Genomic DNA, 914,614 nt, shown 5'->3' on the forward strand with positions numbered 1-914,614 from the left:
GCGGGCGAATTGGTGGAGGAGGCGCCGGCCGGGGAGGATACGCGGCCGGTGACGCTGCGGCGGCGCGCGGTGCAGGCGATCGGCGCCTTCGTCGGCGCACGCTGAAGCGCCGCGGGTGGACCGCACGGCGAACCCGCGAATCGACCGGCGTCGACCGCGTGTCAAGTGATCGGCAACAATCCCGGATAGATTGTCCAGGGTGACCGTCGATCCCACCGAGGTGCCGGCGGAGGCGCAGCCCCGCGTCCGGCGTCGTCCCGCGTCCCTCGATCCGCGCGAGCTGGGCTTCACCCCGCAGGGGCCGGTGCCCTGGCTGGCGCCGCTGCTGCTGATCAACGCGGGCCTGCGTACCGTGCTGGCGCATCTGTTCGGGGCCTACCTGGACAAGCGCGAGATGCAGGGCGCGCTCGGCCCGGCCCCGGACCACGACCACAGCGACACCGACGAGCTGTGGATCGACTACGTGGCCGACCTGGGCGACGGGTTCGACGCGACGTACTCGATCGCCTATCTGCTGGCGCAGCCGCAGCTGCGGCCGGACGGTGTGGACCGGCCGCTGCCGCGCGGCCGGCTGCTGGTGATGGGCGGCGACCAGGTCTATCCGACCGCGAGCGGCGAGGCGTACGAGAACCGGTCGAAGGGGCCCTACGAGGCCGCGCTGCCGGTCGCGCCGCCGGACGGCGTCCAGCCGACGCTGTTCGCGGTGCCGGGCAACCATGACTGGTACGACGGGCTCACCGCGTTCCTCCGGCTGTTCGCACGGCGGCGGGACGCGCAGTTCGGCGGCTGGCGCACCGAGCAGCGACGCTCGTACTTCGCGATCAAGCTGCCGCACGGCTGGTGGCTGCTGGGCCTGGACGAGCAGGCCGGGTCGTACATCGACGATCCGCAGTTGGATTACTTTCAGGACGTGGCGGACCGGATCCGGCCGGAGGACCGGATCATCCTCGCGGTCCCGGCACCGACCTGGGTAAAGGCCGCGGACCGGCCGGGCGCGTACGACTCCGTCGACTATTTCGTGCGCAAGGTGCTGGCGCCGACCGGCGCACCGGTGCGCCTGATGGTCAGCGGCGACCTGCACCATTACGCGCGTTACTCCGGCCCGGGCCGGGAGCTGATCACCTGCGGTGGCGGCGGTGCGTACCTGGTCGCGACACACTCGCTGCCCGAGACGATCACGGTGCCGCCGCGCGACACCCTGGTCCGGAACGCCAGCACGCCCCGCGACTACCAGATCAAGGGCCGGTTCCCCACGGTACGGGAATCCCGCAGCTATCTACCGGGGATCTTCTGGCGCCTGCCGCGCAACAATCCGGGGTTCGCCACGTTCATCGGCATCGTGCACACGATGCTGATGCTCACCATGAGCGGCGCCGTGCGCGGCGAGGAGTCGTCGCCGCAGCTGCTGACGCTGCCGCTGGGCCTGATGCTCTTCTTCGTGCTCGGCGCCACGATCGCGTTCGCCAAACCACCGAGGATCGGCCAGAAGGGGTACGCCAAACACTGGCTGATCGGCATAGCCCACGGCCTGGCACACCTGTCGGCGGGCGCGCTCGGCACCTGGGCCTGGCTGAGCAGCCCGCTGTCCACCTGGGAGTGGCAGGTCGTCACGGCCGCGATCATCTACGGACCGATCGCCGGTTTCCTCGGCACCGAACTGCTCGCGCTCTACCTGGTGATCGCGAACTTCTTCACGGTCAACGTCAACGAGGTCTTCGCCGGCCAGGGCATCGACGACGCGAAGTCGTTCCTCCGCATGCACCTCGCCGCGGACGGCACGCTCACCGTCTATCCGATCGCGCTGCGCAAGGTCAACCGCCGCTGGGCCGCCGCACCGGACGCCCCCGAGCACTCCCCGTGGATCGTCCCGGTCACCCCGCTGCGCCCGCACCTCGCCGAGGACGAGCCGATCAGGATCTGAGACCGGCCGCGCGCCGGTCAGCCCTGCGGGTACGCCGCGTCGTGCGCCTGGCGCGGGCCGCAGACCGAGGCGCGCGAGCAGGAACAGCGGGAGCCGTCCGCGTCGAGGCGCACGATGACCTCGTCACGGGGCACGCTGTGCCCGACGACCTTGCCGTCGCCGTGCTCGGTGGTGACGCGGGAGCCGACGGCCGGCGCGGTGGCCTGAAATTTCTGGTACAGGGGATGTTCGTATTTCAGGCAACACATGAGGCGGCCACAGGCACCGGAGATGCGCAGCGGGTTGAGCGGGAGTTCCTGGTCCTTGGCCATCCGGATGGTGACCGGCTCGAAGTCGGTGAGGAACGTGGCGCAGCACAGGTCCCGGCCGCAGGAACCGATGCCGCCCTGCACGCGGGCGGAGTCGCGGGCGGAGAGCTGACGCAGCTCGACGCGGCAGCGCAGGGTGGCGCCCAGGTCGCGGACCAGCGAGCGGAAGTCGACACGGTGCGGCGCGGTGAAGTAGATGGTGGTGCGGGCACCGCCGTTGCCGCCGGTGGACTCCAGCACATGGTCGATCGCGACCACCTTCATCGGCAGGTCGTGCTCGCGGATCAGGCGCTTCGCGGCCACCTTCGCCTCGGCCTTGCGGCGGCGCTGGGCCTCGTCACGCTTGAGGTCCTGCTCCGTCGCCAGGCCGGCCAGCCGGGGGAAGCCGTCGGTGTCCTCGCTGACCCACTGGGCGGCCCAGACGCACTCGGCGACCTCGGGCCCGTCATCGGTGGGCACCAGCACCTTGTCACCCACGGCGGGGCGCAAATCGCCTGGATCCAGGTAATACAGGCGCCCATAACGGTTGAAACTCACCGCACACAGCATCCCCATCCCTTCACCCTACGTCGTGGGGCGACTATCGGGGAGTGGTGCATGGCACGCTCATTTGTCCTCATACAAGCGATTCAAGCCCGTCGGTCAATGCCCTCCGTCCGTCCAGTCAGGACAGTTGGGGAGACCGTGTCGAAACCGGGCCGGCGCAGTTGCGCAGGTATCCACAGAACCTGCGGGGGGTACAGGAAACGGCGGCGGCACCGCGGCCGGAGTGGCTCTGGCACCGGCCACCCCGCCCCGCGGCGCCGCCGCCACCCCCGTGGGGAGTTCATGCCCCGGACGTCAGGGTCCGCCCGTTGACGTAGGTGAACGCGCCCGCGACAAGTTCGCGCAGCGCCTCGCCGTCCACGTCCGCGAGCCGTTTGACGTAGAGGCAGGACTTGCCGAGCGAGTGCGGGCCAAGCCGCGCCAGAATCTCGTCATAATCGGCGAAACCGGGCATCAGGTAGAACGTCAGCGCCGCGCGCCGGGGTGCGAAGCCGACCGCCGGCCAGTCGCCGCTGCGGCCGGACGCGTACTCGTAGCGGTACGCACCGAAGCCGACGATGCTGGTCCCCCACAGGACCGGCTCGGCGCCGGTGACGTCGGCCATCAGCGCGCACGCGTTCTCCGCGTCCTCCCGCCGGCGGGCGTCGGTGACGGTCGCGAGGAAGCCAGGCACGCTCGCCGCGGTCCGCTGGGTCTTCGGCTCAGCCATGCCGCCCACCGTAGGCCGGGCACCCCACCGCTGTCGCACAGACTCGCACAGCGATCAGTAACGGGTCCGCAGCACACCGCTGTCCGGCCGGGGCAGCGGTTCGTCGGCCGGTTCCCGGTAGCCGATGTCGGCCAGCCGTTCCGTCCACTCCGCGTGCAGCGTCTCACCGGTCTCGACGATCTCCGCGACCACGCCCAGCACGCGCGCCGCGATCTCCGCGGCGGCGGTCGCGGTGGTCATCTCGTCGTCCGGGGCGCCGGCTACCAGCGTGACCGCCTCCGCGGAGGCCAGCGACGCGGCCAGCACCGAGGCGAGCGCGGTCCGGGACGACGAGATCCACGCGTCCAGCGCGGCCGTGTAGTCCGCGGTGGCCGCCAGGTGGCCGGCCAAACTGGCGCTGTCACCGGCCAGATGGCCGGCAAGCCCGGCCCGGTACCGCTCGAACGCCTCCGCGCCCGCGCCCGCCCAGTCCTGCGGCGTGCCGATGGTGTCGCGCGCCTCCGCGTACTCCCGGCCGACCTGGCGCAGTGACGCACCGGCGGCGAGCAACGGGGCGGGCCGCAGCGCGGTGATCGCCTCGACGGACGGGAGCGTGAGCGCGCCGAGGCGGCGCAGCAGCGGCCAGAGGTGGTGCTCGGTGGGGGCGCCATGGGCGTGCAGCGCGCCGTCGACCCGGTGCAGCAGGTCGGCGGCGGGCTCAGCGAGCGCGTCCAGCTGGTCCATCTCAGGAGATGCCTCGATGAATCGGTTAGCGGTCGCGGAATCGGGCGGCGGCGGCGTGGTCGGTCTCGGCGTACGCGGCCGCCGCGATGCGCAACGACTCGGCCGCACCGGCGAGCCGGGCCGCGGTGGACGCGGCCTCCCGTGCGTGTCCCTCGACCGCGCGGGTCCACTGGGTGCGCAGCGCGCGATGCAGTTCGCCGAGGCGGCCCGGCGCGTCCGCGCCGATCCAGGCGGGAGTCTCCAGATCGACGAGCTTCCGGTACGCCGAGTCCAGGGTCGACGCGGCGCCGTCGAGTCGATCGGCGGCCTCACGCATGCTCTCCATCCGTGGCTCCCTGAAGTGAGTCAGTCCGCGAGGGACGGGTAGTCCGCGAGGGCCTCGGCGCGCAGCTTCTCCCGGGCCCAGCGCGCGGCCTCGGTCGCGGCGGTCACGGCGGCGGTCACCGCCGCGGACAGCTCCCGGCCGGTGCGGCCGTGCAGCGAGCCGAGAATCCGCACATCCGTGATCACGCCGGTCGCGGTGACGTCGACCTCCACGGTGCCGTCCGAGGAGCGGACGGTGACCGCCATGATCGCCGCGGCCCGGTCGAATTCGGCCTGCGCGCTCTCGATCCGGCGATAGCGCGCGATGGCCTCGTCGACCCACGCCTCGTCGATTTCGCGGGGCATTCCCGGCTCCCTCACCGATGAGCCTTTCCCACCCGGCCAGGCCGGAAATGGCTCAGTGTGCGCCCTCCGTTACGGCTGAGCACACTACCGGTCAACGGCCGCCGATGTAATCCCCGCGCGCACGAACCTATCGAAGAATGAAAATCCCGTGGGCGGGAATCAGCCCTTCCAGAGCGACAGCATCATCGCCTCGACCGCGATGCGCGGCTTGACGTTCAGCGTGATCGCCTCGCGGCAGCCGAGCACCGCCTCCAGCCGGCGCAGCGTGCTCTCCGCCGACCACTTCCCGGCCGCGGCCCGCGCGCCCGCCGCGGTGTCGCCGTGCACCGGCCGGACCGGCGCACCGAACTGCGCGGTGAGCACGTCGCGGTAGAAGCCGGCCAGGTCGACCAGCGCGCGGTCCAGCGCGTCCCGCTGTGCGCGGGTGGCCCGCGACTTCTGCCGCTTCTCCAGCTCCTTGAGCTGGCCCGCGGCGCCCCGGATCGCGCCGGACGCACCGCGGCCGGTGCCGCCCGCGCCCAGTGCCCGCTCCAGGTCCGAGCGCTCGGTCGCGTCCAGCTCCGCGACCAGCGCGGCCGCCTCCGCCTCCGCGGCCTCGATCAGCGCGGACGCCGCGTCGAACGCCGCGCCCACGCTGGTCAGCTTGCGCGGCACCGCGAGCACCGCCTCGCGCCGCTTGCGCACCTCCGGGTCCGCGGCCAGCCGCCGCGCCAGTTCCACGTCGCCCTGCGCGGCCGAGGCGGCCCACTCCGCCACGTCCGCCGGCACGCCCTGTTGCGCGGCCAGCGCCGCCGCCAGCGCCTCCGGGCGTGCCTGCACCAGCGGTACCACGCGGCAACGGGAGCGGATCGTCACCGAGATGTCGTCCGGGTGGGTGGACGGCGTACAGAGCAGAAAGACGGTACGCGGCGAGGGCTCCTCGATCGCCTTCAGCAGCGCGTTTCCGGCGCCCTCGGTGAGCCGGTCCGCGTCCGACACCACCACGACCTGCCAGCGCCCGCCGGACGGCGCGGTGGCGGCGCGCATCACCAGCGCGCGCATGTCCTTGACCGCGATCGAGAGCCCGTCCGGGACCACCATCCGCACGTCCGCATGGGTGCCGGTCAGCGTGGTGTGGCAGCCGTCGCACTCACCGCAGCCGGTGCCGGTGCGGCACTGCAGCGCCGCCGCGAACGCGCGCGCGGCCTCCAGCCGGCCGGAGCCGGGCGGGCCGGTGACGATCCAGGCGTGCGTCATCGCGCCGGTACGGGTGCCACCGCTCTCGGCCTTCTCCTCGTTACCGAGGCCGCGGCCGGCCGTGACCAGCGCGTGCGCCTCGGCGGCCGCGCGCCGGAACGTGGTGGTGGCCGCGTCCTGGCCGATCAGGGCCGCGAAGACGTCCATCAGGCCGCACTCCTCTCCGTGACCGCGGGATCGTCGTGCTCCTGGGTCATGCCCAGCACCCGCTCCATGATCGCGCCGGACAGCTCCTCCGGCGAACGGGACGCGTCCAGCACCAGGTAGCGGCGCGGGTCGGCGGCGGCGAGATCGAGGAACGCGTACCGCACCCGCTCGTGGAACGCGGTGGCCTCGCTCTCCAGCCGGTCGGTGCCCTCGCCGCGGCCGGAGACCCGGCTCAGTCCCACGCTCGGGTCCACGTCCAGCAGCACCACCAGGTCCGGCTTGAGCCCGCCGGTCGCCCAGGAGGACAGCCAGGAGATCTCCTCGACCGGCAGCGTCCGGCCGGCGCCCTGATAGGCCAGCGACGAGTCGATGTACCGGTCGCTGATCACCACCTCGCCCCGGCCCAGCGCCGGCCGAACCACGGTGGCGACGTGGTGGGCGCGGTCGGCCGCGTAGAGCAGCGCCTCCGCGCGCGGTGACGGCGGCGAGCCGTGCAGCACCAGGTTACGGATCTCCGCGCCGATCTCGGTGGCGCCCGGCTCGCGCGTGACCACCACGGTCCGGCCGTGCTCGCGCAGCGCGTCGGCGAGCGCCTTGACCTGCGTGGACTTCCCCGCGCCCTCGCCGCCCTCGAACACCACGAACAGACCGGCCGCGTGCCGTGGCTCGGCCGCGGAGAGCGGGCGCCCGCGCATCGAGCCCCACAGGTCGGCCAGCACCGGCACGCCGCGCTTGTCGTCCATCTGGCGGAACGCGCTTATCCCGGCAACGATCCCGACCGCGCCCGCGACCAGCAGCAGCGCGCGGGTGGACGAGAACGAGATGCTCAACCCGGCGATCTCCACGCGCCGGGAGCCACCGGCGCCGACGATCACACCGGAGAGCGCGATCGCGATCATCAGGATCATCCGGGTGCCGGTGTTGACCACCGCGAAGACCCGGCCGCGCACGTCGTCGCCGATCTCGCCGCCGAGCAGCGTGGTGCCGGCCAGGAACGCCATACCCGCGCCCGCGCCGACCATCAGCGCACCCAGGATTGCCATGGCCAGGTGGATCGCGAACGCCAGGAACATCACCGAACCGGCGGCCAGCACGATGCTCATGCCGAACCAGCGGCGCCGGGACAGATCGCGGATGATCACCGGGCCGAGCCCGATGCCGGCGCCGAGACCGATGAAGAGCGTGCCGAAGAGCAGGTAGAACGCGGCGTCGCCGGCGCCGAGCGAGGCGGTGAAGAACCTCGCGGTGCCGATCACGATGCCGCCGCCGCCGAACGCACCGAGGATGCCGAGCACCAGCCCGCGGACCATCGGGGTCTTGCCGACGTACTTCCAGCCCTCGGCGAACTGCCGGAGCATGCCCTGGTCCTGCTGCTCACGCCGGTCGCCGCGGCCGCTGATCTCCTTGATCCCGAAGAACACCACGGCCGCGAGCGCGAGCCGGGAGAACGCGTTGAAGTACAGCGCCAGCTGCGCGGGCTCGCCCCACTCCGGTGGCTGTGGCACCACGCCGGAGCGGACGATCGCGTCCAGCGCGGAGAGGCTGAGCGCCGCGATCACCGGCGTGATCCCGTACGTGGTGATCAGCGACAGCTGGTTGGAGATCTCCAGCCGGGCGCGCGGGATCAGGTTCGGGACCGCGGCCTCCTTGGCCGGGATCCAGATCAGCGTGATCGCCTCGATCAGGAACGTGGCGATCGCGGCCCAGGTGACGATGAGGCCCGGGTTGTCCACCGCCAGCGCGGTCAGCGGGATGGACAGGAACAGCAGGAAGCGGAGGATGTCGCAGACGACCATGGTGAGCCGGCGGTCGAACCGGTCGGCCAGCACACCGGCCACCGGGCCGAGCACCAGCGCCGGGAGCAGCCGCACCGCGATCGTCGAGCCGAACACCAGGCCCTTCGCGGCCGAGCCGGTGACCTGGGCGGACGCGAAGATGGCGGTGGCCAGCAGGCCGAGCCAGTCGCCGAGCGACGCGACACCGAGCACGATCCAGAGACGCCGGAACGGCCTGATCCGCATGACCGACCGCAGCGCCTTCATGCCGGACAGGTCGACCTGTCCGCTCGCCTGAGTCTCGATGGCCGTACCTCCGCGTGCCGGCCCCTCGCTGGGCGCCCCCGGCAGAACACTCTAGCGGCGGCATCCACCCACGGTTTCCCCTGATCGCGCCCGGACGGGGGTCAGCCGTACGTGAAGGAGGCTCGCGTTGCCCGGCCTGCCCCGATACGGTACGCACGTGCCCCCCACGGACCGCGAGGCGTTGCGCGCGCGACTGGACCGCGCCACCGCCCACCTCGACCCGCCGATCGGCGTAGTCGACCTGGCCGCGTTCGACGCGAACGCGGACGCGCTGACCACCCGTGCGGCCGGCAAACCGATCCGGGTCGCCGCGAAGTCCGTGCGCTGCCGGGCACTGCTGGAACGGGTGCTGGCCCGCCCCGGCTGGGCCGGCGTGATGGCGTACACGCTGCCCGAGGCGATCTGGCTGGTCCGCTCCGGCGTCAGCGACGACGTGCTGGTCGCCTACCCGACGGTCAGCCGCGCCGCACTCGCCGAGCTGAGCACCGACCCGCGACTCGCCGCCGCGATCTCGCTCATGGCGGACAGCCCCGCACAGCTGGACCTGGTCGACGCGGTCACCGCACCCGGCCGGCGCGAACGGATCCGCGTCTGCCTCGACCTGGACGCATCCTGGCGGCCGCTCGGCGGGCGGCTGCACCTGGGCGTCCGCCGCTCGCCGGTGCACTCCGCCGCGCAGGCCGGCCGCCTCGCCGAGCACGTGCTGCGTCGCACGGGCTTCCGGCTGGTCGGACTGATGGCCTACGAGGCACAGATCGCCGGCCTCGGCGACGCACCACCCCGGCAGGCCGCCCGCGGCCTGATCATCCGCGCCGTCCAGAAGCGCTCCGGCGCCGAGTTGCTCCCCCGGCGGATGGCCGCGGTCGCGGCCGTGCGCGAACTGGCTGACCTGGAGTTCGTCAACGGCGGCGGCACCGGCAGCGTGGCCGCCACCGCACAGGACCCGTCCGTCACCGAGGTGACCGCCGGCTCCGGGCTCTACGGCCCCGCACTCTTCGACAGCTACCGGGCATGGCGCCCCGTACCGGCCGCGTTCTTCGGCCTCTCGGTCGTCCGCCGCCCCGCCGACGGCTTCGCCACCGTGCTCGGCGGCGGATGGATCGCGTCCGGCCCCGCGGAGAAGAGCCGCCTCCCACTGCCCTGGCTGCCCGAAGGCCTGGACTACGTCGGCGGCGAGGGACCCGGCGAGGTCCAGACCCCGCTCTCCGGCCCGGCCGCCGACTCGCTGCGCCCCGGCGACCGCGTCTGGTTCCGCCATGCCAAGGCCGGCGAGCTCTGCGAACACGTCAACGAACTTCACCTGATCGAGAATGACCACATCACCGACACCGTCCCGACCTACCGCGGCGAGGGCCACGCGTTCCTGGGCTGATGCGGGCAGGGGCGACGACCTCGATCTTCCCGCTTCCGGCGTGAAGATCGGTTGGGGGATCTCGGGTGCGAGAGGGCTCGGTGGCGGGGGCGCGGGGCGGCGTGGTCGAACCCCCGCCGGGGTTCGGATGTCAGACGCCGACGTGGGACTGGAGTGTCAGACGCCGACGTGGGACTGGAGGTAGTCGCGGATCAGCGTCTTGGACTCCTGGATGATCCGGGCGTCGCCGTCCGAGTCGCGGCGGAACGCGAGCTTGATCAAGGAGTCCGCCGTGGTCACCGCGATCTCCAGGGCGAACCGCAGCGTGGGTGTGTCCGCGACCGCGAACTGCTCGTGCAGCACCTCGGCGATCCGGTTGGCGATGACCACGTTGTTGTCGCGTTCCTCGTCCAGCAGGTGCACGTCGACGACGTCGCCGAAGTGCAGCGTGCGGAAGCCGGCGACGGTGCGGTGCATGCCGATGAACTCGTCTATCGCGGCGTCGACCCCGTCCCACCAGTGGGCGAGGTTGCCGGCGGCGAACCGGGCGGACAGTCGCTCGAGGTAGGCCTCCATGTTGCGCAGGGCGAGTGCCTGCACGATGGCCCGCTTGTCCGGGAAGAACTGATAGACCGAGCCGATCGCCACTTCGGCGCGTTCGGCGAGCAGGGTCGTGGTCAGTCCCTCGTATCCGACCTCGTCGACAAGCTCAGCGCAGGCGTCGAGCATGCGCTGGACCCGCGCTACGCTGCGCCCCTGAACGGGGACACGACGTAGGGGTCCGGCGGTGACAGCTGTTGTCGACACGCGTCGCAACTCCCTTTCGGCAGAGAGAAAACAAAGGTTACTCGGCTTAACGAGCGAGACGCCGCAAAGTGTTTACTCTCCGTCTCCGTGCTGATATGAATTCAATTCACGTCAGGTGTGACCTTGGGGGACTGGGATGGCCCGCACAGCACCGGCACCGATCTCCACCTGGTCCAACTGGTCCGGGAACCAGCAGGTCAGACCCGCGCGTGTGGCGATGCCGGCCAGCACCGACGAGCTGTCCGCCCTCCTTCAGGATGCCGCCGCGACTGGGCGTGGCGTCAAGCCCGTGGGTAGCGGTCACTCGTTCACGTCGGCCGCCGTCGCGGACGACATCCAGGTCGACATGAGCGGAATGTCCCGGATCGTGGCCGTGGATCGGGCGGCCCGGCTCGTCACCACGCAGGCCGGTGCGCGGCTGTCCGCGCTCAACGAAACCCTTTCCGGGTATGGTCTAGCGCTCCCCAACCTCGGCGACGTCGACGTGCAGACCATCTCCGGAGCGATCTCCACCGGTACGCACGGGACCGGCGCCACGTTGGGGTGTCTTTCCACGTTCGTGGAACGGCTGACGCTGGTCACCGCCACCGGGGAGGTGCTGCACTGCTCCGCCGGCCGGCACCCGGACGTGTTCGCCGCCGCCCGCGTCGGCCTCGGCGCACTCGGCGTCATCACCGAGGTCACGCTGCGCTGCGTGGACGCGTTCGTGCTCCGCGCGCACGAGACGCCCGCGCGGCTCGCCGACCTGCTGGCCGGGGTGGAGGACCGGATCGCGGAGAACGACCACTTCGAGTTCTTCTGGTACCCGTACACCGACCGGGGCCAGGCGAAGACCAACAACCGGGTGCCGCTGGACGACGCGCCACTGCCCCGGTTCCGGGCCTGGCTCGACGACGAGTTCCTGTCCAACACGGTCTACGGCGGGCTCTGCCGCCTCGGCCGGGCCGTTCCCGCGCTGGTGCCGAGCGTGCACGAGGTCGCCGCCCGCGCGCTCACCGAGCGCACCTACACGGCCCGCTCCGACCGCGTCTTCTGCACGCCCCGCCGGGTCAAGTTCACCGAGATGGAGTACGCGGTGCCGCGTGCCGCGCTGCCGGAGGCGCTGGCCGCCCTGGAGCGCATCCTCGCCGCGCTGCCGTTCCGGGTGCAGTTCCCGGTCGAGGTCCGGTTCACCGCGGCGGACGACATCTGGCTCTCCCACGGCTACGGTCGCGACTCCGCGTATCTCGCGCTGCACCAGTTCCTGGGCACGCCGCACGAGCCGTACTTCCGCGCGTTCGAGCAGGTGGCGGCGTCGCTGGGCGGCCGGCCGCACTGGGGCAAGCTGCACTACCGCGACGCGGAGTCACTCCGCCCCGCCTACCCGCGCTTCGACGACTTCCTCGCGGTCCGCGACCGCCTCGACCCGCACCGCCTCTTCCGGAACGCCTACACCACCCAGGTCCTCGGCAGCTGACCCACCGGCGTCCCTCAGGAGGCGTCGGTGGTGGCCTTGGCGGGGGCTGCCTTCTTCGCGGGAGCCTTCTTCGCGGCGGTGGCAGTGGTGGTCTTGGCGGCGGTGGCCTTCTTGGCCGGGGCGGCCTTCTTCGTGGCGGTCTTCTTGGCGGTGGTCTTCTTGGCGGTGGTCTTCTTCGTGGTCGCCTTCTTCGCCGGGGTGGCGTCGCCGGTGGCCGCCTTCTTCGCCGGGGCCTTCTTCGCGGCACGCTTCTTGGCCGGGGCCGGGCCCTTGGCGCGCTTCTCGGCGAGCATCTCGGAGGCCTCCTCCAGCGTCAGGGCCTCCACCGTCTGGCTGCGGCGCAGCGACGCGTTGAACTCGCCGTCCGTCACGTACGGCCCAAACCGGCCGTCCTTGATGACCAGCGGCTTCTCGGTGGCCGGGTCGACGCCCATCTCGCGCAGCGGTGGGGCGGCGGCGCGGCGGGCACCGCGGGTCTTGGGCGCGGCGAGGCGGGCCAGCGCGTCGTCCAGCGTGACCGTGAAGATCTGGTCCTCGCTGTCCAGCGAGCGGGACTCGTCGCCCTTCTTCACGTACGGCCCGTAGCGGCCGGAGAGCGCGAAGACCTCGGCGCCGTCCGGGGCCACGCCGACCAGGCGCGGCAGCGAGAGCAGGCGGAGCGCGTCGGCCAGCGTCAGCTCATCCGGCTTCTGGCTGTTCAGCAGCGAGGAGTTCTTGTCGCCGCTGGACACGTACGGCCCGAACCGGCCGGACTTGAGCAGCACCGGCTCGCCGGTCTCCGGGTGCTCGCCGAGCTTGCGCTCGCCGCTGCCACCGCCGAGGAACAGCTCGTCGACCTTCTCCGGCGTCAGCTCGTCCGGCGCCAGCGACTCGGGGATGGAGACGCGGCCGTCCTCGGACGCCTCCGTGGCCGGGTCGTCGGTGTGGTGAGTGCGCTGAATGTACGGCCCGTAGCGGCCGACCCGAACCACGACGTCGCGGTCCTCGTCGTCGCGGAACAGCGGGATCGAGTTGACGCTGCGCGCGTCGATCTCCGCCAGATTCTCCGTGACCAGCTTCTTCAGGCCGCCGGCGCGGGCGATCGACGCCTCGGCACCGGCGCCGCTGCCGAAGTAGAACGCGGTGAGGAAGTCGGCGGACCGGGCGTCGCCGCCGGCGATCTCGTCGAGCTGGTTCTCCATCGCGGCGGTGAAGTTGTAGTCGACCAGGCCGGGGTAGTGCCGCTCGAGCAGGCCGACCACCGCGAACGCCAGGAACGACGGGATCATCGTCTGGCCGCGCTTCGTCACGTACCCACGGTCCTGGATGGTCTGCATGATCGACGCGTACGTGGAGGGGCGGCCGATGCCCAGCTCCTCCAGCGCCTTGACCAGCGACGCCTCGGTGTACCGCGCGGGCGGCTGGGTGGTGTGACCGACCGCGTCCAGCTGCTCCGCGGTCAGCGGCTGGTCCTTGACCAGGTTCGGCAAGCGGCGCTCCGCGTCCTCCGCCTCCGCGTTCTCGTCGTCGGAGGACTCGACGTAGGCGCGCAGGAAGCCGGGGTCGGTGATGGTCTTGCCGGTGGCGCCGAAGTCGGCCTCCTCACCGGCGGTGGAGACCGCGCGGATGCGCACCGAGACGGACGAGCCGACCGCGTCGGTCATCTGGGACGCGATGGTGCGCCGCCAGATCAGCTCGTAGAGCTTGAACTCGTCGCCGGACAGCTCGTTCGCCACCTCGCCGGGCGTGCGGAACACGTCGCCGGCCGGGCGGATCGCCTCGTGCGCCTCCTGCGCGTTCTTCACCTTGCCGGTGTAGCGGCGCGGCTGCGGCGGCACGTTGGCCGGGCCGTAGAGCTCCGCGATCTGGGTACGCGCGGCGGACAGCGCGGACTCGGAGAGGTTCACCGAGTCGGTACGCATGTAGGTGATGTAGCCGTTCTCGTACAGCCGCTGGGCCGTGCGCATCGTCTGCTGGGAACTGGAGCGCAGCTTGCGGGCCGCCTCCTGCTGGAGCGTGGACGTGATGAACGGCGCGTACGGCCGGCGCCGGTACGGCTTCTCCTCGACGCGGGTGACCTGGAACGGCCGCCCGTCGAGGCGGGCGGCCAGGCCACGGGCACCGTCACCGTCGAGGTGGATCACCCCGGCGCCGGGCCGCACCTGCCCGGTGGTCGGCTCGAAGTCCTTGCCGGTGGCGACCCGGTCCCCGTTCAGCGCGATCAGCGTGGCGTTGAACGTGCGCGGGCCCTCGACCTGGCCGGACACGGCGAGGCGGGCCAGGATGTCCCAGTAGTCGGCGGTGCGGAACGCCATCCGCTGCCGCTCGCGCTCGACCACGATGCGGGTGGCGACGGACTGCACGCGGCCCGCGGAGAGGCCGGTGCGCACCTTCTTCCACAGCACCGGGGAGACCTCGTAGCCGTACAGACGGTCGAGGATGCGACGCGCCTCCTGCGCGTCGACCAGGTCGCGGTCGAGTTCGCGTGGGTTGGCGACGGCGGCCTGGATGGCCGGCTTGGTGATCTCGTGGAAGACCATCCGCCGGACCGGGACCTTGGGCTTCAGCGTCTCGATCAGGTGCCAGGCGATCGCCTCGCCCTCGCGGTCCTCATCCGTCGCGAGCAGGACCTCGTCGACGTCCTTGACCAGCGACCGGAGCTTGGTGACCTGCTTCTTCCGGTCGGGTGAGACGACGTAGAGCGCGGTGAAGCCGTTGTCCACGTCGACGCCGAGCCGGGCCCACGGCTTGTCCTCGTAGCCGGACGGGACCTCGGCGGCGTTGCGGGGCAGGTCGCGCACGTGCCCGAAGCTGGCCTCGACGACGTAGCCCGGGCCAAGGTAGCCCGAGATCGTCTTAGCCTTCGCCGGTGACTCGACGATGACCAGACGGGTGCTCTTGGCGTTGCTCGGCACGTTACTCCTGACCTCGGTGGATCCCTTACGACGTGGATCGCCTGATCTATTGGCGGCTGGCAGCGCGTGACTGGGATCGGCCACGGCTGATCATGCGCGCCGCTGCGCCAACCGATCCACGGTAACGCGGTCTGTGGCCGGCGGGTCGCGCGGGACCGTCGGCGACCCCACGCTACCGGGCCGCCGGCGCCACGGATCGGCAACGCCGTCCGAGCGACCGCTGTTCCCCCCAACGGTGTCCGCTGCCGGAAAACATCGGCACGGACCAGCACCATCGTGCCGGTCTATGTCTCGGTCATCCAGTCGCCGTAACTGTCGGAGATTAGACAGTACACCGGCGGTCAGGATGGCCACGCGGACTCCGGCGCCGCGTCCGGGCGTGGCCCGACCAGGCCTGCGAGGCGGGCGATCCGGCGGCGTCCGGAGATGCGCAGCCCGGGGTCGCCGTCACGCGGCGTGGTGAGGCGGCTCGGCAGGCCGGCGGCGTGCAGCGCGGCCCGGACCGTGTCCCAGATCGGCTCGTCGTCCCGGCCCAGCCGGAGGACATATCCGGACGGGTCGGGCGCACCGGCGGCCGCGACCCAGAGCCGGAGGCGAAAGCCGTTGAGGAAGAACGCGCGGGGTGGGCGCTTCGGATCGCCGGGTTCGCGCAGCCAGGCACGGCCGAGCGGCATCAGCGTGGTGGCGTAGGCGGTGCGCACCTCAAGGCGCTCGTCCTCGGTGCGTGACCAGGTCGCCTGCAGGCCACGACGGGTGATCTCCGGGACCAGCACGTGCACCCGCCACGATTCGGCGACGGTCACCGAGACGCGCGCGGTGCCACCCATCCGGACGATCTCCCCGGGGCCGGCGAGCAGCCCGGCCAGGTCCGCGACGCCGGGATCGTGGGCTTCCACACCGAAGAGCGACGGCTCCTCGGCGGCCTGCTCCTGGTTCTTGGGAACGCGCCGCCGCCCCTTTTCAAGATCAAGATCTTGCGGGGGTACGTCCGGGAGGCCCGGGATCGGCGGGTTGACCGACACGTCAACGGCACTCCGGCACCTGGTCGAACGCCTCGCGGAGCTCCTCCGACTGAAGCGACGACGTGTCCAGCGCGGTCCTGTCGTACTCCGTGTCGAGCGTGCTGACCACCTGCTCGACGCCGGTGTAGAACGCGTCCGCCTGGGTGGTGTCCAGCGCGATGATCGCCCGGTGCGCGTTGTCGTAGGCGGCGCGCACGCCGTCGAGCGAGGTCAGGAAGCCCTGCGCCACGCTCTCGCCGTTCTCCACGTCCGGCACGCCGGCCCGCTCCACGCCCTGGCGTGCGGCCTCGCTGGCGTCCCGCGCGCCCTGGAACAGACGGGCCAGGTTCTCCTGCGCGGCGCTCGGTGTGGTCTCCGCGCTCATCTGCTGATTCGTGCGGTCGGCCAACGTGCTGATCTCGGTGCGCCACGGGCCCAGCGCCTGGCAGACCGCGGACGCCCACGCGCTCGGCGAGGCGCCACCGCCACAGCCGGCGGCGAGCAGCAGAAGGGAGGTGAGGACCGCGGTGATGGACACCATGCGGGGGGTGCGCATGGAGAGCAGCGTACGACTGCGGGTCATCGTCGCGCGATGCCGCCGGGGAGCGTACCGATCTCCCCGGCGGCATCTCCCGCTACGCGCTCACGGCCTCCTGCTTGGGCGGGACCGGCGTGCCGGACGCACCGGCCGGCGGCTCGTCGCCCATGGAGATCGGCTTCCGCTTGCTCCAGACCACGGCCGCGACGATGACCAGCGTGGCCACCGCGGCGAGCGCGATCCGGACCGGCGTGTTCGCGTCCTCGCCGACGCTGAGCATCACGACGCCGGGCGCGATCAGGAGGCTGACCAGGTTCATCACCTTGATCAGCGGGTTGATGGCCGGGCCCGCGGTGTCCTTGAACGGGTCACCGACCGTGTCGCCGATGACCGTGGCCGCGTGCGCCTCCGAGCCCTTGCCGCCGTGCGCGCCGTCCTCGACCAGCTTCTTCGAGTTGTCCCACGCGCCGCCGGAGTTGGACAGGAACACCGCCATCAGCGTGCCGGTGCCGATCGCACCGGCCAGGTACGACGCGAGCGCGCCCGCGCCCAGGCCGAAGCCGACCGCGATCGGCGCCAGGACCGCCAGCAGTCCGGGGGTGAGCAGCTCACGCTGCGCGTCCCGGGTGCAGATGTCGACCACGCGGCCGTACTCGGGACGGGTGGTGCCGGCCATGATGCCCGGGTTCTCCCGGAACTGGCGGCGGACCTCGACCACGACCGCACCGGCCGACCGGGAGACCGCGTTGATCGCCAGGCCGGAGAAGAGGAAGACCACCGCGGCGCCGATCAGCAGGCCGACCAGGTTACGCGGGTCCGACACGTTGAGCAGCGCGTCGATCGACAGGTCCTCGCCCGCGTCGGTGATCGCGGTCGCGATCGTGTCCCGGTACGAGCCGAACAGTGCGGTCGCGGCGAGCACCGCGGTCGCGATCGCGATGCCCTTGGTGATCGCCTTGGTGGTGTTGCCGACCGCGTCCAGTTCGGTGAGCGTGCGCGCACCGGCCTCGCCCACGTCGCCGGACATCTCCGCGATGCCCTGCGCGTTGTCCGAGATGGGGCCGAACGTGTCCATCGCGACGATCACGCCGACCGTGGTCAGCAGGCCGATACCGGCCATCGCGACCGCGAACAGGGACAGGATGATCGAGCCACCGCCGAGCAGGTACGCACCGAACACACCGGCGCCGATCACCAGCGCGGAGTAGACCGCGGACTCCAGGCCGACGCTGATACCGGCCAGGATGACGGTCGCCGGACCGGTCAGCGAGGACTTGCCGATGTCCTGCACCGGCTTCTTGTTCGTCTCGGTGAAGTAGCCGGTCAGCGCCTGGATCGCGGCCGCCAGCACGATGCCGATCACGACCGCGCCGATCGCCAGGATCTGCGGGTTACCGGTGAAGTCGGCGCTCACGTTCGGGTCCTCGAAGCCGGCGAACGTGTTCGGCAGGTAGAGGAACGTGACCACGGCGACCAGCACCGCGGAGAGCGCCGCGGAGATGTAGAACGCCCGGTTGATCGCGGTCAGGCCGCTGCGGTCCGACGCGCGCAGCCGGGTGATGAACACGCCGACGATCGCGATCAGCACGCCGACCGCGGACACGATCAGCGGGTAGACCAGGCCGTCCTCGCCGAACGCGGCCCGGCCGAGGATCAGCGCGGCGACCAGCGTCACCGCGTACGACTCGAACAGGTCGGCGGCCATGCCGGCGCAGTCGCCGACGTTGTCGCCCACGTTGTCCGCGATGGTGGCGGCGTTGCGCGGGTCGTCCTCCGGGATGCCCTGCTCGACCTTGCCGACCAGGTCCGCGCCGACGTCCGCGGCCTTGGTGAAGATGCCGCCGCCGACCCGCATGAACATGGCCAGCAGCGCCGCGCCGAAGCCGAAGCCCTCGAGCACGGTGGGCGCGTCACCCTTGTAGAGCAGCACCACCAGCGAGGCGCCGACCAGGCCGAGACCGACGGTGAGGAAGCCGACCACGCCGCCGGTGCGGAACGCGATCTGCATCGCCTTCTCCCGGCCGCCGGTCGCCTCGTTCGCCGCGGCGGCGACGCGCAGGTTAGCGCGGGTGGCCAGCGCCATGCCGGCGCCGCCGATGAACGCGGAGAAGACGGCGCCGACCACGAAGAACGCGGACCGGCCGATCTTGACCAGCGTCTCGTTGCCGTCGGTGTCGTGCACCGGCAGCAGGAAGAGCAGGACGAGGGCGATCACCACGAAGATGCCGAGCGTCTTGAACTGGCGGAAGAGATAGGCCGACGCGCCCTCCTGCACGGCGCCGGCAATCTCCTGCATGTTGGTCGTTCCCTTACCGGCTGCCAGCACACCGCGCACGAGCGCGAGTGCGAAGCCCAGCGCCACCAGCGCGATGACCGCGGCGACGACGACGTACGTGAGATTCGTACCGGTAAGGGACAGGCCGTCGCCGGCGGCGACAGGGCTGAACCCGGACATCGATGTCCTCCTCAATTCCTAACCGTGCGCGCACCAGCCGGCGGACGAACCGGTGGTTGCGGCCACGCGGCCGTGGCAGCGTCCGGCCCGCACCCGAACGGGCGAAGCCGGAAACAGTACGTAATGACCCGCGTACTGTAGCGGTCACTCGTGTCGAGGGTCACAGCCGGAGCCGTCGTGTCGTGATGATGTTGGCAACTGTGTTAGCCCCAGGCCTTCATCGGGGCTTGTCTGTAGGCACAGTCAAGGTCATCAGGTCGTCGCGCGCAACCGGGCGCTGCAAGATCAAACCCTGACCAGGGAGTACGTGGCCGGGCGTGCACCGGGCGCATCAACCGGCGTTTATCGACTCAAGACGGCCTTTGCGGTGATGGCCGGAGGGGTGCGGCGATCGACGCCGCGCGTCGACCACGAGGTGTGATCTGCGTCTCGCCCGGACGGGGCGAGACACCCGGCGTGCACCTCACTACGCCGGGCGCGGTGGAGCGTGCCGGCCGGCGGCACTACGGGCACGGCACCGGAGGGGGCGCACGTACCGTGGGATCTTCTGTTTTTGATCTTGATGGTGGTTTGTGGCGTGCTCGGGCGCGCGCCCGTGACGTCAGGCGGCGTGAGTGGGCCAGGCCATGCGGACCTCGGTGCCCACGCCCTCCTCGACCGGGCGCACCTGGAGATCATCCACAAATCCGGCCAACAGGGCAAATCCGACACCCGTGGTCAGCTCGTCGTCGGAGAGCGACTCATTGGCCAGCTCGTCCGGCGGGATCGACGGGATGCCGAGACCGGCCTCGATCGGCGCACGGTCGATCACCCGCACGGTGTACGAATCCTCGTCGGACATCACGACCTGGACCGGCTGGAACACGCCGTACTGCCGGTGCAGCGCGACCGCGCGGGCACACGCCTCGCCGATCGCCAGCCGCACCTCGTCGAGAAGTTCCTCGGCCACCCCGGCACGACGGGCAACGGCCACGCCGACCAGGCGGGCGGTGCGCACGTGCACGGGCGCCGGAGAGAACGCCAGCCGGACAGTCGCCATCACGCGGTCGGACCGGAGTCCGCACCCGTCCCGCCCGCGGCCTGCACGGCGGCGTCGACCGACGGGTAGATCGGGAAGACCTGATCCAGCGCGGTGATCCGGAAGATCTTGAGCAATGGCTCCTTCGCGCAGACCAGGCCGAACGTGCCGCCGACCGGACGCAGCCGCTTCAACGCGCCGACCAGCACCCCGAGCCCGGTGGAGTCGAGGAACTCGACGCCGCCCAGGTCCACGATCACGCCGCGCACGCCGCCGTCGATCAGCTCGACCAGCCGCTCCCGCAGCCGGGGGGCCGTGTAGACGTCGACCTCGCCACCGACCTCCAGGACCGTGTGCCCGGCGACGGTGCGGGTCGCCAGCTGCAGCTCCATCAGTCCTCCTCGGTAGCTTCGGCGGTTACGCCCAATCGAATCTAACCATCGGGCGGCTGGGGTCGCATCGCGCGGCCCCGTGCTTCCGCGTTCTTGTTTGGGTTTTCCGCACACCAGTGCGAGAGTCAGGACGTGAGCAACACCGCGGTCGCCTCCGCCGAACTGCTGCGGCGCCTGCACACCTCCCCCTCCGTGACACACGTGGAGATCGTGCCGCCCGCCGCCGGTGACCCCGTCGAATGGCCTTCCTGGGTACCGTCCGCCCTGCGCACCGCACTGGCCACCCGCGGCGTCACACGCCCATGGCGGCATCAGGCCACGGCCGCGACGCTCGCCCGGAACGGCCGGCATGTGGTGGTCGCCACGGGAACCGCGTCGGGCAAGTCACTGGCCTATCTACTGCCCGCGCTGTCCGCGCTCGCCGAGGACCCGAAGGCCACCGTGCTCTACCTGGCCCCGACGAAGGCGCTGGCCGCCGACCAGCTGCGCGCGGTGACCGCGCTGGCTCCGGAGGTGCGGCCGGCGTGCTACGACGGGGACACGCCGTCGGAGGAACGGGAGTGGATCCGCGCGAACTCGCGGTTCATCCTGACGAACCCGGACATGCTGCACCACAGCATCCTGCCGAACCATCATCTGTGGTCCACGTTCCTGCGCCGGCTGCGGTACGTGGTCGTCGACGAATGCCACGTTTACCGCGGGTTGTTCGGGTCACATGTGGCCCACGTGCTGCGCCGGCTACGCCGGATGGCCGACCGGTATGCACCGGTGCCGTTCGGGCCGGACGGCGTGGACACAATTCCGCCGGAAACAGCCATCCCGGCGCAAGGCACCGGTGGTAGCAAGAACCGTGCGTCGAACGCGGCCGGCGTTCGGATAACGGGCACCACGGGGTCAGCCGGCGATGCCGGATCGCTGGACTACGCCGGCACAGCGGGCGACGGCGGCACGGTGCCGGGAGCCGAAGGCGCCGGGCCGGGGGCGGCGCTGTCGGCGTGGGTGGATGTGCGCGTCGGGACGCGGCGAGGCGGCGGCACGCCGAGGGGCGGGCGGGTGGCGCGGCGCAGCCAGGCCGTGTTCGTGCTGGCGTCGGCGACGTCCGGGGACCCGGCCGCGGCAGCGGAACGGCTGACCGGGCTGCCGGTGACCGCGGTGACCGCAGACGGGTCGCCTCGCGGCGGTGTCACATTCGCGCTGTGGGAACCGCCGCTGCTGCCGCCCGGCCTGTCCGGCGACCCCGCGGAACTGGACCCGGACGACGACTCGCTCGCCGCGCCGTCCGTCCGGCGGTCCGCGCTGCGCGAGACCGCGGACCTGCTCACCGACGCAATCGTGCACGGCGTGCGGACGCTGGCGTTCGTCCGTTCCCGGCGCGGCGCCGAGGTGGTCGCGTCCATCGCGCGCCGATCGCTCGACGAGGCCGTGCCCGGCCTCGGCGCGCGGGTCGCCGCCTACCGCGCCGGGTACCTGCGCGAGGAACGGCGCACGCTGGAACGAGCGCTGCTCACCGGCGAACTGCTCGGCATGGCCTCTACTAACGCGCTGGAGCTCGGCGTCGACCTGGTCGGCCTGGACGCCGTGCTGATCTGCGGCTACCCCGGCACGCGTGCGTCGCTGTGGCAGCAGGCCGGCCGCGCGGGCCGCTCCGGCCGGGAGGCGCTGGCCGTGCTGGTCGCCCGGGACGACCCGCTGGACACCTATCTCGTGCATCACCCGGACGCGCTGTTCGGTCGCCCGGTGGAGGCGACGGTGCTGGACCCGGCCAACCCGTACGTGCTCGGCCCGCAACTCTGCTGCGCCGCGAACGAGGCCCCGCTCACCGCCGACGACCTGGCGCTCTTCGGCGGCGCACCGGCCGAGGCGACCGTGGCCGCGCTGGTCCGGTCCGGCTCGCTGCGGCGGCGTCCGACCGGCTACTTCTGGACCCACCGCACCCGTCCCGATGTGGACCTGCGCGGCGAGGGCGGCTCGCCGGTCGACGTCGTCGAGTCCGCCACCGGCCGCCTGCTCGGCACCGTGGACCCCGCGTCGTCGCACTTCATCGTGCATCCCGGCGCCGTCTACCTGCACCAGGGCAGTTCGTTCGTGGTCGAGGAACTGCACCTCGACGACGCGGTCGCGCTGGTCCGCGCGGAAGAGCCGGACTGGACCACTCACCCCCGCGACGTCACGTCGCTGGCCGTGACGTCCGTCCGCGAACGGTTCGACGCCGGCCCGATCGGCCTCTTCCTCGGCGAGGTCGACGTCCACGGTCAGGTCGTTTCCTACCAGCGTCGCCGGATCGGCTCCGGCGAGGTCATCGACACCCGGCCGCTCGACCTGCCCGTTCGCGAGCTGCACACGGTCGCGGTCTGGTTCACCATCACCCCCGAGGCGCTGGACGCCGCGGGGGTCGAGCCCGCCGACGTCCCCGGCGCCCTGCACGCCGCCGAACATGCCGCCATCGGCCTCCTTCCGCTCGTGGCCACCTGCGACCGTTGGGACATCGGCGGCATCTCCACCGCCGTGCATCCGGACACCGGTCTGCCGACCGTGTTCGTCTACGACGGCCATCCCGGCGGTGCCGGCTTCGCCGAACGCGCGCACGCGGTGGCCGCCGACTGGCTCCGCGCCACCCGCGAGGCCATCCACTCCTGCGCCTGCGAGATCGGTTGCCCCGCCTGTGTCCAGTCGCCGAAGTGCGGAAACGGCAACAACCCACTGGCCAAGGACGCCGCCGTACGGGTCCTGGACGCCGTCTTGGCCGCGCTGCCCACCACTGCCGATTGACCCACACTCGTCCCAAATCGCGGGATGCGCCGAGCAACACCGTTCAACATGGGCATCTATCTATGGGAGCGCTACCATGCGTCTCCCGACACTGCGCGTCCCGCCCGAGCCCCGAGGGAGCCCTTCCGTGGCGAACACCATGTCCGACACCGTCGAGCTCGTCTACAGCATCGATCCCGACACGCTCACGGTCGACCAGCAGATCGCCCTGGCCCAGGCCTACGCCGCCCTTGCCCAGGCCGAACGCCTCGACTGGATCTTCCAGCGCCTCGACAAGATCCATCAGCTCCTGATCGCCATCAACGTCCGCACTCCCGCTCCATCCCCCACGTCCCACGCCGCTTGACACCGGCTCGGCCGGGCCGAAGACGCGGGCGTGCCGGTAACCGATGGCGCCGGATCCGCAAGGTCGCCGGGTTCGGCGGGAGCCGTAGCCGGGCCGGCCCGGGCCTCGGCGTGGATAGTCGCCCGGAGACCGGGCCAGGGCTCGGCGTCGAGTTCCACACGGACGATCAGCGTCAGGCCTTCCGCATCGCATGACGCGGTGCGTGCGCCGTTCGCCGTGATGACGCGGGCGGCGCGTTCGCAGGCCATCGACTCGCCACGAGGTATGAGCGGTGCACCCGCGAGCACGCCGAGATCCGCCGCGATCCGGACCCTCCGGGCTGCGGCCTCAGCGCCGATGATGGCAGCGCCAGCCATCCCGGCACACACCAGAAACAGCCCCACCACCGCGACCAGCAGCGACGCGCCCCCTCGATCCGGCGCCGCCGCTCTCCGCACCACAGGTCTCCGCGAAACCACCCACCGCACGCCTCGCCGGCGCGTCACACGCAGTGCCGGCGCCGCTTGCCGAGGCATCAGAGTTGCAGGCGGCGCCGTGGCCTGAGACCCCGTGTCCCGAGCCGGCCAGACCGGAGGCCGCACGCCGCGGAGCGGCGCGTTCGGAGATGGAGCGGTGCACGGCGTTATGCCCCGGCCTGTGGGGCCGCGGACGGCCAGCAGCGGCCACGGTGACGCGTCCTGGGTGTGCCACGTGCTCTTCGGTGGCGTCGTTCGGGATCGGCTCATTCGGTGGTCACCGTGACGCCCGGTTCGATGGCGGCGATGGCCTCGCCGGTCGCGGTGATCTCGGGGATCTTCAGGCCCAGCGCACGGACCGGGACGGTCACCACGGCCCGGACGTGCTCGCCCTCCGGGACCAGCGTGACGGTCGCGCCCGGTGGTGCCGCGGCCGTGCCGGCGTCCATACCGGACTCGCCCCGGGCGGCGGCGAGCGCCGCGTCCCGGGCGGCGTCGTAGCACCTGCCTCGATCTGTCACGGCCGTCACGGCGGTGAGGCCCGCCCCTAGAAGCAGCACCAGCGCCGGGAGCGCCGCCGCGAATTCCGCGGTGAACGCGCCGCGATCCATCGGCTGCTCGTTGGTGCGCGCGGATGCGGCGTTTTCGGTGCCGAGCACGCCGGGGGCGGCCGTAGCGATGGTCGAGCTCGCGACCCGTGCGCCTACCGCGGACTCGGTCGACGGCGGGCTTGCACCGGTCGGAGTGACGGGCGTGCCTGATCTGTTGAGGCGCACCGCCGACGTGACGGCATCAAGCAGGTGAGCGATGCGGCTGCGGCGATGGTGGCGCCCTCGGTAGCGAAGGGCGGCAACGTCACGCGTGATCATTTCAAAGCTCTTTCGATGATCTCCGCGAGCGATTTCTGGATGTTAGGGCTGGTCAGGACCTTCAGTAGGACCGCGGCAAAGGCGACCGCAGCGAGTGTGCCGACGGCGTACTCGGCGGTGTTCATCCCGGCGTCGCCTCGCAGGCGGCGGAGGAGCGTGCGGATGCGGGCACCGATCGGGCCAAGCGGTGAATTGATCATGGATGTTCCCCTCTTCTGGCTGGTTACAGCAGGTCGTCGAGGACGGCGATGATCACCGGCGCGAGGCCGGCGAGGACGAAGGCGGGCAGGAAGCAAAGGCCCAGTGGCAGCACCACGAGCACGCCGGCACGGTGGGCGGCCATCTGCGCGGCAATGGCACGATCGGCCCGCACATCGTCGGCGAGCCGGGTGAGCGCGCCCGCCAGCGCGGCACCACTCGTGCTCGACCTGATCGCGGCCGAGACCAGACGCTCCGCGCCCGGCACCGGTGACAGGTAGGCCCAGGCTTCCTCGGCCGGTGCGCCGAGTCGCAGCGATCGCGCCACCCGCCCGAGGTGAAGGGCGAGCGGCCCACCGAGCGCCTCGGCGACCGCATCGGCGGCCCGGTCGACCGGCGCTCCCGCGCGGAGCGTGGCCGACAGCAGATCCGCGGCGAGCGGCAGGTCGGCGATCGCCTGAAGTCGCAGCGCGCGGGCGGAGGCCGATTCCAGGCGACGCAGGACCAGAAACGTCCCGACGGCAGCAACCACGCCGAACCCGATCCCGGCCGGCCCGCCCACCAGCACCGCCGCCGCAGATCCACCGCCGAGCGCACCAGCGATCAGCAACATCGGCCGCGGCCGGTCTTGCCCGCCGGATTCCGAAGCGGGCTGCCCGCCACCACCGAACGGCACGGATCGCCGGCCACCGATCGGAACCGCACGACGGACACCAAGGCTGGGAACGGTCTGCCCACCCCAACCGGCCGGCACCGCCCGCCCGCCACCACGGCTCGGAACGGGCTGCCCGCTACGGCTGGCCGGCGTCGGCCGTCGGCTAACTCGCTCTCGCAAGCCGGACTGTGTGTCAGCCACGCCCGGAACGGGGATCCGGCTGACCGGATCCTCATCGCTGTGCGCGGCAAAGGACCGATCGCGGGCTGCGGTCCCCGTCGCCGAGGCGGAGGTATCCGGCGGATCGTCGGCCTCGGCCGGCATCGGGAGACTCGCCGCCACAGAGACTTCCGCCGGTGCCGGAATTTCGGCCGGCGCCAGAATTTCAGCCGACGCCGGGATTTCAGCGGCAGCAGAAAACTCGGCCGTCCCGGGAACCCCGGCCGAGGCCGGAACCACAGCCGCAGCAGAAAGCCGTGCTGTCGCAGGAACTCCGGCTGCCGCAGGCAGTCGGGCCGCCGCACTGTCGCGAAGTGTGTCGGGCCGACGCTCGAAGCCCGCGCAGAACGCCGCCCGCAAAGTGCCAGGAGCAGTATCAAGGCGCCAGGAATGTCGAGTCAGCCCGGTGAAGAACTGACTCGGGGGCGACACGTGGGTGCTGACCGCCGTCCCTCCCACGGCCGCCGCCTGATGCGGCGATGCATCGTCGCCTGCGGCGGCGTGTGGTGCCGCGGGGCGGCTGATGTTCGGATCCCGGCCCGTCCGCAGGAAGGCAATCGGCAGGTCATGGGTTTCAGCGGCCGCGCGCCTCCGAATCGCTGCCCCGCGCGGGGCCACATCGGGCGGGCGCGGGCCGCCGGCGTACTCGGCGGAGATCGGCTCGGCCCGTGCGACGCCGCGCGGGGCGCGGAAAAGTCCTCTGTGCTGGAGCAACTCCGGTGCCCAGACACCGGCCAGCAATGCCGCTCCCACCACGGCTGACAGCGTGACCACCCAGCTCACGACGCCGGTCTCGCAATCGCCACCATGCGGGCGACCACCGCCGTGCGCAAGGCCGCAGCTCGCCGGGCCGGACCGAAGCGCCGGAAGGCACCGGGCGGTGAAGCCTGTCCGCCGCGTCGTCCCAGCAGCGCGGCGACGAGCGACAGCAACACGTCGCAACGGGGCCGGCCGGCACCGGGAACCGGCAGGCCGCCGATGCAGTCGACGACCGCGCGGCCTGGCAAAGGCATCGGCGTGCCACACACCACGGGTCGCTTCGAGGTCAGCGACCCCGACGCCACCGGCGTCAGGCGCGGCCGGGCCTGAGCAAGCGACGTCAGGCGCGGCCAGGCCGGCGCAAGCGACGTCAGTTCCGGCCACATTCGCGCAAGCGGCGCCCAGTCCCGCCAGGCCGGCGCAAGCGGCGTCAAATCCAGCTGAGCAGGCCTGAGCGGCGCGAGGTCGTGCCAGTCCAGCGTGAGGGGTGCCAGATCCGGCAAGGCCGGCGCGAGCGGTGTCGGGGACAAAGTCATCATGGTGTGCTCCCTGAAGTAGCGAGCCGGTTCGCCCACGCGAGCCCGGCCGACTGGAGGATCACGGCGCCGATGGCGCAGGCGGCGCCGATGGGGGTGTGGAGCAGGACGTGCAGTGGGTCGACGCCCATGAAGGCGCCCAGGACCAGGCCGCCGGCCGGCAGCGCCGCGAGCAGCCAGGCGGTGGCACGTGCGCCGGCGGCCTCGGCGTCCGCGGCGGCCTGGCCGCGCGCCATCGCGCGGGTGTCGGACTCGATGCGTTCGACGAGGTCGGCCACGGGTGCGCCGGTGCGTTCCGCGAGTCGCCAGGCTGCCGTGGTGAGGCGCCCGATGCGCGGGTCCGGCAGGGTGGGCGGGTCGGTGTGCGGCAGACCGGCCCGTAGGTCCGCGGCGAGTGTGCAGAGCATGTCCAGCGTCCGGGTGCGTGCTCGTGCGGCGGACCGTGCCGCCTGCCTGCGCAGTGCACCGCGCACGCCGAGGCGGCAGTAGACGGCCACCAGCATGCCCACCGGTCCGGCCACCACAAGTCCGGCCAGCGCGGACGATCCGGCGACGACCGCGACCAGCAAACGTTGACCGCCGGTCGTGCGCGGCAGCCGTACCGGCATACGACGAGCCGCCCGGCGCCGGCCGTTCTCCTCGCCGGGCGCACCCGGCGCCGATACCGGCTCTCGGTCGTCATCCGGCGACGTGCTGCCGGTATCGACCACCGGCCCGGCGGCGCTCGACCGGAGCGGCTGGTCGCCGAGGCCGGACGGCTTCGGCACCAGCGGGGCGGGACCCGGTTCCTCGATCGGCGTGAACCGCCCGCTGGCCCCGTCGAAACGGAAAACAGCCGGCCGCCCACCCGCAGCGGCCGTTTCCGCCAGCAATCCGACCTCGGCGGCTTTCCTTTGCGTCGCCGCCTGCGCGAAGAGGCCCGCCCGCGCCGGCACCGCGTACCGTTCGGGACCTGTGTGGGAGCGGAACCGGAACGCCGCCATCCCGGCCAGCACCGCCACCGTCGCGGCCAGCACCGAGACCGCAGCCCAGAACGTGCTCACGACGCACCACCGCGCTCCGGGCGGGGCCGGGGCCGCAGTGGAGTCACCCCGCCCGCACCGGACGTGACCGGCGCGGACACCGGCACCCGCAGCAGGTGCGGCACCGGCACCTGCCGGTCGTCGAGCAGCCGGGCCAGGTCCGCGGCCGCCGGGCCTGGGCCGCGCTCGCGTTGCCACACCGTGCGGGTGGTCAGCAGCCGATCCGGCCCGTCCGCGGCGAGCAGGGAGATCGAGTCGAGCATCCGGCCGCGGGTGATGCGACGGAGGTGGATCACCACCTGGAGCGCGGCTGCCACCTGTGCGTGCAGCGCCGCCCGTGGCAGGCCACCGACGATGCCGAGTGCCTCCAGGCGGGCGGGTACGTCGGCCGGCGCGTTCGCGTGAAGTGTCCCGGCGCCGCCGTCGTGGCCGGTGTTGAGCGCGGCGAGCAGGTCGACGACCTCGGCGCCCCGGCACTCGCCGACGATCAGCCGATCCGGACGCATCCGCAGGGCCTGACGAACCAGTGTCCGGAGGTCGACCGCGCCGGCGCCCTCCACGTTGGACGTGCGAGCCTGGAGCGCGACGACGTGCGGGTGCCGGGGCCGCAGCTCGGCGGCGTCCTCGACGATCACGATGCGCTCGGTGGGCGGCACCAGGCCGAGCAGTGTGTTCAGCATGGTGGTCTTGCCGGAGCCGGTGCCGCCGACCACCAGGTAGGCGAGCCGGGCGGAGACCACGGCGCGGAGGACCTCCCCGACCGGCCCGGGCACGGTGCCCGCGTTCACGAGATCCGCGAGCCGATAGGGGCGTTGCCGGAACGTGCGCAACGACAGGTACGGCCCAGTGGTGGCGACCGGGGGCAGCACGGCGTGGACGCGGGTGCCGTCGGGCAGCCGGGCGTCGACGAACGGCTGCCCGTCGTCGAGCCGGCGACCGCAGCCGGCGGCCAGGCGCTGCGCGAGGCGGCGCACGTCGTCGGCACCGCCCATCCGCACCGGTGCGCGGACCAGGCCGTGACCGCGGTCGACCCACACGTCGGTCGCGTTGACCAGGATGTCGGTGATCGTCTCGTCGGCCAGCAGCGGAGTGAGCGGCCCGGCGCCCACCAGGTCGCCCCGGACCCGCTCGGCGAGGCGCAGCACCGCGCCGGCGCCGAGCCGGGCCGCGCCCGGGTCGGTGCGCACGGCCGCGACCACGGCGTCCTCGGTCGCATCCGCCCCGACCACGGTGAACCGCGATCGGACCCGGGCGGAGAGCCCGGCCGTGCCGCTCATGCCGCCGCCCCCTCGGTGCCGCGGCCCGGGGGAACCGCGAGGAGGCGGCGGCAGAGGTCCGCCAGCGGGCCGTGCCCGTCGGCGGACGGCACTTCGCCGCGGGCCAGTAACGCGCGGAGCGCGGGATCACTCCGGTAGGCCCCGGCGACCGAGAGGTGCGTGGTGCGTGCCACGTCGTCCTCGGTGAGCGTGTCGGCGGAGGCGTCGCGGACGACGGCGGAGAGACGCCGGCTGTGCGGCCGGGCGAGCGCCGCGACCCGGGTCGCGGCGAGGCAGGCGCCCAGCTCCGCGGGGACGACCACGAACGTCCGGTCGGCGCCGCGCAGCGCGGCCGCACCGGCCGTGCCGAGGTGCCGGGGCAAGTCCACGATCACCAGGTCGCGCTCGCGCCGGCCGGTGTCGAGGCCGGTGCCGACCGCACCGGCGGGCGGTCCGCCGCACGGGTCGGTGCGGTCGAACTCGAGCAGCACCAGCTCACCCGGGCCGGGATGGTCGAACTGATGCCGGCCGAGCATGAGGCCGAGCCGGCCGCCGAGTGGGTCGGCGTCGAGCAGCAGCACGCGTTGACCGGCGCGGGCCGCGGTGACCGCGAGGGTGACCGCCAGCGTGCTGGCGCCGGCACCGCCGCGTGCGCCGACGAATGCGAGGACGCGGCCGGCTGGCGGGGACGGCGGTGCGCCGAGCCGGTCGACGAGCCAGCGCTCCGCGGCCGGCAGCACCGCGATGTGTTCGACGCCGAGCCGCTCGATCAGGTCGGACGGTGGATCCGCGACGGCGGTGCGGCCGACCAGCACGACGGCGCGCCGGCGCAGGCGCGCGCGGTCGATCGGGACGGTCTGGTCGGGGCCGATCAAGACGACCGGCGCGTGCGCGTAGTGCGGACGGGCGGCGACCGGGTCGGTGGCGACCTGGAGCTCCGTGCCGGCCACCGCGGCGAGCCGCAGCAGATCGTCGAGCAGTGCCTCGTCGGCCGTGACGAGGAGCGGCCGGAAGCCGGTGCGAGCCATCGAGAACCCCCATGGACCGGGAAGGACGTCCAGGGAAGGTTCGCCGCTCGCGTACCCGGTCAGGGCCTGCCTGTGGATGGGCAACCGGCCTGTGGACAACGCCCGGAACCGCGCTTCGATCTGCTACGGACCAGCCAGACCCACTGAGCGAACGTGAATGATGTTGGGTATGTTGATCGCCAGTTCGGCGTTGGAGTGGTGCCCATGGAGATTGCAAGCGAGCTTTCCCCGGAGCCGGTCCCGGGCGGGCCTCTCGTCGTGGTCACCATCGAGGGCGACATCGACTACACCAACTCCGACGAGATGGCCGGCGAGATCTGGAACGTGCTGGCGCGGCACGCCCCGGCCGCGATCCGGGTCGATCTCGCGGAGGCCACGTTCATCGACTCGACCGGCCTGGGCGCACTGATCGCCGCCTACCGCGCGGCGGCGGACGCGGGCTGCGTGTTCACGGTCGCGGCGCCGAGCCCCGCGTTTCGCCGGGTCCTGTCGATCACCGGCCTGAGCGATCTCTTCGGGGTCGAGGACCCGCGGGAGCCGGCGGCGCCACAAAGGACGGTGGAAAGGTGACGACCCCCGTCGGGGGGTGACGGGGGCCGTCCGGGGGTCCGACTCCGGGGGGGCGAGCCGAACCCGCTCGGCAGTCACGGGGGGTGCAACCGCCGAGGGTCTTCGGGCGACACCTGGATTGGACATGAATCGGCGTCGCAAACTAAGGATGCCTGAAGTCGACCGCACACGTCGAGTGGCGATCGCCTTATGACGCGCGACACGCCGGTTTGCGTACAAGATCACAGGCAATCCACAGCGCCGTGCCGGACCGGTCGCACGGTCACGTTAAACTCTGCTGCCGTGGGCCGAAGCGCCGCGTTTTTCGATCTCGACAAGACGGTCATCGCCAAGTCAAGCGCCTTGGCGTTCGGCCGTCCGTTCTACCGTGATGGGCTGATCACCCGGCGGGACGTCGTGAAGTCGGCGTACGCCCAGCTCATGTTCCGCCTCGGCGGCACCGACGAGCAGACCATGGCGCGCACCCGGGACTACCTGGCGCAGCTCTGCAAGGGCTGGTCCGTGGAGCAGGTCGGCCAGATCGTCACGGAGACGCTGCACGAGCTCATCCATCCGTACGTGTATGCCGAGGCCACCGCGCTGATCGCGGAACACCAGTCGGCCGGGCGGGACGTCGTGCTGGTCTCCGCGTCCGGCGACGAGATGGTCCGCCCGATCGGCGAGCTGCTCGGCATCACCGACGTGATCGCCACCCGGATGGAGATCGTCGACGGGCGGTACAGCGGGCGGGTCGAGTTCTACGCGGCCGGGCCGGCCAAGGTCGAGGGCGTGAACCGGCTGGTCGAGGAGCGTGGCTACGACCTGTCCGAGTGCTACGCGTACTCGGACTCCAGCAGCGACCTGCCGCTGCTGGAGTGCGTCGGCCACCCGAGCGCGGTCAACCCGTCCCGCACGCTGCGCCGCGTCGCGATCGAGCGCGGCTGGCCGGTGCTCGAGTTCCGGCACCCGATCGCGATCGGCCGCCGGCTGCGCACCCAACCGGCCGTCCCGATCACGGCCGCCGCGCTCAGCGTGGGGGTCGGCGTCGCCATCGGCATCGCCTGGTACGGGCGGATGCGCAAGTCCCGCGCCGCCACCGCGTGATCTCCTACAGCCTGTCTGAGCTGGGCAAACCAATCCCGTCCCACCGGTAACACGATCCGCGAAGGCCCTGGCGATCAAGCCGGGGGCGGCGTAGAAAAAGGGAGCGGGCACGGGAGACCAGCCCCGCTCACGGCCACCGGGCACCCACGCGCGGCCCGCCGCGATAGGCACGTGGCATCGGCTCCTCCGGGACCGGTGCAGACGATATACGGACACGCTTGATAACCCGGACCGGACGTGTGGTGACGGCGCCTCGTGATCGAGGCGCCGTCCACGTGCAGCCACCCGAGCGTCCGATCAGTGCTGTGACATAAAGGCATACTTGCGCAAATGAAGACACACTGGACTCGGCCCTACCCGCCGGGCAGTGGCCGGTGGCTCGTGATCGCCTGGGAGGCCGCGAGCATCACCGCCCTCGGCTGGACCAGCGACCGGCTCTTCGGGTTCGGCACCACCGCAACGGTCATCTTCTCGCTGATCCTGGCCGCGGCCTGGACGATCGGCGCGGTGCGGATCGCGCGGATGGGCGTCTACGTCGGCGATCCCGGCGTCCGGATCCGCGGCCTGTTCTGGACCCGCACGGTCCCCTGGTCCGACATCCATCGGTTCCGCATGCAGGACGTGACGTACCGGGTGGGCGCGTTCCGGATCCCGAGCGGCCTGACCGTGCTGATCGACCGGCACGACGGCACCGAGATCAAGACCGAGCTGTGGGCGCAGGGCGTCGACTTCCACTCCCGACCCGGTCTGTTCCGCCAGGTCTTCCACGAGCTGCGCGAACGCCACGTGCTGCACCTCGCGATGCACAACGCCTGAAAGCCACGAAGACGGATATACCCGCTTCCGGCGGGTCGAGTTCCGCACGCTCCCGCGGGCACCGGCCGGCCGCGGGCGGCCGTCCTTCCGGATCCGAGGGTGGCCGAGAAAAAGATCAGGTCGCCGCCAGCACCGCGTCGCCGATCGCGGCGATCTCGTCCGCGCCCGCCTCGACCGCGGCCGTGTAGTGGCGCAGCCAGGAGCGCAGTCCGTCCGGCGTGCCGGTGGCGAACGCGCCGGCCGCACCGACGTACTCGGGCTGACGCCGCTGATGCCCGACCTCGACCGCGACCAGGCCGCGCGGATCGAAGCCGGTGGACAGCAGCGTCAGCCGGGCGGCCGCGCGCGCGACCACGCCGGACGGTCCCTCGAACGGCCGCAGGTTCAGCAGCTCACCGTGCACGATCGCGGCCAGGACCAGCGGCGGCGCCTTCGTGCCGCCCGCGACCAGGCCCATCAGCGTGTCCAGGCGGGCCGCGACCACCGGGTCCGCGACCGGCCGGCCCAGCCCGGCGTCCGGGACCACGCCGCGGGCCGCCAGCACGTGCAGCCGGGCCAGCACCTGGCGGGGCGCGGTCTGCCAGCGTGGCGCGAGCCCGTCCAGCGCGCCGGTCACCCGCAGCGCGCCCTGCACGACCGGGTCGGTGACGGCGCCCCGCCGTACCGTCTCCAGGTCTTGATCTGCGCCCTCCAGGGCGGCGCTGGCGACCGCGGCGCGCAGACCGACCTCCGCGGCGACCTGACCGCCCTTGCGGCGCAGCGCGCGGTGCCGCATCGCGGCGTCCACGTGGTCACGCGCGGCGGTCACCGCCGATGCGACATCGGCCAGGTCGAGCAGGGGGGCGAGAGGGTCCACGGGAGGAGACGCTACCGCCCTGGTGGGAGGCGATTAGGAAAGACTTAGGGGAAATCGACTTGTAACAGTCCCTTCACGGCGGCCGGGGGCGGTGCAAAGATCAACCGGTGGGCGCTCACCGTGCGCCATTCGGCGCGTACGGTGACCGCTTCTGGCTGCTCACCAGGACCGACGCTAGTCTCGGCGGAGACCTGGATCACACGGACGTCTGACGAGGAGTTCATCGATGAGTGAGACCTTGGCGAACCTTCTCAAGGAGGAGCGGACGTTCCCGCCGCCGGCCGCGCTCGCCGCGGAGGCCAACGTCACCGACGCCGCGTATCAGGAGGCCGCGGACGACCGGCTGGCGTTCTGGGAGACGCAGGCCCGCCGCCTGGAGTGGTCGAAGCCGTGGGACCAGGTGCTCGACTGGTCCAACCCGCCGTTCGCGAAGTGGTTCGTCGGCGGCGAGCTGAACGTGGCCTACAACTGCCTGGACCGGCACGTGGCGGCCGGTAACGGCGGCAAGGTCGCGATCCACTGGGAGGGCGAGCCCGGCGACACCCGCACGATCACGTACGACGACCTGCTGACGTCGGTCTGCCAGGCGGCGAACTACCTGACCGAGCTGGGCATCACCGCCGGCGACCGGGTGGCGATCTACCTGCCGATGATCCCGGAGGCCGCGGTCGCGATGCTGGCCTGCGCGCGGCTCGGCGCCACGCACAGCGTGGTCTTCGGCGGCTTCTCGGCCGACTCGCTGAGCAACCGGATCAACGACGCCACCGCGAAGCTGGTGATCACCGCGGACGGCGGCTACCGGCGCGGCAAGCCGTCCGGGCTCAAGTCGATCGTGGACGAGGCGCTGCAGAGCACGCCGAGCGTGGAGCACGTGCTGGTCGTCCGCCGCACCGGGCAGGAGGTCGCCTGGGGCGAGAAGGACCTGTGGTGGCACGAGACCGTGGAACAGGCCTCGACCGAGCACACCGCGCAGGCCTTCGACGCGGAGCACCCGCTGTTCATCCTCTACACGTCCGGCACCACGGCGAAGCCGAAGGGCATCCTGCACACCAGCGGCGGCTACCTCACCCAGGCCGCGTTCACGCACCACGCGGTGTTCGACCTGAAGCCGGAGACCGACGTCTACTGGTGCACCGCGGACATCGGCTGGGTGACCGGCCACTCCTACATCGTGTACGGCCCGCTGGCCAACGGCGCGACCCAGGTGATGTACGAGGGGACGCCGGACACGCCGAGCAAGGCCCGGTTCTGGGAGATCGTCGACCGGTACAGGGTGACGATCCTCTACACCGCGCCCACGCTGATCCGCACCATGATGAAGTGGGGCGCGGACATCCCGGCCGGGCACGACCTGTCCTCGCTGCGCATCCTCGGCAGCGTCGGCGAGCCGATCAACCCGGAGGCCTGGATCTGGTACCGGGAGACGATCGGGCACGGCAACACCCCGGTCGTGGACACCTGGTGGCAGACCGAGACCGGCGCCATCATGATCTCCCCGCTGCCCGGCGTGACCGCGACCAAGCCCGGCTCGGCCATGACGCCGCTGCCCGGTATCTCCGCGGACGTCGTCGACGACCAGGGCAAGTCCGTGCCGAACGGCGGCGGTGGCTACCTGGTGCTGCGCGAGCCGTGGCCGTCGATGCTGCGCACGATCTGGGGCGACGACAACCGGTTCGTGGAGACGTACTGGTCCCGGTTCGACGGCATGTACTTCGCCGGTGACGGCGCGAAGAAGGACGACGACGGGCACATCTGGCTGCTCGGCCGGGTGGACGACGTGATGCTGGTGTCCGGGCACAACATCTCCACCACCGAGGTCGAGTCCGCGCTGGTCTCGCACCCGTCGGTCGCGGAGGCCGCGGTGGTCGGCGCCACCGACCCGACCACCGGGCAGGCGATCGTCGCGTTCACCATCCCGCGCGGCAACGTCGACACGTCCGGCGAGGCCGGCGAGGCGCTGATCCAGGAGCTGCGCAACCACGTGGCGAAGACGCTCGGCCCGATCGCCAAGCCGCGTCAGATCATGCTGGTCGCGGAGCTGCCGAAGACCCGCTCCGGCAAGATCATGCGCCGCCTGCTGCGCGACGTGGCCGAGCACCGCTCGCTCGGCGACGTCACCACGCTCCAGGACTCCACGGTCATGGACCTGATCGCCAGCGGCATGAAGGACAGCAAGTCGGACGATTAAGTGCAGACCATTCGGGGGTACGGCGGACAATCCGTACCCCCGGAATGTCTTTCAGGGTTCTTCTGCAGAACACCCCGGATGCGCTTTTGGGTTCCGGCCCTACTCTTAGCCCATGACTGACGACGCTAGCGTGCTGATCGAAGGGCCGTGGACACACCGGTTCGTCGGCGCCAACGGCAGCAGGTTCCACGTCGTCGAGGCCGGCACCGGTCCGCTCGTGCTGTTCCTGCACGGTTTCCCGGAGTTCTGGTGGGCCTGGCACCGGATCCTGCCGATGGTCGCGGACGCCGGGTTCCGCGCGGTCGCGATGGACCTGCGCGGTTACGGCGCCAGCGACAAACCACCGCGCGGGTACGACGGATACACGCTCGCGGCGGACGTCGCCGGTACCATCCGCGCGCTCGGTGAGCGGTCCGCGGTCGTGGTCGGTGCCGGAGCCGGCGGCATGATCGGCTGGACCACTGCGTCATTCCACCCGCAGATGGTCAGCCGGCTGATCGTGATGGGCGCCGCGCACCCGCTGCGCCTGCGCGCCGCTCTCTTCTCCGACCCGCGCGGCCAGGTCGCCGCCGCCACCCACACGCTCAAATACCAGCTGCCGCGGTACGAGCACGTGCTGGCCCGGGACAACGGCGCCGAGGTGGGCAACCTGCTGCGCCGCTGGGGTGGCCGCGAGTGGGTGAACGGCCCGGACTTCGCCGACTACGAGGCACGCTGCCGCGAGGCGATCACCATCCCGCAGGCCGCGTTCTGCGCGATGGAGGGCTACCGGTGGGCGTTCCGGGCCGGGCTGCGCCTGCACGGCTACCGGTTCGTCAAGCTGATGCAGAAGCCGCTGGTCACGCCGACGCTGCAGCTGCACGGCACGCAGGACCAGGCGATCCTGCCCCGGACCGCGCAGGGCTCCAGCCGGTATGTGAAGTCCTCCTACGAGTGGCTTCCGCTGCGCGGCGTCGGCCACTTCCCGCACCAGGAGGTCCCGGAGCTGGTCACCTCGGAGATCCTGCGCTGGGCTAAGTGACTGACGGTCAGATCCGGTTCTCGCGCAGGTCGGTGACCGCGGACAGCGGTGCCCAGCCCTGGTAGACGCCGAAGTCGAACTCCTCCAGGCCGAGCGCCCGCGCGGTCGGGGCCTTACCGCCGGTGTACTCCACGCGCAGCCAGCCGTCCGCCTCGCCGAGCACGATGAACGGCTCGCCCTGCCAGGTGCAGGTGGTGCGCACGTACATCAGGTCGTCGACCTCGGACGCGTTCAGCACCCGCACGTACCGGCCCGGGCGCACCTCGGAGAAACCGTCGCCGGCCTGCGGCTGGTAGATGCGCACGTTGTCGCCGTCCGGGCTGGCCTCGTACTCGCGGCCCTGGTAGCGGGCCACGTAGCCGTCGCGCATCAGTTCTCGCCGACCTTTCGCCAGGTCATCGCGTCCGTGTCGAGCAGGGCGAGCAGCGTCTGCCGGCCGGACCGGTCCATGATCCACAGCTCGGAGCCGTGCGGCAGGCGCACGCTGTCGACCTTGAACTCGGCGATCACGTCGGAGCTGTCGCCGGGCGCGAACCCGTTGCCCCGGAACGGCGGGCGCTCGATCACCCAGCCCTCCATCGCGCGCATCGCGTTCTCGTTCTGGCCGCCGTACGGAATCCGGTACAGCGTCGGCCGGTACGCCGGCCAGCGCAGCACGTGCACCGAGTCCGCGTCCGACCGGAATGGCGAACCCGGGTAGAGCAGGCCCAGCGCGGCCAGCAGCTGACCGGGCGTGGTCAGGTGCTCGACCTCGTTCGCCCGGTGCAGGAAGCCGGACACCCGGTCGTACCCCCGGTTGAGGAAGTAGTCGACCTGCTCCGGTGAGACCGCCTTCTGCATCACGGTCGGCGCGTTCGGGTCCGGCGGGCGGGACACCGGCGCGGGCGTCTCCGCCACGCGCACCGGCTCCGGCGTCGGCTCGGCGAACTCCTCCGCCTCGCCCTCCTCGCCCAGACCGACCTCCTTGGCCCAGCTGGCCAGCGCCACGATCTGGCTGCCCGGCAGCGTCGCGCCGACCGGGCTGCCCGGGTTGACCGCGAACGACAGGCCCGGGTCCGGCCAGTGCCGGATCAGGTGGGCGAACTTCACCGAGACGGTCTCTATCGCCTCGCCGCCGAACAGGTGCTCGGCCAGGCGGTCCGCGGAGGTGTAGACCACCACGTACCGCTCGCCGTCGAGCATGTCGGTGCGCCACGCGAAGTCCGGGTCGCCGGGGCGCCCGCCGGACGCGGACGTGCCCGGCTTGAGCGGCAGCAGGACGCGGGCCAGCAGCAGCGTGGACAGGAACGAGTCGGTGCTGCCGTCACCGGCGGCCGCGAGCAGCTCCTCCTCGACCTCGTTCGCGGGCACGAAACCGGCCAGGTCCGGCGGCGGCGCGCTCTGCGACTCCGGCCGGTAGGTGGGCGTCGGCGCCGGCGAGAACGGTCGGTCCGGATCCGGGGTGTAACCGGCGTCCGGCTGCGCCGAGGCGTAGGACGGCACGCCGGCACCGTACGCGGGCGCCTCACCGGGCGCGGCCCAGACGTGCGGCGCGCGCTGTTCCGTCGCGGGCGGGCTCGCGTGGGTGGAACCCCGCAGGTAGTCGGTGGCCTCCTCGACCGGGACCGCACCGCCGTAGACGGTCGGCGTGCTACTCGCCTGCCGACGCGGCAGACCACCGGGACCGACCGCGGGCGCCTCCTCGGCGGCCGGCGCGGCGGCGGCATCGGCCGCCGGAGCAGCGGGCGACATCGGCCGGGACGGCAACGGCTCCGCACCGGGCCGGGCGTCCGCACCCGGGAGGGCATCCGCACCCGGACGCGACGGAAGCGCATCCGCGCCGGGGCGCAACGGGAAAGCGGGCCCGGTGGCCGGCGCGTCGTCACCCGAGCGGCCGGGCAGCGCGCCGCGTCCGGGCCGGGTGGGCAGCGAATCGGTGCCCGGGCGGGACAGCGGCGAGTCGAAACCGGGGCGGGACGACGCATCCGGCCCCGGGCCGGCCGGCGACGTGGGGGCGGGACGCGACGGCAGCCCGCCGGAGGCGGCCGCACCGGTCGTCGGCGGCTCGGCGGCCGGACGGGCTTGCAGCGAATCTGCGGACGGGCCGGGCCCGAAGGACGGGCGTGCCCCGAGCGCATCCGCAGCCGCCGAACGGGAACCGAGCGCATCGGCAGCCCCCGAGCGGGAACCGAGCGCATCCGCGGCCGCCGAACGCGACCCCAGCGCATCCGCAGCCGCCGAACGAGAGCCGAGCGCATCGGCTGCGGACGGACGCTTCGGCAGCGACTCACCGTTCGGCGGCCGCTTGGGCAGCGGCTCCGGGCCACTGTCCGCACCGGGTCGCGCCGGAAGTCCACTGTTGTCCGGCAGCGCCCGAAGTCCACTGTTGTCCGGCAGCGCCGGGAGTCCGTTGGCATCCGGTCGTGCCGAGATGTCGCCAGCGTCCGGCCGCGCCGAGACCCCATTGGTGTCCGGCAGCGCCGGCAGACCGCCCGCGCCGGGACGCTGCGGCAGTCCGCCGAACTCCGGGCGCTGCGAAAGACCGCCGGTCTCGCGGCCGCCGAATCCTCCGGATTCGGCACGCTGCGAAAAGCCACCGCCCTCCGAAGCCCCCGCAAATCCACCGGACTCCGGCCGCTGCGGCAGGCCACCGGGTTCCGGCCGGGACGAGAACCCACCCGCGTCCGGGCGCGGCGAGAAGCCGCCCGGCGCCGGACGCTGCGGAAGACCGTTGCTGTCCGGGCGCTGCGGCGCATCCGCCCGGTTCGCCGGCGGCTCATACCCCGCCGGGCGGAACGGCGCCGGAGCACCGCCTTCCGGACGCTGCGGCGACTCGCGACCACCGGGCCGTACCGAGAATCCGCCGCTCGACGCCGGATCCGGCGACGACGGACCGGACGGCAGCGCACCCGCGGGCGGCAGCGGTGCGAATCCCGGCGGGCGCGTGTCCGCGCCCGGCAGGGGCCGCCGCGGCAGCCCGTCCCCTTCGGTCCGGGGCGGGAACGCGTCCGTCGCGCCGGAGCGTGCGCCGTACCGTGGTGGGGCGCCGTCCCCAGCCGGCTCGAACGTGTCCGTCGGACGCGTCGGCAGCGGCTCGGCACCGCCGGGCCGGGACGCGAACGTGCCCTCCTCCGCGGTCGGCGGGATACCGCCGGGCAGCACCGGGAACCCGCCGCTGGAGGCGGGGGAACCGGGCGGAGCGAGTGGCGCCAGCGGCGCCGGACGGGCGGGCGTGCCCTCGCCGGGCTTGGTGTCGCCGCCGGCCGGCCGGCGCGGCAAGCCGTCCGGCCCGACCGCCGGTGCGAGCAGCCCGGCCGGCGTCTCCGGTTCCGGCGCCGCGGCCCAGCGGGACGGCCCGGAGTAGTCGGCCGCCCGATTCGCCGGCTCCGGTTCGCTGCTGGTGATCAGCCCGTTGCCGCTGAGCGTGCCGGGCGAGTGGCTCGCGCCGGGCGCGGCCAGCGCGGCCGCCACCTCGTCCTCGCTCGGCCGGGTCATGCCGGGCACCGATGCGGTGGCGCGGGCGCGGTTCGCGCTGTCCGCCTTCATCAGGCGGGCGCGGGCGCCCATGGTCCGGCCGGGCAGGCGCACGTCACCGCTGGCGAGCTGCGCCACGAACCAGGCCGGTAGGTAGCCCTCGATGGACAGGCCGGGGTTGACCGCCAGCCACCAGTCCTCATTGGGCCAGCCGGCGGCGAGGTCGCGATAGGCCACGTGACGCGTGGACCCGGCGTGCTGCGCGAGACAGGCGGCGAGCGCCGCGGCCGAGGTGAAGGCGAGCACGTGCGTGCGGCCGCCGGTGGTCCACGTGCCCCAGCTGAGCGGCCCGCCGGCCGGCGCGTCGCCGGAGACCGGCAGCAGCAGCTCCGTGCGCGCGAGCACCTGGAAATAGGCTTCCTGGTCCTCCTTCCGGAGGGCCTCCCGCATGGCCGCTTCGGCCTCGGTGGCCGGCTCCCACTCGGTCACGGCCACCTCCCTTCACCCATCAGGCCAGACGCATTCGCGTACAACCTACAAGGTTGATCCAAGATCACAACGCGCGGCCGCACAGGGTCACAGAGTCAGCGTCCCCGCGGATACCATCGCCCAGGCGAAGGAGGCGGGATGCGTGGCCGAGCTGGCATCGCCGCAGTCACCGTGCTGTGGGCTTTGACCGGATTTATCCCCTCAGAACCCACCATGCCACAGAAAACCGTGACGCACCTGGCGGGCATCAGAACACAACTCTCCGCTTCCGCGCCAGTACCCCTTAGGCCAGTCTCAACGACCGGTTTGTCCTGCGGAAGCACCGCTGCGCCATCCGGCACCGTCCGAGAAGAGCCATGGGCACAGCAACGGTACGGCCTGGACCGTCTCGCCCCGATCGCGGACGGCACCGGCACGGTGGTCGCCGTGATCGATTCCGGTGTCGACCCCACCCATCCGCAGCTGGCCGGCCGCGTGCTGCACGGCACCGACTTCCTCGGCGACGGCGGTGAGGGCGCGGTCGACTGCGTCGGTCACGGCACCGCGGTCGCCAGCCTGATCGCGGCCGGTCCCACGCCCGGCGTCGCGTTCCGGGGCGTCGCGCCGGAAACCCAGATCCTGCCGGTACGGGTGAGCGAGCAGCAGATCGTGGACGGCGCGCAGACCGGCCGCACCGTCCCGCCCGACCGGCTCGCCGCCGCGGTCCGGTGGGCCGTGGACAACGACGCCGACGTGCTCAACATGTCCGTCGTCCTCTACCTCGACGACCCGGCGGTCCGGTCCGCGATCGGCTACGCGGTCGCGAACGACGTGATCGTGGTCGCCGCGGTCGGCAACCAGCACCGAACGCCCGGGCCGGCCGCGGACCCCACGCCGTACCCGGCCGCCTACGCCGGTGTGCTCGGCATCGGCGCGATCACCGAGGACGGCCGGGCCGCCGGTTTCTCGCAGACCGGCGGCTACGTGGACCTGGTCGCGCCGGGCGGTCACGTGCTGACCGCGGTGCCCGGCGGCGGCCACGCCTATGCGGACGGCACCAGTTATGCCGCGCCGTTCGGCGCCGCGACCGCCGCGCTGGTCCGGCAGCGCTGGCCGGACCTGACCGCCACCGAGGTGACCGCGCGCCTGGTCGCCACCGCCGACCCGGCGCCGGGCGGACCGGCCAGCGACGCGTACGGCTACGGCGTCCTCAACCCGTACCGCGCGGTCACCGACACCCGGCCCGCGGCGCCGCCCGCGCGGTCCGGCCCGTCCGCGACCCCGGCCATCCCGGCCGCCGAGGCGATCGCCGCCGGCCACCCGAACACGCCACGCGCGCTCACGCTCGCCGCGACCGGCCTGGCCGCCGCCGTGGTGACGCTCGTGCTCGCGACGGTCCTCCCCCGCGCCCGCCGCCGCGGCTGGCGCCCACCCACCGGCAGCGACCAGCAATAGTCCCGCCACCCTGCTGACCGCGCCTCAGCGCGAATCGGCCACGGCCGGGCCGGCGGCCGGTCGCGTCCGGTCGGCGCGACCCGCTGACCCGCACCTCAGCGCCGCCCCGTGCGGTTGCCGGGCTACGGGCCGAAAAGCGCCCGGTTTCCGGTCTCGGCCGCCTGGTAGTCGGCTGCGGCGTCGTCGACCGCGCGGCCGGTCTCGCGCAGCAGCGCGGTCAGGTCATCGGCCGCGCGACGCCAGTTCTCCCGGCGCTCGGTGAAGGCATGGCGTGCCTCGCCGCTCCACGCCTCCTCCGCCAGGCGGGACCGCGTGTCCAGCTCGTCGAGCGTGGATCGCAGAGCGGCAGCGGTCGTGGCGATGTCCGCGCCCGTCCGGCGAAGCGCCGCGAGATCGACGATCATGAACGGCCCCACGCGCCGAACAGGCCCGCCAGTGCGACCGCCGCGTCGTCGTCGGCCGCGACATAGGCCGCCGCGGTGGACCGCAGCATGACCGCCGCATCGGTCAGCGCGGCCAGCAGCGTCTCCTGATCCTCCGCCCAGGTCGCGCGCAGCTCCTCGAACGCGGTGCCGCCGTCGCCCTGCCAGGCCGCTCGACCGGCGTCCAGCCGGTCGAGCAGGCCGCCCAGCAACGTCCGCAGCTCGGCCGCCGCGTCGTCGCACCTCGCCGCCGCGCCGGCCAGCGCCGCCGGGTCCACCGTGGTCGTCTCCGTCATCTGCCACCCCTTCCCGTGCCGTTCAGGGGTCGCACGCTATCCAGCGCCGCCGATCTTCGCGGGTTCCGCGGATCAATAGCGGCATGCCGGGAGCGCCCCGGCGTTTCCCGACATTGACCGCATCCGTCGCACGGCCACGACCAGCACAAAGGCAATAATCAAGGACACCATGGGTACGCCGGACCGCACGATCCGACACGGCAACAGGTCACCTTGACTACCGCGGCAGACAGGGAACTACCGCGGTGGACAGAAGGCCGCCGCGCCGCACGGCAACGGAGACGACACGTGCCGCCTACAGCAGGGCGGGGCGGGTGGCCGCCGCCGGGTCGAGGGCCGCGCCCTCCGGGATCAGGTCGACCACAGCGGCCGGCAGGCGCAGCGGCGTCACGTCCCGGTAGCCGAGCACGGGCAGCAGGTCGGGCGACGCCAGCGCGTGCCGCCGCCCCGCGGCCGTGATCAGGCTGATCGTGCCGCCTCGGGCGCCCGGCGCGGCCGCCGCCTCGACCAGCGCCCCGCTCCCGGGCGCGACCCGCACCGCGGCCGACGCGTAGCCGTCCGCCGCCGGTAACCGCACGCCGGCCCGCAGCCCGCTCAGCCCGGTGTCCGATTCCGCGACGCCGCAGAGCGCGCCGTCGTCGGCCGGCATCAGCGCGGGCGTCGTCGCCGGCCCGTCCGGCGGGCGGAGGTCACCGGCGCGGGATGCGGCCGCGTACGCCGCCTGGGACAGCTCGACCGGCCCCGACTGTCCGATCCGTGGGTCGCCGAGCAGCAGATCGGCCTGCACCTGGCTGATCGTGGCCAGGCCGCCGGCCAGCGCGACCGCGTACTCCCGGGCGCCGCCCTGCGTCGCCACCACGAAGACGCTCCCGGCGAGCGCGCCGGGGACGGCCGACGGTCCGCCGAGGCCCGGCACCTGCGGCGCGGCCAGCGCGGAGCCGAGCGGCACCGTGTCCAGCATCGTCGAGCTGACCATGGTGGGCCGCACCGCGCCCCAGCCGAGCGCGGACAGCACCGCCTCGGACGTGACCGGATGCCGCCGGTCGTGCCAGAGCAGATGCGTCTCACCGGCCGCGGTGACCAGCGCGCCGGACTCGTCCAGCCGGGTTCCGCCGGGCGCGGCCGGCCCGGCCAGCAGCACCGGCGAGCCGGCGTCGGAGCACAGCGACCACGGCGTCCCGGCCAGCCGGCCGGCCGGCGGCAGCGAGTCCGGCGCGTCCACGATGCCCAGCGGTACGCCGCGCGGCACCCCGTCGATCGACCGCCGCGACACCAGAACCGTGGCCGGTTCCGGCGCGGCCGCGATGAGCAGCGCGGACGCGTAGTTGACCACCGGGTGCAGCCGGGCATCCCGGTAGACGTACCGCGCGCCGGTCTCCTTCTCCACCACGACCGCGCGCTCGTTCCGCCAGTTCGTGGCGCCGCCGCCGGTGAACAGGTCGTGGATCAGCACCGCACCGGCGGCGAGCGCGGCGACGAGCAGGCCGGCCAGCACCGCGCCGCCGGTCCGGGAGAAGGGCATGCGCGCCGGGTCGGCCTCCCGCATGATCAGCGCCGCGACCGTCCGGTGCACCGCGAACCGGTACGCCTGAAGCTGGTCCTGCCGCGACGGCACCACACCTCCATCGATCATCATGGGTACGCATTCGGTTACCGCAGCAGGTTAGCGCGACCGCGGCCGCCGCGCGGACAGCGAGCACCCGATCGCGCAGCGACGTAGCCGCTGGTGGCGCTGTGCAAAGATCGGATCGTGGGCATCCTCATTCGGCTCGGCATCAGCGCGCTGGCGCTCTGGATCGCCACGCTGATCGTCCCGGGCATCTCGCTGGAGACCGCGTCGCTCGGCGGCGCGATCGGCACGCTGGTAGCGGTGGCAGTGATCTTCGGCGTGGTGAACGCGGTGCTGCGGCCGCTGATCAAGGTGGTCGGCTGCGGCTTCTACCTGCTGACGCTGGGCCTGATCGCGCTGGTGGTGAACGGCTTGCTGTTCATGCTGACCGGCTGGATCGCGGGCGAGCTGAACCTGCCGTTCGTGGTGGACGGCTTCTGGCCGGCCGTGTTCGGCGCGCTGCTGGTCTCGATCGTGAGCTGGGCGCTGAACCTGTTCGTGCCGGACGGCGACGACTAGCTCACACGCAAGGACCGGCAGCGGTAACGGGCCTTACGGTGAGGCCATGGACGAGACACGCCGCGGACTCGCGTACGGACTGACCGCGTACGCCATCTGGGGTTTCTTCCCGCTCTACATCCGGCTGCTGGAGCCGGCCGGACCGGTGGAGATCCTGGCGCACCGGGTGGTCTGGTCCGTCGTGTTCGTCGCCGCGCTGCTGACGCTGCTCCGCGGCTGGTCGTTCCTGCGGTCGCTGCGCGGGCAGCCGAAACGGCTCGGCGGCATCGCGCTGGCCGCCGTGCTGATCGGCATCAACTGGGGCGGCTACATCTACGGCGTGCACACCGAGCGAGTGGTCGAGACCGCGCTCGGCTACTTCATCACGCCGCTGGTCGTGGTGCTGCTCGGCGTGCTGGTGCTGCGCGAGCGGCTGCGCCCGGCGCAGTGGGCCGCGCTCGGCGTGAGTGCGCTGGCGGTACTGGTGCTGACCGTCGACTACGGCCGGCTGCCGTACATCGCGCTCACGCTGGCCGCGAGCTTCGGCACGTACGGCCTGGTCAAGAAGAATCTGGCGCTGCCGCCGTCCGGCGGCCTGTTCGTCGAGTCGGCCGTGCTGGCGCTGCCCGCGCTGGCCTATCTGGCCTGGCTGACCGCGACGGGTGGCTCCACGTTCGGCACCGAGGGCGCGGGCCACCTGGCGCTGATGGTGTTGTCCGGTGCCGCGACCGCGATCCCGCTGATCATGTTCGCCGGCGCGGCGAACCGGCTCACGCTGACCGCGGTCGGCATCCTGCAGTACGTCGCCCCGGTCCTGCAGCTCGTGGTCGCGGTGTTCATCTTCCACGAGCCGATGCCGCCGGCCCGGCTGGCCGGTTTCGCGCTGGTCTGGGTCGCACTGATCATCTTCACCGTGGACGGTATCCGGTCCAGCCGCGCCGCCCGGAAGGCCGCCGTCGCGACGGCGGCCTAGGCCCAGTATCGAAGTGGGGGTCGGAGCGAGGCGTGGTCCAGGCGCCGTCTGGGTGTGCGGCGCGGAAGCCCTCGTACCGGTGTTGTATGTGGGCTTTTGCGACGTGCGGCCAGGCGGCGCCTGGGCGTCGCCGCAGCCCGGCCATCCGCTTCGATACAGGACCTAGGGAACGACGTACGTCAGCAGCGTCGTGTCGTCGGACCGGACCAGCTCGAACCGGTCCAGCTCATCCCCCGTGTAGTGCGTCAAGCCGGTCAGCTCGACCTTGTCCCCCGGTGCCGCCCACCACGAACCGATCTGGTCCTCGGTCCCGTCCGCGCCCTTGGCGATCAGCCGGAACAGGATCGCCTTGCCCTCCTTGCCGGTCGGCTCGTAGGCGCACTCCATCGCGACCGCGGTGCCGTACTCCTTGCTCGTCATCCCCACCGCGGCGGAGACCGGCACGGTGTCGGCGACCGGCTTCATCTCCTTCAGCTCCGGTGGTGGCTCGGACGAGGAGCTCGGCGAGCCGATCGCGACCGGTGGTGCCGAGGAACCGCCGCCGCGCAGCGCGTCCGCGCCGAAGCCGACCACGAGTGCGAGCGCGGCCGCGGCGGCGAGCGTTCCGGCGTACCGCCATCGGCTCGTGCGCCGGCTGCGGCGGCGTTCCGTGGTGGCGGCCGTGATGACGCGGGGCAGCCGGGACCGCTCCGCCGGGACGGCGAGCTCGGCGAAGTCCGCCGGGTCGAGCCGTCCGAGCAGGCCGGGCAGGACCGCGATCTCCGCGACCGCCTCCCGGCAGAACGAACAGGTGGACAGGTGCCGCTCGTAGGCGGCGCGTTCTCCGGGGGACAGTGCGCCGAGGACGTAAGCGCCGTCGTCGTACGCGTAATCGCACCTCATCGCATCACCCCCATTTCTTCCAGCGCCATGCGCAGAGCTCGCAACGCGTAGTGGGTCCGGGACTTGATCGTGCCGGGCGGTACGCCCAGCCGTTGTGCCGCCTCCGACACCGAACGCCCCTGGTAGAAGCACTCCACCAGGACCTCACGGTGTGCGGGGGAGAGCCGGGACAGAGCCTCGGCGACGGTCCACGCCTCCACTGCGCGGTCAGCCTCGTCTTCCGTCGGTGGTGGTTCCGGCAGCACGTCGGTGATCACTTCACCGGGTCGTGCGGACCGCCGTCGCCACGCGTCGATCGCCAGGTTCCGTGCGGTCGTGAACAGCCACGCCCGTACCGAACCCCGCTGTGGGTCCAGCGCCTCCGGATGCCGCCACGCACGAAGCAACGTCTCCTGACAGAGATCCTCGGCGCGCTGACGGTCTCCTCCGGCCAGCCGGAGCGCGTGTGCGAACAGCGCGTCCCCGTGCTCGTCGTGCAAAACCCGCAGCAGTGCGGTGCCCTCGTCCGTCAACGCCACCCCCCTTTCCTGGCTCTAGGTACGCGGCCCGGCCCGGAAACGGTTCAAAGGCCAGTTCACGCGCTGCAATTCACCTTGGGTTCATCCATCGGCCACCGTCGGTGCTCAGAAGAGATCACGACTTCTGGCAGCGTGCGGCACGCACGGCCGGTAACAGGGAGGCCGCGCTCGTCCACGCCCCCTGCCTTCGGACGTGGAGAACCGATATGTCTGATCCGACGAGGAGGCTTCACCACATGTCCGAACGCCCCCGCCTGCTGCCGCTGCTCGGCCAGTCCGGCCACAGCGGCCGTAGCGCGATGACGTGCCTCTACCGCTGTGGCAACGCGTGCGACCACCCGGTTCCGAACGAGTCCGAGAACGAGTATTTCGGCGACCTGGTCTCCGGTGAGGTCTCTCGTCGCGGTGTGATGCGCGCCGGCGCGATCGGTGCCATGGTGCTCGGGTTCAGCGGTGCCGCCGCGGCCGCCGCCACGCCGGCGATGGCCGCCCCGGTCGCCGAGGGCTTCGTGCCCGGGGCCACCCGCAAGCCGGGCAACGGCGGTACGAAGGGCAAGCTGGACTTCAAGCCGATCCCGCCGAACACGCTGGACAGCTTCGTGGTCCCGAACGGCTACGACCACTCCGTGGTGATCAAGTGGGGCGACGAGGTCGTCCCCGGCGCGCCCGGCTTCGACCTGAACAAGCAGACCGCCAAGGCGCAGTCGAAGCAGTTCGGCTACAACAACGACTTCGTCGGCGTGATCCCGCTGGGCCGCGGCGGCGACAAGGCGCTGCTCGTGGTCAACCACGAGTACACCAACGAGAACCTGATGTTCCCGGGCTTCACCACGCTGGACGCGCTGAGCACGGAGCAGATCAAGGTCGCCATGGCCGCACACGGCCTGTCGGTGGTCGAGATCGAGCGTGTCGAGAAGACCGGCGAGTGGGTCGTGGTCGACCGCGGCCGCCGGGCGTACAACCGCCGGATCACCGCGTCCGAGACCGCGTTCCAGTTCACCGGCCCGGCCGCCGGTTCGGCCTGGCTGAAGACCGCGGCGGACCCGCGCGGCACCACGCCGATCGGCACGCTGAACAACTGCGCCGGTGGCGTCACGCCGTGGGGCACCGTGCTCTCCGGCGAGGAGAACTTCAACCAGTACTTCGTGGGCGGCGACGCGGTCGCGGCCGAGCTGAAGCCGCGCTACGCCCGCTACGGCATCTCCACCAGCGCGCGCTACCCCAGCGACAGCCGCAAGTGGGACCGGGTGCAGGAGCGCTTCGACCTGGCCAAGCACCCGAACGAGGCGAACCGGTTCGGCTGGATCGTCGAGGTGGACCCGTTCGACCCGGAGTCCAAGCCCCGCAAGCACACCGCGCTGGGCCGCTTCAAGCACGAGGGCGCGAACGTCATCGTGGCGAAGAACGGCAAGGTCGTGGCGTACATGGGCGACGACGAGCGGTTCGACTACCTCTACAAGTTCGTCTCGGACAAGAAGTACATCGCCGGGGACTCGTCCTACGCGCGGAAGAACAACCTGTCGCTGCTCGAGTCCGGCACGCTCTACGTGGCGAAGCTCAGCTACACCAGCGCCGCCGAGATCGACGGCACCGGCAAGCTGCCGAGCGACGGCGCGTTCAACGGCACCGGTACGTGGGTCAAGCTGGTCAGTGGCAACAAGTCGTTCGTCGACGGCATGACCGCGGCGGACGTGCTGGTCTTCACGCGCCTGGCCGGCGACAAGGTCGGCGCGACCAAGATGGACCGTCCCGAGGACGTCCAGCCCAGCCTCATCAGCGGCAAGATCTACGCGGCGATGACCAACAACAGCAACCGCGGCGTGGGTACGAACGCGGCCGCGGACGAGGCGAACCCGCGCAACGCCAACAAGCACGGCCACATCTTCGAGATCACCGAGGACAAGGGCGACCACACCGGCGAGTCGTTCTCCTGGGCGCTCCCGATCGTCTGCGGTGACCCGGCGGACTCGTCGACGTACTTCTCCGGCTACGACAAGACCAAGGTCTCGCCGATCTCCTGCCCGGACAACGTCGCGTTCGACTCGACCGGCAACCTCTGGATCTCCACCGACGGCAACGCGCTGGGCGGCAACGACGGCCTGTTCGCCACGCCGATCGAGGGCCCGGAGAAGGGGCACCTCAAGCAGTTCCTCACCGTGCCGCGCGGTGCGGAGACCTGCGGCCCGTTCATCACGGAGGACGACCGGTCGGTCTTCGTGGCGGTGCAGCACCCGGGTGAGATCAACGGCGCCTCGGTGGAGAACCCGGCCTCGAACTGGCCGGACGGCGACATCGCCAAGCCGGGCGTCGTGGTGACCTGGCGCCGCGACGGCGGCTACATCGGCGCCTGACGCGTCAAGAGACAAAAGGCCGGCGGGGGTACGCGTACCCCCGCCGGCCTTCAGGTCGTGCCGTTGGGCTCGCCCGTGGCGAGCGCCTCCGCCACCACGCGAGCGGTGGCCTGGAGCCGGGTGCGCAGCACGCGTGCCGACGTCATCAGCTCCGCGGCCGGCAGCGCGCAGGCGATCACCACGCGCCGTTCCAGGTCTCGGTCCGGCGTGACGATCAGGCCGGCGCACGCGACGCCCTGCCGGAACTGACCCATCTCGATCTGCATGCCGCGCCGCTCACCGGCGGCCAGGTCGTTCTCCAGCTGCTCGACCGAGATCAGCGTCTGCGCGGTGAACTGCCGCATGCCGAAGTCCCGCAGGTATCGCACGCGCTGGTCGGGCGTGAGCGTGGCCAGCAGCGCCTTGCCGAGCGCGGTCGCGTGGGCCCCCTCGTCGAAGCCGGGGACCAGATCCTCCACATAGGGCGAACGGGGGCCCTCCGCCACCGCCGTGATCGCCACCTTGTTGCCGACGAAGCGGCCCAGGTAGTGGCTGTAGCCACTGTCCGCCGCGGCCCGGCGTAACGCGTCGCCCACCGCGGGCGGCCCGCGGAACGCGGCGACCAGCTCACGGTAGCGGTCGGCGATCTCGAGCCCGACGATGTAGGTGCCGTCCTCCCGCCTGATCACGTAGCCCTCGTAGGCGAGGGTCCGGACCAGGTGGTACGTCGTCGCCACCGTCAGCTCGCACCGCCGTGCGATCTGCTTCACCGTCAGTCCACGCGGTGCCCGCCCGACCGATTCCAAGACACGTAGCGCACGCGAGACGCTACGAATCAGGTCGGACGGCTCCGCTAAGGGGTCGCGCACACCCACCTCCGTAGCCATGGACTTACACCATATGAAAAAGGCTTCGATGAGGGAATGCCCGAATGGATTGAGAGACCCAGATATCTCGTGACCTTGGGTGGCCGAGATAACACTTTGGGTGGTACGCCCGTTTCCAGTAGCATTTGCCGAGATGGCCAAGATCCGCTTCACCCCCGGTCCGGTGGGCGGCGTGCTCGCCACCACGATCGCGGTCGTCCTACCCGGATTCCTGGTCGGCGGGCTCGCGGTCCAGATCGGTGAGTCCTTCCCGCTGTCACCGGCCCAGCTCGGCATCGCCATCTCCGTCTACTTCGGCGTCAGCGCGGTCGCCTCCGTCCCGGCCGGACACCTGGTCGAGCGGTACGGCTCCGGCCCCACCGCCCGCGCCGCGATCCTGCTCTCCGCCGGGTCGCTGCTCGCGATCGCGCTGCTGGCGAGCTCCGCGCTCACACTCACGCTGCTGCTAGCGGCCGGCGCCGGCGCCAACGCGCTCGGTCAGATCGCCGGCAACGCCGCCCTGGCCCGGCACGCGCGCCCGGGACGGCAGGGCCTGTCGTTCGGCACCAAGCAGGCCGCGATCCCGCTCTCCACGCTGCTGGCCGGCGCGGCCGTACCGACCGTAGCGCTGACGCTCGGCTGGCGGTGGGCGTTCGTGCTGGCGGCGCTGCTGGCGCTGAGCGCGCTGCCGGCCGCACCGGCCGCGCCCGCCGTGCACCGGGACCGGGCCGGCGCGTCCGGCCGGGCCACGGCCGGGCTCGTCGTCGTGGCGGTCGCGGCCACGCTCGCGTCCGGGTCCGCGAACTCGCTCGGCACGTTCCTGGTCGACGCGACCGTGGCGCGCGGCGTCGACCCCGGCCCGGCCGGGCTCGCGCTCACGCTGGGCGGCGCGGTCTGCGTGGTCGCCCGGGTGCTCGGCGGCTACCTCGCGGACCGGCTGCCGGACCGGCAGCTCACCGTGATCTCCGCCCAGCTGATCATCGGTGCGGGCGGGCTGGCGCTGCTCACGCGCGGCGGCGGCCCGGTGCTGATCACCGGCGTGGTACTCGGCTTCGGCCTCGGCTGGGCCTGGCCCGGCCTGATGAACTTCGCGGTGGTGCGCCTGCACCCACAGGCACCGGCCGCCGCCACCTCGGTCACCCAGACCGGGGTCTACGCGGGCGGCTGCCTGGGCCCGCTGACGCTCGGATTCGTCGCCACCCACTTCGGATACACCACCATGTGGCTCACGGCCGCCAGCGCCATGCTGGGGGCCGCGCTCTGCATGGCGCTCGGCGCCGCCCTCCTCCGCCGCGCCCACACCGCGACGTGAACGAGGCGCCGCCCGCAAACGGGGCGGCGCCTCGGACGAACGGCGCCGGATCAGGCGGACAGCAGGCGGCGGACCCGGTCGGCACCGGCCGCGAGCAGCAGCGTGGGCAGGCGCGGGCCGGTGTCCCGGCCGACCAGCAGGTGGTAGAGCAGCGCGAAGAACGTCCGCTGCGCCACCTTCAGCTCCGGTGTCGGCTTGGTGTCCGGCGGCAGCCCGGCCAGCACCTTCGGCACGCCGTAGACCAGCGTGGTCAGGCCCTCCAGCGACCAGTGCTCGTCCAGCCCGGCCACCAGCAGCCGCAGCGACTCCCGCTGCGTGTCGTCCAGGCTCTTGATCAGATCCAGGTCCGGCTCGTCCCGCAGCCGGGTCCGCTGCTCGGCCGGCACCTGGGTGGCCACCCAGGTGGCCGCGCGGTCGAGCCGCGGCCGCACCTCGGCCAGGCTCCGCACCGGCGACTCCGGGTCCAGGTCGTGCAGGATCCGCAGCATCTGCGTCTCGTCGCCGGTGGTGATGTCCGCGACGCTGGCCAGCATGCGGTACGCCACCGGCCGCGGCGTGACCGGCAGCGGCCCGGCAGCGGTGGTCGCCGAGCGCGCGTGCACGGCCGCGTCCACCTCGTTCGCGGTGCCGGCCGCGATCCGCTTCTCCAGCGCGTCCCACTCGTCGTAGAGGCGCTGGATCTCCTGGTCGAACGCGACCTTGAACGACTGGTTCGGCCGGCGACGCGCGTACAGCCAGCGCAGCAGCGCCGGCTCCATGATCCCCAGCGCGTCGCCCGGCGTCGGCACACCCCCCTTGGAGCTGGACATCTTCGCCTGCCCGGAGATGCCGACGAACGCGTACATCGGGCCGATCGGCCGCTCGCCGCCGAAGATCTCGGCCACGATCTGCCCGCCGACCACGAACGAACTGCCCGGCGACTGGTGGTCCACGCCGGAGGGCTCGAAGACGACACCCTCGTAGGCCCAGCGCATCGGCCAGTCGACCTTCCAGACCAGCTTGCCGTCCGTGAACTCGTTCAGCAGCACGGTCGCGGTGTGCCCGCAGACGCAGGTGTAGGTCAGTTCGGTGCTCTCGTCGTCGTACGCGACGACGGTGGTGAAGTCCTTGCCGCAGTCCGCGCAGAACGGCTTGAACGGGTAGTAGCCGCCCGCGGTCGCGCCGTCGTCCTCGTCGGCCGCGCCGGAGCCCTCGGCGGCCTCCGCGGCGGCGGCCTCGTCGGCCTCGTCCAGCTTCGGCCCCTGCTGCTTCGGGCCCTTCTTCGGCGCGGCGGCGTCGCGGTCCTTGGTCCGATAGCGGTCCAGGATCGCGTCGATCCGGCCGCGCTCCCGCATCGCCAGCAGGACCTGATCACGGTACGCGCCGGAGGTGTACATCTCGGTCTGGCTGATGCCGCGGTACTCCACGCCCAGCTCCGCCAGCGACTCGATCATCGCGGCCTTGAAGTGGGCGGCCCAGCTGGAGTGCTCGCTGCCGGGCGGCGCCGGGACACGGGTCAGCGGCTTGCCGATGTGCGCCTGCCAGGCCGGGTCCTCGGGGTCGATGCCGGCGATCCCCTTCGGCACCTTCCGGTACCGGTCGAAGTCGTCCCAGGAGATGATGTGCACGACGTCGTGGCCGCGCCGGCGGATCTCGTCCGCGACCAGGTGCGGCGTCATCACCTCGCGCAGGTTGCCGAGGTGGATCGGGCCGGACGGGCTGAGCCCGCTCGCACAGACGATCGGCTTGCCCGGCGCACGGCGCTCCGCTTCCGCGATCACCTCGTCCGCGAACCGATTGACCCAGTCAACATCGCTGCCAGCAGCCACGACCTGTTACACCCTCCCGGAGAACCGACACCGCCATTGTCCCCGATCACATCGCCCGGCCCGCAGCTGGGCGACGCCGGGCGGGGTTTCGGTGACCAACGACGACACCGCCGGCCCGCGGGAGCATGCGGGCCGGGCCACGCCGGAAGCGGGAATATCCGCTTTGAAGGCTTTTAAGAGGTTCTGTCGGAGATGAAGTCGCAGAGGCCCTCGAGCGTGCGGCGCGTCGGGCCGTCCGGCAGCACCGCTATCCGGCTGCGGGCCTCCTCCGCGTACGAGCGGACCGTCTCCCGGGCGCGTTTCATCGCCGGTGACTCGCGCAGCAGGCCGAGCGCCTCCGCGTGCAGCGCGTCGTCGACCAGCGGGCCCATGGACAGCAGCTCGCGCAGCCGGACCGAGGCGGCGTCCGCGTCGTCCGAGGCGAGCGCGTAGAGCACCGGCAGCGTCGGTACGCCCTCACGGAGGTCGGTGCCGGGCGTCTTGCCGGACTGGATCGACTCGGACGCGATGTCCAGCAGGTCGTCGGAGAGCTGGAACGCGATGCCCATCGATATCCCGTACCCGGCGAGCGCGTCGACCTGGTCGGCCGGTGCACCGGCGAAGAGACCCCCGAACCGGGCGGACGTGGCGATCAGCGAGGCGGTCTTGTCCTCGATGACCTTCAGGTGGTGCGCGATCGGGTCGCCGTCGCGCGGACCCACGGTCTCGGCCAGCTGGCCCTGCACCAGCTGCGAGAACGTGCGCGCCTGCAGCCGAACCGCCTCGGTGCCGAGATCGGCCGATATGTCCGCGGCGCGGGCGAACAGGTAGTCGCCGACCAGGATCGCGACCGAGTTCGTCCAGCGGCTGTTGGCGCTGGGCGCACCCCGCCGGACGGCGGCCTCGTCCATGACGTCGTCGTGGTAGAGCGTGGCGAGGTGGGTCATCTCCATGACCACCGCGGCCTGGGTCACGCGCGACTCGGTCGGGTCGCCGAGGTGGGCGCCGACCGCGACCAGCAGCGGCCGGAAGCGCTTGCCGCCGGCCGAGACGAGGTGCATCGACGCCTCGCGGACCAGCGGATCCGCACTGTCGACGCTGTCCCGGAGACTGGCCTCGACCTCCTCGAGGATCGCCGACACCGACGCCTCGATGGCGGGGTCGACGAAGTCGATCCCGCTCGCATGCTCTGCACCTGGGGTAAGGCCTGCCACGACTCTACGATGCCATATGCGTGGCAGGCCAGCCCTGTGGGGGAACACGGCGCTACTGGACGAACTCGGCGGCGCCGCTGGTCAGGTCCAGGAGCAGGGACGGGGCCACGCCGAGGAGCAGCGTCATCGCCACGCCGATGGTCAGCGCGGCCGTGGTGAACACGCCGGGGACGGAGACGGTCGGCGTGGCCTCGCTCGGGTCGGAGAGCCACATCATGACCACGACCCGCAGGTACGGGAACGCGAGCACGATGCTGCTGATCACGCCGGCGATCACCAGCCAGGTCTGCCCACCCTCGATCGCGGCTCCGAAGACCGCGAACTTGCTGATGAACCCGCTGGTCATCGGGATTCCGGCGAACGCCAGCAGGATGAACGTGAACAGCCCGGCGATCAGCGGCGACCGGCGGCCGAGCCCGGCCCAGCGGGACAGGTGACCGGCCTCGCCGTCCGCGTCCCGGACCAGCATCACCACGGCGAACGCGCCGATCACCGTGAACCCGTACGCGACCAGGTAGAACATGGTGCTGGCGAGCCCGGCCTCACCGCTGGCCAGCACGCCGACCAGCAGATATCCGGCGTTCGCGATGGACGAGTAGGCCAGCAGCCGCTTGATGTCGGTCTGGGTCACGGCCAGCACCGCACCAATGATCATGGTGAGCACCGCGACGACGCCCAGGATCGGCGTGAAGTCCCAGCTCAGGCCGTTGAAGCCGACGTAGAGCACGCGCAGCAGCGCGCCGAACGCGGCAACCTTGGTGCACGCGGCCATGAACGCGGTGACCGGTGTCGGCGCGCCCTGGTAGACGTCCGGCGTCCAGACGTGGAACGGCACCGCCGCGGTCTTGAACAGCAGGCCGATGGAGAGCATCGCCAGGCCCGCATAGAGCAGCAGCGGGTCGCGGTCGGACTCGGCGGCCGCGGCACGGACGCTGCCGAGGTCGACCGCGCCGGCGAAGCCATAGATGAGCGCCACGCCGAACAGGAAGAACGCGGACGCGTACGACCCGAGCAGGAAGTACTTCAGCGCGGCCTCCTGGCTGAGCAGCCGCCGGCGACGGGCGAGCGCGCAGAGCAGGTAGAGCGGCAGCGAGAAGACCTCGAGCGCGATGAACATGGTGAGCAGGTCGTTCGCGGCGACGAAGAGCAGCATGCCGGCGATCGCGAAGAGCGAGATCGGGTAGACCTCGGTCAGGCCGGGCGTGCGGGCCGCCTGCCGGACGTCCGCGTCGGAGCCGACCGTGATCGCGGCCTGCGGCACGAACGCGCCACCGGCCTCCAGCTTCCGCTCGCCCATCAGCAGCAGCGACACCAGCGCGAGCGCCAGGATCGCGCCCTGGAGGAATACCGCTGGGCCGTCGATGGCAACCGCACCGGCGGCCGTGGTGACCCGGGTGGACGCCTGGGTGATCACCATGGCGAGGCCGGCGACCGTGGCCAGCAGCGCCAGGCTCAGCTGCACCGCGTGCCGGGCCCGCCGGGGCACGAACGCCTCGGTGACCACGCCGAGGCAGGCCGCGCCGAACAGGATGAGGATCGGCGCGACGGCCGCGTAGTCGATGGAGGGTGCCTTGAGTTCGTCCATGGTCACTTCGCCGCCTCGGTGATCGCCGTGGGTGCGGGGTCCGTCGCGCCGACGTCCTGCATGGTGGCCTGCACGGCCGGGTTGATGACGTCGGTGATCGGCTTCGGGTAGAAGCCGAACACGATGATCATCGCGATCAGCGGCGCGACCACGACCTTCTCGCGCAGCGTGATGTCCCGCCGCATGCCCTCGACCTCGGCCAGCGCCGGGTTCGGGGTGCCCTGCACGGTGCGCTGGACCATCCAGAGCACGTACGCGGCCGCGAGCACGATGCCGAGCGTCGCGATGATCGCGATCGGCTTGTTCACCGTGAACGTGCCGATCAGCACCAGGAACTCGGAGACGAACGGCGCGGTGCCGGGCATGGCCAGCGACGCCAGACCGGCGAAGAACAGCACGCCGGCCAGCAGCGGCACGTACTTCCCGGCGCCGCCGAAGTCGCTGATCAGCGCGGAGCCGCGCCGGGCCACGAGCATGCCGACGACCAGGAACAGCAGGCCGGTGGCGAGGCCGTGGTTGACCATGTAGAGCACCGCGCCGGTGCCGGCCTGAGTGGTGAACGCGAAGATGCCGACGCCGATGAAGCCGAAGTGCGCGATCGACGTGTACGACACCAGCCGCTTGAGGTCGTTCTGCCCGACCGCGAGCAGCGCCGCGTAGATGATGCCGATCACGCCGAGCACCAGTGCGAGCGGCGCGAAGTAGCGGGACGCGTCCGGGAAGAGCGGCAGGCAGTAACGCAGGATGCCGAACGTGCCGACCTTGTCGAGTATCCCGACCAGCAGCGCGCCCGCACCGGCCGGTGCCACGCCACCGGCGTCCGGCAGCCAGGTGTGGAACGGGAAGAACGGCGCCTTGATCGCGAACGCGAGGAAGAAGCCGAGGAACAGCCAGCGCTCGGTCCCGGCCGACATGTCGATCTGGGTCAGTGCCGCCCAGTCGAACGTCTTGCCGCCGGCCACCCACAGCCCGATCACGGCGGCGAGCATGAACAAGCCGCCGACCAGCGAGTAAAGGAAGAACTTGACCGCCGCGTACTGCCGCTTGGCGCCGCCGTAGGAGCCGATGAGGAAGTACATCGGCACCAGCATGACCTCGAAGAAGACGTAGAAGAGGAAGACGTCGGCGGCCGCGAAGACGCCGATCATCGTCGACTCCAGCGCCAGCAGCAGCGCGAAGTAGACCGGCACCGACCGTCCGCTGGCGTCCGCCTCGTGCCAGGCCGCCAGGATGACGATCGGCACCAGCACCGCGATCAGCATCAGCATGACGAGCGCGATGCCGTCCACCGCGAACGTGAAGTTCACGCCCCAGCCGGGGATCCACGGGTACGACTCGCGCAGCTGGAGCCGCTCGCCACCGGCGTCGAACGCCAGCCAGAGCGCCACGGTCAGCGCCAGGATGCCGAGCGACCAGGCGAGCGTGAGCCACTTGGCCAGTTCGGGCCGGCTGCGTGGCAGGAACGCCACGACCAGCGCGCCGACCAGCGGCGCCACGGTCAGCACCGACAGGTAGGGAAAGGAGCTCACACCAACCACCCCAACTGCAGCGCGACGAACGCCGCCGTGACCACCAGCGCGCCGGTGAGGATCGACATGGCATAGGAGCGGACGAAGCCGGTCTGCATCCGCCGCAACCGGCTGGATCCGCCGCCGACCGCGGCCGCGAGCCCGTTGACCACGCCGTCGACGCCTCGGTTGTCGAGGAACACCAGCGCACGGGTCAGGTACAGGCCGGGACGCTCGAACACCCACTCGTTGAACGTGTCCGCGTAGAGGTTCCGGCGGGCCGCGGTGACGAGCACGCCCGCGGGCTCCTCCCGCTCGGCCGTGCCGTTACGGAACAGCATCCAGGCGAGGCCGGCGCCGAGCACGGTGACGCCGAGCGACAGGATCGTGATGACCGTGTGCGACAGGACCGCGTGGTGCTCGCCCTCGTGCGTGCCGAGCGTCGGGGTGAGCCAGTCCGGCACGCTCGTGGAGAGCAGGAAACCGGACGCGACCGAGCCGACCGCCAGCAGGATCAGCGGGACCGTCATCAGCGCGGGCGACTCGTGCGGGTGCACGTCATCCGTCCAGCGCTTCGGGCCGTGGAAGGTCAGCACGAACAGCCGCGTCATGTAGAACGCGGTCAGCCCGGCACCGAGCAGCGCGGCGCCGCCGAAGAGCCAGGCGGTCCAGTCCTCCCGTTCGAACGCGGCCGCGATGATCGGCTCCTTGGAGAAGAAGCCGGAGAACGGGAACATGCCGATGATCGCGAGCCAGCCCAGGCCGAACGTGGCCCAGGTGATCCGCATGTGCTTGGCCAGCCCGCCGAACCGCCGGATGTCGGTCTGGTCGTTCATCCCGTGCATCACCGAGCCGGCGCCGAGGAACAGGCCCGCCTTGAAGAAGCCGTGCGCCAGCAGATGCACGATGGCCAGCGCGTACGCCCCGCCGCCGAGCCCGACGCCAAGGAACATGTAGCCGATCTGCGAGACCGTCGACCAGGCCAGCACGCGCTTGATGTCGTCCTTGGCGCAGCCGATGATGCAGCCGATCACCAACGTCAGCGCGCCGATCGCGACCACCGTGGTCTGCAGCGTGGTGTTCGCGGAGAAGACCGGGTTGGAGCGGGCGATCAGGTAGACGCCCGCGGTGACCATGGTGGCCGCGTGGATGAGCGCGGAGACCGGGGTCGGGCCCTCCATCGCGTCCGGCAACCACGCCTGCAGCGGGAACTGGCCGGACTTGCCGGTCGCGCCGAGCAGCAGCAGGAGGCCGATGGCCAGCACCAGGCCGGCGCTCAACGCGCCGACGTTGCTGAAGACCTCGTCGTACTGCGTGGTGCCGAGCGTGGCGAACATCAGGAAGATGGCGATCGCGAAGCCGGCGTCGCCGACCCGGTTCATCAGGAATGCCTTCTTGCCCGCGGTCGCGGCGGCCGGCCTGGTGTACCAGAACGAGATCAGCAGGTACGACGCGAGACCGACGCCCTCCCAGCCGACGTAGAGCATCACGTAGTTGTTGCCGAGCACCAGCAGCAGCATGGCCGCGACGAAGAGGTTGAAGTAGCCGAAGAACCGGCGACGCCCCTCGTCGTGACGCATGTACTCCACCGCGTACAGGTGGATCAGCGAGCCGACGCCGGTGATCAGCAGCACGAACACCGCGGAGAGCGGGTCGTACAGCAGGCCGAAGTCGACCTGGAACGCGAAGACGTCGATGAACTGCCACAGCGACAGCTCGACGGATTTGTTCTCCAGCCCGCTGAGCTGGGCGAAGAGGGTCAGCCCGAGGACGAACGACGCCGCCGGGGCCAGCACGCCGAGCCAGTGACCCCAGCGGTCGGCGCGGCGGCCGAGCAGCAGGAGCAGCGCGGCGCTGGCCAGCGGGATCGCCACCAGTAGCCACATCTGCCCCAGCAGTCCCGTGGCCTGGGCGTACTCCACCGTGTGTTGTTCCACAGTCGGCCCCTTAGTACTTCAGGAGGTTGGCGTCGTCGACGCTCGCGGAACGCCGGGTCCGGAAGATCGACATGATGATCGCCAGGCCGACCACCACCTCGGCGGCCGCGACGACCATGACGAAGAACGCCATGATCTGGCCGTCGAGGTTTCCGTTGATCCGGCTGAAGGTGACCAGCGCGAGATTCGCGGCGTTGAGCATCAGCTCGATGCACATGAACAGCACGATCGCGTTGCGGCGGATCAGCACGCCGGACGCGCCGATCGTGAACAGGATCGCGGACAGCACGATGTAGGCGGAGGGTGACATCTACTTCTCCGTCCCCTTGGGCGCCGACTCCTGGGAGGTCAGCTCGCGAACCGGGAGGATCTTCGAGATGCTGCGCTCGGCGAACGTCCCGTCCGGCAGCCGGGCCGGTGTGGCGACCGAGTCGGACGTGGCGAAGACGCCGGGACCGGCCTTCGGCCCGGGGTAGCTGCCCGGCGCGAACCGGGCCTTCATCCGCTCCACCTGCGTCGGCTTCTCGCCCTTGGCCCGCTCGACGTGGGCCAGGATCATCGCACCGACCGCGGCGCTGATCAGCAGCCCGGAGGTGACCTCGAACGCGAGGACGTACCTGGTGAACAGCAGACTCGCGATGCCCTCCAGGTTGCCGCCCTCGTTCGCCGCGGCCAGCCCGATCGCGCCGGTGCCGGCCAGCGCGCGGGACAGGCCCGCACCGACCAGGCCGGCGAAGCCGAGGCCGAGCACGATCGCGGCGACCCGCTGGCCGCGCAACGTCTCGATCAGCGAGTCGGACGCGTCCCGGCCGACCAGCATCAGTACGAACAGGAACAGCATCATGATCGCGCCGGTGTAGACGATGATCTGGGCCATGCCGATGAACGGGCCGGCCTGGGCGACGTAGAAGACGCCGAGGCAGAGCATGGTGACGACGAGCCAGAGCGCGGAGTGCACCGCGTTGCGGGCCAGCACCATGCCGAGCGCCCCGATCACCGCGAGCGGCGCCAGGATCCAGAACAGCGCGGTCTCACCGCCGGATAGTTCAGTGATCATGCCGGCCTCACCGCCGCGTCGGTGGTCGAAGCGTCGCTCCAGGGCGCCTTCTCCGCGCCGGCGGACGTACCCGGGTTCTCCAGCGCGCCGACGTAGTAGTCCTTCTCGCTGTCACCCAGGAACATCGCGTGCGGCGGCTTGCTCATCCCCTCCAGCAGCGGCGCGAGCAGCTGTTCCTTGGTGAAGATGAGGTCCTGCCGGGAGTCGCGGGCCAGCTCGTACTCGTTCGACATGGTCAGCGAACGGGTCGGGCAGGCCTCGATGCAGAGCCCGCAGAAGATGCAGCGCGCGTAGTTGATCTGGTAATTCTTCGCGTACCGCTCGCCGGGCGAGTAGCGCTCGTCCTCGGTGTTGTCCCCGCCCTCGACGAAGATCGCGTCGGCCGGGCAGGCCCAGGCGCACAGCTCGCAGCCGATGCACTTCTCCAGACCGTCCGGGTGCCGGTTGAGGATGTGCCGGCCGTGGTAGCGCGGCGCGGACACCGGCGGCTTGAACGGGTAGTCGGTGGTGATGACCTTCCGGAACATGTGGGAGAAGGTCACGCCGAAGCCCTTGAAGGGATCCATCACGCCCATGTCACACCTCACTCTTCTCTGAAGCAGAGCTGGCATCCGCCGGCTGACGCTGGGCGACCTGGCGGACCGCGCGCGGGCTCGGCGGCACCTGCAGGTCGAGCGGCGGCAGCGGGAAGCTGCCCTGCGGCCGGGCCGCGACCTGGTCGGCCAGGCTCGGTCCGGCCGCGGCCTTCTTGCCGGACGGCCAGAGCACCGCGACCAGCACCACCACGAGGACGGCGGCGCCGATCAGCGTCCAGCGGGTCTGCGAGCCCAGGTCCGAGGTCTGCAGCACGCGCACGGTGGCGAGCAGCAGGATCCACACCAGGTTGACCGGGATCAGGACCTTCCACCCGAACCGCATGAACTGGTCGTAGCGCATCCGCGGCAGCGTGGCCCGCAGCCAGATGAAGACGAACAGGCAGAGCAGCACCTTCGACAGGAACCAGATCATCGGCCACCACCCGGTGTTCGCACCGGACCAGAGCGTGATCGGCCAGGTCGCCCGCCAGCCGCCCAGGAAGAGCGTGGTGCAGAGCGCCGAGACGGTGATCATGTTGATGTACTCGGCCAGGAAGAACAGCGCGAACTTGAACGACGAGTACTCCGTGTGGAAGCCGCCGACCAGCTCGGACTCGGCCTCGGGCAGGTCGAACGGCGCCCGGTTCGTCTCACCGACCGCGGAGATTGCGTAGATGACGAAGCTCGGCGCGAGCAGGATCGCGTACCAGCCGGGCGCGGTGAACTCGAGCCCGAACAGCGAGACCTCGCGGCCGTTAGCCTGCGCGGCCACGATCTGCGAGGTCGACATCGAGCCGGCCATCATGAAGACCGCCACGATCGACAGACCCATCGCGACCTCGTACGAGATCATCTGGGCGCTCGACCGGAGGCCGCCGAGCAGCGGGTACGTCGACCCGGACGCCCAGCCGGCCAGCACCACGCCGTAGATGCCGATCGACGCGCAGGCCAGCACGACCAGCACCGAGACCGGCACGTCGGTGACCTGCAACGCGGTCTGCTGCCCGAAGATCGAGACCACCGGGCCGAACGGGATGACCGAGAACGCGGTGAACGCACAGGTCGCGGAGATGACCGGGGCGATGAAGTAGATCACCTTGTCCGCCGTACGCGGGATGATCTCCTCCTTGAACGGCAGCTTCAGGCCATCCGTGAGGCTCTGCAGCCAGCCCTTCGGCCCGACCTGGTTCGGCCCGGGCCGGACCGCCATCCGGGCCACGACCTTGCGCTCGTAGTTGATGGTGAACAGCGTCAGCAGCAGGAGCAGGACGAAGACGCCGAGCACCTTGATCAGCGCGATCCACCAGACGTCGTTCTCGAAGGTCTGGAGCGTGGGATCCATTACGAGTCACCTCCCGCGGTGCGTTGGGCCAGGAGCGGGCCGGCCCCGTTCGGTGATGCCGCCGCGGACAGCCGGACGATCGACCCGGCCGCGCCGAGCGAGCGCCGCACGGTCGAGCCGGGCGAGTTGGTCGGCAGCCAGACGACGCCGTCGGCCATCTCGGTGATCAGCGCGGGCAGCGTGACCGCGCCACGCTCCGCACCGACCGTGACCGGTGCGCCGTCGCGCACGCCGAGCGCGGCGGCCGTGGTGCGGGACAGCCGGACCACCGGCGGCCGGGCCGTACCGTTGAGGTGTTCGTCGCCGTCGGTCAGCGAGCCCAGGTCGATCAGCTGGTGCCAGGTGGCCAGAACCGCCTCGTGCGTGCCCGGCTGTGCCGGAGCCACCGGGTCCACCGCCGGGGCCATCGGGCGCCGGGCCCGGGTGGCCGGCAGGCTGCCCAGCTCGCGGCGGACCTCGTTGACGTCGCCGGTGTTCAGCGCGGTGCCGAGCTGCGCGGCGAGCGCGTCGAGCACCCGCGCGTCGGTCATCGCGGTGGTGCGCAGGACGGCCTCGAACGTGCGCAGCCGCCCCTCCCAGTCCACGAACGACCCGGCCTTCTCCACCACCGGCGCGATCGGGAAGATCACGTCCGCGCGGCGGGTGACCGCGGTCGCCCGCAGTTCCAGGCTGACCAGGAACGGCACCGCGTCCAGCGCGGCCTCGGCCTGCCGGGGGTCGGCGAGGTCGGCCGGGTCGACACCGGCTACCACCAGCGCGCCGATCCGGCCGGTGGCGGCCGCCGCGATGATGTCGTCGGTGCTCCGGCCCGGGCTCGACGGGATCACGCCGGGCTCGACGTCCCACGCCGCGGAGAGTTCCGCGCGCGCGGCCGCCTCGGTGACCAGCCGGCCGCCGGGCAGCAGGTGCGGCAGGCACCCGGCGTCGATCGCGCCCCGGTCGCCGGCCCGCCTGGGAACCCAGGCCAGCTTCGCACCGGTACGGGAGGCGAGCGCGGCCGCCGCGGAGAGCGCACCCGGCACGGTGGCCAGCCGCTCGCCGACGAACAGGATCGCGCCCGGCTGGGACAGCGCGGAGGCGATCGACGCATCCTCGCCGAGCAGCCGCGCCTCGTCGCCCGGCACCGCGCCGACCAGCACCGCGCCCAGCTTCTCGAAGCCGCGGGACAGGAACGGCGCGAGCGCCAGCACCGGCAGCCGGCGCTTGGTGAACGCCTTGCGGACCCGCAGGAAGAGGATCGGGCACTCCTCCTCCGGCTCCAGCCCGGCGAACACCACGGCGGGCGCGGTGTCCACGTCGCTGTACTGCACGTCGGTCCGGCCGACCACGGACGAGGCCAGGAAGTCCGTCTCCTCCGCGGAGACCGGCCGGGCCCGGAAATCGATGTCATTGGTCCGCAGCGCGACCCGGGCGAACTTCGCGTACGCGTACGCGTCCTCGACCGTGAGCCGGCCGCCGGTCAGCACGCCGACGCCCGATCCGCCGTCCCGGGCCGCGCGCAGCCCGTCGGCCGCGACCGCGAACGCCTCGCTCCACGACGCCTCGCGCAGCTCGCCGTTCTCCCGGATCAGCGGGTTGGTGAGCCGGTCGGACGCGGTCGCGTACCGGAAGCCCCACCGGCCCTTGTCGCAGTTCCACTCCTCGTTGACCGCCGGATCGTCGCCGGCCAGCCGCCGCATCACCTTGCCGCGCCGCCAGTCCGTGCGCATCGCGCAGCCGGCCGAGCAGTGCTCGCACACGCTCGGCGTGCTGACCAGGTCGAACGGCCGGGCCCGGAAGCGATATTGCGCCCCGGTGAGCGCGCCGACCGGGCAGATCTGCACGGTGTTGCCGGAGAAGTACGAGTTGAACAGCACGTCACCCTCGGACGCGACGTCACCGGTCTTGGTGCCGCCGAAGAAGTCGTCCCGGTACGTGTTGATCTGCTCCCCGGACGACCGGTCCATCAGGTCGATGAACTTGTCACCGGCGATCTCCTCGGAGAACCGGGTGCACCGCTGGCAGAGCACGCACCGCTCGCGGTCCAGCAGCACCTGACTGGAGATGTTGATCGGCTTCTGATATTCGCGCTTCTGTTCGACGAAGCGCGAGTCGGCCCGGCCGGTCGACATCGCCTGATTCTGCAGCGGGCACTCGCCGCCCTTGTCGCACATCGGGCAGTCGAGCGGGTGGTTGATCAGCAGCAGCTCCATCACGCCGCCCTGCGCCTTCGCGGCGACCGGCGAGGTGAGCTGTGTCTTGACGACCATGCCGTCCGCGACCGTCTGCGTGCACGAGGCGACCGGCTTGCGCTGCCCCTCCACCTCGACCAGGCACTGGCGGCAGGCGCCGGCCGGGGCGAGCAGCGGGTGGTCGCAGAAGCGCGGGATGGCGATCCCGAGCTGCTCCGCGACCCGGATCAGCAGCGCACCCTTCGGCGCGGTCACCTCGATGCCGTCGATCGTCAGTGTGACGGTGTCGGCCTTCTTCGCTACGTCCGTCATCAGTGGGCCCCCACCAGCTGCTTGGCGGAGAGCCGGGGTGCCTTCCGGCCCTCGATGTAGTCCAGGTAGTCCTGCTTGAAGTACTTCAGCGAGGACGTCACCGAGCTGGTCGCACCGTCACCGAGGCCGCAGAATGAGCGGCCGAGCACGTTGTCGCAGGTGTCCAGCAGCGTGTCCAGGTCGGCGTGGGTGCCCTCGCCGGCCAGGATCCGGCGGAACACCCGGACCATCCAGTAGTTGCCCTCGCGGCACGGGGTGCACTTGCCGCACGACTCGTGGTGGTAGAACTCCAGCCACCGGTACGTCGCGTAGACCGGGCAGTCCTGGTCGCTGAAGATCTGGGTGGCCGTGGTGCCCAGGATCGACCCGGCCGCGGCCACGCCCTCGAAGTCCATCGGGGTGTCGATGTGCTCCGCGGCCAGCAGCGGCGTGGACGAGCCGCCCGGCGTCCAGAACTTCAGCTCGTGGCCCGGCTGCATGCCGCCGGCCAGCTCGATCAGCTCGCGCAGCGTGATGCCGAGCCCGCACTCGTACTGGCCGGGGTTGTTGATCCGGCCGGAGAGCGAGTAGATCATCGGGCCGGCCGACTTCTCCGTGCCCATGCTCTTCCACCAGGCCGCGCCGCCCAGCACGATGTACGGCACGCTGGCGATCGTCCCGACGTTGTTGACCACGGTCGGGCTGGCGTAGAGCCCGTGCGTGGCCGGGAACGGCGGCCGCAGCCGGGGCTGGCCGCGGAAGCCCTCGAGCGAGTCGAGCAGCGCGGTCTCCTCGCCGCAGATGTAGGCACCGGCACCGCTGTGCACGACCAGGTCGAGGTTCAGACCGCTACCCAGGATGTTTTGTCCCAGATATCCCTTCGCGTAGGCCTGGTCGACCGCGTTCCGCAGACGCCGCGCGGCGTGAACTGCCTCACCTCTGATGTAGATGTAGGCGCGCTCGGCTCGAATCGCATAGGAGGCGATGATTGCGCCCTCGACCAGCGCGTGCGGGTCGTGCGTCATCAGCGGCAGGTCCTTGCAGGTCCCCGGCTCGCCTTCATCGGCGTTGATCACCAGGTAGTGCGGCTTGCCGTCGCCCTGCGGGATGAAGCCCCATTTGAGCCCGGTCGGAAAGCCCGCACCACCTCGTCCGCGCAGTCCCGAATCCTTGATCAATTGGATAAGATCATCTGGGTGGACGCCGAGCGCCTTGCGCAGGGCCGCGTAGCCGTCCAGCCGCTCATAGACGTCGATGTCCCATGCGTCCGGCGAGAGCCAGCGCTTGGTCAGCACCGGAGTCAGCTTCTCCAGCACTTCACGCCGAGGAGAGGTCACCGTTCCTCCCGAGAGTCCGAAAAGCTCATTGGGCGTCCTTGAGGTTCTGCTGCTGCGGGCCCGGGTCGTCACCGGCCGGTTTGGCGTCGCCGGCCGCGTCGCCGGTGCCTCCCGGTGCGGTACGGCCGGACGCGTCCGGCTCGGGCGTCTTCGCGTCGGGATTGCGGGCCTCGGCCGCGCGGATCTCCGGATCCTTGACGTCGCCACCGGAGCTGTCGCTGGGTTTGCGGTGCGTGACCGCGTCCTTGGCGGTCGAGACGGCCGACTTGACCGCCGCCGCCACCTTCGCCGGTGCCGACTTCGCCGGAGCGGAGGAACCGTCCGCCTCCTTGCGCGGGATCGGCGTGTCCAGGTTGAACCCGGCCACCGAGATGCCGTGCTGCTGGGCGAGCGTGACACCGCGCAGCGTCGGCGCACCGGCGACACCCTCGCCCACCGCGCCCTCGCGCGGGTCGGAGAAGCCGGCCAGCTGCACCGCCATCTCCTTGAGCGTGCAGAGCCGCGGCGCCCGGCTGGGCTTCGGCAGGTCGCCACTGCGCAGGCCCTCGACGACCGCTACCGCCGAATCCGGCGTGACGTTGTCGAAGAAGTCGTAGTTGACGGTCATCACCGGCCCGTAGTCGCAGGCCGCGAGGCACTCCGCGTGCTCCAGCGTGATCGTGCCGTCCGCCGTGGTCTCGTCGTGCCTGACGCCGAGTGTCTCGGAGAGCGTGTCGTAGACCTCCTGACCGCCGAGCACGTTGCACATGGTGTTCGTGCAGACGCTGACCAGCCAGTCGCCGGTGGGCCGGCGCTTGTACATCGTGTAGAACGTGGCGACCGCGCCGACCTGAGCCTTGTTGATGCCCAGCACCTCGGCGCAGAACGCCACACCGGCCGGGCTGACGTACCCCTCCTCGCTCTGCACCAGGTGCAGCAGCGGGAGCAGCGCCGACCGTTCGCGCCCCTCGGGGTAGCGGGCCAGGATCGCCCGTGCCCGCTCGTAGACCGTTTCCGTGAAGACCGTCGTCGTCATCTAGCGATCACATCCACCCATGACCGGATCCAGCGATGCGCCGCCGGCGATGACGTCCGCCAGCAGTGCGCCCTCGGCCATCGCGGGAATGGCCTGCAGGTTGACGAAGCTCGGCTCGCGGTAGTGCACCCGGTACGGGCGCGTGCCACCGTCGGAGACCGCGTGCACGCCGAGCTCGCCGCGCGGCGCCTCGATCTGCACGTAGACCTGGCCGGCCGGGACCCGGAAGCCCTCGGTGACCAGCTTGAAGTGGTGGATCAGCGACTCCATCGACTGACCCATGATCTTGGCGACGTGCTCCAGCGAGTTGCCCATGCCGTCCACGCCGATGGCCAGCTGCGCGGGCCAGCCGATCTTCTTGTCCTGGATCATCACCGGGCCGGGCCGGAGCCGGTCCAGCGCCTGTTCGACGATCTTCATGGACTCGCGGATCTCGGCGAGCCGGACCTGGTAGCGGCCCCACACGTCGGCCGTGGTCGCGGTCGGGACGTCGAACTCGTACGTCTCGTACCCGCAGTAGGGCATGGTCTTCCGCAGGTCCCAGGCCAGGCCGGCGGAGCGCAGCACCGGGCCGGTGATGCCGAGCGCCACGCACCCGGTCACGTCCAGCACCGCGACGCCCTTGGTCCGCTCGTGCCAGATCGGCTGGCCGCTGAGCATGTCCTCGTACTCTTTGAGCTTCTTCGGCAGGTACTTCAGGAACTCGCGCGTCTTCTTCACCGCGGACTCCGGGAAGTCCTGCGCGACGCCGCCCGGCCGGATGTACGCGTGGTTCATCCGCAGGCCGGACGCCTCCTCGAAGATGTCCAGGATGTACTCCCGCTCGCGGAAGCCGTAGAGCATCATCGAGATCGCGCCGAGCTCCATGCCGGTGGTGGCCAGCCAGACCAGGTGCGAACTGATCCGGTTCAGCTCCATCATCAGCACCCGGATCGTGGTGGCGCGCTCGGTGATCTGCTCCTCGACGCCGAGCAGCTTCTCCACGGCCAGCGCGTACCCGGTCTCGTTGTGCAGCGGCGCCAGGTAGTCCATCCGCGTCACGAACGTCGAGCCCTGCACCCAGTTGCGGTATTCGAGGTTCTTCTCGATGCCGGTGTGCAGGTAGCCGACGACCGGCCGCGCCTCGGTGACCGTCTCGCCCTCCAGCTCCAGCACCAGGCGGAGCACGCCGTGCGTGGACGGGTGCTGCGGCCCCATGTTGACCACGATCCGCTCGTCGGTGAGCGGGTCGATGCCGGAGACGACCTGGTCCCAGTCCCCGCCGGTGACGGTGAAGACCTTGCCCTCGGTGGTGTCACGCTCGGTGGCGTATCCAGACTGCGTCACTGGTAGGTCCTCCGCGAGTCCGGCGGCGGGATCTCGGCGCCCTTGTACTCCACCGGGACCCCGCCGAGCGGGTAGTCCTTGCGTTGCGGGTGGCCCTCCCAGTCGTCCGGCATCATGATCCGGGTCAGGTTGGGATGGCCGACGAAGATCACGCCGAACATGTCGTACGTCTCCCGCTCCTGCCAGTCGGCCGTCGGGTAGACGCCGGTCACGCTCGGCACCTGCGGCGCGGCCGGGCTGACCGCCACCTCCAGCCGCACCCGGCGGCGGAAGGTCATCGACGTCAGCTGGTACGCCACGTGCAGCCGCCGCTCGTCCTGACCGAGGTAGTCGACCCCGTTCACCGACGAGCACAGCTCGAAGCGCAGCGCCGGGTCGTCGCGCATCACCCGGCACACCTCGGCGATCCGCTCCGGCGCGATGTGCAGCGTCAGCTCGCCGCGGTGCACGACGACCTTCTCGACCGCGTCGCCGAACTGCGGGTACGCCTCCTGCAGCGCGTCGTGCACCTCGTCCAGGTAGCCGCCGAACGGGCGCGGCGGCGTGTCCGTGACCGGCCGCTGCCGGACCAGCCCGCCGAAGCCGGACGTGTCACCGGTGCCGGCCACGCCGAACAGGCCCTTGCCGGCCCGGGTGGACGGCGGATAGTCCGCCGGTGCGGTGGTGGTGGCCCCGGCCGGCGTGGCCGCGGTCGAGCTCGGGTTCTGCGGCGCCGTCATCGCGCCCCCTCCCGCAGGTGGTTCTGCGCCTTCATCCAGTTCTCGATGCGCAGCTGCTCCTCGCGGCCCTCGCGCACGGCCTGCTCCCACTCGGCGCGGCGCTTCGGGTCGGCCCGGTAGGACGACGGCATCGCGCCCGGCGCGACCAGCGGCAGCTTGCCCTCGGCGGTGCGCTGCTCAAGCATCTTGCGCCCGTTCGGCCCGAGCGGCGCGGCCATCACCTTCTCGCGCATCTTCAGGATCGCGTCGATCAGCATCTCCGGCCGTGGAGGACACCCGGGCAGGTAGATGTCGACCGGCACGATGTGGTCGACGCCCTGGACGATCGCGTAGTTGTTGAACATGCCGCCGGACGAGGCGCACACGCCCATCGAGATGACCGAGCGCGGCTCCGGCATCTGGTCGTAGATCTGCCGGACGACCGGCGCCATCTTCTGGCTCACCCGGCCCGCGACGATCATCAGGTCGGCCTGCCGGGGCGAGGCGCGGAACACCTCCATCCCCCACCGGCCCAGGTCGTAGTGGGGTCCGCCGGCCGCCATCATCTCGATGGCGCAGCATGCCAGGCCAAAGGTGGCGCCCCAGAACGACGACTTGCGCGCCCAGTTGGACAGCTTCTCCACACTGGTCAGCAGAATCCCGCTCGGCAGCTTCTCCTCGATACCCATTGCCCGGCCCTCCTTCCCAATCCGTTCATGTGCGGGTTGTGCAGGGGTTGTGCGGGGTGAGGCTCAGTCCCAGTTGAGACCGCCGCGACGCCAGACGTAGGCGTACGCGATGAAGACGGTGCCGATGAAGAGAACCATCTCGACCAGGCCGAACAGGCCGAGCGCGTCGAACCTGACGGCCCACGGGTAGAGGAAGATGATCTCGATGTCGAAGATGATGAAGAGCATCGCGGTCAGATAGAACTTGACCGGGAAACGCCCACCCCCGACCGGCTGCGGTGTCGGCTCGATGCCGCACTCGTAGGCGTCGAGCTTGGCCCGGTTGTACCGGTGCGGGCCCACGATCGGCGCGATCGACACGGAGAACAGCGCGAACAGCGCGCCGAGGACGAACAGCAGAACGATGGGCACGTACGGCGAGAACGACATGTCGTCTCCTGGGTCCGGACGGGGGTGGGGGATGGTTCGTGTTGTTACCTATGTGATCTCTGTGACAGTGACACTATTAGCGCTCTGAAATCGGCTTGCTACCGGGGGTGGTCAAACGGCCGGGGCGACCCGCGTCATCGCATTGATGACCCTGTCCATGGCGTCGCCGCCGCGCGGATCGGTCAGGTTGGCCAGCAGCTTCAGCACGAACCGCATGAGCAGCGGCTGGGGCATGCCGTACCGGGTCGCCATCTTCATGATCTCGGGCCGGCCGATCAGCTTCACGAAGACGCCGCCGAGCCGGTAGTAGCCGCCGTAGCGCAGCTTCAGCTCCGCCGGGTAGGCGTGCAGCGCGCGCTCCCGCTCGGCGCCCTCCGCGCGCGCCAGCGCCTGCGTGATGATCTCCGCGGCCAGCTCGCCGGACTCCATCGCGTACGCGATGCCCTCGCCGTTGAACGGGTTCACCATGCCGCCCGAATCACCGACCAGCAGCATGCCGCGGGAGTAGTGCGGCGTGCGGTTGAAGCCCATCGGCAGCGCTGCGCCGAGGATCGGGCCGTCCGCGTTCTCCTCGTCCGCGGTGCCCCACTCGGCCGGCGTGGTGGCCAGCCAGTCCAGCAGCATGTGCCGGTAGTTGGTCTTGCCGTAGCCGGTGGAGGAGTTGAGCACGCCGAGGCCCACGTTGACCCGGCCGTCACCCATGCCGAAGATCCATCCGTACCCGGGCAGCAGCTTGTCCGGATTTTCCCGGGAACGAAGCTCCAGCCAGGACTCCAGGTAGTCGTCGTCGTGCTTGACCGGCGAGTTGTAGTAGCGCCGGACCGCGACACCCATCGGCCGGTCGTCGCGCTTGCGGATGTTCAGCGCGAGCGGGAATCGGCCGGAGACACCGTCCGCCGCGACCACCAGCGGCGCGCGGAACTCGACCGGCTCCTTGCCAGGCCCGGACTCGGCCGTCACGCCGATGATCCGGCCGTCCTCGGCGAACACCGGCCCGGTCACGTTCGTGCTGGTCCGCACGATGGCACCGGCCTCGGCCGCGCGCTTGGCGAGCATCTGGTCGAAGTCGAGCCGGGTGCGGGTCAGACCGTAGTTCGGAAAGCTGGCCAGCTCCGGCCAGTCCAGCTCCAGGCGGACGCCGCCGCCGATCACCCGCAGGCCCTTGTTGCGCAGCCAGCCGGCCTCTTCGGAGGTGTCGACGCCCATCTTGATCAGCTGCTTGGTCGCGCGCGGCGTGAGCCCGTCGCCGCAGACCTTCTCCCGAGGGAACTCGGTCTTCTCGAGCAGTAGAACCCGAACACCGTGCTGGGCAAGGTGATATGAGGTCGCGGAGCCACCCGGGCCCGCGCCCACGACGATCACGTCGGCCTGTTCGGCCACAACCTGGGTCACGGCCATACCTCCTCGCATGTGCTAGTGAAAGACTTCACAAGCATGTGCGAGGGCAGTGTATGCCTACGGCTGATCTTTGTGTGGCTTAGGCCACCCTTATTGTTTCCAACCCGTTAAAGAGATTTAGATAGATCACCCTTACGGGTGACAAAATCGGCCAATCCGGCCGCAGTGCGTCCGGTTTAGACCAATTAGCGAGGCCTCGGCCACTCTCCGGCTCTTCCCGCGAATATTCCGCCATCCATCCGACAGACCAACTTCAAGATCGTCGAGCGGTACGGCCGACAACCGACCCGCCGCGCCCGGCGTCCCGCCCTCGTGCCGCCCCGACCGGGGCGAGTCACCACCGACCGGGCTCGGCAGGGCCGATGTCCGAACGCGGCAACCACCGCCCGCGAAGACGAGCGCGCCAGGCCGCTGATCGCCACGCCGGGCGTCCGATCCGCGGCCACCCGCCGCCTGCCAGGCTCGGCCATGGCGACATCCCGTCCCCGCCGCACCGCCGCCGAATTCGGCCACACCGGCGCCGAGCCCGCAGGATCCGGCCACACCGGCATCCGAGCCCGCAGGACCCGGCCACACCGGCATCCGAGCCCGCAGGACCCGGCCACACCGGCATTCGACCCCGCGGCACATCGCCGCTGGGATCCGGGCTTGCCCGCGGCGATACCAGCGCGACCAGAGGCGTGCTCGGAAGCCGGCCCGCGACGCATCCACATTTCGCTGACGCCATGGAATCCCGCCTTCGACCGCGTTGAGCACGCGAACGCACACAGGCCAGCGATTCGGCCGACCGCGGAGGAGACTATGTCCGGAAATATCCAGTCCCGACGTCCTCCCTGTGTCGTGGGGCCGCTTCGGGAGCGAGGCGGATGGGATCAGATCGGCGGGTACGGCAGCGGGAACAGCGACGCGGGCGTCATGTTCTCCCGCTCGCCGAGGCCACGCGGGATGCGGGGGCGGAACCGGCGCCGGGCGGGCGGTACCGCGCCGGGAGCGGCAGCATCCGCCCGCTCAGGGCTTGACGGCACGGTGCAGCGCGACGACGCCGCCGGTGAGGTTGCGCCAGGCCACCCTCGACCAGCCGGCCCGGCCGATCCGGTCGGCGAGCGCGGCCTGGTCCGGCCAGGCGCGGATCGACTCGGCGAGGTAGACGTACGCCTCCGGGTTGCTGGAGACAGCGCGGGCCACCGTCGGCAGGGAGCGCATCAGGTACTGCATGTAGACGCTCCGGAACGGGCCGTTGACCGGGTGGCTGAACTCGCAGACCACCAGGCGGCCGCCGGGGCGCACCACGCGGGCCAGCTCGGCCAGCGCGCGGTCCACGTCGACCACGTTGCGCAGCGCGAACGAGATGGTGGCCGCGTCGAACGTCTCGTCCGCGAACGGCAGCGCCAGTGCGTCGCCGGCCAGCAGCGGCACGTCCGGGCGTACCCGGCGGCCGGCACGCAGCATGCCGAGCGAGAGATCCAGGCCGACCGCGAACGCGCCGGACCGGCCCAGCTCCAGCGTGGAGACGCCGGTGCCGGCGCCCACGTCGAGCACTCGCTGACCCAGCTTGAGTTGCAGCGCGTCCCGCGTGGCGCGGCGCCAGCCACGGTCCTGCCCGAACGAGAGCACCGTGTTGGTCACGTCGTAGTTACGCGCCACGCCGTCGAACATCGAGGCGACCTCGTGGGGCTGCTTGTCCAAGTCTGCGCGGCTCACGGGTCCCACTCTGCCAGAGGGCACGAAAAAGCCGCAGACCAGGCTCGCGCGTGGTCTGCGGCGTTCAATCTCTATATCAACGCCTCATTGGCGGGTCAGAGCATTATCTTCGGGGCCTCCGGTAACGATGCGGACTCGGCGGGACCCCGAAATCATGACGCTCATGCGACATTTCCCGGCGGTGATACCGCAGGTAGCGGTGCAATCCGCCCACTTGCGACACTACGTCGTCGGCCGATGACCGGAAAGCGACAAACGCCGCGAACCCGAGGGCCCGCGGCGTTGTCTTTCTGTTGCCTCAGCGGTGACTCAAAGCCACCTTGTCACGACCTCAGAGCGCGGAGTTGCCGTCGCCCGGAGTAATCGTCACGACCTTACGACGGCGCGCCATCATGAAGACCACGGCGCCACCGACGAGCACGGCGGCACCCACGCCACCGATGATGGCGGTCTGCGGGCCGGTGACCGGCAGGCCGGGCTCGCCGCCACCGTTGCCGCCCGGCACGCTGACCAGCGCCACGAACGCGTCCTCGTGCTGGATCGTCGTCGGCAGCTGCGGCGACGGGGAGGCCGGAGGCGTGGTTGCCGGCGGGGTGGTGGCCGGCGGGGTCGTCGCCGGCGGCGTGGTGGCCGGAGGCGTGGTCGCGGGCGGGGTCGTCGCCGGCGGCGTCGTGGCCGGAGGCGTCGTGGCCGGAGGCGTCGTGGCCGGAGGCGTGGTCACCGGCGGAGTCGTCGCCGGCGGCGTGGTGGCCGGCGGGGTCGGCTTCGGGGGCTTCGGCGGGTGACCACAGTTGTGGCCGCCGGCCCACTTGTCGTTCTGCTTGAAGCGGTCCTTGCCCTTGTCGCCGTGGCGACCGGGCGTCTTGGCGTTCGCGGCCGTCTTGTAGGAGACCGTGGTGAAGGTGCCGGCACCGGACGCGGAGAACGCGGCCGGCTGGAACTGGGTGCCGGTGACCGCGCCCGTGTCGGCGTCCTTCTCGACACCGGTCTCGAGGTCCGCGTAGTAGGAGATCTCACCGGAGGACTTACCGCCGTCGAGCACCGGGCCCTTGGCGTCGGCCGCGATGGTGACCTCGAAGGGCACCTCCCACGCCGAGTAGATGTCGTTCTCCGGGTCCTCCTCGCCCGCCGGGACGAGCGCCCAGCCGTCGTCGAAGGTGCAGGTGACCGTCTGACCCTCGTAGGAGCAGAACTCGGCCGCGACCTGGTTCTTGAAGGACACGCTCTCCGGCAGCGTCACCGAGAGCTTGAAGCCCGTGATGACCTCGTCACCGACGTTGGTGATCGTGGTGATCACCTCGGAGGACGCGCCCGGGGCGAGCGGAGCGCCGTCCGGCCCGGTGATGTCCTCGGTGACGATGCTGAAATCGGTGCCGCTCGGGGCGGCAAGGGCCGGGGCCGCGAAGAACCCGGTAGCGCCCGCAGCCAGCGCAGTGGCGGCACAGAGACGGGCGAAGTTCCGCGTGCGGAACGCCATTGTTTGACTCCTCGGGTACGAGGACGGTCGGGACGGAGGGACGTTAACGAAGACATATCAATTCGTCTACTGCACAAATCGGACACCGCGCCGTGCGCTATACCACGCAGTTCCGTAAATGTCCAGATTTGGGTGATCTTAAAACGGGCTTAAGTGGACCTTTGGATCACCTGTATTTCCCTAAGATTCTCCGAACGGCAGCAGAAAAATCGGCCGAACGGGGGAACGAAAGAGCCTCTCCACCGATGAAGACGAACGCTCTCAGCAGTCGGATGATTACTCAAAGCATTCACGAACGAGAAAGTCCGCACCGCAACTACATTCGGCGAGCAAAAGAAAACAGCGCGGTCCCCGAATGGGGGAACCGCGCTGCGGATTGAATACGCTCAGTGCGCCTCGACGAGTGGCAGCGACCGGCCGGCGCCGCCGCCGGGCAGCGCGATCGACGAGAAGTGCGAGACGACCCGGTCGTCCGTCGGGTCGTCCGCCGGCGTCCGGTGCACGGCCAGGTGGCGGTAGAGCGTGTCGCGCTGCGCCGGGATGCGGCCGGCGGACCGGATCATCCAGATCAGGTCGTGCAGGTTCGACCGGTGCCGGGCACCGGCGGAGGAGATGACGTTCTCCTCCAGCATGATCGAACCGAGATCGTCCACGCCCATGTGCAGCGACAGCTGACCGACCTCCTTGCCGGTGGTCAGCCAGGACGCCTGCAGATGGTCCACGTTGTGGAAGAAGATCCGGGACATCGCGATGAACCGGAGGTACTCCAGCGTGGTGGCCTGTGTGCGGCCCTTGAGGTGGTTGTTCTCCGGCTGGTAGGTCCACGGGATGAACGCCCGGAAACCGCCGGTGCGGTCCTGCACGTCCCGGATCATGGCGATGTGCTCCACCCGCTCCGCGTGCGTCTCGCCGGTGCCCATCATCATGGTCGCGGTCGACTCGATGCCGTGCCGGTGCGCGGTCTCCATGACCTCAAGCCAGCGCGCGCCGGACTCCTTGAGCGGCGCGATCGCCTTGCGCGGCCGCTCCGGCAGCATCTCCGCACCGGCACCGGCGATCGAGTCCAGCCCGGCCGCCTTGATCCGGAGGATCGCGTCCTCGATCGAGATGCCGTCGACCTTCGCCATGTGCAGGATCTCGGACGGGCCGATCGAGTGGATCACCAGCTGCGGGTACGCCGCCTTGACCGAGGAGAACAGGTTCTCGTAGTAGTCGGTGCCGTAGTCCGGGTGGTGACCGCCCTGCAGCATCACCTGGGTGGCGCCCAGGTCGACGGCCTCGCCGCACCGGCGGAGGATCTCCTCCATCGGGTGCGACCAGCCCTCCTTGTGCTTCGGCGCGCGGAAGAACGCGCAGAACTTGCACGCGGTCACGCACACGTTGGTGTAGTTGATGTTGCGGTCGATCAGGTACGTGACGATCCCGTCCGGATAGCGCCGCCGGCGCACCGCGTCCGCGGCCTCGCCCAGCGCGTGCAGCGGAGCGTCGGTGTAGATGAGCAGCGCCTCCTCGGGCGTGATCCGCCCGCCGTCCGCGCCACGCTGCAGGATGTCGTCGATCTCCCTGTTCACCGTCACCCCACGAGCGTACGTCCATCGGGTCACGGCCTGCCGCGTCGCAGGTCACGATGCCGGTATCGTCGGACGGTCCACGCGAGGGAGATAAAGCGCATGCTGGTGGTGCACGGTGGCTGGCACGACGGCCGCCTCGCGCTCTGGGCCGAGGACACCGAACGGGCCCCGGCCGGCACGTCCCGCGCACGGGCCCGTCCGCACCCGTTCGCCGCGACCGCGGACGGCCTGGCCGGTGCGCTCCCGGTCGACGGCGAACCCGGCACGGCCCGCATCCACCTGCCCGGCTCGGCCCGGTGGCCGGTGCCGTCGCCGGAGAGCGGCATCGACGCCGTGGTGCGCACGCCCGCGCTCACCGTCTGGACCGTGCCGATCCTGCTGGTCCGGGCCGCACCGGCACTGGCGTTCCTGGGCACGGAGACGGACGGCACCTGGGCACCGGCGGAGACGCTGCACTACCTCGGCGCGGTGGCGGAACTGGCCCGTGACCTGGTCCGGCGCGGGCGGATGCTGCCGCAGCTGGTGCACGGCGAGGCGCGCTGGCGGGCGGTGCTCACCGGTTCGGACGCGGCGGCGTTCCGCTCCTACGCGCAGGCCATGCCGCCGGTGTGCCGCGCGTTCGGTGACGGCGAGGCGCGGGCCGACGTCGTACTGCGGCAGGCCCTTGATCTGTTGGTCGACGCGGCCGCGCGGGAGGCTTTCCCGGAGCGGCTGCTGCTCGGGCATCGGCCGGGAAGCCGCGCGCCGCTGGCCGACCGCTGGATGGTGGCGCTGACCGGCGACGACGCCGCACTGCCGGGCGCGAAGCAGGCCGACGCCGACGCGCTCGGCACGGCGTTGACCGCGTGGTACGACGCGGCGCAGGCGGCGAACGGCCCGGCCCGGGTGAGTTTCCGGCTGGACGAGCCGGTGCAGGGCACGGACGAGTGGTGGCTGGAGTTCGCGCTGCAGTCGACGGACGATCCGGCGCACTACGTGGCCGCGGCGGACATCTTCGACGGCGGTGCGGAGTGGCCGCGCGCGGACGAGACGCTGCTGGCCGGCCTGGGCCGTGCGGTCCGGCTGTTCCCGGCGCTCTACGAGTCGTTGCGCAAGGCCCGTCCGGACGGCATGGAGCTGGACACGGCCGGTGCGTTCGACTTCCTCAGCACGGCCGCGCCGCTGTTGCAGGCCGCCGGCTACGGCGTGCAGCTGCCGTCGTGGGCCGGCAAGCGCGGGCTCGGCCTGAAGCTGACCGCCAGGAGCAAGTCGAAGTCCGGCCCGAAGGCGGTCGCGGCACAGGGTTTCGGCATGTCCGAGCTGGTCGACTACCGGCTGGACCTGATGGTCGGCGACGAGACGATCGACCCGGCGGAGCTGGAACAGCTGGCGCTGGCCAAGGTGCCGCTGATCCGGGTGCGCGGCCGATGGGTGGAACTGGACGACCGGCAGCTCAAGGCGGCGCTCAAGGCGGTCGGCCGGCGGCGTGCGGGCGAGCTGACCGCGGCGGACGTGCTGGCGCGGGTGGTCGACGGCGGCGAGCCGGAGCTGCCGCTGGTGGACGTGGACGCGGACGGCCCGCTCGGCGACCTGCTCTCCGGCGAGGCCGCGGAGCGGCTGACCCCGATCGCCACGCCGGAGGGCTTCGTGGGCACACTCCGGCCGTACCAGGAGCGGGGTCTGTCCTGGTTGTCGTTCCTGTCGAAACTGGGGCTGGGCGGGATCCTGGCCGACGACATGGGGCTCGGCAAGACCGCGCAGACGCTGTCGCTGCTGGTCGCGGAGCAGTCGGACCGGCCGACGCTGCTGATCTGCCCGATGTCGTTGGTGTCGAACTGGCGCAAGGAGGCGGAGCGCTTCGCGCCCGGCCTGTCCGTCTACGTCCACCACGGCACCGGCCGCGACCCGTCCGCGCTGGACAAGCACGACCTGGTGATCACGACGTACGGCACCGCGCTGCGTGATCTGGCGGTGTTGCAACAGACCGAATGGGAACGTGTGGTCTGTGACGAGGCGCAGGCGCTGAAGAACAGCGGCACCCGGCAGGCGCAGGCCGCGCGCGCGATCCCGGCCCGTACCCGGCTCGCGCTCTCCGGCACGCCGGTGGAGAACCACCTGGCCGAGCTGTGGGCGCTGCTTGAGTTCTGCAACCCGGGCCTGCTCGGCACGGTCAAGCACTTCCGGTCCCGCTACCAGGAGCCGATCGAGGCGCGACAGGACGAGTACGCGTCCGCCGCGCTCAAGCGCGCGACCGGCCCGTTCATCCTCCGGCGTCTCAAGACCGACAAGTCCATCATCTCCGACCTGCCGGAGAAGCTGGAGGTCAAGGTGTGGTGCACGCTCACGCCGGAGCAGGCCACGCTGTACGCCGCGGTGGTCGAGGAGATGATGGCGACGATCTCGGCCACCACCGGCATCGAGCGGCGCGGCAACGTGCTGGCCGCGATGACCCGGCTCAAGCAGGTCTGCAATCACCCGGCGCACCTGCTCAAGGACGGCTCCGCGCTGCCCGGCCGGTCCGGCAAGCTGGACCGGCTGGAGTCGCTGTGCGCGGAGATCGTCGCGGACGGCGAGAAGGGTCTGGTCTTCACGCAGTACGCGGAGTTCGGCGCGCTGCTCCAGCCCTATCTTCAGGCGCGGCTGGACCGGCCGGTGCTCTGGCTGCACGGCGGGCTGGCCAAAGCGCGGCGGGACGAACTGGTCGAGCGGTTCCAGACCGGGGACGAGCCGACGATCTTCCTGCTGTCGCTGAAGGCGGCCGGTACCGGGCTCAACCTGACCGCGGCGAACCACGTGATCCACGTCGACCGGTGGTGGAACCCGGCGGTCGAGGACCAGGCCACGGACCGGGCGTACCGGATCGGGCAACGCAAGAACGTGCAGGTCCGCAAATTCATCTGCACCGGCACGCTGGAGGAGCGGATCGACGAGATGATCGAGCGGAAGAAGGCGCTGGCCGAGGCCGTGGTCGGCACCGGCGAGGACTGGATCACCGACCTGTCCACGGACGCGCTGCGCGACCTGTTCGCGCTCGACCCGTCGGCGGTGGCCTGATGCCGGTCGGCCGGGACGGGTTCTTCGAGGCCGGCAAGCCGATCGCGGTGGACGGCGGGATAAGGGCGCGGTCGCAGCGCGGGAAGATCGGCGAGCAGTGGTGGTCGCGGCACTTCATCGAGATCCTGGAGGGCATCTGCGACGCCGGGCGGCTCGCGCGCGGTCGCGCCTACGCCCGCAAGGGCCAGGTGATCAGCCTGTCCGTGGCGCCGGGCACGGTCACCGCGCTCGTCCAGGGCTCGCGGCCGGACCCCTATCAGGTCACCATCGACATCGAACGGTACGGCGCGGAGCGGTGGGACGCGATCGAGGAGTCGCTGGCGTCGCAGGCGCTCTATCGCGCGAAGCTGCTGGCCGGTGAGATGCCCACGGAGATCGTCGGGGTGTTCGACGCGCTCGGCGCGCCGCTGTTCCCGGCCGAGCTGGACATGGAGTGCAGCTGCCCGGACTGGGGTTTCCCGTGCAAGCACCTGTCCGCCGCGCTCTACCTGCTGGCCGAGGCGTTCGACGACGACCCGTTCCTGGTCCTGGCGTGGCGTGGCCGTACCCGGGAGGAGCTTCTGGGTTCGCTGGGCACGGTCCCGGCCGTCGTGGATCCGCTGGCCGTCGAGCACGTGCCACTGGCCGACGCGCTGGCCGGCTTCTACGCGCCCGGCGCGTCCCCGGCCAAGCTCCGCGAGCACGGCGTGAACCGCGTCACGGCCCCGCCTGACCTGCTGCTTCGTGCGCTGGACCCGCCTGACGTGCGGGTCCGTCATATTCCGTTGGTGGATCTGCTGCGCGCGGCCTACCGTTCGCTTGACGGCCACGAAGGGCTATCCGAATCGGGGACTTAAGCTGCGCGAATGGGGCGGGACGAGATGAGTTATCGGCGGCTTGGCGATTCAGGGCTGACCGTCTCCGCGATCGGCCTCGGGTGCAGCAGTTTCGGGCGGCGGCTGGACGCGGACGGCAGCCGCGCCGTGGTCGACGCCGCGCTCGACGCCGGCATCAACTTCTTCGACACCGCGGACGTGTACGGCGAGCCCCGCGGCATGTCCGAGCAGCTGCTCGGCGCCGCGCTCAAGGGCCGCCGGGACGACGTCGTGATCGCCACCAAGTTCGGCATGGACATGGCCGGCAGCAACGGGCAGGATTTCGGCGCCCGCGCGTCCCGCAGATACGTCACGCGCGCGGTCGAGGCGTCGCTGCGCCGGCTGGACACCGACTACATCGACCTCTACCAGCTGCACCGTCCCGACCCGGCGACGCCGATAGAGGAGACGCTGGCCGCGCTGGACGACCTGGTCCGAGCCGGCAAGGTGCGCTACCTCGGCTGCTCGAACTTCTCGGCGTGGGAGATCGCGGACGCGGCCTGGACCGCGCGCACCGCGCACCGGACGCCGTTCATCAGCGCGCAGAACCGCTACAGCCTGCTGCACCGCGACCCGGAGGCGGAGCTGCTGCCGGCCTGCCAGCACTTCGGGCTGGGCTTGCTGCCGTTCTTCCCCCTGGACAGCGGCCTGCTCAGCGGCAAGTACCGGCGGGACACACCGCCACCGTCCGGCGGCCGGCTCTCCGACGAACGGTACGCGGCGCTGCTCGAATCCGCGCCGTGGGACGTCATCGAGACGATCGAGAGTTTCGCCCAGGTGCGCGGCCGGACGCTGCTGGACGTGGCGATCGCCGGGCTGACGTCCCGGCGCGGCGTCTCCAGCGTGATCGCGGGCGCGACCAGCCCGGAACAGGTCCGCGCGAACGCGGCCGCCGGTGCCTGGCGCCTGACCGCGGACGACCTGGTGAAGCTGGACGCCATCCGTTAGGCGTCGTAGTCCACCGCCACCTCGGCCGTGAGCGGGACGGCCTGGCAGGTGAGGACGTAGCCGGCCGCGACGTCGTCCGGCTCCAGCGCGTAGTTGCGGGCCATCGCCACCTCGCCGGCGGTCACCCGGGCCCGGCAGGTCGCGCAGACACCGCCCTTGCAGGCGTAGGGCAGCTCGGCGCGGACGGCCAGCGCCGCGTCCAGCACCCGGCCGTCGCGCGGCATGGTGGTGCGCGACTCGCGGCCGTCCAGCCGCACGGTCAGCGTGACGTCGTCCGCGTTGCCGGCCGGCGGCGCCGGGACCGCGACCGGGCCGGCGTAGAACAACTCGGTGTGCACGGCCGGCACGCCGCGGGAGCGCAGCAGCTCCTCGGCCGTCTCCACCAGCGCGGCCGGGCCGCAGAGGAACCATTCGCCGACACCGGCCGGAACCGCGGTGTCCAGCAACAGCGTCAGGCGGTCCCGGTCGAGGCGGCCGGAGAGCGCGGGTGACAGGCCCGGCTCGCGGGACAGCACGTGCAGGACCTGCAGGCGGGACGGGTAGCGGTCCTTCAGCGCGCCCAGCTCGTCGGCGAACATCACGCTCGCGGCCGCGCGGTTGCCGTAGAGCAGCGTGAACGTGCTGTGCGGCTCGGTGGCGAGCGCGGTGGCGATCAGGCTCAGCACCGGGGTGATGCCGGAGCCGGCCACGATCGCGCCGTACCGGCGGGTGCGCAGCGGGTCCAGGTTCGTGGTGAACGTGCCGAGCGGGGGCAGCACCTCCAGCGTGGTGCCGGCGCGCAGACCGCGGACGCCGGTGCTGCTGAACGCGCCGCCCGGCACCTCCTTGACGCCGATCCGGATCGTCCCGGCCCGGTCCAGCTCCGGTGGTGTGGAGCAGATCGAGTAGGAACGGCGGACGTCCGGCGCGTACCGCACGGTCAGGTGCTGGCCGGGCCGGAACGCGAACGCCGCGCGCAGCTCCGGCGGGACCGCGAACGTGATCGTCACGGCCTCCGGGGTCAGCCGGTCGACGCGGGTCACCGGCAGCGGGTGCCAGACCGGGCGGCGGCGTGCCACCCGTACCACCGAGGTCATGGTCATCGCTCCTTGACCCGGGGAAACGGCTCGGCGCAGGCGCGGCAGCGCCACAGCGAGGTGCACGCGGTCGAGCCGAACCGGCTCAGCTCCTCGGTCTCCGGCGAGCCGCACCGCGGGCAGCGCACCGAGATGGTCAGCAGCGGCCGCCTTCCCGGCGGCGCGACACCCGCCTCGGCCAGCTTGCGGCGCCCGGCCTCGGTGATCCACTCGGTGCTCCACGGCGGGTTCAGCCGGGTCTCGACCACCGCGTCCGGGAAGCCCACGCCGGCCAGTGCGCTCCGGACGTCCTCCCGGATCACGGACACCGCCGGGCAGCCGGTGTAGGTCGGCGTGATCGTCACGGTGACCCGGCCGTCCCGCTCCGTCACCGCGCGCAGGATGCCCAGCTCCGCGATGGTCACGAACGGCAGCTCCGGGTCGACGACCCCGGCGGCCGCGGTCTCGGCCGCGCTCACCAGCGCGCGCCCGGGTGTGCGCGGTGCAGCGCCTGCATCTCGTCCAGCAGCGCGGTGAGGTGCGCGGTGTGCCGGCCGGCCCGGCCGTCCAGCGCCGGTGGGGCCTCGACGCCGGCCGGGATCCGCAGCGTGGCCGTGGCCAGCGTGCTCTCCACGATCGCGGTCCACTCCGCGGCGGCCGGGTCGCCCGCGACGCCGGGCAGGCGCCGCGCGACCGGGTCAGGGACGAAGAGTTCCCGGGTGTACGGCCAGAGCGCGTCGACCGCGTCCTGCATGCGGCGATGCGACTCCTCGGTGCCGTCGCCGAGGCGGATCGTCCACTGTGCCGCGTGATCCAGGTGGTACGCGGACTCCAACCCAGCCGTGGCCGCGATCCCGGCCAGCCGCTCGTCGCGCGACCGCGCCAGGCCGGCGTAGAGCGGGCGCTGCCAGGCCGCGAGGAACAGCAGCTTGGCGACCGTGACCGCGAAGTCGCCGTTGGGCAGCTCGACCAGCACGTGGTTGCGGAACTCGTCGGGGCCGCGCAGGAACGCCAGCGCGTCCTCGTCGCCCTCGCCGGTCAGCTCCGCCGCGTAGGACAGCAGCAGCCGGGCCGCGCCGAGCTGGTCGAGCGCGATGTTGGCCAGCGCCACGTCCTCCTCCATCTCGGGGCTGCCGGCGTAGAGCTCCCCGAGCCGCTGGGCCGCGATCAGCGCGTCGTCGCCCAGGCCCAATGCGTAACGGGCCACGTCGTTCACAGGTGCGGCGCTCCGTCCGGGACCGAGTAGTACGTGGGGTGGCGGTAGGGCTTGTCCGGCGCCGGGTCCAGCGCGTCCCCGGACGCGACGATCGCGGTGCTCGGCACGACCCAGACGGAGACCCCCTCCTGCCGGCGCGTGTAGAGGTCACGCGCGTTGCGCAGCGCCATCGCGGCGTCCGGCGCGTGCAGGCTACCGGCGTGCGTGTGCGACAGGCCGCGCCGCGGGCGCACGAACACCTCCCACAGCGGCCAGTCCGCGCTCATCCCGCCTGCTTCCGTGCGTAGGCCACGGCCGCCTCGCGGACCCAGGCGCCGTCGTCGTGCGCGGCGCGGCGGTGGGCCATCCGCTCCTCGTTGCACGGGCCGTTGCCGCTGATCACCCGGCTCAGTTCGTCGAAGTCGGGCGGCGTGAAGTCGTGGGCGTCGCGGTCCGGGTTCCAGCGCAGGCCGTCGTCCGGGATGCGCAGGCCGAGCACGGCCGCCTGGGGTACGCACATGTCCACGAACCGCTGGCGCAGCTCGTCGTTGGAGAAGCGCTTGATCTTCCACTGGATCGAGCGGGCGGAATGGGTGGAGTCCGCGTCCGGCGGGCCGAACATCGCCAGCGACGGGTACCACCACCGGTCCAGCGCGTCCTGCGCCATCGCGTGCTGCTCCGCCGTGCCGTGCGCCAGCGTGTGCAGCAGCTCGTAGCCCTGGCGCTGGTGGAACGACTCCTCCTTGCAGATGCGCACCATGGCCCGCGCGTACGGCCCGTAGGAGCAGCGGCAGAGCGGCACCTGGTTGACGATCGCGGCGCCGTCCACGAGCCAGCCGATCGCGCCGATGTCGGCCCAGCTCAGCGTGGGGTAGTTGAAGATCGAGCTGTACTTCTGCCGCTTGGTCAGCAGCGCGTCGACCAGCTCGTCGCGGGTGATGCCGAGCGTCTCGGCGGCGGCGTAGAGATAGAGCCCGTGGCCGGCCTCGTCCTGCACCTTGGCCAGCAGGATGGCCTTGCGCTTCAGGCTCGGCGCCCGGGTGATCCAGGAGCCCTCCGGCTGCATGCCGATGATCTCGGAGTGGGCGTGCTGGGCGATCTGGCGGATCAGCCCCTTGCGGTACGCCTCCGGCATCCAGTCGGTCGGCTCGATCTTTTCCTCGGCCGCGACCAGGGCGTCGAAGCGTTCCTCGTGGGTCAGCTCATCGATGCCGTCCATCATCTGAGTGTTACACCGGCTGCGGCACCACGCAATAGACTGTCACATGCGGCGCTTAGGGGGTTTTAACCGTTTTATGGGATAAGATCCCCCGCTGTGGGGAAGCGACGGGCCGCATCGCGGCGGGCCAGCCGGATGATCGTGCCCGCGACCGTGCTGGCGGTGCTCGCGGCCGGGGCCGGCATCGCGCGGGTGGTGACGCTCTCCGACGGCGCCCAGGCGGCGGTCCCGATCTGGCACGCGCCCGCGACCGCACCGCCGCGCATCCTGGAGAAGGGCGGCGTCCCGCCGCTGTCGCCGCGCGTGCTGGAGACCGGGCCGGTGTTCCCGGTGCGCCCGGCCGCGGTGCGCGTCGCCGGTGACGCGTGGTGGTCCTGGGCGCTGCTCGACCACCGCACCGGCACGCTCTCCGGCTCGCCCAACCTCGGCGAGACCAGCGGCACCGCGTCGCTGATCAAGGCCTGGATCGGCGCGGACTTCCTGCGGCGCGCGGACGAGGCCGGCCGGCGCCCCGGCGACCGTCGCATGCGTCAACTGCGGATCATGCTGCGGGACAGCGACAACGAGGCAGCGGAGGTGCTCTGGGCCGCGGTCGGGCAGTCCGAGTCCATTCGGCGGCTGCGGCAGGTCTGCCAGCTGATCGACGGCGGACCGTACCGGCAGATGTGGAGCAACACCCGGCTCTCGGCCCGCGACGTGGTGCTGCTCGGCCGGTGCATCGCGGACGGCCGCGCGGCCGGGCCCACCTGGACGCCGTGGCTGCTGCGCGAGATGCGGGCGGTACGCGGCGTCGGCGACTTCGGGATCCGCAAGGCGTTCCCCGAGGCGGTGCGGTCCGGCATCGCGATCAAGAACGGCTGGGTGGTGCGGGAGGCGCTCGGCGAGTGGCACGTGAACTGCCTCGCGATCGGCGACGGCTGGAGCATCGGCGTGCTGACCCGCTACCCGGCCGCCCGGGGCTACGCCTACGGCGCCGCGATCTGCCGCAAGATCGGCCGCCAGCTGCGCGCCTGAGGGGATGCGTTCTCGAACACCTTCCCGGGCGGTGTGTGCCGAGAGGCGGATAACGTGGCCGGCATGAGCGAGCTAATCATCGGCTCAGCGCCGACCACGCCGGAACCGCAGCCTGCAGGACAGTCCGGCGTGAGCGTCGCACAGCGGCCCCGGGTCGGCCACATCCAGTTCCTGAACTGCCTCCCGATCTACTGGGGGCTGATGCGTTCCGGCGCGCTCCTCGACGTCGACCTGCACAAGGACAGCCCGGACAAGCTCAATGACGCGCTTGTCGCGGGCGATCTGGACATCGGGCCGATCTCGCTGCTGGAGTACCTGCGGCACGCGGACCAGCTGCTGCTCCTGCCGGACATCGCGGTCGGCAGCGACGGGCCGGTGCTCTCCGTCAACATCGTGTCGAAGGTGCCGCTGGAGGAGCTGGACGGCGCCCGGGTCGCGCTCGGCTCGGCGTCCCGGACCAGCGTGCTGCTCGCCCGCATGCTGCTCGCCGAGCGCTGGGGCGTACAGCCGGATTACTTCACCTGCCCGCCTGACCTGACCGCGATGCTGCTGGAGGCGGACGCCGCGGTGGTGATCGGTGACGTGGCGCTGCGCGGCATGTACGAGGCACCGCGCCGCGGCCTGTTCGTCACCGACCTGGGCCAGGCCTGGCGGGAGTGGACCGGCCTGCCGATGGTCTTCGCGGTCTGGGCCGCCCGCCGCGACTTCGCCGCGCAGCACCCGGGCCGGGTCAAGGACGTGCACGAGGCGTTCCTGCGCTCGCGCGACCTCTGCCTCGCCGAGCTGGACGACGTGGCGGAGGCGGCGGCGCGCTGGGAACCGTTCGACGCGGCCACGCTGGCAACGTACTTCCGGGCGCTGGACTTCTCACTCGGCGAGCGCCAGGTGGCAGGGCTGCGCGAGTTCGCCCGCCGCGCCACCGCCCGCGGTGAGGCGCCGGCCCTGCCCACGGACGGGCCGGCGTTCTTCCCCGCCTGACGCGCCAGGTTCGCTACCGCTTGAGGCGGGCGACGACCTCGGTGTCCTCGGTCTCGCCCGTCTCGGCGAAGCCCACGCTGGCGTACGCACGGCGGGCCGCCTCGTTGGCCGGCTCGTAGGAGAGCGCGAAGCCGGTCACCTGCGGCTCGCCGGCCAGTACCTTTTCCATCAGCGCGGCGATCGCGGCGCGGCCCAGGCCGGTGCCCTGCCGCTCCGCGTCGATGATCACGCCGCCGATCCAGGCCGCGTCGTCCGCCGGGTCGATCGTCCACATCAGGAAGCCGACGATCTCGCCGTCCGCGCTGATCGCGAGCGGTCGCCAGCCGGCGTCGCCGTACTGGCAGAGCGCGAGGTAGTAGGTGGGCGGTGCAACCCATTCCCGCTGGTGCGGGGCCACGGTCAGGCCGGCGACGGCTCGCCAGTTGCCGGAGTCGACCGGTACGAGGGAGATCTTCGACATGCGGGGCATGGTGCCAGTCCGCCTGCTGTTGATCTCCGCGGGGTTCGCCCACGGCGACCACGACGGCACCGGAAGCCCGCGGGAGCACCGGAACGCGACCCCGCCGGAAGCGGGCAGGGCAAAGACCGTCAGCTCTTGACCTTGGTCTTTTCCGGCTCCGCCGTGATCAGGTGTGGCTGCGACGCCCGGTGTGACGCCGGGGGTGCGGCGAGGCCGCCGAGCAGCGCGCCGAGCGCCGCGGTGATCACCACGATGCCGGTGATCATTTCGAGCGGCCAGCGCAAGCCCGCGTCGAGGTGCAGGCCGAGCAGCATGCCGGTCCAGACCAGACCGATGTAGACCGCGCCTGCGATCGGCAGCCGCAGCGGCGCGCGAGGACCGCGTACCGCGTCCAGCCAGACGACGATCACGTCGGCGAGCAGCGCGGCGAGCACCGCGACGAGCGAGCCGAACGCCATCGGCGCCGGGAACTCGAACATCAGCATCCCGAACAGGACCATGGCCGCGACGATCGCGGCGCCGGCGCCGTGCGTGGGGCGGCGGCGGTGCGCCAGCAGGAACGGGATCGCGATGATCGGCGTGGTGAAGACGTACGCGTCCACTCCGAGCAGCGCGACCGCGCCGCCGGCCGCGTCCAGGCCACCGTTCGACGCGGCGTTGCCCGGCACGAACTCCCTGGTCGGCGCGTCGGACAGGAACGCGTTGGAGTGACTGAGCAGGATCGTGGTGAGCGCGGTGGCAAGCGCGAGCGCGGCGACACCGGTGACCGTGCGCAGGCCGTGCTCCGCGGTGGCCCACCAGGCGCGCACCGGGCTGCCGGCCAGCAGGATCGCGCCGATCACGAGCAGCAGGTGGCTCGGGCTGAACTGGGCGTTGAGGCCGACCTCGATGCCGATCGTCTCGTGCCAGATCATGTCGCCCAGGCCACCGGCGCCGAAGACCAGCACGCCCAGCGCGCCCGCGCGGTAGCCCGCGGGCCAGCCGTCCCGCCACCAGCGCGGCGCCTCCGCCCGGACGCGGTAGGCCAGCCAGAACGTCCAGGCGGCGAGCCCGGCGAAACCGGCGTAGATCAGGCCGTGCCACGGCGTGAAGAACGTCTCCAGCGTGGACGGCAGGTTGGAGTGCGCCCAGCCGTCCGTGATGCCACCGGCCACCAGGACCGTCGTCAGCACGACGGTGACCAGATCTTCCCGGGCCGTGGTCCCTCGTATGCCGGTCATCACGTCACCCGCCCCGATCGTCCGCTACGGCACCTGATCGTCCCCCGGCGGCCACGTCATCGACGACCACCGTTTCAGGAACCGGGAACCACGACATTTGGGTACGGGTGTCAGGTCGCGGCCAGGACGGGCGCGACCGGCCGGCGCTCCCGGTGGATCGCGCGCACGATCGGCGCCGCGACCAGCGCGCAGACCAGGGCCCCGGCCGTGCCGAGCGCGAAGACCAGCGTGCGCGGGGCCAGCGCCTCGAGCATGAAGCCGGCCAGCGCGTACCCGGTCAGGCTCGCGCCCTGCACCCAGCCGACCAGGATCGCGAACGCGCGCCCGTGCGATGCGGCCGGCACCCGGCGCGCGACCAGCACGTTCTGCTGCACGTTCAGTCCGCCGTTGAAGAAGCCGCCGACCAGGTAGAGCGGCGCCACCCAGACGACGGCCGGGAAGACCGCCATCGCCGCGATGGCCAGGCAGGTGCCGGCGAGCGTGCACAGCGTGCCGTAGACCAGCGCGCCGTCGTCCCGCATCCGGCGCACCACCCGCGCGGTCACCCACGTGCCGGCCAGCAGGCCGGCGGCCCACAGCGCTTCGATCAGCCCGTATGCGGTGGTGGACGCGTGCAGCGTCTCGCGCAGGTAGAAGATGGCGACCACGTTGATCGCGCCGACGCCGAGCACGACGCCCGAGATCGCCACCGTGATCGCGCCGAGCAGCGGGTCACGCCAGTAGCGGAACGGCGGCGTCGAAGGCGCTTCCCGCGCCGGGCTGCCGTCCGCGCGGCCCCGGCGCGTGCGGATCAGCAGCCCGGCCGCGGCCAGCCCGAGGAACATCACGGCGACCAGCAGCAGCGGCACCCGCGCGCCGAACTGCCCGACCAGCACACCGGCCAGCACCGGCGCGGCCAGCGCACCGATCGACGTCGCGGTCTGGCTGAGCGCCATGGCCCGCGGCAGATCCTCGCGGCCCACCATGGCCGGCAGCAGCGCCGCCAGGGCCGGCTGGGTCAGCGCCAGACCGCAGGCGATCACCGTCACCAACGCGATGATCAGCAGCGGCGTGCCGACGAACGACAGCAGCGTGCAGACCGCCGCCTGCGCCAGCCCCACCCCGGCAAGCAGCCAACGGCTGTCCACCCGGTCGACGACCCGACCGGTCAGCGGCGCCAGCAGCACCAGCGGCAGCACGCCCGCCAGCATCAGCCCGGACACCGCGAAGCCGCCTGCCCCCGCCGACTGCAACGTCAACGCGAGTGTCGTCGCCGCCATCAGGTCCCCCGCCACCGACAGCCCGCGCGCCCCGGCCGCCAGATGAACATCCCGCGCAGACGTGAAAGACATACTTCGAAAGTAACGCTTCACAAATGGCGCGCGCAAGGTACCGCGGAAGGCCGGGTGCCGATCGGAAGCCCGGGGGCAGGCGATGTGGCCGCGCTCGGTGGGCGGCCGGGCGGACGGTCAGTCCGTGACGTCCTGCGGGGTGGCGGCGTAGTGAATGACGACGGTGCGGGCGTCGGACGGGGGGTCGGTGCGGCTACGGCGGCGGTAGGGGTCTATCAGGTCCATGATGGCCTGGTTCACCTTGAGAGCCTCGTCCGGCGTCATCGTGCAGACGATGCTGCTGAGCTGGCCGACGTTGTACCACTCGGGCGGCGCCAGGTGCGCGGTCCGGGCGTAGGCGCGAATCCGCTCGAAGTCCCGCTGCAGATAGGCGTCGATCAACGCAATCTCCGCGGCCCGGGTGTCGTCGGACGCGTCCTGGCCGGGGTCGATGCTGAACGACGGCAGCACCGCCCGCCACAGCCGCTCGCGCCCGTCGCCCCGGCTCGGCGCCGCCTCGACCATGCCCGCCTTCGCCAGCGCGCGCAGGTGGTAGCTGGTCGCGCTCGGCGACAGCCCGGCCACCTCCGCGCACGACGTCGCGGTCACCGACTCCCCGGTCGAGCCGAGGTGCTCCATGATGGCCAGCCGCGCGGGGTGCGCCAGCGCCCGCATGACCCGCGGGTCCGAGATCGTCACCCGCTGCGACCCGCGCCGCTCCGCGTCGGTCATCAGCACCCCTCCCTCAGCCACCCCGATCATCCCAGCCGCATGCCGGCGTCCGACCCTGCGGGTCTCGTCATGCCGTAATTCGGTGGAGTAGGGGAGTGTGGGGGCGTAAGGTGGATGGCCGCTTGACGGCCGGGGTGGATGGCACCGGAGCGGACGTCCCACGCGCCGGGCCCGGAGGTGACGGGCTACGGATACGCGAGCGAGCAGCGGCGAAGATGCGTGAGGATGCAGCGTGTCCGCAGATCTTGAAGTTGAGTTGACGGCCGAACGGCAGCACCTGAGCGCGTCCCGGTCCGCGTTGCGGCGCATGCGGGAGCATGCGGAGGCATTGTTCGCCACCGGTGACAAGGTGGCCGGGGATTCGTACACGGCGGAGCAGCTGGGCCGGCACATGGCGCGGCGGGTGCTGGAGCTGGCCGACGACCCGTCCACGCCGTTGTTCTTCGGGCGGCTGGACTTCGGCGCCGGGGAGCACGCGGGGCACGACTACCACGTGGGGCGCCGGCACGTCACGGACGAGGCCGGCGAGCCGATGGTGCTGGACTGGCGGGCGCCGATCTCGCGCTCGTTCTACCGGGCCAGCGTGAAGGATCCGCAGGGTGTGGCGGTGCGGCGGCGGTTCGGATTCGTCGAGGGCGCGATCACGTCGTTCGAGGACGAGCACCTGGATCGCGGCGAGGAGCTGGGCACCGCGTCGAAGATCCTGACGCAGGAGATCGAGCGGCCGCGCGTCGGGCCGATGCGGGACATCGTGGCGACGATCCAGCCGGAGCAGGACGAGCTGGTCCGCGCGGACCTGGCCGACTCGCTCTGCGTGCAGGGCGCCCCGGGCACCGGTAAGACCGCGGTGGGGCTGCACCGGGCCGCGTACCTGCTGTATCTGCACCGGGAGCGGTTGCGCCGCTCCGGCGTGCTGATCGTGGGGCCGAACCGGGCGTTCCTCGGCTACATCGCGGCGGTGCTGCCCGCGCTGGGCGAGGTGGAGGTCGCGCAGAGCACGGTCGAGGACCTGATCGCGCGCCTGCCGGTCCGCGGGGAGGACACGGTCGAGGCCGCGGTCGTCAAGCACGACGTGCGGATGGCACAGGTGCTGCACCGCGCGGTCTGGTCGCACGTCGGCAAGCCGAGCGCGCCGATGACCGTGCCGGACGGCTCGTACCGCTGGCGGATCGGCGAGGAGCCGTTGCGCCGGGTGGTGGACGAGGCGCGGCGTGAGGGCCTGCCGTACGCAGTGGGCCGCGAGCGGGTCCGGGCCCGGGTGGTGTCGCTGCTGCTGCGCCAGTCGGAGGCACGCCGGGGCGACTCGCCGCCGGAGTCGTGGCAGCGCCGGATGGCGAAGGCGAGGCCGGTGACCGAGTTCCTGGACGAGGTGTGGCCGGCGCTGACCCCGGAGGGCCTGCTGCACCGGCTGCTGACCGACCGCGAGGCGCTGCGCGAGCACGCGGACGGCCTGCTCACCGACGACGAGCAGGAAGCGATCATCCAGCCGAAGCCGGCCAAGACGGCCAAGAGCACGAAGTGGACCGGCGCCGACACGGTCCTGATGGACGAGATCGCCGGGCTGCTGGACCGGATGCCGAGCTTCGGGCACGTGGTGCTGGACGAGGCGCAGGATCTCTCCCCGATGCAGTGCCGGGCGATCGCGCGCCGCAGCGAGCACGGGTCGATCACGCTGCTCGGCGACCTGGCGCAGGGCACCGCGCCGTGGGCGTCCGCGGACTGGGCGGTGTCGCTTGCGCACCTGGGCAAGCCGGGCGCACCGGTGGTGCCGCTGACCGTCGGCTTCCGGGTGCCGGCCGTGGTGGTCGAGCTGGCCAATCGCCTGCTGCCGGCACTGCGGGTGAACGTCCCACCGGCCGAGTCGCTGCGGCGGGACGGCTCCCTGGTCGTACGCGCGACGTCCGATCTTGAATTTGATCTTGATCGTGAGGTGCGGGCCGCGCTGGAGCACGAGGGGTCGGTGGCGGTGATCGCGGCGGACGCGGCGGTGGACGGCCTGCGGGCGAAACTCAAACTTAACGACCGGGTCGAGATCGTCCCCGCCTCGATCGTCAAGGGACTCGAGTACGACCACGTGATCGTCATCGAGCCTGCTGAGATCGTCGACGCGGAACCACGGGGATTGAACAGGCTCTATGTAGTGCTGACCCGCGCGGTCTCTCGCCTCACTGTCATTCACGCTGTTCCGCTGCCGGAGCCGCTGACCTGAGCGATGGTTTAGGGAGCGAGCCCCAGCGAGAGGACGAACCATGACACTCCCCCGCAACGGCTACCTCCCGATCGAGGAGCACGGCGTCGTCGGCGACCTGCGGACCATCGCGCTGGTCGGCACGGACGGCACCATCGACTGGTACTGCCCGGCCCGCTTCGACGCGCCGTCCCTCTTCGCCTCCCTGCTCGACTCCCGGAAGGGCGGCTACTTCTCGATACACAGCCGGGCGTCGGCCCGTCCGAAACAGCTCTACCTGCCCGAGACGAACATCCTGGTCACCCGCTTCGTCGGTGCGGAGGCGGTCGGCGAGGTGATCGATTTCATGGTCCCGGAGACGTCGGAGACCGCGGCCGCGCGCGACCTGCTGGTCCGCCGGGCGCGCGCGGTCCGCGGCCGGGCCACGTTCGAGCTGGCATGCCATCCCGCGTTCGACTACGGCCGGGTGTCGCACCAGGTCGAGCTGGTGACCGGCGTGGGCGCGGTCTTCACCTCCGGGGCCGGCCGGTTCGTGCTGCGCACCAGCGTGCCACTGAAGATCGAGGAGAACGGCGTCGGCGCCACGTTCACGCTGGACGAGGGCGAGACCGTGGAGATCCAGCTGGAGTGGAAGGGCGAGGTGCGCCCGCTGATCGAGGGCGAGAACGAGGACCTGTTCGTGCGCACCTCGGACTTCTGGCAGCGGTGGCTGAGCCAGTGCAAGTACCGCGGGCGCTGGCGGGAGACCGTGCAGCGTTCCGCGCTCGCGCTGAAGCTGCTGGTCTACCACCCGACCGGCGCGCTGGTGGCGGCGCCGACCACGTCGCTGCCGGAGGAACTGGGCGGCATCCGGAACTGGGACTACCGGTACGCATGGCTGCGCGACGCCGCGTTCACCATCTACGCGCTGATGCGGCTGGGCTTCCTGGAGGAGGCGGCCGCGTTCATGGACTGGGTGCAGAAACGCTGCGAGGAAGCGGACCGGGACCGGGAACGTGACCTCATGATCATGTACGCGGTGGACGGCAGCCCGGAGATCCCCGAGTTCACGCTCGACCATCTGGAGGGCTACCGCGGTTCCGCGCCGGTCCGGATCGGCAACAACGCGGTCAACCAGCGGCAGATCGACGTGTACGGCGAGCTGATGGACTCGGTCTACCTCTACAACCGCGAGGTGCCGATCTCGTACGACCTGTGGATTCACCTCTCCAAGCGGCTCGACTGGCTGGCCAGCCACTGGCAGGAGCCGGACGAGGGCATCTGGGAGATCCGCGGCCCGCGGCAGCGGTTCACCTACTCCGCGCTGATGACCTGGGTGGCGTACGACCGGGCCTGCCGGGTGGCCCGGGACCGCGGCCTGCCGGCACCGATCGAGCGGTGGCGCAAGCTCGGCAACCAGGCGTACCGGTTCGTGCAGAACTCCTGCTGGGACCGGGACATCGGCGCCTACGTGATGCACCCGGGCAGCAAGCTGCTGGACGCGTCCGTGCTGGTCATGCCGCTGGTCAAGTTCTCCGGCCCGACCGATCCGCGGTTCCTGTCCACGCTGGACCGGATCTCGTCCGAGCTGGCCTCGGACAGCCTGGTCCACCGGTACGCGCACACCGGCCACGACGGGCTGGCCGGCCAGGAGGGCACGTTCAACCTCTGCTCGTTCTGGTACGTCGAGGCGCTCACCCGAGCCGGCCGGGTCCGCGAGGCCCGGATGATCTTCGAGAAGATGCTGACGTACGCAAACCACGTCGGCCTGTTCGCGGAGGAGATCGGCCCGTCCGGCGAGCAGCTGGGCAACTTCCCGCAGGCGTTCACGCACCTCGCGCTGATCTCCGCGGCCGTCAACCTGGACGCCGCGCTGGACCGGTAGCCGACGCCGAAGACGCCGGCCCGGCGGCCGGCGTCTTCCACGGGTCAGGCGCTCATGATCCGGCCGACGTTCTCCGGCGAGAGGTACTCGCCGATCGGTGTGCTGCCCTGGAGCGCGCCGAAGAAGCGCGTGCTCTCCGCCGGGTCGGACGCGATCTTCGCGAACAGCGCGGCCTGCTCCGGCGGTGGCGGTTCCATCGAGGCCAGGCCCACGGTCATCTGCAGGTACGGCAGGAAGCGCTCGTCGCGGACGGTCTGGTACTCCGCGAGCGCGTCCGCCATCGGCCGCTCCCCGGTCAGGCCCGCGTGCACGGCCGCGGCCAGCCACTCCGCCGACAGGAACGCGTCCATGATGCCGGCCGCCATGCACGGGTCCTTGTGGTAGCCGGCGTCGCCGACCAGGGCCCAGCCGTCGCCGTATGCCTCGCGCAGGAAGTTGGGCACGTCCGCGGTGCCGCGGATCCGCTCGGTGCGCGCGCCGTTCGCCACCCGCTCGGCCAGGCCGGGCACGCGTGCGATCGCGGCCGCGTAGTTGCCCTCGACGTCCGCGCGGAAGTCCGGGAAGTCCGCGATCGGGCAGGCCACGAACACCACCGCGGTACCGTCGTTGGTCGGGAACACCACCACCGTACGGTCGCCGAGGTTGTAGATCTCCGCGCCGTCCCGCGAGACGCCGGTGTAGTACGCGTAGTAGCCCGCGGTGAGCGCCGGCGTGTCCGCGTAGGCCTTCGCCCCGACCGCCTTCGCGACCGTGGAGTGCAGGCCGTCCGCGCCGATCACGATGCGGGCCCGCGCGACCGCGCCGTCCCGGGTGCGCACACCGGTGACCGTGCCGTCCTCGATCAGGACCTCCGCCACGCCGGTGCCGGTGCGCACCTCCGCACCGGCGTCCCGGGCCGCGCCGACCAGGATCTCGTCCAGCGCGGTGCGGCGCACGCAGTACGGGGACGTGGCGCCCTCGAACGGCGGCGGCTGGCCGACGATCGCGAACGGCCCGAAGTCCATGGTGAACGTCGTGTGCGGGGGCGCACCGGTCGCGACCACCGCGTCGTGCAGGCCCCACCGCTTGAGCGCGGCCATCGCGGGAACGTGCATCAGGTGCGTCGACAGGGTGTCGCTCGGGAACGTGGCCTTGTCCAGGAGAAGAACGCTGTGCCCCTGACGGGCCAGCAACATGGCGGTCGGCGAGCCCGCGGTGCGCGCGCCGACGACGATCGCGTCATACATGATCCCACCGTGGTGGACCGCGACCGGTGCGTCAACGAGGTGACCGGCTGTCCGTTCGGCCGATGTTTCGTGGCACCTTTATACACATGGAGATCACCACTGTTGACCTCGACGCGCCCCCGCAGCTGTGGGCGCGGTGGGTCGCGCAGGCGGCCGCGCTCGCGACGATCGGATACCGGGACGTGTACTGGATCGACGCTGCCGGCGCGCATCACGACGATCACGGTGGCAACTGGTCCCGCCTCGTCCTGATCGACGGCGACCGGGCGGTGCTCTTCGGCTACGACCACGAGTACAGCCGGACCGTCGACCACAGCCCGCCGATCGACGTGCTGGCCGACGCGCCGGAGTGGCTGCCCTGGCCGGATCTGACCACGGCCGCGAACGTCAACCAGCTCGGGTACGCCTACTGGTACGACAAGGCCTGGCACCGTGTCGCCTACCCGCACGACCTGGGCGACGACGGCCTGCTGGCCACGGTCCGCGAGGTGATCGACGACGAGCAGGCGCTGCTGGCGCTGCGCGAGATCGTCTTCGAGTGGGGCCGGCACGGTCCCGCCGACTCGGCGCGGGAGCGCGCGTCCGTGGACGCGGCCGCGGACCGGCTGCTGGCCGCCGCATACGCGCGCACCGTGGACGAGACCGTGCTGTGGAACCTGCTCGGCCGGATCAGCGCCGTGCGGCCGGACCCGCGCGCCGGGGTCGCCGCGGCCGCACGGGGCGGCGGCGTCCCGGGCAGCACCGCGCCGTTCGCGCCGGCGGTGGCCGCGCGGCCGGTTCGCCGCCGGGTCCGCGCGCTCAGCGACGAACAGCACCAGCAGCTGGTCTGGACCGCGATGCGGCAGGCCCAGGAGCTGGACCGGCCGGACGAGACCACCTACCCGGCGCCGCCGGAGCTGACCGCGCTGGTCACCTGGGCGCGCGACCGGGCGCCGCGCGGGGACGGGCGCTGCTCGGTGCTGTTCCAGCTGGAGATCGACGGTTCCAGCGAGCAGCCCGGCGAGTTCCCGCCCGCGACCCGCGAGGGCGAGAACTCGTGGACGGCGTACCGGGAGGCGAACGACCTGGCCCGCGCACTGTGGACGGCCGAGGACTCCGGCGGCCGCGGGCGGTGGCTGTTCGTGCGGGTGGAGACGAGCGCGACCGAGTTCCGCGTCGAACGGCGCTGGGACTCCTGGCCGGAGTGGTGGGAGTACGACGGCATCACCGGACCGTGGCTGGACCAGCTGAACGCGGAGATGACGCACCGGTCGCCGCACTGGCGCCCGGACTGGGCCGTGCTGCTCGACACCGAGGTCGCCTGGAGCGGCCCGCCGGACCGCTACGCCCACCTGCTCAACTGACCGCTCAGCGCACCGGAACCACCAGGGGTCCGTGCTCCCCGGGCAGGACACGGACCCGGGCCCGGTAATGCGTGGCCAGCAGCGGCTCGGTCAGCACCTCGGCCGGGGTGCCCACCGCCGCCACCCGGCCGGCCGCGAGCAGCACCATCCGGTCCGCGTACTCGCCCGCGATCGACAGGTCGTGCATGGTGGCGACCACGGTCAGCCCGCGGTCCCGGCGCAGCCGGTCGACCAGGTCCAGGACGTCCTGCTGGTGGCCGATGTCGAGCGCGCTGGTCGGCTCGTCGAGCAGCAGCAGCGGTGCGCGCTGGGCGAGCGCGCGGGCCAGGAACGCACGCTGCCGCTCGCCGCCGGAGAGCGTGGTCAACGACCGGTCCGCGAATTCGGTCAGGTCCAGGCTGTGGATCTCCTCGTCGGCCACGGCCAGGTCGGCGGCCGACTCCCGGCCGAGCGCCGGCACGTACGGGGTGCGGCCGAGCAGCACGTACTCCCGGACGGTCATGCCGGGCGGGACCGCCGGGCTCTGCGCGACCGTGGCGACCTGCCGGGCCCGCTCCCGCCGCCGCAACGCGGTGACCTCGGCACCGGCCAGCGAGATCGCGCCGGTGAACGGCACCAGGCCGGTCAGCGCGCGCAGCAGCGTCGACTTGCCCGCGCCGTTCGGCCCGATGATCGTCACCCACTCGCCGGGCGCCACGTCGAGGTCGACGCCGTCCAGCACGGTCGCGCCGCCGAGCGCCACCCGCAGGCCCCGCACCGTGATCACAGTGCCACCCGCCGGTGGGTGCGCAGCACCAGCACGAAGAACGGCGCCCCGAACAACGCGGTGATCACACCGATCGGCACCTCGGCCGGTGCCACCGCGGTGCGCGCGATCAGGTCGGCCAGCATCAGGAACGCGGCGCCGAACAGCATCGACAGCGGCAGGATCGCCCGGTACGACGCACCGGCCAGCAGCCGGACCGTGTGCGGCACGATCACGCCGACGAAGCCGATCAGCCCGGAGACCGAGACCGCCGCGGCGGTGCCCAGCGACGCGGCCGCGACCAGGATCAGCCGGGAGCGCCGTGGGTGCAGGCCCAGCCCGGCCGCCTCCTCGTCACCGACCGTGAGCACGTCCAGCTCGCGCCGGTGCAGCAGCACCACGACCGAGGTGACCAGCACGTACGGCAGCAGCATGCGCACGTCCGACCAGCCGCCGGTGGCGAGCCGGCCGAGCAGCCAGGAGTAGATCTCCCGCAGGTCGTCCGCGTGCCGCTGCATCAGCCAGGTCTGCCCGGCCTCCAGGAACGCGGCCACCGCGACGCCCGCGAGGATCAGCGCGGCCGGCGATCGCTCCCGGCCACCGGCCGCGCCGAGCAGATAGGTCAGCCCGATCGCGGCCAGCGCGCCGGTGAACGCGGCGGCCGGGAGCAGCGCGCGCGGGCCGTCCAGCGCGATCACCGCGGTGGCGGCCAGCCCGGCACCGGCCGCCACGCCCAGCAGGTACGGGTCGGCCAGCGGGTTGCGGAACACGCCCTGGTAGGCGGCGCCGGCCAGGGCCAGCATCGCGCCGACCAGCAGGCCCAGCACCACGCGCGGCAAGCGCAAGCGCAGCAGCACCGCGACCTCGCGCTCGTCCAGGCCGCTCTCGAGCCGTATCCCTGGAATGAGGTTGAGCATCTCCGCCGCGACCGCGACGGGCGGCAGCGGGACCGGACCGAACGCGAGACCCGCCACCCCGGCCAGGACCACGGCGAGCGGGCCGGTCAGCCACCACAGCGGCCGCAGCCGAGTCACGCCGGGACCTTGGCCACCGCGTCCGTGACCGCGCGGACCAGGTCGACGACGCGCGGGCCCCAGCGGGACGCGACGTCGTCGTCGAGCGCCACGATCTGCTTCGTCCGCACCGCGGTCATCGTGTCCCAGCCGGGCCGGGCCGCGACGGTCGCGGCGCTCTGCGCGCAGCAGGTGACGTCGGCCAGGAAGATCAGGTCTGGGTTCGCCTTCACCAGGAACTCCTGGTTGAGCTGTGGGTATCCGCCGGCGGCCGCGTTCGCGTCGGCCGGGTCGGCCACGTTGGTCAGCCCGGCTCGGCCGAGCAGCGCGCCGACGAACGTGGTGGAGGTCGCCGAGTACAGCTCCGGGCCGAGCTCGTAGTAGTAGGTCAGCGGCTCGGCGCGCTGCGGCAGGTCCGCGACCAGCTTGTCGATCTCCGTGCCGACCTGGGTGACCAGCGCGTCCGCCGGGTGCCCGGTCAGCGTGCCCAGCTCGCGCCACTGGCGGAACGCGTCGTCCAGCGAGGTCGCGGCCGGGGCGAGGTAGACCGGGATCCTCAGCGTGGTGAGCGCCTTGACGATGCCGTTGATGTCGTTCGCGATGACCACCAGGTCCGGTGACTGCGCGGAGATCGCCTCCGCGTTCGGCTGGAAGCCGGACAGGTCCGTCACCGGCACACCGGACGGGTAGTCGGACTGGTCGTCGACCGCGACCACCTGCGGCCCGGCGCCGATCGCGAACAGCACCTCGGTGGCGGTCGGCGACAGCGAGACGATCCGGTCCGGCCGCTCGCCGAGCGTGACGCCACCGACCGTGACCGGGAAGGCGCCGCTCGGTGCCGATGCGGCCGGCGGTGTCGGCTCGTCCGGGCTCGCACATCCGCTCGCCAGGGTTACAACGGCAAAAATCGCTGCGAGGGTACGACGTCCGCGCGCCACGGCCACCTCCGGTTCGACGGCGAACCGGCACGCGTCGTCGCGACGCGCCCCGGTCCGCGGGGGCGATGATCGCAACCGTGCACCGCAGGCGACCTGGCTTTCACAGTTGCGGGACAGCGCCGGATTCACACCGGACTTCGCTGCGGGAACGGTTCCTACCCCAGACGCTAGTGCAGGCCCCGGCCGATCGACCGGGGCCTGCGTCAACTGTGACCGGGAACTAGCAGTACGTGGCCTGCTTGCCGATGATCCGGTACGGGCAGTCGGAGTACTCCGCGAGCAGCAGCACCGCGGTCCGGTTGACCGAGGTCTGTGCCGGGATCACCTCGTCGGGCGGGTAGAAGCCGCCGCCGCTGCCGCTGGACCCCGGGTACATCTCGAACGTGTAGGCGAAGATCTTGTGCGTCGCCCACATCCAGTCGAGGCTGTCCCCGTCCGTGATGTAGAGGTCGCTGGACTGCTCCGGCGTGTACCCGTTCAGGTTCGCCATCTGCGTGCCGAGCGTCGCGAACGTGTTGTACTGGTCCGCGTTCATGCCGGCCGCCGTGTTCGCCGTGGTGTAGCCGTACGGCCAGAGCACCAGCTTCGAGTACGTGTGCCAGTCGATGTTCGTCTTGATCTGCTGGACGCCGCCGACCACCCTGCTGTTGACGAAGTCGCGCAGCGCCCGGGTCTCCGGCGCGGAGAACGCGGACGGCCCGCGGTAGGTCGCCGACGACGTGGAGCCGGACGAGCCGCCGCAGCAGCCCCAGTTGTAGCCCCAGTTGCGGTTCAGGTCGGTGCCCACGTTGGACGAGCCGCTGTTCGGCTGACGGTTCTTGCGCCAGGAACGGTACGACCCGGTGGCGATGTCGTACTCGCTGCCATCCGGGTTGACGGTCGGCACGATCCAGATTTCGCGCGAGTTGACGATGTTCGTGATCCGGGAGTCCGTGCCGTAATTGTCGGTGAACAGGTTGAGCAGGTAGATCGCCATCTCGACGGTCAGGTGCTCGCGCGCGTGCTGCTGGTGGTTGAACAGGATCTCCGGCTCGTTCTCGTCCGTCGCCACGTTGTCCGAGATCTTGATGACCGGCAGGTCGCGGCCCTCGTACGACCGGCCGATGCTGCTCTTCCGGGCGATCGCCGGGTGGTCCGAGACCACCTGGTTGATCACCGCGGTCATCTCCGCGTAGTTGTGGTAGTTCGAGTCGGCCGACGGGAAGTCCAGCGTGCCGAAGTCGCTCGCGGACGGCGCGGCCACGGCCTGCACCTGGAAGCCGAGCGCGCGGATCGACTTCAGCTCGCCCGCGGTGGCCGAGACGGTCACGACACCGTGCTCCTGCACCGCGTCGATGGCCGCGCCGGTGCGGGCGATCGCGTTGCGCGCGTCGGCCGTGCGCACGCCGGAGACGGTGTACTGGGTGATCTGGCCGGTGTCGTGCGGTTCCGCCGGGCGCGCGGTCGCGGGTCCGGTCGAGGTGACCAGCAACGCCAGGGCGGCGGCGGCCGCCACGGCGAGGCGGATGCGGGAGGTGGACACGATTGAGCCTCCTGGGGGTGGGGAGGTGCGTCGGCACACTCCACCACCCGCGGCGTGATCAGCTCAATATGCTTCGATATCCCAAAGCGATCATCCCGCCGGTGACATGGTCAGCTCTTCGCGACCGGTTCTTCCTCTTCACCGGCGAGCGCGGCCCGGAGGCGGGCACGCTCGGCCTTCCGCTTGTCCGCACGTGCGGCCAGCGCGTTCGCCATCTCGTCCCGCCACTGGCCGAGCAGGAAGAACGAGGCGATCGCGGAGAGCAGCACCGCCGCGATCAACTTGAGGAAGATGTCCAGGTCGACGAACCACAGTGCCGCCAGGAACGCCAGGAAGAGACCGATCCGGCCGGCCGTGTACTTGATCGCGGCCACAGCGCCTCACCTCTCCAGCCGGGAAACCACAACCATCAGAGGGTACGACAGATCAGGCCCACACCCGCTGCGGTACGGCCCGGCGGTCGGCGAGCGGGACCGGGGCGTCGTGCTCGCGGACCACGCCGAAGGACGCGTCCCGCTCGACCGGCCGCAGCCCGGCGTCCCAGATCAGCTCCAGCAGCTCCTCGCCCGCGTCCAGTTCGACCGCGCGCTTGTCCGCGTTGCGCCACCGCTGCTCCGGGGCGTTCTCGTCGTCCTTCGCGCCGGACGGGATGCCGGCCAGGTCGTCCGCGCCGTAGTTGAGCAGCAGCTGGACCAGTGCCGGGCCGTGCGAGGCGTAGTCGGCGGTGAGGTGCACGGCCGGGTCGAGCAGCAGGCGGACCACCGCGAACGTGCGCAGCGCCTCGGCCGGCGCACCGTCCTCTTTGACGAGCGTGACGGACGACGGTCGGAGATCTTCACGGAGATTTAGCACCGCGTCCACCAGGTGCGCGGCGGGGTCCTCCGCCCGGCCGTACCGGATCTCGTGGGCGTCGATGGAACGATCGGCCGCGAACGTCACCCGGTCGGCGTACGACTCGGCCCGGCGGTGGTGGGCCAACCTGCCCAGCCAGGCGAGTTCATCCGTGCCGAAGAGGGCAATTCCGTCATCTCGGGTGAGCCGTTCCCCGGCGTGGACCTTCTGCTCCAGCGTGCGCTTCAACCCGGAATCCATGCTCAGAGCGTACGTGGCCGGAATCTGAACGACCGCCCGGCTGCAACCGATCTCACGTCGTGGCCCCGCGGCGTTGTTTCCGATTTATCCGTTCAAATCGCTCGAATCTCAGGGAGTTCACAGCGTCGGATAGTCATTGACCGATCGACACCTCGTGGGAGTGTGAGGTAGACCCTTAGGGGGAACGGGTCGAGCCGGTGCCGTCCATAATGATCGTCCGGCGAGCACGTGGGGATTGGTATGGGTCAGTACACGCATGTGGGACGTCACCGCGCGGCACCGTCTCCGTTGGTGCGCCCGGTGATCTTCACCGCCGTGGTGAGCGCCACGCTGGCCGCGGTGATCAGCTCTCCGGCGTACGCGGCACCCCCCATCCCCGGCGTGCCGAACAGCGGCTCACGCCCGGCCGCGACCGGCTCGCTGACCCTGCCCCGCGCACCCGGCGTCACCACACCCGGCGGCAGCACCACCCAGCCCCCCTCGCTCACCGGCAACCCGGTGGCCACCCAGCTCGAGGCCAAGCAGACCGAGCTGAACCAGGCCGGTCAGCGCACGCTGGCGCTGGAGGAGCAGCTCACCACGGCCACCGCCGCGGTCGCCGTGGCCGAGCAGAAGGTGGTGTCCGCGAGCGCGGTGCTGGCCGCGGCCGAGACCGCGCGGGACACCGCGGCCGCCGAGACGCTCAAGGAGGAGGCGGCCCTCCCGCCCGAGGTCTTCAACTCCGACCTGTACAAGATCGGTTCGCTCTGGCGGGTGCCGCGCGAGACCGACGACACCGCGGGCAGCCTCGCCGCCGACCTGACCCGCGCCCAGGACGCCGCGATCGCCGCGGTCACCGAGCGGGACGCCGCGCTCGCCGCCGAGGCCGAGCTGCGCACCCAGCTGACCGCCGGGCAGGCCGCGCTCAAGGCGCTCGAGGCCGAGCTGCTCAAGATCCGCGAGCAGAACGAGGACCAGCTCACCGCGATAGCGGCCCAGCAGGACGCGGCCGAGGCCGCTCTCGGCGCCGACTATCTCGACAACTCCACCACCGAGGGCATGGTCGCCCACCCGAAGGCGCTGAAGGCGCTCGAGTTCGCGATGGCCCAGCGCGGCAAGTGGTACGAGTGGGCGGCCGAGGGCCCGGACACGTACGACTGCTCCGGCCTGATGTGGGACGCGTACCGCAGCGTCGGCTACCAGCTCCCCCGCGTCGCCAACGACCAGTACTACGCGACCCGCGGCAAGACCGTGTCGAAGTCCGCGCTGCTGCCCGGCGACCTGATCTTCTTCAGCACCAGCAACCGGTGGAGCGACGTCTACCACGTCGGCATGTACGTCGGCGAGGGCAAGATGGTCAACGCGCCGACCATCGGCGAAGTGGTCAAGGTGCAGTCGATCCAGTGGTCGCGGTTCTTCGCCGCGACCCGGGTCTTCGGCGCGGTGGAGGGCCCGGCCAAGGCCGGCGGTACGCCGAAGCCCGCACCCACGCCGAAGCCGCAGCCGTCCCCGACGCCGCCGAAGACGGTTTCACCGACGCCCACGCCGACGAACAGCGGTTCACCGTCGCCGTCGCCGACCGGCTCCGGATCGCCCTCTCCGTCGCCGACCGGATCGCCCACGCCCTCGCCGACCACGCCCAGCCCGAGCCCGACCACGCCGCCGACGCCGCCGGACCCGCCGTCCCCGACGCCGACCGCGGCGTCGTCCGGCGCGCCCGCCAACCCGCCGTCCGGCAGCACATCTGCCAGCGCATCCTCCGCCAGCAGCGCCTCCGGAAGTGCCTCCGCGGGGGCTTCCGCGTCCGCCAACGGCTGACCCCCGGGTCGGCTTTCCCGTGACTCGCGGGTATGGCACGTTTTATGCGAGGGTGGAACGTGGGAGGCGATGTCATGAGCGAGGATCGGGTGGAGGGTGCGGACGCACCCGGGGACACCCCGGCGGTGGCACGCGCCCAGGTGGGACGCGCCTCCGTGACCGGCGGGACCGCGGGTGACCTCGGCGGTCTCGGCGTCCTGCCGTCCCGGCAGCCGGCCGAGGGCCGCACCTACCGGGCCGGTGACTACGGCACACCCGCGGATGGCCCGGCTCCCACGCTGAAACCGGCGGAGGGCTCGATCACGCCCGCGCCGGTGCTGTCCTTCACCACGCCACCGCCGGAGAACCCGGATCCCGCGGAGGCCGCCGGTGACCGGCCCGCCGGTGCGGAGCCGTCGGCCGGCGGGGCTTCCGCCTGGTCGAACTTCGCGATGCCGAAGCGGGAGACGGCCGACGCCTCACTCAACGCGGCGGTCGCCACCGCGCAGAGCGAGCCGGCACCGATCGCGGAGCCGTCACCGGCCGTCGCGTCGTCACCGGCCGCGCTTGCGCCGGAGACCGCGGCGGCGGCGCCCGTCGTGCCCGCGCCGATCTCGGCGGGTGCGGGGTCGGCCGCGTACGGCGGGCCGGCGATGAGCACGAGCACGCCGGCGGCGCCGGCGGCGCCGCCGCTGGGAGTGCAGTCGGCGGCGTGGCCGAGTTCGCTCGCGTTCGGCGGTGCCGAACCCGAGCCGGCGTCCTCCGCCCCTATCTCGTCGCCGCCAACGTCGTCGTCTCCGGTCTCGTCCGCTGCGGTCTCGTCTGCTCCGGTCTCGTCCGCTTCGGCGTCGCCGGTCTTCGGCAGCGCCTCGGTTTCGGCGCCACCGTTCGGTGGGGCGCCGGTGTCGTCCCTGGCGCCCTCCGCGTTCGGTGACGCTCCGGTCTCGGCGCCGCCGGTCTCCAGCGCGCCGCCGGCCTTCGGGTCGTCCTCGGATCCCGGCAGCGGAGCACCGGCCTCGGCGCCGCCCGTCTCGTCCGCGCCACCGGCCTTCGGCGACTCGTCGTCGGCGTTCGGAGTGCCCGTCTCGGCGCCGCCGGTCTCCAGCGCGCCGCCCGCGTCCGTGACGCCGGTCTCCAGTGGCGCGTCCGTGTCCGCGCCGCCGGTGACGAGTGGGCCGCCCGCGTTCCGGGCCGCGTCGCCCACGTCCTACGGCCGGCCGGCCGCCACGCCCGCGGCGGTGCAGCCGGACTACACGCTGCCGGACTCCACGCCCGCGGCGGTGCAGCCGGACTACTCGCTGCCCGCGCAGCGCTCCGGTGCCACCGCTCCGGCCGAGCCGACCCGGGCGCGTGCGTCCGTGCCCGGGCTTAACCGGATCACGCCGGGTGCCGGCGGTGTCGTGGGCTCGGCGAGCTCGGGCACCGGTTATCCGCGCGTCTACCGGGCCGGTGCGCCGGGTGCGACCGAGCCGGATCCGATCGAGCCGCCGGAGCCGGCCGAGCCGCCCGCACCGCCGGAGCCGCCGCAGCCGGCCGAGCCGCCCGCGCCGGGTCCCGGTCCGGCGCCCACGCCGTTCCCGGACCCGAACCGTCCCGGTCCGGCGCCCGGACCACAGCCGGGTCCGCCCGTACCGACGCCGCCCGCTCCTCCGGCGCCGCCGCCCGGCCCGCCGTTCCCGTCGCCGTCCCCGGTGCCGCCGTTCCCGCCTCCCCCCGCGGGCGGGACCACCTGGTCGTCCGCGTCCGCCGCGGGCACGCCGGGCCGGGCCGGCGTGCCCGCGGCAGCGCTGCCGCCGTGGCCGGCCTCCGAGGTCGCTCAGCCCGGCCGTCAGTGGCCGCCGCGGGACGAGTCCCCGGTGACGCCGGTGGTGCGTGGCCTCTCGCCGGACAGCGCGGACGACCCGCACGGCGTGGCCGCGTCCGCGGAGTACCACCAGTGGGCGCGCGGTCAGCGCCGCGAATCCGGCACGGTCTACTCGCCACCGGCCCGGAGCGGGGAGCCGGTGTCCCGTGGCGTTCCGGTCAATCCGGCGATCGAGAACACAGGGTCGCTGACTGGGCACATCCTGTCGCCGCAGCGGTGGAACGACAATTCCGACTCCGGCAATTCCACCCGAGTGATGGTCATCCTGGCGAGCGTCGCGATCGCGATCATCGTCGTCGGCATCATCGCGTCGATCGTGGTCGGTGACCAGCTCAGAGACCTGTTCGGCCAGTAACCCACGGAACAAAACGGACGTTACGCCAATCGGGTAACACAGTGAGCCCCGCCACTACGGGCCGGGAATGCCCCCGGCGCATCGCTGGTTGACGGGTAGGCTGTCATTCATCATTCGTTTCCGGTGGGCGTTTTCAGCGCCTGCCGGAGGGCGTTCTTGCAGGGCATTCGCGGCGACTCCCCTCGCCGCGGCGGGGCCACTTAGCGAGCATGCGCCCCGTTGAGAGGTTTCTTTGACGACTTTCGTTGACCCCAGCACGTTCCCGTCCCTCTTCGACTCGTCCGCGGACCCTTCCGCCGAGTCCGCTCCCGCCGCCGAGGCGGAGAGCACCCCCGAGGTCACCTTCGAGGACCTCGGCCTCCCCAACCGCCTGGTGCGCGCGCTCGCGCGTGAGGGCATCACCGCTCCGTTCGAGATCCAGGCCGCGACCGTCCCCGACGCGCTGGCCGGCCGGGACGTGCTCGGCCGTGGCCAGACCGGCTCCGGCAAGACGCTGGCGTTCGGCCTTCCGGTGCTGGCCCGCGTCGCCATGGGCGGCCGCGCCGAGCCGCACCACCCGAAGGCGCTGATCCTGGTGCCGACGCGCGAGCTCGCCATGCAGGTGGCAGACGCGCTGATGCCGCTCGGCAAGCCGCTGGGCGTATTCATCAAGACCGCGGTCGGCGGCGTGCCGTACGATCGGCAGATCGACTCGCTCCGCCGGGGCGTCGAGATCATCGTGGCCACGCCGGGCCGGCTCGGCGACCTGATCAACCGCGGCGTCTGCAACCTGGACAAGGTGGAGATCACGGTCCTGGACGAGGCGGACCAGATGGCCGACATGGGCTTCCTGCCCGAGGTCACCGAGCTGCTGTCGAAGACCCCGGCGGACAGCCAGCGGCTGCTCTTCTCGGCCACGCTCGACAAGGACGTGGACACGCTGGTCAAGCGGTTCATGACCGACCCGGTCACGCACTCGACCGCACCGCCGGTCGCGACCGTCTCGACCATGGATCACCACATGCTGCTGATCCCGCCGCAGGACAAGTTCCCGGTGACCGCGTCGATCGCCGCCCGCAAGGGCCGGACCATCATCTTCGCGCGTACGCAGATGGGCGTGGACCGGCTCGTCGAGCAGCTCGCGGTCGTCGGCGTCCGGGCCGGTGCGCTGCACGGCGGCAAGACGCAGCGGGCGCGTACCCGCACGCTGGCGGAGTTCAAGGAGGGCCGGACGAACGTGCTGGTCGCCACGGACGTCGCCGCCCGCGGCATCCACGTCGACGGCATCTCACTGGTGCTGCACGTCGATCCGCCGAAGGACCCGAAGGACTACCTGCACCGGGCCGGTCGCACCGCCCGGGCCGGCGAGTCCGGTGCGGTCGCCACGCTGGTCCTGCCGAAGCAGCGCCGCACCACGCTCGGCATGCTGGAGAAGGCCGGCGTCAGCCCCGCGCAGACCCGCGTCCGCGCCGGTGACGCCGCGCTGACCGAGCTGGTCGGCGCGCAGGAGCCGTCCGGCGTCCCGGTCGTGGAGGAGCCCGAGCCGCCGCGCCGTTCCGAGGGCGGCCGCGGCCGTCGCTTCGGCGGCGGCGGCGACCGCGGCCCGCGCCGCTTCGACGGCGAGCGTCCGCGCCGCTTCGACGGCCCTCGCGAGGACCGTCCGCGCCGCTTCGACGGCCCCCGCGAGGACCGTCCGCGCCGCTTCGACGGCCCCCGCGAGGGTGGCCAGGCCACCGGCAGCGGCGACCACCGCTTCACCGGCGACCGCCGCCCGAACTGGCGTGCCCGCGACGAGCGTCCCCGCGACGACCGCCCGCGCGACGACCGCCCCAGCGGCGGCGAGCGCCCGCACCGCCGCCCGGCGCGCACGCACTGACACAGCACCACAGCGAAGGCCGTCACCCGAGGGGGTGACGGCCTTCGCCGCATTCCGGGCCCCGCAATCCTCCACCGCGCGTTCTCGCCTGCGGCGGGCTCGGCTGCGGGAGCGCGTCGGCCGCACCGGGGCGGAAGCGTCATATTGCCGGTCTCCGCGCGACGTCCGGTGCCACCTCGTCCGCGGCACGAGCCCCAGCCGCGGCAAGGTGCACAGCGTTGTTCTTGGTCTGGAAACTACGGCGAGCCTATTCGGCGAGTTCGCGCAGGCCTCAGCGGTTCGATAGCGACTCCAGCGACGCGGCTGACCGGCGCGAGATCTCATACTCGCAGGACGCGGGCCGGGACCGGCTCCGCCGCGGCATCCGGAGCGGCGCGCGCCCGCGGTGGGCGCGCGCCGGAGCGAGCGGACGGTGTCAGGGGTTGGTCCAGGTGCCGGAGGCCAGGAAGTCGCGGATAGTGGTCAGGTGCGGGGTCAGGTCGAGGTTCTGTTCGGTGACCCAGCTGTCGGAGAAGTAGGTGTCGGCGTAGCGTTCGCCGCCGTCGCAGAGGAGGGTGACGACGGAGCCGGCCTGGCCGGTGGCGCGCATCTCGGCGATGAGTGTGAACGCGCCCCACAGGTTGGTGCCGGTGGAGCCGCCGACGCGGCGGCCGAGGACGGCGCTGGCGGCGCGCATGGCGGCCAGGGAGGCGGCGTCGGGGACGGCGAGCATGCGGTCGACGACGGCGGGCTGGAAGCTCGGCTCGACACGGGGGCGGCCGATGCCCTCGATGCGGGAGCCGCGGCCGGTTTCGACGGTCCAGTCGGCGTCGCGGTAGGCCGGGAAGAACGCGGAGTTCTCCACGTCGACCACGCAGACGCGGGTGTCGTGGCGGCGGTAACGGACGTACCGCCCGAGTGTGGCGCTGGTGCCGCCGGTGCCGGCGCCGGTGACGAACCAGGCCGGGATCGGGTGGCGTTCCAGGGCCATCTGGGCGTAGATCGACTCGGCGATGTTGTTGTTGCCGCGCCAGTCGGTGGCGCGCTCGGCGTACGTGAACTGGTCCATGAAGTGGCCGCCGAGGTCGTCGGCGAGACGGCGGGCCTCGATGGACGCGGCGGCCGGGTTCTCCACCAGGTGACATTTGCCGCCCTGGAACTCGATCAGGCTGATCTTCTCGGCGGACGTGGTGGCCGGCATGACCGCGATGAACGGCAGGCCGAGCATGCGCGCGAAGTACGCCTCGGAGACCGCGGTGGAGCCGGAGGACGCCTCGACGATCGTGGTCTGCGGGCCGATCCAGCCGTTGCAGAGGCCGTAGAGGAAGAGGGAGCGGGCCAGGCGGTGCTTGAGCGAGCCGGTGGGGTGCACCGACTCGTCCTTGAGGTAGAGGTCGATGCCCCACTCGGGCGGCAGCGGGAACGGCAGCAGGTGGGTGTCGGCGGAGCGGTTCGCGTCCGCCTCGACCTTGCCGATCGCCTCGGTGACCCAGAGCCGCGCCGGTTCGTCAGAGCGCGCGTAGGACGTCATCGGACCACCGGCTGTGGACGGTGCTCCCACTTGGTGGAGAGCGCGATCGCGGTGCGCGTGCTGGCCACGCCGGGGACCCGGCCGATGCGCACGACGATCTGCTCCAGCTCGGCTATCGTGCCGACCCGCACCTTGATCTGGAACGACTCAAGACCGGCCATGAAGTAGCAGTCCTCGATCTCCGGCATCTCGCGCAGCGCGGCGCCGACGTCGTCGGTGTCACCGCCGGAGTCCTGCACGATGCCGATGAAGGCGGTGACGCCGAGCCCGACGGCCTCCGGGTCCACCTCGGCCTGGTAGCCGCGCAGGACGCCGTTCGACTCCAGCTTGCCGACGCGCTCGTGCACGGCGGGGGCGGAGAGGCCGACCTGGCGGGCCAGCTCCGCGTACGAGATGCGCGCGTTGCCGCGCAACAGCTCCACGATTTTCAGGTCAGTTGTATCCACGGTGCGTTAACAATATCGCCCTCGACCGCGCACGGCGATCCGTCGTAAATCAGAACTAAGCTCGCAGATAGTACCGCCGAACGGCTCAACCAGTGCGTTTTCCACGTTCTCCGGACACGCTACGCGGGCGGTGCTTCAATGGCCGTACGTCCCTAGAGTGCTTCGGTGTGGACACGGAACGTAATCAATAATCCCCGAAGCATCGATCGACGCTAGGAGGGGTCGTGGACACTGGAGATCGTCTGCTGACGCCGGGCGAGGTGGCTGCGCTGTTCCGCGTCGACCCGAAGACGGTCACTCGCTGGGCGGCCGCCGGCCGGATCGGCAGCATCAGGACCCCGGGCGGGCATCGCCGCTTCCGGGAGTCCGAGGTGCGTCAGTTACTCGAGGGTGAGGGCGCCCTGGAGGAGCTGAACAAGGACCTGCCGCCGGAACCGAACGGCGGCAACGGTGGCCCCGGCGGCTACCACCCGCCGTCGCTCAACTGAGCCGGCTCTGTGCGTTGAGCTCGCCGGTCCACCGGCGGAAGAGCGTGTGCGGTACGCCGAGCGCGTCCAGCACCTTGCCCGCCACGAAGTCGACGAGCTGCTGTGCCGAGGCTTCCGCGCCGGCCCCGTAGAACCCGGGGCTGGCCGGGAGCACCACCGCGCCCGCGTCGTGCAGTGCGATCAGGTGTTCCAGGTGTGACCTGGTCACCGGCGTCTCGCGCGGCACCACGACGACGCGGCGGCGCTCCTTGAGGGAGACCTCGGCCGCGCGCTGCAGCAGGTCCTTGGAGAGGCCGATGGCGATGCCGGCGCAGGCCGCGGTCGACGCGGGGACAACGACCAGACCACGCACCGGGTACGAGCCGCTGCTCGGGCCGGCCGCGAGGTCGCCGGCCGGCCAGTGCACGACGTCACCCGGCGCGGTGCCGAGCCACGCGGCCAGGTCGTCCTTCCAGTGCGCGTCCCGGAACGGGCGGCCGGTCTCGTCCAGGATGGTCAGCCGGGCGGCCCGGGAGACGATCAGATCGACCGGCTCGCCGGCCTCGAACAGCGCGCGGAGCACGGCGGCGGCGTACGGCGTCCCGGACGCCCCCGAGACGCCGACCACCCACGGACTACGCACGGAGTCCCTGCAGGATCACGAGGTCCAGCAGCGCGAACGCGAAGAGCGCGACCGCGATCAGGCCGTTCGCGGTGAAGAACGCGCGGTTGACCCGGGACAGGTCGTCCGGGCGCACGATCCGGTGCTCGTAGACCAGCACACCGGCGATCCCGGCCAGGCCGAGCCACCAGAGCCAGCCGTACCCGGTGAGGTAGCCGAACGCGGCGTAGAGCGCGACCGTCAGCACGTGCGTGGCCGCGGCGATCCGCAGCGCACCGGCGACGCCGTGCTTGACCGGGACCGAGCCGACGCCGATCTGCCGGTCGATGTCCACGTCCTGGCAGGCGTAGATGCAGTCGAACCCGCCGATCCAGGTGCCGACCGCGAGGCCGAGCACCATCGCCTCCCAGGACCATTCACCGGTCACGCCGATCCACGCCCCGACCGGGGCCACGGCCTGCGCCGCGCCGAGGAAGACCTGCGGGTAGTTGGTGAAGCGTTTGGCGTACGAGTAGATGACCAGCGCGAAGAGCGCCAGCGGGGCGAGGAGCAGGCAGAGCAGGTTCAGCGCCGCGGCCGAGGCGAAGAAGATCACCAACGAGATGATCAGGCCGGCCCAGGCCACGCGCATCGAGATCGCGCCGGTGACCAGCTCGCGGTTGGCGGTGCGCGGGTTCTGCGCGTCGATCCGCACGTCGATGATCCGGTTGGCGGCCATCGCCACGGTGCGGGCGGAAACCATCGCGACCGTGATCAGCCCGAGCGTGCCCCACTGAACGTTCGGCGACAGCGTGCGCATGGCGGTCAGCGCCGCCAGGTAGGCGAACGGCAACGCGAAGATCGAGTGCTCGATCATCACCAGCCGCAGGAAGCCCTTGACCGGGTTCGGCCGGGCTACGGTGTCGGTCACAGGCCGTACTCCTTCCAGCGCTTGGTGACCTTCTGCACGATCTCCGGGGACATGACCATGCTCTCCGGCCAGCCGCGGGTGTAGCCCTCGGACGGCAGCTTGCGGGTCGCGTCGACGCCGGCCTTGCCGCCCCAGAACTGCTGGTAGGACGAGTGGTCGAGGTGGTCCACTGGGCCCTCGGTGAGCAGCAGGTCGCGCGAGTAGTCGACGTTGCCGAACGCGCGGAACGCGACCTCGGAGTAGTCGTGCACGTCGCAGTCCTCGTCCACCACGATGATCAGCTTGGTCAGCGACATCATGTGCGCGCCCCAGATCGCGTTCATCACCTTCTGCGCGTGCTTGGGGTAGCGCTTCCGGATCGAGACGATCGCGGCGTTGTGGAACACGCCCTCGGCCGGCAGGTCGTAGTCGACGATGTCCGGGATCATGAAGCGCAGCAGCGGCGCGAAGATCCGCTCGGTGGCCTTGCCCAGCCCGTGGTCCTCCTGCGGCGGCTGGGACGTGACGATCGAGTGGTAGACCGGGTCGCGCTGCATGGTCATGCACTCGATGTGCAGCACCGGGAACGGCTCGACCGGCGTGTAGAAGCCGGTGTGGTCGCCGAACGGGCCCTCCGGCATCCGCTCGCCGGGCTCGAGGTAGCCCTCCAGCACGATCTGCGCGTTCGCCGGGACCTGCAGCGGCACGGTCACGCAGTCGACCATCTCGACCCGCTCGTTGCGCAGGAAGCCGGCGAACAGGTACTCGTCGATGTCGGCCGGCAGCGGCGCGGAGGCGGAGTAGCAGACCGCCGGGTCCGCGCCGATCGCGATCGCCACCGGCAGCCGCTGGCCGAGTTGCTCCGCGACCGCGTGGTGTGCGGTGGAGTTCTTGTGAATCTGCCAGTGCATGCCGAGCGTGTTGTGCGAGTGCTGCTGCAACCGGTAGAGGCCGAGATTGCGCTTGCCGTTCTCCGGGTGCTTGGTGTGGGTCAGCCCGAAGTTGTGGAAGATCCCGCCGTCGCCGGGCCAGATCTGCAGGCCGGGCAGCCGGTTCAGGTCGACCTGGTCGCCCTTGTAGACGACCTCCTGGCAGGGGGCGGACTTCAGCTTCTTCGGCGGCATGGACTTCAGCTGCAAGACCTTGCCGATGCCGTCGCGGATGCCGGACCAGCCGACCGGCAGTTCCGGCTTGAGCATGTTGCCGATCCGCTCGCCGATCTCGTCGAGCGAGCCGACACCCAGCGCCCGTGCGGTGCGCTCCTCCGTGCCGAAGAGGTTGATCGCCACCGGCATGTCGCCGCGGGTGGGCCGCTCGAAGAGCAGAGCAGGGCCATGAGCCTTGACCGTACGGTTGACGATCTCGCTCATCTCGAGGGTGGGGTCGACCGGCGCGCTGACCCGGCGGAGATCACCGGTCTTCTCCAGCGCGGCGAGGAAGTCCTTCAGGTCCGTGAACGCCGCCATGATGACCAGTCTTGCGCACTCGCCGGAATCGGTTGCGCGGGCGGTCCGATAACTGGTCGATCGCCACACAATCACGGTGCGTATCCGAATGATTACAACGTAGTTTGTTCTGATATGCGGGGACTGGCGGCTTTGATGGTTCTGGCGACGGTCACACCGCCGCTTCCGGCGCAGGACCGGATGTCCGGCTACCACCACCTCGGCGCCACCACGATCGGCGAGTTCCACGGCGCGTCCGCGCGGCTCACCGTGGTCGACCCGGAGGTACGGGCCGGCACGCACGACTTCGTCGCGGCCCGGCTGCTGGCCAAGCGGGAGACCGCGGACGGCGGCGTGGAGTGGCTGGAGGCGGGCTGGGCGGAGACCGGGTGGGGCGGCGACGGGCGGCAGCGGCTCTACACGTACGACAGCGTGTCCACGGCCTGGCGCTTCCACGACGCGATCCGGCTGGAGCCCGGCGACGAGGTCTGGATCGACCTGCGCACCGGTCCGGAGGGCATGTGGCAGGCGTGGGCGTGGTGGAACGGCGACTGGCACCTGCTGGCCGAGAAGCACGTGCCGATCGGCGCCACCGGACGGATGGAGCAGTACGTCGAGATCTACCACGACGACAGCGAAGGCCCGATGCACGTGCCGCACGCGGAGATCGACTACGCGCGGGTGCGGCTCGGCCCGGACGGTCCGGACGTGCCGTGGACGCCGGAGACCGCGCCCAGCACGACCGGCGAGGGCGACGACGGCTACTGCGTGGAGTGGCAGTCCCGCTTCACGTTCTGGTCCGCGGGGACGTGCTGACTCAGACTCCGGCGTACGAGTGCAGGCCGCCGAAGAACAGATTCACGCCGAACAGGTTCATCAGCATGGTGAGGAAGCCGACGATCGCGATCCAGGTCGCCACGTTCCGGCGCACGCTGGGCGTGGCGCGGGCGTGCAGGTAACCGGCGTAGACGATCCAGGAGATGAACGCCCAGACCTCCTTCGGGTCCCAGCCCCAGTAGCGGCCCCAGGACGCCTCCGCCCAGATCGGGCCCGCGATCAGCGCGCCGAACGTCCAGATCGGGAACGCGAACGCGTGCAGCCGGAACGTCAGCCGCTCCAGCGCGGCCGCGTTCGGCACGTTCTTCGCCAGCGAGTACGGGAAGCTGCGCTTGCCCTTCTCGTACCCGTTGCGCATCAGGTAGAGCGCGGCCGGGACGACGCCGAGCAGGAAGATGCCGGACGAGGTGGACACGGCCGCGATGTGGATGATGAACCAGGCCGAGTCCAGCGCCGGGACCAGCGGGCCGACCGGCGTGTACGCCACCATGCCGGCCACGCCGAGCAGCAGCACCTGGAACAGCGCCACGAACAGGCCGAGGTGCCGCAGGCCGGGCCACCGGACCAGCACCACGAACCAGGCCGCGATGCCGATGAACGTGGCCGAGAGGATGAACTCGTACATGTTGCCCCACGGCACCCGGTCGGCCGCGATGCCGCGGGTGACCAGCGTGCCGATGTGTGCGAGCGCGGCGAGCACGGTGACGCCCACGGCCGCCCAGCCGATCAGGCCGTTACTCCTCGCCGGGACCGGCTCGGACACGGACTCGATCGGGGCCGCTTCCTTGACGACCGGGCCGCCGGCCATGACCAGCTCGCGCTCCGGACGCATCGCGGCGCGGCCGATGTGGCTCCGGGTGCCGAACGCGTACTCCGCCGCGTGGCAGATCATCGCCACCAGGTAGGCCAGGACGGTCACCACCAGCAGCTGATCGGATAGCTCAGCCATCACACGGTCCCTTCAGCGGTGTCCCCCGCCGTGCCACCGCCCGGCCTGGTCGCGGCGACCAGCTGGGCGAACTCATCGGCGAAGCCGGGATAGTCGGTGCGCGGCAGCCCACCGGCCTCCATCAAACTACTACGTCCCGTCGTGGACGATTCTCCCAGGTCGCCGGGCGTGATACGGAAGAACACGCGGCGTCGCTTGCCGTAGAGCGACAGCGTCAGTCCGATCAGGCCGAGCACGCTGCTGACCAGCACGAAGAGCTGGCCGGGGTCGCTGCGGACGGAGATCGTGGCGTACTCGCGGGTGCCGACGAAGGTGACCGTGCTGCCGTCGTCCAGCGTCCACGACTCGCCCGGCTTGAGCAGCTTGGCCTCGCCGATCTGGGTCAGCTTGCCGCGGTCGATCTGCCCCTGGTTGATCGAGTAGACCGAGTTCGGGATGCCGGCGTCCTCGCCCAGGTTGCCGCGGTAGGCCAGCAGCGTCAGGCCCGGGTTGTTCTCGGCCGGGTGGACCGAGATCGTGACCAGCCCCTCGGCCGGCATGGTCGGTGCGTAGATGCCCTGGAAGCCGACCTGCAGATCGTCCTGGCGCTGCCCGGTGGCCGGGTCCACGTTGGCGTCCGGGAACTTGGCGACGCCCTCGCTGGTCTGGTTCAGGTCGGTGGAGAGGAACGGGCTGACCCGCTCCTGGGTGACGCCGTACCGGTCGGTGTACCGGATGACCGGCGCGTAGCCGTGGCCGAGCAGGTAGACGCTCGCGCCGTCGAGCCGCAGCGGCGAGTTGACCGCGAACCGCTCGCTCCGCGAACCGCCGTTCTCCTCCACCGTGGCCGTGGCCTGGAAGGACTCCGGCATGCCGGTGTCCAGGAAGCGTGCCTGGAAGTCGGTCAGCTCCAGGCAGAACGGCGGCAGGTCGGCGTCGTCGACGCGCGGGCCGAGGCCGCTCTCGTCGAACTGCGGCACGCTGTTGCAGAACGCGGTGTCCGGGCCGGCGACCAGGATGCGGTTGCCGTGCCAGCCGTACCAGCTGCCGAACGCCACACCGGCCAGCACGCACAGCAGCGCGGTGTGAAAGACCAGGTTGCCCGTCTCCTTCAGGTGGCCCTTCTCCGCGCTGACCGTCCACCCGCCGCCGGCCTGCTCCCGGGCGACCGCGCGCCACCGGGCCGTCCGCAGCATCGCGCGGATCCGTTCGGCCGCCTCCGCGGGCGTACCGTCGACCTCCTCGGCCGGGACGGACGCGGCCAGCCGGTCCAGCCGGCGCGGCGCCTCCGGCGGCGTCATCCGGACCGCGCGCCAGTGCTCGCGGATCCGCGGGATGATGCAGCCGATCAGCGACGTGAACAGCAACACGTAGATCGCCGAGAACCAGACCGACGCGTACGCGTCGAAGGCACCCAGTTTGTCGAGCGTGGGCGCCAGGTCCGGGTGGTCCCGGAAGTAGTCGGACACGCCCTGCGCGCTCACCGCGCGCTGCGGCAGCACCGAGCCGGGGATGGACGCGATCGCCAGCAGGAACAGCAGCGTCAGCGCGGTCCGCATGCTGGTCAGCTGCCGCCACGAGTTGCGCAGCAGCGCCAGCACCGGGTTCGGGCGTGGCGGCGTCTCGACAGCACTCACAGCAACACGTCTCCGACACCCACGGTGGTCAGCAGCCAGATGAGGAACTGGTTCCAGGCGCCGGTGACCAGCGCGACGCCGACCAGGACCAGCATGCCGCCGCCGATCCGGGTCACCCACTGGCCGTGCCGCCGCAGCGTCGTGAAGACGCCGAGCAGGTGCCGGAACCCCAAACCGAAGATCAAGAACGGAATGCCCAGGCCCAGGCTGTACGCGATGCCGAGCACCGCGGCGCGGTCGGCCTGGCCGGTCGCGGCGGAGAGCGCCATCACCGAGCCGAGTGTCGGGCCGATGCACGGCGTCCAGGAGAGCGCGAAGATCGCCCCGAAGATCGGTGCGCCGATCAGGCCGGCGTCCGGCAGCCGGTTGATCCGGAACTCGCGCTGCAGGCCGGGGATCAGGCCCATGAAGGACAGCCCGAGCACGATGATCAGCGCACCGGCACCGATCTCCAGCGGCCGCTGGTGCTCCAGCATCAGCCGGCCGACGTTCGCCACCAGCACGGTGCTGAGCGTGAAGACCGTGGTGAACCCGGCGATGAACAGAACGGTGCCGGCGAGCACGCGGCCGCGTACCCACGTCGTGGTTCTGGTTCTGGTGTCGCCCGGCGTGCTGCCCGGCGTCTCCAGATCGGCGCCGGTCAGGCCGGTGATGAACGACAGATAGCCGGGGACCAGCGGCAGCACGCACGGGGAGAGGAAGCTGACCAGGCCGGCCAGCGTCGCGGCCAGGATCGCCAGGACGAGCGGGCCGCTCGCCGCCGTGTCCGCGAACGTGTCAGCCATTCTCCGCGGCCACCCTCTGCACCAGCGGTGTCAGCTCGCTGGCCAGCACCGACCGCCGGATCACCAGCGCGATCCGGCCCTCGCGGTCCAGGATCACGGTGGACGGCGTGGCGCCCGGCGGGATGTCGAAGTCCAGGCCCAGCCGGTTCGCCGGGTCGAACAGGCTCGGGTACGTGACCCGCCCGCGCTCGAACGCGATCGCGGCGTCCCGGTCGTCGCGGTTGTTGATGCCGAGGAACTCGACGCCGCTCGCCTTGGTGGTCTGGTACGTCTGCTCCAGCTCCTTGGCCTCGGCGCGGCACGGCGAGCACCAGGAACCCCAGAAGTTGACCACCACGACCTTGCCCCGGGCCGAGGCGAGGTCGTAGCGCGAGCCGTCCAGCAGCTCACCGGCGGCCTCGGGCGCGTCCGGCCGCTCACCGGCGGCGCACTCGATCACGCCGTTCGCCCCGGTGGCGCAGGCCTCGGTCCAGTCGCCGCGACCGGCGAGCAGACCGCCGGCCACCGCGCCGGCGACCAGCAGCGCGACGCCCACGACGATCGCCTTCGGCCTGGTGAGCGCTGCCATGGTCAGGCCCCCTTGGCCGTCCGGGCGGTGGGTGACATCGCGATCAGGTGTGCGGCCGGCTCGGAGTACATGACGCCGACGATCTTGGCGCCCTCGAAGTGGAACGAGGTGAGGCTGGCCAGGCCGCACTGGCGTTTGCGCGGGTCGTGCCAGAGGCGCTTGCGCTCCACGTGGTTGCGCAGCGTCCAGATCGGCAGCTGGTGCGAGACGCAGAGCGCCTCGTGCCCCTCGGCCTCGACGCGCGCGGCCTCCAGCGCCGCGTACATCCGCTTCGCGATCAGCGTGTACGCCTCGCCCCAGGACGGCGTCACCGGGTCCCGCATCACCCACCAGTTCCGCGGGTCGCGGAGCGAGCCGTCGCCGACCGAGACGCGCTTGCCCTCGAACCAGTTCGCGCTCTCGATCAGCCGGTCGTCCACCGCGATCGGCAGCCCGAACTGCGCCGCGATCGGCTCGGCCGTCTGCTGCGCGCGCTCGAGCGGGCTGGCCACCACGTGCGTGATGTCCCGCTCCGCGACGGCCTGCGCCGCCGCCTTCGCCATCTGGACGCCGAGCTCGGAGAGGTGGTAACCGGGGAGCCGGCCGTAGAGGATCTTCTCCGGGTTGTGCACCTCACCGTGCCGCAGCACGTGCACGACGGTCTTGCTCGTCACGCCTTACCCCCTTTGGCTCGCCGCGGCCGCACGAGCGGCCCGCGGGAGCGCCGCAGCGATGATCTCCAGTGCCTCGTCGTCGATCGCGGTCGACACGAACCAGGACTCGAACGCGCTGGGCGGCAGGTACACGCCGAGCGCGAGCATCTCGTGGAAGAACGCCTTGAACGCCCCGGCGTCCTGCTGCTTCGCGGACGCGTAGTCGGTGACCTCGGCGTCCGTGAAGAAGATCGAGAACATGCTGCCGGCCGTGGACAGCCGGTGCGGCACCCCGGCCTCGGCCAGCGCCTTCGTGGCCAGCTCACCGATCGTGGCCGCGGTCGCGTTCAGCGTCGCGTAGACCGCGTCGTCCGCGAGCCGCAGCGTGGTCAGACCGGCCGCGCAGGCCAGCGGGTTCCCGGAGAGCGTGCCGGCCTGGTAGACCGGGCCGGCCGGGGCCAGCCGATCCATCACCTCGCGGCGACCGCCGAACGCGGCCGCGGGCAGGCCACCGCCCATCACCTTGCCGTAGGTGAACAGGTCGGCCGCGACCGGGTCGAGGCCGGTCCAGCCGTTGCGGGAGAGCCGGAAGCCGGTCATCACCTCGTCGACGATGAGCAGTGCTTGATTTCGGTGAGCGATGTCCGCGAGTGCGCGGTTGAAGCCGTCGTGCGGCCGGACCACGCCCATGTTGCCCGGCGCGGCCTCCGTGATGATCGCGGCGATGTCCGGGTTCTGCGCGAAGGCCTCTTCCACGGCGGCGAGGTCGTTGTAGGGCACCACGATCGTCTCGGCCGCGCTCGCGCCGGTCACGCCGGGTGAGTCCGGGAGCGCCAGCGTGGCGACGCCGGAACCGGCCGCGGCCAGCAGCGCGTCCACGTGGCCGTGGTAGCAGCCGGCGAACTTGACGATCTTCGACCGGCCGGTGAAGCCGCGAGCCAGCCGGATCGCCGACATGGTGGCCTCGGTGCCGGAGTTGACCAGGCGGATCGCGTCCACGCCGGTGCGCGCGACCATCTCCTCGGCCAGCTCGACCTCGCCGGGGGTGGGTGTGCCGAAGCTGGTGCCCTTCGCGGCCGCGGCCTGCACCGCCGCGATCACCTCGGGGTGCGCGTGACCGAGGATCAGCGGGCCCCAGGAGCAGACCAGGTCGACGTAGCGCCGGCCGTCCGCGTCGAACATCCACGGGCCCTCACCGCGGACCATGAACCGCGGCGTGCCACCGACCGCGCGGAATGCACGCACGGGCGAGTTGACCCCGCCCGGCACGATGGCCTTGGCACGGTCGAACAGGGCCTCGGAGGCGGGTGCCTCGGCAATATGTGAGTCGCTCACGGTTCGCCCATTCTGTCAGCGCCCGGCGCAACCCGGGCAACCACCCCTGACCAGGAGTTGTCCGCGTCACCGGGCGCCGTGGCAGGACCTGCCGACACCCCCGGACGGGTTTCTCAACAGGCTAGCGAGACCAGATCGCGATAGGCTGATCGCGTGGAGCGTCCGGAGTTGTCCATCGCACTACAGCGGACCCCCGGCGAAGTCGTGCTCAAGCTCGCCGGGGAAATCGACATGCTCACGGTGAACAAGCTATCGAGCATTGTGAATGAAATGGTGTCCGACCCCCCGCCGCGGATCATCCTCGACATGGGCGGCATCACATTTTGCGACTCCCAGGGCCTCGGCACGCTGGTCGTGCTGTCGCGAAAGGCGTCGTTCGCCCAGAGCGTTCTCATCCTCACCAACGTCGGCGACTTCCTCCTCCGCGTCCTCGACATCACCGGGCTGCGGTCCGCGCTGATGATCCAGGCCTCATAGGCGAACGAAAACCGGCCGGCCGCGCGGCCGGCCGGTTTTCGTTCTGGTACCCACGGACGTGCAGGGAGGCCGCCCGCGGCCGACCGGTGCCCGCGGGAGCATGCGGAACCCGGCCCGCCGGAAGCGGGAATATCTGCATTTGTGGCCTTCAGCTGCCCCAGCGGGCCTTTTCCAGGACACGGACGGCGCGGGCGACGGCCTCGGGGTCGGCGGAGCCGTCGCGAAGCAGGTTGAGCGACTCGTCGACGGCCTCGGTGAGCGAGGCCCACTGGGACTCGCGCTCGCGGACGGTCTCGGCCTGGAGCTGGAGCTGGCGGTTCTTGGACCAGAGGTCGACGAAGACGGAGACCTTGGCGCGCAGCACCCAGGGGTCGAGCGGCTTGGTCAGGTAGTCGACGGCGCCGACGGAGTAACCACGGACCGCGAGGTGGGAGTCGCGGTCGGCGGCGGTGAGGAAGATGATCGGGACGTGCCGGGTGCGCTCGCGGCGCTTGATGTGGCCGGCCGTCTCGAAACCGTCCATGTCGGGCATCTGCGCGTCGAGCAGGATGACCGCGAAGTCCTCCCGCATCAGCTGCTTCAGCGCGGCCTCGCCGCTCTCCACGGCCACCGGGTGCACCGCGATGCCCTGCAGGATCGCCTCCAGGGCCAGCAGGTTCTCCCGGCGGTCGTCGACCAGCAGGGCCTTCGCCACGTCCGTCATCAGTTGATCTCCCGACCGCTGCCGTTGACCCAGGCTGCCATGAGCGAGATCAGCTCGTCCAGGTCGACCGGCTTGGTGATGTAGTCGCTGGCCCCGGCTGCGAGCGCGGACTCGCGGTCACCGGGCATGGCCTTCGCCGTGAGGAAGACGACGGGCAGCTCCGCGAAGCGATGGTTGCGGCGGATGCTGCGGGTCGTCTCGTACCCGTCCTGGTCCGGCATCATCGCGTCCATCAGGACGATGTCGACCTCCGGGTGCTCGGCCAGCAGACGGACGCCGTCGGCGCCGTTGTCCGAGTAGAGCACGGTCATGCCGTGCAGCTCCAGCGCGCTGGTCAGCGCGAAGACGTTCCGCACGTCGTCGTCGATGATCAGCACGGTCGCGCCGTCCAGCTGACGGCTGCCGGGGACGCTGCGCTCCTCCTCGATCGGCGTGGTCAGCATCGGCATCGCCATCGACGGTGCCGGGCCGGACGGTACCGTCTGGATCGGCGCCGGCTGCGCCGCGGGCACCGGCACCACCGCGTCCGGAACCAGCACGTCCGGCACGTAGAGCGTGAACGTGGATCCGTGGCCGGGCGCGGACGAGACCGTGATCAAACCGCCGAGCAGGTTCGCGAAGCCGCGGCTGATCGACAGGCCGAGGCCGGTGCCGCCGTACTTGCGGCTGGTCGTGCCGTCCGCCTGCTGGAACGCCTCGAAGATCAGCGACAGCTTGTCGTCGGAGATGCCGATGCCGGTGTCGGTGACCGAGAACGCGATCACCCGGTCCGCGGACATCAGCGACGGCACCTCGAAGCGCAGCTCGGACGGCGCGTAGCCGATGCTCAGGCTGACCGCGCCGGCGTCGGTGAACTTCACCGCGTTCGAGATCAGGTTGCGGAGGATCTGCTGGAGCCGCTGCGCGTCCGTGACGATCGACTCCGGCAGATCGTCCGCGAGCGTGACCGAGAAGTCCAGGCCCTTCTCCTCGGCCTGTGGCTTGAACGCCTGCTCGACGTAGCCGCACACCTCGTCCAGCGCCAGCTCGCTCGGCTCCACGTCCATCCGGCCCGCCTCGATCTTCGAGACGTCCAGGATGTCGTCGATCAGGCTGAGCAGGTCCGAGCCCGCGCTGTGGATCGTCCGGGCGAACTCGATCTGCTTCGCGGTCAGGTTCTCCTCGGAGTTGTCCGCCAGCAGCCGGGCCAGGAGCAACAGCGAGTTCAGCGGGGTACGCAGTTCGTGGCTCATGTTCGCCAGGAACTCCGACTTGTACGCGGACGCCCGGGACAGCTGCTGCGCCTTCTCCTCCAGGCCGATCCGGGCCATCTCGATCTCGCGGTTCTTCGTCTCGATGTTGCCCTTCTGCTCGGACAGCAGTTTCGCCTTGTCCTCCAGCTCCGCGTTCGTCCGCTGCAACTCGGCCGACTGCTCCTGCATCTCGTGCGCGAGCCGCTGCGACTGGGCCAGCAGTTGCTCGGTGCGCCGGTTCGCCTGGATCGTGTTCAGCGCGATGCCGATCGTGCCGACCAGGCGGCGCAGGAACGAAAGGTGCAGGTCGGAGAACGGGCTGACCGCGGCGAACTCGATCACGCCGAGCAGCTCACCCTCGAAGATCACCGGGACGATCACCAGGTCGGCCGGCGGCGTCTGGGCGATGCCGGAGCGGATCACCAGTCGCTGGTCCGCCGCGGCGCCGACCCGGATCATGTCGCGGGAGATCGCGGCCTGGCCGACCAGTCCCTCGCCGGGCGCGAACGTGACCTCGTTGTCCCGGGCCACGTAGCCGTACGAGGCGATCAGCCGCAGCCGGGTGGCCGCGTCGCTGTGGTTCGCGTCCCCGTGGTCGATCATGAAGAACGCGCCGACGTGGCCCTCCACCAGCGGCGTCACCTCGTGCATGATCATGCGGCAGACCTCGCTGATGTCCCGCTGCCCCTGCAGCAGGCCACCGATGCGGGCCAGGTTCGAGTCGAGCCAGCCCTGCTCCGCGTTCTTCTTCGTGGTGTCGCGGAGCGTCATCACCATCTGGTTGATGTTGTCCTTCAGCTCCGCGATCTCGCCCATCGCCTCGACCGCGATCCGTTGCGACAGGTCGCCGCGGGTCACGGCCGTGGAAACCTGGGCGATCGCGCGAAGCTGGGTGGTGAGCGCGGAGGCGAGCTGGTTGACGTTCTCGGTGAGGTCGCGCCAGGTGCCGGCCACGCCGCGCACCCGGGCCTGACCGCCGAGCTTGCCCTCGATGCCCACCTCCCGGCCGACCCGGGTGATCTCCTCGGCGAACGACGACAGCTGGTCGACCATCGTGTTGACGGTGGACTTCAGCTCCAGGATCTCGCCCTGCGCGTCAACGGTGATCTTCTGGGACAGGTCACCGCGGGCCACGGCGGTGGTGACGGACGCGATGTTCCGCACCTGGGAGGTGAGGTTGGAGGCCATCGAGTTCACGTTGTCGGTGAGGTCGCGCCAGGTGCCGGACACGCCCTTCACCTGGGCCTGACCGCCGAGCTTGCCCTCCGTGCCGACCTCGCGGGCCACCCGGGTGACCTCGTCGGCGAAACTGCTCAGCTGGTCGACCATCGTGTTGACGGTGGACTTCAGCTCCAGGATCTCGCCCTGCGCGTCGACGGTGATCTTCTGGCTCAGGTCGCCGCGAGCGACTGCGGTGGAGACCTGGGAGATGTTGCGGACCTGGGAGGTCAGGTTGGAGGCCATGAAGTTCACGTTGTCGGTGAGGTCGCGCCAGGTGCCGGCGACGCCGCGGACCTGGGCCTGACCGCCGAGCTTGCCCTCGGTGCCGACCTCGCGGGCCACCCGGGTCACCTCGTCGGCGAAACTGCTCAGCTGGTCGACCATCGTGTTGACGGTGGACTTGAGTTCGAGGATCTCGCCGCGGGCGTCGACGGTGATCTTCTGCGACAGGTCGCCCTTCGCCACGGCGGTGGTGACGGAGGCGATGTTCCGGACCTGGGCGGTGAGGTTGGAGGCCATCGAGTTCACGTTGTCGGTGAGGTCGCGCCAGGTGCCGGACACGCCCTTCACCTGGGCCTGACCGCCGAGCTTGCCCTCCGTGCCCACCTCGCGGGCCACCCGGGTCACCTCGTCGGCGAAACTGCTCAGCTGATCGACCATCGTGTTGACGGTGTTCTTCAGTTCCAGGATCTCGCCGCGGGCGTCGACGGTGATCTTCTGCGACAGGTCACCCTTCGCCACCGCGGTGGAGACCTGAGAGATGTTCCGGACCTGGGACGTGAGGTTGCCCGCGAGCTGGTTCACGTTCTCCGTGAGGTCGCGCCACGTGCCGGCCAGGCCACGGACCTGCGCCTGGCCGCCGAGCTTGCCCTCGATGCCGACCTCGCGGGCCACCCGGGTCACCTCATCGGCGAAACTACTGAGCTGGTCGACCATCGTGTTGACCGTGTCCTTCAGCTCCAGGATCTCGCCCTGGGCCTGCACGGTGATCTTCTGCGACAGGTCGCCGTTCGCCACCGCGGTCGAGACCTGGGCGATGTTGCGCACCTGGGCGGTGAGGTTCGAGGCCATCGAGTTCACCGAGTCGGTGAGGTTCTTCCAGGTGCCGGCCACGTTCGGCACCTCGGCCTGACCGCCGAGCTTGCCCTCGGTGCCCACCTCCCGCGCCACCCGGGTGACCTGCTCGGCGAACAGCCGGAGCGTGTCGGTCACGCCGTTCATCGTGGACGCCAGCTCCGCGACCTCGCCCTTGGCGGAAACGGTGATCTTCTGGGACAGGTCGCCGCGCGCGATCGCACCGGCCACGTCGGAGATCGACCGCACCTGGTGCGTCAGGTTCGACGCCATCGTGTTCACCGAGTCGGTGAGGTCCTTCCAGGTGCCGGAGACGCCGCGCACGTCCGCCTGGCCACCCAGCTTGCCCTCGGTGCCGACCTCCCGGGCCACCCGGGTGACCTCGTCGGCGAACGAACTCAGCTGGTCCACCATGGTGTTCACGGTGCGGCCGATGCGGAGGAACTCACCGCGCAGCGGGCGGCCGTCCATCTCCAGCGCCATGTGCTGCGACAGGTCGCCCTCGGCCACGGCCACGATCACGCGGGCGATCTCGGTGGTCGGCCGGCCCAGGTCGTCGATCAGCGAGTTGATCGCGCGGGCCCACTTGGCCCAGTCACCCTCGTACGCCTCGTCGTCCAGCCTTTCCGCGAGCTGGCCGTCCCGGCCGACGATCCGGCTGATCCGGCGTACGTCCAGGTTCTGCCGCTCCTGGAGCGAGACGACCTCGTTGAACGCGTCCGCCACCTCGGCCGCCGGGCCGCTGCGCCGGGGCAGGCGCACCCTCAGGTCGCCCCGCCGCACGTCCCGCAGCGCATCCGCCAGCTCGGCGAGGAACGCCGCCTCCTCGGACGGGTAGGTGACGGTGCTCACAGGTTCGGCCGCGACTGCGGCAGCGCGGGTCTGTTTCGCCGTAGTCATGGAAAGGTCCTCGCAAGCTCGCGGTTCGGGGCTTATCCGGGCGTCTTACCACGCGGATCGCGGGGTCGACCATGTCATCATTGCGCCTTTCACCCATCAGGTGCGAGCGTCCAGCTTGGTGAGGGCCCACCTTTCAGTGGAGGATGCAAGCTGTGTCAGCCGAGGCCAGTGTCGGGCCGGACAGTGTCCGGCAGGAGCACGTACGCCGGGTGAGACTGCCCGCAGACCGCCGTACCCCGGCCGCGGCGCGGGCGGTCGTGCGCGCGGTCCTCAGCGAGGGCGGCCTGGACGAGCTGCTCAACGAGGCGTTGCTGCTGACCACCGAGCTGTCCACGAACGCGGTCGTGCACGCGCGGACCGAGCTGGAGATAGAGGTCGTCGCGGACGGGCACGGGCTCACGGTCACGGTGACCGACTTCGCGGCCGGGCAACTGGAGACGCTGACCGCGCGTCCACGTACCGAAGAAACTGATATTTCGGAAGTGTCCGAGCGGGGCCGCGGGCTGCTGCTCGTCGATCACTTCTCCAGCCGCTGGGGCACCACCCACCTTCGCCACGGCAAGGGCGTCTGGTTCCGCCTCGACCGCAAGATCCCCACGGCCGCCGGGCCGACCGGTGACCGGCTGCCGGAGATCGGGCCGCCGCCGGAGAGCACCGGCGCGGCGCCCAGCGCGAAGGCACTGGCCACGCTGTTGCAGTCGGCGCCGGACCCGTACGGCGACGACGCGCTCGGCGACTTCGCCACCGACCTGCTCGCCCGGGTCTGCGAGCTGGTCGGCGCGGCCGGCGGCGTGGTCCGGCTGAACCGCGGCGACGGCGGGGGTCAGCAGCAGCTCGCCCGGTACGGCCGCGCACCCCGCGCCGACGTGCCCACCGTGCGCGTGCCGTTGACCGTGCACCGGCCGTACAGCGGCGAACTCGAACTCGACGCCGCGCCGTCCGGATATGCCGCGCCGCTGGCCACGCTGGTCGCGGAACGCCTGTCACTGCACCTGGAGAACGACCGGCTGCGCCGCGCCGACCTGCGCCGGCAGACCTGGCTGACGTTCCTGGCCGAGGCCAGCGAACTGCTCGCGCAGTCGCTCGACGTCGAGCTGACGATGGCGCTCATCCCGCAGCTGGTCGTGCCGCGGCTGGGCCAGTGGTGCGCGGTGCACACCACGGACGAGTGGGGCCGGCTGGAGCTGGCCACCGCGATCCATGCGGACGAGTCCGCACTCCCCCAGCTGCACGCCGCGCTCAAGGAGAGCGGGCCGGACTCCGCGCTGGCCCGGCTGCGCGAGGTCTCCCGCACCGGCGGCCAGGCGCCGCTCGGCGCGCCCACGGACGGCATCGCGCTGCCGTTGATCGCGCGCGGCCAGGCACTCGGCACGCTCGCGGTCGGCCGGCACAATCGCCAGCGGCACGACCCGGACGAGATCGCGGTGCTCGAGGACGTGGCCCGCCGCGCCGGTCTCGCCATCGACAACGCGCGCATCCACGACGAACGCCGTCGGGTCGCACGCACGCTCCAGCAGTCGCTGCTGCCACCGGTGCTGCCGGTCGTGCCCGGCATCGGCTTCGCGGCCGAGTACGTACCGACCGGCTCGGACATCGAGGTCGGCGGCGACTTCTACGACGTGATGCCGCTGCCGGACGGCCGCTGGCTGGTCGTGGTCGGCGACGTCTCCGGCAAGGGAGTCCAGGCCGCGGCCGTGACCGGCCTGGTCCGCGACGTGATCCGGGTGCTGGCCCGGGACGGCAAGCCGCTGCCCGAGGTGCTCGCCCGCCTCAACGACACGCTGGTCGAACGGGGCGGCGGCCGCTACTGCACGCTCGCGCTGGCTGCGGTCGGCCGGTCCACCGACGGGCTGCTGGACACCACGCTCTACCTGGCCGGCCACGACCGGCCGGTGCTGATCCGCGCGGACGGGCGGGCCACGTTCGTCGGCACCGGCGGTACCGCGCTCGGCCTGATCGACGCGATCGCGTCACCGGCCACCGAGGTGCAGATCCGCCGGGGCGACGCGCTGGTCTTCTACACGGACGGCGTCACCGAACGCCGGCGCGGCCGTGAGCTCTTCGGACCGGAACGGCTGCGGACCGCGTCCGGACCGCTGGCCGGGTACTCGGCGGACGTGATCGCGGCCCGCCTGCGTTCCACCGCGATCGGGTTCTCGATAGACCCACCACGCGACGACATCGCCATCCTGGTGCTGCGCAACGATCCATAGAGGACCGTTGCGTGTGGACGGTACAAACGTCGTCATGCGCTTAACAGCACGGAGAGCATCGATTCCTCTGCTCGCGGTAATGGCGGTACTGGTGGGCGCCACGCCCGCCTCGGCGGCCTCGAGCACGCTGTCGCTGACGTCGATCTCGTTCGGCAGCACACAGGTAGACGCGTCGAACGGCGACGTCACGCCACTGACCTGGACCGTCACGGACAGCAACACGGATTCCTACGGGCCGTCCGGCACGGTAACGCTGCGACAGCGCGGCGACGGGCCGGGAGAGTTCGTCGGCCTGAGCCACCGGATCACGTTCCAGTTCGGTGACCAGGGGCACTACGCGGTGGCCCGGCACGTGTCCGGACCGGCGACCGCGTCGACGTACGTGTACGACTTCGCCCCACCCCGCCATTCCGCGACCGGCACGGCCGAGTGGGTGGTGACCTCGGTCGAGGTGACGACGATCGGCGCGACGCTGACCGTCACCGACGGCCTGCCGTCATTGACCGCGACCACGCTGGTGGACGACGTCGCGCCGACGCTGCAGCACATTTCGCTGACCGGCATACCGGACGGGCGCGAGCCGTACGTCTTCGCCGGCACGGGTGCGCTGCGCGTCAGCCTCAGCCCGGTCGACTATCCGTCCGGCATCTCACACGCGGTCGTGACGTTCACCGGCCCGGGCGGGCAGACCATCAACGGTGAGGCACGGGTCGAGACGATCCCGGGATCCGGCACGTGGTGCGGCGAGACCAGCACCAGCGGCCTGTTCCAGCCGCACTGCACCGCACTGGTGCACGTACCGGCGGGCGCACCCTCGGGTGTGTGGCACCTCACGTCCGTGGCCCTGACCGACAATTCCGGCAACACAGGCGTGATCACGGATGGGCTGGACGTCCCGTCGGTCACCGTCACGTCGAACGAATCGCTCAGCGTCCGCGCGTTCACCGCTACGCCGAACCCGGTCAACAACTGGCACGGTGACACCTGGACCACGCTGACGCTCGCGGTCGACGGCGCTCAGGGCGGCGTCAGCCTGGTGCAGAGCGACTTTCAGGTGGGGTCGTGCCAAGACGTCTCGGCGACGCCGACGGTCAACTCCGACGACACCGTCAGCGTCCCGGTCCGGATGCGGCAGGGCGCGGAGGAGTGCATCTTCGTCTCGCTGGCCGTGGTGGACGGCGCAGGCAACGTCGCGCTCTACGGCCCCGGCTACCAGGCGCCCGCCATCGGTCTGACCATCGAGCGCCTGCCGAACACGACCCCACCGGTCGCGAGCGACCTGTCCTGGGAGCGACAGACGTTCGCCGCGTCCGAGACCGGCGCGTCGCTGGTGCTCACCATGGCGATCACCGCACCGGTCGCGCCGGTCAATACCTCCGGCCTCTACCTGGTGCTGCCGAACGGCCACGAGCTCCCGCTGAACGGTAGTCACGAGCCTGGTGACGGAACACTGACCATCCGTGCCGGCCTGCCGAGCGGGCTCGCGCCGGGCACCTACCCGGTCCGGCTCTACATCCAAGACGCGGGCTGGCTCCGCAGCGACTACGCAGCGCCCGACATCACGGTCATCGCCGGCTGACCCGCGGCCCGGTCACGGTCCGCAGGGGTTGACGGCAGCGCGGACCGTGGCCGGGGCGGAGAGGACGGTGCAGGTGCCGTCGCGGGCCAGGAGGATGCCGCGGAGTGCGTCGAGGATGGCGGAGACGCGGGCGGGGGTGAGTGTGGCGGGGAGGGCGGCGTGGATGACGCCGACGCCGGCGCGGCCGCGGACCGGGACCGCGGCGCCGACGGCGTCGCGGAGCGCGTAGACCGCGGCGTGCAGGTCGGCCGGGGGCAGGTCGATGCGCAGGCCGACCTCGCCGGCGTCGAACGGGGCCCGGCCCCACCAGACCGGCGGTGTGCTCTCCGGGCGGGCGTCGCCGCCGAGCAGGTCGACCAGGACCGCGGCGCGGACGCCGACCGGTGCGGGGTCGCCCTCCAGCAGCATGGAGAGCGTGCCGGCCGTCTCGCGGACGGCGCGCTGCCGCGGGATGCCGGCGGGACGGCCGGCAGGCAGGTCGATCTCGATCGCGTCCGGGTGCACGGCCGAGCTACGGATGCCGAGGATCAGGTCGCGGGCCTCGGACGGGTTGGCCAGCGTGCGGGAGACCCAGAGCCGTGCGCCGGGCCGGGGCAGCACGCGGAGCGTGGCGGACGTGATGATGCCGGGCAGCGGGTCGGCGCAGCCGGCCAAGCGGGCGGGCCGGCGCGGGAAGCCGCCGAGCAGCCCGGCCGGGATGCCCTCGACCTGGCCGGGGAACCCACCGGCGTCGCCGAACTCGCGCACCGCGTCGCCGGTGAGCTGCAGCAGCTCGCCCTCGATGGTGAGGCAGCGCAGGTGCAGGATCTGTTCGCGCGGTGAGCCCCAGCGGTGGCGGAGCGGGCCGGTCTCGTCCGCCGCGAGCACGCCGCCGATGGTCGGGCCGGCGGATGGCGGGTCGATGGCGAGCCGGCGGTTGACGCCGGCCAGCACGGTCTGCACCGAGCGCAGTGGCGTACCGGCGCCGACCTCGACCAGCAGGTCCGGCTCGGCGTGGCGGCGCAGACCAGCCAGGCGGCCGGTGTCCAGCACCAGGTCGAGGCCGTGCGGCGGCACGCTCCAGTCGAGCTTCGAACCGGCGCCGCGCGCGGTGAGAGTGAGGCCGGCGCGCGCCGCGACGCGCAGCACCTCGGCGGCGCCCTGGGTGTGCGGTGGCGCGGCGACCCAGTGGGGCTGGGTGCCGGCGACGGCGTCGGCGGGGCCGCCGGGCCGGGCGAACTGCGGGCCGCAGATCTCCATCAGGCGACGCAGGATCGCGTCGTCGGCGCTCGATCCCATGATTGTTTTCCCCTGTCCGCAACGACCCCCAGTCGACAACGGCGGCTTATCGTACACATGTTCGAACACGGTTGTGCAAGTCCTCAGGCGACAGCCGGTACGGCGCCGGTAACGTGGGGAGGCGTGACCACCGAGACGCCTGCCCACGCCCGACCGCCGATCGCAAAGCGGGTGCCGACCGAGCGCACCCACCACGGCGACACGGTCGTGGACCCATACGCCTGGCTGACCGCGAAGGACGATCCGGAGACGATCGCCTACCTCACCGCGGAGAACGAGTACACGGACGCGGTCACCGCGCACCTGGCCGGCCTGCGGGACAAGATCTTCAACGAGATCAAGGAGCGGACACAGGAGACGGACCTCTCCGTACCCTCCCGCAAGGGTGACTACTGGTACTACTCCCGCACGGTCGAGGGCAGCCAGTACGGCATCCACTGCCGGCGTGCGGTCGCGCCCGGCGAGACGGACCCGCCGATCCCGGCCGACGGTGCGCCACTGGCCGGCGAGGAGGTGCTGCTGGACGGCAACGTGCTGGCCGAGGGGCACGACTTCTTCGCGCTCGGCACGTTCGACGTGAGCCCGGACGGGCGGCGCCTGGCGTACTCGGTGGACTTCGCCGGTGACGAGCGGTTCACGCTGCACGTCAAGGACCTGACCACCGGCGAGGTGCTGCCGGACGCGGTGCCCGAGGTGTCCTACGGCAGCGCCTGGTCCGCGGACGGCTCGGTGCTGTTCTACCTGACCGTGGACGACGCCTGGCGGCCGTACCGGGTGTGGCGGCACGTGATCGGCACGCCGACGGCCGACGACGCGATCGTGTTCGAGGAGCCGGACGAGCGGTTCTGGGTCGGCGTGGGCCTGACCCGGTCGGAGAAGTTCGTCCTGGTCGAGGCGAGCAGCAAGATCACCAGTGAGGTACGGGCAATCCCGGCGCACGCGCCGCTCAGCGAACCGGTCCTGATCGCGCCGCGCCGGCAGGGCGTGGAGTACTCCGTCGAGCACCACGGGCACCGGTTCCTGATCCTGCACAACGACGGCGCGGAGGACTTCGCGCTGGCGTACACGTCGGCGGACAACCCGGGCGACTGGGTGCCGCTGATCCCGCACGAGCCGGGCACCCGGCTGGAGTCGGTCGACGCGTTCACCCACCACCTGGTGGTGTCGCTGCGCAAGAACGGGCTGACCGGCGTGCGCGTGCTGCCGATCGGCGGCACGGACAGCTACGACCTGGAGTTCCCGGAGCCGCTCTACGACGTCGGCCTGTCCGGCAACCCGGAGTACGACACGAACTCGATCCGGCTGCACTACACCTCGTTCGTCACGCCGAACTCGGTCTACGACTACGACCTGGTGACCCGCGCGCTGACGTTGCGCAAGCGGCAGCCGGTGCTGGGCGACTTCGACCCGGACGGGTACGAGCAGCACCGGGACTGGGCGCTCGCGGAAGACGGCACCCGGGTGCCGATCTCGCTGGTGTTCCGCAAGGGCGTGGCCCGGGACGGCCGGGCCCCGCTGGTCCTCTACGGCTACGGATCGTACGAGTCCAGCATGGACCCGTACTTCTCGATCGCCCGGCTGTCGCTGCTGGACCGCGGCGTCATCTTCGCGGTCGCGCACGTGCGCGGCGGCGGTGAGATGGGCCGCCGGTGGTACGAGGACGGCAAGCTGCTGGCGAAGAAGAACACGTTCACCGACTTCGTCGCGGCCGCGCGGCACGTGACCAAGGCCGGGTGGACGTCCGCCGACCGGATCGTGGCGCGCGGCGGCTCGGCCGGTGGCCTGCTGATGGGCGCGATCGCGAACCTGGCGCCGGACGCGTTCACCGGCGTGGTGGCCGAGGTGCCGTTCGTGGACGCACTGAACTCGATCCTCGACCCGTCGCTGCCGCTCACCGTGATCGAGTGGGAGGAGTGGGGCAACCCGCTCGAATCGGCCGAGGTGTACCAGTACATGAAGTCGTACACACCGTACGAGAACGTGACCGCGCAGGCGTACCCGCAGATCCTCGCGATGACCGGGATCAACGACACGCGCGTGCTCTACCACGAGCCGGCCAAGTGGATCGCCCGGCTGCGGCACGTGGTACCGGACGGGACATTCCTGCTCAAGACGGAGATGGGCGCGGGTCACGGCGGCCCTAGCGGCCGCTACGACGCGTGGAAGGAAGAGGCATTCGTGCTCTCCTGGATCCTCGACCGGCTGGGCCGCGCCACGGTCTGACGTCCGCGGACCGGCCAGGTCCCCTGACCCGGCCGGTCCGCGTCGTCAGGCGGCCCGCAGCTCCTCGACCGCGGTGCTGCCGCGCAGGAAGAGCAGGCTGATCCCGATCGTGGCCAGCACCGCCAGCAGCGCGCCGCCGATCAGGAGCAGAAGACCCGGCACGGGTACGGGCACCGCCTGCACGATCGGCCCGACGTCGACCGTACGCAGGAACGGCGCGCTCGCGACCGGGTCGCTGCAGATCGGGCCGTCGGCCGTGCAGATCGTGCCCTGGATGCCGCCCGACCGGATCTCCGTCCCGAGGCTGCGCGTGACCAGCCAGCCGGACAGCCCCGCGATCAGCACCGCCGGTACGGCCGGGACGAACACCTGCCACACCACCGAACGGGCGATCACGCCGCGCGGCACCCCGGTCGCGACCAGCGATGCGTAGGTGCGGCGGCGGGACACCAGACCGTCCGCGGCCGCGATCAGCAGCGCCAGCGCCGTGATGGCGACGGCGACGGCGACGGCGAGATCCACCAGGTCCATCGCGTTGAGGTAGAAGCCGTCCTGGTGCGGTCCGGACAGCGCCGGCTCGCCGGTCACCGCGGTCCAGCGCAGGTCCACGGCCGACTTCGCGTCGGCCAGAGCCTGGAAGCGGGCCCGGAAGCCGGCCGACACGCCGCCGACCAGCACGCAGGCCAGCAGCGCGGCGAGCACCCGGCTGCCGCTCCACGGGTCGGCCATCAGCCGCGCACCGGCCAGCAGCGTGGACGGCGCCCGGCCCCACCGGCGCATCGCCACGCCCACCAGGTACGCGATCGCCCCGGTCCCGGCGATCACGGACACCGCCATGACCAGTGGGACCACGACGAAGACCAGGTAGACGAACCAGTCCTCGACGGTCTTCGCACGCTCCCCGAACCACGCGGTGAGCGGCGCGAAGCCGAGGAACAGCGCGAGCCCGACCGCCAGGACCGGCCCGGGCCACGTGTGCGGTGTCCGGTGCCGGGTCGCCTGACGGGCCACGCCGAACGGGGTCACCCGCACCCGGCGCAACAACAGCGCGGCCACCAGCATCGCGGCCACCGGCAGCGCCACGCAGATCGCCACGATCGCCCAGGCGGGCGGCAGCACGTCCGTGGGCAGCCACAGCTCGCCGCGCGCGTTCCGCCGGTCCAGCAGCCGGTGCCCGCCGAGGAAGACGGCCAGGCCGGTAAGCGTGCCGATCAGCGTGGCCAGGCCGGTCTCCACGGCGATCACCGCGAGCGTCTGCCCGGGCGTGGCACCGGCGAGCCGGAACACGGCCAGCCGCCGGTCCCGGGCCGGTGCGCCGAGCCGTGAGCACTGCGCGGCCAGTGCCAGCACCGGGATGCAGAGCAGCAGCAGCGCGATCGCCACGCCCGGGCGCAGGCCCGGCTGCTGCATCAGATCCGACCGGTACTGGACGGACAGGCCGTCGCCGGTGTCCGGTGTGCGGATGGCCAGCACGGTCACGGCGCAGAGCACGGCCACCGAGGCGAGCGCCGCGCTGACCGCGGTCAGCGTCACCCGCAGCGTGTCGGTGCGGGTGCCGGCCAAGGCCAGGCGCAGCGCGGTGCCGGGGCTCACCGGGCGGCCGCCATCGCCGCGGTGACGATCTCACCGTCGCGCATGACGAGCTCCCGGTCCGCGTAGCCGGCGATCCGCGGCTCGTGCGTGACCAGCACGACCGTGGTGTCCTGCGCGCGGGCCAGCCGGACCAGGTGGCCCATCACCTGCTCACCGGCGAGCGTGTCCAGCGCGCCGGTCGGCTCGTCCGCGAACAGCACGCGCGGCTCGGTGACCAGCGCCCGGCCCAGCGCGACGCGCTGCTGCTGACCGCCGGACATCTCGCCCGGGCGTTTGCCGGCGAGGTCGGCCACGCCCAACCGGTCCAGCCAGGTCAGCGCCGCGGTCCGGGCCGCCGGCCGCCGGGTGCCGGCGAGCAGCAGCGGAAGCGCGACGTTCTCCGCCGCGGTGAGCTCCGCGACGAGCTGGCCGAACTGGAACAGCACGCCGAACTCGGAGCGGCGCAGCCGGGACCGCGCCGCCTCTGCCAACAGGTCGACGCGCTGGTCGCGGTAGGTGACCTCGCCGGCGTCCGGCCGGAGGATGCCGGCCAGGCAGTGCAGCAGTGTGGACTTGCCGCAGCCGGACGGGCCGGTCACCGCCACGATCTCACCGGCCGCGACGTCGAGCGTCACGCCGCGCAGCGCCGGTGACGCACCGTACGACTTCACCAGCCCGCGTGCGGCCAGAATCGGATCGCTCATGCCGGAACCCCCTGCTGCAACTCGTTGACGCGCGCGATGGTGGTCTCCATCCAGCGCAGGTCGGCGTCGAGATGTGAGATGGCGAAGTCGGCGGCGATCACGTCGCCGAGCGCCGACTCCGGGTCGAGCTTGGCCGCGGTCAGCTCGCGCAGCCGCGCCGCGTGCGCCGCGCGCTGCGCCGCCAGGTAGGCACCGGCCCGTCGCGAGTCCGCCGCGAGCAGGGCCACCACCACCTTGGCCAGCAGCTCGCTGGACACGAACGGGGCCGGTGCCTCGACCTCAGCCAGCCACTCGTCGAGGCGGGCCCGCCCGGCGTCGGTCAGCGTGAAGCTGGTGCGCTCCGGGCCGGCATCGCGGTCACGGTCGCCCTCGGCGACCAGACCGTCCCGCTGGAGCCGCCCGAGCGTCGCGTAGACCTGCCCGAACGCCAGCGGCTTGGCCCGCGGCATGTGCGCGTCGTGGGCCCGTTTCAACTCATATCCGTGCTTCGGGCCGGTGGCTAACAGCCCCAGGAGCACATGGCCGGTCGACATGGCGCTACTATTCACTCAGTGAATAGCCGCTGTCAACCGGGTACCCTATGGCGGCCGTGTCGTGGCCGCTTCGAGATCGGGCGGGGTGGCGCTGGACCGGTGGCCGCTTTTTCAGCGACGGCGGAGGGCGACGACCGCGATGTCGTCGCTCATCTCCTGGCCGGTGAGTTCGGAGAGAAGGCGGTCGCAGAAGTCGTCGAGGTGGTCGTCAACGCCGGACGAGGCGGCCGCGGCGAGTGCGCGGAGGCCGTCGTCGATGGTGGCGTCGCGGCGTTCGATCAGGCCGTCGGTGTAGAGCACGAGCGTGGCGCCGGGCGGCACGACGAACTCGGTGTCGTCCGGTCGCTGGGCGCGCAGGCCGAGCAGCGGGCCGCGGTCCTCGATGAACTCGGTGTGGCCGTCCGTGATCAGTAGCGGTGGCAGGTGGCCCGCGTTGGCCATCCGCACGTGGCCGGTGGCCGGATCGATCAGCATCACGCAGACCGTAGCGACCTCGCCGGCCAGCAGCGTCAGCATCAGGTCGTTGATCCGGGTCAGCAGCGTGCCGGGCGGGTGGCCCTCGACCGCGTAGGCGCGCAGCGCGTGGCGCAGCTCCGCCATCACGGTGGCCGCGTGCAGCGAGTGCCCGGCCACGTCGCCGATCGCGACCAGCAGCCGCCCGTCGATCATCGTCAGCTCGTAGAAGTCGCCGCCGATCTCGGTGTGCGCGCTGGCTGGCTCGTAGCGGCGGGCCAGGTCCAGCCCGGTCACGTCGGGCAGGCGGCGGGGCAGCAGGCTGCGCTGGAGCGTGATCGCGACGCGGTGCTCCTCGTCGTAGGAGCGCTGCGCCTCGACCGCGGCCGCGGTCGCCTGCGCGAGCTGGCGCAACACGGGTGCACCGGGAATGTTGGCGGCGGCGGGCACCGCGACCTGGACCGCGGGCCGGTCGGGACGGATCCGGGTGACGGCGATGCCGACCGGGTCGTCGTCCGGCCAGGCCAGCAGCGACCAGTCGGCGGCCGGGTCGATCCGGAACGAGGTGCCGACCGCGATGTCGTGGCTCGCCCGCCACGGCCGCAGCACCGGCTCCTGCTCCGAGTTCTCGCAGGTGGCGGCCCAGAAGTCGCCGTCGCCGGTGGCGGTGACCACGGCCGCGGGCCCCTGGAAGATCTTGGCGGCGCCCTGGGCCGCGGCCGCGAGCAGGTGCGGGAAGTCGGCCGCCGAGTTGATCGCGAGCGTGGTCTCGGCCAGCAGCGCCATCCGCTTCGCGAGCGTCTCCGCCTGCTTGCGGGCCCGGTAGTAGCGCAGCACCGCCTGCGTGGTGGCGACCAGTTCCTCCGGCTCGATCGGCTCCACCAGGTACGCGTCCGCGCCCCGGTTCAGGCCGTGCGCGCGATCCTGCACGTCGACCGCGTGCGCGGAGACGTGCACCACCGGCAGCGCGGCGTGCCGCGGGTTTCCCTTGATCTTCTCGCACACCTCGAAGCCGGACATGTCGGGCAGGCGTACGTCCAGCACCACCAGGTCGACCGGTTTGACGTCGACCAGCTCCAGCGCCTCCCGGCCGGTCTCCGCCTCCACGACCGCGTAGCCGGCCCGGCTCAGCCAGCTGACCAGCAGATAGCGCTTGGTGGGATTGTCATCGACGACCAGGACGGTCGCCGGGTCGACGTGCACCCGTCTCACCCCTCGTCACGCTGAGCCGGTGCCGGGGGCATCGGCCGGCGCGGCAGCACGACGGTGAACACGCTGCCCTTACCGGGCTCGCTGGTCAGGTGCAGTGAGCCGCCGAGCAGCGTGACCAGCCGCTGCGCGTACGGCAGGCCGAGGCCGGTGCCGGTGCGCCCGGTCGAGCTGCCGGGCACCTGGTAGAACTCCTCGAAGATACGCTCGTGCAGCTCCGGCGGAATGCCGATGCCGGTGTCGGCGACCTCGATCTCCCAGCCGTCCTGACCGGTGGCGGCGCGCAGCGACATCGAGACCGTGCCGCGCTCGGTGAACTTGATCGCGTTGGTCAGCAGGTTGCGCAGCACCTGGGCGAGCAGCGCCTCGTCCGCGGTCACGGTCGAGCCGGCCGGCGGGTCCGCCACCACCAGCTCCACGTCGGGCCGGGTGATGATCGCCCGGGCGGTGCCGCGCAGCTGGCCGAACAACGCGCGCAGATCCACCTCGGCCCAGACCGGCTCCAACCGGCCGGCCTCCGCCTTGGCCAGGTCGAGCAGGTCGTTGACCAGCGTGAGCAGGTCGGTCGCGGAACCACGGATCAGGTCGACGTGCCGCGCCTGCTCGCCGGTGAGCGGGTCGGAGCCGGAGTCGGCGAGCAGCCGGGTGAGGCCGATGACCGCGGTGACCGGCGCGCGCAGCTCGTGGCTGACGTTGGCCAGGAACCGGCTCTTCGCCTCGCTGGCCGCCTTGAGCTGGGCGGACTTCTCGTCCAGCTCGTTGTAGAGCGCGACCACGCCGCGGTTGGTCTCCTCCAGCTCCTGGGACAGCTCGTTGTAGAGCGCCATCACGCCCTGGTTCGTCTCGGCCAGTTCGTCGCGCTGAGCCCGCACCTCCTCGAGCGCGGACATCAGCTCGCGGTTCTGCACGGCGAGCTCGTCCAGCGGCGTGCCCGGCTCGTTCGCGGCGACCTCCCGGCGCAGGTGAGCGATTCGTTCCTCGGTCAACGGCACGGCGCCGATCGGAAGTCGGCTGACCAGCCGGACGCGCGTAGCGTGCTCGTCACCGTCGACCTCCATCGTGTGCACCAGGCGGCCCGCGGGCCCGCCGTCCAGCAACGCCGCCGCCCCCGGACCGGCGACAATCTCCACCACCAGCCTAGGAGGTGTTCCCATCTGCGCAACAAATGCCACGTCCGCGTCGCCGGGAACCGGCAGCAGCAGGCGGGCGACGTCGCTGAGCGCGGTCGCGAGCCGGATCTGGTCCTGGTGCTCGAGCCCGACCGCGGCCGCCACCTCGCGACCGCGCTGCCGGATCACGAAGATGTCGTGCTCACGACGCAGCGCCATCCGCAGCAGCACGAATTCGCTCATGAGGGCAGTCTCGCAGCCAGCACGCAGGCGTCGTCGCGACGCACGCCGGCGTCGCGCAGCACGGTGGCCGCGATCAGCACCGGCGCGGCCGTGTTCAGTCCCGGATAGTCGGCGGGCTGCCAGCGGTCCACCACGCCGTCCGAATGCATCACCACGGCCGCGGACCGGGAGATCGGGTATTCGTACTCCCGGATCTGGCGGCGCTGGTGACCGGCGATGCCGGGCAGCGAGATCATGCCGCGCCGGCTGGTCCCCTCCACGATCGTGCCCGCGATGTTGCCCAGCCCGGCGTAGCGCACCAGGCCGGCGGCCGCGTCCAGCTCCGCGATCGCGATCGCGGCGCCGCGCGTGTGCGCGATCGCCCGGTGCACGGTCTCGACCAGCGCCGCCGGGGGCACGGCCGGTGCCGCCCGGAACGCGTTCACCGCGGCCTGGCTCGCGGTGGCGGCCAGCGGGCCGTGCCCGAGACCGTCGCTGACCAGCACCTGGTGCCGGCCGCCGGCCACCCGGATGGCGTAGCCGTCGCCGCTGACCGCCTCGCCGGTGATCGGCCGGCTGGCCCCGGCCGCCCAGGCCGGCTCCGGCACGTCACCCGGCCACACCTGCACGGCCAGCGTCGTACCGCGGCCCGGCACCGAGTGCATGTCGCACCAGCCGGCCTGCCGGACGATCGCGCCGAGCCCGATGCCGAGCGTGCCGGACGTGGAGTGCCCGTCCCGCATGGACTCGGGCAGGTCCGCCATGCCGGGCCCGGAGTCGACCGCGACCAGTTCCACACCGGCGGTGTCCGCGTTGCGCACCGGGCGCAGCAGCAGCGTGCCCTCGACCGCATGCTTGAGCAGGTTGCTGGTCATCTCCGCGGTCACGATCGACAGGTCGGACGCGGCCTTCTCGGGCAACCCGAGCGTCTCGGCCAGCCGGTCGGCGGCGCGGCGCACCGTCGACGCCACGCTGGCGTTGTCGATGCGGAACCAGGTGCCCTCGTCGGACATGTGCGCCCCTCTGTCGTTCAGTGCCCGAGGGTTCGCCTCAGCGCGACCACTTGGTCACTGTGATGCGGGTGCCTTCGCCGACCGCGGTGTGGATGTCGAACTCGTCCACCAGCCGCCGCGACCCGCTCAGCCCGAGCCCGAGGCCGCCGCCGGTGGTGTAGCCGTCGGTGAGCGCGAGGTTCAGGTCGGCGATGCCGGGACCCTGGTCACTGAAGACTATTCGTACACCGCGCCGTCGCCCGTTGTCGACGACGGTCACCTCGACCGTACCGCCGCCACCGTAGACCAGCGTGTTGCGGGCCAGCTCGCTGGCGGCCGTCACCAGTTTCGTCTGGTCCACCAGGGAGAGCTTGACCTTGACCGCCACGGTACGGGTGAGCTGCCGGACGCGGACCACGTCCTCGTCGCTGGAGATCACGAGCGTGCCGCCGGCATCCGCGGCGCCGGCGAAGCCCATGGTCACGACGACACCGCCGTCCCGTCTTCCGCGGGCTGCTCGTCGTCCTCGCCGTCGAGGAATTCCTCCTCGCGCGCACGGGCGAGCAGCTCCATACCGCGCTCCACGTTCAGGGCGGTACGAATCCCGTTCAGCGACAGGCCCAGCTCGACCAGCGTGATCGCCACGGCCGGACGCATGCCGACCACGACGGTCTCCGCGTCCAGCACCTTCGAGATCGCGGCGATCGTGGAGAGCATCCGGCCGACGAACGAATCGACGATGTCCAGCGCGGTGATGTCGATGATCACACCGTGCACGCCGGTCTGAACGATCCGCTCGGAGAGGTCCTCCTGCAGTTGCAGCGCGATCTGGTCCTCCATGTCGACCTGGATCGACACCAGGAGGAAATCCCCGATCTTGAGGACCGGTACGCGTTCCATCAGTTCTCCCGCCGGGCCGCACCGCGGCGGGCCACGTCGGCGCCGGTGCGGCGCAGCGCGTGCCGGAGCGCGTCGGCCAGCGTGGCCTTCGTGGCGATGTCACCGAACTCGATGCCGAGCGCCACGATGGTCTGCGCGATCTGCGGCCGGATGCCGGAGATGATGCACTCCGCGCCCATCAGCCGCGCCGCGACCACGGTCTTCAGCACGTGCTGGGCGACCTGGGTGTCCACCGCCGGGACACCGGTGATGTCGATGATCGCGTACGGCGAGCCGGTGTCGACCAGCGTCTGCAACAGGCGCTCCATCACCACCTGGGCGCGGGCCGAGTCGAGCGTGCCGACCAGCGGGACCGCGACCACGCCGTCCCACAGCTTGACCACCGGCGTGGCCAGCTCCAGCAGCTGCTCCGCCTGGTCCGCGATGACCTCCTCGCGGGCCTGCGCGTACGTCGCGAACGTGAACAGGCCGAGCTGGTCGATCAGCGCGCCGAACCCGATGTAGTCGCTCATCGCCTGCGCGTCGTCGTAGACGTTCGTGGCGGTGGCGAACGCGTCCTTGACCGCGAAGACGCTGACCGCGGTCTCGGTGGAGGTGAAGCCCTGCAGCGCCCGGGAGCGGGACATCTCCGACAGCAGCGCGCGGAGCTCGCCGCCGTCGTTGTCCTCCAGCTGTGTGCCGCCGGCCGCCAGTAGGTCACGCAGGGACCGGAACAGCTCGCGGACCTGCCGGTCGAGCTCGCCCTGGCTGAGCCGCCCGCGCAGCGTCGCGGCGACCTGGCGGACCCACAGCTCCGAGATCTGATCCTCGTGCTCGTCGAGCCGTGCGGTGAGCCGGCTCGCCGCCTCCGTGCTGAGCGCCACGTTCGCCTCCTGTCAGCTCCGTGGGCAAGCCGTCCGGAGTCTCGGTACCTGGGGATCACTCAGTTGACCGACCGGTGGGACACTATCACCGGAGCGACGACGGTTAGTTGCTCGACGCCAAGTATCTGGCATCCGCCTCACACTGCAAGCATGCCGCCGGTGGAGTAGCGTTTCGTCCATAACAGGAGGTCGGCTAAATGTCCTTGACGGTCAAGACCGAACAGCGCGATGACGTCGTCGTCGTGTCGGTCGCAGGTGAGCTCGACATGGCCACCGCCCCACAGCTTCAGGATCAGATCACCGACCTGTTGGAGAAGGGCCGCACCCGGCTCGTCTTCGATCTGGCGGAGGTCTCGTTCTGCGACTCGACCGGTCTGTCCGTCTTCGTCCGCGCCAAGAACAGCACGGACGACAGCGGCGGCCTGGTCCGGCTCGCAGCGCCGCAGCGTGGCGTGCTGCGCATCCTCGAGGTGAGCGGCCTGGTCGAGGTGCTGCAGACGTACCCGACCGTGGACGAGGCCGTGGACGGCGCACCGGCCTCGGCCTGACGCGCCGCCCCTGACGCTCCGCTAACGCTCGGTGATCGTGGTCGCGGTCACCGAGTTGTCGTCGCCCGCGGTGCCCTCGACCGTGACGGTGTCACCCTCGGCCAGGTCGCTGAGGGTGCCGTCGGCCGGTTTCCGCACCGCGGTGGCGTCCGACGTCCGCACCGTGACGGTCCGGCCGTCCGCTGTGACGATGTACACGGTAGTGCCGTTCACCAGCTTCACGGTGCCCTCGGTGGTACCGCCGGTGGTCGCCGCCGGTGCGGCGCTCGGCTGGGTGGCCTGCTCACCGGCGCCCTGACGGCCCTGGAAACCGGCCGCGCCGCCGGGGAACGTCATCCCGCCGCCCGGTGCCGAGGTGGTGCCCCAGCGCTGCTGGATCTCGGCGCCCGCCATGATGCCGCCGCCCAGCAGCAGCACGGCCGCCGGGACCGGCGTCCAGCGGTTCCACCACTGTCTCGGCGCGACCGCGGCCAGTTCCGCGGCCAGCCCGTCGTCGTCCGGCTTCGGCGTCTCCAGTACGACCGTGTCCGTACCCCGGTGCTTTGATCTTCTGAAAGCCATCGTGACCTGCGTTCCTATTCGTAGCGGAGTGCGTCGATCGGGCGGAGTGCCGCGGCGCGGCTCGCCGGGTAGCCGCCGAAGAACAGGCCGATCGCCACGGAGACGCCGAGCGCCAGGAAGACCGAGCTCGGCACGATGACCGGCTGGACACCGGCGATCTCGAACCGGCTGCCGAGCACCGCGATCAGCACGCCCAGGCCGCCGCCGGTCAGGCTCAGGATCGTGGCCTCGGCGAGGAACTGGGTCAGGATCACCCGGCGGGGTGCGCCGAGCGCCTTCCGGATGCCGATCTCCCGGGTCCGCTCGGTGACCGTGACCAGCATGATGTTCGTGATCCCGATGCCGCCGACCAGCAGCGAGAGGCCGGCCACCGCACCGAGTAGCACGGTGAACGTGTCCGCGGTCTCGGTCTGCGTCTCCAGCAGCTGCGACGCGTTCTGGATCCGGTACGGCGCGGTGTCCCCGTCCGCGACCTTGAGCCGCTGGTCGAGGATCGTGGCGATCTCGTTCTGCGCCGCGGTGACCCGGTCGGCGGAGACCGCCTCCACCACGATCGAGCTGAGCGACCCGTACCCGGCGAGCGTCTGCTGCACCGCGGTGATCGGTGCGATCGCGAGGTCGTTCGCGTCCTGCACGCCGGACGACGACTTCTCGGCCAGCACGCCGACCACGGTGAACAACGCGCCGCCGACCGTGACCTGCTCGCCCACCGGGTCGGCGCCCTCGAACAGCTCCTCCGCCACGGTCTGCCCGATCACGGTCACCCGCCGGCCCTGGCTCACGTCCGCGTCGGTGAACGCGGCGCCCCGGTCGATCTCGTAGGACTGCGCGGCCAGGTAGCTGCCGCCGGTGCCGATGAACTGGCTGATCTCGTGGTCGGTGCCGTCGTAGGTGAGCGTGCCGGACGCGCTGACCACCGGCGAGACCGATCGCACGTCCGGCGCCAGCGTCTCGTCCCGCAGCGCGTCCGCGATCTCCGTGGTCAGCGCCGTGTTCGTGGTGCCGCCGCGGTTCGTGCTCATCACCGTGATGGTGTTCGTGCCCAGCGCGGAGATCTGGCTGGTGATCGCGGCCGCGGAGCCGTTGCCGACCGCGACCAGCAGGATCACGGCCGCGACGCCGATCAGGATGCCGAGCATGGTGAGCGCGGAGCGGAGCTTGTTCGCGGTCACGCCCTTGCCGGCGAACCTCAGGATCTCCCAGGTGCTCACCGGCGGTTCCTCTCGTCGGAGCGGACCTGGCCGTCGAAGAGCCGGATCAGCCGGCCGGCCCGCGCGCCCACCTCGGCCTCGTGCGTGATCAGCACGATCGTCCGGCCCTGCCCGTGCAGGTCGTCGAAGATCGTCAGAACGTCCTCGGTGGACCGGCTGTCCAGGTTTCCGGTCGGCTCGTCCGCGAGCAGCAGCGCCGGCTCGGTGACCAGCGCGCGGGCCACCGCCACGCGCTGCTGCTGGCCGCCGGAGAGCTGGTTCGGCTCGTGACCGGCGCGGGCGGCGAGGCCGACCAGGTCCAGCGCGGCCAGCGCGCGTTTGCGGCGCGCGGCCGGCTTAACGCCCGCGTACGCCAGCGGCAGCTCCACGTTCGCCAGCGCGGTGGTGCGCGGGATCAGGTTGAACGACTGGAAGATGAAGCCGATCCGCCGGTTCCGGACCACCGCGAGCTGCCGGTCGGAGAGCTTGCTGACGTCCACGCCGTCCAGCAGGTAACGGCCGGTGGAGGGCACGTCGAGGCAGCCGAGAATGTTCATCAGCGTGGACTTGCCGGAGCCGGACGAGCCCATGATCGCCACGTAGTCACCGCGCTGCACGGTGAGGCTGACACCGGCGAGCGCGTGCACGGTGGCCTCGCCCTCGCCGTAGACCTTGCGCAGCTGCCGGACGTCGAGGACCGGGGTGGTGGGCTTCTCCGGCGCGTCCGCCCACCGGTAGGTCGGCGCGGTCGTCACCGGCCGCCACCCGCCGGTGCGCCGCCGCCACGGGTACCGCCGCCGGTGAAGCCGCCCTGCTGGCCGCCGCCGGGAAAGCCGGAGCCGCCGCCGGGGAAGCCGCCGCCCTGCTCGGCCGAGCCGCCGCTGCTCTCCTCGATCGTGTAGACCACCTGGTCACCGACGGCCAGACCGGACGTGACCTCGGTCATCGTGTCCCCCTCCAGGCCGACCTCCACGGTCGTCACGACCTGTTGGCCGTCCACCACCTTCGTAACCGTGCGGCCGCGGCCGCTGGACGTGACCGCGGCGGAGTTGACCATTACGACGTTCTCCGCGGTGCCGGTGGTGACCGAGACCGACACGGTCTGGCCGGACTTCGCACCCTCCGGGACCTCGTCCAGCGTGAACGTGGCGCCGTAGGTGACGGACTCGCTCTGGCCGGACGAAGCGGACGAACTCGGATCGATCGCGGCGACCGTCGCGGTCGCGGTGACGCCGGTAAGCGCGTTCCAGGTGACGGTCGCGACCTGGCCCTCCTCCAGCTTCGTGGCGTCCGCCTCCGCGAACGACGCCGTGATCTCCAGCGTGCCCAAGTCGGCGATCTCGATGAACGCGGTGCTGGTGCCGCTCTGGCCGGTCTGCCCACCGCCGCTGTCGCCGCTCTGGCTCGATGACGATCCGCTCGCCGTACCGCCGACGTTGCCGTTGATCGTGATGACGGTGCCGTCCATGGTCGCGGTCAGCGTGGCGCCCTCCACCGCGTCCGCCGCCTCCTCGACCGCCAGCTCGGCCTGCGTCACCTGCGCCGCCGCGGACGTGGTGTCGCTGCCCGCCTCCTCGGCCCGGGCCAGCGCGTCCTGCGCGGCCGTGAGATCGGCCTGTGCCGCCGCCAGGTCCCGGTTCGCCGCGGTCGGGTCGACCTTCGCGAGCACCTGTCCCTTCTTCACCACGTCGCCGACCCGGACGTTGATCTCGGTGACCGTGCCGGACGTGCCGAAACTCGCGCTGGCCGTGTTCGCGCTGGTCACCGTGCCGTCCGCGGTGACCGTGGCGGTCACCGTGCCCTGCTGCACGGTCAGCGTGCGCGTCGTGCTCGTGGTCGCGCTCGCCTCACCCCGCGCGGGCTGGGCGAAGGAGAGGTAGGCCCACACGCCGACACCGACGATTGCCAGCCCGAGGCCGGTGTTGACAATCCAGGAGGGGCGGCGAGCGAAGAGGGGTCGTCGCACAGACATGCGCGTAGCGTCGCCGCCCCCTCTCGACGCCACCCCAGGACAGCCTCGGAACGCACTGAGAAGCTGTCGATAGCGAGATCTCAATACTTGCCGGTGGGGTGTGGCAAACTCGATCGGTGAGCGCCGGGACGGCCGAGGGCGTGCGCCGGGACGATCGTCCGGCGCGCGGTGGCCGGCGCGTGCCGGTGCTGACCGGGCGGCCGGAGCCGCGTGGGCACCGGCGGCCGTCGGACAGTCCGGATCGGCGGGCCGCAGCCGGGTGGGCGATCTTCTTCGGGCTGCTCGGGCTGGGCTATCGGGTGCTGCTGGTGCGCGCCGAGGTGCCGCCCGGCGACGCGGCCGAGGCGGGTGCGGGGCTGGCCGCGCTGCGCATCGCGCAGGGGCAGGAACTGCCGCTCTTCCTGGACAGCGAACGGTTCATGGGGTCGCTGCAGGCGTTCCTGGCGGCGCCGTTCGTGCGCGTGCTCGGCACCGGGTGGTGGTCGGTGCGGCTGCCCGCGCTGATCTGCTTCGCCGGGTTCCTGATCATGGCGTTCATGCTGCTCCGCCGCCTCTACACGCCGTGGTTCGCGGCGCTGTCGATCGGCCTGTTCGCGCTCGGCTCGGACCGGGTGATCCGCGACGAGCTGACCGGCGCCGGGGCGTACCCGGAAATGCTCTTCGCGGTCGCGCTGCTGATGCTGCTCACCGTGCGGCTGGCCGGCGGCGAGCTGCGACGGCCCGGGACAGGCCTGTTCGGCTGGGGCGTGCTGGCCGGTGTGATGGTGTGGACGCACTGGTGGGTGCTGCCGTTCGTCGCGGCCGCGGGCGTGATGCTGCTGCTCAGCGTCCGGCGCGCGCTGGTCTGGCCGATCGTCGCGGCCGGTGCCGCGCTCGGTGCGGTGCCGCTGATCGTCTACGCCGTGCTCGGGGCGCCGCGCAGCCCGTTCGACCTGCTCGTGCTGGCGAGCGGCAACCTGGTCGAGGCGCCGCCGGCGGACCGGCTGACCGGCACGCTCGGCACCGCGATCCCGATCAGCACCGGCCTGTGCGCGCCCGGCGAGTGCGTGACCTGGCAGGCGTGGTGGGGTCCGGCGTACCTGGCGCTGCTGCTCGTCGCGCTGATCGCCGCGATCCGCGGGCTCGGCGACGCGGCGCCCGCCCGGGTACCGCGGCACGCCGGCCGGCTCGCGCTGATCCTGGCCACCGCGACCACGCTCGCGGTCTTCTTCCTGACCGCCAACTCCGCGCTGGCCCCGGCGTCCGCCGCGAAGAACCTGCACTACACGCTGATCGCGCTGCCCGCGGTGCTGTGGCCGCTCTGGCACGCCGCCGCCCGGCTGTGGGGCCGCGAGGCGCGCACGCTGCCGGCGGCGCTGGCCGGGCTGATCAGTTCCGCGGTGCTCGCCGCCGTGCTCGCGCTCGCGGTCGCGGCCACCGCGGCGCTGATCCTCAGCGGTCCCGCGCTGTCCGCCGCCGCCGACGACGATCGCGCGCTGGTCGCCGCGCTCGACCAGGCCGGCGCGAACCGCATCTACTCCGACCGCGACACCTGCACCCGGATCACGTTCCTCACCGGCGAACGGGTCATCTGCGCGGTCATCGACGCCCGCCTCGACCAACGCGGCGACCGCTTCCCGGTCTACGGCACCGTGGTCCGCAACGCACCGGACCCGGCGTGGGTCCTGCTGTCCGGCTCCGACCTGGACGACGCCTTCACCGCATTCCGCGACCGCACCCTGCGCGTCTTCGACGTCACCCCGGCCGGCGGCTACCTCATCTACCAGGAAGACCGGTAGTACCGGTCAGATCTGCGTGGCACTCAGCGGCTGGTAATCACGGCGCAGCGTCGTCCTCGCCAGAACGGTGTCGACGGCGGCTGCGACGGACGAGGCCGGCGAGACCGCACCAAGCCGCTCGATGACCGCGCGCGGCGACATGAACCGCTCGCCACCGAGACACCCGGATTCGTCGATCACGTCACCGGCGGCGAGTTCGGCGAACGCGCTTGCTGCCGCAATCGCCAACACCTGCGACTCGTTGGACCGCGCACTGCTCACGGTCACGAACATGCCCGACTCTGGATCCTCGTCCCGAGGGACATGCTCCGCCATCGATATGTAGGCGAGGGCGGGGAGGGCCGGCACCCGGAACACGACGTCGGCGTGCCGGGAATCCGAGTCGCCGAACGGATCGCGGCTCGTCGTCAGCACGTCAGGCGCCACCGGCCCGCTGCTGCCCCCGCGAAGGCGCTCACAGGTGGCTTCGACCACCTCCACCCGGAACGCCTCCACCCCCTCACCCAGTAGGTCACCGACGAATCGACCGGCGAGATGGGCGGCGTCATCAATCGTGATCGCCTGGTTCACACGAACTGACCACTCGATAGCCACGCCGCCTCCTAGGAGCAGGTGCCAGCGTGGCAGTGGATCCACCGATCGCCGCTCACCTTGAGGTACAAAGTGTTCCACGTAACTCGCGTAGTGATCTTGTCGCTCAGTTCGTGGCCGGAGCAATCACCCCGGGACGAATCCACGTCAGAACTGATTCTGCGGCGACAGCCTTCGGCGATCGATGCCGCATGGCCGTCGCCTCAGTCCGTCGGTGGATCAGTCCGTCGGTGGATCAGTCCGTGGGGAGGAGGACGCGGAAGGTGGCGCCCTGGCCGGGGGCGGTGACGAGTTCGACGTGGCCGCCGTGGGTCTGGACGATGGCGGCGACGATGGACAGCCCGAGGCCGGAGCCGCCGGCGCCGGATCTGCCGCGGGCCCGGCTGCTCTCCACGCGGTAGAGGCGTTCGAAGACGCGGTCGGCGTGTTCGGCGGGAATGCCGGGGCCGGTGTCGCTGACCTCCAGTACCGCGAAACCGGCCGCCGCGATCGGCACCGTGTCCGGCGCCACGGCCGGCATCGGGGCCTGCTGCGGCCGGCCGTTGCGGGGGTGCGCGGCCTCGGTGATCGGGGGCGGTGCCGCGGGGGTCCAGCGGCCGACGCGGATGGTGATGCGGGCGTCCGGGGGTGTGTGGACCAGCGCGTTGTTGACCAGGTTCGTGGCGACCTGGCGGAGGCGGTGTTCGTCGCCGAGCACGGTGACCGGCTCGAAGTCACCGTCGTCCGGACCGAGTGCGGCCAGCCGGATCGGGCGGCCGGGGGCGCGGGCGTGCGCGTCCCGGATCGTGTCGGCCGCGATCTGCAGTATGTCGACCGGCCGGCGTTGCAGCGGGCGCTGCTCGTCCAGCTTCGCCAGCAGCAGCAGGTCCTCGACGAGCAGGCCCATCCGGGCCGCCTCGGACTCGATCCGGCTCATCGTCTCGTCCAGCACCGGGCCGGGCGGGGAGCCGCCGCGCCGGTACAGCTCCGCGAAACCGCGGATCGAGGTCAGCGGCGTGCGCAGCTCATGACCGGCGTCCGCGACGAACCGGCGGAGCCGGGCCTCGGACGCGGTACGCGCGCTCACCTCCGCCTCGATCCGGGCCAGCATGGAGTTGAGCGCGACGCCGAGACGGCCGGGTTCGGTGTGCGGGTCCGCGTCGTCGGCGCGGTGCGACAGGTCGCCGGTGCTGATCCGGGCGGCCATCGCCTCCATCCGGGTGAGCGGGTGCAGGCCGAGCCGGACGACGACCGCGGCGACCAGGCCGAGCAGCAGCAGCACGACCAGCTCGACGGCCAGGTTGATCAGCAGCAGGCCGTCCGCGGTCCGGTCGATGTCCTCCAGCGAGGCGCCCTTCAGCGTCAGCAGCGTGACCGGTGTGTCGTTGACGAGCAGTGAGTTCTCCTGCACGGTGATCCGCCAGTTGGTGCCGTCGGTCATCCGTACCGTGGCCGGGTCGGTCTTTCCGGCCTGCGCGAGCACGTCGGACTGCGCGACCTGCGCGTCGTCGCTCTGCCGGTCGGTGCAGAGCAGCGTGCCGTCCGACCGGTAGAGGCTGAGCAGCTGCTCCGGACCGGCCAGCGGGCCGGGCCAGCCGTGACCGCGCTGCGGCGGACCGCCGGGCAGGAAGTCGGTGGCGGAGTCGGAGTCGGACGACGTGTCGCAGATCCGGTTGATCATCATGACCGGGTCCTCGATCCGGTTCACCAGCCGGTCGTCCAGTTGGTCGGTCATGTAGCTGCGCAGCAGCCAGACACCGGCCAGGTTCGCGAGCAGCAGCGCCACCGCGGTCAGCGACGCGATCACCAGCACCAGCCGGGACCGCAGCGTCCAGTGCCGCCACCGCCGGAGCCGCCAGAGACTCACTCGTCGGCGCCCCGGGGCAGCCGGAGGGCGTAGCCGACGCCGCGGACCGTGTGGATCAGCGGGGGTTCCCAGCGGTCGATCTTCTTGCGCAGGTAGTAGACGTAGGACTCGACGATCCGGCCGTCGCCGCCGAAGTCGTAGCTCCACACCCGGTCCAGGATCTGCGCCTTGCTGACCACCCGGCCCGCGTTGACCAGCAGGTAGCGAAGCAGGTTGAACTCGGTCGGGGACAGCTCGACCAGCTTGCCGCCGCGGCGGACCTCGTGCGCGTCCTCGTCCAGCTCCAGGTCCGCGTACCGGAGCAGGCCGTTGTCCTCGGACTCGTCCGCGTCGCCGCGGCTGCGGCGCAGGATCGCCCGGATCCGCAGCACGACCTCCTCCAGGCTGAACGGCTTCGTCACGTAGTCGTCCGCGCCGACGGTGAGCCCGGAGATGCGGTCCTCGACCGCGTCGCGTGCGGTCAGGAACAGCACCGGCACCGGCCGGGCGCCGGACCGCAGCCGCTGAGCGACCTGGAAGCCGTCCAGGTCGGGCAGCATCACGTCGAGCACGACCAGGTCCGGCTCGAACTCGGTGGCGACGGTCAGCGCCTCGTGCCCGCCGTTCGCCACCCGCACGTCGAAGTGGATCAGGCGGAGCGTGGCCGACAGCAACGCGCAGATGTTCGGCTCGTCGTCGACGACGAGCACCCTCGTCGGCCGTGCTTCGGTCTGCTGCCGCACCGTGTTGCCTCCTGCCGTACCCCACCGGATCGTGGACACCGGCTCCAACATCTATCGAAAGTGCCTCGGAGCCAGGTCGGAGAAAACTGAACAAAATCTTAGAACCGCAGCCCGACGGGGGTACGGAGATCAGCTCGCCACCAGCACGGACTCACCGGCGGACAGGCCCGAGACGATCTCCGCGTACGCGTCGCCGACCAGCCCCACGGTCACGGTCCGCGTGCTGTCCACGCCGTCGGCCCGGACCGTCACCACGCCGGCTGTGCCGGACACGTCCCGGAGCGCCGAGGACGGCACCCGCAGCACGCCGACGACCTCGGAGATCGTGACCGTGGCCTGCGCGTTCTGCCCGATCAGCACGTCCTCCGGCACGGTGTCGAAGGTGATCAGCGTGCCGTAGGTGACCATGCCGTCCGTGACCGTGCCGGCCGGGTCGACCTGGGTGACCGTGGCCGTGAACGTCTCACCGGGCCGGTCCGCGAGCGTGACCGCGGCGACCTGGCCGACCTTCAGCCGGCCCGCGTCCGCCTCCGGGAAGTCGGCCTGCACCTCCATGCCGCCGATGTCACCGAGCGAGACGAACGTGCTGCCGGCGGCGGCGGTGCTGCCCACGCCACCGGCCACGGAGAGGATCTTGCCGCCGACCGGCGCCTTGAGCACGGCACCGGCGAGCGCTTGCTCGGCCTCCGCCAGCGCCACCTCCGCGCTGTTCACCCTGGTCTGCGCGGAGTAGAGAGCGTCGCCGCCGGTGCCGCCACTCCGGCCGCCGCCGTTCGCGGTGCCGCCGCTGCCGGTCTGATCGCCGGTCGCACCGCTGCCGGTCTCGCCGGTACCGCCGGTTTCACCGGTGCCGCCGGTTTCACTGCCGGTCGAGCCGCCGCACGCGTCACCGGTGGAGCCGGTGCCGCCGGTCGAGCCGCCGCCGGTCGATCCGTTTCCGCTGGAGCCGCCATTGGAACCCGGGCCGTTGGAGCCGGGGCCGGCCGACGGGCTGCCGCCGGTCGCCGGGCGGGACGGTGTGCCGGACGGCGATGGGCTGGTGGACGGCGACGCGGACGGCGACGGTGAGGACGAGGCGGACGGCGACGCGGGCACGGTCACGTACATCGTGACCGTCTCGGTCACCGTCACCGTGACGGCCGGTGCCGGGCTCACGCTGCCCGTGGGTGGCGGCGTGGGCGTGGTGCCGGCGGTGGCGAAGGAGTAGATCGCGCCGCCGCCGGTATCCGATACGCAACTGGTGCCGGACGAGGCCGACGCGGTGGACAGTGCCTCCCGCGCCGCGGTCAGTTCCTCCTCGGCCTTGTCCACCGCCTCCCGTGCGTCCGTGTCGTCCACCTCGGCCAGCACGTCGCCGGCCTTGACCACGTCACCGATACGTACGTTGACCGCGGTGACCTCGCCGGACGTACCGAAGCTGAGGCTCCGGGTGGACGCGGGCGCGAGCGTGCCGGTGGCCGCGACCGCGAGCGTCACGTCGCCGGTGTCCGCCGCGACCAGCGACGGCCCGTCCGCGGCCGACTCGGCGCCCGAGGTCAGCGCGTAGGCGGTGGACGCGCCCGCCACCACGACCGCCGCGGCGGCCACGCCGGCCGCGATCCGCATCCGTCGACCCCGCAGCACCACGCCCACACCCCATCCGGTCGTCACTCGACCGGCGAAGTCTCGCCACCGCGCCTCGCCACCGGCTCGACCCCCGCTGGGCGCCGGCTCAGAGCCACGATCGGGCGTGCTCGTCCTCGACGCTGAGCCAGCCCTGTTCGTCTCCGACGCTGAGCTAGCCCTGTTCGTCTTCGACGCTGAGCTAGCCCTGTTCGTCTTCGACGAAACGAGGGCGGGCGATGGCCAGGCCCGCGGTGGCCTGGAGCACGGCGACGGCGGCCAGGAAGAGCATCGGGACGGTCCAGGTGCCGGTCAGGCCGTAGAAGTAGCCGACCAGCAGCGGGCCGAGCGCGGCAAAGAGGTAGCCGATGCTCTGCGCGAACGCGGACAGCGCGACCGTGCCCTCCGGTGTCCGGGCGCGCAGCCCGAGCACGGTCAGCGCCAGCGGGAACGCGCTCTGGCCGACGGACAGCACGACCACCCAGAGGTACGCGCCGGCGCGCGGCGCGAGCATCATGCCGAGGTACGCGACGATCATGAGGCTGGCCAGCACGAGGATCAGGCCGTGCAGGCGGCGCAGCCGGGCCGCGAGCGACGGCATGATCAGGCCCATCGGCACGCCGACCACGGACAGGACGCCGAGCAGCACGCCCGCGTTCTCCGGCGAGAAGCCGGCGTCCCGGAACAGCGTGGGCAGCCAGCCCATGGTGGCGTATCCGCTGAGCGACTGCGCGCCGAAGAAGATCGCCATGGCCCAGCCCAGGCGGGTGGCTCCCGGCCGTACCCGCGCGGTGATCTTTGCGCCGGGAACCGCCGGCACCGGGGCGGCCGAACGACGGCGCAGCGCGGCCGGCAGCCAGAGCGGGATCGCGGCGAGCGCGAGGATCGCCCAGACGCCGAGACCGGCCCGCCAGGAACCGAACGCGTGCGCGATCGGCACGGTCGCGGCCGCGCCGATCGTGGCGCCGATCGACATGGAGACCGAGTACATGCCGGTGATCAGACCGGTCCGCTCCGGGAAGTGCTGCTTGACCAGCATCGGCATCAGCACGTTGCCGATCGCGATGCCGGAGAGCGCGAGCGCGCCGGTGATCACGAAGACCATGGCCGAGCCGGTAGCGACGCGCAGCGCCTGGCCGATCACCAGCGCGGCCATCGCGCCGATCAGCACGCGCGGCGCGGCGAAGCGGCGGACCAGCACCGGCGTGAACGCGCCGAAGACCGCGAACGCGATGGTCGGCATGGTGGTGACCACGCCCGCCATCAGGCCGGAGAGCTGCAGGCCGTCGCGGACCTCGGTGAGCAGCGAGCCGACGCTGGTGATCGAGGTACGCAGGTTGAGCGCGACCAGAAGCATGGCGGCGAGCACGAGAAACGTGCCGCGGGCGCGTCCGCGCACCGCGGGGGCGACGGCGACGGCGGGTTCCAGCACCATGGGGGAGGTCGACACGAACCCATCGTAAATTCATGGGATGAATTAGGGCCACTTTTCCGGAGGATGGTGGGGAATGACATACCGGCTGGTGGAGCGGGTCATCGAGGAGCTGCGCGCCAAGGTCGCGTCCGGCGAGTGGCCGGTGGGTGGCCGCATCCCGACCGAACCGCAGCTGGTGGAGGCGCTCGGCGTCGGCCGGAACACGATCCGCGAGGCGGTGAAAGCGCTGGTGCACGCGGGCGTGCTGGAGACCCGGCAGGGCTCCGGGACCTACGTGATGTCCAGCGACGAGCTGGCCGGCATGGTCGGCCGGCGAATGGCGGACGCGGAGTTCGCCGAGGTGGTCGAGGTGCGGCGGGCGTTCGAGGTGGAGGCGGCCCGGCTGGCCGCGGTGCGCCGCACGCCCGCGGACGTGGCCGACCTGGAGCGCGCGCTGGACCGGCGGGAGGCGGCCTGGGCGGCCGGGCGGCTGCACGAGTTCGTCGAGGCGGACGTGGCGCTGCACGCCGCGATCCTGGCCGCCGCGCACAACGAGATGCTGGCCGGGCTGTACGCGTCGTTCCGCAGCGCGATGCGGGCCACGGTGGCGCAGTCGTTCCAGGACGAGGGGATGACCGCGGAGAGCTACGTCGACCACGGGCGGCTGGTCGCGGCCATCCGTGCGGGGGATCCGGAACTGGCCGCGAAGGAGGCCGGGGCGTACCTCGAATAGCCCTGCGGCGATCTGGGCAATACGGTGATGCTTCCCACCCCCTCACTTGCTTCGGAGCTCGAAGTGCGATCGATCATCCAGGGTTTCAAAGACTTCATCATGCGCGGCAACGTGATCGAGCTGGCCGTCGGTGTCGTCATCGGCACGGCGTTCACCGCGGTGGTCACGTCGTTCACCAAGTCGTTCCTCGAGCCGCTGATCAAGCTGGTCACCGGCGGCACCGGCGATTTCAAGGGCTCCTGGGTGCCGACCGCCGGCGTGGAGTTCGCCTACGCCGCGTTCATCAACCAGCTGATCACGTTCGTCCTGACCGCCGCGGTCGTCTACTTTTTGATCGTCTTCCCGATGAACAAGCTGGCCGAGCGCCGCCGGCGCGGCGAGGAGCCGGAGCCGAAGGCGCCGAGCGACGAGGTCCGCCTGCTCACCGAGATCCGCGACGCGCTGATCGCCGGTAACTCGGACCCGGATCGCCGCGCCGCCATCGACGAGGCGATCCGCCGGGAGCACTTCCCGCCCCGGGGCTGACGAACCTCCTGGCAAGATCACACACCCCGTCGAACATGTGTTCGATAGGGTGTGTGGCTATGGAGCAGCGAAAGCACTGGTGGAACGGCAAATGGGGGCGGATCGCCCGCAAGGACGTCTTCCTCCGGGTGAACGGGGACACGTGGCACGTCGAGGCGCGCGCGGGCGGCGCCGAGGGGGTGTCGCGGTTCTTCGAGTTCGGCGGCGAGGACGAGGCGCTGGAGGCGGTCCGGGCCATGCTGAACGGCCCCGGCACCTGGCGTGAGCTCTCCACCCGCGACTGAGCCACCCGGGCTTGAGCCACAATTGTCGACTGATGCGCACGCTGATCGTCGACAACCACGACTCGTACACGTACAACCTCTTTCAGCTCATCGCCGGCGTGACCGGCGATGAGCCGGACGTGGTCCGCAACGACGAACCCCTGCCCGACCTGCACGGGTACGACTGCGCGATCATCTCGCCCGGCCCCGGGCACCCGGGCCGCGACGCGGACTTCGGCACGTCCGCGCGGCTGCTGGCCCGCCACGACCTGCCGGTGCTCGGCGTCTGCCTCGGCCACCAGGGCATCGCGCTCGCCGCGGGCGGCACGGTGACGCGGGCGCCGGAACCGCGCCACGGGCACCTCACGCGCGTCCGGCACACCGGCACCGGCCTCTTCGCCGGGCTGCCGCAGGACTTCACCGCGGTCCGCTACCACTCGCTCGCGGTGCCGGAACCGCTGCCGCCGCGCCTGGTCGCGACCGCCTGGGCCGAGGACGGCGTAGTCATGGGCCTGCGGCACACCACCCGGCCGTGGTGGGGCGTGCAGTTCCACCCCGAGTCGATCGCGTCCGCGCACGGCGAGGAGATCATCCAGAACTTCCTGCGGCTCAACGGCCTGCTCCGGCCGCGTCGTCGTCCCGTTCCACCGGCCGCTCCGGCTCCGCCGGCGCACGACCAGCAACCCCTGGCCACGGTACGGGTGGAGCACCTCCCCGACCCGGAGGAGTTGTTCGCGCGGCTCTGCGGCGACTCGGTGCCGGCGTTCTGGCTGGACAGCAGCCTGGTCGCGGACGGACTGTCGCGCTTCTCGTTCCTCGGCACGTCCCGCGAGACGCTCTCCTACCGCGCCGGCTCCGGCACGGTGCAGATCACCACGACCCGGCCGGCGCTACTCGCCGCCGCGCCGCCGGCGGCCGCGTCACCGGGCGCCGCATCACCGGCCGCCGCGCCGCCAGCCGCCAGCCCAGCATCCGGCGCTGCGGGGCCGGCCGGTGGCGCAGGGCCGGCCGGTGGCGCGGGTGCCGCCGGGGGCGTAAGGGCCACCGGTAGCCCGCAGGCGGCAGGCGGCGTGGAGGCCGCCGATGGCCTGGAGGCGGTCGGTGGCGCGGAGGTGCGTACCGAGGTGGGATCGATCTTCGATGTGCTGCGGGCGGGGCTGGCGGCGCGGCGGGTTGCCGGGACGGGCGACCTCCCGTTCGACTTCGCCGGTGGTTATGTCGGTTATTTCGGATACGAACTAAAGAATGACGGCGTGCCGGGCGCACATACGGCACGTACCCCCGATGCGTTGTGGGTTCTTGTGGACCGGTTCGTGGTCCTGGACCATGTCGAACGGTGCGCGTGGGCGGTCGCGCTGCCGTCGGACGACGCCGGTGCGTGGGTCTCGGAGACCGCCGAGTTGATCTCCGCGATCCCGGCCGCGGTGAAACGGGAGGCCGGGCCGCGACCGCTGGTGGACCCGGCGCCGCTTCTGGGCAAGAGCCGGGAGCGATACGTCGCGGACGTCGCCGAGGCGCAGGAGCGGCTGCGAGCCGGCGAGAGCTACGAGATCTGCCTGACCGACCGGCTGACCATGGCCGATCCGGACGCGACCGACCTCGCGCTCTACCGGCGGCTGCGGCGGAACAACCCGGCACCGTACGCGGCACTGCTGCGCCTCGGCGAGGTCAGCGTGCTGAGCTCGTCGCCGGAGCGGTTCCTGCGCGTGCTGCCGGACGGCACCGCGGAGAGCAAGCCGATCAAGGGCACCGCGCCGCGCTCCGCCGATCCGGTCCGCGACGAGGAGCTGCGCGTCTCGTTGCCCGGGGACGCGAAGACCCGGGCCGAGAACCTGATGATCGTCGACCTGGTCCGCAACGACCTCGGGCAGGTGTGCGAGGTCGGCTCCGTGCGCGTGCCCGCGTTCATGGCCACCGAGTCGTACGCGACCGTGCATCAGCTGGTCTCCACGATCCGCGGACGACTGCGGCCCGGTGTGACCGCGGTCGACGCGGTGCGCGCCTGCTTCCCGGGCGGCTCGATGACCGGCGCGCCCAAGGAGCGCACCATGCGCATCATCGACGAGCTGGAGGACGGGCCGCGCGGCGTCTACTCCGGCGCGCTCGGGTACCTCAGCCTGACCGGCACGGCCGACCTGAGCATCGTGATCCGCACCGCGGTCCGGCACGACGGCATGCTGACCATCGGCGCGGGCGGCGCGATCGTGCTCGACTCCGACCCGGCCGGCGAGTACACGGAGATGCTGCTCAAGGCCGCGACGCCGCTGACCGCGCTCAACCCAGGCTCGTCACCCGGTACACGCTGAGGGCACCCTTGTCGTCGATCAGCGCGCCCACGTCACCGGCGAACGCGGCCTCCCTCGGCAGCCCGGTGCTGAACTCGGCGGTGCCGGTCGCCTTGCCGGTCGAGATGTCCCAGACCCGGGCCACCCAGGCGGTCTGCGAGGTGATGCCGACCTTGATGCTCACGCTCAGCGCGCGACCGTCGCGGATCGCGTAGACGTCGTTGTCGCCGAGGTTCGCCACCTCCTTGCCGTCCAGGCCGAGCAGCTTCACGTCCTGCATGGTGTCGAAGAACTGGTTGCCCCACAGCACGCCCTTCGGCGTGGCGAACCAGCCCTCGTCCACGCTGAACTCGACCGGCTGGCTCCACACCTGGCGGCCGTTCGTGGTGTCGATCGCGACCGTGCGGTACTGGTCGTTCGCGCTGTCCACGGCCACACACACCACGTGCTCGCCGCACGGCTTGACCCGGTCGACGCTCTCGCCGGCCTCCAGCCGCAGCTGCCACTTCTGCGCGAAGTCGTTCAGCCCGTAACCCGCGACGGTCGGCTGTGCCTCGACGTCGGTGCTGATCAGCCCGACCACCAGGCCGTCGAACGCGGTCCAGAAATCGTCCTCGATCGGCACCGCGCCCGCGCCGGACGTGCTCTTCGCCGTACCGGTGGCCATGTCGATCACCCGGATCCGCCGGTCATCGGTGAGCTGCACCATCGAGACCGACGACGCGGAGAGCGAGTCGAAGTGCCGGTACTCGGTCGGCGGCAGCATGCCGGCGCCCTGCTTCGGACCCTGCTCGCCGACCCACTCGCGCAGTGGCTCGGCCCGGTGGTCATCGATCGACAGGTGGTCGTCGACGCCGGCGGTGCTCCAGACGGTCTTGCCGGTCTTCAGATTCATCCGGTAGAGCTGGTAGCCGTCGAAGACGCTGGTCCGTTCCAGCACCGCCTCCGCGCCGAGGAACGCGACGTCGAGCGTGTCCGCGATCGGGAAGGTCCGCACCGTGGCGCCGTCGGAGCGTTGCAGCACCGCGCGGGTGTCGTCCCCGTCGTGCGTGGTCGCGCCGTCCGCGTCCAGCAGCAGCAACTCGTCCAGCACGGTCAGGTGCACCTCACGGCCGGCGATCTCGGCGGTCTTCTTCCACAGCTGCGCGCCGTCTGCCGCGTTCACCGCGACCACCTCGGTGGTGATGCCGATGACCCGCGCGTAGTACACGGTCGTACCGGCCGCCGCGACCGTGACGGCCCCGCCGCCGAGCTCGATCGGCTGGCCCACGCGCACCAGCTCACCGTCCGCCGGGACGGCACCGGCGCCGCTCAGCACGTCGGTGAGGGGGGAGCCGTTCGCTAGCGCGCCGTCCCGGACACCCGACAGCCAGCCCTGGACCGTCCGGGTGACCACGGTGCCGCAGGTCGCGACGGCCGCGACCACGGCACCGACGGTGATCAGTGCGATCACCCGCCGCCGGGTCCGCCTCCTGATCTTTTTCGGATCAGGCAGATCCACCGGTACGTCACCGGTGTCGCCCTTCCCGGCCCCGCCGCCGAGGCCGCTCACGCCGGATGACGGTCCGCCCGCGGCCGGCTGCTGCCAGCCGGGTGGTGCAGCGCTCCAGCCAGAGGCCTGCCCGGAATACTGACCCACGGCCTGACCAGGGAATTGACCAACCGCCTGGCCGGGGTATCGGCCCGGCGGATAACCCGGGGCTGCACCGGTGGTTCCGCTCTGGCCGGGTGTCTGACCCGGTGCCGGCGGCGAGACGGGCATGCCGGAAACCGGCGCTCCCGAACCCTGCATACCGGTCTGGGCGCCACCGGGTGCCGGCATCCCCGGGAGCGGGGGTGTGCCGGTTGACGGGTAGCCGGACGGGGACGTCGGAACCGCGGAGACCTGGGCGGACGCGATCGGGCCGAGGTGGTCGTTGGCCAGCGCGCCGTAGGCCACCGGCAGCTCGGGCTGTTCCGGCACGGACGGCACCACGCCGAAGCGCGCGTGCAGCCGGCTCGCCACCAGCGGGATCCGGCTTGAGCCGCCGACCAGCAGGATCGTGTCGAGCTGGGCGGACGCGATACCGGAACGCTCCAGCACCCGCCGCGTCTCGTCCACCGCGCGGGCCACCAGTGGGCCGGCGACCCGCTCCACCTCGTCGCGCGTCAGGTGCAGCGGCTCCTCCTGGCCGGGCACCCGCACCGGCGCGCTGGTCAGGCGGGACAGCATCTCCTTGGCCGCGCGCACCTCGCCCCAGAACGCCTGGCGGTCGCGTCGCTCCGCCGCGGTCGAGGGCGCGGAGAGCCGGCGCCACGCCTCCGGGTGCCGGGCCGCGACCACGTGGCCGAGGTGCCCGACCAGCGCGTCGTCGACATCCAGGCCGCCGAGGTCGTCGAGGCCGCCGGTGGCCGCGACCCGCCAGCCGCCCGGCTCGCGGCGCACCACCGTCACGTCCAGCGTGCCGCCACCGAAGTCGAAGACCGCGACCGCGCCGCCGACCGGCACCTGCTGGCCGACCACCTGCGTGCAGTAGGTAGCGGCCGCGACCGGCTCGTCCAGCAGCCGCACGTCGCCCAGGCCCGCGCGCCGGGCCGCGTCGGCCAGCACCGCGCGGCGGGGGCCGCCCCAGTCCGCCGGGCAGGTCAGCACCGCGCCGGCCGGGTCGACACCGGCGGTGCGAGCCTCCTCCGCCACCCGGACCAGGATCGCGCGCAGCAGGTCCGCCACGCTGGCCTCGGCGGTGCCGAGCAGCACCGAGCCCTCGTCCACCCGGCGCTTCGGGTGTGGCTCGAACCGCTCCGGCTCGCTCGCGCCGAGGCGGGCCGCGTCGCGACCGGTGTGCACCACGCCGTCGGCCGCGAGGAACACGCCGGACGGCAGGATCGGCGAGCCGTCGAACAGCAGCGCCCGCACCGGCTGCCCGGCCCGCTCCACCACCGCCACCGTGTGCGTGGTGCCCAGGTCCACAGCCAGCCGCGCCGGTCCGCTCACTGCTATCTCTCCCCCGCCTGCCGATCACCACACCCCGGAGCGGGAGCCTACCGATGACCTCCGACAGGTTTCGACACACGGACGCCCGACCCCCTACGACCCGAACGGCCGACCGGATTACTTCGCACGCTCCGATACAACTCAATAACGTGAAATTTCGGACGCGGAGTGCCCGCCTCACCCCTCCGTATGACGAATCCGGCAGGAAGGAGCGCCAGCGACAACCGGGTGCCCGCGGGAACGGCTCTGTTACTCGTTCGCCGATACTCGCCGCACTCGGCCGCGTTGCAGCAGGCCGGCCGTGTTGCGGCAACCCGGCCCCGTTGCAATCGGGCGCTCCGCGCCCGAAATATCGCGATATCCAACCTCGCATTGCGGCTCTCCCGCCGGCGAACGACGCCGCTCACCCCTGAGTGATCAATCAGTGGAGCGATAGGGATATCAACTTCGCCAAATGATCTCCTTTTCGCTCCACTGATTGATCACACAGGCTTCTAACCCGACGGCGGATGCGATAACCAGGCTCAGCGGTCGAAGACCTTATCCGGAAATTACGGGCGGCCAGCGCACCTAGCCGTTACGTAGGCCGGTCCGGCACCACGGTGGCGTGCGGGCCGCCGAGCCGACGGGCCGCCCGGCAGCGCAGGCCGACGGACCGTCCAGGCCGCGAGTCACCCAGGCCGCGGGCCGCACGGCTGGCACACGCGGTAGGCGCCACTGCGGCAATCGGCAACAGAGCCGGCATCTGCGGGGCCCGGCCACGCTGAACGCGGGAGGAAACGAAGCGACCGGACGCGAAACGGTAGAAGCGCCGGAAAGCGGCCTCGCCGGGAACCGGCATCGAACCGGCGAAACCGGCACCACCGCAGCCGGGCAACCGGCGCCGAGAGCGGCCACGAGCCGACCCGCTCAGAGCGCGGCGACGCGGAAGCGGGAGACGACGTCGTCGGCGGGGAGGGGGCGGTCGAAGTAGTAGCCCTGGGCGAAGCGGTAGCCGAGTGCGTGCAGGCGGGATGCCTGGTCGGCCGTTTCGACGCCCTCCGCGACCGCGTGCAGGTTGAGTCCAGCGGTGATCTGGATGAGCGCGGTGACGATCACCGCCTGCTGGCCGTGGCCGCCGATTCCGGCCACGAACGACTTGTCGACCTTGATGACGTCGACCGGGCACGTGGTGAGCAGGCTCAGCGACGAGTGACCGGTGCCGAAGTCGTCGAGCGCGACGCGGAAGCCGAGCCCGCGCAGCGTCCGCAGGCTCTCCACCGCGGGACCGCCGTCGAAGACCGCGGTCTCGGTGATCTCCAGCGTGATGCTGGACGGCGCGACGCCGTACTCCGCGAGGATCGACGTGACCAGGTCCGGGAAGCCGGGTGAGCGCAGTTGCCGGGCCGAGACGTTCACGTTGACCTCGACGTCGACCCGGTCGACGGTACGCCAGGAGATGATCTGCCGGCAGACCTCGCGCAGCGCCCACTCGCCCAGCGTGTCGATCGTGCCGCTGCGTTCCGCGATCGCGATGAACCGGTCCGGCGGGACCATCCCCTCGGTCGGGTGCCGCCAGCGCATCAGCGCCTCCACCCGCACGGTACGGCCGGTCGGCAGCTCCACCACGGGCTGGTAGAGCAGGTGCAGCTGCTGGCGTTCGATGGCCTGGCGCAGGTCGGCCGCGAGCCGCGCCTCCTCGGCCGCGATCTGGTCCATGTCCGGGTGGTAGCCGACGAACACCGCGCCCTTCGCCTTCGCCACGTACATCGCGACGTCCGCGCGCCGGAGCACGTCGGCACCGGTGGCCGCGTTGCCGTTGTCGGCGAGCCCGATGCCGGCGCTGACCTCCAGCTGATGCCCCTCGATCACCACCGGGCGCTGCACCCGTGCCGCGATCTCCGCGCACCGTTCGCCGGCCGAGGCCGCGTCCAGGCCCGGCATGAGCACCGCGAACTCGTCGCCGCCGAGCCGTGCCACGGTGTCCTCGGTGCGGACCGCGTGCAGCAGCCGCTCCGCGACGATCTCCAGCAGCCGGTCACCGGCCGCGTGACCGAGCCAGTCGTTGACCGCCTTGAAGTCGTTCAGGTCGATCAGCAGTACGGCGAACCGCTCGCCGTCCGCGGTCGCGGCGTCCACCCGCGCGGCGAGCAGTGCCCGGTTGGCGAGGTTCGTGAGCGCGTCGTGCGAGGCCTGGTGCGCGAGCTGGGTCTGCACGGTGTCCAGGTCGTTCCACGCGCTGCGCAGCGCGGCCAGGTTCGCGTCGACGGTGGCGAGCAGCCGCGCGTTCTCCCGGAGCACGGTCAGCTGGCGCACCATGACCAGCGCGGTGAGCGAACCGAACGTCACCGCGATGATGATCGGTTCGGACGGTCCGCCGAGCCGGTCGTGGACGAGCAGGCCACCGGCGGCCAGCACCGCGATGTACGGCACCAGGCTGACCTTGATCCGGCCGAGCACCGGCTCCGCGCGGGTCCCGGGCGCGCGGCGCTGCCGGTCGGCCGCGAGGATGACGGACAGGTAGGCGATCGGTACGGCCAGCATGCAGCCGTTGAGGTAGGGCCGGGTGGCGAGCGCGGGACTGAGCGCCGCCGTGGCCGCGCTGCCGAACGTGCCGATCGCGAGCAGGTGCAGCGCGTGCGGGTCGACGCCGCCGGTGCCGGTGAGCGCGACCTTGACGAACGCGACGAGCGCGACGGCCGCGACCGCGACGATGGCGATGAGCGCGAAGTCGGAGCCGGTCGAGGAGCGCCAGGTCTCGATGTGCCGGAGCGAGAAGTGCCAGCCGAAGAGCGCGACCGTGACCACGATGACGCCGGCGTCGAGCGCGAACCGGAGCCGCTCACCGCCGGTGCGGTTGCGGCTGGGCAGCCGGAGGAGTCCCCAGTACACGGCGATCAGCCCGGCCGCGAAGATCAGCGCGCTGCGCGGGCTCGTACGGGTGGGTTCGGCACCGGCCAGGGTCGAGTCGTAGCCCATGCTGACCGACCCGGCGAACACGAACGCGCTGGCCACGGCGATGGCGGCCCAGAAGCGACGCACCGCGGGGCCGGCTCCGGGGGCACGGGCGGCGGCGCGGCACTCGTACGCGGCGAGCACTCCGAGGACCGGCAGCGGCAGCCAACCGAGCACCGGGACGGACCACACGTGCCACATCCCGGCCACGCACCAGGTGGTGGCGGCCACGGTGAGCACGATCGCGGCGACGATCTGCGGCGTCGGCCGGAACGGGCGCACGACGGCACCTGTTCCCACGCTCACGTACCACCTCCGCTGCGGCCGGTTCGCCCGCGGGCCGCCGCGCGACCCACAGGCGTCCCATCGGCACCCGTGCGGCTACCTGAGTGATTCCTTGAGGCGATAGACCATGGCCTGCTTGCGTCGCGTCTCCTCGAGCGCTTTCGGCACCGGTACGTCGTAGGCCGCGATCCGCTCGAACAACTCCTCCGGCAGGTAGCCCCGCCGGGCGTCGCCGACCAGCACGAGCGCGCCGGCCCGCGCGGCCCGGCGCAGGAACGCCCGTGCCCGGCCGGCCAGCGCCTCGGTGTAGAAGAGGTCACCGGCCAGCACCACGTCGTACTCGTCGGCCGCGGTGTGCGCGGCCGGATCGAGCAGGTCCAGCCGCCCGGTGCCGACCGGCACGCCGTTCGCCTCCGCGTTGAGCCGGATCGCGTCCAGCGCGTCCGGGTCGACGTCGGTGGCGGTGACGGCCCCGGCCCCGGCGCGCGCGGCCGCGACCGCGATCAGCCCGGACCCGGCCGCCAGGTCCAGCACGCGCCGGCCGGCGACCAGGTCCGGGTGGTCCAGCACATAGCGGGCGAGGCCCTGTCCGCCGGCCCAGGCGAACGCCCAGAACGGTGGCGGACGGTCACTGGAGTACGCGCCGTTCTGGTGCGTCCACAGCCCGACCCCCGGTCCGGCCTGGTAGAGCCGGAGTTCGGGCAGGAAGGGCAGGTCGGCGAGGCGGGCGTGCTCAGTGACGTTGCGGGACATCGCCGCATTGTGCCGGACCGCGACTACAGCAGCCGCCGTGCGGTGGAGAAGCCGTACACCTTCGACACCACCACACCCTTCCGTGGCGTGGCCGCGTGCACCATCTTCCCGTCGCCGAGGTAGATGCCGACGTGCCCGGACTGCGGCAGCACCACGTCACCGGGGCGCAGGTCGGCACGGCGCACCTTCTTGCCCTTCCGCGCGATGCCGTGGCTGGAGTGCGGCAGCTTGACACCGGCCTTCTTGTACGCGACCGACACCAGGCCGGAGCAGTCGTACGAGCCGGGTCCGGCCGCGTTCCGCCGGTACGGCTTGCCGACCTGGTCCAGCGCGTACTCGACGACTCGGCCGAGTTCGCCGGTGGGCCGCACGCCCGGGCGGTGCTTGCCCTTGCGGTACTTGACCTTCGACGCGCTGCCCGCCTTCCGGTCCCGGGCCTCGTGCCACCGTCCGGCGCGCTTGCGGGCGTCGCCGGTGTATCGCCGGGCCTCGGCACGCATGCGCTGCTTCTGGTAGGTGCCGGTGCGCCGGGTCAGGCTCGGCCGCGCGGTGACCTTCTCGGCGCGCTGCGCCGTGCGGGCCTGCTGCGCCACCGTGGCCTTCCGGGCGCGCTGCGCCGCCTTCCGAACCCGCTGCGCCGCCGCTTCTCGGGCCCGCTGCGCCGCCGTGGCGCTCCCGGCCGAGCGTGGCGCGGCCCGGCGGGCCGTGCGTTCGAGACCGCGGGCGGCGCCGGCCGGCCCGGCGTGGACCTCGCCGCCCTCTGCCGCCGGGCGTGGATGGATGCCGGTCCGCAGGCCGATCAGCCGCAACGGCCGGTCGGCCGGCACGGCGGCCCGGGTCACGGAGTCGCGCTCCGCGCTGGATGAGGCCGCCGCCGCGGTATGCCGTTCGTCCGCGGCGTGCGAGTCGTGCGCGGGGCCGGCAGCGGCGATCCCGGCGACGGTGAGCGCCAGGACGCCGGTCAGTGCCCGGCGCGTCGTGGGGACGTGCGTGATGCCTCCCAGGTCGGTCCGGGGCACTCTCGCGCATCCCCGGCAACCGGCGGCCTGAACCACCGGTGGTCGCGTCCGCAACGCTGCGGCACGGCCTGGGAACCCGGACGTCTGACTGTTTCGGCGTTCATTCTGCGCACGCCAATTGACAAAGCGCATGAATTCCGGCAAATACGGAATAAGGCGAGAAAATGTCGCGGTACGTCGGCCGCGTCGCGATTGGCGGCCGACTAGCGCGCCCGTACCGCCTTATTGATCTTGGAATTCAGCGCGCGGCGGGAGATCGGGCCGAGGTCGTCGACCACCTCGACCAGCACCGCGAGCTGCTCCAGCGCGGCCATGGCGTGCTCCGAGCCGGTAGCGTCCACGCCCGCGTACAGCTCGATGCCGACGAACGCGGCGGAAACCGCCTTCGCCAGCCCGGCCAGGTCCGCGACCTCCGCGAACGGCGAACCGGTGAGCAGCCGCCGGAGCACCGACTCGATCTCGTCGACCCACAACTGCAACGACGCGGAGACCGGCTCGGCCAGCTTCGGATCGCCCTGCGCGGCCGCGAGCAGCTGGGCCAGGATCGAGACGTTGCCCAGCTCCCGCTCGCGGACCTGCAGCTTCCGGCCCACGTCCAGCAGCTGGCGCAGCGACGTGACATCGGCGAACTCGGCCGCGTAGACCGCCACCCGGGCCGCGGTGTGCATCCTGCAGGACGCCGCGAGCAGGTCGTCCACGCTGCCGAAGTGGTAGAACACGAGCGCCTGGTTGACGCCGGCCGCGGCCGCGATCGTGCGGGCCGAGACGCCCTTGATGCCGTGCTCGGCGACGGCGGCGAGCGCGCCGTCCAGCAGCCGCTGCTTGGTGTCCGACATCGGGCCCCCATTCGTGATTGCCATCGACCGTACCGGCCGGGTGCGGCGGCGCCGCGGACACGTCCCTGAGCAGTTGCGCGACAGGGGCCACGCCGGGCGGCCGGAGACACCAGCCGGTGGGCACGCCTTGTCCCGTATGGCCGTCCAGCGCGAGTCCGTCCACACAGGCGCCCAGCGCGGATTGCACCACGCGAACGGCGGCCTCGCTCAGGAAGCGGGTGCCCAAAGCCTGGCGCCGCGTTGAGTAACCGGGTAGAAACATCACGTCCCTCTTCTTCATCAGGCCGGTCGATGCCGTCACGTGATAGAGAGCGCTCTCACACGGACCGCTGCAGCTGGTCTTTGATCTTGATTGGCAGGCAGATGGGCACCATTTCCATGCGGCGACGGGCGATCTCGCTCGGCGTCGTGACAGCGGCCGTCACCGCGGCGGGGGTGATCCCTCAGCCCGGGGTGGCACTGGCGAACTGGGGCGGCGCCCCGGACTTCGGGCCGAACGTCTTCGTCTACGACAGCACCACCCCTGCGGCCGAGATCCAGGCGCGCTTCGACACGCTCTTCGCGGAGCAGGAGCGCAACGAGATGGGCACCAGCCGGTACGCGGTGCTGCTCAAGCCCGGTTCCTACGACCTCGACGCGCGGCTCGGCTACTACACCACGATCGCCGGCCTCGGCACCTCACCGGACGATGTGGACATCACCGGCGCGGTCCGCGTGGTCGGACAGCCGGACCCGGGCTCGGTCGCGGGCATCTCCGCGCTCACCAACTTCTGGCGCGGCGCGGAGAACCTCGCGGTGACGCCGACCGACTGGTCGAACCAGTGGGCCGTCTCCCAGGCGTCGCCGATGCGGCGCGTGCACGTCAAGGGCACGCTCTGGCTGGAGCCGGGCAACGGCGGCTTCTCCAGCGGCGGCTACATCGCGGACTCCAAGGTGGACGGCGTCACCATCAACGGGTCGCAGCAGCAGTGGCTGACCCGTGACTCCGAACTCGGCGGCGAGTGGACCAACGGCGTCTGGAACCAGGTCTTCTCCGGCGTGACCGGCGCACCCGCGCAGGGCTTCCCGGACCCGCCGTACACCACACTGCCGACCAGCCCGGTCACCCGGGAGAAGCCCTACCTGCACGTGGATTCCCGCGGCAAGTACCGGGTGTTCGTGCCGGGGCTGCGGCGCAACTCCGCCGGCACGACCTGGGCCGCCGGTGCCACCGCGCCGGGCCGCTCGCTGTCGATCGACGACTTCTACATCGCGAAGCCCGGCGACTCGGCCACTCGGATCAACCTCGCGCTCGGGCTCGGCAAGCACCTGCTGCTCACGCCGGGCGTCTACCACCTGCGCGACTCGATCAAGGTGACCCGGCCGGACACGGTCGTGCTCGGCATCGGCATGCCCAGCCTGGCACCGGACACCGGCCGCGCCGCGCTCGAGATCGCGGACGTCGACGGCGTGCGGATCGCCGGTGTACTGGTCGACGCCGGCCCGCGCGAGTCGGAGACGCTGGTCACGATCGGCTCGCCGCGGTCGTCCCGGGACCACTCGCGGAACCCGATCTCGCTGCAGGACGTGTTCTTCCGGATCGGCGGCCCGTGGGAGGGCAAGGCGCGCACCAGCCTCGCCGTGCACAGCGACGACACGCTCATCGACAACATCTGGGTGTGGCGCGGCGACCACGGCAACGGCATCGGCTGGACCCGCAACACCGGCGACGTCGGCGTGGTCATCAACGGCGACGACGTGATCGCGTACGGCCTGTTCGTCGAGCACTACCAGAAGTGGCAGACGATCTGGAACGGCGAGCGCGGCCGGACCATCTTCTACCAGAGCGAGCTGCCGTACGACCCGCCGTCGCAGGCGGCCTGGACCAGCCCGACCGGTCCCGGCTGGGCGTCTTACAAGGTGGCACCGCACGTACGCACCCACGAGGCGTGGGGTCTGGGTGTCTACTCCTACTTCAACCAGGGCGTGGACATCCGCGCGGCCCGCGGCATCGAGGCCCCGGTCCGCCCCGGGGTCCGTTTCCACAGCGCCGTCACGGTCTTCCTCGACGGCAGCGGCGGCATCGAACGCACCATCAACGACGCCGGCGCCCCGGTCATCGGCACCTACGGCACCAGCCCGATCGTGAACTACCCGGCTTAGCCGTTGGCCCGGGCCAGGCGCATCAGCAGCTCGATGTTGCTGCCGGTCTTGCGGAGCTGACCGAGCAGCTGCTCGATCGCCTGGCCCTGGTCGGCCGCGGCCAGGGCGCGGCGGAGGCGCTGGACGACGACGAGTTCGTCCGGCGCCAGCAGGATCTCCTCGCGGCGGGTGCCGGTGGCGTGCAGGTCGACCGCGGGGAAGACGCGGCGCTCGGCGATCTTGCGGTCGAGCTTGAGCTCGGCGTTGCCGGTGCCCTTGAACTCCTCGAAGATCACGGTGTCCATCTGTGAGCCGGTCTCGACCAGCGCGGTCGCGATGATGGTGAGCGAGCCGCCGTTCTCGATGTTGCGGCCGGCGCCGAGCAGCTGCTTCGGCGGGTAGAGCGCGGTGGTGTCCAGGCCGCCGCTCAGCGTCCGGCCGCCGGACCGGGCCTGGAGGTTGTAGGCGCGGGCCAGGCGGGTGATCGAGTCGAGCAGCACCACCACGTCCCGGCCCTGCTCGACCAGGCGCTTCGCCCGCTCGATGGCCAGCTCCGCGACCGCGGTGTGCTCGTGCGGCGGGCGGTCGAACGTGGCCGCGGCCACCTCGCCGTCGACCGAGCGCCGCATGTCGGTGACCTCCTCGGGGCGCTCGTCGACCAGCACCACCATCAGGTGCACCTCGGGGTGGTTCGTGCTGATCGACCGCGCCAGCGACTGCAGCACCATGGTCTTTCCGGCCTTCGGCGGCGAGATGATCAGTGCGCGCTGGCCCTTGCCGATCGGCATCGCAAGGTCGATCACCCGGCTGGTCAGCGCGTCCGCGTCAGTCTCCAGGCGGAGCCGCTGCTGCGGGTAGAGCGGGGTGAGCTTGTAGAAGTCGGGGCGGCGGCGGGCATCGTCCGGGTCGCCGCCGTCGACCGTGAAGACCTTGGTCAGCTGGTTGCCGGCGGCACCGCCGGTCAGCCGGTCACCGCGGCGCAGGCCGTGCCGGTGGACCAGGGACATCGGCACGGTCACGTCCTCCGGCGACGGCAGATAGCCGTCGACCCGCAGGTACGCATGCCGGTCCTGGATGTCCAGCAGGCCGTCGACCATGGCGAGGTCACCGGCCGGCACCTGCTCCTGCTGGGGTTTCTTCGACCGGCGCCGGGTCGTGGTGTGCCGATCAAGTGTGCGGGTAGGGCTCATCGACGAGTCTCCTTGAGGGTAGGAATCGCTCAATCCGAACAACGCCTCGGAGAGCGATCGGAAAAGTGTGCGGGCCGCCCATGTGGTCGAGCGGCGGAGATCTCCTGCGGGCGGCGCAGACTTCTGTGCCTGTGCCAGACATCCGAGGGACTGCGGCAACCGTAACCCGTTACGTCAAGACCTGCAAGCCCAGTGACGGGTTCCCGCTACGCCGGGTAAGCATGCGTCTCGGTCGCCTTGACTGCCGCCCACACCGTTCGGCCGGGTATCAGGTCGAGCTGAGCGGCTGCGGCCGGTGTCACATCCGCGGCCGCCGGGAGTGGTCCGGCCAGCTCGATACGCAGGTTGTCGCCGTGCCGCTGAATGCCGGCGATGGTGGCGGCCCAGATGTTGCGCGGGCTGCCCGCCGGTTCCTCCGCGTGCAGCGCGACCGAGGACGGCCGGAACGCGACGAACGCCTCGCCGTCCAGCCGGTCGTCCACACGCAGCGTGAGGCCGTCCAGCGTGACCTCGTGCCCGCTCGCCCGCCCCCGGTAGAGGTTCAGGCCGACCAGCCGGGCCACGTAGTCGGTGCGCGGCCGCGCGGTCACGGTCGCCGCGTCCCCCTCCTGCACCACACGACCACCCTCCACGATCACCAGCCGGTCCGCCAGCACCAACGCGTCCAGCGGGTCGTGCGTGACCAGCAGCGTCGCGCCGGGGTGCGCGGCCAGGTGCCGCTGCAGTTCCGCGCGGGTGTCCAGCCGCGTCCGGGCGTCCAGGGCCGCAAGCGGTTCGTCGAGCAGAAGCAGACGCGGGTGTACGGCGAGCGCGCGCGCCAGCGCGACCCGCTGCGCCTGCCCGCCGGAGAGCTGACGCGGGCGCTTCGACGCATGCTCGGCCAGCCCGACCCGAGTAAGCCAGTCCAGCGCGGCCCGGCGGGCGTCACCGCGCCGGACGCCCCGCCGGCGCGGGCCGAACGCCACGTTGTCCAGCGCGGACAGATGCGGGAACAGCAGGTAGTCCTGGAACACCACGCCGATCGGGCGGCGTTCCGGCGGCAGCGCGCCCAGGTCCTCGCCGCCGAGCCGGACGTGACCGCCGCCGGTGAGCGGCTGCAGGCCGGCGAGCGCGCGCAACGCCGTGGACTTGCCCGCGCCGTTCGGCCCGAGCAGCGCCACCACCTCGCCGGGCGCGATCCGCAGCGCGACGTCCAGCCGGAACGTGCCGCGGTCGACGGTCAGGTGCGCGTCGAGGTCTCCATCGGTCACGTCGCGGATCCCACCCATCGGTCGCGCAGCGCGGCCAGGATCGTCACGGAGACGACCAGCAGGATCAGGCTCAGCACGATCGCGGCCTCCACGTCCCGTTCCAGAGCGAGATAGACCGCCAGCGGCATGGTCTGCGTCCGGCCCGGGAAGTTCCCGGCGAACGTGATCGTGGCACCGAACTCGCCGAGTGCCCGCGCCCAGCAAAGCACACCGCCGGCCGCGATGCCGGGCGCCACCAGCGGCAGCGTGACGTGCGTGAACGTGGTCCAGCGACCGGCACCGAGCGTGGCCGCGGCCTCCTCGTACCGCGCATCCGCGCCGCGCAGCGCGCCCTCGACCGCGATCACCAGGAACGGCAGCGCCACGAACGCCTCGGCCAGCACCACGCCCGCGGTGCTGAACGGCAGCGTGATCCCGAATGCCTGATCCAGCCACTGCCCGACGATGCCGCGCCGGCCGAAGACCAGCAGCAGCGCCACGCCACCGACCACCGGCGGCAGCACCAGCGGCACGGTGACCAGCGCGCGGACCAGCCGCCGGCCGCGGAACTCGACCCTGGCCAGAAGCCACGCCAACGGTACGCCGAGCAACAGGCACAGCACGGTCGCCAGCGTGGCCGTCAGCAGTGACAGCCGCAGCGCGGCCAGCACCTGCGGCTCGGCCAGCCGCGCCGGCAGCGTGCCCCACGGCGCGCGGATCAGCAGCCCGGCCAGCGGCAGCACCAGGAACGCGAGCCCGAGCAGCGCCGGGACGAGCAGCGCCGCCGGGACCCGTTGCCGTGTGGTCACGGCGCCTGGAAGCCGGCTTCGGTCAGCGCCGCAAGGCCCTCGGACCGGACGTACTTGATGAAGCCCTCGGCCGCGGCCGTGTTCGGCGCGTCCTTCAGCACCACGATCGGATAGTCGTTGATCGCGCCCGCCGACTCCGGGAACTCGACGCCGTCCACATCGGAGGCGGCTGCCTTCACGTCCGTACGGTAGACCAGCGCCGCGTCCACCTCGCCCAGCTTCACCTTGGCGAGCGCGGCCTTCACGTCCTGCTCCAGCGTCACCGGCGTCACGGTCACCCCGGCCTTCTTCGCGGCCGCGCCGCACGGCACCTCCTCGGCGCAGAGCGCGACCTTCAGACCGGGCTCCGACAGGTTCGCGAGCCCGGCGATGCCCTTCGGGTTGCCCTTCGCCACCGCGATGACCAGCTGGTTCCGAACGAACACGACCGGCTCGCCCGCGTTGCTCCCACTGTCGGTGACGGACTTCATGGTGGCCGGGGACGCGGCCGCGAACACGTCGGCCGGCGCGCCCTCGTTGATCTGGGTGGCCAGCCCGGAGCTGCCGCCGTAGTTGAACGTGATGAACAACTGCGGATTCCGCGCCTGCAGCTCCTGCCCGATCCGGTCGAACGACTCGGTCAGCGATGCCGCCGCGAACACGGTGAGCTGCCCGCTGAGCGCGTCGCCGCCCGGCGCCGCAGACCCGCCGCTCGCCGCCGGGCTCTCGTCGCTGCCGCTTCCGCCGCAACCGGCGAGCAGCAGCAGTGCCGTCACCACGAGCGCCATGGTTCGTCTCATCCCGTCTTCCTCCCCAGGGACGCCGTCTCCACCACGACGGTGGTCGACTTGATCACGGCGACCGCGACCGAACCGACTCGCAGGTCCAGCTCGTCGACGGCCTCCCGGCTCATCAGCGACACGATCCGGAACGGCCCGGCCTGCAGATCCACCTGCGCCATCACCGCATCCTTGGTGACCGCGGTGACGATGCCACGCAGCCGGTTCCGCGCCGACGACGTCTCCGACGCCGGATCCGCCGCCTCGTGCTGCTCACGCACGAACGCCGCCAGCGCTTCCCCCTCGACCAGCCGGTGCCCCGCCTCGTCGCGCACCGCCACCAGCCGCCCGGCGTCGATCCACCGCCGCACGGTGTCCCCACTCACGCCGAGCAGCTCGGCCGCCTCCCCGATCCGAAATCGCGTCACATACGTCATCTTAGGGCTCGCATCCGCAAGCCTGAACCGGCTTCATCGTCCGCAACCGCGGCGTTATGGGATCAACCGGTTGCGGACTGTCCTCCCGGCCACGATCATGGGCGCCATGACTCACGGGAAGGGCGCTCACCGCCCCGTCGCATGATCGGCTCGGTACCGGCGTCCTCGCCGGATCACGCCGCATGGCTGATCTCCGGCGTGACGGGTGAGCGGAAGCCGCGCCGGCGAGAGCAGCGCGAGGTGCTGGGGCTACCGGTGGTCGCGCTGCGGAGGGCCGGCCCGCTGAGAGATCTGGACGCGGGACGGTGCACGGGAACGCATCGGCGATCTCGGCGACGCGATCGGGCACGTGCTGACCACGGCGGGCGGCGCGGTGTGGGCGGCCTACTTCGACGAGGCGACGGGCGACGACGGACTGGGCTCGCGCGGCCTGGTCAGATTCGACGACACACTGGCCGTGAGCTGGACGTATCCGTACGACGCGGAGCCGGAGATCCTCGACTGCCACGCGCTGACCGTGGCCGGTGAGACGCCGTGGCACTACGCCTACACCACGTTCCACATCGGATCTGTGCGGAACCGCGCGCCGGAGGACCACGGACCCGCGCCGCATCACGGCGCGTACGCGCTGCTGGTGTCCGGCCGGGACGGCGCGCTGATCGGCGGCTACGGCCCCGAGCACGATCTCGTCACCCCGCTCCGCCTCGGCCCCGGCGGGATCGAGGGCGGGCAGGCCCGGCGGCTGATCTTCCCGGACGGCGGCGGACTACATGACGTCAACCGGGCCCAGCTCTTCACCCGCGGCGCCGACCTGCACGTCTTCCACGACAACGGATGGTGGCGGGCGTCCCTGGACGAGCTGACCGCCGGATCTGGACTCGCTGGTTCCTGACGCGACCACCCACGGACCGGTGCCCGCGGGAGCATGCCCCTGCTGCCGCCCCTGAACCGGAGTGAACACTGAGTCCTCGCCGGAAGCGGGAATATCTAAAGCTTCTGGGTCAGGTCGAAGACCGTGGTGAGGCGGCGGTCGGCTGGGATGGGGGCGTGACCGCGCGGGTCGATGAGGTAGGCGCGGAGGCCGGCTGCCTCGGGGCCGAGGAAATCGGGTTCGAACGTGTCGCCGACGAAGACGGTCTCGTCCGGGGTGGCCTGGAGGGCGGCGAGCGCGGTGGCGTAGATCTGCGGGTGGGGTTTGCGGCGGCCGAGGTCGACGGACGTGATGACCTGAGCGAACGCGTCGGCGAGGCCCATCGTGATCAGGTGCTGCGGCACCAGTGCGGGCCAGTGGGTGTTGGTGACCACGGCGAGCTGGTAGCGCTCGGCGAGCGTGCGGACGAAGGCCTGGATGCCCGGCGGGTACCTGACGCCGGCGTTCCATTCGTCGAGGTAGGCGTGGACGAACTCCTCGCCCTGGGCGGCGGTGGAGCGGCGGCCGAGGATCTTCGGGAGGAAGTGGGCGGCGGCCTCGGTCATCGAGTATTCGCGGTGGCCGGCCTCGCAGATACGGTCGAGTTCGAGGCAGGTGGCGGACCACTCGGCGAGCATGCGTTCGTAGCTGACCTCGACACCCCAGTTCCGCACCGTCGCCCAGGTCTTGGGGTAGCCCTGCGTGGTACGGCTGGACGAGTAGTCGACCAGCGTGCCGAAGAAGTCGAAGAGGATGCGGGTGGGCTGCACGGGAAGCATCATCGCAGCCCGACCGCGGGAACGGGAGCGTCAGGCGGGGGACGGCCGGGTCCGGGAGCCGACGAGCGAGGCGAGACGGAGCGCGGTACGCGGTGCGGTGTCGCCGCAGCACGTGTTGATCAGCGCGTGCAACGAGTCCCCCTCGGCGGCCAGTTCGCGCAGCCGGCCGGCCCACTCGGCCAGCTCGTCGTCGCCGTACTCGTAGCGGAACTTCTCCTTCTTGTCACCGGACTCCCACGCGCCGCTGCGGCCGTGGAAGCGCACCACGGCCGGGTCCGCGGTGCTGACCGTGACCGGTGGAACGGACGACGGCAGGCCCTGGGTCATGTCGACGATCACGTGCGAGAGGTCGTGCGACTGGAGGAAGAGCAGCGTGTCGAGCGCGTTCACCTCGGTGAACCAGGTCGGGTTGCGCAGCTCGACCGCGACCCGGTGCGGGCGGCAGCGGTCCGCGGTCGCGATGATCCGCTCCTTGGCCTTCTCGCCGTGCGTCAGCCACGGCGGGAACTGAAGCAGCACCACGCCGAGTTTGCCCTGGCCGGCAAGGGGTGTAAGGACGTCGTGGAAGCCGTCCCAGAGCCGTTCGTACGCGTCCGGGTCGAGGTCGCGGCGGCGTAGCCGTTGCAGGCCGGAGCCGGGGCGCAGCGCGGCCGGGATCGCGCTGGCCGGCGTGGGATGGCCGGTGAACAGCGAGAACGCCTTCACGTTGAACAGGAAGCCAGCGGGGGTACGGTCGGCCCAGGCGCGGGCGGTGGACGGTGCCGGGATGCCGTAGTAGGTGGTGTCCACCTCGACCAGGTCGAAGTGCTCCGCGTAGTACGCCAGCCGCCCGGCCGGGTCGTTGAACTCCCGTGGGTACCAGCCGGACGAGACCAGCTCCCGGTCCGCCCAGCCCGACGTGCCGACTCGAATGCCACCCATGTAGTTCAGTGGACCCCGTGCCGGCCCGCAGGGCAATTCGGGGAACTCCAAAGGGTTACCCCGGCCCCGGTCCCTCGACCGGACCGAAGGCCTATCTCGCTGCGGCCAGCACCTCGTCCGCGACCGCGACCGCCGCGTCCGGGCGGCCGTGTGCGCGGGCTGCCTCGGAGATCCGGTGACGGTACGCCGGATCGTCCAGCAACGCGATCAGCTCCTGGCGGAGCCGGTCCGGCGTGGCGTCCTCGGCGGCCAGCATGCGGGCGGCGCCCAGGTCGGCCAGGTGCCGCGCGGTGCGGCGCTGCTCGTCGCCCTGGGTCGGGATCAGTGGAATGTAGACACTCGCCTTGCCCAGCGCGTTGAGCTCGGCGACCGTGCCGGCGCCGCTGCGGGCCACCACCACGTCCGCGGCGGCCAGCACGTCCGGCAGTTCGTCGTGGATGTAGGGGAACACGGTGTAGCGCTGCTGGAGGTGCGGCGGCAGGGACGCGTGCCGCTCGCGCATCATCTCGTAGGAGTAGTCACCGCACTGGTGCAGCACCTGCGCGCGGGTCAGCAGGTCCGGCAGCACCTCGGCGACCAGCTTGTTGACCTGCAGCGCGCCCTGCGCACCGCCGGTGACGTAGACCAGCGGCAGCCGCGGGTCGAGCCCGTAGCCGGCGATCGCGCGGTCGCGCTGGCCCATGAACACCTCGGGCCGGATCGGGTTGCCGGTGACGACGGCCTTGGACCGGGCCTTCTCCGGCAGGTGGTCGATCGACGACTCGTGGCTGAGCAGGATGCGGCTGGCGAAGCGGGACAGGATCCGGTTGGCCAGGCCGACCGCGAGCGTCTGCTCGTGCATGACCAGCGGGCGGCGCAGCAGCCAGGCCGCGACGCCGACCGGCACGCACACGTAGCCGCCGGTGGAGATCACCACGTCCGGCTTCGCCTTCGCCACGGTGGCGATCGCCTGGAGCACGCCGAACGGGATGCGGAACGCGTCGGCCACGTTGCGCAGCTGGTCCTTGACGTTGATGTGGCGGCGCAGCTTGCCCGTGGTGATCGCCTTGAACGGCACGTTGTTCTGCACCGAGATCTTGGCCTCGAGCCCGTGCGAGACGCCGACCCAGAGAATGTCCGGCTCGGTCCCGGCCCGGGAGAGCCGTTCGCGGATGGTGCGGATCGTGGTCAGCGCCGGATAGGTGTGACCACCCGTCCCCCCGCCGGTGACGATGATCTTGATTTCGCCCACCCGGGCGGCACTGCTGTAGATGGTCATGCGTCCTTCGCCCGCGGTGTCGCGCCAGAGGTCCCGAGTGTAGCCAGAGGACCCCACCGGTCAATGCGGCCACCACATATCCGCAGCTCAGCAACGGTCTGTGCGACGATCGATCACGCAGGGTCGCCGAGTGAGAAAGGCCACTGGCGTGAGCATGACATGAGCTTTCAAATGGATAGCCGCACGGGGGATCGTGCTCGGCTGAAGGGAATCCGGAAGGACTGTGGCGACATTGGCTGAGGCAACGGTCGACCTGGGTGCGATCGCGCACAACACCCGGGTGCTCAAGCGCGCCATGGGGCAGGCCGGCCTGATGGCGGTGGTGAAGGCTGACGGGTTCGGGCACGGCGCCGTGCCGGCCGCGCGCGCCGCCGTCGCGGCCGGCGCGGACTGGCTGGGCGTCACCTCCGCGATGGAGGCGATGCAGCTGCGCGAGGCCGGGCTGGACGCTCCGGTTCTGGCCTGGATGTGCGGGCCGCAGGACGACCTGGCCGCGCTCGCCGAGGCGGGCGTCACACTCTCCGTTGCCACCCTCTCCCACCTGGATGCGATCGCGGCCGAGGCGTCGCGGCGCGGCGTCGCGCTGGACGTGCACATCAAGGCCGACACCGGGCTCAGCCGCGGCGGCGCCACCCGGAACACCTGGCCGGAGCTGTTCGGCTGGGCCCGCAAGTACGAGACGGGCGGCCAGATCCGGGTCCGTGGCCTCTGGTCGCACCTGGCCAACGCGGAGGATCCGGGCGCCGAGAGCCTGGCCGCGCAGCAGAGCGCGTTCGCGGAGGCGGTCGAGCTGGCCCGTGCGGCCGGACTGGCCCCGGACGTGCTGCACCTGGCGAACTCGGCCGGCATCCTGCAGGTGCCGTCCGCGCGCTTCGACCTGGGGCGGGCCGGAATCGCGCTGTACGGCGTACCCCCGGTGCCGGGTGTTGATTTTGATCTTCGGCCGGCGATGACCGTGCGCGCACGCGTGGTACAGGCCGGGGACGGTCGCGCGGTACTCCCGCTCGGTTTCGGTTACGGTGTCCCGCGCGGGCTCGGCGGCGTTGCCGAGGTGCTCATTCACGGCGTGCGCCGGCCGATCTCCGGTCCGGTGTCGATGGATCACCTGGTCATCGACACGGGCGAGCTGCCGGTCACCGAGGGTGATGAGGCGGTGCTGTTCGGCTCCGGCGCGCGTGGTGAGCCCACCGTCGTCGAGCAGGCCGAGCACGCCGGGACGAACGCTCACGAACTTCTCACCGGCATCGGCGTGCGGCTACCCCGACGCCATCTTCTACACACGGAGGCCTGAACCTTGACCGAGCGTGGGAAGACCCGCATCGCCGTGATCTTCGGCGGCCGCAGTGGCGAGCACGACGTGTCCTGCAAGTCCGCGCTGAGCGTGATGCAGCACCTGGACCGCGAGCGCTACCAGGTGGTGCCGGTCCGGATCACGATCGACGGCGTCTGGATCGTCGGCCGGGACGAGCCGGACACGGCCGCGACGCTCGACCTCGACGGGCTGCTCGCGCAGACCCGCGCGGAGGACGGCACGGTCCACCCGCTGCCGATCAGCAGCATCTCCCAGGCACTCGCCGCGCTGCGCGACGTGGACGTGGCGTTCCCGTGCCTGCACGGCCCGTACGGCGAGGACGGCACCATCCAGGCGCTGCTGGAGCTGGCCGGCCTGCCCTACCTGGGCAACGGCGTGCTGGCCAGCGCGGTCTCGATGGACAAGGAGTTCACCAAGAAGATCCTGGTGTCCGAGGGCATCGAGGTCGCGCCCGGCGTGGTGCTGCGCCACGCCGGCGAGACCGTGAGCGAGGCCGACCGCGAGCGTCTCGGCCTGCCGGTCTTCGTGAAGCCGTCGCGCGCCGGGTCGAGCATCGGCGTGTCCCGGGTGGACGACTGGGCGGACCTTCCCGCCGCGGTCGAGCTGGCCCGCCGCAGCGACCCGAAGGTGCTGGTCGAGGCCGCGGTGCCGGGCCGCGAGGTGGACATCGGCGTGCTGGAGTTCCCGGACGGGCGGGTCGAGGCCGGCCCGTCGCTGGAGATCCGCGTGCCGGACGGCTTCGGGTTCTTCGACTTCGAGGCGAAGTACACCGACGTCGGCACCGTGTTCGAGATCCCGGCCAAGCTCTCCCCCGAGGTCAAGGCCGCGGTCGAGGAGTGCGCGGTGACCGCGTTCCGGGCGCTCGACTGCAGCGGGCTGCTGCGCGTCGACTTCTTCTTGCGTGAGACGCCGGACGGCGTGGTCCCGGTGATCAACGAGGTGAACACGTTCCCCGGCTTCACCTCGATGTCGCAGTTCCCGCAGATGTGGGCCGCAGCCGGTGTCGGCTACGCCGAGCTGCTGGACGTGATGGTGGAGACCGCGCTGCTCCGCCAGCACCCGACGCCGCCGGTGGTGCTGCCCGAATAAGCACGACCGCGTCGAACCGGCGTATATCACCGGTCGTGATAATCGACGCATGGTTCACACGGTCGCGCGGCTCGCGGAACGCCTCCGGGCCGCCCGGCAGCAGTCGTTCGTCGGCCGGCGTGCCGAGCTGACCGGCTTCCGTGACGCGCTCGCCGCCGCCCCCGGCGCGTACGCCGTGCTCTATCTGCACGGCGCCGGGGGCGTCGGCAAATCCACGCTGCTACGCCGCTTCGCGGACGAGGCACGCGACACCGGCCATACCGTGGTGGAGATCGACGGCGGCACGATCGAACGGATCGAGGCGGCGGCCGTCACCGCGGGCTCGGTGCTGCTGATCGACTCGTTCGAGCGGTCCCGGCACCTGGAGAGCTGGCTACGCGAGACGTACCTGCCGAAGCTGCCGGCCGGCGCGGTCGCGGTGCTCGCCGGGCAGGAACCGCCGGACCCGCTCTGGGCGTCCGACGTCTCCTGGTCCGGCCTGCTGCGCGTGACGCGGCTCGGCGACCTCGCACCGGACGAGGCGGCCGAGCTGCTGCGGCTGCGCGGCGTGCCGGAGTCGCGGCACGAGGCGGTGCTGGCGTTCGCCGGTGGGCACCCGCTCGCGCTCAGCCTGGCCGCGTCGTCGGCCGCGTCGGCCGTCCCGGAGTCCGCCGGTCGCTGGGTGCCGACCCGGGACGTGCTGACCACGCTGATCGATCAGCTGGTCGGCGAGGTGCCGTCGCCCGCGCACCGGCTCGCGCTGGAGGTCTGCGCGCACGTCGAGAGCACCACGGAGGAGCTGCTCCGCGCCGTGATCGGCGATCAGGCCGCCGGCATCTTCGACTGGCTGCGCCGGCTGCCGTTCGTCGACGCCGACCGGTACGGGCTCTACCCGCACGGCGTGGTCCGCGGCGCGATCGAGGCGGACCTGCGCTGGCGCGACCCGCAGGGCTACGAGCGGCTGCACCACCAGGTCGCAACGCACATCCTGGACCGGGCCCGGACCGCGTCCGGCGAGGTCGTGCAGCCGGCCATGCGCGCGCTCTGGCATCTGCTGCGCGCGAACGAGGTGCTCGGCCCGTTCGTCTCCGCACGCGACGACGACGCGGTGCGGGCGGAGCCCCTGACAATCCAGGACCATCCGGCGGTACGGCAGATGAGCGCGTCCGGCGTGCTCGACTTCTGGCTCGCGCGGCGGCCGGAGGCGTTCACCGCGTACCGTCGCGCCTCGGACGGCACGCTCATCGCGTACGCCGCCCACCTCCGCCTGACCGAGCCGGACCCGGTGGAGCTGGCTGCCGACCCGGCCGTGGCGCTCGTCTGGGCCGCGACCGAGAGCGCGCCGCCCCGGCCGGGCGAGCACCTGCTGATCACCCGCTTCCTGTACCCGCCGATCGACCGGCGCCCGCGCGAGGCCGGGATGCTGATGCAGATGCGGGTGCTGGAGGCCTGGATCCGGTCCACCCGGCTGGCATGGTCGTTCGTGGTGGCCCCGGACCCGGACCGGCTGCTGCCGCTGATGGCGTTCACCGACCATCATCCGGTACCGGGCGGCGGCCGGATCGAAATCGAGGGCCGGCCGTACGGCGTGTTCGGCCACGACTGGCGCGCGCTCCCGGTCGACGCGTGGATCACCGCGCTGAACGCGCGGCTGCTGTTCGGGCCGGACGCACGGCCGGGCCGGCCCGCGTTCACCGTGCTGTCCCGCGCCGACTTCGACGCCGCGGTCCGGGACGCGCTGCGCAACTGGCATCTGCCGGACGCACTGGAGAGCAACCCGCTGCTGCGCACGCACCTGATCGGTGACCGCGGCGGCAACCCGGTGCAGACGCTGCGCGATCTGATCGTCGAGGCGGTCGACTCGCTGCGTGACGACGCCCGCGAGGGCAAACTGCACCGCGCGCTGGCCACCACGTACTTCCACCGGGCGCCGACCCAGGAGGCGGCGGCGGAGAAGCTGGGGGTGCCGTTCAGCACGTACCGGCGGCATCTCACCCGGGGCGTCGAACGGGTGGCCGAACGGCTGTGGCAGCTGGAAGTCTGAGGGGCGTGAACAACGACGGATCATGGCTTTCCGAACGGGTCGTCGCGGCGGAACGGGCGGCGGGTGCCCCGTTCGACCTCTCCGCGTGCGTGCGGGAGCCGATCCACCGGCTCGGCGGCATCCAGTCCTACGGCGCGCTGATCGCGCTGCGCGACGACACCATCGAGGTGGTCAGCGACAACGCGCCGGCGCTGCTCGGGCCGGGTGCGGCGGTCGGCGCACCGTACTGGGACCTCGCCGAACTCTCCGCGCTGCGCGCGCTGGCCGACGCGGACACCGGGCAGACCGCGATGATGCCGGTCGCGCTGGACGGCCGCTGGTTCGACGTCACCGTGCACCGCGCCGAAGGCCTGCTGGTGCTGGAGTTCGAGCCGGCCACGTCGGTCACCACGCCGTTCACCACGTTCTACGCGCCGATCCGGTCCGCGCTGGTGCGGCTGCAGGCGGCCACGACCGTGGTGGAGGCCGCACAGGCCGCGGTCCGCGAGGTACGGTCGATCACCGGGTTCGACCGGGTGGTGGCGTACCGGTTCGAATCGGTGGACGGCCCCGGCGAGGTGATCGCGGAGGAGACCGCCGCCGGGCAGGAGCCGTGGCTCGGCCTGTGGTTCCCGGCCACGGACATCCCGCCGCAGGCCCGCCGGCTCTACGAGCGGAACTGGATCCGGGTGATCACGGACGTGGACGACGCGACCGCTCAGCTGCTCCCGGCGACCTCCGCGCCGCTCGACCTGTCGCTGTCCGTGCTGCGCACGGTCTCCCCGTACCACCTGGAATACCTGCGCAACATCGGCGTCGCGTCGTCGATGTCGGTGTCGCTGCTGTCCGGCGGCCGGCTCTGGGGCCTGATCGCCTGCCACGGGCACACACCCACCACGCTCGGCCCGCAGCTGCGCGCTGCCTGCGAGTTCTTCGGCGTCGCGCTGTCCCTGCAACTCGCCGCGCTGCGCGAACGCGACGACACGGTGGCCCGGGAACGATCCCGCACCGTGATCGCCCGGCTGATCGAACCGATCACGGACAGCATGGCCACCGGTTGGTCCGACCCGGCCGGCCTGGACCAGGTCGTCGAGTCCGACGCGGTCGCGGTCTGCCTCAACGGCCGCACCACCGTGCACGGCGCCGACCCCGGCCCGGAGGTACTGAACGCGCTCTGGGCCGCCCTGCCACCGTCCACCGCCGGCGAACCGTGGCACAGCGACCGGCTCGGCGAGGACCTGCCCGCGCTGGCACCGTTCACCGGCGCGCTCGGCGGCGCGCTGGTGCTGCCGCTCAGCGACACCGGCGACCGCGTCGTCTGGCTGCGCCACGAACGCACCGCGCCGCGCCGCTGGGCCGCGGACCCGGCCCGCCCGGTGGTGCTCGGCCCGCACGGCGAACGGCTGACGCCGCGCGGCTCCACCGCGGTCTTCCTGGCCACGGTACGGGGCCGGAGCGCCCCCTGGTCCGCCACCGACCTGGCGATGGCCGTCGAGCTGGGCCGCGCGATCCTGCAGGTCGCGCTCGCACACACCCGCCACCTGTCGACCCTGAACACCGAACTCAGCCGCAGCAACGTCGACCTGGACTCGTTCGCGCACGCGGCCGGGCACGACCTCAAGGAACCGCTGCGCGGCATCGCGAACCAGGCCGCGTTCCTCGTCGAGGACAACACCGACCGGATGGACGAGACGACCGCACGCCGGCTCGCCTCCATCCAGCGCCTCGCCACCCGGATGGACGAGCTGCTCAACGCGCTCCTCTACTACTCCCGCCTGGGCCGCACCGACCTGCACCGCGAACCGATCGACCTGACCGCCGCCGTGACCCGGGCCACCGAGATCGCCGGCCCGCGCCTGGAGGAGGAGTCGGTCCAGGTCACCGTCACGCCGTCGCCCGGGACACCGCTGCTCGCCGACCCGGTCCTCTTCGACGAGCTGCTGGTCAACCTGCTCGTCAACGCCGCCAAGTACGCCCGCCCCGACGGCCCACGACACGTCGAGATCGCCACCGCCCCGGTCGACGGCGCCCCGGCCCTGATGGTCCGCGACAACGGCATCGGCATGCCCGCCCACCTGCGCGAACAGGCCTTCGAACTCTTCCGCCGCCTCCACCCTCGCACCGCCGGCGGCGACGGCTCCGGCGCCGGCCTGGCCATCGTCCGCCGCATCGTCGAACGCCACGGCGGCCACGCCTGGGCCGACGAATCCCCCACCGGCGGCACCACCATCTGGGCCACTTTCCCCTGACCGGTCCCCGCACCGCTCGTGGTGACCACGGCGGGACCGGTGCCCGCGGGAGCATGCGGAGCGTGGCCACGCCGGAAGCGGGCAGATCAAGGTCTTGATCTTTGGTGGTAGGCCGCCGGGGACTCGAACCCCGAACCTATGGATTAAAAGTCCACAGCTCTGCCATTGAGCTAGCGGCCCGCGGCTGTCAGGGTACCTGCGACACCCGGACCGCGCCTAAACCATATCGCCATGAGCGGAACCCCTCGGTCGGCGCGGTGTTTCGACACGTCGGTGAGCGGTCACATCGTTACTTGGTGGCGGACAACGATCGACGGGATACTGCGTCGGTCTTCCGGCCAGTACATTACTGACCGTGCTGGGCGGAGGTGATGAGCGTGGGTGATGGGGACCGGGCCTGGGCTGGTGCGCTGCACCGGTTGTGGCGGGCCGCCGGGGCCATCACCGATCGCGAGGAGCTCGCTGATCTGGTGCTTCCGCCGTTGCAGGCGTTACCGGGCGTGGTCGCGGTGTGGGGGTTGCGGCACCGGGTGAGCGACGGCGCGGTCGCCGAGTACCGGTGGACCGGCGTGCCGCTGGAGAGCGACGACGATCGTGCGCTGGCGCGGCGGATGGCGCGGTGGCGGGACGGCGACGCCGTGCTGGTCCGGGAGGCGGTGCACGGCGCGAAGCTGGTGATCGTGGCCGGCTTCGAGGTGGCGGGTGAGGCCGCGGGCACGTTCGAGCTGCTGGTCGACGGCACGGCGGACGAGGAACGACTGACCACCTGCCTGTGGCAGGTGATCGACGTCACCCGGGAGGCGATCTCGCGGCTGCGGCGCCGCCGGTTCGACGACGAGCAGCAGATCCGGGACGCGCTGCTGGCCGAGGCGTCACTGCAGATGGACGCGGTGCTCGAACCGGGCCAGACGATGCACCGGGTGGCCCGGATGACCGTGCCGGCGATCGCCGAGGGCTGCCTGGTCTACGCGTGCGAGAACCGCGATCTGGTGCTGCGCAGTGCGGTGCACGTGGACGTGCGGCGGATCACCGACCTGCTGGCGGACCGCGCCACGGCGGACGGTCTGCGCGCGCTGGCCGAGCGGGCGGTGTCCGGTCAGGCGGAACGCACCGAACCGGCCGACGCGGAGAAGGTCGGCGCCCGGCTGCTGCACGCGCAGGTGATGCGGGCGCGCGACCGCGTGCTGGGCGTCCTGTTGTTCTTCTTCGACCGGGACCAGGTTCGGGTGCCGCAGGCGTCGTTCCTGCGTGATCTGGCGCAGCGGGCCGCGCTCGCGATGGACAACAGCGAACTCTACGAGTCGCGCCGGCGCGAGGTGGTCACGCTGCAGGAACACCTGCTGCCGGGCCGCCTGCCGGAGATTCCCGGCATGCGGGTGGCGGCGGCGTACGCGGTCGGCGACCGGGCGCTGGACGTCGGCGGTGACTTCTACGACCTGGTGGTCCGCTCGAACGGCGTGGTGGCCGCGCTGATCGGCGACGTCTGCGGGCGCGGTGCGGCCGCGGCCGCACTGACCGGAATGTCGCGGCACACGCTCGGCACGCTGCTGCAGGAGCGCGTGTCTCCGGCCCGCGCGCTGAGCCGGCTCAACTCGGGCCTGCGCCGCGACGGCTCCTGGCGGTTCGTCACCGCGGGCGTGGCGCTGCTGCGCGAGACCCGCGCGGGCCTGAGCGTGCAGTGGATGTCGGCCGGGCATCCGGCACCGCTGGTGCTGCACCGGGACGGCCGGGTGACGCCGGGCCGCGGTGGCGGGCTGGCGCTCGGCATCGCCGACGAGGCCCGGATCGGCCGGTCCCGGCTGATGCTCGCGCCCGGCGACACGCTCCTGATGTTCACCGACGGCCTGACCGAGAGCCGCGATCGGGACGGCCGGCTGTTCGAGGACGTGGCGCTGCACGACACCGCGCGCCGCCTCCGCGACCGGCCGGTGGACGACCTGGTGCGCGAGCTGAGCCAGGCCGCCAAGGATTTCGGCACGACGGGGGCCGACGACATCGCCGTCCTGGCGATCAGAGCGGAGCAACGGTGAACGAAAAGCTGATCATGGTGGTGGAGGACTCCGACGAGGACGTCGAGGCGATCGGCCGCGCCATCGGCCGCTCCCACCCCGACATCCGACTCGAGTTCGTCCGCGCCGGCACCGACGTCCTCCCCCGCCTCACCGCCGACGGCGCCCGGCGCCCCGACATGATCCTTCTCGACCTCAACATGCCCGGCGAAAGCGGCCTCGACGTCCTCCGTCGCCTCCGCGCCCACCCGGAGCTGGCCTCGCTCACCGTGGTCGTCTTCACGTCCTCCGAGGACCCGGCGGAAGCGGGCGCCTGCTATGCGGCGGGCGCGGACAGCTACATCTACAAGCCGATCAACTTTGCGCTGTTCCAGACCGTCCTGCGCCAGACGCTGGACTACTGGAGATCAAAACCAAGGGACTGAGTGGGTGGTCGGCCCGCGGCTTCGCCGCATGGACAAAAACGGACCGGCCCTGTCGGACCGGTCCGTTTCCGCTGCTCAAGCGGAGGATACGAGATTCGAACTCGTGAGGGTGTTAACCCAACACGCTTTCCAAGTCTGCTCTCCGACGTTCCGACGGATGCAAAGGCGTCTGTATCCAGTACCGCAGCAGTGTCCAGACCGCCGATGAATGTTCCCGCATCACGACAAATGAGACGAGGTTTGAGACTAAGGACGCCCTTGCGGTCCTACCGCTTGGCAAGTGTTCCGATACGGCAGGCGGCCATCCCGAACCACGCCTGGCCTCATCCTGTGAGCTGCTGAGTGCGAAGATTAAGGTACGAACCCTGACATGCCACGCGCCTCGGCCGCCGCATGACAAACGAAATCGCCCAAAAGATCCACACGCACACCAAGACCAGAGCTAGAGCGAGGGGGCATCAAGGCGGTATAAATGTGACATGGCGCTTCTCGAGATCATGACTGTCACTGTCGGTAACGCCGTCGCTAAATGGATCTTCAGTGCGTGGTTGGGCGAAGGACTCGGGAAGGAACTTGCGGGGAGCACTACCGACCTCATTACAGCCAGGGTTCCTGACTTCTTGCAACGACGTCGCCTGGACCGACAGGCAGCTCTAATTGCAGAAACATCGGCTGCCAAGCTGAGCCGCGTTATCGCAGTCGAGTACGGGCAGCTTCCGCCCAACGAGCAAGAGTCTGCTGCGGCCGCGGTTCAGGATTCACTTAATGCCGCGCTACAGTCAATCAACCTGATTGCGCTAGACCTGGACGCCGTGAGGCTGAAAGACGCGATCACCTCCACAGATCCGAGACGCCCGGAACACGCCGGGCTCTCCGAGAGTGCTACACATCTTTACATGCTGCTTCTGTCAGAGGCATCTAATCACATCGTGGAGGTGATCACCACACTGCCTCAATTCTCCAGCATTGCAGCAACCGAGCTACTCCGCCGCGAAACGGCCGTAATTGACCTTGTGAACACAGTACTGCAAAGACTTCCAGACCCTCAGGTGATCGCCAATAATCTAGAAGCGTCACTTAGAGAGTTCGAGACGAACTACAGACGCTACATCGCACGCCGATACGATCGACTTGAGCTCTTTGGACTATCGGTTTCCGAAATGAGCAGCCGATACGCGCTCAGCGTAGCGTATATCACTCTGAGCGCTAAGGGGAAGATCAAAGCAAGGGCTTCAGATAACTTGGAAGCCGAGGAATTAGAGATTGACGGTAAGATTGGAATCGGCAAGGACGTTGATAGCCTACGAATTGACGAAGCGATTCAAGCCAGCCTTAGGACGTTTGTGCGAGGTGCCGCCGGCTCCGGCAAGACCACCCTCCTTCAATGGATTGCAGTTCGTAGTGCCCGGAACGAGTTTCACGGCGACCTTCAGGAGTGGAACGACAGAATTCCATTCTTCATCCAACTGAGACGCTTCTCTGATGGAGCACTTCCGTCGCCTAATGAGTTTTTGAAATTTGCGGGATCAACGATCGCCGAACGCGCACCCAATGGATGGGTTGCGGAACAGATGACGAATGGACGAGCGATCATTCTGATCGACGGCGTAGACGAGGTTGCCGACGGCGATCGTCCCAAAGTAAAGCATTGGCTGGACGATCTCACAGCCGCCTATCCGGATAGCAGATATGTAGTCACGAGTCGCCCTTCTGCAGTGTCAGAAGGTTGGCTCCAAACGGAGGGCTTCTCCTCGGTCGAACTTCAGCCGATGACCCTTTCCGACATAAAGTCTTTCATTTCTCACTGGCACGAGGCCGCGTCTTCATCTATCACGGAAAATGAAGAACTAGCCTCCCTGTCGAGATTTCACTCTAAACTGATCGACGCAATCTCCACGAGCCACCAACTCCGAAACCTGGCAACCAGCCCACTCCTATGCGCCATGCTCTGCGCTCTCAATAGGGAACGCAGAACGAAGCTCCCACGAGACCGGGTAGAACTCTACCGAATTGCGCTCGAGATGCTCCTCGAAAGGCGAGACCTCGAACGAGAAATTGGATCGGAACAGCGCCTATCACTACCCGAGAAGCTTATTCTTCTACAAGAGTTCGCGTATTGGCTCGTCCTCAATGAGCAATCCGACGCCACCTATCAAATAGCGCTTGATCGGTTCGCTCACCGACTCCAGTTTATGCCGGACGTCAAATTGTCAGCAGAAGAGGTCGTCCGCTTCATGCTGGTGCGTAGCGGCCTGCTCCGGGAGCCCATTCCAGGGCGCATCGATTTCATCCATCGAACTTTTCAGGAGTATCTGGCTGCAGTTGAGGTGGTCGAACTCGGAAATATTCCTATGCTTGTATCACGAGCAGCAGAGGACAACTGGCGGGAAGTGGTCGTATTGGCAGCCGGGGCATGCCACCGGAGTCAAAGGGAGGTCCTTTTCAGAGGCTTAATCGACCGAGGTCATAAAGACGTTACAAATCGGCACACACTTTGGTTGGTTGCTGTCGCCTGCGTAGAAACCGCCCGCGAGGTCTCCCCTGCGATCCGCCGCGAAATTTTCGACTGCCTCGGTGAATTGTTACCGCCTCAGAATATGAGTGAAGCAAAAGCGCTATCGTCCGCTGGCGAACTCGCGCTCGATGCTCTGGAAAAATTCAAGAGCGCTCGAGCAACTGAGGTCGCAGCGTGCATCCGAACAGCCACACTTGTAGGCGGCGAAGCCTCCCTTCATTTACTTTCCAACTATTCAAACGACAACCGAATCACCGTCCAAAGGGCACTCCTTCGAGCCTGGCAGTTGCATGACATGCCCGAGCAGTATGCAGAGACCGTATTAGCCGACGCGCATCTAGTTCGAGGAGATGTCACGCTATCAGATGCCTCGCTACTGCCTCACGTAAAATATCTCAAAAATCTAAAACGCCTATCCTTCATCATGCGCAACAAACCATTCAATACCGAGTACTTCCGCAACCTCCCACAGCTCACGAGTTTTGACGCACGGCTCAATGGCCACATCTCGACCATTGACTTCCTTGAAAACAATACCGAACTCACCTTCCTCGACCTTGAGGATTGCGAACACGTCAATGACATCAGAGTTGTAAAGGCAATGAAGAATCTGTCTCTTCTAGACATTTCCGGCACTGCCGTTAGAGACCTATCGCCTGTAGGCAACTCTCTTAAATTGGACTGGTTCTCGGGACGCCAACTTGACATTGACGACTGGTCAGCATTGGAAGGCCTGACCAATCTCAACTATGTCGACGTCCGATTCAACACGAACATCACTACTCTAGACTTTGCTCGACATTGGACAAAACTTGCTGTGCTGCGGTGCGACCGCACCTCTGTGCGCTCCTTGGATGCGATCGCAGGTATCGAAAGCTTGCATCAATTAACCGCAGGCAGGTGCGATAACCTTGTCGACATTGCTGCTATTGGGAGCTTAAGTGGACTTAGCGCCCTAATTCTAAGTAACGTAAGGTCTGTTTCGACCCTTGCTCCGATCGGCAGTGCTCCCAATCTTACCGATATCAGCGTAACGGGAAACAGCCAGCTGACAGGATTTGACGTGCTAGCCTCCTCCAAGTTCCTGACTCGATTCCAAGCAGCAGGATGCACCAAGCTGATGGATATCGAGTTTCTGAAAGGTAAGGAATATTTGCACCACGTGACCTTGCAAGACACTTCCGTGCGAGACATCTCACCCCTAGCGGGCGCACGCATGCTGTCAAGCCTGTCATTGTCGGGCCTGGCGAATCTAGCGAGCCTAGAACCACTAGCCGAACTGCCAAATTTGCGCACACTTACTCTTCGAGGAATTCCAAAAGTTGATCTATCGCAGCTTACTCAAAGCGAGGATCGCAAACTGCGTGTTCTAGTCGACAGAAATACGGAACTAATCGGTATCGAATCTTTCAAGAAAGCTGGCGGAAGTATTATGAGAGCGCAAAACCGTTCCACACTACGAAATCCGTCGAATGTGGAACAAATTTGACCTAGGCTGCCATCCCGTCCCGGATTTTATACCGGGAGTTTTTTGATAAATTCGCTCCAAGCACCCTCCGAGAACTCCAACCGCACGATAGCGGATCCTTTACTATCGCGAACATAAATAACGTGGTTAGCGACAGCCACTTCGACGCATTGGCCGCCGTTGGGGCTGGAGCGAGTGGACTTGCGCCAGATCAGGTCTTCCATGACTGGGCGGCCTCCTGGATGAGTCTGAGGGACTGGCGTTTGGGGAGGGCTTCTCCTAGGAGACCCTCCCAGATGCGGCGGGCGGCATCAACGTCTGTGGTGGTTTCGATGGTGAGGCCGCGGAGTTGGGTGTCGATGTAGGCGACGTCGGGGTGGTTGGGGAGGGTTGCCAGGACGAAGGCGCCGGCTAGGCCTCGGTGGACGCCTACCTCGGTGCGGAGGATGTGGATGTCGGCGGTGCCGGTGCTGGCGAGGGTGATTAGGTGGTCGAGTTGCTCGCGCATGGGGGTGGGTGAGTCGCTGATCGGGCGGTGGAGGATCGACTCTTCGAGGACTGTGATCAGGTGAGGCGGGTTAGGGCGGCTGAGGACCTGTTGGCGGCGGAGTCTGGTCTCTACGGCGCGCTGGAGGGTTTCCTCGCTCGCTGTTGGGTCGCCGGCCTGGAGTAGGGCGCGGGCGTAGGCGGGGGTCTGGAGCAGTCCGTCTAGGACGAGAGGTTGGTAGGAGCGGAGGGCGGTGGCGGTCGCCTCTACCTCCGCCCATGGGCGGAACCACTCAGGCATGACCTCGTGACTGGCGGTCGCCTGTGCGGTCTCCAGGAGGCGGACCAGGATGCCGCCCGCGTTAAGGACGTCATCGGCGCGTTGCATGAACGCGTTGCTCGCGGGACGTTGGCCGGTCTCGACGGCGGAGATGTGGCTGTCTGAGAAGTGGATCTCTTTGGCGAGATCCTGCTGTGTGATTCCTCTGCGTTCGCGCGCGATCTTCAGCTCCCTGCCGAGCGCGACGAGGACGGGGTGCGTGCTGATTGTTTGGTGATCAGCCATGGCGATTCCCGTACATTCCGCATCCTGCCACGTGGATTCCCGTATCAGACGGGTTCTTCTTGCATCGGCTTGTCGGGACCGCAGACAGGTTCAGTTTTACCTCTTTCTCGGAAATAGTCCTTGTAGTCGATGGCGGCGCGCCCCCTAGTCGCTCTGGAGCGTCCGCTTTTCTATCGAGGAACAAGGAGGAGGCTTCTGTGCCTACCGCAACCGCTGCGAGCACGGTGGCGAATGATGACCACCCGGATTTCTGTAATCCGGAGGAGTGTTTGGCCGACGCCGATCCGAAAAAGTTCCCGCTGATGCACCGGTCGAAATCGTGGAAGCTGCAACGCGCGGGTGACCCGCTCATTGATCGGTTGGTCGTGCGAGTGGTGGAGCCTGTCTTCACGCCGGACGAGTGGATGGTGGAGGTCGAAATCTTCATCGACGAGTCGGATCGGGCAACCGATACGGTGCACTTTCCGAAGACGGACGTTTTCTCGATGACCAGATTCTTCTTTATCATCATCGAGCACATCGTGTACGCGCGGTTGGAGTCCGGCTCTGGAGCAACGGGCGCGCGCCTGCCTGATCCAGGGCGGGCGGACGTCGATGTGAACTCGATGTTTTCCACATCGTTGGGGACATCGTTCACCTCACCATTCGGTTCATAAGTTGGCGCGCAAGGCGTCGATGTTCGTAGGTAATGCCTATTTCCAGGCGGGGCGGCGCGCGCCTCTAGGTGGTAGTAAGCCACGCGATTCCGCATCGGAGATTGAGAGGGTGGTATCTATGACAACGCAGCCCGGTGATAATGAAGCGGCCGTTCTGGCGGATCCGGGGTTTTGTACGCCGAAAGAATGCCTGGCGGACTCGGTGGACGCGCCACGGCGGCACCGATCGACACCGGTTGAGTTTCGTCTCCAGGAGGACGTATTCAACACCCGACTAGTGGCGCGGGTGTCGGAGTTCGTGGTCGAGCCGCAGAAGCTGTTTCTGGAGTTGGACGTGTTCACGGACGACTCGGACGAGCCGCACCACGAGGTGGGGCTGTCCCTCAGCGATCTTCTCGGGACGTCAAGGTTCTGCCTCGGCGCCGTAGCGGATGCGCTGGCCGCGGAGGCACAGCCGATGGAGTACACCGTGACCGAGAAAGCGGCATAGACCATGGCGGACGAGCGCGAAAGGCCTGCTGGTTCCGGCGATTTCCACACCGTTGGCGACACGGTTCTCCTCGACAAGTTCGATCTGGCCGACGGGGAGAGAGACGTCAGCGTTCGGATTTTGCATGTTCCGGATGTGCTGTGGACTGAGCCGGATGTGCAATGGGTCCGAGTGATCGGCGTCGAGATGGACGGTGACGCGGAGCGGGGACCGATGAGCCTCTTCGTCGTGCACAGGCGTGCCCTGGTGCGCGACAAGGCGAATGTCTAGTCGGGGCTGCGCGGTATCGCGTCGAGGATCAAGCGGGCCGCGTCGGCCGGCGGAGTCTCGGCGGTGTTGAGGAAGAGATCGGGCTCGGCAACGGGCTCGGTCTCTTCCCACGCACGAAGACGCGCCGAGGTGTCGCCGGTGGCGCGGGCGACGATCCGGGCCTCGGCAACGTCGCGGGGACACCACAGGTAGACCACGGTCCAGCGGGTGTCTGGGGTGGCCTTGGTGAGCGCGTCGATCGCGGGGACCTGGCCGAGGTGCACCACGGGCGTGCCGGTGCCGAGCGCATCGGTCAGGCCGGGGCGGTCGATGACGTAGACAGCCTCATAGCGGCTGTTTTCCCAGATGACGTCACCAGCGGCGCGGAGACTGGCGATCTCCGGTTCGGTGGTCATGCGGTAGGTGCCGGTGCGGCCGGGGCCGGCCTTCAGGCGGCGGAACAACGAGATGGTGGGGTCCAGGTCGGCCAGGGCGTGGGTCACGGTGTCTTTGCCGCTGGCGGGTGGGCCGTAGAGGATGAGGCCGCTGCTCATGGCGTACCGCCGGTGATGGTTTTGATCAGGTCTTTTGCTTGGGCCTGGAGTGGGCGGCTGGATGCCGAGTTGTCGATGACCTTGTGTGGGACCGGTGGGCGGAAGCTGGTTTCGACCTTGGAGAGGTAGCCGGCCCAGTCCGCGAGTTTCGCGGCGTCGCGTGCGGCGCCGCGGTGGCGGACGTAGGTGTGCATAGTGGCTTCGTCGCAGTAGACCCAGACGTAGAGGGTGACGGCGTTGAGTTCGGTGAAGGTGGCCTGGGTGCGTTCGATCCACGCGGGGTCGTTGAGTTCGCGGATGAACGGCGCGGTCAGGATGACGCTGTTGCCGCACGCGACGTTCTCCGTTGCGGCCGCGATCAGGGCCTCGTATTCGCGCGGGCGGATCAGGTTGAAGTACTCCGGCGACTCGCGGTCGTGGGGTGAGTGGCCGATCGTCTCCAACGCGGCCTCGACGACTGGGCGCGTGAGGGTGTCCTTGTCGAGCATTGACCAGCCGGTCTCGCGGGCGAGGATGCGGCCCAGCTCGGTTTTGCCGCTTCCGGCGTAGCCACCGACGATCACGACCTTGGGCTGGCGCGGGCGGATGTCGGCCTTGCGGTCCTGACCGGGGGCGTGGACGTAGCGCTTGGAGCGGGACTTGCTGATCACCAAGCCTTCCTCGGCCAGCAGGCGCATGGCCTCGGAGATGGTGAAGACGCTGACGTCCCAGCGTTCGGCGAGTTCGCGGGTGGACGGGAGGACGTCTCCGTCGCGGAGTACGCCGGCCTCGATGTCGTTGCGGATGTTGCGGGCGACCTGCTGATGCAGTGACTCACCCCGTGACAGTGGCGGGCGGGGTGTGGCCATGGTGTCTCCTCATCGCGTGGTGTCGACCCAACTGGTATCCCAAAATATCAGGTGTTTGGAGATCCATCCACGCTGTTAGCCGACGTTTCCGCAGCTCAGTACGCCTCTTGGAACAACTCCCAATCTAACAGTTGACCTGCTTGCATATCAACTGTTAGCTTCATGGCGCGGAGATCACCGTCACAACGACGGGGGTCACGAAGCCACAAGAGGACTGCGTCTTGGCACCGAACGAATGGCTCAACGACATCGATGGGCCGACACCGGCCGAACTCGCGGCCATCGGGGCGGAAGAGCCGCTGATCAGCGCGGAGGTCGCGTTGCTGGACGCGCAGATCCGCGTGTTCTGCGCGGACGGCGGTCCGACCGAGCTGGACTGGCACCGGCTGAGGGTCGCGGAGAAGCGGGTCGCTCGGGAGGCGCTGGCGCTGCACCGGCGGTACCCGGACAGCGCGGAGTTGAGGTGGGCGGCGTGACGACTCCCGCCTTCCCGATCGTGACGGTTGCGGACTCGCGCTTCACGTTCGGGCTGCTGCTCGATCTGACGCGGGTGCTGGAGCAGCACGGCTACCCGCCGGTCGTGGCGGGTGCGGATCTGGTCCGGCTTCAGGAGAGCCTCTTCAACTTCCTCTACACCAAGCCCGAGAGCACCGACGCTGAAGGAGTCCAGCGATGACCGTTTCCGCGTACCCGCCTCAGGTGGCAGACCTGCTTCCCCGCGCTCAGGAACTGGTCGCGTCGCTGGGTGTCCTGCCGTCCGAGAACCGGATCAAGAACGAGCTGAAGGTGGGCCGGCCGAAGGCAAAGGCGATCCGCGCGGCGCTGGAGCAGGAGACCACGCCGGCCGAGCCCGAGCCGGAGCAGACGCCGGAGGATGCGGCGCCGGACCCGGTTCCGGCGGTGGACGAGCCGGAGACCGTACCAACTCCGGTCCGTGAGGCGGCGCCGGTGACGGTGGAGACGATCGAGCAGCGTGCGGCGGTCGCAGACCCGGTTCCGGCCGCTGAGACCGTGCGGCGTCGGGCGGTGCCGTCCTGGCCGGTGCTGATCCTCGCGCTGCCCGCGTTCGCGGCTGTCTGGTCGGGATGGGTCGGGCTCGGGGAGATGACCGGGTTCGGGGTGGTGCACCCGCTTCCGGGGATCGCGGACGGGTTCAGCCTGAACACCGCGATCACGCTCCCGATCGGCGTCGAGACCTACGCGGCGTACGCGCTGCGGGTCTGGCTCTCCGGGCACGGCAACGCCGTGGCGCGACGGTTCGCGAAGTGGTCCGCGATCGGCTCGCTGATCCTCGGGGCGCTCGGCCAGGTCGCCTACCACCACATGGAAGCCGCAGGCGTCACGCACGCACCGTGGCAGATCACGACCGTGGTCGCCTGTCTGCCCGTGGCGGTGCTCGGGATGGGCGCGGCGCTGGCGCACCTGAATCACGACGGACGTTCTTAGCTCTGCCCGGCGGCGCGGCCTCTCGGCCTGGAAACCTGTGCCGCGCCGCCGGTCTCTCGCCCCCATTCGCCTGGTGAGGCTTCAGGAGGAAGAACCCTCATGCTCGCAGAGACCGACCCGGAACACACTGGCCACACGGCCACGCTCACCCCTGAGGTGCTGGTCGGTGAGGTGGTCATGGTCGACCAGCCGCATGCCCGTACCGATGATGAGTGGTTGAAGGAACTGGCGCGGCAGGCCGCGCAGCGCAAGCCGATCCTGCCCGCGTGGATGCTGTCGGGCTCGGACTTCCGGCACACGTGCCGCTGGATCGCGGCCCACTACCTGCACGTCTCCGCCTATCACGCGGTCCGCATGCCGGTCTACGGCACGAAACTCGCGTTCCGCTCACCGCGCGGTCTCGGAAGATTCATTGCCGGGGGTACGCGCTGGGTGCTCGATCTGGAGGGCCTGCCCGTTCGGCTCGCGGCGGTCCGGCGGGAGGACGCGGAGCAGTACCTCCGGCTGTCCCGGCAGCGTGACGGCCGCGTGCGTCTGCGGACGCTGATCGCGGCCTCGGTGGCGGTGCTCGGCGTGACAGGCACGTTCGTGCTCGCGGTGCTGGCGCCGAGCTGGGCGCACTGGGCGACGCTCGCGGGGCTGGTGGCCGCGTTCGGGCTCGGCGGGGCGCGACCGGATCGGCCGTTGGTGTCCCGCGCGGTCGTTCCGACGCATGTGCAACAGCTGACCTCGAATCAGGTCACGCTCGCGCTGTCCGTGCTCGGTCTGGCCGGGATCAACCAGGCGGTGTCGAAGCTGGGCGACAAGGCGATCGGGTTCCCGGCGCCGATCACCCGTGACGGACCGGGATGGCGCGCCGATGTCGATCTGCCGCCCGGCGTCACGGCGACCGAGGTGATCGAGCGGCGGGAGAAGCTGGCCGGCGCGCTCACTCGGCCGCTGGGCTGTGTCTGGCCGGAGGGCAACGCCGAGGTGCACCCCGGCCGGCTGGTCCTCTGGGTCGGGGACCAGGACATGTCGAAGGCGCGCAAGCCCGCGTGGCCACTGCTCAAGGGCGGGCCGATAGACCTTTTCAAGCCTCAGCCGTACGGGACGGATCAGCGCGGACGCTGGGTGAACCTGACGCTGATGTTCATCGCAATGGTCATCGGGTCGATCCCGCGCATGGGCAAGACGTTCGCCCTGCGGGAGGCGCTGCTCATCGCGGGTCTTGATCCGCGGGCGGAGATCCACGCGTACGACCTGAAGGGCACCGGAGACCTGTCCGCGCTCGGCAAGATCGCGCACCGGTACCGAGCCGGGGAGGACGACGAGGACATCCTCTACGCGGTGGCCGCGATGCGTGAGCTGCGGGCGGAGCTACGCCGGAGGGCGCGGGTGATCCGGGATCTGCCGCCGGATCTGTGCCCGGAGAACAACGTCACGCCGGAGCTGGCCACGCGGCGGTCACTCGGCCTGCATCCGATCGTGGTCGGGGTCGATGAGTGTCAGGTCTGGTTCGAGCACCCGGAGTACGGGGCCGAGCTGGAGGAGATCTGCACGGATCTGGTAAAGCGCGGACCAGCTACCGGGATCGTGCTGATCCTGGCGACGCAGCGGCCGGACGCGAAGAGCCTGCCGACCCCGATCTCCGCGAACGCGTCGACGCGGTTCTGCCTGAAGGTCATGGGGCAGATGGAGAACGACATGGTCCTCGGGACCAGCAAGTACCGCAACGGCGTCCGGGCGACCATGTTTGCGTGGGAGGACAAGGGGATCGGCTACTTCGCCGGTGAGGGCGCGGACGCGCGGATCGTGTCGACCGTGTTCATCGACGGGCCGGCCGCGAACGTCCTTGCCGAGAAGGCACGGGCGCTGCGGGAGCGCGCGGGGCGGCTGACCGGGCACGCGCTCGGGGAGACGCCGGAGGTCGCGCGGACGGCCGGCTGGCACCTGCTCGACGACATCCTGTCCGTGGTCCCGGTCGCGGAGCTGCGGGTGTGGAACGAGACCGTGGTGGCGAGGCTGGCGGAACTGCGGCCGGATGCCTACGACGGGTGGGCGCCGGAGCAACTGACGGCAGCGCTCAAGCCGTACGGGATCGAGGTCGACCAGATCGGCCGGCGCGTGGGCGGGAAGACCGTCAACCGGCGCGGCATCACCCGCGCGGACATCGCCGCGAAGGTTGCCGAGCGTAACCGCACGAAGGCCGCGGCCTAGAACCGCCGGAGGGTGCTGGCGCTAGCACCCGAGCCTGCTAGCGCTAGCACCTCCGCTAGCACACGAAACGAACCCCTGCCAGGACGCTAGCACGCTAGCGGCCCTGGTCCCTCACGCCCGAAAACCGGCCCTGGAGGCGTTCGTGGACACCCCTTCCCTGATCGCTAGCTTCCTCTGCTTCGTCCTGCCACCCGTCACGCTCTGCTACGCCGCTAGCTGCGCGATCTGGCCCTGGAAAGCCTGCTCGACGTGCCACGGCACCGGGCGGATCAAGAGCCCGTTCGGGCGCGTGTTCCGGCTGTGCCGGCGCTGCGACGGCACCGGACGGCGCATCCGGATCGGCCGACACGTGTGGAACGAGTACCGGCGCGTGCACCGGGACGGCAACCGATGAACCGCACCCCGCACCCGGACTGGTGCGCCGCTGACCATCGCTGCGGGCTCAACGAGCACCGCAGCGCGGAGATCGTGATCGACCTGGCGCGGCACGGCCGCGCGGTCGTCACGCGGACGCGGACGGAGAACGGGCGGGAGTTCGCCGAGGTCCGACTGTGGGTGGCGCTCGCTCCCCGCGAGGTACCGGCGCGGCGGCAGCTGCTCGCCATGCTCTCCGGCCTACGCGTCCTGCTCGGCCGCGTCGCGGTCGCTGCCCGGCCGACGCCCCACCGCTGATCCGCCGCTCAACCCGGAAAGGAGGCCGCATCATGAACCGACCCGCACACGACGAGAACGCGGAACGCGCCGTCATCGGCGCCGCACTGCTCGGGCCGACGCTGGTCACCGAGCTTGCGGCCAAGCTCAACCCCGGCGACTTCTACCACCCGAAACACGGCGCGCTGTGGGACGCGATCTGCCGACTCGACGCGGCCGGCACACCGGCCGACCCGATCACGCTCGCGGCGCACCTGGCCGAGGCCGGGGACCTGGCGCGGGTGGGCGGAGCGCCGTACCTGCACACGCTGATCTCCGAGGTGCCAAGCGTCGCCAGTGCCGGCTACTACGCGGACATCGTGGCCGAACACGCGCGGCGCCGGGAGGTCTCCGAGCTGGGGTTGCGCCTCACCCAGCTCGCGGACTCCGGCACCGACACAGCCGATCTGCTCGCGACCAGCCGCGCGCTGCTCGACGACACCGGCGCCGGTGCGGAGTGGGCGCCACCGATCCCGTTGGGCACCGGTCGGCATCTGCCCGCTTTCCCGGCGCACGTGCTGCCGGGGTGGGTGGCGGACATGGTGACGGCGGTCGCCGAGTTCACACAGACGCCGGTCGACCTGGCGAGCAGCATCGCGCTCGCGGCGCTGTCGACGGCCGCGGGTGGCCGCGCTGAGGTGGAGGTGCGCGGATCGTGGCGTGAGCCGACGAACCTGTTCACGGTCGTCGTGCTGCCGCCCGGATCGCGGAAGTCGGCCGTGTTCGCGGCGATCACCGGGCCGTTGCTGGCGGCGGAGTCCGCGTTGGTGGAGCGGACCAAGCCCGCGATCATCGAGGCCGAGTTGGCGGCGCGGGTTGCTGGAAAGGCCGCTGACAAGGCGGCGCACGCTGCGGCGAATGCGGACGCGTCCGCGCGGGACACGCTGTTGGCTGAGGCGTCGGCTGCTGCGATGCAGGCCGAGGCGGTCACGGTGCCGAGCCTGCCTCAGCTTGTCGCCGACGACGTGACCAGCGAGGCAGCGGCACAGTTGCTCGCGGACCAGGGCGGCCGGTTGGCGGTGCTGTCGCCGGAAGGCGGCAGCCCACGATCGCCGGCCGCTACTCGGGCACGCCGAATCTGGAGGTGTTCCTCAAGGGCCACGCCGGGGACATGATGCGCGTCGGCCGGCTGTCCCGCGAGAGTCAGCACGTCGCCAAACCCGCGCTCACGCTCGGGCTGGCCGTGCAACCGGACGTGCTGCGGGACATCGCGTCGATGCCAGGATTCCGCGGGCTCGGCCTGCTCGCACGCATCCTCTTCGCCCTGCCGGAGAACACGGTCGGATTCCGCCGCATCGGCGCCGACCCGGTACCGGCCGAGGTCGCCGACGCGTACCGGGAGAGTCTGGGCGCCCTGGTCCTCACGCTGGCGGGGTGGACCGATCCGGCGGTCGTGCCGCTCACCGAAGAGGCAAACGGGCGGGTGCTCGACATCGAACGCGCGGTAGAGCCGAGGCTCGCACCAGGCGGCGCGTGGGGACACATCGTGGACTGGGGCAGCAAGTACACCGGCGCCGTGGTCCGCATGGCCGGCCTGATTCATCTGGCCGAGCATCTGCGCGACGGGTGGAGTAGGCCGGTCGACGCGGACACGATCGACCGCGCGGCGCAGCTCGGCGACTACTACGCCGCTCACGCGCTGGCCGCGTTCGACGACATGGGCGCCGACCTGGAACCCGCGCTCGCGGTGCTGGACGCCCACGGCTACCTCCGCCAGATCGACGCTCCGGCGCGGCCTCGGACAGGTGGCCGGCCGCCATCGCCGACGTTCCTCGTGAACCCCGACGTGCACCAGCCGAACGCCACTGTCCACCCGATCCGGCGGACCGCATGACGGGCCTGACGGAACTGACAGAACTGCCACAACCCCCGTACCGCAGAGGTTCTGTCAGTTCTGGCAGTTGTGTCACTGCCGTTCCGGGCCGAGCCCCACCGACGTAGATCGCCTCCGCCGTCAGCCACCCCCTCAGCTACGGAAGGCCGCAAGACCGTGCGAACGAAGGCGCTCTATCCCAGCCCGGACGCCAGCACCACGAGCCACAGCATCGACCACGGGGAGAACCGCGTGCAGCGCATCGCAGACGACCGCGTCGTACTGACCATCGAAGAGGCCGCCCAGCGACTCGGCATCGGCCGAACCACCATGTACGCGCTCGTCATGAGCGGAGAGATCCGGTCCGTCACAATCGGCCGTCTCCGCCGCGTTCCCGTCCGCTGCCTCACCGAGTACGTGAACAGCCTGCTCGCCGACGACACCGCCGCCACGGCCGCCTGAGGGGAGCGACACATGGGACGACGTAAGCCGAACGGCGCATCAAGCATCTACGAGGGCAAGGACGGCTACTGGCACGGCCGCGTGACGGTGGGCGTCAAGGACAACGGGCAACCCGACCGCCGACACGTCCAGGGCAAGACCGAGGCCGAGGTCACGAAGAAAGTCCGGAAGCTGGAGCGGGAGAGGGAGAACGGCACCGTCCGGAAGGCGGGGCAGCGCTGGACAGTGGAGAAGTGGCTCTTGCACTGGCTCGACAACATCGCCGCGCCGGTGGTCCGCGTCAACACGATCGACGGCTACCGCGTCGCCGTGCGAAAGCACCTAATTCCAGGGCTCGGCGCGCACCGGCTCGATCAGTTGCAGCCGGAGCACCTGGAGAAGCTGTACGCACGGATGCTGGCGAACGGCAGTGCGCCGGCTACCGCTCACCAGTCGCACCGCACGATCCGGACCGCACTGAACGAGGCGGTGCGCCGAGGTCACCTTGGGCGGAATCCGGCCGCTCTGGCGAAACCTCCGCGTCTGCCCGATACCGAGGTCGAGCCGTTCTCGATCGAGGAGGTGCAGACCATCCTCAAGGTCGCGGCAGAGCGACGGAACAGCGCGCGGTGGGCCGTAGCTCTCGCTCTCGGTCTCCGCCAGGGTGAAGCGCTCGGCTTGAAGTGGCCGGACGTGAATCTGAAGGCGGGCACCCTCACGGTTCGTCGCGCTCTGCTCCGGCCGAAATGGGGTCACGGATGCAACCCAAAGTGCGACGCACGGATTCCAGGGCTGTGCCCCAACCGGGTGAACCTCCGCCCGGTGTCCGCGGACACCAAGTCGCGCGCCGGCCGCCGCACGATCGGCCTCCCCGATGCACTGATCAAGGTCCTACGTGAGCACCGGGAGACCCAGAAGGTGGAGCGGGAGACAGCCGCACAACTCTGGCAAGACGAGGATTGGGTGTTCTCGACTCGGACCGGCCAGCGCATCCACCAAGCGACCGACTACGACGAGTGGAAGCGTCTTCTCAAAGACGCCGGAGTACGCGATGCCCGGCTGCATGACGCCCGCCACACAGCAGCAACGGCGCTCCTGGTTCTCGGCGTCTCCGGCCGTGCCGTGATGGGCATCATGGGCTGGTCCAACGCCGCGATGCAGGTCCGCTATCAGCACCTCACGGATCAGGTCCGCCGTGACATCGCCAGCCGACTCAACAACCTACTCTGGAACTCAGACGAGTAACGGGAGTTCGTTCATACGCTCGTCCGTGCGGTCGTCTGGACCTCTTGCAAGAATCAGACGACCGCACATCTCAAGCGTCCCTGACCGCTTCGGCTACTCGACGAGCAAGTAGAGGCGGAACACTGTTACCAAGCTGCGCCTGAACGCTAGCCCGCTTTCCCACAAATTCGAAAGAATCAGGGAAAGTGAACAACCTCTTCATCTCCGGCACGCGAAGGCGTCGACTGTCCCAGTGAAATGGGCCGATATTTGGACCCGGTTGCGCCTGAATTGTGGGAGACGGCTTAGCCGGGTCAAGCTTCAGCAAGAACGACCAAAACCTAGACCGCCACTTGAATTGCGGGTCTGGATGATTTCGCTCAGCCGTATAGAAAAGGTAGTTGTCACCCGGTGGAATGTCAGGCAACAGCTTGCCATACTGACCATTCACCACTTCGCCAGGTTCGGGATCGCAGACTAACCCATCGAGCGCCTCACCTGAGGTCACGTGCGGCCGCTCAACGTTTCCGGTACTTCGCCTCTCCCAGGAGCCACCGTGGCTCGGTTCGGGGTGCACCGGAACAGAATTCCCCTTCTGAGTTCCGATAACGAAGAGCCTTGGTCGCGCTTGAGGCACCCCATAGTCGGCCGCATGCAAGACCTTCGCCGTATAATCATACCCAGCCTCGTCGATTTCGCGAAGAAGGCGCTCATATGCCGTTCGGCTGGCTACATTATTATAAGTTAACGCATACACATTTTCGAGAATAAACTTCCGCGGCTGCGCCTCGCGGAGAACCCTTGTGTATGCCTGAAGAAGACTTGCAGTGGGATCGAGGCCCTTGCGCTTCCATTCCAGCCAGAAGCCGCTCTTACTGAAGGGCGTGCAGGGCGGCCCTCCTACCAGGAGATCCGGACGAGCGCGGCCCCGCAAGCCTGCCGCCTTCAGGATGTCGCTCGTCTCTACGTCCAAGATGTCGGATCGAATGACCGGGCCCGGCAGACTCAGAAAGTTCTTTTCCATCGTAGTAGCAGCATCAGCATTGTGCTCAACTGCGGCACGTACGTCATAACCCGCATCTTCGATGCCCTGATCCAGGCCACCAGCTCCTGAGAACAAGCTGATCGCAACACCTGCACCCGTGGATGATCGCTTGGAACTCATGCGAAGAGTCTGCCAGCTCGGACGCCATACCGTAAGACGGCGCAACGAGACCGTGACAACATTACTCTGCGTTCCGGCCGGCATCTGTGTGTAATCACGACGGCGAGTGCCCCTTACGCTCCTTCTCAAGAAGACGCTGCAGTTGATTGGCAACCGCAGCCGAGGTCTTGAAGTTGAACTTACGCCAGAACCGGTAGAATTCATCCTCCGTCGCGAACTCTCCCTGCCCTGCCCTGAGATCCGCAATAAGATCCACCGCGCCGATGTACTCACGGGTGGTGGAGGATCGCTTCTTGCTGGCGATTCGCCAAGGCTCTTGAACGAGAATCTCTACATCCGTTACGCGATGCATTGAATCCACCTCGAGCGTATAGAGAAAAATTATGTCGAAGTGACCGGAATACTGCGAAAAAGGTCGGAAAGTACCCGGCCAATGCAGATCTTCCCACTTGAAGTAGGTATTTCCGGTGTAAAGAGTAATCCGGGATTGAGTTCGCGCCTTATCTTTCGTGTCGGCACGGCGCGCAACTTTGATATCGACAGCGAATATCTTGCCTCCCCAGCGAGTGCCGGTTAGCTCGAGATCTGGATAGCCCCGCTCCGTACCTCGTATTAGCTCAATAGACTCGTCTTCGCTTCGAGCTTGAGCTTCGAGAAAGTCCGTCACGCTAACCTCGACCACGTTAGCGAGAGCTGCCGGTTCCTTCGGAAGCGGCAGGAGATGCCCATTCTTGGCCAATACCGCGGTTAGCTCCTCAGGACTTGACGCCTGCACCGGCCACTTTGCATCTGATCCGAACGCCTGATACACCCCAAGCGCATCGAATGTGTAGCTCTGGCACTGGCGGCGAAGCCACTCGAGGGGGCTCTCTCCAGACTGCTGCATTTGCCAAGTCAACCGCATGAGCGTTGCGGCACAACAAACGGGTGCACGAACCGCCACGCGCGTCCGCTCACCCCCACGTGGTGCACGACAGAAGCTTGGGCGGGGGCCGTCAGCAACACACGCTAGCCGTTGAGCCCTCAACCTGCTGGCGCGCTCGTCCGCGGCCAGAGTTGAGTCAGGCGGGACGCCCGGCGAGAGCGTACTGAGCCTGAAACTGAGACTAGCTCCCTCAACACAGCAAACGCCGGCCCAGAGCCACTAGGCCAGGACCGGCGTTTGCGCTGCTCAAGCGAGCGGAGGATACGAGATTCGAACTCGTGAGGGTGTTAACCCAACACGCTTTCCAAGCGTGCGCCCTAGGCCTCTAGGCGAATCCTCCGCCGCAGACAATACCGTGCCGCCGGGCGGGCGTGCACGGGGGTTCCCGGTCGGGGGTGACCGGGGTCTCGGCCCCGATGCGACGGATCGTGGCGTGGGCGGGTAGAGTTGGGCTCACTCCCCGTGCGGTGGATATCCCGTGAACCTCCCCAGGGCCGGAAGGCAGCAAGGATAAGCGGGCTCTGGCAGGTGCACGGGGAGCCTTTCGTCCCCGGGACTCTTCCGGGTTGACCAGCATCTGCGCCGCCTCCCGCACCCGGTCGGGCATGTTTTTGACCCCGTGGTCACGGCGGCGGAGAATGGCGCGGTCGAGAGGAGACGGCAGTGGCGTTGGCCCTCTACCGCAAGTATCGACCGCGGACGTTTGCCGAGGTCATCGGGCAGGAGCACGTCACCGAGCCGCTCAGCCAGGCGCTGCGCAGCGGCCGGCTGAACCATGCGTACCTGTTCTCCGGGCCGCGCGGCTGCGGCAAGACGAGCTCGGCGCGCATCCTGGCCCGCTCGCTCAACTGTGAGCAGGGGCCGACGCCGGAGCCGTGCGGGGTGTGCACGTCCTGCAAGTCACTGGCGAACGACGGCGCCGGCTCGATCGACGTGATCGAGATCGACGCGGCCAGCCACGGTGGTGTCGACGACGCGCGTGAGCTGCGGGAGAAGGCGTTCTTCGCGCCGGCCAACAGCCGCTACAAGATCTACGTGATCGACGAGGCGCACATGGTCTCGTCGGCCGGCTTCAACGCGCTGCTCAAGCTGGTCGAGGAGCCGCCGGAGTACGTGAAGTTCATCTTCGCGACCACCGAGCCGGAGAAGGTGCTGGGCACGATCAAGTCCCGCACCCACCACTACCCGTTTCGGCTGATCCCGCCGAGCGTGCTCCGGCCGTACCTGGAGCAGCTCTGCGAGGCCGAGGGCGTCAAGGTGGAGCCGGCGGTGTTCCCGCTGGTCGTCCGGGCCGGCGGCGGCAGCGCGCGAGACACGCTCTCCGTGCTCGACCAGCTGATCGCGGGCGCCGGCGAGGAGGGCGTGACGTACGCCCGTGCGGTCTCACTGCTCGGCGTCACCGACTCCGCGCTGATCGACGACATGATCGATTCGCTGGCCGCCGCGGACGGCGCGTCCGCGTTCGCCGCGATCGACCGGGTCGCCGAGGCCGGTCACGACCCGCGCCGCTTCGCCACCGACCTGCTCGAACGGCTCCGCGACCTGATCGTCATGCAGCAGGTGCCGGACGCCGCCGCCAAGGGCCTGATCGACGGCCCCGCCGACGAGATCGAGCGGATGACCACGCAGGCCGGCCGCTTCGGCACCGCAACGCTCTCCCGCGCCGCCGACATCGTGCACAACGGCCTGGTCGAGATGCGCGGCACCACCGGCCCCCGCCTGCTGCTCGAGTTGATCACCGCTCGCATGCTGCTGCCCGGCGCGGACGACTCCACCAGCGCGCTGCTGCAACGCCTGGAGCGGATGGAGCGGCACCTGGCCGCGGGCGGCGGAACACCGCAAAACCCTCCGGCGGTACGCAGCCAGCCCGCACCCGTCTCTCTCGGCGCTTCCGGCTCCCACCCGGCCGCCGAGGCCTCGGTCCCGGCCGGTCCCGGCCCGGAGTCCGGGCTCGATCCGCGTGCGGCGGCGCGTCAGGCCGCGGCCCGCTCGTCCGGCGGCGGTCAGGCCGCGGCCCGGCAGGCGGCCGCGCAGGCCGGGGCGCCCGCACAGGGGCGCCGTCCCGCCGCCGCGCAGGCCGCTGGCGCTCCGGTCTCCCCGGCCGCTCCCGCTGTCCAGCCCGGCGCGGCTCAGGCCGAGCCTGCCCGGCCGGGGCATTCCCCGTCCGGTCCGGCACAGGCAGGTCCGTCCCCGGCCGCTCCTTCGCAGGCTGGCGCCTCCCAGGCCGGTCCGGCGCAGGGCGGCACGGCGCAGGGCGGCCCGGCGCAGACCGGTTCGGTGCAGGGCAGCCCCGCGCAGACCGGTCCGGCGCAGGGCAGCCACGCGGAGAGCGGTCCGGCGCAGAGCGGCTCGATGCAGGGTGGTCCGGTGCAGGCGCCGGCCGGGCAGGCGGCTCCGGCGGCGTCGCCGGCCGCGGTCGTCGACGAGCCGGCCGCGTCGCCCGACGGCGTGGATGTGGCCGAACTCCGCAGCCGGTGGTGGCCGGAGGCACACGCTTACGTGAACGCGCGCAACAAGCGCGCCGGTGCCGTCCTGCGCGACGCCACGGTACGCACCGTCGAGGGCGACACGCTGGTCCTCTCGTTCCGGCTGCCGAACCACATCGACCTCTTCGCCGGTACGCCCGGCGGCATGGACCTGGTCCGCGAGGCCTTCTACGAGCTGCTCGGCGTCCGCTGGCAGGTCCGTTGCGTTCCGGCTGGCCCGGCGGGCGAGCCGGATGCACCCACCGGCCGCGGCGGTCGCGCCCCGGCCCAGCGCCAGTCGACCGGCCAGTCCCAGCCCGGGCACCCCACCCCCCCGTCCGCGCCCACGCGCTCGTTATCCGAGTCGGACGCGAGATCGGGGCCGTCACCGGGACCGTCCCCCGCGTCCACCACGGCGGCCGAGGACGCGGGCTGGCCCACCCCTGCCGCCATCCCCAGCACACCTCCGCCCACCGCCGACCGGCCCGGCGCGGAGTCGCCCCACCCTGCCCCCGGCGGCCCGCACCCGTCACGGACGGACACCGCGCCCGCCTCGGCCGAGGCCGGCACCGCGGTCACCGACGACGGCCGGCCCACGCCCGCTCAGCCCGGCATCGACTCGGCTCGCCGGGACAGCCACCCCGTCCGGCCCGGCACCAGCCCGGCCGCCGACGACGGCTGGCCGGCCCCGGCTCAGCCGGGAAGCACGCCGGCTCAGCCCGAACCCGCAGGCGGGCCGAACCCGGCGCACTCCGGATCGGCCGGTGAGCAGACCGGCGATGATGGCTGGCCGGCTCCGGCAGCGCCGGGCAGCGGCGGTGTGGGTGACGACGGCGACTGGCCGGAGCCGGTGCGGCCGGGAACCGTAGCCAGCACGGTGGATGACAGCGGCTGGCCGGAACCGGTTACCGCGGGAGGCGGAGCGGCTTCCGACGAGGGCTGGCCGGAGCCGGTGCAGGCCGGCGGGCCGGCTGCCACGAGTCCGGAGCGGTCCGGCGGTCCGGCCCCGGTCGCTGCGGACGGCGTGCCGCGGCGTGCGACCGCGGGTGGACTCGCGGCGGCGCGTGCGGCAGCGGCGGCTTCTCGCGGTAAGCAAGCGGCGAACGGCGGCGGCCAGCGTGGCGCCGCCGAAGCCCGGCCGGGTGCGGCGGAGAATCCGGCGGCGACTGTCCCGGCGGGAACACCGGTGTCAGCCGGTTCCGGTCCGGCGGTCGCGACCGGTGGCGGCGCCTGGGACGACTTCCCGGCGGACGAGGAACCGCCCTATGACCCGGAGTACGACGGCCCGGCGCCACCGGACAACGGTGTCGCCGGCCGTGGCGGCTTCTCAGCGCGCACGTCGGCACGCCCGGCGGCGGCCGGCAGCGGTCCGGCCTCGCCCGGGAACGGGTTCTCGTCGGCAGGCGGCGCCCCGGCGCCACCGGCCGACGGCGGTCCGGGACCGGCGGGGGGCAGTTTCTCGTTCCCGGCTTCCGCGGGCGGCGGTCCGTCCGCCGCGGCTTCCAGTGGAGCAGTTTCCGGCGGCGCGGCTTCCGGCCCAGCGGCTTCCGGCGGGGCTGTTTTCCCGGTGCCTTCCGCGGCTGCGGTGGCCGGTGCTTCCGCGTCGGGTGTCTCGACGTCGGCTGCGACGGCGCCGGCGGGGCGGGCCGCGGGTCCGGGCTCGCCGAACCCGGCGATCGCGAGTGCCAAGGCGGCGGCGAGCCGGGCGGCGGCGAACGCGGCCGCGGCGGCGCAGGGGCGGGGCGGGGCGGCCAAGCAGCCGGCGGCTGCCACGGCGGAGGCGCCGCGGCCCACCCAGGGACGGGCCGCAGCGGCGGTGGCGGCCGCCAACGCGGCCGCGGCAGCGGCTGCGGCCGCGCAGGCCAGTCAGCCGGCGGAGACGTCGGCGAAAGAGTTCGAGGGCTTCGACCCGGGCGACGAGCCGCTGGACGAGGTCATCGACGAGCAGGCCGCGCGCCAGAGCAGTGAGGAACAGGCTTTCCTCCTGCTCAAGCAGGCATTCGGCGCCGAAAAGATCACCGAGATGTGACCGCCCGGCTCGTCGCTACGGCGAGCCGGGCACCGGCCCAGCATCCTGACGCCCGGTGCACAGAGCGTCCTGAAGCGTGGTGGTAAGCAGAGCGGTGCGTCCCGTGTCGCGCGGGGTGGGGTTTGTGGTGACCGCCCGCTCGACGTGCAGGTAGGCCGCCCGCGGCCGACCGGTGCCCGCGGGAGCATGCGGACCGCACCACGCCGGAAGCGGGTAGATGAACGAGCCCTTGGTTCGCCGAAGGCGGTGATGCGAGGTTCGAGGCGTGAGGGCGGCGGGACGGCTCGGTGTGCCGGGGTGGGCGGCTACGCTGGGCGGCGGTTCGGTGGTGCGGCGAAGCCGCGGGATGAAGAGGAGCCTGCCGTGGTGCGTCCTGGTGGACAGCCCAACATGCAGCAGTTGATGAAGCAGGCGGCGAAGTTGCAGCAGGCGGCGCAGGCCGCGCAGGCGGAGCTGGCGGAGGCCGAGGTCACCGGGACGGCCGGTGGTGGTCTGGTGACGGTCACGATGGCCGGAACCGGTGAGGTGCGGTCCGTGAAGATCGATCCGAAGGTGATCGATCCGGACGACCCGGAGACGCTGGAGGACACGGTGCTGGCGGCGCTGCACAACGCGGCGGAGGGGGTGCGCGCGCTGACCGAGGAGAAGATGGGACCGGTCACGGGCGGGCTCGGCGGCCTCGGCATGGGGTTCTGAGCCGGCGATGTACGAGGGTGCCATTCAGGATCTGATCGACGAGCTGGGACGCCTGCCCGGCGTGGGTCCGAAGAGCGCCCAGCGGATCGCGTTCCACATCCTGTCCTCGGACACGGCGGACGTGGCGAGGCTGGCGGCGGCGCTGCACAAGGTCAAGGACTCGGTGCGCTTCTGTACGGTCTGTTACAACGTGGCCGAGGAGGAGCAGTGCCGGATCTGCCGTGACCCGCGCCGCGGCAACGAGGTGCTGTGCGTGGTCGAGGAGCCGAAGGACGTGGTGGCGATCGAGCGGACCGGCGAGTTCCGCGGCCGCTATCACGTGCTCGGCGGCGCCATCAATCCGCTGGAGGGGATCGGGCCGGACAACCTGAAGATCCGGGAGCTGCTTATGCGCCTGGGGAACGGGGACGTCAAGGAGCTGATCCTGGCCACGGATCCGAACACGGAGGGCGAGGCGACCGCGACCTACCTGGCGCTGATGGTGAAGCCGATGGGTATCGCGGTGACGCGGCTGGCCAGCGGGTTGCCGGTGGGTGGCGACCTGGAGTACGCGGACGAGATCACGCTGGGCAGAGCGTTCGAGGGGCGTCGCGCGGTGTAAGCCTGAAAAGCCGCCGAAATGTACCCGTAACAGACATGTTTTGCCTATCTTCAAAGTTGATTTGCCCTGTTTTTCCGTGCTTGATCCCATTCAGGTCACGCCATCATCACGGCGTGGCCTGAAGTTGGTTACATGGTCACTCTGAGCGTTGACCGGAGGGGCCTCCGCGGAGGACTGTTCATCCCGGCGGCGGCACACCCGTCGCCGTGTCCGCGCTGCCTTCCCACGCCCCACCTGAGGCCGTCGGCGGGAGGCGTGGGCACTCGAGGCTCACGACAATCGACCGGTTGCCGTAGGCCGCGGGTGATCCACCGTGCCGACGGGCGACCTACGTGTCGTCCGGTAGTCGCTGCGGCGGCGCCCTGCGGTCCGGTGGCCGGAGGAGGACCGAGGCACGGATGGTCAGTGGACCGGGCGCGTCCCTCTCGGAGGAGTCGACGCACGACGTCGCCGATCCGGCTGAAGGTGCTGCCAGCACGAACGGCAAGGCCATCGAGGGGCGTTCGCTGCGCCAGATCGCATGGCGGCGGTTCAAGCGTGACAAGGTCGCGATGGCGGGCGGTGGCTTCGTCATCTTCCTGGTGCTCGTCGCGTTCCTCGCTTCCCCGATCGTGAAGCTGATCGGCCACCCGATCGACGCGTTCAACAACGATCTGATCGACCCGACGCTGGGCCTGCCGATCGGCCCGTTGGGCGGCATCAGCGGCGAGCACTGGCTGGGCGTCGAGCCGACCTCCGGCCGCGACATCTTCAGCCGCATCATCTACGGCGCGCAGACCTCCATCTTCGTGGCGTTCCTGGCCGCGGCGGTGTCCACGGTGATCGGTGCGATCCTGGGTCTGGCGGCCGGCTTCGTCGGCGGCTGGGTGGACGCGGTGATCAGCCGGGTGATGGACTTCCTGCTGGCCTTCCCGCAGCTGCTCTTCTCGATCGCGCTGGTCTCGGTGCTGCCGGACACGTTCTTCGGGCTGGACGGCCGCTGGTCGCGGATGTCCGTCCTGATCGGCGTGATCGGCTTCTTCGGCTGGCCGTACATCGGGCGTATCGTCCGCGGTCAGGTGCTGTCGCTGCGCGAGCGGGAGTTCATCGAGGCGTCGCGCAGCCTGGGTGCCCGCACCGGGCGCATCCTGTTCCGGGAGCTGCTGCCGAACCTGGCCGCGCCGATCCTGGTCTACACCACCCTGATCATCCCGACGAACATCATCACCGAGGCGTCGCTCAGCTTCCTCGGTGTCGGCATCGAGGCGCCCAACCCCTCGTGGGGCGGCATGCTCTACGACGCCAAGAGCTACTACCAGTCGGACCCGATGTACATGATCATCCCCGGCGTGTGCATCTTCATCACCGTGCTGGCCTTCAACCTGTTCGGCGACGGACTCCGCGATGCCCTGGACCCCAAGGCTCACTGACCCGCGCAGCAATCGCACCACCGCAGTACGCGCATTCCGTCGCGACCCACGGTCGCACGTCAAGGAGGTAGGCAGCAGTGTCTAGTAAGAGGAAGGCGTTGGTCGCCGCCACGGCGGCCGTCGCCCTGGGACTCACCGCGGCATGCGGTAACAGCGGCGGGTCGAACTCGTCGAACGGTGGTGCCAAGAACGCTCAGAACGCGGCGCTCACCGACGTGCTGAACGTGTCCGACAAGAAGGGCGGCACCCTCGAGCTCTGGAGCTCGCAGGACGTCGACAGCCTCGACCCCGCCCGTGGCTACTACGCGTTCGTGTGGAACCTGAACCGGCTCTACACCCGCACGCTGGTCTCCTACGACGCGAAGCCGGGCGACGCCGGTATGAAGCTCGTGCCGGACCTGGCCACGGCCGAGGGTGCGCTCAGCAACGACGGCAAGACCTACACCTACACGCTGCGTGACGGCCTGAAGTTCGACGACGGTACGCCGATCACGTCGAAGGACGTCAAGTACGGCATCGAGCGCATCTTCGCGCAGGACGTCGTCTCCGGCGGCCCGGTCTACCTGATCGAGCAGCTGGACCAGGGCCAGGAGTACCCCGGCCCGTACAAGGACTCGGACCCGAACAAGCTGGGCCTGAAGTCCGTGCAGACGCCGGACGACAAGACCATCGTCTTCAACCTGAAGCAGCCGTACGCGGACTTCCCGTACCTGCTGGCGATGCCGGGCGCGGGCCCGGTGCCGGCCGCCCGGGACACCGGCGCGCAGTACGGCACGAAGCCGGCCTCGTCCGGCCCCTACAAGATCGAGGCGTACGCGCCGGGCAAGTCGATCAAGTGGGTCCGTAACGAGCACTGGGACCAGGCCTCGGACCCGCTGCGCAAGGCGCTGCCGGACGCGATCAACATGACGATCACGACCAACGCCGATGACATGGACCAGCGTCTGATCGCCGGCACCGCCGACATCGACGCCGCGCAGACCGGCGTGCAGGCCGCGGCCCGCACGAAGATCCTGCAGGACGAGACGCTGAAGGCGAACTCGGACACCCCGACCACCGGCTTCATCCGGTACGCCGCGATGTCCACCAGCGTGGCGCCGTTCGACAACGTCGACTGCCGTAAGGCCGTCATGCTCGCCTCGGACCCGACCTCGCTGCAGACCGCGCGCGGTGGCCCGATCGCCGGTGGTGACATCGGCGTCAACATGCTGCCGCCGAACATCCCGGGCTCGGAGCCGGACTACGACCCGTACAACCGCAAGCAGGGCAAGCCGCAGGTCGACGCCGCCAAGCAGGCGCTCGCCGCGTGTGGCCAGCCGAACGGCTTCTCCACCAAGATCGCCGTCCGGAACAACAAGCCGGCCGAGGTCAAGACCGCCGAGGCGCTGCAGGCCGCGCTCAAGGCCGTCGGCATCGACGCCGCGATCGACCAGATCGACGGTGCGCAGGCCAGCTCGATCACCGGCTCGCCGACCGTGGTGAAGCAGAAGGGCTACGGCCTGATCATCTCCGGCTGGGCGGCGGACTACCCGTCGGGCGCCGGTTACCTGCAGCCGCTGGTCGACAGCCGCTACATCCTGCAGAACGGCAACTTCAACTTCGCCGAGATCAAGGACCCCGCGATCGACGCGCTGTTCGACCAGGCCAAGACGGTTCCGCCGGCTGAGGCTGCCGCGATCTACACGCAGATCAACCACAAGGTGATGGAGGGCGCGTACATCCTGCCCTTCGTCGTCGACAAGGCCCTCAACTACCGCAACCCGCGCCTGACCAACGTCTACATCCACCAGTTCTGGGGCATGTACGACTTCCAGGCGCTCGGCGTCTCCTGAGGTTCTTAAGTAACACCCTTTAGTACGCCTGGCGGGTGTCCCTTCTCTGACCGGGAAGGGACACCCGTTGAACCTGGAGGCCTCGGCTCGTGTTCGCTTACGTCGTTCGGCGACTGATCAACGTCGTCTTCACGCTGCTGGTCATCACGCTCGTGACCTTCGGCGTCTTCTTCCTGGTGCCGAAGCTGACCGGCAGTGACCCCGCCCTGCTGTACATCGGCAAGACGGCGGACCCGGTCGCGCTGGAGGGCATCCGGACGAAGCTGGGTCTCGACGACCCGATCCACGTGCAGTACGGCAAGTTCCTGCAGGGCATCGTCATGGGCCGGGAGTACGACAACGGCCCGGACGTCACGCAGTGCAACGCCCCCTGCTTCGGCTACTCGTTCAAGACCGATCAGGAGGTGTGGCCGTACCTGATCGACCGCCTCCCGGTCACGCTCTCGCTGGCGCTGGGCGCCGCGATCCTCTGGGTGCTCGGTGGCATCGGTGCCGGCGTCATCTCGGCGCTGCGCAAGGGCCGCCCCGCCGACCGGATCGTGATGACGACCGCGCTCGCCGGCGTCTCGCTCCCCATCTACTTCACCGGCCTGGTCGCCGCCGCAATCTTCAGCTACTGGCTGGGCTGGCTGCCGCCGCCCGGGTACGTCGACTTCGCGGTGAGCCCGGTCGAGTGGGCGCTCAACCTCGTCCTCCCGTGGATCACCCTGGCGTTCCTGTTCGCCGCGACGTACGCGCGTCTGACCCGGGCGAACATGCTGGAGACGCTGAGCGAGGACTACATCCGCACCGCGCGCGCCAAGGGCCTGCGGGAGCGCGACGTGGTCGGCAAGCACGCGCTGCGCTCCGGCCTCACGCCGCTGATCACCGTGTTCGGCCTGGACCTCGGCAGCCTCCTCGGCGGCGCCATCCTGACCGAGACAACGTTCAACCTCCGCGGCCTGGGCGAGGCCACGCTGACCTCGATCCGGCAGAACGACCTGCCGATCATCCTCGGCGTCACGCTCTTCGCCGCGTTCTTCATCGTCATCGCCAACCTGGTCGTCGACCTGCTCTACGCCGCTGTCGACCCGCGCGTCCGGCTGAGCTGAGGGGTTAGTCATGACCACTTCCGTGCCTGTCACCGAGATCGGCCCGGCCGACATCTCGCCGCCGAAGTCCTTCCTCGAGGTGCGCGACCTGCGCGTGCAGTTCGCGACGGACGACGGCATCGTCAAGTCCGTGGACGGCGTCTCGTTCGCGCTGGAGCGGGGCAAGACGCTCGGCATCGTCGGCGAGTCCGGCTCCGGTAAGAGCGTGACCAGCCTGGCCATCCTCGGCCTGCACCGCACCCGCAGCAACGCCACCGTCGGCGGCGAGATCTGGCTGGACGGCGAGGAGCTCGTCAAGGCCGACAACGAGCGGGTACGCCGGCTGCGCGGCCGCAAGATGTCGATGATCTTCCAGGACCCGCTGTCCGCGATGCACCCGTATTACACGATCGGTCAGCAGATCGTGGAGGCGTACCGAATCCACCACGGCGGCAGCAAGAAGGCCGCCAAGCAGCGCGCGATCGACATGCTGGCCCGGGTCGGCATCCCGCAGCCCACGCGCCGCGTCGACGACTACCCGCACCAGTTCTCCGGTGGTATGCGGCAGCGCGCCATGATCGCGATGGCGCTGGTCAACAACCCGGAACTGCTGATCGCGGACGAGCCGACCACCGCGCTCGACGTGACCGTGCAGGCGCAGATCCTCGACCTGATCCGGGATCTGCAGGAGGAGTTCGGCTCCGCGGTCATCATGATCACGCACGACCTGGGTGTGGTGGCCGAGCTGGCCGACGACATCCTGGTCATGTACGGCGGCAAGGCGGTCGAGCGCGGACCGGCCGAGACCGTGTTCCGCACGCCGGAGCACCCGTACACCTGGGGTCTGCTCGGCTCCATGCCGCGACTGGACCGCGAGGTCCGGGACCGGCTCAACCCGATCAAGGGTACGCCGCCGTCGCTGATCAACCTGCCGTCCGGCTGCTCCTTCCACCCGCGCTGTCCCTACGCGGGCCGTAACGGCGACCGTTCGTTCACCGAGCGCCCCGAGCTCGTCGGCTCGACGCACGCGGTCGCCTGTCACATGCCGGCCGAGCTGCGCCGCGAGATCTTCACCCAGGAAGTGAGCCCGAACCTGTGAGCACTCCTCTTCTTGAAGTGTCTGGCCTCCAGAAGCACTTCCCGATCACGGCCGGCCTGCTGCGGCGCCAGGTCGCGGCGGTCCGCGCGGTGGACGGCATCGACCTGACCGTGCACAAGGGCGAGACGCTCGGCCTGGTCGGCGAGTCCGGCTGCGGCAAGTCCACGGCCGGTCGCCTGATCACCCGGATCCTGGAGCCGACCGGTGGCAAGGTCACGTTCGACGGGCGGGACATCACCCACGTCAAGGGCGGTGCGCTACGCGGCCTGCGCCAGGACGTTCAGATGATTTTCCAGGACCCGTACTCGTCGCTGAATCCGCGGCACACGGTCGGCACGATCATCGCGGCGCCGCTACAGATCCAGAAGATCCCGACGCCGCAGGGCGAGAAGAAGGCGGTCCAGGAGCTGCTGGAGATGGTCGGGCTCAACCCCGAGCACTACAACCGCTACCCGCACGAGTTCTCCGGCGGTCAGCGGCAGCGCATCGGCATCGCCCGTGCGCTGGCGCTCAAGCCGAAGATGATCGTCGCGGACGAGCCGGTCTCCGCGCTGGACGTCTCCATCCAGGCCCAGGTCGTCAACCTGCTCGACGACCTGCAGCGGGAACTGGACCTGACGTACCTGTTCATCGCGCACGACCTGTCCGTGGTGCGGCACATCTCGGACCGGGTCGCGGTCATGTACCTCGGCAAGGTGGTCGAGGTGGCACCGCGGGACGACCTGTACGCGCACCCGCGGCACCCGTACACGGTGGCGCTGATGTCGGCCGTGCCGGTGCCGGACCCGTCCCGGCGGGACAAGGCGCAGCGCGAACGGGTGCTGCTCACCGGCGACGTGCCGAGCCCGATCGACCCGCCGTCCGGCTGCCGGTTCCGTACCCGCTGCTGGAAGGCGCAGGACGTGTGCGCGACCGAGGAACCGCCGCTGGCCGTGCTCGCCGACGGCCACCAGGTCGCCTGCCACTTCCCGGTCAGCGACGAGGAGCAGCACGCGTCCGGCACCGGCCGGTCCGCCGCGGCGGCGGCAGCGGCCGCGGTCGCCACGGCCGACTCCGCGGACTCCGTCGACCAGGACTGAGAAAACCCGCCCTTTCGCGTGTGACCTGGCTCATTCTGGGCAGGGACCAGATCACGACCACGAGGGGGCGGGTGTGACAGAAGACCTGAACGCGCGGGTACGGGCGGCGGTCGACGCCACCCACGCCGCCGGCACCACCATGTTCTGCTGGCGGATGCCGGCCGGCCGCGGTGACCTCGGTTCCTGCGAGGGCGCCGTCGACTTCGGCCGCGGGCGGCTGGCGATGCGATCACGTTTCCAGATCCCGTCGCTGGCCGAACCGGAGATGGACTCGGCGCTCGACGACCCGAGCCGGATCGGCGCCGAATGGACCGTCGAGAACCGCTCGATCGTCATGGACGGCACGTTCTACGCCCTCCAGGAGCCGGCCGGCGCGGAGCCGACCGGCACCTGGGAGGCCGCCCGGATGGGCATGGAGGGTCTCGCCTCCACACCGATCGGCATGATCAGCTGGCTGCGCGGGGTGACGTCCGCCTCGCCCGGCCCCTCACCCGACGTGCTGCGGGTGCGGCTGGACCTGCGGAAAGCATTGGAGATGGCCTCGGAGGAGGACCGGCCCGCGCTCCGGGCCGCGCTGGACGCGGGCCGGGTCGGCCTGACCGCCACCGAGGTCACCGGCGAGGTCGAGCTGGACCCGGAGGGACGGGTGCGCCGGATGTGGGCGATGGTGCCGCCGGGCGCGTCGCCCTACCTGGCGGTCGAGGCCGGGCAGGACAGCATCGAGCTGCTGCTCAACGACCTCGGCGCGCCGGTGGAGATCCCGTCGCCGGACGAGACGTCCCGGATAGCGATCTCCGACTTCATGGCCGTCTTCGAGGGCCAGCCGCAGTGCGGTCCGGCACTCGAGGACATGTGGGCGTCGTCCGGGTCCGGTTCTTCCTCGGGCTCCGGCTCCTAGCCCTCGGGACGGTGGAGGAGGCCGACCGCGATCGCGTGCACCGCGTCGAGGTCGGCCGGGTCCTTCAGCGCGGCCTTGCCACCGGTCACCGCGTACCACTCCTCGGCGTCCTTGTACTGCACGCGCAGCACCGCGTGGCCGTCGACGACTTCGCTGCGCAACGTGAGCTCCCCGGTCACCACCCCGACCTCGTCGGTCATCACGCCGCCCGGCCCCGCCACGATGTCCGCGTCAGCCACGCCCTTCGCCCCCTCAGCAGGTCGCCAGCATGTCGCCGAGCGCCTCCTTCTCCGCGCTCGTGATCGACAGCTTCCAGTAGTGCTTCACCGTGATCCAGTCCTGCGCGTACTGACACCAGTAGTCCCGCAGTGACGGCTTCCAGGTCGACGGATCCTGGTCACCCTTTGCCCGGTTCTGACTTGCCGAAACCGCGATCAGCTGCGGCCGCTCCTCGTCGTTGGCGAAGTCCCCGCGCTGCTCGTTCGTCCATTTGCTGGCCCCCGACCGCCACGCGTTCGCCAGCGGCACCATGTGGTCGATGTCCACCTTGCCAGGGTCGTCGTAGGTCTGCCCGTCGTACACGCTGTACCACCGGCCGTCGGTCACGTTGCAGCCGTTCAGCTTCACGTCCTCGGCGTCCCGCTGCAGGATGGTGTCCCGCATGTCGCAGTTCTCCCCGGTGTCCCGCCAGTGCGGGAACTTCTCCCGGCTGTAGCCGCTCATCGACCCGGCCTTCGCCACGCTCAGCTCGTCGAGCTGAGCGGCCGCATCCGCCGCACCGGCGCCCGGGTCACCGGTGGCCCCGCCCCCCGCGGGCGCGTCACTCCCACCGCCGGTCCCCACATCGACCTGACAGCCCGCCATCCCCAACGTCGCCGCGGCAGCAACCGCAGCCATCACAACCTTGAACGTCCGTGTCACCCCTACAGCTTGCGACACAGGTACGACACTCCGCGACTCGAGATCCACTCACGAGGGTTCACTCCCGAGTCATTCATCACTCTCCGCACCCAAGGCAATACAATAGATCACATTAGCTCTGTGATGAACTCATGGGAGGCCCCAGGTGCCGAGCGGCCCACATCACAAGCATGAGAGCCCGCTCGTTCTGCGCCAAAGACTTCGTGTGACACTTCGCAATCTGCGCGAAGACCGAGGCTTGACGGAGCGTGAAGTCGCGGTAGCCCTCGGCTGGCAGCCGCTGTCGAAACTATTGCGTGTCGAGCGCGGCTCCATCGATATCTCGGTGCGGGATCTCTGCGTTCTGCTCAACCATTACGGGGTCGAGGACGACGACCTGGTCGAAGAATTGATCCAGACCGCCAGCCACGCACAAAGACAGCCGCAGTACGAGAAGTTCCGAGACATCCTCCCTTCCGAATACATGTATTTCCTGCAATATGAAAGCTCAGCATCAGTTTTTCGATCGTTCGATCTATCGGTTGTTCCCGGCTTGCTGCAGACCGAAGAATACGCGCGAAAATATTTTGAGTGCTACCCCGTGACTCCCAATAGCAAGAACACGCTGGAGCGCCGCGTCGAACTACGGATGCATCGCCAGAAGGCACTGGATCGAGGCGGTAGCCTGCGGGCAATCTTCGTTATGGACGAAGCGGTTCTTCACCGAGAGATCGGCGGGCCCGCCGTGATGCTCCGTCAACTGCTACACCTTCGCAAGATGGCCGACACGACCAACATCGAAATCCGGATCGTGCCGTTCGCGCGAGGCGCCCATCTCGGCCTACGAGGCTCGTTCGCGGTCCTGGAGTTTCCCTCTCCCGACAACACCGAACTCGCGTTCATCGAGCATCAAGGAGGATGCACGACCATAGACGTACGAAGCCCTTCGGCCGTATCGTACGTGGAGCTGTTCTGGTCCCTGGAGGATTGCAGCGCCTCCGTCCCGGAGAGCAGTGACATCCTCGACCGCACGATCAACCGTTTGGCAGCAACGATTCGGCAGTCAGAGCTCGCGTGAAAACTCCCCACGCGGCACGGGAGAACCCCAATGCAGGGCCGAATCTGTCCTTGGAATCGCGCACAGCCACGACAGAGGACGAGGCCATTCCCCACTCGACGCAATTGATGTCGGTACTGTAAGAGCTCTTGCGCCATTCACCGGCTTCCAGAACCTCGCCCACGAGGAACCACCTTTATCAGTGAAGGCGGCCAGAAAGGTTCGTCGATGAGCCAGCTACACCGATAAGCGGCCAGCACGATACAGCCCTTGGCAGCCGCCGGACATGCGATCTCAGGCCGCAGTCTATAACCGACGATACGGCCTCGGTGTGCAACACACGGGAGAAATCTACGTTCGGTTGCTCGTACCTCAGCGTGACGAACCGGGGCGCGTGGTGAACTCCTTGGCCAGGAGCTCGGCGATCTGGACGGTGTTGAGGGCGGCGCCCTTGCGGAGGTTGTCGCCGGTCACGAAGAGGTCGAGGGCGCGCGGGTCGTCCATCGCGCGGCGGATGCGGCCCACCCAGGCCGGGTCGGTGCCGACGGCGTCGATGGGCATGGGGAACTCGCCGGAGGCGGGGTCGTCGACCAGGATGACGCTGGGGGCGTTGCGGAGGACCTGGCGGGCGCCCTCGGCGTCCAGTTCCGAGGCGAAGACCGCGTGGACGGCGATGGAGTGGCCGGTGATGACCGGAACGCGGACGCAGGTGGCGGAGACCTTCAGGTCGGGGTGGCCGAGGATTTTGCGGGTCTCGCCGCGGATCGTCAGTTCCTCGGACGACCAGCCCAGGTCATGCAGTGATCCGGCCCACGGCACCACATTGAGCGCCATCGGTGCGGGGAACGGGCCGAGGTCGTCGCCGACGGACTGGCGGACGTTGCCGGAGCGGGTGCCGAGTGCGCGGTCGCCGGCGACCTTGGAGATCTGGTCGTGCAGGATGTCGACGCCGGCCTGGCCGGCGCTGGAGACGGCCTGGTAGGTGGCGAGGACCAGCTCGCGAAGCCCGTACTCCCGGTGGAGCGGGGCGAGCATGACGACCATGGTGAGCGTGGTGCAGCTCGCGTTCGCGATGATGTTGCGCGGGCGGTTGCGTACCTGCTCGGCGTTGATCTCCGGGACGACCAGCGGCACGTCCCGGTCGGTGCGGAACGCTCCGGAGTTGTCGACCACGACGGCGCCGCGGGCGGCCGCGATCGGGGCCCATTCCGCGGCTACCGGCTCGGGGACGTCGAACATGGCGACGTCGACGCCGTCGAAGACCTCCGGGGTGAGCGCCTGGACCTCCAGCTCCTCGCCGCGGACGGAGACGAGCCGGCCGCACGAGCGGGCGGAGGCGACCAGGCGGATCTCGCCCCACACGTCCTTGCGGGACGACAGCAGCTCGCACATGACGGTGCCGACGGCGCCGGTGGCACCGACGACGGCGAGGGTGGGCCGTCCCATGACGTCCTTACCTTCCTGTGCCGGCGTAGACGACGGCCTCCTCGTTGCCACCGAGGTCGAACGCGTCGTGGATGGAGCGCACGGCGGCGTCCAGGTCGGTGTCACGGCAGACGACCGAGACCCTGATCTCCGAAGTAGAGATCATCTCGATGTTCACGCCGGCCTCGCCGAGTGAGGAGAAGAACTTGGCGGCGATGCCGGGGTGCGAGCGCATGCCGGCGCCGATCAGTGAGACCTTGCCGACATGGTCGTCGTAGAGCAGGCCCTTGAACGACACCTGCTCCTGCACCTTGTTGAGCGCGGCCATCGCGGTGGGGCCGTCCGCCTTGGGGAGCGTGAACGAGATGTCGGTGCGGCCGGTCCCCTCGGTGGAGACGTTCTGCACGATCATGTCGATGTTGATCTCGGCCTCGGCCACGGTCTCGAAGATCTTCGCGGCGGCACCGGGCTCGTCCGGTACGGCGACGATCGTGATCTTCGCTTCGCTGCGGTCGTGGGCGACACCGGTGATCAGTGCGTGCTCCACAGAAGGGTCCTCCATCGATCCGGTGACCATGGTTCCGGTGTTGTTCGAGTACGACGAGCGCACGTGGATGGGGAGGTTCGCCCGGCGTGCGTACTCGACGCTACGCAGGTGGAGCACCTTCGCGCCACAGGCGGCGAGCTCCAGCATCTCCTCGTACGTGATGGTCTTGATGTGCCGCGCGTCGGAGACGATCCGCGGGTCCGCGGTGTAGACGCCGTCCACGTCCGTGTAGATCTCGCAGACCGAGGCCTCGAGCGCCACCGCGATCGCGACCGCGGTGGTGTCCGACCCGCCGCGGCCGAGCGTGGTGACGTCCTTGGTGTCCTGCGAGACGCCCTGGAATCCGGCGACGATCGCGATCGCGCCCTCGTCCAGCGCGGACTGCAGGCGGCCCGGGGTGACGTCTATGATCCGTGCCCGCCCGTGCACGGACGTGGTCACCACGCCGGCCTGCGAGCCGGTGTAGGAGCGCGCCTCGAAGCCGAGGTTGTGGATCGCCATCGCCAGCAGCGCCATCGAGATGCGCTCTCCCGCGGTGAGCAGCATGTCCAGCTCACGGCCGGGCGGCAGCGGGCTGACCTGGTGTGCCAGGTCGAGCAGCTCGTCCGTCGTGTCGCCCATCGCGGAGACCACGGCGACGACGTCGTTGCCGGCCTTCCGCGCGGCCACGATGCGCTCGGCGACCCGCTTGATCCGCTCCGCGTCAGCGACCGAGGAACCGCCGTACTTCTGCACCACGAGCGCCACGGGTGTTGAACCCTCCAGACGAGACCGACGACAAGAGACCAGAACACGTGCCGACGCCGCCGGGTGAAGGACCGGCGGCGGCGAGTAAGCCTCACCAGGGTACCGACGAGTTCTCGGACCGGCCGCACACGATCCCACGATCCGGCCGGAATCACCGCTCCGACCTGCAACAAGGCGTACGGAAAGCCGGAAACCGGCGGAAAATCTGGCACCAACCGCCCGGCGTGTCGTGCACGAATGTTCACGATCAACCGCTCCGGCGCGATCGAGAATGGGCGCGTGGAGACGACCCGACCGCTTCCGGTTCTGCTCGCACTGCTCACCGTCGCGGCCGCGGCCGGATGCGGCGGTGGGACGCCGGAGCCCGCGGCCGTGGCCTCACCGGCGGTGACCACCGAGCCGCCGGAGAATCCGCGCTCCGCGCTGGCCGCGCGCGCCGCGGCCGCGGAGGACTCCTCGATCGTCGCCACGTACACGCTCACCGAGGGCGGCGGAACGCCCCGCGCGGTGATCGTCACGCTCGCGACGGACCGCAGCTGGCGGGTGGACATCGCGGGCGGCGCGATGGGCGGCCTGGCGGACGTGTCGGTCGCGGTCAACGGCCAGGGTCTGTTCCAGTGCGCGCTGCCGTCGGAGACCCGCCCGGTCTCGCCGGCCTGCATCCGGATCGCGGAGCCGGACGGCACGCTGCCGAAGCACATCGACCCGCGCGTGCAGCACGCGTTCACGGACTGGCGCGCGGTGCTGACCGACCGGGAGGCGCCGCTGTCCGTATCGCTGGCGAAGCCGGTCGCGGACGGCGTCGCCGGCCAGTGCTACGCGGTCGAGTCGACCTACGCCTCGCTGGACGCGCCGCTGGACACCGGCATCTACTGCTACGACCAGGTCGGGGTGCTGACCGGCGCGAAGCTGAGCTTCGGCACGCTGGCGCTGGCCCAGACGCCGGTGCCGGGGCCGGGCAGCATCACGCTGCCCGGGCCGGTGACGACCGGCCCGGCGCTCGGCATGGCGACGCCGCCACCGCGGACGGCAAACCCGCAGGCGGCAAGTCCGCAGGCGGGCGGATGACACCGTCGTACATTCGCCCTCGCGAGGTGGATCACGTAGGGTGGACTCCGTCATGTGGCAGCAGGCTCTCCTCCTTCGCCGCCGCGACGAGGCCCCATCCCTGGCCGGCACCTCGTCGCGGTGATCTAGCGCGCGCCACGGTAAGCGCCCGCCAGTCGGCCCCCGACTAGATCAATTCGAAACAACGGGAGCCTGAGGAAAACCATGAGCACGCACAGCGACCCCATCGCCACGCAGCAGCCCAGCACCATGCCGTTCGCGCGCTACAAGCCGTTCCACGAACAGTTCGCGATCGACCTGCCGGACCGGCAGTGGCCGGCCCGCCGGGTGGAGACCGCGCCGCGCTGGTCCGCGGTCGACCTGCGGGACGGCAACCAGGCACTGATCGACCCGATGTCGCCGGAGCGCAAGCGGCGGATGTTCCAGCTGCTGGTGCAGATGGGCTACAAGGAGATCGAGGTCGGCTTCCCGGCCGCGTCGCAGACCGACTTCGACTTCGTCCGGCAGCTGATCGAGCAGGACCTGATCCCGGACGACGTGACCATCCAGGTGCTGACCCAGTGCCGGGAGCACCTGATCGACCGGACGTTCGAGTCGCTGCGCGGCGCGAAGCGGGCGATCGTGCACTTCTACAACTCGACGTCCACGCTGCAGCGGCGCGTGGTGTTCGGCCTGGACAAGGACGGCATCACCGACATCGCGACCAGCGGCGCCCGGCTCTGCCAGAAGTACGCGGAGATCCACACGCCGGACACCGAGATCTTCTACGAGTATTCGCCGGAGTCCTACACCGGCACCGAGCTGGACTACGCGCTGGAGATCTGCTCCGCGGTGATCGACGTGATCGACCCGACGCCGGACCGGAAGCTGATCATCAACCTGCCGGCCACGGTCGAGATGGCCACGCCGAACGTGTACGCCGACTCGATCGAGTGGATGCACCGGCACCTGCCGCGCCGGGACTCGATCGTGCTGTCGCTGCACCCGCACAACGACCGCGGCACCGCGGTCGCGGCGGCCGAGCTGGGCCTGCTGGCCGGTGCGGACCGGATCGAGGGCTGCCTGTTCGGCAACGGCGAGCGGACCGGCAACGTCGACCTGGTCACGCTGGGGCTGAACCTGTTCTCCCAGGGCATCGACCCACAGATCGACTTCTCCCAGATCGACGAGATCAAGCGGACCGTCGAGTACTGCAACCAGCTGCCGGTGCACGAGCGCCACCCGTACGCCGGAGATCTGGTCTACACCGCGTTCTCCGGCTCGCACCAGGACGCGATCAAGAAGGGCTTCGACGCGCTCGCCGCGGACGCCTCCGCGGCCGGCACGGACATCGACGACTTCGAGTGGGCCGTGCCGTACCTGCCGATCGACCCGAAGGACGTGGGCCGCTCCTACGAGGCGGTCATCCGGGTCAACTCGCAGTCCGGCAAGGGCGGCGTGGCGTACATCATGAAGGAGGAGCACAAATTCGACCTGCCGCGGCGGCTGCAGATCGAGTTCTCCGGCGTGGTGCAGTCGGTCACGGACGGCGAGGGCGGCGAGGTCGACCCGCAGCGCATGTTCGACATCTTCGCGCAGTCCTATCTGGTCGAGCACCAGGTGACGCCGCGTCTGGCGCTGGAGCGCTACTCCACCGGCAGCGTGGACGGCAAGGCCGAGATCGAGGCCGAGGTGCACTACCAGGGCAACCGCCGGCCGCTGGCCGCGGTCGGAAACGGCCCGATCGACGCGTACGTGCAGGCGCTGCACGCCCTGGGCATCCGGGTACGCGTGCTGGACTATGCCGAGCACGCGCTGACCGCCGGTGAGAACGCGCAGGCCGCCGCGTACGTCGAGTGCGAGATCAACGACGTCGTGTACTGGGGGGTCGGCCTGGACGCGAACATCGTCACCGCCTCGATCAAGGCCGTGACCAGCGCGGTCAACCGCGCACGCTGAGCACCTGGCGAGGGGCCGGAAAACCGGCCCCTCGCCGGCTCACAGCGCGCTGCCCGCCTTGAAGTCCGCCCAGGACATGTTCCACGCGGTCCAGCCGTCGCCGACCGGCAGCTTCTCCTCGGTGCCCTTGATCACCACGGGGTCACCGACCCGGGCCCACTCGAAGATCCACTTGCCACCGCTGTCCGAGACGTTCACGCAGCCGTGCGAGACGTTCCGCCGGCCCTGGTCCGCGTCCGACCACGGCGCCGCGTGGATGAACTGCCCGCTCCAGGTGAGCCGCTCCGCGTACTGCACGTCGGTTCGGTAGCCGTCCGGCGACGAGGCCGGCACGCCGTACGTGGAGGAGTCGAACGTGGTCTTCTCCAGGCGCTCGATGATCACCATGGTCCCGGAGAACGACGGCGCGGACGTCTTGCCCAGGCTCACCGGGTACGTCTGCAGCGTCTTCCCGTCCTCCACCGCGGTCAGTCTCTTGCTCGCGTTGTCGACCTGGATCTCGCGGCGCTTGGTGTCGATCGACGCGGTCAGGTCGACGTCCACCTTGCCGTACCGCCCGTCGCCGACCGGCAGCCCGCCGAGCCCGAGCCGCACGGTCAGCTTCGTGCCCGGCTGCCAGTACTGCTCCGGCCGGTACTCGACCTGGATGTCGCTGTCCCAGTGCCAGACGCCTTCCTGAGGCGGGTCACTCTCGACGAACAGCCGGCGCTCGACCGCGGCCCGGTCCGCCTCCTTGACGCCGCCCTGCCCGAACTCGACCACGATCGGCATCGCCTGCCCGTACGTCTTGCCGTCGGCCATGAAGATCTGCGCGTCCATCCGGTTCCCCGGCCGGGACATGGTGGTGAACGTGCTGGTGGCGGCGCGGTCCCCGGCGGTCGCCCGCACGGTGTAGGTGGTGTCGTAGCTGAGCGGGTCGGCCGGCACCCAGGTGCTGCCGTCCGCGCGCAGCGCGCCCTCGACCGCCGCGCCCGCACCGTCGGTCAGCGCGACCTGGGTCAGCGCGCCGCCGTCCGCGAGACCGATCTCGGCGGAGACCGGCACGTTCGTCTCCCGGTCGGCCGGGGTGACCGCCAGCGGCGCGGCCGCGCTGCTCGCCGCGCCCGTCGCGCCGCCGCCACCCGGCGCCGCCGGGTCGTCGTCGCCGCAGGCCGCGAGCCCCAGGGCAAGCGCCGGGACCAGGGCCAGGCTCAGTGCTCGGGTTACCAGTCGCATCCGTCCATCCTGCGACGACTGTCCGGCTCCTGCCACCCGATCGGCGGGACGGGGCTCGCGGATCCGCGAGCCCCGTCGGCGAGATCAACTCAGCGTGCAGCTGACCTGCGGCAACCCGCTGCCGTTGGCGACGAAACCGAATGTGGTGCTGCGCTCCGGCGCGATCGCACCGTTCCAGTTCACGTTACGGACCGTGACGGTACTGCCGCTACCGCTCATCGTGCCGTTCCACAAACTGCTGATCGTGTACGTGCTCGGCAGCGTCAACGTGGCGGTCCAGCCGCCGGACGTGGCCGTGTTGTGGTTCATGATCTCCACCTGGCCCTGCATGCCACCGTTCCACGTGCTGACCACGCTGTAGACCGCCATGCAGCCGTTCCCCGGGTGACCGGTGGTCGGCGGCGGCGTGGTCGGGGCCGGAGTCGTCGGTCCCGGCGTCGTCGGGCGGGGCGACGGCGAGCTGGTCGGCGTCGGGGTCGGGGTCACGGTGCCGCCGCCCTTCAGGCCGGTGACCTCGCCGTTGCCGCCGTCGAAGACCACGTCGGAGCAGCCGTAGAACGTCTCCTGGCTGTCCGAGCGCGACCACACCGAGTAGATGATGTGGCGCCCGCTCTTACCGGACGGCAGGTTGCCCGACCAGTAGTAGTGGCCGTCGTTCGAGCCGACCGGCCCGTTCTGCGGCGGGTTCGTCACCTGCAGGAACGGCGTGTCCGCGAGGTCGTCCCAGGCGAGCGGCTGGTTCGGGTCCCACCCGTCGTTCGTGATGTACATGCTGAACGTGCCCGGGTGGTGCGCCCAGTTGCTGTACCGCCAGCTCCACGCGGCACCCGAGGTCAGGTGGGTTACCGGCCAGTCGCCGGGCACGTTGAAGCCGGTGAAGTTCGTGTTCCCGCCGGAACAGAGCTGCCCGTCCGGGATGAACCCCTCCATCCGTCCAGCGCCGTCGGAACGCAGCACGGAGAACCAGTTGTAGAGCACGTTCGTACCGCTGATGTTCGTCGCGGCACGGCAGGCGGAGTTCTGCGGGACGATCTGGCCGGTCGAGTCCATCCCGTCCTGCCAGCACAGATACGTACGGGAACCGGGCCGCATCATCGCCCCGTGCGCCTGCGCCGCGGACGGCGGACTGATCACGGTGACGAGCCCGGCGGCCAGCACGGAGGCGGCGAAGTAGGCGGCCGCCCTGCGTCGAAAATTCACGATGGGTGCTTCCTTCCACGGTGTTGCCGAAAAGGTGGGAAGCGCAGCCCCGGCTCGGCGACGCGTCAGCCCCCGCGTCGCCACCGCCATTCTCACAAACAGATCGTCAAAGCTCAATCTGTACGGCGGATTGAACCAAACCGGGGTCGCCATCCGAACTACCCGTCATGAGGTGCTGGCTCGGCAAGTCCCTGGCAGGTGCGGCCCTCGCCCTCGCGGCGGGAGCGCTCGCACTCCCCACGCCCGCGTCCGCGGACGTGACGGTCGACCCGGACGTGAGCGTCCAGGGCGGCGCTCCCCGGCTGACCTTCACGGTGACGAACGGCAGCCCCAAGGCCACGCTCGACGAGGTCGTGCTGACCATGCCCGACTCGATGCCGATCGCGGAGACGTACCCGCTGTCGATCGACGACTGGGCGCCCCGGATCAACTGGAAGAAGCTCGAGACGCCGCTGCAGGGCGTGCACAGCAGCAAGGTCACCGAGGCGGTGTCGGACATCACCTGGTTCGCCATGCCCGGCAAGGGCACGAAGCCCGGCCAGTCCGCCGAGCTGCTGGTCACGCTGGGCCCGCTGCCGGTCGCCGAGCAGGTGGTCTTCACCGTCACGGAGAAGTACGACGACGGCACCACCGTGGTGAACGACGTGGTGCCGGCCGCCGGTGCGTCCGCGCCGAACGCCGCGGCCGTGCTGCGGCTCATCCCGGACACGATCAGCGACTCGAACGGCGGCCACCACGGCGGCACCGCGACGGAGACGCAGAACGTCGCGTCCGTCACCGACACCGGGCCGAACGCCGGGCTCTGGGTGGGGATCGCGGGTTTGCTGGCCGGCCTGGCCGGCGGCGGCGCGATCATGTGGTTCGTCGCCGCACGCCGCAAGCCCGGATCGCCGGCCGGACCGTCCGCCGAGCCCGCGGCCGAACCGGAGACCGCCGAGCCGGAGACGCCGGCGCAGCCCGACTCCGTCTGGCGCTACCGCGGAGACTCCGCCGAGGACTCCGCCGGTGACGAGAGCGCCGGCGAGGAGACCACTCCCAAGATCCGGACGGCGGCCGGAAAGACGTCCTGATCGGTTCGACAGGGCTGACGTGGCCGCGCTCCACCCGGGGCGCGGCCACGCTTTGTTTAGATTGATCGCGTGACGGTGACGTTCGGTGTGCTCGGCCCGCTCGCGGCCGAGTTCGGCGACGGCCGGCCGGTCACGCTGCGCGGCAACCGGCAGCGCGCGGTCCTCGCCCGGCTGCTGGTCGCGCACGGCCGCGTCGTACCGGTGGACACGCTCGTCGACGACCTCTGGCCGGACGCGCCGCCGGACCGCGCTGTCGCCGCGATCCGCACGTTCGTCGCCGACCTGCGCCGCGCGCTGGAACCGGAGCGGCCGCCCCGCCGACCGCCGGAGCTGCTGGTCACCGCGCCGACCGGCTACGCGCTGCACGTCACCGCGACCGACGCCGGCCGCTTCACCGACGCCGTACAGACATCCGCCGGCCTTGCCCCGGAGACCGCGCTGACCTGCCTGGACGACGCGCTGGCGCTGTGGCGCGGCCCCGCCTACGCCGAGTTCGCGGCCGAGGGCTGGGCGCGCGCGGAGATCGACCGCCTGGACGAGTTGCGCGCGCTCGCGATGGAGCGCCGCGCGGCCGCGCTGCTCGAACTGTCCCGCCCGGCCGACGCCGTGCCGTCGCTGCGCGCACACACCGCGGCCGCGCCGCTGCGCGAGGAGGCCTGGCATCTGCTGGCGACCGCGCTCTACCGCACCGGACGCCAGGGTGACGCGCTCGCCGCGCTCCGCACCGCCCGGGACACGCTCGCCGACCAGCTCGGCGTCGATCCCGGGCCGCGCCTGCGCGCGCTGGAGTCCGCCATCCTGACCCAGGATCCACACCTTCACGATCCATCAACGGTACGTACGCCGTCCGGCCCGGAGTCGCGCGCCACCGCGGGTTTCGTCGGCCGCGCCGAGGAGAAAGCACTGCTCACGGCCGCGGCCCGGGCGGCGGCCCAGCGGCGGCGCCCGATCCTGGCGCTCGTCTCCGGTGACGCCGGCGCCGGTAAGACCGCCCTGGCCGAATCGCTCGCCGCGGACCTGACCGCCGCCGGCTGGACGACCGCGTGGGGCCGCTGCCCCGAGTACGAGGACGCGCCCGTCGCCTGGCCCTGGCGCCAGATCAGCGACGCCCTGTCGGCCGGGGGCGAACTCGCCACCGGCACGTCCGAGGACCCGGCGGCGGCGCGGTTCCGGTTGCGGCGGGCGATGGCGGCGCTGGTGGAGGCGGCGGCCGGGCGGACGCCGGTGCTGGTCGTGCTGGACGACCTGCACTGGGCGGACGAGGGCACGCTGGATCTGCTGACCGGGCTGCTCGCCGGTCCGGACGCGGCCGGCGGGCCGGTGCTGGTGATCGGCACCTACCGGGCCACCGAGATCACGCCGGATCTGGCCGCGGCACTGGCCCGGCTGGCCCGCGTCGAGCCGGCCCGGGTCCACCTGGACGGGCTGCCCGCCGGCGCGACCGGGGACCTGGCCGCGTCCGTCACCGGGCACGACCTCGCGCCGGAGCTGGTGACGCGGCTGCACCGGCGTACCGGCGGCAATCCGTTCTTCGTCCGGGAACTGGCCCGGGTGCTGGCCGCGGAGGGCGTGGACGCGCTGGCCCGGGTGCCGGCCGGCGTGCGCGACGTGCTCCGGCACCGGCTCGCCCGGCTCCCCGGGCCGGCGGGCGATCTGCTGCGCCGCGCCGCCGTGCTGGGCCGCGACATCGATCCGGACGTGCTCGCCGCCGTGTCCGGTCTGGACGACGACGCGCTGCTGGACGTGCTGGACCGGGCCGTCGAGGCCGGCCTGCTGACCGAGACGGCCGGACGTCTGCGGTTCACGCACATCCTGGTCCGGGACACGCTCTACGGCGACCTGTCCGCGCTGCGCCGGTCCCGCTGGCACGCCGCGGCCGGCACCGCGCTGGAGCGACTGCGCCCGGACGACCCGGCGCCGCTGGCGCACCACTTCTCGCTGGCCGGCGCCGGGCACACGGCGCAGGCGGCCCGATACGCCCGGGCCGCGGCCGAGCAGGCCGAACACCGCGGCGACCCGCACGAGGCGACCCGCATGTGGCAACGCGCCCTGGACGCCCACGACCGGGCCACCGGCACCCACGCCCCGGCCGGGGACTCACCGTCCAGCGACACGCGAGCCGGGGATGCGCGGGAACGGCTGGCCGCGGTGATGGGGCTGGGGCGGGCGCTGGCGGTGGTCGGGCGGCTGGCGGAGGCGCGGCGGCATCGGGCCGACGCGATCGACGCGGCGGAGGCGCTGGGTGACCCGGTGGCGGCCGCGATCGCGGTGACCTCGTTCGTCGTGCCCGCGGTGTGGCCGCGCAACGACGACGAGGAGCTGTCCGCGCGGATCGTGGCCGCGGCCGAACGGACGCTCGCGGCGCTGGACCGCGCGGAGCGCGCCGGACCGGGTGCGGACGACCCCGACGGCACCGGCCGCAAGCTCGAAGCGGGGCGGATCCAGGCGGCCGTACGTACCGTTGATGGGTCTTTGGAATTGTCCGCCGAAGGCGGGGTCAGGCTGCGAAGCCGGCTGCTCAGCACGATCGCGCTGGAGCTGCGCGGCGGCACCGGCACGCGGGGTGAGATCGCGGCGCGTGAGGCGGAACGGCTGGCCCGCGCATCCGGCGTCCCGGAGCTGCTGGCCTTCGCGCTGAACGCCCGGTTCATCCACTGCTTCGGCCGGGCCGGCCTGTCCGCGGAACGGGCCGCGATCGGCGACGAACTCCGCGCGCTGGCCGCGCGGCACCGGCTGGTCACGTTCGAGGTGCTCGGTCACCTCATCCTGCTGCAGTCCGCGTGTGCGCGCGGAGACGTCCCCGCGGCCGACCGGCACGCGGCCGACGCCGACCGGCTGGCCGCGCGCTACGAGCTGCCCATGGTCGGCGTCTTCACCGGCTGGTACGCCGGCCTCCGCCACGCCCTGCACGGCGCACCGGACGCCGCCGCGGCCGCATACCGGGCCGCCGCCGCCCGGATGACCGGCAGCGGCATGTCCGGCGTCGAGGAGGGCCTGCTCCCGCTGGCGCTGCTGTCCCTGGACCCGCGCGCCGACGTGGACCACGCCGGCCCTTACGAACCGTGGGTCCGCCCACTGCGCCTGATCGCCCGAGGTGACCGGGAGGCCGCGACCGCCGCCCTGCACGCCGCCCCGGAATCCCCGCGCGACCTGCTGCTCGAGGCCCGTCTCTGGCTGCTCGCCCGCGCCGCCGCCGACCTCGGCGACACCACCGTCCTCACCCACGCCCGCACCGCGCTCCGCCCCGCCACCGGCGAACTCGCCGGCGCGGCCAGCGGCATCCTCAGCTTCGGCCGGATCTGAGAGTCAGGCCGTCGGCTGGAGTTGCCAGCGGGCCTCGATCCAGCGGCGTTCGCCCTCGGTGTGTGCGGTGATCTCGACGCCGTTGCGGGGCGCGATCGGGGAGTCGGGCATGTCGCCGATGACGCTGACGACGACCTCGTCGCCGGAGCCGACCACGGTGACGCGGGCCCAGGTGGCGGCGTTGCTGAGGGCCTCGATCGGGGCCTCGGAGAGCGCGCGGCAGGTCTCCACGGTCAGGTCGGGGACGTGGCCGACGCGGACCAGTGAGACCTCGACGCCGCGGCGTTCCGCGACGTCGGCGCCGGCGCGGAGGCCGTGCAGCAGCGGGTCGGGTACGTCGTCGGTCTCGGCGAGCAGGCGGCGGAGCCGGGCCGCGCCGGCCCGGCAGCGCCGCTGGACCAGCGGGTCACACGGGTCGGCGCCGTCCGCCAGCTCGGTGAGCAGCGTGCGGATGTCGTCGCGGATGTCCTCGTAGCGGGCGACGCGGGCGGCGTGCACGGCCTCCGCGACCGCGCGCCGGTCCGCGACCTCGGCGCGGGCCACCGCGCTGCGGGTGACGGACGCGGCGATCGCCCGGACGCCGCCGGCCGTGAACGCGAAGCCGAGTTGCAGTGCCGCGCTGCCGATCACCACCATGCCGAGCCGGGCCAGCGTGATCCGGTCGAGCTGGTCGGCGATCGCCAGGCCGATGACCACGATCGTGGCGTTGGCCAGCACGAACGCGACAAGGTGGGTGATCGGGCGCCGCCAGCAGATGATCACGCCGAGCCAGCCGATCGAGCCCCACGCCCAGTCGAACGACTTGAGGATCTCCTCGGGCGGACAGGCGGCCAGCACGATGGCGACCAGCAACAGCGCGGACACGGTCAGCGGCCAGAACAGGCGCGGACGGGGCTGGCCGAAGATGTCGAGCGCGCCGACCGCGCCGATGGCCAGGTATGCGAACCAGCACGCCGCCACCACCCACGGCCAGCGGTAGACGGACCAGCCGAGCAACGTCATGGTGCCGTCGTAGAGCAGGTGCCAGCAGACCGGGATGGCCAGCGCGGCGATCGCGGTCCCGCGCAGGTAGCGGCGGGCGACCAGCATCGCGGTGCTCTCGATCACGGCCACCACCGGAGCGTGACCGTGGTGCCCTCGCCCGGCGTGGAGTCCACGTCGGCCAGTCCGCCGACCGTCTGCATCCGCCCGATGATCGCTTCGCGCACGCCGTACCGGTGAAAGGGCGTGCTCTGCGGGTCGAAGCCGTGACCGCGATCCCTGATCTCGACCTGGATCGCCCCGTTCTCACTGGTCAGGGTGATCCGCACGCGGCCGGTGCCGGCGTGCCGCCGCACGTTGCTGACCGCCTCCGCGGTGGCACCGGCGATCGCCTCCACGACCGGCGCCGGCACGTCGACCGGTGTCAGTGACAGCGCCACATCCAGATCGGCCTGCAGCGCGATCTCCCGCAACCGATCATCAAGACCGTTCGCGGGTACGTCGAGTGCGGGCGCGTCCGGCCCGGCGAGCCGATCCAGCACCAGGATGTCCGCGGCCGCGCGCTGCCGCAGCTGCGCCGACGGGCCCGGGATGCCGGCCGTCCCGACCATGGTGAGCGTGGACAGCACGGTGTCGTGCAGGTCGCGGCGCTGCACCCGCTCGTCCGCCCGCCGGGCTCGCTCGATCAGCTCGGCGCGCTGGTCGCGCAGCACGGCGGCCAGTTCCGCGTCCGCGTAACCCGCGGACTGGCGCAGCACCCGCATCAGCACCGCCATCGCGATGATCTGAATCACGTGGATCATCGCGGAGATCACGCCGTCGTCCGCCGGCCGGATGCCGGCCAGGTGCGCGACGACCAGCACCAGCGACGCCGGGATCGCCCACCGGATCGGCAGGCCCATGGCCGCGACCAGCAGCGTCATCGTGATCAGCCCGCCGATCCAGCTGGCCGCACCGGGCAGCGCCGCGGGCACGGTCACGCTCTGCTGGATGAGGCACAGCCCGGACAGGAACGCGACGTCGCCCGCGGCCAGCCACCAGGTCAGGCCGCGGGCCCGGGCGATCGCCACGAACACCACGGACCAGACCAGGTTCGCCGTGAGCGCGCCGACGACCAGCGCGTTCACCTCCGGAGCGGTCATCACGCCGGCGACGGTGGCGGCCAGGCCCACGAACCCGCGCAGGAGTACGGCGGAGCGCATCGCGTACCGCAGCAGGGCCTGCTCGGCCGGTCGCTCACCGCCGGTCGTGGCCGGCCGGTCCACTGTCTCCACCGGCCGTTCCGGTGGTTCGGGCCGTTCCGCCAGCGCGGTTGCCGCAAGCCGTTCGGATCGCGATGCCATCGACAGGTAGCGCCTCTTCCATCGGGAGTGGGGCCGTCGCGGACCACCTTTCCACGCGTCCGTACACCGCGTCATCCCCCGCTCGCCCAGTGGAAGGCGCCGACGGTCCAGTCACACCACGGCGACCAGCTTGATCTCGACCAGCAGTTCCGGGAAGGCCAGCCGCGGCGTGCCGATGATCGTGCTGGCCAGCTGCGGCACCGGCTTCCCGTACACCTCCTTGCGCACCTCCTCGGCAGCCGCGCCGCCCGTGTCCGAGTCCAGCACGAAGATCAACTCGTCGACCACGTCGTCCATCGACGCACCGAACCGGCCCAGCAGCTCCGCCGCGTTCGCGTAGCACTGCCGCATCTGCGCGGCCATGTTGGCGAAGTCGGTGACCGCTCCGGCATCATCGAGCGGGGCGGGCGCCACCAGCTCGGGACCGTCGTGCGAGACCTGCCCGGAGAGGTAGATCGTGTTACCGCGCCGGATCGCCTGCACGTAACCGTAGGTTTCCTCCCACGGGACCCCGTGGCTCTCCGTCCTGATGTCGTTCATGCAGGCAACGGTATGGAGCCGCGGTTTCCCGGCCCAGACGCGGCGGTGCCAACAAACGCAAGGATCGTGACACGACGTGCACACCAAAGACGTAGCGATCATCGCGATGCCGCGGTACTTCCCGCTGGACGTCACGCTGCCGCAGTACGTGCTGAGCCGGCACCCCGGCTACCGGGTGACCGTCCACGAGGGCGACGTGTCGGCCGCCGAGTTCGCCGACGTGGTCGTCGTGCCCGGCTTCGCGGACCCGCACCTTCCGATCCCGGACGACCACCTCGCGGTGGTGCGCGCGGCCCACGAGCGCGGCGCCCGAATCCTGGCGGTCTGCACCGGCACGTTCGCGCTGGCCGCCGCCGGGCTCCTCGACGGCCGCCGCGCCACTACCCACTGGCGGTACCTCGCCGCGCTGCGCTCGCTGTACCCCGCCGTCACCGTGCTGGACGTCGCCGCCGTCGACGACGGCACCGTGGTCACCTCCGCCGGCGCGGCCGCCGAGACCGACGTCTGCCTCCACCTGATCCGCACCGACTTCGGCGCCGTGGACGCCGACCGGGTGGCCCGGGAGGTGCTGCCCGCCGGTTCACCGGCACCCGAGTCGCGCAGTGGACTGGCGGACACCCGCGAGTGGCTGATCGAGCACCTCGCATCGCCGGTCACCGTGCAGCGGATGGCCGACCACGCGCACCTGTCCCGCCGGACCTTCATCCGCCACTTCGAGCGCGAGACCGGCACGTCCCCGATGCGCTGGCTGATCACCCAGCGTGTGATCGCGGCCCGCCGCCTCCTGGAGACCACCGACTGGCCCGTCGACCGCATCGCCCACGCCACCGGCTTCGGCACCGCCGCCAACCTGCGCACCACGTTCGCCCGCGACCTCGACACCACCCCGACCGCGTACCGTCGATCGCGGGCTGTCTAGACGGATACGCATCCTGACGTCCGCATGTGCGGACCTAGCGTGTCCCCATGATCGCACCGCATCGCCGAGGCGCCGCATACCAGCAGCTGGCCGGCGTCCTGCGCGATCGCATCGAGGGCGGAAGCCTGCCTCCCGGCCACCGCCTTCCCTCCGAGAAGGACCTGCACGACGAGTTCGGCCTGGCCCGGGAGACCATCCGGCGGGCGCTCGCGATCCTGCGGAACGAGGGCCTGATCGAAGTCCGTCTCGGACACGGCACCTTCGTGGCCGCGACACCGCCGACCGTGCAGCTCACCGCGGGCGACAGCGTCACGTCGACCGCCGCGGTCACGCTGACCCGGGCATCCGGCCGGACGGAGACGTACCCGGCCGGCACCAGACTCACGGTCCCGCACGAACGCCCACCCGTCGCCGCCGCCGTCATCGTCCGCGACGGACGGGTACTGCTGATCCGCCGCAGAATCGAGGAGGCGTCACTCTCCTGGCAGTTCCCGGCCGGCGAGGTGGAACCCGGCGAGACTCCCGAACAGGCCGCGGCCCGCGAGACACACGAGGAAACCGGCCTCACGGTACGGCCGACGCTGCTCCTCGGCCGGCGCGTCCATCCGGTCACCGGCCGGACCATGGTCTACGTGTCCTGCGACCCGATCAGCGGAACCGCCCACGTAGCCGACGAGGAGGGGGTGGCGGAGGTCGCGTGGTGCGACCACGCCGCGTTGGCCGCGCTGGTCCGGCAATCCCTGTTCGCACCGGTGCGGCGTCATCTCGACGACCTTCTGAGGCGATGATCACCGAATGAGAGAACACCCGGCCGCCGCTTGTGCGGCTGCCGGTCGTCCGCCCTGTCGTTGTTCGTCCGGGTCAGGTGACCTACCGTTCGACGGACAGCGTATGCAGGCTCGGGGCGAACCGCTTCCGGTACTCCGAGGGCGTCACACCCACGTGCTTCTGGAACAGGAGCCGAAGGTTGGAATCGGTTCCGAGTCCTGCCTTCCGGGCGACCAGATCCATGCTGAGACCACTTTGCTCGATCAGCCGGCACGCCAGTGCCACCCGCTGTGCGGTCACCCAGGCTATCGGGGTCGTGCCGATCTCCTCCCGGAACCGCCGGTGCAGCGCCCGCGGGCTCATCCGCCCTTCCCGGGCCATGCCCTCCACCGTCAGCTTGAGGTGGAGCCGCTCGTTGGCCCATTGGAGAACGGAGGCGAGCGGGCTGTCCGCAGGCCTGGGCATCAGGTGCTGAACGACCTGCTGCTGTGCGCCGTCGCGGAAGGCGGCGAACACGAGGCGCCGGCCGACGTGACTGGCGACGTCCGCCCCGTAATCGCTGCGGACGATGTGCAAAGCCAGATCGAACGATGCCGCTCCACCGGCCGACGTCAGCACATCTCCCTCGTCCACGAACAGAACGTCCGGCACGACGTGCACAGCCGGGTACTTCCGGCGGAAGTCCTCGACGAGCTGCCAGTGCACCGCGACCCGTCGCCCGTCGAGCACACCTGCCTCCGCCAGGACGAAAGCACCGCTGCACAGCCCGACCAAGCGCGCACCGCGCGCGTGGGCACGTCTGATGGTGCGGAGCAGGGCCGGGTGCGAGGCGGCATCGGTCTCCGGCCGATTCGGGACGATGACGATGTCCGCATCGTCGGCGTCGGCCAGACGTCCCGGGGCGCGGACGTGGAACAGTCCGTCCCGCATGCTCACAGAATCGGCCGCTGCGACAACCGATAGGTGATACAGATCCCGACCCAGTTCCGGATACGGCCGAGATCCGAAGATCTCGCAGGCACAGCCGACTTCGAAGGGGTTCGAATATTCGTCAAGGAGCAGCGCCACCCGCCGTGCGTCGCTGCGGCTCGAACCCTGAGCCCGTGACATCACCTGCAATGTGTATCAAACCCGGCCGTCATCACCGGCCCGGCGCCCTTCGAGGCTCTCTACGATCGTGTGTGTCCAGGACCTGCGGGATGCTTGCGTTACCTGGCACTTCTGCTCCTACCGGAGGCTGGTGCATTCGGCCAGGCTGGTGGTCACGGCGGACTCACCGTCATCCATCCGTGCCACCACTGGAGCATCGAGCATGCGCATCGCTGTCGCACTCTTCCCCCGGGTCACCGCCCTTGACGCGATCGGCCCGTACGAGACATTGCAGCGGCTCCCCGACACCACCGTGACGTTCGTCGGTCACCGACGCGGAGAGATCCGAACCGACAACGGCGAGCTCGGGCTCACCGTCGACAAGACCTTCGACGAGGTCACCGACCCCGATGTCGTCATCATCCCGGGCGGTGTCGGCATCATCGACCTGCTCCACGACGAGGCGGCCCTCGACTGGGTCCGCACCACCCACGCGACCAGCCGTTTCACCACCTCGGTCTGCAGCGGCTCCCTCCTCCTGGCGGCCGCCGGCCTACTGCCGGGAATGCTGGCCACCACCCACTACACGCTCATGGAGAAGCTCGCCGGCCTCGGGGCGATCCCCACCGACGAGCGGGTCGTCATGCACCTCGAGCAGCGCATCATCACCTCGGCCGGGGTGTCCTCCGGGATCGACATGGCCCTCCACCTGGCCGAGCTGCTCACCGACACGGTGACCGCCCAGGCCATGCAGCTGATGGTGGAGTACGACCCGCAGCCGCCGTTCGACGCCGGCAGCACCCGCAAGGCCGGGACCGCGGTGCAGGAGCGCGCCGCGGAACTGTTCAAGCTCAAGGACTAAGACGCGATCTCGAAACGAGAAACGCCCGGCGGCTGGTCTCGCAGCTGCCGGGCGTTTGCCCTGCTAGATGGCGGTGGCGGCGGGATTTGAACCCGCGGAGGGCGTAAACCCTCACACGCTTTCGAGGTCTGCCCACCTTCATACAGGACGAACCCGCACAGGCCGCGACCTGCACTGACGGCGTCTAGCGACCGAGCCCGCACACCCTCAGATCGCTGCGAACGAGACGAAGTTTGCGACTGAACCGCACCCGACAGGGCGAGCGGCATACCGCGGCCATCGCCGTACGCGCAGTGATAGATCTTCCCCGAGTCACCGGCCAACGACGAACCACCGGCGCCAACGGGATCATCACCGCTACATCGCGAATCCTGATGCGACACACGGACACTGCCCGCCGGAATAAGCAGCCTGCGTATGGACCAACTCCGTCAACGGCGACAAGATATTGCAGATCTTTAGGTTCATCGCCAACTGCACATCCAACCAATTCCGAGGCAACGGAACATCAAGGTTTCGGCCGAACGGCGGGCCGCGCATACCTTAAATAAAAAGTCAACTAGTGAAAACGAGAGTTGTCTAGGTATGATAGTCATCGATGCCGAGGAGTGTAAAATGACCAACCTCTGGGTGCTAAGATCCTTACGCGCCGAAGATTACGAATCAATGGCCCTGTCTAGCGGATATGCCGCAATGGGATGGGCCAACTCGGGAGATTTGACGCATGTCGTGGATGTCGCTGGCATCCGAGCGGCAGTGCGAAGGGCGTTTCCGTTCTCTGATAAAGAAACCACCGATAGCTGCACAGATCAACTGCATCAGTTCAGGATTCGCGTGGTTGCCGGAGACTATCTACTTCTCCTACGCCGCAACAACCCCAACGTAGCATTCGGGAAAGTGACCGGCGACTACCATTATCGCACGGATCTTTCAGATGGCATCCGCCATATCCGCGAGGTCGATTGGATTCATTCCGAAATTCCGCGGGTGGCCGTAGAACAAGACTTGCGCTCTATGCCCTCCCTCAACATGATATATCTCTTGGAAGATGAAGTCGTCGCCCAGCGCATCATTGATGCCTCCAGCGCGGCTACACCTTCGCTGGAAAACACTGCGAGTTCAGGATCTAGCATTGCAACTAGCGGAGCGCCATTTCAAAATTTCAAGAGAAATTTAGAATACGCGCGCAACCTAGCTGCAGGCGGAGCCCACTTACACGATCTTGGAGTAGGTTCATTCGAGGTAAATGATGTTTTCCGGGCCGCATGGGTCCAAGGCGTTGCAGCGCTAGAATATTGGGTTCGTCAAGAGGTTCGGACGCGCATGATGCGACTCGCGGCGAATCCCCATCTGTCGAGGCCACAGAAGTTCAACAGTTTTCCAATACCAATTGAAGCCGTTGAGAGAATACTCCAGGGTGAAGCAACTCTAGCCGATGTGGTAGACGACCAGCTGATAACCACCCGTGGTCACATCGCCTATCAGAATCCTGACAAAATAAAAGACGCACTGTCACTTATTATAAATACAGAAAGATTATGGGAAAGCGTAGCAAAAACCTTGCAAGAGAGGTCGGGCGACGAAGGCACGTTAAGTGGAAAAGAGATTCAGGACAAGCTGACGAGTGTCGTCTTTAGGCGAAACAAGATTGCCCATGAATATGATGAGGACCCAAGGATTGCAACGCATAAAAGAAGTATCGATGGTAGCGATGTCACACAGGCTCTAGACCTCATTGAGCAGCTTGCAGCAGCGGTCCTAGTTGCAATCGAAGCGCGTAGCGATCCTCACCGCCGCCAGGATTGACCATGCATAGAGGCAGCATCTTCACGAGCACCAACCGTCGCTTCAATAATTGCCTGCTGGATCGCCGCCTTGGTGTCCTTCGACCTAACAGCTACGTCGAGCTGCTTCGCAAGCGCAACGAGTTGGTCCTTCCTCAACTTTAGAGCTACAAGATACTCTTCGCCATCCCTTCTGGTTAGGAGTCTTTGAAGCTCTTTAGACACATCAGCTACGTTCGGACCGGTGGACACAATTTGCGCACCGGCTGGCACGAAGCCAATCGAAGCCTTGCCATCAACAAGTTGGTCTACCTCTTCAGGCTTCAACTTTCTTGTGAAGTCGGTAGCCAAGCGTAATGCCGCAAGGATGAGGTTCCGGGCATCCATGCTCAAACATCCCCTCTCAGTCCGAGGTGAGAAACAAATTCGTCCGCCAGGCCATTTAGCTCATTCAGGATTACACGAGGGGTATCTCGCGCAATTGCCAAAGGTACGCCCGACTTTGTCGCAACAGCATAAGGTGATTGACTAAACCTGAGAAAGTTATCAAACGTTTCGATTTCTAGCTCGCGACGAACCTTGCTCATGAACTCTTGATTGACCTTTTGCGCCGCCTGGCCTCGGACTCCGACCATCGTGAATACGACACCAAGGACCTGCGGATCTATCCTTTGCCGTGCGAAAGATGAGCGCGAGGTGGCTGCCACACAGTCATTGTATTCGTGAACAAGGCCTTTGACGCTATCAAGCAGATAGTTTATTCCTAGTGTCGAAAGGTCATCTGCGCGCGACGGAATTAGCAGATGATCACTCGCTACAATCGCAGTCTTCGTCACAATATTGAAGTTCGGCGGACAGTCGATAAGCACCACATCATAGCCGTCCAAGCTTCCATTGCGGAGGCCTTCGCGAAGTCGACTATGCACACCGAGAAAGCGAGCCGTTGGCTGCCTGCCAATAAGCTGACCTGCCAAGTCTAGATCAACGTTAATTAAACCGAGGTGCGACGCAATAATATCCAGCGCGCCCTCACTGGGAATTCGTTCTAAAACCTCAGGAGGCGTTAGAACGAGGTCAACTAGTTCCGTATCGCCTTGACCGGCCGAGAACTCGTCGAACCATTGCTTAATTGTCTTGTGCCCCTCAACTAATTCTGCCGTCGAGGTAGGCCGATAAAAAGAATAGGTAAGGCTTGACTGAGGGTCAAGATCTATCAGCAAAACTCGATATTTTCTGCTGGCAAGTAGAGCACCGAGATTGGCCGTAACTGTCGTTTTCGCCACGCCGCCTTTGTAATTCATAACGGAGACGACATTCACCTTTAACCCCCGGCCAACGACGGCTTTGCCGACCACTGCATCCCGTTCCATAAACGCTACTAGCCGTCACTGGCGTCCGGAAGGCATCCAAGAGCTTCGGTTTGTCAGTTGAGCGACTGCGGTTCGTGGACGCGCATGGTAGGTGCAACAACCCAGAGGAGATGAGACCACTTGGCGGGCCAACTTCGGCCCTCGCCATCGAGAGGGACGTACATACGTCTAGACGAATATACTTCTCGTCGTATACTCGATCGCACGTAACGTCACCTCATGATCACGCCTAACCGTGAAGGTGCCGCGTATCGGCAGCTCGCCGTCGTTTTGCGTGACCAGATTCGAGACGGAGTACTGGCTCCGGGTCAACGACTTCCCTCTGAGAAGGATCTGCACGACCAGTACGGCTTGGCCCGGGAGACCATCCGCCGCTCTCTAGCGGTGCTCCGGCAAGAAGGCCTCATCGAAGTACGCCACGGCCACGGCACCTTCGTGGTCGACGCTCCAGCCCTAGTCGAGCTGAGGCCAGGCGATGTCGTCACCTCCCAAGCGGCAGTGGAGGTAACTCGGGCTTCGGGTGAGGTCGAGTCATATCCGGTCGGTACAAAATTCACGGTTACTGAGTGACGCGGCGATGAGGACTTGCCGGGCGGCGACGGCTTACGGGAGGTGCCCGTGAGCCAGCCGGCGCGGCATACCGTCATCGATGAGTGGACCGGACGCCATGCGTCTGCTCTACAAGCGGCGCTTCGGATGTCTCAGGATGAGATGGCGGCGCTGATCGGCGTGGCAAAGCGGACGATCGCGGCTTGGCATGAGAGGCCCGAGGTGCGCATCCGGCCGGAGTTGCAGCGGGCGCTCGACACCGCATACGAGCGAGCCTCCGACTCTGTGAAGATCCGGTTCGCGCGGCAGCTCAACGCTGAAGACCGAGCGGACGTTGAGGCGGCAGGCAGCGCCGCACCGCTTACGGTCGCGATAGCCGTCGTCGTCAACGGCGCTCGCGTGCTCCTCGTCTGCCGGCGCGAGGACGACCCGGATGGGATCACCTGGCAGTTTCCCGCCGGGATCGTCAAGCCGGGAGCCAAGCCCCGCACCGTTGCCGTGCGGGAGACGTTGGCGGAGACCGGAATCCATTGCACGGTTACGCGGGCGCTGGGGAGCCGGGTACATCCGATCACGGGTGTGTTCGCCGAGTACTTCCTGTGCACCTATCTCACGGGTGAGGTCGACAACCTCGATCGGGCCGAGAACGTGGATGCGGTCTGGATACCGCAGCAACGGATCGGCGACTTCGTGCCCGCTGACCGGGTTTTTCCCCCTGTTCGGCAAGCCCTGGAAAACCTGGAAGCGGAGTCATGAGTCAGCCTGAGAAGCCAGCAATCGCCGCCGCCATCATCGTCGAGGACGGGCGGGTCCTGATGGTCCGGCGCAATGTGAAGGAGGGGGCGCTCTCCTGGCAGTTCCCGGCCGGTGAGGTAGAGCCTGGCGAGACCAGCGAGGATGCGGCCGTTCGCGAGGCGAACGAGGAGACGGACGTGACCGTCCGCGCGGTGAAGACGCTCGGCGAGCGCGTGCACCCGAACACCGGGAGGACCATGGTCTACGTCGCGTGCGACCTGGTCAGCGGCACGGCGCGAGTCGCGGACGAAGAGGAACTGGCGGAGGTTGCGTGGTGCGACCGCGCCACCCTGGCCGAGTATGTGCCGTATCCGTTCTTCGGGCCGGTGCAGGAGCACCTCGACGCGGTGCTGCGTTAGTCGGTGCCGAGCAGGTCAGCAAGCCGGGAGCGGACCACGCCGGCGTGGAAGTAGTCCGGCATCGGCACGCCGGCGATGATTTGCCGGTCGGAGATGGCTTCGTCCAGCGAGCGCGGTGGGAGTGCCTCGATCAGCTTGAGGCACTCCCACGCGTACCCGCGGGCCTCTGGAATTTGCCCTTCTGACCGGAGCCGGACGGCGAGCGCGAACGCGTACTCCGCGGCGGCGCGGTCGTCCTGGTAGAAGCGCTCCTCCTCATACCGCGTGCGGAATGCGCTGATCGGCGGCGGCTCCTCGGGGAGCATCAGAAGAGGTAGCGCTCGGCGACGGTCTGGTAGTCGAACAGCTCCGTCTCGGAGAACCACAGCTCGACCTCGTACTTGGCCTCCTCGACGTTGCCGGAGGCGTGGATCAGGTTCGCGGCCACGATGCCCTTGGCCTCTGTGTACGCCTTGGACGTGTGCGCGAAGTCGCCGCGGATCGTGCCGGGCAGGGCCTGGTTCGGGAAGGTCGCGCCGACCATGCGGCGGACGGTGGCGACGACCTCGACGCCCTCCAGGACGAGCGCGATGACCGGGCCGGTCTGCATGAAGTTCGCGGTCACGTCGAAGACGGACTTGCCGAAGCGCTCCTCCAGGTCGAAGTAGTGGCGCTTGGCGAGGTCCGCGTCGATCCGCACCATCTTGGTGCCGACGACCTTCAGGCCCGCGTCCTCGAACCGCTGCAAGATCCGGCCGGCCAGGCCGCGCGCGACCGCGTCGGGCTTGAGAAGAACGAGGGTCCGCTCCAGAGCCGCCATGCCGTACCTCCGCTATCAGCTACGTGGTTCTATAGCCTCGCATGAGATCGACGCATCTGGCTGCCCCGCATGCTGCATCGATTTGATCTGGTTCGTAGATATCTGCCCTAGACGTAGCTGCTTTCGACACTAGCGAGCGCTGCCGGTAGACCAGTCCGACGACGAGGCACCGAGCCCTTCAACGGTGACCCCTCCGCGGCCGAGAACTTGGCACCGGCGCCACCCTGCGGTCAGAAGCCACCTGGCTGGTGCTGGTTGTGCCGCCTTCCAACTTCCTCGTTCCCAGTACGGCGGGACGGTCGTTGTGCCGAGCATGTCGGGAACGAAGGGTCGTACGTCGCGGATGTCAATGCGAGCGTCGAGGATTGGGCGGTCGTCGTAGGAGGATTGGCGACAGGATGGCTGCAGCGTCGATGAGGATGATCAAGCGGTAGCCGCCTGGTGGGGTCACAGCACCGATTCGTACGACGGATCGGACAGAATGGCGGCGCTACGATGACAATCCACTTTGGATGCTTGGTGACAGTGTGCGTTGACGGCCGGTCGATAGCACCACGATGACCTCTGGGCGCCGGACTCACGGACTCAGGCCTTGCAGAAGATAAGCATCTCCCAGCCTCTCAGTGCTACGGGAAGGACGCAGGATGCCCAACCCACTCTTCATTACGTTGCTGATTGTGGTCCCTATTGTTTTAGGAAGCGCCGCCGGACCTTTTGGCTTTTTGGCCGCTCTCGCACTAGTCTTGATCGCCAACCCGATTATCTGGAGGGTTCGTAAGAATCGTTACTTCAACTCCCAACAGTTTCAGGAACTGCGATCCCAGGTGACCTCCATCGTCGCAGAGCACAATGATGTCGTGAACTACGTAGCGGAAATCCGCTCACAGGGATCATTCGAACTTGGCGCTTCGTCCACGGGGCAGCATGCCCACTTGGCCAGTTTTGAGAACACTTCGGCGTGGAACAACCGCCGCGATCGCAACGTCGCCGAGTATGCACCCCATGTACACAATGCATCCCTGCAGGTTGTGCGTAACGCGAGCGTCGAGCCGATCAAGTACCTGATGAAGTACTTTTCCATCAGGCCTGATAAGGAAACCCTCGCGGATGTGCAACGCGTCGCCCAAGACGTCTCGCGGCTGGAGGAGGCAGTCCATAACGTAGAGCAACGCGAAGCCGAGATTGCCGCGATGATCAGCCCACCTGCGTTCATCCTCAAGAGGTACTCGACCGAGTTCTGGAGCCTGGTAGGAGTTGAACTTTCTCCTATTGCCGTGCCCTACCCCCACTACAAGTTCCAGTACACCTCCGCAGGGGGAAACAGTGGCCAAGCAGTAGATATCAGACTCGACACGCCGACTCTAGATGCGCTTTCTGAAACGCTCGCTGAGAAGATCCGCTGGGCAAAATCGGCGGCGGGACAGCGCGCGTTGATGACGGCTCGACTGCGCAGCTGGGTCAAGGACCGTGATAACCACACCTGTTTGAAGTGTGGTATTTCTGTGGCAGTCGAGCCACACCTCCTCCTTGAGGTTGATCACATCATTCCGGTGTCCAAGGGCGGCCTCAGCGAGCCTGACAACCTTCAGACACTCTGCTGGCGCTGCAATCGCACCAAAGGAGCGAAGTTGGTTCATTAGCATTGCCCGAATACTTCAAGCAGGAGCCGCTCAGATTGCGTTCGCTCGCGTCACTAGTTCGGTCGGGCAGCCGGATGCCTAATTACCGGGCCATGACCGGACCCTTACTTTGAGAATTTGCTGACGCACTCAACTTGACAGTTCCGCGCACTCAGGAAAGTCGAGGACCTCAGTCACGGAAGCAGGCCGGCGAAGCTTACGAACGGTCTGGTGTCAACGCGCACGAGCGACGCCACCGGTTCAGGTGAGGTCGATCCAGTAATCCAGCTCGACGCGGTCGGACGGGATGACGATGTCGGTCGCGACCTCGACGACGCGCTGCCCGGCGTAGGTCTGCCGGGTGATCGTCACGACCGGTGTGCCGGAAGGGATGCGCAGTGCCTCGGTCTCCTCACGGACCGGCATGCGGGCGCGCACGCGCTCGCGGATGCCGGTGATGACGATCCCGAGGCTGTAGAGCTGGGCGGTATTGCCGCCGGGCCACGGCTCGTTCGCCGGATCGGCGACCGGCGTCCCGGCGACGTCGGCCAAGAGCAGACAAGACACGGACATCTGCTGGGGTACGCCGTGCGCGCGGAACACGAAGCGCCGCTCCAGGAGCATCGTGCCGGCCTCGACGCCGAGGAGTTCCGCGCGGGCGGCGGAGGCGGGGACTTCGGCGAACTCCTTGTCCAGCGTGTAATCCGACCATCGCACCGCCTGGTCCGCGGTGAACGCGGTCTCGGGCTCTGTGGCCCCACGGATCTGGTCGAGTTCGCGACGGTAGCGGTCGGAGCCGAGCCGGCGGACGGGCATGACGGGGCGGGCGTAGGTGCCGCGGCCCTGTTCGGTGACGGCGAGGCCTTCGGCGCGGAGGAGGCCGATCGCCTCGCGGACGGTGCCGCGGGAGACGCCGAACTCGTCCATCAGCGCGGTTTCGCTGGGCAGTAGTGATCCAGCGGGTATGGCGCCGGCGAGCATCCGGCGGCGTAGTTCGTCGGCGACCGTGCGGTATCGCGGCCGGTCGGGGTGCGGGCTAGACACGTCGGCCACCCTACGCCGCTCCTGAACTCATACAGATGAGATAAGCGAACCACACGTCTAGACGAGTCGTCTAGACAGGTGTACGTTCGGTGCCGCAGCCAGCACTTCTTCGGTGTTTCTAGGGCTAGACGCATCGGTGCTGGCTGCCCGCAGACCGGTGCGGCGGTACTCGGCCCGCAGCGGGTGCCACCGTGCCGCCGGTCTGAGCGAGGTACCGCCGCATCACCGAAGTCGCGACCGGGATGGACCGGCTGAGTGGTGCCTCAGCAGCCAATGCACAGCCGCTCATGCCTGCCGTCAAGACCTTTGGAGGTCGCGATGCGTCCGTGGAAGCGCATCAAGTGGTTCTTCAACCCGCACGATTCAGGGGAACCCATCAAGGTCGTCTCACATGCGGTGCCAGTGCCGATGCGCGGTCACAGTGACCCCGCGTGGAACGCTCCGACGACGCGTTACCAAGCGTTCCGTCTGACGCCGGGCCAGCGCGCCCGGGGTCACGGCGGCCGATGGCCGGCCGCCTTCCCGCACGTGGAACCGGCTGCCCCGCGGCGTCGCCCGGCCATCGTGCCGGGCACCGTGCTCGACGTCGCTCCGCTTGACCACCGCGGTGACGGCGGCCGGCTGTCCATCCGCGTGACGGAGATCGGCGAGGAGTACCGGCGGGTGCCCACGCTCGAATGGCTGCGCGTCAGAGGCGTGGTCCTACGACCCGATGGCGTGCCCGGCGACGAGACGAGCGCCTGGATTCGCGCTGCCGCTCTTGCTGAAGCCGTTCGGCCGCCCGGCTGGCTGCCGACGCCGAATCGGTAAGCGCGTCCCAATAACAAGCTCGGTCAGAAGGGAGACGAGAAAGTGGAAGACGCGGAACAGGAACCCCCGGGCCGGCACAACGGCAACCCTGGCGAGACAGGCGAACACAGGTCGCAGATGGTCATCGTTCATCCGGACGTCTTTGACGACGCGACCGTACGGGCCTGGCTGTGCCATGTGCCCGGAAGCGACGTGGACCCTGCGGTGATAACGATCGAGGTCGAGAATCTTGAGATGCGCGCCCGGCGGACGCTGACCCCCGGCCTGACTCGGGCATTCATCAACGCACTGATGGAGCTGCGCAGATTGCGGAGGGCCGGCGAGCGCCGCAACTTGGTCGACGGGCATCGCGCGTGGTGCAGCCGACAGGAGAATGTCGGCGAGCCTCACCGGTCGCGGGAACTGGAAGCGACCGAGGAGCACAACGGGGACGTCATCCGAGTCTGGCTGGCTCAGGGCGCGAACCGGCAGGAGAAACTAGCGGCGATGGCGTACGTCGAGATGCTGACCAACGATGTGCTGCTGGAGTGGCCGCCGCTGACCGTGTTCCAGCACCACGCCTTGCTCCGCCGGCTCGCCTCACTCCTGGATCAGCCGTACCCGTCCGACGCGGAGACGCTCGCACTGCCCCGATCCACATAACCACCGAGGGCTCGGCTGACTATCTGCCATCCGAACGCGGGTGCGCCGCAGTCCCTGGCTCGCAACCGGGATCCGCCGCGGCGCGCCCATCTCGGTGCGCCGCCGCCTGACCAACGGCACAACAGGCGGCGGCGCACCCCTGCCGTCCTCGAACCGAGAGCCGCATTGAATGACTCACCTTGACCATGCCGACGTCATAGACGGGTGGCTACCCCTTCACGACGATGCCGCCGGTGCCGCACACCTCCAAGCCGCACGCGCCACGGCGGACACCATCGCGCTGCGCAACTCCGCCGATCCCACCGGACCCGCGCTGCTGCTCCCTCGCTCCGCTCTCCGCGGCCTCGTCGAGACGATCCGTACGGATGCGATCGATGACCTGCTCGGGCCCCCTTCAACGGATCACCCCGCCTGGTGCGCGGGGACGGAGTGGTCCGGCCGGCGGCACCGATCCAGCGTTCTCCTGGCGCACCGCGCCGATGACCTCACCGAAGTCCGGGTCTGGGTCATGCAGCCGCCCGGAGCCGACTCCGAAACCGTGATGATCAGCGCCGAAGAAGCGGACGGCAACCGCAAGCGTCTGGTGCTGACCGACGAGCGCATCTCTCGCCTGATCATGGCGACCGAGGAACTCGAACGCCTCTCGGCGCACTGCGAGACGTATATGGGAACCGACGGCCTGTCGCACCCGATGTGGTGCGTAGGCGCCGGCGGCGAAGCGCCGGGCTGGAGGCATCGATCCGACACGCAGATCGTCGCCGGCGGATCCAGGGGTGAGATCGACGCGGAGTCCATCGACCTACAACTCATCCAGACCATCGGACGCTTCGCGGAGCCCAACGAACCAACCCGCGTGCTGCTCAACACCTTGAACGGCAACGAGCACACTTGCTGGATCCTCGAACTTCACCAACTCCCGTTGATCCGCCGAGCCCTGGCTGATATCCAAAGATGGCGATCACGGACGCCTGAGCAGCACGACCACCCGTAATGTGCGCCCGGCCAGGGATACGGCCAGGCGACCGCCGCATTCCCGGCCCTCTATCAGCCGGGTCGAACGACACGGACACGATCACGCCTGATCGCTCCCTCTCCCGAAGCGATACGCATCATCGCTGCACCGGTAACGCATCGATGATGCGCGCTGCCTTCATCGGCAGCGCACGATGTCTCCGGTTGACTGGTTGTCAACGGAGGAACGCTTCGGAGGGAGGTTGAGCATCATGCTTCAGTCAGAGACGACCGAGCCGCGCCGCGGGCGGGACGCCTGCCAGGCGCGGACGGCCGTGGGGCGCCAGGCCGGGGAGCGGCCGAACATGCGGTCGGCGGCGGGGGCCTGGCCGCGGGAGACGTAGGCGGCCCAGGTGGCGCGGCTGATCGGCGCGCCGGCTGATCGCAGGTACGCGAGTACGTCTTCGGTCGTCCACCAGTCGGCGGGCAGGCTGTTGTCCGTCGTCTCGGCCATCACGGGCGAGCCTACGCGAGTCTCGCCGCGAGCTGCGCGCTCGCATCATCACGGTCTGCACCGCGTCAGCGGGTAGGCAATCGTCGATTGACGAATACAACGTCGAGCTGTAGCGTCCGCGATATCGAATACAACGTTGTGTTGTATTCGAGGTGCGATGCCGTTCCATCGATCTCGTCTGAGAGGAACCACGTTCATGAGCACCAGCAAGCAGCGCTTCGACCCGGACGAGCCGGGGCCGGCGCCCGAGAGTCTGGACGCGATCGACCGGGAGTGGCCGCTGATCCAGGCGGAGATGGAACTCGTCGCGGCGGAGATCCGGGTGTTGACGGCGGAGCCGTCGCCGTCCGCGATCGAGTGGCGCCGACTGCGGCTGGCGGAGCGCCGGGTGCTGCACGAGGCGGCGATCCTGGTCGCCCGGCTGACCGAGTCGTCCGACCGGGTGGCGTGACACCACGGGTCCGTACCGAACCCACTTTTGCTTTGCCGGCCACGGGTTTTCGTGGCATCGGACCGGATCGGAGGATCCGATGAGTCTCGGAATTTTCTCCCTCATCCTGCTCGGGCTGCTCGCGGTGCTGGTCACCGACCGCAAGACGCGCGGGCGGATCGTGTGCACGGCGCTGTGCGCGTTCATGCTCGGCCTGGTCGTCGCCGGCTCGAACGGCGTGCTGACCAAGCCGGCTGATGCGCTGGTCGACGGCGTGCGGTCGGGCATGACCGCGATCGGGAACTCGCTCGGTGGTGGCGAGTGACGTACCGCCAGTTGGTCCGACTTCGGTGGGGCGTGCGGGGCGTGCTGGTGCTCGGCGTCGCGACGTCGGTCGCGGCGAACGTCCTGCACGCCGAGCCGAACCTGATCTCGCAGGCCATCTCGGCGTGGCCGCCGCTCGCGCTGCTGCTCACCGTCGAGCTGATCTCCCGGGTGCCGGTGCATCGGCGCGGGCTCGCGGCCGTGCGCGTGGCGGCGACGGCGATCATCGCGGGGATCGCGGCGTGGGTGTCGTACTGGCACATGGCGGGCGTCGCGGCCCGCTACGGCGAGGAAGGCGCGGCGCCGTACCTGATCCCGATCTCGGTTGATGGTCTGGTCGTTGTCGCGTCCGTCTGCCTGGTCGAACTCTCCGGCCGGATTCAAGCGACCACGGTTTCACTCCCCGAGGTCGTGCCGGCGTCCAAGGAAAGTCCGGCACCGACACCGGAGAAGTCAGACACCACAACGGACACAGACCCGGACACGGGTACGGCGTTCGCGCTGGATACGGCGGATGAACCGCAAACCGAAACCGCGAGCGACAGCGACGGCGGAAGTCCGGACAGCGAGCCGCAGCCCGAGCCGGTCGGGCTCCGGAGGCCGAAGCGCAAGCGGGACACCGCGTCCGCGATCGCCCGGTTGCGAGAACGGCATCCCGACATGAGCGCGGTCGAGATCGCGCGGCGGGTCGGGGTCACCGATCGGACCGTGCGTCGGCACCTGCGTACCCCCGTGATCGAAGCCGCATGAAGGAGATTCCCGGAATGAGTGCGACCGCACGACACCTGGCCTTCGCGCTCCAAGCGCTGGGCGAGACCACGAACGACGTCGCGGAGTTCCTGACCGCGGGCGGGTGGACCGGGCTACGCAGCGACGGGCGGGCCTGCCCGATCGCGATCTACCTCAGCAGCGTCGTGCCGAACATCAGCGATGTCTACGTGACGCCGTACGAGCTGGTGGTCGTCACGGCCGACGGCGAGGAGATCGACACCGTGTTGCCGGTCGGGCCGTCCGACTTCGTGTCCGCGTTCGACGACGGCGCGTATGACGATCTCGCGGCCGTGATCACGGATGAGTTCGGTGAGGTCACCGACGACCTCGAACGGTAGCTGCGCCCGGGGCGCGGCCATCCGGCCTCGAAGACCTCCGGCCGCGCCCCGGCTTCCTCGTCAGCCCTGCAACGAGACCTCTGCGGAGGAGACCATCATGACAAGCCCTGACGACTTCGATTGGGCTCGGCACGAAGCCGAACTGACCGGCGCGGCACCGCCGGTCGACACCCCGGAAGCCCTGACGCCGCGTCGGTGGAGCGCGGCCGGGCTGCGGGCCGCGAGACGCCGGCCGATCATCCCGGCGTGGGCGCGGTCGCGCACCGAACTGAAGATCCAGGCTCGGTGGATCGTCGCGTACTACACCCACGTGTGGGCCTATCACCTGACGCGGAGCCCGAAGTACGCGGCGAAGCTGGTCGTGCGGGCGCCGCGTGGGGCGGTCCGGCTCGTCGCCGGGGCAGCCCGGTGGGTGGCCGATGCGGAAGGCGCGCCGGTGCGGGCGGCGGCGGTGCGGCGGGAGAACGCGGAGGAGTACCTCAAGCTCTCCCGGCAGAGAGACGCGCGGGTGCGGCTCCGGACCGCGATGCTGGTCGCGTTCGCGGTCGGCGGGACCGCTGCGGGCGGACTGCTGATGGTCGCCGGGTCGGAATCGGCCTGGTATGCGGTACTTGTCGCCGTGGTGGCAGTGCTCGGCGTGGCAGGCACGCCGGCCGACCGGCCGCTCGTCGACACCGCGGTCTCGACGACGCGGGCGCCGAACCTGACCTCCGACGTGGTGCTGTCCGCGCTCGGCGCAATCGGGGTCGCCGGCATCAACCAGGCGATCTCCCGGCGTGGGCTTCAGGACGCGATCCGGTTCGCGGAGCCGATCAGCCGAGACGGACCGGGATGGCGGGCCGTCGTCGATCTGCCGCCGGGCGTCACGGTCGATCAGGTGGTGGAGAAGCGGAAGGAGTTGGCGTCCGCGCTGAGCCGGCCGCTCGGGTGTGTCTGGCCGGAGGGCAACATCGAGGTGCACCCGGGTCGGCTGGTGCTGTGGGTTGGCGACGACGACCTCTCGAAGACGGAGGCGCCGAGCTGGCCGCTGCTGAAGAGCGGAACGGCGAGCCTGTTCCGGCCGGTGCCGTTCGGCACCGACCAGCGCGGACGGCCGGTCGGGGTGACGCTGATGTTCGCCTCGATGGTGATCGGCTCGATTCCGCGGGTCGGCAAGACGGTCGCGGCGCGGCTGCTGTTGCTCGCCGGGGCGCTCGACGTGCTCGCGGAGCTCCACGCATACGACCTCAAGGGCATGGGCGATCTCGCGCCGGTCGAGCCGGTCTGCCATCGGTATCGAGCCGGGTCCGATGACGACGATGTCGCCTATGGGCTGGCGGACATGCGCGAGCTGTCGACGGAACTGACGCGGCGAGCACGGGTGCTGCGAGAGTTGTCGCGGGAGCTGTGCCCGGAATCGAAGATCACGCCGGAGTTGGCCGCGCGTGCGACGTACCGGCTGCATCCGATCTTGATCGTGGTGGACGAGTGTCAAAGGTGGTTCGAGCACTCCGAGCACGGTGAAGAGTTGCGGGAGATCGCGGAAGATCTCGTCCGGCGCGGGCCGGCCGCGGGGATCATCGCGGTATTCGCCACGCAACGGCCGGACGCGAAGTCGCTGCCCACGGGCATCTCCGGCAACGCGGTACTGCGGTTCTGCCTCAAGGTCATGGGGCAGATGGAGAACGACATGGTCCTCGGCACCAGCGCGTACCGCAACGGCGTGCGGGCAACCATGTTCAGCCGGCGCGACCTCGGGATCGGGTACCTCGCCGGGGAAGGCGACGAGCCGCAGATCACCCGGACATACAACGTCGACGGGCCGGCGGCCGAAATCGTGGTGCGGCGGGCGCGTGGGCTGCGGGAGGAGGCGGGACGGATCACCGGGCATGCGCTCGGGGAAGAGTTCGCGCCGCAAGCCGTCGCCTCCGTCTCGGTACTCGACGACATCGCGGCCGTGGTGCTGAGCGACGAGACCAAAGTCTGGTGCGAGACCGTCGCAGCGCGGCTCGCGGAGCTGCGGCCGGAGACCTACGCGGGGTGGGACGGCGAACAGGTGACGGTGGCGCTCAAGCCGTACCGGGTCAAGGTCCGCCAGGTCTGGGGCACCGACCGGACCACCGGGCTCGGCGCTAACCGGCGCGGTTTCGAGAGAGCGCAGCTCCTCGCGGCCATCGCGGAACGTAACCGGCGCCGAGACGCCAGATAGGCCGCGACTGGTGCTAGGTCTAGCACCCACGGGCCGCTAGACCTAGCACCTCCGCTAGCAGGCAGAAGCCTCACTGAACAGGACGCTAGCAACCTAGCGGCCTTCCCCACGCATGTCCTGAAACCGGCAACGGAGGCGCTCGTGCACCCCTCGCAGCTGCTAGAGACCCTGCCCTGCCTCGCATCTCTCCTCGTCGCTATCAGTTACCTCGGGCTCTGCCGGATCAACCCGTTTGCACGGTGCCGCGTCTGCCGTGGGAGCGGCCGGGCGCGGCGCCAGTTCGGTCGGGTCAGCCGGGCGTGCCGGCGATGCGACGGCACCGGGCTCCGCGTGCGGGCCGGCACCCGCGCGATCAACCGAGCCGCGCGGCTCTACCGCGACGGCACGAACTGAGCGGCGAGCCGGTCATGGCAAAACAGCAACGCGCGCTCCGGATCGATCTCGGCGACGGGCTCGGGCTCGTCGAGCTGCGCCGGCAAGCCGACGAGAACGGCCGGACCTGGGCGGAGATCCGGATGCAGATCCCGCTCGGCGACAGCGAAGCCGCAGCACGACGGCAACTGATCGCGCTTCTGCTCCGACTTCGAGAACTCGCCGCTGACGTGGCCGCGCGGCGGCGGCCCGGACCGCGGCCCTGATCACAAGCGTGGAAAGGACTTCGCAGTGAAGGCAAAGACTGTGCGCACGACTCGCGTCGATGCCAAACAGGATCAACCGATAACGATCCGCATCACCGATCTGCCAGACCTCGTCTCCGCGGTCGACCACCAGGAGGAGCGCATGCAGGTCACCGATGACCGCATGGTGCTGACCATGGAAGAGGCGGCCCACCGGCTCGGGATCGGCCGCACCACCATGTACGCCCTCGTCATGAACGGCGAGATCCGCTCCGTCACGATCGGCCGGCTCCGCCGCGTTCCTGTCCGGTGCCTCACCGAGTACGTCGATCACCTGCTCGACGCCGGCTCGCCGGACGAGCCGGTCTCAGGGGCGTAGTGGATGAAGAAGACGCGAAAGCCGAACGGTACGTCGAGCATCTACCTGGGCAAGGACGGCTACTGGCACGGGCGGGTGACGGTCGGCGTCAAGAACAACGGCGAGCCGGACCGTCGCCACGTGCAGGCCACGACCCGACCCGAGGTGCACGAGAAGGTACGGGTGCTGGAGCGTCAGCGCGAAAACGGCTCTGTGCGCAAGGTCGGTCAGCGCTGGACGGTGGAGAAGTGGCTGACGCACTGGGTCGAGAACATCGCGGCCGAGTCCGTCTCCGACAACACCCTGTCCGGCTACCGGGTGGCGGTCCGGAAGCATCTGATCCCGGGAGTGGGCGCGCACCGGCTCGAAAAGCTGGAGCCGGAAAACCTGGAAACGCTGTACCGGCAGATGATGCGCCAGGGCAGTGCGGCTGGCACCGCCCACCAGGCGCACCGCACCATCCGCACCGCCCTCAACGAGGCGATGCGGCGTGGCCACCTCACCCGGAATCCAGCGGCCCTCGCCAAGCCACCGAAGCTCAGCGACGAGGAGATCGAGCCGTACACCGTCGCAGACATCCGCGCGCTGCTCGCTGCCGCCAGCGACAGGCGAAACAGCGCTCGGTGGGCAATCGCTCTGGCACTCGGGCTACGACAGAGCGAGGCGCTCGGACTGCGGTGGTCGGATGTCGACCTGATCGAGGGCCGCCTCACGGTGCGACGGGCGCGGCAACGCCCGCGATGGCAGCACGGGTGTGGAAATACGTGCGGCCGGAAGTTCGGCGGGCACTGCCCGAAACGGAGGTCTGCTCGCGAGGAGGTCAAGGAGACCAAGTCTCGCGCTGGTCGGCGCAGCATGGGCCTTCCCGATGAGCTAATCGCTCTACTGAAGAAGCACCGTGACGAGCAGGCCCGTGAACGCGAGCGCGCGGCTCAACTATGGGGCGACGGCGACTGGCTGTTCGCCACACCGGCCGGCGCGCCACTCAACCCACGCACCGACTATGACGAGTGGAAGCGCCTGCTAAAGCTCTCAGGGCTCCGCGATGGCCGCCTCCACGATGCGCGCCACACTGCCGCCACCGTTCTACTTCTACTCGGCGTACCCGAACGCACTGTCATGGGCATCATGGGTTGGTCAAGTACCACAATGGCGGCTCGATACCAGCACATCACGGCAGAGGTTCATCGCGATATCGCGAAGCGTGTTGGCGAACTTATATGGACGCCCGAAAGGCAAAAATCGCGGAAGAAGAAAAAGTCACAAAAATCCCAGCCAAAGAGATAGGTTTCGAACGCTCACGCCAACCCCCAAGCAACGCGACCCGAGTGAAAGCGGCCGAGATTTGACGGCATCTCCACAGGTCAGGCTAGCGCGACCGAGCCCTAACGTCCAGAATTACATGACTGTAACTCATTCTTGCCACACGTGTACGAATGAGAAAATTCTGGACGACCGAAGGGTCGATGCTTACATTGAGTTGATGGAAGAGGGATATCAAGATTCAATCTCGCCCGTCCCGGCCGCAGCCATGACTCCCTTCCTGTCGCTAACAATACTTGAGATCACAATCGATGATCTTGAAGTAGGTTACGGTCGACTCGTCGAGGAGGTCGGCAAGCGCGCGCTGAAGTGCCGCCGCGGGCGACGATCTATTGCGGCCAGCGGCATCCAGGCCGAAGACTGCGACGAGCACGGATTCGGCTGGGCCGCTGACGCAGATCACAGCCTCGACGCGATGGTCGTCCAATGTGAGCACCATCCCGGCTGGATGAAAGAGGATCATATATATACCGATCGGGAGCACAAGCTTGTCATCCTGTTAAGGCGACGCGCGCTTGTGGCCGTTCACGCAGATCTTCCCGGCCTAAGGGACTCGATTCAAAGCTGGCTAGACAACTCCCCTCCGCCCCCATTTCGACGAATCACAGAAGGCGTCATGCACGCCGCTTTTATTCGCGGAGATGCCAAGGGTCTCTGGCTGCGCGGGACTCACGCTAGACGCACGACGAAAGCCGACAGCAAAAATATAAGCGGTCGACGATTGAGTGATGCGCTGTTGCCTCATGAAGATTCGTCATTTGCCATGGGCTCCGCCAGAGCAGCACTTCCGAGCGATATCAATCTAAACGCACTTTCAGGAATTATTGGTTCAACGCCACGCAAGTCACAAATGTGGGCCAGGGCGACCGCCAGCATGGCCGATTTTCTCGCTCAGGCAGATGATGCGCTGAGCATGGTTGAAGATGTGATGAGTGCGGGAATAACGATGGATCAACCATATCCTCTCCTCGCACGCAAGGAAGAGAATCTAGGTGTCGTCAAAGGAGCCTTCGACTTCTCGATTTTGGACGCGGCGAATATTGCCTCCGTGCCGAATGTGGACCCGGATTTGGCTGAAGCAGCAGAGCTGCTATCGGACTCAATTCTTGAGATTCAAGGATCTTCAACATCGTCGAATTTCGTCTTGCAAGTCGGAGAGCATGGAGCCATCTGCGGATCACTCTCAGGAAGAATTAATGCTGGCAAGGATTGCGTGACTTTCAATTTTGGATATAAAGGCGAGCCAACAAACGGCCCACCGGTTCGGCGAATACTGACGGCCTTAAACCTCTACGCGGACAGCTTGCTGACTATCTACTTTGAGTCAGGTCACACAGTCGTCGAGAAAGCCCTCTGGAAGCGTGAGATCCGGAGCGCGCCTTTCCCAAACTGGGAATTCCATGACTTAAGGCCGTTCGACATCACTTGTGAGAAACCGCCGGTGAAGGGCGATCAAAAGATTCATGATGCAATCGGCGTCGCAGGCGACACATCGCTCTTTGCCTGGGTGGTGCAGCACTACGCTAACGGATGGCTAATCTGCGATGACGGCTCCGGCGAGGTGGCAGACTTCATCCACATATCTCCCGACAGGGACGCCACCCTGAGCCTGATCCATGTAAAGGGCGCGGCAAGTAGCACCGCTCGGCGACAAATCGCCGTAGGCCCGTACGAGGTAGTGTCAAGCCAGGCGGCGAAAAATATACGCTATTTGTCATCGGAGCATCTACACAAGGCGCTATCAGATCCGTCGATTGCCAGGCCGGCCTGCTGGACAGATGGAAAGCGAGTGTCGGGACGGTCTGAATTTCTAGAGATGCTGGAGTGTCGCCGGCAATCCGACCCGGTCCGCGTAGTTATAGTCCAGCCCCATGTCAGTGAGGCGATCCACGTAACCACCTCGAATGACCGAGACAGAGGCTTAAATAACACGCCAAACGTTCTGAGAATGTCCCTTCTGGACGCACTCCTAAACACCGCGAGATCTTCAATCGTCGGATGCGGCGCCGATCTACATGTGATCGGTGGACATCTCTGACGCTCCGTGTTGGCTGTCGGGCGGTCAACCTCCACCAGTCAGCCCGTGGCGAGGTGCTGGCGAGACAGCGAACTGAGACAACAACTGAGACTAGCGATCTTCAAACGAGAAAACGCCCGGCCGCTGCTCTCGCAGCTGCCGGGCGTTTGCCCTGCTAGATGGCGGTGGCGGCGGGATTTGAACCCGCGGAGGGCGTAAACCCTCACACGCTTTCGAGGCGTGCTCCTTAGGCCACTCGGACACACCACCGGTAGGTACGTTACCGGACGCCTTCGCGGGCCCGCGCGCGGGGGAGGCGCTTCCGTGACCAGGGTCGGAGGTGGCCTGGCATGATCGGCGGCATGAGTGTGCACATCGGCGCTGAGCCAGGTCAGATCGCCCCGCGGGTTCTCATGCCGGGGGATCCGCTGCGGGCGAAGTGGATCGCGGAGACGTTCCTGACGGATGCGACGTGCTACACGTCGGTGCGGGGGATGCTCGGGTTCACCGGCACGTACCGTGGGGTCGAGGTGTCGGTGCAGGGGTCCGGCATGGGTATGCCGTCGGCGACCATCTACGCCCATGAGCTGATCAACGAGTACGGCGTGCGGACGCTGATCCGGGTCGGGACGTGCGGCGCGCTGGCCGACGACCTGAACCTGCGGGACGTGATCGCGGTGAACGGTGCGTCGACGGACTCCAGCATGAACCGGCAGCGGTTCGACGGGCTGATCGACTACGCGCCGGTCGCGGACTTCGGGCTGCTCCGGACCGCGGTCGCCACGGCCGAGCAGCGGGACATCCCGGTGCGGGTGGGTCCGATCCTCGCGGCGGACCTGTTCTACACGGACCGGATGGACCTCTACGACCGTCTCGCCGACTACGGGGTGCTCGCGGTCGAGATGGAGTCGGCGGCGCTGTTCACCACGGCGGCCCGCTACCGGGCGAAGGCGCTGACCCTGCTGACCGTCAGCGACCACATCAAACGCGGCGAGAAGACCACGTCCCAGGAGCGTGAGCAGACGTTCTCCGCCATGGTCGAGATCGCCCTCGACACGGCCGTCACGGCCTGACGCGCGGGCCCGGCACCCGGCGATCGGGTGCCGGGTCAGTCGTCGAAGAAGTCGCGCAGCATGCGGGCGCACTCCGGCTCCAGGACGCCGGCGTAGACCTCGGGGCGGTGGTTGAGGCGGCGGTCGCGGACGACGTCCCAGAGCGAGCCGACCGCGCCGGTCTTCGGTTCCCACGCGCCGAAGACGACCGTCGCCACGCGGGCCAGGACCAGGGCGCCGGCACACATCGTGCAGGGTTCGAGCGTGACCACCAGGGTGCAGCCGGTCAGCCGCCACTCGCCGACGATCTCGGCGGCGCGGCGCAGGGCCAGGATCTCGGCGTGGGCGGTGGGGTCGCCGGTGAGTTCGCGTTCGTTGCGGGCCGTCGCCAGCTCGGTGCCGTCCGGACCGAGGATTACAGCCCCCACGGGTACGTCGTCGGCCGCGCCCGCGGCCACCGACAGCGCCCGCCGCATCCACCGCTCGTGCCGTTCCCGCCGCGTCTCCACGCCAGCATTCTTCCCACCGGCCGACGCCCGCCCACGAACCGCCCCGACAGCGACCCGGCCCGGCCACGAGCCAGCCCGGCCACGCACGAGCCCGGCCACGCACCAGCCATGACGGCGCCGGCCACCTCAGTGCCGCAGCGCGTGCTCCCGCAGCTCGTCCACGGCCTCCGCGCTACCGACGATCTGCTCGCACAACTCGTGCGTGACGTCCGAGGGGTGCACTCCTTCCCGTCCGCACAACACCAGCAGATCATGCGACGAGATCCCCAGGTCGGCCAGCAGGTCCGGGTCGCCGATCGGGTCGATCTCCGGCTCGTCCGGCGCGTGTGCCGTCGACGCCGAGCCTTCCTCGACCCCTTCGGTCACCGACTCGATCTCGCTGTGGATCTCGATCGCGGGCATCTCGATGTCGCTGAGCAGCAGCGCGCCCAGCCGGGACTCCTCCGCGAAGATCGAGTCCGAGCCGAAGACACGCGGATCCTCCCCCTCGTCGAGCCGCATGATCACCAGGTAGGAGTCGTCGGACTCGACGAAGAGCAGGCTGAGGTCGGCGTCGTGGTCGACGTCGCGCAGGCGGTCGGCGATGTCCTCGGTGTCCGCGGCGCCGGTGAGCGCGAGGTCTGAAGCGGACCAACCACTCGGGCCCCGGACCAGGGCGGCAGCGAAGTACGACATTGGGTCCCCCCGAATACCAGCCGTCGATACGCGTGACGCTAGTCGGTGCAAGGGCCGCTTATAGGGCATTCCGGAAGCCTGCCGAGATGGGCAATAATTATTTACGACCGGTCGGTCTTTTTGTATCGTCGAGGTCGTGACACGCGACGGACGACTCGCCCGCGGCGACCGCACCCGGGCCGCGGTGCTGGACACGGCCGTGGCGCTGGCGACCCGCGATGGGCTCGACGGCCTGTCACTCGCGCAGGTCGCGGAGGAGTTGCACCTCAGCAAGTCCGCGCTGTTCGCGCACTGGCGCCGCAAGGAGGAGTTGCAGCTTGCCACCATCGAGCGCGCCCGCGAGCAGTGGCTGGAGCAGGTGATCGGCCCGGCGCTGCGCGAGCCCCGGGGCGTACGCCGGCTGTGGGCCCTGCACCGCCGTCGCATCGCGTTCTACGCGGACGCCGTACTCCCCGGTGGGTGTTTCTTCGCGAACGCGGAATTCGAGTTCAATGCGCGTCCGGGGCCGGTCAAGGACCGGCTCGCGGAGATCCTGGCCGACTGGCTCGGCCTGCTGGAACGCCTGGCCCGGGAGGCGATCGAGGCCGGTGAGCTGGTCCCGGAGACCGACCCGGCGCTGCTGGCCTACGAGTCGGAGGCGCTCGGGCTGGCCGCGGTCATGCAGTCCCGGCTGGCCGGCACGGACGCGCCCTACGACCTCGCACTGCGGTCCATGCGTGCCCGCCTGCGATCACTGAGCACCGATCCCGGAACGATCGAGGAGTACGGCCGATGACCACCGCCGAGTACGGCTACACCGCACCCGTCACGATCCACTTCGACGACCTGGACGCGCTCGGTGTCCTGCACAACGCCCGGTACGCGGCGCTGGTCGAGCGCGCGATCCTGGAGTGGTGGGGCGCGCGCGGCTGGGCGTTCGCCGGCGGCCGCCCGACCAGGCCGGACGTGTTCAACGTGATCCGGGAATACTCGGTGACCTTCCACGTGCCGATCGCCGGCACCGGCCGGATCGACGTGCACTTCTGGCTGGAGAAGCTCGGCACCACCAGCGCGGACTACCGCTTCCGCTCCGCGGACGGCTCGGTGGTGCACGCGGAGGGCCGGCGGGTCAACGTCTGCCTGGACCCGGCCACCATGCGCCCGACGCCGTGGTCGGACGAGGTCCGCGTGGCCGGCAAGGAGATCACCAAGGCGTGATCACCAGAGCGGCCAGTCAGCCGTCCCGGCCCAGCGGGTGGCCAGCACGTACGCCGCGATCGCCCAGGCCAGGCCCACGCTGATCGCGATGCCGGCCGCGGCCCCCCGGTCTCCCGAACGGGAGAGCACGGCCGCGGCCAGCCAGGCCACGCCGCCCGCGATCAGCGTCCACCACCCGTACCCGGCGATGTTCGTACCGAGCAGCGGCAGGATCACCATCCAGAACACGCCGCCGAGCAGCCCGGCCATGAACCACGGCGCGCGCACCGGGTGCGGCTCGCGGTAGGTCGGCCGGGGCGGCGCCGGCGGCGGATAGTCACCCGCGTGGCCGAACCGGTGCGCCTCGCGCGCCGCCACTATCGCGGGCGGACCGGCGAAACGGTCGTTGCCCGGCTCGAACGGCGGCGGTGCCGTGAAGGCCGGATCGCCGTAACCGGGCTGTTGCGCCACGTCGCCACGCTCCTGGATGCTCGCGGGAACCTCCCTGAACAGCCTACTGGGGCGGCGTGCCGTGGTACCCGTCTGCCAAGATGGCCCCCATGCAACGGGGACAGAACCGGATCTCGTCGATGGCCGGGGTCGCGATGACGCTGGCGGTGACGCTCATGGCCGGCGGTTGCGCCACCGGCTCGGAGCCGGCCACACCGATCTGGCAGGCCGGTTCGCCCGCTTCGTCCACGATCGCCGCACCGCCGTCCCCATCGGCCGCGGCATCGAAGTCAGCGTCGCCATCGCCATCGCCGTCCCCGTCCCCGTCGAAGACCGCCGCGCCGTCCCCCACCCCGTCGAAGACGAAGGCCGCGAACTACACGTACGTCTTCCCGGTCCCCGGCAGCCCGGTCTCGTACCATCCGACGCACGCCACGAACCCGGCCACCGACATCTTCGCGAACTGCGGAAACCCGGTGCTGGCCGTCACCTCCGGCACGATCGTCGAGATCAGCCGCAAGGACGAGTTCGTCAAGGGCCGACCGGACGGCCCACTCAACGGCGGCTTCTTCGTCTCCCTGGTCGGCGACGACGGCGTCCGCTACTACGGCTCACACATGTCCGTGGTCGACGCCGGCATCGAGCCCGGCGTCCGCGTCCGCGCCGGCCAGCGCCTCGGCAACGTCGGCAAGACCGGCAACGCCAACAACGTCTGCCACCTGCACTTCGGCATCTCCCCACCGTGCGCCGAGGCCGGCGACTGGTGGATCCGTCGCGGCGCCATCTGGCCGGCCCCCTACCTCGACTCCTGGCGCGAACAGGGCAACAAGTCCCCGGCCGCCGCCTCCGCCGAATACATGCAGGCCAACGGCTGCCCCAAGGCCCCCTACTGATCCGCGGCCGCGTCCGGCGCTGCCCAGGGAACCAAGACCGAGATCTTTCCGCTTCCGGCGTGGTGCGGCCCGCATGCTCGGAGCGGGCCAACCGCGCGGTGTCCTCCGACTCCGCTGGCTCCGCTCCGGACGCCGCGACGGAGCCGGTCCCGCCGTGCTCGCGAAACCCCACGCCGACACCCGGCCACGCACCAACCCGCACGCGCCACGATTCCCGCGGGACAACCACCGGGCGCCACGCACCGGGGCGTCGCGGCGGAGACGTCCGCCGTAGTCCCGGACAACCCGAGCCGGGTTGCCCGGCCGCGCCGGCCGTCCCAGCGAGCACGGCCAGCCGCGCGCCGGCACTCGGCACGGCCCGGCGGCACCCGGGGCCGCGATCATGGCGACGATCGGCGGGAACGACCAGATCACCGTGGTGGCCGCACCTGGACCCGCGGCTGCGGGCCGGGTGCCACGCCGGAACTCGGCACGGTAGCCGGCCGAGCACTGCCTACGGGTGTCAGCCGGAGGAACACCGGGCGCTACGCGCCCGAAATTCCGCGATATAGAGCCGGGCCTCAGCGTCTCTGCGGCCTGTCACAGTAATCGCAACCCAGGAATCCTCTGCGCCGATCGTGGGCGTGCCGGATGCAACTGGTGATCAGCGGCGGAACCGGCGCCGTCGTGGCAGACGCGAGCCGACAGGCCGCGGACGCCGGATGCGGCAGAAATCTACGCACTCCACTGGGCGAAGCGCTTCCGAGGGCCGCCGTTGATGGTGGTGAAGGCGCCGCCGGCGGAGAGTTTGCCGAGGGCGGGGCTGGCGGCCATGGCGAGCACGCCGAGGACGCCGTTGCCGTCGGCGGCCCAGGAGGTGAGGGACCCGTCGGAGGGGTCAGCGGCGGCGAGTTTGACGCGCTTGATCTGGCCGTCCTTGCAGCTGCCCTGGCTGCCGGTGGCGGTGCTGGCGCAGATGTTGTCGAAGTGGCCGCCGATGTAGAGCGTGCCGGTCAGCAGGGCGAGGGCCTGTGGGTTGCCGTCCATGGTCAGGGTCCAGCGGGTGGTGCCGTCCAGCGCGTAGCCGGCGACGGTCCCGCCCTGGCCGCCGTGCGCGGCATAGACGCCGGTCGGTGCGACGGCGATGCCGTACACGATGACCGTGGCCTTGGTCTTGAAACCGGTGTCGGGCGTGCCGGTGGACGGGCTGAGGGCGGCCAGGCGCGGGGAGCCGCCGATGCCGTTGATCTTTTTGAACCGGCCGCCCACGTAGATCCGGCCGCCACCGGACGCGAGCGCCTGTACCTGGTCGTCGGCCTTGGGCTGCCAGGTGGTGTCGAGTTTGCCGCTGCCCAGGCTGAACGCGGCGAGGCGGCCGCGGCTCTCGCCGTTGACCTCGGTCAGGTTGCCGCCGGCGTAGAGGCGGTTGCCGTCGATGAGCAGCGCGTACGGTGCGCCGGTCATGGTGTGGTTGAGCATCGCGCTGACCGCGCCGGTGGTGCCGTCCAGTTTGGCCAGGCTGTCCCGCTTGCTGGAGCCGATCTTGCCGAACGTACCGCCGACGTAGACCGCGCCGCCGCCGGTGGCGATCGCGCGGACCGTGCCGTCCGCCGCGGGTGCCCAGTCGAGCAGCTTGCCGGTACGCGCGTTGATCGCGGCCAGACGGCTGCGTTTGACCTGCACGCCGTCGACGACCGCGGCGGTGAAGTCGCCGCCGACGTAGATCGTGTCCCCGGCGTATGCGGTGGCCCACACCGTGCCGTTGAAACCGGGTGTGGGCTGCGGCGCGGGCCCGATCGCGTGCGCGGGTGATCCGGTCCCCAGCACCCCCACGGCGACGGTCATCGCGGCGATACGTCTCATTAAGTCCTTAAAAATCACTTCATAACGGTACGGGGGGAAGCGGCCGGTCCGGGCGAGCGAAAAGGGTGAAAAGCCGCAGAGCTTCGGTGGAGGCCGGGCCGGGCCGAACCGGTGACCCGGAGCCGCTCGTCCGGCTCGTACCGTGTTGTGAAAAAGTCACCGCGTGCGCGTCGCCGTGATCGGAATGGGTCTCATCGGGGGTTCCGTGCTGCGGGCCCTCGCCGCCGCCGGACACGACATGGTCGGCTTCGACGCCGATCCGGCCACCCGCGGCACCGCCCGGACCGCCGCGGCCGAGGCACCGCCGAGCGCCCGGTGGCGGATCGTCCCGTCCGTCTCCGCCGCGGTCGCGGACGCCGAGCTGTGCGTGATCGCGGTTCCGCTGCCCGCGCTGGAGACGGTGCTGGACGAGATCACCGGGCGCGGCTACCGCGGCCTGATCACGGACGTGACCTCGGTCAAGCTGCCGGTGCTGGACCTGGTCGAACGCTACCTGGAGGGCGGCTCGCAGCGACTGGCCGGCTTCGTCGGCGGGCACCCGATGGCCGGCCGGGAGACGTCCGGCTTCACCGCCGCCGACCCGCGACTGTTCGACGACTGCGCGTGGGTGCTCGGCCTGGAGCCCGGCCGTACCATGCTCGGCGACTGGCTGGACCTCGCGGACCTGGTCACCAGCCTGGGCGCGCGGGCGGTGCCGACCACCGCCGCGGAGCACGACCGGGCGGTGGCCACGATCAGCCACGTACCGCACCTGGTCGCGTCCGCGGTGGCGGAGCAGGCCGCCGACCCGCTCGCGGCCGCGCTCGGCGCCGGCTCGTTCCGGGACGGCACCCGCGTCGCCGCCACCCGCTCCGACCTGGTCGCGGCCATGTGCGGCGGCAACGCCGACTCGGTCCGCCCGGTGCTGGACGCGGTGATCGAGTCCCTGACCGCGGCCCGCGCGGCCCTGGACGCCCGCGATCCGATCGCCGCGCTGCGCCCATGGCTGGCTTCCGGCCACCGGGTCCGCGCGGCCTGGCCCGCCACCCCGGGCGAGCCGCTGCCGATGCGCCCCTCGGTCAACGCCCTGCTCGACCTGGGCCGCGCCGGCGGCTGGATCACCTCGGTCTCCAAGGACCGCACCACGGTCACCGCGGTCCGCCCGGAGTAGCCGGCTCAGCCGCGGTGGCAGACCGCCTCGAGGTTGATGCCGTGCGGGTCGAGCACGAAGGCGCCGTAGTAGTCGTCGTGGTACTCGGGATGGACGGCCGGGTCCAGCAGTGACGTGGCGCCGGCCGCCAGCGCGGCGCGGCGCGGTGGAACGTGACCACGTCGTCGCGGGTGTCGACGGTGAAGGCCAGGTGCATGTTGGTGCCGACCGTGCCGCCGTCGATGAGCCAGAAGTACGGCTTGACCTCGGCCAGGCCGAAGCCGGTCATGGCGGTCGGCTGGTTCGGGGTCGCGTTCGGCGGAATCTCGAGCATCTTCGTGATCCCGATCGAGGCCAGCACGGGTTCGTAGAACGCCACGGCGGCGGCGAGGTCGGGCACGGCAACGTTGAGGTGGTCGATCCGGGATCCGGAGCGGTCGCGTTTCATGACGCTCAGCCTGCCCGGCATGGCGGACACCGAGTGTCCGCTACGCGGAACGGGAGGCGAGCGTGGCGTCCGCGAGCGTGGACCAGCCGGGGCCGAGTTCCTCGGTGTCGGTGCCGGCGCGGATCTTGAGGACGGTGTCGTCGTACAGCGTGATGTCGTAGGTCTTCGGGACGCGGCGGATGAGGCGCGCAGTGGCGAAGTCCGCGTAGGCGACGAACCGGTGGCCGGGCTCGGCGGCGAGCCGGTCCGGTGGGATCGAGGTCAGCATCGCGTGCATGCGGGGGCGCACCTCGCGCTGCCGCAGCCGCGGGACACCCGGTACCACTATCAGGCCGGTGTTGAGCAGCACCAGGTCGGAGCGTTCGCCGTCGACGATCACGTTCATCAGGCCGGCGACCGCGCCCGCACCGGCCGCGCCGGAACGTGGGGTCAGCGGCGGGGTCGAGCCGGCGTCGATGCCGAGTTCGGCCAGGTGCTTGCGCGCCTCGTCCACGGTGGACCGGCTCAGCACCAGCGTGGCGATCTCGCCGACGCGCAGCGAGCTGCCGTCGCGGCCGATCAGGCGGGGCGGCGCGGACCAGCTGTGCCGCCAGCCGGCCGCACCGGCGTGGATCGCGGCGAGCAGCAGCAGCGACTCGACCTGAGCGCGGGTGAACCGGCCGGTGGCGGCGACGTCCAGCGTCTCGGACAGGCCCGCGTCGTCTCGGCCGAGCGTGCGGGCGGTCTCGCGGAGCACCTGGTCGGCCTCGCGGCGCAGCGTGGCGGTGCCGGCGGCCGCGATGAACTCGGGCCAAGCCAGCGGGCGGCGGCCCTCCGCGACCGTGGCGTCCTGGAGCGCGCGGGCCGCACCGGCCGGATCGGTGATCAGCGCGGTGGCGGGCAGCGGCGCCGGGCCGGCCTCGGGATCGGACTCGGAATCAGTTGCCGAGGCCAGCGCGGTGAGCGTGGCGACCCGCTCCGCCACCGGCGGATGCGTGTCCCACCGGTCCGCCGTCGGCGCCTGATTGCGCAGGTCGTCCAGTTCGTCCACCCGCGCGTGGACGAAGTCCGCAAACCCGCCGAACAGATCGTCCGGCACGTACCCGTGCTCCCAGCCGGGGCGGACGTACCGCCGGAAGAAGAACGACCAGGCGGCCTCGAGCACCGGCCGGTCGTGCAGCGCCGCGATCGCCGCGCCCGGACCGGCGACCGACGCCGCGAGCCGGTCGGCCGCGGCCTCCTGCGCCCGCGTGGTGCCGGCGTCGAACGCCAGGTAGAGGTACGCGTACCAGCGGAGCGTGACCGGCATGCGGGGCAGCGCGGCCGTGACCGCCAGCCGACCGCGATAGGCCGCCCCGCCCGGTGGCGAGAAGTGCCCCAGCTCGTGCGCGAGCATCGCGCGCGCCCGGTCCACTGTCATGATCTGCAACAGCGGCAGTCCGACGTACAGCGTGCGCACGCCGCCGCGCAGGCCGAGCAGCCGCACGTCCTCGGCGACGCGCACGGTCGCGTCCGGCAGCAGCCGGATCCGGTCCGGTGCGCGCGTGCCGGCCCGGTCCGCGATCTCCCGCACCGCGGCCCACAGCTCCGGTGCCCGCTCCGGAGCGACCGGAATGCCCTGCGGCCGGGAGCGCCGGGACGCGAGGCCGCGGCCGAGCGCGAGCCCGGCGACGCCGACGCCCAGCGTGATCAGCGGCAGCGCGAGCTTGACCGCGTCATGGCCGGCGACCAGCACGCTCGTCGCGAACAGCAGGACCGCGACGAGCACGAGCTGAACCAGCGCGACCAGGTAGAACCCGGCGAGCAGCACCACCGAGACGGCGGCCCGTAGCGTGGCGGTCATCGTCGATCCTCCCCGTACGCCGGGCGTACGTGAGCCGGACAGTACCCATGTCGCGCGGGAGGCGACAACCCCGCGTTAGGTTGACGACATGGCATCCCGTGATCCGGTCGCCGATCTGCGGCGCATCGCGTTCCTGCTGGAGGCGGCGCACGAGGCGACGTTCCGGGTGAAGGCGTTCCGGTCCGCCGCGAACGCGCTCGGCGCGCTCGACCCGGCCGAGGTCAGCGAGCGGGCGGACAACGGCACGCTGAGTAATCTGAAGGGCGTGGGTGACGTGACCGCGCGCTGCGTGGCGGAGTCGCTCGCCGGTGAGGAGCCGGTCTACCTGCGCCGGTTGCTCGCCACCGAGCAGGACGACCTGCCGGTGACCGCGATCAAGCTGAGGGAGGCGCTGCGCGGCGACTGTCACAGCCATTCGGACTGGTCGGACGGCGGCTCGCCGATCGAGGAGATGGCGTTGGGCGCGGCCGAGGTCGGCCACGAATATCTGGTGCTGACCGACCACTCGCCACGGCTGAAGGTGGCCCGTGGGCTGAGCCCGGCCCGGCTGAAACAGCAGCTCAAGCACGTGGAGAAGCTGAACGCGCAGCTGCCGGAGGGGTTCCGGATCCTGACCGGGATCGAGGTGGACATCAACCCGGACGGCAGCCTCGATCAGGAGGACGAACTGCTGGCCCGGCTGGACGTGGTGGTCGGCTCGGTGCACAGCGACCTGCGCGCGGACGAGGCCGCGATGACCCGGCGGATGCTGAAGGCCATCGCCGACCCGCACCTGGACATCCTCGGTCACTGCACCGGCCGGCGGCTGCCGGCGAAGAACAACGACCGCGCGCACGCGCGGACCAGCAGCCGCCCGCCGAGCGACTTCGACGCGAAGCGGGTGTTCGCCGCGGCCGCGGAGCACGGCAAAGCCGTCGAGATCAACTGCCGCCCGGACCGGCTGGATCCGCCGAAGCGCCTGTTGCGGCTCGCGGTCGAGGCCGGCTGCCTGTTCGCGATCGACACGGACGCGCACGCGCCCGGCCAGCTGGACTGGCAACGGTACGGCTGCGAGCGGGCCGCGCTCTGCGGCGTGCCCGCGGACCGGGTGGTGAACACGTGGTCCGCGGACGAGCTCACGGCGTGGACCGGCGGACACCGATAGTGCTGATCGCGCCCCCGGACGGCGGCGAGCGCCAGGCGCCCTGGGCAGCCGGGGACGGGTCGTCACGTCCGGACACGCTGCCTCGGAGGTGTGACAACATCACCGGGTGGGACACATCGACGACCTCGCGGAACGGTACGTCGAGGAGTGGGCACCGCTGAACCCGATCGGCGCCACGCACCTCGGTATCGACGGCTACGACGACCAATTCGACGACCTCACCCCGGACGGTTACGCCGCGCAGGCCGACCTGGATCGCCGTACCGTGGCCGCGCTGCACGCCGCGCCGGCCGGCTCGCCGGACGAGGAGGTCGGCCGCGAGGCGATGATCGAACGGCTGGAGCTGAACCTCGCCCGGTACGACGCCGGTGAGACCACCAGCCAGCTCAACGTGATCACCAGCGCGCTGCACGACGTGCGCGGCGCGTTCGACCTGATGCCGCACGACGGCGAGCAGGCGGTGGCGAACATCGCGGCCCGGCTCCACAAGATCCCGCACGCGCTCGACCAGATCAGGACCACGCTGCTGCACGAGGTCTCCCGCGGCCACGTCAGCCCGCGTGAGCAGATCATCGAGGTGGCGAAGCAGTGCGTCATCTGGACCGACCCGGCCCAGGACGACGTCTACCACGCGCTGGCCCGGTCACTGACCGCGCCGGACTCGTTGATCAAGGACCTGGAGAAGGGTGCGGCCGCGGCCACCCGGGCAACCGCGGAGTTCGGCGAGTTCCTGCGCCGCGAGCTGGCTCCGCACGGCCGGGAGAAGCAGGCCGCCGGCCCGGAGCGGTACGCGCTGGCCTCCCGTTACTTCGTCGGCGCCGAGCTGGACCTGCTGGAGACGTACGCCTGGGGCTTCGAGGAACTGGCCCGGCTGGAGGACGAGATGCGGCTGGTCGCGAGCCGGATCGTCGGCCCGGGCGCGAGCATCGACGAGGCGGTCGCGGCGCTGGACGCGGACCCGGCGCGCACGATCCACGGCAAGGAGGCGTTCCGCGACTGGATGCAGGCGCTCGCGGACAAGGCCGTGCAGGAGCTGAACGGTACCCACTTCGACATTCCGGAGCAGGTGCTGCGCCTGGAGTGCTGCATCGCGCCGACCAGCGACGGCGGCATCTACTACACCGGGCCGAGCGAGGACTTCAGCCGTCCGGGCCGGATGTGGTGGGCGGTGCCCGGCACGATCTCGGACTTCTCGACCTGGCGTGAGGTCACCACGGTCTACCACGAGGGCGTGCCCGGCCATCACCTCCAGGTCGGCCAGACCACGGTCCGCGCGGACCTGCTGAACCGCTGGCGCCGCCTGATGGGCTGGACCTCCGGGTACGGCGAGGGCTGGGCGCTCTACGCGGAGCGGCTGATGGACGAGCTGGGCTACCTGGACGACCCGGGCGACAAGCTCGGCATGCTGGACGGCCAGGCGCTGCGGGCCGCGCGCGTGATAGTCGACATCGGCATGCACCTGGAACTGGAGATCCCGGCGGACAACCCGTTCGGGTTCGCGCCGGGTGAGCGGTGGACACCGGAGCACGGCTGGGCGTTCCTGCGCGCGCACTGCCGGATGCCCGACGAGATCCTGCGCTTCGAGCTGAACCGCTACCTGGGCTGGCCGGGACAGGCGCCGTCGTACAAGGTGGGCGAGCGATTCTGGCTGCAGGCGCGGGAGGACGCCCGAGCCCGCAAGGGCGCGGACTTCGACCTGCGCGCGTTCCACCAGGCCGGCCTGAACCTCGGCTCGATCGGCCTGGACCCGTTCCGCCGCGCGATGGCCCGCTACTAGGTGAGGCCCCCCGGCCTCGTCACACCACGTCGACGAGGTCGGGGCCGGTGAGCGTCCGGCAGGTGGCGAGCAGCAGCTCCATCGACGGGTTCTGGAGCGCGATGTAGGGCAACGCGATCGGGATGCCGTCCGGCGGGATCGGCGACTCCGGCGTCAGCGTGATCGGGATGCCGAGCAGCTGTCCGGTGCCGGGTTTCCCGCCGCCCGGTTTCCCGCCGCCGGGCTTTCCGGCGTCCGGTTCTTCGCCGCCGGGGGAGCCGGGCTCATCGGGCGGCGGCGAATCGCCACAGTCGTCCGGCTGGGTCGGCGAGACCGACGGCGACGGGCTCTTCTTGCCGTTGAGACCGAGCAGGTCACCGATGCCCTCCGTGACGTCGCCGATCCATCCCGCGATCGGCCCCGGCGAGCGGCTGGCCGACGGTGACGGCGACGCGCTCGGCGTCGGCGGGCACGGCGCCGCATGCGCCACCTCCGGGGCCGGCAGCACTCCCCCGGCCACGGCCGAGACGAAAATCAAGATCCAGACCGATATCCCGGGGTACGCCGTTCCGGCGGATCTTCGGGCATCGCCGCGGGCCGGAGCACCGGGCTCTCGTCGTACCCCGGCGATGGCTCTTGATCTGGCTCTTCCACCGGCTCCGGCTCCCGCTCCGGTGACGGTGACGGCGACGGCGACGGCGACGCCCAGCCGAATGCCAGCGCCGACCCGACCGTGCCCAGCACCAGGCCCACGAAGAAACCGCCGAGGTTGACCGCCATCAGGGAGAACACCGAGGTGAGCGCGCCGATCACCGCGTAGAACAGCCGCTGCGCCGGGGTGAACCAGACCCGAGCGCGCGGGCCGGCGGGCGCCGATCAGAAGCACTCCTTGGCGTCGTCACCCACGTTGACCTTGAGTTGCAGGCCGGTGAGCGCGAACGTGCCGGCCGTCGTGGTCCACTCGACCTGCCGCAGGTTGTTGATCGTGACGTGGTCGGCCTGCTGGCCGAAGAGGCCTGGCTGGCCGTTCGCGCCGTCGCCGCCCTTGTTCAGCGTGGACGCGTCCCGGCCGATCTCGATGTTCGAGAACGTTGCGTCGCCGGAGAACTCGTCCACGTCCAGCGCCAGGTTGCTGGCCGTGGCCGGTTTGTCCCCGCTGCCCGCGTTGATCGTCAGGATCACGCGTCCGACCAGCGGGTTCGAGGCGTTGACGGACTGGCACAGGTTGTAGAGCTCGGCCTCGCGGATCGCGGAGACCGCGGTCGGGTGCCGCTCGCCGTTCTCCTCGGTCGCGATGCCGCCGTACTGGGCGAAGCCGTCGCCCTCCAGCCGGTCCGCGGCGACCTTGAACGTGCTGCCGGAGACCGAGAACGACGCCGCGATCGCACCGTTCGACATGCCGAAGATCATGAATCCGGTGGCGATCACCGTGGGTACGGCCAGGACCGCCGCCCGGCGCCAGCGCACGTGCCCCTTCGCCTGTTTCTCCTGCACGGTTCCTCCTCACGACGGGAGTCCGCACCGTCGATACCCGAGCGGTGCGTGGTGAGGCGTTTCGGCCGCCCGCAGGCCCTTACCAGCCGGTAACGAAGCGCGGGGCCAATGATTGTGCGAAGAGCCTGTGGATCTCTAGCGCGCCTCGACCGGCTCCTCCGCACCCTCCGCGGGTGCGCTCTCCGGTAGCCGGCGCAGGCTCACACCGGTGATCGCGTGATGCTCCACGGAGGTCACCGACGCCTCCCAGCCGTCGATCGTGACGGTCTCGCCGGCCACCGTCGGGATGTGCCCGAGCAGCGTCAGCATCATCCCGGCCACGGTCGTGTAGTCGCCCGGCGGCCGTTCCGCCAGCTCCACGCCGATGTCCGGCAGGTCGTGCACCGGGAACGTGCCGGGCAGCGCCATCGTGCCGTCCGGCTCGGTGCGCACCGCCTGCACGTCCCGGTCGGTCTCGTCGTAGATCTCGCCGACGATCTCCTCCAGCACGTCCTCCAGCGTGACGATGCCGTCGATCGCACCGCGCTCGTCCACCACCAGCGCTATGTGCTGCCGCTCCGCCTTGAACTGGCGCAACGCGTCGGAGACCGGCAGCGAGTCGGGCACCAGCATCGGCGGGCGCGCACACTCGTCGACCGGACGGTCGGCCGGCACGCCGATCAGGTCGCGCAGGTGCACCACGCCGACCACGTCGTCCAGCATGCTGTGCCGGACCACCGGCGCGCGCGAGTGGCCGGACGCGGCCAGCACCAGGCGTGCGGCCTCCGCGGTCGTGCCGGAGTCGAGCGTGAACACGCGCAGCCGCGGCACCAGCACCGCGCGCAGCTGCCGCTCGGCGATCTCCACCGCGCCGTTGATGATGGTCTGCTGCTCGACCGTGAAACCCCGGTGGCCGGAGACGATGTCGCGCAGCTCGTCCGGGGTGATCTCCTCGCGCTCCTCGGCCGGGTCGATGCCGAACGCGCGCACCACCAGGTCCGCGGTCGCGCCGAGCGCCCACACGGCCGGGCGGGAGAACGAGGCCAGCAGGTCCAGCGGCCGGGCCACCGCGAGCGCCCAGCCCTCGGCGCGCTGCATCGCGATCCGCTTCGGGGCCAGCTCGCCGAAGACCAGCGTGACGAACGTCAGCACCAGCGTGACCAGCACGATCGACACCGGCTCGGCCGCGTCGCCGAGCGCGCTCAGCAGCGGCACCAGCGGTTTGGCCAGCGACACCGCGGCGGACGCGGACGCCAGGAAGCCGGCCAGCGTGATGCCGATCTGGATGGTGGCGAGGAACCGGTTCGGGTCCTTCGCCAGCCGGGCCAGCACGCGGCCGCCCGAGCCGCCCTCCCGCTCCAGCCGGTGGATCTGGCTCTCCCGCAGCGAGACCAGCGCCATCTCGCTGCCCGCGAACGCCGCGTTGAGCACGACCAGCACGGCCACCAGCCCGAGCTGGGTCCATAGCTCCTGCACCGCAGGCTCCTCACCGTTCAGTTGGGTGGACCTTTCCCATCCGGCGGTGCCGCCTAACGCGTCGTCGCACGCTCCGCGAAAGCTCGCAGGTCCCGGCGCTCGATCGCGGCCGCCATCAGCTCCGGGAACAGGTCGGGGGTGCAGGCGAACACGGGTACGCCGAGCGCGGTCAGCGCGGCCGCGTTGTCGTGGTCGTAGGCGGGCGCCCCCTCATCGGAGAGCGCGAGCAGCACGATCACCTGCACGCCTGAGGCGGTCATCGCGGCCACCCGGCGCAGCATCTCCTCCCGCACGCCGCCCTCGTACAGGTCGCTGATCAGCACGAAGATGCTGTCCCGCGGGCGGGTGAGCAGCGTCTGGCCGTACGCGATCGCGCGGTTGATGTCCGTGCCGCCGCCGAGCTGCGTACCGAACAGCACCTCCACCGGGTCGCTGAGCTGGTCGGTCAGGTCGACCACGGCGGTGTCGAAGACGACCAGCGACGTGCGCAGCGACCGCATCGACGCGAGCACGGCCGAGAACACACCGGAGTAGACCACGGACGCGGCCATCGAGCCGGACTGGTCCACGCACAGCACCACGTCCCGCTGCACCGCGCTGGTCCGCCGGCCGAAGCCGATCAGCCGCTCCGGCACCACGGTCCGGTAGTCCGGCTGGTAGTGCTTCAGATTCGCCCGGATCGTCCGGTCCCAGTCGATGTCCGCGTGCCGGGGGCGGTTGACCCGGGTGGCCCGGTGCAGCGCGCCGGTCACCGCCGCACGCGTCTTCTGCGCGACCCGGCGCTCCAGTTCGTCCACCACCTGGCGGACCACCTGCCGGGCCAGCTCCTTCGTCCGGTCCGGCATCACCCGGTTCAGCGAGAGCAGCGTGCCGACCAGGTGTACGTCCGGCTCGACCGCGGCCAGCATCTCCGGCTCCAGCAGCAGCGACGTCAGGTGCAGTCGGTCGATCGCGTCCTGCTGCATGACCTGCACGACCGTGCTCGGGAAATACTCGCGGATGTCGCCCAGCCAGCGCGCGACCCGTGGCGCGGACGCGCCCAGCCCGGCCGACCGGCTCCGCGGCTGCCCGTCGCCGTCACCGTCGTAGAGCGCGCCGAGCGCCGCGTCCATCGCCGCCTCCGCGCCGCTGAGCTGCCGAAAGCTCTCCCCGGCGGCGGCGCCCAGCACCATCCGCCAGCGCCGCAGCCGCTCCTCCTCCGCGGTCACGCCGCCTCCCGCCGATGCACGCCCCGATAAGACCCGAACCTTCCGGCTGTACGTGGCCGTCCCTGATCCCCCGCTCGCAACCCGTCGGTGAGCCCGTCGCGGTGATCGTCCTCCCGGCCGGGCGGGGGCGGCGTGGCCCCACCCGGCGCCGCGGCGGCACCGGTCGTCGCGGCACCGCTTTCCGCGGCGCCGGTCATCGCGCTCGACGACCGGGCATCGGTTCGGATCGGCCCGGTGTGCGGTGTGGACGGCTGGGCCATCGGGCGGCGCACCCTGGTGACGCCGGTGACGGGCAGCGTGCCGCCGAGGAGGCGGCGGATCCGCCGGAGTTTGTGCCCCCGCTGTGTCATGTCGTGCTCCCCACGTTCTCGATCTCTCGTCTGCCGATCTCGCGGCCGAGCAGCGCGCCCAGCGTGGGCAGCGCCAGCCCGGCCACCTCGTGATCCACCCGTCGTTCCGGGTCGCCGACGCGGTCCGCCGCACCCGCCACCCGCTCGCCGATCGACCGCCGCTCCGGCGCCGCGAACGTGCCGAACGTGCGCCGCAGCAACGGCAGCGCTTCGGTGAACGCGTCCGGCCCGAGCGCGGCCAGCCACTCGTCGACCAGCGCCAGCAGCGCCGCGTCGTGCACCAGCAGCAGGCCGCCGCCGGCCAGGAAGCCCTCCACCCAGCGCGCCGCCACGGCCGGTGGCACGCCCGCGGTCAGCATCAGGCCCATCCGCCGTCGCGTCTCCGCCCGGTCCAGCCGGTCCGCCTCGTAGAGCACCCGGGTGAACCGGCCGGCCAGCAGCCCGTGCAGGTCGGCGCGGCCGGTCAGCGACGCCAGCGTGTCCAGCCAGCGTTCGCGGAGCCCGGCGTCGTCGAGCAGCCCGACCGCCGCGTGCACCGCGTCCGCGTACCCGCGCAGCTGGTCCGCTGCCTCGTCGGAGAGCGACAGCACGGCGGACGCCAGCCCGGCGTAGACCCGGCTGAGCAGCGCGGCCGTGACCGTGCCGAGCGCGCCCAGGTCGGTGCCACGCACGTCGCCGTACCGCAGCGTGCGAGCCAGCGGCGGGATCGCCGCCATCAGGTGCGTCACGTCCGCGTCCAGCGCGGCCCGGGTGTCCAGCGCGCGCAGCACCGGCGGGTACGCGTCCGGCAGGCCGGCCAGCATCGCGGCCTCGACCAGCGCGGTCACCTCGGCCAGCACCTCGCTGCGGCACGCCTTCTCGACCAGCCGCGCGGTGGCCGCGGCGAGCACGGTGGTGCCGTAGCCACTCGCCTCGACCAGCGCCACCGCGTACTCCGGCTGCCAGCGCAGATGCCAGGTCTCACGGAACGTGCCCTTGCCGCCGCCGCGGTCGGCCGGTTCGCCCCACGGCACGCCGAGCAGCCGCAGCCGGTGCAGCAGCCGGCTGCGCCCGAGGTCGGTCTCCCTGCGCAGGTCCAGCTTGAGCTCGGCTTCCAGCGGCGACGGCTTGAGGCGCAGCGTGCGCTGCTGCGCGGCGAGATCGCGGGCCAGCGGCACGGCCGGCATGTCGTCCGGCACCTCGCCGAGCCGCTCGCTGACCACAAGGCGCCGGCCGATCAGGTCCAGCCGCAGCTCGTCGCCCTCACAGAGCACCGCGCGGGCCGCCTCGGTCACCTCGTCCAGCCCGGCCAGCGGGCGCCCGCGCAGCACCGCCAGCGCCTCGGCCAGCCGCACCGACTCGATCACGTGCGCGGAGGAGACCGGCACGCCGTCGTCGCGCAGCACACCGCCGGCCCGCACCAGCCACCGCGTGATCACCTCGTCCTCGGTGGTGAACAGGTGGTGGTACCAGCCGGGCGAACGCACCCCGGCGCCGTAGCCCTGCCAGGACGCCAGCCGCCCGTACGTCCACGGCACCCAGGTGAACGTGACCTTGGCCTTCTTCCGGCCCTTGAGCAGCGCGGCGTCGGCCGTGGCCGGGACCTTCGCGGTCAGCGCGGGCACGTGCCAGGCACCGCAGACGACCGCGATGTTCCCGTGGGTACGCCGGGCCGCGCGCAGCACGGTGCGCATGTGCGCCTCACGGGCCAGGTCCTCCGGATCGTCCGGCGCACCGGCCCGGATCGCGGCCATCGCCTCCGCGATCGCCTCGAACGCCGGCGTGCCCCGGTGCTCGATCACGTCCTCCCACCAGCGTTCCGGATCGTCGTACCCGGCCGCCGCGGCCAGTTCCCCGATCGGGTCCACCGGCCGTACCCGCTGCTGCTCCCGGGATTCTTCGTCCCGCTCTGTCCGGTACGCCCAGGGCAGGTCGAAGAACCGCACCGGTACGTCGTGGCTGACCGCCCAGCGGATCGCCTGCCACTCCGGCGAGAAGACCGCGAACGGCCAGTACGCGGCCGTGCCCGGCCGGTCCGTGACGTAGCCGAGCAGCGCGACCGGCGGCACCAATGCGTCGTTCGCGGCCCAGCCGACCAGGTCGTCCGCCTCCGGTGGACCCTCGATCAGCACCACGTCCGGCCGCTGCTCGTCGAGCGCGCGCAGCAGCGCCCGCGCCGAGCCCGGCCCGTGGTGCCGGACCCCGTAGTGGCGTTCCACGTCAGACCGCCTCGCGCGCGGCCCGGTAGAAGCCCGACCAGCCGTCGCGCTCGCGAACCACGGTCTCCAGGTACTCCCGCCAGACCACCGCGTCCGACGCCGGGTCCTTGATCACCGCGCCGACGATCCCGGCCGCGACGTCGCCGGGGCGCAGCGTGCCGTCGCCGAAGTGCCCGGCCAGCGCCATCCCGTTGGTGATCACCGAGATCGCCTCCGCGGTGGAGAGCGTGCCGGTCGGCGACTTGAGCTTGGTACGCCCGTCCTCGGTCAGCCCGCCGCGCAGCTCCCGGAAGACCGTCACCACCCGGCGGATCTCCTCGATCGCGGCCGGCACCTCGGGCAGCTCCAGCGAGCGGCCGAGCTGCGCGACCCGCCGCGCGACGATGTCCACCTCCTCCTCGGCCGTGGCCGGGACCGGCAGCACCACCGTGTTGAAACGGCGGCGCAGCGCGCTGGACAGCTCGTTCACGCCGCGGTCGCGGTCGTTCGCGGTCGCGATGACGTTGAAGCCGCGCTGCGCCTGGACCTCGGTGCTCAGCTCCGGCACCGGCAGCGTCTTCTCGGACAGGATCGTGATCAGCGTGTCCTGCACGTCGGACGGCACCCGGGTCAGCTCCTCGAACCGGGCGATCGCGCCGGTCCGCATCGCGCGCATCACCGGGCTCGGCACCAGCGCGTCCGTGGACGGCCCTTCGGCGAGCAGGCGCGCGTAGTTCCAGCCGTACCGGATCGACTCCTCGGCCGTACCGGCGGTGCCCTGGACCAGCAGCGTGGAGTCGCCGGAGATGGCGGCGGCCAGATGCTCGGAGACCCAGGTCTTCGCAGTGCCGGGCACGCCGAGCAGCAGCAACGCGCGGTCGGTGGCGAGCGTGGCGACCGCGACCTCCATCAGCCGGCGCGGCCCGACGTACTTCGGCGTGATCGTGTCACCGTCGCCGAGCACGTAAGTCACGACCGCCTGCGGGGAGAGCCGCCAGCCGGGCGGGCGCGGCCGGTCGTCGGCGGCCGCGAGCCGGTCCAGCTCGTCGGCGAACAGCTGCTCGGCGTGCGGGCGCAGGGCCGTCATCGAAGCTCCTCGGTCATCTCGTGTCGGTAGGTGAGCGCGGCGGACAGCGCCGCGACCGTGTCGGCCGGCCGGATCGCGGCCGGATCGCCGGACAGGCGGATGCGCTCGGCCAACGCGGCGACCCGCGGCGCGAACGCGACCGGCATGACCGCGGACGCGAGCCGGCACAGGTCGCCGATGTTCCACGCATACCGCCCGGAGGTGGCCAGGCCGGCGATCGCCTCCAGCGCGGCGTCGGCCAGGTCGTCCGGCCAGGGCCCGGGGTGCAGCTCGGCCAGCCGGTGCGCGCGGGCCGGGTCGGCGCGCAGCACCCGCGCGGTGTAGCGGCCCAGCTCCGGCGTGGGCAGCGCCTCGTAGAGCGCCATCGTCAGCAGCTCGTCGGCGACGTCCATGTCCCGGTTGACCGGCCGGGACATCAGGTCGGCCAGCGGCACCACCCACGCCGGGTCGCGCGCGAGCACCGCGGCCCGGGACAGTCCCTTGTGCAACGTCAGCGCCCAGTCCCCGGCGGCCGGCTCGGCAGCCCGCCCACCGGCGGTGTTCGCGGCAGCGGTGTTCGCGCCGCCGACCGGACGCGCGGCCACTCCGCCGGCGGCCACGCCACCGGCGGTCGGACCGGCGACGGTTCCGGAACCTGAGGCGGTGCCGGGACCTGAGGCGGTGCCGTCAGCAGAAGCCGCGGCGAGGAAGGCCGCCACCGGCAGCGCGGTGAACGCGGCCGGGTCCAGGCCGGTCATCTCGGTCCAGACGGTCAGCGGCGTACGGGCGATCACCTCCTCCAGCAGCCAGGCGCGCTCGCCGACACCACGCGGCGGCGTCGGCGCGATGCCGTCGCGCCGCATGGCCGCGTCGCACTCCGCGGGCGGCGTGAGGATCAGCCGGCGGCCGTCGAAGCGGACCGCGCCCCGCGCCCGGCCGGTCATCCGGCCGCGCAGCGCGGAGCCGGGCAGCGCGGCCAACTGCTCGGCCGCGGCCTGCCGCACCTCGCGGCGGCGGTCGTCCAGCGCGCGTTCCAGCAGCGGTTCGTCCGCGGCGGAAAGCCCGGTGGCGAGCGCGGCCAGGAACCGGGCGCGCTGCTCCGGCTCCTCCGTGTCGAACCCGGCCGTCAGCAGCTCACGTGCCGCCGCCGGGTCACGCTCGCGCAGCGCGGTGAGAAACGCCAGGCGTTCACCGGGCGTGCCGGTCTCCCAGTCCCCGTCGTCGCCCGGCTCCCCGGCCTCGGTCAGCAGATATCGCCATTCGGCCCGGCGTTCGGCCAGCCACCCGCCGCGGCGCCCGGCGACCAGCGCCAGCGCGGGCCGCAGCGCGGTGCTCCGTCGACCGGCCTCCAGCAGCGCGGGCAGGGTGAACGCGGGCGCGCGCAGCCCGCCCCCGGCCGCGATCCGCAGCCACTCCGCCAGCAGCCGCTGCGCCACGTCACCACCGCCGGGCACGCCCGCGCCGGTCAGCAACTGCACCAGCCGCTGCCCTGCCCGCGCGGAGACCACCGGCCGCGTCTCCTCCCCGGCCGGCTGGTCCGCCTCGACACCGGCGATCGCCGCCGGCCCGGCCCGGCGATAGGCGACGACCACGGCCACCGCCTCCAGCAGCGCCTCGGCCGCATCGACGCGGGTCACGACGCCACCGCCCGAATCCACGCTGGCGGGTCCGGCATCCGCTGGCACCGCGCGTTCCACCGACAGCATGCCGTCACCCGCATCGGCCCGGGCGACGCCGCCGTCCGACGCCGCGCCCACCGGCGCGGCACCGGCCGGAAAAGTTCCGGCAGCGCCGGCCGGCCCGGAATCGGCCGGTGCGGTGCTCGGGGCCGTAACCGCTCCGCCGCGCACCCGCAGCTCCTGGCCGTCGACGCGGACCGACGTGCCGCGCCACGGGCGGCGTTCCACGCCGACCAGGGCGGCCGACACCAGCTCCTCCGGCAGCCGCACGACCTGACGGTCGCCGGTGACGGGGCCGTGCGGGGCCGCGGTGAAACCGCCGTCCGCGGACCACACCGCGAGCGGCCGCACGCCGCCGGCCGCGGTGAGTTCGCCCGCGACCGTCACCGGGTGGCCGCCGGACGCGGCCAGTAGCCACCACGGCACGTCCCCGACCAGCGGCACCGCGTCGCCGGCCGGATCGGTCAGCCGGTCGACGCCGGCCGGGCGCACGTCGGCGAGCAGCACCGGCACCTCGTCCAGCCACGGGTCGGCCGCGCGCAGCCGGCCGACCTCGGCCAGCGCGGACCGCACCGGGGCCGCGCCGGAGACCGAGGCCAGCGCCGACGTCCGGTACGACGCCGCGATCAGCGCCCGCAGCGGTGCCGCGCCGGGGTAGAAGGCCAGCTCGGCGTCGAGCACCGTGCCCGGCACCGCGTCGCCCGGCAGCGACTGGCCCGGTGCCGCGTAGGCCAGCAACAGCGCGAACCGCCCGGTGCCGAGTCCGCGCAGCCAGGTGCGGCGGCCGGTCAGCCGCTCCTCCACGGTGTCGGCCTGGCCGAGCACCTGCCAGGAGTCGCGCACCCGGGCACCGGCCCGCACGTCGTCGGCCGAGGTCGCGAAGCCGACGCGGGTCCGTACCGTAGCGGCCAGGTCTTCCGGCAGTGCGTCGAGACGCGCGTAACCGCTGGTCAGCAGCCGCAGCAGCGCCAGCTCGCCGAGCAGCCGGCCGGCCCGGCCGGCGCCCGCACCGGCCATCGCGCCGAGTCGCCGGACCGTGCCCGCGGCCGTGCCGGCCTGCGCGTCGACCAGCCGGGCCGCCATCGTCTCGAACGGCGTGTAACCGGCGCGCTCCAGACCGGCCAGCCCGGACGTCACCTGGTCGAGCAGCCACCGGTCCAGCTCGGCGAGCCCGCCGGCGACCCGGTCCGCCCGCTGACCGGCACGCCTGCGGGCGGCGGCCTCGTCGGCCACGCCCGGCTCGGTGCGCCGGCTCTCCGCCCGCGCGGCCCGGGCGGCCCGGGCGGCCCGGGCGGCCTGCCACTCCGTCACCCACTCCGGCAGATCGCCGCCGGAATCGACGCCGCCGCCGGACCAGAGCAGCAACAGACCAAGCGCGTGCTTGCACGGGAATTTGCGACTCGGGCACGAGCATTCGTAGGCGGGTCCGGAGAGGTCCACACAGGCCTGGTACGGCTTCTTACCGCTGCCTTTGCAGAGACCCCACAACACGTCATCGCTGAGGCCGGCGGCCTCCCATTTGGCCGCGCCGCTGACGCTCTGTGCCCCGCGCGCCGAAGAGGCGTCGGGAGCGAGCGCGAGCACGTGCGCGGCCGTCCACGGTTCGACGGGCACCCGCCAACCCTATGGAGGGGGTACGACAATTCAGAGTGACCGCAGCCCGTCCGCCACCCGATTCATGATCTCCTCGCTCGGCCCCTCCGGCTGCGTCGTCTCGTGCACGGCCAGGTGCCCGGCCGCGGCCAGGTCGCCGACCAGCACCATGGTGACGCCGACGTGCAGCCCGATCCGCGCACTGATCTCCACTACGGACAGCGACTCCACGCAGAGCCGTACGATCTCCCGCTGTTCCGGCGAAAGCGCGTCGGTGGACTCACCCCAGCGCGCCACCACGTGCGTCTCCAGCCCGATGTCCGGCATGTCGCCGCCGTCCGCGTGCACCCGCCCCGCGGTCAGCACGAACGGCCGGAAGCCGGTGGAGGCGTTCCAGGAGGGTTCGGTCGCGGGCTCCGACTCCAGGTACGGGCGTACCCGCGAGAAGTGGTCGCCGGTCACGTCCGGACGTGGCTCTTCAGCTCGTCGATCAGCTTCGGGGTGAGCGCGTCGCCCGCCTTGTTGACGAACAGCGTCATCTCGTAGGCGAGCGTGCCCAGGTTCGCCGAGCGTTCCGCGATCACGCCCAGCACCGACCCCGCGCTGATCGACGTGACCAGCAGATATCCCTCTTCCATGTCCAGCACCACCCGGTTCAGCCCGCCGAGCGGGTAGCAGCTGGCCGCGCCCACGGCCAGGCTGGTCAGCCCGGACACGACGGCCGCGAGCCGCTCCGAGTTGGCCCGTTCCTGGGCGGTGGTCATCGCCATCAGCAGGCCGTCGGACGACACGGCGATCGCCTGGACGACCCCGGCGGTGCCGGACGCGAACGTGTCCAGCAGCCAGTTGAACGTCCTGGCCTCGGTGCTCAAGGTGCTCATCGGGTGGTTCCCTCGTCGGTGTGCTGGTCGGATCGGACGGCACGCAGGCCTCGGGCGACACCCGACTCGAACTGTTGCATCAGCTCGCGTACCTTCTCCGGGTCCTGGCGGACCGGTGCGGTTTCCGGGCGGACGATCCTGGGTGGAACGAGTGATACGTCGTGGCTGCCGAGCGTGGCGCCCGGCACCCGCTTCAGCAGACCGTTACCCGTCTCCGCCGCGCCGGGAACCACGAGATCGGCTGCCGGGTCGACGATCGTGATCTCGGTGGTCGGCGACGTGTCCTGGTCGGCCTGCCGAACGTGCGGCGCCGGATCGACCACCAGCTCGCCACGCGACGCGACCTCCGGCACGATCAGCGGCTGCGGCACGATCAGTGGCCGCGGCACCTCGGCGGTCTCGGCCGTGCGCCCGCTCGCGTCCGCGACGATCAGCGGACCGCTGGCCGCCGGACCCGCGAACGTGGCGCCGGCGATCAGCGGGCCGGCGGCCGGCGACGCGGTGGGGACGCTCGGCGCGGGGAGCGCCAGCGGTGCCGCCCGGTACTCGACGACCGGCCGTACCCGCAGCGGCGGCGCGGGCTCCTCCTCCACCGGCACCTCCGCCGCCGTGGCCGAGATCGCGAACGCGTCCCACGAGGGCCCGGCCTCCAGGCTGCGGCTCGCCCGGTCCAGCAGCGCCACCTCGAGGACCGGCTCGCTGTCGGCCGGCTCCGGCAGGATCAGCTGGCGACGGCCGAGCAGGACCGTGGCGGTGACCCCGCCGCCGGGCGTCTCGGCCAGCGTGACCGGCATACCCTGCCGGCGGGACAGGCGCCCGACGACGACCAGGCCAAGCACCTCGGTCGGCGCCAGGTCCAGGCGTTCCCGGCGGGCCAGCCGCGCGTTCTCCCTGGCCAGACGCTCCGGTGACAGGCCGAGGCCGCGGTCGATGATGATCAGGCGGACGCCGTTGCCGGCCGGTGCGGCCGTGACCGTGACGCGCGTGTCCGGCGGTGAGAACGTGCAGGCGTTCTCCATCAGCTCCGCGATGACCAGCGTCAGGTCCGCGATCGCCGGTGGCAGCACGTCAATGGTGTCCGGCACGTCCACGTCGACGCGCGGGTAGCCCTCGATCTCGCCGAGCGCGAGCCGGACCACGTGCAGCAACGGCAGCGGCTCGCGGTGCTGACCTGCGTCGGTGCCGCCACCGGAGAGCGCGACCAGGCTGCTGGCGTTGCGGCGAAGCCGGCTGGCCATGTGGTCGAGCCGGTAGAGGCTCTCCAGGCGTGCCGGGTCGGTCTCGTCGCGCTCCAGCGCGTCGATGATCGAGAGCTGGCGGTCGATCAGGTTCTCCGCGCGGCGCCCGATGTGGCCGAACATCTGCGCCACGTTCCGACGGCCGGCGACCTGGCGTTCGACCAGCCGGACCGCGGTGTTCTGCACCCGGTTGATCGCGTGCCCGAGGTCGCTGACCTCGTCGTCGCCGCGCACCCGGAGCGGGTCGAGCCGGATCGGCGTGCCGGACTCGGCCTCGTCGTCCGCCACCCGGGTCAGTTCCTCCTCGGTGAGCCGGGCGACCCGGTCCGCGGACTCGGTCAGCCGCAGCAGCGGCCGGGTCACCCGGCGTGCGGTGACCAGCGCACCGGCCGCCACGGCCGCGGTGAGCAGTACGGTCAGCGCCAGCACCAGGTATGCCGTGGTGTTCGCGGCCCGCCCGTCGGCCACCACCAGATCTGCCACGTCACGGGCGATCTGGTCCTCGATGAACCGCCCATTGACCAGCACCGACTCGATGAACGGCAGCATCCGCGCGGCATTCAGCGCGTTAGCGGTACCGATCGGGTCAGCGGCGAACCGTTCGAAGAAGTCCTCCCCGGCCGCCAGCCGCATCTGGGCCAGCACCGACTCGTACGCCGCGGCCTGTCCCTGATCGGCGTAGCCGCGGAACCGCGCGGTCTGCCGGTCCAGTGCCGTGAACTGTCCGGCCGCACGGGCGACCGCGGTGAGGTCCTTGCTGACCGCGAGGTCGAGCAGCACGTACGCCCCGGCGCTGGCCTCCTCGTCGACGCGCAGCGCCGCGTCCAGCGCCAGCACCCGGCGCCCGGTGGCGGTGCCGCCGTCCGCCACCTCGGTCAGCCGCAGCCCGTCGATGAATCGCGTGATGACCTGCCCGAACCCGGCGCCGATCAGGTCCGTCCCGGCGGTCCGGGCGAGCACCTCCGCACGGGTCTCGGCGAGCGTACCCACCGAGTCCGCGGCCGCGGTCAGCTCGGGCGTGAGCGTGTCCTCGCGGCGCAGGTCGGCGATCCAGTCGGTGACGCGTGCGGTCTGCAGTTCGAGCCGGGACCGGTCGGCCAGGCCGCGGACGTACGCCACGGAGAGCAGTCGTTCCTGCTGGAGCGCCTGCACCACCGCGCCGACCCGGCCGGCCCGCACCACCCGGTCCGCGGTGTCGGAGGCACGGCCGGCGTCCTGCATGCGGTCGACCACCACCGGCACCGCCAGCGTGATCAGCCCGAGCAGTGGCACCACCATGACAAGCGCCAGCTTGCCCTGTACGCGCAGCGGGGGAATCTCAACGCGTCGCACCGGCCCGCCTCCGTCTCGGCGACCAGACGTCGTCCCCGGCCGGTGCCTCCTCGGCGTGCCGGGGCATCGGCTCCAGCCGGGCGGGTTCCGGCGTGGCCCGCCGGAGCAACGCGAGCAGGGCGAACGGCGCGGCCGCGAGCAGCACGGCCAGGACCAGCATGAGCACCGCGGTGATCCGCCGCGCGCCCAGCTCGCCGCCGCGCTCGCGGAGCAGCGTGTCCAACTCGGTGAGCACGGTCGACATCAGGTCCGCCTGCGCGCGCTGTGCCTCGGTGCGAGCGGGCGAGATCTGGGTGGCCATGGCGGACTCGGTCGCGGACAGGTCCACCACCGCGTAGAGCTTGTCGACGCCCTGCCGGAACCGGTTGAGACCGGTCAGCAGCTTGGTGCTGAGCGTGTCGCTCTCGGTCTCGTCCAGTGACGCCTGGAGGTTGTCGGTGAGGCCGGCGACGTCGTCGTCGATCAGCGCGCGAGTGGCCAGCGCCCGACCGAGCAGCGCGGCCCGGTCCGCGGCGGAGGCGCCGACCGCCATGCCGGCCAGGTCGGCCAGGCGCCCAGTGCCGACGATCAGCGCGGGTAGCTCGGCCGCGCCGGCCTCCTGCAGGTGGAACGTGTCGCCCTGCGGGTCGCGGCTGAGCCGGGCGTTGTCGCGGACCTCGGCGTGCAGCGCGAGCAGCAGGTCGGTGACCGCGGCGTACGCGTCGTAGATCTCGGACGTGCTACCGGAGACGCCGCCCAGCGCCTGGATCTTGACGCGTGCGTCGGTCCACCGCGCGGTGGTGCCGAGTTCCGCGCCGAGCCGCGCGTCGACGCCGTCCACGGCCGCGACCGCGCCGTTGACCGGGTCCAGCAACGGTGTCCGGTACAGCGCCGCGGACTGCGCCTCGGCCATCACGCGGGTGAGTTCGCCGAGCGCGATCGCGTATTCGACGCCCTTTCGCTCGCGGTCGACGGTGTCTATTCGCTCGCCGGTACCGGTCCAGCTCTGTCCGAACAGGATCGCGACCGGTACGAGGATCAGCACGACCGCGATGAGACCCGGCGCGGAACGCGACCGTAGCCGCGCACGCCGCACTGGCATGATCACAATGCACCCCTAGCCCACTGCCGCCCCACGGCTCGGCCGCGGTAATCGCCCCCGCGCGAAACGGACGCCGCCAACGGGTAGGAAAGTAGCGGAAAGTCGGCGCCTAATGGGATTTTCGATTAGAGAGAAATTCTCCGGATTCTCCGCTGGCGCATCAACACTCACCGAGCGCCCATCCAGTGATCACGGACGGCGATCACGGCGGTTCCCGTACCGATCGGCATGGATTTGGGCAATCAGGTCAAACCGCTGGGGTCAAAACCGAATAATGAGGGTGATTCAGCCCGTTGGAGGCTCGATGTCCTCGACCAAAGCCCGGTTCCGGCTCCACCTCTTCCTCCGCGCGTCCGGCGTCGACCCCGGCGAGGCGATCTTCTGGGGTGAGGCCGGCCGATATCGCGTCTTCGGCGCACTGGTGCTGTTCACCACGCTGATGGCCACTGCCACGATGTTCTGGGCGGTCACCATCGCCACCGAGGCGCCACCGCAGGTCGCGCTCGCGGTCTCGCTGATCTGGGGCTTCGGCATCTTCCAGATCGACCGTTGGCTGGTCTCCGCGCACGTCGAGCGGGACGGCGTGCTGCACCGGCTCTGGCTGCTGGTGCCGCGGCTCGCGATCGCGGTGCCGATGGGCCTGCTGATCGCCTGGTTCGCGATGCTCGGCGTGGGCGCCAAGGAGATCCAGCAGCAGCTGGACATGGACCGGCTGCGGGACGCGTCCGCGATCTCGGCGCAGGTACGGGACTCCTCCGAGCTGGCCAACCAGCGCACCACGCTGCTCGCCGAGAAGAAGGATTTGCAGGCCGAGTACGACCGGGCCGCCGCCGCGATCCCGGCACTCCAGCGCGCGTTCGACGAGGAGTGCAACGGCACCGGCGGTACGAGGACGCCCGGCTGCGGCCCGATCGCGCAGGTCAAACTGGGCGACCTGAACGCCGGCAAGGCGGCCCGCGACACCGCGCTGCGCCGCCTCACCATCCGTGGCGCGGAGATCGACGCGGCCGTGCAGCAGCTCGACCGGCGCATCGCGGCCAGTGCGGACCAGGCCAGCGTCTCCACCGCGCACAACGACGGCATCTTCGCCCGCCGCGCCGCGCTCGCCTCGGTGCTGGCCACCGACCCGGAGGCCCGGCAGCTCTACCACCTGTTGGAGATCGTCTTCGTGGTGGTCGACCTGGTCCCGGCCGTCGCGAAGGTCTTCTCGCCGGTCAGTCTGGTGGACATCGCGAAGCGGCACCGACGCGGGCGCGCGCAAGAGGAGCTGGCGGCCGCGACCACGGCCGAGCGCGACTCGCCGGACGTGCACGCGGCGCTGATCTACGCGGCGTCGCAGCGGGCCGAGAGTCTGCGAGCCCAGGCGGACGCGCGCCGCGCGCTGGACGCCGCATACCTGGCCAACCGGGAGTTCCTGCGCCGCGAGGCCGAGCACCGCGCCGCCGAGCATGCGGCGATGCTGCAGGCCGAGCGCGGTCTGCACCGGGCGCTGCCGCACGGGCGCCCGGTCGGCCGGGCCACCTCCGGACGCACCCGCCGCCGGCGTCGCGCCGCCCGCACGCCATAGCCCTCTACCGCATTCGTCCGTTAGATCGAGTAAAGAGCACGACTGGATTCCGACCGAAGTGGGACGGTTGACCGTGCAGTGCCGCAAACTTGGCTCAGTTGTGACCCCGATGCGGCGAACCTGCGCACGTCAGCGCGCCGAAAATCCGGAAAACTAGCGATCGGTGTTCCCGGCGGCCACGCGCGAATCAACGGGGTAAGCGCGTTTTGTCCGTTTGCGCGAGAAATGACTCACCTTTGAGAGTCTGCATATGCACGTGCATCTGCACTTGCCTTCGCTTCGTGCAAGCGCGCATCATAGCCGGAGCGCCTCGCGCCATGCCCCGCACCCCACACCGAGCGAGTCGAGCGAGGACCCCCGCCATGCCCGAACCGCCCCCGCTACCGCCGAACCGTCGCTGGATCGTCGACCGTCTGCTGCCCCGGTTCCTGGAGCCGGAGTTCACCGACGCGGGCGACATGGTGCCGACCGAGCAGCCGATCATGCTGTTCTGGACCGCCCGTGGCGACCGCGGCAGTGACCTGCTCTCCCACGTGTGGACGGAGGAGCAGGGCATCCGACCGTGCGTGCGGATCGACCTCGGCGCCTGCGGCTGGCTGGAACCACACGAGCTGCTCGGGCGGATGATGTTCGGCTTCGCCACTCAGGTCAAGGGCTACGGCCGGCTCACGCTCCCGCGGTTCGCGCTCGGCCTGGTCGCGCTGCGCGTGTCGTTCGAGGACGACAACAGCCGGCACGTCACCGAGCAGGTGCTCCGCGACCTGCTGGCCAGCCGGCACCGGCTCAAGACCACCACCCGCGAGGTGATGCTGAAGCTCGGCCGGGACCTCGCCGCCGCCGGTCTCAAGCCCGGGCCGGCCGAGGTCAGCTACCTGGCCGCGATCGACGCCACCGCGGCCGCGCTCGGCCGCCGCGCCCACGAGAGCCTGTTGTGGTACCGGCATCGGCACACCACCTCCAGCGACCCGGTCGACGCGCTGATCGACCTGCGGCACACGATGGAGGTCGACCACGAGGCCGTCGAGGCGATGCTCTGCGAAGCGTTCCTGACCGACCTTGCCGCGGCGTACGACGGCGGGCGCTTCGCCGGCCCGCGCACCGACCATCCTGTGGTGCTGCTCGACCACGCGGACAGCGGCTCCGGCCTGAGCCTGCTCTCCACGCTCACGTCCGTCCGGCACAAGCGGCTGGTCGAGCGCGGCGGCACCGGCCGCTCCGACCCGATGCTGCTGCTCGCGTCCGGCCATACCCGATTCCCGGCCGGTGCCACCGCGTCCACGCCGTCGGTCGCGGCGGACGGCGGTGCCGGCGCCTGGCGCGAGCGGCTCGCCGCCGGCTGGGCCGACCCGGCGCACCTGCTGTTCGTGACCCAGCTGCCCGATCTCGACGACGAGTCCGCCGAGGCGATGTGCCGTCACCTGGAGTCCGCCGTCACCTCCGACGACGTGACCGTGGCGGAGCGTCTCACCGGCGGCCATCCCTGGGGGTTCGCCCATGTGCTACGGACGCTGGCGGCGGCTCGACAGGCGGACTCCGCCTCCGGCCCGCCCCTCGATCCCCGGACAGTGCTGCGTCTGGCCGACGCCGTTGACCCGGGTGCGACGCTCGCGACGGTGAGCGCCGGCCGGCTGCTCGGCCGCGTCGGCGGCGCGCTGCACGAGGAGCTGGTCACCTGCAGCGCGGTGCCGGTGCTCGACCCGGTCTCCACCGCGGTCGCGCTCGCCGCACCACCACCGCCCGGGCTCGCCGAGTTCGTCCGCACCGATCTGCTGGTCGCGCCGAGAACCCGGGTGCTGCACCCATTCCTGCGCCGGGTCCTGCTCGACCAGCTCGCCGAGCGCCCGATCAACCACCCCGACTCCTGGCGAGCCGTGCACGAACGGCTCCGCGAGCACTACGAGCAGCTCGGCGACCGGATCGGTGCGCTCCGCCACGGCCTCGCGCTCGGCGAGATCGAGCCGGTCGTCAGCCACCTCGACCTGCGCCTGGCCGCGCTGCCCGCGGACGAGTGGCTGGCCGAGCTACGCGCGATCACCGCCGCGCCGCACATGACCGGCCTGCACCCCGGCCCCCGCGGCGAACTGCGCGAACTGGCCGAACCGATCAACGGCGACCCGCACTTGATCCGGCTCGTCATCGCACAATGGATCCGCACCGACCCGCTCGGCGACCCCACCGGCGCGCTCGACGTACAGATCGCCGCCGCGCTCGACCACCTCGCCGACCGCGCGGTCTTCCAGGTCGACCGCTTCTACGACGAGGCCCGGGCCATCCGCACCCGCCAGCACAAACCCGAGCTCAACGCGCGCGGCGCCGGCTTCTGGATGGTCGACCTCAGCAACTGAGGGATCAGAACCAGGACCGGGCGGTACCGGTCACGCCGCGCTCCCGTTCCGCCGCTCCCGCCGGCCAGCCGTCCAGGACCAGCGGGTTGCCGGTGCGCCAGCCGGTGAGGCCGGCGGCGTTGTAGGGCTCGGTGTCCGGCGGGAGCGATGACACCGCAGACCAGGCGAGGCCGCCGCACTTGTGAGGTTCCGCGTTGACCGGTTCGCCGTGCCGCGCCGGATCGTGCACCGCATGGAAGAACAAGCCGATCCGCACGTGCCCGTCCGGCCTGTTCACATGCACGGTGGTCACCAGCCGCACGTCCGCGACGGCCAGCGACAGGCCCACCTCCTCGCGCGCCTCGCGCAGCACGGCCGCGACCGCGCTCTCGCCCGGCTCCACCTTGCCGGACGGCACGTTCCACAGCCCGTCCGCGAAGCCGGTGTTCTCCCGCAACGCGAGCAGCACCTCGTCGCCGCGGGACAGGATCAGGAACACGTCGAGCGGGATCGTGTACGGCATCAGCGCAGCTCCAGTGCCGTACCGACGTGCAGCGCCGCGTCCACCCACGACTCCACCGCGGCGTCCGACGGGTCCGGCCCGAGCGAGTCCGCGAAGCCGCGCACCGCGTCCGCGACGCGGCGCAGCCCGAAACCGGTGAGCACGGTCGCCTCCGCCCCCAGCCGCTCCCGGAACGACGCGGGCAGATGGGCCAGCCCGCGGTGCGCCGCCTCCGCCAGCAACCCCTGGGTCTGGGCCAGCGCCTCGGCCAGCGGGTCCGACGGGATCGTGCCGTGCGGCATCGCGTCCGCCTGCCCGCCGGGCGGCGTCAGGTCCGGCACCACGATCGTGCCGTCCGCGGCCACCGCGAGCGGGTCCACCACCAGGCCACCGGCCGATCGCCGGACGCTGCCGCTGACCGCCCGGACCGGGCCGTGGTCACCGGTCAGCGCGGCGGCCAGCGCGTCCAGCCGGCCCGGCGCGGCGGACGTGTGGTGCGCGACGATCCGCGCGACCGCACCGGACGCGTCCGCTACCAGCGCTTCCAGCCGCTGCTGACCGGGCGAGTAGACGACGTGCCGCACCTCCGCGACCGCCAGCGCGCGCACCAGCTCGGCCTCGACGCGCGGCCGGACCGGGCGCGGCGGTAGCACCTCCAGCCGGCCGCGCAGGTCGTCGTAGGAGTCCACGAACAGCCCGCCCGGCAACTGCTCCCATGTGCCGCGCGACGGGGACGCGGACGTCTTCGCCAGCCGCCCGGTGGCCAGCCGCACCACCCGGCTCGCGCTGCGCACCGCGGACTCGGAGACGACGTTGCCGCCGGCCAGCGCGCCGATCGTGACGCCACCGGCCCGGCGGCGGGCCAGCGCGGGGCCGTCCTCGTCCGTGGTCCAGGAGCGGCGCAACACCAGCACGGTGGTGCTGTCCGCGTGCGCGAAGAAGATCTCGGCGGTTCGGTCGTCGCCCAGCTCGGCGACCCGGCAGCCCAGGCTCTCCAGCCGGGTCCGCCGCAGCGGTGTCTCGGCCGCCTCCTCCGTGCCGAGCACCCGGCTGCGCAGGCCGGATCCACCGTTGCGTACGGTCCGGTCGCGCGCGTGCAGCTCCACCAGCAGCTCGGCGAGCAGCTCCGGCCGGTAGCCGGCGCCGCGGTCGCGGTACGCCAGCAGCAGCTCGGCCAGATCCGCGATCGCCAGCAGCGGCCAGCGCAGCCCGGCCGCGTCGAGCCCGCGGCGTGCCTCGGCCAGCGCGGACGCCAGGCCCGGCCCGGCGTGCACCGCACCGTCGCGCAGCAGCGCGGATGCGACCGCCACGGCCGGTGCGAGCCCGCCGCCGTCCTTGGCCGCGGCCGCATCCGTACCCCCGACCTCGATCTGGATCTCCGAGGTGCCGGGCGAGCGCTCGTCCGCGGCCCGGAATGCCCAGACCGCGAGCGCGAGCACGTCGTCGCGTGCGCCCGCGACCGCGTCCGTATGCACGAAGCCGAGGTCGTGCGGGACCAGGAACCGGACCGTGGCGGAACCGAGGTCGACCTGCGGCGCCGGGTCGTCCGCGGTCGGGCGGCGGACGCGGGCGACGTACCCGGAGCGCAGCGCCTTGCGAGCCGCGGTCATCAGCCGGGTGCCGACCCGCTTCTGCAGTTCCTCGTCGGTGAACGTGCCCGGCGACCAGTCCACCGGCCCGGACGGCGCCTTCTCGGGTACGGCGACGGCCTCCGGTGCGTCGGCGGTCTCCGGCACCGCAACCCGCTGGTACGCCAGAACCAGCCCGAGCAGGTGCCGGCAGGCGCCCAGCGCGCCGCAGGTGCAGGAGCCCGCGTCCAGCCCGCCGGACGGCAGCCGGGTGACCGGCCCGTCCGCGAACGTGGCCACCACCGTGCCGTCCGGCTCCTCGGTCACCGCCGGCGGCGCCGCGTCGACCTCCTTGGCCGCGCGCTTGACCAGGCCACGGTTGGTCAGCGCGGCCAGCGCGTCCGGGCTCAGCGCGAGCAGTTCGGCCCTCATCGGTTCACGTGTTCCGCGACGAAGGAGGCCAGTTCGCCCGGCGTCATCGCGCCCACGGCCGCGCCCACGTTCGCGAAGCGCTGCGCGGTGTGCGCGTCGTAGTCCGGGTTCGCCTCCGAGTCCAGCGCGGCCAGACAGAACACCTTCGTACCCTGGTCGACCAGGTTGCCGATCAGCCGGACCAGGTGGTGCGGGTCGCCGCCCTCGTAGAAGTCGCTGATCAGCACGAAGATCGACCGGCGCGGGTTCTCGATCAGGCCGCTGCCGTACTGCACCGCGCGGGTGATGTTCGTACCGCCGCCGAGCTGCACCTTCATCAGCAGCTCAACCGGGTCGTCCACGTCGGACGTGAGATCGACGACCTCGGTGTCGAACGCGACCAGGTGCGTCTTGATCCCCGGCAGCCCCCACAGGCAGCCCGCGGTCACCGCCGAATGGATCACCGAGTCGGTCATCGACCCGGACTGGTCGACCAGCAGGATCACCTGCCACTGATCGAGATGCCGCCGGGTACGCGAGAAGAAGTACGGCGTCTCGATCAACACCCGCCGTTCCGCCGGCTGGTAGTGCCCCAGGTTGTCGCGGATCGTGCGCTTCACGTCGAAGTTGCGGGCCTGCTTGAACCGGCTCGGCCGCCGGCTGCGGCTGCCGCTGAACGACTTGCGGATGTCCGCCTTCAGCCGCTCCATCAGGTCGCGGACCACCGCCTCCACGATCCGCCGGGCCAGCCGCATCACCTCGGGGTTCATCAGGTGCTTCGTGCGCAGCACGGCCTTGAGCAGCGTCTGGTTCGGTGTGATCGTCTCCAGCACGGCCGGGTTCGTGACCACGTCGTGAATCTCGTACTTCTCGACCGCGTCCTTCTGCAGCCGCTCGATCGTCTCCTTCGGGAACAGCTTCGCGATGTCGTTCAGCCAGTCCACCGTGGTGAGCACGGACGGGCCGTTGCCGCCCTGCTTACCGGCACCGCCTCGGATGCCCCGCTTGCGCAGGCCCTCGTCCCGGCCGTAGAGCCAGTCGAGCGCCGCGTCCCGGGCCGCGCCCGCACCGCTCAGGCCCTGGCCGTTGAGCACGGACTCGCCCGGCTCGCCGAGCACCAGCCGCCAGCGTTCCAGCGTCGGATCCGTCGTCACGTGGTGATCAGCCCTTCCCGGTTCAGCAGGTCCGCGACCCGGCCGTCCAGCTCGGCGCCGGCCGCGACCAGTTCCGGCGCGGCGTGCAGGCGCAGCAGCGCACGGCTGTCCCCGGCGATCCCGCGCCGGGCCAGCAGGTGCCGCGCGATCGTGTCCCGTTCGCGCGGCGGGAAGAACTCGAACGCCTGCCGCAGCGCGGGCAGCGCGATCAGGAAGTCGTCGTCGCCCATCGCGTCCATCGCCTCGTCCAGCACGTCCAGGACGCCACCGGCCTGCAGCACCTCCTCGCGGGCCAGCGCGAACAGCCCGGCCAGCCAGTCACCGGCGGACGACGGCGTGAACGCGCCGCGCACCGCCCGGACCGGGTCACCGGCCTGGTCCGCGCCCAGCGACCAGCCGAACCCGAAGCCGGCGCCACGCAGGTCCGGCGGTGCCTCCGAGCTCAGCGCCAGCCGCGCGGCCACGCCCAGCGCCGCGCCCCGGTCCAGGTCCAGCGCGGTCCCGGCGTGCACCAGCGCGTCCCGCACCGACGCCAGCGCGGCGATCCGCGGCAGATCCGCAGGCGCGGCGCCACCGCGGACGCCCTCGGCCAGCCAGAGAATCCGGGCCACCGACGCGGTGATCACGGTGCCGAGCGGTGCGCTGCCGGCAGTGCCGAGCAGCCGGTCGTGCCGCCACAGCGCGAGCACCACCTCCAGCACCCGGCCGAGCGGTCCCATCTCCGGCGTGCCGCCGACCGCGCGGTCGATCGCGTCGAGCACCTGCGCGGACAGCTCCGGGACGCCGGCCAGCGCGGCGTCGAAGAGCACGCCAGCCAGCTGTTCCACGTCGCCGCCGACCAGCGTGACGCGCTCGGCCAGCGTCGCACCGGCCGCCTCGCCGATCGTCGCGCCGTACCCGCCGGCCTCGATCAGCGCGGGCAGCCGCCGGTCGTCACGGGTGATCGACCACTCCTCGACCGGCTCCGGGTCGATGCCGGTCCGAGGGCCGGAGTGCCGGGTGAAGCCGGGCACGTTCAGCAGCCGCAGCCGGTGCAGCACCCGGCTGACCTCGCGGTCACCGTCCCGGGCCAGGTCGAGGCGGCGGTTGCCGTCCCGGTCCAGTCCGTGCCGCTCCAGCTCCGCGGTGGCGTGGTGCACCAGCGGCGGCGCGGGCGTGTCGGGGTGCAGCCTGCCGACCCGGTCGCCGCTGAGCGCCGCGACCATCTCCACCACCACCGGGTGCGTACCGGGCGCCGGTGTGCCGCGCGTCGACCAGGGCAGCGCCACGTCCAGCGCCTCGTCCAGCAGCGCGGACGCGAGCCCGTCCAGCACGTCGGTCCGGGATCGGTGCCGGTGCCCGCGCACCAGCGCCAGCCCTTCCGCGGACGCTGACGCGGCGATCAGGTCCGCGGTGGAGAGCCGCTGCTTACGCTCGCGCAGCCGGCCGGCCACGGTCGCCAGCAGGTGGTCCGCCGCGGCCTCCGGTCCCTCCTCGAAGAGCCGCTGATAGTACGCCGGGGACGGCATGCCCGACTGGTAGCCGTCGAACGAGTCGAGGCGCCGGAACGAGTACGGCACCAGGTAGCTGCCACCGGCCGCGTCCGCCGGGAGCGCGTGCTCGACCGGGTCGTCGTCGCCGGGCAGCACGGCCAGCCGGACCAGTGCGGGCCGGTGGAAGCCGCCGGTCACCACCACGATCGGGCGGTCACCGGCCTCCCTGCGGGTTCGGCGGATCCAGGACGCCATGTACGCCTCGCGCGCCTCGTCGTCCTCGCCCGCGCCGCCCTCGGTCTCGCCCCGGATCAGGTCGAAGTAGGCGGCCAGCCGGTCCGCGATCCCGTCCGGGTCCGGGATCTCGAACAGGTGGTCCCAGAGCGTGTCCACGTTGTCCACCGCGAACTCGCGGCAGAGCCGGTCGATCACGTCCGCGTACCGCTGGTCCGCGTCCGCGTACCGGTTGCGCCGCTCCGCGAACGCCGGGTGCCACGCGGGCAGGTCGATGAAGCGCAGCTCGGCGCCGGCCGCGCGCCCTGCGGTCAGCGCGGCCCACTCCGGCGAGTAGTCGCAGAACGGCGCCCAGGACGCGTGGTGCCGCTCGCCGTCCCGGTAGCTGCTGAACACCGCGATCGGCAGTTCGTGCCCGAGCAGCAGCTCACCGATCCGCGCGTTCATCTCCGCCGGGCCCTCGACCAGCACGTACGCGGGTCGCAGGTCCTCGATCGTCTCCCGGACCAGGCGCGCGCACGCAGGACTGTGGTGCCGGACGCCGATGAACGTGATCATCCGGGGAGCACGTGCCGGGCGTCGTAGAGCGCCTTCCACGCCGCGCCCTTGCGACCGCGGGCCTGCTGCTCCAGGTACCGCCGCAGCTTGGCCAGGTCCTCCGTGCTGTCCTTCGCCGCGGTGCCGGCCAGGCAGGAGACCACGTCCTCGGCGGTGCCGGCCTCGCCGCGCAGGAACCAGCCGCGCAGCCCGACCGCGTGCGCCACCGAAACCGCCTCCGCCGTGCTCATCACGGACGTCAGCTTGTCCATCGAGTCGCCGCGCGCGGTCTGCCCGACGCGCAGCTCCCGGAACGTGGTGACCAGCACCTCCAGCACGTCCCGGTGCGGCGCGGCGGTCACGCCGGAGCGCCGCAGCAGCGCGGACGCCTCCGCCTCGACCAGCGAAAGCTCGGTGGCCAGGTCCGCGATCGGGAAGACCGTCTCGAAGTTGAAGCGGCGCTTCAGCGCGGAGCTCATCTCGTTGACGCCGCGGTCGCGCGTGTTCGCGGTGGCGATGATGTTGAAGCCCTCGGTCGCGAACACCATCGCGTCCGGCCCGGTCAGTTCCGGCACGGCCAGCACCCGGTCGGAGAGCGGCGAGAGCAGGCAGTCCTGCACCTCCAGCGGGCACCGGGTGATCTCCTCGAACCGGACCACCTTGCCCTCGGCCATGCCGCGCAGCAGCGGCGCCGGGACCAGCGAACGGGTCGACGGCCCGTCCGCGACCAGCATCGCGTAGTTCCACGAGTACTTGATCTGGTCTTCCGTGGTGGCGGCGCCGCCCTGGATGGTCAGCGTGGAGTCGCCGGAGACCGCGGCCGCGAGCAGCTCGGACAGCAGCGACTTCGCGGTGCCGGGCTCGCCGACCAGCATCAGGCCGCGGCTGGTGGCCAGGCTGACCAGTGCCCGGTCGATCAGCGACGGGTCGCCGACGAACTTGCGGGAGATGCCGTGCCGCTCGTCGCCGATGATGAACCGGCGTGCGGCGCGCAGGCTCAGTGCCCAGCCCGGCGGGCGCGGATCGGAGTCCGTGTCCCGCAACCGCCGCAGCTCGTCCGCGTACCGAACCTCGGCCGGTGGACGCTGCATCGTCTGGACATCGGTCACGCGGTCACCTCGTTCAGATCGCGGATGATCTCGGAGATCGTGATCTCGTCGAGCTCACCCAGCTTCGTGGACTTCCTGTCCCGCTGCCAGTAGGCACCGGGGCCGTGCGCGGCGACCTGGTCCAGGCGCTGCTCCGGGAAGTAGTCGACCGCGCCGACCGCCATGCCCGGGTCCATGTAGACCATCATCATCAGGTCGTCGGTCAGGTCGCGTTCGAACCAGCCCTGATGGCCGCCGTCGCCGACGTCGCCGCGCCGCCAGCCGCGCCGTTCGAGCCCGAGCAGCTTCGTGGTCGGCACCTTGACGTTCTTGAAGCGCAGCAGCTCGGTCTGCTCCCGCTCGGCCGGCTCCAGCCGGAAGATCTCGCGCCCGAGCTGCGGGAACGGTTGCAGCAGTTCGTAGTCGGCGAAGACCTCGGCCCAGCGCGGCAGCGCGTCGCCGAGCGTGATCGGGTGCACGACGCCGAGCACGGCGCTCTCGGCCACGGTCACCGGCTCATCATCCACGCCGGCGAACGTGCGGTCCTCCGCCACCCGCAGCGTGGCGGTCAGCGCGCCGCGCTCGTCGTAGACGCCCCACACGAGCCGGCGCACGATGTGCACCAGCAGCGGATGCCCGACCAGGTACTGCGCGAACTCCGCACCGCTCCAGCGCCGGCCGTTCACCATGGCGGTCTCCAGGCGCCGGATCTGGTCACCGGCGACCGTGCGAACATCCTTTTTCAAGCCCGAGAACCGGCGGTACGCCTCCGGCGCGAGCTCGGCGTCGTCCTTGACACCCGGCTTCGGCAGCGCCTTGAGCGTCTTGCCGCCCTCCCCGGCTGCCACCCCGCCGTCCACCCCCGACCGGACCGAGGCCGCCTCTCGGACGAACGGCTTCAGCTGCTCGTCGAAGCCGACCACGAAGCGGCGCGACCCGTAGTCGAGCGTGAGACTGCCGGAACCGTCCAGCCCGAAGTCGGGCAGCAGCCGGTCGGCGAGCTGTTCCGGGCGCAATTTCAGCGCGGCCGCGACCTCGGCCATCTTCTCGTTCGCCCGGTCCTTGAGACCCTTGAACTTCACCTTCTGCGCGATGCCGTGCAGGTGCATCAGCGCCACGTCTGTACCGATCGTCGAAAGGATCTCCAGGCCGGTGACCGCGCGCGTGTGCCCGCCCTCGCCCGGCCAGGCCCGGATCAGCGGCGTCAGGCCGCGCACCACGTCGTCGTCGCCGACGTGCGCCAGAGCCTCGAACGCCCACGCCTCCTTCGCCGGCATACCGGCTGCCTGCCAGCGCCGGAACAGCGCCCACCCGAACTCGGCCAGGCCCCGCCGATCCACCACACCCTTCACCACATCCAGACCGGGGTACGGCTCGGCGAGGCGCGACATGGCCAGCATGGTCAGCACGTGCCGCACCGAGTCGAGCGGCAGCGCGCCCGCTCCGGTCTGCAACCGGGGCAGCATCGCGGCGTCCGCCCAGTCCGGCACCACCGGGATCTTCGCCGGCAGCCGGTCCAGCGGGTCCGTCGTGATCAGCGGTTCGATCTCGGTCGCGACCTCCTCGCCGTACGACCGGGCGGCCATCCGCACCTCGTCCGCATACCCGGCGGCGACGATCGCCAGCAGCGCCCGCTCCGCGTTCCGCCGCTCCGGCCCGGGCTTGCCGACCGCAGCCGGGATCAGCGCCCGCGCACCGGAGACCGGGTGGCGTTGCAGCCAGGCGAGGGCGATCGACCGCACCGACTTGAGCCGCGCGTACCGATCCGCCATCAGCGTCGCCACCTCGGGCGACGTGAACGGCAGCAGCGCGGCCGCGGCCTGCGGCATACCCTGCGCGGCGAAGAGCGCGGCCGGGTACGCCACGATGCCGTGCCGGGCCACCACGACCCGCATGAGATCGCCGGGTTCCCACAGGTCGCGCGGTTGCCATCGCCCGATCGCCGGCAGCGTCATCGACAGCGGGGCGAAGGCGAAGAACGGGCCGCTGTTGTACCAGCTGTTGCGGCCTTTCTTGGCCGCGGCGAGGATCGCCGCCCAGTCCTGGTTCACGGCCCAGGACGACTCCTCGAGCCGCACCTTCGACCAGGCATCGGCCTCGCCGGACGCCCAGTCCAGCGCGACCGGGTCGTCGCAGACCAGACCGGTGATCACCTTCGGCTTGCGGATCGTGCGCTTCACCGACCAGGGCGGGCTGACCAGCAACGGCGGCAGCGAGCCGGCCGGTGCCTCGGCGACGTCCGCGGCACGGTCCAGCAGGTCGCGCACCCGGCTCGCCGACGCCTCCGGCAGCGTGCCCAGCAGATCGATGGCCAGCCGCTGATTCGCCAGAACCACCGCGTTCAGCAGCTCGGCGAGCGTGCGCTTGGCCGGCGGCTGGAGCGCCAGCAGCCGGATCGCCCGCGCGGGGAACCGGCCTGCCGCGGCCTGGACCTCGGGCAGCACGAAACGCTCGTCCACCCGGTCCAGCAGCGCCTGGAAGGCCTCATCCGTGGGGACCGCACCGAGCGCGGGGAGGAAACGCTTCGCGTACTCCGCGGCGTCCAGGTTCGTCAGCGCCCAGACCCGCAGGGCGGGGAAGGCGCCGGCGCGAGTGCCGATCAGGAACGTGTAGAGCAGCGCCGGGTTCTGCAGCATCCACCACGGCTGGACCGGCGGGATGATCAGCTCGACCTGCTCCCTGGTCGTGACGGTCGTGAGCGCGATCAGCGCCAGCTCGCCGGAGCCGGTCGCGACGATCTCCGCGGTGTCCGCCTCGACCCACGAGGCCTCGGTCGGCGCCAGGAACGACGTGGCGACCCGGCGCAGCACCGTCGAATCCCGCTGCGCCGCCAGCACCGCCACGATCTCCCGGTACTCCTCCTCGGGCGCGGTCGCCAACGCGTGCCGGACCCGGGCGGCGAGGTCGAGCAGCGGCCGCTGATGCATCCGGAACCGCTGGTCGACGACGTCTGTGAAGATCAACGGACTGACCGACTCGTACGGCTTGCTGACGGTCATCGAGAAGAGCTCGACGACCGCCCGGACCGCAAACCGCAGGCCGTGCTCGGCGAGCCACAGGTCCGCGAGAAGCGGAAGCTTCTCGTGGTGGCTGTAGCTCAGCACCCGATACCACCCCTGCGCGGACGCGGCGGCGCCGATCGGGCTCGGATCCGGCTGCCCGAGGTGGAACGCCAACCCGGCCTCGGCAATCGCCGGATCGGTGAGCGGGTGCTCCAGCATCGTGCGGACCCGCCCAGGCATCGCGCTGGCGAACTCCGCGACGGCGGCCCGCGCCTTCTGCCCGTCCGGGACACGCGGCTTCAGGCCGGGCTCACCACGACGGGCATAGCGGTAGCGGAGCCACGCCGGCTGCACGACGAACGTGTCCTCGTCCGGCAACGCAGGTGCGGTCATGTCGTCAACCTCCCGTGGCTCGCTCACTTTCGGCGTCACCGTATCGGGAGGGTGCGACATTTTCCCTGAGGTCCTGAAAAACACATCAGGGCCACCCCGGATGGGGTGGCCCTGATCATGAAGAAGTCCGGCGGCGTCCTACTCTCCCACACCCTCCCGAGTGCAGTACCATCGGCGCTGAAAGGCTTAGCTTCCGGGTTCGGAATGTAACCGGGCGTTTCCCTCTCGCTATAACCGCCGTAACACTATGAACTTAACCGGTGGATCGTCACGGTTGTTTGTTCAGATATCACACAGTGGACGCGTAGCAAACTTTGCACGTTTAATGTAGTCAAGTCCTCGGCCTATTAGTACCGGTCAACTCAACACGTTACCGTGCTTACATCTCCGGCCTATCAACCCAGTCATCTACTGGGAGCCTTACCCCACCGAAGTGGGTGGGATACCTCATCTTGAAGCGAGCTTCCCGCTTAGATGCTTTCAGCGGTTATCCCTTCCGAACGTAGCCAACCAGCCATGCCCATGGCAGGACAACTGGCACACCAGAGGTTCGTCCGTCCCGGTCCTCTCGTACTAGGGACAGCCCTTCTCAAGTATCCTACGCGCGCGGCGGATAGGGACCGAACTGTCTCACGACGTTCTAAACCCAGCTCGCGTACCGCTTTAATGGGCGAACAGCCCAACCCTTGGGACCTGCTACAGCCCCAGGATGCGACGAGCCGACATCGAGGTGCCAAACCATCCCGTCGATATGGACTCTTGGGGAAGATCAGCCTGTTATCCCCGGGGTACCTTTTATCCGTTGAGCGACACCGCTTCCACACGCAAGTGCCGGATCACTAGTCCCGACTTTCGTCCCTGCTCGACCCGTCAGTCTCACAGTCAAGCTCCCTTGTGCACTTACACTCAACACCTGATTGCCAACCAGGCTGAGGGAACCTTTGGGCGCCTCCGTTACCCTTTAGGAGGCAACCGCCCCAGTTAAACTACCCACCAGACACTGTCCCTGAACCCGATAAGGGCCCGAAGTTAGATACCCAGATCAACCAGAGTGGTATTTCAAGATTGCCTCCACCCGAACTGGCGTCCGAGCTTCACCGGCTCCCACCTATCCTACACAAGCCAACCCAAATACCAATGTCAAGCTATAGTAAAGGTCCCGGGGTCTTTCCGTCCTGCCGCGCGTAACGAGCATCTTTACTCGTACTGCAATTTCGCCGGGCCTGTGGTTGAGACAGTGGGGAAGTCGTTACGCCATTCGTGCAGGTCGGAACTTACCCGACAAGGAATTTCGCTACCTTAGGATGGTTATAGTTACCACCGCCGTTTACTGGCGCTTAAGTTCTCAGCCTCGCCATCACTGGCTAACCGGTCCCCTTAACGTTCCAGCACCGGGCAGGCGTCAGTCCATATACATCGTCTTACGACTTCGCATGGACCTGTGTTTTTAGTAAACAGTCGCTTCCCCCTGCTCTCTGCGGCCATACCACGCTCCACCAGCAAGTGGCTTCACGCGTCCGGCCCCCCTTCTCCCTAAGTTACGGGGGCAATTTGCCGAGTTCCTTAACCACAGTTCACCCGTCGCCTCGGTATTCTCTACCTGACCACCTGTGTCGGTTTAGGGTACGGGCCGCTCAAAGCTCGCTAGAGGCTTTTCTCGGCAGCATAGGATCACTGACTTCACCTGAATCGGCTCGGCATCACGTCTCAGCCTATATGCGTCACGGATTTGCCTATGACACGGCCTACACGCTTACCCCGGCACAACCACTCACCGGGCTCAGCTACCTTCCTGCGTCACCCCATCGCTTGCCTACTACCCACCAGGATCCCAGACTCCCCTTTATCAGTCCGAAGACGTCAATCAGTTCGCGTGGTTAGCACAGTGAGGTTCGGCAGGGACGCTTCTTCGCGGGTACGGGAATATCAACCCGTTGTCCATCGACTACGCCTCTCGGCCTCGCCTTAGGTCCCGACTCACCCAGGGCGGATTAGCCTGGCCCTGGAACCCTTGGTCATCCGGCGGAAGGGATTCTCACCCTTCATTCGCTACTCATGCCTGCATTCTCACTCGTCCAGCGTCCACCACTCGGTCACCCGGCAGCTTCACCCGCTGAACGACGCTCCCCTACCCATCCACACAAAGTGTGAATGCCACAGCTTCGGCGGTGTACTTGAGCCCCGCTACATTGTCGGCGCGGAACCACTTGACCAGTGAGCTATTACGCACTCTTTAAAGGGTGGCTGCTTCTAAGCCAACCTCCTGGTTGTCAATGCGATCCCACATCCTTTTCCACTTAGCACACGCTTAGGGGCCTTAGCTGGCGATCTGGGCTGTTTCCCTCTCGACTACGAAGCTTATCCCCCGCAGTCTCACTGCCACGCTCTCACTTACCGGCATTCGGAGTTTGGCTGACTTCAGTAACCTTGTAGGGCCCCTAGGCCATCCAGTGCTCTACCTCCGGCAAGAAACACGCAACGCTGCACCTAAATGCATTTCGGGGAGAACCAGCTATCACGGAGTTTGATTGGCCTTTCACCCCTAACCACAGGTCATCCCCCAACTTTTCAACGTTGGTGGGTTCGGCCCTCCACACGGTCTTACCCGCGCTTCAGCCTGCCCATGGCTAGATCACCCCGCTTCGGGTCTAGAACATGCGACTCGAACGCCCTCTTCAGACTCGCTTTCGCTACGGCTACCCCACCCGGGTTAACCTCGCCACATGCCACTAACTCGCAGGCTCATTCTTCAAAAGGCACGCCGTCACCCCAAAAGGCTCCGACGGATTGTAGGCGAACGGTTTCAGGTACTATTTCACTCCCCTCCCGGGGTACTTTTCACCATTCCCTCACGGTACTCGTCCGCTATCGGTCACCAGGAAGTATTCAGCCTTACCAGGTGGTCCTGGCAGATTCACAGCAGATTTCAGGAGTCCGCTGCTACTCGGGTGCCATCACGAAAGATCGACTATTTTCACGTACCGGACTTTCACCGTCTACGGCCAGACATTCCAGACTGTTCCGTTAACAATCGACTTTGTAACTTTCGTCCACCATGTCAGTAATGGAAAGATGGTCCCACGACCCCGATAACGCAACCCCTGACAGGTATCACGCGATATCGGTTTAGGCTAGATCCGCTTTCGCTCGCCACTACTCGCGGAATCACATGTTGTTTTCTCTTCCTGCGGGTACTGAGATGTTTCACTTCCCCGCGTTCCCTCCACACACCCTATGAATTCAGGTGTAGGTGACACCACATGACTGGTGCCGGGTTCCCCCATTCGGAAATCCTGGGATCACAGCTCGGTTGACAGCTCCCCCAGGCGTATCGTCGCCTCCCACGTCCTTCATCGGCTCCTGGTGCCAAGGCATCCACCGTTCGCCCTTGACAACTTGACCTACAGAAAACAAAGATGCTCGCGTCCACTGTGCAATTCTCAACAAACAACCAACCCACAACCACCACACACAACACCAGCCCGAAAACATTCGGCGGTATGTCGCGCAAGGTCATGCCTGGCGTTCAGTTCCTCGAAGACCCAACCTCACGGTTGTTCCTTCAGGACTCAACAGGGTGCTAATCGAATCGTGCTAGCCGCACCGAACCCTCGCACCGTTCCTTCCCCATCGCTGAGGTGTACTAGGCAGGTCGGCCGTTGCCGGCTCTCATCTCGGCCAGTGTCTCCGCCTATGAGCACCCCGATCCGGCATTCGCGGACCGCGGGCTTCTTGCACCTTTTCAGGTGAAGTTGCTCCTTAGAAAGGAGGTGATCCAGCCGCACCTTCCGGTACGGCTACCTTGTTACGACTTCGTCCCAATCGCCAGCCCCACCTTCGACGGCTCCCTCCCACAAGGGGTTGGGCCACCGGCTTCGGGTGTTGCCGACTTTCGTGACGTGACGGGCGGTGTGTACAAGGCCCGGGAACGTATTCACCGCAGCGTTGCTGATCTGCGATTACTAGCGACTCCGACTTCACGGGGTCGAGTTGCAGACCCCGATCCGAACTGAGACCGGCTTTTTGGGATTCGCTCCACCTCACGGTATCGCAGCCCATTGTACCGGCCATTGTAGCATGCGTGAAGCCCTGGACATAAGGGGCATGATGACTTGACGTCATCCCCACCTTCCTCCGAGTTGACCCCGGCAGTCTCCCATGAGTCCCCACCATAACGTGCTGGCAACATGGAACGAGGGTTGCGCTCGTTGCGGGACTTAACCCAACATCTCACGACACGAGCTGACGACAGCCATGCACCACCTGTCACCGCCCCCGAAGGACCCCCCATCTCTGGAGGATTTGCGGTGATGTCAAACCCAGGTAAGGTTCTTCGCGTCGCATCGAATTAATCCGCATGCTCCGCCGCTTGTGCGGGCCCCCGTCAATTCCTTTGAGTTTTAGCCTTGCGGCCGTACTCCCCAGGCGGGGCGCTTAATGCGTTAGCTGCGGCACAGAGGACCGGAGAGGCCCCCCACACCTAGCGCCCAACGTTTACAGCGTGGACTACCAGGGTATCTAATCCTGTTCGCTCCCCACGCTTTCGCTCCTCAGCGTCAGTATCGGCCCAGAGACCCGCCTTCGCCACCGGTGTTCCTCCTGATATCTGCGCATTTCACCGCTACACCAGGAATTCCAGTCTCCCCTACCGAACTCTAGCCTGCCCGTATCGAATGCAGACCCGCAGTTGAGCCACGGGATTTCACATTCGACGCGACAAGCCGCCTACGAGCTCTTTACGCCCAATAAATCCGGACAACGCTCGCGCCCTACGTCTTACCGCGGCTGCTGGCACGTAGTTGGCCGGCGCTTCTTCTGCAGGTACCGTCACTTGCGCTTCGTCCCTGCTGAAAGAGGTTTACAACCCGAAGGCCGTCATCCCTCACGCGGCGTCGCTGCATCAGGCTTCCGCCCATTGTGCAATATTCCCCACTGCTGCCTCCCGTAGGAGTCTGGGCCGTGTCTCAGTCCCAGTGTGGCCGGTCGCCCTCTCAGGCCGGCTACCCGTCGTCGCCTTGGTAGGCCATTACCCCACCAACAAGCTGATAGGCCGCGAGTCCATCCCAGACCGAAAAACTTTCCCGACTGATCCATGCGAATCTGAAGGAGTATCCGGTATTAGCCCCCGTTTCCGAGGGTTATCCCAAAGTCTGGGGCAGGTTACTCACGTGTTACTCACCCGTTCGCCGCTCGAGTACCCCGAAGGGCCTTTCCGCTCGACTTGCATGTGTTAAGCACGCCGCCAGCGTTCGTCCTGAGCCAGGATCAAACTCTCCAACGAAATCTAGAGAAAATCTGTCCCGACAGTCATCAAACTGCCAAAGGAATCCAACCGAAACCAAAGCTCCGGCCGGGGTATAAATCAATTGGCACTGGCTTTTCAAGCACCCTGTTGAGTTCTCAAAGAACAACCACACACCACACCGCGACCCGGGTCAACCGGACCCCGCCGTGGGGTATTTCGTCCGTTCCGTACCCTTTGTCTCCGCCGGGCACTTGGTCTAACCTACCGGGTCGTTCTCGCCGTGTCAACCCGGTGTTTTTCGGGCTGTAACTCGAACGTCCTGGCTTCCCAGTTTCAGACCGCAGAAGGTTACCTCAACGGTAGATCTTGGGATTCAGCGGACCGGCCCGTCTGCGTTTCCGCTTCGCTGGCCCGGTGCCCCGCTGAAGAGAACATTACAGGGAGTCCGCTTCGGCGCCAAATCGGCCCCCCTACCGTTCAAACGTGCCACTTTGAGTTACCGATTCAACACGTGTTGCAAACGCTTCGCCTCCCGCACCAGGCGGGACGAGCCGCCCCGCGCGGCAACCGCGTCCAGCTCGGCAAACGACCCGCGGGCACCCGCGGCCGGCGCCACCTGCGCGGACAGCTCCAGCAGATCCGGCAGCGCACGCGGTGTGAGCGGCAGCAGTACCGGAAGTGCCACCGTGAGTAATTGCCACGCTCCACCGGAACCGCCGGACCGGTGGATGTCGCCCAACGGCCCGACCACGCGGCTCAGCTTCACCATTCCGTCCGTGGCGAGGTCGGCCAGCGCCGCGCCCACCCCACCGGCGAACGTGGTCCCGCGCGCGAGCAGCAGCAGGAACGCGTCGACCGCGGCGATCCGGTCCGGTTCGTGGCGGGCGCCCAGCGCGTACGCCACGGCGTAGGTGAGCGCGGGTCCGACCGGGCCGTCCCCCTCCGCGAGCTGCGGCAGCAGCGCACCGGCCCCCTTCTGCTCGGCGTCGGCGAGGCCGGCGATCGCGGGCAGCGCCCAGGCCGCGATCGTGTCCCGGTGGTGCGGGAGCACGGCCGCCCACACGTCACCGGCCTCGACGTCGGCGTACGACGGGTGTGCTGCCCGAGTCAGGCGCAGCAGGCGGCTCTCCAGGATCAGCCCGGTCGGGCGCGCGTGGGCCGGCTCCAGCGCGACGACCACCCGCCGGTCCACGTCTCCCCAGCTGTAGTAGTTCCTCTTCTCCCGGGCACGCTGCTCGATCACGGTGCTGACCGGGTCCGGCAGGCCGCCGCCGCGCAGCCAGTCCGCGAACCGCCTGCCGGACTCGCTGGTCAGCGCGGCCGCCCGGCCGGCAACGGCCGGGTCGACCTCGCGGGGCACCCGGACCAGCGCCTGCTCCAGGTCGAGCCGCCACGGCTGCCACCCCTCGACCTCGGCGCGGATCAGCCGGTCGAGCAACACCGCGGCGTCGAGCGAGCCGTTCACGTGGGTCGGCGTGGCGACCAGCATCGGGACCGGCGCCCGGTGAATCCGCCCGGCGATCTCCGCGACCCGGAGCGCCAGCACCCCGGGCGGGCCCTGGTCGGCCCCGTCGGTTCCGGGGAGAGTCCCGTCCTGCCAGGCGTCCCGGACGGACGCGGCCATCCGCTGCCAGATGCCGGCCTTCCGGTCCTGCGGTTCCGTGATGCCGCGGAGCACCTCGCCGAGGGAGATGTAGGCCGGCCGCCGGACCCACGTGTTCCGCACCAACGCGTCGGCGTGCCGGGCGAGCACCGGGCGAAGCGCCGTGACGAGTTCGTCGCGGCGGCTGGCCGCGTGCAGCGCGACGACGCCGGCGAGCACCCGCTCCCAGCGGACCGCGGTCTCCGTGTGCACCAGACTGCTGATCTCCTCGGCCAGCTCGTCGGCGCTCGCGATCGGCGGCGGCATCTCGGCGGCAGGCGGGGCCGGTGCCAACGCGACGGCCGGGTCGACCGGCTCCGGCTCGTCGATCGTGGTGCCGAACAGCGCGGCCGCACGGGCCGGCAGGTCGCCGCCGAGCGGGGCCGCCTCGTCCGCGAGCCGGGCCACGTCGCCGGGGCCGAGCTTGCCGACGTGTTTGCCGACGATGGTCAGCGCGCGCTCCTGGATGTCGAGCGCGGTGTGGCCGAACGCGACCGCGACCGTGGCCATGATGTCGCCGAGCCGGTCGGGCTCCCGGCGGGCGATCTTCTCCAGCGCGGAGAGCTGCGTCTTGACCAGCGTCTTCTCCTTGCGGAGCAGCACGGCGGCGGACGCGTCGAGCAGCGTCTCCAGCTCCAGTCGGCCGATCTCGTCGACCGCGCGGAGCGCACGCTGGCCGAGCGTGGCGACCGGTGCCGGCGCGACCGGCAGCAGCTGGGCGTAGTCGAGCACGCGGTCGGCCTGCTCGGCCGGGGTGGGGGCGAGCGTGTCGTGCAGCGCGGTGAACGCCCGCAACGCGTTCGGCCGGTCGCCGCGCACGAGCCGGTCGAGCGTGCCGTCGAGCAGCATCGCGCGGTCGAGACGGCCCTCGGCGGCGAGCCGGGCGAGCGCGAGCATGACGTGCGGCTTGGTGTCCCACTCCCGGGTGTCCGGGTTCCACTGGCCGGCGACCAGCTCCGCGCCGAGGCCGTCGATCTCGAAGATGGACGGCAGCAGCAGGTCGAGGTAGGGGTCGTCGCGCAGCCGGTCGATGACCGGCACCGGCTTCTCGTTGTGCTCGAACCGGGTGATCCGGGCCAGCCAGCCGCGGGTGACGGCCTCGGTGACCGGCGGTGTGGTGCCGGACTCGGCCAGCAGCGTGGCGGCGAAATCCCACTCGCCGGACCAGGCGACGTCGCGCGCGGTGAGCTTGCCGGCGATGCGGGTGGCCAGGTCGCCGAGCCACGGGACCTGGCGGGCGCGCACGACCTCGAGCAAGGGCCGCCGGGGGATGCGGCCCCAGCCTTCGCGTATGTCACGACGGGTGAGCAGCGCGGCGGCGCGGGCGGCGGTCGGTGCGGTGCCGAGCACGATCAGCCCGAGGCCGGCCTGGTCGGGCGTCAGCGAGCCGCGCCACCAGTCCTCCCCCTTGATCGACTTGATCTGTGCCTCGACCAGTGGCGCGAGCGCGAGCCGGTCCTCCTCGGAAATCTTGCTGAGCAGGCTGGCGACGCCGCGGTAGTCCTTGTTGCGCTGACGGCGGTCGAGCCACTGAAGGAGCGTGTCGGTGCTGGTGGGCAGCTCGGTGGTCATGACAGCACCTCGGCCGGCTCGTCCTGGTCGGCGGTCTCGCCGGTGCGGACCATGCGGGCCGCGAGTGCGTGCTTGCACGGGCCCCGGTCGCCGCGGTGCTTGGCCCACCACGGGCAGGTACAGGTGAACGTGTCGTCGGCGAGCATGCGCACGCGGTAGGTCTCAGCACCGCTTCGTACCGTGGCGGAATCTCCCTCGATCGTCACGGCACCGGCCGTGACCAGCGCGCGGGCGCCGACGAGTCGCGGGTTCAGCTTCGCGGCGGCGGACGCGTCGTAGGGCAGGGTGCGGTGGAAGTAGCCGGCCTCGGCCACGTCGAAGCCGACCCGGCCGGCCGTGCCGAGCTGGGTGAGCGCGTCACGGACCCGCGCGGCGGGCAGCCCGGACGAGACCGCGAGCGCGTCCACGTCGATCGTCGGATCCCAGGCAAGCAGCGCGCCGATCAGGTCGGCGTCGTCGGCCGCGTCGTCCGCGGCCAGCGACTCCAGCACCGCGCCCTCGCCGGAGAAGCCACGGTACGGCTCCGGGGAGAGCGTGAGCGACAGGCGCATGGCGGGCGAGCTGAGCTCCCAGGTGCTGGCGACCGGCCCACTGCCCGCGGCGACGGCCGGACCGTACACCCGCAGTGTGGTGGCGAAGCGCAGGAACGGTCGGAGCGCGACCAGACGGCCGGCGCCGGGCAGACAGACCGCACCGGGCACCGGGCGGGAGGTCAGGCGCAGCGACCGGCCGGACGGGATCGCCCAGAGCACGCCGCGCTCGGCGACCGGCAGGCGGTGCAGCAGCGCGCGGGCCTCGGCCACGCCGACCTCGGCGCGCGGGTCGAACCTCGACGTGATCACCTGGGCCTCGGCGAAACCGCGCAGCCAGCGGGACGGCAGCGGCACCTTTCGCTCGACCAGCGGCCCGTCGAACGTGGTGACGGTCAGATCATCCGGCCCGACCGAGAGGTGCATCGGGTCGGTGCGGCCGACGCGGGAGAGCGCGCGCTGGAGCGGCACGTTGACATCCACATTCGTCGTGCCGTGGTCGGTGATGGTGCCGTCGACACCGGTCGGCAGCACGTCGAGGCGCGCGTAGACACCACAGCAGCCGGAGAACGACTCGAAGCGCAGCCGGTCGGAGCCGGCGGTCACCACCGGGTCGAGGCTCGCCGGGCTGACCGGCCGGAAGTATCGGGTGCGGGCGACCTCGGCGACGGCGAGCAACCCGGCCGCGGCGGCGCCGGGCTCGGTGAGGAAGCCGTCGAAGAACCGCGGGTGGGCGGACGGGCCGCCGGACGTCTGGAGCAGGAGCCCACTGTCCGGCACGAACGCCGAGTGATCGAGGTATGCGTATGCCGCCGCGCTGACCATGCCGACACGCTAGTAGTGGGGTACGACACTTTCTGACCACCTGGGCTCCCGCCGGGCCGTCTACCGCTCGGAGCGACGTACCGCTGGACAGGTTTTGAGCTGGCCTTGAGCAGCCTGTCCCGGAATCGTCGGCGTGGATGGTGTCTGCTTCCCGGGGTGGGCACTCGGCGGGGAGGTCGGTCGGTGCGCGTGCGTGCGGGTCGGATCATAGGGACGAGTGCGCTGGTCGTGGCGTTGTCGGCGTGCGGGACCGCGACCGGCACGGAGCCGGAGTGGCGGGCCGGGGACGTCGAGGTGACCGCGGTGTCCGAGACGGAGCCGAGCCCGAGCGCGGGCCCGAGTCCGTCGCCCAGTCCGGTTCCGGTGGCTGATGAGCAGGTACCGGAGCAGGGGGACGGCGCCTACGAGACGGCCCGGGGCTCGAACTACGTGATCGGCAAGGGGCGGACGTTGATCACGTACCGGGTGGAGGTGGAGTCCGGCGTCGACTGGGGTGACCTGCCGAAGGTGATGACGGACGACTTCGCGGACGCGATCGAGACCGTGTTCGAGCATCCGCAGAGCTGGCCGGCCTCGGACAGGTATCCGGTCACCGAGCCGGAGCACGGCATACACAACGAGTCGTGGCGGTTCCAGCGAGTGAGCGGGCCTCAGTACAAGGTGCGGATCCGGCTGGCCTCGCCGGACACGGTGGACCGGGTGTGCCGGCAGGTGGGGCTGGACACCGAGGGCAAGTACTCCTGCAAGTCCGGAAACATCATCATGATCAACCTGCGACGCTGGCTGCAGGGTTCCGGCGTGGCGTCGGTGGACGAGTACCCCGCCGCGGTGATCAACCACGAGATGGGGCACTACCTGGGGTTCGACCACCAGGGGTGTTCCGGCCCGGGCGAACTCGCGCCCATCATGATGCAGCAGTCGATCGATCTCGGCGGCTGCAAACCGAACCTCTACCCGTTCACGAAGGACGGCGAGTTCGTCACCGGGCCGTACCTTCCCTCCTAGAGCGTCGCGGCGAGCCGGTCGGCGAGCAGTCGGGTGAACCGGGACGGGTCGGACAGTTCGCCGCCCTCGGCCAGCAGCGCCATGCCGTAGATCAGCTCGGCGGTGTCCTTCTGCGCGTCCTTTGAGCCCGACTCAATAGCGGTACGCAGACCGGTCACCAGCGGGTGCGTCGGGTTCAGCTCCAGGATCCGCTTGACGTGCGGCACGTCCTGGCCCATCGCGCGGTACATCTTCTCCAGCGTGGGCGTCACGTCGTTCTCGTCGCCGACGATGCACGCGGCCGACGTGGTGAGCCGGGAGGAGAGCCGGACCTCCTTGACGTTCTCCGACAGCGCGCCGGTCATCCAGGTCAGCAGCTCCGCGAAGTCCTTCTTCCGCTGCTCCTGCTCCGGCTTCGCGGCCTCCTTCTCCTCCTCCGACTCCAGGTCGACCTGGCCCTTCGCGATCGACTGCAGCGGCTTGCCGTCGAACTCGGTGACCCGCTCCACCCAGACCTCGTCCACCGGGTCGGTCAGGATCAGCACCTCGAAGCCCTTGGCGCGGAACGCCTCCATGTGCGGCGAGTTCTCGATCATCGAGCGGGACTCACCGGTCATGTAGTAGATGTGCTGCTGGCCGTCCTTCATCCGGCTGACGTAGTCGGCCAGCGTGGTCACGCCCTCCTCGGCATGCGTGGAGGCGGCGGACAGGATCTCCAGGATCGCGCCCTGGTTGTCCGTGTCGTTGATCAGGCCTTCCTTGACCGCGCGGCCGAACTCGCGCCAGAACGTCTGGTACTTCTCGTTATCGTTCTGCTGGAGGTCCCGTACCGTCGAGAGGATCTTCTTGACCAGACGCCGGCGGACGGCCTGGATCTGCCGGTCCTGCTGGAGGATCTCGCGGGAGATGTTCAGCGACAGGTCGTGCGCGTCCACCACGCCCTTGACGAACCGCAGGTAGTCGGGGAGCAGCGCCTCCGCGTCCTCCATGATGAAGACGCGCTTCACGTACAGCTGCGGGCCGCGCTTGCCCTCGCGCATGAACAGATCGAACGGCGCTCGCGACGGGATGAAGAGCAGCGCCTCGTACTCGAACGTGCCCTCCGCCTTCATGTGGATCGTCTCAAGCGGGTCCGACCAGTCGTGGCTGATGTGCCGGTAGAAGTCGTTGTACTCGGACTGCTCCACCTCCTTGCGGGGGCGGGCCCAGAGCGCCTTCATCGAGTTGAGCGTCTGCGTCTCGTACTCGACCGTCTCGTCCTCGCCGGTCTTCTCCGTGGTCATCCGGATCGGCCAGGAGATGAAGTCCGAGTACCGCTTGACGATCTCGCGGATCTTCCACTCGGTGGTGTAGTCGTAGAGGTGGTCCTCGCTGTCCTCCGGCTTGAGGTGCAGCGTCACGCTCGTGCCCTGCGGCGCGTCCGCGACCGCCTCGATCGTGTAGGTGCCCTCACCGGCGGACTCCCACCTCGTACCCTCGGCCTCTCCTGCCTTGCGGGTCGTCAGCACGACCCGGTCGGCGACCATGAAGGTCGAGTAGAAGCCCACGCCGAACTGACCGATCAGTTCCGCGTTCTCCTTCGCCTCGCGCAGCTTGGCCAGGACCTCCGCGGTGCCGGACTTCGCGATCGTGCCGATCAGCCGGACCACGTCCTCGCGGGACATGCCGATGCCGTTGTCGCGTACGGTCAGCGTGCGCGCCTCCCGGTCCGCTTCGATCGCGATGTGCAGGTCGGACGTGTCCGCGTCGAGGTCCTTGTCGACCAGCGACTCCAGGCGCAGCTTGTCGAGGGCGTCGGACGCGTTCGAGATGAGCTCCCGCAGGAAGATGTCCTTGTTCGAGTAGATCGAGTGGACCATCAGCTGCAGCAGCTGGCGCGCCTCGGCCTGAAACTCCAGCGTCTCGGTGCTCATGTGACTCCGTGACTCCTCGGGTCGGAAGAACTCTGGAATTGAAGAATAAAGCCGATTGTGCGCTGACCCGGGGACCGGTAGCTTCCCGTGCCGACACGGGGAGGACTCCAATGACGACAGCGTTCCGCGCGCTGATCTCCATCATCATGCTGGCCGGCTTCTACCTGGTGGCGCTGCTGCTCTTCGTGGCCGGCACCGCGCTGGCGATCTGGGTCGGCAGCCACAGCAACAGCGGCGCCGGCGCTACCAAGATCGCCCTGTTCGTCTTCGGCGCCACGGTCTGGGCGGTCGGCTACGGCACCTGGAAGGCGGTCCGCGCGCAGAGCGGCGACCCGAACGGCATCCCGCTGCGCCGGGACCAGGTGCCACACCTGTGGGCGATCGTCGACGAGCTCGCCCAGGCGGTCGGCACCCGCGCACCCGACGAGATCTTCCTGGTGCCGGAGGTCAACGCGGCCGTCTCCGAGAAGAGCCGGCTGATGGGCCTGATCGGCGGGCGTCGCACCATGCTGATCGGCATGCCGCTGCTGCAGACGTTCACGGTCGCGCAGCTGCGCTCGGTGCTCGCGCACGAACTCGGCCACTTCTCCGGCTCGCACACCCGGCTCGCGGCCGTGTCGTACCGGGGGCGGATGGCGATGGGCCGCACGATCGAACACCTCGGCGCCGGCAACCTGGTCGGCTACGTCTACCGCGGGTACGGCCGGTTGTTCCTGCTGGTCGACAACGCGGTCAGCCGCCGGCAGGAACTCGAGGCCGACCTCGCGTCCGTCCGGGTCGCCGGCCGGGCCGCGGCCGCGAGCGCGCTGGAGGAGGTGCGCGTGCTGGACGCGGCATTCGACTTCTACCTCGGCCGGTACGTCGGACCCGGGCTCGACGCGGGCGCCGCGCCGGACGACCTGTTCGCCGGATTCCGGGAACTACTCACCGCGCGGGCCGAGGAGATCGCGGCGCTGCGTTCGTCCGCTTCCTCGGCCGAGGAGCGGCAGTCCCGCTGGGACAGCCACCCGCCGATCGGCGTCCGGGTCGCGGCGATCAACGCGGCGCCGGAATCCCCAGTCACGCCGGACGACCGGCCGGCCGAGGTGCTCATCCCCGAGCTCGGGCAGGCCGGGCTCGCGCTGCAGCAGCACATCCTCGGCGGACGCAACCTGACCGTGCTGCCCTGGCAGCAGTTCATCGGCACCGGCGCCAGCGCCCGGCTGCAGGACAACATGGACGGCCTGCTGCGCGCGCTGACCCGGGCGCTCGGCGTGCCGGTCACCGACGTCGGCGCGGTCCTCGACCAGATCGAGGCCGGCCGGCTGCCCGCGATGGCCGCGGTGGTCTTCCCGTCCGCCTCCCCCGAGGAGGCCACGAAGCGCTTCGCCGACCCGCTCGACGCACTGTTCTCGCTGGCCGCGGTGCGCTCCGGCGTCGCCAGCTGGGACCACTCGTGGACCGGCGCACCCCGGCTGCTGGCCGCGGACGGCTCCGAGCTGGACCTGGCACCGGTGGCGCGGCTCGCGGTCGACCCGGCCACGCTCGCCTCGGCGCGCGCGAAGCTCTCGGACCTCGGCATCGACGTGTCCGCGGCGAAGCAGGTCGCGGCGACCGTACCGTTGCGCCGCGCGTCCGTGCTGGGCGGCGTGATCAACATGAAGGTGGCGGGGGCGTACACCGACGTGGTGGTGCTGGACACCGGCGTGGCACTGGTCCCGTCACTGGGCCGGTTCGCGATGGCCTACAAGAAGCGCGGGCGGATCATGGACTGGGTGCAGCAGGGCGACGCGGAGGCCGTGGTGGGCACACCAGGCACGCGCTACATCCCGATCGAGGAGATCGCGTCCGGCGGCAAGGTGCGAAAAATCCCGCCGCGGTACGAGATCGTGCTGCGCAGCGGCGAGACGGTGCAGATCAACGGGTCCATGCAGGCCGAGGAGCAGAACAACGCCTACAGCCGGCTCCGCGAGCTCCTCACGGCGGCGTCGGCTAGGTGATGTTTCATGTGAAACATGGCCCTCGTGCAGTTCCACACCGCGCCCGGAACGCTCGATCTCGGCTGGGGGCATCCGCATCCGGATGCCCTACCGGTGGGTGAGTGGGCGGAGGCGACCGCCGCGGCGCTGCGCCGGTATGGAGCGGCGGCGCTCACCTACGGGTACGCGGCCGGCCCGGGTCCGCTGATCGAGTGGATCAAGTCACGGGCGGGCGGCGAGGTTTTCGTGACCGCGGGAGCGTCGCACGCGCTGGAGCTGGTCGCGAGCGTATTCGGCCGGGGTGGCGGCGTGCTGGTGGACACGCCTACCTATCACCTCGCGCTGGCCACGCTCGCGGACCACGGGCTCGACCTGGTGGCGGCACCGGCCGACGCGGACGGGATCGATCCGGCGGCGATGCTGGAGCTGATCGAGCGGCGGCGTGCGGCGGGGCGGCCGGTGACGCTGCTCTACCTGGTGCCGACGTACGGGAACCCGACCGGGCGGTCGCTGCCGGCGGCGCGGCGGGCGGAGTTGATCGAGGTGGCGCGGCGGGGTGGCGTCACGATCGTGGAGGACGACACGTACCGGGAGCTGTCGTACGACGGCGTGCCGGCACCGGCTCCGCTCTTCTCGGCGGACTCGGCCGACACGGTGATCCGGATCGGGTCGTTCGCCAAGACGGTCGCTCCCGGGCTACGGCTCGGCTGGATCACGGCGTCGGCGGACCGGGTCGCGGCGCTGGTCCGCCGGGGTTACGTCGACAGTGGCGGCGGGGTGAACCACACGGCGGCGCTGGCCATGGCGGAGTTCGCCGGCTCCGGGGCGTTCGACGCCCATCTCGAACGGATCAGGCGGCGGTATGCCGGGCAGCGTGACGCACTCGTCGACGCGCTGCGCCGGTATGTGCCGCAGGCGGCGTTCGACGTACCGGCGGGGGGCTGGTTCTTGTGGGTGCGGCTATTGAGTGCGGATCAGTTGGTGGAGCCGGCGGCACGGCACGGGGTCGGCTTCCTGCCCGGCAACACGTTCTTCCTCCACCCGGCACCCGGCCGCCCGATCCGGCTGGCGTTCTCCCACTACGGCGAGGCAGATCTGACCGAGGCCGCCCGCCGCCTGGCGACGGCCGCCGCGAGCCTATCGCCGAAGTAGGCGACCTCGGTCCACCGCGTTACGCGCTCTCAACCGTCCACACCCACCCCGGTACGGCGTATGCCGAGTCCGCCCGTGCCACGACCAGGACGTGCGTGTGCTCGTGGGCGATCGTAGCGGCCAGCGTTTCCTCATCGGCGAAGCTGCCGGGCCGAGCCGGATCTGTGCGCCAGTGAGTTCCGAGGGTGTACAGGTGCCGGCATCCATGTGATCGAGGTATGGCGAACCGCCTCGCACCGGACGGTGGGAGGCGGTTCGTTCGTACACGGCTTTCTGATCCGTAGTCAGATGGTTTCGGTGGCGCGGGAGCGGTGGCGGTAGTGGGCGATGGCGCGGGCGGTCAGGAGGTCGGTGGCGGCGGCGTCGGTGAGGGCGGCGACCAGGATCGCGGCGCCGGGGAGGAGGCGGGCGGCGGTGCGGAGGGCGAGCCAGCCGCCGACGCGGGCGGCGAGCGGGGTGGCGAGGCGCCAGATGCCTTCCAAGGGGTGGGCGCGCAGCGCGCCACCGCCGTGTTCGCCGATCGCGTTGTCCAAGGCGGCGCGGGCGCTTTCCGGGCTGGCGTGCAGCCGCAGCAGGACCAGCAGGTCGACGGCGCGCTCCGGGGCGGCCGGGTCGGCGCCGTAGGCGGCGGCCACCCGCAGCACCACGGAGGCCTGCACCCAGGCGACGGAGGCGTACTCGACCACCGGCGCGTAACCGCCGGTGGTGGCGGCCAGCATTCCGGTGACGGCGGAGGTGCGGGCCGAGCGCATCGTCGCCAGCCGGGCGAGACCGTCGGCGTCGGCTGCCGGGTAGAGATCGCGCATCTGGCGTGCCCACTCGCCGGCTCGCGGGCCGAGCGTTTCCACAGCGGACAGCGCCAGGAGTTCACCGGCGTGTCCCGGACGCTCGATGAGCCCGGCCCGGACGGTGGGTGAGGCGAGCGTGGCAGCAGGGGGCCGGTCCGTAGCGCGGCTCTCCGCCGGCTGAGGAGCGGTGACGGCTTCGGCCGGCGGTTCCGCCACCTGCGCGGGAGCCGGGACCTCGGCGGCAACGTCCTGTGACGCAGCCGCCAGCGTCTCGACCGGCGCCGGCTCCTCGGCCACGACAGCCTGTGACGCTGCCACCGGAGTTTCGACCGGCGCCGAAACCTCGGCCGTGGAGTCCGCCGGTCCGGCGGCCGGGGTCTCATCCACCGCCGGGGTCGACACGGCCGCAGGTTCAGCGGCCGAAGTATCAGCCGGTGGAACCTCGGCCACGGCGTTTCGGGGGCCATCGGCCGAAGCTTCGACCGGCGCCGCAGCCTTGGCGGCGGCGTCCCGTGACGCAGCCGCCGGAGTCCCGACCGGCGCCGGAACATCGGCCGGTCCGGACGTCGGGGATTCGGGCGCGGCGGAAGTGTCGTCCACGGGCGAAGTTGCGGCCTCGGTCTCCGGCTCGGTGGCCAGCGCCTGCGCCGGCTTCTCCGGCTGGGTGCCGGCGGCGCGTGGCTCGGCTTCTGGGGGTGCCTGGCTCTCCGCCGGAATCGCGTCCGGAGCCGCGGGTGGGGTCTCCGTCTCCGGGGAAGTGCGGGGCTCTGCCGGGATCGAGGTCGAAGCGGGGGCCGGTGTGTCGGTGGGCAGGAGAAGGGGTTCGGCACGCTTGGCGGGAATTCGCCGCGAGACCGCGGCCTTTTTCGTGGCCTTGGTCACCTTTGCGCGCTTGGCCGGGGTGGGATCGGCCGGTGCCGCGGTCACCTCGGATGCCGCCGGACCGGCCGGCGTCGTGGGGACGGCCGGCGCCGCCGTCACCTCGGGCTTCGGCGGCGCGGCGCCTTTCGGATCGGCTGCTTCAGCGATCTCAGCCGATTCAGGCGTCTGGACGAAGTTCGGCGTTTCGGCTGGTGAAGACTTCGCTGGCGATGCGGCACGGCGGGGCGCCGGTGCCTTTCGGGGCACCGGCGAAGCGGCCTTTCGAGGCGTGGCCGCTTTTCTGGGCGATGCTTTTCGCGCCGACGGCGTGTCCACCGTCACATCCGGCGATTCCGGCGTCGGTGGTGCTTCGTCCCGTACCGGCGAAGGGTCTTGGTTTTTGGCTTCTTCACCCGCTCTGACCTGCGGCGGAACCACCGGTGGTGCGACCGGGGGCCGGAATGTCACCGCGGGTGGCGGTGTTTTACGGCCCGCGTTCCGTTCCGGCTTCGGTTCGGTCCGCTCCGGTTCGGCGGCTCGGAACGGCGCCTGGGACGGCCGTGACCGATCGCTTGACCGCTTGCCCGCCCGGCCCGGTTCGTCACCGTGCCGCGTGCCCTCCGCATGGTCCTCCATGCCCAGGTAGCCTAGCTGTTGACCACGGTTTTGCAGCCCGGCGACCGTGCCAGGAAAACCCGTTCCGGCGCGGCCGGGGAGGTTGCTTTGCCCCCGCCGGGACGGGCACGGTATCCTCGTTCCGCGGTGGCCTACGGGCTGCCGAGGAGACTTCGCCTAGTCTGGTCTATGGCGCCGCACTGCTAATGCGGTTGGGGTTTAACGCCCCTCCCGGGTTCGAATCCCGGAGTCTCCGCGCGAAAGTCAGGTGTGTATGCTGACTGAGCAAGCAAGGAAGTAGCAAGGCAAGCGCCCGTAGCTCAATGGATAGAGCATCTGACTACGGATCAGAAGGTTAGGGGTTCGAGTCCCTTCGGGCGCACCAATGTAAAAGGCCTCCCACCGCCGGTGGGAGGCCTTTTACATTCTCAGCCCGGCCCGCGTAGTGCGTCGACCGGTTGCATGCGGGCGGCGCGGATCGACGGGTAGAGGCCGGCCAGCAGGCCGACCACGGCGCCGACCAGGGGGGAACCGGCGGTGAGGGTGGCGTCGACGACGGGGGTCCACTGGCGGGCGACGCTGATGGTGACGACGGCGAGGATGCCGGTGCTGGCGCCGATGATGCCGCCGAGCAGGCCGATCACCACTGATTCGAGCAGGAACTGGGCGGCGATGTGGTGACGGCGGGCGCCGAGGGCCCGGCGCAGACCGATCTCGGCGGTCCGTTCCATGACCGTCACTAGGGTGACGTTGGCGATGCCGAGTGCGCCGACGATCAGTGAGACCAGGCCGAGGATCAGGAGCAGGCCGCTGACGTCCTGAGCGACACCGGTGCGGAGCGTGGCCGGGTCGGGTGGCGCGTCGACCTGGAGGCCGGCCGGATCGTTGGGGGCGAGCGCGCGCGGCGCCTGTTCGGCGATCAGGGTTGCGCCGCCGAGGACCGTGGTGATCGCCACCGTGGTCACCGGCCCCAGGTGGAGGCCGTCGTCGGCGGCGGTCCACGGCAGGATCACGGCGTTGGCCAGCACCTGCTGGTCCGCGCGGCCGACCGTGCCGAGTACACCGATGACGGTGTAGGGCTTGCCGTCCACCAGGACGGCGGGCTGGTTGTCGATGCGGGTGAGGCCGAGCTGAGCGGCGGCCTCGGCGCCGAGGACGGCGACCCGGTCGCGGCGTTCCACGTGACCGGTGTCGAAGAACCGGCCCGCGCCCATCGTGGTCCGGGCGGCGTCGAGCAGCGTGGGCGTGGAACCGACGACGGGCAGCAGCCGGTCGAGGATGCGGGTGGGGTCCTTGACCGCGTTGGCGCGTACCGGCAGATCCTTCCCCTCCTGGCTGCGGGAGTAGGCGGCGACCGCGGTGACGCCGTTGAGCCGTGCCACGTCGTCGGTCGCGGTCCAGCGCACGGCCGGTGGTGTGTCCGGGTCGCTCGGCCGCGGTACGTGCACGGTGACCTCGGTCGCGGTGGCCGCGTCGAACCGGCCGGCGATCTGGTTGCCCGCGGTGGCGGAGACACCGAGTGTGGTGACCAGCGTGCCGATGCCCATGACTATGCCGGCGATGGTGAGCGCGGTGCGGGCCGGGCGGGAGCCGATGCCGCTGATGGCCTCGCTGATCAGGTCTCGCCAGGTGAGCCGGCTCATCGGCGGTTCCTTTCGAGGAGCGAGAGCCGTCCGTCGCCGATGTGGACCTGCCGGTCCGCGCGGGCCGCCACCGCCAGGTCGTGCGTGATGACCAGCAGGGTCGCGCCACCGGCCCGGAGTTCGTCGAAGAGGTCGAGCACCGCGGCGGTGTTGGCGCTGTCGAGGTTGCCGGTGGGCTCGTCGCAGAGCAGCAGCGCGGGGTCGCCGAGCAGAGCGCGGGCGATGGCGACGCGCTGGCGTTCTCCGCCGGAGAGCCGGCTGGGCAGGAAGTCCTGCCGGTGTCCCATGCCGACCCGGTCGAGCGCGATGATCGCCTGTCGGTGCCGGGCGGCGGCCGGTACGCCCGTGTAGAGGCCGCCGAGCATGACGTTCTCCAGCACGGTCCGGTACATCAGCAGGTGGAAGGACTGGAAGACGAACCCGATGCGGGAGCCGCGCACCTCGGTGCGGCGCCGGTCGCTCATGGTGGTGGTCTCGGTGCCCTCCAGCGTGTAGCTGCCGGCATCGGGTACGTCGAGCAGCCCGAGCACGTTGAGGAGGGTCGACTTGCCGGAACCGGAAGGGCCGACGATGCCGACGTAGTCGCCGCGAGTGACTCGCAGGTCGATGCCGGCGAGCGCGGTCACCGGCGGGTGGGTGGGGAAGACCCGGCTGACGCCGGCCAATTCGAGGACGTACGTCATGAGCCGCTGACCACCACACGGTCGCCTGCGGCCAGCGCGGCCCCGTCGCGTACCCGCACCTCGACGTTGCCGTCCGCGGTCAGCCCCGGTTCCACCGGCACGTCTCGGGTCTGGCCGGTGCCGGTCTGGACGGTCACCCGGGACTGCCCGTCCGAGGCGGTGAAGATCGCCGCTACGGGCACGGTGAGCACCTCGCCGCCGGTGTCGCCGACGGTGATCCGCACCTGCACCGACTGACCGGCGAGCGCGGCGGCCGCCTTGGCGTCGTCCGGTTTCAGCTGGAGCGGGGTGCCGAGTGCGGCCGGGTCCTCGCCCTCCTCAGCCGCCGTGGTCGCGTACTCCGCACCCAGGCCGGTGACCTTGGCGGTGAGCGTGCCGCCGGCGGAGTCGTGCAGGGTCGCGGTCATGCCCGGCTTGAGCAGTTCGGCGTCCTCGACGGCCACTGTCGCGTTCACCACCAGGCCCGGGTCGGCGACGGTGCCGACCGGGCCGGCCGGTGCGGTGCCGGCCTTCGCGGTGACCGTGGTCAGCTGGATCGGCAGCTGCGGCAGGAACATGATCTCGCCGCTGGGCACGCTGATGCCGTACGTGCGCCGGAACTCGGCGAGGTCGGCCTGGGCGTCGGCGAGTGTCTGACCGCCGGCCTCCTTCGCGTCGGCGACGGCCCGTTCGAGCAGCCGCAGTTGCGAGCGCTGCTCGGTGCTGGGGGCCGTGGCCGCGTACCCGCGCGCGGTGTAGAACGCGTCGACGGCGCTGAGTGCGCTCTCGTCGAGCGGGCCGGTGGCTGCGACCCAGCGGGCCGGGAGCAGACGGCCCAGCGCGGCGCGCAGCTGCCGTACGTCGTCTCCCTCGGCGCCCCGCACCAGCGTGCGGTACATCGGCACCGTCCCTTTCAGGACGAAGACCGGCCGGCCGTTGACCTCCAGGAGAACGTCTCCCTCGCGCAGCGTACGGCCGGCCGTGGCGGTCTTGGTGACCAGCTGCGGGCCGGCTTCACCGTCGCCCGCGGCCACGGTGCCGGTCAGGGTGATCGGCTGTTCCTTGCCGTAGGTGATCGAGCCCTGCGTGGTGACCGTGGAGGTGAGGATGCGCTTCTCGACCGGCACGGTGATCAGTGAGGCGGGCGGTGGCTCGCGGTCGGCCGCGGCGTCGGCCGGCGACTTCACCTGCGTGGCGACCAGCCACCCGGCCGCGCCGGCGGCCAGGGCTACGGCGGTGGTCAGAGCCACCATCCGCACCGGCCGCCGGCTGGGGAGACGGAGGCGCACGGTCAGCCCACCCCGCCGCCGCGGGTGACGATCGAGGCGTACTCGGTGCGGGCGATGGTCGCGTAGTCGCCGCGGCAGTCCAGGTCGGCCAGCGATGCCGTGATCTCCTCGGCCAGACGGGTCTTCGCCTCGGCGGCGCTGACCGGCTCACCGTTCATCATCGGCGCGTTGATCAAGTCGTAGACGCCGTTGTCGATCAGTCCAGGTTCGGTCGATGCGACCTTGTAGCCCTTGCCGCGCAGGCAGTCGCCGTACTCGTGCGCGGCTTTCACCACGTCCGGGTCGGTGCGGTACTGCTCGTAGGCGCGGGCCTCCTCGGCCTGGACGTCGGGGTCCGCGGAGCCGAGATACTTCTCGTAGGCGAGGTCGGAGCAGCCCGGCTCGGTACGGCCGGCCTTGGGGTCGGAGCTGAAGGCCGCATCCCACGCCTGCTGCCGCGCCGGGTCCAGCCCTTCCCGGATCTTGTTGTTCGGGTTGGCGTCCGGGTTGACGTCGGGCAGCTTGACCATCGGGTCGTCCGGGTAGAGCTGCGCGCTGTAGATGCCGAAGCCGTACTTCTGCCGGTACTGCCGCAGTTCCTCGTCCGTCTTGAGCAGGCTCGCCGCGCCGGTGAAGTCGGCCGATCGGGAGCGTGTCTCGATCGGCGGCACGACCTCGTACTGGAAGCCCTTCTCCTTCATGCAGTCGGCGATCATCTTCTCGGCTTCCTGCCGTTTGGCCGCCTCGTCGGACAGTCCGCCGGCCGCCGCCGGCTCGGTGGCCGCGGGAGTGCCGGTGCCGGTGTCGGTGCCGGTGCCGCCGCAACCGGTCAGCAGGGTCAGACCGGTGACGGTCACGGCGATGGAGATCAAGGTACGTCGCATGAGGAGAACTATCGGCCGGCGCGTGGTCCGGCACCGTAAGCGTGCTGCTTACGCTTTCTTTACCGTCCCCGTCCGCGGCAGGAAGACCTCGACACGCAGCCCGTCGCTGCCCGAGGACGTCCCGGTGATGCTGCCGTCGTGCGCCTGCACGATCGACCGGACGATGGTCAGCCCCAGCCCGACGCCGCCACTGTGGTCGATACGAGACCCATGGAGCCGCCGGAACGGCTCGAACAGCCCGGCAACCGCTTCGGCCGGTACGTCGTCGCCGGTGTTCTCGACCGCCAGGGCCGGTTCGCCGCCCACCACGACGGTGATCGTCCCACCCGGCCGGTTGTACTTGATCGCGTTCTGCACCAGGTTCGACACCAGACGTTCCAGTAGCACCCGTTCGCCGAGCACCACCCTGGGCGTGAGCCGTGGGGTGATGGTGACCTGCGCCTGGGCGGCGCTGTGCCGGTGCTCGTCGAGGACCGAGGCCACGATCGTGTCCAGCCGGAGTTCGCTTCGGGACGCCAGGCCCCGGTCGGTTTCGCTGAGCACCAGAAGTGCCTCGATCAGCCGTACGTTCCGCTCGTTCGTCTCGAGCAACTGCTCGGAGATGACCCGCAGTTTCTCCGGGCTCGGATTGCGGGCCAGGCCGACCTCGATCAGTGTTCGCTGCACCGCGAGCGGGGTGCGCAGTTCGTGCGAGGCGTCCGCCGCGAACCGGCGCTGCGACTCGTAACCGACCGCCACCCTGCTGATCATGTCGTTGACCGCGCCCGCCAGGTCCGCCATCGCGCCACGGCGCGAGCCGCTGTGCACCCGGTAGGAGAAGTTCTGCGGGCCCAGGCCGCGGATCTGCGCCGCCAGCTCGCGGATCGGCTGGCCGACCGCCCAGTGCATCCCCGTCATGGCGACCGCGAACAGGACGGCCAGGATCAGCAGCAGCATCACCTGGTACGTGACGTCCTCGTCCGCGCCGGCGCTGCAGAACCTGCCGGCCGAGAGGGAGCCGTCCTCGCGCGTACAGGCTCGGACGAACAGGACCTGAAGCCACTGACCCGAACCGGCGGCGGCCTCCCGGGACAGGTAGGCGCCCACCGCCAGCACGACGCAGATGAGGGCCGCCCGCTGGAACGGAGAGGGCAGCCTCATCGGCCGAGCCGATATCCCACCCGCGGCACCGTATGGATCACCGCTGGGGCGCCGAGCTTCTTCCGCAACGTCATCACGGTGACCCGCACACTGTTGGTGAACGGGTCCGCGTGCTCGTCCCACGCCTGTTCCAGCAGATCCTCGGCGCTGACCACGGCGCCGTCCGCGCGCAACAGGATCCGCAGCACCGCGAACTCCTTCGGCGAGAGCCGCAGCGGCAGCCCGTCCCGGGACACGGTGTGCCGAGGGACGTCGAGCACGATCCCGTCCCGCTCCAGCACCGGCTTCTGCGCCTGGTTCGCCCGCCGGCCCAGCGCCTGCACACGGGCCACCAACTCGGCGAACGCGAACGGCTTCGTCAGGTAGTCGTCGGCGCCCATACCCAGGCCTTCGACCCGGTCCCGGATCCCGGCCGCGGCGGTCAGCAGCAGGACCCGGGTGTCGATGCCGGCGTCGACGACGTGCCGGCACACCTCTTCACCGGTCAGGACCGGCATGTCCCGGTCGAGGACCGCTACGTCGTACCGGTTCACCGTGAGTCGTTCCAGCGCCGCGTCACCGTCGTAGACGACATCGACCGCCATCGCGAACTCCCGCAGGCCGTCGGCAACCGTGTCCGCCAGGATCCGCTCGTCGTCGGCGATCAGTACCCGCACGCCAGCACCACCCCCCGGCCGCACACTGTGGCAGCACCGACATAAAAATACGATAAGCCCGGCGGCCTGCTGCGCTACAGCCAGGACACGTGCGGGGCCAGCAGGGCGTAGCCGACGAACGCGACGATGTCGAGGATCGTGTGGGCGACGATCAGGGGCATGACGCGCTTGAAGCGAAGGTGGAAGAGGCAGAAGACGACGCCCATCACGATGTTGCCGATGAAACCGCCGAAGCCCTGATATAGGTGGTACGAGCCGCGGAGCACCGAGCTGGTGAGGATGATCGCGGGGACGCGCCAGCGGAGGTGTTCGAGGCGGCGCATCAGGTAGCCGACGACCAGCACCTCCTCCAGGACGGCGTTCTTCGCGGCGGCCAGGACGAGGACGGGCACGGTCCACCAGACGTCGTTGAGCGCGGACGCGACCACCGTGGTGTTCAGGCCCAGTTCGCGGGCGACCAGGTAGAGGCCGAGGCCGGGCAGCCCGATGCCGGCGGCCAGGGCGCTGCCGGAACCGAGGTCGAAGAACGGGCGGCGGAAGTCCAGGCCCATGCCGGCGGCGCGGTCACGGGCCAGCAGGTGCAGCGCGAGCGCGACCGGCATCAGCGCGAAGAAGATCCGCAGCAGCTGGAGTGTCAGGTCGAGGTAGGGGCGGTCGGACGCGGCCGGGTTGAGCGTGGACGTCTGTGCGGACAGCGGCGTGGACGCGGTGAGCCGGCCGACGATGTTGACCAGCGAGAAGACCGCGGACTGGCCGAGCGACAGGCCGAAGACGATCAGCAGCTCGAACCGGAGGGTACGGTCGCGGTGTGCGAGGCCGTCGGGGGCGTCCAGGAGCGCGGTCACCTGAATACTGTGCCCCATCCGGGTCCGGTCGCACAGCGCGTCCGCGCGGGGCGCCGGGCGAGGCCGAGGATCGCGGGTCATGGGCGATCTGCCGCACCTTCTGCGCGAGAGCTGGGCCGTCGTCGAGGAGCAGCGGGAGAAGCTGGCGGGCTACTTCTACGCGCGGATCTTCCTGTCCTATCCGCATCTGCGTGAGCTGTTCCCGGTGCAGATGGACGTGCAGCGGTCGCGGCTGCTGAGTGCGATCGTCACGGCGGTGCAGACGATCGACGATCCGGAGCGGCTGGACGACTATCTGCGCGGGCTGGGCCGGGATCACCGGAAGTTCCAGGTCACGCCGGAGCAGTACGGAGTGGTCGGCGACGCGCTGCTGGAGTCGTTGCGGATCTTCGGGGGCGACCGCTGGACGGCGGACTTCGACCGGGCCTGGCGGGAGGCGTACGACATGATCTCGCAGAAGATGATCTCCGCGGCGCGGGACGAGACGGGCGATCCGGCGTTCTGGGTCGCGGAGGTGCTCAGCCACGAGCGGCGCGGGCGGGACATCGCGGTGCTGACGGTGCTGCCGGGGCAGCCGCTGGAGTTCCGGGCCGGGCAGTACGTGAGCGTGGAGTGCCCGGCGTACCGGCCGCGGGTGTGGCGGGTCTACTCGATGGCGAACGCGCCGCGCCGGGACCGCACGCTGGAGTTCCACGTCCGCGCGCTGAGCAGCGGGTGGGTGTCCGGCGCGCTGGTCCGCCGAGTGCGCGCCGGTGATCTGCTGCGGCTGGCCGCGCCGATGGGCTCGATGACGCTGGACCGCCGCTCGACCCGGGACATCGTGTGCGTGGCCGGCAGCACCGGCCTGGCCCCGATCAAGGCGCTGCTGGAAGAGCTGACCCGGTTCAACCGTACGCGCTGGGTGCACGTGTTCTTCGGTGCCGCGACCCGGGAGGAGCTGTACGACCTGCCGGAACTGCGGGCGATCGCGGCTGCGCACCCGTGGGTGTCACTGGTGCCGGCGTGCAGCCGGGACGCGAGCTTCGACGGCGAGCACGGCAACGTGTCGGAGATCGTCGGCCGGTACGGGCCCTGGAACGACCACGACTTCTACGTGGCCGGTTCGACGGAGATGGTCCGGGCCACGCTGCGCACGCTGGCCGCGCTGGACGTGCCGCGATCACGCATCCGGCACGACTAGCCCTAGTAGCGCCAGGGGAGGCCGCCGTCCTGGTACTCCTCGACCGAGACCAGGCGCGCGTCCGGTGGCATACGGTCGAGGTAGAGCCGTCCGTCCAGGTGGTCGATCTCGTGCGCGACCAGCCGGGCCATCGCCCGCTCGAACGTGGTGATCACGCGGGTGCCGTCCCAGCGTTCGTGCTCGACGTCGATGCGCAGTGGCCGGCGGACCGGGCCCCGCTCGTCGAAGAACGACAGGCAGCCCTCGTACTGGACGTCGGTCTCCGCGGACTCGGTCACCACCCGCGGGTTGATCAGCGTCACCGGCTCCACCGCCGGGTCCGGCGGCCGGATCACCGCGACCGCGACCGGCAGCCCGATCTGCGGCGCGGCCAGCCCCATGCCCTTGCGGAAATCGTGCAGCGTCTCGACCCGGCCGGCCGCGCGGTGCAGCGCCTCGGCCACGTCACGCGCCTGCCGGGCCTGTTCGGGCAGCGGGAGCCGGCGGGCCGGCGTACCAAGCCGGGTGTCGCCGCGTTGCAGGATGCCGGCCGCGCGCATGCGGTCGCTGGCCCGCTGGCCGCCGGTCGGTGCCGGGGTGCCGCGGAATCGCCAGGACAGTTTGTAGCGCGCGTTGAGCGGTGGCTCGTCCGTGGACCACTCGAAGACCGCGCGGTCGTTCTCCTCGTGCCGGGTGAACGGGGTGCGCAGCGGCGCTTCCTCGGCGGAGAGCGAGGTCTCCTCGCCCCAGACCGTGGGGTCGAGCGCGGCCGGGAAGTCCAGCCGGACGGTGAGCTGCCGGGTGGGCAGCCGGACCGCGCGCTGGAACCACTGGCCCCACTTCTCCTCGGCGACGGAGTACCCGTACTCGATCGTGGTGCGCTGGCCGGGGTAGAGCGGGAAGCGGCCGTTGTCGTTCTCGAAGAGCAGCCACATCTCCTTGTCCGCGTCCCGGTCGCGCTTCTTCCGCCAGCGCATCGGCTCCCGCGCGTACGGCGCACCCCAGAACGCGGTGAGTTTCAGCTCGTCGAAGGAGAGCGGGTGCTCGCGATGGTGCCGGTTGGAGCGCTCCGGGTCGCCGGGGTACCGGTCGACCGCGACCTTGACCATGTAGCGCGTCACCGGCTCGGTGCCGGCGTTGTAGAGCGCGCGCCGGATCACGCAGCGGTACTCGCCGTCGGCGTAGACCAGTTCCGCGATCTCCTGCTCGACGACCAGGCCGGTGCCGGGCGGCAGCCACTGCTCGGGCACGGGCGGGTCGCGGTGCGTGAGGCCGCTGGAGCGCACGTGGCGGAGTTCGTCGTACTCCTGGAAGCGCTGCCAGATGCGGCCGCCCGCGTCGAGCACGGCCTCGGCCCGGCGGGCGAAATCCTCGGTGGGGCGGTGGCGGCGGCCCTCGACGTGGCTGACGTAGGACGGGTCGAAGCCCATCCGTGCGGCCAGTTGCTTCTTGGTCATTCCGCGGTCGGCACGCCACTGGGACAGTTCGGCGGCGAACGAGTCGGCCGCCCGTTCCAGCGGCGAGGTCGGCGATGCCGGCTGTGCTGTCATCACGCGTCCTTCTCGGCTCCCGGGTCTTCAAGTGTCCGTTGCCCGACCGAACACCCGTGAGTGAGTAGCGCGTTACAGACAGAAGTATTGACAAACCCGACACGATCGTGTGCGCAGCGCTCTCCGGCAGTCACGAAGCGCAACATCGTTGGCGAGTTATAGGCGGATTTAGCGGGAATCATCGGTCTATCGATGGAGACCGGCCCTATCGTCATTGTGAGTAACCAAGCGGGCGAACGCCGCCAAGTCTGGTTAGGCTATCCTTAGCGAGCAACGGTGCGCCGCCGGTCCGGGCGGTGAACGATCTGACGAGGTGGCGGCGGCTATGCGGCGATGCATCCGGCTCACCGGCTCCGACTGGGAGCCGACAAGGGATCGGACCACGCCAATCACCGAACGTTATTCATTCATCACGCGAGTCGGCGACGCCGCGTGACCACGCTCGTCCATCGGCCGGCGCCCGTCGAACCGTTCGCACCCATCACCGCGACGCTGCGGGCCGCGTTCGGTAGCGCGTACCCGCTGCCGAGCCTGCTGCCCGGTCTGCTGGCGCACCGGCGTCCGCACGACTGGATCTCCGGCACCGACCTGATCACCGGCGACGCGCTGCCCGCGCTGCTGGACGCGGCCCGCCGCCTCTGGCAAGCGCAGCCGCACGCGGCCGCGGCGCTCGCCTGGAAGCACTACACCTACTGGGTGGCACTGCCGGCCGTGGTCGGCTGGGCCGGCGCGCGCCGGGTCCCGCTGCTGCGACCGGCCGACACGCTGATCCGGGTGGACGGCTCCGCGCCGCTGCTGCGCGTCGGGCTGTCCCCGTCGATCGAGATGGCGGTGCTGCCGAGCGACCCACTGGCGGCCGGGGGCCACCCGGGCGTACGGGTCGCGGCGGACGAGGCCGACCTGTTGGCCATGCTGCGCGACTCGCTGCTGGACGAGCACCTCACGCCGCTGCTGGACCGGCTGCGCGATCAGGCCCGGGTCGGTGCCCGCACGCTGCTCGGTTCGCTCGCCTCCGGCGTGGCGCAGGGCGTGCTCCGCACCGCGGACGTGCTACCCGGCCGTGCGGCGGACACCATCGAGACGCTGCTCGCCGCGCTCGGCGTGGCGGACCTGGTGGAACTGGTCCCGGACGCGGACGGCAGGCTCACGGTCCAGCGCCGCACCTGTTGCCTGGCCTTCACGCTACCGGCGCCGAAGGTGTGCTCCGGCTGCTGCATAAAGCAGTAGGACGCGTTATACACATGTTCTATCCACAGGCTGTGGATAGAACATGTGTATGAACGTCAGTCCTCGCTGATGGTGCTGGTCAGGTGGCGAACATCCCAGATCCACACGCCCTCGACCCACTTGGGCTGGAAGCCCAGGATGTCGCTCATCGCGCGCCGCATCTCGATGTCGTGCGCCTGCGGCGGCAGCACGACCAGGCCCGCCTCCCAGTAGCGCAGGTCGGCCAGAGTCTGGGCGCGGCGGGTGTCGTCGACCTTCGGCACCCAGTAGCCGGCCCACAGGTTGAAGAAGTATTGACTCGTCGCCCGCGGCGGCGCGGCAAACGCGCCGGTGCCGTCGATCGGGTTCTCGAACAGCCCGTAGCCGCGCGGCAGGCGCATGTCGTTGCCGGTGATCGCGGACCATCGCTGTGCGGCCGGGAACGACGCGTCCGGCAGCGGCAGCGTGACGACCGTGTGCTGCTCGTCGACGTACTCCCGCCAGGTGCCGTTGGTGATGAACGCGGGCGTCTCCATCATCGGCTGGGTCAGCAGCGGCGTCGGGAACATCGGGATCAGCGTCAGCGAGAGCACCGCGGTGGTGGCCAGCCGGACCGGGAGCACCGCCTTCGGCCGGTCCAGGAGCAGGCCGTTGGCGCGCTGCACGCCGAGCGCCAGCAGGACCGCGATCACCGGCGCGATCGCGAGCGCCCAGCGGGTCGGCACCACCGAGTTGAGGATCGGCACGCCGTGCAGCAGCGACCACAGGCCGGGGACGCCGGTGTCGGTGCCGATGTAGTGGATCACCGGGCCGAGCGACATGAACGCGAAGAGCAGTGCGACGGACGCGAGGCCGATCACCACGCGGCTCCGGCGCATCCAGACGACCAGGCCGACGAAGAGGATCGGGATGCCCCAGCCGAAGAACGCGTTCTCCTCGGAGGAGTTCTGCGTCATGTACATCGTCGTCTTCCAGTCGCCCGCGATCGAGCGACGGGAGTACGTCCAGAACGATCCGAGGTCGGCGCCGAAGTGCCGGATGTCCTGCGAGAGCCCGTGGTAGGACTGCGGTCCGAAGAACTGGATGTAGAGCGGGTACGCCAGGAGCGTCAGCGCGACACCGGCGGTCACGCCGAGACCGGCCACGAACGTCTTGAAGTGCCGGCGGTGCTCGGCCCGGCTCAGGCCCACGATGGTGACGAAGATGCCGACGCCGACCGCGGTCATGAACAGGATCTCGAGGTTGATGAAGGCCTGCCAGACGATCAGCAGGCCGAGCAGCGCGCCGTTGCGGACCGATCGTCCGGATTCCACCAGGCAGAGCGTCCGCCAGATGATCAGCGGGATCAGGAACTGCGAGATGATGTTGGGGTGGCCGTTGGCGTGCGCCACCATGCTCGGCGCGAACGCGGCGAACAGCGCGCCGACCCACGCCGCGACCTTCGAGGTGACGATGTGCCGGGACAGCACGTAGTACCAGGAGACGCCGGTGAGCAGCAGCGCGCCGGTGAGGAAGACGTTGAACGCGATGTGCGGCCCGAAGGCCAGCGTGATCGGCGTCATCGGGATGGAGACGGCCAGCACCGACGTGTTCGCCATCAGGTTGATGCCGTAGGGCACATTCACCTGGTACGACACGAAGGGGTAGGCGAAGTCGGTGACGACGCGCGCGCCGTGCGCCAGCATCCACTCGAAGAACGCCTGGTCCTGCGCGTTGACCAGCTCGTGGTCGAGGTGGAACCAGGCGGTGCGGGTGACCAGGAACGCCATCAGCGCAAAGCTCGCGACCGCGGCCAGATCCAGCAGGCGCGCGCGCCACCGCGGCGAGCGCAGGCCGGAAGACTGTTCCAGATCCTGTTCGAGAAGGATCCGCTCGGCTTCGATGTCGACCGAGGGCACGGCCACCCCGAGAGGCCGGTTCGAGGGGTCGATGTCCTGAATAGTCATAGCCACGCGAGCCTAACCGAGCTTGATAACGCGGATGTCTCTATGAGCTGGGGCAGAGGTGACGGTTACCCGTCTCGGTGACGACCATGGTCACGACAGGATCACAGTTCCGTTATCTGCGCGTAGCCTGTGCGATACATGTCTCAAATAGGTCATAAATTCACGCTTGCGGCGCCGCTCAACTTTCGATCATCGGCGTTGAGTGGTTAACTCTTGCGGTCTCGCTGAATCCGGATCACCACATGAGGGAACCCACACATGGCAGAGCTCACCGGCGACCAGCGCGTCCAATCCGAGGTGCTCGAGGGTCTTGCGACGGCGGTCAACCACCGACGCTGGTTCGTCGAGCTGGCGATCCCGCACCTCGGGGACGACCCGATCGAGATCGGCAGCGGCATGGGGAACTACGCCGCCGAGTGGGCACCGCACGTGTCGAGGTTCACCGCCACCGAGGCGGAGCCGGACCGCCTCGTGGAGCTCAAGGAGCGCTTCGCCGACACCCCGAACGTCGAGGTCAAGGAGATGCTGCTGCCGACCTCCGAGACGGGGTCGCACAGCACTCTGGTCAGCTACAACGTGCTTGAGCACATCGAGGATCATGTCGCCGCGCTGCGCTGCATGAAGGGCCTGGTACGCCCCGGCGGCAAGATCGTGCTGATCGTCCCGGCGTTCATGTTCGCGATGAGCCCGGTCGACTACGCCACCGGTCACGTGCGCCGCTACACGAAGAAGACGATGCGCGCCGCGATGGAGGAGGCCGGCCTCCAGATCGAGGTCCTGCACTACGCGAACGCGCTCGGCCTGATCGGCTACTACGGCGCGACCAGCATCTTCAAGCTGACGCCGAAGGAGGGGCCGATGGTGAAGTTCTATGACTCCCTCGTGCTCCCGGTCACCAAGGCCGCCGAGTCCCTGGTGCGCCCGCCGTTCGGCCAGTCGGTGTTCGTGGTCGCGCGAGTGCCGGAGTAAACGACTTATCCGGGGAGCCGGGCCGTCCACTATCCGGACGGCCCGGCTTTCTGTGTCCTAGGTCACGGTTTAACTCACCCGATAAGTGGAACGCAGCGTGGCGCGCGCCAATGTGTGGAACGCGAGATTGAAGCCCACCACTGCCGGAGAAACGTCCCAAGTAACGTCGAGTGCATCAACGTCTACTGCGTGTACCGCAAAGACGTATCGGTGTTCGCGGTCACCGGCCGGCGGCGCGGAACCACCATAGGCGAGCGTGCCGTAATCGTTACGGACGTGAAATGCGCCGTCCGGGAGACCGCCCTCCGTCGATCCCGCGCCCTGCGCCAGCTCGGTCACGGTCACCGGCAGGTTCACCGCGACCCAGTGCCAGAAGCCGGAACCGGTCGGCGCGTCCGGGTCGAAGCAGGTCACCACGAAGCTCTTCGTCTCCGCCGGGAAGCCGGACCAGCTCAGCTGCGGGGACACGTTCCGCCCACCCACGCTGTCGTGCGCGAACGTGTCGTCCAGTGCCTTGCCGTCCGCGATGTCCGTGCTGGTCAGCGCGAACGACGGGACGGTGGGCAGCAGGTCGTACGGGTCCGGGGCGACCGGGCGTTCCAAACTCATGATCTGACTCCAATCGTTGTCGGGCTTCTCAGGGTCACGTCCCGGCCGGCCACGGCGCCGGCCGCCGCCATCGGCACCAGCAGGGCACCAAGCAGCAGCAGCGGCCAGGACCATCCGCCGGACGCGTCGTGCACCGCGCCGGCCAGCACCGGGCCGGACGCGGCGAGCAGGTAGCCGATCCCCTGCGCCATGCCGGACATCCGTGCGGCGTGGGCCGCGTCCGGCATGCGCAGCAGGATCAGCGCCAGCGCGAGGCTGATCGTGGTGCCCTGAGCCAGGCCGAGCAGCGCGGCCCAGAGGAAGTCCAGGTGCCCGGTCAGCAGGCCGCCGAACCCCGTGGCGTAGAGCACCGCGCTGGAGAGCGCGTAACCCGTCTGGTTACGGGTCCGGCCGACGGTCAATGTGAAGATCAAGGAACCGGCGATGCCGACCAGGTTGAAGACCGAGAGCGCGTACCCGGCCCGTTCCTGGGTGCTGCCGGACGCGATCAGGATCTCCGGCAGCCACGCCACGGTCGCGTAGTAGACCAGCGACTGGAGGCCCATGAAACCGGTCACCGCCCAGGCCAGCGGCGCCCGCCACAGCGGGGTCCACTGGTCCTCGGTCACGGCCGGCGCCGCGACGGAACGGTCCCGCGCCAGCAGCGGCAGCCAAGCCAGCAGCGCGACCGCGGGCGGCAGCGCCCAGAGCGCGAGGGCCGGGCGCCAGGCGTGGTCGAGGAGCAGCAGCAGCGGCACCGACGTCCCGGCCGCGATCGCCGCGCCGGTGGAGAGCGAGATCGAGTAGACGCCCGTCATCGTGCCGGCCCGGTCCGGAAACTCGCGTTTGACCAGCACCGGCAGCAGTACGTTGCCGGCCGCGATGGCGACGCCGAACACCGCGGTGCCGGCGAACAGCAGCACGACCGGCTCGGGCAGCCGCAGCAGGCCGCCGATCGTCATCGCGCACAGCACCGCGACCAGCGCCGGCACCAGGCCGATCCGGCGGGCCAGCATCGGCGCGAACGGCGCCAGCAGCCCGAAGCACAGCACCGGGATCGTGGTCAGCAGCGCCGCCGCCGGGCTGGACAGGCCGGTGTCCGCGCGAACGTCCGACAGCATCGGCGACACCGCGACCACGGCGGGCCGCAGGTTCGCGGCGAGCAGCACCACGGCGATCACCACGCCCGCCCGGCCCCCTCTGCCCACCTCCCGCATTCTGCCCGCCCATCCGTTGTGGCGCGATTCCAGCCCGCATCAACCCGTCAGATACCAAAATGCCGATATTCCCGCTTCCGGCGGGCCGAGTTCCGCATGCTCCCGCGGGCACCGGTCCAATGCCACTTAGCTTATTTTGATCTTGGTTGCCTGGTGGGTGGTCTGGTGGCTTTGTCTGCTTCGATGGTGTGGTGTCGGGTGTGGGGGTGCGGCCGGATCAGGTGTCGGTCGGTGTGCTGGTGACGGCGGTGCCGCGGGATGCGGTTGATGGGGCGGTGGCGCAGTGCGGTGTGGGTGCGAAACGGTCGGATGGGAAGTTGCCGCCGCATGTGACGGCGTATCTGACGATGGGGTTGTGGCTGTTCGCGGATGATGACTATGCCGAGGTCGCGAAGAAGGTGACCGGTGGACTGGACCGGTTCGGGTGCTGGGATGCGGGCTGGTTGGCGCCGACGCCGGGTGGGATTTCTCAGGCCAGGAAGCGGCTGGGCCGGGATGTGCTGGCGGAGGTGTTCGAGCGGGTCGCCCGGCCGGTCGCGTCACCGGTCACGTCAGGTGCGTGGTTGCGGGACCGGCGGGTCCTTGCCATCGACGGGTTCGACGTGGACGTGCCGGACACGATGGAGAACGCGGCCGAGTTCGGGTACTCCCGGACCGGTGGTGGCCCGTCGGCGTTCCCGAAAGCCCGGGTCGTGGCGTTGACCGAGTGCGGGACACACGCGTTCCTGGCGGCGGAGGTCGGCGCGTATGCGGTCGCCGAACAGACCCTGGCCATGCCGTTGTATTCGCGGCTGCGACGCGGGGAACTGCTGACCGCCGACCGTGCCTTCTACTCGTTTACGGCGTGGGACCGGGCGCAGGCGACCGGCGCGGACCTGCTGTGGCGGATCCAGGCCGGGATCAGGCTCCCGGTGATCGAGATCCTCGGCGACGGCACCTATCTGACCGTGTTGATGGACAAGACGATCCGCGGTGGCCGCCGGGACCGGATCCTGGCCGCCGCGGCCGGCGGGACCCTGGACACCTGCGACGACGCGATCAACGACCGTGGCCTGCCCGCCGCCCACCTGGTCCGGATCGTCGAGTACGACGTCCCGGACCGGGCCGGTAACGGCACCGGTGAGCTGATCACCCTGGCCACCACCATCACCGACCCCGCCCAGGCCGGCCCGGACGAACTCGCCGAGGCATACCACCTGCGATGGGAACACGAAACCGCCAACGACCAGCTCAAAACCCACCTCCGCGGGCCCGGCCGGATCCTGCGCTCGAAACTGCCCGACCTCGTCCACCAGGAAATCTGGGCCTGGCTGCTCGTCCAGCACGCACTCACCGTCCTGATCACCGCCGCCGCCGACGCCGCCGCGATCGACCCCGACCGGATCAGCTTCACCGACACCCTGCGCCTCGTCCGCCGCTCAGCCACCGGCTCAGCGGCCATTTCCCCCTGAGGACTGGACCACCCAGCTACCCACCATCTGGACCCACATCACCCGGGAACTCAACCCCACCCGACGCCACCGCACCTGCCCCCGCGCCGTCAAACGCTGCCGCCGCAACATGTACCGGCCCAAACGACGCGACGAACCCGCCAGCACCCGACACACCGGCCCCGCCACCATCCGCCTCCACCCACCATCAAGATCAAAATAAGCTAAGTGGCATTGGGCACCGGTCGTCGCTGGCGCTCCTCCCTGTCAGTCCGTGGCCGCAAGCCCTCCACCGTCATCGCTCTGCCCTGCTTACCTGACCACCCGCCCTACCCGGACACCGAGATTCCCTTGTACCCCCTCGCCCTCAGGCAACCAGCCGAAATACCTCGCAACCGGCACAGGCCCAAACCCTGAAGCCGCACGGCGCGCGCCCCGCCCCGATGACCCGACCCGCGGAGACCCGAGCCAACGCGGAGACCCGACCCGGCCGCACGGGCCGCGAAGCGCAGCGCAGGCCGAACGCGCGAAGCGCAGCGCAGGCCGAACGCGCGAAGCGCAGCGCAGGCCGAACGCGCGAAGCGCAGCGTCGGGTCGCGCGGCGCCGCGCGGCGCGGCGCCAGGGCGATGCGCCGTGGCTGCTTCGGAGCGCGCGCGAAGCCCGCGTCCGAAATATCGGCATATCTGGCGCCGCCTTCGGGTGTCCCTGTCCGCGGGAATCCCGCCCGGCGCCACCTTCGCGCCGGGCCGGCGGAGAGTCACCGGGCGGCCCGCCCCCGATATGGCGATATTCCGGCGCCGGTGGCCGGCGCGAAGCGGGCGACGACCGGCAGCGCGGCCTGCACCGCCGGCGTCGGTGCGGGACTGGTGGCGTGCGAAGCACGCGCGGCCACCGGGAGCGCTGGCCTGCACCGCCGGTATTGGTCCGGGACCGGTGGCGTGCGAAGCGCGTGGATCGCGGGCGGTGTGGGTTTGCATTGCCGGTGTTGAGGCGGAACTGGCAGGGAGGAGCGCCAGCGACGACCGGTGCCCGCGGGAGCATGCGGAGACCGGCCCGCCGGAAGTGGGAAGATCAAGAATTTGATCCTGGGTGGGGTGCCAGGTCAGAGGTGCAGGGACTCCGGTGCGTGCAGGCGGAGCATGGTGGTGCCGATCGCCGGGGGGACGTGGTGGCGGGTGGCCAGGGAGACCGCGACCATGGTGGCGAACGCGAGTGGAACGGTCCAGGCGGCGGGCTGGGCTACGGCCTCGGCGGTCCAGCCGGTCAGCGGTGGGCCGAGCACCGTGACCAGGACGGCGGCCACGGCGGCGCCGCCGCCCACGATGATGCCGGCGGCGGCGCCGGGGGCGGTCAGGCCGCGCCACCAGATGCCGAGAACCAGCAGCGGGCAGAAGCTGGACGCGGCGACCGCGAACGCGAGGCCGACCACCTGCGAGACGTCCAGCGACGCCACGTTGAGTGCGAGCAGCAGCGGGACCGCGCCGCCGATCAGCGACGCCAGGCGGAACGTGTGCACCGAGCCGCCGCGGCCGAGTACGTCGGTGGCGAGCACGCCGGCCACGCTGGTGAGCAGGCCGGAGCTGGTGGACAGGAACGCGGCGAACGCACCGGCCGCGACCAGTGCGGAGAGCAGCTGGCCGAGCAGGCCGGTGCCGATCGCGGCGCCGGGCAGCAGCAGCACGACCGCGTCCGTGTCGCCGGTGAGCAGCAGCTGCGGCGTGTAGACGCGGCCGAGGGCGCCGTAGATCGTGGGCAGCAGGTAGAACAGGCCGACCAGGCCCAGCACGACCAGCGTGGTGCGGCGGGCGGCGGCGCCGTCGCGGTTGGTGTAGAAGCGAACCAGCACGTGCGGCAGGCCCATGGTGCCCAGGAACGTGGCGAGGATCAGCGAGTACGTGCCGAACAGGCTGCCGCCGCGGCCGGGCAGCAGCCAGTCGAGGCCGTGCGCGGCACCCTCGACGGCCGGCACCGGCGCACCGGCCGGGAACGACAGCTCGTCACCGGCCGCGACCGCGCGGGTGCTGCCGTCGGTGAACGTAAGCGTCGCCGGTGTCTCCACGGTCAGCACCGTGGCCTGCCGGAACGTGAGTCCGTCCGCGGGCGTGACCGGCGGCCGGGCGTCGGACTGCCAGACCAGGACGAGGAAGATCGCGGGTACGGCCAGCGCGGTCAGCTTCAGCCAGTACTGGAACGCCTGGACGAACGTGATCGCCCGCATGCCGCCGAGCGCCACGTTCGCGGTGACGACCGCGAAGACCAGCACCGCGCCGAGCGTGTACGGCGCACCGGTCACGGTGGCCAGCGTCAGCCCGGCGCCCTGCAACTGCGGCACCAGGTAGAGCCAGCCGATGAAGACCACGAACACGGTGGCGAGCACACGCAGCCGGCGGGAGCCGAGCCGCAGCTCGCAGAAGTCCGGCAGGGTGAACGCGCCGGAGCGGCGCAGCGGCGCGGCCACGAACAGCAGCAGCGCGAGGTATCCGGCCGCGAAGCCGACCGGGTACCAGAGCACGTCCACGCCGAACTTCAGGATCAGCCCGGCCACGCCCAGGAACGACGCGGCGGAGAGGTATTCGCCGCCGATCGCGGCCGCGTTCCAGGTCGGGCTGACCATTCGGGACGCGACCAGGAAGTCCGAGGTGGTACGCGCCAGCCGCAGGCCGTAGAAGCCGATCGCGACCGTCACCGCGGTCATCACGACCACGGTCGGGATCAGGTACGGGTTAGGAGTCATGCCGCTGCACCAGCGCGGTGAAGTCCTGATCGTTGCGTTCGGCCAGGTGCACGTAGGTCCAGCCGACCGCGAGCAGGAACGGGAACGAGACGCCGCCGAGCAGCAGCCACGGCAGGTTCACACCGAGGATCTTCACGGTGGTGACGGACGGCGCGATCGCGAACAGCAGTGGCAGCCCGCCGAGCCCGATCACGACCACCACCGCGAGCCGTACGGCCAGCGCGAACTGGGCCCGGATCAGTCCGCGCAGCAGCGCCTCGCCGACCTGGTTCTGCTCGGCCAGGTCGATCCGGGCCCGGTCGGCGGCGCGCGGGCGGCCCACCTCGGCGAGCACCACCCGGACGCGGGCCGGCCGGTCCGGCATGTCAGCGGTTCCAGTCCTGCTTGGCCGCGCGGACCAGGCGGTCCTTCAGCTCACGGGTGTGCCGGCGGGAGACGGGCAGCTCGGTGCCGTCGACCACCACGACGTAGCCGGAGTTGGCCAGCCGCAGCTCCGCGATCAGCCGCAGCTGTACCAGGTAGGACCGGTGGATCCGGACGAACCCGGCGTCGGCCCAGCGCTCGGCCAGCGTGGCCAGCGGCACCCGGACCAGGTGCGAGCCGTCCGAGGTGTGCAGCCGCGCGTAGTCGCCCTGCGCCTCCACCCAGCGGACCGCGGACCGGGGCAGCATGCGGGTGGTGCCGGCCAGCTCGACCGGGATCGTCGGGTCGTCCTCGCCGCGGGCCAGTGCGGCGCGCTGGGCCGGGATCACGCGCGCCTCGGCGACCCGGCGCAGCGACTCGGCCAGCCGTTCGGTGCGGACCGGCTTGCGCACGTAGTCGGTGACGCCGAGGTCGAACGCGTCCACCGCGCCGTCGTCGTAGGCGGTGACGAACACGATCGCGGGCGGGCGGGCGAACCGGCGCAGCACCCGGGCCAGTTCCATGCCGTCCAGGCCGGGCATGCGGATGTCCAGGAAGACCGCGTCCACGTCGGTGTCCCGCAGTAGGCGCAGCGCCTCGGTGGCGTCACCGGCCGTGTACACCCGGGCCACCCGCGGATCGGTACGCAGCAGGTAGGCCAGCTCGTCCAGCGCCGGCGGCTCGTCGTCGACCGCCAGCACCCGCAGGAACGCCGTCACGCGCGTACGCCTGGGTGGAATTTGGGCACTCGCATGCTCACCTTCATTCCGGCGCCGAGGGCGGTCTCGACGACCAGTCCGAACTGGTCACCGAAGGCCGACCGCAGCCGCTCATCCACGTTCGACAGGCCGACGTGCTGGCCGGAGTCGTCGGACTCCCCGGCCGCCTGTGCCATCCCGGCGACGAGTACGGCGGGGTCCATCCCGACCCCGTCGTCCTCCACCGTGATGTGGCACTCCGCCCCGGCGTCGCTGGCCTCGATGCTGACCATCCCGGTGCCGGGCTTGCGCGAGAGGCCGTGCCGGATCGCATTTTCCACCAGCGGTTGCAGGCAGAGAAACGGGAGGCTCACCGGAAGGACCTCCGGGGCGATCTGCAGGCGGACCTGCAGACGGTCTCCGAACCGCGCACGCTCGATGGTCAGGTACCGATCGATCGAGCGCAACTCCTCGGCGAGCGTAGTGAACTCGCCGTGGGCCCGGAAGGAGTACCGGGTGAATTCCGCGAACTCCAGAATCAGCTCGCGGGCGCGTTCCGGGTCGGTCCGCACGAACGAGGCGATCGCGGTCAGCGCGTTGTAGATGAAGTGCGGGCTGATCTGCGCGCGCAGCGCCCGCACCTCGGCGCGGGCCAGCCGTTCGCGCGACGAGTCCAGCTCGGCCAGCGCGAGCTGTGCCGCGGCCCAGCGCGCGGTCTCCAGCGTGGCCTGCACCAGCCCGGGCGCGGGCTGGCCGTCCGCGACCGCGACCAGCGCGGCCCCGGACCGGCCGTCCGGTCCGGTCAGCGGTGCCACCACGGCGCCGCGCACCACGCAGTCCATCCGGTCGCAGGGCAGGTCGTTCTGGCCGAGGACGGCGGAGCGGTTCTGCGCGATCGCGCGGGCACCGGCCGCGGCCAGCTGCGGGGTGTGGTGCGCGCCGCGGCCGTCCAGCCCGAGCAGGCCGTCGGTGCCGGTCAGCGCGAGGCCGGGCGCTCCGACCAGCGTGCGCAGGTGCCGGACCGCCTTGGCCGCGTTCACCCGGTCGAGCCCGGCGCGCAGGGGTTCCGCGGCCAGGCTCGCGGTGTGCAGCAACTGGTACGTGGCGCGCTGTGCCTCGGTGGCGATGCCGCGCCGCTGCCGGAGCCGGATGACCGCGGCGACCGCGGCGGCCAGCGCGCTGATGAGCGCCAGCACGGCCGCGGCCGTAGACAGATTTGCCCCCACCGCCGAATCCTGACGGTGGGGGCAAATTTGCACAAGGCCTTAGTAGGCGCCCTTCCGGGCCACGACGACGCCGACCGTGCGCCACAGGATGCTCAGGTCGTACGCCAGGGACCAGTTGTCCACGTAGTAGAGGTCCAGCCGCACCGCCTCGTCCCAGGAGAGGTCGGAGCGTCCGGAGACCTGCCACAGGCCGGTGATACCGGGGCGGACCAGCAGCCGCCGCCGCACGTCGCCGAGGAAGTCACCGTCGTCGGCCGGCAGCGGGCGCGGCCCGACCAGCGACATCTCACCGAACAGCACGTTGATCAGCTGGGGCAGCTCGTCCAGCGAGCTGGCCCGCAGGAACCGGCCGGCCGGGAAGATCCGCGGGTCGTTCTTGACCTTGAAGAGCAGACCGTCCGTCTCGTTCATGTCCTGCATCGAGGCAAGCCGCTCCTCGGCGTCGACGTACATGGTCCGGAACTTCCAGACCTTGAACGTCTTGCCCTCGTGGCCCACCCGCGACTGCCGGAAGAACGCCGGACCCGGGTCGGAGATCTTGATCGCGATACCGATCGCCAGCAGCAGCGGCGACAGCAGGATCAGGCCGAGCCCGGCCGCCACCCGGTCCATCACGTTCTTGGCCAGCCAGCCGAGACCGGAGATGGTCGGCTCTTCCACGTGCAGCAGCGGCAGGCCCTCGATCGGCCGGATGTGCACCCGCGGACCGGCGATGTCGGTCAGCTGCGGCGCCACCACCAGGTCGATGCCGGTGCCCTCCAGCTGCCACGCCAGCCGGCGCAGCTCACCCGGCTCGGCGCTGGCCGAGCCGCAGAACGCGATCGTGTCCGCACCCACCTCGCGGACCAGCGCCAGCACGTCCTTACCGGCGTGCACCGGCACCGGCGTCTCCAGGCCCTTCGCGGCTGCGTAGCCGTCGGTCAGGTGGATCGCGACCGGCACCAGGCCGGCGGCCGGGCTGCGGGTGACCGCGGTGTAGACCTCGAGCGTCTCCGGCAGCGTGCCGAGCAGCACCATGCGCTGCGCGGCCGCGCCGAACCGGCGGCGGGACACGTGCAGGATCAGGCGTGCGACGTACCGCGCGAAGAGGATCAGCACGGTCGCGCCGACCAGCGCGAAGCCGACCGAGAGCCGGGACAGGTCGGTCTTGGTGGCGAACGCGATGAAGGACACGCTGGCCGCGACCGTCACCGAAGCCCGGGTCACCCGTTTGAACTCATCGGTGCCGAGACCGAGGTAGCGGCGGTCGTAGGCGCCGTTGGCCCACAGCACGATCAGCCAGCCGAGCGGCAGCAGCACGTACGCCACGGCCTGGAACCACGGCTCGCCGTTGTCCGGATCCTGGAAGCCCGAGGCCGCCTGCTCGAAAAGCGAGACCGCGATCAGGCTGGCGATCGCCGCGGCGCCGAAGTCGAGGAGGAGCAGCATGACCGTGTACGGCCGGTGCCACCGTGAGACGGTGCGTTTCGCCCTCGTCCAGGCCGAGCGTGGCACACCGTTCGTGGGCCGCTCGGGCGGAGTCGGTTGAATCTCGAACTCGTCGTACTGGGGCACGCTGTTGCTCCGGCCTGTTTTGACGACCGGGCGTTGGAGGCTCGTCGTCACCTCACCTACGTCCTCCCGCGTGACAGGTGCTACCCACCCGCCCATCGGGCCATGGGAAGCCCACCGCATCAGTTTCCCATGACTCCCGGGACGTGGCGGTGACCCGGCAGACATTACGCTCCGTCGCTCGGTCCGGGAAACCGGCACCGGCCTGACGGCCGATGGTTCCTCGCTTCAGTGCGTGAGACCGGGACACTATACCGACGGAACCGGTCTGCGAAAGGTCGCCGAAGCGCCGGATTCACGGGTTGAGACCGCATTGTTCTTCTCCTGGGCATTGGGGAGTCCTCGCAGGTCACGCTCAGATTGCGAGCGATTACTGTGGAGATTTATCGCACGATTCGAGAAAGTCGGCGATCGGCGAGCGGTTTACCCCCGGTCTGACACGTGGGGCAGTACTGAAGGCTCGTATCCGCGAACGAGACCTCACGCACCGTGTCGCCGCAAACCGGGCACGGTAATCCGGTCCGCGCGTGCACCCGGAAACCGGAGCGCTTCTCGCCCTTCAGCTCCGCGGCCCGCTGGCCCACCGAACGGGTGACCGCGTCCGTCTCCACCGCGCGCATCGCCTCGAACAGTCGCGCGATCTGCTCGGCGGACAGCTTGTTCGTCAGCGCGAACGGCGACAGCTTCGCCACGTGCAGGATCTCGTCGGAGTACGCGTTGCCGATCCCGGCCAGGATCTCCTGATCGGTGAGCACGCCCTTGATCTGCCCGCGCCGGCTGGTGATCCGCGCGGTGAACGTCGCCAGGTCGACGGCGAGCGCGTCCGGACCGAGCCGGGACACACCCGGCACCTCGGCCGGGTCACGGACCAGGTAGGCGGCGAGGCTCTTCTTCGTACCGGCCTCGGTCAGGTCGAAACCGGAGCCGTCGTCCAGCCGTACCCGGACCGCGATCGGGCCCTTGCCCGGCTTCAGCGGCGTGGCGGCCGGGAACGACTCGCGGTAGTGCAGCCAGCCGGCCCGGGCCAGGTGCACCACCAGGTGAATCTCACCGCCGAACGTGACGTCCAAGAACTTGCCGTGCCGGCCCGCGGCCGTTATCTCCAGGCCCGCGACCGCCGACGGCGGCGGATCGTACGTCTTCAGGGCGCTGATCGCGACGACCTCCAGGCGGTCGGCCGTGCGGCCCACCGCGCGCTCGCGAAGGTACGCGGCGAGCGCTTCCACCTCCGGTAACTCTGGCACGTCTCAAACGGTAGCGTCTTGGACCTATGAAGGTCCTGGTCGCGCACAATCGTTACCGCGACGCCATGCCGTCCGGTGAGAACACGATCGTCGATCAGGAGATCGCTCAGCTGTCCGATGCGGGCGTCGAGGTGGTGCCGTTCCTCCGCAGCTCGGACGCGATTCCCGGGATGTCGGCGGCGAGCAAGGCGCTGTTGCCGATCTCGCCGATCTACGCACCGGCCGCGCAGCGGGACCTGGCCGGTGTGCTCCGTGCACATCGCCCGGACGTGGTGCACCTGCACAACCCGTACCCGTTGATCTCGCCCTGGATCGTCCGCACCGCGCACCGGCACGGCGTCCCGGTGGTGCAGACCGTGCACAACTACCGCCAGGTCTGCGCGCCCGGCCTGTTCTTCCGGGACGGCCGGATCTGCACGGACTGCCGTGATCGGACGTTCCCGCTGCCCGCGATCGTGCACGGCTGCTACCGGGGTTCGCGGGCACAGAGCGCGGTGATGGCAACCGCGCTCGCGGTGCACCGGCCGACCTGGCGCGCGGTCGACCGCTTCATCGCGCTCACCGGGGCGATCAAAGACCATTTGCAGGGGTACGGGATCCCGCCGTCGCACATCGTGGTGAAGCCGAACGCGGTGCCGGATCCGGGCCCGCCCGCCGCGCCCGGCGACGGCTTCCTCTACCTCGCCCGGCTCTCCCCGGAGAAGGGCCTCGGTCTGCTGCTGGACGCCTGGCACCGGCACCCGGACGGCGCGCTCGGCACGCTGCGCATCGCCGGCGACGGTGAGCTGCGCCCGGCGGTCGAGGCCGCGGCGGCCGCACGCACGGACGTGGAGTACCTCGGCGTGCTGGACCGGAACGGCGTGCGCGCGGCGCTGCGGCGTACCGCGGTGGTTCTTGTGGTTTCCACCTGGCACGATGTGCTTCCGACGGTGACGATCGAGGCGCTGGCCGCCGGCCGGCCGGTGCTCGGCAGCGCGCTCGGCGGCATTCCCTACCTGATCGGGGACGCCGGCTGGGTGGTGCGGGCGGACGCGGACGAGCTGGCCGCGGCACTGCCGGCCGCCCGGGACGGCGCGGCCGCGCTGACACACGCGGCGCGGGCACGGTACGAGTCGACGTTCCACCCGCGGGTGGTCACCCGCCGCCTGCTCGACGTGTACGACGGTCTTCTCAGCAATGTGTGAGCGTATTCCGCGGCTTCTCCGGGAAAGGTGCGACTCGTGACGGGAAGCGGCATGATTCCTCCCTCTCCGATCAGCGCGATGCCGGACACGCTGCCCGAGCCGCCCCGGCGCTGGTCCCGGCGGCAACTCCTGATCGCCGGCGCCGGACTCGCGGCCGTCGGGCTCAGCGGCTGCGGCGCCGGATTCGTGATCGGCGCGGACTCGGCCCGCGAGGCGAACCGCGGCGCGGAGGCCGGCGGCGCGGACAACCTGCTGAACTTCATCTCCCGGCCCGACCTGCACGTGCAGCGGGTGGTGGTGTCCACACCGGCGCCGGACCCGTCCGCCGGGCTGGTGTTCCTCACCCCCGCGCAGGGACGCGGTCAGTTCGGCACACTGATCGTGGACACGAACGGCGTGCCGGTGTGGTTCCGCCCGGTGCCCGCGCCGGCCACCGTCGCGATCGACCTGAAGGTTCAGAAATATCAGGACAAGCCGGTGCTGACCTGGTGGGAGGGCCTGATCGGCGGAACCGGCGGTCTCGGCATAGGACAGGGCGAGTTCGTCATCTTCGACAACCGCTACCGCGAGGTCACCCGGATCCGCGCGGACGGCGTCACCCAGGCCGACCAGCACGACCTAAAGATCACCTCACGCGGCACCGCGCTGTTCTGGGTGTACCGCCCGATCTCCGCGGACCTCACCCCGGTCGGTGGCCCGGCCGCGGGCGCGCTGCACGACGGCGTGCTCCAGGAGGTCGACATCGCCACCGGCAAGCTGCTCATGGAGTGGCGGGCCAGCGACCACGTACCGTACGACGAGTCGTACGCGCCGCTGCCGACCGGCGACTCCGCACTGCTGCCGTACGACTACTTCCACGCGAACTCGGTGGCCGAGGACGACGACGGCAACCTGCTCATCTCCGCCCGGCACACCTGGACCGTCTACAAGGTGGACCGGTCAACCGGCGACGTGATCTGGCGGCTCGGCGGCAAGAAGAGCGACTTCCAGCTGCCACCCGAGGCCACGTTCTCCTGGCAGCACGACGCGCGCCGGCGCAGCGACGGCACCATCGGCCTGTTCGACAACGCGGCCGGCATCACCCGCGAACACGACCGCTCCCGCGGCCTGATCCTCACACTGGACGAGGACGCCGGCACGGCCACGCTGGTCCACGAGTACGTACACCCGCGCCGGCTGTCCGCGCCCACCCAGGGCAGCATGGAGGAACGGCCGGACGGCGGCTCGTTCATCGGCTGGGGCGAGCTGCCGTACTTCACCGAGTTCGCCTCGGACGGCACCGTGCTCTTCGACGGCCGGCTCCCGTCGGACAGCCAGTCGTACCGCGCGTCCCGCGCCACCTGGACCGCCGAGCCGGCCGACCAGCCCGCCGTCGGGTTGCGCCGCGAGGCCGGCAAACTGGTCGCCTACGCCAGCTGGAACGGCGCCACCGAGGTCGAGACGTGGCAGATCCGCGCCGGCGCCCAGCCCGGCAGCCTCGGCGTGGTCGCCGAGGGCGACCGCACCGGCTTCGAAACCGCCCTCACGGTCCCCGGCACCCCGGAATACCTCCGCGCCGACGCTTTCGCCCCCAACGGCCGCCTCCTCGGCTCCTCCGCCATCATCCCGGTCCGCGGCTGAGCCGATTACGTCCCTGCCGGTCCGTCAGGACCGCGGCAGGTCGTGGGCGCGGAGGGCGTTGCGGGCGCTGAAGGCGATGCTGGTGAGGAGGAAAGCACCGTTGGTGAGGGTGAAAATGCCGATGAACCAGACCATGGCGATGGGGGCCACGGTGAGGACGGCGGCGGCGACGGCGATGATGGCGCCGTAGTCGCGGATCAGCTTCAGGATGCGGATCGGGAGCGTGTTGGATTTCAGCATGCTGGCTGCCTGGGGGCCGGTGGCCAGGACCGAGGTGATCAGGTTGACCATCCAGCCGCCGGCGAAGAGCGCGATCAGCCAGGCGGGGGTCTCCGGTTCCTGGGCGACCGCGACCGCGGAGAGGGCGCCGACCAGCGCGATCTGGCCGGCCACGTCGCACAGGATGTCGACGCGGGCGCCGTCGGAGCTGGTCTGGCCGGTGACCCGGGCGAGCTGGCCGTCGGCGCAGTCGAAGGCGTAGGCGAGCTGCCAGCCGGCCAGCGCGATCAGGCCGATGACCACGCCGGGCACCTGACCGGCGGCGACCGGGGCGGCGGTCACGATGACCAGGGCGGAGACGACCGCGCTGATGCCCAGGTTGAAGATGGTGAGCGTGGTCGGTGCGAGCTTCTTGCGGTAGCCGAAGAGCGCGAGTTTGGCGCCGAGTCGCTGGCTGACCGCCTCGCTGTAGAGGCCGCCGCCGCGGTTGACGCGGTAGAAGTCGGACTCGGCCGGCTGGTGCTCAGGAGCGCTGGACTGCATCAACGTAGTCTGCCAGCCGCGCGCGAATCTCCTTCGTACCCATGTCCAGGTGTTCGATGATCGTATATCGGTCGGGGCGGGTGCGCGGTGCGAACGCGATGACGTCCACGAACTGTTCGTCGGTCAGGCCGAAGTCCCGGTGGGTGCGGTGCAGGCCGTGCCGGCGCAGGCAGCGGGAGATCTGCCGGAAGCGTGTCTCGTCGCCGCGCAGGAACGTGCAGAACAACGCGCCCATGCCGGCCAGTTCGCCGTGCGAGCCGGTGCGGGGGTGAAGGACGTCGACCGCGTGCATGATCTCGTGACAGCCGCCGCTGCACGGGCGGCTGGAGCCGGAGACCGCCATCGCCAAGCCGCTGGCGATCAGGCCTTCGGCGAGCACCGTGACGAAGCCGTCGTCGGTCATGTCGCCGGGATGGCTGAGCAGCGCCTCCGCGCCCATCCGGGCCAGTGACGCGGACAGTCCGTCGACCGGTTCGCCGCGGATGTCCCGGGCGAGTTCCCAGTCGGCGAGCGCGCTGAGGTTGCTGAGCACGTCGCCGATCCCGCCGCGGTTGTAGCGGGACGGGCCGGACTCGACGAAGTCCAGGTCGACGATGACCGCGATCGGGATGTGCACGCCGTACGAGCCCTTGATCCCGTCGTTGACCAGGCTCGCGACCGGTGAGCCGATGCCGTCGTTGGCGAGGCTGGTGGCGACCGACACCATCGGGATGCCGTAGCGGGTGGCCGCGTACTTCGCGGTGTCCAGCGTGGTGCCGCCGCCGATCCCGACCACCGCGTCGTACGACCGGGCACGCAGCTTCGCAGCCAGCTCGTTCGCGCTGTCCAGCGTGCCACCGGAGACCGTGAAGATGTCGGCCGCGCCGAGGCTGGGCCGGATCAGGTCGGCGACCCGCGCGCCGACGCCGTGCCCGACCACCACGGCCACGTCGCCGCCGGCGGATATCCGGCCGTCCGCGAGGATCCGGCCGAGGTCGGCCACGGCACCGCGGCGCACGTCGACGTGCAGCGGTGTGAGGATCGTGCGGGCTAGTAGCGGCATGCGATGGCCCGGGCGCGCGCCAGGTCGTCGTGGTCGTCCACCTCGACCCAGGGGACGTCGCCGATGTCCGCGTACCGGATCGCGCCGCCGCGGTCCGCGTACTCCTGGAAGCCGTCCTCGTAGTAAAGGTGCGGGTCGCGGCGCCAGACCGTCTCCAGCGCGTCCGCGAGGCCACCGGCCGCGGCCGGCGAGATGAGCGAGACGCCGATGTACTCGCCGGTCGCCGCGGCCGGGTCCATCAGCTTGGTGATCCGGCTAAGGCGCCCGTCGGGCGAAAAATCGGCTTTCATCTCCTCGGCGGCGAGTTGCTTCGCGGTGTCCAGCGCCAGCACGATCGACGGGCCGCGCGCGGCCAGCAGCGTCTTCTGCACGCCGGCCGGGTGCACGGTGTCGCCGTTGACCAGCATCGCACCGTCCGCGAAGTGGTCTCGGGCGCACCAGAGCGAGTACGCGTTGTTCCACTCCTCGGCCCGGTCGTTGTGCACCAGCGTCAGCCGTACCCCGTGACGATCCTGAAGTTGATCCACGCGGGCCGCGACGGCGTCAGCGCGGTAGCCCACCACGATCGTCACGGCGGACAGGCCCACGGACGCCAGGTTGCGCAGCGCGATGTCCAGGATCGTGGTCTCGCCGTCCACCGGTACGAGCGCCTTCGGCAGCTCATCGGTGTACGGGCGCAGACGTCGTCCGGCACCGGCAGCGAGCACGAGACCGATCATTCCCATACCGAGAACAACGACCGACCGTCAGAAACCGAACACCCGGAGCATGGCGAACCCGTCCGCGACGATCCGCCGGATCGTGTCGTCGTCCGGCCGGTTCTCGTCCAGCAGATCCAGCTCGGTCTCGGTGACCCAGGCGAAGTCGGTGTGCTTGCCCGCCTCCAGCCGCGGCCGGGTCAGGTCGCCGTCCACCCGGCAGAGGTAGTCGGTCTCCAGCCGGTAGAGCCCGTCGTCACCCTTCCAGGTGTGCTCGCCGACCGTGCCGAGCACGTGCGACAGGATCCAGCCGGTCTCCTCGCGGACCTCGCGGTGCAGCGCCTCCTCGACGCTCTCCCCCGCCTCCACATGGCCGCCGACGATGTCCCAGGTGTCCGGGAACAACCGCCGGTCCGCCGACCGCCGCTGCACGAAGATCCGGCCGTCGTCGTCGACGATCAGCGCACCGGCGCAGAGCAGCGGGTCCGCGGGCGTCCGGCCGGAGGGCGATGTCACGGACGTGAGATTAGCGGAACCCGGCGCTCTTGCCGCTCCGCCTGCGCATTCGCAACCATGAGGGACAGCACGAACAGCAGCCGTATCAAGGGAGATGCGCCATGCACGTTCGCGATGCCATGTCCGCCCTGGTGCTCACGCTGGGGCCCGATCACACACTCCGCCAGGCGGCCACGATGATGGCCGACCGTGGCATCGGCTCCGCCGTGATCCTCGACCCGGACGGCGAGGGCGTGGGGATCATGACCGAACGGGACCTGCTCAAGGCGATCGGCGCCGGGCTGGACCCGGATATCGAACGCATCGGCGGTCACCTGACCTGGGACGTCGTCTACGCGAGCCCACGCTGGACGCTGGAGGAGGCCGCGCTCGCGATGGCCCGCGGCGGTTTCCGGCACCTGGTCGTGCTGGACGGCGACGAGGTCCTCGGCGTGATCTCGGTCCGCGACATCATGCGCGTCTGGGCGCGGGAAAGATCCTTGAAAACCTCCTGACGGTACGGGTGGCGCCGGTCGCTTTCTGCGGCCGGTGCACCCGTCCCCGCCGCTTTTTCCGAGGGCTTTCACCAGTCGGGAACGGGCATGGGGAAGATCATGCCTGGCTCGTAAGCTGTAGCGCATGACCGCTGAGCAGCTGATCTCCTTCGCCCGTGGCGCACCCTCCCTCGACATCGTGGACATCGAGGGTCTGAAGGCCGCGGCGGTGCGTGCGTTCGACGCCGACCCGGCGGGCATCTCCGCCTACGGCACCTCGGTGGGTTACGTCCCGCTCCGGAAGTGGATCGCGGAGAAGCACGGCGTCGCGCCGGAGCAGGTGCTGATCACGAACGGATCGCTGCAGGCCGACGCGTTCCTCTTCGACCACCTGGTCAAGGCCGGTGACGCGGTCGTGGTGGAGAAGCCGACGTACGACCGGACGCTGCTCAACCTGCAGAACCTGGGCGGCAAGGTGCACCAGGTGACACTGGACGTGGACGGCATCGACACCGCGGAGCTGCGCGCGCTGCTGGAGTCCGGCGTGCGCCCGACGCTCGCCCACATCATCCCGAACTACCAGAACCCGGCCGGTGTGACGCTCTCCCTGGAGCGCCGCCGTGAGCTGCTGGCGCTGGCCAAGGAGTTCGGCTTCACGATCTTCGAGGACGACCCGTACGCGGACATCCGGTTCCGCGGCGAGGCGCTGCCGTCGATGCTGTCGATGGACACCGAGGGCGTGGTCGTGCACGCGTCCAGCTTCACCAAGACGGTCTGCCCCGGCGTGCGCGTCGGCTACCTGGTCGGTCCCGCGAAGCTGATCGGTGACATCGCGAAGCGCGCGACGAACCTCTACATCTCGCCCGGCATGGTGTCCGAGGCGATCGTGCACCAGTTCTGCGTGTCCGGCGACATCGACCGGTCGATCGCGACGGTCAGCGCGGCGCTGGGCGAGCGGGCCCGGGTGCTGGCCGAGTCGCTGCGCGCGCACATCCCGGGCGTGCGGTTCACCGAGCCGGACGGCGGTTACTTCCTCTGGATCGACCTGCCCGACGACGTGTACGTGGACAAGCTGCTCCCGGCCGCGGCCGAGCGCGGCGTGGCGGTCGTGAAGGGCACGGACTTCCTGCTCGAGGGCGGCGAGCACTCGCTGCGGCTGGCGTTCTCCGCGGTGACCGTGGACCAGATCGACGAGGGCGTGCGCCGGCTGGCCGCCGCGATCGACGCGGTGCGGGGCTGAAAATAGTGCGCACTAACGCCTGACAGCACCAAAAGGTGCCCTCTTGATCTGTCGGGTTTACGACAATGTGCGGTCAGGCCCGGTCCGGGGTTTCCTTCGGGCCGGGCCTGCCGCCACAATGCGGGAGGCCAATCGCCATGCGATGGCCCACATAGACATAACCCCGCCCCCTTGGCGCCGGGTGGACCGATCCGCACCCCCCACCCCCCAAAGCGGCCGGTCCACCCGGCGCCACCCCTCCCGCCATGCGTCACGCACACCGGCGGCGGAACTCCCCCCGCGCAGCATCCCCTCTGAAGGCGCCGGGTGGACCGATCCGCACCCCCCACCCCCCAAAGCGGCCGGTCCACCCGGCGCCACCCCTCCCGCCATGCGTCACGCACACCGGCGGCGGAACTCCCCCCGCGCAGCATCCCCTCTGAAGGCGCCGGGTGGACCGATCCGCACCCCCCACCCCCCAAAGCGGCCGGTCCACCCGGCGCCACCCCTCCCGTCGAGAAGCCCCGCGCGTAATGTCCATGCGGGATACGACGAGGGGGTGAAGCGGATGGCTGAGCGGAACAATCCGGCAGCTGGCGGCAACGGACACTCGGGGGGACGCTCCCGAACGTGGACGGCGCCGGTCAGGGCGATGACCCGGATCATCGGGGCCGACGGCTCGCCGCCGCCCACACCCACGAACGACGTGGTGCGCAGCGCGGTCGTGGACTGCGCGCTCTACGTCGACGGCGTGCGTCAGGAGGGCCCGCAGGACTACGCGTCCGCGCTGGCCGCGGCCCGGGAGCAGCCGAACGCGTTCGTCTGGCTGGGCCTGCACGAACCGAGCGAGGCCGAGATGGCGCCGATCGCGGAGGCCTACGGGCTGCACGAACTCGCGGTCGAGGACGCGATCAAGGCGGAGCAGCGGCCGAAGCTGGAACGCTTCAACGACGTGGTGTTCCTGGTTTGCCGCACCGCGCGATACCTGGAGCACGGCCGGCTGACCGAGCACTCCGAGGTGGTGGAGACCGGCCAGGTACTGATCTTCATCGGCCCGGCCTTCGTGATCACGGTCCGGCACGGCAACGCCTCGAAGCTCTCGCCGGTCCGCGCGGACCTGGAGGCGCGGCAGGAGCTGCTGGCCCAGGGCCCGTGGGCGGTCGCGTACGCGGTCACCGACCGGATCGTCGACCACTACATCGAGGTTGCGGACGGCATCGAGGACGACCTGGACGCGCTGGAGGAGGACGTCTTCTCCCGCGCCGGCACCAGCAGCATCCAGTCGATCTACCAGCTCAAACGTGAGCTGGTGGAGTTCCGGCGCGCGGTGGTGCCGTTCCAGCGGCCGCTGCTCACGCTGACCTCGGACGCCAGCCGCGGCACCGTGCCGAAGGAGATCCGTCGCTACTTCCGGGACGTGCAGGACCATCTCAGCCGCACGATCGAGCAGGTCACCGCGAACGACGACCTGCTCAACTCGATCCTGCAGGCGCGGCTCGCGCAGGTCTCGGTCGACCAGAACAACGACATGCGGAAGATCGCCGCCTGGGCCGCGATCGCCACGGTCTGGACCGCGGCCGCGGGCATCTACGGCATGAACTTCAAGTTCATGCCGGAGCTGGAGTGGCGCTACTCGTACCCGGTCCTGATCACGCTGTTGGTAATCACCTCGGCCACGCTCTACCGCCTGTTCCGGCGCAACGGATGGCTCTAGAAAACTGATCGTGAAAACCGGCCGGGGGTACGCGTACCCCCGGCCGGTCTTGCTCTGGTTCGTCAGCCGTTGGCCCAGCGGTCCGGGCCGGTGACCGGGTCGCCGTGCATCTTGTTGCCCGCACCGGCCATGCCGGTCGCGCCCGCCATGCCGGCCGGCCGGATCGACGAGGCCGGCGACGCCGCGGGCGACTGCGAGTCCGTGGTCAGCCGGTCGGACGCGGCCATCCGGTCCGCGGCCGGCTGCTTGTCCTGCTCCTTGTCCGAGGAGCCGGTGTGCATCGCGGTCTTCGCGGTCTCCGCCGCCGTCTTCACGGTCTCCTTCGCCGACTCGGTCGCCGAAGTGATCTTCTCCTTGGCGTTCTCGGTCATCTGCCGGGCCGCGTCCGTGGCGCTACGCGCGGTGCTGGACTCGTGCGTGGTCCACTGCTCTTCTTCGCGCTGCCGCCGCTTCTTCATGATCATCGAGCCGGCCACACCGGCGGCAACGCCGATCATCAACAGACCGGTCAGCTTGCGGTTCCGCGACATGCCTCGCTCCTCACGGCCGACAGCGCGTCGCAGCGCCTTGGCGTTCTTGCGCTTCATCCGCCGGGTCTGCTTCCCGGCCTGCTTACCGGCCTGTCGTGCGTTCTCCGCGGCCGACATGGCCAGCGGGGTGAACGCCGCGATGCCACCGGCGGCCGCGGTGCGCGCACGGCTGGCGGCCGGTGTCACGACCTCGCGCGCGGCGTGTACCCGCGGGCCGACCGTCGCACCGACGCCCTCCGCCGCGTGCGTGGCCGCCTGCCTCAGGTGACCCAGGCCCTCTTCGAGCTCTTCCCGGACCATCTGGCTGCGGGTCTTGCTTCGCCCGATACCGAACACCAGCCCCACCTCCGAAAGGGTGTCTGTTCCTGTGGTGATCCTGCCCCTTCGGGTGCCGCCGTGTAGGCGGAACTCGTACATGGGAGGATCCGCTTGGAAACTGAACTGTCCAACCGACGAAGGAGTACCCGTGGCCCAGGCTGTATATGCCACCCTGCACACCAACCACGGTGCGATCCGGCTCGAACTGTTTCCGCTGCACGCCCCGAAGACGGTGGCCAACTTCGTAGAGCTGGCCGAGGGCACCAAGGAGTACACCGACCCGCGCACCGGCCAGGCCGGCAAGGGCCCGTACTACGACGGCACCATCTCGCACCGGGTCATCAGCGGCTTCATGATCCAGATGGGCGACCCGACCGGCACCGGCACCGGCGGCCCCGGCTACAAGTTCGCCGACGAGTTCCACCCGGACCTGGTCTTCAACCGGCCGTACCTGCTGGCGATGGCGAACGCGGGGCCCGGCACCAACGGCTCGCAGTTCTTCATCACGGTGTCGCCGACGCCGCACCTGAACCACCGGCACACCATCTTCGGCCAGGTCGCCGACGACCAGTCCGCGCGCGTGGTCGACTCGATCGCCACCACGCCGACCGGCCCGATGGACCGCCCGAAGCAGGACGTGATCATCGAGAAGGTCGAGATCGAGCGCGTTGGCTGATCTGACGTACTTTTGATCGTATGAGTGACGTTCCGGCGACCGTCCCGGTCTGCTACCGGCACCCCGGCCGGGAGACGTATGTCCGGTGCACGAGGTGCGACCGATCGATATGCCCCGACTGCATGAACGAGGCGTCGGTCGGCCACCAGTGCCCGGAGTGCGTGGCCGAGGGGAAACGTACGCAGCGGCCGGTCCGCACCGCCTTCGGCGGGAGCGCGGCCGGTCGTGCCGGAATCGTCACGACCACGCTGATCGGGCTGAACGTCCTGGCCGCCGTGCTCGGCGTGGTGCTCTCCGGCATGACCTCGCTGGTCGGCAACAGCCTGTTCAGCGGTGCCTCGCTCGTGCACTGGGCCGGGGCGGTGGTCGGGCCGTCGATCGAGATCCCGGACGGCACCGTCCTGCCCGGTGTCTGGGACGGCGGCTACTACCGGCTACTCACCGCCATGTTCATCCACTACGGGATCCTGCACCTGCTGATGAACATGTGGGCCCTGTGGGTCCTGGGGCGGCAGCTGGAGGCCGCGCTCGGCCCGCTGCGGTTCCTCGCGCTCTATCTGGCCGCCGGGCTCGGCGGCAACGTCGCCGCGCTGCTGACCGACTGGAACTCGCTCTCGGCCGGCGCGTCCACCGCGATCTTCGGGCTCTTCGCCGCGCTCTTCGTACTGCTGCGCCGCCTCGGCCGGGACACGTCGTCCGTGCTGCCCATCCTGGTCGTCAACCTGGTGATCACGTTCGTGGTGCCGAACATCTCGATCGCCGGGCACATCGGTGGCCTGGTGGTCGGCGGGCTGGCCGCGGTCGCGCTCGCCTACGCCCCCGCGCGCAACCGGGGACTGGTCCAGGGCGGCGCACTCGGTCTGATCTTCGTGATCCTGCTCGCGCTCGCGTTCACCGCGGGGCCCTGACCTCGTTCAGCAGCGGCAGCACGTCCTCCGGGGGTACGCCGAGGTCGGCCTTGGTGAAGACGTGCAGCGTGTCGCCGGTGTCGACCTCGAGCGTCTCGGTGCGCACGCCGAGGCGTGGGCGGGTGTCCAGGCGGACCGCCTCGATCCGGTCCCAGGTCAGCCGTGACCGGCGGGCGAAGCCGGTCACCACGGTCAGCCCGTCCTCGTCGGCCGCGAGCCGCACCGGCGCCAGCAGGTCCCGCGCGGCCCAGAGCGCCAGGCAGGCGCAGACCGCGGCACCGACGCCGAGCTGCGCCCGATCGCCGTCGGCCAGCGCGAGCGCGAGCAGCAGCAGCGCGACGCCACCGGCCAGCTTGACCACCGGTAACCAGACGGGCACTCTCCAGGACATCGGGTCGGTCATGTTCGCCAGCATGCCAAACCGTGTCCGGAAACCGCAGCGCTCGCTGTCCGGTCCGCGCAGCCGGCGCGTCATATCCCCGCGGCGCGTCGTTGAACCGGCATGGACGTCTTCTCGCGAACGTTCCTGCCAGCCGCCGCCGAAGCCGGAGTGGCCGTCCCGACCGTCAGCCGGCACATGCCGGTCTTCCGCCGGTGCGTCGAAGCCGACGACACCGCCGTGCTGGTGGCCCGATGCCTCCGTCCCGACCGGCCGCTGCAGGGTGAGTTCCTGCTCCTGCTGACGCAGCGCCGACTGGTGGTGACCCAGGAGACCCGGCTGCTGCGCCGGCTGCGCCTGCACCTCAACGCGGAGTTACGGCACCTGGGGAACGTCAACTGGAACCCGGACGTGCAACTCTCCGCAGTCGAGCTCGCGGCCACCGCGATCGACGGCGTGCGGGAGCGGTTCTGGATCCGGGTCGGTCACCCGAAGCAGCTGTGGCACCTGGATGCGCTGCTCAGCCGCGTTTTCCGGCCTAAGCTGCCGCCCCGCCCGACCCCGGCGGCCGCCGTCGGTTGAGTCCGCCCCGCCGTGCCGGTGCGAGGGGCATTCCTCGCACCAACGGTGACGACGAAAGCGCAATTAGTAAGAGAAAGTGGATCAGGGATCTAATACGCTGTAGTGACGCAAAGTTGATCACGCCATACCCCAAACCCGGGATACACCTGAAGCGATCCTGCGGCTAGGCTATGGCCGATCTCGTCGTCCCGCAGTGTGGAGAAACTCCGGTGAAGCTTTCGATCCTCATGCCGGTCTACAACGAGGAAGCCCGTCTGGCTAACGCGTTGAAGCAGGCACTGGCGGTGGACTACCCATGCGAGATCGAGCTCGTCGTCGTCGACGACGGCAGCTCTGACCGTACCGGAGAGATCCTGTCTGCCGTCGACGACACGCGGGTGCGTGTCATCACCCACGCGAAGAACGCGGGCAAGGGCGCCGCGATCAAGACCGCGGTGGACAACGCCGAGGGTGAGTTCATGGTCATCCTCGACGCCGACCTGGAGTACGACCCGCAGGACATCCCGCGTCTGCTCCAGCCGGTGCTGGACGGTCACGCCGAGGTGGTCTACGGCAATCGGACCTTCGGCAGCCACAGCGCTTACAGCTTCTGGTACGTGATGGGCAACAAGGGCGTCACCACCGCCGCGAACGTGCTCTACAACTCGTACATCGGGGACCTGGAGACCTGCTTCAAGCTGATGCCGGTCTCGCTCTACCGGTCGCTTGCGATCAAGTCGCGCGGCTTCGGCATGGAGGCCGAGGTCACCGGCAAGCTGCTCCGCCAGCGGATCCGGCCGTACGAGGTGCCGATCTCCTACCGGGCCCGCGGCCGCGAGGAGGGCAAGAAGATCACGTGGAAGGACGGCGTGGAGGCGATCTGGATCCTCGCCCGCGAGCGGGTGCGGAAGCCGAAGGCGGCGCGCTGATCTAAAACGTTCACAACGCTCGGGTGCACTCGCACCCGAGCGTTGTTGCGTATACCTCGCACGAAATGGGATGGACGGCACTTTCCGTACCGTTGAATTGCTTTTGTCTTTTTTGCTTTTGGCAGGCTGGGCGAGAACTCAAGCATGATTTAACTTTGGGTCCGTGACGACCATGCAGGATCTCCTCACGATCGGCGACATGTCCGCCCGGAGCGGCGTCGCGCCGTCCGCGTTGCGGTACTACGAGCGCCTCGGCCTGATCCACGCGGTCCGCACCGGCGGCAACCAGCGGCGGTACCAGCGCGCCGAACTGCGCCGGATCGCGTTCATCCGGGTGTCGCAGCAGGTCGGGGTGTCGCTGGAGGAGATCCGGGAGGCGCTCGCCTCGCTCCCGGACGGCCGGGTGCCCACCAAGGCCGACTGGGCGCGGCTCTCCGCCGGCTGGCACGACAAGCTGGCGGAGCGGATCGCGCTGCTCGAACGGCTCCGCGACAACCTCACCGGCTGCATCGGCTGCGGCTGCCTGTCGCTGCAGAAGTGCACGCTCTACAACCCGGACGACCAGCTGGCCGCGTTCGGTCCGGGGCCGCGGATACTGCTGTCAGGCGACTAACAGAACCTTGCCGAGGTGGTTGCCGGCCTCGACCACGCGGTGCGCCTCCGCAGCGTCGCACATCGGGATCCGGCGGTCCACGATCGGCCGGATCGCGCCGGACTCGATCAACGGCCACACGTGTTCGCGCACCTGCCGCACGATCTCCGCCTTCTGCGCCGCCGGACGGAACCGCAGCGCCGTCGCGATCAGCGTGCCCCGCTTGGCCAGCAGCTTCGAGATGGGCAGCTCGGCCGTGCGCCCACCCTGCGTACCGATGATCACGAGTCGCCCGTCCGACCGCAGCGCCTCGACGTTCCGCGCCAGGTAGGAGCCGCCCATGATGTCCAGGATCACGTCCGGCGCGACCAGCTTCTCGAACTCCTCGGTCCTGTAGTCGATCGTCTCGTGCGCGCCCAGCTCGCGCAGCGCCGCATGCTTGCCCCGGCTCGCCGTGGTCACCACCGTCGCGCCCAGCGCCCGGCCCAGCTGGATCGCGAACGTGCCGATGCCGCTGCTGCCGCCGTGCACCAGCAGCGTCTCGCCCTTCGTCAGGTGCGCGGCCATCACCAGATTCGACCAGACCGTGCACGCCACCTCGGGTAGCGCGGCCGCGTCCACCAGGTCCACACCCGCCGGCACCGGCAGCACCTGCGCGGCCGGCACCGCGACCCGCTCCGCGTAGCCACCGCCGGCCAGCAGCGCGCACACCTGCTCGCCCGCCCCTCCATCCAGGACCGTGCCGGAGCATTCCAGTCCCGGGTACGGCGGCGCGCCCTTCGGCGGCGGATAGTCACCCTGCCGCTGCATCAGATCCGCGCGGTTCACCGCGCTCGCCGCCACCTCGATCAGCAGCTCACCCTCGCGCGGCTCCGGATCCGGCACCTCCGCCCAGACGAGCGCGTCCGGCCCACCGGGCTCGGGGATCGTGATCGCGTGCATGCACCTCTTATACCCGGCCGAGCGGATGATCCGACATCCAGCACAACCCGGCGTATCGGCGCTGGTAGAAAACTTCCGGCGCCCCGGGCGATCCTCGACCTGCCACCGGGGTTGAAAATCCACCCGACCGGTCTGGCAAACTGGTGGTCGGGTGTTCGCATGGCCGGAACTTTTTTGCGACACCCAGGCGGCGGAGCGTGCCCGAGCACCCTCCGACGAAGCCGGGAGGGCTCGCCTAGTGGCCGATGGCGGTGGTCTTGAAAACCACTAAGGGTGGTGACACTCTTCCAGGGTTCGAATCCCTGGCCCTCCGCTCCCAGATGCGGAGAAGCCGTGGTGACCAGCGAGAGTGCTGATCACCACGGCTTTTGTCGTGGTGGGCTAGTTGTTGGTCAGCGGGCGGACGTCCCACAGCCAGACGTCGGAGACGCGCTGGCCGGGGCCGAGGAGCGACTCCAGCGCGAGGAGGAGCTTGACGTCGGTGCCGCTGTCGCGGGGGAGGACGACGGCGTCGGCCTTCCAGTAGCGAAGGTCCTCGACGGCGGCGGTACGGTCGGCGTCGGTGATGACGACCGGCTCGTCCTTGCTGCCCTGGATCTTCTCGAAGAGCTGCCAGGTCGGGCGCGGCGGGGCGCCCCAGCGGCCGGTGTTGTCGTCCGGTGAGGACGGTCCGAGGAAGTAGCCGCTGGGCACCGCGAAGCCGACCTCGGCGGCCGAGCCGTAGCGGATGCTGGTGAGGCCGTTGACCGGGACCGGGATCAGCGTGCGGCCCTCGGCGACGTAGTCGCGCCAGGTGCCGGCGGTGACGAAGTCGGGCACCGGCGGGCGGTCGTGGCCGGCCAGCGGCGTCGGCATGATCGGGATGAGTGCGCCGGCGAGCACCGTGAGGCCGAGCAGGCGGACCGGCAGGCCGGAGGTCTCGGCCGGGCGGGCGCGCTCGGCGACCCGGGCGACGATGACCGCGAGCAGCACGCCCATCGCGACCGTGGTGATCAGGGCGAACCGGGCCACCACCATCGCGTTGACCACTGGCAGGTGCTCGAGCAGCGCGAACGGGCCGGGGATCTTGAGGTTGCGCTGGTTGTTGAGGTGGATGACCGGGCCGAGCGACAGGATCGCGGTGCCGGCGCCGACGACCGCGAGCACGCGGACGATGTTCTCCCGGCGCAGCCAGACGATCCCGGCCAGCGCGATCAGCATCAGCGGCCAGCCGTAGAAGGTGACCTCTTCGGTGAAGTTCGGGGCGAGGCCGGCGGCGCTGTTCTTCCCGCCGCCGATCGACTCGGTCGCGAACGCGAAGAACGACTCGATGGTGGTCGGCTTCGGGTCGCCGGGGTGACCGCTGTAGTGCTGCGGACCGGCGAACTGGTGGTAGAGCGGGTACGCGGCGAACAGCAGCACCAGGCCGCCGCCGATCGCGAGGCTGCCCGCGGCCCGGCCGAACCGAGCGCGGGTGTCGGCCCAGTTGAAGATCGCGTAGCCGATGACCATGAACGCGCACGCGATCGCGGTGAGGAACAGGTTCTCCTCGCCGACGAACAGCTGCGCGAGGACCAGTACGCCGAGCGTAAGGCCGTTGCGGACCGTCCGGCCGGGCTCGCCGAGCCGGATGACCGCCCAGATGATGAAGGGGATCAGCCACTGCGACGTGATATGCGGGTGCCCGTTGCTGTGCGAGATGATCGCCGGCCCGAAGCCGATCACGAGCGCACCGGCGAACGCGCCGAGCCGGGACTTCACCAGGTGGCGGGCGAGCAGCCAGTACCAGGTGAGCGCCGTGAAGAACAGGTTGGCGGTCATCATGGACAGGTAGGTCACCTCGGGCCCGGCGACCATGGTCAGCGGCGACAGCAGGATGCCGGGCAGCTGCATGGCGACGTTGCCCATGAGGTTGACGCCGTCGGGCGCGTTCTGCAGCGTCGTGAAGAACGGGTTGTCCAGGTTCCGCACGACGTGCGCGTCGTAGGCGAACATCCACTCGTTGAACGCCTGGTCCTTCGCCTGTTCGCCGAGGACGCGACCCCACGGGTCGATCCAGGTGCGGATGGTCACCCAGAACGCGCCCAGCAAGTAGACGAGCGTGACCAGGATGTCCGCCCGACGTCCGGTCCAGCGCGGGGTCGTGCCCGCGGGGGTGCTGCTCTCGGTCGCCGGAGGCGCCTCGGCGGCGGCCTTTTCCGGCTCGCCGGCCTCGGCGGCCTGCGACACGGTGCTCGAAGTGGTCACGGCGAAAGAGGGTAACCCGTGCGTGTGACACGCGTCGCCGAGCTATCGCATGCGTAACACCGAATCATCTTCAAGTAGGAAATAAGGTTCCCCCGATCGGACAGTGGTAGAGGACCACGACGAAGTACGGTCGATCCATGACGATCGCCCTGGCGCTGCACGGACTGGTGAAGCGGTTCGCGGACAGGGTCGCGGTGGCCGGGGTCGATCTCGATGTGCCGTCCGGATCGTTCTACGGCCTGCTCGGGCCGAACGGCGCCGGCAAGACCACCACGCTGTCGATGGCCGTGGGCCTGCTGCGGCCGGACGCCGGCACCGCGACCGTGCTCGGCCACGACGTCTGGTCCGATCCGTTGGCCGCGAAGCGAATGATGGGCGTGATGCCGGACGGCGCGCGGCTGTTCGACCGGCTCACCGGCGCGGAGCTGCTGGCCACTCACGGGCTGCTGCGCGGCATGCCGGCCGAGGTGGTCGATCAGCGGGCCCGCGAGCTGCTCGACGTGCTGGCGCTCACCGACGCGGACCGGACGCTGGTGGTGGACTACTCGGCCGGCATGAAGAAGAAGATCGGTCTCGCCTGCGCGCTGCTGCACGGCCCGCGCATGCTGGTGCTGGACGAGCCGTTCGAGGCGGTCGACCCGGTGTCCGCCGCGCTGATCCGGGACATTCTCCAGCGGTACGTGGCGAGCGGTAACACCGTGATCTTCTCCAGCCACGTGATGGAGGTGGTGGAGCGGCTCTGCACGCACGTGGCGATCCTCGCGCAGGGGCGGATCCTGACCGCGGGCACGATCGCGGACGTCCGGGCCGGGCAGTCGCTGGAGGAGGTCTTCGTGCGGGTGGTCGGCGGGCGCACCGCCACCGGCCAGGAACTCGCATGGCTGTGACGCCCTGGCACTTCGTGCTGCTCAAACTGCGGGTGATGCGCAACGGGCTGCGCGGCCAGCGGTGGCGGATCGCGCTGTTCGTGATCGGGCTGTTCTTCGGCGCCTGGTTCTCCGTGGTCGGCTTCACGCTCTTCGCGGTGACCGGGTTCGCCGGCGACCACACCGGCATGGCGCTCGGCGGCGGCCTGGGCGGTACCGCCGTGGTGCTCGGCTGGCTGCTGATGCCGCTGGTCTTCTTCGGTGTGGACGAGACGCTGGACCCGGCCCGGTTCGCGCTGCTGCCGCTGCGCCGCCGGACGCTGGTCGCCGGCATGCTCGCGGCCGCGCTGGCCGGGGTGCCCGCGATCGCCACGCTCACCGCCACGTCCGGCCTGGCCGTGGCCGCGGCGCTGCACGGTGGTCTGCCGGCTGCGCTGGTGCAGCTGGCCGGCGCGGTGGCCGGGTTGCTGCTGTGCGTGTCACTGAGCCGCGCCACGACCAGTGCGTTCTCCGCGATGCTGCGGTCCCGGCGGGTCCGGGACCTGGCCGCGATCCTGCTGGCCGTGCTGGCCGCGCTGCTCGGGCCGCTGCAGATCGGGCTGCTGGCCGCGGCCCGCACCGCGGACTGGGACGTGCTGGCCGGTGTGGCCCGTGTGCTGGGCTGGACGCCGCTGGCCGCGGCGTACACCGTCGGGCTGGATGCCGTGGAGGGCCGCTGGTTCGCCGTACCCGCGAAGTTCGTGATCGTGGTGGTTTCCGTCGCGGTGCTGCTGTGGTGGTGGTCGTCGACGCTGGAGAACGCGATGGCCGGCACCGCAACGACCACGTCCGGCCGGGGCACCCGGGACGCACCGGACGCGTCGCCGACCACCCGGCTGTATCCGCGGCTGCTGCGCGGGCTACCGCGGAACCGGTTCGGCGCGCTGGTCGCGCTGCAGGTGCGGTACTGGTGGCGGGACACCCGGCGGCGGGCGAACCTGATCACGTTCGCGGTGGTCGGCGTGTTCGTGCCGCTGATGGTGAACATCGGCACCCGGGGCCTGATCGAGGGGACCGCGGCGGTGCCGCCGTCACTGGCCACGGTGACCGCGTCGATGGTGTTCCTGGGCGTGCTCGGCGGCGTGGGGCTGGCGAACCAGTTCGGGTACGACGGGACCGCGTACGCCGCGAACGTGGTTGCCGGTGTGCCCGGCACGGCCGAACTGCGCGCACGGGTGGCCGGTTTCTCCTGCTACCTGGTCCCGCTGATCATGTTGATCCCGGTGGCGCTGGCGCTGGTGCTGCACCGGCCCGGCTGGATCCCGTCGATGTGGGGCGCGACCGCGGCCGCGTACGGCTGTGGTGTGGCGATCAACCTGTTCGTCTCCGTGCTGGGCGCGTTCTCGCTGCCGGAGACCACGAACCCGTTCGCGGTGAACACCGGCGCGGGCGTGACGAAGAGCCTGTTCAGCTTCGCCGCGATGCTCAGCACGCTGGTGCTGATGGCGCCGGTCTTCGCGGTGTCCGCGCTGGCCGGTGACGTCTGGGTGTGGGCCGGGCTACCGGCCGGGCTGCTCTACGGCGGCACCGCGCTGTGGCTCGGCTCCGGTTTCGCCGGCCGGTTGCTCGACCGTCGCATGCCCGAGCTGCTCTCCGCGATCTCCCCACGGCGATGATGGCTCCCATGAGAGACGACGAGCCGGGTGCCCGCATCCACGCCACCGACCCGTTCGCGACGCCGGACGCGGACCGGTCACCGGTACGGCGGCTGCGCGGCAGATTGGCGTCCCCGGTCACGCTCTGGACCACGCCCGGCCCGGCCGGCCTGACCGTCTCCTCGACGCTGGTCGCGGACGGCGAACCGGCGCGGGTGCTGGGCCTGATCGACCCGGAGTCGGAGCTGTGGGAGGCGGCCGAGGAGACCGGCCGGATCGCGGTCACACCGCTGGACCCGACGCACCGGCAGCTGGCGGACCGGTTCGCCGGTCTGATGCCGGCGCCCGGCGGCCTGTTCCGCGCGGACGCGTGGACCGAGACCGCCTGGGGCCCGGTGCCGGCCGGCAGTGGAACCTGGGCGGGCGCTCGGATCGACGGCGCGCGCGAGTTCGGCTGGGGCCTGCTGGTCGAGGCGACGGTCGAGCACGTGGAGACGGGCCCGGACGCAGTGCCGCTGTTGCACTACCGAGGGCGATACCGCGAGCTGAGCGAGCGGTAGACGGCGTGACTGAGGTCACTCGGCGCATCGGTACGTCCGTTCGGCGCACCGCCGCGCCGGGATGACGATCAATGCTTTCTCCGTCGGTCCCACGCTTTCTACGGTGCGGTGCGAATCGGACCACACACCCGCGAAGGTGGTGCACCGGAACCATGAGTACGGAGACTTCCCCGGACCAGAGCAGATACGTAGCCGTGCAGGAGTCGGAGGAGTTCGCGGGGCTGCGCAAGGCGCTGCGCGGCTTCGTCTTCCCGATGACGGTCGCTTTCTTCCTCTGGTACGCGCTCTACGTCATCCTGTCCGCCTACGCGCGCGACTTCATGGCCATCAAGGTCATCGGCCACATCAACGTGGCGCTGATCTTCGGCCTGCTGCAGTTCGTGACCACGTTCCTGATCGCCTGGCTCTACTCGCGCTACGCGAACCAGCGACTCGACCCGACCGCCGACAAGATCCGTGCGGAGCTGGAGGGCGACAAGTGAACAACCTGATCTTCGCGGCGGACGCGACCAACACCACGGCGCGCACGCTGACCATCACGCTCTTCGTCATCTTCGTGATCTTCACGCTGGGCATCACGATCTGGGCCAGCCGGCAGACGAAGAGCGCGGCCGACTTCTACGCCGGTGGCCGCTCGTTCTCCGGCTTCCAGAACGGCATGGCGATCGGCGGCGACTACATGTCGGCCGCGTCGTTCCTCGGCATCGCCGGCATCATCGCGCTCTCCGGCTACGACGGCTTCCTCTACTCGATCGGCTTCCTGGTCGCCTGGCTGGTGGCGCTGCTGCTGGTCGCGGAGCTGCTGCGGAACTCCGGCAAGTACACGATGGCGGACGTGCTGGCGTTCCGGATGCGGCAGAAGCCGGTCCGTACCGCGGCTGCGGTCTCCACCATCACGGTGTCGATCTTCTACCTGCTGGCCCAGATGGTCGGCGCGGGCGCGCTGGTGGCGCTGCTGCTCGGCATCCGGCCGGGCACGACGTTCCTCGGCATGGACGCGAACGCGGCGAAGCTGCTCACCATCGTGCTGGTCGGCGTGCTGATGATCGTCTACGTGACGATCGGCGGCATGAAGGGCACCACGTACGTCCAGATCGTCAAGGCGTTCCTGCTGATGACCGGCGCGGCCGTGATGACGATCCTGGTCTTCGCCGCGTTCCGGTTCAACCTGTCGTCGCTGCTCGGTGCGGCCGCGGACGCGTCCGGCAAGGGCGAGGCGTTCCTCCAGCCCGGCCTGCGGTACGGCGTGGAGTCCGACGACGCGCTGAAGACGCTCTACAGCAAGCTCGACCTGCTGTCGCTCGGCATCGCGCTGGTGCTCGGCACGGCCGGCCTGCCGCACATCCTGATCCGCTTCTACACGGTGCCGACCGCGAAGGCGGCCCGGCAGAGCGTGCTCTGGGCGATCGGCATCATCGGCGTCTTCTACCTGATGACGCTGGCGCTCGGCTTCGGCGCGGCCGCGCTGGTCGGCGGCGAGGCGATCACCGCGCAGGACAAGGCCGGCAACACTGCCGCGCCGCAGCTGGCCCAGGTGCTCGGCGAGCGCTACCTGGGCGGCGGCACCGGTGGCTCGGTGCTGCTGGCCGTGATCGCCGCGGTGGCGTTCGCGACCATCCTCGCGGTGGTGGCCGGCCTGACGCTCGCGTCGTCCAGCTCGCTGGCGCACGACTTCTACGCCAACGTGATCAAGGGCGGGCAGGCGTCCGAGCGGCAGGAGGTGAATGTGGCGAGGATCTCCGCGTTCGTCATCGGCGCGATCTCCATCGTGCTGGCGATCTTCGCGCAGAGCCTCAACGTGGCGTTCCTGGTCGCGCTCGCGTTCGCGGTGGCCGCGTCCGGCAACCTGCCGGCCATCCTCTACTCGCTGTTCTGGAAGCGGTTCAACACCAACGGCGCGGTCTGGGCGATCTACGGTGGTCTGATCACCGCGGTCGGCCTGGTGTTCTTCTCGCCGGTGGTGTCCGGTTCCGCGACCGCGATGTTCCCGAACGCGGATTGGCACTTCTTCCCGCTGTCCAACCCGGGCCTGGTCTCGATCCCGGTCGGCTTCCTCTGCGGTTGGATCGGGACGATCATCTCGAAGGAGCCCGCGGACCCCGGTAAGTACGCGGAGCTCGAGGTCCGGTCGATCACCGGAGCGGGAGCGCACTGACACACACAGCATCGGGGGCGGTCCGAGATGGGACCGCCCCTTCGCTGCGTCCGGCAACGACCTATAGTCTGGCGCCATGGTCATTGCCCAGCGTTTCGGAGAGGGCCACCGGGTTCTCGTCACCGGCGGAGCCGGCTTCGTCCCGTCGCACCTTGTCGATGCGCTGATCGGCCGTGGTTGCACGGTCGTGGCGGTGGACAACTTCATCACCGGCGCCAAGGACAACCTCGGTCACCTCGCCGACAATCCGCGGTTCACGCTGATCGAGGCGGACATCACCGAGGGCCTCCCGGCGCACCACCCGGCGATCGCCGAGCGGTTCGACGCGATCATGCACATGGCGTCGCCGGCCAGCCCGACCGACTTCGGCACGATCCCGGTCGAGATCCTCCGGGTCGGCTCGATCGGCACGCTGAACCTGCTGGAGCGCGCCACCGCGGACGGCGCCCGGTTCCTGATGGCCTCCACCTCCGAGGCGTACGGTGACCCGCTGGTGCACCCGCAGCCGGAGTCGTACTGGGGCAACGTCAACCCGGTCGGCATCCGCAGCGTCTACGACGAGGCCAAGCGCTTCTCCGAGGCCGCGACGATGGGTTACCACCGCAGCCGGGGCACGGACGTGGCGATCGTCCGCATCTTCAACACGTACGGTCCTCGCATGCGCCCGGACGACGGCCGCGCGATCCCGACGTTCATCAGCCAGGCGCTGCGCGGTGAGCCGATCACCGTGCACGGCGACGGCTCGCAGACCCGCTCGATCACCTACGTGGACGACCTGGTGCGCGGCATCCTGATGCTGCTCGACTCGACCGAGACCGGGCCGATCAACTGCGGCACCGAGCACGAGTTCACGATGCGGCAGCTGGCCGAGAAGATCATCGAGCTGTCCGGCAGCTCGTCCACCGTGACGTTCATCGAGCGCACCTCCGACGACCCGGAGAAGCGCCGGCCGGACCTGACGCTGGCCCGCACCAAGCTGGGCTACGAGCCGTCGGTCGGGCCGGACGAGGGTATCCGCCGGACGATCGAATACTTCCAGACCCGGGTCTGACCTGGGGGTTCGACTCCCTGATTTGTGCCGGTTCACTGTGCGTCGCCGAGCGAAATAGCTTCGGCTACGTACTCTGGACTCATGTCACCCACGGCACAATCTGGATCTTTCGGCGGCGGCGAGTTCCGGCGTGACGCGGCCGGTCCGCGCGCCCGGACCTCGGCGCCCGGCGGCGGGCCGGTGCGCGGCGGTTCCGTCCGGCCTGGGCGGGGCACGGGTCAGTCCGGCGTGTACGGCGGGCCGCGCACCCAGCGTCGTTCCGGTGGCGGTGGCGAGCCGCCGCGTAGTGGTGGCGGCGGCCGCGGCGTCTACGAGGGCGGAAAGCGACCGCTCCGGCCCAACTGGAAGCGCATCGCGCTGGTCGGCGGCATCGCGGTGCTGGTCCTGCTGCTCCTGATCGGCGGCGGCCTCTGGGCGTACGCGTCGAGTCTGGACGGCGACCTGAAGCGCACCGACGCGTTCGCCGATCTGCGCGACGGCCGCCCGGAGAAGCCGGTCGACGGCACCATGAACATCCTGCTGGTCGGCAGCGACTCCCGCGATCCGGACGCGCAGAGCGGCGAGGCCAGCGAGTGGCGCAGCGACACGATCATCCTGATGCACGTGCCGGCCGACCACTCCAAGGCCTACCTGGTGTCGATACCGCGAGACCTGTACGTGTCGATCCCGACCAGCGCCGGTGCCGACTGCGCGGACAGCGCACCCAACAAGATCAATGCCGCCTTCGCGTTCGGCGGGCTGCCGCTCGCGGTCAAGACCGTGGAGTGCTTCTCGGACGTACGCATCGACCATGTGGCCGCGATCGACTTCGCCGGTTTCGTCGAGGTGACGGACGCGCTCGGCGGCGTGGACCTGACCGTCGAGCAGGACACCAAGTCGATCCACAAGCCGTTCCGCGTCTTCGAGAAGGGCGTGAACCACATGAACGGCGAGGAGGCGCTCGACTGGATCCGGCAGCGGTACCAGTTCCCGGACGGTGACTTCGCCCGGATGCGGCACCAGCAGGAGTTCCTGAAGGCGCTGATGGACAAGGCCGCGAGCTCCGGCACGCTGACCAACGCCGGAAAGCTGGACGCGTTCCTCAAGGCGACCACGAACGCGATGACCGTGGACGAGAACTTCTCGCTGGTCGACATGGCGCTGGAGTTCCGCAACCTGCGCAGCGACGACCTGACGTTCATCACCAGCCCGAACCAGGGCAGCGCGGAGCGCGACGGGCAGTCCGTGGTGGTCTCCGATCGCGAGCCGGCGCTCGCGCTGTACGAGGCGATCGCGAACGACACGATGGCCGACTGGGTCCAGACAAACGCAGAGCCACCAGCCAAAACCACCCCGTGACGCTCATGGTCTTCCCAGAGGTTGTTAACCATTCGGCAACCTCTGGGACACCTTAGGTTCGGCAAACGCACTTAGCTTGGCGCGGAAACCGATGGCTGGTGAGGGGATTTCACGAGTGGCCGCCAAGCGACGCAAGGACCCGCTGTGGGCGCGACTCATCCTGAGCTTCGGTGCGGTGCTGGTGGTCGCGAGCGGCGGCACCCTGGTCGCGGCTCAGGTCGTGATCAACAAGGCGGAGAACTCGATCACCTCGGGCACGCTCATCGAGGGCGACGCCGCCGCGGCCAGTGACGGTTCGGGCAACAACATCGACGGCGCGGTCAACCTGCTGCTGGTCGGCATCGACGCCCGAGAGGAAGGCTCCTCGGTCACGTCGGTCCTCTCCGACACGATCATCATCCTGCACATCCCGGAGACACACGACCAGGCGTACCTGATCTCGATCCCGCGCGACTGGCGGGTGGAGATGCCGGCGTACGACAAGGTCGGCTTCGTCGGCGCCACCGGCAAAATCAACTCGGCGTTCTCGTTCGGGTACGAGGGCGACGGCACAGAGCTGGAGAAGCGCAGCCGCGGCATGGCGGTCCTCTCCAACACGCTCAACAAGATCACTGGCATCAAGTTCAACGGCGCCGCGATCATCGACTTCAACGGCTTCGCCAGCGTGATCCACGCGATGGGCGGCGTCGACATGTGCGTCGACGAGGAGGCCGAATCGGCCCACCTCGGCGTGGACGCGAACGGCAAACTCGTCCAGGGCTGGTACTCCGAGACGTACGGCATCCAGCTCCCCGAGGGCGTCAAGCCGCTGGTCCACAAGAAGGGCTGCCGGCTGATGAACTCCACCGAGGCCCTCGACTACGCCCGCATCCGCAAGAGCCTCAGCGACGGCGACTACGGCCGCCAGCGCCACCAGCAGCAGCTCATCAAGGCGATCGCGAAGAAGGCCACCTCCAGCGGCGTGCTGACCGACCTCAGCAAGCTCAATGCGCTGACCGAGGCCGCCGGCGAGGCATTCGTCCTGGACACCGGCGGCATCCAGCTGGCCGACTTCATCTACACGCTCAAGGGCGTCGCCGCCAACGACCTGATGCTCATCAAGACCAACGCCGGCAACCTCAACTCGGTCACCATCGACGGCCAGTCCTTCGAACAACTCGACGGCGAATCGATGGACATGCTCTCCGCCGCGAAATCCGGCACGCTCGGCACCTTCCTGATCGAACACCCCCAGTTCATCGCGAAGTCCAGCTGACCCGCCACGGCTCCGCCGCTGGTCAAGCGCCCTCGCGGTGCTCGATGGTGCCAGAGTTATCCGCACCCAACATTTCATGATATTTCCGCGGCGCATCACTCCACCCTGAGTAATCGCTCAGGTGAGCAAACGCGGGCGGGTGGGGTGGGCCGGGTCCGGGCGGGGGAGGTCCGGGAGCGCAAAACCGGTAGCGCTCGTTACATCAGGTGATGTCCGTATCGTCGTCACCTGGGAGAGTCTGGCATGGATGTCCGGTATCGCCCTGACGCTCCGGCCACCGGCACGCCTCGCTGGAACGCGCCCACCCGGGTGCAGACGATCATCCGGCCGATCATGGCGCCGGAGCGGACCGAAGCGGCGCCGGACCCGAAGCGGGGACCAGGACCGCGTCCAAAGCAGGGACCGGGGCCGGTCGGGGGGCATCGGCGCCGTGATCGGCGGCCGGGGCGGAGTCCGCTGTGGGCGCGGCTGGCGGTGACGGTGGGGGCGGTGCTGCTGGTGGTCAGCGGAGGGGCGCTGGCGGGGGCGCAGGTGCTGATCGGGCGGGCGACGCAGAACATCGCGCAGGACAATCTGCTCGGGGACGGCAGCAAGAGCGCGGCCGAGGGGGGCGCGAGCATGGACGGTGCGATCGACATGCTGCTGCTGGGCGTGGACGTGCGGGAGAGCTGGGAGGAGAACAACACGCGGGCCGACACCATCGTCATCCTGCACATCCCGGCGACGCACGATCGCGCGTTCCTCATCTCGGTGCCGAGGGACACGCTGGCGGAAATCCCGCCGTACGAGAAGAACGGGTTCGGCGGCGCCACGGCGAAGATCAACGACGCGTTCTACTACGGTGCGCAGAACGGCGGTGACTGGGCCGGCGGCGCGCAGCTGATGGCGGAGACGCTGAAGAACGCGACCGGGATCGGCTTCGACGGTGCGGCGATCATCGACTTCGGGGGCTTCAAGAACGTGATCGACGAGCTCGGCGGCGTACGGATGTGCGTGGACGAGCGGACCGTCTCGCACCACATGGTCATGGTCGACGGCGAGCAGATGTACAAGGCGGACGCGCGCCGGGCCGGGAAGCGCTGGGCGGCCGAGCCGGTCGTCTACGGCAAGGGCTGCCAGCAGATGAACGGCACCCAGGCGCTCGACTTCTCCCGACAGCGCTACGGGCTCAGCGACGGCGACTACGGCCGGCAGCGGCACCAGCAGCAGATGATCAAGGCGATCGTGCGGAAGGCGGCGAGCAGCGGCATCACCGGCAACCCGCTGCTGGTGGACCAGCTGATCCGGGCCGCTGGCACCGCGTTCACGCTGGACACCGGTGGCGTCCCGGTCGCGGATTTCATCTTCACGCTCAAGGGCGTGGCGGTCGGCGATCTGATGACGCTGAACACCAACGGGGGCAGGTTCAACCCCATCAACGTCGGGGGTACGGAGTACGAGCAGCTCTCCGAGCTCAGCGAGCGGATGTTCGAGGCGGTCCGGGAGGACCGGCTGACCGAGTTCGTGATCGAGAACCCCGAGGTTATTTCCCGAAGCTGACCCGCCGTACGCTGGAGGGGTGTTCGGATCTCAGGTTCCCAGCGTGACCGCCGCCGACGTGCCGGACGGCGCCTACCTGCTCGACGTCCGTGAGCAGGACGAATGGGATGCCGGCCACGCGCCCGGCGCCCACCACCTGCCGATGCAGGAAATCCCGGTGCGGATCGAGGAGGTCCCGGCGGACGGCGACGTGGTCGTGGTCTGCCGGATGGGCGGCCGCAGCGCGCAGGTGGTGAACTACCTGCTGCAGAACGGATGGGACAACGTCCGCAACCTGACCGGCGGCATGAAGGCGTGGGAGACGGCCTCTCGCGAGATGGTCACCGACGACGGCGCACCCGCCCGCGTGATCTGACCGCTGCCTCAGCCGACGTTCGGCGCGCTGAGTGTGACGCTCGGCGCCCGGCCACTACAGCACATTCCCACAGCGAGGCAGACTCAAAGCATGCCGGACCGTCCCGACTATGCCGCGTTCATCGCCGGGCACACCGCGGTCATCAACATGATCAACTCGGGCGCGTCCGGGGTCACCGCCCTGAACCGCCTGCTGGAGGTCGTGCAGACCGGGCTCGGTGCGCACGGCGTCTCGTTCGCGGAGTACGGTCCGAGCCGCGGCCGCATCGTGGCCACCAGCGGTGCGTCCAGCTGGGCGCTCGGCCGCGTGGTCGACCACGCGGACCCGTCCATCGCCCGGCTGCTGTCCGGTCCGGCCACCAACGACGTCGCGGTCACCGCGCTGCCCGCCGAGGTGGCGGAGCAGTTCTCCGCGCGCGGCATCCGGCGCATGCTCGCCGCCCGGGTCGAGGCCGGCGGTCTCGCGCTCGGCTCGCTGCACGCGTTCTTCACGGACGACGAGCCCAGCTCGCCGGAGGCGCACGCATTGATCGGCTACGTCGCGGTCTCCGTCGCGCACCTCTACGGTGACCAGTCCGGCCTGCCGGTGCACGGCGACGGCCCGGTCGTGGCCGCGCTCGCGGACGGCCTGGCGATCGTCGACTCCCAGGGCTACGTCCGGCTGTGGAACCCGGCGGCCGAGCGGATCACCGGCCGGACCGCCGCGCAGGCGCTGAACCGGCCGCTGCCGTTCCCGGCGCCGGCGACCGGCCGGGTGATCGATCACCGGCTGCCGGACGGCCGCTGGATGAAGATCGCGGCCGGTGACCTGCCGGGCCGCTCGTACTCGCGCGTGGTCACGTTCCGCGACATCAGCGACCAGAACCAGCTCAACCACGACTGGGACCTGTTCCTCGCGGTCACCAGCCACGAGCTGCGCACGCCGGTCACCGTGATCAAGGGGTACGCGGACACGCTCACCGGTCACTGGGACGCGCTGGCGGACGCAGACCGCCGCGAGGCCGCGCGCGCCATCGGCCAGCGCTCCACGGACCTGGCCCGGCTGGTCGACCGCCTGCTGGCCACGACCGGCGGTCTCGGCCCGGTCGGCGGTTCCGCCCCGGTGCCGTTCGACGTGGTCGACGCGCTGCGCGCCGCGGCCACCGGGCTGCCCACCGACCTGCGCCGCCGGCTCACGCTGGACCTGCCGGAGGACCTGCCGAAGGCGTTCGGCGACCGAGCCTCGATCGCGACCGTGCTGACCGAGCTGGCGACGAACGCGGGAAAGTACGCGGAGGGCGAGTCACCGATCGAGCTGACCGCGGAGGCGGACGAGCAGACGGTGGCGTTCCGGATTAGCGACCGCGGCATCGGGGTACGTCCTGAGCATGTGGAACGCGCATTCGACCGCTTCTGGCAGGGCGAATCGGGCGACCACCGCCGCTTCCCCGGTGCGGGCCTCGGACTGTTCCTGGTCCGCCGGATCGTGGAGCGGCAGAACGGATGGGCCTCCATCCGGCCTCGGCCGGGCGGAGGCACGATCGTAGAGGTGCGCCTCCCCCGCGGCTGACGCGGCCGGGGCCATGGTCGAGACCTTCGAGGGGGCGGCGGATGACGGCCGTGCAGCAGGAGAACGGGAGCGTCCGATCCCGCAGCCTGATCGTGCCGCATCACGCCCAGGGCGCCCGGGCCGCCCGGCACCGCCTCACCCATGAGCTGACCGGGCTGCTCACCGCGAACCTGCTGTGCGACGTGGTCACCGTGGTGGCGGAGCTGCTCAGCAACGCGATACGGCACGCTCGGCCGCTGCCCGGCGGCGTGATCCGGCTGAGCTGGCGGGTACGCCGGGCCACCGGCGCCGGTAGCGTGCTGGAGGTCCGGGTGACCGACGGCGGCGCCGCGACCGGGCCGCGCATGCGCCCGTCCGGACCGCGCTCGCTGGACGGTCGCGGCCTGGGCATCGTGGCCGCGATGGCGCGCTGCTGGGGCACCGACCGGGACGACGCCGGGCACTCGGTCTGGGCCGAGTTCAGCCTCGCCTGATCGGGCGGCCGGCGAAAATCCCGCTCTCGGACCCGTGCCGGACGAGACGCCCCGTGGGGGGACCGCCTAGGCTGGGTCGCCGTGAGCAAGCGCCGTAGGAACAATGAGTCCGCCGCCGACGCGGCACCGAAGCGCCAGAAGGTGCGGGACATCTTCGTGCACCGGCCGTTCGAGGGCCTGGCCGACGAGCCGGAGTGGGTCGCGCTGCGCGAGCTGGTCCCGGCCGCGTCCGCGCCGCTGCGCCTGGCACCCGATCTGGTGGAGAAGTACGGCGAGCGCACCGTCACGCTCGCGACCGTGCTGCCGATGGCCTGGCCCGCGATGACCCGGCCGGACGGCAGCGTCTTCATCGGCCTGCAGCGGCACATCCAGTCCGGCGACGTCTCCCGGGACCTGGCTGCCGCGCTGCTCTCGGCGCTTGCGACCACGCCGGGCAGCACCGTCGCCGTGCCCGCGCTGCCCGGACCCGGGCCGCGGCTGCAGGACGTGCTGGCGGACGGCCCGCTGGAGATCGCCATGCACGACGGCTTCGAGTTCTGGCTGGAGGAGGGCGCGGCCGACGACCCGTCCGTGAAGGCGTCGCTGGAGCGGGCGAACGCGTCCGTCTACCCCACGGTCCGGCTCGCCGCCGCGCCCGCGGCGTACTGGTGCCGCGTGCCGGAGAAGTCGCACGTGCGGTGGGTCCTCCCGGACGGCGAGGACGCGGCGCTGAACGCGCTGGCCCGGCTGAGCGCGGCCGGCGAGCTCAAGCTCGGCGAGGATACGAAGTTCGCCGGCATGTTCCGCGCGCACGGGCTGCTGGTCCCGGTGTGGGACTTGCCGGTCGAGCCAGCGGGCTCGGAGTGGGAATCCCCACTCGCGGACTTCGCGAAGCGGTACGCGGAGGCGCTGGCGGACGACACTCTGGACAGTGCCGCGCGGCGTGCCAAGCAGGGCCTCCTCGGCCGTCAGCTCACCCTTCGCTGATCTTCACCAAGCTTTTCGGACAGTCGGCTCGCGGTGGTGTGCGCCATGTGGGAAAAAGGTGAATAGCACGGATTCACGTCTCACTCCGCAGAATTCAGGGGGCTGGGTCTTGCATCCGTGCCGGGTCAACCACGTACCGTAGTGTCACGACAACCAATGGGACCTTTTGCCGGAGGTACCGATGTCTGTCTTTTCCGCTCGTACAACCGTCCCCACTCAACGTGCGCTCACCGCCGGCGAGACCCGTCCCCGCCAGGACGACGGACTCCCGGTACCGCTGGACGCCGTGCGACCGGGCCCCATGGAGTGGGCCCGACGCCGCCGTGCCGAGCGGGATGCCCGTCGGGTCGAGGCCGCCGGCCACCGTGCTCTGTCGCGGCTGGACCGTCTCGGCCCCGCCTGGCACATCGTCGACTGGCCGCGTGCCGACATGCCGAGTCAGCTGCTGGACCTGGACACCGCGCCGGACGAGCGCGCCGGGTTCCTGGCGATCGGCCCGGGCGGCATCTTCGCCGTCGCGGTCGCGGACCACGGCCGGGCCCGCGTGCTCATCGCGGGTGACGTCGTGCAGATCAACGGGAAGCGCCCGAACTACGTGGCCGAAGCAAAGCGCGACGCCAAGCGCGCCGCCAAGGCCCTCTCCGCCGCGGTCGGCCACACGATCCCGGTCACACCCGTGCTCACGTTCGTGGGGACCGGTGTGATCAGCGTGTACGGGCTGCCGAAGGACTGTCTCGTGGCCACCGACCGCGAGCTGGACCGGCTCCTGGTCGCCGGTGGCGCGCGGATCAGCGCGGAGACCGCCACCAAGCTCACCGCGGTCGCCGAGCACCCGTCGACCTGGCTGAACGCGCCCTACCGGGCCGCGGCCGACAACTACCGGTGGTACGCCGAAGGCCGGACCGCGGCTGACAAGCGCACGCCACGCCGGTAACGTTCCACAACACCGCCGCGAAGCGACGCTCGGCGGGCAGGACGGCAGAGCCGATCACCGCATCCGGTGGTCGGCGCCGCCGCCCGGCCCGCTACGAGCGCTTCGGCCCCGGGCCCGTTCGGCTCCGGGTCGGTGTGGATCCGGGTCTGTTCGAGTCCGGGTCTGTCGGCATCCCGCCACGGGCGAAGCGATCTTTCGGGCTAGAGTTGTCGGGTCCGGCCCGCCACGGTCCGTCGACACAGGGTTGGGAGGCGTGTGTTGGCACACCAGATCGAGCTGTCGCTCTCCGGGCACCAGTTCGCGCCGCCGGTCACCGCGCATCCGTCCGGCATGGCGGGGTGGGCCGCGGTCGCGGCGTCCGCCACCGAGCACTGCCTGGTGATCGACACCGACCTGGCGATCGTCGCGGCGTCGCCGTCCTGCTGCGCGCTGCTCGGCATGGGTGACCCGCTCGAGGTCGTCGGCCGGCCGCTGCTCGACGTGCTGCGCCTGATCGACTTCACGGCCAACCGCAACGCGCTCACCGAGTCGGACATCGACAAGATCCCGCCGCTGCTCGCGGTCACGTCCGGCCGGCTGGCCCGCGGGCTGATGCGCGTCGACGGCGCGGCCGAGCCCGGCACCGACGAGACCGTCGACGGCATCGCCACTCCCCTGTTCGAGGACAAGGCGGTCAGCGGCTCGCTGACGTTCTTCGCGCAGATCACCTGACTTCTGCGCAGACTGCGCCAGTTTTGGGGCCTGGTTTTCCGGTGGAACGGGCTTAACATCTGTCTTCGTGCCGGTCTCGCGTACCCTCGTGGCTCTTGGGATCTCTGTTCTGGGCGCGGTGACGCTCGCCGCGTGTGGCACGCCGCCCGGGTTCGAGGAGCAGTCCTGGTCCCGCCCCGCGGTGTCCGCGCCCGCGTCAGTGCCGGTGCTGGACGTGCCCTCGCTCCCCGTGCCGTGGCTGACGCCGACGGTCGAGCCGACCGGCGAGTACGCGGAGACCGTGCTGGTGCCGTGCCAGGGCGACCCGGCCGCGTCCGACGTGATCGCGGTGCTGCGGCGGACCGGCGATCTGGTGCCGGCCACCGGGACCGCGCGCGTGACGAGCGGGCCGTTCTGCGCCGGCACGTGGCAGCTCAGCCTGGTCACGGTCCCGGGCGCGGAGCCGCTGTTCGTGGTGACCAGCGGCCCGGCGGCGACCCTGAAGCTGGTCACGGCCGGCACGAACGTGTGCTCGGCCCGGGTGCGCGGCGCGGCGCCGTCCGCGATCCGCGCGGTCGCCTGCGGCGACTCCCCGCTGCCCACCGCCACGCCGACATCCTCCCCCACGCCGACCACCGCGTTCCAGATCTAGAGTTCCGGTATGCGGTTCGTCTATCTGGGTCCCGAAGCCACGTTCACCGAGCAGGCGTTGCTCACGGTGCCGGAGGCGGCGGACGGTGAGCGGGTGCCCGCGCGGAGCGTGCCGGAGGCGCTGGACGCGGTGCGCGGCGGCGACGCGGACGCCGCGCTGGTCCCGCTGGAGAACTCGATCGGCGGCGCGGTCCCGATCACGCTGGACGAGTTGATCGCCGGTGTGCCGCTGATGATCATCCGCGAGGTGGTGATCCCGGTCGAGTTCGTGCTGGGCGCGCGCGCCGGCACGCCGCTCGGCGCGATCCGGACCGTGGCCGCGCACCCGCAGGCCTCCACGCAGTGCCGCAACTGGCTGCGTTCACACCTGCCGGATGCCGAGGTCACGGACGTGCTGTCCAACTCGGCCGCGGCGATCGCGGCCGCGGCCGGTGAGTTCGACGCCGCGATCTGCGCGCCGCTCGGCGCCGCGCGCTACGAGCTGACCGTGCTCGCCGACAAGATCGCCGACCATTCGCACGCGGTGACCCGGTTCGCGCTGGTCACCCGGCCGGCGACGCCGCCCGCGCCGACCGGCGACGATCTCACGTCGCTGGCGCTGGTGATCCGGCACGACCAGGTCGGCGCGCTGCTGACCGTGCTGACCGAGCTCTCGGTCCGCGGCATCAACCTGACCCGGATCGAGTCGCGGCCGACCGGCGAGGCGCTCGGGCGCTACGTGTTCTTCCTGGACTGTGCCGGGCACGTCGCGGAGACCCGGTTCGGCGAGGCGCTGCAGGGGCTGCGCCGGGTGTGCGCGGACGTGCGCTTCCTCGGCTCGTATCCCCGGCACCGCTGGGCGCCCGGCCTCGATCATCCGGTGCCGGCGCCCGCGGGCCTGTCCGACGACGCGTTCGCCGCCTCCGCCGCGTGGGTCGACCGTCTCCGCCACGGCGACTACTGACCGCGCGCCGGGCGGAGGAGGTCAACGGGTCAGTCGAGCAGGCCGCCGAGGAGGCCGCCGCCGCTGTTGCTCTGACCGCCGGCGACCGCGTGGCCACCGGGCGGCTCCTCCGACGGCTGGACCACGACGAAGCCCTGGCCGGCGAAGCTCATCGTGAAGGCCTCGCCGGTGGAGCGGCCGAGCAGCGTGCCAAGGCCCAGCTGGTCGGCGCGGTGGTAGCCGGTCTGCAGGTTGGCGGACCAGGCGATGGCGGCCTGCGGGTCCACGTACGTCGGGGCGTCGATGTTGAGCACGACCGGGCTGCCGTTGGAGGTGACCGCGATCCGGCCGTAACCGGTGAAGACGCAGTTGAAGAGGCCGGCCGAGGACATCATGCCCATGCCCTGGACCATCTTGATGTCGTAGTTGAGCGTCGGGTCGAAGGCCAGCACGTTCGCCCCGTTGATGGACAGCGCGTCGCCTGGCTCCAGGTCGATGATGTGGATGTCGGCGGCGCGGTCGGCGAGGAAGAGGTCGCCGTGGCCGCTGACCTTCATCAGCGGGACGCCCTCGCCGGTGAGCTGCTTCTTGATGAACTTGCCGAGGCCACCGGAGCCGAGCGCCTGGAACTGCATCTGCCCCTGGTACGCCACCATGGTGCCGGTGCGGGCCATCATCTCGCCGTTGAGCTGGTACTTCAGCATCTTCGAGTTCTGCAGCCGCATGCCGGGGTGCTGATCCTGGTTGTTCTCCAGGTTCTCCGCGGAGAAAAGGGCGCTGCGCATGATGGTTCCTCCAGCCAGACCGAACTGTTCCGCTTCGAGCCTAGATCGGTGGTTCAACCCCAGCCGAGCTCGTGCAGCCGCGCGTCGTCGATGCCGAAGTGGTGGGCGATCTCGTGGACCACGGTCACCGCGACCTCGTCGACCACGTCGTCCTCGCTGTCGCAGACGCGCAGCGTCGGGTTGCGGTAGATGGTGATGCGGTCGGGCAGCACACCGGCGTAGTCCCACCCCCGCTCGGTCAGCGCGTGGCCCTCGTAGAGGCCGAGCAGCTCCGGCTCGCCGGGCGGGGAATCGTCCTCGACCAGGATGACGACGTTGTCCATCAGCCGGAGCAGTTCCTCCGGCACCTCGTCGAGCGCCTCGCCGACGAGTTCCTCGAAGCGGTCGCGGTCCATCTCCACGGGCACGCGACCAACTATGCCAGCGCTCGTGCCGGGCTCGCCGCGCTGCGAGCCCGGCACGGCGGTGAGTCAGGCGAGTTTCGCGGAGAGCGTGATTTCCTGGACGCCCGGCGCGAGCAGGCGGGAGATCGGGCAGTTGGCCTTGGCCTCCTCCGCGATCTTGAGGAACGTCGGCTCGTCGATCCCGGGCACGTCGCCGGTGGTCTCCAGGTCGATCCTGGTGACGGAGAAGCCCGCGTCCGTCTGGCCCATGTGGACCGTGGCGGTGGAGTCCACGGACGTCGGCGTGAAACCCGCGTCCGACAGGGCCTTGGAGAACGCCATCGAGAAGCAGCCGGCGTGCGCGGCGCCGATCAGCTCCTCCGGGTTCGTCCCCTCCCCCTCCTCGAAGCGGGACTTGAACGAGTAGTTGCCCTGAAGGCCGCCCTTGCCGGTGCGGACCGTCCCGGAACCCTCGGTGAGATTGCCCTGCCAGCGAGCAGAGCCGGAGCGAATAGGCATAACTGCGACGCTAGCCGGGCCGGGCGGCGAAATCCGGGGAACCCGCAACCGGTCTCGGGACTGTGACGTCATGTCCATGAGAGCTGAAATCCCAGGTCGGCGTGGAACAATCCTTCGGAGGGAGGCGGATCCCATGGAGCAGCAGACGCCCCGAGAGCCCGGCGCCGCGATCAACGGCCATTCGGTGCCGGACCTGCTCGACACCCGTGGCGACGATCAAGAGCCGGACCCGTCCGGCGATACGGTGTCCGCCCGGCCCGGGCGCTGGCGCAGCCGGCTCCGGCCGGACCTCTTCGTGCTGCGCGGCGTCGCACTGTTCGGCGCGGCGGGCGTGTTCGGCTCGCTGATCACCGAGTGGCAACGGTACGACGTGCCGCTGGACGACGGTGGGGACTTCTCCGGCGCGGAGATCGTCGAGCCGATCCGGGTGTACCTGGACCAGCTGGGCGTGCTCGGCTACGGCTACCTCGGCGCCGCGATCGCGCTGGCCGGCTGCGTCGCGCTGGCGCTGTTCGGCCGCGCGTCCGGGCGGGCGCAGAGCCGCGTGCTGGCGCTCGCCATGGCCGGTGCCGCGCTCGCCTGTGTCGCCGCGGTGCTCCTCTCCGGCGACTCGGAGACGATCCGCCTCAGCGGCCTGGTCTACTCCTCCGGCGAGATCGACTTCACCCTGCACACCGAGATGGGTACGTGGTATGCGCTGGCCGGTGTCGCGCTGCTCGGGCTCGCCGCCTACCTCACGCCGCGGCCGCGTACCGCCCCGCCCGTCGGGAGCGGGCCGGATCACGACCCGGACGCGGACGAATGGCGCCGGCCGGTGGTGCCACGGCACGCGGACGAGGCACCGGCCGCGCCACTGGACCTGAGCGTGGAGCCGGTGGAACCGTTCCACCGCTCGTTCGACGACCGGCGAGAGCCCTGGCGGTAGGGATATGGGGGTGAGCGCTCCGGAGGACCCCGGTAGGCTCAGCAACCGTGATTGATCTGCGCCTGCTTCGTGACAACCCGGACGTGCTCCGAGCGAGCCAGCGCCAGCGGGGTGAGTCGGACTCCGTCGTCGACGAGCTGCTGGCGGCCGACGAGTCCCGGCGGTCGGCGGTGCAGCGCTTCGAGTCACTGCGCGCGGAGCAGAAGACGCTCGGCAAGCAGATCCCGAAGGCCGCGCCGGACGAGAAGGCGACGCTGCTCGCCCGCACCAAGGAGCTGGCCACCGAGGTGAAGGCCGCGGAGGCCGCAGTCGGCGAGGCCGAGGCGGAGCTGAAGCGCGCGCAGTTCGCGATCCCGAACCTGGTCGAGGACGGGGCACCGGCCGGCGGCGAGGACGACTACGTGGTGCTGCGCGAGGTGACGCCGGACGGGCGGCTCGGCGCGGACCGTGACCCCGGCTTCAAGATCAAGGATCACCTGGAGCTGGGCGAGTCGCTCGGCGCGATCGACATGGAGCGCGGGGCGAAGGTCTCGGGCAGCCGGTTCTACTACCTGACCGGCATCGGCGCGCTGCTGGAGCTGGCGCTGCTGCAGATGGCGATCTCCCAGTCGGTGGAGTACGGCTTCACCCCGATGATCCCGCCGGTGCTGGTCAAGCCGGAGTCGATGGAGGGCACCGGCTTCCTCGGCGCGCACGCCAGCGAGATCTACCACCTTCCGGCTGATGATCTTTATTTGGTCGGCACGTCCGAGGTGCCGCTCGCGGCGTACCACCGCGACGAGATCCTGGACCTTGCCGAGCCGCGGCGGTACGCGGGCTGGTCGACGTGTTTCCGCCGGGAGGCCGGGTCGTACGGGCGGGACACCCGCGGCATCATCCGGGTGCACCAGTTCGACAAGGTCGAGATGTTCAGCTACTGCCGGCCGGAGGAGGCGCAGGAGGAGCACCTGCGGCTGCTGGCCTGGGAGGAGCAGATGCTGGCCAAGTGCGAGCTGCCGTACCGGGTGATCGACACCGCGGCCGGCGACCTCGGCACCAGTGCGGCCCGCAAGTACGACTGCGAGGCGTGGGTGCCGTCGCAGGGCGCGTACCGCGAGCTGACCTCCACGTCGAACTGCACCACGTTCCAGGCCCGCCGGCTCAACGTGCGGTACCGGGACGCGGACGGCAAGACGCAGATCGCGGCCACGCTGAACGGGACGCTCGCCACCACCCGGTGGATCGTCGCGATCCTGGAGAACCACCAGCAGCCGGACGGCTCGGTTCGCGTGCCGAAGGGGCTGCAGCCGTTCCTGGGCGGCCGTGAGCTGCTGGAGCCGGTCATCAAGCGCTGAGGTCCTGTTGATTGCTACGTCACGGAGAAGTCGTGGTGGCGTAGCAATCGGTGAGCTATGGTTGCTCTCCCCCGCCGCCGGGAGCGGACCCGCCGTCCCCGGCGCGGGCAGGCGAGGGAGAGTGCCATGGGTATGCCTTTGGTCGTCTCAGAGGTCCGAGGCCGGGTCGGTCTGCCGAAACTGATCGCCACCGATCTGGACGGGACGCTCGTCCGGAGCGACGAGACGGTCTCCGACTTCACCCACTCCGTGCTGGACCGGGTGCGCGCGGCCGGCATACCCGTGGTCGGCGCGACCGGTCGCGGCCCGCGGCTGACGGAGCTGACCCGCAACGACATCCGGGACGCGGACTTCCTGGTGATGGCCGGCGGCGGCCGCGTGGTCGATCAGCGCGACGTGCGCGAGCCGATCGTGCTGCGCGACGCCCGGCTCTCCTCCGCGGACCTGACCCGCGCGCTCACGCTGCTGGAAGAGGCGGCGGCCGGTCCGCTGCTGGTCATGGTCGAGGCGTCGGACGCGCACGACGCGCCGCTCTGGGGAGACCTGGACCCCCACTGGCGGTACGACCGGATAGAGCAGCGTTCCCGCGTCGAGTGCCTGGACTGCGACGTGATCAAGGCGTTCGCCCGGGCCCCGCACCTGGACGTGGACGACCTGCTGGCCCGCGCACAGGCGGTCATCCCGCCGTCGCTGGCGTCGGTCACCCAGGCCGGCCTCGGCTACGTGGAGATCGCGCCGCCCGGCGTGGACAAGGCGAGCGGCCTGGCCGTTGTCGCGGCGCACCTCGGCGTCGACCCGGCGGACGTGCTCGTCTTCGGCGACATGCCCAACGACCTGCCGATGTTCCGCTGGGCGGGCTGGGGCCGGGTCGCGGTGACGAACGCGCACCCGTCCGTGCGCGCGGCCGCCGACGAGATCACGCTGCGCAACGACGACGACGGGGTGGCGGTCTACCTCGATCGGCTACTCTCGCTCTGATGAGCAGCCCGCCGCGCCTGGTCGCCACGGACATCGACGGCACGCTGGTGCGCAGTGACCGCACGATCAGCGCGCGGACCATCTCCGTGCTGGAGCGGGTGAGCGCGTCCGGGGTGCCGGTCGTGCTGGTCACCGGGCGCCCGATCCGCTGGCTGAACCAGGTCTACGACCAGCTCGGCGCGCTGCTGCCGGCGGTCTGCGCGAACGGTGCGGTGATCTACGACCCGGACACGGACACGCCGCTGCACACCGCACCGATGGACCCGGAGATGCTGTCCCGGATCGCGGAGCGGCTGCGGGCGGAGATCCCGGGCATCGTGCTCGCGGTCGAGATCGAGGACAGCCGGCACATGCTGCACGAGGAGGAGTGGCCGGTCCGGTGGGAGTCCGGGCTGCCCACGATCCGGGTGGCCGGCTCGCCGGAGGAGATCACGTCCGCGCCCGCGGTGAAGCTGCTGGCCCGATCCGGCAGCCGGGACGCGGACGAGTTCGCCGCGCTGGTCAACGGGTGTCTCACCGGGCTGGCCGAGGCGACGCACTCGTCGTACTCCGGGCTGGTGGAGATCTCCGCGGTCGGCGTGACCAAGGCCGCCGGGCTGGAGTGGTACTGCCGGCGGCACGGCGTGGACGCGGCGGACGTGATCGCGTTCGGCGACATGCCGAACGACCTGCCGATGCTCACCTGGGTGGGCCGGCCGGTCGCGATGGCGAACGGGCACCCGGCCGTCCTCGAGATCGCCGCGGACACCACCCTGTCCAACGACGAGGACGGCGTCGCGGCGTACCTCGAGAAGGTCTTTCGTCTCTAGAGGTATTGGCCGGTCCGGCCGTGGCCGCCGGCGTCCGTGTTCGGCGTCATGCCGGGCGGCAGGCCGCCGGGGCCGGCCGGCAGCGCGGGGCGGCCGCCGCGCATCTGCTCCAGCTGCAGCCGGGCCGCCATCTGCTGGGCGACGAGCGCGGCCTGGATGCCATGGAACAGGCCCTCCAGCCAGCCGACCAGCTGGGCCTGGGCGATGCGCAGCTCGGCGTCACTCGGCGGCGTGTCGCCCTCGAACGGCAGCGACAGCCGTTCGAGTTCCTCGCGCAGCTCCGGGGCGAGGCCGTCCTCCAGCTCGGCGATCGAGCGCTGGTGGATCTCGCGCAGCCGGCCGCGGCTCGCCTCGTCCAGCGGCGCGGCCTTGACCTCCTCCAGCAACTGCTTGATCATGCTGCCGATCCGCATGACCTTCGCCGGCTGCTCGATCAGGCGGGACGGGTCCTCGGCCTCGGCCGCGTCGCCGGCCGTGACGGTGCCCAGCGGGCTGCCGTCCGGCCCGACCACGAGCACGGTGCCGTCCTTCTCTTCGTTCGTGCTGGGGGTTGCCTCGCTCATGGCTCCCATCTTCGCGCACCGGCCGCGGTGCCCGCCAAGCGCCGCCGGTCCGGCATTGATACGACGCAATGTCCCAGGATTGGGGCATTGACGAAGTCCCCTCGAACAGGTAGACACCGCAGTGACCCGGAGATCGGAAACTGTTTCAGGTGGGAGCGAACGCGTGTCGCACATGGACCGACGGCGGGCACTGCGCATTTTCACGGGGCTTGGCGCAGGGATCGGAATGGCGGGAATGTCCGGTGTGGTTGCCGGTTGTGGCGGCGGCGACACCGAGGACGGGGCTACCGGCAAGATCACCGACAAGGTGCTCAAGGTCGGCGTGATCGCGCCACTCAGTGGTGACCGGCAGCCGGCCGGCGACGAGATCATCAACGGCCTGAAGCTCTACCTCGACTTCAACGACGGCCTGCTCGGCGGGCATCCGATAGAGCTGGTCACCGCGGAGGAGGGCGACACCAAGGAGACCTCCGCGGCCGCCGCGGATCAGTTGATCAATAGTGGCGTGGTCGCGGTCGTCGGGGTCAGCAATTCGATGCTGGTGAAATCGGTCAGCGAGAAGATCGAAAGTGCCAAGATCCCGATGTTGGGTACCGGCGGTGGCCCGGCCAGCGTGAGCAGCGCGGTTTTCACCTGGTCCACGTCGTACGTAGACGACGAACCGGGCGAAGCACTCGGAACGTATATGAAAACCACGGTGAAGAGCGGCAAGATCGCAATGATCGCGCCGGCCACCAGCGGGCGGGACGCGGTCGACGGGTTCCGCAGTGCGTTCGGCAACAGCGAGCCGCAGATCTCCGACGGGCCGATCTGGATGCCGGACACGTACAACCCGTCCGCCGGCGAGCTGATCGAGGCCATCGAGGCGATCGAGCAGCTGAACGCGGACGTGCTGTTCTGCCACGCGTTCGGGCCGGCCGCGGTCACGCTGGTCAAGCAGATGCGCGCGTCCGGGCTGGACCAGCCGATCTACGCGCCCGGGCTGTTCACCGAGGGCACGAACCTGGCGCAGATGGACGCGCTGGCCGAGGGCATCTTCACCGCGCACAACTACGCGGCGGACCTGGCCAACACGTTCAACCAGCGGTTCGCGGACAACTACCGGCGGCGCTTCTCCGCGATCCCGACCGCGGCGTCGGTGGCCGCGTACGACGCCGGCCAGGTGCTGGACCGCGCGATCGGGATCACCAAGACCGAGGGGCCGAGCGCGCAGGACATCAACCGGGCGATCGGCCAGGTCGGCACGATCGACAGCCCGCGCGGGTCGTGGCAGTTCAACCAGCCGCGGGCACCGCAGCAGAAGTGGTACCTGCGCGAGGTCCGCCGCGACGGCACCCAGCTGGCCAACGTGCTGATCTCCGAACTGTCGACCCTCGGTTAGCGGCGCAGCTCCGCGACGCAGCACTTGACGCTGCCGCCGCCCTTCTTCAGCTCGGTGAGTTCGACCGGGACCGGGGTGAAACCGGCGGCGGCCAGCTTCGTGGCGAGGGCGGCGGCGTCGCTGTTGAGCACCACATGGCGGCCGTCGCTGACCAGGTTCAGGCCGAAGTCCAGCGCGTCCGCCTCGTCGGCGAGCACGGCGTCCGGGAAGAGCCGGTGCAGCACGCGCTGCGAGCCCGCGGAGAACGCGCCGGGGTAGTAGACGATCGTGCGGTCGTCCAGCGCGGCGAGCGCGGTGTCCAGGTGGTAGAAGCGTGGGTCGGCCAGGTGCAGCGGGACGATCGGGCGGCCGAGCACCTCCACCGCCTCGGCGTGCGCGGGCGGTGCGGTGCGGAAGCCGTACCCGGCCAGGATGAGCCCGCCCGCGACGCCCGGCAGGTAGGCGAAGTCGCCCTCACCCTCGTTGATCTCGGCCGGCTCGGTGTGCGGCCAGCCGTGCGCGGCGTAGAACGCACGGTGCGCCGCCGCCTCGGCGCCGCGCTGCGGGTACCGGAAGCGCGCACCGTAGGCGACGCCGTCGACCGTGAACGCGCCGTTCGCCGCGAAGACCATGTCCGGCAGACTCGGGTCGGGATCCAGGGTGTGCACGGTGTGGCCCAGCTCGACCAGAATCTCTCGCAGCCGCTCCCACTGCTTGACCGCGAGATCAGCGTCGACCGGCACGGCCGTGTCCATCCACGGGTTGATCTCGTACTCGACGCGGAAGAACTGCGGCGAGCACATCAGATAAGTCCGACAAATGGGCTTACGTTCCCCGACCATCATGCCTCTAGACAGTAGGTACGCTCAAGCGCGGGAAACAGATCCATTCGCTGCGTGAAAGGAGCGGATCGTTGCAGATAGACGCCGTCGATCAGCAGATCATTGCGTCACTGGTGGCGGACGCCCGCTCCTCCTACTCCGAGATCGGCACACGCGTCTCGCTCTCCGCCCCCGCCGTCAAACGCCGCGTCGATCGTCTGCGCGCCGCCGGCGTGATCAAGGGATTCACCACGGTCGTCGACCCGGCCGCCGTCGGCTGGCACACCGAGGCCTTCGTCGAGCTCTTCTGCACCGGCCGCACCACCCCCGCCCAGATCACGGTCGCGGCCCGCCGCCACCCCGAGGTCCTCGCCGCCTACACCGTCTCCGGCGAGGCCGACGCGATCGTGCACCTCCGCGCCGCCGACATGGCCCACCTCGAACAGGCCCTGGAACGCCTCCGCGCCGAACAGTTCGTCACCTCGACCCGCAGCATGATCGTCCTGTCCCGCCTGGTGTCCAGCATCTGACCGGCCCCGCGGCCGAAACGACCTTTCTGCCCATTCCCAGCGTGGTGGCGTTCCGTATGCTCCCGCGGGCAAACCTTGCCGAGGCCTCCGACTCCGCTGGCTCCGCTCCGCCCGCGGCAACGGAGCCAGCTCCGCCGCACCCGAGACGAGCCGCAATTCCCGCGGCGCGCATGTCACCTCGCGCGTTCCGTTCCTGCGTGGCCGGGAGGAGCCACGGCATCCGCGGGCGTGCGCTGTGTCTCGTCGCCGAGCCGCGATTCCCGCCGCCGCGCGCTTTCCGTTTCCCGCGTGGCTGGGGAGGACGCGGCCGCGGACGTGCGCGGTCTCCGCGTGACCGGGCCGAACGGCGATCCTCGCCGCCGCGGACGTCACCTCACGCGTTCCGTTTCGCGCGTGGCCGGAAGGGCGGCCGGCGACCCAGCACGGCCGGCGCCGCAACACGGCCGGGGGCGGCGAGCGCGAGCGAGCCGGGGGTGGGGGATGAGAGACAGAGGCCGGCGGCGTGTGGGAAGGGGCCGCGCCGGAAGTGGGAAGAGCGGTTGGGCTGGTGGGTTCTCGGTTTGGGAGGGTGGGGACGGGTCAGGTGGCGGGGACCGGGGACGGGTGGGTGATGCGATCGGCGCCGGTGTAGACGTTCATGCTGGTGCCGCGGAGGAAGCCGATCAGGGTCATGCCGGCCTCCTCGGCGAGGTCGACCGCGAGTGTGCTGGGGGCGGAGACCGCAGCGAGCAGGGGCAGGCCGGCCATCCAGGCTTTCTGGGTGAGTTCGAAGCTGGCACGGCCGGAGACCATCAGCAGGTGGCCGGTGAGCGGCACCCGGCCGGCGCGCAATGCCCAGCCGACCACCTTGTCGACCGCGTTGTGCCGGCCGACGTCCTCGCGGATGGCCAGCAGCTCGCCGTCGGCGTCGAAGATCGCGGCGGCGTGCAGGCCGCCGGTGCGCTCGAATGCGCGCTGGCGCTCGCGCAGCCGGTCCGGCAGGCCGGCCAGCACCCGGGGTGAGACGCGCATCGGGTCGGCCGCGACCGGGTGCACCGAGCGGGTCCGGATCGCGTCGATGCTGGCTTTGCCGCAGACGCCGCACGACGACGTGGTGTAGAAGTTCCGGCTCGGGTCGGTGACCGGCGGCGGCACGTCCGCGGCCAGCACCACGTCGACCACGTTGTACGTGTTCGGCTGGTCGGTGCCGGCGCAGAGCTGCGCGGTCAGCACGTCGTCGGCGGAGCGGATCACGCCCTCGGTGAACAGGAAGCCGAGCGCGAGGTCCAGATCGTCGCCGGGGGTCCGCATGGTGACGGCCAGCGGCGCCCGCCGGCCGGGACCGGCCGGCCCGACCCGGATCTCGAACGGTTCCTCCGCACTCAACGTGTCCGGCCGTCGCCGCACCGATCCGTCGCCGTCCACGTCGATCCGCACGACCGTGCGCCGATCCGTCGCTCTGCCCACACCACCACCGTATCCCCGCCCCCGGACCGGCAACACCGGCGATCGTCCGGCGGTTGGCCGGTTACGTTCGACGGCATGGATGCGCGCGACTGTGGCGTGGTGGTGCTCGCCGGCGGCCGGGGAAGCCGGCTCGGCGGCGTGGTCAAGCCCGGTCTCCCGGTGGGCGGCCGGACGATGCTGTCCCGGGTGCTGGACGCGACGGCGGCGCTGTCGCCCCGCGTGGTGGTCGGTCCGGACACGCTCACACTGCCAGCCGGTGTGCTGCGCACCGTGGAGTCGCCGCCCGGTGGCGGACCGGTCGCGGGCGCCGCCGCCGGCCTGTCCGTACTGGTCCGCGCGGACCCCGGCACCCGGTTGGTCGCGCTGCTCGCCGGAGACCTGCCGATGCTCACCCCCGCCGCGCTCGGCACGCTGGCGGCCCCGCTCACGCCACCCACCGCGCACCGGACCGTGGAAAGCCGCCCGCCGGCCGGCGCGGCCGGTTATGTGGACGGAGTCTGCTTTGTGGACGCGGGCGGGCGACGGCAGCTGTTGTGCGGGGTGTGGCGGGTGCCGGCGCTGGTGGCGGCGCTGGACGGGCTGGCGGGCGAGCGCGGTGGCCTGGACGGTGCGTCGATGCGCGCGTTGTTCGCACGGCTGCGGGTACGGGAGGAGACGTGGGGCGGATCCGGTGTGCCGCCGTGGTTCGACTGCGACACGGAGGAGGATCTACGACGGGCGGAGACCTGGGCCGCCGAGAACCCCTGACCGGTGGAGGCGAACTGTGGCGGGACTCGATGGACTGGACGAGTGGGTGGTGACCGCGGCCGTGGAGCTGGGTCTGGAACCGGCCGACGTGCCGGTGGGCCTGGTGCTCGACCTGGCCAAGGACGTGGCGCACAACGTGGTGCGGCCGGGGGCGCCGGTGACCGCGTTCCTGCTGGGATTGGCGGTGGGCCGGGGCGCGGACCCGACGGACGCGGCGGCCCGGCTCGCCGAGCTCGCGCGGCAGTGGCCGACACCGTCCTGAGCTGATCGAACAAAAGACGCACGCACTCCCGGACGGAGACGGCCCCTCGGTAGGGTGACCCTGAGGGACGGAGGCGGAGAACATGGCAGCGGCGAACGACCAACCGGCCAAGCAGGCCGACCAGATGAGCGAGCACATCCTGCTCGACGAGCCCACTACGTCCGACCTGCGAGGCAAGGTCACCGACGCGTGGAACGAGTTCGCTCGTGCGCTCGCCGGCGTGCTCCCGTCGCTGCCCGAGGGCGCCTACGTAGAGCTGACGCTGGATCCGACCGCATCCGGCGTGGGGGAGGCCGTCTACTCCGTGACCATCTCGGTCAAGGAGGACGGGCACGTCTTCGCGTTCGCGGTCAGCAACGCCCAGCTGCCCGAGGGCTACCGAATGGACCGGGCCGCGGTCGCGGAGATGGTCGCGCTCGGCTGGTCGCCACCCGGCGTGGTGGAGGGCTCGGGCGGCCAGTTCGGCCTGCGGACGAACATGGCCGGCGCATCTCGGCTGGCCACCACGGTCGCGCGCACGCTGCGCGACATCTACGGCGCGCCGCACCCGGCGTTCGTGGTCTACCTCGTGCACGACAGCGAGGACGAGCCGATCGACGCGCCGCCGCTGGGCACCGCGCGGCACGAGCCGACGATCGGCGACATCGAGCGCGCGGAGCTCGACCTGGAAGAGGCGCTGATCTCCGGTAAGGACGGGGATCCGCTGGCCGGCTTCGAGCTGGAGGACCAGGTCAAAATGGTCATCAGCTCGATGACGAAGATCTCCGTCGAGCAGCTGCAGGTGGACGCGGACGGCGACATCGGCATCCGGGCCGGCTCCGCGATGGTCTTCGTCCGGGTGCGCGACAACCCGCCGCTGGTGGACGTGTTCTCGCCGATCCTGACCGAGATCGAGCCGACCGAGCAGCTGTACGTGAAGCTCTCCGAGCTGACCAACCGCATGCCGATCGGCCGGCTCTACTGCGCGAACGACACGGTGTGGGCGTCGATCCCGGTCTTCGGCCGCAACTTCCAGGCCACCCACCTGATGCTGGCGGTGCAGGTGATGACCGGACTGGCCGACGAGCTGGACGACCGGCTGCACGGCGAGTTCGGCGGCAAGCGGTTCTTCGGCGAGGGCGACAAGCCGCCGGTGAAGGAGCCGGAGGACCACCGTACCGGCATGTACCTCTGAGCTGACGGAACGGCCGGGCGCACGCCGCCGTCCAACCGGGCATGACTGTGTCCCGGCGAAGCCCGGCCGTTCTCGCGCTGCTGCTGGCGCTGACGGCCTGCACGTCGTCCTCGGACGACACTCACGACGCTCCGCCGGTGTCGCCGGCGGAGGGACTGCGACTCGTCTCATACGACTCCTGCCCCGGCCTCTACGACACGCTGCGGGCAGCCGCCGCGGCGGACGTCGGCCCGTACGGCTTCGCGGGCGACGACGTGGTGATGCCGGCCGACGCGGCGCGGGACGGTCCCGCGCCGGTGCCGAACGGGTCCGACCTCGCAGCCGGCAACGCGTTCTCCGGTACGAACACGCACGAGCGCGGCGTGGACGAGCCCGACTTGATCAAGACGGACGGCCGCCGGATCGTCACGGTCGCGGTGCGCAACGGCGTTCCGGTGCTCCGGGTGGTCGACGCGGCGTCCCGCGCGCAGACCGGCGAGCTGCGGCTGACCGACGCGTACGGCGTCTCGGACCTGCTGCTGTCCGGTGATCGCGCACTGGTGTTGACCGCACCGGACGCGCCCGTCTCCGTGCCGAACGGGTTCGCCGAGGACACCCGCGGCTGGCCGGTGCCGCAACAGTCCCGGCTGGACCTGCGCCTGATCGACCTGACCGCCGCGCCACGCCAGATCGGCCGGTACGCGATGGACGGCTCGCTGGTCGACGCGCGGCAGACCGGCGGTACCGCCCGCGTCGTGGTGCGCTCGTCGCCACGCATCGAGTTCCCGCTGGACCGGCCGGACGTGGACGTGAACCGCCGGATCGTGGCGGAGGCCGGGGACGACGTGTGGCTGCCCCGCTTCGAGGTGACCGCGCCGGACGGCTCGGTCACCACCGGCACGGTCCCGTGCGCGCGGGTGAGCCGGCCCGCCTCGTACGACGGGGTGCGCATGCTGACCATGCTGAGCTTCGACCTGGCCGCCACCGCGCTGGCCGACGGCACGCCGGTGACCGTGGTCGCGGACGGCGACACCGTCTACGGCACGGCCACCAGCCTCTACGTCGCGGACGGCGGCGTGGACCGGACCGAGATCTACCGCTTCGACACCGGCGGCGGCACGCCCCGGTACGCCGCGTCCGGCGTGGTGCCCGGCCGGCTGCTCAACCAGTACGCGCTCTCCGAATGGAACGGCAGCCTGCGCGCGGCCACCACGGTCGACGCGCACAACTCCAGCTCGGTCACGGTGCTGACCCAGCGCGGCACCGCGCTGGCGCTCGCCGGCACGGTCGGTGACCTGGGCCGGGGCGAGACCATCCACTCGGTCCGGTTTCTGGAGGACCGCGGGTACGTCGTCACGTTCCGCCGGACCGACCCGCTCTACGCGATCGACCTGCGCGATCCCGCCCGGCCGGTAGTGACCGGGGAACTGAAGATCCCGGGTTACTCCGCCTACCTCCACCCGGCCGCGCCGGGCCGGCTGATCGGCGTCGGCCAGGACGCCACCGCCGAGGGCCGGATCACCGGGCTTCAGGTGTCGCTCTTCGACGTGACGGACCCGGGCGCACCGGCCCGCCTCGCGCAGCACCACCTGCCGGCGGCCGGCTCGGCCGCCGAGTTCGACCCGCACGCGTTTCTCTTCTGGCCGGCCACCGGGCATCTGGTGGTGCCGGTCGCCGGGCACACCGGCGCGGCCGCGGCCGCGCTGGTGTTGAGGCTGACCGGCGACACGCTCGCCGAGGCCGGCACGCTCGCCCAGCCGGACGGCAGCCCGGTCACCCGCTCGCTGGTCGTCGGCGACACGCTGTGGACCGCCGGCCCCGGCGGTCTGCACGCGGTCTCGCTCGCCACGCTCGAGGATCTGGCCTGGCTGCCGACGTAACCGTCGCGCCCCGGCCCGGTGGGTCATAACGCGGCCTCGACACGGTCCAGCTCGGACGGTGGGACGCCGTCGGTGAGCACGGCGTCGAGCAGGCGGGCGATGCCGAGTGACGGGTCGGACTCCAGCGCGCGGTCGACCGCGACCGCGGCGAGCGCGCCCTGGCCGGTGCGCCACGCGGTGTACGCGAGCAGCACGGCCGGCATCGCGGCCAGCTCGGGACGGGCGCGGCGCAGCAGGTCGGCCCAGAGCTGGACCTGCCAGCCGGCGGCGGCCGCGCGCTCCAGCGCGTGCTCCCCGACGGGCGTGTGCGCCAGCAGCACGCTCAACCACGCCGCCTCGTCGTCGTCGAGCGTGCCGCCGGCCCGGTGCCGTGCCATGGCGACGCCGATCGCGCGGGCACCGGCCCGCCGGATCTCGCCGAGCAGCGGGCCCGCACCGGGCGGGGTGCGGGCGGCCAGCTCCTCCAGCCGGCGGTCGGCCGCCACGGTGGCCACCCTCATCCCCTCGTCGCCGGCCGGCGCGACGGACGCGACCAGCACCTCGCGGGAGGTGAACACGTCGAAGCCCGCGCGCCGCCGGACCTCCGCGGCCTCCGCGTCGAACGGCCGGCCCTCGGGCGGGCAGCAGCCCTCGTCCGTGCACAGGTAGCACCAGAAGCGGCCGTCGGCGACGCGCAGCTGCCGGCCCACCGGGATGTCCAGCTCGAGAAGCGCGTCCGCGACCGCGGAGACCAGCGCGGCACCGCTGCTGCGCTCGTCGGTCCAGCCGAGCAGGACCACCGAGTCGACCGTCTGCCGGGCCACCACGGCCGCGACGTGCTGCGCGAACGCGTCGACCTCGGCGAACGGTGTGTCGGCCGGTGGCAGATCGCGGCGGGCCGCGAACATCAGCGTGTGCCCGCGCCGGCCGACCACCACCAGGCTGTCGCGTGGGTGGAAACCGAGCAGGTACGGCACGACCGCGACCAGGTGGGCGGGGGAGGTGACCCGGAGATCGGAGAGGCTCATGCAGCGAGCGTCGTCACCGGCCGGAGGGTCGGCGACCGCCTGTGGAAAACCCCGGCGTTGTCCACAGAAAGATGGTGCGAATATCGGATGAGCCCAGCTCAGGACCGGAAGTCGAGTGCGTGGAGTTGCGGGCCGTCGCGCCAGGCCGTGGGTTTCCGGCCCAGATCGAGCGTCAGCTCGACCGAGGAGAGCACGGTGAAGCCGGCCGCGTGCAGACACCCGATCGCCTCGACGTTGCGGGTCTCCGGCGAGACGGTCAGCGAGGTCAGGCCGCGGCGGCGTGCCTCCTCGGCCAGGAAGCCGAGCATCGTGGTGGCGACGCCCGCGCCGCGATGACCGTCCGCGACCACGATGGGTTCGACCGCACCGCGCCGGCCGTCCGCGATCAGCCCGACCAGGCCGATCACGCCGGCCTCCGGGTGGTCGGCGACCCAGACGCCGGACAGGTCGAGCCGCGTCAGGTACTCCTCGAACGCGGCGGTCGGGTCCGCGCCGCCGTAACCGGGGTCGTCGTACAGCTCACGGTGCCGTTCCGTCAGCTCGCCCCAGAGCTGCCGGCCGACGCCGTGATCCATCGGACGATATGGACGGACAGCCACCGCACCCATACGGACATAATGACTGGGTCGACACCCGGTGGGGAGATCAAGCGGATGGACATGGCCTACCTTCGTGCGCACCCGCAGCACCTCCCGACATTTCTCACCCATCAGAGGATCCGGCAGACGCCGGTGGGCGGCGGCAGCATCTCGGACGCGTTCCGGCTGACGCTGGACGACGGCACCTCACTCTTCGCCAAGAACCGGCCGGAAGCCGTGCCGCGCACGTTGTTCGAGGTGGAGGCCGCCGGGCTGGGCTGGCTCGGCGCGGCGGACGGCGTACCGGTGCCGGAGGTGCTCGTGGTTCTTCCGGACCTGCTCGCGATGGAGTGGATCGAGCCGGGTGCGCCCACGCCGGAGGCGGCCCGGCGGTTCGGCGCGGAACTGGCCGTGACGCACCTGGCCGGTGCGCCCGCGTTCGGTGAGCTGCCCGGGCACACCGACGGCTTCATCGGCGCGCTGCCACAGGACGACACACCCTCGGCTGGCCCGTGGGGGCCCTGGTTCGCGGAACGGCGGTTGCTGCCGCACCTGCGGCGGTCGGTGGACAACCGCGCGCTCGACCAGGAGACGCACGCGGCGGTCGCGCGGGTGCTGGACCGGATCGAGAGCTTCGGCGGAGACGAGCCGCCGTCGCGCATCCACGGCGACCTGTGGCCGGGCAACGTGCTGTGGGGCGCGGACGGGCGGGCCCGGCTGATCGACCCGGCCGCGCACGGCGGCCACCGGGAGACCGACCTGGCCGCGCTGCTGCTCTTCGGCGGCGTACCGGAGCAGAACCAGATCATCAGCGGGTACGCCGAGGCGGCGGCCGCACTCGGCCGGCCGCTGGACGACCGCTGGGAGGCCCGGATCCCGCTGCACCAACTGCACCTGCTGCTGGTGCACACCGCGCTGTTCGGGTCGGCCTACCGAGCCCGGGTTCGGCAGGCCGCCCACCTGATGCTTCGCCGGTGATCGAAGCGCGCGCTAAGTTCGACGCGTGGACGAAGCCGCACCCCGCCCCGCCGACCCGGGTCTCATCGACCGGTTCGGCCGGCGTGCCGTCGATCTCCGGGTCTCGCTGACCGACCGGTGCAACCTGCGCTGTACGTACTGCATGCCCGCGGAGGGTCTGGCCTGGCTGCCGAGCTCGGAGGTGCTCACCGACGACGAGGTGATCCGGCTGGTCCGGATCGCGGTTGCGCACCTGGGTGTGGAGGACGTGCGGTTCACCGGCGGCGAGCCGCTGATCCGGCCCGGCCTGACCAGGATCATCACCGAGGTGGCGGCGCTGGACCGGCGGCCGCAGATGAGCCTGACCACGAACGGCATCGGCCTGGAGCGCACCGCGGTCGCGTTGCGCGACGCCGGGCTGGACCGGATCAACGTGTCGCTCGACACGCTGGACGACGATCGGTTCGCCACGCTGACCCGGCGCCGGCGGCTGCACGACGTGCTGGCCGGGCTGCGTGCCGCGGCCGATGCCGGGCTGACTCCCGTCAAGATCAATACGGTGCTGATGCGCGGCATCAACGACGACGAGGCGCCGGCACTGCTCGCGTTCGCGCTGGAGCACGGGTACGAGCTGCGGTTCATCGAGCAGATGCCGCTGGACGCACAGCACGGGTGGGACCGGGCGTCGATGGTCACGGCCGAGGAGATCCTGCGTGACCTGCGCGCCGCGTTCACGCTGCTGCCCGACCCGATCGCGCGGGGCGGTGCGCCCGCGGAGACGTGGCTGGTCGAGGGGCACCAGGCGCTCGGCGGTGGGCCGGCCCGGGTCGGTGTGATCGGGACCGTGACGCGCCCGTTCTGCGGTGACTGCGACCGCACCCGGCTGACCGCGGACGGGCAGGTGCGCGCGTGCCTCTTCGCCACCGACGAGTCCGACCTGCGCGCCGCGCTCCGGTCCGGCGCCTCCGACGAGGAGCTGGCCGACCGGTGGCGGATCGCGATGTGGGGCAAACGTGCCGGTCATGGCATCGACGATCCGTCGTTCCTGCAGCCGGCCCGGCCGATGTCGGCGATCGGGGGCTGATCGCATGAAGATCACCGTGCGGTACTTCGCGGCGGCCCGCGCCGCGGCCGGCACCGCGGAGGAGACGCTGGACTCGTCCGCGGCGACGCTGGACGCGCTGCTGGCCGAGCTCGCCGCCCGACACGGGGAACGGCTGACCTCGGTCTTCGCCCGCGCCAGCTACCTGGTCGACGGCACCGCCTGGCGCGACCCGGCCGCCGAACTCCCCCAGGACCCGACCGTGGACGTGCTGCCACCTTTTGCCGGAGGCTAAGGGCGGCTCCGTGCCGGAGGCCAAGGGCGGCTCCGTGCCGGAGGCCAAGGGCGGCTCCGTGCCGGAGGCCAGCGGCGGCAGACTGAGCGGCTCACTCCGTACCGGTGAAGGATTTGATCTTGATCTTGGGGGTTGAGGACTTCGCGAGTACGTCACATCCCGGGCGTGGCGGCGCGCGGCAGGACGGCGCGGCGTGGCAGGATGCAGCGTGCCCCCGTTGAGCGCGAGACCCTTCGACGGCGCCGCGGCCGCGCCTCCGTTCGTGGCCGACCTGCACATTCACTCCAAGTACTCGCGCGCATGCAGTCGTGATCTGAACATGCCGAACCTGGCGTGGTGGGCGCGGCGCAAGGGCGTGGCGTTGCTCGGCACCGGCGACTTCACGCACCCTGCCTGGTTCGATCACCTCCGCGAGACGCTGAAGCCCGCCGAGCCCGGCCTCTACCGGCTCGCCCCGGACGTCGAGGCGGACATCGCCCGCCGCCTGCCGCCGCGGCTGTCCAGCGCTGCCGAGGCGAGACCGATGCGCTACATGCTGTCGGTGGAGATCTCGACGATCTACAAGCGCGGCGACCGTACGCGCAAGGTCCACCACCTGATCTACATGCCGGATCTGGACGCCGCCGCGCGGTTCAACACTGCGCTCGGCCGGATCGGCAACCTCGGCTCGGACGGCCGGCCGATCCTCGGGCTGGACTCGCGCGACCTGCTGGAGATCGTGCTGGAGTCGAGCCCGGACGGGTTCCTGGTCCCGGCGCACATCTGGACGCCGTGGTTCTCCGCGCTCGGCTCGAAGTCCGGCTTCGACGCGATCGCGGACTGCTACGCGGACCTTGCCGGGCACATCTTCGCGGTGGAGACCGGGCTGTCCTCGGACCCGGCGATGAACGGCCGGGTGAGCAGCCTGGACGCGTACCAGCTGGTCTCGAACTCGGACGCGCACTCGCCGCCGGCGCTGGCCCGGGAGGCGACCGTGCTGTCGTCCGCGCTGGACTACTTCTCGGTCCGCGATGCGCTGCGCACCGGCGCCGGGCTGGACGGCACGATCGAGTTCTTCCCCGAGGAGGGCAAGTACCACGCGGACGGGCACCGGAACTGCGGGATCAACTGGGAACCGGCCCGCTCGCGCGCGAACGGCGGCATATGCCCCGAGTGCGGCAAGGGTCTCACGATCGGCGTGCTGAGCCGGGTCGAGGACCTGGCCGACCGGGCGCCGGACGTCCCGCGGCCGGACGCGAAGAAGGTCACCCACCTGGTGCCGCTGGCCGAGATCCTCGGCGAGATCAACGCGGTGGGCGCCCGGTCGAAGACCGTGGAGGGGCAGCTCAACTCGCTGATCGCGGCGCTCGGCTCGGAGCTGGACATCCTGACCACGGTGCCGGTGGCGGACGTGACCGCGGCCGGCGGCGAGCTGATCGGCGAGGCGATCTCGCGGCTGCGCCGCGGACAGGTGCGGAGAATCCCCGGGTACGACGGGGAGTACGGCGTCATCAAGCTGTTCGAGCCGGGGGAGTTGCACTCGTCCGGCGGCGCGGCACAGGCGGACACGCTGTTCGATCTTCCGGTGCCGCAGCAGCGGGTGCCGGCGAAGCGCAAGGTCACGGCCGCGGCGTCGAGCAAGCCGGCGAAGAAGACCGCGGCCGTGTCGCTGCCGGCGCCGGAGTCCCCCGCTCCGCCGCCGGTCACCGCGTCCGACGCGGGGCCATCGGGCATGCCGGGCGGGGACGCGGCGCGGCCGAGACCGGCGCGTGGCGTCGCCTCGGTCCCGCAGAAGACCCCGAAGAAGCCGCAGCCGCCGCTCGCGCCGCCGCCGTCACCGCACGAGCCGTTCGAGCCGATGCTCTCCGGCATGGAGGAGGTCGGCACCGGGCTGCTGGACCGGCTGGACGCGATGCAGCGGGTGGCCGCGTCCGCGCCGTCCGGGCCGCTGCTGATCGTGGCCGGCCCGGGCACCGGCAAGACCCGCACGCTGACTCACCGGATCGCGTACCTGTGCGCGGAGCTGAACGTCTTCCCGGAGCAGTGCCTGGCGATCACGTTCACCCGGCGTGCGGCCGAGGAGATGCGGGAACGGCTGGACGGGCTGCTCGGGCCGGTCGCCGAGGACGTCACGGTCTCCACGTTCCACTCGCTGGGCCTGCAGATCCTCCGGGAGAACACGGCCGCGGCCGGGCTGCCGGAGGACTTCCGGATCGCGGACGACGCGGAGCGCACGGCCGCGCGGGCCGAGGCCGGGGCGGACGACGCCGCGTACGCGAAGCTGCTCCGCGCGGACAGCCTGGTGGACCTGGACGAGCTGGTCACGCTGCCGGTCGCGCTGCTGACCGAGTCGAAGGCGCTGGTCGAGGAGTACCGGGCTCGCTGGCGGTGGATCTTCGTCGACGAGTACCAGGACGTGGACGCGGTCCAGTACGACCTGCTGCGCCTGCTCAGCCCGCCGGACGGCAACCTGTGCGCGATCGGCGACCCGGACCAGGCGATCTACTCGTTCCGTGGCGCGGACGTGGGCTACTTCCTGCGCTTCGCGCAGGACTTCACGGACGCCCGGACGGTACGGCTGACCCGCAACTACCGCTCGTCCGCACCGATCCTGGCCGCGGCCGTGCAGGCGATCGCGCCGGCCTCGCTGGTCCGCGGCCGGCGACTGGACCCGGCCCGGCTCGACCCGGAGGCGCCGCTGGTCGGCCGGCTCGCGGCCGGTTCCGCCGGTGACGAGGCCGAGTTCGTCGCGCGGACCGTGGACGAGCTGGTCGGCGGCGTGTCGCACCGGTCGATGGACGCGGGCCGGGCGGACGGGCGCACCTCGAACGTCTCGTTCTCCGACATCGCGGTGCTCTACCGTACGGACGCGCAGTCCGGGCCGATCCTGGACGCGCTGAACCGGGCCGGCATCCCGGTGCAGAAGCGCTCGCACAACCGGTTGCGGGACCGCGCCGGCGTCACCGCGATCGCGCGTGAGCTGCGCCATCAGGACGGGCTCGGCGGTTCGGTCGCGGCCCGGGTGCGGCTGACCGGTCAGGTACTCGCCGAGCGGTACGCGACGCCGACGCTGGACTCATCCGGCGCGGTCGAGCCGGCCGACATCTGGTCCGCGGTGGACGTGCTGAAGCCGCTCGCGCTGCGCTGCGGCGACGACCTGCAGCGGTTCCTCGGCGAGATCGCGATGGGCGCGGAGGTGGACACGCTGGACCCGCGCGCGGAGGCGGTCACGCTGCTCACGCTGCACGCGGCGAAGGGCCTGGAGTTCCCGGTGGTGTTCCTGGTCGGCTGCGAGGACGGGCTGCTGCCGATGCGGTTCCCGGGCGAGAAGCCGTCGTCCGACGACGTCGACGAGGAGCGGCGGCTGTTCTTCGTGGGGCTGACCCGCGCGCAGGACCGGCTCTACGTCAGCCACGCGGCGCGACGGTTCCGGTACGGCGCGGAGCGGGACAGCACGCCGACGCCGTTCCTGGCGGACATCGACACCGGCCTCTTCGAACGGCTCGGCGCCACCGAACCGCGCAAACCCAAGGACCGCCAGCTACGGCTGATCTGACCCTCCGGCTGATCTTGGGTGCCCGAACGGCAGGGGTTGTCAGGTAGCCGACCGCCATTCCGGCGCGGAACGACCAGACTCCGCCCATGACCGTCACCGTTGTATCCGCGTCCGGCGCCACGCTGACCCGGGTGGGGATCGCGGCGGCGTTCGAGGCCGAGCCGGACCTGCGATTGGTCGGCGCCGCGGCGTCCGGTGCGCAGGCGCTGGCGCTACTCGCCGCGCAGCAGCCGGACGTGGTGCTGCTCGACCTGGACCTGGCCGACGGCAACGGTCTGACCTGGGGCGCCGAGGTGCGGCGCAGCCACCCGGCGCTGGGCATAGTGCTGCTGGCCGCACGAGACGACGACCTGCTGCTGCGCGCGCTGGAGGCCGGGATCTCCGCGTTCCTGCCGCGCACCGAGGAGCTGGGCGCGATACTCGCCGCGGTCCGGCACGCGGCGGCCGCGCCCGGCTCGTTCACCGCGCCGGACCTGGCCGGTGCGCTGACCCGGCGCCGGCACTCGGCCACCGTGGTCAGCCCGCGCGAGCGCGAGGTGCTCAACCTGCTGCGCGACGGGCTGACCGTGCCGCAGATCGCGGCCACGCTCGGCCTGAGCGAGTCGACCGTGAAGACGTACCTGGCCCGGATCTACGACAAGCTCGGCGTGACCGGCCGCGATCAGGCCGTGGCCACCGCGACCGACCGCGGCCTGCTGACCGCCTAGGAACCCCCGCCACCGCCGTCGCCGCCACTGCCGCCGGAGTCACCGGAGTTGCCGGTCATGGTGGAGCCGAGAATCACGGCCGTGGTGCCGGCCGAGAGGCCCCGGCGGCGGTTCAGCACGACGTCGGTCCGTTCCCCCTTCTGCTGGACGCGGCGACGCCAGGCGAACAGGGCCGCCAGCACGACGATCAGGACCGCTCCGAGAATGTAGGACGTTTCCATGGGATCAATTGTCGATCGCGCATCCGGACGCCACATCTCACGAAAGACATACACCACCGGGGGTTCGTGGTGACCAGCGGCGAAACGTGCAGGGAGGAGCGCCAGCGACCGGTGCCCGCGGGAGCATGCGGAAGGCGTCCCCGCCGGGAGCGGGAAGATCAAGAATTTGGTCCTGATCTGCTACTGGCCGCTGAAGGTGTCGATCATGCGCAGTACGCCGGGGCCCAGGATCACCACGAAGAGCGCCGGGAACAGGCAGAAGACCAGCGGGAAGAGGATTTTGATCGGGACCTTGCGGGCGCGTTCCTCGGCGCGCTGACGGCGCTTGACCCGCATCTCGCGGGACTGCTCGCGCAGCACCGAGGCGACCGGGATGCCCAGCTCGGTGGCCTGGACGATGGACATCATGGCGTTGCGCAGTTCCGGGATCGTGGTGCGGGCGGCGAGCGAGCGCAGCGCCTCCGCGCGTCGTTTGCCCATCTGCATCTCCTGGAGCGCACGGGCCAGTTCGCCGCCGAGCGGGCCGTCGATCCCGGCCGCGACCTGCATCAGCGCGGCGTCGAAGCCGAGACCGGCCTCGACGCAGAGCGTGAGCATGTCGAGCGTGTCCGGCAGCGTGTCCAGCAGCTGCTCCTGGCGGCGCTGGGCGGCGTTGAGCACCATCAGGTACGGGCTCCACCAGCCGATCAGGCCCCCGGCCAGCACACACAGGATCAGCGTGCTGATCGGCGAGATGCCCTGCGCCACGACGAGGCCGAGACCCGTCAGAGCACCCACGGGTACGCCGACGACGATGCCCCAGCCCTGCGCTTCGAGGATCCGGGCGGGCGGCCAGGACGGCGGGTTGCCGGCGTGGTCGAGCGTGCGCTGCAGCCAGGCCGCGGCCGGGTCCGGGGTGAGCCGGCTGGCCAGCAGCGTGACCGCGCGGCCGAGCGCGGGCCGGCCGGCCGGCCCGGCGGAGAGCGCGGTACGGCGGCCCTGCGCCGCGCCGGGCGCGTAGACCGCGTTGATGTCGGCGAGCGCGCGGGCCAGGCCGCGGCGGTCGGCGCCGCCGAGGACCAGCGTCAGAAGCAGGATGAGCAGCGCCGCGAAGATCACGGTGAGCCCGGCGCCGAGCACGATCACATCCACGTCAGACCTCGACCTTGACGACCCGGGTGAGCCAGAAACCGCCGAGCACGACCAGCACCACGCCGGCGATCAGCATGAGGACGCCGCGCGGGTCGGTGAAGAGCGGCGCGACGTACTCGCGGCGGCTGAGGAACATGAACGCACCGAGCACGATCGGCAACGCGAGCAGCACCCAGGCGGAGAGCCGGCCCTCGGCGGAGAGCGCGCGCACGTGGCCGCGCAGCAGCTCGCGCTCGCGGATCGTGGTGATCGTGTTGCTGAGCACCTCGGCCAGGTTGCCGCCGACCTCGCGCTGCACCCGCATCGCGATGACGGTCCAGGCCAGGTCCTTGTTGTGCATGCGCTTGGCGACCCGGTCAAGCGCCTCCTCCAGCTCCATGCCCAGCCGGGCCTCCGCGAGCGCGCGGCTGAACTCGCCGGCCAGCGGGTCGACGGACTCGCGGACCATCGCGTCGAGCGCCTGCTGGAGCGAGAAGCCGGATCGCAGCGAGCCGATCACCATCTGGATCGAGTCCGGGAGCGCGGCCGCGAACCGCTCCTCGCGGCGGTTCGCCAGGTGCCGCTGGAACAGCTCGGTCGCGAGCACGCCGAGGAACGCGCCGAGCAGGAAGCCGAGCGGGCCGGCCAGCAGCGTGAGCACGACCGCGAGGCCGAGCGCGACGCCGATCCGGGCCAGCAGCCACTCGCTGGGGCGCAGTTTCAGGCCGGCCCGGTCGAGCTGGTGGCCGATCCGCTCCTCCCAGCCCCGGGTCCGGACGACCTGCTCGGCGGCGGAGACCGCGACCCGGGCGAACGGCGAGGCGGGGCGGGGTGCCGTGCTGCGGTCGGCGCGGACCGCGGACGCGAACTCCTCCACCTGGGCCATCCGGCGACGGCGCTCCACCAGGCCGAACATCGGCGAGAAGATGAGCAGGAAGATCGCCAGTAGCGCCAGGAAGACCAGCGCCGCCATAGCGATCCGGAAGGCCGGCGTACCCGAGTCGATCATTGAAGAACGTCCTGTAGGCCGACGTTGCGCGGGCTGGCGTCGACGCCCTGGTCGGCCAGTTTGTCCAAGAACTGCGGGCGGGTGCCGGTCGGGCGGAGTTCGCCCTGGTAACGGCCGTACGCGTCGGTGCCGGACCGGAAGTCGAACAGGAAGATGTCCTGCGTCAGGATCACGTCGCCGTCCAGGCCGAGCACCTCGGTGACGTGGGTGATCCGCCGGGTGCCGTCCCGCAGGCGGCTGAGGTGCACGATCACGTCCACCGCGGACGCGATCTGCTCGCGGATCGCGCGCACCGGCAGGTCCATGCCGGCCATCAGCACCATCGTCTCCAGGCGGGACAGCGAGTCACGCGGCGAGTTCGCGTGCACCGTGGTGAGCGAGCCGTCGTGGCCGGTGTTCATCGCCTGGAGCATGTCGAGTGCGGCGCCGTCGCGGACCTCGCCGACCACGATCCGGTCCGGGCGCATGCGCAACGCGTTGCGGACCAGGTCGCGGATGGTGACCTCGCCGCGGCCCTCGATGTTCGGCGGGCGGTACTCCATCCGCACCACGTGGTCCTGGGCCAGCCGCAGCTCGGCCGCGTCCTCGATGGTGATGATCCGCTCGTGCGGCGGCAGCATCTGGGAGAGCACGTTGAGCAGCGTGGTCTTTCCGGTGCCGGTGCCGCCGGTGATCAGCACGTCGAGCCGGCCCTGGATGCAGGCGGACAGCAGCGAGGCCACCGACGGGTTCAGCGTGCCGAACGCGATCAGATCCTCCACACCGTACGGGTTGGCGGCGAACTTCCGGATCGTCATCGCGGCGCCGTCCAGCGTGACCGGCGGGATCACGGCGTTGACGCGGCTGCCGTCCGGTAGCCGGGCGTCGACCATCGGGCTGGACTCGTCCACCCGGCGGCCCACCCGCGAGACGATCTTGTCGATCACGCGGCGCAGGTGCCACTCGTCCAGGAATGCGGTCTCCACCGACTGGATGCGGCCGAACCGCTCCACGTAGATCCGGTCCCAGGAGTTGACCATGATCTCGGTGATGTCCGGGTCGCGCAGCAGCGGCTCGATCGGGCCGTGCCCGACGATCTCGTCGATCACCTGCCGGAACGCCACGCCCCGGTCGCCCGCGGTGAGCTGGTCCTCCTTGGCGAGCAGGCCGGGCAATGCCTCGCGGACGCGGCGCTCCAGTTCCTCCTCGTCCGCGCCGGCCTCGTACATCTGCGGCCCGAGCTGTTCCAGCAGCGCACCGTGCGCGCGGCGGCGGACCTCGGCCAGCGGGTCGTACGCCCGGCGCACGTTGCGGCGCCCGAACGCGCCGGTGCCGGAGGTGGACACGGAAGCGCCGCTGAACGGGAAGTTCGTGCTCGGCACCGCGGTCACCGGGATCGCGGTCGCCGGGTACGGCGAGTCCTCGTTCAGCGCCAGGACCTCCGCCGCGGAGAACCCGCTGCCGGTGCGCGGGATCTCGTCGGGCCGGCGCGCGTGACCCCGGTTCTGCTGGTCGGTCAAGCGACTCACCTCTTTCCACGGCGGGACAGCATGGACCTCAGGCCCTTCGGGGTGGAGGCACCGGCCCCGATCCGGTGCGCGGCCAGGTCGCGGATCGCCTCGCTGACCGGGTGCGCGGGCGAGTCGAGCACGATCGGCACGCCACGGTTGATCGAGATCGAGACGTCGCGGCTGGCCGGGATCTGCGTGGTGAGCGGGATCCGCAGCACGCGCTCGATGTCGGCCGGTGTCACGCCCAGGCGCGCGTCGGCCCGGTTGAGGATCACCAGCCGGTTCTCCTTGCGGTAGTCGAGCACGTCGAACGTGTCGAGCAGGATGCGCAGGTTCTTGATCGCGGTCACCGCCGGCGTCGCGACCAGCAGGTACTGGTGCGAGGAGTCCAGCGCGGCCAGCACGTGGTCGTTGAAGACCGGCGGGCTGTCCACCACCACGTAGTCGTACATGCCGCGGGTCAGGTAGAGGATCTCCGTGACGAGATCCCGACTGATCTGCTCCGCGATCGTCGGGACCACCGGGGCGAGCAGCACATCCACGCCGGGGCAGTAGTTCGTGACCATGGTGCGCAGACCGGTCTCGTCGATCCGGTCCGCGACCGGCACCGCGTCCGCGATGGTCCGCTCCGGCGACAGCTGCAGCATCAGCGCCACGTCGCCGAGCGTCAGGTCCAGGTCGATCAGGCAGACCCGCTTGTCGCCGCCACCGGCCAGCGCCACCGCCAGGTTCGCGGCCAGCATGGTCTTGCCGCAGCCGCCCTTGGCCGCGTAGACCGTGATCACCTTGCCGTCCACCGCGTCACCGCGCTCGGACGTCTTCGCGTGCAGGCCGCCGTGCATGCGGCGGGACAGGTCCTGCGAGCGGGCGCAGGCGGCGAGGATGTTCGTCGGGTCGTTGACGTCCGCGACCTCGCGCACGCCGGAGCGGATCGCCTCGGCCAGTACGCTCACCTCGAGCTGGTGGCGCAGCAGCACCACGCCGAGCGACGGGCGGGCCAGGCGCTGCCGGGCGGCCAGGCTGACCGCCTCGGGCAGTGGCGTGTTCGGGCCCATCAGCACCAGTTGCTCGTCCGGGTCCTCGTTGAGCAGCGCGTACACGTCGTCGAGGCTGACCGCGGTGCGCACGTCGCCGCCGACCAGCATGCCGAAGTGCTGGGCGGCCTGCCGGGACGGCTCGTACAGGATGGTCATCCCGACCTCACCCGAACACGTTGTTGTCGTCGACACCGACACCGGCCTGCACGTCGGACTCCTCGGTGAGCAGCGCGAGGTAGATCGCACCCGCGTTCGCGGCCGTGATGATCTTCGCGGCCTCCACGGTGGACGCCGCGACCGTGACCAGCGTGGTCGGCTCCGCGTCCGGCGCCGCACCGTCCTGCGGCGTGATCGTGGTCTCGCCGCTGCCGTACTCGCCGATCGCGATCACCTCGATCCGGGGCAGCAGCACCGCGGTGCCCCGCACGCCCTCGCCGCCGATCGCCTTGCTGCCGTTCGCGGTCGCGGTGTACGACGCGAACAGCGCCACCTGCGCGCCCGGCCGCACGTACCCGGCGACCTGCTGCGCCATCGACGCCTCGAAGCTGACCGCCACCTTGTCGCTCGGGATGGCCAGGCCGCTGGACGTCTCCGTGGCGTTCGCGAACATGCTGCGCAGCAGCAGCTGACCGGGCAGCAGCGTGGACGTGACCAGCTGTTTCTCCAGCTCCGGCGTGATCGAGGCGACCGCGCCCTCGGGCAGGCTGGACGCGGGCATGCGGGTGGCGACCGCGAGCTGCCGGTCGCGGATCACGGTGCCGGTGGTGCCGGTCGCGATGCGCTGCTGGGCGACCAGCACCTCGACGGCGCTGACGTCGTCGACCGCCCGGTCGTCGGCCCGGTTCACGTAGTACAGCACCGCCGCGGTGCCGAGCACGGCCAGGACGATCGCCAGGAATACGGCGAGGATGCGACGAGACATGAAGGACGGGTCCGTTTCTTGATGGTCAGCCGGTGATACGGATCGAGGCGGGGCCGGCCGCGCCGCCGCCGGCCGGGTCGTCGGTGAAGTAGCCGAACAGGCAGGAGTCGGTGAAGCGCGGGCTGACCGCACAGCGGGACGCGCCGGTCAGCGTCGACCGCACGTTCCACCGGTCGTCGCGCCCGGGCACGCGGGGTTTCCGGTCCGGCCAGCCCCGGCGGTACCAGCCGGTGATCACGAAACTGCGGATGCTCTCGACGGAGGCGCCGGTGGAGGTGGGCCGGTACACCGCGACCGGGACCGGCTCCTTGCTGGTCACCAGCTCGTTGAGCAACGCGAAGCAGCCGGCCGGCTTGCGGCCGCGGCGGCTGTCGCCCCAGAACGCGTTCGCGTCACCGTCGCCGTCGCGGAGCGTGCGGACCGTGCCGATGGTGAACGTCGTGCGGGCGCACCGCGCGGGATCGCCGCCGAGCACGTCGCCGCCGAAGCCGTCCGTCGCGTCGCTGCGGCGTGGCCAGCCGGTGGCCCGGCAGTAGCCGAACGTGGGCGATCCGGCGTCGATCTCCCGGAACGGCAGCCGGATCTCACCGGCCGGCGACGCCCGGTGGCGGCCGTCCTCCGGCGCGAGTTCCGGGCCGCGGGTGTCGAACACCTGCTGGACCCGGCAGTCCGACATCACGACCGGGAGCGCGCCGTCGACCGTGCTGATCTCCTGCCAGGTGGCCCGGGCGCACGCGCCGACCGTGACACCGTCGGTGCCGGTGACCGCACCGGCGAAGACCGGGGGCAGCGCGGTGCTGCCGCCGGAGCGAGACGTCCGCACCCACACCTCGACGTACTCGCCGGTCCCGGACGCGCTGCCGAGACAGCCGGTCAGGTTGGACGGCGGGGCGGGGCAGGCCGGGATCGGCAGCGGTACGGCGACGCGAACGACGCCGCAGACCGCGCTGACCTCGACCGCCTCGTTCTTGACGTTCGCCTGGGCGAACCGGAGGCCCTCGAACTTCATGTCGGTCCCGTTGCACTGCGGCCGGCGCAGCGCGCACACCTTGGCCACCGCGATCGCGGCCGCGTCCGCGGCGGTCTGCAGCTGGGCCCGCTCCGCGTAGATCAGGCCGACGTCGACGGTCAGCGCGCCGAGGCCGGTGACCACGCCGCCGGCCAGCAACATGGCGACGAGGACGGCGACCGCGCCGCGGTCCCTCCGGCGCGATCGCCGTCCGGTCAGGCGCGGCATGGCAGGACCGCCCGGGCCGTCAGCGGGATGAATCCGTCGGTCCCGGTGCCGATGCCGGCGAACACGGTGAGTGGCGTGATGAACTCGAAGCCGTACGCCACCTGGTACGTGGCCTGTCGTGTGCCGTCCACCCGGCAGTCGCCGGCCGGGGTGCCGGTCCAGAAACCCGGACCGAGGATCGCGGACGGCGTGCGGCCCATCACGGTGCCGGCGACCGTGCCGGCCTCGGCGTCGTCGACGAGCGTGAGCGCGCGAGCGCCCTCGCGGGCCGCCTCGGTCACCTTGATCTGGGTGTTCAGCATCCGGCCGAAGTCGATGATCGCGAACACGACGATCAGCAGCAGCGGCAGGACGAGCGCGGTCTCCACCGCCGCGGCGCCCCGATCAGCGCGCCGTCGCCTCCCCCTGGACCGCATGAACTGCCTTTCCGTCTCGTCAGACCGGTGGCGTCGCCACGGCCCGGCCCTCGCACGGGCCGTGGCAACGCTGTGAGCAGGTGTTACGGCGTCGTGCAAGCGGGCGGAGCCGTCGCGGGGGTATCGGCGGCGATGTCCGTACACGTCTCCTGGAACATGTCCCGCAGTACGTCCTGCAGCGCGAACACGACGACCGCCAGCACGGCGGCGACACCCGCGATGATCAGCGCGTACTCGACCGCGGTCGCGCCACGGTCCCGGTGACGCAGTGCGGCGACGTACACCGCCACTCGTGCGTAGAGGTTCAGCATCCTTCTCCCCTTGGTCTTCGGGTCGGGCCTGTCGTGACGCGGCCGGCACGGCGGTGCCGGTACACGTCGCGGGAGCGAGCCGGTGATCGGCTCGGATGAGCTGTGCGGCCGTGGACCGGCCGAGCTACGACTCTGCCCGCCACAGCACCCAGGACTAGTCGGGTGACCGGCCCGATGGAATAGACACCGTGGAGGCTCGATGTCGATGGGATGACACCCGATCCCGACAGGGGGTCATCCGTTCGGCTTACATCAAACCGAACGAATAGGACATATCCATATTCATGGATGGAAAGAATTTCCGTTTTGCGACACGCGACGCCACTCGTACCGGCGATGTCGGATAACCGATAGCCGAGAGCCGATTTTCCACCCCAGGGACTATCGACATCAGCCGATCATCCGAGGGCTCTGGCCAGTAAATTTGCGATCTCAGCCGAACAGCGGCAGCCCGTGCCGCGCGATCACGACCGCGACCAGCGTGCCCGCCAGCAGCGCCGGACCGAGCGGCAGATCCGTGCCGCGCCCGGCCCGGCCGGTGACCAGCAGCACCAACGCGACCGGCCCGTTCAGCAGGTGCGGCACGATCAAGCCGAGCACCACGGCTGGCCAGCCCAGCCAGCCGAGCATCAGGCCGAGCACCGCGGAGAGCTTCACGTCGCCGAAGCCCAGGTTCGCGCCCGGGATCAGCGCGATCACCAGGTAGACGGCGAACAGGACCAGCCCGCCGAGCAGCGCGCGCAGCAGCGGGGCGAAGGACCAATCGAGCAGCGAGACCAGCAGCAGGACGCCGCCGCCGAGCACGGCCGCGGCGCCCACCAGCGGATCCGGCAGGCGCAGCACGGCCAGGTCGACGAACGCGAGCAGCACACCGATCGCGGCCACCGCCAGGTAGCCGGGCAGGACCGGGTCGGGACCGAATGCCCAGCCCAGCGCGCCGAGCGAGACCGCGCCGACCGCCGTGGTCAGCCACGGGCGCGGGCCGAGACGGCGGCCGCAACCCGGGCAGGCGACGCGTACCCGTACCCATGATTCGGTTTTGTGTCCGCAGTTGGCACAGGCCGACCGCGGTGGCTCACCGAACTCGACGGACAGCCGCCAGGCCACTCGCGGCGTCAGAATCCCGACGAGCGCGCCGAGCGCGGCCGTGATGACGACGAGTGAGACGGACACCGCGCTGATCGTAGCCCGCCTGATCACGACACGGGTTGCCGACACTGGCACACTTCCGGGAGGTGGGGGAGGGGCATGCCCCGGCTACGGTGACTGAGGTCGCCGGGCCGGCGGCCCGACCCGCAGGTAGCTGACGCAGAAGCTCGGTAGGAGGCAGTGCCATGTCGAACTACGGACCGCCCGGCGGGCCGTATCCCGGACGCGGCCGGGACCCCCAGGAGGAGCCGTACACCGAGCCGTCCGACCCCTGGGGCGACTGGGGCCGGGACAACAACGACGGTGGCGGCTACGACCAGGGCGCCGGCTACGGCCAGGGCGGCTACGACCAGCAGGGGTACGGGCAGCAGCAGCCCGGGTACGGCACCGGCGGCTACGACGTCACCGGCACCGGCTACGCGCAGCGCGCCGCCGAGACCGCGCCCGGCGCCTGGACGCCGGCACCGCCCGGACCGCCGCTCGCGCAACCCGGCCCGCCGGCGCGCAGGGGCGGCAGCGGCATGCTGATCCTGGTCGCGGTCCTGGTGCTGCTCGTGCTGGCCGGTGGCGGCACCGCGTTCTACCTGCTGACCCGGTCGGACAACGACACGAACAACACGGCCACCGACGATCCGACGCCGCAGCCGGCCGACTCCGGCACCCCAGCGGCGTCCACGGCCGGCACGCCGACGCCGAACCCCTCGGCCTCGGCACCCGTGGTCAGCGACGCACGCGACGTCAAGAAGGGCGAGTGCGTCGAGAACATCGGGAACGACAACAAGCCGGTGATGAAGATCGCCGACTGTGACGGGAAGAGCGTGTACGAGGTGCTCGCCCGCTTCGACGCGCCGGCGACCGGTGAGGACGACGCGAAAAAGAAGTGCGAGGCCGTCGAGGGGTACACAAACTGGTACTTCTTCAACAGTCAGCTTGATTCCCTTGACTTCGTCCTTTGCCTGAAGCAGCGGTAGGGTCCCCAGCAGCGGGGGGACCTTGGTGAGGCTTCCTCGGTGCGCGACAGAAAAACCTAGGAGAGCCGATGTCTAGCTACGGACCACCCCCCGGTCCCGGCCAGCACCCGGAGTACGACCCGAACAACCCCGCGGGGCAGTACCCGCCGCCACCGCCGTCGTACGGCCAGCCGTCCTACGGCACGCCGTCCTACGGCACGCCGCCGCAGGGCGCGCAGGGCGACATACCCCCGCCCCCGCCGTACCCGACCTCCGGCGGGCCGAGCTACACCCCGCCGCCCGTCTCCGGCCAGCCCGGCTACGGCACGCCGGTCTCCGGCCAGCCCGGCTACGGCACGCCCGGTTACGGCACCCCCGGCTACGGTGAGGCCCCGCCGCCGCCGTACGTCGACCCGAACATGCAGCAGCAGCCGGTGCAGGGTTACGGCGCGCCGCTGCCCCCGCCCGGCCCGCAGATGCAGGGCGGCTGGGGTGGCCCGCCGCCGCAGAAGAGCGGCGCCGGCAAGGTCGTCGGCATCATCGTCGGCGCGGTCGCGGTCTTCGCGCTGCTGATCTGCGCCGGCGTCTACTTCGCGGCGGTGCGCACGACCGAGGCGATCGACGACGTGATCGCCACCGTGCCGACCACGGTCCCGACGTTCCCGACCGCGGACCCGTTCCCGACGCCGACCGAGGACAACACCGACGAAGAGGCGGAGAACGTCCAGGTCGGCGACTGCATCGTGAACGACGGCACGGACGACAACGCCTCGATCCGCAAGGTGCCCTGCGCCAAGGACACGCTGGAGGTCCTGATCCGGATCCCGTTCACGGACGACGGCGAGAAGGCGTGCGCGGACATCGAGGGCGCCGACTCCTGGTACATGTACACGTCGGCCACGGTCGGTGGCGTCGGCGACTACGTGCTCTGCCTGAAGACGCTGACCGAGACGCCGCGTACCTCCTGATAGCTCTCTCTAAGGCCGTCTAGCGATATCGCTAGACGGCCTTAGTCGTGTATCGACGCATCTACCGGGGTCTAGCTTCCGGCCTAGAGACCCCGATACGGTGCGAGACGTGGATCCGATCCGGAACCCGTACGCCCCCGGCGCCGGTCAGCGCCCGCCCGAGCTCGCCGGCCGGGACCGCGAGGTGGAGGCGTTCGAGGTGGTCCTGGAACGGATCGCGCGCGGCCGCCCCGAACGCAGCCTGGTCCTCACCGGTCTGCGCGGCGTCGGCAAGACCGTACTGCTCAACAGCCTGCGCTCACAGGCGATCGGCCGGCTCTGGGGCACCGGCAAGATCGAAGCGCGACCGGACACCTCGCTGCGCCGCCCGGTCTCCGCCGCACTGCACATGGCCGTCCGCGAGCTGGCCGGCCGGCACCGAGCACCGGACCGGATCGACGACTTTCTCGGCGTACTGAAGGCGTTCGCGCTGCGCTCCAACGACGACGGCGCCAAACTCCGCGAACGCTGGCAGCCCGGCATCGACGTACCCGCCACCCGCGGCCGCGCCGACTCCGGCGACATCGAGATCGACCTGGTCGAGCTGTTCACCGACGCGGCCGCGATCGCCACCGACGTGGGCACCGGCATCGCGATCTTCATCGACGAGATGCAGGACCTCGGCACGCCGGACGTCTCCGCGCTCTGCGCCGCCTGCCACGAACTCTCCCAGCTCGGCGGGCCGCTGATCGTGGTGGGCGCCGGCCTGCCGCACCTTCCCACGGTCCTCTCCGCCGCCAAGTCGTACTCCGAACGCCTGTTCCGCTACCAGCGCATCGACCGGCTCGACCGCAGCGCGGCCGACCGGGCACTCAACGCACCCGCGCTGCGGGAGAACGTCGACTACGACCAAAAGGCGCTCGATCTGCTGTACGAGAAGTCCGGCGGCTATCCGTACTTCGTCCAGGCCTACGGCAAGGCCACCTGGGACCACGCGCCACGCTCGCCGATCACGGCGGAGGACGTCCGGGTCGCCGCCCCGGAGGCGGAGGCAGAGCTGGCCGTCGGCTTCTTCGGCTCCCGCTTCGAACGCGCCACCCCGGCCGAACGCGACTACATGCGCGCCATGGCCGCTCTGTCCACCTCCGCCGCTGATGACGACGGTCTCGACGGTGCCGTACCGACCGCGGACGTCGCCCGGTCCCTCGGCCGCCGCCCGGCCAGCCTGTCCCCGGCCCGGGACGCGCTGATCAAGAAGGGCCTGATCTACTCCGGGGAGCGGGGGACGGTGGCGTTCACGGTGCCGCACTTCGGGCGATATTTGCGGACTCAACCCTTTTAGAAGCCTATTTTCCCGCTTCCGGCGTGGTCGCCTACCCAGTGCTCCCGCGGGCACCGGTCGGCCGTGGCCGGCCTCCCTGCCGGTCCCGCCGTGGCGCAACCCACGGCCACCGGCCGAAACCCGCTAGCCGACCATCTCGCGCCCGGAATCCGGAGCCGCTCGGTTGCCGCGTCAGGCGCAGTTGACCCATTCGTCGGTGCCGTCCGTGAAGACCTGGCGCTTCCAGACCGGGATGCGGGCCTTGACCTCGTCGACGAGGCGGGCGCACGCGGTGAAGGCGGCGGCGCGGTGGGCGGTGCTGACGGCGGCGACCAGAGCGGCATCGCCGATCTTGAGGGGGCCGTAACGGTGCGAGACGGCGACGGCGTAGACGTCCGGGTCGGCGAGGATCTCGGCGGCGACCTCGCGCAGGACCGACTCGGCGCTGGGGTGGGCCTCGTACTCCAGCAGTTCGACGGAACGGCCGTGGTCGTGGTCGCGGACGACGCCGGCGAACGAGACGACGGCGCCGGCGCGCGCGTCCGACACCGCGGCCTCGTGAGCGGCGACGTCCAAGGGCTGGTCGGTGACGGTGATCATCGGCGTTCGCCGTTCAGGAGGGGGAGCGGGACGAGGTCGACCTGGCTGCCGGGCTCGCCGGACGTGCCGGGCGGGATGACGGCGAAGCCGGACGCACCGGCCAGGCCGCGCAGCATGGAGGAGCCGACATGGGCCATCGGCCGGGCGACGTTCTCCCGGTCGACGTGGACGAGCGCGAGGTGGGTGTCGGTCCCGCGGCCGCGGACCGGGGCGCCGAGCGTAACCCGGGGGAGTCGCGGCGCCTCGCGGCCGGCCAGACCGGCCAGCAGCGGGGCGACCAGGGACATCAGGGCCACGATGGCGGACTGCGGGTTGCCCGGCAGGCCGGCCAGGAAACGGTCACGGCCGTCCGGGCCCGGGACGCGGGCGACCAGCATCGGAAAGCCGGGACGGACCGCGACCGTGTTGATCAGGTAGTCGCCGCCGAGCTCCCGCAGCGCGGGATGGAGGTGGTCCACCGGGCCTCGCATGGTGCCGCCGGTGGTGCAGATCAGGTCGGCCGAGTCGAGGGCGGCGCGGATCGCGTCGACGTGCGCCTCCAGCGTGTCCTTGACCGGGCCGAGCACCGCGCCGGTGTCCACGGTCGCGCCCAGCCGGCGCAGCCAGGACGGGAGTGCGGGCCCGAGGGCGTCGCGGACCAGGCCGTTGCCGGGCAGGCCGCCGGTCAGCAGCTCGTCGCCGAAGACCAGCACCGCGGCGCGCGGCCGGCGCAGGACCGGCAGCGAGTCGTAGCCGCAGTGGGCGGCGAGGCCGATCACACCCGGGTCGACCGCGGTGCCGGCCGGGAGGAGTTCCTCACCGCGGGCGGCCTCGTCGCCGGGGACGCGCCACTCCGGCTCGGCGCGCGGCGTGCCCTCGATCCGGCCGTCCGCGGTGGTGGCCGACTCCTCGGTCCGCAGGATCGCCCGGGTACCGCCCGGCACCATCGCGCCGGTGGCGACCTCCATCGCCACGCCGTCCTCGTCCGGCAGCGGCGGTGCGACCGAACCCGCGAGGACGCGGCCGAGGACCCGCCACGGCGGGGCACCGCGCACCGCGTACCCGTCGATGCTGGACGTCGGGAACGGCGGCAGATCGGTGAGGGTGACCAGCGGCTCGGCCAGCGTCCGGCCGTCTGCCTCGCCCAGCGCGACCCGCTCGGCGTCGGGCCGCGCGGCCCGGCCCGCCTCGAAAGCGACCCGTTGCGCGTCGGCCCACGCGATCGGCGTCGCGGATGCGGTCTCGGAACTCACGGCTCCGAGCCTAGCCGCTACCCCAGCGATCGCCCGCCACACCGCATCCCGGCCGCCTCGCCCTGCCGAACCCAGGCAACCGCAACCCGCACGTGCCGTCGCCGGCCATGGACTCACGGCCACGGTCGCGTACCGGCCGGGCGCTGCCGAGGCGGCTTGCGGCCGCGCATCCCGCAGCGGGCTTGCGGCCACGGATCCCGCGGGGAGGAGCGCCAGCGACGACCGGTGCCCGCGGGAGCATGCGGAACCGGCGCCGCCGGAAGCGGGAAGAAGGCTTTCTCGGTTTGGTCAGTGGTCGCCGCCGTGGAGTTGGTCGATGGCGTGCGGGAGCAGGGGGCCGAGGACGGCGAGGCCGTCGCGGGCGCCGCCGGTGGAGCCGGGCAGGTTGACGATGAGGGTGTGGCCGGCGACGCCGGCGACGGCGCGGGAAAGGGCGGCGGCGGGGACCTTGTCGCGGCTGTGGGCGCGGATGGCCTCGGCGATGCCGGGGATCTCGTAGTCCAGGACGGCGCGGGTGACGTCGGGGGTGCGGTCGGTGGGTGTGATGCCGGTGCCGCCGCTGGTCAGCACGAGTGAGACGCGGTCGGTGACGGCGGCACGCAGGGCGTCGGCGACCGGTGGGCCGTCGGGGACGACGATCGGGTCGGCGACGTCGCAGCCGAGGTCTCGCAGGCCGGCGACGAGGATCGGGCCGCTGGTGTCGGCGTAGACGCCGGCGGCGGCGCGGTTGGAGGCGACGATGACGCGGGCGGTGATCACGGGCGGTCCTCCGGGCGGCTCCAGTCACCGGTCTTGCCGCCGGTCTTGGTGAGTACGCGGACGTCGGAGATGACCGCGGCCGGGTCGACGGCCTTGACCATGTCGACCAGCGTGAGTCCGGCGACGGTGACCGCGGTGAGCGCCTCCATCTCGACGCCGGTGCGGTCGTTCGTGCGGACCGTGGCGGTGATCTCCACGGTGGACTCGCCGGGCGTCAGGTCGAGCACGACGCCGGTGAGTGCGATCGGGTGGCAGAGCGGCACCAGGTCGGGGGTGCGCTTGGCGCCCATGATGCCGGCGATGCGCGCGGTCGCGAGCGCATCGCCCTTCGGCAGGCCGTCGCGGCGGAGCAGCGTGACCACCTCGGCGGTGGTGCGGAGCACTCCGGCGGCCACGGCGGTACGAGTGGTTACCGACTTCGCGGACACGTCGACCATCCGGGCGGCGCCGCTGGAATCGACATGCGTCAGGTTTCGGGGATCGCTCACTCGGGCAGTTTATGAGCACGGCTGGTAGCGCCGCCCACGCGTGCGCCATGACCGCCTTTCCACGCGCCCGGACGCGTTCACACGGCTCGAATTTGCGACACTGTCACTCGTTCGTGATCTGCCGTCAATTGTCGTGGACACCTACCCTGATCAGGGAAATTGCGGCCTGCATGGCTCCCGGCGAGACGAGCGCGAAATGAATGCATTCTGTTGTCAAACGGTTTCTCTAAGTAATCAATAGCGTCTGCTTTAGCATTTACCGAAACGAGCGACATTTCAATCTTTCGCAGTTTTCGCGTCGAATCTAGAGTCGTTCTCAGTCAAGCACTCGAGAGTGACTTGACGAAGGCGCCGAAAGACTTTTGGAAATAGGAATTGCACCGTCGAGACGAAGGGATGACCACAATGCGCGGCACCGAGTGGCTCTGATCCCCAATCCGATCCAGAACTAGGCCGGCGGACACGTTCCCAGTAGGCTGACCACTACGGTCCCCTGGAGCGAGGCGTCAGATGATCGAGGCGACTACCAGCCATCGGGCTGACCAGCTGCTACGGCAGCTGGTCAGCCTTTTCACGCTGGCGGCCGTTCCGATATTGATCTGGGCGGGCTGGGCCGCGGCCCGCAATTCCGATCTTCCGGAATGGTGGCTGCCGATCGTGGCCACCGCGATGATCGCCTTTACGGTCGATGTCGGCACCTCGATGATCCGCATCCGGAGCGCGATCGTCTCGTACAACTGGTCCGAGACCGGCATTCTTTTGACCATCGCGTTTCTGCCGCCGCATTGGGCACTGCTGTGCCTGGCGGCGGGCACCGCGCTGCCGAAGGTCCGGCGGCGGATCCGGCTCGACAAGATCGCATTCAACACCGCCAAGGCCGTGCTCACCGCCGGCCTCGCGCTGGCCGTCACCACGCTGATCTTCGGGCCGCTGCACGGCGATCACCTGCCGATTCCGCAGCAGCTGGCCGCGCTGGTCGTCGCGGGCGCGGTGCTGATCGTGACGGACGACCTGCTCGCCATGCCGGTGCTCGCGCTGGCCACCGGCGGCACGCTGCGCCAGCTGGTGCTCGGCGACTGGCCGATCCGCCTGCTCACGCTGATCGTCAAGATCGCGGCGGCGCTCGCGGCCGCGGCCACCTGGCGCGTCGACCCACCGTGGACGCTCATCGTCGCGGCCGTCGCGGTCGTCGTCCAGCTGCTCTACCAGAACCGCATGCGCACCCGCGAGGAACGGAAGGCCTGGCAGCGGCTAGCCACCGTCACCGAGGCGCTCAACGACACCGACCTGACCCGGGTGCTGCACACCGCGGTCGTCCGGGCCGAGCCGCTCTTCTCCGCGAACGAGATCGAGGTCGCGCTCGGTGGCCGGCTCGTACGCGGCCGCGGCGAGAGCGTGGTCTTCGACGGCGCGCCGGACGACGCGCCCCGGCCGGAGCGGCAGGTGTTCGCGATGCCGCTGCTCGGCTCCGGCGCCGGCGGCGAGATCGGCGTGCTCCGGCTGCGGTTTCACTCCGAGGTACGGCTGTCCGAGCGCGAGCAGTACACGTTGCGCACGTTCGCGTCCGCGCTCGCCACCGCGATCCGCAACGCCACGGCGTACCAGGAACTGATGAGCGTCGCGGCCTCGCACGCCCAGGAGGCCACCCACGACCAGCTCACCGGCCTGCTCAACCGGCGCGCGCTGCTCGACCGCGGCGCCCGCCACCTGCAGGAGCCGCACCAGGACGGCCTCACCGCCATGCTGCTGGTCGACCTCAACCACTTCAAGGAGGTCAACGACACGCTCGGGCACACCGCGGGCGACGCGGTGCTGACCGAGGTCGCGCGACGACTGGAGGCGGCGGCGCACCCGGGCGACATCGTGGCCCGGCTCGGCGGCGACGAGTTCGCGGTGCTGCTCCGCGGCCTGTCCGCGCCCGCGGTCGCGATGCACCGGGCCGAGGTCCTGCTGGACACGCTGCACCACCCGTTCATGGCCGAGGGCATGCAGCTGCGCGTCGAGGCCAGCGGCGGCATCGCGGTCGCGCCCGGCCGGGGTGGCATGACCGAATTGCTGCGCCGCGCGGACGTCGCCATGTACCAGGCGAAACGCGGTGGCGAGCGGATCGCGACGTACAGCCGCGTGAAGGACACCGCGGACATCGCACGGCTGGCGCTCGGCGGCGACCTGACCCGAGCGGTCGAGGAGGAGGAGTTCGCGGTCAACTTTCAGCCGATCCTCGATCTCGGCACCGGCGAGGTCGTCGCGGCGGAGGCGCTGTCCCGCTGGCATCACCCGGTCCGCGGCCACCTCGACCCGCTGCGGTTCCTGGAGACCGTGGAACGGTCCGGGCTGCTGCCCGCGTTCACCGACACGGTGCTGGAGAAGTCGCTCGGCGCGGTCACCGCGCTGCGCGACGCCGGGTACGACCTGCCGGTGGCGGTCAACGTGTCGCCGCGCAGCCTGCTCGACCCGGGCTTCCCGGCGCTGGTCGCGGCGCGGCTGGCCACCCACGACGTGCCCGCGGACCGGCTGGTGCTGGAGCTGACCGAGACGCTGGCGCTCAGCCAGCTCGCCGTGGTCGACCGGGTCCTGCACGAGCTGCGCGACACCGGCGTACGGCTCGCGCTCGACGACTTCGGCACCGGGTACAGCTCGCTCGCCGCCGTGCCGCGGATACCGGTCCAAGAAATCAAGATCGATCGGCGGTTCGTGGCCGCCATGGACGGCTCGCCCGAGGCCGCCGCGGTCGTGCGCGCCACCGTCGAGCTCGGGCGCAGCCTAGACCTGCTGGTGGTGGCCGAGGGCGTGGAGAGCCCGGCCCAGCGCAAGGCGCTCTGGGAGCTCGGCTGCGGCGCCGGCCAGGGCCACCTGTTCGCCCGCTCGATGCCGGTCGGCACGCTGCTCGGCGCCCTCCGCCAGGGGTCCGCCAACCGGCCCGGCCACCTGGCGCCGTCGCTGCACGACACGGGCGCGGTCGTTCGGCTCGCCACCGGCCGCCGGGTCCGCAGCCGTCTGCCACACTTGCCCGCGTGATCACAACCGGGTGGCCGGTCATCGGTGCGGTGGCCGCGGGCGGCGCGCTCGGCGCCGCCGCCCGGTACGCCGCGACGGCCGCCGCGCCCGGGCCGTGGACCACCGTGGCGATCAACGTGGCCGGGTGCCTCGCGATGGGCGCGTTCCTGGCCCGGATCGAGGACCGGCCGGGTACGCATCCGCTGCTGCGGCCGTTCGTGGCGACCGGTGTGCTCGGCGGGTTCACGACGTTCTCCGCGTTCGCGGTGCAGACGCTGGGGCTGGGCGACCGGCCGCTGCTCGCCGCGGGCTATCTGGCCGCCACGGTGGCCGGTTCGCTCGGCGCGGTCCGGCTCGGCCATCGGCTGGGGCGCGGTGTCAAGGAGAATCCGGCATGATCACATTTGGGCTGGTGCTGCTCGGCGGCGCGGCCGGCGCGGTGGCGCGGTCGCTGCTCGACTCGGCCGCGGCGGCGCGGTTCGGGCGGCGCCTGCCGTGGGGCATCCTGGCCGCGAACGTGCTCGGCTCGCTGCTGCTCGGTCTGCTGCACGGCACCGCGCCGGCCTGGGTGATCGCGCTGGCCGGGACCGGTTTCTGCGGCGCGCTGACCACCTGGTCCACGCTCGCGGCGGACACCGTCCGGCTGCCGCGCGCGCTCGGCGTACAGAATCTGGCGTTGAATCTGGTTCTGGGTCTTTCGGCCGCCGGGCTGGGCTGGTGGCTCGCGCCGTAGGCGCACGATGCGTGACCGGCCGGGGTACCGTCGACGCATGCAGATGACCTGTCCAAAGTGCCACGGCCAGATGCGGCAGTACGAACGCAGCGGCGTCACCATCGACCAGTGCGGCGAGTGCCGGGGGATCTTCCTGGACCGCGGCGAGCTGGAGAAACTCTTCGAAGCCGAGCAGAACTGGAACCGGAGCAACCCGCAGGGCGCCCGCCCTGCGGCTGTCCCGCCGCCTCCGCCGCCCGCCGGTTACCCGCCGGCCGCGCCGGGTCACGGTGGTGGGTACGCGCCTCCGCCTCCGCCCCCGCCGGTCCAGCACGGCTACCCGGCCGCGACCCCGGCGTACGGGCACGGGGCACCCGCCTACGGCCACGGCGGCGGGTACCACGGGCACTACCGGCACCACGGGCACTACCGGAACAAGCGACACCGCGGTTTCCTGGGCGAGCTCTTCGACTAGGACCTCGGTGAGGTAGGGCCGTCTCGCCGGGGTGGCGGCGGCCCTACATCGCCATGTCCACGAACCGCGACAGGTGCAGCTGCGCCGCGACCGTGACCGTGTCCGTCGGGCCGTTACGGTGCTTGGCCACGATGAAGTCGGCCTCGCCCGCGCGCGGCGACTCCTTGTCGTAGTAGTCGTCCCGGTGCAGCAGGATCACGACGTCGGCGTCCTGCTCGATCGATCCACTCTCACGGAGGTCGGACAGCTGCGGCCGCTTGTCGGTGCGCTGCTCGGGACCACGGTTCAGCTGGGACACCGCGATGACCGGCGCCTCGACCTCCTTGGCCAGCAGCTTCAGGCCACGGGACAGCTCCGCGACCTCCTGCTGACGGCTCTCGGTGCGGCCCGGCGACGACATCAGCTGCAGATAGTCGACCACGATCAGCTTGAGGTCGTGCCGCTGCTTGAGCCGCCGCGCCTTGGCCCGGATCTCCATCAGGTTCATGCTCGGCGTGTCGTCCACGAACAGCGGTGCTTCGCTGATCTCGCCCATGCAGCGCGCCAGCTTCGTCCAGTCGTCGTCGGAGAGCTGCCCGGAGCGCAGCACGTGCAGCGGCACCCGCGCCTCCGCCGACAGCAGACGCATCACGATCTCGATCTTGCTCATTTCCAGCGAGAAGATAGCGCTGGCCTGGTTCGCCCGGATCGCCGCGTTTCTGGCGAAGTCCATGCTGGCCGTCGACTTCCCCAGGCCGGGCCGGCCAGCAACAATGATCAACTGCCCGGCGTGCAGGCCGTTCAGCAGCCGGTCGAGGTCGGCGAAGCCGGTGGGTACGCCGGTCATCATGCCGGCCTGCGCGCCGATCGCCTCGATCTCGTCCAGCGTGGGCTGAAGCATCTCGCCGAGGCTGGCGAAGTCCTCGTTGACGCGCTTCTCGGTGATCTCGTAGACGGCCTGCTGGGCCAGGTCGACGATGTCGTCGACGTCGCGGCCACTGCCGGCCGCGGCGCCGTAGCCGAGCTGGACGATGCGGGTGCCGGCCTCGACCAGGCGGCGCAGGACCGCACGCTCGGCCACGATGCGGGCGTAGTACGACGAGTTCGCGGCGGTCGGGACGCTGGCGATCAGCGTGTGCAGGTAGGGGGCGCCGCCGATGCGGGCCAGATCGCCGGCGTCGTTGAGCAGTGCGGCGACCGTGATGGCGTCGGCAGGCTCGCCGCGGCCGTACAGGTCAGTGATGGCGTCGAAGATCGTCGCGTGGATCGGCCGGTAGAAGTCGCCGTGCTTGAGGATCTCCACGACGTCGGCGACCGCGTCCTTGGACAGCAGCATGCCGCCGAGCACGCACTGCTCCGCGGCCATGTCCTGCGGCGGGGTGCGGTCCAGGCCGCCGCCACCGCCCTCGCCGTCGCGTGGCGGGCCGTCGAACTTCCGGTCCTTCTGGCGGCGCGGGCGGTCGTCCCCGGAGTCGTCGGGGGAGAACGAGCCGGGCCGCACGTCGTCGGTAATCGACATCGCGCCCCCTCAGTCGAACATACGTACTATCCCGCATCGAACAGGGCGCCGACAACCGGAACGCCGGTAACCGGAGCGGCCGACAGGCACATCGGCAGACACACCCACGGGTAGAGCGATCACACTACGAACACCCAGGGCTCAGCCCCAAACGGGTCGGTGGACGAGCCTGGGTATTACCTGTGGACATCAGGCCGCACGCTGTGCGCATCCCTGTGGATAACCTGTGCACAACTAAGTGGATCACGTCACACAAACGCCTCTGAGCAGGCGAAACTTTGTCCCCAGCATGTGGAGGAAAGAAAGGTTGTCCGGTTCTGGAGGCGGATTCGGGCGAAGGTAGGCTCATCGCCGCAAGTTGATGCCCCCGGAACACGTATTGCGATCTGGTCTCGGAACGGTCACGCTCCATTGGTGGACTACGACGATCGGGATCTCAGCGGGCGGGCGCCGCGACAGCGCCGCCGTGCTGAGTCCTGGTCGGAAGACGGCGATTACGGCGACGAGCTGCCCCGGCCGCGGGCGGCGGAACAGTCACAGGTCGAGCGATACACGAGCTACCCCGACCCGGCCACCACCGACTTCTACCGGCGCACCGGTGACACCGGCGTCGGCGACATCCCGCCGGTCCGCTCCAGCCGCGCGCGCAACCGCTGGCAGGCCAGCCGGGAGACGGAGGGCTGGCGCCAGGATCCGGACGGCGGCGCCACCTACGGCCGGACCAGCGAGAGCGTCAGCTACGAGGACACGGCCCCGGATCGGCCGAGCTGGGCCGACCGGCGGCACGACACCGGCAGCTGGCGCAACGTCAGCGACACGGCCAGCTGGCGGCGTGGTTCGCGGTCCGAGCCGGACGAGGACACCGGCTACCGCGCCTACCAGCCCGGCGGGCGGTACGGCTCCCGTACCGGCCCGGAGCCCACCACCCGGCGCCGGCCACCGGACGAGGGCGGCGGCTCATGGGGCCGCGACGCGGAGGAGGACACCTGGAACCGGCGCTCGGGCGCCGGTTCGTGGCGTCGGGTGACGGAAACGCGCACCTGGGTCTCGGAGACCGGCAGCTGGAGCACGGCCGACGAGGTCTCCGACGTGCCCGCGCCGCGGCCCGCACCGAGCGACGACACGGGCACCTGGGGCGGCCGGGCCGTCCGCGAGGACACCGGCTCGTGGGACGCGCCGCGACCGACCCGATCCGAACGACGCCGCGCCGAACGCGCGGCCACGGAGCAGGGGTCGCTCGACGCCACGGAGCAGCCGTCGCGCGGCACCACGGAGCAGCCGTCGCGCGGCACCACGGAGCGGCCGTCGCGCGGCACCACGGAGCGGCCGTCGCGCGGCACCACGGAGCAGCCGTCGCGCGCCGCGGAGCGGCCGCGGCACTCGCAGCAGAGCGACTGGCCCGACTGGGGCGACCCGACGATGGGACCGGCCCGCACCCGTGGGATGCGCGCGGACACCGGCGGGCGCGCGGACACTGGCCCACCGGTGCCGCGGTCGGGCAACGCGCCACAGCTACCGCCGGAAGCGATCCAGGAGCGGCCGGACCGGGCGCAGTGGCTGGCGGGCGCCCCCGGCACCGCGGACACGGGCACCTGGCGCCGGCGCCCGGAGGACGCGAATGATGCCGACTGGCGGGGCCCACAGGCGGTCACGGACACCGGCACGTGGCGGCGCGGCGCCCAGATGGACGGCCCGCGCACCCGCCGGGACCGGTCCGCGACCGAGGACACCGGCACGCGGGCAGGCGGATACGGCTTCACCCGCGCGGAGCCGGACGCACCACGGCCGCGCTACGCCGGCGAGACCGGCGAGGTCTCCCGCTACCCACGCCGGACCGAAACGGACACCAGCAGCTGGCAGCGCACGCCGGACGGGGTGATGTGGACCGGCGCACCCGCCACCGGCGCCGCACCCGCCGCGGGCGTCTACCGCGCCTCCCGCCCGGTGCGCTCGTGGCAGGACGACACCTCGGCCGCCGACCGCGACTGGGCGGCCGGCCAGGCCAACACCGGCGGCCTGACCCGCCCCTCCTACGCGGACGCGCCCCCGGAGGAACGCACACCGCGCCGCGAGATGTCCGCCGTGATGCGCCGCCGTGCCGCCGTCGAGGAACTGGACGAACTCGAGGACGCCCCGCCAGGCGGCCCACTCGCCGCAATCGGCTTCACGGTCTTCTGGTACTCGGTGCCGGTCCTGCTCTTCACGATCTTCACGCTCACCCAGGGCGCGGCCGAGCGTGCCCGGGCCGGCGCGACACTGCTCGGCGCCGCACCACAGTTCGGCATCTCGCTGGCCGTGAGCATCGTCATCGCGTACCTGTTACGCCTGGTCAGCGGCACCTGGAAGACCGCGAGCGTAGGCTTGGCCGCGGCCGTGATGGGCGGCGGCCTGGCCACCGTGCTGGTCTCCGCGATCAGCGGCCAGCCGATCGGCTGAAGGCCACGATCCAACCCATGATCTTCCCGCTTCCGGCGTGGCGCAGCCCGTCCGCTCCCGCGGGCAAACCTCGCCGGGCGCTCCGACTCCGCTAGCGCTCCGCTCCGCACCCGGCGTCGGAGCCGGTCGGCGGGTGGCCGGGAAAACCCCGCGGCCTCCGCCGCCGCCGCCACACCCCGCGCGTCGCGTTCCGGCGACCACGTCGGCAGCACGGCTTCCGTCGCCGCACGCGTCACGCCCGGCAACGCGGTCTCCACGACGACCCCACCGGCACGCTCTACGACGCCACACCAGCGGCACGTCGACGCGCGGCTCTCGCCGACACTCGCGATGCGGCCCGCAGCGCGGCCTCCGCCACCATTTCCGGCAGGCCCCGGGTGCCTATTGCCCGAAGTTCCTGGATGAGTCGTCGTGTGTTTCTTGGCCGCGTAGAGGATTTCGGTCATGCCGCGGCCCAGCAGCCTGAGTGATCAATCGAGTGGCCGGGCGAAGCTCTACGGAGAAGAGACTTGCCGGTGGAGCTATATCGCTATATTTCGGGCGCGAAACGCCCGATCGCCGCAGCAGAGCCGGGGTCCCGCAGCACAGCCAGGATCCCGCAACAGTGCTGGGTGCGGCGAGCGCGAGTCCGGAAATGGGCGGCAGAGCCGAAGCGGGAGGAAAGGTTCTGGGAAACAAAAACCCCGGGACGGCGAGCGTCCCGGGGCTCCTGCGGTAGAGCGGGCCTTACTTGGCCGGCGTCACGTTCAGCGTGAACTTGGCCGTGACCTCGGGGTGCAACTTGACCCCCACCGAGTAGGCGCCGACCGACTTGATGTGGGCCGGGAGGTCGAGGCGGCGGCGGTCGATCGACGGGCCGCCGGCGGCCTTGATCGCGCTGACGACGTCGGCCGGGGTGACCGAGCCGAAGAGGCGGCCGCCGGCGCCGGAACGGGCGCCGAGGCTGACGGTCTTCAGACCCTCGATGGCGGTCTTGACCTCGTTGGCGTGCTCGAGACCACGGATCTCGCGCGCCTGGCGGGCCCGGCGGATGACCGTGACCTGCTTCTCGGCGCCCTTGGTCCAGCTGATCGCGAAGCCCTGCGGCAGGAGGTAGTTACGGCCGTAGCCGTCCTTGACCTCCACGATGTCGCCGGGAGCGCCGAGGCCGGACACCTCCTGGGTAAGGATGATCTTCATGTCCGTCCCCCCTCTCAGCGGGCCGTCGTCGTGTACGGCAGGAGCGCCATCTCGCGGGCGTTCTTGACCGCCTTGGCGATCTGACGCTGCTGCTGCGAGGTCACGCCGGTGACGCGGCGGGCACGAATCTTGCCGCGGTCGGAGATGAACTTGCGCAGCAGCGCGGTGTCCTTGTAGTCGATGTAGGTGATCCCCTCCTTGTCGAGCGGGTTCACCTTCTTCTTCGGCTTGCGCAGTGCCGCAGCCTTAGCCATTGCTTGCTCCGTAACCTGTTAGAACGGGGGCTCGTCGTCGTAGTTGCCGCCGCCACCCGAACCGGAAGAGGCCGGACTCGCGGTCGCCCACGGGTCGGAGTAGTCGCCGCCACCGCCGCCGGAGTTGCTGTTTCCTCCGCCGAAGTTGCCGCCGCCACCGGAGTTTCCTCCGCCGAAGCCGCCACCGCCCCCGCCGCCGCCGTTGGAGGAGCCGAAGCCCCCACCACCGCCGCCGCCGGAACGGGACATCTTCTGGACCTTCGCGGTCGCGTAGCGGAGCGAGGGGCCGACCTCGTCGACCTCCATCTCGATGACGGTGCGCTTCTCTCCCTCACGCGTCTCGTACGACCGCTGGCGCAGGCGCCCCTGGACGATCACGCGAGAACCGCGCGTCAGCGACTCGGCGACGTTCTCCGCCGCCTGACGCCAGACGCTGCACTGGAGGAAGAGTGGCTCGCCGTCCTTCCACTCCCCGGACTGCCGATCGAGAGTCCGAGGGGTCGACGCGACCGTGAACCTGGCGACTGCCGCACCCGAGGCGGTGAAGCGCAACTCTGGGTCATTGGTCAGATTGCCAACGACGGTGATGACTGTCTCTCCTGCCATGACCTTCTCCTACCACCGGGGTGATTTGGTGAGTCAGATTGCCACACGGGTGTGACAAAACCCCGGCGACGTTCGGTTCGGGTGGAGCCGGAAGATCAGCGAACTTCCGGCCGGATGACCTTGGTGCGCAGCACGGACTCGTTGAGCCGCAGCTGACGGTCCAGCTCGGCCACGGCCTCGGTCGTCGCCTGCAGGTCGATGACGGCGTAGATGCCTTCGGCCTTCTTGTCGATCTCGTACGACAGGCGCCGGCGGCCCCAGACGTCGAGCTTCTCCACCGAGCCGCCCGCGGTCCGGATCACGTTCAGGTACGTGTCGAGCGACGGTGCAACGGTGCGCTCCTCGAGACTGGCATCGAGGATCACCATGATTTCGTAGTGACGCAAGACGTACTCACCTCCTATGGGCTAGCGGTCACGGTCCTTCCGTGACAGGAGGTCTGCGTCGTTGCCGCGGGCGCGATGGGATTACCGGCCGCGGGCAACCTGACAAGGATAGCGGGGCTCTCGCGGTACGGATCCGCGGACCCCGATGGAGATCCACCAAAGCGGGATCAAAAGAACCGCGGGGCGCGAGTCCGCTTTCCTGGGGTGGGACCTGGGGAGGAACGACCACACCGACGAGGTTGGACCGGCGCCCCGCGGGGCCTCGGACGCGGGCCCGCCGTCACGCTGCTCGGGCGGCCCGCTGAGCGATAATAGCCCGAATTGCCCCAGCTGACACGCCAATAACGCAAATTGTCGCGATTAATGCCAACAGGCCGACCGGGCCGGACTCCTCGACCGGCACCACCGCGGCGACCGGCTCCGCGGCCACGCCCGCCACGGCGACGTCCGGCCCACCGCCGCCGAGCGGCGCGGCGAGCGGGTCCGGGAGCGGGGACTGCGTGGTCGGGACGGCCGACGGCGTGATGCCGGGCACTCGGGCGCTCTCGGCCGTACCGGTGGGCCGGTCCGGCGGCGTCGACGACGTCGCGGCGGCCGGCGCGGGCCGTGTATCGCCCGGCGTGGGCCGGTCCGGGGCGGCGTCCGGCGAGCGGGGTTCCGGGGCGGCCGGTGGCGCCTCGGCCACGGCCGGGGCCGGCTCGGCCGGGGACCTCGGTGCCGCGGGAGGCGGCGCAACCCGGGCCGGTGGCCGCACCGTGACGCGCACGGACGTGGACTCCTCGGTGAGCACGCAGTTCGGCTTCAGCGCGACCGTGACCGGGCCGCGGTGGAAGAGGACCTTGGCCGCGTCCCCCTTGCCGACCTCGCCCTGCGTGACGCCGTCCAGGATCAGCTTGGCCTTGTAGCCGGTCCGGTTGACCACCCGCAGCGTGGACTCGGCGGGCAGCGAGATCGCGCCCACGTTCGGCTTCGCGCCGCAGGCCAGGCCGATCAGCCCGCCGCCGCTGAAGACGATCTCCTCGCCGCTCTCCTCGTTGGCCGCCGCGGCGCCGGTGAGCAGCGGCAACGCCGCCACCAACGCGGCCAGCGACCTGCGCGTGATCCGGCTCCGCATCGGCAGACTCCCCGGGCTGGTGTGACGACGGACGACAAACCGGTGTAAAACACCCTCGGTCGATTTCATTCGCCCAACGAGACGCGGCGGCGCTCGGTGACGCGGCTGTGTGACCGTTTGGACAGCCGGGGGCGATTTTCGTCGGGGGAGAGACGTAGGCTGCCCGTCATGCGAATCGGAGCCCACGTCGATCCGGCCGACCCGCTGGCCGCTGCCGCCGCCCGCGGTGCCGATGCCGTGCAGTTCTTCCTCACCGACCCGCAGAAGTTCGACACGCCGGCGCCTCGCGCCGACGCGGACGCGCTGCGCGCCTCGGACGTGCAGCTCTTCGTGCACGCGCCGTACCGGATCAACGTGGCCACCACGAACAACCGGGTGCGCATCCCGAGCCGCAAGCTGCTGCTCGCGCACGCCCGCGCGGCCGCGGAGATCGGCGCAGCCGGGTTGATCGTGCACGGCGGTCACGTCGGCGACGGTGACGACATCGCGACCGGTTTCGACAACTGGCGCAAGACCTTCAGCTACGCGGCGAAGGAGGGTGGCTTCCCACTGCCCGTCCTGATCGAGAACACGGCCGGCGGGGAGAACGCGTGCGCCCGCACGTTCGACGCGATCGCCCGGCTGTGGGACGCGGTCGGGCCGCTCGGCGCCGGCTTCTGCCTGGACACGTGCCACGCGCACGCCGGCGGCGAGGCGCTGATCGACGCGGTCGACCGGGTCAAGGCGATCACCGGGCGGATCGACCTGGTCCACTGCAACGACTCGCGGGACGAGTTCGACTCGCGGCGCGACCGGCACGACAACATCGGGCACGGCATGATCGATCCGGAGCTGCTGGTCGGCGTGATCCGGGCGGCGGACGCACCGGTGATCGTGGAGACTCCGGGCGGCGCCGAGGGGCAGAGCGCCGACATCACGTTCCTGCGCAACCGTATCGGCGTCTAGACCGTCTTCACCGGCGTGCATACGAGACCACAAGGGGCAGTCGAGCGATGAGTACGGACAAACCGCAGCTCACCGGCGATGAGCAGGGCGGCGCCAAGGCTCCGGTGCCGGACCAGGCGGCCACCGCGACCAGAGCCGGCGACGACAAGGCCGTCGTCGCGGAGAAGGCGACCGCCGGGGCGAAGGCCGCCGGTGAGCCGGAGCGGAGTACGGCGGCGCTGCGGTCCGCGGCACCGGGCGAGGCGGCCACGGCCTCGAAACCGGCCGCGCGGCCCGGTGAGATGACCGTCGCCAAGGACCCGAACCGGGACCCGTTCGAGTCGTTCGGCCCGCCGCCACCGGTGCAGCTCACCCCGGTCGGCCGGGTGGCAGCCGCGGTACGCGGCGGGCTGACCCACGAGTGGACGATCGCGATCCTCGGCGGTCTGCTCTTCGCCGTGGTGATGACCTGGCCCACGCTGAAGTACCCGCTGCACACGATCCCGCAGGACATCTGGGACCCGACGCTGCAGGCCTGGCAGATGGCCTGGTCCGGGCACATCCTGCTGACCGACCCGGCGCGGCTGTGGGAGTCCAACACGTTCTATCCGAACGAGTTGAGCTTCGCGTTCTCCGACGCGCTGATCGGGTACGCGCCGGCCGGCATGATCGGCGAGGGACCGATCGCCGCGGTGCTGCGCTACAACATCATTTTCGTGCTGGCGTACGCGATGGTCTTCGTCGGCGGCTACGCGCTGGCCCGGCAGCTCGGCACCGGCCGGATCGCGGGCGCGGTCGCCGGCGCGGCGCTCGCGCTCGCGCCGTGGCGGCTGGCCCAGGCCGGTCACCTGCACGTCATGTCCAGCGGCGGCATCATGCTGGCGCTGGCGATGCTGGCCCGCGGCCACGGTTACTCACTGCGCCACGGCTACCGGCCGGAGAAGCGGCACGCCGGGTGGGCGCTGGCCGGCTGGCTGGTCGCGGCCTGGCAGCTCAGCCTCGGCTTCGGCATCGGGCTGCCGTTCGCGTACGCGCTGCTGCTGATCGTGGTGGTCTCACTGGTCACGTACCTGGTGAAACGATTCTGGGTGTGGACCGAGCCGAAGCCGTTCGGCTGGCGGCTGCTCGCGGCGGACGCGGGCGGTGGCCTGGTCTTCGGCGCGGTCGGCGCGCTGCTCGCGATCCCGTACTTCCGGGTCTCCGAGCTGTACCCGTACGCGAAGCGCAGCATCGAGGAGATCCAGCTCTACTCGCCGCCGCTACAGGGCTTCTTCACCGCGTCCGGCGAGTCCGCGGTCTGGGGCACGCTGCACGCACAGGCGCGGGACGCGTTGCCGTGGGCGCCGGAGATGACGCTGCTGCCCGGGTTCGCGCTGATCGGGCTCGCGACGGCCGGCCTGTTCTTCTCGATCTGGACGGTTCGGCAGCGGCTCCTGATGCTGGCCGGCGTGCTGGTCAGCGGCGCGCTGGCGATGGGCACCGAGTTCTTCGGCGGCACGTTCACCTACGTGCCGCTCTTCGAGTACCTGCCGGGCTGGCAGGGCATCCGCACGCCGGGTCGGCTGGTGCTGTGGACGACGATCTTCCTGGCGCTGCTGGCCGCGGGTGCGGTCGCGGCGTACTCGCGCCGGGCCGCCGACTTCTCCCGCGACCAGGTGCCGGCCCGGCCCGGCCTGCTGCTGCGCGTGGTCACGCTGCTGCCGCTGGTGGCGATACTGATCGAGGGTACGAACGCCACACCGCACCCGCTCGTGCCGCAGCAGCCGCTGGCGATGCGCACGGTGGACGGGCCGATGCTGGTGCTGCCCAGCGAGGGCGGCTGGGACCAGCACGTGATGCTCTGGTCGACCACCCGCTTCCAGCAGGTGACGAACGGTGGCAGCGGATTCACGCCGCAGCTCACCGACCAGATCCGGCAGTCCGCGGCGTCCTTCCCGGACCAGCCGAGCGTGGACTATCTGCGCAGCGTCGGCGTGCGGACCGTGGTGGTGCTGCGCGACCGGATCGGCGGTTCGGACCTCGCGGCCCGCGTCGACCTGCCGGTGGACTACCTCGGCATCACCCGCGAGGACATCGAGAACGCGGTGGTCTACCGGCTCTGACCAGCAGCGGAAACGACGAACGGCCCAGGCCGGCGACTGCCGGTCCGGGCCGTTTCGCGTTCAGGTCACACGGCGGACGTCGAAGGCCGCATGTTCCGGTGAGCCCAGGTATTCCTGGGACTTCATCCGGCACCAGGCCGGGATGTCGTTCGCGGCGGCCGGGTCGTCGGCCAGCACTCGGACCACCGCGCCGACCGGCAGCGCGGGGAGCCGCTTGGCCAGCGCGATCACCGGCAGTGGGCATCGCTGGCCGAGGCAGTCGAGGACCTCGGCCGGCGAGTCGTCACCGGCCGTCGTCATCGCCCGCCGACCGGCCGTCGCGGTCCACGTCCGGGTTTTCGGCCCCGGCCGGGTTCTCGCCCGCGGCCGGGCCGCCGCCCGCGGCTGAGCCATGGTTCGGGGAGGGTTCAGCCGAGCGGTCGCCGGTGGCCGGCGAGGTGGCGGACGCAGCCGCCGGGCCGGAGACGGACGTGCCGGCCCCAGAAGCGTCCACCGGGCCAGGGACGGCCGCCGGGCCGGACGCGGAGGTATCGACCCCCGAAGCGTTCGCCGGGCCGGAGACCGTTGCCGGCCCGGAAGTGGCCGCAGGGCCGGGATCAACCGCCGTGCCGGACGTCGCCGAGCCGGACGTCGGCGCCGTATCCACGCCGTCGCCGTCCGGGCCGGACACGTGGTGGCCGGCCGGGGGAGTGGACGGAGTCGCCGGGAGGTGGGCCGGTGGCGCGTCGGTGGCCACGCCGGCCCTACCGGTGCCGGGGCCCGCGCCCGCGAGTACCGGCAGCGGAGCCGGCCGGCCCCGGCCGAAGCGGCTGATCACCCACGGCGCGTCCGGTGCGCCGTCGAGGACGCCGCCGTCCGGGTCGTCCTCGTAGGTGGCGCGGACCGGGTCCTCCTCCGGGTGGCGGATCTCGCGGATCACGAACCAGCAGAGCGCCGCGACGGTGACCAGCCGCAGCGTGGACGCGAGCACGAACACGCCCTCCGGGAAGACCTGCTTGCCGGACGCGCCGAGCAGCTCGCCGTAGAACGCGACGAAGTACAGCACCTCGGCCGCCTGCCAGGCGAGGAACGCGCCCCAGCGCGGCCGGGCCAGCACCGCGAGCGGCAGCAGCCAGAGCACGAACTGCTGCGACCAGACCTTGTTGAAGATCAGGAATGCGGCCACCACCAGGAACAGCACCTGGGCCAGTCGCGGCCGGCGCGGCGCGGTCATGATCAGGTAGGCGACGCCGAGGCAGGCCAGGCCGAAGAGCGCGTAGCTGGTCCAGTTCAGCGCGGGATCGACGTTGTTACTGAACCACTCGAAGAGGCCCTGGTCGCCGGGGATCAGCGGGGCGAGCTTGCCGTCCAGGTACCGCCCGACGTACCAGAACGTGCCCCAGTCGATCGGCCGTTCCGTGTTCAGCTCGAAGAACCGGTTCCACGACTCGCGCCAGAGCAGGAACACCGGCGCGTTGACCGCGACCCAGGTGACCGCGCCGGTGCCGAACGTGATGAGCACCGGCCGGAGCTTCGCGGCCCGCAGCCCGAGGATGAGCAGCGGCCCGAAGATGAACAGCGGCCAGAGTTTGGCCGCGGCGCCGAGCCCGAGCAGCACACCGGCGAGCACCGGTTTGCTCTTCGCCCAGGCGTAGAGCCCCGCGGCGGCCAGACCGATCACCAGGAAGTCCCAGTTCACCGTGGCGGTGACGAACAGCGCGGGCGCGAGTGCGAACAGCGCCGCGTCCCACGGGCGGCGGCGGCGCAGCGCCAGGATGACGGCCGCGGTGGCGACCGCCAGCGCGGAGAGCACCAGCGCGTTCACGTCGTAGAAGAGCGTGCCCTGGTTGACCGCCGGGTTGTTCTCACCGTACGCGTGGACCGGCAGACCGAGCGCGCCCATGAAGTAGCCGGTGACGACCGGGTACTCCACCGGGTGGTCGCGGTACGGGACCTTGCCCTCGTTGAGCCCTTCGGCGTAGTAGAGCGCGAGCACGTCGGTGTAGCAGAACCGGGTGTACTGCACGTGGTTGTCCCAGGCGCCGTCGCGGCAGGGCGACTTCTGCACCCAGTGCAGCGCGAGCGTGAGGCAGACCAGCGCCAGCACGATCCGGGAGGCGGTCCAGAACGGTGTCGTCCCACCCCGGCCGGGCGCGGCGTGGTCGCCGAGCGGCCCGCCGATCGCCTCGGAGAGGCCACGGACGAACGGCTCCGACTGTCCGGGGTTGTCGACCCGCGGCTGCTGCTCGACGTTCATACGAGGCATCTTGCCGCATGACCCTGGGGAACCGGACACGGCCGTCGAAAGAAGATGCATCGATGAAAAAGAATGAGGCCGGTGCACACCTGGTGTGCACCGGCCTCATCGCGTATCAGACGGGTCGACCGCTAATCGTCGTCGTTCCCCGGCCCGCCCCCGCCGGGCACCCCCGGCAGAGCGGGTAGCCCGTCCGTCGGCGTGGGTGACGGCGTCTGGTTGCCACCGCCGTTGTTGTTGCCACCGCCGTTGTTGTTGCCACCGTTGTTGCCGCCGAAGAGGCAGGTGAAGTCGAACGGCTCACAGCTCGGCGACCCGTTCGGGTTGGGGTTCTGGTTCTCCGGCTTGTCCGGCGCCTTCGGCGACGGCGAGACACCGTTCGCGAGCACGCTCGGGTCACCGACGGAGCTGCCCTCCGGGAAGCTCTCCACCTTGTACTTCGCCGCCTTGTTCGCGGCGTTCATGAAGTCTTCCCAGATCTGGCCCGGCGTGTCACCGCCGTACATGTCGCTGCCGTCCGGGTCCTTGATCGCCGCTCGGGCGCCGGAGGTACCGACCCAGACGCCGGCCGCTATCTGCGTGGTGGCGCCGAGGTACCAGGCGTCACCGTTGGTGCCGCCCTCCTTGCCGAGCTCCCAGGTGCCGGACTTGGCGAACGCCGGACGGTCACCGGCGAGCGCGTGGTTGTTGCCGTCACTCGCACCGGGGATCTTCTGCAGCACCTTGAGCATGCTGTCTATCTGCTCGGTGTCGAACTTCTTCTCCGGCTTGATCTGCTCGCCGTTGACCTTGACCCACTCGCCGGTCGCGCTGTTCTTCTTCTCGACGCTGACCACGAAGTGGGCCTTGTTGTAGTCGCCGCGGTTGGCCAGCGTGGCGAGGCCGTTGACGTGCTCGATGACCTTCACCTTGTACTGACCGAAGCCGACCTCGACGTCGAACTTGCTCGGCGCGACCGCGGTCGGCTCGACCTCGGCGAGGTTGATCTCCTCGTCATCGTTGGTCCACATGGTGCGCACACCCGCGTCCCGGGCGACGGCGACGACCTTGTCCGGTCCCATCTCCTTGGTCATCCAGTAGAACGGGACGTTGAAGGAGTCGATCGTCATCTTCTCCAGCGAGCAGTACTTGCCGCAGGCCGGGTCCTCACGGCCGGCGTTGGAGATCTCGCGGCCGCCGCGCTCCTCGTCGACGTTCTTGGTGGAGTCCCAGTACGACTCCATCGACATGCCCTCGCGCAGGCCAGCCGCGAGCGTGTACATCTTGAACGTCGAGCCCGGCGGGTGACCGCCGTTGCGACCGGCGAAGTCGAAGCCGGCGCCGTCGTCACCGCCGTAGTAGGCGAGCACCTGGCCATTGGTCGGGTCGATCGCGACCAGCGCGGCCTGGTGGTTCTCCGCGGTCTTGCTCATCGGCGAGGACTTGCTCTTACGCGAGGCCGCCTCTTCCGCCGCCTTCTGCATGGCCGGGTTGATCGAGACCTTGACCCGGTACGGCCGCTGCTGCCAGTCGGTTATGCCCATCTCGGCCAGTTCGTCCTTGACGTAGTTCAGGACGTGACCGACCGGCTTGTTGTTGACGCACTCCGCTTGGCAGGCGTTCGGATCGTACTTGGCCAGGCTCTTCTCCGGGAACTCGGCCTTCGCCCGCTCATCCGCGGTGATCCAGCCCATCTCGGCCATATTGTTGAGCGTGTACGCCCAGCGCTCCTTCGCGGCCTCCGGGTTACGCGCGGGGTCGTAGCCCTGGTGGCCACCCGGCACCGGTTCCGGCTGCTTGATGACGGAGGCGAGCACGGCGGCCTCGGACGCGGTGATCGCGCCCTCCTCGCCGGGCATCTTCGTGACCGTCTTGTTGAAGTAGGCCTTCGCGGCCGCCTCGATGCCCTCGGCGCCACGGCCGAACCAGATCGCGTTGAGGTACAACGAGATGATCTGGTCCTTGTCGTAGTTGTCCTCGATCTTGCGGGCCAGCAGCGCTTCGCGGATCTTGCGGTTGTAGTTGATGCCGGTCAGCTCCGCGGCGTGCCGCGCGTACTGCTGGGTGATCGTGGACGCGCCCTGGGTGTCGCCGCCGGAGATGTTGTTCCAGGCGGCGCGGGCGATGCCCTTCATGTCGATGCCGGAGTGGTCGTAGAAGCCCTTGTCCTCGGCCGCCGCGACCGCGTGCTTGACCAGCGGATTGATCTTCTCGTCCGGCACCACGGTCCGGTTGTGCTCGCCGAGCTTCGTCATCTCCGAACCGTCCGCGTACGCGATCGTGGAGATCTCCGGCTCGAACGTGTTGATGTCCGGCACGTCGTCGAACGCGTACGTAAGGCCGACGATGCCGATGCCGGCCGTCATGATGACGACCGCGAACGCCGCTATCGACCAGTTGGCGATCTTGCGGCGCTTGGCGCGCTTCGCGGCCTCGGGGTCCATCGACCCGGCGGCACGGCTGCGGCGACCGGGGCCGGTACCGCCCGGCCCGGAGTCGCCGGGGCCGGCCGGGGAGACCGGACGGACGCTGGCACGACCCGGCACGGCCCGGCCGACCGGTGCACCACCGACTGCGGCACCACCGACTGCGGCACCACCGACCGCGGCACCACCGACGGCCGCGCGGCCCGGCACACCCGGTCGTGCGGAACCGACCGACGCGGATCCCGAGCTGCCCGGCACACGGGCGCCACCGACCGCGGCACTGCCGCCGACCGAGGCACGCCCGGGGACGCCGCCGACGGACGCCGATCCGGAGCTGCCCGGCACGCGGGCGCCACCGACGGCACCGCTGCCGCCCACGGAGGCACGTGCGCTGGGCGGCCCACCGGGCCGAGCGCTGCCGGAGGCACGCGGGGGCACGCCTCCACCGGGCCGGGCACCGTTACCCGGCCAGCCGCCGGACGCACCGGCACCGCCGTAGCGGTCGTCCGGCTCACCGGAGCCCGGCATCCGGCCTCCGCCCGGACCGGAGGCCCGGTCATGCGGAGAACTGGGTTCGCCGTACGCGTTCATTCGTCACACCCTGCCGGTCGCGGTGGCGCGAGTCGACGACCCTGGGGGTGGCCGTGAGCTTCGCCACGAACGGACACAAGGGGCGCGGCAGCACATACCGCCGCCCCTTCACTTGACTTTGTAGCCGTTACATCCGCAAAAAACGGACTTATCGGGCTAACGATCTGATTTGCATCTCCGACCCACGAGCGCGTCACCGTTCCGCCCCTCGTCTACGGCCGGAATCGCCACCGGGTTCATCCGCCTCCAGGCCCTCGCGGCCCAGCAGGAACTGCTCTACCAGGTGGTTCCAGGAGCAGCCCTGGCACACCTCCACTACGTACACCTGAAACTCACTCAGCGTCATCGCCAGCATCGGAAGCTCGGCCAGCTTGCGCGCCTGACCGGCGGACTGCTTGAGCTCATCACCATAGATGTAGTGCACGAGAGTGAGGTTCTCCCGGCGGCACATCGGACACCGCTCCTCGGTCGGCTCACCGTGGAAACGTGCCGCGTTCTTGAGGTAGGGGGAGGCGTCGCAGACCTCATGGACGCCCACCCTGCCCGAATGCACGTCACGCAGCACTGCTCGCCTCTGGAGCGAGTAGTCCACCACCTGCCGCTGCGTGCGCACGGACTGAAGAGTAACGGCTCCCGGCCCAAGAGGCGACAACGCTCACTTTCCGTGACAGTCAGTGGCCGACACGAACGTTTGACGGCACATCGTTTGCGCATCGGCCATCCCTCGTTCTACGGTTCGATGTATCGGGCCGATACATCGGGCGAGAGGAGACGGCCGTGCTGGAGTTCGCGATCCTCGGGCTGCTCTCCGAGTCCGCCATGCACGGCTACGAACTGCGCAAGGAACTGGGCACCAAGCTCGGCCCGATCCGCGCGGCGATCAGCTACGGCACGCTCTACCCGACGCTCAAGCGGCTCCAGCTGGCCGGCTGGATCACGCAGGCCGGTGAGACGCCCGCGACCGCGGACGAGGTGCCGGCGCTGACCAGCCGGCGCGGCCGGATCGTCTACAAGATCACCGCCGAGGGCAAGGAACGGTTCGCTGAGCTGCTCGCGCACGCCGGGCCGGAGACCTTCGACGACGCGGGCTTCAACGTGCACTTCGCGTTCTTCGCGCGCACCGACCGCGCCACCCGGCTGCGCATCCTGGAGGGCCGCCGCCGGAAGGTCGAGGAGCGGCGCGAGGGCCTGCGCAACCTGCTGGCCCGGGCCAGCGAGCGGATCGACGCGTACACGCTGGAGCTGCAACGCCACGGCCTGGACGCGTGCGAGCGCGAGGTCCGCTGGCTGGAGGAGCTGATCGCGAGCGAGCGCTCCGGCCACGGCCCCGGCCGCGACAACACTGGCGGCCCCGGCCGCGACAAACTCCCGCCCTCGACCGGCACCGCCGCCGGGGAGGAGCCGGGCCCGTCATGACAGGTGACCTGTCGTGCTGACCAAAAGTAAGGAGGCAAGCGGGATGGGTTCCGTCCGCGTGGCCATCGTCGGTGTGGGTAACTGCGCCTCGTCCCTGGTCCAGGGTGTGGAGTACTACCGGGACGCCGACCCGAACGACCGGGTTCCCGGCCTCATGCACGTCACGTTCGGCGACTATCACGTCTCGGACGTGACGTTCGTCGCGGCGTTCGACGTGGACGCCAAGAAGGTCGGCCGTGACCTGGCCGAGGCGATCGTGGCGAGCGAGAACAACACGATCAAGCTCGCCGACGTGCCGCCGACCGGCGTGCAGGTGCAGCGCGGCCCGACGTTCGACGGTCTCGGCCAGTACTACCGCGAGATCATCGAGGAGTCGGACGAAGAGCCGGTGGACGTGGTGCAGGCGCTGCGCGACGCTCAGGTCGACGTCGTCGTGGCGTACCTACCGGTCGGCTCCGAGGAGGCGGCGAAGTTCTACGCGCAGGCCGCGATCGACGCCGGCTGCGCGTTCGTCAACGCGCTGCCGGTCTTCATCGCCTCCGACCCGGCGTGGGCGCAGAAGTTCACCGACGCGGGCCTCCCGATCGTCGGCGACGACATCAAGAGCCAGGTCGGCGCCACCATCGTGCACCGCGCACTGGCGAAGCTGTTCGAGGACCGCGGCGTCGAGCTGCTGCGCACGTACCAGCTGAACTTCGGCGGCAACATGGACTTCATGAACATGCTGGAGCGCAACCGGCTGATCTCGAAGAAGATCTCCAAGACGCAGTCGGTGACGTCCCAGATCCCGCACGAGATGGTCAAGAGCGACGTACACATCGGACCGTCCGACCACGTGCCGTGGCTGGACGACCGCAAGTGGGCTTACATCCGGCTGGAGGGCAAGGCGTTCGGCGACGTGCCGCTGAACGCGGAGCTCAAGCTCGAGGTGTGGGACTCGCCGAACTCGGCCGGCGTGATCATCGACGCGGTCCGCGCCGCGAAGATCGCGCTGGACCGCAAGGTCGGCGGCCCGATCCTCTCCGCCTCGTCCTACTTCATGAAGTCCCCGCCGGTGCAGTACTCCGACCACGACGCGCACGCGTCAGTGGACAAGTTCATCGCCGGTGAGATCGAGCGCTGACATCAAGAGGCGTGAGCGCGATGCCCGGTTTTGGCATCGCGCTCACGCCGTCCGGGTTCTGGCCGAAAGCACAGCGCGATGCCCGGTTTTGGCATCGCGCTCACGCCGTCCGGGTTCTGGCCGAAAGCACAGCGCGATGCCCGGCTTTGGCATCGCGCTGTGCTTTCTTTCTATCCGGACCAGTCTCGTTGCAGCGCGACGCGGGCCTCCAGCTCCAGCAGCACGCGCTTGCGGGCCAGGCCGCCGCCGAAGCCGACCATCTTCCCGCCCGCCCCGACCACCCGGTGGCAGGGGACCAGCACCGGGATCGGGTTGCGGTTGCAGGCGGTACCGACCGCGCGGGCCGCACCGGCGTCCCCCAGACCGGTCGCGATCTCGCCATAGGTGATCATCTCGCCGTACGGCACGCGGGCGATCCGCTCCCACACCGCGCGCTCGAAGCCGGAGCCGCCCGGCGCGCGCAGCGGCACGGAGAACGCGGTGAGTTCGCCCGCGAAGTACGCCCGCAGCTGCACCACCGCCTCGTCCAGCACCGCCGGCCCGCCCGCGGCGAACTCCACCGCCGCCGGGTGCCGCCCGAAGTGGACGCCACCGACCGCGTCCGCGCTCCCGGTGCCCACGGAGAGCTCACCGATCGGCGAATCGATCACCACCCAGCGCATGGCGTCAGCCCCGGGTGTACTCGATCGTGTAGGCGTTGCCCTCCTGCGTCATCCGGCTGCTGCTGCAGGTGTAGTCCGCCGTGTCCGAGGACGCCAGGAACTCCTGCTCCTCCGAGGTCTCCTCGCCGTTGACGAAGATGACGAACGTGGCCTCGGTGTCCTTGCCGGTCAGCGCGAGGCGGCTGTTGCGCGACGTGTACTCGTACGTCACCTCGCCCTGGATCCGCAGCCGCACGTTCTGGCCGCTGAGCGTGCCGGTGTACTCGGTGCCGGTGCCGTAGTCGAAGACCGCCGTACCGTCCGGGGCCAGGGTGAATTTCGCGCCCTTGCCGCCGCTCAGCTTGATCGTGCCCACGTTCGGGACCTCCAGGTCCTCGGTGTGGGTGGACACGTTCCAGGTGCCGACCGTGCACGCGTCGATGTCCGGATTCACCGAGACGGCCGGGGTCGGCGTACCACCGGCGTTCGGGTCGTTCTTCTCGTTCTCGGTGTTGCCCCAGACCGCGATGCCGATGCAGCAGAGCAGCACCAGCACGACCGACACCAGCGCGCCGATCAGGAAGTTCAGGCCGCTCCGGCCCTTGTTCTGCGGCGGTGGCGGCGTGTAGACGGGCGGGTACGCCTGCGGCTGCGCCGTGTACTGCGGGGCCGCCTGGTAGGGCGGCGGAGGCGGCGGGCTGCTCGGATAGCCACCACCGCTGGTCGGGTAGCCCGTACCACCGCTGGTCGGGTAGCCCGCGCCACCGCTGGTGGGGTAGCCGGCACTGCCGCTCGTCGGGTACGACGGAGCGCCGCTGGTGTGCGGGTTCGGGTACGGGTCGTAGCCGGAACCGCTGGTCGGCGCCGGGTACGGAGGCTGCTGGGGATAACCGGGCGGTGGGTAGTTCGCCGGAGGCGCGGAGGTCACCTCACCGGTGCCGCGGTAGTTGCCGCACTGCGTGCAGTTGCCCGCCGCGTCGATGGTGCCGCCCCCACAGACCGCGCAGGGCCCCATGTCGCCTCCCGGCTCGCTATCTCCTGCGGCTGTCCCCCAGCCAAACCCGGACGCCCGGGAGACGATGCCAAACCGGACACCGGCCCTCGAGCCCTCAGACCCGACGCTAGCGGGTGCGATCCACTCGCCCCAATGGCCTCAACGGTCAGCGGATCTTACTCAACGAGCAATTCTCGGCCCGGCACCGCGAACCCCATCACCCACCGCAACATCGCGATCACTCAACTCTGACCAGCCGTTCCGTCTGCGCGTCCGCGGCGCTCAGCGTCACCTCGTCCGCGCCGCACTCGACGGACCAGTCGGTCATCGAGGCGGGCCACTCCGCCGGCACGCCCGGCTCGCCGCCGTCCCGCGTGATCGTGAACGTGGCCGCGGAGCGCGCCTGGGTGGCGGCCGTCCGGCCGTCCGCGGACACGAACTCGAACGTGACCGTGCCGGCGACCGTGATCAGCGCGTCCCGTCCGTCGACGGTGGCCGCGTACGCGGTCGCGGCGCCGTAGTCGACCAGGCCGGTCCCGGTCGGCTGGTAGGTGACCTCGGGCCCGTCGCTGGTGAGCGTCACCTCGACCGTGCCGATTCCGGGCAGCGCGACGAGTTCCCGCTGCTCGGCGACGCGCCACACGCCGGCCAGGCACTCGCCCGCCGCCGGGCTCGACGGCAGGGACGACGGTGAGGGCGACGGCGACGGCGAGGGCGACGGCGACGCGACCGCGGCCTGCGCCTGCAGCGGGCCGGTGAGCCGGTCGGCCGCCCGGGAGTCCGCGCCCGCGAACCGCACCACCACCGCGCCGAACACCCCGGCCGCGACCACCCCGGCGATCGCCACCAGCACCACCGCGACCGGATGCGCGCGCTCGCTCCCGGCCAGCGCGGGGGAGCGGGAGTCGTAGCTCATCACCGGCTCGGCCGGTGCCGCCGGCGGAGAGACCGGAGCAGGAGCGGCAGGGGTACGCCAGGAGGGCGGCCGCGGCACCCTCGGCGAGACCGGCGGCCCGGACATGGACCGCCCCGACACCGGTATCCCGGACACCGGCGGCCCCGAGACCGGTGGCCCCGAGACCGGTGGCAGCGGCGTGGTCTCCGCCGCATCCCGCGGCGGCCCGGACACCGGCCGATAAGCCGGATTAGTCGGGTACGTAGGCGACTGCACGCGCTGCCGCGAGACCCCGCACCCAGCGCACGTCCCCCCGGCCGTGACCGTCACCTCGCCGCAGATGGCGCACGGTCGCACTGCCCGGCCCTCCTTCGCCACCGATCGGTCCTCCACGAAGGACCGAGCAGTGAACGTAGCCGACCGTACGCGCGCCGCATAAGCGGTTGATCCGATCGAAATCAGTGAACGGATCGCCAGGTGAAAACTGTCCTAAAGGTTGTGTGCACGCGCCCAGGAACGCAGCTCTTCCTCCGCCTCGTCCCGGGTCAGCGGCCCGCGCTCGAGCCGCAGCTCCTTCAGGTGCCGCCAGGCCTGGCCGACCAGCGGCCCCGGCGGCAGCCCGAGCAGCTCCATGATCGCGTTGCCGTCCAGGTCCGGCCGGACCCGGGCGAGGTCCTCCTCGGCCGCGATCCGGGCGATCCGCTCCTCCAGCGCGTCGTAGTCCGCGGCCAACGCCGCGGCCTTGCGCCGGTTGCGCGTGGTGCAGTCGGAGCGGGTCAGCTTGTGCAGGCGGTCGAGCAGCGGGCCGCCGTCCGTCACGTACCGGCGCACCGCGGAGTCGGTCCACTCGCCCCGGCCGTAGCCGTAGAAGCGCAGGTGCAGCTCGACCAGGCGGGTCACGTCCGCGGTGACGTCCTTCGGGTAGCGCAGCGCCTTCATCCGCTGCCGCGTCAGCCGCGCGCCGACCACCTCGTGGTGGTGGAAGCTGACCCGGCCGTCCGAGCCGACCGCCTTGGTGGCCGGCTTGCCGATGTCGTGCATCAGCGCGGCCATCCGCAGCGTGAAGTCCGGCTCGCCGCCGCCCTCCAGCCGGATCGCGTTGCTGACCACGGTGAGCGTGTGCTCGTAGACGTCCTTGTGCTGTGCGTGCTCGTCGATCGCGAGTTTGAGGCCGGGCAGCTCCGGCAGGAACCGGTCGGCCAGGCCGGTGTCGACCAGCAGCCGCAGCGCCGCGATCGGGTCCGCGCCGACCATCAGCTTGGTGAACTCGTCCCGAATCCGCTCCGGCGTGATCCGGTCCAGCGACGGCGCCAGCTCGGTCATCGCGGCGACCACGGCCGGGTCCGGCGTGAACCGCAGCTTGGCCACGAACCGCGCGGCCCGCAGCATGCGCAGCGGGTCGTCGCCGAACGACTGCTGCGGCGTGCCCGGCGTCCGGATCACGCGCGCGGCGAGGTCGCGGAGACCGCCGTGCGGGTCGGTGAACACGTGCCCTGGCAGGCTGACCGCCATCGCGTTGATCGTGAAGTCGCGCCGGACCAGGTCTTCGGCCAGGCTGGTGCCGTACCGGACGACGGGGTTGCGGCTGACGCCGTCGTAGGCCTCCGCGCGGAACGTGGTGATCTCCAGCCGCAGCCCGCCGCGCATCGCGCCGATCGTGCCGAACTCGCGACCGGTCTCCCAGATCGCCTCGGCCCAGCCCTTGAGCACGGCGAGTGTCTGGTCCGGCTGCGCGTCCGTGCAGAAGTCCAGGTCGTCGCCGAGCCGGCCGAGGAGCGCGTCGCGCACCGAGCCACCGACGAGGTGCAGCTCGTGCCCGGCCGCGACGAAGCGTCGGCCGAGCTCGTCGGCCACGGGGGAGACGCGCAGCAGCTCCGCGACGGCGTTGCGCTGCGCCGCGGACAACTGCGCCTCGGAGAGCGAGGGCTGGCGCTGATCGACCCCGACGGGGCCCTGGGACGTTTCAGACATGGGACCGCCAGCGTATCGCCCTCGTGCAGGGGGCAGGATGGTTACCCATGCCAGTCCCCGAGGCGCTGCGCGCGCTCGCCGGTCGTTCCTCCTTCTGGTCCGAGTGGTTCTTCACCGGTGACGAGCCCACCGACCGTCCCGCACTGCTGGTCACGCTCCCGGTCGCGGGCGGTTACCGGCTCCGGCTGGACGTGGACTTCGCCCAGCCGTACCACCTGCTGGAGTTGACCGCGCCCGGGTTCGACGCGCACGAGGGCACGATGCTCGGCTGGGACGCGCCGGACGACGGCCGTCCGCACGTACTGCGCTGGTCCGAGCTCGACCTGATCGGCCGCGTGATCGCGATGGACGACCCGTCGCTCACCCACCCCGGGCTGGTGGTCGCGCTGCTCAGCCGGTTCGCACCGGTCACGCTCGCGGATGACGTGCCGGTGGTGCGGGCGCTGTTCACCGCCGCGTTCCGTGCGCTGCGCCCGGCACCGCTGGAGGCCGGCCCGGAGCAGGAGCCGATCCCGTTCTTCGCGGAGTCGCGCTGGTGGCCGGTGCCGGCGGACCCGGAGGCGCTCACCGACCGCGAGATCGAGCGGCTGCTGGCCGGCCAGGACGGGCGCCGGGCGGGCCTGGACTGGTACCACCACGAGGGTGCCGGCTGGGTGGCCACACAGCGGGCCGAGCGCAACGAGCTGGGCTTCCCGATCAAAAGCCTGCGCGACGGTACGGAACACGCGTTCCCGTTCACCGGACTGGCCGAGCTGCTGAAATCCGCCCGGTCGCGGCTGACCGCGGAGATCTACGGCGCGCCCTGGTGCACCACGACCGCGGTGGTGCCGCCGGCCCGGCGGATGGTCCACGCCGGGGACCTCACGTCCGTACCGTCGCTGCTCGAGGCTCTGGAAACGGCCGGGTGTGATCACCCGGCCGTGCTGGACGCGCTGACCGAGCCGCTGGTCCCGGCGGAGGCGGCCTGGGTGATCGAGGAGATCGCCGGTACCGCGCCCGGATCGCTGCTGCGGGTGGTCTGCGCCGGCACGCCCGCGGATGTGGAGAGTGCTCGGGTTGACTAGGGTTCGTTCAACGCCGGCGGCACGCGGGTACGCCGGGCGGTTCCGAGGGGAAACGACATGACCGGCGGTCTGTACCGGAGCTCCAACGCAGGCCATCGCGACGGTCCCTACGACGACAGGCACGCGCCGCCGCTGATCGACGCGGACGAGGCGCGACTGACCGTGCCGGACACGGACACCGTCAGCGGCGGCGGCGAGGTGCCGGGCGCGGAACCGCCGACCAGCACCGCGGGCAACAGCCTGATCATGGCGGCCGGCAGCCTGGTCAGCCGCGGCACCGGTTTCCTGCGCACGATGGTGCTGACCGCCGCGCTCGGTGTCACGATCGGTGACGCCTACACCACCGCACAGATCTTCCCGGGCCTGATCTACGACTTCCTGCTCGGCGGCATCCTCTCCAGCGTGCTGCTGCCGCTGCTGGTCCGGCGGCGCAAGGCGGACGCGGACGGCGGCCAGGCGTTCACCCAGACGCTGCTCAGCCTCGTGGTGATCGCGCTCGCGCTCGCCACCGTGGTCGCCGTGCTCTGCGCACCGCTGCTGACCATGCTCTACGCGAGCGAGCAGGCGTCGGACGACTACCACGAGCTGGTCACCCGGCTGTCCTACCTGATGCTGCCGATGATCTTCTTCACCGGCGTGTCCGCGCTGTTCAGCGCCGTTCTCAACACGCGCGGTCACTTCGCGGCGCCGATGTGGACGCCGATCCTGAACAACATCATCGTGATCGCGACCGGCGGCGCGTACCTGCTGCTCTACGGCGCCGCGAAGATCGACCCGAGCCAGATGACGCCGGGCCGGATCGCGCTGATCGGCGGCGGCACGCTGCTCGGCGTCGCGATCCAGGCGGCCGGCCTGATCCCGGCGCTGCGCAAGGTCGGCTTCCGATGGAAGTGGCGGTTCAACTTCCGCGACCTCGGGCTCCGCGACCTGGCCAAGCTCGGCGCCTGGATGTTCTTCTACGTGGTGGCCAACCAGATCGGCCTGGCCGTCGTGTTCAACCTGCTGAACCGTGCGGCGGCGGCGGGCGAGACCGGCCCGATGATCTACAACAACGTGTACCTGCTGCTGATGATGGCGCACGGCATCATCGCGGTCTCGATCATCACGGCGCTGATGCCGCGGATGAGCGCGGCCGCGGCGGACGGCCGCTTCACCGACATCGCGGAGGATCTGTCCCGCGGCATGCGGACCGCCACGGCCGCGCTGGCACCGGTCGCGGTCGTCTACGGCGTGCTGGCCGCGCCGATCGCGGTGGTGCTGTTCCAGTACGGCGCGTTCACCGGTGACGACGCGCTGGCCACCTCGATCGTGCTGATCAGCGCCGGCATCGCGCTGATCCCGTTCTCGGTCAGTCAGCTGTTCACGTTCGCCAACTACGCGATGTCCGAGAACAAGACCGCCGCGTTGATCAACGCCCCGGTGGTGGTGATCCGGATCGCGATCCACGTCGGCTGCTTCGTGCTCCTCGAGCCGGAATGGGTGGCCGCGGGGCTGATGATCGGAAACGCCGCCTCGTACCTGATGTCCGCGGTCATCTCGGCCACGGTGCTGCGCCGCCGGATCGGCGCGATCGGCATGCGCGACGTAGCCGCGACATTCCTAAAGGTGACGGTCGCGGCTGCCGGGTCGATCCTGGTCGGCGTCCTCGTGATGAAATTGTTGCCCGGTGACGACACCCCGTCCCGGATCGAGGCGTTCCTCGGCCTGGTCGTGGGCGGCATCGCGATCGGCGGCACATACGTCGGCCTCGCGCTGGCGCTCCGGATCCGTGAGGTCACCCAGCTGCTGGACATGGTCAAGCGCCGGATCAAGCGGTAGTTTCGGCCCGCGCCGCGCGGGATATAGGTGTCGTCACTCGAAGGTTGTGGACAGAGGCTTTGAGTAAGCCCAGCTAGGGCGCACAATCTGTACAGGCGCCGCTCCGGCCCGCCGATCACGGCGGCGCAGGAGGAGGACGCTCCGGGAGCGCCCGCGATCCAGGTAAGGTCGCTCTCGGCGGAAGCGGCGTGACGCCCACCCTTCGTGGGAGGATTGTCCGCAGCGGGTCTATCGATCTGATCGCAGAACTGTTGCAGTGCGTGATCACCAAGGAGGACGGGTGACCCAGGTCGGCGAAGGTCGAGAGGCCGCCGAGGCGGTTCCGTCCGTGATGACCTTCGGTGAGCCCGCCGTCGGTGACGTCATGGCCGACCGTTACCAGCTGGAAGAGCACGTCAACGACGACTCGGCCGGCCGGCAGATCTGGCGCGGCACGGACGTGATCCTCCGCCGCCCGGTCGCCGTCGTGCTGCGCTACCCCGGCGGCGAGGACGCGGCCGAGATGCTTCAGTCCGCGGTCGCGGCAAGCCGGGTGATCCACCCCAACCTGGCCGGCGTCTACGACGCGATCGACGAGGGCGAGCGGGCCTACGTCGTACGCGAGTGGATCGACGGCGTGGCGCTGCGCGACCTGGTCACCGACTCCGGCCCGATGGACGCGGCCCGGGCCATCGGCATCGCGCACGGCGTGGCGGACGCGGTCGCGGCCGTGCACGCCACCGGCATGGTGCACGGCAACGTGCACGCCGGCACCACGATGATCGGCACGGACGGCCGCGTGGTGCTCGCGGACGCGCGGACCGACGGCGGCGACAAGCCGGACTCGGACGTGCGCGCGGTCGGCGGCGTCCTCTACTACGCGCTCACCGGTCACTGGCCGCACGCGGAGGCCGGCGCCTCCCGCCTGCCGGACGCGGTGCGCGACGGCTCCGGCACGATCGTGGCGCCGCGCCAGGCGCGCGCCGGTGTGCCCGCCTACCTCGACGACCTCACGATGGACCTGCTGGACCCGAAGCTCGCGGTCCCCGCGTCGGACGTGCTGGCCGCGGAGCTGACCCGGCTCGACTCCGCCGCCGAGGAGCAGTACCTGGAGGAGGTCGGCCCGCTCCGGTTCACCCAGAGCGACGAGGCCGGCCCGGAGCAGCCGCAGAACGCCGGTCGCAAGATCGCCGTCGGCGTGGCCGCGCTGCTGGCCATCGCGGTCATCGGCCTGATGCTCGGCATCTCCGCGCTCGGCGGCGGCGAGGACGACGGCCGCACGCCGGTGCAGGCCGGCGCGAGCCAGGGCACCGACGGTGGCGGCGGCGCCGCGCCCGGCGCGATCCCGAACCCGCAGCCGATCAAGCTCAACGGCAACCAGATCCGCGTGGTCGACCCGGGGCCGAACAGCAACGGCGACGACCGGCCGGACGCGAACCTCGCGATCGACGGCGACGACGGCACGTCCTGGGACACGTCGACGTACAACACGCGAAAGTTCGGCAACCTCAAGCCCGGCATCGGCCTGCTGATCGACCTGGGCAGCCCGCGCCAGGTCTCCTCGGTCAAGGTGCAGCTCGGCGAGAAGGGCATCTCCGCGCAGCTGCTGACCGGCGAGAGCGACCCGGCGGGCGGCAACACCGGCGCGTCGAACGCCACGCTGATGGGGTTCGACGAGCAGATCCGCACGACGTACACCCAGATCGGCAAGGGCTTCGAGAACCACGACGCGCCCACGCTGGCTTTCATCGACGGCTTCGACCCGGACGCCAAGTACCAGTACCTGCTGGTGTGGTTCACGGAGTTGCCGGACTCGCGGAAGATCGTGGTTGATGAGATCACCGTCGAGGGAACCTGACACACCCGACGACGAGCTGCTCGCGGCCCACGTCGCCGGCGATCGCGACGCCTTCGCCGAGCTGATCCGCCGGCACCGCGACCGGCTCTGGGCGGTCGCGGTGCGCACCATCGGCGACCGCGAGGAGGCGGCGGACGCGCTGCAGGAGGCGCTGCTCTCCGCGCACCGGGCGGCCGCGCGCTTCCGGGGCGACGCCGCGGTCACCACCTGGCTGCACCGGATCGTGGTCAACGCCTGCCTGGACCGGATCCGCCGGCTGCAGAGTCACCGCACGGTACCGCTCTCCGGCCCGGCCGAGGACGACCGCCCGGAGCGGGAGCCGGCCGCACCGACCGTCGACCACGACACCGCGCTGGTGGTCCGGGCCGCCATCGACGAGCTGCCGTTCGAGCAGCGGGCCGCGTTGATCCTGGTCGACGTGCAGGGTTACTCGGTGGCAGAGGCCGCTGCCGCGCTCGGCGTGGCCGAGGGGACCGTGAAGAGCCGGTGCGCCCGCGGTCGCGCCAAGCTGGCGATCAGTCTCGGGCACCTGCGGCCGAACCGGTCTCGGGTCAATAACGCTCCAGTCACGGAGACGTTGAGCGACGCAGCTCACGCCGGGAACCCGGCGAACGCGGGAGACGTCTCATCGCGGAAGGCCCTGCGAGTGCGGACGGAGGAACAGTGAGCAGCTCGGACGCGTCACTGACCGAGGCTCAGTGGGACCTCCTCGCGGACTACCTGGGCGGAGCGCTGGCCGGCGACCCCCGATTCGACGAGGTCACCGCACTGATCGACACGGATCCGCACTGGCGGGACGCGCACGACGCGCTCGCGGCGGCGACCGGCGCGGTCCAGGCGGACCTGCGCGCGCTGGCCGCGGAACCGGTCGGCCCGATGCCCGCGGACCTGGCCGCTCGGCTCGACGACGCACTGCGGGCGGAGTTCGTGGCCCCGGTCGTTCCGCTACGGAAGCGCCGCCTGCCGCGCTGGGCCGTGCCCGCCACGATCGCCGCCGGTGTGCTGGCCTTCGCCTCGATCGGACTGACCGGGTTCCTCGACCGCGCGGAGGACAACAGCGAGGTGCCCACGTCGGCCGCGGCACCGGAGGCCGCGTCCGCACCGCGGCTCGCACAGCAGACGGTGGTCAGCGGCCGGGACTACACGCCGGCCTCCGCGACCGAGCTGGCCGAGCTGGGTCTCTCGGCGGCCAGCACGTTCAGCAGCCCGATGGCCGACACCGGCGGCATGGCACCGGCCCCGATGCGAGACGAGGCCGCCGGTGCCGTACCCCCGGTGCTGGCCCGGCTCACCGACCCGGGCGCGTTGCGCGCCTGCCTACAGGCGATCGCGGCCGAGCACGGCGTCGTCGCGGTCACGGCCCGGCTGATCGACTACGCGTCGTTCGAGGGCAGCCCCGCCATGCTGGTGCTCTTCACCGACCCGGCCGGCAGCGACGTGGTGTGGGTCAGCGGCCCGGCGTGCGGGACCGAGGGCATGGGAGCGGACACTCTCCATCACGCGCCGGTAGGGTGAGCAGGCAGCAGCACCCTTCGGGCCCCGACGTGAGCCGGCCCACGGTGTGCTGGACCGGGAATCCCGGTCCATGCGATGACGTTTCTGCTGGGGCGATCGCCGCCATGCCCTGCCACCGGCCGGACGGGCAGCGCCGCACACGAGGACTGAGGAGTGGGCAGTGGACGAGGTCCGCAACCTGATCATCATCGGCTCGGGGCCGTCCGGCTACACCGCCGCGGTCTATGCCGCACGCGCCAACCTGAAGCCGCTAGTCATCGAGGGTGTGCAGTCGGGCGGCGCGCTGATGACCACCACCGAGGTGGAGAACTACCCCGGCTTCCCGGACGGTGTCATGGGTCCGGAGCTGATGGACTCCATGCGCAAGCAGGCGGAGCGCTTCGGCGCCGAGTTCATCACGGACGACGTCACCCGCGTCGAGCTCACCGGCACCACCGTCACCGAGCCGGGTGCGGAGGGCCTCAAGACGGTCTGGGTCGGCGACACCAGCTACTTCGCGCGCGCCGTGATCCTCGCCACCGGCTCGGCCTGGCGCCGGCTCGGCGTCCCCGGCGAGGAGGAACTGCTCGGCCACGGCGTCTCGTCCTGCGCCACGTGTGACGGCTTCTTCTTCCGCAACCAGCACATCGTGGTGGTCGGCGGCGGTGACTCCGCCATGGAGGAGGCCACGTTCCTGACCCGCTTCGCGGAGACGGTCACCATCGTGCACCGCCGCGACTCGTTCCGGGCCAGCAAGATCATGGCGCAGCGTGCGCTGGACAACCCGAAGATCAAGGTCGAGTGGAACAGCGCGGTCGAGGAGATCCTCGGCGCGGACGGCAAGGTCAGCGGCGTCCGCCTGAAGAACACGGTGTCCGGCGAGACCAAGACGCTGGACGTCACCGGCGTGTTCGTCGCGATCGGCCACATCCCGCGCAGCGACCTGTTCAAGGGGCAGGTCGCGATGGACTCCGACGGCTACGTCACCGTCGACTCGCCCAGCACGCGGACCAACGTCCAGGGCGTGTTCGCGGCCGGTGACCTGGTCGACCACACGTACCGGCAGGCGATCACCGCGTCCGGCACCGGCTGTGCCGCCGCGCTCGACGCCGAGCGCTTCATCGCGTCGTTCGAAGAGATCTAGTAGTTTCCCCAGCCCCAGGAGGATCCATGGAGTCGGTCACCGACAAGACCTTTGTCAGCCAGGTTCTGCAGTCCGACAAGCCGGTGCTCGTCGACTTCTGGGCCGAGTGGTGCGCGCCGTGCCGCAAGGTCACCCCGCTGCTTGAGGAGATCTCGCAGGAGATGGGCGACAAGGTCACCATCGTCAAGATGAACATCGACGAGAACCCGGAGACCGCCATGGCGTACCGGGTGATGTCCGTACCGACGCTCACGGTCTTCAAGGGCGGTCAGCCGGTGAAGTCGGTGGCCGGCGCCAAGCCCAAGGGCGCGCTGATCAACCTCATCGAAGACGCGCTGTAAGACACTTTTAGCGCAAAGAGCCCCGGTTTATGCGTTTCGCGAAGCCGGGGCTCTTTACTGTAGGTAGCCCGTCGTGAATCGGGCGGCGGCGGTGGACCCGCGATACGCTCCGGTTCGAGTTACGAGGAGGTCGTTCCCTGTGCGCCCGATCCGACGTGGAGACCGTGGCCCCGCGGTGGCGGAGATCCGCTCGGTCCTGGCACGCCTGGACGCGTCCTTCGATCCGGATTCCGACGTCTTCGACGATCACACCGACACCGCGATCCGCGCGTTCCAGCAGCAGCGCGGCCTGACCGTCGACGGTGAGGTCGACGAGGAGACGTGGCTCGCGCTCGACGCGTCGCGCTGGCGGCTCGGCTCCCGCGCGCTGTTCCATGCGATCCCGCACCCGCTGATCGGCGAGGACGTCCGCACGCTGCAGGAACGGCTGCTCGAGATGGGCTACGACGTGGGCCGGCCGGACGGCGTCTACGCAGCCCGCACCGCCCGGTCCGTCGGCCAGTTCCAGCGCGAGGTGGGCCTCGCCCCGGACGGCTCGTTCGGCCCGCAGACCATGCACGCGCTGCGCCGGCTCGGCCGCAAGGTCGTCGGCGGCCGCCCGCAGTGGCTGCGCGAGGCCGAGGCGTTCCGCCAGTCCGGCCCGCATCTGCTCGGCAAGACCGTCGTCATCGACCCCGGCCACGGCGGTCCCGACGCCGGCATCGTCGTTCCGGACGGCCCGCTCCGCTGGACCGAGTCGGAGCTCACGTTCGATCTCGCGTCCCGCCTGGAGGGCCGCCTGGCCGGGGCCGGCATGCGCGTCCATCTCACCCGCGGGCCGCACCCGTCCGCCCGGATCCCCGACCGCGACCGCGCCCAGCTCGCCAACGACCTGCACGCCGACCTGCTGATCTCGCTGCACATCGACGGATACAAGACCCCCGAGGCAGACGGCGTCTCCACCTACCACTACGGCGACGGCACCTCCGACGGCGTCACCTCGACGGTTGCGGAACGGCTGGCCGGCCTCGTCCAGCGCGAGATCGTCGCCCGCACCGGCATGCGCAACTGCCACACCCACGCGAAAACCTGGGACCTGCTGCGCCTCAGCCGCATGCCCGCCGTCCGCGTCGAACTCGGCTACCTCACCTCACCACTCGACCGCGACCGCCTCGTCAACCCACTGTTCCGCGAGCAAGCGATAGAGTCGATCGTCGCCGCCGTCCAGCGGATGTACTACCCGGTCGAGAACGACGTCCCCACCGGTTCGATCGACGTCCGCCAGCTGCGCATGTCACTCTCCGGCGGTCTCCCGGTCAAGGCCTGAAAACCGATCGAAAGCCGGCTGTACCCGCTCCCGGCGGCGTGGGTTCCGCACGTTCCCGCGGACAACGGCCGCGCCGGAAGTGGGAAATCCGCTCCTGTGCTCCTAAGACGCGAGGTGTTGTTCGACCAGTTCCAGCGTGCGTGCGCGCAGCGTCTCGCGGGCCCTCCGATCGTAGGCCTGCGAACTGGCCCGGGTGGGACGGTCACGGTCGAAGAACTGACCGGTGACGCCTTCGAGCGCGGGGTCGAGTACGAGCCGCCGCGTGGCCCGTACTCCTGTGTCGATCGAGTCGGAACTCGTGCCGATCTCGGACAGGACCATCTTGGTGGGCATGTGTGTACCCGGATGGAGGCTGATCGCGGTGAGCCCGGCCGGGTCGTGGCTCGCGGCCAGATCAAGCCCGTGCATGATCAGGGCCACCTTGCTGCGCCCGTACGCGCGGGTACCCGAGTAGCCACGAACGAGCATCAGATCGTCGAAGTCGATCGCCGACTGCCCCAGCGAGGCGACGTGCACAACCCGGGAGGCATGCCCGGGCGTCGCGGACTTGGACAGCAGCGGCAGCAGATTCTCGGTGAGCACGAAGGGCGCGAGGTAGTTGACGGCGAGGCGCAGCTCGTGGCCGTCACGGCTGGTGCGCCGCTCACGGCCGTCGGGTTCTCCCGACCCGATGCCGGCGTTGTTGACCAGCACATCCAGCTTCTCGACCCGATCAACGATGGTCCGCGCCAACCCCGCGACCTGGCTCAGCTCGGACAGGTCGGCGACCACGCCGGCAGGCATCTCAAAGCCCGCAGCGCGGATCTCGCCCCGCAGCCGTTCCAGCCTCGCCGGATCGCGTCCATGCAGAACGAGCCGAACGCCGTCGTCAGCAGCCAGCCGCACAGCAAGCGCGCGACCGAGCCCATCGGTAGCCCCGGTGATCGCGACGGTGACAGCGGAGGTCATGCCTCTTCCCGTAAGTCGATCTCATAGGGCGCCTCGACGTCCTCTTCAGTCCGAAGGCTACAACCGCTGCCGTCCAGACGGCCACGTACTCAGACCGTGGAGCTGGTGGCGGGGCGGACCGGGCGCAGCAGCGTCTCGGGGGTCATCGAGCCGAGAAGTTTCTCCAGCGCGTACTCGACGTCGGACTTCCAGGACAGTGCGGTGCGGAGCTCCAGGCGAAGGCGGGGGTAGCGGGGGTGCTGGCGGACGGTTTTGAAGCCGACGGAGAGGAAGAAGTCGACCGGTGCGACGCAGGCCTTGGCGTCGTCGTCGGCCTCGCCGAACTTGGCGTCGCCAAATGCCTCGATCGCTTTGATACCGCGCTTGGTGAGGTCTCGGGCGACGCCCTGGACCAGCATGCGGCCGAGCCCGCCGCCGGCGAACGCCGGGACGACGTGAGCCGTCATCAGTAGCGCGGCGTCGGCGGAGACCGGTGAGGTGGGGAACGCCATCGAGCGCGGGACGTAGGCGGGTGGTGCGAACATCACGAAACCGGCCGGCATGCCGTCGACGTAGACCAACTTGCCGCAGGAGCCCCACTCCAGCAGCGTCTGCGAGACCCAGGCCTCTTTCTCCAGCTCCGGAGCGCCGTCGGCGCAGGCGCGCTCGGCGCTGACCGGGTCGAGTTCCCAGAAGACGCACGACCGGCACCCTCTCGGAAGGTCCTCGAGCGTGTCCAGGGTCAGGCTGACCAGGCGACGAGACATGGTGGCGATCCCCCACGGTACTTACGGACTCCCCGGAGAATCGTACGCCGGATTTTCAGCTGAGCGCGAAAGACGCGGGGTTGGTCCGCCATGTGGTACCGGCCGGTCGTCCGAGGGGCGCTCCGGTGTGAAGGGCATAACATCGATCACACCGGCGCCCGCGCTGGGCGCACTGCCAAGAGTGAGGTGATCATGTCCGGCACGACGCTCGATGATTACACCGATAGGTATGCCGCCCGTGTCGGGGGCATGACCGCCTCGGAGATCCGAGCTCTCTTCGCCGTCGCCAGTCGCCCCGAGGTGGTGTCGCTGGCCGGTGGGGCGCCGTACATCGCCGCACTTCCGCTGGATGCCGTGGGGGAGATGCTGGGCCGGCTCGGCAGCGAGCACGGCAGCACCACCCTGCAGTACGGGATCGGCCAGGGCACGATCGAGCTGCGCGAGAAGATCTGCGAGGTGATGGCGCTCTCCGGCATCGACGTCGGATGCGGCGCCTCGCCGGACGACGTGGTGGTGACGGTCGGCGGCCAGCAGGCGATCGACCTGGTCGCGCGCCTGTTCCTGGACCCGGGCGACGTGGTGCTGGCCGAGGGGCCGACCTATGTGGGCGCGCTCGGCGTGTTCCAGGCGGCGCAGGCGTCCGTGGTCCACGTCGCGATGGACGCCGAGGGGCTCATCCCGGCCGCGCTGGAGTCGACGATCGCGTCGGTGCGCGCGTCCGGCCGGCGAATGAAATTCCTTTACACGATCCCGACGTATCAGAACCCGGCCGGCGTGACCATGTCGGAGGAACGGCGCGAGCAGGTGCTGGACATCTGCGAGCGGGAAGGGCTGCTGGTCGTCGAGGACGACCCGTACGGCCAGCTCGGCTTCGACGGTGACGCGCCCCGGCCGCTGCGCGCCCGCCGGCGGGACGGCGTGTTCTACCTGAGCACGTTCTCCAAGACGTTCGCGCCGGGGCTGCGCGTCGGGTGGATCCTGGCGCCGCACGCGGTGCGCGACAAGCTGGTCATCGCGACCGAGGCGACGATCCTCTGCCCGAGCGCGTTCGCGCAGGCCGCGGTCACGCAGTACCTGACCACGATGCCGTGGCGCGAGCAGCTGAAGGTGTACCGCGAGGTGTACCGGGAGCGGCGCGACGCGCTCCTCGACTCACTCGAAGACCTCATGCCCGCGGGTACGACGTGGACGCGGCCGTCCGGCGGGCTGTTCGTCTGGGCGACACTGCCGGACGGGCTCGACTCGAAGGCGATGGTCCCGCGCGCGATCGCGGCCCGGGTGGCGTACGTGCCCGGCACCGGGTTCTACGCCGACGGCACCGGTCAGCGGTACATGCGGCTGAACTTCTCGTTCCCGTCCCCGGAGCGGATCCGGGAGGGCGTGCGCCGGCTTTCCGGCGTGATGGAGCTGGAGATGGCGATGCGGTCCGTCTTCGGCGCCTCAGCGCTGCGCCCCGGGCAGGGCGGGGCGGATGTGCCCGGTTCGCAATTGGCATGATCGACGGCATGTCTCGCGATCTTCGTGTCCTGGTTCTCGCCGGCGGCCTCTCCTACGAGCGGGACGTCTCGCTCCGGTCGGGCCGCCGGGTCGTTGACGCGCTGCACGCGGCCGGCGTGCAGACCGAGCTCCGGGACGCGGACGTCGCGCTGCTGCCCGGCCTGCGCGCCGACCCGCCGGACGCAGTCGTCATCGCGCTGCACGGCGCCACCGGTGAGGACGGCTCACTACGCGGCGTGCTCGACCTGTTCGACGTGCCGTACGTCGGGTGTGACGCCCGGGCCGCGCGCCTCGCCTGGGACAAACCGTCCGCGAAGGCGGTGCTGCGCGAAGCCGGGATCAGTACGCCGGAGTGGGTCGCGCTGCCGCACGACCGATTTTCCGAGTTGGGCGCGGTTGCGGTGCTGGACCGGATCGTGGAGCGGCTCGGCGTACCGCTGATGGTCAAGCCGGCGCAGGGTGGGTCCGGTCTGGGCGCGTCCGTCGTCCGGGCCGGTTCGGAGTTGCCGGCCGCGATGGTGGGGTGCTTCGCGTACGACTCGACCGCGCTGGTCGAGCGGTACGTGACCGGCGCGGACATCGCGGTGTCGGTGGTCGACCTGGGGGAGGGGCCGACCGCGCTGCCGGCCGTGGAGATCGTGCCGCGGGACGGGGTGTACGACTACGCGGCGCGATACACGGCCGGGCTCACGACGTGGCATGCGCCGGCCAGGCTTTCCCCGGCGGTCGCGGTGGACGTCGCGGCGGTCGCGGTGGCGGCGCACGAGGCGCTCGGGTTGCGGGACCTGTCGCGGGTGGATCTGATCGTGGACCCGGACGGAGTGCCGCACGTGCTTGAGGTGAACGTATCGCCGGGGATGACCGAGACGTCACTGCTGCCACTGGCGGTGGCGGCGGCGGGGCTGGATCTGGGCAAGGTGCTGAGCGGTTTGGTGGAGCGGGCGGTTCGGCGCGGCATTTGACCGATTCGCGAACCGGTGGCGGGGAAAATCGGCCGGAGGCGAAATCGCGAGAGAATGGCTCTGACAGAAGCGGGGTCGGGTGTCATCCGGCCCCGCTTCTGCGTGGGCGGGGCGGGGCGGCGTGGTCAGGCTTGGGTGGGAGTGGGGTCGGTGGGCTCTGTGGCGGCGGCCTCGTCGTCGGGCTCTTCAAGCGCGGCAACGGAGCTGATGGTCGGCTCGGTGGGCGTCGCCCCGCCGTTAGCCGTGCCCGTTGCTGTTCCCGTTACCGATCCCGTGAGCGTGCCCGGGTCATCGTCGGCCGGTGTATTCCCGGTGGCCGCGAAGCTGGATGGGGCTTGCCACTGAATGTGCGGCGGCTCGGCGAGAGGGCGACCGCCGAACTCGGCAAGCCATGCCGCGACGAGCGCGAGGTTCTCCCGCCACTGCATCTCCGGGATCGGCGGGAGGATCGCGTCCCACAGGGAGAGGAACGTGCCGCGTAGCTGAAGCCGGCCGTAGGGGCGTGCGAGGAACCACATGTGCAGGTGTGCGGAGCCGTCGCCCCAGCGGTTGACGTGCACGCGGGCGACGCCGTCCAGGGAACGGATGGCGCGTTCCAGCCGCACGGTCATCACGCCCAGCTCGGCGGCGAGCAGGTTCGGCAGATCGCCGAGATCCAGATGGGAGCGTGACTCCAGGATCAGAACCATTGGCAGGCCGGACGGCTGGTCCATGGCGCGGACCCGCCAGCGGTCGCTGACCCAGATATACGCCTCGTCGGGCGCGGCGCACGCGACGCAGTCCGCCGAGCCCTCGCCCTTGCGCGACGGCTCGACCTCGACCGGGTCGTCGATCGGCTTCACGCGGATATCGCCCTCGAACGGGAACGACGGCCACTTCGTGAACTCAGGAACGGAGGAGGGGGTGTGGGGCACGAGGCTGACCCTAACCGGTTTCCCGCCTGATGTCCTTACCTCATTTCGGCCCTGTCGTGGCCGGTCACGGTGGGGGTGCTGTGGTTGTCCACAGGCGCGGTTATCCACCGAGTTATCCACAGGCACGCTTCGCGCCCTGTGGATTACGGATCGGCATGCCAGCTCAACGGAGGCGATCAAACACCCTGCGTGGACGCGGGAAACGGAGTTATCCACCGCCTTCATCCACAGGCCAACAGGGCTCCTGACGCGCTGTTTCACGTGAAACGAGGCAGCCTGTGGATAACTTCTGTGGATAACTTTGGCCGGTGCGACCGTCCCGGCAGGTGGGCGAAGTTTTCCACAGGGATGGTCGGTAAGCCGGTCTCGGGGTTTCACGTGAAACGGGGGGAAGAACTCTCATGTTGGTGCGGTGAGCCGATGGGCGGGTGGCAGGAGCGGTGGGCGGATCGACTCGGCCCGCGTGCCGCGCGAGCTGTCCTACGGAAGGCCGGCGTCGCGATCACTGCTTGCCTGGCGACGTGGGGCGGGGTGGCGATCTTGGAACGCGAGTCCGGAGCCGGTTGGTCGGCCTCGGGTGGGTGAGAGGGTGGAGCGTCAGCGCCGCATCCACGGTGCCGCGCGATACGCGACCAGGAGCGAGCCGGCGGCCAGGCCGGAGATGACCGCCTGGGCCACTCTCGATGCTGGGCTGCCCACGGGCAGGCAGCAGCCGGCGTAGCCGTTGGCGAGCGCGTCGGTCACCAAGACGAATGCGGCGAGATAGAGACCGGCGCGCGCCGACGGTCGACCAAGAGCCATGCGGCCGAGGGATCCAGTGCGGTGAGCGACATGAAGTACGCCGCGAGCCATGCCGGTGCCCAGGGGTACGGCGGCCAACCGCTCGTTAGTTGCACCACGTGGATGACCCCCGTAGGCGAGGACGATGGCCTGAGCGAATACGACCACCACGATGCTCCGGGGAACTCCACTCCACCGCCGTCGCCACACGGATCCATCGTGTCGCGCGGCTTCACCGATTCGTGGGCACGCGCTCGGCTGGTGGGCTCACGCGTGGCCTTCGGGGTCCGGCGGTCAGGGCTTCCGTCAGCGGGGGAGAAGCACTACGTCTGAGAGTCGTTGGCGCGGTATGCGGGTGCTGCAGAGTGTTCCGTTGCCGATGGCCGCATGTTTCTGTGGTCGGCGTCGGGTTCGCGTACCGCGGTTGCGGCGGGAGGCAGAGGCCGCTTCGGAGAGCCGGCGTTCCAGCAAGACGAACCGCTACGTGAACGCCATGGGGGGGCAGAGCGCGACCAGGGCGGCCGCGGGGAGGAACGAGCGCCGGGCTTCGCCAACGCGGATTCAGGGTAATGAGCCTGACAGCCGCCTCCTACTTCTTATCGGAGCACCCACGTCGCGAGTGCGTCGGCAGGTCGCATGGCGGCGATCGTGCCCAGGCTCTGGACTGGACCTGCGTCCGACGGTGATGCACGGACGATCACGCTGGCCCGTCCGTGCGAGGCCGGGAAGCGGCTTTCGGCGGATGATCATCTCGGGCGAATGTTTCTGGCACGCCCTGGGCTGCTGTGCTGGGCGGTCGTAGGCCCGAACCATCGGAGGCGCCGCGAGTTCTCTCTCCGCTCAAAACGAAGGTCGCGATCGGCCAACGTCTGGCTTCACCTCAGCTTCCTCCTTCTCATGCTGGTCGACGAATCAACCGCCCCCGCACCCCGCGGTTTCACGTGAAACTGGGTGATCCCTTTAGCCATCGAGGCCCTCGCGCTTAAGTCGGACACCGCGGGGATTTCGATAGTACGGAGCGGCCTTTGGGTGGCGACGGGTTCAGGAGCCCTGACGCACCAGCCTCTGCGAAGACGACGGCTCGATGATGGACCTCTCCACCGCCAACCACGGGATGGCTCCGCAGCGTTGAGGCCAGGCGGCAAGAGACTACGCATTGCCTCGGCCGGCAATCGACGCGCCGATTGAGTTTTGCTGCGGCGTCCCACCGCGCTGATAGAGCAGCCCGGCTGGCGCGAGTCAGCGATGAAGTCCCATGGCCGTCACGCTGAAAAAGGCGCCTCCTGTCATGAAATGCTGGCGAGCACCCGTCATCGGGGTCGCGGGAATCGCTTGATCCGCGTGTCACATCGTCGGCGCACGGATGCGATCCAACGCCATCGTGTTTCACGACTGCGGGATCGAACGCGCGGCGCGGCATGTTTGAGGCTCTCGACGTTTCACGTGAAACGGAGCGATCCGCAGCTGTCGCATCAAGCGAACCTGTGCGGGCGCCGTTGCGGCAGCGTCCTCGAATGCAGTTGAAGCGGAAGGCAGCGCCTCGACGTCCGTGATCGCCCGCATGTTGACCGTATGCGGTGACAGCCCGGCCCAGCTGGAGGGCGTAACCCACCCGATCCGGCGCGCGGCGGTGCGTTTACCTCTACCGGAAGATCGAGTGGATACTCGGCCTGCACCCGACAGGGTGCGCACTCATCTCAGCGGTGCTGCCCCTTGACGGTGAGCAAGCTTCTCCTCGGAGACCGGCATCTACGCGACGCTGATGCGTCAGGCCGTGCTCGCGCATAACCATGGCCTAGCGCTTCCAGCATGGTCAGAGATTCCTCTACCGTGTCCTGGCGCCATACGTGCCAGACGTGGTGTCCTCGCGGCCACCGGCCAGCCCCGAACTCTGGCCACAGTCCGCGTGCCTGCTCGGGAGAACCGGAGGCGACTCAGTCGCGTTGGGCGCAGCGCAAGCGCGATTGGTTGCTTCTAGGCACGAGCCGGCTCGCCACGCCGGCGCCGGCCTCGCTGCGGCTTCCACTCAACTCAATCCGACGTGCTCCGATCGGGTGCGGCGGTTTCTCGTCTAGTCCATTGCAATACGGTTCGCCACGATCCAGCGCGGCACGGCCGGGGAACTGGCCCGGCCTGGTGAGCGGGCGACGGTGGTTGGCGTCCGGGTGCCCGCTCAAGTGGAAGCTCTGCCGAGTGGGTTGGAAGCACACTGCCGCTCCGCACTGCGAATTTGGCGCACTGACACGAAAGGAAGATCACCTGGCATCACGAGGGGACCGCGTCTCCGGAGCTTCGATATGGCCGGTGCCGGCCGATGCGACGCCAGCGGCTGTGGTGCCCGCTCCCACCGGTCCCGGTCACGGTGCTGCCGCGGAGCTCACAGGCCCGAGCGCAACGGGCCGAAACCTGGTCAGCCCGCCCGGCTCGTTGCTCCAGCCATTCGGTTGCGACTCCAAGAGATCGGTCCCGGCCCCGACGCTTGGCCTACTCACGAAACGGCTTGCACCACACCCAAGCCAGGTCGGCAGCAGAATTGCGGTTCGCCGACAGCCTGTACGGATCCGATCGGCAACGGAGCAACGACACCCACAACGCCCACGAGCCAGCGCCGGCAGCTCGGTGAACGCCACGTCCCGGCCGATCCAGGCAACGATGCCGGCACGGGAAGCCGTTCAGTTCGGCGTGACACCTCCATTCCCCGCACGGGCGATCACGCTCGTCGGGCCGGCACGATCGTTCCACGTGAAACCTTGCTTCAGCCGCTCAAATGATCTCTGGCGGCCCGGCGCACCGCAGCCCACCCCCACACACGAGTGTCACCATTTCGACCGCCAGTGAGCCGCACAAGCCGCCCCACGCATGCCCCAGGTTTCACGTGAAACCGGCGCCTCCCGTACGTACCCCGGAAAAGGAAATCGGCCCGAAGGGCCGGAAGGCCTTCGAGCCGATGCGGTGTTCCGGGGCAGGGTCAGCCCTCTTCGTCCTCGCGACGCTCGACGCCGATTATTCCGACGATGCGCTCCAAGTCGTCCACCGTCGCGAACTCGATCGTGATCTTGCCCTTGCTCCGTCCGATGTCGACCTTGACGCGGGTGTCGAAGCGGTCCGAGAGGCGGTCCGCCAGATCGGTCAGTGCCGGCGCATGTGGCTTGGCACGCCGCTGCGCGGCCTTCTTCGCCACCGGACCGTCGCTCAGCGCAAGCTGAACCAGTTCCTCGGTGCCGCGGACGGAGATGCCCTCGTTCACGATCCGCTTGGCCATCTCGTCCTGGGCGTCCGCGTCCTCCAGGGCCAGCAACGCCCGTGCATGGCCGGCGGAGAGGACGCCGGCGGCGACGCGGCGCTGGACCTGTGGGGGGAGGTTCAGGAGGCGGATGGTGTTGGAGATCTGGGGGCGGCTGCGGCCGATGCGGCGGGCCAGCTCGTCATGGGTGGCGCCGAACTCCTCGAGCAGCTGCTGGTATGCGGCCGCCTCTTCGAGCGGGTTCAGGTTGGCGCGGTGGATGTTCTCCAGGAGGGCGTCGCGGAGCATCGCGTCGTCCTTGGTCTCCCGGACGATCGCGGGGATGGTCTCCCGGCCGATCGCCTGGGCAGCGCGCCACCGCCGTTCACCCATGACGAGTTCATAGCTGCCGGGTTCGAGCTCGCGGACCACGATCGGCTGGAGGAAACCGACCTCCTGGATGGAGATCTTGAGTTCCTCCAGCGCCTCCTCGTCGAAGACGTGCCGGGGTTGCTTGGGGTTGGCGATGATGTCGTTGACCGAGATCTCGGCGAAGCGGGCACCGGGCACGGGCGCGAGCGCCGGCTCGGCAACGGCGGGCTCCACCACCGGAGCGAGGGGTACGACCGCTGGCTCCACCGGTGGCGGAGCGTCAACCGGGGCCGGATCCGGCGGAGCGACCTGAGCCGGCGGTGCGGCCGGAGCGGGCACGGACACCGTCTCGGCCGCAGGCGCGGTCGGGATCAGGGCTCCGAGTCCACGCCCGAGCCCGCCCTTAGGACCCTTCCTCATCTGCCCGCTTCTCCTTGCTCAGATGCCGCCACCGCCGCGCCACCCGCGACGGCCACCAAGTCGCCCGAATCAACCACAGTGCCACACACCACGGGCCGGCGGTGTAGCCGTCCCGGAACCGACCATGCTAAAGCGCGCCACGGCGCCTACCCGTTGCGGCCCAGGCTTTCCGCGGCGCCCCGCTCGGCGATCTCGCGGGCGGCCTCGAAGTAGCTGGTGGCCCCGCGCGAGCCCGGGTCGTACGTGACGACGGACTGTCCGTAGCTCGGCGCCTCGGAGACGCGGACGTTCCGGGGGATGACGGCCTGCAGCACCTTGTCACCGAAGTGGTTCCGCACGTCCTGCTCGACCGCGTCGGCCAGGCGGGTCCGCCGGTCGTACATGGTCAGCAGGATCGTGGAGACATCGAGCGTCGGGTTCAGGTGCTGGCGCACCAGGTTGATGTTGTTGATCAGCTGGTTGAGCCCTTCCAGCGCGTAGTACTCGCACTGAATGGGGATCAGCACCTCCTGCGCGGCCACGAGCGCGTTGACCGTGAGCAGGCCGAGCGACGGCGGGCAGTCGATGAACACGTAGTCGAACTGCTCGGGGTGGCTCTTGATCGCGCGGGACAGCCGCGACTCACGGGCAACCACGGAGACCAGTTCGATCTCGGCACCGGCCAGGTCGATGGTGGCGGGCACACACCACAGGTTCGGGATGCCCTCGACGCCTTGAGCCACGTCGGCCAGCGGCACGTTGTCGATCAGGCAGTCGTAGACGTCGGGCACGCCGGCGTGGTGCGGCACGTTCAGACCCGTGGACGCGTTGCCCTGCGGGTCGAGGTCGACCACCAGCACGCGGTTGCCGTGCAGTGCGAGTGCCACCGCCAGGTTGACCGTCGTGGTGGTCTTACCGACGCCGCCCTTTTGGTTGGCGACGCACATGATCCGGGGGTGCGCCGGACGAGGCATGGTCACCTCGCCGCTGGGATTCAGGATCTGCACGGCGCGCAACGCCTCCATGGCCAAAGGAAGATCCACGTCGGCGGGAGCCGACGTTTCACGTGAAACGTAGGGGTCGCTTGCTGTCTCAGTCGGCAGTTCGGGTCCGCCGTAGCCGTTTCCCACCCGCGGTTGCGGCACCGGATACTCCTCGCCCTCAAATCCACCCGGTCCTACCGGGGCGGGATCAATCGTGCCGTACACGGGCTCGCCCGGCGAGCCGTCATAGCGCGTTTCACGTGAAACAGGGTAAGGGGAGGAACCTGAGTAGCTTCCGTAGTCCTGCACCGTGTCATCCCTGCCAAATTCGGATGAGTCCACACTATCGACGCGCGGCCAGCCTACGGCGGTGGGGCGCCCATGGCCACGCCCATCCGGACCATGTTTCACGGGAAACGAAAGCCCTTCGGAACTGAAGACCATGAAGCCGGTCGTCAACCGCAGCACGCCGGAGCAGTGCGCCTCGCAGCCCGGCCAGCCGGTGCCGTCCGGCGCCTCCAGCAGCGGGTCGATCTCCGGCGGTGGCGGGCGCAGACCGGAGGCCAGCCGGGAGGCGAGCGACGCGGAGAGCGGCGCGGAGAAGGTTGCCGGAAGAAGCGGAACCGCCGCCACCGGTACGGAGATCGGCGCGGGGAAACCAGGGGTTCGCGCGGCAGGCGTCGAGGTCGACGGCGGTACCGCCGCGTCGTTCAGCAGGCCGGCATCCAGCGGGCTGGAGGCGAGCAGTCCGGCCGGCGACCGCTTCGTGCCCGGCCCAGCCGCTGGTTCCCCGGCCGGTGTGCCGGAGGAGCCTTCGCCCCGCGCTTCGCCCGAGGCCGAACGCAACGTAGAGGCCGAGACCGACTCCGAAACGGAAGACGACGCGACAGACGGTGGCGAGACGGAGTCCGGCGGCGCGGCGAGTGCTGGCAGAAACGCCGGGTTCGCAACCGTCGACGACGGCTGCTGCCCTGAAGCCGATGCGGACGCCGACCGCTGCGCAGCCGGTAAGGCCAACGGCTGTTCCTCAGCCGGCGAGGACGGCGGCTGCGCCGGAACCGATGAGGACCGCGTCGAGGGCGGCACGACCGAACGCCCGCCCCCGGCCTTCCGCTTACCGCGCCGCCGACCCCGCATCTAGCCCCTCCGTCTCCTCCCGTTCCCGGAGGCACCGCCGGCCCTGGACGAGGACCGCCGCTCCGGACGGGATGCCTTCCCCGACCGTGCCGGCACGACCGCCCGCTCCCGGACGATCTCCACCACCGTCGTCGGCGCGTCGAGGACGGACTCCCCGCACACCCGGACGACCGGGGTGGAACCACCCAGCCGGCTCACCGCGCCCTGGTGCGCTGCGATCTCCTCCGCGGCCGACGACCCCTTGAGGGCCAGCAGCCGCCCGCCGACGGCGGTGAGGGGCAGGCACCAGCCCGCGAGCCGGTCAAGCGGCGCGACCGCCCGTGCGGTGACGACGTCGGCGGGGGAGAGGGGACCCCCGACGACCTCCTCGGCCCGACCCCGGATCACCGTGGTGGTGTCGTCCAGGCCCAGCGCCGTCACCGCTTCCGCCAGGAAGGCGGTCCGTCGTGCCAGTGGCTCGACCAGCGCGATCGTAAGATCAGGACGGGCCACCGCTAGCACGATACCGGGCAAACCGGCCCCAGAGCCGACGTCGACGACGGAAGCGCCGGAAGGGATTAGCTCGGCGAGCGCGGCACAGTTCAGCAGGTGCCGTTCCCAGATGCGCGGCGCCTCGCGCGGGCCGATCAGCCCACGCACCACGCCGTCCGTGCCGAGGAGCTGCGCGAAACGCGCGGCCAGGTCCAGCCGCGGCCCGAACAGTGCCTCGGCCGCCGGCCGCAGGGCGTCCGGCAACGAAAGATCAAGCTCTTCCGGCGTGGGTACGGTGTCAGACGACAGCGGCTCGGAAGGCACGACGCCCTCCGAGCCGCTGGAAGCGGATTCGCGCACGGATCAGTCGACCGGCCGCACGACGATGCGACGGCTGGGCTCTACGCCCTCCGACTCGCTCTCCACGCCGGACGCCGCGTTGATCACGTCGTGCACGCACTTGCGCTCGAACGCGGACATCGGCTCCAGCCGGACCGGCTCGCCATGTTCGCGCACTTTCTCGATCGCGTTGCGCGCGACCGCGGCCAGCTCCTTGCGTCGCGCGTTGCGGTAGCCGCCGACGTCGAGCAGCAGCCGGCTCGGCGTCCCGGTGGCCCGGAAGATCGCCAGCCGGGTCAACTCCTGCAGCGCCTCCAGGGTCGCGCCGCGCTGACCGACGAGCGGCTGCAGCCGGCCGCCGACGACCTCGACCATCGGGCGACCGGCGGAGACCAGCTCGTCGATGTCGCCGTCGTAGTCGAGGATGTCCAGCAGACCCTCGACGTAGTCCGCGGCGATCTCGCTCTGCCGGAACAGGTCGCTGTCGGACGGGCCTTCCGATTCCTTGGTCTCCTCGCTGTCCTCGTCCGCGCGCTCGGCGACGGCCTCCTCGTTCTCGAGGTCCTGGTCAGCGTGGGGAGTGCTGGTATCGGTCACGGTGTCATCTCCGTACTCGCTGGGCCGGACCGTCACCGGTCCGCTGGTTCCCCGGCGCCCCGGCCGCGCGGGCCGGGACGTCGGGCACGTTTATGGGGTCGTCAGCCCTTGGGTTTCGCCGACGGGTTGCTCTTCTTCGCCCGGACTCCACCGGTACGCCCGACCGCGTTCTTGCCGGGTGTCCCGCCCGTCTTGGCCGGCGTGGCGGTCGCACCGTTCGCCTGGGCCTTGGTGGCCTGCGCCGCCTTGCCCGGGCGGACCGGCTTGGCACCCGGCTTGGGGGCGAGCGCCTTGGTGTCGACGGACGGCTTGACCGGCTCGACCGGCGCGCTCTTGCGGCCGAACAGGCCGGTCTTGGCGGGTTCGGCCTGCCGCGACGCGGCGGAACCACCGGTCTTCCCGGCCGTGGCGGTGACCGGCGGCGGGAACTTCCGGAGGACCCACTGCTGCTGGGCGAGGGTGACGAGGTTGTTCGACACCCAGTAGATGATCACACCAATCGGGAACAAATAGCCCGAAACAAGCAGAGAAAGCGGAATTCCGTACAGCATCAGGCGCTGGATCATCTTCTGCTGCGGGTCCTCGGCCCAGCCGGTCTTCAGGATCATCTGACGGCTGGTGAGGTACGTGGTCGCCATCATGATCAGAACCAGCAGGCCGGCGACGACCATCACGGTGCCGCGGTTCGCGCCCAGCCGGACCAGTTCGTCCGTGGTCGAGCCGAACTTGCCGGCGATCGGCACGGTGAAGAGCTTCGCGTTGGCCGCGCCGTCGAACTGCTCCGCGGTCCATCCGTACAGCGTCTTGTTCATCTTGGCCGGGTCCAGGCGGCGGAGCACGTGGAAGAGGCCGAAGAAGACCGGGATCTGGATGAACATCGGAAGGCAACCCATCAGCGGGTTCGCCTTCTCCTTGCGGTAGAGCTCGACCATCTCCTTCTGGAGGGTCTCGCGGTCACCCTTGTGCTTGTCCTGCAGCGCCTTGAGCTGCGGCTGGAGCGCCTGCACCGCCCGCTGCGACTTGATCTGCTTGACGAAGACCGGGAAGAGCACCACGCGGACCGTGACGACCAGGAAGATGATCGCGAGGATCCAGGACCAGTTGGTGCCGAGGAGGGTGGTCTCGGGGACCCCGATGAAGTCCCACGCGGCGTGCCACTTCAGCAGGATCCATGAGATCGCCCAGTAGATCGGGTCCAGGCTAAAGTCAAACAATTCCGGCTCCAGTCACATTCGCGCGACGGCGGTCCGGGTCGGGCACCGGGTCGAATCCGCCAGGATGGAAGGGGTGGCAGCGCAGCAGCCGCCAGATCGCGAGCCGGCTCCCCCGCAGTGCTCCGTGCCGCGTGACCGCCTCCAGGGCGTATGCGCTGCACGACGGATAGAAACGACAGCGTGCCGGCAGCGCCGGGCTTATCCACTGACGGTACGCGATGACGCTGCGCGCGAGTACACGGGCCGCGAGCGTGGGCGGACGCTCGGTGTCGCTCATCCGGCACCATCCCTGCGTCGCTTCGCACCGTCGGAGTGGCGGCGGGCGCGCGGGGCGACAGCGGCCCGCAGCGCCGCATCAAGATCAAGATCGAGCTGTGGGTACGTCGCCCGCGCCGCACCCGGCTGCGCGCGCACGACCAGCGTGGCGCCGGCCGGCAGCGCGTCGAGCCGCTCCCGCACCAGGTGGCGGAGGCGACGGCGGACCCGGTTGCGGACGACCGCGTTGCCGACCGCTTTGGAAACGACGAAGCCGGCGCGCGCCGCAACGGCGGCGTGCACCGGCTCGATCGCCTCGTGCTGCTGCACTGAACCCTCGGTCCCCTTGACGCCCACGGTCTCCGTGGCCCCGAGGTGGAGGTGAACGACGACGGCTCCGCGCGCGGCCCGACGGCCAGCGCGGATCGCTACGGCGAAGTCGCTGCTACGCCGCAGTCGCTGCGCTGCGGCCAACACGACTGACCTGCCCCCTCCTGACCGGTGGGCCGGACGTCAGGCAGACAGCTTGGCGCGGCCCTTGCCGCGGCGCGCGGAAACGATCGCGCGACCGGCACGGGTGCGCATCCGCAGCCGGAAGCCATGGGTCTTCGCGCGGCGGCGGTTGTTCGGCTGGAAGGTGCGCTTGCTCACGTCAAACTCCGTCTTCGTACGGCCCGAGCACGCTCTGCGAGCCGGAGGTCGTCTGTCCCTGCGTTCCCCGAGGCCGGAGGTGATCTTGCAAACGGCCCGAAGTCTCTGGTCAATGCTAACCGGCCGCACCAGGAGTCGCCCGGCGGGCCGTCACGGCCAGCCGATTAGCCTGCCCAGAGTACGCGGGTGCACCACCAGGCGTCAAAACGCGCCGGCCGGGCGCACCCCCGGTGAACTGCTGCTACTCCCGGCCCAGGCCCGCTTGCCCGGTCCGGCGGTTGATGCTGCGGGGCCATCGCTGTTAGCGTGCCCGTTTGCCGGTGACGACATCGGCGGCCCGGCCGCCGAGGCGCACCGGGGCGGCCAGAACCGGACGAGGGGGAAAGTCGTTCGGCACGGTGGACCCTTCATCCGCGCCACCGCAGCTCGGCCGGTCTCACCAGCAACGGACGGTAAGCCACAATCGGTCGGTACACAGGGTGTGGATAACCTGTGGACGACGGTCGTGAAGAACGTGGGTAGCAGCAGCGTCGGCGGGGGGCCGACGACCCGGCCCGCGGTCCCGGCGACCACAAGACGACAGCGGCTAACCGGCCGGCAGGCGACCGGTGATGCCGGAGCGATGGGGGTGGCGGGACGGTGGCCGACACGGTCGACCTGGCCTCGGTGTGGAGCGCCGCAACCGACGATCTCGCCGATGAGATCGCGTCGGCGCAGCATCGCGCCTACCTCCGCCTGACCCGGCTGCGCGCGATCGTCGAGGACACCGCGCTGCTCTCCGTACCGGACCCGTTCGCCCGCGAGGTGATCGAGACGCGGCTGCGCCCGGCGATCACCGACGCGCTCTCCCGCCGGCTCGGCCGCCCGATACAGGTGGCGGTGACCGTGCGCCCGCCGGAGGACGGCGCCGGCCGCCCGGCCGGCACGATCTACGGCTCTCCGTCGCCCCCACCGGACGCCACACCTACCTATCCGGCGCCCTCCTATCCGGAGCGCGAGGCGCTCTTCGACCCGCCGGCCGACGACTACGCCCGCCCGCCGGCCCGCCCGGAGTACCAGGACGAGCGCGCCGCCGAGCCGGAGACCGCGCCGATCTCGCCGAACGGCGCCCGCCGGGACAGCGCCCCCGAGCCACCGCCCGCCCGGGACGAGCCGCAGGCCGCGCTGTTCGCCGCGCCGCCGCTCGCGGAGGCACCGGCTCCCGCGGCCGAGCCGCACGCACCGCAGCCGCAGAGCCACCCTGCGTACCCGCCCGCGCAGGTGCACGACCGGCCGCGCCGCGACGAGGTCCGCTCGCGGGCGAACGCGTTCAACGACGACACCCCGCCACCGTTCGGCCGTGAGCCGCGACCGGTCGCTCCGCCGCCGATGGCCGACGACCCGGCCGACACCGGGCCCGGCGACAGCGGCCCGGGCCGTACCGTGCGGGAACTCCGCCCCGGCGTAACCGGCGGTCCCGGCGGCCTGGACCGGGCGCGGCCCGGCGGCGAGTCCGGCGGCAACCGGCTGAACCCGAAGTACATGTTCGAGACGTTCGTCATCGGCTCCTCGAACCGTTTCGCGCACGCCGCATCCGTGGCCGTGGCCGAGTCCCCGGCGAAGGCGTACAACCCGCTGTTCATCTACGGCAGCTCCGGGCTGGGCAAGACGCACCTGCTGCACGCTATCGGCCACTACGCCACCACGCTGGGTCACGCACGTTCGGTGCGGTACGTGTCCACAGAGGAGTTCACGAACGAGTTCATCAACTCGCTCCGGGACGACAAGACCAGCGCGTTCCAGCGGCGTTACCGGGACACCGACATCCTCCTGATCGACGACATCCAGTTCCTGGTGAGCCGGGAGCGGACGCAGGAGGAGTTCTTCCACACATTCAACACGCTGCACAACGCGAACAAGCAGATCGTCATCTCCTCGGACCGGTCACCGAAGCAGCTGACCACGCTGGAGGACCGGCTGCGCACCCGCTTCGAGTGGGGTCTGCTGGCCGACATCCAGCCGCCCGACCTGGAGACGCGGATCGCGATCCTGCAGAAGAAGGCCGCGCAGGAGCGCCTGCTCGCGCCGCCGGACGTGCTGGAGTTCATCGCGTCCCGGATCTCGTCCTCGATCCGTGAGCTGGAGGGCGCGCTGATCCGGGTGACCGCGTTCGCCAGCCTCACCCGGTCGCCGGTGGCGCTGTCGCTGGCCGAGGAGGTGCTGCGGGACTTCATCCCGGACGGCGCCGGCCCGGAGATCAACGCCGACCAGATCATGGTGTCGACCTCGGAGTACTTCGGGGTGAGCCTGGAGGACCTGCGCGGCCACTCGCGCTCCCGGGTGCTGGTCAACGCGCGCCAGGTGGCCATGTACCTGTGCCGGGAGCTGACCGACCTGTCGCTGCCCCGGATCGGCCAGGCGTTCGGCGGCCGCGACCACACCACGGTGATGCACGCGGACCGGAAGATCCGGCAGCAGATGGCGGAGCGGCGGTCGCTCTACAACCAGATCGCCGAGCTGACCAACCGGATCAAGCAGAACTCGTAGCCTCGGGGTCGCCCGGAGGGCTCTTCTTCGGCGCTCGTCGGCGCCCCGGCCGCTCACCAGCGGGCCGTTACTCAACTGTTACCAGGGCGTTCGCCCCACCCCGAGTCGCGCGGGTGCGGTGGGCGCCCTTTGTCGTGCCGGAAGTTATCCCCAGAAGTTATCCACCGCTTGTCCACTGCGTGGAGGCTTCGTCCACAGGCATCCACAGATCTTGACGGTTTTCCACAGGTATCTATCCACAATCTGTGGACGCCCAGGTTGCAAGTGCGCAAGGCGGAATTTCCATATCCACAGGTGGCGACGGCTATCCACATCCTCCGATCGGTTGGTTGTCCACACTGTCCACACGCCGTCCACAAGCTATCCACCGGAGTTATGCACAGTCGGTGGATAACCTAGACCCGGCTTGTCCACAGGTGGGGATAACTTCTGTGGAAACGACTGTGGATGTGTACACGCAGTAATCGGCTGTCCCCAGAAGTGGATCACATGTGAATAACCTGTTGAAGGTTCTGGGGATAACTCTTGTACACAGGCCACGCCGTAATCCACACCCAGGGGAAAACCCGGTGGAAAACCGGTGGATAACTGGGGTTACGCAGTGGATAACCCGAAGGCCCGCAGATGGCCTGTGGAGAACTTGCCGAGTTATACCCCGGTTCTCCACAGGTAAATCACCGGTGGATAACTCGCTGACCTGCTAAAACTCGGGTTATCCCCAGTTTCCACAACACCGATGACTACGACTCTCTTTATTTCTAGAGATTAGAAAGATCAATCATCGGCTTGTGGAGGATCTTGAACTCGCGCTTCGCCTCGCAAGATCCAGAGCGCGCCGGGGAGGAGATGGCGGATGGCGAAAACGGGCGGGGGCGGGGAAGCGGAGGTCATCGGGGCGACCTAAGGTTCGGTAGGTCAGGGCCGGGCACCCGGTCCGCACAGGGTCTGGCCCGCGTACCCACCTCTTGGCGCTGGACCGGCAGAATAGGGATGCCCAACCAGTCGACCCGGAGGCACGTGGCCATGAAGTTCCGAGTGGAGCGCGACGCGCTCGCCGACGCCGTGGCGTGGACCGCCAAGAGCCTGCCCAGCCGGCCGTCCGTGCCGGTGCTCGCCGGTGTGATGCTGCGCGTCACCGACGGCGTGCTGCAGGTCTCGGGTTTCGACTACGAGGTCTCCAGCCAGGTCAGCGTCGACGTGCAGGGCGACTCGGACGGTGCCGCGCTCGTCTCCGGCCGCCTGCTCGCCGAGATCACCAAGGCGCTCCCCGCCAAGCCGGTGGACATCGCCGCGGTCGGCCCGCACCTGGAGCTGGTGTGCGGCAGCGCCCGGTTCACGCTCCCGACCATGCCGGTCGAGGACTACCCGAGCCTGCCGGACATGCCGGCCAGCGCCGGCACCGTCGACGCGGCCGCGTTCGCCGCCGCGGTGAGCCAGGTGGCCGTCGCCGCGGGCCGGGACGAGACGCTGCCGATGATGACCGGCGTGCGACTGGAGCTGACCGGCACCACGCTGGCCATGCTCGCCACCGACCGCTACCGGCTCGCCATGCGCGAGATCGAGTGGTCGCCGGAGGACCCCGAGATCAGTATCAACGCGCTCGTGCCGGCGAAGACCCTCAATGACACGGCGAAGACGCTCGGCCCGCTGGGCGGTCAGGTCACCCTGGCTCTCGCCCAGGGCGGCGCGGGCGAGGGCATGATCGGTTTCGCCGGCGGGACCCGCCGGACGACGAGCCGGCTGCTGGACGGCGCCAACTACCCGCCGGTCCGGTCGCTGTTCCCGGCGACGCACAACGCGCAGGCGCGGGTCTCGGTCTCCGCACTCCAGGAGGTCACCCGCCGCGTGGCGCTCGTCGCCGAGCGCACCACCCCCATCCTGCTCAGCTTCAGCGAGGACGGTCTCGTCGTCGAGGCCGGCGGCACCGAGGAGGCGCGGGCCAGCGAGGCCATGGACGCCACCTTCACCGGCGAGGCGCTCACCATCGGTTTCAACCCGCAGTACCTGCTGGACGGGTTGAACCAGCTGAACGCGCCCACCGCCGTGCTGTCGTTCGTCGACGCGTTCAAACCGGCCGTGTTGTCCCCCGCGAGCGAAGACGGCGAGATCATTACTGGGTATCGCTACCTGATCATGCCGATCCGGGTAACCCGCTGATACGCGGAAGCTGAACAACTGCAAGGGGGACGACATGCAACTCGGCCTGGTTGGTTTAGGCCGGATGGGCGGCAACATGCGGGAACGCATCCGTGCCGCCGGTCACGACGTGGTCGGTTACGACCCGAGGCCCGAGATCAGCGACGCAGCGAGCCTGGCGGAGCTGGTCGAGAAGCTCGCGGCGCCACGGGTCGTCTGGGTTATGGTCCCGTCCGGCGTCACCGAGGACATCATCGAGCAGCTCGGTGGCCTGCTCTCCGCCGGTGACATCGTCATCGACGGCGGAAACTCCAAGTTCAGCGACGACGGCCCGCGGGCGGAGAAGCTCGGCGCGCTCGGCATCGGCTACATGGACGTCGGCGTCTCCGGCGGCGTCTGGGGCATCAGCAACGGCTACGCGCTGATGGTCGGCGGCGACAAGAAGCATGTCGACCACTGCATGCCGATCTTCGAGGCGCTCAAGCCGGAGGGCGAGTTCGGTTTCGCGCACGCCGGCCCGGTCGGCGCCGGTCACTACTCGAAGATGGTCCACAACGGCATCGAGTACGGGCTGATGCACGCGTACGCCGAGGGTTACGAGCTGCTCAAGGCGTCCGAGCTGGTGCACAACGTGCCCGAGGTGTTCAAGAGCTGGCGTGAGGGCTCGGTGGTCAAGTCCTGGCTGCTCGACCTGCTCGACCGCGCGCTCGACGAGGACCCCGAGCTGGCCAACATCAAGGGCTACGCGGAGGACACCGGCGAGGGCCGGTGGACCGTCGAGGAGGGCATCCGCCTCGCGGTCCCGATGAACGTCATCGCCGCGTCGCTGTTCGCCCGGTTCACGTCCCGCCAGGACGACTCGCCGGCCATCAAGGCCGTCGCCGCCCTGCGCAACCAGTTCGGCGGTCACGCCGTCAAGAGGTAGGTCCAGCCCGAGCGGGGGTGTGCGCGACAATCGAGTCGCGACACACCCCCGTCGGCTTTCAACGGCAAAGGATCTCCCTGGATGTACGTCCGCCGGCTCGAACTCGTCGACTTCCGCTCGTACGAGCGCGTCGCCGTCGACCTCGAACCCGGCGGCACCGTCCTGGTCGGCTCGAACGGTGTCGGCAAGACCAATCTGATCGAGGCGCTCGGGTACGTCGCCACGCTCGGCAGCCACCGGGTGGCGATGGACGCGCCGCTGGTCCGGTTCGGCGCCTCCTCCGCGGTCATCCGCTGCGCGATCGTGCACGACGGCCGTGAGCTGCTGGTCGAGTTGGAGATCGTCCCCGGCCGGGCGAACCGGGCCCGCCTCGGCCGCTCCCCGGTCCGCCGTTCCCGGGACATCCTCGGCGCGCTGCGGCTCGTGCTGTTCGCGCCGGAGGACCTGGAGCTGGTCCGCGGCGATCCCGGCGAACGCCGCAAGTACCTCGACGACCTGCTGGTCGCCCGCCAGCCGCGGTTCGCCGGTGTGCGCGCCGACTACGAGCGGGTGGTCAAGCAGCGCAACGCCCTGCTGCGCACGTCGTACCAGCGGCGCAAGTGGGCCGGCGGCGACCGGGACGGCTCCGACCTGGCCACGTTGGAGGTGTGGAACGCGCAGCTCGCCCGGCACGGCGCGGAACTGCTGGCCGGCCGGCTGGAGCTGTGCGCCGCACTCGGGCCGCACATCGCCAAGGCGTACGACGCGGTCGCGGCCGGCAAGGGTGCGGCCGCCATCGCGTACAAGATCGGTTCGTCCGGCCGCGGCACCGAACGGCTCAGCGACCCGCCCAGCCCGCTGCCGGACCGCGCCGGCCTGGAGACGATGCTGGCCGGCATGCTCGCAGACGCGCGTCCCGCCGAGATCGACCGCGGCACCACGCTGGTCGGCCCGCACCGCGACGACATCCTGCTCACGCTCGGCGACCTGCCGGCCAAGGGCTACGCGAGCCACGGCGAGTCCTGGTCGTTCGCGCTCGCACTCCGCCTTGCCGCCTACGATCTGTTGCGCGGCGACGGCATCGAGCCGGTGCTGGTCCTCGACGACGTTTTCGCCGAGCTGGACGCGGGCCGCCGTACCCGGCTCGCCGACCTGGTCGCGGGCGCCGCCCAGCTGCTGGTCACCTGCGCGGTCGCCGAGGACGTACCGGAGGCACTGCGTGGCGCCCGATACGCCGTGACCGAGGGGAAAGTGCACCGTGTCGCATGATCACCCGCTGTCGGAGCCGCTGGAGCCACCGGACGGCCTGCAGGGACCCGAGCTGGCCCGCGCCGTCCTGGACGCCGCCAAGGCCCGCCGCGAGACCGCCCGCGCCCAGCGCCGCACCCAGCCGCGCCCCGGCGCCGAGTCCGGCCGCCGGCTGCGCGGTTACTCCGGCCCCGGCCCCGACCCGCGCGACCCCCAGCTGCTCGGCAGCATGCTCAACCGCCTGGTCCAGACCCGCGGCTGGCAGCGCCCCACCGCCGAAGCCGCGCTCTTCGGCTCCTGGGAGAAGATCGTCGGCACCGACGTCGCCGCACACAGCCGTCCGGTCAAACTTGAGAACGGCGAACTCACCGTCGAAGCCGAATCGACCGCCTGGGCCACCCAGCTCCGACTGCTCGCCGCCGGCCTGATCAAGCGCATCGCCGGCGAGGTCGGCCACGGCGTCGTCAAGAAACTCCACATCCACGGCCCCGCTGCCCCCAGTTGGAGCAAGGGCCCGCGTCGCGTCCGTGGCCGCGGCCCCCGCGACACCTACGGCTGACCCAGACCCCAGATCTCGATCTTCCCGCTTCCGGCGTGCGCGCTCCGGGCGTGCTCCCGCGGGCCAACCGCGCGGTGTCCTCCGACTCCGCTGGCGCTCCGCTCCGGACGCCGCGACGGAGCCGGTCCCGGCCCACTCCCGACGAGCCGCGGCCCGCCACCACTCGCTCTCCGGCCGCGCCATCGCTCACCTGATCGATTACTCGAGGCGGATCGGCGAGGTCACGCGGAGACGGGCGTCGGCAGCTGGTCCGGATATCACGGTATTTCGGTGCGAGGCGCCCGATCACGGAAGCCACCTGAACGCGGCTCCGGGCGGCGAGGGTTTTGGTGACCACCCACTCGACGTGCAGGGAGGAGCGCCAGCGACGACCGGTGCCCGCGGGAGCATGCGGGCTGGACCACCCCGGAAGCGGGAAACAGGTTTCAGTAGTCCGCATAGACGGCGAAGGCGCGGTCGGCGCAGCGGCGGTAGAAGCGGGCCAGGACGGCGAGTTCCGAAAGGGGAAAAGACCACTGCGGGGCGCCGCCGGATTCGTCGCGGAGGCTGTCCATGCGGGTGGCGAGCCAGCGGAGTTGCTGGTCGGCGAGGCGGCTGTCGGCGATCGCGGTGCGCAGGACCTCGCCGACCGTGTCGAAGGTGACCAGGTCGCCGAGCTTCTCGTGGCCGATGACGAACTTCTCCAGGCCGCCGGCGATCCAGGCGCAGCCGTCCGGGTCGATGACCGGGTCCTCGTCCTCGTTCGCGGCCTCTGTGGCGTAGAGCACACCGTTGAGGCCGAGGAGCAGATCGACCAGCTCGGTGTACGCGGTGGCGCGCACGCTGCCGGTCTCCGCGATGTGGCCGGCCAGCGCGGCCGTGGGGGACTCCACGTCCGGCGCGTCGGCGACCTGGGCGAAGTCCACGAACGCGGCGGGTGCCACCGGGTCGTAGAACCGGCCCGTGCGTGGCCACTGCACGGCGACGTTGTCAAGCCCCATCGGGGGTCACCTTCCCTTACGCCTCGGACAGTCTCGAACGCCTAGCGCCCCGCGCCGGGGCAGGTTACGCGACCGGACGGGCCGAGCGCGACCCCGGCGCACCCGGATCGGTCATGCGTGCTTCGTCACTCAGTTCTTGCTTCCCCAGCGTGACGGACCGGCACGCATTTTCGCGCTCACCGTGGCTTTCCACACCATATGTGCCGCTCGGCTGGTCGTATCTCGGAGACCGGGGCCCGTGGGGGGAGTCGAGATCGGGCGGTTCTCGCCGCTACGGAGGTCTCAGGTGCCCGGAAGGGGATGCCGTACCCGGAGAATGTCGTCGGGGCACAGTAGGATTGGAGGCGATCGGGACGTCGTGAGCAAGCTGGTCGCGGAGATACACTCCGTGACCGGATTTGCCCGCTGCGTCCCGCCGATCGCGATCCGCGGGCTTCCCGCGGTGGTCCGCACGGCCCAGTCGCCGTGCGTGTCGCCGTGCGCCCGCCGAACCCGCAACGTCCGTCCCCCCGGGGCGTCCGGTGCGAGAAAGTGGCCGAGGGTGGCAGCGGAAGAAAAGCAGGAGTACAACTCCGATTCACTCACCGTGCTCGAGGGCCTCGAGGCGGTGCGGAAGCGGCCCGGTATGTACATCGGGTCCACCGGTGAGCGCGGCCTGCACCACCTGGTGTGGGAGATCGTCGACAACGCGGTGGACGAGGCACTGGCCGGTTACTGCGACACGATCGACGTGACGCTGCTGGCGGACGGTGGCGTCCGCGTCGCCGACAACGGCCGCGGTATCCCCGTCGACATCCACCCGAAGCTGAAGAAGCCGGGTGTCGAGGTGGCCTACACGGTGCTGCACGCCGGCGGAAAGTTCGACGGCAAGGCGTACGCGGTCTCCGGTGGTCTGCACGGCGTCGGCGCGGCCGTGGTGAACGCGCTCTCCACCAAGGTGACCGTGGAGATCCACAAGGCGGGCACGCACTGGCGGCAGCACTTCGACGCGTCCAAGCCGACGCCGATCGAGCAGCTCGGCGCGACCGACGGCAAGGGCACTACGGTCTCGTTCTGGCCGGATCCGGCGATCTTCGAGACCGTCGAGTTCGACTTCCAGACGATCTACCGCCGGCTTCAGGAGATGGCCTTCCTCAACAAGGGCCTGACCATCCACATCCTGGACGAGCGCCAGGCGGACGAGGAGGGCAAGAAGCGCGAGGTGACCTTCTGCTACAAGGAGGGCATCGCCGACTTCGTCCGTCACCTCAACGCGACCAAGACGCCGATCCACAAGTCGGTGATCCAGTTCGACGCCGAGGGCGACGGCATCGCGGTCGAGATCGCCATGCAGTGGAACGAGTCGTACGGCGAGTCGGTCTACACGTTCGCCAACACGATCAACACCCACGAGGGCGGTACGCACGAGGAGGGCTTCCGTGCGGCGCTGACCACGCTGATCAACAAGTACGGCGCGGAGAAGAAGATCCTCAAGGGCGACGAGAAGCTCTCCGGCGAGGACATCCGCGAGGGACTCGCCGCGATCATCTCGGTCAAGCTGGCCAACCCCCAGTTCGAGGGCCAGACCAAGACCAAGCTGGGCAACACCGAGGCCAAGAGCTTCGTGCAGAAGATCTGCAACGAGTGGCTGGTCGACTGGCTGGACCGCAACCCGGCCGAGGCCCGGACGATCATCACGAAGGCGTCGCAGGCCGCTCGTGCCCGCATCGCCGCGGCGCAGGCGCGCAAGCTGGCCCGCCGCAAGTCGCTGCTGGAGTCCGGCTCGATGCCGGGCAAGCTGGCCGACTGCCAGTCGACCGACCCGCGGGTCTCCGAGGTGTTCATCGTCGAGGGTGACTCGGCCGGCGGCTCGGCCAAGCAGGGCCGTGACCCGCGAGTCCAGGCGATCCTGCCGATCCGCGGCAAGATTTTGAACGTGGAGAAGGCGCGGATCGACCGCGTGCTGAAGAACAACGAGGTCCAGGCGCTGATCACGGCGCTGGGCACCGGCATCCACGACGACTTCGACATCGAGAAGCTGCGGTACCACAAGATCGTGCTGATGGCCGACGCGGACGTGGACGGCCAGCACATCCAGACGCTGCTGCTCACGCTGCTGTTCCGGTTCATGCGGCCGCTGGTCGAGCTGGGTCACGTCTACCTCGCGTCGCCGCCGCTCTACAAGATCAAGTGGAACCGCAAGGGTGACGACGCGCAGTACGCGTACTCCGACCGCGAGCGGGACGGTCTGATTCGGCTGCGCCAGGAGAAGAAGCCGAACGCGAAGCCGGACGACATCCAGCGGTTCAAGGGTCTCGGCGAGATGAACTACCCCGAGCTGTGGGAGACCACGATGAACCCGGCCACGCGGACGCTGCGCCAGGTGAGTCTGGACGACGCTGCAACCGCGGACGAGCTTTTCAGCGTCCTCATGGGGGAGGACGTGGAAGCACGCCGTTCGTTCATCCAGCGCAACGCGAAGGACGTGCGCTTCCTGGACATCTAGCGGAGAGCGGCCGAGCCGCTCTCGCAGAGTTATCCACAGCTTCCGCGCTTTCCACAGCGGTTATCCACAGGGAAATGCCGCTTTTGACAGTAGTTAGGGTTAACTGTGACGGATACTCCCGAGTCCACGGGTAGCGAGCAGCCGGAGGAGCCCGCGGCCGACGCCGCGGTGGACGCCGGCGGCCGGATCGAACCGGTCGGCCTCGAAGTAGAGATGCAGCGGTCGTACCTCGATTACGCGATGAGCGTCATCGTCGGCCGCGCCCTCCCGGACGTCCGCGACGGCCTCAAACCGGTGCACCGCAAGATCCTCTACGCGATGTACGACTCCGGCTACCGGCCGGACCGCGGCTACGTGAAGTGCTCCCGCGTCGTCGGTGACGTGATGGGTCAGTTCCACCCGCACGGCGACTCCGCGATCTACGACGCGCTGGTGCGCATGGCGCAGAACTGGTCGCTGCGCTACCCGCTGGTCGACGGCAACGGCAACTTCGGCTCGCCGGGCAACGACCCCGCGGCCGCCATGCGGTACACCGAGTGCAAGCTCGACCCGCTGGCCATGGAGATGCTGCGGGACATCGACGAAGACACCGTCGACATGCAGGACAACTACGACGGCCGGGCCAAGGAGCCCACGATCCTGCCGTCGCGGATCCCGAACCTGCTGGTCAACGGGTCCGAGGGCATCGCGGTCGGCATGGCCACCAAGATCCCGCCGCACAACCTGCGGGAGATCGCGGCCGCGGTGCAGTGGTGCCTGGAGAATCCGGAGGCCGAGGAGGCCGAGACGCTCGAGGCGCTGCTCGGCATCGTCAAGGGCCCGGACTTCCCGACCAACGGCCTGATCGTCGGCACCCAGGCGATCCAGGACGCCTACCGGACCGGCCGCGGCTCGATCCGCATGCGCGCGGTGGTGGACGTGGAGGAGGACGCGAAGGGGCGCACCTCGCTGGTCGTCACCGAGCTGCCGTACCAGGTCAACCCGGACAACCTGGCCGAGCGGATGGCTGACCTGATCAAGGAGGGCAAGCTCGCCGGGATCGCGGACATCCGGGACGAGTCCTCCGGCCGTACCGGTATGCGCCTGGTGATCGTGCTCAAGCGCGACGCGATCGCCAAGGTCGTGCTGAACAACCTGTACAAGCACACGCAGTTGCAGGAGACGTTCGGCGCGAACATGCTGGCGCTGGTCGACGGCGTGCCGCGCACGCTCAACCTGGCGCAGTTCATCCGGTACTACGTCGAGCACCAGATGGAGGTCATCCGCCGGCGGACCGCGTACCGCCTGCGCAAGGCCGAGGAGCGCGCGCACATCCTGCGCGGTCTGGTCAAGGCGCTGGACATGCTCGACGAGGTGATCGCCCTGATCCGGCGCTCGCCGACGGTCGAGGACTCCCGCCAGGGCCTGATGTCGCTGCTCGAGGTGGACGAGATCCAGGCCACCGCGATCCTCGACATGCAGCTGCGGCGTCTCGCCGCGCTGGAGCGCCAGAAGATCATTGATGAGCTCGCGAAGATCGAGATCGAGATCGCGGACCTCAAGGACATCCTGGCCAAGCCGGAGCGGCAGCGCACGATCATCTCCGAGGAGCTCGGCGAGATCGTGGCGAAGTGGGGCGACGAGCGCCGTACGCAGATCATCCCGTTCGACGGCGAGGTCTCGATGGAGGACCTCATCGCCCGCGAAGACGTGGTGGTGACGATCACACGGACCGGGTACGCGAAGCGCACCAAGGTCGACCTGTACCGCTCGCAGAAGCGTGGCGGCAAGGGTGTGAGCGGTGCCACACTGCGCCAGGACGACATCGTCTCGCACTTCTTCGTGACCTCGACGCACTCGTGGATGCTCTTCTTCACCAACAAGGGCCGGGTCTACCGCGCGAAGGCGTACGAGCTGCCGGAGGCCAGCCGGACCGCGCGTGGCCAGCACGTGGCCAACCTGCTGGCGTTCCAGCCGGAGGAGCACATCGCGCAGGTGATCGTGATCCCTGGGTACGACATCGCGCCGTACCTGGTGCTCGCGACCAAGGAAGGCCTGGTCAAGAAGACTCGGCTGGCCGAGTTCGACTCCAACCGCAGCGGTGGCATCATCGCCATCAACCTGCGCGAGGAGGACGAGCTGGTCGGTGCGGCGCTGGCCGGACCGGGTGACCATCTTCTCCTCGTCTCGAAGAAGGCTCAGGCCATCCGCTTCGAGGCGACAGACGATACGCTGCGCCCGATGGGACGGGCGACCTCCGGTGTCATCGGCATGCGCTTCAGCGAGGACGACGAGCTGCTCGCGATGGAGGTCGTGCAGGAAGGGATGGACGTTTTGGTAGCCACCAACGGTGGGTACGCGAAGCGGACACCCATCGAGGAGTATCCGGTGCAGGGACGTGGGGGCAAGGGCGTGCTGACCGCCAAGATCACGGAACGGCGTGGTGGTCTGGTCGGTGCCGTTGTCATCAACCCGGATGATGAACTGTTCGCGATCACGAGTAACGGTGGCGTGATCCGGACTCCGGTGAAGCCTGTACGTCGTACGCGGGACCGGAACACAATGGGGGTCAAGCTCATGGATCTCCCAGAAGGCGTGACCATCGTGGCGATTGCTCGCAATGCCGACGAGCCTGACGAACAGGACTGATGAATGACGGAGACACAGGCGACGTCGGGGGCGGGGACCTCGGCGACTCCGGCCGGCAAGGACTCCGCCGACGGTGACGCCAAGGCCAAGGGCCGCGCGGTCGTGGGCCGTGCGGTGGTCGGACCCTCCACGGACGCACCGTCGCCGAAGTTCACGCGTGCACCGGGGATGAAGCCGCCGCCGGACGAGGCGCCGGCCGGTTCGTCGTCGACCGGGACCGCCAAGCCGGCGACGCCGAGCGCCACAGGAGACAAGGACACCGTGAAGCCCGTCATCGTGCCGGCCGGCAAGCCCGCCTCGGCGAGTTCGTCGACCTCGACCTCGACCTCGGCATCGGCATCGGCGAAGGCCGCACCGGCCAAGCCCGCCACCCCGCCGAAGGCCAGCCCGGCCGCCGCCGGCAGCAGCCCGTCCAGCCCGCCCGGCGAGCGGACCGAGCGGATCCCGGCCAGCGTCGGCACCGCGTCCTCGGCGAGCACCACCGGCGGGCTCAGCGGCCTCGGAAGTAAGGTCAGCGGCGCCGTCCGCGGCGTCGGCGCGGCCCGCGTCACAGACACCATCCGGGCCGCGCGCAACGCGGTCGGCGGAGCCGCCGCCCGCGGCCCCCGCCGGGCCCGGCTGAACGTCAAGCGGATCGACCCCTGGTCCGTGATGAAGTTCTCGTTCGCGGTCTCGCTGGTGCTGTTCATCGTGGTAATCGTGGCCACGTCCGTGCTCTACCTGGCACTCGACGCGATGGGCGTCTTCCAGAGCGTCAACGAGACGCTGGCCGAGCTGGTCACCGCATCCGGCGGCGACACCGGCGGCGGCTCCGTCTTCAAGATCACCGCTAAGGGCGTGATCGGCACCTCCGCGCTGATCGGCCTGGTCAACGTGGTGCTGTTCACCGCGCTGGCAACCCTCGGCGCATTCATCTACAACGTCTGCGCCGACCTCGTCGGCGGCGTCGAGCTCACGCTCGCGGAGCGCGACTGACCCACCGGACCCGGCGGTCAGGAGAAAATCGCGTGCCTCACCACGGCAACCACGCGACACTGAACCTGACCGCCGGACCCCCGATTTGGGGCGTCCGGAGCAAGTGCGGTAATCTTTCCCGGTCGCACGGGGCTATAGCTCAGTCGGTTAGAGCGCAGAGCTGATAACTCTGAGGTCGCTGGTTCGATTCCAGCTAGCCCCACTTCCGATTCTCCCGAATCGCCGCGACACCCCGGTCGGCCGGCTCAAACAGCGAGGGGACAACCCCAATGTTTAAGAAGCTCCTGATCGCAGCGGGTGTTGTCGGCGCGGCCGTCCTGATCGCGCGAAAGATCAAGCAGTCGAGCGACGAGCGCGCACTGTGGCACGAGGCCACCACCGCTCCCGACCTGCGGTAAGTAACAAACCCGGGGCCCTAGCTCAATTGGCAGAGCACCGCCTTTGCAAGGCGGGGGTTAGGAGTTCGATTCTCCTGGGCTCCACGAGCTTTGGGCGCCCCCTGTCCGCGGACTGCGCGGACCGGGGGCGCTCGTCATTCTGCTCCGGGGGCCGAGCCCCCGGACGCCCCCACGGGCTGGTGGTTGCGTTGGGTGGGCGGGGTGCTGGTTCTGGGGTGGGGGTTGCCTCGCTTCGCTCGGCTCATTGACGCGCTACCGCGCCGACTGCGCTGACCGGGCTACCGCGCTGACTGCGCCGACCGCGCGACTGCGCTACCGCGCCGACTGCGCTGGCCGCGCTACCGCTACCGTGCCGACTGCGCTGACTGCGCTACTGCGCCGACTGCGCTGACTGCGCTACTGCGCCGACCGCGCGACTGCGCTACCGCGCCGACCGCGCTGGCCGCGCTACCGCTACCGTGCCGACTGCGCTGACTGCGCGACTGCGCTACCGCGCCGACCGCGCTGGCCGCGCTACCGCTACCGTGCCGACTGCGCTGACCGCGCCGACGGCGCTGGATTGTGGGGGTGGGGGCGAGGGTGGGCGTTATGCCACTTTGATGATGGACTTGCCTGAAGGGTGGCCGGTTTCGATGGAGGCGAGGGCGGCTGGTGCATCGGAGACGCTTCCGAGGCTCGGACCATCTGGTGCGGGACTGGCTGCGTAGCGGCGGCCGGGGCGGAACGCCAGCGGAGTCGGAGGCACCGCGATCTCGTGGGGAAGGGGAGCGCGGTATGGAGGGCTTGGACGGACGGATTCGGGGTAACCTGGGTGGATATCCCATTTAGGAGATGGGAATGACGGGGTAGGAGGCGCCATGGCGTTGCCCGACTTCCTGATCGCGGGGGTGCCCAAGGCCGGTACGACCGCGTTGCATGCGGCGTTGGCCAGGCATCCGGGGCTGTATCTGTCGCCGGTGAAGGAGCCGAAGTTCTTTCTGTCGGATGGGCCGCCGCCGAAACACGGGGGGCCGGGGGACATCCAGACGTATCAGGAGCACGTGTGGCGGCGGGCGGATTACGAGCGGCTGTTCGCGGGCGCGCCGGCGGGGGCGTTGACCGGGGAGGCGACGCCGTTCTACCTGCATGATCTGGCGGCGCAGCGGCGGATTCGCGAGCTGGTGCCGGATGTGCGGATCATTCTGTTGCTGCGCGACCCGGTGGACCGGGCACACTCGAACTGGCAGCACCTGTGGACCGCGGGGCTGGAGCCGGAGGCGGACTTCGTGGCCGCGATGCGGCGGGAGCCGGAGCGTGTCGCGGCCGGGTGGGCGGCGTTCTGGCACTACGCGGGGCTCGGGCGGTACGGCAGTCAGGTGCGGCATCTGTTCGAGCTGTTCGACCGCGATCAAGTGCTGATTCTCCGCTATCGCGACCTCCGGGAGACGCCGGCGGAGGCGCTGGACCGGGTGTGTGCGTTCCTGGGCGTGGCAACCGGCGTGATCGACGTGGTGCCGCAGGCGAACGTGAACTTCTCGGTCGCGGACACGCCGGTCAACGGCGCGCTGCGCTTTCTGTTGCGCAACGGCGGCCGGATCGGGCACCGGTATCCGGTGTGGCTGCGGAAGACGTTCCGTGGGCCGCTGCTGACCGCGTTGCACCGGGAGCGGGGACGCCGGCCGCGGCTGACCGTGGCGCAGCGGGCCGCGGTGCTGCCGGGGTTCATCGAGGAGATCCGGCTGTTGGAGGAGGTCACCGGCGTGTCGTACGACGATTGGACGCAGTTGACCACCCATACCGCACAAATCGTGAAGTAAGGAGACAGCGTGACCACGCCGACGACGACGTTTCCCCTGCCGCGGTGGCACGAGGGCACGACCGTGATCGCGCCCCCGGAGGGACGGACCGGTGCCTGGGCCGGTGCGCCGAGCGCGGTGCGCGACGGTGACACGATCTACCTGGCCTACCGGTTGCGCAAGCCGATCGGGGAGGGGCGCGGCTTCGTCAACGTGATCGCCCGGTCCGGCGACGGCGTCCACTTCACCACGGTCGCGGAGCTGCACCGGGACGCGTTCGGCGGTGAGTCGCTGGAGCGTCCCGCGCTGGTGCGCACGCCGGACGGCCGGTGGCGGGTGTACGTCAGTGTGGCCACGCCCGGCACCAAGCATTGGCGCGTCGACCTGCTGGAGGCGGACACGCCGGAGGGCCTGGCCACCGCGCCGGCGGTCACGGTGCTGCCCGGCGACGACACGGTCGGCGTCAAGGACCCGGTGGTGCTGTTCCACGACGGTGGCTGGCACCTCTGGGCGTCCTGCCACCCGCTGGAGACGGACGAGCACGCCGACCGGATGACCACCTGGTACGCGACCAGCCCGGACGGCTTGGCCTGGACCTGGCGCGGCACCGCGCTGGCCGGGCGGTCCGGCGAGTGGGACGCGCGCGGCGTCCGGGTGGCCGCGGTGCTCGCGGACGGCGACGAGCTGACCGTCGCCTACGACGGGCGGGCGACCGCGGAGGAGAACTGGGAGGAGCGCACCGGCGTCGCGCGCGGCGCGTTCGGGCGGCTGACCGCGGACGAGGGGGACCCGATCGAGTCGCCGTACGCGCCGCACGGGCTGCGCTACCTGAGCGTGGTCGCGCTGGACGGCGGCCGGCACCGGATCTACTACGAGGGGACCCGGCCGGACGGCGCGCACGAGCTGCGTACCGAACTGGTCTGACACGATGGCTCGGTGATGGGAAACCTGAAGACCGAGCCGGCGCTCGACCGGCCGGACCTGCTGGCCGCGCCGGTCGAGGCCGCCCTCAAGGGGTGGAACCGCCCGGGTGTCGAGGTGGCCGCGATTGACGCCGGGCTGGCCGACACGGCCGCGTTCTGTGCGGCGTACGACGTGCGCCTGGACGAGTCCGCGAACTGTGTGATCGTCGCCGGCAAGCGCGAGGGCGTCACCCGGTACGCGGCCTGCCTGCTGCTGGCGACCACGCGCGCGGACGTGAACGGCGTGGTCCGCAAGCACCTGAACGTGCGCAAGCTGAGCTTCGCGCCGATGGACGACGCCGTGGCACTGACCGGGATGGAGCACGGCGGCATCACGCCGATCGGCCTGCCGGCGGAGTGGCCGGTGCTGATCGACCCGCGCGTGCTGGAGGCGGCCTCAGTAGTGATCGGGTCCGGCGTGCGGCACGGCAAGCTGCAGATCCCGGGCGCGCTCGCGGCGGAGCTGCCGCGAGCGGAGATCGTCGAAGGGCTGGCGCGCTGACGGCGTTTCACGTGAAACATGAAAGCTGCAAGATCAGGAGATCTGCCGCTTCAGCCGGGCCAGGATCGCGTGGCCGCCGCGCACCCGGAGCGGGCTGATCACCTCGGCCAGGCCCATCCGTACGTACAGGTCGTCCGGCACGGCCAGCACCTCCGGCACGGTCGCGCCGGCCAACCCCTCCGCCAGGATCCCGGCGAACGCGCGCGTGGTCGGTGCCTCCGGCGGCGCGTCGAAGTACGTGGTCACCACGCCGTCCGCGCCGACCTCCGCGTGCAGGAAGAACGCGGTCTGGCACTCCGGCACCTGCTCCATGCCGTCGTGGGCCAGGGTCGGCGGCAGCGGCGGGACCGCGTCGGAGAACTCCAGCAGCATCTCCAGCACCACGTCCCGCGGCGCAGAGGCCAGTTCGTCGACGATCTCGGCCAGTTTCGGCGGCATCTCAGACATGATCACAAACTACGCTCCGCGGGTAGGTGGACCGTGACGTCCACCTACCCGGCGGGCGAACGTCTCAATCGCTGGTCAGGAGGCTGACCACGTCGGAGATCGGCACCTCGGAGCGCTCGTCCGTGGCACGTACGCGCAGCTCCACGACGCCGTCCGTGGCACCGCGGCCGACGACGACCGAGTGCGGCGCGCCGATCAGGTCCGCGTCCGCGAACCGTACGCCGGTGGACACCTTGGCCGGCCGATCGTCGAGCAGCACCCGCAGTCCCGCGGCGACCAGTGTGGAGGCCAGCTCAGTAGCGATCTCCAACTGCGCGCCCTTGCCGGCCGGGATCACCTGCACGTCGAACGGGGCCACCGACTTCGGCCACACCAGACCACGCTCGTCGCAGTGCTGCTCCGCGATGGCCGCGACCGCTCGGGAGACGCCCACGCCGTACGAGCCCATGGTGATCCGGACCGGCTTGCCGTCCTGGCCGAGCGCGTCCAGCCCGAACGCGTCCGCGAACCGGCGGCCGAGCTGGAAGATGTGCCCGATCTCGATGCCGCGGCGGATCTCCAGCGTGCCGTCCGCGCAGTTCGGGCACGGGTCGCCGGCGCGCACCTCGACCGCCTCGATGGTGCCGTCCGGCGTGAAGTCGCGGCCGGCGACCACGTTCGTGGCGTGCTTGCCGGGCTCGTTCGCACCGGTCAGCCACGCGCTGCCGGCCGCCACCCGCGGGTCGACCAGGTAACGGGCGTCGAGCTTCTGCGGCCCGATGTAGCCACGGACCAGGTCGGGCCGAGACGCGAAGTCCTCGAACATGGCGACCGCTGCCGGGTGCACCTGGGCCTCGACCCGCTTCAGGTCCACCTCGCGGTCACCCGGCACGCCGATGACCAGCAGTTCCTTCTCCGCGACACCGGGCCGGCTCAGCTGCACGACCACGTTCTTCAGCGTGTCCGCGGCGGTCCAGTCGGTACGGCCGGCCAGCCCGCGCGCGTTCGCCAGGTCGACCAGCGACTGGATCGTCGGCGTCTCCGGGGTGTCGTGCACCTCCAGCGCCGGGTGCTCCCCGTCGACCGGAGAGGGAGCGGGCGTGGTCACCGCTTCCGTGTTGGCCGCGTAGGAACAGGCCGCGCAGCCCACGAAGGTGTCCTCGCCGACCTCGGCCGCGGCCAGGAACTCCTCCGAACCGGAGCCGCCCATCGCGCCCGACTGCGCCGACACGATCGTGAAGTCGAGCCCGAGACGCTCGAAGATCCGCTGGTACGCGACGCGGTGCTTGGCATACGACTCCTCCAGACCGGCGTCCGTGAGGTCGAACGAGTACGCGTCCTTCATCAGGAACTCGCGCCCGCGCAGCAGCCCGGCCCGGGGCCGCGCCTCGTCGCGGAACTTCGTCTGGATCTGGTAGAGGATCACCGGGAAGTCGCGGTAGGACCCGAACAGGTCCTGCACCAGCAGCGTGAACAGCTCCTCGTGCGTCGGCGCCAGCAGGTACTCCGCGCCGCGCCGGTCCTTGAGGCGGAAGATGTCGTCACCGTAGGCGGTCCACCGGCCGCTCTTCTCGTACGCGTCCCGCGGCAGCAGCGCCGGGAAGTGCACCTCCTGCCCGCCGATCGCGCGCATCTCCTCGTGCACGATCGCGGCGACCCGGTCCAGCACCATCTTCCCCAGCGGCAGCCAGGTGTAGCCGCCCGGCGCGGCCCGCCGGACGTAACCGGCACGGACCAGCAACCTGTGGCTCGGAACCTCGGCCTCGGCGGGGTCCTCGCGGAGCGTGCGCAGGAACAGGGTCGACATGCGAAGCAGCATGCGAGAAGGGTACGGCGCACACCGCGGGCAACCATTGTCGGGCAGACTCGCGTCTGGGCTGACATGATCCCCTCAGCTGCCGTCAGGAGGACGCCGGTGGCCGACCCGCCGTCACCGGGCTTTGACGACTTCGTCCGAGGCCGCACGCCCGCGTTGCTGCGCGCGGCCTACCTGCTCACCGGGGATCAGCACCTGGCCGAGGACCTCGTGCAGTCCGCACTGGCCCGGACGCACCGCGCGTGGCAGCGGCTTGACCGGACCGGCAACGCGGAGGCGTACACCCGGAAGACCATGTATCACCTGCAGGTCTCCTGGTGGCGGCGCCGCCGGGTGGCCGAGGTGCCGCTCGACGCGCTGCCGGAGCGCACGGGCAGGCCCGGGGCCGACCTCGCGCTGCGGATGACGCTGCGGGCCGCGCTGCTGACGTTGCCGCCCCGGCAGCGCGCGGTGATCGTGCTGCGGTTTTTCGAGGACCGGACCGAGGTGGAGACCGCACAGCTGCTCGGCGTCACGGTCGGCACCGTGAAGAGCCAGACCGCGAAGGCGCTGGCCAAGCTGCGCACCGCGACCGACCTCGACGGGAGCCCGGCATGAACCTCGACCGACTCCGTACCGACCTGGCCGGCCTTGCCGATGAGGTCGAATACAAAGACCTGCGCGACCGCGCGGTACGCACGTCCCGCCGGATCGCGCGCATCCGGCTGGCGCTGGTCGCGGCCGGCACCGTGGCGGTCATCGGCATCACGTCCGCCGGTTTCGCCCTGCACCGCGACGACCGCGCTCTGCCGGAGATCGCCACGACGCGGACACTGCCGCCGGCCGGCGCGACGTCCGCGGTCTACATCGCCAATCTCGAAGGCTTCGGGAACATGGCGGTCTGGGACGGCGGTGGCGTGCGGACACTGCATTTCCGGGACCACCCGGTCGGCCGGTACGGCGGCGACGATCTCCGTGAGTCGCTGACCGTCTCGCCGGACGGCACCTACCTGTCCTGGATCTCGGCCGCCGGCCTGCACCTGAGCCGGCTCGGCGACAACGACATGGTCGTGCTGAACCGGCAGGACGGAGACTTCCGGATCAGTGGCGGCTGTTTCGGGCCGGAGTGGGCGTCCGACTCGACCCGGCTGCTGGCGGCGACGTCGCAGCCCACGCGGAACGCCGTGGAGACCGGCTGGTTCGCGGCCGACGGAGGAGCGTTCACGCCGCTCGTCGACGAGAAACTCCGGGGCGCCTGCGACGTGCACCTCAATGGCGACTGGGCGGCCTACACCACCAGTCCGCGGCTCGGGATCTTCGACACCTACGTGCGGAACCTGCGTACCGGCGAGACCAGGATGGTTCCGGACCTCTCCGCGAACCGGCTGGACTTTGAGATCAGCAGTGTCTCGCCGGACGGTAGCCGGATCACCGCCCGCCTGATCGACAACGATGACGAGCGCAATGCCGTGCCGCCGCGCACGCTGGAGGCCAATCACGTGATCGACACCAGGACCGGCGAGACGTTGCCGTTCGGCATCGAGACCGGCCGCCTGGGTGCGCACCAGCTCTTCTTCACGCCGGCCGGTGATCTGGTGGCTCGCTTCACCGAGGGCGACCGGTCATGGCTCACGCTCGTCGCGCCGGACGGCCGGCTGATCAGCCGGGCCGACGAACCCGCGGAGGTACGCGACTGGGTTCTGTTACGCCTGGTCACCCCTTGACCGGGCCAACACAACAACACACAAACCCGCCGCCGGGTACGTACGCGCGGCGGGTTTGTTGTTTTGAAGCTCACCTATCGCGGGCCTACCGGCCGGTAATGGGAGTCGGCAAAATGCCTGGGGACTGCAACTACCTAGTGGGGGACAGGTATGCGCTGGCGCAACTTCGTGGCCGTCGGGGACAGCTTCTCGGAGGGTATGGACGACCCGTACCCGGACGGCACGTTCCGCGGCTGGGCCGATCTGGTCGCCACCCGGCTCGCGGCCGAGGCCGGCCCGGACTTCCGCTACGCGAACCTGGCGATCCGGGGCCGGCTGCTGCCCTCGGTGACCGCGGACCAGCTGCCGGCCGCGCTGGCGATGCAACCCGACCTGGTCAGCTTCGCGGCCGGTGGAAACGACATCCTGCGCCCACGGTGCGAGCCGGCCGCGGTCTGCGACAGCTTCCACGACTCGATCACCCGGATCCGCGCGACCGGCGCCGACGCGATCGTGTTCCGGTTCGCGGACGTGACGCTGCGGCTGCCCGGCCAGCGTGTGATGGGCCCGCGCGTCGCCTACATGAACGCGCGCGTCGGCGAGACCGCGGCGCAGACCGGCGCCTACCTGATCGACCTGTTCGCGGACGACGAGTTCCGCAACCCGCTGCTGTGGAGCATCGACCGGCTGCACCTGTCCGAGGCCGGCCACCGCCGGACCGCCGCGCACGTGCTGAACGCGCTCGGCGTGGCCGTGGACGGGGACTGGATGCTGGTCCCGCCGCACCCGGCGCCGTCGCCGTGGCTGCTGGCACGCGGCGCGGACCTGCGCTGGGCCGGCCGCTACCTGGCGCCGTGGGTGAAGCGGCGGCTGACCGGCCGTTCCTCCGGCGACCTGATCACCGCGAAACGACCCTCGCTGGCACCGATGGTCCGGGAGGACGCGTAACTTAGGTGCCATGCCCGCATCCACGGATCCCGCACCGCACCTGCAGGACTACGCGCATCCCGAGCGCCTGGTGACCACCGACTGGCTGGCGGAGCACCTGCACGATCCCGGCCTGGTCGTGGTCGAGTCGGACGAGGACGTGCTGCTCTACGACACCGGCCACATCCCGGGCGCGGTGAAGGTCGACTGGCACACCGAGCTGAACGATCCGGTGACCCGGGACTACCTGACCGCGGAGCGGTTCGCGGAACTGTGTGCGGCGAAGGGCATCGGCCGTGACGACACGATCGTGTTCTACGGCGACAACTTCAACTGGTGGGCGGCGTACGCGCTCTGGGTCTTCACGCTCTTCGGCCACGCGGACGTGCGGCTGCTCGACGGCGGCCGGCAGAAGTGGGCGGCGGAGGGCCGGGAACTGACCCGCGAGCGCACCACCCGCCCGCGCGCCGACTACCCGGTACCGGCCCGCGACGACGCGCCGATCCGGGCGTTCCGCGAAGAGGTCGAGGCGCACGCGACCGCCGGCCGGCCGCTGGTCGACGTGCGCTCGCCGGGGGAGTACAGCGGCGAGCTGACGCATATGCCGGACTACCCGCAGGAGGGTGCGCTGCGCGGCGGGCACATCCCGGGCGCGGTGAACCGGCCGTGGAAGCAGGCGGCCCGTGAGGACGGCACCTTCAAGCCGGCCACCGAGCTACGCGAGATCTACGCGGACCTCACCGGCGCGGACGACGTGATCGCCTACTGCCGGATCGGCGAGCGGTCCAGCCACACCTGGTTCGTGCTGCGGCACCTGCTCGGGCTGCCGGCCGTGCGCAACTACGACGGCTCGTGGACCGAGTGGGGCAACCTGGTCCGCGCGCCGATCGTGAAGGGCCCGGATCCGCGTTGAGCGTCTGGCGCGAGTGGGGTCACGTCGTCCTGATCGCGTTCGCGCTGGTGCCGGTGGCGGTGCTGATCGCCGCCGGGCTGGCCGCGCTGCGCATGCGGCGTGGCCGGCCGCGGGAGGTCGCGTGGCGGCACAGCGCGGCCGAGATCGGCATGCTGGCCACCACGGTTCCCTGGGTGTGGATGATCCTGACCCCGCTGGACGCGCCGGGTCAGGTCTTCCTGGTTCCGTTCACCGACCTGCCGAACCAGGCCGCGGAGGGGCTGGTCTTCCTCGGCTACCAGGTGGGCGGCAACCTGCTGGTCTTCGCGGGGCTGGGTGCGCTCGCGCCGATCCGCTGGCCGGCGCTGCGCGGCGTCGGCCGGGTGCTGCTGCTCGGCGCGCTCGCCTCCGCCACCGTGGAGACGCTGCAGTTCGCGCTGGACCTGGGGCGTGTCGCCTCGATCGACGACGTCCTGGTGAACGCGACCGGCGCCGCACTGGCCGCGTTACTGTCCCGCCGCTGGTGGGAACCCATCATCGCGCGTGATTACGCTCCCACTGCTTGAACGATCGTTCAGCTTTTGCTTGACAGCGGGATAGGCTGAGCGGGTGACGGTGGACCAGCAGACCCCGAGCGTTCCGGGACAGAGCACGAAGAAGCGCTCCCGTAAGGACGAGATCCTCGGCATCGCCGTCCGGCTCTTCGCGTCCCGCGGTTATCACGGCGTCTCCATGGACGACATCGGCTCGGCCGCCGGTGTCACCGGCCCCGCGCTCTACCACCACTTCAAGGGCAAGGAGGCGATGCTGGTCGCGGCGCTGATACCGGTCAGCGAGCGCCTGCTGGCCGGCGGCCGGGAGCGCGTCACCCAGCACGAGGGCGACCCGCGCGCCGCGATCGAGTCGCTGATCGCCTTCCACGTCGAGTTCGCGCTGGCCAACCCGGCCGTGATCGCGCTGCACCTGCACGAGCTGGACCGCCTGCCGGAGGAACCGCGCCGGCAGATCCGCCGGTTGCAGCGCCTCTACGTGGAGGAGTGGGTGCAGGTACTGACCGTGCTGCGCCCCGAACTGAGCGCGGCCGAGGCGCGGGTGATGGCACACGCCGCGTTCGGCCTGATGAACTCCACGCCGTTCCTCGGCGGCGAGGTCGAGCGCGAGCGCCGGGCCACCCTGCTGCGCGCCGCGACGCTCTCCGCACTGGTGTACGCCGGATAACTCCAGAAGGGCGCTCCCGCATGATCGAGTCGTTGCTCATCGCGAACCGGGGCGAGATCGCCCGCCGGATCCTTCGCACCGCGCGCCGCCTCGGTGTGCGTACCGTCGCGGTGCACTCCGACGTGGACGCGGACCTGCCGTTCGTGCGTGAGGCGGACGAGGCGGTCTGCATCGGGCCGGCCGATCCGGCGCTGAGCTACCGCAACGCCGAGGCGATCCTCGCGGCGGCGAAGTCGACGGGCGCGCAGGCGATCCACCCGGGTTACGGCTTTCTCTCGGAGAACGCGGAGTTCGCCCGTACCGTCGCGGGCCAGGGTTTGATCTGGGTCGGTCCGGGCGCGGACGCGATCGCCGCGATGGGCGACAAGATCCGGGCGCGGAATCTGATGGAGGCGGCCGGGGTGCCGGTGGCGCCCGGCACCCGCGAGCCGGTCGCGGACGTCGAGTCCGCGCTGGCCGCGGGCATCGACTACCCGGTGATGATCAAAGCTGCAGCGGGCGGCGGCGGCATGGGCATGGCGGTCGCGGCGGACGAGACCGCGCTGCGCGCCGAGTTCGACAAGGTCCGCGCGTTCGCGGAGCGCATGTTCGGTGACGGCTCCGTGCTGCTGGAACGCTACTTCCCCCGGGTACGGCACGTGGAGGTGCAGATCCTCGGTCTGGCGGACGGCCGGGTGGTCGCGCTCGGCGAGCGCGAGTGCTCGGTGCAGCGCCGCAACCAGAAGGTCGCTGAGGAGGCGCCGTCCCCGGCGGTCACGCCCGAGCTCCGCGAGCGCCTGCTGGCCGCCGCGGTCCGGGCCGGTGAGGCCGTCGGCTACCGCAACGCCGGCACCGTGGAGTGCCTGCTCGACCCGGCCAGCGGCGAGTTCTTCTTCCTGGAGATGAACACCCGGCTGCAGGTCGAGCACCCGGTCACGGAGCTGGTCTGGGGTGTGGACCTGGTCGAGGAGCAGTTGCGGGTGGCGTCCGGGCTGCCGCCGGTGTTCACCGGCCTGCACCTGAACGGCCACGCGATCGAGCTGCGCGTCAACGCGGAGGACCCGAAGCGCTTCCTGCCCGGCCCCGGCGTGGTCACCACCTGGGCCGAGCCGTCCGGCGAGGGCGTCCGGGTGGACTCCGGGTACGCCGAGGGCACCACGGTCCCGCGCTTCTACGACTCGTTGATGGCCAAACTGATCGTCTTCGGCGCGGACCGGGAGCAGGCGCTGGCCCGCGCGCGCGACGCGGTCGCCGGGTTCGAGATCGCCGGGCCGAAGTCGAACCTGCCGTTCTTCGCCGAGCTGCTGGAGAACGAGGAGTTCCGGTCCGGCGACTACGACACCGGCATTGTGGGCCGGATGAGGGGACGGTAGCCGATGGTCTCGATCCGCGAGGTCGGCCCGCGCGACGGGCTGCAGAACGAGGAGCCGGTGCCCACCGACGCCAAGGTCCGGCTGCTGGACGCGCTCTCCGCCACCGGCGTGCGGCGGATCGAGGCGGTGTCCTTCGTGCACCCGAAGGCGATCCCGCAGATGGCCGACGCGGACGAGGTGTGGACACGAGCACGCAAGGCCCACGGCGTGCGCTACTCCGCGCTGGTGCCGAATCCGCGCGGCGCCGAGCGCGCGCTGGCCGCCGGCTTCACCGAGCTCGAGGTGGTGGTGTCGGCCAGTGACACGCACAACCGGCGCAACCTCAACCGGTCCACCGAGGAGTCGCTCGCCGGCCTGACCGAGCTGATCGCGACCGTGCACGCGGCCGGTGCCACGGTGGAGGTGATCGTGGCGACCAGCTTCGGCTGCCCGTACGAGGGGGACATCGCGCCCGCCCGGGTGGCCGGCATCGTGGAGCGGGTGCTCGGTGACGGCGCGGACCGGATCGCGTTCGGCGACACCACCGGCATGGCAACCCCTCGCCGGGTACGGGACCTGCTGGCCGCGGTCGGGCGGATCCCGCTGCTGCTGCACTTCCACGACACGCGCGGCACCGGCCTGGCGAACATCCTGACAGCGCTGGAGTTGGGCGTGACCGAGTTCGACGCGAGCGTGGGTGGTCTGGGCGGCTGCCCGTACGCGCCGGGCGCCTCCGGCAACGTGGCCACCGAGGAAGTTGTCCACATGCTGCACGACATGGGCATCGACACCGGCATCGACCTGGAGAAACTTCTGGAGGCCGCGGCACTGGCCGAGCAGATCACCGGACGGGAGCTGCCGTCCGGCGTCTTGCGCGCCGGCCCGCGCTCCCGATTGGTGTCGCAGTAAATCCGATTCGTTGCGTATCCCGCCCTTATCCGCTTCGTTACCTAATTCGGTGAGAGCGTTTCGTCCAATTTGCGTGGATGAAGCGCCCGCCGAACGACGTGCCGACGGACGAGGGGCGGACCAATGGCGGAGCAACGGGCGGGACGTGCGTCATGCACGACCGTGCCCGCGACCGCCGTCCCGCCCTTTGGCGTGTCCGCGGTCCTGCGATCAGTCAACCAGGTGGTGGCGGATCGCCGGGGACGCCGGCCGGTCCTGCGCACGCTCGTGATCAGTGGCATCGCGGGGGCGGCCTGGCTGCTCTCCGCCGCTGCCGCCCACGCCGCAGAGCCTGAGACGCCTACCGAGGCCGCGCACCGCGGTCCGGGCGTGCTCTCCCTCGTCAACGACCTCGGCACCGGGGTGGTCGAGGAGCGAGCACCCTCGCTGGTCGGTGAGCTTCTGACGCCTGCGGCGCTGCCGATGGACCACCTCCTCGGCAACGGCATCTCCGCCCGGACCGACACGGCGATGCCGGCACGCCAGCCGGCGGAGCCGAACGCTCCGGCGCACACGCTACGCACGCTCGTCACCGGCGACGGTGCCGAGCGGGAGCCCGTCGCATCGATCTGCCTCATCGGCGGACCGGCCGGCTCCACGAACCCCGCCCTCCGGCACCCGGCCGCCGCATCGGCCGGTCCGGCGGGCCAGGACGGATCGGACCCGGATCCCGGCGGTCCCGGGATCGACTCCGTCACCGCGTTCCCGGACGTGGTGGTTCCTACTCCGGTCACCCCGCTCACGGGTGTCACCGCCGCGAGCACCGCGCCCACCCGGGTGCCGGCGGCGGCGGTCGTGACCGGCATGCGGCTCGACTCGGAGCCCGGGCGGGCCGCGCGCTCGGCGCCCGCCGAGCCGCTCCCGCTCCGAGGCGCCCGGACGGGTGCCCCGGAGCAGCCTCCCGCCGCGCCGCTGCCGATCGGCCCCGTCAAGGGCACATCGGGCGGTACGACGGGAGCACCGACCGGCGGGTCGGTAGTGCACACCGACGGTGGCTCGTCCGCCGTCAGCTCCGCCGCGGTCATGGGCACGATGGGGGCCGCGTCCCGGCCTACCGCCCCGGCCGATGTCGTGGTGCCCCGGCGCGACGCCGAGGCCCCGACCATTTCTCCGGATTAGGGATCGTTCCGCCGGCGTATCGGTGCCGGTCGGCTCTCCCGACCATTACCAGGGGAAACAGCACAAAGGTCCAGGGCACCGCCGCGCCCGGCAAGGCGTTCGTTCGCCCGCCGGACTACGGATTCGGCACCACAACCTAATAGCGAAATTCCGCAAGAGACATTCTCTTTTCTTATTTCGAAAGGTTATTGCCTTCCCATGAAGACTTGGGTTCGCAAGACTCTGAGCGTCGGCGTGCTGACCGCGGGCGCGCTGCTGCTCGCGCCGACCGCCGCCCAGGCGGCCGACATCCAGCAGGCCTCGACGTCCGACGGTGACACCGACGGCATCCTGAACAACGCGTCGATCGCCGCGCCGATCGACATCCCGATCAACCTGTGCAGCGTCGCGGCCGGCGTGCTCGGCGACGGCTACGCCGCGTCCGAGTGCTCCAACGAGCTGCCGGAGCACTCCATCACCCAGGGTTCGGGTGGCGGCGACGTCGACGGCATCGGCAACAACCTCCAGGTCGCTGCGCCGATCCAGGTGCCGGTCAACGTCATCGGCGTTGCCGCGGGCATCCTGGGCGACGCGTCCGCCGAGGGCGTGGGCAAGAACGGCGGCAGCGCCGAGACCGAGTCCGCGATCACCGAGCGCGGGACCAAGCGGCACGGCGGCGGCCAGGGCAAGAGTGCGGGCGGCCACGACGTCGACGGCATCGGCAACAACCTGTCGGTCGTCGCGCCGATCCACGTGCCGGTGAACGTCGGCGGCATCGCGGTCGGTGACGCCAAGTCGGCGGCCAAGCTGAGCAACGGCGGGCACGGCCACGGCGGTGCCGAGGGCGCTGCGATCATGCAGAACACCTCCGGCGGCGACGTCGACGGCGTTCTGAACAACGCCAGCGTCGCGGTTCCGGTCGACGTGCCGATCAACCTGTGCGGCGTCGCGGTCGGGCTGCTCGGCGACGGCGAGGCCGCCGCCGACTGCAAGAACGAGGGCTCCCACTGGGGCGAGGCCGGTATCCACCAGGGTGGCGGCTCCGGCGACGTCGACGGCGCGCTGAACAACCTCCAGGTCGCGGTGCCGGTCAACGTGCCGATCAACATCTGCGGCATCGCGGCCGGTGTGCTGGGCGACGGCGAGGCCGCCGCGCAGTGCTCCAACGGCGGCGACGAGGGCAACGGCGTCTCCCCGGAGCAGCCGGACTCGCACTACCCGGGTGACGACGAGGAGCCCACCGACGAGGAGCCGGTGGACGAGGAGCCCGTGGACGAGGAGCCGGTGGACGAGGAGCCGGTGGACGAGGAGCCGGTCGACGAGGAGCCGGTCGACGACGGCAGCGGCGACCCGTCCGGCGACTACGACGGTGTCAGCCCGGACGCCTACGGCGACGGTGCGGACGCGGCCGCCGGTCGTCACTCGGCCGAGTCGCTGGAGCTCCCGGTCGTCAGCGGCCTGACCAAGGGCGGCAACAACAGCCTGGGCAACGGCCTGCCGGTGCAGAACCTGCTCTCCGGCCTGCTGGGCTGACGCACCACGTAACACCGGAAAGCCCCCGCGCGGTCTTCGCGCGGGGGCTTTTCCCTGGCGCGCGCACCGGAGCTGGGATACCCTAACGATCGTTAAGCGACGGTGCGGGGAGGTCCGGTGACGCTCGACGAGGCGACCCTGGCGGAGATGCGCAAGCGCGCCGAGGCGGGTGGCGCCGAGAAGTACCACGCCGCCAACGCCGCGAAGGGCAAGCTCTTCGCACGCGAGCGCATCGCGCACCTGGTCGACGAGGGCTCGTTCACCGAGGACGGGCGCTACGCCAACGCACTGGCCGACGGCCTTCCGGCGGACGGCGTGATCACCGGCACCGCCACCGTCGCCGGCCGCCCGATCTGCCTGATGGCGAACGACTCCACGGTCAAGGCCGGCTCCTGGGGCGCCCGCACGGTCGAGAAGATCATCAGAATCATCGAGCGGGCGTACGAGCGCGGCCAGCCGATGATCTACCTGGTCGACTCCGCCGGGGCTCGGATCACCGACCAGGTCGACCTGTTCCCCGGCCGGCGCGGCGCTGGCAAGATCTTCCACACCCAGGTCCGCGCGTCCGGCGCGATCCCGCAGGTCTGCGCGCTGTTCGGCCCGTCCGCGGCCGGTGGCGCCTACATCCCGGCGTTCTGCGACGTGGTCGCGATGGTGGACGGCAACGCCAGCATGTACCTCGGCTCCGACCGGATGGTCCGCATGGTCACCGGTGAGCAGACCACGCTGGAGGAGATGGGCGGCGCGCGCGTCCACTGTGCGGAGTCCGGCGTCGGCCATTTCCTGTGCAAGTCCGAGGTGGAGGCGCTGGACGTGGTCCGCCGCTACCTCTCCTACCTGCCGGACAACTGGACGCGGCAGCCACCCGTCGCCGACCCGGCCGACGCGCCCGCGGTCGACCTCGGCGGGCTGGTCCCGGCCAGCGAGCGGCAGGCGTTCGACATGCGCCGGTTCGTGAAAGGCCTGCTCGACCGCGACTCGTTCCTGGAGATCCAGGCACTGTGGGCGCGCGAGCTGACCGTCGGGTTCGGCCGGCTGAACGGCCGTACCGTCGGGGTCCTCGGCAACAACTCGATGTTCAAGGGCGGCGTGCTGTTCGTCGACTCCGCGGACAAGGCGGCCCGGTTCGTGCAGCTCTGCGACGCGTTCAACGTGCCGCTGCTCTTCCTCGCGGACGTGCCCGGCTTCATGGTCGGCACCGCGGTCGAGAAGCAGGGCATCATCCGGCACGGCGCCAAGATGATCAGTGCGGTTTCCGAGGCCACGGTGCCGAAGATCTGCGTGGTGGTCCGCAAGGCGTACGGCGCCGGCCTGTACGCGATGGCCGGCCCCGGTTTTGACCCGGACGCCACGATCGCACTGCCTACCGCCAAGATCGCGGTGATGGGCGCGGAGGCCGCGGTGAACGCGGTCTACGCCAACAAGATCGCCGCGATCGGGGACGAGGCCGAGCGGGACGCGTTCGTCGCCGCCCGCCGCGCGGAGTACGAGCGGGACATCGACATCGCGCGCCTCGCGGGTGAGCTGGTCGTGGACACCATCGTGCCCCCGGCCGAGCTGCGCGCCGAGCTGATCGCGCGGTACGCGGCCGCGGACGGCAAGGACCGCTCGTTCGCCCGCCGCCGGCACGGTGTGACGCCCGTCTAGAAGGGAGATCCGCATGCTCAGCGAGGAACACGAGGCCCTGCGCGCGAGCGTGCGCGACTTCGCCCGTGAGGTGGTCGCGCCGGTCATCGGCGAGTTCTACGAGAAGCACGCGTTCCCGTACGAAATCGTCCGCCGGATGGGCGCGATGGGCCTGTTCGGCCTGCCGTTCCCGGAGGACGCGGGTGGCATGGGTGGCGACTATCTGGCGCTCTGCCTGGCGCTGGAGGAGCTGGCCCGGGTCGACTCCAGCGTGGCGATCACGCTGGAGGCCGCGATCTCGCTCGGCGCGATGCCGATCTACCGGTTCGGCACCGACGAGCAGCGCACCCGCTGGCTGCCGGACCTGGTCAGCGGCGAGCGGCTGGCCGCGTTCGGGCTGACCGAGCCGGGCGCGGGCTCGGACGCGGGCGGCACCGTCACGCGCGCGGTGCTGGACGGCGACGAGTGGGTGATCAACGGCGGCAAGTGCTTCATCACCAACTCCGGCACGGACATCACGTCGCTGGTCACGGTCACCGCGGTGACCGGCACGAACCCGGACGGGTCCAAGGAGATCTCCGCGATCATCGTGCCGAGCGGCACGCCCGGCCTGACCGTGCTGCCCGGCTACTCCAAGGTCGGCTGGTGCGCGTCGGACACGCACGAGCTGATCCTGGAGGACGTGCGCGTCCCCGCGGCGAACCTGCTCGGCACGCGCGGCCGTGGCTTCGCCCAGTTCCTGCGCATCCTCGACGAGGGCCGGATCGCGATCGCGGCGCTGGCCACCGGCCTGTCCCAGGGCTGCGTGGACGAGTCGCTGGCCTACGCACGCGGGCGACACGCGTTCGGCCACCCGATCGGCGACTTCCAGGCGATCAAGTTCAAGATCTCCGACATGGAGGTACGGACGCACACCTCCCGCCTGGCCTATCACGACGCGGCCGCGCGACTGATCGCCGGTGCGGACTTCAAGCGCGCGGCCGCGATCGCGAAACTGCACGCCAGCGAGGCCGCGGTGACCAACGCGCGCGAGGCCACCCAGATCCACGGCGGATACGGCTTCATCAACGAGACGCCGGTGGCCCGATTCTGGCGCGACTCCAAGATCCTGGAGATCGGCGAGGGTACGTCGGAGGTCCAGCGCATGATCATCGCTCGTGACCTCGGCATTTGACTGTCGGTTATCGGCGGTCGGCCGGTCGGTCCGCTGACGATCGACTTCCGGCGTGTGATAGGCGCCCGTAGTCTTCCGCCATGACCGTGGATCATGGCTCTGACCAGCATGGAATCGGCTTCGCCGGTCTGCTGCGGGCACGACGGGCCACCGCGGGCATGACGCAGGCAGACCTGGCCGCCGCGGCCGGCATCGGCGTTCGCACGGTCCGTGACCTGGAGCGGGGGCGGGCGTCCCGGCCGCAGCGCACCACGGTGGAGCTGATCGCCACCGCGCTCTCGCTCTCCGGCCGGGACCGCGCCGAGTTCCTCGCGGCCGCGCGTGGCCGTCCCGCCGTACCCGGCCAGCCGGCGCCGCCGCGCAACGGCCTGCCACCGCCGATCGAGCTGATCGGCCGGGACACCGAGGTCGCGGACGTGGCGGAGCTGCTCACCACGTCCGGACCGCCCGGCGTGGTGACGTTGGTCGGGCTGGCCGGGGTCGGCAAGACCAGCCTCGGCCTCGCGGTCGCGGAACGCGTCGCCGGTGCGCACCCCGGCGGCACGGCCGGCACCGTGATCACCGAGCTGTCCAGCGGCAGCGACGTGCTGGCCCAGCTGGCCGCGGTGCTCGGCGTGGCCCGCGCGGCCGACCTGCGCGCCCGGCTGCGCGGCGAACGCACGTTCGTGATGATCGACGGCGTCGAGCGCGCACCGGACGCGGTCGCGGAGGCGCTGCACTGGCTGATCGAGTCCGCGCCCAACCTGCGCGTGCTGGCCACCGGCCGGCACCCGATCGGGCTGCCCGGCGAGCACGTCTGGCCGGTCGGCCCGCTGGAGACGCCGCCACCGGACGCGCCGGACATCACCGCCTACCCCGCGGCCGCGCTGTTCCTGGCCCGGCTCCGGCAGGTGCGCCGCGACCCGATCACGGACGAGGAGTCGGTCGCGCTCGGCGCGCTGCTGCGCCGGCTCGGTGGGCTGCCGCTCGCGCTGGAACTGGCGGCCGCGCGCGGCAGGCTGCTCGACATCGACGAGATCCTGCAACGGTACGGAGACCGCGTGCTCGACCTGTCCGGCCGGCCCGGCAGCCGCCCGTCCGTGGACGTCACGCTGCGTGATGCGGCCGCCGCCAGCTACCGGCTGCTGGAACCGGCCGAACGCGCGGGCCTGCGCCGGCTCGCCGCGTTCCGCAACCGCTGGTCGGTGCGCCTGGCTGCGGCGATCCTGTCCGACGACGACGACGAGCCGGCCGACCCGCTGCCGCTGCTGGACCGGCTGCTGGAGTTGGGCCTGCTCGGCGTGCGCGGCGCCGGTCCGTTCCGGTTCCGGCTGGTCGACGTGGTCCGCGACCTCGCGGAGGAGCGGGCCGTCGCGCGCGGCGAGGCCACCGCGATCCGCACCCGGCACGCGGCCGTCCTCGCCCGGCTGGCCGAACGCACCGCCCCGCAGCTGGCCGGGCACGACCTGAGCGGCGGCGTCGGCCGGCTGGACGAGGTGTCCGGCGACCTGTGGGCCGCACTGGCCCACGCCGCGAACGACGACCCGCACACCGCGCTGCGCCTCGCCGCCGCGTTACCCCGGTGGTGGCGGTTCCGCGGGCGGGACGTGGTCGGCCGGCACTGGTTGCGCCGCCTGCTCGCGGACCCGCGCACCGGTGACGCGGACCCTCGGATCCGGGCGTGGGCGCAGGTCGGGCTGGGCCGGCTCGCGCTGGAGCACGGCGCGGGTGCGGAGGAACTGCCGGCCGTGACCGATGCGCTGGCCGAGTTCCAGCGCCGCGGCGACGTGGCCGGTGAGCTCGCGGCCCGCAACCTGCTGTGCGCGCTGTGGATGACCAACGGGGGGTACGACGAGGCCCGCCGGCACGGCGAGGCCGCGCTCGCGCTCGCCACCCGGACGGACCGCCCGCGCGACATGACGGTCGCGCAGAACAACCTGACCTGGCACGAGGTCCGGAGCGGCGACCTGCGCGCGGCCCGGCGCCGGCTGGCCGCGGTGGACCGGCTGGCCGCGCAGCAGGGCGACGACCGGCTGCGGGCGCTTGCGATGGCGAACCTGGCCGAGGTGAGCCGGCTCGGCGGCCGGTACGCGGAGGCACAGGCGCTCGGCCATCGCGCGACCGAGGTACTGGAGCGGCAGGGCGATCCCGGCCACCGGCGGCGGCTGCTCGGCACGATCGGGATCGCGGCCGCGCAGGCCGGTGACGCGGAGACGGCCGGCCAGATTCTGACCGAGCTGCGCGAGCCGGCCGGCGTGCCGGACGACCCGGACGAGCGGCGGCCGGCCGTGACCGAGGGACAGATCGCGATGATCGAGGCGTACCTGGCGTCCGGTCGCGGCGAGCGGGAACTGGCCGTGGAGTGGTTCACGGCCGCGGCGGACTCGCACACGGGCGGTCACGATCTGCGCGACGTGGCGGAGGCGCTGGTCGGACTGGCGGCGAGCACGGAGGACGCGCAGCAGCGCGCGTCCGTGCTGGCCCGGCTGGCCGAGGTGTGCAAGCTCGGCGGCATCACGCTGCTTCCGGCCGAGCGGGAGCGCAGCGGCGCAGGCTTCTGAGCCAGCACCCGGGCGCCTGAAGGAAACCGGCGCCGGCCGCTGGTGAGCGGCCGGCGCCGGCAGGCGCGCACCCCCGTGCACGCGCGACGCGACGGAAACCCCGCAGAGGCCCCCCGACCTCCGTGCGTAAACACCCCCCGGTGTGCGTCCCCGTGCGCGGGAAATCTAACCGATCACCCGAGGTCTTTTGTCCGTTTGGACGGCAATGCCGCTTGAGGTGGTCTCTTCTGCCTCTTGTTCTGCCGGTTACCCACCCGGATCACGCACGGATGACTACTCTCCGGATTGGGAAGTGTCCGTAGTGCCCACCATCGCCCCGGGATTCGCCGCGTCCCGGATCACGCGCAGTGTGCTGAGCAGATCCTTCAGCTGGCCGGCGTCGAGCAGGCCGGTGAAGAACTCGTCGATCAGCGCGAGGTGACCGGGCAGCGTCTCCTCGATCCGGGTCAGCCCGGCGTCGGTGAGCACCGCGTAGGAGCTGCGCCGGTCGGTGGGGCAGGCGCGACGGCAGAGCAGACCGTCCCGCTCCATCCGGTCGACGACCCGGGTGACGCCGCTGGTGGAGAGCGAGGTCTGCGATGCCAGGTCGGTCATCCGCAGCTCGCGACGGGGTGATCGAGCCAGGCGCATCAGCACTTCGAACTCGACGGCGGAGAGGTCGTGCTGGTCGAACTGGGCGGCGAACCGGTTGGTCAGACCCGAGTGAACCTCGGAGAACAAGCCGATCGCGGTGATGCGCGGGTCGTCGAACAGGTTCGGAGTCACTGCTCAACTTTAGCAAAGCTTGACACGCGGAATACTGCGCAGCATATAGTTGCTTAGTCAGACGTCCTGACCGCAGATCTTGTTTCTGGGAGACCTTCCAATGAGTGACCTTAACGTTCGCGACTACAACGGCGTGTCCATCCCGGCCGCCGGTGTGTACGACATCGACCCCGATCACTCGCGGGTCGGCTTCGTCGCCAAGCACCTTGTGGTGAGCAAGGTCCGCGGTCAGTTCAAGACCGTGACCGGCGTGGTCACGATCGCCGAGGACCCGCTGGAGTCCTCCGTCACCGCGGACATCGACGCCGGAAGCATCGACACCAACCAGGGCGACCGTGACGGTCACCTGAAGAGTGGCGACTTCCTGGACATCGAGAAGTACCCGCAGCTCACGTTCCGCAGCACCGGCCTGGCCGAGATCAGCGGCAACGAGTTCAAGCTGCACGGCGACCTGACGATCAAGGACGTCACCCGCCGCGTCGAGCTGGACGTCGAGTTCGAGGGCGTCAGCAAGTCCCCGTGGGGTCAGGAGGTCATCGGCTTCTCCGCGACGACCGAGATCGACCGCGAGGAGTTCGGCATCACCTGGAACCAGAACCTGGAGACCGGCGGCGTGCTCGTCGGCAAGAAGGTCAAGATCGAGATCGAGGCCGAGGCCATCCGCCGCGCCTGATCTTTCGTGAAAACCCCCGGCCGCCCGCACGGCCGGGGGTTTTTGCTATCTCTGGGAATCCCATGCACGTGGGAAGTGATCTATCCAGCACTAGAGGTGACACGTTCCCGTGTGGCATGGTGGACAGAGCGTCCCGTAACGCTTACGGGACGTTGTGACTCACTTTGTCTTCCTGAGCTGCGTCGCTCACCCACATAGATCCGTCACTGCCGTGCGCCGGGAGGACAGATGGGCAAGGACGTCTCCTCAGCCGCTTTCACCAGGGAAGACAGGGTTCAGTACCGGCGGAAGGTGCGCCGGTGCCTTGACGTCTTCGCCCTGATGCTCGACGACTTCGCGTTCGACGCCGAGCGCCCGACCACCGGACTCGAGATCGAGCTCAACCTGATCGACGCCGACGCCGAGCCCGCGATGCGCAACGCCGAAGTGCTCGCCACCATGGACGATCCGCTGTTCCAGACCGAGCTTGCCCGGTTCAACCTGGAGCTGAACGCATCGCCTCGGCTGATCGCCGGCACCGGCTTCGCCGACTACGAGCACGCGCTGCGCACCAGCCTGGATCGCGCGGAGGACCGGGCCGGCAAGTCCGACTCGCGGATCATGATGGTCGGTGTGCTGCCCACGCTCACCGAGCGGCACACGGTCGTCGAGAACCTCTCCGCCAACCCGCGCTACCACGCGCTCAACGACCAGATCATGGCCGCTCGCGGCGAGGCGCTGGACCTGGACATCCGCGGTGCGGAGCGGGTCCGCTCGTACGTCGACTCGATCGCGGCCGAGGGCGCCTGCACCAGCGTTCAGTTCCACCTCCAGGTCGCGCCGGACACGTTCGCCGCGTACTGGAACGCCGCCCAGGCCGTTGCCGCGGCCCAGGTCGCGGTCGGGGCGAACTCGCCGTTCCTCTACGGCCGCCGGCTGTGGGCGGAGACCCGGATAGCGCTTTTCGAACAGTCCACCGACACCCGCCCGGACGAACTACGAGCCCAGGGGGTACGCCCGCGGGTGTGGTTCGGCGAGCGCTGGATCACCTCGATCTTCGACCTGTTCGAGGAGAACGTGCGGTACTTCCCACCGCTGCTGCCGATCCTGGACGACGAGGACCCGGTCGCGGTGCTGCACGACGGCGGCGTGCCCAACCTCGGCGAGTTGCGGCTGCACAACGGCACCGTCTACCGGTGGAACCGGCCGGTCTACGACATCATGAACGGCCGGCCGCACCTGCGGGTGGAGAACCGGGTGCTCCCGGCCGGGCCGACCGTGGTCGACATCCTGGCCAACGCCGCGTTCTACTTCGGGCTGGTCCGCGCGCTGGCCGAGGCGGAGCGGCCGATCTGGTCGCAGCTCACGTTCAGCTCGGCCGAGGAGAACTTCCACCGGGCCGCGCGGCACGGGCTCGACGGGTACATCAACTGGCCCGGCATGGGCGAGACGCAGGCGGACAAGCTGATCCTGGACACGCTGCTGCCGATGGCGTACGACGGACTGGACCGCTTCGGCGTCGACCCGGCCGAGCGGGACCGGCTCCTCGGGGTGATCGAGGGCCGGTGCCGCACCGGGCAGACCGGGGCCGGCTGGCAGACCGCCCGGGTCACGGACGCGGAGCGCCGTGGCCGCAGCCGCGACCAGGCCCTGCACGAGATGGTCCTCGCCTACACCGAACTCCAGCGTACGAACGAGCCGGTCCACCTCTGGCCATGCTAGCTGGCCGTCGCTGCCCGCGCCGGTGCGGTCAGTCCTTGGTATCGGGCTTGGACGGGGGTACCGGCTTCGGCTTGACCGAGGCGCGGGCCCGGCCGGTGGGCTTGGGCTGCTGATCGGTGACGAGCTCAGGAGCCGGCGGCTTGTCGGCGGGCTTGTCCGCCGGGGACGGGCGTTTCGGCCGTGACTTCGGGGCCGTGCCGTCCTCCTCGTCGGCCAGGCCGAGCGTTGGCCGCTCCGATTTGGGCTTCAACCGCAGTTTCGGGGTTCCCGGCTGGGGCTGAGACGGTACCGGTGGCGCCGGTTGCGCCGGGACCGCCGGTGGCGGGCGGAGTGGTTCCGGGGCGGCGGTGAGCGCCGGGCGTACCGTCGGGGCCGGGTCTTCGTCGTCGAGGTCGACCGGGAGCAGCGCCCGTTCGTAGGAGGGGCGGGGCGTGGCGGCCGCGATGATCACGGAACCGAGCAGGCCGGCGATCACCGCGTACGGTGCGATCAGGTAGGCCGACACCTGCCAGGACTCCATGCCGACCGGGCGCGGGGCGGCCATGAAGTACGCGGCCGCGACCAGGATCGGGCCGATCGCGCCGGAGACCGACACGCCGACCTTCGAGTCGGTGCGGCGACCGCCCCACCACGCCGAGACCAGGCCCGCGACCAGCGCGGCGGACAGCGAGATCGCGGCGCCCGGCCAGTACAGGCTGCGGATCCAGTAGCCCTCGCCGTCGTCCGTGATGCGCCAGACGCCGAGCTGCGCACCGGCGAAGCCGCGGCCGGACAGCGCGCCGTCGACCGTCGCCGCGATCGCGAGCAGCCAGAGCCAGGCGGTCGTGATGATCACGTTTGCCGCTATCGCCGCGGACGAGATCGCGGCGAATGACACGGCCAGGCCGACCAGTACGCCGATCACGGTGTAGCCGGCCGCGATCGTCTCCGGCGCGAACGTGTAGTCCTGCGCGGCCTCCCGGGCCGGCACCGCGACCAGCGCCACGGTCACGGCCGCGCCGAGCGCGGCGGCAAGGCACAGCGCGATACGCCAGAGCACCAGCTCCAGCATTCCGCTGACCTTGCGCGCGGTGGGATCCGCGGCCAGCGCACTCGGGCCGCTGCGCCGGTCCGCGTAGACCGCACCGGCTATCACGGACGTCGCCGCGATCCAGGTGGCCCATGTGAGGCTCGCCACCCAGACCGGCTCCGCGGAACCGTCCGGCGACGGCACCCATGCGATGATCCCGAGCCCGTAACCGAGCCCCAACTGTGCTGCGCCGGTGCCCGCGGCCACGCCGACTGCCGACGCGATCGATCCACCCCAGCCTCGTACGGCCATGCGGGGGAGAGTAGCGGGCCAGGGCCACCCGAGGCGAGGAGGCGAACTGGGAGCGGGTCGTTACCGCAACGAGCTGAAACGGCCGATAGGTTTAGGGCGACCGCCAAGAGGACTGGCGACCGTCTCCGCGGAGAGGACAGCGATGGCTGACGGCAGGCGTCCCGGTGACGACCAGGGCTCGCCCGACGAGACGCGGCAGTGGCGCGGCGATGACGCGCGGTACTGGGGCGGTGACGATCACACGGCCGCGGGCCGGCCACCGGCCGATCCATGGGCCGCGAACGAGGAGACCCGCCTGCAGCGCCCGATGAGCGGCCCGCCGCAGGGTGGCCCGCTGCGCGGCGGCGACCAGACCGCTCCCTACCGCCCGGTTTCCGGCGGTCACGACCAGACCGCGCCGTACCGTCCGATCCCCGGCGGTGATCAGACCCGGCGGATGGATCCGGTGCAGGGTGGGCCGGCCGGCCCCGGCGGCCAGGACCCGTGGACCGCGCGCGCGTCCGTGCGTCCCTCCGAGCCGGCCGGTGCGTTCACGCAGGCCGACCCGTTCTCCCGCGATGACCCCGGCTGGAGCGCGCCGGAGGAGCCGAACCGCAAGTGGCTGATGCCGGTCATGTGGGGCGTGATCGCGCTGCTGGTGATCCTGCTGCTCGCCACCGGCATCTACTTCGGCACGCAGACCGGCGGCAGCGACGACCCGGAGCCGACCCCGACCGCGACCGCCGCCGCGACGCCGACCGCGCAACGGACCAGCGCGGAGCCGACCGAGGAGGCGTCGGAGGAGCCGTCCGCCCCGGAGACCACCGCGGCGCCGAGCCCGACCCGGGCCGCCGAGGTGGAGGTGCCGCGGATGACCGGCTACACGATGCAGGAGGCGCAGCAGGAGCTGGCCGGGCTCGGCCTGCCGTTTGCGCTGGTCTATCAGGCGACGGACGACTTCGACCCGAACACCGTGATCGACTCCGACCCGCCGGGCGGCGCCGTGGTGCCGAAGGGCACGAAGATCACCCTCACCGTGGCCCGGGCGCCGGAGCCCACCGCGCCCGCGGAGCCCACCGGCGGTCCGACCACCGAGCCGGGCCCGAACGGCTGACCTGATCAGCGACTGCGGACCGCGACGGCCGAGGTGGAGAGGCCCGGTCGTCGCGGTGCGGCGCCGGCCCTCGCCTCCGGTGAGGCGTTGATCTGGCGTAGCCCGTCCACCTGCACGAAGATCGAACGGCGCTCGACGGCGTCACCGCCGGCATTGAGCTCGTAGCCGTCCAGCCAGACCCAGCCGTCGTAGGTCGGCCAATCGTGCACCCGGATCACCCGGAAGTAGAGCGGCTCGGTGAACTGAACGCTCGCCGAACGGGTCACGCAAAGGATATCGCCGGACCGGGGCAACACATCGACTCCTTGATCCGCGGTTTTCGCTGCGTCGGTCTTGTCCCGTGGCACGCCTGATGCGCCCACGAATGGCGTTTCTGATCACCTGTTTTCGCTGGCTGCGAATTGTTATCGAACCGGCGTGAGGGTAGGCCGGTCCTCTGTGGCGCGTCGTATCGGGTCCGCCTCCCCGCCCGTCATGTCGGACTTCGTCCAACTTGGACGGGCAGACCGGGAACGTTGAGTGACCCATGCCATACAGACAGATTGCATCAGGAGCCTAGTCAATGCAAGTTGCACGTCGGCTTCCGTGCGCCGGATACCGGTCCGGTTGATGGGCCTCCGAGATACCCGTCAGACTGAACGTCCTGCCGATAGTGAGCGCGGATTCGATCTTTCTGGTCGGGTTGATCCGGCCGGTCCACCCCTTAGCCGGAGGTAGCGGTGACCCAGCGCCGAAGCCCCACGGTCCGACGCCGCCGCCTCGGCGCCGAGCTGCGCAAACACCGTGAAGAAGCCGGTGTGACCATCGAGGCGGTGGCCGACCGCCTGCGCTGTTCCACCTCCAAGGTCTCACGAATCGAGACCGGGCACACCAGCGCGACCCCGCGAGATGTCCGGGCAATGCTGGACATCTACGGCATTGACGGCGACGAGTCCGCGGAACTGGTGCAGATCTCCCGTGAGGCGCGGCAGAAGGGCTGGTGGCACCCGTACAGCACCGTCCTGACCGGCGCATACGTCGGTCTGGAGGCGGAGGCGAACTCGGTCCGGGCGTACGAGCAGCAGGTTGTTCCCGGTCTCCTCCAGACGGAGGAGTACGCACGGGCGATGATCCGGTCCGCCCGGCCGGACATCTCCGCCGATGAGGTGGAGCGGAGAGTGCGTGTCCGAATGGAGCGTCAATCGTTGCTGATGCAGGACGACCCGATCGACCTGTGGATGGTGCTCGATGAAGCGGTAGTCAGCCGGCCGGTCGGCGGCGATGCGGTCATGCGAGCTCAGATTCACCACTTGGTCGTGACCGCCGAACTGCCGAACGTGACGTTGCAGGTCCTGCCGTTCGCGGCGGGCGCGCACGCCGGCATGGACGGAACGTTCACAATTCTCGACTTCCCCGAGCCCACGGACACCGACGTCGTCTACGCGGAGAACGCGACCGGTGGGCTGTTCCTGGAGAAGGCGGACGAGTTGCGGAAGTACGTCTTCATCTTCGATCACATCCGCGCCGCGGCCCTCCGACCGGAGGAGTCCGTATCCCTCTTAGCGGACCTGGCGAAGGAGCCATTGTGGGAGTGGAGACAGCGGGGCCTGACCTGAGCAGCGCGACGTGGCGCAAGAGTTCTCGCAGCGGCCCCAACTGCGACAACTGTGTGGAGATCGCTTTCGTCACGCCGACGATCGCGATTCGTGACTCCAAGGACCCGAACGGTCCGGCGCTGATCCTCGCGCCGGGCGGCTGGTCCGCCTTCCTCGCCGGCACCAAGAACGGCGAGTTCGACCTCTAGAGACACTCGTCCGGTGGGCCGTACGCTGCCGTCCGGCCCACCGGACGCCCGCAAAACAGACATTTTCGCCGTGGCCGGATCGCCAGGACCTTCGTTGCACTCATGAACCCGGTGTTGCGCCGGGCCGAGTTGAAGCGAGCAAGGCAGGCGAGAGCAGTGAGCATTGGCCCCGACAACCTCGGCAACGGATCGGCGACTCAGGACCGGTTCGCCGGTCACCTGAACGGGTACCGTCCGATCCAGCGCGACCGGGTCCTCTCCGGCGAGGTCGGCCCCGACGTCGAACTGAGCCCGCGCTCCGGCGCGCTCGACGAGCCGTCCATCGACCACAACCCCCGGCTGCCGTCACTGGCGCTGGCCGGCCTGGAGGAGCCCGTCTTCCCCACCACCGGCTGGCCGGACACCTCCGACCCGGGCCCTCTCGCGGACCACCCACTGCTCCGCGGCCTGCTCCTCGAGCTGCCACCGCGCGGCTCCCTCCCCGAGCCGGGCTGGCTGGACCGCTGGTTCGAGGCGACCCGCGCCATCCTGGAACTGATCTACACCCAGGGCGCGCTCGACCGCCGCTGACCGCCATTCCCGCGGCCCGGCAAGGCTCGAAGAGCCACCAAGCCGATTTTCCCGCTTCCGGCGTGGTGCCGCCCGCATGCTCCCGCGGGCAAACCTCCGGCTTCCCTCCGACTCCGCTGGCGCTCCGCTCCGGTCCGCCGTCCGGAGCCGGTCCCGCCGTGGGTCACCAGAACCCCACGCAACTCCGCTCCCGGCCTACGCACCGCCGGTGTGTCCCGCACCGGGCGTCTGTCGCGCTGTATAGCGCGGGGAAGTTTCCGCCGCTGGCTCTCCGCTGTGGTCCGCCCATCCGGGCCCATTACGCCGCTGTTCATCGAAGAGCCACGCGAATGCGCGGTCAAATCCCGCGCGCGTGCCGCGTGACGCGCTACGTCATCGTGCAGCATGCCGCGTCACCGCGACCGCGTCACCGTCACCGCGCCGCGTAATCGTGACCGCGCCGCGTAACCGGGTGTCGCGTGGCGGGGCCGCGTGCCGCAGGACCGTGCCACGTCACCATGACCGTGACCGCGCCGCTTAACCCGTGTGCCGCGTGACCGGGCCGCGTGTGTTCGCGTCTGTGGTTCGGGTGGCGTGGTTTTGGTGCTGGGGGTGGGGGAGTGCCGTCCGCGGGCGCCGCGCGCCCGACATTCGGAATAAGGCGGGTGGGGGATAGCTGGAGAACGTAGGGGCGGCGCTTTCGGTGCGTCGCTGTGCGGGTGTTCGGGCCGGCTGGTTTTGGTCTTGCCGATGCGGGACCGGAAGGGAGGCCGCCTGCGGCCGACCGGTGCCCGCGGGAGCATGCGGGCCGCACTACGCCGGGAGCGGGAAGATCTGGGGTTTGGGTCAGCGGCTGAGGGCAGCGGTGGAGGCGCGGCGGACCGTTATCGCGCCCTCGGCGAGGCGGCTGTGGCGCAGGGCGTGGCGGACGGCGAGGACGAGGGTGGCGAGCGTCAGGCCGGTGATGAGGATGGCGATCGCGCCGGAGCCGGCCGGGTCGAGCCAGCCGGTGGCCAGCGTGGCGGTGACGGCGGAGGCGAGTGCGGCGGCCAGGGCGGTGGCCTGCAGCGGGATCGCGAGCAGTGGGTGGGCGGCGCCGGCACGCAGTGCGGGCGGCAGGGGGACGCCGGGTGCCGAGGTGAACGCGGACGTGGCGGTGCGGATCCGGGCGACGCGGCGCAGCGTGAAGCCGGCGGCGAAGACGGCCGGGATCAGCGGGAGGAGCACCGAGAGCAGGCGTGGGTCGACCGTGCCGGGCGTGGCCGGGGACCACTCGGGGGCCGGTATCAGGGCCAGCGCGATCAGGACGGCGAGGCCGCTGGTGGCGAGCGCGAGCACCGCGCCGGACCGCTGCCGCAGTGCGCGGGCGGACGGCGCGTCGGGCAGGCCGTCGGCCAGGACGCCGGCGGTGAGCCAGACGGCGGCGAGAGCGAGCATGGCCCCGAGGTGCACGGCTTCGGTCATGACGCTCAGCGTTACCCACATCGACGCGCAGCGAATCCGGGACGTGCCCTGGTCCGCTACCCGTAGGGGCAGCGCGAAATATCCGACTATTTCGGATCTAGCGATCGAGGGGTGCGGCGCCATAACCTGCCGGGACAGGTTTCGCGCCCAGTGCGGCGCGGCAGGGACCGGCCTGGGGAGGGTCGGCCGGGGTCCCGCGCACCTCGTTGTGCCCGGGACCCCGTCTTCCTCCACCGCGAATGCAACACCCACAAAACTGGGAGTTGCATTTTTGGGTCTGGCGGGGGCAGTCTTGTCGATGTGGAGCCAGGTGCCGCGGTGCAGTGCGGTGACGTGCTGGCCCTCGCCGAGGGGGACTACAAGTTCGGCGCGGGCGGCCTCACGCTGCTGGTTGACGACGTGATGCACGTCCAGCGCCTGCCGGACGGGCTGTGGGTCTTCGTGCGCGGCGTGCGTCTCGACGACGTCGGCAACCCGCGCGACCCGCGCCAGGTGCTGGTGCGGATGGCCGCGATCCCCGCCGCCATCCGCCACCCCAGCGGCTGCCCCTGATCAGAGCGTCTTCAGGTGGAAGCCGCCGTCCACGTTGATCACCTCGCCGGTGCTGTGCGGCAGCAAATCGGTGGCGACGGCGACGACCGCGCGGGCCACGTCGTCCGGCCGGCCCCAGCGGCGGATCGGCTGGATACCCCGGTTGAAGATCAGATCGTCGTACTTCGCGGTGACCGCGCCGGTCATGTCCGTGGCGATGATGCCGGGGCGGATCTCGTAGACGTTGATCCCGTGCTCGGCCAGCCGCGCCGCGAACAGCTGCGTGACCATCCCGAGGCCGGCCTTCGACACGCAGTAGTCGCCGCGGTTCACGCTCGCGGTGTACGCGCTGTTCGATGAGATGATCACGATTTTCGGGCGGGTCTCGCCCTCCGGCTGCGCGATCATGCGGTTGGCGGCGGACTGGATCAGGAAGTACGGGCCCTTGAGGTTGATGCCGAGCACCCGGTCGAACGATTCCTCGTCCGCCTCCAGGATGTCCGCCCGCACGGTCGGCGCCACGCCCGCGTTGCTGACCAGCAGGTCCAGCCGGCCGAACGCGGCGTAGGACTCGGCCAGCAGCCGCTCCCGGTCCGCGGCCACCGAGACGTCGGCCTGCACGATCAGTGCGCGCCGGCCGAGCGCCTCCACCTCCGCGGCGACCTCCTTCGCGGCGTCCACGTTGCCGGCGTAGTTGACCACCACGTCGTACCCGGCCCGGGCCAGGGAGAGCACGATGCCACGGCCGATGCCGCGGGAGCCACCGGTGACGAGCGCGATCATCGCGTACCCCCGAAGAAGGTGTGGTAAGGGTCGTCGCGGGCGACGCGCTGGAGGTAGAGGGCCAGCTCACGGGCGTGGTAGTCGCCCCACATGCTGGACTCGCCGTTCGGTACGCGCTGCCCCTGCGCCACGTGGTCCCAGCCGTTCGGCCGGTGGTAGACCGAGTGCAGGATCAGGCCCTGGTGTGCCGGATCGGTGGACAGGTACGCCTCCGCGAACAGCGCGTTCGCCACGGTGAGCCCGGCCTGCCAGTACGTCCGGCCGTCCGCCACGCGCCCGTTCGCGCTCAGGTAGCGGCCCAGCCGGAGCAGGCCCTGAGCGCCGATCGCGGCCGCGGACGAGTCGACCGGCTCGTGCGCGTTGTACGGGTCGGCCGGCCGCCCCAGGTAGTCGCCGAGGTGGACGAGGCCGGGCGCGCCGGTGTCCCAGTACGGGATGCCGTCGACCGGCGTGTGCTCCAGGTAGAAGTCGCAGGTCGCGGTGGCCGCGTCGAGCATCATCGCGGTGATCTCCGCGCGCCCGCCGAATGCCTCCAGCTCGTCGTCGGAGACCGTCGAGAGGAACTCCAGCTGCTCCGGGTAGCCGAGCATCGCCCAGGCCAGGCCGCGCGTCCAGGTGCTGAACGGGGAGTAGCCCTGCTGCGAGCTCGGCGCGCGGTAGTGACCGTCGTTCACGTTGAACAGCGACTCGTGCGCGGTGCGGCCGCGGACGTCGTAGAAGTCGCGGCCCTCGCCGTACCAGATGTTGAATCGGGCGGTGTTACGCGCGTGCTCGACGATCCGGCCGAGCAGCGAGATTCTCTCGTCGTGCTCGCCCATCAGCGCGTGCCCGAGCAGGTGCGAGACGGCCAGCGCGCGGCACGACCGGATGGTGTCCACGAACAGCGACTGCGGCCCGTTGAACGAGTAGATGTAGCCGGTGCCGTCCTGTGTGCGCTGCCAGCGGGCTGCCTGCACCGCACCGGTGATCTTCAGGGCCAGCTCGTGGAAGTTCCGGTCGCCGGCGTCGATCCGGCCCTCGTTCGCCAGCCGCCACAGGTTGCCGTACGTGCTGACGTTGTTGAACCCGTGGTCGTGCACACCGATGTGGCTGACGTGCCCGGCCATCACGTTCACGGTGGCGTCCCGGCCGATGGTCAGGAACCGCTCGTCGCCGGTCGCGTCGAACTGGAGGATTGCGGAGCCGTACTGAAAGCCCTGGGTCCACTCGGTCCAGCCGCGGGCCGTGTACCGCCCCGCCACGGTGAAGACCGGCGAGGGGGAGCCAGGCGGGCAGGTCTGCTCGATCGACTCGATCTTCGCGGCCGAGGCCGCCCAGAGCCGCTCGATCTTCGGCAGCAGGTCTGCCGGGCCGAGCCCGTCGTCGATCTTCATGGCGGCGCCCTTCCGTCGGTGTCGGCGTGCCGCCACAGCATAGGAAAGCGCTTCCCTGGATGGAACCCCTGCTTTCAGATGGAGAACGTGGGCGGGCGCTCGTTCGCTGGTTCCGGCGGGCGCGCGTCCCACAGCCTGGTCTTCTGCGCGCCGAGCCGGGCCAGGTACGCCGGGTTCAGCACGATGTAGCGCCGCCACAGCCGCCGGGGTTCCAGCCCGAGCCGCCAGAACCACTCCAGGCCGACGCGCTGCATCCACGCCGGCGGGTTCCGCAGCAGGCCGGCGTGGTAGTCGAAGGCGGCGCCGACCGCCAGCAGCGGCATGTCCAGCAGCGGCCGCATCGCGTACGTGAACACCTCCTGCCTGGGGCAGCCGAGCCCGACCAGGACCAGCCGCGCGCCGGACGCCGTGATCCGCGCCGCGATCTCCTCGTCCTCGCCCGCCTCGACCGGCCGGAACTTCGACGACTCCACGCCCGCGATCCGGATGCCGGGAAACATCCGGTACAGCGCCGGTACGAGCAGCGACAGCGTGTCCTCGGTGGAGCCGTACAGGTAGACCGGCAGTCCTTCGGCCGAGCACCGGCCGAGTACGCGCAGCGTCAGTTCCGGCCCGTAGACGCGGTCTGCCAGCCCGGCCTGATGCAGCAGGTTGAGCGCCCACCGCACCGGCTGTCCGTCCGGCGTGACCAGGTCGAAGCCGTTCAGCCGCGCGTTGTGCGCCGGATCCAGCACGCCGGTCATCACGCCGTGCACCGCCAGCGCGGTCAGTGCGAACGGCCGCCGCTGCCGCGCCGCCTCGATGATCTGGTCGACCGCCGACTCGTAGTCGACCACGTCCACCAGTACGCCGAGGACGTTGCGCTTGCCCCGGGCAATCATGAGACGAACCCCGGGACCCACTTGTCCGCGTTCGCCTCGTAGATCTCCCGCAGGATCATCGGCACGTCGTAGACCTGCCGCCACTGCGGGTAGTCCCGCTCGAACGCCGCGTTCGACCCGATCCACCAGCGGTGGTCACCGATCCGGTGCTCCGGCACGTACTCCGTCCGCATCGGTAGCCCTGTGATCGACTCCGCCAGCGCGAACGCCTCGAGATGCGAGCTGTTGGACCGGCGGCCGCCCCCGAGGTTGTACACGGCGCCGCATCGAGGGGCGCGAAAGAATGCCTCGAACGCCGTCAGTACGTCGTGACTGTGAATAGAGTCACGAACCATTTTTCCCTTGTACCCGAAGATCTTGTAGACGCGTTGCTCCATGTTGCACCGCATCAAGTAAGCCAGATATCCGTGCAGCTCAGTGGCCGAATGCGCAGGTCCGGTCAATGTTCCCCCGCGGAACACCACGGTTCGCATCCCGAAGTACCGCCCGTACTCCTGCACCATCACGTCGGCCGCCACCTTCGATGCCCCGAACACCGAGTGCAGCACCTGGTCGACGGACATCTGCTCGGTCACGCCACGCGCGAACGGATGCCCCTCGGCCAGCTCGAACCGCGTCTCCAGCTCCACGAACGGCAGCCGGTTGACCCCGTCCCCGTACACCTTGTTCGTCGAGCAGTGAATGAACGCCGCCTCTTCACAGTGCTCCCGCACATTCTGCAGAACATTCAGCGTCCCCACCGCATTTACATCGAAATCCGTAAACGGATCCCGAACCGCCCAGTCATGCGACGGCTGCGCTGCGGTGTGAATCACAGCCGATACATCGGAGCCGAACTTCTTGAAGACCGAGGAGAGCCCTTCCCGATCGCGAATATCCAGCTCAAAGTGTGTATAGCGCGGCCCGAGATCACGCACCAGCCGCCGGGTGTTCCACGCGGTCGACGCCTCCCGCCCGAAAAACTGCGCCCGCATGTCGTTGTCCACCCCGACGACATCCAGCCCCAGCCCTGCGAAGTGCCGCACCGCCTCCGACCCGATGAGCCCTCCCGCCCCGGTCACCAGCGCAACACTCACCAGACACCCCACGATCACGAGCCGAGGCCGTAGCTTTCACGAACTCCAACGACTCGCAAACCACAACGCAACCCCAAAAACCACCCCTAAAAGGGCACACCCAACCGTACGATGGGAAGGAATTTGTCGGTGTTCTGGTCCTCGACGCCCACGCCGGCACGCACTACCGCCCACGCCGGCACGCACTACCGCCCACGCCGGAACGCAAGAATCCGGAACGCGGGGCCCCCGGGGCTCGGCCCCGGGGCGGAATGACGAGAGGCCCCCGGTTCGCGCTTTCCGCGAACACAGGGGCCCTAGGACTCTCGTGGGGATGGGGGGAGTTGAACCCCCACGTCCTTTCGGACACACGGACCTGAACCGTGCGCGTCTGCCATTCCGCCACATCCCCGTGGCTGAGAACTACCCTAGGGCATAGGCCCGAGGGCCTTTGCTTCGGGGGGTTCCCGGTCTCTCAAGATCAGCTGCAGCATCGATAACAACTCCGCTGCGTTGTTCTTGTGAGGTGCCCGAACAGACTACGCTGTCCAAGGCTCGCATCACGAAACTGTTGCTGTGAGCAGCTTTCCGCCCGTGATGCCTCGGAAGAGTAGCACGGCACCCACCAGTCCCTGTATGAAGACTGGCAACCAGCGGTCGTTTGCCACGCGAGCTGCGTGTGCGGCGGCCGGATACCATCATGTCCTCGGAACCCGAGGAGGAGCCGGTGAGCGTGCTGCAACGCTTCGAGAAGCGATTGGAAGGCCTGGTCGAAGGGGCCTTCGCCAAGGTCTTCAAGGGGGTCGTCCACCCCGTGGAGATCCTCAACGCCATGCAACGAGAGGCCGAGGCGCACAAGGCTATCCTGGCCGGCGGGCGCACTCTGGTCCCGAACCGGTACGTGATCGACCTCTCGCCGTACGACCACAGTCGCCTTGCGCCGTACGCTGCTGCGCTCGCGCAGGAGCTGGCGCAGTCCCAGGCCGAGTTCATCGGTGAGCAGGCCTGGACCGTCTACGGCGACGTGATCGTCGAGATCGAGCGCGGCGACGGTCTGGACACCGGCATGTTCCGGGTCACGGCCGAGGTCTACACCGGTGGCGAGGTCGCCCCGATGCAGGGCGGCTACGACCAGGGTGGCGGTTACGACCAGGGTGGCGGTTACGACCAGGGTGGCTACGGCCAGCAGGGTGGTTACGACCAGGGCGGTTACGACCAGGGTGGCTACCCGCCGCACGGCGGTGCCCCGGGCGGGCGCAACATCCGCCTGGTCTCCGGCGACGGCCGCACCTACCCGCTGCAGATCGGCTCGACCGTCATCGGCCGTGGCGACCAGGCGAACCTGCGTCTGCCGGACGTCGGCATCTCCCGCCGGCACGCGCGGCTGGACTTCGACGGCAGCCAGGTGGTGCTGACCGATCTCGGATCGACGAACGGGACTATGGTCAACGGGCAGCGGGTCTCCGCGGTCGCGTTGAATCCCGGCGACATGATCCAGCTCGGGACGACCACGCTGACGTTCCGCGTGGACGGCTAGGCGCCTTGCCAGAGCTCGTCCTCACTGTCGCCCGGATAGGCCTGATCGTCCTTCTGTGGATCTTCGTGTTCACGGTGGTCGGCGTGATCCGGCGAGACCTCTTCGCCGGCGCGCGGTCCAGCCGTCTGGTGGCCGCGCCACGGGGGGTGGGCGCGGCCCTCAATCAGGCGCGTCCCGCGGCGAAGGTCAAGCGTGGCCGCGCGGCGCGGCAGATGGTGGTCACCGCCGGTCAGCTGGCCGGCACGCGCATCACCCTGGGTGAGGCTCCGATCACTATCGGCCGTGCCGAGGACTCCACGCTGGTGATCACGGACGATTACGCGTCCGCACGGCACGCGCGCCTGATGCCCCGAGACGGCCAATGGTTCCTTGAGGACATGGGCTCGACGAACGGGACATATCTCGACCGCGCTAAGGTCACTGGACCTACCCCCGTCCCCCTGGGCGTTCCGATCAAGATCGGGCGCACTTCTCTTGAGTTGCGGCCATGACTCTGACCCTGCGCTACGCGGCACGCAGTGACCGCGGTCTGATTCGAGACGGCAACCAGGATTCCGTCTATGCCGGGCCGCGGCTCCTCGCCGTGGCCGACGGCATGGGCGGCATGGCCGCCGGCGACGTCGCCAGCAACATCGTGATCGGTGCGATGGCTCCGCTGGACGAGGACGTCCCCGGCAGTGCCCTGGTCGACGCTCTGCGGAACGCCGTCGAAACAGCGAACCAGCAGCTTCGTGACACCGTCGACGCGAACCCGCAGATGGAGGGCATGGGCACCACGCTCACCGCCGCCCTCTTCTCGGGCTCGAAGTTCGGCATGGTGCACATCGGCGACTCCCGTGCGTACCTGCTGCGCGACGGCGAGTTCTCGCAGATCACCAAGGACGACACGTACGTCCAGATGCTCGTCGACGAGGGGCGGATCAGCCCCGAGGAGGCCGGCAGCCACCCGCAGCGGTCGCTGCTGACCCGCGCGCTCGACGGCCGGGACATCGACCCGGAGTACAGCGTCCGCCAGGTGCTGCCCGGCGACCGCTACCTGATCTGCTCGGACGGGCTCTCCGCCGTGGTCAGCTCGGAGACCATCGCCGACACGCTCCGGGAGTACGTCGATCCGCAGCAGTGCGTCGAGCGGCTGGTCCAGCTCGCGCTGCGCGGCGGCGGCCCGGACAACATCACGGTCGTGGTCGCGGACGCCACCGACGGCGACATCGTGGAGCTCGCTCCGATGGTCGGCGGTGCGGCCGCCGGTGACCGCGGCTTCGGCGCCGTCACCGACACGTCCACGCCCGCCGCGCGCGCGTCCGCGCTGAACCCGCCGCGGTCCGCCACGCCCGACTCGGAGAACGGGTCGGAGGCGGCACCGGCCGAGGAGACCTCGGAAGGGCCGCGCCGGCACCCGGTGCGCACCGCCGTGCTCTCGGTGGCGCTGCTCGCGGTGCTGGCCGGCGGCGTGTGGGGCGGCTGGCAGTACACGCAGTCGCAGTACTACGTGGGCGCCACCGACGACGGGCGGCTCGCGGTCTTCCAGGGCGTGCCCGGGGAGATAGCCGGCTTCGCGCTGTCCAGCGTGCAGGAGACCAGCGACGCCGCCACGCTCGACGACCTCACCGTCGTCGCGCAGGACCGGGTCAAGAAGGGCATCGTCGCCAACGACCGGTCGGACGCGGAGCGTCGGCTGAACGAGTTGACCACCGACTCGCCGTCGAACCCGAACCTGAAGCCGGCCTGCGTGACCGTGCCCCCGGTGACGGTCAGCCCGACCCCGGCCCCGTCCTCCGCGGCACCGGCCACGCCGGCGGCTACCCCGTCCGGCAGTGCTTCCGCGACCGCCGCGCCGACCACCAGCGCGCCCGGTTCACCGTCGCCGAGCGCACCGCAGACCACGTCCGCCGCCGAGACACCCGCGCCTGACGTTCCGCCGGTCGCCGACCCGGCGAGCTGTCGGCCGGCCGGCTGAGCCGGCACCATCGACCGCAGGGAAGAACTGTGACAGCGCCAGCAGCACCGGCACCCACGCCCGCCTCAACGGGCGAGATGCCGCGACTCAAGATCGACAGCACCAAGCGCCGCAACAGCGAGCTTGCGCTGCTGGCGCTGGCGCTGCTACTGGTGCTGGCGTACTCGGCGACCGTCGAGGCGACCATGCTCGACACGATCACCCCGGACTTCTGGGTGCCGACCGCGGCGCTCGCCGGGGTGTTCCTGGCGTTGCACGTGGTGATCCGGTTCCTCGCGCCGTTCGCGGACCCGGCCATCATCCCGGCGGCCGCGCTGCTCAACGGCTTGGGCGTGGGCTTCCTGCGCCGGCTGGACCTGGACGACGTGAGCGGCGTGGCCGAGGCGGCGGACCGGGGCGCGTTCGCCGGCGGCGGTGGACGTCAGCTGGCCTGGACGCTGATCTCGGTGATCATGGCGGCGGCGCTGCTGGTGCTGATCCGCGACCACCGGAACGTGTCGCGCTACTCGTACACGCTGGGTCTGGGCGCCATCATCCTGATCATGATCCCGGCGGTGCTGCCCGCGCAATACTCCGAGGTCAACGGCGCCAAGTTGTGGATCCGGTTCGGCTCGTTCGCGATCCAGCCCGGAGAGTTCGGCAAGCTGGCGCTGGTCGTGTTCTTCGCGTTCTACCTGGTGCGCAAGCGCGAGGTGCTGTCGCTGGCCAGCAAGCGGTTCCTGGGCATCGACTTCCCACGCGGCCGCGACCTCGGCCCGGTCCTCGTGGTCTGGATGATGTCGCTGCTGCTCCTGGTGTTCGTCAAGGACCTGGGCACCGCGCTGCTCTACTTCGGCATGTTTGTGGTGACGCTGTACGTCGCGACCGAGCGGTCCAGCTGGCTGATCATCGGTCTGCTGCTCTTCTTCGGCGGCGTGTTCCTCGCGTACTACCTGGGTGAGCTGGTCGGCGGCCCGTTCGCGAACTTCTACGACCGCGCCACGATCTGGCTCGACCCGTTCAGTGACATCGACGGCGACGGCTATCAGCTGGTACAGGCGTTGTTCGCGTTCGGCACCGGCGGTCTGTTCGGCGCCGGGCCGGGCGGCGGCAGCCCCGGCATCATCCCCGAGGTGCAGAACGACTTCATCTTCGCCGGCATGGGTGAGGAGATCGGCCTCTTCGGCCTGGTCGCGCTGCTGATGCTCTACCTGATCATCGTCGAGCGCGGGCTCCGGGCCGCGCTGGACGTCCGGGACTCGTTCGGCAAGCTGGTCGCCGGTGGCCTCGCGTTCACCCTGGGTTTGCAGGTCTTCGTCATCATCGGTGGGATCACCGGCCTGATCCCGCTGACGGGCCAGACGACACCGTTCCTCTCCTCCGGAGGCTCCTCCTTGATGGCCAACTGGATGCTGGTCGCGATGTTGCTCCGGATCTCGGACGCGGCCCGCCGTCCACTCGCCTCGGGCGGTGGTCTCGCGACGGCGCCCGGTGGCAAGCCCGCGCCGCAGCAGCTGCACGGCGCCCCGACGGAGGTGATCCGCCCGTGAACGCGCCCCTGCGCAAGGCCAGCATCGTCATTCTGGTGTTGTTCGGTCTGCTCTTCGCGAATCTCAACTGGGTCCAGGCCGCCAAGGGCGAGGAGTACCGCACGCACGAGCGGAACTCGTTCCGCCTGCGCGACGTGGAGTACGACAAGCAGCGCGGCAACATCGAGGTGCACGCCGGCGGCACCAGCACGGAGGCGGTGGCGCTGAGCAAGTCCACCGACGGCCGGCTGCGCTACCAGCGGGAGTACCCGTTCGGCGACGTCTACGCGCACGTGGCCGGCTACAAGCCGGTCTACGGCACCGCGAGCTCCGTCGAGCGGTTCGAGAACGACTACCTCTCCGGGCAGAGCGACGAGCTCTTCACGGACCGGGTGCGCGCGATGTTCACCGGCGAGGAGGCGGCCGGCGGGAACGTGCTGCTCTCCATCTCCAAGGCGGCGCAGGAAGCGGCGTACAAGGAGCTGAAGGAGAACAAGCTGGGCGTGAAGGTCGGCGCCGCGGTGGCGCTCGACCCGGCCACCGGCGGCATCCAGGCGATGGTCTCGATGCCGAGCTTCGACCCGTCGCCGCTGGCCAGCCACACCCAGGCGGACACCGACGCCGCGTTCGCCGCCTACGACGGCGACAAGGCGAAGCCGCTGCTCAACCGCGCGGTGGCGGAGACCTGGCCGCCCGGCTCGGTCTTCAAGGTGATCGACTCGGCCGCGGCGCTGGAGGCCGGCTCCACGCCGGAGACCATGCTGGAGGCCGGCCCGTCGTACGTGGCGCCCGGCACCACCCACGAGATCACGAACGCGTCGGCGAACGTGTGCCCGCAGCAGCAGATCTCGCTGATCGACGCGCTGACCGTCTCCTGCAACACCAGCTTCTCCCGGCTCGGCGTGGAGCTCGGCCGGGACGTGATCAAGAAGAAGGCACAGGACTTCGGCTTCGAGGACGAGGCGCTGACCTGCGGAAATCTCAAGGAGAACAGCGGCCTGACGGTCGCCACGAGCCACGTCGGCGACGTCGCCAACGCGGACGGCTCCGAGGACAAGGCCGCGATGGCGCAGACCGCGATCGGCCAGAAGGACGTGCGGATCACGCCGCTCCAGGGCGCGATGATCGCGGCCGCGGTGGCGAACGACGGCGTACAGATGCGGCCGTACCTGGTGGAGCGGCTGCTCGGCCCGGACCGGACGTCCACGCACTACACGGTGAACCCGGAGGAGCTGCGCCGCTCCGTCTCCAGCGACGTCGCACGCGACCTGCAGACCATGATGGAGAGCGTGGTCAACAACGGCACCGCCACGTCCGCGCAGGTCAACGGCTACGACGTCGGCGGTAAGACCGGTACCTCGCAGAACGGCATCACGGACAACCACGGCTGGTTCGTCGGCTACGCGATGAAGGGCGACACCCCGGTCTCCGCGGTCGCGGTGTTCCTGGAGGCGGCCGGCAACGGCGGCTCCGCGGAGGCGACCCGGATCGCCGGTCAGATCCTCAAGGCCGTCACGTCGGAGCGGGGCGGGAACTGATGATCGCGCCCGGAGCCATGCTCGGCGGTCGCTACCGCCTGGAGGAGCGGATCGCCAGCGGCGGCATGGGTGACGTCTGGAAGGGCACCGACGAGGTGCTCGGCCGGACCGTCGCGGTGAAGATCCTGCTCCCGGCGCTGCTGGACGAGCACGGCTTCGCGGAGCGGTTCCGCGGCGAGGCGCGCACGATGGCCACCGTCAACCACCCCGGCGTGGTCGACATCTACGACTACGGCAGCGACACCCAGGTCGCGTTCCTCGTCATGGAGTACGTGGAGGGCGACGCGCTCTCCCGTACGCTCGGCAAGGTCGGCCGGCTCACCCCGGCCCGGACCATGGCGCTGGTCGCCCAGGCCGCCGACGCGCTGCACGCGGCCCATCAGAAGGGCATCGTGCACCGCGACGTCAAGCCCGGCAACCTGCTGGTCCGGCCGAACGGCACGCTGGTGCTCACCGACTTCGGCATCGCCCGGTCGGACATGGTCGGCTCGCTGACCGTGGCCGGCTCCGTGCTGGGCACCGCGGCGTACATCTCGCCGGAGCAGGCCTCGGGCGAGACCGCCACACCGGCCTCGGACGTCTACGCGCTCGGCGTGGTCGCGTACCAGTGCCTCTCCGGCCGTCGCCCGTTCGAGGGCGACAACCCGCTGGACATCGCGATGCGGCACGTGCGGGACACGCCGCGCCCGTTGCCGGCCGACATCCCGCCGGCCGCGCGCGCGATCGTCGAGCGCGCCATGTCCAAGGCACCGGCCGGTCGCTTCCCGAGCGCCGCCGCGATGGCCGTCGCCGCACGTCAGGCCGCGGCCTCGCTGGCCAACACGCCCCGTCCGGCGAACCGGCCCAGCTCCGGCGCGCCGATCACCGGCCGCGTCTCCGCGCCGCCGTCCACCGGCCCGGCGTCACCGACGTCACCGGCCGCGGTCGGCGTGCCCCAGCAGGGCGTGCCGGGTCCACTGCCGGGTGTGCCCGGGCCGCAGCAGGGCATGGCACCGCCGATCAGCGGTCAGCCGGTGTCCAGTGGGCCGGCGGCGCCGTACCGGGCGGCGGCGACCGTGCCGCCGCCGATCGGGGCGCCGCAGCAGGTCCCGCACTACGCGCCGATGTACCCACCGCCGGCCGGCGGCTCGACCAGCCGGCAGGTGCTGATCGTGCTCGCGATCGTGCTCGGCCTGCTGGTGCTGCTCTGCGCGGGGGTCATCGCCTGGTTGGCCGGCCGGAACAACCCCACCGCGCTCGGCACTCCGCCGGGTGTGACGAGGGTCGTCACGGCGGCTGGAACTGACATTCTTCCGGCCGCGTCGTACCGTCGGGATGAGCGAATTGACCCGGACCGGGCGATCGAGAATGATCGACCGGTCCCGCATGTGTTCAACGACCAGGCCGGCGGCGAGCCGGCGCCGGGGACGAACGAGCTCCCCATGACCGAAGGACGACAGACGAGATGACTGCGCAGGCCCGCCTGCTGAACGGCAGGTACCAGGTCGGCGAGCTGCTCGGCTATGGCGGTATGGCCGAGGTGCACCAAGGCCGCGACCTCCGGCTCGGCCGGGACGTCGCGATCAAGATGCTCCGGACGGATCTCGCCCGCGACAACACCTTCCAGATGCGTTTCAGCAGGGAGGCGCAGAACGCCGCCGCCCTGAACCACCCCGCGATCGTGGCGGTCTACGACACCGGCGAGGAGATCGCCCCCACCGGTGAGAAGCTGCCGTTCATCGTCATGGAGTACGTCAACGGGCGGACTCTGAAGGAGGTGCTGACGGCCGAGGGCCGTCTGCAGCCGCGCCGCGCCTTCGAGATCATGGCGGACATCTGCGCCGCGCTCGAGTTCAGCCACCGGCACGGCATCATCCACCGCGATATCAAGCCCGGCAACGTGATGGTGACCCAGACCGGCCAGGTCAAGGTCATGGACTTCGGTATCGCCCGGGCCCTGGCCAGTGGCGCCACCACGATGACGCAGACCAGCGCGGTCATCGGCACCGCGCAATACCTCTCCCCGGAGCAGGCGCGCGGCGAGCCGGTCGACGCCCGGTCCGACGTCTACGCGGCCGGCTGTGTGCTGTTCGAGCTGGTCGTGGGCCACCCGCCGTTCGTCGGCGACAGCCCGGTCAGTGTCGCCTACCAGCACGTCCGAGAGGAGCCGCCGACGCCGAGCGACCTCAACCCGGAGGCCGGCCCGGACCTGGACGCGATCGCGCTCAAGGCGCTGTCGAAGAACCCGGCGAACCGCTACCAGAGCGCCGGCGAGATGCGCGCGGACCTGCTGCGCGCCGCCACCGGCCGGCCGGTGATGGCCACGCCGGTGATGCGCGAGGACGAGACGCAGTACCTCGGCGCCACCTCCGGCATGACCGGCGCGACCCGGACCATCCCGCAGGGTGGCGGCGTGCCGCCGCGCCCGGCGCAGAAGGAGTCGTCGGCCTGGGTCGTCGCCGGCCTGAGCGCGCTCGCGGTGCTGGTGGTGATCGGCCTGATCGCCTGGATCGCGTTCCGGCCGGACCAGAGCGAGGAACCGACGACTCTGCAGGTCAGCTCCGTCGTCGGGATGTCGAAGGACGACGCGGAGAAGGCGCTGCGGGACGACGGTTTCGTGCCCGCCTACGACCCGAAGCCGCAGACCGACAACTGCACGGTCGGCCAGGTCGTGAAGCAGAACCCGGAGGCCGACGCCACGGCCGACCGGGGCTCCACGGTCACGCTCACCATGTGCGCGGAGAAGGACACCGTGCAGGTGCCGAACCTGGTCGGCACCCAGTGGGACGCGGCCCAGAAGGAGCTGACCGACGCGGGCCTGGAGCCCGAGCGCCGGGACGTGAACGGCACGGCCCCGGAGGGTCAGGTCGTGAAGGTCGACAAGGTGGGCGACTCGGTGCCGAAGGGCACCACGATCGTGGTGGAGGTCTCCCGCGGCAACATGGCCGAGGTGCCGAACGTGACCGGGCAGTCCCCGGCCGCGGCACGCGCGGTACTGGAGCAGGCCGGCTTCACCGTGGAAGAGGTGCCGGGGCAGTCCGTTCCGGCCGGTACCGCACCGGTCGTGGCCGACCAGAGCCCGAACGGTGGCAGCCAGGCGGAGAAGGGCAGCCGCGTGCGGATCACGATCACCGTGCCGCAGGAACCGCAGGCGAACCCGACGACGGCCGGCCCGGACGAGTCCGAGGAACCGGGTGGGCCCGGGAACAACAGCCCGACCACGCCGCCGCCGGCCTCACCGACCGGCGAGGCGGACTGACACACCGTACGAACGAGGGCCGTGACCATGGAGGTCACGGCCCTCGGCCGTTTCCGCGAGGTGCGGCGCGAATCAGACGAACGCGCCCAGGCGGCGGTTCTCCGCCTCCGCGGCCAGCTCGGGCGCGCGCTCCAGGGCCGAGGACAGGCCGCATGCGGCGAGCCAGTTGGCCAGCATGGTGTGGCCGCCCTCGGTGAGCACCGACTCGGGGTGGAACTGCACACCCTCGACCGGCAGCGTGCGGTGCCGCATCGCCATCACCACGCCGGTCTCGGTCGTGCCGGTCACCTCGATCTCGTCCGGCAGTGTCTCCGGCACGACGGCCAGCGAGTGGTACCGGGTCGCGGTGAACGGGTCGGGCAGGCCGGCCAGCACGCCGTCACCCTTGTGCGAGACCAGCGACGTCTTGCCGTGCAGCAGCTCCGGCGCGTGCGTCACGGTGGCGCCGAACGCGGCGCCGATCGCCTGGTGGCCGAGGCAGACGCCGAAGAGCGGGATCTTCCCGGCGTACGCCCTGATCACGTCCATCATGATCCCGGCGCGCTCGGGCGTACCCGGGCCGGGGGAGAGCAGGACCCCGGCGGCGCCGGACCGGCCGACGTCCGCGACGTCGATCTCGTCGTTGCGCCGCACCTCGCACTCCGCGCCCAGCTGGCCGAGGTACTGCACGAGGTTGAACACGAACGAGTCGTAGTTGTCGATCACGAGAATGCGCATCGTCAGCTCGCCGTCGGCTCGGGGTTGTTGGTGGTGGTGTCGTAGGGCACGTCGTGGCCGTCGCCGGGCGCGGGTGTGCCGTCCCCGCCGCCGGCCGGTGCGTGCGTCGTGGTGCCGAAGTCGTCGCCGACCTGCACGTCGTCGAACGGCAGGATCGGCTCGGCCCAAGGGAAGACCACGTACCAGAGCAGCGCCACCAGCACGCCGGTGATCAGCAGCGAGCCGGTTATCTTGCCGGGCGTGCCGAACGGCAGCTTGCGCCAGATCCACGCGTACATGTGACTACTCCAGGACCGAGGGCTTCTCGCCGGGCACGCGCGGCTCCTGACTGCTCAGCTCCGCGTGGATGATCAGCCGCTCGTAGTTGTCCAGCTTCGGGTTGCAGGTGGTCAGCGTGAGCATGCGCTTGGTCGGCTCGGCGCCGGGCTGGTTCGGCACCGGCGCGACCACCTCGACCTGGTTCGGCTTCACGATGTGCTCCATCGTGACCTGGTAGATGTACCAGGAGTCCTTGGTCTCGACCACGATCGGATCGCCCTCGACCAGCTCGTCCAGCGCCCAGAACGTGGCCCGGTTGCGGTGCCCGGCGACGGAGAAGTTGCCGACCTCGCCGGGCATCGCGCTGTTCGGGTAGTGGCCGGGCGCGTACCGGATGTCCTCCGGGGTGACGCCCTGGTTGACCACCCACCGCTTGTCGAGCCGGGGGATGTAGAGCCGGCCGACCGGCCCGTCCGGCGCCGCCTCGGCGGAGACGGTCGGCGTCGGGCCGACCGTGGGCGCGTTGTCCCACGCCTGGCTGAGCTGCTCGTCCAGGTCGCTCTGGTGCGCGTCGACGACCGCGCCGGAGCCCCAGACCTCGTACGCCGCGAAGAGCAGCACGATCAGGCCGAAGGTGATCATGACTTCACCGGCCCCGCGCACGACCGCCATGGTTCGGGTGAACCAGGTGGGCCGGGTCAGCTCGGAGTAGACGCTCTTGTAGCCGTCCTCGACCCGCTCCGCGCGCAGCCGCACGACCTTGGCGCCGCGGGGGATCTTGTTCTCGGCGTGCTTGCCACCGCCCTCGGGCGCCGGCGGCTCCTCCGTACGCGGTCGCTTGGAGTCGCCGAGTATCGCGCCCATCATCATCGTGGGCTCCGCGATCGGTGACGCCGGTGCGGCGGGCGCGGACCGGTGCGGTCGGGCCGGGGCCGCGGCCGGCAGCTGCGCGGTCTGGTCGGAGAGCGGCGGGGAGACCTTGGGCCGGGCCGTGGTCGTGTCCAGCGGCGGCGTGGCCTGCCGCGGTGACATCGTGGGCGGGCGCGGACCGGCCGGGTGGGCCGGCAGGGGCGCCGTGGTTTGCGTGTCGCTGTTCGTGCCGTATGCGCCGGGCTGAGCGGCGCGCGGGTCCTTCGGGAACGGCGACGGCCGGCGAGCGGGCGGGTTCGGCGCGGTGCCACCGTAGACCCGCGGGATTATCGCGGTGCTCTCCCCGGCCGGCGGAGTCACCGGTGCGGCGGGCGGTTCCGGCTCGGCGGGCGTGGGTGAGTAGGTGCTCGCGGCGTACGTCGCGGGCTGGCCGCGGCGCCCGGACGGCGGCTTGTCGCTGTTCATCGGGGTCACCCGGGGACATCCGCGGTGCGCAGGGCGGTGGATCCGTCATACGCCGGCACGGTGGTGTTCCCTTCCACGGTCTCTCGATAACCCAGCCCGTAATCGGCCACCGCCTGGCGGAAGGCCTGGACCCCGGACGACGACGCGAGGGACGCCCGCATCGACTCCGGATCGCCGATCGCGATGATCTCGAAGGGCGGCGAGTAGTTCCGCCCGTGGAGAAGCAGTGTGTTGCCGACACAGCGTACCGCGCTGGTCGAGATGACCCGAACTCCCATAATCGACATCGCCTCGGCGCCACCGGCCCACATCGCGTTGACCACGGCCTGTACGTCGCCCTGGTGCACCACGAGGTCGTCGTTGGTGGCACCGTTCGTGGCGTCGGTCTGCGGTGCGTCGTCCAGCACCACACGCATGCCGGGCCCGCCCAGCGCGGTGAAGCCGGCCTGCTGCTCGTAGCCGCCGGCGCGGTCGTTCTGTGCCTTGACCGAGCCGTCCGACGATCCCTGCGCGTCGGTCTGGGCCCGGACGTCGTCGCGCAGCGCGGCGGCCCGCTCCTCCGCGGCCTCCACCCGGTCGCGCTCGTCCTCGATCAGCTGCGCCAACTGTGGGCGGCGGTCCTCGCGCAGCGCGGTGCCGGCCGCCGTTGTCGCGCTGGTGGTGAACAGCAGGCCCGCGGCCAGTGCGATCACGGGCGTGCCGATCGACCAGACGGTGGGTTTGCGGCCCCGGCGCCCGGGCGGCAGCGCGCCGGTGGCACGCCGGAGCACCTGCCGCCAGGACCGGACGTCGTCGGTGTACTCCACGCCTGTTTCGTCCTCCCCGTGCCCGGGACCGCGACCTGTGACAGTTTCTTTGCGGCCCGTCGATGCTTTAGCGCGCCGCCTTGACTACGCTAACGAACGAACAGTAGTTCGCCACGGACCACCGCCGCTCCCACCGGTCGCCTGGTCAGCGGGCGACCCGGATCCAAGACGGCAACCACAGGAGAATGCAGTGCCTAAGTCGCAGGTCCGCAAGAAGAAGGTCTACACCCCGCCCGCCGATCTCGGGCCGGCGAAGACCGGTGCGGCAGCCGGCAAGCCCAGCCCGGTCTGGGTGCCGGCGCTCGCCTGCGCGCTGCTGATCGCCGGCATCGCGTGGCTGGTGCTCTACTACCTGTCCAGCCAGCAGTACCCGGTCGCGACCTGGGGTTACTGGAACCTCGGCGTCGGCTTCGGCTCGATGGTCGCCTCCCTGATCGTTTTCACTCGCTGGCGGTGACGCTCGCTTGGGCGCTCCCTGTCCGCGGAAAGCGCGGACCGGGAGCGCGAGCGTCGATACTGACCCGGGAGGCCCCCCGGGTCCCTCGTTCCGTCGGTCGCTGTGCGTGGCCGGGCGGCGGTTGGGCGGTTTCCCGCGCGCGGGCCGCTTAGGGTGATCCCGATTGAGCCGTGGGTCATGGGCTGCGAGATGCTTCACGTTACGGCGCGCCTGTAGTTACTCGCGGGTAATCGGGCGCGTAGGCTGCTGAGAGACTGCAGCCGTTCGCAGCAGCCCCGGGAGGCCTTCGCATGGGCAGCGTCCAGATCGCGACGACGATCGTCGCCTTCGCCATCACGGCCGTCGCCGTCGTCCTGGCGGTCCGCGCGGTCCGCCAGATCGTTCAGGTGATCCGGCTCGGGCAACCGGCGCCGGAACGGTTCTCCGACCCGCTGAGCCGGACCGTGGTCATGCTCAAGGAGACCGCCGGTCATACCCGGATGTTCAAGTGGAGCCTGATCGGCGCCGCGCACTGGTTCGTGATGGTCGGCTTCCTGGTCCTCTTCCTGCTGGTGGTCGAGGCGTACTTCGAGGTCGTCACGCCGACCGGCGAGCTGCCGATCATCGGGCACTGGCTGGTCTTCGGCTTCGCGACCGAGTGGATCGGCATTCTCGGTATCGCCGGCATCGTCTACCTGATGGCCGTGCGCCTGGCGAACCGGCCGACCCGCCCCGGCGGCCGCTCCCGCTTCACCGGCTCCACGATGTGGCAGGGCTACTTCGTCGAGTGGATCGTGCTACTGGTCCTGATCTTCGGTTTCCTGATCCGCGGCTTCAAGGTCGCGACCGATCACTTCGCCTACCCGGTCTGGGCCGCGCCGCTCAGTCACGCGGTCGGCTCGGTGCTGCCGGCCTGGGAGTCCGGCGCCAGCGTCGCCGCGATGGTCAAGATCATGATCTCGATGACCTGGCTCATCGTGATCTCCCTGAACGTGACGATGGGCGTCGCCTGGCACCGGTTCCTGGCGTTCCCGAACATCTGGTTCAAGCGCGAGCCGGCCAAGGCGGCCGGGTCCGGCCTCGGCCCGCTCAAGCCGATGACCAGCGAGGGCAAGCCGCTCGACTTCGAGGAGGCGGACCCGGAGAAGGACCAGTTCGGCGTCGCCCAGGTCGAGCAGTTCACCTGGAAGGGCCTGCTCGACTTCTCCACCTGCACCGAGTGCGGCCGCTGCCAGTCGCAGTGCCCGGCGTGGAACACCGGCAAGCCGCTCTCGCCGAAGCTGATGATCCTGTCGCTGCGCGACCACGCGTACGCGAAGGCGCCCTACCTGCTGGCCGGCGGCGGCAAGGACCTGACCGGCGAGGAGAAGGCCACCGAGGCCCAGCTCGCGCACATGGACGTGCTCGCGGTCGCGGAGGGCAACCGGCCGCTGATCGGCACCGAGGCCGAGATGGGCGTGATCGACCCGGACGTGCTCTGGTCCTGCACCACCTGCGGCGCCTGCGTCGAGCAGTGCCCGGTCGACATCGAGCACGTGGACCACATCGTCGACATGCGCCGGTACCAGGTGCTGATCGAGTCGAACTTCCCGTCCGAGGCCGGCGTCATGCTGCGCAACCTGGAGAACAAGGGCAACCCCTGGGGCTCGCCGCAGAACACCCGTGAGGACTGGACCAAGGGTCTGGACTTCGAGATCAAGCGGGCCGGTGGCGACGAGGACTTCGAGTACCTGTTCTGGGTCGGCTGCGCCGGTGCGTTCGAGGACAAGGCGAAGAAGACCACCCGCGCGGTCGCGACGCTGCTGCACGAGGCCGGCGTCGACTTCGCGATCCTGGGCGAGGGCGAGACCTGCTCCGGCGACCCGGCGCGGCGGATCGGCAACGAGTTCATCTACCAGATGCTCGCCCAGCAGAACGTGGAGACGCTGAAGGAGGCGAACGTCAAGAAGATCGTCGCCACCTGCCCGCACTGCTTCAACACGCTCGGCAACGAGTACAAGGACCTCGGCCTGGAGGTCGAGGTCGTGCACCACACCGAGCTGCTCAGCCACCTGGTCGCCACCGGCAAGCTGACGCCGGTGAACCAGCTCGACGGTGGCGTCACCTACCACGACCCGTGCTACCTGGGCCGGCACAACCGGGTCTTCGCGCCGCCGCGTGAGGTGCTGGGATCCGCCGTCAAGGACGGCCTGACGGAGATGTCGCGCAACCAGGAACGCTCCTTCTGCTGCGGCGCCGGCGGCGCGCGCATGTGGATGGAGGAGAAGATCGGCAAGCGGATCAACATCGAGCGTACGGAGGAGGCGCTGGCCACGAACGCACAGACGATCGCGGTCGGCTGCCCGTTCTGCTACACGATGCTCGGCGACGGCGTGAACGCGAAGGGCAAGCACGAGGACGTCGAGGTCGTCGACGTGGCCACCGTGCTGCTCCGATCGATCAAGGCGGACAACGTACCGTCTGCGTAAGGTTTGAGCTTTGATGCTTTACCGCGGCACCTGGGGAAGACAAGGATCTACCCCAGGTGCCGCGGTGATGTGCGGCAGGATAAGGCCGAGGTGAATCGATCATCGACGGGCTCCTACTCACCACACTGCTGCCGCTGGTCATCTTCGCTCTGCTGACCGCCGGCAACGCGTTCTTCGTGGCCGCGGAGTTCGGCCTGGTCACGGTGGACCGGGTGGAGATCGAGCGACGGGCCGACGCCGGGGACCGCGGCGCCCGGGGCGTACGCGCGGCACTGCACGAACTCTCCTTCCAGCTCTCCGGCGCGCAGCTGGGCATCACGATCACGGCGTTGCTCACCGGCTACCTCGCCGAGCCCGCGCTGGCGAACCTGATCGACCCGGCGCTGCGCCCGCTGCTCGGCCCGCGGGTGGAGGCGGTCGCGCCGCTCCTCGCGCTCGTGGTCGCCACGCTCTTCTCGATGCTCTTCGGCGAGCTGGTGCCGAAGAACGCGGCGCTGGCCCGGCCGATGCGCGCCGCGCTGCTCACCGCCGCGCCGATGCGCGTCTTCACCGTGCTCTTCGGCTGGCTGATCCGCGCGCTCAACGGCGCCGCGAACCGGGTGGTCCGCGGCTTCGGCGTCGAGCCGCAGGAGGAGCTGGCCAGCGCGCGCTCGCCGGACGAGCTGGGCCTGCTGGCCACCATCTCGGCGAACGCGGGCGAGGTGTCGGCCGAGACCGCGGCGCTGTTGCGGCGCACGATCCGGTTCGCGGACAAGCGCGCGGCCGAGGCGATGACGCCGCGGGTGGACGTGGTGGCGCTGCGGGCCACCGACACGGTCGCGGAGCTGATCACGCTGGCCCGGGAGACCGGGCGCACCCGCTTCCCGGTGTACGAGCGGACGCTCGACCAGATCACCGGTGTGGCCGGGGTGCCGGACGCGCTCGGCGTGCCGCTGCACCGGCGTGCCGGCACCACGGTCGGTGCGGTCGCGCGCGAACCGGTGCTGGTCCCGGAGAGCCTGGACCTGGACGGCGTGCTCGCGGCGCTGCGGGCCGGCAACGCGGACCTGGCGATCGTGGTCGACGAGTACGGCGGCACCGACGGCGTGGTCACGGTCGAGGACCTGGTCGAGGAGCTGGTCGGCGAGATCGCGGACGAGCACGACGTGGCGGAACTGACCCCGGACCCGCCCGGCGACGAGCGGAAACTCCTGGTCGACGGCGTGCTGCGGGAGGACGAGCTGCTGGAGCAGACCGGCTTCCGATTACCGGAAGGGCCGTACGAGACGCTCGGCGGTTTCCTGATGGCCCGGCTCGGCCACATCCCGGTGCCGGGTGAGACGGTCCGCACGGACGGCTGGGAGTTCACCGTCGTCTCGGTGGAACGGCACCGGATCGAGCAGGTCAGGATCGTGACGCCGGATGCTTGAGATCGGTCTGACCGTGCTGCTCCTGCTCGGCAACGCGTTCTTCGTCGGCGGCGAGTTCGCGCTGATCGCCTCCCGGCCCACCGTGCTGGAACCGCTGGCCGAGACGTCCGCACAGGCCCGCCTCGCGCTGGCCGCGATGAACCAGATCCCGCTCATGATCGCCGGGGCCCAGCTCGGCGTCACGATCTGCTCGCTCGGCCTCGGCGCGATCGCGGAGCCGGCCATCGCGCACTACCTCGAGGTGCCGTTCCACGCGGTGCACGTGCCGGAGCCGGCCGTGCATCCCATCGCGTTCACGATCGCGCTCGGCCTGGTCGTCGGCCTGCACACGGTGCTCGGCGAGATGGTCCCGAAGAACATCACGCTGGCCGGACCGGAACCGGCCGCCCTCTGGCTCGGCCCGGCGATGCTGGTGTTCTGCACCGCCACGAAACCGCTGCTGCTGGCGATGAAGTGGGCGTCCCGGCAGCTGCTACGGCTCTGGGGGATCGAGACGTCGGACACCGCGAAGACCGTCTTCACCGCGGACGAGCTGGCCGGGCTGGCCAGCCAGGCGCAGGCGGAAGGGCTGCTCGGCGACGAGGAACACGCGCGGATCACCGGCGCGCTCGCGCTCGGCCGGCAGACCGCGGCGGACGCGCTGCGCGACTGGCTGAGCGTGGTCACGGTCTCGGAGGACGTGTCACCGGCGTCGCTGGAGGTGCTCTCCACCCGTACCGGGTGGTCGCGGTTCCCGGTGGTGCAGCGCTCCACGCGGCGGGTGCTGGGCTTCGTGCACGTCAAGGACATCCTCGGGTACGAGGGGGAGGAGCGCCGCCGTGCCGTGCCGGCCGAGGTGATCAGGCCGCTGGCCGTGGTGCCCCCGGACCGTACCCTCGCGGATCTGCTGATCGGGATGCGGCGCGAACGGAAACACATGGTGCTGGTCAGCGACGGTCGTGCGCCACTTGGAATTCTGACGCTGGACGATGTGCTTACTGCGGTGGTTGGTGGCGATTTAGCGTAACGATTAGTGGTGGTACGAGTGCGGTACGAATTGGTATTCGCCATTGGGTTGATAACGGACGCGTAAACGTCCTAAGGTGAGGATCCGTTACTCCGCCGGCACTATCCAATCCGGTCCGGCAGACCTCTCACCCCCCTCGGAGGCGAGCCCCGGTGACGCCAAGGCTCTCGTTGCGTCCCCATCGCGTGCTGACGCGCGCATTCCTCTCGGCCGGCGCGGCTGTGCTGTTCAGCCTGACGCTGCTGTCCGCCCCCGCTCACGCTGAGCCCACCCTCGCGCAGATCGAGGCTCAGATGGACGAGAAGTGGGGCGAGCTCGAGCCGATGATCGAGGAGCACAACAAGGTCCGCAGTGACCTCAAGGGCAACCAGAAGAAGCGGTCCGAGCTCGAAGCGAAGATGAAGCCGCTCAACGACCAGATGAAGATCGCGGTCGACAAGGTCGGCGTGATCGCCAACCGGTCGTACCGGGAGGGCCCCGCGTCCGGTCTCAACTCGATCCTGCGGACCAGCTCGCCGACCGCGCTGACCGACCAGCTCGTCTACCTGGACCGGCTGGCCGCGGGCGAGCGGGCGGACATCGAGGCCGTGGCCGACGCCCGCGCCGAGATGGACAAGCAGAAGGCCGAGCTCGACAAGGTCGTCTCCGAGCAGGAGAAGCGGGAGAAGGAACTCGCGACCAAGAAGGCCGCGGTCGAGAAGGAGATCGAGGAGCTGGAGAAGCTGCAGGAGGAGGCGTACGGCTCGGTGGCCAACGTCCCCAGCAGCGGCAGCACCTCCGGTGGCGGTTCCTGCTCGGCCAGCGGCGCGACCGGTGCGGCCGCGATCGTGGTGGCGACCGCCTGCGCGCAGCTCGGCAAGCCGTACGTGTTCGGTGCGGCCGGACCCGGCTCGTTCGACTGCTCCGGCCTGGTCGCCTTCGCGCACAGCGCGGCCGGTGTCGGCCTGCCGCACAGCACGGTCTCCCAGTGGAACATGGGCACGCCGGTGAGCGGGTCCGAGGCGCGCGCGGGTGACGTGGTGTTCTTCAACAGCAGCCTGAGTCACGATGGCATCTACCTGGGCGGCGGCATGATGGTGCACGCGCCGCAGCCCGGCATGTCGGTCGAGGTGCTCAGCATCAGCGTGATGCAGGTGGTCGGCTTCCGCCGATACGTCTGACGCCACACAGTCCAGCGCGGGAGCCCGCACCGGTACGTACACCGGTGCGGGCTCCTGCTTTTGCATGATTTTGCCGTGAGCCGCGGTGGATGGGCCGGGTGCCGCAGCCGGCAATCCCCACAATGGGGGAATGTCCGAAACACGCCGTATGCCGGGAAAGCTGACGGGCCGGGTGGCTGCGGTCGCCGTGGGAGGGGCGGTGCTCGCGCTGCTCACCGGCGCGATAGTGGCTTCCGGCGGCGACCCCGCCCCGACTCCGTCCGCTTCCCCCTCCCTCTCCCCGTCGCCCGTGTCCTCGGAGCCGGCCGCGGCGCCGGAACCCTTCGTGGACGATGGCGGGATCGAGGTGGTGCCGTCGGCCTCCACCGAGGTGGCGCGGATCGCGCCGGGCCCGGTCTCGGTGCGGTACACGTTCGACGGCGGCGCCGGCCGGCAGTTCCTGGACGTCACCGGCCGATACGGCATGCGGGCGCGCACCGCGGCCGGTGGCGCGCTCCGGCTGACCCGGCACGGCGCCGGCTGGGCCGCGACCTTCCCGGCCCGCTGCACCGCGCTGCCGCAGAACTGCCCGCGCGCGATCCTGGAGGGCGGCGACCCGGCCACGCTCAACCCCGGGACCAGGCGCCTGCGCTACGGCGCGTCCGTGCTGATGCGGCCCACCGACACCGCGGACGGCGCGAACGTGGTGCAGAAGGGCTTCTCGGTCGGCGGCGGCACCCAGTACAAGCTGCAGGTCGACGGGCTGGACGGCCGGCCCAGCTGCGTGGTGGCCAGCCCGGCCCGGATCTACCGGGTGATCGCGCCGGTCCGGGTGGCCGACGGGCGCTGGCACGCGGTCGGCTGCACGCGCGCCGGTGGCGCCCTGTCGATCACGGTGGACGGCGTGGCGCGCGGCACGACGAAGCTGCCGGCCCGGCTGTCCATCGCGAATACCGAGCCGCTGCGAATCGGCGGTAAGAGCGTGACCGCCAACAACGATCAATATGCCGGTCAGGTGGACGATGTATATGTGGCGATCAATTGACGTGACGTACGGCGACCACCCTTTCACGTACCGATTTTTGGGCTAGATCCGCTTGCGGTGTCCGTTTTGCCTCTCTAATCTTGGGGTTCGCCGGGCTCGATGACGCGCGATCATCAGCGGTCGCCGCGAGCCTGACACCGCCGAATCATCCACCCGATGAACCGGGGACCCAATCAGCACTCGGGGTGAATCCGCCGGCCGCGGCCGGCGGTAGGGCGATGACCCTGTGGTGGGCGCTACTGCACCGGCCCTCACCCGCCCGAACCCGTCAGCTAACCCGGTAGGCGGTCAGGGACACAAGGGAGCACACACTTCGGTGGCAGGCATTGCCGCACTCCGAAACCGGTCCGTCCTCGTCGGCGCCATGTGCGCGCTGACCACTGCGCTGGTGGTCACGCTCGGCGGCACCGCCGCCCACGCGGAGCCGAGCGTGACCGAGGTGGAGAAGCAGATCGATGAGGCGTGGACCCAGCTCGAGCCCACGGTCGAGAAGCACAACTCCACCCGCCAGGAGCTGCAGAAGAAAAAGAAGCAGGCCGAGGTGCTCGGCGCCAAGATCAAACCGTTGCAGGCCGAGGTCGACCAGGTCATGAACCGGGTCGGCGTGATCGCGGCGGAGGAGTACAAGACCGGCCCCGCCAGCACGCTCGGCTCGATCCTGGTGACCGGCTCGCCGACCACGCTCACCAACCAGCTCGAACTCCTCGATCACTTCGCCCGTACCCAGGGCCGGGAGATCGCCGAGGTGGTCGCGCTGAAGGAGCAGCTGGAGGCGGAGAAGGCGCCGCTTGACGCGCTCGTCGCCGACCTCACCAAGCAGGAGGCGGAGCTGGCCAAGAAGACCAAGGAGATCAACTCCAAGGTCGACGAGCTGCAGAAGCTCCGGCTCCAGATCTACGGCAACGGTGGTGGCGGCGAGCTTGCCCCGGCGCCGTGCCCCTACGAGTACCCCGGCGGTAAGCGCGGCGTCGTGATCAAGTTTGCCTGCGCGCAGATCGGATCACCGTACGTCTGGGGTGCGGCCGGACCGGATGCCTACGACTGCTCCGGCCTGATGCTCGCGGCGTACAACCAGGTCGGCATCTCGTTCCCGCACAACGCGGCCGCGCAGCGCGGGCTGATGCGGTCGGTGAGCCGCGCCGAGCTCCAGCCGGGCGACTTCGTCTTCTACCGCGCCGACCTCAGCCACGTCGGCATGTACGCCGGTGACGAGTGGGTGGTGCACGCACCGAACCCCGCGGAGCCGGTGCGGATGATGAAGATGGACGCGATGCCGGTGCACAGCTTCGGCAGTCCGCTCTAAGGTCTTCTTGTGGGCCGCCCTCGCTCGACGGGGGCGGCCTTCTTACGTCGTGGGCCAGGTGCGCCAGTTGCGCCACGAGCGGCTCGGCGTCGGCCCGCGCTGCCCCTGGTAGCGGGAGCCGTAGACCTCCGACCCGTACGGATGCTCCGCCGGCGACGACAGCCGGAAGATGCACAGCTGCCCGATCTTCATGCCCGGCCAGAGCGTGATCGGCAGGTTCGCCACGTTCGACAGCTCCAGCGTCACGTGCCCGGAGAAGCCCGGGTCGATGAACCCGGCCGTCGAGTGCGTCAGCAGGCCCAGCCGCCCCAGACTGCTCTTCCCCTCCAGCCGCCCCGCCAGCTGATCACCCAGCGAGATCACCTCCAGCGTGGAGGCCAGCACGAACTCACCCGGGTGAAGCACGAACGGCTGACCCGCCGGCACCTCCACCTCGGATGTCAGGTCGTCCTGCTGCACCGCGGGGTCGATGTGCGTGTACAGGTGGTTGTTGAAGACCCGGAACAGCCGATCGAGCCGCACGTCGATGCTGGACGGCTGGACCAGCGCGGCCTCGAACGGATCGAGGGCGAGGGTGCCGGCCTTGATCTCGGCGACAAGGTCCCGGTCGGAGAGCAGCATCCGGACACACTATCTCGCATGCTGGCCGTTCGAACGCGTGTTCGAGTAGGATCGTCACATGGCTACCTGGACCGCTTTCGCCACCTCACAGCCCGGTTTGGCCGCCGCCATCCGCACCCTCATGCAGCAGTACGGTCCGGGCCTTGGCTACCTCGCCACCGTCCGCTCCGACGGCGGCCCCCGCGTCCACCCGGTCTCCCCGGTCATCACCGACGAGGGCCTCTTCTGCTTCATCGTCGACTCCCCGAAACGCCGCGACCTCGACCGCGACGGCCGCTACGCGCTGCACAGCTTCCCGCCCGAGGACAGCGACGACGAGGCCTACCTCGCCGGCCACGCCCACCCGGTCACCGACACCGCCCGCATCACTCGCCTGGCCGGCGACCTCCGCGCCGAACCCCACGTCGACTGGCGCCTCTACGAATTCACCATCGACGTCGCCATGCTCGCCCGCCACGGCCGAGGCGGCGCCACCCCCCTCGCCACCGACACCACCACCGCCCGCCCCGCCGTCCAGGTCTGGCGCGACCACGCCCCCACCGTCGAAATCGTCATCGCCGCCTCAGGCGACTCACAGGCATAGCCGCTCGCGCGGCGATCGCCAAACCAGGTAGAGTGAGGCCGCACCACGCGGGTGTAGTTCAATGGCAGAACATCAGCTTCCCAAGCTGACAGTGCGGGTTCGATTCCCGTCACCCGCTCCACGGCAAAAGCCCTGGTCAGGACAGATGTCCCAACCAGGGCTTCCGTGTTTCTAGGACTAGAAATCCGCCGCGTGCCATCCACGTGCCATTAGACCGGCTCAGCCTCGTCCTGAGCGGCCTTCGGCGCCCGCTTGCTCGGCTTCCGCCGAGCCGCCTGCACCGCCTTGTTGATCGCTTCGGCGATCGCCCGATCGGCCTCCGAGTTGGCGTGCTGGTAGATCAGCGCCGCGCGCGGGCTGTCGTGGCCCATCCGGGTCATCAGGTCCCGCAGGCTCGCACCCGGCGCGCGGGACGCGAGCGTGTTCCCGGTGTGCCGGAGGTCGTGGAAGTGCAGCTTCGGCGCCCCGATCGCCGCGACGGCATCCGACCACTTCACGAGCTGGTTGAAGTTCCCTCGCCAGATCGTCCGGCCCTCCGCGCCGGTGAACACAAACGCGTCCGGGTCATCACCCGCGAACTCGGCGAGATGCGCCCTTACCTTTGGCAGGACGACGGCCGGCAGGGTGACCGTGCGAAGTCCGGCCCGCGACTTCGGCGGGCCGAGGACCAGGCCCGTGCCGCGCTGCTCCACGTACGCCTGACGGACGCGCACCGTACCCGCCTCAAGGTCGATGTCTCGCCGCTGCAACGCGATCACCTCACCCCACCGGAGACACCCGAACGTGGTGACCAGGATCAGCGCGCGGTAGCGCTCCGGCACCTTCTCCGCCAGGTCGAAGACCTGGGCGACGGTGAGCACCGGCCGTTCCGCCGGCCGCTCCTGGTCTGCTCCCTTGATCCGGCACGGGTTCACCCGGATCAACTCGTCCTCCTTGACCGCCGTCATCAGGACCGCGCGCAGCAGCCGGTACGCCTTCGCGGCCATGGTGGCGGAGACGCCGTTGTCGAGCAGCTTCGTACGCCACTCCCGAACCATCGGCGTACTCAGCCGGTTCAGCGGCACCTTCCCGAGGTACGGCGTGACGTGCTTGCCGAGCAGCCACGTGTAGAGGTGCACCGTCCGGGGCCGCAGGTTCGGCCGTTCGGCGATCCAGCGCTCGGCGTAGTCCTGCAACCAGATCTTGCCTCGGTTCGGGTCGATCCACTCACTGGTGATCAGCTTCGACTCGACGATGGACAGGTACTGCTCGGCTTCCTGCTTCCGTTCGAACGTCTGCTCTCCCGGCCGCACCACACCGTCCGGGCCGGGGTAGCGCACCTGGTAGCGGCCGGACGGCAGCTTTCGGATCGCGCCGAACCGGCGGTGGCCTCCCTTGCCCGGCATCAGGCCACACCCCGCAGCCCGCGCCACACGCTCTCCGGCGTCATCGGCTCAACCCGGCCCGCCGTGACGAACTCGGCCAGGTCGGTGGGATCGAAGCGCACCGAGCGACCGAGCCGGTAGAACGGGATGCGACGTTCGGCGACCAGCCGACGGACGTACCGCACGCTCATCTTGATCCGGAGCGCCGCTTCCTCGATCGTGAGCAGTTCCTCGGGCAGCACCGGGGCAACGGTGCGGATGTCGGTGACCTTGGGCATCAGCGGCATTCCTTCCGAACGGCGGGAGATCGAGCGGGAAGCGGACTGTGAGGGACGGCCGGTTGGCCTCGGTCGCACGCTGGTTCCTCTCGGGCGGGGCGTCTCGGATCGGTCGTGACAGAACTGCCAGAACCGACAGAACCTCTGCGGTACGGGGGTTGTGGCAGTTCTGTCGGTTCTGTCAGGGGCTTCATGCGGTCCGCCGGGCGTCGCGGATCGGATGGACGGTGGCGGCCGGCCGGTGCACGTCCGGGTTCACGAGGAAGGTTGGCGACGGCGGCCGGCCGCCGGTCCGGGGTCGTGCCGGCGGGTCGATCTGGCGGAGGTAGCCGTGCGCGTCGAGCACCGCGAGCGCGGGTTCCAGGTCGGCAACGGCCCGGATCGTGGCGGACTTGGTGGCGCGGTACAGGTCGCGTTTGGTGAATGTCGTCGATCCTGTGCGCTCGATCCACGCAAGCACGTGCCGGGCGTTGCGGGTGGCCTGGTCGGCGCCCATGTCGTCGAATGCGGCCAGCGCGTGAGCGGCGTAGTAGTCACCGAGCTGTGCAGCCCGGTCGATCGTCTCCGCCTCCACCGGCTTGCCCCATCCGTCGCGCAGGTGCTCGGCAAGGTGGATCAGCCCGGCCATGCGGACGACGGCGCCGGTGTACTTGCTGCCCCAGTCCACGACGTGTCCCCACGCACCACCGGGCGCAAGCCGTGGCTCTACCGCGCGCTCGATGTCGAGCACCCTGGCGTTGGCATCCTCGGTGAGCGGCAGGACCGCCGGGTCGGTCCACCCCGCGAGCGTGAGGACCAGGGCGCCTAGGTTGTCCCGGTACGCCTCGGCTACCTCGGCCGGAACCGGGTCGGCACCGATGCGGCGGAAGCCGACCGTGTTCTCCGGCAGGGCGAACAGGATGCGTGCCAGCAGTCCGAGCCCGCGAAAGCCCGGCATGGAAGCGATGTCGCGCAGCACGTCCGGTTGCACGGCCAGGCCGAGCGTGAGCGCGGGCTTGGCGACGTGCTGACTCTCGCGGGACAGCCGGCCGACGCGCATCATGTCCCCGGCGTGCCCCTTGAGGAACACCTCCAAGTTCGGCGTGCCCGAGTAGCGGCCGGCGATCGTGGCGAAGATGCCACCTTCCGGCGATAGCACCGCCAGCCGCCCGCCCTGGTCCGCGAGCAACTGCGCGGCAGCCTCGCTGGTCACGTCGTCCGCGACAAGCTGAGGCAGGCTCGGCACCGTGACCGCTTCGGCCTGCATCGCGGCGGCCGACGCCTCGGCCAGCAACGCATCCCGCGCCGACGCATCCGCGTTCGCCGCAGCATGCGCCGCCTTGTCAGCGGCCTTCCCCGCCACCCGCGCCGCCAACTCGGCCTCGACGATCGCGGGCTTGGTCCGCTCCACCAGCGCCGATTCAGCCGCCAGCAGAGGCCCGGTGATTGCCGCGAACACCGCCGACTTTCGCGACCCCGGCGGCAACACCACGACCGTGAACAGGTTCGTCGGCTCCCGCCACGATCCCCGCACCTCCACCTCGGCCCGCCCGCCGGCCGCCGTTGACAGGGCCGCGAGCGCGATGCTCCCGGCCAGGTCGACTGGCGTCTGCGTGAACTCCGCGACTGCCCGCACCATGTCCGCCACCCATCCCGGCAGCACGTGCGCGGGAAAGGCCGGCAGATGCCGCCCGGTGCCCAGCGGGATCGGTGGCGCCCATTCCGCGCCGGTGCTGGTGTCGTCGAGCAGTGCGCGGCTGGTCGCCAGCAGATCGGCTGTGTCGGTGCCGGAGTCCGCGAGCTGGGTAAGCCGCAATCCCAGCTCGGAGACCTCCCGCCGCCGCGCGTGCCCGGCGACGATGTCCGCGTAGTAGCCGGCATTGGCGACGCTCGGCACCTCGGAGATCAGCGTGTGCAGGTACGGCGCCCCGCCCACTCGCGCCAGATCCCCGGTCTCGGCCAGATGCGCCGCGAGCATGATCGGATCGGCCGGTGTACCGGCCGCGTCGAGCCGGCAGATCGCGTCCCACAGCGCTCCGTGGTTCGGGCGGTAGAAGTCGCCGGGGTTGAGCTTGGCCGCAAGCTCGGTGACCAGCGACGGACTGAGCAGTGCGGCGCCGATGACGGCACGTTCCGCGCCTTCGTCGTGTGCGGGTCGGTTCATGATGCGGCCTCCTTTCCAGGTTGAGCAGCGGATCAGCGGTGGGGTGACGGCCGGGCAGCGACCGCGACACGGCCGAGCAGGACGCGCAGGCCGGAAAGCATGGTGAGCAACTGCCGCCGCGCCGCCACCTCACGGCGAGCGAGCGGCACCCACAGCCGGACCTCGGCGTACTCGCGGCCGTTCTCCGTCCGCGTCCGGGTGACGACCCCGCGACCGTGCCGCGCCAGGTCGACGATGATCTCCGCGCTCCGGTGCTCGTTGAGCCCGCAGCGATGGTCAGCGGCGCACCAGTCCGGGTGCGGAGTGCGGTTCATCGGTTGCCGTCCCGGTGCACGCGCCGGTACTCGTTCCACACGTGCCGCCCGACCCGGATGCGCCGTCCGGTGCCGTCGCAGCGCCGGCACAGCCGGAACACGCGCCCGAACGGGCTCTTGATCCGCCCGGTTCCGTGACAGGTCGAGCACGCTTTCCACGGCCAGATCGCGCAGCTAGCGGCGTAACAGATCGTGACGGGTGGCAGGACAAAGCAGAGGAAGCTAGCGATCAGGGAAGGGGTGTCCACGAACGCCTCCAGGGCCGGTTTTCGGGCATGGGGGATCAGGGCCGCTAGCGTGCTAGCGTCCTGGCAGGGCTTCATTTCGTGTGCTAGCGGAGGTGCTAGCGCTAGCAGGCTCGGGCGCTAGCGCCAGCACCCTCCGGCGGCTCTAGGCCGCAGCCTTCAATCGGTTACGCTCGGCAACCTTTTCCGCGACGTGCGCGCGGGTGATGCCGCGCCGGTTGACGGTCTTCCCGCCCACCCGCCGGCCGATCTGGTCAACCTCGATCCCGTACGGCTTCAGCGCCGCCGTCAGCTGCTCCGGCGCCCATCCGTCGTAGGCATCCGGCCGCAGCTCGGCCAGCCTCGCCACCACGGTCTCGTTCCACACCCGCAGCTCCGCCACTGGCACCACGGACAGGATGTCGTCGAGCAGGTGATGACCGGCAGTCCGTGAGACTTCCGGCGTCTCCCCGAGCGCGTGCCCGGTCAGCCGCCCCGCGCGCTCCCGCAGCGCCCGCGCTTTCTCGGCAAGGACGTTCGCGGCCGGCCCGTCGATGAACACGGTCGACACGATCCGCGCGTCCGCGCCTTCACCGGCGAAGTAGCCGATGCCCTTGTCCTCCCACGCGAACATGGTCGCCCGGACGCCGTTGCGGTACTTGCTGGTCCCGAGCACCATGTCGTTCTCCATCTGCCCCATGACCTTGAGGCAGAACCGCGTCGAGGCGTTGGCGGAGATCGCGGTCGGCAGGCTCTTCGCGTCCGGCCGCTGCGTGGCCAGGATCAGCACGATCCCGGTAGCCGGCCCGCGCTTCACCAGGTCCGTGCAGATCTCCTCCAGCTCGGCCCCGTACTCCGGGTGCTCGAACCAGACCTGACACTCATCGACCCCAACGACGATCGGATGCAGCCCCAGCGAGCGCCGCGTGGCCAGCTCCGGCGTGACCTTGTTCTCCGGGCACAGATCCGGCGGCAGATCCCGGATCACCCGCGCCCGCCGACGCAGCTCCGCCCGCAGCTCCCGCATCGCGGCCACCGCGTAGAGAATGTCTTCGTCATCCTCACCAGCCCTGTACCGGTGCGCGACCTTGCCCAGCGCGGAGAGGTCGCCGGTGCCCTTCAGGTCGTACGCGTGGATTTCCGCCCGCGGATCGAGCGCCGCGATCAGCAGCGCTTCCCGCAGCGCGAACGTCTTGCCCATGCGCGGAATCGACCCGATCACCATTGCGATGAACATCAGCGTCAGGTTCACCCAGCGTCCGCGCTGGTCCGTCCCGTACGGCTGAGGCTTAAACAGGTCTATGGGTCCGCCCTTGAGCAGCGGCCACGCGGGCTTACGCGCCTTCGACATGTCCTGATCACCGACCCAGAGCACCAGCCGGCCGGGGTGCACCTCGGCGTTGCCCTCCGGCCACACGCACCCCAGCGGCCGAGTGAGCGCGCCGGCCAGCTTCTCCCGCCGCTCGATCACCTCGGTCGCGGTCACGCCGGGCGGGAGGTCGACATCGGCGCGCCACCCGGGTCCGTCGCGGGTGATCGGCGCCGGGAACCCAATCGCCTTGTCGCCCAGCTTCGACACCGCCTGGTTGATCCCCGCGAGCCCGAGCACGGACAGCGCGAGCGTGACCTGATTCGACGTCAGCTCTTGCACATGCGTCGGAACGACCGCGCGGGACACCAGCGGCCTATCCGGTCGCGCCCCGCCGAGCCCGAACGCGGCGACCAGCCCCGCGAGCGTCGCCCAGTGCGCCCAGCTCGGCGCCAGCACCGCGAGCACGAACGTGCCGCTCACGCCGAGCACCGCGACCGACGCCGCGATCAGCGTCCGCAGACGCACCCGGCCGTCACGCTGCCGGGACAGCCGGAGGTACTGCTCCGCGTCCTCCCGCCGAACCGCCGCAAGCCGGACGGGCAGGCCTTCCAGGTCGAGCACCCACCGCGTACCGCCGGAAATGAATCGCCAGACCCCGCGCGGCGCCCGCAGCGCGAGCTTCCCGCCGTAGACCGGCATCCGAACCGCGTGATAGGCGGAGACGTGCAGGTAGTGGGCCGCGATCCAGCGGCACGTGTGCCGGAAGTCCGAGCCCGACAGCATCCACGCGGGCAGGATCGGCTTGCGCTGCGCGGCCTGCCGCGCCAGTTCCTTCAGCCACTCATCATCGGTACGGGCATGCGGCTGGTCGACCATGACCACCTCACCCACCAGCACCTCAGGGGTGAGGGTGGCCGTGCGGCCGGTGTGTTCCGGGTTGGTCTCTGCGAGCATGAGGGTTCTTCCTCCTGAAGCCTCACGAGGTGAACGGAGCGAGTGACCGGCGGCGCGGCACAGGTTTCCAGGCCGAAGGGCCGCGCCGCCGGGCGAAGCTAGGAACGTCCGTCGTGATTGAGGTGCGCCAGCGCCGCGCCCATCCCGAGCACCGCCACCGGCAGGCACGCGACCACCGTCGTGATCTGCCAGGGCGCCTCGGTCATGCCCGCGGCTTCCATGTGGTGGTAGGCGACCTGCCCGAGCGCGCCAAGGATCAGCGAGCCGATCGCGGACCACTTCGCGAACCGCCGTACCCGGACGCTGACCTGAGCCGAAAGCCAGACCCGCAGCGCGTACGCCGCATAGGTCTCGACCCCGATCGGGAGCGTGATCGCGGTGTTCAGGCTGAACCCGTCCGCGATCCCCGGAAGCGGGTGCACCACCCCGAACCCGGTCATCTCCCCGAGCCCGACCCACCCCGACCACACCGCCGCGAACGCCGGCAGCGCGAGGATCAGCACCGGCCACGACGGCACCGCCCGCCGCGTGACGGACTCAGCGGCCGGAACCGGGTCCACGACCGCCTCACGCTGGCCGATCGCCTCCACCGTCACCGGCGCCACCTCGGCCACCGGAACCGGCACGGTCTCCGGCTCGGCCACCGCCGGAACCGGGTCCGGCACCACGTCCTCCGGCGCCTGCTCCGGCTCGGGATCGGCCGGTGCGGTTTCCTGCTCCAGCGCCGCCCGGATGGCCTTGGCCTTCGGCCGGCCCACCTTCAGCTCGGTCTTGATCCGGTTCTCGGACGGCAGCACACCCAGGGCCGCCACCAGTTCCTGAGCGCGGGGAAGAAGGTCCGCCACCTGAGGCGGATACGCGGAGACGGTCATCGCAGGACTCCTTCGGCGTCGGCGTTCTCGGGCTTGGCGTAGAGGAAGTTGAAGAGGCTCTGCTGAAGCCGAACCAGATCCGCGGTGGCCTCGACCGGCGGAAAGCCGTGCCGTTCCAGCACCCGCGCCACGTCCACCAGCAAGCGGTACCTGAAGCGCGAATCCCCATCCGTCGGGATCGGGAAGACGGAATTCGTCACGCCACCCACCCCAGCTCCGCGCTGTCCAGGTGCCGCCGGTGCAGCGCCAGCGCCTCCCGAGCCACCCGCTTCTCCGCGATCCGCATCCGGTGCCAATCCAGCTCGGTCGGACCGCCGTCCGCACAGAAGACGCGGATCTGCGCGTCCAGCAACGCAACCTCCGCGCTGATCAACGGCTCTTCCGCCTCGATCGCCGCGAGTTCGCCCGACGTGGGGCCGTCGACGTCGTTGAGCCAGTCGTTCGGTGCCAAGACGCACTCCTCTTGTGGCTTCCGTGACCACCGTCGTTGTGACGGCGATCTCTGTGCCACGAAGCTAACAGTTGATATGCGAACAGGTCAACTGTTAGATCGGAAGTTTGTGCAGGAAGGCGTCTGAGCTGCTTAAACGTGGGCTAACAACGTCGGCGGCCAGCAAATCACCTGGTATTTTGGGATACCAGTTGCACGATGCCGCTGATAAGAGGAGACGCCATGTCGACCCCCCGCCCGCCACTGACCCGTGGGGAATCGCTGCATCAGCAGGTCGCACGCAACATCCGCAACGACATCGAGGCCGGCGTACTCCGCGACGGAGACGTCCTCCCGTCCACCCGTGAGCTGGCCGAACGCTGGGACGTCAGCGTCTTCACCATCTCCGAAGCGATGCGTCTTCTGGCCGAAGAGGGGTTGGTGATCAGCAAGTCCCGCTCCAAGCGCTACGTCCACGCCCCCGGTCAGGACCGCAAAGCCGACATCCGCCCCCGGCAACCGAAGGTCGTCATCGTGGGCGGCTACGCCGGCAGCGGCAAAACCGAGCTGGGCCGCATCCTCGCCCGCGAAACCGGCTGGTCCATGCTCGACAAGGACACCCTCACCCGCCCGGTCGTCGAGGCCGCGTTGGAGACCATCGGCCACTCACCCCACGACCGCGAGTCCGCCGAATACTTCAACCTCATCCGCCCCCGCGAGTACGAGGCCCTGATCGCGGCCGCCACCGAGAACGTCGCGTGCGGCAACAGCGTCATCCTGACCGCCCCGTTCATCCGCGAACTCAACGACCCCGCGTGGATCGAGCGCACCCAGGCCACCTTCACCGAGCTGAACGCCACCACGATCTACGTCTGGGTCTACTGCGACGAAGCCACCATGCACACCTACGTCCGCCACCGCGGCGCCGCCCGCGACGCCGCGAAACTCGCGGACTGGGCCGGCTACCTCTCCAAGGTCGAAACCAGCTTCCGCCCACCGGTCCCGCACAAGGTCATCGACAACTCGGCATCCAGCCGCCCACTCCAGGCCCAGGCAAAAGACCTGATCAAAACCATCACCGGCGGTACGCAATGAGCCGCGCCATCATCCTCTACGGCCCACCCGCCAGCGGCAAAGACACCGTCACCCACGCCCTGGCCGAGCTGGACCCCACGGTCACTCTCTTCCGCCGGCTCAAGGCCGGCCCCGGCCGCACCGGCACCTACCGCATGACCACCGAGCCCGACATCGACCGTCTCCGCGCCACCGGCGACATCATCTGGGAGAACCGCCGGTACGAGTCCGTCTACGTCATCGACCGCCCCGGCCTGACCGACGCACTCACCACCGGCATCCCCGTCGTCCACCTCGGCCAGGTCCCCGCGATCGAGGCACTGGTGAACGCCACGCCGGAGACTCGCTGGACCGTGGCCTACCTCTGGTGCCCCCGCGACGTAGCCAAGTCCCGCATCGTCTCCCGCGCCACCGGCGACACCAGCGCCCGCCTGCGCGCGTGGGAAGAAACCGAGCCCGTTCCCGAGCCCGATCTCTTCCTCAACACGGCGCAGATCCGGCCGGCTGACGCCGCGCATGCTGTTCTCGACGTCATGAAGCGCAGCTCGGCCTAATCCTCGGCCCCTTTGCGAATCAGGGCTTCCTTGTGCACGACGAAGAGGCTCTGCGGCCCCTTCTCCTCGGCGCCCTTCATCTCGACACCGAGGATTCGGACCCACTGCACATCCGGCACCGGCAAGAACAGATGCGAGACATGCAGAATCCGAATATCCACGTCTCGCTCACCGTCTTTGACATCAAATCTGTTGAGGTGAACGATGTCTCCCACGGCGTGGAAATCATCGGGTACGCACCGACGTTCGGAGATCATGGATTACGCCGCCTTGGCGACTGTTTTCCGGTCGGGCCTCTTCGCCTTCACGGCGTTCTCGATGATGATGAAGAAGAACCTGAACATGGCGAACACGTCCGGCCGCGTGAACATCAGCGTGTCGGTCGCCTCGTCAGGATCATCCGTGAAGACGTCCACCTCCACGAACCAGTCACCCGGCGTGGAGACGGGCTCCACCAGCCGCACCTCGATCCGGTCGATGAACATGTCACCCGACAGCCCCATCTTCCACGGCTTCGACCGGTGCTGCGGCACCCCTCGGGGCGACTCGGCGCCGGCCGTGCATACCTCCGGGTCGCAGAAGTCCGGGTGCTCGGCATCGGTTATCTCTGGACTTGCGCCGATGGTTACCGACGGCATGGGAATCTCCTCCTTGATTCTCGGCGGAAAAGCGGACGGCCTAGCACCACCTGGCGACGCGCCCTCCTTGACTACAAGGACTATTTCCGAGAATCGATTGACCAGGAACCCGTTCGACGTTGCATCCATTCGTCGGCGAAATCGACCAACGCTCTGCGGAACGGCGACACTCGCACGGGGAACCGATGGGGAATCCCATGCCCACTGACCAAACCGGCACCGCACACCCGATGCTGCGAGCGCTCGGGCATGAACTGAGACTCGCCCGCGAACGCAAGGGCATCACCCAGGAAGCCCTAGCAGCGAAGATCCACTTCTCCAACACCCACGTCTCCGCCGTCGAGACCGGCAAGCGCCCACCCAGCGCCGAACTGATCCACCGTGCCGACGACGCACTCACCACCGGAGGCCTCCTCGGCCGCCTCCTCGACGCGGCGCACGAGGCCGCGTCGCGCGAGATCATGCCCGAGTGGTTCCGCCCATGGGCAGACATCGAACAGACCGCCACCGCGCTCCGCACCTACCAGCAGTTCGTCATCAGCGGCCTACTCCAGACCCCGGACTACGCCCGCGCCGTCCTGCGCGCCGGGATGCTCACCACCGACGAGACCGCCCTACAACGCGCCACCGACGCCAGAATCCAGCGGCAACAGATCCTCACCAGCAAGACCCCGCCGGAACTGATCATGATCCTCGAAGAGTCCGTGCTACACCGCCCGATCGGTTCACCCGAGATCATGCGCGCCCAACTCGACTCCCTCATCACCGCCAGCACCGCCGGCCGAGTCGAACTCCACATCCTCCCCACCGACATCGGCGCCCACCGCGGCATGTCCGGCTCCTTCGTCCTAGCCAGCGTCCCCCACGCCCCCGACCTCGCCCTACTCGACACCCAACTCCGCGACCTCATGATCGAGTCCCCCGAAGCCGTTGATGCCCTCCGCCGCACCTGGGAAGGTCTTCTAGGGGAGGCGCTGCCCCAACGCCTCTCAATCAACCTGATCAAGGAAGCAGCCCAAACATGGACCATCTGACTTGGAAAAAATCCACACGCAGTGGCCCCAACGGCGGGGACTGCATCGAGGTTGCGACCGCCAACGAGCACATTTACGTGAGGGACAGCAAGAATCCTGACGCCGCGGTATTAACCGTAGGTCCCCATGCGTGGACGCGATTCATAAGAGAAATCCAGTGTGTTAAGGGGCTGTGGTGAGTGAGGGCGGTGATTGAGTTGAGGGTATTAAGATGTCGCGAGAAAGGCCCGTTCTTAAGCGCCTGGCGCGCGTGAATGCGAATTTACGACCACCTTCACCACTTTCTCGGTGATATAGATAACGCGGCCGAATCTAATGCATGCCAGGGTTAGTGTCGCAAAGAGAAGAAAGCATAGCGGCGAGTTGGGGCCTTCGTCAGTGTCGAAAATTAGTGCAGCCATGCCATAGGTCAAGGCAAGTGCCATCCATTTTGCCGCCCGAATGTAAGCGCGGAAGATGGCGGCATAATTTTTGGTTCCTTTGATCAACTCGAAGCGGGGTGAATTCGCATATCCGAGTACGATCGTTAATGCTGCAACGACGAACCCGAGAACAACTCCCTCAAGGCCTACTATTGCGGGATAGATGTCACCTCGGCGCCCTTTGAAGAGCTCGTGCAAAAAGTTGCTAATTGGTTGCCATTGTGCAAGTGGTATGGCAACTGCGGTAACGATCGCGTATTCGATCCAGAGCGATTTGTCTCGTCCCCAATGCACCGGCTCCACGTTGCCACCTGGCCCTCGCGCTAGGTCAACTTATGCTCTCTTGACGCTAACAGAGGGGGCTGACAAAAGATCTTGGCGCAGGGCCGCGTAAGCGTCCTGGATGTTCCTATATGCATCATCTGAGTCTAAAACCCGAGATCGCTCGCCGATGCGCAAGATCTTTCGCGAGCTGATCAGGTGATCTTGGAGCAGGTTGACCTCGTCCGGCCTGTCGGAGCCCTCCTCAAGGAGTGCTGCCTTGAACTGGACGACGATCTCACGAAGATCGGGCCGACGAACCATGTTCCGAATGAAGGCCATAATCTCTTGGCCGAGGTTGTCCTTCTGCCATGGTCTCGGTCCGAGCATAATGCCAATGGTGTCAGCCTCACTGCCGCGTGCAAGCGAATCCAATGCCTCCCCCGTTTTGGCGTGCATGCTTCTGATCGTTTCGATGTGAGCGCGGCGAACTTTCATCTCGAATGTGCGAACGGCAACCTTATTCTGTAGCTTCGCGGCGATGTCCTGTCGCATTAGTGCTTCCATCTGGAATTCTGGTGCTTGAGCTGCGCCCATTTTGTTGATATATTCAGCGAATCTGCTCGCCCGAGGACCGTAATGGTTGTATTCAACGCCGACGATCTCATTGGGGAAGATGCATAGGTGGGAGACTTCACAGAGCCCCTCCTCCTCGGCAAGAACAAGGTTCTTGAGCTTCCCAGAAGACTCGGCTTGCGGGAGAGCATTGCGGCGAATGAGTCCGAAAGCGACGTTCGATACGTCGCCAACGTGACTAATCCATGCACAGTAGACGTCACCGTCCTTTTGGATTAGGTAACGCCCGCCAACTTGTTCGAAAGGTAGTTTATTGACGTACTCAAGGGCGGGTCGAATGTCGACCCGGCGAGGCGCGCCCGACTCGGTGGCGCCACCGTCCATGCGGTAGAAGTAGATGCTTCGGGTGGCCGTCGGGCGCGATGAAGTCGCCGGTGTCGTCATGCTGCCGATGATCGCACAGCGTCGAGCCGGAGAACGATACCTCGTTTGTCATTTGCAAGACGTCGTTAGGCTGTTGTTTGTCTGCGACTTCCATTCATGGAAGTTGCAAGCCGCTGTACTGGTGGGTCTTTGCTCTGTGGCTTAGGGGCAGTCACATGCTGCCGGACTGTGGTTGCAGCACGGCGCGTCGAAGCTCGCCTCTTGGCACACGGACGGGCGTGCCATCGGCGTGCCGTCAACTCAGACAATTGAGTATCACTCCAGGCCGGTCGCGGCCTTCGTGAGCTGGGGTGGGAAGTCTTTGGCTCCAGATCTTGTGCGGTTTCCAAGCTGAGTACGCGGGTTCGATTCCGTCACCCGCTCTCCTCCGCATTGCTGGCTTGTTGCTGGAGATGTCCTAGGAATGCGTGGAGTGACTCTCTGGTGGGATGACCGTCCGGCAACGCCCGATCGGCGATCGCAGTAGCCCTGCGGCAGAACAAGACCGCGTCGGCGACACGTCCCAGGGTGTAGAAGCTGGTGGCGAGGTTGCCGAGGCGGATGGCGACGTCGGGGTGGTCGGGGCCGAGGGCGGTCTGAGTGATGGTGAGGGCGCGTTGTTGTAGGGGGACCGCGTCGGCGGCGCGTCCCAGGGTGTAGAAGCTGGTGGCGAGGTTGCCGAGGCGGATGGCGACGCGGGGGTGGTCGGGGCCGAGGGCGGTCTCTGTGATGGCCAGGGCGCGCTTTTCCAGGGGGACCGCCTCGGCGGGTCGGCCGAGTTCGCGGTAGCTGGAGGCGAGGTTGCCGAGGCTGATGGCGACGTCGGGGTGGTCGGGGCCGAGGGCGGTCTGAGTGATGGTGAGGGCGCGTTGTTGTAGGGGGACCGCGTCGGCGGCGCGTCCCAGGGTGTAGAAGCTGGTGGCGAGGTTGCCGAGGCTGATGGCGACGTCGGGGTGGTCGGGGCCGAGGGCGGTCTGAGTGATGGTGAGGGCGCGTTGTTGTAGGGGGACCGCGTCGGCGGCGCGTCCCAGGGTGTAGAAGCTGGTGGCGAGGTTGCCGAGGCGGATGGCGACGCGGGGGTGGTCGGGGCCGAGGGCGGTCTCTGTGATGGCCAGGGCGCGCTTTTCCAGGGGGACCGCCTCGGCGGGTCGGCCGAGTTCGCGGTAGCTGGAGGCGAGGTTGCCGAGGCTGATGGCGACGTCGGGGTGGTCGGGGCCGAGGGCGGTCTGAGTGATGGTGAGGGCGCGTTGTTGTAGGGGGACCGCGTCGGCGGCGCGTCCCAGGGTGTAGAAGCTGGTGGCGAGGTTGCCGAGGCGGATGGCGACGCGGGGGTGGTCGGGGCCGAGGGCGGTCTCTGTGATGGCCAGGGCGCGCTTTTCCAGGGGGACCGCCTCGGCGGGTCGGCCGAGTTCGCGGTAGCTGGAGGCGAGGTTGCCGAGGCGGATGGCGACGCGGGGGTGGTCGGGGCCGAGGGCGGTCTCTGTGATGGCCAGGGCGCGCTTTTCCAGGGGGACCGCCTCGGCGGGTCGGCCGAGTTCGCGGTAGCTGGAGGCGAGGTTGCCGAGGCTGATGGCGACGCGGGGGTGGTCGGGGCCGAGGGCGGTCTCGGTAATGGTGAGGGCGCGTTGTTGTAGGGGGACCGCGTCGGCGGCGCGTCCCAGGGTGTAGAAGCTGGTGGCGAGGTTGCCGAGGCGGATGGCGACGTCGGGGTGGTCGGGGCCCAGCGCGGTCTCGGTGATAGCCAGGGATTGGGTGCTATGGGCTTTGGCTTGCCGGTAGAGGCCCTGCAACCTCTCGAACACAGCGGCCTCGTTCAGTAGCAAGCCGAGCGTGGTATCGGTGCTGTCGGCCAGGTGATCAGCAAGCGCGGTGATGTGGGGCAGTAGCTTACGCCAACGAGGCCATCCAGCAGGATCTTGAGGATCATCCGGGTGGGTGGCACTCAGCACGTTTATTGCGTGGTTGCTATGGGTTTCGGTGTTTTTGCCGTCGGCAGGGGTGAGGCGTAGTACGGCCTGTACGAGCCGGTGCATGCTGACCGTGTCGGTGTCGAGGGTGATCATGCTGTATGAGGCGAGTAGGCCAAGAGCAAGGTCAGCGGTCGTCTGGTTCTCGGTGAGTATGGTAATCAAGTCGCGGGGGACATCATCGGGGGCGAACCATGCCAGCACCCGCAGAATCTCGACAGCGGCGCGGTTCGCGGCCAGAGCGTCGAGGGTAATTTCCCAGACTCGTGACACAGCACGCTGCGTATCCCGGCCTGGCGCTATCCCGGCCAGCAAAGCGCCGGTCTGCTTACTCAGCCGGTCCCGGTACTCGGCTATCGGAATGCGGTGATGGTTGATGAAAGCAGCCGCCTGTTCCAAAGCAAGAGGCAAGCATCCCAGCTCGGCGGCGATTGCACTGGCAGCCTCGTGGTCATCCTGACCAGTGCGCTCACGTAGCATCTGTACGGCTTCCGCCTTGGTGAGGACGCCAAGGCGGATCAGGGCCAGGCCGTGTTCCTGCCATTCGAGATCGCGGCGTGTCGTGACCAGCACCGATCCCGCCGTCACCCCGCTCAGCAGTGGTAGCACGTGCTCAGGTTCATCGACGTTGTCCAGCACAAGCAGCCAACCGTCATGCTGATGCAGCCAGGCAATCGCCCACGCCTCGGCCTGCTCATCCGGCAACACCACCGTTGCGGGGACGAGCCGACGAGACAACGCAGCCAAGCCCTTGGTCAGGTTCGCGGGGGTATCAGCAGTAACCCACCACACGCCCGCATACCGCTTCCGGCATTGATAGACGTGGTGAAGGGCTACTTCGGTCTTGCCGACCCCGCCAAGGCCGGCCACGCTCTGCCCGATCACTCCAGACACGCCTGGCTCGACCAGCGTGGCGACTTGGTCCATAACCGTGTCGCGGCCGACGAACACCCGCGACGGGCGGCGCGGCACATTCCACAACCCGACCGGCGTCGGAACCTGACCTGGCTCCGGGAACGCTCCCGGAGACAGGCTTACGATCCTGGCATGATCGCCGGTACTGACCGTGCCGTAAATAGCCTCAGCGGCGACCGAACGATCGCCGGAAGCTGCCGGACCGCTCACCGGGTGTTGTTGTCGCCGGTGATCACGGTGCCGCTGATTGTCTGCGCCGCCACCGACCGTTCGCCGGACGCGTTTACGGCGACCGTCCCGGCCGGCAGCATCCCGAGGACGTCCCGCGCGAGTTCGGGATCAGCGGCGAGTGCCTTACGGATCTGCAACCGCAACGCCTCCTCGCTGTCCGGCTCGCCAGCGGCAACGTCCACGATCGCGCCCTCGATGACCTCGCGGGACTCATCCCGTCGAAGGATCCGGTTTAGCAACCGGTGCCCGAGCCCGACAGTGGCATCCGCCGCCTGATCAACCACCGTGCTACGAACCTTCTCCAACGTACTGACCCCATACGCGGCAACCGCACCGGTCACATACGGCAGCACCGCAGCAGCAGTCTGAGCAACATCGACATCCATCCAACCTGGATACACGGACGTCAGCCGGAACAAAAGCACCGATCGGACACCACGTCAGCGATGATCGGAGAATCCACCCCAAAGCCTGACCAGGCAGCGTTGCGTCGTGCCATTAGCGTGCCATGAGCCCAGGTAGCCGGGGGATACTCCAGGCCACCCACTGCACCAGCGAGCAGCGGCAACAGCCACGAACAAGCTGATCTTGTATGGTTCCCAAGCTGACAGTGCGGGTTCGATTCCCGTCACCCGCTCGATCGCTGGGAGCCCTCTGCTCGCTGAGAAGCGCCGGGGGCTCCTCGCATTTCCCCTGGGGGCCGAGCCCCCAGACCCGGCGGTCTTGGTGGTCGCGTTGGGCAGGTCGGCGCGCGGTCCGCGGAATCAGGCGGGTTGGGGGCTTCCGTGCCCCCGCCGTGCCCCTTCGGGGGCGATCTGTGTCTCGGGCCGTCATCTGTGGGTGGGTGAGGGCTATCGTTTGGGTGGCCTGATTGAGGGCGAGGAGATCGTCATCATGAGCGCGGAGGATGTACGCGCGCCGGTTGGCTCGCGGTAAGCGTCTTGCCGAGATCGGGTTGCGTGCGGGTGGCGCCTACGGATTTGCGCTTGCAGGTGGGCACGCCATAGCCGCGCACGGCATCTTGCAGCGGCCGAGCGAGGATGTCGACCTGTTCGCCGACTGGCAGCGACGTGCGGACTATCCGGCTGCGGTCGACGAGGTCGTCGCCGGCTACGCGGCCGCCGGGTTTGCCGTCGAGGTCGAGCATCGGACCGAGACGTTCGCTCGCCTGTACCTGACGGATCCGGATGTCCCGAGTGGGCAGCATCGGGTTGAGTCCTGACGATGTCATGGCCGGCAAGATGGACGCGTTGTACAACCGGGCCGCCGCGCGAGACTTTCTCGATATTGATGCGGCGATCGGTGGCGGGCACTACCCGCTTGAGCGGCTGTGCCAGCTCGCGGAGACTGTTGACGCAGGCTTCGACCGTGTCATGTTCGGCAGGATGCTGCGCTACGTCGAACGCTTCGACCCGGAGGATTTCGCCGAGTACGGCGTCGACGCGCTGGAGGCTGAGGCTCTGCTCGCCCGTGTTGCCGCTTGGCGGCGAGAGCTTGAGACCGGTGAATCCGGGCCATTGGCGGGCCATTAAGCCGGGCGCGTGGAGGCCACGTCAGGCCACTCGTGACTGGCTCGATCCGTCGTGGCAGCCAGTACCGGCGGAGTCCTGTGCGGTTTCCAAGCTGTTGGTCGTCCGACGGGTGCCTGCACCGCCTTGCCGGTCGCGTCGACCAGGACGTGCCGGGCGTGAGGCGTGCCGGTATGTGCGGGCGACGCTTCCAGCCTTCGACGCCGGGAGAGTTGGCCGGGTACAGTGCGGACTAGCCGGTTAGCTAAGCACGGGGGTGATGCGATGTCCGCCGAGGCAGTGCACTTCAACATGCATGAGGCGAAGACTCACCTGTCGAAGATCATCGAGCGGGTGGCGAACGGTGAGGAGATCATCATTGACCGGGCCGGCACACCCGTGGCGAAGGTGATCCCTCTGGTGCGCCGCGTCAACCGCACCGCCATCGGGTCCCTGGCCGGACAGGTCGATCTCTCTGGAGACTGGGACTCGCCGGAGACCAATGCGGCGATCGCCGACGACTTCGGGATCGGTGGATGAGCCTTCTCCTGGACACTCACGTGGTGCTCTGGGCCATCACCGGCGACGCGACCCTAGGTGAAGACATCCTCGACCGGCTGCGCCACGACCCGGACGTCTACCTCTCTCCGGTCAGCCTGTGGGAGATCACCATCAAGCAGGCCATCGGCAAGCTCACCGGGCCGGCTGACCTGGCCGAGCGAATCCGCGATGCCGGCTTCCGCGAGTTGCCCGTCACCTACGCACACGCGATCGTGGCGGGTCGGCTGCCGCCGCATCACCGCGATCCGTTCGACCGGATGCTCATCGCTCAAGCAGCAGCCGAAGGGCTCACCCTCGCCTCCCGCGACGCGGCGATGAGCCTCTACGACGTAGATCTTCTGAAGATCTGACCGTGCCCCCGTAGCGGCCCTTGCCAAGGGCTGCCCACGTTTCGCGTCGGTGGGCTCTCAGCGAGAGCGTCGAGACAGCGGAGAGCGTCTGCATCAGCAGGGCGCACGCGGTATCCGTGACGACATCGAGGCCGGAGTGCGCTGCGACGAGGCGTCCTGCCATTCAGTCGTTGCGTTGCGGGGGCGGCGGAGCTGAGCAGGGCAAAGGCTTCAAGGTCAGAGACAGCCGGCGGTACGAAACGACTGCCCTGATCTGGGTGCGGGGAGCCCGTCGCGGCCCGCGTCGAGCCAGTGGTGCGGCGAACCGATCGGTATGGCGTTACGTAGTGGCCGGGGCTCGTTCGGGAGGGCCGGTGAGGTGGGCCGTGGTGAGGATGATGCGGTCGAGGAGGGCCTCGGTGGCGGGCCAGGCGAAGGCGGGGGTTGCGCGGGGCAGGACGACCAGGCCGTGCAGGGCGAGCCAGAGGGTGGTGGCGTCCAGGGTGGGGTCGGTGCTGGAGGATGAGCCGTCGGCGACGCAGTCGGCCAGCGCGGCGGTGAGGCCGGCGAAGGCTGCGGCGCCGTTGGCGGCGGGCTGGCGCTTCGCGGCCTCCTGCTGGGATGCCTCGAACAGGATTCGGTACCGGCCGGGCTGTTCCCGGCCGAAGCGCACGTAAGCGGCGCACAGTGCCCGCAGCCGATCGGCGGGGGAGTCCACGCCGTCCGCGGCGGTATGGGCGACTGCCTTCAGCTCGGCGAAGGACTCGACCACGACGGCGTCGATGACGGCGGCCCGGTCGGTGAAATGCGAGTAGATGGATGGTGCGGCGATTCCGGCCTGACGCGCGATATCCCGCAGTGTCACACCGTCTTCGCTGCCGGCCCGGCCCAGCAGCACGACGGCGGCGTCGAGGATTTCCTGGCGCAGCCGCCCGCCCTGACCGCGCGGGTTCACCGGCCGGCGCTTCTCGCTCACCCTCGAAGCCTATCAGTCGTTAGGCGATGCCTGGTACGGTCGCCGAACAAGTGTTAGGCGACGGAGGTTTCCATGGACGTGGTTGATGGCTGGCCGGCGGAGTTCGATCCCCGGACGGCACCGGTCTACACCCGCAACGAGATCCGTACCTCGCTCGCGGCGGAGCAGCTCTGGCCCGCGCTCGTCGCCGCGCCCGACTGGCCGCAGTGGTATTCCGGCGCTCGGCAGGTCGAGATCCGCGGTGGTGGTGCGGTCCTGACGGCGACCTCCCACTTCACCTGGAGAACGCTCGGCGTCCGGGTGAGGACACAGGTCAGCGAGTTTGCACCGGCCCGCCGCCTCGCCTGGCGCGGTACCGGACCCGGCGCCGCGGGCTACCACCGCTGGATTCTCACCCCCACGGCGGACGGGGGTTGCGTGGTGGTGACCGAGGAGGTCCAGACCGGGCCCGTCGCCCGGCTGAGAGCCGGACGACTCCGCCGTTCACTGCTCGCCAATCACCAGCGCTGGGTAGAAGGCCTCGTCGAGGTCTCGGGGACCACATCGCCATTGCGCTGACGCGGTCGGCGGCGAACACGGACCGAAGGCGTGGGCCGGCTCTGCCCCGCCAGCGTGCGGGCAGAGGCGATCGGAAGTCAGCTGAGGCGGGAACGCGGCGAAGCCTACAACGATGGCGAGGGAGGCGGATGGGCGCTCTGGTCAGAGATGGATCCGGTGGTCCAGGCCCTCGCCGGTGACGATGGAGGTGGCGACGCGGGCGGCGATCCGGCGGAGCAGCAGCCGGCGTGGATGTAGAAGATCGGAAACGGAGGCCCGGGCCCGGTGGCGCAGCGCCGCCGCGTTGCGCGTGATGGCCGGGCCGAACTCGCGGAAGTCGCCGTAGAGCGCGCGGTTCTCGGCGGAGCCGAGATAGGCGAAGGGTGAGGAGCCCAGCATCGGTACGAACGGGGTGCCGATCCGCCGGAGGTTGCGATACGCGGGTTCGTCGATCATGGCGACCACGTGCGTGATGCCGTCCCGGTGGAAGACACGGTAGAGCGTGCGGTAGAGCAGCGTGCTGACCAGGACCGAATGGGCGCCACGGTACTCCGGCAGGACGGCGAGCGTGGCGACGTCCACGGCGCGGCGGCCGTCGGTCATCCGGTGGTGGGCGCGGATGTCGTCGACGGTGCCGCCGATGTGGGCCGGCGCGTCGTTCAGCGTCTTCAGGCCGGCCGGTGACTCGTCGATCAGCCGGATGACGCCGGCGGCCCGGCGGCGGGCCTGGTCGAGCACGACGATGAAGCGGCTGGCGGCGTCGTACCCGCTGTATTCGGCCTTCATGGTGTCGGCGTCCAGGCCGAACTCGGTCTCGAAGACGGTCTGCTCGACGAGTCGCGCGGCGTCGGCCAGTGGGTGGTCGGGGCCGGTGAGCAGCGCGGCGAAGCGGCCGGGGTACGTGGTGAGCGAGCGGGGCAGGGCGTGGCGCATGGCGGCAACCGATTCGTGGAGATCGATAACGACTCGAAGATCATCGTCCACATCGGTCGGTCACGCAGCGTCTTCTGCAGATGACCCAACGAATGAGATAACGCGCAAAAAGCCTAAAGCTGTTCGGCGCGGAGCAGGCTGCGGACGCGTAATTCGGCCGCGACGTCCGGCGTGCACTCGGCGACGATCGCGGCGGTGCCGACCGGGACGGCGCCGCACGCGGTGACGATCTCGCCGAGTGCGCGGGACTGGGCGCCCGTGGTGATCCAGTCGTCGACGATCAGCGCGCGGTCGCCGGGCCGCAGCTGGCGGGTGCGCACGCCGAGCGACAGTCGCCGGCCCTTGTGGTCCGGCGCGGCCTGTGCCCAGGTCATCGGCTCCGCGACCGGCGAGTGACCACCCTTGTACGCCTCGACGAAGCCGACCTCCAGCGCGATCGCGACCAGCGGGCCGACGATGAAGCCGGTGACCTCCGGCGCGACTACCACGGTCGGCTTCTCCGCCGCGAACATCCCGGCCAGCGCCGGGCCCAGCGCGTGCAGGATCGAGGGTGAGCGCCACCAGCCGGAAAGGTCACTGACCAGGTGCGGGAAGTTCTGCCCCGGGTCGTTCCAGCGAAATGCGCCGATCAGTTCGGTGGTAAGGTCCGACGACACCAGATCATCTTGCTCTTGCGGCGCAACGCGGCAACCTACCGGGCCGCCGAACGCGTCGGAAAGGCGGATGCGCCCCACAAGGGCGACCCGATCGGGCGACAACCAGGTGACGCCACCACCCCACCGGACGGCCAAATCGGCATCAGACTAGGGGGCAAGTCGGTGCAGTCCCGTCGGTCGATCAGGCATGCTGGGTCCGGAACAATGCACAGCTTCTTCGCGGGCCGCGGCCCGATCAGCCCAGGATCCCGCGCCGGCCTCGGCGCGGCTGTCGCGCTGCTCGCACTCGTCTCGGTGATCGAGCTGGCCGACGGTCCCAACGCGAGCTACGTCGGCCTGGTCGCGGCCGCGCCGTTCCTGGCCGCGGCGTTCGCGTCCTGGCGGGTGGTGCTGACCGTCGGCGCACTGGCCACCGTGGTCGGTGCCGTGTTCGTGATCTCCGACCCGTCGTTCCCGGCCGCGATCAATGTGGTCGGTGTGGGGCTGTCCACCGGCATCGCGGCCGCGGTGGCGACGATCCGTGACCGGCAGGCCCGCCGCATCGACGAGCTGTTCAAGCTGGCCCAGGTCGCGCAGCAGGCGGTGCTGCGCCCGATCGGGCCGCACGTGGGCATGCTCGCGGTGGCCGGTCGTTACATCTCGGCGACCGCGGCCGCGGACATCGGCGGCGACCTCTACGAGGCGCTGGACACCCCGTACGGGGTACGGATGATCATCGGCGACGTGCGCGGCAAAGGGCTGGACGCGGTCCGCCTCGCCAGCATCGTGCTCGGGTCGTACCGGCATGTGGCGTTCGAGCGCGGCGATCTCCGTACGGTGGTGGCAGATCTTGATCGTGCGGTGGCTCGCAGCGTGGGCGACGAGGACTTCGTGACCGCGGTGTTGGTCGAGGAGCGCGGCGGCACGCTCACCATCGTGAACTGTGGACATCCGTCACCGCTGCTGCTGCGTCGCGGCAAGGTGATCCCGCTGGACCCGCCGGCGCCCGTACCCCCGCTGGGTTTCCGGCCGGAGGCCCAGCCGCGGGTGGAGCGGCTGGAGCCCGGCGACCGGTTGCTGCTCTTCACGGACGGTCTCGGCGAGGCTCGCCGGGAGGGGGAGTTCTTCCCGACGGCCGACCGCGCCTGGCAGCTGGTCGGGCACGGCACGGTCGGTGACGGACTGGCGTCGCTGGAGGCCGCGCTGCACGAATGGGTGCACGGACGGTTGGACGACGACATCGCGCTGGTGCTGATGGAGTACACCGGGCCCAGGCCCGTCGCGAGCGCGGCCATGCCGAGCTGGGAGGTCGGCGCCGCCGGGGCATGATCCGCGGCCCTACGTCGCGGGTGCGGAGCGCGGTGACGGCACCGGCAGTGGGCCGGGAATGATCGGCGTGCTGATGGTGATCGGCGGAAGCATGGTGGTCGGTGCCTCGTCCGGCTCCTCCGGCGCGCGGTGCCGGCCGATGTAGCCGTGCTCGTACCCGTCCGGCTCCTGGCGTATCTGGCGCAGTGCGTCCCGCAGGTTGCTGAGCAGCATGGACATCCTCCCCAACGATGGCCCGGCCCCCACGCCGAGCGGCGCTTTGAACGTGCCAACGAGATGGACTCGGCCCAGGTTGCGGTCCGTTCGGCGCGGCGGCTTGACCTGTCGGATGAGGTCACTCGGGAAACACCGCAAAAAGGGTGAATCACGGTCGATAGTGCGGCGCGTGTGGCCGTGGTCACTTCGACGACGGCCTTGTCGGTACTTACCCGTCGGTAATACCCTCCTATTACTGACCGGTAACGAGCGTGAAGCGGGGGCCGCCGCCCATGAGTCACTACAAGAGCAACCTGCGAGACCTCGAGTTCAACCTGTTCGAGGTGTTCGGCGCCGATCGCTCGTTCGGCGTCGCTCCGTATGCCGAGTTCGACGTCGACACGGTCCGGGACATCCTCACCGAGATGCGTCGGCTGGCTGAGGAGGACCTCGGCGCCAGTTACGCCGACGCCGACCGCAACCCGCCGGTCTTCGACCCGGCCACGCACACCGCGCCGCTGCCCGAGTCGTTCAAGAAGTCCTACGCCGCGTGGATGGGCGCCGAGTTCTGGCGGCTGGATCTGCCGGAGGCGCTCGGCGGCACGCCCGCACCGCGCGCGGTCTGGTGGGCGATCGCCGAGATGGTGCTCGGGTCGAACGCGCCGCTCTGGATGTACTCGTCCGGTCCCTCGTTCGCGCACATCGCGCACGTCGAGGGCACCGAGGAGCAGAAGAAGTGGGCCGAGCTGTTCATCGAGAAGCAGTGGGGCTCGACCATGGTGCTGACCGAGCCGGACGCCGGCTCGGACGTCGGCGCCGGACGCGCCCGCGCGATACCGCAGCCGGACGGCTCCTGGCACATCGAGGGCGTCAAGCGGTTCATCACGTCCGGCGAGCACGACCTGACCGACAACATCATCCACTACGTGCTGGCGCGTCCGGTCGGCGTCGAGGGCGCGGGCGGGCCGGGCACCAAGGGCCTGTCGCTGTTCATCGTGCCGAAGTTCCACTTCGACGCGGAGACCGGTGAGCTGGGCGAGCGCAACGGCGTCTACGCCACGAACATCGAGCACAAGATGGGGATCAAGGTCTCCAACACCTGCGAGCTGACGTTCGGCGAGCACGGCACACCGGCCAAGGGCTGGCTGCTCGGCGACGTGCACGAGGGCATCCGCCAGATGTTCCTGATCATCGAGTACGCGCGGATGATGGTCGGCACGAAGGCGATCGCCACGCTCTCCAGCGGCTACCTCAACGCGCTGGAGTACGCGAAGAGCCGCCAGCAGGGCGCCGACCTGCTCCGCCAGGCGGACAAGACCGCGCCGCGCGTCGAGATCATCAAGCACCCGGACGTACGCCGGTCGCTGATGCTGCAGAAGGCGTACGCGGAGGGCCTGCGCGCGCTCGTGCTCTATACCGCGACCTGGCAGGACACGGTCGCGAAGGCGGAGGCGTCCGGTGACGCCGAGACCGCCGCGGTCGGCAAGAAGGTCAACGACCTGCTGCTCCCGCTGGTCAAGGGCGTCGGCTCGGAGCGCGCGTACGAGCTGCTCGGGCACGAGTCGCTGCAGACGTTCGGCGGCTCCGGCTTCCTCCAGGACTACCCGCTCGAGCAGTACGTCCGCGACTCGAAGATCGACACGCTCTACGAGGGCACCACCGCGATCCAGAGCCTCGACCTGATCTTCCGCAAGATCGTCCGGGACAACGGCGCGTCACTGATGCGGGTGGCCGGCGAGATCCAGACGTTCATCGAGGCGGAGGGCGGCAACGGCCGGCTCAAGGAGGAGCGGCTGCAGCTCGGCAAGTCGCTCGGCGAGCTGCAGGCCATGCTCGGCGCGATCACCGGCTGGCTCGCGGCGGCACAGGGCGGCAAGCCCGAGGAGCTGTACAAGGTCGGTCTGCACTCCCGCCGCGTGCTGCTCGCGCTCGGCGACGTGGTGGTCGGGTGGTTGCTGCAGAAGCAGGCGGACGTCGCGCTGCGCGCGCTGGGCGGTGAGGTCTCGGCCGTGGACCGGGCGTTCTACGAGGGCAAGGTGGCGGCCGCGCGGTTCTTCGCCCACGAGGTGCTGCCCCGGGTCGGCGCGGACCGCCGCGTCGTGCAGGGCGCCACGCTTGACGTCATGGAGGTCCCGGAGGACCAGTTCTAAAATCGTCTTTCACAAGCAGCGGGGGTACGTGTACCCCCGCTGCTTGTTTGCGGTAGCGCCATGCGACGGGCCCTAGCCGATATAGCCTGAAATCTCCTGGCACGGGGGAGTGCACATGGGCATTGGCGGGGGAATCTTCCTCATCGCAATCGGCGCCATTCTGGCCTTCGCGGTTCACGTGGAGCCGGCATGGCTGGACCTGAACGTGGTCGGCTGGGTGCTGATGCTGGCCGGCACGTCCGCGTTGCTGATCACCATCTGGTACTGGAACGATCGGCGTACCCGCGCGCTGGGCGGGGCGATGGACGTGGTCGACGAGACGCGTCTGGCCCACCCGGCCGCACCGCTGGGCGCCGACTCCGAGATGGAGATCCGGCACCCACCGGCACCGCCCGGCTAGGTGTTGTTGCCGGCTCTCGACGGCCTGCGGCGAGGCCCGCGCTCAGCCCCGCGCCGTGTGCGAGCCGGCCGTCGCGGCGCCACCCGCGGCGAGCGACGCCCAGTCGCCGTCGAAACGGTGCACGGCCAGGCCGCTGGTGCGCAGGCCGTCCGAGTCGTTCGCGCCGTCCGGGTCGAGCATCGCGGACAGCAGCGAGATGTCCGGGTTGTGGCCGACGAGCAGCACGGTCGAGGTCTCCGCCGGCACCGCCTTGACCACGGCGAGCAATGCGTGGTGGCCCTCCGCGTAGAGAGCCGCCTCGTAGCGGACCGTGGGAGCGCCCGCGTCGGCCGAGGCCTCCGCCATCGCGACCGCCACGCCGTGCCAGGTCTGCCGGGTGCGCCGCGCGGGCGAGCAGATCACCAGGTCGGGGGCGTATCCGTGGTGGGCGAGCCAGGCTCCGGCGGCGGCCGCGTCCGCGTGACCGCGTTCGGTCAGCGGGCGTTCGAGGTCGCCGATACCGTCCGGGCGGTCGGCTTTGGCGTGGCGGAGCAGGACCAGGGTTCGAGACGTCACGCGCTACAGCTTGCCTGATTGATACGCGTGACGGGTGGGTAAGCCATCACTCAAGCGTGGGTCGGCATCCAGGCCTCGGTCCCACGAACTCGGCAATGTGCCGGCCACCCCGGGCCGGCCGTCAGCCAAGGAGGGCGAGGAAAGTGGGTTTCGGAGCAAGCATCTTCCTCATCGCACTGGGGGCGATCTTCGCGTTCGCCATCGAGTTCGACCTGGGGTGGATCGACATCGCTGTGGTCGGCTGGGTCCTCATCCTCGCCGGCCTCGTGGGCCTCGCGACGACCGTGTGGTTCTGGCAGAGCCGCCGTCGCCCGGTCGCAACCACTGCCGATGGTCACATCCCGGCGCCGCCGCACCCGGCGACCGCGCCGCCGCACACGCACGTGGCCCCGCCCGTCGCCGCCCCGGTCGAGGACCGGGTCGTTGAGGAGCAGTACCGGGTGCGCCGTCAGCAGCTGTAATCCGGTCATCGAGAAAAGGGGCCCGCGGCCGCGGGCCCCTTTTCGTGTGCCGGATCAGGCGAACAGCGCGAAGTAGATGGCGATGTGGTGGCAGATGGCCGCGATCAGCGTGCAGGCGTGGAAGAACTCGTGGTGGCCGAAAACGGTGGGCCACGGGTTCGGCCGGCGCAGCGCGTAGAGCACTGCGCCGATGCTGTACATCACGCCGCCGACGATCAGCAGCACCAGCGCGGCGACGCCGCCCTTGTGCAGGATGTCCGGCAGGACCGCGACCGCGACCCAGCCGAGTGCGATGTAGAGCGGCGCGCCGACCCAGCGCGGCAGATGCGGCCAGACCAGTTTGAGCGCCACACCGAGGAGCGCGCCACCCCAGACGATGCCGAGCAGGATCTCCGACTTCGGCGCCGGCAGGAGCAACAGGCAGAACGGCGTGTACGTACCGGCGATGAACACAAAGATCATCGAGTGGTCCATCCGGCGCATGATCTGGTAGCCGCGCGGACTCCAGACGCGCCGATGGTAGAGCGCGCTGGTGCCGAACAGGCCGCAGACCGTGAGGCTGTAGACGGCGCAGCTGAGCACCGGTGTCCAGCCCGGCCGGGACAGCGCGAGTGAGCAGAGGACGATGCCGCAGACCAGGGCGACGAAGAACGCGTAGAAGTGCAACCAGCCGCGCAGGCGGGGTTTGCCGAGGTCCAGCGGCTTGAGGCGAGCGGGGGCATCGGTGGTCACACAACCAGGTTACGCCACCGTAGGTTACCTCGCAGTAGTGAAGCGGCTCACCCGCTTGGAGTGTTTACGCCCGGCCGACTACCGTGCGGAGCCATGGACCTCAATGCGGATCTCGGTGAGGGCTTCGGCGTCTGGAGACTGGGCGACGACGAGGCGCTGCTCGACCTGGTGACCTCGGCGAACATCGCGTGCGGCTTCCACGCTGGCGACCCGTCCATCATGCGCGCGGTCTGCGGCGCCGCGGCCGACCGGGGCGTGGCGATCGGCGCCCAGGTCGGCTACCGCGATCTGGCCGGTTTCGGACGTCGCCGGATCGAGTACGCCCGCGCCGACCTGCGCGACGAGATCATCTATCAGATCGCGGCGCTCGACGGCTTCGCCCGGGTGGCCGGCGACCGGGTCCGCTACGTCAAGCCGCACGGCGCGCTCTACAACACCGCCGCGGTCGACGAGGTGCAGGCGGGCGCCGTGGTCGACGCGATCACCGACTACGACGCCGGGCTGCCGGTGCTGTGCCAGCCCGGTTCGGTGCTCGCCCGCCTGGTCGCGGAGGCTGGGCTGCGGGTGGTCGGCGAGGGCTTCGCGGACCGCGCCTACCTGCCCGACGGCCGCCTCGTCCCACGCACCGACCCGGACGCGGTCATTCACAACTCCGCCGCGGTCGCCGACCGGGTGGTCCGGATGGCGGTCGAGCACACGGTGGTCGCGATCGACGACACCGTGATTGCCTGCCCCGTCGAATCCATCTGCCTGCACGGCGACACCCCTGGCGCCGTCGACCTCGCCCGCCGCGTCCGCGCCTCCCTCCTCGACGCCGACATCTCCCTGGCCGCCTTCTCCTGACCTGGCTACCGAGGGGCGGTGGCTAAATGCCGAAATATCGAGCGCGCAGCGCCCGAGATCGGCGACCAAGCGGCGACCGCGCAGACGCGACGCAATGCTAGTAGCGATGACGGGCCCGGCCACGGATGCCGCATGTGAGACGAGTCGCGTGCGGAAGCTGAGCAGCGGCGACGTTTGCGGCTCCGGCCCGGCCACGGCCGCATCACGCGCTGCCGCCGCACGCGTCAGCCGCGTGCGGAAGCCGAGCTGCGGCGGACTTCACGAATTCGGCACCGCCACCGGCTCCGCCGCCGCCACGTGTAATCGCGATTCGCGTGCGGCACCGAGCTGCGACGCGCGTCGCGGTTCTCCCGGCTACGTCCGGTACCGGCTTCTCCGGTGTGAACGTGAGTCGCGTGCGGCACCGAGCTGCGGCGGAGTTCGCGGGTCCGTTCCGGTTGCGGCGGTACCGGCTCCTCCGCGTTGCCGCGTGTGAACGTGAGTCGCGTGCGGCACCGAGCTGCGACGGACGTCGCGGTTCTTTCCCCGGCCGCCGCGGGACCGGCTCCGCCGCCGCGGGTGGAGCGGAGCGCCAGCGGAGTCGGAACCGGCGGCGCGGTTGGCCCGCGGGAGCGTGCGGGCCGGACCACGCCGGAAGCGGGAAAATCCGCTTTACAGGTTTTTTCAGCCGTCCAGGCCGCGCAGGATCAGCGGTAGGCGGGACGGGGCGCCGGGGGTGATGGTGATGGGGACGCCCCAGTCCTGCCGGGTGAGGTGGCAGGCGGCGTGTTCGGCGTCGACGTCGCAGGTGGCGGCCTGGGCCACGACCTGGAGCACACCGGTGGGGACGTCGGGGTTGAGACGCAGTGTGCGGGAGAGCTCGGTGGTGGTGCCGGCGCCGTCGAGGAGCAGCTCCGGTGGGGAGGCGCTGACGACGAGGCGGGTGGACGGGCCGAATGTCTCGTCGAGCTTCTGGCCCGGGGCGGGCGTGAAGATGATGTCGAGGGTGGCGTCGCCGGGGGCGAGGGGGGTCGCGGGGCGCTCGGTGCGGTGGCGGGTGCCGTCCGCGGAGACGCCGGCGGCCTTCAGGGTGCCGGGTGCGAGGCGGGTCAGGCGGTGTGCGGCGGACTCGACCACCAGAACCGCGCCGTCGTCGGTGAGGACCAGGTCGCTGGGCTCGGCGAGGCCACGGTCGACCGTGGTGACCTCGTCGGTCTCGGGGGAGTAGCGGCGGACGGCGCCGTTGTAGGTGTCGGCGATCAGCACCGAGCCGTCGGGGAGGGCGCAGACGCCGAGCGGATGCTGCAGCAGCGCCTGCGCGGCCGGGCCGTCCATGTGGCCGAAGTCGAAGAGGCCCTGACCGACGGCGGTGTGCAGTTCGCCGTTCGCGATCCAGCGCAGCGCGGACGTCTCGCTGTCGGCGATCCACAGGCGGGTGCCGTCGGCGGACGTGGCGAGACCGGACGGCTGGGCCATCCAGACGTCGGGAATCGGGCCGTCGCGCAGCGCCTCGACCGTGGTGCCGGCGTAGACCCCGGCGGTGCGTTTGATCGGGTCGAACCACCAGAGCTGGTGGATGCCGGCCATCGCGACGATGACCTTCCCGTCGAACCAGGCCACGTCCCACGGCGAGGAGAGGTCGACGGCCAGCGCGTCGTGGGCGTGACCGTCCGGCGCGGACCGCCACTGACGGCCGCTGCCGGCGATCGTGGTGACCGTGCCGTCCACCAGCCGTACGCCGCGCAGCAGATGGTTGACCGTGTCGGCGACGACCACGTCGTAGCCGGCCACCTCCGCGGTGTGCGGCGGGAGCAGGCACAGACCCTGCGGCTCGGAGAACGACGGGGCGTCGTCGGAGCGGCCGCGCGTGCCGGTACCGATCCGCCGGACCACGTCGCCGTCCGGCGTGACCTCGGCCAGCGAGTGCCGGGCCGAGTCGCTGACCAGCAGGTTGCCGTTGGGCAGCGGGACCGCCTTGCCCGGGAAGCGCAGCGGCGTCTCGGCCTCGGCCGGTGGCACGTACGGGCTGTCGCCGCGGCGCAGCGTGCCCTTCGCGTCGTGCGTGGCGATCAGCTCGTCGACCAGCCGAGCCAGGCCCTCCGCGTGGCCCTCGCCGGCCATCGACGCGACCAGGTAACCCTCCGGGTCGACGACCGCCAGCGTCGGCCAGGCCTTCGCCGCGTACTGCTGCCACATCAGCAGGTCAGGATCATCGAGGACCGGATGCGGTACGCCGTAGCGCTCCACGGCCGCGGCCAGCGCGTCCGGGTCGCGCTCGTGCTCGAACTTCGGCGAGTGCACGCCGATGATGACCAGGACGTCGCCGTACTTCTCCTCCAGCGGCCGGAGTTCGTCCAGCACGTGCAGGCAGTTGATGCAGCAGAACGTCCAGAAGTCCAGGACGACGATCTTCCCGCGGAGCCCGGCCAGCGTCAGGTCGGTGCCGCCGGTGTTCAGCCAGCCCCGGCCTCGGAGCTCGGGCGCGCGGACCCGGCCCTGCGGTGTGTCGTTCATCGTTCCTCGTTCGTGGTGCAGGCGGCGGTGTCAGCGCCGGTTGTGCGGTGGCTGGGCTCAGCCGGTGGTGACGGGTGCGGACGCACCGCCGGCCGCCGGGACGGCCGGGGCGAGGCAGAGCACCTCGCCACCGGTCCGGATCTCGATGAACGGCTGGGTCTGGTCCGTGCACTGGTCCTTGCTCGGCGCGCGGGACACCACGGTGAACGCGCCGGGCTCCGCGCACTCGGTGACGACCGGCTGGCCGCTGCTCTCCTGCACGCAGCCGCCGACCGGCACGTCGAACGAGGCGGCGGAGTCGTCCTGAGAGGACGAGATCAGCCAGACCAACAGCAGCGGCACCAGGACGAGCAGCGCGGCCACGATGACCACCGCGATCAGCACGCCGCCGTTGCCGCCCTTCTTCGGTGCGGGCAGCGGGTCCTTCGCCGGTTCCGGTTCCGCGGCCTTGAACTTGTCGAACGCGTCCTGGTCGGCGTCACCGGCATCGTCGAACCCGCGCGGGCCGTCGAAGCCGCCGGGGGCGTTGTTGCCGGGGAAGCCGGCGGGCGCGTTGTTGCCGGGGAAGCCGGCGGGGGCCGCGCCGAACACGGCAGTGTTGCTGCCGAACGACGGCGGGCCGCCCGCGCCCGGCCCGTGGCCGAACGGGGAGTCGTCCTGCGGTGCGTTGTAGCCGCCGTGCTGCTGCGGGGGTGCGCCGAAACCGTCCTGCTGCGGTGCGCCGAAGCCGTCGCCGAAGCCGTCGTTGCGCGGGCCGAAGCCGTCGTTGCGCTGCGGGCCGGGGCCGAAGCCGGCTCCGTGGCCGCCGCCGGGGAAGCCGTCACCCTGGTCGTCGAAGCCCCGGTCGTCGAAGCCCCGGTCGTCGTGGCCCCGGTCGTCGTGGCCCCGGTCGCCGCCCATCGGGCCGCGGGGGTCGATCGACCGGCCGTCGACGACCTGGCCCGGGTACGGCAGACCGCCGCCGACCGCGAAGTGCGGCGGCTGCGCGTCGGCCGGTGGCTCATCGCGCTGCTGTCCGTGCGCGAAGCCGTTGACCGGACCGTGCTCCTGGTGCGGCGGCGCGAACCCACCGGGCGTGGGCGGTGCGTCGTAGCCGCCCCAGGCCGGGGAGCCGCCGGAGACCGGCGAGGCACCGGAGACCGGGGAGCCCGACACCGGCGTGCCGCTGACCGGCACGCCGGAGATCGGGGACGATGCGTCCGGCTCGGGAGCGGCAGCCTTGCCGTAGACCCGGGCCTGGCCCTTGCCGGCCGGCGGCGGCATCGGCGCGTCCGGCGGCGGGGTGATCTTGCTGGCCATCGGCACCGATGCGCTCCCCGCGACCGCGCGGCCGGCGGCCGGCGAGTCGGCGGACGATTCACCGGCGGGCGGCGCGGAAACGGACGGCACGCCGGAGACGGAGGACGAGCCGGAGACGGACGGCGGGCCGGAGACCGGGGGCGCCGTGGCGGACGCGGACGGAGGCACCACGGCGGCGCGGGCCACACCCGCGGAACCGGTGGCGGGCGGCGCGTACGGCGAGGCGGCGGCCGGGAAGTCGGACGGCGTGCGCGGCTGCGGCACCTGCGCCGAGTCGTGCTGCTGGTCGCCGTAGGAGCCGCCGAAGTCGGGCTGGACCGCGAAGCGGCCGGCCTCGCCGGCCGGGCCGTCCTCTGACGCGGCCGGACCGAAACCACCGGCCTGCGGCTGGTTGAACCCGCCGGGCTGGGCCGGTCCGAACCCGCTCGACTCCGGCTGGCCGAAGCCGCCGGACTCCGGCTGGCCGAATCCGCCGGGCTGCTGACCGAAGCCGTCGGACCCGCCGGTCTGCGGCTGGTTGAACCCGCCGGGCTGGGCCGGTCCGAACCCGCTCGACTCCGGCTGGCCGAATCCGCCGGGCTGCTGACCGAAGCCGTCGGACCCGCCGGCCTGTGGCTGGTTGAACCCGCCGGGCTGGGCCGGTCCGAACCCGCCCGGCTCCGGCTGGCCGAAGCCACCGGTCGGCGGCTGGTTGAAGCCACCCTGCGGGGCCTGGCTGAACCCGCTCGAGTTGCCGAACGCGCCGGGCTCGCCCGCCGGGGACGCGGGCGCGTCGTAACCGGCCGGGCCGGACTCGCGGTAGCCGCCGTCCGCGTCGCCGAACGTGCCGCGGGCGGCCGGGGCCGCACCGAAGCCCTCGCCCGGCGCGGCCGGCTCGAAGCCGCCCGCCGAGGGCGGCGCCTCGCCGAACGCACCGGTGGAGTTCGGGTTGTTCGGCCCGAAGCCGTTGAACGAGCCGCCGAACGAGGTCGGCATGGACGTGCGCGAGCTCTCCGGGTCGTCCGGCGGCGGCGTGGACGCGAAGCTCGCGCCCGGCACCCGGACCGGCGGGTTCCACGGCTCGGGCTGCTGCTCCTCGGGCGCGGCGTCGACGCCCTGGTGACCGGCGGCGGCGCCGCGCGTGAACGCGCCCGCGCCGAAGCCGGCGGCACCATCGGACGCGTCCGGCGCCGGCGGCACCTGCGCGCGCCCGCCACCGGCGGCACCGCGCTTGGTCAGGTCGAAGCCGCTGTACGTGCTCTCCGACGGCGGCTCGAACTGGCCGGGCTCGCGCTGCGGGAGCCCGTGCCGGCCGGACGCGTTCGGGTCGGCGGAGACGGGTGCTTCCGCGGCCGGTGCGGCCGGGGCCCAGGCCTCCGGCGGCAGGCCGCTGCGCTCGTAGGCCGGCTGCTCCTGTGCGGGCTGCGCCGCGCCCCAGCCGGACTGGGCCGGCTCGGCCGATGCGGCCCAGGACGACGCGGCGGGCTGCTGACGGGCGGCCTGCTCCGCGCCCGGGTAGGCGTTGCCCTTCCAGTGCTGGGTGGCCTCCGCGTACGACTCGCCCTCGTCGTTCGTCTCGGGCTGGCCGTACGGGTTGTAGGGCGCGGGCTCGGCGCCGAACGTGGACGGCGGCGTGGCCGGTGCGGGCGGCGGCACCGAGGCCGCGCCGGAGACGCTGGCCCGGCCGCCGAAGCTGGGTGTGGAGCTGCCACCGAACGCGCGCGGCTGCTCGGCCGACGGGTCCGGCGCGGCCGGCGCCCAGCGCGACTGCGCGGGCGCGGACGCTTCGGGGGACGGCCCCCAGTTCGGCGGGGACGGTGGCTCGGGCGTCACGTTCGGTGACCACGAGGTCTGGCTCGGCCACTCGTTCGCACCACTGTCGGCCCCGGTTTCCGGGCGCGGCGACGGCGCGGACGGCCACCGGGGCACCCCGGCGGAGGCGATGCCGCGCTGGGGGGTGCCGGGCGCCGGCGCGGCACCGGCCGCGGGCTGCTGCGGCGGCACGTGGCCTCCGGAACGGTATGGGTTGAAGCTCTCGGCGCCTTCCGGCGGCGGCGTGCCACCGGTGCCCGGCGCCGCCTCAGCCGGCTCGTCGCCGGCCTTGTGCAGGCCCTCGGACGTCATCTGCGCCTCCTCCATCGCGTGTCGGCCGGGTCGCCTGGCCAGGGCATCGGCTCTGCCGGACCGCAGCTCAGCGACCTCGTCGCCGGCAGCCCAGTGGTCGGCCGCCGGGCTGTGGCGCCCGGCCGGCGGCCACGTGGTCCGTGGTCGTTCCGGTCGGGTCACGTCTCCCGGTCCCGATCCTCCCCGCCGGTGGGTGCCGGTGGGAAGACGCACGGGTGGCCTTGGTGTGGCGACCGAGCCCAACCGTACCGGGCGCCATAGCAGGTCGGAAATACGGACCCGGATACGCGACGGCCCGCCGGGGCGGTGCGCGCCGACATTTCAGACGCGTTCACCCGGCGGGCCGAGGGGTTCCGTGGTACCCGGGCCTGAGGTGCGGCCGCGCGGGTCAACGGAGTGAGGTTGGTGAGTTACCCGTAGTGACGCTGAGCGATGGTGAGGATCTCGTCGCGCAGCGCGGGGGTGTTGGCGGAGCGCAGGGCGCGCTCGATCGCGCGGTTCCGACGGGCGGTCTCGCGCGCGGCCCGGATCCGGCTGATCATGCTCATGACGTTCATCACTCCCGGTGTTCCGATCGGTTGCTTCCGATCTGGTAACGCAATTGAAACACAAGGCCATCCCGCAGTGCCAACGATTCTGAGGTGATCGCGGCCACTTGCCTAAGGATCGTCGGGGAAAGATGAGATGTCCAGAAGAAAAACCGTGCCCCCGCCGAGTGATCAGCGGGGGCACGGCAGATGAACTCTGAGCTGCGAGATCAACTCCAGGCGAGCAGCGCGGCCTCCGGATCGGCGAGGACGTGCCCGACGTCGGACAGGAACCGGGAGCCCAGCTCGCCGTCGATGATCCGGTGGTCGAACGACAGGCTGAGCGTGGTCACCTGACGTACCTTGACCTTGCCCTTGTGCACCCATGGCGTCTCGCGCACCGCGCCGAAGGCCAGGATCGCGGCCTCGCCGGGCGGCAGGATCGGCGTGCCCGCGTCCACCCCGAACACGCCGACGTTCGTGATCGTGAACGTGCCGCCGGACATGTCCGCAGGCGTGGTGCGGCCCGCGCGGGCCGTTCTGACCAGCTCGTTCAGCGCGTCCGCCAGCTCGCGCAGCGGCAGCCGGCCGGCGTCCTTGATGGTCGGCACGATCAGTCCGCGGTCGGTGGCGGCCGCGATGCCGAGGTTCACGTAGTCCTTGACCACGATCTCGTCGCCGGCCCAGGAAGAATTGATCATCGGGTGCCGGCGGATCGCGAGCAGCACGGCCTTCGCGACCAGCAAAAGCGGAGAAACGCGGACATCGCGCCACTCGCGCTGCTCCCGGAGCCGGTCCAGCGCGCGCATGCCCCGGGTCACGTCGACGGTCAGGAACTCCGTGACGTGCGGTGCGGTGAACGCGGACGCGACCATGTTCGCCGCGGTCAGCTTTCGGACACCCTTCACCGGGATGCGCTGTTCGCGTGATGCGTCAAATTGGACATCCGGCTGGGTCGTGGGCGCTTCGATCGCGCTCTGCACGTCCGCCCGGGTGATCGAGCCGAGCGGTCCGGTGCCGGTCAGCAGGCGGAGATCCACGCGCAGGTCGCGGGCGAGCTTGCGCACCGGCGGCTTGGCCAGCACCGGCCCGGCGACCACGGTCACCGGCTCCGGCCGCGTGGGAACGACCGCCGCGGGAGCGGCCGTTGCGGGAGCGGCCGCCGCGGGCGCTGTCGCCGGGGTGGGAGCGGACGTCCGTACCGACGCGGGGTGGGAGGGGTTTTGCGCCGCAGGCACCGGGGTGCCGAGTGCCGGGTTGCGCCGGGGACGCCGCTTGGCCGCGGTCGTGCGAGGGCCATAACCCACCAGCACGGGGGTACGGCCGGGAGCGCCACCCTGCGCGGACTCCTCCACGGCGGGCGGGTCCGGCAGGTCGCCGGCGCCCGGGTCGGTGTCGATCGCGATGATCGCGGTGCCGACCTCGACGACCGCGCCCTCCTCGCAGAACAGCGCGCTGACCCGGCCCGCCCACTTCGCCGGGATCTCCACCGCCGCCTTCGCGGTCTCCACCTCGACGATCGGCTGGTTCAGCTCGATGTCGTCGCCGACCGAGACCAGCCACTTCAGGATCTCACCCTCGGTGAGGCCCTCGCCGAGATCCGGCAGGTCGAACTGCTTGATCCGAGTCATCGCCGGTCACCAGCCGTAGGTGCGGTCGACGGCGTCGAGCACCCGGTCCAGGTCGGGCAGGTACTCCTCCTCGACGCGGGCCGCCGGGTACGGAGTGTCGAACCCGGTGACGCGCAGCACCGGCGACTCCAGCGAGTAGAAGCACTCCTCGGTGACCCGGGCCGCGATCTCCGCCCCGAGACCCACGTTGGACGGCGCCTCGTGCACCACCACGCACCGGCCGGTACGCCGGACCGACTCGTGGACCGGGCCCAGGTCCAGCGGCGACAGGCTGCGCAGGTCGATCACCTCCAGCTCGCGACCGTCCTCGGCGGCCGCGGTGGCGGCGTCGAGCGCGGTGCGGACCATCGGGCCGTACGCCACCACGGTCACGTCCGTGCCCGGCCGGGCCACCCGCGCGGAGTGCAGCGGATAGGCCTCCGCCTCCGCGTCGACCTCGCCCTTCTCCCAGTAGCGGCGCTTCGGCTCCAGGAACACGATCGGGTCGTCGGACGCGATCGCCTGCTGGATCATCGTGTAGCCGTCGGACGGGTTCGAGCAGGTCACCACCTTGAGGCCGGGCGTGTGCGCGAAATAGGCCTCGGGGGACTCGGAGTGGTGCTCGACCGCGCCGATGCCACCGCCGAACGGGATCCGGATCACGATCGGCAGCCGGACCATGCCGCGCGAGCGGTAGTGCATCTTCGCGACCTGGCTGACGATCTGGTCGTACGCCGGGTAGACGAAGCCGTCGAACTGGATCTCGCAGACCGGGCGGTAGCCGCGTAGTGCCAGGCCGACCGCGGTGCCGATGATGCCGGACTCGGCCAGCGGGGTGTCGATCACCCGGTCCTCGCCGAAGTCCTTCTGCAACCCGTCGGTGATCCGGAACACGCCGCCGAGCTTGCCGACGTCCTCACCCATGATGACGACCTTCGGATCCCGGTCGAGCGCGCGCCGCAGACCGGCGTTCAGCGCCTTGCCGAGGGTCAGAGACTCCGTTGCCATCAGTGCGCGCTCCCCTCGAAGGACTTCCGGTACGCGTTGAACCGCTCACGCTCGCCGTCGACCAGCGGTGATCCATGAGGGTAGACGTTGTCGAAGATCGAATCGGGAGCCGGATCCGGCATCGTGAGGACGCGCTCACGCAGGCGCACAGCCTCGGTCCTGGCCTGCTCGTCCACCTCGGCGAAGAACGTCTCGTCGGCGATCTGCTGCCGGCCCAGGAACGCGGCGAGCCGGGCGATCGGGTCGCGTGAGCGCCACGCCTCCGCCTCCGCGGGCGGGCGGTACCGGCTCGGGTCGTCCGACGTGGTGTGCGCGCCCATCCGGTACGTGTACGCCTCGATCAGCGTGGGCCCCTGGCCGCTGCGTGCGTGGTCGAGCGCGTGCCGGGTGACCGCGTAGGACGCGAGCACGTCGTTGCCGTCCACCCGTACGCCGGGAAAGCCGAAGCCGGCCGCGCGCTGGTAGAGCGGGACCCGGGTCTGGCGTTCGATCGGCTCGGAGATGGCGTACTGATTGTTCTGGCAGAAGAAGACGACCGGCGCGGTGTAGACCGCGGACCAGATGAACGCCTCGTTCACGTCGCCCTGCGAGGTCGCGCCGTCGCCGAAGTAGGCGATCGCCGCCTCGCCGTCGTCGCCGCCGACCTTGCCGTCCATCGCGATACCCATGGCGTAGCCGGTGGCGTGCAGCGTCTGCGCGCCGATGACGATCGTGTACATCCCGCAGCGGGTCTCGATCGGATCCCAGGCGCCCTGGTCGACGCCGCGGAACAGGCTGAGCGGCATGATCGGGTCGATCCCGCGGCAGTAGAGGACGCCGTGCTCACGGTAGGTCGGGAAGACCATGTCCTGCGGGCGCAGCGCGCGGCCGGACCCGACCTGCGCCGCCTCCTGCCCGAGCAGGCTGGCCCAGATGCCCAGCTCGCCCTGGCGCTGCAACGCGGTCGCCTCCGCGTCCAGCCGGCGGACCGTGACCAGGTCGCGGTAGAACCCGCGGTATTCCGCGTCGGTGAGGTCGACGGAGTATTCGACACCGTCCGGCCCGACGGCCCGGTCGACCCGTTCGCCGTCGGGGGTCAGTAGCTGGACGAGCGTGTCGTCGTCTCGCGCCATGAGCGTCTCCCTGTGAGCCGGGGCGCGTCCGGGGGTGTCCTGCGGCGCGCCGCTCGATCCGTTCTGCCCGGTGGGCAGCGGGTTCCCCGAGGTCGCGCCTAGCCCAGGTGAGGGCTTGCCGCGCGGGCCGGGGAGGGGTGCTGCTCCCATCCTTGCAAGAAGGTGAGCTGGATTACAGATCTCCGGGTGCGCGAATATGTCGTCGCGGTTTCGGCCACCACGTTAAATAACGATATTTCGTACAAATCGTGCCCATATCTCGAACGGTCCGTTACTAAACCGGAACTCAGCGTGAGGTAGGGGATGGTGCAGGTGTCAGGGGTGGCCGGGTCGTCGCGACGCTTCGCGGCCACGGTGGCGATGCTGGTCGCGCTGGCCTCGCTGCCGGTGCTGGCCGTCCTCCAGGCGGGCGCGGCCGCGCTGGCCCGGACGTCCGCGGTGCCGGGCGGACCGGTTGCGCCGTTCCTCGCCCCGCCGTCCCCGGCGCCGATCGTGCTCGGCCCCCGGGTCGTGATCGTGGCGCCCTCCGCGGGGCCGGGCCAGTCCTCCGCGGGGCCGGGTCAGTCCTCCGTGGGCGGCTGACGGCGGGCCTCGAGCCAGGCCTCCAGTGCGTCCGGGTCCTGCGGGTCGACGCCCTCGGCCAGCAGCTGTGCCACCGCGGCCGTGGCCGGGCTGCGCTGCTCGCCGGTCGTGTAGAGCCGCACGAACTCCGGGATCAGGTCCTCCAGCTGCGCGATCGACGCGGTGACCGCGGCGTCCGGCAGCTCGCGGCGGCGGTGCGCGTACGCCGTCCAGGCGCGCACCACGCGGGGCAGCATCGCGGCGTCGTCCACGTCCAGCACCGCGCGCCGGTGTACCCAGTCCAGCAGGAAGAAGCCGGCCACGGCCGGGCTCCAGCGCAGCGGGTCCGCATCCGGCAGCGTGGCCGCGTGGTCCAACACCAAGCCCACGCCGAACTGCAGGGACGAGCGCTCCGCCTCCGTCTCCACCAGGTCCAGCTGCTGCGACTCGGCCTCCGGCGAGCGCAGGAAGTCGGCGATCAGCGCGGACCGGGCGCCGTCACTCATCGGCGCGGCGCCGGGCATCTCGACCGAGTCGCCGGGCAGCACCGCCAGCCGGGCACCGGCCAGCGCGCGGTCGGTGGCCAGCGACGACGCGGCCGGCAGGCTGGACAGCTCGTCGGTGATCGCCAGATGCCGGACCACCTGCTCGCGCAGCCGTTCCGGCGCCTCGTCCCGGAACCAGGTCATCTCGTCGGTGGCGCAGAGCGCGCGGACCTGCGCGACGATCTTCTCGGCCGAGCCGCTGACGAAGACGTCCTTCGCGATGCCGATGTTGTGGTCGATGAGCGCGACCACCGCGTGCTCCGGTCCGCCGAGCGCCTCGTCGTCGTAGGCGAACGCCGCGATGTACGTGGTCTGGTCGCCGTAGACGTCGCCGTACGCCCAGGTGCCGGTGCACCGGACGCGGCCGAGCAGTGGCGCCCAGGCGGGTGCGCCCGGACCGGGCCGCACCGCGGACGCGCCGTTCGCGTCCGGCACCAGTGCCGCGAAGACCTGCCGGATCGCGCCGGCGGCCGGTGCGGTGCGGTCCGCGGTCACGGCCAGGAAGTCGCCGGTGAACCCGCGCACCGCTTCCGCCCTTGCCTCGTCGGCCAGCTCGTAGAAGCTGCCCAGCAGCGCGGTGCCGAGCAGCTCCGCGTCGTAGGCACAGTCGAGCTTGACGACGTCGCGGGCGGCCTCGAGCACGGCGTCGTGCGGCGTCCGGGGTGCGGGCATGGGTCCGAGCCTACGCGTGATCGGACCGGGCGAAGGCCATGGCCTCGCGTGCCCGCGCGTACGACTGCAGAACCTCCCGCACCGGCGACACCACGGTCCGCCGGGCCACGGTGGTGACCTCGGCGCGCAGCCTCTGGTCCACGCGGCGGCGTGCCCGCCGGGCCGCCAGCGCGATCACCGGACGGGCGATCAGCGCGAGCAGCGCACCGGTCAGCAGGCCGCCGAGGAACAGCACGGTCGGCAGCGGCGTGGTGCCTACGTCCGGGTAGTCCAGCGCGGGCAGGCCGAGCGCGCGAATCGCGTACCCGGTGATCAGCCAGCCCAGGCCGATGGCTGCGGCCAGCGTGACCAGCCACTGCACGAAGCCGGCCAGGCGCCACCAGATCGGCGTGCGCATGCCCAGGTCGGTACCGGCCACCGCGGAGTCCAGCGCGTCCGGCACGTCCTCCAGGCGCGAGCGGGCCGCGTCCACCACCCCGGGGCGCCACGGCTCCGGCAGCGCGGCGGCCGCCCGGTCCGCGACCTGCCGGACCGCGAGCTTGACCGCGGCCCGCTGCGCCGCGTCCGGGTCCGGCACCGAGGTGGCCGGCAGCGGCTGCGCCGGGGGTTCGTCGTCCTTCAGGCCGTCGAGCAGTCCGTCGGACGGTCCGGCCGAGGGCAGGTCCAGGTGCAGCCGGCGCAGTGGGTCCGGACGCAGCCGGCGCAGGCCGCGCAGCAGCGGCCAGCCGGTCATCCCGATCGCGCGGTGCCGGTAGGCGCGCTCGGTCGCCTCCACCACCGCGGGCACGCCGGCCATCACCGCGAATGCGTCGACCAGCGCGGCCACCGCGGCCCGGTCCACCACGTCCTCGGCCACGGCCGGGCCGACCAGCTCGCCGAGCCGGTCCGCGGTCGCGTCCACGTCCGCGGAGAGCCTCAGCAGCGCGGCCTCGCGCTTGGCGACCGCCTGTTCCAGCTGCCCGCGCAGCGGTGCCAGACCGGGTAAGGCCTGCAGCGCGGACGTGGCCAGGACCGGAACCTCCGGCAGGCCGTCCTCGACCAGCAGCCGGCGCAGGTCGGTCACCACGGCCTGCTGGTCGTCGGGCATCAGGCGGTCGGCCTGGTTGAGCACGACCACGGTCACCCCGGCGTGGGTCTTCAGCTTCTGCAGGTATGCCTCGTGGACCGTGCGGTCCGCGTACTTCTGCGGATCGACCACCCAGACGATCAGATCGACCAGCCCGAGCAGCCGGTCCACCTCGGTGGCGTGCGCGCGCTGCACCGAGTCGAAGTCGGGCAGGTCCAGCAGCACCAGGCCGCGCAGCGCGCTCTGGTCCTCGCCGTCCAGCGCGCTCTCCCGGACGAACCGGTGCCGGGGTAGCACGCCCACCCAGTCGAGCAGCGCGTTCGCGCCCTCCAGCGAGCCCCAGACGCAGGCGTGCGCGGCACCGGTGGTCGGCCGGCGCATGCCCACCTGGGAGAGCGGGAGCCCGGCGAGCGCGTTGAACAGGCTGGACTTGCCGCTGCCGGTGCTGCCGGCCAGCGCGACCACGGTGTGCTCGCGGGACAGCGCCAGCCGGGCGTCGGCGCGCTCCACCACGGTGTGCGCGCCGGTCAGCCGGTCCGGCGGCAGCACGCCGTCGACCGCGCGGAGGAACCGGCGCAGCGAGTCGACGCGGCGCAGCAGGCTGTCCGCGTCCAGCGTGCGGGACGGCGCGAGCGCGTCCCGCATCCGGGAGACCAGGCCGCCGCTCATCGGGTCACCAGCGCGGCGTCGGCCCGGGCCGCCTCGACGTCGAGCGCGGCGCCGCGCAGCCGGCCGGCCGCGTCCGGGACCGTCACGACCAGCGCGGTGAAGCGCGCGGCCTCCTCATCCAGCAGCGCGGCGACACGGTCCAGCAGGTCGGCGCGGGCCTTCGCGGCGAGGCTGCGGATCGCCTGGTCGCCGAAGATCGCCTCCAGTACCTTCTGCGCCGCGACCGTGGTGCCGCCGGCGACCGCGACCTCCGCGCCGGTCGGGATGAATGCGGTGGACGCGAACACCACGACCATCACCAGCAGGCCGGTGGCGTTCACCGCGTACGCGGTGCCGCGCGCGAGCGCCCGCTTGTCACCGGCCTCCGCACGGACCATCTCCAGCACGTGCCGTTGCCAGTCCCGGATCAGCCGCTCCGCGCGTTCCGGCAGGTCGGGACCGGCCCGGCCGAGCGGCGGGGACAGCAGCGCAGCCCCGGCCGGGTGCGCCTGCCAGCCGGTGTACGCCGCCTCGGCGGCCTCGTCCGCCGCGCCGCGGATCAGCGTGACCAGGTTGCCCTCGATCGCCGACCGGAGCGCGTGCCCGGGCGCGGGACGACCGGTCAGCGTGGACACGATCCGGTCCCGCAGCCGGCCGATCTGCGCCTCCAGCGTGCGCATCAGCTCACCGGTGCCGACGAACTCCTGCCAGCGGGCCAGCACCTCGCCGCGGAGCAGCCGGCCGTCCTCGACGCCGTGCGCGACCGCGCGGTTCGCGTTCCGGTACGCGTTCGTCACCCGGTCGGTGAGCGTCTCCGCGGCCTTGTTCTGCTCCTCGGCCGCGTCGGCCAGCGACGCGGTGGTGGGCGCGAGCGCGGCCAGCGCGCCGTCCAGTGTGCGGCGGACCACGTCGGCCCGGGTCTCCGCGTCCGCGGCCAGGTAGCCGATCCAGGCACTGAGGTCGCCGAGCGCGGCCGGTGGCAGTAGCCCGTCCGCGGCCAGCCGGGTCTCCGGCACGATGAACAGCGGCGCGGCGCCCAGCCCGTTGTCCCGCAGCATCTCCGCGAGGTGAGCCGCGACCTCCTCGGCCGCCTCCGGCGCGACCCGGTCCAGCACCATCGCGATCACGGTGCCGCGCTGCCGGGCGGTGCGCAGCAGCCCCCAGGGGACCGCGTCCGCGTACCGCGCGGCGGTGGTCACGAAGATCCACAGGTCCGCGGCCGCGAGCAGCTGCCCGGCGAGCGCGCGGTTGGCGTCCACCACGGAGTCGATGTCCGGCGCGTCCAGCAGCGCCAGCCCGGGCGCGAGCGTGGGCACGCCGACCAGCTGCAGGCTCTTCGGGTCGGTGCTCGGCTCATCGGCCCGGGTCAGGCCGGGCAGCAGCTCGCCGCGCCGGAACCACTCCAGGTCGGCCGGGTTCGCGGCCAGCAGCGGCGCCCGGGTGGTCGGGCGGAGCACGCCGGACGCGCTCACCTTCGCCGCGACCAGGCTGTTGACAAGCGTGGACTTGCCCGCGCCGGTGGAACCGCCGACCACCGCGAGCAGCGGTGCGTCCAGCCGGGCGAGCCGTGGGATCAGATAGTCGTCCAGTTGTGTGACGAGTGCCGCACCGGCCTCCGTGGCGTCCGCCGCGGACGGCATGACCAACGGATACGACGTGGCGGCGACCACCGAGCGCAGGTGGTCGAGCGCCTCGGCCAGCGAGGCGGGGGTGAGCTCACCGCGAGTCTGCACAGTTCTCCCCGGAGACACGGTCACGCTCCCCGCGAGCGCCCGGCCAGAGTAATAAGGGTGCCCGATCGGTGGGTTTCGAGGTACCCCTCAGTTACAGCGGATAAACTTGCGCGTGACGCGCTCAACTCTCCACTTGACGGTTTTGGTGATCGTGGCAGTATTGAGTCCGGTCCACTCAACTTCGGATCGGTGGAAGCCCTCGGTGCCGTCAGGCGCCGCGGTTCGAGAAGTGAAGTGAGGAAGAAACATGGCACGTGCGGTCGGCATCGACCTGGGCACGACGAACTCCTGCGTGAGCGTTCTCGAAGGCGGCGAGCCGACCGTGATCGCCAACGCGGAGGGGTCGCGCACCACTCCCTCGATCGTGGCCTTCGCCCGTAACGGCGAGGTGCTGGTCGGCGAGGTCGCCAAGCGGCAGGCCGTGACCAACCCGGACCGGACCATCCGCTCGGTCAAGCGCGAGATCGGTTCGACCTGGTCGATCGACATCGACGGGAAGAAGTACAGCCCGCAGGAGATCTCCGCGCGGGTGCTCATGAAGATCAAGCGCGACGCCGAGGCGTACCTCGGCGAGCAGGTCACCGACGCGGTGATCACCGTCCCGGCGTACTTCAACGACGCCCAGCGGACCGCCACCAAGGAGGCCGGCGAGATCGCGGGCTTCAACGTCCTGCGCATCGTCAACGAGCCGACCGCGGCCGCGCTCGCCTACGGGCTGGACAAGGGCACCAAGGAGCAGACCGTCCTGGTCTTCGACCTCGGCGGCGGCACGTTCGACGTCTCGCTGCTGGAGCTGGGCGAGGGCGTCATCGAGGTCAAGTCGACCTCCGGCGACAACCACCTGGGCGGCGACGACTGGGACCAGCGGGTCATCGACCACCTGGTCAAGACGTTCCGCGGTGAGCACGGCATCGACCTCGGCCAGGACAAGATGGCCCTCCAGCGCCTCAAGGAGGCCGCGGAGAAGGCGAAGATCGAGCTGTCCGCCGCCACCACCACCAGCATCAACCTGCCGTACATCACGGCCGGCCCGTCGGGTCCGCTGCACATGGACATGACGCTCAGCCGCGCCGAGTTCCAGCGCATGACGCAGGACCTGCTGGACCGCTGCAAGGGCCCGTTCGAGCAGGCGATCAAGGACGCGGGCGTCCGGGTCTCCGACGTGGACCACGTCATCCTGGTCGGCGGCTCGACGCGTATGCCGGCCGTGACCGACCTGGTCAAGCAGCTCACCGGCCGTGACCCGAACAAGGGCGTCAACCCGGACGAGGTCGTGGCCGTCGGCGCCGCGCTCCAGGCCGGTGTGCTCAAGGGCGAGGTCAAGGACGTCCTGCTGCTCGACGTGACCCCGCTGTCGCTGGGCATCGAGACCAAGGGTGGCATCTTCACCAAGCTGATCGAGCGCAACACCACCATCCCGACCAAGCGCTCCGAGGTCTTCACCACGGCCGACGACAACCAGCCGTCCGTGCTGATCCAGGTCTTCCAGGGCGAGCGGGACATCGCGGCTTACAACAAGAAGCTCGGCACGTTCGAGCTGACCGGCCTCCCGCCGGCGCCGCGCAACGTGCCGCAGATCGAGGTCACCTTCGACATCGACGCGAACGGCATCGTCCACGTCAACGCGAAGGACCTGGGCACCGGCAAGGAGCAGTCGATGACGATCACCGGTGGCTCCGCGCTGCCGAAGGACGACATCGAGCGGATGATGCGCGAGGCGCAGGACCACGCGGACGAGGACAAGCGCCGCCGGGACGACGCCGAGGCCCGCAACGTGGCCGAGCAGCTCCAGTGGCAGACCGAGAAGTTCCTGGCGGAGAGCGGCGACAAGCTGCCGGCCGAGTCCCGGGACCAGATCGGCGAAGCGCTGGGCGAGCTGCGCGGCGCGCTGGGCGGCACCGACATCGAGGCGATCAAGACGGCGCACGAGAAGCTGGCGACCGTCTCCCAGCAGGCCGGTTCGCTGCTCTACCAGCAGCAGTCCGAGCAGGCCGGTGCCGAGGGCGCCGCGGGTGCCGGCGCGGGAGCGGGTGCGGCCGGTGCCGCGCCGGGCGGTGCGCGGAACGCGGCGGACGACGTCGTGGACGCCGAGATCGTCGACGAGGACAACAAGAAGTGACCCGACGGTTCACCGTGGGACGTGTGCGAGGTGAGGTGAAGGCATGACCGACGAGCAGCAGAAGCCGGACGACACGGCCGGATCCTCTCCGGAGCGCGAGCGTTCCGGAGAGGGCACCGAGCGGGTCGTCATAAGGGACCGGCGGAAGATCGACCCTTCCGTCGCCAAACCCGGTGCGAAGAAGCCGGAGAAGTCCGAGGAGCCCGAGGTCGTGGAGCCGGACGAGGTGCTCGACGCCGAGTCCGCCACGGACGCGAAGGACACCGCGGAGGCGCCTCCGACCGAGGAGAAGCCCGAGTCGAACGAGGAGAAGGTGGAGCGGGTGGGTAAGCACGCCGCGAAGACGCCTCCCCTCTCCGCTGAGCTGGAAGCGCTGCGGACCGAGGTGGAGGACCGCACCCGCGACCTCCAGCGGGTCACGGCGGAGTACGCGAACTACCGCAAGCGGGTCGAACGCGACCGTGCCGCGGCGAGCGAGCAGGCCACCGGTTCGGTGCTGTCCGCGCTGCTGCCGGTGCTGGACGACCTGGACCGGGCGCGCGAGCACGGCGACCTGGTCGGCCCGTTCGCCAGCGTGGCCGAGCAGCTCCAGGCCGCGCTCGGCAAGTTCGGGCTGGTCGCGTTCGGTGAGAAGGGCGACCCGTTCGACCCGAACCGGCACGAGGCGGTGGCGCACCTCACCTCCGCCGAGGTGACGGAGACGACCTGCATCGACGTGATGCGGCGCGGCTACTCGCTCGGCGACCGGCTGCTGCGACCCGCGATGGTGGCGGTCGCAGACCCGGAGTGAGCTCCCGACCGGCGAGGTGGCCCGTGCATCGGGCCACCTCGCCGGTCATCCAGGCGATGAGCCAGCGAAGGAGGTGGATTGGTGAGTTCCAAGGACTGGCTGGAAAAGGACTTCTACTCCGTTCTCGGCGTGCCGAAGTCCGCCTCCCAGGACGACGTCAAGAAGTCGTACCGCAAACTCGCCCGCGAGCTGCACCCGGACCACAACCCGGGCAACAGCGAGGCGGAGGAGCGCTTCAAGTCGGTATCCGAGGCGTACGACGTGCTGTCCGACGAGCGGAAGCGCAAGGAGTACGACGAGATGCGCGCGCTCTTCGGCTCGGGCGCGTTCCGGCGCAACGCCCGCGCCGGTGGCGGCCCGGGCGGCGGCGCGTTCCCGTTCGACGTCTCCGACCTTTTCGGCGGCGTGAACACCGGCGGTGCGACCGCGGGCGACCGGCGCTTCGGCGGCGCCGGCTTCTCCGACCTCTTCGGATCGATATTCTCCGGCGGGGGTGGCGGCCGGCAGGGCCCGTCCCGCGGCCGGGACGTCGAGACCGAGGTGACCATCGACTTCGGTGCCGCGGTGCGCGGCACCACCCTGCCGATCACGCTGCGCGCGCCCGGCGTCTGCGACGTCTGCCACGGCAACGGCGCGAGGCCCGGCACCCAGCCACGGACCTGCCCGACCTGCCGCGGTTCCGGCCTGGTGCAGCGCAACCAGGGCTCGTTCAGCTTCTCCGAGCCCTGCAAGGACTGCCAGGGCGTCGGCACGATCGTGGACGAGAAGTGCCCGGAGTGCCACGGCACCGGCGGAGTGACGAAGACCCGCACGATGAACGTCCGGCTGCCGGCCGGCGTCGCGGACGGGCAGCGGATCCGGCTGTCCGGCCGCGGTGAGCCCGGTGAGCGCGGCGGATCGCCCGGCGATCTCTACGTGCTGGTCAAGGTGCGCCGCGACGAGCTCTTCGCGCGTAGCGGCGACAACCTGACGCTGACCGTGCCGATCACGTTCGCGGAGGCGGTGCTCGGCACCGACCTGCGCGTACCCACGATGGACGGCGCGGTGACGCTCAGGGTCCCGCCGGGTACGCCGAGCGGCCGGGTGCTGCGCGCCCGCGGCAAGGGCGTGCCCAAGCGGGACGGCGAGGCCGGCGACCTGCTCGTCACGCTCGAGGTTCAGGTGCCGAAGGACGTCTCACCCGAGGCCCGGGACGCGCTGCGCACGTTCGCCGAACGCACGCCGGCCGCATCCCGGGAACACCTCGAGGCACGGGTACGCAGAGCTGGATAGGACGAGGTGACACCGTGGACGCGCGCATCCGCATCGCGATCGAGGGAGTCTCGGACGCCAAGGTCTTGATCATCTCCGTGGCTGCCCAGATGGCCGGCATGCACCCCCAGACCCTCCGCCAGTACGACCGGCTGGGTCTCGTGCAGGCCGGCCGGGCCGCCGGCGGCGGTCGCCGATACAGCGCCCGCGACGTGGCGCTGCTCCGCGAGGTGCAGCGCCTCAGCCAGGAGGAAGGCGTCAACCTGGCCGGCATCAAGCGCATCATCGGCCTGGAACACCTCGCCGGCGACCTCCAGGAACAGATACTCGAGCTCCAGGAGGAACTGGCCGCGGCCTACCGCCGCATCGCCGAACTCGAGGCGATGGCCGCCTACCCCCGCCGCGACCTGGTCCCGACAAGCCAGCGTTCCACCGCACTGGTGGTCTGGCGCCCGCGGGAACGGCCGCAGTAGCACTTCGGCGAGCTTTACGAAGATCAAATTTCTGATCTTCCCGCTTCCGGCGTGGTTCGGCCCGCATGCTCCCGCGGGCCAACCTCGCCGGCCGGCAAGACTCCGCTGGCTCCGCTTCCCGCCCGGCACCGGAGCCGTTCCCGCACACCCCCAAACAACCCCACACCCCCGCAACACCACAGTCCCGCCCCCACTTCTCGGGCCGCGCTTCTCGCGCCGCGCCGCGCTTCTCGCGCCGCGCCGCGCTTCTCGCGCCGCGCCGCGCTTCTCGCGCCGCGCCGCGCTTCTCGCGCCGTGCCGCGCTTCTCGTGCCGCGCCGCGCTTCTCGTGCCGCGCCGCGCTTCTCGTGCCGTGCCGCGCCGCGCCGCGCCGCGCTTCTCGCGCCGCGCCGCGCTTCTCGTGCCGTGCCGCGCTGCTGACGTCGCGCCGTGCTTGTCGCGCCGTGTCGAGCTTTGGGCGCCGTGCCGCGCTGCGTTTCTCGCGCCACACCGCGTTTCTTGTGCCGCGCCGGGCCTTGCGCGCCGCGCCTCTCGCCCCGTCGTCTTGCGGCGTGCCTCTCGCGCCGTGCCGCACGGAACCCTTGCTGCGTCGCAATGTCCCGCCATTGTGCGGATCAGGCCTGCGGTGCCACGCCATAGGCCGCGTGGCGCGCGTCATCAATGTGCGTGACCCGCTGCCGGGTTGTCTGGCAATGGCGGGTTGAGGCGGGGTTCCCGTCCGGCGTCTGGGATCAAATCTTCCGCAGTCTGGGATCGAAGATCTTTCCAGTCCGTGTTGCTGTTTCCGCCCGCCTGAAACAGCAACACGGACTGGAAGGATCTCGGCTCGTGCCGGTGGCGAGCCTGACCAGCCGTGCGTCGTCATGCGAAACGTCGATATAGCGCGGCTTGGTGTCGTGCGGCAGTTGCGGGTGACAGGACGGCCGCGTGCAGACTCGGCGTGGTGGGGGTTGGGTCTTTGGCCGGCCGCGGCGGGACCGGCAGGGAGGAGCGCCAGCGACGACCGGTGCCCGCGGGAGCATGCGGGCGGCACCACGCCGGAAGCGGGAAGATCGCTCTCTGGGTTTGGATCTTCGTGGTTGTGACGTCGAGGCCGGGAGGGGAGCGCCTCGGGGATGAGATGCAGCCCTAAAGGCGAAATGTCGGATTTTTGCCCGAGCTGGGCGGTGAGCCGGTTATGGTCACCCAGGGTGCGCGACGACGGGTCGCGAGGCCGATCGGCCTGTCATGACGGCTCGCGGCGCCGGTTCGGGCGGGGATCCACGGGGGCTCCCCGCCCGGGCCAACAACATTGAGCGGCCGGAACGCTCAGCCGAGTCGGCGGGACTGGCGGACCAGGCCGCCCTCGCACCAGTCGTGGTAGTCGAACAGTTCCGGGCGAGCCAGCAGGACCCGGGCGTTGTGGGCCCAGATTGCCATCAGCTCGTCGCCGTCGTCCTCCGCGGTCTCGACCAGTTTCCGCAGCCGCCGTTTCGGGTGGGCGCGAAATTTTGTCCGGATGCCGTCGGCCGCGTAGATGTACAGGCAGTGCAGCGCGAAGCGGCGGGCCGGGCAGGTGCGGTCCATGGCCAGCTCGAAGAGGGTGCCGACCAGCCGGTCGCCGGACACGAGGAGATCCCAGTCCGCGGGCATCGACTCCAGCGGCACCGAGTCGGGCTGGTAGGCCCATGCGCGGAGCTCGGCGGCGCTGGGATCGACCGGGTTCGCGAAACCGTGGAAGCTCGACTGTTGCACGCTCACCATGCGACTCCAGTCCGTGGTCACACCCAAAGCTCATTGCGGCGACACGGTAACTCGCCGCTACCGCCGACCGGAACCCGGGCGGCGTGCCATTTCCGGGAATTGCGTCAGAGGCTGGTGTCGGTCTGCGGTATCGGGTGCGCCGGCACCGTGGCGGTCCGCCGGCGCAGCATGGCCTTGAACCACTCGGTGTCCGGGATGCGGGCCAGCATCGGGCCGGTGATCACCGTGATCAGCACGTAGGCGGTGGCCAGCGACGCCAGCTGCGGTTCCACGCCGGCCGCCACCGCCAGCCCGGCGATGACGATGGAGAACTCGCCGCGCGGCATCAGCGCGAGCCCGGCGCGGAACCGGCCGGGCAGCGCGATCCCGGCCCGTTTCGCGCCGAGGTAGCCGGTCAGCACCTTCGTGCTCATGGTCAGCGCGGCCAGCGCCAGCGCGGGCAGCAGCACGTGCGGGATCTCGGCCGGGTGGGTGGACAGCCCGAAGAACACGAAGAAGACCGCGGCGAACAGGTCGCGCAGCGGCGTCAGCAATTCCACCGCGTGGTGCGCGACCGGGCCGGAGAGCGCGATGCCGACCAGGAACGCGCCGACCGCGGCGGACACCTGGAGCTTGTCCGCCAGGCCGGAGACCAGCAGCGTCACGCCGAGCACGCCGAGCAGCAGCGCCTCCGCGTCGTCCGCGGCGATGAACGCGGAGATCGCGTTGCCGAACCGGATCGCCACCAGCAGCACGACCACCACGGTCGCGACCGCGATCACCAGCGACGTGGCGCCCGCGGCCAGCGACACACCGGCCAGCACCGCGGTGAGGAGCGGCAGGTAGAGCGCCATCGCCAGGTCCTCGATCACGAGTACGGAGAGGACCACCGGCGTCTCGCGGTTACCGAGCCGGCCCAGGTCGCTGAGCACCTTCGCGATCACGCCGGACGAGGAGACCCAGGTGATGCCGGCCAGCACCAGCGCGGCCACCCAGTCCCAGCCCATCAGCAGCGCGAACGCGGCGCCGGGCAGCGCGTTGAGCACCGCGTCGATCAGGCCGGCCGGTGCGGACGAACGCAGGTTGCTGACCAGCTCACCGGCCGAGTACTCCAGGCCGAGCATGACCAGCAGCAGGATGACGCCCATTTCGGCGCCGACCTCGATGAACTCCTCGCTGGCGGAGAGCGGCAGCAGGCCGCCCTCGCCGAACGCCAGGCCGGCGATCAGGTAGAGCGGGATCGGGGACAGCCCGACCCGCCGCCCGATCCGGCCGAGCAGGCTGAGACCGAGGAGGACCGTGCCGAGCTCTATGAGGAGTATGGAGAGGTCGTGCATACGCGGCTCAGCCGTCCGGCTCCGTCTCGGCCAGGATGGCCGCGACGCCGTCGAGCCCTTCCCGGGTGCCGACGACGACCACGACATCACCGGTCTGGAAGGCGAACGACGGCACGGGGGAGGCGATCACCTCGCGGTCGCGGAGGACGGCGACGATCGACGCGCCGGTGCGGGTGCGGGCCCGGGTGTCGCCGAGCCGGCGGTGTGCCCAGGGCGAGCCGGCCGGGATGGAGATCTGCTCGGTGAGCAGCCCCGCGGCCTGCGAGCGGAGACCGGCGAGCTGACCCAGCATGAGCGAGGCGCCCAGCAGGTCGGCCAGCGCCTCGGCCTCGTCGTCGGTGAGCGGGAGCGAGGCGATGCAGGCGTCCGGATCGTCCTGGTCGTAGAGCACCAGGTCGCGACGGCCGCTGCGGTGGGAGACCACGCCGATCCGGCGGCCGGACGCCATGACCAGGTCATGACGCACGCCTATGCCGGGGAGAGCTGTCTGTTCGACCCTTACTCGCACGGGATACACGCTACCCAACGGTTTCCCGCCGTCCGCGGACGGATCACCTGTGTGGGAACCTCGCCGCCACCTCGACACTTGTCATCTAGGACCGAGCGTTTCATGATGATCGCCCTCCGGAGGCGGATCGTGCCGAAAAGTCGCAGGTTGATCGCATCGTTGCTCGCAGTCGCGCTGCTGCTGACGGCCGCGGTGCTGCTGCACCGCCCGCCTTCGGCGACCGAAGATCAACCCCCTTCGACGGTACGCCGTGCGACCGTCGCCGTCCCGCCCGGCATCAGCGGTCCGTCGATCCAGTTCGTCGACCGGAACGCCGGCTACGCGCTGTTTCACGGGTGCGAGGAGTGCCCGGCCACGATGTTCGGCACCGTGGACGGCGGCGTCTCCTGGCACCGGATCACGCACCCGGCGACCGGCCGGGTCGCGCTCTACGGTTCGCCGCGGGCGCTGGTGCTGTGGTGGATGAGCCGCGACGTGTGGCTGATGTCGACCGACCGCGGCGCGAACTGGACCCGGATCGAACCCTGGCTCGCGCCGTACCGTGGTGCCCGGGGTCTCTTCCAGTCGGGCGAGAACGGTCAGGTGGTGTTCTGGCGGGACGGCCGGCCGCAGCGGGTGCCGGAGCCGCCGCCGCTGCCGTTCGTGAGCGCGGTCGCCACCGGCGCGGACGGCCGGTCCTGGGCGGTGTGCCGGTCGCGCGACGGCGTGCTGGCGGTGCTCTCCGTGGACGGTGGCAGGAGCTGGACGACCACGCCGGTGCCGCAGCAGGGCGGCTGGCCGGTCTCGTTCAGCGTGCTGATCTCCGCGGACGGCCGGGACGTCTGGCTGGTCGGCACGCCCGGCGACCCGTACGCGTTCCCGCTGATCTGGACGTTCGTGGCGGGCCGCTGGCTGCCGGTCTCCCCATCCGGGCGCCCGCCGACGGTCACCGCGGTGGTGCCGGTAGGCGGCGGTGCGCTGGTGGTCGCCGGCCTGGGCGGGATCGGCGCGGTGCGCCACGGCCGGTACTGGCCGATCCCTGATTGGCCCGCGCGGGACCTGCTGACGCTGCTGGAGGACGGCACGATCGTCGCGCAGGACGGCACGTCGACGTGGCTGGGCGCCGGGTTCGACACGGCCCGGCGGTGGACCCGGATCGACCTGAATTCGGCCGGATAAACCCGCGGCGTGACGTGGGCAACCCAGAGTTGAGTGGAATAGACTCAACTCCGGTGGTGTCATAGAACGCGGACACCACGCTTGAAGGTAACCACCATGGGGAGCCGATGAACGCCGAACGCCTTACCACCAAGAGCCGCGAAGTCATCACCGCCGCGGTGGCCGACGCCGGCCAGCGGGGCCACGCGACGGTCGAGTCCTGGCACCTGCTCCTCGCGCTGCTCGACACCGGCGGGTCCACCGCCACCGGGCTGCTGCGCGCCGTCGGCGCCAACCCCGCGGACGTCCGCCGCGCCGCCGCCCGCGCCCTGGAGAACCTGCCGTCCGCGCGCGGCTCCAGCGTCGCCGAGCCCAGCCTGGCCCGCGAGTTCGCGAACGCGGTGGGTGCCGCCGAGCAGATCGCCCGCCCGCTGGGCGACGAGTACACGTCGACCGAGCACCTGCTGGCCGGCCTGGCCCGGGTCGGCGGCCCGGTCTCCGAGCTGCTGCGCAAGGCCGGTGCGACGGAGGAAGCGCTGGTCGCGGCGTTCCCCGCGGTGCGCGGCGGCGACCGCCGGATCACCTCGGCCGACCCGGAGCAGACCTACCAGGCGCTGGAGAAGTACGGCATCGACCTGACCCAGTCGGCCCGGGACGGCAAGATCGACCCGGTCATCGGGCGCGACTCGGAGATCCGCCGGGTGATCCAGGTGCTCTCCCGGCGTACCAAGAACAACCCGGTCCTGATCGGCGAGCCCGGCGTGGGCAAGACCGCGATCGTGGAGGGCCTCGCCCAGCGCATCGTCGCGGGCGACGTGCCGGAGTCGCTGCGCGACAAGAAGCTGGTCTCGCTGGACCTCGGCGCGATGGTCGCCGGTGCGCAGTACCGCGGTCAGTTCGAGGAGCGGCTCAAGTCCGTACTGGAGGAGATCAAGAACTCCAACGGCCAGGTCATCACGTTCCTCGACGAGCTGCACACCGTGGTCGGTGCCGGCAAGGGCGAGGGCTCGATGGACGCGGGCAACATGCTCAAGCCGATGCTGGCCCGTGGCGAGCTGCGGATGGTCGGTGCGACCACGCTGGACGAGTACCGCGAGCACATCGAGAAGGACCCGGCGCTGGAGCGCCGTTTCCAGCCGGTGTTCGTCGGCGAGCCGACCGTGGAGGACACGATCGGCATTCTGCGCGGGCTGAAGGGCCGCTACGAGGCGCACCACGGCGTGGAGATCACGGACGGTGCGCTGGTCGCGGCCGCCAGCCTCTCCGATCGGTACATCGCGGACCGGTTCCTGCCGGACAAGGCGATCGACCTGATCGACGAGGCCGCGTCCCGGCTGCGCATGGAGATCGACTCGCGCCCGGTCGCGATCGACCAGCTTCAGCGCACCGTCGACCGGATGAAGATGGACGAGCTGGCGCTGGCCAAGGAGACCGACGCGGCCTCCCGCGACCGGCTGGAGCGGCTGCGCCGCGACCTCGCGGACCGGCAGGAGGAGCTGACCGTGCTCACCACGCGGTGGGAGCGCGAGCGCGGCGGCCTGAACCGGGTCGGCGAACTGAAGAAGAAGATCGACGAGATGCGCGTCGACCTGGAGCGCGCCCAGCGCGAGACGAACTGGGAGCTCGCGTCCCGCCTGCAGTACGAGGAGATCCCCGCGCTGCAGCGGGAGATGGAGACGCTGGCCGGCGAGCCGCTGCCGGACGAGCCGCCGATGGTCAAGGAGAAGGTCGGCGAGGACGAGATCGCCGAGGTGGTCGCGGCCTGGACCGGCATCCCGTCCGGCCGGCTGATGGAGGGCGAGACCGCGAAGCTGCTGCGGATGGAGGAGTCGCTGCAGTCCCGGGTGATCGGCCAGGCCGAGGCGGTCGGCGCGGTCTCCGACGCGGTCCGGCGGGCCCGCGCGGGCATCGCCGACCCGGACCGGCCGACCGGATCGTTCCTGTTCCTCGGCCCGACCGGCGTCGGCAAGACCGAGCTGGCCAAGGCACTGGCCGGCTTCCTCTTCGACGACGACCGCGCGATGGTGCGCATCGACATGAGCGAGTACGGCGAGAAGCACTCCGTCGCGCGCCTGGTCGGTGCCCCGCCCGGTTACGTCGGCTACGAGGAGGGCGGGCAGCTGACCGAGGCGGTGCGCCGCCGGCCGTACTCGGTGATCCTGCTCGACGAGGTGGAGAAGGCCCACCCGGACGTCTTCGACCTGCTGCTGCAGGTGCTGGACGACGGCCGCCTCACCGACGGCCAGGGCCGCACCGTCGACTTCCGGAACGCGATCCTGATCCTGACGTCGAACCTCGGCTCGACCATCATCTCCGACATCACACTGCCGGAGGACGCGCGCCGCGAGGCCGTGCTGTCCGTGGTGCGCGGGCACTTCAAGCCGGAGTTCCTCAACCGGCTGGACGACATCGTGGTGTTCCACGCGCTCACCGGCGTGGAGCTGGCCTCGATCGTCGACATCCAGCTCGACGCGTTGCGCCGCCGGCTGGCCGACCGCCGGCTCGGGCTGGAGGTCACCGACGGCGCGCGGACCTGGCTGGCCGAGCGGGGCTACGACCCGCTCTACGGCGCCCGCCCGCTGCGCCGCCTGGTCCAGTCCGCGATCGGCGACCGCCTGGCGAAGGCGCTGCTCGCCGGCGAGGTGCTGGACGGCGACACCGTCAAGGTGGACGCCAGCCCGACCGGTGACGGCCTGATCGTCGGCGTGGCCTGAGCCCCACTACGGGAAACCGATGTCTGAAGGGCCGGGAAAGTCCCGGCCCTTTGGATTGCAATCTCGACAAGGCGCTTCTTCCCAGATCGCGGAGGGTGACAGGGCTTGCTACCGTCTGCGGCCAGCGGGACTTGATCGGCCTGGGAGGGGATCGCCGGCGTGAACGGTGGCAGTGCGTATTTCGTGGTCGCTCTCGGCTGCGTGCTCGTGGTCGTGGGCATCGTGGCGCTGGTCATCGCCTACAACAAAGCCCAGCGGAAGCCGGCACCGGCGCCCGCGGCGAAGGGCACCGACCCCTTCCACACCAAGGACGAGGACGCGTTGCGCGGCGACCCACGCACGCTCGCGCCCGGCGACATCGTGGAGATCCGCGGCACCAGCTGGGCCGTGCGCGGCAGCCTCCGGCTCACCGAGGGCTCCTGGGGCTGGACCGAGCACCTGATCGACGACGCGAACGGCGACCAGGCCTGGCTCTCCGTCGAGGAGGACCCGGACCTGGAGGTCGTGCTCTGGCGCGAGGTGCCGGACGTGACCGCGAAGCCGGGCGCGGCCACGGTCGACGTGGACGGCCGCCGCTACACCAAGGACGAGTCCGGCCGCGCGCAGTTCACCTCGACCGGCACGACCGGGCTGAACGAGACCGGCACCGTCAAGTACCACGACTACGAGGCGAAGGACGGCGCGCTGCTCTCCTTCGAGTCGTACGGCGACTCCGGCAAGTGGGAGGCCGCCCGCGGTGAGTCGCTGGTCCGCGCCGAGTTCCGGATCTACCCGCAGGCGCGGTGACATGCTCGTCGACCTGACGCTGCCCTACGCGGACACCACGGCCGCCGACCTGAGTTTCGCGCTCGGCATGCCGCCCGCGCCCGCGCTGCACGTGCTGGAGATCCCCGAGCTGGGCCTGCAACTTCGCCTGCTCGGCGCGTCGCACCAGGTGATGATGGGTGAGCTGAGCGAGACCGTGGCCTGCCTGCCCGGACAGCGGCCGGACCTGCCCGGCACGGTCACCGATGAGCGCTACCGCTTCGCGGCCGAGATCCGCACGCTGACCCCGGCGGAGATGTCCGCCGAGGTGAGCCGGCTGCGCGCGGAGCTGTCCGGGCACCCGCACGGGCTGGTCGGCCAGTTCCCGGGCGACCCGGACGCGATCACCGCGCTGCTGGCCTACCCGGACGGCGCGGACGCGGTCGGGTGGCGCACCTGGCACGCGTACCCGCAGACCGGTGAGCTGGTCGAGACCACCACATCCGTACGACTGGGAGCGGCCGCATGACGAAGCATCGCCGGTGGTTCACCGTGGGCATCGTGCTGGCGGTGGTCGGCGCGCTGGTCGCCGGGTGGGCCATCCTCTACGGCAACTTCTCGGTGCGCGGCTACGTCGATGACAAGTTCCAGCGCTCCGCCTCCAACGACATCGGCGACGACGCGGTGGCGTACGCGTCGAACAACGCGCCGACCGCGGTGGCCGCGCAGATCACCAAGGCCTGGGAGCCGGCCGACGAGGTGGTCGACGCGAGCGGCGTCTACCTGCGGTACGCGGACGACGCGGTGGTCATCCTGCCCGCGGCCGTCGGCTCCCTGATCCTGATCGAGGACATCGACTCGGCGCGGCGCCGGTACAGCGGCCACACCGGCGGCTACTGGGGCTGGGGCAGCGGCAACACCATCCGCGGCGGCGGGCCCGGATCCGGCAAATGACCACCACAATTCTCGAAAGGCGCTGAGTCGATGGATCTGCTTACCGACCTGCTGATCACGCTCTCGTACGGTGTGATCGGTGTGGCCCTGATGGCCGTCGGCTACCTGCTGGTGGACATCGCGACGCCGGGCAAGCTGCACGTACTGATCTGGGCGAACCGGAACAGCAACGCCTCGGTGCTGCTCGCGTCGAACCTGCTCGGCGTCGGCATCATCGTGGTCTCCGCGATCGTGGCCAGCCACAACGACTTCGCCCAGGGCATCGTCAGCACGCTGGCCTACGGCGTGCTCGGCCTGCTGCTGATGGCCGGCGCGTTCCTGCTGCTGGACGCGGTGACCCCGGGCCGGCTCGGCGAGATTCTGGTGGAGCAGGAGCCGCACCCGGCCGTCTGGGTCTCCGCCGTCATCCATGTCGCCACCGGTGCGATCATCGCGGCGGCGATCATCTGATGAACACCGTCGCGCGGCTCGCGGGCACGTTCGCGGTGCTGGCCGTTGCGCTGGCCGGCTGCTCGACCGACAACAGCACCACGGTGCCGCCACCCACCACCGATCAGGCGACCGAGACCGCGCGCGTGCTCGCCGCGGCCACCGCTGTGCAGGGCATGTGCTACGGCTGGGACCTGCGGGCGAACTCGTCGTCCGAGGGTGCGTCGGTCAGCCGCGGCTCCAGCCTCGGCGCACAGGTGCCGGTCGACTCCGACCCCACCCGGTGCCCGGAGTACATCGAGGTCGTCGCGCGGGTCACCTACACGTCGGCCAGCAGCGAGGCCGAGGACTCCGCGTCGATGACCGTGGAGACGAACAGCTCGCGGGTGACCGGTGCGGACCTGGCCCGGCGCCTCGCCGCGATCGGCTTCACCACGAGCGTGTTCATCGACGAGCCCGGCTTCATGACCATGCACGCCGCGCTGTCGCTGCCGCTGGTCACCGCGGAGGCCGGGGCCGCGACACCGGTGCCGGCCACCGGCGCGTCCGCCGCGTCGGCCGGGTCGCTCGCGGCGCTGCCGCCGGCCGGTAACGACTTCCTGCGCGACCGGTGGGGCTTCCTGGTCTTCGCCGGTGGCTTCGTTCTCGCCGGTCTCGCCGCGGCCGGGATCGGTGTGTGGCAGCGTGGCAGGGTGAGCACGCCGCAGCCCGCGCCGACGAAGCGCTGATGGACTTCGCGGGACGGCCGAGGATCGCCCGGGCCGCGGTGCTCGCGGCGGTCTTCGTCTGCGCGGCCTGCGGCCTGGTCTACGAGCTGGCGCTGGTCGCGCTGGGCAGCTACCTGATCGGTGACACGGTCGGCCAGGCCTCCATCGTGCTCGGCGTGATGGTCTTCGCGATGGGCGTCGGCGCGCTCGCGGCCAAGCCGTTCCAGCACCGGGCCGCCTCCGCGTTCGCCGCGATCGAGCTGCTGCTGGCGCTGCTCGGCGGCCTCTCCGTGCTCGGCCTCTACGCCGCGTTCGCCTGGCTCGACCTCTACGCGCCCGCGCTGATCGGTACCGCCTTCGTGCTCGGTGTGCTGATCGGCGCGGAGATCCCGTTGCTCATGGTGCTGCTGCAACGCATCCGCGAGCAGTCCGCGGGCAGCGCGGTCGCCGACCTGTTCGCGGCCGACTACGTGGGCGCGCTGCTCGGCGGGCTTGCGTTCCCGTTCCTGCTGCTGCCCGTCTTCGGTCAGCTGCGCGGCGCGCTGGTGGTCGGCGCGGTCAATGCCGCGGCCGGGGTGATCCTGGTGTTCACGGTCTTCCGCCCGGCGATGAGCCGCCGGGCGAAGATCGGGCTCGGTGCCGGCTCCGTGGTGGTCGCGCTCAGCCTCGGGTACGCGTACGCGGTCGCGTACGACTTCGAGGTGAACGCGCGCCAGGAGCTCTACCGCGACCCGATCGTGCACGCGGAGCGCAGCCGCTACCAGGAGATCGTGCTGACCGAGTCGGTGCCGATCGTCTCCGGCGGCGTCGCGGACACGCGCCTCTTCCTCAACGGCGACCTGCAGTTCAGCTCCGTCGACGAGTACCGCTACCACGAGGCGCTGGTGCACCCGGTGATGGCCGGGGTGCGGGGCGACGTGCTGGTGCTCGGCGGCGGCGACGGGCTCGCGCTCCGCGAGGTGCTGGCGTACCCGTCCGTCACGTCGGCCACGCTGGTCGAGCTGGACCCGGCCGTGGTGGCGCTGGCCCGGACCCGCCCGGAGATCCGCGCACTCAACCGCGATTCCTTCGAGGACCCACGGGTACGGGTGGTGGAGGCGGACGCGTTCGCCTGGCTGCGCTCCGCGGCCAGCCGGTACGACGCCGTGGTGGTGGACATGCCGGACCCCGACGAGACCGCGACCGCGAAGCTCTACTCCGTCGAGTTCTACACGCTCGTGCGCAACGTGCTGGACGAGGGCGCGAGCATGGTGGTGCAGGCCGGGTCGCCGTACTTCGCGCCGAAGTCGTTCTGGTGCATCGAGGCGACGATCCGCGCGGCCGGGTTCGGCACCACGCCGTACCACGTGGACGTGCCGTCGTTCGGCGACTGGGGCTTCGTGCTGGCCGCGCCGGACGCGCCCGGCCCCGCACTGCGCACCGAGCCACCGGCCACGCCGCGCTTCCTCTCCCCGTCCGTGCTGGCCGCCGGCGCGGTTTTCCCGCCCGACCGCGGCCCGGTCGACGTGAAGGTCTCCACGCTTCTGTCGCCGCACGTGCTGGAGTATGTACGCAGTGAATGGCGAAGTTATTGATGAGCGGGTTTCATCAGTGGTGAAACCGATCGCATAAGAGGGGAGCGTCGTGTCGAATCCCTACAGTCAGGGCGTCCAGCCGGTGCCGCAACGGCCGGGCGTCGTGACGGTGGCCGGGTATCTGCTGTTCGCCACGGCCGCACTGACGGTGCTGGGCAGCCTGGCGTCCATCGTGTCCATCGGGCCGACCATGGACGTGTACGCGAACGCCTACGCCGGGACCGCGGCCGAGGGCACCGAGGCGGTCGTGATCGGCAGCCTGGTGTTCGGCGTGGTGGTCAACCTGCTGCTGGCGGCTGGCTTCGTGGCGTTGGCGATCTTCAACAACAAGGGCAAGAACCCGTCGCGCGTGACCACCTGGGTGATCGGCGGCCTCAGCATCTGCTGCACCGGCTTCGGGCTGGCGGGCACCGCGCTCAGCAGCGCGATGACCGGACTCACCGCTGACCTGCCCGCCGACAGCGGCATGCCGGATCCGGAGGCGGTCAACCAGCAGCTGGCCGACGCGATCCCGGCGTGGGTCACCCCGCTCACGGTGGTCACCAGCGTGCTCACGCTGCTGCTTCTGCTGGCCGTGGTGATTCTGCTGGCGCTGCCGCCGGCGAACGACTTCTTCCGCAAGCCGGCCGCGGTCTGGCAGCCGCCGGGCGCGGGCTACCCGGGCGGTTACCCGGGTGTGCCGGGCAGCGATTACCCGGGTGCGCCGGGCGCGGGTTACCCGGGCTACCCGGGCGGGGTGGCTTACCCGCCGCCGAGCCAGGCGCCCTACCCGCCGCAGCCGGCCCAGCCGGGTACCTACCCGCCGGACTATCCGCCGGCGCCGCAGGCCGGTTATCCGCCGGCACCGCAGGGTGGGGCCACGCCGCCGGACTACCCGCCGCCGCCCGCGTCGGGGCCGCCCGCATCGGGGCCGTCGCCGTTCGACAACCCGGCTCCGCCGTGGTCCGGCCCGCCGAGCCCGCCGCCGTCGGATCCGCCCGCACCGCCGTCGTCCTCGAACCCCTGAGTTGTCGCACGAGCCCCGTCGCGCCCCGCGCGGCGGGGCTCACTTTTTGTCCCCTCGACGAGTAGGTTCATGCCCGGGGACGTGACGTCGAGGGGAACGCGTGGCTGTTTCGGGACCGGCGGTGCCAGCACCCGCCACGCGACCGCCGGGCACGGTCTCGCTCGCCGCGGCGCTGCTGATCGTGATGGGCGTCGCCGGCATACTGGCGGCCGCGTTGCACCTGCTGCTGACCATAAACGGGCTGGGTGACTTCGCCTCCGACGCGCGGCGGTTCGGCGGCGATCCGACGCTGGCCGACCGCGTCGAGGGCGGCATCCGCGGCGCCGCGATCGCGGGTGTGGTGCTCTCCGGCGTGGTCGGTGTGCTCCTGGTGTCGCTGGCCGTGGGCCTGCGCGGCGGCCTGACCGCGGCCCGCGTGGCCACCTGGGTGGTCTGCGCGCTCGGGCTCTGCGGCGGCGCGGCCAGCTTGGCGGCCGGTCTGCTGCAGCGCGACCTCGGCTCCGACGACCCGCGGGTGGCCGGCGTCTTCGCCGCGTCCGCGGACGTCTACCCGGGCTGGTGGGTCGCGGCCGGAATCGGGCTTGCCGTAGCGCAAGTAGTTGGTTACTTTCTGGTAGCCGTGTTCCTGGCGGTCGGCCAGCGCGCGAAGACGGCACCGCACGCGCCGGTGCCCGCCGCGTGGCCGTTCCCGGCTCCGCCCATGCCCACCGTGGCGCCTCATCCCGACCCGTCGCGGTCCCCGTGGGCGCCGCCGCCCCCACCGAGGTGATCGTGCCCGAGCAGCCGCCGCGCCGTGTCGCGCTGATCACCGGCGCGACCGCCGGTCTCGGTGCCGCGTTCGCGGGCCGGCTGGCCGCGGAGCGGTGGGACCTGACGCTGGTGTCCCGCGACGCGGCCCGGCTGTCCGCGAGCGCGGAGGAGCTGCGCGCCCGGCACGGCGTACGGGTGAACGTCCTCCCGGCCGATCTGGCGACCGAGTCCGGCACCGCCGCGGTCGAGAAGTACCTCCGGTCCGAGCCGGTCGAACTTCTGGTGAACAACGCCGGCATCGGGCTGAACAAGCGATTCCTGCGCTCCACGCTGGATGACGAACTGCGCATTCTGCGGCTCAACGTGGAAGCCGTCATGCGTCTGACTTTTGCGGTTTTGCCGCAAATGACGGAAAGACGCTCCGGCGGTGTGATCAACGTCTCCTCGGTGGCGGGCTACGGTGTCACGGCGCCTGGATCGACGTACACCGCCACGAAGGCGTACGTGATCAATTTCAGCGAGTCCGTTGCTCAGTCCGTCCGCCGGCACGGTGTGCACGTGCTCGCGCTCTGTCCCGGTTTCATCCGCACGGAGTTTCATCAGCGGGCCGGTATCCCGACCGCCGGGTCGCCCGGCTGGATCTGGCTGAAGGCCGACACCGTCGCCGCCAAGGCCTTGTCTGACCTGCGTAAAGGCCGCTACGTTAGCGTCCCGACCATGCGCTACAAGCTCGCCGCGACCGCGTTGCGGCACACGCCGCACGGGCTCGTCCGGCGCTTCAGCGAGGCGGGCAACCGCGCCGTCGGGCGGGGCACGCGGTGATCCGGCGGCTGCGCGGTGCGGCTGACCGGGCGTACCGATCGAGGAATCACGCTCTATCAAATTTGCGCGAAGCGCGGTAGCGCCGACACGGTCTGTCCCGTTCGACGGTTGAAGCAAATATCTACCGTCGTGGTTTCTTTGGGTGGCCGGTGAGTCACCCTCAGGCGACGATCGGCCTCGATGGGCTGGTCGGAGCGTTCAGTGAGGACCTCTCCGTCACGTCATTCACTCCCCCGTCCAACCGATTTTTTCGCGTCGAGCCGGGTCGACCGTTCGCTTCTCAGCATTGAGCAGTACCCTCAACGCCATGGGCGACCGTGACGACCTGCGTAAATTCATCACTGACTTAGCCGTGGTGCACGGCAAGGTCGTGCTGTCGTCTGGGCAGGAAGCTGATTGGTATGTCGACCTTCGTCGCGTCACACTGCACCACGCGGCGGCTCCCCTCGTTGGGCGGGTGATGCGAGACCTCACGGCGGACTGGGATTTCGACGTGGTGGGTGGCTTGACCCTGGGCGCCGATCCGGTGTCCGTGGCCATGCTGCATGCCGCGGCGGATTCGGATCGACCGTTGGATGCGTGCGTGGTTCGGAAGGCCGGTAAGGCTCACGGACTGCAACGGCGCATCGAAGGTCCGGACGTGGCCGGTCGGCGCGTCCTGGCGGTCGAGGACACGTCGACGACCGGCGGCAGCGTGCTGCAGGCCGTCGAGGCGTTGCAGCAGGCCGGAGCCGAGGTAGTGGGTGTAGCGGTTATTGTTGATCGAGGTGCAGGCGATGCGGTGCGGGCCGCGGGACTGCCCTATCGAGCGGCCTATACATTGGCCGACCTCGGCCTAACGGCCTAAAAGTTTACCGATTCGGACCTGCTGATATGCAGGCGAATCGATGCTGTAGGTGGAAGGATGGATTTCGTGGGAACTGCGTTGGCCGAACTGACCATGCCTCAGATCTCGCCGCTCGCCGGCGAGCCGATTGAACGTGCCGACGCCGAGCGTCTGGCGGGTGTCCTCAAGGCGCTCGCCGACCCGGCCCGGCTGCGGCTTCTCAGCCTCATCCAGTCCGCCCCGGAGGGCGAGGCCTGCGTGTGCGACCTGACCGCGCCGCTCGGGCTCTCCCAGCCGACGGTGAGCCACCACCTGCGCATCCTCACCGAGGCCGGCTTGCTGGAGCGGGAGAAGCGCGGTGTGTGGGCCTACTACCGGCTGGTGCCGTCGGCGATCGCCACGATCGCTGACCTGCTCACCCCGCCGCGGAAGCGGGCGACGAAGAAGACTCGCTGAGTCTGACGGTCTTACCGCCGGGCACGGCGGGCCGGCTCACCGGCCCGTCGTGCCCGGCGTCATGGCCAGCGGGGTCCGGTTGCGCGCCGTGGGGACGGCGCTCCGAGCCCGGTGACCGGGAGTAACACAATGGCGCGGCCCCCTGGGGACCGCGCCATTCTCGTCTTCTGCGGACAACCCTCCGCCCGGATCTGCCTACCGGCGGTCGTTCGGCGTGCCGTACGTACCGCCGCCGTAGACCTGGCCGCCGCCCGGACCGGGCCGCTGCTGCTGGTCGGCGACGGCCGGGAACTGCTGCGTCGCGGCCTCGACCACGTGCTCGACGGCCTCGACGATGTTCGCCTCGGCCTCCACGATGCGCGCCTCGGCCTCGGCCGTGCGGGCGTGCGCCTCCGCCTCCTTGGCCTTCGCGCGACGCTCCCGGAAGAACTCGAAGAAGACCGGCAGCACCGAGATCAGAACGATCAGCACGACCACCGGCAGCAGGTAGTGGTCGATGTCCTCCGGGTCGATGACCTTGATGATCTGTGCGGCCAGCAGGTAACCGGCCAGGATGATGCCGTCGGTCCAGAGGATGGCGCCGACCACGTTCCACAGGAAGAACGTCTTCGCGGGCATGCCGAGCATGCCGGCGACCGGGTTGAGGAACGTGCGGACGATCGGGATGAAGCGGGCCAGCACCACGGCCTTGGCCGGACCGTACTTGTTGAAGTAGAACTCCGCCTTGTCGACGTACTCCTTCTTGAAGAGCTTCGACTCGGGGCGCTCGAACATCCGCCGGCCGTACCTCGCGCCCAGCCAGTGGCCGAGCTGGGCACCGACGATCGCGGCGATCGGCGCACCGATCAGCAGGCCGGGCAGCGAGAGCGAGACGCCCTCGCCGAAGATCTGCTCCGCCACCGTGGACGCTGCCACGCCCGCGAGGAAGAGCAGCGAGTCACCCGGGAAGAAGAAGCCGACCAGAAGTCCGGTTTCGGCGAAAAGAATGCCCCAGATGCCCAGCAGCCCGACGGTGGTGATCAGATCCTTCGGATCGAGGGGGTTGAGCGCCAGATTGTCGACGATCAAGCGTGCGTTGTCGGCGTTGTCCACGGGGAGACAGGTTACCGCTTACGGGTAAGCAGTCCAGACGCGAATCTGTTACGGAGCTGAGCGTGCACTGCCAATTCGCCGAGAGTGCGTGGCCGGATATTCCCGGCCACGCACTTTCGCACCGTTCCGTGCTTTTCTCGTTACAGACGGGGGTCGACCGGCTCGGATTCGCACGCGAGAACCGCGAACACCAATTCGTGAATCCGCCATAGCGGCGCGCCCTCGGCTAGCCGGTCCAGCGCGCCCAGCCCGAGGCCGTGCTCGCGCAGCGCCAGCCCGCGCTTGCGGCCGAGCGAACGGTTCCGCAGCCGCTCCAGCGTCTCCGGCTCGGTGTACTCCGGGCCGTAGATGATCCGCAGGTACTCCCGGCCGCGGCACTTGATGCCGGGCTGCTGCAGGCGGCCCTTCGCGCCCTTCACGGCCAGACCGTCGAACGGCTTCACCACCATGCCCTCACCGCCGGCGCCGGTCAGCTCCAGCCACCAGGCCGTGGCGTCCGCGACCGCGGTCTCGTCGCCGAGGTCCACGACCCGGCGCGCGGTCGGCGTGAACAGCTCCGGGTCGGCCGCGCAGAGCCGGTCCGCCAGCATCAGGTGCCAGCCGTGGTTGCGCCCGGCGAACGAGACACCGTCCGCGGCCAGCACCGCGAACGGCGCGAGCGTCACACCGGTCAGGCCGTCGGTCGGGCGCACGTACCGCCGGTAAGCGTCGCGGTAGCGAGCCACGTCGCCGGCGCGGCGGGACATCCGGTCGCGCAGCGCGGTCACGTCCAGGCCGCGTCCGGCCGCGGACGCCAGCATCGACCGTACGGCCGGGAGTGCCGTGTTCGCAGCCGCGCCGACGCCCGCGTACTGCTCGCGGATCAGCGCGCCGGCCTTGGCGGACCAGGGCAGCAACTCGCAGTCGAGCAGCACCCAGCCGGTGGACAGCTCGTCCCACAGCCCGGCCGTCTCCGCGGCCGTACCGGCGCGGCGCAGCAGCTCGTCGGTGAGCGCCGGGTCGGCGAAGAACGGCCGGCCGGTACGCGTCCAGACCGCACCCCGCGACACGCCGAACCGCTTGCCCGCCTCCGCGTCCCGGCACAGCAGCACCACCGCGCGGGAGCCCATGTGCTTCTCCTCGCACACCACCTTCGTCACGCCCGCGGACCGGTAGTCCTCGAACGCCTGCACCGGATGCTCCAGGAAGTCGCCGGACGGCGCGGTCGAGCACGGTGCCATCGTCGGCGGCAGCCAGAGCAGTGCACGCGGGTCCATCGCGAACCGGCTCATCACCTCCAGCGCGGCGGCCGAGTTCTCCGCCGCGACGGTCACCGTGCCGTATCCGGTCTCCAGGTGGCGACGGCCGGTCACGTCGGACAGCTCCAGCGCGTCCGCCGGGCGCTGTGCACCGGGCAGCGTGTGCAGCGGGCGGACCGGCGCGTAGTGCACTGCCTCCGCCGGCACGCTGACCAGGTCCCTCTCCGGGTAGCGGAGCGCGGTCAGCGAGCCGCCGAACACCGCGGCGGTGTCCAGGCAGATGGTGTTGTTGACCCACTCCGCCGCGAGCACCGGCGTGTGGCCGTAGACCACCATGGCCTTGCCCCGGTAGTCCTGCGCCCACGGGTAGCGGACCGGCAGACCGTACTCGTCGGACTCGCCGGTGGTCTCGCCGTACAGCGCGAACGAGCGGACCCGGCCGGACGCGCGACCGTGATACGCCTCCTTCAGGCCCGCGTGCGCGACCACCAGCCGGCCGCCGTCCAGCACGTAGTGGCTGATCAGCGAGTCGAGGAAGCGGGGCAGCCGGTCGGTGAGCTCGCGCGGCGCGGCCTCCAGCTGCGCGACCGACTCGGCGAGCCCGTGGGTCAGCCGCACGTCCCGGCCGCGCAGCTTGCGCAGCAGCTTCGCCTCGTGGTTACCGGCCACGCAGAGCGCGGTGCCGGTGTCGATCATGCCCATCACCAGGCGCAGCACGCCGGGCGTGTCCGGCCCGCGGTCGACCAGGTCACCGACGAACACGGCGGTACGGCCCCGCGGGTGGCTCGCGGACACCGCGTACCCGGCGGCATCCCGGTGGATCTCCCAGCCCAGCTCGGTCAGCAGCGTCTCCAGCTCGGACCGGCAGCCGTGCACGTCGCCGATGATGTCGAACGGGCCGGTCAGCTCCCGCCGGTCGTTGAAGAGCTTCTCGTACCGGATCGTCGCGGCGTCGATCTCCTCCGGGCCGTGCAGCACGTGGATCTTCCGGAAGCCCTCGCGCTGCAACCGGCCGAGCGACCGGCGCAGGTCACGGCGCATGCGCGCAAGCACCTCGCGGCCGAACGTGCGATCCGCCCGCGCCTCGGTGCGCTCCCAGGCCAGTGACTCCGGCACGTCCAGCACGATCGCGACCGGCAGCACGTCGTGCTCCCGCGCCACCTTCAGCAGGCCCGCGCGGGCGTGCTCCTGCAGGTTCGTGGCGTCGACCACGGTCAGCCGGCCGCCGGCCAGGCGCTTGCCGGCCACGTAGTGCAGCGCGTCGAAGGCGGCGCCGGACGCGGACTGGTCGTTCTCGTCGTCCGCGATCATGGCGCGGAACGCGTCCGAGGAGAGCACCTGCGTGGCGGCGAAGTGGCGCCGGGCGAACGTCGACTTGCCGGAACCGGAGATGCCGACCAGCGCGACCAGGGACAGCTCGGGAATGGTCAGCTCGGTCATGCGGACACCTCCTTGGTGAAGATCGCGATCTGGGTGGGGGAGCCGGCCGCCGGGTCGTCCTCGCCGATACCGGCCAGGCGTACGGCGTACCCGTAGAGCCCGGCGACCCGGGCCGACCAGGCGGCGAACTGCTCGCGCGTCCACTCGAAACGGTGGTCGTGGTGGCGCATGCCGTCCAGCTCGTAGTGCACGTTGTACTCGGCGTTCGGCGTGGTCACCAGCACCGCACCCGGCGCCGCGTGCCCGAACACCGCGTCCTCCAGCGCGGTCAGCCGCGGCGGGTCGACGTGCTCGATGACCTCCATCAGCACGGCCGCGTCGAAGCCGCGCAGCCGGTCGTCGCGGTAGGTGAGCGCGGTCTGCCACAGCTTGATCCGCTCGCGCTGCCGGTCCGGCAGCCGGTCCAGTCGCAGCCGCCGCTCCGCGATCTCCAGGGAGCGGGTGGCGACGTCCGCGCCGACGATCTCGGTGAACCGGCGGTCGCGGACCAGGTCGGCGAGGAGCGCGCCCGGGCCGCAGCCGAGATCCAGCACGCGCGCGGCGCCCAGCTCGCGCAGCGCGGCCAGCACGGCCTCGCGGCGCTGCACGGCCAGCGGCTGGCGCTTCTCCGCCGCCGGCTCCTCGATGGTGTCCGGGTCGGCGACGTCGTCCAGTTCGGCCAGCCGGCTGCGCTCCTCCGCGAGCCGGGCCAGCGCGGCACCGGCCAGCGCGCGGCGGTGCGCCAGGAACCGCCGGGTGATCAGCGCACGCTCCGGGTGGCCGGCCAGCCAGCCCTCACCGGCCCGGATCAGCTTGTCGATCTCGTCCGGCGCGACCCAGTAGTGCTTGGCGTCGTCCAGCACGGGGAGCAGCACGTACAGGTGATTGAGCGCGTCGGCGAGCCGGAGCGTGCCGGTCAGCCGCAGCCGCACGTACCGGCTGTCACCCCAGTCGTCGTCCAGCGGGATCGGCGTGGCCTCCGCCGCCCAGCCGAGCGGCCCGAACAGCCGCGGCGCCAGCTCCGCACCGCCGCGGCAGCGCAGCACCGGCACCTCGACCTCCAGCGGGATCGCGGTGCCGGCCAGCTCCGGCCGGTCCTTCGACGCGCCGCGCAGCGCGCTCCGGAACACCTTCCCCAGAGCGGACGCGAGCATGCTGGACGCCGCGTACGGCCGATCGTTCACGTACTGCCCGAGCCCGGCCGAGTCGGGCGCCTTGGCGCCGCGCTTCCGCCCGGAGTGCAGCGCGTGCGGATCGATGTCCACCAGCAGCGCCGCCGTGCACCGCTCCGCCGTCGCCTCTGGATACATCACGTACGCCTGACCGGCCGGCATGTCGAAGCGATGCACCCGGTCCGGATGCTTGACGAGGAGATAGCCGAGGTCGGTGGCGGGCGTATGCGTGGTCGAGACGGTCATCAGCACCCGCACATAGTCCCAGGCGAGAACGCGAGTCTCGCTCCATTTTCGGTACGGACGCCGCCGCCCCCGCCGGCCACGAGGGCTTGCGGGGGCGACGGTCCGGACTTGCTCTATGCGGCGTCGTCGCCGTTCACGACGACGTACGCGACGTCGTTCGCGCGGTTACCATCGTCGCAGCTTCCACAGTTCACCTCGTTCACGGAGACGGTGGCCGTGGCGTTCGGGATCTCCTGGTCGATCCGCAGCGTGAGCGAGAAGAAGGCCTCGGTGCCCGCTGGGAACAGCGACCCGGGATATCCGCAGACGTAGCCGCCGTGCTGGTTGCTGCGCCAGCAGTTGCCGTCCGCCGCGATGATCCTCGTCCCCGCCGGGATACGCACCAGCATCTGGGCGGCGGCCTCGCCGGACCCGGCGACGCCGGCCGAAGCGGGACCGTCGTTGCGCATCCCCACCCGGATCGTCCGGGTGGAACCGGCCGGGCCGTCGACCGTGGCGCCGATCGCCGCGAGATCGGCCGGGTTGTGCCCGGTCAGCTCGATGATGATGGAGCTCCAGTTGTTGTACGGGTTGACGTCGACCTGGGTGCGCCGGGCCGCGGAGAACGCCTCTTCCTCGAGCGTCAGCTCGGTGCCGGTGCCCTGCACGTAGGGGATGCCGTTGCCGTCGTTCCAGTCGGTCGGCGTGAGCCACCGCAGGCTGCCCAGCGTGAGGCCCGGCGACTCGATCGACGTGCCCAGGTCGAGCCGGGGGCGAGCGGTGTAGGCGACGCCCGGCAGGAGGTCGCGGTCGAACTCGCAGTATGCGGTCGTTTCCCGGCCGACCTGGTAGTAACAGTTGCTGTAGGTCCGGGCCAGCGTAATCTCGTCCTGGAAGAAGAGGTAGAGGATCGCGCCGCTCACGGTGGTCTCACCCACGTTGCGCACACCGACGGGGGCGTCGATCGTGGTACCCGGCGTGCCGCTGACGGTGACCGGCTCGGCCGAGGAGGGAGCCAGGTCGACGCCCTCGCCGATGATCACACGGGTCGTGCCGGAGGCGGACCTCCCGTCGGTCGTCAGCGTGTATGCGAGCGTGCCGCTGTCGTCGTGCTGCGCTCCCGCGGCCGCGGTCACCGTGAAGTCGAACAGGCGAACGGGGTAGGTCTCGATACTGACCGGCCAGCTCGCGGTGCGGCTACAGGTGATGAGAGCACCGGCGGTCTCGCAGGTGAACCCGCTCACCCACGGATCCGGCTCGGTCGCCACCTCGGCGACCCCGGTGAGGCCCGTGGTGTCGAACGTGACCGTCACCTCGGTGGTACTGACCGGCTGCTCCGAGGACGCGACGAGGTAGCCGCCTCCGGACGAGCCGGCTCCGACCGTGATGTCGGGGACGAGGGCGGTGAGGCCGTTTGCGGCGGCCGAGGCCGGTGAGCCGGAGACGGCTATGGCGGTCATGGTGACGACCAGGCCGGCGAGTAAGCGACGGGATGTCAGGTGTCGCATGCGGCGAGTCCTCCTGTGATCGGAGAATCACGATCTGTAAATCTCCGAAGTGGATCTTAGGGTCGGCGCAGATATTGCGACAGGCAAATTTCACGGTCACCACTGCCGCACGCGCCGCCAGCGAAAGGCGTGCCCCTGCCGTCCGGCGGTGCGGGTCGGCCGTGCGGTCGTGGTGTGATCCGCCCCTGTGGAAAACTGCCCTGTGGATAAACCGGCGCCCCTGTGGATAACCCTGGGGATAACCGCAAAAGCGCAGTTCAACCCCGGTGGATAACTTTCTTGCGATCGTTGGCAATGATTCAGGGGCCGGCGCACGTCATCCCTGGGAGAGCACTCGGAGGTGCCCCTTGGACTATGCGGAGTTCGCCGACTCCCGGCTGCCCGCGCTGTCGCGGTACGCGGTCATGCTGACCCAGGATCCGCATCTGGCACAGGATCTGGTGCAGGAGACGATGGTCCGGGTCCAGCTCAACTGGCGCCGCGTGGCCCGTGCCGACTCGCCCGACCGGTACGTGCGCCGCATGCTCACCAACCAGTACCTGGACTGGCGGCGCGGCTCCTGGCTACGGCGCGTGCTGCTGCGCGCGGAGCCGGACGAGGCGCTCGCCGGACCGGTGGATCATGCCGAGGCGGCGGCGGAACGGGACCAGATCTGGGCCTGGCTGTCCCGCCTGCCGAAGCGCCAGCGGGCCGCGCTCGTCCTGCGCTTCTACGAGGACCTGCCGGATGCGGAGATCGCCGAGATCCTCGGGTGCGCGGTCGGCACGGTGCGGGCGTCGATCTCGCGGGCCCTGGCCACGCTCCGGGCGCAGTTGGTGGAGGTCTAGGAGAAATGATCGAGAACGACCTGCGGGAGACCTTCGCCCGCCACGAGCACCTGGCGCCGGACCCGGGGCCGTTGCGCCGGGCCATCGACGAGACCACCGGCCGCCGCCGTCGGGTCCGGGTGATCAGCCGGTCCGTGGGCGCGGCGCTCGCGGTGACCGCGGTGCTGGCCGTACCCACGCTGATCAGCCGGGAGACCGGCCGCGCCGCGCCGGTCGAGGTCGCGTCCTCGGTGTCGCCACCGGCGGTCACGGCGGACCGCCCGCTCAACGTGCTGCTGATCGGCGCGGACGGGGACGGTGCCGACGCGCGCGCGGACACCGTGCTGGTCGCGCACGTGCCGGCCGGGCAGGACGCGGTCTACCTGGTGTCGCTGCCGCGCGACCAGGCGGTGGCGGTGCCCGGCCATCAGCGGGACACGCTGAGCCGCACGTTCACGCTCGGCGGACCGGAGCTGACCGAGGCCACGGTGCGCGACCTGACCGGCATGACGTTCGACGGCACCGTGACGGTCCGCTACTCCGCGGTCGAGGCGATCACGGACGCGGTCGGTGGCGTCGAGCTGTGCCTGGACCAGCAGGTGGTCTCCTGGCACACGCACCGGCGGTACGCCGCGGGCTGCTCCGGCTTCGACGGCGCGGCCGCGATCGACCTGCTGCGCCAGCGCTACGGACTGGACCAGGGATCGTACGACCGGGATCGCAACGGCCAGCGCTACCTGCGCGCGATAGCCGCGAAGGCGGCCGGGGCGAGCCTGCTCGAGCTGGTCCGCGCCGCCGGCGACGGGCTCAGCCTGGACCAGGGCGGACTCGAGCTGGTCACCGCGCTGGCCGGGATGAACCTGGACGGCAAGCCGGTCGTCGGGATCACCACGGCCCGGCCCGGCGCCGACCCGGGCGGCGAACTGCCGGACACGCTCTTCGACGCGCTGCGCGACGGTGGGATGAGCGCGTGGGCGCGGGCCCACCCGGATTACGTGACCCGGTGAGTCAGCGGTAGTCGTCGTCGGGCTGCTGCACCTCGCGTGCCTGCTCGGCGGCGTCCGCCTCGTTGACCTCGTCACCCGGCGGGAAACCGCCCGGCGCGAACGACTCCGCCGGGTCGTCCTCGTGGACCGCGCGTGCCTGCTCGGCCACGTCCGCCTCCGGCGCCTCACGATCGCGCAGCACCAGATCCTCGGGGTAGGTCATCAGCGCCTCCTTGCGTCACCTCACCGTACGACCCGAAAGCCTTCCCCGGATCAAGCCCGGAAAACCCGTGGCCGTAACTCCAGGGCGATGTTCCCGACACATGAGGCGTGCGGGATACTTCCGGCGAAGGACAACGCGGTCCCGCCGGGGGTTCCGGACCCAGCGCACCACATCAAGGAGTTGCTCCGATGCCTATCGCCTCCCCTGAGGTCTACGCCGAGATGCTCGACCGCGCCAAGGCCGGCGCGTTCGCGTACCCCGCGATCAACGTGACGTCCTCGCAGACCCTGAACGCGGCCCTGCAGGGCTTCGCGGAGGCGGGCAGCGACGGCATCATCCAGATCTCCACCGGCGGTGCCGAGTACGCGTCCGGCCCGACCGTGAAGAACATGATCACCGGTGCGGTCGCGCTGGCCGAGTACGCGACCGAGGTCGCGAAGAACTACCCGATCAACATCGCGCTGCACACCGACCACTGCCCGAAGAACAAGCTCGACGGGTACGTCCGGCCGCTGCTCGCGCTCTCCAAGGAGCGCGTCGCGAACGGCAAGGCGCCGCTGTTCCAGTCGCACATGTGGGACGGCTCGGCCGTGCCGGTCGAGGAGAACCTGCAGATCGCCGAGGAGCTGCTGGCCCTGTCCGCGGCCGCGCACATCATCCTCGAGATCGAGGTCGGCGTGGTCGGCGGCGAGGAGGACGGCGTCTCCGCCGCGATCGACGACAAGCTGTACTCCACGGTCGAGGACGGCCTGGCCACCGCGGCCGCGCTCGGCCTGGGCGAGAAGGGCCGCTACATGACGGCCCTGACGTTCGGCAACGTGCACGGCGTCTACAAGCCGGGCAACGTCAAGCTCCGCCCGGAGATCCTGAAGGAGATCCAGGAGGCGGTCGGCGCCAAGTACGGCAAGGAGAAGCCGTTCGACCTGGTCTTCCACGGCGGTTCCGGCTCGCTGCTCTCCGAGATCCACGGCGCGCTGGACTACGGCGTGGTCAAGATGAACATCGACACCGACACGCAGTACGCGTTCACCCGCCCGGTCGTCGACCACATCATGAAGAACTACGACGGCGTTCTGAAGATCGACGGCGAGGTCGGCAACAAGAAGGCGTACGACCCGCGCGCCTGGGGCAAGCTGGCCGAGAACGGCCTGGCCAAGCGCGTCGTCGAGGCCTGCGAGCACCTCCGCTCGACCGGCACCACGCTGAGCAAGTAATCCTTTTAGTCTGATTCCGAGACGGCCGGTGCCCATCTGGGCGCCGGCCGTTTACGATCTAGCGACTGCAAGGGAGGTCGCGGGTCATGCTCGGCATCGACGGATACGAGCCGGAGTGGCAGTTCAGCTCCCGCGCCCTCGCGGCCGCGCACCGCGCCCGCTTCGCCCGCGTCCGGGACCGCCCGCTCGTGGACGCCTGGCTGATGTGGGACCTGGACGCCGACGTCTGGTTCGCGGGCGGCCCGGTCATCCTCGGCTTCGGCGACCTCAACGTCGAGATCACCCACCGCAAGTTCGACGAGTGCGCCATCACCTGGGGCCAGATCGACATGACCACGCCGCTCGACTGGCCCGGCATCCGACTGGACTGGCGCTCCGGCACGCTGCCCGAACTGTCCGCGCTCCGCGGACGCGCGCTGCGCCAGGTCAACGTGATCGAGCGGGTGATGCCGTCCCAGTGGCGCCCCCGCGTGCTGCACGCCGTCGAGATGATCTTCGACGGCGCGCGCCTCGCGGTCTACAACGCGCTCGACGAGAACGGCATCTCCACCGCCGACGAGGTCAACCTCCCGATCGGCTTCTGGCACCGCGTCCCGATCATCTGACCGGCTCAGTCGCCCCCGCCGCCACCTCCACCACCGTCGCCCCCGCCGCCGCTGTCTCCACCGCCGTCCCAGCCGTCGCCGCCGCCGCTGTCCCCGCCGGAGAAGTAGCCGCCGCCGTGCTTGCGCTTCTTCTTGCCGCCCCGATTCGCCAGCAGCACGATGATCAACACGCCCACCACGCCGATCACGAAGATCTCCATGTGCCCGAGTGTTCGGCATGAGCGCAATCCCCGCAGCACGCTGACACACCAAAACCTCCGGAACCGGATCTTCCCGCATCCGGCGTGGCACTGCCCGCATGCTCCCGCGGGCACCGGTCGTCGCTGGCGCTCCTCCCTGCCGGTCCCGCCGTTGGTCACCGAAACCCGGGGCGCGAGCGGCCGCGGAAAATGTCATAGGGTCCGGGCATCATGCGGTCCATGCTGGACGGACTGCACGAGATCGACTGGGCCGCGATGAAACACGCCTACGGCCCGGCGGAGGACACTCCCGCGATGCTGCTGGCGATGCGCTCGCCGGTGGCGGAGGAGCGGGACGCCGCGATCGACCGCTTCTACGGCAGCCTCCATCACCAGGGCGACGTCTACCGGAGCACGACCGCGACGCTCCCGTTCCTGTTCGAGCTGGCCACCGACCCTGGCACGCCGGACCGGGCCGCGGTCGTCACGCTGCTGACCAGCATCGCCGGTGAGGTCGTCGACTTCCCCTACGACGACGACGGCACCGAGCCGATCCATGACTACGCGGTCCACGACTACCACGGAGCGGCCGTCGTGCTGCGCGACCGGGCGGAGACATTCGTCGCGCTCGCCACCGACCCCGACCCACGCGTGCGCGTCGCCGCGATCCCCGCGCTCGGCCTGATCCACGCCGACGGCACCCGAGCCGCCACGGTGCTGCGCGAGCGGCTGCCAGCCGAGTCAGACCTGGTCATCCGGCTCGCGATCGTGCAGGCCATGGGCGAGGTCGCGCTGCGCCACCCGGCGTGTGCGGCGGATGTGATCGCCTGGCTGGACGCCCTCGCCGCCGACTCCGGCGCGGACGCCGTCACCAGGCTCGCGGCCGTGGTGCACCGGGGCCGGTCCGCGCCGGACCGGATCGGCGACGACGCCGTTCCGGCCGCGATCCGGCTACTGCGCGAGGTGACACCGACCTGGCCGTGGCGTGGCTCGCCGCCGCCCACGCCGCCGACCGGCGATGCCCCGCCGGAGGTCGTCGCGATGTTCGACGAGCTGGACCGGATGAACCGCGTGTTCGCGCCGACCACCGGCCTGCTCCGCACGTTCCACGACACGCTCGCCGGGCGGGTCGCCGATCGCACCGCGCTGCTCACCGAGCAGCTGCGCAGCACGGATCCGGGCACCCGGCTGGACGCACTCCGGATGAGCTGCGACCTGATCGGGGGCTGGCGCGGCGACCACTCGACGCTCATCATGCGGATCGCCGCCCACCTGGACGAGGAGAATCGCGAGGTCGCGGCCGAGGCCGCGGTGACGCTGCAACACTGCGCGCCGCTCTCCGCACCGGCCCGCGACGCGCTGGCCGATGCAGTCGCGCGGCCGGGTGCCAGCGCGTGGTTCGCGGCTGATCCGCAGCGCCGTCGTGCGTACCAGGAGGCGGTCCGGGCGCTGGCGCTGCTCGGTGATGTCCGTGCGGTGCCCGGTCTGCTGGTGGCGCTGGACGACGACGTGGACAGCTGGCGGGCGATTCAGGTCGCCGGTGCGCTGCCGGGTGCGGCGGACCGGCTCGTGCCGCGGCTGACCGCCCGGCTGGCCGGGCTCGACCCGCACGAGCAGCATCCGGACATGTCGCTCGGTGCGCTGCTGCGTGCGCTGTCCGAGCTGGGTGACCCGGCTGCGGTGCCCGCGATCACCGGCTTCCTGACCAGGGCGGCGCGTGCGGAGCGGTGGTCGCCCGTCCGCACGGCACTGATCGCGCTGCGCGGCTTCGGCCCGGCCGCCGCGTCCGCGCTCGACGCGGTCCGCGCGCTGACCGCGTCGAGCGACACGTTCCTGCGGCTGGAGGCGGTGGCCGCGCTGTGGACGATCGGCCGTGACCCGGCGGAGGCGCTCCCGCCGCTGCTGGACCTGCTCGCCGCGGACGGCGACCACGCGATCATGATGATCGGCGCGTCACTCGCCGAGATCGGGCCGCCCGCCGCGGCCGCGCTGCCCCGCCTGCGCGAGCTGCTGGATCACCGCGACGCCTGGGTGCGGCTGCACGCCGCCGCCGCGATCTGGGGCATCACCGGCGCACCCGCACCCGCACCCGCGCCTGCACCCGCACCCGCGCCTGCGCCGGGGGCCGCGCCCGCGCCGGGGGCCGAGGCCGTGCCCAAGTCCCGGCGCGAGGTGGTGCCCAAGCACCGGCCCGAGGCCGCAGTCGTGCTGGACACGCTGCTGGCGGCGTGGGCACAGAACGGCTTCTCGGCGCCGTTCGTCCTGACGTGTCTGGAGCGGATGGGTCCGGCCGCGGCGCCGGCTCTGCCGCACCTGCGCGCTCAGCTCGCGCTGCCGGAACGGTATCAGCTGTCGTCGCTCGCCGTCCGTGACGACGAGAAGCTGCAGGATGCCCTCCGCGCGCTGGTGGCGCGGCTGGGCTGAGCGGGCTCAGGACAGACTGGCGCGCTGGTGGCGGAGTTCGCGCTGGATCGCGTCGACGGAGAGGTCGCGCGGTGGCTTGCCGTCGCGGGAGGCGAGCGCGGCGGCCACGCCGGCGGCCTGGCCGGTGGCCATCGAGATGGGCATGACGCGGTACGAGGAGTGCGCGACGTGGTCACCGGAGATCGCGCGCCCGGCGACCAGCAGCCGGTCGGTGCCGCGGGGGAGCAGGCAGCGCAGCGGGATGTCGTACGACGTGCCCTGCGGCAGGCGCTTCAGCACGGTGCCGCGCCCGGTCGGGTTGTGGATGTCGACCGGGTAGGCGCCGCGCGCGATCACGTCGTCGAACTTCCGGGCGGTCAGCACGTCGTCCCCGGTCAGCGTGTATTCGCCCTGGATGCGCCGGGTCTCCCGGACGCCGACCTGGACGCCGCTCTGAATCGCGTAGGACTGCTCGAAGCCGGGCACCCGGCGGCGCAGGAAGCGGACGATCTGCGCCATCTGCTCGTGCGCCATCAGCTCGGCCCGGGTCAGGTCGAAGACGCTGGTGCCGAGCACGCCGGTGACGCGGGTGGAGTTGACCGCGACCTCGTCGTCGTACGGCGTGGCGAAGAAGAGCAGATCCTCCCGGGTGAGGTCGAGCTCGCCGGCCTCGGTGGCCTCCCGGATCAGGTCCCACAGGCCGTAGACGCCGCGCCACTGGTCGGGGTGCTCCCGTACGTACCCGTTGAAGCCTTCGTGGTTGAACCTGCCCATCCGGAACATGAGCGTCATCGGCTGGGTGAGGCCGTCCTCGGGACGGCCGATCTCGTAGGGCGCACCGGCCGCGGCCGCGAGGTCGCCGTCGCCGGTGCAGTCCACGACCACGTCCGCGTCGATGACGATCGGGCCGGACTTGCCCTCGAAGACCACCCGGACACCGTCCGGCAGGTCGATCACGTCGGACGCGAACGAGTGCAGCAGCATGTGCACACCGGCCTCGGCCAGCAACTCGTACGCGGTGAGTTTGAACAGCTCCGGGTCGAACGGCACGGTGTAGCCGGTCTCCGGGCTCGGCTTGATCACGCCGCCCATCTGGTGCAGCCGGTCGAGCATGGTCCAGAGCACGCCGCCGACGACCGGCTCGCCCTCGCCGTGGTCGGTCGGCAGCAGCCGGGTGTCGTCGCCGCCGACCGCCTGTTTCATCTCGTTGTGGAAGCTGGTCAGCGGCATCACCAGCGCGGCGGTCGCGTTGCCGCCGAGGAAGCCGTACCGCTCGGCCAGCGTCACCCGCATGCCGGTCGCGGCCGCACCGAGCGCCGCGCCGATGCCGGCCGGCCCGCCGCCGACTACCAGCACGTTCGTGCGGCCGGCGCGGCGGGCACGGCGGGGCGGCAACTCGACGAGCTCGTCCTGCGGGGGAGGGGAGAGGTATGCGGTCGACACGTACGGCGACAACGTCATGACTGATCCCCTACCCCGCTCGCGATCCCCTATCCCTTTTTACGCGGCGATCAGTGTGCGCGGGCGGATGTTCTCCAGGACCGCACCGAGCCGTTCCCCGGTCTCCCGAGACCGGGCGCGCAGCACGGACATGCGCTCGCTGGTGTCGGCCACCCGTTCGGGTCGTTCGTCCCAGAGCCGGTCGACCTGCGCGAGCAGCGGGCCGGCCGACTCACGCATGACGCCGCGGAGGGCCGGTGCTCCGGCCTGCTGGGCGAAATCAAAGACCTTACCGGCGTACGGCAGCGGCAGGAACGGCACGTTGCTGAGCGCGCTGAAAATCAGGAAGTGCAGGCGCATGCCGACCGCCAGGTCCAGGTGCCGCATCAGGCCGAGCACCTGGCGGGGCCGGTAGTCGCCGTAGAGCACGCGGCAGTCCTGCACCGCGGTCATGTGCGAGAGCACCGCGTGCGAGTGCCGGATGTCGTCGCGCTCCATCGGCACGAAGAGCAGCCGCGCGTCCAGCCGATGCACCAGGAAGTCGCCCATCTGCGCGAGCAGCTGATGGTACGACTCCTCGTCCAGGTGCTCCGCGGCCTTGCCGGGCTCGCGGACGCTCATCCCGACCAGGCGCCGCCCGGCCGGGATGCCCTCCGCGCGCAGCATGTCGGCGCTGAACTCCTCCGGGTTCAGCAGCAGCGCCGGATCCGCGGTCACGTGGATGGTGCGCGTGACGCCGGCCTCCTCGAGGACCAGCCGGGACTCCTCGTCCCGGACCGTGACCTCGACCGCCTCGGAGAGCACGTCACGCACGATGGCGCAGTCCGTCTCCTCGGTGAGCGGGCCGGCGCCGAGCGCGTACGTGAAGACCGGCACGCCGCGCTCCTGGGCCGCCTTGGCCACTCGCAGGTAGCGCCGCGCCTCGGTGTTGTAGAGGATTCCGCCGCCGCCGAGGATCAGCAGGTCGAGTTCGCCGAGTGAGGTCGCCGTCGCCTGCCGGCTGATCCCCTCCCAGCCGACCACCTCGACGTTCGGGTGTTTCGCCCTCGTGTTCTCCGGATGCCTGGAGAAGACCAGGATCCGGGCGTCCGGGCGCCGGTTGCGCAGATCGTCGAGCAGGCTGGTGAGGATCGCCTCGTCGCCGAGGTTCAGTCCGCCGTACGAGCCGAGCACGCCTACGGTGGGTCCCGTTCTGTCGAGCACCGCGCACCTCCCTACGTCGTGTGCGAGTTCGGCGGCCACTGAACTCGCACGCTCCCTACCCCTCTTTTCTCAGAGTGACACACGTGACGAATCGGACTATGTATTTGCGCAGGTCAGACCGTTACGCGCCTTTCCGCAGCAGCCAGTGCGATGTCGGTGCGGTGGTGCGAACCGGCCAGTTCGATGCCCTCCACCAGCGCATACGCGGCGGTCCGGGCGGCGGCGAGGTCCGCGCCGGTGGCGGTTGCGCAGACCACCCGGCCGCCGGAGGAGACCAGTGCGCCGTCATCCCGCCGCTTCGTGCCCGCGTGGATCACGCCGGGCCGTTCCGCGCCGGTCAGCACGCCACCGGTCCGCGGCGCCTCCGGGTAGCCCTCGGACGCCACCACCACGGTCACCGCGGCGCCGTCCCGCCAGGTCAGCGGCGGGTGCGCGGCCAGTTCGCCGGTCGCGGCCGCGCGCAGCAGCCCGGCCAGCGGCGTGGTCAGCATGGCCAGCACGACCTGGGTCTCCGGGTCGCCGAAGCGCGCGTTGAACTCGATCACCCGCGGGCCGGCCTTGGTGATCGCCAGGCCCACGTAGAGCAGGCCGGAGAACGGCGTGCCGCGCTCGCGCATCTCGGCCAGCGTCGGGGCCACCACCTCGGCCATCACCTGGTCGACCAGCCCGGCCGGTGCCCACGGCAGCGGCGTGTAGGCGCCCATGCCGCCGGTGTTCGGCCCGGCGTCGCCGTCGCCGACGCGCTTGAAGTCCTGGGCCGGCATCAGCGGCAGCGCGGCCTCGCCGTCGGTCACCACGAAGAGCGAGACCTCGGGACCAGCGAGGTATTCCTCGATGACGACCCGGCCGCACTCGGCCGCGTGGGCGAGCGCCGCGTCCCGGTCGTCCGTGACCACGACGCCCTTGCCCGCGGCGAGGCCGTCGTCCTTCACCACGTACGGCACGCCGAACTCGTCCAGCGCGGCCGCGGCCTCGGCCGGCGTGGTGCAGGTGAACGCGCGTGCGGTCGGCACACCGGCCGCGGACATCACGTCCTTGGCGAACGTCTTCGAGCCCTCCAGCCGCGCGGCCGCGGCGGACGGGCCGAACGTGGCGATGCCCTTGGCCCGCACCGCGTCCGCCACGCCGGCCACCAGCGGCGCCTCCGGGCCGATCACGACCAGGTCGGCGCCGACCTCGACGGCGAGCGCCGCGACCGCCGCCGGGTCGGTCGCGGTCACCTCACGCAGCTCGGCGAGCTGGGCGATGCCGGGGTTGCCCGGCGCCGCGACCAGCCGCTCGACCGAGGGGTCGGCCGCGAGGCCGATGGCGAGGGCGTGTTCACGCCCTCCGGAACCGATGAGAAGTACGCGCACGCCGAGTGATGCTACCGACGGCCGGTGATCTCACTCAGATCAGCTGGTGCCGGACCACGTTCTCGTCGCGGCCGGGGCCGACGCCGACCACGCTGACCCGGGTGTTGCACAGCTCCTCGATCCGCGCGATGTACCGCCGCGCGTTCTTCGGCAGCTCCGCCTCGGTGCGGGCTTGGGAGATGTCCTCCCACCAGCCGTCCAGCTCCTCGTAGACCGGCTTGGCGTGGTGGAAGTCGGTCTGCGTCATCGGCATGTCGTCGACCCGCTCGCCGTCGATCTCGTAGCCGACGCAGATCGGCACCTTCTCCAGTCCGGAGAGGACGTCCAGCTTGGTCACCACCAGATCGGTGACACCGTTCAGCCGGGAGGCGTACCGCGCGACGACCGCGTCGAACCAGCCGCAGCGCCGTTCCCGGCCGGTGGTGGTGCCGTACTCGTGGCCGATCTTGCGCAGGTGCTGGCCGAACTCGTCGAACAGCTCGGTCGGGAACGGGCCGGAGCCGACGCGCGTGGTGTACGCCTTGCTCACCGCGATGACCTTGGTGATCGCGGTCGGCGGGATGCCCGCGCCCACGCACGCGCCGCCCGCGGTCGGGTTCGACGAGGTGACGAACGGGTACGTGCCGTGGTCCATGTCCAGCATGGTCGCCTGGGCGCCCTCGAGCAGCACGTTCTCGCCGCGGTCCAGCGCGTCCCAGAGGATCGTCCGGGTCTCCGCGATGTACTGCTTCAGCCGCTCCGCGTAGCCGAGGTACTCCTCGACCACCGCGTCCACGTCCATCGCCTTGCGGTTGTAGACCTTGAACAGGATCTGGTTCTTCTCGCGCAGTGCCAGCTCGAGCTTCTTGCGCAGGATGCCCGGGTCGAGCAGGTCCTGCACGCGGATGCCCATCCGGGCGACCTTGTCGCCGTAGGCCGGGCCGATGCCGCGGCCGGTGGTGCCGATCCGGGACGAGCCGAGGTAGCGCTCCACCACCCGGTCCAGCGCGCGGTGGTGCGGCATGATCAGGTGCGCGTCACCGGAGATCCGCAGGCGGGACACGTCGACGCCGCGCTCGGTCAGGCCGTCGATCTCCTGGAGGAGGATCTTGGGGTCGACCACGACGCCGTTGCCGATCACGATGATCGCGTTCGGCGACAGCGCGCCGGACGGCATGAGGTGAAGGGCATACTTCTGGCCGTCGGGAGTGATCACGGTGTGCCCGGCGTTGTTGCCGCCGGAGTACCGCACCACGTAGTCGACCCGCTCGCCCAGCAGGTCGGTAACCTTGCCCTTGCCCTCGTCGCCCCATTGCGCGCCGAGAAGCACTATCGCTGGCATCTGCAAACCCGCCTTCGAGGGGCTCGGGTGCCAAGGTGGCGACCACACGGCAAGCCCGAGGTGTCAGGCTAACAAGAAGTTACGGCCACGTTGGAGATGGCCGAGAAGATCACGGGAGGCCACCGGCCGTGTACGACGTGGTGCTGCTCAGCCTCGCTTCCGGCGCGCCCGCCGGTTCCGACGCCTGCGGGCTCGGCGGATCCTGCTGCGGCGGCGCCGATGACCGGGAGCCGGTCGACCGCTCCTGCGCCGAGCCGGGCACCCGTGTGCCCGTGCTGGCCTGCGGCGACGCGCTGACCGCGGCCGGCGCGCGAGTGGAGTACGTCACCGCCCGCTCGGACGCCGAGATCGACGAGGTGCTCGCCCGGCTGGACGGCCCGCCGCGCGCGGACGGCCTGACCTGGCCCGACCCGGAGAGCAAGACCCGGGTCGTGATCGCGGCCGCGTCCGACGCGCAGATCCGCGCCGTGGTCCGCCGCCTGGTCCGCCGGTTCGCGCCGCCGCCCAGCAAGCGCCCGGCCGATCTGCCCGAGTCGCGTACCGTGCCGGATCTGCCGGCGCTCGGCGTGCTGCCGCTCGACCCGGTCCGAGCCGGCACGCCGGACGACCTGGCCGCCCAGCTCGGCCTGCCCCGGGAGCCGGCCGCGGTCGCTGCCGCGGTGCTCGGCGACCGCACCCGGCGTATCGACCTGCTGCGCACCGATGCGGGATCCGTCACGCTGGACGGAACGCTACTCGGCGGTAAGAGTGAGGACGGCAAGCCCTTGCCCTGGCGGGGCAGAGTGCAGGTGGACGACACGGTGTTGAGTGACGGGGAAGAGGGAATCCTGGCGTGTGCGGTCGGCAACGCGGCCGGCTACGCGAGCCTGGACGGACTCCCGCTGCTCAGCGGCGCCGATCCGGGTGACGGCACGGTCGAGGTGGCCGTGGCGGTGCCGGTCCGGACCAAGGCCCGGTTCCGCAGGCCCCGGCTCCGGATCGAGGTCCGGCGGGCCCGCGGCCGTGCGGCGTCCGTGCTGCCGCGGGACGGAGAAGTGCAGTTCATTGACGACGGGGTGGCCGGCACGCTGAACCGCAAGAGGTCCTGGTGGACCGAGGCGGGCGCGTGGGCGGCGTACGTCAACTAGGGGAGGCAGTGCGCGGTGGTCAATAGTTTCTCGTCGGACACGGAAGACGACGAGCCGTTCTGGTCTCCGGACGACCAGGATCCGTCGCCGGCGGACTCGCAGCAGAACAAGCCGGTGGCGCCGCCGCCGGCTCCACCGACCACGAATCGCGCCAGCGTGCCCGTGCCGGCCCCGCAAGATCAAGCTCAGGACGCAACGGTACGGCCGGCGCCCGATTCCGGGCCGCCCGCACTTCCGACGCCCGCCCCGCCGCTGCCCGTTCCGCCGCCGCTACCCGGTCCGCCTTCGGTGCCCGGTCCGCCGCCGCTACCCGGTCCGCCGCCGGGGCCGGACACGCGGGCGCAGGGCCGCGTCGTCGTGCCCGGACCGATCCCGCCGGGGCCGAACCCCGCCTACCCGGGTCCGGGTCCGATGCCGCCGGGCCCGGCCTACCCGGGTCCGGTGCCGCCGGGCCCGGCCTACCCGGGTCCCGGCCCGACTCCGCCGGGACCGGGCCCGCAGTATCCGAACCAGCAAGCGCCCGGGCCGCAGTTCCCGAACCAGCAGCCGCCGGGGCCGCAGTTCCCGAACCAGCCGTACCCGGGACCGCAGTACCCCGGTCCGCAGCAGCAGGTTCCGCAGCACCCTGGGCCGCAACACCCCGGGCCGCCGTACTCGGGGCCGCAGTATCCGAACCAGCATGCGCCCGGGCCGCAGCCGCAGTACCCGATGCATCAGCCGCCGGTGCAGCCGCCGGGGCCGGTGCACCACCAGCAGCCGCCGATCGTCCACCAGCAGCACCACCCGCAGTACCCACCGGTGCACCAGCAGGGCGTGCTCCCGCCCGTACCCCCGGTTGCTTTCCCGGGTCCTGATCTTTCGGTGCCCGAGGTGACGAGCACGCCGCCGGCCGACGGCGGCGACAGCACGCCGCCCGAGGACGGGCAGCCGGCGAACGACGGTGCCGCACCGCGGCCCGACTTCCCGCGCCCGCCCACGCTGGAGCGGCCGCCCTACCCGGACCCGACCACCGCGCCGGCGTTCCCGTCCCCGAACCAGCCGCAGCCGCCGTGGCAGCAGCAGATCGCCCACCACCAGCAGGGGACCGCGTACCCGCCGGTGCCGTTCCCGCCGCAGGAGGGCCAGCCGCCGGTGCCGGACACCGGCTGGGAGCCGGACGCGCACGAGCCGACGCCGACCGCGGACGACTTCGCGCGGCGCCGGACCATGAAGCCGGCCGACCCGGTCGCCCAGATGGGTGTGCGCGCCGGTCTGCGGCACGCCACGTTCGGCCTGCTCTCGCTGGCGCCGGGTCGGCGCGAGCAGGAGATCAAGAAGGACATCGACATGGTCCGCCGGAACTTCGGCGGGCTGCGGCAGGTCACCATCGTCAACCCGAAGGGCGGTGCCGGTAAGACCATCGCGGTGCTGCTGCTCGCCATGACGTTCGGCCAGCGGCGCGGCGGTTACGTGCTGGCCTGGGACAACAACGAGACCCAGGGCACGCTCGGCATGCGCGCGCAGCAGGACTTCCACGCGCGTACGGTCCGGGACATGCTCCGCGACCTGGTCAGCTTCCAGGGCGCGAGCGGCCGGGTCGGCGACCTGTCGCAGTACGTGCGGGCGCAGGGCGAGGGCATGTTCGACGTGCTCGCGTCCGACGAGTCCGCGACCGCGGGCGAGATCCTGACCGCGGAGGCGTTCGCCGAGATCCGCGACGTGGTCAGCCGGTTCTACAAGCTGATCTTCGTGGACACCGGTAACAACGTGCGCGCGCAGAACTGGCAGGCCGCGATCGACGCGACCGACCAGCTCGTGGTCACCATGTCGGCCCGTAACGACTCGGCGGAGACCGCGGCCCGGATGCTCGACCACCTGGAGCAGACCGGGCGGCAGCGGCTGGTCCGGCAGGCGGTGACGATCGTGTCGTCCCCGTCGACCAAGCGCGACCTGGACACCGAAGCGATCTTCCGGCACTTCGCGGCCCGGACCCGGATCGTGCTGTCCGCCCCGTACGAGCGGAGCGTCGACACCGGCGAGCCGATCCGTTACGGCACGCTCTCCTCCGCCACCCGCGACGCCTGGCTCAAGATCGCCGCAGCGGTCGCGGAAGGACTGTAGGGAGCCGGGCCGGGGCCTCGTGCCCCGGCCCGGACCGGTGTCAGGCGCCGGCGAGCGCGTCCGCGGCGACCGGGTCGCTGTCCCGGAGGAACTGGGCGCAGCGGGCCGCCTCGTCCGCCTCGCCGATCGCGTCGGCGGCCCGGGCCAGCTCGTGCAGGCAGCTCAGGAACCCGCGGTTCGGCTCGTGCGACCACGGCACCGGGCCGTGGCCCTTCCATCCGTTGCGGCGCAGCGCGTCCAGGCCGCGGTGGTAGCCGGTGCGCGCGTACGCGTACCCAGCAACGGTCTGGCCGCTGTCGATCGCCCGCTTGGCAAGCGCCGCCCACGCCGCGCTGTTCGTCGGGAAACGCGCCGCCACCTGCGCGTACGCCTCGTCGTTGTCGGCGGCGGCGAGCGCGGCCGCCGCCTCGTCGTCGGCGGGCAGCAGCGTGGCCGGCGGCTGTGGCATCAGATTCTGCATGCGTCCATCTAACCCCGGCCGGTACGACGCCCCAGCGCACCGGGCCTGGCTGAACGGCTGAGTGTTTCGTCACGCGAGCGGCGCGGACCTCCACGCGCTCGGCCGGTGTCCGCGGACCGTCCGGTCGGCTACAAACAGAGGTCCGGAGCCTCCCCAGGACCCGGAAGTCGAGAGCCCGGCGGCCGTCCGCCGGGCTCTCTCCCTTGCGCGGATGCGACAAACTTGAGCACGTGCCGACTCCTCCGCCGCGTGACGTCCTCGATTTCCACGACCACACCGAGTCCGAGGTGGAGACGCGCGCCGAGCTCGACCGCCATCTCGCCACCGGCTCGCTGGCCCACCTGGCCGTGCTCGGACTGGCACTGGACGAGGACCCGCCGGATCTCTCCGGCGTCGAGCTGACCCGCACGCTGTTCCTGGGCTGCCGGTTCGCGTCCGCCGACGTGGCCGCAGACCTGATCCGGCGCGGCGCGTCCGTGGTACCGGCGCTGCGCGAGCTGCCCTACCCGACGCACCCGGCCCGGCTCTACACGGCCGAGGACGTCTGCGCCGGCTTCCCGGAGCACGGCTTCGACGGCATGTACGACACCGTGGTCTACCGGCACTTCCGGGCGAACGGCGGCGCGGTGCCCCAGGTCCGCGAGGCGCTCGCGCAGCGCTTGCACGACCACGGCATCGACAACGCGCTCGCCTACGACACGCACGCCTGGCTGGCCGGGCACGGCGCGGCGTCGGTGGTCGGCGTGATGGGCGGCCACGCGGTCGCGCGTGGCTCGGAGCCGTACCGGCTGGCCGCCACGCTCGGCCGGGAGCTGGCCCGGCGCGACCGCCTGGTGGTCACCGGTGGTGGTCCCGGCGTGATGGAGGCCGCGAACCTCGGCGCCTACCTGGCCACCCGCCCCGAGGCCGACCTGGCCGAGGCGATCGACACGCTGGCCACCGCGCCGGACTTCATGGACCACGGCCCGTTCACCGAGGCCGCGCTCGCGGTCCGGGAGAAGTTCACCCCCGACCCGGCGGCGCACTGGGCGCTCCGCGGCGGCCTCTCCGTCCCGACCTGGCTCTACGGCCACGAGCCGGCCAACCTGTTCGCCGGCCGGGTGGCGAAGTACTTCAGCAACGCGATCCGGGAGGACCAGATCCTTCGCCTCTGCCGGGGCGGCCTGGTCTTCGCGCCCGGTCGCGCCGGCACGGTCCAGGAGGTCTTCCAGGCCGCCACCAAGACCTTCTACGGAACCGACGGCCCCAGCGGCGCCTACATCTTCCTCGACCGCACGTTCTGGACCGAGACCCTTCCGGTCCAGACCCTGCTCGCCCCGCTGTTCGCCCAGTCCCCGCACGGCGACCTGACCCACACCATCCACCTCACCGACGACGTCCACCACGCCGTGGAAATCCTCACCGCTTAGGTAGGTGGGGCAGCGCCAGCGAGTGCGGGGCGGCGGTGACCCGGTTGCGGCCGGCGTGTTTGGCGGCGTAGAGGGCGGTGTCGGCGCTCTCCAGGAGTCGCTCCGGCGTCTCCGGGCCGGTGCGGGTGGCGACGCCCGCGCTGAACGTGACCGTGACGGTGCGGCCGTCGCCGAGGTCGATCGGAGTGGTGGCGACGCGGTCGCGGAGGGCGTCGATGCGGGAGACGGCGTCCGGACCGGTCAGGACCAGGACGAACTCCTCGCCGCCGTAGCGGGCGCACAGTTCGCCGGGGCGGGTGGCGCCGGAGAGGAGCGTCGCGATCCGGATCAGGACGGCGTCGCCGGCGGCGTGCCCGTACCCGTCGTTGATGCTCTTGAAGTGGTCGATGTCGATCAGCGCGACCGACAGCGTGCCACCGGCCGCGACCGCGCGGGTCAGGCCGGACATCAGGTGCCGCCGGTTGTGCAGGCCGGTGAGGTGGTCGCGGACCGCCTGCTCGGCGAGGTCGGCGCGGAGCAGTTCGATCGTCCGCAGCTGGTGTTCCAGCTCGCGGCGCTGGCGGTTGAGGTCGGTGACGTCGCGGGTGACGATCGCCCAGCCGATGCAGCGGTCACCGCGGCCGTTGAGGCGGCTCACCCGGATGTCCACGTCGAGGCCGGAGCCCTGCGCGTTCTCCACGGTGCGCTCGCGGTCGTCGTCGACGAGCAGGTCGCGGCCGGGCATCAGCGGGGTGGCGGGGCCGAGCACGTCCGCCATGGTGAGACCGATCAGGTCGTCCGGCGAGGCCGCGTTGAGCTGGCGGAGCAGCGCCTCACCGGCCGGGTTGATGTCCAGGATGCGACCGTCGCGGCCGACCACCGCGACCGCGTCGCTGATCTTCTCGAAGATGCGCCGGTGTGCGACCGGGGCCTGGGCCGGCATCGACTCGCGGACCACCATCCAGTACATCAGCGGCGCGGTGAGCGCGAAACCGAGCGCGGTCAGGTCGGTGAGCCGGCCGTGCAACGCCAGCACCAGCATGTTGAGCAGCGCGGACGGCAGTGAGATCAGCACCGCGAACGCGGCCGCCTGGTAGCGGCTGGACGTGATCGACCAGAGCCGTACCACTCGGACGAACGCGAACCCGAGCACGGCGTAGCTGTAGGCGGAGTGCGCCCAGAACATCGGGCCGTAGACCGGGACCAGCCCGCCGTCGAAGCCGGTGTTCTGCAGGCCGACGAAGAACTGCAGGTGCCACGGGTTGGTGGCGACCGCGAGCACGCAGAGCGCCGGCTCGATGGAGATCAGCGCGATGAACCGCCGGCTCGGGTGCCAGGTGCGGTCGGCCAGCGCGTACGACATCACCAGCCAGCCGACGACGACGGTGCAGACGAAGACGAACGAGATCGTGGCCGTGGCGTGGAACAGGCGGCCGTCGCGCAGCGTCATCTCGATCGCGTCGGTCGACGCCCAGCCGGCCAGCCCGGTGTTGAGGAACGCGGTCGCGCCGAATCCGGCCGCGGTCCGGCGGCGCCGCCACGCCACCACCGCGATGCCGGTCGAGACCACGGCGGCGGCCAGGAAGAGCACGCACAGCACGACAGTGATCACGTGTGCCCCCTCCCCGGACTCGAACTGGAACACCGCTCCATCGGCACGTACGGGGAGAGGGTGAGACGTTGTGAGGTATACCTATCGGATCTGGTGGCCGGTGATGGCGCGCGCGATGACCAGCCGCTGGATCTCGGACGTACCCTCGAAGATGGTGTAGATCTTGGCGTCCCGGTACCAGCGCTCGACCGGGTGCTCGCGCAGATATCCGGCGCCGCCGAGGATCTGCACGGCCTTCTCGGTCACCGCGACCGCGACCTCACCGGCCTTGAGCTTGGACATCGAGCCCTCACCGGCCGCGAACGGGCGGTTGTTACGGCCCATCCACGCGGCCCGCCAGACCAGCAGGCGCGCGGCTTCGATCTCCATCCGCATGTCGGCCAGCGCGAACGCGACCGCCTGGTTCTCCACGATCGGCCGGCCGAACTGCACCCGGTTGCGCGCGTAGTCCAGCGCGTACTCGTACGCCGCGCGCGCCACGCCGATCGCCTGCGCGCCGACCGTGGGCCGGGACAGCTCGAACGTACGCATCGACGCCTGGCCGGACGTGCGCTGTTTCTCCCGCGCCCGGGCCAGCCGCGCGTCCAGCGTGTCCTTGCCGCCGAGCAGGCAGCGCCCGGGCACGCGTACGTCGTCGAGGAAGACGTCCGCGGTGTGCGAGGCGCGCAGGCCGAGCTTGGCCAGCTTCCGCGGCGACGACAAACCCTTCGTTCCCGGGGGTACGACGAAGGCCGCCTGACCGCGCGAGCCGAGCGCGGGGTCGACGGATGCGGTGACCACGTGCACCGCCGCGATGCCGCCGTTCGTGGCGTACGCCTTCTGCCCGTTCAGCACCCACTCGTCACGGGCCTCGTCGTAGACCGCACGGGTGCGGATCGCGGCGACGTCGGAGCCCGCCTCCGGCTCGGTGGAGCAGAACGCGCCGACCGCCGGGTTCGCCTCGTCGCCGAAGCACGGCGGCACCCACTCGGCCAGCTGGTCGGGCGTGCCGGAGCCGAAGATCGCGGCGACCGCCAGCGACGTGCCGGCGATCGACATCGCGAGTCCGGCGTCGCCCCAGAACAGCTCCTCGTTCGCGACCGGCATGGACAGGCCGCTCGGGTCGGACCAGGCGTTGGCCAGGAACTCGAACCCGTACAGCCCGACCTTCGCCGCCTCCTGGATGATCGGCCAGGGCGTCTCCTCGCGCGCGTCCCACTCCGCGGCGGCCGGGCGCAGCACGCCCGCCGCGAACCCGTGCACCCAGTCGCGCAGCTCGGTCTGTTCCGCGGTGAGCTCCAGGGAGAACTCCACGCCGGTCACGCCTTGGGAATGTCGAACAGCGTCTGGATCTGCGCGGCCAGGCCGAGGTTGCCGTCCGCCTTGAGCTTGCCACCCATGAACATCATCACCGGGTTGCCGAGGCCGGAGATCAACTTTACGAACGGGACCGGCGCGACCGTCAGCGTCAGGTCGGCCTTCCGGTCCGTACTCGGCGAGAGCGTGCAGGCGCCGCCGTCGATCACGATCTCGTAGGTGTCCGCGCCGCCGTCCGGCCGGCCGGTGACGGTCCAGTGGATGACCGCGCTGGTCTGGCCCGCGCGTTCCGGCCGGAACTGCTTCGGCATGCGCGCGAACACCTCGTCCAGGATGAGTTGGCGCTGCGGCCCGCTCATCACCTCGGTGATCGTCGAGTCCGGCGTCGCCTTGACGATCTTCGCGAACTCGCGCGGCTCCATGGTGGCGAAGGTGGCGGGATCGAAATCGGTCATCTCAGGCTTATCCTCTCGCAAATCTACGCGCGCGTAACGTTACGCCCGGGTAGGTATGCTGACAACCGTGCCGGCCTTCAAGCGTCTCCCCCGCGCCGTCCGCGAGCGGCAGATGCTGGACTCGGCCGTCCGGGTCTTCTCCCGCCGCGGCTACCACGCCGCCTCGATGGACGAGATCGCCGAGGACGCGGGCATCTCCAAGCCGATGGTGTACGCGTACCTCGGCACCAAGGAGGAGGTGTTCCTGGCCGCGCTGCACCGCGAGGCCGACCGCCTGATGGAGGTCGTCGCCGGTGCGGTCGAGCCCGGCGCCCCGGCCGACCGCCAGCTGTGGAGCGGCCTGCGTGCGTTCTTCGACTTCGTCGCCGGTAACCGCGAGGGCTGGACCGTGCTCTACCGCCAGGCCCGCGGGCTGGAGCCGTTCGCGGCCGAGCTGGCGGGCATGCGCTCGCGCATGGTCCAGGTGGTGACCGCGCTGCTCACCCGGGCGATGTCCGGCTCCGGCGGCCGGGCCACCGGCACCGAGCTCGAGGTGATGGCGCACGCGCTGGTCGGCGCGGGTGAGTCGCTCGCCGACTGGATGACCGACCACCCCGGCGCCGATCCCGCCAAGACCGCCACCCAGATGATGAACGTCGCCTGGCTCGGCGCCGACCGCCTGCTCACCGGCACCACCTGGCGACCGGAACCGCTACCTCGGGATCCGGACCGCGGAGACGCTGCCGACGCCGAGCGTGCTGCGGGCGGTCAGGTCACCGCCGTGCGCCTGGGTGAGACGGCGGGCGATGGCGAGGCCGAGACCGCTGCCCCCGGTTGACCGGGCGCGGGACGCGCCGGCCCACCGGTGCGTGGTCGCGGGTGGCAAACCGCTGATCAAGGAGAACGGCGAATGGCGGCCCGGCCCAGGCTTCGACACGTGGGAGCCGGACGAGGCGATGGAACTGGAGTGCCAGGCCAGGTCGTACGACGGAAAGAAGGGCTAGGGCCCCACCCGGGCGGTCAGGTACGGCTTGCCGGTGCCGGGCTCGGTGACGGCGAGCCGGTGCAGGTCGGTGCCGAAGTCGACGACGGACGGCAGCGGCACCGGCCGGCGGAACTCGGCCTCGATCACGCCGGTGACCGGCAACCGGCCCTCCAGCGCGGCGAGTGCGCGTGCCAGCGTCCACATGCCGTGCGTGATCGGGCCGGGGAAGCCGAATGCGCGGGCGCCCAGCCAGGAGAGGTGGATCGGGTTGTGGTCGCCGGAGACGGCCGCGTATTCCGGCCCGATCGCCGGCGTCAACCGCCACCGGGCGGACGGCGCCGGCAGGTCCGGCCGGTCGGCCCGCGGCGTACCGGACGCGCGCTCGCGGCGCAGATAGGCCGACCGGGATCGCCAGGCCACCTCGCCGTCGACGGTCACGGTCACGTCGATGTCGAACTGCCGCCCGCGCGGATGATCACGCAGGTCGACCGCGTGGACCGCCAGGTCGAGACGGTCGTCCGCGGTCAGCGGCCGCAGCACCTCGATCCGGTTCGTCACGTGCAGCAGCCCGACCACCGGGAACGGGAACGCGCGCGCCGTCATCAGCTCCATGACCAGATCAAAGGCCAGGACATGGGGGTACGTCGGGGGAAGCGCGTCGCCGAGCCGGAAGCCGCAGACCCGGTCGTACCGGGCGAGACGTGCCCGGTCCACCGCCAGATTCTTCCTGGTCAGCGTGTGGGACGGCAGCCGGTCCGGGCGGGTGCCGAGCGGCAGCAGGCCGAGCGCGGCGCGCAGGTAGACCGACATCAGGCGCCGATCAGGCTCTGGCCGCAGACGCGGACCACGTTGCCGGTCACGCCGGACGAGCCGGGCGCGGCGAACCAGGCGATCGTCTCGGCCACGTCGATCGGCAGGCCGCCCTGGCTGAGGCTGTTCAGCCGGCGGCTCGCCTCGCGCAGCGGGACCGGCATCCGCGCGGTCATCGGCGTCTCGATGAAACCGGGCGCGACCGCGTTGACCGTCACGCCGCGTGCGGCCAGCGTCGGCGCCAGCACCTGTACCAGCCCGATCACGCCGGCCTTGGACGTGGCGTAGTTCGCCTGGCCGCGGTTGCCGGCGATGCCGTTCATCGAGGAGACCTGGATCAGCCGGCCACCGGCGGGCAGCAGCTCCAGGATCGCGTCGTTGATCCGCTCCTGGCTGGTCAGGTTCACGTCCAGCACGGAGTCCCACTGCTCCGCGGTCATCCGGCCGAGCGTCTTGTCCCGGGTGATGCCCGCGTTGTGCACCACCACGTCGACCCGGCCGTGCCGGTCGCGGAGGTAGCCGGCCAGCCGCTCGGGCGCGTCCGTGGCCGTCACGTCGAGTTGCAGCGCCTCGCCGCGGATCTCGTTGGCCAGCGCGGCCAGCGGCTCACCGGCGGCCGGCACGTCCAGCGCGATCACCCGGGCGCCGTCCCGGGCGAGCACCCGGGCGATGGCCGCACCGATGCCCTGCGCCGCACCGGTGACCAGCGCCACCTTGCCGGCCAGCGGCTTCTCCCAGTCCACCGGCGACTCGGCCCCGGCGGCCGGCTCGGTTTCGGTGGCCGGCCCGGTCGCGGACGGTGCGGCTGCCGGTGGGCGGGTCGTCGCCGGCGCGGCGGACACGGGCGACCCGATGCGGATCACCTGACCGGAGACGTACGCGGAGCGGCCGGAGAGCAGGAAGCGCAGCGTGGACTCCAGCGGCGCGTCCGGTGCCGCGTAGACCAGCTGTGCGGTGCTGCCCCGGCCGAACTCCTTGCCGATGCTGCGCACCAGGCCCTCCAGCGCGCGCTGCGCGATCGCCTCGCGCGGCGCGGCGCAGTTCTCCGGCGCGGTTCCGAGCACGATCACCCGGCCGGACGGCAGCAGCGTGCGGGCCTGCGCGTGGAAGAAGTCGTAGAGCGTGCGCAGCTGGTCCGAGGCGGTGGCGCCGGTGGCGTCGAAGATCAGTGCGGCGAGCCGGCCGGGCCGCTCGGACGCACCGGCCTCCACCGCGGCGGCGACCGGGTCGCGGAGCGGCACCCCGGCCTCGCCGAGCAGCTTGCGGACAACCGGGGCGAGCCGCCCGCCGGGCGCCGCGTCGACCAGGACCGGGCCGGTGACCAGCGGGTCTCCGGGGGAGTGGCGGCGCAGCGTGGTCGGCGCCGGCAGGCCGAGGCGCTTGACGAGCGCCTTGCCCGCGGCGGAGTTGGCGAAGGTCGCGTACCGGTCCACCATGGGCGTAGCCTACCCATCAGTAAGTCGGGAGGGAGAGTCGTGCAGCAGAGCATCCGCCGGGTCGCGATCCTGGGTGGCAACCGCATTCCGTTCGCCCGGTCGAACGGGCGGTACGCGCAGGCATCCAACCAGGACATGCTGACCGCCGCGCTGGACGGGCTGGTCGCCCGGTTCGGCTTGGCCGGTGCGGTGCTCGGCGAGGTGGTGGCCGGGGCGGTGCTCAAGCACTCCCGTGACTTCAACCTGACCCGCGAGGTGGTGCTCGGCTCCCAGCTGGACCCCCGCACCCCGGCGTACGACGTGCAGCAGGCCTGTGGCACCGGGCTGGAGGCGGCGATCCTGGTCGCCAACAAGATCGCGCTCGGTCAGATCGAGGTCGGCGTGGCCGGTGGCGTGGACACGACGTCGGATGCGCCGCTCGCACTGAACGAGGACTTCCGCCGCGCGCTGCTGGAGCTGAACACCGCACGCACGCTCGGCGCCCGGCTGAGGGCGGCCGCGAAGCTGCGCCCGGTGCAGCCGTTCAAGCCGGAGATGCCGCGCAACGCGGAGCCGCGGACCGGGCTGTCCATGGGCGAGCACGCGGCCCGCACCGCGGAGACCTGGGAGATCGGCCGGGAGGAGCAGGACGAGCTGGCGCTGCGCTCGCATCAGAACCTGGCCGCGGCGTACGAGCGAGGGTTCTTCGACGATCTGGTCACGCCCTATCTCGGGCTGCACCGCGACCAGAACCTGCGGGCGGACACGTCGGCGGAGAAGCTGGCCCGGCTCAAGCCGGTCTTCGGGACCGCGGGCGCGCACCCGACGATGACCGCGGGCAACTCGTCACCGCTGACCGACGGCGCGTCGACCGTGCTGCTCGCGTCCGCGGAGTGGGCGAAGGAGCACAATCTTCCCGTTCTGGCATATCTCGGCGACAGTCAGACCGCGGGCGTCGACTTCGTGCACGGTGAAGAGGGGCTGCTGATGGCCCCGGCGTACGCGGTGCCCCGGCTGCTCGCCCGCAACGGCCTCACGCTCCAGGACTTCGACTACTACGAGATCCACGAGGCGTTCGCGTCGCAGGTGCTGGCCACGCTGAAGGCCTGGGAGTCGCCGGAGTTCTGCAAGGAGCGGCTCGGCGTGGAGGTGCCGCTCGGCGCGATCGACCGGAGCCGGCTGAACGTGACCGGATCGTCGCTGGCGGCCGGGCACCCGTTCGCCGCGACCGGCGGCCGGATCGTGGCCACGCTCGCCAAGCTGCTCAGCGACAAGCCGCGGGGTCGCGGGCTGATCTCCATCTGCGCGGCGGGCGGCCTGGGCGTGGTGGCGATCGTCGAACGGTGAATTAGTTCACCGGCCGATGGTGCAACCAGCGCTCGCACCCGTACCCACGGCTGATTTTGATCTTGTTATTGCCGTTCATTGATCTTGTCGGCCTGGGCGGCCGGGCGGAGACGCAGGGCGAACATGAGAGACTTCGGCCGTGACTTCCCTCCCCGACACCCCCGAGCGCCCGCGCATCCCGAACGTTCTCGCCGGGCGGTACGCCTCGACCGAGCTGCTCGCGATCTGGTCACCGGAAGAGAAGATCCGCATGGAGCGGCGGCTCTGGGTGGCCGTGCTCCGCGCGCAGCGTGACCTCGGGATCGCGCTGCCCGAAGGCGTGATCGAGTCCTACGAGGCCGTGCTCGACCGGGTCAACCTGGAGTCGATCGCGGCCCGGGAGCGGATCACCCGGCACGACGTCAAGGCCCGGATCGAGGAGTTCAGCGCGCTCGCCGGGCACGAGCACGTGCACAAGGGCATGACCTCGCGCGACCTCACGGAGAACGTCGAGCAGCTACAGATCCGCGCGTCGCTGGTGCTGATCCGCGACCGCGTGGTCGCCACGCTGGCCCGCCTCTCCCGGCTCGCGATCGAGCACTCCGACGTGGTCATGACCGGCCGGTCGCACAACGTGGCGGCGCAGGCCACCACGCTCGGCAAGCGCTTTGCGTCCGCGGCCGAGGAGCTGCTGATCGCGTACGAGCGGATCGACGACCTGATCCGCCGCTACCCGCTGCGCGGGATCAAGGGCCCGGTCGGCACGGCCGCGGACCAGCTGGACCTGTTCGACGGCGACGCGGAGAAGGTCGCGGAGCTGGAGCGGCGCGTCGCCCGGCACCTCGGCTTCGAGCGCGTGCTGGACAGCGTCGGCCAGGTCTACCCGCGCTCGCTCGACTTCGACGTGGTCGCAGCGCTCGCCCAGGTCGCGGCCGCGCCTTCGTCACTGGCCACTACGATCCGCCTGATGGTCGGCCAGGAGCTGGCCACCGAGGGCTTCAAGCCGGGCCAGGTCGGCTCCTCCGCGATGCCGCACAAGATGAACACGCGGTCCAGCGAGCGGGTCAACGGCTTCGCCGTGATCATCCGGGGCTACCTGTCGATGGTCGGCGAGCTGGCCGGTGACCAGTGGAACGAGGGCGACGTGTCCTGCTCGGTGGTGCGCCGGGTCGCGCTGCCGGACGCGTTCTTCGCGGCGGACGGGCTGTTCCAGACGTTCCTGACCGTGCTCGACGAGTTCGGCGCCTACCCCGCGGTGATCGGCCGCGAGCTGGACCGGTTCCTGCCGTTCCTGGCCACCACCAAGATCCTGGTCGCGTCGGTACGCCGTGGGGTGGGCCGGGAGACCGCGCACGAGGTGATCAAGGAGCACGCGGTCGCGGTGGCGCTGGCCATGCGCGAGAAGGGTGCGGCGGAGAACGACCTCTTCGACCGGCTCGCCGCGGACGGCCGGCTGAACCTCTCCCGGGCCGAGATCGACGCGCTCGTGGCGGACCGGGCCGCGTTCGTCGGCGCCGCACCGGCACAGGTCCACTCGGTCGCGGACCGGGTCGCGGACGTGGTCGCCGCCCACCCGATCGCGGCCGGCTATTCGCCCGCTCCCATCCTGTGAATTAGGCGTATATAAGACCCTTTGACCGATTTAACGATTACCCGGGGAGTGACCTTCGTCGCTCCCCGGATAATCGCTGGTGGCCGGGTCGGCCGGTGCGGGTTGGGCGTCGGCCACCAGGTACTCTGAGGGCGCTCGCCCCTCCAGGCCGGTGCTGGTGGGCCGGATGGTCACCACCGGCCGCAGACAGCTAGGACAGCGCAAACAGTCAGGAGTGCCTCGTGGCTCGCGTCGTCGTCGACGTCATGCTCAAGCCGGAGATCCTCGATCCGCAAGGCCAGGCCGTCGCCAACGCACTGCCCCGGCTCGATGTCACCGACGTGACGTCGGTTCGCATCGGGCGGCGCATCGAGCTGGAGTTCTCCGGCGACGCCGATCTGGACCGGGTCCGGGAGATCGCCGACAAGCTGTTGGCCAACCCGGTCATCGAAGACTTCACCATCCACGCCGACGAGCAGGTGAAGGCCTGACCATGCGAATCGGTGTGGTCACCTTCCCGGGTTCGCTGGACGACGGCGACGCCGCGCGCGCCGTCCGGCTGGCCGGTGCCGAGGCCGTGCGCCTCTGGCACGCCGACCCGGATCTGCACGGCGTGGACGCGGTCGTCCTCCCCGGCGGCTTCTCCTACGGCGACTACCTGCGCTGCGGCGCGATCGCCCGGTTCTCTCCCGCGATGGAGTCGATCATCGATGCGGCCAACGGTGGCCTGCCGGTGCTCGGCATCTGCAACGGGTTCCAGATCCTCTGCGAGGCGCACCTGCTGCCCGGCGCGCTGACCCGCAACCAGCACCTGCACTTCCGCAACCGCGACCAGTGGCTGAAGGTCGAGTCGACCAGCACCGCCTGGACCGGCACGTTCACCGACGGCCAGGAGATCCTGATCCCGGTGAAGAACGGTGAGGGCTGCTACGTCGCCGACCAGCGCACGCTGGACGCGCTGGAGGCCGAGGGCCGGGTCGTCGCCCGTTACATCCGCGGCAACCCCAACGGGTCGCAGCGCGACATCGCCGCCATCACCAACGAGCGCGGCAACGTCGTCGGCATCATGCCGCACCCCGAGCACGCCGTCGAGGCGCTGACCGGTCCGTCCCTCGACGGTCTCGGTCTGTTCGCCTCCGTCCTCGCGCACCTCGCCGGCAAGTCCGCGGCGGTGCCGGCGTGACCCAGGAACTGATCTCACCGAAGAAGGAGACCGCGGTGTCCGCGCCCGACACGGTCGACCGCGCCGGCTCCACCCCCGAGGAGCTGCAGCCGTTCGCCGAGCTCGGCCTGCTCGAGGACGAGTACCAGCGGATCCGTGACATCCTCGGCCGCCGGCCCACCCAGTCCGAGCTGGCGATGTACTCGATCATGTGGAGCGAGCACTGCTCCTACAAGTCGAGCAAGGTCCACCTGAAGCAGTTCAGCGAGAAGGCGCCGAAGAACGAGCGCCTGCTGGCCGGCATCGGGGAGAACGCCGGCGTCATCCAGATCTCGGACGAGCTCGCGGTGACCTTCAAGGTCGAGTCGCACAACCACCCGAGCTTCGTCGAGCCGTACCAGGGCGCCGCGACCGGCGTCGGCGGCATCGTCCGTGACATCCTCGCGATGGGCGCCCGCCCGATCGCGGTGATGGACCCGCTGCGCTTCGGCGACGCCGAGCACCCGGACACCCAGCGCGTCCTCCCCGGCGTCGTCGCGGGCGTCGGCGGCTACGGCAACTGCCTGGGCCTGCCCAACATCGGCGGCGAGGTCGTCTTCGACCCCTGCTACCAGGGCAACCCGCTGGTCAACGCGCTCAGCATCGGCGTGCTGCCGGTCGACCGCCTCCAGAAGAAGGAGGCGACCGGCGCCGGCAACATCGTCGTGCTGCTCGGCGCGAAGACCGGCCGGGACGGCATCGGTGGCGTCTCCGTGCTGGCCAGCGCCACCTTCGACGACGGCAGCGAGCAACGCCGCCCGTCCGTCCAGGTCGGTGACCCGTTCATGGAGAAGCTCCTGATCGAGTCCTGCCTGGAGCTGTACGACGCCGGGCTGGTCGTCGGCATCCAGGACCTCGGCGGCGCCGGCCTCACCTGCGCGCTCACCGAGACCGCCGCCGCTGCCGAGGCCGGCATGCGGGTCTGGCTGGAGCGGGTGCCGCTGCGCGAGCCGTCCATGTCACCGCACGAGATCCTGGCCAGCGAGTCGCAGGAGCGCATGCTCCTGATCGTGGCGCCGGAGAAGCTCGACGACGTGCTGAAGATCGCCGACAAGTGGGGCGTGCTCGCCACCGCGATCGGCGAGGTCACCGACGGCGGCCGGCTGGTCATCATGTGGAACGACCACACGGTCGTCGACGTGCCGCCGGGCTCGCTGGTCGACGACGGACCGGTCTACAACCGGCCGATGCGCGAGCCGTCCGACCTGATCCTGCTGCGTGCGGACCGGGCCGAGACGCTGCCCCGCCCGGTCGGCGGCGACGCGCTGCGGGAGACCGTGCTGCGCATGATCGCCTCGCCGAACCTGTGCGACAAGACCTGGGTCACCGAGCAGTACGACCGGTACGTGCTCGGCAACACGGTCCTCGCCCAGCCGGAGGACGCGGGCGTGCTCCGGATCGACGAGCAGACCGGCCTCGGTGTCGCGCTCTCCGTCGACGGCAACGGCCGCTACGCGCGTCTCGACCCGTACAACGGGGCGAAGCTGGCGCTGGCCGAGGCGTACCGGAACGTGGCCGTGGCCGGTGGCAAGCCGATCTCGGTCACCAACTGCCTCAACTTCGGCTCGCCGGAGGACCCGACCGTCATGTGGCAGTTCGCCGAGGCCGTGCGCGGTCTGGCGGACGGCTGCCAGGAGCTGGGCATCGCGGTCAGCGGTGGCAACGTCAGCTTCTACAACCAGACCGGTGCGGCCGCGATCCACCCGACGCCGGTGGTCGGGGTGCTCGGCCTGATCGACGACGTGTCCCAGCGGGTGCCGATCGGCTTCACGCCGTCCGCGCATCCCGAGGGAGATCTGGTCTTCCTGCTCGGCGAGACGCGCAACGAGCTGTCCGGCTCCGAGTGGGCGTGGGTGACCCACGGTCACCTCGGTGGCGAGCCGCCGCGCGTCGACCTGGCCCGCGAGAAGGCGCTGGCCGAGGTGCTGGCCGAGGCCGCCCGCGTCGGTCACCTGACCGCGGCGCACGACCTCTCCGACGGCGGCCTGATCCAGACGCTGGTCGAGTCGTCGCTGCGGCGCGGCGTGGGCGTCACGGTCGAGCTGCCGGACGAGTTCACCACCGGCTCGTCGCCATTCGTCTACCTGTTCAGCGAGTCCGCCGGCCGTGCCGTGGTGGCGGTGCCGCGCGGGCACGAGACCGCGTTCACCGCGCTCTGCGACCAGCACGCGCTGCCGTGGACCGCGATCGGCACCACCGACGCCGCGAGCGACGCGGTCGAGGTGACCGGTCAGTTCCGCATCCCGCTGACCGAGCTGCGCGAGGCGCACACCGGTACGCTGCCGCGTCTGTTCGGCCACGTCGAGATCCCGTCGGCCGACACCGCGTTCGGCGCGTCGGCCACCGGCGCCGCGGCCGCGAAGGCCGTCGCTCCGGGGTCCGCGGTTCCGGCCGCCGGCTCGGCGGTTCCGGCCTCCGCGTCCGAGGCGGTCTCCGCCGCGGCGTCCGAGGGCACCGCCGCGGTGGCCGTCGCCGCCGCCGTGGTCGCCGCCGCGACCGAGGCACAGGCCGCGCCGGTCGGCGAGGACCCGGCGCCGGATGCGGCCGCCGGTGCGGAGGAGGGCCTGCCGGCCGCCGCCGCGGACAGCACCCAGGCCGACCCGAGCGGCGACGACGGCGTCGTCTCCCCGGCCGACACCGCACAGACCGAGACGAACGCCGCCGACCAGCCGACCGCTGACGGCAGCACCGAGTAACGCTCGCTCGAACGAACAACGGCAGAGCCCGCGCTGACTTGATCAGCGCGGGCTCTGCCGTTTCGCGGAGCGCCCTTCCACGGCTTTCCGTGGCCAGAGTTTCCGGTCCGGCCTCGGATCGTGCAGGGAGGAGCGCCGGCGACGACCGGTGCCCGCGGGAGCGTGCGGACGGTGACCACGCCGGAAGTGGGCAGAGAACGGCCTTCAGGCCGTTGATCTGGGCGCATACCGCCCGGTGATTCGGGGTCGTCGCGGCATCTGAGCCTCCGCGGTAGGTGGCCGGCGAGCGCCGTCGGCCACCTGTCGTCCCGCCGGTCGCGGGCGGGCGGCATCATGGGTGCGTTCGAACAGCGGCACCCGGGTGCCCATGACGGCGGCGAAGGCGAGCGGCACGGTGAGCGGCGAGGCGGATCCGGTGGACGCGGTCTACGCGCAGCCGGGCGCGGGAGTGCGGTTCGACTGGGGGCTGGCCGGCGCCAGCGAGCTGGGTCACGTCTGCGCCGCGCTGGTCGTGGTCGACGTGCTCTCGTTCACCACCGCCGTGGACGTCGCGGTCGGCCGCGGCACGCGGGTGCATCCGTTCCCGTGGAGCGCTCAGGCCGAGGCGTACGCGTCCCGGGTCGGCGCGGTCGCGGCGGTCAGCCGGGCCGAGGTGAGCCCGGAGCGCCCCTGGTCGCTGTCACCGGCGGCGCTGCGCCGGGCACCCGGCACACCCGATCTGGTGCTGCCGTCGCCGAACGGGTCGGCGATCTGTGCGGCGGCCAGCGCCACCGGGCTGCCGGTGGTGGCCGGTTGCCTGCGCAACGCGCGCGCGGTCGCCCGCTGGCTGCTGCACCAGGGGTACGGGACGACCCGTGCGCCGATCGGCGTGATCGCGGCCGGTGAGCGCTGGCCGGACGACACGCTGCGCCCCGGCGTGGAGGACCTGCTCGGGGCCGCCGCGATCCTGGACGGCCTGGCCGGTGCGCGCGGCGGTCTCTCGGTCGAGGCGGCGGTGGCGCTGGCCGCGCTGAACAGCGTGCCGGACGTGAGCGCGGCGATCCGGGGCAGCGTCTCCGGCCGGGAACTGGCGGCGCGCGGGTTCATCGACGACGTGGCGATCGCGCTGGAACGGGACGCGTCCACGGTCGTTCCGCTGCTGCGCGGCGGCATCTTCAGCCGCGCTTGACGTGATTCTCCCCGAGCCCGGAGACGGCGACGGGGCCCGTGCCGGGTGGCACGAGCCCCGTCGTGTGAGCCGATCGGCTCAGTCGTCCATCCAGTCGATGCGGCGGTCGCCACGCTGCTGGTTGCCCCGGTCGTCCCGGTAGCCGCCCTGGTCGTAACCACCGCGGTCGCCGCCCTGCTGGCCGCCGTACCCGGCGCCCTGCTGCTGGTCGTAACCGCCACCCTGCTGGGCCGGGTAGCCACCGCCCTGGCCGCCGCCGTAGCCGCCGCCCTGCTGGTCGTAACCACCCTGGTCGTAACCGCCGCGGTCGCCGTAGCCACCCTGGCCGCCGTAGTTGCCGCCCTGGCCGGCGCCGTAACCGCCCTGACCGGCACCGCCACCGTCGCCGTAGCCACCCTGGCCGCCGTAATTGCCGCCACCGGCGCCGTCGCCGTACCCACCGCCGCCGTAACCGCCCTGGCCGGCGCCGTAGCCGCCGCCCTGACCCTGGCTGTTCTGCGTGCCGTAGTCGATCTCCTGGGCGCCGTAGCCGCCCTGGTCGGCGCGCTGACCGTACGGGCCCGCCGGGGTGGCGCCGTAGCCACCGCCCTGACCGCCGTAGCCGTCCGCACCGCCGTTGTACCGGCCGGTGGGCTCGTCGTACTGATCGTTGCCGTAGCCGCCGCGGTCGTTGCCGTAGCCGGCGCCGGCCTGGTTGTCGTAGCCGCCGCCGTCGTAGCCGTCCCGGCCACCGGCGCCGTAGCCGCCGCCGGAGACCGACGCGGAGCCGGCGCCGCCGTAGTTGCCACCGCGGTCGTTGCCGTAGCCGTCGTCGTAGCCGCCGGACTGTGCCGCACCGCCGTAGCCGCCACCGGAGCCACCGTAGTTGCCGCCACGGTCGTCACCGAAGCCGACGCGGGTGGCGTCGTTGCTACCGCCGAAGTCGTCGTCGGCGCCGGCCCATTTCGGCGCACCGGGGGAGCCGGGAGGCGGAGCACCGTACGGGTCGGGGAACTCGTCCATCGCGGACCGCGGCGTGATCATGGTCGGTGCGTCGGAGATCGGCGTGGTGATCCGGGTGGCGTCGTCCATGCCGCCCGCGCCCATGCCGGCGCCGCCGATCCGGGTCGCGTCGTCGCGGAAGCCGCCCGCCGCCGCCCCGACCGGGGTGCGGTTCTTCGCCTCCTCCTCGGCCTCGGCCGCCTCCCGGTCCTGCTTGCGCCGGATCATCAGCAGCACGATGGTGCCGACGCCGACCGCGACCAGCAGCGCGCCGATCAGCACCACGAACCACGGGATGCCCCCGTCGTCGTCGGACTGGTTCGCGGCGTTGTTCGTGTCCGGCACGTCGGTGACATCGGTCACCGGCTCCTCCGACGCCTCCGACTCGTCCGCGGACGGAGTCGCGGTCGGCGACGCACTCGGTGAGGCGCTCGCCGACGGGGTCGGGCTGGGGGAGGCCTTCGTCGAGGCCAGCTGGAGCGTCACGCCGTCGACCGTGGCGCCGTTGCCGCCGTTGAAGGTCGCGGCCTTGGCCTCGAAGTCACGCGCGCTCGCGGCGATCTGGATGGTGCCGGGCGTGATCGGCCGGTCCGTCGAGCCGTTGAACGTGAACGTCCCCCGGCCGTTGGTGGCCGCCTCGTACTGGTGGCCGGCCGGGTCCTGAATGCGGACGGCCGCGCCGGAGACGCCCTCACCGGTCGCTGCGTCGACCACGCGACCACTGATCTTCCGCACGGTCTGGACCGCTTCCGGGCCCTTCACCTGCAGCGAGACGCTCTTCTCCTCGGTCTCGGCCTCACCGATCACCGGGGTACCGACCGCGGTGACCCGGATGTTGCCGGACCTCGTCTGGCCGGGGGCGAGGTTGTCGCCGGTGAGCGTCACGTCGAAGGAGCCGGTGCCGGAGCACGGGCTGCACCTCACGCCGTCGAAGACCGTGACCGTCACAGCGAGTGAGTCGGTCGGGTTGTCGGGCGAGACCGTCACGGTGAGTTTCGTGCTCTGCCCCGCGTTGATGGCCCCCGCCTGCAGGCTGAGGTTCAGCTCGGGCGGGTCGGCCTGAGCCGAGGCCGGGGTAACGAAGAGCACGGCGCCGGTGACCGCCAGGACCGCCGCGCCCGCACGGAGTAGGCTGACGGCGCGCGTGCGTAGTCCACGGCCTTCCTGACCAGCCAAATCGCGCCAGGGCCTTCGGTGTGCTGTCACGTCCACCGCCTTCCGGGATATCTGCTCCCGGCCTCGGACGTGCCGGGTTCACCCCGTGATTGAGTACACCGTGCGCCACTATGCCTTGTCCGGCACCCCGCGCGCGACCCAGGGGAGCCATCAAGTGATGAGCCTGCGAAGACGTATCGTCCCGACGTGTCTTCTCCGCACGATAAGTCCGCAGTAGTAGCGACGGTGCTGGCCTCGTTCGATGCCGGTGAGACCCCCGAGCGGGTAGCGCTCCGTGACGCCGTACGTGCGCTTCTCGCCGGTCTCGCGGCCAAAGTTCCCGGCCGTTCGGTGGAGGTGCGGGTTCCTCCGTACGGTGCGATTCAGTGCGTCGAGGGTCCGCGTCACACCCGGGGCACACCGCCCAATGTGGTCGAGATGGACCCGGAGACGTGGGTGCGTCTGGCCACCGGACGCCTGTCCTGGGGCGAGGCGATTACTCAGGGACGTCTGCGGATCAGTGGCAACCGTGCTGACATATCTAACTACATCCCTATCTAGTTGCCCGGTCAACCTACTGTTGATCACGCCCTGGCAGCGAAAAGGTGGCTCTCCGTCATTCGCTTGACCTCGCGTACACTGTTGCGGGCGGACGGAACTTCCGCGCGAAGCACACGGATGGAGCGGCAGGTGCCCCGAGGCGACGGGCTGTTGAGCCACGAACTCGACCCCCAAAGGCCCGGCCCGCAAGATGCTTGCGGCGTGTTCGGAGTGTGGGCTCCGGGTGAAGAGGTGGCAAAGCTCACCTATTTCGGAATCTACGCACTTCAGCACCGTGGCCAGGAGGCCGCGGGCATCGCCGTGAGTGACGGCTCCGGCGTCGTGGTCTACAAGGACGTGGGCCTGGTCTCCCAGGTCTTCGACGAGCCTACGCTGGCGAGCCTGCGCGGCCACCTCGCGGTCGGTCACGCGCGCTACTCGACCACCGGCGGCAACAACTGGGAGAACGCGCAGCCCACGATCAAGGCCACCACGTCCGGCACCACGATCGCGCTGGCGCACAACGGCAACCTGGTCAACACGGCCGAGCTGGCTCGCGAGGTCGCCGAGCGCGGTCTCGACGGCGGGTCGGACGGTTCGACCACGGACACGTCGCTGGTCACCACACTGCTGGCGTCGTACCCCGACCTGTCCGTGGAGCAGGCCGCGCTGCAGGTGCTGCCGCGCGTGCGCGGCGCGTTCAGCTTCGTCTTCATGGACGAGAACACGCTGTACGCGGCGCGCGACGCCGCCGGTGTGCGCCCACTCGTGCTCGGCCGCCTGGAGCGCGGCTGGGTGGTGGCGAGCGAGACCGCGGCACTGGACATCTGCGGTGCCAGCGTGGTCCGCGAGGTCGAGCCCGGCGAGCTGATCGCGATCGACGAGGACGGCCTGCGTTCGGTGCGCTTCGCGACGCCGGACCCGAAGGGCTGCCTCTTCGAGTACGTGTACCTCGCCCGCCCGGACACCACGATCAACGGGCGGAACATCTACTCCGCCCGCGTCCAGATCGGGCGCGAGCTGGCCAAGGAGAGCCCCGTCGAGGCCGACCTGGTGATCCCGGTGCCGGAGTCGGGCACGCCGGCCGCGATCGGCTACGCCGAGGCCTCCGGCATCACCTACGGCCAGGGCCTGCTGAAGAACGCCTACGTCGGCCGCACCTTCATCCAGCCGTCGCAGACCATCCGTCAGCTGGGCATCCGCCTCAAGCTGAACCCGCTGCGGGAGAACGTGCGCGGCAAGCGGATCGTCGTGGTCGACGACTCGATCGTCCGCGGCAACACGCAGCGGGCCATCGTGCGCATGCTGCGCGAGTCCGGCGCGCTCGAGGTCCACGTACGGATCTCGTCGCCGCCGGTGCGCTGGCCCTGCTTCTACGGCATCGACTTCGCCACCCGCGCGGAGCTGATCGCCAACGGGCTGGACACGGAGGGCATCCGGCGCGCGATCGGCGCGGATTCCCTGGGCTACATCTCGCTGGCGGGCCTGATCTCCGCCACCGAGCAGCCGAAGACCCGGCTCTGCCGGGCCTGTTTCGACGGGGAGTACCCGATCGCGCTGCCGGCCGATGACATGATCGGCAAGCACGTGCTGGAGGGCGTCGGCCGCCGGGTGTCCGTCGGCATGCCGTCCGTGCCCGCGCAGGTCGCGGAGGGCGGGGCCCCGGGCCCGAGCCCCGACCACGACCTGGAGAACGACGAGGCGGACCTGGTCGCCTCGCCCGGTGGCGGGGACAAGCCGCATCATTCTTAGGCCCGTGTACGCCGCGACCCACGAGAACCGTGACGTCGCGGCCGTACGGCCAGACAAGCGCGCAGAGCGGCACGCCCGGGCTGACGCGAGAGCACAAGGGGAGAAACGTGACGCACGTGACCGAGCGAGCCAACGACGCGGCGGACGGTGACCGGCAGCCGTGGCAGGCCGGAGCCGGCCGGAACAGGGGAAAGCGCACGGTCACGTACGCGGACGCCGGCGTCTCCATCCACGCCGGTGAACGCGCCGTCGAGCTGCTGAAGAACAAGGTGCGCCGCGCGTCCCGTCCCGAGGTCATGGGCGACCTGGGCGGCTTCGCGGGCCTGTTCCGGCTGGACGCCAAGAAGTACAAGAACCCGATCCTCGCCTCCTCCACCGACGGCGTGGGCACCAAGCTGGTCATCGCCCAGCAGCTGAACATCCACGACACGGTCGGCATCGACCTGGTCGCCATGGTCGTCGACGACCTGGTGGCCTGCGGGGCCGAGCCGCTGTTCCTGCTGGACTACATCGCCTGCGGCGAGGTCGAGCCGGAGAAGGTCGCGGAGATCGGCGCCGGCATCGCGGACGGCTGCCGCTACGCCGGCTGTGCGCTGCTCGGCGGCGAGACCGCGGAGCACCCCGGCGTGCTCCGCCCCGACGAGTACGACCTGTCCGCCACCGGCGTCGGCGTGGTAGAGGAGTCCGAGATCCTCGGCCGCGACCGCGTCGAGGTCGGCGACGTCGTGATCGCGATGCGCTCCTCCGGCCTGCACTCCAACGGCTACTCGCTGGTCCGCCACGTGCTGCTCGGTGCCGGCCGCATGCGCCTGGAGACCGTCGTCGAGGAGTTCGGCCGCCAGCGCACGCTCGGCGAGGAGCTGCTCACCCCCACCAAGATCTACGCCAAGGACTGCCTGGGCATGATCGCCGAGTGCGAGGTGCGCGCCCTCGCCCACGTCACCGGCGGCGGCATCCCCGGCAACCTGGTCCGCGTACTCCCCGACCACGTCGACGCCGTGGTCAACCGCTCCACCTGGAAGCCCCAGTCCATCTTCGAGCTGGTCCAGGCCAAGGGCCGGATCGAAGACCCGGAGATGGAGTCGACGTTCAACATGGGCGTCGGCATGTTCGCCATCGTCTCCGCCGCCGACGCCGACCGCGCCCTCGCCTTCCTGGCCGGCCGCGGCGTCGACGCCTGGCACGCCGGCGAGATCATCGAGGGCACCGGCACCGTACAGATGATCGGCCAGCACACCCGCGGCTGACGCCCTTCCCGCAATCCGCACCCCAGGCCGGGAGCCCGAAGATCAATCTTGATCTTCCCGCTTCCGGCCTGGTCTTTTTCCGACCGCATCGCCCTTGGCCGGCCGGTAGCGCTCGCCCCACCGCCACGAAGACCAAAGGCACCTTCTCGATCTTCCCGCTTCCGGCGTGGTGCCGTTCCGAGTGCTCCCGCGGGCAAACCTCGCCGCCCGGCAAGACTCCGCCGGCGCTCCGCTTGCCGCCCGGCATCGGAGCCGGCCCCGCACGCCACCGGAGAAAACCACGCACCCCCGCCCCACCACAGCCTCCGCCACGCGGCGCGAGTTCCATAGGGTGGCCGGACCCCTGCGACGCGGCGCGAGCCTCGTGGGTTGCGGCATCATCGGCGTGGCTTCTGCGGCGCGGTTCGGTGGGTCGGTGCGGCATCCTCGGCGGACGCGACCTGCCGTGGCTTCTGCGGCACGGCGCGGATTCGGTGCCGTGGTGCGGCATCTGCGGCGTGGTTCTGTGGCGCGGCGCGGGCTCCATGGGTGGTTGCGACATCTCCGGCGTGCTTCTGCGGCGCGGCGTGGGATTGGGTGGGGTAGTGCGGCGTCCTCGGCGGGGCCTCCGTGGCGCGGCGCGAGTTCCGTGGGGGTGGATACGCGAGCTTCGGCGTCGGTGCTGCGGCCCGGCGTGGGTTCCGTCGAAGTGATGCCGCATTCCAGGCGTGGCTGCCGCGGCGCGGCGTGGCTTCCGTGGGTGGTGCGGCAGCATCCGGCAGGGCTTCCGCGGTGCGGCAGGAGTTCCGTCGGGTGGCGGGGCATCCCCGGGCGCGACTTTTGCGGCGCGAGTTCCCTCGGGACGTGCGGGTAACGTTGGCCGGTTTGCGCGGCGCGGCTGGGGCGTGCCTGGTGCGCGGTATGCGCGGCGCGGCGGCGACATCCCCGGTGCGGTATGCGCGCAGCCCGGCGTGGTGTGCGCTGCGGGGCCGTGGCGCGGCGCGGCGATGGCACCGCGCCGCGATGCCCCAGCGCGGGATGTGCGGCACAACGCGGGATCTGCGGCGCCGAAAGGGTTTGCCTTGACCACCGCGAAACCGGCAGGGAGGAGCGCCAGCGACGACCGGTGCCCGCGGGAGCACTCGGAACGCCACCGCCCAGGAAGCGGGAAGACCCGCCCCTGAGGTTTTGATCATTGCTTTCATCTGGCGGTCACAGCACACGGCCGGCCGTGCGGTCGGCGAGCATCCGACCCGAAGACGGCATGACCGGGCGCGCTGGTCACCCGAGATATCGGTATGTCGCGCCCGCGGTTGCACGTCGCCCGCGGAACGCGCCGCCTACGGCCTGAGTGACCGATCCGTGGAACGAATAGCGGTCTACTTCAATTCTTGATCTCCCTTTGCTCACTGTTTGATCACTTAGGGTTCCGGAGGCAGAACGGGCACCGACCGCCGGCATTCGCGATGTCGGCCTCCGATCCGTTACGCGGAAATATCGGGCCCGGTGGTCCGGGCCCTCGACGGCGGTGCCAGGGGCCGACGGGAAACCATGCCGGTCGGCCTTGCGCGGGTTGCGTGGTTGGTCACCTTCGGGCCGGCCGGCGCAACCGCGCCCGGCCGGCGCACGTCATAACCGGAAAGGGCCCGGTCGGCGTGCCCCGGTGATCCTCCGGATACACGACGGGGGCTTCACCCGGCTGGACCTCGCCGCCTAGCCTGAAATGGCAGAACCCGCAGTTCACCTGAGCGTGCGGGCCGGTGGAGGAGGTGCGGTGGCCGATTCGGGGATGCGCGGCATCGCCACCGTCCCGTCGTATGTGGTGATGCAGCCGACGACCCTTTGCAATCTCGACTGCACCTATTGCTACCTGCCCTTCCGTGCGATCGACAAGCGCATGCCGGTCGCGGTCGCTGAGGCGGTGGCGGAGCCGGTCAACCGGTGGGCGCGGGACACCCGCTTCTCCGTCGTCTGGCACGGCGGGGAGCCGCTCGCGGCCGGGCGGGATGCGCTGGCCGCGCTGATGGCGCCGTTCGGCGCCGAGGTCGAGCATCATGTGCAGACGAACGCGACGCTGATCGACGACGCCTGGTGCGAGTTTTTCACCGCGCACGACATGCGGGTCAGCGTGAGCGTGGACGGTCCGCGCGAGCGTAACGGCGAGCGGGTCACCCGCGGTGGCCGCCCGGCGTACGACCGGATCGCCCGCGGCATCGAGACGCTGCGTCGGCACGGCATTCCGTACTCGGCGCTCTGCGTGGTCGGTGAACCGTTTCCCGGCATGGCCACTGAGCTCTACGACTACTTTCTCGCGCTGGGCTGCGACGTGCTCGGCATCAACGTCGAGGAGCAGGAGGGGGTGAACGCGCGCGACAACGGCTTCCCGGCGGCGGCCGTCACCGCGTTCTGGGCGGAGCTGGTCGCGGCCTGGCGCCGCGATCCACGCATCCACCTGCGGGAGATCGAGCTGTCGCTGCGGTACGCCGCGGCGGTGCTGGACGGCACCGCGGGCGCGCTGCTGCCGCGCCGGCTGGACCCGATTCCCACCGTCGCGTACGACGGCTCGGTCGTGCTGCTCTCGCCGGAACTGGCGGGCTTCTCCGATCCGCGGTACGGCGACTTCGCCAGCGGCAACGTGCTCGAGCGCGGGCTCGACCACATTCTCGCGGACGCGACGTCGACGCCGTGGATCGGCGAATTTCTCGCGGGCGTGGAGGCATGCCGTGCCCGATGTCCGTACTTCGACTTCTGCGGTGGCGCGCACGCGGCCAACCGATACTTCGAGCACGGGCGTTTCGACGGTACGGAGACGAACCACTGCCGCAACAGCAAGATCCGCTTACTGGAGGGAGTGCTGCACCATGCCCGAGATCACCAACGCTCGGCAGCCGGATGACGCCGCCGAGTCGGGGAACGACTCGGTGGCCGAGCGGGTGCGGAGCGCAGGTGCCGGACTGACCGCGCTGCTCGACGAGGCCGCGGAGGCACGCTCACGCCGCGCGGAGACAGTCGGTGGCGACGGCTCCAGCGCGGTCTGCGCGTGGAACCACTTCGAGAACATCCCGACCTTCTACAACTGGAACAATCGCCCTCCCCGTTGACCGAGCACGCGAGACCGGCGGATCGTCGCAGGGACACTGCGACGATCCGCCGGTCTCGGCGTATGCGCACCTTGACGATGACGTCGACTGCTGCTGAACACGCGCAGGCAGCATCGCGGCGAGGGGTGTGGACACATCCTCAGGCGATGCGGACATGCGTGAGCACGCGGGGGGCCGCGTGCTCAGATTGCCCAGCAGTCAGGAGCGACGCCGCGGCGACGACCACGAATCCGTGTCGTCGTCTACGGTGTCGTCCTCGTCGTCATCGTCGAGGCGTTCATTGTGCTCGTCGTCGAAGTCGTGTTCCGACCTCGAACCGCCGGTAAGCTCCCGCTGCAAGGCGGCGAGGTCGGTGTTCGGGGAGTGATACTTCAACTCCCGCGCCACCTTCGTCTGCTTGGCCTTGGCTCGGCCGCGCCCCATGGCTCGACCCCCTCGCACAGAATTCGGGGCAGCCCGAAGGCGGGCCCCGATGACGTCAGGCATCTCTCGTGGCTCTTACGGTACATGGGCGAGGCGACGTTCGGCACCTCGGGTAGCGCACGTTGCCCCTCGCGCGTCGCTAAAAGGCCCGGCGCGGCAGAAGAATCCCCCGAAGCCGCCCGACTTCGGCCATTCTGCGCTCGGCCAGCCGGTCCGCGGCCACCGCCGGCGGCACGCCGTCCGACTCCGCGAGCCGGAGGATCTCCTTCGTAGTGTCGTAGATCTTGCTCGCCCGGAGCTTCGCGCGCTCGAAGTTGAAGCCCTCGATCTCGTCCGCGACCTGAATCACGCCGCCCGCGTTCACGAGGTAGTCCGGCGCGTACAGGATGCCGCGCTCCTCCAGCAGCTTCTCCACGCCCGGGTGGGCCAGCTGGTTGTTCGCGGCGCCGACCACCACCTTCGCGCGCAGCCGTGGCACCGAGTCGTCGTTCAGCGCGCCGCCCAGCGCGCACGGCGCGTAGACGTCGATGTCGGACGTGATCAGCGCGTCCGTGTCGTCGACCAGGTCGATCTGCGGGTACGTGGACCGCGCCCACGCCCGCGAGGCCTCGCTGACGTCCGTGGCGACCACCGACGCGCCGTCCTCGATCAGGTGCCCCACCAGGTACTTGCCGACCTTGCCCAGCCCGGCCACGCCGATCCGGCGCCCGGACAGCGACGGGCTGCCCCAGACGTGCTCGGCCGCGGCCCGCATACCCTGGAAGACGCCCCAGGCGGTGAGGATGGACGAGTCACCCGCGCCGCCGTGCTCGACGCTGCGCCCGGTCACGAACCGCGTCTCGCGCGCGATCACGTCCATGTCCGGCACGTACGTGCCGACGTCGCATGCGGTGTAGTAGCGGCCGCCCAGCGACTCGATGAACCGGCCGTACGCGCGCAGCAGTGCCTCGCTCTTCAGCTGCTCCGGGTCGCCCCAGATGACGGCCTTGCCGCCGCCGAGGTCCAGACCGGCGAGCGCGTTCTTGTACGCCATCGCACGTGAGAGGTTGAGCACATCCTCGACCGCGGACTGCTCGTCCGGATAGGGGAAGAAGCGGGTGCCGCCGAGCGCGGGGCCCAGCGCGGTCGAGTAGATGCCGATGACGGCCTTGAGCCCGGACTGCCTGTCCTGGCAGAAGACGACCTGCTCGTGACCGGCCAATCCCTGGTCGTCGTCATTGGCGAAGAAGGACATGTCTGCTCCTCTGGCGTAGCGGGGGCCCTTGTGGGGCGAGTGTGCGGGCGGATTGTCGTCGCCCACAGAGAAACCCTAGGACTTCGGCGTTGGAGTGGGCGATAAGTACCGTGATCGGAGATGCTGTGGGCGAGCCCTTCACCGCGGCGTGGAAGGATCGGGCCGTGTCGTCACTGTTCGCGTCGTACCTCCGGGTCTACGAGCCCCTGACCGCTTTCGACCGGGAACGTCAGCTGTTCTGGCGGCGGTACGCGCGGGAGGGCCGGGCGGTCGCCACCGGCGACGGCCCCGGGCGGCAGCGCACCGCGGTGCTCTCCGCGCTCGGCGCCGGCTGGACCCGCCTGCCCGACCTGCCGGACGAGGCGTACGTCCTGGAGGACGACGACACCATCCTGGTCTGCCCGTGGAACCTCAGGCTGCGGGTCGCCGAGGCCGCGCTCTCCGCCCGGGACGGCGTGCCGTCCGTGCTCGCCGACGCGTTCGTGCCGCCGATCCTGGCCGGTCAGGCGAAGGCCGTGGTGGACGACGCGCGCACCGGGGCCCGCGTGCTGGAGGAAGGCGTGCCGCGCGTGCACGAGCAGGCCTCCACCTGGGGCGTACCGCTGCGCTGGTTCGTGTTCGTGGACCAGTCCGAGCGCGAGTTGGTGACCGGGCCGGGCAACCGCCGGAGCCTGCGCTTCCGCACCGAGATCTCGAAGGCCCGCCGCCGTGCCCACCGGGGCGTCTCGGTGCTGCGCAAGAGCGTGGGGGACGCGCCGATCACCGAGGCGGTCGAGGAGGGCGCGCGCTGGCTGGAGGAGTTCCACCCGCGCTCGGTGGTGGAGCTGGACTACGCCGGCCTGGTGGATCTGCTGCCGGACGACGAGCTGGAGGCCGACGACTCGCCGGCGCTCGTGGCGGCCGGTCTTGCCGGGCTGGCCAACGGCGACGCGGAGGGCGCCACCGAGGCCTACGAGAAGCTCGTCGCCCGCTGGCGTGCCGTGCAGCTCCTGGAGCGATGTAACTAAACGCGATCATCGCGACGGCCGCGGGGCGTGACCATTCGCCCACCCGCGGTCGTCGTTTTGCTATGGCCTTCCTCGATCGGCTGTCGCCTGCTCGATTTGTCATGCAAATGGCGCACATTGCGGGTCGAATCGGACCGTGGACGCGCTCCCATGATGGGCTAGGCTCGTACTTGGTCAGATACGAAGCGTGACTAAGCGTCCAAATAAGTAGGTTTCTGGCGTAGAAAATCGCAATAAATCGGTCATGGCTCATCCGTCCATCCAGGGACGTTAGTCCGTTCGGCCCATGTCGGACATCGGGGACTAGCCGGACCATGAAAGACGCGTCGGCCGGCGGGACCCCGGCCGATGTCTTTAGGTACCTGTGGAGGAGTGACCGATGGCATCGCGTACGCACGAACCAGAGCCGCTACTCACGCCGGCCGAGGTCGCGTCGATGTTCCGTGTCGACCCGAAGACCGTGACCCGGTGGGCGAAGGCGGGCAAGCTCAGCGCAATACGCACGCTGGGCGGCCACCGTCGCTACCGTGAGTCTGAGGTTCGCGCCCTGCTGCAGGGGCAGATCCCCACGCAGCGCCAGGGTGACTGACGGACCGCTCTTCATGACCCGCCGGTAGTGCCAGGGCGGAGGGAATCACGGTCATCCGTGTGCTCCTCCGCCTTCGCTCTGTCTGTGGGCCGTGTCCGACCTTATATACGCAGCCGGGCGACCGACGGCTCAACGCGCGGCGGCCGGAAACGGTGTCCGCCATCTGACAGGCTTCGGGGCGTGGACAACCAACAGCTCGTACCTCGCCCGCGCGTCGGTGACGTCTTCGGCGAGATGCTGCGGGACGCCTACGCGATCCGCACCGGCATCGGGCCCCGCCCGCTGGCCGGCGGCCGGGTGCCGCGCCCGGTCATCGAGATCATCGAACGCGAGGACGGCCTGATCAACGGCGCGCCCGCGGATCACTACCTGGCCGAGCCGGACGAGTGGCAGCCGCACGACCACCGCGCGCTGGCTCAGGTCCGGGGCCGGGTGCTGGACATCGGCACCGGCGGCGGCCGGATCGCGCTGGCACTGCAGGAGTCCGGCGTGGACGTGACCGGGCTGGACGTCTCACCCGGCGCGATCGCGGTGTGCCGCCGGCGGGGAGTGCGCGACACCGTGCTGGCCACGGTCGACGAGCACGCGCGCGACGGCCGCCGCTACGACACGTTCCTGCTGCTCGGCAACAATCTCGGGCTGATCGAGGGGCGCCACCGGGCGCCCGGTTTCCTGGCCGCGCTGGCCGAGATGGCCGCGCCCGGCGCCCGGCTGATCGCGCACGGCACCGACCCGTACGGCACCACGGATCCGGTGCACGTCGGCTATCACGAGCTCAACCGGTCGCGCGGACGGCTCGGCGGGCAGCTGCGGTTGCGGCTGCGCTACCGGGAGATCACCACGGACTGGTTCGACTACCTGGTCTGTTCCGTGGACGAGCTGCGTGGGCTCGTCGAGGGGACACGCTGGCGGCTCACCGATGTGGACGATGCGGACCGGCCCTATTACCTCGCCACGCTGACCCTGGACGGCTGAACGCGCGTCGGTCACTCGGACTATCCGTGAGAAGAAGGCCACGAATCGTCACCGCAACCGTTAGCGTCTATGTGTGGGGATGTGGCGTCGGCTGCTGCGGAACGGGCTCGGCAGCGGCGTCATCGTGCTCGTGCTCGGGTTGCTCGCGTTCGGCCTGCCCGCGCTGGACCGGTCACTGGACTCCACACAGGCGCTTCCGGACGGCGTGCCCTACGCGGTGGGCGGCGGCGTCACCGTGATTCCGCCGCCAGGCGCGCTGCTGGACGTGACGAAGACCCGCCCGTCCGACGACCGCGGCACCGTGCTCTTCCTGGTCGGCCCGATCCGGTACGCGGTGGTGGTGCAGCCCTTCGAGGGCGGCCTGCCGGACGCGGCGGACAAGCTGCGCCGCAAGATCGCCGCCAACCGGGGCTATCAGGTGGTCGGGCGCGAGGCCAGTATCGCCACCGCGGACGGGCAGCTCCTCGGGCTGGCCGGCGGCTACAGCGCACCGGGCCGCGGCGGCCGGTACGCGGTCTTCCTGGCCGGCGAACGCTCCATCGAGGTCACGGTCAGCGGCACCGACCCGGAACTGTCCGCCGCCCGCCAGGCCATCGACGCCTCGACACGATCCATAACGTTCCGGGGTACGGAGTGAGCGAGGTACTGCCGGCACCGGAGGCGCCGCGCCGCGGACCGTTGCTGCTGCCCGCGTTCTGGGTGCTGGCGCTGCTGCTCGCGGTCGGCGCGGTACGGATGGCCGTGTTCCTGCGCGAGTCGATCACGACCTACCCGGTCGCCACCGTGGTCGCGGTCGTGCTGTTCGCGCTCTACGCCGTACCCTTCTGGATCTTCGTGGGTGGTCTGGACTTCCTGGAACGGGAGCCGCCCACGCTGCTGGCCACCGCCTTCGCCTGGGGCGCGCTGGTGGCGACCGCGGTGGCGATCCCCGGTTCCGGCGCGCTGCACAACGTGCTGGCCAAGCTGGTCTCGCCGGAGTTCGCCGCGTCCTGGGGCGCCGCGATCGCCGGGTCGACCGTCGAGGAGATCGTCAAGGTGCTCGGCGTCCTCGCCATCGTGCTGGTCGCGGCCGGGCAGGTGAACAGCCCGCTGGACGGCGCGGTCTACGGCGCGATGGTCGGGCTCGGCTTCCAGGTCGCGGAGGACGTGGTCTACGCGGTCAACGCGGTCGCGGTGGAGGGCCAGGGCGACCGGGTGTCGCCGGTCGTGGTCACGTTCTTCCTGCGCGGCTTCCTGGCCGGGCTGTGGAGCCACACGCTGTTCGGCGCGCTCGCCGGGGTCGGCGTCGGCTACCTGGTGGTGCGCACCGACCGGCCGCTGTCCCGCCGGGCCGGGATCGCGCTGCTCGCGTTCGCCGGCTCGTGGGCCTGCCACTTCCTGTGGAACACGCCGATATTGCTGGACGGGCCGGTCGAGGGCGCGCTCGGCGTGCTGCTGATCCTGGTCATCAAGGGCATTCCACCGCTGCTGCTGATCGCGTACGTGGTGCGCGCCGCGCACGGCCGGGAGGCCGACTACTACGTGTCGCTGCTGGCGGATCTGCACGACCCGGAGATCGCCACCGAGGCGGAGCTGCGCGCGCTCGGCTCCGGCACCCGGCGTGCGGCCGCGCGCGGCTGTGCCCACGACCGGGCGGGGATCCGGGGCCGGCGCGCGGTGCGCCGGTTGCAGCAGGCACAGGCACGCCTGGCGGTGTCGCTGAGCCGGGCGAACGGTGACGGCGAGACCGCGGACGTGGCGCGCTGGAAACGCGAGGTACGCGTGCAGCGGGCCCGGTTGCGGCGGCTGCGGCACCCGGAGGCGCGGGCCCCGGAGGAACTCGGCGGCACCCTGCGCGGCCTCTTCACCGCGACCGGCGCGGTCGGCCTGATGATGATGGTCGTCTGGGCGGCCATCGCGGCCCTGGGCGGCAGATAGGCCCATGCCCGCGCGGGCATGGGCCTATCGACGGTCCGGAGACGTCACACGGTGGGCGGGTGGCCGCCGTCGCCGTCGACGACGGTGTCCGGCGTGCCGTCCTCGTCCAGGTCCACCATGGTGATGTCGACCTTGCCGTCGTGGTCGGTGTCGAACTGGAAGAGGTCGGCCTTGCCGTCCCCGTCGGTGTCGGCCACCCAGACGTCGGGCCGGCCGTCGCCGTCGGTGTCGGCGGCGAGCAGGTCGACCCGGTCGTCGCCGCGCGTCTCGACGGTCTCTTGCGGCTCGGTCATGGCGGGCATCCTTCCCGAAGGCGTTCGAGGGGCGCTGAAATCGTGGTGCAGCGCTGGTTCACCGTAGGGCCGATCGCGCGTCTCGCGCGACCCGCGTGCGGAGAAAGCCACGCGGGCCGTCTACTACCCACCTTCGGCGCCCGCCAGTCTTTCCGGCCGAGGGGTTGATCAGCCAGCGGCGTACGGGTTGACCGGGGTGTTCGGCGCGATCGGGACCGCGACCTCGTCGGCGTTGCCGTCGAAGTCGGTGTCGCGGACCGTGTAGTCCACGGAACCGTCGTAGTCCTCGTCGACCTCGACCTCGTCCGGCGAGCCGTCGCCGTTGTTGTCGCTCATGAAGACATCCGCGATGCCGTCGGCGTTGGTGTCCTGGACACCGGCGTCGATCACGCCGTCGCCGTCGACGTCGTACAGCGCGGTGTCGATCCGGCCGTCGCCGTCGCTGTCCGCGGAGATGACGTCCGCGACGCCGTCGCTGTCGAGGTCCGACACGACCAGGTCGGCGAAGCCGTCGCCGTTGCCGTCCAGGTAGACGTTGGTGGCGCCGTCCAGCGTCTGCTCGACCAGCAGGACGCTCTCGTCCTCGGTGTAGTCGGTGTCGATCGGAGCGGCGGCCGCCGGGTCGTCCAGACCGGTCTCGTTGAGGCCGGAGTCGTTGAGGCCGAGACCCTCGTCGGTCGTGTCGGCCGGGATGGTGGTGTCGTCGGCGGTGAAGTCGCTGCTCATGTCCGTGATATCCCTTCGCGGCTACTCAAGTTCGCTGCACCTCGCGGTTGCTGAGATGAAACTTACGAGGTGGAGCCGCGTAGGGACATCCCGGAAATGTGCCAGGCCCGCCTTGGCCGAACGGCTCAGTGCTTGAACTCGACGCCCGCGGACTGTAGCGCCTTGATCACGTCAGCGGACTCGGCGAATCCGATCAGTACCAGCGCGTCCGGTTTGAACTTCTTGACCTCTTCCGCCCCGCCGGCGAAGTCGACCGTCTCGGCCTCGTGGTCGTAGGTCAGCGCGAGCATGTTCTCCGCCGCGACCCCCGAGCGGTCCAGCGCGGCCCGCAGGTTCTCCTCGAGGCCGCTGCCGTACTCGTCGTCGCGCGCCACGATCGCGATCCGCTCCGGCCCGTCCCGCAGGATCACGTCGCCGAGCGCGGCACCCTGCATGACGTCCGGCGGTGCGGTGCGGAAGTAGAGACCGCCGTCGTCCGCGCCGGTCAGGCTCGCGGCCGTGTTGGACGGCGAGAACAGGATCAGCCCGGCCGCCTTGACCTGCGGCAGCACGGCGGTGGAGACGCCGGACGCGCCCGCGCCCAGGATCACGTGCACGCCGGCCGCGATGTGCGAGGCGACGGTCGCCTTGGCCACCTCCGGGTCGGTGCCGTCGTCGCCCTCGACGAACGCCACGTCCTCGCCGAGCACGCCACCGGCCGCGTTGACCTCGCGGATCGCCAGCGCCGCACCGGCTGCCATCGGCGGGTAGGCCAGCTTCAGGTCACCGGTCTTCGGCAGCAGGCCGCCGATCTTCAGCGGCGCTCCGGACGCGGCCGCGCCGGACGGGCGTGCGCCGGGCGGTGCCGACCTGGTGGAGGCCTGCGTCTCGTCCCCGGCGTTGACGAACTCCATCTTTCCGTCGTCCAGTTGGTCCTGGTCGTCGAAGTGGAGCGTGGCGAAACTGGCCACGGACGGCTCGCCGACGTCGGTGAAGCCGCCGGAGCGCATCGAGACGCCGCGGTACACCAGGTCGGTGCCGGCCGCGGCGAGCGCGAGGCAGGTCTTCGCGGTGTCGCACGGCGTGCCGCCGCTGGTGACGCCGATCAGCTGGGCGGCGATCGCGGCCGGTGCGGTCGACCCGGCGAGTTCCGCCGCGATCGCGCTCATCACCACCGCGTCGTAGGTCTCTCCGGAGTAGACGTAGTCGCCGAGCTCCGGATTGACGCTCTTGAGCCGGTTCTTGAAGTCATCGGTCAGCGGGGCGAGCGGCGTGGTGCCCTTCATTCCGCGCAGCGCCCCGGGCTGATCGAACTCGTCACCGAAGGAACTGATCATGTTACCGTCTGTGCCGTACAGCTGGATCGGCCCGCCGGTCTCGTCGCCCCCCGAGGATCCCTCGGTCGAACCGCACGCCGTCCCTCCCGCTAACAGAGCCGCGCAGGCAGCGGCGATGACCGTGCCACGTCGGATGCGCATATGGAGTTCCCCCTCCCAAGGTCGCCGTGGGGCACATTAGCGCGCTTTGAACGCTTTGCCGATGACGGTGAGGGCACAATCCAACCCGGCGGTAACGTCACCGAAGGTAAGGGTCCGAAATGGTTGATCTTGTCGATGTGTCCGGCGAACCGGGTGATCTTGTACGCCTGATGGGGATCACAATCGCAGAGGTGTCCGCCGATCGCGTCACCGGCACCATGCGCGTCGCCGGGAACACCCAGCCATATGGCCTGCTCCATGGCGGGGCGTCGTGTGTGCTGGCCGAGACGCTGGGCTCGCTCGGCGCTCAGGCGCACGGGGTGTCGGTCGGCCGGCCGGCCGCCGTAGGGGTGGATATCAATGCCACCCACCACAAAGCGGTACGCGCGGGCATCGTCACCGGCGTCGATACCCCGATCTTCCGGGGTATGTCCATAGCGACTTATGAGATCATAATCACGGACCAGGTCGGTGACCGTGTGTGTACGGCCCGTATCACTTGCCAGCTGCGTCGTCCCTGATAGCCGCAGTTGCGCATCTTTGAGGGTTACTTAAGTAAATGTGCCTTCCTGGGGCATCCCGTCCCGCACCCTTGACGGTCCGGCATAGGCTTCCGGACGTGACGGACCTTCCATCGGAGTCGCTCGACGACGCGGCGCAGGTGCTTCACCTCGCGCTCGCGGGTGACAGCGATGCGGTCGTCGGCACGTTCGATGCCGTGGTCGACCGGGACGGTGTGGAGGGGGCCTACAACCTGGCCTGGTGCCTTGCCGCCGCGATGGTCGGCGTCGATGTCCCTGCCGGAGCGTGGACATTGGACTTCCCCGGCATCGACCAGGCGGACTATGACGCGCGCTGGGTGGCCCGATTCGTCAGTGCGTATGCGAACTCGGACATGCCGACCGGCGAGGCGCTCTTCGGTGCCGCGCTCGCCGACGGGCAGCTGCCGGACTGTCTGCTGACGCTGGCCGGTTCCGCGGTCGCCACGCTGAAGCGGCGTGCCGCCTGACCCATGTCCGACCAGATCCTCGCTAAGGTCCGCAAGCTGCTGGCGAAGGCCGAAGACCCGGCGTGCACACCGGCCGAGGCCGAGGCGTTCACGGCCAAGGCGGCCGACCTGATCGCGAAGTACGGCGTCGACCGCGCGCTGCTGGCCGCGCGTGAGCCCGGCACCGACCTGGTCGGCGACCGCGTGGTGGTGCTGCACCCGCCGTACGCGCTGGACAAGGCCGGTCTGCTCGCGGGCGTGGCCGGTGCGCTGCGCTGCCGCACGGTCCGCCGCCGGGAGGGCGACGCCTGGGCCATGCACCTCTTCGGGTTCGGCAGCGACCTGGAGCGCGCCGAACTGCTCTACACCTCGCTGCTGGTGCAGGCCGCGCACGGGATGGCGGCCGCGCCGGTCCCGCCGTGGGAGAACACGGCCGCGTTCCGGCGCTCCTGGCTGGCCGGGTTCAGCGCCGCGATCGCCGGCCGGTTACGCCAGGCGGAGGCGTCCGCCGCGGCTCAGGCCGGCACGTCCACCGACCTGGTGCTGGTGGACCGGTCGCACCGGGTCGAGGCGCGGGTGTCCGAGATCTATCCGCAGCTGCGCACCGCGAGCCGCCGTCGGCTGGCCGGTGGCGGCATGCGCCAGGGCTACGCGGCCGGGACCCGGGCCGACCTCGGCGGCGTCTCGTCGATCGCGGACAGGCGCTAGCGCAGTCCGCGGCTGTTTTCCGGGGATTCGCGGGATTTACGTCGTTCAGGGTCGGTCGAACGCTCACGCCTGCGGGCCGTCCGGCGCGTAGGGAAAGACATTGATTGTCCGGTTGGACCGGTTTCCTTAGGGTCCTCAGTATGTCCGTCAAGAGAGAATTGCGGGCATAGCAAGTCCGGACTTGATCTTTCGACGGGGGATGCGGAGACGTGCCTGCCAACGTGTACCGCCGCATGGTGGACAGCCGGGTCTGGCAGGAACAGCGCCTGCCGGCCGTGGTTCTCGCGGCAACCGGCCTGATGGCGATGATCGGCATGGGCAGCGTCGCGGTTGCCGCGTCCGGCTGGTCCACCATCAGCGAGGTCAGCGTGGACGGCGTGACCATGACGCCGGGCGAGGGTGCGCCCCGGATCGGTGTGGCCGTGCACACCAGCGGCTCGCCCGGCGCGGTCCCGATCGCGACGGCGGCCGTCTCGGCCGCGCCCGGAGCGACCGGGACGCCGGCACCGTCCGCGCCCGCCACCGCCACGCCGCCGGTCGAGGCCTCGCCCACCGCCGTGCCGGTCACCCCGTCCGCGCCCGCCGGCTCGCCGGATCCGGTGCCCGCGGCGCCGCCCGGCCCGGCCCCGGCCGACGAAGCCGCTCCGGTCGCCACGGAGGTGACCTCGGTGGCGCCGACGCCCACGCCCGCCGCGCCGTCGTTGGAGAGCGCGGGCACGCCATCGAGCACGCCGGCCGTCACTCCATAGGAGTCGTCATGGGTAACACCGACAAGCGGGTGGCGCTGGTAGCGGTCGGCCTGGCCGTCGCGGCCGTGCTGACCGGGGGCATCGCCTACGCCGCGTTCAACACCACGGTCTCCAGCGGGTCGATCACCGGTTCCGCGCAGAGCCTCCGCCCGCTGGAGGTCGGCACGCCCGCGACCGACTACGCGGGTGAGGAGACCGGGCTCTGGCCCGGTGACAAGCACGCGGCCGACATCGTCATTCCGGTGCGCAACGACAACGAGATCGCGGTCCAGGTGTCGAACACCAGCATCAGCAACGCGGAGTTGCGATTCACGGACGACGACGTGCAGGAGGCGTGCGGCCGCTTCCTGAGCGCGGACGTGCCGGTCTCGATCACGGACGGCACCGAGTACGACCGGGTCGTCATCCCGGCCGGCGCGGACCGCACCATCCGCCTGCTCGGTGCCGTGGCGCTGCGTGGCGACGCCGGTGACCGGTGCCAGGGTGCGCCGTTCACCAGCAGCTGGCGGGTCAAGGCGACCTCGCTCTGACCGGCCGGCGTGCGGCGCCGGCCGGTCAGTCGAGGAGGCCGCCGAGCTTGCTGGGTACGGAGAGGACCCACTTCGCGCCGCGGTCGGCGTAGGTGCCGAGCGGGCCGGGGGTGTTGCTGGCCAGCGCCCCGAGCACGGCGACCAGGACGACGGCCAGCCACAGGCGGCCCTTCAGGTTGGCGATCACCGCGAGCAGCGCTACGACGACGATCACCGCGATTGCAGAGGCCATGCCCCTTTTTACCCTTTTTTCAGCATTTAAGGGCGGGTCTCGCGGCGGGTTCGGGTCATCCGGTGACGGCGAGCGTCGCATGCGGCGTCGATGCGGCCGGAACGATCGTGGCCGGGGCCGGCAGCGCGCCGGGCGGCATGGACCCGAGGGCGGGGTCGCGTACGGCGTCGGTGTGCGGCGGCGCGGCGGAGCCGGCGGCGTGGATCTCGGGGGCGACGAAGTCCGGCGGAATGGGCTGGGTCATGGCGAGCTCCCTGGATGCGGTCCGAGCGGCGATCCGTACCACCAGTGTCCACTGCGCACTGTGATCAAGGGAGGGTTTTCCGGATGAACCGCCTGATCAGGCGGGGGTCAGGTGGGCCAGCAGGGTGACCGAGGTGCCCGACCCGCCGGAGTGTACGAGCAGCGAGTCGGAACCATTCCGGGCCAGCCACATGCCCCGGCCGGAGGCTACGTCCGGCGGCGGGCAGTGGATCTCCCCGCTCAGTCCGCCGGCGCCGTCGTCCGTGATCCGGCAGTACAGCGCGGACCCGGACCGCCACAGCTCCAGCCGTCCGCTGCCGCCGCCGTGCCGGACCGCGTTCACCGCGACCTCGTGCACCGCCACCACGAACCGGTAGAGCACCACGCCGTGCAGCCCGGCCCGCGCGGCGTGCCGGTGCACCACGCGGCGCAGCGCCGGCAGGCCGCTGAGCGTGAAGTCGGTCCGCAACGGCTCAGCCATCGCCGATCACACCCGAGGTCAGCAACCGGACCGCCAGGATGCAGGTGTCGTCCTCCGGGTTGGCCGGTGGCAGCTGTCCGAGCAGGTCGCTGAGCGGTGCCGGGCCGCGCGCCGCGGAAATCCGGCCGAGCGTCTCGACCACCGGCGCCAGACCCTCGGCGAGACTGTGCCGGCGGTGCTCGACCAGGCCGTCCGTGTAGAAGACCAGCAGGTCGTGCGCGTCCAGCGCGGTGACGGCGGTGCCGTAGCAGGGGTCGCGGAACACACCCAGCAGCGGGCCGGCCGGACGGTCCAGCTCGACCGTGCGGCCGTCCCGGGCGTGCAGCGGCGCGGGGTGGCCGGCCTGGGCCCAGGTCATCGTGCCGGTCGCGGCGTCCCACCGGGCCACGACCGCGGTCACGGTCCGGGTCTCCGCACCGGCCGCGAGCAGCACGCGGTTGAGGTGGGCGAGAAGCTCGGCGGGCGCGGTGGTGGTCGTGATCAGCAGGGTGGCCAGCGCGTGCCGTACCTGGGCCATGGTGGCGGCCGCACCGAGCCCGTGCCCGGCGACGTCGCCGACCGCGAGCACCACCGAGCCGTCCGGCGCCTCGGTCGCGTGGAACCAGTCGCCGCCGACCCGGTTCGCGTGCTCGGCCGGCAGGTACCGCACCGCGACCCGCAGCGCGCCGAGGTCGACCGGCGCGGCCGGGATCGGGAGCAGGATGTGCTGCAGCCCGGCGGCCAGTCGATGCTCCGCGGCCAGCCGCGACTCGACCTCCGCGAGCCGGTCGTGCCACCCCGGTGGCGGAGGACCGGCGAATTCGCTCGCGAGTTCGCTCATGGGGCCAGGCCGAACGCGGCGAGCAGGCCGGTCATCCGTAGCTGGTCGTGCACCTTCGGGCTGGGATGCTCGACCCGGAACTCCGCATGCCGGGCGTGCGCCAGCTTCATCACGTTGACCAGCACGCCGATGCCCGAGCTGTCCAGGAACGTGACCGCGGACAGGTCGACCCGGACCGCGGGCGGGCGGCGCGCGTCGACCTCGACACGGATCGTGTCCAGGACACCGGCTGCGTTACTGAAGTCGATCTCCCCGGCGAGCGTGACACCGAGCGTCCGTCCCGAGTCCGCCGACACCGATACCGGTTCCATCCCGAACCTCCCCACCCGACCTGGACATTCTCCTCTCGGTACGGCGCTGTGGCGGTCACACGAAAGACGGATCGCCGAATCCCTTAGCCACCCGGCCTGGCTACCGATACAGACGGCACGGCAAGACGGGAGCGCGACGGACGGGCAGGGCTGGTGCCCGTGACCGTCGATCCACCGCCCCGCCGGCACCGCACGCGGAACCCCCCTTGTCTGCGAGCGGTGCTATCCAGGGCGCCGGTCCCGACGGGGACCGGCGCCCTTTCGTCATCTGAGCCAGACGGCTTCGTCGCCATGGGACTCGAGCGGTGGTGGGTAGCCGAGCTTCGGGAAGCCGTCGAGGCGCCACGGCAGGTGTACGTCCGCGCCCTGGATCTTGGCTAACTCGGGGACGTAGCGGCGGACGTAGTCGCCCTCCGGGTCGTACCGCTGGGCCTGTCTGATGGGGTTGAAGCGGCGGTGCGGGCGGGTGTCGTTGCCGGTCCCGGCCACCCACTGCCAGTTGCCGGAGTTGTTCGGCACGTCGCCGTCGATCAGCCACCGGAAGAACCAGTCCTGCCCGGCCCGCCAGTCGAGGCGCAGGTGCTTGGTGAGCAGCGCGGCGGTGATCAGGCGAGCGCGGTTGTGCATCCAGCCCTCGGCCATCAGCTGCCGCATGCCGGCGTCGACGATCGGCACGCCGGTGTGCCCGGTCTGCCACGCCTCCAGCGCGTGCGCGTCGTCGTACCGCCAGTTCCCGTCGCCGGCCGGGCGTATCGGCTGCCGGGCGATGTCCTGGAAACCGGCCGTGACCTGGTAGTAGAAGTCCCGCCAGCAGAGCTGGCGGACGAACGCCGCGGCACCGGGGCCGCCGTGCTTGCGGGCCGCGTTCGCGACCGCGAGCGGGGACAGGCAACCGAACCGGAGGTACGCGGAGAGCCGCGAGGTGTCGTCGTCCGCCATCGCGTCGTGCTGGTCGTCGTACGCGTCGATGTGCCGCAGCCAGGTCGTCAACCGGCGGCGGGCCTCGGTCTCGCCACCCGCGGCCGCGTCCGGCGACTCGCCCGCCGGCGGCTCCGGCAGCGCGATGCCGAGCTTCTCCGCACCGGGCGGCAGACTGATCGTGTGTGGCGTGGCCACCTCGTCCCGCCAGGTCGCGGCCTCCCAGGCCCGGAAGTACGGGGAGAAGACGCGGTAGTGACCGCCGCCGCCACCGGGCCGGACCGCGCCGGGCGGCAGCACGGTCACGCCGGGGAACAGGCGCAGCGACATCCGGTGCCGCTCCGCCTCCGCGCGCAGCCGGTCCTGCCGCCGGGCGGCGAAGCGGGTCACGTCGTGGGAGAGCGCGATGCCGTCCGCCCCCACCGCCCGCGCCACCGCGATCGTCTCGGCCACCGTGTCGCCGCGCCGCACGACCAGGTCCGCGCCGCGTCGCTTCAGCCCGTCGCGCAGGTCGGCGAGGGCCTGGTGGAGGAAACGGTCACGGTTGGCGGACCGGCCGAGCAGCGCCGGGTCCAGCACGAACAGCGGCACCACGTGCTCCGCGTTCGCGCAGCCGGCCGCGAGCGCGGGCTGGTCGTGCAGCCGCAGGTCACGGGTGAAGAGGACGACGGCGGTCCTCATGCCAGGATCGCGTCGCGGTCGAGCCGTGGACCGGGCAGCGGCACCGGACTGCCGGTGGCGGTCAGCAGCGCGCGGCCGGCGACCGCGGCTCGGCGCCGGTTCGGCACGGTGGCGCGGCGCTCGAAGACGTCGTACCGGGCGGCCGCGACCTCGTCCAGGATGCCGCCGTAGAGCAGGTACGCGGTGCGGATGCAGGCCTGCGACGCCGGCGCGAGCATGGTGACGCCGGCCGCCGCGGCCGCGTAGTGCTCCTGCGCGCGGGCCGTCTCGAACTCGATCAGCGCAGCTACCTCGGGCGTGGTGGATCCGCGTTCCTTGCACGCCTGAAGGTCGTCCACGGTCAGCCCGAACCGGGCCAGATCGGCCTCCGGCAGGTAGACGCGGCCGCGGTCCAGGTCCTCGGACACGTCCCGGACGAAGTTCGTCAGCTGGAACGCGAAGCCGAGCTGGCGGGCCGGTTCGCGCGCGGCGGCCACGTCGTCGGTGCCGAGGATCGGCAGCATCATCGTGCCGATCACGGCCGCCGAGCCCTCCATGTACTCCAGCAGGTCGTCGTAGGTCGGGTAGCGGGTGACCGTCAGGTCCATCGCCATGCTGCGCAGGAACGAGTCGAAGTCCGCCAGGTCCAGGCCGAAGACCGCGATCGTGTGCAGCACCGCGGGCAGCAGCGGGTCGTCCACCGGCTCGCCGCGCAGCCCGGCCAGGAACCGCTCGGACCACTCGTTCAGCAGCTCGGCCCGGCGTTGCGGCGGCAGGCTCTCGGTGCGGTCGACTATCTCGTCCGCGTGCCGGGTGAACCCGTAGAGCGCGTGCACATGACGGCGCTTCCAGGCGGGTAGGAGCCGGGTCGCCAGGTAGTAGGTGCGGCCGTGCTCCCGGTGCAGTGCGCGGCAGCGTGCGTAACTGTCCGCCAGGTCCATGCCCGCTCCTCAGATTCGAAACTCGTTGTGCTGAAATCGACTCAGCAATCGACGCAACTCCGATCGTAGAGTACCGTCCGGGGGGTGGCCAACGACACGCTCGCTCCATACGCGCTGGGTAAGCCGCCCGTCCCCACTCAGGATCAAGCAGATGAACCCCCGGTACACACCATGCCGTTGAATTTGATCGAGGCGGTCGAGGGCACGCTCGCCGACTTCCTCGCCCGGGAGATCGCCTCGCTGGACGAGATCGATCCGGCGCTCGGCGGTTTCGCCCGTGCCGCACGTGACAGCGTGCTGGCCGGCGGAAAGCGGCTGCGCCCGGTTTTCGCCTACTGGGGCTGGCGCGGCGTGATGGGCATGGAGCCGCGCGCCGACGCGGTGCTGCCCGCGCTCGCCGCGCTGGAACTGCTGCACACGTTCGCGCTGGTGCACGACGACGTGATGGATGCCTCGGACACCCGGCGTGGCCGCCCGACGGTGCACCGGGTCTTCGAGGCGCAGCACGTCGCGGCCGGCCGGCGCGGCGAGCCCGCCCGCTTCGGCGAGGCCTCGGCCGTGCTGATCGGCGACCTCTGCCTGGTCTGGGCGGACCGCCTGCTCGGCACCGCGGACGTGGACGCCGACGTGCTGCTGGCCACCCGCCGCTGCTACGACCAGATGCGAATAGAAGCCGTCGCCGGCCAGTACCTGGACGTGCTCGGCGAGTCGGAGCCGGGCAGCTGGTCGGTGGCACGGGCGCTGAAGGTGGCCCGGCACAAGACCGCCGGTTACACCGTGCTCCGTCCGCTCCACTTCGGACTTACACTGGCCGGGATGCCCTTCGCCGGGCGGACCCGGGCCGTGACGGACGCCTACAGCGGCTACGGTCTGGCCGTCGGCGAGGCGTTCCAGCTGCGTGACGACCTGCTCGGTGTCTACGGGGAGCCCTCGGTCACCGGCAAGCCGGCCGGCGATGACCTGGTCGCCGGCAAGCCGACCGCACTGCTGATGCTGGCGCGCGAGATGGCGTCCACGGCTCAGCTCGCCGAGCTGGACGGCGCCGCGGACGTGACACGCAAGGCCCAGGTCGTGGCGGAGACCGGTGCACCTGAACGAGTGGAAAAGATGATCGAGGAGCGGGTGGCGGTGGCGCTGCATGCGTTGCGCCGCGCGCCGATCGACGACGCGGCCCGCGAGATCCTGACCGGGCTGGCGGTCACCGCCACCCAGCGCCAGGCATGATAATCAAGCAGCAGAACGGAAGGGCACGAATGCGTACGGTGAGCGGGGCCACTGATCACGTGGTGGTCGTCGGCGCGGGGCTGGGCGGTCTCGCGGCAGCGCTGCACCTCGCGGGCGCGGGCCGCCGGGTGACCATTGTCGAGCGCGAGCCGGTCCCGGGCGGCCGGGCCGGGCGGCTGGACGTCGGCGGTTACACGTTCGACACCGGGCCGACCGTGCTCACCATGCCGGAGCTGATCGCCGAGCCGCTGGCCGCGGTCGGCGAGGAGCTGTCCGACTGGATGGAACTCACGCCGCTCGACCCGGCGTACCGCGCGTTCTACCCGGACGGCTCGCAGCTGGACGTGATCGCGGACACGGTACGGATGGCCGCCGAGATCTCCCGGGTCTGCGGGCCGCGCGAGGCGGACGGATACCTGCGCTTCGTCGACTTCGCCCGCAACCTGTGGGACCTGGAGCGGAACGACTTCATCGACCGCAACCTCGACTCACCGCGCGACCTGGTCAACCTCGGCATGCTGAAGCTGCTCGGCTCCGGCGCGATGCGGCGGCTGCAACCCAAGGTCAACCAGTTCCTCAAGGACCCGCGTACCCAGCGCGTCTTCTCGTTCCAGGCGATGTACGCCGGGATGTCGCCGCACGACGCGCTGGCCATCTACGCGGTCATCGCGTACCTGGACTCGGTGGCCGGCGTCTACTTCCCCAAGGGCGGCATCCACGCGGTCCCGCGCGGCATGGCGGCGGCGGCCGAGAAACACGGGGTGGAGATCCGGTACAACACCACGGTGTCCCGGGTGGAGACGGTGAACGGCCGGGCCACCGCGGTGATCACCGCGGACGGCGAGCGGATCGCGGCGGACGCGTTCGTGCTCAACCCGGATCTGCCGGTCGCCTACCGGGACCTGCTGCCGGACCGTCCCTACCGCCGGCGGCTGCGGTACTCGCCGTCCTGCGTGGTGCTGCACGTCGGCTCGGACCGCGCCTACTCCAAGATCGCGCATCACAACATCCACTTCGGGCGGAGCTGGCGCGGCACGTTCGACGAGGTGATCCGGCGCGGAGAGCTGATGACCGACCCGTCGCTGCTGGTCTGCAACCCGAGCATGGACGATCCGTCGGCGGCGCCCGAGGGTAAGCAGAGCTACTACATCCTGGCCCCGGTGCCGAACCTGGAGCGCGGCCCGCTGGACTGGCGGGGCGGGCTGGGCGACCGGTACGCGGACCAGCTGCTCGGCACGCTGGAGGAGCGCGGCTACATCGGCTTCCGGGACGGCGTGGAGGTACTGCGTACGATCACGCCCGCGGACTGGGCGGACCAGGGCATGGCGGCCGGCACCCCGTTCGCGGCCGCGCACAACCTGATGCAGACCGGCCCGTTCCGGCCGCACAACCTGCATCCGTCGATAGGCAACGTCGTGTTCGCCGGTTCGGGCACGCAGCCGGGCGTCGGGGTACCGATGGTGTTGATCTCTGGAAAGCTGGCCGCCGCGCGCATCACCGGGAGCACTGCATGACCGCACGTGAGGAACATCTCGTCGAGCTCTGCGGGGAGGACGGGACCCCGCAGGGCAGCACCACGGTCGCGGCCGCCCACGTCGCACCGGGCCGGCTGCACCGCGCTTTCTCGGTGCTGCTGGTGGACGACGACGGCCGGATCCTGCTCCAGCAGCGCGCCGCCGTGAAGACGCGCTTCCCGCTGCGCTGGGCGAACGCGTGCTGCGGTCACCCTGAGCCGGGCGAGTCGCTGTCCGTGTCGGCGAACCGGCGGCTCGGCGAGGAGCTGGGCGTGGCGCCGCTGCCGTTGACCGAGATCGGCGTGCACCTGTACTACGCGGAGGACCCGGCGACCGGGCGGGTCGAGCACGAGTACGACCACGTGCTGCTCGGCCGTCTCCCGGCCGGTGCCGCGATCGCGCCGGACCCGGACGAGGTCGCGGAACTGCGCTGGGTCGCGCCGGCGGACCTGCGCGCCGAGCTGGTCGACGGGCGCCCGTTCGCGCCCTGGTTCGACGGAGTGATCAAGCACCTGTTCGCGCTCGTCGACGCCGGTGACCCGGCCGGGGCGCCGATACCAGCCGCGGAGCGGTCGGGTGGGCGATGACGGCCTGACGGCGGGGGCGGTCGCGCGACGACTCGGCATCGCGGTCACCACGCTGCGCACCTGGCATCAGCGGTACGGGCTCGGGCCGAGCCGGCACGAGAGCGGACGGCACCGGCGGTACACCGAGGAGGATCTGGCGCGGCTGGAGGTGATGCGACGGCTGACGGCCGAGGGCGTGCCGGCCGCGGAGGCGGCCCGGTTCGCGTCGCGCGCGCCGGTGTCCGAGGGCACCGGCGGTGGCACTCCGAGCTCGCCGTCGCAGATGGTGCACGTATCGCCGGAAGATCTTGATCTTGATCTTGATCTAGAGGTTCGGCACGGCGGCGGGCACTCAATCGCTCTCGGTTACGCCGCGCCCGCGGCACGCGGGCTGGCGACCGCGGCCATGCGGCTCGACGCGCCCGCCATGCGTGAACTGATCACTCAGTCCATCGCCGAGGTGGGTGTGATCCAGGCCTGGACCGACCTGCTGGTCCCGGTGCTCATCGGGGTCGGCGAGCGGTACGCCGCGACCGGCCGGTACATCGAGGTCGAGCACCTGCTGTCCCGGTCCGTGTCCGAGGCGCTGGGCGCGGTCACCCGGCCGGTTGCCTACGGAGTGTCACCGCAGGTGCTGCTCGCCTGTGCCGACGAGGAGCAGCACAGCCTGCCGCTGGAGGCGCTCGCGGCCGCGCTCGCCGAACGCGGCGCTGCCTGCCGGCTGCTCGGCGCGCGCGTCCCGTCCGCCGCGCTCGCGGACGCGGTCAACCGCACCGGGCCGCTCGCCGTGGTGCTTTGGTCGCAGCTGCCGGCGACCGGCGACCCGGCCCAGTTGCACGCCCTGATGTCCGGCGTGCGGCACGCGATGCTGCTGATCGCGGCCGGGCCCGGCTGGCGACGGGACGGGCTGCCGGCCGGCACCGTCGCCCCGAACTCGCTCGACGACGCGGTCGAGCTGGTCCTGCCGCTACTCGCGCGGACCGGAGCCGGCGTAGAGCGCGTCGATCGCGTTGGTTGACCAGCCCGCCGCCGCCAGGAACGTGGTGGTCAGCCGATTCGGATCGATGCCGGTCGCCCGGATCGAGTCGAGGTCGCCGCTCTCGTAGGCACGCACGGCCTGGAGCACCCGCCCCAGGCCGCCGGCCTGATCGGCCAGCGCCGCCGACACCTCGGTGGAGAGCGGCAGCTGCCCGGCGAGTTCGTCCGACGGTACGTCGATCAGGTCGGCCACCCGGTCCAGCAGCCCGACCGTGAACGCCGCGTCCATCGGCTGGTCCAGCTCCGCCGCCACCAGCTGGCACATGCGGGCCCGGGAAAGCGCGGCGTCCACCGGCCCTTCGGTCGAGTCGAAGACGTCGCTGAGCGCCATCAGCGCCACCCACTGGCGCACCTGTGCGATCCCGAGCATCATGACCGCCTCGTGCACCGAGGAGACCCGGTTCGTGACACCGGCCGCCACCGAGTTGCTGGCTCGCAGCAGCCGGAACGACAGCGCCGGGTCCTGGGTGACCAACGACACGATCTCGTTGATCTCCACGTCCTGCTTGAGCAGCGCGGCCATCAGCTGGATCCGGCTGAACTTGGACGGCGACAGCGCCTGTGCGGACAGCACCTGCGGCCGGCCCAGCAGGTATCCCTGGAACAGCCCGCAGCCCAGCTCCTCGGCCAGCGCCAGGTGCTCCTGGTTCTCCACCTTCTCGGCCAGGAGCGTGATCTCCGGGTACGCCCGGCAGGCCGCCGCGATCCGCCGGCACTCGTCCGGTTCCGTGTTCAGGATGTCGATCTTCACGTAGTCGGCCAGCCCCATCAGCCGCTCGTGCCCGGTGTCCAGCAGGAAGTCGTCGAGCGCGATCGCGTACCCCTGTTCCCGCCGGCGCTGTACGCCCGCGATCAGCTCCTCGTCGACCACGATCGTCTCCAGCACCTCCAGGACCGCCTGCCCCGGCCCGAACGGCAGCGGCAGTTCGTCGGTGAGGAACTCCCTGGTCATGTTGATGAAGCAGAGCCGGTCCCCGGCGATCTCCGCCAGCCCGAACTCGGTGAACGCGTTCACGATGACCTGGCTGGTCGCGAAGCTCCCGGAGACCCCCATGCCGCCGCGGAACAGAAGCTCGTAGCCCACCAGGCGCCGATCGGCCGACCAGATCGGCTGGCGCCCGACATGCACGGACTGCGCGATATCGCCGTCCGCCCCGGGCTCGTCGCTCATAGTGAGCATTCTGCCTGTCTCGCCTCCGTTTTTCGGGATAATTCGGGCAGCTGCGCCGCGCGGGGATACTGATTTGGAGGCGGCGCCGGGCATGACATATGCTTCTCATGCCTCCGGCGGGGCCGGTGAGAGCAAGACACCGCAGTCGACGCAAACGTTCTGCAGAGCGTGTGCGAAGATAGCGGAGCCGCCCTCATCGTCTAGTGGCCCAGGACGCCGCCCTTTCAAGGCGGTAGCACGGGTTCGAATCCCGTTGGGGGCACAGCACCGGCCGAGCCGGGGCACTGTAAGGTAAGACCGGTAAGACGAGCAAGGCGCAAGACAAGCAAGGTCCTGTGGAGCAGTCGGAGTGCTCGCCGCCCTGTCAAGGCGGAGGTCGCGGGTTCAAGTCCCGTCAGGACCGCCACGCAGCAATCGCCGTGCGAAAGCGCGGCGTTCTGCGTTACGGCCAGGTAGCTCAGTTGGTACGAGCGTCCGACTGAAAATCGGAAGGTCGGCGGTTCGACCCCGCCCCTGGCCACATAGCCTTTCGCCGGGCTATTGAGCGCCGACCAGCCACTTTGCCGGTCGGCGCCCTTTCGTTTCCAGCTAGATCACGCGGTTAGTGGATCTTGTGGTCTCAGTTCCGGTCTCATTCCTCCTTTTCGGGCTCATCCTCGGTGCTTTTGGGCTCATCCTCGGTGCCCCAGAGCAGCCCGCCGACCTGACCGGCGATTCCGTTCAGCACCTCAGCTGGTACGTGTTGGTAGCGCCCGGCCATGCTCGCGTTCGACCACCCCATGACGTCCATCACGGCGCGGGTCGGCACCTTCAAGACCAGCAACATCGTTGCGGCAGTGTGCCGGGCGTCGTGCAGCCGCGCCGCGCGAACCTTGGCCGCCTTGAGCAGGTCGCGCCATTCCTCGTAGTCGGCACGCGGGTCGAGCGGCTTGCCGGTCAACTGAGCAAACACCCAGTCCTCGTCGTGCCACAGGTCCCCGGCCGCCGCGCGTTCGGCATCCTGAGCCGCTTTGTGCGCGATCAGCGCTCGCATGAGCGGTTGAGGAACGCCTACGACGCGGCGGCCTGCCCGCGACTTGGTGTCGACGATCGCCAGGCCACCACCGTGGCGCTGAGGACAGTCCGCGCCACGCTTCTTGCCGCAGTCTCCCGAACACCCGTGGCGCCATGTGTGCCGCTGTAGGGCGCGCCGAATGGTCAGCGTGCTTGACTCCTCGTTGACGTCGCGCCATTGGAGTCCTAGCGCCTCGCCCTGGCGTAGGCCAATGGATAGCGCAATGGCGTAGCGCACTCCGTTTCGGCGCTTTGCCGCTACGGCGAGAACGCGTTGCGCTTCTACGACGGTGAGTGGTTCGATTTCCTCCTCCTGTAAGCGCGGTGGCTTCGCCACCAAGACGGGATTCTTGACGATCTGCCCACGGCGGACGGCCTCATTCAGGGCGGCCCGCAAAGTGCGGTGAGTGTGGTGCACGGTTCCCGGCTTCAGATTGCGGGAACGCATCGCCGCGTACAGCTTCTCGATGTGCTCCGGTTGAAGGCGATCGGTGCGGTGGCCTCCGAGCCCGGGAATGAGATGCCGCCGGACCGCAGTCTGATATCCGGCGTAGGTCTTGGGACGTACGCTCCCGGCCGCGATGTTCTCCAGCCAGTGATCTAGCCACTTCTCGACGGTCCAGGCCCGGCCGGGCCGTTTGGTCCGACCGGCGTCACGGTCCTTCTCCAGGTCGCGAACCTTGCGGGTGACCTCCGCTTCCGTCTTCGCGGACACATGCCGGCGGTCCGGGCGTCCGTCGTCGCGGACGCCCATCGTGACCCGGCCGTGCCAGCGCCCGTCGCTGCCTTGATAGATGCTGGCCGCCATGTTCGGGGCACGCGTGCCCTCAGAGCGCTTCTTGCGAGGCATTCAGTTCCTTTCAGGCCGCATTCGGCACGTGGGTGGGATTGGTGAGGAGTCGGTTCAGGTATTCGTCGAGGCAGCGGACGGGAACGCGGCGAAGCCGACCGATGGTGACGGATTCAACCTCGCCGCTGGAAACGAGCGCGTACATGAGGGTCCGGCCGATTCCGAGCCGCTTGGCGGCCTGGTCAACCGTCAACGTGATGGGCGTGGTGTCCGGGTGCATGCCGTCTCTCCCCGTGGTTGGTGCTGAGGGATGTGTTCTAGGCGCCCACGGCAATAGAGGCGGCCGACCGGGACGGATGGGCCTCCCGCGCCGTGGGTGTGTAGGCAATGGCGTAAAGGGCCATAGAGCGGGCCGCTGAGAGCGCCGTAGAGGCAAGATCTCGGGACCGCCGGTATAGCGGCATGCGTCGATCTGTCTCCGTGGCTCTCAGCGGCCCGTATTCGTTGCCCGTCTGAGCGGGTGTCCCGATTCGGCGTCCAAGCCGTACCAGCCGTACCGGCCGTATCAATGCAGGTCAGGGGCGGTACGGCTTGGTGGGCTGGTACGGGTCAAGCCGTACCAGCGGTACCGGAGTCCGGGGGCGGGGGCATCTCATCTAGGGGTGCCTGGTACGGCTTGAGCCGTACCACGTTGTCGAGCCGTACCGCCTCTGAGCTGCCCGGGGACGGCTGGTACGGCTGGTACGGCTCTCCGACCGCGTCGGTGATGACCTCCGGCGTGTAGCGCTTCCAGGCGTCCAGGAACGCCACGGCGCGGTAGCCCTTGGCCTGCCCGACCGGCGGCGCGAACCGGATCGTCTCCGGCCGGATGTCGTACTCGCGCAGCAGCGCACCAAGCTTGATCGGCGTCAGGCCGGTCCCGCCGTACTCCGCCCAGGGCGCCTCCGGGTCGGCCTTGAGCCGGTCGAGCAGGACGGCGGTCGGGATCACGCCGTGTTCCCCGATCGCGGCCCGGCAGTCGGCCAGCAGCCGGATGCGGTCGGAGGATTCGGTGTTGCTGTCCCGCTCAGCGGTCAGCGTCGCTGCTGCGTGCCGTCCCCGGTCGGGCCAGTCACCCCCGGCGAGATCGGCCACGGCGATCAGCGGCTCCCACGTGTCGGCTGCCCGGTCCTCCAGCGGCATTTCCGGCTCGGCGCACTCCAGCAGTTTGAGGTTGGCCCGGAGCCATACGGTCAGGTCCCGTGCCAGCGCGCGCAGGGCCGCGCCGTCGCGCCGGTGCCGGTACGGGCTGACGGTCTCGCCGGGCGCCCGGCGGCGCATGCGGATGACCACAGCCCGGTCCTCGATGGTGTCGGGCATGTGGCCGATCCCGGCGAGCGCGGCCATGGCGAACGTGGGGATCGTCTCGACTTTGTTGCGGGCGTTGTCCCATCGGATCGTGGGCCGGTTGCGCTGGTGACCGGCGTTGAGCAGGCCGCGCAGTTCCTCGTTCGCCTCAGCCTGCTTGCCGCCAAAGATCGTGTCGGCCTCATCCACCAGCAGCGTGGGCGGGTCATCGCTGCCGATCGACCGGTACACGGCGGCCGTGGACGCGTTGACGGTGATGAGCGGGTTGTGGGTGGTGCCTTCCACGATGTCGAGCAGCCGGGATTTCCCGCAGCGCTTCTCGGGGGCGCGGATGACCAGCCGGGGCGCGTGCGCCCACGCCGGTTGCGCGTGAGCGGCCGCGATCCACAGCACCACAGCATCGGTCGCTTCCGGGGAGGGGAGCACGACGTAGCGGGTGAGTGCGGCGTGTAGCCGGTCGAGCAGGGCCGCGCCGTTCACGGTGCGCTTGGGCTGGTTCATGCGGCAATCCCTTCAGTGGCGACGGATTCGGCACGGAATCCGCCGATGATGGCCGCGCGGATGTCGCGCTCGGGCTGGCCCATCTCCCGGCCGACGCGGGTCAGTTCGTCGACCGCGCGGGCGTGGGTGATCGCCCCGGCCTTGACCATGCGTGCGATGCCACGGGCCGCGCCGTAGAGGCGGGTGCGGCGCTGACCGCGCGGGGCGTTGCGCACCGCGTTGAGGTTGGCCTCAAGCAGCGCCTCAGGAGATGAGATGCCCCGCCCCCCGGACAGCGGGATCACGGTCGCGCGCGGGGGTGCGGATTCGGCCGGCACGGGCGCCCGGCACGCGTCGACCAGCGCCGGGGGCATGGCCACGGTCGGCCGGTCCCCGATCCACCGGTACGGACGGCCGGTGAGGGGGTGCATCGACGGCGGGGCGACGACGTAGCCGCCATCGGCCTTGATGTCGATGCCGGGATATCCGTGGAGCTTGGCGCCCAGGGCGCCACCGGGGTGGGCGTAGTAGAGGTGCCACCCGTCGCTTCCGGTCCGTACGGCGCGGGTCGGTGGCATCAGCTCGGGCACGATCCGGCCGCCGTTGCGCGGGTCGATGTCGACCACGGCGACCGGCCCGCCGGTCCGGATCGCCAGCAAGCCGCGGGGGACGGCCGCCCGCATCGCGGTGATGCGGTCCGGATCGGTGGACGCGGCGTAGAAGCCGTGGCAGGTAAGGCACTCGCAGGCTTCAGGATCGTGGTTCGGGTCGCCTTTCGGGCAGCCGGGGCAGTTGGCGACGGGGCGTTTGGTGCGCCCGAGGAAGAACACGGGCAGTCCCTCAGCGGCCAGCGCGTACGCGGCCAGCAGCATCAGGGAAGGGTCGGACATGACGTCCTCCTGAGGTTGAGCGGATGGAACGGCGGGACGCGCCGGAGCGCGGGCGGCGGCGCAGTCCCGGTGAGTGAGCCGGGGCGGATGGTCGGCCGTGCCGTTGACCGGCCGCCCACAGATGTGCGGGTAAGGCTCATCGGCCAGCACGGCACGGCCCAGGGCTGCGCTCGCACCGATCCAACGGCCGGGCATCAGAACGCCCGGCGGCCGACAGCCGGTCGGTCGCCCGCGCCAGGCAGCGGCGCGGGCCGTACGGCCGCCACAGCGGCCAGCAGCGCGCGGACCGCGTGAAGCGCGGTGTCGAGCTGCCGCCGCGCCAGGCTGTCCGCCCGGCGCAGCGGCACGCGGATGCGGATCTCGGCGTAGTCGACCTCAGCGGCCCGGACGCGGGTGATGATGGCCCGCGCGCCGAGCTGCCCGTCCGCGATGATGTCCGGCGCCTGGTGGAAGTTGACGCCGCATCGGTGGTCGCCGGTGCACCAGTCTGTGTGAGGGATCGGCTTGCGGTGGAACGAGGCCATGGTGCGTGCTCTCATCGGCCGGCCTCCCGGCGTCGGTGCGACAGCTGGTTGTAGATCCAGCGGCCCGCGCGCAGGCGGCGGCCGGTGCCGCCGCAGCGGCGGCATTCGCGGAACGCGCGGCCGGTCGGGGATGGCTTGCGGCCGGTGCCGTGGCAGCGCGGGCAGTGCTTGAACGGCCAGACCCAGCACGCGAATGCGTAACCGAGCGTGACAGCAAGAGCGGCGAGGAACAGGGCGGTAGCGGTGCTGGCGTGGGGGTCCAAAACAGCCTCCCGGGCCGATTTTCGGGCGTGCGGGGCCGTGAGCTGCTATCCGCTAACGGGCAGCTCAGGTTTCGGATGGGGTGCTAGCAGGGCTGCTATCGCTAGCAGAGTCGGCCGCTATCGATAGCAGCCCTGCACACGGTCAGTCCGCGGACCGCTTCCGGTCACGCTCGGTGATAGCGGCGATGAGTTCGGTGTGGTGGATGCCGCGCTGGGTGGCCTGCTTGCCCTCGATGCGCTTGCCGACCGACGTGACCGTGATTGCCGTGTGCGGCTTGAGCGCGGCGGTCAGCTGAGCGGACTTCCACCCGCCGTACGTCTCGGGCCGCAGCTCGGCCAGCAGCCCGCACAGCGTCTCGTTCCACGCGCTCTTCTCGTCGCCCGGCCAGACCTGCGCCAGGTCGGCCAGCACGTCCGCGACCGGCCCGACCGTGCGGGTCTGGTCCTCGGGCACAGGCAGCGTCCCGGCGGTCTGCCGGAGCGCGACCGCGCGGGCCACGATCCGCCCGGCGGCCGTGGTGTCGACGTAGTACGACCGGACCGACTGGACCTTGCCGAACCCTCGCAGCACGCCCCATCCGGCCTCGACGACCGGCTGAAAGACGGTCGCCCGGTAGCCGTTCTTGTACGCGGACGTCCCGAGGATCATGTCGTTCGCGGTCTGGTCGGCCACGGACAGGCAGAACCGGGAGTTGACGTTGCGGGTGATGCCGGTCGGGAGGCTGTCCTTGTCCGGGATCTGGGTGCCGATCAGGATGATGATCCCGAGCGCCCGGCCGAGCTTGATGACCTTCTCCAGCAGCTCTCCGGCGTCCTTGCCGTACTTGCTGGTCATCAGCTCTTGCAGCTCATCGAACCACGCCACCAGCGGATGCAGCCCGGACCCCTTGAGGGAGGCGAGTTCGGGCGTGACTTTGTTCTCCGGGGCCTTGCCGAGCCGCGCGTAGTGCTCGATGCGCTTCGAGCGGCGGCGGGCCTCTTCGTAGAGCCACTCGATGAATGCGAAACAGCGGGCCAGGGTCTCGTCATCGAAGCCGTTGCCGTACTCCGCCATGACCGGCTCCAGGACGGAGAAGTCGCCGACGCCCTTGAGTTCGTAGCCCCGGACCTCTGCCCGCGCGTCGAGCGCGGCGGCCAGGACAAGATCCCGCAGTGCGAACGTCTTGCCCGAGCCGGGCTGGCCGCCGAACAGGTAGTTGCGGAACATCATGTCGACGTCCACCACGTCCAGGCGCGGCGTGGTGGCGAACGGGAACGCCTTGAACAGGTCGACTTTGGCGTTCGGCGCGAGTAGCGGCCACGCGGGCTGCTTCATCGCCGACGCCGGTTCGTAGCCGACCCACAGGGCGAGACGGCCGGTGTGTCCCTGCGCGGGCTCGGGCCACACCTGGTCCAGGGGAAGCCGCATCGCGGACGCGAGCTTGCCGCGCCGGGCTACCACCTCCGACGCCTCAACGCCGTAGGGCAGGTCCACGATCGCCAGATGGCCCGGGCCGTCGCGGTGGATTTCCTGCGGGAACGAGATGGCGTTGGCGTCCTTGGCCACCGCGGAGTTGATGCCGGACATCTGAAGCGACGTCAGCGCCCGGCGCACCAGCTCGGCGGTGAGCTTGCGGTACCGGTTGCCCTGCACCACCCGGTCGGTGATGGGTTTGTCGGCCGGGCGGCCGACGCGGGCCAGCAGCGGGACCGCGATCGCGGCAGCGAAGACCTGCCACCACCACGGCCCGAACGCCAGCACGATCGTGCCGGCCAAACCGGCGAAGCCGATCCCGCCGACCACCCACCAGCGCCACACGGACTGCCGCTGCCGCCGCGCGTCGAGCTTGAGCCACGCGTCCGCGTCACCGCGCGACGCGGCGGCCTGCCGCAGGTCCCAGTTCCCCTCCTCCGCCATCGCCCAGGCGTAGAGGCGGCCGGTGCCCCGGAACACGCCGATCGGCGCGTAAAACGTCGCCTTACCGGCGTACTTCGGCATGCGGACCGCGTGATACGCCAGGACGTACCCGGCGTCCTTGGTGGCGTGCCGGACGGCCGCCTGAAGCAACCGGCGCGACCGCGCCCACTCCGCCAGGATCGGCCGCCGCGCGGCCTGCCGCGCGTAGACCTCCGCCGGTACCGCGTCGGCCGGGTCGACCGGCACGCCGTGCTCCGGCGGGGTCTCGTCGATCGACTCGGCGTCGTCCGGGTCGATGTCGTCGGGCGCGGCGGCCGGGCGGCGGGCCGCGCGGGCGGACTCGATGTCCACCACGTCCGCGCCGTTGACGTCCGCCTCAGCGGCCGTCCAGTCGAAGTCGTCTCGATCGGGCCGGGTCATCGGGTCACCTCGCTGAGCACGTCGCGGTGAGCGGGGAAGGTGTGGCCGGTCCAGCCGAACGACTCGGCGAAGACGTCCAGGACGCGATCGCGGATGTCCGGGTCGGCCGGGAGCCAGCACGCGCGGCGCGCGTCGTCCGCCCCCTGCACGTCTGGGAGCCGGTCGCGGACGCCGATGTCGGCGCGGGCGACGACGGTGACGGCCCACGCCTCAGCGCTGCCGCGCGGGTCGGGAACCCAGCGTGGCCGGTCGAGGGTCCAGGTTGCGCCGGGCAGGTGCAGGCCGGTCTCTTCGGCCAGCTCCCGCACGGCTGCGTCGGCCGGGGTCTCGCCGGGGTCGATCGAGCCGCCGGGCATCGCCCAGCCGCCCCCGTCCCCGCGCTCCACCAGCAGCACCCACAGGTGCCCGCAGAACGTGGCCGTGACCAGGGCATCGGCCATGGGATTCTCGCCCCATCGGCCGAGCCCGTTGCGGCCGTAGCTGATCCGGTTCGGGCCGCCGGGGCTGACTGGGCGGCCGTTGGTGACCTCGAACGGCAGCAGCGCGGCGCGCTGCCGGGCGGACCAGTCGATCACGGTGGGGTCGGTGATCGGCTCGGCCCATCCAGCGGCCACGCCCTCGGTGAACACGGCCGGGTCGGTGTACTCGATCAGGTCGAACATCATGTGTGGCCTCCCTCAGAACCGGATGACGATCGGGCCGGTCACGGTGTCGGCCTGGACACCGACGCGGGCGTTGCCCTTGCTCACGTTCGTGTTGCGCATGCCGCCGGACTCGCCCGGCTTCTCGTCCTTGCTGGCCGGGGAGTCGACGACCCGCCCGACCTGGACGCCGATGGAGTCGTTGCCGGACGCGACGTTGCGGGTGTTCTTGCGTGCCATGTGAGCTGTCTCCTCGGTCAGGCGATGATCAGCGCGGCGATGAACAGGAAGAGCACGTGAAAGCTCTGGTCGAGCGCGTAGCTGCCGGTGCCGAGCGACGGGTTGTCGTCGCGGCCCTCACGCGGGATGCCGAGCCGGTAGAAGCGGCCCGAGCCGAGCGCGTCAGCGAGCACGCGCAGCGGCGTGCGCCGGTCCGCGATGTAGTGCGACACGGCGGAGACCGTCAGCCCGAGCGTGACCCCGACCAGGTCGAACGCCATGCCGGTCGTGAGCGCAACGGCGGCCAGCGCGACGGCGGCCGTCAGGGTGTAGGTGAAGACGTGCGCCGCGCAGGCGAGACGGCCGCGCCAGCCCGGCGTGCCCTTGTGGTCGGCCTGGTGCTGGGTCTGCACCCAGTGATCGGCGAGCTGATGTGCCGTGTAGAGCGCCGCGAACGCGGCAGCGAAGACGGCCGGGGACTGAGACACTGGTGGTCCTCCTGGAACCTGGAAGGTGACGGGGTGGACCGGCGGCGCGGCGCTGGTTTGCAGGCCGTTGGGCCGCGCCGCCGGGCGTAGCTAGTTGCGGGACTCGGGACCGGTGTGTGGCTTCTGCCGCGCGGCGTCGATCGCGGCGCGCTCCTTGCCGGTCGCCTTCGACGTGATGTCGGCCAGGCGCTGCCGGTCCGCGCGGTCCTCTCGGTCGCGCAGCAGGCCGAGGAACATGCCGTTCGTCTTCTCGATGCGGGCCATGACGTCCTTTCGGGACAGCGATTCAGAGGGGTGAAGGGGGAGATCAGCGCTTGGTGCGCTTGCTGGTCAGCGCGCCGAAAAGCCGCTTGATCGGCCCCTCGGTGAAGGTGTGGACGTCCCAGTCCGGGTCGTAGCCCTGAAGCCGCTTCGGGATCGGGCTGACCACGGCACGTCCGGCGTCGTTGATGTGGTGTCCGACCTGCCGGGCCATCAGCGCTCACCCCGGCGGCGGGTCTGCTGCACGCCGTACCAGTCGGAGGAACCGAACTCCCGGCCGGCACGGCGCTCCTGTGCCTGCTTGACGGCCTGCGTCGCGGTGGTCGGCTTGCCAACCGGCCGCCCGCCGAGGTTGTCGTCGTCGTGCTTGATGACCTGGTGCGTCTTGCGGTGACTCATCACGCCCTCTCCTGGCGCGCCGATCTGGCGGCCACCGCACACGACCGGGCATCGAGATGCCCCGCGCTCGGTCGTGGCGGAAGCGGCCCCGGCGGGCCGGAGGGCTAGGCGAGTCCGCGCCTGCGGTTGCGCTCGTCGGCCTGGCGCTGCGCCTCAGCCATCTGAGCGAGGCGCTTTTCGCGGTTGCGGTCGATGACGGCTTGGCGCTGGTCGCGCAACTGGCTGTCCGACATAATCGGTGTCTCTCCCTGACGTCTTTCGAGGCTGACGGGTTGGGGACCGGCGGCGCGGCACTGGTTTCCAGGCCTGAGGGCCGTGCCGCCGGGCAGAGCTAGTTCTCGTGGTGCATCAGGTGCGCCAGGGCCGCGCCCATGCCGAGCACGGCGACCGGGATGCAGGCCACCACGGCGGTGACCGGCCACGGGGCGGACTCCCAGCCCCACGAGGCCATCAGGTGGTAGGCGACCTGCCCGAGCGCGCCGATGCTCAGTGACCCGATCGCGGACGCGCGGGCGAACCGCAGCGCGGGACCGGACACCATGCCGGACAGCCACACGTAAAGCGCGTACGCCGCGTAGGTCTCGACACCGATCGGGAGCGTGATCGCGGTGTCGAGCACGACCTGATCGGCGATGCCGGGCAGCAGCGCGACCTCACCGAACCCGGTGAGCCTGCCCATCTCCACCCAGCCGCCCCAGATCGCGACGAACGCGGGCAGGCAGAGCAGCAGCACCGGCCACGTCACCGGCCGCTTGCGCGTCACCGGCGCGGCCGGGGCGGCGTCGGTGACCGGCGGGGCCGGGTCGGTGGTGATCTCCGTGCCCGGGTGTCCGACCGGAGAGACCAGCGGCGACGCCTCACGCGGCGGGGGCATCTCATCCTCGTTCGTGCCCGGCGCGGACTCGGACGGCGTGACGACCGGCGCCGGGTCCGGCGCGATGACCGGCGGGTCCGTGATCGGGTCCGGGCTGAACGTGCCGTCAAGTCGCGGGGTGGCGATGACGGTCAGCGCCTCCCGCAGCATGGTGGCCTTGGGAGCGCCGATACGGAACTGCTTCATGAGCTGGTTGCGGGACGGGACCCCGCCGAGTTCGTGAGCCATGTTCAATGCGTCCCGCAGCAGTTCCTCAACGGCGGGCGGGTACGCGCTCGGGGCGGTGGTAGGGGCGGTCATGCGGGAACCTCCGGGTAGGCGCAGGGAACGCACTCGCCGAGCGAGCGCGAGATGACGTAGGGCCGCACGGTGCGGCAGGTCGGGCAGGTCTTGCGAGCGCGCATCGCCGCAGCGAGCGCAGCGAGCACGGCCGGGGAAGCGGTGCGCTTCGGCCGGGCGAGGTCGAGCCGGTAGAGGTACGCGGCGCGAGTGCCGCCCACCCCGGCCCAGAGCACTTGAGCGGCGACCGGTTGGCCGCCGGGGCACAGCCCGCGTTGGCGGAGTTGCCGCCGCGTGGCGTAGCCATCCGGGGCACCACGCCACCAGAACGTGGGGATGCCGTACCGAGCGCCGGTCGGATCGTGGAACGCGGCGCGGGTCCGGGCCATCAGGCCGCGCGGTACGGCCCGGCAACGCGGTCGGCCAGCGCGGCAGCCTCACGCAGCACGCGAGCCTCAGCGCGCCGGAGGCGCTGCCAGTCCAGATCGAACGGTCCGCCGATCTCAGCCGCGTCCAGCACGTCCAGTTCGGCTTCCATCAGGTCAAGCTCAGCGATGATCAGCGGCCACTCGTTCTCGACGGCCTCCAGCTCGGCGCCGGTCGGTTCGTCGATGTGGAAAAGATGGTCCCTCACGGGATACCTCCAAGGTTGAACGTCGGCGCGGCAGCACACGGGAATGCGCGCTGCCGCGCCAACCAGGGAAAACATGGATTGGTACACGGACCTGAGCCGTGCGCGGTGGCCTTGTTCGCGAGGGAGGCCACAAGCCCTGATGGAGTTGTCAACGGACGTGCGCGCAGCGGTTCGAGCACGAACGGCGCAGCCGAAGCCGCCTCCGCCGTGACCAATAGCCACTGGCCGGACCGTCTGCTCGGTACGTACTGTACGAACAATGCGGTGCCACGACCGAAGGTGCCAGACGGGCGCTGCGTGTGTCAAGGGTTTCTGCCTAGACTGTCCGTACAGTGCGTCCGACAGGAAGGTGCAACATGGCCGTGACCAGGCAGGGAAGGGCGCCCGTGTGGGCAAAGATCGCGAGTGACCTACGAGAACAGATCTCTGTAGGTGCGCTCGCGCCCGACCAAAAGATGCCGACCGAGCAAGAGCTGACGACGCGGTACGAGGTGGCGCGCTCAACGGCGCGGCAGGCGCTTGCGGCCCTGGTGAACGAGGGTTTGATCGTTCCGAGTGCGCCACGGGGCTACTACGTGCGTAACCGGAAGCCACTGTTCTATCGGCCTCAGCAGGAATTCCGCCCTCAGCCGACGTATCCCGAGATGGATCGGTTCATGGCCGATCACTCCGCCGATGGTCGAGAGCCTAGGCAGGAAATAGACGTCGCGATCATTGATCCGCCGAAAGAGGTGAAGCAGCGCCTCAAACTTGCCGATGGAGAGTTGGCTGCCGTAAGGCGACGGGTGCGCTACCTCGATGGCGAGCCCTTTAATACCAATGACAGCTATTTTCCGTTGAGCATCGTGCAGAATACGGAGATTATGCGCCCTGCCGACATTGCGCGCGGTGCGAATGAGGTCTTGCGCGAGGCGGGTTACCCGCAAGCGCGAACGCTTGATGAGATTTACGTGCGGATGCCCACGCCGGATGAGGTTCAACGTCTGGAATTGGGTCCGGGAACGCCGATTGCCTGCCATATCTGCACCGGCCTAGCGGATGACGGCACGCCCGTACGCGTGGTGGTCAACATCTTGCCCGGTGACCGGCATGTCATCGTCTACGAGCGCGATGGCATGGAGGCGAAGCGCAGTGAGTAGTGAGCCACTCGTCATCCGTGCCGGCCGAATCTCTGATGTGGATGCCCTGGTAGAGATTTACCAGGCGGCCCAGCGGTGGCTAGCTCAACAGGGGTCCGATCAGTGGGCGAAAAACTCTGAGGCCAGAGTTCGGGGCATCTTCGAGGATGCGATCAACCGCGGGGGGTGTCTTGTGGCAGAGGAATCCGGCCGAGTGGTAGGCACAGCTACCGTTGACGAATACGCTGATCCCGAATTTTGGCAACCGGAGGATGGTCCCGAGGATGCTCTCTACGTGCATCGAATGGTAATTGACCGCGAGGCATCAGGGCGCAACATCGGCGGTCAGTTGCTCGATTTCGCCGAGTCGTTAGCCGTCGACCATGAACGGAAATGGCTTAGGCTCGACGCGTGGCGCACGAATGAGAAGCTGCACGACTATTACCGCAAGCAAGGCTTTACGCATATCCGCACCGTCGAGTTGCCCCATCGTGGTTCTGGCGCGCTATTTCAACGACAGGTCGACATGCGCAGAAGCTAGCTGCCATCCTTCGGTGAAACATAGGTGCCGCGCTGAGGGACCGTGAAGACCAGTCCGCGTTCGCGCAGTACGGCGATAGCCTTCCGTGCAGTATTTCGGGCTATGCCGAACTCTTGCGTAAGCTGAGTTTCGCTCGGAATAGGTCGGTTGGGTGGCCATTCCCCACGCTGGATTCGCTCAGCGAGAATCTCGGCGAGCTGTAGATAGATCGGTACGGGTCCGTCCGGTTCGATCACGTAGCCGACGCTAGTTGATCACGACAGAGCCGGTACCGGCAACTACGATTATGAACGTTCAGGGTTGTTGCTATACGAAGCTATACAAGTTGACTACTCTAAGCCTTGGCCTGGTGATACGTACCGAGCGTGTAGCACCGGCCATCAGAAGCGGCGGGGGTCGGCGCCTGGAGGCCCGGCCCCCGTCAGCCGTCTTCCAGGGGGATGCCGTGGCGGGATCAAGGCGAGTGCCAGCAGACCCGAGCGAGCCTCGCATCGGGGATGTGCTGCTCCTTGCCGATGCAGACTACAAGTTTGGGACCGGCCCGCTCGTCATTGAGGTGCAGGCCATTCGGTCGAGGGGGACCTTGCCGGATGGAACGTGGTGGCGCATCGAGGGTCTATGCCGGCATGCGCGCACCGACCCAGGGGGGTTGCGCACCGTTGACGTGCGAGCGAACGCCATACCCGCAGCGCGGGCGGCAGGGGCTCAGCCGCCCGGTTAGACACAGGCGTCAACCCTGACGTGAACCCCGCACCAGGCTGGCAGTTCGGCAGACCAGATCCGCCAACCTCCCGCATCACGACGCGTCTCGAAGCTCCAGAGATGCGGCTCGCCGCGCACTCGAAGGCCAGCCTCCCCGGTCCACCACACGCCCGCAACGTGGGCGGGAACCGTTGCGCTGTCGCCTGTTGCATCGCGATCACGGAAATCTCCGTAGTTCCACTCAAGTCGCGATGGACGCGTCGCGCGGTCCAACTCCCTGAGGTAGTCCTGCCACTGCTTGAGTAGTTCGTCCCGCCGGTGTCCGGCGAGCACCCGGCCTACACCAAGCTCCTCCTCGCTCTGAAGGGCGTAGAGATACACGGTGACTGCCGCAGCGGGGGAAGCCTCGCCCTGCCCGGCAGCCCAAGTCTCCCGCACGAACCACACGACAGGAACAGACGCGAGACCGAAGCACAGCAGCGCGGGTAGCGCTAGACACAGCGCGACGACAACCGAGCGAGAACGCGATCGGCGCGGCGCTGGGGGCGGCGGAGAGAAATGGGGTGACGGCATGGGTGGCAGACTCACGATCAACAACGATCGGTGTAGATCAAGCCGATTGGCAACCTCAACTCCGTTGGCGTGAGGTGTGCCACGCGTTGGCCCATGAGGGTTGCCGGTTGGGGCCTGAGCTGGGATTCGGATGTGACGTCTGTACTGCATAATTTTCTAGTAAGCGACAAGCGGCAAGTTCTCAACTTTGGACCATTGACGATCTTCAGTCGCCTGGATACTGTTAGCGAGCCGGCGCTTTGTGGGCAATCTCTACCTTTTAGTGACTACGAGATCTCGTGCAATTACCTCCGCTCAGATGCTTAATGCGTCAACCTTCGGTGTGCCCGATTCGCGAGGTGGGTTGTATGAAAACTTGGAGAATAGCTACCGGAATCGTAACGGTGGCCATTTTGGGGCTTGGTTCGTCCCCTGCGGTGGCGGGCGTGTCGAGCAGTGATGGCAGGTGGACATCGGCTATCTTGGAAAGTTCAGAGAGTATTTTTGGCGGATCGGCGGTACGCCTGAGATACTCCAATGGGGTCACTGCGATTACTCAGCCAGGTACGCGCGTCACTTTTGGTGAGAGTCCCTCTCTTGCCGAGGACGGCAAAGGCGCCGCAATTGACCGCTGGGCTGAGCTGGCCATGCAAATGGCCGAGCCCGCTGACGATGCAGCTCAGAAGTACAGGGAATCTGGTAGAAGTATTTTCGCTGACGCGCTAGCTGCTGGATTCCCAGTAGCTGAGGCTAGGCGCGAGCAGGAGCGGCTAGACGTCGAAGCCAAGGCTTTGGATAATCCTGACATAATCAACTCTGAATGCCTTTATGCCGAGGACCACCTGCCGGATGACAGATACGAGTGGTGGGGTTGTCGGGCTATGTATGCGACGCCCGACCAGGATCCGAACAACTGGTACTCCGCGAATTCGAGCCTGGCGCATGGGTGGGGCACCGGAGTGCTTGGCGGTGGCGCGGAGCTGCAGAGGGGTTATACGCAGTTCCAGTTTACGGTGGACAATAACAATGGTGATCTGATTGAGTTCACCCCGCAATCTAGCATAAATGGACAGAATTGCAACGTGATTACGTTGGGCTTGTCCTACGTGGTTGAGGTGAACGTCTCAACCCAGCTGTGCGATAATGGATGGACCGTTACGGCGAATCAGCTTTTCCACAAAACTGAATGGTACGGCGCTAGTACGGGAGGGCCAAGCGATAGTCGGCATGCCGCGAACGCCGTTACTCTTCGAGCTGCCAACGCCAGTTCATCTTCGTTGGCTTGGAGGATCGGCTGGAGGATCGTCTGTCTCCCTGGGCCGTGCATGTAAGTGCCTCAACAGGCCTCTTGCGCGACGTTGCGGCGTCTGAGATGCTGAGGTAGTGATAGACAGTCGTCTAAGTAGTGATCTTGGTGCAAGAAGGTGGTCACTGGCGGCTGGTGCCGTGACCACCTTTCTTGCTGTGCAGCTGATTCTGTCGTCGTGTGCGGTAAGCTCATTCAGTGATACCGGCGAAGATCGTGCTGGTGAAACGGTCTCTATTGCGAATGCAGAGCAAGGCGCCGAGCTTGATAGTGTGGTTCCTGGTTGGTCCATTCGGACCTGGCTCTCCAGTAATCGCAACGTCTGCTTCGCGGCAACGCAAGGGTCATTTGACGAAGCCTCGGATGCACTGAAAGCAAACTCGGCATGTCTTGGTGTCATGCAAGGCTTCTTCAACGATGATTCGCCAGCGCTATCAGGCTTCCCTGACTTTCACTCGGTGCCACCGTCTTTGGACTCCAGGAACGTCTTTCTTTTCGGCATCAGTCGAGGCTCTATTGAGAACGTGGAAATTGCGTTCAACGGAAGGGTGTATCTCGCTAGCGTACGGCGTTTACCGAACACTGCTGACCTACAAGTTGGTGCTTATGCTGTTTGGGCGTCCACGGAGGGCGGCGTAAGCTCTGATAATATTGATTATGTTGCCGCTTATGACGACGCAGGATCCGAAGTAGCCCGTCTCAACCGATGAACGGAGGGACGGTTTGTAGTATGTAGCGTGCGCCGCTCGGCGAGCCGCGACCGCGATGTTGTGCTCGTTGCTCGCGGGTCGCTCCCGAACGCATTATGGCGGTTGAGATCCATCTGGAGTGGGGCATGCCGGCGTGGCGGCCGAGCTGCGGGTTCTGCTCATCCAAGCTACTGGAGGAGCTGACCAGCAAGGTCGCTCGCGCGCTGGGCGCGGCGGAGCGAAATGGGGCAACAGCATTGGCGGCTGACTCACGATCAACAGCGATCGGTGTAGATCAAGTCGATTGGCAATCTTGATTCGGTCAGGCGTGAGACGGCCACAGCTCAGCCGAGCGTGGCGAGATGTCGTGGTCTCAGACTTGGTCTCGTTCGCGCGCGTTCGCACTCGATCGTGTGTGTATGCCAAAGTCGCGCGACCTGCGCTGACGTACCCCCGCGGACGTTGCTGAACAGTCGATCTTGGTCCTGAAAATCGGAAGGTCGGCGGTTCGACCCCGCCCCTGGCCACATAGCCTTTCGCCGGGCTATTTGAACGTCGAACAGCGGCAACGCAGGTCGGCGTTTTTCTTTTCCAACCTCGATCGACCTCCATCGCGTTTCTGCGTCAGGCACTCGATGGAGGTAACCATGCGCCGGTTGTTCAGTATCCTCGTGGTGGGCGCTCTGATCGCCCTCACGGTCGGCACGCCCGCACACGCCACCGCACCGCCCGGCTCCGGCTGGGTGCGGATCCCCAGCCCGCCGTACGACTATCCGGCCGGTCTCACCTGCGACTTCGCGCTGCACGGCGAGCCGGTCGTGGACGAGGTCTACTACAAGACCCTGACCACCAAGCCGGACGGTACGCCGCGGACCGAGGCCGCGTTCGGCCCCCTCGTCTTCGTGGTGACCAACCTTTCCACGGGCGCGACCACCCGCGGCGACGCGAGTGCCAGCGGCGTGATCACGCACCATGACGACGGCGCGCTGACGTACCGCGTCAGCGGCCCGCTGATGGTCGGCTTCCGGGAGGGACGTGGCACGCTGCCGCGCGGCTTCTACGTCATCGACGGCCCCGCCTGGACGCTGCACATCTCCGCCGGTAACTACCGCAGCCTGTCCGGCGCGTGGCGGATCCGGAAGGACCTCTGCGCTGCGCTGAGCTGAGCAACGCCCGCGGATCAGGTCGCCTCGACGGCGGCCACGATCCGGTCGATCCCGTGCACGACGACGTCGGCGGCCGCGAGCCGGCCGGCCTTGCCGGGCTTGTTGGCGTAGGCGATCGCCGCGACACCGGCCCGGCGCGCGGCGGTGACGTCGCTGACCGAGTCGCCGATCAGGACACACTCGCCCGGCTCCGCATCCAGCTCGCGCATGGCGGCGAGCACCGGGGCCGGGTCGGGCTTCATGCGGGCGGGATCGGCGTACGCCCGGCCGACGATCGGATGCACGAACCGCTCCAGCCCGTGCGCGGTGAGATAGGCCGTGCATGCGGCGGCGGAGTTGTTCGAGACGATCGCGGTCCGGCGTCCGGTCCGGTGTGCCGCCATGATCAGTTCCCGGGCGAACGGCGTCGGCACCGCGCCACCGGCCGCTCTCAGCTCGGCCGCGCACAGCGCGTCCTCGACCATGCGGGTGAGCGCCGGCCGGCCGAGCGCCGCCGCGTAGCGGAGAACCTCCATCGGGTCCTGCGCGCCCGCCACGGGCACGCCGTGCCCGGCGAGCAGCCGGCACAGCTGGGCGGCGATCCCGGTGTCTCACCCGCTCATGCCCACAAGCCGGACGGTCTCGGCGCCGATGCCGCCGCCGGCCGAACGGGCGGCTCCGGGTGGGTGCGAATCCCCAGCCCGCCGCTCGACTACCCGGCCGGCCCGCACTACTGCGTGTTCCACGTTCACGGCGAGCCGATCGTGGACGAGGTCTACTACAAGGTCCTGACCACCGAGCCGGACGGTACGCCGCGGATCGAGGCCGCGTTCGGCCCACTGATCTACCGCCTGACCAACGTCGCCACCGGAGCAACCGTGGACGGTGACGCCAGCGCGAGCGGCATGGCCATCCACCACGACGACGGTTCCACCACGCACCTGGCCCACGGCCCACTGATGGTCGGCTTCCGCGAGGGCCAGGGCAACCTCCCCCGCGGCTACTACGTCATCGACGGCCCCGCCTGGCGCCTCGACATCTCCCCGGACAACCACCGCACCGTCTCCGGCGCCTACCGCATCCGCCAAAACCTCTGCGACGACCTGAGCTGAACGCTGGAGGCCCGCGCCGCCAGAGAGAGGGCGCGGGCCTCCAGGTCAGGGTGACTCCCCTCAACGGGGGGCGAGAGCTACCGTCCGTTGTGAGCCGAACTTGATGCCGTGACGGGCGTCACTGGTTCTCACCCGTGATAGTCCAGTAGGTCTTGAAAGTGGCGCCCTGGCAGGCGTCATTCGTACCGCCTTGTTCGGGCTCCTTGAACTGGATGGCGTCGGTGAGGACGACCTCCGCCGACTCGTCGGCCCGTACGACGATCGGGCCCGCCGGCAGGGTTGCGATCGCTTCGATCTGGGTCTCGCATTCGTCTGGGGTGGCGCCGGTGGCCTCGATGCCGTTCTGTGCCCGCAGGGTGACCGTTTTGACGACCAGATCAATCTCATTCGGATTCGACACGACGATTCGGACGTCGGCGGGGTGCTTCGGCCACAGCGCCGTCTGATTCCCCTCGTAAACAGTTGTAGCGCTGACGGTGGTGAGCGGCTTCAACTTGCCGCCGGCGCCTGCGGCAGTTGCAGACGAGTCCTTGGTGAAAGCTGCCCAGGCGACGCCGCCGCCGATGGCTACCGCAGCGACGGCGCCGGCCACTGCGATGGTGGTGCCGCGCTTCTTGGACTTGGACATGGTGGTCTCCTCTGCTGAAGATTGGGTCGGGAACGGCAGGTGCCTACCGGCAGCGGAAGGCGTTAAAGAGTTGAGGTGCCGGGCTCAGGCAACTCCGCATCGGGAGTTGCGGCCGCCTCCGCCGGGGGTGTCGGCGCTAGCTCTGGCCCTTGTGTGACCTCATTCGTGTGAGGTGACTCCGTGGGGGCGATTCGAGGCTCATGCACGGTTTCGGGAGCCGCGGTTTTGGTTCCCTCAGCCGACGGGACGGGCGCAGTAGTGCTCTCCACTGCGCGGAGAGAAGCGGGTATGGACTCGTCCGTGCTGGCGCGAAAGCTCGCACCGGGGGTGGCTGACGCCGGCATGCTCGCGATCACCCCAACTTCGACGATCGTGGAGCGCTGATAACCGACACCCGCTGCCGCGGTGCCGACGACCGCGCCGACGGACACGACCGCGGAGAGAGCGACGAGCGCCATGCCGGCGAGGCCGGCCCAGCGCCGGTGCTGGCTGGTGTTGCTGCGCATCGTGTGTTGCCTCCCGTGATCGGTGTGCCGGGATGCAACTCTGCCGTTCGATCACGCTGAGTGGCATCGGTTGCACCGGTAGCGATCAGCGCGGTCCGGTGCCCAGGAGCCGCAGGTCGGCGGCTGGTTCTCGGCTTAGAGCCGAGAGGTGTACGGCGTGTCGGTTTAGCCTGTTCGTGGCTTTTATCGCCCATGCGACAGTCAGCGTCGGCGTGTCCCGCCGCAGGTCCTCATTCGACGCTGGGTGCGGACGACGAGGCTGGAGGCCAGCAGTGCCGCAGTGAGCCGTCGCGCTGGACCACCCAATTCCGCCGCTCGTGGCGGCCTCGCAGGCTGCCTGGATACGCGGCATCGCGGCCAGCAGCGCGCCGGCCATGTCGGTGAAGCCGAGGTTGGCGTTCGCCAGGGCGAAGAGCAGCACGCCGTGGGTGGTCACCGCGTCACGTTCGACCGGGCGCTGACGGATGCGGGAATCCTTGGTGAGGGCCGCCCAGCCGTGACCGCCGGCCGGCGCTATCAGCTGTCAAACATAATCGATTATGTGCGCTGATGTGAGCGGATAACTCAAAGGAGTTCGTTGAGGGTGTCGACCAAGTGGTCGACTCGGTGGGAGTCGGACAAGTGGTGGGTGACGTAGGCGAAGGAGTAGTTGCGGGTGGGGTCGGTGAAAGCGCAACTCCCACCTATCCCGCCCATTCCCCAGCTGCCGTCCGGTTCCAGCTGCATGCCGAGGGTCCAGCTGACGTCGCGGTTCAGGACGACGTCGAAACCGGTGTAGGACGCGGTCGTCAGTGAGGTCATCAGGCTCGGCGGGAGGATCTCGGGGAGGAGCGAGTAGAGGCGGGCCAGCGCGGTCGCCGTGCTGTGCAGGTTGACGGCGGGAATCTCGGTAGTGCGCCACAGTGGACCGTTGACGACCGCCGCGGAGGTCGCGCCGGCGGGGAGGAGAGGGCTCGGTGTTTCCAGCTGCCGGGCTCGCCCAGTGGATCAGCGGGCCACGCCGGGACCAGGTCGGCGCATCGCGCGATCTGCGACGGGGACAGGCCGAAGGCCAGATCCAGATCCCACGGTACGGCGATCTCCTCCCGCAGGAACGTGCCGAGCGTGCGGCCGTCGACCCGCCGCACCAGCTCGCCGAGCGGATGTCCGTAGGTCAGCGCGAACTCGCCCGCCACCGTCCCGGGCTCCCAGGCCGGTGGCGTGGCCGCCAGCGAGGACGTGAGCAGGTCCCAGTCGGCGAACGCGGTGGCGGGCAGGCCGGGCGGGAACGCGACCAGACCGGCCGTGTGGTCGAGCAGCTGGCGGACGGTGACCGACGGCACGCTGAATGACGGCCAGTGGCGGGTCACCGGGTCGTCCAGGTCCAGGCGGCCGCGCGCGACCAGTAGCAGCACGCACAGCGCGGCCACCGGCTTGCCGACGGAGTAGACGCCGGCCAGCGTGTCCGGCGTCCACGGCTCGGAAAGGCCGGCGTCCCGCCATCCGCCGTACAGCTCGGCCACGACGGTGCCGTCGTGGATGACGGTGAGGGCCGCGCCGGTTTCCGCGCCGGAGCCGAGCAGCGCGGAGAAGGCGCTGCGCAATGGTGCGAAGGGGAGCGAAACGCGGCCGTGCAACGGGATCACGGTGGGAGACGCTACAAGACGGCGGGTGAGCGCGGGTGGCATGCTGACGGTCATGGGGCAGCCGGAGCAGGTCGATGTGGTCGTTGTCGGGCTCGGTGTGGGCGGTGAGGAGGCGGGTGGCCGGCTGGCCGCGGCCGGTCTCAGCGTGGTGGGCATCGAGAGCCGGCTGGTGGGCGGCGAGTGTCCGTACTACGGGTGCATCCCGACGAAGATGATGATCCGGGCGGGGAACGCGCTGGTCGAGGCACGCCGGGTGGCGCAGCTCGCGGGGCGGTCGACCGTCACGGCGGACTGGGCGCCGGTGGCGAAGCGGATCCGTGAGGAGGCGACCGACACCTGGAACGACAAGGTGGCGGTGGACCGGTTCACGGGGAAGGGCGGGCGGTTCGAGCGCGGCACGGCGCAGATCGTCGGGCCGAACCGGGTGCGGGTCGGCACCGCCGAGTTCGTGGCGCAGCGCGGCATCGTGATCGCGACCGGGACGGCGCCGGTGGTGCCGCCGATCGACGGGCTGGCCGGCACGCCGTTCTGGACGAACCGGGACGCGGTCGAGGTCGAGCAGCTGCCGCCGTCGCTGGTGATTCTGGGTGGCGGCGCGATCGGCGTCGAGTTCGCCCAGGTGTTCGCGCGCTTCGGCGTGCAGGTGACCCTGGTGGAGGGCGCGGACCGGGTGCTGGCCGCCGAGGAGCCGGAGGCCTCCGAGGTGGTGGCGACGGCCCTGCGGGCCGACAACGTCCAGATCCACACGGGGGTACGGGCGGAGCGCGTCCGGCACGACGGGGCCCGTTTCGTGGTGGGCCTGTCCGACGGCGCCGAGGTGTCCGCGGTGAAGCTCCTGGTGGCGCTGGGCCGGAGGGCGGAGCTGGGTGAGCTGGGCCTGGACGAGGTGGGTGTGGACGCGTCCGGCCGGTTCATCGAGGTCGACGACCGGCTGCGCGCGGGTGAGAACGTGTGGGCGATCGGCGACGTGACCGGCAAGGGTGGGTTCACGCACATGGCGATGTACCAGGCGGACATCGTGGTGCGGGACATTCTGGGCCAGGGTGGGCCGGGTGCGGACTACCGGGCGCTGCCGCGGGTGACGTTCACGGACCCGGAGGTCGGCGCGGTCGGGCTGACCGAGCGTCAGGCGCGGGAGCGCGGGCTGAACGTGCGGGTCGGGATGACGGACGTGTCCGCGTCGTCGCGCGGTTTCATCCACGGGCCGGGCAACGCGGGTGTGATCAAGGTGGTCGAGGACGTGGACCGGGGTGTGCTGGTCGGTGCCACGTCCGCGGGGGTGACCGGCGGTGAGGTGTTGAGCGGTCTGGCCGTGGCGGTGCACGGCGAGGTGCCGGTGGAGCGCCTTCGGAACATGATCTACGCGTACCCGACGTTCCACCGTGCCATCCACGAGGCCGTCAAGGCGCTTGACTGATCTTTCATGCAGCTGACGTCGGCTTTCAGTCAACCGACGAGAAACGGTTCGGTTCTTTCGTAACAGGGCGCGTAGGATTGCGGCCGTGACGAGACGACTGACCGAGGTGGCGAAGAAGGCCGGCGTCAGCGAGGCAACCGTGAGCCGGGTGCTGAACGGGCGCGAGGGAGTCTCCGAGACGACCCGCATCGCGGTACTGACCGCGCTCGACGTGCTCGGCTACGAGCGGCCGACGAAGCTTCGCGGCGAGCGAGCCCGGCTGGTCGGCCTGGTTCTGCCCGAGCTGCAGAACCCGATATTCCCCGCGCTGGCCGAGGCGGTGACCGGCGCGCTGGTGCAGCGGGGCTTCTCACCGGTGCTGTGCGCGCGCACGATCGGCGGCGTCTCCGAGGTCGAGTTCCTGGACATGCTGCTGGAGCACCAGGTCTCCGGCGTCATCTTCGCCGGTGGCAACTATGCGATGGCGGACGCGTCGCACGAGCACTACCGGAAGCTGACCGACCGTGGCCTGCCGGCCGTGCTGGTCAACGCGGGCGTCGACGGGCTCGGCTTCCCGCTGGTGTCCACGGACGACGCGGAGGCGGTCGAGCAAGGGCTCGCCCATCTGGTGTCGCTCGGGCACACCCGGATCGGCGCGCTGCTCGGGCCGGCCGACCACGTGCCGTCCCGGCGGAAGCTGGCCGCGGCCGAGTCCGCGGTGGCGGCGCACGACGGGCGGGTCCGGCTGGACGTGGAGCGGTCGAGCTTCTCCACCGAGGGCGGGCGGGCCGCCGCGGCGAAGCTGGTGAAGCGGGGCGTCACCGGCATCCTGTGCGCGAGCGACGTGCTGGCGCTGGGGGCGGTCCGTGCGGTGCGCCGGCTCGGGCTGCGGGTGCCGCAGGACGTTTCCGTGGTCGGGTTCGACGACTCCGCGCTGATGAACAGCGTGGACCCGCCACTGACCACGGTGCGCCAGCCGATCGAGGCGATGGGGCAGTACGTGGTGGAGCTGCTGGTGCAGCAGATCAACGGTGCGGTGATCGCGGCGGACGAGCTGCTGTTCGAGCCGGAACTGGTGGTGCGCAGCTCGACCGCACCGGCACCGAGGAGCTAGTAACAAACCCGCACGAACGGCCCACGGTCTGCTGACCGTGGGCCGTTTCGCGCGCCGCCGGGCCGTGTCGTCTGAAATTTTCTTGATGTTGTGCGGTTCTTGCGGTCAATGGTTGGTGTTTGTATCGTCATCGACACGAAACACGGCGTGACAACGACTGAACTTCACCCCAGGAAGGGGTCCGTTCCCATGGGCACACATCGGATGCGGACGACTCTCGGGCTCCTGCTGGTCGTCGGGCTCGGATTCGGCACCACCGCGTGCGGTGCCGGTAGCAGCGACGACACCGAGGACGGCGGCAAGGTCACCCTGGTGATCAACGGCCTGCCGCCGGCCACCGAGGCCGCCACCCACCAGCGCTTTCTCGACAACGTGGCCGAGTTCGAGAAGCTGAATCCGGATATCGACCTCGACCCGCGCGAGGGGAAGATGGACCCGCAGACGTTCGCCGCGAAGCTCGCCGGCGGTCAGCTCGAGGACGTCTTCTACGTCTACTTCACCGACCCGGCCACCCTGATCGCCAAGCGGCAGGTGGCGAACATCAGCGACTACCTGGGCGACTTCCCGGTCACCTCGCAGATCAAGCCGGAGGTGCTGCGCGTCTTCCAGGACGACAAGGGCGCCACCTACGGCCTGCCGTACAAGAACTATTCGATGGGTCTGCTCTACAACCGCGAGCTGTTCACCAAGGCCGGGCTCGACCCGGAGAACCCGCCGCGCACCTGGGCCGGCGTGCGGGAGGCGGCCAAGAAGATCACCGCACTCGGCGACGGGCACGTGGGCTACGGCGACTACTCGAAGAGCAACACCGGCGGCTGGCACTTCACCACGGAGATCTACTCGCTCGGCGGCGAGGTCGCGGTGAACGACGGCGGCACCTGGAAGGCCGCTTTCAACGGGCCGCCGGGCCGGCAGGTCCTGCAGCAGCTCAAGGACATGCGCTGGACCGACAACTCGATGGGTGAGCGGCAACTGCTGGAGTGGGCCGACCTGCTCCAGATGATGGGCTCCGGCAAGCTCGGCATGTACGTGGCGACCGCGGACAACATCCCGACGATCGTCAACCAGTACAAGGGCAGGTACGAGACGTACGGGCTCGGCCCGATCCCGGGCGGCGCGGGCACGCTCGGCGGCGGCGAGGGCTACATGTTCAACGCGAAGGCCTCGCCCGCGAAGATCAGGGCCGGCCTGAAGTGGCTGACGTTCTGGTTCACCAGCGCGGAGCGGTTCGATGCGGAGAACAAGTGGGCCGCGGACAACAAGAACCCGGTCGGGCTGCCGGAGCCGGCGATCTTCACGGGTGCGGCCGCACAGTTGCAGGAGACCGCGGACGCGAAGTACGCGAACGTGCCGCAGCAGAACTACGCGCCGTTCAAGGCCGCGATGCCGAGCATCCCGGTGAAGCTGGAGCCGCCGAACGCGCAGCAGATCTACGCGGTGCTGGACGTGGCGATGCAGAAGGTGCTCACCGACCGCAATGCGAACGTGGACCAGCTCCTCGCGGACGCGGAGACGCAGGTCAACCAGATCCTGGCGTCCGTCAGGTGACGGCGGTGGGGCCGTCGGAGCGCCGGCGGCCCCACCGGCCGCCGCACCCGTCAGGAACGCCGCCCGGCCTCCGTCCCGTACCGCTGAATGGCTTGTGAAGGAAAGGTGACCACGATGGCGGTCCTGTCGGCCGCGGAACGGACCCAGCGGCTCAGCCCGCCCGATCCGGGAAGACTGCCGCGCAGCGGGCGGCTGCGGCGGGTGATCGGCGACAATCTGCTGGCCTATGCGTTCATGGCCGGCGGGCTCGCGTGTTTCGCGCTGTTCTCCTGGTACCCGCTGGTCCGCGGCATCGTCCTGAGCTTCCAGCAGGACAACTTCGTGACCGATCCCTATTGGGTCGGCACCGAGAACTACGCTCTGCTGTTCACGGACCCGCTGTTCTGGACCGCGTGGCGGAACACGCTCGTCTTCACCGGCCTCGCGCTGGTCCTCGGCTATCTGGTGCCGCTGTTCCTGGCGATCCTGCTGAACGAGCTGCGGCACCTGAAAGGATTCTTCCGGGTCGCGGTCTATCTGCCGGTGATGCTGCCGCCGATCGTGGTGGTGCTGCTCTGGCGCTATTTCTACGACCCGGGGAACGGGCTGTTCAACACGATTCTCTCCGGCGTGGGCCTGCCCACCTCGCAGTGGACACAGTCGCCGAGCACCGCGCTGTTCTCGCTGGTGCTGGTGTCGACGTGGGCGAACCTGGGCGGCGCCACGCTGATGTACCTCGCGGGGTTGCAGGGCATTCCGGGGGAGCTGTACGAGGCGGCGGAACTGGACGGCGCGTCGGTCTGGCAGCGGCTGTGGCACGTGACCGTTCCGCAGTTGCGGTTCCTGATGCTGGTGCTGCTGCTGTTGCAGATCATCGCGACCATGCAGGTCTTCATCGAGCCCTATCAGCTGACCGGCACCACGAATCCGGACACCATCACGGTGATGGTGCTGATCTACCGGTACGCGTTCACGGTGAACAACGACTTCGGCCTGGCCGCCGCGATGAGCGTGACGCTGTTCGTGGTGCTGGCCGCGTTCTCCGCGGTCTATCTGCGGCTCACCCGAAGCCAGGAGTCCTGATGCGCACGCTCATCTCGGAGACGGAGATCCGCCGGCACCGCGCGCTCTATTTCTTCGTGCTCGGCGCCGTGACGATCGCGTTCACGCTGGCGTTCCTGTTCCCGGTCTACTGGATGGTGACCGGCGCGCTGAAAACGCCGGTCGAGCTGGCCCAGCCGATTCCCACGCTGATTCCGGAGAGCTTCCAGCCGGCGTCCTACGCGGACGCGTGGAGCCGGATGGAGATCGCCCGCTACTTCGCCAACACCGTGGTCTACGCGTTCGGCGGCTGGCTGTTCATCCTGGTCCTGGACGTGGCGGTGGCGTACGCGCTGTCCAAGCTACGGCCGGTGCTGGGCAACGTGATCCTTGGCGGCATGCTGGCCAGTCTGATGCTGCCCGCGTCCGCGCTGCTCATCCCCGCCTACCTGACCGTGACGGACGTGCCGCTGCTCGGCGTGAACCTGCTGAACACGCCGTGGGCACTGTGGCTGCCCGCGGTGGCGAACGCGTTCAACATCTACGTGCTGAAGCGGTTCTTCGACCAGATCCCGAACGACCTGCTGGACGCGGCCGCGATCGACGGCGCGGGCCGGCTGCGGGTGCTGTGGTCGGTGGTGCTGCCGCTGTCCCGCCCGGTGCTCGGTGTGGTCTCGATCTTCGCGATCATCGGCATCTGGAAGGACTTCCTCTGGCCGCTGCTGGTGCTGCCGGAACCGGCCGCGCAGACGCTCAGCGTGGCGCTGTCCCGGCTGTCGCTGACCAGCCAGGTGCCGTTGAACATGATGCTCGCGGGCCTGGTGATCGCCAGCGTCCCGATGATCGTCATCTTTCTGATCTTCCAGCGCAGCATCATCGGGGGCCTCTCGGCCGGGGCAATGAAGGGTTGACACGTGAGCACATGGTGGCGTGACGCGGTGATCTACCAGGTTTACCCGCGCAGCTTCGCGGACGGCAACGGGGACGGGATCGGTGACCTGGCGGGCGTGCGCGCGCACCTCGACCACCTGGTCGACCTCGGCGTGGACGCGATCTGGTTCAGCCCGTGGTATCCGTCGCCGCAGGCGGACGCCGGCTACGACGTGGCCGACTACCGGGACATCGAGCCGATCTTCGGCACGCTCGCGGAGGCGGAGACGCTGATCGCCGAGGCGCATGCGCACGGCCTGAAGATCATTATCGACATCGTGCCCAACCACGTGTCGTCCGCGCATCCGTGGTTCCAGGCCGCGTTGGCCTCCCCGGACGCGCCGGAGCGGGAACTGTTCTGGTTCCGGCCCGGCCCGTCGCGGCCCACCGACTGGGAGGGCGAGTTCGGCGGGCCGACCTGGACACAGACCGCGGACGGCGCCTGGTACCTGCACCTGTTCGACAAGGCACAGCCGGACCTCAACTGGAACCACCCGCGGGTACGCGAGGAACACCTCGACATCCTGCGCTTCTGGCTGGACCGGGGCGTGGACGGCTTCCGGGTCGACTCGGCCGCGCTGCTGGTCAAGGACCCCGCGCTGCCGCCGGTGTCACCGGGATCGCCGCACCCGTTCCACGATCTCGACGGCGTGCACGAGATCTACCGTTCGTGGCGGCGGCTGATCGACTCGTACGGCGGGGATCGGACGTTGATCGGCGAGGTGTGGCTCCCGTCACCCGAGCGATTCGCCCGGTATCTGCGGCCGGACGAGATGCACTCCGCGTTCAACCTCGAGTTTCTGTGCAGTCCGTGGGACGCGACCCGGTTGCGGGAGATCATCGACGAGACGATCCGCGTGCACGAGCCGCTCGGCGCGGTCGCCACCTGGGTGCTCTCCAACCACGACGTGACCCGGCCGGTCACCCGCTACGGGCGCGCGGAGACCGGCTTCAGCTTCGCGGCCAAGCGCGAGGGCACCCCCACCGACCTGCGCCTCGGTACGGTCCGGGCGCGCGCGGCCGCGCTGCTCAGCCTCGCGCTGCCCGGCGCCGCCTACCTCTATCAGGGCGAGGAGCTCGGGCTGGAGGAGGTCGAGGACATCCCACCGGCGCTCCGGCAGGACCCGATGTGGCACCGCTCCGGCCACCGTGACCCAGGCCGGGACGGGTGCCGGGTGCCGCTGCCCTGGTCGGGCGAGGAACCGCCGTTCGGGTTCGGCGCCGGGACGCCGTGGCTGCCGCAACCGCACGCGTGGAAGGACCGGACCGTCGCGGTACAGCGCGCGGACCCGGCGTCGATGCTGTCGCTCTACCGGTCCGCGCTGCGGCTGCGCCGGTCTGTCCCCGCCGCTCCGCTGGTCTGGCTGGACTCCGCGCCGGACGTGCTGGCGTTCCGGCGCGGCGACTTCGCCTGCGTGGCCAACCTGTCGGCCGTGCCGGTGCCGTTCGACGGGGACGTGCGCCTGGCCAGCGGGCCGCTGGAGGACGGTCTGCTGCCGCCGGACACCACGGTCTGGCTCGCTCTTTAGGGTGTGTAGCGAGCGCGCGGCCCAATCTGGATCTAGGCTCGGCCGACATGACGACCGACGACGTTGTGCTCGACGAGCCCACCGAGATCTACACCGCCTACTTCCACACCGTGCAGGAGTTGACCGAGGCGCTGACCGCCGCGGACACGCTCGGGCTCGGCGTGCGAGTCGAGTCGTACACGGTGACGGCCGAGGACGATCCCGACGCGCAGACGACCGAGTTCAAGTTCACGCTGCTGGCCGAGCAGCCGGTGCAGTCGGAAGAGGCCTGATTGTCGGAGGCTGTCCCTACGATCCGGGATATGGCATACGACTTCCAGGTGGCGATCGACAGCGCGAACCCGCACGCCCAGGCGGACTGGTGGGCGGAGACGCTCGGCTGGACCGTCGAGCCGCAGGACGCGACATTCATCAAATCCATGATCGACCAGGGGTACGCGACCGAGGCCGAGACCACCACGCATCACGGCGCGCTGGTCTGGGCCTCGGGCGCGGCCATCCGGCACCCGTCGACCGACCGGCGCGTGCTGTTCCAGACCGCGCCCGAGGCGAAGACCGTGAAGAACCGCGTCCACCTCGACGTGCGCGTCGGTGACGAGAAGCGCGAGGCCGAGGTCGAGCGGCTCACCGCGCGCGGCGCCACGTTCCTCTGGCGCGGGCAGCAGGGACCGCACTCCTGGGTCACCATGGCCGACCCCGAGGGCAACGAGTTCTGCGTGGCTTGACCCTCCACCCGGTCGAGGGATCAGAGTCCTCGCCATGGAGAGCGACGACGAGCTGCGCACGATCGGCGAGATGGCGCGGGCCAGCGGGCTGACCATCAGCGCGCTGCGCTTCTACGACGGAGCCGGCGTGCTCAGCCCCGCGTTCGTCGACCCGCACAACGGCTACCGGCGGTACGCGGCCGGCCAGGTCCCGGCCGCGCGCCTGGTGGCCGGGCTGCGCCGGGTCGGCATGCCGCTGTCGCAGATCACCGCGATGCTGGACCGGCACGACGACCGGCCCGGCATGCACGCGCTCCTCGACGCGCACCTACGGCGCCTTGAGGACGGTCTGACGGACGCCCGGCGGGAGCTCTCCCGGATTCACCGGATGATCGACGGCGATCTGGATCTCGTGGAGGACCTCATGACCGAACTGACCGTCCCGGCCGACGGGTTGCGCGCCGCACTCGCGGCCGTCCGCTACGCCGCCGGGAACGACCCGGAGCTGCCCACGCTCAGCGGCGTCCTCATCGAGCTGCTGGACGGCGCGCTGCGGCTGGTCGCCACCGACCGGTACCGGATGGCGATCGCGGACGTGCCGCTCACCGACCTGACCGGCCCGGACACCGGCGTGGTCGCGCCGCTGCCGCTGGTCGACGCGCTGGTGCCGCTGCTCGCCGCAGGCACGCCGGTACGGATGTCGCTGTCCGCGTCGGAGATCGCGTTCGCGGTCGGCGGGCACGGGTTGAGCGGGGCGCCGGCGCCCGGCGAGTTCCCGGACTACCGGCGGGCGCTCGCGGCCAGGGCGGGGGAGCCGCTGCGGGTCAGCGTGGACGCGGCGGCACTGCGGCGGGACGTCGCGGCCGCGCCCACGGTGCGGCACGAGAACGCGACCGTGATGGTGCTGACCATCGGTGCGGACGGGTCGGTCGAGGCGGGCGCACCGGATCGCCCGCACCGGGTCGCGGTGAATCAGGAGTTCCTGCTGGCGGCGCTGGACGCGGGCGGGCCGGGACAGCTCGTGCTGGAACTGGACGGGCCGATCATGCCGTTGGCGCTGCGCGGCCCGGACTCGTTCGCGGTCGTGATGCCGGTCCGCCTTTGATCTTTTGGGTTGCGTGCCGGGAGTTCTAAGGGTGACGGCTCGGGTGCCGAACTGCCGGGTGCCCGCCGTCCCCCCCCAGACGATTGTGACCAGGCGTATGACGACCGAGCAGCCGCCGGGCGCTCCCCCGAATCCGTACGAAGAGCTGACCAACGCCTACTACGCCCCCGGCCGGGTGCCGCAGGCGATGTGGGCACCCCCGCCCACCCGCTCCTGGAAGGGCCCGGTCGCGGTCACCGCGCTGGCCGTGGTGATGCTCGGCTTCGGCGCGGCGTTCGGCGTGAACGAGTTCGCCAAGCACCAGGTGTGCGGCGCGGTGGCGGCCTCCACCCCGGGGCAGACCGCCACCGGGACACCCGCGGTCGCGGCCAACCGGACCACGACGACGGCCGCCGGCACCGCGTCCACCGGTTCGGCGAGCGCGGAACAGCTTCAGGACGAGATCGACGCCACCCGGCAGCACGCGGCGCTGCTGGTCATCGACGGCGACCTGCGGGACGCGGTCAACGGCCTGACCGACGACGCGGAGAACGCGCTGAAGCTCGGCGAGGAGATCAAAACCATCTCCGCGAGCCAGCGTACGGAATACGCGAAGCGCCTGGTCGGGATCGCGCGGGACATGGACGGCCACTGGCGGGCGGCACAGCGCGCGTGCGGCCAGGCGGAGACCGGACTGCTCCAGCTCTAGGTCCCTGTATCGAAGTGGGCCTCGCCGCAGCCCGGCCATCCACTTCGATACAGGACCTAGCTCATAGACCGCCGCGGGACATCGGCTGGGGCGCCACGATCGGGACGTCCGGCAGATCTGCCTCGGTCATGCCGGGCGGCCGCAGCAGAAAGATCTTGGTGGCGAGACGTTCCATCTCCCCACCTCGCCCGACGATGAGGCCCGCCGCGAAGTCGACCAGCGGCGTGGCCTCCTCGTCCGTCAGGCTGGTCAGGTCCATCACGACCGCGATCCCCTCGCGGAAGTAGTGCCCGACGTAGAACACCTCGTTGTAGCTCTGTGGACGCAGGGTCTTGACCATTTGTCCAGTCTCGCGGAGAGAATGGCCTCGTCAAGGCACCTTCCCCCGTTTTGCCCCTTGGCCTGGAGAGATCAGCGGCCGACACGGGAGAGCCGTTCGCATGCGACCGGTCGGCGGACCGCTCAGTAGTGCCGGACCGGGCTCAGATACCGCCGGAAGCCGGAGACGTCGGCGTTGAAGCCCAGCGAGCGGTAGAGGCCGTGTGCCTCGCGGCGCGCGTTGTTGGAGACGAGCTGGATCTTGTAGCAGCCGGCGGCCGTCGCGATCCTCGCCGCCTCCTCCATCAGCGCGCGGCCATAACCCCTGCCGCGCTCCTCCGGGCGTACCACCAGGTTCTCCACGATCGCCCACGGGCTGCGGTTCCGGGAGAGGTTGCGGGTGATGACGACGTCGACCGTCCCCGCGACCCGGCCGTCCGGGTCCTCGATGACCAGCAGCTCGCGCCCGGTCTGCGCCAGGATCTCGGCCAGCAGCGCGGCATCCTCCGGGCCGGTGTCGCGTGCGGTCGCGTTCTCGTCGTGCATCAGTTCGAGCAGGTACACGACCGACCGCACGTCGTCGAGCGTCGCCCGGCGCGGCCGGGGCGTGCTGCTGCCGTTCACAGGCGCCTCACTCTGTATTCCTCGCTCATCCGCCACGGCGCGCTCAGTGGCTGTTTCGTCTCGTGCCCGCAGAAGTCCGGTTTGATGCCGGTGGCCGGATGGGAGAACAGCGAGAACGTCTTGACGGAGGCCGGTGATTGTTCCCGCACCGCCTTGACGGCGACCTTGAGATCTTCGCCGGAGTATAGCTCTCCGACGGCCACCAGAATACGTTTCCCGGCGAGGCTCGGCATGACGTCGGGATAGCGAATGCGTGCCTCGCTGACGCCGTCGTTCTTCTCGAGCACGGTGTCTATCACGAACAGTGGCCGATGCCCCAGATTGCCGGCCAGCATGCCCGCGACGATCGCACCACCGCGTCCCACTCCGACGATCACGTCGGGGTCGAAGCCGGAGCGCCGGATCTCCGCCAGCGACTCCTTCATGGTCTGCTCCACGATGCGCCAGCTGGGCCGATTGCGTTCCCGGACGAAGCGCACCGACAGCAGCACGGTCAGCACCGCCGCGACGCTGGAAATGATGGTGAAGACGAGATTCGCAACGGCCACGGCAGCGGCCCTCCGCTCGAAGCTCCAGGTTGCCGAGCAGCGTATACCAGCTTGTACAGCCCTCAGGCTTTGATCACCGTCGCTTCTGGATTGCTACCGAAAGGGTTCGATCAAGCCGTCTGAACGGACAAGAAGGACCGCATAAGCGTGCCGGTGCCGCCGTACCGGAGTCGATTTCGTTCCGGCTTGGTGGCGGCACCGGTGCACTTCGTGTCAGGAGCCCATCAGGCGGCGGAACCAGCTGCGGAAGCCCGGGTTGGGGACCGTCGGGTGCGGGTCGCCGTGAGGTGGGCGGGGCGGGGTGTACGTGTCGCCGTGGTAGACGCGGCCGGGCTGGCGTGGGGGGCGGTTCTGCGGGGTGTGGTTGGCCTCGGGGCGCGGGTTCGGATAAGCGTTGGCACCCGCACCCGGCATCCGCACCTCGTACAGCATGTCCCGCAACTGCTCCGCGCTCGGCCGGGACGCGGGGTCGTTCGTCATCCCCCGCCGCAGTACCGCCGTCAGCTCGCCCGGTACGTTCGGCAGGTCCGGGATGGGCTGGTTGAACATGTCCATGATGGTGAGCAGGCTGGGGTTCCGGTCGTTCTCCCACCGCGGCGGCTTCCCCCGCAGCATCGCGTAGAGCGTCGCGCACAGTGCGTAGACGTCCACCGCAGCCGACGGCCGGGACGCCCGGAACATCTCCGGCGGTGCGTACGCCGGCGTCAGCACCTCCAGCGTCACGTTCGGGTCGCGCATCTCGGCCAGCACGGCGAGCCCGAAGTCGGCCAGCACCGCCTCGTTGAACTTGGAGTGCAGGATGTTCGCCGGCTTCACGTCCCGGTGCAGCACCTGTTCCGCGTGTGCGTCCGCCAGCGCGTCGGCGATCTTGATGCCCACCGAGCGCACCTGGCCGGCCGGCAGCGGGCCACGGTTGGCGTACGAGCCGTCGCACAGCTCCATGATCAGGTACGGGTGCCCGTCCGCCGTCACGCCCACGTCGAACAGGTCGACCACGTGCGGGTGGGACGACATGCGGCTGGCGGCGCGGGCCTCGCGGAGGAAGCGGGCGCGGTCGCGGTCGTCGCCTAGCGCGCGGTTCTCCACCTTGATGGCGACCTCGCGGTCGACGGAGATCTGCGTGGCCCGGTAGATCGTGGCGTAACCGCCACGGGCGAACTTCCGCAGATCGGTCATTCCGGGCACGACGGGCACGTGTTCGTTGCCGCCTGACCCGGGCGCGGGCGGCGGTGGCCGATCCGAGTCGCCGGTCACGGATTAGAAAATACGCGATGCCGCCGGTCGAGCCACAGGCCGATGCCGGTCGCGAGCGCGCCGACGCCCTCCCAGGCCGCGACGCCGAAGAACCGGTCGGGTGCCTCGCCGGTGAGCACCAGCGTGGTGAACACCGTGAACGTCACCAACCGGAACACGACGGTGAAGAGGTAGAACGCCCGCCACTCGGTCCAGACCGAGACCAGGTAGTAGATGCCCATGTTGAAGCTGGCCATCGACGACGCGGTGATGAACACCAGCGTGTAGTCGCCGGCGGAGCGCTCGGCGGCCGGCACGACCTCGAAGCCGAGGCTGCTCAGCATCGACTCCGGCCGGATCAGGCCGGTCGCACCCATGATGATGGCCAGAATGCCGAAGACGGCCATCGTCCACCCGGCTATCGACCTGGGCAGCCTCATCCGATCCCTCCACAAAGGTCTATGGCCGGATCAGGCTAGCGGTTGCTCCAGGGTGAAGTCATCATCCGATACGGGACGAAGACGATCGAACATCGCGTCCGCCTCGGCCCGCTCGCTGACCTGCTCGCTCGCGTACGCCAGCCGTACCGCCTCGGCCGCGGCCTCGCACGCCTCCTCCGGCGCGTCGTTGGCCAGCAGTGCGGCGGCCAGCACCCGGTGCGCGCGCACGCCGCTGCGCACGTCCTCGGCCGGCATCGCCACCGCGCGCCGCGCCCAGTCCAGCGCCTGCATCGACTGCCGCTCGGCCAGCAGCGCCTGCGCGTACGTGGCGACCGCGTCCCGGCGGGAGAACAGCAGCGACGGCGCCCGGCTGGCCGCGATCGGTGCGAGCAGGCCCACCGCGGTCAGCGCGTCGCCGGCCGTGAGCCGCACCGCGGCGAGCAGCACGCGCGGGCCGACCTGCGCCGGTGCCAGCGGGTTGTGCGGCTCCACCGCGGTCAGCACCGACCGCGCGTCCGCCTCCGCGCCGGGTACGTCGCCGAGCCGCAGCCGGACGAAGCCGCGCATGGTGCCGGCGATGCCGAGCAGCAACGGGTGGGTGGTGCGCTGGCTGTAGCCGAGCGCGTCGGTGAGCAGGTCGTGCGCGTGCTCCCACTGCCCGAGGCCGCGCGCGACCGCGCCGCGCACGGAGAGCGCGAGCCCGCGCCCCCAGTCGTCGGAGATCTCGCTGAAGTCCCGGTACGCCACCCGCGCCTGATGGTCCGCGTCCACCAGGTCGCCCAGTTCCGCCGCCGCGAACGCGTCCACGGCCCGCAGCGTGCCGACCGCCCAGGCCTCGCCGAGCCGCTCGCCGAACGGCAGGAACGACCCGGCCAGCCGCCGTGCCTCGCCGAGCTGGCCGGCGAGCAGCCGGGAGAACGCGGTGGTGCCGCGTACCCACGCGTGCCCGACCGGGTCGCCGAGTTCCGCGAACAGCTTCGTGGCCCGGTCCAGCACCGCCTCGCTGCCGGCGAAGTCACCGCGCGCGGTGGTCACCCAGGCCAGGTCCTGCAGCGACCAGGCCTGCCCGTGCCGGTCGCCCGCGGTCTTGGTGACCTGGAACGCGGCCGCGAACCGGCTGCTGGCCTGGCTGAGCCGGCCGGTGAAGAAGTCGTTCATGCCGAGCCGGCGCATCGCCTCCGCGCGCTCGGCCGGCAGCGCCGCGTCCGTGGCCACGGCCAGCGCCTCCGCCCAGGCGCCGGCCGCGCGCTGGCCGTCGCCGAGCAGCCGGTGCGCCTGGCCCGCGATCAGCAGCGCGCCGGACCGACAGGCCGCGTCGTCGCCCGCGTTCGCGCTGAGCTTCTCGGCCAGGTCCAGCGCCTCGGTGATCCGGCCGTTCTGCATCAGCGCGTTCGCGTGCACGAGCTGGTCGATGTCGGAGAGCGCGTCGTCGGCGAGCGCGGTGGCGCGCTCCGCGTAGTCGACCGCGAGGCCGGGCTCTCCCATCGCGTGCGCGCGGCGGGTGGCGCGGCTGAGCGCGGCCACGCCGAGCGGCACCACGTCGCGCACGTCCGAGTCGGTGCGCAGGCCGACCGCGTCCGCCAGCCGCAGCGCGGACTCCACGTGGTGCGCGATGAACAGGTCCCGCGCGTCCTCGGTCATGCCGCTCGGACCGGTGAACCCGCTGGACAGCAGCGGCTCCACCTCGTCCTCCTCGGCCGCGGCCCAGCGGGCCAGGAACGAGTGCCGCTCGGCCAGGTCGGCCTTGCCGATCCCGGCGTAGGCCGCCTCCCGCATCAGTGGCGTGCTGAACGCGAAACCCCCGCGGGTACGGGTGAGCATGCGCCGTTGCAGCAGCTCCTCCACGGCTCGCTCGAAGTCGCCCGGGTGCCGCCCGCACAGCGCGTGCAGCGTGGCCGTGGCGACCTGGTCGCCGATCACCGCGGCGTCGCGCAGCACCGCGCGCGCGTCCGCGGGCAGCGCGTCGATGCGCGCGGCGAGCACGGCCGCGAGGTCGCGGGAGAGCAGCTGCCGGTCCAGCGAACCGGCCGAGAGCCGCCACCGGCCGGCCGCGTTCGCGCCGACCGCGGCCTTCAGCGCGCCGCGCTCCATCAGCAGCGTGACCAGCTCCGCCAGGTAGAACGGGTTGCCCTGGGCGGTGGCGAGCAGCCGGTCGGTGTCCTCCGGTGGCAGCTTCCCGCCCTCCAGATAGGACGTGAGCAGCCGGGACGCGTCCGCACCGCGCAGCGGCGGCAGCGAGTAGACCTCGGCCTCGGACATCCGGGTCATGATGCCGGCGGTCCGGACCAGTTCCGGCCGGCCGAGCAGCAGCACCAGCACCGGCCCGGTCAGCCGGCCGAGCGTCACGCCGAGCGCCTCTATCGTCTCCGGCGTGGCGTCGTGCAGGTCGTCCACCACCACGAACAGCGGCGCCTCCGCGGCGAGCCCGCTGAGCAGCACGGACACGGCGGCCGGCAGCACCTCCGCGTCCGGCGGCGCCGGGATGTCCTGGGAGGACCAGTCCGGCGTGCCGGTTGCGGTCTGCGTGTCGCCGTAGCCGAGCAGCGTCATCAGCGGGTCCACCGCGACCGGCGTGTCCGGCGACGTCCTCGCCAGGCGGGTGGCGACCCGGCGGACGCGTTCCTCGACCGCGGCCCGGGTGGCGCCGGTGAACGGCTCATGCGGCAGGCCGATCGCGGACCGCACCAGGTCGGCCAGCGGGGCCAGCCGGCGCCGTTCGCCGAACGCGGCGCACTTGACCGCGAGCACGGTGGCACCGCCGGTGCCCTCGAACGCGGCGGCCAGCCGTTCCGCCTCCGCGCCGAACCGGGTCTTACCGATCCCGGCCTCGGCCGTCATGATCAGTACGCCGGGCTCGTTGCGGTCGATCACCTCGGCGAGCCGGCTGGCGACCCGGCCCAGCTCCGCCTCGCGGCCCACGAACGGCGCCTCGTCGCCGAGACCGGACCGGGTGCCGGGCGCGTCCCGCAGGCCGAGCAGCTCGAACGCGGCGACCGGCTGGCGCTTGCCCTTCAGTTTGAGCGGGCGCAGCTGCCGCCAGGACGCGAGGTGCCGGGTCGCGTTCATGGTCGTCTCGCCCGCGTAGACCGCGCCGATCGCGGACGCGTCCGCGAGCCGGGCCGCGGTGTTCACGGTGTCGCCGATGACCGTGTACTCCAGGGACGCCTGGATGCCGGCGACCACCTCGCCGGTGTTCAGGCCGACGCGCAGGCCGAGCGGGGCACCGCCGCCGCGTTCGTCGTCCAGCACCCGGCGGACCGCACGCTGCATCGAGAGCGCGGCCCGGACCGCGCGTTCCGCGTCGTCCTCGTGCGCCACCGGCGCCCCGAAGACCGCCATGATGCCGTCACCGGTGAGCTTGTCGACGTGGCCGCCGAACGTCTTCACGGCACCGGCCAGCGCGGCCATCACCCGGTCGGTCACCGCGCCGACTCGCTCCGGGTCGACCTCCTCGGACCAGGAGGTGAAGTCGGAGAGATCGCCGAAGAGCACGGTCACGACACGGCGTTCCGCCGCCGGCAGCGCGGCCGCGGTATCGGCGACGGCGGGTAGCGCGGCACCGCAGTTGTGGCAGAACCGCGCGTTCGGCACCGCCACCGTCCCACACACCGGACACGTCACGGTGGGTCCAACCCGGCGGATCCGCTGGGGAATTCCCGGTCGAGTCCGTGCAGGTAGTCGAGCTGCGCGCGGACCGACCACTCGGCCGCCCACCACAGCGAGCGGTCGACGTCGGCGTAGACGCGCGCGACGACCTCCGGCGCGGTGCTCGCGCCGGCCCGCACCGCGTCCCGCACCTGATCGAGCCGGGCGATCCGGTGCGCGTGATAGAACGCGGCCGCCGCACCGGTGTCGGCGAGCGCCGGGCCATGGCCCGGAAGAGCAACGACGCCACGGTACGCCGAGAGCCGCTCAAGACTGGCCAGGTAGTCGCCGAGATCCCCGTCCGGCCAGGCGACCACGGTCGTGCCGCGGCCCAGGATCGTGTCCCCGGTCAGCACCACGCGCTCGTCACCGGCGCTCGCCACGAAACTGACCGAGTCGTGCGTGTGCCCCGGAGTGCGCAGCACCTCAATGGTGAGACCGTCGATCGACACATCGCCGAACGGCACACCGTGCCGAGGGTCTGCGGCCAGCACCGGCGTCCCGCCGAGGAGATCGGAAAGCGCCTGCGCGCCCTCGACGTGATCCGCATGCCCGTGGGTGATCAGGATGGCCGCGAAGGGCCGGTGCTCCGCGATCGCGGCCAGGTGCTCCGCCATGTCGGGACCCGGGTCGACGACCGTGCTTCGCTCAGCCTCCGGCGCACGCAGCACCCAGGTGTTCGTACCGTCGAGGGTCATGGGGCCGGGGTTGGGCGCTCTCAGATGAGTCACCCAACGAGGCAACGCCCCCGCGAGTTCCCCCGCGGAGGCGGTGACGTGACCCGGCCCACTCATGACACCGATCCTAGAACCCTCGTGAGGGAAGGTCAGGCCGTGAGCTCGACGATGACCTCGACCTCGACCGGCGCGCCGAGCGGCAGCTCCGCGACGCCGACCGCGCTGCGGGCGTGCCGGCCGGACTCGCCGAAAACGGCGCCGAACAGCTCGGACGCACCGTTGATCACGCCCGGCTGGCCGGTGAAACCCGGCGCGGACGCGACGAACCCGGTCAGCTTGACGATCTTGCTGACCCGGCCGAGGCCGACCAGCGCCTCGATCGCGCCGAGCGCGTTCAGCGCGCACTGGCGGGCCAGCGGCGCCGCGTCCTCCGCGGTGACCTCCGCGCCGACCTTGCCGGTCGCGGCGAGCTTGCCGTCGACGAACGGCAGCTGGCCGGAGACGTAGACGTGGTTGCCGGACTGCACGGCCGGCACGTACGCGGCGACCGGCGGCACGACCTCGGGCAGCACCAGGCCGAGCTGCGCGAGATTGGCGTACGGGTCGACCGGACCCAGGATCGGCTCGGTCATCGTCACCCCTTCGGGCGCTTCATGTAGGCGACAAGCTGCTCCGGGTTCGGGCCCGGCACGACCGCCACGAGCTCCCAGCCGTCGTCACCCCAGTTGTCGAGGATCTGCTTGGTGGCGTGGGTCAGGAGCGGCACGGTGGAGTACTCCCACTTCTGCATGGCCGACAGCCTAGAGGCTGCGTCGGCGAGCCCCGCATGACCGCTCCGGTTACGCTGGCCGACGGCGTCACTGACGCCCGGTGAAGAGCGCCCCCCGCTGCACCCGACCCGGAGGAAGTGAGATGACGACCCCGCCAGACGGTTCGTACCCTCAGGAGGGTTTCGGTCCTGCTCCCACCCCTCCGCAGGAGGGTTTCGGCCCGGCGCCGGAGAAGCCGGCGAAGAAGCGGCGCCCGGTGCTGATCGCGTCGATCGTGCTGGCCGTCGTGGTGCTGCTCTGCGGCGGCGGTGGCCTGGCCGCGTTCCTGCTGTTGCGGTCCGTGGAGTCCGGGACCGGCGCGCCGGAGCCCGCGCAGGCGGTGGACAGCTTCCTCACCGCGGTCTACGCCGACCAGGACACCCGCGAGGTCGCGCAGTACGTCTGCTCGGACAGCCGGGACAGCGAGGACATCGACGCCAAGATCCAAGAGGTCAAGGGGTACGCGTCCGCGTACGAGGATCCCAAGTTCGACTGGACCGTGCCGCAGGTGTCCGACCAGAACGAGGAGACCGCCACCGTCACCACCACGGTGACCCTGGTCACCGCGGACGAGAAGACCGCTGACCAGGCGCTGACCTTCACGGTCGTGGAGAACAATGGGTGGTGGGTCTGCGAGGTCAAGGGGTGAGCATGTGACGGGGTCCTGGTCCGCACGCCTCCACGTGGTCACCGGCAAGGGCGGCACCGGCAAGACGAGCGTGGCCGCCGCGCTGGCGCTCGCGCTCGCCCGGGACGGCAACCGCACGCTGCTGGTCGAGGTGGAGGGCCGGCAGGGCATCGCGCAGCTGTTCGGCCTGGATCCGCTGCCGTACGAGGAGCGGCGGATCGCCACCGTGCCGGGCGGCGGCGAGGTGCGCGCGCTGGCCGTGGACGCGGAGGCAGCGCTGCTGGAGTACCTCGACATGTTCTACAAGCTCGGCGCCGCGGGCCGGGCGCTGCGCAAGGTGGGCGCGATCGACTTCGCCACCACCATCGCGCCCGGCCTGCGCGACGTGCTGCTCACCGGCAAGGCCAAGGAGGCCACCACCCGGTCGGTGAACGGGCGCCGGGCGTACCACGCGGTGGTGCTGGACGCCCCGCCCACCGGCCGGATCGGCCGGTTCCTGAACGTGACCGCGGAGACCGCGCGGCTGGCCAAGATGGGCCCGATCAAGACCCAGTCGGACGGTGTGGCCGCGCTGCTGCGCTCGCCGATGACCGCGGTGCACGTGGTGACGTTGCTGGAGGAGATGCCGGTCCAGGAGACGCTGGACGCGATCGTGGAGCTGGATCAGCTCGGCATCCCGGTCGGCAAGGTGATCGTCAACAACGCGCGCCCGCCTCTGCTGGCGGACGGGAAACCCACCCAGGCCGAGTTGCGGCGCGGGCTGGCCGCGGCCGGGCTGCCCGCCGACCGGGCGACCGTGGCCGGGCTGCACGCGGAGTCCAAGGCCTACCTGGCCCGGCGCGAGCTGGAGGATTCGCTGCGCGCGGAGCTGACCGAGCTGGACCGCCCGACGATCGAGCTGCCGCAGCTGCCGGGCGGGGTGACGCGCGACGGGCTCGACGTGCTCGCCGACACCCTGCTCCGCTGACGTCCGGCCGTTAGGCTCGTTTCGTGTCAGCTGAACTCGACGTGGACGCGATTCTCGCCGACCCGCAGTCCCGCATCATCGTGTGCTGCGGTGCCGGCGGTGTCGGCAAGACCACGACCGCGGCCGCGGTGGCGCTACGCGCGGCGGAGCGGCACGGGCGGCGCACCGTGGTGCTGACCATCGACCCGGCGAAGCGGCTGGCACAGTCGCTCGGCCTCTCCGAGCTGGACAACACACCGCGGCAGGTCAAGGGCATCGACACCGAGGCGACCGGCGGTGAGCTGCACGCCATGATGCTGGACATGAAGCGCACGTTCGACGACGTGGTGCTCGCCCACACCGACCCGCAGCGCGCGCAGGAGATCTTCGCGAACCCGTTCTACGCGGCCATGAGCTCCACGTTCTCCGGCACCCAGGAGTACATGGCGATGGAGAAGCTGGGCCAGCTGCGCGCCCGCGACGAGTGGGACCTGATCGTGGTGGACACGCCGCCGTCCCGGTCCGCGCTGGACTTCCTGGACGCGCCGGCCCGGCTGGCCCGGTTCCTGGACGGCAAGATGCTCCGGCTGCTGCTGGCCCCGGCCAAGACCGGCGGCAAGAGCGTGTTCAGTCTGGTCACCGCGTCGTTCGGGATCTTCTCCCGGGTGGTGCAGAAGGTGATCGGCACGCAACTGCTGAGCGAGCTGTCCGGGTTCGTGGCCGCGCTGGACTCGATGTTCGGCGGGTTCCGGCAGCGGGCCGAGCAGACGTACCGGATCCTGCAGGCCAAGGAGACGTCGTTCCTGCTGGTCGCGGCGCCGGAGCCGGATGCGATCCGGGAGGCGGCCTACTTCGCGCAGCGGCTGCGCGACGACCGGATGCCGCTGGCCGGTCTGGTGCTCAACCGCATGCACCAGCCGGTCGCGGCCGGTATTTCCGCGGCGGACAGCCGGGCCGCGGCGGCCGCGCTGGACGCGTCCGGCGAGAGCCCGGTCACCGCGGACGCGCTGCGCATCCATGCGGCGCTGACCGAGCAGTCGGCGCGGGAGCAGCGGGTGGCGGCCCGGTTCACCGACGCGTTCCCCACCGTCCCCACGGTGGCGGTGATGGCGCAGCCCGCCGACGTGCACGACGTCGACGGGCTGCGGAGCATCGGCGAAGCTCTCGCCTAGGTTCGTTATCCGGCGTGCACCAGTACGTTGGTGCGGCTCTTGTCCTGTTCACGTAGGGCGGCTTCGAACATCTTCCGCCAGCTCGCCACGTGCGGGTGCCGGCGCAGCAGCGCACGCCGTTCCCGCTCGGTCATTCCTCCCCACACTCCGAACTCGATGCGGTTGTCGAGCGCGTCCGCCAGGCATTCGTTACGGACCGGGCAGCCGCGGCAGATCCTCTTCGCCACGTTCTGCTCCGCCCCCTGCACGAAGAGCGCGTCGGGATCGCCGTTCTGACACGCCGCCATGGTCGGCCAGTCGCTGATCATCCCCATCTGTGCACGTCCCCCCAAGCTGTACCACCGCCGACCCGTTTCCCCCGGTCGCGGTACATGTCCCTGCCGGTACGTCCCGACCGGCCACAGATCCCCCGGTCACTCCCCGCTTTCCTTGCCGCACGGAGGGTGACATTCGATCTCCGGAACATCATGCTCCGTAGTTAGGCGATTACGCAACGTTGTCTGTTAAATCGACCAGGTCAGACACTTCGCCCTCTTCACTCATTATCTCGATATTTATCGATGAGCTGCTTATATGGCTGGAGATGCGTCCGGGCGGGATTGGCGAAAACGGCGTCGCCGGCGGCCGGGAGGCGGCACACTGGTCCGGGATCCGCGGCCGCGCGCCACGGGTCGTGCGTCTTGCACAACGAATGCAAGGCCCGGCGAGACGCGTACTCGTTCGGTCATTTTTCGGCCTCGCGTGCCATACCGGACATAAGGTGCAATTATCCCTTTTCGCCGTAGCCTGGGCTTGTGAGCTGGATCAGGAAACGTGACCACACCGTCTTTTCCGGCGCGGCGTCATTGGGCATTTGCGGCCTGCTGGCGGGCATCGTGGTGTCCGCGGCCGCGTTCCCGGCGGTGGCCATGTCCGGGCTGGCCGCGAAGGCCGGTGCCGAGACGTTCGACCGGCTGCCGACCGAGCTGACCGTGCGGCGCGCGCCGCAGAACACCTATCTCTACGCGTCCGACAACCGCACGCTGGTCGCGATGATCTACGACGAGAACCGGAAAGACGTCGAGATCAACGACATTCCGCCCGTCATGCGAAACGCCATCATCGCGGCCGAGGACCACAACTTCTACCGGCACAACGGCGTCGACATGAAGGGCATCGCGCGCGCGTTCGTGAACAACAAGTCCGGTGCGGCACAGCAGGGCGCCTCCACGCTCACCATGCAGTACGTCCGGATGGCGATCTCCTACTCCGCGACCCGCCCGGCCGACGTGGTGCGCGCCACCGAGGACACCAGCGCCCGGAAACTGCGCGAGATGCGGTACGCGATGCAGGTCGAGAAGGAGATGTCCAAGGACCAGATCCTCGAGCGCTACCTGAACATCGCACCGTTCGGCAACGGCGCCTACGGTGTCTCGGCCGCCAGCCAGGTCTACTTCAGCAAGCCGCCGAAGGACCTGAGCACCGAGGAGGCCGCGATGCTGGCCGGCATGGTGAAGGCGCCCTCCGCGTTCGACCCGACCACGGAGACCGGCCGGCCGCTCGCGCTCAACCGGCGCAACTATGTGATCGACAACATGACCGAGATCGGCGCGGTCAGCCCGGCCGAGGCGGCCCGAGCCAAGGCCGCGCCACTGACCGTGAACGGCACGCGCACGCCGAACGGCTGCGTCAACTCGTCGCACAACGAGTGGGGCTACTTCTGCGACTACGTCTACCGCTGGTGGATGGAGCAGGACGAGTTCGGCGACACGCCGTACGACCGGGAGCGGCGGCTGAAGAGCGGCGGCTACCGCATCGTCACCTCGATGAGCGTGAAGACGCAGGACGCGGCGCGCAAGCACGTGCACAAGCGCGCGTCGGACGGCAACCGCAACGCCATCATGGTCGCGGCCGTGGAGCCCGGGACCGGGCGCGTGCAGGCGCTGGCCGTGAACCGGGTCTACAAGAACGACGACGCGCACAACGAGCCGAACAGCGACCCGGCCAAGCGCCGGAACGGGCTGAAGGGCACGTACCCGAACACCACGAACCCGGTCATCACCGGCAGCGCGGACGTGCACGGCTACCAGGGCGGCTCGGTCTTCAAGATGTTCGCGCTGGTCGCGGCGCTGGAGAAGGGCTACCCGCTCAGCTACTCGATCTACGCGCCGGAGACCTACCACTCCCGGTACGTCGTCGCCGCGTCCAGCCCGGCGGCCTGCCCCGGGCGTGCGCTCTACTGCCCGAAGAACGCGGTCAAGAGCATGGCCGGGGTGCACAACATGTGGACCGCGTTCGGTGCGTCGGTGAACACGTACTTCATCCCGCTTCAGGAACGCGCCGGTGCGGAGAACGCGGTGGACGTGGCGAAGCGGCTCGGCATCAAGTTCCGCGCCGCGAACGACGCCCGGTTCGCCGACGACGAGGACGCTGCCTCGCAGTGGGGCGCGTTCGCGCTCGGCGTCTCCTCCACCACGCCGCTGGACCTGGCCAACGCGTACGCCACGCTCGCCGCGGACGGCCGGCACTGCGAGCCGATCCCGGTGATCGAGATCCGCCAGGAGGGCAAGCCGCTGCCGGCCGCCGCGCCGCGCTGCAACCAGGCCGTGGCCAAGGACGTCGCCCGTGCCGCGATCGACGCGGCCCGCTGCCCGGTCGGTGACCGCTCGGAGACGTCCCGCTGCCGGGGCGCCACGGCAGCGTACGTGCGGCGCGCGGTCGGTCACCCGGTCGCCGGTAAGTCCGGCACCACGGACGGGGAGCGCACCGCCGCGTTCGTCGCCACCACCAAGCAGCTCACCGTGGCCGGCATCGTCGCGGACACGGACAACGCGAACACCACCATGCGCGGCGGCGGTGACGGCTGGGGCAACCCGCACACCGAGGCGGTGAACCCGGCCGTCTACCTGACGCTCGCGGACGCGATGGAGGGCATGGAGGTCGAGGACTTCACGCCGCCCAGCCAGCGGATGATCAACGGCAAGCAGGTGAACATCCCGAACGTGCGCTGCGACTCCGAACCGGATGCCCGCACCCGCCTGGTCGCACGCGGCTTCGAGGTCCAGGTCGCGGCCGGGCGCTGGGACTCGCACTGCCCGGCCGGCACGGTCGCGAGCACGGAACCGGGCGGCAGCACCATCGAGGGCGGCGTGGTCGTCCTCCGGCTCAGCACCGGCCGCTCGCCCCGGCAGGCCGCACCGTCGCCCTCGGCCTCGGTCTCGGCACGCCCGGGGTGATCGACGTTCAAGATCAAAACGCGCCGGGGGTACGTACCCCCGGCGCGTTTTTTTGGATGTGGTTCGTCAGGCCGCCAGCTGGCGGCGGACCTCGGCCGCGACCCGGCCGCCCTCCGCGCGCCCCGCAACGGCCGCCTGCGCCGCCTTCATCGCCGGGCCCATGGCCGGCTTGCCACCCAGCCCCGCCAGCGCGCCGGAGACGATCTCGGCCAGTTCCTCGCCGGTCAGCTGCTTCGGCAGGTAGCGATCCAGGATCTCGTGCTCGGCCAGCTCCTTCGCCGCGGACTCGGCACGGCCCGCGTCCGCGAACGCGGTCGCCGACTCCCGGCGCTTCTTGGCCTCCTTGGTCAGCACCGCGAGCACCTCGTCGTCCGAGAGATCCCGCTTCGCCGTCCCGGCGACCTCGGCGTTACCGACGGCGGTCAGCGCCATCCGCAGCGTCGACGTGGTCAGCTCGTCGCGGGCCTTCATGGCGGTGTGCAGGTCTTCGTTGAGGCGGTCCTTGAGCGTACCCATGGGCAGTGAAACTACCCTGGGTCCCATGCGGAAGCGCACCCTTTTCAGCCTGGCCGCCGGTACGGTCGCCGCCGGAGCCGCCACCCTCGCCTATGCCTCACTCATCGAGCGCAACATGTTCACGCTGCGCCGATTCGACGTGCCGGTCCTGGCTCCCGACGCCGAGCCACTGCGCATCCTGCACATCTCGGACATGCACATGATGCCGGAGCAGCGCCGCAAGCAGCGCTGGGTCGCCGCGCTCGCCGCTACCGACCCCGACCTCGTCGTGGTCACCGGCGACAACATGGCCGACCCGGCCGCCGTCCCCGGCGTCCTGCGCGCGCTCCAGCCGCTGCTCGACCTGCCCGGCGCGTTCGTATTCGGCTCCAACGACTACCGCGGCCCGGTCTTCAAGAACCCGTTCTCCTACTTCAACCCCGACCGGGAGTACGTCCAGGGCGTCGAACTGCCCGCCGACGAGCTCCGCCAGGTCCTGGTCGACGCCGGCTGGCACGACATGAACAACACCCGCACCACGATCAAGGCGGGCGGCCGCGTGATCGAACTGGCCGGCGTCGACGACCCACACGTCGACCGCGACGACTACCCACTGGTCGCCGGCCCCGCGTCCGCCGCCGCAGACCTGCACGTGGCCCTCACCCACAGTCCCGAGCCCCCGCTGCTCGACCTGATGGCCGCCGACGGCTTCGACCTGCTGCTGGCCGGCCACACCCATGGCGGCCAGGTCTGCGTCCCGTTCTACGGCGCCCTGGTCACCAACTGCGGCATCCCCCGCAGCATGGTCAAGGGCCTGCACCGCTGGCCCGGCTCCGACTCCTGGCTCCACGTCTCCGCCGGCCTCGGCACCCACCCCACCGCCCCCGTCCGCTTCTCCTGCCCCCCGGAGGCCTCCCTGCTCACCCTCATCCCGCGCTGACCTGCGGAAACGCGCGAAGGGGTATACCGATTTCGCGTGGGCGGTGCGGTCGGATAGTATTTGTACCGCACCCCGGGGTATGGCGCAGCTTGGTAGCGCGCCTCGTTCGGGACGAGGAGGTCGTCGGTTCAAATCCGGCTACCCCGACCGGTAAGTGCAGGTCAGGCCCGGTCTCCACAAGGAGACCGGGCCTGACTCGTTTCCGGCATCGCCAACGACTCACCGGTTCTCGGCGAAGGCGATCCGGCTGAGTTTGCGCCGGGGCCTCTCGCCGCACGTCGTCGGCTCGTGGGGTATCCGCCTGACGACGATGTCGCCCCGGGCGGAGGGCGCCCGTCCGCGGAGCCGGGCTCGAATCCGTTCATCGGCGCGATCGTTCGGCCCCAGGGGTGAAGCTGCCTCGGGGGTTCGGCGACCACGGCGGGACCGGCAGGGAGGAGCGCCAGCGACGACCGTGGCCCGCGGGAGCATGCGGGCCGGGCCACGCCGGAAGTGGGAAAAGCGGCCTCTAATCGGGGTTGAGCACGGCCAGCAGGGTTCCGGCGGCCACGTGGATACCGGGCTGGACCGGGACCGAAGCGACCACGCCGGCCGACGGGGCGTGGACCGGGTGCTCGACCATCGAGGATTCCAGCGTCAGCAGCAGATCACCGGCCCGCACGCGCTGGCCCGGCACCACCATGACGCGTGCGATCGCCCCCGGCAGCGGTGCCGTGAGGGACCCGTCGGTCAGTTCGGACGGCCGCGGGAAGCGGGGGAGCTCGGTGAGGGCGACGGAGCCCTCGGGGCTGTCGACGTAGGAGACGTCGGTGACGCGGTGGACGCCGAAGGTGAGACGGATGCCGTTGACGTCGAGGACGACGCGGTCGGGGGCGGCGGAGACGACGGCGACCGGGGGGTGGTCGTCGGTCAACGGTGGGGCACCGAGGCCGGCCAGGTCGAGTTCTTCCGGGTCGACGGCGCGGACCCACCAGCCGGCCAGCTCGCCGGTGCGCTCCAGGCGGTAGCCGACCTCGACCGGGCCGGCCGGGCCGTCGTAGACGGTGATCTGGGCGCCGGAGGGGACGTTGCGCCAGCCGGACGGGATGGTGGCGAGAACGGGACTGCACGCGCGGCGGGCGGCGGCACCGGCCAGGGCGGCGGCCAGGCAGGAGACGCGGACCGCGTCGACCGAGGAGAGCAGCGGGGCGAAGACCTCGGGGTGGCGGTCCAGGAAGTTGATGTCGACGTTGCCGGAGCGGAACGCCGGGTGCCGCAGAACACGTACCAACAAATCGCGGTTGGTCACGACGCCGTGTACGTGCGATCGCGTCAGCGCGGCGGCGAGCATGCGGGCGGCCTCGTGCCGGGTCGGGGCCCAGGCGACCAGCTTCGCCAGCATCGAGTCGTAGTAGACACCGACCATGGAACCGTCCGCGACGCCGGTGTCGAGGCGCAGGCCGGGCTGGAGCAGTGGCTTGAACGAGCCGGCCACGTCGGGGACGTGGAAGCGGTGCAGGCGGCCGGTGGACGGCAGCCAGGCGTACGCCGGGTCCTCGGCGCAGAGCCGCACCTCGATCGCGTGGCCGCGGACCGGTGGCGGTGCGTTCATCGGCAGCGGGGAGCCCTCCGCGACCAGCAGTTGCAGGCGCACCAGGTCGAAGCCGGAGACGCACTCGCTGGTGGCGTGCTCGACCTGGAGCGCGGTGTTCATCTCCAGGAAGAAGAAGTCGCCGGACGGCGCGAGCAGGAATTCGACGGCACCGGCGCCGACGAAGCCGGACGCGCGGACCACCGCGGTCGCGGCGGTGCAGAGCTGGGCGCGGAGGGTGGGCGAGACCGCGGGGGACGGCGTCTCCTCGATCAGCGTCTGGTAGCGGCGCTGGATCGAGCACTCGCGCTCGCCGAACGTGATCACGCCGCCGGTGGAGTCCGCGATCACCGGGATCTCGATATGCCGGGCGCGTTCCACGTACGGTTCGGCCAGCGCTGTGCCGTTGCCGAACAGGCCGGCGGCCTCGCGGCGGACCGCGGCGAACGCGTCCGCGAGTGTGTCCGGGTCGCGGACGATGCGCATCGCCCGGCCGCCGCTGCCGACGTCCGCCTTGACCAGCACCGGGAAGCCGGGCACGTGTTCCGGCTCGCCGAACGCGGGCAGCATCGGCACGCCCGCGTCGGCCAGCAGCGCACGCGACTCCAGCCGGGAGGTGAGCAGCGCGATCGCCTTCGGCGGGGCACCGACCCAGGTCAGGCCCGCGTCGATGACCGCGGCTGCGAAGTCCGCGTCGTCGGCGAGCAGACCGTAGCCGGGGTGCACCGCGTCCGCGCCGGTTTTCCGCGCGGCGCCGAGGATCAGGTCACCGCGCAGGTACGTGGCGGTCGGCGCGTTCCCCGGCAGGTGCACCGCGTAGTCGGCCTCGGCCACGTGTGGCGCGTCGGCGTCCGCGTCCGAGTAGACCGCGACCGTCTCGATGCCGATCAACCGGCAGGTCGCGAAGATCCGCCGGGCGATCTCTCCGCGATTGGCGACCAGGAGTCGTCGGATCATCAAGCCCTCACATCCGGAAAACGCCGAACCGGTCGGCGCCACCGACCGGGCCACTATGGATCGCGGACAGACACAGGCCGAGTACGGTCCGGGTGTCCCGCGGGTCGATCACGCCGTCGTCGTGCAGCCGGCCGGAGACGAACAGCGCGGCGGTCTGCGCCTCGACCTGCCGTTCGACGTTCACCCGCAGGTTCCGGTCGAAGTCCTCCTCGTACCGCTGGCCCTTGACCTCGGCGGCCTGCCGGGCCAGCGCGGTGAGCACGCCGGTCAGCCGCTCCGGCACGAGCGCGGCCGCGCGGGCGTTCGGCCAGCTGAACAGGAAGCGGGGGGCCATGGCGCGGCCGGACATCGCGTACGCGGCCGGCCCGTGCGCGGCGCCCAGGTTCACGGCCAGGTGCGGTACGCCGGACGCGGCGACCGCGCTCATCATCGCGGACGCGTGCTTGACGATCCCGGCCTGCTCGAACTCGGCGCCGGTCCGCAGCCCGGGCGCGTTCTGCAGGAAGATCAGCGGCGTGCCCGACGCGTTCGCCAGCTGAATGAACTGCGCACCCTTCTGCGCCTCCGCGGAGGCCAGCGGGCCGCGCGCGTTGGCCAGCACGCCGACCGGGTAGCCGTGCACCTCGCCCCAGCCGGTGACCAGCGCGGTGCCGTAGCCGGGCTTGACCTCGTCGAAGTCGCTGGCGTCCAGGATCCGGGCCAGCACCTCGCGTGGGTCGAACGGGGTGCGCTCGTCCGCGGGCGGGATCGCCAGCAGGTCCTCGGCGTCGTACTTGGGTGGCGCGGCGAGCGCGGTGCGCGGCGGTGGGCCGAGCTTGCGCCAGTTGAGCCGGCGCATGCACTGGCGGGCCAGGCGTACCGCGTCGCGCTCGTCCTCGGCCAGGAAGTCGGCCAGGCCGGAGCGGGTGGCGTGCATGGCGGCGCCGCCGAGCGCCTCGCCGTCCGGGATCTCGCCGGTCGCCTCCTGGACCAGCCGCGGCCCGGCCACCGAGACCTTGGCCTGCCCGCGGACCAGCACCGTGTAGTCGGACAGGCCGGGCAGCCAGGCGGCCACGTCGACCGCGTCGCCGAAGACCACGCAGATGGTGGGGATCCGGCCGGCGGAGAGCCGGGCCAGGTCGCGCAGCACGCTGCCGCCGGGCACGAACGCCTCGACCTGGGCGGGCAGGTCCGCGCCCGCGGACTCGACCAGGCTGATCAACGGCAGCCGGTTGGCCAGCGCGATCTCGCCGGCCCGTTCGATCTTGCGGAGCGCGATCGGGTTCAGCACGCCGCCACGTACGGTCGGGTCGTGCGCCACGATGACGCACTCGACGCCCTCGACCACGCCCAGGCCGGTGACCACGCCGGCGCCGACCGGCTGGTCGGTGTGCCAGCCCGCGACCGGGGACAGCTCCAGGAACGGTGCGTCCTGATCGAGCAGCAGGTCGATGCGCTCGCGGGGCATCAGCCGGCCGCGGGCGTGGTGCCGGGTGACGTGCCGTTCGCCGCCGCCGGCGCGCGCCAGGTCGAGCGCGTTCACCAGCGCGCCGAGGCGCTCCAGCATCGCGTCCCGGTTCTCCTGGTACGTCGGGTTGCGCGGATCGATGGCGGTGTCGAGGACAGCCATGTGCAACCCCTCTACGTCTGTGCGGCCCGGCCCTGTTGCCACACGTCGTAACGAGCGACCCGCAGGGGCGAAACGCGCCGAGCCCCGGCGGGTGATCCCGCCGGGGCTCGAAACGATGAAGGGGCTGTGCCTAGACGCGGGCCCGGCGGGCCAGGCGCTCCGGGTCCAGGATGATCACGCTCTTGCCGTCCAGGCGCAGCCAGCCGCGCGACGCGAAGTCGGCGAGCGCCTTGTTGACGGTCTCCCGGGACGCGCCGACCAGCTGGGCCAGCTCCTCCTGGGTGAGGTCGTGCGTGACGCGGAGGACGCCCCCGTCACGGGTGCCGAACCGGCCTGCCATCTGCAGGAGGTTCTTCGCGACCCGGCCGGGGACGTCGGTGAATATGAGGTCGGCCAGGTTGTCGTTCGTCCGTCGTAGCCTGCGGGCGAGTACCCGGAGCAGCTGCTCCGAGATCTCCGGCCGGTTGTGCAGCCACGGGCGCAGCGCCTGCTTGCGCAGCCGGGCCAGCCGGGTGTCGGTCACCGCGGTCGCCGTCGCGGTGCGCGGGCCGGGGTCGAAGAGCGAGAGCTCACCGAGCATGTCCGACGGACCCATGATCGAAACGAGATTCTGCCGGCCGTCAGCCGCGCGCCGCCCGAGCTTGATCTTGCCGGACAGTACGATGTACAGGCTGTCCCCGGGCTCGCCCTCGTTGAAGACGACCTCGCCCTTCCGGATCTCGAGGGTCTCCATCTCCTTGGCGAGCGCCTCGGCCGCCTCAGGATCAACCCCCTGGAAGATCCCGCTGCGGGCCAACACCTCGTCCATGCGCACCTCCGCCAAGCGCCGAGCTGTTTCTGCTACCGGTCAGAACCTGGATGGCCGGTGAAGCCTTCGCGCGCAGTCAGTCTAGGCGCACGCGGGCCGGAATCGGGCGTGCACCCCAGGAATCTTGATCCGGAAGCGTAACCAACCAGACCTCAACGGACGGTAACATCCGGCGCCCGTCAGCTCTAGAGCGAAGATCACGCTCCGCAGTTCGACTTCCGATCTCGGCTCCGTGCGTTTGTTCAGTATGGCGCGCAAACCGGTCTTTGTTGTGCTTTTCGCCCTGGCCCTCCTGCTTGCCGGTGGACTGTCCGGCGTCCACGCGATCTCGGTCGCGACCGCCGCGGGCACCCGGCCGCTCTGGCTCGGGGTGCCGCCGCTCGTGCCGGTGGCCCCCGCTCCCTCGCCCCCGCCCCGTCCGGCCGGGCTGATCTCGATCGCCGCGATCGGGTCGATCTCCGAGGCCGGCCGGCTCGACGGCGTCCGGGCGCTGCTCGGCGCGGACGTGGTGACAGCCGCGGCGCCGCGAAAGACCAACATCAAGATCATCGGCGGGTACGGCACGGCGGCGGCCGAGATCCGTGGGGTCCGGGTCGCGGTGATCGGCTTCCCGGCCGGTGCGGTCATCGACCTGACCGCGGCGAAGCGCACGGTGACCGCGGCCGCGCGGCACGCCGACCTGGTCGTGGTGCACGCCCGGCTGGGCACGCCGGGCCGCTACCGAGTGGCCGCCGGCGTCGAACGGTACCGCCGGCAGAGCCACGGCGACCCGGTCCGGTTCGCGCACGGCGTCGTGGACGCGGGCGCGGACCTGGTGCTCGGCCACGGCCCGGGGGTGCTTCGCGGCATGGAGTTCCACCGCGGGCGGCTGATCGCGTACAGCCTCGGCACGTTCACCGGCCCCGGCGGCCGGACCGGGCGGTACGCCGCCGCCGGCGTGCTCCGCGTCACGCTGCGCGCGGACGGCCGCTGGGCCGGCGGCACGTTCACCCCGACCAGGGCGGACCGCGCCGGACACCCGGTGCCGGACCGCACCGGTGCCGGGCTGCGGCACGTGCGTGAGCTGTCCGCGGCGGACTTTCCCGGCACCGGGCCGGTGATCAGCGAGAACGGCGCGCTGACGGCCGGATAGACGACCGCCGGAGGCGGCGGGCCCGGGCTTCGACGTACGCTGGCCGATGTGACCCGCACGTCCGCCCCGGCCGAGTCCTCGCTCGCGTTGACCCGCCGCGCCCGCCGGATCGGCCGGTTGCTCACCGAGACCCATCCGGACGCGCACTGCGAGCTGGACCACGACGGGCCGCTGCAGCTGGCCGTCGCCACCATCCTCTCCGCCCAGTGCACGGACAAACGGGTCAACGAGGTCACGCCGAAGCTCTTCACCCGCTATCCCACGGCCGCGGACTACGCGGGCGCGAACCGGGCCGAGCTGGAGGAGCTGATCCGGCCGACCGGCTTCTTCCGCAACAAGACCAACTCGCTGATCGGCCTCGGCCAGGCGCTGGTCGAGCGGCACGGCGGCGAGGTGCCCGGCAAGCTGGACGACCTGGTCAAGCTACCCGGCATCGGCCGGAAGACGGCGAACGTGATCCTCGGCAACGCGTTCGACGTGCCCGGCATCACGGTCGACACCCACTTCCAGCGGCTGGTCGCCCGCTGGGGGCTGACCGCGGAGACCGACCCGGTCAAGATCGAATATGCGATCGGCGCGCTCTACCCGAAGCGCGACTGGACCATGCTGTCGCACCGGATCATCTTCCACGGCCGCCGCGTCTGCCACGCCCGCAAACCGGCCTGCGGCGCCTGCACGCTCGCGAAGGTCTGCCCGTCGTTCGGCACCGGCCCGACCGAGCCCGAGGTCGCGGTGAAGCTGCTCAAGGGCCCCCGGGCCGGTGCGCTGGCCGAGGCGGTCGGGCTCGACCCGGCGCTGGTGCCCGGGGCCGCGGCCACCGTGGACGTGCCGTGAGACGTGCGGTCCGGTCAGTCGCGGCCGCGCTCGTGCTCGCACTGGCCGGGTGTGCCGGCACCCCCGCGATCACCCCGACCGCGGGCGACGTGGTGATCGCGTCCCCGTTCGCCGACTGCGCCGCGCTCACCACGCCGATCGCGGATTCCCCCGCACCGCCCGGTGACGTGCTGCTGGACCGGCTGCCCGAGCTGGAGCTGTCCTGCCTCAACGGCGGCGACATCGTCGCGCTCACCGAGCTGCGCGGGCCTGCCGTGATCAACCTCTGGGGCTCCTGGTGCGGGCCGTGCCGGGCCGAGCTGCCGGTCGTCCAGGCCTACGCGGACCGCGCCGGCGACCGGCTGCGCGTCCTCGGCGTGGACACCGGCGACCGGCAGTCCACCGCCGAGGACCTCGGCCGCGAGCTGGGCTTCCGCTTCCCGTCCCTGTTCGACCCGAACAAGGAGCTGCTGACCGCGCTCAGCGTCGCCAAGCTCGGCGCGCCCGGCCTGCCGACCACCGTGCTGATCGACGCGGAGGGCCGGGTGCGCGGCGTGCACCAGACCACCGCGCTCGACGAGGCCGCGCTGGACCGGTTCGTCCGGGACCACCTCGGCGTGACGGTCGCCGGATGATTGAGCGGTTCCGGCCCGGCGGCCGTAGATCAAGCGGAGGTGAGGCGTGAGCGACGAGATCCCGGAGTGGCTGGCGCCGCTCGCGAAGCGGGCCGCGTCCGCGACCGCGCGCGACTTCACCCGCATGCCGACGCCCACCGGCGAGGGCCGGGCCAGCGCCGTGCTGGTGCTGTTCGGCGAGGGCCCGGACGGGCCGGACGTGCTGATGCTGGAGCGCGCCGCGGATATGCGCAACCACGCCGGCCAGCCCGCGTTCCCCGGCGGCGCGGCCGACCCGGACGACGCGGACGCGGTCGCCACCGCGCTGCGCGAGGCGAACGAGGAGGTCGGGCTGGACCCGGCCAGCGTCACCGTGCTCACCGAGCTGCCGAAGCTGTGGATCCCGGTCAGCCGGTTCGTGGTCACGCCGGTGCTGGCCTGGTGGCACGCGCCGCACCCGGTGCACCCGCGGCAGCCGGCCGAGGTCGCGCACGTGGCCCGGCTGCCGATCGCGGAGCTGTGTGATCCCGAGCACCGGCTTCAGGTGCGGCACGGCAGCGGCTGGATCGGTCCCGCGTTCGACTCACAGGGCATGGTGGTGTGGGGTTTCACCGCCGGTGTGCTCTCCGCGCTGCTCGACATGGGCGGCTGGAGCCGGCCCTGGCCGCGCACCCGCGTCGCCGAGCTGGACGACCGGTTGCGGCCGGTGCTCGTACCCCCGGAACGTTCCTCGAATGGCCCGGCGGCGCCGCCGCCGGCCGACGACGTCAGCGGTCCCCTCGCATGAGGCGTCGTCGCAGCCCTCGGCGGCCCCTGGCCGGCATACCTACCCTAGGCGGGTGTCCGTGACCGACATCGTCCTCTTCCTGCTGGTACTGCTGTTCGCGGCGAGCGGCTACCGGCAGGGATTCGTGGTGGGGACGTTGTCCTTCGCCGGATTCTTCAGCGGGGCCCTGCTCGGCCTGCAGCTCGGCCCGCTGATCGCGGCGCAGTTCGCCGACCCCGGGCTGCGCGTCGTCGCCTCGCTGGTCGCGATCTTCCTGCTCGCGGTGGTCGCGCAGACGCTGGCCGGCTGGTTCGGCGCCCGGCTGCGGCACGGCATCGTGAACCCGACCGGCCAGCGGATCGACGAGGTCGGCGGCGCGCTGGTCTCGGTCTGCGCGGTGCTGCTCGTCGCCTGGCTGGTCGCGGTGCCGCTGGCCTCCTCGTCCGTACCGTGGCTGGCCCGCTCGATCAAGAGCAGCTACCTGCTCGGCGCGGTCGACTCGGTGATGCCGGCTCAGGCCGAGGCGCTGTCCCAGGGCCTGCGCCAGACGCTCAACACTCGCGGCTTCCCGGAGGTCTTCAGCGGCCTCGGCACCACGCGCGCGCCGCAGGTCGAGGCGCCCGACCCGGCACTGGCGCGGTCGCCGGTGGTCCAGGAGGCGCGGCAGTCGGTCGTCAAGATCCGCGGCATAGCCAACGACTGCAGCCGCCGGCTGGAGGGCTCCGGCTTCGTCTACGCGGATGACCGGGTGATGACGAACGCCCACGTGGTCGCCGGCACCGACTCGGTCAGTGTGGAGGTCGGCGAGGAGCGGCTGGAGGGCCGGGTCACGGTCTACGATCCGGAACGCGACCTCGCGGTCATCTACGTCCCCGGGATGGACGCGCCGGTCATGGAGTGGTCGCGCGAGGCCGGCAGCCGGTCGGAGAGCGCGATCGTGCTCGGCTACCCGCTCGACGGCCCGTACAACGCGCAGGCTGCCCGCCTCCGCGACGTCGGCGACATCACCGGCCCGAACATCTACAACTCCCGTCAGGTCACCCGCGAGATCTACACGATCAACGCGCTGGTCCGCAACGGCAACTCCGGCGGCCCACTGGTCGACGCGCAGGGCGACGTTCTCGGCGTCATCTTCGCGGCGGCCGCGGACGACCCGAACATCGGCTTCGCGGTCACGGCGGAGGAAGCGGCACCGATCGCGCAGCAGGGACTGGACCGCACACGGGCGGCCGGGACCGGTGAGTGCACGGAGAGCTGACCGAAAAATCAGGATCTGGAGTTCCCGCTTCCAGCGTGGTTGCGGTCCGCATGCTCCCGCGGGCAGCGGTCGTCGCTGGCGCTCCTCCCTTCCGGTTCCGCGACGGTCACCAGAAACCCACCGGTGTCCATGGGTCACCGGTTGCTGCCGGCCACCGGCTGCCCGCCGCTGTTGCCGGCTTTGGTCGGTCGGCGGCCACCACCGGATTCCGTCGGTCACCGGCTTCCACCGGCTATCGGCTTCCGGCTGCTCGCCGGCTTTCAGCTTCCGCCGCTGGTCGCGGCGGGCGCCCTCAGCCGGTGGGGCCGGGCGGTTCCCGGTGGCGACCCGGTATCGCTCCTTGCCGGAAATTTCGGGTCATCGCGGGAACTGACCTGCGGATCGGCGTCGCCGCCGGTATTCAGGGGTTCTGGCGGCCGGTGCGGCGGAGGCGGGGGAGGCGGTGCAGGGTGACGAAGTAGAGCAGGGCGATGAGGATCAGGGCGGCTGAGCCGCCGATCAGGCCGCCGAGCAGGCCGCGGCCGCGCTGCGTGGCGGTGGCCGGTGCGGCCTGGACGGTGGTGGCGGGCTGGGCCGCGCCGCCGGGCGCGCCCTCGATGCCCCGGCCCGGGAGCGCGGCCGCGTCGCCCGACTCGACGCGGGAGTCGTCGCCGAGGCCGGGGGCGGAGCCGAAGCCGACGTCGCCGGGTGGCTGCTCGTTGTCGAGTGGATTCTGGGCGCTTTCCGGCAGATTGTCGGCCAGTGCGGCGACCGGGTTGACCATGCCGAAGCCGTAGCGCGGGTCGCGGCCCGGTGCGCCCAGGTCGGTCGCGGTGGTGATCAGGCGGTTGACCACGGTGGCGGCGGACATCTCCGGCCAGCGGGCGCGGATCAGGGCCGCGGTCGCGGCCACCATCGGCGCGGCGAAGCTGGTGCCCTGCACGCGCCAGTAGCCGCCGGGCCGCGCGCCGATCAGGTCGGTGGCGGGGGCGGACAGCACCGTCTGCGGGCCGGTGATCGAGCCGGACCAGAGGCTGGTGCCGTTCTCCTCCAGGCCGGTCACCGCGATCACGCCGGGTTCCCGCGCCGGGTACCACACGTCGGACGGCGCGGATGCGCTCGCGTTGCCGGTGCAGGCGATCACCACCACGTCCTTCACGAACGCGTAGTCGATCGCGGTGGCGAGCGCGGGGCTGCTGCCCAGGCCGCCGAGCGACAGGTTGATCACTTTGGCGCCGTTGTCCACGGCCAGGCGCACCGCCTTCGCCACGACCTGCGCGTCGTCGTACCGATTCTGCTTGTCCAACACCCGGATCGGGAGAATCCGGGCATCCGGCGCCATGCCCACGATGCCGGCGTCGTCCGGCACCCCGGCGATCAGCGAGGCGACCGTGGTGCCGTGCCCGACCGGGTCGTCGGTGCCGTTGCCGCCCGTGCTGACCAGGTCGAAACCGGGAAGCACACGCCCGGCCAGGTCCACGTGCGTGCCGTCCACGCCTGAGTCGATCACCGCGACCGTGACACCGGTGCCGGTCGAGCGCTGCCACGCCTCGGTCATGCCCAGCTCGGTCAGCGACCACTGCTCGTCGCGCACCACGTCGCCGGTGACCGCGCGCGGGGCCACCGCGGGAACGGTGGGCGCGGCGAGCGCCGGTGCACCGGCCGGCAGCGCGGTGGCGACGCCGACCAGCACGGTGGCGGCCAGGCGGGCCACGGCGGCCCCCGGTCTCCAACGCCTGCTCAACTGGTCACCTCACTGCGGGTCTCGGCTGGGTGAAGGTTACTCCCCGCCGGGGCGCCGACGGGCCGGACAACAGGTCCGAGGACTATGCGGGATCGGACGGTGGCAGATAGGCGATCTGTACCAGACGTATACCCTCCCGCCGCGTCTTCAACTGTCCCCGGCCGGGCGGCATCGCGGCCGGCCGTACGTCGCCGAGCAGCGGGCCGTCCTCACGGCTGCCGGACATCACCAGGCCCGGCACGGCCAGCTCGCGGAGCTGGGTCAGCACCGGATCGAACGCGCGCCCGGCGCCGCCGGAGCGCCGGGCCAGGACCAGGTGCAGGCCGATGTCGCGGGCCTGCGGCAGCAGCTCGGCCAGCGGCGCCAGCGGGCCGGACGGCCCACCGGCCAGCTCGTAGTCGTCGCACAGCACGAACAGCTCCGGCCCGGTCCACCAGGAGCGGTCGCGCAGCTGCCGGGCGGTCACGTCGCCGCCGGGCAGCCGCCGGCGCAACGCGTCGACGGCCGACTCGACCATCGTGCGCACGGCCGCCGCGGTGGAGCCGTGCCCGAGCAGGTGACCGGTCTCGACCGCGCCGAGCAGCGTACGGCGGAAGTCCACGATCACCAGCCGGGCCGCCTCCGGCGCGTACCGGGTGGTAATGGTGGTGGCGAGCGCGCGCAGGAACGACGTCTTGCCGCACTCGCCGTCGCCGTACAGCAGGAAGTGCGGATCGGCCGCGAAGTCGAGCACGGCCGGGGACAGGTCGGTCTCCACCACGCCGACCGGGATCCTCAGGCCGGTCTCCCGCACGTCCCGGACGGCCGCGTAGGGCAGCTCGGCCGGCAACCGGCGCACCGGCGGCGCCGGCGGCCCGGTCCACGCCTTCGCGATCTCGTCCGGCGCGACGCCGGGCAGCGCGATCAGCATGTGCATCGACTCCGCGGTGATGCCCCGCCCGGGCGCGTCGGCCGGCACGTTCGCGGCCGACCGGCGGGAGACCGTGGAGTCGGCCGGATCGCCGAGGCGCAGTTCCAGGCGGGCGCCGAGCAGGTCGCGCAGGGCCGGGCGCAGGTCCATCCAGCGGCCGGTGGAGACGACCACGTGCACGCCGTACGCCAGGCCGCGCGACGCCACCTCGGTGACCAGCGGCTCCAGGTCGTCGAAGTCGGCGCGCAGCGTGGCCCAGCCGTCCACCACCAGGAACACGTCACCGTACGGGTCGTCCTCCACCTCACCGGCCGCGCGCCGGGTCCGGTAGTCGGCCATCCCGTCCACGCCCAGCGCCGCGAATCGCGCCTCCCGCTCGGTGAGCAGCGCGCGCACCTCGCCGACCGTGCGGCGCACACCCACCGGGTCCAGCCGCCCGGCCACGCCGCCGACGTGCGGGACCCGGGTCAGCTGGGCCAGCGCGCCACCGCCGAAGTCCAGGCAGTAGACCTGCGCCTCGGCCGGCGTGTGGGTCAGCGCCAGCGCCGTGATCAGCGTGCGCAGTGCGGTGGACTTGCCGCTGCGTGGGCCGCCGGCCACCGCGACGTGCCCGGACGCGCCGGCCAGGTCCAGCCACAGCGTCTCCCGGCGCTGGTCCAGCGGCCGGTCCACCACACCGGCCGGCACCCGCAGCGCGCCGCGCAGCGCCGGGTCGGCCACGGTCAGGCCGCGCCGCGGATCAGCCTGCACCGGCCCGAGCAGCTCGCCGAGCGCCGGGGAGTCGCCGAGCGGCGGCAGCCAGACCCGGTGCGCGGCCGGTCCGGCACCCTCCAGCGCGTTCACCATCAGGTCCAGCAGGCTCGTGGTGGCCGGTTCTCGGGTGATCGCGGCGCGCGGGCGCGGCGTGCGCGGGACGGTGACCACGCCCGGCGTGTACGGCACCACCCGGGCCGCGAACGCCGGCTCGGCGACCGGCGGGCCGGTGGCCGGACGATACGGACCGGACGCGTACGCGGCCCGGAACCGCACCAGCGGCTCCGTGCCGAACCGCAGGTAACCGTGGCCGGGCGAGCGTGGCAGCTGGAACGCGTCCGGCACGCCGAGCACCGCGCGCGACTCCAGCGACGAGAACGTGCGCAGCCCGATCCGGTACGACAGGTGTGTGTCCAGCCCGCGCAGCCGCCCCTCCTCCAGCCGCTGACTGGCCAGCAGCAGGTGCACGCCGAGCGACCGCCCGACCCGGCCGATCTGCACGAACAGGTCGATGAAGTCCGGCTTGGCGGAGAGCAGCTCGGAGAACTCGTCGCACACGATCAGCAGCGACGGCAGCGGCGGCAGCGTGGCACCGGCGGCGCGGGCCCGGTCGTACTCGCGCAGGCTCGGGATGTTGCCGCTGCGCCGCAGCAGCTCCTGGCGCCGCAGCAGTTCCCCGTTGATCGCGTCGACCATCCGGTCCACCAGCGGCAGCTCGTCGGCCAGGTTGGTGATCACCGCGGCGGTGTGCGGCAGCCGGTCCAGCGACGCGAACGTGGCGCCGCCCTTGAAGTCGACCAGCACGACGTTGAGCGCCTCCGACGAGTGCTCCGCGGCCAGCCCGAGCACCAGCGTGCGCAGCAGCTCCGACTTGCCGGACCCGGTCGCGCCGATCAGCAGGCCGTGCGGGCCCATGCCGTCCTGCGCGGACTCCTTCAGGTCCAGCTCGACCGGGGTGCCGTCGACGCCCACGCCGATCGGCACGCGCAGCCGGTCGCGCGCCGCCCGCGGCCGGGCCCAGTGTCGCGCCGGGTCCCACCGTGCCGGATCGTCGATGCCGAGCAGTTCCGCGAGCCCGGCCTCGGTGTCCCGGGCGGCCGGGTCCGGCGTCTCCGTGGCCGCGAGCCGCAGCGGCGCCAGTCGGCGCGCGACCGCCTCCGCCTCCGCCACGGTCAGCGCGTCCGGCACGCCGACGTCGGTCTCCGACTCGGTGGTGCGGCTGGTCAGGCGCTGCCCGGCGGTCAGCACCAGCACGCGCGGGCCGGGACTGCGCGGCGGCGGTGCGTCCAGGTCCAGCACGGTCGCCGCGCTCCGGCCGGCGAACGCGGCGTCGGCACCGTCCAGCACGACGACCAGGTGGGCCCGCCCGGGCTCGTCCAGCAGCGGCTCCAGCTCCGCCACGGTCCCGGCGATCAGGCGGAGTGGGCCGGCCGCGTCCGTGCGGGTGCGGTGCAGCGCGTGCGGCAGCCACTTCACCCAGTCCCAGTCCACGCGCCGGTGCCGGCCGGCGCAGACCGCGATGACCAGGTCGTCCGGCGCGTGGAAGACCGCGAGCTGGGTCAGCATCGCGCGGGCGAGCCCGTGCCCGCCGGGCAGGTGGACGCGGCCGAACGCGCGCAGCGACACCGCCACCGGCAGCTCCGGTACCACGGAGTACGCGTCCAGGAACCGGCGCAGCGCGCCCGCGCACATCGGCTCGAGCTCGGCCAGCGGCCGGGTGACCGGGGGCACCAGCGGCGTGGCGAGCGTCTGCGGGCCCAGCCCGGCGCGGACCACCGCGAAGTCCGGATCGGCCGCGCGCCGCTCCCACAGCCGGTGGCTGTCCACCGTGGACCACAGGCGGGCCGGGTCCGGGTGCCGGTAGCGCAGGCCGTCGCGCTGCGCCAGCGCGGTCCGCCGGGCGCGACGGCGCAGCGCGGCCAGCCGGCGCAGGTACTCCCGGCGGGCGGCCGCGACCTCGGCGCGTTTCGGCGCCCCGGAGCCGCCCCAGCTGGTCACCAGCATGGCCAGTGACGAGACGCCGAAGAGCGCGCCGACCACGTACGAGTAGGTGCCGCCGCCGCGGCCGAACATCATGGCCATCGCGACCGAGCCGCCGAGCATCGGCAGCGCGGTCATCAGCGTCTGCCACCGTCCGCCGGTCGGTTCCGGCAGCTCCGGTGGCGCGTCCACGGGCAGCTCGCCGACGGGAATCCCGGGCGCCGCACGACGCGGCGGACGTCGCACGATCACGGTGGTCATCAATCCCCCTGGCGGTACGGACTGCGACAGCGCGCTCATCCTAGGTAAGGTGCGGGGCGTTCCGCAGCCCGCCGCAGGAAGGGGTTCGTCGATGGGTGTCGGCCTCGCGCGCGTCACGATCGCCGCACCGCGCCGCCGCGTCGACCTGGCGCTGCCGGATCAGATCCCGCTCGCCGAGCTCCTGCCCGACCTGCTGCGGCACGCCGGTGAGTCGCTGGCCGACCAGGGCGAGCGGCACGGCGGCTGGCTGCTGCGCCGGCCGGACGGCGCCGCGCTGCTCGGCGGCCGCCCGCTGCGCGCACAGGGCGTACGGGACGGGGAGATCCTGCACCTCACGCCGGCCAGCACGTTCTGGCCGGCACCGGAGTACGACGACGTGGTCGACGTGATCGCGGGCGCGCCGCGGCGTACCGGCCCGTGGTCCCCGGCCGCCACGCGGATCGCAACCCGCGCCGCGGCCGTCGCGCTGATGCCGGCCGCACTGCCGCCGCTGCTGCTCGCGCCGTCCCCGGCCGGTGCCTACACCGCGGTCGCGCTGACGATCGCGCTGCTGCTGGCCGCGGTCACCGCGTCCCGCGCCTACGGCGACGCCGGCACGGCCGCGGTGCTCGGCGCGCTGGCGCTGCCGTTCGCTGGCGCCGGTGGCGCGCTGCTGGCCGCGGCCGGCCGTCCGGCGCCGGGGTTCCCAGCCTGGTGGGGAGCGCCGGAGACGCTGGTCGCCACGGTCGCGGTGCTCCTCGCCGCCGTGCTGGCGGCGGTGGGCACGGCCGTGCACCCGAGCGTCCCGGTGGCCTTCGCGTCCGCGGCGCTGCAGACCGTCCCGGCCGCCGCGCTGGCGCTGCTGATCCCCGCGCTGCACGCGGTGCACGCGGCCGCGTTGCTGGCCGCGGCCGCGGTCTGCACGCTGGGCCTGCTCCCGCTGCTGGCGATCCGGCTCGGCCGGCTCCCGATTCCGGCGATCGCGATGCCCGCCGGTCCGGCGGAGCCGGGCGATCCAGGGCTCGACGGGCCGGGGGACGCACGCTGGCGGCCGTCCCGGGAGCCGGGCGATCCGGGCCTCGACGGGTTGCGTGAGGCACGCCGGCGGCCGCCGCGGGAGGCAGTGCTGGCCGCGCTGAGCCGCACGGACGAGTTCCTGACCGGTCTGCTCGCCGGCCACGCCCTGGTGATCACGGGTGCCGCGCTGGTCCTGGCGGTGCGTGGCGGCGCGGCGGCGCGCGTGCTGGCGGCCTCGGTCGCGGTGAGCGTGCTGCTGCGCACGCGCGTGCTGGTCACGACGCATCATCGCGTGCCGCTGCTGGTGGCCGGCACCGCGGTGCTGCTCGCGCTCGCGGTCGCGACCCCGATCGGGTCGGCCTCGCCGGTGGCCGCCGCACTGCCGGTGGCGGTGGCGCTGTCCGTGCTGGTGGCCGGTGCGGCCTGGTCCCGGCGGCCGCCGTCGCTCTACCTGGCGCGCGCCGCCGAGCTGCTGGACACCGCGGCGCTGGTCTCGCTCGTCCCGCTGGCCTGCGTGGTCCTCGGGCTCTACGCGAGCCTGCGGAACCTCAACGGATGACGAGGAAGCGCGCCGGGCGGGTGCCCGGCGCGCTTCCTGCGATGATCAGTGCCTCAGTGGCCTTCGCCGAGCTCCAGCGCGCGCTGGTGCCGCAGGATCGAGTTGCGGACCTCCTGCTCGGCCTCCACGCGGCCGGTCCAGGTCGCGCCCTCGACGGACTTGCCCGGCTCCAGGTCCTTGTAGACCGTGAAGAAGTGCTGGATCTCCATCCGGTCGAACTCGCCCAGGTGGTGGATGTCCCGCAGGTGCTCCTGACGCGGGTCCTCGAACGGCACGCAGAGGACCTTGTCGTCGCCGCCCATCTCGTCCTTCATCCGGTACATGCCGATGGCCCGGCACCGGATCAGACAGCCCGGGAACGTCGGCTCCTGCACCAGCACGAGCGCGTCCAGCGGGTCGCCGTCCTCGCCCAGGGTGCCCTCGATGAAGCCGTAGTCGGCCGGGTACTGGGTCGCAGTGAAGAGCGTGCGGTCCAACCGGATGCGCCCGGTCTTGTGGTCCACCTCGTACTTGTTGCGGTGACCCTTGGGGATCTCAACCGTAACGTCGAAATCCATATTCACGCTCCCTCGTTCGCCCACGTTGGCTAACGGAACTCGCACAGCTCACGCCACACCCCGGGCACGGCCAATGCAGTCTCGGACCCCGTTAGTCTCCTCTAAAGCGGCGGGACAGGACGAGGAGGGGCTGGGGTGGGGAGGCAAGATTCACACAACGGCAACGAAAACGGTGATCAGAGCCGTGTGGGAGCGGCGCCGGACTCGGCCGCTTCAGCGGACAAAAGCGACATAAAGCCGGACCCTGCTCCTTCCGAGGATACACAGGTGTCTGCCGCGAACACCGCGGACCAGCCCGAACGCGTCATCGCGCCGCCGGCCGCGCCGCCCGAGCCTCCGCCGTCGCCCGTCACCCCCTCCGAGCCCGCGTCCGCCGCCTCCCCTATCCCACCATCCGGACCGGCACTCCCGCAGAACAAAACCCAAACCCCACAGACCCCACCGGCGTACGCCGAGAGGCCCCGGCCCGCGACGCTCCGCCCCCCGGCGAGCATCCGCCCCACGCTCTCCCACCCGGGTCGCCCTACCCCGCCCACGCCACCCGCCGCCCCGCCGCCTTCGGCCGGCGAGCCGCCCCAGCCGATCCCGGCCGCGGCTGCCCCGGCCCGGGCGGAGTCGGCCTCGGTGGAGAAGAAGGCGACCGCGGCGGCGGCCACGCCCGAGCCTGTCAAGGCGACGCCGGTTGCCGAGCAGGCCGTGTCGAAGCCCGTTGCCGCCGCTGGGGAGCAGGCTCCGGCCGCAGGCAAGGGCGGGCAGCCCGCGGCTGAGCCGCGTTCGGCCGCTGAGCAGCAAGTTTCCCGGCCCGGCGCGGATGCCGAGCCGACGGTGCGCATTCCGGCGCGGCCTGCGCAGGACCGACAGCGGACCGTCGCGACTCCGACGCCGTCACGGTCCGGCGGCCCCGCTTCCGGTGCGTCGGTGGGTGGAGCTTCCGCGGCGCCGGTGGACCGTGAGTCGACGGCGGTGATTCCACGCGTCACCGCGACGCCGAAGGCATCGCGGGGCAGCGCGGCGGCCCGGGTGGCCGGAGCTCCGGCGGCGCCGGTGGACAGTGACTCGACGGCGGTGATTCCGCGGGTTGCCGAGGCGCCGAAGGAGCCGCGGGGCAGCGCGGCGGTGCCGGCAGCCGGGGCGGCCGCGGTGAACGAAGGCGCCACGACGCCGGTCGACGGTGAGTCGACGGCGGTGATTCCACGCGTCACCGCGACGCCGAAGGCATCGCGGGGCAGTGCGGCGGCGCGGTCGGCTGAAGGCCCGGCGGCGCCGGTCGACGGTGAGTCGACGGCGGTGATTCCGCGGGTTGCCGAGGCGCCGACGGAGTCGCGGGGCAGTGCGACGGCGCCGGTGGACGGTGAGTCGACGGCGGTGATTCCGAGGGTTGTGGAGGCGCCGACGGGGTCGCGGGGCAGTGCTGCGGTGCCGGTGGCCGGCGGAACCGCGGTGGGTCGACGTGCCGCGGCGCCGGTGGACGGTGAGTCGACGGCGGTGATTCCGCGGGTTGCCGAGGCGCCGACGGAGTCGCGGGGGAGCGCGGCGGTGCCGGTGGCCGGGCGTGCGACGGTGGGCTCGGGCGGAAGCGCGGGCACGGCGTCGCCGGCACCGGTCGTACCGGCTGATGGGGTTGACGGCGAGCGCGGAACGGAAGCGGCCGGCGGGGCCGGTGCCGCTGGGACCGCGCCGCCGTGGCGGTCGCGGAAGGTGCTGGCCGGGGCCGGAGCGACGGTCCTGGCGCTGGTGCTGGTGCTCGTGGTGGCGCTGGTCGTGCGGCCGGGCGCGGTGGACGATCCGGTGGCGGCACCGACCACGGCGGGACCCTCCGCGGAACCGCCGCCGCAGCCGGTGCTGGCGGCGAACACGGACACGGCGCCGATGCCGTCCGCGGCGGCGGTGCAGGCCGCGATCGGGCCGCTGGTGACCAGCGGTGAGCTGGGCCCGGGCATGCACGTGTCGGTGCTGGACGTGGCGACCGGTACCGAGCTGTACGGGTACCAGCAGGCCGAGCCGGCCACCCCGGCGTCGACGACGAAGCTGGTCACGGCCGCGGCGTCACTGGCGGCGCGCGGCACGGGGTACCGGATCCCGACGCGCGTGGTGGCCGGCGCCGCACCCGGTGAGGTGGTGCTGATCGGCGGCGGTGATCCGACGCTGGCGATCGGCGAGACCGCGGCGTACGAGGACGCGGCCCGGCTGGACACGCTGGCCGAGCAGGTCAAGAAGGCGCTGAACAACGCGCAGGTGTCCCGGGTGCTGGTGGACTCGTCGCTGTTCACCGGCGCGCTGACCGGGCCGGGCTGGGACCCGGACGCGGTGTCCGCGGGCTACGGCGCACCGATCACCGCGCTGATGACGGACGGCGCCCGGGTCAACCCGAAGGCGACCGGTGGCGCACAGCGGCACGCGACGCCGGACCTGGCCGCGGGGCGCGCGTTCGCGGCGCTGCTGGGTAAGAACGTGACGGTGGCGCGCGGTACGGCCCCGGCCGCGGGCACGCCGGCCGGGACGCCCCCGGGCACGGCGTCCGGCGCCGCGGTGACCGGGCCGGCGCCCGGGACCGAGCTGGGCCGGGTGGAGTCGCCGACCATGCTGCGGCTGGTCGAGGTGATGCTGACCGAGAGCGACAACGTGGTGGCGGAGGCGCTGGCGCGGCAGGTGGCGATCGCGGGCGGCGAGCCGGCCTCGTTCCAGGGCGCGGCGGCGGCGACGCGCAACCTGATCGCCGGATTCGGGCTCCCGGTCGACGGCTTCGGGCTGACCGACGGCAGCGGGCTGTCCCGGGACAACGAGATCAGCCCCGCGCTGCTGACCGCGCTGGTCCGGCTGGCCGCGGACGGCTCGCACCCGGAGCTGGGCGCGATGTTCGCCGGGCTGCCGGTCGGCGGCTGGTCGGGCACGCTGGACACCCGCTTCCGGGACCCGGCGCCGCCGGAGTCGCGCGGCGGAGCCGGGTCGGTGCGGGCCAAGACCGGGTCGCTGGACGGCGTCAACGCGCTGGCCGGCGTGCTCACCACGGCGGACGGACGGCTGCTGGCGTTCGCGCTGCTGGCCGACGAGGTGCCGTACAAGTCGGTGAGCAAGTGGCAGGCGGAGTGGAAGCTGGACCGGATCGCGTCGGTGCTCGCCGCCTGCGGGTGCTGACTCCGGTTCCGGACGGGTCGCGGTGGTGGTGCGCGGGTACGTTGGATTTCATGACGCAGTTCGTGGACTGGGATCTGGCCGCCGCCACCGCGGGAGCTCTGGGCAAGTCCGGGCCACGGGTGACCTATGACGAGGCCGCCGCGGTCGTCGCGGACCTGCGGCGGCTCACCGACGAGGCCGCGGGGCACGTCGCGGCGTACACCGGGCTGACCTCTCAGGTGGATCATCCGCCGGTGCGCGTGGTCGACCGGAGGGACTGGGCCCAGGTCAACATCGAGGGCCTGCGTTCCGTGATCGCGCCGCTGATCGGCAAGCTGACCGGTGACAAGGCGCCCAGCGCGATCGCGGACGCGCTCGGCTCACGGGTCACCGCGGTGCAGGCCGGCGGCGTGCTGGCCTACCTGTCCGGCCGGGTGCTCGGGCAGTACGAGGTGTTCTCCGGCGAGCACGGCCGGCTGCTGCTGGTCGCGCCGAACATCGTCGAGGTGGAGCGCAAGCTCGGCGCCGACCCGCGCGACTTCCGGCTCTGGGTGGCGCTGCACGAGGTCACCCACCGCACCCAGTTCACCGCCGTGCCGTGGATGCGCGGCTACTTCCTGGAGCAGGTGCAGGCGTTCGTGGACGCGTCGCAGTCCAGCGAGGACCCGCTGGTGGAGCGGCTGCGCCGGGCGGTCACCACGCTCTCCGACGCGGTCCGCGACCCGGAGAGCCGGTCGTCCGTGCTCGATCTGGTGCAGACGCCCGCGCAGAAGGAGGTGCTGGACCGGCTGACCGCGCTGATGACGCTGCTGGAGGGCCACGCCGAGTTCGTGATGGACGGTGTCGGCCCCGAGGTGATCCCGAGCGTGGAGACGATCCGGGCCCGGTTCAACCGGCGGCGCGAGGCCGGCAACCCGTTGGAGAAGGCGGTCCGCCGGCTGCTCGGCGTGGACGTGAAGATGCGGCAGTACGCGGAGGGCCGCACGTTCGTGTACGGCGCGGTGGAGCGGGTCGGCATGGCCGGCTTCAACAAGATCTTCGAGTCGCCGGCGACGCTGCCCCGGGTGGACGAGCTGAGTGACCCGGATGCGTGGGTGAAGCGGGTCGTCGGCCTTCAGACCGGTGACGGGGCGGGTGGACAGGGCGGCAGCGGGGGTCCGGGGACGGATGCGACCAGCGCGTCCGGCCCGGCCTCCCGGCCGGACGGCGACTGACCGGTTAGCGTTTTTCCATGGCTCGGATAGCGCCGCCGGTCGCGGAGTTGCGCGTGGCGGTGCGTCGCGCCCTGACCGGCTTCCCCCCGGACGGACTGGTGCTCACGGCGTGCTCCGGCGGCGCCGACTCGCTCGCGCTGGCCGCGGCTGTCGGGTTCGTCGCACCGCGGCTCGGCCTGCGCGCCGGCCTGGTCACGGTCGACCACCGGCTGCAGGACGGCTCCGCCGACCGGGCCGCGGCCGTGGCCCGGTGGGCGCGCGAGACCGGGCTGGCCCCGGTCGAGGTCGCGGCCGTGACGGTCGCGGGCCGGCCCGGCGGACCGGAGGCGGCCGCGCGCGAGGCCCGGTACGCCGCGCTGGCCGAGGCCGCGCGGCGGCACGATGCCGCCGCGGTGCTGGTCGGGCACACCCGCGACGATCAGGCCGAGACCGTGCTGCTCGCGCTCGCCCGCGGCGCCGGGATAAAGGGCCTGGCCGGCATGCGGGAGCGCCGGCCGCTGCCCGGCGCGGACGACGTGCTGCTGGTCCGCCCGCTGCTGGAGATCTCCCGGGAGCAGACGCACAAGGCCTGCGTGGCGCTCGGTCTGCAGCCGTGGACCGACCCGCACAACGCGGATCCGGCGTACGCGCGCAGCCGGGTCCGGGCCGACGCGCTCCCCGCGCTGGTCGCGGCGCTCGGCCCGCGCGTGGTCGGCAACCTGGCGCGCACGGCCGGGCTGCTGGCGGCGGACGCGGCCGCGCTGGACGGGCTGGCCCGGACCGCGCTGTCCGAGGCGCGGGGATCCGGCGGTGGCGGGCTGCGGGTGCGCAGCCTGTCCGGGCTGGATCCGGCGATACGCAGCCGGGTGCTGCACCTGTGGGCACGGGAGCTGGGCGCTCCGGGCACCGCGCTCTCGCAGCGGCACGTGTCCGCGCTGGACGCGCTGGTGGTGGACTGGCACGGGCAGGGTTCCGCCTACCTCCCCGGTGGGATCGCGGTACGCCGTTCCGGTGACGCACTGGCGGTCGTGACCACCGACACAGAAGTCGATCAAATCGGGTGATCTTGGGCGGGCACACCGCGTACCGTCGGCGCGTTTTGGCTTTTTAGGGCCGTTTGGCCCTTTTGCGGGTGGCGCGGGTGGCCCGCTCCGGGTCCGAAATCTCCCGGGGTGCGCGACGGCGCGTAACCTTCATGGGGCAGGCTAGGGCCATGGCTGACGGGTCCTGGTACGACGCGGACATCGAACGCGTGATCATCTCTGAGCAGCAGATCCGTGACAAGATCGCGGAGCTGGCCAAGCAGGTTTCCGCCGACCACGCCGACGCGGCGGACGGCGTGCTGCTGGTGTGCGTGCTGAAGGGCGCCGTGATGTTCATGGCCGACTTCGCGCGCGAGCTTGGCCGCCTCGGCCCGCCCAGCGAGATGGAGTTCATGGCGGTCTCCTCCTACGGGCAGGGCACCACCTCCTCCGGCGTGGTCCGCATCCTCAAGGACCTGGACCGGGACATCGCCGGCCGGCGCGTGATCGTGGTCGAGGACATCGTCGACTCCGGCCTCACGCTCTCCTGGCTGCTGAAGTACCTGGAGTCGCGCGGTGCCGCCTCGATCGAGGTGGTCGCGCTGTTCCGCAAGCCCGAGGCGATCAAGGTGCCGGTCGAGGTGCGCTACGTCGGCTTCGACATCCCGAGCGAGTTCGTGGTCGGCTACGGGCTGGACTTCGCGGAGCGCTACCGCGAGATGCCGTACGTCGGCGTGCTCAAGCCCGAGGTCTACGCACGCTCCTGATTACGCCCTGAGCTGACTCGTGTCGGCTGGGTGAAGCTTCAGCGCACTCTCAGAAAACCGGACTACCGTGCTGAACGGCGCGCGAGAGCGCGCTGCGGGGTCCGGGTATTCACGGGGCTCGCAACCTCACCCGTCGCACCTACGGTGTACCGTCGAATGACCGATGGCGCCGCCCGCCGGCGTCCGCGGTTGTCACGGCGTCTCCCTGGGAGGGAGGCCGCGGGGGCAGCGTTGGTGGTAGACAAGCCGGACGATCAGGAGGGTGCGGGCGCCAGGCGCTCGACAACAGTATGGAACGCACGCGTTTCTTCCGCCGCCCGGTGATCTGGATCATTCTGGTGATCGCCGCCGCGATCGCCGCCAGCTCCTTCTTCACGGGCGGCCCCAGCTATCACCGGGTCGAGACATCGGTCGCGCTCGACAAACTCAACGAGGGCAACATCAAGAATGCCGTCTACGAGGACAAGGAGCAGACGCTCCAGCTCGAGCTGAACCAGAAGGCCAGCTTCGGCGACACCTCGACCGACCGAATCGAGACCCAGGTCCCGTACGAGGTCAGTGACGACATCTGGTCCGCCGTGGTCCAGGCCAAGGCGGCCGGCAAGATCACCGGCACGATCGACGCCAAGGTCACCCGCGACAGTGTCCTGCTGACGCTGCTGCTGAACCTGCTGCCGATCCTGATCCTCGTCGTCCTCCTGCTGCTGTTCATGTCGCAGATGCAGGGCGGCGGCTCGCGGGTGCTCAACTTCGGCAAGTCCAAGGCCAAGATGATCACCAAGGACACGCCGAAGACGACGTTCGCGGACGTCGCCGGCGCGGACGAGGCCGTCGAGGAACTGCACGAGATCAAGGACTTCCTGCAGAACCCGTCGAAGTACCAGGCTCTGGGCGCCAAGATCCCGAAGGGCGTGCTGCTCTTCGGCCCGCCCGGAACCGGTAAGACGCTGCTGGCCCGCGCGGTCGCCGGTGAGGCCGGCGTCCCGTTCTACTCGATCTCCGGCTCGGACTTCGTCGAGATGTTCGTCGGTGTCGGTGCCTCCCGCGTCCGTGACCTGTTCGAGCAGGCCAAGGCGAACGCGCCGGCCATCGTCTTCGTCGACGAGATCGACGCGGTCGGCCGGCACCGCGGCGCCGGCATGGGCGGCGGTCACGACGAGCGCGAGCAGACGCTCAACCAGCTGCTCGTCGAGATGGACGGCTTCGACACCAAGGGCGGCGTCATCCTGATCGCGGCCACCAACCGGCCGGACATCCTGGACCCCGCGCTGCTGCGCCCCGGCCGCTTCGACCGGCAGATCGCGGTCGACGCGCCGGACATGGAGGGCCGCAAGGCGATCCTCCGGGTGCACGCCAAGGGCAAGCCGTTCACGCCGGACGTCGACCTCGACTCCGTCGCGCGGCGCACGCCCGGCTTCTCCGGCGCGGACCTGGCCAACGTGATCAACGAGGCGGCGCTGCTGACCGCGCGGCACGAGAAGCGCGCGATCTCGAACGAGTACCTGGAAGAGTCGATCGACCGGGTGATCGCCGGGCCGGAGCGCAAGACCCGCGCGATGTCGGACAGCGAAAAGAAGATCACCGCGTACCACGAGGGTGGGCACGCGCTGGTCGCCTGGGCGCTGCCGCACTCCGCGCCGGTGCACAAGGTGACGATCCTGCCGCGCGGCCGCTCACTCGGCCACACGCTGGTGCTGCCGACCGAGGACAAGTACACCCAGACCCGCGCCGAAATGATCGACACGCTGGCGTACGCGCTGGGTGGCCGCGCCGCCGAGGAGCTCGTCTTCCACGAGCCCACCACCGGTGCCGGCAACGACATCGAGAAGGCGTCCGGCCTGGCCCGAGCCATGATCACGCAGTACGGCATGAGCTCGAAGCTGGGCGCGGTCAAGTACGGCACCAGCGGCGACGAGCCGTTCCTGGGCCGCACCATGGGCCACGAGCGGGACTACTCCGACTCGGTCGCCGCCGAGATCGACGCCGAGGTGCGGGCGCTCATCGAGCTCGCGCACGACGAGGCGTGGGAGATCCTGGTGGAGTACCGGGACGTGCTGGACAGCATGGTGCTGGAGCTGATGGAGAAGGAGACCATCTCCCAGCAGGACATGGCCCGCATCTGCGCCCGCGTGCAGAAGCGCCCGCCGATGGCGCCGTACAACGGCTTCGGCAAGCGCCGCCCGTCCACCGACCCGCCGGTGCTCACCCCGGCGGAGAAGGACAAGCTCAAGGCGCAGGCCGCCGCGGACGGCGCCGAGGCGACCGTCGGCTCCGGCCCGGCGTCCCCGGAGTCGAACAACTCGGACGGCACCCACTGAGCTCCAACGGTTCACAGCCCAGCCCCGCCGACGAGGAGACCTCGTCGGCGGGGTTGGACTATCTCGCGGCACGGCTCGTCGACGGCAAGCTCACCGGCAGGCCCGTCGAGGACGCCGTCGACCTCCCCCGGATCGAGAACGCGGTCCGGGAGATCCTCATCGCGCTCGGCGAGGACCCGGAACGGGACGGGCTGAAGAAGACCCCGGCCCGAGTCGCCCGCGCCTACGCCGAACTGTTCGCCGGCCTTCGGGTCGACCCCGGCGCGGTGCTCACCACCACGTTCGAGGCCAACCACGACGAGCTGGTGCTGGTCCGCGACATCGACGTGATGTCGCTCTGCGAGCACCACCTGCTGCCGTTCCGCGGCGTCGCGCACATCGGCTACATCCCCGGCACGCACGGCCGGATCACCGGGCTGTCCAAGCTGGCCCGCCTGGTCGAGGTCTTCGCCCGCCGCCCGCAGGTGCAGGAGCGGCTCACGTCGCAGATCGCGGACCTGCTCACCGAGAAGCTGGCGCCGCGCGGCGTCATCGTGGTGATGGAGTGCGAGCACATGTGCATGGCGATGCGCGGCATCCAGAAGTCCGGATCAAAAACCATCACCTCCGCGGTACGTGGTGGGCTCCAGACGGACGCGAAGTCCCGCGCCGAGGCGATGAGCCTCATCCTGGGCCGCTCCTGACCGATCCCCGCCCGGGGCCGGTCAGGCGCGGTTCTTCCTGCCGCCCGCGAAACCGGCAGGGAGGAGCGTCAGCGACGACCGGTGCCCGCGGGAGCATGCGGACCGCGACCACGCCGGAAGCGGGAAAATCGCCTTCATCGCTCTTGATCCTTGCTTTGTGCTGGGCCGGTGCTGCTTCTCCTAGGCGGCCAGGGCGATCAGGCCGACGCCCACGCAGGTCAGCACGCTGGGGGCGGTGCAGACCAGTAGGCCCAGCAACGGGGTGCGGTCGGCACGGCCGTCGTCGCCGCGCGGGAAGGCCAGGCCGATCGCGAACCAGCCCAGGCCGAACGCCAGCGCCGGCAGCGTCACGCCGAAGAGCAGCGCGAACGCGAGGAGCGCCTCGGACCGCACGGTCATGTACAGCGCCAGCTGGATCACCAGCACGGCCGCGGCCAGCGCGCCGTAGACCACCAGGTTGCGCACCCAGACCGGCGTCCGCGGCGCGGCCGGACGGTGCGGCGGCAGCCGCGACTCCGCCGCCTCGACCGTGTCCCGGGCCCGTTGCAGCGCGGACCGGATCGCGGCCGGCCCGTCACCCATGCCCACCGAGACCGCGGTGACCTCGTCCAACGTCGGGATCAGCGCGGACTCCTCGGCACCCAGCTCACGGAGGCGGGTGCGCTGCGTGACCAGGCGGGCGCGGACCACCGCCAGGTCGTCGTGGGCGGCCCGGACCGGCCGGTCCAGCCCCGCCGCGACGGTGGCGTCCCGGCGGGCCACGTCCAGCTCACGGGCGGCGTCCAGGTAGGCGGCCCAGGCATCGTCGGTCACGTCTCCCTCGCCTCCGCCGGCCGGGCCGTGCTCCGCGGCGCCGGAAGAATGTGCTGCTTGGGCTCGGTGCGGAACGGGATGAACGGCGTGCTGATCCCCGACCGGCGGTCGTGCAACAGCGCACCGGCGTGCTCCGCGCCACCGCCGATCAGCTGGCCGACCTCGTCGGCGGGCAGATCCAGCAGTGCCAAGCCGGCGATCTCGGCCGCCGTCGTGCTCAGGTCACCGGTGAGCCGGTGCGCGCCGCGCCACCAGGACAGCAGGTGCACGCCGTTCGCCGGTCCGGTGCGCAGCAGACGCGTCAGCCGGTCCGGTGGCAGCGTGACCCGGTCGCCGGCGTCCAGTCCGAACACCACCAGGTAGGCGGGCTCCTCCAGTTCCAGCGCCTTGGTCAGCCCGGCCGGGTCCAGGTGCTCCACCTCGTGCCGGCGGGTCAGCGCGGCGGTCAGCGCGGCCGCGTGCCGGTCCGCGTCCGGGACCAGCGTGCAGACCAGGAAACGCGCGGTGCCGGGCGCGTGATGCGCGGAGACGCTGCGGGTGGCGGCGTGCAGCAGGTCCGGAGCCTCCGGTGCGGCGCCGATGATCGCCAGGTGCCGGCCGGGCGCCGCGTCCAGCGGGAACGCGACGGGTGGTGGCGGGGTGGCAGTGGCGCGGGTCGAGACCGGGCGGCCGAGCAGGACCTCCGCCGGTAGCTCTGCCGGTGTGCCGCGCGGACGCGGCGGGGTGGCATTGAGGCGGCTGTGGAGCTCGCTGAGCGCTCTGTGGTCGGCGTCCGGGTTGGGGAAGCGGACGAGGCGCTCGTGGCCTCTGGTGGCGTTTCTGGGCCCGCCGAGACCGCCCGCGGTGTTGACCACGGCCGTACCCGCCGGGAGGCTCTGCGCCGACTCGTTCGTGGGCTCGAGCACGTCGCCGCCGCCGGGCAGGGCGATGCGGACCGTCCACTGCGCGAACAGACCGTCGCGCTCGTGCAGCGCCGGGATCGCGCGCGGCGACCGGCTGGTCAGGACCAGATGGATGCCGCATGACCGCGCGCCGCGGGAGATCGCGATCAGCGGTGCGAGGAGCTCTGGTCGGGCTTCGAGCAGGGGCACGAACTCGTCGATCACGCAGACGATGCGAGGGGTGGTGCTCTCCCGTGCCCCGGCCTGCGGGCCGGTCCTCAACGCGGTGCGGAGATCGGTGAAGCGGGTGGTGCCGTGGCGGGCGGCGAGCGCCGTGCGGCGGTCCAGCTCCCCGGTGAGGTGGTGCAGGATCCGCTCGGCGTCGCCGCCGTCGACCGAGCGCAGGTGGGGCGCGTTGTTGCCGGTGCCGTCGCCCGACTCGGTGATGACGAAGAGCGTCATCTCGTCCGGGGAGTAGCGGGCGGTCAGGCCGGCCAGCGCGGCGGTCAGGAACGCGGACTTGCCCGCCCCCTTCCGGCCACCGATCAGCCAGTGCGGTGCCAGGTCGGTCAGCTGCACGGTCACCGTGCGTTCCCCGTCCCGGCCGACCACGGTCACCAGACCGTCGGTGCCGTCCTCCGCCCACAGCTCGGCCGGAAGCACCTCACGCAGTGAGGGCCGCTCGAACGCGAGGAAGCCGGACGCCAGACGGCGGCAGACGGCGGCCAGCATCTCCGCCGGGGGGTCACCGTCCAGCAGGACCGGAGAGTTCAGACCCACGTCGTTCGGCTGGGCCGCGAACGAGGCGCCGGGCGGGTCGCCGACTATGGCGTACGCCTCGCGGAGCGTGATCGGCGTGCTCAGCGGCAGTGGCTGCGCCGGCAGCCCGGTCGCGAGCGCGGGCGGCGGCCAGCCGGCCACCAGCAGGTGCAGGCCGGCCTCGGGACCGCGCGCCGCAAGTTCACGGAAGCGCAGCAGGTCGACGGGTTCGGCACCGGCCGGGAACGAGGAGACGACTATCAGGAGAAGGCGGTTGTCGTCCCGCCGCTGTTCCCGTTTCCGTGGCTCGTGTTTCCGGGAGTCGGTGCTCTGGGGGAGTTTCCGGGGGTCGGCGCTCTGGGGGAGTTTCCGGGGGTCGGTGCTCTGGGGGAGGGGAGCGGCCGGGTCCGGGTCGGGTTCGGTGGACGTGTCGGGTTTGCGGCCGGCCGGGGTGCGGGGTTCGGGGAGGCGAGGGCCGCGGAGGCGGAGCCACTGCTCGGCCTCGGCCAGGATGGCGCGCAGGCCCACCGGATCCGTCGCCGGCGGTGGCATCAGGCCCGCCTCGGCGAGTGCGGCGAACGGGGCGAAGACCGCAGCGTCCGCACCGTCGACCGCGCGGACCAGCAGCGCCCCCGGCTCGGTCGACGCGAGCAGGCGAAGCAGGACAGCGCGCAGCAGAGCCGCCGTGCGCGGATCACGGCCGTCCGCGTCCACCGTCAAATGACCGGTACCGGCCAGCGGCACCACGGCCGGAAAACCCGCCTCCGGCAACGGCCGCGCCGTGCCGACCCGCACGAACGCCGGCCGACCGGGCGGAGAGTCCGGCGGCACCTGACCGGTCGCCAGATTCGCCCCCAGCCACCCCGGCACCAGCATCGCCGCAGCCGAGGCCAGCCGCTCCGCCAGCCCGCGCTGCGCCCGCAGATCAGCCGGAGCCGGCGTCAACGCGTGCAACCCCGCATCCGCCGCCGCCAACACCGCCGCCGCCTGCCGGTGCAGGGCGGCGGCCCGGCTGACGTCCGTCTCGTCGTCGGCCACGCGCTCACCTCCCTACGGACACAGACCGTATCCCAGAAGAGGGAGAAATCCTGCATGTCACGGTCGGCCAGGTGGCGAACCAGCCCCGCTACGTCGCACATCACCCGATCGGCATCGGGCCCGTCCTGGTTGGAGGGTATTGCGGGGGTCGATAGGCTCAGATCGTGGAACAGAGCCAGCCGGACGAGCCAACCCCGCCCCCGGCCGACCGCGCCACGCCGACTGCGGAGAATCCGCCGACGTCCGGCGTTCCGGGGCCGGTGAGGAGGCGCAGGTCCTGGAAGACGGTGTTGTTGGTGGTCGCTTCGGTTATGGGAGTGCTTTGCTCCGGCACAGTCGGCTATACATTGTGGTGGTACAACCAGGAAACCAAGCCCGACCGAAGTGCCCCCGACGTAGTTGCATCAAGCTTTCTGCGTGCACTTTTGGTCGAGCGTGACGACTCTCAAGCCGTCCTTTATGTATGCGAAGACGGCGCGGCTCTGAATCACATATATGCGCTCAGAAAGGAAATAGAGTCACGCGAGCAGCGTTATCAGTCTCGGTTTCGCGTTTCTTGGGGAGAGCTAAGAGTATCTGGTGAGGGTCAAACACGGCAGGTCGAAGTCAGTCTTCGCTTGGCAACCACCGTAGACGACTTTCCACAGACAGATATCCAGACTTGGCGTCTAAGTATTCAGAATGAAGGCGGCTGGCGCGTCTGTGGGGCAAGCCGTAGCGCATAGACTATTCCAGCCACGCTAGATGGACTGGGGTTTCTAGGGTTTTGGGGAGTTGGCCGGTCCAGGACCAGCGGTACCAGTCAAGCTCGGCGGCCACCCGTAGGCAGATGTCGCCTTCCGCGTTGCTGTAGAGATCGGTGACCGCTCGCAGATCGCGCCGTTCGACGCCGTCCACCATCTGCACCACCCGCCGCCCCAGCACGCTCGGCGCGTCGATCACCGGAACCGGGTCGCGGGGAGTCGGCGCGTCCAGCGACACCAGGCGGGCCAGCACGTCGCGCGGCCCGTCGGACACCGGCGTCGAGCCGATTGTCTCGATCCACACCCGCTCCTGCGGCACCAACGGCGCGAAGACCTCGATCTGCTCCGCCTCGGCCCGGTACCACTCCTGCTCCTGCATGATCGGCACATAGGTCCGGCTGCCCTGCACCACCCGCTCGTCCGCCCGAAGGTCCGCGCGCCATCCGAGCCCGGGCAGCCCGGTGATCACCCGTCGCCCGCGCAGGTCACCACCGGCGGTGGCCGGCATCGGCACGATGGCCCGCGGCGGGCGCGGCGCCCAGTCCGGCTGCCCGGCGAACGGGTCCTCCGGCAGCGGCTCCCGGCTCACTGGCCACCGTCCAGCGACGCACCCTGGTCCTTCATGAACGACACCGGATTGACCGCGCCGGACGGCGAGCGGTCGTTGTTCACGTGCACCTCGAAGTGCAGGTGCGGGCCGGACGAGTTGCCGCTGGAGCCGACCCGCCCGATGACCTGTCCGGCGTTGACCACGTCGCCCACCTTCGCGGACGGCCGTTCCACCATGTGGCAGTACCGGGTCATCAGGTTGCCGGCGTGCTGCACCTCGACGAACCATCCGCAGCCGAGCTTGCCCGGGTAGCCGTCCACGTTGCAGCTGCGGCCGGACGCGTCGTTGTCGCAAGCCGCGACCGTGACGATCCCGCTGGATGCGGCCCAGATCGGTGCGCCCTTGGCGACGATCAGGTCGACGCCGTCGTGGTCCGGCCGCTCGGGCGTACGGAAGCCGGACCCGACCATCGCCTTCACCGGAATCGTCCAGCCCGACGCCGCGACCTCACCCGCGGCCGCGCACCGCAGGTCCGTGCCGCTCCCGATCGCCCGGGCGGCGCCATTCGCCAGCAGGTTGACGATCTGGGTGGCGATCGGCTCATGCTTCGCGTACGCGTCCGGGTAGGCGCTGCGTTGCACCGCCTGTGCCGCCGCGGTGAGCGACATGTCCTCCCACCCCGCCACGGTCACCAGTTTCTCGTAGAACTTCGTGGACGCGTACGCCGGGTCCTGTAGCTGTTCCGGTGTGCCCCAGCCCATGCTGGGCCGCTGCTGGAAGAGGCCGAGCGAGTCGTGATCGTTCCGGTCGCCCAGGAACCCGAGGTTGGAGAGCCGGGACTCCTGCATGGCGGTGGCGACCGCGACGACCCACCCGCGGGGCGGCACGCCCATCGTCGACCCCACGTTGATGATCACCGCCGCATTACGAACCTGAACCTTGCCGTACGGTCCGATCGCCGGCAGGTTGCCGTCGGCGCTCACGGGGCCGCCCTCCCCACAGCCGTACGCGCTGAGGGTCATGGTGTTGTCGTCGACGCCGCCGAGCCCACCGAGGAAGAACGCGCTTACCGTACCGCCGCAGCACAGCAGCGTGAGCGTGGCCGTGAGCGCGATCGCCAACGCGATACGCCGTATTCGCAACCTGGGGCGAGGCGCGTCCTCGTAGTCACTCACGCCCGTCTCTCCTCAGTGCGGCGCGTCCATCCCGGCTCATGCCCGTTCCCAGTCGACGCTGTCCACCAGCCAGCGGCCCTCCGGCGCGACCAGCGTGAGCCGCAGCGTGCCGGAGTCGACGGGCAGTGTCACGTCGACCACGCTTTCCGCGTACGACGCGACGACCGGCTCGCCGGTGATCCGGTCCGCCGGAACACCCGCCGGATCGACGCCGCCCAGCTTCGCGGCCAGCGATTCCGTCGCGTGCGGCAGCATCCGGTCCAGCCACGCCTCCGCAGAGACGTTCTGATGGTCGATCCACGCCGCCGCGAACGCGTACCCGACCGCTTCCGGCTTGGCTCCGCCCGGACTGGTCGACGGCGTCGGCGGCGCCAGCGAGGAGACCGGCCCGTCGTAGTTGTAGCTCGGGTCCACCGACGGTCCGGCGGCCGTCGCCGTACCGCCGGAGACGACGGTCGGCCCGCGATCCGTCGCGTTCCCGGAGAAGCCCCGGGCGACACCCACTATGAGCAGCACGACCGCGAACAGTACGATCGCCACCCCGGCCCGGGATCGCAGCAGGCGCTTGACGATCAGGTCGAGGAACCGGCGCACCCGTTTCTCACCTCGCCTCGGCACGCACCCGCGGCGTCTGCGGCGCGGTGGTGGTCTGGCCGGTGTCCGGTCGATAGATCGCATACGACGACGGCGCGTCGGCCACGTCCGGTTCCGTCCACTGCGCGGGCTGCCGCGTCCTTCGCGGCGCGGAACTTCCGCCGCTCTGACCACCGCTGCCGCCACCGCCGGCCACGGCCGGCTCCGCGTCGGCCACGTGTTCGGCACCATCCGGACGGGTACGCACCTGCGGCGCGCTGGTGGTCTCCGCGCGCGGAGACGTGTGCACCGGATCCTCCAGACGTGCTTCCGGCCGTACGTTGATCTGCTCGACCGTCACGTCACGCTGCTTGATGCTGCGACTGCCCCGGTCGTCACTCTCGTCGGCCCCGATCCGCGATGCCTCCCGCAGATCACGGAAGATCCGCCGCGACCACGAATCCGCCGCCGCATTGTTCTTCCCACCCATCTGCGTAATCCGCCGATACGGCCGCAACAGCATCCAGCCCACCACGCCACAGAGGAACACCAGAACGACCTGCAGCCACCCCGGCAACGTCGCCGTACTCATGATGAGGTCAACCGCAAAAAGATAGATCGCAGCCCCGGTACCGAAGATAGCGATGTTGAAGACGGCCGCAACCACCGCGTTTGCCAGTCGCCGCAGCCCTTCCCCGGCCGGCCGCAACAGCCCCACAGTTCCGAGAATTGGGGCCGCGATAACTGCCCACCGGAAAATCAAGAAACCAAGCAATACCAGGACGGCGGCCGTGATGTCGAAGAGAGCAAACAAGACCGCCGCCAGCATCGCGATGAATCCGGCTCCGATCCGTTCCATTCCCTTGGTTCCCTGAAGGTATTCGTAGGCCTCGGGATCCTCCGTTTTAATCTGTTCTGCAACCTTCATCCATTGGCGATTTTTTGCCGCGATGGTGGCTTCGCGATCCGCAGGCGTTGCCCGTAGGCGCTCGACGTCGTCCCAGGAGTAGGAACGAGCATCATATAGTGCTTCGCCGTACTTTTTTGCAGTCTCGGAGTCGGCTGATCCCAGAATGCCGCGGAGCCAGTTGCGATATAGCATAGATTCCGTAACCGTGTCGCTGGCTCTTACGGCGGGCGGGCGCTTGTCGCGGCATGCCTCTGGATTGGGCATAGCGCATTTGTCGGGCGGTACGTCCTTCTTCGAAGGCCCGATTGCATCATGAACAACGCCGAGAGTGGTTATAAGTGATGAGTCCGCAAGGTTTGCCGACTTCACTGGCCATGCTGCGATCGCGGTAACCGCAACCATAACAAGTAGTGCCCAGCCTGCTGTAGTCGTGGCATTGCTCATATCTGCTTGCTGCGACCGCCAGAGCAAATAGATACCCACGATGCACAGAGTGATTATGCCGAATACGCTGAATACCTTTTCGTATACTGCCTGGGTCGCTTGTTGGACTAGAGGGTCGGCCCAGCCCCACATGGTGCTCGGCTCCCATGCGCGCTCACGCAGGGCGTTGGAGGCGCCGATAATCGCTGTGGCGATCATGAACTCACCGTTGGCTACAGTGGTCTCAAACCTAAATTCAGGGGCGATCAAGGTCGACATGCAGCCGCCCTCGATATCATAGGTTGTATAGCTGTAGCCAGCATATCCGTAATCGCTGTAAAGGCCGCTTGGGCCTATTTCTTTAGATGATTCGGGTCGACTTGAGAACCAACCGGCGAATCCCGAGTCGGGGGCGGTCGGATCTGGTGCCTTTAAGCACTGCGCTCGCTGAGTTCCGACGTCCGCCAGTTTGTCTACGCATGAACGAAAATCGGTTTGCCATTGTTGTGTGGTGCAGAGGTCCCCGGGGGCAAGGGCGCCCGCCGATTCAATCAGAGCTGCTTGTGCTGGTGCTGCGAATGGCCAGCTGATTGTGGCCATTGCGAGGACCAGGGCGGCCAGGACCACCGCGCCCAAACGGCTCAAAGGCTGGCTCATGTCAGACCTCCACATCGCCCGCGGGATCCAGTGCCTCGAGGCCCGCCGGGGGTGGGGCCGCGGTGGGGGTGGTGTCGAGGTAGTCGAGGAGGCCGTCGACGTAACCGACGTCGACGCGGACCTTCTGGACGCGTCCGTCGACGTCTCGCATGATGAACTCGCGGAAGCCGAGCCGTGTCGCGGAGGAGCTGTCCACCTGGGACAGCGATGCGAGCGTCGCCTCGTAGCCGTCGTTGACGGGGACGCGGAGGAGCCGCAGGGCCTCGGAGGCGATCTCCTGGTCCTCGGCGATGCGGCCGACGAAGACCGTTGAGACCAGGTTCTGCACGTCCAGGCCGAGGATGTCGCGTGGGTTCTGGGACGCGACCAGCGCGGCCAGGTTCCACTTACGCGAGTCGCGGGCCAGCCGGACCAGGAACGAACGGCCGGAACGCCAGCCCTCCATGAAGTGGGCCTCGTCCAGGCCGACCAGCTTGCGCGTGGTCATCGAGCCGCCGTAGCTGCGCCGGACGGCGAGCCGGTGTGCGGTGTGCAGCATCGGCAGGGCCAGCGATTCCTCGGCGGACCAGTATTCGCGTTCGATCTTCAGGTCGGGCAGGCGCAGGCCGGCCATGGTGATCACGGTGAGCGCGGCGTCGGCGCCGAGGGCGTCCGGTGGTGGTGAGCCGAAGAAGAGCAGGGCCAGTGGCATCTCGGCGGTGTCGAGGAGCAGGTTGGCCAGTTCCTTGCCGTCGTCGTTGTCCAGCTGGGAGAGCGTCTGCACCACGTGGTCGAGCGTGGAGGTCTCCTCGGCGGGGACCTGCCGGACGGCGTGCCGCAGCAGCGTGGCGGTGGAGGCCTGGCGGGCGACCTGCGGCGGGACCAGCATCGAGCAGATGTCCTGGACCAGCATGCGGCGCTCGGCCCGGGCGTTGGAGACGGCGATCTCGAACTCCCGGTCGCCGGCGGCGCCGGGCGCGAACTCGGTCCGTTTGGGCGTCGGGATCAACGCGTACGGCGCCAGCGTCCCCTGCTCGGAACCGGTCAGGTTCAGCACCCGGGAGTACGGCCGCAGCTCCGGCATCGCGCAGAGCCGGGCCAGCGGGCCGGACGGGTCGAGCAGCGTGACCTGCACGCCGCGCCGGGCGGCGAGGTAGCCGAGCGAGCCCATCAGCGTGGACTTGCCACCACCGGGCTCGGCGACGAAGACCGCGAGACCGGACCGCTCCCGGATCTCCATCGGGAAGTGCAGGTCGAGGAAGACCGGGCGGCGGCAGGTGCCGGCGGTGCGCCCGATCAGGTCGCCGCGCCGGTCACCGACCGTGGACGCGGCCTGCGGGAGTGCGGCGGCGAGCAGCCGGACCGGCATGCGCCGGACGTAACCGGTGTTCGCGATCGGCTCGCCGGGGATGAACTCGCGGGCCAGCCAGTCCTGGTTCTTCGGGTGCTGGAGCGAGATCCGCAGCTCCCGCGAGTACATCTGGATCAGGCGCCGGGCCCGCTCCAGGCACTCCTCGCGAGTGCGGCCGCTGACCGCGATCCGGTGCCAGCCGTGCGCACGCGCGGACTCGACGGGCAGGCCGGTGGTCATCTCGTCGCCGATGTGCAGCGCGCGCTTGGCCAGGCGTTCCAGCTCCGGTGGCGCGTCGATGCCGTGCTCGGCGTAGTCGAGCTGCTGGGAGCGGATCATCCGCAGCCGGTGCTCGAGGTTGCGGAATGAGTCGTTCGGACCGAGGATGTCGATCCGCGAGGAGAGCTCCATCGGCCACGGCAGCCGCTCGTGGAAGTGCATCCACGGCTCGTGCCGCTCCGGGATCTCCAGTGGTTCCATCCGGCCGACGGACAGCACGGCGACGTGCCGCTCCTCGCCGGTCATCCGGTTGACCAGCTTCACGGTCGAGCCGTACGGCGTGCGGTACCGCTCGATCTGCTCGGTGAGCGCGAGCATGTCGCCGCGCTCCCACTGCCCGTTGGTGATCGGGGAGAGCGGACCGGGCGGCGACATGCCGAGCGCGATCGACCGGTAGAGGAGCCACTCCAGCTCGCCGGGCGTGACCTGACGGCCGCGCATGCCGAACGCGTTGAGCACCTCGTCGAACTGCTCGACGGTGCGGCCGAGCTTCTTCCGCTCGCCCTCGGCGACGCCGCGGCCGAACATCCGCAGGATCCGCTCGCTGAGCGAGTCGCCGAGCGACCGCCGGGCGAACGTGACGCCGAGGTAGGTCTGGCCCTCGGAGTGGTTGACCGACATCAGGTGCCGCTGTGCGGCGACCAGGTGGTCGGACCAGGAGGTGCCGCCGGGTACGTCCGGGAGCGGGCGCAGCGTGTTCGTGTCGACCGTGCGCGCCCACTCGTCGGCCGGGAACGGCCGGTTGGTCCGCCGCAGGTGCAGCCGGAAGCCGGCCAGGCCCGCGTACTGCTCGGAGATCGCGGAGAGCAGCGCCTCGCGCTCCGCGTCCGGCCGGAACGCCCACCGCACCTCGGGCAGCCAGTACCACGCGGTCACCGTGTTCGGCGTGAACGTGAGGTGCCCGGCGATCTCGGTGATCGCCAGCTCGACCGCGGGGTCGCGGTCGCCGAACTTCTTCGGCGCGCGGGTCGGGATGACCAGCTGCTGCTGTTTCTTCTCCTTGGCCGGCTTGCGCGCGGGCCGCCGGTCGCCCTGCCGGACGGCCGGCAGGTTCCGCGCTTCGCGCGGCGCCGGGTCCAGTTCCACGGCCGGCTTCAGTTCCGTACCGGGCGGCGGAGCCGCCTCGAGACCATGCTCCGACGGTACGGACAGACGCTGGCCGGCCTCGGCGGAGGTGCCCGGCCCGGAGACGCCGAGGTGGGTGCCGGGTGCCGGCGGTGCGGGCCGCGATGGTCGCCCGTGTGTGCCGTTACGGCCGGTGGGTGGCCGCCCGCCACCACCGGTCTGCCGCTCACGCGCGGGGGCGGGAGCGGCCGTGGTCGCGGCGGCGCGGCGGTCGCGGGTCTGCCAGCGGCCGGGCGCGTGCTGCGGTGCGCCCGGCTTGCCGTTCTCCGGCCGTGCGGACGCGCTCGGTGACGCCACCCCGGCCGGCTCGGGCTCGCCAGCCGGCGACGGCTGCCCGGGCTGCTGCCCGATCGGCGACGACGACGCGGCCGGCAGCGGCTGCGCGCCGGTCAGCGGCTGCGCGCCGGTCAGCGGCTGAGCTGGCTGCGCGACCGGGGCGGGCGCCGCGGGGCCCGGTGCCGGCCGGGCCGGTGGTGCGGCCGGTGCGGGCCGGGGCGGCTGCGCGGCCGGCACGTGTGTGGTCGCGTCGTTCGGCGTACCCCCGAAGAGGTCGAGGAACGGTGAGTCGATGTCTGCGTTGTCGCCGCCGCGGGCCATGGTGGGCCGGCCTCTCACGGGCTGGGGCGCTTGGAAGCGCGCAACGGACCCGTGCCCGGGGTTCGTGACGAAGTCGGACTCGGTGGCAAGATCGGGCGCATCGTAGCCGTGCTGCTGCATACCGTTACCGATGTTGCCGTTCTGATCTGCGGCCGGGTGTGCGGAGCCCGGCTGGGACGACCGCGTCATGCGCTCGCCCCGCCCGAGGGCGTGCGTCGCAGGCCGGCGACCGGACTGAGGACGATCGTCATACCAGCTCCTCCCGAACGCGGATGCGAGCGGCGACCAGGCGGGGGTCCCGCTGCTCGACGGCCGGCTCGCGGGTGCGGCGCCAGTCGGTCAGCGCGGTGCGGATGACGGCCCGGGCGGGCCGGTCGGGGTCGACGTACCGGAAGATGAACGACGTGGAGACCATGGCGAGCGCGATCTCCCAGGCCGGGAACGCCTCGACCTCGAACGTCACCAGCCAGTGCAGGAACATGAAGAACGGCACCAGCAGTATGAAGACGCCGTACTGCGCATAGGGCAGGTGAATCGGGAGCGTGTAGCCCGGTGGGCCGAGGTAGACGAGCCTCGCCCGGTAGATGTCGTCGTCTGTCCGCAGTCTCATGCTCTGCCCCGCGGCCTACTGGAACATCAGGTCGATCAGGGACTCGCCCACGAAGAACAGCGTCGCCGCGCCCGCGATGAACGCCAGGCCGACGATGGCGATGGCGGAGCTGGTCAGCACCTTGGAGATCTCGCCCTTGCTGGCCCGGCCGATGAAGATGATGCCGAGCGCGGCGAGCAGGATGGGTGCGATCTTGCTGGCGAAGAAGCCGACGATGCCGTCCGTGTTGATGCCCGGCTCGGCCGGCTCGGCGGCGATGAACGAGGCGCTGGCGAGCGCGTCGACCGTATGCGTGACGAGCTCTATGGTGATCATTGGAGAACCTCCCCAGTCCGCGGCCGGCGTGGTGCCGCGGCACAGCAGTTGTCAAGCCTTGCGAGAACGCCGGCGGTCCGTGATGGCCGTCCGCTCAACGTTTCATGTCGCCCACTGCGGGTGACCTGGGCGTTTTAAGTATCTTGCCCCGACTCCTCAAGATTCGACGTCTGAATGCTGCGCAATTGCAAAGCGTACGGCTCGTCCCTGTCCCGAACAAGCTTCCCGGTCCGTTACCCGTGGTGCGCACGTGATTGAACGTGAGTCACGGATACCGTACACCTGTCCGAAGAAAATCCGGACAAGATCCAACTTTCCGCCCGGTACGGTGCGGCCCGATGGTATGACGGAACCGGGCCCGCCGGAGGGCTGTTCACCGGCTCGCTACCGTCTACCTGTGACTGATCTGCGCACCCTTCCCGGACCGGTCGTGATGGGAGTCCTCAACGTCACGCCGGACTCGTTCTCCGACGGCGGGCGGTACGCGAACCGGGACGCCGCGGTCGCGCACGGCATCGCGATGTGCGCGGACGGTGCGGCCCTGATCGATGTGGGCGGCGAGTCCACCCGCCCGGGCGCCGGCCGGGTGGACGCGGAGGAGGAGTCCCGCCGCGTGCTGCCGGTGATCCGTGATCTCGCCGCGGCCGGCGTGCGTGTCTCGATCGACACCACGCGTGCGTCCGTGGCGGCCGCCGCGATCGAGGCCGGCGCGGTCACGGTCAACGACGTCTCCGGCGGGCTCGCGGATCCGCAGATGGCCAAGGTGGTCGCGGCCGCGGGCGTACCGTGGATCCTGATGCACTGGCGCGGGCACTCGCAGCGGATGCAGCAGCTCGCGGTCTACGACGACGTGGTCGCGGAGGTGCGCGACGAGCTGTCCCGGCGGGTGGACGAGGCACTGGCCGCGGGCGTCGCGGCGGAGAACGTGATCATCGACCCCGGGCTCGGGTTCGCGAAGACCGCGGCGCACAACTGGGCGCTGACCCGCCACCTCGGCACGCTGCTCTCCCTGGGCTTCCCGCTGCTCTTCGCGGCCAGCCGCAAGTCCTACCTGGGCAGCCTGCTGGCCGGCCCGGACGGCACGCCCCGCCCGGCCGGTGAGCAGCGCGACGCGGCCACGGTCGCGACCAGCGTGCTCGCGGTCGCGGCCGGGGCCTGGGGCGTCCGCGTCCACCAGGTCCGGGACACCGCCGACGCGATCGCGGTCTGGCAGGCGGCCGGCGCACCCAGAGCGGTCTGGCCGGCCACCGGCACAGCGATTCCGGCCACCGACGCGGCGAATCGGGCCACCGACGCGGCGAACCCGGCCACCGACGCGGCGGACCGGGCCACCGATGCCGCAGGTCAGGCGACCGACGCCGCAGATCAGGCCACCGGCGCGGCGGACTCGGTCACCGAGGCGAAGCCGGCCGCCGGCGCAGCGAAGCCGGCCAGCGGAACGGCCGCCGGCACACCGGGAGTGGAGGGCGCATGACCGACCGGATCACGCTGCGCGGCCTGCGGGTACGCGGCCACCACGGCGTCTACGACTTCGAGCGCGCCGAGGGCCAGGACTTCCTGATCGACGTGGAGCTGGAGCTGGACCTGGCCCGCGCGGCCGCCTCCGACGACGTGACGGACACCGTGCACTACGGCGAGCTGGCCGGGCGACTCGTTGCGATCACGGCCGGCGAGCCGGTGAACCTGATCGAGACGCTGGCCGACCGGCTGGCCGCCGCGTGCCTGGCGGACGACCGGGTGACGGCCGCGACGGTCACCGTGCACAAGCCGCAGGCCCCGATCCCGCACGAGTTCGCGGACGTCGCGGTGACGTTGCGCCGGAGCCGTCCGTGACCCGCGCGCTGCTGTCGATCGGCGGCAACCTCGGCGACCGCGAGCGGAACCTGCGCGCGGCCGTGGCCGGGCTCGGCGACACCGTGCTGGTGGTGTCCGGCGTGTACGAGACGCCGCCGTGGGGCGACGCGGACCAGCCGTCCTACCTGAACGCGGCCGTCATGGTCGCGGCCGGGGACCACGGCCCGCGCGACTGGCTGGAGACCGCGTGGCGGCTGGAGGCCGAGGCCGGCCGGACGCGCGATCCGGAGCGCCGGTTCGGCCCGCGCACGCTGGACGTGGACGTGATCGCGGTCTGGGACGACGACGGCACGCCGGTCCGCAGCGACGACCCGGAGCTGACGCTGCCGCATCCACGTGCCCACCTGCGCGCGTTCGTGCTGCGCCCATGGATCGACATCGACCCGTTCGGCGTGCTGCCCGGTCACGGCACCTTGGACGTGCTGCTGCGGGAGGGCCCGGCGGCCGCCGATGCCGGAGGAATCGAGCCGCGGCCGCACATCAAGCTAGAGTTCTAACGTCAAGCTAGAGTTCTAAAGGTGAGCGAGCGCAGCGAGCAGGCCCCCAACCCGGCGCCCCCGCCGCCGACGATGGGCCCGACTCGGGCCTCCACCCTCCTGGTCGCCGCGCTGGCCGCGGCCGCGGTCGGGTGGTTGTTGATCAGTGGGCTCTACTACGGCGAACACGGCGTCTCGGTACCGTGGCTGCCCACCGTCACGATCGCCGCGCTGGCGGTCCTCGAGGCGTACCTGGCGTACAACACGCGGTCCCGGATCGAGCGCCGCCCCGGGCAGGAGCCGGTCGAGCCGCTGGCCGTGGCGCGCTTCGCGGTACTGGCCAAGGCGTCCTCGGTGGCCGGTGCGATCTACGCGGGCTTCTCCGGCGCGATGCTGGTCTGGCTGCTGATCGAGACGACCCGGGCGGCGGCGGAGGACCGGCCGTCCGCGGCCGGCGGGCTGATCGCCTCGATCGCGCTGATCGCGGCCGCGCTCTGGCTGGAGCGCGCTTGCCGGGTGCCGGACGACGACGACCGGAAGCGCTGAAATCGCGGCTGGTTAAACGGCCACAGGGGTGACGGCCGAGCCGCCGCGCGGGTACGGTGCGTCCGAACGGCCCCGCTGCGGTGTGGGCCGACGCGACAACGCAGGCACGGGCGCGGTGCTGCGTCACCACAGGAGGCGCGCGAGATGGCGTACGACGAGCCGGCCTACCGGCGGCGCGACGGCGAGACCGACTCCACGGCGAGGGTGACGGGCGGCTACGGGCAGCCGGAGACCGGTTATCGCCCGGAGGGCGGCCACCGCCGCGACGAGCAATACCCGCCGCAGTACGCCACCACGGCCGAGACGCGCGCCCCGGAGTACACGGAGGCGCCGCGCGTCTCGCTGGACGACGCGTTCGACGACCCGAACCACGGCGAGGTCGGCCGGGACCGGATGGCGGTCCACTTCCTCTGGGAGTTCGTGCTGCTGGTGGCCGGTGCCGGCCTTGCCTACCTGCTCTACGCCGGCCGGCCGGACGCGGTGACCGGTGCCGCGCTGGACACGCTGTTGGTGCAGGGCGCCACGCTCGGCCTGCTCACGCTGGGTGCCGGTGCCACGCTGCGCACCGCCGCGCCGAACCTGGCGATCGGCCCGGTCGCGGTCGCGTCCGCGCTGCACTTCGCGGAGAACGCGGACAACGGCGTGCTCGAGGCGGCCGGCGTGGCGCTGGTCGTCGGCCTGGTCGGCGGCCTGATCCTGGCGCTGGTGGTGGTCGGCTTCCACGTGCCCGGCTGGGCCGCGAGCCTGGCCGCCGCGCTCGGCGTGATCGTCTACATCCAGCTGCGGCCCGGCCCGGTGGACGTGCAGGGCGACTACGACCCGACCCGGCACGCGATCTACCTGTTCGGCGGCTTCGCGGCGCTGGCGGTCATCGGCGGCCTGCTCGGCCTGATCAAGAACGTGCGGCGGACCGTGGGCCGGTTCCGGCCGGTCGGCGACCCAGCGGACCGGCGTGGCGTGGGCGGCGCGGTGGTGACGACGCTCGCGATCGTGTTCTCCACGGTTCTTGCGGTGGTGGCCGGTGTGCTGCTGGCCGCCGGCGGTACCGGCCCGGTCGTACCGTCGGTGGGTCTGGAATGGACCGGCCTGGCGCTCGGCGCGGCGCTGGTCGGCGGCACCTCGGCGTACGGCCGGCGCGGTGGCGTCCTCGGCACGCTCCTCGCCGTCGTGGTGCTCACCCTGTTCCTGCGCTACCAGGACCTGGAGAGCTGGGACATCTCCACCTACGCCACGGCCGCGGTGGCGGTCGGCGGCGGCCTGGTGGTGACGCGCCTGGTGGAGACGTTCGGCCGGCCCGCTCCGGCGCCGGACACCCAGTGGACCGAGCCACCGGCCGCGACGACGTGGCAGCCGCCACCGCCGGCGGAATCGAGCCCGGCGCCGCGCACCGACCCGTGGGACAGTTCCCGCTGGGGATCCTGAGCCGCGTCGCCGTGATCCGGTTAGGCTCGCTGGCATGACCGGAGCATCTGCCGAGACCGGGGCGGGCGTCGGCGCGAACCACACCAGGTTCGCCGAACTCGACGCGCTGCCGACCGAGGAACTGCGTCAGCGGGCGTTCACGCTCGCCCGCGAGAAGCACGATCTGAAGTTCTTCTGGTCGATCGTCGAGCACCTGCCGCACGCGGACGACGCCGCGGAGCGGGACGACGGTCTCAGCTCGATCGGCCCGACCGTGGACCACGCGGTGGCGCTCTGGCGCGAGTTCACCGGCCACACGTCGTACGGCGAGAACGAGCCGATACTGCGGGCCGCGTTCATCGACTACCTGCTCAAGGGCGAATAGGAGACCGTGCGGCCGGGCACCGGGCCCGGCCGCACGTGCTCAGGAGAACAACCGGTCCCGGGGCAGCACGCCGACCTCGCGCCCGTCCGAGACGATCCGCACCCGGTCGGTGCCGGCGTCGAGCATCCGGGCCAGCGCGTCGTAGAGCGTGGTGCCGATGTCCGCGTCCGGCAGCCCGTCCGCCGCACCGGCCGGTTCCAGCATCTCGGCGCTGATCCGGGTCACGGAGAGCCGGCGGATCGCCCGGTCGGTGCCGACGAACTCGCGGACGAAGTCCGACGCGGGCTCGCCGAGCAGCGCGGCCGGTGCCGCGAACTGCTCCAGGTGGCCGCCCTCGGAGAGCACCGCGATCCGGTCGCCGAGCCGCACCGCCTCGTCCAGGTCGTGCGTCACCAGGACGATCGTCTTGCGCACCTCGGCCTGCAGTCGCAGGAACTCCTCCTGCAGCCGGGCCCGGACGATCGGGTCGACCGCGGAGAACGGCTCGTCCATCAGCAGCACCACCGGGTCGGCCGCGAGCGCGCGGGCCACGCCGACGCGCTGCCGCTGGCCGCCGGACAGCTCCTTGGGGTAGCGCCCGCCGTGGACCGACGGGTCCAGGCCGACCAGCTCGAGCAGCTCGTCCGCGCGCGCCCGCACCCGGGCCTTCGGCCAGCCGAGCAGCGTGGGTACGGTCCCGACGTTGGTGCGGATGGTCTGGTGCGGGAACAGCCCGACGTTCTGGATCACGTAGCCGATCCGGCGCCGCAACTGCACCGGGTCGAGCTTCGTCACGTCCTCGCCGTCGATCAGCAGCCGCCCGCCGGTCGGCTCGATCAACCGGTTGATCATCCGCAGTACGGTCGACTTGCCGCACCCCGATGGCCCGATCAGCACCGCCAGCTCGCCCGCCCCGATCTCCAGGTCGAGTGCGCGCACCGCCTTCGTACCGTCGTCGAAGGTCTTGCTGACCTGGTCGAGCGTGATGGTGGCGGCCTTCTGTCCGCCGTCCACGGTAGGTTCCACGTATGTCCTCTCGGCAATGGGTGCTTTCGAGCGTGCGGTACGCCGATGCCCCCGGCAACCCGTGGTTCTCCTGGCAGTATCTGCGGGACAACTCCGATACGGTGCTGTCCGCGCTGGTCGAGCACGTGACGCTGACCACCCAGGCGGTGGCGTTCGCTGCGATGGTCGGACTCCCGCTGGCCGTGCTCGCCTACTGGTTCCGGCCGCTCACCGGCCCGATTCTCGCACTCTCCGGCGTGCTCTACACGATCCCGTCGCTGGCGCTGCTCGCGTTCGTCGCCCCGCTGGTCGGCACCACCCGCCCGGCCTCGGTGCTGATCGCACTGGTGCTCTACGCGCTGCTGCTGATCGTGCGCAACACGCTCGCCGGGCTCAACCAGCTGCCCGCGGAGGTTTTGGACGCGGCGCGGGGCATGGGGTACGGACGGTTCGCCCGGCTGTTCCGGGTGGATCTGCCGCTGGCGATCCCGGCGATCCTGACCGGCCTGCGACTGGCCACGGTCTCCACGGTCGCGCTGGTCACGGTCGGTTCGCTGATCGGCTACGGCGGCCTCGGCGACCTGATTCTGGGCGGCTTCCGGAACAACTTCTACAAGGCGGAGATCCTGGTCGGCACCGTGCTCTGCGTGGCGCTCGGCCTGCTCCTCGACCTGCTGCTGGCCGGTGCCGGGCGACTGCTCACGCCGTGGACGAGAGGTGCCCGCGGATGAACGCGATCAACCAGGCGATCCTCTGGCTCAACGACCCGCTGAACTGGACGAATCCCGGCGGGATCCTGGACCGGCTGGGCGAGCACCTGTGGATCTCGTTCGCCGCCGTGCTGATCGGCTGCCTGGTCGCGTGGCCGATCGGGCTCTGGCTCGGGCACACCGGGCGCGGCGGCGGCGTGGTGGTGTTGATCTCCAACGTGACGCTCGCGATCCCGACGGTCGCGCTGCTGACCATCCTGCCGCTGACGCCGCTCGGCTTCGGCCAGCCGCCGGTGATCCTGGCGCTGGCCGTGTTCGCGGTGCCGCCGCTGCTGGCCAACGCGTACACCGGCGTGCGCCAGGTCGACCCGGAGGCGCGGGACGCGGCGCGCGGCATGGGCCTGTCCGGTCGTCAGCTGCTGACCAGGGTGGAGTTGCCGCTGGCCGTACCGTACCTGGCGACCGGCTTCCGGACCGCGTCCGTGCAGGTGGTGGCGACCGCGGCGCTGGCGTCGTTCGTGAACGGCGGCGGCCTCGGCCAGATCATCAGCGCCGGTTTCGGGCTCGGCATGTCGGTCGGCGGTGGGCAGATCCTGGCCGGTGCGCTGCTGGTGGCGCTGCTCGCGCTCGGCATCGAGGGCCTGCTGGCGATGCTGGAGCGGGCACTGACGCCGCGCCCGCTGCGCCGGCCCCGCCGGAGCCGGAATCGTCGCCGTCCGGTGACCGTCTGAGGGAATAAAAAAACCGATCACCAACGGGTACGGAAATGGATCATGACGATCCGGCCACAACTGATGGTGAAAGTTGTCGTACCCGTCGGTGAGGATGTTGGGTGATACATCGCGGGCGGTGTGACCAGGTCATCCGCCCGTCGGACACGCGGCCGTTCCGATCGGGGAACGCGCCGGGACACGGGAGGCGGGCAAGGATGAGATACACACGTCTGGCCGTGAGCGCGCTGGGCGCACTCGCGGCGGCAACGATCCTGAGTGCGTGCGGTGAGGCCGGCTCGTCCGGCACCGAGGCACCGGCCAGCGCGGCTGCGGGCGCCGGCTGCGCGGGCGTGGCGGGCACCTCGCTGGTCGTGCTGACCGACGACAAGGCCCTGCAGAACACGGACAACGTGCTGCCCGCGATCAACAAGAAGGCGGCCACGCCGGAGCTGATCGCGGCGCTGGACAAGGTGTCCGAGTCGCTGGACACCACGAAGCTGATCGCGCTGAACAAGGCGGTCGACGTGGACCGCAAGACGCCCAAGGCGGCGGCGGACGAGTTCGCCGCGACCGCGGGCCTGACCACCGGCATCGCGAAGGGCCCGGGCGGCGACATCAAGATCGGTGCGGCGAACTTCACCGAGAACCAGACGCTCGCGGAGCTCTACAACATCGCGCTCACCGCGGCTGGCTACAAGGTCACGGTGCAGCAGATCGGCAACCGCGAGCTGTACGAGCCGGCGCTGGAGAAGGGCGAGATCCAGGTCGTCCCGGAGTACGCGGCGACGCTGGCCGACTTCCTGAACGGCAAGGTCAACGGCAAGGACGCGGCGCCGGTCTCCTCGCCGGACCTGACCGCGACCACCACCGCGCTCGCGGCGCTGGGCGACAAGGTCGGCCTGGCGTTCGGCAAGCCGTCCGCCGCGCAGGACCAGAACGCGTTCGCGGTCACCAAGGAATTCGCCGAGAAGTACCAGCTGACCACGCTCAGTGACCTGGCCGCGAAGTGCTCGGGCGCGGCGACCGTGCTCGGCGGCCCGGCGGAGTGCCCGCAGCGACCGAAGTGCCAGGCCGGGCTGGTCACCACGTACGGCTTCCAGGCCGGTCAGTTCAGCTCGCTGGACGCGGGCGGCGCCCAGACGAAGAACGCGCTGAAGACCGGCACCATCTCGGTCGGCCTGGTCTTCTCCTCCGACGGCGAACTCGCCACAAGTTGATCTATTAGGGAAAAATTCGGTCCGGCGTCATCCGCCCTGCTCGGGGACGGGATGGCGCCGGATCGTGCTATCCGAGCCCGTTTCGCTATCCGGCAACTCTGGGTAGGCTTCACGACCATGCCAGCCCCTGATCCGGTGGAGGAGCGGGCGAATCCACGCCTGGCGCAAGGCCTGCTCTGGGCCGGTGTCGGGCTCGCACCCCTCGCGGCGTTGCTCCTGCTCCTCGGCGGCAGCACCGGCTTGCTCCGGTTCGCCGTCTTCGTCGTGCTCGTGTCGATCGCGCTGATCGGCACCTCAGTCGCTCTCCGTGGTGGCTCGGGTGCGTCGCGCGTCGATCTCGAAGAGGTGATGGTCGAGGAGATGGTGCGGCTCCGCGCCGAGGTGCGCAGCGAGATCGCCAACGCCACCCGGGTCGGTCAGGCCGCGTCCAACCAGCGGCTGCAGGCGCTCGGTGCCGCGCTCGACAACCTCCAGGCCCAGCTCGCCGCGGTGCAGAGCGCGGCCGAGCCGGCCCAGCCCGCGATCGCCGCACCGGCCGGCCGGGCCGCTATCGGCGCGTCCGCCGCGGTGCCGGCGCCGCCCGCGGCGGAACCGTCCACGGGCCGGGCCACGGCGTCCGTGTCGGTGTCCGCGTCCGCCGGTTACGCGCGCGCGGCCGTGACGCCCACGCCACCGGCCGAGCAGGACGACTACCGCGGCCGGGACTACGACCGGGACGCCGGCTACGAGCGTGACTCCGGTTACGACCAGGACGGCGGCGACGGCCGGGACGCCGGCTACGGGCAGGCCGGCGGATACGCGGCGGCCGAGGAGGGCACGTACGGCGGCGACCAGGGTGGCTACACGCCGCGCCGGGCCCAGCCGGAGGACGGCGGCTATGCCGGGCGCCGCTCCGCCCCGGTCGAGCCGGACGAGATCTACGGCCGCGACTCCTACCGCACCTCCTACGGCGACGACCGCGCGTCCCACGGCGACGACCGCGCGTCCCGCGGGGACGACCGCGCGTCCCGCGGGGACGACCGCGCGTCCCGCGGGGACGACCGCGCGTCCCGCGGCGACGACCGCGCGTCCCGTGGGGACGACCGCGCGTCCCGTGGGGACGACCGCGCGTCCCGTGGGGACGACCGCGGTGATCGGGGCGACCGGGCCCGCCGCGCCGGCGACGACTACGACTCCGCGGACCGCTCGGGTTACGACCGTTCCGGGTATGACCGCGACGGCTACGACCGTGACGGCTATGACCGTGACGGTTACGGTCGTGACGGTTACGGTCGTGACGGTTACGGACGGAACCGCCAGGACGAGGATCGGTACGACCGGGCCGGCCGCTACGACGCCAGCGACGATCGCCGCGACCGGCGACCGGACCGTGCCGGGGAGGAGCCGGGTCGTGGCCGGGCCGGCGTGGGCCGGTCCCGGGGCCAGATCTCCGGCGGTCTCGTCCGGCACACCGAGACCGTGCACGTCACCACGCGCTCGACGATCGTGGACCCGCGCGGCGACAGCGGTTCGCTCTACGGCACCGGCGAGTTCAACGGCCCGCGTGGCGGCTACGGCGACGACTACGGCCGGGACAGCCTGGATCGCGGCCGCCGGGCCCGCAACTTCGACCCGGGTGCCCGCGACTTCGACCCCGGCTACCGCGACTTCCGCGGCGGCGGCTACGGCACCGACGACGACAAGGGCTACGGCGGCGACGACCGCGGCGACTACGACGACCGCAACGGCCGCGGCGACGACCGGAGCGGCTACGGCGACGAGCGCAACGGCTACGGCGACGACCGTGGTCGCGGCGACAACCGCCGTGGCTACGCGAGCGAGCGCGAGGAGAGCACCGACGACGTGCTCGGCCGCCGCGCCGCCCGCCCCGGCCAGCCGAGCTGGGGCGAGCAGCAGGTCAACCCGTACGACCGGCCCGCGCTCGAAGCGACCTCCGCCGAGCCGAGCTGGTCGCAGATCCGTGAGGCCGGTGACCGCTACGCCGCGGTCCGCCAGGACGACCGTGGCCAGGAGTTGCGCGTCGGCGAGCGCAGGGCCAGCGTGCACACCGACGAGTCCGGCAGCGAGCTGCGGGTGGAGGACCGCTGGGAGTCGGTCCGTCGCGAGGACCGCCCGAACCCGTACGACCGGGACCGCCGTGGCCCGCAGACCGGTCAGATGCGCCGGGTGACCGACCAGGGCCCACAGACCGGTCAGATGCGCCGGGCGATCGACTCCGGTCCGTCGACCGGTCAGATGCGGCGGATCGGTGGCGAGGACCCACAGCCGTGGCGGACGCAGCAGCGCGGCGGCCGGCGCGAGGAGCCGTGGCGGGTCGGCCCGGACGACGGCCTGCCCGGCGCCGACGAGCCATTGCGCGGCCGCTACGACGACAGTTGGCGTGCCGAGCGCGGCGCCGCCCGGGACGATCGCGGCGGCGCTCAAGACTACCGCGCCGAGGATTACCGCCCGCACGATCGTGGCCGGCAACAGCAGCGCTTCGACTCCGCCAGCCTGTACGGCGAGGCCAGCCAGTTCACCGGCGACCAGCGCGCGATCTCCGCCATCGAATGGGCCCCCGAGGACTACCGCTGAGTTTCGGCCGGGACCCGGACGGCGGGCAGAGGCTGCAAAAGCGGCAGCGGCTGCGCTGAGCTTTCGGCCGGGACCCGGACGGCGGGCAGAGGCTGCAAAGGCGGCAGCGGCTGCGCTGAGCTTTCGGCCGGGACCCGGACGGCGGGCAGAGGCTGCAAAGGCGGCAGCGGCTGCGCTGAGCTTTCGGCCAGGACCCGGACGACGGGCAGACGCTGCAAAGGCGGCAGCGGCTGCCCGTCTTTCACTTGTCGATGTCTCCCACCACGAAGAACATCGAGCCGAGAATCGCGATCAGGTCCGGGACCAGGCAGCCCGGCAGCAGCGTGGACAGGGCCTGCACGTTCGCGTACGACGCGGTGCGCAGCTTGAGCCGCCACGGCGTCTTCTCGCCGCGCGACACCAGGTAGTACCCGTTGATCCCGAGCGGATTCTCGGTCCACGCGTACGTGTGCCCCTCCGGCGCCTTCACCACCTTCGGCAGCCGCACGTTGACCGGCCCGGTGATCCGGTCGACCCGGTCCAGGCAGGCCTGCGCCAGGTCGAGCGACACGTACACCTGGTCCAGCAGCACCTCGAACCGCGCGTGGCAGTCACCGGTCGTGCGCGTCACCACCGGCACGTCGAGCTCGCCGTAGGCCAGGTAGGGCTCGTCCCGGCGCAGGTCCAGGTCGAGCCCGGACGCGCGTGCGACCGGGCCGGACGCGCCGAACCCGGCTGCCTCCTCGGCCGTCAGCACGCCCACGCCCACGGTCCGGGCCAGGAAGATCTCGTTGCGCCGGACAAGGTGGTCCAGGTCCGGCATGCGCCGCCGGACCGCGTCGATCGCGGCGCGGGCCCGGCCGGTCCAGCCGTACGGGACTTCCTCCTTCAGCCCGCCGACCCGGTTGAACATGAAGTGCATGCGGCCGCCGGAGACCTCCTCCATCACGGCCTGCAACGTCTCCCGCTCGCGGAACGCGTAGAACATCGGCGTGATCGCGCCGATCTCCAGTGGGTAGGAGCCGAGGAACATCAGGTGGTTGAGCACCCGGTTCAGCTCGGCCAGCGCGGTGCGCAGCCAGACCGCGCGCTCCGGCACCTCCAGGCCCATCAGCCGTTCGACCGCGAGCACCACGCCCAGCTCGTTGGAGAACGCGGACAGCCAGTCGTGCCGGTTCGCCAGCACGATGATCTGCCGGTAGTCACGCACCTCGAACAGCTTCTCCGCGCCCCGGTGCATGTAGCCGACGATCGGCTCGCACTCGACGACCCGCTCCCCGTCCAGCCGCAGCCGCAGCCGGAGCACGCCGTGCGTGGACGGATGCTGCGGCCCGATGTTGAGCACCATGTCCGCGGTGTCCAGCCCGGCCTGCGTCCCGACCGTCACTTCCCGGAGGGTCATGACTCCACAATGCCATCTCCGGGACTGAATGGGTGCGCCACGCCGATCGCCTGCACCAGCCACCAGTGCCCACCCAGCCCGGCCGGGTCCAGCAGCTCACCCACCTCCGAGGCGCGCGCCAGCGCGCGCACGTACCCGGCCGGATCGGCCGAGGCCAGGCTGAGCGGTGGTCGCCTTCCGCCGGCCCCGAGCGCTTTCAGCGCATCCCGTTGCACCATCAGCCGGTACGGATACCCGCCGGGCGACCGTCCAGCGAGAGCCGCGGCGCCGGCGTCGGCCACGGAGTCCATCGCGACGTGTGCGGTGATGTCGGTCGTGCCGTCCGCCCGCGGCGGCACCTGCCGCCCGTCCCGGTACCCGGTGAGCGTGCCGTCGAGCGGCCGCCCGTCGCGCAGGTGTCCATAGTCGACCGCGAGCGCGACCCCGCGTTCGACCCGCGCGAGCGCCGTGGCCCAGGCGTTGTCGCGGGCGACCCCCACCTCCGCCCGCGCGCCCGGCGGCAGCGGCGGGTACCAGCGCGCCAGCCACGCCGCGTCCCCGGCGGACACCGGTCCGCCGAGCGTGTCGTCGGTCAGCACGTAGCGGAGACCGTCCGGGCCGGCCTCGGCCACGTCCACCGGGACGTTGTCCAGCCACTCGGTCGCGAGCAGCATGCCGACGATCCGGTCCGGGACCCGGTCGGTCCAGCCGACGCCGGGCGGCAGCTCGGCCGGCCGCCCGGCCAGTTCCACCGCGAGCGGCCGCAGCCGGCCGCCGAAATCGGCCCGGTACGACCGGACGACCTCCAGCAGCAGCTCACCGTGCCCGGCACCGACGTCGACCAGCTGGAACGGGTCCGGGTGGCCGAGCGCCGCGTCCACCCGCGCCAGCAGCGGGCGCAGCAGGCCGGCGAACACCGCGGTGGCGTGCGCGCTGGTCCGGAAGTGCCGGCCGGGCCCGGCCGCGCCCGGCCGGGTGAAGAAGCCGTCCGGCCCGTAGAGCGCGGTCTCCATCGCGGTCCGCCATCGAAGGCTGTTCACGCCGAGTTCAGGATGAGTCATCGTGGACACCCTACGGTCGCGTCACATGCGATCTCCTTCTCCGAGGCTCCTCGGCGCGGCTCTCGCCGTACCCACGCTGCTCCTGACGACGCCGGCGGCACCGGCGGCCGCCGACGGGCCGCAGCGCATCGAGAAACTGCGCGCGACGGCGGAGACGCCGGCGCTGTACGACGACGAGGCGGGCGGCGACGCCGACGCGGACGACCCGGCCATCTGGGTCCACCCCACCGATCGCGCGCGGTCCCGCGTGATCGCTACCGCCAAGAACGGCGGATTGCGCGTCTACGACCTGGGCGGACGTGAGCTGCAGTCGATCGCCACGCCGCCGGCGCCGGGACCGGACGACGAGGCCGGCCGATTCAACAACGTGGACATCGTCGAGGGTTTCCGGCTCGGTGGCCGGACCGTCGACCTCGCCGCGGTCAGCGACCGGGGCCGTGACCAGCTGCGCTTCTACGTGATCGACGCGCGCACCGGCCTGCTCACGGACGTGACCGCGGACGACGTGCCGTTCGCGTTCAACGCCACCCAGGCCGAGGTGAACGAGCAGCGCACCGCCTACGGTCTGGACGCGGTCGGCAACGAATATCTGCTGGTCAGCCGACGTAGCACGCCCGAGGTGGGCACGTTCCGGATCGTCGCCGACCGCGGCCGGGTCACCTACCGCCCGGTCGGCCGCCTGACGCTGCCGGCCGAGTTCACGCTGCCGAACGGCGCGCGCTGGGCGCCGTGCACCGACCCGGGCGACGGGCCGCAGGTCGAGGGCGTGGTGGTGGACGCCGCGAACGGTGCCGCCTACCTCGCGCAGGAGGACGTGGCGCTCTGGCGGGTGCCGATCCGGGACGGCCGCTTCACCGGCCGGCCGGTCACGGTGGAGAAGGTGCGCGAGTTCGGCATCCCGGCCGCGTACGACGAGGCGACCGAGGAGTGCGTCGTGGACTACCTCGCCGACCCCGGTTTCGGCGGCCGGATCGCGGCGGACGTGGAGGGCCTGACGATCGCCCGGAGCACGCTCGTGGTCTCCAGCCAGGGCGACGACACGTTCTACACGTACGACCGGCGTTCCAACCGGCCGACCGGGCACTTCGCCGTGGTCGACGGGCCGCGCACGGACGGTTCGCAGGAGTGTGACGGCGCGGCCGTGACCGCGACGCCGCTGCCCGGATTCCCCGGCGGGCTGCTGGTGGTGCACGACGGCCAGGACACACCGGCCGACGGTGACCGGCCGAGCACGAACTTCAAGTTCCTCGATGCGGGATTCCTGCGCTGATCCAGGTCCGCGGCTCTCCGGGCGGGTGCCCGGAGAGCGGCGGTGAGCGTTTTCACACACTCTTGTAAGAGCTCTGAAACACTGGCGCATACTGGCCCCGACCGGTACCTACCCTTCGAGGACTGGATCGCTGACATGGCCGCATCGACGCGCCGCACCGCCACCGCGCGCACCTCGAACGCCACCCTCACCGTCGGCGTGATCGGCGCCGGCCGGGTCGGCGCCACGCTCGGCGCCGCGCTGACCGCGGCCGGGCACCGGGTGATCGCCGCCTCCGGCACCTCCGACGCCACCGCCGAGCGGATCGACCGGCTGCTGCCGGACACCGCCCATCTGCCACCCACCCAGGTCGCCCGGGCGGCCACCGACCTGCTGCTGGTCTCGGTGCCGGACGACGCGCTCGCGGCCGTGGTGCGCGGGCTCGCCGACGACGGCGCGCTGCGGCCCGGCCAGGTGGTCGCGCACACGTCCGGCGCGCACGGGCTGACGCCGCTGGACCCGGCCGTCGCGCGCGGCGCCCGGCCGCTGGCGCTGCACCCGGCGATGACGTTCACCGGCCGGCCGGAGGACATCGCCCGGCTGCACGGCATCTCGTACGGCGTGACCGCGCGCGCTGATGTCCGACCGTTCGCGGCCCGGCTGGTCGAGCAGCTCGGCGGCGCGGTCGAGTGGATCCGCGACTCCGACCGCGCGCTCTACCACGCCGCGCTCGCGCACGGCGCGAACCACCTGGTCACGCTGGTCAACGACGCGCTGGACCGGCTGCGCGACGCCGGTGTGCTGCATCCGGAGCGGGTGCTGGCCCCGCTGCTGCGCGCCTCGCTGGAAAACGCGCTGGTGTTCGGCGACGCGGCGCTGACCGGCCCGGTCTCCCGCGGCGACGCCGGCACGGTGGCCCGCCACCTGGCCGAGCTGACCGAGGTCGCGCCCGACTCCGTGGCCACCTACCGGGTGCTGGCCCGGCGCACCGCCGACCGCGCGATCTCCGCCGGCCGGCTCCGCCCCGTTGACGCCGAGCCGCTGCTCGACGTCCTCGCCGACGCCCGGGAGGGCACCCCGCATGACGACCTCTAGCCTGGTCAACACGGTCGCCGACCTGGACGCGGCCCGGGTGAAGATGACCGGCCGCGTCGCCGTGGTGATGACCATGGGCGCGCTGCACGACGGCCACGAGTCGCTGATGCGCGCGGCCCGGGAGCGAGCCGACCACCTGATCGTCACGATCTTCGTGAACCCGCTGCAGTTCGGGCCGAACGAGGATCTGGACCGCTACCCGCGCACGCTCGAGTCCGACCTGGAGGTCTGCGCGCGCGCCGGTGCCGACCTGGTCTTCGCACCGTCCGCGCGGGAGATGTACCCGGACGGCCCGCCGCAGGTCCGGCTCAACCCGGGCCCGCTCGGCGAGGAACTGGAGGGCGCCAGCCGGCCCGGCTTCTTCCACGGCGTGCTGACCGTGGTGCTGAAGCTGCTCCAGCTCACCCGCCCGGACCTCACGTTCTTCGGCGAGAAGGACTATCAGCAGCTCACGCTCGTGACCAGGATGACGCGCGACCTGAACGTACCGGTCGAGGTGGTCGGCGTGCCGACCGTGCGCGAGCCGGACGGGCTGGCGCTGTCCAGCCGTAACCGGTACCTCTCCGTGCCGGAGCGGACCGCCGCGCTCGCGCTCTCCGCCGGGCTGCGCGCGGGTGCCGACACCGCGGCGGGCGGTGGCTCCGCGGATCAGGCGCTCGCCGCCGCGCACGCCCGGATCGAGGCGGAGCCGGGCGTGGACCTGGACTATCTGGTGCTGCTCGCGCCCGATCTCGGCCCGGCACCGGCGCACGGCCCGGCCCGGCTGCTCGTCGCCGCGCGCGTCGGCACCACGAGGCTTATCGACAACATTCCGATAGAACTGCCGTGAGCTGCTAGAACATGCCGCCGTACGGTACTCGATCGGTGCCTGCGGCATGCCGGGTCGCGTCGCGGCGGTTACGTTAGGTCTCGCAGATTCGGCTATAGGGGAGGTCTCTCGGATGCGACGCTCGGTGGCGGCGCTGGCGCTCGGCGCCCTGATGATGGCGGGGCTGGCCGGCTGCGGCATGCCCGAGGGGGTCGACGGCGAGCTCACCGACGACTGGGCCGGGCTTCCGGAGCCGAAGTCGTTCGTGCCGGCCGCGGGCGTCTGCTACTCGACGGACTTCGCGCCGATCGCGTTGCGCGCGCTGTCCACACCGGTGGACTGCGCGACGGAGCACCGGGTCGAGACCACGTTCGTCGGCACGTTCACCGGCGCGCCGGCCGAGGCCGGTAAACCACCGGCCCGTGACTCGGACCCGGCCCGTGCCGCGTTCGCCGAGTGCGACAAGCAGTCGGCCACGTACCTCGGCGCGGACTGGCGGCTCGGCCGGCTCTCGCTCGGCCTCGCGCTGCCGTCCGACAAGGCGTGGACCGGCGGCGCCCGGTGGTACCGCTGTGACGTGACCGAGAAGACGAACGTCGAGGAGAACGGCACCACCGTGGCCCGCAAGGGCACGGTCAAGGACGGTCTCAAGGCGGTGGACGCGCCGCTGCGGCTCGGCTGCTACACGCTGGACGTGCAGAGCACGCTGGAGATCACCAAGATGGCCGCGACCGACTGCACCAAGGAGCACAACGGCGAGTTCGTCGGCGTCTGGCAGGCCCCGGCGAACCAGAAGTACCCGCAGGTCACCGACGTGGCGGCGTGGCAGGCGTTCTACAACAACTGCCGCCAGAAGATCGCGGAGTACGTGAAGGTGCCGAAGGACGACGACCTTGCGGCGCGCAGCGGTGTCGCGCCGGTGCTGGCGAACGAGGCCGACTGGAAGACCGGTGACCGCGGCGCCCGCTGCTACGTCTGGCTCCAGGACATCAAAATCAACAAGTCGCTGCGTGCGGCCGGCCCGAACGCGCTGCCGATCACGGACTGAGACCCGCGCGGGTACGCGATTAGCCCCACTTTTCGCCGGCCGCGCTCCCCAAAGGGCAGGTAGGTCGAGTTGACTGGAGGGATGCGTCCACTCGATCTTCCGGCCCTGCCGACGCGTCTCGCCGCCCCGGCGCCGGGCTGGACCGAGACCACCGACGTCATCGTCGTGGGCTCCGGTATCGCCGGGCTTACCGCCGCGTTGCATCTTCGCGAAGGCGGCCTGCACGTCACCGTGGTCACCAAGGTCAACATCGACGACGGGTCGACCCGGTGGGCGCAGGGCGGGATCGCCGCGGTGCTGGACCCGCTAGACACGCCGACCGCGCACGCGTACGACACCGAGGTGGCCGGCGTCGGCCTGTGCGACGCCGACGCGGTCCGGGTGCTCGTCGAGGAGGGCCCGGCCCGGGTCCGCGAGCTGATCCGCACCGGCGCCGAGTTCGACCGCAACGCGGACGGCTCGCTGATGCTGACCCGGGAGGGCGGCCACCGGGCGAACCGGATCGTGCACGCGGGCGGCGACGCCACCGGCGCGGAGGTGCAGCGCGCGCTGCACGCCGCGGTCGGCCGCGACCCGTGGATCCGGATGGTCGAGCACGCGCTGGTCCTCGACCTGCTCACCGACGAGACCGGCCGGGCCTGCGGCATCACGCTGCACGTGCTCGGCGAGGGCACGGAGGACGGCGTCGGCGCGATCCTCAGCCGCGCCGTGGTGCTGGCCACCGGCGGCATGGGCCAGATCTACGCGTCCACCACGAACCCGTCCGTCTCCACCGGCGACGGCGTGGCGCTCGCGCTGCGGGCCGGTGCCGCGGTCACGGACGTCGAGTTCGTCCAGTTCCACCCCACGTCGTTCGTCTCCGGCGGGGTCTCCTCGGTGCAGCGCCCGCTGATCAGCGAGGCGCTGCGCGGCGAGGGCGCGCACCTGGTGGACGGCGACGGCAAGCGGTTCATGGTCGGCCAGCACGAGCTGGCCGAGTTGGCGCCGCGCGACGTGGTGGCCAAGGGCATCCACCGGGTGCTGCTCGCCGAGGGCTCCGACCACGTCTACCTGGACGCCCGGCACCTCGGCAAGGAGTTCCTGGAGCACCGCTTCCCGACCATCCTGGCGTCCTGCCGCGCGGCCGGGGTGGACCCGGTCACCGACCTGATCCCGGTCGCGCCGGCCGCGCACTACGCCTCCGGTGGCGTCCGCACCGACCTGCACGGCCGCACCAGCATTCCCGGCCTGTACGCGTGCGGCGAGGTGGCCTGCACCGGTGTGCACGGCGCGAACCGGCTGGCCAGCAACTCGCTGCTGGAGGGCCTGGTCTTCTCCCGCCGGATCGCCGACGACATCCGCCGGGACCTGCCGCCGCAGGCCGAGCCGGTGCTGCACGACGCCAGCGCGCAGTGGGTGGTCGACGAGGCCGCGCGCCCGGATCTCCAGCGCGCGATGAGCCGGGGCGCGGGTGTGCTGCGCTCGGCCGGTTCACTACGCGGCACGGCCGCCGCGCTCACCGCCACGGCCGGCCGCCGGGGCACGCCGCGCACCGCGAGCTGGGAGGCGACCAACCTGCTGACCGTGGCGACCGCGCTGGCCGGCGCGGCGTACGCCCGGCAGGAGACCCGCGGTTGCCACTGGCGGGAGGATTTCGGCACGGCGGAGGACGAGTGGCGCGGCCACCTGGTCACCGCGCTGGCCGAGGACGGAACAGCCACCCACACCTGGGAGCCCATCGCATGACCACCCTGTCGGAGAAGACGCAGCAGGCGCTGGATGAGGCCGCGCTGCCGGTCGCGGAGATCGAGCGGATCGTCCGGACCGCGCTGGAGGAAGACCTCGGGCCGGAGCACCGCGACGTGACCAGCGAGTCCACCATCCCGGCCGAGCAGACCGACACGGCCGACCTGGTCGCGCGCGCGGACGGCGTGGTGGCGGGCCTCGCGGTCGCCGCCGCGGTCTTCGAGCTCTCCTCCGGCCGTACCGTAGAGGTGGTGTTGACCTCCCGGGACGGCACGCGGGTGCGGCGGGGCGACGTGCTGGCCACCGTGACCGGGCCGACCCGGGCGCTGCTGACCGCGGAGCGGACCGCGCTGAACCTGCTGTGCCGGGCGTCCGGCGTGGCCACGCACACCCGTGCCTGGGCGGACGAGCTGGCCGGGACGAAGGCGACCGTGCTGGACACGCGCAAGACCACGCCGGGCCTACGGGCGCTGGAGAAGTACGCGGTGCGGGCCGGCGGCGGCACGAACAAGCGGATGGGCCTGTACGACGTCGCGATGATCAAGGACAACCACAAACTGGCTGCCGGTGGGCTGACGGAGGCCTACCGGCGGGTGCGGGAGACATTCCCGGACGTGCCGGTGCAGGTGGAGGTGACCACGGTCGCGGAGGCGGTCGAGTCGGTGGAGGCCGGCGCGGACTTCCTGCTCTGCGACAACATGAGCCCGGAGCTGCTGCGCGAGGTGGTGGCCGCGGTCGGCGACCGGGCCGAGCTGGAGGCGACCGGCGGCCTGACGCTGGCCGTGGCGGCCGAGTACGGCGCGACCGGCGTGGACTACCTCTCGGTCGGCGGCCTGACCCACTCCTCGCCGATCCTGGACATCGCCATGGACCTGCGGCCACGCTAGATCGCCTGGTCGATAGGCTGCCACCGTGCTGCTCTGCATCGACATCGGGAACACGAACACCGTCCTGGCCACGTTCGACGGTGACCAGCTCCGGCACTCCTGGCGGGTGAAGACCGACGCCCGGTCCACCGCGGACGAGCTCGGGCTGATGTTCCGCGGGCTACTGGCCGGCGACGCCGTGGAGATCACCGGGGTGGCGGCCTGCTCGACCGTGCCGGCCGCCCTCCGGAACCTCCGCACGATGCTGGCCAAGTACTACGCGTCGGTCCCGAACGTGATCGTGGAGCCCGGCGTGCGGACCGGGGTGCAGCTCGCGATCGACAACCCCAAGGAGGTCGGGTCGGACCGCGTGGTCAACACGCTGGCCGCGCACAGCCTCTACGGCGGCCCGTCCATCGTGGTGGACTTCGGCACCACCACGAACTTCGACGTGATCAGCGCGCGCGGCGAGTTCCTCGGCGGTGCGTTCGCGCCCGGCATCGAGATCTCCTTCGACGCGCTCGCGGCCCGCGCCGCGCAGCTGCGCAAGGTGGAGGCGACCAAGCCGCGCTCGGTGATCGGGAAGAACACCGTGGAGTGCCTGCAGTCCGGCCTCTACTTCGGCTTCGCCGGTCAGGTGGACCGCATCGTGGAGCGGATGACCGAGGAGATCGGCGAGGTCAAGGCCGTGATCGCAACCGGTGGCCTGGCATCGCTGGTGGTCGGCGAGTGCCGGACGATCACCCACCATGAACCCATGATCACGTTGATCGGCCTTCGCATGGTGTACGAGCGCAACGTCTAATTCGAATTTCGGGTGCGCGTGCCCGGCGGGTCGAGTTGATATTCGGCCGGTGCCATTCCGTGACGGACAGCAATCCACCGGACACGCAACCACCGCGAATCGGTGGCGGCCTTTATCCTTGCCCTGCTCGCCGAGTATGGTTCGGGGTGGGGTGTCCCTATCCGCCGCCCGCCGGTGTGCTGGCCGGGCTGCTGAGCGGACTCGCGGTGGTACCGGTGCGGCCACTTGAGTCGCCGAGTCCGAAATGCTCCGTTAGTGGCGGCCTGCTGTGACACCGCGTGACTACGGACACAACATCCACCTCGCAGTTCGCCAGGTAGCACTTGAGCGGTTCGCGGATTTCCGGTCACGATCCGGCGTCGTATCGAGGTGGAATGCCTTCCAAGCGCCCGGCGGGGAATGTCGCTTCGGTTCCCCGCACCCGCTTGACCAGGGAATCTCTTCGACAACGGCATTGTGGAAAGCTGCCCGTCCGGCACGCCACAAGACCCTTGCCCATCCTATTGACGGGCGACGCATCTTTTGAGTTATTGTTCAGGTATTGCGGGAGAAACTTGCTCGGAAGGATAACGGCCCGTGGCCAAGCAGATCATTCACAAGCTGGTCGACGACATCGACGGCGGCGACGCGGACGAGACGGTCAAGTTCGCCCTCGACGGTGTGCAGTACGAGATCGACCTCTCGAAGAAGAACGCCGAGAAATTGCGGTCCCTTTTCGAGCCCTACCTCGGTGCCGGAACTAAGGTCGGCCGGGGCGGTGTCGTTGTCGGCGGTCGCGCCGCGCGGGGCCGTGGCGGCGCGGCGGCGGACCGGGAGCAGAACAAGGCGATCCGCGAGTGGGCGAAGCGAGAAGGCAAGGAGATCTCCGACCGCGGGCGCATCCCGCAGGAGATCGTCGACGAGTTTCACGCGAAGGGCCCCGGGCGCTGATCACCCCGTAATCCCCTCGTTCTGCGGTCAGAGGCCCGCGACGCACGGCGCGTCGCGGGCCTCTGTGCGTATTTCCGCAGCTCAAAGAGTTATCCACAGCCCCCTGTTGATAACCACAGGGCCTGTGGATAACGTGGCAAACCTGTGGACAACGCGGTTCGGCCGCGGTGCGGCGTCCCCGGTTCAGCTCTGCGCGTAGCGGCCCCGGCCAGGGAACAGCGGTTCTCCGTGGCAGGTTGGTAAATACGTCGCTGACAGCCGGTACTCGGACAACTTCGAGGAGCGGCGAAGTCGGTCGGCGGCGATAGAGTGATGGCATGGACATCCTCCGTGGATGTCCAGGCGAGGTTTACAGGCAGAGACGTGGTTTCGCGGGCAGAGGCGCTGCCACGTTTGCTCGACTCACAAGATCGAGTGCGCACGGCACGTGAGGAGCACGAGGGATATGTTCGAGCGGTTCACCGACCGAGCGCGTCGGGTTGTCGTCCTGGCTCAGGAAGAAGCCCGGATGCTCAACCACAACTACATCGGCACCGAGCACATCCTGTTGGGCCTCATCCACGAGGGTGAGGGCGTCGCCGCCAAGGCCCTGGAGAGCCTGGGCATCTCGCTCGAAGGCGTGCGCCAGCAGGTTGAAGAGATCATCGGCCAGGGTCAGCAGGCCCCCAGCGGTCACATCCCCTTCACGCCCCGGGCCAAGAAGGTCCTGGAGCTGTCGCTGCGCGAGGCACTGCAACTCGGCCACAACTACATCGGTACGGAGCACATCCTGCTCGGCCTGATCCGTGAGGGTGAGGGCGTGGCCGCGCAGGTGCTGGTCAAGCTGGGCGCCGACCTCAACCGGGTCCGCCAGCAGGTGATTCAGCTGCTCTCCGGATATCAGGACAAGGGCACCACCGGCGCCGCCGCCGCGGCCGGTGGCGAGGCCGCGCCGTCCACCAGCCTGGTGCTGGACCAGTTCGGCCGGAACCTCACCCAGGCCGCCCGCGAGGGCAAGCTCGACCCGGTCATCGGGCGCGACAAGGAGATCGAGCGGGTCATGCAGGTGCTGTCCCGCCGCACCAAGAACAACCCGGTGCTCATCGGCGAGCCCGGCGTCGGCAAGACCGCCGTGGTCGAGGGCCTGTCCCAGAAGATCATCAAGGGCGAGGTCCCGGAGACGCTGAAGGACAAGCAGCTCTACACGCTGGACCTCGGCGCGCTGGTGGCGGGTTCGCGGTACCGCGGTGACTTCGAGGAGCGCCTGAAGAAGGTGCTCAAGGAGATCCGCACCCGCGGCGACATCATCCTGTTCATCGACGAGATCCACACGCTGGTCGGTGCCGGTGCGGCCGAGGGCGCGATCGACGCCGCCAGCATCCTGAAGCCGATGCTGGCCCGCGGCGAGCTGCAGACAATCGGCGCCACCACGCTGGACGAGTACCGCAAGCACCTGGAGAAGGACGCGGCACTGGAGCGCCGGTTCCAGCCGATCCAGGTCGGCGAGCCGTCGCTGGCGCACACCATCGAGATCCTCAAGGGCCTCCGCGACCGGTACGAGGCACACCACCGCGTCTCGATCACGGACGCCGCGCTGGTCGCGGCCGCCACGCTGGCGGACCGCTACATCTCCGACCGCTACCTGCCGGACAAGGCGATCGACCTGATCGACGAGGCCGGCGCGCGGATGCGCATCCGCCGGATGACCGCGCCGCCGGACCTGCGCGAGTTCGACGAGCGGATCGCCGAGGTCCGCCGCGGCAAGGAGTCCGCGATCGACGCGCAGGACTTCGAGCGCGCCGCGCAGCTCCGCGACAAGGAGAAGCAGCTGCTCTCGCAGAAGGCACAGCGGGAGAAGCAGTGGAAGGCCGGCGACCTCGACGTGGTCAGCGAGGTCGACGACGAGCAGATCGCCGAGGTGCTGGGCAACTGGACCGGCATCCCGGTCTACAAGCTCACCGAGGAGGAGACCTCGCGCCTGCTGCGCATGGAGGACGAGCTGCACAAGCGCGTCGTCGGCCAGTCGGACGCGGTCAAGGCGGTCTCCAAGGCGATCCGGCGTACCCGTGCGGGCCTGAAGGACCCGAAGCGCCCGTCCGGCTCGTTCATCTTCGCCGGCCCCTCGGGCGTCGGTAAGACCGAGCTGTCCAAGGCGCTGGCGGAGTTCCTGTTCGGTTCCGAGGACGCGCTGATCCAGCTGGACATGTCGGAGTTCCACGACCGGTACACGGTGTCCCGCCTGGTGGGTGCGCCTCCCGGTTACGTGGGCTACGACGAGGGTGGCCAGCTCACGGAGAAGGTGCGGCGCAAGCCGTTCAGTGTGGTTCTTTTCGACGAGATCGAGAAGGCGCACCCGGATGTGTTCAACACGCTGCTGCAGATCCTGGAGGACGGCCGCCTGACCGATGGTCAGGGCCGGATCGTGGACTTCAAGAACACGGTCATCATCCTGACGACGAACCTGGGTACGCGTGACGTGGCGAAGGCCGTGTCGCTGGGCTTCCAGGCGTCGGAGGACCAGGAGTCGAACTACGAGCGGATGAAGCAGAAGGTCAACGACGAGCTGAAGCAGCACTTCCGCCCGGAGTTCCTGAACCGCATCGACGACACCATCGTCTTCCACCAGCTCCAGCAGACCGAGATCCTGTCCATCGTGGACATCTTCGTGTCGCGGATCGAGGGCCAGCTGAAGAACAAGGACATGGCGCTGGAGCTGACCGACAACGCGAAGAAGTACCTGGCGAAGAAGGGCTTCGACCCGGTGCTGGGTGCCCGGCCGCTGCGCCGGACGATCCAGCGTGACGTCGAGGACAACCTGTCCGAGCGCATCCTCTTCAACGAGCTGCGCCCCGGCCACATCGTGGTCGTCGACTGCGAGGGCGACCCGGACAACATCGACCAGTCCAAGCTCGTGTTCCGGGCCTCGGACCGGCCGGTGGAGGTGCCGGAGACGGTCCCGGCCGACCTGGGTGCGGCCACCGAGGAGTAAGCCGATCGTGAAAGGGCCCCCGGCCAGGGGCCCTTTTCATGGCAGCACGTAGTGCTCCGGCAGGTCCGGCGCGGGCTGCGCCAGGCCGTCGGACACCAACCCGGCCAGGGCCCGGGTTCGCTGCACCTCGTCCGGCCAGACCAGGTCGATCCGGTGCCGGGACACCGGCACGTCCGACTGCCGCAGCACCGCCATGATCAGGCCACGGACGTGCCGGTCCGTGCCCGCGTACTTCTGCGGGCGTCGCGTCGGCCCCTCCGGCATCGGCCGGCCGGTCGCCTTCCACGCGCACGTGGTCACCACCGGGCAGTCCGCGCAGCGCGGCGACCGGGCCGTGCAGATCAGCGCGCCGATCTCCATGAACGCGGCGCTGGCCCGCGCCGCCCGGGCCGGCTCGTCCGGCAGCAGCGCCTCGCAGGCCACCAGGTCCGCCGGAGTGGTCGCCGGGCCCGCGTCCGGCTCGCCCGCCACCGCGCGGGAGACGAACCGGCGCACGTTCGTGTCCACCACCGGGTGCCGCTGCCCGTACGCGAACGCGGCCACCGCCCGGGACGTGTAGACGCCGATCCCGGGCAGCGCCAGCAACTGCTCCAGGTCGTCCGGGACCTCGCCGCCGTGCCGCTCCACGATCGCGGTCGCACACGCGTGCAACCGCAGCGCGCGGCGCGGGTAGCCCAGCCGGTCCCACATCCGGATCGCCTCACCCGGTGGGTCCGCGGCCAGCGCGGCCGGTGTCGGCCACCGCGCCATCCAGTTACGCCAGGCCGGCAGCACCCGGACCACCGGCGTCTGCTGCAGCATCACCTCGCTGACCAGGATCGACCAGGGTGAGGCGCCCGGTTCCCGCCACGGCAGGTCCCGCGCGTGCAGGTCGAACCAGTCGATTGCGGTCTCAGCAATAGTCATCGCGCGACCATCCTGCCCGACGCGTCCGGTGTCCCGCACGCTGGACCCTCCGGCGGGGGAACGCGCGCGGACGCGCCCGGATCGGGGACACTGCACGGGTGCAGGAGCTTGCGATCACCGTCATCGGCCACGACCGGCCGGGCATCGTCGCCGACGTCGCCGGCGTGCTCGCCGGGCTCGGCGCCAACCTGACCGACTCCACCATGACCCGGCTGCGCGGCCACTTCGCGATGACGCTGGTCTGCAACGGCCCGGCGCCGGACGCGGTCGAGGCCGCGCTCACGCCGCTCACCACGGACGGGCAACTGCTGGCCACGGTACGGGCGGTGGAGCCGGACACCGGCGGCGTGCCGCGCGGCGAGCCGTACCTGGTGAGCGTGCACGGCGCGGACCGGCTCGGCATCGTCGCGGCCGTCACCCGGGTGGTCGAGGAGGAGGGCGGCAACGTCACGGACCTCACCACCCGCCTCACCGGCCCGCTCTACCTGCTGATCGCGGAGGTGGACCTGCCGCCGGCCGCGGCCGACCGGCTCGCGGAGCGACTGCGCGAGGTCGCGAAGACGCTGGACGTCGAGGTGACGCTGCGCCGCGCGGAATCGGATCTGCTGTGACCGCGCCGCTCGACGACCTGGCCGGGTGGACGCCGGAGAGCCTGGGCGAGCCGGGCACGGTCCGGGCCGTGGTCACCGCCCCGGACCCGGTGCTCAGCCGGGCCGGCTCCGAAGTGGACCCGCGCGACCCGGAGGTGATCCGGCTGGCCGCGGACCTGATCGCCACCATGCGCGTCTCGCCCGGCTGCGTCGGGCTGGCCGCACCGCAGGTCGGCGTGAGCTCGCAGGTCTTCTGCGTGGACGTCACCGGCCACCCGAAGGCGGTGACCGTGCACGGCGTGTTCGCGCTCTGCAACGCCACCGTGGTGGAGGCGAGCCGGTGGCGGCCCGGCCGCGAGGGTTGCATGTCCGTGCCGGACTTGACCGGCGACGTGAAGCGGGCCAGCCGGCTCGTGGTCGAGGGGCAGCTGCCCGGCAGCGGCGTGACCGTGAAGTTCCCGGCGGACGGGTTCGAGGCGCGGGCGCTGCAGCATGAGATCGATCACTGCGCCGGCCTGTTGTTCCTGGACCGGGTGGCCGGCGCGCACGCGGTCTACCAACGACAGACCTACCTGTGAGGGATACTCACGGCGCGTCGCGCGGCCGGAGCGTTCGTCGCTCGATACGGTGACCCCATCATGAGAATGACGGTTGGACCCCACCCACCCGCCGTCTACTGGCGGAGGCGCGCCGTTGTCATCGGCGCTGTACTCGTCGTCGTCATGGTGATCGTCTACTCGTGCACCAGAGGTGGCGGCACCGACACGCCGTCCGGTCAGGGAGCGGGTACGCCGTCGCCGAACGCCGACGTCACCCCCACGACCACGGTCAGCCCGTCGGTGCTGACGCCGCGCACCGACCCGCCCGGCCAGAACCAGTCGTTCAACCCGGCGCCAGAGGGCGGCTCGGCCGGCCTGCCCGCACCCGAGGACTCGCTCTTCCCGACCGCGGGCGCGGACGGGATCGTGGTCGGCGGCAACGGCGGCTGCGCACAGGGCGCGATCACGATATCGGCCGCGACCGACCGGTCCAGCGCCGCCCGCGGTGCGGGTCTCCGTTTCGAGCTGAAGATCAAGAACTCGTCGACCCAGGCGTGCACCCTGGACGTAGGCTCGCGCGAGCAGGAGATGTACCTGAAGCGTGGCGCCGAGACGATCTGGTCCTCGGACACCTGCGCCGAACCGGGCGTGTCCGACATGCGCACCTTCGCACCCGGCGAAGAGACCACGATCGGCACCGCCGGCTGGAACGGCAAGTCGTCCGCGAAGTGCGACGCCGGCTCCGCCGCCGGCGACGCCCCCGCCGCCGGCACCTACCAGCTCTTCGGCCGTCTCTCCCAGCAGACCACGAACCCGATAACGATCACGCTGAACTGACGGTGCCGACCAGGCGAAAACCGAAGCCCAAAACCCGATAAGCAGGTCTTCCCACTTCCGGCGGGGGCACTTCCCGAGTGCTCCCGCGGGCACCGGTCGTCGCTGGCGCTCCTCCCTGCCAGTCCCGCCGTGACCAGGACAGACCCCACGCAGCCGAGGCCGCACGGGCCTGCACTCTCGTGCGCTCCTCCCGCCGCGCCGCAGATTCGCCCCGGTCGGCCGCTCAGGCGCCGGCAGATGCCAGCGCTTCATCGCAGGCCGGGCTCCCGCTGGGCACCGCGCTGGATTCCGCGCTGCGTCCTTGTTTCGGGCCGCGTCCTTGTTTCGGGCCGTGTCTTCGTCTCGCGCCGTGCCTCAGTCTCGCGTCGCGTCCGGGGGTGTGCCGCACTGGCTTCGTGCGGCGTCTGCTTCCGTGCCGCTTCTGGATTCGTGCCGGGGCCGAGTCGGCATCGTGCCCTGGTTTCTTGCCGAGCCGTGGGTCCTGTTTCGCGCTGTGGCTTCAGGTGCCGCGCTGCGGAAGTCGCGGCACGGGAGAATCGCGGCGTGCGGGCAGCTCGTCGGGCCGCAGGGACCGCGGCGTCACGAGGAGCGTGGGTCCTGGCACCGTGGAAAACCGGCTCCGATGCCGGGCGGCAAGCGGAGCCAGCGGAGTCGGAGCCCTCGGCGAGGTTTGCCCGCGGGAACATGCGGGCCGGGCCACGCCGGAAGCGGGAACAACCAGCGATTGACCTTGACTTTTGTGGAACGCGACAGAGCGCTACCGGCGTTCGGCGTCGCCACGGGGCGCGGGGGAGTGTGGCTCAGACGTAGCGTTCGAGAATGCTGGCCTCGGCCAGGCGAGACAGGCCCTCGCGGACGCTGCGGGCGCGGGCGTCGCCGACGCCGTCGACGGCCTGCAGGTCCTCGACCGTGGCACCGAGCAGGCGCTGGAGGCTGCCGAAGTGGTCGACCAGCCGGTCGACCACGCTGCCGGGCAGGCGGGGGACCTTCGCCAGCAGGCGGTAGCCGCGGGGGCTGACCGGTGCGTCGAGTGCGTCGGAGGCCGGCGGGTAACCGATCGACTTCGCGACCGCGACCAGGTCGATCAGCTCGGCGGCGGTCAGCAGGTCCAGCTCGACCAGCGCCTCGTCGAGCGTGCGGGCCTTTCGGCCGGTCGGCAGGTAGTCGCGGATGACCAGCGTGCGGTCGGCGTCGACGCCGGCCATCAGCTCGTCCAGCTGGAGGGCGAGTAGGCGGCCGTCGGTGCCGAGCTCGACCACGTAGCCCGCGATCTCGTCCGCGATGCGGCGGACCATCTCCAGCCGCTGCACCACGGCCACCGCGTCCCGCACGGTGACCAGGTCCTCGATCTCGAGTGCGGAGAGGGTGCCGGAGACCTCGTCGAGGCGCAGCTTGTACCGCTCGAGCGTGGCGAGTGCCTGGTTTGCCCGGCTGAGAATGGCGGCGGAGTCGTCCAGCACGTGCCGTTGACCGTTCACGTACAGCCCGATGATGTGCATGGACTGGCTGACGGAGATCACCGGGTAGCCGGTCTGCTTGGCCACGCGCTCGGCCGTGCGGTGCCGGGTACCGGACTCCTCGGTGTGAATGTCCGGGTTCGGCATCAGGTGCACGGCGGCGCGCACGATGCGGGTGCAGTCGCTGGACAGCACCACCGCACCGTCCATCTTGCACAGCTCGCGCAGCCGGGTCGAGGAGAACTCCACGTCCAGCGGGAAGCCGCCGGTGCAGAGCGACTCGACGGCCGCGTCGTAGCCGAGCACGATCAGCGCGCCGGTGCGGCCGCGCAGGATGCGCTCCAGCCCGTCGCGCAGTGCGGTGCCCGGCGCCATCAGGGCGAGGTTGGCCCGGAGCGGGTCACCGGCGGCGCTCGACCCGTTCAGCCCCGGAGAACCGTTCGTCACGGCGCGAGCGGGTGAGCCGACCACGCCAGGGCGGCCAGGGAGGCTGGCACCAGCGGGCTTGCTGGCATCTCGGTCGATCGGCACTCGCACAGTCTACGGACCGTCATCCACGAGCCGCCGTTGCGGTTCGGCCGCAGAACCACACAGTGATCATCTGTCACTCTCAGTAGCCTCATTCTGCCGAGAACCGGGCGGCCCACTGCAGCGCGCTCCGCAGGTCGCCGACTTCCTCCACGCGCATCCCGTCCGGCACGATGCCGGTCGAGGACGGCCCGCACCCGGGCGGGACCAGCGCGAACCGGAAACCGAGCCGGGCTGCCTCGGCGAGCCGCCGGGGGACCGCGCCCACCCGCCGCACCTCGCCGGTCAGCCCGACCTCGCCGATCGCGGCCAGCGTCGGGTGCAGCGCGAGATTGAGCCCGCCGGACGCGACCGCCAGCGCCACCGCCAGGTCGGCCGCGGGCTCGACCACCCGGATGCCGCCGACCGTGGCCGCGAAGACCTCCTTGTCGTGCAGCGTGAGCCGCTCGACCCGGCGTTGCAGCACGGCCAGCACCATGGCCAGGCGGGCACTGTCCAGCCCGGAGACGGTGCGCCGGGGTGAGCCCGGGACCGTGCCGCCGATCAGCGCCTGAACCTCGGTGACCAACGCGCGCCGGCCCTCCATTGCGACCGTCACACACGTGCCCGGCACCGGCTCCGCGTAGCGGGTCAGGAACAGGCCGGACGGATCGGAGAGGCTGCTGATGCCGCCCTCGTGCATCTCGAAGCAGCCCACCTCGTCGGCCGCGCCGAACCGGTTCTTGATGCCGCGGACCAGGCGCAGCGACGAGTGCTTGTCGCCCTCGAAGTGCAGCACCACGTCGACCAGGTGTTCCAGCACGCGTGGACCGGCCACGTTGCCGTCCTTGGTCACGTGGCCGACAAGCACGGTCGCGATGCCTCGCTCCTTCGCGAGGCTGACCAGCGTGGCGGTGACCGCGCGCACCTGGGTGACGCCGCCGGCGACGCCCTCGGCCGTGCCGGTGGAGATGGTCTGCACGGAGTCGACGATCAGCAGACCGGGCTTGACCGCGTCCAGATGGCCGATGACCGCACCGAGGTCGCTCTCGGCCGCGAGGTAGAGCTTGTCGTGCAGCGCGCCCATCCGCTCCGCGCGCAGCCGCACCTGACTGACCGACTCCTCGCCGCTGACCACCAGCGACGACGTCTCGCCGGCCTCGGCCCAGCGCTGCGCCACGTCGAGCAGCAGCGTCGACTTGCCCACGCCGGGCTCGCCGGCCAGCAGCACCACCGCGCCGGGCACCATGCCGCCGCCGAGCACCCGGTCGAGCTCCGGCACGTGCGTCGGGCGTGCCTTGGCGGGTGCGGCGCTGATCTGCGAGATCGGCCGGGCGGGCTCGGCCGGCATGCGCGAGCTGACCACCTTGCCGGAGACGACCGGGCCGGGCGCCGCCTCGATCACCGAACCCCACTCGCCGCACTCCGGGCAGCGCCCCAGCCACTTGGGCGGCTGGTGCCCGCAGGCATCGCACTGGTAGCTCGGACGCGGCTCCTTGGAACCGCCGGAGCGGGGGCGGGTCGAGGAGGCACCGCGGGGCACAGGTCGGGTCACGGGAGCAACGTTAGCCGCGCCCACCGACAAAAAAGCCCGCCCGGTCTCCCGGGCGGGCTCGAAGTCTCGGAAGGCCGACGGCTAGTGGCCCTCGCCCTCGCCCTCCTCCGCGTGCGGAGTCTCACGCGGCGCCGGCGTCAGCGGGATGTCCACCGGCGTCGGCACGGTCAGCAGCGGGCTGGCGACGCCACCCTCGGTCGCCTGGAACGTCAGCGTGACCGACATGCCGCTGCGCAGCGCCGCGGCCAGGCCGACCAGCGACAGCCGCTCCGCGCTCTCGGACGTGAAGATCACCGCACCGTTGCCCGGGATCTCCACGGTCGCGGCACGGCCGGCCGGGGTGGCCGGAGCCGCGGCCGTGGCACTCGGCGACGCCGCGCCACCGGAAGCCTCGGGCGACGGCGAACCGGAGGTCTCGGTCTCCTCCTCGCCGGCACCGGCGGACGGCGAACCGGAGGCACCCGGAACCGCCGAGCCGGACGGGGAGGCGGACGGGGCGGCGGCGGACTCGCCGCCGATGATCCGCACGTCGCGCGCCGTGGTCACGGTCGGGCCCGCGCCCTCGGCCGGCGCGCCGATGCCGATCTCGACGGTCATCGGGTTCGCGGTCTGGTTGATCAGCGTCACGTGCACCGGCGCGTTGCCACCCGCGGGGTAGCCCTCGACGCCCTCGTACGCCACGGCGAGGCCGCGGACCGCGAGCTTCTGGTCGGCGGAGTCGGCGGAGACGCTCGCGACCGACGGCGCCTTCATCGCGGTCTCGGCGATCTGCCCGGCACTGCAGCCGGTCACCGCCAGAGCGACCGCCGCGGCTCCCGCCGCGAGGCGCAGGGCCCGGCGGCCTACCGTCATCGAGCGCGTCACGTCGGTCCTCCTCGAACTACCAGAACGCGAGCTGGCCGGGCTTCAGCCTAGTTGGCCGTGATCCGGTTCGTGAGCCGACCCGCCAACTGGGTCGCGCTCAGCCCACCGCACCGCCCACCACCAGCAGAATCACGTCGATCAGCGCGACCGCGATGACGGACCGGAACGCGGCGTGCGAACGCCGGCCGCGCGCGATCGCGGCCCGGCCGGCCAGCCATCCGGCGGTCAGCGTCACGGCCGCCCCGGCCAGCGCGGCCGTGCCCACCCAGGACGGCGGACCGGGCGGTCCGAACGCGAGCGTCACGGTCGCGGCGAGCAGCAGCCCGGCCGCGGCGATCCGGGACGCGGTCGCGCCGAGCCGGTGCGGCAGTCCCCGTACCCCGGTGGTCAGGTCGTCCTCCAGGTCCGGCAGCACGTTGGCGAAGTGCGCGCCGCCGCCGAGCAGCCCACCGGCCACCACCAGCCACAGCGGCGGCACGGGCACGCCGGGCAGCGCCAGCACCACGAACGCGGGCAGCGCGCCGAACGAGACCACATAGGGCAGCACGGACAGCGGCGTCCGCTTCAGCGGCGCGTTGTAGAGCAGCGCGGAGGCCAGCGCCAGCGTGATGCAGGCCGCGGCCGGTGGCGTGGTGAGCAGCCCCAGCAGCGGTACGGCCACCGCGGACACCAGCGCGGCCACGCCGACCGCCGTGCGGCTCACCGCTCCGGTCGCGACCGGCTTGTCCGGCCGGCCGACCGTTCGGTCCCGCGTCGCGTCGAGCCAGTCGTTGCTCCACCCGACCGCGGCCTGGCTGGCCAGCACGGTCGCGGTGACCAGCGCGCCGCTCGCGAACGAGTGACCGGCACCGGCGGCCAGCAGCGCGCTGACCGTGGTCACGGCGAGACCGGGCTCGGGATGGGACGCGCGGAACAAACCTCGGAGGGCCATGTGCCGCAGTCTGGCCCTTCCCGCCGACTCGTGCCAGGCTCGACGAATGGTGCCGCCCCCGATCGTGGCGCGAAACGACGTTCGGCAGTACGACGTACTCGCCGCGGAATGGTGGCGGCCCGGTGGCCTGTTCGAGCTGCTGCACTGGCTGGCCGCCGCACGCGCCGCACTGATCCCGCCGGCGTCCCGGGACGGCGCGGTGCTGCTGGACGTGGGCTGCGGTGCCGGGTTGCTGGCTCCACACGTGGCCGGGCACGGCTACCGGCACGTCGGCGTGGATCTCGGCGCGACCGCGCTGGCCCAGGCCGCGTCGCGGGGCGTGCTGCCGGTCCGGGCGGACGCGGCCCGGCTGCCGCTGCCGGACGCGGCCGTGGACGTGGTGGTCGCCGGTGAACTGCTGGAGCACGTGCCGGATCTGCCGGCCACGGTCGCGGAGCTGTGCCGGGTGCTGCGCCCGGGCGGCCTGCTGGTGCTGGACACGCTGAACGACACGCCGCTGAGCCGGCTGCTCACGATCACCGTCGCGGAGTTCCTGGTGCCCCGGTCGCGCGGCATCCACGACCCCCGGTTCTATGTGGACCCCGCGCGCCTGACTGCGCTCTGTGCCACACACGGTGTACGGCTGCGCGTCCGGGGTATCCGACCAAGCCTGCCCGCACTCGCCGGCTGGCTGCTGGGCCGGCGACCGCCGGAGCGTGCCACCCGCATGCGTCCGATCAGGTCGACCGCCGTCGCGTACCAGGGAATGGGGCGAAAAGAGTGGTGATCATTGGTGGGATGGGCGTGGCACTGCCCCCGTCCGCCGATCAGGACGAGCTCTGGTCCGGCTACTTCGCGGAGTACTACCAGGGACGCACCGCCGCGCTCGCGGAGAAGATCTTCGCGAACTCCGGCGTGCGCACCCGGCAGGCCGCGGTCAACCCGCTCACCGAGGACGTGTCCGGCTGGTCGACCGAGCAGCGCATGCGCCGGTACCAGGAGGAGGCGCTGCCGCTCGGCAAGGAGGCGGTGGAACGCGCGCTCACCTCGTCCGGACTGGACGCCGCGGACGTCGGCCTGTTCGCGGTCTGCTCCTGTACCGGCTACGCCACACCGGGCTTGGACATCCTGCTCGCCCGTGACCTGGGCATGTCGCCGCGCACCCAGCGGCTGTTCATCGGCCACATGGGCTGTTACGCCGCGCTGCCCGGCATCGGCGCGGTGTCCGACTTCGTGACCGCGCGCGGCCGCCCGGCGCTGCTGCTCTGCGCGGAACTGACCAGTCTGCACATCCAGCCGCCCGCGGCCCGGCTGGAGACACAGCAGGTCGTCTGCCACGCGCTCTTCGGCGACGCCGCGGTGGCCGTCGTGCTGCGGCCCGAAGAGCAGACCCAGCGGGGGTACGCCGTCCGCGAGGTCGCCGCGGTCACCGACCCGACGACCGCGGACCACATGTCGTGGCAGGTCACCGACCTGGGCTTCCGGATGGGGTTGTCCAACCGGGTGCCGCAGGTGCTGGCCCGGCACGTCCGCCCGATGGTCGACGACCTGCTGGCCGGCCATGGGCTGACCGTCGCGGACGTGGACGGCTGGGCCGTGCACCCGGGCGGTCCCCGCATCCTCGACACGGTGCAGCGTCACCTGGAGCTGCCGGACTCCGCACTGGCCGCGTCGCGGGAGGTGCTGGCCACGTACGGCAACTGCTCGTCCCCGACCGTGCTGCTGATCCTGGACGCGCTCCGCCGCCGTCCGGAGCCGCCGCGCCGGGTACTGGCGCTCGCGTTCGGTCCCGGTCTGACGCTCTACGCCGTGCTGCTCGAACTCACCTGAGCTGTTCGAGCGTCACCCGGTACTCGTCCGCTCCGGTGGCGGCCGGGATCGTACGGACGATCTCGTTCCGGTCGTCGACGAGCACCACGCCGCCGCCACCGGTGGGCTCCGGCAGGTCGGTCACCGCGCGCAGCGAGCCGGCCTGGTCGATCAGGCTCAGCAGGCCGGGCGTGGGTGTGCCGGGCGGGCCCGAGGCGGGGAGGCGGTTCACCGCGACCACGCGCACGCCGGGGGGCGCGGCCCGCAGCGTCTCCTGGAGCAGGCGGTCGCAGGCGCACCCGTCGGTGATGACGAACACGGCCGGCAGCAGCGCACGCAGCGGCGTGCTGCTGCCGTCGGCCGCGATCAGGTCGAGCGCGGGCAGCGTGCGTCCCGGGCCGGGCGTCTGGCCGGTCGCGGTGCGCTGCGCGGCCGGTGTGCGCGGCTGACCGAGCCAGCTCACCAGGAACAGGCTGGTCAGTGTGGTGATGATGGCGATCCCCATGATCACCAGGGGGATGCGGAGCGCGGTCTCGCTCGGCGGCCGGACGATCCGGCTCAGGAACGCGCGGCGGGTGACGATCGGGGCGGGCGGTTCGGTCCGCTGCCGCTCGCGCAACTCGCGGCGGACGGCCGCGGCCTCGTCGGCGAGCGCGGAGGCGTCGTCCGGTATGACTATCGATCGCCACTCGGGAGGGAGTTCCGGCAGGTCACTGTCGTCCGGAGGAGGTACGTCGCCGTTGCCGCCAAGCGTGCCCATCTGCGCCCCCTGACCGGTCCACCGGAAGTGACTCGGGGTCCGGCTTATAGCGTCTCGCACCCGGGCGTTCACCGCCAGTGGGGCACGGGGTGGCCATCGGCGATAGAATGGGGCCGCCGCATCGTTGAGCCACGACCTTCCGCAAGACCGTGCAAGTTTTTCTGGCCAGGATTCTTCGCCCCAGCCGGGCAGTCCGGACCGCCGTCGGCGCTCCGTTTCGTCCCGGATGAGGCGGCTCGATCCAGACGTGCTGATCTGTCCGACCTTAGCGACTGTCGATCTAGACGGTCACCGCAGGCCGGTGATGTATTGGTTACGCTGCGTCAGCGAATCATCTGAATGGCGCGCTGTCAAGCCTGAGAAAGACCTTTCACAGGGTGTCTGAGCTGCGCAAATGGTCAGGGTCGGGGTGGGACATCGGTGTCCGACCGTGTTACGCTAGACACAGCGAAAGGGGTTTCGAACCTATGGTTTTCAGTGTCGGCGAGACCGTTGTTTACCCCCACCACGGGGCCGCACTCATCGAGGCTATCGAGACTCGGGTCGTCAAGGGCGAGGAAAAGCTCTACCTCGTCCTGAGGGTCGCTCAGGGTGACCTGACGGTGCGGGTTCCCGCTGAGAACGCCGAGATCGTCGGTGTACGTGAAGTGGTTGGCGAAGAGGGCCTTGGCAAGGTCTTCGACGTGCTCCGCGCCCCGCACACCGAGGAGCCGACCAACTGGTCACGGCGCTACAAGGCAAACCTGGAAAAGCTGGCCTCCGGCAACCCGCTGAAGGTCGCCGAGGTCGTCCGCGACCTGTGGCGTCGTGAGCGGGAGCGGGGCCTCTCCGCCGGCGAGAAGCGCATGCTGGCGAAGGCTCGGGACATTCTCGTCGGCGAGGTGGCACTCGCGGAGAAGAGCACCAAGGACGAGGCGGAGACGCTTCTCGACAAGGTCCTGACCGAGGCCTGAGATCACCAGCACCACCCCTGATAAACGACAGGACCGCGACGTGACCGCGCACCTTGACCCGCGCGGTGACGTCGCGGTCCTTGTTCCTGCCGCCGGTGCCGGTGTCCGGCTCGGCCCGGGCGGCCCGAAGGCGCTGCGCCTGCTCGGCGGCGAGCCACTGCTGGTGCACGCGGTACGCCGGGTCGCCGCCGCCCGTGGCGTCCGCCAGATCGTGATCGCCGCACCACCGGCGGACGTCGCGTTCGTGGCCGAGCTGCTCGCACCGATCGCCGAGGTGACGGTCGTCCCCGGCGGCGCCGACCGGCAGAGTTCCGTGTCGGCTGCGCTCTCCGCCGTACCGGTTGATGTGGATGTCGTCCTGGTCCATGACGCGGCGCGGGCGCTGGCACCGGCCGCGCTGGTCGAGTCCGTGGCCGAGGCCGTGCGGGGCGGCGCCGGCGCGGTGATCCCGGTGCTGCCGGTGGTCGACACGATCAAGGAGGTCGACGCGGCCGAGACCGTGCTCGGCACCGTCGACCGCTCCACGCTCCGCGCGGTGCAGACCCCACAGGGCTTCCGTCGCGACCTGCTCATCGCCGCGCACGCGGCCGCAATCGCCGCGCACACCGACGACGCCGGCATGGTCGAGAAGCTGGGTGAGCGTGTGATCTGCGTACCCGGCTCCGACCTCGCCATGAAGATCACACGCCCGATCGATCTGGTGCTGGCGGAGCACCTGCTGACCCATGAGGCAGGATCCTCCACGTGATCATTCCGATGGTGGGCGTGGGAACCGACGTGCACGCGTTCGAGGCCGGTCGCGACTGCTGGGTCGCCGGCCTGCACTGGCCCGGCGAGACCGGCCTGGCCGGCCACTCCGACGGCGACGTCGCCGCACACGCCGCCTGCGACGCACTTTTCTCCGCCGCCTCGCTCGGCGACCTGGGCAGCAACTTCGGCACCGACCGCCCCGAATGGTCCGGCGCGTCCGGCGTGGCGCTGCTCACCGAGGCCGCGGCCCGGGTCCGCGCGGCGGGCTTCGAGATCGGCAACATCTCCATCCAGGTGATCGGCATCCGCCCGAAGATCGGCAAACGCCGCGACGAGGCCCAGAAGGCCCTCGGCGCCGCCGCCACCACCACCGTGACCGTCTCCGGCACCACCACGGACGGCCTCGGCCTGACCGGCCGTGCGGAGGGCCTGGCCGCCATCGCCGTCGCAATGATCTACCGGCCCTGACGGCGGGGATTCGCTCGAGAGCGGGTGGATGATCCTCGGCGGGGTGTGATGGCTCACTGCCCGCTTGCGCTCCGGTCCAGCGCCGCCGGCCGGTTTCCGGTGGTGGCTGATTTCGGCGGATGCTGCGCGTTCTTCCCGGTCGCGGCCGCACCAGGGGCGGCGCCGGTGTGAGCGCGACTGGCGGATGGGAGCCGACACGCGAGGAGTGCCGCGCCCGTCCGGCCACGGCGGTACTGGTTCTCGGCGCGGCGTCTGAACGCGACTCGCGCACGGGACTGGACCAGCGAGGGACACCGCGCGCTTTCCCGGTCACAAGGGGTGCCGGTTCCTGGGCGGCTTGCGACCGCGAGCCGCATACGAAGCCGAGATGCGGCGGACACCGCGCTTTTGTCTCAGCTGCGGCGGGACCGGCTCGGGCGTCGCGGGAGGGTCGGGTGCCGCGGAGAGGGCTGGGTCGCGCGGCAGGGGGCGGTTGCCGCGGCAGGGCCCGTGCCGGGGTCGGGTGCCGCAGGAGAGGGCGCGGTGCCGCGGCATGGCCGGGAGTCGGAGCGGGGCCGGGTGTGAATATCGGCGGCGGGGCGGTGCCGGGTGCTGTCAGCGAAGGCTCAGGTTGGGTGTAGAGGCGCTCGCATAAGCTCGGAGCGTGCCGAGCGACGCCGCCCCCGACAGCACGCCCGACGACCGGACACCGGACGAGGGCGCCGATGCGACCAGCGCAAACGAGCATGTGCAGCGTGCCGCGCTGCTTGCTGATCTCGAGGCTTATCCGGATGCGATCGTCGAGCTGGAGGCTGCGCTCGCGCTGGAGCCGGGTGATCCGTGGACGCTGGCGATGCTGGCCCGCGTCTATCTGGCCACCGATCGGCCGGCGGACGCGCTGGTGAGCGCGGATCAGGCGGTGCAGGCCGCGCCGGGGCAGGTGGCACCGCTGGTGGTGCGCGGTATCGCGCTGGTGGAGTTGCAGCGGTTCGCGGAGGGCGCCCAGGTCGCGGAGCAGATTCTCCAGCTGGCGCCCCAGGAGGCGTATGCGCAGCGCACCGGCGCCGCGTTGCTCAGTGAGACGCGCAACGGGCAGGTGGCGCTGGACACGGCGTGGCACGCGGTGACGCTGGCGCCGACCGAGCCGGAGAGCCACCTGGTGCTGGCGGTCGTCGCGGCCCGGCTGCACCAGTTCGACCTGGCCGAGCGTGCCTATCGGGAGGCGATCCGGCTCAATCCGGACCTGGAGCAGGCCGGCGCCGACTCGGGGTTGCTGCGGCTGGAGCAGCGGCGGTACGCGCGGGCGCTGGCCGGGCTCGCGGCCGAGGCCTCGAAGGAGGAGCCGGTCGCGTTCGATCCGCGTGCGCGGGAGACCGCGACGCAGACACTCGGCCGCACCACGGACGAGGCGCTGCACCGGGCGCTGCTGATCGGCGGCGCGGGTGCGCTGATCGTGGCGGTGCTGGTCGCGTTCAGCGCGTCGGTGGACGGTGCGCTGTCCCGGTTCGCGGCCGTCTCGCTGACCGTGCTCGGCGCGATCGGGATGGCGCTGTACCTGGCGCAGATTCCGCGGATGGTGCGGGAACGGTTCCCGCAGCTGCTGCGCACCGAGCGGCCGTTGATGTTCGCGCTGGCCGGTACGGCCGCGATGCCGCTGCTGTTCCTGGTGTACGCCGTGATCGGCACGCCGTGGCCGCTGGCGCTGGCGATCGCGTCCGGCGCGGCCGCGGAACTGATCGTCTTCCTCAGGTCCCGCCGCTTCTGACCCGCCGCTCTTGTCGGTCGATCGAGACTTCCATTAGGTTCAATAGCCGTGCCACCGGGGTTCATACCGCCGCTGCTCGCGGGGCTGGTGGATGACGCGGCCCTGGCCACCGGCGGCACCACGCCGCTCGACACCACCGCGATCATCGACGCCGCGACGGTTCACCGTGAGCACGTCTCGGGGTGGTACGCACCGCTCGTCGGCCCACTGCTGATCCCCGCGTCCGCGGCCTCGGTGCTGCCGGCGACGGTGCCGGAGACGGAGAAGCCGCCGGAGATCGCGGTGCTCGCGGACACCGGACTGGACGGCTTTCTCGCGTCCCGGGAGCGGCTGGCCCGGCATTTCACGATCCGCCAGGTCGAGGTCGCGGTCGCGAAACGCGGCGAGGACCCGCAGCCGGGCCTGCACCGCCTGATCCGTGCGCTGGCCTCCGGTGCCGCGCCCCGGGGCTACGCGGAGATCCCGCTCAGCTGGGGCCTGCTCGGCGCGCTGGACACGGTTGCCTCGGCGCGTGCGGCTGGTGCACCGCTGGGTGCGAAGTTCCGCACCGGCGGACTCGCCGCGGAGCTGTTCCCGACGCCGGTCGAGCTGGCCGCGGTGATCAGTGCCTGCCGGGAGCGGGAGCTGCCGTTCAAGCTGACCGCCGGTCCGCACCACGCGCTGCGCAGCGCCGACCCGGAGACCGGTTTCGTGCATCACGGCTTCCTGAACGTGCTGGTCGGCACGCTGCTGGCGGTGGAGGGCGGTGAGGTCGCGGACGTGGCGGAGGCGCTGGCCGCGACCGATCCGGTGCGCCTCATCGAGCCGGTTCGCGCGAGGCAGGGCCGGCCGAGGCCGCTGTGGGAGGGTTTCGGCGCCGCGTCCGTGCTCGACCCGCTGACCGATCTGATCCGCTTCGGCCTGGTGGATGGCGGTTTCGATTAGTCGGATCGAAGGAATGCATGCCCACCGCCGTGACCGGGCCGCTACTCTGCGGCGTAAGGGGGAGGTGGGCCATGTCGACCGTCGCGGTCACCCAGACGATCAAGGCGCCGGCCGAGCAGGTGTGGCGTGTCTTCACCGATCTGCCGGGCCGCGCCGGATGGCTCTCCACGGTCGACCACGTCGAGGTGCTCACGCCCGGCGACCTGCGGGCCGGGTCGGTCTGGCAGGAGACGCGGCACATGCCGGACGGCGCGCACGTCACCGAGGAGTTCCGGGTCGAGGAGTGCGAGGCGGGCGCCCGGTTCGTGGTCCGCTCGCCCGGCATCGGCGCGGACTACCGGATGACGTACACGTTCACGCGGATCGAGGAGGGCCGGCACCGTGGCGAGACCGCGGTGACCGCGGTGCAGGAGGGGGCGCCGCTGGAACCGCGCGGCCGGCTACTGGCACTGTTCCTCGGCGGGCTCGCGGCGATGGTGTCCGAGGGGGCACTCCGGCAGGATCTGCACGATCTGGCGATCGCTGTCCGTCCCGTGCCCGCCGTCGGATAGTCACTGCCACGCCGGTACGACAGGAAGCACGGGCACGCTCACGGTAGGGTTCTCCGCGTGCGTGAGGAGGCGGGTAAGAAGAGCCGGGCCGTCTGGTGGCAGGCGTCGCTAGCGGCGTCCGTGCTGATCGTCCTGGGTGTGATCGCGGTCGTTCGGGTGCTCCCACCGGCCGAGGTGCTGACCGTGACGCCGGTCGCGAACGCCGCGCCGATCGTGCGGAAGACCGGCACCGCCGGCCTGCTCTACTCGGCGCCGCTGGTCGTGGACGGAGACATCCGGGTCTACGCGAGCACCCGGCAGGTGCGCGCGGACTCGCCCGCCGCCGCACGGACCGAGCGGACCCCGGCCTGGACGTTCCGGCGCTGGCCGCAGAGCGTGCTCGGGGTGGTCGAGGCCGGCGGCGTCGTGGTCAGCCGCTGGACGGACGGCGAGCTGGTCGGCATCCGCGCGAGCGACGGCGGGATCGCCTGGCGCGCGTCCGGACCGGAGTCGGCGCCGGACGCGGAACCGGCGACGCCGCGGCGTACCGGCGAGGAACTGGTCTGGACGCCGGCGGACCTCTACACGGCCGGTGACGAACTGGTCGTGGTGCGCGGCGCGGACACGGTTCGGGTCTTCGAGGTGGCCACCGGCCGGGAGCGGACGCCGCTCGGCGCGACCTGCGGCCCGGCTAGCTTCACCACCGCGACCGGCGGCTTCGCGTGCCGCACCGAGACCGGCCTGACCGTGTACGACCTGGCCGGTGGCGCCGCTCGCGAGTGGGTGGCGGCCGGCGCGGTGACCGCGGACTCGTGCCGGCTCGGCGCGTCCTCGTGCGCGCTGGTCCGGGACGGCGGCACGGCCTACCGGTTCACGGCCGACGGCGTGCTGGCCGCGCCGGCGGCGGACGCGCCGGGCGCGAAGGTGCTCGGCGAGGTGGTCTACACCACGGACGGCGCGCGCACCGCGACCGCGCGCAACCTGGTTACCGGCGCGGAGGTGTGGACCTGGCCGGGCCGTACCTGGGACGAGGAGCTGCGGGTGCTGGCCGTGCAGCCGGGCCGCGTGCACCTGCTCAACGCGGCGGACCGGCTGATCACGCTGGACGCGGCGACCGGCACCCAGATCTCGCTCTTCGCGTTCGGCGTGCCGACCTCGAAGACCGAGCCGACGCGCGAGCGGCACTGGACGCCGGGCACCGCGTACGCCACGGACGGCCTGGTCGTCGCCGTGCGCCGCAAGCTGAACGCGACGGACACCGCGGAGGACAAGGACTACTACTTCGCCGGCGAGGGCGTCGCGCTCGCGGTGAGCTGATCCCGGCGCCGGCTGTCGGCGCCGGGAGACAACCCGTGGGTCAGAGGGCGGCGGTGGCGGCTGCGAGGAACGCGTCGTTCTCCGCGGCGGTGCCGATCGTGACGCGCACGCCGTCGCCCTGGAACGGGCGCACGATCACACCGCGCGCCTCGCAGGCCGCGCCGAACGCGGCGGCACCGTCACCGAGCGGCAGCCAGACGAAGTTGGCCTGGCTGTTCGGCACGTCCTGACCCAGTTTGCGCAGCTCCGCGGTGAGCCGGTCGCGTTCGTCGACCACCAGCGCGCACCGGCGGCGCACCTCGTCCTCCTGCTGGAGCGCGGCCAGCGCGGCCGCCTGGGCCAGCAGGTTCGTGGAGAACGGCGTGGTCACCTTGCGGACCGCGGCCGCCACGTCGGGCGCCGCGACCAGGAAGCCGATCCGCAGCCCGGCCAGGCCCCACGCCTTGGAGAGCGTGCGAAGCACGGCCACGTTCGGCCGGTCCGCATAGGTGTCGATGCCGTCCGGCACATCCGGGTCCGTGTTGAACTCCCGGTACGCCTCGTCCAGCACCACCAGCACGTTCTCCGGCACCGCGTCGAGGAACCGGTCGATCTCCGGGCGGCGCAGGCTGGTGCCGGTCGGGTTGTTCGGGTTGCAGACGAAGACCAGCCGGGTCCGGTCGGTGATCGCGGCGGCCATCGCGTCCAGGTCGTGGCCGTGGCCGGGCGTGTTCGGCACGCGGACCGCGGTGGCACCGACCGAGGCGGCCACGATCGGGTACGCCTCGAACGACCGCCACGCGAAAATGATCTCGTCACCCGGCAGGCAGGTGGCGCGCGCCAGGTTCTCGCAGATCGCGACGGAGCCGCACCCGGTGACGAGCCGGTCCGCGGGTACGCCGTACCGCGCGGCCAGCCGGTCCCGCAGCTCGACCGCGGCCAGGTCCGGGTAGCGGTGCGTGCCGGCGGCGGCCGCGGTGATCGCCTCCACCACGCCGGGCAGCGGCCCGAACGGCACCTCGTTGCTGGCGAGCTTGATCGCTTCCGCCATGCCCAGGTCACGGGCCAGGTCGGCCGGGCTACGGCCGGGCACGTACGCCGGGATCGCGTCCAGGTCGGCGCGGGTCAGCCGGGTCATCGGTCACCTCCGGTGGTGTCGGTGCGGCTCTCGGGATCGGCCGGGGGTTGCGCGGTCGCGTTCCTCGGCAACTGGACCACCACGGTCTGCGCGACCCGGTCGTGCCAGGCGCGCTGCATGTGCCGGTCGAACAGCGGGGACAGCCCGTCCAGCAGCTGCCAGAGCAGTCCGATGCCGCAGCAGGACCAGAACAGCGTGGCGGTGCCGTAGAGGTTCCAGCGGCGGAACGCGCGGGCGAAGCCGGGCGTCCTGCCGTCCTGCAGACCGATGGTCTTGATGCCCATCAGCCGCTTGCCCACGGTCTGCCCGGAGTTCGCGATCTGCGGCACCTCGTAGGCGAACCACACCATCGCGGTGACCACGAGCATCGCCAGTTGCAGGAAGCTGAACCGGTCGGAGGCGGTCGGCATCACCGGGTTCTCGCCGCGCTCGGTGGCGGCGATGTACTCGGCGGCCTGCGGCAGGTAGACCTGCAACTCCTGGGCGAACTGCACCAGGAACCACGAGTTCGCGATCAGCACCAGCACGGCGAGCAGGCCGAGGTCGATCAGCCGGGCCACGAAGCGGGCGCCGTAGCCGGCCAGCGGCATCCCGTGCGGCAGCACCGGCGCCGGTGGCCAGCCGGGCGGCGGGTAACCGGGGTGCCAGCCGGGCGGCGGCACGCCCTGCGGCCAGCCGGGCGGCGGCGAACCCGGCGGCGGACCCTGGGGCCAGCCCGGCGGCGGCGCGGCCGGCGGACGACCGGGGTAGGGCCGCGGGGGCGTGGCGGTCCGGTCGACGGGCCAGCCCTGCGGCCCGCCGTCGCGGGCCGGTGGCGTGCCGTCGACGCCGGTCGTGGGCGCGGCCGGTGGGAGAGCCGGCTCCGGTGGCGGCGGCCCGTCCGGCGGGGTCACGTCCGCCGGCAGCGCCGCGCCCAGCCAGCCCTCCCCGTCCCACCAGCGCTGGGTGGCCGGGTCCGCGGGATCCTTGTACCAGCCGGGGGCGATATCGCTCACTGGAACACCCCGCCGGGCATCGCTGTGCTGCTCACCGGAGAAACCTTAACCACCGTGGTCGACGCTGCCTTGTCGTGGAGGCACTGCTGCCACGGCTTGTCCCACAGTTGCCACAGCCCGTCGAGGTAGGGACCGCCCGGCACCATGCCCATGCCGATCGTCGCGCCCCAGCGCTTGACCGCGTCGCCGCGGCTGATGCCCTGCCCGGGCAGCTGGCCGACCCGCACGATGTGCAGCTTCAGAAACCGCTTGCCCAGCGTCTGACCGCTCCGCAGCACGAACTCGACGTGGTAGAGGTAACTGAGCAGCAGACCCAGAACGAACGCGACGCCGAACGAGATGAAGACCGACGCGAAGTAACCGGGGGCGGCCTCCGGGTCGGTGGTGCCGTCCGGCCTGATCATCGCCAGCGCCTGGGAGGTCACGTAGATGATCAGCGGAATCGTGTAGATCATCGCGGCGGCGCCGAGGACCACCGTGTCGATCAGGTACGCGGCGAGCCGCTCGCCGAACGGAGCCAGCACGGGTGTCGGTGCGGAATATCCGGGATGACCGGTATATGCGGGAGGGGGACCCGAGTACGGCGGATTCACCGGCACAGTCTCCCAGGTCGCGCTGAGGAATGGCGGTGAGCTACCGGACCAGCACGTCCATCAGCCGCTCCAGCTCCGCCGCCGGGTCCGCGGTCAGCCCGGTGTGTACCGGCCCGGTCTGGATGATCGTGCTGCGCGGCGCGGTCAGCCAGCGGAAACGCTCGCCCGGCCGCATGCCTGCGGCCGGTCCGCAGACCGCGTCACCGGCCGTGGTGACCTCGAACGAGCGCAGCGCGCCGAGCACCGCGTCCGCGTCGACGGTACGGTCCAGCGCACGCAGCCGGTCGAGGTCCAGCGCGGTGCGCGCGGCCAGGAAGCCGGTGCGCTGGCAGTAGAGGATCACGCCGACGTTGATCTGCTCGCCGCGTTCGATCCGGGGCAGCACGCGGACCACCGCGTACTCGAAGAGCTGCCGGTCGGTCACTTCGCCACCCCCGCCGGCAGCCATGCGTCCCGGCCGGCCGCGCGGGCCAGCAGATGATCGCGGTACGCCGTGCGCACCCCGTCCGGCGTGGCGAGCAGTGGGTCCTCGCTGTCCGGCGCGGCCAGCCAGCCGTCGGGCACCAGCGCCAGCACGTCGGTCAGCAGCTCGCGGGTGATCTGCGGCCCGAGCGAGGCGTCGGCCTCGGCGAGCCGGGTGGCGTATGGCGCGAGCACGTGGTCGTCCCCCTTGAACGGCCGGTGCACCACCGCACCGGCCCGCGGCCAGTTGTGGTGGAAGTAGAGCGCGGCACCGTGGTCGATCAGCCACAGCTTGCCGTGCGCCCAGGTCAGCATGTTCGGGTTGCGCCAGGAGCGGTCCACGTTCTCCACGAACGCGTCGAACCAGACGATCCGCGAGGCCAGCAGCGGGTCGATCGGGTGGGCGAGCGGGTCGAAGTTGAGCGCGCCGGGCAGGAAGTCCATCCCGAGGTTGTCGCCGCCGGAGTGCTTGAGCAGCTCCTGGATCTCCTGGTCCGGTTCGGCGCGGGCGATCACCGGGTCCAGCTCCAGCACCACCAGCTCCGGCACCGGCAGGCCGAGGCGGCGGGCCAGCTCACCCGCGATCACCTCCGCGACCAGTGCCTTCGGACCCTGACCGGCACCGCGGAACTTGACCACGTAGGTGCCGAGGTCGTCGGCCTCGATCACGCCGGGCAGTGATCCACCTTCACGGAGCGGTGTGACGTACCGCGTCCCGACAACTCGGCGAAGCATGGTGATCAGCTTAGAGCGCGTACCGCATGGAGGGTTTTGACTTTATTTGTTATGGACAGGCGGGAATTGTCCAAGCGGGCCATGGAAAGATCGCGTGGTTAGCGTGGGCGCGTGGCGAACGGCCGGCGTCCCTGCATCAGGTGCTGGCTGATCCTTGCCGTCATCGCGCTGGTCACGCTCGCGCTGACCAACGTCTGGAACCCATGGCCCGGTATGTGGGCCTGGGTGAACCAGAGCGGCACGCTCGCCGAGCCGGCCCCGCTCTGGCAGCAGCGGGTCGGCGCGCTGCCGCGGACGGTCACGATCGCCGGTAGCGCCGTGATCGTCGACCGGGGCGACGCGGTCGAGGGGCGCGCGCTCGCCACCGGCGGTGTGGCCTGGGAGAAGACCGGGATCAGCTGGAACGCGGTGGCCGGTGACGGCGCCGGCGCGGTGGTGCTGACCGGCGAGCTGCTCACCAAGGGTTACCAGGTGCTCAACCCCGGCGACGGCAGCGTGCTGCGGACCAGCACGGACGCGGTGGGCGTGTGGACGTACCGGAATCTGGTGATCGACGTCCGGTGTTTCGCGGCGAAGGACTGCGTGCTGTCCGCGTTCGACCCGCGCGGGACCGCGCCGCGCTGGTCGACGGACCTGCCCGGCATCCAGGTCGGCCTGAACGCGGACAACCCGAGATCCTTCGGTACGGAACTGCTGACCGCGCCCCGGGTCAGCGCGGACGCGGCCGGCCCGCAGCCCGCGCCCGGCCTGCTGGGGCTGCCGATCGACGGCAAGGTGTTCGTGGTGGAGACCGGCACCGGCCGGGTCGCCCGGGTCGCGGACCCGGGCCGCGAGGAGCGGGTGACCACCGCGGGCGGCCGGGTGATCCGGGTGCTCGCCCAGTCCGCGGACGGCACCTGCTACTTCACGGTCACCGGGCACGAGGCCGGCACCGGCCGGGAGGTCTGGCGGCAGACCGCGCTGAACCTGCGCACCACGGAGAGCGCGGGCTGTGCGCAGCGCTCGGATCCGCGCGGCGGCCGCAACGTGGTGCTCGGCGTGGCACCGGACCGCCGCGAGGTGATCGTGGACATGTACGACGGCCGCCTGCTGTGGACCGGCGACCCGGGTGACCGGGTGCTCTCGGTGGACGACCAGTTCGTGGCCGTGCACTCCGAGGACGGCCGGCGGCTGCGCGGGTACGTGCTGGGCGAGGACCGGGTGGCCTGGTCGCGCGACGCGGACGCGGACACCCGCGCCGCGATCGCCCGGTACGCGGTGATCGTGGTCGAGCAGGACCCGGACCGGGTGATCGCGCTCGCACCGGCCAGCGGTGCCGTGCTGGCCGAGGTGCGGTCCGGTGCGGACGTGCTCGCGGCCGGCCCGGCCGGATTGATCATCGGGGACGGTCGTGACATCGGTTACGTGCCCTACGGGTCGCAACTTGCCGATGGTGGGACTTCCGACCAAACGGACGCCGGCGCGGTGTGCACGGACCCGGCACAGCCCAATTGCGGCCTCTCCGGCAAGTAGCCACGGACCGGTCACCGAACCCGCGCCCGGACTGGCCTAGGCTTGCGGCTCATGAGCAGTGCCGCCGCCTTCTCCCATGCCCCCCTGCTGCCGCTCGGGGAAGACCTGACTGAATACCGCCTGGTGAGCGACGAGGGTATCGACGTCGTCAACGGGCCGGGCGGGCGCCGCTTCCTGACCATAGAGTCGTCCGTGCTGACCCAGCTGACCACGGAGGCGATGCACGACATCGCCCACTACCTGCGCCCGGCGCACCTGACCCAGCTGCGGTCCATCATCGACGACCCGGCCGCCTCGCCGAACGACCGCTTCGTCGCCACCGACCTGCTGCGCAACGCGAACATCGCGGCCGGCGGCGTGCTGCCGATGTGCCAGGACACCGGCACCGCGATCGTGATGGGCAAGCGCGGCCGGCACGTCCTGACGGACGGGCTGGACGAGGAGGCGATCGCGCGCGGCGTCTACGACGCGTACACCCGGCTCAACCTGCGCTACTCCCAGCTCGCGCCGCTGACCATGTGGGACGAGAAGAACACCGGCACCAATCTGCCGGCGCAGATCGAGCTGTACGCGGAGGATCCGGGCGGGCAGCCGGACGCGTACAAGTTCCTGTTCATGGCCAAGGGCGGCGGTTCGGCCAACAAGTCGTACCTCTACCAGGAGACCAAGGCACTGCTGAACCCGACGCGGATGATGCAGTTCCTGGAGGAGAAGCTGCGCCTGATCGGCACCGCGGCCTGCCCGCCGTACCACCTGGCGATCGTGATCGGCGGCACCTCCGCGGAGCACGCGCTGAAGACCGCGAAGCTGGCCAGTGCTAAGTACCTGGACACGCTGCCCACGTCCGGTTCGATGCTGGCGCACGGCTTCCGTGACGTGCAGCTCGAGGCCGAGGTGCTGGAGCTGACCCGCCAGTTCGGCATCGGCGCGCAGTTCGGCGGCCGCTACTTCTGTCACGACGTGCGCGTGGTCCGGCTGCCCCGGCACGGCGCGTCCTGCCCGGTCGCGATCGCGGTGTCCTGCTCCGCGGACCGGCAGGCGGTCGCCAAGATCACTCCGTCCGGCGTGTGGCTGGAGCGGCTGGAGACCGACCCGGCCCGCTTCCTGCCGGACGTCACGGACGAGACGCTGGAGACGGACCAGGTCGTCAAGGTGGACCTGAACCGCCCGATGGACGAGATCCGCGCGGAGCTGTCCCGCTACCCGGTCAAGACCCGGCTGTCGCTGACCGGGCCGCTGGTGGTGGCGCGCGACATCGCGCACGCGAAGATCGCCGAGCTGCTGGACGCGGGCGGCGCCATGCCGCAGTACATGCGCGACCACGCGGTTTACTACGCCGGACCGGCGAAGACTCCCGAGGGGTATGCGTCCGGCTCGTTCGGCCCGACCACGGCCGGCCGGATGGACGCCTACGTGGAGAAGTTCCAGGCCGCGGGCGGCAGCATGGTGATGCTGGCGAAGGGCAACCGCTCACGTGGCGTGACCGAGGCCTGCCACCGGTACGGCGGCTTCTACCTCGGCTCGATCGGTGGCCCGGCCGCGCGCCTGGCCCAGGACTGCATCCGCCATGTCGAGGTGCTCGAATACCCCGAGCTGGGCATGGAGGCGGTCTGGAAGATCGAGGTGGAGGACTTCCCGGCGTTCATCGTGGTGGACGACAAGGGCAACGACTTCTTCGCCGAGGTTACCAAGCCGGTCCTGACCGTGGGTCGTCGGTAACTCGTCGTGACGTATTGGTCGCATGCCCGCCCGGTCGTGGTGACGCGCGGACGGGCAGGCGACCACCCCCGATGTGATCTTGCAAGACGTGTTCGCACATCCGCAGCCATAGCCTGCCGTACGGCGCTTCCGAATCGCTGCCGTTCTGCTCTCATGGCAAATGATCGGGTGAGCAGCGTATCGCCGGAGCGTGGCCGCTTCGCCGCGCACGACGCTCCCGTTTCGGGAGAGCTACATTTCTGCTCGGCGAGGCACGTCCGGGAGTGGCGATGTGGTTTGGCATCCTAGGTCCGCTGCGGGCCACCAACGGCGGGGTCGACGCGCCGGTCGCGGCCGGGCGGGACCGGGTGGTGCTCGCCATGCTGCTGCTCAACTCGCTGCACGTGGTCTCGATCGACCAGCTGGTCGACGCGCTGTGGGACTCCGCACCACCGGCCACCGCGCGCGGCCAGCTGCAGAGCAGCGTCTCCCGGATCCGCCGCGCGTTCGCCGAGGCCGGCCTGCCCGCCGAGCTGATCGTCACGGACCCGGCCGGCTATCGCCTGGTGGCCGATCCGGAGCAGGTCGACGTGAACGTCTTCGACCGCCGTCTCGCCCAGGCCCGGCTCGCGGTGGAGAAGGAGGAGTGGTCCGAGGCGCGGGAGCACTTCCGGGCCGCGCTCGCGCTCTGGAAGGGGCCGGCGCTGGCCGGCATCACCAGCCCGGCCGTGCGCCGCGCCGCCGCCGCGCTGGACGAGCAGCGGCTGCTGGCGATCGAGGACACGTTCGACGTGGAGCTGCGGCTCGGCCTGGAACGGGACGCGATCGGCGGGCTGACCGGCCTGGTCGAGCGGCACCCACTGCGGGAACGACTGCGCGGGCAACTGATGATCGCGCTCTACCGGGCCGGACGGCAGGCGGACGCGCTCGCGGTCTACCGGGACGCGCGCGAGGCGCTCGCCGGTGAGCTGGGCATCGAGCCCGGGCCGGCGCTGCGCGAGGTGCACCGCGCCATCCTGACCGGCGAGGTGGAGACGGCGGCCGCGCCGCGGGAGGTCACGCTGCCGGTGCGCGCGCTGCCGCGTACCGTCGCGGACTTCACCGGCCGGGCCGAGGCGGTCGACCGGCTGGTCCGCGCGGTCGAGGAGGCCGACTTCGACGGCCCGGTCATCCAGGTGATCGACGGTATGGCCGGCAGCGGCAAGACCACGCTGGCCGTGCACGTGGCGAACCTGGTGGCGCCGCGCTACCCGGACGCACAGCTCTTCATCGACCTGCACGGGCACAGCCTGCGCCGGCCGCTGGACGCGTCCGCCGCGCTGGTCACGTTGCTGCGGCAGCTCGGCCTCCCGGGCGACCGGATCCCGATCGACATGGACGACCGGGTCGCGCTCTGGCGCAGCGAGCTGGCCGCCCGCCGCGCGCTGGTGGTGCTGGACAACGTGGCCAGCACCGCGCAGATCGCACCGCTGCTGCCGGCGTCCGCGGGCAGCCTCGCGCTGATCACCAGCCGACGCCGGCTGCTCGGGCTGGACGCGGTGCGGCCGGAGTCACTGCCGGTGCTCTCCGAGTCCGAGGCGATCGACCTGCTGGCCCGGATCGCCGGGGACCGGGTCCGCGCGGAGCCGGAGGCGGCGGCCGAGGTGGTGCGCTGCTGCGGGCACCTGCCGCTGGCGATCCGGCTGGCCGCGGCCCGGCTCGCGCACCGTCCACGGTGGCGGGTCGCGGACCTGGCCCGGCGGCTGGCCGGCCGGTCCGCGCTGCCCGAGCTGGCGGCCGAGGAACGTACCGTGGCCAGTGCTTTCGACCTGTCCTATGCGCACCTGCCGGCCGTCGCGCAGCGCGTGTTCCGGCTGCTCGGACTGCACCCGGGCGAGCGGTTCGACGCGTTCACCACGGCCGCGCTGGCCGGGCTGCCGCTGGACGACGCGCAGGACGTGCTGGACGACCTGGTCGACTGGCACCTGGTCGAGGAGCCGCAGGCCGGGCGCTACCGGCTGCACGACCTGATGCGCGAGTTCGCGTCCGGGCTGGCCGCACGCGACCCGCTGCCGGAACGGCACGCCGCGGTCGGCCGGCTGCTCGACTTCTACCTGCACGCGGCGGACGCGTCCACGGTCGGCATGGAGGCGCACAGCTCCGGCGACGTGCGCGGCTGGGGCCCGGCGCAGCGGCCGGACCTGGTCGAGGCGCTGCCCAGCAAGCTGCGCTGGCTGGAGGACGAGCGAGCCGCGCTGGTCGCACTGGCGGATCGGGCGATCGGCGCGGGGCACGCGCACTACGCCTGGTGGCTGGCGCGGGCGGCGTGGCGGTTCCTGTACGTCAACGCGTACCACGACGACCTGATCGTGCTGCACGAGCGCGGTCTGGCCGCCGCGATGCTGGCCGGTGACGACGCGGCCGTGGCGCAGGTGCTCAACTACCTGGCCTCGTCCTACTACCGCACCGGGCGCTACCAGGACGCGGTCACGCACCTGACCGAGGCACTGCGGCTGCGGGAACGGCTCGGCGACGACCGGGGCATGGCCACCACCCGCGGCAACCTCTCCGCGGTGCAGCTGATGATGGGCCTGCTGCCGGAGGCGCTGGCGAACGCGCGCGCGGCATACGCGGTCTGGGAGCGGGTCGGCGACGACCGGGGCCGCATGCTGCACCTGCCGAAGATGGGCTTCGTCGCCGCGATGATGGGCCGGTACGAGGAGGCGCTGCACTACCACCGTCGCCACCTGCTGCTCGCCTGCGAGCGCCGGGACCAGCACAACGTCTCGGTCGCGCTGGGCCACATCGGCGCGGTCCGGGTGCGGATGGGCGCACCCGACGCGGCGGCCCGCTGCCTCGCCGCCGCGCTGCGCCGGCAGCGGGGGATCCCGTACAACGAGGCCGAAGTGCTCAACGACCTCGGCACCGCGCGCCGCCTCCAGGGCCGGCTGGCCGAGGCGGAGCAGCACCACCAGGAGGCGCTGCGGATCATGCGGACCGTCGGTGACCGGCACGGCGAGGCGATGGTCGGCAACGATCTCGCCGCCACGCTCGGCGCCGCCGGTGCGCCGGAGGCCGCGGTCGAGGCGTACCGGCGCTCGCTGGCCGTCTCCGTGCAGATCGGGCACCGGTACGAGCAGGCCCGCGCGCTGGCCGGGCTCGGTTCCTGCCTGCGTGATCCGGAGGAGGCCCGCACGCACCGCGATCGCGCCGCGCTGATCTTCGCGGAGATGGGCGTGGCCCAGATCAACGGCGAACCCGCTCCCGCCGAGGGAGGATGAACCGGTGACTGCCAACGAGAGTGGATACCGAATCGAGCGCGACACCATGGGCGAGGTCCGGGTGCCGGTGGACGCGCTGTGGCGGGCCCAGACGCAGCGGGCCGTGGAGAACTTCCCGATCTCCGGACGCGGCCTGGAGCCGGCCCACATCCGCGCGCTCGCGCAGATCAAGGGCGCGGCCGCGGCGGTGAACGCGGAGCTCGGCGTGATCGACGCGGACGTGGCCAAGGCGATCGGCGCCGCGGCCGCGCACGTGGCGGACGGCGGATACGACGACCAGTTCCCGATCGACGTGTTCCAGACCGGGTCGGGCACCTCGTCCAACATGAACACCAACGAGGTCATCGCCACGCTGGCCGCCCGTGAGCTGGGCCGCGACGTGCACCCGAACGACCACGTGAACGCGTCCCAGTCCAGCAACGACGTGTTCCCCTCCTCGATCCACCTGGCCGCCACGCACGCGGTGGTCAACGACCTGATCCCGGCGCTGGCGTACCTCGGCGACGCGCTGGCCGCCAAGGCCGCGGAGTGGGAGACCACCGTCAAGTCGGGCCGCACCCACCTGATGGACGCCACGCCGGTGACGCTCGGCCAGGAGTTCTCCGGATACACCGCGCAGGTGCGGTACGGCATCGAGCGCCTGGAGTCCGCGCTGCCCCGGCTGGCCGAGCTGCCGCTCGGTGGCACCGCGGTCGGCACCGGCGTGAACACGCCGCCCGGCTTCGCACCCGCCGTCATCGAGAAGCTGCGCGCGGCCACCGGACTGCCGCTGAGCGAGGCCCGTGACCACTTCGAGGCGCAGGGTGCGCGGGACGCGCTGGTCGAGACGTCCGGCCAGGTGCGCACGATCGCGGCCGGCCTTTACAAGATCGCCAACGACATCCGCTGGATGGGCTCCGGGCCGCGCGCCGGCCTGCGCGAGCTGCGCCTGCCCGACCTCCAGCCCGGCTCGTCGATCATGCCGGGCAAGGTGAACCCGGTGGTGCCGGAGGCGGTCCGCCAGGTCGTGGCGCAGGTGATCGGCAACGACGCGGCCGTCGCGTTCGCCGGCACCCAGGGCGACTTCGAGCTGAATGTGATGCTCCCGGTGATGGGCCGCAACCTGCTGGAGTCGATCAAGCTGGTGGCGAACGTGGCCCGGCTGCTGGCCGACCGCTGCGTGGCCGGTCTGGAGGCCGACGCCGAGGTCACCCGCGGTTACGCGGAGGGCTCGCCGTCGATCGTCACGCCGCTCAACCGCTACCTCGGGTACGACGAGGCCGCGTCGATCGCGAAGGCCGCGCTGAAGGACAACAAGACGATCCGCGAGGTGGTCGTCGAGCGCGGGCACGTGGCGTCCGGAAAGCTCACGGAGGAGCAGTTGGACACGGCTCTGGACGTTCTGCGCATGACGCGCCCTTAGTCGGTATCGACTGCTACGCCTGTGTAAAGAATTTGTGCTTGCCTCTATTCGAATCCATCGAGATCGGGTGGGATGCTTCCAGGCCGTCATCGACGGCCGTCTCGACTCTCGAGAGGAAGCAGGATGGTGAGCAGACGCTTCACCGCCGGCTCGGTCGCGACCGTGACCGGGCTGGCGTTGGTGCTGGCGGTCCCCGCCGGAGCGGCCACCGCCGCACCGGCCGCGGCAGCCGCGGCCGAATACACGGTGGTGGCGGAGGACGGTGTCTCCACCGCCGCGGCCACCGCGGCGATCGCGGCCGCCGGCGGCACGGTGGTCGAGAGCAACGACAGCGTCGGTACGTTCACGGTGACCGCCGGTGCGGCCGACTTCGCGGCGAAGGCCGCGGCCTCGACCGCGCTGATCGGCGCGTCCAGCAGCGACCGCGCGATCGGCAAGGCGCCCAAGCTCGACCTGGTCGAGCAGGAGGCACTGCTGGCACCCGCGTCCCGGGCCGCGGCCAAGCGCGGCGGCCACGGCGGCCCGAAGCTAGACCCGCTGGACGACAAGCTCTGGGGTCTGGAGCAGGTCCGCTCCGACGACGCCCGCCGGGTGGAGCCGGGCGACCGCGGTGTGACCGTCGGCATCCTGGACACCGGCGTGGACGCGAGCAACCCCGACATCGCGGCGAACTTCAGCTGGAAGCTGTCCCGCAACTTCGCGCGCGACATCCCGGACATCGACGGTGAGTGCGAGGTGACCGGCTGCCTCGACCCGGTCGGCACGGACGACGGCGGTCACGGCACGCACGTCGCCGGCACGGTCGGCGCGGCGGTCAACGGCTCCGGCATCTCCGGCGTGGCGCCGAACGTCACGCTGGTCGAGCTGAAGGGCGGCCAGGACTCCGGCTACTTCTTCCTGGAGTCGGTCGTCAACGCGCTGACCTACGCGGGCGACGCCGGACTGGACGTGGTCAACATGTCCTTCTACATCGACCCGTGGCTGTACAACTGCCTCGGCAACCCAGCCGACTCGGCCGCCGAGCAGGCGGAGCAGCGGGCCACCATCACCGCGGTCCGGCGTGCGCTGACCTACGCGCACAACAAGGGCGTGACGCTGGTCGGCTCGCTCGGCAACAACCACGAGGACCTGGGCAACCCGCGGCCGGACGCGTCCAGCCCGAACTACCCGGGTGGCACCGAGCGGCCGCGCGTGATCGACAACGCGACGTGCTTCGACCTGCCGGTCGAGGGCCCGTTCGTGATCGGCGTGTCCGCGACCGGTCCGTCCGGCCGCAAGTCCGACTACTCGAACTGGGGTGCGGAGCAGATCTCCGTCGCCGCGCCGGGTGGCTGGGCCACGGACACGCAGGGCACCGGGGACACGTTCGCCAACCGGATCCTCTCGGCGTACCCGCTGAAGGTGCTGCAGGAGATCGGCCGGGTGGACGCGGACGGCAACATCGTCCCCGGCTTCGAGAACCGCGTGTTCAAGGACTGCACCAAGGCCGGCAAGTGCGGGTACTACACCTACCTGCAGGGCACGTCGATGGCGTCGCCGCACGCCTCCGGGGTGGCCGGGCTGATCGTGTCGAAGTTCGGCACGCCGGACTGGCGCCGTGGCGGGCTGACGCTCCCGCCGAACTGGGTCGAGCAGCACCTCTACCGCACCGCGGCGGAGCAGGCCTGCCCGACGCCGGCGCTGATCAGCTACGCCGAGGTCGGCCAGTCGGCCGAATACGACGCGCTGTGCACCGGCACGAAGAACTTCAACAGCATCTGGGGGTACGGGATCGTGGACGCCTACAAGGCCGTCACCACCCCGCTCCAGCCCTGGGTGAAGCCGTAGGGACCTAGTCAAGATCATTCACTGGTACGATGGCCGGTCCCCGCGACACGGGGACCGGCCGTTACCCTTGCAGGGTGACACTCCGCTTGTATGACACCGCGACCCGCTCGGTGCGGGACTTCGTCCCGCGGTCACCCGGCAAGGTCGGGATCTACCTGTGTGGTCTCACCGTCCAGTCCCCACCGCACATCGGCCACCTTCGCTCCGGTGTGAACTACGACGTGCTCCGCCGCTGGCTGATCCGGTCCGGGTTCGAGGTGACGTTCGTCCGCAACGTGACGGACATCGACGACAAGATCCTCGCCAAGTCGACCGAGCAGGACCGGCCGTTCTGGGCCATCGCGTACGAGAACGAGGTCAAGCTCGCCGCGGCGTACCGGTCACTCAACGTGCTGCCGCCGACCTACGAGCCGCGCGCCACCGGGCACATCCCGGAGATCCAGCAGATCATCGCGCGGCTGATCGAGGGCGGGCATGCGTACCCGGCGGCCGACGGCTGCGGCGACGTCTACTTCTCGGTGCGCAGCTTCCCGGCGTACGGTGCGCTCTCCGGCCAGCACCCCGACGACATGCAGGAGGCGGCGGACAGCGAGGCGCGAGCCAAGCGCGACGCCCGCGACTTCGCGCTGTGGAAGGGCGTGAAGGAGTCCGAGCCGCTCGCCGGCAGCTGGCCGTCGCCGTGGGGCCGCGGCCGTCCCGGCTGGCACATCGAGTGCTCCGCCATGTCCTGGCGCTACCTCGGCGAGGCCTTCGACATCCACGGCGGCGGGCTGGACCTGCAGTTCCCGCACCACGAGAACGAGATCGCCCAGTCCCGGGCCGCGGGTTACGGGTTCGCCGGCTACTGGGTGCACCACGGCCTGCTCAACCTGGGCGCGTCGAAGATGAGCAAGTCCCTGGGCAACGTGCTCGACCTCGACTACGTGGCCGGCCTCGGCGTGCGCCCGGTCGAGCTGCGTTACTACCAGGCGCAGCCGCACTACCGGTCGGCCATCGACTACTCGGACGACGCACTCCGCGAGGCCGCGGTGGCGTACCGGCGGATCGAGGGCTTCGTCCAGCGCGCCACCGAGCTGACCGGCGCGGGTGAGCTGGGCGACATCCCACCCGCGTTCGCGGCCGCGATGGACGATGATCTGAACACGTCCGCGGCGCTCGCGGTCGTGCACGAGTCGATGACCCGCGGCAACACCGCGCTCAGCGCCGGCGACAAGACCGTGGCCGCCACCGCGCTGGCCGAGGTGCGCGCCATGCTGGACGTGTTCGGCGTCGATCCGCTCGACCCGGCCTGGCAGGCCGGGAACGGTGGCGGCGACCTCCGTCAGGTGGTCGACTCGCTGGTCGCGCTCGCGCTCGAGCAGCGCACCGCCGCGCGGGGACGCAAGGACTGGCAGGCCGCCGACGCCGTGCGTGACCAGCTGAAGAACGCCGGCGTCGTGGTGGAGGACACCCCGGCCGGCCCACGATGGACCATTGGGGAGCAGCACTGATGCCGGGCAACTCGCAGCGCAGGAACAAGCGCGTCACGCCGAAGAAGGGCGCCGCGGGCGGCTCCGGCGGAAAGAACCGTGCCGGGCTGGCCGGCCGCGGCCGCACGCTGCCGGCGGACGAGCGTCCCTGGCACAAGGGCTACTCCGGCACCGAGCAGCTGCCCGAGAAGACCGCGCGCAAGCAGGAGAAGGAGCGCCGGGCCGCGGCCGCCGAGGGCCGCGCGCCCAAGATCGGCGTTCCCGGCAGCAAGGACACCACCTGGGGTAAGAACGGCTCCGGCCGGGGCGCCCCGGCGTCCACCCGCGGCGCGTTCGCCGGTGGCCGCGGCGGTGGCAAGGTCGGCGCGCGCGGTCCGCGGATCGCACCGGGCCGCCGCTCCACCCCGCCGAAGGACTCGCCCGAGCTGCTGGTCGGCCGCAACCCGGTGGTCGAGGCGCTGCGCTCCGGCGTGCCCGCGACCGCGCTCTACGTGGCCCAGGGCATCGAGATGGACGAGCGGGTCCGCGAGGCCGTCCGCACCTGCGCCGACAAGGGCATCGCGATCATGGAGGTGAGCCGGGCCGAGCTGGACCGGATCACCGGCGGCGTGCTGCACCAGGGCATCGGCGTGCAGGTGCCGCCGTTCGCCTACGAGGACTTCTCCGACATGGTCGCGGCGGCGCTGGAGCAGACCGCGCCGTTGCTGGTCGCGCTGGACGGCGTCACCGACCCGCGCAACCTCGGCGCCGTGATCCGGTCCGCGGCCGCGTTCGGCGCGCACGGCATCTTCGTGCCGGAGCGTCGCGCCGCCGGGATCACCGCGACCGCGTGGCGTACCAGCGCCGGTGCGGCCGCCCGCCTCCCGGTCGCCCAGGTGACCAACCTGACCCGCGCGATCAAGGCGTGCCAGCAGGAAGGTTTCATGGCGATCGGGCTGGACGCGGACGGCGCCACCGACGTCTACAACCTGGAGGTCGCCACCGGCCCGACCATCGTGGTGGTCGGCTCCGAGGGTCGCGGGCTGTCCCGGCTCGTCGGCGAGACGTGCGACCTGCGCGTCTCGATCCCGATGGCCTCGGACGTGGAATCGCTGAACGCCTCGGTCGCCGCCGCGGTCGCGCTCTCCGAGATCACCCGCCGACGCAACGCCTGACCTGCGCGGAGTCGCTACCATGCGAGGCTGATCACGTGCGGTGGCGAAGGGGCGGGGCATGAGCGACGGGACGTACGGGCTGGGGGTCGACCTCGGCACGTCCAACACGGTCGCGGTGCTGCGTACCCCGGACGGGCGGACCCGTCCGCTGCTGTTCGACGGGCAGCCGATCATGCCCTCCGGCGTCTACCTGGACCCGGAGGGCCGGCTGCACGTCGGACGGGACGCGCAGCGCCTCGCCCAGGCCGACCCGGCGCGGTACGAGCCGAACCCGAAACGCCGCATCGACGAGACCTCGGTGCTGCTCGGCGACCGTGAGATCCCGGTGGTCGACCTGCTGGCGGCCGTGCTCGGCGCGGTCGCCCGGGCCGCGGTGGAGGCGGTCGGCTTCCTGCCACCGGCGATGCTCACCCACCCGGCGGCGTGGGGTCCGGTCCGGCGTGCCACGCTGGCCGAGGCGGTGGCCCGCGCGGGCTGGCCGCCGGTCGCGGCCGCACCCGGGCAGCCCGGTACCCGGTTCACGCCGGAGCCGGTCGCGGCCGCGCGGTACTTCGCGGAGGTGCTGCACCGCCCGGTGCCGGCCGGGTCCGCGCTCGCGGTCTTCGACTTCGGCGGCGGCACGCTGGACGTCGCGGTGGTCCGCAATGACGGCCTCGGCCCGTCCGGCCGGCCGGTCTTCTCCGTGGTCAGCTCCGGCGGCGTCGCCGACCTCGGCGGCCTGGACCTGGACGCGGCCCTGGTCGACCACGTCGGCCGTACCCTGACCGGCCCGGCGCCACAGCCCGGCCCACACGCCACACGGGGCGGCTCGGCCACGCCGGGTGCCGCGGTCACCACCGGCGGCCCGCAGGCGGCGTCCACCGGCCCGGAGATCTCGCCGGACGGCCCGACCCAGCGGCTGGATCTCGCCGCCGCGCAGGCCTGGCAGGCGCTGACCCAGCCGGCCACCGTGACCCAGTGGCGCAACCGCCGCCAGCTCTGGGACGACGTGCGCGGCGCCAAGGAGATGCTGTCCCGCGCCACGGTCGCGCCGATCGCGGTGCCGGGCGTCGAACGCGCGGTACACCTGACCCGCGAGGAACTGGAGCACGTCGTCACGCCGCTGCTGCGCCGGGGCGTGCACGAGACCGCGGGCGTGATCCGGGCCGCCGGGGTCACCCCCGATCGGCTGGCCGGCCTGTTCCTGGTCGGCGGCTCCTCCCGCGTACCCATGGTGGGCCGCCTTCTGCACTCCGACCTGCACATCCCACCGACCGTGCTGGAACAGCCGGAACTGCCGGTCGCCGAGGGCGCGCTGGCCGAGCTGCTCGCCACCATCCCGGCGCAGTCACCCGCTCCGCCGGTCACCTCGGCGCCGCCGGTGTCCTCCGCCCCGGTCTCGCCGACCGCGATGATCCCCGGTGCCGTTCCTGGCGGTCCGCCGCCGGTGAAGCGACCGCGCCGATCGCTCGTGCCGGTGGCCGTGGCCGCCGCCGTCGCGCTGGTCGTGCTGGTCACCGCCGGGACGCTGATCTACCTGAGCCCGTGGAGCCGCGTCGCACCGGTCGCCTTCGCCGACCTGACCGAGGGAACGCTGATCCCCGCGGTCCCCGACGAGCCGGACAGTACGGTCTTCGAGGTCTTCACCGACGTCGTCGGCGACCGCGCGTACGTCGCCGCCCAGCGCGACGACAAGACCCTGGAGATCGCCGGCGTCGGCCTGGACGGCACGGAGGTCTGGCGCCGGACCACCGACAGGGCCACCGCGTTCACGTGGCAGAGCATTCACGCGACCGACCGGTACGTGATCGCGAACGGCGACGGCAGCAGCGAGCAGCCCCGGCCGCTGGTCGCCTGGGACCGCGACGGCGAGCCGCTCTGGCAGGAGCAAATCGCGTCGCAGGACCTGATCTGGCTCTTCAACGACGTGCTGGTGGTCGCCCGGGACGAGGAGCGGCAGCTGATCGGCTACCGGCTGGCCGACGGCGAGGTGGCCTGGGACATGCCGATCCCGCGCGGTGAGTTCTCCGACTACTACCGGGTGGTTCTGATCGCCTCGCCCGGCGACCGCACCGGCCCCGCGGCCGCCGGTGGCACGCCGTTCGGCTGGAACGCGGACGCCGACCAGCGGCTCGTGCTGATCACCGCGGACCAGCGCGCTCAGGTGATCAACGTCGACGACGGCTCGGTGGCCGCGTCCGGCACGGTGGACGTGGAGCCGTCCAGCCTGAGCCCGAGCCTCGGCGTGCAGATGGTCGCGGACTCGAGGCAGCTCTACATCGGCACCACCGGGGATCGCTACCGCATCGAGGCGTACGACCTGACCACGTTCGGCACCGCGCAGGTGGTCTACAACGACACCGCGGGCCGCACGCTGAAGACGCTCACGCTGTGCGGTGACGGCCGGCTGTGCCTTGCCGACCTCGCGGACGAGGGCACCGACCAGGTGGCGGTCTACGACGTCGCCGACGGCGGGAAGCAGGTGATGCGGGTGGACGCGCCGGGCCTCACCGGGCTCACCGACACCGGCGCGATCGTCCCGTCCGGCACCGGCCTGCTGTTGTGGCACAGACCGAAGGACGGGGCGTACCGGACCGCGCTCTACGACGACGCCGGCGACCGGATCTTCGAGTGGAACGGCGTCGCGGCCCGCGTCAACGCACGCAGCTTTCTGATCTTCGATCGCGAGCCGGCCGGTGACGCGCCCAGCACCGAGGGGGTGCCGCTCTCCGCGACCGTCGACAACGGCGACGCGCCGCAGCAGATCGGCACGCTGCCGGCCGTGCGGCTCGGCACCTGCTCGTGGAACGAGACCACGATCATCTGCGGCAGCGGCCCCAACGGCTTCCGCATCCAGCGGTTCGCGGAGGACTGACGGACGGAACCGGTCAGGACGAGCGGGCGGTGGCGTCCGTGGCCGTCGACGGGGCGAGGCGGCGGCGGATCACGTGCAGGGCGAGCAGTGCGTAGCCGGCCAGGATCGGCACCATGATCGCCTGGATCAGGTAGCCGATCGCGATGGTCAACCCCAGTACGCCCGCGCTCGCGGCCGGCACCGCCGGCCGCGCGACCACGAGCCGGCCCGCCTCCCGGAGGGCCACGCGCCAGCCGGTGCCGGGCCCGTCCGGACCAGCCGCGGCGGTGGCGCGGCCGAGCTCGACCACGACCATGCCCGCGAAGCCGGCCCCGGCCAGGCCGAGCAGCAGCGTCGCCCAGATCAGCGGGCGGCCGCCGGGGACCAGGCCGACGCTGAGCGCATGCACGTTGAGCCGGATCAGCACGCCGAACGCGACCACGGCCAGCAGCGGTGGGATGCCGGGCAGCAGGCCGCGGGCGAAGACGCGCGCGGTCTGCCGTACCCCCGGGAATCGCTCTTGATCTGTGTATGTCGCGACCGCCGCGGACGCCGCGCCGGCCGCGGCACCCGCGGTGACGACCGGGAGTGCGGCTACCGTCATCACGATCCCGGTCAGGGCCAGGTCGGAGGCGGCGCGGAGGGTGTCCCGCCAGTCGCGCTGGATCGGCTGCGGGGGTTGTCCGGGCTCCGGAGACTGAGGGTCGGTCGTCCGCAGCCTCCGGAGGTCATCCATGGTGGATCACTAACCCTTCAGGCCGCTGGTGTTGATCCCCTCGACCAGCATCCGCTGGAACGCGACGAAGAACAGGAACACCGGCAGCAGCGACAGTACGGACATGGCGAACATCGCGCCGAGCGAGCTCTGCCCGGTCGAGTCGATGAACAGCCGCAGCGCGATCGGGACCGTGTAGTCCTCCAGGTCGTTCAGGTAGACCAGCTGGGTGAAGAAGTCGTTCCAGGTCCAGATGAACGAGAAGATCGCGGTGGTGACCAGCGCGGGGCGGCTCAGCGGCAGGATCACGTGCCAGAACACGCCGTACGGCGAGCAGCCGTCGATCGTCGCGGCCTCGTCCAGGTCGCGCGGGATGCCGCGCATGAACTGGACCATCAGGAACACGAAGAACGCCTCGGTGGCCAGCGCCTTCGGCACGATCAGCGGCAGCAGCGGGGTGTCGATCCAGCCGAGCGTGTTGAACACGATGTACTGCGGGATGATCAGCACGTCGCCGGGGAGTAGCAGCGTACCGATCATGATGGCGAACCAGAATCCGCGCATCGGGAACCGCAGCCGGGCGAACGCGTACGCCGCGACCAGGCAGGACACCGCGTTCGCGACCACGGTGAGCAGTGCGATCACGCTGCTGTTGATGAAGAACCGGGTGAAGCTGACGTCAAAGCTGTTCCAGCCGGCCGTGTAGTGCGACGCGGTGAACTCGGTCGGCAGCACGGAGATGTTGCTGGCGATCTCCGCATCCGACTTGAACGACGAGCCGATCACCCATGCCAGCGGGTAGAGCACCAGCAGCAGGCCGGCGATCAGCACGGCCAGCCGGACGGCCTGACCGATCGTGAACCGGTTCCTTCGGATGGTGGCGAGCCGGGCCACGGCGGGAGCGGTCATCGGTCATTCCCATCGGCGTAGTGCACCCAGAACCGGCCGGTGCTGAACAGGACCACGGTGAGGATGCCGATCGCCGCGAGGAACACCCAGGCCAGCGCGGACGCGTACCCCATCTCGAATTCGGCGAAGCCGCGCTTGTAGAGGTAGAGCGTGTAGAGCAGCGTCGAGTCGACCGGGCCGCCGGTGCCGTTGCTGACCACGAACGCGGACGTGAAGCCCTGGAATCCGCGGATCGTCTCCAGCACCAGGTTGAAGAAGATCACCGGCGACAGCATCGGCATGGTGACGTGCCAGAACTGCCGCGACGGGCTGGCCCCGTCGACGGACGCGGCCTCGTACAGCTCGACCGGCACCTGCTTGAGCCCGGCCAGGAAGATCACCATGGGCGCGCCGAACTGCCAGACACCCAGGATGATCAGGGTGCCGAGCGCGTAGTCCGGGTCGTTCACCCAGGCCTGCCCGGTGATACCGAAGAAGGCCAGGAACTCGTTGACCGCACCGTCGCCGGCGAACAGCGCGCTCCACACCAGCGCGAGCGCCACGCTGCCGCCGAGCAGCGACGGCAGGTAGAACAGGCCGCGGAACAGGCCGACGCCGCGCCAGGCTCGGTTGAGCAGCAGCGCGACCGCGAGCGCGGCGGCGAGTTTGAGCGGCACCATGACCAGCGCGTAGACGAGCGTCACCGTGACCGCGCGGTAGAACTGCGGGTCGCCGGTGAACATCTCCCGGTAGTTCTCCAGCCCGATCCACTCGACGTCCTCCCAGCTGGAGAAGACCGAGTAGTCGGTGAAGCTGAGGTAGAGCGACAGCAGCATCGGGATGGCGGTGACGCCCATCAGGCCGAGCAGCCAGGGGGACAGGAATACGTAACCGGCGACGCCCTGCCGACCGTGCCCGCCACCGGGCCCCCGCTGCTTGCCTGCGGCGGGGGCCCGTCGACCGGGCTGCTCGGGGACGACCGGGGCGGATGCCGTGGTCAGTGCCACGAGCGTGCCTCCTTCTCCACGTGCGCGAGCGGTACGTCAGGCGAGCTTGCTCGCGGCCTGGGTGAGGAAGTCCTGTGCGGCCTGGGCCGGGGTGGCCTTGCCGTACTGGACGCTCTCCGCGATGGACACCAGCAGCGTGCGGATCGCGGCGTGGCCCTTCGGCGGCGGCGTGGGCGCGGCGCCGAACTTCGGCGTGATCTCGGTCTCGAACGCCAGCGACGCCTTCTGGTTCGCGTCGGTCAGCGTGGCTTCGACCTCCTTGCGAAGATCCAGGTTCGGCGTGATGCCGCGCTCGATGCCGAGCGTCTTCGCGGCGGTGGCGTCGTTGACGAAGTAGTTGATCACGTCGGCGACCACGTCCGGATACTTCGTCTTGGCCGAGCCGGACCAGTACATCGAGGCGCGCGCCCACTGGCCCTTCGGGTCACCCGGGTACGCCATCAGCCCGAGCTCGTCCTTGGTGTTCTTGGACAGCGCGGCCAGCTGGTTCGACCAGACCCAGCTGGTGGCGGCCTTGCCGGTGACCACGAGCTGCTTGCTGGCGTCCGAGCTGTTGCCCTCGTGGATCACGTCCGCGGTCGGGGTGGCGCCCTGATCACGCGCACCCTTCCACAGCTCGAACCAGCGGGTCAGGTCCTCGGCGGTGAAGCCCAGCTCCTTGCCGTTGTAGAACTCCTTGCCCTGCTGGCGCAGCCACACCCAGAGCGCCTTGTAGTCCGCGCTCGGGTCCATCGTGCCGGGCAGCTTGCCGCCGGACCTGGTGCTGACCTCCTTGGCCCAGGCGATGAACGCTTCCCAGGTCATGCCGGTGGTCGGCTCGGCGACGCCGAACTCCTTGAGCTTGGTCCTGTTGTAAATGAGGCCGGGCGTGTTCTCCGCCAGCGCGACACCGGCCTGCTCGCCGTCGACCACGCCGTACCTCGCGAGGCTCTCCGGGAACTTGGACAGGTCGAGCGTCTTGTCCTCCACGTACGGCGTGAGGTCCAGCGTGACCTTGCGCTCGGCCAGCTCGGACAGCATGTTGTCGTCGAGCTGGAAGATGTCCGGCGCGTTCCCGCCGGCCGCCTGCGTGGACAGCTTGTCCAGGTAGCCCTGGTTGCCCTGGAACGTGGTCACGAACGTGACGTTCGGGTGCGCGGCGGTGTAGGCGTCGAGCACCTTCTTGGTGGTCTCGGCGCGCGAGTCGTCGCCCCACCAGAAGACGCTGAGCTCAACCTTCTCGTTCGGGTCGGTGCCCGCGTCGTCGTTGCCGCCACCGCACGCGGCGGCGCCGAATATCAGGGGAAGCGCGACCGCGGTCGCGGCCAAGCCGCGAAGAACACGACCGGCTTTGCGGGTACGGTGAGTGCGCGCGGGCAGCGCGCTCTCCGGATGTGTGGCGGGGTGCATTTCTGCGCTCACTCCTTGGGCTTAGGAGGCGACAACTTCCGGGAACGGCGCGACCGCGCCGCCCGGGCTCGCAGTGCCATGCGGGCCCGGGCCCGTTGAGTCGCGTATGACCAACTGGGTCTGGAGCGTTACCTGTGCGGTGGTGCGGCGGTCGTCGACGGGAACGGTCCCGGTGGCGCCGCGTCCGACGCGACCCGGCCAGGAGCCGTCCTGTTGCAGGAGCATGTCGACGGCCGCCCGTCCGGCAGCCGCCGTGGGGTTGGCCACCGTCGTCAATTTGGGCCGGGTCAGCCGGCTGAGCGTGATGTCGTCGATGCCGACCACGCTCACCTCGGCCGGGACCGCGATGCCGAGCGAGTCGAGCCCCTCCATGAGGCCGATCGCCATCAGGTCGTTGTAGGCGAGCACCGCGGTCACCTCGGCGCGGCGGACCTGTTCCGCCATGGCCTGGCCGCCACGCTCGGTGGGCGGGTTCGGGCCGAGCACGGTCAGCTCGGCGCCGCCGGTGCGGGCCGCCGCGGTGGCGGCCCGGCGAATCTCCCGGCTGGTCCACGAACCGCGCGGGCCGGACAGCAGTGCCAGGTCGCGGTGGCCGAGCGAGACCAGGTGCTCGATCGCCAGCCGGGCGCCCTGGCCGACGTCCATCACCACCGACGGCAGGCCGGCCACCTGGCGGTTGACCACGACCAGCGGGACCTCGCGGGACAGCTGCTCGATCAGGCTGTTGCTCATCCGCGGGCTGCACAGCAGGATGCCGTCCACCTGCTTGGCGAGCGCGTGGACCAGCTCCTCCTCGACGGCGGGATCCTCGTTCGTGTCGGTGACGAAGATGTGGTAATCCCGCTGGCGGGCCTGGGTCTCGGCAGCCTTGATCAGCAGCGGGAAGAACGGGTTCGAGATGTCCGGCACGATCAGGCCCATGTTGTGCGTGCGGCCGGTGATCAGCGCCCGGGCCGCGCGGTTGGGGCGGTAACCCAGCGACTCCGCACACGCCAGCACGCGACTGCGCGTGTCCGGATTGACCAGGTGGGGTGCCGAGAAGGTGCGCGAGACGGTGGAGATGTGCACCCCCGAGGCCCGGGCAACGTCTCGGATCGTGGCTGGCACGTGAACCCCTTCGTGGTCATCGATGCTGTGGCCGTCGTCACGTGGATGGCCAATTAATGCAAACGGTTGTGCTCATGTCAATGGATGTTTGTTGCGGAACTATTGCGTAAGCGCTCGTGAAGCGATCATGCAATAGCAGAAATTCGGACAAAGTAGCCCTCTTTGTGTTCGGCCGTTGACGGACAGCTACCCCTCATGGTTTCTTCGCTGCAAACCTTTGCAGTTATGGAAAGCGATATAGCTGGCAGACCACCTCAGTATTAGGAGCCTCGTGTCCGACCTCCTCCTACCCGCCGAGCCCACGCAGCGCGGCATTGCCCGCGAGCTGTACGCGCTGGCGGCCGCGCAGCCGATCATCTCGCCGCACGGGCACGTGGACCCCGGCCTGATCGCGGACGACGCGCCGTTCCCGGACCCGGCCCGGCTGATCATCGTGCCCGACCACTACGTCACCCGGATGCTGCTCAGCCAGGGCATTCCACCGGCCGAGCTGGGCGTGCCCACCCGCGACGGCACACCGTCCGAGCCGGACGGCCGGACGATCTGGCGGCGGTTCGCCGAGCAGTGGCACCTGTTCCGGGGCACGCCGTCGCGGTTGTGGCTGGAGCGGACGTTCGAGACCGTGTTCGGCGTGACCGACCGGCTCAGCCCGGCGACCGCGGACACGATCTACGACCAGATCTCCGCGAAGCTGGCCACGCCCGAGTTCCGGCCGCGGGCGCTGTTCGAGCGGTTCGACATCGAGGTGCTGGCCACCACGGAGTCGCCGCTGGACGACCTGGCCCGGCACGCGCGGCTGGCCGACGACGGCTGGGGCGGTCCCGGCGGCCGGGTGATCACCACGTTCCGGCCGGACAACGTGGTGGACATGGAGTTCGAGGACTGGGCGGGCAACGTCGCGCGGCTCGGCGAGATCACCGGCGAGGACACCGGCACGTACCGTGGATATCTGAACGCGCTGCGCGCGCGCCGCCTCGACTTCATCGCGGCCGGTGCGACCAGCACCGACCACGGGCACCTGACCGCGCGGACGCTGGTGCTCTCCCCGGCCGAGGCGGAGGCGCTCTACACGCGCGGGCTGTCCGGCGCGGCCACGGCCGAGGACGCGGAGGCGTTCCGCGCGCACATGCTGGTCGAGATGGCCCGCATGTCCATCGAGGACGGCCTGGTGATGCAACTGCACCCGGGCGCGTTCCGGAACCACAACCGGTGGCTCTACGACCGGCACGGGCGCGACGTGGGCGGCGACGTTCCGCACGCGGTCGAGTTCGTGCACGGGCTGAAGCCGCTGCTGGACGCGCACGGCAACGACCCTCGGCTGCGGCTGGTGCTGTTCACGCTGGACGAGGACACGTTCACCCGGGAGCTGGCGCCGCTGGCCGGTGGCTATGCCGCGCTCTTCCTCGGCGCACCCTGGTGGTTTCTGGACTCGCCGGAGGTGATGCGCCGGTTCCGCGAGGCGGCCACCGAGACCGCGGGCTTCTACAACACGGCCGGGTTCGTCGACGACACCCGCGCGTTCTGCTCGATCCCGGTGCGGCACGACGTGGCCCGCCGGATCGACGCCGGTTTCCTGGCCCGGCTGGTCGCCGAGCACCGGCTGCCGCTCGACGAGGCGGCCGAGACGATCGTCGACCTCGCGTACCGGCTGCCCAAGAAGATCTTCAAGATCGGGGAGAAACTGTGACCACCATTCTCGCGGTCGAGGTGCACGACGTGCGGTTCCCGACGTCGGACTCGGCGGACGGTTCCGACGCGATCAACCGGGGCGACTACTCGGCGACCTACGTCGAGCTGCGCACGGACAGCCCCCACGTCGGGGCCGGCTTCACGTTCACCAACGGCCGGGGCAACGAGATCACGGTCGCGGCCGTGAAGGCGCTCTCCCGGCACGTCGACGGCAAGACGCTGGAGGAGATCTTCGCGGCGCCGGTGGCGTTCTGGCGGTCGCTCTCCGCGGACGCGCAGCTGCGCTGGCTCGGGCCGGAGAAGGGCGTCATCCACATGGCGACCGGCGCGCTGGTCAACGCGGTGTGGGACCTGCGGGCCAAGGTCGAGGGCAAGCCGCTGTGGCGCCTGCTGGCCGAGATGCCGACGGCGGAGCTGGTCGCGGCGATCGACTTCCACCACATCACGGACGCGATCACGCCGGACGAGGCGGCCGCGATCCTGGACAAGGGCCGCACCGGGCTGGACGAGCGGCTGGCGGAGATCTCCCGGGACGGCTTCCCCTCGTACACCACGTCGGTCGGCTGGCTCGGCTACCCGGACGAGAAGGTGCGCGCGCTGAGCCGGGCCGCGTTCGCCGAGGGCTGGCGGGCCGTGAAGATGAAGGTCGGCGGACCGATCGAGGACGACGTACGCCGGGCCCGGATCATCCGCGAGGAGGTCGGGCCGCAGACACGGCTGATGATGGACGCGAACCAGGTCTGGGACGTCGACGAGGCGATCGAGAACATGGCGCGGCTGGCCGAGTTCGACCCGTACTGGATCGAGGAGCCGACGCACGCGGACGACGTGCTCGGGCACGCCCGGATCCAGCGGGCGGTGGCGCCGATCCGCGTCGCCACCGGCGAGGTCGCGGCGAACCGGGTGATTTTCAAGCAGCTGCTCCAGGCCGAGGCGATCGGCGTGATGCAGATCGACGCCTGCCGGGTCGGCGGCGTCAACGAGGTGCTCGCCGAGATCGTGATGGCCGCGAAGTTCGGCGTGCCGATCTGCCCGCACGCCGGTGGCGTCGGCCTCTGCGAGTACGTGCAGCACCTGGCGATCTTCGACTACCTGCGGGTCAGCACGTCGCTGGACGGCCGGATGGTGGAGTACGTCGACCACCTGCACGAGCACTTCGTCGACCCGGTGCGCACCGTCTCCGGTAAGTACGTCCTGCCGGAGCAGCCCGGGTACAGCGCGCAGATGAAGCCGGAGTCGGTCGCGGACTACAGCTTCCCGGACGGCCCGATCTGGAGCGCCCGGCTCGCGGACGGGGTGGACGCGTGACCAGCGCGGTGAGCGTCAAGCGGCTGGGACTGGGCGCGATCGCCTCGCTGCCGATCGAGAGCCGGCCGCTGGTCCGGCCGGACGAGATCGGCAGCGGCATCGTGCACCTCGGGCTCGGCGCGTTCCACCGGGCGCACCAGGCGGTCTTCACCGAGGAGGCGATCTCCGCGGGCGGCGGCGACTGGGGCATCATCGGCGTGGCACCGCGCAGCACCGGCGTGTTCGACCGGATGCGGGCGCAGGACAACCTGTTCAGCGTGACCACGCTGGGCGCGCAGACCTCCCGTACCCGGGTGATCGGGTCGTTGTCCGAGGTGCGGCACGCGGCCAGTGACCCGGCCGTGATCGTGGCGCTGCTGGCCGACCCGCGGATCCGGGTGGTGACGCTGACCGTGACGGAGAAGGCGTACCAGCTGGATCCGGTCACCGGCGAGCTGCTGGCGGACGAGGCGGTGGCCGCGGACCTGACCACGGACCGCCCGCCGCAGACCGTGCCCGGCCTGCTGATCCGTGGGCTGCTCGCCCGCGCGGCCGCGGACGCCGGTCCGCTGACCCTGCTGAGCTGCGATAATCTGCCGTCGAACGGGCGCCGCACGCACGGGCTGATCGACGCCGGATTGGCGTTCGGCGGCTTCACCGGCGCACCGGCCGACTGGATCCACCGCCACGTGACGTTCCCGAACTCGATGGTGGACCGGATCGTGCCGGCCGCCACACCGGAGACGCTGGCCACCGCGGCACGCGCGCTCGGCGTGGAGGACCAGGCGGCGATCGCGGCCGAGCCGTACACCCAGTGGGTCATCGAGGACCGGTTCCCGGGCGGGCGGCCGGCCTGGGAGCAGGCCGGCGCGATCATGACGGACGACGCCGGCCAGTGGGAGCGGCTGAAGCTGCGCACGCTCAACGGCGTCCACTCCGCGCTCGCCTACCTCGGCGCGCTGGCCGGCCAGGAGACCGTCGCGGAGGCACTCGCGCTGCCGGGCATGGAGGGCACGCTGCGGAAACTCATCGCGGAGGACATCGCGGAGAGCTTCCGGCCGCCGGAGGGCGTCTCGATCGTCGGGTACGGCGACGACGTGCTGGCCCGCTTCGCCAACCCGGCGATCCTCTATCGCACGCATCAGGTCGCGATGGACGGCACGCAGAAGCTGCCGCAGCGGCTGCTGCACACGATCCTGGACCTGCGCGCCGCGAAGAGGGATGCGCGGTGGGCGACGCTGGCGGTGGCCGCGTGGATGCGGTTCGTGCAGGGTACGGCGGACGACGGGACGCCGCTGCCGCTGAACGACCCGCTGGCCGACCGGATCCGGACCGCGCTCGCGGACACGTCGTCGGAGCCGGCCGCGGTGGTGGACGCGCTGCTGCGCATCGACTCGGTGTTCCCGGCCGCGCTGGTCACGGACGACGAGGTGCGCGCGTCCATCACGTCCTGGCTCACCGACCTGACCCGGCACGGTGCCGCCGCCGCGGTCGAGGCGGCGGGAAGATGAGCCGGCCGTGAGACGCGTCGCGCTGATCGGGGCGAGCGGGCACGGGCTGACGCACCGCCGGAACCTCGCCCGGCTGGCCGCGGCCGGCCGGGTCGAGGTGGTCGCGTTCGCCGACCCGCGCCCGCCCGCACCGGCGGAGGATGCGCCGATCGACCCGGCCACCAGGATCTTCGCCGACCACGCGGAGATGCTGCGCGAGGTGCGGCCGGACGTGGTGGTGATCTGCACGCCGCCGCACACGCACCTGGCGATCGCCACCGACGCGCTGTCGGCCGGCGCGGACGTGCTGCTGGAGAAGCCGCCGGTGATGTCGCTGGCCGAGCACCGCGCGCTGGCCGCGGTGGCCGCGCGCACCGGCCGGGCGCTGCAGATCGGCTTCCAGGCGCTCGGCTCGGCCGCGCTGGCGGAACTGCGCGCCGCGATCGAGGACGGGCGACTCGGCGAGGTCACCGGCGTCGCCGCGGTCGCGTCCTGGCAGCGGCCGGACGCGTACTACGCGCGGACTCCGTGGGCCGGCCGCCGTACGGTGAACGGCCGCCCGTCGCTGGACGGCGCGATCGCGAACCCGCTGGCCCACGCGCTGATGCAAGCGCTGGCGCTGGCACCGGACCCGACGCCGGTCGCGCTGGAGCTGGAGCGGTACCGAACCCGGCCGATCGAGGTGGACGACACCGCGAGCCTGCGCGTGTCGTTCGCGGGCGGCCCGCCGGTGCTGATGGCCGTGACGCTCTGCGGTGAGGACTTCATCCCCGGCGAGATCGTCGTGCACGGCACGCGCGGCCGGGCCGTGCTCGAATACCCGACCGACCGGCTGCTGCTGCCCGGCGACGAGGCGCCGCGGCACGTACCCGGCCGCCGTGACCTGCTGGAGAACCTGGTAGACGACCCGGCGGGCCTGATCGTGCCGCTGGACCGGACCGCGCCGTTCACGGCCGTGCTGGAGGCCGTGCAGGCGGCACCTCCGCCACACGCGATCGACGCGGCGCTGGTCGACTCCGTGGGCCCGCCGCCGGACCGGGTGCACGTGATCCGGGGTGTGAACGCGGCCCTGCGCGCGGCGGCGGACCGCCCGGCGCTGCTCTCCGAGCTGGGGATCGGCTGGGCGCGCGGGCCGTGGCGCACCCCGATCGACGGGTTGCCGGCCCGCGATGTGCAAACGGGAGGCAAATCGGCCCGGTAATCAAACGGACAGAGTGGTCCACAATCCGGCGATTGCCCGCCGGGCAATAGGTCGTGCCGCTTTCATGTGCAACTAACCTGCATATTCGTTTTATTGACTCTCATCCACGTAAATATCTACGTTGAGCCCAGATGTTTCGCTTTCGTAAACGCATCTGTGTGGCGCTCTACGTGGAGAGATCAATGACGAAACCCGCCATCGCGGCGACGATCGCCGGATTGCTGCTGGTGACGCTGCCCTCGTCGGCGCAGGCGTCCGCACCGGACCTCGGGCGGCAGACGCTGCCCGCGAACGACGGCTGGGCCGCAGCCGGACCCGGCACCACCGGCGGCAGCGCAGCCGACGACGCGCACGTGTTCACGGTCCGCACCCGGGCCGAGCTGGTGGCCGCGATCGGCGGCCGGGCGAACACCACGCCGAAAATCATCTACGTCGAGGGGCGCATCGACGGCTTCGAGGCCGCGGACGGCACGCTGCTCGACTGCGCCGACCTGGCGGACCCGGCGTACTCGCTGGACGCCTACCTGGCCGCCTACAACCCGGCCACCTGGGGATACGTCGCGCCGGCCGGCGAGCTGGAGGCGGCCCGGGCCCGGTCGGTGACCCGGCAGACCGCGCAGACCCAGATCAACCTCAGCCCGAACACCACGATCGTCGGCCGGCCCGGCGCCACGCTGACCGGGCTGACGCTGATGGTCGACGGCGCCAGCAACACGATCATCCGCAACCTCGCGATCGAGGACGCGCGGGACTGCTTCCCGGCCTGGTCGCCGACCGACGGCGCAATCGGCAACTGGAACTCGAACTACGACCTGATCTCGGTACGGCGCAGCGAGAACGTGTGGGTCGACCACATCACGTTCTCCGACGGCGACAACCCCGACACGGACCAGCCGATCCACTTCGGGCGGCCGTACCAGGTGCACGACGGCGCGCTGGACATCACGCACACGGCGTCGTACGTGACGGCGTCCTGGAACGTGTTCACCAACCATGACAAGACCATGCTGATCGGGTCGTCGAACACGGTCGGCCCGGACGTCGGCCGGCTCAAGGTGACCATTCACCACAACCTGTTCGACGGCAGCATTCAGCGTCTGCCGCGGGTGCGGTTCGGTCAGGTCGACATCTACGACAACTACTACCGCAGCTCCGGCGAGACGTTCGACTACGCGTGGGGCGTCGGCGTGCAGTCCGCGATCTACGCGGAGAACAACTACTTCCGGCTGTACGACGACCTGCGGCCGGACGCGATCATTCACGACTGGGGCGGCACCGCGATCGCCGAGCGCGGCACGGTCGTCCGCACCGGCAACCGCGCCGAGGTCGCGATCAGTGCGCTCGACGCGTACAACGCCACCCACGACCCCGACCTGAGCGGCGACGCCGGCTGGACGCCCGTGCTGCGGGCCGGGCCGGTGCACGCCACCACGGATGTCCCGCGCGTCGTCGGCGCGTTCGCCGGCGCCGGGAGGTTGTGAAGCGCCCAGCTCGCCCGGCCGCCTCGCCACCGGCTCCACGGGAGCGGCCGGGCACGATACGAAAGGAACCCACCATGCGACGTGTCGCCCACACGATCGCCCTGGCCGCGGTCGCCACGGTCGCCCTGGTCTACGCGGCACCGGCCGCCGGCGCGGCTGCGCTGCTCACCGACACCTTCGAGGACGGCAACTCCAACGGCTGGTCCAAGTCGGGCGGGTCCTGGTCGGTCGTCTCCGACGGCTCGCTGGTCTACCGCCAGACCGGCACCGGCGCGGACGCCCGTACGTACACCGGTACCGCGTCCTGGACCGACTACTCGGTCCGGGCCCGGGTCAAGCCGACCGGATTCAACGGCGCCGGGCGTACCGCCGGTGTCACCGCCCGGGTGCAGAGCGGCAGCGCCTACTACGGGCTCGCGGTCTCCAACGCGGGTCGGGTCGAGCTGTTCGAGCGGTCCGGTGATGCGCCGGTCGTGCTGGCGTCCGCGTCCGCGTCGGTCAGCACCGGCACCTGGTACACGCTGACGCTCGAGGTCACCGGCAGCACGCTGCGCGGATACCTGAACGGCGTGCCGGTCGTCACGGCCACCGACGGCACGCTCACCGCCGGGCGGGCCGGGCTCGCCACCTCGTACGCGTCGGCCAGTTTCGATGATTTTGAGGTGTCGACCGGCCCGGTCGTGGAACCGACCGGCACGGTGACGCCCACGCTGCCGCCGACCGAGCCGCCGATCGACCCGGGTGCGCCGCCGATCGGGTTCGCCTCGGTGAACGCGCTCGGCCAGAACGGCACGACCGGCGGCGCCGGCGGGCCCACGGTCACGGTGGACACCGCGGCCGGGTTCCTCGCCGCGATCGCGACCGCCGGGCCGCTGAACATCCGGGTCAGCGGCGTGCTCACGCTGCCCGGCCCGATGCACGACGTGACCAGCGACAAGACCATCGTGGGCGTGGGCGCCGCGTCCGGGTTAACCGGTGGTGGCCTGAACATCGGCCTGCCGGTCTCCTCGGCGACCTCGCCGCCGGCGGACGCGGTGCACAATGTGATCATCCGGAACCTCACCTTCACCGGTACGCCGGACGACGCGATCAACGTGCAGATGTTCACGCACCACGTGTGGATCGACCACAACGACCTGTCCGACGGGTACGACGGGCTGATCGACATCAAGCGCGGCTCGTCCTACGTCACGGTCTCCTGGAACCACGTGCACGACCACACGAAGAACATGCTGCTCGGGCACGACGACAGCAACGGCGCGCAGGACACCGGGCACCTGAAGGTGACGTACCACCACAACTGGTTCGACCGGACTCCGCAGCGCAACCCGCGCGTCCGGTTCGGCGAGCCGGTGCACGTGTTCAACAACTACTTCGTCTACAACACCGACGTCGGCGTGGCCTGCCAGGCGAACGCGGGCTGTGTGGTCGAGGGCAACTACTTCGAGGACGTCGAGGAACCGGTCAGCAACAGCTACGCCGGTCCGGGCGGTCGCTGCGTGGCCCGCAACAACGTCTTCGCCGGCGAGTCCGGCGCACCGGACTGCAGCGGCACCGTGCAGGAGCCGAGCGCGTACTACGGCTACACCGTCGCGGACCCGGACGGGGTCAAGGCCGCCGTCATGTCCGGCGCCGGCCCCGGAAAGATCAATTTCTGATCCCACGGTACGGACCTGGCCGCGGGCGGCCGGCAGAACCGCCCACGGCCACCGGCTCCGGCGGTGGGCAGACACCCTGGGGCCGCAGACCTCAACATATCGACCAGCATCGAGGTGTTGATGGACTGCGGGTGAGGGCGGTGCCGCCACACCGCCGCCCTCACCCGCGCTGTCCCGCGGCGGGGAAGAATCGTGACGTCTCCGTGCCGGCGCCGCGCTGAACCTCTGAGGCGCTCCGGCCCGTTCTTCGCTCTTGCCGCCTCGGACCGCGCAGGGAGGAGCGCCGGCGACGACCGTTGCCCGCGGGAGCATGCGGGACTCGGCCCGCCGGAAGCGGGTAGAAAGTGCTCTGCGAACGCCGCAGGGGCGGCCCCTCCTTCCGGAGGAACCGCCCCTGGTGAGTGCGCCCGAGTGATCAGATGCGCTCGGTGGTCTTGGCGTTGAAGAGGTGGATCTTGTCGGCGCGCGGCTTGACGTAGACCGTCTCGCCCATGTTGGGCATGTGGCGGCGGTCGGTGCGGACGACGAAGCGCTCGGAGGTGCCGCCGATCTCGGCGTGGCCGTAGACGTTCGCGTCCGAGCCGAGGTCCTCGACCAGCTCGACGACGATCGGCAGGCCGCCCTCACTCGCGCTGACCAGGTCGGTGTCCTCCGGGCGGAAGCCGACGGTGACCTTGTCGCCGCCGGTGCGCGCGGACTCGATGTTCTCCCGGGTGATCGGGAGGACGATGCCGGCGAAGTCGGCGCCGCCGTCGACCAGCGACACGGTCTTGATGTTCATGGCCGGGGATCCCATGAAGCCGGCGACGAACACGTTCTTCGGGGTGTCGTAGAGCGCGCGGGGCGTGTCCACCTGCTGGAGGTTGCCGTCCAGCATGACCGCGACCCGGTGGCCCATGGTCATGGCCTCGACCTGGTCGTGCGTGACGTAGACCGTGGTGATGCCGAGCTTGGCCTGCAGGCTCGCGATCTGCGAACGGGTCTGGACGCGGAGCTTGGCGTCGAGGTTCGACAGCGGCTCGTCCATGAGGAACACCTGCGGCTCACGCACGATGGCGCGGCCCATGGCGACGCGCTGGCGCTGACCGCCGGAGAGCGCCTTCGGCTTGCGGGAGAGGTAGTCCTCCAGCTGGAGCAGGCCGGCGGCCTCCTTCACGCGGCGGTCGATCTCCGCCTTGGAGGTCTTGCGCAGCTTGAGCGCGAAGGCCATGTTCTCGTACACCGTCATGTGCGGGTAGAGCGCGTAGTTCTGGAAGACCATCGCGATGTCGCGTGCCTTCGGCGGGAGGTGCGTGACGTCGCGGCCGTCGATCAGGATCTGACCGCCGTCGACGTCCTCCAGGCCGGCGAGCATGCGCAGCGAGGTGGACTTTCCGCAACCCGACGGGCCGACGAGGACCAGGAACTCGCCGTCGGCGATGTCCAGCTGGAGCTCGTTGACCGCGGGGCGCTCGGTGCCCGGGTAGACGCGGGACGCCTTCGCGTAGGTGACCGTAGCCATGGTGTGGCTGCTTCCTTTCACCGGCAGGAACGTGCCGGACGATCCGAGTGAAGAGGAGCGAGCCGGTGCTTCCACCGACCCTCGGGGTGATCTCCGTCGTGCCTGACGGTGCGGCGAATGTCACCCGTGTGACGCCACCGTAAACGCGTTTGTGGGCCCTGCCAAGGCCTGGAGTGGTCTTCTCCAACGGCATAACCGGACAAATGGTACGGCGAGCGGGTAAAGGTCTGCGCGCGTGCGAGGAGTGGCTATGCTGGCGGGGCGTCACGCGCGCCTCCTTAGCTCAGATGGCCAGAGCACTCGCCTTGTAAGCGAGCGGTCGTCGGTTCGAATCCGACAGGGGGCTCATCTCTCCAAGGATTTTGCGAGGTGCGAAGTGGTTACGCTGCGCGCCTGTCAGCCGAACTGAGGGTGACATCGTTCCCCTCGACGGAAGGCCGGAACCATGACCGAGCCGCGGACCGACGACCTGAAATCCTCCCGCCGCCACCTCTTCGGGATCGCCAGCGGCGCGGCGCTGCTCGGCAGCCTCGGCGTCGCGTCCGCGGCGCGCGCGGCCCGCCCGCCCCGTCCCGCCCCGGAATCGCCCGCGCCGCAGGAGAGCTAGGCGGCCACCGGCCACACGTAGGGCAGGTCGGCCGGGATGTCGCCGAAGATCGGGCCGTAGTGGTCCGGGTCCTTCTGCAGCAGGGAGGAGCGGTGGCTGAGGTGGAACGCGTCGTCGCCGAGCCACGGCGGCACCGCGCAGACCCGCTCCAGCTGCGCCTGCGAACGGATCGTCACGTCGGCCGGCGACTCCCGCCGGCCGGCCGCGTAGTCCGCGATCAGCGTGACCGCGACCGTGTCCGCATGGCCGCGCTCCTGCCAGGCCACGCACACGTCCAGGCCGTACCGGACCAGTGCCTCCTCGAAGCCGCGCCACATCTTGACGGCCGGGTGGTTGCGCCAGCCGTACCCGGGCCGGGTCAGGCCGCGCAGCACCTGGAGCGTCTCCGCGCGTTGCTTGCCCAGGCGCTTGCCGTCGAGCACGCGGGCGCTCTCCAGAAAATTGGGATAAGGCAGGAATGTCTGCATCGCTGATCGGAGTACCCACTGGGTGAGCGCGCATTCCCGCGACCGGTAAGAATGGGCGCTTGCCGGAGAAGGTGGGGATGATGGTCACGCGCTGGTTGCCGGTCGCGGTGGCGCTGTCGCTCACGCTCGTGCTGGCGATCGCGCGCTCCGGCTGGTGGCAGGGCGTGCTGATCGTGGCGCTCGGCACCGCGGTCGCGTGGCTCGCGCCGCGTGCGGCCGAGGGCCGGCACGCCGCCCGCGAGTTCCGCCAGGTCACCACGGATCTGCGCCGGCAGCGGCTGGCCGCGGAGGAGGCCCGGGCGCGCGCCGAGGAACGCCGCGACGACGCGGAGCGAGCCCGTGCGCTGGCCGAGGCCGCGCGGGAACGCGCGGAGGCGGACCGCGCCGGGGCGGACGCGGCCCGCGAGGCGGCGGACGAGCGCGCGCTGATCGGCCCGGAGATGCACGACCTGGTCAGCAACGCGATCGGTGTGATGGTGGTGCTGGCCGAGGGCGGGCCGGCCGCGGTGGAGAGCCGGCCGCAGGCGGCGGAGCGCGCGTTCGACACGATCGCCGGGACCGGGCGGCGTACGCTCGCGGAACTCGGCGACATGCTCAGTGTGCTCCGGCGGGACATCGAGCCGGGGGAGCGCGCGGTGCCCGGCCTGGCCGACCTACCGGAACTCGTGCGGATCATGCGGGCCGCCGGGATGGCGCTGACCATGGTGGCGCCGGAGGGTGTCCGGCTCGGCCGGCGTGAAGGGCTGGCGGTCTACCGCGTGGTGCAGGAGGCGCTGACGAACGCGCTCAATCACGCGCCGGGGCAGCCGGTCGAGGTGCGGCTGGAGGTCGTGGACGCGCGGCTGGTGGCGACCGTGAGCAACCCGGTGCCGTCGCGGCGCGGCCCGGAACCGGCAGCCGGGCACGGAGTGCGCGGCATGCGGGAGCGCGCCGAGAGTGTGCGCGGTGAGCTGTCCGCGGCCGAGGACGACGGCCGGTGGCGGGTCCGGCTGGCGGTGCCGGTGGAGAAGGCGGCCAAGCCGGCCGCGGCCGGCAAGAACCGGCGGGGCGAGAAGAGCGGCAAGGGTACGGGACGAAAGCGTTAAGTCTTCTCGACAATCGGACATATACGGATAAAGGCTTATAGCCTGCCCGTGTGCTGCGATATTTCCTCATCACGTTGCTGGTCGGCGGCCTGACCGGGCCCGGGCTTCCCGGCCCGGCCGCCGCGTCCGGCACACCCAAGACCTCGCCCGCCGCCGACACGCTCGGCTCCGACGACGCCCGCCGGCTCGCCGAGGCCCGGGCCGACGGCCGGTCCACCGTCACCGTGCTGGTCGCGACCGGCAGGGGCGGCGCGTCCGCGGTCGCCGGCCGGCTCACCCGGCTCGGCGGCTCCGTCTCCCGCAGCGTCGACCGGCTCGGGTACGTACTGGCCAAGATGCCGACCGGCTCCGTGCTCGACGCGGCCCGGCTCGACGGCGTGGAGGCGATCGACCTGGACTCGGTGGTGCTCCGCCCGGACCCGTCCGAAGGGCTGGCCGGCGGCGGCCCGGCGGCCGCGCGCGAGTCGCGCGGCGGGCCGGGGAAGGGCACGCCCGCGGACAACCCCTTCCTGCCCACCGGCGAGACCGGCGCGGTCGAGTTCATCAGAACCCATCCGGCCTACGACGGGCGCGGCGTCACCATCGGCATCATGGACTCGGGCGTGGACGTCGACCACCCGGCGCTGCAACGGACCACCACCGGCGAACGCAAGATCGTCGACGTGTTCACCGCCACCGACCCGCTCGAGGACCCCACCTGGCTGCGGATGAACCTGCCGGTCACCGGCCCGTCGTTCGAGGTCGGCGGCGCCCGGTTCACGGCACCGGCCGGGTCGTACGCGTTCAACTGGTTCTACGAGTCGATCACCAAGGCCAGCGACCCGTCCGGTGACGTCAACCGGGACGGCGACACCACGGACGCGTTCGGCGTGCTCTACGACCCGGTGTCGCACGACGTTCGGGTGGACGCGGACCGGGACAAGAGCTTCACGGACGAGCCGGTCATGCGGCCGTACCGGGAAAGGTACGACATCGGGCACTTCGGAACCGACGACCCGAAGACCGAGGCGATCGACCGGATGGCGTTCACCGTGGAGTACCGGGAGGACGTCGACGTCTCCGGCACCCGCTCCGACTTCGTGAACATCGGCATTCTGGAGAGCGAGCACGGTACGCACGTGGCCGGCATCGCGGCCGGCAACGACCTACTGGGCAACGCCGCGTTCGACGGTGCCGCGCCGGGCGCGAGGATCGTGTCCGGCCGGGCCTGCACGTGGGGCGGCGGGTGCACCTACGCCGCGCTCACCGACGGCATGGTGGACATGGTGCTCAACCGGCGCGTCGACGTGATCAACATGTCGATCGGCGGCCTGACCGCGCTGAACGACGGGCGCAACGCCTGGGTGCTGCTCTACAACCGCCTGGTCACCGACTACGGCGTGCAGATGTTCATCTCGGCCGGCAACGACGGGCCCGGCCTGAACACGGTCGGTGACCCGTCCACCGCCGGTGCCGTGGTCTCGGTCGGCTCTACGATCAGCCGCGAGACGTGGGCCGCGAACTACGGCTCGGCCGTCTCCGCCGACTACGCGATGCACCCGTTCTCGTCGCGCGGGCCGCGCGAGGACGGCGGGCTCAAGCCGGACCTGGTCGCGCCGGGTGCCGCGATCTCCAGCATCCCGACCTGGCTGCCCGGCACGCCGGTGGCACAGGCCGGATACACGCTGCCGACCGGGTACGCGATGCTGCAGGGCACCTCGATGGCGTCACCGCAGGCGACCGGCGCGGCCACGCTGCTGCTCTCCGCTGCGCGCGCGCAGGACCGCGGGCTCACCCCGGCCCAGCTGCGGCGGGCGCTCTACACCTCCGCGTCGCACCTGCCCGGCGTGCCGGCGTTCGCCCAGGGGTACGGGCTGATCGACGTACCGGCCGCGTGGAAGCTGCTCTGGCAGGACCTGGAGACGCGGACGTACACCGCGGTCGCGCCGGTCTGTACGGCACTGTCCGACCTGATCGGCGCGGGCGACGAGCCGCTGCCCGGCCGCGGCGGCGGCATCCACAACCGGTGCCCGGCCGGGGAGGGCGGGCACAAGCCGTGGGAGTGGAAGGCGTACCCGGTGACGCTCACCCGGACCAGCGGCCCGGCGCACCCGGTCGCGCACCGGCTCGGCTGGATCGGCAACGACGGCACGTTCTCCGCGGCGAAAACCGTGACGCTGCCGCTGAACGAGCCGGTCACGGTCACGGCCGGAGCGCGGCCGTCACCCGGCGCACACAGCGCGATCATGACGGTGGACGACCCGGCGACGCCGGTGCTGGACTTCGAGGTGTTCGCGACCGTGGTCGCGGCCACGCCGGTCACCGCGCCCGGGTACGCGTTCGAGGCGGGCGGGAAGATCGAGCGGAACGCCACCCGGTCGTACTTCGTGGAGGTGCCGGACGGGGCGGAGGCGCTGCAGGTGAACCTGTCCGGGCTGGCCGCGGGCTCGCAGACCCGGTTCGTGGCGATCGACCCGTACGGCGTGCCGGCCGACCCGACCGCGACCACCGGCTGCTACCCGAACTTCGAGCCGGTGTCGCCGTGCGCGGGCATCGAGCGTGACTACCGCAAGCCGCTCTCCGGCATCTGGGAGATCGAGGTGGAGGCGCGGCGGACGTCGCCGATGCTGGTGAATCCGTACCGGATCACCGCGGCCGTGCAGGGCGTCGAGGTATCCCCGGCCGAGTCCAAGCCGGGCACCGTGAAGGTGGGCGAGGTCAAGAAGCTCAGCTGGGACCTGCGCAACCGGTTCGGGCCGGTCCGCGTGGTGGCGCGGGGCGGGCCGCTGGGCAGCGTGGCGACCCGGCGGCCGGCCATCGCGAGCGACGAGCGGCTGGAGTCCACGCTGACCGTGCCGTCCGGGACCGCGCGGCTGGACGTGTCCATCGGCGGGACCAGCGACGTCGCGGCCGACCTGGACCTGTTCGTCTACCGCGGCGACTCGGACACGCCGCTGGCCTCGTCCGCGGACGGCGACGCGGTCGAGTCGGTGTCGCTGACCGACCCGGAGGCGGGGGAGTACCGCGTGGTGGTGCAGGGCTACTCGGTGCCGGACGGAAAGACGTCGTTCGACTACCGGGACGCGTACTTCTCGCCGAAGCTCGGCGCGGTGGCGGTACCCGGCGATGTCGTACGCCTGGAGCCCGGCGGTACGGCTAAGGTCAGCGGCTCGCTGACGGTGGCGTCGGAGGCGGCCGGCGGACGGTCGCTGGCCGGCGAGATGTCCGTCGTCACCGATCAGGGCGCCGTGGTCGGCAGCGCGACGGTCACGCTCGGCTCCTGACCGGAACGGCACAGGGCCCGGCTCCACCGTGGAGCCGGGCCCTGCGTCCTGGAGCGGAACCGGATGTCGTGGACCAGAACCGGATCAGGAGTAGTCGGGATCCAGGCCGGCCACCGGGCGCTCACCGGCGCGGGTGGACGGGCGGGCGCGAGCCGGGGACTCGGCCGGCTGCGGTGTCTCGGCCTGGTGCCGCGGCGTCTCCGCCAGGTGCACGGGCGCCCGGCCGAAGCCCTGGTCGTCCTGGCCCGGGGTGACCGTGATGGCGTTGTCGTCCGCGGGGGAGCCGGGGATCCCGGCCCAGGAGTCGGCCGGGTGTCCGGTGACCGTGCCGCCACCCCGGCCGGCATCCGGCGCGGGCGCGGTACGCCGGCCGGGTGCGGCGGCGGGGGCGGTGCGGCGTGCGGGTGCGGCGGCGGGGGCGGTGCGGCGGCCGGGCGCGGCGGCGCTGCGCCGGTCACCGCCGGAGCCGGTGATCGCGCGGCGGTCGTCGTCGGGTGCGGGTGCGGCGGTACGACGCCGGCTGTCGCCGGGCGCGGATGCGGCGGTGCCGCGCGGGCCGTCGTCCGGCGTGGGCGTCGCGGTGCCGCGCGGCCCGTCGCCGGGTGCGGAGGCCGTGGTGCGGCGCGAGCCGTCGCCGGGTGCGGAGACCGCGGCGTGGCGGGGGCCGTCGTCCGCGCGGTGTGCACCGGCCGGGCGCGGCGTGGTCTGTGCCGGGACCGTGCGGGTCGGGCTCGGCTTGGCGCGGTGCCGGCCGGGCCGGGACGCGACCGGGCGCTCGTCCGCGCGGTCCGCCACCGCGGCGTCCTGGCCGGTCAGTGCGGACAGCATGGTGAGCCCGGGCAGCCCGGAGAGACCCGGCCGCGGCGTCTCGGCCGGCCGGCTGAGTCCGGTGAGCGCGCCCAGCAGCCCGCCGTCACCGCCCAGTTCAGAGCGGCGGCCGGCGTCCGGGTCGATGCCGAGGAACTGCGCCGCCGGGTGGGTGATCCCGGTTTGCCCGGTCATCTCCCCGCCGCCGAGCAGCCCGCCGAGCAGGCTGTCCGATCCGCCCGCCGGTGCTGACGCCGCGTTGCCCAGCAGGTCGGACAGCAGCGGCAGTCCGCCGTCCTGTAGGTCGGAGAGCGGAAGCAGTTCCGGGTCGGCCGGGGCGGCCTGCGCCTGGGCGCCGGTCAGGAGGAGGAAGCCACCGGCGAGGCCGGCGGTGCCCACGGCGCGGGTCAGCCACTTGTTCATGAAGGGTGCTCCTTTCGGGGCGGAAGGGCTCTCCCGCCGATGCGGCGCGACGAAAGGTTCGATGGTCCTCAAAGAGCAACGAACCATGCGTAGCGGGCGTTTCGCGCCGAACGGACAGGTTTGGCCGACGTGCATATGATCGCGGAATGGCGAGTGCTGATCTTTCGCCGAGCGGGCGGGGGCGAGCGCTCGCCCGGTGGTGGAACGGCCGGGGCACCGGCGCCGACCGGGCACCGCACTACGTGGTGTGCGGGCGTGACCAGCTCGCACTACGCCTGATCAACGAGCTGCTGGCGGCGCGTCCGGATGTGCGGGTCACCGCGCTGGTGCCGGAGATCTCCGCGTTGCCCGAGCTGCTCACCATGCGCCGGGTCCGCACGCTGGTCGCCGGCCGGCTGGACGAGGCCGCGTTCGAGAGCGTGGACCTGACCGACGCGGCCGCGCTCGCGCTGGTGCACCCGGACGACGTGACGAACATCCACGCCGCGCTCTGCGCCCGGGAGGCCGCGCCCGGCATCCGGCTGGTGCTGCGCGTCTTCAACGGCAAGCTGGCCGCGCGCGCCCGCGAGGTCCTCGACGACAGCGCGGTGCTGTCCGACGCCGCGATGGCCGCGCCCGCGTTCGTGGCGGCCGCGCTGGGCGAACCGGACCCGACGCACTTCCGGCTCGCCGGCCGCACCATGTTCGTGGCCCGGCGCGGCGACGTCGCACCGGCCACCGTGGTCGCCGGGCTGGCGGCCACATCCGTGCGCGGCGACAAGGAGCCGGCCGAGCGCGGCGGGACGAACGCGCGGGCCGCGGCCACGGGTGGCGAGGACGCGCCCACCGGTGGTGAGCTGGATGTGGCCGTCGGTGGGGAGCCGGAGATCCTGCCGGAGGACCAGAGCCGCGCGGAGATCGTGCTGGCCGAGGCAACCGGACGGCCGGCCGGAACCGAGGTGGCAGCGCGACGGCTACGGCGGCGGCGGCGACGGCGGCGGCCGGTCGCGGTGCTGCTGCGGGCCGGTCGCGCGCTGGTCGACCGGAAGCTGGGCGTGGCGCTGCTCAGCGTGCTCGGGATAATCCTGATCAGCGGCGGCGTGCAGGCCCGGGAGCTGACCCGGCTCGGTGGCGGGTCGATCGGCATCTGGCGCGCGGTCTATCAAACCGTGCTCACCACGGTCATCGGCGCGGAGCGGAATCTCGCGGAGAACCTCGTCCTTCAGGTCACCGACCTGGTGCTGACGCTGGCCGGGCTGGCGCTGATCCCGCTGATCACGGCCGCGGTGGTCGGCGCGGTGGTGAACGCGCGGCTCGCGCTGGCCGCCGGGCGGCTCGCGATCCCGCACTCCGACCACGTGGTGGTGGTCGGCCTCGGCACGGTCGGCATGCGGGTGATGGCCCAGCTGCACGACCTGGGCGTGGACGTGGTGGCGGTGGACAAGGACCCACACGCGCGCGGGGTGTCGCTCGCCCGGCGGCTCGGCGTGCCGGTGATCACCGGAGATGCCGCGCGCGAGGAGACGCTGCTGGCCGCGCAGGCCGGCAGCGCGCAGGCCCTGGTCGTGGCGTCCACCGACGACGTGACGAACCTGCAGGCCGCACTGAACGCACGCGGGATCAAGCCGGACCTGCGCGTGGTGCTGCGGCTCTACGACGGCGACTTCGCGCGGCGGATCCAGCGCGCGTTCCAGATCGCGATCTCCCGCAGCGTCTCCTACCTGGCCGCGCCCGCGTTCGCCGAGGCCATGATGGACCGCGAGGTGAAGGCGACCATCCCGGTCGCCCGGCACGTGCTGCTGGTCGCGGAGGTGACGGTCGCGCCGGGCGGCACGCTGGTCGGCACCCGGCTGGACGCGGCGGACCGCCCCGGCGGCGCCCGGGTGATCGGCCTGGCCACGACCGGCTCGGCCCGGGTGGACTGGACGCCACCGCGCGACCACCCGATCGCGGCCGGGGACCGTCTGGTCGTGGTCGCCCGCCGCCAGGGCCTGCGCGACCTGATCGCCGCCGCCAACCCACCGGCCCCGGAGAGCGCCTCGATGGCGGACCGCCCCTGACCGGGTTCGCCGGTGACCGACGGCGAAACCGGTGCCCGCGGGAGCACTCGGGACGTGGCCACGCCGGAAGCGGGAAAATCGCCTTGGTCGTTCTCGCCGTCCGGCGTCGAGAGCCGTCAGGCGAGCAGCGCGTCCGGCTCGACGCCGAGGACGGCCTGCTCGTCCGGCCGGTGGACCAGCACGTCGTTGAGGAACGACTGGACGGCCGGGGCCAGGCCGACGTCGCGGCCGGCGTCCTCGGAGAGCCGGTAGCGGTGGTTGAGCACCTGGGAGAAGAGCTCGGTCGGCTCCAGCTTGCCGCGCAGATTCGCCGGGACCGCGCGGACCACCGGCTCGAACACCTCGGTCAGCCAGCGGTGCGCGGCCTGCTGCTCGTCCGACAGGTCGCTCTCCGCCCGGTACGTGTCCAGGTCGTTGAGCAGCTGCCGGGCCTGGTTCTCCTCCGCGTCCAGTCCGGTCAGCCGGAACAGCCGGCGCACGTGGTAGCCGGCGTCCACCACCTTCGGCCGGACCAGGAACGAGCTGCCGTTCTCCGACACCGACATGGCTACCTCGGCCACGTCGAAGCCGAGCTCGTTGAGGCGGCGGATCCGGCCCTCCATGTGGTGCCGGGAGTCCTGCCGCACCTCCTGCTCGTAGGTGATCTCGTGCCAGAGCCGCTCGTACCGCTTGATCACCTCGTCGGACATCATCTCCGGGTCGATCGACTCGTGCAGCAGCCCGGCGGCCTGCAGGTCGAGCGCCTCGCCGAAGATGTTGGTCCGCGCGATGTCCAGGTCCTCGTCGCGCTGGCCGTTGGAGAGCTTCGGCCGCAGCGCGCCGGTCTCCGCGTCCACGAGGTACGCCGCGAACGCGCCCGCGTCCCGCCGGAACAGCGTGTTGGACAGTGAACAGTCACCCCAGAAGAAGCCGGTCAGGTGCATGCGGACCAGCAGCGCGGCCTGCGCGTCGAGCAGCCGGATCATGGTGTGCTCGCGGAGCGTGTGCGAGAACAGCGCCCGGTACGGCAGCGAGAACTGCAGGTGGCGGGTGACCAGCACGGTGTCCAGCGGCTCGCCGTCCGGCGACTGCCGGTCGGAGACCACGGCGACCGCCTCCACGGACGGGAAACCGATCCGCTCCAGCGCGCGGAGCAGGTCGTACTCCTTCTCCGCCACCCGCTCGCCGGTCTCCTTGACCGCGTAGACGGTGCCGGCCAGCTTCACGAACCGGACGATGTGCCGCGAGATGCCCTGTGGCAGCGCGACCAGGTGGTCGGCGGGCCACTGCTCCAGCGGTGTCGACCAGGGAAGGTCGAGCAACGCCGGGTCTACGAGGGCGGAGGTGATGCGCACGTACTAAGCATGCCGTTTTCCGCGGCGCGTCGCGGCTCATCGTGGCTCGTTACACAGTGACGAGATCTGCTCAATTGTCCGGTCTATCCAATTGGTCGTCCGGCATGCGACAGGTATCAATCGTTCGGACTGCGACATATCGGAAGCGGGAGCGGAATGCGGCGAAGGTGGAGTCTGGTCGTCGGGGCGTGTGCGGCGGTCACGCTCGCCGGTGTCGGAGCGATCGGCTACCTCGGTGGCGACGAGCCGGGGACCCCGACCGTGGCGGTGTGGAACGCTGCCGGGGCGGCCTCTGTCCGTACCCCCGACGCCCCGGCTGAATCGGCCACGCCGGAGGCCACGACCGCGCCGCGGCCGGTGACCACCACGCCGGCCGCGCCGTCCGCGAAGGCCACGGTGCCGGAGCCGGCCGGCGCGGCGCGCGACGGCGAGACCGCGGACGCCGGCCAGCCGATCGGCACGGTCGAGCGGGTGGACCGCACGCTCGGCTACGCCGGTGCGGCCCGGCGCACCACGCTCCGGTTCCCCGGTGCCGAGTACGTGAAGGTGCACTTCAGCCGCATCGCGCTGCTGCCCGGCGACTACCTCACGGTCTCCGACCCGCAGGGCCGTGAATCGCACCGGTACGAGGGCGTCTCCCGCGACGCGGTCACCGGGCTGACCCGGGCCGTGCTCAACCCGGACGCGCCGGACCGGGACGGAGAGCGCTGGGCGATGTCCGTCTCCGGCGACACCGCCGTGGTCGAGCTGCACACCGGCGGCACCGACCCGCTCGGCCTGAAGAGCGCGCTCGCCGACCTCGGCGTCGGCATCGACCGGGTGGCCCGCGGCTACACCAGGCCGGAGCGCGTCGAGGCCGCCCACGAGCTGGAGAAGGCGCGCGAGGCCACGCCCGGCCCGGCCGGACCGGGACGCGAGGAGAGCGTCTGCGGCGGCGACGAGAAGTCGGACGCGGTCTGCTACCGGTCGACGAACCCGATGGCCTACACCCGGTCGAAGGCGGTGGCCCGGCTGCTGATCAACGGCACCGAGCTGTGCACCGCGTGGCGGGTCGGCGCGCAGAACCGGCTGGTCACGAACAACCACTGCTTCTCCACCTCCAAGGACGCCTACAACACGGAGGTGTGGTTCAACTACCAGTGCGCGCGGTGCGGCGGGTACGACGTCTACCAGTCGACCAAGGTCTGGGGCGACAAGGTGCTGGCCACCGACCGGACGCTGGACTTCACGCTGTTCACGGTGGAGAGCTTCGCGTCCGTGCAGAAGTTCGGCTTCCTCACGCTGGACACCGCGCGGCCGGCCGCGGGCACGCAGCTCTACATCCCGCAGCACCCGGCCGGTGACCCGACCGCGATCGCGATGGCCTCGGGTGAGCGCGGCAGCAACTGCGCGGTCGACAACCCGTCCTACACCGGGTACGCGTCCGCCAGCGACGTCTCGTACTACTGCGACACCGAGGGCGGTTCGTCCGGCTCGCCGGTGCTGTCCCGCACCACGAACAAGGTGGTCGCGCTGCACCACTTCGGCGGCTGCCCGAACTCCGGCGTGCGCGCCGACCTGCTGTACGAGCGGATCAGGTCGCTGGTCTGACCCGGTAGCGTGTCGGGCGTGCGACGACTTGGCTGGTGGTTCGACGTCCTGCTGCTGGCGGCGTTCGCGGCGCTGACCGCGCTGCTCGCCGCCGGCCACCTGTACGGCGTGGACTCCGCCATCGCGAACTACGCCGACGCGCACCGGCCGCCGGTCATGTACTGGCTCGCGCTGATCGGTAATCAGCTCGGCCAGAGCGGCCACTTCCTGATCGCCTTCGGGGTGATCGCGCTGTGGCTGCTCTACCGCGACCGGGACGTGCGCCCGCTCATCCTGGTCGCGTTCACGTACGTGCTGGCCGGAGTCGTGGTCGTCCCGCTCAAGGAGTTCGGCGGGCGGGACGCGCCCTCCTCGACGCTGCCGAACAAGGTGGAGCTGTTCAACGACGCCGCGGTCTACGACTGGTCGTACCCGTCCGGGCACATGGTCAACACGTTCGTCTGGTTCTTCACCATGGTGCTGCTGCTGACCTGGCTCTTCGGCGAGCGCGCCCGCCGGTTCGAGCCGGTGATCCGGATCGCGCCGCCGGTGATCGTCTTCGTCACCACGATCTACCTGAGCTTCCACTGGCTGACCGACTCGATCGCCGGGCTGCTGATCGGCGTGGTGCTGCGCCGGGTGATGGCCCGCATCCCGTGGCGGACGCTCCCGCTGCCAGCCTGGCTGCCGTTCACGGCCGCGCCGGTCGAGCCCGCGCCGTGGTCGCGGTCGCCGTGGCGCGCGCGGTCAGCGGGCCGCTCGCGGTCAGCGGGCGCGGGAGGCGCGCAGTCGGCGGAGGCGGCCGACCAGGACCGGATCGTGCGCTAGCGCCAGCGGATTGTCCAGCAGCCCGTTGAGCAGCTGGTAGTAGCGGGTCGAGGAAAGCTGGAACTCGTCGCGGATCGCCTGCTCCTTCGCACCCGCGTGCCGCCACCACCGCTTCTCGAACTCGAGGATCCGCACCTCGCGCTCGGCCAGGGCCGGCTCCTCCGGCGCGGCCCGCGGTGCCGGGACCTCGGTGAGATCGGAATCGTCGTCCTCGATGTCACCCACGCTCATGCTGCTCACCCTAACGAGCATCGGCGCAGCTCGCACCGTTTCGGACAGTGATCGGCCGCACCGCAGGGCTTACTTCTTTCCCGCTTCCGGCGTGGTGCGGCCCGCATGCTCCCGCGGGCAAACCTCGCGGCGGCCTCCGCCTGCGCTCCGGTCGCCGCATCGGAGCCAGTCCCGCCGCTGGTCACCCAAAAACCCCGCGATTCCCGTGCTGCTCTGTTCCCGGCCGCGAGCCCGGCTTGACGCTCTGGGCCGGGTGCTCTGCGGCTGCGCGCTGTGCGCTGTGCGGCTGTGCGCTGTGCGGCTGCGCGCTGTGCGGCTGTGCGCTGTGCGGCTGTGCGCTGTGCGGCTGTGCGCTGTGCGGCTGCGCGCTGTGCGGCTGCGCGCTGTGCGGCTGCGCCGCTGTGGGCATTGCGCTCTGGGGGTGCGCACGCTCGGGGCGTTGCGCTATGGGCGTTGCACTCTGCGGCTGCGCTGCTCTGGGCTTGGCTCGGCACGCGCCCGAAATATCGTCATACTTCGTCTTTTGCGTAGGCATTGCCGCAGCGGACTGTAGCTCTCAGGCCCTATGTGATCAATCAGTGGAGCGAAAAGGATATCGACTTCGCTAAATGATCTCCTTTTTGCTCCACTGATTGATCACACAGGCCGCAAGCCGGTGGTATGCCGAGATCATCTGAAAAACTAGAGAAAGGCGTCTCACGACTTATAACGATATTTCGGGCGCGAGGCATCCGCTGCCGCCCGCTTGCTGCTGCTGCTGCCCGCGCTGTCGCCGGATGCCGTTGTCCCTGCTGCCGCCCGCGCTGCTGCCGCTTGCCGCGGCCCGCTGCTGCTGTCGCCGCTGCCGCTTGCCGCTGCTGCTGCTGCTTGTCGCTGCTGTCGCGACCCCGCTTGTCGCTGCTGTCGCCGCTTGCCGCTGCTGCCCGCCGACGGCGTCTGCTTCTCGGCTGACCGTGCTGCTCGTTTCCGTGTCGGCCGTCGTGATGCAAGGGCGAGGGCTGACGTAGCCCGGTGGTGGTGGGGTCAGTTGTCGATGGCGAGGCGGAGGCCGAGGGTGAGCAGCGCCGAGCCCATCAGTGTGTCCAGGCCGCGGCGGACCGCCCGGCGGTCGAGGAGGCGTTTCATCGCGCCGACCACCAGCGTGACCGTGGTGAACCAGCCGGCCGTGACCGCGAACGAGACCGTGGCCAGGACGAGCGTGTCCCCGGGCGTCGGGTGCTCCGGCAGGAACTGTGGCAGCAGCGCCAGGAAGAAGACCGCGACCTTCGGGTTGAAGACGTTGGTGAGCAGGCCGGCCCGAAACGCGGACCAGTGCCGGCGGTCCCAGGCGAGCAGCGACAGCCAGGGCAGGCGGCGTCGGCGGTGCCGCGGGACGTCGAACGCGGCGGCGAGCCGGGCCAGGTCGGCGTGGGTGTCCGGCGGCAGGTCGCGGCGGCGCGCGGCGATCGCGGTCCAGAGCGTACGGAGGCCGACCACGACCAGGTAGGCGGCGCCGGCCAGCTTCATCGACAGGTAGGCGACCGGGGACGCGGCGACCAGCGCGGCCACGCCGACGGCGGCGAGCAGCACCCAGCCGAGGATGCCGGTGGCGATGCCGACCGCGGTGGCGAAGCCGGCCCGGCGGCCGGACGCGACGGCGTGGCGCAGGACGATCGCGAAGTCCGGCCCGGGGGACATCGTGCCGAGCGCCATCACTCCCGCGAAGGCGGCAAGGTGCGTAACGGTCAGATGCATGACCCGAGAGGTTAGACCCTCATAGACCGATTTATCGCTAAAAATACCGATGAATTTCACTATGCGGGAACGGCTATGTGCACGCTCACATGGCCGCACCGTACCGAAGAGAAATGGATTACTGGAAGACTCCGGCCCGAACTACGCCGGTGACCTGCAGATCCTCGGAGAGCAGCACGAGGTCAGCGCGCAGGCCCGGCGTGATCGCGCCGAGTATGCCGGAGAGGCCGACCGCGCGCGCCGGTGTCCACGATGTGGCCCGGGAAGCATCCACCACGGGAATACCGGCGCCGACCGCCTGGCGGAGCGCGGCGTCCATGGTCAGCGTGCTGCCCGCGATCGACCCGTTCGCGGCCAGCCGCGCTACCCGGTCCGCCACCACCACCGAGAGGCCGCCCAGCTCGTAGGCGCCGTCCGGCATCCCGGCCGCGGCCATCGCGTCGGTGACCAGCGCGTACCCGCCGCGTGCCGCACCCGCCACGAACGACAGCGTGCCGTCGTGCAGGTGCACGCCGTCCGCCACCACCTCGCAGATCACGCCGGGGGAGTCGAGCAGCGCGAGCACCGGGCCGGGTTCGCGGTGGTGCACCGGCCGCATGCCGTTGAACAGGTGCGTGGCGACCGTGGCACCGGCCTCCGCCGCGGCGCGGGTCACGTCGTACGGCGCGTCCGTGTGCCCGACCGCGGCCGCGACGCCGTGCGAGGCGAGCAGCTTGATCGCGTCAAGCGCGCCGGGCAGCTCCGGCGCGATCGTCATCATCCGGACCGCGCCCTCGCCGAGCGCGATCAGCGCGGCCAGCTCGTCGGTGTCCGGGGCGCGCAGGAAGTCCGGGTTCTGCGCGCCGCACCGCGCACCGGAGAGGTAGGGCCCTTCGTAGTGCACGCCGCCCAGCACACCCTCGCGGACCAGCGGCAAGAACGCGGCGGTGGCGTCCCGCATCAGCGCGAACGGTGAGCTGACCAGGCTGGCGAGCACCGTGGTGGTGCCGTGCCGCAGGTGGAACGCGGCCGCGGCGCGCGCGGAATCCGGGTCGCCGGTGGTGAACGTGTGCCCGCCGCCGCCGTGGTTGTGGATGTCCACGAAGCCGGGCAGCACCCACGCGGCCCGCTCGGCACCGTCCGGCGAGCCGGCGCCCACCGAGGAGATCAGCGCACCGTCGATCGTGACGTGCCCGTCCTCGACGACGCCGTCGGGCGTGACGATCCGGCCGGCGATCTGCATGGTCACCCGTGCTTTCTACTGAGTGGTCAGTGCGTCGAGGCCGAGCAGCGCCGCGCCGCGCAGCCCGGCGGTGTCGCCCAGGCTCGCCTTCACCAGCCGGGGCATGCGGTGGAACGTGACGCGCGCGGCGAGCGCCTCGCGGAGCGGGCCGAGCAGCACCTCACCGGCCTCGCCGAGCCCGCCGCCGATCACGAAGACCTCCGTGTCCAGCAGCGCCTGCGCGGTGAGCAGCCCGTCCGCGAGCGCGTCCACGGTCTCCCGCCAGATCTCACCGGCCGCGTCCTCGCCCGCGACCGCGCGCGCGACCACGTCGGCCGCACTGATCCCCGTGCCGGTGAGCGAGAGGTACCGCCGCGCCACGGACGCGGCGCTGGCGATCGTCTCCAGGCACCCACGCTGACCGCACGCGCAGGCGGGGCCGCCGGGCCGGACCACGATGTGGCCCAGCTCGCCGGCCGCGCCGTGCGCGCCGCTGTTGGTGTGCCCGCCGCGCACGTGCGCGGCCGCGATGCCGGTGCCGATGCCCACGAAGATCACGTCGTCCGAGCCATGGCCGGCACCGAGCCGGGCCTCGGCCAGACCGGCCGCGCGCACGTCGTGGCCGAGCGCGGCCGGCAGACCGAGCCGGGCGGAGACCAGATCCCGCAGCGGTACGTCCCGGAAGCCCAGGTTCGCCGCGAATACCGCCATGCCACGGCCCTCGTCCACCACGCCCGGGATCGCCACACCGGCTGCGACCGGTGTCTGCCCGAGCGCGCGAGCCTTCGCCGCCAGTTCCGCCGCGATGTCGCAGATCGCGGCCGCGACCGCGTCCGGCCCGCGGGACGCGAGCGTGTCGTGCCGTTCGGTGTGCAGCACCGGGCCGCCGACCGCGATGACCCCGCACTTCATCCCGGTGCCGCCGATGTCCATCGCCACGACGACCGGTCCGGGACCGTCCGCGGAACTCACGCCAGGACGACCGATCGGGTCAGGTTGCGCGGCGCGTCCGGGTCCAGGCCGCGCGCGGCGGCGAGTGAGACCGCGAAGCGCTGGGCCAGGATCAGGTCGGCCATCGGGTCGAGCGGCACCCGGCCGCCGTTCCAGCTGCCGAGCGCGGTGTGCCCGCAGTGGCCGCTGCTGTGCACGAACGTGGCACCGGCCGCCGTGACCGTCTCGTCCAGCCCGGCCGGGACCTCGCCGAACGCCCACACCACGCGGTGCGGTGCGGCGATCGCGATCGGGCCGTGCCGGTAGTCCATCGCCGGGTACGCCTCGGCCCAGAAGTTCGCGGCCTCGCGGCACTTGAGCGCGGCCTCCTGCGCCAGCCCGACGGTCCAGCCGCGGCCGAGGAACGTGATCTGCTCGGCCCGCGCCGGGTCGACCGGCAGCGGCGTGCGCACCGCGACCTCGGCGTCCGTGACCGCGTCGGCGAGGTCCTCGCCGAGGTGCGCCCGGAGCAGCGCGAGCGCGCTGGTGGCGAACCGGGTCTGCACCACCGACCGCTCGTCCGCGAACGGCATCGCGACCACGTCCGTGGCGAGCCGTGCGGCCGGTGCGCCGGCGTCACCCACGATCACCGTGGCCGGTGTGCCGGTCAGCGCGGTCAGCAGATCGACCACCTCGGTGGTGGTGCCGGACCGGGTGATCGCGACCACCCGGTCGTACCGTCGGGAAGTCGGGAACTCGGAGGACTGGAACGCGTCCGTCTCGCCCAGGCCGGCCCGTTCCCGCAGCGTCGCGTAGGCCATGGCCATGAACCAGGAGGTGCCGCAGCCGGTCACGGCCACCCGCTCGCCCGGCCGGCCGAGCACGTCGGCGTGCTCCGGGGCGAGGGCGGCGGCGGTGCGCCAGCAGTCGGGCTGGCTGGCGAGTTCTTCGTCGACGAAGGCCATTCGAACACCCCTCCTTGGAACCGGGACGGGCACGGGCCGTGCTGCGCAGAACGGCTCGTTTCAACGCTGTTTCGCGCGCCATTGTGCTCAGATTCCGGGGTTGGCGGCAAGCATGAACAACTTCGCGCAGCACGGCGGTTTGCTTAGCGGTCCTTTCGAGCATTACTGTGCACCAAATCACTCAGCGTGTGCACGGTTGCGCAGGAGGAGGCCGGCGGTGGATCGGTATGTGCGCTGGAACGCGCTGCTGGAACTCCTCACGGACAGCGGCCGGGTCAGCGTGGAGGACGCCGCGGCCCACCTGAACGTGTCACAGGCGACCATCCGGCGTGACTTCGACCAGCTCGCCCAGCAGCAGATGATCATCCGTACCCGCGGTGGTGCGGTGGCCAACGGCGTCTCCTACGACCTCCCGCTGCGCTACAAGACCGCGAAGCACTCCGCCGAGAAGCAGCGCATCGGCACCGCGGCCGCCGCGCTGGTCGCACCCGGCCAGGTGGTCGGCCTGAACGGCGGCACCACCACGACCGAGGTCGCCCGCGCGCTCGCGGTCCGCCCGGACCTGAACACCAACGCGGAGGGCACCCAGCTCACCGTGGTTACGAACGCGCTCAACATCGCGAACGAGCTGCTGGTCCGTTCACAGATGAAGATCGTCGTGGCCGGCGGCGTGGTCCGTCCCCAGTCGTTCGAACTGGTCGGCCCGCTCGGCGGTGCGCTGCTCCGCGAGGTCACGCTGGACGTCGTGCTGCTGGGCGTGAACGCGATCGACGTGAAGCTCGGCGCCGCCGCGCACCACGAGGGCGAGGCCGCGATGAACTCGCTGATGGTCGGCCGCGCCAAACGCGTCGTCATCATCGCCGACTCGTCCAAGCTCGGCGGCCACGCCTTCGCCCGCATCTGCCCGATCGACCGCGTCGAAACGCTGGTCACCGACTCCGGCGCCGCACCCTCGGTGATCGACGAGTTCGAGGCCGCCGGCGTCCGCGTGATCACCGCCTGACAACCCGAACCCCTTCAAAAGCAGCTTTTCCCGCTTCCGGCGTGGCCGGTCTCCGCATGCTCCCGCGGGCCCCGGTCGTCGCTGGCGCTCCTCCCTGCCGGTCCCGGCCTGGCCGCCACTGACCTCGCCCCGTTCCGGCAAGCGACCACGCGCCGTCCGCCGGCCCTTGCTCTGCTTACCTGGACAAATCGTCCATCCGTCAAGGGGTGAATTGCCGCATATGTCACCCTGCTGACGTAGGTAAGCAGAGCAAAGCGGAGCGAAGAGCGGGCTGGAAGCCGGGCGAAGAGAACTCTTCGGGCGCGATTCGCTCGGCAGGTGCGAGACCCCGGGCAGGCGGCGGGATGGGCCACCCGAGCGGGTCAGCGGGTGCGGATTCGGCGCGGGCGGGGTGGGCGATCCGAGCCGGTCAGCGGGTGCGGGATTCGGCGTAGGCGGCGAGGTGGGCGACCTGGGCCGGGTCGAGTGAGGGGCGGACGCGCTCGCGTGCGGTGGCGACGTGGGCTGCGGTGACCGAGGTGGCGTCCAGGGACTCGCGCATGGCGGCCAGTGCGGCCTCGCGGATCAGCGCGGCGCAGTCGGCGGCGGAGAAGTTCTCCAGGTCGGTGCCGAGCGCGGCCAGGTCCACGTCGTCCGCGAGCGGGACCGGTTTCGCGGCCGCGCGCAGGATCGCGGTGCGGGCCTCGGCGTCCGGCGGCGGGACGTAGACGATGCGCTCCAGCCGGCCGGGTCGCAGCAGCGCCGGGTCGATCAGGTCGGGCCGGTTGGTGGCGCCGATGACCACGACGTTGCGCAGCGACTCGACGCCGTCCAGCTCGGTGAGCAGCGCGGCGACCACCCGGTCGGTGGTGCCGCCGTCGCTGGACTGGCCGCGGACCGGCGCGAGCGCGTCCACCTCGTCCAGGAACACCAGCGTGGGCGCGGCCTCGCGGGCCCGGCGGAACAGCTCGCGGACCGCGCGCTCGCTCTCGCCGACCCACTTGCTGAGCAGCTCCGCGCCCTTGACCGAGAGCACGTTCGCCTTGCCGGAGCCGGCCACGGCCTTCACCAGGTACGTCTTGCCGCAGCCGGGCGGGCCGTAGAGCAGCACGCCACGCGGCGCCTGCACGCCGAGCCGGGCGAACGTGTCCGGGTAGGTCAGCGGCCACAGCACCGACTCGGTGAGCAGCTCCTTGACCTCGGCCATGTCGCCCACGTCGTCCAGCGTGACGCGGGCCAGCTCCAGCGTGGACTCGGCCATCGACGTCGGCCGGACCACCTCGAGTGCGGCCGAGAAGTCGGCCATCGCGATCGTCGGCGTCTCCGGCGCGTCCGCCTTCTGCCGCAGCGCCGCGCGGACCGCGGCCTCCCGGGTCAGCGCGGCCAGGTCGGCGGCGACGAAACCGGGCGTACGGCCGGCCACGTCGTCCAGCCGCACGTCCTCGGCCAGCGGCATGCCCCGGGTCAGCACGTCAAGCTGCTCGCGGCGCAGCGCCGCGTCCGGCAGCGACACGCTGATCTGCACGGACAGCAGATCGGGCGCGCGCAGGCCCGAATCCAGCTCCTCCGGCCGGCTGCTGGTGCAGACCACGGCCGTGCCCGCCTTGATCAGACCGGTGACGACCTGCCGGAACACGGTTGCCAGCGGTCCGGCGTCGGCCCTCGGGACCAGCGCGTCCACGTCCGCGACCAGCAGCACGCCGGGCCGGTCCGCGCCGGTGAGCGCGTCGGCGGCCGCGTACAGCCGGCGGGCCGCGGCCTCGTTGCTGAGCGCGGCCAGTTCTGGTGCCCAGACCGGGACGACGCGCGCGCCGACCGAGGCCGCGACGGACCGGACCAGCACGCCCTTGCCGGACCCGGCCGGGCCGGTGATCAGTACGCCGAGCGAGACGGTCGCGCCCAGCCTGCCCAGCACCTCCCGGTGGTGGAAGCTCAGGTCGAGCAGCTCGCTCAGCTCGTGTGCCTGCGCCCGCAGACCGGGAAGGTCCTCGACCGGCGGTACGGCCTCGTCGTCCTCGACGACCTCCGCCTCGATCGGCTCGTCCGCCGGTACCGCGGCCGAGGCCGACGCGGCGACGGCCGTCCCGCCGGGGCCGGTCCCGCGCGGACCCGAGCCGGTCACACCGGAGCCGGGCGTGCGGCGTACCGCCGATGGTGTGGCATTGAAGGTCTGGCCGTGCGTGGTGTGACCGCCGCCGGCCCAGGTGACCACGGTGTCCATGGTGACCAACGCGCCGTCCGCGTCCTCCACGGACTCGACCCGGAGCAGCGTGGTTGTCCAGCCGAAGCCGACCGTGTTGGCCAGGCTGCGTCGCGCGGTCTGCACCAGGCTCTGCGTGGCGGCGTCCGGCAGCACGTCCTGCGGCAGCAGTGACACGTCGTCACCGGCCGTGACCACCTTGCCGAGCAGCGCGAGCCGCAGCATGTCGGCGGAGACCGCGACCACGATCTCCGGCGTGCCGGACAGCACCACGCGGCGCGCGCCGGCCGTCGGGATCGGCGCGACCGTGATCTGCCCGCCCTCGCGCAGCCCGAGGTTGCCGAGGATCAGGTCGTCCGCGTAGAGGATCGCGCGGCTCGAGGTGGGCTCCGCGAGCGCGACGATGCCCGCGGTGGTGCGCTGCCCGGACAGCCGCACCGGGTCGCCCGGGTGCAGGCCGAGCGCGGCCAGCACCTCCGGGTGCAGTCGCACGATTCCCCGGCGCGCGTCCAGCGCGGCCGGTCGCAGCATCACGGTCAGCGTCAGCTCAGCATCGCCCACCCCAGCGACACTAGCGTGATCACGCTTCACCGGGTCGGCACAGCCGTTCCGCCGTAGGCTCGGCGCCATGCTCCGTGCTCTGCCCGGCCGGTTCCGCCGTGCCCTCCCGCGCCTGACGCCCCGCCGCTGGATCGCCGGCTCGGCCGCGCTGGCGCTGGTCGCGGGCCTGACCGGCTGGGCTGTGTGGCCGGCGGACCCGGGTTTCACGTTCCAGGACCAGATGCTGACGGTACGGTCCGGGCCGGCCGGCGACGAACCGGTCACGCTGGACACCCGCTACTTCCTGCCGGACGGCGCGTCCGAGGCGCGGAAGGTGCCCGCGCTGCTGCTGGCGCACGGCTTCGGCGGCGACATGCACAGCGTGCACGAGCAGGCGGAACGGCTGGCGGCCGAGGGCTACGCGGTGCTCACCTGGACCGCGCGTGGGTTCGGGCGCAGCGGCGGGCAGATCCACCTGGACAGCGCGGACCACGAGGTGAAGGACGCGCAGCGGCTGCTGGACTGGCTGGCCGCACGGCCGGAGGTGCGGCTGGACGCGCCCGGCGACCCGCGGGTCGGCGCGCTCGGCGGCTCCTACGGCGGCGCGCTGGCGCTGCTGCTGGCCGCGCAGGACTCCCGGGTGGACGCGATCGTACCGATGATCACCTGGAACGACCTGGCCCGCGCGTTCCTGCCGGACGCGGCCGGTGGCCCGGTGGTGGACGGCGTCTTCAAGAAGGCCTGGGCCGGCACGTTCTTCTCGTCCGGGGCGGGCGTGGCGCCCGGTGCCGTACCCGCCGAACTCGATCCGGCCTGTGGCCGGTTCGCCCCGGACGTGTGCGCGGCCTTCCAGACGATCGCGACCGCCGGCCGGGCCACGCCGGATGCGGTGGCCGTGCTGGACCGCTCCAGCCCGGCCCGCGTGCTCGACCGGATCAAGGCCCCTACCCTGCTCATCCAGGGCCTCGCCGACACGCTCTTCCCGCTGTCCGAGGCGGACGCGAACGCGCGTGGCATCGCCGCCACCGGCACCCCGGTCCGGGTCGCCTGGTACGCGGGCGGCCACGACGGCGGCGCCGGCCCGCGCACCGACCGGGACCGGGTGGACGCGCTGACCCGTGAGTGGCTGGACCACTACGTAGCCGGTACGGCCGGCGCACCGGCGACCTCGTTCGTCTACTCCCGGGTGTCCGGCTTCGACGCGATGGACCGCGGCCTGGTCACGAACGCGTACACGATCGCCGGCTACCCGGGCCTGACCGCCGAACCGGCCGTGGCGGTCGGGGTGGCCGGCCTGCCGCAGCGGATCGCGAGCCCGCCCGGCGGCAACCCGGCCGCGATCTCCTCGCTGCCCGGCGCCGGTAGCGCGCTCTCGTCCGTGCTCGGCGCCTCGGCCGCCGACCTGCCGGGGCAGCACGCGTCGTTCGTCTCCGAACCGCTGACCGACGCGCTCGACGTGGGTGGCTCGCCGCGGCTCCGGCTGCGCGCCGCGTCACCGACCGGCGAGGCCGTGCTGTTCGTGAAGCTCTACGACGTGGACCCGGACGGCGGTGCCACGCTCTCCGAGGGTCTGGTCGCGCCGGTGCGGCTGACCGGCCTGCCGGCCACGATCGAGGACGCGCAGCCGGTTGTGGTCACGCTGCCCGGGATCGTGCGCCGCATCGACGAGGGGCACCGGTTACGGATCGTGGTGGCCACGTCCGACCAAGCGTTCGCCGGACCGGCCGCGCCCGCGGTCTACACGGTCGCGGTCGAGCCGGCGGTGAGCCTGCCGGTGCTGGGCGGCGCCCCGATCGCCGGCCCGGACGCGGTGTGGCGCTGGGCGCTGGCCGGTCTGCTGGCCGCGATCGCGCTCGGCCTGGCCGCGGTGCTGCTGGTCGCGCGGGCCCGGCACCGCCGGATCGACCGCTCGGTCGCGGCCGAGCACGCGGACACGCCGCTGGTCGTCAAAGGGCTGCGCAAGGAGTACGCGGACGGCTTCGTCGCGGTGTCCACGGTGGACTTCACGGTCCGGCGCGGCCAGGTGGTCGGCCTGCTCGGCCCGAACGGCGCCGGCAAGACCACCACGCTGCGCGTGCTGATGGGCCTGACCCAGCCGACCCGCGGCGAGATCCGGATCTTCGGGCATCGGCTGACGCCCGGCTCGCCGGTGCTGTCCCGGGTCGGCGCGCTGGTCGAAGGGCCGGGCTTCCTGCCCCACCTGACCGGCGAGCAGAACCTGCGCGCCTACTGGCGGGCGACCGGGCGGCCGTGGGCGGACGCGCGCTTCGAGGAGGCGCTGGAGATCGCCGGCCTCGGCGACTCGGTGCACCGCCGGACCCGCAAGTACAGCCACGGCATGCGGCAGCGGCTGGCGATCGCGCAGGCCATGCTCGGCCTGCCGGAGCTGCTGGTGCTGGACGAGCCGACGGACGGCCTCGACCCACCGCAGATCGCCGAGATGCGCCGGGTGCTGCAGCGGTACGCCACGGACGGCCGGGCCGTGCTGGTCTCCAGCCACCTGCTCGCCGAGGTGGAGCAGACCTGCACGCACGCGGTGGTGGTGAACAAGGGCACGATCGTCGCGTCCGGCCCCGTCGAGGAGATCGTCGGTGACTCGCCGACCGTGCAGCTGGACGTGGACGACCCGGCCGCGGCCCGGGTCGTGCTGGACGGTCTGGACGGCGCCCGGTTCCTGACCGAGACAGACAACGGCGGGCTGGTGGTGGACCTGAACGGCACGCCGCGCACGGAACTGGTGGCGGCGCTGGTCCGGGCCGGCGTGGGCGTGGACCGGGTGGTGCCCCGACGCCGCCTGGAGGACGCGTTCCTCGCGCTGGTCGGGGACAACTCACGAGGGAGCGGGGACCGATGAGCGAACTCGCGAGCGGATCCGGCGTGCCGGGTGCGGGAACCGCCGGCTACCGGCCCGGGCGGACGCTGTCGTTCGGCGCGGAGTTCCGGCGGCAGGCGACGCGCGTCCGTACCCGGCTGGCGCTGGGGTTCATGGTCCTGCTGCCCGTGATCATCCTGGTCGCGTTCCAGTTCGAGACGAACGAGGACGACGACGGCACCGGCGGCGGCGAGTTCGGCAGCCTGGTCGACCTGGCCACGTCCGGCGGGCTGAACTTCACGCTGTTCACGTTGCTGGTCTCCGCCGGTTTCATGCTCGGCGTGGTGGTGGCGCTGTTCCATGGCGATGCCGTGGCCAGCGAGGCGAGCTGGGGCAGCCTGCGCTACCTGCTGGCGATCCCGGTGCCGCGGGCGCGGCTGCTGGCCGTGAAGCTGGCGGTGGCGCTCACCTACTCCGGGCTGGCGCTGCTCACGCTGGCCGGCACCGCGCTGCTGCTCGGCACGGCACGCTACGGCTGGTCGCCGCTGCGCAGCACGGTCGCGGCGCAGATCCCGGCGGGCGAGGGCCTGCTGCGCCTGCTCGGCGTGGTCGGCTACCTCGCCATCACGCTGCTGGTCACCGCGGGCCTGGCGTTCCTGCTGTCGGTGCTGACCGACGCGCCGCTCGGTGCGGTCGGCGGCGCGGTGCTGCTGGTGATCCTGTCCAACATCCTGGACCAGATCACCGCGCTCGGCGACCTGCGGAACCTGCTGCCCACCCACTTCTCCGACGCCTGGCTGGGGCTGCTCTCCACGCCGGTCCAGACCGACGACATGGTCAAGGGCACCATCTCCGCGGTCTGCTACGCCACGCTCTTCTGGTCGATCGCGTTCTGGCGCTTCACGCGCAAGGACATCACTTCCTAGTCGTCACCCGTTGGTGGCAGGTTCGCACATCGCGTGCGACGGCCGCCCGGCTCCGTGAACGACCGTCTGTCGCGCGACGGTCACGCACGGATGTTCGGGAAGGCGTCACATGTGGAACTCTCGTCGCTCCATCGTGGAGCGGAACGGGCCGGTCTCGGCGGTGCCGGGCCATCGGCGGCCGATCGTTCCGGAGTGGAGGGTCGAGCCGCCGGGCCGGCGCCTGCCGAAGCGGGGCACCATCCGCGGCCGGGTGGCACGCCTGCTGGTGCTCCCGCTCGTCGCGGTCCTGTTGCTGCTCGGCGACCTGGTGCTCAAGGAGGTCGACGAGTACGCGGCCGCGGACGGCGCGACCGCCACCACCGAGCTCGGCATGGCCGCCCAGGGCCTGGTGCACCAACTGCAGCTGGAGCGCGACCTGACCGCGCTGGTGCTGGCCGGTGGCGCGCGGTGGCGTGCCGACCTGGCCGGGCAGCGGCTCCGGGTGGACTCGGCCCGGACCGCGCTGAGCGGCCTGCGGGACGCCGAGGGCCCCGGGCCGGAGGCGGTGCACACCACCGTCCAGCAGCTGGCCGAGCTGGGCCGGCTGCGCGTGGAGGTGGACACCGGCCGGATCGGGCGGCAGCCGGCCGTGCAGTCGTACACCGACCGGATCGCGGCGCTGAACCGGATGGACATCGGACTGGACGCGCCGTTCCCGGACCCCGATCCGGAACTGCGCCGCGGCCTCGGCGCGATGCAGGCGCTCTCCGACGCGAAGGAAGCCACGTCCGCCGCGCGCGGCCTGCTCGGCGCCGCCCACGCACGCGGCCTGTTCGAGAGCGGTGAGCAGGCCCGGCTCGCCGCGCTGTTCGCCACGCGCCGCGTCGCGCTGGCCGACGCCGCCCGGTACGCCTCCGCACCGGTGCGGGACCGGCTGGACCGCGCCACCACCGGCCCGGACGCCGCCGCGATCACGGCCGCGGAACAGGCCGTCGCCGACGGTGCCGCGAAGGGTGACCCGGACGCCTGGCTGCGCGTGACCACCGCGCTGCTCGACGAGCTGTCCGCCGTGCAGTCGCTGGTCGCGGACGACATCCGGGCCCGCACCGACGACCTGCGGGAGGAGGCGACGTTCGACCTGTCCGGGCTGGGCGCGGTGATCCTGCTGGCGCTGATCGGCGCGCTGCTGCTCGGCCGGTCCGCCACCACCGGCATCACCCGCCCGCTGGCCCGCCTGGTGAGCGAGGCGGACGCGGCCGCGGCCCGGCGTCTGCCCGAGGCAGTGGCCCGGCTGCAGGACGGCACCGGCGCGGAGCCGCCGCCACCGGTGGTGGTGCCGGGCAACGCCGGTGTGGAGATCCGGTCCGTGGCGGACGCGCTGAACCGGTTGCAGTCCTCCGCGTACGGGCTGGCCGCCGAACAGGCCGTGCTGCGCCGCAACACCGTCGACTCGATGGCGAACCTGGGCCGCCGCAATCAGAACCTGCTCCGCCGCCAGCTCAGCTTCATCACCCAGCTGGAACGGGAGGAGACCGACCCGGCCGGCCTGGCAAACCTCTTCGAACTGGACCACCTGGCCACCCGCATGCGCCGCAACGCGGAGAGCCTGCTGGTGCTGGTCGGCGAGGCGACGCCGCGCAGCTGGTCCCGGCCGCTGCCGATGTCGGACGTGCTGCGCGCCGCGATCGCGGAGGTCGAGGACTACCGGCGGGTGTCGCTGCGCCGGATCGACGACGCGTTCACCGCCGGCGCGTACGTGGCCGACCTGGCGCACATGGTCGCGGAGCTGGTGGAGAACGGGCTGACGTTCTCGCCACCGGACTTCGACGTGGAGGTGCACGGCCGGTGGGTGGACGACGGGTCGTACCTGATCGCGGTCGTCGACCAGGGCGTCGGCATGAGCCCGGAGGAGCTGGCCCAGGCGAACGCGCGCCTGGCCGGCACGGAGTCGTTCACGGTCGCGCCGACGAAGTTCCTCGGCCACTACGTGGTCGGTCACCTGGCCGCGAAGCTCGGCGTGCGGGTGGAGATCTGCCAGTCGCCGGTGACCGGCACGACCGCGCGGGTGCGGCTGCCGGCCCGGCTGCTCACACCCGCCCCGGACAGCGCCGCCACGACCACCACGTTCTCCATCGACGCGGTGCAGGTGCCGCCCCCGCCACCCGGACTGGTCCGGCCGGCCCCGCAGGTGCCGGACGTAACGGAGAACGGGCTGGTCAAGCGCGTTCGCCGGGCCTCGGTGCCGCGGCAGGCGCCGGCCACCCGGGCCACGGCGGAACGGCCGGTGCCGGCCGACATCGGCGCCACCATGACGGCGCTGCGGCGCGGCCTGCGCCTCGGCGCCTCCGACACCCGATCCGACGAGAATGGGAACCCGCGATGAGCATCGGTACCGGGCCGGACACGGCGCAGCGCTTCAACTGGCTGATCACCAACTTCGTCCGGGGCACGGCCGGCGTCCGCGACGCGGTCGCCGTCTCCTCCGACGGCATGCTGATCGCCACCTCGGCCGGTCTGGTCCGCGCCGAGGCCGATCATCTCGCGGCGATCGTGTCCGGTCTGGCCAGCCTGGCCCGCAGCGCGTCGCGCCGGTACGACTTCGCCGGCCTCAAACTCATCATGATCGAGATGACATCCGGCTTCCTGATCGTCTCCGCGCTCGGCGGCGGTACCTGCCTCGGCGTGGTGGCGGACGGCGACGCGGACGTGGCGCTCATCGGGTACGAGATCGCGCTGCTCGGCGAGCGCGTCGGTGACCTGCTCACCCCGGCCCTGATCGCGGAGTCCCGGCGGGTGCTGCCGGCATGACGTCAGACGACGCGCTGCCGCGGATGCCGGATCCGCGGATGGTTCCGCCGTGGGAGCGCCCGGCCGAGCCGCTGCCCCGCCGGTCCGCCGGTGCGGGCGGCACCCCGGACGACCGGCCCGCCGAGGACGACGTGATCCGGCCGTTCCTGCTGACCGGCGGCCGGACCCGGCCGCTGCGCGACGGGTTGCGCCTGGAGACGCAGGTCCGGGCGTCACCGGCCGCGCTCTCCGCGCCGCTGCGGTTCGAGCTGCGGCAGATCGTCCGGTTCTGCCAGGACCCGTGCGCGCTCGCGGACGTCGCCACCCACCTGCGGGTCCCGGTGGGCGTGGCGCGCGTGCTGGTGGCGGACCTCGCGTCGGACGGCTACCTGACCGTACTGGAACCGGCGGAGCACCCGTCCGAACTGCCCATCGAAATGATCGAGAGGATCGTCGACCGTGTCCGTGCCCTCTAGCGCGGCGACCGCACCGGTGGTCGTGAAGATCGTGATCAGCGGCGGCTTCGGGGTGGGCAAGACCACCTTCGTGAGCGCCATATCCGAGATCGAGCCGCTGCTCACCGAGGCCGACATGACCGAGGTCTCGCGCGGCGTGGACGACGTGCATGCGGTGGCCGGCAAGACCACCACCACGGTCGCGCTCGACTTCGGCCGCATCCACCTGGACACGTCGCTGATGCTGTACCTGTTCGGCACGCCGGGCCAGGACCGGTTCTCCTTCCTCTGGGACGACCTGGTCGACGGCGCGCTCGGCGCGGTGGTGCTGGTCGACACGCGCCGGATCGAGGACAGCTATCCCGCGGTGGACTACTTCGAGGATCTGGGCATGCCGTTCCTGCTCGCGGTCAACCCGTTCGACGGCGCGCCCCGGTTCGCGATCCCGGAGGTGCGCGAGGCGCTCGGCGTCGGGCCGGAGGTGCCGATAGCGGAGTGTGACGCCCGCTCCCGCGGCGCGGTCAAGGGCACGCTGGTCACGCTGATGGAACAGGTGCTGAGCCGGCGGCTGCGCGCGATGGCGGGCCACACCGGTGCGTGAGTGAACGGCGACGATTGGCTCACACCTCGGGATCGGCTGGTGGAGATCCGGAAATCTGCCCGTAAACTCGACCGCAGCACAACTGAATACCTCATCCAGAGGGGCTGAGGGATACGGCCCGATGACGCCCCGGCAACCACCTTCCGCGTGCTCGATGACGAGCCGGGGAGGGCAGGTGCCAATTCCGTCCCCGTCACACGGTGTGGCGATGGGAAAGATGAGAGGACACCTCCTCATGACGTCTGCCGTCAGCCCTGCCCGCGCCCTCGTCTGTCGCGGTTGCGGCGCCGAGTTCCCGCTGGCCGCCCAGCACGCCTGTTACGAGTGTTTCGGCCCGCTCGAGGTCGCCTACGACGCGGACGCGCTGAAGAAGGTCACCCGCGAGCAGATCGAGGCCGGTCCGGACAACATCTGGCGGTACGCGGCGCTCCTCCCGGCCGGTCAGGACCCGGCCGACCGGATCACGCTGAACCCGGGCATGACGCCGCTGGTGTCCGCGCCCGCGCTCGCCGCGGAGCTGGGCATGACCGGAGCGCTCTGGGTCAAGGACGACTCCGCGAACCCGACGCACTCGTTCAAGGACCGGGTCGTCTCGGTGGCGCTCTCCGCCGCCAAGGGCCTCGGCTTCACCCGCTTCGCCTGCGCCTCCACCGGCAACCTGGCCAACTCGGTCGCCGCTCACGCGGCCCGGGCCGGCGTGCCGTCGATCGTCTTCATCCCGTCCGACCTGGAGCAGGGCAAGATCATCACCACCGCGGTGTACGGCGGGGAGCTGGTGGCGATCGAGGGCTCGTACGACGACGTCAACCGCCTGTGCAGCGAGCTGGTCGAGACGGACGAGTTCGAGGACACCGCGTTCGTGAACGTCAACGTCCGGCCGTACTACGCGGAGGGCTCGAAGACGCTCGGCTACGAGGTCGCGGAGCAGCTCGGCTGGCGTATCCCGGAGCAGGTCGTGATCCCGATGGCCAGCGGCGAGCTGCTGACCAAGGTCGACAAGGCGTTCTCCGAGCTGGTCGAGATCGGCCTGGTCGACGCGCCGGCGAACGGCTGGACCGTGTTCGGCGCCCAGTCCGCCGGCTGCAACCCGATCGCGGTCGCGCTGCACGAGGAGACGGACGAGATCCGCCCGGTGCGCCCGACCGGCATCGCGAAGTCGCTCAACATCGGCGACCCGGCCGCCGGCCTCTACGCGCTGGAGGCGGTGCGCCGCACCGGCGGCTGGATGGACTACGCGGACGACGACGAGATCCGCGACGCGATCCGGCTGCTGGCCCGCACCACCGGCGTCTTCGCCGAGACCGCGGGCGGCGTGACCACGGCGGTGCTGGCCAAGCTGATCAAGTCCGGCAAGCTGGACCCGTCGAAGGAGACCGTCGTCTACAACACCGGCGAGGGATTGAAGACGCTGGACGCCGTGGCTAGCCTCGTGGGACCGACGCACACCGTCAAGCCGTCGCTGCGATCCGTGCGGGAGGCGGGCCTGCTCGGCTGAGTGATCACCCTCCGGGGTGGAGGGCGAAGCGTTCCGTAGCGGAATGTCTTGACGTGATCCTTGCAACAACGCAAAATGCTCCGTGCGGGGAGACGCAACGCCGTAAGAGTTGCGGATCCTGAGCTTGGCGACAATCTCTTCCGCCGACTCGACGACCCAGTGCCGATCGTTCATCGAGGTGCTGTGCGCGCGTCTCCCCGACCAAAATTCGCTGGCCCGATCACGGGTCCGGTGTGCACTCTGCACGGCATGAGCCTGAGCATCGCCGCGTTCGACCCTGCCGACGACACCGCGTGCGGGGAGGCTGCGGCGATCATGCGGCTCGCCTGTCTGGCCGAGACGCCGGACCTGCCCGCCCTCAGCGTGCGGCGATACGCGGCCCGGTTTCGCAACCCGCAGCTCGGCGAGCGGCGGCTCGGCGTCCTGGCCCGGGTGGACGGCTTTGCCGTCGGCACCGGTCTGCTCATCCTGCCGGACGAGCAGAACCGCGACGCCGCGATGATCGAGTTGCATGTGCTGCCCGAGCGCCGGCGCCGGGGCATCGGCCGCGCGCTGCACGACCACCTGACCGGGATCATCCGCGCCGAGCACCGCACCACGGTGCTGGCGAACACGTCGGAGTCGCTGCCGGGTGGGCCGGTGCGCCCCGGTGCCGGCTCCGCGTTCGCGGCGGTGCTGGGCTGGCAGCGGGCCTCGACCGCACACGGGCAACTGCTGGACCTGCACGACGTACCGGCCGAGCGGCTGCTCGCCCGGATCGCGCCGTACGTCGGCGGTTACTCGCCGGTGACCTGGTCCGGTGCGGTGCCCGAGGCCGACGTCGACGACGTCGCCTATCTGAACGCACGGCTGATGCAGGACGCGCCGACCGGCGACATCGAGTGGGAGGCGGAGAAGCCGGACCCGTCGGTGATCCGCAACTACGAGCGTACGTACCGGGACAAGGGCTCCACGCTCTTCCACGCGGCCATGCGCGAGGACGCCACCGGCCGCCTGGTCGCGTGGACGATGATCGAGCAGCTGGACGACCCGGCGTCGTGGGGCTGGCAGCAGGTCACGCTGGTCGACCCGGCGCACCGCGGCCACCGCCTCGGTCTCGCGGTCAAGGTTCACAACCATCTGCAGGTTCGGGCGAATGCCCCCGAACTGCGCCACGTGCACACGTGGAACGCGGCCGAGAACCATCACATGATCGCGATCAACGAGGCGCTCGGCTTCCGTCCCTCCGGCGCCACCATCGACTGGCAGATCCGCCTGCGGTAAACCGTCAGGTCCGGGCCGACCGCGCCGATGTGACCCCTATTGCCGTCGTCGGGAGGGGTGTCACGTGCGGGCTGGGCTGGGCGCGGTATTGGCGGTTCTGCTCTCGTTGGTCTCCCTGCCGGTGCCGGCGGCCGCCTCGCCCGCCGAGGCCGCCGCGGTCGCCGCCGCGACGAAGAAGCCGCTGTCCTACCGGGTCTTCGCCACCCGGGAGGGCCTGGTCGGTGGCGTCACCGCGAACGGGCACGTGATCGTGGAGCGGGACCACTTCGTGGCTCTGCCGTCCCGGCTCGGGCTCTCCTCGTTCGGCGGCGGCGAGCGCTCGGTCCGGGTCTGCGCCGGCAACGGGCGCTGCGCGTACGCGCCGGTCTGGGACGTCGGCCCGTGGAACACCACCGACGACTACTGGAACGCGCCCCGCCAGACGTGGGCCGGCCTTCAGCGCGGGCGCCCACAGGCACAGGCGGCCTACGAGACCGGCTACAACGGCGGTCGCGACCAGTTCGCCCGCGACGTGCTCAACCCGGCCGGCATCGACCTGGCCGACGGCACGTTCTGGGACGCGCTGCGGCTGACCGACAACGCCTGGGTGAGCGTGGACTTCCTGTGGACCGGCGGCGGCCGGCAGGGCACGGTGGTCACCGGCGGCGGCCCGGTGCGGCTGCGCGCGGGTGCGAGCGGCACCTCGGCCGAGGTCGGCATGGCCGGTGAGCGGGCCCAGCTGCCGATCCAGTGCCAGAAGCGCGGGCAGAAGGTCGCCGGTACGGTCCGGACCACGAACCTGTGGGACCGGGTCGCGCCCGGGACCTACGTGTCGCACGCCTACGTCTCGGTACCGTCCGGCTTCTCGGTCCGCCGCTGCTGACGAATCATCCGGGCAGCCCACGGCCGCAGCGGCGTCTCCCGGTACCGCCCGGCGGCCAGCCCGGCACGCCGCTCGAACCAATTACGTGATCCGTACGACCTGGTCAGCAGGTACGACCAGCCGCAGGCCAGCCAGTAGGCGGGGAAGAAGAGCGGGCCCAGCCCGGCGTACTGCGCGACGTGCCGGGTCTCGTGCCCGAGCAACTGGGCCTGGTCCGGGTGCAGCAGCCACTCGGCCGGCCGCCGGGTCAGCACCACGCTGCCGATCGTGAACGTGCGGCGCAGTGCCGGGCGGCGGCAGTCGCCCGCGATCAGCACGCCACCCGGCGCGCGTCGGATCCGGGCGCGGGCGGCCGCCGCGATCATCAGGCCCACCAGAGTGGTGCCGTTGATCGCGGTCAGCGCCGTCCGGCCCACGTGTCTCGGCCGCATGCGACCATCCTTGCGCTCACTCTTGGTAATGGTCACGTTTCTGTCCGGAGTTTTACTTCCGCCGCACCATTCTTCGTCAGGCTGGCCGTCGCATTTGGAGTTCGGTCAGGCCGGGGATCGTGGGGTGCGGCACGCGCACGCCGGTGTCCCGGAAGCCGAGCCGTTCGTACGCCCGGACCGCGCGGTCGTTGCCGTTCACCACCTCCAGCATCAGCTCCGGCCGGCGCTCGTCGCGCGACCACCGCGCCACTGCCTCGATCAGGTCTCCGACCAGGCCCGTTCCGCGCAGGCGCGGGGTCACGTAGACCGCGAATATGACGGTCACCCGGCGGTCCGCGGCGAGCACGATGCCGCCCGCGTGGCCCACGAACCGTCCATCTTCGACAGCCGCGAACTGTGCGGCCAGGCCTGATCGGATGTTGTGTGCGATCTGCGCCCGGAAATCCTCGTGCGGCCGTGCCGCGGCATCCGCCACCGTTTCCAGAAATGCGAGCGGAGAATCGGCGAGCATTTCAAGTCGCAGTGCCCGCATTCGCGCGGCATCGGGGACCCGCACGCGTGCGATCGTGCGGGGCTCGGGGTGGCGTACCGGGGCAATGGTGCTGGTCATGTAGCTCTGCCTACCCGGAAGCGGGTGATCGGGCAACCGGTATCGACGAGAAGGGGTCTTCCTTCGGCGGCCGGGCAACGATCACCATCAGTAGCGACGGACCGAAGCTTCACGTCCATGGTGTCCGTTTTAGGGTAGTGCACGGTCGGTGTTGCTCGTGTAGCGTGCGGTTCGGCCGCAGTGTTTCGAGGACCCAGACGGACCCGGATCAGGCGGCCCCGGATGAGCAGTTGCTTAAGCCGGGGGGTTGGCGCAACCAGCACCATAGAAGTGAGGAAGTGCACCGTGGCACAGGGCACCGTCAAGTGGTTCAACAGCGAAAAGGGCTACGGTTTCATCGCGGTTGACGGGGGGCAGGACGTCTTCGTCCACTTCTCCGCGATCGAGATGGACGGCTACAAGGCGTTGGACGACGGGCAGCGCGTGGAGTTCGAGATCGCGCAGGGTCAGAAGGGACCGCAGGCGGAGAAGGTCCGGGTCATCGCCTGATTCGCCGGTGTCGGTCCGAGGCCGGGCCGATCACTACATCTCCCATTCGGGGCGTCGCTCCTCACGTCGGTGAGGCGGCGCCCTGCTCACGTCTAGGGCACGGTTCTGGCCGCGTCAACAAGTAGACGAGTATCGAAGTACTAATGGGCTTCGCTAATGTGCCGGTCGAACTGATGTCTGCATCAAGCAGCTATTCCGCCGGCGGTGCGGTTCGGCGGGTTGCCGGTCAATCCGGCGGCCCTTTCGGTGCGCCTCGTGCGCGGCTTTCACGACCGTCACTACAACTTTGAACGCAGTTGCCCAACGGTCGATCGGGGTGCCGCGCATGGCGCCCGCTCGCGTCGTCCGGCGTGCATTCCGGTGAACGGGAATCCGCCTTTGCGGAACTCTCGCGGCGATCGCCGGCCGAGCGGGTGCACGGGGGTCGGGGGTCACCCGTCCGGTCCGCCGGGGGCACGCATCACGCCCGCGGGGCTACCGACCGTGCTTGCACTCGCATGGGCAGAGTGCTAAAAAAGGTTCTGGCACTCGCTGATGGCGAGTGCCAACAGGTCGGGACGGTGGGGTTCGGTCCGAGTGGCGTGCCACGAGGGCAGGACCGGTCGTCGCGGGCTTATCCGGCCCGGCCGACGGCGACGTGCGTGATCGCGTGACGTCGTTCGAAGGTGCGTCAGCAGGCGGCAGCCGGCGGGAACAGTCCGGGTGCCGTGAGCGTCCAGGAGGACAACGCCGTATGGCCAAGATTATCTCGTTCGACGAGGAGGCGCGCCGCGGTCTTGAGCGGGGCATGAACACCCTCGCCGACGCCGTCAAGGTGACGCTGGGCCCGAAGGGCCGCAACGTGGTGCTCGAGAAGAAGTGGGGCGCCCCCACCATCACCAACGATGGTGTGAGCATCGCCAAGGAGATCGAGCTCGAGGACCCCTACGAGAAGATCGGCGCTGAGCTGGTCAAGGAGGTCGCGAAGAAGACGGACGACGTGGCCGGTGACGGCACGACGACCGCGACCGTCCTGGCGCAGGCGCTGGTCCGCGAGGGCCTCCGCAACGTCGCCGCCGGCGCCAACCCGATGGCCCTGAAGCGGGGCATCGAGGCTGCCGTCGCGAGTGTCTCCGAGGGCCTGAGCCAGCTGGCGAAGGACGTCGAGACCAAGGAGCAGATCGCCTCCACCGCCTCCATCTCCGCCGGTGACAGCACCGTCGGCGAGATCATCGCCGAGGCGATGGACAAGGTCGGCAAGGAAGGCGTCATCACCGTCGAGGAGAGCAACACCTTCGGCCTCGAGCTCGAGCTCACCGAGGGCATGCGCTTCGACAAGGGCTACATCTCGCCCTACTTCTGGACCGACGCGGAGCGGATGGAGGCCGTCCTCGACGACCCGTACATCCTCATCGCGAACAGCAAGATCTCCTCGGTCAAGGACCTGCTCCCGATCCTGGAGAAGGTCATGCAGTCGGGCAAGCCGCTGCTGATCATCGCCGAGGACGTCGAGGGCGAGGCCCTGGCCACCCTGATCGTCAACAAGGTGCGCGGCACCTTCAAGTCCGTCGCCGTCAAGGCGCCGGGCTTCGGCGACCGCCGCAAGGCGATGCTGACCGACATCGCGATCCTCACCGGCGGCCAGACCGTCTCCGAGGAGCTGGGCCTCAAGCTGGAGGGTGTCGGCCTCGACATGCTCGGCCGTGCCCGCAAGGTGCAGGTCACCAAGGACGAGACCACCATCGTCGACGGTGCCGGTGACGCCGACCAGATCAACGGCCGGGTCGCCCAGATCCGCGCCGAGATCGAGAAGTCGGACTCCGACTACGACCGCGAGAAGCTGCAGGAGCGCCTGGCCAAGCTGGCCGGCGGTGTTGCGGTGATCAAGGTCGGCGCGGCCACCGAGGTCGAGCTCAAGGAGCGCAAGCACCGCATCGAGGACGCCGTTCGCAACGCGAAGGCGGCCGTCGAGGAGGGCATCGTGCCCGGTGGTGGCGTCGCCCTGGTGCAGGCCGGCAAGACCGCGTTCGACAAGCTGGACCTCGTCGGCGACGAGGCGACCGGTGCGAACATCGTGAAGGTCGCGCTGGACGCCCCGCTGCGCCAGATCGCCGTCAACGCCGGCCTCGAGGGCGGCGTCGTGGTGGAGAAGGTGCGCAACATCGAGGCCGGCCACGGCCTCAACGCCGCCTCCGGTGAGTACGTCGACCTGCTCAAGGCCGGCATCATCGACCCGGCGAAGGTGACCCGTTCGGCGCTGCAGAACGCGGCCTCGATCGCGGCCCTGTTCCTCACCACCGAGGCTGTGGTGGCGGACAAGCCGGAGAAGACCCCGGCCCCGGCCGGTGCCCCCGACGCGGGCGGCATGGACTTCTGAGTCCAGCGCTTTTCCTCGGACGGGCGGGTCGCGACAGCGGCCCGCCCGTTCTGCTGTTCAGCCTTCACGAGCATCTATTCTGCGGAAAATGTCCGATTCGCGTGAAAGTCTGGGTTTTCGGGGCTGCGCTCGCGTCCTCCGCGGGGCGGCCCGAGCCGAAACCCGCAAAGGACCGACATGCGCAACGCAGGACAGGAACCCACCGCCGACGGCTCGCCGCCCGAGGACGGCAGTACCTACGCCTCCGCAGCGGCGCGCCGTCCGCGCCGGCAGAAGCAGCAGATCGTCGCGGGCGCGGCCGGAGTGCTCGCCGTTCTCGGTATCGGCGGCACGATCGTCGCCTCCCAGATCAAGGACCGGCCCACCACCGTGACGACCGCGAACGTCGGCGCGCTGCCGCCGCTCGGCACGGACGGCGCCGCGTCGCCGTCACCGCTTCCGGGCGCGTCCGTTCCCGCGGCCGGGCAGTCAGCGGCGGCCGGTAGCAAGCCGCCCGGGGAGCAGCCGACCACGGGTCAGCCGGCCGCGAAGCCGCCCGCCGGGCAGCCGGGCACCGCGAAGCCGAGTGCCGGGAAGCCGCGTGCGGGGAACGGGCCGGACGACGAGCGTACGAGCGGCGACGCCGGGCCGGCCGCGGTGCCGGCGCCGAGCCGGACGCTCCGGGCGATGGAGCAGAACAGCAAGGTCAAGGACTCGGACGTGGACGTGGACGAGACCATGTCCGGCGACCGGCGGAAGCGGATGAAGGTGGCGTCCGCGCGCGCCGACCTCACCGGGTACCGCGAGCTGTCGCTGATCACGGAGAAGTTCGACCGGGTCGGCGACACCAGGTGCACCAAGACGATCCGGACCAGCCCGGACGTACCACCGCGGGAACGCCCGACGCTGCTGCTGTGCTGGCGGATCAGCGCCACGAAGAGCGTCTACACGGTCGCGGTGGACATGGACGGCAAGCCGTCGCGGGCGGAGAGCGTCGCGGCGCTGGAGAAGCGCTGGAACGAGCTGGGCTGACCCGCCCCGGTACGAGAGAGCCGGCCCGATCGGATCGGGCCGGCTCTTTCGTACCTCCAACGCGACCGCCCGGGGCCGCAGGCCCCGGGCGGTGCGTCATTGCTGACCGTTCAGGCGGATCAGTAGTCCGCCACCGTGAAGGTCGAACCGCTGGTGATCTTCGACTTCGTGACGCCGGCGGTCGGCGTGACCGCGCCGGTGTCCACCACCGTGATCGTGTAGGTGCCCTCCGGGACCGGAGTGCCCGCGCTCGCCGGCGTCGCCGCGTTGGTCAGCGTGTCGGTGAGGTTGAGCGTGCACAGCAGTTCCAGGTCGCTGATCACGAGGACGTTGGTGCACTCCGCGATCTGCGGGACGGTCTTGCCGCCGCTGCCGTTGTCGGTCGGGTCGTAGGCGGTGGCCGCACCGGCACCGCTGCGGACCAGGTAGACGTGAGCGTCGGCGTTGTTGCCGGGCACGGTCGGGCTGGCGAACCCGATCGTCTCGAAGCCGGCGCCGAGCACGTCCAGCGTGACGCTGGCGGAGCCGGCCGGTGCGGTGTTCGGCATGACGGTGATGCCGAACGAGTAGTCGTAGGCGGAGGCGAGCGTCTTCGAGCCCGCCTCGGTCCGGACCGTGAGGCCCAGGCCGGTTCCGGAGCTGCGCGGCGTCGTGGTGCCGGTGAAGGTGAGACCGTTCGGCGCCACCACGATGTTGTTGATCGCGGCGCCGCCGATGGACGCGGTCATGCCCGGGGTGAAGCCGGTGCCGGTGACGAGCACCGAGCTACCGCCCTGGGCCGGGCCGCTGCCCGGCGAGATCGCGGTGACCGTGAGGACCGCACCGACCTTGTAGACCGCGGTGCCGACCAGCGGACCGCTGGACGCGTCGGAGTAGATGCAGGTGTTCCAGGACGTGGTGGACGTGGCGCCCGGCGTGTGGACCACCGTGGTCGGCACCGTGATCGCGGCCTTGTTGTTCGAGATCCGGATGACGCTGCTGGCGGCGAAGTTGGTGCCGCTGGTCGCGTACGTCGTCGGGCAGGCGCTCTTGGTGAACGTCACGCCCGGGGACGTGACACCGAGCAGGAAGTTGCTGGTGCCGGTCGAGGTCGCGGTGATCGTGGTGGCGGTCGCGGTGGAGCCGGAGTCCGGGCTCAGCACGATGGACGGCAGCGTCGGCACGTAGGTCGCGTTACCGGCGGCGATCTGCCCGCTGGAGCTGCTGCTGCCGTTGTAGAAGCAGACGTTGAAGCCGTTCGGGGCCAGCACGCCGCTCGGCACCGTGATGGTGGCGACGTCGTCCGTGTTGGTCACCGTGGCCACCGTGCCGGCCGTCGGCGTGCCGTACGTCGTCGGGCACGGGCTCGCGTCGTTCACGAACACCACGGACGGCGTGATGCCGGTGAACGCACCGGACAGCGTGGCCGTGATCGTGTTGCCGCCACCGTTCTTGCCGGTCGACGAGCTCAGGATCGCCTGCGGGAACGCCGGCTGGTACGTGGCGGTCGCGGAGGCGAGCAGCAGGCTGGTGCCGGCGGTGCTGCCGTTGTAGAGGCAGACCCGGTAGGGGCCGCCCGCCGCGGTGGCGGTCGCCGGGACCGTGATGGTCGCCTGGTCGGCGGTGTTCTTCACGGTGGACGTCGCGGCGAAGCTGGTGCCGCTGGTCGCGTACGTACCCGAGCAGGCGCCGCTGGTGAACGTGGCCGCGACGGTGGCGCCGGTGCCGACCACGCCGGTGCCGCTGATCGTGATGGTGTTGCCGCCGGAGGTCGGCCCCGTGGTCGCGGACAGCGTGCCGGACGTGAAGGTCCGGAACGCGGTGGTCGCGGTGGACGCGTTGCCGATGAGCGGTGCGGTGGTGCCGGGAGTGCCGGTGGTGACGCCGTAGATGCAGACTCGGTAGGTCGCGGGGGCCGTGCCGAGGGGGTTCGGGGTGGTGAACGTGACGGCGTTGGCCGAGTCACGCGTGACGCCGGTCGCCGCGATGCTGGTCGCGCTCGGGCTGCCGTTCGTGGTCGGGCAGGTCGTAGCCGTGACGAAGCGAACGTCGATCATGGCCGACGTGGTGCTGTCGGTCGCCAGGCCGGTGCCGGTGGCGGTGATCGTCGTGGCGGCGTTGACCGGCCCCGCGTTCGGCGACAGCGTGACGGCGATGTTGGCCGCGAACGCGGGTGGGGCCGCGGCGAACAGGACGGCGGAGACCGCACCTGTCGCGATGCCGGCTCGGAGCAGCCGGCGGCCGATAGTTGGCTGGGACTTGCGCATGCGTGGGTCCTCCTACGGTCATTACGAACCGCATAGTTCGGCTGTGGTCCTGGCCCGCGCGTGTCCTGTGTCGGGCCGTCCGAAATAGCGCTGTGTCGCAGCGCAGCCGTGTACTTTGGGTGATCAGAAGATAACTGAACGCGACCCTCCGTGGTCTGAAGTCACCAACTTTGCGGCCATATATCGGCGTAAGACGGGCGAAGAGGGGTAGCCGACCGGGGCGCCGGGACTGGACGCCTCGCCGGACGGCGCTAGTCTCGGTCGGGTGGAGATCGACGTCGAGCACGGCGGCCAGGGCGTCGTCGCGCCCGGCATCGACCCGCGTGATCTCGACCCGGTGTCCGAGCCGCCGCTGGAGGATCTGACCGACGCGTTCGTGGCGAACGCGGACTGGGCCGGGCTGGAACTGGCCGGCATCCGGCTCACCCGCTGCTATCTCACCGACGTCGAGCTGCTCGAGGCGGACTGGCGCAACGTGCGCCTCTCCCAGTGCGTGCTCGACCGGGTGGACCTCTCCAGTGCGTACCTGCGCGGCCTGACGATTGACCGCTGCGAGCTGATCGGCTGCCGGCTCACCGGCGCGCAGCTGTTCGACGCCACGCTGCGCGACGTGACGTTCGAGGACTGCCGGCTGGACTTCGCTGTCTGGGAGGCGGTCACCGCGAACGGGCCGGTCGCCTGGGTCGGGTCCAACCTGAGCAAGGCGTCGCTGACCCGCTGCCGGCTGACCACCGCCACGTTCACCGACTGCCGGCTGACCGACCTCGAGCTGGCCGACTGTGACCTGGAGGGCGCGGACCTGCGCGGCAACGACCTCTCCCGGATCAACGGCGTGCCCAGCCTGTACGGCGCGCGGATCGCCGGCGCGCAACTGGCCGACATCGCGCAACTCGCGGTACGGGACCTGAACCTCCAGGTCGGCGACGACGACCTCAGCTACCGCGCGGCGCAGTGAAGCTGGGCGTGACGGCCGCTTCCGGCCGGTGGAAGTCGAAGACCGGGTGCCGGGCGTAGTCCACCGCGCGGTCGATGCAGTCGGTCAGATCGTCGATCTCCACGAACCACGGCGCCTGCACCGTGTGCACCTCCCACGGCGTGCCCTGCACCGCGCAGAGCAGCATCCAGCCGGGCGGGCGCAGGCAGTGGCCGACCGAGTGCTCGTAGTGCACCTCGGTCAGGTGCCGGTCCAGCTCCGCGTGGTGCTCCGGCCAGAACGAGGTCGCGAAGACCGCACCCCAGTCACTGCCGGTGTACGCGGACGCGCCCTCCCGTCCGAAGATCCGGATACCGTGCTCGCCCGCGCCGGCGATCGTCCGGATCGCCTCGGCCGAGAAGTAGACGTCGCCGAGCAGCAGCACCGTGCGGTCGTCGGTGGCCCACAGGTCACGGGTGGACGCGTACTCGCTCGGGTAGTCGCCGGCGCGCACGTGCCGGGTGATGCCGGGCAGCGCCGAGAGCACGTCGTAGCGCGGGTCGTCAGGCAGCGTGACGTGCACGTCGTCGCTGATCGAGCGCGCCTGGCCGATGGTGTGGGCGAGCAACGGCGCACCGTCCAGCGGCGCGAGCTGCTTGGGCACACCGAGATGGTTCGCCCACTTCGGGTCGTCCCCGTCGGACGCCGCGATGATCACCCGCACCGCACACCCCCAGTCTCATCACGAACACGCAGACCGGGGGTACGGTCAGATTATCCCTAAAAGGGCAAAGCCGTTCGCGGTACCGGAAGAAGACCCGTGCGATCAGCTGCGGCACGCCGTCGCCGGCCGGCGCGCATCCCTCGACGTCAGCCCTGGACGCGGGCGTCCTGCACGGCGGCGGACACGGAGATGATGCCGTACCCGGCCGTGTTGCCCGGACCGCACAGCGCGGTGCGCTGATCCGGCTGGCGCGTGTGCTCGGTGACCAGCGCCCTGGTCAGCGGCAGGTCGCCGATCAGCGCCGGGTTCGCCGACCAGATCAGCGCGACCTCGCCGGCCACGTGCGGCGTCGCCATCGAGGTGCCGCTGTTGCGGGCGTAGGTGCCGCCCGGCATCGCGGAGAGCACGTTGTCGCCGGGCGCCATCACGTCCGGCTTGGCCGCGCCGCCCTCGGCCGGCCCCCGGCTGGAGAAGCTGGTCACCTCGCCCTGGTCGTCGACCGCGCCCACGGTCAGCACGTCCGGGTAGAGCGCCGGCGGGTCGTCGACCGAGTCGCAGGACGGCCCGGTGTTGCCGGCCGCGGCCACGAACATGATGCCGGCCGCGGCGAACGCGGCCGTCGCCCCGGCCAGCGTGCCGCTGGTGCAGCCCTCGATGTCCGGGCAGCCCCACGAGTTCGTCAGCACATGCGGCGCGCGCTGCGGCCGCCCGTCCGCGAACGGGTCGCCGCCGGCCGGGAACGGCGCCAGCATGAACTGCAAACAGTCCAGGTAGCGGGCCGGGCTGCCGAGGTTGCGGTCCAGGTTGACGCAGCCGACCCACTGCGCGTCCGGTGCCACGCCGATGCCGTTCGCGCCGACCGCGGAGCCGATCGTGTGCGTGCCGTGCCCGCCGTGGTCCTGCGGCGTGGTCGAGTGGTTCCACGGGTCGAACCAGGAGTCGTCGCCGCCCCGGAACTGCGCGCGCAGCGCCGGGTGCGCACCGTCCACGCCGGAGTCGGACGTGCCGACCACGATCCCGGCGCCCCGTGCTCCGCTCTGCCAGGCCTCCGGTGCGCCGATCATCTCGATCGCCGGCGTCGGCCCGGTCGGAGCCGGGACCGAACCGGTGCTGGTCTCGACCGGCGCGGGCAGCGGCCGCAACAGCGGGCTGGGCCGTACCTCGGCCACGTCGTCGCGCGACTCCAGCCAGGCGCGGATCCCCGAGCCGGCGTCCACCTCGATCGCGTTGACCAGGTAGTACGGCGTGTAGTCCAGGCTCAGCCGGTCCAGCGCCGCGCGCAGCTCGCGCTGGCTGTCCTCCGCGTGCGCGACCAGCGTGCGGTAGACGTCGGCGGCGCGCGCGTCGCGGCCGGCCTGCCCGGTGCGCGTACGGTCGATGCCGGAGAGGTCCGGCTGGTCCGCCAGCACCACGAAGAGCCGGTCGCCGTACAGCCCGGGCGTGCCCGGGACCGCGTAGACCACACCGGCCGCGGCCAGCAGCAGCACCGCGACCACGGCCGCGGCCGGGGTACCCGCCCGGCGTACGCCACCGCCCAGGATCAGGCCGTACGCGAGGCCGGCGACCAGCGCGACCAGCCACATGCAGAGCGCGGCCACGCCGGTCCAGTACGGAACGTCCCGGCCGGTGAGCAGCAGCGTGATCTCTTCCGGGTCGACGAACGCCAGCGGGCCGAACGACACCGGCGCGACCAGCAGCAGCACCGGGCCGCTGATTCGGCGCCGCCGGCCGGGGCGGGCCGGGCGCAGCGTGCGCGCGTGCGGCTGGAGCGCCGCGGCCGCGAACGCCACGATCGGGATCATCAGCATCGCCAGGTCGGTGCCGGCCTGTCCGGCGCCGCCCGCGATGGCGGCCAGTGCCACGCCCGCCACCAGGCCGCCGACCAGCACCATCCGGGGGCCGCCGTGCCCGCCGTACGCACGCCAGAACGGCTCGTCCAGCACGGCCGCGGCGAACCAGCCGATCGCGATCGCGGCGGCCGCGGCCAGCAGCGTCTCGGTCAGGCCGCCGAGCGCACCGGCCCAGAGCCACGGCGCCAGGATCGCCAGCCCGGCGCCGAGCGCCAGCAGCCGGGCCGGCCATCGGCTGTCCATAGTCGCTTCATCTGCTGAAGACGACTCTTCGGAAATTTCGGTCTTGTTGCGTCCGGCCAGCGTGAGTGCGAGCACGCCGAGCGCGGCCACCGCGGCCAGCGCCAGCAGATAGATCTCGTGCTCCAGCGTCGGCACCAGCCGCAGCAGGCTGAACACGCCGAGCGCACCCGCGCCCAGCAGCCACGCGCGCCCGGCCGCCCGCACACCGGCCGACCGCGGCAGCACCGCCAGCAGCACGCTCGGGATCGCGGCCAGCACGGCCGCCACCACGCCGCAGATCGCGGCCACGCCACCCGGCGCGTCCCCGGTCGTGGCCAGCCCGAGCTGCTCGACGAACCAGCCGATCCACTGTGCGGCCACGGTGACCACGGCAATCCAGACGCCGGCGAACGCGGCGCCCACCACCGGCCACGGGTTGCCGCGCGGCGCACCCGGATCCCACGGCGGGACCGGAGGATAGGGCCCCGGCGGACCCGGGTACGGCAGCGGCTGTCCTGAGGGCGGGGGCGGGCCAGGCACAGTCATGATCCGCACAGTACGGCTACAGCGTCACGAGAGGGGAGTTACGGTGGGACACGTGCGTGACCCAGCCGTGTCTCGATACACCGCCGGCCAGCTCTCCCCGCTGCGCCGCGCCGCCGACCTCCGCCGCCTGCGCAGCGAGCGCTTCGACGTGCTCGTGATCGGCGGCGGCGTCACCGGCGCCGGCGCCGCGCTGGACGCCGCCTCCCGAGGCCTCAAGGTGGCCCTGGTCGAGGCGCGTGACCTGGCCGCCGGCACGTCCAGCCGCTCCTCCAAGCTGATCCACGGTGGCCTGCGCTACCTGGAGCAGCTGGAACTGCATCTGGTGCACGAGGCGCTGACCGAGCGCGGCCTGCTCGCCACCCGGATCGCACCGCACCTGGTGCGCCCGGTGCCGATCCTGGTGCCGCTGGAGGGCCGCGAGGGTCCGCGCGAGTGGCCGGTGCGCGCGTTCCGCCGGGCCTACTACGGAGCCGGCGTCGCGGCGTACGACGTGTTCGCCGGCCTGTTCGGCGGCGGCCGCGGCATGCCGCTGCACCGGCACCTCACCCGCACCGGCGCGCGGGAGATCTTCCCCAGCCTCCGGCCCGACGTGCTGACCGGCGCGATCCGCTACTACGACGGCCAGGTCGACGACGCGCGCCTGGTGGTCAACACCGCCCGTACCGCGGCCAGCCTCGGCGCGGCCGTGGTCACCAGCGCCCGGGTCACCGGCCTGCTCCGCCAGGCCCGCGAGGTCACCGGCGTGCGCATCCGCGACATGGAGGCGCCGGCCGGCTCGCCGGACGCGGAGTTCGAGGTCAAGGCGCGCACGGTGATCGCGGCCACCGGCGTGTGGAGCGACGACATCACGCGAATGCTGCGTGAGGTCGGCGTCCGGCCGGGGCTGCGGGTGCGCGCGTCCAAGGGCGTGCACCTGGTGGTGCCGCGCTCCGCGATCACCGGCGAGGCCGGGCTCATCCTGCGTACCGCGAAGTCGGTGTTGTTCGTCATCCCGTGGGGCGGTCACTGGATCATCGGGACCACGGACACGGACTGGCAGCTCGACCGGTCCCACCCGGCCGCGTCCGCGAGCGACATCCAATACCTGCTCGACCAGGTCAACAAGGTGCTCGACCGGCCGCTGAGCACGGACGACATCCAGGGCGTCTACGCCGGTCTGCGCCCGCTGCTGGCCGGCGAGGCCGACTCGACGTCCCGGCTGTCCCGCGAGCACGCGGTCGTCGAGCCGATGCTCGGGCTGCTGCTGGTCGCCGGCGGTAAGTACACGACATACCGGGTGATGGCCGCGGACGTGGTCGACAGGGCCGCGCGCCGGCTCGGCCCCTCGGTGCGGCGCTCCCGCACCGACCAGCTGCCGCTGCTCGGCGCGGACGGCTACGCGGCGGCCTGGCGCGACCGGGCCGACCTGGCCCGCCGCCACGCGATGCCGGTCGGCGTGGTCGAACACCTGCTGGAGCGTTACGGCACGCTCGCCATGCACCTGATCGCCATGATCGACGCCGACCCGCTGCTGGCCACGCCGCTGGCCGGCGCACCGGAATACCTGGCGGTCGAGGTCGCCTACGCCGCACACGCCGAGGGCGCGCTGCACCTCGACGACGTGCTCACCCGCCGCACCCGCATCTCGTTCGAGACGCCGGACCGCGGCACCGAGAGCGCCGAACAGGCCGCCGAGATCATGGGCTCCGTACTCGGCTGGGACGACGCCGTCCGCGCCCGCGAGGTCGAGCACTACCTGGCCCGCGTCGCCGCCGAACGCCAGTCCCAGCTGATGCCCGACGACCTCACCGCCGACGCCGCCCGCCTCGGCGCCGCCGACGTCCGCGGTTTCGCCGCCGACCGCAACGAGGCCGACCTCCCGCAGCTCTAGGATCACGCAGGCCGCTTCCCGACCCACCACTTCCGGCGCGGCCCGGCCCCGGCATGCTCCCGCGGGCGCCGGGCTTCCACGAATCCCACATCCCGGCCGGCTGCGGGTCGCTTGCTTCCTTCTCCGCTTCCGGCGTGGCCCGGTCCGTATGCTTCCGCGGGCCGAACTCGCCGTCCGGCACCGCGACGGCATCGGAGAGAACCGCAGCACCTTCGCCGTATCGCAATATTCGCGGCGCGGCGCGAAGGTGTCTCCTACGACGGTGCCGAGAGGACCGCAGCAGCTTTGCCCTATCGCGGTGGCCTCTGGAGGTCCGCTTGGCCCAGGCCGCCCGGCGGCCCCCGAGGGCTTTGTGGCGCTGGCGGCGCGGCAGCCCTTGTGGCGCTGGCGGTCCGGCGGCCCGGGAAGCGGGAGAATCCGTTTTACAGGATTTTTCCGGGATTCAGCAGGCCGGCCGGGTCGAGGGCGTCCTTGATCGCGCGTTGGACGCGCATGCCGACCGGCCCGGCCTCGCGGGCCAGCCACTCGCGTTTGAGGAGGCCGACGCCGTGTTCGCCGGTGCAGGTGCCGCCGAGGGCGAGGCCGAGTTCCATGATCTCGTTGAAGACCGCGCGGCCGCGGGTGAGGACGGCCGGGTCGGTGCGGTCGACCACGATGTTCGGATGCATGTTGCCGTCACCGGCGTGGCCCACCGTGCCGACCGGGATGCCGTGCCGCTCCGCGATCTGCTCGACGCCGTCCAGCAGTTCGGCCAGCCGGGCGCGGGGCACCGCCACGTCGTCGATGATCAGGGCGCCGATGCCCTGCGGGTAGGTCTCGGCGGCCAGCCGTTCCATCGCGGCGTGGGCGAGGCGGCGGGCCTCCAGGAGTGCGGCGGCCTCGGTCGCGTCGGTGGCCGCGAAGACCTCCTCGGCACCGGCGGCGAGGCAGGCCTCCGCGATCAGCTCCAGGTCGGCGGGGGCCCGGGGGCCGGTGTCCGCGGCGGCCAGCAGCAGCGCGCGGGCGTCGGTGCGCAGACCCATCGGACGGTACGCCTCGATCGCGCGCAGATGGGTGCGGTCGAGCAGTTCGAGCAGGCTGGGGGAGAGGCCCCGGGCGGCGATCGCGGCCACGGCCCGCCCGGCGGCTGCGGTCGAGCCGAACACCGCGACCAGCGTCAACGCGTCCTCGGCGGGTGGGCGCAGCGCGAGCGTCACCTCGGTGATCACGCCGAGCGTGCCCTCCGAGCCGGTGAACAGGCGGGTCAGGTCGTACCCGGCGACGCCCTTCGCGGTGCGGCGGCCGGTGCGCAGCACCTCGCCGGTGGCGAGCACCACTTCGAGGCCGAGCACGTACTCCGCGGTCACGCCGTACTTCACGCAGCACATGCCGCCCGCGTTGGTGGCCACGTTGCCGCCGATCGTGCTGGTCTGCCACGAGCCCGGGTCCGGCGGGTAGCGCAGCCCGGCCCGCGCCACCTCGGCGGCCAGCACGGCGTTGACCACGCCGGGCTGCACCACAGCGGTCCGGTTGACCGGGTCGATCTCCCGGATCGCGGTCATCGCGGTCGTGGACAGCACGATCGCGCCGTCCACCGCGTTCGCCGCGCCGGCCAGCCCGGTCCGCGCGCCCTGCGGCACCACCGGCACGTGCAGCTCGGCGGCGATCCGCAGCACGTCGGCGACCTGGCCGGTGGTGCGCGGCCGGACCACCACGGCGGGCGTGCCGGAGTCGCACAGGTCGGCCTCGTCGTGCCGGTGCGATGCGAGCAGGTCGTGGTCGGTCAGCACCGCCTCGGCGGGCAGCACCTCCGCCAATCGCGCGATCAGGTCCGCCATCCTTCGACGGTACGGTTAGCGAGTGATCTTCGTCGACCCGCCCGCGTGGCCCGCCCACGGCCGGCTGTGGGCACACATGGTCAGTGACCTGTCCCTGGACGAGCTGCACGCGTTCGCGGCGCGGATCGGCGCGCCGCGCCGGGCGTTCGACCGCGATCACTACGACGTGCCGGCCGAGCGCCTGGAGACCGCGGTCCGGCTCGGCGCGCGCCTGGTCTCCAGCCGGGAGATCGTGGCGGTGCTGCGCGCCTCCGGTCTGCGGAAGCCGAAGCACACGGTCAGGCGGTCAGCTCCGCCAGTTCCCGATTGAGGTTGGCGCGAGCCGGTGCCTCCCAGCGCGCGGCCAGCTCCGGGTCGCGGAACAGCGCGGGCAGATCGAGCAGACCGCGCAGCACGGCCGCGCGCCCCAGGCGGAACAGCTCGTCCGGCACGTGCGCGTACTCACGGCGTACCCCCTGGGTGTATTGCCGGTATTCGGCCGCAGGCCGGGCCAGCACCGCCAGGTCGGCGTCGCAGAGCAGCGCGCCGTCGGTGTCGCCGTCGTCCACCGCGTGCCCGGCCGTGAGCAGCACCAGTCGTGCCACCTCGGCGGCCCCGTCGTGCGGGACACCCAGACGTGTCAGGTCCGACGACGCCAGGTGTGCGCTGGCCTCCTCGTTGCCGGTGGCGGCCGGGTCGTAGATCGCGTCGTGGTACCAGACCGCGAGCCGGACCAGGTGCGGGGCGCGGGCCTTCGCGGCGTAGCGGTCCACGGTGGACAGCATCGAGGTCAGGTGCGCCTCGTCGTGGTATGCCCGGTGCGGCTCGCGCCAGCGGGCCAGCAGTGCCGCGCCCGCGCGGTCGCCCGGGTCCGTGCCGCCCGCGCCGGCCAGCGCGTCGCGCCAGCCCGCCAGGAGATGCTCGTCGCTCACCCGGTCATCCTGGCAGGGGAACGACCATGATCGGCGGTAGGGTCGGCGTCATGGGCAGCGCGCCGTTCGGTCAGCGGGTGGCCGACCTGGGCCGCCGGTCCGGCGGCACGTTCCGCGAGCGGCTGAGCCGGGTGCGTGGCAACGCGGCCCTCGCGCTGCAGACCGGTGTGGCGGCCGGCATCGCCTGGCTGATCGCGAACGACCTGTTGCACCACCAGACGCCGTTCTTCGCGCCGATCGCCGCCGTGATCACGCTCGCGGTCTCCGTGGGTCAACGGCTGCGCCGCGCGTTCGAGCTGGTGATAGGCGTGGCGCTGGGCATCGCGGTCGGCGACGCGCTGATCCTGCTGATCGGCACCGGACCGTGGCAGATCGGCCTGTCCGTGGGCCTGGCCGTGGCCGCCGCGATCTTCCTCGGCGGCGGCTCGTCGCTGGTCGTGCAGGCCAGCTCGTCCGCGGTGCTGGTCGCCACACTGACGCCGCCGACCGAGGGCATCTACCTGGGCAGGTTCTGGGACGCGCTGATCGGCGGCGCGGTCGGCCTGGCCGTGATGGCGCTGCTGCTGCCGATCAACCCGCTCACCGTGGTCACCCGCGCGGCCGGCCCGGCGCTGGACGTGCTCGCGTACGGCCTGCGGGACGCGGCCGCGGCGCTGTCCGCCGGTGAGCCGGACCGTGCGGCCGAGGTGCTGGACCGGCTGCGCGCGGCCGAGACCGACCTGAGCACGATGGACGAGGCGATCAAGGCGGGCCGGGAGAACGCCACGCTGGCCCCGGTGCGCTGGCGGGCGCGTGCGCCGCTCGCCCAGTACCTGGACAGCGCGCAGTACGTGGCGCACGCGCTGCGCAACAGCCGCGTGCTGGTCCGCCGGATCATCACGATGCTGAACGACGGCGAGCCGGTGCCGAACACGCTGGTGGCCGGGGTGACCGCGCTCGGTGAGGCGGTCGAGTTGCTCCGCACCGAACTGGAACTCGGCGTGGAGCCGGAGGCCGCCCGCGGCCGCGCGCTGAGTGCCGCGTCCGCGGCCGGGCTGGCCTACGCGGAAGGCGTCGGCTTCTCCGGCTCGGTGGTGGTGGCGCAGCTGCGGTCCACCGCGACGGACCTGGTCCGGGCCTCGGGCGTGGCGCACGAGGAGTCGATCCGGCAGGTCCGCCGCGCGTTCGGCCGGCACGCACCCGACCTCTGAGATCGTTACCGCAGCGCGTCGATCAGCGCGTCCACGTCCGCCTCGGTGCTGCCCAGGCCGACGCTGACCCGCAGCGCGGTCGGCGGCAGCGTGAGCCCGGACCGCGCGGACGCCTCCGAGAGCAGGCGCTTGGCCAGCGGGTGCGCGCAGAACAGCCCGTCCCGTACGCCGATGTTGTGCTCCCGGCCCAGCTCCGCCGCGACGTCGGAGGAGTCCCGGCCGGCCACCGCGAACGACACGATCCCGACCCGCTCCGCGTCCGCACCGAACGTGCGCAGCTCGACCACGCCGGGGATCGACGCCAGGCCCGCGCGCAGCCGTGCCACCAGCCGCTCCTCGTCCCGGCGTAGCGCGTCCCGGTCCGCGACCTGCAGCGCGGCGCAGACCGCGGCCAGCGCCACCGCGCCCAGCAGGTTCGGCGTGCCGGCCTCGTGCCGGGCCGGTCCGGTGTTCCAGACCACGTCGTGCGTGCCGGTGCCGACCCGGGCGGTGGCGCCGCCGCCGCGCAGGTACGGGCCGGCCGCGTCCAGCCAGTCGCCGCGCCCGGCCAGCACACCGGCGCCGAACGGCGCGTAGAGCTTGTGGCCGGAGATCGCCACGTAGTCCACGTCCAGCTCGGTGATGTCCACCGGCAGGTGCGGGGCCAGCTGCGCCGCGTCCAGCGCGATCCGGGCGCCGTGCCGGTGCGCGATCCGGGCCAGCTCCGCGACCGGCCAGACCTCGCCGGTGACGTTGCTGGCGCCGGTCACCGCGACCAGGATGTGCGCCGGTGCGTCCGCGCCCCGGCGCAGCTCGGCCAGCGCGGCGCTGAGCGTGCGGACCGCCTCGGCCGGGGAGGCCGGCACCGGCAGCCGCAGCGGGTGGCCGGGCCAGGGCAGCAGGTTCGCGTGGTGCTCGCCGCCGAACGTGACCACGGTGGTGCCCTCCGGCAGCGCCGAGGCCAGCAGGTTCAGCGCGTCCGTGGTGTTCCGCGTGAAGATCACGTGGTCCTCGGCGCGGGCGCCCAGGAAGTCCGCGACGGTCTGCCGGGCCCGCTCGTAGGCGAGCGTGCAGCGCTGGGAGAGCGCACCGGCGCCCCGGTGGACGCTGGCGTACCAGGGCAGGATCGCGTTCACGGCCTCGGCGGCCGCGGTGGCACAGGGCGCGGTGGCCGCGTAGTCGAGGTTGATCTGGCCGGGCACGCCGAGCACGGTCGGCACGTGCGGCGCGGCGGCGTCGGTGGTGGTGACGGGCAGCGTGATCGTGGACATGCGACGACCTCCGGGGTCTCGAGGGACCCCGAGCACACCGTCGGGAACGGGGTCCGCGCTTGCCCGTGCGGACAGCCGCACAGGCCTGGTCATCACCCGGGGCACCCCACCGCGAACTGACGAGGGTTGCCGGCCAGCAAGCCGGGGCTTATCTGCTGGCGCTCGTGACCTGACGGCAATGATAGCCATGAACGAGGTGATCGTGGCAAGCCCTCCGGCGGATACGCTGAACCCCATGTCGGAGATGTCACCGCAGCCGCAGCCCGCGCCGTCCGAGCCGGCGGGCACGACACCACCGGCCTTCCCACCAGCCGGGATGCCGACGGGGATGCCGACGGGGATGCCGGCCGCGCCACCGCCCGACCCGGCCCGGCGGAAGCGGCTCTGGCGGCTCGCCGGGCTCACCGCGATGATCGTGTTCATCGCCGGCTGTGCGATCGCGCTGACCGTCTTCCTCGGCTTCAACATCGGCGTCACCGGGCTGCTGCTCGGCACGGTCGCGGCGCTGCTGCCCGTACCGGTGCTGATCGGCTGTTTCATGTGGCTCGACCGCTACGAGCCGGAACCGGTCGGCTATCTCGCGTTCTGCTTCGCCTGGGGCGCGTTCGTGGCGACCGGCACCGCGCTGCTGGTGAACAGCTGGTCGGCGTACCTCTTCGAGGGCTGGGGCCTGTCCGAGTCGCTGGTGGCGGTACTGGTGGCGCCGTTCATCGAGGAGACGATGAAGACGCTCGGCCCGGTGCTGCTGCTCTGGCGGCGGCGGCGCGAGTGGTCCGGCATCACCGACGGCATCGTCTACTGCGGACTGTCCGCGATCGGCTTCGCGATGGTGGAGAACATCCTCTACCTCGGCGGTCACGGCTACGCTGCCAGCAACGAGCAGTACGGCCCGGCCAGCGGCGCGCAGCAGCTGCTGCTGATCTTCATCGTGCGCATCCTGTTCACCGGCTTCGCGCACCCGCTCTTCACCGCGATGGCCGGCATCGGGCTCGGCATCGCCGCCCGTACCGCCGCGCGCCCGGTCCGTTTCCTCGCGCCGATCGCCGGCCTGCTGGTCGCCATGATGATCCACGGCACCTGGAACCTGCTGCCGTCGCTGGTGGCCGCGACCGGCGAGACGGTCGTGCTGCTCTACGGCTATCTCGGCCTGATGATCCCGGCGTTCTTCGGCACGGTCGGCTTCGCGATCTGGCTGCGCGGCTACGAGGGGCGGCTCACCGAGCGCGCGCTCCCGGCGTACGTCCGGGCCGGCTGGCTCTCCCCGCCCGAGGTCGCGACGCTGAGCAGCCTCGGTCGCCGGCACGCGGCCCGGCGCTGGGCGAAGCGGGTGGCCGGCGACGCCGGACTGCGCGCGATGCGCAACTTCCAGTTCGCCGCCACGAAGTTGGCACTGCTCCGCGACGGCATGGACCGCGGGCTGTTCAAGCACGTGACCGTGGCCGAGACCGAGGAGCGGGCACTGCTCGACCAGATCACGGCGGACCGGGCGGTCTTCGTCGGCCGGGACCCACAGACGCCGCCGGCCCGCTGGGACGGTGAGCGATACCACATCACGTTCCCGGACGGGGTGAGCCGGCCGATCGACGCGCCCGCCTCGCCGGTGGTACCGATCCCGATCACCGCCTACTACAGGTAGAGGCCGGTCCCGTCCGACTCGACGCGCTCCGCCGCGACCGCGTGCACGTCCCGCTCGCGGAGCAGCACGTACTCCCGGCCGTGCAGCTCGACCTCGGACCGGTCGTCCGGGTCGAACAGCACCCGGTCACCGGCCGCGACGGACCGCACGTTCGGCCCCACACCGACCGCGGTGGCCCAGGACAACCGCCGGCCCATCGACGCGGTGGCCGGGATCACGATCCCGGCGGAGGAACGGCGCTCGCCCTCGGCACCGTCGAGGCGGACCAGGACGCGGTCGTGCAGCAGCCGAATCGGCAGCTTGGCGTCGTCGTTCACGACAGTTGACGCTACCCGTACCCGGCCGGGCCTGGCGCGCGGGTGCGAGAGTGATCAAGGGTTAACGTCGGGAGGTGCGTGTGGGACGACTGAGCAAGCTCCGGCGTAACCTCCGCCGGGCGTACGAGGCGCGTTCGCCTTCGCCGGCACCGCCGCCCGCGATGATCGAGGTGCCGCCGTCCGAGGACCCACCCGAGATCACCCACACGTCGACGATAAGCCGCGACGACGCCGAGGTCCCGCACGCGCTGCGCCTGGCCGCGGCCTGGTCATGGCGGCTGATCGTGGTCGGCGTGATCGGCTACGTGCTGCTCCGCTTCCTCGCCACGATCCGCATCGTGGTGATCCCGCTGTCCGTGGCGCTGTTGCTCTCCGCACTGCTCACGCCCGCGGTCGGCTGGCTGCTCCGGCTGCGCTTCCCACGCTCGCTGGCGACCGCGCTGGTGCTGGTCGCCGGCCTCGGCGCGGTCGCGGGCACGCTCACCATGGTGGTCACCCAGTTCGTCGACGGCCTGCCCCAGCTCAGCCAGAACGCCACGGTCGGCATCCGGCAGATCCAGGACTGGCTGCGCGAAGGCCCGCTGCGCCTGGACGACGAACAGTTCAACACCGCGCTCAACACCGGCCAGCAGTGGCTCGACCAGAACACCCAGGCGCTCACCACCGGCGCGGTCTCCACCGCGGCCACCGTGTTCGAGCTCTTCACCGGCGCGCTGCTGGTGCTGTTCTCGACGTTCTTCTTCCTCCGCGACGGCCGCCGGATCTGGCGGTTCACGGTCCGCCTGTTCCCGGTCAACGCCCGCTGGCGGATGGCCGACGCCGGCGAGGCCGCCTGGCGCACCCTCGTTTCCTACGTGCGTGCCACGGTCCTGGTCGCGTTCATCGACGCGGTCGGCATCGGCTTCTTCCTCTTCGTCTTCGACGTGCCGTTCCCGTTCCCGCTGGCCGCCCTGGTCTTCCTCGGCGCGTTCGTCCCGATCGTCGGGGCCACCGTCTCCGGCGCGGTCGCGATCCTGGTCGCACTGGTCGACAGCGGCTGGGTCACCGCCCTGATCATCCTGGGCGTGGTGATCGCCGTCCAGCAGGTCGAGGGCCACATCCTCCAGCCCCTCATCATGGGCCGCGCGGTCGCCATCCACCCCCTGGCCGTCATCGTCGGCATCGCCGCCGGCGTCGTCCTGGCCGGCATCACCGGCGCGCTTGTAGCGGTCCCGCTGATCGCGGTCCTCAACACCGCGGTCCGCCGCCTCACCTCCGACACGCGCCCCGAGGTCCCACCGGACGCGATCGTCGTCAACCCGAAAACCGTATAAGGACGGATTTTCCCGCTTCCGGCGTGGCTGCTTTCCGCATGCTCCCGCGGGCAAACCGCGCGGCGGCCTCCGACTCCGCTAGCGCTCCGCTCCGGCCACCGCGCCGGAGCCAGTCCCGCCGCCGCCCCCAAAACTCCTCACACCTTTCCCGTCGACCGGAACGCCCCAGCCAACTCGACCAATCTCGCTTGTCCGTTTCCCGTTGCGGTCCGTGGTGGGTTCCGGTCCGTGGTGCGTTCCGGTCCGCGGTGCGGCTCGGCATGCGGTGTTCAGGTCCGAGATGCGGCTCGGCCTGCGAATTAATCCTGCTCAGCGGGGTGGCTCGGCCCGTGGTTAGGTTCGGCCGACAGCGAGACCCGGTCCACGGCGCCGGTCGGCCTGCGGTCCGCGTGATCGTGATTTTCGGGCACTTCGTGCCCGAAATTTCGACATAAAGCAGTTCCGCACTCTACCCAGCATTACTGGGGCGATCGCAACGCATTCTGGCCCGCAGCCTAAGTGATCAATCAGTGGAGCGAAAAGGAGATCAAAAATCGAAGTTGATATCTTTTTCGCTCCACTGATTGATCACTTAGTGCGGATGGTGCCGCTTCGCGAAGGCGATCGAGAACACCGCGACTTTATATGGCGATATTTCCGGCGCGAAGCGCCTGTTGGCTGCGCCTGTTGGCTGCGCCTGTTGGCTGCGCCTGTTGGCTGCGCCTGTTGGCTGCGCCTGTTGGCTGCGCCTGTTGGCTGCGCCCGGCCGCGCGGAGCGCGCACGCGGGCCGGGTGCAGCAGGTGGGCGCCCGCGGGGCGGTCGGGGCGGCGGAGCGGGTGTGAGGGTGGGTTGGGGTCAGGACTTGGCGAGGCGCTGGAGGGCGCCGAGGGCGACGTCGGGGCGGGTGGTGTACCAGAGTGGGGGCAGTGTCTTGCGGAGGAACGGGCCGTAGCCGCGGGCGTTCTCCAGGCGGGAGTCGAGGACCGCGACCATGCCCTTGTCGCCGGCGGCGCGGATCAGGCGGCCGGCGCCCTGGGCGAGGCGGACCGCGGCGATCGGGACGCTGACCGACGAGAATCCGGTGCCGGACCCGGTAGCGGCGTCGACGGCGGCGGAGCGGGCGGCGGCCAGTGGCTCGTCCGGCCGGGGGAACGGGAGCCGGTCGATGATGACCAGCTGGCACGCGTCGCCGGGCACGTCCACACCCTGCCACAGTGACATCACGCCGAACAGGCAGGTGTCGCGTTCCGCACGGAAGCGGCGGACCAGGACCGGCAGTGCGTCCTCGCCCTGGAGCAGCACCGGGATCGTGGTGCGTGCGCGAACCAGTTCCGCCGCCTGCTGCGCGGCCTTGCGGGAGGAGAAGAGCCCGAGCGTACGCCCGCCGAGCGCGGTGATCAGCTTGAGCAGTTCCTCGCCGGTCGCCTCCGGCAGGCCGGACGCGGTGGGGCGGGGCAGGTGCGCGGCCACGTACAGAATGCCCTGTTTGGGGTAGTCGAACGGGGAGCCGACGTCGAGCGAGCGCCAGCCGGGGCCCGCGGTGGGCGGCGGCGGCTTGGTGGCGGCGTTGGCGGGGCGGGCGGCCTCCGCGGCGGCGGCCGCGATCGGCGTCGGCTTGACCGGGCCGAGTGGCAGGCCGAGCGAGCGGGCGACCAGGTCGAACCGGCCGCCGAGCGCGAGCGTGGCGCTGGTGGCGACCACGGTGCGCTCCTCGTAGAGCGTCTCGGAGAGCAGGCCGGCCACCGACAGCGGCGCCACGACCAGCGCGCGCCGGGTGCCGGTGTCGTGCTTCTCCACCCAGGCGACGTCGTGGTCGCTGCCCTCCAGCAGGCGCTGCGCGGTATTGCCGATCTCGTCGAGCACGGCCTTGGCCTGTTGCTTGCGGACCGGGTCGGGGTCGTCGGACTTGACGTCGCCGATCGACTCGAGCGCGCGCCGGGTGGCCGCGTCGATCAGTGTGCACGCCTCGGCCAGCGCCTGCGGCAGCTTGCCGGTGATCAGGCCGTTGGGCGCCTCGGCGAGGCCGACCGTGAGCGCGTCGCCGGCCTCGACCAGCGAGGTGAGCACGTCGACCGGGACGACCGGGCGGGCGCGCCGGGCCGCAGCCGTGATTGACTCGGGCGTCAGCTCGGCCTGGGACGCGGACGACACGCGGTCGGCCAGCTCGTGCGCCTCGTCGATGACCAGCAGCTTGTGCGGTGGCACGATGTGCCGGCCGGCGAGCATGTCGACCGCGAGCAGGCTGTGGTTGGTGACCACCACGTCCGCCTCGCGGGCCCGGGCGCGGGAGGCCTCGGCGAAGCACTCCTCCCCGTACGGACAGCGGGCCGCGCCGACGCACTCGCGTGCGGGCATCGACACCTGCCGCCAGACCCGGTCGTCGACGCCGGGGTCGAGCTCGTCGCGGTCGCCGGTCTCGGTCTCCATCGCCCAGTCGTGCACCCGCTCGACCTGCTTGCCGAGCTTGCCGGACTCGCCGAGCCAGCCACCGCCGGCCGCGGCCGCCGGCCGGGAGTGGGCGTCGACCTCGAAGAGGCCCTCGTCCTCCGGCTCGTCCTCCTGCGAGTTCTCCAGCTTGGCCAGGCAGAGGTAGTGGTGACGGCCCTTGAGCACGGCGAACGTGGGCTCCCGCCCGAGCACCGGCTTGACGGCCTTGGCCAGCCGGGGCAGGTCGTGGTCGACCAGCTGGGACTGCAGCGCGAGCGTGGCGGTGGAGACGACGACCGGGCCCTCGACCATCAGCGCGGGCGTGAGGTAGCCCAGCGACTTGCCGGTGCCGGTGCCGGCCTGGACCAGCAGGTGCTCCTTGTCGGCGATCGCGTCCGCGATCGCCTCGACCATCTGCACCTGGCCCTGGCGGGAGGAGCCGCCGGGGACCGCGCCGACGGCGGCGGCCAGCAGCTCACCGGCACGCTCGCGGCTCTTGCGCCGGCGTGGCGACGGCGGCGGGGTCGGCGTCGGGGTGGTCTCGTCAGTCACCCGGGGAAAGATACCGGGACCCACCGACGTTTCCGGCCGCCCGGTGCCCGCGAAACGCGCCACGGCTACGACTTGCCGTCAATTAGCGCAACTTTCTGCAACGCCCTGCGAGGACCGGTCATGATCGCGCAGCCGGGTCGATCGAATCGGTTAAGGTTCGCTCATGTCAGACGTGGTCCGGGTGGTCTACCAGAAGTACGACGGCACCGCACACCGGGACTACCCCGCGCGCCGCCTGGCCGAGGACGACCTCGGTGTCTGGCTGGGTGTGACGGCGGGCACGCCGAGCGTCTATCACGGTCGGGCCTCTGTGGAGCGCATCCCGTTCATCCTGCTGGTGCCGCACAGCGCGCACTGGACCGGCATGTTCAACCCGCCGCCGCGTACCAGTGAGGTCTACTGCGACATCACCACCCGGGCGCGGTGGGAGGGCGACACCGTACACCTCATAGATCTTGATCTGGATGTGGTGCGGCGGCGCGCGACCGGCCTGGTGGAGCTGCGCGACGAGGACGAGTTCGCGGAGCACCGGGAGCGCTTCGGGTATCCGGAGGAGCTGGTCCGGGAGGCGCATCTGGCCGCGGACTGGCTGCTCGGCGCGCTGGGCGACGGGACGGAGCCGTTCGCCTCCGCCTACCGCAAGTGGCTCGCGCTGGTCACCTGATCTTGGACGGCTGGCCGTGGTCGTGGACACTGAGCGCGTGACGACGACGGCGGGGGATCAGACGTGGCGGCGGCCGGGACCGACCGCCGACCAGCGGCGCAACGACATGCTCATCGGCATCGCCGCGATGGTGGGCAGCACGTTCAACCTGGTGCTCTCCACGAGCGCCGGGTTCCTGCTGTTCGACGACCCGCCGTCCCGGCCCGAGCAGGCGGCCTGGGCGATCGCGTCCACGCTGCCGCTGATCTGGCGCCGCCGTTTCCCGGAACCGGTGATGCTGATCATCGCGGTCGCGTTCATCGGCAGCCAGATCCGGCACGCGCAGGAGGCGCAGGTGTCGCAGATCGTGCTGTTCACCGCGATCTACACGGCCGGTGCCTGGAGCCGGAACCGGCGCTGGTCGGTGATCTCGCGCGTGATCGTCATCGTCGGCATGTTCGGCTGGCTGTTCACCTCGATGGCGATCTCCGCCTCGGACATGCCGCCGGACGCGTTCTCCACCGCTGCCGGGCCGCTGCCGCCGCTGATCGCCGCGATCATGGTGCAGATCCTGGTCAACGCGCTCTACTTCGGATTCGCCTACTACTTCGGTGAGGAGGGCTGGACCGCCGCGCACGACCGCCACCTGCTGGTCGAGCGCGCTGAGGAGCTGCGCCGCTCGCAGGAGAAGGAGTCCGAGCGCGCGGTGCTCGGCGAGCGGGTCCGGATCGCCCGCGAGCTGCACGACGTGGTCGCGCACCACGTGGCCGTGATGGGCGTGCAGGCCGCCGCGGCCCGCCGGGTGCTGGAGAAGGACGCGGGCAAGGCACGCACCGCGCTGGCCGCGGTCGAGCAGGAGGCCCGGACCGCGGTCGACGAGCTGCGCCGCATGCTGGGCGTGCTGCGCGCGACGGACGGGGACGCGACGCTGCCGCCGGTGCAGAGCATCGACGACCTGCCGGAGCTGCTGGAGAGTTCGCGCCAGGCCGGGCTGCGGATCGAGCACGGCGTCTACGGCGAACCGGCCGTGGAGGTGCCGGAGTCGGTGTCGGTCGCGGCGTACCGGATCGTCCAGGAGGCGCTGACCAACACGCTGAAGCACGCCGGGCCGGTCGACGTGGACGTACGGATCCGCTATCTGAGCCGCGAGCTGGAGATCGACGTGGCGGACTCCGGTCGGGTGATCGGCACGCCGAACACGCGCGGCATGGGCCTGATCGGCATGCGCGAGCGGGTGGCCGCGCACGAGGGTGTGCTGGAGACCGGGCCGCGCGAGGGCGGCGGCTTCCGGGTGCGCGCCCGTTTCCCCCTGACGAAGAAGGAGGTCGCGGCGTGATCCGCGTTCTGCTGGCCGACGATCAGCACCTGGTGCGCAGCGGCTTCCGGGTCATCCTCGAGACGGAGGACGACATCGAGGTGGTCGGCGAGGCGTCGGACGGCCTGGCCGCGGTCGACCGGGCCGCGGAGCTGCGCCCGGACGTGATCCTGATGGACGTGGAGATGCCCGGTGTGGACGGTCTGGAGGCCACCCGGCGGATCACCGCGAGCACCGGCGGGGACGGCCCGGCCGTGCTGATCCTGACCACGTTCGACCGGGACGACTACCTGTTCGCGGCGTTGCGCGCGGGTGCCAGCGGGTTCCTGCTGAAGACCGGTACGCCGGAGGCGCTGATCGACGCCGTGCGCATTTTGTCCCGCGGCGAGGCGCTGCTGGATCCGCAGCTCACCCGCCGGGTGATCGCCACCTTCGCGCGACCGGGCGAGGTCACGCCGCAGAAGAAGGCCGATCTGGGCGAGCTGACCCCGCGGGAGAACGAGGTGCTGGTGCTGCTGGCCGGCGGCTGCACCAACGCGGAGATAGCGGAGCAGCTGTTCCTCGGCGAGGCGACCGTGAAGACGCACGTCAGCCGGGTGCTGACCAAGCTCGGCCTGCGTGACCGGGTGCAGGCCGTGGTCTTCGCGTACGAGAACGGCGTGGTGGGTCCCTCCCGAGGCTGACCCGCACGATCCGTCGCGTGCCGGACGCCGGAAGGATCTCCGGCCAATAGCGTTACGAGCATGACGAAGGTGCTCAGCGTGAGCGCGGTCGACCGGAGCTTCGCCGGCCGGCAGGTGCTGAAGGACGTCACGTTCGACGTGACCGCGGGACGCATGACCGGTTTCGTCGGCGCCAACGGCGCCGGCAAGACCACCACGATGCGGATCGTTCTCGGCGTGCTCGCCGCGGACTCCGGCGAGGTCACCTGGGGCGGCGTGCCGCTGACCCGGGCCGAGCGCCAGGCGTTCGGATACATGCCCGAGGAACGGGGCCTCTACCCGAAGATGTCCGTCCGCGAGCAGGTCGTCTACCTGGGCCGGCTGCACGGGCTCAGCGCGGCCGAGGCGAAGCGCAGCGCGGACGACCTGCTGGAGCGGGTCGGGCTGGGCGAGCGCGCGGACAGCACGCTGGAGACGCTGTCGCTCGGCAACCAGCAGCGCGCCCAGGTGGTCGCCGCGCTGGTGCACGACCCGGAGGTGCTGGTCCTCGACGAGCCGTTCTCCGGCCTCGACCCGATGGCGGTCGACAACGTCGTCACCGTGCTGCGGGAGCGGGCCCGGGCCGGTACGGCCGTGCTCTTCTCCAGCCACCAGCTCGACGTGGTCGAGCGGCTCTGCGACGACCTGGTGATCATCGCGGACGGCACGATCCGCGCGGCCGGTGAGCGGGAGGCGCTGCGCACCCGGTACGCCCGCCGCCAGTTCGAGCTGGCCGTCGACTCCGACCTGGGGTGGCTGCGCGACCGGCCGGCCACCACGATGGTCGACCTGGACGGCCGCCGCGCGGTCGTCGAGCTGGAGGACGGCGCCGACGATCAGGAGCTGCTGCGCGACGCGCTCGCCCGCGGCCCGGTCCGTACGTTCCGCCCGGTCGTCCCCACGCTGGCCGAGATCTTCCGAGAGGTGACGCAATGAGCAACGGCCGTCAGTTGTCGAACTGGGAGGCGACGCGGCTCGTCACCGCGCGCGAGATCAAGGTCAAGATCAGGGACAAGGCCTTCCTGATCAGTACGGCGTTCCTGCTGGTCTTCGCGATCGCCGGTACGGTCGTGCCGTCGCTGATCGGTGGCAGCGCGTCCAGCGTGGCGATCGTCGCCGGTACGCCGGCCGACCGGTTCACCACCGTCGGCCTGGAGGTCCGCGAGGTGCCGGATGCGGCCGAGGCGGAGCGCCTGGTGCGCGCCGGCGAGGTCGACTCGGCCGTGGTCGACGGCGTGGTGCTGGCCATGCAGGAGGCGCCGGAAGAGGTGGTGTCCGCGCTGAGCACCGCGCCCGAGGTCCGCCTGCTCGACGCGGACGCGGTGTCCGGCGCGCTGGCGTTCCTGATCCCGTACCTGTTCGCGATGGTCTTCTTCTTCACGTCGCTGATGTTCGGCCTGCAGATCGCGCAGAGCATCACCGAGGAGAAGCAGACCCGGATCGTCGAGATCCTGGTGTCCAGCGTGCCGCCGCGGGTGATGCTGGCCGGCAAGGTGCTGGCCGGCACGATCCTGGCGTTCGGCCAGATCGCGCTGCTCGCACTGGTGTCGATCGGCGGCATGCGGTTCGCCGGCGGTGAGACCTCCGGCGGCGTGAGCCTGCTGAACCTGCTGGCACCGGCGATCGGCTGGTTCCTGCCGTTCTTCGTGGTCGGGTTCGTGCTGCTGGCCGCGATGTGGGCGGTCACCGGCGCGCTGGTCAGCCGGCAGGAGGACATCAACAGCGTCTCCACGCCGGTGCAGCTCGCGGTGATGTTGCCGTTCTTCGGAGTGATCTTCCTCAGCGGCAACCCGCTGGCGATGACGATCATGTCGTACATCCCGTTCTCCGCGCCGATCGCGATGCCGGTCCGGTTGTTCACCGAGGACGCCGCGGTGTGGGAGCCGTTCGTCGCGCTGGCGCTGCTGGTGCTGGCCGCGGCCGCGATGCTGGTCGCCGCGGCCCGCCTCTACGAGGGTTCGCTGCTGCGCACGAACGGCAAGACCTCGCTCGGCACGGCCTGGCGGTCTCGCGAGGCGCTGCCCCGCTGAGACCGACCGCGGTGCCGGCTCACCCCTGAGCCGGCACCGCGGTCAGCTTCTCCGGGTTGAGCTGGCTGAACAGGCCGGTGATCCGCCCGTCCGCGACCGCGAACGAGGCCACCTGCCGGTACGGCCGGCCGTCCGCCCAGGTGCCCTCCAGCAGCAGCCCAGCGTCGCCGTTGACCAGCACCGGCTCGACCCGCAGCCGGCTGAGTCTCCCGTCCCGGCGGCCCCAGAGCCCGGCCACGAACCGGGCCACCTTCTCCGCGCCGGTCACCGGGCGGCGGCTCGCGGTCACGTGCCCGCCGCCGTCGCTGATCGCCACGCCGTCCGGGTCCAGCGCCGCGATCAGCGCGGCCAGGTCACCGCGGTCGGCGGCGTCCAGGAATGCGGCTATCACGCGGCGCTGCTCGGCCAGGCCGGCGGTGTGCCGCGGCTCGCCGTCCGCGACCGCGCGCCGGGCACGGGAGGCCAGCTGGCGGGCGGACGCCGCGGAGACACCGAGCGTGCCGGCGATCCGGTCGAACGGCACCGCGAACATGTCGTGCAGCACGAACGCCACCCGCTGCTCCGGCGTCAGCCGTTCCATCACCACCAGCAGCGCCAGCCCGACCTGGTCGGTGCGGGCCGCGCGCTCGGCCGGGTCGGCGTCGCCGTCCGGAATGCGCTCGACGATCGGCTCCGGCAGCCACGGGCCGACGTACGCCTCGCGGCGCACGCGCGCGGAGCGCAGCACGTCCAGGCAGAGCCGGGCGGTGGTAGTGGTCAGCCAGCCGCGCAGGTCGCGGATCTCCGCGCGGGCGGCCGGGTCGGCGAGCGCGGCCGCGTAGCGCAGCCAGGCGTCCTGCACCACGTCCTCCGCCTCGGCGCGGCTGCCCAGCATGCGGTAGGCGACCGAGGCCAGGTGCGCCCGTTCGGCCTCGAACTCGGTGGCGAGATCCGTCACCAGCGCCTCCTCCATCGACCTCGGCCGGTTCATCCTGCCACTGGGTGAGCGCATGCCCAACGAAATGTGACCAAGCGTTTAATGCCTTTCGTACTATTTGTCGTTATGACGGGAAGCGTGTCGACGGTCGCCAGCGGGCTGGTCGGGCTGGCCGGAACCGGCGGTGCCGCCGCGATCGGGCTGGCCATGATCCGCCGCCCGCGCCCTTACCTGCCGGGCAGCCACGCGCTGCTCGACCCTGGCCGTCGCGACCCGCTCGGGGACGCGCTGCGCCGGGGGTACGGCAGCGCCTCCATCCCGGTCCAGGCCGGTCCGGACGGTCGGCCGCTGGTGCGCGGGCGCCCGGTCGGCCGGCTGCTGCTCCGCCCGCTGCTCGACCGGGCGCGGCGCCGCGGCGGGCGCGTGCACCACGGTCCCACGCCGCCGTTCGGGCTGGTGCTGGAGCTGGCCCCGGCCGTACCGGTGCGGGATCTTCTGGGGTGTCTGCACGAGGAGGTGGCCGCGCATCCCGGGCTGGTCACCCGCGCGGTCGACGGCCGGGTGGTCCCGGGCGCGGTCACCGTGCTGGTCTCCGGCACGCCGGAGGTCCGCGAGGTGCTGGCCGCCGACCCGGGCCGGCACCTCTTCGCGGACGGTACGTTCGACGACCTCGGTGCGGAGGAGGCGCCGGCCGCGCTGGTGCCGATGGTGAGCGAGCACTGGTCGTGGCGGTTCGGCTGGGACGGTGAGGAGCCGATCCCCGCCGAGGAGCGGTACCTGCTGCACGACCTGGTCCGGCAGGCGCACGAGGACGGCCGCCGGGTGCGGCTGTTCGGCGTGCCGCACCGCACGCGGCGGATCCGGACGGCGTGCTGGGCGGAACTGGCCGCGGCCGGCGTGGACCTGATCGGTGACGCGAATCTCCCCGCGCTCGCCCGATACCTGCGCACGGCGCGGCGGCCGAAACGGCCGGTGGTCACGCCTCGATCGACGTAGTCTACGAAATGTACCCGTAACATCGCGCTGGGTCACATCAAGGTTAATAAGCGGTGAACGCGACTTGAATGGCGTGATGCAAGCGGTATCCGGGGGTTTACGCACGCGCACCGTTCCTTAGCATCACCTGCGCAGGATCGATGTCGACCTGCCGCGAACAGCCCCGGCCGCGGGAACGCCGGCCAGACGCAGCGAGGTTCAGTCCGTGAAGTTTTCCTTCCGTCCCGTCGAGGGCGCCTTCTACGAGCTCTTCACCAGAGCCGCGCACAACCTGGTTCGCGGCACCGAGCTGCTGAACGAACTGTCCCTGCCGGGCGTCGACGTGCAGTCGGTCAGCGAGCGGCTGACCGAGGTCGAGCACGACAGCGACGCGATCACGCACGAGCTGTACAAGAAGATCAACTCCACGTTCGTCACGCCGTTCGACCGGGAGGACATCTACTCCCTCGGTTCGCAGCTGGACGACGTGATGGACCACCTCGAGGCGGTCGGCAATCTGCTCTACCTCTACGGCCTGACCAAGCTGCCGACGCTGCCGCGCGAGCTGCACGAGCTGGTCAATGTGCTGGACCAGCAGGCGAAGCTGACCGCGGCCGCGATGCCGAAGTTGCGCGCGCTGAAGGACCTCGAGGAGTACTGGATCGAGTGCAACCGGCTGGAGAACGATGGCGACCGGGCGTACCGGATGCTGCTGGTCCGGCTCTTCTCCGGTGAGTACGACGCGCTCACCGTGCTGAAGCTCAAGGAGGTCGCGGACGAGCTGGAGGCGGCCTGCGACGCGTTCGAGCACGTGGCCAACACCGTCGAGACGATCGCGGTCAAGGAGTCATGAGTCCCGAGCTCATCGCTGTTATCGCGGTGATCGTGGTGGCGATGGTGTTCGACTACACCAACGGCTTCCACGATGCGGCGAACGCGATCGCGACCAGCGTCTCCACCCGGGCGCTGACGCCACGCGTGGCGCTGGCGATGGCCGCGGTCGGCAACTTCGTCGGCGCGCACTTCGGCGCCGGCGTGGCCAAGACGGTCGGCGACGGCCTGGTGCACCTGCCTACCGGTGTGGAGAGCCTCGGCGTGCTCTTCGCCGCTGTGATCGGCGCGATCACCTGGAACCTGATCACCTGGTACTTCGGGCTGCCCTCGTCGTCCTCGCACGCGCTCTTCGGCGGCCTGGTCGGCGCCACGCTGTTCGCGGCCGGTGGCTCCGTGCAGTGGGGCAACATCGTGGAGAAGGTGCTGATCCCGATGGTGCTGTCGCCGCTGGTCGGCGCCGCGCTCGGCTTCGTCGTGATGATCGCGCTGCTGTGGCTGTTCCGGAAGGGCCAGCCGGGCAAGCTGAACCGCGGCTTCCGCTGGGCGCAGACCGCGTCCGCGGCCGCGATGTCGGTCGGTCACGGCATGCAGGACGCGGCGAAGACCATGGGCATCGTGGTGCTGGCGCTCTACACCGGCGGCTTCGCGGACGACAAGACGCACATCCCGGAGTGGGTGTTCTGGACGTCCGCGGCGATGCTGGCGGCCGGCACCTACGCCGGTGGCTGGCGGATCATAAGGACGCTCGGTCGCAAGATCATCGACCTGCGCCCGCCGGAGGGCTTCGCGGCCGAGGCCGTGGCCAGCAGCGTGCTCTACTTCAACGCGCTGGTCCTGCACGCGCCGATCTCCACCACGCACACCATCACCAGCGCGATCATGGGTGTCGGCGCGACCAAGCGCCTCTCCGCGGTCCGCTGGAACGTGGCCGGCAACATCGTGATCGCCTGGGTGACCACGTTCCCGGCGGCGGCGCTGATCGCCTGCCTGACCTATTTCGTGGTCGCACCGCTGTTCGGCTGAGCCACGGTCCCTCCCCGCGCGGCGGGGAGGGACCGCACGGCCGGTCAGTCGTAGGAGAGGCCGATCTGAGCACGGACGTCGTCCAGCAGGCCCATCACGTCGAGCGTGAGCGCGTGCGGGATCGCCGGGCTCTCGGTCAGCCCGGCCCGCAGGCACCGGTTGATCTCCGCGGCCTCGAACTGGTAGCCCTTGCCCGGGAACTCCTCGGTGAACACCTCCGGCTCGGCGCCGGCCCGGTGCAGTGTCATCGCGCGCGGCACGAACGCCGGGTCGTGCAGCGTGATCCGCCCGGCGCTGCCGCTGATCACCGCGCTGTTCGGCGTGGCGCCCAGGATGCCGCAGGTCAGCGTGGCGACCGCGCCCCGGTCGTACCCGAAGATCATCGCGGTGTTCTCGTCCGTGCCCTCCGGGCCGAGCTTCGCCCAGGCGCGCACGTGGTCCGGCTTGCCGAGGAACAGCAGCGCGATCGCGATCGGGTAGACGCCCAGGTCCAGCAGCGCGCCGCCGCCCAGCGCCCGGGCACGCATCCGGTGCTCCGGCGGGAACGGCCCGGACACGCCGAAGTCGGACGACACGGTGGTCACCTCGCCGATCGCGCCGTCCTCGACCAGCTGCACCGCGCGCCGCACCACCGGGTTGAGGCGCGTCCACATCGCCTCCATGAGCAGTACGTTCTTCTCCCGCGCGCGTGCGACCATCTGCCGGGCACGCGCCGCGTCCAGCGTGAAAGGCTTCTCGCAGAGCACCGCCTTGCCCGCGTCCAGGCAGGTCATGGTGGCCTCGAAGTGCGCGGAGTGCGGCGTCGCCACGTAGATCACGTCGACGTCCGGGTCCGCGGCCAGCTCGGCCCAGCTGCCGTGGGCGCGCGGGATACCGTGCGTGCCGGCGAACGCCCGCGCGGACTCCGCCGACCGCGAGCCGACGGCCACCAGCTCCGCGTCCGGCAGCAGCTTCAGGTCCTCCGCGAACGAGGCGGCGATGCCGCCGGTGGCCAGGATGCCCCAGCGAACGGGTCGATCATTCATGTGACGCACGCTATCCGACCGCGCGACGGGTTAGGGTCGCGGAATGGCTGAGCTGTGGCCCCTGCCCGCGCCCATGGTCGACCGCATGCGCCGCTTCGCCGACTCGGGGGAGACCCCGGCCGTGCCGCGCGTCGCCGCCACCGTCGTCATGATCAAACCCACGCGCCCCATGCGGGTGTACGTGATGCGCCGCGCGTCCGCGATGGTCTTCGGCGGCGTGTGGGCGTTCCCCGGCGGCAGCGCGGAGCCCGGTGAGACGCCGCCGGAGGCGGCCGCGCGCGAGGTGGCGGAGGAGGCCGGCGTGCTGCTCGACCCGGCCGCGCTGACGCCGTGGAGCCGGTGGATCACGCCGGAGTTCGAGCCGCGCCGCTTCGACACGTACTTCTACCTGGTCGCGTTGCCGCCCGGCGCCGACCCGCGCGCGCTGACCACGGAGTCGGACGACACGGCCTGGGTGACCCCGCGGGACGCGCTGGACCGGCTGGCCGCCGGTGAATGGGCGATGCTGCCGCCCACCGCGGTCACGCTGCGCCAGCTCGACGCGGCCGGTGACCTGGCGGGCGCGCTGGCCGCCGCCGCGACCCGCGATCCGTCCACCCCGGTCATGCCGCGCGCGGTCGACGGCCACCTGTCCATCGAGCTCTGAACGGCAAAATGCCCCGGGGGTACGTACCCCCGGGGCATGTGGGTCGTGAAGGCTCAGCCGAAGCGGCCGGTGATGTAGTCCTCGGTCCGCTTCACGCTCGGGTTCGAGAAGATCTTCTGGGTGTCGTCGTACTCGATCAGGCGCCCCGGGTCACCGGTCTTGTCGATCGAGAAGAACGCGGTGCGGTCCGAGACGCGCGCCGCCTGCTGCATGTTGTGCGTGACGATGATGATCGTGAACCGGTCCTTCAGCTTGAAGATCAGGTCCTCGATCGCCAGCGTGGAGATCGGGTCGAGCGCGGAGCACGGCTCGTCCATCAGCACGACCTGCGGCTCGACCGCGATGGTGCGCGCGATGCAGAGACGCTGCTGCTGACCGCCGGAGAGGCCGGCGCCCGGCTTCTCCAGCCGGTCCTTGACCTCGTCCCAGAGGTTCGCCGACCGCAGCGACTTCTCCGCGGCCTCCTGCAGCACCGACTTCTTGGTGACGCCGTTCAGCTTCAGGCCGGCCACCACGTTGTCGAAGATCGACATGGTGGGGAACGGGTTCGGCCGCTGGAACACCATGCCGATCAGCCGGCGGACGGCGGTGACGTCCACGTGCTTGTCGTAGATGTTCTCCTGGTCCAGCGTCAGCGTGCCCTCGACCCGGGCGTTCGGCAGCACCTCGTGCATCCGGTTGATCGACCGGAGGAACGTGGACTTGCCGCAGCCGGACGGGCCGATGAGCGCGGTGACGGTCTTCGGCTCGACGACCATGTTGACGTTCTCGATGGCCTTGAACGAGCCGTAGAACGCGTTGACGTTCGTCGCCTCGACGCGCTTTGCCATGGTGGTTACTCCTCGGGGTGCTTCAGCGAGTCAGCCGGTTGCGGCGGGCGAGCAGCTTCGCGCCGATGGTCAGGATCAGGACCAGCGCCACCAGGGTGAGCGCCGCCGTCCAGGCGCGGTCCGGGGAGAACCGCGTCGATTCGGTGGCCTGGCTGAACACGAACAGTGCGAGCGACGACTGGTTGTTCTCGAACGGGTTGAAGTTGATCGCCGCGGTACCACCGGCGACCAGCAGCACCGGCGCGGTCTCACCGGCGGCGCGGGCGATCGCCAGCATGATGCCGGTGATGATGCCGGGCAGCGCGGTCGGGATGACGATCCGCAGGATGGTCTTCCACTTCGGCACGCCCAGCGCGTACGCGCCCTCGCGGAGCGGCGCCGGCACCAGCCGCAGCATCTCCTCGGTGGAGCGGACGATCGTCGGGAGCATCAGCACGCTGAGCGCGAGCGCGGCGGCGAAGCCGGAGTAGCCCGGCCGGCCGTCGTTGAAGATCGGCGTGACGATCAGCACCCAGAACGCGAGCACGAACAGACCGGCCACGATCGACGGGATACCGGTCATCACGTCGACGAAGAAGCGGATCGCCAGCGCCAGCCGGCCCCGGCCGTACTCGACCAGGTAGATCGCGCCGAGCACACCGAGCGGGATGGTGAGCAGCGCGGCGATGCCGACCTGCTCCAGCGTGCCCACGATCGCGTGGTAGGCGCCGCCGTTGGGGTCCCGGGCGCCGATGTTGTTCATCGACGTGAGGAAGAAGTCCGCGTCGAGCCGGTTGACGCCGTTCGAGATCAGCGTCCAGACCACCGAGGCCAGCGGGAGGATCGCCAGCACGCACGCGGCGTGGATCAGCGCGCTCCAGGTGCGGTTGCGCGCGGACCGGACGCCCTCCACCGCGTTGGCCGCGATGAAGAAGCCGATCAGGTAGAAGACCGCACCGAGCACGATGACCAGCACCCAGTTGCCGATGCCGGTGCCGAGCACCAGCGCGGCGGAGAGGGCCAGCGCGGCGACCGCGGTGGCGACCGCGGCCCAGCCGGGCAGCCGCTTGGTGTGCAGGCTGCCGGCCTTGACGTCGTCCTGTTCCGGGGCGAGAAGTGTCATGCGGCCACATCCGTGAACTCGCGGCGGCGGTAGATGATGATGCGGGCCGCCATGTTGACCACCAGGGTGATGGCGAAGAGGACCAGACCGGACGCGATGAGCGCACCGCGGCCGATCTCGTTGGCCTCGCCGAAGCCGTTGGCGATGTTCGACGCGATCGTGACGCCGCCGTTGGTGATGATGTCCGCCGTGATGACGAACGACGAGCCGAGCGTCATGGCCAGCGCGATGGTCTCGCCGAGCGCGCGGCCGAGGCCGAGCATCACGGCGGCGATCACACCGGGGCGGCCGTAGGGCAGCACCGCGGTGCGGATCATCTCCCACTTGGTGGCGCCGAGCGCGAGCGCGGCCTCCTCGTTCTGCTTCGGCGTCTGCATGAACACCTCGCGGGAGAGCGAGGTGACGATCGGCAGGATCATGATCGCCAGAACCAGCGAGCCCAGCAGGATCGAGTTGCCGTACGGCCCCTCACCGCCGAACAGCGGGATCCAGCCGAAGTACGTGTGCAGCCAGACCGAGAAGTCGCGGACCGGCTCGATGAAGACCGACCGGCCCCAGAGGCCGAAGACCACGGACGGCACGGCCGCGAGCAGGTCGATGACGAAGCCGAGACCGGTGGCGATCCGCCGGTGCGCGTAGTGCGACAGGAAGAGCGCGATGCCCAGCGCGATCGGCACGGCGATGATCAGCGCGATGACCGCGGAGACCACGGTGCCGAAGACGATGGCGGCGATGCCGAACCGCGGCGGCGTGCCGGTGGCCGCCCAGTTGTTGTAGGTGAAGAAGTTCTCCTCGTTGGCCTGCAGCGCCGGGATCGCCTCGGTGATCAGGAAGACCGCGATGGCGACGATGATGACCAGCACGGTCGTGCCGGCCGCGAGCGTCAGGCCGCGGAAGGCCGGCTCGGTGCCGAAGGCCTTGGCGCGCGGCAGCGCGGTGCCGCCGCCGTTCCCCCCGAGCGGGGTGCGCCGGCCGTTACTGGAGTTGTTGTCAGAAAGGCCATCGGCAGACGCCGCGAGGCCGGCGGCCCTGGTGTTTCCACCTGGGCCGCCGGCACTGGCGTCGACCGAGCGGGGAGGGGTGTCACCCATCAGCGCGCTCCGTCTTAGGCGTTCGTATCGGGGGGTTGTCTACCGTCAGGCGATCGCCGCGACGGCGGTCTCGACCTTGGCGCGCACCGTCTCGGGCAGCGGGGCGTAGCCCAGCTCGAGCAGCGCGGCCTGACCCTCGGTGCTGGCCGCGTAGCCGAGGAAGCCCTTGATCAGCGCGAGCTTGTCGGCGGAGTTGCCGGCGGAGCAGGCGATCTCGTAGGTCACCAGGACGATCGGGTAGGCACCCGCGGTCTTGGTGGCGTAGTCGATGGACATCTTGAGGTCGTTACCGGTACCGGTGACCTCGGCGCCCTCGATGGTCTTGCCGGCCGCGTCGGCGGTCAGCTCGGTGAACTCACCGGCACCGTTCTGGATGGCGGCGGTGTTGAGGTCGGAGTTCTCCGCGAAGGACATCTCGACGTAGCCGATCGAACCGGCCGAGCCGGCGACGGCGGAGGCAATGCCGTCCGAGCCCTTCTGGCCGGTTCCACCCTTGATGTCGGCCGGCCAGGACTTGGCGGCCTCGTAGGTCCAGTCGGCCTCGGCGACCTTCGCCAGGTACTTGGTGAAGTTCTCCGTGGTGCCGGACTCGTCCGAGCGGTGGACCGGGTTGATGGTGACGTCCGGCAGGGTGACGCCGGCGTTGTCGGCCGCGATCTCCGGCGCGTTCCACTTGGTGACCTTGCCGGCGAAGATCTTCGCGAGCGTGGCCGGGGTCAGGTTGAGCTTCTCGACGCCGTCGACGTTGAAGACGACCGCGATCGGGCCGATGACCGCCGGGAGGTGGATGGCCGGGTTGCCCGCGCAACGCTGGTCGGCCTTCGGCTGCTGGTCTTCCTTGAGCGCCGAGTCCGAGCCGGCGAAGTCGGCGGTGCCGGCGATGAAGGCGTTGATGCCCGCGCCGGAGCCGGAACCCTCGTAGTTGATGGTCGAGCCGGCGCACGCGGTCTGGTAGGCCTTGATCCACTCAGCGACCGCGTTCTTCTGCGCGGACGAGCCCTGAGCGTTCAGCGTGCCGGTCGCGCAGTTGGCGGCGGCGGGGGCGGACGCGCCGGGCGCGGCCGCGTCGGTCTCCGTGTTGTCCGATCCGCAGGCGCTCAGGGCGAGCGTCGTGGTCAGGGCGAGGCACGCGAGAGCGCCGTGCCGGTGGAGCTTCACCGTGGGAATTCCCTTCAAGTGGACGGTTCGCCGGGTTGGGCGTCCCGGCCGCCGGAGTCGCACCGGCTGAATTGCAAGCTAGGAGCGTCAGGTAGCCGTAACGCCCGGTGTAAATGAACAGGGACTTAACAGGTCCCAGCCTCGACGTGTCCTGCGTCTGAGGGGCAGTTGTCCGTTTCGTGAACCGAGTGACTCCTGACCGAAATATCGCTTATATCGTCCCAGTCGAGATCGTGACGAGTCGTTGCCGTGACGTCTCTGTTATCAAAGTTGCAGGTCACGGGCGCACGGAAAACGGCCCGGCGGGCGCGATGTAGATCACCGCGCCCGCCGGGCCGTAGAAGACTTCGAGGGATTCGTTACCCGACCGGAATGGGGGCCAGCTCCGATTCCGGCAGCGGCCGGCTCGGCGGCACCACGAACTTGTAACCGACCTGGCGCACCGTGCCGATCATCGACTCGTACTCCGAGCCGAGCTTGGCGCGCAGCCGCCGCACGTGCACGTCGACCGTGCGCGTGCCGCCGAAGTAGTCGTAGCCCCAGACCTCGCGCAGCAGCTGGTCGCGGGTGAACACCCGGCCGGGGTGCTGGGCGAGGAACTTCAGCAGCTCGAACTCCTTGTACGTCAGGTCGAGCGGGCGGCCCTTGAGCTTCGCCGCGTACGTGTCCGGGTCGATCGAGAGCTCGCCGGCCCGGATCAGCCCACCGGCACCGGCGGTCGCGTTGGTGAGCCGGCCGACCGCGAGCCGCAGCCGCGCCTCGACCTCGGCCGGGCCGGCGCTGGCCAGGATGACGTCGTCGACGCCCCAGTCCGCGTTCAGCGCGATCAGGCCGGCCTCGGTCACCACCGCGACGAGCGGCACGCCCAGCCCGGTGGCGTGCAGCATGCGGCAGGTGGCACGGGCCTCGGCGAGCTCCGAGCGGGCGTCCACGAGGACGGCGTCCGGGCTCGGACCGGAGACGAGGGTGCGTACGTCGCGGGGAGCGGTCCGCACCGAGTGGGGGAGAAGATCGAGGGCGGGAAGCACGACGGACGGTTCACCCGCGCGTGCCGTCACCAGCAGCAGAATTTCCACACAGACCTCCGTCCTGGCGGCGGGAGGCCGCGCAGGTGACCGGTAGCGGCGCCAGGCTCAGGCCGGGCTACCCCGAACTGGCTGATCCCCAAACCAGCGTTGGTCCCGGCATCGCTGACGGGCGTCAAGGCATTACCTTAGCCGATCGTTAAACAAAAGCGCTCCTGCGAGTTCAAGGAGTGAGCAAGGGGACGCGGTATTGACATCGGATGAACACATGCGCGATCAGCGTGGTGAGCGTCGCTGTTGCCGCGTCTGGCACCATCGCATTCGTGTTCCCCTCCGCAGCTGATGACGACCGCCCCGCGGGCCCGTCCAAGGACGCCGGTTTCTTCCCGAAGGCGCCGAGCCTGGTCGGCGACGCGCGCCGCGCCGCCGAGGCGGAGGAGGACGAGGAGCCGATCGAGCCGGTCGAAGTGCGCCGGCTGCTCTCACTGGCGATCGCCGGGTTCGCGGCGCTCCTGGCGATCGGCCTGATCTTCGGCGCGCAGACGTCCGGTCCGGGCAACGCGCGCCTGCCGTACGCGACCGTGGTCTTCGGCGTGCAGCTGTTGTTCATCCTGGCCTGGACGATGGCGACCCGGCCGCCCGCGCTCCCGCTGGTCGCGACCGTGGCGGTGGGCACCGCGCTGGCCGCGGACGCCGCCGCCGTACTGCCCACGGTGGCCGGTGCCGGTCCGCTCGCCTGGGTGGCGGTCGGCGGTCTCGCGGCCGGCGTGATCGGCCAGCTGTTCCGCGCGCAGGACCGCGCCCGGGTGCGCGAGTCGTTCTTCTCCACGCTGCTGATCGTGCTCGGCGTGGTGGTGCTGGCCATGCTGATCGTGCTGACCCGTAAGCCGGCCGGCACCCAGGCGATCGTGGTCTGCCTGACCGCGGCCGGTGTCGCGCTGGTGGTGGCCCGCGCGCTCGACTCGGTCTTCGCCTGGCCCCGATTCGAGCCGCACGTGCCGCGCGGCGGTCTGGGCGTGGTGCTCGGCACCATGATCGGCACCGCGGTGGCCGCGGTGATCGGCCGCTACCAGGTCGGCTTCGACCCCGGCAGCGCCGCGCTGGTCGGCCTGGTCGCGGCCGGTGCGGCCAGCCTGGTGGACCTCGCCACCGACTACTCCGAGGCCGGCCGGCAGCTGGCCGGTGACGCGCCGACCATGTTCCTGGCCCGGCACATGCAGGGGCCGCTGGGCGGTTTCGCACTAGCGGCGCCGATGGCCTACCTGATGTCTGTCATGTTCCTCACCTGAGCCCGTTGGGTATCCGGTTCCGTAACAAGACTCAAGTCTGACGAGCGCGCTGGGAGGCGACGGTGACGGTGTACGAGCAGCCGACCGAGCAGGTTGAGGTCGAGCGGCCGCGGCGCCGCCGGCGGGGACGGGCGTTGCTCATCACGCTCATCGTGTTGCTGATCGTGCTGGGTGTGCTGGTGGTGGTCGCGGACCGGGTGGCGCACGGCTACGCGGAGAACCGGATCGGCACCGAGATCGACGGTCAGCTCGCCGCGCAGGGCCTCAGCGCCGAACCGGCCGAGGTGTCCGTGGGCGGCGTCCCGTTCCTGACCCAGGTGCTGGCCGGCCGGTACGACGAGATATCCGTGCTGCTGCGCGAGGTGCAGGGCCAGGTGCCCGGCGCGGCGGACGTGGTCCGCATCCCGACGCTCGACATCGACGCGACCGGGGTCTCCGCGCCGCTGGACACGCTGCGCACCGGCCAGGGTGAGATCGTCGCGTCGAACGTCAACGGCGTCGGCACGATCGACTACACCAGCCTGGCCGGCATGATCGGCCAGGACGGCGTCACGCTCTCCCAGCAGGACGGCAAGCTGGGCGCGACGCTGCCGGTCGAGGTGCTCGGCCAGCGCGTCGAGCTGAAGGGCACGGCGAACATCGCGGTACAGGACAACACGGTGCAGGTCCGGTTCGACACGCTCACTGCCGAGGGGCTGCCGGACAACGCGCTGGTCCAGAACCTGATCAGCGGGTACGCGGAGCAGCTCTCGCTCAACGTGGCGCTCCCGGCGCTGCCGTTCGGCCTGCAGGTCACCGAGATCAAGCCGGCCGTCGAGGGATTGCAGGTCACCGCGACCGCGAAGGACGTTCCGCTGAACCAGGGCGCCTAGGGCTCGTTCGGCGGATCCCGACGGCCTGCGGCGAGGTCCACCAAACACGCCCTGATGATCCGGGTAGATCAAGATCAAGATTCGTGATCTACCTGCTTCCGGCATGGTTGCGCCCGTTCGCTCCCGCGGGCCAACCTCGCCGGCCGGAAAGACTTCGCCGGAACTCCGCTTTCCGGCCGGCTTCGGAGCCGGTTTCCCGGTGGTGCGGCGGTTTCCCCGTGGTGCGTCGGTTTCCCGGTGGTGCGGCGGTTTCCCAGTGGTACGGCGGTAACCCACGCGGCAGCCGTCGTGCCGTGGGATCCGCGGCGCGGATCTCACGGTCTCCGGCAGCGCGCACCCCGCGGACGCCGGCGGGCGGCTCACTGATCCGTGGCGCGGGCTGCGGAGGTTTTCCCGGCCACAGCGGGACTGGAAGCCCGCGGGAGCATGCGGGCTGCATCACGCCGGAAGCGGGAAAATCCGCTTCTGGATCTTCGAACTGTGTTCCGGGTGGCGTGACTTCCCGCATGGTGGTCGCCCCTGTGCGTGACCTTGGCGCGCTGGTAGGGTCCTTCGCATGGGCACGATGCTCACTAAAAGGCGCGCGGTCGACCTGTGCCGCGTGGCCGCCTGCCTCTGTCCCCGCGTCTCCTGACGGCGGGGCTGCCTTCACGCCTGCGCGTCGGCTCGATCGAGTCGCGCGACCGCGTGGCACTCGATCTCTCTGAGCCCGGCACCGGCGCCGTCGCACAAACACGAGAACCCTCCATCTACAGGGTCCCGCGCGTGGTGCGACAAACTCTCACCGATAAATCCGCGCGCTGACTCGACCCACCAAATCCTCACAAGGAGTGATTCGATGAGTCGCGACACCGCACTCGTTTCGGCTGACTGGGCCGAGAAGAACATCGACGCGCCCGGCGTCGTCTTCGTCGAGGTCGACGAGGACACCACCGCCTACGACGGCGGCCACATCGCCGGCGCGATCAAGCTGAACTGGAAGACCGATCTGCAGGACGAGGTCCGCCGCGACTTCGTCAACAAGGAGCAGTTCGAGGCGCTGCTGTCCGCGCGCGGCATCTCGAACGACGACACGGTCGTGCTCTACGGCGGCAACAACAACTGGTTCGCGGCGTACGCGTACTGGTACTTCAAGCTCTACGGCCACCGCGACGTCAAGCTGATCGACGGCGGCCGCAAGAAGTGGGAGCTCGACGCCCGGCCGCTGGTGAAGGGCGAGGTCACCCGCCCGGCCACCACCTACGTGGCCCAGGAGCAGGACCTGTCGCTGCGCGCGTTCCGCGACGAGGTCGTGGCCGCGATCGGCACCAAGAACCTGGTCGACGTGCGCTCCCCCGACGAGTACGCGGGCCGGCTGCTCGCCCCCGCCCACCTGCCGCAGGAGTCGGCGCAGCGCGGCGGGCACATCCCGACCGCGGTCAGCGTGCCGTGGAGCAAGGCGGCGAACGAGGACGGCACGTTCAAGTCCGACGAGGAGCTGGCGAAGATCTACGGCGACGCCGGGCTCGACGACGGCAAGGACACCATCGCGTACTGCCGGATCGGCGAGCGCTCCTCGCACACCTGGTTCGTGCTCAAGGAGCTGCTCGGCCACCAGAACGTGAAGAACTACGACGGTTCCTGGACCGAGTACGGCTCGCTCGTCGGCGTGCCCGTGGTCCTCGGCGACGAGCCCGGAAAGGCGTGATCACCATGACCGCTGTCACCGACGCGACCTGCGCCGCGCCCGACCAGTCCGCCCCGCTGCCGGCCGGCATCGACCTGGCCAAGGAAACCGTGATCACCGGCGTGGTGACCTCCGCCGAGGGCGAGGCCGTGCAGGGTGCGTACGTGCGCCTGCTCGACTCGACCGGCGAGTTCACCGCGGAGGTCGTCACGTCCGCCGCGGGCCAGTTCCGGTTCTTCGCCGCCCCGGGCTCGTGGACGCTGCGCGCCCTGTCCCGCCACGGCAACGGCGACCGGACGGTCTCCGCCGACCGCGGCCTCAACGAGTTCGCGGTGACCGTCGGCGACTGACGTCACCGCACCGATCGCAGAGCCGGTCCGCCCTCACCCGGGGCGGACCGGCTTTCCTCGTTTTGACACCATGGCACGGTGACCGAGGCCCAGGTTTCCCCGTGGTGGCGGCGCCGGGGCGTGGCGCCGGCCGCGGTCACCGCGTGGGTGCTGGTGATCGCCGGCCTGGCGTACTACTCGTACCGGACCGACGCGCCGACCGTGCGCGACCACCGGCCGCTGGACCGGGCGGTGCCGGTGGCCGAGCGCGCGTACGGCACCGTGCTGGCGAAGCTGGCCGAAGGGCCGGGCGACGGCGGCGTACGACCGGTGATCGTGCTGCAGCCGCCGCGGATCGCGCCCGGCTGCCGCGTGACGACCGCGCGGGACGGCGCGGAACTGACCCGCGCGGCCACCGTCCACATCGCACCGGAGGACGCGGCGCCGCTGATCGAGCGGGTTGCCGCCGCGGGCGCGCTGCCGGCCGGCTACCGGATCTGGCTGGGCCGGGACGCCGCCGGGGTCACGAACTCGTTCCGGGTGGACGCCGGTGACTTCATCGGGCTGCGTGGCATCGTCGAGGAGCCGGGCGTGCTGCGGGTGGCGCTGGAGAGCGGCTGCCGGCCGGTCGACGGCCCGCTGCCGGCCGTCGCTGAACCGGCCGCGGACCCGATGTCGGCGGGCCGGGCCGAGGGCGTGCTCGCGGCGCTGGGCGCGACCGGCTCGCGGCAGAGCGCGGCGTCCGTGCCCTGCCCGGGCGGCGGGACGCTCACCACCGCGCTGGTGGCCGGTTTCCCGGAACGCGCGCCGGTGCTGAGCGACGTGCTGACACCGCGCGCCGGGCTGGTGCTGACCAGCGGCGACAGGCGGTTCGCGTATTCCGACGGCGCGCGGGAGGGCGTCGCGGTGGAGGTGGCCGACGGCGGCGAGATCGCGGTCGCCGCGACCACCTCCTGCTGAGCCCTCAGCCCGCGACGCGCAGCAGCCGGGCGGACAGGTGCGGGGTGAGCGGCAGACCCTCGGCGGCCATGTCGTACGCGTAGAGCAGCGCGCCCTCGACGATGCCGAACAGCCGGTGGCCCGCGGTCACCTCCTTGGCGGTGGAGGTGCGCACGACCAGGTCCGTGACCAGTTCCATCTGGGTGGTGCCCTTGGTCTTGCCCAGGTACATCTCCATGATGCCGGTCGGGCTGGTCATCAGCGCCTCGACGTCGTCGGTGACCCGGTCGTTCACCACCACCGGGCGCCACCAGCCGATCTCCCGCCCGGCCGGGCGGATCGGCTTCGCCTCCTCGTCGATGATCCACGCGCGCGACTCGTAGAACAGGAACGGCCGGCCGTCGTGGCTGATCCGCAGCTCCTGTGCGAAGTGGAAGTCCTCGCCCTCGAGCGTCGGATAGCCGCCCTGGCCCCGGCCGCGCCACACGCCGACGTACGGCAGCAGGCCCAGCAGGTGCGGGTGCAGATCCGGCCCGGTGCGCAGGTCGTGCGTCTCCTCGAACGGGTACGCGTACTCCACCGGAGCCAGTGAGGCCCACGGCGGCAGCAGCGGGTTGTCCGACGATGTGTCCGGCGAAGTCACCAGCGTCCCCTTGAAATCCTTACGGCGAGATACGCGAGACCGCCCGCGAGCGCGCCGAAGCCCGCCACCAGCAGGCTGACAAACCCGATCTCGGTAACCATGACCGGCCCATCCTATGCTGACCGTCATGGCCCGATCTCTCGTCATCAAGGTGACCTCCGGCGCGGACGCACCGGAGCGCTGCGCCCAGGCCTTCACGGTCGCCGCCACCGCCGTCGCGGCCGGTGTGGACGTCTCGCTGTGGCTGACCGGCGAGTCCGCCTGGTTCGCGCTGCCGGGCCGGGCCGCGGAGTTCCAGCTGCCGCACTCCGCACCGCTGCCCGGCCTGCTGGACGCGGTGCTGGCCGGCGGCCGGGTGACGCTGTGCACACAGTGCGCGGCCCGCCGCGACATCGGCCCGGCGGACGTGATCGAGGGTGTCCGGATCGCCGGCGCCGCGGTCTTCGTCGAGGAGTCACTCGCCGAGGGCGCCCAAGCACTCGTCTACTGACTATGCTCGGGCGGTGTCCGAAACAACGCTGGCCGAGATGTTGCGGGAGCGTGGACTGCGGCTGACGCCGCAGCGCCAGCTGGTGCTGCAGGCGGTGCACGAGCTGGGCCATGCCACCCCCGAGCAGGTGCACAACGCCGTGCGTGAGGTCGCCGCCGGCGTCAACATCACCACCGTCTACCGGACGCTCGAGCTGCTGGAGGAGCTGGGGCTGGTCCGGCACACCCACCTGTCGCACGGTTCGCCCACCTACCACCCGGCCGGGCAGGACCAGCACATCCATCTGGTCTGCCGGCACTGCGGCGCGGTGAGTGAGATGGACCCCATGCTGATGGCGCCGCTGGCCGATGAGCTCGCCCGCGAGAAAGGATTCACCGTGGACGTCGGGCACGTGGCCCTGTTCGGCACGTGCGCCGAGTGCGGAGACAGCGGCAGGGAGAAGTAGATGCTGGACGTGCCGGGCGCGATCGGGATCCGTCAGCTGGACGAGTCCGTGCCGGATGCGCAGGGATACACGGACGTGGCCGCCCACTACGGCGACCCGGCCCGGGAGCAGCGCCTGCTCGACACCGAGGCGGGCATCGTGGACCGGTCGCACCGCGGCGTACTGGCCGTGCCGGGCGTGGAGCGGGCCGGCTGGCTGCACTCGCTGACCACCCAGCACCTCGCCGACCTGCGCGACGGCCAGGGCACCGAGCTGCTGGTGCTGTCGCCGCACGGGCACGTCGAGCACCACGCGGGCGTCGCGGAGATCGGCGAGACGGTCTGGCTGGACACCGAGCCGGCCGGCACCGCGGGCCTGCTCACGTTCCTGTCCAAGATGGTCTTCCTGACCCGGGTCGAGCCGCGCGACGCGACCGCGGAGCGCGCCGTGCTCACACTGGCCGGCCCGCGTGCGGCCGAGGCGCTGGCCCGGATCGGCGTCTCCGGCCTGCCGTCGCCGTCGGTGCAGCCGGTGCCGGGCCCCAAGTTCCCCAGCGGAACGCTCAAACCCCAACCCACCAGTGGGTACGCGGTGCGTGAACTGCCGTCCGGTGGGTTCGTGCGGGCCGGGCGGCTGGGCTTCGACCTGATCGTGCCGCGCGAGGGCGTCGCGGCGCT

General features: G+C 70.9%; 813 protein-coding genes, 15 tRNA genes, 3 rRNA genes, 1 other RNA gene, 11 pseudogenes and 3 riboswitches (2 of these 846 only partly in view). Of the genes and pseudogenes, 421 read left to right on the forward strand and 422 right to left on the reverse strand.

Going from position 1 to position 914,614, the window contains the following annotated elements; all coding sequences use genetic code 11:
* Positions 1–105, forward strand: the 3' portion of a protein-coding gene (locus tag J2S42_RS20005) for a DUF2231 domain-containing protein (RefSeq protein WP_307241336.1). Its footprint begins 393 nt before the window's first position; 105 of the gene's 498 nt are visible here — the last part of the coding sequence; the start codon falls outside the window, past its left edge; the stop codon is at positions 103–105.
* Between the two features lie 94 nt (positions 106–199).
* The gene (locus J2S42_RS20010) at positions 200–1,921 is read left to right on the forward strand and encodes a metallophosphoesterase family protein (protein WP_307241338.1); all 1,722 of its coding nucleotides are present in this window, start codon (positions 200–202) and stop codon (positions 1,919–1,921) included.
* 17 nt (positions 1,922–1,938) lie between these two features.
* Here the strand turns inward: J2S42_RS20010 and J2S42_RS20015 are convergent, their stop codons facing one another.
* The 7 genes from J2S42_RS20015 to tmk all read right to left on the reverse strand — a co-directional run bounded on the left by J2S42_RS20015 (position 1,939) and on the right by tmk (position 8,301).
* Positions 1,939–2,784, reverse strand: coding sequence for a PSP1 domain-containing protein (locus J2S42_RS20015; RefSeq protein WP_307241340.1), 846 nt, complete (start codon positions 2,782–2,784; stop codon positions 1,939–1,941).
* Between the two features lie 271 nt (positions 2,785–3,055).
* Positions 3,056–3,484 (reverse strand): DUF1801 domain-containing protein, encoded by a 429-nt coding sequence (locus tag J2S42_RS20020; RefSeq protein ID WP_307241342.1) that lies wholly within the window; start codon positions 3,482–3,484, stop codon positions 3,056–3,058.
* A 54-nt stretch (positions 3,485–3,538) separates the two neighbouring features.
* A complete protein-coding gene (locus J2S42_RS20025) occupies positions 3,539–4,207 on the reverse strand; it encodes a hypothetical protein (protein WP_307241343.1) in 669 nt (222 codons plus the stop codon).
* Between the two features lie 25 nt (positions 4,208–4,232).
* Positions 4,233–4,532 (reverse strand): type VII secretion target, encoded by a 300-nt coding sequence (locus J2S42_RS20030; RefSeq protein WP_307241345.1) that lies wholly within the window; start codon positions 4,530–4,532, stop codon positions 4,233–4,235.
* Between the two features lie 20 nt (positions 4,533–4,552).
* Positions 4,553–4,876 carry a YbaB/EbfC family nucleoid-associated protein gene (locus J2S42_RS20035; protein WP_307241347.1) on the reverse strand — a complete coding sequence of 108 codons (324 nt, stop codon included), beginning with the start codon at positions 4,874–4,876 and terminating at the stop codon, positions 4,553–4,555.
* Positions 4,877–5,035: 159 nt separating this feature from the next.
* Entirely contained in the window at positions 5,036–6,262 is a 1,227-nt protein-coding gene (locus J2S42_RS20040; RefSeq protein WP_307248871.1) for a DNA polymerase III subunit delta', read from the reverse strand.
* Positions 6,259–8,301 (reverse strand): dTMP kinase, encoded by a 2,043-nt coding sequence (gene tmk / locus J2S42_RS20045; protein WP_307241349.1) that lies wholly within the window; start codon positions 8,299–8,301, stop codon positions 6,259–6,261. The genes J2S42_RS20040 and tmk overlap by 4 nt, the downstream gene beginning before the upstream one ends.
* A gap of 196 nt (positions 8,302–8,497) precedes the next feature.
* Here tmk and J2S42_RS20050 point away from each other — a divergent pair, with 196 nt between their 5' ends.
* The gene (locus J2S42_RS20050) at positions 8,498–9,712 is read left to right on the forward strand and encodes an amino acid deaminase/aldolase (RefSeq protein WP_307241351.1); all 1,215 of its coding nucleotides are present in this window, start codon (positions 8,498–8,500) and stop codon (positions 9,710–9,712) included.
* 156 nt (positions 9,713–9,868) lie between these two features.
* On the opposite strand, the gene J2S42_RS20055 is transcribed toward J2S42_RS20050, so the two are convergent.
* Positions 9,869–10,498, reverse strand: a complete 630-nt coding sequence (locus J2S42_RS20055) for a TetR/AcrR family transcriptional regulator (protein ID WP_307241353.1) — start codon at positions 10,496–10,498, stop codon at positions 9,869–9,871.
* A gap of 136 nt (positions 10,499–10,634) precedes the next feature.
* On the opposite strand from J2S42_RS20055, the gene J2S42_RS20060 reads away from it, so the two are divergent.
* Positions 10,635–11,954 (forward strand): D-arabinono-1,4-lactone oxidase, encoded by a 1,320-nt coding sequence (locus J2S42_RS20060; RefSeq protein ID WP_307241355.1) that lies wholly within the window; start codon positions 10,635–10,637, stop codon positions 11,952–11,954.
* Positions 11,955–11,968: 14 nt separating this feature from the next.
* On the opposite strand, the gene topA is transcribed toward J2S42_RS20060, so the two are convergent.
* The 6 genes from topA to J2S42_RS20090 form a co-directional block, all read right to left on the reverse strand.
* On the reverse strand, positions 11,969–14,848 hold the full coding sequence (topA, locus tag J2S42_RS20065; protein ID WP_307241357.1) for a type I DNA topoisomerase: 2,880 nt from the start codon (positions 14,846–14,848) through the stop codon (positions 11,969–11,971).
* Positions 14,849–15,189: 341 nt separating this feature from the next.
* Positions 15,190–15,870 (reverse strand): hypothetical protein, encoded by a 681-nt coding sequence (locus J2S42_RS20070; RefSeq protein WP_307241358.1) that lies wholly within the window; start codon positions 15,868–15,870, stop codon positions 15,190–15,192.
* Between the two features lies 1 nt (position 15,871).
* Entirely contained in the window at positions 15,872–16,405 is a 534-nt protein-coding gene (locus tag J2S42_RS20075; RefSeq protein ID WP_307241360.1) for a hypothetical protein, read from the reverse strand.
* 79 nt (positions 16,406–16,484) lie between these two features.
* Entirely contained in the window at positions 16,485–18,842 is a 2,358-nt protein-coding gene (locus J2S42_RS20080; protein WP_307241361.1) for a sodium-translocating pyrophosphatase, read from the reverse strand.
* Between the two features lie 601 nt (positions 18,843–19,443).
* On the reverse strand, positions 19,444–19,884 hold the full coding sequence (locus tag J2S42_RS20085) for an ATP-binding protein (protein WP_307241363.1): 441 nt from the start codon (positions 19,882–19,884) through the stop codon (positions 19,444–19,446).
* On the reverse strand, positions 19,881–20,252 hold the full coding sequence (locus tag J2S42_RS20090; protein ID WP_306837181.1) for an STAS domain-containing protein: 372 nt from the start codon (positions 20,250–20,252) through the stop codon (positions 19,881–19,883). Before J2S42_RS20090 ends, J2S42_RS20085 begins: the two co-directional genes overlap by 4 nt.
* Positions 20,253–20,384: 132 nt before the next feature.
* On the opposite strand from J2S42_RS20090, the gene J2S42_RS20095 reads away from it, so the two are divergent.
* On the forward strand, positions 20,385–23,021 hold the full coding sequence (locus tag J2S42_RS20095; RefSeq protein WP_307241365.1) for a DEAD/DEAH box helicase: 2,637 nt from the start codon (positions 20,385–20,387) through the stop codon (positions 23,019–23,021).
* 127 nt (positions 23,022–23,148) lie between these two features.
* Positions 23,149–23,367 carry a hypothetical protein gene (locus tag J2S42_RS20100; protein ID WP_307241367.1) on the forward strand — a complete coding sequence of 73 codons (219 nt, stop codon included), beginning with the start codon at positions 23,149–23,151 and terminating at the stop codon, positions 23,365–23,367.
* Here the strand turns inward: J2S42_RS20100 and J2S42_RS20105 are convergent.
* From J2S42_RS20105 to J2S42_RS20140, 8 genes and pseudogenes are all read right to left on the reverse strand, one after another.
* Complete coding sequence (locus J2S42_RS20105) at positions 23,304–24,092, reverse strand: Rv3654c family TadE-like protein (protein ID WP_307241369.1); 789 nt, start codon at positions 24,090–24,092, stop codon at positions 23,304–23,306. The two genes, J2S42_RS20100 and J2S42_RS20105, sit on opposite strands and share 64 nt — an antisense overlap.
* Entirely contained in the window at positions 24,089–24,691 is a 603-nt protein-coding gene (locus J2S42_RS20110) for a TadE family type IV pilus minor pilin (RefSeq protein ID WP_307241371.1), read from the reverse strand. Before J2S42_RS20110 ends, J2S42_RS20105 begins: the two co-directional genes overlap by 4 nt.
* On the reverse strand, positions 24,688–24,816 hold the full coding sequence (locus tag J2S42_RS41970) for a DUF4244 domain-containing protein (RefSeq protein WP_370879410.1): 129 nt from the start codon (positions 24,814–24,816) through the stop codon (positions 24,688–24,690). Before J2S42_RS41970 ends, J2S42_RS20110 begins: the two co-directional genes overlap by 4 nt.
* Positions 24,817–24,914: 98 nt before the next feature.
* The gene (locus tag J2S42_RS20120) at positions 24,915–25,583 is read right to left on the reverse strand and encodes a type II secretion system F family protein (RefSeq protein ID WP_370879411.1); all 669 of its coding nucleotides are present in this window, start codon (positions 25,581–25,583) and stop codon (positions 24,915–24,917) included.
* 959 nt (positions 25,584–26,542) lie between these two features.
* Entirely contained in the window at positions 26,543–27,061 is a 519-nt protein-coding gene (locus J2S42_RS20125; protein ID WP_307241375.1) for a hypothetical protein, read from the reverse strand.
* Positions 27,058–28,101, reverse strand: coding sequence for a type II secretion system F family protein (locus tag J2S42_RS20130; protein ID WP_307241377.1), 1,044 nt, complete (start codon positions 28,099–28,101; stop codon positions 27,058–27,060). The genes J2S42_RS20125 and J2S42_RS20130 overlap by 4 nt, the downstream gene beginning before the upstream one ends.
* 68 nt (positions 28,102–28,169) lie before the next feature.
* Positions 28,170–29,357 (reverse strand): annotated as a pseudogene (locus J2S42_RS20135) (TadA family conjugal transfer-associated ATPase); the annotation flags it as partial.
* Positions 29,354–30,364 carry a nucleotide-binding protein gene (locus tag J2S42_RS20140; RefSeq protein ID WP_307241379.1) on the reverse strand — a complete coding sequence of 337 codons (1,011 nt, stop codon included), beginning with the start codon at positions 30,362–30,364 and terminating at the stop codon, positions 29,354–29,356. The pseudogene J2S42_RS20135 and the gene J2S42_RS20140, both read right to left, overlap by 4 nt.
* Before the next feature lie 204 nt (positions 30,365–30,568).
* Between J2S42_RS20140 and J2S42_RS20145 the strand changes: the two genes are divergently transcribed.
* The 3 genes from J2S42_RS20145 (at position 30,569) to J2S42_RS20155 (ending at position 32,833) form a co-directional block, all read left to right on the forward strand.
* The gene (locus J2S42_RS20145; protein ID WP_307241381.1) at positions 30,569–30,934 is read left to right on the forward strand and encodes an STAS domain-containing protein; all 366 of its coding nucleotides are present in this window, start codon (positions 30,569–30,571) and stop codon (positions 30,932–30,934) included.
* A gap of 282 nt (positions 30,935–31,216) precedes the next feature.
* A complete protein-coding gene (locus J2S42_RS20150) occupies positions 31,217–32,017 on the forward strand; it encodes an HAD family hydrolase (RefSeq protein WP_307241383.1) in 801 nt (266 codons plus the stop codon).
* A gap of 330 nt (positions 32,018–32,347) precedes the next feature.
* The gene (locus J2S42_RS20155; RefSeq protein WP_307241385.1) at positions 32,348–32,833 is read left to right on the forward strand and encodes an SCO5741 family PH domain-containing membrane protein; all 486 of its coding nucleotides are present in this window, start codon (positions 32,348–32,350) and stop codon (positions 32,831–32,833) included.
* A gap of 115 nt (positions 32,834–32,948) precedes the next feature.
* On the opposite strand, the gene J2S42_RS20160 is transcribed toward J2S42_RS20155, so the two are convergent.
* The gene (locus J2S42_RS20160) at positions 32,949–33,689 is read right to left on the reverse strand and encodes a Fic family protein (protein WP_307241387.1); all 741 of its coding nucleotides are present in this window, start codon (positions 33,687–33,689) and stop codon (positions 32,949–32,951) included.
* A 226-nt stretch (positions 33,690–33,915) separates the two neighbouring features.
* Between J2S42_RS20160 and acs the strand changes: the two genes are divergently transcribed.
* On the forward strand, positions 33,916–35,877 hold the full coding sequence (gene acs / locus J2S42_RS20165) for an acetate--CoA ligase (RefSeq protein ID WP_307241388.1): 1,962 nt from the start codon (positions 33,916–33,918) through the stop codon (positions 35,875–35,877).
* A 112-nt stretch (positions 35,878–35,989) separates the two neighbouring features.
* Positions 35,990–36,898: an alpha/beta fold hydrolase gene (locus J2S42_RS20170; RefSeq protein WP_307241390.1), complete on the forward strand. Its 909-nt coding sequence runs from the start codon at positions 35,990–35,992 to the stop codon at positions 36,896–36,898.
* 7 nt (positions 36,899–36,905) lie between these two features.
* On the opposite strand, the gene J2S42_RS20175 is transcribed toward J2S42_RS20170, so the two are convergent.
* Both J2S42_RS20175 and J2S42_RS20180 read right to left on the reverse strand, forming a co-directional pair.
* A complete protein-coding gene (locus J2S42_RS20175) occupies positions 36,906–37,271 on the reverse strand; it encodes a UCP033725 family protein (protein ID WP_307248873.1) in 366 nt (121 codons plus the stop codon).
* Complete coding sequence (locus J2S42_RS20180) at positions 37,268–40,840, reverse strand: SseB family protein (RefSeq protein ID WP_370879210.1); 3,573 nt, start codon at positions 40,838–40,840, stop codon at positions 37,268–37,270. The genes J2S42_RS20175 and J2S42_RS20180 overlap by 4 nt, the downstream gene beginning before the upstream one ends.
* A 213-nt stretch (positions 40,841–41,053) precedes the next feature.
* On the opposite strand from J2S42_RS20180, the gene mycP (J2S42_RS20190) reads away from it, so the two are divergent.
* Positions 41,054–42,274, forward strand: a complete 1,221-nt coding sequence (gene mycP / locus J2S42_RS20190) for a type VII secretion-associated serine protease mycosin (RefSeq protein WP_307241392.1) — start codon at positions 41,054–41,056, stop codon at positions 42,272–42,274.
* A gap of 122 nt (positions 42,275–42,396) precedes the next feature.
* Here the strand turns inward: mycP (J2S42_RS20190) and J2S42_RS20195 are convergent, their stop codons facing one another.
* The 3 genes from J2S42_RS20195 to eccB form a co-directional block, all read right to left on the reverse strand.
* Positions 42,397–42,678, reverse strand: coding sequence for a WXG100 family type VII secretion target (locus J2S42_RS20195; protein ID WP_307241394.1), 282 nt, complete (start codon positions 42,676–42,678; stop codon positions 42,397–42,399).
* Positions 42,675–42,992 (reverse strand): WXG100 family type VII secretion target, encoded by a 318-nt coding sequence (locus J2S42_RS20200; RefSeq protein WP_307241396.1) that lies wholly within the window; start codon positions 42,990–42,992, stop codon positions 42,675–42,677. The genes J2S42_RS20195 and J2S42_RS20200 overlap by 4 nt, the downstream gene beginning before the upstream one ends.
* 295 nt (positions 42,993–43,287) lie before the next feature.
* Entirely contained in the window at positions 43,288–44,628 is a 1,341-nt protein-coding gene (gene eccB, locus J2S42_RS20205) for a type VII secretion protein EccB (RefSeq protein WP_370879211.1), read from the reverse strand.
* Positions 44,629–44,742: 114 nt separating this feature from the next.
* Here eccB and J2S42_RS20210 point away from each other — a divergent pair, with 114 nt between their 5' ends.
* Entirely contained in the window at positions 44,743–45,120 is a 378-nt protein-coding gene (locus tag J2S42_RS20210; protein WP_307241398.1) for a phage holin family protein, read from the forward strand.
* Between the two features lie 46 nt (positions 45,121–45,166).
* On the forward strand, positions 45,167–46,072 hold the full coding sequence (gene rarD, locus J2S42_RS20215; RefSeq protein WP_307241399.1) for an EamA family transporter RarD: 906 nt from the start codon (positions 45,167–45,169) through the stop codon (positions 46,070–46,072).
* 162 nt (positions 46,073–46,234) lie between these two features.
* Here rarD and J2S42_RS20220 read toward each other — a convergent pair whose 3' ends face one another.
* Entirely contained in the window at positions 46,235–46,954 is a 720-nt protein-coding gene (locus J2S42_RS20220; protein ID WP_307241401.1) for an anti-sigma factor family protein, read from the reverse strand.
* Positions 46,951–47,472 (reverse strand): sigma-70 family RNA polymerase sigma factor, encoded by a 522-nt coding sequence (locus J2S42_RS20225; RefSeq protein WP_307241403.1) that lies wholly within the window; start codon positions 47,470–47,472, stop codon positions 46,951–46,953. The genes J2S42_RS20220 and J2S42_RS20225 overlap by 4 nt, the downstream gene beginning before the upstream one ends.
* Before the next feature lie 236 nt (positions 47,473–47,708).
* Here J2S42_RS20225 and J2S42_RS20230 point away from each other — a divergent pair, with 236 nt between their 5' ends.
* The gene (locus J2S42_RS20230; protein ID WP_307241404.1) at positions 47,709–49,823 is read left to right on the forward strand and encodes a PhoX family protein; all 2,115 of its coding nucleotides are present in this window, start codon (positions 47,709–47,711) and stop codon (positions 49,821–49,823) included.
* A 50-nt stretch (positions 49,824–49,873) separates the two neighbouring features.
* Here J2S42_RS20230 and J2S42_RS20235 read toward each other — a convergent pair whose 3' ends face one another.
* Entirely contained in the window at positions 49,874–50,671 is a 798-nt protein-coding gene (locus J2S42_RS20235; RefSeq protein WP_307248879.1) for an IclR family transcriptional regulator, read from the reverse strand.
* Positions 50,672–50,822: 151 nt separating this feature from the next.
* On the opposite strand from J2S42_RS20235, the gene J2S42_RS20240 reads away from it, so the two are divergent.
* Entirely contained in the window at positions 50,823–51,980 is a 1,158-nt protein-coding gene (locus J2S42_RS20240) for an MFS transporter (RefSeq protein ID WP_307241406.1), read from the forward strand.
* Positions 51,981–52,030: 50 nt separating this feature from the next.
* On the opposite strand, the gene lysS is transcribed toward J2S42_RS20240, so the two are convergent.
* From lysS to mqnC, 21 genes are all read right to left on the reverse strand, one after another.
* Positions 52,031–53,788, reverse strand: coding sequence for a lysine--tRNA ligase (lysS, locus tag J2S42_RS20245; RefSeq protein WP_307241408.1), 1,758 nt, complete (start codon positions 53,786–53,788; stop codon positions 52,031–52,033).
* 173 nt (positions 53,789–53,961) lie between these two features.
* The gene (locus tag J2S42_RS20250) at positions 53,962–54,942 is read right to left on the reverse strand and encodes a polyprenyl synthetase family protein (RefSeq protein WP_307248881.1); all 981 of its coding nucleotides are present in this window, start codon (positions 54,940–54,942) and stop codon (positions 53,962–53,964) included.
* Between the two features lie 91 nt (positions 54,943–55,033).
* Positions 55,034–56,566, reverse strand: coding sequence for an NADH-quinone oxidoreductase subunit NuoN (gene nuoN / locus J2S42_RS20255; protein ID WP_307241409.1), 1,533 nt, complete (start codon positions 56,564–56,566; stop codon positions 55,034–55,036).
* Positions 56,567–56,568: 2 nt separating this feature from the next.
* On the reverse strand, positions 56,569–58,095 hold the full coding sequence (locus J2S42_RS20260; RefSeq protein ID WP_307241411.1) for an NADH-quinone oxidoreductase subunit M: 1,527 nt from the start codon (positions 58,093–58,095) through the stop codon (positions 56,569–56,571).
* Complete coding sequence (gene nuoL, locus J2S42_RS20265) at positions 58,092–59,960, reverse strand: NADH-quinone oxidoreductase subunit L (RefSeq protein WP_307248883.1); 1,869 nt, start codon at positions 59,958–59,960, stop codon at positions 58,092–58,094. The genes J2S42_RS20260 and nuoL overlap by 4 nt, the downstream gene beginning before the upstream one ends.
* A 61-nt stretch (positions 59,961–60,021) precedes the next feature.
* Positions 60,022–60,321 carry an NADH-quinone oxidoreductase subunit NuoK gene (nuoK, locus tag J2S42_RS20270; RefSeq protein ID WP_307241413.1) on the reverse strand — a complete coding sequence of 100 codons (300 nt, stop codon included), beginning with the start codon at positions 60,319–60,321 and terminating at the stop codon, positions 60,022–60,024.
* The gene (locus tag J2S42_RS20275) at positions 60,322–61,068 is read right to left on the reverse strand and encodes an NADH-quinone oxidoreductase subunit J (RefSeq protein WP_307241414.1); all 747 of its coding nucleotides are present in this window, start codon (positions 61,066–61,068) and stop codon (positions 60,322–60,324) included.
* Positions 61,065–61,634, reverse strand: a complete 570-nt coding sequence (gene nuoI, locus J2S42_RS20280; RefSeq protein WP_307248884.1) for an NADH-quinone oxidoreductase subunit NuoI — start codon at positions 61,632–61,634, stop codon at positions 61,065–61,067. The genes J2S42_RS20275 and nuoI overlap by 4 nt, the downstream gene beginning before the upstream one ends.
* Positions 61,635–61,644: 10 nt before the next feature.
* Positions 61,645–62,985 carry an NADH-quinone oxidoreductase subunit NuoH gene (gene nuoH / locus J2S42_RS20285; protein ID WP_307241416.1) on the reverse strand — a complete coding sequence of 447 codons (1,341 nt, stop codon included), beginning with the start codon at positions 62,983–62,985 and terminating at the stop codon, positions 61,645–61,647.
* Positions 62,985–65,468 carry an NADH-quinone oxidoreductase subunit G gene (locus J2S42_RS20290; protein ID WP_307241418.1) on the reverse strand — a complete coding sequence of 828 codons (2,484 nt, stop codon included), beginning with the start codon at positions 65,466–65,468 and terminating at the stop codon, positions 62,985–62,987. The genes nuoH and J2S42_RS20290 overlap by 1 nt, the downstream gene beginning before the upstream one ends.
* Positions 65,468–66,784 carry an NADH-quinone oxidoreductase subunit NuoF gene (nuoF, locus tag J2S42_RS20295; protein WP_307241420.1) on the reverse strand — a complete coding sequence of 439 codons (1,317 nt, stop codon included), beginning with the start codon at positions 66,782–66,784 and terminating at the stop codon, positions 65,468–65,470. Before nuoF ends, J2S42_RS20290 begins: the two co-directional genes overlap by 1 nt.
* A gap of 25 nt (positions 66,785–66,809) precedes the next feature.
* A complete protein-coding gene (gene nuoE, locus J2S42_RS20300) occupies positions 66,810–67,799 on the reverse strand; it encodes an NADH-quinone oxidoreductase subunit NuoE (RefSeq protein ID WP_307241421.1) in 990 nt (329 codons plus the stop codon).
* Entirely contained in the window at positions 67,800–69,125 is a 1,326-nt protein-coding gene (locus J2S42_RS20305; protein ID WP_307241423.1) for an NADH-quinone oxidoreductase subunit D, read from the reverse strand.
* Positions 69,122–69,844, reverse strand: coding sequence for an NADH-quinone oxidoreductase subunit C (locus tag J2S42_RS20310; protein WP_307241426.1), 723 nt, complete (start codon positions 69,842–69,844; stop codon positions 69,122–69,124). Before J2S42_RS20310 ends, J2S42_RS20305 begins: the two co-directional genes overlap by 4 nt.
* Positions 69,841–70,512, reverse strand: coding sequence for a NuoB/complex I 20 kDa subunit family protein (locus J2S42_RS20315; protein ID WP_307241427.1), 672 nt, complete (start codon positions 70,510–70,512; stop codon positions 69,841–69,843). Before J2S42_RS20315 ends, J2S42_RS20310 begins: the two co-directional genes overlap by 4 nt.
* Before the next feature lie 63 nt (positions 70,513–70,575).
* Positions 70,576–70,941 carry an NADH-quinone oxidoreductase subunit A gene (locus J2S42_RS20320; protein ID WP_307241429.1) on the reverse strand — a complete coding sequence of 122 codons (366 nt, stop codon included), beginning with the start codon at positions 70,939–70,941 and terminating at the stop codon, positions 70,576–70,578.
* A gap of 111 nt (positions 70,942–71,052) precedes the next feature.
* Positions 71,053–72,333 carry a geranylgeranyl reductase family protein gene (locus J2S42_RS20325; protein ID WP_307241431.1) on the reverse strand — a complete coding sequence of 427 codons (1,281 nt, stop codon included), beginning with the start codon at positions 72,331–72,333 and terminating at the stop codon, positions 71,053–71,055.
* Between the two features lie 878 nt (positions 72,334–73,211).
* Positions 73,212–73,364 carry a hypothetical protein gene (locus tag J2S42_RS20330; protein ID WP_307241433.1) on the reverse strand — a complete coding sequence of 51 codons (153 nt, stop codon included), beginning with the start codon at positions 73,362–73,364 and terminating at the stop codon, positions 73,212–73,214.
* A complete protein-coding gene (locus J2S42_RS20335; RefSeq protein WP_307248886.1) occupies positions 73,348–73,995 on the reverse strand; it encodes a demethylmenaquinone methyltransferase in 648 nt (215 codons plus the stop codon). Before J2S42_RS20335 ends, J2S42_RS20330 begins: the two co-directional genes overlap by 17 nt.
* 376 nt (positions 73,996–74,371) lie before the next feature.
* Positions 74,372–75,517 (reverse strand): hypothetical protein, encoded by a 1,146-nt coding sequence (locus J2S42_RS20340; protein WP_307241435.1) that lies wholly within the window; start codon positions 75,515–75,517, stop codon positions 74,372–74,374.
* 386 nt (positions 75,518–75,903) lie between these two features.
* Entirely contained in the window at positions 75,904–77,094 is a 1,191-nt protein-coding gene (mqnC, locus tag J2S42_RS20345; protein ID WP_307241436.1) for a cyclic dehypoxanthinyl futalosine synthase, read from the reverse strand.
* Between the two features lie 93 nt (positions 77,095–77,187).
* On the opposite strand from mqnC, the gene J2S42_RS20350 reads away from it, so the two are divergent.
* Genes J2S42_RS20350 through J2S42_RS20360 form a run of 3 tightly spaced genes read left to right on the forward strand, consistent with a single transcriptional unit; the run spans position 77,188 to position 81,923 of the window.
* A complete protein-coding gene (locus J2S42_RS20350; RefSeq protein WP_307241438.1) occupies positions 77,188–80,121 on the forward strand; it encodes a DEAD/DEAH box helicase in 2,934 nt (977 codons plus the stop codon).
* Positions 80,121–80,957, forward strand: coding sequence for an SWIM zinc finger family protein (locus tag J2S42_RS20355; protein ID WP_307241440.1), 837 nt, complete (start codon positions 80,121–80,123; stop codon positions 80,955–80,957). The genes J2S42_RS20350 and J2S42_RS20355 overlap by 1 nt, the downstream gene beginning before the upstream one ends.
* 24 nt (positions 80,958–80,981) lie before the next feature.
* The gene (locus J2S42_RS20360) at positions 80,982–81,923 is read left to right on the forward strand and encodes an aldo/keto reductase (protein ID WP_307248888.1); all 942 of its coding nucleotides are present in this window, start codon (positions 80,982–80,984) and stop codon (positions 81,921–81,923) included.
* On the opposite strand, the gene J2S42_RS20365 is transcribed toward J2S42_RS20360, so the two are convergent.
* Genes J2S42_RS20365 through paaA form a run of 5 tightly spaced genes read right to left on the reverse strand, consistent with a single transcriptional unit; the run spans position 81,920 to position 85,392 of the window.
* Positions 81,920–83,005: a 2Fe-2S iron-sulfur cluster-binding protein gene (locus J2S42_RS20365; RefSeq protein WP_307241442.1), complete on the reverse strand. Its 1,086-nt coding sequence runs from the start codon at positions 83,003–83,005 to the stop codon at positions 81,920–81,922. The genes J2S42_RS20360 and J2S42_RS20365 overlap by 4 nt on opposite strands.
* Entirely contained in the window at positions 83,002–83,457 is a 456-nt protein-coding gene (paaD, locus tag J2S42_RS20370; protein WP_307241444.1) for a 1,2-phenylacetyl-CoA epoxidase subunit PaaD, read from the reverse strand. The genes J2S42_RS20365 and paaD overlap by 4 nt, the downstream gene beginning before the upstream one ends.
* Positions 83,454–84,194 carry a 1,2-phenylacetyl-CoA epoxidase subunit PaaC gene (paaC, locus tag J2S42_RS20375; RefSeq protein ID WP_307241446.1) on the reverse strand — a complete coding sequence of 247 codons (741 nt, stop codon included), beginning with the start codon at positions 84,192–84,194 and terminating at the stop codon, positions 83,454–83,456. The genes paaD and paaC overlap by 4 nt, the downstream gene beginning before the upstream one ends.
* The gene (paaB, locus tag J2S42_RS20380; protein ID WP_307241448.1) at positions 84,191–84,460 is read right to left on the reverse strand and encodes a 1,2-phenylacetyl-CoA epoxidase subunit PaaB; all 270 of its coding nucleotides are present in this window, start codon (positions 84,458–84,460) and stop codon (positions 84,191–84,193) included. The genes paaC and paaB overlap by 4 nt, the downstream gene beginning before the upstream one ends.
* Positions 84,457–85,392: a 1,2-phenylacetyl-CoA epoxidase subunit PaaA gene (paaA, locus tag J2S42_RS20385; protein ID WP_307241450.1), complete on the reverse strand. Its 936-nt coding sequence runs from the start codon at positions 85,390–85,392 to the stop codon at positions 84,457–84,459. The genes paaB and paaA overlap by 4 nt, the downstream gene beginning before the upstream one ends.
* Before the next feature lie 96 nt (positions 85,393–85,488).
* Here paaA and J2S42_RS20390 point away from each other — a divergent pair, with 96 nt between their 5' ends.
* Both J2S42_RS20390 and J2S42_RS20395 read left to right on the forward strand, forming a co-directional pair.
* Positions 85,489–86,406 carry a hypothetical protein gene (locus tag J2S42_RS20390; protein WP_307241452.1) on the forward strand — a complete coding sequence of 306 codons (918 nt, stop codon included), beginning with the start codon at positions 85,489–85,491 and terminating at the stop codon, positions 86,404–86,406.
* 63 nt (positions 86,407–86,469) lie between these two features.
* A complete protein-coding gene (locus J2S42_RS20395; protein WP_307241454.1) occupies positions 86,470–87,384 on the forward strand; it encodes a menaquinone biosynthetic enzyme MqnA/MqnD family protein in 915 nt (304 codons plus the stop codon).
* 13 nt (positions 87,385–87,397) lie between these two features.
* Here J2S42_RS20395 and J2S42_RS20400 read toward each other — a convergent pair whose 3' ends face one another.
* The 4 genes from J2S42_RS20400 to J2S42_RS20415 form a co-directional block, all read right to left on the reverse strand.
* Positions 87,398–87,844, reverse strand: coding sequence for a GNAT family N-acetyltransferase (locus tag J2S42_RS20400; protein WP_307241456.1), 447 nt, complete (start codon positions 87,842–87,844; stop codon positions 87,398–87,400).
* A 128-nt stretch (positions 87,845–87,972) separates the two neighbouring features.
* A complete protein-coding gene (locus tag J2S42_RS20405; protein ID WP_307241458.1) occupies positions 87,973–89,064 on the reverse strand; it encodes a hypothetical protein in 1,092 nt (363 codons plus the stop codon).
* A 110-nt stretch (positions 89,065–89,174) separates the two neighbouring features.
* Entirely contained in the window at positions 89,175–90,395 is a 1,221-nt protein-coding gene (locus tag J2S42_RS20410) for an MFS transporter (RefSeq protein WP_307241459.1), read from the reverse strand.
* Positions 90,396–90,512: 117 nt separating this feature from the next.
* Complete coding sequence (locus J2S42_RS20415) at positions 90,513–91,106, reverse strand: ArsR/SmtB family transcription factor (protein ID WP_307241461.1); 594 nt, start codon at positions 91,104–91,106, stop codon at positions 90,513–90,515.
* 232 nt (positions 91,107–91,338) lie between these two features.
* On the opposite strand from J2S42_RS20415, the gene J2S42_RS20420 reads away from it, so the two are divergent.
* Together J2S42_RS20420 and J2S42_RS20425 are read left to right on the forward strand one after the other, a co-directional pair.
* On the forward strand, positions 91,339–93,315 hold the full coding sequence (locus J2S42_RS20420; RefSeq protein ID WP_307241463.1) for a HelD family protein: 1,977 nt from the start codon (positions 91,339–91,341) through the stop codon (positions 93,313–93,315).
* Between the two features lie 40 nt (positions 93,316–93,355).
* Entirely contained in the window at positions 93,356–95,158 is a 1,803-nt protein-coding gene (locus J2S42_RS20425) for a glycoside hydrolase family 15 protein (protein WP_307241465.1), read from the forward strand.
* Between the two features lie 44 nt (positions 95,159–95,202).
* Here the strand turns inward: J2S42_RS20425 and J2S42_RS20430 are convergent, their stop codons facing one another.
* Entirely contained in the window at positions 95,203–96,384 is a 1,182-nt protein-coding gene (locus J2S42_RS20430; RefSeq protein ID WP_307241467.1) for an NAD(P)/FAD-dependent oxidoreductase, read from the reverse strand.
* An 86-nt stretch (positions 96,385–96,470) separates the two neighbouring features.
* On the opposite strand from J2S42_RS20430, the gene J2S42_RS20435 reads away from it, so the two are divergent.
* Positions 96,471–97,727, forward strand: a complete 1,257-nt coding sequence (locus tag J2S42_RS20435) for a hypothetical protein (RefSeq protein ID WP_307241469.1) — start codon at positions 96,471–96,473, stop codon at positions 97,725–97,727.
* 4 nt (positions 97,728–97,731) lie between these two features.
* Here the strand turns inward: J2S42_RS20435 and J2S42_RS20440 are convergent, their stop codons facing one another.
* The 6 genes and pseudogenes from J2S42_RS20440 to J2S42_RS42120 all read right to left on the reverse strand — a co-directional run.
* Positions 97,732–98,490: an ABC transporter ATP-binding protein gene (locus J2S42_RS20440; RefSeq protein WP_307248890.1), complete on the reverse strand. Its 759-nt coding sequence runs from the start codon at positions 98,488–98,490 to the stop codon at positions 97,732–97,734.
* Positions 98,490–99,569 (reverse strand): FecCD family ABC transporter permease, encoded by a 1,080-nt coding sequence (locus tag J2S42_RS20445; protein ID WP_370879412.1) that lies wholly within the window; start codon positions 99,567–99,569, stop codon positions 98,490–98,492. Before J2S42_RS20445 ends, J2S42_RS20440 begins: the two co-directional genes overlap by 1 nt.
* Positions 99,503–100,429, reverse strand: a complete 927-nt coding sequence (locus tag J2S42_RS20450; RefSeq protein ID WP_370879413.1) for an ABC transporter substrate-binding protein — start codon at positions 100,427–100,429, stop codon at positions 99,503–99,505. Before J2S42_RS20450 ends, J2S42_RS20445 begins: the two co-directional genes overlap by 67 nt.
* Positions 100,430–100,646: 217 nt before the next feature.
* Positions 100,647–101,948: pseudogene (locus J2S42_RS20455) on the reverse strand (M14 family metallopeptidase); the annotation flags it as partial.
* A gap of 107 nt (positions 101,949–102,055) precedes the next feature.
* Complete coding sequence (locus J2S42_RS20460) at positions 102,056–102,319, reverse strand: DUF4229 domain-containing protein (protein WP_307241473.1); 264 nt, start codon at positions 102,317–102,319, stop codon at positions 102,056–102,058.
* A 535-nt stretch (positions 102,320–102,854) separates the two neighbouring features.
* Positions 102,855–103,037: pseudogene (locus J2S42_RS42120) on the reverse strand (aminofutalosine synthase MqnE); the annotation flags it as partial.
* Positions 103,038–103,337: 300 nt separating this feature from the next.
* Here J2S42_RS42120 and J2S42_RS20470 point away from each other — a divergent pair.
* Entirely contained in the window at positions 103,338–104,834 is a 1,497-nt protein-coding gene (locus tag J2S42_RS20470) for a C40 family peptidase (protein WP_307241474.1), read from the forward strand.
* Positions 104,835–105,078: 244 nt separating this feature from the next.
* Here J2S42_RS20470 and J2S42_RS20475 read toward each other — a convergent pair whose 3' ends face one another.
* Complete coding sequence (locus J2S42_RS20475; RefSeq protein WP_307241476.1) at positions 105,079–106,017, reverse strand: hypothetical protein; 939 nt, start codon at positions 106,015–106,017, stop codon at positions 105,079–105,081.
* On the opposite strand from J2S42_RS20475, the gene J2S42_RS20480 reads away from it, so the two are divergent.
* Entirely contained in the window at positions 105,977–107,032 is a 1,056-nt protein-coding gene (locus tag J2S42_RS20480) for a hypothetical protein (RefSeq protein ID WP_307241478.1), read from the forward strand. The two genes, J2S42_RS20475 and J2S42_RS20480, sit on opposite strands and share 41 nt — an antisense overlap.
* A 232-nt stretch (positions 107,033–107,264) precedes the next feature.
* Entirely contained in the window at positions 107,265–108,887 is a 1,623-nt protein-coding gene (locus tag J2S42_RS20485; RefSeq protein ID WP_307241480.1) for a DEAD/DEAH box helicase, read from the forward strand.
* Between the two features lie 415 nt (positions 108,888–109,302).
* Here the strand turns inward: J2S42_RS20485 and cds1 are convergent, their stop codons facing one another.
* Positions 109,303–110,397: an L-cysteine desulfhydrase Cds1 gene (gene cds1, locus J2S42_RS20490; RefSeq protein ID WP_307241482.1), complete on the reverse strand. Its 1,095-nt coding sequence runs from the start codon at positions 110,395–110,397 to the stop codon at positions 109,303–109,305.
* Complete coding sequence (locus tag J2S42_RS20495; RefSeq protein ID WP_306837012.1) at positions 110,394–110,843, reverse strand: Lrp/AsnC family transcriptional regulator; 450 nt, start codon at positions 110,841–110,843, stop codon at positions 110,394–110,396. Before J2S42_RS20495 ends, cds1 begins: the two co-directional genes overlap by 4 nt.
* A 224-nt stretch (positions 110,844–111,067) precedes the next feature.
* Between J2S42_RS20495 and J2S42_RS20500 the strand changes: the two genes are divergently transcribed.
* Positions 111,068–111,331, forward strand: coding sequence for a BldC family transcriptional regulator (locus J2S42_RS20500; protein ID WP_307241484.1), 264 nt, complete (start codon positions 111,068–111,070; stop codon positions 111,329–111,331).
* Here the strand turns inward: J2S42_RS20500 and J2S42_RS20505 are convergent.
* From J2S42_RS20505 to J2S42_RS20515, 3 genes are read right to left on the reverse strand one after another with little or no spacing between them, the layout of a single operon-like run.
* Positions 111,324–111,953: a UbiX family flavin prenyltransferase gene (locus J2S42_RS20505; RefSeq protein ID WP_307241486.1), complete on the reverse strand. Its 630-nt coding sequence runs from the start codon at positions 111,951–111,953 to the stop codon at positions 111,324–111,326. The two genes, J2S42_RS20500 and J2S42_RS20505, sit on opposite strands and share 8 nt — an antisense overlap.
* Entirely contained in the window at positions 111,946–112,842 is an 897-nt protein-coding gene (gene mqnP, locus J2S42_RS20510; RefSeq protein WP_307241488.1) for a menaquinone biosynthesis prenyltransferase MqnP, read from the reverse strand. The genes J2S42_RS20505 and mqnP overlap by 8 nt, the downstream gene beginning before the upstream one ends.
* The gene (locus tag J2S42_RS20515) at positions 112,839–114,287 is read right to left on the reverse strand and encodes a menaquinone biosynthesis decarboxylase (RefSeq protein ID WP_307241490.1); all 1,449 of its coding nucleotides are present in this window, start codon (positions 114,285–114,287) and stop codon (positions 112,839–112,841) included. The genes mqnP and J2S42_RS20515 overlap by 4 nt, the downstream gene beginning before the upstream one ends.
* A gap of 135 nt (positions 114,288–114,422) precedes the next feature.
* On the opposite strand from J2S42_RS20515, the gene J2S42_RS20520 reads away from it, so the two are divergent.
* Positions 114,423–115,082, forward strand: a complete 660-nt coding sequence (locus tag J2S42_RS20520) for a hypothetical protein (protein ID WP_307241492.1) — start codon at positions 114,423–114,425, stop codon at positions 115,080–115,082.
* A 1-nt stretch (position 115,083) separates the two neighbouring features.
* On the opposite strand, the gene ccsB is transcribed toward J2S42_RS20520, so the two are convergent.
* The 6 genes from ccsB to hemL form a co-directional block, all read right to left on the reverse strand.
* On the reverse strand, positions 115,084–116,052 hold the full coding sequence (gene ccsB / locus J2S42_RS20525; protein WP_307241493.1) for a c-type cytochrome biogenesis protein CcsB: 969 nt from the start codon (positions 116,050–116,052) through the stop codon (positions 115,084–115,086).
* Complete coding sequence (gene resB / locus J2S42_RS20530; RefSeq protein WP_307248894.1) at positions 116,052–117,590, reverse strand: cytochrome c biogenesis protein ResB; 1,539 nt, start codon at positions 117,588–117,590, stop codon at positions 116,052–116,054. Before resB ends, ccsB begins: the two co-directional genes overlap by 1 nt.
* 74 nt (positions 117,591–117,664) lie before the next feature.
* Positions 117,665–118,453 carry a cytochrome c biogenesis CcdA family protein gene (locus J2S42_RS20535; RefSeq protein WP_307241495.1) on the reverse strand — a complete coding sequence of 263 codons (789 nt, stop codon included), beginning with the start codon at positions 118,451–118,453 and terminating at the stop codon, positions 117,665–117,667.
* A complete protein-coding gene (locus tag J2S42_RS20540) occupies positions 118,446–119,021 on the reverse strand; it encodes a TlpA family protein disulfide reductase (protein WP_307241497.1) in 576 nt (191 codons plus the stop codon). Before J2S42_RS20540 ends, J2S42_RS20535 begins: the two co-directional genes overlap by 8 nt.
* A gap of 2 nt (positions 119,022–119,023) precedes the next feature.
* The gene (locus J2S42_RS20545; protein WP_307241499.1) at positions 119,024–119,674 is read right to left on the reverse strand and encodes a histidine phosphatase family protein; all 651 of its coding nucleotides are present in this window, start codon (positions 119,672–119,674) and stop codon (positions 119,024–119,026) included.
* A gap of 3 nt (positions 119,675–119,677) precedes the next feature.
* A complete protein-coding gene (hemL, locus tag J2S42_RS20550) occupies positions 119,678–120,988 on the reverse strand; it encodes a glutamate-1-semialdehyde 2,1-aminomutase (protein ID WP_307241501.1) in 1,311 nt (436 codons plus the stop codon).
* Positions 120,989–121,141: 153 nt separating this feature from the next.
* Here hemL and J2S42_RS20555 point away from each other — a divergent pair, with 153 nt between their 5' ends.
* Complete coding sequence (locus tag J2S42_RS20555; RefSeq protein WP_307241503.1) at positions 121,142–121,465, forward strand: STAS domain-containing protein; 324 nt, start codon at positions 121,142–121,144, stop codon at positions 121,463–121,465.
* 148 nt (positions 121,466–121,613) lie between these two features.
* Here J2S42_RS20555 and J2S42_RS20560 read toward each other — a convergent pair whose 3' ends face one another.
* Both J2S42_RS20560 and J2S42_RS20565 read right to left on the reverse strand, forming a co-directional pair.
* Positions 121,614–122,168, reverse strand: a complete 555-nt coding sequence (locus J2S42_RS20560; protein ID WP_307241505.1) for a response regulator — start codon at positions 122,166–122,168, stop codon at positions 121,614–121,616.
* On the reverse strand, positions 122,168–126,595 hold the full coding sequence (locus tag J2S42_RS20565; protein ID WP_307241507.1) for a HAMP domain-containing protein: 4,428 nt from the start codon (positions 126,593–126,595) through the stop codon (positions 122,168–122,170). The genes J2S42_RS20560 and J2S42_RS20565 overlap by 1 nt, the downstream gene beginning before the upstream one ends.
* Positions 126,596–126,738: 143 nt before the next feature.
* On the opposite strand from J2S42_RS20565, the gene J2S42_RS20570 reads away from it, so the two are divergent.
* Together J2S42_RS20570 and J2S42_RS20575 are read left to right on the forward strand one after the other, a co-directional pair.
* Positions 126,739–128,808 (forward strand): SpoIIE family protein phosphatase, encoded by a 2,070-nt coding sequence (locus tag J2S42_RS20570; protein ID WP_307241509.1) that lies wholly within the window; start codon positions 126,739–126,741, stop codon positions 128,806–128,808.
* A gap of 79 nt (positions 128,809–128,887) precedes the next feature.
* Entirely contained in the window at positions 128,888–130,387 is a 1,500-nt protein-coding gene (locus tag J2S42_RS20575; RefSeq protein ID WP_307241511.1) for a hypothetical protein, read from the forward strand.
* A 12-nt stretch (positions 130,388–130,399) separates the two neighbouring features.
* On the opposite strand, the gene J2S42_RS20580 is transcribed toward J2S42_RS20575, so the two are convergent.
* Positions 130,400–131,665 (reverse strand): FAD-binding oxidoreductase, encoded by a 1,266-nt coding sequence (locus J2S42_RS20580; protein WP_307241513.1) that lies wholly within the window; start codon positions 131,663–131,665, stop codon positions 130,400–130,402.
* Between the two features lie 123 nt (positions 131,666–131,788).
* Here J2S42_RS20580 and J2S42_RS20585 point away from each other — a divergent pair, with 123 nt between their 5' ends.
* Complete coding sequence (locus J2S42_RS20585) at positions 131,789–133,888, forward strand: S9 family peptidase (protein WP_307241515.1); 2,100 nt, start codon at positions 131,789–131,791, stop codon at positions 133,886–133,888.
* Positions 133,889–133,933: 45 nt separating this feature from the next.
* Here J2S42_RS20585 and J2S42_RS20590 read toward each other — a convergent pair whose 3' ends face one another.
* The 9 genes from J2S42_RS20590 to J2S42_RS20630 all read right to left on the reverse strand — a co-directional run bounded on the left by J2S42_RS20590 (position 133,934) and on the right by J2S42_RS20630 (position 142,445).
* Positions 133,934–135,481 carry an FtsX-like permease family protein gene (locus J2S42_RS20590; protein ID WP_307241517.1) on the reverse strand — a complete coding sequence of 516 codons (1,548 nt, stop codon included), beginning with the start codon at positions 135,479–135,481 and terminating at the stop codon, positions 133,934–133,936.
* Positions 135,478–136,164, reverse strand: coding sequence for an ABC transporter ATP-binding protein (locus J2S42_RS20595; protein ID WP_307241519.1), 687 nt, complete (start codon positions 136,162–136,164; stop codon positions 135,478–135,480). The genes J2S42_RS20590 and J2S42_RS20595 overlap by 4 nt, the downstream gene beginning before the upstream one ends.
* Positions 136,161–136,697, reverse strand: a complete 537-nt coding sequence (locus tag J2S42_RS20600; protein WP_307241521.1) for a PadR family transcriptional regulator — start codon at positions 136,695–136,697, stop codon at positions 136,161–136,163. Before J2S42_RS20600 ends, J2S42_RS20595 begins: the two co-directional genes overlap by 4 nt.
* A 111-nt stretch (positions 136,698–136,808) precedes the next feature.
* The gene (locus tag J2S42_RS20605) at positions 136,809–138,362 is read right to left on the reverse strand and encodes a SpoIIE family protein phosphatase (RefSeq protein WP_370879213.1); all 1,554 of its coding nucleotides are present in this window, start codon (positions 138,360–138,362) and stop codon (positions 136,809–136,811) included.
* Entirely contained in the window at positions 138,359–139,711 is a 1,353-nt protein-coding gene (locus J2S42_RS20610) for a sensor histidine kinase (protein WP_307241523.1), read from the reverse strand. Before J2S42_RS20610 ends, J2S42_RS20605 begins: the two co-directional genes overlap by 4 nt.
* Positions 139,708–140,703, reverse strand: a complete 996-nt coding sequence (locus J2S42_RS20615; protein WP_307241525.1) for a SpoIIE family protein phosphatase — start codon at positions 140,701–140,703, stop codon at positions 139,708–139,710. Before J2S42_RS20615 ends, J2S42_RS20610 begins: the two co-directional genes overlap by 4 nt.
* Positions 140,704–140,740: 37 nt before the next feature.
* Positions 140,741–141,160, reverse strand: a complete 420-nt coding sequence (locus J2S42_RS20620) for an anti-sigma regulatory factor (protein WP_307248898.1) — start codon at positions 141,158–141,160, stop codon at positions 140,741–140,743.
* Positions 141,161–141,162: 2 nt separating this feature from the next.
* On the reverse strand, positions 141,163–141,582 hold the full coding sequence (locus J2S42_RS20625; RefSeq protein WP_307241527.1) for an STAS domain-containing protein: 420 nt from the start codon (positions 141,580–141,582) through the stop codon (positions 141,163–141,165).
* Positions 141,582–142,445 (reverse strand): STAS domain-containing protein, encoded by an 864-nt coding sequence (locus J2S42_RS20630; RefSeq protein ID WP_307241529.1) that lies wholly within the window; start codon positions 142,443–142,445, stop codon positions 141,582–141,584. Before J2S42_RS20630 ends, J2S42_RS20625 begins: the two co-directional genes overlap by 1 nt.
* A gap of 197 nt (positions 142,446–142,642) precedes the next feature.
* Here J2S42_RS20630 and J2S42_RS20635 point away from each other — a divergent pair, with 197 nt between their 5' ends.
* Positions 142,643–142,993, forward strand: coding sequence for an STAS domain-containing protein (locus J2S42_RS20635; protein WP_033339298.1), 351 nt, complete (start codon positions 142,643–142,645; stop codon positions 142,991–142,993).
* A gap of 21 nt (positions 142,994–143,014) precedes the next feature.
* Here the strand turns inward: J2S42_RS20635 and J2S42_RS20640 are convergent, their stop codons facing one another.
* Genes J2S42_RS20640 through J2S42_RS20655 form a run of 4 tightly spaced genes read right to left on the reverse strand, consistent with a single transcriptional unit; the run spans position 143,015 to position 146,716 of the window.
* Positions 143,015–143,554: a DUF5666 domain-containing protein gene (locus J2S42_RS20640; RefSeq protein ID WP_307241531.1), complete on the reverse strand. Its 540-nt coding sequence runs from the start codon at positions 143,552–143,554 to the stop codon at positions 143,015–143,017.
* A 14-nt stretch (positions 143,555–143,568) separates the two neighbouring features.
* A complete protein-coding gene (locus tag J2S42_RS20645; protein ID WP_307241533.1) occupies positions 143,569–144,765 on the reverse strand; it encodes an ABC transporter permease in 1,197 nt (398 codons plus the stop codon).
* Entirely contained in the window at positions 144,762–145,499 is a 738-nt protein-coding gene (locus J2S42_RS20650; protein ID WP_307241535.1) for an ABC transporter ATP-binding protein, read from the reverse strand. The genes J2S42_RS20645 and J2S42_RS20650 overlap by 4 nt, the downstream gene beginning before the upstream one ends.
* On the reverse strand, positions 145,496–146,716 hold the full coding sequence (locus J2S42_RS20655; protein ID WP_307241537.1) for an efflux RND transporter periplasmic adaptor subunit: 1,221 nt from the start codon (positions 146,714–146,716) through the stop codon (positions 145,496–145,498). Before J2S42_RS20655 ends, J2S42_RS20650 begins: the two co-directional genes overlap by 4 nt.
* A 116-nt stretch (positions 146,717–146,832) precedes the next feature.
* Between J2S42_RS20655 and J2S42_RS20660 the strand changes: the two genes are divergently transcribed.
* Positions 146,833–148,494: a glycosyltransferase family protein gene (locus tag J2S42_RS20660; protein ID WP_307241539.1), complete on the forward strand. Its 1,662-nt coding sequence runs from the start codon at positions 146,833–146,835 to the stop codon at positions 148,492–148,494.
* 6 nt (positions 148,495–148,500) lie between these two features.
* On the opposite strand, the gene J2S42_RS20665 is transcribed toward J2S42_RS20660, so the two are convergent.
* The 5 genes from J2S42_RS20665 to J2S42_RS20685 form a co-directional block, all read right to left on the reverse strand.
* A complete protein-coding gene (locus tag J2S42_RS20665) occupies positions 148,501–149,088 on the reverse strand; it encodes a hypothetical protein (RefSeq protein ID WP_307241541.1) in 588 nt (195 codons plus the stop codon).
* Between the two features lie 232 nt (positions 149,089–149,320).
* Positions 149,321–150,931 carry a sensor histidine kinase gene (locus J2S42_RS20670; RefSeq protein WP_307241543.1) on the reverse strand — a complete coding sequence of 537 codons (1,611 nt, stop codon included), beginning with the start codon at positions 150,929–150,931 and terminating at the stop codon, positions 149,321–149,323.
* On the reverse strand, positions 150,928–151,704 hold the full coding sequence (locus tag J2S42_RS20675) for a response regulator transcription factor (protein WP_307241545.1): 777 nt from the start codon (positions 151,702–151,704) through the stop codon (positions 150,928–150,930). The genes J2S42_RS20670 and J2S42_RS20675 overlap by 4 nt, the downstream gene beginning before the upstream one ends.
* Positions 151,705–151,782: 78 nt before the next feature.
* Positions 151,783–153,279 (reverse strand): permuted SH3 domain-containing protein, encoded by a 1,497-nt coding sequence (locus J2S42_RS20680; protein WP_307241547.1) that lies wholly within the window; start codon positions 153,277–153,279, stop codon positions 151,783–151,785.
* Between the two features lie 178 nt (positions 153,280–153,457).
* Positions 153,458–154,690 carry a CynX/NimT family MFS transporter gene (locus tag J2S42_RS20685; RefSeq protein WP_370879414.1) on the reverse strand — a complete coding sequence of 411 codons (1,233 nt, stop codon included), beginning with the start codon at positions 154,688–154,690 and terminating at the stop codon, positions 153,458–153,460.
* A gap of 73 nt (positions 154,691–154,763) precedes the next feature.
* Here J2S42_RS20685 and J2S42_RS20690 point away from each other — a divergent pair, with 73 nt between their 5' ends.
* The 4 genes from J2S42_RS20690 to pabB all read left to right on the forward strand — a co-directional run bounded on the left by J2S42_RS20690 (position 154,764) and on the right by pabB (position 158,496).
* Entirely contained in the window at positions 154,764–155,402 is a 639-nt protein-coding gene (locus J2S42_RS20690; protein WP_307241549.1) for a FadR/GntR family transcriptional regulator, read from the forward strand.
* Between the two features lie 72 nt (positions 155,403–155,474).
* Positions 155,475–155,927, forward strand: coding sequence for a large conductance mechanosensitive channel protein MscL (gene mscL / locus J2S42_RS20695; protein ID WP_307248901.1), 453 nt, complete (start codon positions 155,475–155,477; stop codon positions 155,925–155,927).
* Between the two features lie 59 nt (positions 155,928–155,986).
* Positions 155,987–156,211, forward strand: coding sequence for a hypothetical protein (locus J2S42_RS20700; protein ID WP_307241551.1), 225 nt, complete (start codon positions 155,987–155,989; stop codon positions 156,209–156,211).
* 32 nt (positions 156,212–156,243) lie between these two features.
* Entirely contained in the window at positions 156,244–158,496 is a 2,253-nt protein-coding gene (gene pabB, locus J2S42_RS20705; RefSeq protein WP_307241553.1) for an aminodeoxychorismate synthase component I, read from the forward strand.
* On the opposite strand, the gene J2S42_RS20710 is transcribed toward pabB, so the two are convergent.
* The 5 genes from J2S42_RS20710 to J2S42_RS20730 all read right to left on the reverse strand — a co-directional run bounded on the left by J2S42_RS20710 (position 158,465) and on the right by J2S42_RS20730 (position 167,276).
* On the reverse strand, positions 158,465–161,449 hold the full coding sequence (locus tag J2S42_RS20710) for an Hsp70 family protein (RefSeq protein ID WP_307241555.1): 2,985 nt from the start codon (positions 161,447–161,449) through the stop codon (positions 158,465–158,467). The two genes, pabB and J2S42_RS20710, sit on opposite strands and share 32 nt — an antisense overlap.
* A 909-nt stretch (positions 161,450–162,358) precedes the next feature.
* Complete coding sequence (locus J2S42_RS20715) at positions 162,359–164,689, reverse strand: putative bifunctional diguanylate cyclase/phosphodiesterase (protein WP_307241556.1); 2,331 nt, start codon at positions 164,687–164,689, stop codon at positions 162,359–162,361.
* 75 nt (positions 164,690–164,764) lie between these two features.
* A complete protein-coding gene (locus tag J2S42_RS20720; RefSeq protein WP_307241558.1) occupies positions 164,765–165,421 on the reverse strand; it encodes a class I SAM-dependent methyltransferase in 657 nt (218 codons plus the stop codon).
* A gap of 23 nt (positions 165,422–165,444) precedes the next feature.
* Positions 165,445–166,440: a C40 family peptidase gene (locus J2S42_RS20725; RefSeq protein WP_307241559.1), complete on the reverse strand. Its 996-nt coding sequence runs from the start codon at positions 166,438–166,440 to the stop codon at positions 165,445–165,447.
* Positions 166,441–166,643: 203 nt separating this feature from the next.
* Positions 166,644–167,276 carry a TetR/AcrR family transcriptional regulator gene (locus J2S42_RS20730; protein ID WP_307241561.1) on the reverse strand — a complete coding sequence of 211 codons (633 nt, stop codon included), beginning with the start codon at positions 167,274–167,276 and terminating at the stop codon, positions 166,644–166,646.
* A 363-nt stretch (positions 167,277–167,639) separates the two neighbouring features.
* Here J2S42_RS20730 and J2S42_RS20735 point away from each other — a divergent pair, with 363 nt between their 5' ends.
* Positions 167,640–169,418, forward strand: a complete 1,779-nt coding sequence (locus J2S42_RS20735; protein WP_307241562.1) for a pectate lyase-like domain-containing protein — start codon at positions 167,640–167,642, stop codon at positions 169,416–169,418.
* Here J2S42_RS20735 and rho read toward each other — a convergent pair.
* The 5 genes and pseudogenes from rho to J2S42_RS20760 all read right to left on the reverse strand — a co-directional run.
* Positions 169,415–170,527, reverse strand: a pseudogene (gene rho / locus J2S42_RS20740) (transcription termination factor Rho); the annotation flags it as partial. The gene J2S42_RS20735 and the pseudogene rho sit on opposite strands and share 4 nt — an antisense overlap.
* Positions 170,528–170,793: 266 nt before the next feature.
* Positions 170,794–171,855, reverse strand: coding sequence for an ABC transporter ATP-binding protein (locus J2S42_RS20745; protein WP_307241566.1), 1,062 nt, complete (start codon positions 171,853–171,855; stop codon positions 170,794–170,796).
* Positions 171,834–172,625 carry an ABC transporter permease gene (locus tag J2S42_RS20750; protein WP_307241568.1) on the reverse strand — a complete coding sequence of 264 codons (792 nt, stop codon included), beginning with the start codon at positions 172,623–172,625 and terminating at the stop codon, positions 171,834–171,836. The genes J2S42_RS20745 and J2S42_RS20750 overlap by 22 nt, the downstream gene beginning before the upstream one ends.
* A complete protein-coding gene (gene modA / locus J2S42_RS20755) occupies positions 172,622–173,404 on the reverse strand; it encodes a molybdate ABC transporter substrate-binding protein (RefSeq protein WP_307241570.1) in 783 nt (260 codons plus the stop codon). The genes J2S42_RS20750 and modA overlap by 4 nt, the downstream gene beginning before the upstream one ends.
* Entirely contained in the window at positions 173,401–173,811 is a 411-nt protein-coding gene (locus tag J2S42_RS20760) for a TOBE domain-containing protein (RefSeq protein ID WP_307241571.1), read from the reverse strand. Before J2S42_RS20760 ends, modA begins: the two co-directional genes overlap by 4 nt.
* A gap of 358 nt (positions 173,812–174,169) precedes the next feature.
* On the opposite strand from J2S42_RS20760, the gene J2S42_RS20765 reads away from it, so the two are divergent.
* Entirely contained in the window at positions 174,170–174,712 is a 543-nt protein-coding gene (locus J2S42_RS20765; protein ID WP_307241573.1) for a hypothetical protein, read from the forward strand.
* 95 nt (positions 174,713–174,807) lie between these two features.
* On the opposite strand, the gene J2S42_RS20770 is transcribed toward J2S42_RS20765, so the two are convergent.
* The 3 genes from J2S42_RS20770 to J2S42_RS20780 form a co-directional block, all read right to left on the reverse strand.
* Positions 174,808–175,500, reverse strand: a complete 693-nt coding sequence (locus J2S42_RS20770; protein ID WP_307241575.1) for an HAD family hydrolase — start codon at positions 175,498–175,500, stop codon at positions 174,808–174,810.
* A 39-nt stretch (positions 175,501–175,539) separates the two neighbouring features.
* Positions 175,540–176,430: a DUF72 domain-containing protein gene (locus J2S42_RS20775; RefSeq protein WP_307241577.1), complete on the reverse strand. Its 891-nt coding sequence runs from the start codon at positions 176,428–176,430 to the stop codon at positions 175,540–175,542.
* Between the two features lie 91 nt (positions 176,431–176,521).
* The gene (locus J2S42_RS20780) at positions 176,522–177,688 is read right to left on the reverse strand and encodes a UDP-N-acetylglucosamine--N-acetylmuramyl-(pentapeptide) pyrophosphoryl-undecaprenol N-acetylglucosamine transferase (RefSeq protein WP_307241579.1); all 1,167 of its coding nucleotides are present in this window, start codon (positions 177,686–177,688) and stop codon (positions 176,522–176,524) included.
* 223 nt (positions 177,689–177,911) lie between these two features.
* Here J2S42_RS20780 and alr point away from each other — a divergent pair, with 223 nt between their 5' ends.
* From alr to J2S42_RS20800, 4 genes are read left to right on the forward strand one after another with little or no spacing between them, the layout of a single operon-like run.
* Positions 177,912–178,979, forward strand: a complete 1,068-nt coding sequence (alr, locus tag J2S42_RS20785) for an alanine racemase (protein ID WP_307241581.1) — start codon at positions 177,912–177,914, stop codon at positions 178,977–178,979.
* Between the two features lie 3 nt (positions 178,980–178,982).
* The gene (locus J2S42_RS20790) at positions 178,983–180,089 is read left to right on the forward strand and encodes a D-alanine--D-alanine ligase family protein (RefSeq protein WP_307241583.1); all 1,107 of its coding nucleotides are present in this window, start codon (positions 178,983–178,985) and stop codon (positions 180,087–180,089) included.
* A gap of 49 nt (positions 180,090–180,138) precedes the next feature.
* Positions 180,139–182,112, forward strand: a complete 1,974-nt coding sequence (locus J2S42_RS20795; protein ID WP_307241585.1) for an AAA family ATPase — start codon at positions 180,139–180,141, stop codon at positions 182,110–182,112.
* A 5-nt stretch (positions 182,113–182,117) separates the two neighbouring features.
* Positions 182,118–184,340, forward strand: coding sequence for an ATP-binding protein (locus tag J2S42_RS20800; RefSeq protein ID WP_307241586.1), 2,223 nt, complete (start codon positions 182,118–182,120; stop codon positions 184,338–184,340).
* Between the two features lie 105 nt (positions 184,341–184,445).
* On the opposite strand, the gene J2S42_RS20805 is transcribed toward J2S42_RS20800, so the two are convergent.
* Positions 184,446–184,520 (reverse strand) — tRNA-Lys (locus J2S42_RS20805).
* Between the two features lie 197 nt (positions 184,521–184,717).
* Here J2S42_RS20805 and J2S42_RS20810 point away from each other — a divergent pair.
* The 3 genes from J2S42_RS20810 to J2S42_RS20820 all read left to right on the forward strand — a co-directional run bounded on the left by J2S42_RS20810 (position 184,718) and on the right by J2S42_RS20820 (position 190,778).
* Complete coding sequence (locus J2S42_RS20810; protein ID WP_307241587.1) at positions 184,718–186,370, forward strand: PP2C family protein-serine/threonine phosphatase; 1,653 nt, start codon at positions 184,718–184,720, stop codon at positions 186,368–186,370.
* Entirely contained in the window at positions 186,367–186,774 is a 408-nt protein-coding gene (locus J2S42_RS20815) for a response regulator (protein ID WP_307241589.1), read from the forward strand. Before J2S42_RS20810 ends, J2S42_RS20815 begins: the two co-directional genes overlap by 4 nt.
* Before the next feature lie 479 nt (positions 186,775–187,253).
* Entirely contained in the window at positions 187,254–190,778 is a 3,525-nt protein-coding gene (locus J2S42_RS20820; RefSeq protein ID WP_307241590.1) for an NACHT domain-containing protein, read from the forward strand.
* Positions 190,779–190,804: 26 nt separating this feature from the next.
* Here the strand turns inward: J2S42_RS20820 and J2S42_RS20825 are convergent, their stop codons facing one another.
* A complete protein-coding gene (locus tag J2S42_RS20825) occupies positions 190,805–190,981 on the reverse strand; it encodes a DUF397 domain-containing protein (protein ID WP_307241592.1) in 177 nt (58 codons plus the stop codon).
* Positions 190,969–191,808, reverse strand: coding sequence for a helix-turn-helix domain-containing protein (locus J2S42_RS20830; protein ID WP_307241594.1), 840 nt, complete (start codon positions 191,806–191,808; stop codon positions 190,969–190,971). The genes J2S42_RS20825 and J2S42_RS20830 overlap by 13 nt, the downstream gene beginning before the upstream one ends.
* Positions 191,809–192,005: 197 nt before the next feature.
* Between J2S42_RS20830 and J2S42_RS20835 the strand changes: the two genes are divergently transcribed.
* From J2S42_RS20835 to J2S42_RS20845, 3 genes are all read left to right on the forward strand, one after another.
* Positions 192,006–192,464, forward strand: a complete 459-nt coding sequence (locus J2S42_RS20835; RefSeq protein WP_307241596.1) for a hypothetical protein — start codon at positions 192,006–192,008, stop codon at positions 192,462–192,464.
* Between the two features lie 286 nt (positions 192,465–192,750).
* Positions 192,751–192,954: a hypothetical protein gene (locus J2S42_RS20840; protein WP_307241598.1), complete on the forward strand. Its 204-nt coding sequence runs from the start codon at positions 192,751–192,753 to the stop codon at positions 192,952–192,954.
* 3 nt (positions 192,955–192,957) lie between these two features.
* Complete coding sequence (locus J2S42_RS20845) at positions 192,958–193,224, forward strand: hypothetical protein (protein ID WP_307241600.1); 267 nt, start codon at positions 192,958–192,960, stop codon at positions 193,222–193,224.
* Here J2S42_RS20845 and J2S42_RS20850 read toward each other — a convergent pair.
* Complete coding sequence (locus tag J2S42_RS20850) at positions 193,221–193,757, reverse strand: P-loop nucleotide/nucleoside kinase family protein (RefSeq protein WP_307241602.1); 537 nt, start codon at positions 193,755–193,757, stop codon at positions 193,221–193,223. The two genes, J2S42_RS20845 and J2S42_RS20850, sit on opposite strands and share 4 nt — an antisense overlap.
* The gene (locus tag J2S42_RS20855) at positions 193,754–194,605 is read right to left on the reverse strand and encodes a GntR family transcriptional regulator (protein ID WP_307241604.1); all 852 of its coding nucleotides are present in this window, start codon (positions 194,603–194,605) and stop codon (positions 193,754–193,756) included. The genes J2S42_RS20850 and J2S42_RS20855 overlap by 4 nt, the downstream gene beginning before the upstream one ends.
* A 221-nt stretch (positions 194,606–194,826) precedes the next feature.
* Between J2S42_RS20855 and J2S42_RS20860 the strand changes: the two genes are divergently transcribed.
* The 9 genes and pseudogenes from J2S42_RS20860 to J2S42_RS20900 all read left to right on the forward strand — a co-directional run bounded on the left by J2S42_RS20860 (position 194,827) and on the right by J2S42_RS20900 (position 202,439).
* Entirely contained in the window at positions 194,827–195,081 is a 255-nt protein-coding gene (locus J2S42_RS20860; protein WP_307241606.1) for a DUF6284 family protein, read from the forward strand.
* Complete coding sequence (locus tag J2S42_RS20865; protein WP_307241608.1) at positions 195,078–195,281, forward strand: hypothetical protein; 204 nt, start codon at positions 195,078–195,080, stop codon at positions 195,279–195,281. The genes J2S42_RS20860 and J2S42_RS20865 overlap by 4 nt, the downstream gene beginning before the upstream one ends.
* Complete coding sequence (locus J2S42_RS20870) at positions 195,278–196,051, forward strand: ABC transporter permease (protein ID WP_307241610.1); 774 nt, start codon at positions 195,278–195,280, stop codon at positions 196,049–196,051. Before J2S42_RS20865 ends, J2S42_RS20870 begins: the two co-directional genes overlap by 4 nt.
* A 99-nt stretch (positions 196,052–196,150) precedes the next feature.
* Positions 196,151–198,250 carry a cell division protein FtsK gene (locus J2S42_RS20875; protein WP_307241612.1) on the forward strand — a complete coding sequence of 700 codons (2,100 nt, stop codon included), beginning with the start codon at positions 196,151–196,153 and terminating at the stop codon, positions 198,248–198,250.
* Positions 198,251–198,392: 142 nt separating this feature from the next.
* On the forward strand, positions 198,393–198,644 hold the full coding sequence (locus J2S42_RS20880) for a hypothetical protein (protein ID WP_307241614.1): 252 nt from the start codon (positions 198,393–198,395) through the stop codon (positions 198,642–198,644).
* A complete protein-coding gene (locus tag J2S42_RS20885) occupies positions 198,641–198,922 on the forward strand; it encodes a hypothetical protein (protein ID WP_307241616.1) in 282 nt (93 codons plus the stop codon). Before J2S42_RS20880 ends, J2S42_RS20885 begins: the two co-directional genes overlap by 4 nt.
* 29 nt (positions 198,923–198,951) lie before the next feature.
* Positions 198,952–200,774 (forward strand): annotated as a pseudogene (locus J2S42_RS20890) (YfjI family protein).
* Positions 200,775–201,005: 231 nt separating this feature from the next.
* Positions 201,006–201,215: a helix-turn-helix domain-containing protein gene (locus J2S42_RS20895; RefSeq protein WP_307241617.1), complete on the forward strand. Its 210-nt coding sequence runs from the start codon at positions 201,006–201,008 to the stop codon at positions 201,213–201,215.
* A gap of 12 nt (positions 201,216–201,227) precedes the next feature.
* Positions 201,228–202,439 carry a tyrosine-type recombinase/integrase gene (locus J2S42_RS20900; protein ID WP_307241620.1) on the forward strand — a complete coding sequence of 404 codons (1,212 nt, stop codon included), beginning with the start codon at positions 201,228–201,230 and terminating at the stop codon, positions 202,437–202,439.
* Between the two features lie 70 nt (positions 202,440–202,509).
* Here the strand turns inward: J2S42_RS20900 and J2S42_RS20905 are convergent, their stop codons facing one another.
* From J2S42_RS20905 to J2S42_RS20915, 3 genes are all read right to left on the reverse strand, one after another.
* Complete coding sequence (locus J2S42_RS20905) at positions 202,510–203,583, reverse strand: DNA cytosine methyltransferase (RefSeq protein ID WP_307241622.1); 1,074 nt, start codon at positions 203,581–203,583, stop codon at positions 202,510–202,512.
* Positions 203,584–203,677: 94 nt separating this feature from the next.
* Positions 203,678–204,469: a type II restriction endonuclease gene (locus J2S42_RS20910; RefSeq protein WP_307241623.1), complete on the reverse strand. Its 792-nt coding sequence runs from the start codon at positions 204,467–204,469 to the stop codon at positions 203,678–203,680.
* 294 nt (positions 204,470–204,763) lie between these two features.
* Positions 204,764–204,848, reverse strand: a tRNA-Ser gene (locus J2S42_RS20915).
* A gap of 114 nt (positions 204,849–204,962) precedes the next feature.
* On the opposite strand from J2S42_RS20915, the gene ffs reads away from it, so the two are divergent.
* From ffs to J2S42_RS20965, 10 genes are all read left to right on the forward strand, one after another.
* Positions 204,963–205,053, forward strand: an RNA gene (gene ffs / locus J2S42_RS20920) — signal recognition particle sRNA small type.
* A 118-nt stretch (positions 205,054–205,171) separates the two neighbouring features.
* A complete protein-coding gene (locus J2S42_RS20925; RefSeq protein ID WP_307241625.1) occupies positions 205,172–209,002 on the forward strand; it encodes a DNA polymerase III subunit gamma and tau in 3,831 nt (1,276 codons plus the stop codon).
* Positions 209,003–209,392: 390 nt separating this feature from the next.
* On the forward strand, positions 209,393–209,698 hold the full coding sequence (locus J2S42_RS20930; protein ID WP_307248904.1) for a YbaB/EbfC family nucleoid-associated protein: 306 nt from the start codon (positions 209,393–209,395) through the stop codon (positions 209,696–209,698).
* A 7-nt stretch (positions 209,699–209,705) separates the two neighbouring features.
* On the forward strand, positions 209,706–210,299 hold the full coding sequence (gene recR / locus J2S42_RS20935) for a recombination mediator RecR (protein WP_307241627.1): 594 nt from the start codon (positions 209,706–209,708) through the stop codon (positions 210,297–210,299).
* Between the two features lie 398 nt (positions 210,300–210,697).
* The gene (locus tag J2S42_RS20940) at positions 210,698–211,708 is read left to right on the forward strand and encodes an ABC transporter permease (protein ID WP_307241628.1); all 1,011 of its coding nucleotides are present in this window, start codon (positions 210,698–210,700) and stop codon (positions 211,706–211,708) included.
* 77 nt (positions 211,709–211,785) lie between these two features.
* Positions 211,786–213,540 (forward strand): ABC transporter substrate-binding protein, encoded by a 1,755-nt coding sequence (locus J2S42_RS20945; RefSeq protein WP_307241630.1) that lies wholly within the window; start codon positions 211,786–211,788, stop codon positions 213,538–213,540.
* An 89-nt stretch (positions 213,541–213,629) separates the two neighbouring features.
* A complete protein-coding gene (locus tag J2S42_RS20950; protein ID WP_307241632.1) occupies positions 213,630–214,631 on the forward strand; it encodes an ABC transporter permease in 1,002 nt (333 codons plus the stop codon).
* A gap of 10 nt (positions 214,632–214,641) precedes the next feature.
* The gene (locus tag J2S42_RS20955) at positions 214,642–215,709 is read left to right on the forward strand and encodes an ABC transporter ATP-binding protein (protein ID WP_307241633.1); all 1,068 of its coding nucleotides are present in this window, start codon (positions 214,642–214,644) and stop codon (positions 215,707–215,709) included.
* Positions 215,706–216,788 carry an ABC transporter ATP-binding protein gene (locus tag J2S42_RS20960; protein WP_307241635.1) on the forward strand — a complete coding sequence of 361 codons (1,083 nt, stop codon included), beginning with the start codon at positions 215,706–215,708 and terminating at the stop codon, positions 216,786–216,788. The genes J2S42_RS20955 and J2S42_RS20960 overlap by 4 nt, the downstream gene beginning before the upstream one ends.
* 73 nt (positions 216,789–216,861) lie before the next feature.
* Positions 216,862–217,686 carry a hypothetical protein gene (locus J2S42_RS20965; RefSeq protein ID WP_307241637.1) on the forward strand — a complete coding sequence of 275 codons (825 nt, stop codon included), beginning with the start codon at positions 216,862–216,864 and terminating at the stop codon, positions 217,684–217,686.
* Here J2S42_RS20965 and J2S42_RS20970 read toward each other — a convergent pair.
* Together J2S42_RS20970 and J2S42_RS20975 are read right to left on the reverse strand one after the other, a co-directional pair.
* Positions 217,683–217,943, reverse strand: a pseudogene (locus J2S42_RS20970) (hypothetical protein); the annotation flags it as partial. The gene J2S42_RS20965 and the pseudogene J2S42_RS20970 overlap by 4 nt on opposite strands.
* Positions 217,939–218,583 (reverse strand): HNH endonuclease family protein, encoded by a 645-nt coding sequence (locus tag J2S42_RS20975; RefSeq protein WP_307241638.1) that lies wholly within the window; start codon positions 218,581–218,583, stop codon positions 217,939–217,941. The pseudogene J2S42_RS20970 and the gene J2S42_RS20975, both read right to left, overlap by 5 nt.
* 229 nt (positions 218,584–218,812) lie before the next feature.
* Here J2S42_RS20975 and J2S42_RS20980 point away from each other — a divergent pair, with 229 nt between their 5' ends.
* Complete coding sequence (locus J2S42_RS20980; RefSeq protein WP_307241640.1) at positions 218,813–219,664, forward strand: helix-turn-helix domain-containing protein; 852 nt, start codon at positions 218,813–218,815, stop codon at positions 219,662–219,664.
* On the opposite strand, the gene J2S42_RS20985 is transcribed toward J2S42_RS20980, so the two are convergent.
* The 3 genes from J2S42_RS20985 to J2S42_RS20995 form a co-directional block, all read right to left on the reverse strand.
* Positions 219,621–219,752: a DUF397 domain-containing protein gene (locus tag J2S42_RS20985; RefSeq protein WP_370879415.1), complete on the reverse strand. Its 132-nt coding sequence runs from the start codon at positions 219,750–219,752 to the stop codon at positions 219,621–219,623. The genes J2S42_RS20980 and J2S42_RS20985 overlap by 44 nt on opposite strands.
* Before the next feature lie 263 nt (positions 219,753–220,015).
* The gene (locus J2S42_RS20990) at positions 220,016–221,089 is read right to left on the reverse strand and encodes an aspartate-semialdehyde dehydrogenase (RefSeq protein WP_307241642.1); all 1,074 of its coding nucleotides are present in this window, start codon (positions 221,087–221,089) and stop codon (positions 220,016–220,018) included.
* A 7-nt stretch (positions 221,090–221,096) separates the two neighbouring features.
* Positions 221,097–222,362: an aspartate kinase gene (locus J2S42_RS20995; RefSeq protein WP_307241643.1), complete on the reverse strand. Its 1,266-nt coding sequence runs from the start codon at positions 222,360–222,362 to the stop codon at positions 221,097–221,099.
* Between the two features lie 279 nt (positions 222,363–222,641).
* Between J2S42_RS20995 and J2S42_RS21000 the strand changes: the two genes are divergently transcribed.
* A complete protein-coding gene (locus J2S42_RS21000) occupies positions 222,642–223,430 on the forward strand; it encodes a hypothetical protein (protein ID WP_307241645.1) in 789 nt (262 codons plus the stop codon).
* Positions 223,431–223,634: 204 nt separating this feature from the next.
* Positions 223,635–225,368 (forward strand): 2-isopropylmalate synthase, encoded by a 1,734-nt coding sequence (leuA, locus tag J2S42_RS21005; RefSeq protein ID WP_307241646.1) that lies wholly within the window; start codon positions 223,635–223,637, stop codon positions 225,366–225,368.
* A gap of 39 nt (positions 225,369–225,407) precedes the next feature.
* On the opposite strand, the gene J2S42_RS21010 is transcribed toward leuA, so the two are convergent.
* Entirely contained in the window at positions 225,408–226,583 is a 1,176-nt protein-coding gene (locus tag J2S42_RS21010) for a L,D-transpeptidase (protein WP_307241648.1), read from the reverse strand.
* Between the two features lie 84 nt (positions 226,584–226,667).
* Complete coding sequence (locus tag J2S42_RS21015) at positions 226,668–227,783, reverse strand: lytic polysaccharide monooxygenase (protein ID WP_459903816.1); 1,116 nt, start codon at positions 227,781–227,783, stop codon at positions 226,668–226,670.
* A gap of 167 nt (positions 227,784–227,950) precedes the next feature.
* Here J2S42_RS21015 and J2S42_RS21020 point away from each other — a divergent pair, with 167 nt between their 5' ends.
* Both J2S42_RS21020 and J2S42_RS21025 read left to right on the forward strand, forming a co-directional pair.
* Positions 227,951–228,853 carry a DUF1775 domain-containing protein gene (locus J2S42_RS21020; protein WP_307241650.1) on the forward strand — a complete coding sequence of 301 codons (903 nt, stop codon included), beginning with the start codon at positions 227,951–227,953 and terminating at the stop codon, positions 228,851–228,853.
* Positions 228,854–228,922: 69 nt separating this feature from the next.
* On the forward strand, positions 228,923–232,156 hold the full coding sequence (locus J2S42_RS21025; RefSeq protein WP_307241652.1) for an ATP-binding protein: 3,234 nt from the start codon (positions 228,923–228,925) through the stop codon (positions 232,154–232,156).
* Between the two features lie 3 nt (positions 232,157–232,159).
* On the opposite strand, the gene J2S42_RS21030 is transcribed toward J2S42_RS21025, so the two are convergent.
* From J2S42_RS21030 to J2S42_RS21040, 3 genes are all read right to left on the reverse strand, one after another.
* On the reverse strand, positions 232,160–233,269 hold the full coding sequence (locus J2S42_RS21030; protein ID WP_307241655.1) for a hypothetical protein: 1,110 nt from the start codon (positions 233,267–233,269) through the stop codon (positions 232,160–232,162).
* Positions 233,260–234,480 carry a sensor histidine kinase gene (locus J2S42_RS21035; protein ID WP_307241657.1) on the reverse strand — a complete coding sequence of 407 codons (1,221 nt, stop codon included), beginning with the start codon at positions 234,478–234,480 and terminating at the stop codon, positions 233,260–233,262. The genes J2S42_RS21030 and J2S42_RS21035 overlap by 10 nt, the downstream gene beginning before the upstream one ends.
* A 111-nt stretch (positions 234,481–234,591) precedes the next feature.
* Complete coding sequence (locus tag J2S42_RS21040; RefSeq protein WP_307241659.1) at positions 234,592–235,020, reverse strand: RidA family protein; 429 nt, start codon at positions 235,018–235,020, stop codon at positions 234,592–234,594.
* Between the two features lie 76 nt (positions 235,021–235,096).
* On the opposite strand from J2S42_RS21040, the gene J2S42_RS21045 reads away from it, so the two are divergent.
* Positions 235,097–235,939 (forward strand): GlxA family transcriptional regulator, encoded by an 843-nt coding sequence (locus J2S42_RS21045; RefSeq protein WP_307241660.1) that lies wholly within the window; start codon positions 235,097–235,099, stop codon positions 235,937–235,939.
* Positions 235,940–235,986: 47 nt separating this feature from the next.
* Positions 235,987–236,727: an NUDIX domain-containing protein gene (locus J2S42_RS21050; protein WP_307241662.1), complete on the forward strand. Its 741-nt coding sequence runs from the start codon at positions 235,987–235,989 to the stop codon at positions 236,725–236,727.
* 82 nt (positions 236,728–236,809) lie between these two features.
* On the opposite strand, the gene J2S42_RS21055 is transcribed toward J2S42_RS21050, so the two are convergent.
* The gene (locus J2S42_RS21055; protein ID WP_307241664.1) at positions 236,810–237,775 is read right to left on the reverse strand and encodes a GlxA family transcriptional regulator; all 966 of its coding nucleotides are present in this window, start codon (positions 237,773–237,775) and stop codon (positions 236,810–236,812) included.
* Positions 237,776–238,019: 244 nt separating this feature from the next.
* Here J2S42_RS21055 and J2S42_RS21060 point away from each other — a divergent pair, with 244 nt between their 5' ends.
* Together J2S42_RS21060 and J2S42_RS21065 are read left to right on the forward strand one after the other, a co-directional pair.
* The gene (locus tag J2S42_RS21060) at positions 238,020–238,658 is read left to right on the forward strand and encodes a DJ-1/PfpI family protein (RefSeq protein ID WP_307241666.1); all 639 of its coding nucleotides are present in this window, start codon (positions 238,020–238,022) and stop codon (positions 238,656–238,658) included.
* Positions 238,659–239,273: 615 nt separating this feature from the next.
* Positions 239,274–240,464: a DUF8426 domain-containing protein gene (locus J2S42_RS21065; protein WP_307241668.1), complete on the forward strand. Its 1,191-nt coding sequence runs from the start codon at positions 239,274–239,276 to the stop codon at positions 240,462–240,464.
* Here the strand turns inward: J2S42_RS21065 and J2S42_RS21070 are convergent.
* Positions 240,446–240,829, reverse strand: coding sequence for a hypothetical protein (locus J2S42_RS21070; protein ID WP_307241669.1), 384 nt, complete (start codon positions 240,827–240,829; stop codon positions 240,446–240,448). The genes J2S42_RS21065 and J2S42_RS21070 overlap by 19 nt on opposite strands.
* A 2-nt stretch (positions 240,830–240,831) precedes the next feature.
* Positions 240,832–241,812: a ParA family protein gene (locus tag J2S42_RS21075; RefSeq protein ID WP_307241671.1), complete on the reverse strand. Its 981-nt coding sequence runs from the start codon at positions 241,810–241,812 to the stop codon at positions 240,832–240,834.
* A 219-nt stretch (positions 241,813–242,031) separates the two neighbouring features.
* Between J2S42_RS21075 and J2S42_RS21080 the strand changes: the two genes are divergently transcribed.
* From J2S42_RS21080 to J2S42_RS21090, 3 genes are read left to right on the forward strand one after another with little or no spacing between them, the layout of a single operon-like run.
* Complete coding sequence (locus J2S42_RS21080) at positions 242,032–242,382, forward strand: GntR family transcriptional regulator (protein ID WP_307241673.1); 351 nt, start codon at positions 242,032–242,034, stop codon at positions 242,380–242,382.
* Between the two features lie 48 nt (positions 242,383–242,430).
* Positions 242,431–243,117 (forward strand): NUDIX hydrolase, encoded by a 687-nt coding sequence (locus J2S42_RS21085; protein ID WP_307241675.1) that lies wholly within the window; start codon positions 242,431–242,433, stop codon positions 243,115–243,117.
* Entirely contained in the window at positions 243,114–243,515 is a 402-nt protein-coding gene (locus tag J2S42_RS21090) for an NUDIX hydrolase (protein ID WP_307241676.1), read from the forward strand. Before J2S42_RS21085 ends, J2S42_RS21090 begins: the two co-directional genes overlap by 4 nt.
* Here J2S42_RS21090 and J2S42_RS21095 read toward each other — a convergent pair.
* Both J2S42_RS21095 and J2S42_RS21100 read right to left on the reverse strand, forming a co-directional pair.
* Positions 243,512–243,820 (reverse strand): hypothetical protein, encoded by a 309-nt coding sequence (locus tag J2S42_RS21095; RefSeq protein ID WP_307241678.1) that lies wholly within the window; start codon positions 243,818–243,820, stop codon positions 243,512–243,514. The genes J2S42_RS21090 and J2S42_RS21095 overlap by 4 nt on opposite strands.
* Complete coding sequence (locus tag J2S42_RS21100) at positions 243,820–244,314, reverse strand: nucleoside-diphosphate kinase (RefSeq protein WP_307241679.1); 495 nt, start codon at positions 244,312–244,314, stop codon at positions 243,820–243,822. Before J2S42_RS21100 ends, J2S42_RS21095 begins: the two co-directional genes overlap by 1 nt.
* 644 nt (positions 244,315–244,958) lie before the next feature.
* Here J2S42_RS21100 and J2S42_RS21105 point away from each other — a divergent pair.
* The gene (locus J2S42_RS21105) at positions 244,959–245,954 is read left to right on the forward strand and encodes an HNH endonuclease (RefSeq protein WP_307241681.1); all 996 of its coding nucleotides are present in this window, start codon (positions 244,959–244,961) and stop codon (positions 245,952–245,954) included.
* Positions 245,955–246,194: 240 nt separating this feature from the next.
* On the opposite strand, the gene J2S42_RS21110 is transcribed toward J2S42_RS21105, so the two are convergent.
* A complete protein-coding gene (locus tag J2S42_RS21110) occupies positions 246,195–246,977 on the reverse strand; it encodes a GntR family transcriptional regulator (RefSeq protein WP_307241683.1) in 783 nt (260 codons plus the stop codon).
* A 318-nt stretch (positions 246,978–247,295) separates the two neighbouring features.
* On the opposite strand from J2S42_RS21110, the gene J2S42_RS21115 reads away from it, so the two are divergent.
* The 3 genes from J2S42_RS21115 (at position 247,296) to J2S42_RS21125 (ending at position 249,420) form a co-directional block, all read left to right on the forward strand.
* Positions 247,296–247,787: a hypothetical protein gene (locus J2S42_RS21115; protein WP_307241685.1), complete on the forward strand. Its 492-nt coding sequence runs from the start codon at positions 247,296–247,298 to the stop codon at positions 247,785–247,787.
* A gap of 42 nt (positions 247,788–247,829) precedes the next feature.
* A complete protein-coding gene (locus tag J2S42_RS21120) occupies positions 247,830–248,429 on the forward strand; it encodes a hypothetical protein (RefSeq protein ID WP_307241687.1) in 600 nt (199 codons plus the stop codon).
* A gap of 169 nt (positions 248,430–248,598) precedes the next feature.
* A complete protein-coding gene (locus J2S42_RS21125; protein WP_307241689.1) occupies positions 248,599–249,420 on the forward strand; it encodes a DUF397 domain-containing protein in 822 nt (273 codons plus the stop codon).
* Positions 249,421–249,657: 237 nt separating this feature from the next.
* Here the strand turns inward: J2S42_RS21125 and J2S42_RS21130 are convergent, their stop codons facing one another.
* Positions 249,658–249,894 carry a helix-turn-helix transcriptional regulator gene (locus J2S42_RS21130; protein ID WP_307241691.1) on the reverse strand — a complete coding sequence of 79 codons (237 nt, stop codon included), beginning with the start codon at positions 249,892–249,894 and terminating at the stop codon, positions 249,658–249,660.
* A 196-nt stretch (positions 249,895–250,090) separates the two neighbouring features.
* Between J2S42_RS21130 and J2S42_RS21135 the strand changes: the two genes are divergently transcribed.
* The 9 genes from J2S42_RS21135 to J2S42_RS21175 all read left to right on the forward strand — a co-directional run bounded on the left by J2S42_RS21135 (position 250,091) and on the right by J2S42_RS21175 (position 258,281).
* Positions 250,091–250,345: a DUF6284 family protein gene (locus tag J2S42_RS21135; protein WP_307241692.1), complete on the forward strand. Its 255-nt coding sequence runs from the start codon at positions 250,091–250,093 to the stop codon at positions 250,343–250,345.
* A 79-nt stretch (positions 250,346–250,424) separates the two neighbouring features.
* Positions 250,425–250,649, forward strand: coding sequence for a hypothetical protein (locus J2S42_RS21140; RefSeq protein ID WP_307241694.1), 225 nt, complete (start codon positions 250,425–250,427; stop codon positions 250,647–250,649).
* 41 nt (positions 250,650–250,690) lie between these two features.
* Positions 250,691–251,398 carry a DUF2637 domain-containing protein gene (locus J2S42_RS21145; RefSeq protein WP_307241695.1) on the forward strand — a complete coding sequence of 236 codons (708 nt, stop codon included), beginning with the start codon at positions 250,691–250,693 and terminating at the stop codon, positions 251,396–251,398.
* Positions 251,399–251,412: 14 nt separating this feature from the next.
* Positions 251,413–251,757, forward strand: coding sequence for a hypothetical protein (locus tag J2S42_RS21150; RefSeq protein WP_307241697.1), 345 nt, complete (start codon positions 251,413–251,415; stop codon positions 251,755–251,757).
* A gap of 97 nt (positions 251,758–251,854) precedes the next feature.
* Complete coding sequence (locus J2S42_RS21155) at positions 251,855–253,945, forward strand: ATP-binding protein (RefSeq protein WP_307241699.1); 2,091 nt, start codon at positions 251,855–251,857, stop codon at positions 253,943–253,945.
* A 407-nt stretch (positions 253,946–254,352) separates the two neighbouring features.
* Positions 254,353–254,583: a hypothetical protein gene (locus J2S42_RS21160; RefSeq protein WP_307241701.1), complete on the forward strand. Its 231-nt coding sequence runs from the start codon at positions 254,353–254,355 to the stop codon at positions 254,581–254,583.
* Between the two features lie 40 nt (positions 254,584–254,623).
* Positions 254,624–254,941, forward strand: coding sequence for a helix-turn-helix domain-containing protein (locus J2S42_RS21165; protein ID WP_307241703.1), 318 nt, complete (start codon positions 254,624–254,626; stop codon positions 254,939–254,941).
* A gap of 3 nt (positions 254,942–254,944) precedes the next feature.
* Positions 254,945–256,207, forward strand: coding sequence for a tyrosine-type recombinase/integrase (locus J2S42_RS21170; protein ID WP_307241705.1), 1,263 nt, complete (start codon positions 254,945–254,947; stop codon positions 256,205–256,207).
* A gap of 196 nt (positions 256,208–256,403) precedes the next feature.
* Positions 256,404–258,281: a hypothetical protein gene (locus J2S42_RS21175; RefSeq protein ID WP_307241707.1), complete on the forward strand. Its 1,878-nt coding sequence runs from the start codon at positions 256,404–256,406 to the stop codon at positions 258,279–258,281.
* A gap of 159 nt (positions 258,282–258,440) precedes the next feature.
* Here the strand turns inward: J2S42_RS21175 and J2S42_RS21180 are convergent.
* Positions 258,441–258,530, reverse strand: a tRNA-Ser gene (locus J2S42_RS21180).
* 92 nt (positions 258,531–258,622) lie between these two features.
* Here J2S42_RS21180 and deoD point away from each other — a divergent pair.
* Positions 258,623–259,333 (forward strand): purine-nucleoside phosphorylase, encoded by a 711-nt coding sequence (deoD, locus tag J2S42_RS21185; protein ID WP_307241709.1) that lies wholly within the window; start codon positions 258,623–258,625, stop codon positions 259,331–259,333.
* A 35-nt stretch (positions 259,334–259,368) separates the two neighbouring features.
* Here deoD and tadA read toward each other — a convergent pair whose 3' ends face one another.
* Positions 259,369–259,821 carry a tRNA adenosine(34) deaminase TadA gene (tadA, locus tag J2S42_RS21190; RefSeq protein WP_307241711.1) on the reverse strand — a complete coding sequence of 151 codons (453 nt, stop codon included), beginning with the start codon at positions 259,819–259,821 and terminating at the stop codon, positions 259,369–259,371.
* A gap of 126 nt (positions 259,822–259,947) precedes the next feature.
* Positions 259,948–260,496, reverse strand: a complete 549-nt coding sequence (locus J2S42_RS21195; RefSeq protein ID WP_307241713.1) for a tRNA adenosine deaminase-associated protein — start codon at positions 260,494–260,496, stop codon at positions 259,948–259,950.
* 136 nt (positions 260,497–260,632) lie between these two features.
* Here J2S42_RS21195 and J2S42_RS21200 point away from each other — a divergent pair, with 136 nt between their 5' ends.
* Together J2S42_RS21200 and J2S42_RS21205 are read left to right on the forward strand one after the other, a co-directional pair.
* Positions 260,633–261,271: a TetR/AcrR family transcriptional regulator gene (locus tag J2S42_RS21200; protein ID WP_307241715.1), complete on the forward strand. Its 639-nt coding sequence runs from the start codon at positions 260,633–260,635 to the stop codon at positions 261,269–261,271.
* Positions 261,268–261,693 (forward strand): acyl-CoA thioesterase, encoded by a 426-nt coding sequence (locus J2S42_RS21205; RefSeq protein WP_307241717.1) that lies wholly within the window; start codon positions 261,268–261,270, stop codon positions 261,691–261,693. Before J2S42_RS21200 ends, J2S42_RS21205 begins: the two co-directional genes overlap by 4 nt.
* Here the strand turns inward: J2S42_RS21205 and J2S42_RS41980 are convergent, their stop codons facing one another.
* The gene (locus tag J2S42_RS41980) at positions 261,694–262,143 is read right to left on the reverse strand and encodes a hypothetical protein (protein WP_370879215.1); all 450 of its coding nucleotides are present in this window, start codon (positions 262,141–262,143) and stop codon (positions 261,694–261,696) included.
* A gap of 89 nt (positions 262,144–262,232) precedes the next feature.
* Between J2S42_RS41980 and J2S42_RS21215 the strand changes: the two genes are divergently transcribed.
* Positions 262,233–263,015, forward strand: coding sequence for a M23 family metallopeptidase (locus J2S42_RS21215; protein WP_307241719.1), 783 nt, complete (start codon positions 262,233–262,235; stop codon positions 263,013–263,015).
* 714 nt (positions 263,016–263,729) lie between these two features.
* Here the strand turns inward: J2S42_RS21215 and J2S42_RS21220 are convergent.
* Positions 263,730–264,857: an NHL repeat-containing protein gene (locus tag J2S42_RS21220; protein ID WP_307241721.1), complete on the reverse strand. Its 1,128-nt coding sequence runs from the start codon at positions 264,855–264,857 to the stop codon at positions 263,730–263,732.
* Positions 264,858–265,020: 163 nt separating this feature from the next.
* On the opposite strand from J2S42_RS21220, the gene J2S42_RS21225 reads away from it, so the two are divergent.
* Positions 265,021–266,007, forward strand: coding sequence for a prephenate dehydrogenase/arogenate dehydrogenase family protein (locus J2S42_RS21225; RefSeq protein ID WP_307241723.1), 987 nt, complete (start codon positions 265,021–265,023; stop codon positions 266,005–266,007).
* Here J2S42_RS21225 and J2S42_RS21230 read toward each other — a convergent pair.
* Together J2S42_RS21230 and J2S42_RS21235 are read right to left on the reverse strand one after the other, a co-directional pair.
* Complete coding sequence (locus J2S42_RS21230) at positions 265,985–266,434, reverse strand: VOC family protein (protein ID WP_307241725.1); 450 nt, start codon at positions 266,432–266,434, stop codon at positions 265,985–265,987. The genes J2S42_RS21225 and J2S42_RS21230 overlap by 23 nt on opposite strands.
* Positions 266,435–266,474: 40 nt before the next feature.
* Positions 266,475–268,256 carry a M48 family metallopeptidase gene (locus J2S42_RS21235; protein ID WP_307241726.1) on the reverse strand — a complete coding sequence of 594 codons (1,782 nt, stop codon included), beginning with the start codon at positions 268,254–268,256 and terminating at the stop codon, positions 266,475–266,477.
* Between the two features lie 88 nt (positions 268,257–268,344).
* Here J2S42_RS21235 and J2S42_RS21240 point away from each other — a divergent pair, with 88 nt between their 5' ends.
* Together J2S42_RS21240 and J2S42_RS21245 are read left to right on the forward strand one after the other, a co-directional pair.
* Positions 268,345–269,400 carry a PHP domain-containing protein gene (locus J2S42_RS21240; RefSeq protein ID WP_307241728.1) on the forward strand — a complete coding sequence of 352 codons (1,056 nt, stop codon included), beginning with the start codon at positions 268,345–268,347 and terminating at the stop codon, positions 269,398–269,400.
* Positions 269,401–269,506: 106 nt separating this feature from the next.
* The gene (locus J2S42_RS21245) at positions 269,507–271,177 is read left to right on the forward strand and encodes a DUF885 domain-containing protein (RefSeq protein WP_307241730.1); all 1,671 of its coding nucleotides are present in this window, start codon (positions 269,507–269,509) and stop codon (positions 271,175–271,177) included.
* 19 nt (positions 271,178–271,196) lie between these two features.
* Here the strand turns inward: J2S42_RS21245 and J2S42_RS21250 are convergent, their stop codons facing one another.
* From J2S42_RS21250 to J2S42_RS21305, 12 genes and pseudogenes are all read right to left on the reverse strand, one after another.
* On the reverse strand, positions 271,197–271,676 hold the full coding sequence (locus J2S42_RS21250) for a hypothetical protein (protein WP_307241731.1): 480 nt from the start codon (positions 271,674–271,676) through the stop codon (positions 271,197–271,199).
* Between the two features lie 14 nt (positions 271,677–271,690).
* Positions 271,691–271,993 (reverse strand): annotated as a pseudogene (locus J2S42_RS21255) (DUF6114 domain-containing protein); the annotation flags it as partial.
* A 39-nt stretch (positions 271,994–272,032) separates the two neighbouring features.
* Positions 272,033–272,650, reverse strand: coding sequence for a DUF6230 family protein (locus J2S42_RS21260; protein ID WP_307241734.1), 618 nt, complete (start codon positions 272,648–272,650; stop codon positions 272,033–272,035).
* A 135-nt stretch (positions 272,651–272,785) separates the two neighbouring features.
* Entirely contained in the window at positions 272,786–274,105 is a 1,320-nt protein-coding gene (locus J2S42_RS21265; RefSeq protein ID WP_307241736.1) for a hemolysin family protein, read from the reverse strand.
* 53 nt (positions 274,106–274,158) lie between these two features.
* A complete protein-coding gene (locus J2S42_RS21270; protein ID WP_307241737.1) occupies positions 274,159–275,313 on the reverse strand; it encodes a VWA domain-containing protein in 1,155 nt (384 codons plus the stop codon).
* Positions 275,314–275,659: 346 nt separating this feature from the next.
* The gene (locus tag J2S42_RS21275) at positions 275,660–277,861 is read right to left on the reverse strand and encodes a DUF5682 family protein (RefSeq protein ID WP_307241739.1); all 2,202 of its coding nucleotides are present in this window, start codon (positions 277,859–277,861) and stop codon (positions 275,660–275,662) included.
* Between the two features lies 1 nt (position 277,862).
* Positions 277,863–278,927 (reverse strand): ATP-binding protein, encoded by a 1,065-nt coding sequence (locus J2S42_RS21280; RefSeq protein WP_307241741.1) that lies wholly within the window; start codon positions 278,925–278,927, stop codon positions 277,863–277,865.
* On the reverse strand, positions 278,924–282,199 hold the full coding sequence (locus J2S42_RS21285; protein ID WP_307241743.1) for a DUF5691 domain-containing protein: 3,276 nt from the start codon (positions 282,197–282,199) through the stop codon (positions 278,924–278,926). The genes J2S42_RS21280 and J2S42_RS21285 overlap by 4 nt, the downstream gene beginning before the upstream one ends.
* 30 nt (positions 282,200–282,229) lie before the next feature.
* Positions 282,230–282,640 carry a DUF742 domain-containing protein gene (locus J2S42_RS21290; protein WP_307241745.1) on the reverse strand — a complete coding sequence of 137 codons (411 nt, stop codon included), beginning with the start codon at positions 282,638–282,640 and terminating at the stop codon, positions 282,230–282,232.
* Positions 282,637–283,059, reverse strand: coding sequence for a roadblock/LC7 domain-containing protein (locus J2S42_RS21295; RefSeq protein ID WP_307241747.1), 423 nt, complete (start codon positions 283,057–283,059; stop codon positions 282,637–282,639). Before J2S42_RS21295 ends, J2S42_RS21290 begins: the two co-directional genes overlap by 4 nt.
* Positions 283,056–285,629, reverse strand: a complete 2,574-nt coding sequence (locus tag J2S42_RS21300) for a sensor histidine kinase (protein ID WP_307241749.1) — start codon at positions 285,627–285,629, stop codon at positions 283,056–283,058. The genes J2S42_RS21295 and J2S42_RS21300 overlap by 4 nt, the downstream gene beginning before the upstream one ends.
* Complete coding sequence (locus tag J2S42_RS21305; protein ID WP_307241750.1) at positions 285,616–286,653, reverse strand: hypothetical protein; 1,038 nt, start codon at positions 286,651–286,653, stop codon at positions 285,616–285,618. The genes J2S42_RS21300 and J2S42_RS21305 overlap by 14 nt, the downstream gene beginning before the upstream one ends.
* Before the next feature lie 361 nt (positions 286,654–287,014).
* On the opposite strand from J2S42_RS21305, the gene J2S42_RS21310 reads away from it, so the two are divergent.
* Together J2S42_RS21310 and J2S42_RS21315 are read left to right on the forward strand one after the other, a co-directional pair.
* Entirely contained in the window at positions 287,015–288,277 is a 1,263-nt protein-coding gene (locus J2S42_RS21310; RefSeq protein WP_307241752.1) for a DUF4407 domain-containing protein, read from the forward strand.
* A gap of 362 nt (positions 288,278–288,639) precedes the next feature.
* Complete coding sequence (locus J2S42_RS21315) at positions 288,640–290,622, forward strand: hypothetical protein (protein ID WP_307241754.1); 1,983 nt, start codon at positions 288,640–288,642, stop codon at positions 290,620–290,622.
* Between the two features lie 4 nt (positions 290,623–290,626).
* Here the strand turns inward: J2S42_RS21315 and J2S42_RS21320 are convergent, their stop codons facing one another.
* The 11 genes from J2S42_RS21320 to J2S42_RS21370 all read right to left on the reverse strand — a co-directional run bounded on the left by J2S42_RS21320 (position 290,627) and on the right by J2S42_RS21370 (position 310,776).
* Complete coding sequence (locus tag J2S42_RS21320; protein ID WP_307241756.1) at positions 290,627–291,124, reverse strand: NUDIX hydrolase; 498 nt, start codon at positions 291,122–291,124, stop codon at positions 290,627–290,629.
* A complete protein-coding gene (locus J2S42_RS21325) occupies positions 291,124–293,103 on the reverse strand; it encodes a YehQ family protein (protein WP_307241757.1) in 1,980 nt (659 codons plus the stop codon). The genes J2S42_RS21320 and J2S42_RS21325 overlap by 1 nt, the downstream gene beginning before the upstream one ends.
* Positions 293,100–294,236 (reverse strand): VWA domain-containing protein, encoded by a 1,137-nt coding sequence (locus tag J2S42_RS21330; protein ID WP_307241759.1) that lies wholly within the window; start codon positions 294,234–294,236, stop codon positions 293,100–293,102. The genes J2S42_RS21325 and J2S42_RS21330 overlap by 4 nt, the downstream gene beginning before the upstream one ends.
* A complete protein-coding gene (locus tag J2S42_RS21335) occupies positions 294,233–296,500 on the reverse strand; it encodes a DUF5682 family protein (protein ID WP_307241761.1) in 2,268 nt (755 codons plus the stop codon). The genes J2S42_RS21330 and J2S42_RS21335 overlap by 4 nt, the downstream gene beginning before the upstream one ends.
* The gene (locus tag J2S42_RS21340) at positions 296,497–297,570 is read right to left on the reverse strand and encodes an ATP-binding protein (RefSeq protein ID WP_307248912.1); all 1,074 of its coding nucleotides are present in this window, start codon (positions 297,568–297,570) and stop codon (positions 296,497–296,499) included. Before J2S42_RS21340 ends, J2S42_RS21335 begins: the two co-directional genes overlap by 4 nt.
* 14 nt (positions 297,571–297,584) lie before the next feature.
* Positions 297,585–300,962 (reverse strand): DUF4132 domain-containing protein, encoded by a 3,378-nt coding sequence (locus J2S42_RS21345; protein ID WP_307241762.1) that lies wholly within the window; start codon positions 300,960–300,962, stop codon positions 297,585–297,587.
* Positions 300,963–301,087: 125 nt separating this feature from the next.
* Positions 301,088–301,204: ribosomal RNA gene (gene rrf, locus J2S42_RS21350) — 5S ribosomal RNA — on the reverse strand.
* 85 nt (positions 301,205–301,289) lie between these two features.
* Positions 301,290–304,364: ribosomal RNA gene (locus J2S42_RS21355) — 23S ribosomal RNA — on the reverse strand.
* Between the two features lie 361 nt (positions 304,365–304,725).
* Positions 304,726–306,243 (reverse strand): 16S ribosomal RNA (locus tag J2S42_RS21360).
* Together the 16S, 23S and 5S rRNA genes form the textbook arrangement of a ribosomal RNA operon.
* Positions 306,244–306,703: 460 nt before the next feature.
* Positions 306,704–309,421 carry a DUF7824 domain-containing protein gene (locus J2S42_RS21365; protein ID WP_307241764.1) on the reverse strand — a complete coding sequence of 906 codons (2,718 nt, stop codon included), beginning with the start codon at positions 309,419–309,421 and terminating at the stop codon, positions 306,704–306,706.
* Complete coding sequence (locus tag J2S42_RS21370) at positions 309,418–310,776, reverse strand: DprA-like winged helix domain-containing protein (RefSeq protein WP_307241766.1); 1,359 nt, start codon at positions 310,774–310,776, stop codon at positions 309,418–309,420. Before J2S42_RS21370 ends, J2S42_RS21365 begins: the two co-directional genes overlap by 4 nt.
* A gap of 363 nt (positions 310,777–311,139) precedes the next feature.
* Between J2S42_RS21370 and J2S42_RS21375 the strand changes: the two genes are divergently transcribed.
* Entirely contained in the window at positions 311,140–311,781 is a 642-nt protein-coding gene (locus tag J2S42_RS21375; RefSeq protein WP_307241767.1) for a DUF3152 domain-containing protein, read from the forward strand.
* On the opposite strand, the gene htpG is transcribed toward J2S42_RS21375, so the two are convergent.
* Positions 311,778–313,673, reverse strand: coding sequence for a molecular chaperone HtpG (htpG, locus tag J2S42_RS21380; protein ID WP_307241769.1), 1,896 nt, complete (start codon positions 313,671–313,673; stop codon positions 311,778–311,780). The two genes, J2S42_RS21375 and htpG, sit on opposite strands and share 4 nt — an antisense overlap.
* Positions 313,674–313,783: 110 nt before the next feature.
* On the opposite strand from htpG, the gene J2S42_RS21385 reads away from it, so the two are divergent.
* Together J2S42_RS21385 and J2S42_RS21390 are read left to right on the forward strand one after the other, a co-directional pair.
* Positions 313,784–315,652 (forward strand): M48 family metallopeptidase, encoded by a 1,869-nt coding sequence (locus tag J2S42_RS21385; RefSeq protein ID WP_307241770.1) that lies wholly within the window; start codon positions 313,784–313,786, stop codon positions 315,650–315,652.
* 15 nt (positions 315,653–315,667) lie between these two features.
* Positions 315,668–316,783 carry an aminotransferase-like domain-containing protein gene (locus J2S42_RS21390; RefSeq protein ID WP_307241772.1) on the forward strand — a complete coding sequence of 372 codons (1,116 nt, stop codon included), beginning with the start codon at positions 315,668–315,670 and terminating at the stop codon, positions 316,781–316,783.
* A gap of 284 nt (positions 316,784–317,067) precedes the next feature.
* On the opposite strand, the gene J2S42_RS21395 is transcribed toward J2S42_RS21390, so the two are convergent.
* On the reverse strand, positions 317,068–319,068 hold the full coding sequence (locus J2S42_RS21395; RefSeq protein ID WP_307241774.1) for an EcsC family protein: 2,001 nt from the start codon (positions 319,066–319,068) through the stop codon (positions 317,068–317,070).
* A 145-nt stretch (positions 319,069–319,213) separates the two neighbouring features.
* Here J2S42_RS21395 and J2S42_RS21400 point away from each other — a divergent pair.
* Both J2S42_RS21400 and J2S42_RS21405 read left to right on the forward strand, forming a co-directional pair.
* A tRNA-Ser gene (locus tag J2S42_RS21400) sits at positions 319,214–319,303 on the forward strand.
* A gap of 53 nt (positions 319,304–319,356) precedes the next feature.
* A tRNA-Arg gene (locus J2S42_RS21405) sits at positions 319,357–319,432 on the forward strand.
* Between the two features lie 43 nt (positions 319,433–319,475).
* Here the strand turns inward: J2S42_RS21405 and J2S42_RS21410 are convergent.
* From J2S42_RS21410 to J2S42_RS21440, 7 genes are all read right to left on the reverse strand, one after another.
* Positions 319,476–320,690, reverse strand: coding sequence for an ABC transporter permease (locus J2S42_RS21410; protein WP_307241776.1), 1,215 nt, complete (start codon positions 320,688–320,690; stop codon positions 319,476–319,478).
* Complete coding sequence (locus J2S42_RS21415) at positions 320,687–321,373, reverse strand: ABC transporter ATP-binding protein (RefSeq protein ID WP_307241778.1); 687 nt, start codon at positions 321,371–321,373, stop codon at positions 320,687–320,689. Before J2S42_RS21415 ends, J2S42_RS21410 begins: the two co-directional genes overlap by 4 nt.
* Positions 321,370–322,641, reverse strand: coding sequence for an efflux RND transporter periplasmic adaptor subunit (locus J2S42_RS21420; protein WP_307241780.1), 1,272 nt, complete (start codon positions 322,639–322,641; stop codon positions 321,370–321,372). Before J2S42_RS21420 ends, J2S42_RS21415 begins: the two co-directional genes overlap by 4 nt.
* Positions 322,642–322,643: 2 nt before the next feature.
* Positions 322,644–323,504 carry a hypothetical protein gene (locus J2S42_RS21425; RefSeq protein ID WP_307241782.1) on the reverse strand — a complete coding sequence of 287 codons (861 nt, stop codon included), beginning with the start codon at positions 323,502–323,504 and terminating at the stop codon, positions 322,644–322,646.
* Positions 323,505–323,552: 48 nt separating this feature from the next.
* Entirely contained in the window at positions 323,553–324,644 is a 1,092-nt protein-coding gene (locus J2S42_RS21430) for a sensor histidine kinase (RefSeq protein ID WP_307241784.1), read from the reverse strand.
* Positions 324,641–325,300, reverse strand: a complete 660-nt coding sequence (locus tag J2S42_RS21435) for a response regulator transcription factor (protein ID WP_307241786.1) — start codon at positions 325,298–325,300, stop codon at positions 324,641–324,643. The genes J2S42_RS21430 and J2S42_RS21435 overlap by 4 nt, the downstream gene beginning before the upstream one ends.
* A gap of 74 nt (positions 325,301–325,374) precedes the next feature.
* On the reverse strand, positions 325,375–326,145 hold the full coding sequence (locus tag J2S42_RS21440; RefSeq protein ID WP_307241787.1) for a CPBP family intramembrane glutamic endopeptidase: 771 nt from the start codon (positions 326,143–326,145) through the stop codon (positions 325,375–325,377).
* 79 nt (positions 326,146–326,224) lie between these two features.
* Between J2S42_RS21440 and J2S42_RS21445 the strand changes: the two genes are divergently transcribed.
* Positions 326,225–327,325 (forward strand): globin domain-containing protein, encoded by a 1,101-nt coding sequence (locus J2S42_RS21445; RefSeq protein WP_307241789.1) that lies wholly within the window; start codon positions 326,225–326,227, stop codon positions 327,323–327,325.
* Between the two features lie 2 nt (positions 327,326–327,327).
* Here the strand turns inward: J2S42_RS21445 and J2S42_RS21450 are convergent, their stop codons facing one another.
* Complete coding sequence (locus tag J2S42_RS21450; protein WP_307241791.1) at positions 327,328–328,854, reverse strand: peptide deformylase; 1,527 nt, start codon at positions 328,852–328,854, stop codon at positions 327,328–327,330.
* Between the two features lie 432 nt (positions 328,855–329,286).
* On the opposite strand from J2S42_RS21450, the gene J2S42_RS21455 reads away from it, so the two are divergent.
* Positions 329,287–330,081: a hypothetical protein gene (locus J2S42_RS21455; protein ID WP_307241793.1), complete on the forward strand. Its 795-nt coding sequence runs from the start codon at positions 329,287–329,289 to the stop codon at positions 330,079–330,081.
* Positions 330,082–330,137: 56 nt separating this feature from the next.
* Here the strand turns inward: J2S42_RS21455 and J2S42_RS21460 are convergent, their stop codons facing one another.
* Complete coding sequence (locus J2S42_RS21460) at positions 330,138–332,006, reverse strand: DUF6311 domain-containing protein (protein WP_307241795.1); 1,869 nt, start codon at positions 332,004–332,006, stop codon at positions 330,138–330,140.
* A 258-nt stretch (positions 332,007–332,264) separates the two neighbouring features.
* On the opposite strand from J2S42_RS21460, the gene J2S42_RS21465 reads away from it, so the two are divergent.
* Positions 332,265–332,975, forward strand: a complete 711-nt coding sequence (locus J2S42_RS21465) for a class I SAM-dependent methyltransferase (RefSeq protein WP_307241797.1) — start codon at positions 332,265–332,267, stop codon at positions 332,973–332,975.
* A 69-nt stretch (positions 332,976–333,044) separates the two neighbouring features.
* Here the strand turns inward: J2S42_RS21465 and J2S42_RS21470 are convergent, their stop codons facing one another.
* Together J2S42_RS21470 and J2S42_RS21475 are read right to left on the reverse strand one after the other, a co-directional pair.
* The gene (locus tag J2S42_RS21470; protein ID WP_307241799.1) at positions 333,045–333,584 is read right to left on the reverse strand and encodes a YbhB/YbcL family Raf kinase inhibitor-like protein; all 540 of its coding nucleotides are present in this window, start codon (positions 333,582–333,584) and stop codon (positions 333,045–333,047) included.
* Positions 333,581–334,771 carry a CynX/NimT family MFS transporter gene (locus J2S42_RS21475; protein WP_307241801.1) on the reverse strand — a complete coding sequence of 397 codons (1,191 nt, stop codon included), beginning with the start codon at positions 334,769–334,771 and terminating at the stop codon, positions 333,581–333,583. The genes J2S42_RS21470 and J2S42_RS21475 overlap by 4 nt, the downstream gene beginning before the upstream one ends.
* 197 nt (positions 334,772–334,968) lie before the next feature.
* Between J2S42_RS21475 and J2S42_RS21480 the strand changes: the two genes are divergently transcribed.
* Positions 334,969–336,231, forward strand: a complete 1,263-nt coding sequence (locus J2S42_RS21480) for an IS4 family transposase (protein WP_307241803.1) — start codon at positions 334,969–334,971, stop codon at positions 336,229–336,231.
* A 1,082-nt stretch (positions 336,232–337,313) separates the two neighbouring features.
* On the opposite strand, the gene J2S42_RS21485 is transcribed toward J2S42_RS21480, so the two are convergent.
* The 6 genes from J2S42_RS21485 to J2S42_RS21510 form a co-directional block, all read right to left on the reverse strand.
* On the reverse strand, positions 337,314–338,945 hold the full coding sequence (locus J2S42_RS21485; protein WP_307241804.1) for a sodium/solute symporter: 1,632 nt from the start codon (positions 338,943–338,945) through the stop codon (positions 337,314–337,316).
* A complete protein-coding gene (locus tag J2S42_RS21490; protein WP_307241806.1) occupies positions 338,935–339,309 on the reverse strand; it encodes a hypothetical protein in 375 nt (124 codons plus the stop codon). Before J2S42_RS21490 ends, J2S42_RS21485 begins: the two co-directional genes overlap by 11 nt.
* 1 nt (position 339,310) lies before the next feature.
* Positions 339,311–340,066: a LytR/AlgR family response regulator transcription factor gene (locus J2S42_RS21495; protein ID WP_307241808.1), complete on the reverse strand. Its 756-nt coding sequence runs from the start codon at positions 340,064–340,066 to the stop codon at positions 339,311–339,313.
* Positions 340,063–341,271 (reverse strand): sensor histidine kinase, encoded by a 1,209-nt coding sequence (locus J2S42_RS21500; RefSeq protein WP_307241810.1) that lies wholly within the window; start codon positions 341,269–341,271, stop codon positions 340,063–340,065. Before J2S42_RS21500 ends, J2S42_RS21495 begins: the two co-directional genes overlap by 4 nt.
* A gap of 39 nt (positions 341,272–341,310) precedes the next feature.
* Positions 341,311–342,921 carry a sugar transferase gene (locus J2S42_RS21505; protein ID WP_370879216.1) on the reverse strand — a complete coding sequence of 537 codons (1,611 nt, stop codon included), beginning with the start codon at positions 342,919–342,921 and terminating at the stop codon, positions 341,311–341,313.
* A 284-nt stretch (positions 342,922–343,205) separates the two neighbouring features.
* Positions 343,206–344,066 (reverse strand): Fpg/Nei family DNA glycosylase, encoded by an 861-nt coding sequence (locus J2S42_RS21510; protein ID WP_307241814.1) that lies wholly within the window; start codon positions 344,064–344,066, stop codon positions 343,206–343,208.
* Positions 344,067–344,092: 26 nt separating this feature from the next.
* On the opposite strand from J2S42_RS21510, the gene J2S42_RS21515 reads away from it, so the two are divergent.
* A complete protein-coding gene (locus J2S42_RS21515; RefSeq protein ID WP_307241816.1) occupies positions 344,093–345,250 on the forward strand; it encodes a glycosyltransferase family 4 protein in 1,158 nt (385 codons plus the stop codon).
* 51 nt (positions 345,251–345,301) lie between these two features.
* Positions 345,302–346,870: an arylsulfotransferase family protein gene (locus J2S42_RS21520; RefSeq protein ID WP_307241818.1), complete on the forward strand. Its 1,569-nt coding sequence runs from the start codon at positions 345,302–345,304 to the stop codon at positions 346,868–346,870.
* Between the two features lie 24 nt (positions 346,871–346,894).
* Here the strand turns inward: J2S42_RS21520 and J2S42_RS21525 are convergent, their stop codons facing one another.
* Genes J2S42_RS21525 through J2S42_RS21540 form a run of 4 tightly spaced genes read right to left on the reverse strand, consistent with a single transcriptional unit; the run spans position 346,895 to position 349,888 of the window.
* Positions 346,895–347,632 (reverse strand): CDP-alcohol phosphatidyltransferase family protein, encoded by a 738-nt coding sequence (locus tag J2S42_RS21525; RefSeq protein WP_307241820.1) that lies wholly within the window; start codon positions 347,630–347,632, stop codon positions 346,895–346,897.
* Entirely contained in the window at positions 347,613–348,674 is a 1,062-nt protein-coding gene (locus tag J2S42_RS21530; RefSeq protein ID WP_307241821.1) for an iron-containing alcohol dehydrogenase family protein, read from the reverse strand. Before J2S42_RS21530 ends, J2S42_RS21525 begins: the two co-directional genes overlap by 20 nt.
* Positions 348,662–349,393, reverse strand: coding sequence for a phosphocholine cytidylyltransferase family protein (locus J2S42_RS21535; protein ID WP_307241823.1), 732 nt, complete (start codon positions 349,391–349,393; stop codon positions 348,662–348,664). The genes J2S42_RS21530 and J2S42_RS21535 overlap by 13 nt, the downstream gene beginning before the upstream one ends.
* A 27-nt stretch (positions 349,394–349,420) precedes the next feature.
* On the reverse strand, positions 349,421–349,888 hold the full coding sequence (locus J2S42_RS21540) for an NUDIX hydrolase (RefSeq protein WP_307241824.1): 468 nt from the start codon (positions 349,886–349,888) through the stop codon (positions 349,421–349,423).
* Between the two features lie 101 nt (positions 349,889–349,989).
* Here J2S42_RS21540 and J2S42_RS21545 point away from each other — a divergent pair, with 101 nt between their 5' ends.
* From J2S42_RS21545 to corA, 3 genes are all read left to right on the forward strand, one after another.
* Positions 349,990–350,382, forward strand: a complete 393-nt coding sequence (locus tag J2S42_RS21545) for a CBS domain-containing protein (RefSeq protein WP_307241826.1) — start codon at positions 349,990–349,992, stop codon at positions 350,380–350,382.
* A 124-nt stretch (positions 350,383–350,506) separates the two neighbouring features.
* Positions 350,507–351,601 (forward strand): aminotransferase-like domain-containing protein, encoded by a 1,095-nt coding sequence (locus J2S42_RS21550; protein WP_307241828.1) that lies wholly within the window; start codon positions 350,507–350,509, stop codon positions 351,599–351,601.
* Between the two features lie 547 nt (positions 351,602–352,148).
* Positions 352,149–353,294, forward strand: coding sequence for a magnesium/cobalt transporter CorA (gene corA, locus J2S42_RS21555; protein WP_307241830.1), 1,146 nt, complete (start codon positions 352,149–352,151; stop codon positions 353,292–353,294).
* A 62-nt stretch (positions 353,295–353,356) separates the two neighbouring features.
* On the opposite strand, the gene J2S42_RS21560 is transcribed toward corA, so the two are convergent.
* The gene (locus J2S42_RS21560) at positions 353,357–354,169 is read right to left on the reverse strand and encodes a hypothetical protein (protein WP_307241832.1); all 813 of its coding nucleotides are present in this window, start codon (positions 354,167–354,169) and stop codon (positions 353,357–353,359) included.
* Between the two features lie 121 nt (positions 354,170–354,290).
* Between J2S42_RS21560 and J2S42_RS21565 the strand changes: the two genes are divergently transcribed.
* Positions 354,291–354,818 carry a peptidylprolyl isomerase gene (locus tag J2S42_RS21565; protein WP_307241834.1) on the forward strand — a complete coding sequence of 176 codons (528 nt, stop codon included), beginning with the start codon at positions 354,291–354,293 and terminating at the stop codon, positions 354,816–354,818.
* Positions 354,819–354,838: 20 nt separating this feature from the next.
* On the forward strand, positions 354,839–355,726 hold the full coding sequence (locus J2S42_RS21570) for a rhomboid family intramembrane serine protease (RefSeq protein WP_307241835.1): 888 nt from the start codon (positions 354,839–354,841) through the stop codon (positions 355,724–355,726).
* Here the strand turns inward: J2S42_RS21570 and J2S42_RS21575 are convergent.
* Complete coding sequence (locus J2S42_RS21575) at positions 355,710–356,141, reverse strand: PH domain-containing protein (protein ID WP_307241837.1); 432 nt, start codon at positions 356,139–356,141, stop codon at positions 355,710–355,712. The two genes, J2S42_RS21570 and J2S42_RS21575, sit on opposite strands and share 17 nt — an antisense overlap.
* Positions 356,142–356,228: 87 nt before the next feature.
* On the opposite strand from J2S42_RS21575, the gene J2S42_RS21580 reads away from it, so the two are divergent.
* The 3 genes from J2S42_RS21580 (at position 356,229) to soxR (ending at position 358,208) form a co-directional block, all read left to right on the forward strand.
* Positions 356,229–356,687 (forward strand): hypothetical protein, encoded by a 459-nt coding sequence (locus J2S42_RS21580; protein ID WP_307241839.1) that lies wholly within the window; start codon positions 356,229–356,231, stop codon positions 356,685–356,687.
* A 209-nt stretch (positions 356,688–356,896) separates the two neighbouring features.
* Positions 356,897–357,595 carry a glycosyltransferase family 2 protein gene (locus J2S42_RS21585; RefSeq protein ID WP_307241841.1) on the forward strand — a complete coding sequence of 233 codons (699 nt, stop codon included), beginning with the start codon at positions 356,897–356,899 and terminating at the stop codon, positions 357,593–357,595.
* Between the two features lie 172 nt (positions 357,596–357,767).
* A complete protein-coding gene (gene soxR, locus J2S42_RS21590) occupies positions 357,768–358,208 on the forward strand; it encodes a redox-sensitive transcriptional activator SoxR (RefSeq protein ID WP_307248914.1) in 441 nt (146 codons plus the stop codon).
* Here the strand turns inward: soxR and J2S42_RS21595 are convergent.
* On the reverse strand, positions 358,197–359,129 hold the full coding sequence (locus J2S42_RS21595) for an NAD(P)H-quinone oxidoreductase (RefSeq protein WP_307241842.1): 933 nt from the start codon (positions 359,127–359,129) through the stop codon (positions 358,197–358,199). The two genes, soxR and J2S42_RS21595, sit on opposite strands and share 12 nt — an antisense overlap.
* Before the next feature lie 224 nt (positions 359,130–359,353).
* Here J2S42_RS21595 and J2S42_RS21600 point away from each other — a divergent pair.
* Positions 359,354–359,442, forward strand: a tRNA-Ser gene (locus tag J2S42_RS21600).
* 68 nt (positions 359,443–359,510) lie between these two features.
* On the opposite strand, the gene J2S42_RS21605 is transcribed toward J2S42_RS21600, so the two are convergent.
* The gene (locus J2S42_RS21605; protein WP_307241844.1) at positions 359,511–361,355 is read right to left on the reverse strand and encodes a DUF6311 domain-containing protein; all 1,845 of its coding nucleotides are present in this window, start codon (positions 361,353–361,355) and stop codon (positions 359,511–359,513) included.
* Positions 361,356–361,492: 137 nt separating this feature from the next.
* Here J2S42_RS21605 and J2S42_RS21610 point away from each other — a divergent pair, with 137 nt between their 5' ends.
* The 17 genes and pseudogenes from J2S42_RS21610 (at position 361,493) to pheA (ending at position 378,313) form a co-directional block, all read left to right on the forward strand.
* Positions 361,493–362,242, forward strand: a complete 750-nt coding sequence (locus tag J2S42_RS21610; RefSeq protein ID WP_307241846.1) for an ABC transporter ATP-binding protein — start codon at positions 361,493–361,495, stop codon at positions 362,240–362,242.
* A complete protein-coding gene (locus tag J2S42_RS21615) occupies positions 362,233–363,876 on the forward strand; it encodes an ABC transporter permease (RefSeq protein ID WP_307241847.1) in 1,644 nt (547 codons plus the stop codon). Before J2S42_RS21610 ends, J2S42_RS21615 begins: the two co-directional genes overlap by 10 nt.
* A 20-nt stretch (positions 363,877–363,896) precedes the next feature.
* Positions 363,897–364,415 (forward strand): annotated as a pseudogene (locus J2S42_RS21620) (flavin reductase family protein); the annotation flags it as partial.
* Between the two features lie 152 nt (positions 364,416–364,567).
* A complete protein-coding gene (locus tag J2S42_RS21625) occupies positions 364,568–364,897 on the forward strand; it encodes a DUF485 domain-containing protein (RefSeq protein ID WP_307241849.1) in 330 nt (109 codons plus the stop codon).
* Entirely contained in the window at positions 364,894–366,570 is a 1,677-nt protein-coding gene (locus J2S42_RS21630) for a monocarboxylic acid transporter (RefSeq protein WP_307241851.1), read from the forward strand. The genes J2S42_RS21625 and J2S42_RS21630 overlap by 4 nt, the downstream gene beginning before the upstream one ends.
* A gap of 76 nt (positions 366,571–366,646) precedes the next feature.
* Positions 366,647–367,621, forward strand: a complete 975-nt coding sequence (locus J2S42_RS21635) for a UDP-glucuronic acid decarboxylase family protein (RefSeq protein ID WP_307241853.1) — start codon at positions 366,647–366,649, stop codon at positions 367,619–367,621.
* Between the two features lie 81 nt (positions 367,622–367,702).
* The gene (locus J2S42_RS21640; protein ID WP_307241855.1) at positions 367,703–368,959 is read left to right on the forward strand and encodes an LCP family protein; all 1,257 of its coding nucleotides are present in this window, start codon (positions 367,703–367,705) and stop codon (positions 368,957–368,959) included.
* Between the two features lie 115 nt (positions 368,960–369,074).
* Positions 369,075–370,214, forward strand: coding sequence for an LCP family protein (locus tag J2S42_RS21645; protein WP_307241857.1), 1,140 nt, complete (start codon positions 369,075–369,077; stop codon positions 370,212–370,214).
* A 474-nt stretch (positions 370,215–370,688) separates the two neighbouring features.
* Positions 370,689–371,753, forward strand: coding sequence for an LCP family protein (locus tag J2S42_RS21650; RefSeq protein ID WP_307241859.1), 1,065 nt, complete (start codon positions 370,689–370,691; stop codon positions 371,751–371,753).
* A 19-nt stretch (positions 371,754–371,772) separates the two neighbouring features.
* Positions 371,773–372,108 carry a rhodanese-like domain-containing protein gene (locus J2S42_RS21655; protein ID WP_307241860.1) on the forward strand — a complete coding sequence of 112 codons (336 nt, stop codon included), beginning with the start codon at positions 371,773–371,775 and terminating at the stop codon, positions 372,106–372,108.
* A 90-nt stretch (positions 372,109–372,198) separates the two neighbouring features.
* Positions 372,199–373,656 (forward strand): sensor histidine kinase, encoded by a 1,458-nt coding sequence (locus J2S42_RS21660; RefSeq protein WP_307241862.1) that lies wholly within the window; start codon positions 372,199–372,201, stop codon positions 373,654–373,656.
* A 41-nt stretch (positions 373,657–373,697) separates the two neighbouring features.
* Complete coding sequence (locus tag J2S42_RS21665; RefSeq protein ID WP_307241864.1) at positions 373,698–374,129, forward strand: ATP-binding protein; 432 nt, start codon at positions 373,698–373,700, stop codon at positions 374,127–374,129.
* Positions 374,130–374,210: 81 nt separating this feature from the next.
* On the forward strand, positions 374,211–375,095 hold the full coding sequence (locus tag J2S42_RS21670) for a DUF5926 family protein (RefSeq protein ID WP_307241865.1): 885 nt from the start codon (positions 374,211–374,213) through the stop codon (positions 375,093–375,095).
* A 181-nt stretch (positions 375,096–375,276) separates the two neighbouring features.
* The gene (locus J2S42_RS21675) at positions 375,277–376,029 is read left to right on the forward strand and encodes a hypothetical protein (protein WP_307241867.1); all 753 of its coding nucleotides are present in this window, start codon (positions 375,277–375,279) and stop codon (positions 376,027–376,029) included.
* Between the two features lie 258 nt (positions 376,030–376,287).
* Complete coding sequence (locus tag J2S42_RS21680) at positions 376,288–376,740, forward strand: PAS domain-containing protein (protein ID WP_307241869.1); 453 nt, start codon at positions 376,288–376,290, stop codon at positions 376,738–376,740.
* An 88-nt stretch (positions 376,741–376,828) separates the two neighbouring features.
* Positions 376,829–377,371: a hypothetical protein gene (locus J2S42_RS21685; protein WP_307241871.1), complete on the forward strand. Its 543-nt coding sequence runs from the start codon at positions 376,829–376,831 to the stop codon at positions 377,369–377,371.
* A gap of 9 nt (positions 377,372–377,380) precedes the next feature.
* A complete protein-coding gene (pheA, locus tag J2S42_RS21690; RefSeq protein WP_307241873.1) occupies positions 377,381–378,313 on the forward strand; it encodes a prephenate dehydratase in 933 nt (310 codons plus the stop codon).
* 29 nt (positions 378,314–378,342) lie between these two features.
* Here pheA and J2S42_RS21695 read toward each other — a convergent pair whose 3' ends face one another.
* The 3 genes from J2S42_RS21695 to J2S42_RS21705 form a co-directional block, all read right to left on the reverse strand.
* Positions 378,343–379,077 carry an AIM24 family protein gene (locus J2S42_RS21695; protein WP_307241875.1) on the reverse strand — a complete coding sequence of 245 codons (735 nt, stop codon included), beginning with the start codon at positions 379,075–379,077 and terminating at the stop codon, positions 378,343–378,345.
* A gap of 53 nt (positions 379,078–379,130) precedes the next feature.
* A complete protein-coding gene (locus tag J2S42_RS21700; protein WP_307248916.1) occupies positions 379,131–379,478 on the reverse strand; it encodes a metallopeptidase family protein in 348 nt (115 codons plus the stop codon).
* Positions 379,479–379,547: 69 nt separating this feature from the next.
* On the reverse strand, positions 379,548–379,979 hold the full coding sequence (locus J2S42_RS21705) for an OsmC family protein (RefSeq protein ID WP_307241877.1): 432 nt from the start codon (positions 379,977–379,979) through the stop codon (positions 379,548–379,550).
* Positions 379,980–380,112: 133 nt separating this feature from the next.
* On the opposite strand from J2S42_RS21705, the gene J2S42_RS21710 reads away from it, so the two are divergent.
* The 4 genes from J2S42_RS21710 (at position 380,113) to J2S42_RS21725 (ending at position 384,025) form a co-directional block, all read left to right on the forward strand.
* A complete protein-coding gene (locus J2S42_RS21710) occupies positions 380,113–380,904 on the forward strand; it encodes a hypothetical protein (protein WP_307241879.1) in 792 nt (263 codons plus the stop codon).
* 47 nt (positions 380,905–380,951) lie between these two features.
* The gene (serS, locus tag J2S42_RS21715) at positions 380,952–382,238 is read left to right on the forward strand and encodes a serine--tRNA ligase (RefSeq protein ID WP_307241881.1); all 1,287 of its coding nucleotides are present in this window, start codon (positions 380,952–380,954) and stop codon (positions 382,236–382,238) included.
* Positions 382,239–382,370: 132 nt separating this feature from the next.
* Positions 382,371–383,216 carry an HAD family hydrolase gene (locus J2S42_RS21720; protein ID WP_307248919.1) on the forward strand — a complete coding sequence of 282 codons (846 nt, stop codon included), beginning with the start codon at positions 382,371–382,373 and terminating at the stop codon, positions 383,214–383,216.
* Positions 383,216–384,025 (forward strand): HAD family hydrolase, encoded by an 810-nt coding sequence (locus tag J2S42_RS21725; RefSeq protein ID WP_307241882.1) that lies wholly within the window; start codon positions 383,216–383,218, stop codon positions 384,023–384,025. Before J2S42_RS21720 ends, J2S42_RS21725 begins: the two co-directional genes overlap by 1 nt.
* Here J2S42_RS21725 and J2S42_RS21730 read toward each other — a convergent pair.
* On the reverse strand, positions 384,022–384,597 hold the full coding sequence (locus J2S42_RS21730; RefSeq protein ID WP_370879217.1) for a bacterial proteasome activator family protein: 576 nt from the start codon (positions 384,595–384,597) through the stop codon (positions 384,022–384,024). The two genes, J2S42_RS21725 and J2S42_RS21730, sit on opposite strands and share 4 nt — an antisense overlap.
* Before the next feature lie 226 nt (positions 384,598–384,823).
* On the opposite strand from J2S42_RS21730, the gene J2S42_RS21735 reads away from it, so the two are divergent.
* Positions 384,824–385,969, forward strand: a complete 1,146-nt coding sequence (locus tag J2S42_RS21735; RefSeq protein WP_307241885.1) for an ABC transporter substrate-binding protein — start codon at positions 384,824–384,826, stop codon at positions 385,967–385,969.
* Here J2S42_RS21735 and ddaH read toward each other — a convergent pair.
* Positions 385,966–386,790 (reverse strand): dimethylargininase, encoded by an 825-nt coding sequence (gene ddaH / locus J2S42_RS21740; protein WP_370879417.1) that lies wholly within the window; start codon positions 386,788–386,790, stop codon positions 385,966–385,968. The two genes, J2S42_RS21735 and ddaH, sit on opposite strands and share 4 nt — an antisense overlap.
* A 71-nt stretch (positions 386,791–386,861) precedes the next feature.
* Between ddaH and J2S42_RS21745 the strand changes: the two genes are divergently transcribed.
* On the forward strand, positions 386,862–387,299 hold the full coding sequence (locus J2S42_RS21745; RefSeq protein WP_307241888.1) for an Lrp/AsnC family transcriptional regulator: 438 nt from the start codon (positions 386,862–386,864) through the stop codon (positions 387,297–387,299).
* A 579-nt stretch (positions 387,300–387,878) separates the two neighbouring features.
* Here J2S42_RS21745 and fdhD read toward each other — a convergent pair.
* Positions 387,879–388,745, reverse strand: a complete 867-nt coding sequence (gene fdhD, locus J2S42_RS21750) for a formate dehydrogenase accessory sulfurtransferase FdhD (RefSeq protein WP_307241890.1) — start codon at positions 388,743–388,745, stop codon at positions 387,879–387,881.
* A 75-nt stretch (positions 388,746–388,820) separates the two neighbouring features.
* Between fdhD and mobA the strand changes: the two genes are divergently transcribed.
* The 4 genes from mobA (at position 388,821) to J2S42_RS21770 (ending at position 392,787) form a co-directional block, all read left to right on the forward strand.
* Positions 388,821–389,492: a molybdenum cofactor guanylyltransferase gene (gene mobA, locus J2S42_RS21755; RefSeq protein WP_307241892.1), complete on the forward strand. Its 672-nt coding sequence runs from the start codon at positions 388,821–388,823 to the stop codon at positions 389,490–389,492.
* Positions 389,493–389,508: 16 nt separating this feature from the next.
* Entirely contained in the window at positions 389,509–389,754 is a 246-nt protein-coding gene (locus J2S42_RS21760) for a DUF6457 domain-containing protein (protein WP_307241894.1), read from the forward strand.
* A gap of 82 nt (positions 389,755–389,836) precedes the next feature.
* Positions 389,837–390,928 (forward strand): T3SS (YopN, CesT) and YbjN peptide-binding chaperone 1, encoded by a 1,092-nt coding sequence (locus J2S42_RS21765; RefSeq protein ID WP_307241896.1) that lies wholly within the window; start codon positions 389,837–389,839, stop codon positions 390,926–390,928.
* A gap of 41 nt (positions 390,929–390,969) precedes the next feature.
* Positions 390,970–392,787: a beta-propeller domain-containing protein gene (locus J2S42_RS21770; protein WP_307241898.1), complete on the forward strand. Its 1,818-nt coding sequence runs from the start codon at positions 390,970–390,972 to the stop codon at positions 392,785–392,787.
* Between the two features lie 23 nt (positions 392,788–392,810).
* Here the strand turns inward: J2S42_RS21770 and J2S42_RS21775 are convergent, their stop codons facing one another.
* Positions 392,811–393,794, reverse strand: coding sequence for a DUF4192 domain-containing protein (locus J2S42_RS21775; protein WP_307241900.1), 984 nt, complete (start codon positions 393,792–393,794; stop codon positions 392,811–392,813).
* A gap of 98 nt (positions 393,795–393,892) precedes the next feature.
* Positions 393,893–394,369: a GNAT family N-acetyltransferase gene (locus J2S42_RS21780; protein ID WP_307241901.1), complete on the reverse strand. Its 477-nt coding sequence runs from the start codon at positions 394,367–394,369 to the stop codon at positions 393,893–393,895.
* A gap of 78 nt (positions 394,370–394,447) precedes the next feature.
* Between J2S42_RS21780 and J2S42_RS21785 the strand changes: the two genes are divergently transcribed.
* From J2S42_RS21785 to J2S42_RS21805, 5 genes are all read left to right on the forward strand, one after another.
* Entirely contained in the window at positions 394,448–395,350 is a 903-nt protein-coding gene (locus tag J2S42_RS21785) for a fructosamine kinase family protein (RefSeq protein ID WP_307248921.1), read from the forward strand.
* 25 nt (positions 395,351–395,375) lie between these two features.
* Positions 395,376–396,413, forward strand: a complete 1,038-nt coding sequence (moaA, locus tag J2S42_RS21790) for a GTP 3',8-cyclase MoaA (protein ID WP_307241903.1) — start codon at positions 395,376–395,378, stop codon at positions 396,411–396,413.
* Between the two features lie 4 nt (positions 396,414–396,417).
* Entirely contained in the window at positions 396,418–396,666 is a 249-nt protein-coding gene (locus tag J2S42_RS21795) for a MoaD/ThiS family protein (protein WP_307241904.1), read from the forward strand.
* Positions 396,667–396,874: 208 nt separating this feature from the next.
* Positions 396,875–400,201 (forward strand): UvrD-helicase domain-containing protein, encoded by a 3,327-nt coding sequence (locus tag J2S42_RS21800; protein WP_307241906.1) that lies wholly within the window; start codon positions 396,875–396,877, stop codon positions 400,199–400,201.
* Between the two features lie 86 nt (positions 400,202–400,287).
* Positions 400,288–400,908, forward strand: a complete 621-nt coding sequence (locus J2S42_RS21805) for a response regulator transcription factor (RefSeq protein ID WP_307241908.1) — start codon at positions 400,288–400,290, stop codon at positions 400,906–400,908.
* Here J2S42_RS21805 and J2S42_RS21810 read toward each other — a convergent pair.
* From J2S42_RS21810 to J2S42_RS21855, 10 genes are all read right to left on the reverse strand, one after another.
* On the reverse strand, positions 400,905–401,129 hold the full coding sequence (locus J2S42_RS21810; RefSeq protein ID WP_307241910.1) for a hypothetical protein: 225 nt from the start codon (positions 401,127–401,129) through the stop codon (positions 400,905–400,907). The two genes, J2S42_RS21805 and J2S42_RS21810, sit on opposite strands and share 4 nt — an antisense overlap.
* 180 nt (positions 401,130–401,309) lie before the next feature.
* The gene (locus tag J2S42_RS21815) at positions 401,310–402,260 is read right to left on the reverse strand and encodes a type II secretion system F family protein (RefSeq protein WP_307241912.1); all 951 of its coding nucleotides are present in this window, start codon (positions 402,258–402,260) and stop codon (positions 401,310–401,312) included.
* Position 402,261: 1 nt separating this feature from the next.
* Positions 402,262–403,248 (reverse strand): type II secretion system F family protein, encoded by a 987-nt coding sequence (locus J2S42_RS21820; RefSeq protein ID WP_307241914.1) that lies wholly within the window; start codon positions 403,246–403,248, stop codon positions 402,262–402,264.
* On the reverse strand, positions 403,245–404,747 hold the full coding sequence (locus J2S42_RS21825) for a TadA family conjugal transfer-associated ATPase (protein ID WP_307241916.1): 1,503 nt from the start codon (positions 404,745–404,747) through the stop codon (positions 403,245–403,247). Before J2S42_RS21825 ends, J2S42_RS21820 begins: the two co-directional genes overlap by 4 nt.
* A 5-nt stretch (positions 404,748–404,752) precedes the next feature.
* Positions 404,753–405,931, reverse strand: a complete 1,179-nt coding sequence (locus J2S42_RS21830; protein ID WP_307241918.1) for a CpaE/TadZ family protein — start codon at positions 405,929–405,931, stop codon at positions 404,753–404,755.
* Between the two features lie 7 nt (positions 405,932–405,938).
* The gene (gene cpaB / locus J2S42_RS21835; protein ID WP_307241920.1) at positions 405,939–406,697 is read right to left on the reverse strand and encodes a Flp pilus assembly protein CpaB; all 759 of its coding nucleotides are present in this window, start codon (positions 406,695–406,697) and stop codon (positions 405,939–405,941) included.
* A 25-nt stretch (positions 406,698–406,722) separates the two neighbouring features.
* Positions 406,723–407,934 carry a pilus assembly protein TadG-related protein gene (locus tag J2S42_RS21840; RefSeq protein WP_307241922.1) on the reverse strand — a complete coding sequence of 404 codons (1,212 nt, stop codon included), beginning with the start codon at positions 407,932–407,934 and terminating at the stop codon, positions 406,723–406,725.
* Positions 407,922–408,302 carry a TadE/TadG family type IV pilus assembly protein gene (locus J2S42_RS21845; RefSeq protein WP_307241924.1) on the reverse strand — a complete coding sequence of 127 codons (381 nt, stop codon included), beginning with the start codon at positions 408,300–408,302 and terminating at the stop codon, positions 407,922–407,924. Before J2S42_RS21845 ends, J2S42_RS21840 begins: the two co-directional genes overlap by 13 nt.
* A gap of 131 nt (positions 408,303–408,433) precedes the next feature.
* Positions 408,434–408,661, reverse strand: a complete 228-nt coding sequence (locus J2S42_RS21850; RefSeq protein WP_307241926.1) for a Flp family type IVb pilin — start codon at positions 408,659–408,661, stop codon at positions 408,434–408,436.
* 432 nt (positions 408,662–409,093) lie between these two features.
* Positions 409,094–409,834 carry a prepilin peptidase gene (locus tag J2S42_RS21855; protein WP_307241928.1) on the reverse strand — a complete coding sequence of 247 codons (741 nt, stop codon included), beginning with the start codon at positions 409,832–409,834 and terminating at the stop codon, positions 409,094–409,096.
* Positions 409,835–409,995: 161 nt separating this feature from the next.
* On the opposite strand from J2S42_RS21855, the gene J2S42_RS21860 reads away from it, so the two are divergent.
* From J2S42_RS21860 to J2S42_RS21870, 3 genes are all read left to right on the forward strand, one after another.
* The gene (locus J2S42_RS21860) at positions 409,996–410,781 is read left to right on the forward strand and encodes an LppU/SCO3897 family protein (protein WP_307241930.1); all 786 of its coding nucleotides are present in this window, start codon (positions 409,996–409,998) and stop codon (positions 410,779–410,781) included.
* Between the two features lie 68 nt (positions 410,782–410,849).
* Positions 410,850–411,728: an LppU/SCO3897 family protein gene (locus tag J2S42_RS21865; protein ID WP_307241931.1), complete on the forward strand. Its 879-nt coding sequence runs from the start codon at positions 410,850–410,852 to the stop codon at positions 411,726–411,728.
* 109 nt (positions 411,729–411,837) lie between these two features.
* Positions 411,838–413,049: an ATP-binding protein gene (locus J2S42_RS21870; RefSeq protein ID WP_307241933.1), complete on the forward strand. Its 1,212-nt coding sequence runs from the start codon at positions 411,838–411,840 to the stop codon at positions 413,047–413,049.
* Positions 413,050–413,220: 171 nt separating this feature from the next.
* Here the strand turns inward: J2S42_RS21870 and J2S42_RS21875 are convergent, their stop codons facing one another.
* The 4 genes from J2S42_RS21875 to moaC all read right to left on the reverse strand — a co-directional run bounded on the left by J2S42_RS21875 (position 413,221) and on the right by moaC (position 416,107).
* The gene (locus J2S42_RS21875; protein WP_307241935.1) at positions 413,221–413,628 is read right to left on the reverse strand and encodes a molybdenum cofactor biosynthesis protein MoaE; all 408 of its coding nucleotides are present in this window, start codon (positions 413,626–413,628) and stop codon (positions 413,221–413,223) included.
* Positions 413,625–414,860, reverse strand: coding sequence for a molybdopterin molybdotransferase MoeA (locus J2S42_RS21880; RefSeq protein WP_307241938.1), 1,236 nt, complete (start codon positions 414,858–414,860; stop codon positions 413,625–413,627). The genes J2S42_RS21875 and J2S42_RS21880 overlap by 4 nt, the downstream gene beginning before the upstream one ends.
* 288 nt (positions 414,861–415,148) lie before the next feature.
* Complete coding sequence (locus J2S42_RS21885; RefSeq protein WP_307241939.1) at positions 415,149–415,619, reverse strand: MogA/MoaB family molybdenum cofactor biosynthesis protein; 471 nt, start codon at positions 415,617–415,619, stop codon at positions 415,149–415,151.
* Complete coding sequence (moaC, locus tag J2S42_RS21890) at positions 415,616–416,107, reverse strand: cyclic pyranopterin monophosphate synthase MoaC (RefSeq protein ID WP_307241941.1); 492 nt, start codon at positions 416,105–416,107, stop codon at positions 415,616–415,618. The genes J2S42_RS21885 and moaC overlap by 4 nt, the downstream gene beginning before the upstream one ends.
* A 510-nt stretch (positions 416,108–416,617) precedes the next feature.
* Between moaC and J2S42_RS21895 the strand changes: the two genes are divergently transcribed.
* Genes J2S42_RS21895 through J2S42_RS21910 form a run of 4 tightly spaced genes read left to right on the forward strand, consistent with a single transcriptional unit; the run spans position 416,618 to position 420,291 of the window.
* On the forward strand, positions 416,618–419,125 hold the full coding sequence (locus J2S42_RS21895) for a putative bifunctional diguanylate cyclase/phosphodiesterase (protein ID WP_307241943.1): 2,508 nt from the start codon (positions 416,618–416,620) through the stop codon (positions 419,123–419,125).
* The gene (locus tag J2S42_RS21900) at positions 419,122–419,502 is read left to right on the forward strand and encodes a fluoride efflux transporter FluC (RefSeq protein WP_307241944.1); all 381 of its coding nucleotides are present in this window, start codon (positions 419,122–419,124) and stop codon (positions 419,500–419,502) included. Before J2S42_RS21895 ends, J2S42_RS21900 begins: the two co-directional genes overlap by 4 nt.
* Positions 419,499–419,837, forward strand: a complete 339-nt coding sequence (locus tag J2S42_RS21905; protein ID WP_370879219.1) for a fluoride efflux transporter FluC — start codon at positions 419,499–419,501, stop codon at positions 419,835–419,837. The genes J2S42_RS21900 and J2S42_RS21905 overlap by 4 nt, the downstream gene beginning before the upstream one ends.
* Before the next feature lie 37 nt (positions 419,838–419,874).
* A complete protein-coding gene (locus J2S42_RS21910; protein ID WP_307241946.1) occupies positions 419,875–420,291 on the forward strand; it encodes a TFIIB-type zinc ribbon-containing protein in 417 nt (138 codons plus the stop codon).
* Positions 420,292–420,334: 43 nt separating this feature from the next.
* On the opposite strand, the gene dnaB is transcribed toward J2S42_RS21910, so the two are convergent.
* On the reverse strand, positions 420,335–421,789 hold the full coding sequence (gene dnaB / locus J2S42_RS21915) for a replicative DNA helicase (protein WP_307241948.1): 1,455 nt from the start codon (positions 421,787–421,789) through the stop codon (positions 420,335–420,337).
* A gap of 414 nt (positions 421,790–422,203) precedes the next feature.
* Here dnaB and J2S42_RS21920 point away from each other — a divergent pair, with 414 nt between their 5' ends.
* Positions 422,204–424,225 carry a hypothetical protein gene (locus J2S42_RS21920; protein WP_307241950.1) on the forward strand — a complete coding sequence of 674 codons (2,022 nt, stop codon included), beginning with the start codon at positions 422,204–422,206 and terminating at the stop codon, positions 424,223–424,225.
* Positions 424,226–424,951: 726 nt separating this feature from the next.
* Here J2S42_RS21920 and rplI read toward each other — a convergent pair.
* From rplI to J2S42_RS21945, 5 genes are all read right to left on the reverse strand, one after another.
* Positions 424,952–425,404 carry a 50S ribosomal protein L9 gene (rplI, locus tag J2S42_RS21925; RefSeq protein WP_307241952.1) on the reverse strand — a complete coding sequence of 151 codons (453 nt, stop codon included), beginning with the start codon at positions 425,402–425,404 and terminating at the stop codon, positions 424,952–424,954.
* Positions 425,405–425,418: 14 nt separating this feature from the next.
* On the reverse strand, positions 425,419–425,658 hold the full coding sequence (rpsR, locus tag J2S42_RS21930) for a 30S ribosomal protein S18 (protein ID WP_033345375.1): 240 nt from the start codon (positions 425,656–425,658) through the stop codon (positions 425,419–425,421).
* A gap of 18 nt (positions 425,659–425,676) precedes the next feature.
* Complete coding sequence (locus J2S42_RS21935) at positions 425,677–426,264, reverse strand: single-stranded DNA-binding protein (RefSeq protein ID WP_307241954.1); 588 nt, start codon at positions 426,262–426,264, stop codon at positions 425,677–425,679.
* Positions 426,265–426,359: 95 nt separating this feature from the next.
* Complete coding sequence (rpsF, locus tag J2S42_RS21940; protein ID WP_307241956.1) at positions 426,360–426,650, reverse strand: 30S ribosomal protein S6; 291 nt, start codon at positions 426,648–426,650, stop codon at positions 426,360–426,362.
* A 280-nt stretch (positions 426,651–426,930) separates the two neighbouring features.
* Positions 426,931–427,764 (reverse strand): hypothetical protein, encoded by an 834-nt coding sequence (locus J2S42_RS21945; protein WP_307241958.1) that lies wholly within the window; start codon positions 427,762–427,764, stop codon positions 426,931–426,933.
* A gap of 168 nt (positions 427,765–427,932) precedes the next feature.
* Here J2S42_RS21945 and J2S42_RS21950 point away from each other — a divergent pair, with 168 nt between their 5' ends.
* Together J2S42_RS21950 and J2S42_RS21955 are read left to right on the forward strand one after the other, a co-directional pair.
* Positions 427,933–428,709, forward strand: a complete 777-nt coding sequence (locus tag J2S42_RS21950) for a deoxyribonuclease IV (protein ID WP_307241960.1) — start codon at positions 427,933–427,935, stop codon at positions 428,707–428,709.
* 47 nt (positions 428,710–428,756) lie between these two features.
* A complete protein-coding gene (locus J2S42_RS21955) occupies positions 428,757–430,790 on the forward strand; it encodes a hypothetical protein (RefSeq protein WP_307241961.1) in 2,034 nt (677 codons plus the stop codon).
* Between the two features lie 60 nt (positions 430,791–430,850).
* Here the strand turns inward: J2S42_RS21955 and J2S42_RS21960 are convergent, their stop codons facing one another.
* From J2S42_RS21960 to J2S42_RS21975, 4 genes are all read right to left on the reverse strand, one after another.
* The gene (locus tag J2S42_RS21960) at positions 430,851–431,090 is read right to left on the reverse strand and encodes a sulfurtransferase TusA family protein (protein WP_307241963.1); all 240 of its coding nucleotides are present in this window, start codon (positions 431,088–431,090) and stop codon (positions 430,851–430,853) included.
* Positions 431,074–433,026, reverse strand: coding sequence for a glycosyltransferase 87 family protein (locus J2S42_RS21965; protein ID WP_307241964.1), 1,953 nt, complete (start codon positions 433,024–433,026; stop codon positions 431,074–431,076). Before J2S42_RS21965 ends, J2S42_RS21960 begins: the two co-directional genes overlap by 17 nt.
* Positions 433,027–433,157: 131 nt before the next feature.
* Positions 433,158–435,449, reverse strand: coding sequence for a transglycosylase domain-containing protein (locus J2S42_RS21970; RefSeq protein ID WP_307241966.1), 2,292 nt, complete (start codon positions 435,447–435,449; stop codon positions 433,158–433,160).
* A gap of 766 nt (positions 435,450–436,215) precedes the next feature.
* The gene (locus J2S42_RS21975) at positions 436,216–436,635 is read right to left on the reverse strand and encodes a DUF5318 domain-containing protein (protein ID WP_307241968.1); all 420 of its coding nucleotides are present in this window, start codon (positions 436,633–436,635) and stop codon (positions 436,216–436,218) included.
* A gap of 164 nt (positions 436,636–436,799) precedes the next feature.
* Between J2S42_RS21975 and J2S42_RS21980 the strand changes: the two genes are divergently transcribed.
* Both J2S42_RS21980 and J2S42_RS21985 read left to right on the forward strand, forming a co-directional pair.
* Complete coding sequence (locus tag J2S42_RS21980) at positions 436,800–437,438, forward strand: PadR family transcriptional regulator (RefSeq protein WP_307241970.1); 639 nt, start codon at positions 436,800–436,802, stop codon at positions 437,436–437,438.
* Between the two features lie 43 nt (positions 437,439–437,481).
* Positions 437,482–438,561 carry an inositol-3-phosphate synthase gene (locus J2S42_RS21985; RefSeq protein WP_307241972.1) on the forward strand — a complete coding sequence of 360 codons (1,080 nt, stop codon included), beginning with the start codon at positions 437,482–437,484 and terminating at the stop codon, positions 438,559–438,561.
* Positions 438,562–438,731: 170 nt separating this feature from the next.
* Here the strand turns inward: J2S42_RS21985 and J2S42_RS21990 are convergent, their stop codons facing one another.
* The 4 genes from J2S42_RS21990 to J2S42_RS22005 all read right to left on the reverse strand — a co-directional run bounded on the left by J2S42_RS21990 (position 438,732) and on the right by J2S42_RS22005 (position 443,062).
* Complete coding sequence (locus tag J2S42_RS21990) at positions 438,732–439,223, reverse strand: methylated-DNA--[protein]-cysteine S-methyltransferase (RefSeq protein WP_307241974.1); 492 nt, start codon at positions 439,221–439,223, stop codon at positions 438,732–438,734.
* 4 nt (positions 439,224–439,227) lie between these two features.
* The gene (locus tag J2S42_RS21995) at positions 439,228–440,217 is read right to left on the reverse strand and encodes a hypothetical protein (RefSeq protein WP_307241976.1); all 990 of its coding nucleotides are present in this window, start codon (positions 440,215–440,217) and stop codon (positions 439,228–439,230) included.
* Between the two features lie 217 nt (positions 440,218–440,434).
* Complete coding sequence (locus tag J2S42_RS22000) at positions 440,435–441,112, reverse strand: hypothetical protein (protein ID WP_307241977.1); 678 nt, start codon at positions 441,110–441,112, stop codon at positions 440,435–440,437.
* A gap of 468 nt (positions 441,113–441,580) precedes the next feature.
* Entirely contained in the window at positions 441,581–443,062 is a 1,482-nt protein-coding gene (locus tag J2S42_RS22005; protein WP_307241979.1) for a CCA tRNA nucleotidyltransferase, read from the reverse strand.
* A 47-nt stretch (positions 443,063–443,109) separates the two neighbouring features.
* Here J2S42_RS22005 and J2S42_RS22010 point away from each other — a divergent pair, with 47 nt between their 5' ends.
* From J2S42_RS22010 to J2S42_RS22045, 8 genes are all read left to right on the forward strand, one after another.
* Positions 443,110–444,126 (forward strand): hypothetical protein, encoded by a 1,017-nt coding sequence (locus J2S42_RS22010; protein WP_307241981.1) that lies wholly within the window; start codon positions 443,110–443,112, stop codon positions 444,124–444,126.
* 57 nt (positions 444,127–444,183) lie between these two features.
* Positions 444,184–445,944 carry a murein biosynthesis integral membrane protein MurJ gene (murJ, locus tag J2S42_RS22015; protein WP_307241983.1) on the forward strand — a complete coding sequence of 587 codons (1,761 nt, stop codon included), beginning with the start codon at positions 444,184–444,186 and terminating at the stop codon, positions 445,942–445,944.
* Positions 445,945–446,224: 280 nt separating this feature from the next.
* A complete protein-coding gene (locus J2S42_RS22020) occupies positions 446,225–447,781 on the forward strand; it encodes a protein kinase family protein (protein ID WP_307241985.1) in 1,557 nt (518 codons plus the stop codon).
* Complete coding sequence (gene sigM, locus J2S42_RS22025; RefSeq protein ID WP_307241987.1) at positions 447,756–448,448, forward strand: RNA polymerase sigma factor SigM; 693 nt, start codon at positions 447,756–447,758, stop codon at positions 448,446–448,448. Before J2S42_RS22020 ends, sigM begins: the two co-directional genes overlap by 26 nt.
* The gene (locus J2S42_RS22030) at positions 448,445–449,296 is read left to right on the forward strand and encodes an RsmA family anti-sigma factor (protein WP_307241989.1); all 852 of its coding nucleotides are present in this window, start codon (positions 448,445–448,447) and stop codon (positions 449,294–449,296) included. The genes sigM and J2S42_RS22030 overlap by 4 nt, the downstream gene beginning before the upstream one ends.
* 160 nt (positions 449,297–449,456) lie before the next feature.
* Positions 449,457–450,419, forward strand: a complete 963-nt coding sequence (trxB, locus tag J2S42_RS22035) for a thioredoxin-disulfide reductase (RefSeq protein WP_307241991.1) — start codon at positions 449,457–449,459, stop codon at positions 450,417–450,419.
* A 26-nt stretch (positions 450,420–450,445) separates the two neighbouring features.
* Entirely contained in the window at positions 450,446–450,760 is a 315-nt protein-coding gene (gene trxA, locus J2S42_RS22040; RefSeq protein ID WP_307241993.1) for a thioredoxin, read from the forward strand.
* Positions 450,761–450,899: 139 nt separating this feature from the next.
* The gene (locus J2S42_RS22045) at positions 450,900–452,066 is read left to right on the forward strand and encodes an N-acetylmuramoyl-L-alanine amidase (RefSeq protein WP_307241994.1); all 1,167 of its coding nucleotides are present in this window, start codon (positions 450,900–450,902) and stop codon (positions 452,064–452,066) included.
* A 102-nt stretch (positions 452,067–452,168) separates the two neighbouring features.
* Here J2S42_RS22045 and J2S42_RS22050 read toward each other — a convergent pair whose 3' ends face one another.
* Positions 452,169–453,014 (reverse strand): SDR family NAD(P)-dependent oxidoreductase, encoded by an 846-nt coding sequence (locus J2S42_RS22050; protein ID WP_307241996.1) that lies wholly within the window; start codon positions 453,012–453,014, stop codon positions 452,169–452,171.
* Positions 453,015–453,103: 89 nt separating this feature from the next.
* A complete protein-coding gene (locus J2S42_RS22055; protein WP_307241998.1) occupies positions 453,104–453,760 on the reverse strand; it encodes a GNAT family N-acetyltransferase in 657 nt (218 codons plus the stop codon).
* 192 nt (positions 453,761–453,952) lie between these two features.
* Between J2S42_RS22055 and J2S42_RS22060 the strand changes: the two genes are divergently transcribed.
* Positions 453,953–455,257, forward strand: coding sequence for an aminotransferase-like domain-containing protein (locus tag J2S42_RS22060; RefSeq protein ID WP_307242001.1), 1,305 nt, complete (start codon positions 453,953–453,955; stop codon positions 455,255–455,257).
* An 8-nt stretch (positions 455,258–455,265) separates the two neighbouring features.
* Positions 455,266–456,219 (forward strand): D-alanine--D-alanine ligase family protein, encoded by a 954-nt coding sequence (locus J2S42_RS22065; RefSeq protein WP_307242003.1) that lies wholly within the window; start codon positions 455,266–455,268, stop codon positions 456,217–456,219.
* A 125-nt stretch (positions 456,220–456,344) separates the two neighbouring features.
* Here J2S42_RS22065 and J2S42_RS22070 read toward each other — a convergent pair whose 3' ends face one another.
* From J2S42_RS22070 to J2S42_RS22085, 4 genes are all read right to left on the reverse strand, one after another.
* The gene (locus tag J2S42_RS22070) at positions 456,345–457,133 is read right to left on the reverse strand and encodes a hypothetical protein (RefSeq protein WP_307242005.1); all 789 of its coding nucleotides are present in this window, start codon (positions 457,131–457,133) and stop codon (positions 456,345–456,347) included.
* A gap of 597 nt (positions 457,134–457,730) precedes the next feature.
* Positions 457,731–457,934, reverse strand: coding sequence for a hypothetical protein (locus J2S42_RS22075; RefSeq protein WP_307242007.1), 204 nt, complete (start codon positions 457,932–457,934; stop codon positions 457,731–457,733).
* Positions 457,935–460,881: 2,947 nt separating this feature from the next.
* A complete protein-coding gene (locus tag J2S42_RS22080; RefSeq protein WP_307242008.1) occupies positions 460,882–461,928 on the reverse strand; it encodes a ParB/RepB/Spo0J family partition protein in 1,047 nt (348 codons plus the stop codon).
* 146 nt (positions 461,929–462,074) lie between these two features.
* Positions 462,075–463,115 carry an AAA family ATPase gene (locus J2S42_RS22085; protein WP_370879418.1) on the reverse strand — a complete coding sequence of 347 codons (1,041 nt, stop codon included), beginning with the start codon at positions 463,113–463,115 and terminating at the stop codon, positions 462,075–462,077.
* Between the two features lie 217 nt (positions 463,116–463,332).
* On the opposite strand from J2S42_RS22085, the gene J2S42_RS22090 reads away from it, so the two are divergent.
* Complete coding sequence (locus J2S42_RS22090) at positions 463,333–464,031, forward strand: hypothetical protein (protein ID WP_307242010.1); 699 nt, start codon at positions 463,333–463,335, stop codon at positions 464,029–464,031.
* Here the strand turns inward: J2S42_RS22090 and rsmG are convergent.
* From rsmG to rpmH, 6 genes are all read right to left on the reverse strand, one after another.
* Positions 464,028–464,807, reverse strand: a complete 780-nt coding sequence (gene rsmG, locus J2S42_RS22095; RefSeq protein WP_370879420.1) for a 16S rRNA (guanine(527)-N(7))-methyltransferase RsmG — start codon at positions 464,805–464,807, stop codon at positions 464,028–464,030. The two genes, J2S42_RS22090 and rsmG, sit on opposite strands and share 4 nt — an antisense overlap.
* 54 nt (positions 464,808–464,861) lie before the next feature.
* Positions 464,862–465,434 carry a Jag family protein gene (locus J2S42_RS22100; RefSeq protein ID WP_307242012.1) on the reverse strand — a complete coding sequence of 191 codons (573 nt, stop codon included), beginning with the start codon at positions 465,432–465,434 and terminating at the stop codon, positions 464,862–464,864.
* A 101-nt stretch (positions 465,435–465,535) separates the two neighbouring features.
* Positions 465,536–466,648 carry a membrane protein insertase YidC gene (gene yidC, locus J2S42_RS22105; RefSeq protein WP_307242013.1) on the reverse strand — a complete coding sequence of 371 codons (1,113 nt, stop codon included), beginning with the start codon at positions 466,646–466,648 and terminating at the stop codon, positions 465,536–465,538.
* Positions 466,641–466,925, reverse strand: coding sequence for a membrane protein insertion efficiency factor YidD (gene yidD, locus J2S42_RS22110; RefSeq protein ID WP_307242015.1), 285 nt, complete (start codon positions 466,923–466,925; stop codon positions 466,641–466,643). Before yidD ends, yidC begins: the two co-directional genes overlap by 8 nt.
* Positions 466,922–467,380, reverse strand: a complete 459-nt coding sequence (gene rnpA, locus J2S42_RS22115; protein WP_307242016.1) for a ribonuclease P protein component — start codon at positions 467,378–467,380, stop codon at positions 466,922–466,924. Before rnpA ends, yidD begins: the two co-directional genes overlap by 4 nt.
* Before the next feature lie 36 nt (positions 467,381–467,416).
* Positions 467,417–467,554, reverse strand: coding sequence for a 50S ribosomal protein L34 (rpmH, locus tag J2S42_RS22120; RefSeq protein ID WP_307242019.1), 138 nt, complete (start codon positions 467,552–467,554; stop codon positions 467,417–467,419).
* A 639-nt stretch (positions 467,555–468,193) separates the two neighbouring features.
* Here rpmH and dnaA point away from each other — a divergent pair.
* The 5 genes from dnaA (at position 468,194) to J2S42_RS22145 (ending at position 474,927) form a co-directional block, all read left to right on the forward strand.
* Positions 468,194–470,080, forward strand: coding sequence for a chromosomal replication initiator protein DnaA (dnaA, locus tag J2S42_RS22125; RefSeq protein WP_307242021.1), 1,887 nt, complete (start codon positions 468,194–468,196; stop codon positions 470,078–470,080).
* Positions 470,081–471,103: 1,023 nt separating this feature from the next.
* Positions 471,104–472,237: a DNA polymerase III subunit beta gene (dnaN, locus tag J2S42_RS22130; RefSeq protein WP_307242023.1), complete on the forward strand. Its 1,134-nt coding sequence runs from the start codon at positions 471,104–471,106 to the stop codon at positions 472,235–472,237.
* 34 nt (positions 472,238–472,271) lie between these two features.
* Positions 472,272–473,141 carry a phosphogluconate dehydrogenase (NAD(+)-dependent, decarboxylating) gene (gnd, locus tag J2S42_RS22135; protein WP_307242025.1) on the forward strand — a complete coding sequence of 290 codons (870 nt, stop codon included), beginning with the start codon at positions 472,272–472,274 and terminating at the stop codon, positions 473,139–473,141.
* Between the two features lie 81 nt (positions 473,142–473,222).
* Positions 473,223–474,389: a DNA replication/repair protein RecF gene (gene recF, locus J2S42_RS22140; RefSeq protein WP_307242027.1), complete on the forward strand. Its 1,167-nt coding sequence runs from the start codon at positions 473,223–473,225 to the stop codon at positions 474,387–474,389.
* Positions 474,379–474,927 carry a DciA family protein gene (locus J2S42_RS22145; RefSeq protein ID WP_307242029.1) on the forward strand — a complete coding sequence of 183 codons (549 nt, stop codon included), beginning with the start codon at positions 474,379–474,381 and terminating at the stop codon, positions 474,925–474,927. Before recF ends, J2S42_RS22145 begins: the two co-directional genes overlap by 11 nt.
* Before the next feature lie 425 nt (positions 474,928–475,352).
* Here J2S42_RS22145 and J2S42_RS22150 read toward each other — a convergent pair whose 3' ends face one another.
* Positions 475,353–475,907 (reverse strand): hypothetical protein, encoded by a 555-nt coding sequence (locus J2S42_RS22150; protein WP_307242030.1) that lies wholly within the window; start codon positions 475,905–475,907, stop codon positions 475,353–475,355.
* Positions 475,908–476,448: 541 nt separating this feature from the next.
* Here J2S42_RS22150 and gyrB point away from each other — a divergent pair.
* The 9 genes from gyrB (at position 476,449) to J2S42_RS22195 (ending at position 485,632) form a co-directional block, all read left to right on the forward strand.
* A complete protein-coding gene (gene gyrB, locus J2S42_RS22155) occupies positions 476,449–478,392 on the forward strand; it encodes a DNA topoisomerase (ATP-hydrolyzing) subunit B (protein ID WP_307242032.1) in 1,944 nt (647 codons plus the stop codon).
* A 105-nt stretch (positions 478,393–478,497) separates the two neighbouring features.
* The gene (gene gyrA, locus J2S42_RS22160; RefSeq protein WP_307242033.1) at positions 478,498–481,020 is read left to right on the forward strand and encodes a DNA gyrase subunit A; all 2,523 of its coding nucleotides are present in this window, start codon (positions 478,498–478,500) and stop codon (positions 481,018–481,020) included.
* Positions 481,021–481,023: 3 nt separating this feature from the next.
* Positions 481,024–481,995, forward strand: coding sequence for a DUF3566 domain-containing protein (locus J2S42_RS22165; protein WP_307242035.1), 972 nt, complete (start codon positions 481,024–481,026; stop codon positions 481,993–481,995).
* 128 nt (positions 481,996–482,123) lie between these two features.
* Positions 482,124–482,197, forward strand: a tRNA-Ile gene (locus J2S42_RS22170).
* Between the two features lie 67 nt (positions 482,198–482,264).
* Positions 482,265–482,393: a DLW-39 family protein gene (locus J2S42_RS22175; RefSeq protein WP_307242036.1), complete on the forward strand. Its 129-nt coding sequence runs from the start codon at positions 482,265–482,267 to the stop codon at positions 482,391–482,393.
* An 11-nt stretch (positions 482,394–482,404) separates the two neighbouring features.
* Positions 482,405–482,477 (forward strand) — tRNA-Ala (locus J2S42_RS22180).
* Between the two features lie 773 nt (positions 482,478–483,250).
* Positions 483,251–484,189 carry a sulfotransferase family protein gene (locus tag J2S42_RS22185; RefSeq protein ID WP_307242038.1) on the forward strand — a complete coding sequence of 313 codons (939 nt, stop codon included), beginning with the start codon at positions 483,251–483,253 and terminating at the stop codon, positions 484,187–484,189.
* A gap of 9 nt (positions 484,190–484,198) precedes the next feature.
* Positions 484,199–485,092 (forward strand): glycoside hydrolase family 32 protein, encoded by an 894-nt coding sequence (locus tag J2S42_RS22190; RefSeq protein ID WP_307242039.1) that lies wholly within the window; start codon positions 484,199–484,201, stop codon positions 485,090–485,092.
* A 15-nt stretch (positions 485,093–485,107) separates the two neighbouring features.
* Positions 485,108–485,632, forward strand: coding sequence for a YbaK/EbsC family protein (locus J2S42_RS22195; protein WP_307248929.1), 525 nt, complete (start codon positions 485,108–485,110; stop codon positions 485,630–485,632).
* A gap of 33 nt (positions 485,633–485,665) precedes the next feature.
* On the opposite strand, the gene J2S42_RS22200 is transcribed toward J2S42_RS22195, so the two are convergent.
* Positions 485,666–486,079 (reverse strand): SufE family protein, encoded by a 414-nt coding sequence (locus tag J2S42_RS22200; protein WP_307242042.1) that lies wholly within the window; start codon positions 486,077–486,079, stop codon positions 485,666–485,668.
* A gap of 64 nt (positions 486,080–486,143) precedes the next feature.
* A complete protein-coding gene (locus tag J2S42_RS22205; protein ID WP_307242044.1) occupies positions 486,144–487,877 on the reverse strand; it encodes a proline--tRNA ligase in 1,734 nt (577 codons plus the stop codon).
* Positions 487,878–487,973: 96 nt separating this feature from the next.
* On the opposite strand from J2S42_RS22205, the gene J2S42_RS22210 reads away from it, so the two are divergent.
* From J2S42_RS22210 to J2S42_RS22270, 13 genes are all read left to right on the forward strand, one after another.
* Positions 487,974–488,471, forward strand: a complete 498-nt coding sequence (locus J2S42_RS22210; protein ID WP_307242046.1) for a SigE family RNA polymerase sigma factor — start codon at positions 487,974–487,976, stop codon at positions 488,469–488,471.
* A complete protein-coding gene (locus tag J2S42_RS22215) occupies positions 488,468–489,577 on the forward strand; it encodes a TolB-like translocation protein (protein WP_307242048.1) in 1,110 nt (369 codons plus the stop codon). Before J2S42_RS22210 ends, J2S42_RS22215 begins: the two co-directional genes overlap by 4 nt.
* A 150-nt stretch (positions 489,578–489,727) precedes the next feature.
* Positions 489,728–490,504, forward strand: a complete 777-nt coding sequence (locus tag J2S42_RS22220) for an SGNH/GDSL hydrolase family protein (RefSeq protein ID WP_307242050.1) — start codon at positions 489,728–489,730, stop codon at positions 490,502–490,504.
* Between the two features lie 10 nt (positions 490,505–490,514).
* On the forward strand, positions 490,515–491,396 hold the full coding sequence (locus J2S42_RS22225; RefSeq protein WP_307242051.1) for a sulfurtransferase: 882 nt from the start codon (positions 490,515–490,517) through the stop codon (positions 491,394–491,396).
* Positions 491,393–491,941: a VanZ family protein gene (locus J2S42_RS22230; protein ID WP_307242053.1), complete on the forward strand. Its 549-nt coding sequence runs from the start codon at positions 491,393–491,395 to the stop codon at positions 491,939–491,941. Before J2S42_RS22225 ends, J2S42_RS22230 begins: the two co-directional genes overlap by 4 nt.
* 43 nt (positions 491,942–491,984) lie before the next feature.
* Entirely contained in the window at positions 491,985–492,593 is a 609-nt protein-coding gene (locus J2S42_RS22235; RefSeq protein WP_307242054.1) for a TetR/AcrR family transcriptional regulator, read from the forward strand.
* A 20-nt stretch (positions 492,594–492,613) separates the two neighbouring features.
* Complete coding sequence (locus J2S42_RS22240) at positions 492,614–493,945, forward strand: acetyl-CoA carboxylase biotin carboxylase subunit (protein ID WP_307242056.1); 1,332 nt, start codon at positions 492,614–492,616, stop codon at positions 493,943–493,945.
* Between the two features lie 3 nt (positions 493,946–493,948).
* Positions 493,949–494,833 (forward strand): hydroxymethylglutaryl-CoA lyase, encoded by an 885-nt coding sequence (locus J2S42_RS22245; protein WP_307242057.1) that lies wholly within the window; start codon positions 493,949–493,951, stop codon positions 494,831–494,833.
* Positions 494,834–495,025: 192 nt separating this feature from the next.
* A complete protein-coding gene (locus J2S42_RS22250; protein WP_307242059.1) occupies positions 495,026–495,991 on the forward strand; it encodes a hypothetical protein in 966 nt (321 codons plus the stop codon).
* A 198-nt stretch (positions 495,992–496,189) separates the two neighbouring features.
* Positions 496,190–497,503, forward strand: a complete 1,314-nt coding sequence (locus J2S42_RS22255; RefSeq protein ID WP_307242061.1) for a hypothetical protein — start codon at positions 496,190–496,192, stop codon at positions 497,501–497,503.
* Between the two features lie 147 nt (positions 497,504–497,650).
* Positions 497,651–499,150, forward strand: coding sequence for an acyl-CoA carboxylase subunit beta (locus J2S42_RS22260; RefSeq protein WP_370879421.1), 1,500 nt, complete (start codon positions 497,651–497,653; stop codon positions 499,148–499,150).
* A 13-nt stretch (positions 499,151–499,163) separates the two neighbouring features.
* Positions 499,164–500,303 (forward strand): acyl-CoA dehydrogenase family protein, encoded by a 1,140-nt coding sequence (locus tag J2S42_RS22265; RefSeq protein ID WP_307242065.1) that lies wholly within the window; start codon positions 499,164–499,166, stop codon positions 500,301–500,303.
* Between the two features lie 80 nt (positions 500,304–500,383).
* Positions 500,384–502,843, forward strand: a complete 2,460-nt coding sequence (locus tag J2S42_RS22270) for an ATP-binding protein (RefSeq protein WP_307242067.1) — start codon at positions 500,384–500,386, stop codon at positions 502,841–502,843.
* A gap of 273 nt (positions 502,844–503,116) precedes the next feature.
* Here the strand turns inward: J2S42_RS22270 and J2S42_RS22275 are convergent, their stop codons facing one another.
* A complete protein-coding gene (locus J2S42_RS22275) occupies positions 503,117–503,608 on the reverse strand; it encodes a MarR family winged helix-turn-helix transcriptional regulator (RefSeq protein ID WP_307242069.1) in 492 nt (163 codons plus the stop codon).
* Positions 503,609–503,708: 100 nt separating this feature from the next.
* Here J2S42_RS22275 and J2S42_RS22280 point away from each other — a divergent pair, with 100 nt between their 5' ends.
* Both J2S42_RS22280 and J2S42_RS22285 read left to right on the forward strand, forming a co-directional pair.
* Positions 503,709–504,281, forward strand: coding sequence for a YceI family protein (locus J2S42_RS22280; RefSeq protein WP_307242071.1), 573 nt, complete (start codon positions 503,709–503,711; stop codon positions 504,279–504,281).
* Positions 504,282–504,509: 228 nt separating this feature from the next.
* Positions 504,510–505,982 (forward strand): glutamate-cysteine ligase family protein, encoded by a 1,473-nt coding sequence (locus tag J2S42_RS22285; protein ID WP_307242072.1) that lies wholly within the window; start codon positions 504,510–504,512, stop codon positions 505,980–505,982.
* A 28-nt stretch (positions 505,983–506,010) separates the two neighbouring features.
* Here J2S42_RS22285 and J2S42_RS22290 read toward each other — a convergent pair whose 3' ends face one another.
* A complete protein-coding gene (locus J2S42_RS22290) occupies positions 506,011–507,303 on the reverse strand; it encodes a hypothetical protein (RefSeq protein WP_307242074.1) in 1,293 nt (430 codons plus the stop codon).
* Between the two features lie 142 nt (positions 507,304–507,445).
* Between J2S42_RS22290 and J2S42_RS22295 the strand changes: the two genes are divergently transcribed.
* Positions 507,446–508,396 (forward strand): PASTA domain-containing protein, encoded by a 951-nt coding sequence (locus J2S42_RS22295; RefSeq protein WP_307242076.1) that lies wholly within the window; start codon positions 507,446–507,448, stop codon positions 508,394–508,396.
* Positions 508,397–508,401: 5 nt separating this feature from the next.
* Here the strand turns inward: J2S42_RS22295 and J2S42_RS22300 are convergent, their stop codons facing one another.
* Positions 508,402–508,692 carry a hypothetical protein gene (locus tag J2S42_RS22300; protein WP_307248931.1) on the reverse strand — a complete coding sequence of 97 codons (291 nt, stop codon included), beginning with the start codon at positions 508,690–508,692 and terminating at the stop codon, positions 508,402–508,404.
* Positions 508,693–509,115: 423 nt separating this feature from the next.
* Between J2S42_RS22300 and J2S42_RS22305 the strand changes: the two genes are divergently transcribed.
* The 3 genes from J2S42_RS22305 (at position 509,116) to J2S42_RS22315 (ending at position 510,749) form a co-directional block, all read left to right on the forward strand.
* Entirely contained in the window at positions 509,116–509,991 is an 876-nt protein-coding gene (locus tag J2S42_RS22305; RefSeq protein WP_307242078.1) for a helix-turn-helix domain-containing protein, read from the forward strand.
* Complete coding sequence (locus tag J2S42_RS22310; protein WP_307242079.1) at positions 509,961–510,179, forward strand: DUF397 domain-containing protein; 219 nt, start codon at positions 509,961–509,963, stop codon at positions 510,177–510,179. Before J2S42_RS22305 ends, J2S42_RS22310 begins: the two co-directional genes overlap by 31 nt.
* Before the next feature lie 102 nt (positions 510,180–510,281).
* A complete protein-coding gene (locus J2S42_RS22315) occupies positions 510,282–510,749 on the forward strand; it encodes a hypothetical protein (protein ID WP_307242081.1) in 468 nt (155 codons plus the stop codon).
* Between the two features lie 825 nt (positions 510,750–511,574).
* Here the strand turns inward: J2S42_RS22315 and J2S42_RS22320 are convergent.
* Positions 511,575–512,192 carry a hypothetical protein gene (locus tag J2S42_RS22320; RefSeq protein ID WP_307242082.1) on the reverse strand — a complete coding sequence of 206 codons (618 nt, stop codon included), beginning with the start codon at positions 512,190–512,192 and terminating at the stop codon, positions 511,575–511,577.
* 300 nt (positions 512,193–512,492) lie between these two features.
* Between J2S42_RS22320 and J2S42_RS22325 the strand changes: the two genes are divergently transcribed.
* Positions 512,493–512,744, forward strand: coding sequence for a hypothetical protein (locus J2S42_RS22325; RefSeq protein WP_307242084.1), 252 nt, complete (start codon positions 512,493–512,495; stop codon positions 512,742–512,744).
* Here the strand turns inward: J2S42_RS22325 and J2S42_RS22330 are convergent, their stop codons facing one another.
* The 5 genes from J2S42_RS22330 to J2S42_RS22350 all read right to left on the reverse strand — a co-directional run bounded on the left by J2S42_RS22330 (position 512,745) and on the right by J2S42_RS22350 (position 517,227).
* The gene (locus J2S42_RS22330; protein WP_307242086.1) at positions 512,745–513,506 is read right to left on the reverse strand and encodes a 3-ketoacyl-ACP reductase; all 762 of its coding nucleotides are present in this window, start codon (positions 513,504–513,506) and stop codon (positions 512,745–512,747) included. It lies immediately after the preceding gene.
* Positions 513,503–514,879 carry a hypothetical protein gene (locus J2S42_RS22335; RefSeq protein WP_307242088.1) on the reverse strand — a complete coding sequence of 459 codons (1,377 nt, stop codon included), beginning with the start codon at positions 514,877–514,879 and terminating at the stop codon, positions 513,503–513,505. The genes J2S42_RS22330 and J2S42_RS22335 overlap by 4 nt, the downstream gene beginning before the upstream one ends.
* A 74-nt stretch (positions 514,880–514,953) precedes the next feature.
* Entirely contained in the window at positions 514,954–515,760 is an 807-nt protein-coding gene (locus tag J2S42_RS22340) for a WecB/TagA/CpsF family glycosyltransferase (protein ID WP_307242090.1), read from the reverse strand.
* Positions 515,757–516,836 (reverse strand): NAD-dependent epimerase/dehydratase family protein, encoded by a 1,080-nt coding sequence (locus J2S42_RS22345; protein ID WP_307242092.1) that lies wholly within the window; start codon positions 516,834–516,836, stop codon positions 515,757–515,759. Before J2S42_RS22345 ends, J2S42_RS22340 begins: the two co-directional genes overlap by 4 nt.
* A gap of 308 nt (positions 516,837–517,144) precedes the next feature.
* Positions 517,145–517,227 (reverse strand) — tRNA-Leu (locus tag J2S42_RS22350).
* Between the two features lie 288 nt (positions 517,228–517,515).
* Here J2S42_RS22350 and J2S42_RS22355 point away from each other — a divergent pair.
* The 7 genes from J2S42_RS22355 (at position 517,516) to pknB (ending at position 526,593) form a co-directional block, all read left to right on the forward strand.
* Positions 517,516–518,352 carry an FHA domain-containing protein gene (locus tag J2S42_RS22355; protein ID WP_307242094.1) on the forward strand — a complete coding sequence of 279 codons (837 nt, stop codon included), beginning with the start codon at positions 517,516–517,518 and terminating at the stop codon, positions 518,350–518,352.
* Positions 518,353–518,357: 5 nt separating this feature from the next.
* Positions 518,358–518,843, forward strand: a complete 486-nt coding sequence (locus tag J2S42_RS22360; RefSeq protein ID WP_307242095.1) for an FHA domain-containing protein FhaB/FipA — start codon at positions 518,358–518,360, stop codon at positions 518,841–518,843.
* Positions 518,840–520,309 (forward strand): PP2C family protein-serine/threonine phosphatase, encoded by a 1,470-nt coding sequence (locus J2S42_RS22365; protein WP_307242097.1) that lies wholly within the window; start codon positions 518,840–518,842, stop codon positions 520,307–520,309. Before J2S42_RS22360 ends, J2S42_RS22365 begins: the two co-directional genes overlap by 4 nt.
* Positions 520,310–520,386: 77 nt before the next feature.
* Positions 520,387–521,838 carry an FtsW/RodA/SpoVE family cell cycle protein gene (locus tag J2S42_RS22370; RefSeq protein ID WP_307242099.1) on the forward strand — a complete coding sequence of 484 codons (1,452 nt, stop codon included), beginning with the start codon at positions 520,387–520,389 and terminating at the stop codon, positions 521,836–521,838.
* On the forward strand, positions 521,835–523,355 hold the full coding sequence (locus J2S42_RS22375) for a peptidoglycan D,D-transpeptidase FtsI family protein (protein WP_307242101.1): 1,521 nt from the start codon (positions 521,835–521,837) through the stop codon (positions 523,353–523,355). Before J2S42_RS22370 ends, J2S42_RS22375 begins: the two co-directional genes overlap by 4 nt.
* Complete coding sequence (locus J2S42_RS22380) at positions 523,355–524,803, forward strand: serine/threonine-protein kinase (protein ID WP_307242102.1); 1,449 nt, start codon at positions 523,355–523,357, stop codon at positions 524,801–524,803. The genes J2S42_RS22375 and J2S42_RS22380 overlap by 1 nt, the downstream gene beginning before the upstream one ends.
* Positions 524,800–526,593: a Stk1 family PASTA domain-containing Ser/Thr kinase gene (gene pknB / locus J2S42_RS22385; protein WP_307242103.1), complete on the forward strand. Its 1,794-nt coding sequence runs from the start codon at positions 524,800–524,802 to the stop codon at positions 526,591–526,593. The genes J2S42_RS22380 and pknB overlap by 4 nt, the downstream gene beginning before the upstream one ends.
* A gap of 72 nt (positions 526,594–526,665) precedes the next feature.
* Here the strand turns inward: pknB and J2S42_RS22390 are convergent, their stop codons facing one another.
* Genes J2S42_RS22390 through J2S42_RS22405 form a run of 4 tightly spaced genes read right to left on the reverse strand, consistent with a single transcriptional unit; the run spans position 526,666 to position 529,709 of the window.
* On the reverse strand, positions 526,666–527,310 hold the full coding sequence (locus J2S42_RS22390; protein ID WP_307242105.1) for an aminodeoxychorismate/anthranilate synthase component II: 645 nt from the start codon (positions 527,308–527,310) through the stop codon (positions 526,666–526,668).
* Between the two features lie 2 nt (positions 527,311–527,312).
* Positions 527,313–527,588 carry a hypothetical protein gene (locus tag J2S42_RS22395; protein ID WP_307242107.1) on the reverse strand — a complete coding sequence of 92 codons (276 nt, stop codon included), beginning with the start codon at positions 527,586–527,588 and terminating at the stop codon, positions 527,313–527,315.
* A 4-nt stretch (positions 527,589–527,592) separates the two neighbouring features.
* Complete coding sequence (locus tag J2S42_RS22400; RefSeq protein ID WP_307242109.1) at positions 527,593–528,903, reverse strand: class E sortase; 1,311 nt, start codon at positions 528,901–528,903, stop codon at positions 527,593–527,595.
* A 5-nt stretch (positions 528,904–528,908) separates the two neighbouring features.
* Positions 528,909–529,709 carry a DUF881 domain-containing protein gene (locus tag J2S42_RS22405; RefSeq protein ID WP_307242110.1) on the reverse strand — a complete coding sequence of 267 codons (801 nt, stop codon included), beginning with the start codon at positions 529,707–529,709 and terminating at the stop codon, positions 528,909–528,911.
* Positions 529,710–529,899: 190 nt separating this feature from the next.
* Between J2S42_RS22405 and J2S42_RS22410 the strand changes: the two genes are divergently transcribed.
* The 7 genes from J2S42_RS22410 (at position 529,900) to J2S42_RS22440 (ending at position 538,515) form a co-directional block, all read left to right on the forward strand.
* The gene (locus tag J2S42_RS22410) at positions 529,900–530,166 is read left to right on the forward strand and encodes a cell division protein CrgA (RefSeq protein ID WP_307242112.1); all 267 of its coding nucleotides are present in this window, start codon (positions 529,900–529,902) and stop codon (positions 530,164–530,166) included.
* A 290-nt stretch (positions 530,167–530,456) separates the two neighbouring features.
* Positions 530,457–532,613, forward strand: a complete 2,157-nt coding sequence (locus tag J2S42_RS22415; protein WP_307242114.1) for a (Fe-S)-binding protein — start codon at positions 530,457–530,459, stop codon at positions 532,611–532,613.
* Positions 532,614–532,741: 128 nt separating this feature from the next.
* Entirely contained in the window at positions 532,742–534,022 is a 1,281-nt protein-coding gene (locus tag J2S42_RS22420) for a hemolysin family protein (RefSeq protein ID WP_307248933.1), read from the forward strand.
* On the forward strand, positions 534,015–535,028 hold the full coding sequence (locus tag J2S42_RS22425; protein ID WP_307242116.1) for a hemolysin family protein: 1,014 nt from the start codon (positions 534,015–534,017) through the stop codon (positions 535,026–535,028). Before J2S42_RS22420 ends, J2S42_RS22425 begins: the two co-directional genes overlap by 8 nt.
* A 185-nt stretch (positions 535,029–535,213) precedes the next feature.
* Positions 535,214–536,188 carry a C40 family peptidase gene (locus J2S42_RS22430; protein ID WP_307242118.1) on the forward strand — a complete coding sequence of 325 codons (975 nt, stop codon included), beginning with the start codon at positions 535,214–535,216 and terminating at the stop codon, positions 536,186–536,188.
* A 325-nt stretch (positions 536,189–536,513) separates the two neighbouring features.
* Positions 536,514–537,212 (forward strand): LamG domain-containing protein, encoded by a 699-nt coding sequence (locus J2S42_RS22435; RefSeq protein WP_307242120.1) that lies wholly within the window; start codon positions 536,514–536,516, stop codon positions 537,210–537,212.
* A gap of 128 nt (positions 537,213–537,340) precedes the next feature.
* A riboswitch (cyclic di-AMP (ydaO/yuaA leader) is annotated at positions 537,341–537,514 on the forward strand.
* Between the two features lie 14 nt (positions 537,515–537,528).
* On the forward strand, positions 537,529–538,515 hold the full coding sequence (locus J2S42_RS22440; RefSeq protein ID WP_307242121.1) for a C40 family peptidase: 987 nt from the start codon (positions 537,529–537,531) through the stop codon (positions 538,513–538,515).
* 42 nt (positions 538,516–538,557) lie between these two features.
* Here the strand turns inward: J2S42_RS22440 and dcd are convergent, their stop codons facing one another.
* Positions 538,558–539,136, reverse strand: a complete 579-nt coding sequence (dcd, locus tag J2S42_RS22445; RefSeq protein ID WP_307242123.1) for a dCTP deaminase — start codon at positions 539,134–539,136, stop codon at positions 538,558–538,560.
* Between the two features lie 58 nt (positions 539,137–539,194).
* Between dcd and J2S42_RS22450 the strand changes: the two genes are divergently transcribed.
* Together J2S42_RS22450 and J2S42_RS22455 are read left to right on the forward strand one after the other, a co-directional pair.
* Positions 539,195–539,719, forward strand: coding sequence for a pyridoxamine 5'-phosphate oxidase family protein (locus J2S42_RS22450; protein WP_307242124.1), 525 nt, complete (start codon positions 539,195–539,197; stop codon positions 539,717–539,719).
* 47 nt (positions 539,720–539,766) lie between these two features.
* Positions 539,767–539,840: transfer RNA gene (locus tag J2S42_RS22455), tRNA-Gly, on the forward strand.
* Between the two features lie 88 nt (positions 539,841–539,928).
* Here J2S42_RS22455 and J2S42_RS22460 read toward each other — a convergent pair.
* The 8 genes from J2S42_RS22460 to J2S42_RS22495 form a co-directional block, all read right to left on the reverse strand.
* The gene (locus J2S42_RS22460; RefSeq protein WP_307242126.1) at positions 539,929–541,104 is read right to left on the reverse strand and encodes a tyrosine-type recombinase/integrase; all 1,176 of its coding nucleotides are present in this window, start codon (positions 541,102–541,104) and stop codon (positions 539,929–539,931) included.
* Positions 541,104–541,361, reverse strand: coding sequence for a helix-turn-helix domain-containing protein (locus tag J2S42_RS22465; protein ID WP_307242127.1), 258 nt, complete (start codon positions 541,359–541,361; stop codon positions 541,104–541,106). The genes J2S42_RS22460 and J2S42_RS22465 overlap by 1 nt, the downstream gene beginning before the upstream one ends.
* A 190-nt stretch (positions 541,362–541,551) precedes the next feature.
* Positions 541,552–543,504, reverse strand: coding sequence for a DUF3987 domain-containing protein (locus J2S42_RS22470; RefSeq protein ID WP_307242129.1), 1,953 nt, complete (start codon positions 543,502–543,504; stop codon positions 541,552–541,554).
* A 32-nt stretch (positions 543,505–543,536) separates the two neighbouring features.
* Positions 543,537–543,818 carry a hypothetical protein gene (locus J2S42_RS22475; RefSeq protein ID WP_307242130.1) on the reverse strand — a complete coding sequence of 94 codons (282 nt, stop codon included), beginning with the start codon at positions 543,816–543,818 and terminating at the stop codon, positions 543,537–543,539.
* A 390-nt stretch (positions 543,819–544,208) separates the two neighbouring features.
* Positions 544,209–546,476 (reverse strand): cell division protein FtsK, encoded by a 2,268-nt coding sequence (locus J2S42_RS22480; RefSeq protein ID WP_307242132.1) that lies wholly within the window; start codon positions 546,474–546,476, stop codon positions 544,209–544,211.
* The gene (locus J2S42_RS22485) at positions 546,407–547,180 is read right to left on the reverse strand and encodes an ABC transporter permease (protein WP_307242134.1); all 774 of its coding nucleotides are present in this window, start codon (positions 547,178–547,180) and stop codon (positions 546,407–546,409) included. The genes J2S42_RS22480 and J2S42_RS22485 overlap by 70 nt, the downstream gene beginning before the upstream one ends.
* Positions 547,177–547,380 carry a hypothetical protein gene (locus tag J2S42_RS22490; RefSeq protein WP_307242135.1) on the reverse strand — a complete coding sequence of 68 codons (204 nt, stop codon included), beginning with the start codon at positions 547,378–547,380 and terminating at the stop codon, positions 547,177–547,179. The genes J2S42_RS22485 and J2S42_RS22490 overlap by 4 nt, the downstream gene beginning before the upstream one ends.
* Positions 547,377–547,631, reverse strand: coding sequence for a DUF6284 family protein (locus tag J2S42_RS22495; protein ID WP_307242137.1), 255 nt, complete (start codon positions 547,629–547,631; stop codon positions 547,377–547,379). The genes J2S42_RS22490 and J2S42_RS22495 overlap by 4 nt, the downstream gene beginning before the upstream one ends.
* 222 nt (positions 547,632–547,853) lie before the next feature.
* Between J2S42_RS22495 and J2S42_RS22500 the strand changes: the two genes are divergently transcribed.
* Together J2S42_RS22500 and J2S42_RS22505 are read left to right on the forward strand one after the other, a co-directional pair.
* A complete protein-coding gene (locus J2S42_RS22500; protein ID WP_307242139.1) occupies positions 547,854–548,705 on the forward strand; it encodes a GntR family transcriptional regulator in 852 nt (283 codons plus the stop codon).
* Positions 548,702–549,238 carry a P-loop nucleotide/nucleoside kinase family protein gene (locus J2S42_RS22505; RefSeq protein ID WP_307242141.1) on the forward strand — a complete coding sequence of 179 codons (537 nt, stop codon included), beginning with the start codon at positions 548,702–548,704 and terminating at the stop codon, positions 549,236–549,238. The genes J2S42_RS22500 and J2S42_RS22505 overlap by 4 nt, the downstream gene beginning before the upstream one ends.
* On the opposite strand, the gene J2S42_RS22510 is transcribed toward J2S42_RS22505, so the two are convergent.
* Together J2S42_RS22510 and J2S42_RS22515 are read right to left on the reverse strand one after the other, a co-directional pair.
* Positions 549,235–549,495 carry a hypothetical protein gene (locus J2S42_RS22510; RefSeq protein ID WP_307242143.1) on the reverse strand — a complete coding sequence of 87 codons (261 nt, stop codon included), beginning with the start codon at positions 549,493–549,495 and terminating at the stop codon, positions 549,235–549,237. The two genes, J2S42_RS22505 and J2S42_RS22510, sit on opposite strands and share 4 nt — an antisense overlap.
* Before the next feature lie 3 nt (positions 549,496–549,498).
* Positions 549,499–550,005: a hypothetical protein gene (locus J2S42_RS22515; RefSeq protein WP_307242145.1), complete on the reverse strand. Its 507-nt coding sequence runs from the start codon at positions 550,003–550,005 to the stop codon at positions 549,499–549,501.
* A 68-nt stretch (positions 550,006–550,073) separates the two neighbouring features.
* Here J2S42_RS22515 and J2S42_RS22520 point away from each other — a divergent pair, with 68 nt between their 5' ends.
* Both J2S42_RS22520 and J2S42_RS22525 read left to right on the forward strand, forming a co-directional pair.
* Complete coding sequence (locus J2S42_RS22520; protein WP_307242146.1) at positions 550,074–550,910, forward strand: helix-turn-helix domain-containing protein; 837 nt, start codon at positions 550,074–550,076, stop codon at positions 550,908–550,910.
* Positions 550,898–551,089 (forward strand): DUF397 domain-containing protein, encoded by a 192-nt coding sequence (locus J2S42_RS22525; protein ID WP_307242148.1) that lies wholly within the window; start codon positions 550,898–550,900, stop codon positions 551,087–551,089. The genes J2S42_RS22520 and J2S42_RS22525 overlap by 13 nt, the downstream gene beginning before the upstream one ends.
* A gap of 54 nt (positions 551,090–551,143) precedes the next feature.
* Here J2S42_RS22525 and J2S42_RS22530 read toward each other — a convergent pair whose 3' ends face one another.
* The 4 genes from J2S42_RS22530 to J2S42_RS22545 all read right to left on the reverse strand — a co-directional run bounded on the left by J2S42_RS22530 (position 551,144) and on the right by J2S42_RS22545 (position 556,091).
* The gene (locus tag J2S42_RS22530; RefSeq protein ID WP_307242150.1) at positions 551,144–551,635 is read right to left on the reverse strand and encodes a hypothetical protein; all 492 of its coding nucleotides are present in this window, start codon (positions 551,633–551,635) and stop codon (positions 551,144–551,146) included.
* A 30-nt stretch (positions 551,636–551,665) separates the two neighbouring features.
* Positions 551,666–552,613: a hypothetical protein gene (locus J2S42_RS22535; RefSeq protein ID WP_307242151.1), complete on the reverse strand. Its 948-nt coding sequence runs from the start codon at positions 552,611–552,613 to the stop codon at positions 551,666–551,668.
* 353 nt (positions 552,614–552,966) lie between these two features.
* The gene (locus J2S42_RS22540; RefSeq protein ID WP_307242153.1) at positions 552,967–555,684 is read right to left on the reverse strand and encodes a tetratricopeptide repeat protein; all 2,718 of its coding nucleotides are present in this window, start codon (positions 555,682–555,684) and stop codon (positions 552,967–552,969) included.
* Positions 555,681–556,091 carry a hypothetical protein gene (locus J2S42_RS22545; protein ID WP_307242155.1) on the reverse strand — a complete coding sequence of 137 codons (411 nt, stop codon included), beginning with the start codon at positions 556,089–556,091 and terminating at the stop codon, positions 555,681–555,683. The genes J2S42_RS22540 and J2S42_RS22545 overlap by 4 nt, the downstream gene beginning before the upstream one ends.
* 521 nt (positions 556,092–556,612) lie before the next feature.
* Here J2S42_RS22545 and J2S42_RS22550 point away from each other — a divergent pair.
* The 4 genes from J2S42_RS22550 (at position 556,613) to J2S42_RS22565 (ending at position 558,124) form a co-directional block, all read left to right on the forward strand.
* Positions 556,613–556,927 carry a nucleotidyl transferase AbiEii/AbiGii toxin family protein gene (locus tag J2S42_RS22550; protein ID WP_307242157.1) on the forward strand — a complete coding sequence of 105 codons (315 nt, stop codon included), beginning with the start codon at positions 556,613–556,615 and terminating at the stop codon, positions 556,925–556,927.
* A complete protein-coding gene (locus J2S42_RS22555; protein WP_307242159.1) occupies positions 556,902–557,237 on the forward strand; it encodes a nucleotidyl transferase AbiEii/AbiGii toxin family protein in 336 nt (111 codons plus the stop codon). Before J2S42_RS22550 ends, J2S42_RS22555 begins: the two co-directional genes overlap by 26 nt.
* 261 nt (positions 557,238–557,498) lie before the next feature.
* Positions 557,499–557,753, forward strand: a complete 255-nt coding sequence (locus tag J2S42_RS22560; RefSeq protein ID WP_306836312.1) for a type II toxin-antitoxin system Phd/YefM family antitoxin — start codon at positions 557,499–557,501, stop codon at positions 557,751–557,753.
* On the forward strand, positions 557,750–558,124 hold the full coding sequence (locus J2S42_RS22565; RefSeq protein WP_307242160.1) for a type II toxin-antitoxin system VapC family toxin: 375 nt from the start codon (positions 557,750–557,752) through the stop codon (positions 558,122–558,124). The genes J2S42_RS22560 and J2S42_RS22565 overlap by 4 nt, the downstream gene beginning before the upstream one ends.
* A 319-nt stretch (positions 558,125–558,443) precedes the next feature.
* Here the strand turns inward: J2S42_RS22565 and J2S42_RS22570 are convergent, their stop codons facing one another.
* On the reverse strand, positions 558,444–559,079 hold the full coding sequence (locus tag J2S42_RS22570; protein WP_307242162.1) for a TetR/AcrR family transcriptional regulator: 636 nt from the start codon (positions 559,077–559,079) through the stop codon (positions 558,444–558,446).
* Positions 559,080–559,151: 72 nt separating this feature from the next.
* On the opposite strand from J2S42_RS22570, the gene J2S42_RS22575 reads away from it, so the two are divergent.
* Positions 559,152–559,637, forward strand: coding sequence for an SRPBCC family protein (locus tag J2S42_RS22575; RefSeq protein WP_307242163.1), 486 nt, complete (start codon positions 559,152–559,154; stop codon positions 559,635–559,637).
* A 141-nt stretch (positions 559,638–559,778) separates the two neighbouring features.
* Here the strand turns inward: J2S42_RS22575 and J2S42_RS22580 are convergent, their stop codons facing one another.
* Positions 559,779–560,549, reverse strand: a complete 771-nt coding sequence (locus tag J2S42_RS22580) for a GNAT family N-acyltransferase (protein WP_307242165.1) — start codon at positions 560,547–560,549, stop codon at positions 559,779–559,781.
* A gap of 113 nt (positions 560,550–560,662) precedes the next feature.
* Complete coding sequence (locus tag J2S42_RS22585) at positions 560,663–561,205, reverse strand: phosphoribosyltransferase family protein (RefSeq protein ID WP_307242166.1); 543 nt, start codon at positions 561,203–561,205, stop codon at positions 560,663–560,665.
* Positions 561,206–561,409: 204 nt separating this feature from the next.
* Between J2S42_RS22585 and J2S42_RS22590 the strand changes: the two genes are divergently transcribed.
* Positions 561,410–562,513, forward strand: coding sequence for a PP2C family protein-serine/threonine phosphatase (locus J2S42_RS22590; protein ID WP_307242168.1), 1,104 nt, complete (start codon positions 561,410–561,412; stop codon positions 562,511–562,513).
* A gap of 9 nt (positions 562,514–562,522) precedes the next feature.
* Here J2S42_RS22590 and J2S42_RS22595 read toward each other — a convergent pair whose 3' ends face one another.
* Entirely contained in the window at positions 562,523–562,732 is a 210-nt protein-coding gene (locus tag J2S42_RS22595) for a hypothetical protein (protein ID WP_307242170.1), read from the reverse strand.
* Between the two features lie 269 nt (positions 562,733–563,001).
* On the opposite strand from J2S42_RS22595, the gene J2S42_RS22600 reads away from it, so the two are divergent.
* Both J2S42_RS22600 and J2S42_RS22605 read left to right on the forward strand, forming a co-directional pair.
* Positions 563,002–564,858: an acyl-CoA dehydrogenase gene (locus J2S42_RS22600; protein ID WP_307242172.1), complete on the forward strand. Its 1,857-nt coding sequence runs from the start codon at positions 563,002–563,004 to the stop codon at positions 564,856–564,858.
* Between the two features lie 115 nt (positions 564,859–564,973).
* Positions 564,974–565,258: a DUF6458 family protein gene (locus tag J2S42_RS22605; protein WP_307242174.1), complete on the forward strand. Its 285-nt coding sequence runs from the start codon at positions 564,974–564,976 to the stop codon at positions 565,256–565,258.
* Between the two features lie 42 nt (positions 565,259–565,300).
* Here the strand turns inward: J2S42_RS22605 and J2S42_RS22610 are convergent, their stop codons facing one another.
* Positions 565,301–565,813 (reverse strand): SixA phosphatase family protein, encoded by a 513-nt coding sequence (locus J2S42_RS22610; protein WP_307242176.1) that lies wholly within the window; start codon positions 565,811–565,813, stop codon positions 565,301–565,303.
* Positions 565,814–565,956: 143 nt separating this feature from the next.
* Here J2S42_RS22610 and J2S42_RS22615 point away from each other — a divergent pair, with 143 nt between their 5' ends.
* On the forward strand, positions 565,957–566,274 hold the full coding sequence (locus tag J2S42_RS22615; protein WP_307242178.1) for a DUF6458 family protein: 318 nt from the start codon (positions 565,957–565,959) through the stop codon (positions 566,272–566,274).
* Positions 566,275–566,328: 54 nt separating this feature from the next.
* On the opposite strand, the gene trhA is transcribed toward J2S42_RS22615, so the two are convergent.
* Positions 566,329–567,006, reverse strand: a complete 678-nt coding sequence (gene trhA / locus J2S42_RS22620; protein WP_307242180.1) for a PAQR family membrane homeostasis protein TrhA — start codon at positions 567,004–567,006, stop codon at positions 566,329–566,331.
* A 93-nt stretch (positions 567,007–567,099) separates the two neighbouring features.
* Between trhA and J2S42_RS22625 the strand changes: the two genes are divergently transcribed.
* On the forward strand, positions 567,100–567,849 hold the full coding sequence (locus J2S42_RS22625) for a LamB/YcsF family protein (RefSeq protein ID WP_307242182.1): 750 nt from the start codon (positions 567,100–567,102) through the stop codon (positions 567,847–567,849).
* 663 nt (positions 567,850–568,512) lie between these two features.
* Here J2S42_RS22625 and J2S42_RS22630 read toward each other — a convergent pair.
* The 6 genes from J2S42_RS22630 to pdhA form a co-directional block, all read right to left on the reverse strand.
* Positions 568,513–570,342 (reverse strand): NHL domain-containing thioredoxin family protein, encoded by a 1,830-nt coding sequence (locus J2S42_RS22630; RefSeq protein ID WP_307242184.1) that lies wholly within the window; start codon positions 570,340–570,342, stop codon positions 568,513–568,515.
* A 57-nt stretch (positions 570,343–570,399) separates the two neighbouring features.
* Positions 570,400–573,744, reverse strand: a complete 3,345-nt coding sequence (locus J2S42_RS22635; protein ID WP_307242186.1) for a hypothetical protein — start codon at positions 573,742–573,744, stop codon at positions 570,400–570,402.
* Between the two features lie 410 nt (positions 573,745–574,154).
* Positions 574,155–574,292 carry a hypothetical protein gene (locus J2S42_RS22640; protein WP_307242188.1) on the reverse strand — a complete coding sequence of 46 codons (138 nt, stop codon included), beginning with the start codon at positions 574,290–574,292 and terminating at the stop codon, positions 574,155–574,157.
* A gap of 209 nt (positions 574,293–574,501) precedes the next feature.
* Complete coding sequence (locus J2S42_RS22645) at positions 574,502–575,902, reverse strand: dihydrolipoamide acetyltransferase family protein (protein WP_307242190.1); 1,401 nt, start codon at positions 575,900–575,902, stop codon at positions 574,502–574,504.
* 6 nt (positions 575,903–575,908) lie between these two features.
* Positions 575,909–576,889: an alpha-ketoacid dehydrogenase subunit beta gene (locus tag J2S42_RS22650; RefSeq protein WP_307242192.1), complete on the reverse strand. Its 981-nt coding sequence runs from the start codon at positions 576,887–576,889 to the stop codon at positions 575,909–575,911.
* Entirely contained in the window at positions 576,889–578,001 is a 1,113-nt protein-coding gene (gene pdhA, locus J2S42_RS22655) for a pyruvate dehydrogenase (acetyl-transferring) E1 component subunit alpha (RefSeq protein ID WP_307242194.1), read from the reverse strand. The genes J2S42_RS22650 and pdhA overlap by 1 nt, the downstream gene beginning before the upstream one ends.
* A 303-nt stretch (positions 578,002–578,304) precedes the next feature.
* On the opposite strand from pdhA, the gene J2S42_RS22660 reads away from it, so the two are divergent.
* The gene (locus J2S42_RS22660) at positions 578,305–578,583 is read left to right on the forward strand and encodes a hypothetical protein (protein ID WP_307242195.1); all 279 of its coding nucleotides are present in this window, start codon (positions 578,305–578,307) and stop codon (positions 578,581–578,583) included.
* On the opposite strand, the gene J2S42_RS22665 is transcribed toward J2S42_RS22660, so the two are convergent.
* Genes J2S42_RS22665 through J2S42_RS22675 form a run of 3 tightly spaced genes read right to left on the reverse strand, consistent with a single transcriptional unit; the run spans position 578,562 to position 583,133 of the window.
* Positions 578,562–579,779, reverse strand: coding sequence for a hypothetical protein (locus J2S42_RS22665; protein WP_307242197.1), 1,218 nt, complete (start codon positions 579,777–579,779; stop codon positions 578,562–578,564). The genes J2S42_RS22660 and J2S42_RS22665 overlap by 22 nt on opposite strands.
* A 10-nt stretch (positions 579,780–579,789) precedes the next feature.
* A complete protein-coding gene (locus J2S42_RS22670; RefSeq protein ID WP_307242199.1) occupies positions 579,790–581,514 on the reverse strand; it encodes a GTPase in 1,725 nt (574 codons plus the stop codon).
* Positions 581,511–583,133 (reverse strand): GTPase family protein, encoded by a 1,623-nt coding sequence (locus J2S42_RS22675; protein ID WP_370879422.1) that lies wholly within the window; start codon positions 583,131–583,133, stop codon positions 581,511–581,513. The genes J2S42_RS22670 and J2S42_RS22675 overlap by 4 nt, the downstream gene beginning before the upstream one ends.
* Positions 583,134–583,473: 340 nt before the next feature.
* Between J2S42_RS22675 and dnaK the strand changes: the two genes are divergently transcribed.
* The 4 genes from dnaK to J2S42_RS22695 all read left to right on the forward strand — a co-directional run bounded on the left by dnaK (position 583,474) and on the right by J2S42_RS22695 (position 587,859).
* Positions 583,474–585,345, forward strand: a complete 1,872-nt coding sequence (dnaK, locus tag J2S42_RS22680) for a molecular chaperone DnaK (RefSeq protein WP_307242202.1) — start codon at positions 583,474–583,476, stop codon at positions 585,343–585,345.
* 43 nt (positions 585,346–585,388) lie between these two features.
* Complete coding sequence (grpE, locus tag J2S42_RS22685) at positions 585,389–586,135, forward strand: nucleotide exchange factor GrpE (RefSeq protein ID WP_307242204.1); 747 nt, start codon at positions 585,389–585,391, stop codon at positions 586,133–586,135.
* An 81-nt stretch (positions 586,136–586,216) separates the two neighbouring features.
* Positions 586,217–587,407, forward strand: coding sequence for a molecular chaperone DnaJ (dnaJ, locus tag J2S42_RS22690; RefSeq protein WP_307242205.1), 1,191 nt, complete (start codon positions 586,217–586,219; stop codon positions 587,405–587,407).
* A gap of 14 nt (positions 587,408–587,421) precedes the next feature.
* Positions 587,422–587,859, forward strand: coding sequence for a heat shock protein transcriptional repressor HspR (locus J2S42_RS22695; RefSeq protein WP_307242207.1), 438 nt, complete (start codon positions 587,422–587,424; stop codon positions 587,857–587,859).
* Positions 587,860–589,166: 1,307 nt separating this feature from the next.
* On the opposite strand, the gene J2S42_RS22700 is transcribed toward J2S42_RS22695, so the two are convergent.
* From J2S42_RS22700 to J2S42_RS22710, 3 genes are all read right to left on the reverse strand, one after another.
* Positions 589,167–589,598 carry a hypothetical protein gene (locus J2S42_RS22700; protein WP_307248935.1) on the reverse strand — a complete coding sequence of 144 codons (432 nt, stop codon included), beginning with the start codon at positions 589,596–589,598 and terminating at the stop codon, positions 589,167–589,169.
* Between the two features lie 107 nt (positions 589,599–589,705).
* On the reverse strand, positions 589,706–590,917 hold the full coding sequence (locus tag J2S42_RS22705; protein WP_307242209.1) for a cation:proton antiporter: 1,212 nt from the start codon (positions 590,915–590,917) through the stop codon (positions 589,706–589,708).
* 7 nt (positions 590,918–590,924) lie between these two features.
* On the reverse strand, positions 590,925–591,425 hold the full coding sequence (locus J2S42_RS22710) for a cation:proton antiporter regulatory subunit (protein WP_307242211.1): 501 nt from the start codon (positions 591,423–591,425) through the stop codon (positions 590,925–590,927).
* Between the two features lie 147 nt (positions 591,426–591,572).
* Between J2S42_RS22710 and J2S42_RS22715 the strand changes: the two genes are divergently transcribed.
* From J2S42_RS22715 to J2S42_RS22775, 13 genes are all read left to right on the forward strand, one after another.
* A complete protein-coding gene (locus tag J2S42_RS22715; protein WP_307242213.1) occupies positions 591,573–592,583 on the forward strand; it encodes a sialidase family protein in 1,011 nt (336 codons plus the stop codon).
* Between the two features lie 107 nt (positions 592,584–592,690).
* On the forward strand, positions 592,691–595,276 hold the full coding sequence (clpB, locus tag J2S42_RS22720) for an ATP-dependent chaperone ClpB (RefSeq protein ID WP_307242214.1): 2,586 nt from the start codon (positions 592,691–592,693) through the stop codon (positions 595,274–595,276).
* Positions 595,277–595,435: 159 nt separating this feature from the next.
* Positions 595,436–596,062 carry a DUF4178 domain-containing protein gene (locus tag J2S42_RS22725; RefSeq protein ID WP_307242215.1) on the forward strand — a complete coding sequence of 209 codons (627 nt, stop codon included), beginning with the start codon at positions 595,436–595,438 and terminating at the stop codon, positions 596,060–596,062.
* A 1-nt stretch (position 596,063) separates the two neighbouring features.
* Positions 596,064–596,549, forward strand: a complete 486-nt coding sequence (locus J2S42_RS22730) for a DUF2617 family protein (protein ID WP_307242217.1) — start codon at positions 596,064–596,066, stop codon at positions 596,547–596,549.
* The gene (locus J2S42_RS22735) at positions 596,546–596,974 is read left to right on the forward strand and encodes a DUF4247 domain-containing protein (protein ID WP_307242218.1); all 429 of its coding nucleotides are present in this window, start codon (positions 596,546–596,548) and stop codon (positions 596,972–596,974) included. Before J2S42_RS22730 ends, J2S42_RS22735 begins: the two co-directional genes overlap by 4 nt.
* Before the next feature lie 30 nt (positions 596,975–597,004).
* Positions 597,005–597,424, forward strand: a complete 420-nt coding sequence (locus tag J2S42_RS22740) for a DUF350 domain-containing protein (RefSeq protein WP_307242220.1) — start codon at positions 597,005–597,007, stop codon at positions 597,422–597,424.
* Positions 597,424–598,131 carry a hypothetical protein gene (locus tag J2S42_RS22745; RefSeq protein WP_307242221.1) on the forward strand — a complete coding sequence of 236 codons (708 nt, stop codon included), beginning with the start codon at positions 597,424–597,426 and terminating at the stop codon, positions 598,129–598,131. The genes J2S42_RS22740 and J2S42_RS22745 overlap by 1 nt, the downstream gene beginning before the upstream one ends.
* On the forward strand, positions 598,131–599,684 hold the full coding sequence (locus tag J2S42_RS22750; RefSeq protein ID WP_307248937.1) for a polyamine aminopropyltransferase: 1,554 nt from the start codon (positions 598,131–598,133) through the stop codon (positions 599,682–599,684). Before J2S42_RS22745 ends, J2S42_RS22750 begins: the two co-directional genes overlap by 1 nt.
* Positions 599,685–599,733: 49 nt before the next feature.
* The gene (locus J2S42_RS22755) at positions 599,734–600,690 is read left to right on the forward strand and encodes a hypothetical protein (protein WP_307242222.1); all 957 of its coding nucleotides are present in this window, start codon (positions 599,734–599,736) and stop codon (positions 600,688–600,690) included.
* Between the two features lie 121 nt (positions 600,691–600,811).
* A complete protein-coding gene (locus tag J2S42_RS22760) occupies positions 600,812–601,459 on the forward strand; it encodes a hypothetical protein (RefSeq protein ID WP_307242224.1) in 648 nt (215 codons plus the stop codon).
* A 2-nt stretch (positions 601,460–601,461) separates the two neighbouring features.
* Entirely contained in the window at positions 601,462–602,262 is an 801-nt protein-coding gene (locus J2S42_RS22765; protein WP_307248939.1) for an SDR family NAD(P)-dependent oxidoreductase, read from the forward strand.
* A 307-nt stretch (positions 602,263–602,569) separates the two neighbouring features.
* Entirely contained in the window at positions 602,570–603,109 is a 540-nt protein-coding gene (pyrE, locus tag J2S42_RS22770) for an orotate phosphoribosyltransferase (RefSeq protein ID WP_307242226.1), read from the forward strand.
* A 57-nt stretch (positions 603,110–603,166) separates the two neighbouring features.
* Complete coding sequence (locus J2S42_RS22775) at positions 603,167–603,544, forward strand: ArsR/SmtB family transcription factor (RefSeq protein WP_306836240.1); 378 nt, start codon at positions 603,167–603,169, stop codon at positions 603,542–603,544.
* 195 nt (positions 603,545–603,739) lie between these two features.
* Here the strand turns inward: J2S42_RS22775 and J2S42_RS22780 are convergent, their stop codons facing one another.
* The 4 genes from J2S42_RS22780 to J2S42_RS22795 form a co-directional block, all read right to left on the reverse strand.
* Positions 603,740–604,636: a DedA family protein gene (locus tag J2S42_RS22780; protein ID WP_307242228.1), complete on the reverse strand. Its 897-nt coding sequence runs from the start codon at positions 604,634–604,636 to the stop codon at positions 603,740–603,742.
* 140 nt (positions 604,637–604,776) lie between these two features.
* On the reverse strand, positions 604,777–607,314 hold the full coding sequence (locus J2S42_RS22785; RefSeq protein ID WP_307242230.1) for a polynucleotide kinase-phosphatase: 2,538 nt from the start codon (positions 607,312–607,314) through the stop codon (positions 604,777–604,779).
* Positions 607,311–608,717, reverse strand: a complete 1,407-nt coding sequence (locus tag J2S42_RS22790) for a 3' terminal RNA ribose 2'-O-methyltransferase Hen1 (RefSeq protein ID WP_307242232.1) — start codon at positions 608,715–608,717, stop codon at positions 607,311–607,313. Before J2S42_RS22790 ends, J2S42_RS22785 begins: the two co-directional genes overlap by 4 nt.
* A 107-nt stretch (positions 608,718–608,824) precedes the next feature.
* Positions 608,825–610,198: a hypothetical protein gene (locus J2S42_RS22795; protein WP_307242234.1), complete on the reverse strand. Its 1,374-nt coding sequence runs from the start codon at positions 610,196–610,198 to the stop codon at positions 608,825–608,827.
* A 347-nt stretch (positions 610,199–610,545) separates the two neighbouring features.
* Here J2S42_RS22795 and J2S42_RS22800 point away from each other — a divergent pair, with 347 nt between their 5' ends.
* Complete coding sequence (locus J2S42_RS22800; protein WP_307242235.1) at positions 610,546–611,025, forward strand: SigE family RNA polymerase sigma factor; 480 nt, start codon at positions 610,546–610,548, stop codon at positions 611,023–611,025.
* 5 nt (positions 611,026–611,030) lie between these two features.
* Complete coding sequence (locus tag J2S42_RS22805) at positions 611,031–612,011, forward strand: LCP family protein (RefSeq protein WP_307242236.1); 981 nt, start codon at positions 611,031–611,033, stop codon at positions 612,009–612,011.
* Between the two features lies 1 nt (position 612,012).
* On the opposite strand, the gene J2S42_RS22810 is transcribed toward J2S42_RS22805, so the two are convergent.
* On the reverse strand, positions 612,013–612,213 hold the full coding sequence (locus tag J2S42_RS22810; RefSeq protein WP_307242238.1) for an Rv3202a family protein: 201 nt from the start codon (positions 612,211–612,213) through the stop codon (positions 612,013–612,015).
* A gap of 188 nt (positions 612,214–612,401) precedes the next feature.
* Between J2S42_RS22810 and fbaA the strand changes: the two genes are divergently transcribed.
* Both fbaA and J2S42_RS22820 read left to right on the forward strand, forming a co-directional pair.
* On the forward strand, positions 612,402–613,427 hold the full coding sequence (gene fbaA, locus J2S42_RS22815) for a class II fructose-bisphosphate aldolase (protein ID WP_307242239.1): 1,026 nt from the start codon (positions 612,402–612,404) through the stop codon (positions 613,425–613,427).
* A gap of 86 nt (positions 613,428–613,513) precedes the next feature.
* Positions 613,514–614,032, forward strand: a complete 519-nt coding sequence (locus J2S42_RS22820; RefSeq protein WP_307242241.1) for a hypothetical protein — start codon at positions 613,514–613,516, stop codon at positions 614,030–614,032.
* Positions 614,033–614,037: 5 nt separating this feature from the next.
* Here J2S42_RS22820 and J2S42_RS22825 read toward each other — a convergent pair whose 3' ends face one another.
* Positions 614,038–614,232 carry a hypothetical protein gene (locus tag J2S42_RS22825; protein ID WP_307242242.1) on the reverse strand — a complete coding sequence of 65 codons (195 nt, stop codon included), beginning with the start codon at positions 614,230–614,232 and terminating at the stop codon, positions 614,038–614,040.
* A gap of 219 nt (positions 614,233–614,451) precedes the next feature.
* Here J2S42_RS22825 and J2S42_RS22830 point away from each other — a divergent pair, with 219 nt between their 5' ends.
* Positions 614,452–616,635: a HEAT repeat domain-containing protein gene (locus J2S42_RS22830; RefSeq protein WP_307242244.1), complete on the forward strand. Its 2,184-nt coding sequence runs from the start codon at positions 614,452–614,454 to the stop codon at positions 616,633–616,635.
* A 6-nt stretch (positions 616,636–616,641) separates the two neighbouring features.
* Here J2S42_RS22830 and J2S42_RS22835 read toward each other — a convergent pair whose 3' ends face one another.
* The 4 genes from J2S42_RS22835 to J2S42_RS22850 form a co-directional block, all read right to left on the reverse strand.
* Complete coding sequence (locus J2S42_RS22835) at positions 616,642–618,075, reverse strand: FAD-dependent oxidoreductase (RefSeq protein WP_307242246.1); 1,434 nt, start codon at positions 618,073–618,075, stop codon at positions 616,642–616,644.
* 39 nt (positions 618,076–618,114) lie between these two features.
* Entirely contained in the window at positions 618,115–619,257 is a 1,143-nt protein-coding gene (locus tag J2S42_RS22840; protein WP_307242247.1) for a polysaccharide pyruvyl transferase family protein, read from the reverse strand.
* Between the two features lie 113 nt (positions 619,258–619,370).
* The gene (gene purD, locus J2S42_RS22845; RefSeq protein WP_307242249.1) at positions 619,371–620,612 is read right to left on the reverse strand and encodes a phosphoribosylamine--glycine ligase; all 1,242 of its coding nucleotides are present in this window, start codon (positions 620,610–620,612) and stop codon (positions 619,371–619,373) included.
* A 34-nt stretch (positions 620,613–620,646) separates the two neighbouring features.
* On the reverse strand, positions 620,647–621,933 hold the full coding sequence (locus J2S42_RS22850; protein ID WP_307242251.1) for an adenylosuccinate synthase: 1,287 nt from the start codon (positions 621,931–621,933) through the stop codon (positions 620,647–620,649).
* A 128-nt stretch (positions 621,934–622,061) separates the two neighbouring features.
* On the opposite strand from J2S42_RS22850, the gene J2S42_RS22855 reads away from it, so the two are divergent.
* Positions 622,062–623,060, forward strand: coding sequence for a diacylglycerol kinase family protein (locus J2S42_RS22855; RefSeq protein ID WP_307242252.1), 999 nt, complete (start codon positions 622,062–622,064; stop codon positions 623,058–623,060).
* A gap of 708 nt (positions 623,061–623,768) precedes the next feature.
* Positions 623,769–625,160, forward strand: a complete 1,392-nt coding sequence (locus J2S42_RS22860) for a MinD/ParA family ATP-binding protein (RefSeq protein ID WP_307242254.1) — start codon at positions 623,769–623,771, stop codon at positions 625,158–625,160.
* 40 nt (positions 625,161–625,200) lie between these two features.
* Here J2S42_RS22860 and J2S42_RS22865 read toward each other — a convergent pair whose 3' ends face one another.
* Positions 625,201–625,620, reverse strand: coding sequence for a DUF3151 domain-containing protein (locus tag J2S42_RS22865; protein ID WP_307242256.1), 420 nt, complete (start codon positions 625,618–625,620; stop codon positions 625,201–625,203).
* A 230-nt stretch (positions 625,621–625,850) separates the two neighbouring features.
* Between J2S42_RS22865 and J2S42_RS22870 the strand changes: the two genes are divergently transcribed.
* Positions 625,851–627,029, forward strand: coding sequence for an LOG family protein (locus J2S42_RS22870; protein ID WP_307242258.1), 1,179 nt, complete (start codon positions 625,851–625,853; stop codon positions 627,027–627,029).
* Here the strand turns inward: J2S42_RS22870 and J2S42_RS22875 are convergent.
* From J2S42_RS22875 to J2S42_RS22885, 3 genes are all read right to left on the reverse strand, one after another.
* A complete protein-coding gene (locus J2S42_RS22875) occupies positions 627,019–628,620 on the reverse strand; it encodes a histidine kinase N-terminal 7TM domain-containing diguanylate cyclase (protein ID WP_307242260.1) in 1,602 nt (533 codons plus the stop codon). The two genes, J2S42_RS22870 and J2S42_RS22875, sit on opposite strands and share 11 nt — an antisense overlap.
* Before the next feature lie 81 nt (positions 628,621–628,701).
* Entirely contained in the window at positions 628,702–629,913 is a 1,212-nt protein-coding gene (locus J2S42_RS22880; protein WP_307242261.1) for an acyl-CoA dehydrogenase family protein, read from the reverse strand.
* Positions 629,914–629,918: 5 nt separating this feature from the next.
* A complete protein-coding gene (locus J2S42_RS22885; RefSeq protein WP_307242263.1) occupies positions 629,919–630,371 on the reverse strand; it encodes an SCP2 sterol-binding domain-containing protein in 453 nt (150 codons plus the stop codon).
* A gap of 58 nt (positions 630,372–630,429) precedes the next feature.
* Here J2S42_RS22885 and J2S42_RS22890 point away from each other — a divergent pair, with 58 nt between their 5' ends.
* Positions 630,430–631,188, forward strand: a complete 759-nt coding sequence (locus J2S42_RS22890; protein ID WP_307248941.1) for a TetR/AcrR family transcriptional regulator — start codon at positions 630,430–630,432, stop codon at positions 631,186–631,188.
* On the opposite strand, the pseudogene J2S42_RS22895 reads toward J2S42_RS22890, so the two are convergent.
* The 3 genes and pseudogenes from J2S42_RS22895 to J2S42_RS22905 all read right to left on the reverse strand — a co-directional run.
* Positions 631,129–631,287 (reverse strand): annotated as a pseudogene (locus J2S42_RS22895) (hypothetical protein); the annotation flags it as partial. The gene J2S42_RS22890 and the pseudogene J2S42_RS22895 sit on opposite strands and share 60 nt — an antisense overlap.
* A gap of 63 nt (positions 631,288–631,350) precedes the next feature.
* On the reverse strand, positions 631,351–632,145 hold the full coding sequence (locus tag J2S42_RS22900; RefSeq protein WP_307242265.1) for a MaoC/PaaZ C-terminal domain-containing protein: 795 nt from the start codon (positions 632,143–632,145) through the stop codon (positions 631,351–631,353).
* On the reverse strand, positions 632,145–633,581 hold the full coding sequence (locus J2S42_RS22905; RefSeq protein ID WP_307242267.1) for a 3-oxoacyl-ACP reductase: 1,437 nt from the start codon (positions 633,579–633,581) through the stop codon (positions 632,145–632,147). Before J2S42_RS22905 ends, J2S42_RS22900 begins: the two co-directional genes overlap by 1 nt.
* A gap of 39 nt (positions 633,582–633,620) precedes the next feature.
* Between J2S42_RS22905 and J2S42_RS22910 the strand changes: the two genes are divergently transcribed.
* From J2S42_RS22910 to J2S42_RS22935, 6 genes are all read left to right on the forward strand, one after another.
* The gene (locus J2S42_RS22910; RefSeq protein WP_307242269.1) at positions 633,621–634,907 is read left to right on the forward strand and encodes an acetyl-CoA C-acetyltransferase; all 1,287 of its coding nucleotides are present in this window, start codon (positions 633,621–633,623) and stop codon (positions 634,905–634,907) included.
* A 175-nt stretch (positions 634,908–635,082) separates the two neighbouring features.
* Entirely contained in the window at positions 635,083–636,498 is a 1,416-nt protein-coding gene (gene purB / locus J2S42_RS22915; RefSeq protein WP_442320105.1) for an adenylosuccinate lyase, read from the forward strand.
* Between the two features lie 221 nt (positions 636,499–636,719).
* On the forward strand, positions 636,720–636,968 hold the full coding sequence (gene purS, locus J2S42_RS22920; protein WP_307248943.1) for a phosphoribosylformylglycinamidine synthase subunit PurS: 249 nt from the start codon (positions 636,720–636,722) through the stop codon (positions 636,966–636,968).
* Positions 636,965–637,660, forward strand: coding sequence for a phosphoribosylformylglycinamidine synthase subunit PurQ (gene purQ, locus J2S42_RS22925; RefSeq protein ID WP_307248946.1), 696 nt, complete (start codon positions 636,965–636,967; stop codon positions 637,658–637,660). Before purS ends, purQ begins: the two co-directional genes overlap by 4 nt.
* A complete protein-coding gene (gene purL, locus J2S42_RS22930) occupies positions 637,657–640,374 on the forward strand; it encodes a phosphoribosylformylglycinamidine synthase subunit PurL (RefSeq protein ID WP_307242273.1) in 2,718 nt (905 codons plus the stop codon). The genes purQ and purL overlap by 4 nt, the downstream gene beginning before the upstream one ends.
* Before the next feature lie 367 nt (positions 640,375–640,741).
* Positions 640,742–641,542 carry a 2-phosphosulfolactate phosphatase gene (locus J2S42_RS22935; RefSeq protein ID WP_307242275.1) on the forward strand — a complete coding sequence of 267 codons (801 nt, stop codon included), beginning with the start codon at positions 640,742–640,744 and terminating at the stop codon, positions 641,540–641,542.
* 78 nt (positions 641,543–641,620) lie between these two features.
* On the opposite strand, the gene J2S42_RS22940 is transcribed toward J2S42_RS22935, so the two are convergent.
* Entirely contained in the window at positions 641,621–643,612 is a 1,992-nt protein-coding gene (locus J2S42_RS22940) for a carboxypeptidase-like regulatory domain-containing protein (RefSeq protein WP_307242277.1), read from the reverse strand.
* Positions 643,613–643,885: 273 nt separating this feature from the next.
* On the opposite strand from J2S42_RS22940, the gene J2S42_RS22945 reads away from it, so the two are divergent.
* From J2S42_RS22945 to amcA, 5 genes are all read left to right on the forward strand, one after another.
* Entirely contained in the window at positions 643,886–644,239 is a 354-nt protein-coding gene (locus J2S42_RS22945) for a sterol carrier family protein (RefSeq protein ID WP_307242279.1), read from the forward strand.
* A gap of 129 nt (positions 644,240–644,368) precedes the next feature.
* On the forward strand, positions 644,369–645,970 hold the full coding sequence (purF, locus tag J2S42_RS22950) for an amidophosphoribosyltransferase (RefSeq protein ID WP_307242281.1): 1,602 nt from the start codon (positions 644,369–644,371) through the stop codon (positions 645,968–645,970).
* A 107-nt stretch (positions 645,971–646,077) separates the two neighbouring features.
* On the forward strand, positions 646,078–647,217 hold the full coding sequence (gene purM / locus J2S42_RS22955) for a phosphoribosylformylglycinamidine cyclo-ligase (protein ID WP_307242282.1): 1,140 nt from the start codon (positions 646,078–646,080) through the stop codon (positions 647,215–647,217).
* Positions 647,218–648,985: 1,768 nt separating this feature from the next.
* Entirely contained in the window at positions 648,986–650,092 is a 1,107-nt protein-coding gene (amcB, locus tag J2S42_RS22960) for a cyclophane-forming radical SAM peptide maturase AmcB (RefSeq protein WP_307248948.1), read from the forward strand.
* On the forward strand, positions 650,058–650,297 hold the full coding sequence (gene amcA / locus J2S42_RS22965; RefSeq protein ID WP_307242284.1) for a multiple cyclophane-containing RiPP AmcA: 240 nt from the start codon (positions 650,058–650,060) through the stop codon (positions 650,295–650,297). The genes amcB and amcA overlap by 35 nt, the downstream gene beginning before the upstream one ends.
* Positions 650,298–650,495: 198 nt before the next feature.
* Here amcA and J2S42_RS22970 read toward each other — a convergent pair whose 3' ends face one another.
* The gene (locus tag J2S42_RS22970) at positions 650,496–650,720 is read right to left on the reverse strand and encodes a DUF3073 domain-containing protein (protein WP_306836176.1); all 225 of its coding nucleotides are present in this window, start codon (positions 650,718–650,720) and stop codon (positions 650,496–650,498) included.
* Positions 650,721–650,859: 139 nt separating this feature from the next.
* Positions 650,860–651,954, reverse strand: coding sequence for a Glu/Leu/Phe/Val family dehydrogenase (locus tag J2S42_RS22975; protein ID WP_307242286.1), 1,095 nt, complete (start codon positions 651,952–651,954; stop codon positions 650,860–650,862).
* Between the two features lie 164 nt (positions 651,955–652,118).
* Between J2S42_RS22975 and J2S42_RS22980 the strand changes: the two genes are divergently transcribed.
* From J2S42_RS22980 to J2S42_RS23000, 5 genes are all read left to right on the forward strand, one after another.
* Positions 652,119–652,961, forward strand: a complete 843-nt coding sequence (locus tag J2S42_RS22980) for a DUF8083 family protein (RefSeq protein ID WP_307242288.1) — start codon at positions 652,119–652,121, stop codon at positions 652,959–652,961.
* Positions 652,962–653,340: 379 nt separating this feature from the next.
* Complete coding sequence (locus tag J2S42_RS22985) at positions 653,341–653,550, forward strand: BldC family transcriptional regulator (RefSeq protein ID WP_033343489.1); 210 nt, start codon at positions 653,341–653,343, stop codon at positions 653,548–653,550.
* 234 nt (positions 653,551–653,784) lie between these two features.
* Positions 653,785–654,525 carry a class I SAM-dependent methyltransferase gene (locus J2S42_RS22990; protein ID WP_307248950.1) on the forward strand — a complete coding sequence of 247 codons (741 nt, stop codon included), beginning with the start codon at positions 653,785–653,787 and terminating at the stop codon, positions 654,523–654,525.
* A gap of 79 nt (positions 654,526–654,604) precedes the next feature.
* Positions 654,605–655,162: a hypothetical protein gene (locus tag J2S42_RS22995; protein ID WP_307248952.1), complete on the forward strand. Its 558-nt coding sequence runs from the start codon at positions 654,605–654,607 to the stop codon at positions 655,160–655,162.
* Positions 655,159–656,442: a PrsW family intramembrane metalloprotease gene (locus J2S42_RS23000; protein ID WP_307242292.1), complete on the forward strand. Its 1,284-nt coding sequence runs from the start codon at positions 655,159–655,161 to the stop codon at positions 656,440–656,442. Before J2S42_RS22995 ends, J2S42_RS23000 begins: the two co-directional genes overlap by 4 nt.
* A gap of 44 nt (positions 656,443–656,486) precedes the next feature.
* On the opposite strand, the gene J2S42_RS23005 is transcribed toward J2S42_RS23000, so the two are convergent.
* From J2S42_RS23005 to J2S42_RS23015, 3 genes are all read right to left on the reverse strand, one after another.
* On the reverse strand, positions 656,487–656,735 hold the full coding sequence (locus J2S42_RS23005; protein WP_306836165.1) for a hypothetical protein: 249 nt from the start codon (positions 656,733–656,735) through the stop codon (positions 656,487–656,489).
* Positions 656,736–656,903: 168 nt separating this feature from the next.
* A complete protein-coding gene (locus J2S42_RS23010) occupies positions 656,904–657,461 on the reverse strand; it encodes a hypothetical protein (protein WP_307242294.1) in 558 nt (185 codons plus the stop codon).
* Positions 657,462–657,586: 125 nt separating this feature from the next.
* Positions 657,587–658,918, reverse strand: coding sequence for an ABC transporter substrate-binding protein (locus J2S42_RS23015; RefSeq protein WP_307242296.1), 1,332 nt, complete (start codon positions 658,916–658,918; stop codon positions 657,587–657,589).
* Positions 658,919–659,037: 119 nt separating this feature from the next.
* Here J2S42_RS23015 and J2S42_RS23020 point away from each other — a divergent pair, with 119 nt between their 5' ends.
* From J2S42_RS23020 to J2S42_RS23040, 5 genes are all read left to right on the forward strand, one after another.
* Positions 659,038–659,439 (forward strand): hotdog fold thioesterase, encoded by a 402-nt coding sequence (locus J2S42_RS23020; RefSeq protein WP_307242298.1) that lies wholly within the window; start codon positions 659,038–659,040, stop codon positions 659,437–659,439.
* Between the two features lie 98 nt (positions 659,440–659,537).
* On the forward strand, positions 659,538–659,927 hold the full coding sequence (locus J2S42_RS23025; protein WP_306836156.1) for a hypothetical protein: 390 nt from the start codon (positions 659,538–659,540) through the stop codon (positions 659,925–659,927).
* Positions 659,928–659,930: 3 nt separating this feature from the next.
* Complete coding sequence (locus J2S42_RS23030; protein WP_307242299.1) at positions 659,931–660,614, forward strand: DUF2786 domain-containing protein; 684 nt, start codon at positions 659,931–659,933, stop codon at positions 660,612–660,614.
* 209 nt (positions 660,615–660,823) lie between these two features.
* A complete protein-coding gene (locus tag J2S42_RS23035) occupies positions 660,824–661,363 on the forward strand; it encodes a hypothetical protein (protein ID WP_307242301.1) in 540 nt (179 codons plus the stop codon).
* Positions 661,364–661,371: 8 nt separating this feature from the next.
* The gene (locus J2S42_RS23040; protein WP_307242302.1) at positions 661,372–661,893 is read left to right on the forward strand and encodes a hypothetical protein; all 522 of its coding nucleotides are present in this window, start codon (positions 661,372–661,374) and stop codon (positions 661,891–661,893) included.
* Positions 661,894–661,918: 25 nt separating this feature from the next.
* Here J2S42_RS23040 and J2S42_RS23045 read toward each other — a convergent pair whose 3' ends face one another.
* From J2S42_RS23045 to J2S42_RS23075, 7 genes are all read right to left on the reverse strand, one after another.
* Entirely contained in the window at positions 661,919–662,125 is a 207-nt protein-coding gene (locus J2S42_RS23045) for a hypothetical protein (RefSeq protein WP_307242304.1), read from the reverse strand.
* 55 nt (positions 662,126–662,180) lie between these two features.
* Positions 662,181–662,369, reverse strand: a complete 189-nt coding sequence (locus J2S42_RS23050) for a hypothetical protein (RefSeq protein WP_307242305.1) — start codon at positions 662,367–662,369, stop codon at positions 662,181–662,183.
* A gap of 96 nt (positions 662,370–662,465) precedes the next feature.
* Positions 662,466–662,849, reverse strand: coding sequence for an ATP-binding protein (locus J2S42_RS23055; protein WP_307242307.1), 384 nt, complete (start codon positions 662,847–662,849; stop codon positions 662,466–662,468).
* Entirely contained in the window at positions 662,842–663,669 is an 828-nt protein-coding gene (locus J2S42_RS23060; RefSeq protein WP_307242309.1) for a PP2C family protein-serine/threonine phosphatase, read from the reverse strand. Before J2S42_RS23060 ends, J2S42_RS23055 begins: the two co-directional genes overlap by 8 nt.
* Positions 663,666–663,980: an STAS domain-containing protein gene (locus J2S42_RS23065; RefSeq protein WP_307242311.1), complete on the reverse strand. Its 315-nt coding sequence runs from the start codon at positions 663,978–663,980 to the stop codon at positions 663,666–663,668. The genes J2S42_RS23060 and J2S42_RS23065 overlap by 4 nt, the downstream gene beginning before the upstream one ends.
* Positions 663,981–664,244: 264 nt before the next feature.
* A complete protein-coding gene (locus J2S42_RS23070; RefSeq protein ID WP_307242313.1) occupies positions 664,245–665,579 on the reverse strand; it encodes a cryptochrome/photolyase family protein in 1,335 nt (444 codons plus the stop codon).
* Entirely contained in the window at positions 665,576–666,499 is a 924-nt protein-coding gene (locus J2S42_RS23075; protein WP_307242315.1) for a phytoene/squalene synthase family protein, read from the reverse strand. Before J2S42_RS23075 ends, J2S42_RS23070 begins: the two co-directional genes overlap by 4 nt.
* Positions 666,500–666,583: 84 nt before the next feature.
* On the opposite strand from J2S42_RS23075, the gene J2S42_RS23080 reads away from it, so the two are divergent.
* Genes J2S42_RS23080 through J2S42_RS23095 form a run of 4 tightly spaced genes read left to right on the forward strand, consistent with a single transcriptional unit; the run spans position 666,584 to position 670,821 of the window.
* Positions 666,584–667,723, forward strand: a complete 1,140-nt coding sequence (locus J2S42_RS23080) for a polyprenyl synthetase family protein (RefSeq protein WP_370879222.1) — start codon at positions 666,584–666,586, stop codon at positions 667,721–667,723.
* Positions 667,724–667,752: 29 nt separating this feature from the next.
* Positions 667,753–669,237 (forward strand): phytoene desaturase family protein, encoded by a 1,485-nt coding sequence (gene crtI / locus J2S42_RS23085; RefSeq protein ID WP_307242318.1) that lies wholly within the window; start codon positions 667,753–667,755, stop codon positions 669,235–669,237.
* The gene (idi, locus tag J2S42_RS23090; RefSeq protein WP_307242320.1) at positions 669,234–669,824 is read left to right on the forward strand and encodes an isopentenyl-diphosphate Delta-isomerase; all 591 of its coding nucleotides are present in this window, start codon (positions 669,234–669,236) and stop codon (positions 669,822–669,824) included. The genes crtI and idi overlap by 4 nt, the downstream gene beginning before the upstream one ends.
* A complete protein-coding gene (locus tag J2S42_RS23095) occupies positions 669,814–670,821 on the forward strand; it encodes a MerR family transcriptional regulator (RefSeq protein WP_307242321.1) in 1,008 nt (335 codons plus the stop codon). The genes idi and J2S42_RS23095 overlap by 11 nt, the downstream gene beginning before the upstream one ends.
* Here the strand turns inward: J2S42_RS23095 and J2S42_RS23100 are convergent.
* Positions 670,771–672,012, reverse strand: a complete 1,242-nt coding sequence (locus tag J2S42_RS23100; protein ID WP_307242323.1) for an EAL and HDOD domain-containing protein — start codon at positions 672,010–672,012, stop codon at positions 670,771–670,773. The genes J2S42_RS23095 and J2S42_RS23100 overlap by 51 nt on opposite strands.
* A gap of 189 nt (positions 672,013–672,201) precedes the next feature.
* Between J2S42_RS23100 and J2S42_RS23105 the strand changes: the two genes are divergently transcribed.
* The 3 genes from J2S42_RS23105 to J2S42_RS23115 all read left to right on the forward strand — a co-directional run bounded on the left by J2S42_RS23105 (position 672,202) and on the right by J2S42_RS23115 (position 672,532).
* A tRNA-Glu gene (locus tag J2S42_RS23105) sits at positions 672,202–672,274 on the forward strand.
* Between the two features lie 67 nt (positions 672,275–672,341).
* Positions 672,342–672,418, forward strand: a tRNA-Asp gene (locus J2S42_RS23110).
* Between the two features lie 40 nt (positions 672,419–672,458).
* Positions 672,459–672,532, forward strand: a tRNA-Phe gene (locus J2S42_RS23115).
* A gap of 111 nt (positions 672,533–672,643) precedes the next feature.
* Here J2S42_RS23115 and J2S42_RS23120 read toward each other — a convergent pair.
* From J2S42_RS23120 to J2S42_RS23200, 17 genes are all read right to left on the reverse strand, one after another.
* Positions 672,644–673,915, reverse strand: coding sequence for a tyrosine-type recombinase/integrase (locus J2S42_RS23120; protein WP_307242324.1), 1,272 nt, complete (start codon positions 673,913–673,915; stop codon positions 672,644–672,646).
* 10 nt (positions 673,916–673,925) lie between these two features.
* Positions 673,926–674,135, reverse strand: coding sequence for a helix-turn-helix domain-containing protein (locus tag J2S42_RS23125; protein WP_307242326.1), 210 nt, complete (start codon positions 674,133–674,135; stop codon positions 673,926–673,928).
* 329 nt (positions 674,136–674,464) lie between these two features.
* A complete protein-coding gene (locus tag J2S42_RS23130) occupies positions 674,465–675,703 on the reverse strand; it encodes a DUF3631 domain-containing protein (RefSeq protein WP_307242327.1) in 1,239 nt (412 codons plus the stop codon).
* A complete protein-coding gene (locus J2S42_RS23135; RefSeq protein WP_307242329.1) occupies positions 675,700–676,554 on the reverse strand; it encodes a bifunctional DNA primase/polymerase in 855 nt (284 codons plus the stop codon). The genes J2S42_RS23130 and J2S42_RS23135 overlap by 4 nt, the downstream gene beginning before the upstream one ends.
* A gap of 212 nt (positions 676,555–676,766) precedes the next feature.
* Positions 676,767–677,111: a hypothetical protein gene (locus tag J2S42_RS23140; RefSeq protein WP_307242331.1), complete on the reverse strand. Its 345-nt coding sequence runs from the start codon at positions 677,109–677,111 to the stop codon at positions 676,767–676,769.
* Positions 677,108–677,359, reverse strand: a complete 252-nt coding sequence (locus tag J2S42_RS23145) for a hypothetical protein (RefSeq protein WP_307242332.1) — start codon at positions 677,357–677,359, stop codon at positions 677,108–677,110. The genes J2S42_RS23140 and J2S42_RS23145 overlap by 4 nt, the downstream gene beginning before the upstream one ends.
* Before the next feature lie 142 nt (positions 677,360–677,501).
* Positions 677,502–679,676 carry a P-loop NTPase family protein gene (locus J2S42_RS23150; protein WP_307242334.1) on the reverse strand — a complete coding sequence of 725 codons (2,175 nt, stop codon included), beginning with the start codon at positions 679,674–679,676 and terminating at the stop codon, positions 677,502–677,504.
* On the reverse strand, positions 679,673–680,341 hold the full coding sequence (locus tag J2S42_RS23155; RefSeq protein ID WP_307242336.1) for an NUDIX domain-containing protein: 669 nt from the start codon (positions 680,339–680,341) through the stop codon (positions 679,673–679,675). The genes J2S42_RS23150 and J2S42_RS23155 overlap by 4 nt, the downstream gene beginning before the upstream one ends.
* A 12-nt stretch (positions 680,342–680,353) precedes the next feature.
* Positions 680,354–680,557: a hypothetical protein gene (locus J2S42_RS23160; RefSeq protein WP_307242338.1), complete on the reverse strand. Its 204-nt coding sequence runs from the start codon at positions 680,555–680,557 to the stop codon at positions 680,354–680,356.
* Between the two features lie 17 nt (positions 680,558–680,574).
* Positions 680,575–681,024, reverse strand: a complete 450-nt coding sequence (locus J2S42_RS23165) for a DUF3307 domain-containing protein (protein WP_307242340.1) — start codon at positions 681,022–681,024, stop codon at positions 680,575–680,577.
* Positions 681,025–681,114: 90 nt separating this feature from the next.
* On the reverse strand, positions 681,115–681,288 hold the full coding sequence (locus J2S42_RS23170) for a hypothetical protein (RefSeq protein ID WP_307242341.1): 174 nt from the start codon (positions 681,286–681,288) through the stop codon (positions 681,115–681,117).
* Positions 681,289–681,331: 43 nt separating this feature from the next.
* Positions 681,332–681,499, reverse strand: coding sequence for a hypothetical protein (locus J2S42_RS23175; protein ID WP_307242343.1), 168 nt, complete (start codon positions 681,497–681,499; stop codon positions 681,332–681,334).
* Positions 681,499–681,684 (reverse strand): hypothetical protein, encoded by a 186-nt coding sequence (locus J2S42_RS23180; protein WP_307242344.1) that lies wholly within the window; start codon positions 681,682–681,684, stop codon positions 681,499–681,501. The genes J2S42_RS23175 and J2S42_RS23180 overlap by 1 nt, the downstream gene beginning before the upstream one ends.
* 104 nt (positions 681,685–681,788) lie before the next feature.
* Entirely contained in the window at positions 681,789–681,917 is a 129-nt protein-coding gene (locus J2S42_RS23185; protein ID WP_307242346.1) for a hypothetical protein, read from the reverse strand.
* Between the two features lie 98 nt (positions 681,918–682,015).
* Positions 682,016–682,858, reverse strand: coding sequence for an ABC transporter permease (locus tag J2S42_RS23190; protein WP_307242348.1), 843 nt, complete (start codon positions 682,856–682,858; stop codon positions 682,016–682,018).
* Complete coding sequence (locus tag J2S42_RS23195) at positions 682,855–683,226, reverse strand: RRQRL motif-containing zinc-binding protein (protein WP_307242350.1); 372 nt, start codon at positions 683,224–683,226, stop codon at positions 682,855–682,857. The genes J2S42_RS23190 and J2S42_RS23195 overlap by 4 nt, the downstream gene beginning before the upstream one ends.
* A complete protein-coding gene (locus J2S42_RS23200; RefSeq protein WP_307242352.1) occupies positions 683,226–683,471 on the reverse strand; it encodes a DUF6284 family protein in 246 nt (81 codons plus the stop codon). The genes J2S42_RS23195 and J2S42_RS23200 overlap by 1 nt, the downstream gene beginning before the upstream one ends.
* A gap of 356 nt (positions 683,472–683,827) precedes the next feature.
* On the opposite strand from J2S42_RS23200, the gene J2S42_RS23205 reads away from it, so the two are divergent.
* Both J2S42_RS23205 and J2S42_RS23210 read left to right on the forward strand, forming a co-directional pair.
* On the forward strand, positions 683,828–684,610 hold the full coding sequence (locus J2S42_RS23205; protein ID WP_307242354.1) for a GntR family transcriptional regulator: 783 nt from the start codon (positions 683,828–683,830) through the stop codon (positions 684,608–684,610).
* Between the two features lie 37 nt (positions 684,611–684,647).
* Positions 684,648–685,130, forward strand: a complete 483-nt coding sequence (locus tag J2S42_RS23210; protein WP_307242355.1) for a GNAT family N-acetyltransferase — start codon at positions 684,648–684,650, stop codon at positions 685,128–685,130.
* Here the strand turns inward: J2S42_RS23210 and J2S42_RS23215 are convergent.
* Positions 685,127–685,366 carry a GntR family transcriptional regulator gene (locus J2S42_RS23215; RefSeq protein ID WP_307242357.1) on the reverse strand — a complete coding sequence of 80 codons (240 nt, stop codon included), beginning with the start codon at positions 685,364–685,366 and terminating at the stop codon, positions 685,127–685,129. The two genes, J2S42_RS23210 and J2S42_RS23215, sit on opposite strands and share 4 nt — an antisense overlap.
* 1,386 nt (positions 685,367–686,752) lie before the next feature.
* Between J2S42_RS23215 and J2S42_RS23220 the strand changes: the two genes are divergently transcribed.
* From J2S42_RS23220 to J2S42_RS23230, 3 genes are all read left to right on the forward strand, one after another.
* A complete protein-coding gene (locus J2S42_RS23220) occupies positions 686,753–687,715 on the forward strand; it encodes a hypothetical protein (protein ID WP_307242359.1) in 963 nt (320 codons plus the stop codon).
* 133 nt (positions 687,716–687,848) lie between these two features.
* Positions 687,849–688,400: a hypothetical protein gene (locus J2S42_RS23225; RefSeq protein ID WP_307242360.1), complete on the forward strand. Its 552-nt coding sequence runs from the start codon at positions 687,849–687,851 to the stop codon at positions 688,398–688,400.
* 653 nt (positions 688,401–689,053) lie between these two features.
* Complete coding sequence (locus J2S42_RS23230) at positions 689,054–689,545, forward strand: hypothetical protein (protein WP_307242362.1); 492 nt, start codon at positions 689,054–689,056, stop codon at positions 689,543–689,545.
* Positions 689,546–689,559: 14 nt separating this feature from the next.
* On the opposite strand, the gene J2S42_RS23235 is transcribed toward J2S42_RS23230, so the two are convergent.
* Positions 689,560–690,081, reverse strand: coding sequence for an HAD family hydrolase (locus J2S42_RS23235; RefSeq protein ID WP_307242364.1), 522 nt, complete (start codon positions 690,079–690,081; stop codon positions 689,560–689,562).
* A gap of 129 nt (positions 690,082–690,210) precedes the next feature.
* Here J2S42_RS23235 and J2S42_RS23240 point away from each other — a divergent pair, with 129 nt between their 5' ends.
* The gene (locus tag J2S42_RS23240) at positions 690,211–690,636 is read left to right on the forward strand and encodes a hypothetical protein (RefSeq protein WP_307242366.1); all 426 of its coding nucleotides are present in this window, start codon (positions 690,211–690,213) and stop codon (positions 690,634–690,636) included.
* Positions 690,637–690,754: 118 nt separating this feature from the next.
* Here J2S42_RS23240 and J2S42_RS23245 read toward each other — a convergent pair whose 3' ends face one another.
* The 4 genes from J2S42_RS23245 to J2S42_RS23260 all read right to left on the reverse strand — a co-directional run bounded on the left by J2S42_RS23245 (position 690,755) and on the right by J2S42_RS23260 (position 693,353).
* Positions 690,755–691,264 (reverse strand): hypothetical protein, encoded by a 510-nt coding sequence (locus tag J2S42_RS23245; RefSeq protein WP_307242367.1) that lies wholly within the window; start codon positions 691,262–691,264, stop codon positions 690,755–690,757.
* Between the two features lie 591 nt (positions 691,265–691,855).
* Complete coding sequence (locus tag J2S42_RS23250) at positions 691,856–692,290, reverse strand: PIN-like domain-containing protein (protein ID WP_307248954.1); 435 nt, start codon at positions 692,288–692,290, stop codon at positions 691,856–691,858.
* A 44-nt stretch (positions 692,291–692,334) separates the two neighbouring features.
* Positions 692,335–692,673: a serine hydrolase gene (locus J2S42_RS23255; protein WP_307248955.1), complete on the reverse strand. Its 339-nt coding sequence runs from the start codon at positions 692,671–692,673 to the stop codon at positions 692,335–692,337.
* Complete coding sequence (locus tag J2S42_RS23260) at positions 692,571–693,353, reverse strand: serine hydrolase domain-containing protein (RefSeq protein WP_307242369.1); 783 nt, start codon at positions 693,351–693,353, stop codon at positions 692,571–692,573. The genes J2S42_RS23255 and J2S42_RS23260 overlap by 103 nt, the downstream gene beginning before the upstream one ends.
* A gap of 94 nt (positions 693,354–693,447) precedes the next feature.
* Between J2S42_RS23260 and J2S42_RS23265 the strand changes: the two genes are divergently transcribed.
* The 10 genes from J2S42_RS23265 (at position 693,448) to J2S42_RS23310 (ending at position 703,429) form a co-directional block, all read left to right on the forward strand.
* Positions 693,448–694,812 carry a dihydrolipoyl dehydrogenase family protein gene (locus tag J2S42_RS23265; protein WP_307242371.1) on the forward strand — a complete coding sequence of 455 codons (1,365 nt, stop codon included), beginning with the start codon at positions 693,448–693,450 and terminating at the stop codon, positions 694,810–694,812.
* 85 nt (positions 694,813–694,897) lie between these two features.
* Entirely contained in the window at positions 694,898–695,905 is a 1,008-nt protein-coding gene (locus tag J2S42_RS23270) for a LacI family DNA-binding transcriptional regulator (RefSeq protein WP_370879223.1), read from the forward strand.
* Positions 695,906–696,094: 189 nt separating this feature from the next.
* The gene (locus tag J2S42_RS23275; protein ID WP_307242372.1) at positions 696,095–697,453 is read left to right on the forward strand and encodes an ABC transporter substrate-binding protein; all 1,359 of its coding nucleotides are present in this window, start codon (positions 696,095–696,097) and stop codon (positions 697,451–697,453) included.
* A 114-nt stretch (positions 697,454–697,567) separates the two neighbouring features.
* A complete protein-coding gene (locus J2S42_RS23280; RefSeq protein ID WP_307242374.1) occupies positions 697,568–698,515 on the forward strand; it encodes a carbohydrate ABC transporter permease in 948 nt (315 codons plus the stop codon).
* Entirely contained in the window at positions 698,515–699,384 is an 870-nt protein-coding gene (locus J2S42_RS23285; RefSeq protein ID WP_307242376.1) for a carbohydrate ABC transporter permease, read from the forward strand. The genes J2S42_RS23280 and J2S42_RS23285 overlap by 1 nt, the downstream gene beginning before the upstream one ends.
* 3 nt (positions 699,385–699,387) lie before the next feature.
* Complete coding sequence (locus J2S42_RS23290) at positions 699,388–700,932, forward strand: glycoside hydrolase family 13 protein (protein ID WP_307242378.1); 1,545 nt, start codon at positions 699,388–699,390, stop codon at positions 700,930–700,932.
* Positions 700,933–700,979: 47 nt separating this feature from the next.
* The gene (locus tag J2S42_RS23295) at positions 700,980–701,204 is read left to right on the forward strand and encodes a hypothetical protein (protein WP_307242379.1); all 225 of its coding nucleotides are present in this window, start codon (positions 700,980–700,982) and stop codon (positions 701,202–701,204) included.
* Between the two features lie 30 nt (positions 701,205–701,234).
* Complete coding sequence (locus J2S42_RS23300) at positions 701,235–701,657, forward strand: VOC family protein (RefSeq protein ID WP_307242381.1); 423 nt, start codon at positions 701,235–701,237, stop codon at positions 701,655–701,657.
* A 52-nt stretch (positions 701,658–701,709) separates the two neighbouring features.
* Entirely contained in the window at positions 701,710–702,741 is a 1,032-nt protein-coding gene (locus J2S42_RS23305; RefSeq protein ID WP_370879423.1) for a DNA polymerase III subunit beta family protein, read from the forward strand.
* A 97-nt stretch (positions 702,742–702,838) separates the two neighbouring features.
* Positions 702,839–703,429, forward strand: a complete 591-nt coding sequence (locus J2S42_RS23310) for a hypothetical protein (protein ID WP_307242384.1) — start codon at positions 702,839–702,841, stop codon at positions 703,427–703,429.
* A gap of 61 nt (positions 703,430–703,490) precedes the next feature.
* On the opposite strand, the gene J2S42_RS23315 is transcribed toward J2S42_RS23310, so the two are convergent.
* The 9 genes from J2S42_RS23315 to sp36 all read right to left on the reverse strand — a co-directional run bounded on the left by J2S42_RS23315 (position 703,491) and on the right by sp36 (position 711,704).
* On the reverse strand, positions 703,491–703,769 hold the full coding sequence (locus J2S42_RS23315) for a cell division protein SepF (protein WP_307242386.1): 279 nt from the start codon (positions 703,767–703,769) through the stop codon (positions 703,491–703,493).
* A 122-nt stretch (positions 703,770–703,891) separates the two neighbouring features.
* Positions 703,892–704,371: a GNAT family N-acetyltransferase gene (locus tag J2S42_RS23320; protein WP_307242388.1), complete on the reverse strand. Its 480-nt coding sequence runs from the start codon at positions 704,369–704,371 to the stop codon at positions 703,892–703,894.
* Entirely contained in the window at positions 704,368–704,919 is a 552-nt protein-coding gene (locus J2S42_RS23325; RefSeq protein ID WP_307242389.1) for a phosphoribosyltransferase, read from the reverse strand. The genes J2S42_RS23320 and J2S42_RS23325 overlap by 4 nt, the downstream gene beginning before the upstream one ends.
* A 213-nt stretch (positions 704,920–705,132) precedes the next feature.
* Positions 705,133–706,095, reverse strand: coding sequence for a serine/threonine-protein kinase (locus J2S42_RS23330; protein ID WP_307242391.1), 963 nt, complete (start codon positions 706,093–706,095; stop codon positions 705,133–705,135).
* Between the two features lie 74 nt (positions 706,096–706,169).
* A complete protein-coding gene (locus J2S42_RS23335; RefSeq protein ID WP_307242393.1) occupies positions 706,170–706,592 on the reverse strand; it encodes a hypothetical protein in 423 nt (140 codons plus the stop codon).
* A 30-nt stretch (positions 706,593–706,622) separates the two neighbouring features.
* Positions 706,623–710,213 carry an adenylate/guanylate cyclase domain-containing protein gene (locus tag J2S42_RS23340; RefSeq protein WP_307242394.1) on the reverse strand — a complete coding sequence of 1,197 codons (3,591 nt, stop codon included), beginning with the start codon at positions 710,211–710,213 and terminating at the stop codon, positions 706,623–706,625.
* Complete coding sequence (locus tag J2S42_RS23345; RefSeq protein WP_307242396.1) at positions 710,210–711,031, reverse strand: MBL fold metallo-hydrolase; 822 nt, start codon at positions 711,029–711,031, stop codon at positions 710,210–710,212. The genes J2S42_RS23340 and J2S42_RS23345 overlap by 4 nt, the downstream gene beginning before the upstream one ends.
* Positions 711,032–711,063: 32 nt before the next feature.
* Complete coding sequence (locus J2S42_RS23350) at positions 711,064–711,546, reverse strand: RidA family protein (protein WP_307242397.1); 483 nt, start codon at positions 711,544–711,546, stop codon at positions 711,064–711,066.
* Positions 711,547–711,548: 2 nt separating this feature from the next.
* Complete coding sequence (sp36, locus tag J2S42_RS23355) at positions 711,549–711,704, reverse strand: Sp36 family protein (protein ID WP_306836041.1); 156 nt, start codon at positions 711,702–711,704, stop codon at positions 711,549–711,551.
* A gap of 122 nt (positions 711,705–711,826) precedes the next feature.
* On the opposite strand from sp36, the gene J2S42_RS23360 reads away from it, so the two are divergent.
* Genes J2S42_RS23360 through bagB form a run of 3 tightly spaced genes read left to right on the forward strand, consistent with a single transcriptional unit; the run spans position 711,827 to position 714,469 of the window.
* Positions 711,827–712,372, forward strand: a complete 546-nt coding sequence (locus J2S42_RS23360) for an Rv0361 family membrane protein (RefSeq protein ID WP_307242399.1) — start codon at positions 711,827–711,829, stop codon at positions 712,370–712,372.
* A complete protein-coding gene (gene bagA, locus J2S42_RS23365; RefSeq protein ID WP_307242401.1) occupies positions 712,341–713,318 on the forward strand; it encodes an ATPase BagA in 978 nt (325 codons plus the stop codon). The genes J2S42_RS23360 and bagA overlap by 32 nt, the downstream gene beginning before the upstream one ends.
* A 23-nt stretch (positions 713,319–713,341) precedes the next feature.
* Positions 713,342–714,469, forward strand: a complete 1,128-nt coding sequence (gene bagB, locus J2S42_RS23370; RefSeq protein ID WP_307242403.1) for an ArsA family ATPase — start codon at positions 713,342–713,344, stop codon at positions 714,467–714,469.
* Positions 714,470–714,474: 5 nt separating this feature from the next.
* Here bagB and J2S42_RS23375 read toward each other — a convergent pair whose 3' ends face one another.
* Positions 714,475–714,783, reverse strand: a complete 309-nt coding sequence (locus J2S42_RS23375; RefSeq protein ID WP_306836035.1) for a WhiB family transcriptional regulator — start codon at positions 714,781–714,783, stop codon at positions 714,475–714,477.
* A gap of 489 nt (positions 714,784–715,272) precedes the next feature.
* Between J2S42_RS23375 and J2S42_RS23380 the strand changes: the two genes are divergently transcribed.
* Entirely contained in the window at positions 715,273–717,684 is a 2,412-nt protein-coding gene (locus tag J2S42_RS23380) for a transglycosylase domain-containing protein (protein WP_307248959.1), read from the forward strand.
* Positions 717,685–717,750: 66 nt separating this feature from the next.
* On the opposite strand, the gene J2S42_RS23385 is transcribed toward J2S42_RS23380, so the two are convergent.
* Positions 717,751–718,200, reverse strand: a complete 450-nt coding sequence (locus J2S42_RS23385) for a GatB/YqeY domain-containing protein (RefSeq protein WP_307242405.1) — start codon at positions 718,198–718,200, stop codon at positions 717,751–717,753.
* Between the two features lie 25 nt (positions 718,201–718,225).
* On the opposite strand from J2S42_RS23385, the gene J2S42_RS23390 reads away from it, so the two are divergent.
* Both J2S42_RS23390 and J2S42_RS23395 read left to right on the forward strand, forming a co-directional pair.
* A complete protein-coding gene (locus J2S42_RS23390) occupies positions 718,226–719,119 on the forward strand; it encodes a metallophosphoesterase (RefSeq protein WP_307242407.1) in 894 nt (297 codons plus the stop codon).
* Positions 719,120–719,192: 73 nt separating this feature from the next.
* A tRNA-Pro gene (locus J2S42_RS23395) sits at positions 719,193–719,266 on the forward strand.
* Positions 719,267–719,627: 361 nt separating this feature from the next.
* Here the strand turns inward: J2S42_RS23395 and J2S42_RS23400 are convergent.
* From J2S42_RS23400 to J2S42_RS23410, 3 genes are all read right to left on the reverse strand, one after another.
* Positions 719,628–721,646: an ATP-binding protein gene (locus tag J2S42_RS23400; RefSeq protein ID WP_307242408.1), complete on the reverse strand. Its 2,019-nt coding sequence runs from the start codon at positions 721,644–721,646 to the stop codon at positions 719,628–719,630.
* Positions 721,647–721,653: 7 nt separating this feature from the next.
* Positions 721,654–723,255 carry an acyl-CoA carboxylase subunit beta gene (locus J2S42_RS23405; RefSeq protein ID WP_307242411.1) on the reverse strand — a complete coding sequence of 534 codons (1,602 nt, stop codon included), beginning with the start codon at positions 723,253–723,255 and terminating at the stop codon, positions 721,654–721,656.
* Between the two features lie 130 nt (positions 723,256–723,385).
* A complete protein-coding gene (locus tag J2S42_RS23410) occupies positions 723,386–724,063 on the reverse strand; it encodes a Crp/Fnr family transcriptional regulator (protein WP_033343613.1) in 678 nt (225 codons plus the stop codon).
* Positions 724,064–724,334: 271 nt separating this feature from the next.
* On the opposite strand from J2S42_RS23410, the gene J2S42_RS23415 reads away from it, so the two are divergent.
* From J2S42_RS23415 to J2S42_RS23435, 5 genes are read left to right on the forward strand one after another with little or no spacing between them, the layout of a single operon-like run.
* Positions 724,335–725,195 (forward strand): CapA family protein, encoded by an 861-nt coding sequence (locus J2S42_RS23415; RefSeq protein ID WP_307242413.1) that lies wholly within the window; start codon positions 724,335–724,337, stop codon positions 725,193–725,195.
* 39 nt (positions 725,196–725,234) lie between these two features.
* Positions 725,235–726,029 (forward strand): endonuclease III, encoded by a 795-nt coding sequence (nth, locus tag J2S42_RS23420; RefSeq protein ID WP_307248961.1) that lies wholly within the window; start codon positions 725,235–725,237, stop codon positions 726,027–726,029.
* The gene (locus J2S42_RS23425; protein WP_307242415.1) at positions 726,026–726,643 is read left to right on the forward strand and encodes a TlpA family protein disulfide reductase; all 618 of its coding nucleotides are present in this window, start codon (positions 726,026–726,028) and stop codon (positions 726,641–726,643) included. Before nth ends, J2S42_RS23425 begins: the two co-directional genes overlap by 4 nt.
* A gap of 46 nt (positions 726,644–726,689) precedes the next feature.
* The gene (locus tag J2S42_RS23430) at positions 726,690–727,409 is read left to right on the forward strand and encodes an NUDIX hydrolase (protein WP_370879227.1); all 720 of its coding nucleotides are present in this window, start codon (positions 726,690–726,692) and stop codon (positions 727,407–727,409) included.
* A 52-nt stretch (positions 727,410–727,461) separates the two neighbouring features.
* Positions 727,462–728,646 (forward strand): MarP family serine protease, encoded by a 1,185-nt coding sequence (locus J2S42_RS23435; protein WP_307242417.1) that lies wholly within the window; start codon positions 727,462–727,464, stop codon positions 728,644–728,646.
* Positions 728,647–729,046: 400 nt separating this feature from the next.
* On the opposite strand, the gene mycP (J2S42_RS23440) is transcribed toward J2S42_RS23435, so the two are convergent.
* Together mycP (J2S42_RS23440) and eccCa are read right to left on the reverse strand one after the other, a co-directional pair.
* Complete coding sequence (gene mycP / locus J2S42_RS23440) at positions 729,047–730,369, reverse strand: type VII secretion-associated serine protease mycosin (RefSeq protein ID WP_307242418.1); 1,323 nt, start codon at positions 730,367–730,369, stop codon at positions 729,047–729,049.
* A gap of 82 nt (positions 730,370–730,451) precedes the next feature.
* The gene (gene eccCa, locus J2S42_RS23445) at positions 730,452–734,273 is read right to left on the reverse strand and encodes a type VII secretion protein EccCa (protein ID WP_307242420.1); all 3,822 of its coding nucleotides are present in this window, start codon (positions 734,271–734,273) and stop codon (positions 730,452–730,454) included.
* Between the two features lie 91 nt (positions 734,274–734,364).
* Between eccCa and eccD the strand changes: the two genes are divergently transcribed.
* Positions 734,365–735,828 (forward strand): type VII secretion integral membrane protein EccD, encoded by a 1,464-nt coding sequence (gene eccD, locus J2S42_RS23450; RefSeq protein WP_307242422.1) that lies wholly within the window; start codon positions 734,365–734,367, stop codon positions 735,826–735,828.
* A 53-nt stretch (positions 735,829–735,881) separates the two neighbouring features.
* Here eccD and J2S42_RS23455 read toward each other — a convergent pair whose 3' ends face one another.
* Together J2S42_RS23455 and J2S42_RS23460 are read right to left on the reverse strand one after the other, a co-directional pair.
* The gene (locus J2S42_RS23455) at positions 735,882–736,385 is read right to left on the reverse strand and encodes an inorganic diphosphatase (RefSeq protein ID WP_307242423.1); all 504 of its coding nucleotides are present in this window, start codon (positions 736,383–736,385) and stop codon (positions 735,882–735,884) included.
* 176 nt (positions 736,386–736,561) lie between these two features.
* Positions 736,562–737,971, reverse strand: coding sequence for a hypothetical protein (locus tag J2S42_RS23460; protein ID WP_307242425.1), 1,410 nt, complete (start codon positions 737,969–737,971; stop codon positions 736,562–736,564).
* Between the two features lie 112 nt (positions 737,972–738,083).
* On the opposite strand from J2S42_RS23460, the gene dacB reads away from it, so the two are divergent.
* From dacB to folE, 6 genes and pseudogenes are all read left to right on the forward strand, one after another.
* Positions 738,084–739,520, forward strand: a complete 1,437-nt coding sequence (gene dacB / locus J2S42_RS23465; protein ID WP_307242427.1) for a D-alanyl-D-alanine carboxypeptidase/D-alanyl-D-alanine endopeptidase — start codon at positions 738,084–738,086, stop codon at positions 739,518–739,520.
* A gap of 50 nt (positions 739,521–739,570) precedes the next feature.
* Positions 739,571–740,611 (forward strand): annotated as a pseudogene (locus tag J2S42_RS23470) (zinc-dependent metalloprotease); the annotation flags it as partial.
* Between the two features lie 119 nt (positions 740,612–740,730).
* Positions 740,731–741,756 carry a tRNA lysidine(34) synthetase TilS gene (gene tilS / locus J2S42_RS23475; RefSeq protein WP_307242429.1) on the forward strand — a complete coding sequence of 342 codons (1,026 nt, stop codon included), beginning with the start codon at positions 740,731–740,733 and terminating at the stop codon, positions 741,754–741,756.
* A gap of 149 nt (positions 741,757–741,905) precedes the next feature.
* Positions 741,906–742,481, forward strand: a complete 576-nt coding sequence (gene hpt / locus J2S42_RS23480) for a hypoxanthine phosphoribosyltransferase (protein ID WP_307242431.1) — start codon at positions 741,906–741,908, stop codon at positions 742,479–742,481.
* 290 nt (positions 742,482–742,771) lie between these two features.
* Complete coding sequence (gene ftsH / locus J2S42_RS23485) at positions 742,772–744,799, forward strand: ATP-dependent zinc metalloprotease FtsH (protein WP_307242432.1); 2,028 nt, start codon at positions 742,772–742,774, stop codon at positions 744,797–744,799.
* A 53-nt stretch (positions 744,800–744,852) separates the two neighbouring features.
* Positions 744,853–745,482: a GTP cyclohydrolase I FolE gene (folE, locus tag J2S42_RS23490; RefSeq protein WP_307242434.1), complete on the forward strand. Its 630-nt coding sequence runs from the start codon at positions 744,853–744,855 to the stop codon at positions 745,480–745,482.
* Positions 745,483–745,662: 180 nt separating this feature from the next.
* Here the strand turns inward: folE and J2S42_RS23495 are convergent, their stop codons facing one another.
* The 9 genes from J2S42_RS23495 to J2S42_RS23535 form a co-directional block, all read right to left on the reverse strand.
* A complete protein-coding gene (locus J2S42_RS23495; RefSeq protein ID WP_307242435.1) occupies positions 745,663–746,295 on the reverse strand; it encodes a hypothetical protein in 633 nt (210 codons plus the stop codon).
* Positions 746,292–748,973 carry an FtsK/SpoIIIE domain-containing protein gene (locus J2S42_RS23500; protein ID WP_307242437.1) on the reverse strand — a complete coding sequence of 894 codons (2,682 nt, stop codon included), beginning with the start codon at positions 748,971–748,973 and terminating at the stop codon, positions 746,292–746,294. The genes J2S42_RS23495 and J2S42_RS23500 overlap by 4 nt, the downstream gene beginning before the upstream one ends.
* Positions 748,974–749,699: 726 nt before the next feature.
* Positions 749,700–750,305, reverse strand: a complete 606-nt coding sequence (locus J2S42_RS23505) for a hypothetical protein (protein ID WP_307242439.1) — start codon at positions 750,303–750,305, stop codon at positions 749,700–749,702.
* The gene (locus J2S42_RS23510; RefSeq protein ID WP_307242441.1) at positions 750,302–751,441 is read right to left on the reverse strand and encodes a M23 family metallopeptidase; all 1,140 of its coding nucleotides are present in this window, start codon (positions 751,439–751,441) and stop codon (positions 750,302–750,304) included. The genes J2S42_RS23505 and J2S42_RS23510 overlap by 4 nt, the downstream gene beginning before the upstream one ends.
* 36 nt (positions 751,442–751,477) lie before the next feature.
* Entirely contained in the window at positions 751,478–752,035 is a 558-nt protein-coding gene (locus J2S42_RS23515; RefSeq protein WP_307242443.1) for a hypothetical protein, read from the reverse strand.
* Positions 752,036–752,042: 7 nt separating this feature from the next.
* On the reverse strand, positions 752,043–754,004 hold the full coding sequence (locus J2S42_RS23520) for an MFS transporter (RefSeq protein WP_307242445.1): 1,962 nt from the start codon (positions 754,002–754,004) through the stop codon (positions 752,043–752,045).
* A 1-nt stretch (position 754,005) separates the two neighbouring features.
* A complete protein-coding gene (locus J2S42_RS23525; protein WP_370879229.1) occupies positions 754,006–757,524 on the reverse strand; it encodes an ATP-binding protein in 3,519 nt (1,172 codons plus the stop codon).
* A gap of 58 nt (positions 757,525–757,582) precedes the next feature.
* The gene (locus tag J2S42_RS23530; protein WP_307242447.1) at positions 757,583–757,945 is read right to left on the reverse strand and encodes a hypothetical protein; all 363 of its coding nucleotides are present in this window, start codon (positions 757,943–757,945) and stop codon (positions 757,583–757,585) included.
* Positions 757,946–757,960: 15 nt separating this feature from the next.
* Positions 757,961–758,260 carry a hypothetical protein gene (locus J2S42_RS23535; protein WP_307242448.1) on the reverse strand — a complete coding sequence of 100 codons (300 nt, stop codon included), beginning with the start codon at positions 758,258–758,260 and terminating at the stop codon, positions 757,961–757,963.
* 397 nt (positions 758,261–758,657) lie between these two features.
* Between J2S42_RS23535 and folP the strand changes: the two are divergent.
* The 6 genes and pseudogenes from folP to J2S42_RS23565 form a co-directional block, all read left to right on the forward strand.
* A pseudogene (gene folP / locus J2S42_RS23540) lies at positions 758,658–759,491 on the forward strand (dihydropteroate synthase); the annotation flags it as partial.
* 239 nt (positions 759,492–759,730) lie between these two features.
* Complete coding sequence (gene folB / locus J2S42_RS23545) at positions 759,731–760,093, forward strand: dihydroneopterin aldolase (RefSeq protein WP_307242450.1); 363 nt, start codon at positions 759,731–759,733, stop codon at positions 760,091–760,093.
* Positions 760,090–760,611, forward strand: coding sequence for a 2-amino-4-hydroxy-6-hydroxymethyldihydropteridine diphosphokinase (gene folK / locus J2S42_RS23550; protein ID WP_307242451.1), 522 nt, complete (start codon positions 760,090–760,092; stop codon positions 760,609–760,611). The genes folB and folK overlap by 4 nt, the downstream gene beginning before the upstream one ends.
* Before the next feature lie 72 nt (positions 760,612–760,683).
* Positions 760,684–761,136 (forward strand): DUF3180 domain-containing protein, encoded by a 453-nt coding sequence (locus tag J2S42_RS23555; protein ID WP_307248969.1) that lies wholly within the window; start codon positions 760,684–760,686, stop codon positions 761,134–761,136.
* A gap of 144 nt (positions 761,137–761,280) precedes the next feature.
* The gene (locus J2S42_RS23560) at positions 761,281–762,558 is read left to right on the forward strand and encodes an ABC transporter permease (RefSeq protein ID WP_307242453.1); all 1,278 of its coding nucleotides are present in this window, start codon (positions 761,281–761,283) and stop codon (positions 762,556–762,558) included.
* A 34-nt stretch (positions 762,559–762,592) separates the two neighbouring features.
* Positions 762,593–762,922, forward strand: coding sequence for a hypothetical protein (locus tag J2S42_RS23565; RefSeq protein WP_307242455.1), 330 nt, complete (start codon positions 762,593–762,595; stop codon positions 762,920–762,922).
* A gap of 39 nt (positions 762,923–762,961) precedes the next feature.
* Here J2S42_RS23565 and J2S42_RS23570 read toward each other — a convergent pair whose 3' ends face one another.
* Positions 762,962–763,927 carry an ABC transporter ATP-binding protein gene (locus tag J2S42_RS23570; protein WP_370879232.1) on the reverse strand — a complete coding sequence of 322 codons (966 nt, stop codon included), beginning with the start codon at positions 763,925–763,927 and terminating at the stop codon, positions 762,962–762,964.
* Positions 763,928–763,929: 2 nt separating this feature from the next.
* Here J2S42_RS23570 and J2S42_RS23575 point away from each other — a divergent pair, with 2 nt between their 5' ends.
* From J2S42_RS23575 to J2S42_RS23590, 4 genes are all read left to right on the forward strand, one after another.
* Entirely contained in the window at positions 763,930–764,637 is a 708-nt protein-coding gene (locus tag J2S42_RS23575) for an ABC transporter permease (protein WP_370879233.1), read from the forward strand.
* Positions 764,634–765,347, forward strand: coding sequence for an ABC transporter permease (locus J2S42_RS23580; RefSeq protein ID WP_307242461.1), 714 nt, complete (start codon positions 764,634–764,636; stop codon positions 765,345–765,347). Before J2S42_RS23575 ends, J2S42_RS23580 begins: the two co-directional genes overlap by 4 nt.
* A 197-nt stretch (positions 765,348–765,544) precedes the next feature.
* Positions 765,545–766,546 (forward strand): glycine betaine ABC transporter substrate-binding protein, encoded by a 1,002-nt coding sequence (locus tag J2S42_RS23585; RefSeq protein WP_307242463.1) that lies wholly within the window; start codon positions 765,545–765,547, stop codon positions 766,544–766,546.
* A 117-nt stretch (positions 766,547–766,663) separates the two neighbouring features.
* A complete protein-coding gene (locus tag J2S42_RS23590) occupies positions 766,664–769,120 on the forward strand; it encodes a hypothetical protein (protein ID WP_307242464.1) in 2,457 nt (818 codons plus the stop codon).
* Positions 769,121–769,361: 241 nt separating this feature from the next.
* Here the strand turns inward: J2S42_RS23590 and J2S42_RS23595 are convergent, their stop codons facing one another.
* Positions 769,362–770,501, reverse strand: a complete 1,140-nt coding sequence (locus J2S42_RS23595) for an NADH-quinone oxidoreductase subunit D (protein WP_307242466.1) — start codon at positions 770,499–770,501, stop codon at positions 769,362–769,364.
* Positions 770,498–771,541: an SAM-dependent methyltransferase gene (locus J2S42_RS23600; RefSeq protein WP_307242468.1), complete on the reverse strand. Its 1,044-nt coding sequence runs from the start codon at positions 771,539–771,541 to the stop codon at positions 770,498–770,500. Before J2S42_RS23600 ends, J2S42_RS23595 begins: the two co-directional genes overlap by 4 nt.
* Before the next feature lie 25 nt (positions 771,542–771,566).
* Between J2S42_RS23600 and J2S42_RS23605 the strand changes: the two genes are divergently transcribed.
* The 9 genes from J2S42_RS23605 (at position 771,567) to J2S42_RS23645 (ending at position 783,035) form a co-directional block, all read left to right on the forward strand.
* Positions 771,567–772,811 (forward strand): phytase, encoded by a 1,245-nt coding sequence (locus J2S42_RS23605; RefSeq protein ID WP_307242470.1) that lies wholly within the window; start codon positions 771,567–771,569, stop codon positions 772,809–772,811.
* Between the two features lie 135 nt (positions 772,812–772,946).
* Positions 772,947–773,885 (forward strand): Rossmann-like and DUF2520 domain-containing protein, encoded by a 939-nt coding sequence (locus tag J2S42_RS23610; RefSeq protein ID WP_307242472.1) that lies wholly within the window; start codon positions 772,947–772,949, stop codon positions 773,883–773,885.
* Positions 773,872–774,714, forward strand: a complete 843-nt coding sequence (panC, locus tag J2S42_RS23615) for a pantoate--beta-alanine ligase (RefSeq protein ID WP_307242474.1) — start codon at positions 773,872–773,874, stop codon at positions 774,712–774,714. Before J2S42_RS23610 ends, panC begins: the two co-directional genes overlap by 14 nt.
* Positions 774,715–774,826: 112 nt before the next feature.
* Entirely contained in the window at positions 774,827–775,741 is a 915-nt protein-coding gene (locus tag J2S42_RS23620) for a septum formation family protein (protein WP_307242476.1), read from the forward strand.
* Positions 775,742–775,822: 81 nt separating this feature from the next.
* Entirely contained in the window at positions 775,823–777,466 is a 1,644-nt protein-coding gene (locus tag J2S42_RS23625; protein WP_307242478.1) for an L-aspartate oxidase, read from the forward strand.
* A gap of 5 nt (positions 777,467–777,471) precedes the next feature.
* Positions 777,472–778,353, forward strand: coding sequence for a carboxylating nicotinate-nucleotide diphosphorylase (gene nadC, locus J2S42_RS23630; protein ID WP_307248971.1), 882 nt, complete (start codon positions 777,472–777,474; stop codon positions 778,351–778,353).
* A 25-nt stretch (positions 778,354–778,378) separates the two neighbouring features.
* The gene (locus J2S42_RS23635) at positions 778,379–779,137 is read left to right on the forward strand and encodes a type III pantothenate kinase (protein WP_307242480.1); all 759 of its coding nucleotides are present in this window, start codon (positions 778,379–778,381) and stop codon (positions 779,135–779,137) included.
* Between the two features lie 576 nt (positions 779,138–779,713).
* Positions 779,714–780,067, forward strand: coding sequence for a histone-like nucleoid-structuring protein Lsr2 (locus J2S42_RS23640; RefSeq protein ID WP_307242481.1), 354 nt, complete (start codon positions 779,714–779,716; stop codon positions 780,065–780,067).
* A 445-nt stretch (positions 780,068–780,512) separates the two neighbouring features.
* On the forward strand, positions 780,513–783,035 hold the full coding sequence (locus J2S42_RS23645) for an ATP-dependent Clp protease ATP-binding subunit (protein WP_307242483.1): 2,523 nt from the start codon (positions 780,513–780,515) through the stop codon (positions 783,033–783,035).
* A 36-nt stretch (positions 783,036–783,071) separates the two neighbouring features.
* Here J2S42_RS23645 and J2S42_RS23650 read toward each other — a convergent pair whose 3' ends face one another.
* Positions 783,072–783,941, reverse strand: coding sequence for an HhH-GPD family protein (locus J2S42_RS23650; RefSeq protein ID WP_307242485.1), 870 nt, complete (start codon positions 783,939–783,941; stop codon positions 783,072–783,074).
* A gap of 98 nt (positions 783,942–784,039) precedes the next feature.
* Here J2S42_RS23650 and J2S42_RS23655 point away from each other — a divergent pair, with 98 nt between their 5' ends.
* The 3 genes from J2S42_RS23655 (at position 784,040) to J2S42_RS23665 (ending at position 785,907) form a co-directional block, all read left to right on the forward strand.
* Positions 784,040–784,552: a glycine cleavage system transcriptional repressor gene (locus tag J2S42_RS23655; protein WP_307242487.1), complete on the forward strand. Its 513-nt coding sequence runs from the start codon at positions 784,040–784,042 to the stop codon at positions 784,550–784,552.
* Positions 784,549–785,109 carry a peptide deformylase gene (locus J2S42_RS23660; protein ID WP_307242489.1) on the forward strand — a complete coding sequence of 187 codons (561 nt, stop codon included), beginning with the start codon at positions 784,549–784,551 and terminating at the stop codon, positions 785,107–785,109. The genes J2S42_RS23655 and J2S42_RS23660 overlap by 4 nt, the downstream gene beginning before the upstream one ends.
* A gap of 66 nt (positions 785,110–785,175) precedes the next feature.
* Entirely contained in the window at positions 785,176–785,907 is a 732-nt protein-coding gene (locus J2S42_RS23665) for a hypothetical protein (RefSeq protein ID WP_307242490.1), read from the forward strand.
* A gap of 800 nt (positions 785,908–786,707) precedes the next feature.
* Here J2S42_RS23665 and disA read toward each other — a convergent pair.
* The 4 genes from disA to J2S42_RS23685 form a co-directional block, all read right to left on the reverse strand.
* A complete protein-coding gene (gene disA / locus J2S42_RS23670; RefSeq protein ID WP_307242492.1) occupies positions 786,708–787,895 on the reverse strand; it encodes a DNA integrity scanning diadenylate cyclase DisA in 1,188 nt (395 codons plus the stop codon).
* 88 nt (positions 787,896–787,983) lie between these two features.
* Positions 787,984–789,426 carry a DNA repair protein RadA gene (gene radA, locus J2S42_RS23675; RefSeq protein WP_307242494.1) on the reverse strand — a complete coding sequence of 481 codons (1,443 nt, stop codon included), beginning with the start codon at positions 789,424–789,426 and terminating at the stop codon, positions 787,984–787,986.
* Positions 789,427–789,507: 81 nt separating this feature from the next.
* Positions 789,508–790,290 carry a hypothetical protein gene (locus J2S42_RS23680; protein WP_307242496.1) on the reverse strand — a complete coding sequence of 261 codons (783 nt, stop codon included), beginning with the start codon at positions 790,288–790,290 and terminating at the stop codon, positions 789,508–789,510.
* A gap of 97 nt (positions 790,291–790,387) precedes the next feature.
* Positions 790,388–791,221, reverse strand: a complete 834-nt coding sequence (locus J2S42_RS23685) for a UbiA family prenyltransferase (protein WP_307242498.1) — start codon at positions 791,219–791,221, stop codon at positions 790,388–790,390.
* A gap of 46 nt (positions 791,222–791,267) precedes the next feature.
* Here J2S42_RS23685 and J2S42_RS23690 point away from each other — a divergent pair, with 46 nt between their 5' ends.
* On the forward strand, positions 791,268–791,987 hold the full coding sequence (locus J2S42_RS23690; protein ID WP_307242500.1) for a methyltransferase domain-containing protein: 720 nt from the start codon (positions 791,268–791,270) through the stop codon (positions 791,985–791,987).
* 11 nt (positions 791,988–791,998) lie between these two features.
* Positions 791,999–793,030, forward strand: coding sequence for a type III polyketide synthase (locus J2S42_RS23695; protein ID WP_307242502.1), 1,032 nt, complete (start codon positions 791,999–792,001; stop codon positions 793,028–793,030).
* Here the strand turns inward: J2S42_RS23695 and J2S42_RS23700 are convergent.
* Positions 793,023–793,769, reverse strand: coding sequence for a hypothetical protein (locus J2S42_RS23700; RefSeq protein WP_307242504.1), 747 nt, complete (start codon positions 793,767–793,769; stop codon positions 793,023–793,025). The genes J2S42_RS23695 and J2S42_RS23700 overlap by 8 nt on opposite strands.
* A gap of 467 nt (positions 793,770–794,236) precedes the next feature.
* Between J2S42_RS23700 and J2S42_RS23705 the strand changes: the two genes are divergently transcribed.
* From J2S42_RS23705 to J2S42_RS23735, 7 genes are all read left to right on the forward strand, one after another.
* Positions 794,237–794,722: a CarD family transcriptional regulator gene (locus tag J2S42_RS23705; RefSeq protein WP_033342403.1), complete on the forward strand. Its 486-nt coding sequence runs from the start codon at positions 794,237–794,239 to the stop codon at positions 794,720–794,722.
* Positions 794,723–794,762: 40 nt separating this feature from the next.
* Entirely contained in the window at positions 794,763–795,470 is a 708-nt protein-coding gene (gene ispD, locus J2S42_RS23710; RefSeq protein ID WP_307242506.1) for a 2-C-methyl-D-erythritol 4-phosphate cytidylyltransferase, read from the forward strand.
* An 8-nt stretch (positions 795,471–795,478) separates the two neighbouring features.
* The gene (gene ispF, locus J2S42_RS23715; RefSeq protein WP_307248973.1) at positions 795,479–795,940 is read left to right on the forward strand and encodes a 2-C-methyl-D-erythritol 2,4-cyclodiphosphate synthase; all 462 of its coding nucleotides are present in this window, start codon (positions 795,479–795,481) and stop codon (positions 795,938–795,940) included.
* 643 nt (positions 795,941–796,583) lie between these two features.
* Positions 796,584–797,684, forward strand: a complete 1,101-nt coding sequence (locus tag J2S42_RS23720) for a tetratricopeptide repeat protein (RefSeq protein ID WP_307242508.1) — start codon at positions 796,584–796,586, stop codon at positions 797,682–797,684.
* Between the two features lie 63 nt (positions 797,685–797,747).
* The gene (locus tag J2S42_RS23725) at positions 797,748–798,608 is read left to right on the forward strand and encodes a hypothetical protein (RefSeq protein WP_307248975.1); all 861 of its coding nucleotides are present in this window, start codon (positions 797,748–797,750) and stop codon (positions 798,606–798,608) included.
* Between the two features lie 71 nt (positions 798,609–798,679).
* Positions 798,680–799,159 (forward strand): SRPBCC family protein, encoded by a 480-nt coding sequence (locus tag J2S42_RS23730; protein ID WP_307242510.1) that lies wholly within the window; start codon positions 798,680–798,682, stop codon positions 799,157–799,159.
* 57 nt (positions 799,160–799,216) lie between these two features.
* Complete coding sequence (locus J2S42_RS23735; protein ID WP_307242512.1) at positions 799,217–800,455, forward strand: PQQ-binding-like beta-propeller repeat protein; 1,239 nt, start codon at positions 799,217–799,219, stop codon at positions 800,453–800,455.
* A gap of 40 nt (positions 800,456–800,495) precedes the next feature.
* Here J2S42_RS23735 and hisC read toward each other — a convergent pair whose 3' ends face one another.
* The 5 genes from hisC to J2S42_RS23760 all read right to left on the reverse strand — a co-directional run bounded on the left by hisC (position 800,496) and on the right by J2S42_RS23760 (position 804,357).
* Complete coding sequence (gene hisC, locus J2S42_RS23740) at positions 800,496–801,572, reverse strand: histidinol-phosphate transaminase (RefSeq protein WP_307242513.1); 1,077 nt, start codon at positions 801,570–801,572, stop codon at positions 800,496–800,498.
* Positions 801,569–802,567 (reverse strand): RDD family protein, encoded by a 999-nt coding sequence (locus tag J2S42_RS23745; protein WP_307242515.1) that lies wholly within the window; start codon positions 802,565–802,567, stop codon positions 801,569–801,571. The genes hisC and J2S42_RS23745 overlap by 4 nt, the downstream gene beginning before the upstream one ends.
* Positions 802,564–803,091, reverse strand: a complete 528-nt coding sequence (locus J2S42_RS23750; RefSeq protein WP_307242517.1) for an RDD family protein — start codon at positions 803,089–803,091, stop codon at positions 802,564–802,566. Before J2S42_RS23750 ends, J2S42_RS23745 begins: the two co-directional genes overlap by 4 nt.
* A gap of 109 nt (positions 803,092–803,200) precedes the next feature.
* Positions 803,201–803,584, reverse strand: coding sequence for a DUF3037 domain-containing protein (locus J2S42_RS23755; protein ID WP_307242518.1), 384 nt, complete (start codon positions 803,582–803,584; stop codon positions 803,201–803,203).
* Positions 803,581–804,357, reverse strand: coding sequence for a HipA family kinase (locus J2S42_RS23760; RefSeq protein ID WP_307242520.1), 777 nt, complete (start codon positions 804,355–804,357; stop codon positions 803,581–803,583). The genes J2S42_RS23755 and J2S42_RS23760 overlap by 4 nt, the downstream gene beginning before the upstream one ends.
* A 111-nt stretch (positions 804,358–804,468) precedes the next feature.
* On the opposite strand from J2S42_RS23760, the gene J2S42_RS23765 reads away from it, so the two are divergent.
* From J2S42_RS23765 to J2S42_RS23800, 8 genes are all read left to right on the forward strand, one after another.
* Positions 804,469–805,869, forward strand: a complete 1,401-nt coding sequence (locus J2S42_RS23765) for a PQQ-binding-like beta-propeller repeat protein (RefSeq protein ID WP_307242522.1) — start codon at positions 804,469–804,471, stop codon at positions 805,867–805,869.
* 51 nt (positions 805,870–805,920) lie between these two features.
* Positions 805,921–807,588 (forward strand): fumarate hydratase, encoded by a 1,668-nt coding sequence (locus tag J2S42_RS23770; RefSeq protein ID WP_307242524.1) that lies wholly within the window; start codon positions 805,921–805,923, stop codon positions 807,586–807,588.
* A 269-nt stretch (positions 807,589–807,857) separates the two neighbouring features.
* Complete coding sequence (locus J2S42_RS23775; RefSeq protein ID WP_307242526.1) at positions 807,858–810,827, forward strand: AfsR/SARP family transcriptional regulator; 2,970 nt, start codon at positions 807,858–807,860, stop codon at positions 810,825–810,827.
* Between the two features lie 4 nt (positions 810,828–810,831).
* On the forward strand, positions 810,832–812,229 hold the full coding sequence (locus J2S42_RS23780; RefSeq protein ID WP_307242528.1) for a class II fumarate hydratase: 1,398 nt from the start codon (positions 810,832–810,834) through the stop codon (positions 812,227–812,229).
* A gap of 126 nt (positions 812,230–812,355) precedes the next feature.
* The gene (locus tag J2S42_RS23785; RefSeq protein WP_307248977.1) at positions 812,356–814,056 is read left to right on the forward strand and encodes a S8 family serine peptidase; all 1,701 of its coding nucleotides are present in this window, start codon (positions 812,356–812,358) and stop codon (positions 814,054–814,056) included.
* Between the two features lie 74 nt (positions 814,057–814,130).
* Positions 814,131–815,546, forward strand: coding sequence for a cysteine--tRNA ligase (gene cysS / locus J2S42_RS23790; protein WP_307242530.1), 1,416 nt, complete (start codon positions 814,131–814,133; stop codon positions 815,544–815,546).
* Positions 815,546–816,679, forward strand: coding sequence for a 23S rRNA (guanosine(2251)-2'-O)-methyltransferase RlmB (gene rlmB, locus J2S42_RS23795; protein WP_307242532.1), 1,134 nt, complete (start codon positions 815,546–815,548; stop codon positions 816,677–816,679). The genes cysS and rlmB overlap by 1 nt, the downstream gene beginning before the upstream one ends.
* 58 nt (positions 816,680–816,737) lie before the next feature.
* The gene (locus J2S42_RS23800) at positions 816,738–819,533 is read left to right on the forward strand and encodes an Hsp70 family protein (protein ID WP_307242534.1); all 2,796 of its coding nucleotides are present in this window, start codon (positions 816,738–816,740) and stop codon (positions 819,531–819,533) included.
* Between the two features lie 13 nt (positions 819,534–819,546).
* On the opposite strand, the gene J2S42_RS23805 is transcribed toward J2S42_RS23800, so the two are convergent.
* Genes J2S42_RS23805 through J2S42_RS23825 form a run of 5 tightly spaced genes read right to left on the reverse strand, consistent with a single transcriptional unit; the run spans position 819,547 to position 824,618 of the window.
* Positions 819,547–820,248 (reverse strand): hypothetical protein, encoded by a 702-nt coding sequence (locus J2S42_RS23805; RefSeq protein ID WP_307242535.1) that lies wholly within the window; start codon positions 820,246–820,248, stop codon positions 819,547–819,549.
* Positions 820,249–820,257: 9 nt separating this feature from the next.
* Complete coding sequence (locus J2S42_RS23810; RefSeq protein ID WP_307242537.1) at positions 820,258–821,136, reverse strand: carbohydrate ABC transporter permease; 879 nt, start codon at positions 821,134–821,136, stop codon at positions 820,258–820,260.
* Complete coding sequence (locus tag J2S42_RS23815; RefSeq protein ID WP_307242540.1) at positions 821,133–822,122, reverse strand: carbohydrate ABC transporter permease; 990 nt, start codon at positions 822,120–822,122, stop codon at positions 821,133–821,135. The genes J2S42_RS23810 and J2S42_RS23815 overlap by 4 nt, the downstream gene beginning before the upstream one ends.
* A gap of 36 nt (positions 822,123–822,158) precedes the next feature.
* Positions 822,159–823,511 carry an ABC transporter substrate-binding protein gene (locus tag J2S42_RS23820; protein ID WP_307242542.1) on the reverse strand — a complete coding sequence of 451 codons (1,353 nt, stop codon included), beginning with the start codon at positions 823,509–823,511 and terminating at the stop codon, positions 822,159–822,161.
* A 21-nt stretch (positions 823,512–823,532) separates the two neighbouring features.
* Positions 823,533–824,618, reverse strand: coding sequence for a LacI family DNA-binding transcriptional regulator (locus tag J2S42_RS23825; RefSeq protein WP_307242544.1), 1,086 nt, complete (start codon positions 824,616–824,618; stop codon positions 823,533–823,535).
* A gap of 271 nt (positions 824,619–824,889) precedes the next feature.
* Here J2S42_RS23825 and uxaC point away from each other — a divergent pair, with 271 nt between their 5' ends.
* The 6 genes from uxaC to J2S42_RS23855 all read left to right on the forward strand — a co-directional run bounded on the left by uxaC (position 824,890) and on the right by J2S42_RS23855 (position 833,424).
* Entirely contained in the window at positions 824,890–826,305 is a 1,416-nt protein-coding gene (uxaC, locus tag J2S42_RS23830) for a glucuronate isomerase (RefSeq protein ID WP_307242546.1), read from the forward strand.
* Positions 826,302–827,615 (forward strand): enolase C-terminal domain-like protein, encoded by a 1,314-nt coding sequence (locus J2S42_RS23835; protein WP_307242548.1) that lies wholly within the window; start codon positions 826,302–826,304, stop codon positions 827,613–827,615. Before uxaC ends, J2S42_RS23835 begins: the two co-directional genes overlap by 4 nt.
* Entirely contained in the window at positions 827,612–829,105 is a 1,494-nt protein-coding gene (locus J2S42_RS23840) for a mannitol dehydrogenase family protein (protein ID WP_307242550.1), read from the forward strand. Before J2S42_RS23835 ends, J2S42_RS23840 begins: the two co-directional genes overlap by 4 nt.
* A 7-nt stretch (positions 829,106–829,112) precedes the next feature.
* Complete coding sequence (locus tag J2S42_RS23845; protein WP_307242552.1) at positions 829,113–830,285, forward strand: Gfo/Idh/MocA family protein; 1,173 nt, start codon at positions 829,113–829,115, stop codon at positions 830,283–830,285.
* Positions 830,286–830,467: 182 nt separating this feature from the next.
* Positions 830,468–831,766 carry a pectate lyase family protein gene (locus tag J2S42_RS23850; RefSeq protein ID WP_307242554.1) on the forward strand — a complete coding sequence of 433 codons (1,299 nt, stop codon included), beginning with the start codon at positions 830,468–830,470 and terminating at the stop codon, positions 831,764–831,766.
* Between the two features lie 74 nt (positions 831,767–831,840).
* Complete coding sequence (locus J2S42_RS23855) at positions 831,841–833,424, forward strand: pectate lyase family protein (protein ID WP_307242555.1); 1,584 nt, start codon at positions 831,841–831,843, stop codon at positions 833,422–833,424.
* Positions 833,425–833,839: 415 nt separating this feature from the next.
* Here J2S42_RS23855 and J2S42_RS23860 read toward each other — a convergent pair whose 3' ends face one another.
* A complete protein-coding gene (locus J2S42_RS23860) occupies positions 833,840–834,925 on the reverse strand; it encodes an ABC transporter ATP-binding protein (RefSeq protein ID WP_307242557.1) in 1,086 nt (361 codons plus the stop codon).
* Between the two features lie 272 nt (positions 834,926–835,197).
* On the opposite strand from J2S42_RS23860, the gene J2S42_RS23865 reads away from it, so the two are divergent.
* Both J2S42_RS23865 and J2S42_RS23870 read left to right on the forward strand, forming a co-directional pair.
* Positions 835,198–835,271, forward strand: a tRNA-Thr gene (locus tag J2S42_RS23865).
* A gap of 99 nt (positions 835,272–835,370) precedes the next feature.
* Entirely contained in the window at positions 835,371–835,532 is a 162-nt protein-coding gene (locus tag J2S42_RS23870) for a hypothetical protein (RefSeq protein WP_307242558.1), read from the forward strand.
* Here J2S42_RS23870 and J2S42_RS23875 read toward each other — a convergent pair.
* A complete protein-coding gene (locus J2S42_RS23875; protein WP_307242560.1) occupies positions 835,529–835,999 on the reverse strand; it encodes an MSMEG_6728 family protein in 471 nt (156 codons plus the stop codon). The two genes, J2S42_RS23870 and J2S42_RS23875, sit on opposite strands and share 4 nt — an antisense overlap.
* A gap of 59 nt (positions 836,000–836,058) precedes the next feature.
* On the opposite strand from J2S42_RS23875, the gene J2S42_RS23880 reads away from it, so the two are divergent.
* Positions 836,059–837,084, forward strand: coding sequence for a sensor histidine kinase (locus J2S42_RS23880; RefSeq protein WP_307242562.1), 1,026 nt, complete (start codon positions 836,059–836,061; stop codon positions 837,082–837,084).
* Between the two features lie 50 nt (positions 837,085–837,134).
* Positions 837,135–840,347, forward strand: coding sequence for a S8 family serine peptidase (locus tag J2S42_RS23885; protein ID WP_307242564.1), 3,213 nt, complete (start codon positions 837,135–837,137; stop codon positions 840,345–840,347).
* A gap of 84 nt (positions 840,348–840,431) precedes the next feature.
* On the opposite strand, the gene J2S42_RS23890 is transcribed toward J2S42_RS23885, so the two are convergent.
* On the reverse strand, positions 840,432–841,577 hold the full coding sequence (locus J2S42_RS23890) for a hypothetical protein (protein WP_307242566.1): 1,146 nt from the start codon (positions 841,575–841,577) through the stop codon (positions 840,432–840,434).
* A gap of 146 nt (positions 841,578–841,723) precedes the next feature.
* On the opposite strand from J2S42_RS23890, the gene J2S42_RS23895 reads away from it, so the two are divergent.
* Complete coding sequence (locus J2S42_RS23895; protein WP_307242568.1) at positions 841,724–843,616, forward strand: potassium channel family protein; 1,893 nt, start codon at positions 841,724–841,726, stop codon at positions 843,614–843,616.
* Between the two features lie 116 nt (positions 843,617–843,732).
* On the opposite strand, the gene J2S42_RS23900 is transcribed toward J2S42_RS23895, so the two are convergent.
* On the reverse strand, positions 843,733–844,950 hold the full coding sequence (locus J2S42_RS23900) for a DUF4032 domain-containing protein (protein ID WP_307242570.1): 1,218 nt from the start codon (positions 844,948–844,950) through the stop codon (positions 843,733–843,735).
* Between the two features lie 156 nt (positions 844,951–845,106).
* Here J2S42_RS23900 and J2S42_RS23905 point away from each other — a divergent pair, with 156 nt between their 5' ends.
* A complete protein-coding gene (locus tag J2S42_RS23905; RefSeq protein WP_307242572.1) occupies positions 845,107–846,540 on the forward strand; it encodes a trypsin-like peptidase domain-containing protein in 1,434 nt (477 codons plus the stop codon).
* A gap of 18 nt (positions 846,541–846,558) precedes the next feature.
* Positions 846,559–847,347, forward strand: coding sequence for a phosphatase PAP2 family protein (locus J2S42_RS23910; RefSeq protein WP_307242574.1), 789 nt, complete (start codon positions 846,559–846,561; stop codon positions 847,345–847,347).
* On the opposite strand, the gene J2S42_RS23915 is transcribed toward J2S42_RS23910, so the two are convergent.
* The 5 genes from J2S42_RS23915 to J2S42_RS23935 all read right to left on the reverse strand — a co-directional run bounded on the left by J2S42_RS23915 (position 847,285) and on the right by J2S42_RS23935 (position 852,408).
* Positions 847,285–847,644, reverse strand: coding sequence for a DUF3263 domain-containing protein (locus J2S42_RS23915; protein ID WP_370879424.1), 360 nt, complete (start codon positions 847,642–847,644; stop codon positions 847,285–847,287). The two genes, J2S42_RS23910 and J2S42_RS23915, sit on opposite strands and share 63 nt — an antisense overlap.
* Positions 847,645–848,601: 957 nt before the next feature.
* Positions 848,602–849,312 carry a LysE family translocator gene (locus J2S42_RS23920; RefSeq protein WP_307242578.1) on the reverse strand — a complete coding sequence of 237 codons (711 nt, stop codon included), beginning with the start codon at positions 849,310–849,312 and terminating at the stop codon, positions 848,602–848,604.
* 118 nt (positions 849,313–849,430) lie between these two features.
* Entirely contained in the window at positions 849,431–850,540 is a 1,110-nt protein-coding gene (nagA, locus tag J2S42_RS23925; RefSeq protein WP_307242579.1) for an N-acetylglucosamine-6-phosphate deacetylase, read from the reverse strand.
* Between the two features lie 9 nt (positions 850,541–850,549).
* Positions 850,550–851,446, reverse strand: coding sequence for an ROK family protein (locus tag J2S42_RS23930; RefSeq protein ID WP_307248979.1), 897 nt, complete (start codon positions 851,444–851,446; stop codon positions 850,550–850,552).
* A 35-nt stretch (positions 851,447–851,481) separates the two neighbouring features.
* Positions 851,482–852,408, reverse strand: coding sequence for an SIS domain-containing protein (locus tag J2S42_RS23935; protein ID WP_307242581.1), 927 nt, complete (start codon positions 852,406–852,408; stop codon positions 851,482–851,484).
* A 217-nt stretch (positions 852,409–852,625) separates the two neighbouring features.
* On the opposite strand from J2S42_RS23935, the gene J2S42_RS23940 reads away from it, so the two are divergent.
* Positions 852,626–853,411 (forward strand): DeoR/GlpR family DNA-binding transcription regulator, encoded by a 786-nt coding sequence (locus J2S42_RS23940; RefSeq protein WP_307242583.1) that lies wholly within the window; start codon positions 852,626–852,628, stop codon positions 853,409–853,411.
* A gap of 409 nt (positions 853,412–853,820) precedes the next feature.
* Here J2S42_RS23940 and J2S42_RS23945 read toward each other — a convergent pair whose 3' ends face one another.
* Positions 853,821–856,151 carry an AAA family ATPase gene (locus J2S42_RS23945; protein WP_307242584.1) on the reverse strand — a complete coding sequence of 777 codons (2,331 nt, stop codon included), beginning with the start codon at positions 856,149–856,151 and terminating at the stop codon, positions 853,821–853,823.
* Between the two features lie 67 nt (positions 856,152–856,218).
* Here J2S42_RS23945 and J2S42_RS23950 point away from each other — a divergent pair, with 67 nt between their 5' ends.
* From J2S42_RS23950 to J2S42_RS23990, 9 genes are all read left to right on the forward strand, one after another.
* A complete protein-coding gene (locus J2S42_RS23950; RefSeq protein WP_307242586.1) occupies positions 856,219–858,984 on the forward strand; it encodes an alpha/beta fold hydrolase in 2,766 nt (921 codons plus the stop codon).
* Positions 858,981–859,868 (forward strand): ABC transporter permease, encoded by an 888-nt coding sequence (locus J2S42_RS23955; protein WP_307242587.1) that lies wholly within the window; start codon positions 858,981–858,983, stop codon positions 859,866–859,868. The genes J2S42_RS23950 and J2S42_RS23955 overlap by 4 nt, the downstream gene beginning before the upstream one ends.
* 109 nt (positions 859,869–859,977) lie before the next feature.
* Positions 859,978–862,230, forward strand: coding sequence for a sensor histidine kinase (locus J2S42_RS23960; RefSeq protein WP_307242588.1), 2,253 nt, complete (start codon positions 859,978–859,980; stop codon positions 862,228–862,230).
* Positions 862,227–862,655: a roadblock/LC7 domain-containing protein gene (locus J2S42_RS23965; RefSeq protein ID WP_307242589.1), complete on the forward strand. Its 429-nt coding sequence runs from the start codon at positions 862,227–862,229 to the stop codon at positions 862,653–862,655. The genes J2S42_RS23960 and J2S42_RS23965 overlap by 4 nt, the downstream gene beginning before the upstream one ends.
* A complete protein-coding gene (locus J2S42_RS23970) occupies positions 862,652–863,110 on the forward strand; it encodes a DUF742 domain-containing protein (protein WP_307242590.1) in 459 nt (152 codons plus the stop codon). The genes J2S42_RS23965 and J2S42_RS23970 overlap by 4 nt, the downstream gene beginning before the upstream one ends.
* Positions 863,094–863,690 (forward strand): GTP-binding protein, encoded by a 597-nt coding sequence (locus J2S42_RS23975; protein ID WP_307242591.1) that lies wholly within the window; start codon positions 863,094–863,096, stop codon positions 863,688–863,690. The genes J2S42_RS23970 and J2S42_RS23975 overlap by 17 nt, the downstream gene beginning before the upstream one ends.
* 88 nt (positions 863,691–863,778) lie before the next feature.
* Positions 863,779–863,914: riboswitch (SAM riboswitch) on the forward strand.
* Between the two features lie 11 nt (positions 863,915–863,925).
* Positions 863,926–865,185, forward strand: a complete 1,260-nt coding sequence (thrC, locus tag J2S42_RS23980) for a threonine synthase (protein ID WP_307242592.1) — start codon at positions 863,926–863,928, stop codon at positions 865,183–865,185.
* Between the two features lie 249 nt (positions 865,186–865,434).
* The gene (locus J2S42_RS23985) at positions 865,435–866,448 is read left to right on the forward strand and encodes a GNAT family N-acetyltransferase (RefSeq protein ID WP_307242593.1); all 1,014 of its coding nucleotides are present in this window, start codon (positions 865,435–865,437) and stop codon (positions 866,446–866,448) included.
* Between the two features lie 64 nt (positions 866,449–866,512).
* Positions 866,513–867,310, forward strand: a complete 798-nt coding sequence (locus J2S42_RS23990; RefSeq protein WP_307242594.1) for a DUF8814 domain-containing protein — start codon at positions 866,513–866,515, stop codon at positions 867,308–867,310.
* Here the strand turns inward: J2S42_RS23990 and J2S42_RS23995 are convergent.
* Both J2S42_RS23995 and J2S42_RS24000 read right to left on the reverse strand, forming a co-directional pair.
* A complete protein-coding gene (locus J2S42_RS23995; RefSeq protein ID WP_307242595.1) occupies positions 867,268–867,741 on the reverse strand; it encodes a hypothetical protein in 474 nt (157 codons plus the stop codon). The two genes, J2S42_RS23990 and J2S42_RS23995, sit on opposite strands and share 43 nt — an antisense overlap.
* Before the next feature lie 76 nt (positions 867,742–867,817).
* Entirely contained in the window at positions 867,818–868,351 is a 534-nt protein-coding gene (locus tag J2S42_RS24000) for a GNAT family N-acetyltransferase (protein WP_307242596.1), read from the reverse strand.
* Between the two features lie 285 nt (positions 868,352–868,636).
* Between J2S42_RS24000 and J2S42_RS24005 the strand changes: the two genes are divergently transcribed.
* The 3 genes from J2S42_RS24005 to J2S42_RS24015 all read left to right on the forward strand — a co-directional run bounded on the left by J2S42_RS24005 (position 868,637) and on the right by J2S42_RS24015 (position 872,207).
* Complete coding sequence (locus J2S42_RS24005) at positions 868,637–868,840, forward strand: cold-shock protein (RefSeq protein WP_033342363.1); 204 nt, start codon at positions 868,637–868,639, stop codon at positions 868,838–868,840.
* A 733-nt stretch (positions 868,841–869,573) separates the two neighbouring features.
* Entirely contained in the window at positions 869,574–871,196 is a 1,623-nt protein-coding gene (gene groL / locus J2S42_RS24010; RefSeq protein ID WP_307242597.1) for a chaperonin GroEL, read from the forward strand.
* 177 nt (positions 871,197–871,373) lie between these two features.
* Entirely contained in the window at positions 871,374–872,207 is an 834-nt protein-coding gene (locus J2S42_RS24015) for a hypothetical protein (RefSeq protein WP_307242598.1), read from the forward strand.
* A 119-nt stretch (positions 872,208–872,326) separates the two neighbouring features.
* Here the strand turns inward: J2S42_RS24015 and J2S42_RS24020 are convergent, their stop codons facing one another.
* Complete coding sequence (locus J2S42_RS24020; RefSeq protein WP_307242599.1) at positions 872,327–874,453, reverse strand: IPT/TIG domain-containing protein; 2,127 nt, start codon at positions 874,451–874,453, stop codon at positions 872,327–872,329.
* 265 nt (positions 874,454–874,718) lie between these two features.
* Between J2S42_RS24020 and J2S42_RS24025 the strand changes: the two genes are divergently transcribed.
* Entirely contained in the window at positions 874,719–875,408 is a 690-nt protein-coding gene (locus tag J2S42_RS24025) for a pentapeptide repeat-containing protein (protein ID WP_307242600.1), read from the forward strand.
* Here J2S42_RS24025 and J2S42_RS24030 read toward each other — a convergent pair.
* Entirely contained in the window at positions 875,386–876,090 is a 705-nt protein-coding gene (locus J2S42_RS24030; protein ID WP_307242601.1) for an NTP transferase domain-containing protein, read from the reverse strand. The two genes, J2S42_RS24025 and J2S42_RS24030, sit on opposite strands and share 23 nt — an antisense overlap.
* 146 nt (positions 876,091–876,236) lie before the next feature.
* Positions 876,237–878,708 (reverse strand): S8 family serine peptidase, encoded by a 2,472-nt coding sequence (locus J2S42_RS24035; protein ID WP_307242602.1) that lies wholly within the window; start codon positions 878,706–878,708, stop codon positions 876,237–876,239.
* Between the two features lie 67 nt (positions 878,709–878,775).
* On the opposite strand from J2S42_RS24035, the gene J2S42_RS24040 reads away from it, so the two are divergent.
* Positions 878,776–880,578 (forward strand): glycerol-3-phosphate dehydrogenase/oxidase, encoded by a 1,803-nt coding sequence (locus J2S42_RS24040; protein WP_307248983.1) that lies wholly within the window; start codon positions 878,776–878,778, stop codon positions 880,576–880,578.
* 422 nt (positions 880,579–881,000) lie between these two features.
* Here J2S42_RS24040 and J2S42_RS24045 read toward each other — a convergent pair whose 3' ends face one another.
* Positions 881,001–882,395, reverse strand: coding sequence for an FAD-binding oxidoreductase (locus tag J2S42_RS24045; RefSeq protein WP_307242603.1), 1,395 nt, complete (start codon positions 882,393–882,395; stop codon positions 881,001–881,003).
* Between the two features lie 22 nt (positions 882,396–882,417).
* On the opposite strand from J2S42_RS24045, the gene J2S42_RS24050 reads away from it, so the two are divergent.
* Positions 882,418–882,705 carry a DUF4031 domain-containing protein gene (locus J2S42_RS24050; protein ID WP_307242604.1) on the forward strand — a complete coding sequence of 96 codons (288 nt, stop codon included), beginning with the start codon at positions 882,418–882,420 and terminating at the stop codon, positions 882,703–882,705.
* On the opposite strand, the gene J2S42_RS24055 is transcribed toward J2S42_RS24050, so the two are convergent.
* A complete protein-coding gene (locus tag J2S42_RS24055) occupies positions 882,674–883,306 on the reverse strand; it encodes an HD domain-containing protein (protein ID WP_307242605.1) in 633 nt (210 codons plus the stop codon). The genes J2S42_RS24050 and J2S42_RS24055 overlap by 32 nt on opposite strands.
* 26 nt (positions 883,307–883,332) lie before the next feature.
* Here J2S42_RS24055 and J2S42_RS24060 point away from each other — a divergent pair, with 26 nt between their 5' ends.
* Entirely contained in the window at positions 883,333–884,496 is a 1,164-nt protein-coding gene (locus J2S42_RS24060) for an FUSC family protein (RefSeq protein WP_307242606.1), read from the forward strand.
* Positions 884,497–884,501: 5 nt separating this feature from the next.
* Here J2S42_RS24060 and J2S42_RS24065 read toward each other — a convergent pair whose 3' ends face one another.
* Positions 884,502–885,746, reverse strand: a complete 1,245-nt coding sequence (locus J2S42_RS24065; RefSeq protein WP_307242607.1) for an aminotransferase class V-fold PLP-dependent enzyme — start codon at positions 885,744–885,746, stop codon at positions 884,502–884,504.
* Positions 885,747–885,796: 50 nt separating this feature from the next.
* Positions 885,797–885,916, reverse strand: a riboswitch (SAM riboswitch).
* A gap of 158 nt (positions 885,917–886,074) precedes the next feature.
* On the opposite strand from J2S42_RS24065, the gene J2S42_RS24070 reads away from it, so the two are divergent.
* Positions 886,075–887,382, forward strand: a complete 1,308-nt coding sequence (locus J2S42_RS24070) for a PrsW family intramembrane metalloprotease (RefSeq protein ID WP_307242608.1) — start codon at positions 886,075–886,077, stop codon at positions 887,380–887,382.
* On the opposite strand, the gene J2S42_RS24075 is transcribed toward J2S42_RS24070, so the two are convergent.
* The gene (locus J2S42_RS24075) at positions 887,373–887,699 is read right to left on the reverse strand and encodes a GroES family chaperonin (RefSeq protein ID WP_307242609.1); all 327 of its coding nucleotides are present in this window, start codon (positions 887,697–887,699) and stop codon (positions 887,373–887,375) included. The two genes, J2S42_RS24070 and J2S42_RS24075, sit on opposite strands and share 10 nt — an antisense overlap.
* Before the next feature lie 74 nt (positions 887,700–887,773).
* On the opposite strand from J2S42_RS24075, the gene J2S42_RS24080 reads away from it, so the two are divergent.
* Positions 887,774–889,012, forward strand: coding sequence for an AI-2E family transporter (locus tag J2S42_RS24080; RefSeq protein ID WP_307242610.1), 1,239 nt, complete (start codon positions 887,774–887,776; stop codon positions 889,010–889,012).
* 835 nt (positions 889,013–889,847) lie between these two features.
* Here the strand turns inward: J2S42_RS24080 and J2S42_RS24085 are convergent.
* Positions 889,848–891,971 carry an ATP-dependent DNA helicase gene (locus tag J2S42_RS24085; RefSeq protein WP_370879234.1) on the reverse strand — a complete coding sequence of 708 codons (2,124 nt, stop codon included), beginning with the start codon at positions 891,969–891,971 and terminating at the stop codon, positions 889,848–889,850.
* A 163-nt stretch (positions 891,972–892,134) separates the two neighbouring features.
* Here J2S42_RS24085 and J2S42_RS24090 point away from each other — a divergent pair, with 163 nt between their 5' ends.
* The 5 genes from J2S42_RS24090 to J2S42_RS24110 are packed head-to-tail and all read left to right on the forward strand — an operon-like array spanning position 892,135 to position 896,660.
* A complete protein-coding gene (locus J2S42_RS24090) occupies positions 892,135–892,635 on the forward strand; it encodes a DUF402 domain-containing protein (RefSeq protein WP_307242611.1) in 501 nt (166 codons plus the stop codon).
* 37 nt (positions 892,636–892,672) lie between these two features.
* Positions 892,673–893,950 carry a sensor histidine kinase gene (locus J2S42_RS24095; protein ID WP_307242612.1) on the forward strand — a complete coding sequence of 426 codons (1,278 nt, stop codon included), beginning with the start codon at positions 892,673–892,675 and terminating at the stop codon, positions 893,948–893,950.
* Positions 893,947–894,612: a response regulator gene (locus J2S42_RS24100; protein WP_307242613.1), complete on the forward strand. Its 666-nt coding sequence runs from the start codon at positions 893,947–893,949 to the stop codon at positions 894,610–894,612. The genes J2S42_RS24095 and J2S42_RS24100 overlap by 4 nt, the downstream gene beginning before the upstream one ends.
* Positions 894,613–894,672: 60 nt before the next feature.
* Positions 894,673–895,566 (forward strand): ABC transporter ATP-binding protein, encoded by an 894-nt coding sequence (locus J2S42_RS24105; protein WP_307242614.1) that lies wholly within the window; start codon positions 894,673–894,675, stop codon positions 895,564–895,566.
* Positions 895,567–895,580: 14 nt separating this feature from the next.
* Positions 895,581–896,660, forward strand: a complete 1,080-nt coding sequence (locus tag J2S42_RS24110; protein ID WP_307248988.1) for an ABC transporter permease — start codon at positions 895,581–895,583, stop codon at positions 896,658–896,660.
* Positions 896,661–896,679: 19 nt separating this feature from the next.
* Here the strand turns inward: J2S42_RS24110 and sigJ are convergent, their stop codons facing one another.
* Positions 896,680–897,630, reverse strand: a complete 951-nt coding sequence (gene sigJ / locus J2S42_RS24115; protein WP_307242615.1) for an RNA polymerase sigma factor SigJ — start codon at positions 897,628–897,630, stop codon at positions 896,680–896,682.
* A gap of 72 nt (positions 897,631–897,702) precedes the next feature.
* Here sigJ and J2S42_RS24120 point away from each other — a divergent pair, with 72 nt between their 5' ends.
* The 3 genes from J2S42_RS24120 (at position 897,703) to J2S42_RS24130 (ending at position 900,408) form a co-directional block, all read left to right on the forward strand.
* Positions 897,703–898,572, forward strand: a complete 870-nt coding sequence (locus tag J2S42_RS24120; protein ID WP_307242616.1) for a PI-PLC domain-containing protein — start codon at positions 897,703–897,705, stop codon at positions 898,570–898,572.
* 205 nt (positions 898,573–898,777) lie between these two features.
* On the forward strand, positions 898,778–899,404 hold the full coding sequence (locus tag J2S42_RS24125; protein ID WP_307242617.1) for a DUF47 domain-containing protein: 627 nt from the start codon (positions 898,778–898,780) through the stop codon (positions 899,402–899,404).
* On the forward strand, positions 899,401–900,408 hold the full coding sequence (locus J2S42_RS24130) for an inorganic phosphate transporter (RefSeq protein ID WP_307242618.1): 1,008 nt from the start codon (positions 899,401–899,403) through the stop codon (positions 900,406–900,408). Before J2S42_RS24125 ends, J2S42_RS24130 begins: the two co-directional genes overlap by 4 nt.
* A 44-nt stretch (positions 900,409–900,452) precedes the next feature.
* Here J2S42_RS24130 and J2S42_RS24135 read toward each other — a convergent pair whose 3' ends face one another.
* The gene (locus J2S42_RS24135; protein ID WP_307242619.1) at positions 900,453–901,433 is read right to left on the reverse strand and encodes a Gfo/Idh/MocA family protein; all 981 of its coding nucleotides are present in this window, start codon (positions 901,431–901,433) and stop codon (positions 900,453–900,455) included.
* 43 nt (positions 901,434–901,476) lie between these two features.
* On the opposite strand from J2S42_RS24135, the gene J2S42_RS24140 reads away from it, so the two are divergent.
* The gene (locus tag J2S42_RS24140) at positions 901,477–902,079 is read left to right on the forward strand and encodes an NUDIX hydrolase (RefSeq protein WP_307242620.1); all 603 of its coding nucleotides are present in this window, start codon (positions 901,477–901,479) and stop codon (positions 902,077–902,079) included.
* 53 nt (positions 902,080–902,132) lie between these two features.
* Here J2S42_RS24140 and pstB read toward each other — a convergent pair whose 3' ends face one another.
* From pstB to J2S42_RS24165, 5 genes are all read right to left on the reverse strand, one after another.
* Positions 902,133–902,909 (reverse strand): phosphate ABC transporter ATP-binding protein PstB, encoded by a 777-nt coding sequence (gene pstB, locus J2S42_RS24145; RefSeq protein WP_307242621.1) that lies wholly within the window; start codon positions 902,907–902,909, stop codon positions 902,133–902,135.
* 22 nt (positions 902,910–902,931) lie between these two features.
* Positions 902,932–904,011: a phosphate ABC transporter permease PstA gene (gene pstA, locus J2S42_RS24150; RefSeq protein WP_307242622.1), complete on the reverse strand. Its 1,080-nt coding sequence runs from the start codon at positions 904,009–904,011 to the stop codon at positions 902,932–902,934.
* Entirely contained in the window at positions 904,008–905,102 is a 1,095-nt protein-coding gene (pstC, locus tag J2S42_RS24155) for a phosphate ABC transporter permease subunit PstC (protein ID WP_307242623.1), read from the reverse strand. Before pstC ends, pstA begins: the two co-directional genes overlap by 4 nt.
* Before the next feature lie 45 nt (positions 905,103–905,147).
* A complete protein-coding gene (pstS, locus tag J2S42_RS24160; protein ID WP_307242624.1) occupies positions 905,148–906,260 on the reverse strand; it encodes a phosphate ABC transporter substrate-binding protein PstS in 1,113 nt (370 codons plus the stop codon).
* A gap of 359 nt (positions 906,261–906,619) precedes the next feature.
* On the reverse strand, positions 906,620–907,336 hold the full coding sequence (locus J2S42_RS24165) for a winged helix-turn-helix transcriptional regulator (RefSeq protein ID WP_307242625.1): 717 nt from the start codon (positions 907,334–907,336) through the stop codon (positions 906,620–906,622).
* 272 nt (positions 907,337–907,608) lie between these two features.
* On the opposite strand from J2S42_RS24165, the gene J2S42_RS24170 reads away from it, so the two are divergent.
* From J2S42_RS24170 to J2S42_RS24190, 6 genes are all read left to right on the forward strand, one after another.
* On the forward strand, positions 907,609–908,574 hold the full coding sequence (locus J2S42_RS24170; protein WP_307242626.1) for a hypothetical protein: 966 nt from the start codon (positions 907,609–907,611) through the stop codon (positions 908,572–908,574).
* 62 nt (positions 908,575–908,636) lie between these two features.
* Positions 908,637–909,446: an LmeA family phospholipid-binding protein gene (locus J2S42_RS24175; RefSeq protein ID WP_307242627.1), complete on the forward strand. Its 810-nt coding sequence runs from the start codon at positions 908,637–908,639 to the stop codon at positions 909,444–909,446.
* A gap of 565 nt (positions 909,447–910,011) precedes the next feature.
* On the forward strand, positions 910,012–910,080 hold the full coding sequence (locus J2S42_RS41985) for an Ms5788A family Cys-rich leader peptide (protein WP_370879426.1): 69 nt from the start codon (positions 910,012–910,014) through the stop codon (positions 910,078–910,080).
* 204 nt (positions 910,081–910,284) lie between these two features.
* Complete coding sequence (locus J2S42_RS24180) at positions 910,285–911,133, forward strand: sulfurtransferase (RefSeq protein ID WP_307242628.1); 849 nt, start codon at positions 910,285–910,287, stop codon at positions 911,131–911,133.
* A 5-nt stretch (positions 911,134–911,138) separates the two neighbouring features.
* The gene (locus tag J2S42_RS24185) at positions 911,139–911,462 is read left to right on the forward strand and encodes a DUF1416 domain-containing protein (RefSeq protein WP_370879236.1); all 324 of its coding nucleotides are present in this window, start codon (positions 911,139–911,141) and stop codon (positions 911,460–911,462) included.
* A 78-nt stretch (positions 911,463–911,540) separates the two neighbouring features.
* The gene (locus J2S42_RS24190; RefSeq protein WP_307242630.1) at positions 911,541–912,401 is read left to right on the forward strand and encodes a hypothetical protein; all 861 of its coding nucleotides are present in this window, start codon (positions 911,541–911,543) and stop codon (positions 912,399–912,401) included.
* 4 nt (positions 912,402–912,405) lie between these two features.
* On the opposite strand, the gene J2S42_RS24195 is transcribed toward J2S42_RS24190, so the two are convergent.
* Together J2S42_RS24195 and mtfM are read right to left on the reverse strand one after the other, a co-directional pair.
* Entirely contained in the window at positions 912,406–913,023 is a 618-nt protein-coding gene (locus tag J2S42_RS24195) for a heme-binding beta-barrel domain-containing protein (protein WP_307242631.1), read from the reverse strand.
* Positions 913,020–913,124, reverse strand: coding sequence for a small membrane protein MtfM (gene mtfM / locus J2S42_RS24200; RefSeq protein ID WP_306835781.1), 105 nt, complete (start codon positions 913,122–913,124; stop codon positions 913,020–913,022). Before mtfM ends, J2S42_RS24195 begins: the two co-directional genes overlap by 4 nt.
* Before the next feature lie 14 nt (positions 913,125–913,138).
* On the opposite strand from mtfM, the gene J2S42_RS24205 reads away from it, so the two are divergent.
* The 3 genes in view from J2S42_RS24205 to ygfZ are tightly spaced (at most 13 nt apart) and all read left to right on the forward strand, a layout consistent with a single transcriptional unit that may run on beyond the window.
* Complete coding sequence (locus J2S42_RS24205; RefSeq protein ID WP_307242632.1) at positions 913,139–913,513, forward strand: DsrE family protein; 375 nt, start codon at positions 913,139–913,141, stop codon at positions 913,511–913,513.
* Positions 913,514–913,526: 13 nt separating this feature from the next.
* On the forward strand, positions 913,527–913,958 hold the full coding sequence (locus tag J2S42_RS24210) for a Fur family transcriptional regulator (protein WP_306835777.1): 432 nt from the start codon (positions 913,527–913,529) through the stop codon (positions 913,956–913,958).
* On the forward strand, positions 913,959–914,614 hold the 5' portion of the coding sequence (gene ygfZ / locus J2S42_RS24215; protein ID WP_307242633.1) for a CAF17-like 4Fe-4S cluster assembly/insertion protein YgfZ. It continues 439 nt past the right edge of the window; the window shows 656 of its 1,095 coding nt (coding positions 1–656); it begins with the start codon at positions 913,959–913,961; its stop codon lies off the right edge, out of view.

The organism is Catenuloplanes indicus (assembly GCF_030813715.1).
Classification (GTDB): Bacteria; Actinomycetota; Actinomycetes; order Mycobacteriales; family Micromonosporaceae; genus Catenuloplanes; species Catenuloplanes indicus.

What these genes read in the sequence shown, in the direction of transcription:
- J2S42_RS22510 (WP_307242143.1), bottom strand. Translation starts at nt 549,495, where the DNA reads ATGATCTCCGAACGTCGGTGCGTACCCGATGATTTCCACGCCGTGGGA.
- J2S42_RS21215 (WP_307241719.1), top strand. Translation starts at nt 262,233, where the DNA reads ATGCAACGGGGACAGAACCGGATCTCGTCGATGGCCGGGGTCGCGATG.
- J2S42_RS21395 (WP_307241774.1), bottom strand. Translation starts at nt 319,068, where the DNA reads ATGGAGGACCATGCGGAGGGCACGCGGCACGGTGACGAACCGGGCCGG.
- J2S42_RS23960 (WP_307242588.1), top strand. Translation starts at nt 859,978, where the DNA reads ATGTGGAACTCTCGTCGCTCCATCGTGGAGCGGAACGGGCCGGTCTCG.
- J2S42_RS20720 (WP_307241558.1), bottom strand. Translation starts at nt 165,421, where the DNA reads ATGTCCCGCAACGTCACTGAGCACGCCCGCCTCGCCGACCTGCCCTTC.
- J2S42_RS20600 (WP_307241521.1), bottom strand. Translation starts at nt 136,697, where the DNA reads ATGTCGACCGGCCATGTGCTCCTGGGGCTGTTAGCCACCGGCCCGAAG.
- J2S42_RS20140 (WP_307241379.1), bottom strand. Translation starts at nt 30,364, where the DNA reads ATGGCTCGCACCGGCTTCCGGCCGCTCCTCGTCACGGCCGACGAGGCA.
- J2S42_RS24135 (WP_307242619.1), bottom strand. Translation starts at nt 901,433, where the DNA reads ATGAATGATCGACCCGTTCGCTGGGGCATCCTGGCCACCGGCGGCATC.
- J2S42_RS20060 (WP_307241355.1), top strand. Translation starts at nt 10,635, where the DNA reads ATGGCCCGCACAGCACCGGCACCGATCTCCACCTGGTCCAACTGGTCC.
- J2S42_RS23665 (WP_307242490.1), top strand. Translation starts at nt 785,176, where the DNA reads ATGACGGTTGGACCCCACCCACCCGCCGTCTACTGGCGGAGGCGCGCC.
- J2S42_RS23455 (WP_307242423.1), bottom strand. Translation starts at nt 736,385, where the DNA reads ATGGATTTCGACGTTACGGTTGAGATCCCCAAGGGTCACCGCAACAAG.
- J2S42_RS22660 (WP_307242195.1), top strand. Translation starts at nt 578,305, where the DNA reads ATGGTGCAGGTGTCAGGGGTGGCCGGGTCGTCGCGACGCTTCGCGGCC.
- J2S42_RS22835 (WP_307242246.1), bottom strand. Translation starts at nt 618,075, where the DNA reads ATGACGTTGTCGCCGTACGTGTCGACCGCATACCTCTCCCCTCCCCCG.
- J2S42_RS20125 (WP_307241375.1), bottom strand. Translation starts at nt 27,061, where the DNA reads ATGATGACTTTGTCCCCGACACCGCTCGCGCCGGCCTTGCCGGATCTG.
- J2S42_RS24205 (WP_307242632.1), top strand. Translation starts at nt 913,139, where the DNA reads ATGCTGACCGTCATGGCCCGATCTCTCGTCATCAAGGTGACCTCCGGC.
- J2S42_RS23950 (WP_307242586.1), top strand. Translation starts at nt 856,219, where the DNA reads ATGCTCCGTGCTCTGCCCGGCCGGTTCCGCCGTGCCCTCCCGCGCCTG.
- J2S42_RS22515 (WP_307242145.1), bottom strand. Translation starts at nt 550,005, where the DNA reads ATGGATGCAACGTCGAACGGGTTCCTGGTCAATCGATTCTCGGAAATA.
- J2S42_RS20340 (WP_307241435.1), bottom strand. Translation starts at nt 75,517, where the DNA reads ATGGCGTTCCGCACGCGGAACTTCGCCCGTCTCTGTGCCGCCACTGCG.
- J2S42_RS21805 (WP_307241908.1), top strand. Translation starts at nt 400,288, where the DNA reads ATGACCGTCACCGTTGTATCCGCGTCCGGCGCCACGCTGACCCGGGTG.
- cds1 (WP_307241482.1), bottom strand. Translation starts at nt 110,397, where the DNA reads ATGACGTCCTACGCGCGCTCTGACGAACCGGCGCGGCTCTGGGTCACC.
- J2S42_RS21365 (WP_307241764.1), bottom strand. Translation starts at nt 309,421, where the DNA reads ATGACCACCGAGCTGCCCACCAGCACCGACACGCTCCTTCAGTGGCTC.
- J2S42_RS22645 (WP_307242190.1), bottom strand. Translation starts at nt 575,902, where the DNA reads ATGACTCGGATCAAGCAGTTCGACCTGCCGGATCTCGGCGAGGGCCTC.
- J2S42_RS22475 (WP_307242130.1), bottom strand. Translation starts at nt 543,818, where the DNA reads ATGAACCGCACTCCGCACCCGGACTGGTGCGCCGCTGACCATCGCTGC.
- J2S42_RS22665 (WP_307242197.1), bottom strand. Translation starts at nt 579,779, where the DNA reads ATGCCCGCACCCCGGACGCCGCACGACGCCGTGCTCGAGGCCGCCCGC.
- J2S42_RS23820 (WP_307242542.1), bottom strand. Translation starts at nt 823,511, where the DNA reads ATGCACCCCGCCACACATCCGGAGAGCGCGCTGCCCGCGCGCACTCAC.
- J2S42_RS23360 (WP_307242399.1), top strand. Translation starts at nt 711,827, where the DNA reads ATGACGACCCCGCCAGACGGTTCGTACCCTCAGGAGGGTTTCGGTCCT.
- J2S42_RS22525 (WP_307242148.1), top strand. Translation starts at nt 550,898, where the DNA reads ATGGACCATCTGACTTGGAAAAAATCCACACGCAGTGGCCCCAACGGC.
- J2S42_RS21170 (WP_307241705.1), top strand. Translation starts at nt 254,945, where the DNA reads ATGAAGAAGACGCGAAAGCCGAACGGTACGTCGAGCATCTACCTGGGC.
- J2S42_RS23805 (WP_307242535.1), bottom strand. Translation starts at nt 820,248, where the DNA reads ATGGATGACCTCCGGAGGCTGCGGACGACCGACCCTCAGTCTCCGGAG.
- tilS (WP_307242429.1), top strand. Translation starts at nt 740,731, where the DNA reads ATGGCTCGGATAGCGCCGCCGGTCGCGGAGTTGCGCGTGGCGGTGCGT.
- nuoL (WP_307248883.1), bottom strand. Translation starts at nt 59,960, where the DNA reads ATGTGGCTACTGGTGGCGATCCCGCTGGCCAGCGCCGCGCTGCTCCTG.
- J2S42_RS23280 (WP_307242374.1), top strand. Translation starts at nt 697,568, where the DNA reads ATGGCGGTCCTGTCGGCCGCGGAACGGACCCAGCGGCTCAGCCCGCCC.
- J2S42_RS22425 (WP_307242116.1), top strand. Translation starts at nt 534,015, where the DNA reads ATGCTTGAGATCGGTCTGACCGTGCTGCTCCTGCTCGGCAACGCGTTC.
- J2S42_RS23060 (WP_307242309.1), bottom strand. Translation starts at nt 663,669, where the DNA reads ATGAGCGAACTCGCGAGCGAATTCGCCGGTCCTCCGCCACCGGGGTGG.
- J2S42_RS22640 (WP_307242188.1), bottom strand. Translation starts at nt 574,292, where the DNA reads ATGAGCATGATCAGCCGGATCCGGGCCGCGCGCGAGACCGCCCGTCGG.
- J2S42_RS21575 (WP_307241837.1), bottom strand. Translation starts at nt 356,141, where the DNA reads ATGCTGGCGAACATGACCGACCCGATGTCCTGGAGAGTGCCCGTCTGG.
- J2S42_RS23405 (WP_307242411.1), bottom strand. Translation starts at nt 723,255, where the DNA reads ATGGCTGTCCTCGACACCGCCATCGATCCGCGCAACCCGACGTACCAG.
- corA (WP_307241830.1), top strand. Translation starts at nt 352,149, where the DNA reads ATGGCTGAGCGGAACAATCCGGCAGCTGGCGGCAACGGACACTCGGGG.
- htpG (WP_307241769.1), bottom strand. Translation starts at nt 313,673, where the DNA reads ATGAGCACCGAGACGCTGGAGTTTCAGGCCGAGGCGCGCCAGCTGCTG.
- J2S42_RS23770 (WP_307242524.1), top strand. Translation starts at nt 805,921, where the DNA reads ATGAGCAGTGCCGCCGCCTTCTCCCATGCCCCCCTGCTGCCGCTCGGG.
- J2S42_RS20870 (WP_307241610.1), top strand. Translation starts at nt 195,278, where the DNA reads ATGACCGTTTCCGCGTACCCGCCTCAGGTGGCAGACCTGCTTCCCCGC.
- J2S42_RS22805 (WP_307242236.1), top strand. Translation starts at nt 611,031, where the DNA reads ATGATCGAGAACGACCTGCGGGAGACCTTCGCCCGCCACGAGCACCTG.
- J2S42_RS23135 (WP_307242329.1), bottom strand. Translation starts at nt 676,554, where the DNA reads ATGCTGCTGGCCGCGTACGCGCTGGCCGCTGAGGGACTGCCCGTGTTC.
- J2S42_RS20275 (WP_307241414.1), bottom strand. Translation starts at nt 61,068, where the DNA reads ATGATCACTGAACTATCCGGCGGTGAGACCGCGCTGTTCTGGATCCTG.
- J2S42_RS23525 (WP_370879229.1), bottom strand. Translation starts at nt 757,524, where the DNA reads ATGACGCGGTCGTCCCAGCCGGGCTCCGCACACCCGGCCGCAGATCAG.
- rlmB (WP_307242532.1), top strand. Translation starts at nt 815,546, where the DNA reads ATGCCGGGCAACTCGCAGCGCAGGAACAAGCGCGTCACGCCGAAGAAG.
- J2S42_RS24130 (WP_307242618.1), top strand. Translation starts at nt 899,401, where the DNA reads ATGAGTCCCGAGCTCATCGCTGTTATCGCGGTGATCGTGGTGGCGATG.
- J2S42_RS22500 (WP_307242139.1), top strand. Translation starts at nt 547,854, where the DNA reads ATGTCGACCCCCCGCCCGCCACTGACCCGTGGGGAATCGCTGCATCAG.
- J2S42_RS20090 (WP_306837181.1), bottom strand. Translation starts at nt 20,252, where the DNA reads ATGGAGCTGCAGCTGGCGACCCGCACCGTCGCCGGGCACACGGTCCTG.
- J2S42_RS20730 (WP_307241561.1), bottom strand. Translation starts at nt 167,276, where the DNA reads ATGTCGGACACCAAGCAGCGGCTGCTGGACGGCGCGCTCGCCGCCGTC.
- J2S42_RS21720 (WP_307248919.1), top strand. Translation starts at nt 382,371, where the DNA reads ATGCCTTTGGTCGTCTCAGAGGTCCGAGGCCGGGTCGGTCTGCCGAAA.
- J2S42_RS20990 (WP_307241642.1), bottom strand. Translation starts at nt 221,089, where the DNA reads ATGGGACGGCCCACCCTCGCCGTCGTCGGTGCCACCGGCGCCGTCGGC.
- J2S42_RS23935 (WP_307242581.1), bottom strand. Translation starts at nt 852,408, where the DNA reads ATGGCCTTCGTCGACGAAGAACTCGCCAGCCAGCCCGACTGCTGGCGC.
- J2S42_RS21385 (WP_307241770.1), top strand. Translation starts at nt 313,784, where the DNA reads ATGACGACAGCGTTCCGCGCGCTGATCTCCATCATCATGCTGGCCGGC.
- J2S42_RS21220 (WP_307241721.1), bottom strand. Translation starts at nt 264,857, where the DNA reads ATGAGACGTATCGCCGCGATGACCGTCGCCGTGGGGGTGCTGGGGACC.
- J2S42_RS22400 (WP_307242109.1), bottom strand. Translation starts at nt 528,903, where the DNA reads ATGAACAGCGACAAGCCGCCGTCCGGGCGCCGCGGCCAGCCCGCGACG.
- J2S42_RS20640 (WP_307241531.1), bottom strand. Translation starts at nt 143,554, where the DNA reads ATGGCTTTCAGAAGATCAAAGCACCGGGGTACGGACACGGTCGTACTG.
- sigJ (WP_307242615.1), bottom strand. Translation starts at nt 897,630, where the DNA reads ATGAACCGGCCGAGGTCGATGGAGGAGGCGCTGGTGACGGATCTCGCC.
- J2S42_RS21325 (WP_307241757.1), bottom strand. Translation starts at nt 293,103, where the DNA reads ATGAGGGCCGAACTGCTCGCGCTGAGCCCGGACGCGCTGGCCGCGCTG.
- J2S42_RS23300 (WP_307242381.1), top strand. Translation starts at nt 701,235, where the DNA reads ATGGCATACGACTTCCAGGTGGCGATCGACAGCGCGAACCCGCACGCC.
- J2S42_RS23375 (WP_306836035.1), bottom strand. Translation starts at nt 714,783, where the DNA reads ATGGGGATGATCAGCGACTGGCCGACCATGGCGGCGTGTCAGAACGGC.
- dnaN (WP_307242023.1), top strand. Translation starts at nt 471,104, where the DNA reads ATGAAGTTCCGAGTGGAGCGCGACGCGCTCGCCGACGCCGTGGCGTGG.
- J2S42_RS21850 (WP_307241926.1), bottom strand. Translation starts at nt 408,661, where the DNA reads ATGCTGAACCTCTACGCACGAGTGGCGGTGTACGTCGCCGCACTGCGT.
- J2S42_RS23180 (WP_307242344.1), bottom strand. Translation starts at nt 681,684, where the DNA reads ATGAGTCACCGCAAGACGCACCAGGTCATCAAGCACGACGACGACAAC.
- J2S42_RS24065 (WP_307242607.1), bottom strand. Translation starts at nt 885,746, where the DNA reads ATGTCCACGATCACGCTGCCCGTCACCACCACCGACGCCGCCGCGCCG.
- J2S42_RS23020 (WP_307242298.1), top strand. Translation starts at nt 659,038, where the DNA reads ATGGTTGATCTTGTCGATGTGTCCGGCGAACCGGGTGATCTTGTACGC.
- J2S42_RS23535 (WP_307242448.1), bottom strand. Translation starts at nt 758,260, where the DNA reads ATGATCACCATAGAGCTCGTCACGCATACGGTCGACGCGCTCGCCAGC.
- J2S42_RS23870 (WP_307242558.1), top strand. Translation starts at nt 835,371, where the DNA reads ATGACCGAGCCGCGGACCGACGACCTGAAATCCTCCCGCCGCCACCTC.
- J2S42_RS22000 (WP_307241977.1), bottom strand. Translation starts at nt 441,112, where the DNA reads ATGAGCTACGACTCCCGCTCCCCCGCGCTGGCCGGGAGCGAGCGCGCG.
- J2S42_RS20615 (WP_307241525.1), bottom strand. Translation starts at nt 140,703, where the DNA reads ATGTCCGACGAGGGCACCTGGTTCCGCATCGACAACGCCAGCGTGGCG.
- J2S42_RS21625 (WP_307241849.1), top strand. Translation starts at nt 364,568, where the DNA reads ATGAGTACGGAGACTTCCCCGGACCAGAGCAGATACGTAGCCGTGCAG.
- J2S42_RS22010 (WP_307241981.1), top strand. Translation starts at nt 443,110, where the DNA reads ATGCCAGTCCCCGAGGCGCTGCGCGCGCTCGCCGGTCGTTCCTCCTTC.
- nuoH (WP_307241416.1), bottom strand. Translation starts at nt 62,985, where the DNA reads ATGGATCCCACGCTCCAGACCTTCGAGAACGACGTCTGGTGGATCGCG.
- J2S42_RS20905 (WP_307241622.1), bottom strand. Translation starts at nt 203,583, where the DNA reads ATGAGTTCCAAGCGATCATCCACGGGTGCAGGTGTTGCGATCAGCTTG.
- J2S42_RS23580 (WP_307242461.1), top strand. Translation starts at nt 764,634, where the DNA reads ATGAACGCGATCAACCAGGCGATCCTCTGGCTCAACGACCCGCTGAAC.
- J2S42_RS24105 (WP_307242614.1), top strand. Translation starts at nt 894,673, where the DNA reads ATGACGAAGGTGCTCAGCGTGAGCGCGGTCGACCGGAGCTTCGCCGGC.
- J2S42_RS20395 (WP_307241454.1), top strand. Translation starts at nt 86,470, where the DNA reads ATGAGCGAGCTAATCATCGGCTCAGCGCCGACCACGCCGGAACCGCAG.
- J2S42_RS20850 (WP_307241602.1), bottom strand. Translation starts at nt 193,757, where the DNA reads ATGAGCAGCGGCCTCATCCTCTACGGCCCACCCGCCAGCGGCAAAGAC.
- J2S42_RS22470 (WP_307242129.1), bottom strand. Translation starts at nt 543,504, where the DNA reads ATGAACCGACCCGCACACGACGAAGGCGCGGAACGTGCCGTCATCGGC.
- J2S42_RS20830 (WP_307241594.1), bottom strand. Translation starts at nt 191,808, where the DNA reads ATGGCTGATCACCAAACAATCAGCACGCACCCCGTCCTCGTCGCGCTC.
- J2S42_RS23690 (WP_307242500.1), top strand. Translation starts at nt 791,268, where the DNA reads ATGGTGCCGCCCCCGATCGTGGCGCGAAACGACGTTCGGCAGTACGAC.
- J2S42_RS23620 (WP_307242476.1), top strand. Translation starts at nt 774,827, where the DNA reads ATGCGACGCTCGGTGGCGGCGCTGGCGCTCGGCGCCCTGATGATGGCG.
- J2S42_RS20075 (WP_307241360.1), bottom strand. Translation starts at nt 16,405, where the DNA reads ATGCGCACCCCCCGCATGGTGTCCATCACCGCGGTCCTCACCTCCCTT.
- amcA (WP_307242284.1), top strand. Translation starts at nt 650,058, where the DNA reads ATGCCCGAGATCACCAACGCTCGGCAGCCGGATGACGCCGCCGAGTCG.
- nuoE (WP_307241421.1), bottom strand. Translation starts at nt 67,799, where the DNA reads ATGACGACGACGGTCTTCACGGAAACGGTCTACGAGCGGGCACGGGCG.
- J2S42_RS23120 (WP_307242324.1), bottom strand. Translation starts at nt 673,915, where the DNA reads ATGCCTCGCAAGAAGCGCTCTGAGGGCACGCGTGCCCCGAACATGGCG.
- J2S42_RS23050 (WP_307242305.1), bottom strand. Translation starts at nt 662,369, where the DNA reads ATGACCCAGCCCATTCCGCCGGACTTCGTCGCCCCCGAGATCCACGCC.
- J2S42_RS23590 (WP_307242464.1), top strand. Translation starts at nt 766,664, where the DNA reads ATGCCAGCCCCTGATCCGGTGGAGGAGCGGGCGAATCCACGCCTGGCG.
- J2S42_RS22985 (WP_033343489.1), top strand. Translation starts at nt 653,341, where the DNA reads ATGGCATCGCGTACGCACGAACCAGAGCCGCTACTCACGCCGGCCGAG.
- J2S42_RS21615 (WP_307241847.1), top strand. Translation starts at nt 362,233, where the DNA reads ATGGCTGTGACGCCCTGGCACTTCGTGCTGCTCAAACTGCGGGTGATG.
- J2S42_RS22390 (WP_307242105.1), bottom strand. Translation starts at nt 527,310, where the DNA reads ATGCGCATTCTCGTGATCGACAACTACGACTCGTTCGTGTTCAACCTC.
- J2S42_RS21370 (WP_307241766.1), bottom strand. Translation starts at nt 310,776, where the DNA reads ATGGTCAGCGCGGCGGCATACGCATACCTCGATCACTCGGCGTTCGTG.
- J2S42_RS21780 (WP_307241901.1), bottom strand. Translation starts at nt 394,369, where the DNA reads ATGGATCACGGCGTCGGCCGGCAGCTCTGGGGCGAGCTGACGGAACGG.
- J2S42_RS21235 (WP_307241726.1), bottom strand. Translation starts at nt 268,256, where the DNA reads ATGACCGCCACGCTACGGGCCGCCGTCTCGGTGGTGCTGCTCGCCGGG.
- J2S42_RS23030 (WP_307242299.1), top strand. Translation starts at nt 659,931, where the DNA reads ATGTCCGACCAGATCCTCGCTAAGGTCCGCAAGCTGCTGGCGAAGGCC.
- J2S42_RS20855 (WP_307241604.1), bottom strand. Translation starts at nt 194,605, where the DNA reads ATGGCCACACCCCGCCCGCCACTGTCACGGGGTGAGTCACTGCATCAG.
- J2S42_RS24180 (WP_307242628.1), top strand. Translation starts at nt 910,285, where the DNA reads ATGAGTCGCGACACCGCACTCGTTTCGGCTGACTGGGCCGAGAAGAAC.
- J2S42_RS20570 (WP_307241509.1), top strand. Translation starts at nt 126,739, where the DNA reads ATGCAAGCTGTGTCAGCCGAGGCCAGTGTCGGGCCGGACAGTGTCCGG.
- J2S42_RS21710 (WP_307241879.1), top strand. Translation starts at nt 380,113, where the DNA reads ATGGAGCAGCAGACGCCCCGAGAGCCCGGCGCCGCGATCAACGGCCAT.
- J2S42_RS21770 (WP_307241898.1), top strand. Translation starts at nt 390,970, where the DNA reads ATGACTGTGTCCCGGCGAAGCCCGGCCGTTCTCGCGCTGCTGCTGGCG.
- J2S42_RS21945 (WP_307241958.1), bottom strand. Translation starts at nt 427,764, where the DNA reads ATGCGGAGCCGGATCACGCGCAGGTCGCTGGCCGCGTTGGTGGCGGCG.
- J2S42_RS21040 (WP_307241659.1), bottom strand. Translation starts at nt 235,020, where the DNA reads ATGAACGACATCAGGACGGAGAGCCACGGGGTCCCGTGGGAGGAAACC.
- J2S42_RS22365 (WP_307242097.1), top strand. Translation starts at nt 518,840, where the DNA reads ATGACTCTGACCCTGCGCTACGCGGCACGCAGTGACCGCGGTCTGATT.
- J2S42_RS20690 (WP_307241549.1), top strand. Translation starts at nt 154,764, where the DNA reads ATGACATACCGGCTGGTGGAGCGGGTCATCGAGGAGCTGCGCGCCAAG.
- resB (WP_307248894.1), bottom strand. Translation starts at nt 117,590, where the DNA reads ATGCGGACCGCGCTGACGCTGCTGTTCCTGCTGGCGATCGCGTCCATC.
- ddaH (WP_370879417.1), bottom strand. Translation starts at nt 386,790, where the DNA reads ATGGTCGGGGAACGTAAGCCCATTTGTCGGACTTATCTGATGTGCTCG.
- J2S42_RS21860 (WP_307241930.1), top strand. Translation starts at nt 409,996, where the DNA reads ATGTCGAACTACGGACCGCCCGGCGGGCCGTATCCCGGACGCGGCCGG.
- J2S42_RS21445 (WP_307241789.1), top strand. Translation starts at nt 326,225, where the DNA reads ATGGGCGATCTGCCGCACCTTCTGCGCGAGAGCTGGGCCGTCGTCGAG.
- J2S42_RS22505 (WP_307242141.1), top strand. Translation starts at nt 548,702, where the DNA reads ATGAGCCGCGCCATCATCCTCTACGGCCCACCCGCCAGCGGCAAAGAC.
- J2S42_RS23400 (WP_307242408.1), bottom strand. Translation starts at nt 721,646, where the DNA reads ATGATCCGACGACTCCTGGTCGCCAATCGCGGAGAGATCGCCCGGCGG.
- J2S42_RS22355 (WP_307242094.1), top strand. Translation starts at nt 517,516, where the DNA reads ATGTCCTCGGAACCCGAGGAGGAGCCGGTGAGCGTGCTGCAACGCTTC.
- J2S42_RS23965 (WP_307242589.1), top strand. Translation starts at nt 862,227, where the DNA reads ATGAGCATCGGTACCGGGCCGGACACGGCGCAGCGCTTCAACTGGCTG.
- pstB (WP_307242621.1), bottom strand. Translation starts at nt 902,909, where the DNA reads ATGGCAAAGCGCGTCGAGGCGACGAACGTCAACGCGTTCTACGGCTCG.
- J2S42_RS20565 (WP_307241507.1), bottom strand. Translation starts at nt 126,595, where the DNA reads ATGACTACGGCGAAACAGACCCGCGCTGCCGCAGTCGCGGCCGAACCT.
- J2S42_RS21530 (WP_307241821.1), bottom strand. Translation starts at nt 348,674, where the DNA reads ATGCCGCTACTAGCCCGCACGATCCTCACACCGCTGCACGTCGACGTG.
- pyrE (WP_307242226.1), top strand. Translation starts at nt 602,570, where the DNA reads ATGGGCGACCGTGACGACCTGCGTAAATTCATCACTGACTTAGCCGTG.
- J2S42_RS23345 (WP_307242396.1), bottom strand. Translation starts at nt 711,031, where the DNA reads ATGAGTGGGCCGGGTCACGTCACCGCCTCCGCGGGGGAACTCGCGGGG.
- J2S42_RS22935 (WP_307242275.1), top strand. Translation starts at nt 640,742, where the DNA reads ATGACGGCGGCGAAGGCGAGCGGCACGGTGAGCGGCGAGGCGGATCCG.
- mobA (WP_307241892.1), top strand. Translation starts at nt 388,821, where the DNA reads ATGGATGCGCGCGACTGTGGCGTGGTGGTGCTCGCCGGCGGCCGGGGA.
- J2S42_RS21335 (WP_307241761.1), bottom strand. Translation starts at nt 296,500, where the DNA reads ATGATCACGTTCATCGGCGTCCGGCACCACAGTCCTGCGTGCGCGCGC.
- J2S42_RS20425 (WP_307241465.1), top strand. Translation starts at nt 93,356, where the DNA reads ATGACACTCCCCCGCAACGGCTACCTCCCGATCGAGGAGCACGGCGTC.
- J2S42_RS22705 (WP_307242209.1), bottom strand. Translation starts at nt 590,917, where the DNA reads ATGCACGACCTCTCCATACTCCTCATAGAGCTCGGCACGGTCCTCCTC.
- eccD (WP_307242422.1), top strand. Translation starts at nt 734,365, where the DNA reads ATGGGTGTCGGCCTCGCGCGCGTCACGATCGCCGCACCGCGCCGCCGC.
- J2S42_RS21390 (WP_307241772.1), top strand. Translation starts at nt 315,668, where the DNA reads ATGGCCCTCGTGCAGTTCCACACCGCGCCCGGAACGCTCGATCTCGGC.
- J2S42_RS22975 (WP_307242286.1), bottom strand. Translation starts at nt 651,954, where the DNA reads ATGTCCTTCTTCGCCAATGACGACGACCAGGGATTGGCCGGTCACGAG.
- idi (WP_307242320.1), top strand. Translation starts at nt 669,234, where the DNA reads ATGACCGCACGTGAGGAACATCTCGTCGAGCTCTGCGGGGAGGACGGG.
- J2S42_RS23585 (WP_307242463.1), top strand. Translation starts at nt 765,545, where the DNA reads ATGAGATACACACGTCTGGCCGTGAGCGCGCTGGGCGCACTCGCGGCG.
- J2S42_RS21535 (WP_307241823.1), bottom strand. Translation starts at nt 349,393, where the DNA reads ATGATCGGTCTCGTGCTCGCTGCCGGTGCCGGACGACGTCTGCGCCCG.
- J2S42_RS22775 (WP_306836240.1), top strand. Translation starts at nt 603,167, where the DNA reads ATGGATTTCGTGGGAACTGCGTTGGCCGAACTGACCATGCCTCAGATC.
- J2S42_RS20900 (WP_307241620.1), top strand. Translation starts at nt 201,228, where the DNA reads ATGGGACGACGTAAGCCGAACGGCGCATCAAGCATCTACGAGGGCAAG.
- J2S42_RS20635 (WP_033339298.1), top strand. Translation starts at nt 142,643, where the DNA reads ATGTCCTTGACGGTCAAGACCGAACAGCGCGATGACGTCGTCGTCGTG.
- J2S42_RS21150 (WP_307241697.1), top strand. Translation starts at nt 251,413, where the DNA reads ATGAGTGCGACCGCACGACACCTGGCCTTCGCGCTCCAAGCGCTGGGC.
- J2S42_RS23005 (WP_306836165.1), bottom strand. Translation starts at nt 656,735, where the DNA reads ATGACCGAGCCGCAAGAGACCGTCGAGACGCGCGGCGACGACCGGGTC.
- J2S42_RS23695 (WP_307242502.1), top strand. Translation starts at nt 791,999, where the DNA reads ATGGGCGTGGCACTGCCCCCGTCCGCCGATCAGGACGAGCTCTGGTCC.
- J2S42_RS22185 (WP_307242038.1), top strand. Translation starts at nt 483,251, where the DNA reads ATGGCGTTGCCCGACTTCCTGATCGCGGGGGTGCCCAAGGCCGGTACG.
- J2S42_RS23275 (WP_307242372.1), top strand. Translation starts at nt 696,095, where the DNA reads ATGGGCACACATCGGATGCGGACGACTCTCGGGCTCCTGCTGGTCGTC.
- J2S42_RS22090 (WP_307242010.1), top strand. Translation starts at nt 463,333, where the DNA reads ATGAAGCCGGTCGTCAACCGCAGCACGCCGGAGCAGTGCGCCTCGCAG.
- J2S42_RS23705 (WP_033342403.1), top strand. Translation starts at nt 794,237, where the DNA reads ATGGTTTTCAGTGTCGGCGAGACCGTTGTTTACCCCCACCACGGGGCC.
- J2S42_RS20745 (WP_307241566.1), bottom strand. Translation starts at nt 171,855, where the DNA reads ATGGGTGGGATCCGCGACGTGACCGATGGAGACCTCGACGCGCACCTG.
- J2S42_RS22240 (WP_307242056.1), top strand. Translation starts at nt 492,614, where the DNA reads ATGATCGAGTCGTTGCTCATCGCGAACCGGGGCGAGATCGCCCGCCGG.
- J2S42_RS22335 (WP_307242088.1), bottom strand. Translation starts at nt 514,879, where the DNA reads ATGAAGATCGACGACGGGCTCGGCCCGGCAGACCTGCTGCCGAAGATC.
- J2S42_RS20155 (WP_307241385.1), top strand. Translation starts at nt 32,348, where the DNA reads ATGAAGACACACTGGACTCGGCCCTACCCGCCGGGCAGTGGCCGGTGG.
- J2S42_RS22810 (WP_307242238.1), bottom strand. Translation starts at nt 612,213, where the DNA reads ATGACCTACCCCGAGGATCTGGTGCTGCGCGATCGTGAGGCGCCGGAG.
- J2S42_RS20145 (WP_307241381.1), top strand. Translation starts at nt 30,569, where the DNA reads ATGGAGATTGCAAGCGAGCTTTCCCCGGAGCCGGTCCCGGGCGGGCCT.
- J2S42_RS21580 (WP_307241839.1), top strand. Translation starts at nt 356,229, where the DNA reads ATGGACGTCTTCTCGCGAACGTTCCTGCCAGCCGCCGCCGAAGCCGGA.
- J2S42_RS20400 (WP_307241456.1), bottom strand. Translation starts at nt 87,844, where the DNA reads ATGTCGAAGATCTCCCTCGTACCGGTCGACTCCGGCAACTGGCGAGCC.
- J2S42_RS20515 (WP_307241490.1), bottom strand. Translation starts at nt 114,287, where the DNA reads ATGGCGGCGTTCACGGACCTGAAGGACTTCCTCGCCGCGCTGGAGAAG.
- J2S42_RS23150 (WP_307242334.1), bottom strand. Translation starts at nt 679,676, where the DNA reads ATGACCCGGCCCGATCGAGACGACTTCGACTGGACGGCCGCTGAGGCG.
- J2S42_RS21660 (WP_307241862.1), top strand. Translation starts at nt 372,199, where the DNA reads ATGCCGGACCGTCCCGACTATGCCGCGTTCATCGCCGGGCACACCGCG.
- J2S42_RS20795 (WP_307241585.1), top strand. Translation starts at nt 180,139, where the DNA reads ATGGTTCACACGGTCGCGCGGCTCGCGGAACGCCTCCGGGCCGCCCGG.
- J2S42_RS22320 (WP_307242082.1), bottom strand. Translation starts at nt 512,192, where the DNA reads ATGACCGAAGCCGTGCACCTCGGGGCCATGCTCGCTCTCGCCGCCGTC.
- J2S42_RS23100 (WP_307242323.1), bottom strand. Translation starts at nt 672,012, where the DNA reads ATGAGCGACGAGCCCGGGGCGGACGGCGATATCGCGCAGTCCGTGCAT.
- J2S42_RS21105 (WP_307241681.1), top strand. Translation starts at nt 244,959, where the DNA reads ATGCCCAACCCACTCTTCATTACGTTGCTGATTGTGGTCCCTATTGTT.
- J2S42_RS21065 (WP_307241668.1), top strand. Translation starts at nt 239,274, where the DNA reads ATGACCAACCTCTGGGTGCTAAGATCCTTACGCGCCGAAGATTACGAA.
- J2S42_RS21195 (WP_307241713.1), bottom strand. Translation starts at nt 260,496, where the DNA reads ATGTCGTACTTCGCTGCCGCCCTGGTCCGGGGCCCGAGTGGTTGGTCC.
- J2S42_RS20240 (WP_307241406.1), top strand. Translation starts at nt 50,823, where the DNA reads ATGGCCAAGATCCGCTTCACCCCCGGTCCGGTGGGCGGCGTGCTCGCC.
- J2S42_RS20290 (WP_307241418.1), bottom strand. Translation starts at nt 65,468, where the DNA reads ATGACGGACGTAGCGAAGAAGGCCGACACCGTCACACTGACGATCGAC.
- J2S42_RS21280 (WP_307241741.1), bottom strand. Translation starts at nt 278,927, where the DNA reads ATGACGGCCCTGCGCCCGCACGCCGAGCAGCTGTTCGCCGACGAGCTG.
- J2S42_RS22050 (WP_307241996.1), bottom strand. Translation starts at nt 453,014, where the DNA reads ATGACCTCCGCTGTCACCGTCGCGATCACCGGGGCTACCGATGGGCTC.
- J2S42_RS22175 (WP_307242036.1), top strand. Translation starts at nt 482,265, where the DNA reads ATGTTTAAGAAGCTCCTGATCGCAGCGGGTGTTGTCGGCGCGGCCGTC.
- J2S42_RS20410 (WP_307241459.1), bottom strand. Translation starts at nt 90,395, where the DNA reads ATGTCTTTCACGTCTGCGCGGGATGTTCATCTGGCGGCCGGGGCGCGC.
- J2S42_RS21725 (WP_307241882.1), top strand. Translation starts at nt 383,216, where the DNA reads ATGAGCAGCCCGCCGCGCCTGGTCGCCACGGACATCGACGGCACGCTG.
- J2S42_RS23130 (WP_307242327.1), bottom strand. Translation starts at nt 675,703, where the DNA reads ATGAACCAGCCCAAGCGCACCGTGAACGGCGCGGCCCTGCTCGACCGG.
- J2S42_RS20405 (WP_307241458.1), bottom strand. Translation starts at nt 89,064, where the DNA reads ATGACCGGCATACGAGGGACCACGGCCCGGGAAGATCTGGTCACCGTC.
- J2S42_RS22590 (WP_307242168.1), top strand. Translation starts at nt 561,410, where the DNA reads ATGCACAGCTTCTTCGCGGGCCGCGGCCCGATCAGCCCAGGATCCCGC.
- J2S42_RS23170 (WP_307242341.1), bottom strand. Translation starts at nt 681,288, where the DNA reads ATGGCCCGCATCGAGAAGACGAACGGCATGTTCCTCGGCCTGCTGCGC.
- J2S42_RS23555 (WP_307248969.1), top strand. Translation starts at nt 760,684, where the DNA reads ATGGGCCCGACTCGGGCCTCCACCCTCCTGGTCGCCGCGCTGGCCGCG.
- J2S42_RS22990 (WP_307248950.1), top strand. Translation starts at nt 653,785, where the DNA reads ATGCTGCGGGACGCCTACGCGATCCGCACCGGCATCGGGCCCCGCCCG.
- J2S42_RS20195 (WP_307241394.1), bottom strand. Translation starts at nt 42,678, where the DNA reads ATGATCGTCGATCTCGCGGCGCTTCGCCGGACGGGCGCGGACATCGCC.
- pknB (WP_307242103.1), top strand. Translation starts at nt 524,800, where the DNA reads ATGACTGCGCAGGCCCGCCTGCTGAACGGCAGGTACCAGGTCGGCGAG.
- J2S42_RS23685 (WP_307242498.1), bottom strand. Translation starts at nt 791,221, where the DNA reads ATGGCCCTCCGAGGTTTGTTCCGCGCGTCCCATCCCGAGCCCGGTCTC.
- J2S42_RS22260 (WP_370879421.1), top strand. Translation starts at nt 497,651, where the DNA reads ATGCGCAAGCGCGCCGAGGCGGGTGGCGCCGAGAAGTACCACGCCGCC.
- pheA (WP_307241873.1), top strand. Translation starts at nt 377,381, where the DNA reads ATGCGGTTCGTCTATCTGGGTCCCGAAGCCACGTTCACCGAGCAGGCG.
- murJ (WP_307241983.1), top strand. Translation starts at nt 444,184, where the DNA reads ATGACCGGCGGTCTGTACCGGAGCTCCAACGCAGGCCATCGCGACGGT.
- J2S42_RS20310 (WP_307241426.1), bottom strand. Translation starts at nt 69,844, where the DNA reads ATGACGGCGCCGCAGAACCCGAGCTCGACCGCGGCCACGCCGGCCGGG.
- J2S42_RS22825 (WP_307242242.1), bottom strand. Translation starts at nt 614,232, where the DNA reads ATGGAGATCTTCGTGATCGGCGTGGTGGGCGTGTTGATCATCGTGCTG.
- nuoK (WP_307241413.1), bottom strand. Translation starts at nt 60,321, where the DNA reads ATGTCACCCTCCGCCTACATCGTGCTGTCCGCGATCCTGTTCACGATC.
- nuoN (WP_307241409.1), bottom strand. Translation starts at nt 56,566, where the DNA reads ATGGACGAACTCAAGGCACCCTCCATCGACTACGCGGCCGTCGCGCCG.
- J2S42_RS21130 (WP_307241691.1), bottom strand. Translation starts at nt 249,894, where the DNA reads ATGGCCGAGACGACGGACAACAGCCTGCCCGCCGACTGGTGGACGACC.
- J2S42_RS22270 (WP_307242067.1), top strand. Translation starts at nt 500,384, where the DNA reads ATGACCGTGGATCATGGCTCTGACCAGCATGGAATCGGCTTCGCCGGT.
- J2S42_RS20610 (WP_307241523.1), bottom strand. Translation starts at nt 139,711, where the DNA reads ATGAGCGAATTCGTGCTGCTGCGGATGGCGCTGCGTCGTGAGCACGAC.
- J2S42_RS22460 (WP_307242126.1), bottom strand. Translation starts at nt 541,104, where the DNA reads ATGCCGGGCAAGGGAGGCCACCGCCGGTTCGGCGCGATCCGAAAGCTG.
- cpaB (WP_307241920.1), bottom strand. Translation starts at nt 406,697, where the DNA reads ATGTCTCGTCGCATCCTCGCCGTATTCCTGGCGATCGTCCTGGCCGTG.
- J2S42_RS23045 (WP_307242304.1), bottom strand. Translation starts at nt 662,125, where the DNA reads ATGGCCTCTGCAATCGCGGTGATCGTCGTCGTAGCGCTGCTCGCGGTG.
- grpE (WP_307242204.1), top strand. Translation starts at nt 585,389, where the DNA reads ATGACCGACGAGCAGCAGAAGCCGGACGACACGGCCGGATCCTCTCCG.
- J2S42_RS41970 (WP_370879410.1), bottom strand. Translation starts at nt 24,816, where the DNA reads ATGAACACCGCCGAGTACGCCGTCGGCACACTCGCTGCGGTCGCCTTT.
- J2S42_RS20355 (WP_307241440.1), top strand. Translation starts at nt 80,121, where the DNA reads ATGCCGGTCGGCCGGGACGGGTTCTTCGAGGCCGGCAAGCCGATCGCG.
- J2S42_RS21840 (WP_307241922.1), bottom strand. Translation starts at nt 407,934, where the DNA reads ATGCCGCGCCTGACCGGACGGCGATCGCGCCGGAGGGACCGCGGCGCG.
- J2S42_RS22465 (WP_307242127.1), bottom strand. Translation starts at nt 541,361, where the DNA reads ATGCCCAAGGTCACCGACATCCGCACCGTTGCCCCGGTGCTGCCCGAG.
- J2S42_RS21050 (WP_307241662.1), top strand. Translation starts at nt 235,987, where the DNA reads ATGATCGCACCGCATCGCCGAGGCGCCGCATACCAGCAGCTGGCCGGC.
- J2S42_RS21730 (WP_370879217.1), bottom strand. Translation starts at nt 384,597, where the DNA reads ATGGGAGCCATGAGCGAGGCAACCCCCAGCACGAACGAAGAGAAGGAC.
- recR (WP_307241627.1), top strand. Translation starts at nt 209,706, where the DNA reads ATGTACGAGGGTGCCATTCAGGATCTGATCGACGAGCTGGGACGCCTG.
- J2S42_RS23010 (WP_307242294.1), bottom strand. Translation starts at nt 657,461, where the DNA reads ATGAGCAGCGACTTCACCGCCGACGACACCACCATCCCGGCCGACACG.
- J2S42_RS23930 (WP_307248979.1), bottom strand. Translation starts at nt 851,446, where the DNA reads ATGGACATCGGCGGCACCGGGATGAAGTGCGGGGTCATCGCGGTCGGC.
- J2S42_RS20675 (WP_307241545.1), bottom strand. Translation starts at nt 151,704, where the DNA reads ATGTTGGAGCCGGTGTCCACGATCCGGTGGGGTACGGCAGGAGGCAAC.
- J2S42_RS23920 (WP_307242578.1), bottom strand. Translation starts at nt 849,312, where the DNA reads ATGCATCTGACCGTTACGCACCTTGCCGCCTTCGCGGGAGTGATGGCG.
- dnaK (WP_307242202.1), top strand. Translation starts at nt 583,474, where the DNA reads ATGGCACGTGCGGTCGGCATCGACCTGGGCACGACGAACTCCTGCGTG.
- J2S42_RS23605 (WP_307242470.1), top strand. Translation starts at nt 771,567, where the DNA reads ATGCGATCTCCTTCTCCGAGGCTCCTCGGCGCGGCTCTCGCCGTACCC.
- sigM (WP_307241987.1), top strand. Translation starts at nt 447,756, where the DNA reads ATGAGATCACCGTCGAGGGAACCTGACACACCCGACGACGAGCTGCTC.
- J2S42_RS23855 (WP_307242555.1), top strand. Translation starts at nt 831,841, where the DNA reads ATGCGACGTGTCGCCCACACGATCGCCCTGGCCGCGGTCGCCACGGTC.
- bagA (WP_307242401.1), top strand. Translation starts at nt 712,341, where the DNA reads ATGGGTGGTGGGTCTGCGAGGTCAAGGGGTGAGCATGTGACGGGGTCC.
- fbaA (WP_307242239.1), top strand. Translation starts at nt 612,402, where the DNA reads ATGCCTATCGCCTCCCCTGAGGTCTACGCCGAGATGCTCGACCGCGCC.
- J2S42_RS20845 (WP_307241600.1), top strand. Translation starts at nt 192,958, where the DNA reads ATGGCGGACGAGCGCGAAAGGCCTGCTGGTTCCGGCGATTTCCACACC.
- pstC (WP_307242623.1), bottom strand. Translation starts at nt 905,102, where the DNA reads ATGGGTGACACCCCTCCCCGCTCGGTCGACGCCAGTGCCGGCGGCCCA.
- J2S42_RS21515 (WP_307241816.1), top strand. Translation starts at nt 344,093, where the DNA reads ATGAAGGTCCTGGTCGCGCACAATCGTTACCGCGACGCCATGCCGTCC.
- J2S42_RS21470 (WP_307241799.1), bottom strand. Translation starts at nt 333,584, where the DNA reads ATGAGTTTGGAACGCCCGGTCGCCCCGGACCCGTACGACCTGCTGCCC.
- J2S42_RS22245 (WP_307242057.1), top strand. Translation starts at nt 493,949, where the DNA reads ATGGTCTCGATCCGCGAGGTCGGCCCGCGCGACGGGCTGCAGAACGAG.
- J2S42_RS22535 (WP_307242151.1), bottom strand. Translation starts at nt 552,613, where the DNA reads ATGACGACACCGGCGACTTCATCGCGCCCGACGGCCACCCGAAGCATC.
- J2S42_RS23600 (WP_307242468.1), bottom strand. Translation starts at nt 771,541, where the DNA reads ATGACTCATCCTGAACTCGGCGTGAACAGCCTTCGATGGCGGACCGCG.
- J2S42_RS23970 (WP_307242590.1), top strand. Translation starts at nt 862,652, where the DNA reads ATGACGTCAGACGACGCGCTGCCGCGGATGCCGGATCCGCGGATGGTT.
- J2S42_RS23335 (WP_307242393.1), bottom strand. Translation starts at nt 706,592, where the DNA reads ATGAGGCTGCCCAGGTCGATAGCCGGGTGGACGATGGCCGTCTTCGGC.
- J2S42_RS22830 (WP_307242244.1), top strand. Translation starts at nt 614,452, where the DNA reads ATGCTGGACGGACTGCACGAGATCGACTGGGCCGCGATGAAACACGCC.
- J2S42_RS22330 (WP_307242086.1), bottom strand. Translation starts at nt 513,506, where the DNA reads ATGATCGCGCTCGTCACCGGTGGCTCCCGCGGCATCGGCCGTGGCATC.
- J2S42_RS24045 (WP_307242603.1), bottom strand. Translation starts at nt 882,395, where the DNA reads ATGGCGGACCTGATCGCGCGATTGGCGGAGGTGCTGCCCGCCGAGGCG.
- J2S42_RS20320 (WP_307241429.1), bottom strand. Translation starts at nt 70,941, where the DNA reads ATGTCGTTCTCGCCGTACGTGCCCATCGTTCTGCTGTTCGTCCTCGGC.
- J2S42_RS21595 (WP_307241842.1), bottom strand. Translation starts at nt 359,129, where the DNA reads ATGCACGCGATCACGATCCCCGAGCCCGGTGGGCCGGACGCGCTCGTC.
- J2S42_RS21135 (WP_307241692.1), top strand. Translation starts at nt 250,091, where the DNA reads ATGAGCACCAGCAAGCAGCGCTTCGACCCGGACGAGCCGGGGCCGGCG.
- amcB (WP_307248948.1), top strand. Translation starts at nt 648,986, where the DNA reads ATGCGCGGCATCGCCACCGTCCCGTCGTATGTGGTGATGCAGCCGACG.
- J2S42_RS22735 (WP_307242218.1), top strand. Translation starts at nt 596,546, where the DNA reads ATGACGAAGCATCGCCGGTGGTTCACCGTGGGCATCGTGCTGGCGGTG.
- J2S42_RS21610 (WP_307241846.1), top strand. Translation starts at nt 361,493, where the DNA reads ATGACGATCGCCCTGGCGCTGCACGGACTGGTGAAGCGGTTCGCGGAC.
- J2S42_RS22290 (WP_307242074.1), bottom strand. Translation starts at nt 507,303, where the DNA reads ATGGCCGTACGAGGCTGGGGTGGATCGATCGCGTCGGCAGTCGGCGTG.
- J2S42_RS20820 (WP_307241590.1), top strand. Translation starts at nt 187,254, where the DNA reads ATGGCGCTTCTCGAGATCATGACTGTCACTGTCGGTAACGCCGTCGCT.
- J2S42_RS21505 (WP_370879216.1), bottom strand. Translation starts at nt 342,921, where the DNA reads ATGGGCGGGTGGGTAGCACCTGTCACGCGGGAGGACGTAGGTGAGGTG.
- J2S42_RS21175 (WP_307241707.1), top strand. Translation starts at nt 256,404, where the DNA reads ATGGAAGAGGGATATCAAGATTCAATCTCGCCCGTCCCGGCCGCAGCC.
- J2S42_RS22225 (WP_307242051.1), top strand. Translation starts at nt 490,515, where the DNA reads ATGCCCGCATCCACGGATCCCGCACCGCACCTGCAGGACTACGCGCAT.
- J2S42_RS21020 (WP_307241650.1), top strand. Translation starts at nt 227,951, where the DNA reads ATGAGGTGCTGGCTCGGCAAGTCCCTGGCAGGTGCGGCCCTCGCCCTC.
- J2S42_RS23390 (WP_307242407.1), top strand. Translation starts at nt 718,226, where the DNA reads ATGCGGAAGCGCACCCTTTTCAGCCTGGCCGCCGGTACGGTCGCCGCC.
- J2S42_RS22265 (WP_307242065.1), top strand. Translation starts at nt 499,164, where the DNA reads ATGCTCAGCGAGGAACACGAGGCCCTGCGCGCGAGCGTGCGCGACTTC.
- J2S42_RS21765 (WP_307241896.1), top strand. Translation starts at nt 389,837, where the DNA reads ATGGCAGCGGCGAACGACCAACCGGCCAAGCAGGCCGACCAGATGAGC.
- J2S42_RS21425 (WP_307241782.1), bottom strand. Translation starts at nt 323,504, where the DNA reads ATGCGACGTACCTTGATCTCCATCGCCGTGACCGTCACCGGTCTGACC.
- trxA (WP_307241993.1), top strand. Translation starts at nt 450,446, where the DNA reads ATGGAGTCGGTCACCGACAAGACCTTTGTCAGCCAGGTTCTGCAGTCC.
- J2S42_RS20940 (WP_307241628.1), top strand. Translation starts at nt 210,698, where the DNA reads ATGGTCAGTGGACCGGGCGCGTCCCTCTCGGAGGAGTCGACGCACGAC.
- J2S42_RS21705 (WP_307241877.1), bottom strand. Translation starts at nt 379,979, where the DNA reads ATGCCTATTCGCTCCGGCTCTGCTCGCTGGCAGGGCAATCTCACCGAG.
- mycP (WP_307241392.1), top strand. Translation starts at nt 41,054, where the DNA reads ATGCCACAGAAAACCGTGACGCACCTGGCGGGCATCAGAACACAACTC.
- soxR (WP_307248914.1), top strand. Translation starts at nt 357,768, where the DNA reads ATGCAGGATCTCCTCACGATCGGCGACATGTCCGCCCGGAGCGGCGTC.
- J2S42_RS21995 (WP_307241976.1), bottom strand. Translation starts at nt 440,217, where the DNA reads ATGGGGCCCTGCGCGGTCTGTGGGGGCGGCACCATCGACGCGGCGGGC.
- J2S42_RS22565 (WP_307242160.1), top strand. Translation starts at nt 557,750, where the DNA reads ATGAGCCTTCTCCTGGACACTCACGTGGTGCTCTGGGCCATCACCGGC.
- deoD (WP_307241709.1), top strand. Translation starts at nt 258,623, where the DNA reads ATGAGTGTGCACATCGGCGCTGAGCCAGGTCAGATCGCCCCGCGGGTT.
- J2S42_RS22485 (WP_307242134.1), bottom strand. Translation starts at nt 547,180, where the DNA reads ATGACCGTCTCCGCGTATCCGCCTCAGGTGGCGGACCTTCTTCCCCGC.
- J2S42_RS20170 (WP_307241390.1), top strand. Translation starts at nt 35,990, where the DNA reads ATGACTGACGACGCTAGCGTGCTGATCGAAGGGCCGTGGACACACCGG.
- J2S42_RS21315 (WP_307241754.1), top strand. Translation starts at nt 288,640, where the DNA reads ATGCCCGAACCGCCCCCGCTACCGCCGAACCGTCGCTGGATCGTCGAC.
- J2S42_RS22905 (WP_307242267.1), bottom strand. Translation starts at nt 633,581, where the DNA reads ATGGTGGACCGGTACGCGACCTTCGCCAACTCCGCCGCGGGCAAGGCG.
- J2S42_RS21785 (WP_307248921.1), top strand. Translation starts at nt 394,448, where the DNA reads ATGGACATGGCCTACCTTCGTGCGCACCCGCAGCACCTCCCGACATTT.
- J2S42_RS23190 (WP_307242348.1), bottom strand. Translation starts at nt 682,858, where the DNA reads ATGACCGCCCCTACCACCGCCCCGAGCGCGTACCCGCCCGCCGTTGAG.
- J2S42_RS20595 (WP_307241519.1), bottom strand. Translation starts at nt 136,164, where the DNA reads ATGAGCGATCCGATTCTGGCCGCACGCGGGCTGGTGAAGTCGTACGGT.
- J2S42_RS22315 (WP_307242081.1), top strand. Translation starts at nt 510,282, where the DNA reads ATGAACCCGGTGTTGCGCCGGGCCGAGTTGAAGCGAGCAAGGCAGGCG.
- folB (WP_307242450.1), top strand. Translation starts at nt 759,731, where the DNA reads ATGACCGACCGGATCACGCTGCGCGGCCTGCGGGTACGCGGCCACCAC.
- J2S42_RS22340 (WP_307242090.1), bottom strand. Translation starts at nt 515,760, where the DNA reads ATGATTGCCCGGGGCAAGCGCAACGTCCTCGGCGTACTGGTGGACGTG.
- leuA (WP_307241646.1), top strand. Translation starts at nt 223,635, where the DNA reads ATGAGCACGCACAGCGACCCCATCGCCACGCAGCAGCCCAGCACCATG.
- J2S42_RS21450 (WP_307241791.1), bottom strand. Translation starts at nt 328,854, where the DNA reads ATGACAGCACAGCCGGCATCGCCGACCTCGCCGCTGGAACGGGCGGCC.
- J2S42_RS20985 (WP_370879415.1), bottom strand. Translation starts at nt 219,752, where the DNA reads ATGGCCTCGTCCTCTGTCGTGGCTGTGCGCGATTCCAAGGACAGATTC.
- hisC (WP_307242513.1), bottom strand. Translation starts at nt 801,572, where the DNA reads ATGACCCGGCTGACCCGCGCCGACCTGGACGCGATCCCGGCGTACGTG.
- J2S42_RS22150 (WP_307242030.1), bottom strand. Translation starts at nt 475,907, where the DNA reads ATGGGGCTTGACAACGTCGCCGTGCAGTGGCCACGCACGGGCCGGTTC.
- J2S42_RS22370 (WP_307242099.1), top strand. Translation starts at nt 520,387, where the DNA reads ATGCCGCGACTCAAGATCGACAGCACCAAGCGCCGCAACAGCGAGCTT.
- J2S42_RS23650 (WP_307242485.1), bottom strand. Translation starts at nt 783,941, where the DNA reads ATGACTATTGCTGAGACCGCAATCGACTGGTTCGACCTGCACGCGCGG.
- J2S42_RS21675 (WP_307241867.1), top strand. Translation starts at nt 375,277, where the DNA reads ATGTCTGTCTTTTCCGCTCGTACAACCGTCCCCACTCAACGTGCGCTC.
- J2S42_RS20875 (WP_307241612.1), top strand. Translation starts at nt 196,151, where the DNA reads ATGCTCGCAGAGACCGACCCGGAACACACTGGCCACACGGCCACGCTC.
- nuoI (WP_307248884.1), bottom strand. Translation starts at nt 61,634, where the DNA reads ATGGATCCCTTCAAGGGCTTCGGCGTGACCTTCTCCCACATGTTCCGG.
- J2S42_RS22560 (WP_306836312.1), top strand. Translation starts at nt 557,499, where the DNA reads ATGTCCGCCGAGGCAGTGCACTTCAACATGCATGAGGCGAAGACTCAC.
- J2S42_RS21775 (WP_307241900.1), bottom strand. Translation starts at nt 393,794, where the DNA reads ATGAGCCTCTCCGATCTCCGGGTCACCTCCCCCGCCCACCTGGTCGCG.
- J2S42_RS21340 (WP_307248912.1), bottom strand. Translation starts at nt 297,570, where the DNA reads ATGCAGCGTCCACCGGCCGAGGTTCGGTACGCGGACGAGCTGCGGCGG.
- J2S42_RS22550 (WP_307242157.1), top strand. Translation starts at nt 556,613, where the DNA reads ATGTACGCGCGCCGGTTGGCTCGCGGTAAGCGTCTTGCCGAGATCGGG.
- J2S42_RS21230 (WP_307241725.1), bottom strand. Translation starts at nt 266,434, where the DNA reads ATGAAACGCGACCGCTCCGGATCCCGGATCGACCACCTCAACGTTGCC.
- J2S42_RS20685 (WP_370879414.1), bottom strand. Translation starts at nt 154,690, where the DNA reads ATGGTGCTGGAACCCGCCGTCGCCGTCGCCCCCGCGGTGCGCGGACGC.
- J2S42_RS23530 (WP_307242447.1), bottom strand. Translation starts at nt 757,945, where the DNA reads ATGAGACTGCGGACAGACGACGACATCTACCGGGCGAGGCTCGTCTAC.
- thrC (WP_307242592.1), top strand. Translation starts at nt 863,926, where the DNA reads ATGACGTCTGCCGTCAGCCCTGCCCGCGCCCTCGTCTGTCGCGGTTGC.
- J2S42_RS21985 (WP_307241972.1), top strand. Translation starts at nt 437,482, where the DNA reads ATGGGTTCCGTCCGCGTGGCCATCGTCGGTGTGGGTAACTGCGCCTCG.
- J2S42_RS21525 (WP_307241820.1), bottom strand. Translation starts at nt 347,632, where the DNA reads ATGCAGTCCAGCGCTCCTGAGCACCAGCCGGCCGAGTCCGACTTCTAC.
- mtfM (WP_306835781.1), bottom strand. Translation starts at nt 913,124, where the DNA reads ATGGTTACCGAGATCGGGTTTGTCAGCCTGCTGGTGGCGGGCTTCGGC.
- J2S42_RS20335 (WP_307248886.1), bottom strand. Translation starts at nt 73,995, where the DNA reads ATGTTCGACGGCGTGGCGCGTAACTACGACGTGACCAACACGGTGCTC.
- J2S42_RS21545 (WP_307241826.1), top strand. Translation starts at nt 349,990, where the DNA reads ATGCACGTTCGCGATGCCATGTCCGCCCTGGTGCTCACGCTGGGGCCC.
- J2S42_RS21955 (WP_307241961.1), top strand. Translation starts at nt 428,757, where the DNA reads ATGAGTACGGACAAACCGCAGCTCACCGGCGATGAGCAGGGCGGCGCC.
- panC (WP_307242474.1), top strand. Translation starts at nt 773,872, where the DNA reads ATGACGACCTCTAGCCTGGTCAACACGGTCGCCGACCTGGACGCGGCC.
- J2S42_RS23905 (WP_307242572.1), top strand. Translation starts at nt 845,107, where the DNA reads ATGCGGCGAAGGTGGAGTCTGGTCGTCGGGGCGTGTGCGGCGGTCACG.
- J2S42_RS23560 (WP_307242453.1), top strand. Translation starts at nt 761,281, where the DNA reads ATGGCGTACGACGAGCCGGCCTACCGGCGGCGCGACGGCGAGACCGAC.
- J2S42_RS20035 (WP_307241347.1), bottom strand. Translation starts at nt 4,876, where the DNA reads ATGCCCCGCGAAATCGACGAGGCGTGGGTCGACGAGGCCATCGCGCGC.
- J2S42_RS22675 (WP_370879422.1), bottom strand. Translation starts at nt 583,133, where the DNA reads ATGCCGTCCGCGGCGGACGCCACGGAGGCCGGTGCGGCACTCGTCACA.
- J2S42_RS20575 (WP_307241511.1), top strand. Translation starts at nt 128,888, where the DNA reads ATGGCGGTACTGGTGGGCGCCACGCCCGCCTCGGCGGCCTCGAGCACG.
- J2S42_RS22750 (WP_307248937.1), top strand. Translation starts at nt 598,131, where the DNA reads ATGGACTTCGCGGGACGGCCGAGGATCGCCCGGGCCGCGGTGCTCGCG.
- J2S42_RS21080 (WP_307241673.1), top strand. Translation starts at nt 242,032, where the DNA reads ATGATCACGCCTAACCGTGAAGGTGCCGCGTATCGGCAGCTCGCCGTC.
- J2S42_RS20105 (WP_307241369.1), bottom strand. Translation starts at nt 24,092, where the DNA reads ATGAGCCGATCCCGAACGACGCCACCGAAGAGCACGTGGCACACCCAG.
- J2S42_RS20700 (WP_307241551.1), top strand. Translation starts at nt 155,987, where the DNA reads ATGGAGCAGCGAAAGCACTGGTGGAACGGCAAATGGGGGCGGATCGCC.
- J2S42_RS20435 (WP_307241469.1), top strand. Translation starts at nt 96,471, where the DNA reads ATGGAGATCACCACTGTTGACCTCGACGCGCCCCCGCAGCTGTGGGCG.
- J2S42_RS22795 (WP_307242234.1), bottom strand. Translation starts at nt 610,198, where the DNA reads ATGCGACACCTGACATCCCGTCGCTTACTCGCCGGCCTGGTCGTCACC.
- J2S42_RS22820 (WP_307242241.1), top strand. Translation starts at nt 613,514, where the DNA reads ATGCTCGGCATCGACGGATACGAGCCGGAGTGGCAGTTCAGCTCCCGC.
- J2S42_RS21810 (WP_307241910.1), bottom strand. Translation starts at nt 401,129, where the DNA reads ATGGAAACGTCCTACATTCTCGGAGCGGTCCTGATCGTCGTGCTGGCG.
- J2S42_RS20220 (WP_307241401.1), bottom strand. Translation starts at nt 46,954, where the DNA reads ATGAGGTGCGATTACGCGTACGACGACGGCGCTTACGTCCTCGGCGCA.
- J2S42_RS21970 (WP_307241966.1), bottom strand. Translation starts at nt 435,449, where the DNA reads ATGGACCCCGAGGCCGCGAAGCGCGCCAAGCGCCGCAAGATCGCCAAC.
- J2S42_RS20975 (WP_307241638.1), bottom strand. Translation starts at nt 218,583, where the DNA reads ATGGCTGCGGTTGCTGCCGCGGCGACGTTGGGGATGGCGGGCTGTCAG.
- J2S42_RS21965 (WP_307241964.1), bottom strand. Translation starts at nt 433,026, where the DNA reads ATGAACGTCGAGCAGCAGCCGCGGGTCGACAACCCCGGACAGTCGGAG.
- J2S42_RS20625 (WP_307241527.1), bottom strand. Translation starts at nt 141,582, where the DNA reads ATGGAACGCGTACCGGTCCTCAAGATCGGGGATTTCCTCCTGGTGTCG.
- J2S42_RS20025 (WP_307241343.1), bottom strand. Translation starts at nt 4,207, where the DNA reads ATGGACCAGCTGGACGCGCTCGCTGAGCCCGCCGCCGACCTGCTGCAC.
- J2S42_RS23265 (WP_307242371.1), top strand. Translation starts at nt 693,448, where the DNA reads ATGGGGCAGCCGGAGCAGGTCGATGTGGTCGTTGTCGGGCTCGGTGTG.
- J2S42_RS21035 (WP_307241657.1), bottom strand. Translation starts at nt 234,480, where the DNA reads ATGGCATCGCGATCCGAACGGCTTGCGGCAACCGCGCTGGCGGAACGG.
- J2S42_RS23985 (WP_307242593.1), top strand. Translation starts at nt 865,435, where the DNA reads ATGAGCCTGAGCATCGCCGCGTTCGACCCTGCCGACGACACCGCGTGC.
- J2S42_RS22595 (WP_307242170.1), bottom strand. Translation starts at nt 562,732, where the DNA reads ATGTCCATGCTGCTCAGCAACCTGCGGGACGCACTGCGCCAGATACGC.
- J2S42_RS21090 (WP_307241676.1), top strand. Translation starts at nt 243,114, where the DNA reads ATGAGTCAGCCTGAGAAGCCAGCAATCGCCGCCGCCATCATCGTCGAG.
- J2S42_RS22670 (WP_307242199.1), bottom strand. Translation starts at nt 581,514, where the DNA reads ATGAGCGGCGGCCTGGTCTCCCGGATGCGGGACGCGCTCGCGCCGTCC.
- J2S42_RS20030 (WP_307241345.1), bottom strand. Translation starts at nt 4,532, where the DNA reads ATGGAGAGCATGCGTGAGGCCGCCGATCGACTCGACGGCGCCGCGTCG.
- J2S42_RS21345 (WP_307241762.1), bottom strand. Translation starts at nt 300,962, where the DNA reads ATGACCGCACCTGCGTTGCCGGACGAGGACACGTTCGTCGTGCAGCCG.
- J2S42_RS22380 (WP_307242102.1), top strand. Translation starts at nt 523,355, where the DNA reads ATGATCGCGCCCGGAGCCATGCTCGGCGGTCGCTACCGCCTGGAGGAG.
- J2S42_RS22745 (WP_307242221.1), top strand. Translation starts at nt 597,424, where the DNA reads ATGAACACCGTCGCGCGGCTCGCGGGCACGTTCGCGGTGCTGGCCGTT.
- J2S42_RS20775 (WP_307241577.1), bottom strand. Translation starts at nt 176,430, where the DNA reads ATGGGTGGCATTCGAGTCGGCACGTCGGGCTGGGCGGACCGGGAGCTG.
- paaB (WP_307241448.1), bottom strand. Translation starts at nt 84,460, where the DNA reads ATGAGCGCGGACTGGCCGCTGTGGGAGGTGTTCGTGCGCCCGCGGCGC.
- J2S42_RS20735 (WP_307241562.1), top strand. Translation starts at nt 167,640, where the DNA reads ATGGGCACCATTTCCATGCGGCGACGGGCGATCTCGCTCGGCGTCGTG.
- J2S42_RS22285 (WP_307242072.1), top strand. Translation starts at nt 504,510, where the DNA reads ATGGGCAAGGACGTCTCCTCAGCCGCTTTCACCAGGGAAGACAGGGTT.
- J2S42_RS21895 (WP_307241943.1), top strand. Translation starts at nt 416,618, where the DNA reads ATGATCGAGGCGACTACCAGCCATCGGGCTGACCAGCTGCTACGGCAG.
- J2S42_RS23015 (WP_307242296.1), bottom strand. Translation starts at nt 658,918, where the DNA reads ATGCGCATCCGACGTGGCACGGTCATCGCCGCTGCCTGCGCGGCTCTG.
- J2S42_RS24015 (WP_307242598.1), top strand. Translation starts at nt 871,374, where the DNA reads ATGCGCAACGCAGGACAGGAACCCACCGCCGACGGCTCGCCGCCCGAG.
- J2S42_RS20315 (WP_307241427.1), bottom strand. Translation starts at nt 70,512, where the DNA reads ATGGGTATCGAGGAGAAGCTGCCGAGCGGGATTCTGCTGACCAGTGTG.
- ispF (WP_307248973.1), top strand. Translation starts at nt 795,479, where the DNA reads ATGGTGGGCGTGGGAACCGACGTGCACGCGTTCGAGGCCGGTCGCGAC.
- J2S42_RS21520 (WP_307241818.1), top strand. Translation starts at nt 345,302, where the DNA reads ATGATTCCTCCCTCTCCGATCAGCGCGATGCCGGACACGCTGCCCGAG.
- J2S42_RS23220 (WP_307242359.1), top strand. Translation starts at nt 686,753, where the DNA reads ATGAAAACTTGGAGAATAGCTACCGGAATCGTAACGGTGGCCATTTTG.
- J2S42_RS21465 (WP_307241797.1), top strand. Translation starts at nt 332,265, where the DNA reads ATGGCAGAGCTCACCGGCGACCAGCGCGTCCAATCCGAGGTGCTCGAG.
- J2S42_RS21635 (WP_307241853.1), top strand. Translation starts at nt 366,647, where the DNA reads ATGGTCATTGCCCAGCGTTTCGGAGAGGGCCACCGGGTTCTCGTCACC.
- J2S42_RS21140 (WP_307241694.1), top strand. Translation starts at nt 250,425, where the DNA reads ATGAGTCTCGGAATTTTCTCCCTCATCCTGCTCGGGCTGCTCGCGGTG.
- J2S42_RS21735 (WP_307241885.1), top strand. Translation starts at nt 384,824, where the DNA reads ATGTCCGGTGTGGTTGCCGGTTGTGGCGGCGGCGACACCGAGGACGGG.
- J2S42_RS21100 (WP_307241679.1), bottom strand. Translation starts at nt 244,314, where the DNA reads ATGGCGGCTCTGGAGCGGACCCTCGTTCTTCTCAAGCCCGACGCGGTC.
- J2S42_RS22005 (WP_307241979.1), bottom strand. Translation starts at nt 443,062, where the DNA reads ATGTCTGAAACGTCCCAGGGCCCCGTCGGGGTCGATCAGCGCCAGCCC.
- J2S42_RS20655 (WP_307241537.1), bottom strand. Translation starts at nt 146,716, where the DNA reads ATGTCTGTGCGACGACCCCTCTTCGCTCGCCGCCCCTCCTGGATTGTC.
- J2S42_RS20955 (WP_307241633.1), top strand. Translation starts at nt 214,642, where the DNA reads ATGACCACTTCCGTGCCTGTCACCGAGATCGGCCCGGCCGACATCTCG.
- J2S42_RS21960 (WP_307241963.1), bottom strand. Translation starts at nt 431,090, where the DNA reads ATGACGACGGCCGGTGACGACTCGCCGGCCGAGGTCCTCGACTGCCTC.
- J2S42_RS23895 (WP_307242568.1), top strand. Translation starts at nt 841,724, where the DNA reads ATGGCGAGTGCTGATCTTTCGCCGAGCGGGCGGGGGCGAGCGCTCGCC.
- J2S42_RS22080 (WP_307242008.1), bottom strand. Translation starts at nt 461,928, where the DNA reads ATGAGGAAGGGTCCTAAGGGCGGGCTCGGGCGTGGACTCGGAGCCCTG.
- J2S42_RS22885 (WP_307242263.1), bottom strand. Translation starts at nt 630,371, where the DNA reads ATGACCGATTTCGATCCCGCCACCTTCGCCACCATGGAGCCGCGCGAG.
- crtI (WP_307242318.1), top strand. Translation starts at nt 667,753, where the DNA reads ATGCGTACGGTGAGCGGGGCCACTGATCACGTGGTGGTCGTCGGCGCG.
- J2S42_RS23175 (WP_307242343.1), bottom strand. Translation starts at nt 681,499, where the DNA reads ATGGCCCGGCAGGTCGGACACCACATCAACGACGCCGGACGTGCCGTG.
- J2S42_RS20520 (WP_307241492.1), top strand. Translation starts at nt 114,423, where the DNA reads ATGGTTCTGGCGACGGTCACACCGCCGCTTCCGGCGCAGGACCGGATG.
- J2S42_RS23520 (WP_307242445.1), bottom strand. Translation starts at nt 754,004, where the DNA reads ATGAGCCAGCCTTTGAGCCGTTTGGGCGCGGTGGTCCTGGCCGCCCTG.
- J2S42_RS20580 (WP_307241513.1), bottom strand. Translation starts at nt 131,665, where the DNA reads ATGGGATCGAGCGCCGACGACGCGATCCTGCGTCGCCTGATGGAGATC.
- J2S42_RS20350 (WP_307241438.1), top strand. Translation starts at nt 77,188, where the DNA reads ATGCTGGTGGTGCACGGTGGCTGGCACGACGGCCGCCTCGCGCTCTGG.
- J2S42_RS24035 (WP_307242602.1), bottom strand. Translation starts at nt 878,708, where the DNA reads ATGACTGTGCCTGGCCCGCCCCCGCCCTCAGGACAGCCGCTGCCGTAC.
- J2S42_RS23730 (WP_307242510.1), top strand. Translation starts at nt 798,680, where the DNA reads ATGTCGACCGTCGCGGTCACCCAGACGATCAAGGCGCCGGCCGAGCAG.
- sp36 (WP_306836041.1), bottom strand. Translation starts at nt 711,704, where the DNA reads ATGCAGAAGTGGGAGTACTCCACCGTGCCGCTCCTGACCCACGCCACC.
- J2S42_RS20540 (WP_307241497.1), bottom strand. Translation starts at nt 119,021, where the DNA reads ATGGCAGCGCTCACCAGGCCGAAGGCGATCGTCGTGGGCGTCGCGCTG.
- J2S42_RS22630 (WP_307242184.1), bottom strand. Translation starts at nt 570,342, where the DNA reads ATGAACGACACACCGCAGGGCCGGGTCCGCGCGCCCGAGCTCCGAGGC.
- J2S42_RS21570 (WP_307241835.1), top strand. Translation starts at nt 354,839, where the DNA reads ATGAGTGACGTTCCGGCGACCGTCCCGGTCTGCTACCGGCACCCCGGC.
- J2S42_RS23310 (WP_307242384.1), top strand. Translation starts at nt 702,839, where the DNA reads ATGACGACCGAGCAGCCGCCGGGCGCTCCCCCGAATCCGTACGAAGAG.
- J2S42_RS21820 (WP_307241914.1), bottom strand. Translation starts at nt 403,248, where the DNA reads ATGATCGACTCGGGTACGCCGGCCTTCCGGATCGCTATGGCGGCGCTG.
- J2S42_RS23330 (WP_307242391.1), bottom strand. Translation starts at nt 706,095, where the DNA reads ATGACCGATCTGCGGAAGTTCGCCCGTGGCGGTTACGCCACGATCTAC.
- rarD (WP_307241399.1), top strand. Translation starts at nt 45,167, where the DNA reads ATGGACGAGACACGCCGCGGACTCGCGTACGGACTGACCGCGTACGCC.
- J2S42_RS24020 (WP_307242599.1), bottom strand. Translation starts at nt 874,453, where the DNA reads ATGCGCAAGTCCCAGCCAACTATCGGCCGCCGGCTGCTCCGAGCCGGC.
- J2S42_RS21160 (WP_307241701.1), top strand. Translation starts at nt 254,353, where the DNA reads ATGGCAAAACAGCAACGCGCGCTCCGGATCGATCTCGGCGACGGGCTC.
- J2S42_RS21665 (WP_307241864.1), top strand. Translation starts at nt 373,698, where the DNA reads ATGACGGCCGTGCAGCAGGAGAACGGGAGCGTCCGATCCCGCAGCCTG.
- J2S42_RS22785 (WP_307242230.1), bottom strand. Translation starts at nt 607,314, where the DNA reads ATGACCGAGCTGACCATTCCCGAGCTGTCCCTGGTCGCGCTGGTCGGC.
- J2S42_RS22650 (WP_307242192.1), bottom strand. Translation starts at nt 576,889, where the DNA reads ATGGCAACGGAGTCTCTGACCCTCGGCAAGGCGCTGAACGCCGGTCTG.
- J2S42_RS22575 (WP_307242163.1), top strand. Translation starts at nt 559,152, where the DNA reads ATGGACGTGGTTGATGGCTGGCCGGCGGAGTTCGATCCCCGGACGGCA.
- J2S42_RS21060 (WP_307241666.1), top strand. Translation starts at nt 238,020, where the DNA reads ATGCGCATCGCTGTCGCACTCTTCCCCCGGGTCACCGCCCTTGACGCG.
- J2S42_RS22860 (WP_307242254.1), top strand. Translation starts at nt 623,769, where the DNA reads ATGCATCAGCCGCCGGTGCAGCCGCCGGGGCCGGTGCACCACCAGCAG.
- J2S42_RS22200 (WP_307242042.1), bottom strand. Translation starts at nt 486,079, where the DNA reads ATGTCTGAGATGCCGCCGAAACTGGCCGAGATCGTCGACGAACTGGCC.
- J2S42_RS20780 (WP_307241579.1), bottom strand. Translation starts at nt 177,688, where the DNA reads ATGACCATCTACAGCAGTGCCGCCCGGGTGGGCGAAATCAAGATCATC.
- J2S42_RS22580 (WP_307242165.1), bottom strand. Translation starts at nt 560,549, where the DNA reads ATGCGCCACGCCCTGCCCCGCTCGCTCACCACGTACCCCGGCCGCTTC.
- J2S42_RS20365 (WP_307241442.1), bottom strand. Translation starts at nt 83,005, where the DNA reads ATGACCATGACCTCGGTGGTACGGGTGGCACGCCGCCGCCCGGTCTGG.
- ftsH (WP_307242432.1), top strand. Translation starts at nt 742,772, where the DNA reads ATGGAACGCACGCGTTTCTTCCGCCGCCCGGTGATCTGGATCATTCTG.
- J2S42_RS21910 (WP_307241946.1), top strand. Translation starts at nt 419,875, where the DNA reads ATGCAGATGACCTGTCCAAAGTGCCACGGCCAGATGCGGCAGTACGAA.
- J2S42_RS22450 (WP_307242124.1), top strand. Translation starts at nt 539,195, where the DNA reads ATGGCTACCTGGACCGCTTTCGCCACCTCACAGCCCGGTTTGGCCGCC.
- J2S42_RS23850 (WP_307242554.1), top strand. Translation starts at nt 830,468, where the DNA reads ATGACGAAACCCGCCATCGCGGCGACGATCGCCGGATTGCTGCTGGTG.
- J2S42_RS21460 (WP_307241795.1), bottom strand. Translation starts at nt 332,006, where the DNA reads ATGACTATTCAGGACATCGACCCCTCGAACCGGCCTCTCGGGGTGGCC.
- J2S42_RS23185 (WP_307242346.1), bottom strand. Translation starts at nt 681,917, where the DNA reads ATGTCGGACAGCCAGTTGCGCGACCAGCGCCAAGCCGTCATCGACCGC.
- J2S42_RS20620 (WP_307248898.1), bottom strand. Translation starts at nt 141,160, where the DNA reads ATGGGCTTCGCCGGCGCCGCGGATGCCGGCGGCACGCTCGTGATCTCC.
- J2S42_RS23065 (WP_307242311.1), bottom strand. Translation starts at nt 663,980, where the DNA reads ATGGAACCGGTATCGGTGTCGGCGGACTCGGGACGGACGCTCGGTGTC.
- J2S42_RS20535 (WP_307241495.1), bottom strand. Translation starts at nt 118,453, where the DNA reads ATGGCTGACACGTTCGCGGACACGGCGGCGAGCGGCCCGCTCGTCCTG.
- paaA (WP_307241450.1), bottom strand. Translation starts at nt 85,392, where the DNA reads ATGGACGGCATCGATGAGCTGACCCACGAGGAACGCTTCGACGCCCTG.
- J2S42_RS22215 (WP_307242048.1), top strand. Translation starts at nt 488,468, where the DNA reads ATGAACCTCGACCGACTCCGTACCGACCTGGCCGGCCTTGCCGATGAG.
- J2S42_RS23350 (WP_307242397.1), bottom strand. Translation starts at nt 711,546, where the DNA reads ATGACCGAGCCGATCCTGGGTCCGGTCGACCCGTACGCCAATCTCGCG.
- J2S42_RS20015 (WP_307241340.1), bottom strand. Translation starts at nt 2,784, where the DNA reads ATGGGGATGCTGTGTGCGGTGAGTTTCAACCGTTATGGGCGCCTGTAT.
- J2S42_RS20020 (WP_307241342.1), bottom strand. Translation starts at nt 3,484, where the DNA reads ATGGCTGAGCCGAAGACCCAGCGGACCGCGGCGAGCGTGCCTGGCTTC.
- recF (WP_307242027.1), top strand. Translation starts at nt 473,223, where the DNA reads ATGTACGTCCGCCGGCTCGAACTCGTCGACTTCCGCTCGTACGAGCGC.
- J2S42_RS21950 (WP_307241960.1), top strand. Translation starts at nt 427,933, where the DNA reads ATGCGAATCGGAGCCCACGTCGATCCGGCCGACCCGCTGGCCGCTGCC.
- ccsB (WP_307241493.1), bottom strand. Translation starts at nt 116,052, where the DNA reads ATGGCTGAGCTATCCGATCAGCTGCTGGTGGTGACCGTCCTGGCCTAC.
- J2S42_RS20560 (WP_307241505.1), bottom strand. Translation starts at nt 122,168, where the DNA reads ATGACGGACGTGGCGAAGGCCCTGCTGGTCGACGACCGCCGGGAGAAC.
- eccB (WP_370879211.1), bottom strand. Translation starts at nt 44,628, where the DNA reads ATGATGATCGATGGAGGTGTGGTGCCGTCGCGGCAGGACCAGCTTCAG.
- J2S42_RS23875 (WP_307242560.1), bottom strand. Translation starts at nt 835,999, where the DNA reads ATGCAGACATTCCTGCCTTATCCCAATTTTCTGGAGAGCGCCCGCGTG.
- J2S42_RS22730 (WP_307242217.1), top strand. Translation starts at nt 596,064, where the DNA reads ATGCTCGTCGACCTGACGCTGCCCTACGCGGACACCACGGCCGCCGAC.
- J2S42_RS22165 (WP_307242035.1), top strand. Translation starts at nt 481,024, where the DNA reads ATGACGGAGACACAGGCGACGTCGGGGGCGGGGACCTCGGCGACTCCG.
- J2S42_RS20415 (WP_307241461.1), bottom strand. Translation starts at nt 91,106, where the DNA reads ATGACCGACGCGGAGCGGCGCGGGTCGCAGCGGGTGACGATCTCGGAC.
- J2S42_RS23295 (WP_307242379.1), top strand. Translation starts at nt 700,980, where the DNA reads ATGACGACCGACGACGTTGTGCTCGACGAGCCCACCGAGATCTACACC.
- J2S42_RS20885 (WP_307241616.1), top strand. Translation starts at nt 198,641, where the DNA reads ATGAACCGCACCCCGCACCCGGACTGGTGCGCCGCTGACCATCGCTGC.
- J2S42_RS22220 (WP_307242050.1), top strand. Translation starts at nt 489,728, where the DNA reads ATGCGCTGGCGCAACTTCGTGGCCGTCGGGGACAGCTTCTCGGAGGGT.
- J2S42_RS20080 (WP_307241361.1), bottom strand. Translation starts at nt 18,842, where the DNA reads ATGTCCGGGTTCAGCCCTGTCGCCGCCGGCGACGGCCTGTCCCTTACC.
- J2S42_RS21550 (WP_307241828.1), top strand. Translation starts at nt 350,507, where the DNA reads ATGACCGCTGAGCAGCTGATCTCCTTCGCCCGTGGCGCACCCTCCCTC.
- groL (WP_307242597.1), top strand. Translation starts at nt 869,574, where the DNA reads ATGGCCAAGATTATCTCGTTCGACGAGGAGGCGCGCCGCGGTCTTGAG.
- J2S42_RS23955 (WP_307242587.1), top strand. Translation starts at nt 858,981, where the DNA reads ATGAGCGAACTCGCGAGCGGATCCGGCGTGCCGGGTGCGGGAACCGCC.
- J2S42_RS20910 (WP_307241623.1), bottom strand. Translation starts at nt 204,469, where the DNA reads ATGCAGCAGTCTGGAGAGAGCCCCCTCGAGTGGCTTCGCCGCCAGTGC.
- J2S42_RS24070 (WP_307242608.1), top strand. Translation starts at nt 886,075, where the DNA reads ATGCCGACGGGGATGCCGGCCGCGCCACCGCCCGACCCGGCCCGGCGG.
- clpB (WP_307242214.1), top strand. Translation starts at nt 592,691, where the DNA reads ATGAACGCCGAACGCCTTACCACCAAGAGCCGCGAAGTCATCACCGCC.
- J2S42_RS24185 (WP_370879236.1), top strand. Translation starts at nt 911,139, where the DNA reads ATGACCGCTGTCACCGACGCGACCTGCGCCGCGCCCGACCAGTCCGCC.
- J2S42_RS24090 (WP_307242611.1), top strand. Translation starts at nt 892,135, where the DNA reads ATGTCAGACGTGGTCCGGGTGGTCTACCAGAAGTACGACGGCACCGCA.
- J2S42_RS23610 (WP_307242472.1), top strand. Translation starts at nt 772,947, where the DNA reads ATGGCCGCATCGACGCGCCGCACCGCCACCGCGCGCACCTCGAACGCC.
- J2S42_RS22195 (WP_307248929.1), top strand. Translation starts at nt 485,108, where the DNA reads ATGGGAAACCTGAAGACCGAGCCGGCGCTCGACCGGCCGGACCTGCTG.
- J2S42_RS23125 (WP_307242326.1), bottom strand. Translation starts at nt 674,135, where the DNA reads ATGCACCCGGACACCACGCCCATCACGTTGACGGTTGACCAGGCCGCC.
- J2S42_RS21115 (WP_307241685.1), top strand. Translation starts at nt 247,296, where the DNA reads ATGCGTCCGTGGAAGCGCATCAAGTGGTTCTTCAACCCGCACGATTCA.
- J2S42_RS23195 (WP_307242350.1), bottom strand. Translation starts at nt 683,226, where the DNA reads ATGGCCCGGACCCGCGCCGCGTTCCACGATCCGACCGGCGCTCGGTAC.
- J2S42_RS23385 (WP_307242405.1), bottom strand. Translation starts at nt 718,200, where the DNA reads ATGGGTACGCTCAAGGACCGCCTCAACGAAGACCTGCACACCGCCATG.
- J2S42_RS21865 (WP_307241931.1), top strand. Translation starts at nt 410,850, where the DNA reads ATGTCTAGCTACGGACCACCCCCCGGTCCCGGCCAGCACCCGGAGTAC.
- J2S42_RS23890 (WP_307242566.1), bottom strand. Translation starts at nt 841,577, where the DNA reads ATGAACAAGTGGCTGACCCGCGCCGTGGGCACCGCCGGCCTCGCCGGT.
- J2S42_RS21905 (WP_370879219.1), top strand. Translation starts at nt 419,499, where the DNA reads ATGATCACATTTGGGCTGGTGCTGCTCGGCGGCGCGGCCGGCGCGGTG.
- rpsR (WP_033345375.1), bottom strand. Translation starts at nt 425,658, where the DNA reads ATGGCTAAGGCTGCGGCACTGCGCAAGCCGAAGAAGAAGGTGAACCCG.
- J2S42_RS21310 (WP_307241752.1), top strand. Translation starts at nt 287,015, where the DNA reads ATGTCCTCGACCAAAGCCCGGTTCCGGCTCCACCTCTTCCTCCGCGCG.
- J2S42_RS22865 (WP_307242256.1), bottom strand. Translation starts at nt 625,620, where the DNA reads ATGCAGAATCTGATGCCACAGCCGCCGGCCACGCTGCTGCCCGCCGAC.
- J2S42_RS21830 (WP_307241918.1), bottom strand. Translation starts at nt 405,931, where the DNA reads ATGACCATCCTGTACGAGCCGTCCCGGCAGGCCGCCCAGCACTTCGGC.
- J2S42_RS22970 (WP_306836176.1), bottom strand. Translation starts at nt 650,720, where the DNA reads ATGGGGCGCGGCCGAGCCAAGGCCAAGCAGACGAAGGTGGCGCGGGAG.
- J2S42_RS21935 (WP_307241954.1), bottom strand. Translation starts at nt 426,264, where the DNA reads ATGGCAGGAGAGACAGTCATCACCGTCGTTGGCAATCTGACCAATGAC.
- J2S42_RS22395 (WP_307242107.1), bottom strand. Translation starts at nt 527,588, where the DNA reads ATGTACGCGTGGATCTGGCGCAAGCTGCCGTTCGGCACGCCCGGCAAG.
- J2S42_RS23160 (WP_307242338.1), bottom strand. Translation starts at nt 680,557, where the DNA reads ATGGCACGCAAGAACACCCGCAACGTCGCGTCCGGCAACGACTCCATC.
- J2S42_RS22545 (WP_307242155.1), bottom strand. Translation starts at nt 556,091, where the DNA reads ATGGATGTCGATGTTGCTCAGACTGCTGCTGCGGTGCTGCCGTATGTG.
- J2S42_RS21095 (WP_307241678.1), bottom strand. Translation starts at nt 243,820, where the DNA reads ATGCTCCCCGAGGAGCCGCCGCCGATCAGCGCATTCCGCACGCGGTAT.
- J2S42_RS22520 (WP_307242146.1), top strand. Translation starts at nt 550,074, where the DNA reads ATGCCCACTGACCAAACCGGCACCGCACACCCGATGCTGCGAGCGCTC.
- J2S42_RS21070 (WP_307241669.1), bottom strand. Translation starts at nt 240,829, where the DNA reads ATGGATGCCCGGAACCTCATCCTTGCGGCATTACGCTTGGCTACCGAC.
- J2S42_RS23810 (WP_307242537.1), bottom strand. Translation starts at nt 821,136, where the DNA reads ATGACCGCTCCCGCCGTGGCCCGGCTCGCCACCATCCGAAGGAACCGG.
- J2S42_RS21155 (WP_307241699.1), top strand. Translation starts at nt 251,855, where the DNA reads ATGACAAGCCCTGACGACTTCGATTGGGCTCGGCACGAAGCCGAACTG.
- J2S42_RS22280 (WP_307242071.1), top strand. Translation starts at nt 503,709, where the DNA reads ATGAGTGACCTTAACGTTCGCGACTACAACGGCGTGTCCATCCCGGCC.
- J2S42_RS21295 (WP_307241747.1), bottom strand. Translation starts at nt 283,059, where the DNA reads ATGAGCACCTTGAGCACCGAGGCCAGGACGTTCAACTGGCTGCTGGAC.
- J2S42_RS21075 (WP_307241671.1), bottom strand. Translation starts at nt 241,812, where the DNA reads ATGGAACGGGATGCAGTGGTCGGCAAAGCCGTCGTTGGCCGGGGGTTA.
- J2S42_RS20930 (WP_307248904.1), top strand. Translation starts at nt 209,393, where the DNA reads ATGCAGCAGTTGATGAAGCAGGCGGCGAAGTTGCAGCAGGCGGCGCAG.
- J2S42_RS21205 (WP_307241717.1), top strand. Translation starts at nt 261,268, where the DNA reads ATGACCACCGCCGAGTACGGCTACACCGCACCCGTCACGATCCACTTC.
- yidD (WP_307242015.1), bottom strand. Translation starts at nt 466,925, where the DNA reads ATGAGCGACACCGAGCGTCCGCCCACGCTCGCGGCCCGTGTACTCGCG.
- J2S42_RS20360 (WP_307248888.1), top strand. Translation starts at nt 80,982, where the DNA reads ATGAGTTATCGGCGGCTTGGCGATTCAGGGCTGACCGTCTCCGCGATC.
- J2S42_RS22625 (WP_307242182.1), top strand. Translation starts at nt 567,100, where the DNA reads ATGGACCTCAATGCGGATCTCGGTGAGGGCTTCGGCGTCTGGAGACTG.
- pdhA (WP_307242194.1), bottom strand. Translation starts at nt 578,001, where the DNA reads ATGGCGCGAGACGACGACACGCTCGTCCAGCTACTGACCCCCGACGGC.
- eccCa (WP_307242420.1), bottom strand. Translation starts at nt 734,273, where the DNA reads ATGACCACCGTGATCGTGCGACGTCCGCCGCGTCGTGCGGCGCCCGGG.
- hpt (WP_307242431.1), top strand. Translation starts at nt 741,906, where the DNA reads ATGGCTGACGGGTCCTGGTACGACGCGGACATCGAACGCGTGATCATC.
- J2S42_RS24000 (WP_307242596.1), bottom strand. Translation starts at nt 868,351, where the DNA reads ATGACCAGCACCATTGCCCCGGTACGCCACCCCGAGCCCCGCACGATC.
- J2S42_RS23055 (WP_307242307.1), bottom strand. Translation starts at nt 662,849, where the DNA reads ATGGCTGAGCCGTTGCGGACCGACTTCACGCTCAGCGGCCTGCCGGCG.
- J2S42_RS23070 (WP_307242313.1), bottom strand. Translation starts at nt 665,579, where the DNA reads ATGAGGACCGCCGTCGTCCTCTTCACCCGTGACCTGCGGCTGCACGAC.
- J2S42_RS23040 (WP_307242302.1), top strand. Translation starts at nt 661,372, where the DNA reads ATGGGTAACACCGACAAGCGGGTGGCGCTGGTAGCGGTCGGCCTGGCC.
- J2S42_RS23800 (WP_307242534.1), top strand. Translation starts at nt 816,738, where the DNA reads ATGAGCGACGGGACGTACGGGCTGGGGGTCGACCTCGGCACGTCCAAC.
- J2S42_RS23565 (WP_307242455.1), top strand. Translation starts at nt 762,593, where the DNA reads ATGACCGGAGCATCTGCCGAGACCGGGGCGGGCGTCGGCGCGAACCAC.
- J2S42_RS23625 (WP_307242478.1), top strand. Translation starts at nt 775,823, where the DNA reads ATGCGTCCACTCGATCTTCCGGCCCTGCCGACGCGTCTCGCCGCCCCG.
- gnd (WP_307242025.1), top strand. Translation starts at nt 472,272, where the DNA reads ATGCAACTCGGCCTGGTTGGTTTAGGCCGGATGGGCGGCAACATGCGG.
- J2S42_RS23860 (WP_307242557.1), bottom strand. Translation starts at nt 834,925, where the DNA reads ATGGCTACGGTCACCTACGCGAAGGCGTCCCGCGTCTACCCGGGCACC.
- J2S42_RS23760 (WP_307242520.1), bottom strand. Translation starts at nt 804,357, where the DNA reads ATGCTTCGCCGAGTTGTCGGGACGCGGTACGTCACACCGCTCCGTGAA.
- dnaB (WP_307241948.1), bottom strand. Translation starts at nt 421,789, where the DNA reads ATGTCGATTACCGACGACGTGCGGCCCGGCTCGTTCTCCCCCGACGAC.
- J2S42_RS22900 (WP_307242265.1), bottom strand. Translation starts at nt 632,145, where the DNA reads ATGTCGGTCTACCTGCGCGCCGCGCTCGGCCTGCTGCCGCTCGGCACC.
- J2S42_RS20200 (WP_307241396.1), bottom strand. Translation starts at nt 42,992, where the DNA reads ATGACGGAGACGACCACGGTGGACCCGGCGGCGCTGGCCGGCGCGGCG.
- J2S42_RS22850 (WP_307242251.1), bottom strand. Translation starts at nt 621,933, where the DNA reads ATGCCAGCGATAGTGCTTCTCGGCGCGCAATGGGGCGACGAGGGCAAG.
- J2S42_RS23205 (WP_307242354.1), top strand. Translation starts at nt 683,828, where the DNA reads ATGGCCGTGACCAGGCAGGGAAGGGCGCCCGTGTGGGCAAAGATCGCG.
- J2S42_RS24140 (WP_307242620.1), top strand. Translation starts at nt 901,477, where the DNA reads ATGGCTGAGCTGTGGCCCCTGCCCGCGCCCATGGTCGACCGCATGCGC.
- pstA (WP_307242622.1), bottom strand. Translation starts at nt 904,011, where the DNA reads ATGACACTTCTCGCCCCGGAACAGGACGACGTCAAGGCCGGCAGCCTG.
- J2S42_RS22600 (WP_307242172.1), top strand. Translation starts at nt 563,002, where the DNA reads ATGAGTCACTACAAGAGCAACCTGCGAGACCTCGAGTTCAACCTGTTC.
- pabB (WP_307241553.1), top strand. Translation starts at nt 156,244, where the DNA reads ATGCGCACGCTGATCGTCGACAACCACGACTCGTACACGTACAACCTC.
- J2S42_RS24060 (WP_307242606.1), top strand. Translation starts at nt 883,333, where the DNA reads ATGATCGGCGGTAGGGTCGGCGTCATGGGCAGCGCGCCGTTCGGTCAG.
- J2S42_RS23575 (WP_370879233.1), top strand. Translation starts at nt 763,930, where the DNA reads ATGTCCTCTCGGCAATGGGTGCTTTCGAGCGTGCGGTACGCCGATGCC.
- J2S42_RS23285 (WP_307242376.1), top strand. Translation starts at nt 698,515, where the DNA reads ATGCGCACGCTCATCTCGGAGACGGAGATCCGCCGGCACCGCGCGCTC.
- J2S42_RS23645 (WP_307242483.1), top strand. Translation starts at nt 780,513, where the DNA reads ATGTTCGAGCGGTTCACCGACCGAGCGCGTCGGGTTGTCGTCCTGGCT.
- J2S42_RS24120 (WP_307242616.1), top strand. Translation starts at nt 897,703, where the DNA reads ATGACGGGAAGCGTGTCGACGGTCGCCAGCGGGCTGGTCGGGCTGGCC.
- J2S42_RS23075 (WP_307242315.1), bottom strand. Translation starts at nt 666,499, where the DNA reads ATGGACCTGGCGGACAGTTACGCACGCTGCCGCGCACTGCACCGGGAG.
- J2S42_RS23595 (WP_307242466.1), bottom strand. Translation starts at nt 770,501, where the DNA reads ATGACCCTCCGGGAAGTGACGGTCGGGACGCAGGCCGGGCTGGACACC.
- J2S42_RS22060 (WP_307242001.1), top strand. Translation starts at nt 453,953, where the DNA reads ATGTCCGGCACGACGCTCGATGATTACACCGATAGGTATGCCGCCCGT.
- J2S42_RS22075 (WP_307242007.1), bottom strand. Translation starts at nt 457,934, where the DNA reads ATGGCTCTTGGTCGACCGTCGGCGCGCGCCGGTCTCTATCTCGCCGCA.
- J2S42_RS22415 (WP_307242114.1), top strand. Translation starts at nt 530,457, where the DNA reads ATGGGCAGCGTCCAGATCGCGACGACGATCGTCGCCTTCGCCATCACG.
- J2S42_RS23775 (WP_307242526.1), top strand. Translation starts at nt 807,858, where the DNA reads ATGTGGTTTGGCATCCTAGGTCCGCTGCGGGCCACCAACGGCGGGGTC.
- J2S42_RS21240 (WP_307241728.1), top strand. Translation starts at nt 268,345, where the DNA reads ATGGCATCCCGTGATCCGGTCGCCGATCTGCGGCGCATCGCGTTCCTG.
- J2S42_RS21430 (WP_307241784.1), bottom strand. Translation starts at nt 324,644, where the DNA reads ATGAGGCTGCCCTCTCCGTTCCAGCGGGCGGCCCTCATCTGCGTCGTG.
- J2S42_RS21990 (WP_307241974.1), bottom strand. Translation starts at nt 439,223, where the DNA reads ATGCGCTGGGTGGTGATCGATTCGCCGATCGGTGAGCTCTCCGTGGGC.
- J2S42_RS21640 (WP_307241855.1), top strand. Translation starts at nt 367,703, where the DNA reads ATGTCACCCACGGCACAATCTGGATCTTTCGGCGGCGGCGAGTTCCGG.
- J2S42_RS22205 (WP_307242044.1), bottom strand. Translation starts at nt 487,877, where the DNA reads ATGCTGCTTCGCATGTCGACCCTGTTCCTGCGCACGCTCCGCGAGGAC.
- J2S42_RS21410 (WP_307241776.1), bottom strand. Translation starts at nt 320,690, where the DNA reads ATGAGCCGGCTCACCTGGCGAGACCTGATCAGCGAGGCCATCAGCGGC.
- J2S42_RS21875 (WP_307241935.1), bottom strand. Translation starts at nt 413,628, where the DNA reads ATGATCACCGTCACCGACCAGCCCTTGGACGTCGCCGCTCACGAGGCC.
- J2S42_RS20230 (WP_307241404.1), top strand. Translation starts at nt 47,709, where the DNA reads ATGTCCGAACGCCCCCGCCTGCTGCCGCTGCTCGGCCAGTCCGGCCAC.
- J2S42_RS21010 (WP_307241648.1), bottom strand. Translation starts at nt 226,583, where the DNA reads ATGCGACTGGTAACCCGAGCACTGAGCCTGGCCCTGGTCCCGGCGCTT.
- J2S42_RS20825 (WP_307241592.1), bottom strand. Translation starts at nt 190,981, where the DNA reads ATGGAAGACCTGATCTGGCGCAAGTCCACTCGCTCCAGCCCCAACGGC.
- J2S42_RS22065 (WP_307242003.1), top strand. Translation starts at nt 455,266, where the DNA reads ATGTCTCGCGATCTTCGTGTCCTGGTTCTCGCCGGCGGCCTCTCCTAC.
- J2S42_RS20110 (WP_307241371.1), bottom strand. Translation starts at nt 24,691, where the DNA reads ATGATCACGCGTGACGTTGCCGCCCTTCGCTACCGAGGGCGCCACCAT.
- J2S42_RS21320 (WP_307241756.1), bottom strand. Translation starts at nt 291,124, where the DNA reads ATGCCGTACACGATCCCGCTCGACGTGTTCCTGATCCTGTCCCGCGGC.
- J2S42_RS20430 (WP_307241467.1), bottom strand. Translation starts at nt 96,384, where the DNA reads ATGTATGACGCGATCGTCGTCGGCGCGCGCACCGCGGGCTCGCCGACC.
- J2S42_RS22995 (WP_307248952.1), top strand. Translation starts at nt 654,605, where the DNA reads ATGTGGCGTCGGCTGCTGCGGAACGGGCTCGGCAGCGGCGTCATCGTG.
- J2S42_RS22740 (WP_307242220.1), top strand. Translation starts at nt 597,005, where the DNA reads ATGGATCTGCTTACCGACCTGCTGATCACGCTCTCGTACGGTGTGATC.
- J2S42_RS21695 (WP_307241875.1), bottom strand. Translation starts at nt 379,077, where the DNA reads ATGCGCAGCGCCCTTTTCTCCGCGGAGAACCTGGAGAACAACCAGGAT.
- modA (WP_307241570.1), bottom strand. Translation starts at nt 173,404, where the DNA reads ATGAGACGAACCATGGCGCTCGTGGTGACGGCACTGCTGCTGCTCGCC.
- J2S42_RS21415 (WP_307241778.1), bottom strand. Translation starts at nt 321,373, where the DNA reads ATGACGTACGTCCTCGAATTGGCCGGCGTCAGCCGGGTCTTCCCCACC.
- J2S42_RS21490 (WP_307241806.1), bottom strand. Translation starts at nt 339,309, where the DNA reads ATGCCGGACCGGCCGGCCCGCGTCCGGGTGGTGCTCGCCGAGGTGGGC.
- J2S42_RS21795 (WP_307241904.1), top strand. Translation starts at nt 396,418, where the DNA reads ATGAAGATCACCGTGCGGTACTTCGCGGCGGCCCGCGCCGCGGCCGGC.
- J2S42_RS22295 (WP_307242076.1), top strand. Translation starts at nt 507,446, where the DNA reads ATGGCTGACGGCAGGCGTCCCGGTGACGACCAGGGCTCGCCCGACGAG.
- J2S42_RS23410 (WP_033343613.1), bottom strand. Translation starts at nt 724,063, where the DNA reads ATGGACGAGGTGTTGGCCCGCAGCGGGATCTTCCAGGGGGTTGATCCT.
- J2S42_RS23245 (WP_307242367.1), bottom strand. Translation starts at nt 691,264, where the DNA reads ATGTCCAAGTCCAAGAAGCGCGGCACCACCATCGCAGTGGCCGGCGCC.
- J2S42_RS23315 (WP_307242386.1), bottom strand. Translation starts at nt 703,769, where the DNA reads ATGGTCAAGACCCTGCGTCCACAGAGCTACAACGAGGTGTTCTACGTC.
- J2S42_RS22055 (WP_307241998.1), bottom strand. Translation starts at nt 453,760, where the DNA reads ATGTCTCGTCGCCTGGTCAGCCTGACCCTGGACACGCTCGAGGACCTT.
- J2S42_RS23700 (WP_307242504.1), bottom strand. Translation starts at nt 793,769, where the DNA reads ATGGGCACGCTTGGCGGCAACGGCGACGTACCTCCTCCGGACGACAGT.
- acs (WP_307241388.1), top strand. Translation starts at nt 33,916, where the DNA reads ATGAGTGAGACCTTGGCGAACCTTCTCAAGGAGGAGCGGACGTTCCCG.
- J2S42_RS23155 (WP_307242336.1), bottom strand. Translation starts at nt 680,341, where the DNA reads ATGATGTTCGACCTGATCGAGTACACCGACCCGGCCGTGTTCACCGAG.
- J2S42_RS22605 (WP_307242174.1), top strand. Translation starts at nt 564,974, where the DNA reads ATGGGCATTGGCGGGGGAATCTTCCTCATCGCAATCGGCGCCATTCTG.
- tmk (WP_307241349.1), bottom strand. Translation starts at nt 8,301, where the DNA reads ATGAAGGCGCTGCGGTCGGTCATGCGGATCAGGCCGTTCCGGCGTCTC.
- J2S42_RS21125 (WP_307241689.1), top strand. Translation starts at nt 248,599, where the DNA reads ATGACTCACCTTGACCATGCCGACGTCATAGACGGGTGGCTACCCCTT.
- J2S42_RS23140 (WP_307242331.1), bottom strand. Translation starts at nt 677,111, where the DNA reads ATGAGAGCACGCACCATGGCCTCGTTCCACCGCAAGCCGATCCCTCAC.
- rplI (WP_307241952.1), bottom strand. Translation starts at nt 425,404, where the DNA reads ATGAAGATCATCCTTACCCAGGAGGTGTCCGGCCTCGGCGCTCCCGGC.
- dcd (WP_307242123.1), bottom strand. Translation starts at nt 539,136, where the DNA reads ATGCTGCTCTCCGACCGGGACCTTGTCGCCGAGATCAAGGCCGGCACC.
- J2S42_RS23995 (WP_307242595.1), bottom strand. Translation starts at nt 867,741, where the DNA reads ATGCGGCCGAGACACGTGGGCCGGACGGCGCTGACCGCGATCAACGGC.
- J2S42_RS22255 (WP_307242061.1), top strand. Translation starts at nt 496,190, where the DNA reads ATGAAGACTTGGGTTCGCAAGACTCTGAGCGTCGGCGTGCTGACCGCG.
- J2S42_RS22635 (WP_307242186.1), bottom strand. Translation starts at nt 573,744, where the DNA reads ATGACGTCCGAGGGCCTGCACAAGGCCGGCGACGAGCCGGCTGAGGCG.
- J2S42_RS21485 (WP_307241804.1), bottom strand. Translation starts at nt 338,945, where the DNA reads ATGACTCCTAACCCGTACCTGATCCCGACCGTGGTCGTGATGACCGCG.